Genomic DNA, 704,172 nt, shown 5'->3' with positions numbered 1-704,172 from the left:
AGAAATGCCTTGGTTCGGTTTAGGTGTATTTAAAGTAGAAGAAGGACCAGAACTTGTAGAAGCTGTAAAATCAGCGATTAAAGCAGGATACCGCAGCATCGATACAGCTGCGATTTATGGAAATGAAGCAGCTGTAGGTGAAGGAATTCGCGCTGGTATTGAAGCGACTGGAATTTCAAGAGAAGAATTATTTATCACTTCAAAAGTATGGAACGCAGATCAAGGATATGAAGAAACGATTGCTGCATATGAAGAGAGCTTAAAAAAATTAAAACTAGATTATTTAGATTTATACCTTGTTCACTGGCCTGTAGAAGGGAAATATAAAGATACGTGGAGAGCGTTAGAAACACTTTATAAAGAAAAGCGTGTACGTGCAATTGGCGTAAGTAACTTCCAAATCCATCATCTGCAAGATGTAATAAAAGATGCAGAAATTAAGCCAATGATCAACCAAGTAGAATACCACCCTCGTTTAACGCAAAAAGAGTTACAAGCTTTCTGTAAAGAACAAGGTATTCAAATGGAAGCATGGTCACCACTAATGCAAGGTCAATTATTAGATAACGAAACATTACAAGAGATTGCTGAGAAATACGGTAAAACAACAGCACAAGTGATTTTACGTTGGGATCTTCAAAATGGAGTAATTACAATTCCAAAATCAACGAAAGAACACCGTATTATTGCAAACGCTGATGTATTTAACTTTGAATTAACGAAAGAAGATATGGAAAAAATCGATGCGTTAAACCAAAATCACCGCGTTGGTCCAGATCCTGATAACTTTGATTTCTAAGATTAAAGAATGAGTAAAAAGAGTGCAAAGTTGCACTCTTTTTTATTTTCTATTCAATAAAATGTTTCTGTTTATTTGATTAGCGTTTATATTATGGCTGTTAAATTGCTTTTGGCTATGTAGAGAACTTACTCTAAGATAGTATTAAAGTTTGATATGTAATCATGCATTCTATAATATGTATGCTATAGCATGTATATTGCAAGTTATTTGGAGGTGGCATATGGACTTATATGAGTGAACAGGGTATCTTGTTCATCGCACTGATGTGAAATTAACAAAATATATAATGTAAGTTTTTAATCACATATTGATTATAAATTTTATCTTTTATATGCTATAGCATATAAAATTCGCCTCTTAAATTGTAATGGCGAAAATTTAAATAATACAGTAGATATATTATGAAACGAGGAGATTTTACTTATGGAAAAATTTATATTAGCGTTTGATAGAGAGCTTGTAATTGCAGAAAAAAAAGACTCAACATGGAGTGTCCAATCACAGTTTGTAGGTGCGAATCCAGTTGCGTTAGCTTTAGATCCATACGATTCAGAAAGAATGTATTGTGGTACTTTTGATAGAGGATTATGGAGAAGTAAAGATGGAGGAAGTTCATGGGAAGCGATTGGAACTTTACCTTCCTTCGGTGAAGTGTTCCCAGCTAATGCTATTCATATGAGAGCCATTACAGCAGTTTCTGTATCTCCAGCGAAGGGTGATGACGGTAACGGGATCGTATATGTAGGAACTGAACCGAGCGCCATGTTTGTATCCAAAAATGGAGGAGACAGTTTTGAATTGCTAACGGATTATCGACAAATGCCATCGTATTCATCATGGTTCTTTCCTCAAAGAACATATACGCACCACGTAAAACATATTGAAATTGATGCTAATAATCCAGAAACTATATATACAACGATTGAGGTTGGGGGATTAATTAAAAGTGTAGATGGAGGTAAGACGTGGACTGAGGAAAAAGAGGGGAACTACCCTCAAGATATTCACATTCTTACATCACATCGCAATGCTCCAAATCGTTTATACGGGGTGTTAGGTGATTCATTCTTGAAAGAACCAGGTCAAGAGTATGCGGAGAGTAATGATGGAGGTAAGACGTGGAACTATATGTGTAGTGGGCTAAAGCATCATTACGCATATCAAATGGCAGTTAATCCAAATGATCCGGAAAATATTATTATTGCGACATCTTCAAATCCACACGTAGCACACGATTACAATAATGGAAATTGTGAATCATATATTTATAAGAAAGAAAAAGATCAGCCTTGGACAGAAATGAATGCAGGTTTACCAACTCCTAAGGGCACAATCATACCAGTATTAAAGGCAACAAGTGATGGAACGTTCTATTTATTTAGTAATAAAGGGGTTTATAAGTCGGTAGATGGGGGTTCAAATTGGACGTCATTAGATATTCCATGGGAGAACAGATTTATGGAACAACACCCTTATGAGATGTTAATTATTAAATAAGTAATGAGTATAATTTTTACAACTATTCATTAAGTATGGTTATTTGAATTGAATTTGAAAATGTAAAAAGCTAGGTAATGCGTTATTCGTGTTACCTGGCTTTTTGACTATCAATTTAAGGTTATTTTCATATTTGTGTAAATATGAAACAAGCAGGATACATGAATAGAGAATGGGTAAAATAATACCGAATGATCACTAGATTGTATCAATGATGCTATAAGAATTTTTTTAGGTAAACTGAAGCAATAAGCAGTGGTTTAGATTCAGAATGACTGGCAATTGGTGTTATGGAGTTCAATGGTTCAAAAATGAACTCATTTCAACTCATATTATCTTCGCAATGTAACATTTTGAAGAATATTAAAACTTAGGAGGAATTGAATTATGACAAAAGATTTCTATACTGCATTGAAAGAAAGACGTACTTACTATGGGATTAATAAAGAGGTACAAGTATCAGATGAAAAAATTAAAGAAATCGTGGAGTTTGCTGTGAAATATACTCCATCCGCTTTCAATTCTCAAACTGCGCGATTAGTTGTATTATTTGGTGAAGCTCATAATAAATTATGGGATATTACAACTGAAACATTAAGAAAAGTAGTTGGAGATGGAGATTTTTCAGGAACGCAACAAAAAATGGACTCTTTTAAAGCTGGTTATGGAACAGTACTATTCTTTGAAGATGAAGCTATTGTTAAATCGCTTCAAGAAAAATTTGCTGCATATGCTGAAAACTTCCCAATTTGGTCACACCAAGCATCAGGTATGCACCAATTAGTCGTGTGGACAGGTTTAGAAGCAGAGGGGTTAGGGGCATCTTTACAACATTATAATCCATTAATCGACGATGAGGTAAAACAAGAATGGAATGTTCCTTCTAATTGGAAACTAATTGCACAAATGCCATTTGGTAATCCAACAGCTGCACCAGGAGAAAAAGAATTCCAACCGCTTGAAGAGCGTGTGAAATTTCATAAGTAATAAACGTTATTCATAAGGAATGAGTAAAAAGATCCTAGTTATGAATTCCATCACAAATGTAGCAATATGTATATTAAAAAACACGAAGACTTTAAAGTCTTCGTGTTTTTTTGTTCATGTTTGAAAGTGATAAAGGAGTATGATGGTTTTTAGTTAATTAGGATAAAAATAATCCTATAACTGTATGTAAGAATGTGTGATTTTACAACCTTTTCTATGATAAAAAAGATACTACTTTAGCAAATATAAAGAGTTAGAAATTATAGTTTATAGGGCACTTTTTTGTTCCTATGGAACTTTAAAGTGCGTAATTTTCTTTATCGTTAATATATATCATAATGGTATTTATTAGTTGGTTTTAGCTTTACTCTGCTGTTGATGTGATTTTTTAATTCCGTACAGAGTGCAATAGCTACATAATTTTCGTTTATACTCTTTTGAAAAAAGGGTGGATCAGCTTATTTTCTGTTAAAGATAAGAGAAATGAACCACAATATAAACGTAATTATTTATTCCAACGTAAGTCAATCATGTAGCACATGAATTTGGAGGGATCTATATGCATATGCAATTAAAAGGGAAAACAGCACTGGTTACTGGATCTACGGCAGGCATTGGAAAAGCAATTGCCACTTCATTAGTAGCGGAAGGAGCTACTGTACTTATTAATGGACGCCGTGAAGAAAATGTTAATCAAACGATAAACGAAATTCGAGCGCAGTATCCTGATGCCATTCTTCAACCTGTAGTAGCTGATTTAGGAACAGAACAAGGGTGCCAAAATGTGATTGAAAAGTACCCTGAAGTAGACATTCTTATTAACAACTTAGGAATTTTTGAACCTGTAGAATATTTTGATATCCGTGATGAAGATTGGTTTAAATTGTTTGAAGTCAATATTATGAGTGGTGTTCGACTTACTCGCTCGTACTTGAAAAAAATGATTGAAAGAAAAGAAGGAAGAGTTATCTTTATTGCTAGCGAAGCAGCTATTATGCCATCTCAAGAAATGGCTCATTATAGTGCGACTAAAACGATGCAACTCTCACTTTCTCGTAGTTTAGCTGAGCTGACGACAGGAACGAATGTGACTGTTAATACTATCATGCCTGGTTCGACTTTAACGGAAGGAGTGGAGACTATGTTAAATAGTCTTTATCCTAATGAGCAATTGACAATAGAAGAAGCTGAGAAGCGATTTATGAAAGAAAATCGACCAACCTCTATTATTCAAAGACTTATTCGACCAGAAGAAATTGCCAATCTTGTCACTTTCTTAAGCAGCCCACTATCTTCAGCGATTAATGGTTCCGCGTTGCGAATAGACGGGGGATTAGTACGTAGTGTATTTTAATAAATTTAAAACAATATAATATGCTGTTGAAGGTAAAGATGGTAAGGCAAATGAGTTGTATTTTACTTATTAACAGAAATATATATAAAGCAAATTGTGATATGAAAACAGCCGGATTTTCTACTATAAGAAAAATTCGGCTGTTATTTTTTTATTTGGTGTAAAGGATGGGAAGCTTTTAAGGTTGTGGCACGCCTCTTAAGACAAAGATAAGGCGAAGTGATCCTGCTGTTATTTGTATTATTTAGTGAAAGTTACCAAACGTTTTTCAACACTATTTTCCCTATTGCTTTATTTGATTCCAAATATTCATGTGCTTGTGCAATTTCATCAAACGTAAAAGTTTTCGAATCTAGCAATGGGCGAAGTTTTCCTTCTTCTACTATTTGCGTTAGTTTATTTAAAATTTCCCCACAAGCGTCACGTTTATCTGTATGTAATATTTTTAACGCCATAAAAGTAACGTGCAGAGAGAGTCCTTTTGCGTGTAAAGGAGAGAGGTCATGGGTTGAACGAGCTGCAATTGTTACGACAGTTCCGTTGATTGCAGCAGCTTCGAAAGAGTTATCGAGATTTTTGCCACCTACTGTATCAAATATAACTTCAAATCCGTTGCCATTCGTATGTTTTTGCACATATTCTTGAACAGATTCTTCTTTATAGTTAATAGCTACGTCAGCTCCGAGACGATGGGCTATTTCTATTTTGCTTTGCTGAGAAGCGGTTGTAAAAACTTTAGCACCAGCCCATTTAGCTAGTTGAATGGCTACGTGTCCTACGCCACCAGTAGCTCCATGAATGAGAACATTTTGACCAGGTTTAATATTTGCACGATCAAATAAAGATTCCCAAGCTGTAATTGCCACTAATGGTAGAGCAGCTGCTTCTTCCATTGTTATATTGTTAGGTTTGTGAGCAATTAATCGCGTATCAGCAAGCATAAACTCTGCAAGTGCACCACCAGTTTCTTTAAAACCTCCGGCACATCCGTATACTTCATCGCCAGCTTTGAATTTCGAAACACCTTCTCCTACTTCAATAACAATACCAGCTACATCGCCATGTAATATAGCTGGAAACTCAGGAGCGACTGCTGAAACGGCACCACTACGCATTTTCGTATCGATTGGATTTACACTTGTTGCTTTTACATCGATTAGAACATGACCTGGTAAAAGTTTTGGTTTTGAAACTTCTTCTAATTGAAATACAGATGAATCCCCAAAAGAATGGATAATTTGTGCTTTCATAGTTTATACCTCCTGTTTATGGTTATAGCATAGCAAAGTACGAAAAATAAGTATAATATTTTGAATTTGGTTAGTGAGAATTTTATATAGAGAAGGGGAAAGTACGTGAAATCATGTAACGTACTTGCAAAAGCAACAGTAAAGTTTTTTGAAGAAAGGATAGATGTTATTTTTGCAGCACGATTTATTCATTATGTTTATTACTACTTACTTAGTATAGGTACTTTTAAGTGCCTACATCACTTTAAAGTACGTACTGTTATTCATGTTATGGCCGATTTATAATAACACTCGTAGCACAAAGAAAGTTATGACGATGACAATCGGCAACAATGTGGTGCTACAGTATTGCTTATGAATTTTGAGAAGAAATATGAAAAGTATAGATTTATATAAATAAAGGAAAGTGAGTGAAACAAATGGAAAAGTTTGCGAATCATTTTGGATATAATCGTATGTTTGCGAAAGATCAGCTTACATTAGGAGTTCACATTCCGATTGAAAATTATCAGTTTCATGCTCCAACGATGGAAAAACAAGTAGAGTTAGTACAAAAAGCAGAACAATATGGTTTTACAGGTGTATGGCTTCGCGATGTTTTACTGCAAGACCCTGACTTTGGTGATCCTGCAACAGGTCAAATTTACGATATGATGATTTATTTAACGTATTTAGCAAGTAAAACAGAGAAAATCGCATTTGGAACGTCGGCAACCGTATTGTCACTTCGTCATCCATTGCGTGTAGCAAAAGAAATTGCTACATTAGATCAACTATTTCCAGAAAGAATTATGCTTGGCGTTTCATCCGGTGACAGACGTGCCGATTTCAAAGCGCTAGGTGTTAGTCATGAAACACGAGGTGAAAAGTTTAGAGAAGCGTTTGCTTACTTGGAAGAGATTTTGTATAAAAACTTCCCGTCTATCCAGTCGACACTAGGAGAAGTGAATGGAGCGAATTTGGTTCCAAAACCGTCTAAACGTGTTCCAACCTTTATTACAGGTTTTAGTCAGCAAAATATGGATTGGTTCGCTGAACATGGTGATGGATGGATGTACTACCCACGTAGTCCAGTGCATCAGGCAGCAGCAATTGGACAATGGAGAGAACTAGTAGAGGATTATCATCCAGATGTATTTAAACCATTTATCCAACCGATGCATTTAGACTTATCTGAAGATCCAAATGAACGTCCTACACCGATACGTTTAGGTTACCGTACAGGGCGTAAGGCACTAATTGAATTACTTGATATATATAAAAGTATTGGTGTGAATCATTTATTCCTTGCTCTATTTGATGGTCAACGTCCAGCTGACGAAGTATTGGATGAGCTAGGAGAAGAAGTACTACCTCATTTCCCAGCATTGTAAAGGAGTGAAAAGAATGAAAGCGATAGGACTTATGCAATATGGAGATAAAAGCGTACTACAAGAGATTGAAATGCAGACACCGCTATTAGGAGACACCGATGTACTAATTGAAGTATATGCAGCTGGTATAAATCCCGTGGATTGGAAAATACGTGAAGGTTTACTGCAAGACGTAATTTCTTATGACTTCCCGCTCGTTTTAGGATGGGATGTTGCAGGTGTAGTTGCTGCTATAGGGCCAAACGTAACAGCATGTAAAGTGGGGGATGAAGTATATAGTCGTCCGGATATTGAACGAAACGGTGCTTATGCAGAGTACGTGGCTGTAGATGAGAAATATGTGGCGAAAAAACCGAGGAATTTATCTTTTGAAGAGGCGGCATCAATCCCTCTTGTAGGTTTGACAAGTTGGCAAAGCTTAGTGAAGTTCGCAAATGTTCAAAAAGGTAATAAGGTTTTAATTCATGCTGGATCTGGCGGAATTGGTACGTTTGCTATTCAGCTAGCGAAAAGTTTCGGTGCACATGTTGCAACTACGACTAGTACGAAAAACATGCAGTTTGTAAAGGATCTAGGCGCTGATACTGTCGTCGATTACAAAACAGAAGACTTTTCTTCGCTTTTGCATAATTACAATATTGTTTTTGATGTGTTAGGCGGAGATGTACTAAAGGATAGTTATAAAGTGCTTGCACCAAATGGAAAGTTAGCGTCTATTTATGGTCCGAAAGGTATGGAAATTCCGCAAACCGAGATATCAAGAGAGAAAAATATTGAGAGTGACCATATATTTACTGAACCTAACGGATATGAACTTTCTCTTATTACAGAATTAATTGAGGACGGGAAGATTAAACCCGTTGTAACGCATGTGTTGCCTTTACATGTAGAAGGTGTAAAAAAAGCACACCACATAAGTGAGTCAGAGCGTGCTCGTGGCAAAATAGTATTGAAGAAACATTGGTAAAGTATGAGGTTTTAGAGACAGTATTGTGCTAAGTAGCAAATGAGTTTATATATTCTATTCTAGCAATTGTTTTAAAAGGGAGAGAACAAATGGATTCAATGACATTTCTTTTATTTGGAGCGACAGGGGATTTAGCGAAACGCAAAATTTACCCTGCTTTATACAAATTATTTAGTAATGGGAATATACCGCAATCTATTTCTATTATCGGTATTGGTAGAAGGGTAATGTCAGATGTGGAATTTCAAACAAAGGTAGAACAATCCCTTGCTACATTTTCTAGAAGATCTACTGATGACGAATTAGGAGTAGAAGAATTTATTAGCACATTTCGTTATTGTCAATTAAATACAGCGAATATAGAGGACTATCAAGATTTGTTGAGTCTTGTAAAGAGACGTGAAACAGAATTGAACATTCCTGAAGACCGCATGTTTTACCTATCTGTTATACCAGAAGTATTTGATGTCATTGCTTTAAATATTAAGGAAAGTGGATTGTGGGCTACAAAAGGATTGAACCGTCTTATTATAGAGAAGCCTTTTGGTCATCATGTAACGTCTGCTCACGAGTTTAACGAAAAATTAATTGAAGATTTTGATGAAACTGATATTTTTTATATCGATCATTATCTTTGAAAATGAGTGGTAACTAAGGATAAACTTAGAAAAGTATTACGAAATAAATAGTATGTAATTTAAGACATTTTTATTGACGATAATAATATATGTGGTTAATATACTAGACATAAGATTATTTAATTACTAAAAGTAATTAAATATATGTTATTTCGTAAAGTATTATAAATAAGTAAGTCGTGGTAGAAACGCTTTGAATTGCTACTATTAATATTGGGGACAATTAGAAAGCGAAAGGTATAAAAAGAATTGGAATTTGATAACTCTTTGTTTTTTATAAAAACATGAGCTTCTGTACAATTCATTTTTAATATATTGACCAGGATTATACAACAAGAGGGGGACTGAAATTGGAATCAATGACCTTTGTTTTATTTGGAGCGACAGGGGACCTAGCGAAACGCAAAATTTACCCCGCACTATATAACTTATATAGAGATCAAAAGCTTCCAAAGCAAATATCCGTTATCGGGCTTGGGAGACGTGAAGTATCTCATGTAGATTTTCAAAAAAGAATAAAAGAATCAATAGAGACGTTTTCTCGTCATAGAGAAGAAGGTACTCCAGAACTCGAAGGTTTTTTAGATAATTTTCGCTATTGTCCATTAGATGTGAGTAAGCCGGAAGACTATGAGAGATTATTACAAGTCGTTCGTGAAAGGGAAGAAGAACTACATATAAAAGGGAATAGAATGTTCTATCTTTCCGTTGCTCCTGAATTTTTTGAGACAATCGCTTTAAATATTAAGGAAAGCGGACTTGATAAAACGGATGGATGGAAACGCCTAATGATTGAGAAACCGTTCGGGCACGACCTTACATCTGCTCGTGAGCTGAATGATAAGCTTAGTCGCACGTTTGAAGAAGACGAGATATATCGTATTGATCATTATTTAGGTAAGCCGATGATTCAAAACCTTGAAGCACTAGAGTTTGCAAATCCTGTTTTACAATCGATTTGGAATAAAGAACATATAGCAAATGTACAAATCACAGCGAGTGAAACAGTTGGGGTTGAAGAAAGGGCAGGATATTATGATCAGGCAGGAGCCATTCGAGATATGGTTCAAAATCATATGTTACAAATATTAATGATGACTGCTATGAATTTGCCGGAAAAGGTTAATGCATGTGAAATTCGAGAGGAAAAGCGAAAGGTAATGGAGGCGCTTCGTAAAGTGAAAAAAGAAGACGTTCAAAACCATATCATTCGCGGACAATATGGTGCAGGTGAGATAAATGGCGGGCAAGTTGTAGCATATAAAGAGGAGCCAGGAGTAAATCCTTCTTCTAATATAGACACATTTGTTGCTGCTCGCTTGTGGATCGATAATCCATTTTGGACTGGCGTTCCCTTTTATATACGAACAGGCAAACGAATGAAAGAAAAGTCTACTCGTATTGTAATCGAATTTAAAAATACGTTAAAACAGCAATATCAAGATAGTAATCCAAATGCAGCACCTAACTTGTTAATAATTGAAATTAGCCCAGGTGAGAACGTTTCATTACAGTTAAATAGTAAAAATCCATTGAAAAATGGAGAAATTGAACCGATCCGTATTAACTTTACTTGTGAGCAAGCGGATGTGGGAGTACCTGAAGCGTATGAAAGACTCATTCACGATGCTGTGAGTGGAGACGCTACATTCTTTGCACATTGGAGAGAAGTTGAATTGTCATGGGAATGGGTACAACCAATTCTTGAAGCATTCGAGGAAAACTTATTACCACTTCATGAATATGAGTCTGGTTCATATGGTCCAGAGGCATCTAATGAATTATTGCAAGAAAGTGGATTTAAATGGTGGTTAGATCAAGAAACGAAAAAATAAGTACTTTCTTTCATGAAAGCATGTAGGGGGACGATTACTATGACACAAAACATAAATCAATTAGCAGTGAATACAATTCGTACGTTATCAATTGATGCTATTAATGCGGCAAATTCAGGTCATCCAGGTCTTCCGATGGGAGCAGCGCCAATGGCTTATGCATTATGGGCGAATCATTTAAATCATAATCCTAATCATCCAAAATGGTTTAACCGTGATCGCTTCGTTTTATCGGCGGGACATGGATCTAGCTTATTATATAGCCTACTTCATTTAGCTGGATATGACGTTTCAATTGATGACTTGAAAAACTTCAGAAAGTTAAATAGTAAAACACCAGGTCATCCTGAGTTTGGTCACACTTCTGGAGTTGAAGCGACGACAGGACCGTTAGGACAAGGGATTGCGAATGCTGTCGGAATGGCAATGGCAGAAGCGCATTTAGCGGCGAAGTTCAATAAGGATGGTCACTCTATTATTGATCACAATACGTACGCTTTAGTTGGAGACGGTGATTTAATGGAAGGTGTCGCTTATGAAGCGATGTCAATGGCAGGACATATGAAACTTGGCAAGTTAATTGTGCTGTATGATTCAAATGAAATTTCACTTGATGGTGAATTAAACATTGCTTTCTCTGAAGATATGCAGAAAAGAGTAGAATCTGCACATTGGCAATATGTAAGAGTTGAAGATGGAAACGATGTTGATGCGATTACAAAAGCGATTCAATTAGCGAAAGATAATACGGACCAACCTACTCTTATAGAAATTAGAACCATTATAGGTTACGGAAGTCCAAAAGTTGCTGGAACGAACAAAGCACATGGTAACCCGCTTGGAGTAGAAGAAGCGACAGCGACAAAACAAGTGTATGGTTGGCATTATGAAGAAGACTTCTTTGTACCTGAAGAAGTAACAGCTCATTTTAATGAACTGAAACAAAAAGGTATTGAAAAAGAAAATGGCTGGAATGAGCAGTTCAACTTATACAGAGAGTCAAACCCTGCACTAGCAGATGAATTAGAAAAAGCGATTACAGGTGAAGTTTTAATCGAAGCGAAAGACATTTTATCCTTCGATACTGAAAAAACGATTTCAACTCGTGTTGCAAGTGGGGAAGCTATTAATCATTATGTGAAATCGATTCCTTCTATTTTCGGTGGAAGTGCAGATCTTTCTCATTCTACGATGACAGATATAAAAGGTGAAGCAGTGTATGCGGTAGAATCGTATGCTGGCCGAAATATATACTTCGGTGTACGTGAACATGCAATGGGCGCAGCAGCGAATGGACTGGCTCTTCATGGAGGAGTAAAACCGTTCGTGAGTACATTCTTTGTATTTAATGACTATCTTCGTCCATCTATTCGACTGGCTGCATTGCAAAAGTTACCTGTTACGTACGTATTTACACATGATTCGATTGCTGTAGGAGAAGATGGTCCAACGCATGAACCTATTGAACATTTAGCAGCTCTTCGGGCAATTCCTGGTTTAACAGTTATCCGTCCGTCAGATGCAAATGAAACAGCAAGTGCGTGGGCGTATGCTTTACAGCAAACGGATGGTCCAGTCGTTTTAGTACTGAGCCGTCAAAATTTACCGGTGTTTCATGAAACGAAAGCAAACATAGAGAATCTTTCTAAAGGGGCTTACGTATTAACACAAACGAATGAAAATCCGGATGTAATTTTAATTGCGACAGGTTCTGAAGTATCCTTAGCTGCTAGTGCAAAAGCGAAACTAGAAGAAGACAATGTCTCTGTTCGCATCGTTGCAATGCCAAGTTGGGAGTTATTCGATCGTCAATCGAATGAATATAAAGAATCCGTTCTTCCGTCTTCTGTAACGAAACGAGTATCTCTTGAGATGGGTGTATCTCTCGGGTGGGAGCGTTATGTAGGACAAGAAGGAAAAGTACTATCAATTGAAACATTTGGAGCTTCAGGAACTGGTGCTGAAGTCATGAATCTATTTGGATTTACGACAGAAAATGTTGTTCAAATTACAAAAAATGTATTGAATTCTTAAGCTATGACTGTGAATACCTTTCCGTACATATCAGTGCTGCAAGGTATTCCAGATTGTAGTGATATGAATTTTTAATAAAAGATGATTTGAGGAGGAATTATATTATGCAAGTAGGATTAATTGGCTTAGGTAAAATGGGATTAAACTTAGGGAAAAATTTAATCGATCATAAACATGAAGTAGCAGCATTTGACTTGAATGCAAGTGCAGTGGAAGAAATGAAAGAGTACGGGGCAACAGGTGTATCTAGTTTAAATGAACTTGTTCAGTCATTACAATCACCAAGAGTTCTTTGGGTTATGGTACCACACGCTGTTGTAGATTCTGTTATCGATGAGGTTACACCACTTTTATCAAAAGGAGACATTTTAATTGAAGCGGGTAATTCACATTATAAAGAGTCTATTCGCCGATATGAGCAACTAAAGAAAGATGGTATTCACTTTATGGATGCAGGAACTTCTGGCGGAATGGAAGGCGCTCGTAATGGTGCTTGTTATATGATCGGAGGAGATCAAGAAGCTTGGGATATCGTTGAACCTATCTTCCGAGATACTGCTGTAGAAAATGGATTCTTATATGCTGGAAAAGCTGGTAGTGGTCACTTCTTAAAAATGGTTCACAACGGAATTGAATACGGTATGATGGCTGCTATTGGTGAAGGATTTGAGATTCTAGAGAAAAGTGAATTTGACTATGATTATGAAAAAGTATCAAGAGTATGGAACAACGGTTCAGTAATCCGTTCATGGTTAATGGAATTAACAGAAAATGCATTTTCTAAAGATGCAAAACTAGATGAAATTAAGGGTGTTATGCATTCTTCTGGTGAAGGAAAATGGACAGTAGAAACAGCATTAGACCTTCAAACAGCAACTCCTGTTATCGCAATGTCGTTATTAATGCGCTACCGCTCATTAGACAATGATACATTTACAGGAAAAGTAGTAGCAGCTCTGCGCAATGAATTTGGCGGACATGCAGTAGAAAAGAAATAAACATCTTAAAAATTTAACTCATTGACGTTTAAAAAATGGAGGGAATTAATCATGAAATTTTTTATTGATACTGCAAATCTTGAGGACATAAAAAAAGCATATAAACTTGGAGTTTTAGCTGGTGTTACAACGAATCCTTCTTTAGTAGCAAAAGAGGGCATTAAATTTGAAGACCGTATCGCAGAAATTTGTCAGGCAGTTCCTAAAGTTGAATCTGTTTCGGCAGAAGTAACGCCAGATGCTGTGACGGCTGAAGAAATGATTGCTCAAGCAGAAGAGTTGATTAAGATTAACGGCGGCGATGAGAAAGTTACAATAAAACTTCCAATGACGCTAGCAGGATTAGAAGCTTGTCGCTATCTTACTGAAAAAGGTGTGAAAACGAACGTTACACTTATTTTCACTGTGAACCAAGCACTTTTAGCTGCCAGAGCAGGTGCAACGTATGTTTCTCCATTTTTAGGACGTTTAGATGATATTTCTGAAGATGGCGTATTATTAGTTGCTAAAATTGCTGAATTATTCGATGTTCACCAATTAGATACACAAATTATTGCGGCTTCTGTTAGACATCCAGATCATGTAACTCGTGTAGCGATGGCAGGTGCTCACATTGCAACAATCCCTTATAAAGTAATTGAACAACTTGCTATGCACCCATTAACAGATCAAGGTATTGAGAAGTTTGCTGCGGACTGGGCGAAAGCTCCTAAATTATAATGCATAAAAGTGAAGGAACTTTCCGAAAATTGCTTTTCATGAGAGGACAAATCCTAAGTAACTTCATCGTTTAAACGGGATCCCGAGTTTGTAGTCTTACTATGTGAAAACAGCAAGAGAAGAAAGCGTCATTAACTTTTAAAAAAGGAAAATTTGCTTACGCGAAGCGTTTATCACAATAACATTACAATTATGAAAGAGAAATCCCCTTATCAGAGAGATGAGTTAAAGTATATCTCTGATAAGGGAGATTCTTTTTATATAAATTATTATGTTGTGAAGATGAGTTGTATATCGATATATAAATTTTTACTCAAAAAAGAACTATATAGGTTCTTTTCATTGTATATCATTTTTGAAAGGGTTTACATAAAGGGGTGGAATTGCGTATGAATATGTACCTTTTAATGATTACATTATTATCAATTGTAATTGTTATTTTAGGGGTATCGTGGTGGAGATGGCACGCGTTTATTAGTTTAACGATTGCAAGTTTATTTTTAGCAATTATGTCTGGAATGCCAATGGATAAAATAGTGAGTGCTTATGAAACGGGAGTCGGAAGTGTTCTTGGGCATTTAGTAGGTATTTTAGTATTAGGTACAATTTTAGGGAAAATGATGGCAGAGTCAGGTGCTGGAATGCAGGTGGCAGAGTTCTTTATTAAATCCTTCGGAATAAAAAACTTACCATGGGCGATGTTAATTGCGGGTTTTATTATTGGAATTCCGGTGTTTTTTGAAGTAGGTATTTTAATATTATTGCCGTTAGTAATTTCTATTCATAAAACAACGAAACAAAATATTTTATTGATAGCATTACCAGCAATTGCTGGGTTATCTGTCGTACACGGCCTTGTTCCTCCGCATCCAGGGGCAATCGTTGCAATAGGTATTTATAAAGCGAATCTTGGGAAGGTATTATTGTATTCACTCATTATTACATTTTTTGCAGCGATTATTGCAGGTCCTATATTCGCTAAATGGATTCACAAACGTGTAATTCCTGAAAATGAGCCAGAATTGATTCGTGTAAATACAAAATCAACGAAATTACCAGGAATAGGAGTTTCGTTTTTAGTTATATTGTTACCTGTAATGTTAATGGTGTTAGCGGCAGCAGCTCCTTATGTTCCGCTTTCTACTACTTTGATGAAGATGGTCACCTTAATCGGTAGTCCTATCATTGCACTTTTGATTGCATGTTTTGCAGCGTTTTATTTTCTTGGATTTCGTCAAGGTATCGATAAAAAGGCTATTAAGAAGGTAACAGAAGATAGCTTATTACCAATCGGTTCAATCGTTGCGATTATTGGTGCCGGCGGGGGATTTAAGCAAATTCTTATCGATAGTGGTGTAGGGAATGCTATTGCTCAAATGTCTGAGCATTTAGCACTATCTCCAATTATATTAGCATTTATGGTAGCTGGATTAATTCGAATTGCGACAGGGTCAGCGACAGTCGCCTTAACAACAGCAGCGGGTATCGTTTCGCCAATCGTTGAAAATACGACAGGTGTGAATTTAGAATTACTCGTCATTGCAACGGGTGCAGGAGCATTAATGTTTTCTCACGTAAACGATGCTGGGTTCTGGATGGTAAAAGAATACCTAGGTTTAACAGTGAAAGAAACATTTAAAACATGGACGGTATTAGAAACATTACTTTCATTTATCGCTTTTGGAGGAGTTTTACTACTCGATATGTTTGTTTAAAATAAGGATGTTTTTATAGTGGGATACTGTAGTAATTTTTTGTTAGGAGGAAGAAATGGTGAGTTCAAAATATATGATTGGTGTAGACATTGGGACAACTAGTACAAAATCAGTTCTATTTTCTACGGATGGATCTGTTATTGCAAGTCATGGAATTGAATATCCTTTATATTCTCCTACGCCGGAAACAGCAGAACAAGACCCAGAAGAAATTTTTCGTGCAGTAATACATACGATTAAAGAAACTGTACAGTCAAGTAGTGTACAGCCGCATGATATTCTTTGTGTTTCTTTTAGTTCGGCAATGCATAGTATCATTGCTGTAGATGAGAAGGGAAAGCCGTTAACGAGATGTATTACTTGGGCAGATAATAGAAGTGCAAGCTGGGCAGAGAAAATAAAGAATGATATGAATGGTCATGAAATTTATTTGCGGACTGGGACACCAATTCATCCGATGTCACCACTTTCGAAATTAGTTTGGTTACAGAATGAACAGGCAGAATTGTTCGCAAAAACTTATAAATTTATTTCTATTAAAGAGTATGTTTTTTATAAGTTATATAAGGAGTATGTAATTGATTATTCTATAGCATCAGCGACAGGAATGTTCAATTTGAAATCTTTAAAATGGGATGAAGAGGCTTTACGTGTAGCGGGCATTACAGATGATAAGCTTTCTAAACTTGTTCCAACGACGCACAGCTTAACAGGATTAGATGAGGAGCTTGCCAAAGAAATGAATGTACTTGTTTCTACTCCATTTGTAGTAGGAGCGAGTGATGGAGTCCTATCCAATTTAGGTGTAAATGCAATAGATCCTGGCGTTGTTGCTGTGACAATTGGTACAAGCGGTGCGATACGTGCTGTAACAAATCGTCCTGTAACAGATCCAAAAGGTAGAATTTTTTGTTACGCCTTAACTGAAGACCATTGGGTAATTGGTGGACCGGTTAATAACGGTGGTATGATTTTCAGATGGGCTCGTGATCAATTAGGTACTTCAGAGATTGAGCTTGCGAAGCGTTTAGGAAAAGATCCATATGAAGTGCTTACTGAAATAGCAGCAAAAGTGAGTCCGGGGTCCGACGGTTTATTATTTCATCCGTATTTAGCAGGAGAAAGAGCTCCTTTATGGAATGCAAATGCACGAGGATCTTTCTTCGGACTTGGATTGCATCATAAGAAAGAACATCTTATCCGTGCTGTTTTAGAAGGAGTAATTTATAATTTATACACCGTTCTTCTCGCTTTAAAAGAACTCATTGGTGAACCGAAAAAAATTCAAGCGACAGGTGGTTTTGCAAGATCGGAACTTTGGAGACAGATGATGGCGGATATTTTCCATCAAGACGTATATGTTCCAGAAAGTTTCGAAAGCTCTTGCCTAGGAGCTGCAATCCTCGGTTTATATAGTTTAGGTGAAATAGATACATTATGCGTAGTATCTGAAATGGTAGGTGCGAATTTCCACCATGAACCAAACATGGAAAGTGTGGAAAAATATAAAGATTTAACACCGATTTATATTCGTCTGTCCCGTCAATTGGAGGAAGAATATGAAAGTATAGCAGCGTACCAAAAAAAGTGGGTTTAAAAGCTATTTAACAAGAAAATATGGTAACGTATAAAGAGGTACTCTAATTTTTTAGGATACTCTTTCAACATAAAACATTATAGGAAGTAAGATGAATGAAAAATATAGGGAGAGAGGGTTATGAAAATGAAGGATAATAAAGAGTTTATTGGATATGTTGGAACTTACACGAAAGAAAAAAGTGCAGGAATATATAAGTTTATTTTAGACACGGAAGCAAAGAAAATTAGTAATGTAACACTTGCGGCCAAGCTGGATAATCCTACATATGTAACGATTAACCGAAAGAATGAATATCTCTATTCCGTTGTTAAGGAAGGAGAATCTGGTGGTGTAGCTGCGCATTCGATTGATAGTAAAACTGGAGAGCTAAAGGAGAAAAATAGACAAGTGGTAGAAGGGGCTTCTCCTTGTCATGTGAGTGTTGATAGTGGGACTCACACGGTAGTTACAGCAAATTATCATAAAGGAACGATTGAGTCTTTCGCAGTAAATGAAGAAGATGGATCTGTAAATCCTGCGACCTCTATTATAACGCATAAAGGTTCAGGTCTGAATAAAGAAAAACAAGAGAAACCACATGCGCATTACGCAGGATATACGCCTGATGAAAAATATGTGGTAGGTGTTGATTTAGGGATAGATAAAATAATTACGTATGAAATAAAAGATAGTGTATTAAAAGAAGTGAATAGCTTGGCTGTAAATCCAGGAAGTGGTCCGAGACATATTACTTTTCATCCAAATGGAAAGTATGCGTATGTGATGACGGAGCTTAGTTCAGAGGTTATTGTGTTAACATATAATCCGGCAGAAGGAGCTTTTACAGAAGTACAGTATATTTCTACTATTCCTGCCGCGTTTGATGAAAATAATCAAGGAAGTGCGATTCATATTTCTTCTGACGGCCAGTTTGTATATGCAGGCAATCGTGGTCATAATAGTATCGCTGTTTTCAGTGTGGATCAAAACTCAGGTGAGCTTACATTTGTGGAACACACATCTACAGAAGGAAATTGGCCAAGAGACTTTGTATTAGATCCTACTGAAAAGTTCCTTATTGCTTCAAATGAAAAGTCGCATAATCTTGTATTATTTTCAAGAAATGAAACGACAGGGAAGTTAACACTTTTACAATCTGACGTTGCTGTGCCAGAGCCTGTTTGTGTGAAGTTTTTAAATGCTTAAGTTGTGTTGAAGCTGAATGCATGCAGAGGTGTCGTTATTTGTCGGTAAGTCGATATCCTTTGTCGAAACGTCGATATATTAAAAAAATCGTTGATATATTTGAATTTGTGTTCGATATATTTGAAAAAATCGTTGATATAATTTCATATGCCTAAAAAAAGCAAAGCGATATCGCTTTGCTTTTTACTGTTTCTTTTTCGGTCTACGTACTAACTCGCCGCCGCAGTTTGGGCAAACGTTATGTCTTTCTTCTGTACATGGTGCGCAAAATGTACATTCATATACGCAAATGTATGCTTCAGAATCTTGCTCCAGCGATTGATCGCAAATTTGACAGTTTGTTTTCATTTGTAGTGCCATAGTATTGCTCCTTTTTGTTTGAATTTTTATAATTTAATGATAATGTTTAATGGTGGAAACTGCAATTTAAAATGAAAGTTATTATTGTTTATTGACTGTCATTTGTAACTTTATTTTATATTAAATTTTTCATTTGAAAATTTATAAGAATGAAGATCTGCGCGTTGTTATATTTAATAGATCATTGGTCGTTAAAACTGTTGCAAACATTTCGTGAAGGCTTAGTAAAGCAAATTTGTGGATATCGTTAGCGCAATAATATTTCCCATCGTATGCAATTCTATCAAATGTAGCGGTAGCATCAGAAATTACATAGGTAGAAAAACCTAAATTACCAGCCATTCGGACTGTTGTAGAAACACAATAATCAGTTGTTAAACCTATAATTACGATAGTTTCATAATTGTGTTTTCGTAAATAGGATTCTAATTCGGTTCCAATAAAAGCACTGTTCACCCTCTTTTTGAATACGGGTTCATTTATAAGTGGAATAGCAAATTCTTGAAATTCACTACCGATGAAATCTTCTCTTAAAGGATGATTTTCTTTATTTGAAATGTGCTGTATATGAATAACAGGTCGAGTGGTATCTCGCCATGTTTGTAGAATGAGTTTCATATTTGATTCAGCATGAGGATTGTTACGATTTCCCCAATATGAATCGTTGAATCCTTTTTGAACATCAACTAAAATAAGTGCGGTATTTTCAGATATTTGTTCCATTTTCATTCTCCTTTATAGGTGTGATTTATTGTTATATTGAAAGGATACTATGTATTATAAAGAGTGAGAATTTCTATTATTTTTGAAGGGTATAATAAAAAGTTTTAACAAGGGGATGTGGAACGTGGATATTGATTGGTTACGTTGTTTTCTAATTTGTGCGGAGTATAAAAGTTTTTCGAAAGTGGCAGAACATCTTCATATGACACAACCAGCAGTAAGTAAGCAAATTAGAAAGTTGGAGGACGAGTTAGGTGTAGAATTATTACATAGATCACCGCAAGGAATACAATTGACAGAAGCGGGTATTCAGTTTCAAAAAAGAACTACTTCACTCCTTGAGGACTGGGAAAGTATAAAAAAAGATATGAACAAGTTTGGAGAAAGAGTGGATATAACATTGGGGTTACTTCCTAGTCTTGCAGCATTTTATCTACCTCAAAAACTTGTTAATTATAAGGATGAAAATGTAAAAATAAATACGAATGTGTATGATATGTCAAAGGAGATAATGGAAGATCTATTGAGCGGGAAAATAGATGCTGGTTTAGTAGATGAAAAGTGGGTGCCTAAAAATTATTGGAATAAAGAATTATTCAAAGAATCATATGATGTAGTTTTTCAAAAGGAACATTCATTTCATCAACAAGATATTGTTTTCATGAATCAATTATTGCTTGAACGGCTAGTAATGTATCCTGCTGGATGTGATATACGCAGAGTGATAATTGAGGAGTATGAGAAATGGAAAGTAAAGCCTAATATTAGTACTGAAGTCTCATTTAGAGATTTTATTCTTGGTATGGTTGCTTCTGGGGCTGGAGTTACAATTGTACCAAGAACAATTTCAGAACACATTGGTCATTTACCGTTGTTAGCAAAACCAATTTGCGATTTTAAAAAGCAAAGAGTAATATATGTAATTGCTAGAACTGAGAAAATTGGAAAGACTCTTTTTAAAATGTTTTGGGAAACAGTATGATACATATTAATTGGTGTATGAGGATAATGTTTAAGTCAGTATAACAGGGGGAATTTGATTTGTTTGGAGAAAAAGATATGAATCATTTAAAAGCAAACTGCGAAAAATGCTTCGGTTTATGTTGTGTGGCGTTACCGTTTGCAGCATCGGTAGATTTTGCAGTGAATAAAGATGGTGGTAAACCATGTTCCAATTTACAATCAGATTTTAAATGCAGTATACATAAAAATCTTAGAGGAAAAGGTTATAAAGGCTGTACAGTATTTGAATGTTTTGGCGCTGGACAGAAAATTTCTCAAGTTACTTTTAACGGGATGGATTGGCGGAAAGATGCTAAGCATGCGAGAAAAATGTATGATGCTTTTCCAGTTATGCATCAGCTCTATGAAATGCTTTGGTATTTAAATGAGGCTATTTTATTAAAGGCGACACAATCGATCCATAAAGAATTAAGTAAAGCAATTGAAGAGACGGAGCGACTTTCGAATTTAAATGCGGACGAGTTAATGAAAGTAAATATCCCATTACATCGTGCAGATGTGAATATTTTACTTTTAGAAACGAGCGAACTAGTATGGAAAGAAATGAATACTGCGCGTAGGAAACGAATCATACACCGCGGCGCAGATCTTATGGGAGCAAACCTGAAAAAGAAAAATTTACAAGGGGCGAATTTAAGAGGAGCATATTTAATTGCGGCAAACTTAAATGGTGCAGACTTACGAGGGGCGGATCTCATTGGAGCAGATTTACGAGATGCAGATATTCGTGGGGCTGATTTTACAAATAGTATTTTTCTGACGCAAGTTCAAGTTAATGCGGCAAGAGGGGACAAACATACGAAATTACCGAAATTATTGTCTCGTCCATCGCATTGGAGTGTGTAAAGAGTGTATACGAACAGGCAGAGATTAAGTATCTCTGCCTATTTTTCATTTCTTTTCAAAAGTAGTAATAAAAACACTACATATAATAAGAATACCACCAATAAAAAAGTTACTACTCAATGTTTCGTTTAAGAGTAACCAACCAAGCAACGATCCGACGATAGGTTGGAAGAAGAAAAATAACGAACCGATGCTAGCGTCCATTAATTCTAATCCTTTATTCCAAAGGAAAAAGGCACCTGCCGTTGAGACGATTCCTAAATAAAGTACGCCTAATACTACATATAGGTTCATATGTTCAATAGGGTTTGATTGAAATTCCCATACCATAAAAGGTGTAATAAAAAAGAGTGAAAAGAATATAGCGTACGTTGTAATCACTAAAGATGAAAATCGAGCTGAAGCAATTTTTACATAAATAGATAGTAAAGCCCACGTAATAGCTGCCCCGACTAATATGATTGTACCGATAAAATAGGAGCCAATTTCAATATCCCATCCGATTACGATAATGACACCGATTGTCGCTATGATGGTAGATAGTAATCTACGAGCGGTTAGTTTTTCTTTTAAAATGATCGCTGCAAATATAACCATAAATGCAGGTGTAGCTGATGTTACTAAAGATCCTGTATGAGCGTCGGATAATTTTGTTCCGATAAATTGACAAGTGATCGAAATGAAATATCCGATAAATCCAATCCAAGCGAATAATAGCCAATCTTTTTTACGAATGGTTACTGTTTTCTTTTGCTTTTTCTCAGTAATTTTTAAAATCATATACAAAACAACAAAAGCAATGATAAAGCGTAGCCAAACGAGTGTGAGTGGTGGGATAAAGTCGAGTACATATTTGCTAACAACATACATACCGCCCCATATACTAGCTGCTAGTGATAAACATATAGCTCCTAAAATGGTTTGTTTCATGTAAAGTACCTCCGTCTATTTTTAGGGTATGATGAGTTCCCTAAGACGAGGCATAGTGCACGTGTTATATGAATGCCCGTCTTAGTTTATAGACGGCCTACAGGTTGATCGTTTTCGAATGAAGTGTTGTAGTACATGTGTATTCCTCCTTCTTAAGTTATAATGATATTATAACTTAATTTTCTGATTATTGGAGGTTGTTATGAAATATATCGTTATAAAATCACATGTTAGCAATTATCCTGATCCAATTCGCTTAGAAGAGGGGGATGTAGTGAAAATGATAGAGAGTTACGATGGTCCTGAAAATTGGGAAAACTGGATGTTTTGTCACGAAGAGAAATATGACCGGAAAGGGTGGGTTCCGGAGCAAATTATAATGAAAAATATAACTGATGTAGGAATCATTACGAAACAATATACTGCCAAAGAATTAAATGTAAGTATTGGAGAAAGATTGATTGGGTTAGAAGAATTGAATGGATGGGTTTGGTGTGAAAAAACAGGTGGTGAGGATGGCTGGGTACCAAAGGAAAACTTACAAAAATATTAGTAATACGATTTGGTTATTAATATAGGAAACATATTTTTAGTTTATGAGTATATTGGTTGTAGGATGAAAAATAGATTAATAGAGAAAGAGGAGATTATTATAACTACAACCGTTATTTCTCATTTTTATAATGAAGAGTATTTATTACCGTGGTGGCTTGCTCATCATACGAAACTGTTTGATCATGGTATTTTAATTAATAAAGGCTCAACAGATCGTTCGGTGGAGATTTGTAAGAAATTCGCACCGCATTGGGAAGTGCGAAATTCTGTAAATCCAGAGTTTGATGCATATGCGACGGATCATGAAGTGATGAGGGTAGAACAAGAAATACAAGGATGGAAAATGATTTTAAATACGACTGAGTTTCTTTGTGTGCAAGATAAAAATCAGTTTTGGAAATCACTAAATGAATTGGGAGGGAGGATGTATTGGCTAGAAGGGCTTATTATGGTTGATGATCCTAACTACAGTTATCCGGACCTTAACTTTGGACTCCCTTTAATGAAACAGCGATTTCATGGTTATTTACCAGAAGATTGGCCGTTGTGGAGAAGAGGTAGATTTATTCATAATCATGAACACGGAAGTTATACAGTTGGAAGACATTTATCCGCGCATGAATCTATGATTTATCCGCCTCTTGCTTGTATATTATGGTTTGGATTTAGTCCGTGGAACGATGCGATGAGAAAGAGAAAGTTACAAATTGGTCCGACTCTTTCTGAAGCTAGTAAGCATGGGGGAATGGGGACGCATCATATTATTACGCCGGAAAGATTAGAAGAATGGTATAAGGAATTAGCGAGAGGAACGAAGGATTTACGTTTTAGTGATGCGTACCGTTATGTTTTTGTATAAATGATTCCCACCATGAAATTGTTTCTTCGATTCCTGTATTTAGATCGTATGTCGGTTTCCAGTTTACTTCAGTTTTTAAACGCTCTACATGAACGCCGACAAATAAAGGTTCATCTTTAGAGAAAGGTATTGCACCCAGTTTAATTAGATGTTCTTTTCCTATCTTTTTAGCGATGATAGAAGCTAACTCTTTAATTTGTACAGATTGACCAGAAGCGATATTGATTGTGTCTGTAACGCCATGTTCTAATACTGTTATGAGAGCATCAGCGACGTCGCTCACATGGAGGAAATCTCTTGATTGTTTTCCATGTGTACATAGTGCTTCCTCATTTTTTAATAAAGAAGTGATGATGTTAGAAACGAGTCGATTCCCTTGTTCGTGAGGGCCATACATATGAAAAATGCGGCCCCAACACATGCTGAGGCCTGATTGCTCAGCGTACGTTTGGAGCCAGGAGTGTAGTGCATTTTTACATAATGAATACGGGGTTTTATAAGAAAGAAGCGGTGAATCTTCAAACAATACACCGTTAAACCATTCATACTCTGCGCCAGTACCGGCAACGACGACTCGCTTTCCGCCGCATGTTGTGAAGTGTTGAATCAATGAGATACTAGACGTAAGCCAATAGTAATTATTGATAGATACATAACACGCTGGCGGCACTGCTTCCCAAGCTAAATGAATGAGATGACTAGGCTTCATGTCGTAAATGAGTTTTTTTACTTCTTCATCGCAAAGTAAGTTGACTTTATGCCAATGGCAAGAAAGATGGGAAGGCTTATTTGTATTGTAAGTGGCGTGCACTTCATAGCCCTTTTGAATAAGAGAATGTACAACATATTTACCAATCCATCCGCTACCGCCTGTTACAAGGATTTTTTTCATGGCTCAATTACCTCAACTTCTGGTATTGTTACTAAAAATTTGCCGCCCCACTCACGAATGAAAGAGCATTCTTTCATAATCTCGTCTTTTAAATTCCAAGGAAGTATAAGAATGTAATCAGGTTTTGTACGTTTTATTTCTTCTGGAGATTTTATTGGAATGCGGGTTCCTGGTAGAAGGAGATTTTGTTTATGAGGGTTTTTATCTACTGTATAAGCTAGAAATTCTTTTCCTATCCCGCAATAATTTAAAAGGGTGTTTCCTTTAGCTGGCGCACCGTAACCGATAATTTGTTTGTTTAAAGCTTTCGCTTCGATAAAAAACTGTAAAATATTTATTTTCAATTGTTCGATGCGTTTAGAAAAAAGGAGATAACAGTCTAATGTATTTAGCCCGTGATCCACTTCTTTTTGAATTAATTTTGTAACACTAGAATGGATAGTTGATTCGTCACTATGATGTTTTACAAAAATACGTAAGGAACCACCGTGCGTTGCAAGTTCTTCTACATCGACAATTTGTAAATGATGGTGAGATAAAACTTTTTGCAGGCTTATAAGTGAGAAATAGGAGAAGTGCTCATGGTATATCGTATCAAACTGTTTAAAGGATATGAGATTTAATAAGTGCGGGAATTCAATTGTTATTGTTCCGTCTTGTTTTAATAACGTTTTTAAACCTGCCACAAAATCATGTAAGTTCGGAACGTGTGCTAATACGTTATTAGCAATGATTAAATCTGCTTGCGGTAATTTTTTTGCTAAGTCGTTGCTGAAAAAATTCACTTCAGTAGGAATTCCTTTTTGGATAGCGATTTCTGCTACATTTTTTGCTGGTTCAATTCCTAACGTTTCAATATGTTCTTTTTGAAAGTATTGTAATAAGTACCCATCGTTACTCGCGATTTCAACCACCTTTGAATGTTTCTTTAAGCGGAAGCGCTTAATCGCCATTTCTACATATTGTTTAGCATGCAGTAGCCAGCTTGATGAGTAAGAGCTAAAGTATAAATAGTCATGAAAAATATTGTGCGGAGATTCAAATTCATCTAATTGTACGAGTAAACAAGAGTGACAAACAAATGTGTGCAATGGATAAAATGGTTCCATTTTATATGAGTTTTCTGGAGAAACAAATGAGTTAGCGAGAGGAGAAACACCTAAATCTAAAAAAGTGTTGCTGAGTAATGAGTGGCAAAAACGGCATTTTTTCTGTTCCATTTTATAGCCCCCTTATAAATTTTTGAATGCATCGATTTGTTGCCGCGTGAAAGATTCGATATTTTCACCAGATGCATATTTTTTGTACCAATCAACAGTCCAAGTGATAGCCTTATCTGTTGATAACTTAGGAGTCCAGCCGAGTTTAGTTACTGCTTTTGTACTATCGAGTGTTAAAACAGGCGATTCATAAGGAGTGTTTGTAGAGGGGGAAGTGATTGTTAGTTGTTTATTCCATAATTTTATTACAGATTGAATGACATCATGAACGGTTCTGTTAGGTTCGTTCAACGGGCCGAAATTCCATGCTTCTGCATATGCAGCGTCTGTCCAAAGTTTTTCAGCTAAAAGGATATAGCCGTGTAAAGGATCTAATACGTGTTGCCACGGGCGAATAGCCTTTTTGTTTCTAATCGTTAATGTACCATCTTGTAAATATGCACGAATGACATCTGGGAATAATCGGTCTTCTGCCCAATCCCCACCACCGATGACGTTACCTGCTCTTACTGAGGCGAGTTTCTGAGTATTAGTGTGGAAGAATGATTTTTGATAGGATGTTGCCACTATTTCAGCGCAAGCTTTACTAGCACTATAAGGGTCGATACCTCCTAGCCGGTCAATTTCCACGAATGCCCGGTTACCGCTCCCGTCATTTTCATAACATTTATCACTTGTAACATTAATGATGCCACGTATACTTTCTGTATGTTTTGCAGCTTCCAATACGTGAACAGTGCCTAAAACATTCGTTTTAAATGTTTCGATAGGATCTTTGTATGAAGTGGTGACGATTGGCTGGGCAGCTAAATGAAATAGTATGTCAGGGTTATGATGTTTTAGGGCGTGTAATAAAGAATCGTAATCTGTAATGTCGCCTTTAATTGTTATGCACTCTTTTGCTACGTTACATTGTTCAAAAAGATTAGGAATCGATGGGGGATGAGAAGAAAAGCCAACTACTTCTGCACCTAAAGAAGTTAAGAAAAGGGTGAGCCAAGAGCCTTTAAATCCAGTATGTCCCGTAATAAATACTTTTTTCTTATTCCAAAAAGATGAAGAAGCCATATTACCAAACCTTCCACGGAGCGTTATTACTTTCCCATAGCTCGACTAATTTATTTTTATCGCGCAATGTATCCATCGGATGCCAAAAACCAGTATGTTGATATGCTGATAGTTCGTTTTTGTTTACTAACTGAACTAAAGTGTCTGTTTCAAAAACAGACTTATCTCCACTAATGTAATTGAAAACTTCAGGGTTTAAAACGAAAAATCCACCGTTAACCCATCCGCCATCCCCGAGTGGCTTCTCTTGAAAAGATGTTACAGACTGTTTATTTAATATGAGAGAACCGAATCTACCAGGAGGTTGTACGGCGGTAACAGTTGCCATTTTTCCATGTTTTTTATGAAATGCAATAAGTTCTTTTATATTTACGTTGCTTAATCCATCGCCATAAGTGAGGCAGAAAGGTTCGTCGCCAACAAAATTTTGAATCTTTTTCACTCGTCCTCCCGTTTCGGTATTTACACCAGTATCGATTAGTGTAACTTTCCACGGTTCTACACGTTGAGAATGGCTAGTAATTGTATTATCGCTTAAATGTATCGTGAAATCTGACATGTGTAAGTTGTAATTTAGAAAGAACTCTTTAATTGCATATCCTTTATACCCTAAGCAAATAATAAACTCTGTAATGCCGTAATGGCTATACAAACTCATAATGTGCCATAGAATAGGTTTTGTTCCAATTTCAATCATAGGTTTCGGTTTTAAATGTGTTTCTTCCCCAATCCTTGTCCCGTATCCACCAGCAAGAATAACAGCTTTCATTTTTTCCTCCTAAAATAAAAATTTATAATATATACAGTATTCATATTGTATGCAAATGGTTTTGTTTTTGACTAAGTGCGTAAAAATGTGTGGAAAATGATGGTGTGAGAAATATTAAGGTTTAAATTTAGGGAATAATTGTTGATATTCAGGGTGGTTACGAAGATCTTGGGTTATGCTACTAAGCTCTAAAAATCGAGTTTCGAGTTGATCAGAGGACTGACCATAATGTGTTTGAAGTCCCATTCGAACGCCTTTTTTTGAAAGGGTGGGTGTAATTTGTAATTTTCTTGCCTTTGTATGTTCGTTCCAAGGACTAAAGTAAAATTTAACAATGAATGAAGGGGAGTTATAAACGACATGTTGATGCCGGGTAAAATGTCTACCAGGTAAATATGCGCCATCAAGATGGTTGTGTATAAATCTCCAGGCACAGCCGATTTCTGGGTTATAAGGAAAAAGCCCATGATATCGTTGTTCTACTAAAGGAATGGAATATCTTAGTTTTGAATAATTGTAATCATGCTTATCAATCATGACAATCATTCTAATCGCATACATATTTTGACCTAACGTATGAAGTGATGAGAAAAATTCTTCTACATTGTTACAGCAAAGAAATTCTGTAGTATTTAATACCATCTTCCAACCTGAAACTTCTCTTTCAATTTCCATTACCTCAATATCAGTATTAGTGGGATCGAATTCAAGGAATCTTGAATCTCGTACTTCCCAGTGGGGAGCAAATAATTTACAAATTTCAACGGAACGATCTGTAGAACCTCTATTAATTAATATACCGTGATCAAATATTTTTGTATGATGCATAAGCCACCATGGTAATAAATACTCCTCGTTATAAAAGTGAGAGATAATAGTTTTAGTAATTTCAATCTCCTCCAATAGCATGAATAATAATTTTAATTAAATATTATTATCATATGTTTTGTATTAAAAAAGGTTGAAAGGAATATGCGATTCTATGATGATATTTTCATAGTAATGTAGTATGGGAAAAATAATTCGATTATAAGAATTAAGTAATGTATTGTTAATTTACAAAATGATAAAATGGTAAGTGGAATTGTGTATAAATTATGAATAATAAACCGTCACGTTTGACTGTACAGTTTATGTATTGTATGATGTTAGTAATATAAACAAGGGGGGAAGATCGTTGGGAAGGTGTATCGAATCGGACAGTTGGCTCTCATGGCTCACGTGTCGAAACGAACGATTGATTATTATACGAATCTAGGTATCTTAAAAGCGGAGCGATCTCAATCTAATTATCGCTATTACGACGAAACAGCATTTGAGACATTACAATTTATTGAGAAGTGCAAAGAAATGCATATGCCGCTTTGTGAGATTAAAGAGAAAATCGAGGAGAAGAAGAAGCTGCTCGGTATCAATGAACACGTTTCGAAACAAGTGAATGAAGTGACAGACCATATTCATCGATTAGAAGTAGAGCTAACGGAATTAAAGCCGCTTTTAGATGGATTGACTGATTCACAACGTGAAAAAATATCGAAATCTTTATCTGGTCAAACGACAGCTTTAATACAGACACTTGCTCTATTATTATAGAACAAGTGAAATCCGACCTCTTTAATTTTTGTATCGGGCTATGTTTTCTAAGAAAGAAATAAGAAAACATTATAGTATACAGGAGGTGGACACCTTAGTTTTTTAACTAAGGGGATTCATTGGAAATATTTAATTTAGTCATGGTTGCGATTTTAATCGCATTTACTGGATTTTTCGTAGCAGCTGAGTTTGCGATTGTAAAAGTACGTTCAAGTCGTATTGATCAGCTTGTTGCAGAAGGAAAACGCGGTGCTTTAGCAGCGAAAAAAGTAACAACAAATTTAGATGAATATTTATCTGCTTGTCAATTAGGTATTACAGTTACAGCTATGGGATTAGGTTGGTTAGGTGAACCGACAATTGAAAAGTTATTACACCCGTTATTTGAGAAATGGAACTTAAACCCTTCTATTTCATCAGTATTAACATTTGGTCTTGCTTTTATGATTATGACGTATTTACACGTTGTAGTAGGAGAATTAGCTCCGAAAACGATGGCAATTCAAAAGGCTGAAAAGGTAACGTTATTATTGGCAGGTCCATTAATGATGTTCTACAAAGTAATGTATCCATTTATTTGGGTATTGAACGGTTCAGCGCGTGTTGTAACTGGCTTATTCGGTTTAAAACCAGCTTCAGAACATGAAGTAGCTCATACAGAGGAAGAATTACGCCTTATCCTTTCAGATAGCTATGAAAGTGGCGAAATTAATCAAGCTGAATACAAGTATGTAAATAACATTTTTGAATTTGATAATCGTATTGCAAAAGAAATTATGGTACCGCGAACAGAAATCGTTGGTTTCTACCTGGAAGATTCAGTAGAAGAACACATGAAAGTAATCCAAAATGAGCGATACACACGTTATCCGATTTTTGGAGAAGATAAAGATGATATTATCGGTATGGTCAACGTAAAAGATTTCTTTATTCGATATATGACCGAGGATCAAAAAGATTTATCATCCATTCGCTCGTATATGCGTCCGATTATTGAAGTGATGGAAACGACTCCAATTCACGATTTATTACTTCAAATGCAGAAGAAGCGAATTCCGATGGCTGTTTTATATGATGAGTACGGAGGCACAGCTGGAATTGTAACGCTTGAGGACATCTTGGAGGAAATCGTCGGCGAAATTCGTGACGAATATGATGAAGATGAAGCACCACCAATTCAACATGTGAACGAGCAACATATCATTGTTGATGGAAAAGTGCTTATCTCAGAAGTGAAAGATTTATTTGGATTACACATTGAAGAAGATGATGTGGATACAATCGGTGGATGGATTATGATGCAAAATCATGAAATCGAAGAAGGACAACACGTTGAGGCGGAAGGTTATGAATTTAAAGTGTTAGAAAAAGACGCTTACCAAATTAAACGTGTTGAAATTCGTAAGATGGAACAAGAACAAGAAGAAGAGAAAGCAGCAACTGTGTAAGTTGCTGCTTTTCTTCTAAAGTATAAAAAATGAGAAATTAGGAGCGGATATTTTGATTCAAGTAGCCTTACGTGTATATCGATTACAATTGTATGTGATCTTTAGTGGTTTACTACTTATGTGGACGATTACTCCGTTTGGAAAACAAGTAACAGGGTTTGGGATCGGATTAGCTGTAAGTGCATATTGCCTTTGGTTATTAGCTCGCAGAGTGGAGAAACTTGGGAAAAGTATTGTAATGAAGGAAAAGGCTCCGGGATTAGGAGTTCTAAACCGATTTGCAGCGGCCATTTTAGGAGCTATTATCATGTATGAAATTGAGCATGAAATGGAAATGTGGGCATTTGGTACAGGCATTTTAGGTGGTCACTTTTTAATGATTGCGAATTTAGCTTATGCAAATATGCAGGTAGTGAAAGAAGAAGAGAAGAAAAGGGAACATGCTTCGAAAAACATAGAGCTATGATGAGAGGGACCTAATGGGGTTCCTTTTTTAGTTTAGCGATATGATACAAGTAATTAAATTAACGACAAATATAATACGCTTCTTTTTTGCGTTTTTCAATAGTATGAAAAATAATAAAAAAAAATTTAAAAACCCATCGATTTCTAAAGGTTATGTATGTTATCATGACAAAAGACTTTTTGAAAGAGGTGGATACCAATGTTACAAGCGCTACTTATTTTTGTGCTTCAAATTATTTACGTTCCCATTTTAACAATCCGTACGATTTTGCTTGTAAAGAATCAAACAAGATCCGCTGCTGCTGTTGGATTGTTAGAAGGAGCTATTTACATTGTCAGTTTAGGTATTGTGTTTCAAGATTTATCAAATTGGATGAACATCGTTGCCTATGTCATTGGCTTTAGTGCGGGACTGTTATTAGGCGGTTATATAGAGAATAAATTAGCAATTGGTTATATTACGTATCAAGTTAGTTTACTAGACCGTTGTAATGAATTAGTAGATGAATTACGTCACTCTGGATTTGGCGTTACTGTATTTGAAGGCGAAGGTATTAATTCGATACGTTATCGCTTAGATATCGTTGCAAAACGTTCTAGAGAAAAAGAACTATTAGAAATCATTAATGAAATTGCACCGAAAGCGTTTATGTCTTCTTATGAAATTCGTTCATTTAAAGGCGGATATTTAACGAAGGCGATGAAGAAAAGAGCGTTAATGAAGAAGAAAGATCATCATGCATCGTAAAGAAAAGGGAGTAGTGCCGTTTTAAAAGTTCCCATATGTAAAAGAGAGGAATCTACATTAAAATAGATTCCTCTCTTTTTTATTGTTAATTGAAAAACTAAATCGTATAATTATTTTTTTTACTCATCCTCAAATTAATGATTAGCCATATAACTTGAAAAAATACAGGTATGATAAACGCGATTAATATAACGATAAGTGATATGGATTTAATTTCGGGTGTTTGAATGACACCAGCACCATCAACATCTCGTAGCCAAATAATAGCTGCCCATATTCCAAAAACGATAATCCAAAATAGGTTACCAATCCACCAAGAAATCCATCGTTTTTTCATGTTAGCACCCCTTACATGTATCTACTGTTAAAAGTATATTTTCGTTCATTACATTTATAATGAAACAACTTTAAAATTAGTTTTTAACTGTATATCTAACTTGTTTGAAGGTGACTATTTCTCCATCATCATTATTATCTTTCGTTTGCAAAAGTTGAACTTTTGGTTTGTAGTCTGTCCGATGAGCGTGTTCGATATCTTTAATGTTAAGCTTGTAAGATTCACCATTCTTTAGCTTTTGTTCCAACACTTTTTTATTAGCAACATAAATAAAAGTCACTTTATTTTCATCAATACCTTCAGTCTTAATTTCTAATTCATTATCTTTTGTTGTAATCGTTGGTGTTAATAGTTCCATACTGGCGTTTCCGGTTTCTAAAGAATTTTCTGCTATAGTTGAACATCCTGATAGTATGATTCCGGTGAATAGAAGAACAAGTAATTTCCTTTTCATAACATTCCTCCGATTCTATGTGATTTCTGATTTTGGCATTGTTAGATTGCTAGTGTTTTATGTAAACGTTTAGTGAGCATTCTTTTTGATTATACCATAATATGTAAAATGATGCAGGCTGTATATCCAATTTAAAGGAGATTGAAAGTTTACTTATTGCTGTAAATTAGTATTTTTACAGTAGTCATATATCTTCTTTAGGAAATCCTTTTTCGTATTTAAAATATGTAATGAAATAAAACCAATAAGTCCTATTCCGCCAAAAATAAGCCATGGTGTATACACTCCGCTTAAGTTGGATGTAAAAGATGTACCAGTATAATTACCGATGATAAAACCAAATGCGAGTGATAGTTGATAAAATCCAAAGAAAGTGGCTGTATATGATTCATTACTGTAATTTGCAATAGCGATATCAGCGTTAGGTAATACGAGTGTTTCACCGATTGTAAATAAAATTACACAAATAAAGAGCCAATATGGGTGTTGAAATAAAGGAATGAGTAAAAAGGAAATACTCATTAATAAAACACCGTATTTAATAATCGAAAGTGTGTTGTATTTGTGGAATAATTTTCGGAATAATACCATAAATATGACGCCTGTTATTGCATTTATCGTAATAACGAGTGTAGCAAGTTGATTGCTATTACTAATGTTTTTCATATGAAGTGGAAGTGCGACAGTAAGCTGAGTAAACATAATATAGAAGAAGATCATGATAAAGGAAAACAGAAGAAAAGACTTGTTTTGTAAGATGGCCTGTATTCCTAATGTAATAGACGTGTTTTCAGTAGTGACTTGGAAGTGATTTTTAAGTAAGTAAAAGATTAAAGCAAATATCAGCATAAGAGATCCTGTTAGAGAGAAAGCATAGATTGGATCGAGTAAGAGTAAAAACCCTCCTGCAATTGGTCCGATTATTGCACCGCAATTAAAGCTAAGGTTTAAATATGTAAATAAATTTTTTCTCAAATGAGCTGGCTGTGAGCCAAATATAGCGCGAGCGGCAGGTTCGTAAAATGCAGTTCCGAAGCCAATAAGTGCAGAAGAAATAGAAATTGTATAGAAATCAGAGCATATTCCTAAAGCGATAAATCCGATTCCTCTCAAAAATAATCCGGCTATCATCATAATGATATAGCCTATTTTGTCAGCAATTAATCCTGAGAATAAAGGGATAACTCGTGATGTAATTATTATAACCGTCAACACTGTTCCTACTTGAAAAGCTGAAAAATGGAGAAAGGTTAATAGATAAATAGCTAAAAATGCGTATACTGCAAAATAACCAAAAGACATAAAAAATGAAGAAATAAGCATGAAACGTATCGGTGTTGAGAAACTTTTCACAGAACTCCTCCTAATATTGTAACCAGTAAAATTTTTTAGTGGTTAACTATTTTATATTATAATTATACATAAAGTCAGAAAAAAGTAAATTTTAAGAAGAAGGTGAATAGAGTTGAGTCAAAACGCACCAAACGAATTAGAGTATATTCGAGAATTTTTAAATACATGGAGAATACCAAACGATACGAGAGAGCCAATTGATTTGCTGCAAACAGAAGAGGATATAAAGAAATTTATGAAAGAATCTTTTCATGAAGAGCTTCTATTTCATACGATAGAGGAATTAAAAAGTTTTCGAGAAGATATTCGGGCGGCAATTGAAGGTGAAGGATCATTGCAAAAATGGTTAGAGAAATACCCATTTCATGTACATATAAAGGAAGATATGAAAGGTATTACATATGAACCAGTATACGAAGAGAATGTGTATACAAAAATATTAAGCATTGTGTTTATCTCGATTCAAGAAAATTTGTGGGGAAGGTTAAAAGCATGTCCAGATTGCCGTTGGGTATTTTACGATCATTCGCGAAATGGAAGCAAAAGATGGTGCGGTATGTATGCTGGTGAAGAAGGAGGCAGAGCATGCGGTACAATTGCAAAAGTGAAAAATTACCGCGCGAAGAGAAAAGGAAGAACGGGTTATAATGTGTAATTACTATTAGGGGAAGAAAAATGGATGGGGGAATGTAGCATATGAAAGGTACACAAATGATAGCATTAAATAAAAAGTGTTGGGATACAGTTGCACCTTATTTCTTTCAAGTAGATTGTTTGCCGAAATATGGTCCGTATACAGCATCTGAAGAGGAGATTCATTTGTTCGGTTCAATTAGAAATAAAAAGGTTCTTGATATTGGATGTGGAAGTGGGCATTCGTTGCAATATATGGCGGAACATGGCGCAGAAGAATTGTGGGGACTTGATCTTTCGAGCACACAAATTGAAACGGCACATAAAACGTTACAGTCGTGGAATCCGAAGTTAATATGTGGAGCAATGGAAGAGGAAGTGGATATTCCGAAAGGGTATTTTGATATTGTATATTCCATTTATGCATTAGGTTGGACTTCAGATTTAAGAAAAACGTTGGAATTGATTTATTCGTATGTAAAGCCAGGAGGAAGCTTTATTTTTAGCTGGGAGCATCCCGTATATTCAAACTTAATGTATGGAACAGAGGAGATTGCTTTCAGCTCGTCTTATCATGAAGAAACTCCTATTACGTTTGAAACATTTAAAGGGGAAGATGTACAAGCGACATTATATAAACGAAAAATGAGTACATACATAAATGAGTTAAATAGAGCAGGATTTACAATTGAGAGAATAGAAGAGCCTGAACCATCGAGCTTGTTTGATGAAGAACTAGCTGAGCCGTCTACGAAATATTATTCTTTATATAAAGCTAGAATGGTGCCGACTACTTTTATTATTAAGGCGAGAAAGTAAAGTGTTTTATAAAAAGAAGCCTATCATTTCAAATAAATGAAATGATAGGCTTCTTTATTTTTAAAAAAATGAGGTCAAAGGTGTACTTTTCTTATAAAAATGCATTTCATATAAAAGGTGTAATTATTTTGGGGAAGGGGGATTGTTGTGCGTCATCATAGAAAGTGCAAAAAATTTGGAGTGGCACTGCCTCTTCCGCTTATAGGAGCAACTGGTCCAACAGGTAATAGTGGTCCAATCGGTCCAACTGGAGGGCATGAAGGTCCTGTTGGTCCTACAGGGGTGACTGGACCGACGGGAGCAACTGGACCTCAAGGTCCTCAAGGTATCAGGGGAATACAAGGTCCCCGAGGGACAACAGGAGCACAAGGAATACAAGGAGCTATTGGTGATACAGGAGAGCAAGGTATAACTGGCCCAACTGGTCTCCAAGGTGCTCAAGGATTAATCGGAAACCAAGGTCTAATTGGTGATATTGGAGTACAAGGCCCAGAAGGAATACAAGGAATTACAGGCCCTACTGGTAGTCAAGGTATACAAGGTCCACAAGGAATACAAGGAGAGATAGGTGAGCGAGGACAAACAGGAGCACAAGGAATGCAAGGTGTGATAGGTGAAGCTGGTATTACAGGTGTAACAGGTCCCCAAGGTTCTCAAGGAGCACAAGGAATACAAGGGGAGGATGGAACTACAGGTATACAAGGAGAAGAAGGTCCACAAGGAATACAAGGAATTACTGGAGAGCAAGGACACCAAGGTGATCAAGGGATACAAGGTGTAGTAGGCCCAACCGGTTCTACTGGTCCGCAAGGCCCTCAAGGTATAAGTGGAATAAAGGGAATAACAGGTGTAATAGGTCCTCAAGGTCCATCAGGTATTCAAGGAATACAAGGAATAAACGGATCCACAGGTTTTCAAGGAGCAAAAGGAGTACGAGGGATAACAGGAGCAACCGGACCTACCGGTACACAAGGTGCAGAAGGTCCACCTGGAGGGCCAACAGGAGTTACCGGTCCAGTTGGTCCGTCAAGTGGAGTGACTGGTCCAGCTGGTCCACCCGGTCCACCTGGGGGGCCAACAGGTCCAACGGGAGCAACTGGTGCGCGGGGTGGACCAGGGGGAACTGGTGCGATAGGAGCACAAGGGTTACAAGGAATAACTGGTCCAACTGGTCCTCAAGGTGTAAGAGGAGCGCAAGGAGCTCGAGGTGTAGTTGGAGCGATTGGATTTCAAGGAGCACAGGGGCCCCAAGGGTTACAAGGAATAACAGGAGCAACTGGTGTAGAAGGTCCACAAGGCATACAAGGGCCGCAGGGAGAAATCGGTCCAACGGGTGCAGAAGGTCCTAAAGGAGTGCAAGGTATACAAGGAGTAACAGGTCCAACAGGAGCACAAGGAATGCAAGGGTTACAAGGTATACAAGGTCCAACAGGAGTGGCAGGAGCTGCAGGAGCTCAAGGTGCACAAGGCATACAAGGCGCAACTGGGCCAGCTGGAGCACAAGGCATACAAGGTGCACAAGGAATCCGAGGAGAAACAGGGGCAGCTGGAGTACAAGGAATCCAAGGAGTTCAAGGGATACAAGGGATAATGGGATTGACCGGTCCTCAAGGCGCACAAGGTCCTCAAGGAGTGCAAGGAATAATAGGGCCGACTGGAGCTATTGGTTCCCAAGGACCTCAAGGAATACAAGGTATAGTAGGCCCAACAGGAGCGCAAGGCTCTCAAGGAATGCAAGGCATACAAGGAATAACAGGTCCGACAGGTGCGCAAGGAATTAGAGGTCCCCAAGGGAATCTAGGAGAAAACGGGATAACAGGTCCTCAAGGGGTGCAAGGTGCACAAGGTATTGAGGGACCCGAGGGACCACAAGGAAATATTGGGGCTACGGGTGTAACTGGAGAAACAGGAGCGACAGGAGAAGTAGGGGCGACAGGAGCACAAGGAATACAAGGCGTTCAAGGGATTATGGGGATACAAGGAAGTACAGGAATGATCGGACCAACGGGAGCAACGGGAGTAACCGGGATACAAGGTTCTCAAGGAATACAAGGCCCACAAGGACCAACTGGAGCAAGGGGAGCGACAGGGGTTAGCGGTAGTGTAGGACCGGCCGGAGCGCAAGGTAGTCAAGGACCTATTGGAGCTGTGGGACCTACCGGAGCCACTGGTAGTGCAGGTTCAATAGGTTTCTTGGGAATAGCGGGAGCGACTGGAGCGACTGGTTTACCAAGCGGGGGTGGTTATTTCTTTTCTACTTCAACGAGTGCAATTGCAGCGAATGCGTTAATACCAATTAATTCCGGATCTACAGTTTTTGGTTCTGGTGTCAGTTTAACAAATGCAACAACTGTAACGTTAAGTACGCCGGGAATCTATTTAGTAAGCTATTATTTTCAAGGCGATCCAACTGCTGGAAATGAAACAATTTCAGTGAGGCTTACTTTAAATGGAACACAAGTCGCAGGGAGTTTTATTTTTTATGTTACAGGAGGTACTTTTATATTAGAACCAGCAGTTTCGAATACGATGGTTATTGAAGTTACTGCTTCAAATGCAACTTTGTCTTTACAAAATGGTCCATTAGCTATCGGCCATGTAACGACATTATCTGGTGTGATAACAGCTAGTTTAAATGTATTAAAAATAGTTTGATACGTTAGTTATAACGGGGGAGATGCTTGTGAAGGATCAAGATAAGTGTAGTAAGTTTCAAGCACCTATTCCTTTTCCGGCGTCAGGTATTACGGGACCAACAGGTCCAACGGGTCCGACAGGTTCTTTAGGTGGACCAACAGGACCACAAGGAATACAAGGCGTACAAGGGCCAATTGGTCCAACGGGTCCGACAGGAATACAAGGAGTGCAAGGGGTGCAGGGAGAAAATGGTCCAACTGGCCCAACTGGTTTAACTGGACCACAAGGTTCTCAAGGTAATCAAGGACCTATGGGAGAACGAGGCCCACAGGGAATACAAGGTGTTCAAGGAATACAAGGAGAAAGAGGTCCAACGGGTCCAACAGGTATTCAAGGAATACAAGGAATTCCTGGCCCAATCGGTCCAACCGGTCCAACAGGAATACAGGGCGTACAAGGAGTGCAAGGAGAAATCGGTCCAACAGGCCCAACAGGAATACAAGGTATACAAGGAGTGCAGGGAGAAATCGGTCCAACCGGTCCAACAGGAAATACGGGTATACAAGGTGTTCAAGGGGATTTAGGGAATAGTGGTTTACAAGGTGTAACAGGTATACAAGGTATTCAGGGGCCAATTGGCCCGACTGGTCCAACGGGATCTCAAGGAATTCAAGGAGAACAAGGGCCAATGGGACCAACAGGGGCAACTGGCGTCCAAGGTTTACAAGGTCCACAAGGTGAGATGGGGCTAACCGGTCCAACAGGATCTCAAGGAATTCAAGGAGTGCAAGGTGTAATAGGACCAACTGGCCTAACAGGCTTGCAAGGAGATCCAGGTCCAACAGGCCCGACTGGTCCAACAGGAGTAACTGGTCCAACAGGATCTGCAACAGGTCCAACGGGAGCAACCGGCCCAACCGGACCGCCAGGAGGTCCGACCGGTCCAACAGGTCCAGCAGGATCACCAGGAGGTCCAACAGGCCCGACGGGAGCAACTGGTGCAACCGGGGCGACCGGAGCAACGGGAGCGACTGGAATTCAAGGAGTGCAAGGAGTACAGGGACCAACGGGAGCAACAGGTTTAACTGGGTTGCAAGGAGTGCAGGGACCAATGGGGGCAACTGGTCCAACGGGTGATCAAGGTATTCAAGGACCTCAAGGTGTAATGGGAGTAACAGGTCCAACCGGTCTACAAGGTTTACAAGGGATACAGGGACCAGTAGGAGCAACCGGTCCAACCGGCCCGCAAGGTGTGCAAGGGGCACAGGGGCCAATCGGGCAGGCAGGACCACAAGGAATTCAAGGCATACAAGGTGAGCAAGGCGTAAGGGGAGCAACGGGTCCAACTGGTTTACAGGGGTTACAAGGGATTCAAGGCATACAGGGACCAACTGGACCCCAAGGAATCCAAGGAGTACAAGGGCTGAGCGGCATAACAGGCCCAACCGGTCCACAAGGAATTCAAGGCATACAGGGACCTCAAGGAAATATAGGTCCAACCGGTTCGACTGGAATCCAAGGAGTGCAAGGTCCAGAGGGTCCAACTGGTCCAACAGGGGCAACCGGCCCACAAGGAATTCAAGGCATACAAGGTCTACAAGGCCCAACCGGTCCACAGGGCATTCAAGGAATCCAAGGAATCCAAGGGCCTATAGGTCCAATCGGCCCAACTGGACCGCAAGGAATTCAAGGGATAACCGGTTCGACGGGACCAACCGGAGCAACTGGAGCAACAGGGCAGGCGGGAGTAACGGGTCCTCAAGGTCCACAAGGAATTCAAGGACCACAAGGAGTAACAGGGCAGACGGGAGCAACTGGAGAGACAGGAGCAACGGGCTCACAAGGTCCACAAGGAATCCAAGGACCACAAGGGATAACAGGTTCAACTGGTGCAACCGGCCCGACGGGAGCGACGGGTCCAACCGGTCCACAAGGAATCCAAGGTCCACAGGGTGTGACCGGAGCAACCGGAGCAACCGGAGCGACTGGAGTGACAGGAGCAACAGGACCGACAGGAATCCAAGGGATACAAGGAATCACCGGAGCAACAGGTGGAACGGGAGTAACAGGCCCAACCGGAGCAACGGGTCCAACCGGCTTAACTGGAGCAACAGGATCTTCTGCTATATCAACAGGTGGTGGCTATTTCTTTTCGACCTCAACAAGTACAATTGCAGCAAATGCCAACATTCCAATTAATTCAGGATCCACTGTATATGGAACTGGTGTATCTTTAACTAGTGCTACGACAGTCACAGTAGCGACGCCAGGAATATATTTAGTAAGTTATTATTTTCAAGGGGATGCAACTGGTGGGAATGAAACGGTGTCTGTGAGATTACTATTAAACGGAACACAAGTAGCAGGGAGTTTTATACAAAACGTAACGACATCAACTGTAGTAATTGAACCAGCCATTTCAAATACGCTTCTTGTGAATGTAACGAGTGCTAATTCAACGTTAGTATTACAAAATGGTCCATTAGGTGTAGGGCATGTAACGACCATAGCAGGTGCAATTACAGCAAGTTTAAATGTAGTGAGAATTTTATAAGAAAAATAAAAAACACAAGGAATGTCTTTTAGACACACCTTGTGTTTTTGATGTTAAATGAACTATCTCTTTATCTTTTCGGTTGAAAAATATGTTGAAAGAAGTATTTGTGATGTAAGTTATCTACAATTTTATTTGCTTGATATGTGCGATGTTGCTCGAGTCGAAGTCTTTGCTCCATCATTTTGATTGCGTGATCAGATAAACGTAACATAGTGCATTTCTCCTTTTCTATAAATATAGGTGACTTATTTGGTATCGATCCCATATTTATTATTAAGGAGGCAAAATGTGTAACATAGGCAAAAAGCACCTTCCTCTCCCATTACGCTTACGAGGTTAGCTGTCGGACTCGGGAAGTGAGAGTTCCCTACTTAAATAAGATTCGCCCCAAGTAGCAAAGCTACAAAAATGGTTCCCCCGCTCCAAATTTTGGACTCAGCAAAAGGTTTTATAAAGTAAAAGATAACATAAATAAATTAATGAGTCAAACTATTTGTTGTTTTCTGATTTTTCGAGTGAAGTTAAAACCACTCCATCGGGTAATATGATCTCCTTTACTTCAATAAAGCCATGTTTTTTATATAAAGACAAAGCAGGTGTATTTTCTTTCCCTGTTTGTACAATATATGTTTTGGAAGGGGAGAACATATCAAATACATAAAGTAGTAGTTTTGTTGCAATCCCTTTATGAAAATGATCAGGGGATACTACTAAACGATGAATATCCACTTCTTCTTCATCTATTTTAAAAGAAATAAAACCAGCAAGTGTATCTTCAAAAAAATAGCCGTAAAAAATTTCATCACAAGATTGAATATCGGCTACAGTATCATAAAGTCGAGGGATAGCTGTACTATTTATATATTTCGCCTCAATTTCATAAGCGGGTATTTGAATGCTTAAAATAGAAGTTGCAGTTTTGTGAGAAGTTGTTATTAATTTTTGAATCATAGAATAGAAACCTCCTTGTTGGCTGTATTTTCATAGATTTGACAAGATTTTTCTTTTTTGGATATAATAATTACATAGTTACACAATAAGTTAGTAGCTAAATTGAATTACACTATAATAGAAATGGAGGACTAAAGATGGGGTGGATTATCACATTAATAGTTGGTGCTATTATAGGTGCAATTGCAGGTTCTATTACAGGTAAAGACTTTCCTGCTGGCATGTTTGGAAATATAATTGCTGGTTTATTAGGAGCTTGGTTAGGCGGTAAATTATTTGGAGATTGGGGTCCATCACTAGGTGGTATTCATATTGTACCAGCTTTATTAGGATCAATTGTTCTCGTTCTTATTGTATCATTTGTAGTGAAATCTGCAAGGAAATAAAGAGTTATATTATGATAAAAAGCCCTATATAAGGGCTTTTCATCATTCGAAGAGGTGGTTTTATTGGAGAAAGTAAGTTTAAGAAAACGAGATAAGTTGAAAAAATTTTTTAGAGAACACAATTATTTAGCAGTGTTACTTGGGTTTGCACTATTGTTCATTAATATTTTATTACTAACAAAAATATCATTTGTTTTTACGCCGTTTATCGTCTTTTTAAAAACAATTTTCTTCCCAGTATTATTAGCGGGCGTACTATTTTACATTTTGCATCCATTCGTTTCGCTTTTAGAAAAGAAAGGTGTTTCAAGAATCGTATCAATAGCCTCGATATACTTAATCGTAATTGGATTATTTGTGTTTTTAGTTTTAACGGTTATTCCAATTATTAAAGATCAAATTGATGCATTAATAGATAACTTACCGTATTTCGGTCATGAAATTGAACGAGCAGCACGTAGATTTGGGGAAAGTAATTTACTAGGAAAAATTCAGGAGAATTTAAATATTGATGTAGCGAGTATGGTAAAGGACTATACAGTTGATTTTACGAAATCTTTATCATCAGTAACAGGAAATGTAACTGGATTTTTAAGTACTATTACAGAGGTCGTTTTAACGTTTGTAATGGTTCCGTTTATATTGTTCTATCTTTTAAAAGATGGTGAGCAATTACCAAATCACTTTTTAAAGTTTATTTCAGAACAAAGACGACCAGCAGCGATGAGAATACTAGACGATATGCATTATGCGATTAGCTCGTATATTAGAGGACAAATTATCGTTAGCTTATTTATCGGTATTATGCTATTAATTGGTTACCTTATTATCGGTATTAAATATGCAGTACTACTCGCTATTTTAGCGATGATTGTAAATATCGTTCCGTACGTAGGACCAATTATCGCAATTACACCAGCGTTAATTATTGCGTTTATTGATTCGCCGGGGATGGTTTTAAAGGTAATTATTGTAATGATGGTTGTACAATTAGCAGAAGGTAAATTTATTTCTCCGCAAGTCATGGGGAAAAAGCTAGATATTCACCCGATTACTATCATTTTTATTATTTTAACTGCCGGAAATTTATTTGGAATTATGGGGATTATTTTAGCAATTCCAGGGTATGCGATATTAAAGGTGTTAGTAACGCATGGTTATCGATTTGTTAAGTTGAATACGTAGGAAAAAGAGCTAAAACAGTATTATCTGTTTTAGCTCTTTTTTATTAACAATTGATGTGCATATTGGCGTGCCCATTGATCCGCTTCTAATATAGCATCTAGTGAAGGATTTTTTACGTTATGATGGGCTTCAACTGTTTTGTAAATTGTTTTTTCAATATCGAAAAAGGCAATTTCATTTTTTAAGAATAGTGCATTCGCAATTTCATTTGCTGCGTTTAATACAGCAGGAGTAGTACCACCAATTTTGCCACATTCATATGCGTATTGTAGACAAGGAAACTTCTCTAAATCTGGTTTTTCAAAATGTAAACTACCGATTTCTAATAAATTTAATTTTTCATAGGAAGAAGGTAGCCGAGTAGGGTAGTGAAACGCATATTGAATCGGCATTCTCATATCAGGAGCACCGAGCTGCGCTATAACTGATCCATCAATAAACTCTACTAAAGAATGAATAATACTTTCTTTATGAATCATTACATCAATTTTTTTATAAGGAATATCAAATAGCCATCTTGCTTCCATTACTTCGAATCCTTTATTCATTAATGTGGCAGAATCAATCGTTAATTTTGCCCCCATTAACCAGTTTGGGTGCTTTAAAGCATCTTTTGCTTGTAGAGTTTTCATTTCTTCACGTGTTTTATCACGGAATGCACCGCCAGAAGCTGTAACGATTAATTTGTCAATTTCTTTATTATTTTCTCCGTTTAAACATTGGAAAATAGCTGAATGTTCGCTATCGACTGGAATTAAACGACATCCGTTTTGTTTGGCCAGTTCAGTTACAATATGACCAGCTGCAACTAACGTTTCTTTATTAGCGATGGCAATATCTTTCTTCGCTTTTAATGCTTCAATTGTTGGGAGTAATCCTGAAACACCAACGACGGAACTTAATACAAGATTTGAATCAGGGTGAGTAGCTACCGCAATTAAGCCATCTGTTCCGTATGTAATTTTTACGTTGGTTGAAATACGCGTACGAAGCGTGTCTGCTAATTCTTTTGTCGCGACGCTTACAATGCGAGGTTGAAACCTTTTGATTTGTTGCTCAAGAAGCTCGATATTATAATTTGCGGTTAAACCGACGATTTTAAAATATTCGGGATGAGCTGAAACGACATCTAATGCAGATGTGCCGATAGATCCTGTTGAACCTAAAATGGATATATATTTTACCATGAAAAAACCTCCAAAGTTGTTTCGAGTATTTCTGCAAACCTATATAATATTAGGCAATTGAAGTGGAAATTCCTGCTATATAAAATAGAAAATTTTGGTTTGTTTAGAGGTGAAATGTGATAAACTGTAAAAAATAACGAAAAGCGATGAAAGAGAAGAGTACATATTCGAACCTTTTCAGAGAGCTGATGTGTGGTGGGAATCAGTAAGGGATGAATATGGAATGGGCTCTGGAGCTTCTAACTGAAATGAGTAGGTAAAGACGGTTGCTTCACGTTAAGAAGTTGAAGTGAGCTAACAATAGCTAATTAAGGTGGTACCGCGGGAGTCTCTCGTCCTTTTTTAAGGATGAGGGGCTCTTTTTATTTTGAGAAAGGAGGAGTTAGGATGAGTGAGAAAATAATGTTAACTGGGATTAAGCCGACAGGTTATCCGCATTTAGGAAATTATATTGGCGCTATAAAACCTGCGTTGCAAATGTCAAAGAAGAATGAAGGAAGAGCATTGTACTTTATAGCTGATTATCATGCGTTAAATGCTGTGCATGATCCGGAGAAGTTCAGTAGTTATACGAAAGAGGTAGCAGCTACTTGGTTATCACTTGGACTTGAAGAAGATGTTATTTTTTACAGGCAAACAGAAGTGCCGGAGATTCTAGAATTAGCTTGGATATTAGCTTGCCTAACTCCGAAAGGGCTTATGAACCGTGCTCATGCGTATAAAGCGAAGGTGGAGCAAAATAAAGAAGCGGGTTTAGAGGTCGATGCAGGAGTGAATATGGGATTATATACGTATCCGATCTTAATGGCAGCCGACATATTGCTATTTCAGGCTACGCATGTGCCAGTCGGAAAAGACCAAATTCAGCATATTGAAATCGCGCGTGATATTGCGACGTATTTTAATCATACTTTTGGCAGGACATTTACACTTCCGGAGTATGTCATACAAGAAGAGGCTGCAATATTACCAGGGCTTGATGGAAGAAAGATGAGTAAAAGCTACGGGAATGTGATCCCATTATTTGCAGAGCAAGAAAAACTACGAAAATTAATATTTAAAATCAAAACCGATTCTTCACTTCCAAATGAAGCGAAAGAACTAGAAACGTTATTTACAATTTATAAAGAATTTGCAACGGAAGATGAAATGCAGTCAATGCGTGAAAAATATGAAACTGGCATTGGATGGGGCGATGTGAAAAAAGAGTTGTTTCGCGTTGTAGACCGTGAGTTAGCTGGACCTCGTGAGAAATATGCTATGTATATGGATGAGCCAAATTTATTATATGAAGCGTTAGAAAAGGGGGCTGAGAAGGCACGGGCTATTGCGAAAGTAAATTTAGCGGAAATTAAAAAACGGATTGGATTTGAGAGGGGGCGCTGAGCGTTCCCTTATTTTTTTACAAAAAAATCGAACGAAATTTCAAATTGTTACCAATATAGAGTGAGGAGGGATAAAAAATGGTTACAATTCTCGAATTAAAAATGTTGCTAGTTCAAATAGGAACAGAAATTGTACCACCTAGTAATCTAAAAGAAAAAATTTTAATTCAAGTTAATCTAATGGAGGAAATAACATTTAATCATGTTGAGGTGAATAAAGATGAGTGAAATTGTGTTAGCAGTTCAAGGTTTAAGTAAGACATATGAGAGTGTAGATACAAATGTTAGAGCCTTACAAAATGTATCTTTGGAGTTAAATAAAGGAGAACTCATTGCCATAATGGGAACGAGTGGATCTGGAAAGAGTACATTACTAAATATTCTTGGTGCTCTAGATAAGCCTGATGAGGGGATTATCTATGTAAATGGTGAAGTACCTGAAAATATGTTCATTGAACCGTATGCGACAGAGTACAGAAGGGATAACATAGGATTTATATTCCAGTCATTTCATTTATTAAAGGATTTATCTGTAGAAGAAAATATTGCGTTACCCCTCATATTATCAGCTGATTCAGAAGAGGAGATACGAGAAAAAACAAATAAAATATTAGATGTTCTAGGTTTAGTAAATTGGAAAAATCATCGACCAGTGCAGCTTTCTGGGGGACAACAACAACGTGTTGCAATTGGTAGAGCGTTAATAACATCTCCTCCAATTGTTCTTGCAGATGAACCTACTGGAAATTTAGATTTCAATACGTCTAATGATATTTTAAGAGTACTAGTCGATATGAAACAAAAATTTAATCAAAGTATGATTCTTGTTACTCATGATCCCCACATTGCTACCTATGCAGATCGGGTTCTCTTCTTTCATAATGGAGAAGTTGTTGATGATTATACGTGTTCTCATGGAGTAAATGATATGAATATTATTTTAGATAAATTCAAAAAATTAATGGAGAAATCAAAATGATAAAATCAGTACGAGGATTAAGTTTACGCTTTTTTAAGACGAATAAATTCACTGCTATTTCCTCTATAGTTAGCGTTATGTTGGCTGTTTCTCTAATTGTTACGATGATTGTATTTTCGAGTCATGCGAAACAGTCTGTTATAAATGAAGTGAAAAATGTATACGGAGATATGGATTTATCTGTTGGATATAACCCTGATCAAAATAAGTTGATGGATAAATCTTTACTGCAAAATATTAAGGAACAAGAAAATGTTGAATACATGTCAAAAGTATTAGTAAATCATTTGCAAGTAAATAAATTGAATACAGCTATTTATACAGTAGGTGTTCAAAACGATTCATTATCTAAAAGTCGATATCACTTTTCTAAAAATCTATCAAATGAGGAAGTAACATTAAATGATGGATTAGCAGAAACTTTACAAGTAAAAGTTGGGGAAAAGATTGAAATCGAAAATAAATCATATGTAGTAAAAGAAGTGTTGCCTGATATAGAAGCTGGAGGTTCAGCTCCAGATATACTTATTTTATCTGAAGGTGCGGTGAAACAGCACATATATGAAAAAACGGGTAAGCACAATGAAGCTACTTATTTGTTAATAAAAGCAAAAGAGAATGCAGATGTACTAGCATTGTCTAGTGAAATTCATAAAATAGACAAAGAATTAAGAATCGATATTGCGGAGGAAGACGAGTTTTTAAAAAGTAACTTAGCGTCATTACATATTTTTATAATCGTTTTATCTACATTAATGCTTATTATTACTGCGTTATTGTTGGTGTCTAATTTTGAAGTGTTTTTATATAAATATAAAAGTCAATTTGCTATTATGCGATCAATGGGAGCAACAACGAAACAAATGTTTAAAGTTATATTTATTCAATGTAGTGTAATCAATTTCTTTGGTGGAATATTAGGTTTGTTACTAGCTGTAATAAGTAACCGTTTTTTACAAAGTGGGCTAGAGCATGTATTTGCTTTTCAAATTAATTCAATGAATTTTGACTATAAAATAGCAATTGTAACAGTGATTTTTAGTATCTTTTTTATTGAACTGTTTATGTTATATCCGTCATACAGAAGTTCGAAAATATTGCCAGTAAAGCTTATGCGGGAGAATGAAGAATCCGATTTTTCTAATAAGAAAATACGCAGTATTATGGGGAAATTCCTTTTAATGAGTAGCTTATTTTTAACTGTTTTAGGTGGGTTTGTAGCAAATACGGGAGATACGCAGGCAATAGTGATATTAATAGGAGCTATATTTTTCGTTTTAGGAGTATATATTTTATTTCCGACTTATCTCTCTTCGATATTAATAGCATGTCTACCTATAATGAAAAAAATATTTGGAAGGAATACATTTGTTGCTATTAAAAATGTAATTCCGCAAGTAAGAAAAAATACATTTGTTATCTTAATGATAAGTACAATGATGGTGATAGTTGTCTTCGGGTCCACTATATTTAAAACGATGCAAAAAAATAATGAAAGATATTTACAACGAGAATTTCCAACACATATTGTTGTGGAAAATCGTTTGAATAATGATTCAACAATTTCCTCACCTCATATACAAAATATATTTAAAGAAATAAGTAGTGTAAAAGGAGCTAGTACGATTAGTACGAACTCACTGGCAGAATTAAAGCAAGGTGAAAAATATATTACTTTTGACTATAATTTAGGTGATGTAAAGGAAATGGAAAAGCAAGGATTACTGCCAAAACTACCTGCAAACTTGGAGAATAGTATAATTGTTACAGAAGAGTTAGCGGGGCGATATAAACTTCATGTAGGTGATATCGTTCAATTAGGGCTATTTTCAGAACAGGAACAAAAGGTTAGACCGACTAGTAAGGTAGAAATCGGATTAATTGTTAATGAGCTACCGAATTCGCCTTCGGTGCTTATGGATTGGAGTAATGTAACATATAAACAAGATTATACAGTTTTTGAGCGTGCATTTATTAGTTCAAATAATGAGAGAGAGACGTTGAAGCAATTAAAGAAAGTGAAAGATCAATATCCACAATTAAAAATAAGTAGTTATACTCAATCATTAAAACAATCTAATTTAATGTTTCAGCAAAGGTGGTCTATTTTCATCGTTGTTATTGTAGTGATTTTGTTTAGTGTGACATTAGGGGTATGTAATACACTTATAAATAATATTCAATCTAAAAGAAAAGAGTTTGCTATTTTACGAGCAATAACAGTTAAGAAAAAAGGGATTGTACAAATTATTTTGACGCAAGTTAATTTATATGTACTTATTGGAATCGTACTAGGGGCTGTTATAGGAGCATTATTAACCTATATGGTAAGTATGATAGATCGTACACCTTTATTTTTTGATTTCAAACTTATCGTAACGGTAATAGCGGGGATGTTTGGAATAGTCCTTATTATTTTTATACCTTTTGCTAATAGAATAGGAAAAAGGGATATCGTACAAGAGTTAAATAGGGATAATAAATAAAAGAGGTTAACCCAAGTAGCTATTCAGCTATTTTTGGGTCAATCTCTTTTTTATTAACAATTGAATTCCATATTGGTGTGCTCATTCATAAATGTATAGTGCATTATTTTAGTTAAATGCCACCGAGTAATATCATTAGGTGAAGTAAGGAGTTCACATTTCTTTTTGAAACTTTTTAGTTGTATATGTTAAAAAGTATGCTACCATAGGAATACTTATTAAAGATATTTAATAAGTAGGGTTCATTTGATTACGAAGGAGATGATTGTATGAAAACAGAAAAAGAAAAGATGTTAGCGGGAGAAATGTATATTGCGGATGACGAAGAATTAGTAGCTGATAGGGTGGAGGCAAAACGTTTAACACGTCTTTATAACGAGGCGATGGAGACAGGAGATGAGAGGCGTTTTACATTATTAAATCAGCTTTTAGGTTCTTCAGCTGACGGGGCATCACATATTAAACCTACTTTTCGTTGTGATTATGGTTACAATATCCATATTGGAAAGAATTTTTTCTCCAATTTCAATTGTGTGATTTTAGACGTTTGTGAAGTGCGAATTGGGGATAATTGTATGTTTGCACCTGGTGTTCACATTTATACTGCTACTCATCCTTTACACCCGGTAGAGCGGAATTCTGGTAAAGAATATGGAAAGCCTGTAAAGATTGGTAACAATGTTTGGGTAGGTGGGGGAGCTATTATTAACCCTGGTATTTCAATTGGAGATAACGCTGTAATTGCTTCAGGGGCAGTTGTGACAAAAGATGTACCCAATAATGTAGTGGTTGGTGGTAACCCAGCTAAAGTTATTAAAACGATAGACTTATAGAAATCGTTTTTTATGAGTGCATGAATAAACAGATGTTGTATCGTATAGAAAATGTGAAAGGTGTTTCATATAAAGAAAAATAGTGCGGAAAATCGTACGAAGACATTACTTACTTCTTGAAACGATCTTTTTCTTATTTGTTTTGCTGGTTTTCTCGTTTGCTGTAAGTTTCTATCATAGGTTATACACAATTTTTAAGTATACTAGGGGAAGCATTTGGAATACTGCTAGTAGAAATATATCTTCTTTATTGCTTTAGAAAATGATGTATGATATATTGTCAACGCAACTTATTAAAAAGGTTTAATAAGTATGTTGATTAAGGTGGTGAGCGATTTGAGTGAACAGTTTGTTACTCAAAAATCGATTAAAGAGACAATCCTTCGTGGCATTCGTAAAGTTCTTTTAGAGCGAGGTAGTGCAACGAAAGTTGAGCTTAGTAATACATTAGAAATTAGTTTTCCAACGATAAGTAAATTTATAGAAAAAATGAAACAAGACGGTGAAGTCACTTTAGCTGGTTTAGATGATTCAAGTGGTGGAAGAAGAGCGAAACGATATGAATATAATCCAGAATATATGTTAGGTTTAGCGATATTTTTAGAAAAAAATGAAACAAACTATACAATTTTTAACTGTTTAGGGGAAGTAAAAGAACAGGGGAGTACTTCAAGTATGTTAATTGATACGGGCGTAAATGTATTATCTAAACATATTGAAGGTCTTATCGCTACATTCCCGAAAATAAGCTCTATATCAATTGGTGTGCCTGGTTCGGTTGATAATGGTCGTATTTTTTATATTCCTGGATATGAAAAGTTCCAAAATTTTAATTTGAAAAGTCATTTGGAGGAACAGTTTTCTATACCAGTAGTAATAGAAAACGATATGAATGCTGCTGTGCTTGGTTATTATAAAAACACTGGAAACTATGACAATTCCTCTCTTGTATATTTGTATTCCGGTCAAAATGGTCCAGGTGCAGGTATTATGGTAAATGGAGATGTCGTACGCGGAAGCACATTTTTCTCAGGAGAGATATCTTTCGTCCCGCAGTATAATAATAAAAATTTCTTGCAAGCTTTGAGAAGTGAAGATTCGAATAATCCAGAGGAATATAATATAGATGCTATTACTCGTTTAATCGCTACATGTATAGCTATTATTAACCCGCATGCCTTTATCTTCTGTGATGATGAAGTGAATCAATTTGTAATAGATCAAATTGTAAAAACTTGTCCGCAGTACATTCCGGCGGAACATATTCCGAAAATAACAGTGAGCAATTGGAAAGAAGATTATTTATATGGATTAAAAAGTTTAGGACTTGATCTTATGATTACGAGAACAAATAACGAAAATTAAATGTGCTGGCAATGAAGCATCCAATTGCCAGTTGAATAACATAAAAGAAAAGGTGTCGATTATGAAAATTGAACATGTAGCAATTTGGGTGAATGATTTAGTAGGAATGCGTGATTTTTATAAACAATATTTTAATGGTGAAGAAAATAGCTTATATCATAATACAAAAAAGCAATTTAAATCTTATTTTATAACTTTTGAAGGTGGTGCGCGTCTAGAACTTATGAAGCGGGTAGGGAGAGAGGATGCATTACAAACAGAAACAATAGGATATGCACATATTGCTTTTTCTGTAGGTAGTAAAGAAAAGGTGAACGAATTAACGAATACATTAAGAGAAGCAGGATACCCTGTGTTAAACGGCCCACGAACTACAGGGGATGGTTACTATGAAAGTGTAGTAAGTGATCCTGAAGGAAATCAGATTGAGATAACGATCTAACATGAACAACCTCATTTCGCATTATCATGACGGGAGATGAGGCTGTTTTATTTTTATCTTTAATTGGAGTGATGAAAATCGCGAAGAATCCCCTCAATAACTGGATGAAGAGTACTAGGTAATTCATCAAGCGGAAAGAAACGTAATTCTTTTGATTCTGTTTGATCACATACAAGCTCACCGTGAAATTCGCGGCAAATATAAACAACGAGTACACCGTGTACTTGATCGCCATTTGGATAGATTTGAAAGAAATCTGGTCCTGAGTATGTACGGAATAGTTCTGGATTTTTGATAATAAGTCCAGTTTCTTCATATACTTCTCGCTTTAAAGCGTCTTCTAACGTTTCGTTATATTCCAAGGCGCCGCCAATAATACCCCAGCGGTTAAAGTCGGTGCGGAGCTGCAGCAATATTTCATTGTTTTCATTTACTATAATGGCGTGTGATCCTATTAAAATCAGTGGCTGATTTCCTACTAAATTTCTCATATCTTCAATATAACCCATAGTTATTCTCCTTATAGCTAATAATAATTAGGAAGTTCTTTTAACATTCTTTCTGTTTTCCGTGCTGTAAAGGCTAAGTTATGATCATCTTTCGTTCTGAAAAATAAAGTGCGTAAAAAGGTTTTAATGTTGGCGCATAAAATACAATATTCATTTAACGAAAGGCGTTTTCTAATTTGAGGAAGCCTTTTTATTTTTTTATGAATAATAGAAATTAACTCTTCTTGCGGAAAGTCATGATACAACATCGCTAGTAATGGCGTAACAATTCGTTCATCTTCGTTATTATGAAAAAGGTCAGATGGGATAAAGATTTTATTTAATAAGCAATGAATTAACTCTTCGTACCATTCAAAAGTTGTATACGTATTATGAACAATTTCCGTAAAGGCATCAGATACGTGAGCAAGACAATGAGCCCATCCTTTATTTTCAATATAGCCTCGGAAATCTGTTTCTAAGTTTGTGTATGTAATGAGTTTGTTTTTTATTTCTTCAATATCCTCCTCCGTACAAAAGTAGTGCGAATTAGCGAATTGGAGTATTAACGCAATTAACGAAACAGTGTAAGAACGTGTGAAAACCCCATCTGAATGCGGGGAGTATATGTCACAATATAAATATTCATCACTTAAACAAGTTTGCAACAGTAATTTCAGTTGATCATCCATAAGGAATTCATGATGAATAAAATGCACAAAACATTTATAGATAAGTTGATAACGAACGTAACTATCAGTCGTTCCGATATACTGAAGCATATGGAGCGTTAATTCATTTATATCTATATATCGCAGTTGCGTATAGTCATTTTGTTGTATAAGCTCTAACTGTTGTTGCAGCGCTGTAATATCCAATGGAGAACCTCCTCCGCACTTTAAAGATGCGATGTTTTCTAGTATTCTATATATTCAAGGACAATCCTGCTCATGCAAGGAGAACAAGTAGAAATTCAAGTATGACATAGATGAGGGAAGAATATGACGACGATAGAACAGTTAGAAAAACATTTTAAAATAAGAAGAAATGCTTCTTCTATCATGATAAAAGAAAATAATGCAGAGATTTTTACAGAAGAGCAATTAAAGGGAATCATGCAATATTGTGTTGCTGAGGCTGAAAAAGAGGGAATTGAAAACTTACTTTTTGAAGTTTCTTCAAAAAGCCCAAATTATGATGTGTATAAGAAATGTTTCGAAGCGTATTCTTTTGAATATGTTACTGAAAACATCATTGTATGTAAGGATATATATGAAGTGGAAGATGTAGAAAGTGAAATTGATTTTAAGTTGATTGAAGAAGTAGGAGAAGATGCTTTTTATTCACTTTGGAACGAGATGACGGAAGAACAAGTCACTTATGATCAATTTGTAAATATGATGCTACAAGAAATTGGAGAGCAATGGAAAGAACATTGTTTAACTGCGAGTATTAATGAAGAGCAGATCGGAATTGTAATCCCATATATTGAAAAGGGGACGTTAGAAGAAGGAAAACTTATGTATTTCGCAGTCGCTCCAAATATGCGAAATAAAGGATACGAAGCAGCATTCTTTACAGGAGCGATGTTTGTATTAAAAGAAATAGGAGCATCTTATTATATCGGTGAGACAAATGTACAAAATGAGTGGATGAAGGATATTTTTGAAAATAACGGATGTCAGCTGCTTAGTTCTACTGAGCGGTATGTGTGGAAGTTTTAGGAGGATGAACGATGTACTCTCTTGAACTCATTTCGAGGAAATCCATGTACAACTTATGAACAAGTAAAAGAACTTTTTGCCTGTTTGTAAGATAAAAAGAAAAATGAGAACGACAAATTAGATATTCCTATAATAAAATAGAGTAAGATTTGATTATAAGAGAAAGCGTTGGTGAAAGAATGGAGCAGCAAAGACATTGGTTACAAGCAACTGTAGAAAGAAATGAAGATAATACGTTACAAATAAAGTGGGAAAATAATATAGAGGAAGTTCGCATTTACTGGAGTACTTCGCCAGATCATATTGAAGAAAATGGAGAATTACTTGCAACGGTAAATGGAGAATCATCATATACAATTGAAAACCCGAGCGAAAATGAGCGTCCATATTTTAGACTAGTAGGTAGTAATGGACAAGCAGTAACAGTAGCTGAGCGTAGACTGCCATTACAAGGCGCGTTTAACTTCCGTGATATGGGAGGATATGAAACGACAGAAGGCCGTAAGGTAAAATGGGGTAAATTATATCGTTCTGAAGAATTAGCAGGATTAACAGAGTGGGATATTGCGTATTTACAAAAGTCTGGCTTAAAGTTAATTTGCGATTACCGTACAGACTTTGAAGTGAAGCATAAGCCAAACCCTGAGATTACAGGAGCTCGTCAAGTGTGTTTACCAGTTATGCAAGACTTAGCAAAAGACTTGAACATAAATGAGTTTTTCCAAGTTGGTGACCTTTCTATGTTAGGCAAACCAGGCGAATACCTTGTGAAAATGAATCAAGATTTCGTAAGTGGTAACGAGGCGTTCGTAAGCTTCTTAAACTTAGCGCAAAACCCGGAAAACTTACCGTTAGTAAACCATTGTACAGCTGGGAAAGACCGTACTGGATTTGGATCAGCATTATTATTACTTTTACTAGGTGTACCAGAGAAAACAGTAATGGAAGATTATTTACTAAGTAACGGTTTCCGTGAAAAGTTAAACGAGAAAATGATGGCCTTTTTAGGTGCAAAACTACAAAACGATGAGAGTAGAGCGATATTAGGTGCGATGTTCGAAGCACGTGCTGAGTATTTACAAGCTGCGATTGATGAAGTGAAAAAGCAATATGGTTCAGTTGAAGCGTATGCTGAAAAAGCACTTGGCTTTACGAAAGAGTCGTTAGAACAAATGAAAGTTTTATTGTTAGAAGATAAATAAAGCGGAGGGAGGCTGATTGGATTAGCCTCCTTTTCTTATTGTTGTTATAATTTTGCTAATGAGAATGTTGTGCAACGAAGAGAGAATGAATGAAAAGAACTTACGAATCGGGGGATAAAATGATTCATACACGTGGAAAAGCAGAGGGGTTAAGAGAAAAGCTAGCAACAATACTAAGTCAAGATTATAAGGAATTAGCTGTTCAGGATTTAAAGGTGATTGGAACGGGAGTGCAAAATATTGTTTTTCGAGGAGATTCAGAAAAGGGGTCTTTGGCATTTCGAGTGCCGTGGGAAAGAGAAGTAGAAAATATAAATGAAGATTTATTTAATAGTCGGATTTCATTGAAAAAGGAAGCAGAGCTTTCTAAGTATTGTCATTCAAAAGGTATTTCGGTGCCAAAGATACACGGATTGCATCTTTCTGTCGAACTTGATTTTTTAATTTCGGATTGTGTGTATACTGATCATATGCCAATTTCTGCGCACAAAATAGGAGAGTTAGTGAGCAAGCTTCATAGCATGCCAATTGATGGTTTGCATTACGAGAAAAATATTAAAGAGCCGATTAGTAAGTATATAGCAGAAAGAATTGTGAAACGGATAGAAGGGTTTAATACAATTACGAACTGTGGAATTAAACTTCCAGATACAAAAACAATTGAACATATTCTTAGTACAGCAGATCATGTAAAATGCTTATTACATATGGACATTCGACCAGCCAATTTAATCGGGTATAATGGAGAAGTTAAAGCAATAGTTGATTGGGATAACGCTTTAATTGGTCATCCATTGCTGGAGTTAATGAGAATAGCTGAAAATAATGAGATTAGTTGGGATGAATTTAAAGATGGATATAAGAATGATAGTATCTTTAATGTTACCCCTCATATCGTTAGTTTATTTTATAGACTAGATACAGCTGTCATGCTAGCAAACTTATTTATAGCACATTTGAAAATAAAAGATAAAGGTGTATTCTATAAAGAGCGGGTTAAAGCGCTTCATCAAGAAATATATAAAAACTTATAAGCAATGAGAACGAAGCTTTTAAAATAGGAACTAAGGAGAACATCATGAAATACAAAGTTATATTATTCGACGTAGATGATACATTATTAGATTTCCCTGAAACGGAAAGACACGCATTACATAATGCGTTTGTACAGTTTGGTATGCCTACAGGGTATACTGATTATCTTGCAAGTTATAAAGAGATTAGTAATGGGTTATGGAGAGATTTAGAAAATAAAATGATTACGTTAAGTGAATTAGCGGTAGATCGATTTAGACAATTATTTGCACTTCATAATATAGAAGTAGATGCACAGCAATTTAGTGATGTATATCTTGAAAACTTAGGGAAAGAAGTACATCTTATAGAAGGTGCAGTGCAATTATGTGAGAATCTACAAGATTGCAAGCTAGGCATCATTACGAATGGATATACGAAGGTGCAACAATCTAGAATCGGAAATTCGCCTTTATGTAATTTCTTTGATCATATTATTATTTCAGAAGAGGTTGGTCATCAAAAACCAGCACGTGAGATTTTTGATTATGCATTTGAAAAGTTTGGGATTACGGATAAATCAAGTGTACTAATGGTTGGAGATTCGCTCACTTCTGATATGAAAGGCGGAGAAGATTACGGCATTGATACGTGTTGGTATAATCCGAGTTTGAAAGAGAATAAGGCAAGTGTTAAGCCGACTTATGAAGTGAAGAGTCTGCTGCAAATTTTAGAACTTGTAGAAGTGGCGGAAGAAAAGGTAGTTTCATTTTAATCGTGTCGATATTTGTTGATAAGTCGATATTCTTTGTCGAATCGTCGATATATCGAAAAAATCGTTGATATATTTTAAGTTACGGTAGATATATTGGCAAAATCGTCGATATAATTTGAGTTGCGTTCATTTTATAGGTACGATCGGTGTAATAACTAGAGGTGAGTGAAAGATGTTAACATTTTTATTTGAGTTAGACAAGAATATCCCACAGGAAGATGAGCGGCGGTATGATGCTTATTCAAAGGGCTTTATCGAAGGGGATGTAACGATTCGCGTGAGTGACAGCGTGCTTTTTCAAAAGTCATGCATGAAGGTCGCAGAGCTTGGCATTTATTTAGGGCAGTGGATGGAGCAAGTGCAGCACGGGCAGAATGTACATATGAATTATGAAACGCCTGACCGTGATGAGACAATTCTTAGTTTCTTCTATGAAGAGGACAATCAATGGAGAGTTTCTTCCAGTTGGCAACAATTTGAGGTTCAGGAATGTATTTCTACTACAGCATTAGTGGAGAGTGTTCAGCGTTATTTATATGAGTTAAATAAAGAACTGCGCGCGTTAGAATATCCTGTGACGTTTGATCAGTACTTAAGAGGAGAGCGGGTGATGCAGCTTTCTTACAAACGACTGTGTGATAGTAAAGCGGATACGGTGCCTATTGAGGTTTACAAGGGAAGTGACAGAGTAGGCACAGTACGAGGCTATTATAAAAATACGTTGATGAGAGTGCTAGATTTCATTCCGAAAGTCGGTAGTAATATTATTTATGAAATAAAGGATAGTAAGGACAATATTCGCGTCATTGCAAAGGATGTAAGTAGGCAGCGTCAAAGAAGAATTTTAGTAACATATAAAGATAATCATGATGCAGAGCATGAAATACTTGTATGTGACGGAAAGTTATTGGATGCAAATTTCTTATTTACCTTTACATATAAGAGAGAAGAATTTGTTGTTCATAAAACTACTTTTGGGATGGGAAAATTATTACGAAAAGGCTATGTAATTGCAGATTGGAATATTCGTCTTGAGGAAGATATGTATCACATCGAGATGAATGTATACGATGAAGATTATATAGAAGACCAATATTTACTGTTGGGCGTATTTCATGCGGTTTTGTATGGGTGATCGTTGTATAAATGAAAAATACCGGTATTCTTTGTGAAAAGAATGCCGGTATTTTTATTTATCCTCAAAAATAAAAACTTCATCAATCGTACTATGAAGTGCCCTCGCAATATCGTGAGCAAGCTGCAAGGAAGGATTATATTTTCCTTTTTCGAGATGGTTAATTGTTTCACGACGTACACCAACTTGTTTCGCTAAATCTTCTTGCGTCATATTCAATTTGGCGCGGTATTCTTTTATTTTCGTTACGAACGCCATGGTGCATCTTCCATTTCGTCAACAGGTTTATCGTAAAAGAACATAGAAAAACCAAACGTAAGAATGAGTGTGCCGAAAATAAGAGCGATATCAATCTCTTGTAGCACCGGGTTTGGAAATAACATTTCAATGAACATAATGATAGCGGTAGTTAGTAACGTAACGATAAAGGCATTGCGGCACGATTTATTGACGATTTGTTCAAACAGTTCATCGTGTTGAACCGTTCTATATGAGGTGAAAAAGGAGAAGAAACAAAACATAGTGAACAATCCTTTTTCATAAAAAAAGCCAAGAAAACCGAAGAAACCGAGAAATCCTAAATATTTTATCCAAGTTGTTTTCATGATAGTTCCTCCTTATCATGTTAGAAATAAATCACGTTATGTTATAAATATATCACATATGGATAGGAATGGTAATAATAGTTTTTTAGTTTGCTTCATAATAATAGTAAAAAGAGGAAATATACTGCGAAATAAAGAGGATAATATTGTAAAATGGTTGTAAGGAGGGGGAGGAAGGTATGCTAAATTGGATCATGATCGTTGTATTACTTGTAGTCATTACTGTAGTCGCGACGGTGTTAATTGGGCGAAAGGGTGATGCAAATTATAGTAAAGCGACAAAGGGGAATATTAGAAGGCTTACGATGATTTATATTATACTAGCTGTCGTTTTAATCGTTGGGTTAGGTCTGTATATTTATTTTAAAGGTTAAAAACTGAAAAATACAAAAATATAAAAATATAAGTATGCTATAATGTTAATATAGTTATTTGGTAATTAAGGAAAGGATTGGATGGAATGATTGAAATTATGAATGTGTCAAAAAGTTATAATGGTTCTACCTATGCAGTAAAAGATTTAAGTTTATCTGTGCCTAGCGGAGAAATCTTTGGATTTTTAGGGCCAAATGGTGCCGGTAAATCAACGACAATTAAGATGATTACTGGTATCCATGGGGTGGACAAAGGGACGATTACGATTAACGGTATAGATATTATGAAAAATCCGATGGAAGCGAAAAAGACGTTTGGTTATGTCCCAGATAGTCCAGATATGTTTTTACGATTAAAGGGAATTGAATATTTAAACTTTATGGCAGATATGTATGAAGTGCCGAAAGAAGTACGCCAAGAACGAATTGAGTCCTTAGCGAAGAAATTTGATCTTTATAATGCTTTATCAGATCAAATTCAAAGTTACTCGCACGGTATGAGACAAAAGATTGTTATTATTGGTGTGCTCGTGCATGAGCCAGATGTATGGATTTTAGATGAACCGTTAACGGGGCTTGATCCGAAATCTGCATATATTTTAAAAGAAATGATGAGAGAACATGCGGATAAAGGAAAGATTGTATTCTTCTCTACACACGTATTAGAAGTGGCAGAAAAATTATGTGACCGCGTCGCGATTATTAATAAGGGGAATTTGCAGTTTAAAGGGAATTTAGATGAAATGAGAGATCATTTTAAATCCAACGAATCACTTGAAAAAATGTTCTTGGAGATGACGGGCAATGAGTAAAATTTGGACGTTAACGAAAGTATTATTGAAATTAAATTATGCAGATTTTATAACAGATAAGAAGAAGCGATGGGCGTATGTATTTTCATTTGCGGCTATTTTATTTGTCGGATTTTTACTGTTTGGTTCTATCACGCATGCAATGTATGAGGGAATGATACATTTAGGGCAAGATCCAGGAATGATTATCGCAATGGGACTTGCGATTGCGAGTATATGGGTGTTTTTAATGAGTATTACGAACATTTTAACTGTATTTTACTACAGCAATGACATTGAAATGTTATTACCATTACCATTAAAACCAGCGCAAATTATTTCAGCCAAATTTTTAACGGTATTAATTACACAATACGTAATGAGTTCATTTATTTTACTACCAATCTTCATTACTTACGGATTAAAAAGTGGAGCGTTTATTACATATTACATATATATGATTTTCATTTACTTACTCTTCCCGATTGTGCCGTTAGTACTAGCTTCGTTACTCATGACAGTTATTATGAGGTATACAAATATAGCGAAAAATAAAGACCGAGGAAATATATTTATCGGAATCGTAAGTATACTATTTATTGTAGGAATTAACGTATTTTTGCAGTGGAAAAATAAAAGTTCGTTTTCTGAAGATGCAATTGCGGATTACCTTGCAAACAACCAGTCTTCTCTTTTAGTACAAATGACAAACTATTTTCCAACTACATATTTTGGAGCAGTAGCATTAGTAGAAAATGCAAATTGGAAGGGTCCTTTATACGTAATAATCTTTGCAGTTATTTCATTTGTATTTTTTGTGTTGTTTTATTACATTGCAGAGCGTACATATTTAAAAGGGGTTATTGGACTTTCAACGAGTACAGCAAAAAAAGAAGTCATTTCAGCAGAAGGTTTACAAAAATCAACGGTACAAAGTTCACATTTGAAAGCGTATGTGAAAAAGGAATTTAAAACGTTATTCCGTACACCACAATTTTTCTTAAATTGTATCGTACAAACTTTCGTTATGCCGATTATGTTGTTCTTCATTTTATTCGTGCAAGATGGAAATTTAAAATGGGTTACGAGTTATATTAATAATCCAAAATCAGCAGGACTTGCAATTGGTGTTGGCCTTTGTGCCTCTCTATTTTTAATGGGAAGTAACGTCATCGCAACAACTTCATTCTCACGTGATGGAAGCTCTTGGTTTGTGAATCGTTATTTACCAGTAAAAGCTTCGGATATCTTTTTTGCAAAAGCAATCACGGCTTGGTTAATTAATGTAATTATTTTAGCAGTGTTCGGTATTACGATGGCAGTTGTAGCGGGAATTTCTCCAGTATTTATGGTTCTTTGGTTCTTATTAAGTGCGAACGGTTTATTGTTAATTAATTTAATCGGCACACGCTGGGATGCACAAACTGCAGATATACATTGGGATACAGAGCAGAAATTATTTAAGAGTCGCTATACAACTTTGTGGAATTTTTTAGCTAATATTTTAATAGCTTTAGTTATTGTAGCGGGAGTAAGTCTATTATACTTCTTCCTTCAAGTGGGACTGTGGGTTATGTTTATCGTTTTATTTGTAATGTTTACGATTGTAAATTATATCTTTATTAAAATTTTAAAATTAGGTGCAGAACGTATATTGTCAAATATTGAATAAAAAGATAGATCCTCTGTATTCGTGCAGAGGATTTATCCATAGGTGGAGGAGAAAAGGTGAAGAAAATAGCAATTGTAACAGGGGCCACTCGTCTGAATGGAATTGGTGCAGTTGTATGCAAGGCGCTTGCTCAAAAAGGAATAGACATTTTTTTCACGTACTGGTCTCAGTATGATAAAGCGATGCCGTGGGGAATGCATGACAAAGAGCCCTTTTTGTTGAAAGAGGAGATTGAAAGTTACGGTGTTCGATGTGAAATGGCAGAAATCAACTTATCGCAGTCGTATTCGCCCAATCGTTTGTTTTATATGGTATCAGAACGGTTAGGTGATCCATCTATTTTAATTAATAATGCAGCGTATGCTACTCATACGAGAATTGAGGAATTAAATGTAGAACAGTTAGATAAACATTATACGGTTAATGTTCGGGCTACTATGTTATTAAGTTCATTATTTATAAAACAGTATGCAAGCAAGGCGAGTGGAAGTATTATTAACCTTACTTCAGGACAGTCACTAGGGCCGATGCCTGATGAATTAGCATACGCAGCAACGAAAGGAGCAATTGAAGCATTTACAAAATCAGTAGCACCAGTTGCGATGGAGAAGGGGATTACAGTAAATGCTGTTGATCCAGGACCGACGAATACAGGATGGATTACAGAGGAGCTGAAGCATTATTTAGTATGGAAGTTCCCGCAAGGTAAAGTAGGAGAGCCGGTGGATGCTGCGCGCTTAATATCTTTTTTAGTAAGTGAAGAAGCGAAATGGATTACTGGGCAAGTTATTCATTCGAATGGTGGGTACTCATAAATATATTATGTTAACAATTGTTGAGAAACAAAAAAACGAAAGAAAATTTTATTTTTTTGTATAAATAAAATGTCAAGAAAGATAAAAATTTGATAGAAGAGTATATCGTCATATGAAGATCGTAATTCTTCATGTGACAATATACTCTTTTTCTTTTACTATAGAGAAGAAAAATGAAGTAGAAGAAACTCGAATATTCAAATTGATTTATCAGTTTTTGTACGTATTATTATGAAGATTACTGTCGGAAAGATGGTAATTCGTATGAAAAGGGATTTTTTAAGGGGAAATCGAATCGTAAAGGGGAGGATAAAAACGTAAACATAGGGGGATTTATATGAAAATGAAAAAGGTCGCTATCGCATCGATAACAATTGGTACAATGCTTACTATGGCAGCTTGTAGTCCGTCAGCAGATAAAGAAACAGAAAAGAAAGAGCAAGTAACAGCGCAAAATGAAGGAGAATCAAAAACGACAAGTGCAGATGAAGCGTCAAAAACAACGAAAGATACTGAAAAAGAAACAAATACTTCTTCAAATGAAAAAACAGATAAAGATACAAAAAACACGAAAGAATCATCGGGAACAGAAAGTAACGGTAAAACGTCAACTCAAAACGAGAATGTAAAAACAAAAGAAAAAGAGACGACAGGAAAGACGAATGATCAAACGACTAGCGGGAAAACAACAGATCAAAGTACAAGTACAAACTCAGACGGAAAAACAACGAAAGATCCGAAGAAAAGTGTAGCTGTGAAAACGAGTGTGAAAGAAGTTGCTGCATTAGTGGATAGCTTAGATAAGCAGTTAGCTGCTAATCCGAAATTGGATACAGTAAATAAACTTGGAAAACAAATTAATGCAAAGTGGGATGTAATTGAGAAAGAGTTAGAAACATCACACCCAGCTGAATATAAAACAATTGGACAAAGTATGTATCCGTTAATTGTAGGGGCGGAGAAAGAAAAGATAGATATTACTAAAATGAAATCATTAACGACGAAAACGAAAAAAGATTTAAATCAATTATTAACAAAACTTTCGTAGTTTTAAAAGCCTACTTGTGGGAGTAGGCTTTTTTTATGTTGAGAGTGTAATGAAAGTTTATGGGAATCATAATGAAAAAGGATGGTGATAAAAATGACAATCGATCGAATTTGTACAATTGGGCCAGCAAGTAATAATAAAGAAACGTTAGCGCAGTTAATAAGCAATGGTATGAAAATTGTTCGGCTAAATTTATCACATGGGACGCATGAAAGTCATAAAGATATCATTCGTTTAGTGAAATCGTTAGATGATTCTATTAAAATTTTAGGCGATGTACAAGGTCCTAAAATAAGGTTAGGTGAAATGAAAGGAGAACAAATTACACTTCAGGCGGGAGATTCTTTTATTTTGCATACGCAACCAGTTACAGGGAGTAGTACGGAAGCAAGTGTTGATTATGAAGGAATCGCGAATGATGTGAAAGTCGGAAGTAGAATTTTAGTTAATGATGGTGAAGTTGAGTTAATCGTTGAGAAAGTAAGTACGGATAAAATAGAAACGAAGGTGAAAACAGGTGGTAATATCTCCTCTCATAAAGGGGTGAACTTACCAGGCGCAATCGTTCGTTTACCAGCTATTACAGAGAAAGATAAAAAAGATATTCAGTTTCTTTTAGAAGAAGGTGTTGATTTTATCGCATGTTCTTTCGTAAGAAAACCTAGTCATATAAAAGAAATACGAGATTTCATACAACAATATAAAGAAACGTCACCTAATTTAATTGCCAAAATAGAAACGATGGAAGCGATTGAAAATTTTCAAGATATATGTAAAGAAGCAGATGGAATTATGATTGCAAGGGGAGATTTAGGAGTTGAGTTACCGTTTCAATTTATTCCGCTCTTGCAAAAAATGATGATTCAGGAATGTAATCGAACGAATACATATGTTATTACAGCAACACAAATGCTTCAATCTATGGTAGATCATTCTATTCCAACAAGGGCTGAGGTAACGGATGTGTTTCAAGCTGTACTGGACGGAACGAATGCTGTCATGCTTTCTGCTGAAAGTGCTTCAGGAGAGCATCCGGTTGAAAGTGTGAGTACACTACGTCTCGTTTCTGAATTTGCTGAGCATGTAAAAAAAGACGGTCCTTTTGTGATGAAAGATGTACTGGAATTGCTGCATAAATCTTTGGATGAGTGAAAAATAAAAAGAGGGCGGATATGTATCCGTCCTCGTGTGTTTCATTCTATTCTTGCTCTTGCTCATCCAAAATCTTTTCAAACGCAGCAGATACTTTTTCAAATTCCTCGTCATTCTCAATATATGAGAATTCACTATCTTCTTCTACTTTTAAAAAGAAAATATCAATGTCTTCCTCGGTTTCTGTTTGAATGTCTTCAACAAAGGCAACTGCAATATATTCAGCGCCTTCGACATCCATCGCTCCAAGCACTTCTACTTCTTGCTCTTCGTTATTCTCATCACTAAGAGTAAACACTTCGCCAACTTCAATATCAGACATATTCATTCTCCTCCTGTCCAACTCTAATAAATAGAGTGTTTAAACTGCATACATACTAATATATCTTTCCATGAAAAACCAATTTCATACATAAGAGAAATGAAATTCTACTTTTTTCGTATGAGTATACAGCTATAAGGAGCGCATGTTATCTTATTCAATCCATTCAACAATTGCATCCATAGTCTGTCTTGTTTTATCACGTTTTGGCTCTTCTTTACGGTAACCAAAGGCAACCATAACAGATACTTCAAAGTTATCTCCATTGATAATGCCTTCTTGACGAAGTAAAGAATCTACTTTCTCTTTATCAAATCCTTCTATTGGACAAGAATCAATCCCGATTTGAGCTGCGCTCGTCATCATATTCCCTAAAGCAATATAAGTTTGCTTAGATGCCCAATCAAATACAGCACGATCAGATTGTAATAAGTTAAAATCTGTTTCCTGGAACTTTTTGAAGAATTCATATCTAATTTTTTGCGCGTCTTCAGGTAATTCAATAATATCATTCATCATATGTTTAATATAATCTGCATCATAATGCATATCTTTAATATTTCTTGAAAGAACAATGACAAAGTGGCTAGCTGTTGCAAGTTGCCCACCAGCGCCCCATGAATATGGTTGTAGTTTTTCTCTTACTTCTTTATTTTGTACGATAACAAATTTCCAAGGTTCATATCCGAAAGAAGAAGGGGATAATCTGCCTGTTTCTAAAATGAATTTAAAATCTTCTTCTGAAATTTTGTGCATAGGATCGAACTCTTTACATGCATGTCTGAAATGAAAAGCATCCATAATTTTTTCTTTTGTAGTTTGATTTGTATTTGTCATAAAAGTTCCTCTTTTCATTAATTTATTTTGTAACCAAATTATATTTTTAAAGTAACATAGAAACAAGTACGCACATTTATGTGGTATAGTATCAAAAAAGATACTAATGTTAAGGGAAGGGATTTATTATGGATTGTTCAAACGAAAATAATGTAAATTACCCATTTTTAAATAAATATTCTTGTCCAGTGGAAGCGATGGTTGAGGTCATTGGAGGGAAATGGAAAGGGGTAATTTTGTATCATCTATTAGATGGGACAAAGAGGTTTAATGAATTAAAAAGATTAAAACCTAATATCACACAAAGAATGTTAACATTACAGCTGAGAGAACTTGAAGCAGATGGCATCATACATCGTGAAGTGTACCGTGAAGTACCTCCAAAAGTAGAATATTCGTTAACGGAGCTTGGTGAATCGCTTCGCCCAATGATTCTATTAATGATGGAGTGGGCGACTCATAATATGGAGAAAGTTTTGGAGAGTAGGAATACGAAAAATAATAGGAAAGAGTTGTAGAAATAAAAGGTGTTTTCCATATGTGAAGACACCTTTTATTTTCATGTTTTTACTTTTTAACATCAACTGCTGAAATTGCGAAGTCATGCAAGTTTACAGTTTTGCCATACCAATCAGCGTGTTTAAAAACAACACCTTTTCCATATCCTTCAGTTGAAGTATGTTCCCATAGCGTTGTTGAATAGCTAGCAGTAGGGGATGCTGTACTTACAGAAGAAATTCTATTTTGCCAACTAAGAGGCAAATTTTTAAAACCGCTACTAAGAGAAAAATACTCGCCACCTTTATTTGCATGTTCATAGAAATCTGTATTATTAGGTCCGCTTCCTCCGACACCAAGAGGAGTGATTGTATGATTCAACCTTTGTTTATCTTTTTTAATAAAAGACTCTAAACTTTCTTTGGTCGAAAATCCATAAGATAACCAGTTTCCATTTTGATTTTGTTTCGGTAGAACTAAAGTTATTTTTATGTCTTCCTTTGATGGAGCATCCAATTTGTTAAACGAATCTACAGTCTTTTCATCTACAGTTACATATTCAAAAGAGGTAATCGAATAACCCTTTTCGGTACTAGCTGATACTGATCCTAACCCTACAGTTAATGATGAAATGGCTACCACTGCACCTACTATCATTTTTTTTAGCATGAATTCATCTCCTTTACACTTAGTTTTTTATATAACTAAAATGTATGTTAATTTGAATATTTTATAAATATTTAGAAATTCATAAAAATTAAACATAATATTCTTTTATTGGTCTGGGGTAAGGAGGGTAATTTGAAAAAGGATTTACTTAAAAAGTAAATCCTTTTTGGGTGTTAGCAATAACGTTATTATGTAAATTTTGCAATTTGCTAACTGACTTCAAAACTCTACTGATTAAAGTTTCATTTTATCCTGTTATGAATCATACACTTCTTTTGCATTCATAGAAGCCGCATCTAATAAAAGGAAAATGGCTGCTATAATATGTAGAACGATTACTATATAAGGAAAGAAGGCAACTAGAGTAACGATAATGCCAATATAATGAGGGTACGTATTCATGTCTACTTTTTTAGCTAATAAAATAGTAGTGATATGTAACACAATCAATAAAAGTAAAGGTATCCCATATAGGTTAACGTGACTTAGAAATAAATAATAACAAGGAAGTAATAAAAGATGATAGATCCCTGTAGTCCACTTTAGTGCTTGGATGTAGGTTTTCAAAGTGAATCCTCCTAAAATAATTCATATCTATATATTACCAAAAATAATAGGTAATTGGATATTATATATTTGTAGATTTTAGTAGAATGTAATTTTTTTATGTTAACTAATTATGAGTTATTTATAAAATAGAAAAACCACCCAAACGAGGGTGGTTCGTATTACAAATAATTACTTAAAGAAGAAAGCGGAACCTTCACTTCACTACCTTCCTTCATATTCCGCAGCACAACAGTTTCTGTACTAAGTTCTTCTTCCCCAATAATAAGCACATAAGGGATATTCTCTTTATTTGCATAATTAAGGGCGCGTTTTAATTTGCGTCCTGCTAGTTCAAGTTCGACTTTTAAGGAAGTGGTAGAACGTAATTGCTGGGCAAGTTGTAAGCATTGTAATTCTGTCCCAAGCGGAATGATAAATACATCCGCTGTAGATGATATCGTTTCTTTCTGTGATAGTGCTGTATAAATAACGTCTAAACCGAATGAAATACCGACTGTTGGATAGTTCATATCATCACCACGGAATGCTCCAATAATATTATCGTAACGACCACCGCTACCGATGCTAGATGTAATTGATCCATCTTTTAAAAAGATTTCATATACGGTACCTGTATACATTGTGAGTCCTCGCGCTAAAAACGGATTAAATATAGCATTTTCATTTATTCCAAGTGCGATTAAATATTGCTGTAATTGTTGTAATTCGTTTACTCCATCGGCAACGAGTGGATTATTGAAAGCTTCTTTAAAGTCAGCAATTGAAAGCTGTAGACAAGATAATACGGTATTACATATCGTATCAGCCATTTCTTCAGAAATTCCGCGCTCTAATACATCTTTTTGTACGCCATCAATCCCAATCTTTTCGATTTTGTCTAATGATAAAATGACGTCACTTGTTAATTCAGTAGGGATGTTAATGGCCTGAAGAATACCATTTAACAATTTGCGGTTATTATATTGGATCGTTACTTCTAAGTTTAACGTTCGGAACAGTTCAAACGCCATGCTCATAAGTTCCGCTTCTGCCATGACAGATTCAACACCGACAATATCAACGTCACATTGTATAAACTCACGAAATCTCCCTTGTTTAATAGGGCCATCTCGAAATACTTTCCCAATTTCATACCGTTTAAAAGGAAGGCGTATGTTTGGATTCATTGCCACAACTTTTGCGAATGGAATTGTCAAATCGTAACGTAAGGCAAGTGCGCGTTTTCCTTGATCCTGAAGTGTATATATTTCTTTTAATATTTCATCACCACCGCCGTACTTGTAAGACATAAGCTCATACATATTTAATGTCGGCGTTTCTAACGGTTTACATCCGTATCGTTCAAACGTGTCTTCGCACGCTCTTTTAATTTTATTTCGTAGTACTTGTTCCTCTGGTAAATAGTCTTTCGTTCCTTTTACATTTCTCATTTCCACCATAATCACTCCTTTTTAAATTAAAAAAAGCTATGCAGGTATAAAAATACCCACATAGCTTTATAAACGCTTCGTGGGTCAACAGGAAAAGCCCTGTACCCACGAAGAAAAATTTTTCTTCGGATACACGGCGTTACGTATGATGATGAAGTTGGAAAGAAATATTAAAATTTTGCATTACAAATCTCTCCTTAACAATAAGTTTTTCCAAATTATATCAGATGATTTTTGAATTATCAATATTTTTAGTTTTGAAATATACGTGAAGTTATGTAGGAGAAATGGAAAAGGGTGTATAATAAAACTTAATAATATGAAATAACCGTTTAAGGAGATCACTATGAAAAAAGATAAAACAAATGCGATGCGAATATTAGATAAAGAGAAAATTGAATATTCGATGATGTCATATAATCCAGACGATGGGAAAATTGATGGCGTATCAGTAGCCGAGAAAATTGGACGAGAAGTGAGAGAAGTATATAAAACGTTAATCGCTCAAGGGAATAGTAAAAATTATCATGTGTTTATCATCCCGGTAGATGAGGAACTAAATTTAAAAGCTGCCGCAAAAGCAGTAAGTGAAAAGAAAATTGAAATGATTCCTGTTAAAGATATTACGAAAGTTTCAGGATATATTCGCGGCGGCTGTTCACCAGTCGGAATGAAGAAGTTATTTTCTACATGTATTGATGCGAGTGCCCAATTACTTGAAACGATGATAGTAAGCGGCGGAAAAATAGGTATACAAATTGAGCTGAAAGTGGATGACTTGGTGAAAGTGACGAGAGCGCAGTTTGGTGAGGTAACGAAATAAATATACATAGGGAAAGAAGTTCTAGTTTAGATAAACATTTATAGGATAATTAGTCCATTATGGGGCTGATTATCCTTTTTATTTATATGTCTATATTAAAATGATTAAATATTGAATATTCAGTTTGAAACAGACTGTAATATGAATCATTTGTTTGGCTTTGGGGGGAGGACAATGCCTCGTTACAAGGAATTTAAATAAACAAGAGTTACCCTTAAAGATAGCAAAAGGACTGGAGAGTGTTTTAATGAGTTTTCAAGAAATACCCATAAGAAAGCATATATTGGTAATGCTAGTATTTTTGAAAAACCCCACGCATAAGAGTATGCAAGATTTTATACAGTTTTTTGGCTAATCGAGTAACAAACAAGAACCATAAAACGATACCAGAATAGGAATGTATAGAATATGTATAGATTCATAGAACTAAAAAAGAAGGTTCCCTTGTGAGAGCAGGGTTCTCCTTTTTTCATGCTACTGATAATAGGACGTTATGTTAACCTGATATGTATAGAATATACATCTAAAAATATGAACAAATCAGTTACCTCAAATGGTACAATAAGGAAAATGATTAGATATGAAGGAGAAACTATATGAAAGAAAAGACTTGTAATCAATGCGGAATATCATTGACAAAATCCCTTCTGAAATCTGGGGGAGGCAGTGTTGGTATTTTGAATAAACCATCCCAACATGCTGTTGTAAATGCAACGTATAGTAAGGTAATTCCATATGTTTGTTCCAAATGTGGAGAAGTTCGTTTCTTTATTAATGATCCAGAAAAATATAAAGAATAGTAAACCTTCTCTTAAATAATGGGGGATTGCTATGGCGTTTTATTTTATAGGAGGAGGTAGGGGAATTATGGGGAAAGAAATACTGTTTGATAATGAAGGTGTGATTCTAAAGCTAAATGGGGTAACAGGATTACTTGCATTTAAACTAAAATTAAAAATGCCTTATAACACGATCAAGAGTGTCTATGTTGACTATTTTGATGCTCCACAATGGATGCTTCGTATGCCTGGAACATCAATTTCTTCTCTCAATATTTTTGAAGGAAGTTTTAAATATGCTGACGAATGGTACTTTCTCTCTTATGAAAATAGAGTCCCTCTCGTAATGATTGAATTAGAAGGTCATGAAAAATATAAATATATCTTTTTTGAGATTGATGATCCTACCAAAATAGCCGCAGATATTAGAAAACATATAAAAGATTTTTAATTATTGTTGCACCTATCTATATATTACTTCCGCTAATGAGACGTTATGTTAACCGAGCATGTATAGAATATTCATCTTATGTTGTTCCATTAAAGGGCCAGTTTAATTCAGCAAAAAGGAAAATTTATTAGACATAGAGAAATACAAGTTTGTTAGCAATTGAGTAAGTTAAGGAGATTATATTTATAATGAATACTATAAAAACCACAGGGTGCTTTACTATTGTTGATAATAATGAAGGCAAAATATTGCTAGTTAAACGAAATGATTATCCTATCTGGGATTTGCCTGGGGGAAGATTAGAAGAGAACGAACAGTTAGATAAATGCGCTATAAGAGAAACTGAAGAAGAAACGGGCTATATAATTGCTATTGAACGTAAAATAGGAGAATATCACCAGCCTGAATACAATGATATGCAACATATATTTTCAGGAAAATTACTAGGAGGAGAACCAATAAATAATGGACCTGAAACTGCAAAAATTGGATGGTTTAATCCTAGTAGATTACCTTTTTTAATGGTTCCAAATAGAAAAAAACAGATCAATAATTTTATGAAACACAAAAATTCACTAATAAAAGAGACATTAAAGACACCATTTATGGTAAAGGTATTGAAAAAAATTATGTGAGATGGTTATTGAATTAACGGGTGCTTTTCTTGAATAAGGATCAGTTCTTAATTTCTTGTATCTATCAAAAAAGATAATTTGTACTTCCGACTTCGAAAGTTATGTAAATAAGCTGTTCACTGGAATCTCATAGAAAACTATGGTGAGATGAAATGTTTGATTTTGAAGCACTTCAAACTCTTAGCTAGATGGCTATGTATCGGTACCCCACAATAAAAAGGCAGGGACATATCAAATATGTCCCTGCCTTTGATTTTAGAGACATGTTTCCTAACAGTTGATTTTGTTAACGAAAGTCGACTTCAAATCCATATTTTGTTTGAAATAAAAGCATATAATAAAAGTATGAGGTGATGATGTGAAGGAGATAAACATTCATAAAGTAATTGCGGATAAGAGAAAAGAAAAGGGAATTACGCAGGAAGAGTTAGCGGCGTATATCGGTATTACGAAGGCATCTGTTTCTAAGTGGGAGACAGGGCAGAGTTATCCGGATATTACATTTTTACCACTGTTAGCATCGTACTTTAATATAAGTATAGATGAACTAATCTGTTATACACCGCAAATGGAACCAGAAGATATTAGGGATTTATATCATAGACTAGCAGAAGCTTTTAGTGAAAAACCGTTTGATGAAGTAATGGTGGAGTGCAGAGAAATAATTAAAAAATATTATTCTTGTTTTCCGTTATTACTTCAAATGGGACTACTTTTTATTAATCACCATATGTTAACAGAGGACACGGATAAAAGAATTGAAATTTTAGAAGAAGCAATGAATCTCTTTAGAAGGGTTCAGGAAGAAAGTGATGATGTTTCTCTTGTGAAAGAGGCGGTATCGTTTCAAGCAACTTGCTATCTTATACTCAATAAACCGAATGAAGTATTGCAATTACTTGGCGGAACGATACGTCCTAACGTTCCAGAGGAAGATCTAATCGCACAAGCGTATCAAATGCTTGGAAATGCTGAAAAGGCAAATGAAATAATGCAAATTAGTATGTACCAACATTTAATACAACTCGTTGCGACAATACCAAATTACGTAGTAGTAAATGCCTCAAACGTTGAAAAAGTAGAGGTGATTTTAAATAGAGCTTTTATGTTAATAGATATATATGAAATAGAAACATTGCATCCTAATATGACTTTAAAAGTATACTATGCTGCTGCACAAGTATATTGTATGCAAGGCAATTTTGAAAGAGCATTAGAAATGTTACGGAAATATGCAGCAGTTTGTGCGGCAAGCTTCACAGTAAATAGTCTGCATTTACACGGTGATTCCTATTTTGATGCGATTGACGGATGGTTTGCAGAATTTCCACTCGGCGCTAAAACAGTTAGAAATGAAGAGATTATAAAGCGAAGCATGTTACAAAGTATTGCAGAGAATCCAGTTTTCACTCCGATGAAAGATGAAAGAGAGTACAAAAATATAATAGCGAGTTTGAAATTTAAATTGGATATAAAAGAATAGGGGGACAAAATGATGACTTTTGATGAATATGAAGTAGCGATCAATAGTGAGTTTACTTTGCAAGGTACACTCACTAAACCAAAAGCTGATGGGAAGTATGCGGCTGTTGTCATTATCGCGGGATCTGGAGAGATTGATCGTGATGGAACGATCGTACCGCTAAAGCTTGAGGCGAACATATATAAAGATTTAGCGCATGTAATGGCGAGACTTGGGGTAGTGACGCTCCGCTTTGATAAACGCGGAGTAGGAAAGAGTGACGGAGAATTTCTGAAGACTGGAATGTGGGATTTAGTTAGTGATATAGAGTCTACGATTACGTATTTAAAAGAACAATCATTTGTTGATCCAGAAAATATCATTTTGGCTGGTCATAGTGAAGGATGTATGTTGGCAACTGTAGTAAACGCAAGAACACCAGTTAATGGGCTTATCCTTCTTACAGGAGCTGCGGAATCATTAGAAGAGGCTACGAAAAGACAAAGAGAAATTGCTTATAAAGAATTAAAAGAACAAAAAGGAATAAAGGGAAAACTAATGCGCCTTCTCAAGGTGGAGAAACGTGGAGAAAAGCAGATGGAAAAAATAAAAGAGAAAATGATGAATACAGAAAAAGATACGATTAAAGTTGGTTTTAAACCGATGAACGCAAAATGGTTTAGAGAGCATTTTCAGCATGACATTTATAAAGACTTACAACAAGTAACATGTCCAGTGCTAGCTATCGCTGGTGATAAAGATATTCAGGCTGACCCTGAAAGAGCTAAGCGGATCAGTGATTATGTGAAAGGTGATTCTGAAGTATATGTAATAAAAAATATGGATCATAGTTTGAAAGTTTTTGAAGGTGAGTTTAAAGCATTAGATTTTAAAAAGAATTATGAAGAAGGAGCAAGAAAGCCACTTCATCCAGAGTTGGAAGAAATAATTGTGAATTGGATGGCATCATATTTTATCCCAGGTAGTAGGACTCTTACATCAAAATTAGGTGAATATGAGGAAGATGGAAGGGAGAGTAACTGCCTGTAAAAGACAAACTGGTGTGGGGGAATGGTAGGTGTAAGTACTTCTGTAGTTTCAAACATATTCCCCTGAGTGTAGGTTCTATAAATACCCTATAAATAATCCAGGCTATTTAATATTAGGAGGAAGCCAACTATACACATAATCCATGATAGGGCTGATCCTGTACTATTAGCAATTTTCATTCGAAGCCTCTCGAGAGGTTTTTGCATCCACCGACCAAATAGGAGATAGAAGAGAAACAGCAGGAGAGAGGGCAGTACCATGATCAAGTTGTATCCCGCTAAAATAGAAGACCATTGTATCAAGGATAGATTAGAAGTAGTAAGTATACCAATTGCCGCAAAATAAGGAAATGCAGTACCCACTTCAATTAATGTAGTAGTGAATCCTAGCGCGATCATTGAAAAAATGCTTTTTGATTTTGGTGAGGGGATCTCTGAATTTTTCTTTGGTGGAATATAGAAGCTTGCAATGAATAATATGACACCAATAATGAAGAACGACCAGCTTACGATTCGGTTTTAAAATAAGCCAGAAATAAACTTAAACAAAAAATCTAATCCTAACATGAGTGAAACGCCAACAGCAAAATAAAATCCTGCTACCGTCAATAAATAAACGAATAAACGTTTCGTGAGACGTTCTTTATCTGTTAAAAGTAGATATATTGTTACTCCTATTGTAGTAGGGCTTAGCGTGTCTAATATAGCTAATCCGCCTATTAGGAGAAGTTGCTCTGTACCCATTGTGCTTTCCCCCTTATTCCGGCTCAGGATTATTTTTTTTAGTCATAAAAATGGCATATGCCTCATTCATAAACTGAAGCACATCTTGATCGATTGGATATAAACTAAGTTTCTCTGATTGTTCGGGAGCCATCCTTATCTCCCAAAGCTTATTTAGAAATTCATCCTCACCTTCAAATTCTTCTAAGCGTTTTTCCTCCATTCGTCTTATGATATTTTGAACTTTCGTTGCTTTTGGGCCATCCTTCATATAACGCTTTAACTGGCCGATGAGAGCAATCCATTCGAGTGAATCAGAACAGTCACTTGCCATCTTAGGAACCTTTTCTAATAGTTTTATTTCTTTTTCTTTAAATATAGATTCGCGATAATACTGTTGTATTTCTTTATCTTTGCTGGATAATTGCATGATTTTTTGAATCGCGATCCAGCTTTCTTCTCCCTCTAACGCAATTCCATTTATCATTTCTCGTAAGGATAATTCTATTTTCTTTAAATTTTTCTGCTCATTTATTACATAAGATAATTGGCTCTTTAAACTATCCGACCAATCCCACTCATTGAAGTCGAGCATATGTTTAATCTCTTGTAACGGAAATCCAACTTTTTTTAAAAATTGAACTTGCTGAAGTTTTTTTATTTCTTCATTTGTATATAAGCGATGGCCACCCTCTGTTTTGGATGCTGGTTTTAATAATCCGATTTTATCGTAATAACGCAGTGTTCTTACTGTAACGCCTGTCAGTTCTGCAACTTTATTAATGTGTATCAACTGATAAACCTACCTTTCTGTACGTTAAGATTTTATCTTTAACGATTATTTTCTTATTTCGCTTCTAACCTTCTTTACTAAGAAGATTTTTAAGTAAGTAGCCTGCTCCTAATCCAATTAGTGCACCAGGAAATCCATGATCCAGTAACAGTCCAATACCTGCACCTATAATGACACATCCATAAATAATAATATCGCCCTGTTTCATATGAAAACCTCCTATTTTTCTAATTTCTTTTATGAAATTGCGAAATAGTAGCTACTTAACAGTATATAAAATGACCCAACGTCAACTTCAAGTGTTTTTGATTATTATTAATACAGTTATATAAACCTTTAAAGCGCCCTCTAACGGAAGAATTAATTTTAAAATATTTTGCGGGCTTATCGTTCCAAAATATTTATACTAAAATATATAATACGGGGGTGTGGTTAATGGGTAGAAAGATTAGTTTTAATAAAGAGCAAGCTTTAAATAAAGCTATGTATTTATTTTGGGAGAAAGGTCATAAGCCGAGCTACTCTCTACGATAGTTTTTGAGGTAAGGATGCACTATTTAAACTAGCTGTGGAACATTATAAAAACTTTGGTGCCTTAGCATACAAAATTCACGTATTGTTCTTGCTATCCTGAGGTGAAATTGGAGGGAATGTCTTTTGAGAAGCATGCCTGTAAAGTTATTTTTTAAATCAATCCTATTTTTTTTCTTATGCGGTATTGTTGTTTATTCTATATTTCAGATTATGTTTGTCTGGAGTGCTTCGACAGGATTAGGAAGGGATGATATAGTCGGATTTTCTGATAATAAGTATGTAATTGGTCGTCCACCTGTTAGCTATAATTTATATAAAAAAGATAGTGGGGAAACTATATTAGATAATGTTATTGGTTATAAAAAAGGAAAAACGAAAAGCTATGTTCGGAATGAAATCGAATTTGTAGTGATAAATGAGATAAAGGGTAGCTATGAATTGTATAAAATAGAAAAGGCTTCAGAAAAGGATATAGAACGGCTGAAAGAAATGCAGAAATTAGAATGAAAGGGGCTATTTGAAGGATAAAAATGCTATTGGGTTGAAATAAAATTTAATAAAATACTAACTTCAGAATTTTTCATTTTTAACAAACTTAATTGGAATTTTACAAATGCACACATATTATTGTTAAATCTAAAAAATGGTTTAGACTGATAACTGAGTTTTATTTCATGAAAAAAGTCAGCATAAAAATAAAGCATTAGGAGTTCAGTCCCATGTCTATCAAACTAATTAAAGTTTCTTTTTCAGGGATAGAAAGGAAATGAAATCATGGAAAAATCAATAAATAGTGAATTGATTGGAATGTTTATCTTTAATGAAACTTTACATACATATGAACAAAACGAAGGAAAAGTACATTGGGAATTGGATGTTAGAAATGAGCGTGTACAAGTACATGAAATGCTGAAAAGAGCAGAAAAGCTTTATGTATGTTTAGAGGAATTTGATAAAAAAGTTAAGCTTGCTATAGCGGAAGAATTAATAGAGTATAAAAATGATTTTTGGCCTGAATATGATGAGAATGATGAACATTTAGATTGGGATGCTGTAGATGCAGGAGAATATGATATGACGAAAGAAACATTTGAGCAATCTATTACTCTTATGGACATTGTAATGAGAGAAAATGATATATATTGTGAATACAATGATGGAGATGTATTTGGTGGCCATAGAATCCATGCTTCTTTTGACAATGAGTACAATTTATTAGCTGCAGAGATTTAGCTTTGAGAGATGCAAGTGAAAAGGATTGATTACTATAATCAATCCTTTTTTTCATTATTATAAGATAACGGTGAAATAATAGGGAGAAAGTTTCATAGTTTTAATACGGTCCCCACTCAATATTAACCCCAACAATAAGAAAAATAAGTCCAATAATAAACCAAATGAATGCAAGAGGAGCCATAAATCGAATCCATTTTCCGTAAGAAATGCCGCTCGCTGCGAGAACGCCCATTAAAACACCGGAAGTTGGATTGAGGCAGTTCACTACACCTTCGCCGAGCATAACAGCTTGTACTGTAACTTGGCGTGTAATGTGCATGAAATCAGCTAACGGAGCTAATATCGGAATGAAAATAACAGATTCACCTGTACCGGATGAAATAAGGAAATGTAATGCGGCACTACTTACATACATACCGATAACGCCAAATACCGGGCTTTGTCCTTCGAGAGACTGTGCGAGTTGGTTAACGATTGTATCAAGTAATTTTCCTTGTTCTAAAATGACTGAAATACAACGAGCCATTCCGACGATCAAAGCACCGTATATGAGATTTTGGCAGCCTGCTAGAAAAGTAGAAGCGATATCGTTTGCTTTCATACCACCTATTATTCCAGCTGTAATTGCGATGAAAATAAAAGTAGCGGTCATTTCTGCGTCTGTCCAATGTAGACGAAAAGCGCCTATTAAAAATGCAATTAATGATAAAGCTGCAACGAGTAAAATTAATTTATGACGTATTGTCCAAGGAACTTCTGTTTTCTGTGCCTCTTTTCCACTTGAAAGAGCATTACTTGGAAACCAGTTGTCGCCGAGTATGCTTCCTTTATTCGATTTTTTTAAGCGTTTTACGTACCAATTAATATATAGAATGGTAGCAAGTAAAAAAGAGATATAAATTGCTGTGCGTAAACCAATTCCTGAAAACATTGGGAGTTCTGCAATTTTTTGTGAAATGCCTAAAGGTGAAGGAGATAATATAGTAGCATTAAAACCAGCATAAGTACCTAAATAAATAATGGCTACGCCGACGATAGCGTCCCATTTTAATGTGCGTGCAACGATGATGCCGATGGGGATAAAGCCGATAACTGAGTTAACGATAATGCCAGTCGTTCCGAGAATGGAAAAGAGTGCGGCGACAATACATATGAAAAGTAATTGCTGATTACGAAATTTGTTAATAACATGATAGATTAAACCGTCAAGAGCACCTGTTTTTTCAAGAATAGCAATAGCTCCGCCCGTAAATAAAATTAAGAAGATGATCGGAGCAGCAAGTGTCATTCCTTTTTCAATAGCGGTAAAAAAAGAAACAAACCCTACCGGTGATTGCGGAACAGAATGGTAACTTCCTGGTATTGTCGTTGTAACAGTCCCGTTTGTAACTCTTTTAAATTCTCCAGCAGGAACGAAATAAGTAGCTATTGCACAAAGTAAAGCAATAAAAAATAGTAGTACGTACGCGTCAGGCATTTTAAACTTTCGTTTACTAGGTTGTTTTTTTACTTCGGTTTGTAGTTGCATAAAATCCCTCCTTTTTCACTTGGTTAATTTTCAATATTCTGAAATTTATCTGTGAAATAGATTATAATAAAGGTGGCTTCGTAAGGCAATAGTTTTTCTGTCCTTTTCCCGCACATACAAATTCTTGTAACATTAGACAGGGAAACGAAAATAATCCAAGAATATGTTAAATAGAAAGTAAAAAGAAAAGAGGGAAAAAGATGTGGAAAACTACGGATCTATGTGATGAGTTTGAAAATAAATTACAAATATGTCGCCAATCTTTTCGGTCTTTTGGGAAGAAAGAAAAATTCTACGGGAAAATTGCAACGGTAAAAGTGAAGGATGATAATGTACTAGTGAAGGAAGGATTACAAACATTACCAGAAGGAACGGTATTAGTTGTTGATGGGGGAGCGTCTACGAATTGTGCGTTACTCGGTGATAATTTGGCAGCTATTGCGGAGGAAAGAAAGCTAGCAGGAATTATTGTATATGGATACGTTCGTGATTCTAGTGAACTAAAGAATATAAATATAGGTATTTTAGCGTTAGGGACAATGCCGAATAGAAGTGTAAAAGAAGGGAAAGGAGAACGAAATATTTCATTGCAATTTGGGCAAGTTGAATGGAAGCCGAATGAATATGTGTATGTGGATGAAGATGGCGTCATTATTAGTGAAAAGAGTTTGCATCGTTAAAGGTTAGTAAGTTACTATTCTTAGAAAATAAATCCGATAAAGCATGGACAAAATTCTTTGTCAATAGTAAAATAATACAGAAATTTAAAATTAACAGAATGTATAGGTTTATCGTTTTACGATAACTTAAATGGAAGTAAGTTGTGCCTAGAAAAGTGAATGTTATCACAATGATACGTTCATGAACAAAATTATTTTTCCTATACAAATATAGCCGCGAATGATGCGGGTAGGAGGTGTTGCACAGTTTGTTCGACACTTACAAAAAAAGAGTGTCAATTGCACGCCCTTGAAGGGCCTTTTTTTGTGTGAATAGTAGTAAGGGAGGAAATTTTGGGATGGCAATATTAAAAAAATGGCTGCTTACGTCGTTAATGGCAGTTACACTTGTATTTGTTTCTTTTGCGAATACAGTACATATTACGTTTGCTGAAGGAAATACAGCAAAACTTGCAATTATTGGTGAATCACAAAAGGGCATTATGTTATGTCCGAAAGAAGAGCAAATTAAAGATGGGGAAACAGCTTTAAGCTTGCTACAAAAAGTCATGGGGGACAAAGTAGAAGCTGAAACGATGTCGTTTGGAACGTATATAAAAGGCATTGATGGGCTAATGGCCGGGGCTACAAGTGGCTGGCTGTATGATGTAAATGATAAATCTGCAGAAGTTGGAGCGGATAGTTATAAATTAAAATCTGGAGATGTTGTTGTTTTCCGCTTTGTTTCAGACTGGAACAATATGAGTCAAGAAACATTACAACAAACATTAGATAAATTTGGTACTTGTAAAACTGTAGAAGAACCAAAAACAGATGATCCAAAACAAGAAAAACCAGAGGAACCAAAGACGGATGATCCAAAGCAAGAGAAACCAGAAGAACCAAAGACGGATGATCCAAAACAAGAAAAGCCAGAAGAACCAAAAACGGATGATCCAAAACAAGAAAAGCCAGAAGAACCGAAGACGGATGATCCAAAACAAGAAAAACCAGAACAACCAAAGCAAGAGAACATTCAAATTCCAGCAGCACAAGTAAATGACGCGATCTCTAAGACGTCTGAAAAGATGTTACAAGGTGGAATTGAAAGTGATTGGGTAGCGCTAGGTCTTTCTCGTTCTGGAAAGAATATACCAATCGAGGCGAAATTAAATTATGTTAAGGCTGTAACTGAAAAGGTAGAAAAGCGCGTTAATCGTTTTTCAGCGACAGATTTAGCTAGAACGATTATTATGATGAATGCAATGAATGCAGACCCAAAAATGGTAGGCGAACATAATTTAGTTCAAAAATTGTACGAATCAGATAAAGTGAATTCTGTTACAGGTTATACATTTGCTTTACTTGCATTTGATACGAAAAAATATGAAATTCCAGTAGATTCAAAATGGAATCGAGTTGCTTTAGTAGATGCACTTTTAAACGCGCAACATACAGATGGCGGCTGGACTTATGATAGCGCAAGCAGTAAAGATAGTGCTAGTAGCGTTGATGTAACAGGTATGGTTTTATCAGCATTAGCTCCTTATCAAGACCGAGCAGATGTGAAACCAGCAGTGCAAAAGGCTGTCGCATACTTATATAATGAACAACTAGAAAATGGCGGTTTCTCTGCTGATGGACAAGAGAATTCTAATAGTGCTGCGCAAGCTATTATTGGATTATCCCTTGTGAAAGATGTAGATCAAAACCGTCTTCATAAGGCAGTGCAAAATCTATTGTCATATCAACTTCCAAATGGTGAATTTAAATGGTTACCAGGCGATCAAACCGGTAGCGGAATGGCAACAGAGCAAGCATTATTAGCTTTACTTCAGTTTAGAGACCTTGGAAAATCGATTTATGACTGGTCAACTGAATCTGTTACTGAAATTAATCCAAAACCAAATGTAGATTCAGAAAATGTTGTGGTGGAAAAAGAAGTTACTGAACAACCAGAAGAACAAAAACAAGTGCAACAAGAAACGAAAGATGACACTTTAAAAGTTGTTGTGGATAACGAACCGGTTAAAAATAAAAAATCCGGAAACGGTAGCACATTACCAAAAACAGGAGCATCTTCTCATAGTGCAGCGACAGAAGTAGGTATGGGTGTATTATGTATTGCTTCTGCATATGTATTATGGAGACGTAAAGCAGCTTAACAAAAATTAGGAGCAATCATTTGCTCCTAATTTTTAATATGAAAGGTGAGAGGCAACATGAGTAAGATGAAATGGTTTATTTCTTTACTGCTTTCACTTGGGCTACTTGCCGGATGTGAAGAGGCAGCGGTAAAGCCTGAGAAGAAAGTAGAACCGAAGCAAGAAGAAGTAGCAAAACAAGAAGAGAAAAAAGATGAAGCGAAGCCGGAAGAAAAACCGGAGGAAAAACAAGCTGAACAAGAGCAAAATAAGCAAGACGAACAGAAAGAAAAGCAAGAGCAAAAAGTAGAAGAGAAGCCGAAAGAAGAAAAGCCACAAGCACAACCGGAAGTAAAGAAAGAAGAAAAAACGCAGGAACAGCCTGTCGCTACTAAGCAACCAGAACAACAAAAAGCACAAGAAGAGAAACAACAAGAGAAACAACAAGAGCAACAACCGAAAGCGCAAGAAGTAAAAGAAGAAGCAAAGGTTGTGAATCAGCCGAAGGAAACACCGAAACAGGAGCAAAAGAAAAAACCAGAAGAGAACAATAGTGTACCAACTCCACCAACACCGGTACCAGATCCAGTACCGCCAGTGCCAGATCCAGTAATACCAAAACCAAAACAAGTTACGATCTCAGTAAAAGGTAATGAAGGATATTTATTAGGTGCAAAAAAGGTGGATGTACAAGAAGGTGATACAGTTTATAAAGTATTGCAGCGTACAGGATTAGATGTGGATGCAATGGGCTCTAAAGATGGAGTTTATGTAAAAGGTATTAATGATTTATATGAAAAAGATATTACCGCTACTAGTGGATGGAAATATCGTGTGAACGGTGCGTTTCCAAACCATAGTGCAGGTGTAGTTACAGTAAAACCAGGCGATACAATCGAGTGGGTGTTTGTATTAAAATAAGAAAGGCATTCGGTAAAGGACTATGAAAATAAGTTTTTCTTCTTTACATCCTTTTGTGAATTTTTTCTATTATATCGGGGTGATGATACTATGTATGATGTGTCTTCATCCTCTTTTTTTAATTGGAGCAATACTATTAATTGTTATTTTAAATGTGATGCAAGGGAATAGCGAAAAGGTAAGAAAGATGTTACCGAGCACAATCGTTTTCTTTTTTATGGTCATTTTATTTAATTCGCTATTAACACATAGAGGCCGAACTACGTTATTTTGGTTAGGTGATAGCCGTATTAAACTTGAGGCAATTATGTTTGGAGTAGTAATGGGGTTATTACTAGTGGCGATTATGTTTACGTTTGCTTCGTATAATGATATTATTTCAAGTCATAAATTTTTATATTTGTTTTCTAGAATTTCACCGAAAGTAGCATTGTTAACGATGATTACAGTGAGATTTGTTCCTTTGTTTATGAGAAGATTACAGAAAATAACACTCGTCCAAAAGACGAAAGGTGTACAGGTAGATGCAGGTTCCATTGTGGAACGTGTGAAAAATGGTATGCAACTATTGCAAGTATTATTAATTTGTTCATTGGAAGATGCACTGCAAACGGCAGATTCTATGCAAGCTCGTGGATTTGGTGTAACGAAACGTACGACATATATTCGCTATAGAATGGAAAAACGAGATTGGTATACGCTCAGTTATTTAAGTATTCTATTTATAGTTGCTATTATATGTAGTACGTATGGTGGGGGAAAGTTAATCATTTATCCGAAAGTTGAATCTATTTTATTTCAGCAATATGATGGGATGATGTTTGTTGTATTTACGATGTTTATTAGTTTACCAATCATAATGGAAGGAAGGGAATGGATATGGTGGCGCATGCAGAAATAAACAATTTATCATTTGTATATGCTGATGAAAACGAAGAAGCGTTACAGCATATTTCTCTTTCTGTTCAAAAAGGAGAGTTTATTGCACTTGCTGGAGGATCAGGATCTGGAAAGACGACTTTATTAAAACATTTTAAAAAGGAATTACTTCCAATCGGTAAGCGTACTGGGGATACATATTATGATGGTACTTTATTAGAAAATGTACCGGATTTGTTATCTGCTCAAGAAATTGGTATGGTATTTCAAAATCCAGAAAATCAACTCGTAATGGATACAGTAATTCAAGAATTAGCGTTTTCTTTAGAAAATATTGGATTACCATCACATATTATTCAAAAAAGAATAGCAGAGCTTATTAGTTTCTTAGGATTTCAAGATTTATTGCATCAATCTGTTCATACGTTATCTGGCGGACAGAAGCAACTTGTTAATTTAGCTGCCGTATTAGTAATGCAACCGAAATTATTATTATTAGATGAACCGACAGCGCAGTTAGATCCAATTGCCGCAAAAGAGTTTTTAGGATTGTTAAAGCGTATTAATGAAGAACTTGGAATTACGATCGTTTTAAGTGAACATCGTTTAGATGAAGTAATACCACTTGCAACGCGCGTTATTTGTATGAGTAACGGCCAAATCGTGTATGACGGTAGTCCGAAAACGGTTGTAGCAAATATGTGGGAAGTAGAAAAGTTCCGGCCATTTATTCCGCAAATTCCAAGATTGTTTTTAGAGTGGAATACGAAAGATATTCCGTTTACAGTGCGAGAAGCGCAAATGAAAATGAATGATTTTTCAGCGATGTCATATGTAAGTGAGCCAATAGCACAAAGTGAAAAGCAAGAAGTCATTTTAAGTGCCGAGCATATTTCATTCCAATATGAAAAAAATAGTCCGCTCATTTTACGAGATTTAACAGTATCGATTGAAAAAGGAAAATGGGTAGCTCTCGTTGGAAAGAATGGGACAGGGAAGTCTACACTGTTAACGCTTTTAGCTGGATTGCAAAAAGCGAGAAGAGGGAAAGTAAAGTGGAATGGGAAAGTGATACATAAAGTTGATTCGAAAGAACGATTTAAAAGTATTGGGTATGTATCACAGCATCCGTATTATCATTTTACATTTGATACAGTGTGGGACGAAGTGTATGAACGAGCGCGTGAATTATATGGAGAACAAGGAAACGAAATAGCAGAACATCAGCTTAAAAAGTTTTGGCTATATGCACTTAAAGAACGCCATCCACATGATTGTAGCGGGGGAGAGCAACAACTACTTGCATTATGTACAACGTTATTATCAAAGCCGACTTTATTATTACTGGATGAACCGACAAAGGGACTCGATCCATGGAAGAAAGAGAGAGTAGGAGAGTTATTTAGGAAACTGCAAAAAGAAGGTACAACAATTGTAATGGCAACGCATGATATTGAATTTGCAGCGAAATACGTGGATCAATGTATGATGTTATTTGATGGAGCAGTCATTATGAATGATGCACCGAAAGAATTTTTTAGTGGCAACTTCTTTTATACAACATCTATCAATCGATTCATTCGAAAAGAATTGCCATATGCATTAACGTGGGAGGATGTGTACGAAGCGTGTCCAAACGATATGTTGCATTCATAATATGTATTTTTGCAGTAATAATAGGCACATTACTCTTTACTACACTTATCATGGATGGGTATTACATGTTAAGTAGTTTGTTTTTATTAGTCGTTATTATGTTACCTTTCTATATCCGCTTTGAAAGAAAGGCGTTTGTTTCACGTGAAATTGTTCTCGTCGCTGTGTTAGCAGCAATTGCAGCAGTGAGCCGCGTACCATTTTCTATTTTACCGAGTGTACAACCGACTTCTTTTGTTATTATCGTTTCTGCAATCGTGTTCGGAAGTGAAACTGGATTTATGATCGGGGCAACAGCGGCGATTGTGTCTAATATCTTTTTAGGACAAGGTCCGTGGACGCCGTGGCAAATGTTTTCATGGGGTATGATTGGTTTTATAGCTGGATTATTACGTAATACGTTCTTAATGAAAAAGCTATGGGGAAGACTACTATACGGATTGTTTGTTGGATTTTTATTTGGCTGGATCATGAATTTCTGGGGACTTCTCGGTTTTATACGAGAGGCAACGTGGGAAACAGTCATTTCGTATTATATCGCAAGTTTTTATTTCGATTTGAGCCATGCAATTTCGAATGTTGTTTTCTTACTATTATTTAGTACGTCTTGGATTACGATTCTTACAAGATTTAAAAAGAAATATGGCATATTGGATAAGCATAACATGGTATAGAAAAGCATACTCATATAAGGTAGGGTCGCGACTTACATATTCGTTTGCCTCTTTCATGCTTCTTACATATTGTAAGGAGCATTTTTTATTGTCAAAAAATAGTCCAATATATATCCGTTACTATATAAAATTATTTGTATAATAGTAGGTGAGAATTATTTTCAAAAGGGAGGTGTATAGTTAATGAAGTTAGTTATTCCGAAGCAACATGGTGCATGGGCGATGCTTGTTATACCATTTCTATTAAGTGTCATACTTGGGAAACCTACTATGTATCATATTCCATTGTTTTTAGCTTGGTTCTTTATCTATTTAGCTACGTATCCATTTCTTATGTACATAAAACAAAAACGGAAAAAAGAGTATTTACATGCTTCAATTGTATATTTTATTATTGCGTTCATATTTGGGATGATTTCTCTATTATATGAATGGCGCATTCTTTTATTCGTAATAGTCATGATTCCATTCTTTATAGTAAATATGTATTACGCTCGTCAAAAAAATGAAAGAGCATTATTAAATGACGTTAGTGCAATTATTGTTTTCTGTATAGGTGGTTTAGTTAGTTATTATTTTTCAATGAAACTGATAGATAAAACTGCATTATTTATTGCGCTTATTTCATTTTTATATTTTTTAGGAAGTACGTTTTATGTGAAAACGATGATACGTGAGAAAAATAATCCGAAGTATCGTTATATATCTTGGGGTTATCATATCATGTTAACGGTCATCGTATTTGCTATTAATCCGTTGTGTTCTCTTATTTTTATACCAAGTGTCATTCGAGCCATTATATTGTATGGCAAAAAAATTTCTATTATAAAAGTAGGGATTTTAGAAATTGTGAATTCTGTATATTTTTTAATCATAACGGCAATAATTATGAAGTATGCCATTTGAAAAAACTTCCCACCTTATGATGGGAAGTTTTTTCAATCTTGTTCTAAAATGTGAACGGTGTAATCGCAGCGTTGAATAGCTTGTTCGATCGCATAAAGAGATTGCTCAATACGAGCGCGATTAAAATCTTTTTCAACAGTCTGTAATGCTGCTTCTAAACATTGTTTTGCTTCTTGTAATGATTGAAAAGAGTCTTGGACATATCCGCGGGCATTTTCGTGCATTTCATAATCCTCCTTGCATACTCATATATGTATAGTATGAACAGTAAAGAAGAAAATATAATTCGTTATATTTGTTTGACAATTAAAATGAAATTACGTATAGTAAGAATTAAGTGAATATTTTCTTATCCAGAGAGGTGGAGGGACTGGCCCGATGAAACCCAGCAACCGCGATGCAGGTGCTAATTCCAGCAGAACATATTTGTTCTGGGAGATAAGACGAAGATATATACGTAACTTCTTCTTATCGGAGAGGTTTTTTTATTGCAAAAAAACCGATTACGAAAATTTATATTAAGAAGAAAGGGGTTGCGCATTGCTGTGACACTCGAAAAATACGTAAAACTGCGTAGTACAGTTTATGAATATATGATGGAGCAAGATAAGCCGATATCATTGTTAGATATTCAAGAACATATCGTTTCGCATCATGAAGGAAAATTCACGAAAAAGATGTTACATCAATTTTATTTATCAAGACTATTAGATGAACTGAAACTGGATGGGAAAATTACATTAGCTGATGAATATCTCTATACTGAAAAAGGGGTATTTTATAAGGCGAGAAAAGGGAGCTAAGCTCTCTTTTTTTGAAGTATGTAGAGTAAAAGACTGCTTAAGCAGCCTGATACAGGGAATGGTGTTGAGTGTGTAGTGTCAAAGATTGAATGTGCCTGAAAGAGGCACTTCATATCGGCTGCAAATGAAAAGAGACACCTTCGCCGAATAGGTGTCAGTCGTTTTGTCATATAGACTTGCTATTTGACAGTTATTAGAATAACATGCAGAGGCTTTAGAAGTCAAAAGGGAATTAAAGGAAGAGGGGTTGTTATGTACGCTTATTTAATAAAAGAACTATATAGGCATATTCCGAAATATATTATTGATAGAGGATATGAATATTATGAAGATGGACATGTAGAAGATGTAGAAATACATAATAATAAAGTATTTGCATTTGTAACTGGAAATGCAGGGGATTATGAAGTGGTCATCGATCTCGAAGATTTTTCAGAAAGTAATTGTGAATGTCCATATGAAAATTATTGTAAGCATATGGCGGCAGTTGTTTATGATATGCAAGATGCTGGTGAGAGTAAGGTGAAAGAGAAACTGAAAGATTTAGAAAAGGAAGAGTTACTCACAGTATTAAATCGTTTATTGCAAAGTTCAAAAAACGTGCAAATTGTAGAGAAGATGTTAAAGAAGGGGAAACTTTAACTTATAGAGGGAGTTGTTTTGTAGTGAATGTACTCATTATATATGCTCATCCTAGTCCTTCAAGTTTTAATGCGGCAATTTTAAATCATGTGCAAAAGGGACTACAGGAAACAAATCATTCAGTTACCGTACTTGATTTATATAAGGAGCAATTTGATCCAGTCCTTGTATTTAATGAAGAGAAGAAAAGACGTGACTTAGTAAATGAAGAAGAAACAGCTCGGTACAGGACATTAGTAGAAGAAGCGGATATGCTTCTATTCATCTATCCGATATGGTGGTGGGGGATGCCAGCTATTTTAAAAGGATTTATTGATCGTATTTTCGTTGCTGGATTTGCTTATAAATATGAAGGTGCTCTGCCTAAAGGATTATTGAAAGGGAAGAAGGCGTGGGTGATTAATACGCTAGATTCACCGTTATGGTACGTCGCACTATTATATCGATCAGCAGATTGGATTATAATGAAGAGAGGTGTCTTACGTTTTTGCGGCATTCGCAATATAAAACGGTCAGTATTTCAATCTGTGAAAACGAGTAAACGAGAGAAGCGGGAAAAGTGGTTATTACAAATAGAAGAAAAGGCTCGTACATTATGAATGAAATCGATCGAATTATAAACTGTTGTGGGTATGATAACGAACTTTTTCGAACGTATATTACATGTTTACTTCAATTGAAGAAATGTAGCGAAACATTTCAGCAAATTCAAATACAATTAAGAAATGACTACTTGATAAGAGGAATTTGTGAAAGAGAAGTGGATGAAGTAGTAAGGGGAAGTAAAGAATATGATACATATTTTCTTCCTAAAGCATTACAGTGGGATTTCCTTAAGAACAATCCACATTTAATTGAAAAAGTATGTGAAGATTTTTTTGCATTTGAGGCATTACATCTTACGGAGATAGAGTGGAAGACCATAATAAATTGCGTGGGAAATAAAGGATTTATTATGTAAAAAAGCTAGTATAAAACTAGCTTTTCGTTTAAATAAATAAGAAACATAGACTAATGATAAAACCTGCATATAGTAAGTTCACAACGCAAAATCCCATAATATCACGAGCACCTAAACCAGCTATCGCTAATGCTGGTAATGCCCAGAAAGGTTGAATTAAATTTGTCCAAGCATCGCCCCACGCAATGGCCATTGCTGTTTTTGCAGCAGGTACACCAAGTTCAGCGCCAGCTGGAATCATAATGGGTGCTTGCACAGCCCATTGACCGCCACCAGATGGAACGAAAATATTAACGATGCCAGCACTTAAAAAAGTAAAGAGCGGGAAAGTCGTTTCGTTTGAAATGCTAATAAAGAAATTCGAAATAGCTCCTCCAAGTGAAAGGCCTTCACTATTTGCTCCAATCATCATCCCCATAATTCCTGCGTAAAACGGAAATTGAAGTAGAATGCCAGAAGCGCTTTTCGTAGAGTCTGAAAAAGCGCGAATATATTGAATCGGAGTACGGTGGAAAACGAGTCCAGCAATTAATAACATAAAAATAACGATGTCTAGCGTAAGGTTAAAGCCTTTCGTATAAAAGTAGTTGAAAATATAAATGAGACCTAACAATCCAACGCAAAGTGTAATAATGATACTATTTTCCATTTTCTCAGCGAACGTATTTTTCCCTACCTCTTGAGCGGCAGCTTCTTCATGAAACACGCTAGGGTCTACTGTAATCGTATGTTTTTCATCTGGATGCATCGCCTTATTAATGAGAGGCATCGTAACTAAAAAGATAATAACTGGAACGAGGGCGTATGGTGAGAATAACGTTTCAGTGATTGGAATCGCTTCTTTAATACTTCCAGCTGTCGTTTTAATTAACGTTTCTCCGCCTGTTGCTAACGTAAGAGGGATAGAAGCAGAAAGCCCCGCATGCCAAATGAGAAATCCAGAGTAAGAAGAAGCAATTGCCAGTCTATAATCTAATCCTTCCAGCTGTCTTGCTACTTCTTTTGCATATAAAACAGATACAACAATACCAAATCCCCAGTTTATGTACGCCCCTAGTAAACTTACGATTGAAATGGCAATAATACCTTGTCCATTCGTTTTCGGTAGTCTTGCCGCTTTCGTTAATCCTTTTTTAATAAGAGGGGCGTTTGCTAAAGCAGATCCTGTCACGAGTACAAGTGCCATTTGCATAGAAAAGGCGAGAAGTCCCCAAATGCCATTACCCCAGTGATTAATCATTTCCACAGGTGTTTGATGCGTTGCAAACATACCAAAGAAGATAACGAAAACAGTTAATAAACATGATAAAATAAACGGTTCTGGCAAGAAGCGTTGCACTAAGGCGACGCAACCATTAGTAAAAGAACGAAACAAAATAGATCAACCTCCTTATGTATATGTATTACAATTATTCGAGGTTGTTTCGTTCATAACCTCTTAAAAGTAGAAAATTCTGATATTTTTAGAAGGATTGAAATATGTTCAAGAAGAGTGGTAGCATCATCACCCTGACAGAAAAAGTTGCTTTTTCCCTAATATGAAATATTGCATATAAAAATGAATTGATGCAAATGTAAAAGCTTATTATAATGAAAGCATAAATATACAACACATCTTAATACAGCAAAGAGGAGGAAGGAATATGGAAATCGCAATGGCAGTTTTAAAATTTTTAGGTGGAGTAATTCCTTTAGTTCAAGAACTTTTAAAAGCGTTTATGTAAGTTTATTCGTTAGCTATCATATATCCATCATTATTATATCTTACTAAAAAAAGAACGGGGTGATTTTTCTGAACATTAAGAAAAATACCAAGAAAAGAAAGTTCCTTACATGTGTATTAGTTAGTCTATGCACTCTTAATTATTCATCTATTTCTTTCGCAGAAACACAAATCGGTCATGCAACTAATATAACTAAAAATGCTAGTAGCATTGATACTGGTATAGGGAATCTTACATATAATAATCAAGAGGTTTTAGCTGTAAATGGTGATAAAATAGAGAGTTTTGTTCCGAAAGAAAGTATCAATTCAAATGGTAAATTTGTAGTAGTGGAACGTGAGAAAAAATCACTTACAACGTCACCAGTCGATATTTCGATTATTGATTCTGTAGCGAATCGTACGTATCCAGGAGCTGTACAACTTGCCAATAAAGCTTTTGCAGACAATCAACCGAGTTTATTAGTGGCTAAGAGAAAGCCTTTGAATATTAGTATAGACTTACCTGGTATGAGAAAAGAAAATACAATCACTGTCCAAAATCCGACATATGGTAATGTGGCTGGAGCAGTAGATGATTTAGTATCTACTTGGAATGAAAAGTATTCCGCAACACATACGTTACCTGCAAGAATGCAGTATACAGAATCTATGGTTTATAGTAAATCACAAATCGCAAGTGCTCTTAATGTTAATGCTAAATATCTTGATAACAGTCTAAATATTGACTTTAATGCAGTTGCAAATGGAGAAAAGAAAGTGATGGTGGCGGCATATAAACAAATATTTTATACTGTAAGTGCTGAACTACCTAATAATCCATCTGATCTCTTTGATAATAGTGTTACTTTTGATGAGCTAACTCGTAAAGGAGTAAGTAATTCGGCTCCACCTGTTATGGTTTCAAATGTAGCTTATGGTAGAACGGTTTATGTAAAATTAGAAACAACATCTAAGAGTAAAGATGTACAAGCTGCTTTTAAAGCTTTACTGAAGAATAACAGCGTCGAAACGAGTGGACAGTACAAAGATATTTTTGAAGAAAGTACCTTTACTGCTGTCGTATTAGGTGGAGATGCGAAAGAGCATAACAAGGTTGTTACAAAAGATTTCAATGAAATCCGAAATATCATTAAAGATAATGCTGAATTAAGTTTTAAAAATCCAGCATATCCAATTTCATATACAAGCACGTTCTTAAAAGATAATGCAACTGCTGCTGTTCATAACAATACAGATTATATCGAGACGACAACTACAGAATATTCAAGTGCAAAAATGACACTTGATCATTACGGTGCTTACGTTGCACAATTTGATGTATCTTGGGATGAATTCACATTTGATCAAAATGGGAAAGAAGTACTAACACATAAAACATGGGAAGGTAGTGGCAAAGACAAAACAGCCCATTACTCTACAGTAATCCCTCTTCCACCAAATTCAAAAAATATAAAAATCGTAGCAAGAGAATGTACAGGTCTTGCATGGGAATGGTGGAGAACCATTATTAATGAACAAAATGTTCCATTAACAAATGAAATAAAGGTTTCAATTGGAGGAACAACATTATATCCGACGGCTAGTATTAGTCATTAGGTTGGAGCAAAGCGCCCTGTTTATAGGGCGCTTTTTTAATTAGGTGAAAGGTAGATCGGGGTGTCTCCCCATCAAGCTAAAAAAGAATATTTACCAACATAGCCTTATACAATTGCATTTAACTTTAGTTAAACTTTCATGTATGAGTGTTATTTTATACATTCACTTGATTGTTAAATATGCAGGTATGATTCTCAACGCTCTTATGTTTACCTGTTTTGAGTTAAAAATAAGAAAATTTGAAATGTTAGTTGTATACATTGTGTTAAATATTGTAAAATGGAATGGTACCAAAAAAACTAAATTGGTACCAAAGGTTTAGGGGGCGGATTATGAAACAAAGAATAGTAACAGAAACCATTCATCAAATTCAAACGAAGGGGTTTACATTTACAATTAGTGATTTAGCAAAACAATTAGCTGTCAGTAAGAGGACAATCTATGAGCACTTTTCTTCAAAAGATGAAATAGTAGATGAAGTTATTCGTAATGTAATAGAAAGTATTCAAGAAAAGGAAAAAAATATCGCTGAAGATGATACGTTACAAATAGTTGAAAAAATAAGACTCATCTTAATTTGCATTCCACAACAATTTACATTCATGGATGCACGTTTATTAGTAGAACTAAAAAAACATCATTATTACCAATGGTTAAAATTAGATGAGTTTTTACGTGAAGGCTGGTCTACTGTAATTGGTTTAATAGAAGAGGGAATGAGAGAAGGTAGCATAAGAAAAATTCAAATTCCGTTTTTTATTGAAGTGTATTTAGGGGCACTGAATCGCATATATGATCCTATGTTTATTGAAAAGAGTGATTATACATTGGGAAGTATGCTTGAATCGATTATGGACATGTTACTATATGGCATTTCTAATTCGAAATAGAAGGTGGGAGAGTAGTGCAGTGGATTTATTTATGTTTAGCAATTTTATTTGAGGTAGCAGGTACAACTGCAATGAAACTATCTGATGGATTAACGAAACTTGTACCAAGCATTCTTATTTTTGTATTTTATGTAGTAAGTTTTGCATTTCTGTCATTTGCATTAAAAGGGATGGAAATGTCCGTAGCATATGCGGTGTGGTCAGGTATGGGAATTGTAACGATTACAACAATTGGTTTTATTTATTTTGGAGAAAGTATCAATATAATTAAGATACTAGCAATTCTTTTTATTTTAGTTGGAGTCGTAATATTAAATTTTAATAGTACGGCACATGAAGCGAAGAAAAAAGAAATGGTGGAGGAACGTATACATTGAATCGATTAAAGTATTTTTTCTTTATTACTGATTTTGGGTTTGTTATATATTGGCTCATAACAATTTTTCATATGATTCCGCAAGAATATTTGTTTAAAGATTATGAAGATCCTATTTTAGTAGCGTGGAATTGGTCTTTCCTGCCTCTAGATTTGTTAATCTCGTTAACGGGATTTTTAAGTTTGTATTTGCATTCTAAACAAAAACATACTTGGAGCCACTTTGCATTTCTATCATTAATTTTAACTTTTTGCTCAGGGTTACAAGCTCTAGCATTTTGGACAATTCGTTTAGATTTTGATATGTCTTGGTGGATCCCTAATTTATATTTGTTAGTTTACCCATGCTTCTTTTTTAAAAGTTTTTGGAGAGAGTGTGGATCGTATGAGATTAACACGAGAAAAGAATTCATGTAATATAGATAGCAACTTTAAGCACATTCGAATTCTAGATTTTAAAACATTTCAGTTTCTAGATCCGTTTTTTTCGCCAGCCATACAGCAAAAGTCAAAATGAAGATAGCCGATGATTCCTACGGTAAGGAATCATCGGCTTGTATTATGTATGTTGAGTGAGTTCACGTTTCTGGAATAATTGTAATAGCGACAGTCCGAACCGGAGCCTCTATTTCATCTTTATTTTGGCTATTGTAGTATTTAATCATTAATTCGTTAAGTTCGCTTTGAAATTTTCCAAAGCGTTCTTCATCTAGCTTTAATTCCACTACAGAAAAAGTAGCAGTATCTTCTTGACTGTTTTGTTCCTCTAATTTCTTAAGGTAACTTTGATATTGTGTCATAAGTGATAACTGATAATAGGAAATGTAGTTTAATTTTTCATCATCAGATAAGCCTTTCCATTCACTTCCTTCAATTTTTGCATCTTCTTCATTGATTGCGTAATATTTTTCAGAAACAGATTTTACCTTTTTTTCTTTAATTACATGGACGATACCAGAATCAACCATAGTTTGTAGCTGTCTATATAGTGTAGCTTGTGGTACATTTTTAATGATTTTTACCATTTCTAATGGTGTTAGCCCATTTTCCTTATTTCTCATTAACACTTGGCAAATTTTCATTCTTACTGGATGCATTAAAATTTCAACTTTATTACTCATTCGCTCACCTTATTTATCATATATTTTTATTCTCATTATAAATAATGAGAATAATGTTTGCAATTCATTCGTTTATGATTTATCATTATCAATAATGAGAATGAATTTAGGGAGGAATGACAATAATGCAACTACATTATGGATTGAATGATCTTAAAGACATTGATATTATGACTTTTCTACCTATTATATTGCCAGTTATTGCAGTGGGGGCACTTTTAGTTTTTATTGCATTCATTGATTTATACCGACATAGAAAAACAAGAAAAAATGTACTTGTATGGACGTTCATTATTCTTTTCGTTAATGTATTGGGACCTATTTTCTACTTCGTTATAGGGAGAAAGGACAGTGAGAAATTATGAAACTAGAGATTAAAAATGTAACAAAATCATTTAAAGGAAAAACTGCTGTCAATAATTTCTCGATGGAACTGCAAGCGGGGGAATGCGTCGGATTAATTGGACCAAACGGAGCAGGAAAATCTACATTAATAAAAGTAATTTCGGATATTACTAATCCAACTGCTGGTGAAGTTTTATTGAATGGGATAAAAATATCAAAAATGAAAAGTGAAATTGGTTATCTACCTCAATATCCTAATTTTTTTCATTGGATGACAGCGAGAGAAACGCTTATGTTTATGGGCCAACTTTCGGGATTGAATAAAGTAGAATTGTCAAAGTCAATTCCAGAAATTTTAGAGAAAGTTGGACTAAAAGGGGAAGAAAACGAAAAGGTTAGTACATTTTCTGGTGGAATGAAACAACGACTTGGTATTGCACAAGCATTATTGCATAAACCTTCGCTTATTGTCATGGATGAACCGGTATCCGCATTAGATCCAATCGGCCGGCGAGAAGTATTGAATCTGATTGAAGAAATAAAAAAAGATACAACCATTTTATTATCAACCCACATCTTAAGCGATGCAGAAGAAATCTGTGAACGATTTGTCATTATAAAAGATGGAACAAAAATAGAAGATACAATGATTACGGAGCTTTTACACCGTAATAGTGAAAATAAATTAATGATTGAAATAACAGCTAAAGATCAAAAGTGGATTGAAGTTGTAAAAAAATTACCGTATGTGAAGGACGTAGAAGTGGTTGGGCTTAAAATCAAAGTAAAGGTTGAAAGTATTGAAATAAATAAAAATATGTTACTGCAAAATGCACTCGAACATAAGGTGGACATTGTTAAATTTGAAATGAGCAACGATACTTTAGAAGAAATTTTTTTGAAATTGGTGGTGCAAAAATGAACAACTCAATTGTATTGATAAAAAAAGAATATGTTCAAATGTTACGTGATTTTAAGATCATTTGGCTACCAATTGTTTTTATATTTTTAGGCGCGACACAACCGATAGTAACTCATTATTTACCATCCATTCTAGAAGCATTAGGTGGAGGGCAGGGAATTATCATTGATCCAAATATGGCAACACAAAAAGGAGGCGAAGTATTAGCAAGTACTTTGGGATCCCAGTTTGATCAGCTCGGACTTATGATTCTAGTGATATCTATGATGGGTACTATTCAAACAGATAAAGCCAATGGTATGTTGGCTTTTATTTTAACAAGACCCGTTACTGTTACTTCATATGTAGGTGGGAAAATAATGGCCAACTATTTAATGGTAGCTTGTAGTGTAACAATTGGATACGTTACTTCTTATCTATATGTAAATTTTCTTTTTAGCGCTGTTCCATTCGCGCACCTAATTACTGGATTACTATTGTATCTAATTTGGATTCTTTTTATCGTATCTTTCACAACAATGATAAGTACTATTTTTCACAGTCAAGGTATGATTGCATTAATTTCAATTGTTTTCCTGTTAGCCTGTAGAGTAATCGTCGGTTTGAATCCAATAATGGATTTGCTTAATCCAGCAAGTATGAGTAAGTATGCAATGGAAACGTTAGTTACGGGGGGCGTACATTCAAACGCAATAATTACAGGAGTACTAACTATAGTTTGGATCTTATTGACACTCTTCGTAACGTATTATTGGATTGCTAATAAAAAGTTTCATTATGAATAAACGTGATGAGGGTAATGGTTTTAAGTAAAACACCCCAACAAGAAAAAGCTTCCACTACTGTGGAAGCTTCTCTAACTGAAAGTGTTGGAAGTACTACGAGAACAGTAGTGCCATACGAATAAGGGACAATAAAAAAATTCTGGATGCAAGAGGATTTTTTTATTGGGAATAGTAAGGAGGAGGGGAGGTGTATTACATATGGGAAAAGGTAGAAGTAATAATGCTGGTAAAAAGCAACCAAATTTCGATGATTCATCTAATTTCGCTAAACAAAGTCAACCGACAGAAAAGAAGAAGAAATAAAAAAAGGAGCTCTCTTTATGAAGAGAGCTCCTTTTTTTAGATATATTGATGTTTCAACACAACAGATTGTGTGTTCAATTAAATAGTCATACATGTAAGGTTTAAACTCCTGCTTCCACTACTGTGGAAGCTTCTCTAAATGATGTGCAATATCAATATACATATTAGAGTAAACGGAGTGGATTTCATTACTTGGCGTAGCATTAGAAGAGAAGTGGACAATTACCATATTCGCTTTCGGATCGATGTAAAGTGTTTGTCCGTAACTACCTAACACTTCGAAAGCACCTTGTTCATTGTGCGGAATCCACCATTGATTATGATAAGAAATGGAAGCGCCAGGGCCAACTGCAAGTTCACCTTCTTGGACATTTTTTATATCTTCAGTAATAGAAGAAGGGAGAATTTGTTTTCCGTTATATTCCCCGTTGTTTAATAGTAATTGCCCGAATCTAGCCATATCTCTAGCAGTTGCATTTAAACCAGCACTAGCTTGTTCAACTTTTGTTTCATCTGTTACGTAATACGCGTTTTCTTCCATACCAATTTGAGACCATATGCGCTCACTAACGTTTTCAGCTAATGATTTACCAGTGATCGTTCGAATCATCCAAGCGAGTGTTTCTGCTGATCCGTTATCGTAAGAAAAATCGGAACCAGGCGGTGCAGTTTCTTCTGCTTCTTGTAACATATCATAAATTTTCATGGGACCATCGTAATTTTTACCTCGAGGTAAAATATTGCTTGCCAAGTATAGTTGTGCATCTTGATTTTCTAACGCTGGGTGTTCATAGCCGTGAGTGGGGTATTCCACAGAAACTTGCATGTCCATTAATTGCTGCAGTGTTGCTTTTCCGAACGGTGTATTTTTTAATTCTTTTATATATGTGTCAGCTGTTTTTTCTAAATCAATACGGTTTTCTTCAGCGAGAGATTGTATTATTGCTCCGGTAAATACCTTTGCTAATGACGCCATACCATGCGGTTCGCTCTCGTTATATCCATTGAAATATCGTTCATAAACAAGTTGTCCATTGTGTACAACGACAAACGCATCAGTTTTGTTATCATCTAAAAGTTTTTTTAGAGGAGTTGTATTTCCAAATCTACGCTCTACAGCAAAATCGTCTAAGTTTTGCAATGCGGTAGAGAAGTGAAAAACGTGATCCGGGTTATTTTTCACCTCGTTAATTAAAGTGAATTCTTTCATATGTGTATACGACCAACGTAAGTACGGATCATCTAACCAATTTTTTTTCGTCACATTATTTTTCGACGGAATTGTTTTATTATGTTTGAAGTATGTAAAACCGAGCCCTGTAATTACAAATATGAATGTGATTATGAGTAAGAGTAGGGGAGATTTTTTAAGTTTCATATCGGTCCCTCCTTTTTATTTCTACTATTAGTATACGCGTCTATTGAAAGAAATACAAAATAAGGAAAGTAAACGGGGAAGTTTACTTTCCTTATTTACGTTAAGCGGATATTTGTCCGTCTGTACGTTGTTTCTTGAATTTTTGTTTTCGTCCGTGTAATCCATAGTATAAAAGTAAAGTGAACGCAACGATAATAGCTGCGATAAAATACATATTATGATAGCTTGATTTCGCTGCGACGATACCTAAAATGAAAGAACCAAAGCCAATACCACTATCAAAGAATGAGAAGTACGTAGCTGTCGCAGAACCACGTCGATGGTTTGGAGCAGCAGAAATCGCAATCGTTTGGAAGCTAGGAATTAATGTTCCATAACCTAAACCGATTAACATACCTGCGCCAAGGAACCAAAATGAAGTTTGTGCTTGGCTTAAAATGAACATCCCAATTGTGAAAATAATGATAGCTGGATAAACAAGTACGTTTTCACCGAAGCGATCAAAAATCTTACCTGTAAATGGACGAGAAATGACAACAACAAGTGCATATAAAATAAAGAAGTAACTTGCAATATCAGCTAAACCGAGCTCTTTTGCATAAATAGGAATAAAGGATAAAATACCACTATAAGAAAAGGCTAAAACAAATCCTGTAAGAGCGATTGGAATAGAAGATGGTTCAAGTAAGTCTTTCCATTTCATTTTTTCTCGTTTTTGTTTGCTTACAGGTGCTTCATGCGGAATATTGACAAGTAGTCCTAATAAAAATGCAAGTAATGAAAATACGGAACAAACGATAAATAATACAGTAAACGAAAAATGAGAAATAATTGTTAAACCTAAAAAAGGACCAATTACCATCGGCAGACTCATAAATACGCCGAAATAGGCAAGTGCTTCGCCTCGTCTATGAGCTGGCGCAACATCTGTGACAATCGTACCAGTTGCAGTTGTTGCCATACCGAACCCAATACCATGTAAGAAGCGAAGGGCTAGTAATAAAAATAAACTTTGTGCACCGAAATACATAACGGTAGCGGCTAAAAATAGTGAAAGTGAAATAAATAATATTTTCTTTCTTCCTAAATCATCGAGCCATTTTCCTGTGAATGGTCGACATAAAACAGATGAAATAAGAAAAACAGTTGCAACTAAACCAATTTCCTCAGGTTTTCCTTTTAGGCCGTCTATTACATAGACGGGTAAAGTAGTCATAAGCATATAAAATGTTAAGAAGAGAAATAGACTACTAAAACAAGTTCCGAGGAAATCCTTCGTCCAAAGTTTCTCACTTTGCATGGTCATCCCTCCAAGTTAATCTAAGTTTTTAATAATTTGTTGTAACACTTGAAATGCTTGATGTAAATCATCTTCGTTAATACCTTCTAGCGTCTTTTCTTCAAAAGTATCAACTTCTTCTTGCCATACCGGAATCATTTTTATCGCTGTTTCTGATAAAGAAATGAGCTTCTCACGGCGATCTTTTCCTTCAGTACGAATAATCCATCCCATCGTTTCCATACGTGTTAACGTACGAGTCATCGTTGGTGATTCAACATTTAAATACTGACATAATTCTGTTTGCGTACAAGAACCAGTTTGATTAATACGGAAAATTACAGCCCATTGCGCACTAAATAACCCAGTGGGAGATACGCGTTCATTAAATTTCTTCGTAAACTTGCGAGAAGTCTGGCTGACAATGTGAAAAAAATGTTGTTTTTCGTCCATGTATGTTGATCCTTTCAAATTAGTTACCTAGCTAACTATATACTTTTTTATTATAATTGTCTAGTAATAGACATGTTGATTTATGTAAAAAATTCTTATAGGTTTTATGTTGCGAACGTATATTCTACGTGCTATTCTTTAAGTAAGTAAAGAATTTTCTTTCTATTTAAATAGAATGGGGGAACTTGTGATGATTAAGCCTGCAACAATGAAGTTTGTTTCACTATCGAACGGAGAAACGATTGCGTATCAGGAAGTTGGAAGGCAAAATGCAGAAATTCTTGTACTTATTCACGGGAACATGACATCGTCACAACACTTTGATTTAGTTATTGAAAAGCTGCAAGATCAATACCATATTTACGCTCTCGATTTAAGGGGATTTGGTCAATCAACGTATAATAAAGCGATAGATTCAATACAAGACTTTGCAGAAGATGTAAAATTATTTATCGACGGGTTAAAACTAAAGAAATTTTCATTAATGGGCTGGTCAATGGGCGGTGGTGTTGCAATGCAATTTACAGCGAATCACCCAACTTTTGTAGAAAAGTTAATTTTAGTAGAATCAGTGGGCATGAAAGGGTATCCGATTTTTAAAAAGGATATAAACGGGCAACCAATCGTATCAAGCTTAGTAAAGACGAAAGAGGAAATTGCACAAGATCCAGTACAAATCGCTCCAGTGCTAGACGCGATAAAAAATATGAACAAACTATATTACCGTACAGTATGGAATCTATTAATATATACACATAATCAACCTGAACCGGATCGTTATGAAAAGTATTTAGATGATATGTTAACGCAACGTAATTTCGTAGATGTGAATTATGCGCTCATTACATTTAATATTTCAGATGAACATAATGGGGTTGTAGAGGGAAGTAAGCAAATTCATCATATTAAAGCGCCGACACTCGTCATACAAGGCGATAGAGATTATGTCGTACCGCAAGTAGTCGGTGAGGAATTAGCAAAACATTTGCCAAATGCAGAGTTGAAGGTATTAGAAGATTGCGGTCATTCGCCGTTTATTGATTGTTTAGATGTATTTATAAAGCATGTAGAGGATTGGTTAGAACAGAAATAATCCCCGAAATGAAAGGTATTGCATATACTATAACATTGTAAGTAAAAGGGGAGATTATCCATGCACCATCCGTTCTTCATTGCGCATTCTCCATATAATCATCATGTGTATACAAAAATGATGATAGCTCCGCTGTATATGCAAGTTTCACCAGTTGTAGTTCCGTTACAAATACAACAGCCACCAATTGTTCATTCGCATCATTATTTGTATGAAACTGCTTTTTATAAACATCCGTATTTCAAGCAATTCCATAACAATGTGAAAGCACAAGTTTGGGAAGGATAAGAAGCTAAAAGATTCATTCTTTTAGCTTCTTTTTTATTGCGAATATTCGTACACGCATTTGCAGAAACAGTTTATAATGAGAAGTGGAAAGCGTGAGAAGGAGAGGGAAAGGGAATGTCGATACGTTTTACTTTTTGGATTATGGTTGGGATTGTAGCAATCTCGGGTTTGTCACAAGGAATGCTTTTACCGGCCATTGCAATGATTTTTGAACAAGAAGGGGTTAGTTCAAGTATTAACGGTATTCATGCGACAGCACTATACATTGGGATATTAGTGATCTCACCGTTTCTTGAAAAACCGATGCAAAAGTTTGGAATGAAGCCAATTATCGTGATTGGTGGGTTTCTCGTTATTATTTCATTATTCTTTTTTACACAAACATTTTCGTTTTGGGTATGGTTTATCCTTAGATTTCTAGTTGGCGTGGGAGATCATATGCTACATGTCGGAACACAAACATGGATTACGACAACATCGGATCCGAGTAAAATAGGTAGACAAGTATCGATATACGGTGTATTCTTCGGAATTGGTTTTGCCGTCGGTCCGTATTTAGCAAGCACAGTTCAGTACGGTCTTGCAACGCCATTTATTATATCTACTATACTTTGTCTAATAGGTTGGCTGTTATTATTACCAACAAAAAATGCATTCCCGGCGCAAGATGAAAGAGAAGTGAAGAGTGAATCATCATTTTCTCGTTATAAACAAGTTGTTGGATTAGGATGGATTGCACTGCTGGGACCACTTGCATATGGCGTACTGGAAGCAATGTTAAACAGTAACTTACCAGTATACGCGCTTCGAAAAGGATGGTCTGTTTCAGAAGTATCCTTCTTATTACCAGCATTTGCAGTTGGGGGCATTATTACACAAATTCCGCTCGGTATATTAAGTGACAAATACGGAAGGGATCGTATTTTAACGTGGACGTTCTGCATAAGTACGGGCATTTTCTTGCTTGCAGCCGTATTTGATCAATATTATTGGATCGTCTTTGCCTGCATGTTGTTAGCGGGTATGGTCATTGGATCGTGCTTCTCGTTAGGACTTGGATTTATGACAGATTTATTACCGAGACACTTATTGCCAGCAGGTAATATATTATCTGGAATTGCCTTTAGTTTAGGAAGTATACTGGGACCTGTATTAGGAGGCGTATTTATAGAAAAAATACAGTATACAAGCTTTTTTATTGCGGTTATGATTATAATGGGAATTCTCGCAATGTTATATATGATTTACATGAAGAATCAATTCGCATCAAGAAAAATAGAAAGTAGGTTAGGGCATGACAAAACAACCTAATAAAAAGAAATTTGAAGTACTCGAAAATGAAACAATTACAGACTGCTTAGCACGTATGGAACAAGAAGGCTATGCACCGTCTCGTCGCATGGAAGAGCCAATCTTTCATGAAGTGAAGAAAGACGGTAAAACAGTAGTTGAACCGTGCGGTAGGAAGATTGTTTTTGAGGGGAAATTGAAGTAATCCGAATAGCAAATTCTTTTTGTGGTATAGAGCCACCCAATTCATTTGAGTTGGGTGGATTTTTTTATACTGACCAATGAAAGACTAGGCTAAATGATCTTCATTTGTAAAGGTAGTATGGAGAGGGATTAACTGCATGTAAAAGTAAATGGAAGGATCTTTTTCTTGTTTGTAACTTATTAACGATCTTCACGTTTAGATATTTCAGCGCGTTGAATATAACCATCAGAGAAGCTGAAATAAAGAGAATAGCTTCCTCGATTGTATATAAAGCCTTCGCTAGTCATATCCTCTCCGATTAAATCGGGCTCACCAAACCACTCTTTTAATTCATCGATAGAAATATCCATTTTCACCCATATATATCTAGCGTCCCAAGGGTACATATCAATATTATAATCGCCGTATACCGCTATATTAGGTGCATCACATTCTGTACATGGTGCTTTTTTCAAAACATCAGGCACTCCATATTCTTTTTTTACTTCAGATATATCTTTACGCAATGAATTTAATGTAAATGGACCAAACGTTCCATTCTGTAAAGCGGTTGTTAACATTTGTTTCAGTTCTTCTTTTGAATTGATGTTGAAGTTATAATTTCTGTTTTTTGCTATTGCATTATAGAAAAATTGTGCATACTGCTCACGCTTCACAAATGTGTTTCCGTTAAAATTACCTGACTCGTCACCTTGTGCTATACGGTTACTACGCAGTGTATTTACAGCTTCATAAGCCCAATGACCTTTTGGTACGTCTTTAAATTTTCCTTGTTCTTTTGATTCTAAATGAAATGCTTTTTGTAATATTACTGCCATCTCATATCGAGTTAATACATCATCTGGACGAAATGTACCTGTTCCATCACCTGTCATAATTCCAGCTTGCGCAATGGCTTTAATATCTTTTTCAAACATATAATTTGTAATATCACTAAACATATTTCCTTGTTTATCGTCTACTTTTAAACCTAAATGTCGATTGACTAAAGAAGCTACCTGTCCTCTAGTAACATTGTCGCCAAAACCAAATTTCCCATTTCCATACCCCTTATAAATCCCTGCTGCCGCTAAGTAATCAATAGCATCTTTTGACCAGTGGTCCTTTGGTACATCTGTAAATACAGTGTTCGTATTGCTAGCTACCTTATAGCTATTCGTAGTTGTTTGTGCATTAGCTGTACCTACCATCGTTGTAGTTACTAGTGCTGCGGTGATTACGAATCCGAAAAAATTTTTAGCTTTGCTTGTTTTCTTCCCCATTTGCGCAAGCCTCCCCAGTTTCATTTAACTTTATTAAATATACTCATTACGATGCATGCATTTAATACAACTAAATGCATGCATCGTAATTGTAACATGTAAGTTATAATTATTTGTCATTTATTTCCGTAATATGGATGGAATTTTGATAATATAACCAAAAATGTGGATAATTGATATTCAGCGTTATTTAATGATGATACATACAGTAAAATGTTCTGTTTTCCATTCTACGATAGAAAACAGAACGTATATTTGGTATAATCGAAATATACTATATGAAACGATGTACATGAGTTTGACATGTATGTATTAAGGTACGTACTACATAACAATAACTACGCTTTATACAAATCAATCGTTAGAAAGGAAAAGAAGTAATGAATCAAATTTCATTTGAAGATTTATTTGAAGAAGAAAACGCGAAAGAAAAGGTGGAGGTAGCTGAAATACCAGTACCTTTATCACCATTGCAAAGAGATATATTGGAATTAATGGATTCTGAAGAAATAAGTGCACTTGAGCTGTGTGAACAATTAATACGAGCTGGAAAAATATCAGATGAAAGATTCACAACGAATAAGCCGAAAGCATATGGAGAAGTATGCTTACTATTAGAAGGATTTGTTAAAGAAGGAAAGCTTATTTTTGTCAAAAGTGATGAGAAAAGAGATAGGGTTTATAAATTGAATGAAGAAATGTTTAACGGATAAGGTGTGCAGGGGGAATTCATTCATTTTTCTCATTAAAAAAGGGTGTCAATCTTACTTAGATTGACACCCTTTTAATCATCTAACACCTTACATGTTTACGCTTGAAACCAAGTCTTCCTCTATCAAGTTCTTTCTGAATACTCTCTGCAGCATTTAGCAAACTACTTTTTTTATTATCACGTTTTATTTCAACTATACCAACTTCTTTTGCAATCTCGACTGCTTTTTCGTGTAGTGGTACATAGGAAATTGCTACAGTGTTTAGAAAATTATTCATAGCGGATTTAGTTCGTTCTGGCGAATCATGGATTGTCTTTTTCACCATTTCAAGCATATCGGAAAGTTTGCTTTCAGAAAACTCATCGTCTTTGCGATTTCCTAAAAGCCAGCAGTAGCAACTCCAGCCTGCAGACATTTTAAGCTCTTCACCACTTGCAATCCATTTATCAGCAACTTCTTGAGCGATATTTGATTCGGATAAAGTAACTGCCACCACATAATCAGACAACATATAAAAATACGCTCCGTCTATCCATCGATCAAAATCAGACTCCCTCATAGCTTTCGGGTCCGCAATAATGCCTGCAAAATACATAGCATCGTAGTTGCCTGTGGCATAAAGTTCTTCTGCTAACTCTTGGTTTATTTTTATTTTTTTTGCGATTGGTTTCATAGCACCTGTAGCTACGCCGAAAACTGGTTCCTGCGCACCGTTAGATATGTATATTTTTTTCGTTCGTTCCTTGCCTAGAGCTTCAAGCTCTTGCATAACTGTTTTAAAATCCAAAGCTGTGCACTTCCTTTCTTCATGTAAAAACCATTTTAATTGCGAACAACTAACCTATATTTTTTATCATGTTTTCCATACTTCCTAATTTTAAATCTTATGTGAGTAGGATGTCTACTTTCTATCATTTGTTGATAATTCAGTTAGTGATTTTGAAAATTTAGCTTTTTACATAGAGTTTTAGCATAAAAAAACTAATGATTAAAATTTCACTTTAACTTTGACTCTTTCTCGGTATTATCATGTTATTATTTGGTAAGGGGATAAATGGAATGTAAAGTTAAACATGTGAGGTTGGTTATAAATGATGAAGACATTTACGAGAATAGTATTAACTGCAGTGATGCCAATTAGTATGATTGTAGGTTGTGAAAATACTGAAAAAACTGAAGCAAAAGATCCGAAAGCGATACAATCGGAGAAAAAGGATTATACGGATTACTCATATGGAAGCAAAGGTATAGTAGTAAGCGGAAAAGCGAAAGAACGTCAACAATACGAGGTTGGATATATGGATGATAACAAGTTAATTGGGATTGACGAAAATATTGAGGACTGTATTGTGTTAGATAATAAAGATGAAGCAGGTCTTGTTTGGAAGCAAATAGAGCGTGGATCGATTATTGAAGTGCAATATGGTAAGGACCGCAATGATATTGTAGGTGTACAATTAGTAGGAGATCGTGAGCCATACGAAATTAGTGATAAGTTTGATCGAAATACGATAAACGAGATTGTCGAAAATGTTAAAGGGAATTTGTAATAGAAGCTAAAATGAAAAAATATTTAAATTTACTATTAATAAAGTCGATTTCTTATGGAGATAAGAAATCGACTTTATTAATTATCTTTTTTGTAAGTTGTCTTTCCAAATAAAACTCATTTCAATGTAAAAGGTTACATCTATATTATCGCAAGAATGTAAAAATGTTAATATTTTCAAAGAGAAAAGTATAAGGAAACAGCATTTATTTAATAGAGACTTGATAGTTATGAAAAATTATAAACATCCTTCTTGTTGAAGCAAAACAGTAAAAGGTATCCTAATCTATTTTTTGAGAAGTAGTAGTGTGCAAAAGGGGACAAGTTCTTTTGACGGCAATAGCAATTGGTTATAAAATAATGTCTGTTAAGGGATTTTCTAGAAATTATCATTCGCCTGCTGGGGATAAAATGAAAAGGCGGAATAACCATATTTTCATACATAGTAGATTCATAGTCTTTCACGAATGAGAAAATAAAGGGAGGTTGAGATATTTACACGAACAGTGTAGATATCGATTACAGCAATGAATATTAAAAAACGAGTAATCGCACTATCAACAAGTCTAGTAATGTTAGGGAGTGCACCTTTATCAATATCAGCAGAAGAGATAAATAAATCTCATACTGACCAGCTTCGTATTGCACAAGGGGAACGTGGAACGAACGTATTACGTTATTCTAATTTCAATCTAGAAACTCCAGATCACATGCAAATTAATGAAGCAGAAGTATCAGAGAACGAGGAAATTCTTCTAGAAGAATATAAGCATAAACATGATGAAACAGAAGAGTTACATAAAATGAAAGAAGCGAAAAAAGGTGAAGTAGCAGAAGATGAAGCCATTTCAAATATTGAAAAGGCATTTGAACATGTAGACGGTCGAAATGATGGTTCTACTCGCGAAATGAAGCCGGTTGAAAAGCGAAGAGCTATTCAGTATAGCGCATCGATGACTACGAAGAAATATGGAACACTTGCAGGTGTCCCGTTTGTAGAGTGGATTGTTCCAGCAGGAAATCCTGATATTCGCCCTGCAAATCCGATGAAAGCACGCTACATTACAATTCACGAGACTGCAAACACTGCCCGTGGTGCAAATGCTGAAAATCATGCTAAATATTTGTATAAACAAGCAACGGAAGGTACGTTCCGAACAGCTTCATGGCATTTTACTGTAGACGATAAACAAATTTATCAACACTTACCAACAAATGAAAACGGTTGGCATGCAGGAGATGGCGATGGTTCCGGAAATAGAGAATCAATCGGTATCGAGATTGCGGTTAACCAAGATGGAGATTACAATAAAGCGTTAGAGAATGCAAAGAGACTTGCAGGTTATTTAATGAACAAAGAAGGTATTAGTGCGGACCACATTTATAGGCATCAACAATGGAGCGGGAAAAACTGTCCTGATATTTTAATTTCTCGTGGGAATTGGACTGGCTTCGTACAAGGTATTCAATGGTATGCAAATGTTAACGCACAAATTGATTCGCCTTTACAAGAAAGAAATGAGCTATTTGATTCCAATGAATATAATCCAGCTGAACCTAATATGGAGCTTGTAGTGAATGGTGATGGTATAAACGTACGTAGTGGTTCGGGACTTGAACATCATATCGTTCGTAAAGCTTCAAACGGAGATCGTTACAAAGTGTTAGCAGTTAAAAATGGTTGGTATAAAGTAGGTAACGATGAGTGGATTTTCTATAACCCAAGTTGGATTAAAATAAACTATAATATGCCACATAAAGAAGTACAAAAACCAAAAGATGATATTACAGGTGGATGGTTTGAAGGGAACATTCGTAAGCTGAACAGCCTTGGAATTATGCACGGTGAAGGAAATGGTGTATTTGCGCCTTATCGTAATGTAACGAGAGCTGAGTTTGCTGCATTAATTTCAAATGCTCTAAAGCTACCGGAAGGAGATAAGTCATTTGTAGACATTAACAAAGCGCATCCATCACTTCATAGCGGTATTAAACGTAGTGCAAGTGCAGGAATTATTAACGGTCGTGGCGGCGGGATTTTTGATCCTAACGCATCTATCACACGTGAAGAAGCATCGATCATGATTGACAACGCATTACAGTATAAAGGTGTTACAGGTAAATTAGTCGCATTACCATTTACAGATCAACATCTAATCACATACAAACAACATGTTCAACGATTATACAGTTTAAAGGTAGTTACAGGTGTTGGAAATAATGTGTTTAATCCGAAAGGCACGACAACTCGTGGTGAAGCAGCTGCCTTTTTAGTAAAGATGTTAGATGCAAGTCAAAAATAGAAAGAATGATAAAGGAGCTATCCAAAATGAGAATTTGGAACAGCTCCTTTTTATGTAAGCCCTTATTAAAGCCCCTTACAAGCCCCTTGCAAGCCCCTTATAAGCACCTACCAAGTAATAAATCACTAAGAAAAAACAAAACAAAAACAACTACAAGAACAAAAAAGCGCGAAAAAATAAAACCGTCGTTGTAGTAGTTAAAAAAATTTGGAATGCAACTGCAAAAACCAAGCCCTCACTCCTATATGTATATTGAAGGATTGAAATCTGCCTTTTTATAAGTGCGAGGGGGAGGTAAACATATGGCGGTGTACCGTAATGTGCAAGTGAATTTTTGGCAAGATGAATTCATATTAGATTTAACGCCAGAGGAGCGTTATTTTTACATATATTTGTTAACTGGTACGAAAACGAAGCAATGTGGAATTTACGTATTACCGAAACGTTTAGCAGAACTGGAAACAGGCTACAGTATGGAGACTGTTGAGAAGCTGTTAAATAGGTTTGTTGCATATGGGAAAATTTTATACGATGCGGAAACGAAAGAGTTATACATACTAAATTGGTTACACTATAACCCTATTTTAAATACGAATGTAGAAAAATGTGTGTTACGTGAGTTAAAGACTATAAAAAATAAAGAATTCATACATATGTTTTTACGTAAATGTCTGGAAGAAGAATGGAAGATTCCATTGTTGTTGCAACATTTTGGTATGCCAGAGGAAGAGGATACTAGTAGTTTACAAGAAGTTGTTGAAAAAATAGAAGATATGGAAGTGGAAGAGGATACTCAACATAGTGAAGTTTACAAATTTTACGAACAAAATATAAGTAGTCTATCTCCATATATTGTGGAGGAATTGAAGGGGTGGATACGAAAAGTTTCAGGAAATACCGTACTAGAGGCACTTAAAATTGCGTTTGAACAGAATAAGCGAACGTTTGCTTATGTGAAGGGGATTTTGAGGAATTGGTGTATCGAATATGGTGGAGAGAAGTGTGTAATGGGTAGTTTAGAGAGAAGGAGAAGTGTTTTGAGTAGTGTGTTTTAATTTACATTAATTTAATATAGAATACATGTTCGTTTTGGTAGATTTTATGCTATACTACCATTAAATAAGGATGTTTTTATAATGGATAAAAGATGCGGGGGAACAAAGTTTGACTACAAATACAACTCGGTTATTTCAATATATTCATATGACAGAAAAACAGGAACAATTATCACTGCTATATTTACAAACAAAAGAAGAAGAGATTTTGAAAGATATTCAATTAACGACAATTCGAGATCAAAGAAGAGGCGATTTTGCTGAGCGGTTTATAAATGATTTTAGGAAAGTGCATAAGCAAGATCCAGCTTTCTTACGATTATTCTATTACTTGTTAGGGGAGCAGTTGTTAAATGTTCTTATAATAAGGTTTAAATATGTAGATTTTTCTAATATGAAGGTTTATTTAGAAAAAAGTGCACTTCCATTGGATCAACTTGTAGTCATTGCATGTAAATATTTAACTAATATCTCTAGTTATGTGAATGAGGCGTATAGTTTTCTGAAAGAGTTAACAAAAGAGAATCCGAACTATATAGAGAGACAATTACATACTTTACTAAATAAGCAACAACTATCACTACTTCTCGTAATGTTTGAAGTAGATTATGAGAGGTTCCATACGTATAGCTCTTTATTGGAAGAGAGATTAAAAGAACATGCTGAATTTATTTTGAATTTGAATGGGGAAAAGGAAAAGATTGAAGCAACTGAAAGATATATAAAAGATGAAAGTGATAGGGAATTATTTTTAGGTGGAAATTTACCGGACTATATTTGGCGACTGTTATTTCATGTCCATAAGTATTCAAACGTTGCGAGGCGATATGTGGAAATATTAGCAAAGAAAAACGTGTGGGGGTTTATAAATCATGCTACGTGTTACGTGTGTCAAACTCTCAATCAGCCCCAAAACTATAAACGAACAGGGAGTGTAAATAAGAAAACCTATAATGAAATTCAAAGTTTTTGTAAACAGTTTTGGATTTCTGAGGAAAGATTCTTTGCGCACCGCCTGAGGCAACATGATTTAAATAATGAAGAATTTTGTAAAGCGTATGAATATGAAATGTTATGCTCCGTGGCGGAAGAAAATCCTGAATTTGTTCAACGTACTTTGCAGTATATAAGTAAAAGTAATTACCTCATAATCGCACGAACGTTAGCTGAAAAAGGACATGAGTTAAATAGAGGGAGAATGCGAGAAGAATTTTTTATCGCTGCTTTGCAACTTAAGTTGTCTACGGTGCGGGATACGTATCGTGATTATTTACTCGGGAAATTGTCATTTGATGAAATGAAGCAAATACTTACAAACCCGAAATATAGAAATATGTATTGGGATATGCCAGTTTTAGAAGTTGTACTTCTTTGGGATATAGATGATGTAGCAAAAAGAGAAGCGGCACTTACCTTGCAATTTGGAGATGTATATAGTGTTAATTTATATGAACTTCTTTACGAATGCTCTGTCAGAGGGATAGAACCGAAACAAGTATTAGAAGAACTTCTTTCGTATGGGCTAAGTAAGGAAAAGCTGATTGCCTATGCAGTTGAACAAGCTGCATGCTACAGTGAAGAGAGAAATGAGGCGAAGGAAGCGCTTGTTCATGTCATTGTAAAAGAACAAGCGTATATAATTGAACAGTTTGATGAGTATTCTGCTGTTGCCAAAGCATATATTTTAGAAGAGTTAGCAAAGGATAACATGATTAAAATGCGTCCCATTTTAATTAAAACTTTAGGGGATTCATCTAAAAAAATGCGTGAGTCTGTAATTAAACTTCTTTCAAGAGATGTAGAAGCTGCGGAGGATGTAGCGCTGGAACTTCATAATAAAAAGAAAATTGTTCGTGAAAATGTGATGAAACTGCTTATAGAGTATAAGATCGAAAAATATACAGAACTTGTACAGGAAGCTTTGCAAGATAAGAAGAATGCCTCTTTGGCCGAGAAATTTGCTCCATTACTTGAAGTGGGGAGAAGCGCAGAAAATATAGAAGAACTTTGTGGCCGTATCGTAACGGAACAAAAAAGAAATTCACTTCTGCAATTGATTGGGGATGAACCACAAATCCGTCTTCGTCATTCTAATGAAATTGCCGATGCTACAATTCCATTAGCTTATTTGCGGCAGTACATTTCAGATTCTGTTATCGAGAAGAAAGAAGAAGTTGAAGCGATTGGGAGTACTTTAAATGAACAGGACTTGAAAGAATGTGTGCAAGAAATATATCAAACATGGATTTCTCAAGATGCAGATGTGAAGAAACGCGGTATTCTTTCGTTATATGGAATATATAGTGATGACAAAATGGTCGGCATACTGAAAAAGCAAATCGATGAATGGGTGCTCGATATGCGAGGGAAAATTGCAGCTGATGCTGTTCGGGCTTTAGGCTTGTCCTCATCTAAGCTTGCACTTATGTCTATTCATGCAATGGCCTTTAAATATAAACATAAACAAGTGCGTAATGCGGCAAAAGAAGCACTAAGTCTCGCTGCAAAAACACGTAGTATAACGGAAGAGGAGCTGGAAGATCAACTGGTACCAAATCTTGGTTTCAATATACGTGGTGAGAAGGAGATTGATTTTGGGAATAGGTGTTTTACGGCCATATTAACTGCAGAGTCAAAAATTGAATTAGAGACAGAAGAAGGGAAACGTATGAAGTCACTTCCAAAGCCGAATGCAAAAGATGATATAGAAAAAGCTGAATTAGCTAAGAGAGAGGTATCCACTTTAAAGAAAGAGCTTCGAAGTGCTCTTTCCATGCAGAAACAACGTTTGGAAGCTGCTCTATCAAGAAAGCGCTATTGGTCATACGATTCGTGGAAGGCGCTATTTCTGGAGAATCCAATTATGAAGCAATTTGCAACTTCACTTATTTGGGGTGAATATACGGAAGGAAAGTTACTGGAAATGTTCCGTTATGCGGAGGATGGTACGTTTTATTCGGTGATAGGAGAGAATCATGAATTTTCGTCTGGAACCGTGATTGGTTTCATTCATCCGTTAGAATTATCCGAAACGGAAAAGGAATTGTGGAAAGAGCAACTGGAACATTCTAAGATTGTCCAGCCGTTCTTACAAATGGAACGTCCAGTGTTTGTAGTAGAGGAAAATGATAAGGTTACTGTTGAGAGGTTTGGTGGTATTTTATTAAATGGTCGCTCGTTATTCGGTAAGATGACGAAACTTGGATGGATTCGCGGATCAGTTCAAGATGGCGGTGTGTATTATACGTTTTATAAAGAAGATACTCGCACTGGATTAGGGGCACAACTGTCATTTAGCGGAGCGCCGATTGGCTATGAAGATGAAGAAGATATATGTGTGTATGATATTGAATTTTATAAAGCAGGTACAGTGAATCGTGGTTCATATGAATACGATGAAATTGATGATAAAAGACGCATTGTGCCAAAAGAAGTAGATACGTATTTCTTTAGTGAAATATTATATGATGTACAATTAGCGACCGATTCAAATCTTGGTCATAATGAAAGCTGGCGTAATAAACGATAAAAATTCCCCCTTCATTTGTAGGAAAATGAAGGGGGTTTTCAACTTTTCAAAAAGGTTCTTTCAAAATAGAAGCGAATAGTTTGAGAAAGGAGGGGTTATATGGAAGTTGTTATAAAAAAGAAACGAACTAGGGGTAAGAAAATTTTCATTTGGTCTAGTAGTATCGTCCTTTTGTTAGTTATATGTACAGCGATTTTTTTGAACATATATACGCTGAAATCTGTGCCAAAGATAGATGGAACGATAAAACTAGAGGATTTACAACGTGCTGTTACGGTAAAGCGAGATAGTAAAGGAGTACCACATATTAAAGCGGAAAATGCACATGATTTATATTTTTCGCAAGGGTATGTACAAGCGCAAGATCGATTATTTCAAATGGATTTAAGTAGAAGGCAAGCTTCTGGGATGTTAAGTGAAGTTGTGGGGGAAGCAGCTGTTGACCGAGATAAGTTGTTTCGAACACTCGGTTTACGGCGAGCAGCCGAAGCGTCTGTTAGCCAATATGATGGAGAAGCAAAATTTGCTCTGCAGTCATTTGCTGATGGGGTGAACGCTTTTATACGCGAGGCAAAAGAGGAAAAGAAATTGCCGGTTGAGTTTACTATATTAGGCTACGAACCTGCTGAATGGTCTATTGTTGATACATTAACAATTGGAAAGTATATGGCGTTTGATTTAGGCGGACATTGGCATGGACAGGCATTTCGATATTGGGCGCTGAAAAATTTGCCGAAAGAGCAAGCAAATGAGTTATTTCCTACATATCCGAAAGATGCGCCTAGATTGCTAGCTGAACTCGAGAATACAAATGTGAATGTTGCACAAAGTTTTGCAAAAACAATCATTCCACCAGAGTTTAATGGTAGTAATAACTGGGTTATAAGCGGTGAGAAGAGTGCGTCTGGTAAGCCGATTTTAGCGGATGATCCTCATTTATCTCTTGCGACACCTTCTATTTGGTATCAATCGAAACTTGAAATGAAAGATTTACATGTGAGTGGCGTTATTTTCGCTGGCGTACCAGGGGTTATATTAGGGCACAATGACAAAATAGCATGGGGCGTTACGAATACAGGTCCTGATGTGCAAGATTTATATATTGAGAAGAGAAATCCTAATAATGAAAATGAATTTCTGTATAACGATAAGTGGGAAAAAGCTACCGTTGTGGATGAATCTATTAAAGTAAAAGGCGGGAAAACAATTCCGTATAATGTTACAGTTACGAGGCATGGCCCAGTCATTTCAGAGTTTGCGGATAAAGGGAAAGAGAAGACGAAAACAGTATTTGCTTTGAAATGGACTGCTTTGGAGCCTTCCGCTGAATTAAAGGCTGTATTAAATATGAATAAGGCGAAAGACTGGAATGAGTTTGAAACGGCACTGCAAGATTTTCATACACCAACTCAAAATTTTGTATTTGCATCAAACGACGGCACAATTGCTTATAAAGCAAATGGAAATATACCAGTGCGTAAAAAAGGTGATGGTAGTCTGCCTGTGCCAGGATGGACAGATGAATATGAATGGGAAGGGTATATCCCGTATGATCAACTTCCAAAAGTAATCAATCCAAAACAAGGGTTTATTTCAACTGCGAATAATAAAATTGTAGATGATAATTATCCGTACCATATTAGTAATACGTGGGCGCAGCCATATAGGCAAATGCGTATTCAAGAGTTTTTACAAGAGAAGGAAAAATATACAGTGAAAGATTTAGAAGAGTTACAGATGGATCAAAAAAATTTATACGGGAAAGAGTTTGCTCCTATATTTTTAAAAGAGTTAAATAAAGCATCTTTAAATGAAGTAGAGAAAGAGGGCGTAAAACAATTAACGAAGTGGAATTTTTACGATAGTAAAGATGAATCGGCACCGTTAATATTCCATCTATTAATGAAAGAGATTTCAAATACGTTATTTTCAAAAGAAATTCCGAAAGATGTGATGGAGTTATTTGAAGGGAAGTCACAAGTTGTGGATGAATTGATTCGAAAAGAAGTAGCAGGAGAAAATAGCGCTTGGTTTAAGAAATACGGGGGCTTCACAAAAGTTGTGCATACATCGTACGAGAATGTAATAAAGAAATTACAGAAGGAATATGGGCCCGATGTTACAGAGTGGAAGTGGGGCGATTACCATCAACTTGCTTTTACACATCCAATTTCAAAATCATCTAGTATGTTAGCACTACTTGCATTTAATCGTGAGAAACCAGTTCCAATTGGCGGAAGTCAAGTTACCGTTCAAGCGGCGAGTTACGGAGATAACGGTATTGTCAATCACGGAGCTTCTTGGCGATTCGTTATTGATACGAAAGATATGTCAAACGGTTATCATATTGTAGGACCAGGACAATCAGGACATTTTAGAAGTGATTGGTATCATGATCAAATAGATGATTGGGTAAATGGCACGTATCATACGACTACATTGAATACGGAGGGGATAGAAGGGAAGGTGTTAAATTTGGAGCCGAAGTGATAGAGTGTTTTTGTTTGTGGAGAGGACTAGTAATAATCTTTTTGATAATGAAATCTTATCATTTAGAACATAACCCAGTTCTTAAATCATTTTAACAGCCAGCCTACTATCATTTAATTGGATAGTAGGCTGTTTCCATATTCGAAATACGCTGTAGCAACCTCTTCAGGATTACGATTATTTCTACATGCTGCAAGTGCTGTAACTAATAAAGCCATTACAACTATTAACATGATCATTCCAGTTTTAAGGGGAATTAGTTAACAAAGACCAGATATTATTTGCAACAGAACTGTTCCTCTGTACCCCTTGTTTCATCATTTTTCTAGGCCATCCAACTTGACAAATGTTTTTTTATCAAACTACAATGAAAATCATTATCAATAATATAGGGAGGATATTTTTGTCAATAAATGAAAAACAATATATTTATAGGTTAATAACTAGATGTTGTTAAGTCGTATGTACTATTTTTAGTTTAGCGTTGCCCAGAATGTACACCAATTAATCTCACGAATTACAAGAAAACTATAATTGAAATGAGGCTTGCATTGTGAAGTTGGACGTGAATGAGTTAGCAGAGTATCTTGCCAATACTCCTTTCCGAGTAGAAGGAGTATATCGTTATGCTAAAAATCCAGGTGTGCCTTGTGCTGAGTCTACAGATTCTTTCCCAGGATTTGTATTTCCACTTACAGGGAAGACGCAATTTCAATTTAATGGTACGCCGTATATCCTTTCCCCAGGAAAAGTTATACATGGGGGTGCAAAAATGACATTAGCCCATAAAATGCTTGGTGAAATAAACTGGGAATATATTCTTGTTTTATATCGGATAAGCAATTCAGAACGAGAAGACTCTGGCTTTACTCATCAGCATTTTGAATTGTTAACAGGGCAATCTCCTCGTCTTGTCGAATTACTTATGCGTCTTTGGGATGTGTATAATCAGCGAGGAGGCATTTCGATGTTTCAGACTGAAATGCTGTTTCGCGAAGCGTTGAATGAAGCTTTATTAAGTGTTGTCAATAGAGAAAACAACTATGAATCGCATACTTTATTCGAACGAATATCTAGTTACGTTCATAAATACTATTATAAAGATATTACAATAAATACGCTTACAGAACAAAATAATGTTAATCGAAATCGTCTTTCTTACGTGTTTAGAAAGCATGCAGGTATGGGGCCAGCAGAATATTTATTGAACTATCGTATAAAGATGGCTCAAAAAATGTTATGTACAAGTGGTGTGCCTGTACAACAAATTGCGCAGGCTGTTGGAATCGCAGACCCTTTTTATTTTAGTAGAGTTTTCAAGAAGCGAGTTGGCATTTCGCCTACTAAATATCGCGAGAAGTTCATCAATAATCCATACTAATGTCAACAGAGGTCCATTCTTATTTGAAAATCACTGTTCTATACTTATGGAGAGTTAAAGGAAACATTAGATTGAAAGTACTTTCATTGAAATCACTCCTTTGTACTATCTGAATGAAAAGTTCTGGCCTGAGCATTTTCTTTTTAAGCGTAATAACGACTTTTTTACTTAGATTACTGTAATATAGTGGAAGTTGAAAATGAGGAGGGATCATTATCCATTACCAACCTATTAAACTAAATGACGAGTTATCTAAAATTAACGATTATTGGTATCCACAAGTGATTAGTGAAATGAATGACGATCAAATTCAGCTTTTTAAAGCTAATGGAGATTTTATATGGCATGAGCATCCTAATACAGATAAGCTATTTATTGTGCTTGAAGGGGAGATGTTCATCGATTTTCGTGATGGACAGGTGAAAATTTCTAAAGGCGAGATGTTTATTGTCCCGAGGGGCGTTGAGCATAAACCGTTCACTGAAAAGGAATCCTACATTATGTTGGTAGAGCCTAAAAGGGAAATGGATTGATAATCGTAAAAAGATAAAAAAGGAGCGGAAATCCGTTCCTTTTTTATTTATCTTACTATTTTTGGGAACTTAATGTGAATAAAATGTGAATAAGGGATGAATAGCATTTTATCAATAAAAATTTATTGGGTTTTTTGTGGAATATATATGAAACGTTGTATAAAATAATCAAGAAAGCCAAAAATTATAGGGGGAAAGTTGTGAAGAAAAATAAGAGTTTAATAAGTTTTTTAGGAGTGTTTATTATGCTGTTTTCTTTTTGTTTTCAAGGAAATGTACAGGCAGATGTAAATACTGTTCAATCTGGAAAAATTAAATCAGGAAATGTAACGGTATGGGAAGTTGGAAATGTAGCGAAAGTGTTAGCTGATGTAGAGCGCTTAAATTTAAATACAGTAAATGTACCGATTCAGGTAGATATTCCGAATGTGACTTCTACGAACATGGTAATTAATCAAGCGCAAAAGCAACAGGCTATTATTTTAATTCAAGAATTATTAAAGCGTAATATTCAAGTTATAGTAGAACCGTTCCCATATATTCAGCAAGGAAATGTTGGAGAAACGGAATGGAATCCAAGTAATATTAATGATTTCTTCTGGAATTGGAAAACGGTTATTTTGCAAGACATCTTTAACTCGATTACAAGTAAATACAATGTGTACGGGCTCAAGATTGCTTCTAATTTCGTGAATATGGAATATGCAGAAGGATATTGGAGCGATACGATTGATTTTGTTCGCCAGCAGTATAAAGGAAATGTTTTGTATCAAATGAATTGGTGGTTAACAGCAAGCTGGGATCCTTCATATGAAGCGAAGTTTGTTGAGAAAATAAATCGTCCGTATTTAAAGAAGGTAGACATTGTTAGTATCGATAGTTGGTTTGAAGTTTCGGAAAAAAGAAATCCATCATACGAAGAAGTGAAGCAAAGTTTATTTGCGACGACAGTGTATAACCGTGGACAAAATGTTGTTCAACAACTAGAACAATTACATAAAGCAACAGGAAAACCGGTTTATTTTGGCGGATTTAACGTTCCAGCGCGTGAACTAGGCTTGCAAAATCCGTGGAATCCAGATGTTTCTAATGTGTTTTCAAAAGACGTACAATTAAACGGATGGCGCGCTTACCGTGACGTATTAGAACCAAAGCCATATTTTAAAGGTTTTTCAATTTGGTTTATTGGTTCTAATGATAGTACGCATGCGTATCAAATACATAGTCAAGAAACGGCGGCAGTTATTAACGGCTGGTACCGAAAATAATTTTTATAAAATAGGTAAGTTTTAAAGTTTGGCACATATATTTCTAGTGAAAGGCCTTTCACCATCTTATCACCTAGGGGGCAATCATAATGAAATTTTTGTCTTACCTTACAGTAATTTTGGTGATTCTTGGCGGTTTGAATTGGTTATTTGTAGCGTTAGATTACAATGTAGTTGAGAAATGGTTTGGTTCTATGCCGGCGCTTGTGGACACTATTTATTGGCTCATTGGTCTTTCTGCAATTTATCAAATTTTTGATCGGTTCTTTACGGACAATTAGCAATTATACTTTATTACTAGAGTGTTAAGTACGATTATGTACTTAACACTTTTTTATGTGTTTATAAAAACATTGGCACTTGCAAGCGATTCCATTGCGTCTTACGCCGTAATAATAGAAAACAAATTGACCATGTCTTGTATTGTGGGTTATAATTCAGAAAGTTTAAAAAATACCAAAATGAGAAATAGGGAGGTCATCCGGGTGATGGAAAGAGTGTATAATTTTTCAGCAGGACCATCAATACTCCCTTTGCCAGTTTTAGAGAAAGTGCAAAAGGAGCTAGTAAATTATAACGGGACAGGCATGTCTATTATGGAAATGAGTCATCGATCTTCTTATTTTCAAAGTATTATAGAGGAAGCGAGTAGCTTACTTCGTGAATTAATGAACATTCCTGATGAGTATGAAGTATTGTTTTTACAAGGCGGTGCGTCATTACAATTTTCTATGATACCGCTGAATGTAATGAATACGTATAAAAAAGCAGGATATATATTGACTGGCTCATGGTCTAAAAAGGCGATGCAAGAAGCTGAAAAAGTAGGAGAAGTGCAAGTGATTGCTTCTTCTGAAAATGAGAAGTTTACTACAATTCCTAAACTGGATGGTTTACTAGGCGATGAAAAACTAGATTATGTACATATTACAACGAACAATACAATTGAGGGAACGAAGTATGTGGACATTCCACATGTAGATAAAGTACCGCTCGTTGCGGATATGTCCTCAAATATTTTATCAGAACGATATGATGTTTCGAAGTTTGGTCTTATATATGCGGGAGCGCAAAAGAATTTAGGGCCAGCAGGCTTAACGATTGCAATTATAAAAAGAGATTTAATTGGGGGAGCAGATCGCTCTTGTCCTACGATGTTAAACTATGAAACTTACAGTAAAAATAACTCCTTATATAATACACCGCCGTCCTTTAGTATTTACGTAACGAAACTTGTACTAGAGTGGCTGAAAGAGCAAGGTGGAGTATCTGCGATTGAAGAACAAAATAGAATGAAATCTTCACTACTTTATAATTTCTTAGATGAATCAAAATTGTTTACTTCACCAGTTGATCCTACGTATCGATCACTTATGAACATCCCGTTTACAACACCGTCAGAAGAGCTGAACAGTGAGTTTTTACAAAAAGCGAAAGAACGAGGACTTGTTACACTAAAAGGACATCGCTCAGTCGGTGGTATGCGCGCAAGTATTTATAATGCGATGCCAGCACACGGCGTACAGCAATTAGTAAATTATATGAAGGAATTTGAGCTTGAGAATAGATAGGGAGATGGGGATATGTTTCGTGTTCAAACGTTAAATCAAATTGCAGAAAAAGGTTTGCAAGTGCTTAGCGGAGAGCGCTATGAAGTAGGGGAGAGAATGGACCACCCAGACGGTATTTTACTTCGCAGCTATTCTTTACATCAAGAAGAGTTTTCAAAAGATTTAAAGGCGATTGCCAGAGCTGGTGCTGGTGTAAATAATATTCCCGTCGAGCGATGTACAGAAAAAGGGATTGTAGTCTTTAATACGCCAGGGGCAAATGCTAATGCAGTAAAGGAACTTATTATCGCCAGTCTTATTATGTCTTCACGTAACATTATTAACGGAGTAAGCTGGACGAAAAATTTAGAAGGTGAAGAAGTACCGCAGCTTGTTGAATCAGGAAAAAAACAATTCGTTGGATCAGAGATTGCAGGGAAACGTCTAGGTGTTATCGGACTTGGCGCAATTGGTGCTTTAGTTGCGAACGATGCGTTAGCTTTAGGGATGGACGTTGTCGGATATGATCCTTACATTTCAGTTGAAACAGCTTGGCGCCTTTCTACACATGTGCAAAGAGCATTTAGTTTAGATGAAATTTTTGCAACGTGTGATTATATTACACTGCATATTCCTCTTACGAATCAAACGAAGGGGATTATTGGTGAACACGCTGTAGAGAAGATGAAAAAAGGGATGCGTCTATTCAATTTTTCTAGAGGTGAACTTGTAGATGAAAAGGTTCTTCAAAAAGCGTTAGAAGAAGATGTTATTGCACATTACGTAACGGACTTCCCAAATGAAAATGTGATAAAGATGAAAAATGTAACTGCGACGCCTCACCTTGGTGCATCTACGTCTGAATCAGAAGAAAATTGTGCAGTCATGGCAGCGCGTCAATTACGTGAATATTTAGAGACAGGAAATATTCGTAACTCAGTCAACTATCCAAACGTAGAATTGCCGTATATCGGAAAGAAACGTATTACAATCATGCATCAAAACGTTCCGAACATGGTAGGACAAATTACAGGATGTTTAGCAGAACATCATATAAATATTGCGGATATGATTAATCGTAGTAAACATTCTTGGGCGTACACGATGATTGATATTGATAACGGAATTGATGATATAATAAAAGAGAACATTGTGGAAAATATAAGCAAAATTACAGGTGTTGTAGCCGTTCGAATGATTGTGTAAAGGAGAGAGGAATGTGGCAAAAATCCGACCGTTTCGGGCCATTCGTCCAGTAGAAGAAAAAGCAGCACAAGTTGCAGCTTTACCATATGACGTATTAAATAGTGAAGAAGCAAGAGAGGTTGTAAAAGGGAATCCGTATTCTTTCTTACACGTTGATAAAGCAGAAATTGATTTAGACCCAGCGCTTTCACCGTACGATGATCGCGTATATGAAAAAGCGGGTGAAAATTTAAATCGATTGATACGAGAAGAAGTGTTCATTCAAGACGAAGAGCCAGCGTTATACATTTATGAACTGACGATGCAAGGAAGAACGCAGTCCGGTCTTGTCGTTTGTACATCTATTGATGAGTATGAAGACGATACAATTAAAAAACATGAAAGAACGCGCCATGAAAAAGAACTTGATCGTATTCGCCACGTAGATGTGTGTGACGCAAATACAGGTCCTATCTTTTTAACATATCGTACAAAAGAAGAAGTGAAACGTTTCATCGCAAACTGGAAAGCAGAACATACGCCAATCTATACATTTACAGCGGAAGACGGCGTTAGGCATATTGCTTGGAAAATAGATGATGAAGAAGTAATTGCAAGTTTAGTAAACTTATTTGAAGATATTCCTAATCTTTATATTGCAGATGGACATCACCGCTCGGCATCAGCTGCAAAAGTAGGGCTCATGCGAAGAGAGCAATATCCGAACTACACAGGAGAAGAGGAGTTTAATTTCTTCCTATCAGTTTTATTCCCTCACGATGAATTATCAATTTGGGACTATAACCGAGTTGTGAAAGATTTAAATGGCTTTTCAGAGGAACAGTTTTTAAATCAAATTACGCAGTACTTTTATGTAGAAGAAGCATCTGTATCTCCGTATAAACCAAATGAACCAAAAACATTTGGCATGTATGTGAACGAGAAGTGGTATAAGCTCACAGTGAAAGAGGAAACGTTTGATGCGAATGATCTTGTGAAAGGTTTAGATGTATCTATTCTGCAAGATCACTTATTAAGCCAAGTACTTGAAATACATGATCCGCGATCTGATTCACGTATCGACTTTGTCGGAGGAATCCGCGGATTAGAAGAACTAGAACGCCTTGTAAATAGCGGTGAATATAAAGCGGCGTTCTCGCTATATCCGACATCAATGGAATCTTTATTAGCAATCGCAGACGCTGGAGAAGTTATGCCACCAAAATCAACGTGGTTTGAACCGAAACTGCGCAGTGGGTTGTTTGTACATTCTTTAAAATAAATATAGACTTCATTAGTTTGAAAAACCGAAATGATTTTAGTTTCGGTTTTTCTTATTTTAAAAGAGTTAAGGACATTCCTAGTATTACAAGAAATGTCCTTTCCACTAAATTATAGGATATTTTGCTGAAATTCAAACTCTAAAATTAGTTTACTAGTTTGACCTGCAAACTGATAATGATAGGATCCTCTCAGGTTTTCTAAGTTACCGGTAGCTTTAATAATTGTTCCTGGAGAATCTAAATTTCCTTTATCAAATATTCCTTGCTCTATAGCTGTAAATGTCCCTTGTTGCCCTTTATAAATTCCTTCAAAGTGTAAAAAACCAGAAATTTTAGCAGTAGCCAAGTGACCATCATTTATATTTGAGTCTAAATAATATAATAAGTATTCAACAAAAGCTTTTCCTTTTAATTCCCCATCAATATCATATTCAACATGGGCAATATTAATAGGGAAATCTTTTTTTGTATCATCAATTGGTTTTTCATCCCATTTACTTACTGTAAATGTTACTTCCATACACGTAATCTCCCTCCAATTATATACTTTTAAAAAGTATCCGTTCACATTCATATCTCATAGGAGTGATTTTATTCATTCCACGCCACTTTCTAAAATAGAGAACGATCCATTTCCACAATCAATTTCTGCCATTGCGCCGTAAGGTAAAATAAACTTCGGTTCAGTATGGCCAAAATTTAAATTATAAAGAATCGGCAAATCTTCTAAGTTATATTCTCTCATAACTTTCAGTATTTCATCTTTATATTCTTCATAGTATTGTTCATCTTTCGGTTTACCGAAAATGATACCTTTTGCTTTTTGCAGAATGCCTTGCGCTGCATAATTTCGTAACCAATACTTTATATAACTTGGTTCTGGATGATCTTCAGAAGTTTCAAAGAAGAGAATACTATCCTCCCAATGTTTTTTCTCAGGCCAAAGTTCCGTTCCTTTTGCAAATTCTAGTACTTCAATGCAACCACCAATTAAACGCCCTTGTACAGTAGTAGAGCCTTGAAGTAACTCATACCCGTTGTTTTGCTGCATCGTACGTCTTGTATCCTTATTTATTTCGATCCATTCTAAACGCTCACTTGTCCATTTATGAGCTGGTTGAATTTCGCCAATCACTTCATTGGAAAAGAGAGTTCGATTTACCATTTCAACCGTATATGGATCCATCTCTACATTTTCAGCAAAGTCGGTCAAAATTGCCGGACCGTATAAAGAGGAAAGACCTGCTTTATGACAAAATAAATGTGAAATAGTAACGTCAGAGTATCCCATAAAAATTTTCGGATTTTCACGTATTACATTAAAATCTATATGAGGAAGTAAGCGAATGCTATCTTCACCGCCAATATTCGCAATAATTGCTTTCACGCGCGTATCTTTAAATGCTGTCATTAAATCTTCCGCACGAGCTTGTGGGTTGTTATAAATGAATTCGCTACCTTTTAAACTATTTGGCATGGGAACAACCGTAAGACCGAAAACTTCTTCTAACCTCTTTACCCCTTGCTCATATCGCCATCTTATTTCAGGATCACCTGCTCCTCCCCATGAAGGACTTACTGTTGCCACAACATCTCCTGCCTGTAATCTCTTTGGTTTTATTAACATGTTAACTCCGCTCCTACATAATGTAATGGACTACGATTATACGTAACATTGAAAAATATGATGCATGACATTAGTTTCTTCATCATCAATCTGTTTACCTGCTGTGATGCAAGAATTTAGCAGTAGTGCTGAATATAGGAATAATCGATCTATATTTAAAAAGTACAGTATGCATCATTGTATAAGAAAGATGGTTGATATTTTCTACAATCTGTAACTGTAATGATTATAAGTTGGCCGTATTCAATCCGAAAAATAAAATTATCATGAATGGAGAGGTTACAGCTTTTCCTGAACAAGAAAGCTATCGTCTTTAGGCACTTGAGATGAAAGTGGGATTGGATCCGGAGTGTCACTAAAAATCGTAACGTTCGTGGTACTTTAAGTGTCTGAAGTATAGGGAGTTTCTTCGTTTTTTTGTTGGGGTTTTTAGGGGAGTATTCTTTAATTATTAGATAGAGAGATAAAATAAAATACACCTAGTTAATAGGTGTATTTTTTAGAATTGAAAACCACATAACATCGAATGGTTTTCTTGTAAACATATAGGAACAGTAGTATAGATTGTTTTTAATTTTGTTAACTTACCAACCTGTACCATGTTCAGAATTAGCAGGAGCACCGCCAGTATTGCCATGAGCTTCAAATTTTGGAGCAGGGAAATGTGTATGTCCTTCTTGTTTAGGAGCCCCACCAGTGTCACCAATGTTTAATGCAGGAGCCCAAGTATCCGCATGTGAATCTAATTTTGAGCTTAAATCAGCATGTGTCTCTTGTTTAGGAGCAGGGAAATGTTCGTGCCCCTCAAGCTTCGGAGTCGGCGTATCACCAACATTTAAAGCAGGAGCGCCAGTATTACCATGCGCTTCTAACGTAGGAGCAAAGAAGTCAGCGTGACTCTCTTGTTTAGGAGCCATTCCTTCTCCATGAGTATTTGTATAAGAAGGAGCCCAAGTATCCCCTATATTGTATGATGAAATAGGAGGTCTGCCATGATCATAAGCAGGAGCGCCACCGCCATCTCCAATGCTTACTGATTTCGGAGCAGGAGTATCCCCAACATTGAAAGCAGGAGCGCCACCGTAGTCACCATGATTTTCTAATTTCGGAGCAAAAGTTTCACCGTGCTCAGCTTTTACAACGCCGCCATCCCCAATATTTACACCAAAAAGACCAAAGCTAAACACTGATAACCCTACAACAGCTGTACTAATTTTTCTTTTCAATCTATCTCTCTCCTTTTTATTGTTTTATTTCATTTTGTCTAAACGTGGTAGATAAAATGAAACGAATCGTAAAAAAATTCCAAATATATTACGATATACGAATAATTCTGTGTAATATTTTGTAAAACCTCCTTGAAATTTGAATTTTATGAAAATAAAATTCGACATGGTTCATTATTCAACTAGTTGAATAAATTTTGATTGAGTTTTTATAAAGCTATTCGTTAACCTTAGGACCGAAAGTGGTTCTTAATTTCTTTATACCGTGGTCATAAGGTTATTTTAGCTTTGAATTAAATTAAAGCCCTCTTGTTGTATATTTAAAAAGTACAGTATGCAACATTGCATAAGAAAGGGGGTTGCTATTTTCTACAACCTGTAACTATAATAGTTACAGGTTGGTCGTATCCAATCAAAAATAAAATCATCATGAATGGAGATGTTTCATAATGGGTATGAAAAAATTAATTTTAGCAGGTGCTTTAGGAATCGCAGCATTATCAGGAACGAATTTACCAGGGTTAGAACTAACAAAAGCGAGTGCTGCTTCTATAGAATCGAATTTCTCAACATTAGAAGGGCGAGTAGTAGAAGTAGATAACGGTGTAATTGTCGTAAAATCTAAGCAATACGAAGAACCTGTTAGTGTATATATGGATTCATTTTCAAATGTGAAAGTAGGAGATGAAGTAAAAGCTACTGGATCTATGATGCGTAATTTTACAGAATATATGGTTGCAACTGCAATTGAAAATACAACAAATAAGTTAGGCATGCACATGAAAGAAGATGGCTCACCTGATTATGTAATTGGTGAAGTATCAAAAGTAGAAACGATGGAAGATGAGGGAGACGGTGCTACTAAATATGTCGTAGTGGAGTATCCATCGCTAAACGGGAAGAAAGTGATTATTGATGTTTTCTTAACAAAGGGACAAGTATTTCATGCGGGTGAGAAAGTGAAAATTGATATGAATTATGTGGGATGGGGTGGAAGTTCTATTAACTGGAACACAGTTGACCATATTGAAAAAGTTCATGAGGTAAAGAGCAACGTTGAAAATAATGATGATGTTTGGATTTGGTCTTAATTAGACTTCTGTAAATAATAAATGGATTATTCAGTACCTAGCAAATGGTCATACACATGACTATTTGCTAGGTACTTTTTTGTTTTGTATTTTTTGAGAATAAGGTATTCCTGACTAGAATATGATGTTTAAATCGGAGTAAATTTAAAAAATACAATAATGAAAGAGGTGTTTATATATGGAGCGAGATGAGAATTATTTACGAGCTAAAAAAAGAGTGGAGAATTTAAAAGCGTTTTATATTCATTTAGCATTATATATACTAGTTAACTTAATGCTTTTTTTTATAAATATAAGCTCTGATTCAAGTAAATTATGGTTTTTATATCCACTTGCAGGCTGGGGGATTGGTATCGTTATACATGGTTTGACAACTTTTCCATTCGGGATATTCGGAAAAGAGTGGGAAGAACGAAAGATTAAAGAGTATATGGAGAAAGATAAGTAAATCCAGTTTAATCATTCGATTTTCAAAATAATACTGAGGATGGGGTATTGTTCTACGTCTATTTAGAAAAATGGGATACAAAGCAGTAAGGTGTGACCCTCGTGGTAAAGACCTTACGGAGGATTTCTATTTATATAAATCTCTTTAAAAAAACAAAGATGCGAAGTCTCTTCTATGACTTCGCGTCTTTGTTTTTTTGTTTAGAAGGATTAATAAGCTATTCTCGTATTCACATAAGCGACTCCTATAACATGTTCAATGATAATAATAGAAGAAATAATTTGATAAACGAGGTAATAGTGGTGAAAAATCGAAGAAATACATCGCTACACCTCTAAAATTAATTTATGTACATTCTATAAATCGTTGCGCTCTTTTAGAAAGCTTCCGATCTTTCAGCCATATAATTGATGATTCAGACTCATAAGGGAAATCTATTAAATCTACTATTTTTATAAATTCTTGTGGGATATGAGATACAGCACTTTTCGGCAAGATAGAGGCACCGATGCCAGTCATGATAAGCATAAGAATAAATGCTGAGTCAGGACATTCACATGCTATATTTAATGTTATACCAAGGTGCTTGCATTCATCGATGACGAGCTGATGATAGCTATTTTCTTTATCTTTATGTAAAAGTAAAAGGGGAATATGGCTTAATTCGGTTAGAGGGATTGGGAGGTGAGAATGATATAGTTCCCATTTAGCAGGCATGACTAATACGAAAGGTTCTTTTGATAAACATATACTAGAAAAAACATCTTTATTAAAAGGTGTACGCAAAATAGCGAGTTCGATATGCCGATTTTCTAATTGCTCTATTAAGTATGAAGGGCCACCTTCCCATATTTTTAAGTTCACATTTGGATAGTTATCTTGAAAATAGCGTATTTTTTCAGAGAGAAAAGGAATGCAAGAATGAAATGCTCCAATAGATAGCTTGCCCCTTAGCCCTTCACCGGTATCTTTAATCTCCGTAATAGTTTCTTCTAATTGATGAATAATGTTTTTTGCTTTCGTATATAAAATTTTTCCTTCTTCAGTCAAATGCATATTTCGGCCGTTTCTTTCAAAGAGGTTTACTGATAATTCTTGTTCTAGTAGCGATAGTTGTCTACTTAGAGGTGGCTGTGCCATATGAAGTCGTTGGGCAGCACGGGTAAGCTGTTTTTCTTCAGCGATTACAATAAAGTAACGAAGTTTTCTTATATCCATGTCAAAGTCCCTTTCTATACCATTTTTGTATGGGAAAACAACCTTATAGATAGTTTTCATATAATCTCCCACATGATATCATAAACAAAAAGTTTTAAAAATAGAAAATTCTAAAAATTTAAAATAATATTCAAAAAAGTAATAACTTGAAAATAGATCATATCGTTTTGAGGGGGGATTTTGATGAAAGTCTCGTTATTTATTACTTGTTTATCAGATGTGTTTTTTCCTCAAGTAGGTAAGAGTGTCGTAGAAATTATGAATCAATGCGGAGTGGAACTAGATTTCCCTGAAGGACAGACTTGTTGCGGACAACCAGCTTACAATAGTGGATATCAAGAAGATGCAAAACTAGCAGCAAAGCAAATGATTAAAGCATTTGAACATAGTGAATATATTGTGACGCCTTCAGGTTCTTGCGCTAGCATGGTTCATCATTATTATAAAGAGATGTTTAAAGGTGATAGTGAATGGTATGAAAAAGCGGTTCATTTAGCGGATAGAACGTATGAGTTGACGGACTTTTTAGTGAATGTACTTGGGAAAAATGATTGGAAATCTAAGTTGGTTGAGAAAGCTGTTTTCCATCAATCTTGTCATATGAGTCGGGCGCTCGGGATTAAAGAGGAACCACTGAAGTTATTATCGCAAGTAGAAGGTCTAGACATAAAAGAATTACCATATTGCCAAGATTGCTGCGGGTTTGGTGGTACTTTTGCAGTGAAAATGAGCTCGATTTCTGAAACGATGGTTGATGAAAAAATAAAACATATCGAGGCGACAGAAGCAAATCTCTTAATTGGAGCAGATATGGGATGTCTTATGAATATTGGGGGAAGATTGCGTAGGAAAAATAAAAATATTCAAGTGTTACATGTAGCAGAAGTACTGGCGAAGGGGCTGAATAAATGAGTGTGGCGGGGGAACTAGATTTTTTGAAAAGAGTAGATAAAGCGTTGCAAGATCCACAGATGAGAAGCGCGGTTCCGTTTACACAAGATCGGCTTCGGATGGGACGGGAACAAGCTACACAGGAATTAGGGAATATGGAAGAATGGCGCGAGGCAGCATCTGAAATTCGGATGCACACAATCGGAAATTTAGATAGTTATTTGGAACAATTAGCTACTAATGTTCGGAAAAATGGGGGGCATGTGCATTTCGCTTTCAAAGCAGAAGATGCTGTATCATATGTTTCTGAAATCGTAAGAAAAAAAGGAGCGAGATCAGTAATTAAGTCAAAGTCCATGGTTTCAGAAGAAATACATCTTAATAAAAACTTAGAAGAGATGGGGGTAAAAGTAGTAGAGTCTGATCTTGGGGAGTATATTATTCAATTAGCTGGAGAAACGCCATCCCATTTAATCGCCCCGGCCATTCATAAGACGAAGGAACAAGTAGCAGAGCTTTTTTCTAAGGAAGCAGGAAGAAAGATCCCAGTTGATACGAATCAATTACTACAATTTGCTAGGGAGCAATTGCGTAAAGAGTTTTTAGAAGCTGATATTGGTATTTCCGGTTGTAACTTTGCGGTAGCGGAATCTGGATCAGTTGTTCTTATAAGTAATGAAGGAAATGCTCGCCTTACTACGACATTGCCAAAGGTTCATATTGCGATTATGGGGATGGAACGCCTTGTTCCGACATGGAAAGATCTTGATGTAGTCGTTTCGATGTTAACAAGAAGTGCTACAGGCCAAAAGATTACATCTTATGTAACTGGAATTAATGGGGCGCGTTTACATGAAGATATGGATGGACCTGAAGAATTTCATTTAATTATTTTAGATAATGGCCGTTCTGATTTTTTAGGAACTGCTTATGAAGAAGTATTAAAGTGTATAAGGTGCGGAGCATGTGTAAATGTTTGTCCTGTGTATCGCAATATTGGAGGACATGCTTATGGAAGTGTTTATAGCGGGCCAATTGGAGCAGTACTTGCGCCTTTATTAGAAGGATATGAAGAGTTAAAAGAATTACCTTTTGCATCAAGTTTGTGCGGAGCATGTACAGATGTTTGCCCTGTGAAAATCCCATTACATGACCTTCTCATTGAACATCGTAAAGATGTCGTGGAACAAGGGTTTATAACGAAATTTGAGCAACTTGCCTTTAAAGGTTTCACGTTTATGGCGAGTCATCCATTCATTTATGAGAAAGCGATTAAAATGGCACATACAGGTTTATCAATATTTGCAAAAGATGGTTATATTGCGAATGGACCAGGTCCATTAAAAGGATGGACAGAAAGTAGAGATTTTCCAAAACCTGCGAAACAATCATTCCGTGATTGGTGGAAAAAAGAAACGAGGGATTCATAATATGAATACGGATGTACAAGAGTCTTTTTTAAACAATATCGCACGTAAATTAAATCGAGAACGTCGCTCGGGAGTTACTCCTCCCAGGTGGAAAAACAATCCACTTAGCCACTTTTCTAATGAGATAGATCACGAAAGTTTAATAGAGCAGTTTATTGCAAACTTGCATACGTTACATACAGAAGTAAGTCATATACACCGTTCAGAAATAGGGAGTGCACTTCAGTATGTTGTACATAAATTTAATGTTCAATCTGCGGTGTATTGGGATGATGATAGATTACATCAACTTGAAATAGGAAAGCATTTAATAGGAAATTTCGTTTCTCATCGAATGTGGCAAAGGAAAGAAGGGGAAAGAGAACTACGGGATTATGCAGCTCAGGTTGATATGGGAATTACATATGCTGAAATGGGACTTGCTGAGACGGGAACGGTTGTTTTATGGAATGGTGGTGGACGGGGGCGTTTAGTTAGCGTTTTGCCAGCAGTTTATGTAGCAATTCTCTCAGAACATACAATTTATAGACGCTTAACAGAAGGAGTAACTAGAATTCATGAACAGGTTTCGAATGGTTTACCTGCCTGTATTAATTTTATCACTGGGCCTAGCCGGACAGGTGATATTGAGATGGAATTAGCTTTTGGAGTTCATGGCCCCGGTAAGGTCCATGTCATTCTATTAAAGGATTAGAAAGAAAAACAAAAGAATGCGGGGGGAGTGGGAATTTTGATGAAGAATAAATTTCGTTATTATGTCTTTACAATGCTCACGTTTATTACGATGGTAAATTATATTGATCGAGGAGCCATCGCTTATGCGCAGTCTTTCATTATAAAGGAATATGGCTTTGACCCGAAGGAGTGGGGAGCTATATTAGGGTATTTTGGTTACGGTTACATGATCGGTTCTTTATTAGGAGGTATTTTTTCAGATAAAAAAGGGCCGAAATTTGTATGGATCGTAGCAGCAACGGCTTGGTCTATTTTTGAAATTGCGACCGCTTTTGCTGGAGAAATAGGGATTGCTGTTTTTGGAGGGTCTGCTTTAATAGGATTTGCTATTTTCCGCGTTTTATTTGGATTAACAGAAGGGCCATCTTTTGCGGTTTCGAATAAGACAGCAGCAAATTGGGCAGCTCCAAAAGAAAGAGCTTTTCTAACATCCCTTGGTTTTGTTGGCGTTCCGTTAGGGGCAGTATTAACAGCACCTGTAGCTGTTCTATTGCTATCTTTCACTAGTTGGAAAGTCATGTTTTTTATCCTCGGTACAATAGGGATTGTATGGGCGATTATTTGGTACTTTACTTTTACGAATATGCCTGAGGATCATCCGCGAGTGACAAAAGAAGAACTAGCTGAAATACGAAGTACGGAAGGTGTGCTTCAATCAGTAAAAGTAGAGAAAGAAATTCCAAAAGAGCCATGGTACTCCTTTTTTAAAGTTCCGACATTCGTTATGGTTACGATAGCATATTTTTGCTTCCAATATATCAATTTTTTAATATTAACTTGGACACCAAAATACTTGCAAGATGTATTCCATTTTCAATTATCTTCCCTTTGGTATCTTGGGATGATTCCTTGGCTCGGAGCTTGCATCACATTGCCGCTAGGGGCGAAGCTATCTGATCGTATTTTACGTAAAACAGGAAACCTTCGTTTAGCTCGAACCGGGTTACCGATTATTGCTTTATTACTGACAGCAATTTGTTTTAGCTTCATTCCAGCGATGAATAATTACGTAGCTGTATTAGCGCTTATGTCGCTTGGAAATGCGTTTGCTTTTTTACCGAGTTCATTATTTTGGGCAATTATTGTCGATACTGCTCCTGCTTACTCAGGAACATATAGTGGAATTATGCATTTCATCGCTAATATCGCGACAATCTTAGCCCCGACTTTAACTGGATACTTAGTTGTAAGTTATGGCTATCCTTCTATGTTTATCGTAGCTGCCATTTCGGCCGCTATTGCAATGGGGGCAATGTTGTTTGTGAAACCAGGGCAGCAGACGAAGACGGAAAGCTTATTTAACTGGAGAGGTAAGAAGCGGTTAGAGGAACCTCGTGCTAATTTTGAATGAGCCAAGTAACAAGTAAGATGTAAAAAGTGAGTTGAATGAATTAGAAATGAAACCGAATGGTAGTATATGAAAAAACTCCTGAATTCGCATACTAAGTATGCAAATTTAATGGAGTTTTTTTCATTACCCGGAAGAAAAAGAATGAAGGATCAATAACATGTGAAAGTATAAAATTGTATATAAATCTCTGTAATGAAATGCTTAATGCGAAGCCTATTCTATAGCTTCGCCTATTTGTTTTGTACTCGAAGTTCATGCGAGTACGTGTTCCTATTCGGTTTTTAGCATGAATAGCATGTGAAATCAAAACTTTACTTGTAGTACATAATAAATACAGTTGTTACCCTTTTTAAATTACATGTGGATATAGAATAAAGTTGATTTATCATCCTATATGAAAATAAAAATAAAGCACTGTTCGATTTGAATATTCCACGATATAATGGTGAGAGTTTATGACAGAATAAATATTTACATAAGAAGTGAGGTACTGTATGAAAAAAAGAACGACAGACATTATTTTTATTATTATCGGTGCATTTCTTTTTGCGTTAGGTGTCAATTTGTTTGTTATCCCGAACGAGTTTGGTGAGGGCGGGGTAACAGGTATTACGATTATTACGTACTACTTATTTGAGTGGTCACCAGGTTTAGTGAATTTAATTTTAAATGCGATTTTGTTAATAGTCGGCTATAAATTTTTGAATAAAATCACAACGATTTATACGATTATCGCTGTAGTTACGAACTCGCTATTTCTTCATCTAACAGAAGGATGGACGATTGCTTCTGATGAAATGCTCGTAAATGCCATTTTCGGTGGAATATTTATCGGGTGCGGGATTGGTCTCATCATTCGCGTTGGTGGAACGACAGCAGGTACTACCATCTTAGCACGGATGACGCATAAATATTTAGGATGGAGCATTAGCTATGGTCTACTGTTCTTCGATTTAATCGTTGCGTTTTCATCTTATTTCATCATTGGTGCAGAAAAACTGATGCTGACAATTATTATGTTATATGTAGGAACGAAAGTAATGGAATTTGTAATTGAAGGTTTAAATCCGAAAAAGGCCATTACGATTATTTCGGATAAACCAGATGAAATTGCAGGGAAGGTAACAACCTTAATGGGCAGAGGAGTTACCGTGTATTCAGGTCATGGCTATTACACGAAAACGCCGAAGGACATTCTTTACGTTGTTATTAATAAGCAAGAAGTAGTGAAGCTAAAGAGGATTGTTCAAACTACAGATCCAGCTGCGTTCATTGCTATACATGATGTTCGTGACGTATTCGGAGAAGGATTTGTTGATATTTCGAAAGCTTAGAAATTATTTTTGCTTAAAATAATCTTAATACTAAAACGTGAGAATCTATTTTGAATAATCTTTTTTCAAAATAGATTCTTTTTTAATTAAACGCCATTCACTTTTAGTTCAACCTTTTGCGTTCTAATGGAAACGGCCGATAAAGCGCTCCAGTCTGTTTTTTAATTTTGAAATGTGAGAGTTGAATTACAATGGATTATATGTGATTGTTTAATCTACTCCCCATGAGTTCCGCCATTTGTTTTGCATCTGGATTTTCTTCATCGTACAATTTTTCAATAATATTAATATAATCCGTCTCATTTCGATTTTGACTTAATTTATATGCAGCCTGAATGTCTCCTACTTTAATTTTAAACCCAACTATGCCCTTCAGTTCATTTTCTAAGAGAGTGGGGGAAAGTTTATCCCATAATACTGGATTTTCACGATGCTCTTCATATTTTTTCAGCATTGTTGTTAATTCATCTATTAATTCCTCTTTATGTAAAATACTTGCTTTACCATATATATGGACGGCTTGATAATTCCATGTTGGAACTTCTTCATTTTCATACCAAGAAGAAGAGATATAAGAGTGCGGTCCCTGAAACATTACAAGAACATTCTCACAGGTTTCAAATGTTCTCCACTGGGGGTTCCCATAAGCCATATGTCCGGTAATAAAATAGTCATCACCTTTTTTAGTTAATCCAAAGGGCAAATGAGTTGCGATTGGTTTCTCTTTTTTTGTTGTGACGATTGTTCCAAAAGAGTTTTTTTGAACAAAATCCCAAATTTCATCAACATTTGTGACTTTAAAATACTTTGGAATATACATAATAGCCCACCTCTCAAAAAATTTATATGAGTGTTTTAATCATGATAAGGTCAACTTGTTCATCATCTCCCATATAAAAGGAGTGAGAGCCAGCTTGTACAAACCCTAATTTTTTATAAAAAGCAATAGCATTTTCATTTTTCTCCCATACGCCTAGCCAAATATTCTTTTTATTATGTTCTATTGCAATTTCAATAGCATTATTTAGTAGATATTTACCAAGACCATGTTTTTGAAAGGAGCTCTTTATATAAATTCTCTCGACTTCAAGTGATTCATCGCCCATTTCTTCAGACTGAGCATCATCAGTATTGATCTTCAGATACCCAGCAATTTTATCGTTGAAGTAGACAAAAAAGAATTGAGAAGAGTTATTGGATAATTCTTTTTCTAATTGCTTTAAGTTAAATGCCTTTTCCAAATAATGATGCATATTTTCGGGTGAGTTTTGATGTTTAAAAGTTTCATTAAATGTTTCATAACTAATTTCTTGAAGTTTGTGTATATCTTTAAGGGTGCACTTTTCTATATGTGTAGTCATATTAATAGTTCGCTCCTTTATATAATCAATAATCTCTCTTATTTCCCTTTTTTACAAATTCCCAATCTTTTTCTATATTTTTTCTTACTCTTTGAAGAAGCTTAGAAATAGTTTCCGCTTCTGTTTCCGAAAATCCCTCTAATGCAACAGTATTGGAATAATCATTTTCTCTCTTAATGAAAGGATAAACATTTTTTCCTTTTTCTGTCGGAAAAAGTTTTTTAATTTTTTTGTTAGATTCATCTTCTTTCTTTTCGATAAATCCATTGATTTCAAGCTTTTTGATAGCCCGGGCTGCAGTTGTACGATCTACTTTTATCATCTCAGATAGCTTTTCTTGAATGATTCCTGGGTTTTCACATATTCGCACAAGATACAAATACTGACCTTTTGTAAGCTCATATTCTTTAAATTCTATATTACTGATAGAATCTAACGCCCTTGCAATCATGCCAATTTCACGAAGAATTTCTTTCATAATGAACTCCTTATCTTTTATTTTTGTTGCAAATGCAACAATTAGAAGTTACATTTAATATAAAATATTTTTATTGTAAATGCAACAAAAATAACGATGAAGAGGTTGATTAAAATGAAGTATATTTTTTATGTATTAGGAATTTTAATATTAACCCTTGGTATTTCTTTTACAATACAATCAGATCTTGGAACGTCACCTTTTGATGCACTTTTAGTAGGACTTTCTTTAAATGTGGGACTTACTGTGGGAAGCTGGGAAATAATAATAGCTTTATTATTAATATGTTGTAACTCAATTTTAAAAAGACATAGACCAGAGATAATAGGGTTGTTAACAGCATTCATCACGGGTATTGGTATTGATGTGTGGCTATTTTTATTACGCAATTTAATTACACCAGAAATATGGTACAGTAAAATGATTTATTTTGGAATTGGCTTAGTTATTACAGGATTAGGAACTGCGATATATTTACAAACAAATTTTGCTCCCATTCCAATTGACCGATTAACTTTAATCATACAAGAATTAACGAGAACGAATATCTTTATATCGCGAACATGTATTTACCTTATATTCTTAATAATGGCAACGATTTTACATGGACCAATTGGTATTGGAACTATATTAACCGTTTGTTTAGGTGGGCTATTACTGAATTTCTTTATGCCACTTACTAAAAAAGTATTAGATCACTTATTCGTACACCAGAGTACATCACCAAGTTATAAGAGTAATAAAGCAGCTGACCACAATGATAACAAGAGTATCTTCTAAGGAATCCTTTTCTTTTTCTTGCAAAAAATCCAATTGTTTCTTAATGTATTGATGTAGAAGGATGAATAAGAGAGGGTTTAATGAAGATGATACATATTTTATTAGCTGATGATGATAAGCATATTAGAGAGTTGTTACATTATCATTTACAAAAAGAGGGGTTTACAGTTTTTGAAGCAGAAGATGGAAAGGTAGCGCAAGAAGTATTAGAGAAGAAAAATATTCATCTTGCGATCGTAGACATTATGATGCCGTTCGTTGATGGCTATACGTTATGTGAAGAAATTCGGAAGTATCATGATATTCCTGTTATTTTATTAACAGCAAAGGATCAGTTAGTCGATAAAGAAAAAGGATTTATTTCTGGTACAGACGATTATATCGTAAAACCATTTGAACCAGCTGAAGTCATTTTCCGTATGAAAGCTTTATTACGCCGTTATCAAATGCTAAGTGCGGACATAATTACACTTCACGGGACGACAATTGATCGTAAAGGTGTTGAAGTAAAGTGTAACGGGCAGACGATTTTGCTTCCATTAAAGGAATTTGAATTATTATCACAATTAGCTAGTTATCCTGGGAGAACATTTTCAAGAGAAGAATTAATTGAGCTAGTATGGGGAATGGATTTTGAAGGGGATGAACGAACAGTTGATGTTCATGTGAAAAGGCTCCGAGATCGTTTCTCAAAACGAACGGATGATTTTCAAATTACGACAGTACGCGGACTCGGGTATAAGTTGGAGCTGAAATAAAATGAAATCATTATACTCTAGATTTGTTTTTATGACGGTCGGTATTATGCTACTCAGTAGTATTATCGGCTTTTTATTAACGAACGTATATTATCAAGTGAAGTTAAAACCGTATAATAGTGAAAAGATTTTAAAGTATGCGGAAGAAGTTAAATCGTTATATGAAAAGCAAAGCGAAGAAAATCAAGAGGCGTACTTACAATCTATTGCGAAGCTAGGGTATGAAATTTATATTGTCGATGATCAAAAGAATGGAAAGCGTATCGGCAATGCGTTTCGTAAGACGTCTATTAGTGATGATACCGTTCATAAAGTATTGCAAGGGGAAACGTTTAATGGTGTTTCTACATATCCGACTCGTCTATTTATTACTGGTTTTTTCGATAATGAATTAATAAATAGTGTCGGTGTACCGGTAAAGCACGGTGATAAACAGTACGCATTATTTATTCGTCCTGACATTCAAAACCAATTTGGCGAGATGCGAATTTTCTTAGCGGTATTACTTGGGTTTATCGTACTATTAAGTATTATCTTTATAGCGATTGCAGCAGGTTACATCGTTCGTCCCATTCGTAAATTTACGAATGCTACGCAAAAAATTGCGAGTGGGGAATATGAAATTGAATTAGATGTAAAACGAAAAGATGAAATAGGAACGTTATCTACAAGCTTCCAAAAGATGACGAAAAGTATTAAAGAACTCGATGAAATGAGACAAGAATTCGTTTCGAACGTTTCACATGAATTCCAGTCACCGCTTTCTTCCATACAAGGATTTTCGAAGACATTACAAACAGAAAAGATGAGCGTGGAAGAAAGAAACCATTACTTACAAATTATTGAGGGCGAAAGTAAGCGAATGTCTAGTTTATGTAAACAGTTACTTACGCTAGCGTCATTAGATAAAGAAGAGAAAGTGTTGCAAATAAAAGAATTCAATTTGCAGAAGCAAATTAAAGACGTCATTTTTATGCTCGAATGGAAATGGCGTGAGAAAGATATCGCCGTTGAATTTGATGTGCCAGATATCACTATAAAAGGTGATGAAAACTTACTTCATCAAGTATGGAGTAATATCTTTACGAATAGCATTAAATTTTCAAACGACGGTGGGACCATTGAGTTTTTTGTCGAAGAGTTAGAGTCTAGCGTTATAATCTCGATATCCGATAACGGAATCGGCATGGAAAAAGAAGAAATGGATCGTATTTTTGATCGTTTTTATAAGGTGGATACAGCAAGGGCAAGAAATGTAGAAGGTAGCGGTTTAGGATTGTCGATTGTGCAGAAGATTGTTGAACTGCATAACGGAACTGTTTCAGTTTATAGCACGAAAGGGGAAGGGACGACTGTTCGGGTGGAGCTTCCAAAATAGAGGGAAGAGGCTGTTTGGGAACGGCCTCTTCTTTTTGTCGTTAAGTCGATATAATCGAAAAATCGCTGATATAATTTGAGTTGCGCCGATATATTGTGAAAATCGCCGATATAATTCGAGTTGCGCTGATATATTTGAAAAATCGCCGATATAAATTTCACGTACTCTCATTCCTGCTATAAAGCCGCACCTTTCCCGCGCTCTTCCTTAAACCGAACACCAAAAGTATCCGCTGTAATTTCATCAGCTTTCGGCAATGCTCGTAATTTCGGATGGAGTAGCCATACGAGAGAAATAAATAAAATCCCGATGCTAGCGAATGCAAAAATGAGTTGGCTACTAAATACATTTGCAGCATATCCGCCAATTAAAGAACCGAACGGCATAGCAATTGTGCTCATACTTCGCATCACTGAGTTGATGCGGCCAATATATTGATTTGGAATTAAAATTTGACTAATTGTCGCAAATAATATGTTGGTTGCACCAATCGGTACCCAAGCTAGGCCGAATAAGAAAATAGATAACCATTGAAACGGTACAATCGTAGAGAGGAACCAAAAGATAGCACCAGTCGCAAAGCTAATAATAGATGCGCGGCCAACGTTACGTTTGCCAACCCATGAACTGAATAAAGCACCAATCAGACTACCTGCTGATATAGCAGCTAAGAAGAAGCCATATGATTTCACGCCTCCTAAAGAATCAGCGAAAGAAGGGAGTATTGCCATCGTCATACCAATTGAAAAATTAGCAACAACTGAACCGATTAAGAAGACGCTCATTAAGGAACGAAAGACGATTGAAAAGCCTTCTTTTAAATCAGAGAAATATTGTTTAGTTGAAAGTGATGTGTTTGCTGCAGTTTGCTGTGGCATTTTCAATGAAAAGAACAAAAGGGCAGTAATCGCGAATGTGAAAGAGTCAATTACATATAAAGTGATCGCGCCAAATAGTGCTACTAATATTCCAGAAAGCGTCGTACAAATTAAATCAATGCCTTGATACGCAAATGAAAAGAGTGAGTTTCCTTTTAATAATTGTGTTTTATGCAGTAGAAGTGGTAAAGCTTTTGACTGTGCAGGATAGGCGAATTGTTCGATAAAGGCTACGATGGGCATGATGATGAGTAGTAGTTGGACTGTTAATAGGTCGAAGTAGTGTGTAATAGGAATGATTAATATAAGAATGCATTGCAAAACTTGTGTGATGACGAGGGTGTTTTTAATTGGCCATCTATCAACGAATGGGCCGGTAAGAAATTGTAATGCAGAAGGTAGTAACGTAAGGAAACCAGCCAATCCAGAATAAAAAGGATTACCACTTAGCTTATATACGAGCCACATTGCTGCTACGTAATATAAGCTATCTCCTATGTTGGTGAAAATTCTTCCTAAAAATAATAAGAGGAAATTCCGGTTTTTTAATATGTCCACTTTATCTACTCCTTTATAATAAGTTTATTCGGTAAAATAAATTTGACCGTTTATCCCGCATTAACGGGCAGTAAGACCTCCATCTCAAAATTCAGCGAAAGCAAAGAAATTAGGTGGGGGTCGGGCTGCCCGTAAAAGCCCGATTGGTTCAACTAATAATCAGTGGGGGATGAACAAAACCCCACTGATTAAAGTTTCACTTTATGTAAAAAAAATCGTATTACGATTTTTCTTCTTTAATAAATTGCTGCATTGTTCTCTCTGCGATTTGAAGTGCAGTAGTAGAAATGTAATAAGATTTACTATTTGGATCTTTATCTGCACCTTTTGTGATTTCGTTTAATTCAGACATTAATTCATAAAACTTTTTTACCCACACTTGAAATTGTTCTGGCGTAGCATCAAACTCCCAGCAAGATGAAACGTAATTCCACTCAGCCGGGTCTTCACTTTCTTTTCTTAATGTAAAAGCTTCTTCGGGTGCAGCAAGAATATGACTTTTCGTTCTTTCCGTCATTTGTAAAAAGATTTGGCGACCTGATTCACTTACTATTTCTAAATGAGGTAATAGTTCGGCAGCAGGGGTAAAGCCTCTAGCGACAGATTGATAAAATTTTTGAACGATGCCATTTTTTTCTTCTGTATATACGATTTCTATAAAGCCATTTTTCTCTAATTCTTTTAAATGATAATGAATTTTCGCCCTTGAAATGCCGAATTTTTCAGATAGTAGTTGTCCTGTATAAGGACGTTCACATAGACGCATCATCATTTCGACACGTAGTGGATCGCTCATTGCTTTTAGTTGGCTATAAGTAGTTAGTGTGAACATGGGCTTCAAAATGATCAACTCCTTGAATAAAATTACTCGGTCAATATTATTTGACTGAATTGTATCAAGGATTCTATTTATTTTCAATACTTTCTGAAAATTTAATCTTTCCTCTGTAATCTTCTGTTCATATTCCGTTCATATTTCTTTTTTATGATAGGTGCATAGAAAGAAAGAGGAAGGAGCGAGCGAAATGTTTTTAGCTCTGCGTGAATTAAAACAATCAAAATTAAGATACGGATTAATCGGATTGATTATGGTGTTATTATCATTTTTAGTCCTGGTTATTTCAGGATTAGCAAATGGATTATCATATGATAATGCTTCATCGATTCAAAATATGGAGGCAAATAAGTTCGTTTTAGCAGATGATGCGGAAAATAAATTACTTCGTTCACAAATTAAGAAAGATGATGTAGATAACGTAGTCAATCAAGTAGGCGAGAAAGAGGCCGTTCCGTTTCGTGTGAAAGTTTCAACGTATGAAAAGAAAGATAGTTCGAAAAAGGTTGATATCGCTATTTTCTCAAGTGAACGCGATACATTTTTAGAACCGAACATTGTAAAAGGTGAGAAATTAAGTGCAGCAAATAACGAAATGGTTGCTGACGAATCAATTAAAGAAAAAGGAATCGATATTGGGGATACAATTATCGATCCTGTTTCAAAGAAAGAATTTAAAATCGTCGGATTTACGAAAGATCAAATGTTTAGCCATACACCAGTCGTTTATGTAAATGAAGACGTATGGGGGTCTATTTCACAACCAAACCAAAAAGATTATAGTGCAATTGCACTGAATACAGATAAAGAAATTAAAAATGCACATGTTATCGACAAAAAAGAAGTACTGCAAAGTATTCCAGGATTTAAAGAAGAGCAAGGAACATTAACGATGATCATTGCATTCTTACTTGTAATCGCTGCTTTATTAATCGGTGTATTCTTCTACGTCATTACACTGCAAAAAACACAGCAATTAGGTGTATTAAAAGCAATCGGTACAAAGAACTCGTATTTAGCAAATAGCTTAGTCGTGCAGGCGTTATTCTTATCAGTCGTTGCGATGGTAATCAGTATCGTTCTTGTACAAGGATTAGAACAAATTTTACCAGCAGGTATGCCGTTCTTATTAACAACACCGATGATTGCACAATATGCAGCAATCTTTATCGTCATTAGTATTTTAGGAACACTTATTTCGTTATACCAAGTATTAAAAGTTGATGCGCTAGAAGCAATTGGAGGCGGGATGTAATGACTTCATTATTAAAACTAGACAAAGTAAGTAAAGTGTATGGGGAAGGGAATACGGAAGTAACAGCCCTTCATCCGATATCGCTTGATGTAAAAGCTGGAGAATTTATCGGAATCGTCGGTCCTTCTGGATCAGGGAAAAGTACGTTATTATCAATCGCAGGTGCACTATTATCACCGTCAAAAGGGGATATTTACATTCGTGAGCAAAATATTACGAAGTTATCAGAAAAGGAAATGACAGACATTCGTTTGAAAAAAATCGGCTTCATTTTCCAGTTTGCAAATCTTGTTCCATATTTAAATGTGAAGGAACAGTTACTTTACATTGCTAAGCTGAAAAAAGAAAGTAAACAAGAATCAGAAAAGCGTGCGGATCATTTATTAGCAGCATTTGGATTAGGAGAAAGAAAAAATCATTATCCAAATCAACTATCTGGTGGGGAAAAACAAAGGGTAGCAATTGCTCGTGCGTTCATGAATAACCCAGATTTAATATTAGCGGATGAGCCAACGGCAAGCTTAGACTCAAAACGCGCACGTGAAGTTGTTGAAATGATGAAACGTGAAGTGAAGGAGAGCCAAAAAGCAGCAATTATGATTACACATGATGAAAGAATGCTTGATGTATGTGATCGTATATTGACGCTTAGAGATGGACAATTAATATAAAGAAAAAGGGCCAACCGTACATGCGGTTGGCCTTTGTATAATTATTTCTAATAAGTATAATGGCTTTATTTTGAGAATAACGTTTTAATTTTATTGCGCGCAATTAATAAAACGCCGCCTAATACAGATAACATACCTAAAGCCATATTATTTGATTGCTCACTACCAGCATTAGGAAGTTCTCTAGCATTATTGTTTGCATTTGTAGTACCAGTCTTTGTTTCTGTTTGTTTCGATTGAGATACTTCGTTGATCTTGTTATCTACATTTTGCTTAGTTGTGTGTAACTCAGCTAATTTGTCATCAATTTTTTTCTCAGTATGTTTAAAGTCGTTGATTTTAATATCTAAGTCTTGTTTTTTCTTTGATAAATCGTCTGAAACAGTTTGTTTCGATTGCTTAATCTCGTTAATTTTATTGATTAAATCTTGTCTAGCTTCTTGTAATGCGGCTAGTTTGTTTTTCACATCTTGTTTAGCTAGTTCTAAGTTAGCGGAAAGGCTATCTAAATTACCTTTAATTTTCTTAAGTTCCTCTAACGTGTTACCAGTATTCGGTTTGTTTTCTTTTAGCTCAGCAAGTTTGTCCTCAGCCGTTTGTTTCGCTTTCTTTAACTCAGCTAACTTTTCATCGACTTGTTTTTTAACTTCCTTAAGTTCATTAACCTTTTGATCGATGTTCTCTTTATGCTGCTTAATTTCATTCACTTTTTCATCGACAGTTTGTTTATGTTCTTTAATCTCATTAACCTTATTATCGATATTTTGCTTATGTTCTTTCACTTCAGCAACTTTATCTTCTACTTGTTTTTTATGCTCTTTTATTTCAGCGATTTTATCTTCGGCGATTTGTTTGTCTTGCTGAAGTTTTGCATCGAACTCTTCTTTACGTTGCTTAATTTCGTTAATTTTTTCATCGGCAACTTGTTTACGCTCGTGTAGTTCATTCACCTTCGTATCAACATTTTCCTTAACTTTGTTAAGTTCATTCAATGTTTGATCCACGTTTTCTTTGTGTTGCTGCAATTTCGCATCTAACTCTTGTTTATGTTGCTTAATTTCAGCTAATCGATCTCCCGTACTTTGCTGAGGAGTAGCATCATTTACTTCCGCATGAGCAGAGTTTGCGCCAGCCATCATCGCTAAAGCTAGTGTAGACGCAGCGATTGTTTGTTTTGTTTTCATATTTTTGTACCTCTTTTCTTTCATATGCATGAACTGTTTTGTGTAAAAATGAGCATATAGAAGTAGATTATCTTATCATTATATACTATGTTAGGCGCTTAGAGGAAGGATTTGCATAATAATCTATCATTATGTAATTCTTATAGTCTCTTATTTTGGAGTAGGGGACAAAACTTTAGCTAGATGAACGATTTCTTCAATAGTAAAGCTTACATCTTTACTATTGCGAATAACAAACAAATAATCAGCCTCGCTTTTTACAGGATCTATCACATCATTGTGAAGTGATTCAGTTTGTTGTCGATCAAGTACTTCTTTGAAACTAGCATATCCACCTCTAAAAATATTCGTATTTCGCGTGCTTCGAGCCACTCTTTCGTAAAGTACATCATCTGGAATGTCAAAATGAACGAGTATGCGTACATATTCATTTTGTGGAAATAATTCGTTTAGTAAATATAACCTTCCGTTTTTACTGCGATTGGAGTTACTAATAATAAGGTGTAAATTTGTATGTCCTTTCGCATAATCAACAATGAATTTCGAAAGACCGTGCTTAAATGTATTAGGGCCTTCAGCCGGCTGTAATTTTTCGTAATGCGTGTTAATAAATTCAGCTTGGTTATCTTGATCCATAACGAAAGAGTAGGGTAACTCTTTTTCTAAAGCTTTTGCAAATGTAGTTTTACCGCTGTGTGTTTTTCCTACTGTAATAATGACGAGTCGTTTCATATTGGCCTCCATGTGTATTGTTATAGTCTGGAATATTCGATGTAGATTGAATATTTTCCTGCCAGAGAATATACAAAGTGCTGAAGTGATAGTAGGTTGGAAACTTGACAAAAAAACTTATTTATGCTATAATTTACCAATATAAAAATAAAGTGTATAATAGGGTTCTCCTGGCCAGGGGAACCCTATTTTTGTTGTGAAAATGAAGGAGTGTATGTGTGTGAAAAAAGGTGAAGCAAGTGTAACGTCGTTAGTATCAGCTTTCGGAAGGGCATATCATAGTGAATTTGATAATCCGAAAATCTTTGATGATTATGTAGCTAAAGAGTTCATTTCTCAAAAAGAACGTAACGACATTGAAATGAACATGGTTCAAGGAATACATTTTTTCAATACAGACATTGCAAAGCAGTTTCAAGATAATCCACAAGAAATATTAAAATGGATTACACAAGTTCAATTATCACCAACACCTTTAGCGCGTGCGGCATATTGTGAAAGAGTATTACTACACGAGATTACGCTGGGAGCGAAACAATACGTTATACTCGGTGCGGGATTGGATACATTTAGTTTTAGACACCGAGAATTAGAAAATAAAATAGAAGTATTTGAAGTGGATCATCCTTCTACGCAAAGGTTTAAGAAGGAAAGAATAAAAGAAGCGGAACTTGAAGTTCCAAATCACCTTCATTTTGTTTCAATGGATTTTACGAAAGGATTTTCCTATGAACAGTTAAGGAATGAAGGATTTGAAAATAAAAAGACTTTCTTTAGTCTTTTAGGTGTTTCATATTATTTAACGAAAGAGGAACTTTCCAGTTTAATAGAATGTCTATTTGAAATGGTTCCAGAAGGGAGCTCTATCGTTTTCGATTATCCAGATGAAAACTTATTTACAGAAAAGGGACTGTCCAATCGAGTGGAAAATATGGTGAAAATGGCGGCGGTAGGCGGAGAACCGATGAAATCATGTTTTTCTTATACCGAAATGGAAGCACTGTTAGAGAAGGCGGGCTTACTCATTTATGAGCATTTATCGCCAGAAGACATAAATACATTATATTTTGAAGGACGAAATGATTATTTAGAAGCTTTTGAGACGGTGCATTATGTGCATGCGGTAAAGAGGTAGAGGATTATTAGGCATGGAGAGGAATCTCTGTGTCTTTTTTGTATTAAATTTCTTGCCCTCGAATAAAGAACAGTAAAACCCCTAAGCATGTAGATCTTTGATTTTTATTACAATTTTGTAAGGTTAAGTAATAAAAATCGATAGAACGGGATATTGGAATGGGATACTCTGATCGATGGGTAGAATATTCTGGAAAAAGGGGTAGGACAAATGAAGAATAGACAAAAATTATCGATAATATGCAAAAGCATTTTATGTTTAATCATTTGTATATTGATTACGAATGAAGCATGGTTTACAAATGTGGTGAGGGCAGAATTGGGTACGTTGACTGATAGGAGTATAGAGGATTTCAAAAAAAAGCTAGATGAACAGGTACCAAAATGGCAGGGGAATTATAATGTATCAGGGGTTGCAATAGGAATTGTACATGAGGGGCGTATTGCTTATACACTTAACTACGGTTATGTAGATAAAAAGACAAAAAAAGCGGTGAGTGATGATACTTTGTTTCAGGCTGGTTCCATATCTAAAAGTCTTACAGCGTGGGGAATCTTGCACCTTGTAGATGAAGGACGTTTATTACTAGATGATCCCGTTGGAAAATATCTGACCAAATGGAAATTACCTAATTCAGAGTTTAATAATAATGAAGTAACCATAAGAAGATTGTTAAGTCATACTGCAGGGCTATCTGCACATAAAGGATACCTTGGGGTTGCACCAGGGAAACATCTTGATTCTATCCAGGAGTCTCTGTCTGGAAAAGGATGGCTTAACGAACCAGTGGAGGTTACTAATAAACCAGGTTCAGAAACAATTTACTCTGGTGGCGGATATACAATTTTACAACTTGTAATTGAAGAGGTTACCGGAATAGCGTTTGATCGTTATATGGAAGAACAAATTATGAAACCTTTAGGAATGAAATCTAGTTCATTTTTACAACGTCCTGAAAACCATAACCTTTCAAAAGCTTATGGATATTTTGGAGAGGAGCTACCTAGTTACCAATTTACCGAACAGGCTGCTGCAGGTCTTAAGACAAATGTTATCGATATGATGACATTGATACTTGCAAGCATGGATACAAATAATAAAGGGAATGGTGTCATCAAAAGTGAACGTGTTGAGGAAATGCAAAAGCCAATATTAGGGGAGAATGGTTTAGGTATATTTGAAAAAAAACTATTTAATCAATGGAAATTACTTTATCATTCTGGTGACAATCGAGGTTGGCATTCTTTTTATGTTTTCATTCCTAATACAAAGGATGGATTGGTAATTCTTACAAATGGTGAAGGTGGTATAGACTTACGACAGGATATTTACCACGCATGGATTGAATATGAAACGGGAAAATTACCTGAAAGTTACTTTTCTCTAGCAGAGCAGAGAAAAAACAACTCTATTACATCAATTGTTATTGAAGCCGCGCTTGGTATGTACTTGCTGCTGTTTGTTTTTAGATTGTACAAAGGTAGAAGAACCTTCATTTTTAAGCAAGAGAAGAAATCTTACATCGAATTAGTAGTTAGGACATTTTTACTTATTATTACTGCTATCCTCGTATTTTGTGCTGCCTATTTGTGGAGAGTTTTCAGCTTGAATTCCGGTAATACAATAAATTTTATTCTAATAATGGTATGGATTATAACATTATTAATTAGTGGATTTTTCCCGAAAATTAGAAGTAATAAAAAACAACGTATGAAACGAAAAGATTTAACATCAAAATTTACATGTATGTAATGTTAAAGGCTAGAAAGCTAGATTGGCGTGAATCGCTAATTGTGGTTTGCAAAAAACGACAAAATCTCTTAAAAAACACTTAACTTTTAACTCCATCTATCTTTACAATCTCTCTCTATAATGTGAATTGGACAAGCACCTAAGAGAAAGCAAAACATGTCAGTTTGTACATTCTATTATTAGGGGGAGAATTTGTATGAAAAAGACAGTTGCTTCGTTAGCAGTTATGGCGGCATTATTACCGACATTTTCAGCACATGCGGAAGGGAAAGAGCAAGTTCGAAAATCAGCTACAACTTTTAATGTTATTAGTGACATTCAAGGTGATTTAGGAGATTTTGATCACGTATTAAAAGATATGAATAAAGTAACGCCACTTTCTAGAGCGCTTATTATGAATGGGGATATAACGCCAACTGGACAACAGTCCCAATATGATGATGTGAAGCGTGTATTAAACAAAAATAAGCATCCCGAGAATGTATGGTCAACTGTTGGGAATCATGAGTTTTATGCTGGTAAATGGACAGCTGATGGGAAGTTATCTCAAAGTACATGGCCAAATGGTGTAACTGAGGAAACTTTATTTAACCGCTATCTGAAATTTAGCGGACAAGAAAAGGTATATCATAAAAAAGAATTAGACGGTTATCCGCTTCTATTTTTAGGAACGGAAAAATATATGAAATACCACGATTCAAAAATGTGGGATGAAGTATATATGAGTGATGAACAATTAGGTTGGTTAAAACAAAATTTAGAAGAGTACAGCCAAAAAGATAAAAACAAGCCGATTTTCATTTTTTCTCATCACGTTTTACCTGATACGGTGTCTGGATCAAGACAATCACCGTACTTACAAGATTATTTAAATGTCGATAAGTTGTATGATATATTAAAAGACTATCCACAAGTTGTTTTCTTTACGAGTCACACGCACTGGGATTTAAACTTACCGGACTGGGCTGGTAAAAAGAAAATTGCAGGCGGAGATAAAAAAGGATTTACTGTTGTAAATACGGGCGGGATTGAAACGGGCTGGATGTCAGCTGGACCAAATGGAGGAGAGAAGACTGCTCCTGATGGTTATTCATTTAAACAAGGGTTGCAAGTGAAAGCATATGGTAGCGATGTAATGGTGACAGCTTATGATTACAAACGTGATAAGGAAATAAAGAAATTATTAATTAGTGATTCGAAAATTGCACAAATGGCACCCAATGTAACCGCTGATGATAGTAAAAACGTAGTTGTCGGTGCAACGGAGTATATGGAGTATAATGTAGAAGGAACGAACGAGTGGCTGACGTATAATCCAGGAAACCTGCCCAAATTTGACGGGGACAAAATCGTATACGTACGCCATAAAGGCGAAATGAATTTAGAACCAGGATTAACACAGTTACTCCGTTTTTCGGCAAATAAGTGATTGGAAGAGGGCCTGCTTTTTAAAGAGTGGGCCTTTTTGTATTGTCGATTTTTGTCGGTAAGTCGATATCTCATGTCGAATCGTCGATATATTGAAAAAATCGTTGATATATTTCAAGTTATGAACGATATATTTTAAAAATCGTCGATATAAATTTCATGTACCGTAATATGGTTAAAATCATTATTATAATTTCATGTACCGTATTGAAGATAAAACCTTTAATACAATTCCATTCGCCAAAACCGAATTCCAACACATTTTTACCCCAGAAAGATGACTTCATCATTTTTACATGTAATAATAGTATCGTTACATACATTGTGAAAGAAGTACAAAGGAGCGTTATTCATGAATTTAGCTAAATTCCCGAGAAAAAAATATACAGAGTCATATACACCAATTGAAAAATTAAACAATTTTTCTGAGGCGCTTGGTGGACCGACTATTTATTTTAAACGAGATGATTTACTTGGTTTAACAGCTGGTGGTAATAAGACGAGAAAGTTAGAGTTTCTAGTTGCGGATGCACAGGCAAAGGGTGCAGATACGTTAATTACAGCTGGTGGTATTCAGTCCAATCATTGCCGCCTGACACTGGCAGCTGCGGTGAAAGAGAAAATGAAATGTATTCTTGTATTAGAAGAAGGGCTTGAGCCAGAAGAGAAGCCAGATTTTAACGGAAACTATTTCTTATATCATTTACTAGGTGCTGAAAATGTCATTGTTGTACGAAACGGAGCAGATCTTATGGAAGAGATGCATAAGGTTGCGAAAGAAGTAAGTGAAAAAGGGAATACACCATATGTCATTCCAGTTGGTGGATCAAATCCTACTGGCGCAATGGGATACGTTGCTTGTGCGCAAGAAATTATGGCGCAATCATTCGATCAAGGAATTGATTTCAGTTCAGTCATTTGCGTAAGCGGTAGCGGCGGCATGCACGCTGGTTTAATTACAGGTTTTGCTGGAACACAAAGTAACATCCCAGTAATCGGAATTAACGTAAGTAGAGGAAAAGCAGAGCAAGAAGAGAAAGTAGCAAAACTTGTAGATGAAACGTCAGCTCACGTTGGTATTCCAAACTTTATCCCGCGCGAAGCTGTTACATGCTTTGATGAATATGTAGGGCCAGGTTACGCGTTACCAACGCCAGAAATGGTGGAAGCAGTGCAGCTGTTAGCAAAAACTGAAGGTATTTTACTTGATCCAGTATACACAGGTAAAGCAGTAGCGGGATTAATCGACTTAATTAGAAAAGGTACATTTAATAAAGAGGACAACATTTTATTCGTACATTCAGGTGGTTCACCAGCTTTATATGCGAATACATCTTTATTCGCGTAAGTATGAAAAAGCATTGGGTATCCAATGCTTTTTGTTATATACTGGAATTATTAGGAGGCCAGAAGGGGGAGTATATGAGTTCAAACTTAAAATGGATGATATACACGATACTCGGTATTTTTATTTTATTAATTTTATTTGTAGCTTATGGAGTTTATTTATATTTCACTTAAGTGAAATGGTAACCGAACCAAAGGAAGAATAAAATAATTGCTGTATTAAATAGAGTAAAACATAAACCGATAATCGCTAAAATTTTCCTTTCATTTCGACTATAAAAAGATATTACCGCTAATAGGATTGCTATAACAGCGGAAGCTAATATGAAGTAAGCGAAAGGCACAACATATTCTACTCCAACCCTGTCTAAAATAGGTGTGAAAAGAAAGAGATTAATCGTAACGAATATACTTACAATGAGAAACGTATAGCTTTTCCAAGTGTATGTTTTAACTGCATGGATCATACTCCTTTCCTTATATTATTTATATTTTTAACCATAAATTAATTACCTTTATTTTACAATAATCTGGATTGTTATGAAATGAGGTAGATGAATATGAAGGATAGAAATGTGTCTTTAGTTTTTATTATTATCTGTATATTAATAGTAACTGGCTGTTCAAATATACTAGGAAATGAAGAGCAAAGAATTGAAGTGCAAAAAGATATTGGTGATAATGAATATGAAGATTTTAAGGTAGTGACAGATAATAATGAAGTGATGCAAGTAAAGAAAATATTAAAGGATACTATTTTTGAAAATAAAAAAGTGGAAATGTCTCGTCCAGCTGATTATCATTTTATTTTTCAATTTAAAAATCCGAAAATAGAGGCGAAAGCTGTGTTGTATCAAATTTGGATAAGCCCTAATAAGGATACAGTGGAAATCATCTCGGGTGGTAATCGGTACGCTCAATTAGAAGAAAAAAATGCAGCTATTTTGTTTCGGATTGTTACAGGGGAAAAGTTAGCTGAGTAAACTATATTGGATTATAGGGATTCAGTTCATATTTTTCATTTTGAGAGATAATTAGTTTTCAACAATAATAGCTATCTTTTTATGTTGGAATAAACATTGAGAATCGGATAAAATGGAAATTAGACATTGGATTCATGCTCCTTAAGGTGTGCTTTAATCTGCCAACGGATAATAAAACTAGGAAATATATTGTTTTTATAAAGATTCGATGTTATGTTTAGTTTTCTTAATATAATATTTCCCTTATATAGGAGTGGCTATTTGAAGAAATTAATAGTATTAGTTTTATTGGCTACATGCTGTCTCACTATTGCAGGATGTTCTAATAATAGGGTTACAACAAAGGATGAGTCTAAAAATTCAACACCTGTAAAGATTAAACGTATCAATAAAGCGTGGTATAAACATATATAATAGTTTTCAAGAAACTTGAAATTGTTGATGATAAAGATATCATAAGGTGAAATTAGTTAGGCAGATTAGAGGTTGTGAAACCTGGTGACAAGCAGGAAGCATGGTTCGCATTAAAATTAATAAAATATGCGGCATTAAAATATTCACAAAAAAGAGTCTACATGTAGGTCATTTTTTGTGGATATTTTTCATAAATAAGAGATATTCTATGCTGCCTGTCTCTAACTTGGACCTTCTAAAAATTACTTTACTAGGTTAAAATGTTTATAGAGTATCATCCTTCAAAATGCGGTGGGTCCCATAATAACTCGATTGATGTGGTCCTTTTTCGCGTTATTTACTATCTTTATATATCTTTCTATTAAAAAATCTAACTTTAATAGATTAAATGAGATAAAACCTAGTTAAAAACAATGAAATTTCAGGAAAAATAAGGTACACTATTCAATGGTTTTGGTTTAAAATCAATTGACGTTAATGTATACGGGGGAAAGATTGATGAACAACAATACAGTAAATGAATCTGTTGAAGAAGTTGAGAAAAAACGGGTAAGATCAAAAAAACGTTTTACAAATTGGAAGCTTATCGCAGCAGGTGGCGGTGTACTTGCACTTCTCCTTGGGGGAATGAGTTATTATCAGGCAACTCACTTCAATTCTAATGTTACGATTAATGATACAAAAGTCGGTGGTATGAGCGCTGATGAGGCAATACAGAAATTAAAAACATCTGGACTAGCAAACAAAGTTTATATTGATCAACAACAAATTTTAGATGAAAAAGAGACAAAAACGGAACTGACGGAAAAAGATTTGCCGCAAGTTAAGAAACTATTAAAAAGCCAGTGGACATTTTTCCCTTCTTCAAAGGAAAAAGATTATTCATTGCTACCAAAAAAGGCAGAGCAGTATCGTAGTGAAACGATGAAAAAACTTGTAGAAGAAAAGCTTGTTTCCATGAATGAAAAATTAAAAGCACCTCAAGATGCTATGGCGAAGCTTGAACAAGGAAAAATTGTTATTTCGAAGAGCGTTGATGGAAAACAGTATGACGTAACGAGTTTACTAAAAGATTACGACAAACAGAAGCATAAAAGCGAAATTCATTTAAAGTCTGCATACATACAGCCTATTAAAGAAAACGATCCGATTATTAAAAAAGAAGAGAAAGCATTACAAAATCTTCTTACGCAGTCTGTTGATTATAAAGTGCAAAATGAAGTGTATTCATTAAAAGCAAAAGATTTAATTCAAAATGCCTCTATGTCAAAGGATATGAAAGTGACAATCGATGCGAGCGATATTAAGAATAAGGTTGCTGAAATTAATAAGGCTAAATCTACATTACATAAAGACTTCGCTTTTAAAACACATTCTGGTTCGGTTATATCAGTAAAAGGACAAGGATACGGCTGGGCACTAGATGTGGAAAAAGAGACAAAACAAGTTGGGCAAGCCTTTGAAAAAGGCGAAAAATCACTTTCTGCTTCTAACATTCACGGGAATGGTTGGGAGAAAGAAGGGATCGGTTATAAAACAACATCGAATAATGGTATCGGAGACACATATGCAGAAGTTTCAATTGCAGATCAACAAATTTGGATTTACAAAGATGGGAAATTAGTCCTCACAACAAATGTAGTAACGGGTAAACATAGCACAGGTGAAGATACATCACCAGGTGTGTGGTACGTTCTATACAAACGAACACCATATACGCTAAGAGGTAGCGCAGTAGGGAAAGCTGATTATGCAGTGAAAGTAGATTACTGGGTTCCATTCACAAATAGCGGTCAAGGATTCCACGATGCTGGCTGGCGAAAAGACTGGGGAAGTAATGCTTATTTAACAGGAGGATCAGGCGGTTGTGTAAACCTCCTTCCTAATGTTGCAAAAACTGTATATGATAGTTTGAACACGTATGATCCAGTTATTGTGTACTAGAAAATAGGTACGTATTAAGAACTTAAACGAATAAATAAAGCATCTGATGGTACATGGAAAAAACACCTCTTGCATTCGCATACTAAGTGTGCAAATGCAATGGAGGTGTTTTTGTTTGAATACAAGAGTTTATTGCTTATAAGAAGTAAAGTGGAGAGAGATTCAGATGAAGAAACAAGTTTTCAAATAGTCAATAAAATTGACACTGAATATCATTTTCATTTATGATGGAATCGTCGTATGTAATTGGACATGAATTTTATGAAAAAGTCTATTTCTTATATTCATATAATAGATTTCTATTAAGGTATCACATTCAAGAACTATTACTAAATCTTTTAAGAACTTAAACGTAGGAAAGGATAATATAAAATGAATTGGAAAAAAGGCGGATTATGGGTTATTATTTTTTTCATTGTAAAAGGCACAATTTCTACACTGTTAATCGTTACAGGTGCTAAATATTTTGATTTGTCATTTATGCAACTTTTCGTACTAATATTGATCTTATTACTGATTTCTCTCATAAGTCGAAAATTACTGTATAAACATAAACAAAACAAAAAGCAAAAAGAGCTAAATATATAAGGAAGCCCCAGAGACTTTTGGATTTCTGGGGTTTTATTTATTCAATAGTAAGTTTTGGCTCCGTGATACGAATGGTACACCCCATCAGTTTTATCGGTTGTAAATCAAAAGAAAGATATATTTACAAGGACTCTTAACAAGTCTTACGAATCCAAAAGTCTCTTTATTCTTTATTGCGTTTCTGCCGCAGTTTATAGATACAAAGGCTTCAGGTCCTATACCTTTTATCATTTTAGGAATTACTTTTACAGTAACTGGACTATTGTGGTGTTTATTTGTTGCTTATTCCTCTTCCTATGTCACCAAAAAATTAAGAGGAAATCAAAAGGTAGGAATGATTCTAAATAAAGTAACAGGACTGATTTTTATTGGGATGGGGTTAAAGTTGCTTCAAACAAAGGCTCCTCAATAAACATGAATAAAAAAAAATGCCCCCTTCAAGAGTTGTTATCTTTGCTTTAAGCTAATTTCTATATATTAAAAAACCTCTTCAAATTTTGAAGGGTTTTTTTGCATGTTATTTTGGTTTATCTAAAAATTTATTTTATAGTGAATGATCTATTTTAATCAATTGTCATGTGAATATGTCCTCCAATGACAAGGTTAAATCCATTCATTTCGTCATCGTAGCTTCGTTATCTTGCTATTACATTCCAAAATGCGTACAATAGCGTGCCTTCAAGGTTATACTGATGCTGGAGGTGATTCAAAGTGACATACGATTGGAAAATGAATTCGAAACAAACTAATTCACAATCAGATTCTTACAAGTGAATTCCATCAGTATACCATTTGGTTTATAAACGAATGTGGAAGTATCTTTCGGAAGATGAGCTTTTCATTAGCTAGAAGATTTTTAAACATCTAGTCATCATTTGAAACTAAAATCGTTTTTATATTAGGTTTCGAATTTTTATGTGGTACAGACATTAGTTGAAAGGTAGGTTTCGCCTGCTTTGACTTATATCGCAAACTTGATAATTTATAAAGCTGGATTTGACGGGGGGATATTATGAAAGGTAGCAATCATTTTAATTTTCACAAGCTTTGGTTAGGACAGTCTATAAGTTTATTAGGTACTCAGTTTACAATAGTAGCTTTGCCGCTTTTTGCATTAGAGGTGTTACAAACAAGTGAAGCAAATGCTGCTATACTTCGTGGGGTTATATTCGTCCCTTATCTAATTTTTGGGTTAGTAGCCGGTGCTTTAATAGACATTTTTCATAGGAAAAATATTTTGCTAATTTGTAGTATATGTCAAGGAGTATTGTTTTTATCAGTATTCATACTGACTGTAACAAATATTATAACGTTCCCCTTATTGGTAGTTGTCATGTTTTTAAATGGAATATTCACCACATTTTACAACATCGCTATTCCTTCTTTCTTACCGGAAATAGTAACAGATAAAGACAACTTAAAAAAAGGAAATGCTCAACTAGCACTTTCAGAGTCTCTTTCTATAGTAATTGGTCCTATGCTAGCTGGAATCGTCATTACTCTAGTTGGATTAACAGGTTCATTCACTGTTGACGCAGTAACGTATTTTGTTTGTTTTATGTTTGTATTATTTATTTCAAAGTTTAAACCGCATACAGAGGGTTCTTTAAAAGACGTAAATATAAAATCCATATACCAAAACATATATGAAGGTCTGATATATTTCAAAAAACACCCTGTATTAGAGCCAATTGTGACATGTGGTGCTGTTTACGGTTTTTTTAAATACATACTAAATAGTATTTTAGTAATATTCCTTTATAAGGTAATGGGTCTATCTGAAATTGAAATAGGGTTTGTTGTAGGTTCAGCAGCGGTCGGATTTTTAATAGGTAATACGGTTCTCATGAAAAAAAGTCAACAAATTAATAATACAAAAATGCTTATTTATAGCGCTACTGTATCAGTTACCGGTTTGGCTTTTATACCGATAATGGGATATATGGGAACAATTTACGGTATAGTAGCCGCAAGTATTATACATGGTATGGGAGAAGGTGTATTTGGCCCTTACGCCGCAACTATACGACAACTTGCCTCACCAAATCACATGCTGGGCCGAGTAAATGCTGTACAGCGCACGCTTAATTGGGGAGCTTGGGCATTGGGAAGTTTTGCTAGTGCACTTTTAATTTCTATATTCGGGCTTCAAATTACATTATTTATAGGGGGATTTGGAACAACATTGTGTTTAGTGGCGTTGTTAAGACGAGGCATATTAAAAGGAACTGACATTGAATATACGAGTTCATTTTAGGGGAGCTGATATTGATGCATAAGGTATTAAAAGGAACTGACATAGAAAATAAACCACATATTTTATTTATAGGGGGATGGACAAAGCCTATACAAGATGCATTAGACAGTGGGTACACTGTTTCCTATATAGGATCTTACGCTAGACACATATATTTTGATGGATTTATCTTAGAAAAATGTTTCTATAAAAAAGAAATAGATACAACAAACATACCCTTATCTATATACTATGCTGAAGAATTATTTAAAGAGAAACCTTTTGATGTGGTTGTATCTTTCAACGAAACAGCATTAGATACGGCTTGTATAATTGCAAAGATTTTTAATGTTAAAGGACCTTCTTACAATGCTAATATGATAACTCGTAATAAAGACATGATGCGTGAAATTCTAGCAGGTAAAGACTTTTCGATAGATTCGACAGTTTGTAATAATACTGAAGACATTAATGAATTTTTGAATAAAAAAGATAGTGTTATAATAAAGCCGCCGATTGGGGCAGGGGGTAAAGGAGTATGTAAGCTAGACTCGGGAGATGACGTAGGGGTATTTATTGAAGAAAATGGTATTCAACTACCTGTTTTAGTGGAAGAGTATATTGCAGGTGATATAGTTTATACGGTTGAAACCGTTTCTTATAACAAAAAACATTCTATACTTGCTATATCAGCTGAAGTATGTAAAGAAGATACATTTCTAATAAACTATACGATTATGCCGGCACCTATAGATGAATCTCAAAAACAATTAATTATGGAGAAAGTAATGATGTTTTTGAACGACATGCAAATGGAAAATGGCATTACTCATACAGAAATAAAGTTAGACAAACAAAATAAGCCAATAATTATAGAGTCTCAAGTTAGAATAGGTGGGGGCAACATCTGGAAGATGGTGGAACTAACAACTGGCATATCTCAATTTGGATACTATTATGATGCGCTAAATACTGAGACTATAGATGAATTTAGATGTGTACCTTCAAAATGTCATGCTATGTCTTTAAGCTTGATTCCAAAACCAGGTTGCTTAAAAGAAATCAAGTATAAAGGGCTAACTAACATATCCGAGGTCGTATTAATTGATCTAGTAGTAAAAGAGGGCGATACCATACCAACTATTATAGATAGCACGCAACGCAAAGGGGCTATATTATTTATGGCTAATGATATAAAACATATGTATGAAGTTGCAGAGGAAATATGTAACAACATAACGTTTGTTTATGAGGATTTCTCAGAATGGAAACCTTCTTTTAAAAAAATATATGTAAAAAGAAATGTGGCAAATGACTGGTCTATATAACAAAGGATAATTTAAATCACATGTCTCTATTAACCAAAAATCGAATAAAAATGTATTAGCTAGAGCCATGTTTTTTGATGAAAATGACGAGTTTATATAACGAGTCCTTCAAAATCAATTACAATGAGCCGGTTTATCCTTAGTAGGACAAAAATTGGCTTTTTTGTATGAAAATGTGCTTAGTGTGGTTTTTGTTCGAAATACTGGAGAAATCCCATTGCTATCATGTAAAGAAATACATTCTTCCCTAAAATGAAATTTTAGTTTGATAGCGACGAGCTACTGATTGTGGAAAATCTCCAGGCTTCTATTAGCTGCTTAGTTGAAGAATTTGTTCCATAGCTCTTAAGGTATTGTAATATAAATAATAAAATTATCCTTCTGCCATTCATTTAAGTGGCTCAATCTCTACATCTTATGAATTCCCTGAAAGTACTAAAACTACGCAAAATAATTAACCATCCTATGCAATAAAGTTACTCCACTAAAGGGCCATATTGTGGTACTGTTAAGGAAAAGCGAGTAATTGCGTTGTACAAGGGGGTGTTGGGGTGAATGTAATTGCGTGGTTGATCGTTGCTTGTGAAATAGGGTTTTGGGTTGTTATAACTTTAGGTCTGCTCACACGATATATCCTTAAGAAAAATAAATTAGGATTGTTTTTCCTAGCTTTAACACCTGTTATTGATTTAATTTTATTAGTTGTTACGGGTGTGGACTTGTATCGTGGTGCGACTGCTACCCAAGTGCATGCAATAGCTGCTGTTTATATTGGAATCTCAATCGCATTCGGTAGGAGTATGATTGAGTGGGCTGATATACGCTTTCAATATTATGTGATGAAACAAGGAGCGAAACCAGTTAAAAGATTTGGCATGGATTATGCAAAACACTACTTTAAAAGCTGGGGACAACATGTGCTTGCTTTTCTAATAGGTGCCGGAATTTTATTTGTCTTAATCTATCTAATTAACGATTCTTCGCGAACAGAAGTGTTGGCTGGCTTTCTAAAAGTATGGACACTTGTGTTGGGTATCGATCTTTTGATTGCCATAAGCAATTTTATTTGGCCGAAAAGGAAAAAAGGATAGCAATTTAATAATATCGCAATTGGGCGTGATTGTTGAGCAAACACAGGTAGAAAAATGATTAAACTTTTTTATGAAAAATGATTCACTAGCAACAAAAAAACCAAGCATTTTGATCGAGTTTTCTTTCGGAATATTTGGTTTTTTTTATATTGAAAAATCAATTTTTGTAGCATGCTTTTGATCAAACTTTATTACAAACCAACAGCATTTATGGCAAGCTTATGGGTTAATAATTAATCCACGGCGAAGGTATGTTGATTTACGTTAATATTGAAGACGTTGATGATCCACTAAGCTTCGCAAGGAAAGTTAGAAGAGCGTTATGCAATTAACCTATTTATTAAGTTAGATGAGCAATAGGAAAGGATCTTTCGATGGAAGATCCTTTCCTATTATTCGTAAGTAATAGATTATGCTAATTAAAATATCTCGGATTATTAATGCTTTTTCAATGGTTTCACTAAATGCTTGAGACAGCCTCTTTCCATTTTTTACTTCAAGTTCTTTCATACATAAGATGAAGATTTTTATGAATTAGGTTTACTTGACTAGCAGACGAACGTATTTTTTGCAAGAATCGACATAATAATCTCCATTTTTATTGTAGTATCAGTGTTTAGTAGAAAATAAATATATACGACAAATTTTGACAAAGAAAGGATTGTATTTTTGTTATGCTATGAAAGTTATTGATTTGTAATGTGTATATAGGAGGATTTTTAAATGTCAAAGAAATTGTTATTATTTGCACTTATGAGTTTATGTGTAATTGCTTTAAGTGCTTGTAAAGGTAATGAAGAAAAGTTAAAGGGCGCGCCAGATGAGCAAAAAGTGGATGAAGACAAAAAAGTAGAAGAAGAAAAACGTAAACAAGAAGAGCAACAAAAAGCAGAAGAAGAAAAACGTAAACAAGAAGAGCAACAAAAAGTAGAAGAAGAAAAACGTAAACAAGAAGAGCAACAAAAAGCAGAAGAAGAAAAACGTAAACAAGAAGAGCAACAAAAAGCAGAAGAAGAAAAACGTAAACAAGAAGAGCAACAAAAAGCAGAAGAAGAGAAACGTAAACAAGAAGAGCAGCAAAGAGTAGAAGAAGAAAAACGTAAGCAAGAAGAGCAACAAAGAGTCGCTGAAGAAAAACGCAAGCAAGAAGAGAAGAAGGCTCAGCAACAGCAATCTACACAACAGGAGAGAACACAAAAACAAGAAAAACCGACACAAGCAACAGGTGGGAAACCAACAAGATCACAAATTTCAGTTGGTTCACATGTAGTTATTCAATTGGATAATGACTATAGTAAAACTGTAAGTGGCGTTGTGAAAGATATTTTGACACATAGTGAAACACATACATACGGCATTAAAGTTCGCTTACAAGATGGACAAATTGGCCGTGTTCAAAGTGTTAAATAATGAAAAAAAGATTTGACTACTTTTCAAATAAATTAAAATTAAAAAACCCGGTTCTTTCGTAAAGGAACCGGGTTTTGCATTTTGTTGGTGCTACTACACCTCTATTGATTTATCAGATACAAAATAGATGTTTTTATAATTTGAAAGACGAGGAAACGAACTTGGAGGGAGTATTAGAAGCATGTTTAAGAAGATGAAATCAATGGAGAAAAGGAACTGGTTTTTAAGTCTGGGCTATGGACCTATCCTCTCGTTCTAATCCACTAAAAAAAGAACTTCCCCATACCCATTAGACTACTAAGCATTCCAATTCCATTCATAGTGCCTTTTCCTACTGTAAGTAAGTTTCCAAGCATTCCTGGCTGACCGTAACCTCCGTTATTCCCCCATCCCATGGGACTTATCTGTCCGCCCCATCCTGGAGAGTTTCCGAAAATACCCCAGTTATTGTTACTGAATTTAAAAGCTTTAGCTGGCGGTGAGAGTAAGGCGGCAAGATGACCTTGTGCGAACATCCCTGTATGGTTGAATGGTTGAGCCCAGGGGATGGGAGGTTTTTGATAATTAAAACCTGCATGGCTTGGTAATGGGGTCCAATTAGCAGGATGTCCTTGTGGCATCATCCCTGCATAATAGATTGGCTGACCAAAAGAGAAGGGAGGAGGATCGGGAGTGAAAGTCATATAATTGGCTGGTGAATCCGAACCAATTGGATAGAAGCGACAACTCCAATCCTCACAAATCTTCAAACCACTCATTTCGTCAGCTTTATTTATTTGGGGCTGTGAATATAATGATGACATTGAATTTTGGTTATTATATTGTTCCTCGTTTTCCTTTGAATTCACATACCAATATTGGTGCATAAGCTTATTCCCCTTACTTTAAAAATGTAATGTTAGACTTAGCCTATGTAATATTTCTTTTTATGGATGGTTACATAACTAGATTTCCAAGCCTGTATTTAAAGGAATGGGTGTGTGGGCTGTCAGTAAAAAAACATGGATTAAAGTTTCGCTTTATTTTAGAAGGGTATTTTCATTAGCTCTTTTTGTTTATTTTAGCCTAATGTAATTTCGGTTAACAAACGTGTTTACATATTCATTCAAAATTTTAAGCTGGGTAAGTAGAATTGCTAAAAAGAGAATATCCATTCGAAGAGTTTGGCAAAATACTGCAAGGGTAATAAATTCTCGTGCAAATATGCAAACGAGTTAAATTAATCAATGGAATTGATAATGAAGGGGTAAATCAATCTATGAGTGAAACGTTACATAAAAGAAAACCACCATATGTAATGCTTGTAATCCTTTTTATTGGGGCATTTGTTTCATTTCTAAATAATTCGCTTTTGAATGTGGCCTTGCCATCAATAATGAAGGATTTAGATATTAAAGATTATTCAACGATCCAGTGGCTTTCTACAGGGTATATGCTTGTAAGTGGTATATTAATTCCGGCATCAGCATTTTTAATAACACGCTTCTCCAATAGGAGCTTATTTATTACATCTATGGTGATTTTTACTCTTGGTACGGCTTTAGCGGCTGTAGCACCGAACTTCGGTTTATTACTTACTGGTCGGATGGTTCAAGCAGCAGGTTCTTCAGTGATGGGACCTTTGTTAATGAATATTATGCTAGTAAGCTTTCCGAGAGAAAAAAGGGGAACAGCAATGGGGATTTTTGGGTTAGTTATGATTACAGCTCCAGCAATTGGACCGACACTATCAGGTTATATTGTAGAGTATTATGACTGGCGTTTGCTTTTTGAAATGATTTTACCGCTAGCAATCATTAGCTTACTGTTAGGGATTTGGAAATCTGAGAATGTCATGAGACAAAACAAAAATGCAAAACTTGATTATCTCTCATTACTATTATCTTCTGTCGGCTTTGGCGGTCTGTTATATGGGTTTAGTTCTGCAAGCTCAGATGGGTGGACGAATAAAGTTGTCTTAACAACCTTAATCATAGGCGCTATTGCCCTAATTGCTTTCATTATCCGTCAATTAAAAATGAATGAACCGTTGTTGGATTTACGTGTTTACAAGTACCCAATGTTTGCACTTGCGTCTGTAATTGCAATTGTTAATGCGGTGGCTATGTTTTCGGGGATGATTTTAACACCAGCTTATGTACAAAATGTCCGTGGTATTTCGCCGCTGAGCTCTGGGCTGATGATGCTTCCAGGTGCGGTAATAATGGGAGTTATGTCACCCATTACAGGTAAACTATTTGATAAGTATGGCCCTCGGCTTCTTGGTATAGTAGGACTTTCCATTACAGCTGTTTCAACTTATATGTTGGCAAATCTGCAAATCGATTCTAGTCACACACATATTATCCTTATTTACACATTGCGGATGTTTGGGATGGCGATGGTGATGATGCCACTTATGACAAATGGCCTTAATCAATTGCCAACTCGCTTAAATCCGCACGGTACAGCTGTTAATAATACAGCTCAACAAGTGTCCGGTTCGATTGGTACTGCTATTCTTGTTACGATTATGAATTCTGTAACAAAAACAAAAGCTGAAAGTTTAATCGCTCATGTAGATCCAACAACCTTCACAGAAGCTACGAAGGCAATGGTAACGCAGAAGGCTTTGTTATCCGGAATTCAGCATTCATTCTATGTAGCGCTGGGCATGAATGTTGTTGCGCTACTATTAGTTTTTTTCGTTAAACGTGTAGATACAAGCGCGGAAGCTGTCGAGAGGTTAAATCGATAGAGCGAAATAAAACTCGAGATGATGATTTCTACTAAAAGGGGAAAAGAGATGAAAGAAAAAGTGAAATAATTACACAGAATGAAAAAGGATTTGATATTCATATCAAATCCTTTTTCATTAGCAACAGAGTATACTTGCTTATCGTATTTGTTTGAATTGACATGAGAAACTACTGGTTTTCCTAATACTACAACCTTTAGCTCTCAATTTCTAATAAACATTATAATAATATGCCTCATTGTAATATATTATTTTTTCTGCAAGGTATAAATCTAATGTCAATAGACGGTTTAGATTACCAACCTTATAAGTAATATCATAATCGTGAATAGTTAGGGAAAAGATAAAATAAGGTAATCAATTACATATCTTTTGTCCCATGCGATTCATTGCTATCTTCTTTTTATTGAATGGGATATTTTAGTATTTTTTGAAAGGGTGTTTGTAATGGATAAAAAAGTATCTGCCATTCCTCAGCCGAAAACATATGGACCGCTAGGGAATCTCCCATTAATCGATAAAGATAAACCGACTCTATCGTTTATTAAGCTGGCAGAAGAGTATGGTCCTATTTTTCAAATTCAAACTTTGAGTGATACCATCATTGTCGTTTCTGGACATGAACTGGTAGCGGAAGTTTGTGATGAAACAAGATTTGATAAAAGTATAGAGGGTGCTTTAGCAAAGGTTCGTGCCTTTGCTGGAGACGGATTATTTACAAGCGAGACTGACGAGCCTAACTGGAAAAAAGCTCATAATATTTTGATGCCTACATTCAGCCAACGGGCAATGAAAGATTATCATGCTATGATGGTCGATATTGCCGTGCAACTCGTTCAAAAATGGGCAAGACTGAATCCGAATGAAAATGTAGATGTTCCAGGGGATATGACTCGCCTTACATTAGATACAATTGGTCTATGTGGTTTTAATTACCGATTCAATAGCTTTTATCGTGAGACCTCTCATCCTTTTATCACTAGCATGACCCGTGCTCTAGATGAGGCGATGCACCAATTGCAGAGACTGGATATAGAAGATAAACTCATGTGGAGAACGAAACGTCAATTTCAGCATGATATTCAATCTATGTTTTCTTTAGTAGATAATATTATTGCTGAACGTAAAAGTAGTGGGAATCAGGAAGAAAATGATTTACTTTCCCGTATGTTACATGTGCAGGATCCGGAAACGGGTGAAAAATTAGATGATGAAAATATTCGTTTTCAAATTATCACTTTTTTAATAGCTGGGCATGAAACAACAAGTGGATTGTTATCTTTTGCAATCTATTTTTTATTAAAGAATCCGGATAAATTGAAAAAAGCTTATGAAGAAGTAGACCGTGTTTTGACAGATCCCACTCCAACATACCAACAAGTTATGAAGCTTAAGTATATACGGATGATTTTAAATGAATCACTACGTCTATGGCCGACTGCTCCAGCATTCAGTCTCTATGCAAAAGAAGATACAGTGATTGGTGGAAAATACCCAATTAAGAAAGGCGAAGATCGTATCTCTGTTCTTATTCCACAGCTACATAGGGATAAAGATGCGTGGGGAGACAATGTGGAAGAATTCCAACCTGAACGATTTGAAGAGCTGGATAAGGTTCCTCATCATGCTTATAAACCATTTGGAAATGGCCAGAGAGCATGTATCGGTATGCAGTTTGCACTTCATGAAGCGACACTCGTAATGGGAATGCTTCTTCAACATTTTGAATTCATCGATTATGAAGACTATCAGCTGGACGTAAAACAAACATTAACGCTAAAGCCTGGTGATTTTAAGATTAGGATTGTACCTCGAAATGAAACTATTAGCCATACTACTGTTCTTGCGCCTACAGAGGAGAAACTGAAAAACCATGAAACCAAGCAGCAAGTTCAGAAGACTCCTTCCATTATTGGAGCCGATAATCTTTCACTTCTTGTTCTGTATGGCTCGGATACAGGGGTAGCAGAGGGCATTGCAAGAGAACTAGCGGATACAGCTAGTTTAGAAGGTGTTCAAACGGAAGTGGCAGCTCTTAACGATCGAATTGGAAGTTTGCCGAAAGAAGGAGCGGTTCTTATTGTAACTTCTTCTTATAATGGAAAACCGCCAAGTAATGCAGGACAGTTTGTGCAATGGTTGGAGGAATTAAAACCAGATGAGCTAAAAGGTGTTCAATACGCAGTTTTTGGTTGTGGAGATCATAATTGGGCTAGTACTTATCAGCGAATTCCAAGATACATTGATGAGCAAATGGCTCAAAAAGGGGCAACAAGATTTTCTAAACGCGGAGAAGCAGATGCAAGTGGTGATTTCGAGGAACAGCTCGAGCAATGGAAACAAAGTATGTGGTCTGATGCGATGAAGGCATTTGGATTGGAACTTAACAAAAACATGGAGAAAGAACGCAGTACTTTGAGCCTACAATTTGTCAGCCGTCTTGGAGGATCTCCTCTTGCGCGAACATATGAAGCAGTTTATGCATCTATATTAGAAAATCGTGAACTTCAATCATCTAGCAGTGAAAGAAGCACGCGACATATTGAAATATCCTTGCCAGAAGGGGCTACATATAAAGAAGGAGACCACCTTGGGGTACTACCAATTAATAGTGAGAAAAATGTCAACCGAATTTTAAAACGCTTTGGATTAAACGGGAAGGATCAAGTCATATTAAGCGCAAGTGGGCGCAGTGTAAATCACATACCTTTAGACAGTCCTGTTCGTTTATATGACCTTCTTAGTTATAGTGTCGAAGTGCAAGAAGCAGCCACTCGAGCACAAATACGAGAAATGGTGACATTCACAGTATGCCCTCCTCATAAAAAGGAATTGGAATCATTATTGGAAGAGGGAGTTTATCAAGAACAAATATTAAAGAAACGTATTTCAATGTTAGATCTTCTTGAAAAGTATGAGGCTTGTGAAATCCGATTTGAACGCTTTTTAGAACTTCTTCCGGCGCTCAAACCGCGTTACTATTCAATTTCAAGCTCTCCACTCGTTGCACAGGATCGTCTGAGCATTACGGTCGGTGTTGTAAATGCGCCTGCATGGAGCGGGGAAGGGACATATGAAGGAGTCGCTTCTAATTATTTAGCTCAGCGTCATAATAAAGATGAGATTATCTGTTTCATTCGAACGCCACAATCAAACTTTCAATTACCTGAAAATCCAGAAACACCAATTATCATGGTTGGACCAGGTACTGGAATTGCACCATTCCGTGGATTCTTACAAGCGCGTCGTGTTCAAAAGCAAAAAGGTATGAAGGTAGGAGAAGCACATCTATACTTTGGTTGTCGTCATCCTGAAAAGGATTATCTCTATCGTACAGAACTAGAAAATGATGAAAGAGATGGATTAATCTCTTTACACACAGCTTTCTCTCGCTTAGAAGGACATCCTAAAACATATGTACAGCATATAATAAAAGAAGATAGAATCCATTTAATTTCGCTATTAGATAATGGAGCTCATCTTTATATATGTGGTGATGGAAGTAAAATGGCTCCAGACGTAGAAGATACCCTTTGTCAAGCCTATCAAGAAATTCATGAAGTTAGTGAACAAGAAGCAAGGAATTGGTTGGATCGTGTGCAAGATGAAGGGCGATATGGAAAAGATGTTTGGGCTGGTATATGAATGTTTCTTAATTAAATAAGTAATATGTAACGAATGAACTTCTTTCGAATAAGTGAATAACTCATTTATAACAATCCCGTGTTTTTATTCAATACGGGATTTTATTATTTTTAATAAGCTGGACGGATACTGTAGGAAAAGAAAAAATCTCATATGAAACTAAAGCTATATAATCTTAGTTTGATGAGTACGGTGTTAAACACGTCATTTAAAATATAAACCTTTGCGCACTGGTTGAACAGTTTTTAGCACATTGTTAAATCGCTGGGGAATTTATTAAATTAGGTATACTTTCTATAACGTATGAGATGAACTCAGAGTCAGATTTGAATCACGGTGGACGTCACTGAATCACCCGCTTATCTTAACGTGTATTTTGATTCTACTGCCCCTTTTAGTATATAGGGGTATCGCCACATTGCTATCAAGTTAAGGTTTTACAGTACTTCCTAAATGGAAATTTTATTTCTCTATAGTTAGTTATTTTGAGAAATGAGCTCATTTTTTATTTTTGGGGTGTGTACTTTTCTTAAGTTAATGGGCATGGAATACCGTTAGCATTCCGAAAAAATATATGCTAGGAACATGCAAGATTTTATACAGTTTTTCGGATAATCCAGTTACAAACGAGAATCATAAAACTACGTTAGATTAGGAATGTATAAAAAATGAATAGATTCATAGAATAAAAAAGGAGGTTCCCTTGTGAAAGTATCGTTCCTCCTTTTTCCTAGCTACTGATAATGAAATATTACATTAATCTTATATGAATATAATATTTAAGTATTTAAATATCTTATTTTTCATAAAAATGATGGAATGTTTTTTTATTGATTTTATTTTGTTGATTCGGTGCATCTATTAGTTATGATAAAAGTTTTTTTGGAGGTGAATCATGTTAAATAAGAAAAAATGGGAAGGTCTTATATCAGATGATTTTTTGAGTGCAGCTGCATTAGATCCAAATTTGATTGGTCCTACATTACCACCTATCCCTTCTATAACATTTCCAACGGGAACCACTGGGCCAACAGGAAGCACCGGCTCAACAGGAAACACTGGGCCAACAGGAAGTACTGGGCCAACAGGAAACACTGGGCCAACAGGAAGTACTGGGCCAACAGGAAACACTGGGCCAACAGGAAGCACCGGCTCAACAGGAAGCACTGGCCCAACAGGAAACACTGGACCGACAGGAAGTACTGGGCCAACAGGAAGTACTGGGCCAACAGGAAACACTGGGCCAACAGGAAACACTGGACCGACAGGAAGTACTGGGCCAACAGGAAACACTGGGCCAACAGGAAGCACCGGCTCAACAGGAAACACTGGCCCAACAGGAAACACCGGATCCACGGGAGACAGCGGCCCAACAGGAAGCACTGGGCCAACAGGAAGCACTGGGCCAACAGGAAGCACCGGCCCAACCGCAACAATCTGTATTAGAACTGATCCGAATAACGGATGTTCTGTAGCAGAAGGGATAGCCACATTAGCAGAGGGATTTGCCTCTCATGCGGAAGGGGAGAACACAGTAGCAAGTGGAGATGACTCTCATGCGGAAGGAAACTTCACAATAGCATTTGAATTTGCCTCTCATGCGGAGGGAGTATCCTCAATAGCAGGTGGAATTGCCTCTCATGCGGAAGGAGAAAACACAAGAGCAAGTGGAAGAAGCTCTCATGCGGAGGGGACAGATGTAGTAGCAAGTGGGGATGCCTCTCATGCGGAAGGGACTCTCACAACAGCAAGTGGGGATGCCTCTCATGCGGAAGGGACTCTCACAACAGCAAGTGGGAATGCCTCTCATGCGGAAGGAGAAAACACAAGTGCAAATGGGACCGCTTCCCATGCAGAAGGAGTGTCCTCAATAGCGGATGCGGATTACTCTCATGCGGAAGGAGAAAATACCAAAGCAAATGGGATTGCCTCCCACGCTGAAGGTTCAGTCACAACAGCAGTTGGAACTGCCTCCCATGCAGAGGGATCCCTTACAACAGCACTTGGAATTGCTTCCCATGCAGAGGGAGCAGACACAACAGCGCTTGGATTTGCTTCCCATGCAGAGGGAGCAAACACAATAGCAAATGCAAATTACTCCCATGCAGAAGGGCTAAATACCGTAGTAAATTCAATTCATACAGGTTCTCATATTATGGGGCAAAATGGAGTCACCAGATTCCCATTTTCTTGGCATTTAGCAAATGGTCTTGCTGTTGGACCATCCTTAAATTCCGCTGTAATTGAAGGGCTAACAGGAAATCTTTATCTCGACGGTACTGTATTCTTTTCTGCTGCTGCGGATTATGCAGAAATGTTTGAGACGGTTGATAAAAATCCAATCGATGTCGGATACTTTGTAACTTTAGACGGGGACAAAATACGAAAAGCAAACGCAAATGATAATTATATCCTAGGAGTAGTAAGTGCGAATCCAGCAATGATTGCAGATGCAAGTGATTTACGTTGGCATAATCTTTTCGTAACAGACGAATGGGGAAGAACTCAATATCATGAAGTTGTTGTGCCAGAAATAAAAGATGACAAAGGAAGAGTGATTCACCCTTCCTTTACAAAAAGTGAACCTATATTAAATCCTGAGTGGGACTCTTCACAAGAGTATATCCCACGTCTACAAAGACCTGAATGGGTTCCAGTTGGTCTTGTTGGTAAACTTCTGGTTCGAGATGATGGTACCTGTCAAGTAGATGGTTATTGTAAGTCCAATGATGAGGGAATTGCTACAACATCAACTAAAGGATATCGTGTTATGAAACGCACAGGACCAAATCAAATTATGATTCTAGTTCGCTAAAAGACAAACCACCATTAAACTCCATTAATATAATTGAGTTAACAGGTTTCATTAGATTGTTATTTTCTTTTTGTAACTGAAAAGATTTATTGCTGTTTCAAATGTATGTATTCATTCATAACCTTACAGTAAAAGGGGGATGATTGAAGGTATGGTGTTTAATGAGGAACCAATTTCTCAACAGCTTGCCAGAATTATCAGTGGCCAAGAAGGATTCGTTGGTGGAAAATGCGTGGCAACAATAAATCAGCATAAAATAAAGGCAACTATCTTAGGAAAACGTTTTAGAATAACAAATTCCTCCTTATTCAAATCAAGAGATAATAACACTGGAAGGGCATTATGTCTAGGACGGGTAGCGCTCTTACAAAAAGAAGTCAATGGATTTATTGCTACAATTCTTAAACAAGGAATAATTGTTTCGTCTATACACCATGAGTGGTTATGTGATGATTTGAATTTAATTTACGTTAATATCAAAGACATTGATGATTCACTGATTTTTGCAGGAAACGTTAGAAGGGTGTTATGCACGTAATCAAATTCTTTAGATAAATGAGTGATTATGTTAAATAGAAGATTTAAGCGTGTTGAATAGTATATTTTGAAAATAGATTTAAGTGAATGATTTTATAAAAAGAAGGCGTTCCATATTTGGAATGTCTTTTCTTGATGTTTTAGTTGCTAATGTAGGTGATTAATTAATTATATGTTTCTTATCTTGTGGCAATAAGAACTGGGTAAGATATCCTTAGAGGTGTTTGGGTTGTCTGTAAGTTTCATATTTTATCAAATGTTATTAGAGCATTACAAAACGACAAGGGAGAAATCGTCAGAGGAATATATCAAATTATTCATTTCTTCTATAATATATAGAGGTGGTTTTGACATAAAAAAATAATAGGTAATTCATTTGACAATTAAAATGACCTACTATAATATATATGCCATAGCATATAATTAATAAAATGAATACATTCACTGTGAATAATTGACTGGTATGCTATACTCTTTTATATATTAATTTATAGAGGTGATATATGAACTTACATGATTTAATAGGCTATCTTGTTCATCGTACTGATGTGAAAATGACGAATTATTTTACGAAGAAATTAAAGCCTTTTGGAGTTACGCCAGAGCAGTGGGGGATTATTAGTGTTCTTTGTAGCCAAAGAGCCACTACTCAAAAAGAGTTAGCAGAAGCGATTGATAAAGATCAAACTACTGTCGTAAGAATGATACAGTCAATGGAGAGAAAAGGGATTGTAAAGAAGGATTTGAATGAGCAAGATCGGCGTTCACACAACCTGTTTTTAACTGAAAAAGGCGACGAGTTAAAGAAAACAATTTTGCCTGTAGTGACAGACGCTCACCATTTCGTTACGAGTAATTTGAGCGAGGAAGAAATTAAAGTATTACAATCATTATTAAACAAATTGTATGATACACGCTATTAATACTTGTTCCTTATTGATGCTATTCATAAGGAACAAACTTTATTTTATGTATTATATATGCTATAGCATATAATTTTGTTTTAAGGAATGTTGGAGATATCTTTATTTTGTATGAGATTCGATTCAGGATCACGTTTTTTCCTAGTACCAGTCAAAATTTTGTATTGTATATGCTATAGCATGTAAATGTATCAAATAAATAAGAAAGATGTGATTGCTATTTTAATATTAATCAATGTAGTAAAAGTTGTATTATTTCTGTTCTTTTTAATGACAGGTACGAAAATTATATCTGGGAAAATGGCAGATGAGTTTAAGCGATTTGGTTTACCTTCGTTTTTTAATTTCTTAACTGGAGCTTTTGAGATCGTAGGAGCGATTGGAATGTTAATAGGAATTTGGATTCCAACAGTAGCTTTATTAGCAGGATTGTTGTTAGGCGGTACGATGCTGGCAGCTGCATTAACTCTAATTGTACTAGCGAGAGATCCCTTTAAGAAAGCAATACCTGCGCTTGTTTTGTTTGTTCTTAGTTTAGGGATAAGTTTGTATCATATTTTTTAAACATAACTTAAAACTGTTTGCGTTCAAATTGCTACCGTTTTGTGGGTATTTTATAAATAGTATGATTTTCAAATTAGTGGTGGAATAATAGCAATACGAATGTAAACAGTATCATCGTTAGAATCAAAAAAATTATAATTAGTAAAAGAAATGGTAAGAATTTTATATTAAAAATAGGAGTGAGTAAAGATGGCATATTTATTACAAGTTGATTTTCCGTTTGAAGGTCCTTTTGGTGAAGAAATGGAAAAAGGATTTTGGGATTTAGCAAAAAGTATTAACGAAGAAGAAGGATTCCACTGGAAAATATGGACAGAGAATGAAGAAACAAAAGAAGCTGGAGGTATCTATGTATTTGAAGAAAAACAAGATGCTGAAAAATACGCTGAAATGCACAAGAACAGACTTGAAGCAGCTGGTGTTAAAGATATTAGAGTAAGAATTTTTAACATCAATGAAAAGTTAACGGAACTGAATCGTGGGTATACGAAATAATTTTGAAAGTCGGAGCAAGCGTAAAAGGAGGGGGATAATCCCCTTCCTTTTTTATTTTTAAATTGATGGTGAGGGGACTCGTACAAAAAAATCCCTATATAAATAGGGATTTTTGTATCGGTATATTGTTCCTTGGAAAAGGATGTATGAAGTCTAATATATGAGAGTTCTTGCATTTGTGAAAGTGACGTGGAAAAAGTTATATTAAAATAATTATTTATAAAAGGGTACGCCCCTTACTGGGAGGTAAGGGGCACAGGAAATGCAAATTTATTTGTAATTTGCTAAGTTGATTGTAACATATATACCTGTCTATACATGTTACAAAAATGTGAACATATCTGTTGATTAGTAACTAGAGATAACGAAGGTTGGATGAATTAAGCTGTTTTTAAAGGGTTATAACAGAGAAAATGTGAGAAAAGACCTGATAACAGGTCCGTTTTTGTTATTGTTTTTCAGACTTCGCTTGTTCTAGAATGTATGCTTCTTCTTGTTCCGGTGTCGCTAATTCGTATGCTTTACCAGTGCTGTTATTGTCCCATTCCCATAATAAATTATGCTCCTCAACCGATTGAGAGAAATCGCCTTCATACCAACGAACCAAAATCTTGAGGTACTGTTCTTTATGTTGTAAGGTTCCACTATCACTTTCATCAATTACTCGACGTACTGTTTCGATGTTTTCTGGAGTCATTTTAATAAATCCTTGTTTTTCGTGAGATAAGACTTTTTGATGAGTCATTTTGTGCATTGCATTGATTATATGACGATCAGAATTGAGGTCAAGTATTACATCTTCCCCTTTAATTCTTTCAGTCTGCTTTTCCTTAACGTCTGAACCTGCATATGTACCGACTTTGTAACCAGTAAAAATACCAACTGCTATAGCAATAACTAAGCTTGATGTGATTTTAATCCACTTTTTCAAAATTTGTCCCCCTTTTATTGAAGTGTACCATAAAAGAAGAGCTATATACTTCCATCTGTCTGTATGATTTACATAAAGCAGCATTATCAGTAATCAATGATGCATAACGTGCGATTATATAAGCATTTATTATCCTGAAGATTTTAAAATAAAACCTATCTAATTACAGAAGTGATTTGAACGTAAGGAAATTGTAAGAAATGCATAAGAAAAAAGAAATTTTTATTATGTAGGATACAAATATAGAGAAGCACAAAAGAGGGAGGATAAATAGGGTTTATTTATACGAAAACCAAACTAGTAATAGGCACATTCTAAATAAAAAAATTATTTATGGTACTAACATACATGTGAAAAAGAGAGGTTTTACCGTTTGTTACGACAGTAGAGATAAAGCCAGAATAGTAGTTTATGTGATGTTTGTAATTGAGCAAATAAAAGATGAAACCGATCATTTATCTAAGGAGGAATTTTTCTTATGGAAAATAAATTATCTGGAGTGTTAGCCGCTACCTTAGCTCTAACGATGAGCCTACCAACAGGAGCGATAGCGTCTTCTAGCAGTAAGACTCCGGTTGTATCTAACCAAGAAGTTGCTAGCAAAGATTTGGAGAAGATTGCTGCAGAGAATGCTGCACTGCTCACGAAGTCCTATGAGACGACTAGCGTACAGTATGCGCTGATTGATAATGGTAAACTTATTTTGTCGGGGCAGACAGGTAAGAACGACATAGAAGGGAAAGAACCACTAACTAAAGATACTCTATACGGAATTGGTTCAACCAGTAAGGTATATACGGCTGCGGCTGTTATGAAACTAGTAGACGAAGGAAAAGTTGATTTGGATGCTCCTGTTGCCCGCTATATTCCTGATTTCAAAATGAAAGATAAACGATATAAGCATATTACACCGCGTATGCTGTTGAATCACTCCTCGGGTTTGCAAGGTTCGACGTTCAATAATTCATTTTTATTTAAAGATAATGATACTTATGCCCATGATATCTTGTTGCAACAATTGTCCAACCAAAACTTGAAGGCAGATCCTGGCGCGTTCTCAGTGTATTGTAATGACGGTTTTACGCTGGCTGAGATCTTGGTAGAAAGAATCAGCGGTATGAATTTTACTGAATTTCTACATCAAAAGTTTACAGAGCCATTAAAACTGAATCATACGATAACATCGCAAGACAAATGGGAAGACGAAAAGCGGGCTGGACTGTATTCTCCGAAATACCAGGGACAGCTTCCTAGTGAAATGGTAAATGTGATTGGTACGGGAGGAATCTCTTCTACTGCAGAAGATGTGGTGCGATTCTCACAAATATTTATGGGACAGGGAAAAGAAATTCTCTCTAATAAAGCAGTCAAGGCGATGGAACAAGAAGAGTATAAAAAAGGAATGTGGCCGGGAGATAGCGAAAATGTGGTCAACTATGGTCTTGGCTGGGATAGTGTGAAACTATACCCATTTAGTGAATATGGGATAAAAGCGTTGACTAAGGGTGGGGATACGATACTGCAACATGCTACATTGGTCGTGCTTCCAGAACAAAAGATGGCAGCAGCTGTATTGTCCTCCGGCGGCAGCAGCATGACAAATCAACTGTTGGCAAACAAATTACTGCTAGCTAGGCTTAAAGAGAAAGGGACAATTAAGGATATAAAACCAGACAAATCCTTTGGCAAGCCAGTCAAGGCTAAAGTGCCCCAAGACGTGGTAAAAAAAGCAGGATTTTATGGAAATAGCTACAGCAATTTCAAAATAGAAATTACGAAGAAGGGAGAACTGTTTTTACCAACTAAACCGGAAGAAAAATATGTATATACGGCGGATGGAAGCTTTATAAATGAGAAGGGTACTTCCAAGCTTAACTTTGTCACTGAGAAGAATGGAAAAGTTTATTTGAGAGAGAGCACATATGAATTATCACCGGGATTGGGGCAAAGTGTGCTGACTCACTATTTAGCCCAGAAATTAGAAAACAATGTGTTACCGAAGAAAACAGCTGCTACATGGGCGAAGCGTGAGGGTGGCAAGTTCTACCTCGTTAACGAAAAATTTAATTCTATGAACTATCTAGGACAACTAATGCCTCTTAACACAAAAATTACGATTAAGGATGGGTATTGGGACGGCAAAAAAATTACAGGTCCGAATACGGCGACACATCAAATTCAAATTCCTGTGATGAATGGGCGGGATACAAAGGAAGCTCATTTCTATACAGAGGATGGTACTGAATATATGGAGATGGCCAGCTTTTTATACGTCAGTGAATCTAACGTAAAATCCCTTGATACAGGTCAATTATCGAAAGTTACGCTGCAAAAAAATGGGCATGCGAAATGGTTTACGATTCCGCAAGAGGTAGCAGGGAAAACGATGACTGTGGAGTTGCCATCAGGAAGTTCATTCGCGGTGTATGATGAGAATGGAGTATGCGTCAATTTTACTGTTGTTAGTGACAATAACAAAGTAAAACTACCAGAGAACGGAACCGTTGTATTTGCTGGCGCACCGAACTCAGAATTTACAGTCGCATTGAACTAGTTACAACTCGGGATAGACTTTAATAAAACAGTATCACTTGGAAAAGAAGAAAGTAATCTTTAATCATATATATTGTCTTATATTCACTCAGTTCTCGTTTCTTTTTTCTCTTACAGTTTAATCCTGTAATCGTTTTTGTTGTTGTTCTTTTGTTAGTCGATGAACAATCACACGAGTTGGAACTTTATCAGTCATTCTTACATAAGCGTTGGATATTTCACATGTTTGTCCTAGTTGAAGAGAGTTCATTACAACCTCCATATCTATCCGGATATACTCTGTACCTTTCTTGATTCGGCCATCTTGAAAATAATCAGGGTTAGGATTTTTTTGATAAATACGTATATTCGATTTGATACGTGAGATATAATAAGCCTTTTTATCTTGTATATGTTGAAGATCTTTCAAATGAAAATAACCTAAATCTCGGATACATAAATCATTCGCTGTTACAGTTGGGACACACATGGAACCATAGGTTCGATCATGTTGTTTACCTGGACCTGTATGGATATGAAGGAACTGTCCACTTAATAAATCATACTCAAGCTGAATCTTTTTCCCGCTGTATGGCTGTATCTTCCTGCACCTGGATAAATGAACGAAAAAGGATCTGGAAGTTGAAATGCAGTTGAATCTAGGATGCGAATACGCTTGAAAATAGAAGTGTATGGAGAAGAGAGCAGCTTAGCTGAAGATAACTTTTGGCTGAGAAGTTTGGCTAATACTTTCTGTAGAAACTGCACAGCTGCAGCGTTAAATCGTTGATTCAGTCCTTCTGTTGATGCTTCTAAATAACTACATAACTGGTTTAAGGACGTTTTTGCTACACTTTGGCTTATCCATACACATAAACTATTAAATCTTGTGCTCGATACTTACTTGTCCGCTGTACAAATCCAACATCTCTAGCTAGATTCTGTAAGGTATTTGGTGATAAAAGACTCTTAATCTCCTGTGCAAATAATTGTAAGTCGTCAGATACAGAATTAAACATAAAAAACGCCATCCTTTCCTATAATTCTACAGTAAGAATAACGTCTTTTTGGCTTTATGGATAGTTCAAAATCTTAGTTTTATGGCGATATGGTGGTATACCTACTTAATTTAGCTTATTCTCCCTTTTCGGGGATTTGGGCAAAATTACCCCACAAAAAAAGGCGAGCCCTTCGAATATGTGGGTTCGCCATTATAGATCATTTATTTCACGTCTAATTTTTCTTTCACCTTCGCAGGAAGCTCGTCTTTCTTCACCTCTTCCCAAGCAGTTACACCTTTTTTATCAGAGTGGAACACACGTAAGAATGCTTCTTTACGAAGTTCTTTCAATCCATTAAATTTTATTGTTTTTTCATTACCATTTTCATCAAACCCTTGTAATTCATAATTATAATCTTTGTATTTATTACCTTCTTTAGATACCCCTGATTCTATTTTCGCATCAGTTGTAATTTGAACATAGTATTCATCTTTTCCCATACGATTCACATCGCAACCAACTAACATTGTCGCAAATACAACTAAAATACTAAAAAGTGTAATATATCTCTTCATGTCAATCACCTCATGTGTTTTTATTATGCTTTTATCATAAACCCTCTTCGTTTGAGAAGAAATTCATTAACATGACATGAAGATTACACTTTTGTAAGATAATAAAAAGACGACTATAACAACTATCTTCCTAATCAACATCATCACAATCACTTGCTTCATTTAAACACAAAAAGAGGAGTCATCCTAAGATGACTCCCAAAACATAAGTTGTACAACATTCTTAAAAAAATAAATAATTTACTACAGTTGCTAAGATAGAGAATCCCATAATAATTGCTATTACAATACTGTGACGTACACGATTCATAACGAAGATTGCAATATACTCTCGGATCATCGCATTTGGCCAATAATAGAAGGCTGTTTTTGAGCCAATTCCTTGGCTATTTAATCCTACTATTTTAGCGTATAATCCTGCCCGAAACACATGAAAGTTGTTTGTAGAAAAAATACAGTTATATTGTGTTCCTTTTAATGATTCTATAATTTCCTTTGAAAAAAGCATATTTTGATATGTTGTAGTAGAACGGTCCTCTTTTATTGTATTCTCCAAAGGAATCCCATTATTCACAGCATACTCCTGCATAGCTTCCGCTTCAGAAATATTTTCATCTGATCCTTGTCCACCAGAGAAAATAATTTTAGGTGGTGAGGAAACTGCTTCTTGTTTCTTATAAAATTCAATAGCTCTATTTATTCTGCTAGCTAAAAGTGGCGGAACCTTATCATTAATTAAACCACTACCAAGAACAATGATAAAATCCTGATTGTATTTTGGTCTATTGAACTGGTATAGGAAATAGGCCGTTAGGAAATTAGATAAATCTATAAATAAATATAGAGAAATGAGAACTGCTCCCCAGTAAAGTGTTCGAATTGCTTCAGGGAAGAAGTTAATTGGTTCAACTAAAGAAATTACTAAAAAGAAAGAAAGAAATATACCTAAAACGAAAGTTAAACTATTTGCAAAACGTCGGCTTTCTTTGCTCATAAGAATTTTAGCATTTAGAAACAGCCCCACTATTAAGGCTACTACGCCGAAATTCAACATAAAGAAAACAATCACAGCAGGAATTAAAGCGATGAACAGTAAATACTGATTCCCTGTAATCATAGAGAAATACGCACTTGCAATAATTATTGAAATTATAAACAGGTTAAATAAAAAACCGTTTATTATCCTTCTAGGATCAGTTAAATAAAAACCTAGAAAAAGAACGAGTAACATGATTGGAATAAACGCGTAAAACATAAAATTTTAACACCTCAATAAATTGATATTATACAGATACTTTAAAACAACTTTTATAATATCCCATATTTATTAAATTAAATCAATTTTATATTTCATAAATATAAAATTGATTTAAAACAAAAAAGAAATAAATTTTTAGATTTATTATCTTTTTATAGCTTAGAAGAATCTTAGTGCACTAAATTTAAGGATTCAGCTTTCAAAAAACGTATTAACTTGGGTTTTATGTCATTCGGTAGGCGGGACCCCATGCCCATCAAGCTAATGAAACTAGTTGCCCCAAAACAAAAAATGTATATTTTCACCTGGAGATGCCAACTTTCTCGTTTTGGGGGTATTTTCCTTTATTAGGTTGATAGCGATTTGGCGCTACCCATTAAAAAAGAAATAGGAGTGGATATCCTATTTCTTTTTATTAATATAATAAAACGTAATGATCAAGTCCAAGGTAATGATAATAATGAGAAGTAACAAGTGCATAAGTGCATCAGTTTTTCCGTTTAGTAAAGACTTTACAAAGAAATCCCATTCTGTTTCATAGGGAGGTTCTACCCAATTTCGTTGCAGTCCTAACATCATTCCATTTATGAAATAGACAATGCTTAATAGAATCCTTCCAACAAATAAAGCAGCTACTTTTATATTCCACTTCTTTATCAGTATTATATAAAGAAGTGGAAATAGTATAAGTACCCAAAAAACGATAATAAAAACTGTATTCATCAGTTTCTACTCCTTATGTGGATCATAAAGTTATAATCCCGTTAATTGTGGGCTGACTAAAGCTTCGTTTTATCTCTCCGTCTCAAAAAACTCAATCCATTCCCCATCAGGACCCGCGAAGAATATGTAACGTGTTCCATCTGGTAATGTTTCGATTTCTTCTCCTAGTAAGAAGGTTACTGCATGTTTCTTTAGTCTTTCAATTTCATCCTCTAATGAATCCACTTTAAAGCAAATGTGATGTACTTTTCCTTCTGCCGGAAGGGAAGAGTTGTAGCCTTCAATTAATTCGAGTATCGTTTCTTTTGATTCTTCCACACCTAAAAAAGCGAGTTTTAAGTCTGGATTCGGGTGTCCCATTCTCTTAATGAGTTGTAAGCCAACTACTTCTTCATAAAATGCGATAGATGTTTCTAGGTTTGCAACCATAAGTCCAACGTGTTCGATTCTTCTAACTGGCATGTAGATTCCTTCTTTCTGAAAATTATATACAATATGTTATTGAAAATTAAGAAAATAAGCAAGATAAAAACCTTACAAATTTTAGCGTGTTATATGGTATAGTGAGAAAGTATGTTTGGGGAGAAGGAAGGAGATTATACGATGAATACACCTACTCAAACTCCTTCATTATCGGAAACGATGAAAGAGTGGCATTATGCATTAGCGTATGAAATTAAACATTGGAAAACGATAGGTGGTAGTAAAATTTCTATCATGAATGGTCGTTTTTTATATACAGATTATGAAAGTACAGTATACGTATTTCAGCTTATTTCGGAAGTAAGCTTACCTGAAGGTTCACCGATTCGAATTGAGTTCGATGGTGAGGAAGCGACAGGGGAAGTATTATCTGTACATGGATTAGAAATAGAACTGAAATTAAATGATTATATACAAGGTGAAATACGAGAAGCTGTTTTATACAGTGAACCGTGGCAGCTTTTAGAGCAACTGCAAGAGAGATTGAAGGAAGCGCGTAAAGATAAGCTGAAACGTAATCGTATAAAGCGTCTTGTTGATGGGACGAGTAGTCCGAAACATATGGAGAAGATGAAAAATCCGAAAAATGAATTGGCGTATCGCTCGTTTTATAATCCGACAACGTACGTATGGGGACCACCTGGAACAGGGAAGTCTTACAATTTATCACGTATTATTTCGGCTCATTATCAAAAAGGAAAGTCGGTACTTGTGTTAGCTCATAGTAATGCAGCAGTGGACGTATTAATGAGTGAAGTAACAAAGCAAATTGAAAAGAAAAAGAAATGGACGCCTGGTGAAATTGTTCGTTACGGTTATAGTCAACACGAACATATACGAAATCATGAAACGTTACTTGCGTCGAAGTTAGTTGAAACGACGAACGGGTCTTGGGGTGAGGAGAGACTCTATTTAGAAGAGACACGACAAGAGCTTCGTGAAAAGATTTTATCGTATAAAGCAACATCTGCTGATAAGAAGCGTATACAAGAGATAGAAAGTGATCTTCGAAAGCAAAAAGCGAAAATTAAAGAAGTAGAAAAAGAATATATTGAAAATGCGAAAGTGATTGGTGCGACTTTATCGAAATGTGCTATTGATTCACTTATTTATGAGCGTACATTTGATTTAGTTGTCGTAGATGAAGTGAGTATGGCGTTTGTTCCGCAAATTGCATTAGCTGCTTCACTTGGAAAACGTATCGTCGTTTGTGGTGACTTTTTACAGTTACCTCCAATTGCGATGGCAAACCATGAACTCGTTCGCAAATGGCTTGGCGAAGATATGTTTTACCATGCCGGGATTGTGGAGTCTGTTAATAAATCAGAAGCACATCCGAACCTGTTTATGTTGCAGGAACAAAGACGTATGCATGCGGATATATCTAAGTTTACAAATTCATTTATTTATAAAAATAGAGTATACGACCATCCGTCTGTTTCAGAACGTAAAGAACTTGCGCAATTGCAGCCGTTCGCAAATGAAGCAAGTGTTTTATTTGATACGAGCCAAATGGGAGCTTTTTCGTTAAAAGACGCTGCTTCAGGATCTCGTTTTAACATTATGTCTGGTTTAGTAGCAATGCAAATGATGTTAATTGGACTGTTAGACGGTGTGCAATCCATTGGTGTTGTGACGCCTTACAGGGCGCAGTCTCGCTTTTTATCAACGTGTATTAGAGAAATGTTACAGAGAACGAAATACCAAAACATACCTGTTTTAGCAGCGACAGTTCATAAGTTCCAAGGATCTGAAAGAGATATGATGATTTTTGATACAGTAGATAGTTATCCGCAAGAACGACCTGGCGTATTATTCTTTGACCATAAAAACCATCGCCTCGTCAATGTAGCAGTGACAAGAGCGAGAGGGAAGTTTATTCAATTATCAGATTGCCATTATATGCGTAAAAATCTTTCGAGAAAACAAGCGTTGTCACAATTAACAGCTCATATAGAACGTCACGGAGATGTGTATGATCGCACGACATCAAGACAATTGTGGGAACGAAAAATATCGAAACGATTACGTTGGTTTATGGAAATGAATCTTGAGGAAACGAAAGGGCTATTAAAAGATATTTTAGCAGCAAAACGAAAAATTATTATTTCGCTTCCAAGTACAAAACAAGTGGATAAGCGAGTATGGCAAGCGTTAATGCGTACAAATGCACAGATAACAGTGTATAGTGACGGACCAGTTCCACTGAAAAATGTAAAGTTACAAAGACAAAATAAAGCTTTCCCGTTTATCGTAATTGATGATGAAATCTTCTGGGCAGGCGCACCGCTCACATCTCAAATGATATTTGAAGGGAGTACGGAATTTCCGTACGTATGTGCAAGACTGCAAGCACCTGAGACAATTGGTGTATTAAAAGGATTTTTAGATATTCGGTAAATTCGGATAGGAATTTCTTGACTTTTATTTGGAATGAACTTAGAATGAATATAATTTAATATAATTTTATGAAAATTCTTATCACGAGAGGTGGAGGGACTGGCCCTATGATACCTCGGCAGCGGATTCGTTATGAATACTGTGCCAATTCCAGCAAGGTAACTTGAAAGATAAGAAAGAAGCTCAGTTTGACTGTATATACAGAAGCCTCTTTCTATCTTTTAGAAAGAGGCTTTTTTACGTGAAAATAAAAGGAGGAAGAAAAATGGGAGCGACAGGAGTAGCGTCACAAAGAAAAACAATTGAAGAGAGTATCGAAAGAAATAAGGAAAAGTACATAGAAACAAGTCATGATATTCATGCGAATCCGGAGATCGGTAACCAAGAGTTTTATGCATCTAGAACGTTAAGTTTATTACTAGGTAGTGCAGGATTTCAGTTGCAGCACAATATAGCTGGACATGAAACGGGATTTATTGCGCGAAAAAGTTCAGGAAAACAAGGACCAGCAATCGCATTTTTAGCGGAGTATGACGCTTTACCAGGACTTGGCCATGCGTGTGGTCACAATTTAATCGGCACCATTAGCGTTGCAGCAGCAATCGCGTTATCAGAAACGCTTGAAGAAATTGGCGGGGAAGTTGTCGTTTTCGGAACACCAGCTGAAGAAGGAGGACCGAACGGTAGCGCAAAATCGAGTTATGTAAAGGCAGGCTTATTTAAAAATATTGATGCGGCGCTTATGATTCATCCGAGCGGAAAGACAGCAACAACGAGTCCTTCACTAGCAGTCGATCCACTTGATTTTCATTTTTATGGAAAAACAGCTCATGCTGCAGCTTCACCTGAAGAAGGAATTAACGCATTAGATGCGGTGATTCAGCTGTACAACAGTATTAACGCACTTCGCCAACAACTTCCGTCAGACGTGAAAATTCATGGCGTTATTACAGAAGGCGGAAAAGCACCTAACATTATTCCTGACTACGCCGCAGCAAGATTCTTCATCCGTGCAGCAACGAGAAAAAGATGTGCGGAAGTAACAGAAAAAGTAAAAAATATCGCACAAGGGGCAGCACTAGCAACAGGCACAAAAGTAAAAATCCATCAATTCCAAAATGAAATCGATGAACTACTCGTAACAAAAACATATAACGACGTCGTAGCGGAAGAACTAGAATTGCTAGGGGAAGACGTAAATCGTAAAGAAAGATTTGGTATTGGTTCAACCGATGCAGGAAACGTTAGCCAAGTCGTACCGACAATCCACCCGTACATTAAAATTGGTCCGGATGATTTAATTGCACATACGAATGAATTTAGAGAAGCGGCACGTTCAGAATTAGGGGATAAAGCATTAATTACATCCGCAAAAGCATTAGCAAATACGGCGTATCGATTAATTACGGAAGAAGGGTTGTTAGAGAAGGTGAAGGAGGAGTTTAGAGAGGCGCAGAGAAATCAGGGATAGGTGATTGAAAGGAGTGGATGATCCACTCCTTTTTCTTTTTTGGAAAGCTGGTGCCTATCACTTTATTAGAACGACAATTTCTCCTCAAACTCACTCTTTAAAACAATTAAAGGAGACGATAAGCCGAATTGCATTAAAGAGTCTAAAAATGCAGCGAGAGAATCCATCGAATCGCTCATGACCTTCATCATATAATTAAATTCCCCGCTAATTCGATATAAATCAGTTACTTCAGGAGCGGCATTACAATATTGGATAAAATCAGAGCATTGGCTCGTTTTAAACATGATGAATGCTTGAATGTTTTTATTAATTTTAGAAGGCTCAAATTTCGTTCGGTAAGCCGCTATAACGCCTTGATCTTCAAGTTTATTCATACGCTCCTTTACAGCAGGTTGCGTCATGGATATAATTCGTCCTATTTCTGAAACAGAAATTCTTGCATTTTCATACAACAAGTTCATTATTTTATGGTCAATTTCATCTAGTTTTACTGCATTTTGCATTGTGTAGCCTCCTTATTTTATTTTTTAAAGTGAATCACAAACTATAACTATAATATCATAAGTGAACGAACTGAATTACCTATAAATCTATATTTAAAATAATTGGTTTTTACATAAAAATATAAGTATAGGTTTTTATCAAACGTAAATTTAGGAAGGATGGAAAAAATGAAGAATCTTGATGGGAAAGTAGCGTTAGTAACAGGGGCGAGTCGAGGAATTGGTCGCGCGATTGCGATGAGATTGGCAAACGACGGTGCATTAGTTGCGATTCACTACGGCCGAAATAAGTCAGCTGCAGATGAAACAATTTGTGAGATTGAATCTAATGGAGGAAAGGCGTTCTTAATTGAAGCAGATCTCAAATCAATTGATGGTGTCAAAAAGCTAGTAGAACAATTAAAGAATGAATTACAAATAAGAGTTGGTACATCAGAGGTTGATATTTTAGTAAACAATGCAGGGATAGGTACACAAGGGACGATTGAAAATACAACAGAAGAAGTTTTTGATGAAATTATGGCCGTAAATATGAAAGCACCATTCTTTTTAATTCAGCAAACATTACCGTTACTACGAGCAGAAGGGCGCATTATTAACATTTCATCAGCTGAAGTAAGACTTGGTTTTACAGGGTCCATTGCATACGGCTTAAGTAAAGGTGCATTAAATACGATGACACTGCCTCTAGCTAAACATCTTGGAGAAAGAGGGATAACTGTGAATACAATTATGCCTGGATATACGAAGACAGATATCAATGCGAAATTGCTAGATGATCCAGAAATACGAAATTTTGCTACGAATTCATCTGTGTTCGGTCGAATCGGGCAAGTTGAAGATATTGCAGATGCAGTAGCATTTCTTGCTTCTTCTGATAGCCGCTGGGTAACGGGGCAGATTATAGATGTTTCTGGTGGGTTTTGTTTGTAGGGGCACTACTCCATACCTATTAAGCTAACCAAGTAAATTACTAGATATGAGACGACCCTCGTTTCATATCTGGTGATGTATAGAAAGGTAGGGATGCTAAAGAAGCCTGTTCAATTGATACTTTTGTTTTATAATCAAAAGAATAACTCCAGTATTTTGAAAAACCTCCACGTTAAGATTATGAATGATTTTATACAGTTTTTTGACTGATTCAGTAACAAACAAGGAACCTAAAACTGCACTATAATAGGGATGTATAAAAATTATATAGGTAGATAGAACACAAAAGGAGCTTCCCTTGTTAGAGTAGGGTTCCTCATTTTTCCTTGCTAACAATAATGAGACATTATGTTGACTTAACATGAATACCATATACACTCAAAATCACGCGAGATATCGTTTAATTATAATGTTAAAATGAAAGAGGAGGTGTAAAATAATGAATAAGCTTTTAGGTTTCTTGTTTGTTGCGGTTGGTATGTGCTTTTTCATGTTAACTTTGACAATGAACATTCAGAATGTTACATGGGCTGTAATGTTAGGAGTGAGCATTGTATCTAATATAGCGGGTACAACCTTATTGTTCAGATACATTAATGAGTATAAGAAACAAGCAATTTAATTGTTTTTATAGTGTTGAAAAAAGCAAACTCCTCTCTGTTCGGGGAAGAGTTTGCTTTAATATTAAAAATTAGTTTCCTATAACGAATTTTACGTCAATTAACATCTTTTGCGTGGGACTATTTATTTTTTACAGTAGTAAATATTACATTTTACTTTTAGTAACTATCTTAGCGTATAAAATCCGCGTTTTGCCACCAGTCCCCTAAGTAGTTGAATAATCACTTTTTAGAGGTGTTGTATTATGATTTTTAACTGGAAACCAAGTTGGTATGAATTAGATCAAACTATAGTTGTAGGTAACACTGATTATTTTTATCTTGTTAAAGATAAAAAATCATTTGCAAATAATTTAATTAACAATGAGGACATTGAAGTGCGTGGAGAGGTATTAAAGATAACGCATTCTGAATTAGGAGAATTGTTAGGGATATATACAATTGGGTTAAGCTATAAGTTCTTTTTAAAAGATGGTAAATATATAGCAGTAGACGCTGAACAGGATATTGGTCAAATTGAGTATCCCATTGATTATAAAATAAATGATTGGAATTTTAATGTTGAAATAAATATTCTCGAAGTGACTGGTTTTTCATCACAACAGAGGCATGAGAGTTTATTAAAAAACGAAAGATTAAGGGTAGCAAAGGAAAGAATAGAAAGATATAAACGATTATTAAATATTGAATAAGATGTCTTAAAGTCGGTTTCCTAATTTAGAAATCGGCTTTTGGGGATTTTTTTATAACAAACGGTGTCATAACTTAATGTTACTAATATTTTGCTTAGCGTGATTTTTTCAAAAATACTGGCGATACCCTATACCCATCAACTTAAGAATTTTCACTACCCCTAAGTGTAAAAAAACGTTATTCTTTCTAAAAAAGCTAGACTAGAAAGGATGACATTTTCTTATGAATCTCTCGCTTCAAGAAGAACTACAACCATTTGCGGAAGAATTACAACGATATATTACACCTGTATTTTTAGAAGAACTTGCAATCTTGATAATCCAGTCGCATCACATATCTCTTGCCGGTTTTTTCGAAAGTGTATATTCCTAATCCACTAACATTTGTACAACAATAGCCTTTTTGTAATTGCTCATTCAGCCATTGCTCCTCTTTTTCGATATCAAAAAATATCTTAGCTTTCTTCATTCGATTCACTTCCTTCGTACAGGGATAAAATATGTAATAGCCTATTTTGCTCCATTTTCAAAATGGCACTTCCTTCCGCAGTTATCATATAAACTTTTCTCCGACCTGACTCTCCAACAGATTCAATCCAACCATGCTTATTCAAGTTTTCAATCGCACCGTATAATGTACCAGCTGCTAAAATAACAGTACAGTTACTTATCTTTTCTATCTTCTGCATTACGGCATAGCCATGGAGTGGCTCGCGCATAGCTAATAAAATATAATGCATGGTTTCAGACAACGGTAGTAATTTATGTTTCATATCCTCACCCTTTATTCAGTTCGACTATATAGTTCAACTTAATAATGATGTAATACAGTTCAACTGAATAGTCAACAACATTTTCGAAATTAGTCAAAGGAACTTAAAATAAATAGCTTGATAACAAGGGGGAAATCAAGCTAAGAAGTCAATTTCCTTACGTAAGGGAAAGCGACTTTTTGTATAGTCTTATTCAATTAAATGGCTCAATTGTTGAATAACATGACCAGCATTTTTTTAATAACTTTATTATGTTTTAAACGAATTTATTGTAAATTAAACAACTTTATTATCTCTGGACACTAGATTGTTAAGAAAGAATAACTTTTTTTGTACTTAAGAACTTTTTAACACCCCCAGGATAAAAAATTTGTTTATTTTTTACAAAAAACGGCTTATTTTTTTATTTTGAAGTACCCCCTAAATGAAAATTTTTTTTCTCTATAGTTAGTTATTTTGAGAAGTCAGTTCATTTTAGGGGTATTTACTATTTTTAAGTTGATGAATATGTATGGTGACTCCTACTAGGAATTGTAACAATTATCTTGGTTGGAATTATAGCAGGGGGTATTGCTGATAAAAAAAGATCCATTGGGTATTAAAAGCTGGATGACAATAGAATATTTTGTTCAAATTGATGGAGATGGCGAAGAAAAAACAGTTTATTTTCATGGAAAGAAAAAATTAAAAGTGAATGCGTATTTTCGTGTTGAAATAGGTGAGAAATATAGCGGTGACTCTTATTATGGAATCGATAGATACGAAGAAGTGAAACCTGAAGATATGCCTAAAAAGTAAAATATAAATTAGAAAAAATAATAAAAAATTCTTTTATGAAAGGGTACCTAATATATGGGTTCTCTTTTTTTATTAAAAAAAATGGATGTTAGAAAAATGTAATTAAAGTGTTTTTGCCCATCCTCTCGAAAAAGGGGATGGGAAAAAATACCCAAAAAAAGATTTTTGCTTTCGCGTTGGCGGCGTGACGAAGACGTTCACCGCAAAAGTTCTACTTCAATTAGCTGGAGAGAACCGCTTGAATCTAGATGATTCTATTAAAAAGTGGTCGCCTGGTGTCATTCAAGGAAACGGATATGATGGTAACCAGATTACTATCCGGCAGATATTGAACCATACAAGTGGTATTGTTAAATACTCAAGGTCAAAGAATTTTAAGATTAGCTTGATAAATATAGGAAGCCCCCACAATTTTAAAAATAAGCATTAAATTTAGGAATGTATAAAATAAACCAAAACTTATTCTCGCATAGAAATATAAAAGGTATTTGTAGAGAAAGTTCTTCCATGTACTAAAAATAGGAGAAGACTAATAGTATAGAGTAGGAAAAAAGGAGGAGACTTATGAGTCAATATCATATCATTGGAAAAAGTATCACCAGGAAAGAAGCAATGGACAAAGTAACGGGACGAGCAAAGTATATTGACGATGAAAATGAAACAGGAATATTGCATGTAAAGCTTTTAACTAGTGAATATGCACATGCGTATATAGAGAGCATTGATACAAGTGAGGCTTGGAAAATATCGGGTGTTCGAAATATTGTTACGGGTAGAGACTATCCTTACCTGGTCGGTAGTAGTATAGTGGATCGACCACCGTTAGCTTTTGAGAAGGTACGATACTTTGGTGAGCCGGTTGCTATGGTGATTGCAGATAGTGAAGCAGCAGCTCAAGGAGCGGTTTTTTCAATACATGTAACGTACAAAGAAATTCCTGTTGTTAATTCTCCAATACAGGCATATCAAAATAATGCTCCTCTTGTTCATGAGCGTTTGGGAGAATATAGAATCATAGAAGAAGCAAAACCAGAGCCCAATACAAATATTGCCACACGGACAAAAGTTCGGAAGGGTGATATTAAAAATGGATTTAACCAGAGCGATGTAATTGTAGAAGAATCTTTTTCATTTTCGCAATCTGATCATGCTGCAATGGAAACAAGATGTACAATAGTCGAGATTAAGCCGAACGGAGTTGTTCTTGTTACTTCAACATCTCAGGCACCATTTGAGATTAGAAAACAGTTGAGTGAAGCATTTGGTATAGATGAAGGCAATATACATGTTAACGTACCTTTAGTAGGCGGAGCATATGGCGGGAAAACTATGGTTCAATTGGAAATATTATCCTACATCGCTTCCAAAGCTGTAGGAGGAAGAAAGGTAAAACTTCGTAATAGCAGAGAAGAGGATTTTATTACTTCGCCCGTTCATATTGGTTTGCAAGCAAAAGTTAAACTAGGTTGTACGAAAGAAGGGATTTTAAAGTCTGCAGAATTCCTTTTTTTATTTGATGGTGGAGCTTATGCGGATCGAGCTGTAGTTGTCAGTAAAGCGGCGGGTCTAGATTGTACAGGACCTTATTCAATTGAGCATGTAGAGTGTGATTCGCTCTGTATGTATACAAACCATCCTTATGCTACAGCATTCCGTGGATTTGGACATTCTGAATATACTTTTGTTGTAGAACGAACTATAGATATTATGGCTAACAAATTAGGTATGTGTCCACTTGAATTTCGATTAAAAAATGCAATCAAACCAGGAGATATGACACCTACACAAGTTCCAGTAACAAGAAGTAATATGGGAAATCCGAAACAATGTTTAGAAAGATTAAAAAAACTTATTAATTGGAATGAAGGACAGTATATACAAATTTCAGATAGAAAAGTGCGCGCAAAGGGTATTGCTTTTGCATGGAAAAACTCTACAACACCATCAGATGCAGGGGCAGGGGCGGTAATAACGTTTAATGAAAATGGTAGTGTAAATATCCATTGTGGTGCAGTGGAGATTGGAACGGGTACAAAAACTGTGCTTGCGCAAATGGTAGCAGAAAAAATGAAATTGAAGATGGAAGATATACATATCAAAATGGAAGTGGATACACAAATTGCACCAAAGCATTGGAAAACAGCTGCAAGCAGAACTACATATTTAGTAGGAAATGCAGTGCTAGCAGCAACAGAAGATATCATTTCGCAATTGAAAAAATCTGCCTCTATTTTATTAGGGTATCCGATAGAGAGCTTAGAAATTGCTAATAAACAAGTATATGTCAAAGAATCTCCCAATCTTTCTGTAGAAATAGCTCATATTGCGTTAGGATATGTCTCCTCAAACGGACAAGTAATTAACAAACAGATTATAGGAAGAGGAGCATATACGTTTAAAGGAATCACAGAACCTGATAAGGAAACTGGAAAGGGAAAATCAGGACCGGAGTGGGGAATTGCAGCACAGGCAGTCGAGGTTGAATTTGACACTCAGGATTATACATATAAATTAATTCGTGCTTTTAGTGTAATAGATGCTGGAAAGGTATTGAATCTGAAAGGAGCTGAGACCCAAATAATGGGCGCAATGAGTATGGGACTTAGCTTTGCAACACGAGAAGCATTTACTTATGACAAAAAAGGGAAAGTATTAAACAATCAATTTCGTTCATATAAAGTAACCCACTACGGTCAACAACCTGAGTATAAAGTAGAATTTATAGAAACTCCTCATGACGATTCTCCTTTTGGTTCTCGTGCTCTTGGCGAACATGGCATCCTGGGAATGCCAGCGGCTCTTGCAAATTGCTTATCAGTTGCAGCGCAGGTTTCTTTGCATCAGTTACCGATTACTCCAGAACTAATTTGGCGAACGAAACTGAAAAAGGAGAATCCTTTATTATGATTCCATTTGACTTTGAATATTACCGCCCCCACTCTATAACAGAAGCATTACAACTATATTCTAAGCTTTATCAAGAAGGGAAAACGCCGATATATTACAGCGGTGGAACTGAAATTATTACCCTTGGTAGATTGGGGAATCTTTCTCTCAAGTCTGTAATTGATATAAAGGAAATTCCGGAATGTAATGTGCTTGGAAGGTATCAGCGTTATGTAGTTCTTGGTTCAGCACTTACTTTAACTCATGTTTCAGATTCGAATGTGTTTCCACTTTTGAGTAAAATAGCGTCAAGAGTAGCAGACCGTACAGCACGGAATAAAATTACTTTAGGTGGAAACATTGCAGGGGAAATCTGTTATAGAGAGGCAGTGCTTCCGTTTTTATTAGCAGACAGCACTTTGGGAATTGTAGGAATGAAAGGTATACGTTACGTCTCTATCCATTCTCTATTTATAGAAAGACTACAATTAAGTAAGGGAGAATTTCTTTTACAAGTCTTAACTGATATAGAGTATGTTGGACTACCTTTTTATAGTGTGAAAAAGAGAAAACTTGAAAAAATTGATTACCCATTAATTACACTAGCTGCTTTGAAAAAAGGAAATAAAATTCGTATGGCATTTAGTGGATTATGTGCTTTTCCTTTTCGTTCTACTGCTATGGAATTTGCTATTAATAATAATCAGATGTCAGTTGAAGAGAGGATAGAAAATACTGTGTTACGTATTCCAGCACCTGTACTAGATGATATTCGTGGATCAAGAGAATATCGGTTGTTTGTATTAAGAAATATATTCCGGGACATGTTAGAGCATTTTGAAGGAGGGGTATTTTGATTAAAAAGCTTACCCTTTATATAAATGGAGAAAATCGACAGGGAATAGTGAGAACAGCTGATACCCTTTTAGATACATTGAGAGATCAATTTAATCTAACAGGTGCAAAACGTGGATGTGAAAATGGGGACTGTGGAACTTGTACGGTTTTAGTGGATGGATGGCCGATAAAATCTTGTATCATGCTTGCAGTAGAAGCAACAGAAAAAAGGATAACAACAATTGAAGGTTTACATGAATCTCCTGTACAACGAGCATTTATAGAACATTGGGCATTTCAGTGTGGGTACTGTACGCCGGGGTTTATTGTAAACTGTCATGCTCTTATAGTAAATTATCCAAAAGTAACAGACGAAATAATTGAGGAGTGGTTAGAATCAAACATTTGCCGATGTACAAGCTATCAAGAAATTAGAGAAGCAGTAAAATCCCTTCTTCAAAGTTAAAGGAAAGGAGAATTGTAATGGTTGATATACATGAGATATTAGAGACAGTAATAGCAAGCCCACAAGGTTGCACTATTGCAACCATCCTTCGGGTAGCCGGTTCATCATACCGGAAAGAAGGTTCAATGATGGTATTTGGAGAAGATGGGACAAAGGTTGGAATGCTCAGCGCGGGGTGTATCGAGGAAGAACTTTATCTTTATACTAAAGATTTAATTAATGAAAAATGGAGCATACATGAATTCGATATGAGGGAAGAAAATGATTTATCATGGGGAGTAGGGTGTAATGGAATTATTTATATATTATTAGAAAAAGTGAATTATATATATCAAGAGTATTTACGAAAAGTAAGAGGATATACAGAAAAAGGGCTACGTGTTTGGATGATAAAAGATTTATTAAAATCGAAGACTCTTTTTTTTAGCGAAGAAGGAGGTGAATTTGGAGATTGGGAAGGAGAAATTCCAGCACTTTCTGAATTGAAAAATGGTTGGTATGAACATCTATATGTATATTGCTTCGAACCACGACCAAAATTGTTTGTAATTGGTGCAGGAGAAGATGCCAAGCCACTTGTCTCCTTAGCAAAAAAACAGGATTTTTTGTTACTATTTGTGATTGGAGAGAGGGATTATGCACACCGCTACGGTTTCCAGAAGCGGATAGGCATGTTGTCGGTTTTCCAAAAAAGATTCTATCCAGGATATCTATAAAGAAACAGGATTTTATAATGATAATGACACATCATTTCAAACGGGATCAAGAACTACTTAGTCTATTGCAGAACCATCCTTGTCGTTACCTAGGTATTTTAGGGTCCCGATATCGTACCGTACGTTTGCTAGGAGGACTGGATAAACCTAAATGGATTTTCTCTCCTGCAGGTTTATCCATTGGATCCGAGGGACCAATGGAAATTGCTATAAGCATTCTGGCAGAAATGATACAAATAATGAGGATGAAGAACGATGAAAATAGTAGGGATATATCTAGCAGCTGGAAAGAGTAGAAGAACAGGTCCGGGGTTACATAAGCTGTACCTTCCAACTGGAAATACATTACTTGGGAATAAAGCATTACATACATCACTTTCTTCCAATTTGAGTGATGTTATAGTAGTTTCAAATCAACCGTCTTGGTTGTTACATTATACACAAGTTGAAAGGGTTCATATTCTTTCTTGTGAAAAATCATGTCTGGGTCAATCTTACTCTCTCCATTGTGGTTTAGAAAAGGCAGAAAGTATGAATGCTGATGGAGTAGTAGTAATACTTGCAGATCAACCCTTTATCACAGTTAAGCTTTTAAATTCATTAATAGATAGTTATGAGCACCTCCCACAGCTTGATTATGTAGCTGCTAGCTTTCAAGGTATACCACAGCCACCAATTTTATTTTCAAAGGGGATTTTTCCGAGTTTAAAAAAACTAAAAGGGGATCAAGGTGCGCGCTCCATTTTCTTTGACAAGTCTTTTCAAGGTAAGATTACTGTATATAGCGATGCTAAATTATTTTATGATGTGGATACAATAGAGGATTATAATGTAATTAAGAATTCGCTATTGTAAAGGATATTTATATGTTTAATTTCGAGTCTATACAATTTAATTATCATTCAAAAATCACAAATTTAATTGGTTCATCTAAAAATACGTTATTCTTTCTATAATGAAATACTTCAATGCTAAGTTTTTCAAGTGTTTCTACTGCTTCAACTGGAACAGGGTATTTTGGAACGATTTGGATGATACTACCAATCATCGTATTCTCGTTTAATCATTCTCCTATGATTTCGTCATTTGTTATGAAACAGAGAGCTACGTATGGAATAAAAGCTACTGATGCCAAGTGTGCTCAAATACAAAAAGTTTGTTATATCATGACATTCGTTGTTGTTATGTTCTTTGTGTGGAGCAGTACTTTAAGTTTGACTCCAGATGATCTTAAGGTGGCAAAAGAACAGAACTTGTCAATCCTATCATATCTTGCTAATGAGCTTAATTCACCAGTAATTACTATTGCGGCTCCGATCATTGCATTTGTGGCTATTACAAAGTCTTTTCTTGGCCATTATATAGGAGCGTATGAGGTAATGCGTGACATAATTATCAAGTCCGGTAAAAAACGTGGGAAAGATATAGGAGAGAAAACAGTTAAGACAATGATTCTTACTTTTGTCGTATTAACATGCTGGTATGTTACTTATATAAATCCAAGTATTCTTGGAATAATTGATGCTCTTAGCGGTCCGTTAGTCGCTGCTATCTTATGTCTATTACCGATGTATGCGATTCGTAAAGTGCCAGTACTAGCAAAATACAGAGGGAAAATGAGTAATGTATTTGTAATTGTTATAGGAATACTTACTGTTCTAGCAAGTATTAAGTCATTATTTTAATTAACTATTGTTCGTTCGGATGCAAAAATAGTAGGATATGAAAAGAGAATAAAAGACTTTTAGCGGAACGGAATTATATATCAATATATAAGATATCATTAATAAAATATTCCTCACTCTTTATAAGACGTAGTAGTACGTCTTATAAAGAGTGACTACTTCATGGACTCAAAAGAAGGATGAAGTAGTTAGGAAAAGTTAACATCATGATTTTGGGATAGTATATACTGATGGTTTTGGAATTTTTGTTTTATCATAATTAAAAGTTTCTCTTGGATAGCAGTAAAGTCTTTCATAATTGGAATAGTATTAATACAAAGCAATGGTACTTCTGAATCACAAATTCCAGATATATTAGTGATAATAAAATCATAATTTTTTATAGAAGATTTAAATGAACTTAAACTTAACGAATCAATTAACTCTGTTTCAATAAATTTATTAAATTGATAATTTAACATGCCTTTAATGAATAGGGAATGTTCAAAATCAGAATCAAAAAATAAACCAATCTTAATTAGTTGTATTGTATTTAGTAGCTCAAAAAAAGCATTTTCCCAATGGGTTATCAATATATATAGGACTTCATTGAAAAAATAGGGTGTCCACTTAAAATCTTTATGGTATTTAAAATTTTGTAATTCCTCTTTTAAAATAAATATAAAATGAATAAACTCATGTGATACGTGAGTAGCAAAATATTTTCTATTACGATTTAAGATGAAATTTGGGCTGTTAACTCTATATTGCAAATTATATAATTTCATTATTATTTTTTTTCATTTTGAATAGGGATATTTATTTTATTTGAGATATTACTTAAAAGTTTTTTAATGTCATGAATGACAACACTTGAATTATCAATATTCTCCTTTAATATATATTCTAATTGATCGTAGGTATAAGCATATTTATTATTCAAAAAGAAATGAAATATTTGCATTAAGCTTTGTTTATTTAGATCAAGTTGAAATACCTGTTTGAATCTTTGAGAAAAGGGAATGTTTTTTAAAATATTTAAATTTCTATTATTAAATAGTTTTTCATTTAAATTTACTACATGTTTATTTTTAAGACGATAAATACTGATTATTAATAAGTATCTAAGTCTTATAATTTTTTGCGAATCCAGGGAAATACTATTATCCTTTGCCATATATACTATCATTTCATTAATTGTTTCCAACTGTAATTCTGAAAATAGCGGCTGTGAAATTCCATATTTTTCATAAATGTAATGGAGAATAAAATTCCGTACATTTTCTTCAGATCCTACTATTGAAACTGGATTATTTTTAATTTGGATATCATATTGAATTAGATGTGTATTTATTTTTTTGATTATTCGTCTAAGAGAAGAAGTACTAATAAATAGTTTTTCCGAAATACTATTTATATCATCAGTTTCTCTAAAAAAGATATGTTCCATAAAAGAAAACTCAGGACTAATAGATAGAGCTCGTTGATATATGTGAGAAATAGAATATTCAGATGGATAAACTAAAGTAATCCCATGCTGAGAAGTAACTATTTCAAAAGGTTTAAAGTCTTTATTTATTAATTGAATATCATTTCTTAGTACTCTCTCTGAACATTTTAGTAAAGTTGCTATATTACTTAAAGTAACCCATCCAACTTCTCTGTATAGAATTTCTAATAATTTCAAATGTCTAAGTAGATTTTTACTTAATATTTCCCTCATAGTTTACCCTCTTTTACAATTATATAAATAAAACATTCAAAATCTACCGCTATGTAGGTAGATCTTAGCATAAATAATTAGATGCCATTTGATACAATTAGTAAGGTCAATATTCCAGTATGAATATTCTTGTTAAAAATATTATATCATGTGTGGATTTAATAATATTTTTTTAGAGCTGGAATAGTAAAGCGTTATAAATAAATGAAATTAATAATTTAGATTTATAAGGAAAAAGATATGATGTTACAGGAAGGTGATATTTTTGCTTAATAAAATTGGAATATTCATAAATATATTTTATGAAAAAGAAGTAGCAAAATTATGTTTGAGTGTACTATTTCTCTATATACTATCTACTTATATGTTGACAAATTATGTGTTTAATATATACTCGTTTTCATTTCGTTATTCATGGAAGTTAATCCTAACATTATAATTATAACGGTTTCTTCTTTTTTTATCTTAGTTACTTTGAAGGATTTATTAATAAAAATAAAATTAGAACGTGAGAAAACATAGGGAATGCATGTCACCTAAATTCTTCGCCAAATGCTGAAACAATGTATCAGCTGTTTAAATTTTTTCATTAAGAGAACAAGGAGTTTTTGAAAAAGATGACAAGGTAACACCAATGTTGGTTATTAATGGATCAGACGATATTCACGTTCTTCAAGCAGAAACGTTTATTTTCAAAGTACGTCCAAATACCGATGTGTATTTAATTCCGAATACTGGCCATTGTGCAACCTCTAAATTACCAGAAGTTTTGCCTATCATTTACAAATGGTTGAAAGATCAACTGACTTCATGAAAATAGTAATTAAAAGACTAATTTGATCAATATTATATTCGAGTAAGGTGCTTACAATATAATTTTTCTACAAGATGGCACTCTCGAATAGTAAAATACTGCTGCCTAATAATTTAGGAAACACGATAAACCAGCTTAAGGATCCTTTTAGCATTTTAATTGAGATTTCAATCTTGTTCTAATTCTCCTAATTATTTAAAAAACGAAAAATCATTTTCTTTCAAGAGTTACAAAATAGAGCTTAACGTTTGGAAAGGCTACTAAAGAAGATATTTTGTTCTCTATGATTAAACGCTTTATTTATTCCAAGAGCTTATATTCGCTTTTGCCATCTTATTCAATAGGTAAAATATAAACTTGTATATTAACTGCCACGATAAGAGTAATGCTATTTGTTATAGTTTAAAAACTGATTTCAAATTTATGGGGATTTAGAAATTAACATTGAGCGCTTTAAGTGGTTCTTAATCAGTTATATATATATTTGTTTCTTAATAAGGTACAAGAATAAATTGATAATTTACTTATGTAAGACTGTTAATTATAAATAGAAAGAGTTGAATGTTGTTGTATAGCATCTACAAATCATCAGGAGAAGGTACCATAGAAATTAAAAATAGCTTTGGGGATAATAGCTGGATAAATATTAGCTCGCCTTCCAAAGAGGAACTTGAACATATATCTAAACAGTGTAATACACCAATTGAATTTTTAGAAAGTCCGTTAGATTTGGAGGAGAGCGCAAGGATTGAATATGATGTGGATACTAAATGCACATTAATAATTAATGATTTTCCTATTACCGATAAGAACAATGCTTCATTTATTACTATACCAATCGGTATAATTTTAGGAACTGATTATATAATTACTATTTGTTCTCAACCTTGTTTCTTTTTGGAGGATTTAATTGAAAATAATTTCAATACAAACATGAGGAGTCAATTAGCTCTAAAGGTTTTACTAATTATATCAACGCTATATAATAATAATTTAAAAAAATTAAACAAAGAACGTATTAAAATTGAGAGGAACTTGCGGATTTCTGTGACTAAAACGCAATTGTATAAATTAATGGAAATTGAAAAAAGTCTAGTTTATTTCCTAACATCTTTAACGGCAAATGGAGATGTAATAGAAAAGCTTCTTCGCACCACTTCAATTAAATTATATGAAGATGATAAAGATTTATTAGAAGAATTAATAATTGAAAACACTCAAGGAATAAAAACATCGGAACTTTATACTAGAATATTGGATAGTATAACTGATTCATATTCATCGGTAATCTCAAATGAGATGAATAATATCATGAAAACTCTCACTTTATTCACCGTTTTTTTAACTGTTCCAACACTTGTATTTAGTTTTTTTGGAATGAATGTCTCTATACCTCAAACTTCATGGGGGGAAACAATTGTTTTATCAATAATTTTTATTATATGGATAGCGCTGGCGTTATGGAGAAGGAAAATATTCTAATTTATTACAACTTCAAAAGTATGAGCATCAGCAAACCTTTTTACGTAAGGATTGACGATTTTTTTATAGGTAAGAAATTACGCGTGTTAAATATTTAACTTTATTAAAAATTGACTGATTAAAATAAAGAGGTAATAAAATGAATAATCTTGATAAAATTCAAGCAATGGTAATTTCCATTGGAAAGAAAATGCAAATGGAGTTATTTGAGCAAATACCAGTACCGAAACTTACAACATCACAGTTTTATATTTTAAAAATTATAAACTATTACGGTGCATTAAGAGCAAGTGAGCTGGCGAGAGAAATGAATGTAAAGCCAAGTACAATTACAGTTACAATTAATCGATTAATTGAACAAGGATTAGTCAATCGTTATCACGATAGAGAAGATCGCCGCGCCGTTATCATTGAACTAACAAAAAAAGGAGAATCTGTAGTTGAAGAAACTATTATCGCTCGTAATGAGCATATTGCTAAATACTTATCCCTTTTAGAATTTCAAGAGAAAGAGAAATTATTACAATTACTTGAAAAGTTAAGGGCGATAATATGCGGGAAACCAGAGAAAGAGTAACAAGACTTGAGAGAGCTTTAAAGTGTATGTAGTTTGATTTTTCATGAACTGTTCTACATCTGTTAGGTTTTATGATGTATTCACGATAATAAATCGTAATATCGCATAATAAGATACATCTTTATTGCAAGATTCATTATTTTGTTGTAGATCCTTACGCTGTGTTTTCAAAAGATAGAATGTCAATTTTGGTAATCCTAGCATTGTACACAATTTTATTACAAACATGTTATCTTTCACTTCATTCCAATATATCATAGCGGAACTTGGGTCTTTGTAGTAATGGAACAAGAACGGCAATAAGACTTAATTGTGTTAGCAAAAATCAGGGTTTTTGCTAATGATAAAAACGGTATTAAATAAAGCTTGGATGTGTTAATACTACGTTATCAAAATAGCTTGTAGATTAAGCCTTTTTTAAAACTGATGCATATGGGGGAAAACCCCCATGCCCATCAACTTAAGAATCCAAACAAAATGAACTTTCGTCCATATGAACGGAAAAAGTCTTAAAATATTTTGTGTCCTGAAAAATGAGCATACCAAATAAACCTCAATCAACCTAATTTTAAAAATTATGCAATTTTCTTTTGTTTTTCCAATCCACTATACTCATAAATAATACCCAGGATATCAAAGACTGTTTTCTTCTCATATCTGTGAGATTTTCGTCCATTTTTCAGTAAGAGGCTGAATAGACGGCACAAGATTTTTGTTATTTCTTGAGTGGTTTGTTGTATAGCCTGATATAAGATGTATAGATGATCTTGTATCATTCCAATGGCTTTATATTCGCTTAATTCTTTTTGTTTCTTTTGTAAAATCAACTGTCGCATCTTAAACATAGTAGAAGAACATAGAAATATAGCAATAAGTTTTCCATAAATATGACATTCCAATCGCTCTTGTTTGATATTTTGCCAATGATGGATTTGAAAAAGTGATTTCCAAGTTTTAAAGATAATTTCGATTTGCCAACGAAGAGAGTAAAAATCATGTATTTGTTCCATCGGAACAATCTCCCAAGGTGTATTGGTAACATATATGTTAATGCCAGCTAATCTTTTACTTTTCTCTGAATATGTAATGCCCTTTTTACTTTCCGTATACACTCGTTTTTTCATACGCTCATGAAGTTGTTTTTCAGTTAATCGATACATAATAACTCGTGTGAATAGTTTTTTATCCTTTCCAATATAACCATCTGTTATTTCATGGACCTGTCCTGGTTTTAAGGTATTCATAATGTGTTCTAAATCAACTTTGATGTACTGAGATTGTTTTTTTACTGCCCCATTTCGAAAGTATTCAGGAAACTCATTTTTGATATACACCATATTATTTAGTTTAAGCCGCGATATATAATACACGCCTCTTTGTTCCATTTGATCTAAATCATCTAGTGAATAATAGCCTAAATCTCGAATACATAGATCGCCGGGCCGTAATGTCGCTAAACATTCTGTTCCAAAGGTCTTATCATTATTTTTCCCCGGTTCAACTTGAAAATTTAAAAACTGTCCGCTATGTAAATCATATTCTAACTGAATTTTTATACCCGCTGTTTGTGCACAACCACCTGATCCAGGATACACGCTTGCTAAATGTTTTGGCACTTGGAAAATCGTTGCATCTAAAATACGAATTCGTTGAAAATAAGCGCTTGAAGAGCTTGGAATTACTGATGTTTCACAAATTTTATTTTTTAATAATACAGAGAAAATATGTTTTAATAAGCAAACAGCTTTTTTATTGAAACGTTTATTGAGTCCTTCCGGACTAATAAGAGTTCCTGTAGCTGCATGAAGTTGACTACACAGTCTAACTAAAGAATCACTCGCTACCCGTTGACTAATCCAAACACAGATAGTGGCTAAATCGTGCCCCGAAAACTTACGCTTTCGTTGTACAAAATCTAGTTCTCTAGCAAGTCTTTCTAAAAATGAAGGAGAGAGATATTGGTGTAATTCTTCAGCAAATAGTTGTAATTCATCTTGAATCGAAATATTCATAAAAAACTTCATCCTTTCTGTATATTTCTACAAAAAGAATAGTGTTTTTTTCATTTTATAGATACAAATTTATAAAGTTGATTTGTATAGAAGGATATCATTGGAAATATAGGATGTTAAAAATTCTAACTATTGACGTATATACATTACTAATGTAATATATATATTACAAAGGAAATAAATGTATTGGAGGCTTCTAATATGCTTACCAAAGTAAAGCGAATTCGACTTGAAAAGGGTATGACACAGGGGGAATTAGCAAAATTAACAAATGTAAGTAGACAGACAATCGGTCTAATAGAAAAAGGCGAATACAATCCATCTTTGAAATTATGTATTGAAATTTGCAAAAGTCTAGATGTTACATTAAATGATTTATTTTGGGAGGAAGATTAATGACTAAGTTATTAAAATTATATCTTTTCGGAAAAGGTACTTCTGTTGATGAGCGAGAACAAAATACAGCATTTGAAATAATGGCGAACGCTGGAATATTATCTAGCATTATCTGTTTTGGAGCTATAATATATGATGTAATTTTAAATAAAGAAGTGACATCACTTGGTACGCTATCCTTAATTATCCTTTTAATAACATCATGTTATATATTTATAATGATGCGCATAAAAAAAGTGTACTTACGTTATACAAGTAATAAAACATTAATACGAAATTCGATAATTTCAGGCTTTATGTTTTATGTTTTATATACTTTGTTACCGCATTTATCTGGAGAACCCATTACTATGAGAGACCTTACTGGCAACATTATATGGGGAGGACTTTTCGGTTTATGTATGTATGGATTTGGTAAATATAATAGTAAAAAAGCGGAAGAAGATGAACTATAATATTAATCTTATTGCATTATTTCTTTAATAATCGGTACCTGCTATATAAAGGTTAAATTTTTATAATACTTTCAGAATGTAAATATGGATTTTTTTATTTATATCTTTGATGTGAAAATTTTGAATTACAGAGGTTTCTTATAATTTGATTTGATTTTCAAAAAAAATTGTGCTGTTTGACGGTGATTTATGTTACATGGTAGCATGTAGATAATTTAATCAAGGCGGTGGAAAATTATTGGAATCAGATGTTGACTCGGATAGGTGGCTGAACTACCTCAATTTTCTCAGAGTACCCCTAATAATTAGGAGAATTTAAGTTATATAAAATAATATTTTAAGTTGTATACAGCAGTATTTAGGGAATGAGAAAAATTTATCAGGAGGTGGATCCTTTAGTTTCAAGGAAGCTAAGGGGATTAGTTGAACATATTAAGTTTAATCATGGTAGTAGTTTTAATCGCTTTTACAGCATTTTTCGTCGCGATAGAATTTGCCATAGTAAAAATAAGAGGATCAAAGATTGACCAATTTGTATTAGAAGGAAAGAAAGGTGCGCTTGCAGCTAAAAAGGTGACCACAAACCTGGATGAATATTTGTCAGCTTGTCAATTGGGGATTACAGTGACAGCGATGGGACTAGGTGCACTAGGTGAGCCAACCATCGAAAGACTTTTACACCCCTTATTTGATAAAGTGCATATCAATCCTTCCATTGCAAGTTTATTATCTTTAGGAATTGCCTTTACTATCATGACGTACTTACATGTCGTAGTAGGAGAATTAGCACCAAAAACATTTGCGATTCAAAAGGCTGAAAAGATTACTTTATTACTTTCGCCTCCGCTTATTTGGTTCTATAAAATCATGTACCCATTTATACGATTGTTAAATGGCTCTGCAAGGATGATAACAGGGCTATTCGGCCTAAAACCAGCATCAGAGCATGACGTGGCTCATACAGAAGAAGAATTACGGCTCATTCTCTCTGAAAGCTATGAGCGTGGAGAAATTAATCAAGCTGAGTATAAATATGTAAATAATATTTTTGAATTTGATAATCGTATTGCTAAAGAAATTATGGTCCCTCGAACGGAAATTATAGGACTACATGTAGATAATTCTTTAGCAGATCATATAAAAATAATTCGCCATGAAAAGTACACACGTTATCCTGTATTTGGAGAAGACAAAGATGAAATCATTGGGATGGTGAATGTGAAAGACTTCTTTATTCGTTACATAAATAAAGAAACTAAAGAATCCGATTCGATACACTTGTATACACGTCCAGTAATAGAAGCGATTGAAAGCATTCCAATACATGATCTTTTACTGCAAATGCAAAAGAAACGTATTCCATTGGCTGTATTGCATGATGAATATGGCGGTACAGCTGGTATTGTAACCATTGAGGATATTCTAGAAGAAATTGTAGGAGAAATCCGTGACGAATATGACGAAGATGAACGTCCGCCCATTCAGCAAATGAATGAATATCATTTCATAGTAGAAGGTAAGGTGCTCATTAGTGAATTAAACGATTTGCTGGGATTACATATGAATGATGAGGATGTTGACACGATTGGTGGTTGGATTATGATGCAGAATTATGATATCGAAGAAGGACAGACAATAAAAAGTGAAGAATATGAATTTAAGATTCTTTCTAAAGATGCCCATCAAATTAAAAGTGTCGAAATAAAAAAAGAAATTGAGCAAGCAGCAACTGTATAGTTGCTGCTTTTTATTTGTAGCGAAGTTATAGTTCTTAAATTTACAAGAAAGAGTTGTTGGAGAAGAGAGTGTATTTTATATGTCTTTTTAGCTATGTAGGGGGCAATATATATATCCATCACCCTAAAAAATTAATTGTTCTCCAAAACGAAAAAATGAACTTAATTCTCAGAAATATAACTAGAGAGAAAAAATTTTCGTTTTGGGTGTATTTCAAAATCTTAAGTTGATGGGTATGGGGAAAACCCCATATACAACAGTTTTAAAACATTAGATACTTTATTTACCAAGTTAATACTAGTTACATCAGTATAGGAAACAGTGGAAATCTAAATCTTTGTTTATATGTTAATTACCTCAAACGTATCCCTTCGAAGGCGTTTATAACCAAATCATGTACATAGGAATCATCCAACTTTTCACCAGTTACTAGCAAACGATAAAAAATTGGTCCGTAAATGAGATCGATGCTTAATTCAATATCGAGGTTTTCTTTTAATTCTCCTCTTTTAATTCCCTTCTCCAGAAGTTGCTTTGCTTGCAGTCGACGTGGTTGGAAGTATCGAACACGATATTCCTCTGCTAGTTTCGAATCAAATTGTCCTTCGCCAACTAACTCATTGATAATGGTTCCTTCTCGACTGATTAAAAAATTGGCTAAACTTGTGGCGTGAATTAAAATATCATTCAACGCTGAACCTGTGTCAGGTACAGGCAATCTGGCAGCAGCAGCAGAAAGAAAACCATCCATTACCACAGCAGCCTTATTTGGCCACCATTTATAAATCGTAGCTTTGCTGACTTTAGCACGTTCTGCAATTTTATCGACTGTGACTGCTTTAAAGCCACTTTCCAATAATAACTCATAGGACGCAGAAAGGATGGCCTTTTGGGTTTCAATATTACGTGGTCGACCTCTTTTACTTTGCACATTAATCATCCCTTTCAAAACATAAACTATACGTTTAGTATACTTAATACGAACAAAAAACGAAATAGCCTATTTACAAAACTAAACGTTTAGTATATATTTTAGTTAATTAATGAACTGTACGTTCAGTTTATTAATTAACTAACATCTTGTAATGGTATGGATATATTTAGGTTCCAAAAATCACAAATTACATTGCTAAAAAACATTTAGAAAAGGGGGGGAAAGAGAGGAAATTGGACCTTTTAAAAGCAGAATGGAAATTAGCTCAGACTTAATTTATTACAATAAAAAATGGCATCGCAGTAGTACTTGCCAAAGTGATTTAGTAATTTTGAAATAAAAGTATGGGAGGAAATACTTATGTCTAATTTTAAAAATAAAGCAATTGATAAGGACATTTCATCAGGTTTAATCATTCTTTTAGCAACTGCATGTGGTATTATTGTGGCTAATCTTTATTATGCACAGCCTTTAATTGGGCTAATTAGTAATGAAATTGGGCTTTCTAATAGTAGCGCTGGATTAATTGTAACGCTAACTCAAATTGGATATGTTGTTGGCTTATTATTTCTTGTGCCTTTGGGGGATATTGTTGAGAATAAAAAATTGATACTTATATTGTTATTTTTAAGTGCATTTGCACTCATTTCTATGGTTTTTGTAAAAAGCGCAACCTTGTTGTTAATTGCTTCATTCTTTATCGGCCTGGGTTCGGTCGCAGCGCAAGTGCTCGTACCTCTTGTATCATATCTTTCATCTGAGAATGCACGCGGTCGCGTAGTTGGCAATGTCATGAGTGGTCTGTTATTAGGTATTATGCTTGCGCGACCGATATCTAGTCTAGTAGCCGATATGTGGGGATGGAATGCAATATTTGCTTTATCTGCTACTGTAATTATTGTTTTAGCGTTTGTATTATCGAAAGTACTCCCTACTAGGAAACCAAAGGCAAAAACAAATTATATAGCCTTACTTAATTCAATGTGGCAACTGCTACGTACTACTCCAATTTTACGCCGTCGCGCCATTTATCATGCTTGTGTATTTGGGGCTTTTAGTTTATTCTGGACCACTGTTCCATTATTATTATCTAGTCCTGCTTTTCATTTTTCTCAGACTGCCATAGCATTATATGCACTTGTCGGAATTACAGGTGCAATAGCCGCTCCAATAGGTGGTCGTCTAGCTGATCTTGGCTGGACACGACCTGCCACTGGGATAGCTCTCACTGTTGTTATTATTTCTTTAATACTCCCACTTTTTATTCAAAGTAGCTCGCCCTTTGGAATAGCTGTTTTAGTAATTGCTGCAATTCTGTTGGACATGGGAGTATCTGCAAACCTTGTGCTTAGCCAACGTTTAATTTTCTCGTTGAGTCCAGAAATTCGTAGTCGATTAAATGGACTATTTATGGCTATTTTCTTTTTAGGAGGTGCTGTTGGATCCTTTATTGGAGGATGGGCATATGCCTTAGGAGGATGGAATCTAACATTATGGATAGGAATCGCTTTTCCGACCATAGCCTTGCTTTATTTTACTAGAGAAAAATAGTTTTATAATCAAATTTAAACAGCCCAGATTCGTTTGAATGCTTCTTCATTAGTATGTCCGAGTTTTATAGATTAATTGCGGTTATTTTGAAGTTTTTATATCAGAACCAGACTTTTTTTCTATATTGCTGTAATTGAAAAAGACTCACCTTGTTGAATATATTTGAAATGCAATAAAAAAGAGCTTGTGCCAAAACACAGACTCTCTTTAAGTTGAAATGAATATATATATAGCCACCACTTTAGAGAAGGAAACGGTAGAGAGAATAGAATATGGCTAGATTTAATCTTTAAAAATGAACTTCATCAGGTGGTCGACTGCAATAAAATTGATAAAGAAGATTATTTACTGCAATGGAACGCAGCCCAATTAAAGATATTGAAATTAAGCATTTACTCCAAAATGCATTAGTAGACGAAATAAATAGTCATGAAATATTCATGAAAAGTATTAATATTATTTACTATCATGAGGGATATACCGAATATAATATAGAGGATTTATAAAACAAAAAGGGCTGAGATAGCCTTTTTGTTTTACACTTTGACGAGTATTTTTTATGAAAAAATACGTTATTCTTTTTGTAAAATTAATAAGAAAGGATGACGTTTTTGTATGTCTATTTCTGTATCCGATGAATTACAACTATTTACTTAAGAAATTCAAAGATTTTTATCGCTAAATATCTTACGAAATCTTGCCAGAGAGTTTGGTTTCTTGCGATGAACCCGTAAATTTCAAACAAAAAATATACCCAATTCATGAGTAAGAATGAAAAAAGAAAAAAATTCTATAATGTTTTATTTAATATCAGTTTATAGGGAAATTCATGTAATTAAATATGAAATAATACATATTATAATGATTTATTAAGATAAAATGTTATATTTTTGGATGGAATATATAAATGGAGGAAATGTAATGAACAAGAATTTAAAATTCACCCAAATGATGATTGGGATTAGTACAATGGCATTATCATTTGGAAGTATTCAAACACAGGTATCAGCAGAAGAAACAGCACCCTATAATATCTTACAGATGAAACCAATGGGGACAGAAACTTCAAAAGATGAAATTGTACATGCTACAAAAGCGGACGAAACTTTGACTTTTGAAGAGCGTTTAAAAATAGGAGATTTTTCACAACGTCCTACTCCGGTTATGAAACGTGATGAAATTCAATTAAAGCAAAGCTATACTTTGGCAGAACTGAATAAAATGCCTAATAGCGAACTCATTGATACATTATCAAAAATTTCTTGGAATCAAATTACGGATTTATTTCAATTCAATCAAGATACGAAAGCATTTTATCAGAATAAAGAACGCATGAACGTTATCATTAATGAATTAGGACAACGAGGAAGGACGTTTACGAAAGAAAATTCAAAGGGCATTGAAACATTTGTTGAAGTATTACGTTCTGCTTTTTATGTGGGATATTATAATAATGAATTAAGTTACTTAAAAGAGAGAAGCTTCCATGACAAGTGTTTACCCGCATTGAAAGCGATTGCGAAAAATCCAAACTTCAAATTAGGTACAGCTGAGCAAGATAGAGTCGTAACTGCGTATGGAAAATTAATTGGTAATGCCTCTAGTGATACTGAAACAGTACAGTATGCGGTAAATATTTTAAAACAATATAATGATAATCTTTCTACGTATGAAAGCGATTATGCGAAAGGACAAGCCGTATATGAAATTGTAAAAGGAATTGATTATGATATACAGTCTTATTTGCAGGATACGAATAAGCAACCTAATGAAACAATGTGGTATGGAAAGATTGATAACTTTATAAATGAGGTTAATAGAATTGCTCTCGTGGGGAATATAACAAATGAAAATAGTTGGCTAATTAATAATGGCATTTATTATGCAGGTCGTTTAGGGAAATTTCATAGTAATCCATACAAAGGATTGGAAGTTATTACACAAGCGATGAGCTTGTATCCTCGTCTAAGTGGACCTTATTTTGTAGCAGTAGAACAAATGAAAACAAACTATGGTGGAAAAGATTATAGTGGAAATGCAGTAGATCTACAGAAAATACGTGAAGAAGGGAAACGACAATACTTACCTAAAACATATACATTTGATGACGGATCAATTGTCTTCAAGACGGGAGATAAAGTAACAGAAGAAAAAATTAAGAAATTATATTGGGCAGCCAAAGAAGTAAAAGCACAATATCACCGTGTAATTGGTAATGATAAAGCGCTAGAACCAGGTAACGCTGATGATGTACTAACAATAGTAATTTATAATAATCCAGATGAATATCAATTAAATAGACAATTATATGGATATGAAACAAACAACGGTGGAATTTATATTGAAGAGAAGGGGACCTTCTTTACATATGAGCGTACGCCAAAGCAGAGTATTTATAGTTTAGAAGAGTTATTCCGTCATGAATTCACTCATTATTTACAAGGAAGGTATGAGGTTCCTGGTTTATTTGGAAGCGGAGAAATGTATCAAAATGAACGATTAACTTGGTTCCAAGAAGGAAATGCAGAATTTTTTGCAGGATCTACACGTACAAATAATGTTGTTCCGCGTAAAAGTATGATAAGTGGCTTATCATCTAATCCAGCAAGCCGTTATACAGCAAAGCAAACTTTGTTCTCAAAATATGGATCATGGGACTTTTATAAGTATTCCTTTGCAATACAGTCATATTTGTATAATCATCAATTTGAAACATTTGATAAGCTTCAAGATTTAATCCGTACAAACGATGTGAAAAATTATGACTCATATCGTGAATCATTGAGCAACAATACACAATTGAATGCAGAATATCAAGCGTATATGCAGCAGTTGATTGATAATCAAGAAAAATATAATGTACCGCAAGTAACAAATGATTATTTAATTCAACACGCACCAAAGCCGCTAGCTGAAGTGAAAAACGAAATTGTGGATGTAGCAAATATAAAAGATGCCAAAATTACAAAATATGAGTCGCAATTCTTTAATACATTTACCGTGGAAGGCAAGTACACAGGTGGTACATCAAAAGGTGAGTCTGAAGATTGGAAAGCGATGAGTAAACAAGTAAACCAAACTTTAGAGCAGTTATCCCAAAAAGGTTGGAGTGGTTATAAAACAGTTACAGCCTATTTTGTAAACTATCGTGTGAATGCAGCTAACCAGTTTGAATATGATATTGTTTTTCATGGTGTTGCAACAGAGGAAAAGGAAAAAACAACTACTACAGTAAATATGAATGGACCATACAGTGGGATAGTAAATGAAGAGATTCAATTTCATAGCGATGGTACAAAAAGTGAAAATGGAAAAGTTATTTCTTATCTATGGAACTTTGGAGATGGTACTACAAGTACAGAAGCAAATCCTACCCATGTATATGGAGAAAAAGGAACATACACTGTGGAACTAACAGTAAAAGATAGTAGAGGAAAAGAAAGCAAAGAACAAACAAAAGTTACTGTAAAACAAGATCCGCAAACAGGTGAATCTTATGAAGAGGAGAAGGTACTCCCGTTTAATACGCTTGTAAAAGGAAATCTGATTACTCCTGATCAAACAGATGTTTATACGTTTAATGTTACAGATCCAAAAGAAGTAGATATTTCTGTGGTAAATGAACAAAATATTGGGATGACATGGGTGCTTTATCATGAATCAGACATGCAAAATTATGTAGCTTGTGGTGAAGATGAAGGAAATGTTATAAAGGGGAAATTCGCAGCGAAACCAGGTAAATATTATTTAAATGTATATAAATTCGATGATAAAAACGGTGAATATTCATTATTAATAAAATGAATTTATTTCTAACATGTATAGAATGGCTATTTTAAAGAGGAGTCTGTTAATATAGGCTCCTCCTACTTTTTATTTACATATTGGGAGAGCACCACATCACCATCAAGCTAATACTTTCATATCCCCCTAAATTAAAATTTTCTTTCTCTACAGATAATTATTCTGAGAAGCCGTTCATTTTTTGTTTTGGGGGTATTTCTTTTTCTAAAGTTGTGATGGGTATGTATGGTGACCTCTATTAGACAATAGTGAATGAACAATTTCGGGGTTCAGTTCAACTTTATTCAAAATAAGATTTTTTTGCAGTAAAATCAATGTTAGTGGAACTTTTTTAATTAAACTTTTTTAAAAATTAACATAAATGCTTGCGATATTTAAATTAGTACTATATAGTTCTAATTATGACAAAGGTAAAATTAATGAATCAAAAACATGTGATTGAAGTAGCTGCAACATTATTTTTAGAAAAAGGGTTTGCTTATACAAGTATGGATGAATTAGTACGTGTAAGCAAAGTTTCAAAGTCTAATGTGTATTATCACTTTTCTAATAAGGAAGTATTATTAGAAGCGGTCGTTGATTATTGGATTGAAATGTATCAATCTGCAATTGATGACGTAATTTCTCAGAACCAATTTTTAGTTGAAGATCGTATCCAACTGTTTTTAAAGCAATTATCACAAGGAGTTCAATCGAGAGAGTATAAGGGAAGCTGTCCATTTATTACTCTTTATATTCAAAGTCCTACACAGGCCACGCAAATAAAAGAAAAAATAGGTCTTTTTTTTACAGGATTACAAAAGAAAGTTTCTCTATTACTTAAACAAGGGATAGAGAATGGAGAATTCAGAAATACGATTCATATTGATGAGGTTGCATCCCTTTTTATTACAAATCTTGAAGGGGCGTTATTTATTTCAGAAACATTGAAGGATGCAACTGTAATCACGAAAACAGCAGATCATTTTTTAAAATTGCTTCGATAACAGAAGCATTTTTTTTACATCAAATTAGTACTAAGTAGTACTAAAAAGGGGATCTTATATGAGAACAGTATTTTTAACTGGTGGAACAGGCTTTATTGGAAAGCAATTAGTGAAAGAATTAGCCAAAGAGGATGTTAAAATTCTTCTTTTAGTGAGGTCGAAAAGTAAAGCAACAAGCATTTTTCAAGAAAGAGGCATCTTAAAAAAGGATGTTATGCACTTTATTGAAGGTGATTTGACGAAACTAGATTTAGGTCTAAGTGGTGAAGATAAGGAGAGGGTATTGAAAACGGATGTGATTATTCACGCAGGAGGCCCCATGGATATTCAAGCGACAAGTAAAGAGGCAGCTTCCGTATTTTTAAATGGCGCCAAACATATTAGTGAATTAGCTAAAAGTATTCATCAATTGAAGGGTTTGCAACAATTTATTCATGTTGTAGGTTATATGAGTCCCTTTGATGATAAAAATAGCAAGATTGCAATTGATGTGTTTAAAGAAGGAAACAATTATTTAAAAATAAAAAATCCATATGAGAGAACAAAATTTTTAGCAGATCTTTATATCCGTCAGCAGGCATCAACAGTAGGTTATCCGCTTTCTGTAATTAATCCGCCAACTGTAGTCGGTAGTAGTAAAACAGGGAGTACAGAGCAGATAGCAGGATTAGGTTTGCTTGTGATGAGTATGCGAAGAGGGCTCATGCCAGTGATTCCTGGAGGTAAGGGATATAGGTTACCACTTATTTCAAACGATGAGCTTGCGAAGTTTATTGTGCAGGTTTTCAGATTGGAGCAACCGACTATTCAAACATATACACTTGTTGAAGACAAACAGCACGATCAAAACATTGCTGAATTATTAAGTATTATGTCGGAAAGTATGAATATGAGGGCACCAAAAATCTCTGTCCCGATGCCACTTATGAAAGCAATTATGAATAGTGGAGTAAGTAAAATAACAAAAATTCCTTCTGATGGACTGAATTTTATTACAAAACAAAAATTTTCAAATGTTTCAGCGAAAAAAATTATGGGAGGAGATTGGTTTAAGAAGACGAGTGTAATGAAATTTCTCCCTGCCGTAGTAGCTGATCTGGATTATCGAATGATGTATCAAAATGGCCAGCATAATCATGTATTTAAACGAACATTATGCGATAACAATACCCTTTACCAATTACAAGGAGAGGGTCAACCGTTTATATTATTACATGGTTTATTGAGTGATGGAGAGGATTTATTTCCTTTAGCACAAGAGCTTCATGAAAAAACTGGTCAACCTGTATGGATTTTGGATCTTCCAGGTTTGGGACGTTCTCCTTTTAAACGAGAGAAAAATCTTCTAGATATCTATTTGAATGTAGTGAAAAAGTTATTGGAGAAAGCTACGAATGGTGCACATCTAATTGGACATTCATTCGGTGCGTTTATTCTTCTGGAAGCATTGGTACAAGAGTACATAGATAAGAAGTATGCAATCACTTTACTTCAGCCACCTGTTGTTAAAAAAAATGCTAAATCCCTAAATGTTCCTCAATTTATGAACAAATGGACATTAAAACTGGCAACTACTAATTTGATAGGGCGTTATTTATTAAGTAATGGTTTGTTTGAAAGTATGGAGAGCATCCCTGAACATTATATTGAAAAGATAAGTAAAAGTTTTACTTCTCCTAGAATTTTAAATACTACGGTTCAGCTTAACAGTTTACTACTGAAAAACGATCAAGGTGATTTCAATGAAGTAACAAAGTATAATCTTCACATTATTTGGGGGGATTATGACAGAGCCTATTCTGCTCCATCGCATCTTGGTAAGGTTGATTGTGTTCCATATGGCCATCATTTTCCTCTTAGCCATCCGAGTGAAACGGCAACATTAGTAATAAAAAATAGTAATACTAGCAGATGAGAGTGTGGGATAAATAAAAAGTGTGTAGTAAGATTGTTGTGTCTTTGAAATAAAATCGTACTGTTTTGGGGTCCTACACCATCGCTATCAAGCTAAGAAAAGCAAATACCCCAAAACGAAAAAAATGACCTGAATTCTTATGAGTAACAGTAGAGATATAAAATTTTTCATTAATTAAAAACCAAGGAAAACTCGACAAAATGATTGGATTTACCTTGGTTTTTTGTGAGTGACTCAAAAAAGAACGAATTCTTGTCTTGCCCTATCAAATTTGATATCATTTATGTAAAATAATGTGAAACATTAAAATGAATAAAAGACGTTATTCTTTCCTATAATTCTACAGGAAGGATAACGTCTTTTTTGTTTTATAGATAGTGCAAAATCTTAGTTCCTCTTATATAATCATTAAACTCGGAAGTCAATAGAGCTACTAGTTTAATTAGATTATATGTTCTTCCCATAAAAAATCTTTAAAATGGTTTTATAATCTGGAATTTGTAACTTTAAGTATTGATTTATAAAGTTTTCGTTATCATATGGTACTTTTTTCAATTCAACAGAGAATTGCCCAGCATCAAAATTAACAATACCGTGTTGAGCGAAATGGTTCATGGTTACATCCTAGTGAGCCAGGATGTAAAAAAGTTTTGTCCATTGTTTGAAAACACTCAACAGGATTTATTCTGATGAGTTTTTTTGTTTATATAATTTATCAATAATTATTCTTTTTTCTCCGGCTGATAGGAAAGAATAACGACACCTGAACTGGTCGTTCTTGTTTCTATAAGTTTTAATGCTTTTGTATTGCTCTGGTCTTTAAAGAGACGCTTTCCGCTTCCTACGATAACGGGATTGACTATAAAGTGGTATTCATCAATGAGGTCATGTTGCATTAATGTTTGTGTAAGATCTCACCACTGCCATAGATTAAAAGGTTCTGACCGGGCTGTTCCTTCAGTTTCGATATTTCTTCTATAACATTATCCTTGATAAGATTTGCATTCCATTCGGTTTTTTCTAAAGTTGTTGAAGCAACAAATTTAGGAATGCTGTTCATCTTATCAGCAAAACCTTCTTCATCAGTCATAGAAGGCCAGGCAGCTGCAAAACCTTGATAGGTTACTCGCCCTAGTAGAAGAGCTTCACTTTCAAACAGTAAATTGGATTGAAACTTTGCTACTTCTTCATTGAAGTATGGAGCAGTCCAAGCTGGTTCCTCCATGACACCATCTAGTGAGAGGTACATCGATACAATTATTTTTCCCATTTTGTTCTCCTTTAGTTTTAAATTGAGATGTTTACATATTGGTAAAACAATTATTAATTCTCCAGCTAGAGAAAATTTACCTTTTTAATAGTTTCGACAAAATGTATTTATGTATGTTTTGGAATAAACTAATATATATTCATAACTTTGAAATATTGTATAACTTCTAATTTTTATGCATTATTGATTAGCATTGCTTATTGTGCTAACGAATCAGGATAGTGTGGCGACCGACTAAATAGTTGCTTATCCTCAATTATTAGAAGGGAAGTTTTATTATTTCGCGAATTGATTAGACATAGACGAGTGCTATAATTTTCTATATATACATAAAGAGGTGACTACGCATGAATCAAAGACCGTCAGAAGAAGAATACGCTGGGAGCTCCGGCGAATATATCCGTTTGGTGCCAGACGGTAACATCATCGACATTTTACTTGCTCAGGAAAAGCAAATGACCGAACTCCTGGCATCGTTGACCGAAAGCCAGGCCGCATATCGGTATGCGGAAGGAAAATGGACACTGAAAGAAGTTGTGGGCCACATTACAGACGCGGAACGCGTCATGACCTACCGCCTGCTCCGGTTCGCAAGAGGGGACCAGACGCCTTTGACCGGTTTCGATCAGGAATTATTCATACCTCCTTTCGGAAGCTGGACAACCGCGCAATTGGCCGAAGACTACCGGGCCGTACGGCAATCAACGATTACATTACTGCGCGGGCTACCAGCGGAGGCGTGGATCCGCAAGGGCACAGCCAACAACCTAAGCATTACGGCGCGCGCCCTCGCGTACAGCATTGCAGGACACGAGCTTCATCACATGGGGGTTATCCGAAACCGGTACTTGAGTTAATCGTCGGCAGAGGCCTTTGGAATGGAACGAACACCACTCATACAACCTTAGATACCGTTCTTATTAGGGTCCCGCCCCACAACCATCAACTTAAGGATTTAGACTATTTTTGAAATAAAAAGCACGTTACTATTCTCTTATGTTAATGAGAAAGGGTAACGTGCTTTTTATGAATATGCACCAAAAACAAGAGTTATATCGATTTTTCTCATTTTGGGGTATTTGTTTTTCTTAGATTGAGGGTGACGGGGCACTACTCTATAATGATCAAATTAAAATTAAAAATAGTTATAGAGACTCCATTTCTCGGAAATGTTGTAACTATTAAGTTGTAAAAAGAACCATAGTTTTTCATTTTTGAAAAGGCTATGGTCTTTTTTAGTTGTAGCAAAGTGATGATGCGAGGAAGTTTTTTTGATAAATCAAAAAAACTTGATTAACTAGTTGCATATAGAACTCATCTACATATATACTATAAACATCAAAAAAAGTTGATGAAGGGAAGTGAACTACAGTGGTACAAGATTTTCAGCTCTATGAGAAAAAGTTTAAAGCGTTGGCGGATCAGAAACGTCTAGAAATCATGTATGAACTTTGTCAGCGAGGCCAGACGTGTGTATGTGATTTAACAGAGATTTTTGAAATGACACAATCTAAGTTGTCCTATCATTTAAAGATTTTATTAGACGCAGGTTTAATTGTAAAAGAAACAAAAGGTACGTGGAGTTATTATGATTTAAATGATACGGAAGTGAATAATTTATTATCAGAAGAATTGTGCTGTATCTTTAGAAAAACAGGCAAAGGTAGCTGCTGTTAAAATTTTAATTTATTAATCAAAAAAAATTGATTAATGATATGTAAAGAGGAGGAATAAGGTATGAGATATGTTCACGTCGGTATAAACGTTACGAATTTAGAGAAGTCCATTGAATTTTATGAAAAAGTATTTGGTGTATCACCAGTTAAAGTGAAAACGGATTATGCAAAATTTCTATTAGAGACGCCAAGACTTAATTTCACGCTGAACGTGCGAGATGAAGTGAAGGGAAATCAGGTAAATCATTTCGGTTTCCAAGTGGATACAGCTGAAGAAATTACATTACATAAAGAAAGATTAGAAAAAGAAGGTTTCTTCGCGCGTGATGAGATGGATACGACTTGTTGCTATGCAGTACAAGATAAGTTTTGGGTAACGGATCCTGATGGGAATGAGTGGGAATTCTTTTATACGAAAGCACATAGTGATGTTCACAAAATTGAAGAGTCATCTTGTTGTACGACTTCTAATGAAGTAGCTAAAAATTCTTGTTGTTAATAGGAGATGGAAAATAAAATGAAACGCTTATCTTTTCTAGACCGATATTTAACACTATGGATTTTTCTAGCGATGGCTGTTGGGATTGGTTTAGGGTTTGTGTTCCCTAGTGTAGTAGACGGACTGAATACATTACAAGTTGGCACGACGTCTATTCCACTTGCTGTTGGTTTAATTGTAATGATGTATCCACCATTGGCGAAAGTTCGCTATGAGGAAATGGGCCAAGTATTTAAAGATGTAAAAGTGTTAGTTCTATCTTTAGTACAAAACTGGATTATTGGTCCGGTACTTATGTTTGTGTTAGCAATTATTTTTCTTCCTGATAAACCAGAATACATGGTTGGTCTCATTATGATTGGATTAGCACGTTGCATTGCGATGGTCATTGTTTGGAACGATCTTGCCGATGGGGATAAAGAGTATGCGGCAGGTTTAGTGGCTTTTAACTCGGTATTTCAAATGTTATTCTTCTCCATTTATGCATACGTGTTTGTAACAGTCATTCCAGAATGGTTAGGGATTGAAGGTGCTATTGTCGATATTACAATGATAGAAGTAGCAAAATCAGTGTTTATTTATTTGGGAATTCCTTTTATAGCAGGTATGTTGACGCGCTTTGTACTAGTTAAGTTAAAAGGAAGACAGTGGTATGAAAAGGTTTTTATACCTAAGATTAGTCCACTTACATTGATTGCATTGCTATTTACGATCATTATTATGTTTTCTTTAAAAGGAGAGATGATTGTTAGCGTACCACTAGATGTAGTAAGAATAGCAATTCCATTACTCATTTATTTTATTGTAATGTTTTTTGTTTCTTTCTTTATGGGAAGAAAGATTGGTGCAAACTATCCGGTGACTACAACATTAGCATTTACAGCAGGTAGCAATAATTTCGAGTTAGCGATTGCTGTAGCAGTTGGTGTGTTTGGTATTCATTCGGGCGCAGCATTTGCAGCTGTTATCGGTCCTTTAGTTGAAGTACCTGTCATGATTGCACTTGTAAACGTTGCTTTTTGGTTTAAACGTAAATATTTTAATGATCAATCAGTCTAAATTTAAAAATAAAGGTGGAAAACAACATGGAGAACAAAAAGACAATCTATTTCTTATGTACAGGAAATTCATGCCGAAGCCAAATGGCAGAAGCATGGGGAAAGAAATATTTAGGAGATAAGTGGAATGTATATTCTGCAGGAATCGAAGCACATGGAGTAAATCCAAACGCAATTAAAGCAATGAACGAAGTAAATATCGACATAACAAATCAAACATCAGATATAATTGATGCAAACATTTTAAATCGTGCTGATTTAGTCGTTACGCTTTGTAGTCATGCGGATTCGGTTTGTCCATCTACTCCGCCACATGTGAATCGTGTTCACTGGGGATTTGATGATCCAGCAGGAAAAGAATGGTCTGAATTTCAACGTGTTCGTGATGAAATTGGTGAACGTATAAAACGATTTTCTGAAACAGGGGAATAAATAAAGGAAAGAGTCAATCTTCTATTGTGTTGGAGATTGGCTCTTTTTTATTATATATTTCATTGATTTAAAACAACTATTAAAAAGAATAGAGAATATTCTGTCATGGTGTTAAAGTTATAATAAAGCGATTTCAAAAAGGTGGTTTAACTTATGATTTCTGAATTAAGCAAGAATGATTTTTATAAATGTAGTAGTTTAATAAATGAACGAGGTCAATTAGAAGTCAAAGCTGTAATTGCAGGGGTGAATCCTGGTCGTATATTTGTAGATAACATATCTTCCCCTAATTTGGGGCTTATTTGGTTAGGCAATAATGATGGCTTCTTTTTTATTGGAAATGCTGAAAATGAAGAGTTTAATAAAGAAATGAATCATCTTATTAATAATGTAATAAAACCTGAGGCGAAAAAGGTTGGACTAAATTGTTTTGAAGGAATCGGTAATCATTCAAAGTGGAACAAAACAATTGAAAGAATATTTCAGCACCGTAACTTAAAGAGTTGGAATCAAAGAGTGTATATGCTAAGAAAAGAGGATTATGAAAATCATCATGAGCCTAAATTTGAACAGGGATATACTGTGCTAAAAATGAGTAAAGCTCTCTATGAAAATAATAATAACACATTTAAGAACATTGATTTTTTACAATCAAAAATTTTAGAGTTTTGGTCTTCACCAGATTGTTTTTTCAATGAAGGAATCGGTTATTGCATTGTTTATGGTGATCTAATTGTGAGTGTTTGTTTTTCAGGATTTGTATTTGAAAATATACACTGTATAGATATTGAAACAATAGAAGAGCACCAGGGGAGAAAATTAGCTCAAACGATAGCTCATAGTTTTGTGAAAGATTGTTTGGAGAATGACATTACTCCATATTGGGACTGTATGGAATTGAACAAGTCTTCTATCGCAGTTGTGGAAAATGTAGGGTTTATAAATGTATGTAACTATGTAGGATATTATTTTCTATTTGATGAATAATTTGTTGATGCGATGAAACGATAGGCATGAGTTAGTTCTATAAGTTTATGAGCCGCAAATGCGGCTTTTTTATTTGTGTCGTAATTCGTTTTAGAATTCTTTTTCGAAAAACTGAATGATTTTTTTAGAATTATCTTCACTTAAATCATAACCTTCACCGTGTGTTTCATTGCTCGCTTTTGCTATTACGATGTCACCATCAGACTCTATCCAAACAAAGAATTCTTGTATAGAATTATCTTGATAAGTAACCTTCATTTTTGAATGTATATAGTCTTTGGTCTCTTGATCTAGAAGTAGTGTTTTTTTCTCTGCGCTTTCCATGCTTGTGAAAATTGTTTTCATATTTTCTTTATTTACTACTTGATTACTACTTTTTGAATTTACAGGACTAATTTCAAGTTTTCTCACTTCTTTTTGTTCAAACATAACGTTTTCATATACAAATTCTTTTTCTTTCACTGCTGTGGATGCTTCTTTATTGGAAGCTTTCGTCTCATTTGAATTACTTGTACATCCAATTAATAAAGTGATACTTAATGCTCCAATTATACCAAATGTTAATCTCTTCAATAATAGGCCCCCCATCTACTATTTTCTATAATTCTATTTCCTATTTGAAATATCCTAGCTATGCTTAATGAAGTGAAAAACATTTTGTTATGGGAAGCGCAATGAATTACATGTACCCTAATTTTTTGTATGGAAGGAGAGAACGTGGTGAAACACATAATAAGAAATGTAGTAATGAATTATTTTAAAGAAATTCATTCATTAGCAGTGGAAGAAGAATTACATAATAATAGTTGGCATACAGATTTACACTATAAAATTATCGTAAATGGAAAGCGATATTCCGCAAGATTTATAAATAGCAAGCGAACAATCAATCCAGCTTTTGGAGCGTTATCAAACGAACAACTGATAGAGCAAGTATGGTTTACGTATTATGTACGCGAACATGGAATTCCTTTTATGCAGATAAATAAGAATAGGGCAGGAGAGCCATTTACACTTGTCGCTTGGAATGAGGAACAATACAGATTTGTCTTGTCTAATTGGATTGAGGGAGAACATATTACACATTGTACAGAAGCTATCGCAAAAGCCTTTGGAAAGGAATCAAGAAAGATTCATGACATATCTTGCGCATTTCAAAGCTCGATTTTTCAAAAGAAATCACATTTGGATGGGTATGCCCAGTTTATTCATATGTTAGAAAGTAAGGCAAGCGCATGCAAAGAATTACGGGAGTATATAAAGCTAGCTACATATCATATAGAGTGTGCATATACGAGTGAATTAAAGTTTATCGTACAGACAGATTTAAATCCTTTGAATGTTTTATGGGACTCAAGTGAGCAGGTAAAAGGAATTGTAGATGCCGAATCGATTGGATATGTTGATCGTATTGAAGGACTAGCCTTTTTACTAAAGTGGTATTCCCGAACGGAAGGAATAGAATCACATGAAGTCAGTCCAAGTGTTGCTAGTGCATTTTTAGAAGGGTATAAGGCTCATAATATTGTTACATCAAATGATTACAAAAGACTTTCTTCGTTACTATGGTTATCCGGTAGTTTAAATTGGAATTTTGTGAAGAAAACACTAAGTGTAATAAGTGATGAGAGGGAATTAGAAGAACATTTGGAAGTTTATAGAGTGAGGGGAGAAAGGTTGTCTTCATTAATAAGTAGAGAAGAAAGAGCCAACTCGTTTGAGTAGGCTCTTTAACGATAAGTAGGTTGAATATAACCTAATTTTATCCCTTTAGTGACAGCTTCTAAAGAAGATGAAACATTTAATTTATCAAATACGTGCTGAATATGATTGGAAATTGTACGTTCGCTAGCGTATAACATAGAAGCAATTTCTTTGCGCTTATAGCCATCACACAGTAATTGTAAAATTTGTTTTTCACTATGAGTCAATTCTTCAATTGTTTCTGTAGGGGTTGGAAAATGAGATGCGCCTTTATTAATATCGTGTAGTACTTTCACCAATACTTCAGGTAAAATATTTTTATTAATAAAACCACTTACACCTAGTTTTTGAGCTTCATACTGGTAAACAGGTAAATCATAACCGGTTAATATAACAATTTTTGTATCACATTTACTATCCAATATTATTTTTGCTATTTCTAAACCATCTTCACTACTTATATTGCTTAAATTAATATCTAATAAAATAATATCTGGTTTAAACTGGTTGATAATTGTAACGACATTTTCAACATTTTGTAATGAACGGAATTCATCTATTTCAGGATAATCTTCTAAGGCTATTTCCAAGCTTTTAGCAAACAAAGCATGATCATCTATTAATAAAATGTTTATAGGAATCGCCTCCTTTCATAGGAATGATAATAGTAATGCATAAACCAGAAGGGTTACTATTTGAAATGGTCATTTTACCATTTAATAAAAATAGCTGTTCTTTAATCGAATTCAATCCTTTATGACCATTCAAAATATCTGCTTCGGTAGTTGTTAAACCTTTGCCATTATCTTTCACAACAAGTTTTATTTCCCCATCTTCTTGTACTAAATGTAAATGTAACTTTGAACAATTTGAATGTTTGAATGCATTCGTTACTAGTTCTTTTAATATTCGATATACGACAAGGTGATAGGGTTCTACTAAAAACAAGTCGTCGTTACACGTAAAGGATATATTAACATGTTTCGTTTCATATTTTTTTTGAATCATTTTAAGTAAATTACGATAATTTTCTTTTAATGTAAGTGTTTTTAATAGAGTTGGATGATACTCCTGCATTTCAATGCGTATTGTATGACTTAAGTTATCCAGTGTCGCTACGATTATGTCATGAATTTCTTTTTTACTAGATTTGTTCATCATATTTTTAACAGCTAATATGTCTTGTAGTATTTCATCATGTAAATAATTAGAAAATCTACTTTTTAATTGTTCTTCTTTTACGATTTGTACTAAGTTATGAACATACGAACTGTCTGGCAAAGTTTTTAATTTTTTTGTATTCAAATTGGAGATAGTGTTTTTTGTGTCTTGAAATAATAATGTGAAATAAAGCTGAATGAACCAAATAATTGTATGTATAAAAATGAAATAAGTAATCATATTAAATTGAAATAGTACTCCAAGTGAACTCATAAAAATAAAAATGCATAAAAACATAAAAGCAATTGCACCTTTTTTTAAGGGGAAATATTGTTTCATAGATATATGATTTTTAAAGGCTATTGCATGAATACTAAATAGGGGGAACAGAATTATTATGTACCATCCTAAATTATTTACATATTCGGGACTTCTCCCAAATAACATAACATATACGATAAAGGGGAAGATAAGAATTGTAGTAGATGTAAGTAAATGCTTTTTTTCAGTTTTAAAAACAAATTTAATTCGTTTGTTATGTTTCAGGAATAGAAAAATAATCCAACTAACACTGATAAGCCATTGAAATGAAAATAGAACAGAAAATATTCTATCGTTTATTAAATATGCACCTAATGTTAGTAAATATGTAACTCGTAAAATCCAATCTTTTTCTTTTTTATAACTATAAATAGAATCTTGGAAAAAGAATAGGAGTATAAATTGCACGATTTTATATAGAATGAATACACTTAGTAGTGTACTGAATGTACGAAAAATCTGGTTGTCATTCAGTGTAAGTAAAAACTGCCAAGAAGTAAAAAGTAGTAAACTAGAAAATTGTGATAATAGAGTATTGTTTTTTAAGTTGATAAAACTAAGATATGATCCATAAATGGCCATAATCGTTATAAGCAGTAAAGGGAGTAATTTTGCTGTTCCTATAATATTGTCTATTGAAAATTCATTGCATAGAAAAATAATCATACAAAGTTGGTTAATTAAAATTAAAATTTGTTTTTGCTCATAGTACTTTTTCATAAAATCACTTACCTTTGTTAGATTGCATACAGATAAAGCTGATGTTTTTTTATTTATCATCAGCTTTATTTATAGTTTTTTACTTTTTATTGTTAAATATAATTTTATAACATGCTCTTTTTGTTAACAAATAATAAACGATATATACAACAGTAAAAATAAATATTGCAAAAAGAATCGGTAATATAAACGCACTACTTTTTCCTAATAGATCATCCATTAAAGCAGTCTTATAAGCCATTAATGCAAAGATACTATGTGCTAATCCTATTATGTAAGGAATGCTAAACAAGGTAAAAATTTCTTTACTTATTATTCTTTTTATCTTCTTTTTGTTATAGCCCATTCTATTTAAAATAATAAATTCATTTTTATTTGCCATCATACTTGAAAGGTTATGGAAATAGAGAATACTGCCTGTTGCAATAAAGAAGATGATAGTAACAAAACTAATGAGCAAGAATGTTGAGCTATTTTGCTGAATAATATAATCATTTTTCTGGTAACTACTTGTAAAATAACTATTATTTTTAAATAGTGGAGCTAAGTTTTCATAAACTGCTTTATTATTCCTCATATCTAATCCATTAAAACTCACTATCGTTTTTTCAGGTAATTCTAAAGCTTTTATTTCTTTATAAAGTTGATCCGAGATAATAAGTGTTGCGACACTATTTGCAAATCCAATTGAATTAAGTAATGTAGTGTCTTTTACTTTAATATCTATATTAGTTGTAGGCGTTAAATTTAAAGTATATATTTTCCCTTTATCTAGATTTTCTTTTTCAGGTCGATATTTTACTAGGATGCTTTCATTTTTAGCTAGATGATTAAATTCTACATTTTTATCTTGAATATGTATTAACTTTCTGTAATCTGACTCAGAGATAAGGTCAAATCCGTGTTCCTTTTTTATACTATATTCTTTCGGTAAATTATCAGAATTAGATTTCCCGTTAATAATGGTTGTTTCTGTATATCTTGTATTTTCTTTACCGACAGTATTTTGTACAGTTTGTAGTGCTTTATTGGCTACGTCCTTATCGTCTAAAGGAAACTCGATAGCTGAAGGTACGATCCGTTCTGTAGCGGCAACAGGATAGTAAAGAGTCAGTAGAGTAGAACTGAATATAGCTAAAGTTCCTGCGGTTAATAAGGTTAATAAAATGAAAGTTTTTGCTTTTGAACGAATTTTAAATATAAAGTTTGGGATGACGATAATATTGGATTCTTTATAAAACCATATTTTATTTTTCTTTAGCTTTTGAATCGCATATGGTAAAAATGAATGAATAAAGAAGATCGTCCCTAATATTACACTGAACATCGTTAAGAGAGCGATTGGAGAAAAGCCAATTGTTTTCCACAAAGATTTCGTGCCCCTTGTAATATCGATTGCTAAGAAATAGCCAATTAAAATGAAAAATAATCCTAGTAGTGAAAAAACTGTATTGATTTTTATCTTTTTATCTTCTTTTTGTTCCATACGTACTAAAGTTAGTAAGGAACTTTTTCGAAGAATAATCCAATTTGATAAAGATAAAACAAAAAGAACAGCAAAGATAAAAGCAAAGGTGAATAGTACTGCATCAAGGTTAATAAATGGTACTTTAGAAGTATCGATTTGTAATTTTAATATTTTGATTATAGCTCCTACAATTCCTTTATGAGCAATGGCGCCAAAAATAATTCCTACAAATAGGGCAGCAAAGCAAATCATAATATTTTCAAAAGTTAACAGTTTTAGCATCGTTGATTTTCTATATCCTAAAAGGGAGTAAATGCCGAGTTCGTTCATTCTTTTTTTCATAAAAAATGTATTAGAGTATGACATATAGAATAGTACAAATGCCATAACAAAGATCGCCACTGTTTTTGACATTGTTTCTACTCTACCATCAGACGAAATCTTTTCCATGACAATGTCGTTCATGGAAAAAGAGATAAAGGAGAAAAATACCATCAGTACAAAAGCTACTGAAATAAAATAGAATGAATAGAAGGAGAAGTTATTTTTTAAATTCTTTTTTGCGATTGTAAATAATCCCACAGTTCAATCTTCCTTTCGTATTTCTAGTTATATCGATTTTCATCAATTTTAGAGATTTCTTTTAATATTTCTTCGAAAAATTCTTTTCTATTTTGTTTATTTTTCTTTAATTCTTTTATAATGTTTCCGTCTTTGAATATTAAAATTCTACTAGAAAAACTGGCTGCATAGGCATCATGAGTTACCATTAAAATGGTAGTTTGAAGTTCCTCGTTTACCTCTTTTAATTTTTGAAGTAGTTCTGTTGCAGAATTTGAATCTAACGCGCCTGTAGGTTCATCTGCAAATAAAATACTAGGCTGCTTTGCAAGGGCTCTTGCAGCTGCAACCCTTTGTTTTTGTCCCCCCGATAATTGACTAGGATATTTGCTTAATTGCTCAAATATCCCAAAACGCTTTGCTAAATTTTCTATTGTGGATTCAATTTCCTTTGGGGATTTTTTTAACAGAGTAAGTGGAACAGCAATATTTTCCTTTACGGTTAAACTATTAAGTAAAAAATACTCTTGAAAAATAAACCCTAAGTAATCCTTCCTAAAATCAGCAGATTTATTATTGTTAAGCGTTTGGATATTAATCCCATTTATAAAAACATCGCCCTCTGTAGGTGTGTCGATAGTGGATAAAATATTTAATAAAGTTGTTTTTCCGGATCCAGAGGCCCCCATAATCCCCACAAACTCACCCGCTAGAATATCAAAAGAAACTTTATTAAGCCCTGGTAATTGATTCTTGTTATAAATTTTTGTCACATTCCTTGCAGATACTAATGCATTCATTTTATTTACTCCTTTTCATCTATTTATATATGAAGTGTATCTTTTGATATAAAAAGAAGCATGAGTAAAAAGCGCAATCTTGTGCTCATATGCTGTTACTTTGTATTGCGAAATTGTGTAAATGATAAAAAATATAGATACATCATGATAGGGAGTATGAATAAAAGAAACATCACCTTCCAAAATCCCATTACCTATAAAATGAGGGAAGTTCCACATAATGGACATAAACGGTGCTTATACATGTAAAGTAAGAGGTCATGAAAATGAATAAAGACTGCTAATTTTCGTGCGCTTTGATTATGTAGAAATAGGGGGAAGTGACATGAAAGGTAATACTCCTAAGAAAATTTTATTTATTCAATCAGGGATTCCTTTTTATTATCCAATGATCGAAGCAGCAATTTTGAATAGTTTACAAAAGGTAAACAGCGATACAAGTATGGTGAGTCCAGAAAAAGCTATAAAAACCGCGTTAAAAATGAAACCAGATTTTATTTTGGTATTAAGCGGTTTAAGTGAAGAATTTAATCATATTATGCCATTCTTAAAAAAGGCAGGGTTTACTACTGGACTTTGGCTGACAGATGATCCTTATTATACGGATGTAACACAACATCTTGTGCCGTATTATGATTACATATTTACGCAAGATTTAAATTGTATCAAGTTTTATAGAGGGATAGGATGTAAGAATGTATTTCATCTCCCGTTAGCAGCAAATCAAGATGTGTTTAAACCTTCTCTTAAAGAAGATACATATAAGTATGATCTTAGTTTTATAGGAACCGCATTTGAAAATAGAATTAACTTTGTTGACTCTATTTCAGAGTATTTAGCAGAAAAAAATATAAAAATTGTAGGTTTCGGTTGGGAGAATTTAAAGAGTTATGAAAGGTTAAAGGATAAAATACAAATCTTGCCACTTGCAAAGTATGAAGATGCGTTACATTTTTACGTATCTACTAAAATCAATATAAATTTGCATCGTTCACTAATTGATCAGGAATTGAATTGTAACTCTGCAAATATTCAAGCGTATTCCGTAAATAATAGGACGTTTGAAATTAATGCCGTAGGTTCTTTTCAATTAACTGATATACGTCCAGATGTAGCAAAACATTACATACCAGGTGTTGAAATAGAAACTTTTAATAGTGCATCGGAGTTTATACAAAAAGCAGAGTATTATTTGGAACATGTACAAGAAAGAAAACGTATAGCAAAAAATGGACTGGATAGAACTTTGAAACATCACACATATGATAAACGTATAGTACAATTATTAAACTATATTAATTTCATAGGTGTGCAGATGTAGTCTAACCATTAACTGAAATGATAAGCATTTGGTGCTTTCTAACTCTCGTATTCTATAAAAATTATTTACGAAAAAGGGATTTGGATACATTTATAGAATTTGTTTATTCTGAAAAAACAATTTTGCATTCAAACTAATTTATATCTAATAATTAGAGGAGATTAAAAATGAATCACTTTTTTGTAGAATTTGGTGAATATGAAGCAAGTGGTTGTGAATGGGGGGATAAAAGTAACCCTCAAATCATTTGTTTTCATGGTTTAGGAAGTACAAAATTAAGTTTTATAGAAATGGCGGAATTTCTAAAAGATAACTATCATATTGTATCGTTTGATCTACCGGGACATGGGAAAACACCAAATTTTGAGAAGGATGAAGATTACGGTGCAGCCCATTTAATAAATTGGGTAGTAGCATTATTTGAGCACATAGGAAAAGAAACATTTCATATAGTAGCACATTCATGGGGCGCAAGCGTTGCGCTTCACTATGCAGCCGCATGTCCAGAAAAAGTGAATAAAATGGTTTTGTTAGATGGTGGTTATCATCATGGAAAAATGAATGCAGACTATTTTGCGAAGCTATATAAAAATGCGAAAGAAGGAGAGTGTCCACCGCGATCATTAGAAGAAGAAATCATTCATTACGAAAAAGATTTTGATGAATATATTTTTGACAGTAAAGAAGCGTTCATCCAATCAGAAAAAATGGTTTACAGCAGGTGGTCTCCATTATTAGAACGTGCGGTTTATGATTTAATGCGAGAAGAAGATAGTAAAGTGAAATGGCATGCTACTGGCGATACCGCTAGAGGTGTAATTAAGTTTCAATATACGGTGTATAAAACATTGAAATTGCATAAAATTAAAAGCGATATTTTATTATTGTATTGTGACCTTCCTGATAATTATTTAGAAATAAGAGAATTGCAGATAGCAGAATTTAAGAAGCGTATTAACATTACGACTAAGCTTTACAAAGATACAGGGCATTTAATGCACTGGGATAGACCAGAAGAGATTGCTAAGGACGTTTTAAATTGGTTACTATAAAAAAGGTCCGTTGTTCGAATGTGAGCAACGGGCTTTCTTTTGAAAAACTGAATTCAAGAGTGATAGTGGGATAAGCAAGAGCATTACAGTTCTATTACCAATTCATTTTTTGCTATAATGGATGTGAAGCAGAAAACAGATAGAAAGATACTGCTAGTAATTTATACTTAAATGTAGGGTAACTAACTGTTACGATTTATTTAACCAATTATAACGAAAGTTAATTAAATATATCAGTAAGCCCTGCTAGTCAAGTGATTGGCTAGTAGTGAGGGTTAACTGCGGGCAATCCCTAAAGCTGATTGAACTACAACGTGGCTAGAAATAGCGAGCGTGAATGTCGCGAAAGCAGAAAAAATCAATCAGATTGTGCAAGGTTAAATCCTAAACACTAGAACAATGGGTCTTCCGCCTCGAATCATCTAAGTCAAAATGGATAAGATGAACGTTCAACGACTATCTCGTATAACTGGCGAGAGTACATCACAAGCCTATGGTGATGGAAAAATCCTCTATCTCTAAGTAGATAAACATATAGTCTGCGCTCATGTGAAAACATGAGAAGTTCATAAGAGAACTGGCTAAGGAATTGCGCCCTTAGTTGAACGAGATACATTTAATTAAATCTATCAAACCGCATTGAATTTATCGAACGTATGTGCTATTGTGAATTTAATGAGGTAAGAATGATAATGAAATTTTTACGAGTTAGTCAAGTATCAGAATTAACAGGTTTGCATCCGAGTAGTCTCAGGAGAATGCTGGTGGAACACGCTACGATTCAGAAGAACAAATCTTTCATTAAAGGAGTTACATTCTGATGATATTGGCGAAGAAAGTTAGACTGATTCCAACGCCTGAACAAGAAAAAGTGCTTAGAAACCATGCTGGTGCTGCAAGATTTGCTTATAACTATTGTAAAAGAATGAGTGATAGATACTATAAGCTATTTGGAAAATCTGTTTCACAGTTAGCTTTACAGAAACGATTTACAAAGATCAAGAAGCGAAAGAGGTATGAGTGGTTAAAAGAAATCAATGCACAAGTTCCCAAACAGGCTTCAAAAGATTTTGATACGGCGAGAAAACATTCGTTCAAAAAGTACAAAAATGGTTATCACACTTCTTATAAATCCAAAAAAGATTTAATCCAAGGATTTTATGCCAATTATGAAAGACTGGTTATAGGAAAGAAAGTCGTTCATATTCAGTCTATTGGAGAAGTGAAAACAAGCCAACAACTACCAAGGAATAAAAAACCATCCAATCCAAGAGTTACCTTTGATGGTCGTCACTGGTGGATTAGTGTAGGGTTCCAAGAAGACTTTGAATCACAAGAACTAACGAATGAGTCGATTGGTGTGGATGTTGGTTTAAAAGAACTTTTTGTAGCTTCTAATGGTATGAAAGAACGAAATATAAACAAAGATGCTAAGGTTAAAAAACTTTTGAGAAGGAAAAAGTCAGCGCAAAGAGATATGTCTAGGAGATTTAAAAAAGGTGTAAAAATTCAATCTGCCGGATATGAAAAAGCGAAAGCGGAGCACCTGCGGTTATCTAGAAAAATTACGAATATCCGAAATAACCATATCCATCAAGCAACAGCTAAATTGGTGAAAACCAAACCAATGAGAATTGTTGTGGAAGACTTATCTATCTCAAACCTGTTAAAAAACAAAAAACTATCGAAAGCATTTTTATTTCAAAAATTAAACTTCTTCTTTCAATGTTTATCATACAAGTGCGAGAAATATGGCATTGCGTATGTAAAAGCTGATAAATGGTTCGCCTCAAGCAAGATTTGTTCATGTTGCGGAGTAAAATACGACCATTCAGTTCAACCAGAAGGACAGTGGAGTTTAAAAATACGTGAGTGGCGTTGTGCTTCATGCAATAGCTATCACGATAGGGATGTAAATGCGTCGATAAATTTATCAAGATGGGTAAAATAAATGCTTGATAATAGGAGGTAACGATACTGCCTCGTGTGGAGTGTTATACCCCTCGTCCCTTTGGGGTTGCGAGAACACTTTGAAGCACTAACTTGTGTAAATTTGATTGAATTGTATAGATTTAGTTAAGTTTATCGTATCGGAGATTGAACAGAGTTATGGGGAATGAAAAAGAAATTAGTTCCGCTAAATTAATATGGAAGATGACGCGCCCGCATACGTTAACGGCGACATTTTCTCCTGTAATTTTAGGAACAGTGGCATCACTTTATGTTGCCGAAATTGATTGGCTTTTATTTATTGCGATGATGGTTGCATGTTTAGCATTGCAAATCGCGACGAACTTATTTAATGAGTACTATGATTTCAAACGTGGATTAGATACCGCTGATTCTGTTGGCATCGGTGGCGGAATTGTCCGTCACGGATTGAAACCAAAAAATGTGTTGACAGTTGCGCTTTTATTGTATGTAGTAGCAGCAATTATTGGAGTTTATATTTGTATGAATAGTAGCTGGTGGTTAGTCGTCATTGGTTTAATTGGGATGGCGGTTGGTTATTTATATACAGGTGGTCCATTACCAATTGCGTACACTCCATTTGGAGAATTAGTTTCTGGATTGTTAATGGGGACATGCTTTGTACTTATTGCTTTCTTTATTCAAACGAATACGATAACGACTGAAAGTGTATTAATTTCCATTCCAATTGGAATTTTAGTCGGTGCAATCAACATGTCAAATAACATCCGAGATATTGAAGAAGATATTAAAGGTGGAAGAAAGACATTAGTAATCCTCCTTGGGAGAGAAAAAGCAATAGTAACACTAGCTGTAGCCTTTTTCGTTGCTTATTTCTGGATTGCGGTAATTGTATTGATGGGTTATATAAGTCCTTGGGCATTAGTGATGTTCCTAGGTTTGAGAAAACCAATCTCTGCCATTCAAAGCTTCCAAAAAGGGGCAAAGGATCCCGGATATATGCGCATCGCCATGAAATCAACAGCGATGACAAATACGATTTTCGGCTTTTTATTATCAGCAGGATTATTAATAAGTTACTTGTTTTAAATAAAAACCCCCAGTTTCTCAATTTTAATTTAGAGAGATTGGGGGTTTTATTTTGACTTTGCTTCATGTTAAAAACAGTTTCATTTGAAATGAAAATACCAATACATTGCAACTTCATCATTTGTCATATCCAAACCTTTATAAATAAGAAAATCAAATCCACCAATTACAAATCCACATTTTTCATAAAATTTACATGCTGCGACATTATTATTTTGCGTTTCAAGCATAATACCTGGCATATTGCCTTCTTTTGCCCACTGCTTTGCTTGATCAACTAATCTTTTACCAACTCCGAGTGTACGATATTTTTTATCCACTGTTATATCTTCTATGTAAGCATAGTGATTCCAATTCTTTTTCAATACTATGAATCCGATGATTTGGTTATGTAACAGTGCTATGTAAATTACTTGATTCGGTTTATTTATATACTCATTGTACGCCAGTTCTTCATTATCACATTGATTTTGTAAATAACTTTTTTCATAACTTGGAACGTCTTCTACTGTATATTCTATGCGTCTATTTACTTTGGAAAGAGAAAGAATTAACCGAGCATTTACTATAAAACTATCATCAATCTCCGGGAAATTGCCTACATCATTTTTTTCTAACTTTCTAATTAAAAGGTTCATCGGAGTACCTCCCAATAATATTATTTCTTCTGATTTTTTATTTGATTCAAATGAATTGCGATTACAAAATTATAATAGAATTTCAATGGTAAGGCTATCTCTGTATTTTATCTTTATACTAGCATGCTAGTATGAAAATATTGTTTGAAATGAAGCGGATTATTTTCAATTAAACTTCCAGAAAAATCAACGTCTATAGTATCAACAGGTTACTAAAAAATGAGATGATTTCATTAAAGAGTATTTTAGTGAAAGAAGGATTAAAGAAATGATCCTAGTTTTTTCTAAAAGAGTGATTCCATTAAATCAATTCAGAGCATGTTCTGATTTATCTTTCTTCAGAGCATGCTTTTTGGGCTCGTTTCCATAAGTGTATTAGTACCAATTTAACAACTCATCAGTTACAAGTTACTTTTTGGATACCACATTTTAGAATAACTAACTTATAGAAAAAATTGAATAATTTTCATGTGTAAGGAGATTTTAAGAAGGATATAGAGGGGATATTTTCCTGTTGTTTTCTAGCCAAATGATTACTTACCCAAAAACCATGTGGCGGAACGGTTTCTAAAGCTTTTCTGTCAAGAAATCACTAACACTAAAGTTCAAGTATAAAAACATAAACCATTCGATAAATGGGGTAGTATGATGAAAAAACTTAGTAGAAATCGTTTGAGAAAAGATATTCAGGAACTTGAGAGTGCAAGTATGCAGATCCAACATGATCAAGAGTGTGAACTCAAGCAGAGTGTATGTGCGAATGAAGAAGTTTTGAGACAAGTTTTTGAAAATTGTTCCGATATTGTATTTCGTCCACTTCTCATAAATAGTCAAACTGAAATTCTTTTTATTTATATAGATGGATTAGTTGACACTAAGATTGTGGAACAAGTTGTTTTCAAACCAATGATGTTTGAAGGTTTGCCTAGTGGAGTAAAGAGTGAGGATTCGGTAGGAGAAATTATACAAAAACAGCTTATTGCGGTTTCTCAAGTAAAGACGATTTCAAAAGTTCATGAGGTTATAGAAGCGATATTGAAAGCGAATATCGTCATTTTAACAGAAGGAGAGAGTCAAGCTCTAGTCGCTGATTTAAAAGGGTTTGAAAAACGAGGTATTGAAGAACCGGCTGCCGAGATTTCTGTTCGTGGCCCTCGGGACGGATTTACCGAAACGTTAAGGGTGAATACGAGCCTAATTCGCCGAAGGATTCGGAGTCAAAGACTAAAAATGGAACCTTATTCGATTGGGGAATTATCACAGACAGATGTGGTAATTGCCTATATTGAGGGCATTGCACCCGATTCGGTTTTGGATGAAGTTCGCCAAAGGGTAAAGCGAATTCAAATTGATGGGGTGTTGGAGTCAGCTTTTATTGAAGAGTTTATCGAGGATCAACCCTTTTCTCCCTTTCCGCAAATTCAAAATACCGAGCGACCAGACGCGGTTTGTGCAAGTTTATTAGAAGGGAAAGTCGCCATTTTAGTCGATAATACACCTTTCGTTTTAATCGTTCCGATGACATTTTGGACGGGTTTGCAAGCAGCGGAGGATTATTATGAGCGCTCCATCTACACGACTTTTGTTCGATGGATACGTTTAATATTAATTAATATTTCATTATTTCTTCCGTCTCTCTATGTTGCTATTACAACTTTTCATCCGAAATTAATTCCGACAAATTTGCTTATTAGTATTGCAGCTGCGCGAGAAGGTATTCCTTTTCCTGCTGTTATAGAAGCACTAATGATGGAATTTTTATTTGAAGGTTTGAGGGAAGCGGGCGTTCGGTTACCAAAACCTGTTGGATCAGCAGTTAGCATTGTGGGGGCACTTGTTATCGGGCAAGCTGCTGTGCAAGCAGGTATTATTTCCGCACCTTTAGTTATTGTTGTGGCGACAACCGGTATTGCGTCATTTGCGTTCCCACGCTACAACTTAGGAACAGCTTACCGGATGTTACGCTTTCCTATGCTGTTATTGGCAGGAATGCTTGGGCTATACGGTATAGCAATAAGTACCCTTGCGATTTTGATTCATTTAACTAATATTCGTTCTTTTGGTATTCCGTATTTAAGTCCAGTTGCGCCTCAGACTCCGCGTGATTTAAAGGATGTTTTTCTCCGAACGCCTCGTTGGAATATGACACACCGCCCAATAATGGTATCTGGTGAAGAGAAAGTTCGTTTTCCAGATGGACAAAAGCCAGATGAGAAACGGGGAGGGGAAACAGAATGAGTCTGCACAAGGCGCTCTCTATGATACTGGTCGTTTCATTATGCTTCTTGACGGGATGTTGGGATCGTACGGAGCTAAATGATCTGGCAATTGAATTAGGGTGGGGACTTGATCAAGCGAAGAATAATAAGGTTGAAATTAGTGCGCAGTTTATTATCCCATCAAAAATGGGAATGGGACAGAGCGGAAGAAGTAATACAGGAAAATCGGTTTTTATAGAATCAGGAATTGGAAAGGATACACATGAAGCTGTACAAATGATGCAAACAAAAATGTCGAGAGAAATCTTTCGAGGGCACCAGCGTGTAATATTGATTGGAGAAAAAATGGCTAAAAATGGCCTCGCTTCAGTTTTAGATGCATATAGCCGCGATCCTGATATTCGATTACGAGCAGATGCGTTTGTAATAAAGGGGCATACTGCAAAAGAGTTTTTGAAAGCATCCATCCCCTTAGAATCTATCCCGGCACTTGGGGCACTGAAAGAGCATATGCAAATAGAGGCGTTAGGAGATATGTCTTTATTACATTTTCTTATTGCTAGTACGAGTGATGGAATCACTCCGATTTTACCCGTTATTAAACTAAATGTGTCTCATAAAAAAGGAAAAACTGAGGTCAAAGGGTTTCAAATTGTAGGCGGTGCTATATTTAACAACGATTTCAAATTGATAGGGTATTTAAACATGCAGGAATGGTTAACTACTCTTTGGATAGTGAATCGTTTAAGTAAACAGACGGTTACAGCAAGCGCCTCTAAAGGAAATGGTAGTGCAAGTTTATATATGACAAAAATCAATAGAAAAATTATACCTACTATACAAGGGAACACAATTAAGTGTGATATTGTTTTTTCTGGTGAAGGAACAATTCAGGAAAATAATACGAATTTAGATCTTACGCAGCCAAAAAATATCACTCTTTTAGAACATGTATTGGAAAAACAATCTGAAAAGCAAGCTCTCCAAACTATTAAAAAGGTTCAAAAACAATACGGAACCGATATCTTTGGATTTGGGGAAGCCATTCATCGAAAATATCCATCCGAATGGAAAGGGCTAAAAAAGAATTGGAGTAAACAATTTCGAAAAGTGCAAGTTTCTGTTCATACAAAGCTTACTATTCGGCGAGTAGGACTGACTGGACCACCGTTGCAGTTAAAGAAAAATGAAATGAAAAAATAAGGAGGAATATAGAGTGTGAGAAATTCAATGAAAATCTCTGGCAGGCAAATCTTTTGGATGATGTTCACATTTGAAGTGGGACAATCACTCCTTCTAGTTATTCCAGCGACGATTCGCACTGCCAAACAAGATGCGTGGATTTCGATCTTGATTGCAGGGGGGATAGGGGTTGTTCTTACTTTTTTGGCAACTACACTTGGTTCGCTCTATCCGAAACAAACGCTAATTGAATTTAGTCAAACCATTCTTGGTAAATGGCTAGGAAAGCTGCTGCTGATTCCTTACTTCTTTGGATGGTACATGATAATTTGGATAACCGTCCGTGAATTTGGTGAGTTCATTATTATCGCTTTGTTTCATAATACACCTTTGTGGGTTATTGTCTTGACTGCGATGTTATTGCTCATTTTTATTATTTACCAAGGCGGGGTGGAGGGGATTGGACGTTTAAGTGAAATTATAGGGCCAATTGTACTTTTAATGATAACGTTTGTAATCATTTTGAATATTGGCAATATGAATTGGGATTATATGCGGCCTATTTATCATGATTCTGGATGGCTTCCCATACTTAAAGGCTCCTATACTCCTGTAGCTGCATTTTTCGGGGAGGCTGTCATGATGATGATGTTCGTTTTCTTTATGGACAAACCAGAACAAGCGTCATCGCGGGCAATGTGGGGAGTAGGACTGGCCGTTTTCATGGTAACGATCGGAACATTAGCGGTCATTTTAACATTCGGTCCGAATCTATCTTCAAGTTTTTTGTATCCGGTTTACGATTTGAGTCGGTACATATCCGTCATGGAGTTCATTCAAAATGTAGATATTTTGATAGTGATTATTTGGTTTTTTAGTATTTTTGTTAAACTGGCGTTATACATGTTTATCGCTTGTTATGGAACAGCACAAATATTTCATTTAAAGGATTGGCGAAAAGTAGCTTTGGTTCTTGCTCCTATTTCGTTCATCATAGCTGTATCAGTTAAAAATATCCAAACATTTACTCATTATTACTACCTATTTTTTGTGATTCCAGTTGCATTTCCGGTTTACATGTTTGGAATTCCCTTTCTGTTATTGGTGGTTGGGAAAATTCGAAGGAAATATGCATAAACCTAATCTGGTAATGTGTTCGAATGAAGGTATGTATAGCTTTTTGACTAAAATAAAAAGAGAACGAGCCTACTCACCAGCGTAGGCTTTTTTATTTGTATATTACGTTATAATAGATATCTTATTTTCTCCGGAATGTCCTTTTTAGAAATGTATGCAACAGAGTCCTTATAGTAAGAGTAGCTTATTTGGGATAATCAAAAAAACGTATATTGCAATATAAAAACTTAGTTTAATCCTAAAGGATACCCTACAACGATTCCTACAAATTGTTCTCAATAATTGAAAATAAAATCAATCCAGATTATTATATTGTTATTGTAAATTTATTTTATTGAAGGAGGATACATAAATGAAAAACTCAAAAGGCTCTATTGAGTCAGAGATAAGTAAAGCAATTACGCACTGGGAAAAGGACTACCTAGGACGCGGGTCTATATCCGTTAAGACAGATATATTACGAGATATGATTATCGTAAATTTACAAGGTATTTTAACACCGGCTGAGTATACTGTTTGCGAAACGAAAGACGGTATGCTAACGATAAAGAAAAATCGTTCGGAGCTAGTTGAATCTGGAATTGACGATTTGAAAGAGATTATACTAGAATTAACTGGAGAAGAAGTAAAAAGTTTTCATACGGATATAAGTTCTCGTACTGGTGAACGAGTAATGATTTTTAAATTGTTTCATAATCTTGAGGAAAAGTTTTAAAATAAAAAACAACTTAGGGTTAGTGGAAGATACACTAAAAATGCAGTGAGGTAATTAAGAAATCTACAAGTTGTGTACTTTATTTTATCTTATTAACAAGGTAATGATTAGAAAACAAGAAAACTTGAAATTATTTATGTATAATGAATTTTGATTCGCAAAACGGATAAATAAATTGACAAACTGCTTAATATGGTTTATCTTATAATTGTTTTAAAAATTAATAGATGCTTATTTTAACTGTTTGCTATAATTAAGGCTTTAGCATTTTTTTAATATGTAATATTGACTAAATGAAAAAGTTTCTTAATGAAAAGATAGCGCATAACATAAATTGATATATTGATTGCATAATCTAGGAGATCAGAGATATACTGTTATTTTTCATAGGAGTAATACATATATTACTATCCTCTATAAAATGGGAGCTCTTCAAAAAACTTTATTGAAGTTAGTTGAAGGGAAACCGACAATCTCCATAATTCAATGATGATATAAAATCATTGAATTATGGAAGTTGTCGGTTTTTTTTATGGGAAAAACGATGTACGAAAAAGAGTGAATAAAAATTGAAATTAAAAAAACTATCGTAATGAAAAGGAATTTTTATAGGTTATTTTCGTTTGGAAGGGAGTATTTTACATGTTAATTTCGCTAAGTTCATCAACACTGTTAACATTATTTTTTATCGCGCTTAGTGCTTCTTGGCTAAGTGGATTATTGTTTTTACATGCAAGGATGCCTTTACGTTTTGTTCATATCCATATTGGTATCGCTGCTTTGCCTTCATTAGTTTCTTTACTTGCACTTGTTAATCACAATGGAGATAGAGTTGTGGGGCCTTGGCATTTAGATACTTTAGCTTGGTTCATGGCTTTCTTCGTTCTTGCAATTGGTTTAATCATTCAGCGTTTCTCTGTACGTTACTTAATGGGAGATCGCTCCTATCGAAAATACTTTGCACTTTTTACATTTACTACAGGGGTATCTTCAGTTGCATGGTTAAGTGATGATCTTCGCTTCATGATTATGTGTTGGGGAGCAACACTTATAGGATTGGTTTTACTCATCGGGCTAAATAAAGGGTGGAAGGTAGTTAGTGAAGCAACAAAAATCTCAGGCTATTTATTTACAATAAGTTGGATTGCCTTGCTAGCAGCTATCATCTGGCTGTTTCAAATAACTGGACAGTGGCAGTTAACATCAGTTGTAACGAATGAAAATGTAGCTCAATTTGGAACATTGGAGAAAACAGGAATTAACTTATTGATTATAGTAGCTGTGATGATTCCAGCAGCACAATGGCCTTTTCAAAGATGGTTAATTGAATCAGCTGTTGCTCCAACTCCTGTTTCTGCTATTATGCATGCGGGTTTAGTAAATGCTGGTGGTATCATGTTAACTAGATTTTCACCTCTTTTTCATGATGATATTGCACAAATCATTTTACTCATTTTCTCTAGTATTTCTGTCTTAATAGGAACAGGAATTAGTTTAGTCCAAGTTGATTATAAACGTCAGCTAGTAGGATCCACTATTGCACAAATGGGGTTTATGCTGATTCAATGCGCATTAGGAGCGTATTTAGCAGCTGTTATTCATTTAATTTTACACGGTTTATTTAAAGCCACACTGTTTTTACAAGCTGGTTCTTCCGTACAACGTTTTGAGGGAGTGAAGCAATCTAATGAAAAGATGTCCAATTTATGGATGATAGTCGGACGTGTTTTCGGATTATTTATAGCAATTGCTTTCTGGTTTATGACTTCTGGAGAGGGGTATCAATTCGTTAGTGCGTTCATCTTAGGTTGGTCATTATACGTTTCATGGAAACAGCTTGTTGTTTTTGGAGAGGGAAGAATGGGAAGAATTGCTGGCTTAATTGTTTTGAGTGGATTTTCTCTCATTTACTTTACCGTTCATAACTCTCTTTATAAATGGTTGCATACTGACATGTATCAAAATGTTCAACCTTCAGCTCCAGCAGTTATTTTTGTTATAAGTCTCTTATTATTTGGTAGTGTTATTAGTACTCTCGTTACTCGTAATCAATCTTCTACAATATTTGCTGTAATGTATCTTTGGTTCGTTCGAGTAGGTGAAGCGAGACAAAAGTCAGTAGAAAGTCATCCAAGCTATCTGAAACATGATGTATCAAAGGGAGGTAATCAGTGATGAGCATACAGTCAATCGTAACGAAAGAAACTTTAAAAAAGAAAGATACAAAAATTGAAATACAAGAAAAGAATATGAATGATTTAGTTGAATCTGCTAGCCGAGTGATTGCACCACTTTGGCCTATCTCAACCTTTGCAGCTCATCACCCTTGGATGGGACTTGAAAAACAATCATTTGAACAAGTTGCAGATTGGTTAAAAGAAGCTCGTAATGTAGATATATATCCTAGTGCCTCCATGATTCATTCGGCAAAGGTGAAAGGGGAGATTGAGGAATCATTTTTACAAATAGGCTTGTCTCGTTGGCTTGATTCACAATCTTTTCATATTCCGCGAGAGACAGCAGAGCGTTTTTGCCAAGAAGCTTTAAAGTTAGAGAGATTACCTTCTAGTCTGTTATCATCGCCAGAATTAAATAAATTAGCAGAAGAAATAAGTTATATAAATACAGGGAGTATGGAAGACTCTTCTATGCAACCAATCAGTTCACTTATAGAGAATCAAAAGGGTGACAATCTATCAGATGTTCTTAATTACCATATTATTAAATGGTGTAAATTATATCTTGATGACTCCGGATCAAGTTGGACGATGCCAAACCGAGAGAAAGGTTTGTATCGTGCGTGGCATCACCTTATTACATTTGATCCAGCGCTTAGTAAAACTGAACGTAAAGTTTTAAAAGATTGGCCACAGGATGCCCAGGGAGCTTTAACAAAAGCATTATCTGAACTAGGAATTTCTGAATCTAATAGGCAAGCTTACCTTGAAGGGCACTTACTTTCTTTGCCTGGGTGGGCAGGAATGATACGATGGCGCTCCCAACAATCAATTAAGGAACAGGCACTCGTTATAGAATATTTAGCAGTTCGAATTTCAATGGAGCTGGCCATTGTAAAACCTTATTTACCTTTAAAAAATCAAAAGGCTGAGAAAAAAGTTTCGATTGTCCCACTTATAGCTTCTTGGATCTATTGGGGGGATATTTCCACACGGGAATGGTTACAAATTTCTGCCACTGAACAAAGCGAATTATTAGCATTTGCTTATCGTTTTGATGAAAATATTCGTAAGAAACTTTGGCTGGAAGCTTGGGAACAGACGCATGCAGAGCAATTAAAGAAGAAGATTTCTTCTAAACAACGTGCAACTAATGATAAAAAGCGTGTAGTAGCTCAATTAGCATTTTGTATTGATGTACGTTCAGAACCGTTTCGTCGCCACCTTGAAAAATTAGGTCCGTTTGAAACGTTTGGAATAGCTGGTTTCTTTGGGTTACCAATTGCGACTAGTGAACTAGGCAGTAATAACAGCCACCCTTCCTTGCCAGTTATACTTAAACCGAAACATCAAATAAAAGAGCTCACAAATGAAAGTGAACTTAAATCTTATGAGCAACGTAAGAGGGTAGGTAGTTCGGTGCGTTATACATTTAAAACGATGAAACAGAACGTACTGACAAGTATGGCGCTACCTGAGTTAAGTGGTCCTTTACTTGGTCTACAGATGGTGACAAGAAGCTTTGTCCCAAGAGGAGTTGGTGGTTTCATTCGTAACCTTCGCAAAACGATGTTACAAAAACCGGATACAACATTCTCGCTTAATCATGTTCATGACACAAAAGGTGAGATACCTATCGGTTTTACGAAAGAAGAAAAAGTGAACTATGTAAGTCAAGCTTTAAAAATGGTGGGACTGACAGAAAAATTTGCTCCTTTAGTTGTAATGTGCGGACACAGTAGTCAAAGTACGAACAATCCTTATGCTGCAGCACTTGAGTGTGGTGCGTGTGGCGGAGCAGCGGGAGGATTCAATGCAAGAGTTTTCGCTACTTTATGTAATCTTCCAGAAGTAAGAGAGGCGTTGTCTGCTGAAGGCATTAAAATTCCTGCCGATACCATTTTTGCAGCAGCTGAACATAAAACAACCGTGGATGAATTGGAATGGATTTACGTCCCAAAACTTTCGGAAGCTGCGCAAGAAGCATTTGATTGTATTGAGTTGATTATGCCAAATGTGAGCCAAGAGGCAAATAGAGAGCGTTTAACGCAATTACCTAATTTTAAAACGAAAATAAAAAATGCGAGTAAAGAGGCACACCGATTTGCAGAAGATTGGAGTGAAATACGTCCGGAATGGGGATTAGCTCGTAATGCATCTTTTATTATCGGGCAGCGTGAATTGACTCAGGATTGTGATTTAGAAGGTAGGGCTTTCCTTCATGATTATGATTGGAAACAGGATAAAAATGGCGATATATTAGCTAGCATCATAGCGGGACCAGGAACAGTAGCGCAGTGGATCAATCTCCAATATTACGCTTCAACTGTAGCTCCTCATTATTATGGTAGTGGAAATAAAACAACACAAACCGTTACGGCAGGTCTCGGTGTTATGCAAGGAAATGCAAGTGATTTGTTATCAGGCTTACCTTGGCAATCCGTTATGCAGTCAGATAGTGAAACGTATCACTCACCACTTCGTTTACTCATTGTAATTCAAGCGCCTACTAAATATATAGAACGTTTGCTAAATAAGGATTTCACATTTCGAGAAAAAGTTCAAAATGGATGGGTCAGACTTGCAAGTGTTGATCCAGAGGGACGCTGGAAAAACTGGTAACAATCATGTAATGAATCATTGTTACTAGCTTAAAAGTTTCATAATTACAATCATGAAGAAGGAGTGCTATATATGAATGCAAAGCATAAAAAGGTTTTATTGTTAACAGACATTGAACAAAGAATAGAGCCTATTATCCAACAAGTAACTAACATTCAACGAGAAAATATGTTGACTATACACAGCTGTGATTCTGTAATTGTACATCCTTTTGGAGATATAATGAGGTCTATTATTATTGCTATTTATGAAGAAAATGTGGAAGAAATTGCTGTTGTCGGAATAGAGGATAAAGAAACTAATGTAGTTAATCTACAAATTCAACGTGATTCTATAAAAAATAACAAGGAACTAGACTATCTCTTTGAAAATTGTATGCCTGAATTTTCAAGTAGTAGCCTTGAGGAATGGCTAAGTGGAAAAGAAAATGTTAGTGAAAATATTGAGAAGAGTATAGATATGATTCGTCATCATCCGTTAGTGCCTTCTAATGTTAAAGTTCAGGGGTTCATGATTGATAAAACAGGTGGAAAAGAAACAGTTGTTAAAATTCCTGCTAACAAGGTAGTTGAACAAGTTAACTAATTTATGAAAGACAAATTAATTCTTATGTATAAATCGCTGTTGTATAATAAGTTTTATTATGTTTTAAGAATCAGAAGAGGTAGCCATGCAAAATAAAATCATCGTTATGTTTCAAAAAGATTTTCGTTTATATGATAACCCAGCTCTATTTGAAGCTGCTCAGTCTGGTGAGGTTCTTCCGCTATATGTATATGATGAAACTTTTTCAATAGGAAGTGCGTCAAAGTGGTGGCTACACCATACTATAATAGATGTAAAGAGGCAACTTGAGGCATTGGGATCTACTTTAATAATCCGCACAGGAAATACAATGGAAGAAATACTTTCTCTCATAAAACAGTTAGGTATAACGGCTGTATATTGGAATATTTGTTATGATCCGGATAGATTACAATCTAATCAAAAAATGAAAATGATGTTAGAAGATAAAGGTATTACCTGTAAGGAATTTAATTCGCATTTATTATTAGAACCGTGGATTATTAAAAAGAAAGATAACGCTGAATATAAGGTTTTTACGCCTTTTTATAATGCATTTCAAAAGCAGGTAATATCTAAACCTATTAGTAAAGTGCGGAGTATAAAGGGGGTAAGCACTTTACCAGTGAACTTACCTGTTTCAGCGCTGCACTTGCTACCGACTATACGGTGGACATCTCATATGGAATCAATATGGGAGCCTACAGAAGAAGGGGCATACAAAACATGTAAGAAATTTTTCTCTAGCAAATTAGTCTCTTATAGTGAAGGAAGGGATTTTCCAAATCAAAATGCTCATTCGATGTTGGCACCGTATCTTTCATTTGGTCAAATATCAGTAAAGCTAATGTATCATTACTTAATAAATAAAAGTAACGAAAAACAATGTAGTCTTTTTGAACAACAAGTGAATAGCTTTATACGTCAATTCATTTGGCGAGAGTTTTCTTATTATTTGCTATATCATTATCCATTTACAGTATATAAACCTCTTAATAAGAACTTTGAACATTTTCCGTGGAATAATGAAGAGGAGTTATTAAGAGTATGGCAGAAGGGCGAAACTGGTTATCCGTTTATTGATGCAGGAATGCGGGAACTATGGCAAACAGGTTTTATGCATAACCGAGCAAGAATGGCTGTGGCTTCTTTTCTTGTAAAGCATTTGTTAATTCCGTGGCAAGAAGGGGCAAAATGGTTTATGGATACACTACTAGATGCTGATATTGCAAATAATACAATGGGGTGGCAATGGGTTACTGGAAGTGGGGCAGATGCATCACCGTACTTTCGTATTTTTAACCCGATCACACAAGGTGAAAAGTTTGATAAAGATGGGGAGTATATAAGAAAATGGGTACCAGAATTAAGAGATATACCGAATAAATATATACATAAACCTTGGGAAGCACCTGAGCATATTTTACAAAAAGCCAATATAAAGCTAGGAGATACATACCCTTTGCCAGTTGTTGATCATAAGGCAGCACGAGAGAGAGCCCTTTGTGCATATAAAAGTATGAAAGAATCTATATAAAATACACGAGTCAATATGAATTTGATATGTAAAGGTTATAATGTCTATTTACGTATTAAAGTTGTATTCATTGAAAGAGCATACGAATCATATAGAGTTTCTAAAACCTTCTATTAAAAAGGAGAATGTTTATGAAAAAATCTAGTATTATAGTATTTTTACTAACATATGGTTTGTTTTATGTTTCTAGTGTTTTATTTCCTATTGATCGTACTTGGTATGATGCGTTAGAAAAGCCGTCTTGGACACCTCCTGGTATGACAATCGGAATGATATGGGCTGTATTATTTGGACTTATTGCATTAGCAGTTGCAATTATTTACAACAACTATGGATTCAAGCCAAAAACATTTTGGTTTTTATTCCTTTTAAATTATATATTCAATCAAGCGTTCAGCTATTTTCAATTTAGCCAAAAGAATTTGTTTTTAGCAACAGTAGATTGTTTACTAGTCGCTATTACTACGTTACTTCTCATTATGTTTTCTTCCAATTTATCTAAAGTATCGGCATGGTTGCTAATCCCGTATTTTTTATGGACTACATTTGCTACATATTTATCTTGGACCATTTATAGTATGAATTAAAGACGTAAATGAAAACTTGAGCATAATAAAAATGCTCGAGTTTTTATGTTTATTAATGATAATCTAAAGTATAGAATATACACATCTTAGGGAGGGCATATATGTGAAGAAGTGGATGAAAATTGTTCTGTACTCTTTACTAGGTATTTTACTTATAGGAAGTATTAGTTTTTTTGTTTGGTCTCAGTTTAGTTATAAACCGACGAAAGAGGCGTTGTCATTAGTGGATGATAAAAAAGGTGAAGATTATATAGTTTTTGGAAAGAAAGATGCTAAAATAGGGGTTATTTTTTATCAAGGAGCTAAAGTAGAAGCGGAGGCTTATAGTTACTTAGGGGAAGCACTTGCAAAAGATGGACATTTTGTAGTAATGCCTAAATTACCATTAAACTTAGCGATACTTGGAAGCAATGAGGTAGATAGTGTAATTGAAAAGTATCCGGAAGTTCAAAAATGGTATGTTGCGGGGCATTCAATGGGCGGAGCTATGATTTCTAAGTATGCCTTTCAACATGAAGAAAAGGTAGACGGGATTATTTTCTTAGGTTCGTATCCTGCAGATGACTTTTCTACGAAATCGATCCCGATGTTATCAATTTATGGAGAAGTAGATGCGTTAGCAACTGTAGAAAAAATAGAGGACAATAAAAAGTTTATGTCAAAGAATACAACTATGCACATGATAAAAGGCGGAAACCATGCTCATTTTGGCATGTACGGTGAGCAAAAAGGTGATAATGCGAGCTTAATTACGCCAAAAGCACAACGAGATGAAACAGTGAAAGTAATGAAAGAATGGCTATTGAAACAATGATAACGAATTTAATAAATCTACCGGAAGAATTCTCTAAACGATAGGTGGGAGAGATAATAAAGAGCCAACTCGTACGAATTGGCTCTTTTATTTATTTGCCATCTCCAATTGTCCCCTTATTTTCTCCGGAATATCCTTTTCAGCGATAAGATCGTAAGAATACACATACTTTCCTTTTACATGAATTTTCAAGTAAGTTTTTCTTATAAAATCATTAGGGGTGTTCGTTCCCACTTTATATTCTTTCTCATTGCTTAATTCATCGACACCTTTTAGTGAGTAAATAGCCCGGCCTTTATAATGATAATCTGGAATGCCATACCCCTGCGCAACGGCGTATACATTTTTTTCTTCAGCAATCGGATTAAATCTGTCTAAATCACCGCGTAATATGAAAGGTAGTAAGTATATAGGAAGACCTATTCCTATTATGCAAATTACAAATTTTTTCATAATCGTTTCTCCTCTTGTTCATTTACATGCTTCAGTATAGAAAAAAATTCTTATGAATAAAGAGAGATTTTCTTAATTTTTTCTTAAAAAGAGTTTAAAGGGTATTTTAACCAAACATCATGTTACTAGAACATATAGAAGAGAAAAGAAAAACTATCATTAACATGTTAAACATCTACTTTTATAGGGGAGCGAATATAGGAGAATTTACGCAATTTAGATTTTGAAATTGCACGATTAGTAGTCGTTAGGCAAGAAAGAGGGTTTAGAGTTTCAGATGTGTATCAGTTACAATTGAAAAGTTTCATCAATAACAAAAGGGAATACATGAGTAAACAAGGTAGCGAGAGATGTATTTAATGTCTTAAAAGTGTAATTGTAGGAACTATTAGGATATTTTTCCTTAATATATGCATACTAAACATACTATAAAAGGTACATAGAAAGTGAGGGAATCATGGCTAAATTTTTGAGGCGTTTAAAATATAGAGACAACCCTAAGTCATGTTCAATACGAGACAATACTCATTTTCAGGAAAAAAATATTGAAGAATCCCTCTTAGACGCTGATTTATCCGAAAACATAGCTCATATTCAGAATATATTTCGTCAAGCACCTGATTTAGTAATTCGGCAGTTTCAAATAACAGTAGGTGGATTAGAAGCAGCTTTAGTATATTTATCTGGATTAACAGATAAAGAATTGATTCAAAATCATGTTCTAAGCCCTTTGATGAATAGAGATTTTGATACCAATACAGAACTTCCAATTCCATTAGGACAAATTAAGATTATTAATACATTGAGTCAGATTGAAAATGCGATTTATGGGGGAGATAGTGTTTTATTAATCCACAGTCGAACAACAGCACATCAATTGGATACAAAAGGATGGCCACAAAGAAGTGTTGAGGATGCACATAACGAAATAGCCCTAAAGGGTGCACATCAAGCATTCATAGAAACTGGAAGTCAAAATATCGCGATGATTCGAAGGTATATTCCTCAGCGTGAATTAGCAATAAAAGAAATAGTAATTGGTGTACGAAGCAAAACCAAAATTTCTATTTTATATTTGAAAGATGTAGCTTCTGAAGATGTGCTGAAGGAATTAGAAACACGAATTCAAAATATTACAATCGACGCTGTGACTAGTAATGGTGAACTTATAGAATTCATTGAAGATCACCCTTACTCGCCGTTTCCGCAATTTATATTAACTGAAAGACCTGATTTGGCTGTATCTCACATTTTACAGGGCAGATTTGTAACTGTAATGGATCATTCACCTAATGTATTAATTACTCCAACAAATTTTATTTCCTTTTTTCAAGGAGTTGATGATTACGGTACAAGGTGGTTAGTTGCTTCGTCTATTCGGTTGCTTCGTTTTGTCGCCTTTATGGTTGCTTTATTTTTGCCGGCGAGTTATGTTGCGTTTATTTCCTTTAATTTTGAAGTTATTCCTGTAGAGCTATATTTATCTATTGCTGAATCAAGAACGCGCGTACCCTTTTCTCCAGTTATGGAAGCATTACTTATGGAAATAACATTGGAAACGATGAGAGAAGGGGCTTTACGGATACCTACTCCGATTGGTCAGACAGTTGGAATTGTAGGTGGTATTGTCATTGGTCAGGCGGCTGTTCAGGCTGGAATTGTAAGCAATATTATGATTATTGTTGTCGCTGTTACCGCTATCTCTTCTTTTGTTATTCCTAACTATGATATGGGAGCGGCAGTAAGACTTTTACGTTTTCCAATGATGCTAGCAGCTGCCTTATTTGGAATTGTAGGACTTGTTATCGGGTGGATGACTTTAATTGGGCATCTAAGTAGTCTTAAATCGTTAGGTACTTCTTACGGAACACCATTAGCACCCTTTCGTTTTGCAGATATGAAAGATGTTTTTGTACGCTTTCCTTTATGGACAATAAGAAGGCGTCCTAAGGGGAATGGAACCAATCAAACTATTCGACAAGGAAAGAATCGTAATAAAAGGTGAAATTATGAGAAAGTATGCCTATAATGAAATCACTCTTATGCAGTATATTATTTTAATTAATGGAGTGCAGGTGGGCACTGGCGTTTTATCGCTTCCACGTGTGCTTGCAGAAAAGGCTGGAACAGATGGATGGATAGCTATATTGATCGGTTGGATTTTCTCCACAATATCAGGTGTGTTTATAGTGAAAACAGCTGCAAGATATCCTGAGGATACGATTTATGATATTCTTATACGATTGTTTGGAAAAATAGTAGGGAAAGCATTCGTTGTTATTTACATGATGTACTTCGCTTTTTATTCTTGTATCGTTCTTATAAACGCTATGCTTTACCTTAAGGGATGGCTTCTCCCGAAAACGCCTGACTATATCGTTATCTTTTTGTTTTCGATTCCTACCTATTTTGTTGCACGTAACGGTCCTAGTATTTTAGGACGATACGCCGAACTTTTTTTTTATATGGCGCTTTGGATTCCGATATTTTTTTTAATCCCTCTTATAGGGAATGGAAGTTGGATGCCCTTCTTTCCGCTTTTAAAAGAAGGATGGAAACCTATATTAACCGCTGTACCAAGCACTGTTTATGCTTATTTAGGGTTTGATATTGCTTTCTTTTTATATCCATTTTTACAAAAAAAACAGTATGCAGTCCATGGAATGGTTATAGCAAACACCTTAACGATGTTATTTTATTTATTTGCTACTATTGTTTGCTTTGCCTATTTTAGTCCTGATAGCATTACGCAATATAATCAACCGGTACTAAATTTACTGAAAGTAATTGAATTTCGTTTTTTAGAACGTTTTGACATGATTTTATTAGCTGTTTACTTAACTATTGTTTCCACATCATGGATTCCTGCCCTATACTGTTCTGTATTTTGTTCAAGCCAATTACTTGGAAAACAAAATCACAGCTCTCATGTAGTTGTTCTTTTATTACTTATTATCGGATTCACATGTTGGAGTCATCCTAGTTGGAATGAATCTGAAATTTGGCAACAGGTATTATCGAATGTTGGATTAGGAGTAACATATATATTACCTATTATTTTATGGCTATATTGCTGTCTATATGAGAAGTTTCGCCAGAGGAGGATACATTGAAAAGAAAAGTACTATATTGTATTTTGTTATTGGTGTTCATGATGACTGGATGCTTCGATCAAAGAAATGTTGAAGATGTTTCTCTTACTCTTATTCTTGGTATCGATTTAGATCGTAATGATAATTTATTAGTGTATATATCAAGCCCTGTTTTCAATAAAGAAGCAAAAATAAAAGAAGAAACTACTGGTGTGAAATCTGTTACGGTTCGAAAAGCAAGAGACCAATTTGATGCTACGGTTATGGCACTTACCGCCGGAAGTAAAACACAGGTAATTTTAGTTGGAAAAAGGCTACTGAAACAAAAAAACTGGGAAATTTACCTTGATCCATTTTACCGTGATCCCAAAAATACAGTTACCGCAAGGGTTGTCGCTGTAGATGGACCTGTTTCAGACGTCATCTTCTATAGTCCAAAAGATAAACCGCGACTTCCTATATATTTAACAAAACTAGTTGATACCGCTTTTTTAAGAAATATCACGGTGAAAACAACACTTCAAGAATTATATGAACAAAGAGCAGACAAAGGACTAACAGCAAATATTACTGAACTGAAAAAAAAGAATAAAATATGGGTGACAGGTACAGCCTTATTGGATGAAAAAGGAAAGTATAAATTAACACTGAAACCTGATGAAAACAAACTTTTACGCATTTTGCAACAAGGAACTGCAGGGGAGTTACCGTTTACAGTTCCAATTAAGCTAAATTCAGATAGCCAAGATAAAGATTTGATAAGTTTTACTGCCTATGGTATTAAAGTAAAGACAAAGGCAAGATATGATGATCATTTTATATTTAATGTAGATGTAAAGATGAGAATCGGTATTACAGAACGACTTTTTTCGTTTAACACTAGAAAGGACGCAGCGAAATTACAAAAGGCGATTGAAACTAAGCTAGAAGCTGATTTCAAGCAATTAATACAAAAAATACAAACCGCCAAAATTGATCCTATTGGGCTTGGAGGATATGCAAGAACATACACATATCCGGAATGGAAAAAAATACAAAACAATTGGGGTAACGAATTAGCAAAAGGCGATGTAAACGTCAAGGTTAAGATTAAAATTGGCGGAATGGGGACGATTAAGTAACATGAATTCAACTGTGATTCGTACTAAGATTGCAAGTACTGTCTACTTTGGAAGGAGAAATACCTTTAATAGGAATACCGTCACATCGCTATCTGGGCTTTTCCGTTATAGGTAACATTTTTCAATGCGTAAATAAGAAGGTTCTAGTGTAAAAACTTCAGAGCAATTGCACCAGAATCACTATTGAATCAGTTTAGATCTATAAGAATTAAAAAAGATTCGACATCCTGGAGTAAAAAGTAAAAAATGGAATTGTGAAAGATGAATTTCAAATAATGCTAATGTTTTATAAAAACATTGTATACGAAGGGATGTACCGCTTATGATTGACGAGAAAACAATACAAATTGTGCAGTGAACGGCTCCAGTATTAAAAGAACACAGTATAGTAAAGGAATTGATTCATTATGAATCGTTTAGCCCTGTTGCAATTTTAGGAGAGTGACTAATACCGGATAGGGTTATAGTCATAATAATGTAAGTAAATAGTTTTTTTTGCGATACTTCAATAGTGAAGTATCGCTTTTCTTTGTAGAACTAAAGCCCAACTATAGAGCTTAGATTTGCAATAATAAATGTTTTTTCATTAGATAATTACTTTACCAATAATCGGGATGTTTGCGGATACATTTATTTTTGGGATACATAATTATATTTAGAGAATACCCAGTTACAGTATTTGAACTTTTAATAAGAAGGGATGCGAAGGAATGAACTCACAGAGACAAGGCTATGCAGGCTGGTGGCAAGGCGGACACGGTGGTTGGCCGGGCGGACACGGTGGTTGGCAAGGTGGACACGGTGGTTGGCAAGGCGGGCACGGTGGTTGGCAAGGTGGACACGGTGGTTGGCAAGGTGGACACGGTGGTTGGCAAGGCGGACATGGTGGTTGGCCGGGCGGACACGGTGGTTGGCAAGGCGGACATGGTGGTTGGCAAGGCGGACATGGTGGTTGGCAAGGCGGACATGGTGGTTGGCCGGGCGGACACGGTGGTTGGCAAGGCGGACATGGTGGCTGGCAAGGCGGACATGGATATTAAAAAGATACTATAAAATCATTTTTTTATGCAAAGTTTGTATATTTAGTATGATTGTATATTTTCATTTGTATAGTAAGGATATAATGAAAACAGCAAAAAAATCCTGTGAAGTAAGGATTCTATACGTAAAATGAAAGCAGTGGAAATGTCAAAAGAACAAAAGACATCGCTTTTTATTATTCAAGGAGAACGAGACTATCAAGTTCAATCGAAAATCGAAATCCCTCTTTGGAAAGAATAACTAAAAGAACGAGGTAACGTTGATTATCGACTATATCCAAAGTTAAATCATTTCTTTACAGAGGGTGATGGGGAAATAAGTAAACCAGATGAATATTATGTCCTGCTAATATCCCCGAGTATGTTATAAATGATATTGCTGCTTGGGTGCAAGGAAGATTGCAATTAAATTAGCAACCATATGTTTTAATAAAGACTTTCTTTCTGCGATTAAAATAGAAACATTACTATTAGGTTATATTTTTTAAAAACACTCTTTGAAAAGGAGTGTTTTTTATTTTTCTAAATAGAAATTTTCTATAAAATAAGGGACATGCCTTTTACACAAATCGTTATTTGTAACACTGCTATCAAAGGAAAGTGCTCGTGACATCTCTTTAATATTCAAAAACATTAATAATCTATCGTGTGAAATTTTTTGAAAATTTAGGTTTAACATCTTTAAAATAGGTGTATTACATATTACATAACAACTAAATAAAAAATCTAAAGGAGGAAAAATAAGATGCATAAGAATGAAAGAAAACCGGTGGTTCATGAATATGATAATGAACAGGAAGTAGTTATGAAAGTAAAAGAGCTAGAATTGCAAGGGATTCACCAAGATGACATTTACGTCTTAACACATGAAAAACATATAACAAAAAAGATTGCGGATGATACAAACATAAATACGATTGGAGTAAAAGAACAAGGATTGGGCACAAGTATTATCAACTTTTTCTCCAAAAAAGGGGACGAGCTCCGAAATCAAATGGAAGAAATGGGGTTGTCGAAGGAGGAAGCTAACTTATATGAAGAAAAACTAGATCAAGGGAGAATTTTACTCCTAGTAACAGATGAAACACTAACGGCGAGTGATAGGCAACCGCAAAACTATCATTCTCTCTAATAGATTGCAATAGGTAAGGTAATTATTTTAGCTTGTAGCATGGAAGAAAATAAAAGTGGAGAAGGGTGAGAAAAAATGAAACATACAATATTTAAATACGCTATGATTGGGATTACGACTGGAGTTATAGTCTCCTTATTAAAAAAGGAAAATCGGAAAGCGATACAAACAAAAGGAAAAAGTGTAAAAGAAAAATTGCAAGAAGGAAACATAAAGGAAACATTGGAGAAGGTAACCGAAACAAGTAAACAATTCTCTGTAACTGCAGCTAATGTTGCAAAACAAACATTACCACAACTGCTTACAGCCACACCAGTTGTCATTTCTACCATTAAAGACTTAACAGAAAACGAAACGAACAAAAAGAAAACAGATGAAAAGGATAACGAAATAAATCAAAACAGTAAGGACATAGACGGAGAAAAAACGAAAAATGAAAAGAAATATATGAAAGAAGAGAGTGCTTAGATTTAATTCTAAAAAGAGAAAGTGAGGAAGAAAGTATGAAATCTCTGTATGCAATTGATGTAGGAATTGGTTTTACTAAGCGGGCATATCGACAGGATGTAGATTCTGAGGTGACGATTAAGAGTGAAGCTTCCACACTAGCCCCTGTACCTAATCATGATGAAAGTGAAGATTTAACAAAGGTAAGTTTTATAGATTTAGACTTTGCATACTATATGGGAAATGAAGCGCATCAATCTGACGCTTCATTGCTTCCTCCATTTGACGAAGAAATAGAAAATTATTATGAAAGCGAACGGTTTAAACAACAAATATTTGGTTGCATTGCAAAGGATTATAAAGAAAATGTCGTGTTACCTTTAGTTGTTACCGGGCTTCCTGTCACTTATTTTGGTAGTCAGCATGAGCAATTACAACGTGCACTAAAAAAAGAAACTTCTGTGCAAATTGATGGAAAATTTATTACTATTACGGTGGAAAATGCTTTAATTCTTCAGCAACCGGTCGCTTTACATGCCTATTTCTTAAAAGAGGGAATCATTCAGGAACGAGATCGTATCTTAATTATTGATGGTGGATTTCGTACATTAGAAATGACAGATATGAAACAGAATGTCATTTTAAATCATTATGAGACGGAACTAGGATGTAGCAAGCCTTTGAAAAATATTAAGAATATCGTGCAGAATCATGCGGGTGAAAGTAATCAATTGCATATTAACGATATGCCAAACATATTAGAAAAAGGATATGGAGGTCGAGAAGAAGATCCTCAGACAAGTCAGGTTCATACTTTGATTCAAAAAGAGTTGGATGCACACTTCCAAGACGTTATGCGTGTATTACAAGAACAATTTAAGTTAGACCAGTATGACACTATTATTTGGACAGGAGGAATAGTAGATCTCCACAAAAAACGAATTGAAAAAATGCAAGGTGAAATTTCTTCTTTCCGTATGGTAGACGCTTCGAAAGAGGCTGCACTTCATGGATACTACATGATTGGAAGTCAAGTATTTGACGACATCACCAATCAATCTGTATATGAATCTAAATTATAATAACGACCAAAATGGAGTTCGTTGAATAGACGTGCCAAATTATTTAGTTTCTTTTCCATATATAATAAATTCTTTATAAGAAAAGATAAAAAGTGCTTGTATAGAGGAAATGTTTAAATTTGAGAATAAAAATAGCTAATATATAGGGGGTCTTCCTTTTAATAGAATAAGACCTCCTATGCCATTTGTTTTGTAATTTAGTTGATCTAAAAACTTTTCCTCCAAGACATGAATACCTACATACAAATTTCATATTACGGATATGATTCGATCAAACATAAAACTGTTCAGAAAGGAAGAATAATATGGAATGCATAAAAATGCCGAAATGGAGTTGGTATCATGTGAAAACTAGTGAGCTTGAAAAACTTTCTTCTATAATTCCTCGTGATGTAACATCTTATTTCTCTCAATTTGTAAAGAAAATAAGTTCCCCTTGTGAAAATGGATTATATGTTTATACATTATCACCAAGTCAAACTTGTGTATATGGTTCGTTTTTATATGATCAAGATAAAAAGGACGCCAAAATTCAAAAATTTCTTCATTATTTCGTAGCTCATGGAATACTCATAACAGTCCAGGAAAAAGAGGAAGGGGACTTTCAGAAATTAATATATAATGCCTCTTTTAGTGCAAAAAATTGTAATAGTTCCGCTGAAGGATTATGTGCTATCTTATCAATGTTTATATCTCACTATTTGCGAAAGGTTGACTATTTCGAAAACAATTTCAGAAATGTATTATGGGATTTTTATCATCATAATAACATAGCAGTTTTAGAAAGAATTTATCATATTCGTCATGAACTATTTATGAACACACATGTGTTTCGCTTAATACAAGAAGTGTTACAAGGCCTGAAAGAAGCTTGGTTAGAAAACTTAACAAACACTCTTTGTTATAAGCAAACAAACGTAAAATTAGAGCGTGGATTACAACTTGTTAAAGAGTACCAAGAAGAATTGGACACGATGATTCATTTACAAGAAGTTGTTTCTTCACATCGTGGGAATGAGATTATGAAAGCTCTTACTGTATTAACTGCTGTAAGTACGCCTTTGACGGCCTTAGGAGCATTGTGGGGGATGAATTTTAAATATATGCCTGAACTAGAATGGAAATATAGCTATTTAATTGCTCTCTTATTTATTATTTTCACAACAGGAGGTATGTATATGTATATGCGATTCAAAGGGTGGACAGGTGATTTATTACGAGTAAAGAAAAAGAAATCTTTTTTTAAATCTAATTAATCTTGTTTATAAAAAATGTGATAGATATGTGGTTAGTAATATTATTAATTGAGGTAGTATCATATCCCCATCAAGTTAAAGTTTTGATGTCCCTGCAATGATAAAAATGGTGAATATTTATTATGAAAGATTAGAGCTCCCTTCTTGTAGGAGAGCTCTAATCTTTGTTTAAAAACTATATCATATACATGGGGGGGTAGACTCATTATCTGAAATTTGTCCGGATCCAATTTAGAATATGGCAAAAGAGAACTTGCGATTAAAAACAAGCTCTCTTTAAAAGAAATAACGTAATTGAGATACTTATATAGTAACAATTGTTGTCTTCTAATTCCATATGTCTTATGTTGAGAAATAAATTATAAGTGACTTGATAAAGCTAAAACGAATGATTGACATAATATTTTGACGATAATATAATAAATCTCGAATTCAAGATAATTTGTAAAGGATTGGTAATTATGAGCGTGATTAACGATGAGAGCTTATCTTTAAAGTTATTTGTTATATTATCAAGGGAATTACAGCCAATCACTAAACGTATTGAAAAGGATCAAAAAAATTTATGGACTTAATCCAACTGAATTTGCAGTGCTTGAGCTACTATACCGTAAAGCTGATCAGCCTATAAAAAAATGGGAGACAAAATATTACTTGCAAGTAGTAGTATCACGTATGTAGTGGATAGGTTGGAAAAGAAGAGGTGAAACCATGTTCTAAAGACCGCCGTGTCACGTATGCATCAATTACTTCAGAAAGTATTGAATTGGTGACACTAATTTTTCCTCAGCATAAAGAGGGGATTCGGCAAATATTTGGTAGTTTGGACTATATTGAGAAAAAATGATAATGAAACAGTTGAAAAAGTTAGGATATTACGCACAGAAATTGTAAGTTTTTAGAGGTTATTTCTGTTTAGTAATATCCTAATTAAATATAAATTAAATAAATAGGAGGGAAAATTAATAAATAGTAGTAAATGTATTGTAGTATAAAATAAAGAAATTATGTAATTGCAATTGATATAGTAGGAAAGATAGTTGTTATGCATAACGTATACATATTGTCCTTTTCATTATAAATCTTTCATAAAGCGGAGAGTGGGAGTGGGTATCAAGAATGGAATTACGTCATTTAGAGTACTTTATTCAAGTTTGTAATAATAATAGCTTTACTAAAGCTGCGGAAGTTCTAGGTATTTCACAGCCGACTTTAAGTCAACAAATCCGTGTGTTAGAAGGTGAACTTGATACACCTTTGTTTCATCGAGTTGGAAGAGGTATCAAAATGACAGAAGCGGGTAAGCTGCTATTTGATAAAGGAAAATTTATCATGCAACAATTTGATGACGTTTATAATGAAATTTTTGAATTAAAGGGTGTAAAAAGAGGTGTGATTACTATAGGAGGTTTATTAGAGGATCTCACTTATTTAACACCTTATATTATGAAGTTTCAACAACATTATCCGAACATCGTTGTAAAAATTATAGAGTCCGAAGTTGCGGTAAATCAAATCGTTGACAAAAATATTGATATAGGGATTACACGTAGTGCTCAAATTCCAGACACATTAACAAGCACCCTTTTGTATAGCGAAGAGCTTGTCCTTGTCATTCCAAAAAATCATCCTTTGAATGAAACATCATTTGTTTCTTTTCGAGAATTAGTAGGACTGAGTAGAATAATGGTTGCATGTAGTTGTCGTGAATCTATTAAAATATATTGTGAGAGTTTAGGGTTATCTTTATCTGAAGCAAATATAGAAACAAAATCTTCTATTTCTCTATTGAGCCTTGTATATAATGGGCATGGGGTTGCCATAATACCTCTTTCACTAGTTGACTTTGTTAATAATGATACTTTGAGCATAGTTCGTATTATTGATCCGACACCAAGGCAAGATATTAATCTTATTCACTTTGATGATAAATTTTTAAGTTTTGCAGCACGTATCTTTATGCAGAAGTTAAATGAACCTGAAAAGGTATTAGTATAATAATGATTATAGTGTGAGAATTAAAAATGATACATAATTCTTAGGATAAGACCTAAATTACAGTCAAAGGGCTAGTAGATTTATAGGTGTGGTGTAGTCGCTTCAAAAGGGAATATCATGGGCTTTTACTTAAGGGAAAAAGGGCAGACTTTGCAAGGAGAGAAGGCTGTTAAAAACAAGTCAATTTAATCAATTAACTCTTCGGTCTTATCGCATAGTAATAGATTCCATTAGGGATATACTGCTATTTCTTTCTACATATCCTTATTGCATAAAGAAAACCACCGGCATTATACCGGTGGTTTTGACTTAGAAAGCAAAGCAAGTACAACCAATACCCCATTTAGTTCCATCTTTTCCTATTACGGTATGAGTGTGTTGATGGAGAGGGTTACTGCAACTATGTAACTTGTTATCATGGGAATTTTGAGAAAGTATAGTGTGGGCTAGGTTAGCACCACCGTAACCATAAACTCCCGTCGGTGACCAATCAGGTGATGCTGGGGGCAATTCAGGTGATAAATTTTTAAATTCATCATTTCCATAAACAACCTGCCCACCCATAATTGTGAGTAATGATTCAAGGTTCTTGATTTCTTCTTCTGACACAGTAAAGTAGTCAGCAGACAATACAGCGATATCAGCAAATTGACCTACTGCAAGGGTTCCTTTTTTACTTTCATCACCAGAGAACCATGCACTTCCTTTTGAATATAATTCCAGGGCTACTTTTCTATCAAGTTTATTTTTTTCATCGTATATGGAAAGCCCACCAATGGTTTTTCCGGCAACCATCCAGTAAAGAGCGACCCAAGGGTTATAACTGGAAACCCTAGTTGCATCACTACCAGCGCCAACAGGTATACCTAGGTCTAACATACGATAAATTGGAGGAGTACGCTTTGCAGCTTCCTTTCCGTATAAATCAACAAAGTATTCACCTTGAAAAGCCATGCGGTCTTGGATGGCAATACCGCCATTTAAAGCCTTAACACGTTCCATACTACGATCTGAGATTGTTTCTGCATGGTCAAACCACCATCGTAGACCATTAAAAGGAATTTCTTTGTTGACTTCCTCAAATACATTTAAGAAACGTGTTATTGATTCGTCATAAGTTGCATGTAAACGGAATGGCCAACGGTTTTCCACCAATAAAGAAATTACTTTCTTTAAGTCAGCTTCCATCATCGTAGCTAGTTCGGGCCGTGGCATTTGAAATTTTTCAAAATCGGCTGCCGAGAATACTAACATTTCTCCGGCACCATTCATTTTATACTTATCATTTCCTTGACCTGGAGAAACAATTTTTGCCCATGAAGCAAAGTCTTCATATTCATGATTAGGATTTTGCGTAAATAGATTATAAGCAATACGCAAAGTTAATTGTTCCTTCTCGGCTAAATGTTCAACAACTTTGTAGTCGTCAGGATAATTTTGGAAACCGCCACCTGCGTCAATGGCACTTGTAATACCTAATCTATTTAATTCGCGCATAAAATGGCGAGTTGAGTTAATCTGATCGTCAAAATTAAGTATGGGAGCTTTACCCAAACTTGAATAAAGAATAGAAGCGTTAGGATTCGCAATTAAAAGGCCCGTTGGATTCCCTCGTTTATCTCGCTCAATTAAACAACCTGGAGGATCTGGGGTATCTTTTGTGTATCCCAGTGCACGAAGCCCTGCACGATTTACAAGTGCTCTATCGTAAAGATGTAGCACAAAGACAGGTGTGTCTTCAGAAACAGCATTAATCTCTTCCAAAGTTGGCATCCGTCTCTCTTTAAATTGAAATTCAGACCAACCTCCAACTACTCTTACCCACTGAGGAGCAGGAGTACGCCTTGCCTGCTCTTTGAGCATTTCGAGAGCAATGGTAATTGAAGGCACACCTTCCCATCGTAATTCCATATTATAATGAAGACCGCCACGAATAACGTGTATATGAGAGTCATTCAGGCCTGGAATAGCTCTTTTTCTTTTAAGGTCTATTTTTTTTGTTTTTTCTGTGGCACTATCAAGAAGCTCATCTCCACCTACTGCAGTTATTAAACCATCAGTTATGGCGATAGCAGATACCTCAGGTTGAGAGGGATCAAGAGTAGTGATTTTTCCGTTATATAAGATCATATCCGGTACATTCATATCCACACCTCGTCTACTTCCTATTATTTTGTAACCATGGATGAAATAATTTACCGAAAATCGGCATAACTACCCATGATAGCAAGGACACTATACATACAGAAACGAAAAAAGCGGACATAATAGGATTCATATGTTTTATAATAGGTCCTATCAATTTAGGAACTAACATGCTAAGAGGCCATACACCCAGAAGGGTAACGATAGACATTTTCCATTTTGGCGGTGGAACTGGCGTTTTCGGAGTAACAAACCAATAAGCCAAACTGCTTTCAGTTTTGTAAGTTGGATTAGTAGCCTGAAATTGTTCTGCTGTTTTTAACAAATCTCGGCGAACATCTGATTCTTGCCAAGCACGTAGATGCTCATACGTATCAAAGCGAAAAATAACAGTATACTCTCTGGATTCGTTATTGGGGACTATTAGATTTACGCCCAAATGCCCTGGGAATTTAGTAGCGGCAGCTTCGATTTCATGTCTCCATGTTTCAAACTGTTTTTCTTTCCCTTGTTGAATTTTCCATGTAACAATCGTTGTTACTGGATCAGTAGCATCCATTGTATTCTCTGTATGAGTCTCTTCCACAGTTACTCCTTCTTGTTTCATATTTTTCTGCTTGGAAGCGCGCCATGCACCATAGTATATGCGTATTCTACACCTTGACCGTAAGCACCAGTGTGTTCCTTTACAATCTCCATTACAGCATCATAAGTGTCTCTGTGTGCCCAGTCACGTTGGTATTCAAGTAAAACTTGAATGGCTGTAACTGGAATTGCACCAGCTTGCTCTACACGACGCATAGCAGCGTTATGTGCTGTCAAACTAGTACCACCTGAAGCATCATCAACTGCATACACCTCATAGCCAGCTTTAATTGCTTCAAGCACAGGGAATGCAAGGCAAACTTCAGTCCAAAGTGCTGCAAATATTAATTTCTTTCTACCTGTTGCTTTAACTGCCTCAACAAATTTTGAATCTTCCCAAGAGTTCATTGAACTGCGTTCTATAATTTCATGGTTTGGGAATATGTCAAGAATTTGTGGCCAAAAATAACCAGAAAAGCTGCGTGTCTCAACTGTAGTAAGAATAGTAGGTACGTTAAAAGTTTTTGCTGATTTAGCAAGCAACATAACGTTATTAATCAATGTTTGTCTATCAATACTTGCAACTCCAAAAGTCATTTGAGGTTGAAAATCAATCAAAATTAAGGCACTGTTCTCCGGATTTAACAATTCTAAATTACTCATAATAAAACACTCCTTTTGTAATTGTTCAAAATATTTTTGAAAGTAATGTTTTTTCTGTTAATTAAAGTTGTAATCATAAAAATAAAAGCTCTGCTATACTTTTTAATTTAAAAATCTAGTGCTGATTAAATCAGCACTAGATTTATACTATCCACTTAAAGAAGGGATTTAAAGCGGTACATTTATACATTTTGTTTACTAAGATCTCGTTGAGCTCCTAAATAGCTTCCAATTATATTTTGATAGCCTGGAAGATTACTAGCAAGCAAATTGCCAAAACCTTCGACATCGTTGCGCCAATCGCGTTGTAATTCGCAAGCTACGCTAAACCAGTTCATAAGTTGCACGCCATTATGTGCCATACGCGTATTGGCAGCATCCGCAACTTGTTTGCTGAAAGTTCCTGAAGCATCCGTAACAGCAAATACTTCATATCCAGCTTTTATAGCAGAAAGTGCCGGGAAAGCAACACAAACGTCCGTAACTACGCCCGCGATGATAAGTTGTTTTTTTCCAGTTTCTTCGATTGCTTTTACAAAATCATCATTATCCCATGCGTTAATTTGTCCAGGTCGAGCTATTTTTTGTGCGTGAGGAAAGAGATCAACCAATTCTTGCATTAAAGGTCCATTAGGTCCGTTTTCAAAGCTTGTTGTTAAAATAACTGGTAAATCAAAAAACTTAGCAGTGTGAGCAAGAGCTAAAACATTGTTTTTGAATTCATCAACACCATAGTCACGTACTAGTCCGGACATAAGACCAGTTTGATGGTCTACTAAAAGCACGACAGCATCATCTTTGTTAATACGAGAATAGAGATCAGTCATTATGTATTCCTCCTAAAAATTAAGTGATCGAAGAAAGTTTAAATAGTCGAATACTATCATAAGTTTCTTCGTTTATAACTAAGCTGACCAATAATATTGGTTATAGCAGCATTCACAGAACATGAAGTGCTATACAAATTTATAGTATTTGAAAACTGATTCGTTAATCAATTCTAAATTATCTATAATTTACATAGGTCGTAACTATAGTTGTTTTCACTCTAAAATAGATTGATTTTACCTATACATTCTATAGATAGAACGATATTGATAGTCACCTATTTTTGTTATTAGAATTGAATAGCAGGAATGTTCAGCAAATACTTCATGATGAAAAAGGTAGGGGATGGGGAATTGTCCATAAACAGAAAATGAATGCATCGAAACAGTAGAGTTTCATACATAGAGTTCACAATATAAATGGGCATAAATAGGTTATGAGATTTATCCGGATTATTGAAGAAAAGGATACATATTAAAGGAGGTAGGACAATGGCAAAAATTACTGTAGGAACCGAAAATCAAGCACCAATTGAGATATATTATGAGGATCATGGCACAGGAAAACCAGTTGTACTCATTCATGGTTGGCCGTTAAGTGGTCGATCTTGGGAATACCAAGTTCCCGCTCTTGTTGAGGCTAGATACAGAGTGATAACATATGATCGTCGAGGTTTTGGAAAATCATCTCAGCCGTGGGAAGGTTATGAATATGATACCTTTACTTCTGATTTACATCAACTATTAGAACAGTTAGAGCTTCAAAATGTCACACTTGTTGGTTTTTCTATGGGTGGAGGCGAGGTAGCTAGGTACATTAGTACGTATGGAACAGATCGTATTGAAAAGGCCGTTTTTGCTGGAGCAGTTCCTCCTTATTTATACAAATCAGAGGATCATCCTGAAGGGGCATTAGATGATGCAACAATTGAAACATTCAAAAGTGGTGTGATAAATGACCGCCTTGCATTTCTTGATGAATTTACTAAGGGATTTTTCGCGGCTGGTGATCGAACAGATTTAGTTAGTGAGCCATTCCGTTTATATAATTGGGATATTGCAGCCGGTGCATCACCTAAAGGAACGCTTGATTGTATTACTGCCTTTAGTAAGACAGATTTTAGAAAAGACTTGGAGAAGTTTAATATACCTACTCTTATTATTCACGGAGACTCTGATGCAACTGTACCATTTGAATATAGTGGGAAATTAACACATGAAGCAATTCCTAATTCTAAAGTATCGTTAATAAAGGGTGGTCCACATGGGCTAAATGCAACGCATGCTAAAGAATTTAATGAAGCACTTCTATCATTTTTAAAGGACTGATTACAACTATATAATTGTTAATTGATACATTATAAATAAGTTGCAATTCTAACATATTTTTTCTAATAAATGGAAATACCTAAAGATGAATAATTTTGAGGAGGTTTTCAATTATGGCAGAAAACCAGGACAAGAATTCTCTAGAGGAACAAGACGTGAAACGTGAGACATTGACAACGCGACAGGGGCACCCTGTGAAGGATAATCAAAATATCCGAACAATTGGGAATCGTGGTCCAGCAACACTTGAAAATTATCATTTCATCGAAAAAATTTCTCATTTTGATCGAGAAGAGGTTCCAGAACGTGTAGTACATGCGCGAGGAGCTGGAGCATTTGGGTATTTTGAAACGTATGGAAAAGTTGGAGATGAGCCGGTAGAAAAATATACTCGTGCGAAAGTGTTTTCGGGGGCTGGCAAAAAAACACCGTTAATGGTTCGTTTTTCTACAGTAGCTGGAGCTAAGGACTCACCAGAAACAGCAAGGGATCCACGAGGCTTTGCAGTGAAAATGTATACGGAAGATGGTAACTGGGATTTAGTAGGGAATAATTTAAAAATTTTCTTTATTCGTGATGCGATGAAGTTCCCAGATATGATTCATGCGTTTAAGGTTGATCCGGTTTCGAATGTGGCGAATCCTCAGAGAATGTTTGATTTTGTTTCTCGTACCCCGGAGGCAACGCATATGATTACATTTTTATTTTCTCCATGGGGTATTCCAGCAACATATCGCCATATGCAGGGATCTGGTGTAAACACTTATAAATGGGTAAATGAAAAAGGCGAAGCGGTATTGGTGAAATATCACTGGGAGCCGAAGCAGGGAATTCGAAATTTAACACAAGAAGATGCAAACAGTATTCAAGCAATGAATGTTAGTCATGCAACACAAGATTTATATGAAGCAATTGAGCGCAAAGATTATCCAGAGTGGGAGCTATTTGTACAAATTATGGAGGATGATTATCATCCAGAACTCGATTTTGATCCTCTTGATGATACGAAGCTTTGGCCAGAGGAGCAGTTCCCCTGGTTACCAGTAGGACGTATGGTTCTTGATCGTAATCCAGTTGATTACCATTCAGACATTGAACAAGCTGCTTTTGGTACAGGAGTACTTGTTGATGGCATGGACTTCTCAGATGATAAAATGCTACAAGGTCGTACTTTCTCTTATTCAGATACGCAACGTTATCGCGTTGGTGCAAACTATCTACAATTACCTGTTAATGCACCTAAAGCACCTGTTCGTACAAATCAACATCGTGGTCAAATGGATATGCGTAATCCGAAAGAGTCTGGAGAAAATCCGCATATTAACTATGAGCCATCTATGCTGGGTGGTTATAAAGATGCAAAACAAGAAAAGCACCATCCACACCAACCAACTTACAATGCGGCTGCTATGAGTGCACCAATCGATCGTCCTAATAATTATGGTCAAGCAGGTCACACGTATCGTAGTTTTGAGGAGTGGGAACGAAATGAGTTGGTTAAAAATCTATCTGAAGCACTTGCAGTATGTGACAAAAGAATTCAGAATGCGATGATTGAACACTTCACACAAGCGGATGAAGATTATGGCCGTCGTGTTAAAGAAGGTATTGAAAAGAAAATGAAAGAAGCTAAAACGGAAAACAAACTTCCAGGCCGCGAAGTAAGTAAATCAAAATATGGCCAAGGTTCATTAGCTGCAAACGAAGCAACAAAAGATTCAGTGAAGAAAAGCCATGAATCAGATCCTTATTAATTAGACGTAAGCACAATAGGCTTATACTTAGAGGTGCCGTTAAAACGGTTAGGCAGCCTTTCATACGATTACTAAGTAGTTTTGTTTAAAAATATGAGGGGTATTAAATATCATAAGATAGTTGAGAAACAAGTGAAAAATAAAGCTTTATAAAAGATGCTCTTGGATAAATCCAGGAGCATCTTTTTGAATGCGGCGTAGTGCACCACTGTAATCAATTTAAAGAATCGAAATCTTCTATAACGAAATTTTTGCTCATTTTAAAATATTGATATTGAAATGTTAGGTTGATAAATCTCTATTAGTTTCGAGTTGAATATTTTTCTTAACGGCTAAAATTTATGGATTAGAGTTTTTTTGTCTCTTAGGTGGATTGCTATATTACTATCAAGATAATATTTTGAATAATCCTCAAAACAAAGAAATGTTTTTGTCAGAAAACGATAAAATCTTATTAATTTTTATAATTAGTAGAATTTTTATAGAAATAATCCTCTTAATATATTAAAATAACATCGTATTATGTAAGATTTTAATTATTAGGGGAGAGAAATTTTATGTTGAAAAAAATCATTCCAGTTGCTTTAGCATTAAGTACAGTTACTTTTACTAGTGTATTCGCTGTGCCTTCAGCCCAAGCAAGTACAGAATCAAACCGCTACATAGATGTGCAAATGCTCGGGATTAACGATTTTCATGGGCAACTAGACACAGTAAAAAAAATTAACAATAAAGATGCAGGGGGAATCGAGTACTTAGGGGCTTATTTACGCGATCGTGAAAAACAAAATCCGAATACATTAAAAGTACATGCTGGCGATGTTGTTGGAGCAAGTACTCCTGTTTCAGCATTATTACAAGACGAACCTACCATTGAATTTCTAAATGATTTGAAATTCGATGTTGGAACAATAGGAAATCATGAATTTGATGAAGGTGTTGAAGAAATGAACCGCCTTATTTATGGTGGATACCATGAGAAAACAGGGAAATTTAAAGGAGCAAAATTCCCATATGTTGCCGCAAATTTCTATAATAAATCCACTGGTCGTTTATTTTTACCACCATTCACTATAAAAAAGGTACAAGGAGTTCCTGTTGGATTTATCGGAGTCGTAACAACGGATGTGCCTAACCTTGTTATGCCTACTATGCTAAAGAATGTAGAAATTACAGATGAAGTTGAAGCTATTAACAAATCCGTAAAGCAATTAAAAAAACTAGGCGTTAAATCTATCGTTGTTCTTGCACATAACGGGGGGACAACAGATGGGAACGGCGTAACAAATGGTGATATCGTCCGATTAGCAAATGAGACTGATCCAGAAGTCGATGTTATTTTTGGTGGGCATAGCCACACTTATGTAAATGGAACTGTTAATAATAAACTTGTCGTACAAGCAAATTCTTACGGTATGGCTTTTGCTGATGTTGATGTAAAGATTGATCGTAAAACACAAGATATTGTTGAGAAAAAAGCAGAAATTGTTACAACTTACCATGAAGGCATGGAGCCTGATAAAAAAATAAAGAAGAAGATGGAGAAATATCAAGCAAAAATCGCACCTCTTGTTAATGAAGTTGTAGGTAAGTCTATTGCTCCACTAGATCGCAAACTAAATACAGCTGGTGAGTCTACTCTTGGAAATTTAGTTGCTGATGCCCAGCGTGCAACAATGCAATCTCAAATTGCACTTATGAATCCTGGTGGTATTCGTAATGACTTAGATGCTGGTGATATTACATGGGGAGAGATATATGGTATTCAACCATTCGGAAATCAATTAATAAAAGTAAATTTAACGGGTCAAGACATTCGTGATATTTTAAATCAACAATGGCAAAAAGACATAACAAGAATGCTTCAAATTTCAGGGATCCAATACACTTGGGATGCAAACAAACCTAATGGAGAAAAAGTAACAAGTATGCGCCTAACAAATGGAGAAGAAATTATCCCTTCAAAAACTTATAGCGTCGTTGCGAACGCATTTCTAGCTTCAGGTGGAGATGGATTTGTATCCTTTAAAAACGGTAAAGATGCTGAAACAGGACCAACTGATTTTGAAGCATTAGTAGATTACATAAAAAAATCAAAAGAACCAATTCAGTCTATTATTGATGGAAGAATTCAAAAAATAAATTAGGTTTTTATTAATCTCAAAAAATAGATTACCTATGCACTATACTTTTTCGTGTGCAGGTAATCTATTTTTTTGATTTGAAATAGAGTTTTACCGTGGCTAATAGGTATACCGTCTAGATGCAGAATGCCGAAAAAAATGAAATTCGTATAATTGCTAATTCATCCGTAACTATCATTGTTTTGTTTGATAGCAATGGAGTACGGCCACACATCCATCAACTTAAGAGTTGGGACTATTCTAGAGATTAAAAGCACGTTAGCATTTTCTTAATTAATGGGAAAGAGTGACATACTTTTTAGGAATATGCATAAAAAACAAGGGGTGTCATTATTTGCCGAAGATTTATCTCAATAAAAGTCTCCCAATACACTTAATCAATTCACTAAATTAGAGTTGAGTTTTTGGTAAGAAGGGAGCCATATGTTTCGAACGAAATGTAGAAATTTCTATAATAGTTTCCTTCAGTTTCTTATCTAGCTTGAGTGCATCTGGGAGTAGTATCGCCTATCAAATTAAGACCATAGACAAGATGAACTTTCGTCTATTAGAACTGAAATATTCTTAATATAGAGGCATACTAGATTATGATGTTTTTCCGTAACAAATATAGTTAAAAATTTCAGGTTTAGAGAGAATTATAAAGGGTATACATACAATATAAAGAGTTGATTGGAGATGAATTTTATGGTTTCAAATTACAGCAAATTTTATGGTGAATGAGTCTATAAAATTTGTATTCTTACTTTAAATAAAAAGGGGGTTAGTATACATGAATAAATGGTTAATAAATAAAAAAATCCTATTTATTTTGTAAACGAGGGGCGTGTGGAAAATGAAAAATATGAAACGCAAGCTAGGAACCTTTGCACTCACAATGACTGGGATTGGCTCGATTTTAGGGTCTGGCTGGTTATTTGGTGCATGGAAGGCTGCTAAAATATCAGGAGGGGCCGCTATCTTTTCTTGGCTCTTAGGAATGATTGTAATATTATTTATTGCCTTACCATATAGCGAGTTAGGAGCTATGATTCCGGAGGCTGGCGGAATGGTAAAATATACCCAATACTCACATGGAGATTTCGTAGGATTTATTGCTGCATGGGCGAATTGGATAGCCATCGTCTCAGTTATTCCAGTTGAGGCTATAGCCTCAATACAATATATGAGTTCATGGCCTTGGGAGTGGGCAAGTTGGGCCAAGGATTTAGTAGACAATGGGATGTTGACTTCAAAAGGTCTTGCAGCTGCTTCTTTACTTATTATTATATATTTCTTTTTAAACTATTGGACTGTTAGTCTATTTGCAAAAGTAAATTCTTTAATTACTATATTCAAAATCATAATTCCTGGTCTTACAATTGGTGCATTGCTATTCGTTGGATTTCATGGAGAAAACTTTACTAGTCATCAGGACTTTCATGTATCTAATTGGTCAAATGTATTAACGGCTATGGCAACATCCGGTGTTATTTTTGCATTCAATGGTTTTCAGAGTCCAATTAATATGGCTGGTGAAGCAAAGAACCCAGGGAAATCCATTCCTCGGGCAGTTGTAGGATCTATTTTAATTTCAACTATAATATATGTATTATTACAAATTGCGTTTATCGGCGCTGTAAATCCTAATATGATAATTAACGGATGGTCAAATTTAAATTTCAATTCACCATTTGCTGATTTAGCAATAGCACTAAATATTAATTGGTTAGTTATTGTATTATATTTAGATGCTTTTGTATCCCCTTCTGGTACAGGTACTACTTATATGGCAACCACATCACGCATGCTGTACGGAATGGAGAAGAATGGATATTTCCCTAAAGTTTTTGGGAAATTACATCCTACATATGGTGTGCCTAGATTTGCCATGATGTTTAATTTAATGATTTGTTTTGTTTTTTTATTTTTATTTAAAGGATGGGGTGTTTTAGCTGAAGTGATTTCAGTAGCTACATTAATTTCATATGTTACTGGACCAATAACAGTAATGACTCTGAGAAAAACTGCACCTAATTTTCATCGTCCTTTCTATATAAAGGGATTAAACATTATCGCACCTTTAGGGTTCATTTTTGCATCATTAACATTATATTGGGCAAGGTGGCCATTAACAGGAGAAGTAATGTTTATTATACTTATGGGCTTACCTATATATTTTTATTATCAATTAAAAACAAAATGGGTTGGATTTAAGAAGAATTTTTTAGCTGGATTATGGATTGTGGGGTATTTATTATTTATGATTTGTATATCGTACATTGGAAGTGAAAAATTTGGTGGGTTAAATATTATAACTTATGGATGGGATATGGTACTTATTTCAATTGTTTCATTTCTATTTTATAGATGGGCTATAAATAGTGGATTTAAAACAAAAGATCTACAGGTAGCACAGAAGATTAATGGTAGAATTAGTTGAATAATATACATAAATTAGAAAAAATGATTTATCATGTGCTGGAGGTCAATCCGAATGGCATGGACTACCGTTGCTAAATAGTATGGACATGGAATTTAATGAGTATACGTAATAATAGCAAACAATAATAGTGGAAGCCGTAACGAATTATTAGTTCGTGATGCTGAAAGTGCAATCGATCAAATGAAATATAAAATCGCACAAAATTTCAATATATAACTTGATGGTCGATTCACTCGCTAATTATATAGTGTATGGATTAGAAGGAGGGATTATAATCTCTCCTTTTTTAATGGGAAAAATCTATGCTCAAATGGTTTTCAAGAAATTTTAAGTAAAAGTACAAACTACTCTTCTGGATAGAAAGAACTGAGCTAATAGTTAGAAATTCATTATTTTGATAAGAACATATTTAATAATAAAAAGTAGTTAGCAAAAGCTAACTACTCGGTAACCAATTTGTTCTAAAACAGGTTAGTTATATTTTGGACACATCTTTAAAAAAATATACAACATAACTAAAAACAGTAATCTATGTTAATTGCTCTAACAAATAAAGCAAAAAGGGTCTAATATTAATTATTAAGTATTCACGATGTTAAAAACATAACAAAAGACATGTTTTATACCAATTTCGCTTCCTAATTGTTTATTACATTTAATAATATAAATAATTTTATTAAAATAAATGATGCAACGCAAATTAATTTAACTGCCGTAGATGTTGAAGAGTTAACTTGAAGGGGTAGGGAAGCTGTTTACTATTGCTTAGAAGAAATATCAGAATAGGTTTTTATAAGGGAAAAGCTTCATTTCGTTTATATCAAAATTTTTGGGGGAAAGAGATAAATGGTAGAAAGAATGAATAGATAAACAAATTCTCAAAAATCATTATTACGTAGGGGGAAATCTATGGATAAGATAATAACGTTAATTTAAAAATTTCTTTTTTTATTTTTAACGTATTATTCTCGGAATAACATAATTCCTCCAAATAAAAGGGGAAATCAAATGTGAAATCATCGATAGATAGTATTCAAAAAAGTAAAAAATTAAAAAATCAAGAAAAGGGAGAGAGAGCAACATGGAAATCAATGTCTATGTTTCTAGTTCCCTTGCTTTTAAGTAACATATTACAATCAGTTGGACAATTATTTGGTATGGTGGTAGTTGGACGATGGCTTGGTGTGAATGAATTAGCTGCCATTTCAGCATTTTTTCCATTATTCTTTTTACTTGTTTCGTTTGTAATTGGGATTGGATCGGGTAGTTCGATTTTAATTGGTCAGGCATTTGGAGCCCGTAATGAAGATCGTTTAAAAGCCATTGTTGGTACGACGTTAACATTTACCTTTATAATAGGCGTTATTTTGGCAATAGCGGGAAATGTATTTGCTCTGAACATTATGCGTTTTATGGGTACGCCAGAGAATATAATTGATATGAGTGTGCATTATGCGCGTATTTTATTTATTTCTATGCCAGTTTTATTTCTATATTTCTCCTATACAACGTTTATACGAGGTACAGGAGATTCTAAGACACCGTTTTATTTCTTAATTGTTAGTACAGTCTTAAATATAATTCTATTACCTATTCTAATTTTTGGTTGGCTAGGAATACCCAAACTTGGTGTGTACGGAGCTGCCTATGCTTCTGTTATCTCGACCGTTGTAACATTTATTGTTATGCTTATGTATTTGAAGAAGAAGAATCATCCACTGCAATTAGATGAGACTGTACGGAAATATCTTCGTATGGATTGGGATTTATTAAAACTATTATTACGCCTTGGAATTCCAGCGAGTATTAATATGATTCTCGTTTCGTTATCTGAGATTGCGGTAATCGCATTTGTGAATCGTTTCGGTTCTGATGCGACTGCTGCATATGGGGTTGTAAACCAGGTTGCAAGTTATGTTCAGATGCCTGCGGTTAGTCTTGGAATTACGGTATCTATTTTTGCTGCGCAATCTATTGGTGGGAAACAATTTAACCGATTAGAGGAAGTTATTCGTGCTGGAATTATTATGAATTATATAATTGGTGGTATATTAATTGCTTTTATTTACTTGTTTTCAAGAGAAATCTTATCATTATTCTTAACGAACACGAATACAGTTGAAATTGCGCATAGTTTGGTGATGATTACACTATGGAGTTACTTAATTTTCGGTCATGCTCAAATTATTGGTGCGACAATGCGAGCAAGTGGAACTGTATTATGGCCCACTATTATCGGTGTCGTATCAATATGGCTTGTAGAAGTCCCTGTTGCTTATTATCTTTCTTATCATACAAATCTTGGTATAAAAGGAATATGGATTGGATATCCAGCAGCATTTATTGCAAGTTTACTTTTGCAATATGGATATTATAAACTTTCATGGAAGAAGAAACGAATTTCAAGACTTGTTAGTTAGAATAGAAGGTGAAAAATGATATTCTCTTATAAGTTGTCAGTTTTAGGAGTATGACTATAACATCATCAAACGAATAAAACCGAGTTACCCTCAAACGGGAGTATGTTGGTTGTAATTGTAAATTCAATTTCATCCTTTCATAGTTATCTTTAGAAGTTCAACTCAATTTTTCATGTTGGGGAAGAATATATTTCTTGAATTAATAGGAATAGGACAGATTATATTTCGATTTGAGATTACGGACAATAAGGAGTTAAAAAAGTCAAAACAGCTACATGCTATGTAGCTGTTTTGGCTTACATAAATTTAATTAGTAACCAGAGTCTTCTGAAGTAAGGTTATCTATCATTTTATAATCGTATTTTTGTAATGGTTTCTCAGCAGGCCCTTCAAGTACTTCTCCTGTATATGAGAATCGCGAACCATGGCACGGACAATCCCAAGAACGTTCTCCATTGTTCCATTCAACTTCACATCCAATATGGGTACAAGTTGTATCTACAATATGAAGCTTACCTTCTGCATCTTTATAAGCTCCTTTTCTATGTCCATCAATATCAACGACAGCCCCTTCATCGTTAGATAAATCACGAATACATTTTTGTGGAATCTCTAACTTTCCTTTAATTAAGTGACCAACAACATTGGCATTTTCGACTAAGAAGTTCTTTAAACTTGGATTCATATGGAAACGGGAGGGAGTATATAATTCCCGAAATTTGTTCTTTTCTTTTAATATGATATCTCGGAATAAAAGAGCAGCTGCAGTTCCATTAGTCATACCCCATTTTCTGTATCCAGTGGCAATTAATATGTTTTTTTGATCAGATGTGATTTCACCGATATAAGGAATTTTGTCTAGTGTAATTAAATCTTGGGCTGACCAACGATATGCAATTTTTTCAAGTCCAAAAACTTGTTGGCCAAATATTTCCAAGGCCTCATAATGCTTTAGTGTTTCTCCACCCTGTCCTGTTTTATGACTTTCTCCAGAGATAAGAATAAATTCTTCTCCATTAATTGTTGTGGAACGGAGAGAACGTGTCGGTTCATCTACACTAATATACATACCACCTGGATAATCTGTTCTTGTCTTAGCGGCAATTATATAAGAGCGGTCTGCATGCATTCTTGTAGAGTAAAGTCCTGCACCTTCATAAAAAGGGAAATGGGAACAAGAGAGAATATACTTCCCTGTAATTTGAGCTCCTCCACGGGTAAGAACCACAGGTTGCTCGCCTGTTTTTATATTTACTGCTGTGGTATTTTCAAAGATGTATCCACCTTTTTCTGTAATTATATTTGAAAGATGGGCTAAATATTTAAGTGGATGGAATTGTGCCTGATTTCTCATAACAAGTGCATTATGTATTTTTAAATCAATAGGAAGTTTGTTTACAAGCTCACCTTCAATATGAAGCTCTTTATAAGCTTCTGCTTCTTTTTCTAACTTATATGCATATTCTTCTGTTGTGGCATACAGATAAGCATCTTGTTGAGTGAAATCGCAATCGATTTGATGTTTATTAATTGTAGTTTGAATGAATTTTAAAGCATCGATGTTTGCTTCGTAATACAATCTTGCGGTAGTTCTTCCGGTATATCTGATAAGCTCTTCATAAATCATATCATGTTGAGCAGTAATTTTAGCTGTCGTATGTCCAGTCGTTCCATTTAATAATTTGTCTGCCTCTATAACAGCGACTTTTAGACCTTCATTTACTAAAAGATAGGCAGAAGTAATGCCAGTAATTCCTCCTCCTACAATAATAACATCGACCTGCATGTCATTTTCTAAGGAAGGGTATTTTGGTAAATCGATACTGCTCGTCCAATAAGATTCGACATTATGGGGTAATATTCCATCGTAATTATTGTTATTTGTCACTATAAATCCTCCATCCAATGGTTTATAGATCTATTATTTCCATTTATTAGATAGGTAAACTTTGAGTTTAGAAAACAGCAAATTGTGGTTGGATGGCATGTTCAATTTAGATGTAATTTTGTGTGAATAAAAGTAATTTGTCTATAGCAAATATCTTTAATTAACTATCATGTTCAGAAGGATAAAAAGTAGAAGATCTACATGGTGAAACAAGATACTTCTTGTGTTTGCTTTATAACTCGGAGGGTATTTCTTCTCTATTCTAGACATTGTGTTGCCCTTAAATAAAGTTTAATCAAATTAATACTACATAATCTTGATAAACAATCATAGAAAAGAGTGTGTTTTGAAAAAGGTAAATCAAAACACGCTCTTAATACTTTCAGTTGTTTTATTCTTTTATAAAAAAGTTTGATCATTTCCTATCTGCATGACTACACTATTAGATTCTTTTCTTTAATAAGTTTAAAAGTTAATGTGGAGAATTCAAATGCTCATAAAGAATACTTAGCTAACTGTTCACCCCAAGATGATAATTCAGTTTCAATAAATCCTACTTTTTTATATAAAAATTTAGCTGTAAAGTTTTCAGGAGCATATCCAATCATTATTATAGAAATGTTTGCGTTATTATTTCTTCTTATCTCATCAATAACTAGATGTATAGCTTGCTTACCTATACCTTTCCCTTGAAATTTTTTATCAATCATAAGTCTATAAATCCAATAATTATTATCATCAGAATCTATCCCAAACATAGTAAATCCTATCATTGTTTCATCAAGATAAATACCTTTTGCATAGAAATCATCCAGAAATTGAACTTCTGCGATAGAATAAAGGTTGGATGCAATCAATGTTTGTTGTTCTTTTTTAACAGATAATCTAATTGCTTCTTCCCAATTATTTTTGTCAATTGGCTTTAAATAAATTTTTTTCAATCTGATACTCTCCTTCTAATATTAAAGGGGAACCATGTAGTTTATGTGCTATTGGAACGTTATCCCCTTATTTTTTCGCCCAACCAAATAGAAATAATTTCTCATCGACAACGCCTCCTTAAAGGTATAGTTAAAAACACTATACTCAATATAATTATATTCTTTCCTCTATATTTTTTTGAAGACCTTATTATCCATATCCAATTTCACTGTTAACTTAGTAACGGTTATTCCATTAAATGGATCTTTAACGGAATAGTTTATTGTCATTTAACGGTTCCTTAATTGCTCTTTCACTATCAGAAGATGTTTTTTTCATTATAAATATGCCCTTTATATCATCAAAAAGGGGAGATAAGGTACAATCATAATTCTAAATAACTGTTAATATAGCGATATTTGATACATTTTGACACATTTAAAATGATTAAGGTTTCTTCAAAAAAGTGCTCTTTTTAACTTTTAAACCTTATCTCAAGCTTAAAATTGTTTTGGATTATGAAAAATGTATCTTTAATAGCAACATGTTTTTTATATTAGTTAATTGCGTTTGATATACTGCTTTGGCTCAGTGCAACGGATAATGGATTCAATTAAAGGGTATTATCAAAAAGAATACTATAAAACAAAACAATTTCAGAAATAGATAAGGGGTGAACAAGTGGTGGAAAACATGATAAATGAGGATAACTTTGGTTTACAAAGGCAACCTTCTCAAAAAACGGTTGGTCAATATTTATTCGATTGTTTAAAATTGGAGGGAATTACCGAGATTTTTGGTATTGCAGGGGACTATAATTTTACACTTCTTGATACTTTAGAGTGTTATAAAGGTATCCGCTTTATAGAAGGGCGGAACGAACTAAACGCGGGCTATTCTGCAGATGGCTATGCAAGAATTAAAGGGATGTCCGCACTTATTACAACTTTTGGAGTTGGAGAACTCAGCGCTTGTAATGCTATAGCTGGGGCTAATAGTGAGCATGTACCAATCATTTATATAGTGGGTGCGCCTCCCGAAAATGATCAAAAAGAGCATAAGCTGATGCATCACACTTTAATGGATGGGAATTTTGATGTTTTTCGCAACATGTATGAGCAAATTACTGCATACAGCGCGGTGCTTACGCCTGAAAACGCTAAAATTGAAATTCCAGCCGCAATTCAAATTGCTAAAGAAAAGAAAAAGCTTGTATATCTTGTTGTGGCCGATGATTTAGTGACCAAGCCGATTAAAAATCGTGTAGAGCCAACAGAAGAGCGCTCAACATCTAATTTAAAAACCCTTCATGCTGCGGTCAATCATGTCCATAAGCTACTAGATCGTGCGCATCGACCAGTTATACTGGTGGATATAAAAACCATGCGTTTCGGTCTTCAAGCGGCTGTTCAACAACTGGCAGACACCATGAATGTTCCTGTTGCAACGATGATGTACGGAAAGGGAGGATTCGACGAAAACCATCCAAATTATGTGGGAATGTACTTGGGATCTTTTGGAGATTCTGAAGTTCAAAGTAAGGTAGAAAATGCAGATTGTATCATCGCAATTGGTATGGTATTAGCGGATACTAATACTGCAAGTTTTACTGCAAAACTAAACCAGCTGATAACCGTCAATATTCAACCGGATATGGTTAAAATTGCTGAGGCAGAGTATCCGAATGTTTTTGCAACTGACATGTTACTCGCACTACAGAATGTGGGTTATAAGGGACAAGGTTTGGTAGAAAAAATGTCATTCCCTTACGACCAATTAAATACTAACACCGATGCCCCTCTAATAGCAGCGAACTATTATCCACGTTTTCAGCAGATGCTGAAAGAGGAAGACATTGTAGTTGTCGAGACCGGTACATTCTATTACGGAATGGCAGAGGTGAGACTACCGAGCGATGTAGTATATATTGGGCAAGGTGGTTGGCAGTCCATCGGTTACGCAACCCCCTCGGCGTTCGGTGCTATTATGGCTGTGCCTGAACGCCGAGTGTTTCTGTTTACAGGGGATGGAGCCTTACAACTGACAGCTCAAGAAATCAGCACCATGCTTTATTATGGATGCAAGCCTATAATTTTTGTCTTAAACAATGATGGTTATACGATTGAAAAATATTTGAATGTAAAAACAAAAAATCAAAAGTACAACAAAATTCCTCAATGGTCTTATACCAAGCTAGCAGAAGTTTTTGGAGGCGATGCGCTTACAGCTACAGTCCGTACCTACGGAGAGCTTGATCAGGCGATAAAACAAGATGAAATAGAAAGTACTGAAAAACTTTGTATTATTGAAATGATTGTAAAAGATCCAATGGATGCATCTAGATATATGAAAAAGATGCGCAATTATATGGAAAAGCAGGAAATGCAGCGTACTCAGCCAATAGTCTTGAATAGACCGGGAAGATAAGTCTAATTTTTTTGATAGGAATTATGCAGTAGATAACTCGTTTCCTCACGAATATACAATTCTATTTTTGGGATTTGTTTTTCATTTTGTTTGTTCGGAAAAAGACTGGATGCGTATGGACTATACTTGTATTCTTTGTAGCTATTTCTCGTATCTAAGTAGGAGTTCATTATCCTTTCGATGGCGTAACAGAAGTTCTAATAGCACTATTTTCGTATTGGGTAACATCCAAAATCACACTTATTAAACAATTGCTTAATCTGTACGGAAAAATAGAGCAGAATGTAATATCCTCTAAAAACAAATGGAAAAACTTTTGATTATGCAACACAATAAAAAAGATTACATATACTAATGAGTATTTTGTTTCAATATCGTCTATATTAAAGAGCGCTTTTAAAAGTGCTCTTTAATTCTTAAATAAGAATTTTGTTTAATTTTATTAGTTGACCAAGAAATATAGACAAATTTATCAGGAGTGTTAGTGTAAATGTACTTGAAGAGATGATGTTCTAAAAAATGTTAACAATAATTGGGATTTTTTAGTGGTGATTTATTTATTGATTCTATTTATATAAAAATTACATAACAGTAGCTGAAATAAAGCCATTAAATAAGATTAAGTGTGACTGGAATCCATATAAAGTTTTATGGCCAACCATGAATAAATAGTTGGCCATAATGATCTTAAAGATCCATATCTTTTAATCCAGGACTATGCTCATTTGGCATTTCAGGAAGCTCTGGTACAGGAAAACCTTTTGGCGGGTCAGTTACTGTTAATGTTCCTTTGTTTCTACTTGGTGATTCACCTTGGAATATTTCTCCCATTCTTGTTGGATCTAAGCTGAAATTAAATTGTGCGTTATGGAATCCCATGTCTACATACTTTTTGCACTCTGGGTATTTATTAATATCATAGTTCGGCACAGGGAAGAGTTTGCCCCATTCAACCCCAAGTGTCTCTAAAGCTTTTGCAAAAGCATTTTGATGTGCATTATCACGTACAATTAAAAATGCAAGTGTTTCTCTAAAGGTTTGATTAGAACTCATTTCATAAATTCTAGTTTTTTGAAGTACACCTGTAGATTCAAGTACGACATTATCTAGTAAATCGCTAATTAAGTTTCCATGACTATATACCCAAGATCCATTCCATGGGTTACCAGCTGCATCAACAGGTAATGAACTTTGAGCCCCTACAATAAAGTGATGAGGATTTGCATGTTTAACCGCTTCGTCAAGTGGTGCTGTGTCAATACCAGCATTTCCAGGCGTAGGTTCACCAGATCCAGTTAATAGTTGATTAATTGTATGTTGTACAAGTTCTACATGGCTTATTTCCTCTAAAAAAACACCTCGAAGTAAATCACGATATTGTTTCTCTTTACCTCTAAAATTTGAGCTTTGGAAAAAGTATTGCATCATTGTACGCATTTCACCATAATGCCCACCTAATATTTCTTGTAAAACTTTTGCAGCAGCTGGATCTGGTTTGTCCGGCTTAATCATATTAATTATTTCTTCTTTATAATAAAACATGAACTACACCTCTTTTTAAGTTAGTTAACATTGTTATCGTGTCCGCTAATTGGTTACTTAATACTGAAATTCATTTTTTTACCAATTAATTACTATCTCAAAATATAAAGTTTTTGAAAATAACTATTTTCGATGTGAGATGAAAATGGGGGAAATACTTAGTGTGTTAATAAAAAAGATAAGATTACGAAATGTAATCTTATCTTTTCATTAAGAATAATGAATTATATTTTCAAGGCTTTAAAATGACTTTTATACAATCATCTTCACGATTATTAAAAATTTGATAACCGTAGCTTGCTTCTTCAAGGGGAATTTTGTGTGTAATAATCTCTTTTGGATCGAATTCTTTGTTTGTTATTTTCTTAAATAATTCCGGCATAAAATGGATGACAGGTGCTTGTCCCATTTTTAGATTAATATTTCTAACCCAAAATGCCCCGAGTGGAAAGGCATTATAATTACCGCCATAAACACCAGTCATTTGAACTGTTCCATATTTTCTTACAGCTTTCGTAGCGATTTGAATAGGACCAAGGGTACCGCCTTGTAATTTTAATTTTTGTTCCAGAAATTCTAGGGGAGATTTTTTCCCATCCATGCCTACGCAATCAATAACTACATCCGCACCGCCATGCGTAATTTCCTTTAAATGTTCTCCCATATCAGGAAATTTTGTAAACTCAAATACCTCAACATTGTTAATCTTTTTTGCATAATTCATCCGATAATCTAAGTAATCCACTGCAATTACACGTTTAGCACCTTGCATCCAAGCAAATTTTTGTGTCATTAATCCAACAGGTCCACAACCAAGGACGATAACAGTATCACCTCGCTTAACGCCTGCGTTTATTACACTCCAATAGGCTGTTGGTAAAACATCTGATAAAAATAGTAGGGATTCATCTTCAAGTTCGCATGATTCTGGTATAACAAATGGAGTGAAATTTCCAAAAGGAACTTTTAAATATTCTGCTTGTCCACCTGGATGGTTACCAAATTTCTCTGTGTAACCAAAGTACCCGCCAGAATCGTAATGAGGGTTCGAGTTATCACATTGACTTTCCATTTCATGTTGGCAATAGAAACAATGTCCACAAGCAACGTTAAAGGGGATCACAACACGATCACCTTTTTTTACTTTAGTAACATCTGGACCAACTTCTTCAACAATTCCCATTGGTTCATGACCAATAATGTACCCTGGAGGTAAAGGCATGTTGCCTTGATATAAATGTAAATCAGAACCGCAAATAGCAGTTGAAGTAATTTTTACAATAATATCATCTTTTTTTTCTAACTTTGCATCATCCACTTGTTTAACTTGTACTTTGTTTGGTCCTTGATAGGTTACAGCTTTCATCTCATATCTCCTTAGGAATCATTTTTCATAATTTATATGTATTTCTTTACAAAATAGAAATCTTTAGTAAAGAGGAATCTATACATAGTGTTGTTATGAAAGTATGTTATAGCAACACTTCTTTTTTATGTCTTTTGCTCTATTTTTAAGAAGAAACTCAATAATTATTCATAATCTAATTCCCATAAAAAGGATAATTATTATTTCATAACTCGAAGCATATTAAAAACATCGGAGGTGAAACAACATGGCAAACAATAATAGTGGAAGTCGTAATGAATTGTTAGTTCGAGGTGCTGAACAAGCTCTTAATCAAATGAAATATGAAATTGCACAAGAGTTTGGTGTGCAACTTGGTGCAGATACAACAGCTCGTTCAAATGGATCTGTTGGTGGTGAAATTACAAAACGTTTAGTAGCAATGGCTGAACAACAACTTGGTGGTAGAACTAACCGTTAAGTGAATTGACATAAAATATAGTAGATATGTAAATCAATTTCTTTTGTATATGTATAAAAAACAAACCCTTATAGTAAATGAATTCTCACTCAAAGATTATTGATAATCTTCTTTCATAATCTTTGGGTATTTTATTTGTAAACTACTTTCCTAAACAATAAACACGCAGTGTTGGAAAGGTGTTTTCCATGCATAGTAGAAAAGCTTTTGCAGGAAAAAGCATACTTAAAAATTTGATTTTAATATTGAAATCAATATTTATTATTATCTTTTCGAAAGGGAGGAATTTAAAAATGGGTATATTAAGTGGAAATCCTCAAAATGAACCGTTACATTACGGAGAAGTATTTGATATTTGGAGTTATCTTCTTGCTGCGCAGGGTGCGATTGCAAGTCATCAAGTGTTTATGAATCATACAGGTGATGAAGATTTGAAGAAGTTTTTAGAAGGCTTAATTGAAAATGATATGAATTCGGAAATAGAAGAATTAAAGGCGCTTTTAAAAGTTAATGGGGTTGCTTTACCGCCTGCTCCTCCAGAACGACCAGTTGCATCTATCGAAGACATTCCTCCTGGAGCACGTATTAATGATGCAGAAATTGCTGCTGCTGTTTCTACAGGATTAGCAGCTGGACTTGTCACATGTAGTCAAGTAATGGGAAAATGCCTTCGAGAAGATGTAGGTATGTTATTTGGACAATTTCATATGAAAAAAGCGCAGGCAGGTGTAACGTTGCTACGTTTAAGTAAGAAAAAAGGGTGGGTAGTTCCACCTCCGTTACATGTAAGAAATTCAGATCAAGCTTAATAAACAAAAATAAAGAAGTGGCGTTGGCCACTTTTTTATTTTTTTGATGTATCCTCAAGCTTGGATTTATTTATTGTGGAAGAATCCATATATTCATCTGACATTTCCATAGCGTATTTATCATGGTGAATATGATTGTGATTTCTTAATTCATCGTTGTTACGCAGTACTAACCTCTTCATATAAATGTGGAAGAAAATCTCTATTCCGCCAATAATTAATGTGGCTATAAATGAAGAAAATCCAATATTACGAGTAGTATCTAAATTAGTAAATAAAGATGTTAAAAGCCAAATTCCGAAGAAGGTTAAGCCAAAATCTGCCATTGTAGCAATCATATTTCCGTATTTAGGTAAAATGAAAAGATCGCCAATTAAATAGGCAACTCCTGTTAGGAAGAGAGAAATAAGCAATACTCTAGGAATGGAAATACCTTGAAAGATACCAAGTACGATAAGTAATACTGCAGTTATCGCTGTGTATTTAATTAATAAAGCAACAATATGTTTCATTATTTTCCTCCATTGTCTAAACGTATATGGAATAAAATATTTCATTAAAAACGGGTTATGCTGTTAAATAGCTTAACCCGTTTTATGTTGTAATGGAGGTCTATTTATGATATCCCATGGCACGTAAGATGTATTTCGTTCTCCTATACATGATTATTTTTAGTTTAAAGAAGATCAACTATACCTTTGAATTCACGGTCGTAATTACCAATTAATTAGCTATATATTTTAGCATGTAATTTAACATATTAAAGAAAGAAGGAGGTGAATGAACATGTCAAACAATAACAGTGGAAGCAGCAATCAATTATTAGTACGTGGCGCTGAACAAGCTCTTGATCAAATGAAATATGAAATTGCTCAAGAATTTGGCGTACAACTTGGTGCAGATGCAACAGCTCGTGCAAACGGATCTGTTGGTGGTGAAATTACGAAACGTCTTGTATCATTAGCTGAGCAACAACTTGGCGGTGGCGTTACTCGTTAATTTTATATATGAAATGGATATAGAGGAGAGGCATGCCGTCTCTCCTTTCTCATACATTTTTTTAATAAATAAGCTTAGTAGCGTTACAATCGTTTCGACTTTATTTGTTTAACTTTTAGACTCTCGAGGTTTTACATACATAATGAATTTTTGTGAAATAAAGGATAAAAGATAAGAGATTATATTTGATGCGAAAGGGGCAGAGAAAATGAAATATGAAGCGTTATTTACAGTTGAGATTTCTGTAGGAAGTGAACTAGTAGCAAACCATAAAATAAAGGCTCATAATGTCACTGATGTTGTTGAAAAGCTTGCTGAGAAGTACTTAAGTGATCATGAGGGGCATTCTCAAAATGAATAAAGGAGAATCGTGATATGACCTGTCATGATGCTAAGAACGAAACGAAAGAAAAAAAAGATTTAAAATGGTGGCAACTCTCACTTATTGGGATTGGTTGTACAATAGGGACCGGTTTCTTTTTAGGATCCAGTATAGGAATTAAAATAGGTGGTTCGTCAATTATTCTTATTCTTATATTAACTGGATTTACTACTTATATTGTATTTGAAGCATTGGCAAAAATGGCTGTAGAAGATCCGCAAAAAGGATCTTTTCGTATATACTCAAAAAAAGCTTTTGGAAATTGGGCGGGTTTTAGTCATGGATGGACATATTGGTGTTCTGAACTGCTTATTATGGGCAGCCAGTTAAGTGCGTTAGGAATCTTTTCACGTTACTGGTTTCCTAAGATACCACTATGGATATTTGCTACTATATATGGAGTAGCGGCTATATTAATTATTTTTATAGGGGTAAAGATATTCGAGCGTTTAGAGAAATGGATGGCTATTATAAAAATCGCTGCTATTATAGGGTTTATTGTAATTGCCATTTTAATTATTTTAGGATTTATAAAGGGTGGTTTATATAAAGCACAAATTCCTCGGAATTTTAAAGACTGGTTCCCAAATGGATTAAAAGGCACTTGGTCCTCTCTAATTTATGCATTTTATGCATTTGGAGGAATCGAAATTATGGGGTTAATGACAATAAGACTGAAAGACCCTAAAGATGCACAAAAATCAGGAAGAGTAATGTTAATGATTTTAACGATTATTTACGTAGTCTCTTTAGGGTTGGCAATTATGATGGTACCATTAAACCAGTTTAATACGAAAGAAAGCCCTTTTGTAATAGCGTTACAAGACTATAATTTACCGTATGTGCCATTTATTTTAAATGTAGTATTAATTTTAGCGGGCTTTTCAACGTTAGTTGGTTCATTATTTGCGGTGACAAGTGTATTAATGAACTTAGCTGAAGAGGGTGATGCACCTGCGATGTTTGCGAAAAAAAACAAGAAGAATATCTCTTTTCCAGCTTTAATTCTTATCATAATGGGGCTTGGTGCTTCTATTCTTAGCGCTTTATTACTACCAAAAAATATATATGAATATGTAACAACTGCAGCTGGATTAATGTTGTTGTATACATGGAGTTTAATTCTTCTTTCCTTTTGGAGATTAATGAATCCAAAAGGTTGGATGCAGATAAAAAGTATTATTGGTCTTATTATGATTGCACTAGCTGTTAGTGGAACACTATTGCAAAAAACAACGCGTTTTGGTTTCCTTGTGAGCTTGTTGTTTTTAGGAATAGTTATTATCGTTACTATAATTGTTCATTTTGTCTCAAGAAAAAGGAATACAGCTATATGAAGTATCTTTCTTTTACTCCATGAATAGTATGTCGGAACAAAATAATAGAAGTTATTGAAAAATGATTTGGTAAGTTTGAAAACCAAAATATAATCCATAAATAATAAGTGATATTCCAGATATTACTGTTATAAGAGATAATATACGCGTATTTAAAATTTTACGAAATATACTAGAAGTACTTGCCATCGTAATATCCCAAATAAAAATACCTAAAATAGTACCAAAGCTATATAACAAAAGCTGCTCTTTATTATAGGAAGAAGCGGCTTTTGCTAATATAGAGCCGAAAATTCCAAGCCAAAATAGAATTGTTAATGGATTCGATAAAGACATAAAAAAACCAGAAAAAAAGCTTTTAATAATTGAATCATCGTTTCTAGTATTACTAATGCTAATTTGATTCGCATTTTTTACACTTTCAATGCCTGTATAGATTAAAACAAAAGCGCCGAAAGACCATAAGAAAAGTTTGATAATATCTTTTTCGAGGAAATGAATGACACCTAAATAAATAAGTGCCATGTAGATAACATCTGCAAGTAAGGCTCCTATACCAAGAATCCAAGCATGAAAAAACCCACTCCTAATACCTTTTTCTAGCTGCGCAGCATTTATAGGTCCCATTGGAGCAGATAATGATAAACCTAAAAAAACATAGCTTAAAAATATGCCCACGTATGATATGCTCCTCCCACTAAATTTAATCTATATTAAATCTATTCAGTGGTTAAAGTTTGTACAACTAAATAATAAAAAGTAGAGTGGATTACTTATTTTTATGCAAGTATTTTATGATTCGAGAAAACGGACACTTGGATGGAATTGTTTCATCATCACGTAAAAAATATTGTTGCCATTCATAATTATCTTTTTCACCATAATCTTTAAGAGAAGGGTGAATAGGGGCTTTGTCATAAGCGGCTAGACGTTGACGTATTAAGTTTTTTAGTTTTCTACTGCGTTTCTCAGAATTCATAATTCCCTGTAAAACCCACCTAGGAGTTAAAGCAAGCATCATACATGAAAAATGTCTACTTTGTCTATTGACATGGGCAGGTGTAGCACAGTAGACGAAATATGATTCATTATGAAAGCAAAATTCCCAAGTATTTTCCATAGGGTCATTGGGGATATGCGTAGGCCATTCCATCTCGTCCAAACGACTAGTTGTATTAAGTAGAGACCAATACATATGTTCAAAATCTTTAACTGTAGTTTCTCTCATTAAATCTATTGGTGTATGAATAAAAACAATAAGTGAGGCATATTGACCTGTATCTCTAGAACATTCAGTATATTCTTTAAGTAATGTAGCAAAGTCCTCGCTAGTATTCGTATCTCTAGGATCACCAATGAATCCGTACCGGAGGTGATTCGCTGTAAAGCCGTGTTGAGCCGGGATACAAGGAAAAGGTTTATTTTTATCTGTCATTTTTAATTTAAAAGAACAGAAAGCTTCTTGTTGCCAATGTGGAAGGTTAATAATATGTTTTTGTAAAGAGTCTTTATCATAAAGTATAGTCATCTTTTTATCCCTCCTAGGTCATAATATATAACCTATTAATTATTTAAGAATAGGTGACTAACACGGATAGAATAATTATTTTTTAATCTATAAAAATAAAATGATTTAATGAAGAATCCCCTTCAATGTAGTTACTTTAATAGTTGATCTTTAATAACGTATAAATTTTAAGTAGCTATAAAATTTGAAAAATATATAAGGAATAAGTAGGTACAATGTTCACATTTATATTTTCTAACTAATATGGTTTATAACGAAACAAGAAGGGATGTATTATGATGGGGATTTTTAAGGAAGAAAAAATTAAATTTATAGATTGTAAAGGCGAGGAAGTCATTTTGAAAATCAAAATTAAGGATATAAAAAAGTAGGGAAGAGGAGTTAAGGATACTTTATTGTGATTAACATAGAAGGATGAAAAGTAATCATGAATTAGATTGAAATGAATTCATGTAGTATAGGCCCTTTTTGAATTTTTTTGCATAATGTAGCATGAGTGAATATTAAGGGGGAACATACATGTCTTATCCTAATCAGTTAGCTTGGCATGAAACATTGGATTTACATGAATTAGTAGCATTTCAAGCGAACGGCTTAATCAAATTAAAAAAGTCAGTTAGAAATGTACCTGATCAAGCACTTCAATCGTTATATATTAAAGCTATAAATGTCATCCAAAACAATCTGCAAGAGTTAGTACAGTTTTATCCGTATGCTCCTGGATTTCAATCGCAGCAGCATCGTGATGACACTGGATTTTACGCTGGAGATTTACTTGGATTAGCAAAGACATCTGTTCGAAATTATGCAATCGCGATTACCGAAACTGCAACACCCCGACTGAGAGAAGTTTTAACTCGTCAAATAAATGGTGCTATACAATTACATGCGCAGGTTTTTAACTTTATGTACGAACGTGGTTACTATCCAGCTTACGATTTAAAACAACTATTAAAAAATGATATTCAAAATGTGCAAAAGGCAATACAAATGCAATATTAAAATGAAGATATGGAAATTATCTTTAGAGGAAAACTATAGTTTATTTATAGAAAATCAAATAGTTAAGACTAAATGGTAATTTCCATTGTTAATAAATTGATTAAAAGCTAAAAATATAGATTGATTCGAAAATATTAAAGAAATTATACTAACGCTACTTTAGAATCTGTGAACTCCTTAAAGTTATTTTAGTGAGTTGTCATCAAATATTAAATATGCTTAGAGAATAAGTATCTATATAATATTTCTAACTGAACATTAGTTTCCTTTGGCGCTAAGTATGTTTAGCACTTTTTTCTTTTGGGGAAAATAATAATATACATTAGTAGAAAGGATGGGGTTTAATGGTAAACAAAACTGAAAATACAAGCTATTTAACCTCTTCTGTTTATTTGACCCGTAATCTATGGTCAGGTATCTTGTTTGGACTAGGATTAGTAGCTTTTATAGATGAAACTATTTTTCATCAACTGCTGCATTGGCACCATTTCTATGATAAATCTACAACAGATATTGGACTCATTTCAGATGGTCTTTTTCATGCTTTTAGTTGGTTTGCAACGATTGGTTCCTTGTTCATAGTTGCTGATCTTCGTCGTAGAGATGCATTTTGGTTGAAAAGGTGGTGGAGCGGATTAATGCTTGGTAGTGGTGGGTTTCAATTATATGACGGTATAATTCAACATAAACTAATGAAAATACACCAGATTCGATACGTAGAGAATGTTCTTATCTACGATGTAATATGGAATATAATTGCGACTGTAATGCTCTTATTTGGCATTCTGCTAGTTTTTCAGACAAGAACTGATGAAAGATTATTGAGAGGTAAAAGCTTAAATGAACAATAACCATCTTCATCATGAAATATGGAATGCACTGGATATTTTACTATTCGTATTCATTTTAATTATGTTAATCATTTATATAGTAGCCACGATTTTATCAAATCGCCATTACAAACGATGGCCGTTATATCGAATTGTCTTCTGGGTTTTAGGGCTTATTTGTGCGGCAATAGCAGTTGTTGGGCCATTAGCTTATCGTGCTCATAATGACTTCACAATACATATGCTTGTGCATTTACTCCTTGGGATGCTTGCTCCAATTTTTATAGCATTAGCAGCTCCGATGACTCTTTTTTTACGAACGCTCAATGTGAAAGCAGCGCGACGTCTTTCAAGTGTATTAAAGAGTAAGTCGCTACAAATCCTTACTCATCCCATTATCGCAACCTTGCTTAATCTAGGAGGGCTATGGATTCTCTATACTACTAATTTATACTCGATGATGCACAAAAGTATACTTCTTCATTTGTTCATACATTTCCACGTTTTTATTGCAGGATATTTGTTTACCACATCAATGATTTATATTGATCCAATATCCCATAGATATAGTTATATGTACCGGTCAATAATTTTAATAGCTGCATCAGCTGGTCATGGGATATTATCAAAATACATATATGCTCATCCGCCTGCTGGTGTAGTTACTGAACAAGCTGAAATCGGGGGCGTGCTGATGTATTATGGTGGGGATTTCATTGATATTGTTCTAATTTTTATACTTTGTTTGCAATGGTCTAGGGGCAGCAGATCGAGAACAAAAGGTAATAATGTATTAAGTGCATGGTAATTATTAGATTTTTTGAAATTAAAAACTTTGAAATGCAATTTGGTCATACTGTACTTAAAAGAAACTTTGATAAAAATCAGTATTTTATTTTCATTTTTAAAATTTATAAATAAAAAGCAGCTAGCAAAAGCTAACTGCAGCGAGAAAATTACATCCATGAATTTAAGGAGTATAACTATATCATGGTTAAATATAGTATGAACAAAAAATGTAAGCTTATACTATGAAATTAAAAAGAGCAGTTATTTATTATAACTACTCTTTAATGGTAAGAAATAAAGCCTGGGTAAGAAGCAGACTTTATTATAAATAGTGTGTGTAAAAGATCGATTTTTATTCCAAAAGGGTAGTTCTATTCTTAGGATAGAGATGTTAATTAAGTACAGTGTATTTTCATATTAAACTTAATATTTTTTGACGTGTTAATTTTGTATCATATGTTAATTCTTTAATATAAAAACCAAAGTTTTTGTGCTTAATGTGCCTTTTTATCTACATATTTTCCGTAATCAGGTACAGCAATTTTATCAAATTCTTGAACGAGTGTTTTAAGGCTTGTTGATAGCAATTCACCTGACATTGGTATTCCGTGTCCAGTAACAGTGACTAGAGGCTTTAATTTTTCTAATTTAATAACGGATTCTTTAGCAGCGTTCCAGTCTGTTGTTAAATAACGAGGCGGACCGCTTATTTCCTGTTCTTGAGTAATTACCTTATATAGATATTCCTGTTTCACTGTAACAAAAGCGTCCCCTGCAATTAATGTTCGGTCTTTTTCTCGGAATAATGAAATATGACCTGGAGTGTGTCCTGGTGTATGCACCCATCTAAACTCTGGCATATGAGGAACAGTTCCATCTGCAGGTAGTACTTTTACGTTATTTCCTAAATCAATCGGTTCATTAGGGAACAGAGGTGACATTTTCGCTACCATACCACCTTCAACTGTTGGATCTGGTTCAGGATAGCTTTGTAGTCCAGTCAGGAAAGGTATTTCCAATTGATGGGCATAGACTGGAACATCCCAATACTTGATAAGTTCAATTATTCCCCCAACATGATCAAAATGCCCATGAGTTAAAATAATTGCTTTTGGGCGACTATTTGTACCAAATCGCTTCTCAGTGACAGAGATAATTTCATTTGCACATTTAGGCATTCCAGCATCAACTAAAACAAAATCATTGCTCTTGGGATGTCTAACAAAACAGATGTTGACGATTTGAATCGTGTAACAAAATAAATCAGGCAATACTTCAATGCCATGACCACTTTCAATTGAAGTTGCCGGAATAAACTTGTAATCACTTCCATAATTCATTTCATTGTCCAATTTTTCTCCCCCTTAACTTATTCCAATATGACATTATAGTTCCCTAATTTTGAAAATCCATTTTGGAGCATTTGAGAAAAGAATGAGTGGGGGATTACAAAAAACAATAACTTAGTCTTAGAATTAAGGGAGAGATATGTCAATTTATATAAAATGTAAACAAAGAATATTGATTTTAAAGTCGTAGTTTATATTATTTTTTTGAGTTTAAGTGTATATCTTTTAAGAGGACATACCAAGTTCTTTTATTTTGATAATTACTTGAAACTTGAACGGGAAAAACATGATCAAGCGCCCATTCTAATTTGTTTATTTCATTTTCAAGTCCTGTTGGATAGAGTAAAAGGATCTTAAAATTATTTTTAACAATATTTGATAAAACGGTTTGTAATTCAAGCGCTTCAGTCAAGCTTCCGCCCCATCTAACAAATAAAATGGATTGTGAATTATGCATTCTTTCGTAAAGGTTATCAATTCTTTGATCTAATTTTTGTTTAAAATCATGGTATGTGATGAACCAATCTTCATTCGGAATAACAGGGAAATCATGATAAGATGTTACGTTATATTTTGTATCTTTTATAATATGAGAAAAAACAGGTTGTATCACGCCATCATTAAACACAATATTTTGCTCCGGCATTGATTGCATGTTTTTTAAATCCATAAAGTCTACGAAATTATTTTTCAATAATGTGTTGATAGAAGAAAGATTCGGTGATACAAACCAATCTAGAGGACCTGAATATTTCCGCAGCTTATATTTTTTTAGATGAATAGCAGTATAACAATTTTCCCCTAAACTAATAACATCATCATACATTCCTTGAAGCTTTTTCATTTCCAATACAATCATCCCTTTTTAGAAAAATTAGAAGGTATATATAAATTCTAAAAAGCGTTATTATGACACAAAATATGCTTTTGAAAAATAGGAGAACGAGTTAATTATAAATAATATATGTATGTATAAAACCTCCTGTGAAAAGGCTCACAGGAGGTTAAACTAAGGCGTATTTCGAGTTATGTACCATTTGTTGAGGTAAGAATTGTGAATGATAATTCATGGCGTTCCTATAATAAAGGGGGAAAACAGAAATACATTGAAGTTAGTTGTGAACAAATTGTAATTTAAAATTGAGAGGAAATAAGAAGCCCTAGTTGCTTCATTATGCAACTAGGGCATTATTTAATCTCTTCCTAACTTAATTATATCATGTAAATCAAATTCGAAATAGACTGTTTCTTCTCATTTACTCCTGCTACAATCAAGAACACATGCATAGTAAGGAGAGATGTTATATGAGTTCTTTCGTTCTCGATTTTCAGGAAATAGAAAAGGGGCAGCTTTCACTCGTCGGCGGAAAAGGGTTGAATTTAGGGGAGTTATCTAACATTCAAGGTATACAGGTGCCAGAAGGATTTTGTGTGACAACGGTAGGATATGAAAAAGCTATCGAGCAAAATGAAGAGCTTCAAACTTTGTTGCAGCAGCTGACCAAGTTGGAACTTGAAGACCGAGCTCAAATTGGTGAAATGAGTAAGGAAATTAGAGAAGTCATTATGGCAGTACAAATCCCTACTGATGTAGTGGAAGCAGTAACTCAGTATCTCTCACGTTTTGGAAATGAACACGCGTATGCCGTGCGTTCTAGTGCTACGGCTGAAGATTTACCGTATGCCTCGTTTGCAGGTCAACAAGATACGTATTTAAATATTATCGGAAAAGAAGCGATTTTACAGCATGTAAGAAAGTGCTGGGCTTCTTTATTTACAGAGCGAGCAGTCATGTACCGTATGCAAAATGGTTTTGAACATAATCAAGTTTCTATATGTGTTGTCGTTCAAAAAATGGTTTTCCCGCAGGCTTCGGGCATTCTATTTACGGCTGATCCGGTTACTTCTAACCGAAAGGTGCTATCAATTGATGCCAGTTTTGGACTTGGTGAGGCGTTAGTATCAGGACTGGTCTCTGCCGATAATTATAAAGTAAAAGAAGGTAAAATTACTGAAACGATGATAGCGACTAAAAAATTAGCTATTTATGCTGTAAAAGAGGGCGGAACAGAGACGAAACAAATTGATTCAGCTCAGCAAAAGATTCAAACATTGTCTGAACGACAAATATTACAACTAGAACAGATCGGAAGACAGATAGAAGCTTATTTTGGCTGTCCGCAAGATATTGAATGGTGTTTAGCCCGTAATACATTTTATATTGTTCAAAGCAGGCCGATAACGACTTTATATCCAATTCCGGAAGAAAATGATGGGGGAAATCATGTATATATATCAGTTGGTCACCAACAAATGATGACCGATGCGATGAAACCATTAGGGTTATCTTTTTTCCTGTTAACGACAAGTGCCCCAATGCGCAAAGCGGGAGGACGGCTGTTTGTTGATGCTACGCAACAATTAGCTTCACCTGCTAGCAGAGATTACTTAATAAATACGTTAGGAAAATCAGATCCGCTCATAAGAGATGCATTAACGACTGTAGTCGAGCGAGATAATTTTATTACATTGTTACCGGATGAAGAAACGGAAAAGAGTGCTAGTAAAAGTAAGCCACCAGTAAGTTCGCGACCAGAAATCGAAAATGATCCAGCAATCGTTACGGAATTAATAAAGAATAGTGAAGCATCACTTGAAGAGTTAAAAGAAACTATGCAACTGAAATCAGGAGTGGACGTACTTGATTTTATTTTGGAAGATATTCAGCAATTAAAGAAAGTATTGTTTAATCCGCAAAGTATAGCAGTTATTATGGCAGGTATGAATGCTTCAACATGGATCAATGAAAAAATGGAGCAATGGCTGGGCGAAAAGAATGCAGCGGACACCCTTTCTCAATCGGTGCAAAATAATATTACGTCGGAAATGGGTTTAGCATTAATGGAAGTTGCTGATGTGATTCGGCCGTACGAAGAAGTTATTGCGTATTTACAACATGTAGAAAATGATAGCTTTTTAGATGAACTCGTTCAGTTTAAAGGCGGAGAAAAAGCTCGAGAGGCAATAGATGCTTTTCTAAATAAATACGGAATGAGATGTAGCGGAGAAATCGACATTACGAAAACGCGCTGGAGTGAGAAGCCAACAACCATTATCCCGATGATTTTAAATAATATAAGAGATTTTGAATATGGTGCAAGTAAACGGAAATTTGAAGAAGGACTGCAAGAAGCTTTGAAAAAAGAAGAAGAGTTAGTAGATCGATTGCAGCAATTGCCGGATGGAAAACAAAAAGTAGAAGAAACGAAGCGAATGATTCGCAATATCCGTAATTTTATCGGCTATCGTGAATATCCGAAATACGGTATGATTAATCGTTATTTCATATATAAGCAGGCGTTACTAAAAGAAGCTGAGCAACTTGTGCAGAGCGGTGTCATTCATGAAGTTGATGATATATACTATTTAACTTTTGAAGAGCTTCACGAAGTTGTTCGCACGAAGAAACTAAATTATGAGCTTATTCATAAACAAAAAAATGATTATAAATTATATGAAAAACTAACGCCTCCTCGTATAATGACGTCTGATGGAGAAATCATTACAGGTAAATATAAACGAGAAAACCTCCCAGCTGACGCGATTGCAGGTCTGCCTGTTTCTTCTGGAGTAGTTGAGGGGAGAGCTCGCGTTATTTTAAACATGGAAGAAGCGAATTTAGAAGAGGGAGATATATTAGTTACAGCTTTTACTGACCCTGGCTGGACGCCATTATTTGTATCTATAAAAGGACTAGTCACTGAAGTCGGCGGACTTATGACTCACGGGGCGGTTATTGCACGGGAATATGGATTACCGGCAGTCGTTGGAGTAGAGAACGCTACGAAATTAATAAAAGATGGGCAACGAATACGAGTACATGGAACAGAAGGGTATATTGAAGTGTTGTAATGAAGTAAAAGATCATCCGCTATAAATAGTGGATGATCTTTTTATTTTGCAATAACTCACTTCTTTAAACCAGCTGCATAAAAAGGTCCATGAACTGCGATTGTTGATAAAATACGAGCAATTTCCTCTGGTGTTTCTTTTTGGCCACTATTTAACCATTGCTGAATGACACCAATATGAGCAGATGCCATATAAGAAGCTAAATATTGGCTTGGAACAAGTAAATTTTCCTTATTAATGAGAGCACCATTCGTATCTTCAAATAATGTTTTCCACATAAAGTCTTTCAACTTTGTTTGAAAAGATAAATCTCCTTTTGGGCTTAATACAGCTTTCATAAAATCACTATTTTCATTTAGAAATTCAAGAATAGAAGTGATAAGTAGAAACGGCATTGTTGGAGAAGGGTTCGATCCGAGATCCGCAATCACTTCTGGGAATCTCTTTTTTGCAATGTTAGAAAACTCATACATAATGTCTTCTTGGCATTTTGTCATTAAATCAAATTTATCTTGATAGTGCGTATAGAAAGTACCGCGATTAATGTTTGCTTTCGTTGTAATATCTTTCACTGTAATGGCGTCAAAACCTTTGTCCTCAATTAATTCCACCAATGCATTTCGTATGGCAGTTTTCGTACGAACAACACGTAAATCTAAATTACTATCGCGCAAAGCATGTCCCTCCTTAATTTTAGCCAACACATTTCAAGAAAGTGTCTTATAACCGACACATTCACGATTTTTGATTATTGTATAAGGTTCAACTCGAACATATAATTCAAATATAAATAAACAACACGTTGTTGGTTATTATAAATCAAATGATAGGAGGAGAAAAGAAAATGTTTAAAAATAAACTTTTATTATTATCACCAGTTATTGCCCTACTTGTTGTTTTTATTTTTTCATTAACGTTATTTCCAACCGTTCAACCTCAGCCGAAAAACTTGCCAATCGCAATTGTAAATGAGGATCAAGGAGTAGAAATTCCGAATCAACCGAAGATGAATATGGGGCAAACAATTGTTGATAATATGAAAAAGACATCAAAATCAGAAGAAGAACCTGCGGTGAAGTGGATAGAAGTGAAAAATGAGGAAACCTTGCAAAACGGTTTAAATGATCAAGAGTATTATGCAGCGTTAGTCATTCCGAAAGACTTTAGTACAAAACAAGCATCATTACCAACACCACAGCCATCTTCGCCAGAAGTAGAAATATTCATAAATCAAGGAATGAATACAGCGGCATCAACTATGGCAGGACAAATATTAAATAGTGTAGTTGATAATATGAACAACAATGTTCGTAAACAAATATTAGAAGGACTGAAAGCAAAAGAAGCTACTTTAACAGCAGATCAAGTTTCAAATGTAGTAACACCGATTACAAAGAAAGTGATAAATGTAAATGAAATTGGCAAAAACAGTGCGAACGGTAACTCGCCAATTTCTTTATTCCAACCGTTATGGATTGCAAGTTTAGCGAGCGCAGCAATTATCTTTATTGCGATAAGTAAAATGCCAGTAGGTACAAGAAAAGAAAACTTCATATTAAAACTAAAACAAATCATAACAGGGGCTGTCGCAGCATTTGTCATTGGGTTCGGTCTTACATGGATTGCGGATGGAATGGTAGGACTAAATATTTCAAATTTCACTGATACGGCACTGTTTTTAACTATTACGTCCTTTAGTTTCTTCTTAATGATATCGGCGGTACTTTCAATAGTCGGACTAAAGGGAATCAGTATATTTGCTCTCTTACTATTCTTTGGTGCACCGTTATTATCATTAGCGCCTGAAATGTTGTCTCCATTTTACCAAGACTGGGTGTATACATGGTTGCCGATGCGATTTATGATTGAAGGACTTAGAGAAATATTCTTCTTCGGAAAAGGGTTAAGCTGGAGTACACCTGTTATTGTGCTTATTTGGATTGGTGCGGTAAGTATCGTTATTATTTTAGCGACTGCTTTAAAACGTAGTGTAGTAAGGGGACATAAAACGGAATTACAGGCATAAAAGATAAAAACGTTTCACTATGAGTGAAGCGTTTTTTTTTGATGGATACAAGTTATCAAATAGATAAATTTAAAAGTGCAGTAATTAATTTTGGTATATAATGTATAAAATGAAAATTAATAAAGAGCGAAGTAAGCATAGGAAAGGGGAACGGAAATATGGAGAAATATACAATTCGAATCGCTAATGAAGAGGAAAGCGATAACATTATTACTCTATTAAAAGAAGTAGCACAATGGCTACAACATAAAGAAGTGGACCAGTGGCAGTACCTTTTAGGAGGAGAAGCTACGGCTGAAATATTAGAAGGTATAAGAGAGAAATATACATATGTGGTTACGAAAGAAGATGAAATTATCGGTACAGTTACAGTATCTCCTAAACAAAATGAATGGGATGAATATATTTTTGGTAAAGAGGAAGTTTCTAATTCATTATATATTCATAGATTTGCGGTGAATCGGAAGTATAAGGGGAACGGAATCGGAGAATGGATGTTACGGTGGATAGAAGAGAATGTACAACATGACAAAGAGTTGTTAAAACTAGATTGTGTAGGGCATAATGTTACGTTGAATGATTTCTATAAGCGATGTGGTTTTGAATATGTCGGTAGTACGGATGGACATAGTATGTTTCAGAAGAGCATAATATAGTTGAAAAGAAATAAGAAAAAGCGTAGGAATTTCTACGCTTTTTCTTATTTCTTCTCACTGTCTTTTAAAACTTGATTTATTTTTAAGTTAACTACTTGGGCAGCTAGATATCCAAGACCTCTAGCAGCTTGCAGTTGAGTTTTTTTTACAATTTTCTTTTTGAGCAATGTTTTTTCATGATTAATATTTATTTTTTTCATAGTTTATATGCCCCTTTGAAATATCCTTATTATGGTTATTTTAATTCATTTATTCAGATGAAACAATAGATGTCTAAAATCTGTTTACATATTTGAATATGAAAGAAGGAATTCAATATAATTATACAGAATATTTAGATAAATAGGAGGTGTCGAATTTTGAGTGAAATTGAATTAAAAAGGAATGTAATTAAGACTGGGAGTGAGAAGGGCATCATTCTTCGGTTTATACTCGCTAGTTTAGTAGGAGTGTTTATGTTTTTCGTGCCGGTTACGATAAACGGTGCATCGTCTATTATGATTGATCATATCGTGTCGTGGATTAGAGCTTCGGTTCCGGGCCTAGTACCTTATTACGCACTACTCGTTATGATAATGGGTGCGATTTATCCGTTTTATACGAAAAAGTGGAATGTATCTATCGTAGATATTTGTTTTTCTATTTTAAAAGTAGTTGGCGTCGTTTTCGGTGTATTATATTGTTTGAAAGTAGGGCCAGCTTGGTTCTTTGCACCAGATGTGGGGCCGTTTTTGTATGAAAAACTAGTAATATCGGTAAGTTTACTCGTTCCGATTGGTTCGGCGTTTTTAGCATTATTAGTCGGATATGGATTGCTTGAATTTATCGGTACATTTTGCCGTCCGATTATGAGACCATTATGGAAAACACCTGGAAGATCAGCAATTGATGCGGTTGCGTCCTTTGTGGGGAGTTATTCATTGGCTTTATTAATTACAAATCGCGTGTATAAAGAAGGGAAATATACGACAAAAGAAGCAGCCATTATCGCTACAGGCTTTTCTACAGTATCCGCAACATTTATGATTATCATCGCAAAAACATTAGACATTATGCATTTATGGAATGTTTATTTTTGGACTACTCTCGTTGTAACATTCATCGTGACCGCTATCACCGTAAGAATCCCACCACTTAGTAGAAAGCCAGATACATACATAACGGAAGAAGGGTTCCCAGAGCCTGTTTATAAGGAGAAAATGCTAGAGCGTGCTTGGGAAGATGCGCTAGAAGTATCGAAATCTGCACCGAGTATTATAAAAAATATTGCAGTGAACTTAAAAGACGGTTTTATCATGACGATGGGAATTTTACCATCTATTATGTCTGTAGGGTTAATTGGTATTGTCTTAGCGAAGTTCACACCAATATTTGATTGGGTCAGCTATATTTTTTATCCTTTTACATGGGCTTTACAACTGCCAGAAGCAGACTTAGCTGCTAAAGCGGCATCCGTCGGTATTGCGGAAATGTTTTTACCATCATTATTAGTAGTTAGTGCACCACTTGTGACAAAGTTTGTCATTGCGGTTGTTTCGGTATCATCTATATTGTTTTTCTCAGCATCCATCCCATGTATTTTATCGACAGATATTCCGTTAAAAGTATCAGAACTTATTATTCTGTACGTACAAAGAACGATATTAACGTTGCTTATCATTACGCCGATTGCTTATTTGTTACTTTAAAAAGGGGAAAAGTATAAAAAAGAATCCTTCTATAAAAGGAAGGATTCTTTTGTTTAGTGTTTTTATCAAGTAAATACTTTAAAATGTACACTGTTTTGATGTTTTATTTGTTTTTCGAATATGACGTAATACTTCTTAAGAAAATTCCTAATCCTGCAAAAAAGAATCCTAAGCATAATAAGCTGCCTGGCGTTCCCCAAGTAATTTGATCTAGCATTTTTATATCCTCCCATTTACCCCATATGAATTAACTGTAAAACTTTCACTTTATTATTATATAGTATTTTTTGGGTGTAATCCAGAATTATCCATACTACCAAATTGAAAAAATAATCTTTTTGTAGAAATAATAGCGTTTTTGGTGTGCAAATCTTTCAATAATGCACACTAGACCTTTAGAAAAAGAAAAACCTTACATGAAATGAAACCAATATAAATGTAGCTTGATATAATGGGATGGACACGGTATTTGTTACAGGCTTTTACGGATTATTATGTAAGAAGGTATTAAAACTTGAATTTTAAGTGCATTTAAAAGTTAGTGTTAATGTTTTAATATCTATATAATTAAATGTTTATTTCTGTGATATAGTAAGAAAAAGGGGGCTTACAAATGGAAATCATTCACGAAAGAGCAAAGCTACGGTTAATGGACGGTAATGATGTCGAAACTTTGTTTTCGATTGTAGAAGGAAATCGGGAAATTTGGGCGTATTTAATCTCTAAAATGGATAGTGTGCAAGATATGCAGCAATATGTTCAAAAAGCGATACAAGGTTATGGAAAAGGTACGCAAATACCTTTCGTTGTAGTGGATCAACAGACGAATAAGATTGTAGGAAGTACACGTCTATATAATATTTCGGTAGAAGATAAAACAGTCGAGTTAGGACAAACGTGGTATCATCCAAGTGTCCAGCGTACGAGTATAAATACAGAGTGTAAGTATATGCTTCTCCAGTATGCTTTTGAAAAACTCCATATGCTCAGGGTACAAATTAAGACGGATGCAAGAAATGAAAAAGCACAACGAGCAATTGAAAGGTTAGGCGCAGTAAAAGAGGGTGTGCTTAGAAATGAAAGAAAATTACCGAATGGTTATGTGAGAGATGCAGTTGTGTACAGTATTATCTCAAGTGAATGGCCAGACGTGAAAGAACAATTGTTAGAAAAATTAGAGTTGTATAAAGAAAAGCTATAATTCGTGTTTTGAAAGGTATATTGTTCGTAAGGCATGAAAAATATACCTTTTTTCTTACAAAATGCTACTTTATTTTAATTCCTTTTGTTTCATCGTTCCCTTCTGAGAAAAAATTCGTTACAATGTAGTTGTATGGTAATAAACTTATGAATTTAAAACATGTAATGAAAACCGCAAATGAAAATGAATTGATAATCCTCAATTTTAAATGAAAACCCTTTTATACATAAATAACAAGTAAAGTTCCTTCTTTTAAATAAACTCAAACAAAACGATTTGATATAAATGTTTTTTTATAGAAGTATGGATGATGTACGGAGGCAATTACAAATGAAAGAAAATAAGAAGAGTAAGAAAAGGCGAATCTTTCAAGTATTTTTACTAATGATTTGTTCTGCTATTTTATATGTAAGTTATGCAGCTTACGATATTTGGAGTTATCGTTTTAAAGCAAATGATGACGTAAAAACGGATGCTGGTATTGTACTAGGAGCAGCTTCATGGAACGGAAAACCATCTCCTGTATTTAAAGAAAGAATTAATCATGCGATTTCTTTATATAAGAACGGAAATATTAAAAAGATTATTTTTACAGGTGGTACAAAGTTCGAGGCCGAACTTGAGGAAGCTCGTACTGCAAGAGTATATGCAATGAAACAAGGTGTAAAAGACGAAGATATTTTAATTGAAACAAAATCCCTTTTCACTGAAGAAAACTTAAAGAATGCGAAGGAAGTTGGAGTAGAGAACGGCATACGCACATACACGATTGTAAGTGATCCACTTCATATGAAACGCGCAATGAGAATCGCAAAACATATTAATATTGAAGCGTATGCTTCACCAACGCCGACATCAGCATATAAAACGTTAGATACAGAAATACCATTCTTCTTTAAAGAATTATTCTCGTATATTGGATATGTAACCTCGTTGCCATTAAAGGCATTGAAGGGAGACTAATAAGAAAAGAACCTATCTTTAAATAGGAACTTTTCTTATTAGTCAAAAACATTGTATTTTTATCGGAATAGTGAAACAATAGAGAGGTAGCTTCATATAATCATAATGACAAAATGAACGGTTTATGAATCGAACATAAAGGAGATTATAGTATGGCACTCTCATTTGTTGAAACAGAAAAACAATCTTTCATTATTGAACAAATAAATAAATTGATTCCGAAGTTCATGGAAAGGGAGCATCAACTAAGTGAATTAGGATCATTTCCGTATGAAAATATAAATGATTTGAAACATATCGGATATACGAAATTAACGTTACCGAAGGAATTTGGTGGTAGTGCGATTTCTTTATATGACTTCGTTCTATTTCAAGAGAAAATTGCGGAAGGCTGCGGGGCTACTGCATTATCGATTGGCTGGCATCTTGGCATTGTGAAAGAACTAGCGGAAAATCGCTCTTGGAATGATGAGATGTTTAAATGGTTTTGCGAAGAAGTGCGAAATGGGGCGCTCTTTAATAGGGCAGCAACAGAACCGAAAACAGGGAGCCCGACGCGTGGCGGTAAACCAGAAACAATAGCGGTTCAACAAGGCGAGAAGTGGGTTATAAATGGAAGGAAAACTTTTACAACGATGGCGCCAGTACTTGATTATTTTATTATTTCAGCAAGTATGGAGGGCAAAGAAGAAGTTGGTGAGTTTGTCATTCCAAGAAATACAATCGGTGTATCCATTGAAGAAACGTGGGATAGCGTTGCAATGCGAGGGACTGCTAGCCACGACCTTGTCTTACAAAATGTAGAGATAGAAAGTCGCTTTTTTACGGATGTAAAAGGCGGGAAAGTGAAACAAAAGGGTATTGGCTGGTTGCTACATATACCAGCATGCTATTTAGGAATTGCACAATCAGCAAGAAATTATGCAGTTCAGTTTGCGGGATCATACAAACCAAATAGTTTAAACCATTCTATTAGTTTATTACCGAATGTTAGAAGATTAGTTGGAGAATTAGAACTCGAGCTTATGCAAGCTCGCGTCTTTTTATATCAAATTGCGAAAAAATACGATGAGGCAGAAGATAAACTGTCACTGCAAGCAGAATTAGCGGCAGTGAAATACGCCGTAACAAATGCGGCGATATCGATAGTGGATAAATCAATGCGCATCGTAGGAGCAAAAAGTTTATCAGAAAAAAATCCGCTTCATCGTTACTATTTAAACGTTAGAGCAGGACTACACAATCCGCCGATGGATGATGCAACACTATCTATGTTGGCGGATGCTGCGTTTCGGTCGTAGTTTTTTTAGCTTGAACTTTATTATTTAAGTGCAATATAGTTGTTTTGAAAGCACGTGTTTGATTAGTAATCGAACACGTGCTTTTTATTCGTTGGATATACTAGTTTAAAAAGCACGCGTTTTAATATAAATGCTTATCATGATTTTGTAAGTGTTCCTTGTTGGAAAAACATTTGCCATCTTCCCTCTATTAGTTTCCAAATGGAGCTTCACAAAGTATTCTGCATTCTAGTTTCATCTCTTACACGATATGTTGCCAACACTGTATCGTCTGATATAGAGTATATTTCAAAATTAGAAAGAGTCATAAGGGTCACTATACACGCCCCTCAACTTAAGCAATTAATTGTTCACCAAAACGAAAAAAATAAGCCGAATTTATCTTGGGATAAATTCGGCTTTTAATTGTTAGAAATTATATTTGGTCATTTTAAGATTTCCGATAGCCTAAAAAACATAAAAGATTAAATAATAGTAATCCTCCACCAAAGTACCACGAATATCGGAATGCTTGAATAAGCCCATCTGTTTCCATATTGCCTTGTGAATCCATAAATGTTGCGGCAACTGCGGCACCAAATGCAATTGCAACGTTTTGTAACATACGTTGCACAGCTCCAATCGTACCTTGTTTCTCTTTAGATACAGATGTCATAATTGATGCAATATTAGCAGGCTGGAAAATTCCCCCTCCACCCCCATATAGAAGTAATAAGCTCACCATTATATATGGTGACCAATGGGCTTGGATAAAGCTTAATCCAACAAATGCTATAAACATAACACATAAACCTATTTTCATAAGTAATTTTGGCCCAAAACGTTCCATGTATTTTCCTGCTATTCGCGAAAATATTACTAAACCAAGCGGGGCTGATAATAAAACAAATCCTGTTTGCCAAGGAGTTAATTGCGTAAATGCTTGTAGGAAATAGGGTGGAATGATAAAAATAATTGCTGAGGCCACTCCAAAACCTACTGTTGCAAATATAGGAACGATAAAGTTTGAATGCTGGCATAAATGTACATCTATAATAGGGTGTTTTACTTTGGATTCATGAATTATAAAAGTAACTAATAAAATAATTGAAATCATGATATATTCCCATGTAGATATACTTTTCATTCCTAGACTTGATCCATGAGAGAAACCAAAAAGAAATAGCAAGGCGCTTAAAGTGAAGTATATATTTCCTAATACATCGATAGGTGATGGATGTATTTCTTCTTTTATAACTCGAGAGATTTTGTAACAAGCCCATAATCCAATTAGGCATAATGGAATGTTAATCAAAAAAATCCATCGCCAACTTCCAAGTGAAATGAAAAATCCTCCTGCAGTGGGACCTAAAATAGGCCCTAATCCTATCATTACTCCTAAGGTACCTAATGCATGACTACGATTTTCAGGGGTGACAAGAGTTGTAATGAGAGCTGCAGATGTAGCTTGTAAAGCAGCAGCACCAATGCCCTGAATGGCTCGGAATACAAGCATTTGCCACATTTCTTGAGATAAACCGCATAATATAGAACTGAAAAGAAATAGAACAAACCCCCACAAACATATTCGGATTCGGCCTACGCGATCACTAAGTTTTCCAAATAAAAGGATAGTGGCACTAAGTGCTATAACATATATAGTTACACTCCATGCCGTTATAGCTACTGTTGAGTGAAATTCTTTTTCTAGAAATGGTAAAGCAATATTGATAATACCAGTATCTAAAGATGATAAAAACATCCCGATACCAGCAGTCAGGATTACCATTTTTTCACTAAAATGAGAAAGTGCTCGGTTTGCAACAATATTCGTATTATTCATCAAGTTACCACAACCTTTTTACTTAATCTAAGCTTGACGGTAATCGGGCTTTCCTCACAAAATCTTTATTTAAGGTTAATCCCATATAAGGGGTCTTTCCAATCCTACCATTCTTAAGTATTGTAAAAACTGACCCGTATGAACGGCATCATGATAGGCAATTCTTAAAAGCATGTCACCCAAATATCGTTGATAGCCTACATCACTTCTATCAATAAGTCTTGATTCTAATTCTTCAGTTGATATGGATTCAACATATTCTATAAAATTGGAAAAATACGATTGCGATAACTCTATCTCTTTTTCAACAGAAGTGATTGGTTCTTTATCGTATGGAGTATGTATATCTGTCTTTATCGATCCGTCGTTCCTTAAGAGCAAATGATAATGGAAACTTGCACTCCACACATGACGGATCATCTCTCCAAAAGTCATTGCTTCGTTGTCAGGTTTCCAAGAAAGCAAGCTATCAGGAAGTGACCTCCACAGTTTGATAGAGCGCCTTCTCGTTTCTTTTAAATTTAATATACTAAGATCAATTGCATTCATAATACATTCTCCTTTACTGTTAAATTTAAAATAATTGTATCAATTTAATAGTTAGGGTATCATCGAAATATGAATGTATATCCGAATATCTCATATATAGCTAAACTTATTGCTGAACCTACAAGAGCAATTATCTTAGAGTGTTTAATGAATAATCAGGCACTACCTGCTAGCGAATTAGCTTATATGGCAAAGGTGTCACATCCAACAATTAGTTCTCATCTTTCTAAATTAGTAGAGGGGAATCTACTTAAAGTTGAACAACATGGTAGACATCGTTACTATCGACTTGCTAATCAAGAGGTAGCAGAGGTTCTTGAAAAGTTAGGAACAATCGCACCAACAGTTCAAGTTCGGTCTTTAAAACAATCAGATCAACTAAAACAAATTCGTTATGCTCGAACTTGTTACGATCATCTTGCAGGTAGACTCGGTGTAGAGATAACCGAAAAATTATTAGATAAGGAATTTATCATTTTAGAGAAAGGAGAATACATTGTAACGGAACAAGGTAAGCGGTGGTTTCTGAATTTTGGAATAAATATTGAAACGGCAAATATAAAGAGAAGAATATTTGCAAAACCTTGTCTTGATTGGAGTGAACGACGCTACCATATTTCTGGTTGGTTAGGATCTGCAATAGCAAAACTATTTTTTGAACAGGAATGGATTACAAAAACGGATAAGAATCGGGCTGTCCATCTTACAAGAAAAGGTATGAAGTTCTTGAAAGACGAATTAGGCATTGACATGGAAAATAAAGAAATGAAATAACCTGAGTCTATACAAATGTAGACTCAGGTTATTTCATTTCTTTTAAAAATCTTTAGTGATATTTGCGCATGACAAATTAACCTCACTTGCTTTACGGAAAGAGATTAGCTGAAAAAATAGTAGTTGAGACGATTCTATTAAATTAGTAATCATATTCATTGAAAATTATGCGTAAGAATATAGTAAATGAAGGGAGATATAAAATGAATAAAGTGAAACTGAAAGTATTTAATATAAAGTATGTAATGATATGTCTTTTATTCACAATTATATGTATTCTCACTTCATTCTTCATTTCTAGTAATTCAAACGTATTTAAATCTTATTATATTAATCAATTATTAGGAACGAATTCTACGAAAGGCCTTATGTATATGATAGGCAGTGAAAATCGTTATTTTGCCGAAGAATTTCATAAAGAAAAAGGACGAGCGTCTTTGGAATCTTTTTTACTTTCACTTTCTACAAATATTAATGTAAATGACCTCCGGAGCTTATTAACTCGAGAACTTCCAAATATGAATCAATTTTATTCAGAAATATTAATTGCCGGGGAAGGAACAGATTATACGAACATTCCTGAAGAATCCAGCATTCCTTTAGAGAATATTCAAGATAAAGGTACTGCTGTTAAACACCCAAAGAGTGAGAAAGAAAACAATTCAAATACACAAAATAACGGTGAAAATAAAGTTTTTATTTATCATACACATAGTTGGGAGTCGTTTATTCCTCTCATTCCAGGTGCTACTAAACCTGATGATGCCTCTAGTACAAATAATGAAGTGAATATTACGTTTGTTGGAAATTATTTAAAACAAAAGTTAGAAGAAAAAGGAATAGGCGTTTCACATGATACGACAAATATGAGGGACTTTCTACGAAATAAAAATTTAAACTGGGCCCAATCTTACAAAGGATCTCGTCAAATATTACAAGAAAAATTAGCACAAGATAAAAATATTATGTTTCCCATTGATCTTCATAGGGACGATGCACGAAAAAATATTACGAAGAAAACGATTAATGGAAAGGATTATGCACGACTCTATTTTATTTTAGGTCGAGAAAATCCTAACTATGAAAAAAATAAAAAAATAGTAACGGCAATCAATTCATATTTAGACGAGAAGTATTACGGTTTAAGCCGAGGCATTTTTATTAAAGATCGTAAAAGCGGGAATGGAGTATATAATCAAGATCTTTCTCCAAATGCATTACTTATTGAAATGGGAGGGGTAGATAATACTCCAGAAGAACTGTATGCTTCCGTAGACGCATTAGTAGAAGCATTTAGCCATTATTATAATGAAGTAACAAAGAAAAATAACTAAATATAGCGGAGAAATTTAGTGTTTTTGTAAAATGAAAAGGAGTGACACCTAGTTAGGCGTTCTAGGGGGTTACTCCTTTTTTGTAGAATATGAAAAATATAAGATTACCAATACACGTTATCAATTGAAAAAATCTTTCTTTTCATTCTTCTTTTTATCGTTTTATAGGAGAATGCTATGCTTCTTATTTCACCTACTGTATAATAAGAAAAAAGCACGAAAAGAGGTTATCTCATGCTAGAGGTTATTGCAACATGTTTAGAAGATGTAAAACGAATTGAACGAGCTGGCGGAAAGCGAATTGAATTAATTTCATCTTATACAGAAGGCGGTTTAACGCCGAGTTATGCTTTTATAAAAAAAGCGGTAGAAGCAGTACATATACCGATTCACGTTATGATTCGTCCGCATGCGAAGTCTTTTACATATACGGAAGAAGAAATTGAAATGATGAAAGAAGATATTGTAGTTGCTCAGAATTTAGGAGTAGCTGGTGTTGTATTAGGTGTATTAAATGAAAGAAATGAAGTGGATGAAGAGAAACTAGCGAATTTATTATCTGTGGTAGATGGGATAAATGTCACATATCACCGTGCAATAGACGACACGGAAAATCCAGTAGAAGCGATGAGAACGTTAAAGAAGTTTCATAAAGTGACTCACGTCTTAACTTCAGGTGGACAAGGGAATATAGTTGATAATATTCCGGTGCTTACAGATATGCAAAAGGTAAGCGATGGTCAAATTCAGCTTGTAGTTGGAGCTGGTGTAACGAAAGAAAATATAAAGCAATTGCTAAATGAAACTGGAATTTCGCAAGCTCATGTCGGTACAGCGGTAAGAGAAGGGAAATCATGTTTTGCTGAAATTGATCCTAATTTCGTACAAGAATTAGTTCAAATCATACAATAAACAATTAAGAAAGAGGAGAAACGATGAAGGAAAATACGAAGAAAGAATTATTCTCATGGGCGAAAACGATAGGATTTACCCTTGTATTAATCGCAATTATTCGCGGTGTTTTATTTACACCGTCATTAGTACAAGGCGAATCGATGATGCCCACTTTAGAAAATAACGAACGAGTTCTCGTGAACAAGATTGGTTACAGTATAAGTGGATTAGAACGTTTTGATATTATCGTCTTTCATGGAAAAGAAGGATACGATTTAGTAAAACGAGTAATTGGTTTACCAGGTGATACAGTTGAGTATAAAAATGATGTTTTATATGTAAACGGAAAAGCGATGGAAGAACCATATTTAAAAGAGTTTAAAGAAAAAGCAGCAGGCCGTGTATTAACTCCAGACTTTACGTTAGAACAAATCACAGGAAAAACGAAAGTGCCAGAAGGCCAAGTATTTGTTTTAGGGGATAATCGTGAAGTTTCTAAAGACGGTCGTATGTTTGGGTTTATTTCAGAAGATGAAATTGTCGGAAAAGGACAAGCTGTTTTCTGGCCGTTGAAACAAGTAAGAGCGTTATAAAGAAAAAGTATGGGAGAAATATTCTTCCATACTTTTTTTATGCCTATTTATTTAAACGTTTGGTTCTGCTATAACTTGAGGTTTTGAAAGAGAACCATCATTATTTCTAAATTTTATTTTGTATTGACCTTACATAAAGGTTAAGTAGCTGAAAAATATATTGATAGAATTGAAAGAATATTTTATAATTTTAAATTATATGTTTGTTTCGAAAAACGGAATTTAAGTTCCGAAATTCGGAACAAGAGGGAGATAGAATGAGTATAAATAAAACGGCAGTTAAGACAATGGATATTTTAGAGTTGTTTTATGAGCATGAAGAGCTAAGTTTAACAGAGATGGTTCAGCTAACAAGTATGCCGAAAACATCTGTTTATCGTTTAATTGGCTCGTTAGAAGAAATGGAGTTTTTACAAAAAAACGAAAAGGGGAAATATCATCTAGGAGTTGTATTTTTACGGTTCGGTCAACTTGTTTCACAAAGACTATCAGTAAGAAATATTGCGATTCCATATATGAAAGAGCTTAGAGATAGTTTAGGGCAGGCAGTTAATTTAATTATTCAAGATGGTAACGACGCGATTTATGTGGAAAAAATGGAAGGCGTTCAGCCTGTACGCGTGTATACGGCGGTTGGAAGAAGGGCGCCACTTTATGCTGGTGCATGTCCGAGAATTTTACTATCGTATTTTTCTGAGGAAAAGAAACGGAAATACATAGAGGAAACGAATTTAAAACAATTTGCAGATGGAACAATCGTAGATAAGAAACAATTACTAGAAGTGTTACAAATGGCGAAAAAGGAAGGACACACCATTAGCTATTCTGAGTTAGAAAATCATACAGCAGCTATAGCAGCGCCTATTTTCGCAAATGATGGAACGGTTGTAGCAGGCATTAGTATTTCAGGATTAGCAATTGAGTACAGCGAAAGTAACATTCCATATTTTATCGCGAAGGTGAAAGAGACAGCGAATCGCATTTCGAAAGAACTCGGCTTTTTGGCATAGAAAGAGGGAGTAGGATGAAATTTTCTGCGTTAGGGGATCAAGCAATTATTGTTACATTTGGTGAAGAAATTGGGATGGATGTATATGAAAAAGTACAACGACTATTTCAAGCGTTGCAGCAACATCCGTTTGTAGGGATGGTTGAATGTGTTCCGTCGTTTACTTCATTAGCCGTTTACTACAATTTGTATGAAGTATGGAAGGGAAATGACAGAAAGATAAGACCATATGATTACGTATGCCAATATATAACTGGAATGTTAGATACGTATAAGGAAGAGCTGAAACGAGATGTGAAACATATTTCTATACCCGTTTGTTACGGAGGAGAATATGGACCTGATTTGGAAGAGGTCGCACGTTATCACGGTTTACAAGTAGAAGATGTGATCCGAATACATAGTGAAACAACGTATTTTGTGTATATGTTAGGCTTTACACCAGGATTCCCGTATTTAGGAGGACTATCAAAAAAACTAGAAACGCCTAGAAAAGAAATACCACGGTTACAAATCTCTCCTGGTTCAGTAGGAATCGGCGGAAATCAAACAGGTATTTATCCGCTTGAAACACCGGGTGGATGGAATATTATTGGACGAACACCAATCTCCTTATTTAATCCGGAAGAAGAAACACCAACCTTTATTCAAAGCGGCATGTATTTACGATTTATCCCAATAACGAAGGAAGAGTACGTATCACTTGAGGGGGCTAAAGAATGGATGTAGAAGTTTTGCATGCAGGGATGTTTACAACAGTCCAAGATTTAGGACGATCTCATTATCAACAATACGGTGTGCCAGTTGGCGGGGCGATGGATCAAAGTGCACTTCGGATGATCAATATGTTAGTTGGTAATGAAGAGAATGAAGCGGCACTCGAAATGACGATTATGGGACCGAAATTGTTAATAAAGAAAACGACGTTACTTGCGATTGGCGGTGCGGATATGGAACCGTTACTAAATGGGGAGCGTATACCATTATGGCGTCCCATTTTAGCGGAAGAAGGTAGTATGCTTTGCTTTGGAAAAGTGAAAAGTGGTTGCAGAACGTATGTGACTTTTGCAGGTGGTATCCATATTGATCGTACGATGGGAAGCAAAAGTACTTACATACGTGCTGCGATTGGAGGTATAGAAGGAAGAATGTTGAAAAAGGGTGACTACTTCCAAATTGGTGTACAACCAGAAATGGCGAATCGTTTCATTCAAGACTTACAAAAAGATGAGAGAATAAAAACGAAATGGGCAATTAGCAACAGCGTACTACCAAAGTATAAGAAACATCCTAAGCTTCGTGTCATAGCTGACTTTGAATATGATCAATTTACAGAAGAAAGCAAAAAGGCATTTTTTACGAAAGAGTATACAGTATCTAATTATGCTGACCGTATGGGCTATAGGGTTGAGGGAGAAGTATTAAATAGGATGGAAGAAAAAGAGATTTTATCGAGTCCTGTTACATTTGGAACCATTCAAGTTCCTAATGGTGGACAGCCGATTATATTAATGGCAGATAGGCAAACGACAGGTGGCTATCCGAGAATGGGAAATATCATTTCAGTAGATTTACCTCTTCTTGCCCAGCTAAAGCCGGGGGACTATGTTTCTTTTGAGAAAATTACGCTTGAAGAAGCGGAACAATTGTACATAGAACAAGAAGTAAATATGAATCTATTAAAGAAATTCATTGCTTTACGAAGCTGAAATTAGGAGGGAAACAGTGTGGCTACAATTGATTTGAATTGTGATTTAGGAGAAAGTTTTGGCGCTTATAAAATGGGGAATGATGATGAAATTCTTCCGTTCGTTTCCTCTATAAACGTTGCTTGCGGTTTTCATGCGGGTGATCCGTCCGTTATGCGGCAAACAGTCGAAAAGGCAATGCAACATAACGTTGCGATAGGGGCACATCCCGGATTTCCGGATTTAATTGGATTTGGTAGAAGGAACATGAACGTTCCAGCAAGTGAAGTATACGATTATGTTCTATATCAAATTGGTGCATTAGATGGTTTTGTAAAAGCAGCTGGCGGGAAGATGCATCATGTGAAACCACACGGTGCTCTATATAATATGGCGGCAACTAATCCGGAAATTGCAGATGCAATTGCAAAGGCAATATATCATATAAATCCAAGTCTATTACTTTACGGATTAGCAAATAGCGAGGCGTTTATACAGGCTGCGGAAAAATACAATATAATTCTCGTACAAGAAGCTTTCGCAGATCGTACGTATAAGCAAGATGGAACATTAACGAGTCGTACGGAAGAAAATGCGCTTATAAAAAATGAAGACGAAGCGATAAAGCAAGTGCTTCAAATGGTGAAAGAAGGCTATGTAAATTCGGTGAACGGGCAGAAAGTAGCAGTTCAGGCACAGACGATCTGTTTACATGGTGATGGAGAAAAAGCAGTACAATTTGCGAAAAGAATATACAGAACATTTGAACAAAATGGCATTTCTATTTGTGCACCGAAATAAAAAAATGAGGGGAAGTGTTGGAATTGGTGAAATTAATCGGGATATTACTAGTTGCAGTGGGATTTTTATTTAGATTAAATACACTTTTAGTCGTTATGGTTGCAGGTATTGTTACTGGTATGGTTTCAGGATTAAGCTTTTATGATGTAATCAGCATGTTCGGTAAATTTTTCATAGAAAATAGATATATGTCTATGCCTATCATACTAACTTTACCGGTAATCGGAATTTTAGAGCGTTACGGTTTGAAAGAAAGAGCAGAAGCACTTATAACGAAATCAAAAGGTGCAACAACTGGAAGAGTATTAATGTCATATTTTACGATAAGAGAATCATCAGCAGCACTAGGGCTTAATATTGGTGGTCATGCACAAACAGTAAGACCACTCGTTGCACCGATGGCAGAAGGGGCTGCGCAAGGTAAATACGGTAAGCTCCCTGAAAAATTAAGAGAAAAGATTAAAGCAAATGCAGCGGCTGCGGAAAATACAGCTTGGTTTTTCGGAGAAGATATTTTTATCGCAACTGGTGCTATTTTATTAATGAAAGGATTCTTTGATTCAGTAGGTATGCATGTCGGAGTATGGGATATGGCGCTTTGGGGTATTCCAACTGCAATATCTGCACTTATCGTAAGCTGGATCAGATTTAGAAGGTTTGATAAATATATAGCAAAAACGATGACATCAAAAGAAAAAGAAGAGAAGGAGGCGATATAAAATGAACATCATTACAATGGATACAATCTACTATGTATTAGGTATAATCGTTGCCTTTATCGCCGTTCGTATCGCATTCGATCGTGAACATCCAAACCGATTTGGTTCTAGTTTATTTTGGGCGTTGTTTGCAGTTACATTTTTATTTGGAAATGTAATCCCTTCGTTTTACGTTGGCTGTATTGTACTCGCTATGGTTGTGTTAGCTTCACTAAATAAAGTAACAAAATCAGAGGAGAAAGAAGTTCCAGTACAAGAACGTGTAAAACATGCGGAGAAATTAAAAAATAAAATCTTTATGCCTGCACTATTAATTCCTATTTTTACAATTATCGGTACGTTAACGTTAGGAAAAATCAAATGGGGAAATGTTTCTCTTGTTGATCCGGATAAAGTAACGCTAGTAGCATTAGCATTAGGAGCATTACTTGCATTCGTTGCGGCGATGCGTATTACAAAATCGAAAATAACAACGCCTGTACAAGAAGGAAGCAGACTATTACAAGCTGTCGGCTGGGCTGTTATTTTACCACAAATGTTAGCGGCACTTGGTGGTATTTTCGCGAAATCTGGCGTTGGACAAGTCGTTTCTGATTTAGTCGGACAAGTGTTACCGACAGAGTATCCGTTCGTTGCTGTTATGGCGTACTGTTTAGGAATGATGCTTTTCACAGTTGTAATGGGAAATGCTTTCGCAGCGTTTGCTGTTATTACTGGCGGAATTGGTTTACCTTTAATTGTACAAATGCACGGCGGGAATCCAGCAATTATGGCCGCTCTTGGTATGTTTGCTGGATATTGCGGAACGCTGCTTACGCCAATGGCAGCAAACTTTAATATCGTTCCGGCAATGCTTTTAGAACTGAAAGATAAAAATGCAGTTATTAAAGCGCAAGTACCAATTGCTCTTTCAATCTTCATCATAAATATGTTTATCATGTACGGCCTAGTATATCGTTTCTAATTAGGAGGAGAAAACTATGAAAACAGTATTATTAACAGGATTTGATCCGTTCGATGGAGAAAGTATCAATCCAGCTTGGGAAGTCGCAAAAAGTTTGCATGAAAAAACAATCGGAGAATACAAGATTATTAGTAAACAAGTACCCACTGTATTTCATAAATCAATCAGTGTATTAAAAGAGTATATAGAAGAACTAGCACCGGAATTCATTATATGCATTGGACAAGCTGGAGGTAGACCAGATATTACGATAGAGCGTGTCGCAATTAATATTGATGATGCAAGAATTGCTGACAATGAAGGAAACCAGCCGGTAGATGTACCAGTCGTAGAAGAAGGACCAGCTGCTTATTGGTCTACACTTCCGATGAAAGCAATTGTAAAAAGACTAAAGGCAGAGGGCATACCGGCTTCCGTTTCACAAACAGCAGGTACATTCGTTTGTAATCACTTATTCTATGGTCTCATGCATGAACTAGAGAAACAGAATCAGAAAGTAAAAGGTGGATTTGTTCATATTCCATTTTTACCAGAGCAAGCGAGTAATTATCCAGGGCAACCGAGTATGTCACTTTCTACTATTCGTAAAGGGATAGAGTTGGCAGTTGAAGTAACGACGACCGTTGAGGTGGATATAGTGGAAATTGGGGGCACGACGCATTAAGTAGAATGAATTGTACAACATCTCCTGTAAACAACTGGTATAATAAGTATAGCAATATACATAGAGGTGATTTTTGTGCAATTTGAAGAAGTACGTTCAATTTTAGAAAAAGCGAAGAAAATTACAGTGTTAACAGGTTGTATAACTGCATTTGGTTGATAATAGATGGCCTAAAAATGAATACCTCCATTTCTTTTTGTTTATAGGAAACAAATAATTTTATTCATATAGATGTTTCAATTAATTTTCATGAGAATAGCAATTACAAAGTAGAGTTAAGTAACAAATCAGTGCACATGCAGATCATAATATTAAGCAATGGCTAGTAGAAGGAGAAATAAGTGTAAAGGAATGGGGGAGAAGTTGATTCTTTACTTCTTTAACGATTCTGACTTAATTCTGGATGCCTTTAAAGGAAAATTAGTAGAGGAAGTATTTGTAGATTTAAAATAATAGCTTGGTATTCGACTTATAATTTAATTTATTATTAAGACCAAATTTTTGCTCAACAACTGTATCTGATTACGAAATATCATATATATTATTGTCTTTTCCTTAAATAAAAGCGCCCGATGGCAAAATAGAAAGACCTCAATGCGTTAAATGTAAAACTGTAAATAAACCTTGGGAATTAAAACCTGTATCAATAAGTATTTAGTAATTGTTGATACAGGTTCTTTTTTATCCGATCTTTTTAGAGAGATTCCTTCACGAGTTTAACGAGATGTCTTATAATCACATTTTGTATTGGTACCTTTGTTCATCCGCTGTGCGACACGAGCGAATGCAGTGTGTGGGGGGATGGCCTCGGAAAAAGCGAGATTGAAAATTTCATCAAGAACCTCTTTTTTTAAATCATTATTTTTGTCAAATGCAGTTTTAGGAAACTTATCAAGAACATTGGTAATACTATTAATATCTGCGAGTTTTTGGAATTTAGCTGGGAACCATTCTTCGTAATATACTTTTATATCAAGCTTATACTTTTCTTTAATAGAGTTCATTAGTCCATAGCATCTAATGCAGGGTTCAAACTCAGTATATATTTTTATCTTTCCATCTAATTGAATTTGGGAATCTTCTGAAAATGCGTCCTCCTTATAGAAATGAGTAACGATATTTTCAAAAATCATTCTTTCACAACAAGTTTGTTGAGTAGCGAGAAACTTTATTGTTGGATCAATAACTGCTTGCTCTCTAAAACTTAAATCTTCATCAACGCGATGAAATTTAAAATAACCACTATTTTTTGTTGAAGTACAAAAAAGTATTCCTAATTCCGAATAAATACTATTAAAAATTGAGGCTAAATCTCCCACTTGATGAATGTAGCTTTTTGCATCCTTACTCTTCGCAATTAAAAATAATGGATCGTCGTTAATGGGGCAGTAGTAGGCATAGGCAAAGTTATTCGATTCAAAATAGTTTTGAATAAAATTAATTACTTCTTCTTTTTTTACTAAATCTCTGTTATCAGAACTAAAATAACAATCAAGATGATTCATCAAAACTTGCCATAACCTCTTTTTATGCTTACACCAGCTATCAGGGGAAGGCGAATTCACTTGAAATAGTTCATTATACTCTATATTAGAGCTATTTATCATATAAAGATCTCCTTATGTTTTTAGTTATAGTTAGTATTCTTTAAGATTTTATAAATTTTTGTGTGTTACCTTTAGAATTCCATAATAATAATAATAAATTAAGTTTATTTACAATTATCACTAATCATTATTTTCGCATATACTGTGAAATATTGCACTATTAAATTGCTATGCTTTGTTAATCATATAAAATAACGATCAGGTAAGATAACTACATAGGTCTGCTCTTATTCTAAGGGTGTGCAATAGTTCGTTTTCAGCGCTTTTGGATTTCAGCTATATGACGCAATCTTTATTTTTATAAATTATAGATGAAATTAAATACTGAATATGCTATATAAACTTCTTTTCTATGAACGAATTAATCTATGCAAGATTCAAACCAATATATATAGAACTATAATTTTAAATTGGATAAAAAAGTTAAGAGGAATTCTATTATTCATGTTATTATGTTATTAAAATAGAATTATAGATGAGGAGAATTGAGATATGGGACATGTAATAACCTTTCTTAATATGAAAGGTGGCGTTGGTAAAACCACTCTGTGTAAAGAAATTGGATATTATCTAGCTTCTCGTGGTGAACGAGTACTTTTAATCGATGTAGATCCCCAAGCAAACCTTACACAGTCAATCTTTAAAAAATATAAATATAAACATACCTATGAACGCGAAAGTGAAGAAAATAAAAATTTTCAGGTTTGTACTTCTAGCATTAATATGGTTTTTAATCAATCTTATATCGAGAAGGCTGGAAAAGAAAATGTAATACTTGATCTAAGTGAAAAATTATCAATAATACCTGGAGACTTAAATACCGTTTTTCTTGAAAGAACTTTAGGAGGATCCGAACAAGAACAAGCTCTTAAGAATTTCATTGAAGACTTTAATTTAACCGATGATTTTAAATATATTTTGTTAGACTGTCCTCCTACATATTCTTTTTATACAACTGCTGCATTATTAGCAAGCGATTTCTATGTGTCACCTATTTATCCTGATTCATATTCAGTGTTAGGGTTAGATTTATTATTTAAAGCGATAGATAAATTAAAGTCTGTCCATAGAGACCGATTTAGATATCGTCCTATCTCTCAAATAGGCGTTATTTTTTCAAATATGGCAAGAAAGCCCACGCCTGGAGTACAAAATTTTATGAGTGATATTTTTACTAGTAAGGAGTTAAAAGAAAAAGGAATATATTTCTTTGAAAATCATTTTGTTAAAAATTCTCATATTCCTAAAGATGTAGGCTATTTTATTGTAGATGGTGAAAATAGTATATCTAAAATGAATATACAGGTTATTGTTGAAGAATTTGATGAAAGGATAATGAAACTATGTCCTCAAGATACAGTAAATCCAGCCTAAGTAAGTTAAATGGTAATACAAATATAGAATTGCTACGATTGGAACTATATTCTATTGTTACTGATGTTCTTTTAAGTAAAGAACATTTTAATAGAAATAAAGATATTGCTACTTTTATTGCTGCAATTAATTATGAGTATGGTGATTATTTATTTAAAAGCCGTACATTATTATTAGGTAGAATATTGAGAGATATTAATGAAGCGGAAAAAAATGATTTATTATTGATTACACGTAATCTGCAAACTTTACTTTTTAACCAAATTGAACCGGACACTAAAACAAAATCTAAAAATCCGAAGAACTATGTTGACTCAATAATGGGGCAATTTAAACGAGGATCAGATGATGAATAAACAAATCGAATACCAAAATTATTTTGCATTTATAAAAGAATCCTATCCTCAAAGTGCGTTCTTAAAATCTGATGAAGGACTTGTAAAAAAGCTTTTTCTTAATATCCATGACTCGCTTATTATTTCTGAAATATTTTCGGGGATAAAAAGTTTGAATCCTATTTGCGCCCAATTATTGGCGGATCAAAAATTAATTTATCTGAAAATATTATATGTTTTGCCGACAAATGATGATTTTCAATTCTATTCTATAATGAGAGCTAATGTTGAAAATTTATTGAGAATTCTTTTAAGTGCATTTAAGCCTGAAATGACTTATCACGAAATAAAAGGAACAAGTTTTTCAACACTTAACTCCTTACTAGATGCCACTTACCTGAACCACAAATATAAAGTGGAACTATCAGAGCTGTATAGTTATTTTGGTACTTTTTCAAGAAATATTCATAAAATTTCCAACGAACAAAATACTATATTGTATCTTAAGGAAATGATGAGCAGAGCTCTTAATATTAAATCTTTACAAGGGAAAATAACCTCCTTAGAAAAAATTAAAGTCATTCTTATTAATGTGTTTTTAGATATTTATAAGATTAAAAGTGATTCATTAGATACTCCTCAACTTGTTAGAATTCATTCTATATTAGGTGATGAGGAATATGAAAAACTTCCTTTCTTTAAAAAATAATATTAGATAATATGTTACTTTTTATTTAATTCAGAGAGTGGATATTTTCCACTCTCTTTTATTTTTAATAAAAATCATAATAGATATTCAGGATATTCATTATATTAAAAACTCATAACGTATTAAAATCAGAGAATGTACTACTTCTAAATTGCAGTCGAAAGCCTAAGTTCCAACCAAGAAATGGGTTGAACATGAGATAAATAAAAATAACAATGGTGTAATTCTAGCTTTTCTAAAGAGGAAAATTAAAAAGCTAGAACAAAACAATACATGGATTTCAACCATAAAGAATTATAGAAACAGTTGAACTTTGTTAGGGAACATATATAGAATTAGATAGCATTATTTAAAGAGAAACTCCTGTTTAGAAGGAAAGAAGGTGTTTCCTTTATATATTAAATCATCTAAGAAGGATGAACACTTTGTGCAGACTTTCATGCTACACTGCAATAAAAACAAACTAAAGAGTTTATGATTTAAAACTAAATGTCATATTCACTTGTTAATCTTTATAAGAAATATGACTTTTTCACGCGTTTGTCCTATTTTCTCATCAACAGCTACAAGATTACGTAGTGGCAATCTTTCTGTAATAAATAGTCTAACAAGACCTTCAGTTATTATATCTGCTAATTGGGACAATTGTTTAGCATTTTACTGTACTGCCATTCTCACCACTTTAACTCCTAATTCTATAACAAAGATTTTTGAAGAAAATGTGCTTAAGCTAACGGGTGCTTTAGGTGAAAAAGGATTAAACTTTATTGTAATTGAACAGTAATTATCTTGGGAACTTTAATTATGCTCAAAAATTTTTTTGTGTAGATAATGTAACATAGTAAATAAATCGAATCGTACAACACCTCCTGTAAACAACTGGTATAATAAGAATAGGAAAATACATAGAGGTGATTTTTGTGCAACAATTCGAAGAAGTACGTTCAATTTTAGAGCAAGTGAAGAAAATTACAGTGTTAACAGGTGCAGGAGCAAGTACGGAAAGTGGTATCCCAGATTTCCGTTCAGCAAATGGATTGTATGCTGATGCGAATGTGGAGATGTATTTATCAAGAGGGTACTATAACCGAAGCCCGAAAGAATTTTGGAAGCATTACAAAGAAATATTTCAAATTAATACGTTTCATCAATATAAGCCAAATCGTGGCCATCGCTTTTTAGCAGAGCTAGAAGAGCAAGGGAAAGATATTACGATTTTAACGCAAAATATTGATGGTTTACATCAATTAGGTGGTAGTAAACATGTTATTGATTTACACGGCACACTGCAAACTGCACATTGTCCGAAGTGTAAAACGGGATATGATTTGCAGTATATGATTGATCATGAAGTGCCGCGCTGTCAGAAGTGTAATTTCATTTTAAATCCAGACGTTGTTTTATACGGAGATACATTGCCGCAATATCAAAATGCGGTCAAACATTTATATGAAACAGATGTGCTTATCGTTATGGGGACGTCACTCAAAGTACAACCTGTTGCTTCATTCCCGCAAATCGCAAAGAGGGAAGTAGGAGCAACAACGATTTTAGTAAATGAAGAGTTAACAGGACAGGAATATAACTTTGATTATGTTTTTCAAAATAAGATTGGTGAATTTGTTGACGGATTGTCTTCAAGGAAATAAGTTATCGAAAAAACTGAGGTATCCGCCTCAGTTTTTTATTTGAGTAATCGTTATACTAAGCAGCGTGAAAACATGTCGATAATGTAGTAACAACATCTCTATAATTAATAAAAAAGTGTTTCGTAGGTAAAATAGCAGAGTAAGAAGTAGTATTATTTTTAACGAATACACAATCGTCATAAAGTAAGCTAATATGTAGCTGTTGTAAAGGTTTTATTTGGTGTTGTTTTATATATAAAACTAAGTCTTCGTAAAGTTGTCTACTAAAATCACTTACAGACCATTCTAATGAAAGCTGACCTGCTATGCTAGTCCACCATACTTTAAAACTACATATTAATTCTTTGAATAATTCTTTATTACATAAATGATTATCAAAAAGATTCTCATAAAAGATATGGTTTTCATCATAAAAAATTTGCGAATCAAACTTGTCATTAGCCATTTGTTTGCGAAGTGAATGCCATAATTCTTTGAAATTTGCTTCAAAGTTAGTAGAAAAATTGAATTGTCTTGCTATGTAAGGAAATTTTAAATTTTCCTTTTTCTCTTTTTGGTTGAGATAAATATTTTGAATATAAATCATAAAGTTTAAACAATGGGGCGCATTAGTATGTATTGTAAATGAATCTGTCATTTTCGTTCTCTCCTTAAGTAATGTCTTTTATGAATTTATTTCTTTAGTATACAAATAAATGTAAACTAATGGTATAAAAATAAATTTGTACCATTTTTCTTTTAGAATAATATTCATGTTATTGTGCATTAAGGGAATGGTAATAAATAGGATATAAAATCAAAAAACTGAAAATTAAATCTTTTATTTCTTTTATAATTAATATAAAATTCTATATATATCATATAAATAAATTTGATACATAATGGTTCCATGTAGAAATGTTAATAGAATGAAGCGAGGGAGCGAAATGAGACAGAAAAAGGAGCAGAAGAAACAATCGAAAAAGAAAAAGACTCATATTCCTTTTCGGTTAAATGTACTATTTTTTATCGTCTTTCTTTTATTTTCAGCTATTATAATTCAATTAGGTAAAGTACAAATCATTGATGGAGAAACGTATAGAAATGAAGTGAACAAAAAGGAAGATGTAACGGTAAGTACACCTGTTCCTAGAGGGAAAATGTTTGATCGACAAGGTCAGGTGATTGTAAATAACAAACCACTACGAACCGTTACATATACGAAAATGAAAGGAGTAGATTCGAAAGAAGTTTTACAAGTAGCAAGACAGTTAGCCCAGTTAATTGAAATGTCGCCAGAGGATATAGACAAGTTAACAGAAACAGATAAAAAGGATTTTTGGATGCAGTTAAATGAAAAGCGGGCAGCAGAAAAAGTAACGAAAGAAGATGAGAGTAAATTTAGGAAGCAGGAGATAGAAGGAAAAGAATTAGATAAAAAAGTGGAAGAGTTACGTAGGGAAAGAATTACACAAGAAGAATTAAGCGAACTTTCAAAAGAAGACCTAGAAGTACTAGCTATTAAAAGCAAAATGAATGCGGGATATAAAATGACGCCGCAAATCGTTAAAAAAGATGTAAGTCAAAATGAATATGCAGTCGTAAGTGAAAGATTGGCAAGCTTGCCCGGAGTAGATACGACAGTAGACTGGGAACGTGAATACCCAAATGATAAAATACTTCGTTCTATTCTTGGTAGCGTTTCTACTGAAAATGAAGGATTGCCAAGGGAACAATTAGATTATTATTTAGTGCGTGATTATAACCGAAATGACCGCATTGGTAAGAGTTACATCGAAAAGCAATATGAAGACGCATTACATGGAACGAAAGAGCAATCTAGAAGCATTACAGATAAAGCAGGAAATATAATCCGGACAGAAAAAGTGACCGAAGGAAAAAGTGGAAATAATTTAATGTTAACAGTAGATATGGAGTTACAGAAAAAAGTAGAGGAAAGTCTTGAAAAGAATTTACGAGCATTTCATTCTGCAGAGCAGATGATGGATCGTGCATTCGTTGTAATGATGAATCCGAAAAACGGTCAAATTTTATCGATGGCAGGAAAGAAAATTGTAAATAAAGATGGCGGGATGCAAATAGAGGACTATGCTTTAGGGACGATGACAAGTTCTTATGAGTTAGGGTCAACTGTGAAAGGGGCTACATTATTAGCCGGCTATCAAACTGACACAATTAAGCCGTATACACATTTCTTTGATGCACCTATGTATTTTAAAGGAAGCTCTAAGCCGAAGAAATCGTGGAAAGACTTTGGTGATATTGATGATTTAAGAGCTTTACAAGTTTCATCAAACGTATATATGTTTAATACAGCATTAAAGATGGCAGGTATAAATTATGTGCCAAACAATCCATTAGATATTAAACAAGAGACATTTAATAAAATGCGCTACTATTTTAGACAATTTGGTTTAGGTGTACCGACTGGTATTGACTTGCCGAATGAATCGATTGGTCAAATGGGTAGAACGGATAACGTACCTGGTTTTTTACTTGATTATGCGATTGGACAGTACGATACATATACGCCGCTTCAACTTGCTCAATATATTTCAACCATTGCAAACGGTGGTTACAGAATGAAACCGCAAATTGTGCAAGAAGTGAGAGAACAACCACATAGACCAGAGGATGTTGGAAAAGTTATTCGATCTATTGAACCAGTTATTTTAAATCGAGTGGATATGAACACTTCATACATTAATCATGTAAAAGAAGGATTTAGAAGGGTTTTTCAAGAGAATGACGGAACAGGTACTGCAACGTTTAAAGGATTACCGTATAAACCAGCTGGAAAAACAGGGACAGCTGAAACTGTGTATGGTGGAGAAAGTGAAATTGGAAGAGATGAAAACAATAATCGAAAAAAATGTTATAATTTAACTCTTGCCGGTTATGCGCCGTATGATGCTGATCCGGAAGTAGCTTTTTCAGTTGTTGTACCATGGGTAAATGATGACAAATCAGGAATTAATTCCGCGATTGGTAAAGAGATTTTGGATGCGTATTTTGAATTGAAAGCGAAAAGAGCAGGTGGAAATCCAGTCCCAGTAGAGCAGCTGAACAAGGCCCAGTAAAAATAATATCACTGCATTGAGACATATGGTGCAGTGATATATTTTTTGATTTAAAAAGCGTTTGAATAAGGTGGGAATGGATATGAAACAGGAGATTAAAAGAGGTTGGGGGAAATACATACTCTTCGTGTTTGTTTTGGTAATAGCCTATCATTCTTTTACTTTATGTAAAGTGGAAGGGAAATCAATGCAACCGACTTTATATGAAGAAGACTACGTATTTGTAAATAAAGCAGCAGTACATTTTTCCGATTTAGAGCATGGAGAAATTGTCATTATAAAGGAAGAGGATGAGTCAAAATATTATGTAAAACGAGTAATAGGGCTTCCTGGTGACGTAATTAACATAACGAATGGATCTGTATATGTGAATGATAAAAAACAAGAAGAACCGTATACAAATAAAGATTTATTCAATAATACGCAAGTGTTTTATAACTTTCAAAAGACAAAAATCCCACCAAATAAATTATTTGTAATGGGAGATAATCGTGAACTTAGTAGAGATAGTCGAAACGGTTTAGGATATATTGAAGAAGATAATATAATAGGCAAAGTGGAATTTGTATATTATCCTTTTTCAAAAATGAAGATCATAGAATAAGTGGGGGTTTCTCTATCCCCACTTATTAACGTTTCACTTTATCTTCTTTAAAAAACCTTTTGGGTTAAACGATATGAAAAACTTATGCTTAGATTCATCGATTATGAAATTGTTGTTTGTAGCTAAAAACTCTTCAACAGCTTCCATTGGGCCAGGTCCCCAATCAGGAGAAACAGGATTTCCATTAATAGATGTATCTTCTACTATAATATAACTGCCTTTAGTAACGATAGATTTATAAAGCAACAATTCTTTTGCTACATGCTCTTTACTATGATCTGAATCTAAAATAACTAAAATCACATCATCAGGTTTGCGCATACTTAATATTGTTTGCACAGCGGTTACTGAAACAGAAGAAGCTGTTAAATACGTAATACGATCATGGGATGGACGATTTGGTTGTGGAAATATATCAATAGTAAGAACATGACCTTTTCCAATTAAATCTAAAATGGAAGCTAAATACAGTGCGCTACCACCATAACAAGTGCCACATTCAATAATTAAATCGGGTTTTAATTCGTAAATCATTTCTTGATACAAAAAAAGATCAGAAGGAAGTTTGAGAATGGGGACTCCAAGCCAATGTGTATCATATAACCAGACGCGACTATCGTAAAATTGTTTTAAAAATTCGCTGCTTATGTTATCGATTTTGAACACTCCTTTCTGGAAACGAAAGTTGTACAATATATTATGTGAGATATGATTGTAAGGAGAATGTTTTTGAATAAAAATGAGCAAAATACCTCATTAAAAAAACAGTTGTTTGTATAATAAGAATTTTTTTATGCAGCAAGTCTAATCAAAATGCTGTTTAAATTTTTAGATGAGGGGAAAAAGAAAGGAAAGAAACGTATGTATAAGTACACAATTTGTTTCATTAGAAAAGGAAATAAAATACTCTTATTGAATAGAAATAAAAAGCCAAATATGGGAATGTGGAATGGTGTTGGTGGAAAAATTGAAGATAATGAAACGCCATATGAAGGAATAATTAGAGAAACGCTTGAAGAAACAGGCATAGATCTTCCAAGTGTAACGTATAAAGGGAATGTCGTTTTTAAAAGTAAGGACGAGTCTCAGGGGCGTGAAGGAATGTATGTATTCCTTGCTGATCTGCCAGATGGGGTACATATGGACACGCCAGTAAGTATGGCGGAAGGATTATTAGAATGGAAAGAAATTGATTGGATATTAAATAAGGATAATAGAGGTGTAGTTAGCAATTTACCAAAATACTTACCAATAGTATTAACAGAAGAAAATAAGTTAGAGCATATATTCACGTACGATAACGGGAATATTATTCATTACACAACTTCATTTTTGACAGATGATAATGCGAACACACGATATGTAAAAAAAAATCTTTCATACTCAAGTTAATAAAATCTTTCAAAGAGCAATTAGCATTTGTATGTTAATTGCTCTCATTATATATAAGGGGGAAAGATATGTTTCAGAAATACAATTCATTGGCCATAATCGTTATATGTACGATGTTCCTCTTGGTAGCTTGTTCTAAAAGTGATAAAGAACTTAAAAACATTCAACAAGCGGACTATCTAGTATCCTATTCAAATGCAATGAAAGATGGTGGTTACATATATGCATATGATAAGAAAGGAAATACGATTAGTAAAATGGAAGTAGATGGTCAAAGTATGATGAGCAATGCAAAAGATGAAAAGGGATACTACTTTTCATCAAATAGAAATAACAATCATTATGCAATTGATAAGACTGGTAAGATGCAAGAAATCAGTAGACCGAAACAATTACAAGATGTAAACGCAGGGGCATATTTTATACATGCAGAGCAAGGTTATAAATTTTATGATGTGAACATTGGGCTGGTAGACGAAAAGAAGGGATATACAAGTGAACTTGTATATTGGAAAGATAGTGACAAAAGGCAAGAGAGTGTAGAACTAAAGGGAACGATTCAAGGTGCGCATATTATTGAGAATCATATATACGCATTTTCACAAACGCTAGACAAAGTATATATTTCAGAAATAGATTTGGTCACAAATAAAAAAACAAACGAATTTGAAATTCCTAATGAAAATGTGTATTTTGCACCAACTGCTCAAAAAATAATTTTTCAAAAGTATAAAGATAAACTAATACTCGCATTAAGTGATAATGTAAATCAAAAGCTGCCTTCGAAATTAATGATGATAAACCCGAAAACTAAAGTAGTAGAAAAAGAAACGGTATTAAATGACAAGCAATTCATACCTGTTTTAGTGCAGGTGTATGATAATAAGGTGTACGTTTTAAATCATGATGAAAAAATAAAAGAGTTAGATGAGAATTTGAATATCATACGTACATATTCACTGCAGAGTGATACAAAAATCGCTAGAGAGGACAAAGGGATTTCGGATATACAAGTACATGGTAATAAGTTATACATCTTATACAAAGATATGAATCCAAAGAGTAAAACGAAACAATTGGTAGCTGAGATTGAAGGATATGATTTGTTAACAGGAGGAAGTATTGAAAAGACTACTTTACAATTAGAGAGGAAATGGGATGATATTACCTTTCTTGTATTAAAAGAGTAAAAAAATGATTTGAAGGGAGTGACTCAAATTATGACATTCAAAAACGAGGAAGAACTAAATAAAGCTTTCGAGGCGGCCAAAGCGAGTCTAGAAATAGAAGGCATGACTGTTACAAAGGAAATGGAAAAAATTATAAAAGAAAAGGTATCCGGAAAGATAACGCACGAGCAACTTATTACATTAGCTGATGTGATTGCAAGACGTGGACGTACTTAACAATCTAGAAACCACCACAAAATTTTTAAAAATAAACGGGGAAAAAGAGATGGTAGATCCATCTCTTTTTCATATGCTCCATGATTAACTGCGAATCGCCTTAATCAGAAAACGATGTTGCGTCACATCAAAATATCCTTTTTGTAAGATGACTTTATGTATACGATATAATTCCTCATAATACCTTTCGACAGTAAAATTAGGGATTTGCCACGGAATTGCTTTTAAATAATAGACAATAGCACCAATGTCGTAAAAGCGTTGGAAAGGAAACTCTTCTTTTGCTTCTAAAATAGTAAATCCATTTTCCTTTAACTCACTACATGCTGTTTCAAGAGACCAACTTGCAAATTCGTTATTTAGCGGTGCGTTAAACTGCTCATTTAGTTCCGCACAATCGAGACCACCAACTTGTTGTGTAAGAAATATTCCATTAGGAGAAAGTATTCTATTTACCTCAGAAGCAGAATAGGATTCATGTTGATTCATAATGAAATCAAATTGTTCATCTTGAAATGGTAAAGCAGTATCATCAATTACTGCCACAACTGTAACCCCTAAAGGTTCTAATTTCTTCCGAGCAATTGGCAAGTTTGGTGCATAACCCTCAGTCGCATAAATAGTTGGTGGGAACGGTTGTAACATAGATAAAAACTCTCCGCCGCCAGTACCCATATCGAGCATTGCTTTAGCACGTTGCATAAGCTGGAAAGCAGTACTGCCGTACGACCATGATAAAGGCTCGCTCTTCATTCGGCCCGTTTCTGAAATAAAAGAAAAATCCCAACCGCTAAAATGTGTATTTGCACTTTCTAATAAAGTTAAAAATAATAGATTACGTTTCATAATTATGTCCTCCTATTTTTCAATGAATGATATGATGAAAAAAGAAAAAGGAGGACCTCTTATGAAAGAGAAGCGGTTTTACGTTTCGTGCTCGAATAGATTCATATAAATTCGCTCCTTGTGAGAATGGTTATTTATATATTCGGGATAAGTAAGTGAAAGTCCTTTGAATTTGTGAGGGAAGGTTATGCTCTTCAATAATTGGGCCATTAAATGAAATAGTGCAATACGTATTGATTACATGAATTTTAACGTTTTTGAATTTTCTTGAATTATCCTCTTGAACCTCTAGTTACTTTAGGTTTTATAATGAATTTATATTTTTAATAGGGGGATTTACATGAATACGGATAAAAAGTTTTCTATTGGAGAATTCTCGAAAAAAACGGGCATACCAATTCCTACTTTGCATTACTATGATGAAATTGGATTGTTACAACCAGAAAAGAATCCTTCTTCAGGGCACCGTATTTATAAATATCAAGATATTATAACCTTACAAAAAATTATAAGTTTAAAATTTCTAGGCTATAGTCTAGATAAAGTCGCTAATTTGTTACATGAATCAAGCTTTAGCGTTGATCTGAATGAAAGCTTGTCTCTCCATTTGCAAGTGTTAGAAAGAGAACAAGAACAAATTGAGCAATCAATGCAAGTAATTAAAAGAGTAATGAAGTTAGTCGAAGAGGAAGAAGAGGTAGATAGTACTGTATTATTTAGTCTTATTTACGGTATGAATACTGAACATACACACAAAGAATGGACGGAACGCCATAAGTTAACGGATATCGTGGAAGAAATATCAAAGAAATCAGAAGAAGATAAAATTGCTTTGGATAAAACGTTTATTCACTTGTCTAAAAAGGTTAAGCAATTATATGGTAAACCAGTCGAGGATTCGAAAGTACAAGAGATGATTAAGGAATATATTGAAGAGTCTTTTTCATTTCTTAATGAGGATCTGATACAAAAGTTAGCTAATACTAGTGTGGAAGAACTGGATATGCAAGAACTTGAAAATATGATACCTTCGCCTTTCGCAGAAGATGAACAAAAATGGCTTAATGAAGCGATGGAATATTATATGAAGCAAGTAGAAATGGAATAGGGATAGATTTTATGAGCAATGGTAGGTGGTTTAGCTTTATCGAAATAATGCTATAGACCTTTCATTGAAGAAGTGGAATGTTGGAAAAATACGTTTGTTATTGCTGTATTTAAAAGAAAGAAATGCGTATGCTTTATTTTTGAAGCATACGCGTTTTTGTTTAAAATACTCAAAAACAAAAATCTTTTGGTAAAGTACCATTTTTAATCACCGTTCGTAACCCATGTTTTATAATCCAAGGATTAACTGGATGCTGTTTATCACGTAATTGCTGCAACCATTGAAAAACAAGTTCTTTATCTTCTTTCGTAATATCGTTAATATGATTGGCTACAGATTTTTGAACGTATTTAGAAGGGTCATTCATTAAAGGCTCAAGAAGCTGTAAATTGTACTGAAAGTCACCTTTCAGAGCTCCTATTTTTTTAGCCCAAGGAAGCCTTGGTCTTGTACCTTCAGAAACTAATCTTCTAATGTGGCTGTTTTCGTCATGAATCCACTGTTGTAATATATTTAGTGTGTCTTCATGGTATGTTTCAAGAAAAGGCCGAATGGCATATTCAGCAGTATTTCTTTTCGTTATTTCATACATGGCGTTGAATGAGGTTTCAAAGTCGTTAAGTCCATATTTTTCAACGTATTTTGCAATAGGCATGTACATATATCCGTTTGTAAATGTGCCTACTTCTGTTGTATTTTCTGGTCCTAATGTTTTCAGTAATATATGTATTGCTTCATTAAAATCTTTTTGTAAAGCATTGTGTAATTCATCTGCAATTACTTCAATACGCTGCTTTAGCTCTAAATTTTCAACGTTACATGTTACGGAAGATACAAAGTTTCTTTTAGAGAAAGTAGGATCGTGTTTACAAATAGAATCAGCCATTTTTTCTGCTAATTCTTCGTTAAATAAAAATTTTAGCGGAACATATTTACCCATTTTTTCACCTCAGTGGTCAGTTGAAAACAAGTTTTATTTTTTAATCGACAATCCATAAACTAAAGTCTCACTCGGAGTCGTAATACTAAAACCTGTCGTTTTATAATCAAGCTTCACCGTATCACCAGTGTAGTCTTTCGTAAATGAATCCATTTGTACGATAAGGTCTGCATCTTCATATACAACATCATCTGCAACATATGTATCCCAAATTAAATCGACATCAACGAAAATACTACAAGAGTTTGTCATTGTCCCTCTAATGCGAATGATTTTTTTATCTTCACGTTCTAATCTATGTATAGCTGCTTTTGCTTCATCAGTAATGCGAATGTTCATTGTATCCCAACCTTTATTTATATTTCCTTTATTATTGCAAAAACAGAAGAAATAGGGAAGTAAAGAGGTTTGTAATAAAAAACGAGCAAACAAATTTGTTTGCTCGTTTCACTTTATCCGACTTTAATGGGCAGTAAGACCCTCACCTCAAAATGCAGCGAAAGAAAAGAAGTTAGGTGGGGGATCAACTGCCCATAAAAGTCCGATTGGTTCAACTAATAATCCGTGGGGGATGAAGAAAACCCCCACGGATTAAAGTTTCACTTTATTTCAGTTCACATTTATCAAGTGGAATGACTTTTGTTTTTTTCGTAAATTTGTATCCTAACCAAAGTACTAAGAAGAGTGGTAAACCGATGTAAGAAACGAGTACGCCGTTCCAATCGATTGATTCACCCATAAATGCGCCGTAGTTTTGACCTAAAATTACGATGACGCAAAGTGCAAATGCGAAGATTGGTCCGAATGGGAACCATTTTGCTCTATAAGGTAAGTCATTTAAATCTTTTCCTTGTGCGATATATGCTTTACGGAAACGATAATGACTAATTGCGATTCCAACCCATGCGATAAAGCCAGACATTCCTGATGCATTTAATAACCAAATGTATACAACACCGTCACCGAATAAAGAAGCAATGAAAGCGATACTACCGACAATCGATGTTACGATTAATGCGTTAACAGGTACGCCGCGGCTATCTAATTTACCAAGAAACTTCGGTGCTTTCCCTTGGCGAGCTAAATCCCAAAGCATACGAGTTGATGCATACATACCAGAGTTACCAGCAGATAGTACTGCCGTTAAAATAACAGCGTTCATAACAGAAGCAGCGAAGGCAACGCCCGCTTTTTCAAAAATAAGTGTAAATGGACTTACTGTTACATCACTTGCGGCAAGACTTTCAGTTGTATAAGGAATTAATAAACCGATAACGAGAATCGCAAGGATATAGAATAAAAGGATACGCCAAAAGATCGAACGAATTGCTTTTGGAATATTACGCTCTGGATCAGATGTTTCACCAGCAGCTACACCTAATAATTCAGTACCTTGGAATGAGAAACCAGCTGCCATAAATACACCGATAATTGCCATGATGCCGCCATTAAATGGTGCATCTGCAACAGTGAAGTTTTTAAATCCAACAGTTTCGCCGCCCATAATTCCGAAAATCATCATGAACCCGACAATTAAAAAGATAATAATTGTAGCTACTTTAATAAGTGCAAACCAATATTCAGATTCACCAAATCCTTTAACAGATAAGTAGTTTAAAAGGAAAATAATAGCTAAACATAATCCGCTCCAAATGAGGGAAGGAGTATCAGGAAACCAAAATTTCATAATTAATGTTACTGCAGCTAGTTCAGCAGCAATTGTAATGGCCCAGTTATACCAATAGTTCCAACCAAGTGCAAAGCCAAGTGATGGATCAACAAATTTTGTTGCGTACGTGCTAAAAGATCCAGTAACAGGCATGTAAGCTGCGAGTTCAGCTAAGCTTGTCATTAAAAAGTAAACCATAATTCCAATTGCGGCGTATGCAATTAATGCACCGCCAGGTCCAGCTGAATGGATGACACCACCGCTGGCAAGAAATAGTCCGGTACCAATTGTACCGCCGAGAGAAATCATCGTAAGGTGCCTTGATTTTAGACCGCGTCTTAATTCACCTTTTCCTTTTGTAGCTTCTGTTTTAGAGGTAGCTTGATTCGTTGCGCTATTCATGTTCAACACTCCTTTTCTTGTAAGATAGGAAGGAGCGGGGGAGAAAAATACAAAAAACCGCCAAAGGAATTTGGCGGAACGTTTCACAAATAACCACCCCATCATACCCTTCCGTTAAGATAGCACCCCACGTTTACACGGTAATTTTGTAAACGTGACAGTTCTGTTCCTTTCGGAGACAGCCCCAGCTCATATTTCCAGAGAAGAAATATAAACTTCGGCAACTTTTCCTTTCAAACGGAGTCGGTGACTTTCTCTGTGTCTCGTCCGTTTTACTCTTAAAAGTCGCAACCTCTACCTCATCGGATTGATGAGGATTTGATATATTGCTAAGATTTTTAATATATGGCAATTGTAATGAGTTTCTGAATATATTGCAAGATATTTTGTAGGAAAAAATCAAAAAATATCGGTTATTGTATAGGAAACGCTTGCAAAACTCCACCCGAACCTACTATTATGTAACAATAAGCAAAGAAAAAATTGTTATACAAATGTTTCGCAAAAAATATTGAAAAACCCTTCAAAAATTAAAAGAAAATTCAGAAAATATAATTCGACATTCATAATCAGGTCATATTTTTTGATATAATTAGAGTAACGTGTAAGTAAAAAAGGGGAAATCAAAATGAAATTAGAAACAGAAAGGCTCTATATAGTGCCGTGTACAGAAGAGAGTATTCACGTTGCTAACGAGCAAGGATATAATAGTGGCCCACATATTGTAGGGCATGTAGAAAATGTAAAACAGGATAAGGATTTATTACCTTGGGGCGCGTGGTATGTCATTCGAAAAGAAGATGACATCGTTCTAGGTGATATAGGTTTTAAAGGGAAACCAAATGAGGAACATACAGTAGAAGTTGGTTACGGATTTATTGAGAAATACTGGAATAAAGGGTATGCGACAGAAGCTGTACAAGAACTAATAGATTGGGCTTTTCAGACAGGAGAGGTAGAAACGATTATTGCAGAGACGCTCCTTGATAATTATGGTTCGATTCGTGTGTTAGAGAAGTTACATATGAAAAGAGTAGATTCGACAGAAACAATGATGAATTGGAAAATAGAAAAAAACCGCTCGAAGTAAGTTGAGCGGTTTTTTAGTAATTAAGGTAGCATCTGTTTTTGATCATTCGGATATTGGGCTGTTGATGCGTTAGAACGATTGGAATGATTACGAACAGCAATGAAAATAGAAATAATAACGACAAGACCAATTGCCACGTAAGAAAGTGAAATAATAGTTGGATCCACTTTAAATGTAGTAAGTAGTGTACGAATGTTTGTAAAGATAATAAGGCCACCAACTAATACGCCAAGTAAATGAGAAGGGACGATGCGCACTAACCACGCAGCGATTGGTGCTGCGACAATACCACCAAGCATTAACGCAAATACCCAAACCCAGCTTACTTGTTCCCAGCCAAGTGAGATGAAGAAGCCAATTGTTGCAGCAAGTGAAACAGGAAACTCACTCGTATCTACAGATCCGATAACTTTTCTAGCTTCATTTCCTCTTGCTAGAAGTACAGGTGTCGTAATCGGACCCCAGCCCCCACCACCAGTTGAATCAACGAATCCAGCGAATAAGCCAAGCGGAACAAGTTGTTTAGCCGACATACGTTTATTTGAAGTAACAATCTGTTTTTGAATAATGAATCGTAATAAAATATAAACCCCTAAAGTAAATAAAAATACAGAAATGTACGGTTTAATTACATCCCCAGGTAAATTGCTTAAAAAACATGCTCCAACAAATGCGCCAATTGCTCCTGGTAATGTAAGCCTGGAAACGGTGTATTTATCAACGTTCCCAAATTTGAGGTGAGATGCACCAGAAGCGGCGGTTGTAACAACTTCAGCTAAATGAACAGATGCGGAAGCTACAGCCGGTGCGATACCAAACATTAGTAAAAGTGAGGTAGACGTTACCCCGTACGCCATTCCAAGTGCTCCATCGATCAATTGAGCGAAAAATCCAATAATAGCAAAGACAATTAATTTCTGCATAAAAAATCCCCCTGTAATAGTAAATGAAAAAGGCACTTTTCCCGTGTGAGAAAAGTGCCTTTGGTTTTTCCAATCAGCAATATTGAAATTTGTTTCATTATAATACATATTAATCGTATAAATCAACTGGGTTTTAAAGTTTTTTGAATTGAATGAAAGAAAAATAAAATATACAATAAAAGGATGGAGAGAAAGGGGAGAAAGACATGTTACGATTTGATCATCTCGTTCACGCAGTTCATGGCACACCGGAGGAAGCGGTAAAACAAATGCAGGCACTTGGATTTCATACTGTACTAGGCGGAGAGCATACTACTTGGGGTACTTGGAATAGTTTAAGTTATTTTGATTTATCATACATAGAATTTTTAGCAGTTCAACATGAAGAAAAAGCGAAAGAAGCAGAAAATCCGTTAGTACAAGAAACGGTAGTGAAATTACAAGATGGCGATGGGATGCTGCAAATCGCAATTCGAACAGATACCATTGAAGAATTAGCAGATAAGTTTAGTAAATACGGTTTACAAACAATAGGACCATTTGAAGGGAAACGTATGAGAAAAGATGGCCGCCTTTTAGAATGGAAAATGTTATTTGTAAAGCAAGAAGAGAACGGGCCGAAATTACCTTTCTTTATACAGTGGAATGAAACAGATGAAGAAAGAAGAAAAGATTTACGTAACATTGGAACAATCACGGAACATAAAAACAAAGTACAACAAATTGAAACAATCCATTACGCAGTAAAAAATGTTCGAGAAACAGTACGGAAATGGAAAGCAGTCATGGAGCTAACTGCAACTCCAGTCATGAAAAATGAAGAATGGAATGCGGAGTGTCAAAGTGTATCGTTTGGTGACATTCAAGTACAGTTTTGTGAACCAATTGGGAAAGGGCTAGTACTAGAATATTTGAAGAATCATGGCGAATATCCATTTGCAGTAGAATTTAAAGGGGAAAATAAACGAGAGTATGAAGTGTTAGGTAGTTTGTACATATATTGATAGAGGTGAACGCTTTGGAAGAAATACTTAGAGAGATAGAGAGAAAACTAGAATGGCCTCGTATTATAAAGTGTACAGCTATTTCAAAAGGTTTCTCACATGAAGAGAAATATAAAATAGAATTAGAAAACAAAGTAACATATTTTGTAAAAGTATGTGATGCAGTTCATTTTAAACGTAAACAAGAAGAATATACGTATATGAAACAATTAGAGTCATTACATATTCCAACGCCTAAGTTAATTCATTTCATAAAACTTGAGGAATTAAATAAATGTGTTCAAGTATTTGAATGGGCCCAAGGTGTAAATGGTCAAGAAGGTTTAAGGAAGCTATCGGCGGAAGAACAGTATCATGCAGGAAGAAAAGCAGGAGAAGTATTAAAGAGGATTCACTCGATAGAAAAAGAAAGTGCAAGTAATAAATGGAAAACATCTAGATGGAATAAATACGAAAGATACATAGAGGCATTAGCAAATTACGAAGTGAATTTTATAGATTTGAAGCCAGTATTAACCTTTGTAGAAAATCATAAAGACTTATTAAAAAATCGTCCAATCACATTTTTACACGATGACTTCCATCCAGCAAATAGTATGATTCATAATAAGGAATTTATCGTTATCGATTTTGGTGGATATGATTTTGGCGATCCTATACACGATTTTTATAACGTAGCGATTTTTACTACAAGAATAAGCAAACCATTTGCGGTTGGACAAGTCCATGGTTATTGCGGAGGGGAACCATCACTTCATTTTTGGAAACTGTACTCATTATATGCAGCAATGACATTCCCAGCTGATATCGTATGGACAAACCGAAGCACGCCGCATTTAGTAGATAATATGAAGGAAAGATTGAACCAAATTTTAGAAGATCATAATCAATTTTCATCCTATATTCCAAAATGGTATCAATCAAGTGAATTTAATAAATAACGGAGGAATTTATATGGAAAAAATAGCAGTAATTTCAGATATACATGGTAATATTCCAGCTTTAGAATCTGTACTACAAGACATTAAATTGAGAGGAATCAAACGCATAATTTGTCTTGGAGATTTAGTAGGGAAAGGTCCTCATTCTAGCGAAGTAATTGAAATCATTCGTAAAGAATGTGAAGTAGTCGTAATGGGAAACTGGGATGATTTTATTACAAAGCCGACTGAATTTGAAGCATTAAAATGGCATCAAAAACAACTATCGGAAGAACAAAATGACTATTTAAGAAGCTTGCCATTTTCAATCGAGTTTTATATGAGTGGAAAACTCATTCGAATGTTTCACGCTTCACCGAGAAGTTTATATGAAAGAATACAACCACACGCTTCAAGAGAAGAGCGTATTAGTATGTTCGAAAACAGTGAGCTCACGGAGAATATAGAAGGAGAAAGAAAACCAGATGTCGTTTGCTAGGGTGACGTTCACCAAGCATTCGTTCAAAATTTCAGAGGGAAAACGTTATGTAATGCTGGTAGCGTAGGAAATCCGCTTGAAATTACACAAGCTTCCTATTTAATATTCGAAGGAACTTACAATGAAAAAGAAGCAGCAAGTTTTTCCATCCAACTTGTACGTGTACCGTACGATATTGAATTAGCTATCAGGCTGGCAGAAGAGCTCGATATGCCAGAAATTGAAGAATACAAACAAGAATTACGGACTGCTTTATATCGAGGGTTTAAGGGGAAGTAAGCTAATCAAAATATATCAACGATTTTTCAAATATATCTATCGTAACTTAAAATATATCAACGATTTTTTCGATTTATCGACGATTCGACATAGGATATCGACGATTCGACAAATAGTGACATAGAAAGTTAATTATAATTTTGTTATGTAAACTAAACGGAGGGGGAAATATCATGAACCGAAAACAACAAATTAAAGAAATTGTAGATCATATTTTAAAATTAAACTTAACTCACCCAATAAGAGTTGGAGTAAGCGGTATTACAGCATCAGGAAAAACAACATTTGCAAACGAATTAGCGGAAGAAATACACAATCAAAAGTATATGTATAGCCTTTTATTAATAGTTATAATTCTCGTATAATTATATTAGCTTTAGAAAGTGAAAAACGGGGGATAAGGCAATAAGAAACGCAAAAAGGGGAGAAAAATAGAATGAATGAAGTACTAGAATTAAAAGAAGAACTACTACAAATTAAAAATAATAATTATGCTGTACCAGAAGACGTAGATGCATATCCATATGCGCAGTGGATGCTAGATTATATCGGATCACCTGATGCTGAATTACGTGATGATTTAATTTATAGTACGCTTCACACATGGATTACAAATGATGTATTTAGACAAAAAGAATTACGGGGATTAATGCTACAAGCAATTAGTCCTGATTATTTATTTTATAAAATTGGTGAAAAGGGAACAGACTCTGTTTTTAAACGTGCATTCTCTGTATTAATTCCACCACTTATTTTATCTGTTCATGAAAGAGAACCGTTGCTATCTGAAGAACAACTGTACAGTGTAGCAGAACAAGTGCTGGAATATGTATATTTAGAAGAAGATGTAAGAGGTTATGTAGAAGGAAAAGGATGGGCACACTCTACTGCACATGCAGCGGATGCGCTCGATGCGTTAGCACGTACAATACAAAATCGTGAGTTTTCATATGCGATTCTTGCAGCTGTTCGTCAGAAAGTTCGCCTAAATGACTATGTTTACATACACTTTGAGGATGAGAGATTAGTAACGCCAATTATGTCGTTACGTAATCAAAATCTTTTAACAGAAGAAGAGTGGAGCAACTGGTTACATAGTATAGCAATTGTTGAAGACATCCCGCATCCTCAGTATGATATTTTAGTACAAAATATTAGAGCTTTCTTAAGAAGTTTATATTTTAGAGTTTTAGAGACAGAGGGTAGCACAGCCTTTACAGATGATATATTGGAGACTTTGAGGGGATTGCGTAGGTATTAAAAAAGAGGAATAGATAGTTTATCACTGGATGTATTATAAATGTATATGTAAGAAAAGAACAAGATTAAAAAACCGATTATATTTGTAGAATCCGCTACAAATATAATCGGTTTTTTAGTTGAATTGAAATTTTAGACTTAACCATACACAAGCTTATATATAATAATAAATGTATTAAATATGTAATTCCGGATGTTCTTCATATAAACTATTCACATACTGTTTTATATTCTTGATGAATAATAGAATCTCTTCACTAGGCATTCTAGCATGTTGAAGATGAAAAATATTTCTTTTTCCAATTTTAAATTCATCTGAAGCTAAAGTAATAGGGATATTTCTAAAGATATGCCAGGGATAATATAAGTGTACAAAGGTTTCTCTAAAATATATACCTGACTGACAAATTAATACTCCATCAGATCCTTTCCCTATGTTCCCAAGGACAGATGTATCTAAAAAAGCAATGATTTGTTCTTCTATTGGAATGATGAATCGTGCCTCAATTGCTTTTAACTTTTTATCTGAAATATGAGTTTCTACAAATAATCCATTATCAGGTTCTAATAATTCATTATGCGTCTCAAACAAAGAGCAGATTGATTTTATCTCATTAATTTTTATAGCTGGATGTATATCATTTTGCTTTGAATTTTGAAATGAATTCTTAAGAGCCATAAGTAATTCTTTAAATAATAGTGGTGGATAATCACTTCCGTTAATATTGAAGCTTTTTTGTGCATCAAAAGATAAAAAACCATCTTTATCAATTTCGATTTGTCGCACTTCATTTAATTGATCCCATTGCATATTTCCTTTACCTAATAACCAATTTTTCCAGTACAAACCTGAACTTGTAAAGTAAACACCATATTTTCCTGATCCAAATAAATTACAACTTAAAAAAGCAATAATTTGGTCATCCGTTGGTATAGAAAAGCGTTTTCGGGCAATTGATAAGAAATCTTTAGGGATTCTAGTAACATAAAACCTAGATTGCTGATACTCTAAACAAATATCAGTTAAACGATTAATATCTATATTCACCTTAATCATTCTCCGTTTCATATTTCTATTCTATATAATAAATTATAATATTTTCAGGAAAATATAAACACTTAAATTTAGCTTAAATTGACAAGGAAGGATTCTAAAATAAATTTGAATTATTTATTTGAAGTAGTATCGTCTTGTTAAGTTCATAAAAAGCACATAAAACCACTACCTCCCAACCATACTAATAAAATGTGTTGGAGGTGAGTTTAATGGACAAAAAAGATTTTGAAAAAGTGTATAATGATTACTTACATCAAGGAGAAGAACAAGCTCAATTCGAAGTAGACCATGAAGTTAATACAGGAGCAGAACAAATAGTTGCAGTTCGTAAAAATGATGATGGGGATTTAATTGCTTTTAAAACAAGTAGCGGGAGAGAGTTAGATTATATGACTGCTCTTAGTGAAGCAAAATCAGGGAAGTTAGCTCATGTGGACGTATTTCATAAGTATGGCAGAGATATTATACGTAGCGAACCTGATGGAATAAAAGAAAATAACTTAGATAATTTACCTTCATTTTAAACGGGTAAACCCCAAGAAGAGAATGTTCATTTGGATATTCTCTTCTTTATTTTACGAAGTTTTTCTTGCAAATAGACGGTTCATTTTTAACGTGCGATAAAACTTTTAAAGAGCGCTCTAAATTTTTCTTTATCTTCTGCTGTAAATGGTTTCGGTCCCTTTGTACGTTTACCACTTTTTCGAACCATTGCACTTAAATATCGTGTTTGTAACAATTGTTCAATGTTATCATTCGTATACTTATAGCCTTTATGGTGTAGTACGATACAACCTTTTGCTAAAGCAAGCGAAGCAAGACCGTAATCTTGTGTTATGATTAAATCTTCTTTTTGGGCTAACTGCATAATTCGGTAATCCGCAGCATCTGCTCCAGAATCAACATAAATTGTTTCTACGCCTTTTGGCTGCTCTGCATTAGAATAATGAGAAAAGCTTGTAACGAGGGTAACAGGAATTTCTGCCTTTGTAGCTTCAAAAATAATTACATCTTTTACAGGACAAGCATCTGCATCAACATAGATTTTCATTGGTATCACTCCTATAACTAGGTTCGTGTTGATGATAATGGTAGATTTAGGTTTTGTCAAACGAGGATTTTGTATTTTAACTTACAAAAATTGTATGTATTTAAAAATATATGTTAATATACAATTGGTGTAATAATAATAATTTTCAGAAATGGGGAATTGAATGATTTATAAAGCAGATAACAATGTAAGGCAAAAGTTAGTTGAGATGTTTGATGATTTCGATAGCACGATTGTACTTTCCTATCTCCAAGGGCATATGGGAAATGCGTGGGTAGACAATCTCGAAAATCCAACTGTTGCTCAAATAACTGTAGGAATTTTTGTGTTTTATGCCGGGAATCCAAACGCAGAAGAGGCGGAAGAATTATTATATAATCTACCTGATTTTACTCTTGCCATTGTTGATTCGGATGAATGGAAAAAACGGATAGAGACTGTTCACAAAGGATCAATTGAGAAGTTTCAAAGGTTTAGATTTAATAAAAACCCCGGCGATTTAGATAAAGAATACATACGGGATATATTGTCTACATTACCTCAAAATTACGAAATGAAAAAAATTGATAAAGATATAGCAAAGTCATCTTCATTTCATGCACTCTCAGAAGATTTTACTAGTCAGTTTGATTCAATCGATGATTTTATTGATAGGGGCGTAGGGTACGCCATTTTAAATAAAGGACAAGTTGTTTCTGCTGCAACATCATTCAGTATATTTAATGATGGTATCGAGATTGAAATTGCGAGTCATCCTGAACATAGAAGAAAAGGTTTAGCTATGATTGTAGCATCTGCAATTATATTAGATTGTTTAGATAGAGGAAAATATCCTAGTTGGGATGGAGCAAATTCTGAATCTGTTGAACTAGCAAAAAAGCTAGGCTATACTTTGAAAGAATCTTATGATACATATTTTATTGAAATAAAAAAATGAACCAATACAAGTACATAAACTAAAGTGTTTTTTAGTTTATGTACTTAGTTAAAAATGAATTAAATTATATTGATGATATGCAAGGATACTACTTATTTTCCACAAACCAAAATAGCCTCCCGCAAACGAGAAATACCTTCCTCAATTTGATCAATATTCACTTTTCCATAAGATAAACGTATATAACCATCTTTCGCACCGAAAATACTACCGGGCATAAAAGCAATTTCTTGTTTTAAGCTTTGCATAATGAGTTGTTTTTCGTTGATCGGTTCTTTTAATTTTCCCCATATATAAATACCACCAGTCGGGTTTGAAAAAGAGATTTTATCATGAAGTTTCTCGTTTAGGGCTCGAACGATAACGTCTCTTTTTTCTGCTAGCTGTTTTCGTAACGGTACGATATGCGACTGAAATGGCACAGTTTCGAAAAACTGCTGCATAAGCCACTGCGGGAAAATGCTCATACCTAATTCCATTTGGTGCCTTGCGTCGGATAACCTTTCTACTACCGATTGCGGAGCGACGAGCCAGCCGACTCGTAAACCTGGTGCAATCATTTTTGATAAGGAATGTACATAGATGACAGTTCCATTTTCATCTATTGATTTTAAAGTAGGGCAAGGTTGTTTCTTTTCAAGCGTAAGTAAACTAGACGGATCATCTTCCACAATCGCAATACGTAAGTCTGCACAAAGGGATAGTAGTTTTTTTCTACGATTTGGATGCAGCATTGTGCCCGTAGGATTTTGGAAGTTTGGATTTAAAAAAATCATTTTAATACGATGCTTTCGATATAGCTCTTGCACATCATCTGGATTAATACCGTGTTCATCAACAGGTAATGGGAAAATACGAATACCCGCTGATTGGAATAAAGGTAAGGAATAACAGTGTGAAGGACTTTCGAAAGCAACAGCATCACCCGGATTTAATAAACATTGTACGATAAGGTGAAGTGCTTGCTGTGCACCAGATGTAATCATTATGGATTGCTCAGTCGCTTCAACTTTTAAATGTTCTTTCATATATTTTACTACCGCTTGTCTAAGCGGGAGATAGCCTTGCGGATGATCGTAACTTAATGAATGTGTTAACGGTTGTTCCCGTAAAATCGTTTGTAGTTGATCGTGAGGATAAAGATTACAACCGAGTTCTCCGTTTGCAAAATCAATAATGTTTTCATTTTGTTGTACTTCTGCCCGAATATGGCGAAGTAACGGCAAGTTTGGTAAGAACGTACCGCCTTCTACGAAATTTCTCCAGTTCGGCGTTAATGTTGGAGAAACACCCCACATATGTGTACTCACGCGTGTTCCTTTACCAGTCGTACTTTCTACAATTCCCATAGCACGTAGTTCATTATAAGCAGTCGTTACTGTACTTCGGTTTACATTTAACTGCGTAGCTAATTTCCGTTCGGAAGGTAGGAAGCTACCTGGAGGAAGTTCTCCGTATGTAATACGTTTTTCAATAAAGTCAATAACTTGCTGATAAATAGGGATTTTACTGTCACTATCTAGCTTCCATTCCATAAAAAACGCCTCCGTATCTCTTATATACATCCAGTATAGCAAATTGGCTGGGTAAAAAAACAGCCAATTGGACGGTGTTTTATCCAGCCAATTTTACTATGCTAAATAGGGAAGGGGAGATTCGGATGAAACGATGGCAAATGGAATGGCTCCTAGTATCAGTTGCATTAGTATGGGGAGCAAATTATACAATAGGAAAGTATGGTGTGGCATTTATGTCATCCATTCAATTTAATAGTTTACGATTTTTAGTAGCATCACCGGTATTATTACTTATTACTTTTATGATGGAACGCTCATTACGTATTGAAAGAAAAGATTGGCTACGATTAGTAGCAGTCGGCATCGTTGGAACGACAATGTATCAAACGATGTTTATGCTATCTGTGAAATATACTTCAGCAACGAACGCCTCATTATTAATTGCGATGTCACCTATATTTACAGGGATATTAGCAGTATTACACAAACAAGAACGTTTTTCGATGAAAGTACAAATTGGTTCAATAGTAGCGTTTATTGGTGCAGCATTCGTTTTATTAACAGGACATACAGGAGGAGCTACTTACGAGTATGCGTGGCTTGGAAATGTAATTGGATTAGTCGCAGCAATTGCTTGGGGATGGTATCCAATATTAGCACAACCTCTTATTACAAAATACTCCGCAATGAGAGTCACATCTTGGTCTACTTTAATTGGAATTGTACCTCTCGTTATATATTGTTTATTCAACGTAAATACATTAACGTGGCCAGTAGATACGCCAAGCTGGGGATCACTAGCATATTCAATTGTCTTTGCGACCATCTTCGGACTTGCAATGTGGTATGTCGGTATTAGTCAAATAGGCTCAACGAAAGTAATGGTTTATATGTATCTTGTACCGTTGTTCGCAGTTATTTTTGCGGCAGTAACAATAGGAGAGCAAATCAATATAATGCAACTGGTTGGCGGACTTATTATCTTTGTGGGTCTATATGTTGTAAAAAAAGGTGGAATCAAAAAGCCAGCTCTCAATTTGAAAAAGGTAAGCTAACAGTAAAAAGGATCTCTTTCATATAGAAGGAGAACCTTTTTTATTTCGTATTAAAAGCGCTTGTTCAACCGCCCATTTTTGATGATCGTGAATGAGAAGCTCTACAGCATGTAAAGGGGACATCCACCTTAAAACATGATCCTCCTCACAGTTTCCAGTTCGTTTCTGCACCATGTTCGCAATATAAAAGAACCCATCGTTTAAATAATAAGTATCTTCTTTTTCCGCATAAAAATATCGCATTGCATTACCGATATATTGATTAATTTCAATTGCCCATCCTAATTCCTCTAGTAGTTCACGATGTAAGCATTCATCTTTTGTTTCGGTACCTTCCATACCGCCACCAGGTAAAAAATAACGGTCTCCTTTTTGGATAATAGCAATGTTTGAAGAAGTAGAGTTAAAAATAATTGCATAACAACTAGGGCGTAATACATATTGCTCAGTAGGCTTTTTATAACCAAAAGTAAGTTTAGATATCATAAAACACGTCACCTCTCTATAAAATACATAAAAGGAATAATAAGGTAAGGTTAGAATTATATAAGTACAATCTTAATAGATTGGAGTGATAACAAAATGATAAATCGAAAGTGTACTCGCTGTAAAGAAATTACAGGTACATTGCACGGTGGTAAAAAAATTAAGGAAGAATTTTTATGTGAAGACTGTTTGCAAAAAGGAATTGCGAGTGGGGAAATCGAATTATCACAAGTGGAAGAAAAACAAACTTCATATCTTTCTATAAAAATATTAAAAATAATGAGTGTGATTTATTTAATAGGATCAATTTTAATGGCTTTTTCAACTGGTCCATTTATATATAATCTTGGGTTTGATGAAATATCTATTTCGGGATCGGAATTAGGTTTAATAAGTATTGTTATGTTAGGTTCTATATTTCAGTCAGTTCTTGTATTTTGCGGGATATGGGTATTTATCCTTTTAGTAGAAACAGTCATTAAAATTTATGAAAAAATGAAGTGAGTGAGAGGGAGAAACGTATGCGAGTAAGAAACATCCAAGGGGAAGATTATGTAAAGATTCATTCTGTTTTAAATGATTGGTGGGGCGGGAGAGACATGGCTGCTATGTTGCCAAAATTGTTTTTCGTTCACTTTCAAGAAACGAGTTTTATCATTGAAGAAGATGGCGAAACGTTAGGTTTCTTATGCGGATTCTTTTCGCAAACGCATAAAGAGGAAGCGTACGTTCATTTTATCGGGGTAAATCCGAAGTATAGAAGAAGAGGAATTGCATCGACATTGTATTCGTATTTCTTTGATGTCGCACGTGCAAATAATCGTAAAGTTGTAAAAGCAATTACGTCACCAGTTAATAAAAAATCGATACAGTTTCATCAAGAAATCGGTTTTCGAATTGAGGCTGGGGATGATGAGGTAGAGGGTGTATCGGTACATACAAATTATGATGGGAACGGCGGGAGTAGAGTTTTATTTTTGAAACATGTGTAAAAGTAGGCTAGCACAAAGTTAGCCTTTTTGTTGTGAGGAGATAACAAGTATGGAGAATAAACAAAGTAGATATGAGTATGTAAGACGCATACATAAGGTTCAAGATTATATAGAATCAAACATAGATAGTTCACTATCTATTGAAGAACTAGCCGATGTAGCAGGATTTTCAAAGTATCATTTTCATAGAATTTTTAAAGGGATAGTAGATGAACCATTATCTCGGTATGTAAACCGATTGAAACTGGAAAGGGCAACAAACCTTCTTACATACCGTTCGGATATGACGATTACTGACATCGCTTACCATTTTGGTTTCACAGATTCGGCAGTTTTCTCCCGTACATTTAAAAATTATTACGGAGTAAGCCCGTCTCAATATCGAAACTATAATAGCAAGAATTGCAAAGACGTAAGAAGAACTTCTCAATACAATGAATGTAAGAAGGTTCGAGGGAATGTTGAAATTGTAACAGTGGATGATATAAACGTCGCATACATAAGACATACAGGTACATATGAAGAGTTAACTATAGCTTTTTCAAAAATGATAGAGAAACTATTTCATTACGCAGTTGAGCAAAACTATCATGTATTTGAGGATACGAAAGTATTAACCATTTACCACGATAATCATGAATTTACAGAGGACTATCAGTTAAGGACTAGTTTATGTATAACAATTCCGGATGAATCCGCAGTAGAAACGAGCAACATTGGAATAATGGTAATACCTTCTGGAAAGTATGCGGTAAGTCATTTTGAAATACAACAAGATGAATATAAAGGAGCATGGGATTTTTTATACGGTGAATGGCTACCAAATAGCGGATATAAACCGAGAGATGCGTATCCTTTTGAAATGTATAAAAATGACCCAAGGCAGCACCCAGAAAATAAACATATAGTTGATATATATGTACCTATCGAACCTTTTTAATTATAGGTTAAAGGGGAAGGAATAATGAAAACTGCTGAAAAGTTAGATCAGATTATACAAGAAGAATATAAAAACATGAATGGTATGTTAGTAGTGCAGAAAGGTAATGTTATTTTTGAAAACTATTATAACGGGCATGGTCCAGATGATGCATTTCATGTAGCGTCAGTCACAAAAACGATAATCTCGGTCCTAATTGGGATATGTATAGATAAAGGCTATATAAAAAGCGTTGATCAAAAAGTAATAGAGTTTTTTCCTGAATATAAACGTAAGGAATCTGAAATAACAGTGCGACACTTACTTACAATGACAGCTCCATATCCTTTTGTAGACTGGCAGGAACCGTTAGAAGAATTATGTACACAACCAGACTGGGTACAGTATACACTTCATAGAATGGGGAACGGCGGAGAGATTGGAACTTTTAAATATTCATCTGCAGGAGCGCATGTACTATCAGCAATTATCACGAGTGCAACAGGAAAAAGTGCGCGTGAATTTGCGAATGAACAGCTATTTCAGCCACTCGACATGAGAGAAATTCCAAACTACAATATGAAAGCGTTTGGATTTGATGACTTATTCGGAAAAGATGTAAAAGGATGGGTTCATGATCCAAATGGTATTTCGACAGGCGGCTGGGGACTAACGTTAACAGTTAAAGATATGGCTAAGTTTGGACAGATGTATTTGAATGAAGGTATTCATAATGGAAAACAAATTCTATCAAAATCCTGGATAAAAGAATCGACAACAATGAACCAAAATCAATATGGTTACTTATGGTGGTTACGAGAAGAAGATGGAATCTTTTCATACTGTGCAATGGGTGATGGTGGGAATATGATTTGTTGTATTCCAGAGAAGGAATTGGTAGTGGTGATTGCTTCTGAAATTATACCGAATGCAGGGGATAGATGGGAATTGATTGTGAAATATATTCTTCCTTACATACAAAACAATTAAATTTAAGATATAAGGCGGTATGAGATTTCATACCGCCTTTATATATGGCATTTTACATGAAAGGGAGATGGGAAAATAACTTAATGTCATTAAGTTAACCGAAAAATAAATATAGTGTAAAAAATGTTAAGGTTTTGATTTATTTATTTTAATCTTTATTTTTCTATGTATAATGAATCCGCATACTAAAAACATTTTAAAGAAAGGGGCGAATTAAAAGTTAATGTGCATTTCTTGATGGCTTAAGGAAATAGAATAATATTTTAAGTTTTTTTGATAAGTACAGCGTTTATATGGAATTTGTCAAAAAGGGTATTTACCTTTTTGACGTTTGGAGGGTATATGAATCTAATATTAAAAGAAATAGCAGTGAACAGAAAAATATTCATTATGTTATTTATCGGATTTACTTTAACAATTCTGCCCATACTTATAGCGATGTCGATTCGAGATTATTACGATGAAAAATTTTATGAGTACAAAAATGGTTATTTTAAATATTACTATACTGTTCAGCTTACTAGCTTTGGGGAATTGGATTTCAAAGCAATTCAAGAGGTAACAGGAACTAGTTTTAAGAACTCAAGTGTTATTACAAATAATATGAGAATGGGAATCCCCGGCATAGGTGAAGTAACGATGGTTGGTCTTATAAATAAAAATTGGTCTCCGCCTTTAATAAAAGGTTCTCGTATGGAAGATGGGGAAGAAAATAGTGTAATTGCTGGAAAGAGAATTTATAAAGAATCTGAAACAATAAAACTGTTTAGTAGAGAGTATAGAGTTAAAGGCGTGAGCGCTGCGAATACTGGATACGCATATAATTCCAATGTTTTTGTCGGCTTAAGTGACATGCCTGATGAGATAAAACGACGTATGCAAAATGAAAATACATTTGAAATGATAGTAAGGTCTAACGAAAATCCTAAACAAGAAATAGATACATTTATTCGGTATATTAAGCAAAATAGAATTGATACGAATGTGAAAGTGATAAATGAAAAGGAGAATTATGAGAACGAAAAAAGCTCGAATAAAGCTATGAGAGCACAACTTACTCTTCCGTACAATCTACTTTTTATTGCTGTAATGAACTGTATAATTGCGAGTTATTTTTGGATTTACACGAAGAAGAAGAGTATTTCCTTAAGGAAAACGTTGGGAGCAAGCAATTTGAATTTATTTGTATTCATATTTAGCCAATTATTCATATGCGCAATCGTTGCAGCTATTTGTGCGATATGTATGCAATGGATTTTAAGTACAATGAATAAAAGCATAGTGCATGTAATGGGTTTTACTATTCATATAGATGTTTTTAAAGTTGTGATGAGTGTAGTAATTTCCTTGTTTATTTCGTTCATCACCGCTGTAATACCATTTTTCAAAATACTTAAAATTGAACCTGCTAAAGGGTTAAAGGAGTAAATAAGATGAGACTAAAAAGTGCTCTTATGGCCCTGAAAAATAGATTGCTCATTTCTATTTTTCTCTTAATACAATTCACGTTCGGATTAGCAGCAATAACCCTTTCCATTAATATGCTTTGTAATTTTCACTATCTTGAAAACAGTTCCAACTCGTTGCTAGATTTAGAAAGTACATATTTCATCACTTATGATGGGATGACTACTGATAGGTTGAAGGCAGATCAATTTAATAAAGGACAAGTCGAAGAAATTTATAAAAAAATGCAGCAAAATAAAGATGTGATTTCGTATGGTACATACGAAGAGAGCATAATCGAACTAGAATCCAGCAATCGACCGCTCCAAGAAAGTATGTTAGAAGAATTGAAAAACAAAACTTTTCGCGATAAAAATCCTACTATTCGTATAATTACAATAGATGAAGATTATTATAAATTACTGAATATACCCATAAAAACTGGAGCAGGCTTTTCGTATCGAGACTTCCACAAAAATAGTGAAGAGAAAACGAATGTTTTGGTAGGTCCTTACTTTAAGAAATATTTTCAAATAGGGGATACAATCAATAATCAATATATGATTATTGGATTTTTACCGGAAAATAAATTTATTATAGATGGTAACGGAGTGAGTATATACCAGAAATTAGACAAGGCTATGTTATCACCCATGCCAATTGATAGGTATGAAAACTATGAAATAATGTTTTCAAGATTACATCAAAGTACAATTATGAATTTAAAAAGAGACGCAGATATAAACAAACTACAAGAAATGATTCAACTGAAGGGAAGCGACGTTACGTTATACTTAAAAAATTTAGGAGAAGAAATAAATGAAGCCGTTACTAGTAGTATGGATACGGAAAATATCGATCTTATAGTAGGAAGTCTATTTATTTTATTTATAATAGCGGGAATGGTCGTAACGACAATTGTTTCCATCATAATGAGAAAGAGGGAATTTGGTATTAAGATGGTCCTTGGAGAAAGTAAGTTTGGGATGCTCATTCAAATTGTATTAGAAAACATATGTATTGCGATAGTTGGTATGTTTTTATCGATAGTTTACTTTTTATGGAGATACGAGAATCATCTACAAGTTTCGAAGGACTTTGATACGGCGTCCGTACGCGAAATAAATTTAAATATGCCTATTTTATTATTTGTATTCCTATTCTTACTAGTGATCATCATTATTTCAAATCTCATTGTCTTCTTATTTATTAGAAAGCTCGAACCGAAAACATTAATAGGAGGAATGGAATAATGAGTTTGATTGTGCTAAAAGATATTAAAAAGGTGTATAGTAACAAGAACCATAATACGTTCGCGTTAAACGGTATAAGCTTAACGATATATAAGGGCGAAATTATAGCGGTAATGGGGCGATCAGGCTCAGGGAAGAGTACATTACTAAATGTTATCGGGTTAATTGATATGCCAAATGCGGGTGAATATACGTTAAATGGAAAATCATTAACTGAAATTAGAGCAAATAAAGTTCATAAAACAAGAAATGAAATGATTGGATTTATTTTTCAATATTTTGCATTGTTAAAAGAACATACTGTACTGGATAATGTAGTGCTACCACTCACATATAGAAAGCTAAAGCAACGGGAAAGAGAAAATAAGGCGAAGTTCTATTTAGATAAAGTAGGATTAAAAGAACATATGTATAAAACACCCGACGAGCTATCAGGTGGACAACAGCAGCGCGTCGCAATTGCAAGAGCGTTAGTAGGTGAACCAGAATTAATTTTGGCGGATGAACCGACTGGAAATTTAGATAGAAAAACAGGAGAAGAAATTATGAATCTACTGTTACAACTGAATGAAGAAGGACGAACAATTATTATTGTAACGCATGATATGGAAGTAGCGAATAAGTGTAATAGAATTATTGAGTTAGTTGATGGGGAAGTTGTGCGGAGTTAGTAATTTAACAATTATATCTAATTTAAGAATCCGTATTGATTAATTTTTCAAGACGGATTCTTTTTATTTGTAGGATTAAAATAAAAAATCCCCCGTAACTTTTTATGATAGAAAATCGTTTAACAAAAGAAAGGATTTTTAATGATGAATGGGGGAGAACCATGAAAATTCTAATACTAGGTGGTACACGATTTTTAGGCAGAGCATTTGTAGAAGAGGCTTTGAACAGAGGGCATGAAGTTACATTATTTAACCGCGGAACAAACAAAGAACTCTTTCCTGAAGTGGAGCAGTTAATCGGTGACAGAAATGGTGGTGTATCAAGCTTAGAAAATCGAAAATGGGATGTTGTCGTGGATACGTGTGGGTTTTCTCCACATCACATTAGAAATGTTGGAGAAGTGCTTACAGATAATATTGAACACTATATATTCATCTCAAGCCTTTCCGTATATAAAGATTGGATTCCACATCATATAAAAGAAGACTATATATTACAACCTGAACCGACGGAAGAGCAAATAAAGGCTGTAGAGAATGGTGAAGTATCTCCTTATGAGTATTACGGTGCGCTGAAAGTATTATGTGAAAAAGAAGCAGAGGAGTATTGGCCTCGGCGTGTTTTACACGTAAGAGCAGGACTTCTTTCAGGAATGTTCGATTATACAGATCGACTTCCATACTGGATTCAGCGTGTAGCAAAAGGAGGTAAGGTGTTAGTTCCAGGAAGAAAAGACCGTCCAGTGCAGATAGTTGATATAAAAGACGTCGCAAATTGGGGACTAAACATGGCAGAAAACAAAAATGCAGGTATATTCAATGTAACAGGTCCAAATTATGATTTGACGATAGAAGAACTATTAAATACGTGTAAAAAGGTTACGCATAGTGATGCTGAATTCGTTTGGGTAGACGAATCGTTTATGAGTGAACATAATGTGCAGCCGTGGACAGAAATGCCTTTATGGATTCCGGAAACTTTTCCATTAGATGGTGAGACGAAGCCGTGGAAAGGCGGGTTTTCTATTAGTGTCGAGAATGCTGTGAAAGAAGGGCTTACTTTTAGAAGAATAGAAGAGACAGTTACAGACGTGTATGAGTGGATGAAGAGCACAGACGAATGGGAATTAAAAGCAGGTATTTCAAGGGAAAGAGAAAAAATGTTATTGGATAAGTGGTATGAAATAAAGAGAGTTTAAATACGAATCTTGTGAAAAAAGGACTCTGTTTATTGATTAAACAGAGTCCTAATATGAATCTACCACTCAATCGGTTCTTCTCCGTACATCTCCCATAGTTTAGGAAACATCTTTTTTAAACCTTCTTCATCGTCTTCATCCCAGTCAAATTCAAAATCTACATCGTCGAATTCTTCATTAGATAAGACATGGAAAAGTGTAAAGTAAGTATCATCTTCGTCACCAGTTTTTTCTGCATATACAGTGAAACCGAAATATAAAGAAAGTTCTTCTATTTCTGGAACGTCATACTCACTCAAATTTTCTAATACAGGAATTAATCGTTCTGGATCTTCAATACAAGCTTCGTATGTCTCTTTTCCTTGATATAATAACCATCCACGGAAGTAATCAAAAGTATCATCTGAACAGCCACCCATAATAATATAAGTGGCTGCCCATAAACGGGAGGTATAGGAATCTTTCAAAATACGATGCATATGCGTATCAAAAGCAACAATTTCATGTACTGTACGTTTAGCAAGGTGGGAAGTAAGCCATTCTATTTGTTCTTCTTGGTCCTCACCTTTCGTTTTTGCACGATGAAGTAGTTCCCAAAATTCTTCTTCGGTTATCGTCTTTTCTTTTATGTAATCTTCCCCTTGAATAGGGTCTATATATCCTTTTTTACGTTTGGAAGCAACTAGTTTATTAGCTTCTTTCATACATTCTTCTTCTGTTTCAAACTCTTTCGCTTTCACACTGCCAGCTGTGCCAATTTTTCCGTAAAACACAACATAGTCCTTTTCTTTCACAACGATTTTCCAAAACTTATTTGATTTCTCAGTTTGCTGGATTAATAACGTTTCCATCCGTACCCCCATCATGTTTTTCTAGTGTGCAATGTGATTGTAACATATGCATATACACTTGTAATGATGAAAATGAGGATTTGGAAAATTCGAAAATGATTGAATGAAATGGGCAAATTTAGTAATCTTATTTGTACATACATAATCGTTTTTTAATAATTCGATATTTAATATATAAGGGGGCATTACAGATGGATCTTACGTTCAAAGTTGAGAAAACATGTTTTAACTACCGCGTCGGAGCAATTTGTAAACAGGATAATAAAATACTTGTTCTTCAAAACAAAGGGGAAGATTATTGGTATGTACCAGGCGGAAGAGTGAAAATGCTAGAAAATAGTGAAGACGCATTAAAACGTGAGCTTGCAGAAGAACTAGCTGTTCCTATTAAAGGAATGAGATTAATATGGTCAGTAGAAAATTTCTTTACACTTTCTGGACGGAAGTTTCATGAGATTAGTTTTTATTACGAAGTAGAATTGCATGAATTACCCGCGAATGGAGCGAATCAATATATTTTGGAAGAAGAGGATGGAACATATCTATTTAAGTGGGTGCCGGTAGAAGAGTTACATGCATATAACTTACAGCCAGCATTTATAAAAGAGAAAATAAAGGGTATCGCAGTTCATACAGAACATATCGTGTTACAAAAATAAACGTATTCGGAGGAGAAAACGGTGAAGGGGACTAAAAAAGAGGTGCATATAAACGACAAAGCAATTCGTTACACACATATCGAAAAAGGTTCTAGTACGGTTTGCTTTATGTTTTCAGGTTCAGGATACAATTACGATAAGCCGTTATTTTATTACGCGACGATGCTTATGCTTGAACATAAAATTGATGTTGTACATATTCATTACTCTTACGACGAACAAGTAATGAATAAACCAATAGAAGAACTAACGAAAGTAATGATGGATGATATTTATCCTATAATAAATGAAGTATTAAAAGATGAGCAATACAACGAGACTATGTTTTTAGGGAAGTCACTCGGGACAATTCCGATTGCAAATGATGTAATGAAGAGAGAAGAGTTTTTACAGTCAAAAATGATACTACTTACACCTTTACTAACATTTGAATCTATTTTCGACTCCATTTTACATAGTCAACACGAAGGGCTTTTAGTTATTGGGGATAAAGATCATCAATATAATGCAGATCAAGTTAAGCAGTTATATAAAACGAATTTAACAATCGATGTTGTTAAAAATGCAAACCATTCTTTAAATGTTGGAGAATTTGAAACAGAAAATTCAATTGAAGCGATAGTGAAAGTAATAGAAAAGCTTAAAGAAGTTGTTAGGAAAAACTAACTTATCAATACATGCAAAAAGAGGTGCGAATTGCACCTCTTTTACTTTAATAAGCCTTCAACACATGAAGTAAATAATCTTTCCGGTTCAGCGGATTATAATCAACACGTTTTCGAGTAGGGAAGGGAGCTGTAAGCTTTGTGAAACCAGCTGGCTGCGTTGTAAATATGCCTTCTCCTTCTGTAAATGAATGTAGTATTCGTTTGAAACTCTCTGTTTTCGCAACAGGTAATGATCCTGTTAACTGATAAGAATTGTTATTGAATATAGGCTCTGCAAAAGTTGCTGGAACGGCAGTGAGCTTATACATTGCGGTACTAATTGCGTGCTCCGGTACAGTTAATTCAAACTCATTTACTGGTTCATATACATATGTTTCAGCTTTCTTTAAAGCATCCATTAATACGAGTGGTGTTAAGTTTCTAAAGTCACTCGCTGTTGTAACAGGACTAGCATAACCTGTATGCGTTAACGTGACAGAAATATCCGTAACTTCCCAACCGTATAAACCTTGTTTTAACGTTTGAAATACAGTATCTTCAATCGCTTTATGAAATGCTAAAGGTAGTGAGCCAAGTTCAACGCCTAATGTATATGTTATGCCAGAATTAAGTTCACCACGTTCGACTTTGAATCCAACTGTTGCGTAAAATGGATTCGTTTTTTCGCCCATTACTTCAACGGAAATCCCAATGCCAATTGGCTTCTCAATACATACAACTCGCGTATTTGAAAAAGTAACCTGCAAATTATATTTCTCAAAAAGAGTCGTTTCAATTACTTCTTTTTGTACTTGACCGAAAAGGCGAATGTATAGTTCATTATGAACATCATCTTTCCACACTTTAATGAGTGGATCTTCTTCACATAGTTCCATAAGAGCAGTGTATAAATCATGAATTCGTTCTTTAGGTACTGCATCGATGGCAGCTTCCATTTGTGGTTCGGCAAAGTGAATATCTTTTATATAATCAGTTCGTTCACCGATAATATCACCAATTTTAATATCACTTAGTCCCCACACTTTGCAAAATTCTCCGCTAGGAACGGTAGAAGTTTGAACAGCATCTCCATTATGAAACATGCACATTTTTTTAATCTTTTCCTTATGTGGTAGAGACTGATCGCGCTGTATATCAACATGTTTTCTAACGTGTAAGTTACCAGAAAAAACTCTTACATATGCAATCTTTTCTCCAGAAGGTTCACGTTCAATTTTAAAAACAATACCGGACAATTTTTCGTCTTGAGACAGATTATGAGCTGGAAGTAAGGTTGAAATATTTTCAAGTAGTTCAGATACTCCTATACCCGTCATTGCGGAACCGAAGAAAATCGGATACACATTTGCTTGCGCTATTTGTTTAATGAGTTCTTCTCTTAACATTGTGTCCGTTACGATTTCGTTATTTACATATGACTCAAGTAACGATTCATTATATGGTGCTAATCGTTCTATACAATCATCATATGATTTATATTCAATAATACGAGCTTCCTTTGTTCCTTCGTTTAGGACAGAGTAAAAGGGGAATGCTTCATTTGAAAGAATCGTTTTTATTTGCTTTACAACTTTTTCACTATTTGCACCACGACGATCAATTTTATTTACAAATAAAATAGTCGGTATGTTTAGTTTCTGTAACGTTCGCATTAAAATCTTCGTTTGTGCTTGCACACCTTCAACGGCAGAAATAACTAAAATCGCACCGTCTAAAACGCGGAATGATCGCTCCACTTCAGCGATAAAATCAGCGTGTCCCGGTGTATCGATGACATTTACTTTTAAGTCATCAATAAGGAAAGAAACGACGGATGCTTTAATCGTAATTCCGCGCTGCCTTTCTAATTCCATTGAGTCTGTTTGCGTACTTCCGCCATCAACTCGGCCAATTTCTTTAATCACATTCGTTTCATAAAGAATACGTTCAGTCAAACTCGTCTTGCCAGCGTCTACATGCGCGACAATCCCTATATTTATTGTTGTCATATATCAATATCCTCATTTCATTTTCCATTTTCATTTCCTCATTTCTATTTGTGTATTGCCGCATTACAATCACTCTCCAGTCATTTAAATTATTACTATTATAATGTAATTTACATTTTTTGTAACGCTACAAAGCGCCTTAATTTGGAAAAAATAAAATGAAAACAAAATGCTTGCATTCTTAATCGATATAGATTATATTAATTGACGTATCAACTATTGATATATCAAATGTTTTTTAATTGGATGTAAAGGAGGGGTAATTTGACAAGTTCATGCTCAAAAGAAGCGATTATTTTATATAAATTACACTTTCTAAATAAAGAAGTAAGTTCGAAGTTTGAAGGGTGTACAGGTATGAGCCAATCTCGTTTAGAGCTTATACTTCAGTTATATGAAGTAGGTGAAATTAGTCAAAAAGCACTTCAGCAAGAAGTGAATATTGATAATGCGGCGATTACGAGGCATTTAAAGCAGCTTGAGGCTAATGAAATGATTGTAAGACGTAAAAATCCAGATGATAACAGAATTACGTTAGTTTCTCTAACTGAAGAGGGACGAAATAAAATTCAAGCGTTTCAAGAGGAAAAAGAACGTTTTGCAGCATCGGCATTTAAAGGATTAAGTGAAGAAGAACGCGATAATCTTTTAAATATGTTAAATCACATTCAAGAAAATATAAAAGAATTATAAAAAAGGGAGAATACAACTATGACTAACTCAGTAAAAACAAATGATTTTAACGAAATTTTAACAGGACGTCGTTCCATTCGTAAGTACGATCCTTCAGTGAAAATTAGTAAAGAAGAAATGACAGAAATTCTTACAGAAGCAACACTTGCGCCATCTTCAGTAAACATGCAACCATGGAGATTCCTTGTGATTGAAAGTGACGAAGCGAAAGCAACACTTGCACCACTTGCGAAATTTAATCAATCTCAAGTAGAAACTTCTTCAGCAATGATTGCTTTATTTGGTGATTTAAACAACTTTGATAACGCAGAAGAAATCTACGGTACAGCAGTAGAGCGCGGTTTCATGCCAGCAGAAGTAAAAGAAGACCAGATGAAAAAACTTTCAGCTTACTTCTCAATGGTTACACCAGAAGTAATGAAAGATACTGTACTTATTGACGGTGGTCTTGTAGCAATGCAATTTATGCTAGCAGCTCGTGCTCACGGTTATGATACTTGTCCAATTGGTGGTTTTGAAAAAGACCAAATCGCTGAAGCGTTCGGATTAGATAAAGAACGTTACGTACCAGTAATGTTAATTTCAGTCGGAAAAGCTGCTGACAGTGGTTACCAATCAGTACGTCTTCCAATTGAAAAAGTTGCAGAGTGGAAGTAATTTCAAAAGAAATAAGTGAAATATGAGAGGGGAAACACCATGATTATTATTCACGCAACATTTCAAGTAGATCCAGCGAAACAACAAACATTTTTAGAAGAAGTTCAACCATTACTTCATGGTTCAAGAGAAGAAAGTGGAAATGTATCTTATGATCTTTATAAAGATGTAGAAAAAGAAAATGTGTATACGATGGTAGAAGTATGGAAAGATGAAGTAGCAGTTGCGAGTCATAATACGAGTGAACACTTCACATCTTTCGTTAGCAAAGTAAAACAGTTGTTAACTGCTCCTCTTGATATAAAAGCTTATAATGGAGAGTTAGTAAAATAATGAGAAAGATGACTTTAGCTTATAGTGCTAAGGTCATCTTTTTTATTTTGACAGGAATATATTTACTTTTACCGTAATGTGTTATAATTTGGAAAATAATAATTCTTAATTTTCAGAACAAAAGAAAATGGGGGGATAAATAGATGAACACATTAAAGAAAATCACTAATAATATTTCGAAAGTTATTATAGGAAAAGATGAATCCATAGAACTTGCAGCCATTGCTCTAATAGCAAAAGGACATATTTTATTAGAAGATGTACCGGGGACAGGAAAAACAACACTAGCGAAAAGTTTGGCTAAAAGCGTGGACGCAAAATTTCAAAGAATACAATTTACAGCGGATACTTTGCCCGGAGATGTTATTGGTCTTGAATATTTTAATGTGAAGGAATCGGATTTTAAAACGAGGTTAGGTCCTATTTTTGCAAATATAGTATTAGTGGATGAAATTAATCGGGCTGTACCGAGAACACAATCTTCGTTACTCGAAGTTATGGAAGAGCGTACTGTTACAATTGCAAAACAGACGCATTCATTACCAGAACCTTTTTTAGTAATTGCAACGCAAAATCCTCTTGAATCTGCGGGTACATTTCCTTTACCTGATGCTCAATTAGACCGATTTTTACTTACGATTCGACAAGGTTATCCTACGAGAGAAGCTGAAAAGGAAATGATGAATCGGTTTCAAATGAATGATCCGTTAGAAACGTTACACTCTATTATTTCAAGTGAAGAAATTATTATGATGCAAAAACGTGCAAGAGAAGTGTTAGTAGGAAATGATGTGCAAGATTATCTTCTTGAAATTATTGAGGCAACACGCACGCATGAGCTAATTGAAATTGGTGTAAGTCCGCGGGGGACGTTGGCATTTATGAGAGCGATTCAAGCAAGGGCTATATTAAATGAAAGAGATTACTGTACGCCAGATGATATTAAGACGCTTGCTGCATCCGTTTGTGCTCATCGTTTAACGTTAACGATTGAAGGGGAGATGAAAACGACGAAAGAACAAATCATGAGAGAAATTCTTCATACGATTAATGTACCAGTGGAGAATATACGATGAATCAACAGCTTGTGTATACACCATTAGCGGAGCCTTTCGTAATGGGAGTTATGTCAGTTGTAGCTGTTATTTTATGCGTATTTTCAAGCAATCTACTGTTTTTATCTCTCGTATTTTTGTATGTAATTTTAATAGGTGCTATGCATGTATACATACGTAAAGTATCTCGTGTTGAATGGGAATATAGCCAAGGGAATTCAAACGTTTTTATAGGTGAAACGAATATGTGCAAAATGAAAATTTCAAATAAGTCGATATTTCCTATTTTCAATATCGTATTTCGATTTAAATGTGAAAACAAGCTAACTTGGAATCATGATGAAATAAACAAAAATACGAATACAGGTTCAAATTATTATATGAATTTTAATTTAAAAGGAGGAGAGTCAGCTTCATTTCATTTACAAGCTGTAGCGTTAAAAAGAGGAATTGCGAAATGGGAAGAAGTTGAAATTGTTATTACGGATCCTTTTGGATTTATAACGAATCATATAACATATAAACAAGTCGATACGCCGTCCTATTTAGTTTTACCAGCTGTTCCAAAAATGCAAGTCCCTGAATTACAAGAATGGTCACGAGGATTTCGAAAAGCGATGTCTTCACCCTTATATGATGAAACGAAAGTAATGGGAGTGAAGTCTTATGAAAATGAAGATTTTCGTTCCATCCACTGGAGTGCAACAGCGAAAACAGGGACGATAACTGCGAAAAAGTATGAGCGAACGCAATCAGATAAATACGCGATTTATCTAAACTTGCAAAACAAAAGTGGTATTTCTTTGAGAAATGATACAGAGGAACTAATTGAATTAACGGCAGGCGTATGTAAACAACTGCTTATGCAAAACTGTTCATTTGAAGTATGGATCAATAGTGTAAAAGATAACGGTTTGCTACATATAAAAAATGGGGATAATCGGAAACACTTGCAAAATGTATTAAGGGTACTTGCCTCGATATCAGACCAAGATACGCCTGTATCTTCTTCTTATTTTTACACAGCAGGCTTTCGTCGAAAGGAACTGGATGCGTTTCCTTTAATTATTGGTACTTCACCAAAGAAATACAGTAGAACGAATAAATGGATTGTAATGAAAGAATAAGAAGGGGCTTATGTCATGGCGAATAAAAAGCGACATATGAAAGTGAAGTTATGGGGTGTAAGAACTTTAATCATACTTTTCTTTGCGATTAGTGCGATAACGTTATCACAAGGTGTTGTGTATGTACAAGACATAGTAAAAGGGCTTTTTTCTAGTAAGACGGAGATAATATCAGAAAGAAATTATGATTTTACTAGTGTAGACGCACAGTTTGATGAACCTGAAAGAATTATAGATGAAGAAACAGGAGTTGTAGATACAAGAACGAAAATAGATAGGGAAATTCCACTTTTTGTACGAAAAAATTCATGGACTGATGTGTTTTCTGTTCTTTCAAATTCATGGATTAGTGTCATTTTTTATGTAATTATTGCAGTGGTCATTTTATATGCTGTTTATAAATTAATGAGGAAAAAGGTAACGAAATCAGAAATAGAACAGGATAAACAATCGATAACAAAAGAAAATACGGATAGAACCGAAAAGAACAAGAAAGTGATGCATCAGTTTGAACAGCCGTTACCTAAAGATACGATAAGGAAAACATTAGTTGAATGGGAAAGAACTTTACCATTTCACGAACAGAGAAGGTCCTATGAAACGATGCAACAATGGTTAAGCAGAATTTGTAGAACGAGGGATATTATTCCGATATATGAGTCTGTCCGATATGGAGAAAAGACGTATACGGAGTTAGATGTGGAAAAGACTGTGCAATGGATAGAGCGAGACGGGAAGGTTTGAAGTTAATATAAGTAAATAAAATTAACTGTAAATTAATTTTATTTACTTATATTTAATTACGTGGTAATGTATACTTACTTTTTTATATCGCTACCAATGGAAAAAGGTTACTTTAGTAGAGTATTGCTCGTTACATTTTTTGTGAGGCTATCTTCATTTCATCAATATAGAATGAAAAACAGATGAAATAATTACGAGTAGCATATAAATAAAAAATTATTATTTATGTTTAAATTTTTGTAAGGGTGTGAAAATAGAATGAAACCGGTATTGAAAAACATACTCCTTTCCTTTATTTTTTCTGCAGCAGGGATGTGTTGGTTTCTGTTTATATTAGTTAGAGGAGGCGGAGACTGGTTATTGTCTTGGGTAGGTGTATTAATGGCATTTTTATCTTTATACGTGTTAATAGATTTATATTGTAAGTATACATACGATAAAAAATTAAGTAAATTGTTTATTAAAGCAACAGTTACTACTTTTAGTTTTGCAGTATTGGGAATCACCTTTGGTATTGTACACGAGCTATTGCAGCCATGGAGTCTCAGTCTAATGGTTTGGTATTGGTTGTTAGTATTACTTTTATTTGTAATGACGATAATATTATTAGTGATTTTAGTATTTGTTAATCGTAAAAATCACCATATTCCTAGGAGATATAGAATACTTATACTACTAAATTTATTTCTTACGTTAGGACCAGTATTATGGCCACTATTACTTTCTATTATCGGAAATGGTATGAACGCTAGTGCAGGATGGTAAAGGTGAATATAGATTAGTTGTTTAAATAAAAGAGAACGTGTTTACATAAAAAATGAAAATACGTTCTTTTTTATTCATTTTAATACGAACACAATGAAACATCTTAAAATAATTAAGATAAGGTGAAATAAAAACGGGGGAGGTTAAGGGACTTCCCTTATTTTTTATGCCCTTTTTATTTTCATACATAATTCTTTCTCAGCAGATTGTATCAAACTTTAAACGTAAGTATTTTGTAAGGAATGGATAAGAAAAAAGAGAGTTTTATCATATAGGATAAAAGTATATTTCGAATCAAAATGATATGAATAGGGGAGAGAATCTTATGAAAAAACGTAATCCAATGAAGTTAGCAAGTTTGGCAGTTTTATTAGCGGGTACCACTGTATTCACACCAGGTTTTACTGTAAAAGCAGAGTCTACTCAAAATATTTCTAATTCGTCAGAAGCACATGATCAAAAGAATCGGAATGGTTGGAAAAGGGTCATGCAGGAAACAATTCAAATTGGAGCGCCAGGGGTATTAGCTAAGACGTCTAATAAAGGGAAAATTAGTAGTTATACTGCTGGCGTAGCAGATTTAAGCACAAAGAAACCGGTGAAATCAGATTATCGCTTTCGAATTGGTAGTGTGACGAAAACTTTTACCGCCACGACGGTTCTTCAATTAGTTGGAGAAAATCGCGTACAACTTGACGATTCAATTGAGAAGTGGTTACCGGGTCTCGTTCAAGGAAATGGGTATGATGGCAATCAAATTACGATACGCCAACTTTTGAATCATACAAGTGGTATCGCTGAATACTTAAAGTCAAAAGATGCTGACATAATGAATTCGAAAAAAACGTATACAGCTGAAGAAATAGTGAAAATAGGTCTTTCTCTACCTCCAGATTTCTCGCCGGGCAAAGACTGGTTGTATTCAAACACAGGATATGTAATATTGGGAATGCTAATTGAAAAAATAACTGGTAATAGTTATGCGGAAGAAATTGAAAAGCGAATTATTGAACCTCTGGACTTGTCAAATACGTTTTTACCAGGAAATTCACCCGTCATTCCAGGAAAGAATCATGCTCGTGGATATGTGAAAATGGACGAAACAGGCGAGTTGAAAGACATTACGTATTATAATCCGAGTTTAGCTAATGCAGCTGGAGATATGATTTCTAATGCGGATGATTTAAACAAGTTCTTTTCATCTTTACTCGGTGGTAAGTTACTGAAGGAACACGAGTTAAAAGAAATGCTTACTACAGTTCCTATAGAAGGAAAAGGGGTTGGTGATGGATATGGCCTTGGAATCTATGAGACGAAACTTCCAAATGGTGTCTCAGTTTGGGGGCACGGAGGATCAATTCCTGGGTTTATGACTTTTGCTGGTGGAGTAATTGGAGGCAAGCATACATTTGCTGTCAATGCTAATTCTTTAGGTCCGGTTGAAATCCTTACACAGTTTAATAAAATGATGCAAGTTGAATTTAATAAATAATAGATGAAAAGAGTTCTACTATAGAGGTATATAAGGACTTGTATGTGATTTAATTGTTATGAAAATATACTCTTAAAAAATCCCGAATCATGAGCAATTTACTTCCCATGATGCGGGTTTTTTATGTGCTGTTACAAGAAAAGTAATGATGTATTTAAATTTCTTCATTTTACTATAAATCTATTATATTTATTTGATATTTCTTATTTATAGTGACTTTTACATTTTTAAAATATTGCAACATACAAAGGTAAGTAGTTCTAGATTTCGGGGTTAATAATAAGTGAATTCTGATTTTTGTTGAAAAATATTTAAATGTATTTCCGTAATTTACATAATAAGGTACTTTTATCGTATGAATTAATAACAAATAGAATTAAGTATACAAAAATAGATAATTATGATTTGTGTAAGAATGATTGACTATTATGAAAAATAATGATTAATATAAGTTTTATATTTTAGTTCCATTTATATCACAAATTTGTATTTTATTTCAAATTTAATTGTGTCGTAAACTATAATTGAATATATTGTGAAAAAGAATAGGGAGCGGGAACAGCAATAGAAAAGGCTATCTTTTCAAATTTTGTAATGAAATCAAAGGAAGGATAAATATGTATAAACAAGTAGTAGAACTGTTAGAAGAAGCGGCTATATCGTATACACAATATACACATGAGCCAATATTAGATTATGAAACAGATAGAAAAATTAGAGAAAGGTTTAAATTAGAAGGTGTACCCAGTAAAAGTTTATTTTTAAAAGATAAATCAAATAACTATTACATATTTGTAACTGTTGAAGGAGAAAAATTAGATTCAAAACTTATGAAAGATTTGGTTGGAAAAAAGATTTCTATTTGTTCAGCCGAGGAGTTAATAGAAAAAACTTCTTGTGTTCCAGGGTGTGTATCTCCATTTGGCTATTCAGATGAAATCACACTTATTATAGATCGAAAAATTTATAACTATAATAAATTTTTGTTATCTCCCGGTATACCTGAGATAACAATTGAAATACCTACAAAAAGTATAAATAAAATCTTAAATATTGTTGAGAATAATATTTTAATATATGAGAAAAGATCATAAATATATTAGGGGGGATTTTAGTAATGCCAACTACAAAAATGTATTTATACGATCAAAAGAGAATAATTGAAGAACAAAATAAAGGGATTTTAGATGAGTGGAAAACTATATCTTTCAATAATTTTCACGATAGCATTTTAGATCAATCTAAACCATTTCCGTGTTATTTTGCAGTAGATTCTGAGAAACATGGTTGGTCTAGATATATATTTTCTGAATCGGCTTATGATGAAAATGAATTGTTCAAACTAAGAGATGGGATTTATGAATATATTAAAACATATCAACAAATTGCAAAGAGAACTACTTTAGTAATATTTTTTAAACCATCTAATAAACAATTACTGGCTGAAGAATACAAAAAACAATTTTGGAATGTATTACAATTTTTAATGAGAAATGATCCGGAGCCATGGAATGCAGAAATACCAATAGATCCTTATAACGCTAAATGGGAATTTTGTTTTGGTGGTGAACCTATATTTGTCGTTTGTAGGGCTCCAATATATTCTGAGAGAAAAAGTAGATATACAGGAACCGGCCTTGAAATTACGTTACAACCTCGAGGTACTCTAGATGATATTACAGGTGATACAAAACAAGGGAAACAAGTACGGAAAGTGATTAGAAAACATTTGTTAGCATATGATGATATTCCAATGCATCCAGATATAGGGGATTACGGAATAAAAGAAACCTTTGAATGGAAACAATATATGTTACCAGAAACAAATGAAGAAAGTGTAATGAGATGTCCTATTACGGGGTTGAAGAAAAATGATTAGCATGATATTCAGTTATATATTATTAGGGATTTCATTGTCTGCACCAGTCGGTCCGATTAATGTTGCTCAAATAAATAAAGGAATAAAAAATGGTTTTTTGAGTGCATGGTTAGTAGGAGTTGGAGCAATGTCAGCAGATGTTGTAATGATGTTTTTAATTTACTTTGGTATTTCGACTTATTTAACAACTCCAGTTGCCCAGCTCTGCATTTGGATTTTTGGTTTTGTAACGATGATTTATTTAGGCTATGAAAGCATGAAAGAAGCTACTAAACAAGTTCAATATATTTCATCAGGTGAAAAAGAACATCCTTTAAAATCTTTTCTATCGGGGTTTGCTATCGCAATTTCTAATCCATTAAATATTATTTTTTGGATAGGGATATATGGATCAGTTCTAACTAGTGCTATGAATACTATTGGAAAAGAACAAGCTTTATGGTATAGTGCAGCCATTTTTGCTGGGATTATGCTTTGGGATATATTTATGGCTACATCTATTCATTTTGGTAGAAGATTTATTAATCATACAGTAATGAAATGGATTTCTATAGTAGCAGGAATTGTTTTAATTATGTTTGGAATATATTTTGGCTATGAGGCAGTAAGAGGGATTAATAGACTATTATGAAATGATTGATAATTAGAGTGGATAGTTATTTTTTAGAACTTTATTCATAGCGAACCTTTTGGTTTTTGAATTTGTTAATTGATAAGTATAGGTTAATTCCTTATAGTAAAAGACTTATAGAATCATTCTATAAGTCTTTTTATTGCTGTATAGAAAAATATATAGGTACATTCTCTTCTCACAAGAAGAAATAAAATTTTTAACAAGAGTGATAAAATAAATATATAAGCAGTAAAGCAAATTTCAATAAAAGTAGCTTGTTTGCATTTGAAAAATCTAGAATGTTTTTAATTGCTATGAATTACTTTCACAACTTTTGTGAGCACTCCTGCAACGACAATGTTTGCAGGTACATCTTTTGTAACAACTGCACCTGCAGCAATAACTGAATTGTTTCCAAGTGTCACACCAGGAAGTATGGTTGCACTAGACCCGATTCATACATTTTCACCAATTGTAACAGGGGAGGCGTATGTCGTGTTTCTTGTTTCTAAAGTTAGCCCGTGATTAAGTGTGGCAATTGTAACATTCATACCGATTATACAATTGTCTCCTATTTGAATCCCATCTCTATCCTGAAAAGAACATCCATTGTTAAAAAATACGTTTTTGCCCTTGCAAAATATTCATTATTCTTTCAAAGGTTCCAGTAAAACAACTTCACAGAAATGTTCATGTTCAAATGAGGAAGAAGTGAACAATAAAACGATTTATATTCCGAAAATTGTAATTTTTATGATTGTTAAATATAATAGTGGTATATATTGAGTGGACTTAAATAGAAAATAGTTTAGTTAATTAATTATTTTTCGTCTTAACTAATATGGCATTGGAGTGAAATACATTGGGACAAAATCAGTTCAGATGGAGTAACGAGCAATTACGAGAACATGTTGAAATAATAGACGGTACAAGAAGTCCTCATAAATTATTAAAGAACGCAACATACTTAAATTCCTATATACGTGAATGGATGGAAGCAAATATTTGGATCTATGATGACAGAATTATATATGTAGGAGAAAAACTACCAGAGCAACTACATGAATGTGAAGTTATTGATTGTGATGGAAAGTATGTCGTTCCTAGTTACATAGAACCGCATGCACATCCATATCAATTATATAATCCAGAGACGTTAGCGAATCATGCGATGCAATTTGGGACAACAACTTTTATTAATGATAATTTAACTCTATTTTTCACATTAAAGCGTGAGGAATCATTTCATTTATTAGATGAATTTAAAAAGCTTCCAGCTAGTATGTATTGGTGGTGCCGTTTTGATGGACAAACTGAATTGCAAAATGGGCAATCTTTATTTAATAGTGAAGAAATAATAGAATGGCTACAGCATGAAGCAGTTCTTCAAGGAGGAGAGCTAACAGCATGGCCAAAATTATTACATGGCGATGATGAAATGCTAACTTGGGTGCAGGAAACAAAGCGATTACAGAAAAAAGTAGAAGGACATTTCCCAGGAGCATCTGAAGCAACGTTAGTAAAATTAAAACTGTTAGGTACAGACTGTGATCATGAAGCAATGACGGGGCAAGAAGTGTTAACTCGTCTTATGCAAGGTTACACTGTTTCTCTTCGAAACTCTTCCATCCGACCAGATTTAGAAGTTTTATTAAAAGAACTACTGGAATTAGGTGTGAAGCAATTTGATAGATTCTTTTTCACAACAGATGGTTCTCATCCGTCCTTTTATGAAAACGGAATGACGAATGTAATGATTACTACTGCTATAAAGCAAGGTGTTCCAGTAATAGATGCATATCATATGGCAAGTTATAATATTGCTCGTTATTATAATATGGAGCATATACATGGTTCGATTGGGACAGGGAGAATTGCAAATATCAATATTTTAGAAAGTAAAGAAAACCCAGTACCAGCGAGCGTTATTGCAAAGGGGAAATGGGTGAAGCGTGACGGTGTAAATACGCATGAAGCATTACATATAGACTGGAGTAAATGTAAAGTAACTCCATTATCATTAGATTGGTCCATAGAAAAAGAGGATATGATTTTCTCTAATAAAACGGGTATACACTTATTAAATAACGTTATTACAAAACCATATACTAGTAAAATCAACATAGAATGTAATGAATTGTCCACAGATCATGATGAATGTTTCCTTATGATGATTGCTCGTGATGGCAGTTGGCGAGTGAATACAGTTGTGAAAGGTTTTGCGAAAGAACTAGGTGGGCTTGCTAGCTCTTATTCTGGTACAGGTGACATCATTCTTATCGGAAAAAGAAAAGAAGATATGCTTATAGCTTTTCATAGAGTAAAAGAGCTTGGCGGGGGAATGGTAATAGCTGAGAAGAATGAAGTATTACATGAAATCGCATTACCATTGCTCGGAATTATGTCTAATTTAAAAATGAGTGAATTAATACAGGAAGAGAAACAGATGGTGAAATTACTACAAGAGCGTGGCTACGCGTATGATGATCCAGCATTTACAATTTTATTCTTTTCTGCGACGCACTTGCCTTTTATACGGGTAACGCCTATAGGGCTATATGATGTGAAAAGTGGAAAGGTAGTTGCTTTGCCGGTGAATTTGATAAAGTAATATTAGAAAGAACTCCTCCGCTACAGTAGTTATGTAAAGTGGGGGAGTTTTATATTTTAGATGTATTGTTATAAATAGGGTTACATATAAATAATCTCAAAAATAACCTTAAACGAGAACAAATAGATAAATTAGGAAAATATATTTTTAAAACATACTTGACGCATAGGAATTAATGGATTAATATGTGGATATTACTTATTTTACCACTCATTATTTTAATGCTAAAACAAATTGAATAGCTGATTGGATAACCAAAGGCACGTATACATTTCATAATTTTGAAATGTGTTCGTGCCTTTTTGTATTATTCATAGAGCAAGGAGCGGAGGAGATATGAATAAAACGATGCCAACATTAATCGAAGAAACAGATTGGTTGTTTCGTAAAATGGTCCGTAAGTTTGTAAAGGAACGTGACAAAATTAAGATTGAAGGTATTATGTTGCCGGGCATCTTAATATTAAACAAAATTATTCGAGATGGTGAGCAGCGTCTAACTGATTTAGCAGAAGAACTGGATTTTACATCAGGAGCGATTACGGCATTATGCGATAAGTTAGAAGAAAGAGGCTTGGCTATTCGGAAACGTCATCAGGAAGATAGACGAATCACTTTACTTGATATTACTGAAGATGGCCTGAAATTTATAAAGCGAAATAATAAAATAAGAACAAGTTTTATGTCTGTTTTATTCGATGGATTTTCAACAGAAGAATTACAAGTGCAGACCGAAGTTTTTAAACGCTTAGCCCATAATTTAGAACACCTTTCGGATACAATTATGAAACTAAGCAATGAGAATACAGAGGAATAACAAAGAATACTATTACTCTAGTTATTTAGGTCTGAAAATTCAAACTGTTAAAAGGTGACTTATTAATAATATGAATAGGAGTGGAAAGAATGGGACATCCAACAATTTATCCAACAGGGGCAACAGTATATAATCCCGGGAAAGCTTGGAGTGGTTATACAATTTATCAAGCTGCAGATCATGGTGCGTTATTAATTGATATGAATGGAAAGGAAGTACACTTATGGAAAGGACTGCGTGGATTTCCAAATAAGTTATTACCAGGCGGATATGTTTTTGGTCATACAGCACAAAGAGATCCTGAGTACGGTTTTCAAGATGAAGTAGATTTAGTTCAAGTAGATTGGGAAGGAAACATAGTCTGGAGATTTAACCGTCTGGAACACATTGAAGATCCAGGCCATGATCCGCAGTGGATGGCTAGAGCTCATCATGATTATCAGCGTGAGGGAAATCCCGTGGGTTACTATGCACCAGAATTAGAACCGAAAACAGATGGTGGAAATACGTTAATTTTAGCACACAAAAATGTACATAATCCGAATATATCCGATAAGCCGTTATTAGATGATGTCATTATTGAGGTAGATTGGGAAGGGAATATTATATGGGAGTGGGCTGTCAGTGATCATTTTGAAGAACTTGGATTTGATGAAAGTGCTAAAAATGTACTATTCCGTAATCCTAATATTAGATCCTTTGGTGGTAATTCGGATGGAGATTGGATGCATATAAATTCTATGTCTACAATTGGTCCGAATAAGTTTTATGACCAAGGAGATGAACGTTTTCATCCTGAAAATATTATTTGGGATGCTAGGGAGTCAAATATAATTGCCATTATTGACAAGAAGACAGGAAATATAGTTTGGAAACTCGGTCCTGATTATTCTAGCCCAGATGTTAAGCATTTAGGATGGATCATTGGACAACATCATGCACATATCATTCCGAAAGGATTGCCTGGAGAAGGGAATTTACTTGTATTTGATAATGGTGGTTGGGCAGGATACGGTCTTCCAAACCCTGCATCTCCATACGGTTCCAAAAATGCTGTTCGTGATCACTCGAGGATTCTAGAAATTAATCCAGTAACTTTAGAAATTGAGTGGCAATATACGCCAACTGAAGCTGGATATCAAGCTCCTTTAGATTCGTATCGATTTTACAGTCCATATATTAGTTCTGCCCAAAGGCTACCAAACGGAAATACATTGATTACAGAAGGAGCAGATGGTCGGATTTTTGAAGTTACTCGTGAGCATGAGCTTGTATGGGAATATATTTCACCTTATAAAAATAACAGAAACTCCAATATGGTTTACCGTGCGTATCGTGTACCGTATGAGTGGGTACCTCAACTAGAAAAACCAGAGGAGAAAGAAATTACTCCTCTTGATATAGCAGCATTTAGAGTCCCGAATGCTGCAGAAGCTGGTACGGAATCTGTTGTGACAGTCGAAGGAACAATATCTTACGGCACGGGAGATTTCTGTGTAGCGACATTGGAAGAAATAAATAAAATACGAGATTAACGTTAGTAATTTAAAGTGTGGGGAGAGTCATTTCCCCCACTTATTAAAATGAACTTGATAGGTTTGTTATATGACAAAACGTTTCCATTTCTTTATTTGTAATAATTTAACGTAATATTTCGGTTAAATAAATCTTACTTCAAGCTTGAACAAATTGTTATGGAGGAATGATAAATGGTGAAACTAAAGCCTTTATTTTTAAGTTTATCAATGGTTACTAGTTTAGCTGTAGCAGGATGCTCAAACTTTTCAAAAGAAAGTGCGGGAACGACAAAAAGTAATGGGAAAGAAACGGCCGCGGTGAAAATGGCTATAGATACAGCTGCTGGCGGATCTTTTCAGTTTAGAGCTGCCGAGAAACAAGGCTATTTTGAGAAAAATAGTATTAAAGCTCAACTATCGAATTTTGCTTATGGAATTGATACAGTTAATGCGGTATTAACGGAACAAGCTGATACAGGTCTTGCTGCTGATTATGCGCTTTTAAATTCGTTAGGAAAAGGAGATATGGTCGTAATTTCAACACTTACGCGAGGAAATGAAAAATCATCAAAAGACAATGAGCTTCTAGTTAGAGAGGGGATTAAAACAGAAAATGATTTAAAAGGTAAAAAGTTAGGCGTACCTAAAGGGACTGTAACGGAGTATGTTTGGGCGAAATATTTGGCAGCGAAACATATTAATGAAAAGGATATTACCTTCGTTCCATATAGTACACCAGACGAAGCTATTGTAGGAATGAAAAATGGTGATATAGATGCTGTTTGGAGTTCTGGTGCATTAAAGGATAAATTTAAAAATATAAAAGGTGTAACAAAATTAGGTGATTTAGAAAGTGCAGGCGTTACAATTGACAGCTATTTACTAGCAAAAAGATCATTCGTCGAGAAGAATCCAAAAGCTGTTGAAAACACACTTAAGGCTTTATCTGAAGGTATTAAATATGTAGATAACAATAAAAAAGAAACCGCTAAGCTTGCTTTTGAGCAATTGAAACTACCAGAGAAAGATGCGTTAAAAGATATTGAAAGACAAAACTATGTTCTTGGATTTACAGAGGAGGACGCAAAACATTTAGAAGATATGAAAGTATGGTTAGAAGAGAAAGGGAAACTGAAAGATAAATATGAATTGAAAGATAAAATTAATCTTGAAGCACTTAAAAAAGCTTTCCCTGAATCTGTTACTTATAAATAGAATAGGAGTGAAGTATGGTGAGTACAGTAAGTGAAAAAGAAGTATTGAAATCTCCTGTGGCCATTTCTATTTCTGGGTTATCTAAATCATTTAATAACGAACAATTTGTTTTAGAAGATGTAAATTTAACAATTGGGAATGGTGAATTTTTTATATTACTTGGCCCAAGCGGATGTGGAAAATCTACGTTATTAAGTATGGTTGCTGGATTTGTTGAAAAGACATCAGGGAAACTAATAGTCAATAATGAAGAGGTAATTAAGCCTGATAGAAATCGTGGCGTCGTATTTCAACAAGCAGACGCAGCGCTTTTTCCGTGGCTAACAATTAAAGAAAATATTGAATTTGGTTTAAAAATGAAAAAAATGATAAAGCAGACCCGAAATGATATATCCTCTCACTATATAAAACTTGTTGGACTAGATGGGCATGAAGGAAAATATCCAAGAGAACTTTCTGGAGGAATGAAACAAAGAGTTCAATTAGCACGTGTGTTAGCCAATGACTCGCAATTTTTATTAATGGATGAACCATTTGGAGCACTCGATGCAATGACTAGAAGAACAATGCAAATAGAGTTAATTCGAATTTGGAAAGAAACAAACAAAACGATTATTTTTGTCACTCATGATATTCAAGAAGCTCTATTACTTGGGCAAAGAATAGGGGTAATGTCTAAAGGACCTTCTTCAAAAATTGAAAAGATTTACGATATTCCACTACCGTATCCGAGAACATTTACAGATAAAGAATTTAATTACTATTATCAAATGATTCAATCACACTTTGATTGAAAGGAGGTCCAAATATGAGCGTGTTGAAAGATGAGATTGCAAGAAAAGAGACTATTTATGAAACAAATAATTTCAAGATTGGTTTACAAAAGAAGCTATTACAAAGTGGAATTATCGCTTGGATACTTATCCTTACGATATGGAGTGTTGTAGCGAAATTTTCTGATCCGCAATTTTTGCCAAGTCCGATAGCAGTTTTGTATGGAGCAATTGAACTGAGTCAAAATGGTTCCTTATTTATATATATAGGAGTTAGTTTTTTAAGAGTAATAGCTGGATGGATTTTAGGGAATCTTGTAGCCATTCCGGTAGGATTATTAATTGGCCGAATCCCATGGTTAAGAGCGCTATTTGATCCAGTTATCAATTTTATTCGCTTTATTCCACCTCTTGCCTTTATAACATTATTTATGCTTTGGTTTGGTATTGGAGAGCAATCTAAAATTTTTCTCATTATGTATGCAACTTTCTTTATTGTGACGATTAACACAATTACCGGTGTGCAAGCTGTTGAAGAAGATAAAATTCGCTCAGCGAGAAGTATGGGAGCATCAGAATGGCAAATTATGTTCCATGTCATCATACCAGCAGCACTTCCTTATATTTATACGGGTGCAAAGCTTGCAATGGGATCCTCATTTATGGCTATTGTTGGAGCTGAAATGGTTGCAGCTAATGAAGGAATTGGTTATATGATTTGGAATGCAAGGTTATATTTCAAAACAGATTGGATTTTTGTCGGTCTTGTTATTCTTGGATTGATGGGCTTCTTGATGGATCGGATATTTAATAAATTCGGAAGTGTAGTTCTGAAAAGATATAATGTGGTGAAAAAATAAAAAAGAGCCATTTAGCTGACTAAAAAAGGTTAGATAAATGGCTCTTTTTTATGAAAAAAGTCGATGCGTTCTTACTTCTTATTATTTTTCTATCTTGGTTTCAATCCTCTTCACCAAATCAGCTGACACGTTATGAAAATACTCTAACACTATCTTTCTAATATCATCAGATATAACTTTCAAATCACCAGCTAAGTTTTCTGCAAGATGTTCTTTTTCTATCGGTTTTAACTTCGTATAAAATTCACCAGCCTGCGTAAAGTCATCTTGTTTCGTTATTGAAGTTCTTTCAATTTTACCTTCAACGTATCTTCCGTCACCGCTCGTTATTTGATTAGCAGGTGTCCAATTTTGCTGTTGGTTAATCGTTAATTTCCGAAATTCGGGACCAATTCTTCTTCTTTGAGAATCACTATAAATGTTAGCTCGCCCTTGCAACATTTTATCATCTGATAATTCAGCACCGTCAAGTAAATTAGAAGGGGAGAAAGCGACTTTTTCTACTTGTTCCATATAATTTTCAGGGTTTTTATTTAATACCATTTTGCCGACTGGTATAAGAGGATACGCTTTTTCATCCCATATCTTTGTATCATCTAAAGGATCGTAAGAAAGATGCGCTTCATCTTTCGGGTCCATGAGCTGGACATATAAACCATATTCCACTGGTTTACCGTTTGCAATTGCATCATATAAATCTTTGCCGCTATAATCAGGGTTTTCGGCAGCCAGTTTATTTGCTTCCTCGCTAGTAATGAATTGTACACCTTCAAATGGGTACCAATGATACTTTACATACTTTCGATTGCCTTCTGCATTTCTCCAAACATATGTATTTACACTATGTCCTGGGATGTGGCGAAGGCTTTTGGCCGTACCATTATCAGAGTACAAACGCACAACGAAATGTATGGATTCAGGTGCTCTAGCGACAAAGCTCCAAAATCTATTAGGGTCTAATAAGTTATTTTTAGGTGAAGGTGACAACGCTTGAATGGTTTCAGGGAAACGCATCGGATCGCGGACAGAAAAGACAGGAATGTGATTACATAATAGATCGAAAATACCTTCTTTTGTATAAAATTTTGTAGAAAAACCGCGTACATTTCTAGAAGTATCAGGTGTTCCTTTCGTGCTAACAGCTAATGAAAATCGCACCATAACGGGAACTTTCTCATTAGCATTTTGTAGGAAATTTAGTTTAGTATGTTCGGGCATTGGATAGATTGTTTGAAAATAACCGAACGCACCAAATCCTTTTACATGAACAGGTCTTTCTAAAATTTTTTCGTGAATAAATTGTTGTAACGCCTCGTGAAGCACACTATCTTGCTCTAGAACAGGTCCACGTGAACCAACTGTTTGAGAGTGAAGGATTGCTTGTTCATTACGTTCTCCATTTTCATTAAAGTCTTTCCCTAGTAAAGATTGCCTCTGTTTATCATAGTGTTCATTCATCAATATAGCCTCCAAATCTTTTTCGTCCATTGTTACTAAATATGATTTTATTGCCTTGATTATGTATAACACGCAAAGCTCAAAATAGTAACAGACCGCTAGATGAAAAAAACGCGTATGTAGTGGACCTGTTGAAATAGAAGAAATTATGGAAAAATGAATATCGGGAAGAACATTACTATTAAAATTTCAATCTTAAAAATGAATTTATACATGACTTTATAGAAATTGAACATAAATAAAACAGGGAAAATAACTAGGAGGAATGTAACATGTCGGATTGGTTTCAATTAGATAAAGAGTATATGATGTCAACGTATTGTCGTACAAAGCTTACGATAGAAAGAGGAGAAGGGTGTAAGCTGTATGATGTGGATGGTAAAGAGTATATAGATTTATTTTCTGGTGTCGGAGTAAATGTATTAGGATACAATCACCCGAAAATCGTACAAACAACAATGGATCAAGTTACGAAGTCGTTGCATCTACCGTTTCACTTTTTAAATCCAGTTGCGATTGAATATGCAAAGAAATTAGTTGATTGCTCTTTAAAAAACGGAAAGGTCTTTTTTACAAACTCTGGTACGGAAGCGACAGAAACGACGTTGAAATTAATTGATAAATATAGAGCTATTATGCATGAAGAACGTGAAGGAATTGTAGTGTTGAAGAATAGTTTCCACGGGCGTACGTTGGGGGCACTTCATTTTACGAGACAAGAAAGTGTATATCAAAATTTCCCGAAAACATCGATCCCAGTATATGAAGTTGAGCGCGAGAATATAGAGCAATTAGAAGAGACAATAATTCATGAAAATCCAATTGCAATTATGTTAGAACCTGTATTAGGAAGTGGGGGGATTTATCCATTATCGGGTGAATATTTACATGGTGTTCAAAACTTATGTGAGAAATATAATGTACTACTTATCGTTGATGAAGTTCAAAGTGGTATGGGAAGAACAGGAAAACTATTTGCTTATCAAAATTTCAATATTACACCACATATTATTCAAATTGGTAAAGGAGCAGGAGGCGGGATACCACTTGGCGGAATTATTGTAGGTGAAAGGTTATGTGATGTATTTGCACCAGGAGATCACGGCACAACATTTGCTCATTCATCAATGGGAACGGCTTTAGGTTTAACTGTATTAAATACATTACTTGACGATGGTTTAATGCAAGAAGCATATGAAACGTCACTATATTTGAATGACAAACTGCAAGACATTCAGAAAGAAAATTCTTATTATATTCAGGAAGTGCGTCATGCGGGGATGATGTTTGGGATAAGTGTGAATGACACGAATGAAAATGTGAAGAAATTACAGATTGAGTTAATGAATAAAGGAATGTTGGTCGATGTAACACAAGGGAATATTATTCGATTACTTCCGCCGTATATTATTACGAAAGAGGAAATTGACGCATTCATTTATGAGTTTATTTCTTGTGTTCATAACATAGCTGCTACAGCAAGTATTTAAAAAAATATAAAAAAATATAAAAAGCTGAAGAAGTCGCTATTTTAGCGGCTTCTTCAGCTTTTTAAAATAGTAAATTACTTAACCTAGAGAGCATCTCATTGGACAAATAATTAATTATGTGAAACAATAATAACAGATAAGGAGACGTTAATTTTCCTTAAGTGCTTCGAATTAATTTTATTCAATAAGAGAAGGTGTGCTTAAAGAAGTTAAATTAAATAAGGAGCTGTTTTATTATATGCAACAAAATAATGATTTGAATTTTGAACCTCAAGACGTTAATATTGTCAATCCTAAACAAGCCAGGAAAGCAGTAGTTGCTACTGGTATAGGGAACGCAATGGAGTGGTTTGACTTCGGATTATACGCGTATTTAGCGGTAATTTTAAGTCAATTATTCTTCTCAGGTGTTGATAATAGTGGATTGCAACTTGTACTTACATTCGGTACATTTGCAGCGGCCTTCCTCGTTCGACCAATCGGAGGTGTATTCTTTGGTAGAATAGGAGATAAGTACGGCCGAAAAATCGTGTTAAGTACTACTATTATTTTAATGGCACTTTCTACATTATTCATCGCATTACTACCAACCTATGAACAAATTGGTGTATGGGCACCAATACTACTTTTAGTTGCCCGAATGATTCAAGGCTTCTCTACAGGCGGCGAATATTCAGGAGCAATGGTTTATATCGCAGAATCTTCTCCAGATAAAAAGCGTGGTATACTCGGTAGTGGTCTTGAAATTGGAACACTCTCAGGTTACATTGCTGCATCGGTAATTGTTACCATTTTGACGTTATTGTTAACAGATGAACAAATGCTCAGCTGGGGCTGGCGTATTCCTTTCTTAATAGCTGCACCAATTGGTTTGGTCGGTTTATACTTACGCCGTCATTTAGATGAATCTCCCATCTTTGAAGAGATGGAAAAAGCACAAGAGGAATCTGAAGACAATGAACAATTTTCATTTATGGATATTATGAAATATCACAAAAAAGACTTCTTATTAAGCACAGTAATTGTCGCCTTCTTTAATATTACAAATTATATGATTCTTTCGTATATTCCTTCTTATCTAACTCAAGTACTTAAAGTCGAAGAAACAACAGGCTTACTAATTATTTCTATTACGATGGCACTTATGATTCCACTAGCACTATATTTCGGTAAATTAAGTGATAAAATTGGTAATAAACGCGTCGTGCAAATTGGTTTACTTGGTTTAACTGTATTTGCAATTCCAGCATTTTTACTAATAGGTAACGGGCATATTGCAGCTATATTTGCAGGTATTTTCGTATTAGGTTTCTTCCTAAGTGTATATGAAGGAACATTACCTTCATTATTACCATCACTCTTTTTCACTGATGTACGTTATCGAGCACTTTCAATCTCATTTAATATTTCTGTATCGATATTTGGTGGTACAACACCACTTGTATGTTCATACTTAGTTCATGCAACTGGTAACCCGCTTGCACCGGCATTTTATTTAACAGGTGTAAGTATTATTGGATTAGTTGTATTTAGTGTACTATTCGTTACAACATCAGGACGTGCGCTAAAAGGTTCATATCCTACAGTAGAATCGAAAAAAGAAGCACACCAAATTGCTAAAGAAGATCCTGAAGAAACACTTTGGTGGCATGAAGAGTCATTAGAGATTGAAGCAGGGAAAAACGCCTCAATTTAAAAAGTAACGTAGAAGTATAAAAAGACTCCTATGAAAATAGGAGTCTTTTTGTTGTATTATTTTTTCCTTTTCTTTAAATCCTTCTGATACATGTAAAGCTTATGAATTTCATCCTTAAATTCCTGCAAAAGTACGATGTTTTCCTCATTTGAATAACGCACTGTATTATAAGCATTAATAATAATATGACTCTGAATATTTACATCTTCTTCACTATTTATTCTATCTAACCATGCCTCAATAGTTTCTCCTCGATTTCTATTTAAAGGGGGAGTTAACTTACTTTCAAGCTTAAAAATCTCTTTTCGAATTTCGTTATGTGGCGGTTTGTTTCGTTTCAAACGTTTTTGGCTCATTCCTTCTTTATCAGTGATGATAGTAGATTCAAAGACAGGTATATTTGGTAAACTGAATTGTTTTCGTTTTTTTATTATTTTCCAAACGACATAAATAGCAATGAGTGTACAAACTAATATGGTAATGCTATTTATAAGAGTTGGATCAAAAGAACGTGGCTCCAAATCATCCTTAATTGTAGGGTCTTTTAGATTTCCTTTATTCGACCAAAAATCATCTGTTTCTTTTAACACGGCTGCTGAAAATAATGGATTGATAGCGTATCCGAACCCTAATGCAACTGCTTCTATGATAAATGAAAAAACAAGCCGAATGAAAGGAAACACTTGAATAAGTACTATACTCATTACACCAATCGTAATAATAGAAGCGAAACGTAATAACTGTTGATTACGATTTGCTCCAGTTAACCAAAATGTAATCATAATGTGTATAACTAATAGTAATAGTTTCCCGAGTGGTGGAAAAGGCGCATAAAATATAGCTGAAACACCAAACCAAACAATACCACCTAACGATTTTTGAACTGGGTATCCTGGTCCAACTACATGTACGATAAAGAAGAAAAGCGGTAACATAATTGTGCCAAATAGAGAGAACGGGAGAAAGATAGAACAACCGATTATTTGAGTCATTAACAGTATGACAAATCCTGTTGTTTTTTTCTTCGTGAATGTATGGATTAGAAATACACCAATATAGCTTAGTGCTAAAAATATAGCAATAGCAACAAGTTCGTCCCTTTCTGTTAATAACGAAAGGAGGAGCAGCAGAATAAAGTCATTAACGTGATAGAGCCAAGTTTTCAAGCTTTTCCACCATCCCTTCGTTATTTATGAGAAACGTAGGTTGCGATAGAAGAGAGAGGTCATTCTTCTGCAAGCCAATGTAAATCATTGTAGACGATCGTTCTCCTTTTCTATTTGTATAATGGAGAAATCCTTGTTTCGGAATTAGTGTGCTATCGTCTGAAATACGTGCCAATTCCTCTAAAGCTTTTGCGTAATGTGTTTGTCCTTCATTTAATGGTAAGTGCAGAGGGCCACCTTCAGCTAATACACTAATAAATAATTCAAACGGTATTTGATGCTTCGTAGCATATTGACAAATGTATGTTGCAAATGAAATAAGGTCTTCTATATTATCTTTCCAACCAAACCCGCGATCAGCAGCTAATGAAAGACAAATTGTCCAACTATAATTTTTAACAGGCTCATATTGCTTTGCTTGTAATTCCTGCATTTTGGCAGATGCTTTCCAATGAATGGAACGGAAAGACTCACGTTCGTACCGTTTCACACCGATAATAGATGTTTCATCATTGTAAAAAGAAAAATTCGTTCGATAAGATCCATTTAAAAGTTGCTGAAGTTCTTGCAAACCTGCTACTTCTTTAGGTGATGGATACACAATAATTTCAGTTCTTAATTTATCAAATACAGGTAAATGTACAGATAATAAATGAAAAGGATCTTTCAAAACACATTCGAACTGTTCAATTTGAAACACGCCACGCTGCGTTGCAGTTAATGATAAATCCCATTTTTGCGCTGAATGAGCAGGTTGTGAAAATGGGAAAGAGAATAGTGTTTTTGATATTTGTTCAATTCCTTGATCTTTATTCGGTAGTAGGGACGGGTCTAAATGAAAATAACAAACACCGTTAACGAGTGGTATGTTTGCTCCGTTTTTTAAATGAATAAAAAATTGTCCAGATTCATTAGGAAATAAACGAGTTGTTTGTTTCTCGTTTAGCACTTGAAACTGTTTTTCTATATATGCGACATATTTATAAATGAAAATCGCAAATAAATAGTAGAAGAAAAAGAAAAACATAATGATTCGTTGCGGCATAAAAAATGTAAATAGTATCGCGCCTGGAACAGATAGTTGAATAATATGAAGTTGAAAAAATAAAGGTACAGTTACAACGCGCTGTCCATTCATGCTTGCTCAATCTCCACTGGTACGTCAACCTCTTTTAAAATCTTTTGCATCATTTCATTTTTTGTCGTACGTAATGCACCTTCCATTGATAAGACGATACGGTGATTCCAAACAGAAGGAACTAACAATTGTATATCTTCTGGTGTGCAATATTCTCTCCCGCGTAAAAAGGCTAAAGCTTGAACAGCACGTACTAAAGCTAGTGTGGCACGTGGACTTACACCGTTAGCGATATAATCATGATTTCTTGTAGCATGAGCAAGTTTAATAATGTAATGTTCTAACGGTTCTGATACGAAAATCTCTTTTACTTGTTTCTGTGCCTCTAAAATATCATCTAAAGTAATAACAGATGTGACACTTTCTAGTGGTGCATCGTTACGAAAACGTCGCATCATTTGTAGTTCATCTTCAGAATTCGGATAACCTATAGAAATTGTCATTAAAAAGCGATCAAGCTGTGCATCTGGAAGAGGGAACGTTCCTTGTGATTCAATTGGATTTTGCGTCGCAATAACAAAGAACGGTTTTGGAAGAGGAGTTGACTGCTTTTCAAGCGTCACTTGTCGTTCTTCCATCGCTTCTAATAAACTAGACTGTGTTCTCGGCATTGCACGGTTAATTTCATCTGCCAGTAGAATGTTTGCCACGACTGGTCCGAGTCTTAACTCGAATTCGCTCGTTTTCGGATTGAAATATTCAATACCTGTCACATCACTCGGAAGTACATCCGGTGTAAATTGAACGCGAGAAAAATTACCACCAATACTTTTTGAAAGTGTTTTCGCAAGTAACGTTTTCCCAGTACCAGGTACATCCTCAAGAAGCACATGTCCGTCAGCAAGCAAGGAAACAATTAATAGATCTATAACATTTTCTTTACCTACAAAAACTGATCCTATATTTTCCTTCAATTTATTTATCATATATATCATTCCTTTCAAAATATAAACGGATATTTCTATATTTTAACAAATTATTCAGAAAATTTATATGATTTTTCAATTCAAAGAAATAAATATTCAATTATTAAATTATACTCTTGCATATTTTGGAGTGTGAATATATAATATCGGTATACGATGTATCGCAAGTCGATATATCATAAGGCGATGTATCGGAGGTGGTTATAATGAATACGAAAGCGAGAAAATATATTCCGTTAACTGAGGCGACATATTACATACTGTTATCACTAGTGAAACCAATGCACGGTTATGGAATTATGCAAATGGTAGAAGAGATGACAAATGGAGAAGTAAAGCTCGGTCCTGGAACTTTATACGGGAATACGACGAAGTTATTAAAAGAGAAATTAATTGTTGAAGTTGCCTCAACAGATAGAAAGAAGTGCTATGAGTTAACGCCACTTGGTAAAGAAGTGTTAGAGCTAGAGTATAACAGGTTGCAACGATCTGTAAGGAATGGGAATAGTATATTAGGGGAGTGAATGGAAGATGGAGACAAAAAGGGTATTCAAATTTTTTATGGCATGGAATTTAGAAAAAGAAGAAGCTTTTTTACGAAAGATGCATCAGCAAGGTTGGGCATTACAAAAATATAATTTAATGTATACGTTTCAGAAAACGGAGCCAAAAGATGTAATGTACAAAGCTGATTTTAGATTGGTTTATAGAGATTCGAAAGAACAACAACAAGAATATTTCGAAATATACGAAATGTCAGGTTGGAAACGCGTAACAAGTTTCACAAGATGGAATTATTTTTGTAAAGAAGTAGAAGAAGTAAATGAATTGCCTGATATTTACTCAGAAAAGGAGACGAGGATACAAAAACTAAATGAATTATTGTTATTCCTTGTTATTATATCAGCAAGTTTATTACCATCAATGTATAATCTGTTTTTAAGCCCGATGGAATCAAGAGTGCCAATGTGGGCGAAAGTTATGACCGGTCTTACAGGTGGTATGTGGATGTACTTCTTTATAAGACTTTCTTGGAAAATCAAGAAATTAAAAAGTGAAATATTATAATAAAAAGTGGAGTTTAAAAGAAGTTGATTTTGTAAAGAGGTAATTAATATGGGAATCAACTTCTTTTGTTTCTATATAATCGTATTTTTGCTCACTCTTTTTTATATAATAAAAATCTATATGAAGGCATAAAATTAACAATATCAAAGCCGCAATAATTTACCCTGAAAATAATAAATGAAGAAAAAAGATTCATATTGAGGATCAAAAAATAAAAGATGACTAAAAAGATGTGGGGTGTAACTTATAATAAGGAAGAAACACGTTTTTTATTAAAGTATAAAACGAAAAAATCCCTTATAGAAAAATCTATTTCTACAAGGGATAATCATGTTTTTATTAGAAAGACTGATTTTGAGCAGGTTTAATAAATTGTTCAGGATTTTCAACAAGCCCACATACAGCGCATTGGACTCTGTAAGTAGGTCCTTGATAGGCCATATGAAAAGCGTTTATCGTTTCATTTGTATATTCTTCTTCTACTTGACCAGTTTGTGGATTTAATTTGACTGGTTTTACTTGTTGCTCAAGAATATTAAAGCGAGTGCGGTTCGTTTTACAACTTGGACATAGCATTGGTTCCATATGTATACACCTCCATTTGTAGCATTTCTTAAACTCATTAATTTTATGCAAGCGAAAAAACTTTCTCAATATAAATAGGTGTTTAATGTATTTAAAATTCAGAAAAAATAAAATATAATAAGAGTACGAACTGGTTATGTCCAAACCAAATCTCCTGTTTTATGCCAATAAGCTGGGAGGCCGAGAAATCGGCCTCATTTTTTTGTGCTCGTTACTATAGGAAACAAGGTTTTTATGAGACTTTTGTCGAAATTTTAGGGATGGATATAAAGGGGGATGTAAAATGAATTTGAAAATGAAGTACATCATTTTATATGTAGAAAAGTTTGAGGAATGTTTAAAATTCTATAAAGATATTTTACAGTTACCTATAAAATCAGAGCACGGTACATATATTGAATTTAATACGGGATCTACAATATTAGCAATGAATACGCGGCAAGATGTGAAAGAATTAACAGGATTACCACTTACAGAAGGCGAGTTACAATCTTCTCATTTTGAATTAGGATTCGTTGTCAAAAATGTACAAGAAACGATTGAGCAACTTAGAGAACAAGGTATTAAGGTTTTAGTTGAACCAATTGTAAAGCCGTGGGGGCAAACTATTGCATATATTGCTGATCCAGATGGGAATTATATTGAAATTTGCAGTTCATTAGAATAGAAGGAGAAAAAGAGATGGGGTTTCCGAAACTAGAAACAGAACGTTTACAATTAAGAGAATTAACACTGTTAGATGCAGAAACGATGTTCCGTTATTTTTCAAAAGAGTCTGTTATACGTTATTTCGGAATGGATTCTTTCGAAAATATTGAGCAAGCGAAAACAACGATTCAAACGTTTAAAAATCGTTATGAAGAGGGAAGTGTATTTCGCTGGGGAATAGAGAAAAAGGGGACGGGCCAATTAATCGGAACGTGTGGTTTTCATTTAATTAACCATCATCATAAGCGAGCTGAAATTGGTTATGAATTAGACGATACATATTGGGGACAAGGATACGCCTCGGAAGCGTTACAGGCGATTTTAACTTACGGATTTGAAATGCTGCAACTAATAAGAATTGCTGCTGTCGTATATGTAGAGAATAAAGCTTCTCAAAAATTATTAAGTAAAGCAGGATTTCAAGAAGAAGGATTACTTCGAAAACATATGATTCAAAATGGAGTTGCGCATGATACGATTTTATATTCTTTATTAAAAGAAGAGTGGAAGAAATAATGAGTACGAGTGAATTGATAAATGTTATGAAGAAGCATAAAGAAAATAGGTTCATTTTAGGTATAGATGGTTTAAGTCGTTCAGGAAAAACAACATTTGTTGCAAATTTAAAGGAAAATATGAAACAGGAAAGCATTCCGTTTCATATTTTTCATATTGATGATCATATAGTGGAGCGTAATAAACGCTATGATACCGGATTTGAAGAATGGTATGAGTATTATTATTTGCAATGGGATATTGAGTGGCTTCGGCAAAAGTTTTTTCAAAAGTTACAAAATGAAACAAAACTAAAATTACCGTTCTATAATGATAAGACAGACTCATGTGAAATGAAGAAAGTACAGATTCCCATAGTAGGCGTAATTGTAATTGAAGGTGTTTTTCTACAGCGAAAAGAATGGAGAGATTTCTTTCATTATATGGTGTACTTGGATTGTCCAAGAGAGACAAGATTTCTACGCGAGAGTAAGAAAACACAGAAAAACCTTTCAAAGTTTGAGAATAGGTATTGGAAAGCAGAGGATTATTACTTAGAAACGGAATTGCCGAAGGATTGGGCGGATTTAGTTATAAATTGATTTGAAGAAAACCTCAACTTTTTGTTTGAAAAGTTGAGGTTTCTCTATGTAATAGCAGATTAATTATTTCAATTAATGAGAAGGAGAATATTATTATAATTTGAATTATATATTTATAGATAAATCTATAGATGAAAAGATTTCAATAAAGCGAGTGATTACATGAGTATTTTCATTTTAGAAGACGATGTTATACAAGCACAGCAAATGAAGCGGTTAGTTGAAGAGATTTGTGAGAAATATATGTTGCCTTTTGATTTTATTGAGGTGACTAGTAAAAGTGAAAATATTATTACTAATATTCCGAAGGCGAAGTATGTTCCAATCTATTTTTTAGATATAGAGATTAAAAGGGAAGAGCGTAAAGGGTTACAAGTAGCACAAGAGATACGAAAGTATGATACGCAAGGAATTATTGTGTTTGTAACGACGCATTCTGAATTTGCACCTATTTCATATCAATACATGGTATCAGCTTTAACTTTTATTGATAAAGGGTTGCCATACGAGGAGAGATATAAAGTTTTTGAACAATGTTTACTTCAATATGAAGCAAGAAATAAGCATATTATTCCGTCCGATGACTTTATCGTTGAAAATAGTAATGCCACTGTGCGGGTTCCTTTTCATGAAGTTGAATATGTTATGACTGATGAACCGCACCGGTTAGCATTAGTGACGTTAGATCGAATCGTTTATTTTTATGGAGCATTAAAGGAGATAGAAATAATAGATGAACGTTTATTTCGTTGCCATCAGTCATATATCGTGAATACGAAGCAAATGTCTTCTTACGATGCGAAACAAAAAATGATAGTTTTAAAAAGCGGGAAACGCATTCCAGTGTCACGGCGTTTAGTGAGTAAAGTACGTAACATGTTAAAGGGTGAGATGTAATGTATATTTATGATTTATTTGCAATACTGCTTACTAGTATGTGTCATACGTTTTTATATATACAATTAATCCGATACAACAGATTGTCAGTTAGAATGTTAATAGCTTTAAGTACGGTATTCATTATTTTACTTGCTATTGTTGTAACAGTAACGAGATATCCAGAATTGAATAGTACGATTGTGTTATTTTTAATAAGTTTAGGATTAATGCAAAATGAATTGAAATTTAAGCATAATGTATATTTTGCACTGGTGAGTATGGTGATTATAACGTTAGTGAAAATGTTGCTATTAGATTTAGGGATGAAAATCTTTATGTTAACGCCATTCAATTTATATTTATGGACAGGTAGTATTATTCATCTTATCGTATCAATCCTTACTTTTATCGGTATTTTAGTAGCGCGAAAAAGAATTCAAAAAATCGCTCAATATATAGTAAGTAGTCCGTTATACTATGTAACTTATATATTATTAATGATCGGGTTTATTATTGAACTAATTTTAACTCAGCCGTCAACTGAGTTTTTAGCAAAAATAAATCAACAATACAGTGAAGTAAGTTATAATTCAGCGATTATTATTTTTTTATTATTACTAATCATCGTACTAATAAGCTCACATTTATCGAAAGAAAAGTTACGAGAAGAGCATGAAAAACGTTTAGATAAAGAGTTATTAGATTATGTGGAAAAATTAGAGGATATGCATGATGAGCTTGCTAGTTTTCGTCATGATTATATGAATGTATTACTATCGTTAGAAGAAGGAATACGTACAAAAAATGTGAAAGAAATTGAGCAAGTGTACTACGATGTTATTGCTCCCACATTAAAAACAATAAATGATCATGAACTTGATATCGCAAAATTATCTCGCATACAAATTCCTGAAGTAAGAAGCGTATTAAGAGCAAAAGTTAGTACTGCTCAGCAGCAACAAATAAAAGTAATGCTTGATATACCAGAGAACATTGAAAGTGTTTCGATGACGATTATTTCATTTATTCGTATCATTTCAGTTTTAGTAGATAATGCAATTGAGGAAGCAGTATGTAGTGAGGAAAAGATATTACAAATCGCATTCTTTGAAATGGATTCACGACAATATTTTATCGTGCGTAATAGTTCAAAGGGGGAAGCGATTGATTTACAAAAAATTTATGAGAAAAACCATTCAAGTAAAGAAGGTGCTAGAGGGTACGGGCTATTTTCGTTAAAACGAATCATAAATAAAACAAATAATGCGACGTTAGAAACAACTTATGTAAGTTCTTATTTCACACAAACATTTATATTAAATGAGATAAAATGACCATCTATGATGAAAAGGAAACCGAATAAGAAATAACTACATACTTTCTTCACTCAATTTTATACACTTCAAGTAAGAGGTGAAGCGAGATGAATGGTCTTATTTTTACAACAATGATTAGCTTTGGTTTACCGCTTATAGCACTTTTATATGCTTTTTGGAAGAAACGCTATATTCCATATATGTTAGGTATATTGGCTTTTGTTGTATCACAAATATTGATTCGCATACCAATGCTAAATTATTTAAATGGAACTAGCACAGATTTTCAAATGTTTTCTGTTATGCAGCCTATACTATTTGCAGTTTTGCTTAGTATATCAGCTGGAATTTTTGAAGAGATAGCTCGTTTTATCGCAATGCGTTATTTTATGAAGCAACGAGATTGGCAGTCTGGTTTTTTATTTGGAGCAGGGCATGGTGGTATTGAGGCGGTGTTGATAGTCGGTATCCCAGTAATATCCCTATTATTATCACAAACAGTCATTCAAAATGGTGACAGTTATTATCTCGGTGGTATTGAACGCATCTTTGCGATGGTATTACATGTTGGGCTTTCTTTCATTGTATTGCAAGCTGTCGTCCAAAAGAAATTTCGTTATGTTGTATATGCAATTCTCATCCATGGGACTGTAAATGCATTAGCTGGCATTATATCGCTATATGTGCCAGGGAAAAGCGGGATTATTATGTCAGAAGTTTCAATAGCAATTTTTGCGTTACTCACTTTTAGTTATAGTTTCATTTTAAAAAGAAAGGGTGTATTAAAATGAGAAGAATGTTACTTATTATTATAAGTGCTATCGCGGCGTTCGCGCTCGCAGCATGTACCGGTAATAAAGTAGATGAAAGTACGTCAAAAAAGTTTATTCCAAAGGCGGAAGAAATTGTATCATTATTAAATGAGGCAAAGTATAAAGACGTGCGTGAAAAATTTGATAGTAAAATGAAAGCTGCATTGTCAGAAGAAAAGATGAAAGATCTTACACCTATAATAGAGAAAGCTGGTACATTTGAAAAAATTGAAAAACAATCGATTGAAGAAAAAGATGGCTTATATACTGTTATTCTTGTAGCAAAATATAGTAAAGAACAACGGACATTCATTATAACTTATAATGATAAAGAAGAAATAGCGGGTTTAGTTATTAAATAAAAAAGAGATACAGTGGAAGTTTCCGCTGTATCTCTTTTTTGTTTTAACCAAATTATGGTTATTTGTGCTAATATGAACTTATAGCTATATAGAAGGGGTGAGTTAGTATGAAAACTGAACTAGTTCCTAAAAAGAAGTACAGTATAATAAGCTACATATGTTTACTCATCGGTATTTTATGTTTTCTGTTCGTTTTTATAACGCCAACAAGGATAGCGAATGCAGGTAATATAGTAGGAGATTATATTACAGTTGCCCTGACAGTTGCAGGTATCATACTTTCTATCATTACAATGACGAAAAAAACAGAGAAGAAGGGGATTGCTATTCTTTCATTCATACTGTCCTCATCATTTTTTATATTTTGGATTATCGCAATTATCTTATTGTTTACTGGTCAAATTAGTTTTGCGCCGTAATGTGCAGTAAAAAGAGTCCTTCTCGTATGAAGGACTCTTTTTATTCGCTTTCTTCCGGTTGATATTCTAAAATATCTCCAGGTTGGCATTCTAATGCTTTACAAATGGCTTCTAAAGTTGAAAAACGGACTGCTTTTGCTTTTCCATTTTTCAAGATCGAAAGGTTAGCCATTGTAATTCCAACCTTCTCCGAAAGCTCTGTTACACTCATTTTTCTTTTCGCTAACATTACATCAATATTAATAATAATTGCCATATTATTCACCTCAGACCGTTAAATCATTTTCTGATTTTATATCTATCGCATCTTTTAATAGTCTTTGGAGTACGGCAGCAAAGACCGCGATTACCATTGAAGCAAAAATTATAATCATTCCAATAATAATAATGCCAGGGGCGTCATCTCTCTCTGCCACAAGATAGAAAAGTGGCATACCTAATACATATAATACACTAATGGCTAGTGCGCTGTACTTAATATTTTTTAAAGCTTTAACAGACAGCTCAGAGAATGCGTTGTTTTTATCAATATAGTTTAAAAGTTTGAATGTTTGATACAGCGCAAAATAATAAGGTATTGCTGTCGCGTATAAATTGATAAATACAAGATATTTAATATATGCCATTTCGGGATATAATTCAGCAGCGAAATTCCCTATGTTAGGGACTAAAAAAATGCACATAGCAAGAACAGGGATACCCATTAGAATCACAGCTGTCTTTAAGAAAAGTGTTGATCCTTGTTTCATAAAAAGCACCTCATTTATTTAATATCTTATTAATTTACCATGAAATTTATTGTTTAACAATAAATTTTTATTTATTTTAATTGGAGATTTGTTGTTAAGCAAGTTAATGATGGGAAATCTTCTTTATAAGATAGATGAACTATACCGAGATGTAATGAATAAGAAAGTTCCTATTGTTAGCTTTAGAAAAATTGGGAACTAATAAAACATATGTAGGCAGTCAGAATTTTGTATGTAAATGAATGTGAAACTAATGGAGGCGCAATCATGTTTGTATTGGGTTTAAAGATGAAGAAGTTACTGTTAGTAGGAACGATAACACTAAGTATGTTATGTACTGAAAGTATGATGGATGATCATACGGTGGAAGCGAAAGTGAAAAAAGTAGAACGACAACCGAAAAATGTAATCATGATGGTTATGGACGGAACAAGTTCTTCAGCAACTACATTAGCTCGCTTGTATAAAGGGAAACCACTTGCATTAGATGAAATTGTAACAGGAGGAGTTCGTACATATTCGGCGGAATCAGCTATAACAGACTCAGCACCAGCAGCTACAGCTTTAGCGACAGGGAATAAATCAAATTCAGGATATGTAGGCGTATTACCTACTATTGTAAGTTCACCTGGCTTAAAACCAATGAAAGAGGAGGACAAATTACGGCCAGTTGCCAATGTTTTAGAAGGTGCAAAACGTACGGGTCGTGCAACTGGAATTGTTGCTACAGCTGAAATTCAGCATGCTACTCCTGCTGGATTCTCCGCTCATCATGTGAATCGTAAAAATTTTGAAGTGCTCGCGGAGCAACAAGTGTATCAAAATATAGATGTCGTATTAGGCGGGGGAAAAGCAGCACTTCTACCTGAGATAGATAGTGGGATTCGAAAAGATGGTGAAGATTTAGTAAAAGTGATTCAAAACAAAGGGTACGACTTTGTTGAAACGAAAGAAGCATTATTAGGCTCTAAATCTAATAAAATTTGGGGCTCTTTCTCGCTTAATGCTTTAGCATTTGATATGGATCGTGAAGCAACAAATCCGGAGCAACCAACACTTTCGCAAATGACGGAAAAAGCCATTCAAACGTTATCAAAAGATAAAGATGGGTTCTTTTTATTTGTGGAAGGAAGTAAGCCAGATTGGGCTGCACATGTGAATGATCCAATTGGGATGATTAGTGATGTGTTAGCATTTGATCATGCAGTTGCAGAAGCATTAAGATTTGCAAAAAAAGATGGTAATACGATGCTAATCGCCGTAGCGGACCATGGTAATAGCGGTATTTCTATTGGCAATATGAATACGACAAAAGGTTATAATACTACGCCGGTCTCTGCATATATTGATCCATTGAAAAAAGCGAAAATGACACTTGAAGGGACTATCAATAATTTGAAATCTGATCTATCCAATGTAGAAGAGGTAGCTAAATTATACGGGTTGGACAATTTAACTTATGATGAAAAAGAAAGGTTAAAAGTGGTTAAAAAGAAAATAGACGTAGGTCCAATTTTCACTACATTATTGGCTAACCGTGCGAACATAGGCTTTACAACAGGAGGGCATACAGGTGAGGATGTATTTTTATATTCATACGGCCCTCAAAAGCCAGTTGGTTTGATTCAAAACACGGACGTTGCAAAGACAATAGCGAAAGCGATGGGCTTTAATTTAGAAGAAGTAACAAACAAATTATTTGTAGAGAGTGAATTAGCCTTTAAGCAGAATGGTGCAACTGTAACAATAGATAAAACTGATGTAGCGAATCCTGTACTCATAGTAAAACATAATAATGTAACAACTCAATTATTTGTTAACAAAAATATAATTCGTATTAAGAATAAAGATTATGAACTAGGAAGTGTTGTTGTAGAAAGCAATGGTAAGTTCTATGTACCAGAAGAAGCAATTCGTTTATTCATAAAGCATTCTCGTTAAAAAATGCCAATTCCTTAGCTACTACTTAGGAATTGGCATTTTTGTGTAGATGAGATTTCACTCGAAAAAAAGAGGAAAGAGAACCACAAATTCTAGAGTGAACTTCCTGTAAATTTACCTATTTTATGTTTTTCATCCTAGAAAAAATATTTCTCAACATTTTAGCACTTTAAAAAGATTGAATATTCGTATTATAACGAATATTATATTGCTATCGGCAAAAATCGATAATTTGCAGACACTGGGGAGGAAATACATTGAGAAAGAAAAAGAAATTAAAACCTTTAGCGGTATTAACAACAGCAGCCGTGCTAAGTAGTACATTTGCTTTTGGAAGCCATGCAGCATATGCTGATGCGCCACCATCTCTACCAATTGATGAGCATTTAATACCAGAGGAACGATTGGCAGAAGCACTGAAGCAAAGGGGAGTAATTGATGAATCTGCATCACAAGCTGAGACATCAAAGGCTGTCGAAAAATATGTTGAGAAAAAGAAAGGGGAAAACCCTGGAAAAGAAATCTTGACAGGAGATAATCTTACGCAAGAAGCTTCAGATTTTATGAAAAAAGTAAAAGATACAAAAATGCAGGAAAATGAACAGGCGCAGCAGCCCGAAGTAGGACCAGTAGCTGGGCAAAGTGCAGGATTGAACCCAGGAAAATTAAATGGAAAAGTACCAACTACACCAGCGAAGCAAGCTGAGTACAATGGGGCTGTTCGAAAAGATAAAGTACTTGTATTACTCGTAGAATTTAGCGATTTTAAGCATAATAATATTGATCAAGAACCGGGTTATATGTATTCTAAGGACTTTAATCGTGAACATTATCAAAAAATGTTATTTGGTGATGAGCCATTTACGTTATTTGATGGATCGAAGATTAATACATTTAAACAGTATTATGAAGAACAATCTGGCGGAAGCTACACAGTTGATGGAACTGTAACGGAATGGCTTACTGTTCCAGGAAAAGCGTCAGATTATGGTGCTGATGCGGGAACTGGTCATGACAATAAAGGTCCTTTAGGCCCAAAAGATTTTGTGAAAGAAGCATTGAAAGCAGCGGTAGCAAAAGGCATTAATTTAGCTGATTATGATCAATTTGATCAATACGACCAAGATGGTGATGGAAATAAAAATGAGCCAGATGGAATCATTGATCATTTAATGGTAGTACATGCAGGCGTGGGACAAGAAGCTGGCGGTGGTAAATTGAAAGATGATGCGATTTGGTCTCATCGCTCAAAACTAGGATCGAAGCCATATGCGATTGATGGTACAAAATCTTCTGTTTCGAACTGGGGCGGAAAGATGGCTGCATACGATTATACAATCGAGCCTGAAGACGGAGCGGTTGGTGTGTTTGCACATGAGTATGGTCATGATTTAGGGTTGCCAGATGAATATGATACAAAGTATTCAGGACAAGGTGAACCAGTTGAATCATGGTCCCTAATGAGCGGCGGTAGCTGGGCTGGAAAAATTGCAGGTACAGAGCCAACAAGTTTCTCACCGCAAAATAAAGAGTTTTTCCAAAAAAATATGAAGGGGAACTGGGCGAATATTGTTGAGGTAGATTATGATAAACTTCGCACGGGAATCGGTACTGCAACGTATGTAGATCAAAGTGTGACAAAATCAAAACGACCAGGAATCATTCGTGTTAACTTGCCGGACAAAGATATAAAAAATATTGAGTCAGCATTTGGTAAGAAGTTTTATTACAGCACGAAAGGAAATGACATTCATACAACACTTGAGACACCAGTATTTGACTTAACGACTGCAACGGATGCCAAGTTCGATTATAAGGCATTTTACGAACTGGAAGCGAAGTATGATTTCCTTGACGTATATGCGATTGCAGAAGATGGAACGAAGACACGCATTGATCGAATGGGCGAAAAAGATGTAAAAGGCGGTATAGATACAACGGATGGTAAGTGGATTGATAAATCATATGATTTAAATCAATTCAAAGGAAAGAAAGTAAAACTGCAATTTGAGTATGTAACAGATATTGCAGTAGCATATAAAGGATTTGCGTTAGACAATGCAGCATTAACTGTAGATGGAAAAGTTGTTTTCTCTGATGACGCAGAAGGCCAGCCAGCAATGACATTAAAAGGATTTACTGTGTCTAACGGATTTGAACAGAAGAAACATAACTACTATATCGAGTGGCGTAATTACGCTGGGTCTGATACTGCATTACAATATGCACGTGGTCCAGTATTTAATACAGGAATGGTTGTATGGTATGCGGATCAAAGCTTTACAGATAACTGGGTAGGCGTTCATCCAGGTGAAGGGTTCCTTGGAGTAGTAGATTCTCATCCAGAGGCAATCGTAGGAACATTAAACGGACAACCTACTGTGAAGAGCAGTACACGTTATCAAATTGCCGATGCGGCATTCTCATTTGATCAAACGCCAGCATGGAAAGTAAATTCACCAACTCGCGGTATCTTTGACTATAAAGGATTACCAGGAGTTGCAAAATTTGATGATTCTAAGCAATACATCAACAGCGTTATTCCAGATGCGGGACGTAAGTTACCTAAACTAGGATTGAAGTTTGAAGTAGTAGGTCAAGCTGAAGACAAGTCTGCAGGTGCAGTTTGGATCCATCGATAAAATGAAATGAAATGAAGAGGAGCTGCCATAAGCCGGTGAAACTGACTTATGGCAGCTCTTTTCTGCTTGTAAAAAGTTCTCGGTTTTAATTGTAAAGATTGGAAATGTATTTGATAAATAAAATGCTCAATCTGTTCAATTATAGCGCTATTTTGAGCGTAAGTAATTTGTAAGTATTGAGTAAGAAAAAAGAGAATTTTATAGTATATAATAATATTTATTACATCTACTTTTAACACCTGATACTAATAGTATGCTATAATATGAATTAGCAACAAAAAGGAAAGGAATTAGTAAAATGACATTAGAAAATACTAAAAATTTAAAAAAACAAGTTGCTCCATATGAAAAATCAACAATTAAAAAAAGTGTGTGGCAACTTATTAACACAGTCGTGCCATTTGTTGTTTTATGGTATCTCGCTTATAAAAGTTTGTCTGTTTCTTATCTGTTAGCATTAGTTCCATCTTTGTTAGCTGCTGGTTTTATGACGCGAATTTTCATAATTTTTCATGATTGTACCCATTATTCATTCTTTAAAAGTCGACGTGCAAATAGAATAGTAGGTACATGTATGGGTGTGTTAACGTTATTCCCATTTGATCAATGGGGGCATGAGCATGCGATTCATCACGCTACAAGTGGTAATCTAGATAAGCGAGGTACAGGAGATATTTGGACGCTTACAGTCGATGAATATGTAGCTGCACCATTTAGACTTCGTTTAGCATATCGTTTATATCGCAATCCATTCGTTATGTTTGGATTAGGTCCGATTTATGTTTTCTTGCTTAAAAATAGATTTAACCGAAAAGGTGCAAGACAGAAAGAACGTATGAATACGTATTTGACGAATATTATTATCGTTGCTGTAGTAGCTATACTTTGCTGGGCAATAGGATGGCAATCGTTTCTATTAGTACATGGTACGATATTCTTAATTGCAGGTTCAGTAGGGATTTGGCTGTTTTACGTACAGCACACATTCGAGGATTCTTACTTTGAAGAAGATAAAGATTGGGAATATGTGAAAGCGGCAGTAGAAGGAAGTTCATTTTATAAACTTCCAAAAATCTTGCAATTCTTAACTGGTAATATTGGATTTCATCATGTTCACCATTTAAGTCCAAGAGTACCTAACTATAAACTAGAAGAGGCGCACAATAATACGCTTCCGTTAAAAAATGTACCAACGATTACACTTGCTACAAGCTTACGATCACTACGTTTCCGTCTGTGGGATGAGAAAAGTAACAATTTTGTTAGCTTTAAAGATGTAAAAAATATAATTAAAAATAATGTTTCTGTTCGGGTGAAATCGGAATTATAATTTCATCGGCTATAAAACTCCCCTTAATGATTAACGATGTAAGGGGAGTTTTTGTTATATATAACGGATATTGAGGACGTGGAATACTCATATGTAGGTATAAATTCAAGGATATGATAATAATATTATGTAAACAATATAAAACATCATTTTTTTTATTATTGTGAAGGATATCATACATATATAATGGAAAGCAGAAGGTGGATGAGAGTAATGATGAGAACAGAAACAACGTAATAAAATAATTCTTTCAAAAGGAAGGGGAAATGAAAGATGTTGAAATTACAAGGAAAATACAATGAAGCGAAAGTATTTACGAATAACGTTGATGAGACTGCGACAGGGCAGATTATTGATCTTTGTAACCAAGAATTTGTAAAGGATAGTCAAATTCGTATTATGCCAGATACACATGCGGGAGCAGGGTGTACGATTGGGACAACAATGACAATACAAGATAAAATTGTTCCTAATCTTGTAGGGGTAGACATTGGTTGTGGTATGGAAGTTGTTGTAATTGATAAGAAAAAAGAAGAAATTAATTTCGATTATTTAGACGAAACAATTCGGAAATTCGTTCCAAGTGGTTTTCGTATCCGAGATAAAGAACATCGATTCTCAAAAATGATTGATTTTGATGGTGTGAGAGCACCATTTACATTACAACGCGCTCAAAAAAGTATAGGTACTCTTGGAGGAGGGAATCATTTCATTGAACTAAATGAAGACGATAAAGGGAATGTATATATTGTCATTCATAGTGGTTCTCGTAATTTAGGAAAGCAAATAGCAGAGTATTATCAGAACTTCGCATATGAACAACTCATTGATGTTACATCAATGAAAGATGAGATTATTAAGAGATTAATGAAAGAGGGGAGAGAAAAAGAAATACAAGAAACTTTACGTGGAATAAAGAAGCCTAATATTCGAAAAGAATTAGCTTATTTAGAAGGACAGGGATTCAAAGATTATATGAATGACATGAATATTGCTCAAAAGTATGCTGCGTTAAATCGTAAAGCAATGATCGATGAAATTGTTACGAAAATGGACTGGAAAGTAACCGATCAATTTACTACAATACATAACTATATAGACATAGAAAATATGATTCTACGAAAAGGTGCTATTTCAGCTCAGAAAGATGAACGAGTCATTATTCCAATTAACATGAGAGATGGTTCAATTATTGCATTTGGTAAAGGTAATCCAGACTGGAATTTTTCTGGTCCGCATGGGGCAGGACGTATCATGAGTCGTAAGAAGGCTAAAGAATTATTGAGTCTAGAGGACTTCCATAATACGATGACAGAAGTTTGGACTACATCGGTAGCAGAGAGCACAATTGATGAGGCACCAATGGTATACAAGCCAATGAATGAAATTATCGAAAATACGAAAGAGACAATAGATATAAAGCATATTATTAAGCCATTATATAATTTTAAAGCGAATTAAAATGATAAAAGACCGCACATAAGGTAAAAGCTATGTGCGGTCTTTTATATATAAGTATAGTATTACATAGTTTCGCTAATTTTACTTTCACTACGAGTGTTAGTAGCAATTCTTTTCTTAACTTTAAAGTGATAGTACGTGTAGCAAAAGATAATAAATGGTACAGTGCAATAGATTCCTAGTCGTTGTTCAGGGATAAAAATAAGACTGATTAATATAATGCCATACAATCCAAAACCAAGAATTGGTACAAGTGGATAAAGTGGAGTTTTGAACTTTAAGTCTTCTAATTTTCCGCCGTCTGCTACATAATGTTTACGGAAAAAGAATTGAGAAACACAAATTGACATCCAAACAATGATTGTTATGACTCCGGAGATGGAAATTAACCATAAGTAAACAGTTTCAGCAGCTACTACGCTTGTCAAAAGAGAAAAAGCAGAAATAGCAATTGTCATAATTAAAGCGTTTAAAGGTATTCCTCGTGATGATAATTTCTTTAAAAAGGCTGGAGCCATTTCATTTTTGGATAATGACCAAAGCATACGAGTTGCCGCGTATAGTCCTGAGTTTGCGACAGAAAGAACAGCAGTAAGAATAACAAAGTTCATAATATCAGCCGCATATGGAATACCGATATTATCAAAAACGGCAACGAACGGGCTTTTTGTTAATCCTGCTTCTTCCCAAGGAATTAAAGCAACAAGAACAAAGATTGCTAAGACGAAGAAAAACATCGTACGCCATATAATATTTCTAATAGAACGAGGTAAAGTTTTTGCTGGATCTTCACTTTCACCTGCAGCGATTCCAACAAGTTCTGTACCTTGGAAGGAATAATTGACTGTAACCATTGTTAATAGAATAGCTGCAAGTCCATTTGGAAATAAACCACCATGATTCACGAAATTTGATAATAGCGGAGCTGGTTCGTCGCCTTTTAAATCAATAAAACCGAACATAGCGGCGCCACCAAGAATAATAAAAGCGATAATGGCAGATACTTTTATACTTGAAAACCAAAATTCTGTTTCTGCATAACTACGAGCAGATAGTGCGTTAATCGTGAAGATTGTAACTCCAAATATTAAACACCAAACCCAAACAGGAATATCAGGAAACCAGCGCTGCATTGTAATGCCAGCAGTTGTAAATTCAAGGCCGGTCGTATTCGCCCAGCTTAACCAATACAACCATCCGATTGTAAAGCCAGTTGCAGGATTGATAAACTTAGTGGCATATTCCTGGAAAGACCCCGAAACAGGCATGGCTACAGCGAGTTCACCAAGACATAGCATAACGAAATACATTAATAATCCACCGGCCATAAAGGCAAGTACGGATCCACCAGGTCCAGCCTGACTTATAATAAAACCAGATCCGTTAAATAATCCCGTTCCAATCACGCCACCGAGTGCAATCATGAATAAGTGTCTACTTTTCATCGTACGTTTTAATTCATTGTTTGTATTATTTACTTGCGCCATTGTTTTCCTCACTTTCGTAGTTGATAGCATAAATTTTGATGTTTTTCCGTATTGTGGAATATATTCCGTGATGTGAAATCTTGTTATAATTTTCAGATAATTAAAAAGAAAAGTCAATATTTTTTTGTTTGCGCTTTCAAATTATTGTTCGCAACATATTTTTATTTTTAGAAAATTGAATAAATAGATTGATTTCATTTCGAATGTTTGTTAAATTGATAGGTAATTGAGCGTGCTAACATATTACAAGTGAAGTAGAGGTGAGTTATGGTACAGTCCATTGATCGAGCGATAAGTATTATAAAGTTATTAAATTCTACTAATGAAAAAGAGTATTGGGCCATTTCTGATATAGCGGACAGAACACATCTCCCAGTTAGTACAGTACATAGATTACTTAACTCTCTAATCGAGCATGGGCTAGTTACACAAATTTCAGAGACGAAACAGTACAAAATTGGACCAATGTGGATGGAAATAGGATTACGACAATTGGAGAAGGTAGACTACAGATCAGTCGCAAGAGAAGTAATGAAACGATTGGCCTATGAAGTGGAAGAAAGTGTTTATTTGAACATTCCAAATGGAACACATTCTATTATTATTGAAAGAATGGATAGCCCTTTAAAAATTCGAGTTATTGATAACTTAGGGGAACAGATTCCTCTTTCAATTGGTGCTGCAAATAAAACGATGCTTGCCAATATGAAACAGAATGAAATGGAATATATTGTTGAGCAACTACTTTCTGCTTTACCAGAACAAAAGCAAATTCTTCTTGATCAAATAAAGCAAATAAGAAACGAAGGATATGCTGTCAGTTATGGAGAAAAAACAGAAGGGACAGCTTCAGTAGCTGCACCTATTATCGGATTTAATCATAAAGTAGTAGGAGCATTAAGTGTTGGGTTAATTAGTCATCGCATTAATGATGATCGACTATCTTTTCTTATTAGTAAGGTAAAACAAGCAGCACATGAAATATCAATAAAAATCGGCAGTACATCAGAACTATAATTTTGATAACTGTCGTCATTTTTTATTCATATACTGGAATTCATTTTCATAATGCGGAAAAATAGGGGGATTTATATGTCAAAGTGGCAATCAAAAGAACAATTGATTCAATTATTAAGCAGTCTTGTTGAAATTCCTAGTATTACAGGTACAGAAGCTGAAGTGATATTGCCAGACTTCGTTGTGGAACAATTATCTGATTTACAGTACTTCAAAGAAAATCCGCACCATTTGCAAAAAAATCCGACTGGGGACGGACGATATTTTGTTACAGCACTAGTAAAGAAAAGCGATCGTACAAAAAATACCGTAATTTTAGTAAGTCACTTTGATGTTGTAGATGTACAAGATTATGGAGTGTGGAAAGAAGATGCATTCAATCCTAAAAAGTTAACGTCTATGTTTTATTCTCATAAAGATGAGCTTCCAGACCATGTACGTGAAGATATAGAACATGGAGATTGGCTGTTTGGTAGAGGAACAATGGATATGAAATGCGGCCTCACGTTACAAATGGCAATGATTGAGCAAGCTTGTGAAGGAAGATTTGATGGGAATGTTCTTTTATTGGCTGTACCAGATGAAGAAGTAAACTCTGTAGGGATGAGAGCTGCTGTCCCAAGATTACTAGATTTAGCAAGAGAACATGATTTAGAGTATAAAACGGTACTAAATTCAGAGCCTATGTTTTCAAGGCACCCTGGTGATCAAAAGAAATATATTTATACTGGTTCTATTGGTAAAGTGTTACCTGGTTTTCTTTGCTACGGAAAAGAGACCCATGTAGGTGAACCTTTTGCAGGCTTAAATGGGAGTTATATGGCTTCATTAATAACAGCAGAATTAGAGTTGAATACAGACCTTTGTGATATTGTAGAAGGGGAAGCGAGTCCTCCGCCAACTAACTTACTTCAAAGGGACTTAAAGGAGGAGTATTCTGTACAAATTCCGCATCGCGCAGTCACATTATTTAATTTGTTTTTACTAGAAAAATCAATGACAGATGTCGTTTCATTGCTGCGTCAAAAAGTAACGAAAGTAGCAGAAAAAATAGAAGAGCAATATGAAAAGCAAGCATATCGTTTTTCTAAATATAATCCGTTTATACCGCCTAATATGAAGGTGAATGTATTAACGTATGAAGAGCTTATCACTTATGCAATTGAACAACATGGGCAAGAGAAAATAAATGAAATTCAATCTAGCATTATTAAAAATAGAGAAGGTAAAGATGATCGTGCGGTAACGATTGATTTAGTAGATAAACTAGCTATTTTATGTAAAGAAAAGGCGCCGATGATTGTGCTTTTCTTTGCTCCGCCATATTATCCAGCTGTAAGTTCACGCAACAACCAGTTAATTAAAGAGGTAGTTGGAGAGATGGAAAAGTATGCACACTTCAATCATAATATTTCATTTGAAAACCAAAACTATTTTGGAGGAATTTCAGATTTAAGCTACGTGGGCTTACAAAATCCATTACATTCAATGAGTTCACTTGTAGACAATATGCCATTATGGGATAAAGGTTACTCAATTCCACTTCAGGAACTAGAAGAATTTGATGTTCCAGTATTAAATATGGGGCCGGTAGGAAAAGATGCACATCAATGGACAGAACGTCTAGATGTAAATTACGCATTTGAAACGCTATTAGATATGTTACCGATTTGCATTGAAAAATTACTTGTTTCTAATAAAATAAGCGTAGTAGGGAAGGGGGAAATGAAATTATTTTAATATAATTAACAACTAAAACGGCCAAACTCAAATAAATTCGAGTTTGGCCGTTTATCATGTAGTGCATTTCTAATTACATTCATGTGAATTTATAGTTTTACTTTTTCGTTTGACCAGATAGTTCGACAGACTTTTGTGTACAACGTTGCATAGCTGAAATGATAGCTGTTCGTAAGCCTTTTTCCTCTAAAGTTGCTACAGCTTCTATCGTTGTTCCGCCAGGAGAACAAACCATATCTTTCAATTCACCTGGATGTATTCCTGTTTCTAGTACCATTTTTGCAGAGCCTAATACTGCTTGAGCAGCGAATTTATATGCTTGATTTCTTGGCATACCATCTAGTACAGCAGCATCTGCCATCGCTTCTATAATCATATATACGTATGCTGGTGAAGAACCACTTACAGATGTTACAACATCCATTAACTTTTCACTTACAATCTCTGATTGACCAAAACTATTGAAAATGTTTAGCACTTCTTCTAAATCTTTTTCTGTCACCATTTCATTCGGGCATAATGCAGACATTCCTTCTCCAACAAGAGCAGGAGTATTAGGCATTACTCTTACAACTTTTAATTTTTGATTAAAGGCATTTTCAGTACTTTCAATACTTTTGCCAGCAGCGATCGTAACGATGATAGTATCGTTTTTTATCACTTCTTTAATTTCGTTAATTACTAATGGGTATAAGTCTGGTTTAATTGATAAAATTAAAATATCAGCATTTTTAGCGACTTCATTGTTGTCAGTAGTTATAGATATTCCGTACTTTGTACTAGCATTTTCTAAATTCGTCGTGTTTAAATCTGAACACATGATTTTATTTGAAGACACTATCTTTTTATTTAGCATCCCGCCAATTATAGCCATCCCCATATTTCCGCATCCGATGAATCCAATTTGTTTATCCATAATAACTCAATCTTGCTCCTTTTTTAATAAATTATATCATTTTGAAATTGTTATCTTAAAATAACAATAACATCTCCATGCAATATAAAGAAACATTCTAAGAGAATATTTTCCTTTTTGCAACACCAAAAGATAAAAAATCAATTATATTCGACATTCTGTAAATATATACACTATAATGTAAGGTATTATGTTTATGAATATGAGTTGTAGTTATATCAATTTGTATTTTCATTCAGTAGAGCAATCTTTTCATGCAAGTAACTTGCTCCTCTATTTATTTTTAAAAATACTTCTTGACACCAAATCGAACTATATCGCATAATATAAAAAAATTAAACCGAAAATCGTTGAAGGGAAATAGTACATATGTCTTCTTGCGAAAGAGAGTGGAATTCACCGGCTGAAAGATTCCTCGTATAGAATATATCGAACCTATCCCTGAGTCTTAAATGAAAGTTTAGGCGTTTGCCTGCGTTATAGGCACCAAGTGGATATATATGTATATCAATTAAGGTGGTACCGCGGAACAATGACCGTTTCGTCCTTTTTATTTTATGAAGGGCGAAGCGGTCATTTTTATTTTGCTCTTAAATAGGCTACGTGCAGCACTCATAAGAATAGAAATCGCTGCAAGCTGTATGAATAGAAATGTAATGTATAAAAAACTTTGATTTTAGACTTGGGGGATAAAAAAGTGAAGAAACAGCGAATAGTTGTAAAGATTGGGAGCAGTTCTTTGGCAGATAGTCATGGAGGCATTTCTAAAGAACAACTTTCAGATCATGTTGCCGCATTAGCTCGATTGAAAGAGGAAGGGCATGAAGTGTTGTTAATTACATCTGGGGCCGTTGCTGCAGGTTTTTCTGCTCTAGGATACCCTAGCAGACCTGTAACAATTAAAGGAAAACAGGCTGCTGCGGCTGTCGGACAAAGTTTGTTAATGCAGGCATACACGGAGGAATTCCGTAAATACGGTATCGTTACTGCGCAACTATTGCTGACGAGAAGTGATTTTTCTAGAAAAGAACAATATAGTAACGCTTACGCGACGTTAGGAGAGTTACTAAACCGTTCTGCTCTTCCAATCATTAATGAAAATGATTCCATCTCTTTAGAGGAGTTAACGTTCGGTGATAATGATATGCTGTCAGCTTTAGTAAGCGGACTTGTTTCGGCAGATATGCTTATGATTTTTACAGATGTGAACGGTTTATATGATAAAAATCCTCAAAAAAATGAGGATGCGAAAAAATATTATTTCCTTCCTGAAGTTACAGAAGAAATCGCTTCTCTTGCTGGAGATGCTGGCTCAAAACTTGGGACTGGTGGTATGAAATCAAAAATCGATGCTGCAAAGACAGCACTCTCTCTTGGAGTAAGTGTATTTATCGGAACAGGACGTGGACAAGAGAAATTTGTTGATGTTTTAAAGGGGAAAGGTGACGGGACGTATGTCGGAAATGCCCCTCAAAAAGAAATGAAGATGAACAAGCAATGGATCGCTTTGCATTCGGTTGTTAGCGGTCAAATTGAAATAGACGCTGGAGCAACTACAGCTATCATTCAGCATGGCAAGAGTCTTCTTCCTGCGGGTGTTACAAATGTGTCAGGATTTTTCAAAGTTGGCGATGTTGTAGAAGTCATGACGCAACAAGGGCGCGTAATTGGAAAAGGACAATGCACATATAGCGCAGAGGAATTAAGAGAGATAAAAGGTATGCAAAGCCAACATATTCAAGCAAGAGGCGAAAGGCATAGTTATGAAGTCATCCATAGAGATCATTGGGTTTCACTTTAAGAATATAGTTTTTTTAACCTTAAAAAGGAGGAAATAAAAATGAATGAAGTGTTGGCAAAGGGGAAAAGAGCAAAAGAGGTTGCTAGGGAGCTGGTACTAAAATCTACACATCAAAAAAACGAAGCACTTGCTGCAATTGCAAATCAATTAATAAATGAAACAGCTTATATTTTAGAGGAAAACAATCGGGATATAGAAGAAGGTAAGGCAAAAGGGTTTTCTGATTCTCTCCTTGATCGCCTTATGCTGAATGAACAGCGTATTGTTGATATGACAGAAGGGATTAAGCAGCTAATTGAATTACGTGATCCTGTAGGAGAATGTGTAAGTGCATGGGAAAGGCCAAATGGACTATCTATTCAGGAAATGCGTGTACCACTTGGTGTTGTTGGGATGATTTACGAGGCAAGACCGAATGTAACAGTGGATGCTGCTACTATTTGTTTGAAGACAGGAAACGCAGTCATATTACGTGGTAGTTCTTCTGCTATTCATTCTAATAAAGCCATTGTTGCCGTTATTCACAGAGCGCTCAAACAAACAAGCTTACCAGAAGAAAGTGTACAGCTTATAGAAGATACAACGCGAGATAGTGCGAAGCAGTTGTTTACAATGAATGATTATCTAGACGTTCTTATTCCAAGAGGTGGCAAACAATTAATCGATACTGTTGTGAGGGAAGCGTCTGTTCCAGTACTTGAAACAGGTGCGGGAAATTGTCATATTTTCATTGATGAAACAGCGGATAAACAAATGGCATTTGATATTATTATAAATGCAAAAACGCAGCGTCCATCTGTATGTAATGCAATTGAAACGATTGTACTTCATGAGAAGTGGGCAGAGCAATATGGTAGCGAGTTGTTTTCTTCTTTGAAGGCAAGAGGCGTGGAGCTACGTGGTGATCAAAAAGCATTGGCAATTGATTCATCAATTGTACTTGCTTCAGAAGAAGACTGGGGGACAGAATTTTTATCTCTCACGCTAGCAGTTAAATTAGTTTCTTCTATAGAAGAAGCGATTCACCACATAAATACGTATGGATCTATGCATTCTGAAGCAATTATTTCAGAAAACGAGGAAAACGTCAGCAAATTTTTCGTATCTGTTGATGCTGCTGCGCTGTATCACAATGCATCAACTCGTTTTACTGATGGATCTGAATTCGGATTCGGAGCTGAGATTGGCATCAGTACACAAAAGCTACACGTAAGGGGACCAATGGGACTTCCTGCATTAACTTCCACAAAATATATAATTCGTGGTAATGGACAAATTCGAAAATAAAAATAAAAGACACTTAATTCGTTTGGGTGTCTTTTATTTTAAAAATTATTTACCATACAAAAAGCCCAACAAGCATAGCGCTTAATAAGGAAACAGCCATTCCGCTCACAAGAAGCTTCCAAACATTTTTCCCGATGACTGATGATTTTTCGCCGCCAAATAATGAATTGTAAGTTCCATAAATCATACCTACTGTACTAAAGTTAGCAAAAGAAGCTAGAAATGTTGTGGCAACCGCAACTGTATGCGGTTGTAAAGACTTTAAGTTTGATTTTAAATCCATCATTGCAACAAATTCATTCGTCGTTATTTTGATCCCCATTAGTTCAGCTACATACATAGCATCACTGCCCGATAAACCGAGTAAAAAAGCGAAAGGACTAAAGATAATAGAGAAGATTTTTTGAATTGTTAAACCCGTTACAAAAAATCCTAAAATCCCATTTAAACATGCTGTTAAAGCTACATATCCAATTACCATAGCTAAAATAACGATAACCATATTCATCCCGACTAACATACTGTTGGAAATAGTAGAAAAGAAATCCTTTTTTTCATGTTTGGAAGGTGAATAAACAACATCTTCTTCTTTCGAAACTTCCACAGGATTTAATACATTGGCTAAAATTAATGCGTTAATACAGTTTAATGGGATTGCGCTGAAAATATATGTTGCTGGAACCATTGATAAATAAGCACCAAGAATGGATCCGCTGACGCTACTCATACTCATAATTCCAAAAGTCAGCAGACGATTTTCTTTTAAAACAGATAATTGATCCCGAACAACAGCAAGCGCTTCGGTGTTCCCTAAAAACATCATTTGAATCGAAAAGAAGCTTTCTAACTTGGGTAAACGAGAAATCTTTGAAATAATTGCACCTACTTTATCAATAATCCAAGTTAAGATTCCAAAGTAAGAAAGAATATCAAAGAACGTGATAACAAAAATGATAGGAAGTAATGCGCTAAAGAAGAAATCAATTGTTTGATTTTCCATAGCAGAAGGAAATGCAAATCGAATTCCTTCATTCGCACATGCCAGTAGCCAACTGAAAAATGAAGCAATTTTATTAATGATAATACTGCCTAGCTTTGTGCCTAACATAAACCACGTAATAAAAAGCTCCAATATGATGAGAATTACAATTGGTCTCCATTTTATATGTTTTTTATTAGGCGAACATAAGAAAACGATTAATATGACAACGAAAATCCCTAACATATTCAATATGAAATACATGTCAACAACTCCTTGAGGCTTATTATTTGTATATAAAAAAGCTCCTATTCTTCTTAATTTAGAATGAATGTATTTCAACTAAAATTTTGTTAATTCTAAAAATGTAGAAGGTAAAATTCGATAAACATAGAATTTAATATATAGCAAACAAGGAGGGATAAAAATGGAGGTCTATCACATAACGAGTAGAAAGAGGGAAACTTATAACGTTCAAGTGAAATATTCGATACTTTTCGAATGTGCTCTTGGCATTGCAGCAATTACTCATAAGCGGTTAATTGATACTCTTGAAAAGAGCCAAAATGAATGGGAAGAAATGAAGCAATCATTAACAGAAGAAATGAGAGAGCACTTACAGTTTGTAGAAAAACATAATACGTGGAAAGCGTTACTTCAGTTGTTGTATGAAGAGGATTTTCAGGACTTAGCACAGTTTCATGGTAAAATCGATTCGCTTTCAGAAGTAGATTTGAAATATATATGTTTACCGTTTTTAGGGGAGAAGTACCAAGAAAAAAGAACTTTAGCGGCAAGTGGAAACGTAACTGCAATACATGAACTAATGGAACTGACACAAGAACATCAGTTTTTCTCTACGTATATTCGTTTTATATGTGATGTTGATGTACAAGTGCTAAAATCCCATTTAATTGCTGTTATGACAGGATGGTACGACAGTGTTATTAAAAGAGAGGAAGAACAAATACTTTCTATATTCAAACGAGATTATGAAGCAAAGAATGAAATGAATAAAAAGATGAAACCGGAAGAGTTTGTCGAGTGGGCCACTGGTGGCGTGAACTATATGCCAGAGCCAAGTGTTCATTACGTACTTCTTATTCCGCAAATGACGTACAGACCGTGGAATATTGAGGCGGATGTTGAAGATACGAAAGTATTTCATTATCCAGTTGCAAACGAAAGTATCCATCCTGAAGATCCATATGAACCGAACTATTTTTTAGTTCAAAAACATAAAGCTCTTGGAGATGAAGCGAGGTTACGCATTGTAAAAATGTTGTTCGAAAAAGAACGAACATTGCAGGAAATTACAGAAAGATTGCAACTTGGTAAATCGACTGTACACCACCATTTGAAATTGTTACGTGCGGCGAAGTTAGTGGATATACATGACGGAAAATATGTATTAAGAAAGAAAGCAGTACAGTCTTTAGCGAAAGAATTAGATATGTTTTTGAATAGATAATTAACAACGAGAATGTACATAAAGGGAGGAATATAAAAGAAAAGTTGGTGTGTGAAATTGAAAAATATATTGAAAAATCGCTCGTTCTTTTTTATGTGGATTGGTAGTGCAATCTCAGAATTAGGAGGCGGTTTCGGAACGTTATGTAATTCAATTCTAGTATATGAGTTAACAGGATCGGAAATGGCTTTAAGTAGTATGTGGCTATTATATTTCATCCCATCACTCATACTGCAATTAATCAGTGGCCCATTTATTGATAAATGGAGTCGGAAGTGGATTATGATTTTTTCACAATGGATACGAGCGTCCGTATTCTTATTACCTTTGATAATGTTAGTTTCCGGTAGTTTAGAAGTTTGGCACATTTATGTTGTTCAAATTGTAGTGGGACTTATTACACCACTTTATACACCTGCAAGTCAAGCAATTACACCGAGCATTGTAGGGAAAGAACAACTTCAAGATGCAAATGCGTACATTGATGGAATGACTCGTCTTATGATGTTTCTTGCGCCAGTATTAGGTGGAGTAGTCATTCATTTGATTGGCACAGAACTTGCATTATCTTTCGTATGCATTTGTTTATTTGTTAGTGGCACTTTCTTACTTTATATAAAAGAAAATAGAACGTCGCAACCTATTCGGAAAACGTGGCTAGAACAGTTTCTTCACGGTTTTACATATTTTTTCACAAAACCAATCATTGTTTGGCTCGGTATATTTCTTACTTTCGTTCAATTTGGAGTAGGAGTAACAATGGTCACAAACCTTCCTTATATAAAAGATGAGCTATCAGCGGGATATGCGGAATTTGGTTATTTTATGGCCGGATTCCCACTTGGCTATGTAGTTGGATCTATACTAGTCGGAAAAGTAACATATAAAAGCCGGCGTATACTTATGCTTGGAGGATTGTTTATAGGGGGGCTCACATACATTTCGCTAGGGTTCAATCATAGTATTATCATTGCAATAATAATTGAAGTAATAGCAGGGATTTGTATTGCATTTTTCAATGTTCATAACACAACGATATGCCAACAGTCAGTTCCGAACAATATGATAGGACAAGTATTTTCAGTGCGATTATTTTTCATACGATCCGCTATGCCATTAGGTGTGCTAGTAGGGGGAATATTGAGTGAAATGTGGGGAGTAAGAGCGCTATACTTTATTATCGGTTCAATTATATGTGTCACTTCTTTAATCGGAATCTTACTCCCATATTTCAAATTTTTAGATGGGGCAGTTGAAGAGAAAACAGCATAATTCGAAAAATCTAAACTTTATAATTGAAAATAATTATCATAATCAACTATAATAGAAGTATAGTAGTATTCGTATTACAATGAAGGAGTGGGATATATGTTTATCGAAACGAAAACATTTACAGTAAAAGAAGGTACATCAAATATAGTTGTAGAACGTTTTACTGGAGAAGGTATTATTGAAAAGTTTGAAGGTTTTATTGATTTAAGTGTTCTTGTGAAAAAAGTAAGACGCGGCGACGAAGAAGTAGTCGTTATGATTCGCTGGGAATCTGAAGAAGCTTGGAAAAACTGGGAAACAAGTGAAGAACATTTAGCTGGACATAGAGCGAGCCGTGGTAAACCAAAGCCAGATCATATCATTAATGTGGATCACGCAGTTTATTATGTGAAATCATCGAAAGCGGCTTATCAACAGTCGTAATATATATGTAAAGGTAGAGGATATTTGTTTATTAATAAACAAATATCCTCTTTTTTTGATTTATAGTAAAATATGGATGTGATAAATGTTTATTTGATAAAAGTGGTGACTTAAAAAAACTAAAAGAAATAGCTATATCTGAATTTGAAAACTATCGTGTTTCTAGCGACAAAGTGAAAGGCATTTCTCATTGGTTACAGAGTTCGTTCATTAAAATTCAATCTGCTTTGAAAGCAAATGATGAGTTAAAGGCTTCATACATAGTTCAAACTTCAACTTGGACATTGTTAGAAGGAATATGGGCTATTAATAATAAGCCAGTACCGCCAGCGGGATCTGTGTTGAAGTATATTCAAACGTTACCGAATAAGCCAATTCATTTAGATGTGTTACTTAATAAACTATTTTTAGATGATACGAAGGACCGTATTAAAGCAGCAATTGAGTTAATTGAGTGGGTGCTTCATAAATAATATTGTTGGTAAATCGATATGTTGTGTTGAATCGTCGATATATCGAGAAAATCGTTGATATAAATTTCATATACTGTATAAGTAGCAACTAAAAGAGTGTAATCTAGTTAAATTTTTAAAATGAAGTTTCATAACAAGGTCTATTTTGCAAAGGAATTGCTTATGCATAAAATAACAATAATGTATCTTAATGCAAAAAAACTAGAGAATCTAGCAGGTTTCCCATATGGTACAGTACGAAACGATTATAAGTAGTACAGTGATATAAATAGGAGGTTACCGCTATGACATCTGTATTTAAAGATATGGCGTTCCAGCTGAAAACGGAACGACTCGACCTGAATATGTGGGAGGAATCCGATGCAGTCTGGCTTAGAGAACTAGTTGGTGAACGTGGAGTTGAAATGCCAACCGTTGAATCTGTTCGTAACGATCTTATTGAGAAGCGCAAGATAGCAGCTGAAAATGGTATTTCTCTTCTCACGATTCGTAGACGAGACGAAGGCGATTTCATCGGTTACTGTGGCTTAATTATCGGTCGTTCCACGCTTGAAGAGCCGGAGATTGCATACGAGTTGTTCCGTAGTGCTCATCGCATGGGTTATGCGACAGAGGCAGCATCAGCGGTATTGGAGGCTGCGATTGCTACGGGGCGCAAAAGACTATGGTCTACTGTAGGCGCTTGGAATACTGCGTCTTTTCGAGTGTTAGAGAAGTTAGGATTTACGCGACATCATAGTACGTTTGGCGAACGCGGTGAGATTGTTTGGAATGTGCGCGATCTATAGATTAAATTCAAAACAATGAAAAACGTAAAAGAAAGCCCATATGTTAGATTACTCAGTAATCTAGCATATGGGCTTTTCCTTTAAATGCAATAGTTTGTTTTAATTTTTTACATCCTCATATAATTGGAGTGCCTCTTTCACATTCAACCCATTTTTCACAATCCCATGTATCGCTTGAATCATCGCAGCTGGATGTTCGGATTGCCATATGTTGCGGCCCATATCTACGCCGATTGCACCTTCTTGCAGGGCGTTATACGTAATGTTTAATGCGTCTTCAATTGAATCTAGTTTTGGGCCGCCCGCGATGACGACTGGGGCAGGGCAAGTGCTTGTAATTTTTTCGAATCCTTCGCAGTAATACGTTTTAATAATGTCAGCACCCATTTCAACGCATACACGGGAAGCAAGTGCTAAAAAGCGAGCTTCACGTTTTTGCAGTTCTTTTGCAACTGCGGTAATGCCAAGTACTGGCAGACCATAATCGTGAGCTTCTGAAACTACATTTGCGAGATTCGAAACTGTTTGTGTTTCATAGTCTGATCCGACGAAAACAGATACACCGACGCCAATTGCATTTTGTTTTACTGCTTCTTTTACAGGGGTAACAATTGTTTCATTCGCTAAGTCTTTACCGACGACAGTAGCTCCGCCTGATACACGCATAACCATCGGTGTGCTGCAGTTTTCAGGAATGCAGGAGTTAAGTACACCTCGCGTTAAAAAGAGGGAATCTGTGTAAGGAAGCAAGTTTTTAACTGTTTCAAGTGGTTGTTCAAGCCCGTGAATTGGTCCTAAAAAGTAGCCGTGATCTATCGCTAACATAACCGCTCTGCCATCAGGTAAAATTGTATTTAATCGATTTTTAAATCCCCAAGTCATTCAAAATCACTCCTTCGTTAATGTTGGATTTTCCGTTTGAACAGTATCTTTATTTGGTAAGTGTGGTGACTTTATAAAAACCGCTTTAAAAGGTTTGTCAGAATGGTTAATAAGATAGTGAGATTCATGAGGACGAACTTGCAGGACATCACCTTGTTTCATTGGAACTCTTTCGTTATTTACATAGAAATCTATTTCACCTTCTAATGCATAAAAGACCTCTTCGCACGTCGTATGATAATGGTTTTGAAACTCCTGTCCAGGCTGAATGACAACAAGGCCAAGATCAATATTCGGACCTTGTATTAAATATTTCGGCCCGTTATCACCGAAGCGATAGGAGAAGTCATTTTCATTCGCTTTTAGCATACAGTTCACTCCTTTATGTAATGTGTTACAGTGCACCAGGCGCAATCCACATATGTGAGGTGAGCCCGTTATCAGCTAAAGTGAGCTGACTGTCATATACAGTTTTCCAGGTTTCATAGAACTCTTTATATAGTTCGTGATTTTCAGTAACTGGTTCGAATGTTTGCTCCCACTGTACAAACTCTTCGGCAGTCTCTTCCATAGATGCATATATGCCAGCACCAACTCCTGCAGCAATTGCAGTTCCTAAAGCAGCTGCTTCTTTCACAACAGGTACTTTTACAGGAATACCAAGGACGTCTGATAGAATTTGTGGCCATAGTTTTCCTTTAGCGGCACCACCAGCAAAAACGACTTCAGAAGGGAATGTTCCTGTGAGATTTTCTATTAATTTTAAGTTTCCAAGTGTAACGAAGGCGGCATTTTCTTCAATAGCACGGAATAGCTCTTTTTTTCCACATTTGTCAGCGTCTAAACTTAAATTTAAAAAAGATGGTGCGGCATGACGCCAAGAAATGTAGTTCATAACGTTTGAAAAAGTAGGGATAATGCCATGTGAGCCGACAGGTACGTCTTTTGCTTGTTCTTCTAATAATTCATAAGCATCTACACCGAGTTTGTCAGCAAGTTTCTTTTCCTCTTGGCAAAAAGCGTCTCGAAACCAGCGCATAACGAGGCCTGGGAAAAAGGCAATCGTTTCGTATTGCCATAGGTTACGTACGACGTGACAATTTATACGAATCGCAGCTTGTGGATCTATTATTGGCTCAGTAACATTCACTTCTTGTTGCCAAAAACTACCTCCGCATATTAATGTTTGATTCGGTTTCACAACTCCAGTTCCGAGCGATGCCATTTGAGCATCTCCGCCCCCGGCTACGACAGGAATTCCTTCACGTAATCCAGTTAATGCTGCACACTCTTTTGTAACGTTGCCAATTACTGTACCAGCTTCATTTACTTTTGGTGAAAATGGCAAAGTTATACCACACTCTTTAGCTACATCGTTATCCCAATTTCTATTTTGTAAATCAAAGATTCCAGACGTACAACCGTTTGAAGGATCAATTTGCAGCACGCCGCTCAGTTTATATAAAATCCAATCGTTTAACATTGTAAAAGAGTGAATAGTATTATAGACGTCAGGTTCATGTTTTTTAATCCAAAGTAGGCGGGGTAAAGCACCTAATGAAAAAGTTTGACCAGACTTTGTATATAAATCTTTTTCAAGATGTGACCGAATTTCTTTTAGTTCACTAACCTCCGCAGATGCACGCCCATCAACATTTGCACACGCCCATATTTCTTGCCCATCTTGATCATATAAAACAAATCCTTCCCGCATACTTGTAGCGCTAATAGCAAGAATAGAAGAGGCAGGGGTATTGCTTTTTTGAAGAACCTCTTTCGTGCATTCTTGTACTAGCTTCCAATTTTCTATTACATCAAAGTTCATAGAGCCTGGATAACGAGGGTCAGATTTGTGAATCCATTCTTTTTGACTTACTGCAGTTTGATTACCATGTAAATCAAAAAGAACTGCTCGAATGCTTCCTGTACCAGCATCGAAAGCTAATAAATGGGACATGAACAATCACCATCCTTTCGTAATAAGGAGAGGGCAGTCTCCTCATCGGTAATTAATGTATGAATAAACTTTCCTTTTAAGGCACCATAAATTGCATCTATCTTTTCTATACCTCCAGCAACACCGACGACATGATTCATATTGCGCAAAATAGAGAGAGGCGTGCCAATTAGACGATTGTGATGCGAGAGCTCTAATAAATTGCCATTTGTATCATAAAACTGTCCTAAAATATCGCCAGCACCGTTTTGACTACGAATATATGTCATCTCACGTAATGTTAATTTTTCTTTTTTTACAATCGTAGCGTCTTGAGATAGTCCTCCAATACCGACAACAGCCGTATGAGCAAGTGAAGCGACATGAAGCATATCTTTTACACTCGGTTCTGATAGAATACTTTGTGCCATTTCGGTTGTAGACGCTAGAAACGGCGTAGGGATAATGTGAAGATCACCTTGCATGTAATGTAAATAGTTTTGTTTTCTCGGGAGATAGTGATTTACTCCGCCTGTTAACGTTACGATTGAGAGATTAATAGAACTTTCGAAATGAATGTTTTCTAGCATTTTGCTAATTGTTTCTCCCCAGCCAATACCGAGTAAATCTCCTTGCTGGAGCTGAGTTTCTAAATATTGTGCAGCAGCTTTTCCGAGAGAATCGTGATAATTGTTTACTGGGGTCGGGATAATAAAAGCATCTTTTAAGTGGAATTTTTTCATTAAGTCACGCTCAATACTTAAACAGTGCAAACCAGTCCCTTTTACGTGAAATGTAACGATACCTTCACTCCGCGCCTTCTCTAATAACCGAACAACTTTATTTCTTGAAATGTGAAGAAGTGAAGCGATTTCTTGTTGTGTTAATTGGTCCTTATAATAGTACCAAGCTACTTTCGTTAATAAATTCTCTTCAAAGTTCAGCTGTGTCATACTCTTCATCCCTTTCAACAATTGACCACAGCTTAAACATATGTACCATATATTTTGTTTATTCCAGTTGAAGCGATTAATAGTACGTAGAAAAAAGTGTTCTAGATATAAAAAAAGGAATATACAATGCTACAAAACAAGTAGAACAAATAATCATTTTCTCAAAAAATGTTCTGTATAAAGGCAGGTGACATCATGTGGAGAACGTACCTTTATTACAAGTAAAAAAAATGAGTAAGGCGTTTTTAAATCAACTTGTATTAAAAGAAGTGAACATTCAAGTAGAGCGCGGAGATATATACGCTTTAGTTGGAGGGAATGGTGCCGGGAAATCAACATTAATGAAAATATTAATGGGGTTATATTCGTATGATGATGGAGAAATGTATGTAAAAGGAACGAAGCAACAGTTTTCAAATCCGTCAGAAGCACATCGAAAAGGTATGTATTTAATACCGCAAGAACCGCTCATTTTTCCGCATATGACTATTGAAGAAAATATATGTATCGGGTTAAAAGAAAAGAAAAAGAAATTAAGAGTACAGATTGAGCAATTGATTAACAGTCTAGGGTGGGATATTGACCTTAATGAACTAGGAGGATCATTATCGATTGCGCAACAACAGTTAGTAGAAATTGTGAGAGGATTAATACGAGAAGCCGAGATTCTTATTCTAGATGAGCCAACATCGACATTAACAACTCACGAAATTAAGAGTCTTTTTGTGTTGATGAAAAGTTTACAAGAAAAAGGAATAGGGATGATTTATATTACGCATCGTTTTCCAGAAATCTTTGAAATTGCCAACAAAGTAGCAATACTACGTGATGGAATGATTGTAAGTCAAGGAGATGTATGTGACTATACATATGACATGCTGATGGAGGGGCTATTGCCAAAAGGGTATAAACAGAAAGAGAAAATAGAAGTAGTTCAAGAGACCACAAGGATGAAAAAAATATTAGAAGTGATTGATATAAATGGTCACGCATTCGAAAATATTTCATTCACTGTACATGCTGGTGAGATTGTAGGTATTGCTGGCATTGTTGGATCGGGCAGAACGGAATTAGCAGAAGCGATATTTGGATTGAAAACTGTAAAAACAGGGTCTATTTTATTAGATGGGAAATCAATTGATACATGTTCTTTGCATAAAAGGCTAGACGAAGGACTAGTTTATGTGCCGGAGGATAGGGCGAGGAATGGCATTTTCTCAATTGCTTCTGTTAAAGAAAATATTGCAGCAGCAAGTTTACAGCAAAATAATCGCTTTTTTATAAACCAAGAAAAAGAAAGCGCTTTAGTTAATTCGTTTATAGAACAGTTCCGAATTGTTGTACAGGATATGAATGAAGAACTGGCATCTTTATCAGGAGGTAATCAGCAGAAGGTCGTGCTTGCAAAGTATCTCGCATGTAATCCTAAAGTTATTATTCTGGATGAGCCGACTCGTGGAATTGATGCGAAAGCAAGGCTTGAAGTGTATGAGACGATCGAAAAAATGAAAAGGGAAGGACTCGCAATTTTATTAATCTCTTCAGATGTTGAAGAAATTGTTCAATTAGTAAACCGTGTATATGTAATGAGAAATGGACGATTTGTTTCTCATATGGAAAAAGAACAACTGAGTGTGAATGAAGTTACACGCCTTGCATACGGAGGTGTAGCGGAATGAAACGCATATTAAAAATGCACGAAACGTCTATCATAACGTTACTACTAATGTATATAGCTATTGTAGGAATGATAAATCCTAGTTTTATTCAATTTAACTCGTTATCTTTAATGATGAAATCTAGCGTTATTTTAGTCGTGTTAGCAATCGGTCAATCGTTCGTCTTATTTACAAAAAATATAGATGTATCAGTTGGTTCAAGCATGGGGTTAAGCGCAGCAGTTTGCGGAATGATGTTAACGAATGAGTATAGTGCATCCTTGTCGATATTTGCTGCTATTATACTTGGAATCATTATCGGTTTCGTAAATGGTATTGGCGTTGCGATGTTTCGGGTGCCAGCCATTATTATGACATTAGGTATGCTAGGAATTGTTAGAGGTGCGATGTTAATTTTTACAGGCGGTAAGTGGATAGAAGATATTCCAAATGATTTTAAGCAGCTGTCATCTATCGTCATACTTGGTCTGCCGATAATTGTATGGGTTGTTCTTATTATTTTACTACTACTATACTTCTTTTTAAGGAAGGCGCCATTTGGAAGATACTTTTATGCGGTAGGTGATAATGAAGATGGCGCGAGACTTATTGGTATACCTGTTAATCAAGTGAAGATATATGCGTTTATGATTTCAGGTATAAGTGCTGCGCTCGCTGGGTGCATATTTGTTATGAATATCGGGTTCATTCCTAATCAGACAGGTACAGGATTAGAATTACAAGTAATCGCAGCCGCTGTACTAGGAGGCATTCATCTAAAAGGCGGAACAGGATCTATATTTGGAGCTGCATTAGGAGCATTATTTTTAGAAACAATAAGCAGTTCACTCGTCTTTTTAAAAATACCAGCATTTTGGAATAATGCTATTTCAGGTTTCTTATTATTGCTAATCGTCATATTAGATAGCGTTATGAAAAAGTGGAAGGCAGAAAGGAGGATGAATCTATGAAGTATGTATACAGATGGGAAGGTGTTCTAATTGTATTGCTTCTTATAGAATTCATTCTCTTTAGTTTAATCAATAGTGATTTCTTAAATATTAGTAATCTCCTTTTTAGTACAAATGATTTCCTATTTATCGCAATTGCGGCGATACCAATGACTTTCGTTATAGTAACAGGAGGAATTGATGTATCGGTCGGCTCAATAATGGGTCTCACTTCGATCTTGATCGGTGTACTTTGGATGAACGGAATATCTATTTTGTTTGCTGTCATAATCGCCCTAATAATTAGTTGTTTAGCAGGCGCTATAAACGGACTCATTATAAAAATGACAGATGTAGAACCACTCGTCGTTACACTCGGAACGATGTTTTTATACGGAGGAATTGCACTCGTCATTTCAGGAGGGGCAGGTGCTTCTGGGTACGAAGGAATAAGCGGTTTACCTGACACATTTGTACAACTGGCAAACGGTAGTTTTATAGGAATACCGAATTTATTATGGCTACTGATCGTATTAACAGTTTTATGTACTGTATTATTTCACCAAACTATATACGGGCGCCATGTAAAATTAACAGGTGCGAACGAAAATACAGCAAAATACACCGGGATTAAAACGAAAAAAGTAGTCATAATCGCTTACATACTTTCCGGGTTAGGAGGTGGATTAGGGGGGACTTTCTTAACTGCCTATTTCGGTTCTGCACGTGCTGATATGGGAAGTGAAACAATTTTACCAATCATTACGGCAGTCGTATTAGGCGGGACACTTATTACAGGGGGAAAAGGAAGCATTATCGGTACTGTACTGGCGAGTATTTTCATTGGACTCATGCAGTATGGCTTGCAAATGACGGGTTTAACAAATGAACAATCCAACGTAGTAATTGGTATTATCCTTATTCTTTCAGTTATTATGAGACATTTCAAATTACATCAATTCACACTGGGGAAAAGAAAGAATTTGCATAAGGAGGAAATGTCATGAAGAGAAAACTAGGGATTGTATTCATTGTATGTATTTGTTTAATCGGTTTAATCGCCTGTTCTAGTCAAACCGCAGATAAGAAAAAAGCGGATGATGTGAAATTTGCATTTATCCCGAAATTAACAGGAGTTGGATTCTTTACATCAGGTGGTGAAGGAGCAAAAGAGATGGGAGATAAACTAGGCGTACAAGTGAAATATGATGGCCCCTCTGAAGCAAGTGTATCTGGGCAAGTAAAATATATAAACAATTTCATTAACCAAAACTATGATGCACTTATGGTTTCTTCAACGTCAGTTGATGGTTTATCGCAATCACTGCAACGTGCTAAGAAAAAAGGGATGACGGTGTTAACATGGGATTCCGATGTGAATCCGAAAGATCGTTCCTTTTATATAAGCCAAGGAACACCAGACCAACTTGCTAATTTATTAATAGAAATGACTTCCAAGCAAATTGGAGATAAAGGGAAAGTAGCATTTTTTTATTCTAGCCCAACAGTAACAGATCAAAACCAATGGGTAACGAAAGCGAAAGAAATTATTAAAGAGAAATATCCGAACTGGGAAATTGTAACGACGCAGTACGGTGAAAATAATGCGCAAAAGTCTCTGTCAGTAGGGGAGAATATTTTAAAAACGTACCCTGATATTAATGCGGTCATTTGTCCAGATGCAACGGCACTTCCGGCAATGGCACAAGCAGCTGAAAATTTAAAAATGGATAAAAAGGTTGTCGTAACTGGCTTCTCTACACCAAACGTTATGCGTGATTACGTAAAACGAGGAACTGTACAACAATTCGGATTATGGGACGTAAAACAACAAGGTGCACTCGCAACTTATGTAGCAAATGAAATTGTTGTAAAAGGGAAGAAGTTAAAAGTAGGGGATAGCTTCGAAGTAAAAGGAATTGGAAAAGTGAAAGTAGAGCCAAACTCCATTCAAGGATATGATTATGAGGCAGAAGGAAACGGAATTATCGTATTGCCAGAGCGAGTTGTATTTACAAAGGATAATATTGAAAAATATAATTTCTAGTAACGAAAAAACGTCCGAATGTATCGGACGTTTTTATTTCTTCATTAATTATGAACTGTTTCTTTTTCATTTAATCCAAGGGTACGACCTGTAGAAGTGTGAAGGTCTTGGAATAATCTTGGATTTTCTGTTAATGAAATGCCGTAAGAAGGAATCATTTCTTTTATTTTTCCTTCCCATTCTACCATTCGACTTGGGAAACATTTTTCTAATACTTCAAGCATAACATGAACGGCAGTAGAAGCACCCGGTGAAGCACCTAGTAATGCTGCGATGGATCCATCAGCCGCACTAACAACTTCTGTACCGAATTGAAGTGTTCCTTTACCGCCAGCATCAGTATCTTTAATTACTTGTACACGCTGACCAGCAACTACAATATCCCAATCTTCACTTTTTGCGTTCGGAATGAATTCGCGTAATTCTTCCATACGTTTTTCGTGTGATAACATAACTTGCTGAATTAAGTATTTTGTTAGTCCCATTTCTTTTACACCAGCAGCTAACATCGTTAAGACGTTATTTGGTTTTACAGAACCAATTAAGTCAAGGTTTGAACCAGTTTTTAAGAACTTAGGAGAAAACCCTGCGAATGGTCCGAACAGTAAAGCTTTTTTGTTGTCTATATATCTCGTATCTAGATGAGGTACAGACATTGGCGGAGCGCCAACTTTAGCTTTACCGTATACTTTCGCATGATGTTGCTCTACAACTTTTTGGTTTTTACATACCATAAATAGTCCACTTACCGGGAATCCACCAATATGTTTTGATTCAGGGATACCAGTCTTTTGAAGTAGGGGTAGGCTACCGCCACCGCCGCCGATAAAGACGAATTTAGCAGTGTGATGCTCAATTTTACCACTATTCATATCGTGTACTTTCACTTCCCACAAACCATTTTTCGTGCGTTTAATGTTTTCGACACTATGTTTGTAGTTTAGCTCGACATTTTTCGTTTTTAAGTAATCAAACAACATTCGTGTTAATGCACCAAAATTAACATCTGTTCCAGAGTCAATTTTCGTTGCCGCCATAGGCTCATTAGATGTACGACCTTCCATAATGAGTGGAAGCCATTTTTTTAATGTTTCAGGAGAATCGGAAAACTCCATTCCTTGAAACAGCGGATTTTTTGAAAGCGCTTCAAAACGGTTTTTTAGAAACTGCACATTTTTTTCACCTTGTACTAAACTCATATGAGGTAGAGGCATAATAAAATCTTGTGGATTACGAATTAATTTGCTTTTTACAAGATATGCCCAAAATTGTCTTGAAAGCTGGAATTGCTCATTCACTTTTACAGCCTTACTAATATCTATAGATCCGTCAGATTTTTCGGAAGTATAGTTCAGTTCGCATAGCGCAGAATGCCCTGTACCTGCATTATTCCATTCATTAGAGCTTTCTTCCCCGGCACTTGCGAGTTTTTCAAAAACTTTAATTTCCCATTCTGGTGCTAATTCTTTTAGCAATGAGCCTAACGTTGCACTCATAATTCCTGCACCAATTAAGATAACGTCTGTTTTTTGCTGCATGTTGCTCATGATAATCTCTCCATCCCCTATATTGGCAAAAAAGAGTAGGTGTTTACTGTGTCTAAGCCGTAAAAAGAAAACACCGCCTAGGCCCCACCTAGGTATTTACCTTTTTTGTCTCAATTGTATAACCATCTCATACTCTATTATAATAATTAATAGACTAAAATATCTAGTGTTATCTGATAATTTTAAAATATTTAACGCTTTATTTGCCAAAATTCTTATTTAACAAGCACTTTTCAGTTAATGAATAGAAAAAAATTACAGTTTGAAATTATCTCGAAAAAGCTTACGTATCCAAAAGTGGGTAGAAAGGATACTTTTTTATGGGAATTTTTTAAAAATCTATTGTATGATTATTCTGAATATTAAAAAGGGGGATACACATGCGTACACAAGAACAAATCGCAAACTTATTTCGAAATTTTTCAATAAAGGAATGTAAAGGGTCAAGTGACTTATATGAATATTTATCAATGAAAATTGCTGAAGATGAGGAAGTACTTACACTATCGTCCTATGCTCAGGTAGGTCAACCAGTCCCAAACTTATTATTAGGTGCAGTACATTATTTATTGTTAGCAGGGAAAGAACATCATGTAAAAACGTATTATAGTAGCTTAGTTGAACATGCTAATACGGATTTAGATCAAGCTTTTGATCATTTTAAAGATTTCTGTAAAATGTACAGAGAAGAAATGATTAATTTATTACAAACGAAACTCGTTCAAACGAATGAAGTAAGACGATGTGCGTACTTATATCCAAGTTTCAGTTACATATTTAACAAAGTGAATAAACCGTTAGCGTTAATAGAAATTGGGACAAGTTCTGGATTACAATTATTTTGGGACCAATATAGCTATTCGTACGGTACAGATGAAACATACGGAAATATAAACTCGAATGTACATGTAACTTCTGAAATAAGAGGGGAGAATGTGCCTCATTTATTAAAAGAAAGTCCACCTGTCGTAGAAAGAATCGGATTAGATTTACATGTAAATGATTTACATAGTGATGAAGATTATTTATGGCTACGTGCACTCATTTGGCCAGAACATAAAGAAAGGCTTGAACTGTTTGACCAAGCTGCATCTTTAGTAAAAAATAAATCTGTTCAATTAATAGAAGGAGACGGCGTGGCGTTATTACCATCTATTATTGAACGAATAAGTGAAGATGCGGTTATCTGCATTTTTCATACACACGTCGCAAATCAAATACCTGAACAAGTAAAACGTAAGTTAGAAAAACAAATCCAAGAAATCGGTGCAAAACGTGATGTATTCCACCTGTATAACAACATGTGGGACCGGGACCTTCATATTGATTATTATATTAACGGAAACGAATATCGTGAAACGGTTGGAGAAACGGAAGGGCATGGGAGATGGTTTAGCTGGAAGCTTGGGAATGAGACGCTTTGTTAATATTTGAGGGATTTTTATTTTCAAGAAATTAGATAATGAAATTCCAGAAAATGAAAGTAACTAGTTACTTTCATTTTTCTTTTGTGATAATATGTTAGTAACTACTTACTTACATGTTGGATGGAGGAATAAAGATGGGGAAATTAACAGCAAGAGAAAAAGTTATGGAAGCTGCTACTTTATTATTCGGGGAAAAGGGGTATACAGCGACAACCATTCGTGAAGTGGCAGAAAAAGCGGGAGTAAGCGAGTTAACGATATTTCGTAATTTTAAAAATAAGGAAAATCTTTTTAGAGAGAGTATTATTTTACGGACGACACCAGTAGCTTTGTTACAGGAAATAGAAAAGCAATTTACTGGTGATTTACATAAGGATCTTACGAAAGTGGCAGAAATATATATTCAAACCAATTTGCCAAAGCTAAATTACATTTGGGCTGCATTAATAGAGTCAAGACAAAATAGTGAAATGAAAGCTTTACTACACGAGTTGAATTCACATTTAGTGAATCACTTAGAAAGATATTTAAAGCAACTTGGGGAAACGGGACACATTTCTCCTTGTAATTACCGTTTGATAGCGAACATGTTTTATGGACAACTGTTTTTATACATTATGAATGTAAGTATATCGGAAGAAGAAATTCAGTTAGAAGAGTATATAGAGACATGTGTAAATTTATTTATGAATGGGATATTAAATAAATAAACCGAATAAGGTGGCAGAAATGAGAAATATATTTGCATTAATAGCTTTAATTGCAGGTTTTTTTATGGCAATTTTAGATTCGAATATAGTGAATATCGCATTACCAGAAATAACAAAGACATTTCATACTTCAATTGATACAATTTCTTGGGTAGCTAATAGTTATAATGTTGCCTTTGTATCGTGCTTATTAATGGCATCACGTCTGGCGGATCAGTTTGGTCGCAAGAAGCTATATATTATTGGTTTATTGGGGTTTTCTGTTAGTTCATTTATGTGTGGTATAGCCACTTCTTTTCATATATTAGTAGCTTTTAGGATAATACAAGGAATTTCCGCCGCAGTTATCGTACCAGTTGCTATGCCATTAGGCCTTAATTTAGTACCGAGAGAGAAACAAGGTATGATAGGAGGAATCATGGGAGCTTTTGGGGGATTAGCAGCGGCAATTGGCCCTTCACTTGGGGGCGTTTTAACTGACAAATTAAATTGGAGTTGGGTGTTTTTTATTAATATACCAGTTGGTATTTTATCTTTCATCTTCGTGATTCTTTGTATTAAGGAATCGTATGATCATGCTGCAAGTTCTAAAATAGATTGGGCAGGTATGATTACTTCTGCATCTGCACTATGCTTACTCGTATATGCACTCATACAAGTAAATACAAATCATTTAAGCACGATAAGCTTAATACTTCTTTTTATGCTCTCATTCATAGGTTTTATATTATTTTTTATCATTGAAAAGAAAAGTGAAAATCCAATGTTGCCATTAAGAATATTCACAAATAAAGAGTTCTCAATCTCGAATTTTTCTTTATTCTTTGTTGGAATGGGACTAATGAATTTTTTATTTATACTTGCTTTTTATTTTGTTCAAGTAGAAGGTATGTCTGAATTACAGTCAGGTTTAATAATTAGCACGCTAGCGATTGTTTCGATGCTTGTTACAGCAATAGTAACACCACTTGCAGCAAAGCGGGGAAGTTCATTAATAGGTAGTATAGGGCTATTAACATTTATCGTAGCGTCATATTTATTTAGTCAAATAGATTCAAACTTTACTACATGGGATTATATTTGGAGGCTAATAATCGTTGGAATTGGAACTGGGTGCACATTAGCACCATATACAACAACGGCAGTTTTAAGTGTGCCTATTGAAAACTCAGGTGTTGCTGCAAGTATTTGTAATATTTCAAGAACAGTTGGAAGTATTGTTGGGGTTGCGATACTTGTGATGTTTCTGAATCATCAATTGTTAGTTGAAAAAGAGAAGGTAAATAGGGAAGTAGTAACTGTGATTAAAAAAAGTGATTTGTCAAATTTAGAAAGTGGAGAAGTATTGCAAGCGATAAATAAAAAACAGCAAATCATCTTAAAATCTGATGGAGAGCGAAAAATTTACAAACAAGTAAAGGAGGAATATCAGCAAGGAATAATTCGTAGTTATAATTTAGCATTTTTAATGGGCGCAACTATATTTTTTATCGCATTTATTTTTAATATAGGAAGAGTCTTATTAGAGAAGAAAAGAAGAGGATCGTTTGAATAAAGAAAAAGGCTGTGCGTCATATAGAGCACAGCCTTTTTATAGTGATATGTATTTAATCAAAACCCAGGTAATCCATCAATCTCACAAACTTTCTTGGATGTAAAACTGATATTTAGTAAAATTTTGCGCGAGGGGATGTTGTTCGGATCATTAATTACAATATAGTTTTGGTATAGTATTCCTCCAAACTAAAAATTTTTTTGTTCGTCAGAAAAGATTGTCTTTAACACTATTACTTATACTACCATAACCGTTGTTTTCAGTAAAACACGCTCCATCTAATGTAAGATTCCCTGAATGTTGTAATGTATTAAAGGTTCATTGGTACGCTCATTACTAAGTCGTAACATGTCATATATGTATTTTTGGCTATATTGAGGATAGGTTGGTTTTATATATGTTTTAGTAATTGAAAGAAAACTATTAAGTATGAAGAAGGGGATAAAACGTTTATAGGGGATATAGGAAGTTATAATATATAGAATTAGAAATGAGAATTTGATAGTATTGGAGTAAGGAGTTTTAATAACAGTATATTAAGTCGTATTAATATATCTGTTGCGAATGCTTTCATTAAATCTCTTATTTTAATGGGAGTATTTGATAGAATTCAAAAAATATAATGGAGGTTAATATGAAAAAAGTAATTGGCGCAGCAACAGCAACAGTTTTTGGATTGGGAGCATTTACTACAACTGCTACCGCAGAAACAATCGTAACAGCAGATGTACTCAACGTACGTGAAAAACCGACTACGGAATCAAAAGTTGTCGAAAAAGTAAAAAACGGGGAAGAACTAAAAGTCATAAATACTGAAGATGGCTGGTCAAAAATTGAGTTGAATGGTAAAGAAGTATTTGTAAGCTCGGAGTTTACTAAAGATATTTACCATGTAACAGCAGATTTATTAAATGTACGTTCTGAATCAAACACGGAATCAGAAATTCTTGGCAGACTGAAAAAAGATGATGTAATTGAGTCAACGAACCAAGTAAAAGATGGATGGCTGCAATTTGAGTATAAGGGAAAAACAGCTTATGTAAATGTTTCTTTCTTATCAAGTAAAGCACCAATTGAAAAAAAGGCTGACGAGAAAACGAAGCAAGTAGCGAAAGTACAAAAAACGGTTAAAGCTAAGGAAGAAGCAAAAGTCCAAGAAGTAGTAAAGCCTAAGGAAGAAGTAAAAGTCCAAGAAGTAGTAAAACCTAAGGAAGAAGTAAAAGTCCAAGAAGTAGTAAAACCTAAGGAAGAAGTAAAAGTCCAAGAAGTAGTAAAACCTAAGGAAGAAGTAAAAGTCCAAGAAGTAGTAAAGCCTAAGGAAGAAGTAAAAGTCCAAGAAGTAGTAAAGCCTAAGGAAGAAGTAAAAGTCCAAGAAGTAGTAAAGCCTAAGGAAGAAGTGAAAATCCAAGAAGTAGCAAAGCCTAAGGAAGAAGTGAAAGTCCAAGAAGAAGCAAAGCCTAAGGAAGAAGTGAAAGTCCAAGAAGTAGCCAAAGCTAAGGAAGAAGCAGAAGTCCAAGAAGAAGCAAAGGCTAAAGAAGAAGCGAAAGCACAAGAAATAGCGAAAGCGAAAGAAGAAGCGAAAGCACAAGAAATAGCGAAAGCTAAGGAAGAAGCGAAAGTGCAAGAGATAGCGAAAGCTAAGGAAGAAGCAAAAGCGCAAGAGATAGCGAAAGCTAAGGAAGAAGCAAAAGCGCAAGAGATAGCAAAAGCTAAGGAAGAAGCAAAAGCACAAGAAATAGCGAAAGCGAAAGAAGAAGCAAAAGCACAAGAAATAGCGAAAGCGAAAGAAGAAGCAAAAGCAAGAGAAATAGCCAAAGCTAAGGAAGAAGCGAAAGCAAGAGAAGAACTAAAAGTAAAAGAAGAGTCTAAAAATAACGCGCAGTCTGCTAAACGTGAATTAACGGTCGTAGCGACAGCATATACTGCTGATCCGAGTGAGAATGGTACATATGGTGGACGCGTTTTAACTGCGATGGGGCATGATTTAACGGCTAATCCGAATATGAGAATTATAGCAGTAGATCCGAAAGTAATCCCATTAGGATCTAAAGTATGGGTAGAAGGTTATGGAGAAGCAATCGCTGGAGATACCGGAAGTGCAATTAAAGGTAATCGCATTGATGTATTAATGGGTTCAAAAAGTAAAGCGATGAATTGGGGAAGACAAACTGTTAAAGTGAAAATTTTATAATTTATATAGTTTTCTAGATAGAAGTCAGTTCTCTTTATTGAGGCTGGCTTTTATTTTTTTTCGAAATATTCTTGTAGTTGCTTTGCGATTGTTGTTTTACCACTTGCTGAGTTTCCTCTAAGGATGATTAATGTTGATTTAAGTATAGGATTAGACATAATGTATTCCCCCAACGTGAATGATTATATAGAAAATTTTAACAAATTAAACGTAGAAAGTGTATAATTAATATGATGTAAATAAAAAAGGTGGGGGCGAAATGGAAGCGAAATTAAATAAGGCGCAGCCAATTTGGAAACGAACATGGTTTCGCTATCTTGGGGCATTTATAATTGTACAATTGTTGTTTATTATTTGTGAAGTAACTGCATGGGCACCAAACTTTAGACCTGGCGGAGAATTTTTTAATAGAGTATTAAATTCTCAATTTTTCACAGAATGGTTCACTCCATATGAAATTCCTCATTTTAATGTGTTTACAGCTTTTTTTGCGATTACATTGTTACCATACGCACTAATAGGGGCAATGAAAGATTTCACTACAAGAAAAATATAAAGAATTAAAAAGAGGTACTATATGCTATTTCAAAAAGATAATGTATCGGTTAGGTACGTAATAGAAGAGGATGCACGAATCATTTCAAAATGGTTAACAGACCAAGAAGTACTTCAGTATTACGAAGGACGAGATAACCCGCAATCAGTAGAAATGGTACTGGATCATTTTATACATAATCCAAATAGTCATGAAAAAAGATGCTTAATAGAGTTTGACGGTGTGCCGATCGGTTATATTCAAATGTATCCAGTTGATTCGGAGTGGAAAACTTTATATGGCTATGAAGCATCACAAAATGTATGGGGAATGGATCAATTTATCGGAGAACCCGCCTATTGGGAAAAGGGAATTGGAACTAAACTTGTTCAGTCAGCAATTACATATATTATGGAGAACACGGGAGCAGAAGCCATTGCAATGGACCCGAAAGTAAATAATGAACGTGCAATAAAGTGTTATGAAAAATGTGGATTTAATAAGGTAAAGATTTTAAAAGAACATGAACTGCATGAAGGGGTATTAGAAGATTGTTGGATGATGGAATATAAACCAAGGGAGCTGCGCGATATGAAAAAAGCATTATTAGTAATTGATGTGCAAGCAGGTATGTATACAGCAGGAATGACAGTACATAATGGGGAAAAGTTTTTAGAAATATTGCAAGAGCTTATTGGAGAATGCCGTTCAAATGATATTCCGGTAATCTATGTGCAACATAACGGACCGAAAGACCATCCGTTAGAAAAGGGTACAGATGGTTGGAAGATCCATGCGGCAATCGCTCCACTAGAAGGGGATTGTGTGGTTGAAAAAACGACCCCAGATTCATTCCACAAGACGAATCTAAAAGAATTATTGCAAGACAAGGGAATCGATCATGTTATCATTTCAGGAATGCAAACAGAGTACTGTGTGGATACGACAACGCGCAGAGCGTGTAGTGAAGGGTATAAAGTAACGTTAGTGAGTGATGCACATAGTACGTTTAATACAGAAGTGTTGCATGCGGAAGATATTGTGAAGCATCATAACGTAGTGTTTGGAGCGTTTGCTGATGTTATTCCGTTAAAAGATTTGAAAGTGACTGCCTCTAAATAAGAGGCGGTTTTTTTTATGAAGTAGTGTTAAATAGTATTGTTAAGGCGATATCTTGAAATAATCAAGTATATTTTTCGAGATACGATAAATATGTTTGAAATATCGTTCGTATAATTTCATGTACCAAAATGAAAACTTAAAAAAGGAGCACCACAAAATTAAAAAAGGCGCTCCTGTATCAAAATATTACTTCTTCTTATCTTTATCCAATATATTCTGTTCTTCCGCAAACTCCGTACCATATGCGAAGCGACGATTAATACGAATATTATCGTTGTGGTGCTTTGTATGAGAGTTAGAGAAGCGATGAACGATTACTTCTGATAATGTGAAGACAATTGCGGAAAGGATGCTTCCCCATGCAATTTGCATGTAGTTGTCTAATAAAATATTACCGAAAATCCATACGCTTAAATACGTTAGTAAGAAATCCGACATAATAGCACCGGTATTACCGATTCGATTTAATATGATTTTATCAACGAACATATAAGATACGATTGTAACAAAGAGACTGAACGAAATAATTTGGACGAACGTTGCTGGGAAAAATAAAGCGAGTCCGATACTAAATGCGATAATGCACGATATAAACTTGATAAGCACTACTGTGAAATCATTCAAAATTTACACCTCCGTTTTATCCATAGTTTTGCAATAAATATAGGAGTTCATACATTGTAACGGATATATTTACATAAAACTTTTTCATGTCAATTATTTGTCCAAATATTAAAAAAACAAAGGGAAAATGTTATAGTAAAATGAGAGTATATGACATTTTTAGGTAAGGGGGAATCCTCGGTGTGGATTACTTCAGAAGTAGAAATTCCAGACGAGTTAATTGATCATCTTGAAAAAGGAAAGTTAGTGCTATTTGTTGGAGCGGGAGTTTCTATGAAAGGGAAATCAAACTTACCGAATTTTGATGATTTAGTTGATGAAATTGCAAAAACGTTATATGTCGAAAAACGTGAAATTACAGAACCGCATGATTATTATCTTGGTAAAATTGCGAAAACAAAAGATGTACACCAAGTTGCAAGAGATTTAGTTCATATTGAAAAGTCAAAGCCGAATCCGCTTCATTATGCGATTCCGAGGTTGTTTCCTTTAGATACAGAAGTCCGCATTGTAACAACAAATTTTGATCGACATTTTACAACTGCGATAAAAGAAATGAATAGAGAATTAAACGTATATTACGCACCTGCGTTACCTACAGGTAGAGCGTTTAAAGGACTTGCTTACATACATGGCAATATAGAACAAGAAAAAGAAGCGTTAATTTTAACAGATGGTGATTTTGGAAGGGCTTACTTGACAGAAGGATGGGCAAGAAGGTTTTTAGTTGATTTATTCTCGAATTATACCGTTTTATTCGTTGGATATAGCCATAATGACCCAGTAATGAAATATTTAGCAACTGGTTTACCACCAAGTACAAGACGTTATGCATTTGTCGCACAAGGGGAAAATACGTACCACTGGGAGCATTTAGGAATACGGCCGATTGTATATCCGAATAAAGGTAATAATCATCAATCTCTCGTTAAAGCAGTAAAACGATGGGCGGAGTTAATGGGGGATAATTATATTACAAAACGAATGCGAATTCGTGACATAGTAACAGTACCGCCGTCAGTAGAGCAGGAACAATTATCATACATAAAACAATCTATAAAAAAAATTGAAACAGTCCGCTACTTCGTTGAATTTGCTCACGATTATGAATGGGTGGAATGGCTTGAAGCGGAAGGGAAATTACAAAATTTATTTTTAATTACATCAAACTATAATGAGGTAGATGAATTACTTGCAAAATGGTTAGTGGAACAATTTCTTTTTAGTCATCAAAAAGAATTATTTCAATTAATTTTTAAAAATCATTCTAAACTATCTCCGTTATTATGGAGAACAATTTGTAGCTACTTAAACGAAACGAAAATGAAAATGGACCCGTTGTTGTTTGCAAGGTGGACACTGCTTTTATTAGAAACAGCTGAAAAAGATAGTAAATCGATCGAAACAATTTCTTACTTACTGCAAAAATGTTATTTTCCTGAGCATAAAGAAATCGCTTTATTGTTACTAACGTTTATTTTGGACGGCAAACTTAAGTTGAAGCGTGAAAGAAAGTGGGGAAATGATACCGGGGAATCAATAGAACTTGAGGAATCGAGTCGTTTACCCGTGTCTACATTTTCTTTTGTGGAGCAAATTTGGAATAAAAAGATGAAACCTCATATTTCCTATTATGCCGTTCCAATTATGATGATGGGAATAGAGAAGATGCGGATGTTATCACTAAGGCAAGCGGCACTGAAAAAAAGGGATAAGGAAAATGTGGAAAAAGAGTTTCAGCAAAATGATCTAGCGTTTTTAATTCAAATTGTAAAAGAATGTTTAACCTATCTATGTGAAAACGATGAGAAAAAAGCAAATTATTATATTACAGAAATGATAGAAGCAAACAGCGTACTTCAAAATCGAATTGCAATTGATGCGATGAATAAAAATGTATTTGTTAGCGCCGATGAGAAAATGAAATGGTTGTTACAGGAAGGAATTCTTTTAGACGTCACGTATAAACACGAAGTTTTTCAACTTATAAAAAATCATTACGCACTCTCTTTAGAAAAAACAAAGGAAGAAGTCATTCAAATTGTATTAAAGGACCTTGCGGAGGAAAGAGCATTTGATGTTTGTTTCGTGTTGGATTTATTATTCACTTGTGATTCGAATAGTCCATCTACGGCAAAAGGTTACGAGTTAATGAAGCAAAAACATCCTCATTTTCATTCTGAGCGATACAGTGTACAAAAGAAAGAGGCGGCAGAACAAAGTATTACTTGTAATGTGACAGCTGATGGATTATTGCAACTAAAAGACGATGAAATTATGAAGCAAGTTCAGCAATTTTCTCAAGATGGTGTTTTTGAACAACGTCATTTTTTAGAGATGTTATCGAAAGCATGTAAATTGAATACAGAATGGAGTATTTCATTTGCATATCAATTAGTTGGAATGCACGAAATAAGTAATGAAGTATGGTTTGTTTGTATTAGGGAGTGGCGAAATAACCGAGGACTGACAAATGAACAAATACAAAAAGTTATTCCTCTATTACAGAAATTCGTTAGAAATACAGCTTTTCATTGGTTAATTAGTAGCTTTCTATATGAAATTAGTAATCGATTAGAAGAGTTAGAGGAAAATAGTATACGCAATGTAAAGCGGTTTGCTTTTTCGGTATTCCCTCAAGTCATGAAAAGTGACACGGATTTTAAGCTGGCAAAACAAGATTTTTACAATGAATCGATTCAGCATCCTGTTGGGAAAATGACAGCAGTATTATTAAAACTGTTATCATATGATCATTTATACGATCGTAATGTGTATGAATATTTATTTTTGTTTGAAGAACAAGTAAGAATTAGTACAGAACGAACAAATTTTATGATAGCTCGTTTAGTAGCAGATATTACATTTCTTTATCATATTGAGAAGCAATGGTGCCGAAAATATTTGTTACCGTACTTAGAGTTAAAGAAGGAAAATGAGATTACGAAATATGCATGGGCTGGCCTATGTTACACACAAATCAATTTACCTTTATTTACAGAAATGAAGCGATTTATTAAGTATGCGGTAGAACATTTGAAAGTATTACATCCGCATACGAGGGAAGCTTTCTTAAAATGGCTCAGTTTTGTATTTATTAAATGTGTACTGTATTGGGAACAAAAAACAGACTGGTTATACCCTTTACTTATACGAGAAAATGAAGAAAATAAAATTAAATTTATGCAGTTCTTATGCTATTATGTCAAAACGTTAAGTGCAAAAGAACAACAAAAATTTTGGGCAGCTTGGCTCAGTATATTTTTGCGAGAGCGACCGAAAATGGGGGGAATCACAGCTAGAGAATATGTAATGCTTTTACGTATTATTTTATTTATGGATGAAATAGTAGAAAGAGGATTATCTATCATTTGTAAAACATTTTTGGACGTGGGTGGAAAAGGGAATCAAACGGAGTTAAAACAGTTATTTCATGAAATACTTGAGAAGACAGAGAGTATAAAAATGTATAAAGAGTTGTATGCAAACGTATTTTTCACTTTACTGCAAACGCTTCAGGAAGCTAATTTACTTGAAACGGAAATCATTCAAATAAAAGAATTATTAATTGGATATAGAGTAGAAAAATGTGTAATAAATGCAATAGATAATGAGATAATTCGCATCGGAATTGTTCTGGAGAATTTACAAGAAGAAATGTAGGGCAAAAATGTAATTTAAAAAAATATATAAAAAGTTGTTGACAGTGTTTTGAAAAGCGTTCTATAATACGAATCATACTTATTCAATTTCAAAAAACATTTGAATAAACAAAGTGCAATGAAGAGATCACAGTAGTGGTTAGTCTTACTGTAACAGAGAGCTGGTGGTTGGTGTGAACCAGTACAGAGATAATCATGAATTACAGTCTTGGAGCATCTTTTTCGTAGTAAAGATAGTATTGTCTTTATGAAGAAAAAGCGGTCAATTGATCGTTAACAGTGAAGAGAGGTAGACAGAAATTTAGTCTACAACTAGGGTGGTACCGCGATAAATATCGTCCCTACTGATTTATTCAGTAGGGACTTTTTGTATTTTAGTGGCCCAACTTGAAAATTAAATATGTATGCGTTGAAAGGAAAAGCAGTAGTTGTTGTTTCCCTGTAACAGAGAGCTGGTGGTCGGTGTGAACCAGTACAAAAACAAGAGCGAATTACAGTCCTAGAGCATCTTTTTCGTAGTAAAGATAGTATATATCTTTATGAAGGGAAAGACGGTCAGATGATCGTTAACAATGAAGAGAGGTAGACGAAAGAAGTCTACAACTAGGGTGGTACCGCGATAAATATCGTCCCTACTGATTGCATCAGTAGGGATTTTTTGTACAAAAAAAGTGGGTTTTTAACTAGTAGAGAGTGTCTTTGTACGAATGATTAGTTTAAAATAAGAAGAGGTATCGATTCCACTTTAAATTTGTATAATTGACCAGTTCAGAAAATAGAGAATTTTTCATTCTCTTACTATACTTTTAAAACATTAGAGGAGGATTTCCAAATGGCAAATCATGAATTAGATCAATTACGTAAACAGGTAGATGAAATTAACTTACAACTATTACACCTTTTAAACAAACGTGGTGAAATCGTTCAAAAAATTGGGGAGCAAAAGCAAGTACAAGGTACGAAACGTTTTGATCCAGTACGTGAGCGTGAAGTACTTGATATGATCGCTGAGAATAACGAAGGACCATTCGAAACGTCAACGGTTCAACATATTTTCAAAACAATCTTCAAAGCTAGCTTAGAATTACAAGAAGATGATAACCGTAAAGCATTACTAGTATCACGTAAAAAGAAACAAGAAAACACAATCGTTGATGTAAAAGGTGAATTGATTGGTAACGGCACACAAACGTTCATCATGGGACCTTGTGCGGTAGAAAGCTTAGAACAAGTTCGCCAAGTAGGGCAAGCGATGAAAGACCAAGGCTTAAAATTAATGCGCGGTGGTGCTTTCAAACCGAGAACATCGCCATACGATTTCCAAGGTTTAGGAGTAGAAGGATTACAAATTTTACGCCAAGTAGCAGATGAATTCGACTTAGCAATCATTAGTGAAATTTTAAATCCAAATGATGTTGAAATGGCATTAGACTACGTTGATGTAATTCAAGTTGGTGCACGTAACATGCAAAACTTCGATTTACTACGAGCTGTAGGTAAAGTTAACAAGCCAGTATTATTAAAACGTGGATTAGCAGCAACAATTGATGAGTTCATTAATGCAGCAGAATACATCATTGCACAAGGTAACGACCAAATTATTCTATGTGAGCGTGGTATCCGCACATACGAAAGAGCAACACGTAACACATTAGACATTTCAGCAGTACCGATTTTAAAGAAAGAAACACATTTACCAGTTGTTGTTGACGTAACGCATTCAACTGGACGTAGAGATTTATTATTACCAACAGCGAAAGCGGCTCTTGCAATTGGCGCAGATGCAGTAATGGCTGAAGTACATCCAGACCCTGCAGTTGCATTATCAGATTCTGCACAACAAATGGATATTCCAGAATTCCATAAATTCATGGAAGAGTTAAAAGGATTCAAAAATAAATTATCTTAATTCCATATCATATATGCGCTGAAGAGGAAACAGTAGTGCTTATCTCACTGTTAAAGAGAGCTGATGGTTGGTGTGAATCAGTACAAAGGTAAGCATGAATTACAGCCTTGGAGCATCTTTTTCGTCAAGTTTTGATGGGAAAGACGGTCTAATGATCGTTAAAGAAGAAGAGAGGTAGACGAAAGAAGTCTACAACTAGGGTGGTACCGCGATGAACATCGTCCCTACTGAGCGCTCAGTAGGGACTTTTTTGTACAAAAAAATAGTAAAGGGGCAAGAGAAATGAGATACATTACAGCTGGAGAATCACATGGACCGCAGTTAACAGTTATTTTAGAAGGTGTACCAGCAGGTTTAACGCTGGCGGCGGAACATATTAATAAAGAATTATTAAGAAGACAAAAAGGGCACGGACGCGGAAGACGTATGCAAATTGAAACAGATACAGTTGAAATTGTAAGTGGTGTTCGTCATGGGATGACACTTGGCTCACCCATTACGTTAATCGTAAAAAATGATGATTTCAAACATTGGACGAAAGTAATGGGTGCAGAGCCAATTTCGGAAAAAGAAAGTAAAGAAATGAAACGTACAATTACGAAACCACGTCCAGGACATGCGGATTTAAACGGGGCAATTAAATACGGTCACCGTGATATAAGAAACGTACTAGAGCGCTCATCTGCAAGAGAAACGACAGTTCGTGTAGCTGCTGGTGCAGTTGCGAAACAAATTTTAAAAGAATTAGGCGTAGAAATAGCAGGGCATGTACTTGAAATTGGTGGAGTAAAAGCAAAACATATTTCAAACTTGTCAATTGAAGAAATTCAAACAATTACTGAAAATTCACCAGTTCGATGTTTAGATAAAACAGTAGAACAAGAGATGATGGATGCGATTGATAACGCAAAAAGTAGCGGAGATTCAATCGGTGGTATAGTTGAAGTTATTGCAGAAGGTATGCCAATTGGCGTCGGTAGTTACGTTCATTACGATCGTAAATTAGATGCAAAACTTGCTGGTGCGATTATGAGTATTAATGCATTTAAAGGTGCTGAAATTGGCGTTGGTTTTGAAGCGGCAAGACAGCCAGGAAGTAAAGTGCATGATGAAATTTTATGGGATGAAGAACAAGGATACACGAGAAAAACGAATAATGCCGGCGGTTTAGAAGGCGGTATGACAACGGGAATGCCAATTGTCGTAAGAGGTGTAATGAAACCAATACCTACATTATACAAACCGTTAGCAAGCGTTGACATTGATACGAAAGAAGCATTCCAAGCGAGTATTGAAAGATCTGATAGCTGTGCAGTACCAGCAGCAGGTGTAGTAGCTGAATCTGTTGTAGCATGGGAACTTGCACATGCACTAGTCGAACAATTCGGAAAAGATCGTATGGAATTAATTCAACAAAACATTACGCAACATAATAAATACGCAAAAGAATTTTAATAAAAAGGTGGTTTTAACATGCAAGTAAAAGAGCAACTATCATCATTACAACCATATAAACCAGGTAAATCACCTGAACAAATGAAAGAAGTGTACGGAGATCATTCGTTTGTTAAATTAGCATCGAATGAAAATCCATTCGGCTGTTCACCACGAGTTTTAGATGAGTTGCAAAAATCGTGGTTGGATCATGCTTTATATCCTGACGGAGGTGCTACAACGCTCCGTCAAACAATTGCAAATAAGTTACATGTGCAAATGGAACAAGTACTTTGCGGTAGTGGTTTAGATGAAGTCATTCAAATAATAAGCCGTGCAGTACTAAAAGTAGGTGATAACATCGTAACGGCTGGAGCAACATTCCCGCAGTACCGTCATCATGCAATTATAGAAGGTTGCGAAGTGAAGGAAGTTGCGTTAAATAACGGTGTATACGACTTAGACGAAATTTCTTCAGTAGTAGATAACAATACAAAAATCGTATGGATTTGTAATCCAAATAACCCGACAGGCACATATGTGAATGACCGAAAATTGACTCAATTTATTGAAGGCATTAGTGAAAATACGTTAATTGTCATTGATGAAGCGTACTATGAATACGTAACAGCAAAAGATTTTCCAGAGACATTACCGCTTTTAGAAAAACATAAAAATATTCTTGTACTTAGAACGTTTTCTAAAGCGTACGGATTAGCTTCTTTCCGCGTTGGATATGCGGTTGGACATGAAGAGTTAATCGAAAAATTAAATGTCGTACGTTTGCCATTTAACGTATCTTCATTAGCACAAAAAGCAGCGACGATTGCTTTTGGTGATGAGGAGTTTATTGAGGAAATAGTTCGTGTAAATACAGAGGGATTACAACAATACGAGAGCTTTTGTAAGGAACATGATATTCCATTTTATCCATCGCAAACAAATTTCATCTTTTTGCCAGTTGAGAATGCTGGAGAGATTTATGAAGCTTGTGCACACGCAGGATTTATTATTCGTCCGTTCCCAAATGGCGTCCGTATTACAGTCGGAACAAGGGAGCAAAATGAAGGAGTGATTTCAGTGTTACAACAACACTTTGAAAATAAAAAAAGAAAGTCTCGAGATGAGGCAAATGCATAAGAAGGTAGTATTAATTGGAACTGGTTTAATCGGAGGCTCTCTCGCATTAGCAATTAAGAAAGAGCACGATGTAACGATAACAGGTTATGATATATTTCAAGAACAAGTAGAGCGTGCAAAAGAATTACACGTAGTAGATGAAATAGCAGTAGATTTACAACATGCATGTGAAGAGGCACATTTAATTGTTTTTGCTTCACCAGTTGAAGAAACGAAGAAGTTATTACACAAATTAGCGTCATTTCGTTTACGAAAAGATGTTATTGTAACCGATGTTGGTAGCACAAAAGGAACAATTATGAATGAAGCGGAAGCTTTATTTTCAAAGGAAATTTCTTTCATTGGTGGACATCCGATGGCAGGTTCTCATAAAACGGGAGTTGAAAGTGCAAAAGCGCATTTATTTGAAAATGCATTTTATATTTTAACGCCAATGAATCATGTGCCAAATGAACCTGTGGAAGAGTTAAAAGATTGGTTAAAAGGAACAGGGTCACATTTCCTTGTTTTAAATACAGAAGAACATGATTATGTAACAGGGATCGTTAGTCATTTCCCGCACCTTATTGCCGCTGGATTAGTAAAGCAAGTGGAGAAACATGCAGGAGATAATCCACTTATCCATCAGCTAGCTGCTGGAGGTTTCAAAGACATTACACGTATCGCATCTAGTAGTCCGAAAATGTGGAGTGATATTGTTAAGCAAAATCGAGAGCATTTAATGGTATTATTAAAAGAGTGGATCTCTGAAATGGAAGATTTATATGATACAGTTTCTAGCGGAGATGCAGGCGAGATTCAAAACTATTTTGCGGATGCGAAAGAATACCGTGACTCTTTACCGGTAAGAAAGAGAGGGGCGATTCCTGCCTATCACGACTTATACGTCGATGTTTTAGATAAAGTAGGGGCATTGGCTCACATTACAAGTATTTTAGCGCGCGAAGAAATTAGTATTACGAACTTGCAAATATTAGAAGCACGTGAAGGATTGCTTGGGGTATTACGTATTAGCTTCCAACGAGAAGAAGATCGTATGAAAGCAAAGCTAGCGCTTGGAGAAGAAAAATACCAAACGTATGAAACAATTTAAATGAGAAGGTGAAAACGTGAAGGAAAGAACAATACAACCTGTTAATAACGGATTAAATGGCAATATTACAATTCCAGGAGATAAATCGATTTCTCACCGCGCTGTCATGTTCGGTGCGATTGCAGAAGGAAAAACAACAATTAAAGGTTTCTTGCCTGGTGCAGACTGTTTAAGTACGATTTCTTGTTTTAAAGAAATGGGAGTAGACATCGTACAAAACGGTGATGAAGTCACTGTAGCTGGTAAAGGATTAGAAGGTTTACAAGAACCGAAAGCTGTATTAGATGTTGGTAATTCTGGTACAACTATACGTTTAATGTCAGGAATTTTGGCAAATACACCATTTTTCTCTTGCGTACAAGGTGATGCGTCTATTGCAAAAAGACCGATGAAACGTGTAACAAATCCATTAAAACAAATGGGTGCAAACATTGATGGCCGCGAAGAAGGAACGTTTACACCGCTAACAATACGTGGTGGGGATTTAAAAGCAATTGAATACACTTCCCCGGTAGCAAGCGCACAAGTGAAATCAGCTATTTTACTTGCAGGACTTCGTGCAGAAGGTGTAACAGCTGTTACAGAACCACATATTTCTCGCGATCATACGGAAAGAATGCTTGAAGCATTTGGCGTCAAAGTAACTCGCGAAGGAAAGACAGTGAAACTAGCAGGTGGACAAAAGTTAACAGCGACGGATGTTCAAGTACCAGGTGACGTATCATCAGCTGCCTTTTTCTTAGTAGCAGGTGCAATTATTCCAAATAGTAAACTAGTATTACAAAACGTAGGTATGAATCCAACACGTACAGGTATTATTGATGTTTTAGAGAAAATGGGTGCTACGTTCACTGTAGAGCCAATTAACGAAGGAGCATCAGAACCAGCTGCAAACATTACAATTGAAACATCTTCATTAAAAGGAATCGAAATCGGCGGAGATATTATCCCTAGATTAATTGATGAAATTCCTGTAATCGCATTAGCGGCAACGCAAGCAGAAGGAATTACAGTAATTAAAGATGCACACGAATTAAAAGTAAAAGAAACAAACCGTATTGATACAGTCGTAGCGGAATTAACGAAACTAGGTGCTCGCATAGAAGCAACTGAAGACGGGATGATTATTTACGGGAAATCAGTTTTAAAAGGAAATACAGTTAATAGTTATGGTGATCACCGCATCGGAATGATGCTTGCGATTGCCGGCTGTCTAGCAGAAGGAAAAACAACAATTGAAGACGCAGAAGCAGTAGGCGTATCATACCCTACATTCTTCGAAGAACTTCAAAGGTTAACTAAATAAATGGATGAGAAGCAGATACAGGATGTATCTGCTTTTTTATATTGAATTTGTGTCGTTAAGTCTATATAATTTCATTCACCGCACTGTAATATTTTAAATTATGGTACAATTCAAATAAAGAAGGGGGAAAATTTATGAACGTTATACGATTAAAAGAAGATAAATTTAGAGAAGCATTACGCTTATCAGAATACGCTTTTCAATATAAAGTTGAAGAAGAACGAATGCAGCAGCAACTTACAAGAATGAAGGAAAGTCATGAAGTATACGGTATTATGGAAGGTAATGACTTAGCTGCAAAACTACACCTTATTCCGTTTCATATATACATAGGAAAAGAAAAATTTAAAATGGGTGGCGTTGCAGGGGTAGCGACGTATCCAGAATACAGAAGAAGCGGATATGTGAAAGAATTGCTTCAACATTCTCTTCAAACGATGAAAAAAGACGGATATACAGTATCAATGTTACATCCATTTGCTGTTACATTTTACCGTAAATACGGCTGGGAACTTTGTGCGAATCTTCTCGTATGTCATTTGACAAAGAGTGATTTAGTTATGAAAAAACAAGTGAATGGTACTGTGAAACGTTTCAATAAAGAAAATCACCCAGAAGAAGTCGAGAAGCTTTATGAAACATTTGCAGAACGTTTTTCTGGTATGCTTGTTCGCAATGAAAAATGGTGGTTACAAGCTGTTTATGAGGATTTAACATTAGCAATTTACTACGATGAAAATAAAACTGCAGCAGGTTACATGTTATATAAAATAGAAAAATCTAAAATGACTGTAGAAGAATTCGTACCACTGCATAATGAAGCTCGAAATGGTCTATGGAACTTTATTTGCCAACATGATTCTATGATTAAAGAACTTGAAATGACAGTAAGTGAAAACGAACAGTTGTTATATACATTGCAAGAACCACGTGTGAAAACAGAAATAAAACCATATTTTATGGGAAGAATTGTAGATGTAGAGCATTTCTTAAAACAGTATGAGTTAAACTGGAACAATGTACAACAAGAAGTCATTCTACACATTACAGATTCATTTGCACCGTGGAATAATGTATCAGTGAGACTTGCAAATTATGAAATAACAATTATAGAAGAAACGATGGATAAAGGGATCAAGCTAGATATAAATGCACTATCTACAATATTGCTTGGATACAAACGCCCATTAGAACTAAATGAATTAGAATTAATTAGCGGAAGCGAAGAGGAAATACGGGCATTTGAGAATGTAGTGCCAGTGCACAAGCCGTTTATTTATGATTTCTTTTAATCTGCATATTTGAAATCGGGCTATTCTAAAATTTCATTTGGAATAGCTTCTTCAAATGTTGTCAGTTTTTGTCGGTAAGTCGATATATTTTGAAAATCGCTGATATAATTAGAGATGCGCCGATATATCCTGAAAATCGCTGATATATTTTAATAATCGCTGATATAAATTTTTTCACAAAACAAGGGATTAAAAACGCAATGATACTTGTCACACACTTGACTTTTAACCGATGTAATTTATAATTAAAAACGGAATGAATTTTCATTCCTGAAATTGAGGTGAAAAAATGGCTAAAAATAAACAAGAAGACATTTTTGATGCGGCAATACAACTTTTTGCAGAACGAGGTTATGATGGTACAACAATTCCGATGATTGCTGTAAAAGCAAAAGTAGGTGCTGGTACCATTTATCGTTATTTTGAAAATAAAGAAGCACTTGTTAATTCTTTATTTACGAAAAGTGTTTTACAGCTATCAGAGTTAATAAAAACCGACTTTCCAGTCAATGCAAATATTCGTGAACAGTTTAGCCATACATACAACCGTTTATTTGAATTTGCAAGACAAAATGCAGATGCTTTTCTTTTTACGAATTCTCACTGTGATAGTTATTTTCTCGATGAACATAGTAATGAAATATTCGAGGATTTTATGGGTTTCTTTATGGACTTGATTGAGGATGGAATCGAAAAAGGTTTTCTCCGTCCATTACCACCAATTGCGTTAATTATCATTGTATATCAACCGATTGAAAAATTAATTAAAGTAATGGAAACAGGCCAATTAGAATATACAGAAGAATTGGTAAAAGAACTGGAAGAAAGCTGTTGGAATGCTATTAGAATCATTTGATTCTATAGCGTTATAAGGATAGGAATGAACATTCATTCCGATGAGGGTGTGAAAAAGAAAAGTAGGAGATGATCAATCTGTACAATTAAAGGAATGAATATTCATTCCGAAATCCATAGTTTAATAGAGCTAAAAAGTAAATTAATAGAACGAGAGGAATGAACGTTCATTCCGAAAGGGTGTTTTCAAAATAATAGGAATGAATATTCATTCCGTAACTAACGTAAAATTTTAATCGTGGGAGATGATGCAAATGAGCAAGCTGAGAAATTGGAGAAGTTTATCTTTTCTATTGTGGATAGTTATTACCATTACAATGATCGTTACGATGCCTAATATGGATAAATTAGTGAAAGAAAAAGGGCACATTACGATTCCTAATACAGAACAAAGTAGTATTGCTGACAAAATGATAAAAGAAATGAATAAAGACGGGACAGAAAAGTATGAGATTATAGCAGTTTTTAATAGTGGTAGTAAAACAGCTTTAACGACTGAACAAAAAGAGGAAATAACAAAAACAATCAATGCTTTGCAAAATGAAAAAGAACAATTAGGAATTAAAGAAGTTGTTTCACATTTAGATAATAAAGAATTAGAGAAACAATTAGTTTCTAAAGATAATACGACTATTTTAACGCAAATATCGATAGATAAAAAACATGGTGAAATATCGAAAGTTTCAAATAATCTTCATAATAAAGTGAAAACGAAAGGGGTAAAAACGTACTTAACAGGAAGTGACTTAGTAGCAGGTGATTTTCTTACATCTTCTCAAGAGGGAGTGAAAAAGACTGAAGTTATTTCTATCATTTTCATTCTTGTAGTATTAATCATTGTATTCCGTTCACCTGTTGTTCCGATTATTTCACTTCTTACAGTTGGTGTATCGTACTTAGTTTCAATGGGGGTTATTGCCCATCTTGTAGATCAATTTAATTTCCCGTTTTCAAACTTTACGCAAGTCTTTGTAGTTGTTGTCCTGTTTGGGGTTGGAACAGACTATAACATTTTATTATTTACGAGATTTAAAGAAGAATTAAGTAAACAAGAAAACGCATTTTTGGCTACGAAAGAAACATTTAAATCGGCAGGGAAAACCGTTTTATATAGCGGGATAGCAGTACTAATTGGTTTTGCATCTCTTGCTTTAGCGAGCTTTAAATTATATCAATCTACTTCAGCGGTAGCAATTGGTGTTGCAGTATTATTACTCGTATTAACTACGTTAAATCCATTTTTTATGGTGCTTCTAGGAAAAGGGATGTTTTATCCAGTTAAAACATTTAAAGGCCATGAAGATAGTCGTCTATGGGGATTCTTTGCGAAAAATTCAGTTGCAAGACCGTTTGTCGCTTTAATTATTGTATTCGTGATATCGATTCCTTTCGTATTAAAGTATTCTAATACACTTAATTACAACGATTTATTTGAAGTAGACAATAAATATGAGTCGAAAATGGGGATTAACGTAATAGAAGAACATTTTCCACCTGGTTTTTCTTCACCAAGTACGTTAGTCATTCAATCGAATAATAAGTTAGATGAGGCGAGTTCGCTTCAAACTTTAGATGAACTAACTGAAAAGATTTTGAAAGTGAAAGGTGTTTCAGAAGTATATGCACCGACACGTCCAACTGGTGAAAGAATTAAAGAACTATATATAAATAAACAAGCGGGTGAACTAAATACAGGTTTAGGAGATGCCAATGGTGGTATAAAGGAAATTAATGATGGATTAACTACTGCGAAAGATAAAATGGGTAGTAAGGATTCAAATAGTCTTGCAAACGTTCAAAAGTTAATTGATGGAACAAATGAAGCGAAAAATGGTGTATCGGCATTAGGAACAGCTTTAAATCAACTATCAAATGGCATAAATGACGGAGCAAAAGGTGCGCAGCAAATTGAGAGTGGGTTAACTTCAGTAAATGAAAATATAAGTGTATTATCTCATGCAACTTCACAACTTCATGCTGGCTATACGCAGTTAGAAAAAGGTTTAAGTTCTTACGATCAATACTTCGGAAGTATTTCTCAAGCGATTGACGGTGCGAAGAAAGGTTATGAACAAATTGAAATGTTAATGACCAATTTCATTCAAACGAAACCAGAATTAGCAAATGATCCTAACATTCTGCAGACGATAGGAATTGCTAAAGAGGCTCAAAAGCAATTAGGTGGGCTGTCAAATGAATTAAATCAATTAGCAGCGCAGCACAATGCGGCGATGGGATCATTTAAAGAAGCGAATCAATCGTTATTGAAAGTGGATAACGGCTTAAAAGAAATGAGCAATGGAGTTACTAAGTTACAAAAAGGAGCAGCTGATCTTAAAAATGGATTAAATGAAGGAGCAACAGGTTCAAAACAAATTGCAAACAAGTCATCTGAGTTACAAACCGGATTAACGAAAATAAACGATGGGCAAGGTCAGCTATTAACCGGACTGAAAGACTTGCAAGAACAGATGGGACAATTACAATCAGGACTATCTAAAAGTACAGAAGGCCTTGAAAAGGTAAGTAACGGCCTAGGGGATGCTCAGAAATATTTAGGAGAACTAAATGAATCAAAAAGCTCTGAGAAATTTTATATTCCAAAAGAAGTTTTGGAGGGAGAAGATTTCCAAAAAGCTTTGAATACGTACATGTCACATGATAGAAAGACTGCTAAAATGACAATCATTTTAGACGTAAATCCGTATTCAAAAGAAGCCATGCCAATTATTCAAGAAATCAATAAAACGATAGATGGTACTTTGAAGGGGACGGAATTAAATCATGCGAAAACAGCAATTGGAGGAACAACAGCTAGAAACGTTGATTTAAAAGAAGTAACAGGGCAAGACTTCTTACGTACAGCTACAATTATGTTAATTGGAATTGCAATCGTATTAATCGTGATTACACGTTCATTATTAAACACAATCTTTATTATTGGATCTTTAATATTAGCTTATTTTGCATCACTTGGTATAAGTGAACAAATTAGTACACACTTACTAAACGTAGATTCACTAAGCTGGAATGTTCCATTCTTTAGTTTCATAATGATTGTCGCTTTAGGAGTGGATTATAGTATTTTTGTAATGATGAGATACAATGAGTTAGAAGAGGACCCAGCGACGAAAATTGTAACTGCTTCTCGTCATATCGGAGGAGTCGTATTATCAGCGGCACTTATTTTAGGTGGTACATTTGCTGCATTAATCCCTTCAGGTGTATTAACGCTTATACAAGTAGCATCCGTTGTTGGTGTTGCATTGTTACTATTAGCTATTATTGTGATGCCGATATTGCTACCTGCTTTAATAGGCTTAACGAGTAAAATGAAGAATTATGCAAAGAAATTAAGTGAAAGGAAATAAAAGAATCGCCTTTTAAAAGTAACTGTTTCAGTTATGGGAGAGAACATATAAAATAACACACAAATTAGGGATGTAAATCACATATGATTTAGCATCCCTTTTTTAATTGGTATTACATTGTTTAAGTACTTTTATATAGTAAAATTGCAAAGGAAGAGAAAAAGAAAACAGTAAAAACAGCAGCGCAACGATTGGGGATTACTGACAAAGTATTTGGTTTAAAAGATAAATGGAAAATTTATGTTAAAATAATGGTAGAGATTGTGAAAAAATGTTCTTAAACTAACGGTCAGGATACTTTAAGAAGGATTTTTCAAAGGAAATGGTGAATATCATATTTTGAAGGAGTGATTGCAGTGGAGTAATTAATTTTTTAAATCTTGGTTAAATACTTTGAAGGAAGGGATTTATAAATATGAATGCAAAACTAATAATAGTAGAAGGTTTACCTGGATTCGGAAAATCGACCACTGCAAAGCTAATAAATGAAATTCTAAGCCAAAATAAAATTGAAGTTGAACTATTTTTAGAGGGGAATTTGAACCACCCCGCCGACTATGATGGTGTATCTTGTTTTAATAAATTTGAATTCGATAGATTAGTATCTAACAGTGGAGATTTTAAAGAAGTGCTTCTTAAAAGAGTTTTAAAAAAAGGAAGCAATTATTTATTACCATACAGAAAGATAAAAAATGAGTTTGGTGACCAGTTTTCGGACGAATTATGTAACGATATTTCAAGAAACGATATATATGAATTACCATTCGATAAAAATGTTGAATTAATTGCTGACAAATGGAATGACTTTGCTGAAATTGCTCTAGAAGATGATAAGGTTTATATTTTTGAATGTTGTTTCATACAAAATCCATTAACGATTGGGATGATTAAATACGGTGAACAAAAAGAAAAAATAATAAATTATGTAATGAAAGTTGCAAAAATCATAGAGAATCTAAATCCAATGTTATTCTATGTAGAACAAGATAATCTTGAACTTTCATTTAGGAAGGCATTAAAAGAAAGAACTCCAGAATGGTCTACAGGATTTGTCGACTATTACACGAACCAAGGCTATGGGAAAGAACATAACCATTCAGGTGTAGAAGGAACGATAAAAGTTCTTGAAGCTAGAAGGAATTTAGAGTTAGAAATATTTGATATGTTAAAAATGAACAAAGAAAAAATCAATAATACAAAATATGAAATTGACTCGTATAGGTCAATGTTAAAAGATAAGTTAATAATACAAATGGTGAAATAGCTTTTTACACTACCTGGTGCTTTAGTTGGAGAAGGAAATGAAAACGCTCAGAATATTTTCTGAGCGTTTTAGTTTGCTCTTTATAATACGAAACGTGGTGTGAAATGCATACAAATTATTGTGTTATTTATAATGGGTATTAACATTTTTCTCTCCCTAAATTGAACCCGTTCTTTTAAAAGGTGATTTTCCTTATTTTACAAACTTGTCCATCACATCTTTATATTTTACAAACTCTTCATCTTTCATATCGCCATTCATTTGTAGAAGAAAATTGCCTTTTGCGTGTGTATGAGAGAATAACATAGGAGCAGAATTTCCTAATTCATCGTAATATTTCTTTACTTTTTCTAGGTCTTCTTTCTTTGTAATTTCGAATAATCGACCGCCTTTATCTTCACCAAGAGCAGGTACGACAATACGCTTACCTTCTTTTCGAAGGTTACCAAATTCTTTTTGTGGAAGATCGGTTGGATTTTCTGCTTGGAGACCAGCATTTTTAAATTCAGTGATAATTGAATCGACAGTTACTTTCGTTTCTTTTTTCTCTTGTTTTGATTCAGTAGGTGTTTTTCCATTGTTATTACTACATGCAGTTAAGGAAATAAGAGATAAACATAATGCACCAATCATAAATATTGTTTTCAAAATGAATCCCCCTTAAAGTGTGTATGTAACTTTAATATAATTAAAAACAAAGGTTTTATTCAAGTTTGGAAAGAAAGGAATAGCAATCAACCGTTGCTATTCATCCAGCTTCTACTATATAATAACTATAGTCTACAATAATTGAGTCGTAATATGCGATTTTTTAAGACAATCGGTGAGAAAACGCTGAAATAAGCGGTATTAGTAGGAGGACACAAATGATTACAGTAAGTAACGTTAGTTTGCGTTTCGCGGATCGCAAATTGTTTGAAGATGTTAACATAAAATTCACGCCAGGTAACTGCTACGGTTTAATCGGAGCAAACGGTGCTGGTAAATCAACATTTCTAAAGATTTTATCTGGAGAAATCGAACCATCAACAGGTGACATACATATTACGCCAGGTGAGCGTCTTGCAGTATTAAAACAGAACCACTTCGAATACGAAGAGTTCCCAGTATTAGAAACTGTAATTATGGGTCATACTCGTCTTTACAAAGTAATGCAAGAGAAAAATGCCATTTATATGAAAGAAGATTTTAGTGATGAAGATGGTATGCGTGCTGCTGAACTTGAAGGTGAGTTTGCTGAGCTGAACGGTTGGGAAGCTGAGTCAGAAGCTGCAATTCTTCTTAAAGGTTTAGGTATTGGTGAAGACCTTCATGATAAGAAAATGTCAGAATTAACTGGGGCAGAGAAAGTAAAAGTATTACTTGCTCAAGCTTTATTCGGTCAACCTGATATTCTATTACTAGATGAGCCTACCAACCACTTGGACTTAAAAGCGATTCAATGGTTAGAAAACTTCTTAATGAACTTTGAAAATACAGTTATCGTTGTATCCCATGACCGTCACTTCTTAAATAAAGTATGTACGCACATGGCTGATCTTGATTTCGGTAAAATTCAACTTTATGTTGGTAACTATGACTTCTGGTATGAGTCAAGCCAATTAGCTTTAAAATTAACACAAGATGCTAATAAGAAAAAAGAAGAGAAAGTAAAAGAGTTACAGAACTTCATTGCGCGCTTTAGCTCAAACGCATCTAAAGCGAAACAAGCAACTTCTCGTAAAAAATTATTAGATAAAATTACATTAGATGATATTAAGCCATCATCTCGTCGTTACCCATTCGTTGGCTTCACACCAGAACGTGAAGTAGGAAATGACTTATTAACTGTTGAAGGTCTTTCTAAAACAATTGATGGTGAAAAAGTGTTAGATAATGTGTACTTCACTTTAAATAAAGGTGATAAAGTTGCATTTATCGGTCGTAACGATATTGCGATGACGACATTATTTAAAATCCTTATGGGTGAAATGGAGCCAGATAGTGGTTCATTTAAATGGGGCGTTACAACATCTCAATCGTACTTCCCAAGAGATAACTCTAAATACTTTGAGAACAGTGACTACAACTTAGTTGAATGGTTACGTCAATTCTCTCCACAAGATGAGTCAGAAAGCTTCTTACGTGGTTTCTTAGGCCGTATGTTATTCTCAGGCGAAGAAGTTAAGAAGAACGTTTCAGTACTATCTGGAGGCGAAAAAGTTCGTTGTATGTTATCTAAAATGATGTTAAGTGGTGCAAACGTTATTACACTTGACGACCCAACGAACCACTTAGACCTTGAGTCTATCACTGCATTAAACAATGGTTTAATTGCATTTAAAGGTACAATTTTATTCACATCACATGACCATCAGTTCGTACAAACAATTGCAAACCGCATTATCGAAGTAACGCCAAACGGTGTAATCGATAAAGAGGCTACTTACGATGAGTTCTTAGAAAATGAAGAACTTCAAAAACAAGTAGATGCAATGTACAAAGGTCAATAATAAATGATGAAAACCCTCGCTCTCGTTTTGGGAGCGAGGTTTTTTTTATAAATTGTATTTTATGGATTGTGAATAATTATTCAAAAATAATTTTATTGAAGGAAAGGGATTTGAATGTTGTACATAGAAGAATGGCTGAAGCATAAATAACTGAAGAAATATAATATACATTAAAAATAAATGTTATCTATTGTGAATTTAATTATATTACATTAATGTTCCAGAACTGGAGACATATTTATTTGCGAAGTAGGGAATAAAGGTATATAGTATGTGATGTCATAATTAGTGGATGAATCTTGGGAGAAAACAGAAAATGTTACAAATTTATTTTGTTAAATAGAAACCAAGGTCAAAATGTATAGAAAGAAATAGTTGAATAAATACTAGCTTCAAATTATAATTACTATTATTCTTCATATAGTTAAATAAATAGAATCTATTTGAAGATAAAAAATTGAATAGAGAGACAGACTTATAAAAAAATAAGCCTTGGATGATCAAAAGAGGTGGAGAAATGAAACAATTCTTATTAAAGAGCAAAAGCGTGCTAAGCAATCATTTTGGATTCTTTCTGTTTGCCGTTATTTTATTTTGGCTCAAAACATATGCGGCTTATGTAACAGAATTTAATTTAGGTATTTCAAATACAATCCAAAAATTCTTGCTGTTTTTCAACCCGCTTAGTTCAGCAGTGCTATTTTTAGGACTTGCATTATTTGCAAAAGGGAAACGATCTTATATTTGGTTAATTGTTATCAACTTGTTATTGTCGATTCTTTTATATGCAAACGTCGTATATTATCGCTTTTTCAGTGACTTTATTACGTTCCCGACGTTGACACAAACGAATAACTTTGGAGATTTAGGTGGTAGTATTGTTGCGTTGCTACATCTTTACGATCCGCTATACTTCTTAGATACAATTATTTTAATTGTGTTAGTAGCAACGAAATTTGCAAATCCAAAACCAATTCGTGTTGCGAAGCATAAAGTATCACTAGTATTTGTAGCAGGTATTTTATTATTCAGTGTTAACTTAGGACTTGCAGAATCTGACCGTCCTGAATTATTAACAAGAACGTTTGACCGAAATTATATTGTGAAATATTTAGGGGCGTATAACTACACAATTTATGATGGAATTCAAAGTGCGAAAGCATCAACGGAAAGAGCGTTAGCTGATGGAGATAATATGACAGAAGTAAGAAATTATTTAACATCAACTTATGCTAGTCCGAATCCTGAGTATTTCGGTAAAGGTAAGGGAATGAACGTAATTTATATTCATTTAGAGTCATTCCAAAACTTCTTAATTGATTATAAATTAAACGGTCAAGAAGTTACGCCGTTCTTAAACTCATTTACAAAAGATGCGAATACGCTTTATTTTGATAACTTCTTCCATCAAACAGGACAAGGGAAAACGTCTGATGCGGAGTTTATGTTAGAGAATTCTATGTTTGGTTTACCACAAGGGTCTGTATTTACAACGAAATCTCATAATACGTATCAATCAGCACCAGCAATTTTAGGACAACAAGGATACACATCAGCTGTATTCCATGGTAACTATAAAACATTTTGGAACCGTGACGATATTTATAAATCATTTGGTTTTAATAAATTCTTTGATGCTTCATACTATGATATGAACGAAAAAGATGTAGTAAACTATGGATTAAAAGATAAACCATTCTTTAATGAATCCATTCCGTTATTAGAAACATTGAAACAACCGTTCTATACGAAGTTTATTACGTTATCGAATCACTTCCCGTATCCGATTGATAAAGAGGAAGCGACAATTGAACCAGCAAACACAGGTGACTCGTCTGTAGATACGTATTTCCAAACAGCACGTTATTTAGACGAATCTGTAAAAGGTTTCATCGATTACTTGAAACAATCTGGTTTATACGATAATTCTATTATCGTTATGTACGGAGACCATTACGGTATTTCAGATAATCATAATGCAGCAATGTCAAAAGTAATGGGTAAAGAAATTAACTCATTTGAAAATGCACAGTTACAACGTGTACCATTTATCGTTCGTGTACCAGGTGTGAAAGGTGGCGTACAACATCAATATGGTGGTGAAATTGATGTTCTTCCAACTCTTTTACACTTACTAGGAACAGATACAAAAAATTATGTTCAATTTGGTTCAGATTTATTATCACCAGATCATAAACAAGTTGTTGCGTTCCGTAACGGCAACTTCGTAAGCCCAACAGTTACTGCATTAAACGGCAAATACTATGATACAACGACTGGAAAACCAGTAGAATTTACAGATGAAATAAAACAAAATGAACAAATGGTTCAAAACTCGTTAAAATACTCTGACCAAGTCGTAAATGGTGACTTATTACGATTCTACACACCGGAAGGATTTACACCGATAGATCGTTCGAAGTATAACTATAACAATCGTGATAAAAACAAAACGAAAGTAAAAACGACTCCGGAAGGGGAAGCTAAATAAATAACAAAAGGCACTATTCCTATGAATAGTGCCTTTTGTTTGTAAATAAAACATCATCATGAGATAGAACCATCTGTTGCTTTCTGTTTTGCCTTTCCGAAGAAAACTACACCGGCAATAATGATAATGATGAATGCCCATTTTATGAAAGGGTTACTTTCGAAAAATGCAGCGAACCATTTCTCGTCTACAATCATTTTCGCAGCGGTATAAGCTAAAACAGCTGCTCCAATCGTAATGATGATAGGATAACGGTCAACCCATTTTAAAATTAATGTACTGCCCCAAACTACTACTGGAATTGAAACTAATAGCCCGATGATTACTAAAGAAAAGTTGCCATGCGCAGCTCCAGCAACAGCGAGAACGTTATCAATTCCCATCAATGCATCAGCAATGATAATGGTTTTAATAGCAGACCAGAAACCTTCTTCCGCCTTAATATCGTGATCTTTGCCTTCAGCAATTAATTTGTAAGCGATCCATATAAGGAGTACACCACCAATTAGAAGTAGCCCTGGTATTTTTAACAACCAAACGACAACTAAAGTAGCGAGGGCTCTAATCGCGATTGCCCCGATAGTTCCCCATATAATAACTTTCTTTTGTTGATCTTTCGGTAATCGTCTTGCTGCTAACCCAATTACAATGGCATTATCACCTGCTAACACTAAATCAATTACAATAATGGCAAGTAAGGCTGACAAATATTCAGCTGAAAGGAAATCCATATACATATCACTCCTTAAGAGTAATATGTGCTAAAGTGTTGATAATATAAAAAATAGGATTGACTTTGTATATTCAATCCATAATTTCTTACTGTATTTTGATAAATCTGTTTTAATTTCGTATCAATCGCCTTTGCAATCTCTTTTGCTTTTCGATTCATCTTTTTAATACGGTTTTTTCTTCTACTATCCAAGTTTTTACTTCTGATTTCATGAATAGATCTATCTTCCTTAGCACGAAAACGTCGTATTTTTTTACGAAGGAGAGAGGGGGAATTGAGTCGAATATACGAGGAGTAATTCCAAAAACGATAAAAAGACTTGATTCCTAGTTAAAGGAAATCAAGTCTTTTTATTACATACGATTATCGTGCCAGAAGTTTAATGGGAAGTGTTCGTTCTCACTATAGGCTTCTAATTCATATCCTTTTTCTTTCAGCCCTTTAATAATACCAGGTACTGCTTTTACGGACTGTGGATGAATGTCGTGCATAAGGATAACTTCTGTTGGCTTGTTTGCACCATTAATAACGTTTTCTACAATTTTAGCTGATGCAGCGTCAACCGGCATTTTGTTATATCTCCAGTCTAATGAATCAATTGTCCAATCCCAAACTTTTAGCCCATTCTCAACAACTTTGTTGCGAAGCGCTTCGTTTAATCCTGGCATTGAGCCGTAAGAAGGACGAGTTAATACTGGTGATTTACCTAGAACGCCAGCGATTAATCCTTGATCTTCTTTCATCTCATCTACGTAATGACCTTCTGTGTAAAGTTTCTTGTAGTTATGAGTCATACTGTGCATCCCAACGTAGTGGCCTTCAGCATCTTCACGCTTTACAAGATCAGGAAAAGCTTTTACATTTGAACCAATAAGGAAGAATGTTGCTTTTGCATTTTCTTTCTTTAACATATCTAAAAGCTCAGCTGTGTATTTTCCAGGACCATCATCAAATGTTAAATAAGCTACTTTTCTAACTTGCCCATTGTATTGTTTTGGAGCTTCTTTCGGTGCAAGAGACGATTGAATTTCACTTACAAGTTGAACAGATTTTGCTTCATCCTCTGTACTTGCTAGAGCAGTATGTGTTGATCCTAAAGCCGCTTCGTATGTAAATAATACCCCCGCGCAAATCAACATAGCCCTTTTCACTAAAGTTGTCATTCGAATTCCATTGTGCATAATTTTCCTTCTCTCTATAAAAGTTCTACTCTACTATATTAGCAATTATAGGGAGGTAATTGCAAAAAAACTTTTTTACAAGTGCAAAAAAGTTTGTCCAAAAGTATGCAAGATTTCAATATTTTGCAGGTTTATTAAAATGAAACAAAAATTGAATGAAAATGCATGTGATTTGTTCATATATAGTAAATTCAATGAGTGAGTTAGTAGGGGGTATACATAATATGCTAGCGAAGAGGGTGCCTGTTGTATGAAAACGTGTCTTTAAAATTTCACATACCGAATTTAAAAAGTAAATATAGGAAAACCAAAAAGTAATGTAGAATATATCGTACATACATATATGAAGTCAACATAAAAAATAAAGAGGTGGGTATATGTTACTTGAAGAAGTAATGCAGCAACTAGAGGAATACGGAACAGAACAGAATCGTAAAACGTATAAAAACCACGGAGCGAAAGAGCCACTATTCGGAGTTAGTTTTGCTAATTTAAAATTGTTAAAAAAGAAGATAAAAAAAGATCATGATTTAGCAATTTCATTATGGGAAACAAAAAATATGGATGCAATGACTTTAGCAACAATGATATTAGATCCAAAAAAAGTTACGACAGAACTACTAAATAAATGGGTACAGGAAGTTGATTATTATTGTTTAATGGACGTTTTAATGACGGCTATTTGTACGTCGCCAATCGCGATAGAAAGAATGGAAGACTGGACAAAGTCTGATGATGAATGGATTGGAAGAGCAGGCTGGTCTTTATTAGCAAATATAGCGATTAAAAATAAAACGTTACAAGATGATTTCTTCTCTCCTTATCTAGAAGAAATTAAAGTAAATATACATAATGAAAAAAATAGAAAAAAAGAAGCAATGAATAGTGCTTTAATTGCGATAGGAATTCGTAATGAAGACTTAGAGCGAAAAGCGATTGAAATTGCACGTGAAATTGGAAAAGTACACGTTGATCACGGAGCAACGTCATGCAAAACACCAGACGCAGAGTCGTATATAAAAAAAGCGAGAGAAAGAGCTGCAAAAAAGAAAGTGAAATAAGAAAAGGGGAACGGTTATGAAAGCAATGGAAGCGGCAAAAAGCATCATTACATCACACTTTCCGAATTGTGATGTAGCTTTACTTGGAGGAAGCGTTGCAAGAGGGGAAGCGACAAAAACATCTGATCTGGACATTGTAATAATAGATCCTAGTTTGTCATCTTGTTATAGAGAATCTTTCTATAGTAATGGATGGCCAGTTGAAGTGTTTGTACATAATTTTGAAACGTATAAAACCTTTTTTAAAATGGATTGCGATCGCGGGAGACCTTCGTTACCACAATTAGTTGCAGAAGGTGTTGTATTAAAAGGTGAAAATGAAATTGTTGAAAAACTAAAAAGAGAAGCAAATAATTTACTAAATAAAGGACCAGCAAAATGGACCGAAGAAATGATGAAGCAGAAGCGGTATTTTATTACAGATACTTTGGATGATTTTATTGGTGCATCAAAAAGAGAAGAAGAGTTGTTTATCGCGAATTTATTAGCTGATTTATTACATGAATATGTATTAAGAGTAAATGGGAAATGGCTTGGAAGTTCAAAATGGTTTATAAGGGTACTTAGAAAATATGATGAACAATACGCAGATCAATTTGTAGCGGCGTTCGATCATTTTTATACAACGGGAGAGAAAGGAAACTTAATTACTTTTGTAGAACAAACGCTAGAACAGTATGGAGGAAGAATGTTCGAAGGGTTTTCTATAGGAAAATAAAAAGGGGATAGCATAATGAATGTACCATTTGTTCAATTAAGAGAACTGACATTAGATGATGTAGAAGATCGATATCAATGGTCATTAGATACACAAATAACGAAACATTTAGTTGTACCAGATCAATATCCACCGTTCACTCGTGAAGATACAAAAAAATGGATTGAAGCATGTATAAATCGAAAAAATGGTTACGAACAAAGAGCTATCACTGCGGAGAACGGCATACATATTGGATGGGTAGATCTTAAAAACTTTGATAAAACAAATAAAAATGCAGAATTGGGAATCGCGATTGGTAATAAAGAATACTGGGGTAAAGGGTATGGAATAGCCGCCCTATATAGTATGTTACATGTAGCATTCTTTGAGTTTGAATTAGAAAAAGTATGGCTACGTGTAGATGAAGATAATTTACAAGCTAGAAAGAGCTATGAAAAGGCTGGTTTTGTATGCGAAGGGTTAATGAGAAATGATCGATTACGTAAAGGTCAGTTCATTCATCGCTATCGTTATAGTATGTTAAGAGAAGAATATCAATCTTTAATTAGTAGTTTGTAAAAATATTATGTTAACTAAAAGGGGATAGAGAAATATGATTCGATTACTTACGAAAGAAGATGCAAAAAAATATTGGGACTTACGTTTACAAGCATTACAAGTAAATCCAGAGGCATTTGTAACAACTTATGAAGAGGCGATTCACCAAGAAAATCCGATTAAGCGAGTGGAAAGTAATTTAACAGCTGCTACTAGTTGTACATTTGGTGCTTTTAATGAAGAGCATCAATTAGTTGGAGTTGTTACTTTACTAACAGAAGAGAAAGAGGCGTATAAACATAAAGGTCATATCGTTGCGATGTATGTAGATGCAAGCAATCGAAGAAGTGGTCTTGCACGTGAGTTAATACGTAAGGCAATCGAAAAAGCAAGAGAAATGAACTTGGAACAATTGACATTAGGTGTTGTATCCACTAACGAGCCAGCAAAAAGGTTGTATGAATCAATAGGCTTTAAAACGTATGGGATTGAAAAGAGAGCTATAAAGATGAATGGTGTGTATAGTGATGATGAACATATGGTTTTGTTCCTTTAAAAGAGGGAGTTTACTATGAAAGATCTCTATTTAGAAAAAAATATGAACCCGCAAGTAGCAATTCTATATGCGACAGTTGCCGATACATTTAAACGGTTGCAAAAGTTAGTAGAGGGTACCGATGAGAAAGAACTGTCTTTTAAAGGGTTAAAAAATAATGAAAATAGTATTGGACAACTACTTCAACATTTAGCAGTTGTCGATTTGCATTGGGTATACCGCTTAAAAGGAGAACCCGTTCCACTGGCACTTGATAATATATATGGACCTATGTTAAATGAAGCAGGAGAGCTGCCCAGTTTAAGAAAACATACATTGCAACAATTAATGCAAGATTATGAAGCAGTGCAACATATGTTTTATGAGGAATGTTTGAAACTAACAGAAAATGATTTAACACGAGAGGTTTTTTATCCGACTTTAATGGGCAGTAAGACCCCCACCTCAAAATGCAGCGAAAGAAAAGAAGTTAGGTGGGGGATCAACTGCCCATAAAAGTCCGATTGGTTCAACTAATAATCAGTGGGGGATGAACAAAACCCCCACTGATTAAAGTTTCACTTTATGAAAAGGGAGAAAATGCGACTATAAGGTGGGGAATATGGCATATAGCTGATCATAATCGGTACCATCAAGCTCATATTAGTCAGTTAAGAAAACTATATAGAGCTAGAATGCATACAAGATAAAGATTTCGAATTTTAATTATATTTAATTTGTTGTATAGTATAAGAAGAAACTAAACAAGGGGTTTTATAATGAAAGCTATTGCAGTAGGGATATTGGCATCATTTTTCTTTGCCTTTACCTTCGTTTTAAATCGGGTAATGGACCTAGAAGGTGGAAGCTGGATTTGGAGTGCATCATTACGGTACTACTTTATGGTTCCAATGCTTTTACTTATTGTCATGTATAGAGGGAATTTAAAGCAACTCTTTCAATATATGAAAAACAATCCGAAAGAATGGTTAGTGTGGAGTATCGTTGGATTTGGTCTCTTCTATGCACCACTTAGTTTTGCTGGAGCTTTCGGACCTGGTTGGCTCGTTGCATCAACATGGCAAATTACGATCGTAGCAGGGATTTTGTTAACACCATTTTTTGCAGTAGATCCGTTACATAAAAAACTCCCAATGAAGGAATTAGTTATGTCGGGTATTATTTTATGTGGTGTTGTACTTATGCAAGTAGAACATGCTTCTTCATTAGGAATTCGTGAAACCGTTTTATGTGTCGTTCCTGTACTTATTGCAGCGTTTGCGTACCCTCTTGGAAATCGAAAAATGATGCAAGTTTGTAAAGGGGAATTAGATGTATTTCAGCGAGTTCTCGGTATGACATTAGCAAGCTTACCATTTTGGTTTTTACTATCTGGTTATGAAGTATCAACAGGTGGTCTACCGTCAAGTAGCCAAGTTTTCCAATGTTTTATTGTAGCAGTTAGTTCTGGCTTAATCGCAACGGTATTATTCTTCTTTGCGACAGATCTTGTAAAAGATGATCCGCAAAAACTAGCAACAGTGGAAGCAACTCAGTCCGGTGAGGTTTTATTTGCGCTAGTAGGAGAACTTATCTTGTTATCTGCACCAATTCCGTCATCTTTATCTTGGATTGGTATGAGTCTAGTTATTATTGGAATGATACTACATAGTTATGTAGCGGTCGTTGTGAAGAAAGAAGAAAAAATAACGGCGTAATGAGATTAGCTCTTTATATAAAGAGCTAATCTTTTTTCATAGAAAGGAATGATGATATGAATTTGCAACGCGTTGAACAAATTGAGAAAGATCCCATTTTAAATGTACTACAGTATGCAGTCGGACCAAGTGAAACTAGCTTAAAGAAAGCAGTTTTATTTTATGAAAGGAATAAAGCGACTTTGCATAGATATGAAGAAAAGGCTTGCATAGGTATTGAAATAATTGGAGCAAAGAAAGCGAGAATTTGTCATATAGCAGTCGTTCCACAATATCGTCATAATGGAATTGCGTGGCAAATGATAAAGGAAGTATTAAGAATGCATCAATTGATGTATCTAGAGGCAGAGACAGACGATGAAGCGGTAGAATTTTATAAAAAAATTGGTTTTCAGGTTAAAAGTTTAGGAGAAAAATATCCGGGGGTTGAAAGGTTTTGTTGTTATTTGGAAATGTAGTATAAAAATATATAAATATACATCTTATGTTTAGTTTGAAAAAAGTGATATTTACATTATATAATAAAGGTATCTGGAAAAATATAGATAATAGAAATTAGGTGTATAACACATGAGAATGGATAAAAGTAAATTTATAAAAATTGCTACTTCAATAGGAGTGTCATCTTTTTTATTAACGGGCTGTGGCGATTATGAAGAAGATACTGCCCAGCAAGAAAGTACTGCTGTTAAAACAGATGGTGCAAAACAAGGAAATGAACAAGAAAGATTAAATTGTGATGATAAAGCTCCAACTAATGAAAATGTAGAAAAAGATGAGTTATGTAAGGAAAATAATCCGTCATTTTCTTCTTATCATGAAAATTCACATTTACCGATACTGCCGTTCGTTGCAGGATATTTATTAGCAAGCAGAACTTCAAATATGAATTATGCAGTAAAACCGAATATAATGAAGAAACCGTATGCAAATAACATTATTCCATATCGTGAAAAAGACCAAAGTAGAACTGGAGGCAGCGGTGGTGGCGGGTATTACGGCGGAACTAACAGTAACAATAGTAATTCTTCCAATAAAGTAGATTTAAATAAACAGCAGCCAAATCCATCAAATAAAGTAACACCAGATACAAATGCGCCGAAATCATCTACGACACAAACGCCGAAAGTGAATTCTGGTTCTAGTGGAATTGGGAATGCAAAAGCGCCAGCCGGATCATAACACGAAAGGATAATAGAATCATGTATACAGAACAAGAACAGAAAGAGTATATGAAAGTATGGTTTTCACTTGCAGAAGAGGCTGGTCGGAATGGGTTTACTTGGCCGAGTCTATTAGAAAATGAAGAATGGAATCAATATATGGCAACAGGTATGTATCGTATGCCAGTAAAAACTTATACTGCTATTTCAAAAGCGACAGAAGAAATTATGTATGTGTTATATAGAACGTATCAATACATTCTCAATACGACAGAAGATTTTCAAAAATTAGGATTTCCAGCTGAAACGTGGGAAATTGCGAGAATGAAACATACAGGTTTATTTTCATATTTTACAAGGTTTGACTTTATCGTAAATGGTGAAGATATAAAGTTAATAGAAGTAAATTGTGATACACCAACAGGTTATTTAGAGCCATCTGTCGCAAATGAAGTGTTATGCCGTTATCACGATGTAAATCATCCAAATCATATAGAGGAGCATATTGTGCAGGCGTGGGAACAAATTAAACATGACTATAGTATAGATCCTAGAGAAACGATTTATTTTACGAGTTATGATTGGCATGATGAAGACCATCAAACAGTTCAATTTTTAAGAAGCTATTGTTTAGATCAGTCAACGGATTATATAGGTATTCAAGATATCGTTGTTGCAGATGATGGTATATATACGCAAAATGGTGAGAGAATTCATTATTTATATAGACTATATCCAATTGAATATTTAGTTTCAGATGCTGATAAAAGCGGGAAAAGAATTGGACTCCAGTTTTTAGATCATATAGCGCAAGGCAGAGTGAAAATCATTAATCCACCAGCTGCTTTTCTTATGCAAAATAAAAGTGTACTCGCATTAATTTGGCAACTTTACGAAGAAGAAGTTTTCTTTAAGGAAGAGGAGCGAGGAATCATTCAGAAATACTTCCTACCAACATATTTTACAAATAAACCGTTTATAGAAAGAAATGAATCCTATGTTTCTAAACCTTTATACGGCCGTGAAGGCGGAGGAGTATCTATATACGAAAATAATGAACTATTAGCTGAAGATAAAACAGAGTATTACTTTGAACAGCGGAAAATATATCAGCAATACATAGAAATGCCAGACTATACAATTGACACGTGGGACGGTCCGTATACTGGTAAACTATTAATTGGTTCACACTGTATTAGCGGGAGAGCTGCTGGTTTATTTTTACGTGTAGGTGAGAAAATAACAGGAAATTTATCGATGTTTACTGGAGTTACAATTGAAGGATAAATGAAACAAAGAGCTTATCATTTTTGGTGAGCTCTTTGTTTGTATATAGTGTTTTTATGTTTTTGATGTAACGCCTTCATTTTTTGCATAGATAAAATGATTAAGTTAAAAATTAAGAAAAATATGATAATATATGTATGTAGTAGTTTAAAACAAATGGGGGAACAATAGTGAAAATGAATGACATAGTGGCAAGTACGCAATTGCCAAATACAATCAAAACAATTACAAATGATTTAAGAAAATTAGGATTAGAAAAAGGAATGACAGTTATTGTACATTCTTCGTTAAGTTCCATTGGCTGGGTATCAGGCGGAGCAGTTGCAGTAGTAGAGGCGTTAATGGAGGTTATTACAGAAGAGGGAACGATTATTATGCCAACTCAGTCTTCGGATTTATCTGATCCGAAACATTGGTCAAGACCACCTGTACCTGAAGAATGGTGGCAAATTATTCGGGATAACGTTCCAGCATTTGAGCCACATATAACACCAACAAGGGCAATGGGAAAAGTAGTTGAATGTTTTCGTACATATCCGAATGTAGTACGTAGTAACCATCCATTAGGAAGCTTTGCTGCATGGGGAAGACATGCAGAAGAAATAACAGTAAATCAGTCACTATCGATGAGTTTAGGAGAAGAATCTCCATTAAGAAAAATATACGATCTAGACGGATACATATTATTAATTGGTGTTGGATATGATTCGAATACTTCTGTACATTTATCAGAAGTACGTTCTGGTGCATGTGAGTTAATAAAAGTAGGGGCACCTATTATAGAAAATGGTGAAAGAGTATGGAAAGAATTTGTTGATATGGATTACGATTCTGACAAATTTGTAGAAATTGGTGTAGAGTTTGAGCAAAAAGGAACCGTAACAATGGGGAAAATAGGAAACGCAAAGTGCCGTCTTATGAAACAACGTGATATAGTTGACTTTGGAACAGAATGGTTTCGTAAGAAAAATTAGTAAGGGATGGTTACGATGAAGGGGAAAAAGGTATTAATTACAAGCGGTGGTTGTTTAGAAAAATGGGATCAAGTACGCGGCCATACAAATATGGCAAAAGGAACAATTGGAAGAATAATCGCCGAAGAGCTTATAAGTAAAGGGGCCCATGTTATATATTTACATGGTTATTTTGCGGAGAAACCGAATGATATAAACAATCAATTAGAATTACATCCATTTGAAGGAATTGTTGATTTACAAGATAAAATGAAAAGTATCATTACGCATGAAAAAGTCGATGCGGTTATTATGGCAGCGGCTGGATCTGATTGGATTGTGGACAAGATTTGTGATCAAGAGGGTAATGTTCTTGATATGAATGGAAAAATCTCAAGTGATATAGCACCAATTATACATTTTCAAAAGGCACCGAAAGTATTAAAACAAATAAAAGAGTGGGATCCAGAAACTGTACTCGTTGGCTTTAAACTTGAAAGTGACGTAAATAAAGAAGAATTGTTTGAAAGAGCGAAAAATAGAATGGAAGAAGCGAAGGCGAGTGTAATGATTGCAAATTCACCACATTCTTTATATTCGCGCGGAGCAATGCACTACGTAATTGGACAAGACGGTAAAGGGCAGTTATGTAATGGAAAAGATGAAACAGCGAAAGAAATTGTCAAAAGGTTAGAGGTACTATGTAATCGCGTTACTGCTTCATAATTTCAAGTATTTGGATAAGAGTGAATCCGCATAGTATATATTGGTAAGCGAAACTTTTTGCTTTGATACAAACGTTAACCATTCAATATGGATACATAGAATAATTGGTGAGGAGTGAATTCTATGGAACATTTATTAAAGCAAGCTATTAAACTCCGGAAAGAAAAGAAATATGCGCAGTCTAAAGAGATACTCATTGGATTAACGAATTTTACGAGGGATGCAGAAGTACTTTATCAATGTGCTTGGATACATGATGTAATGGGGCTGGAAACAGAAGCTATGCCGTATTATGAACAGGCAATTGCAAACGGTCTTGAAGGTGAGTCACTTTGCGGAGCTTATATCGGCCTTGGTAGTACATATCGTTGTATAGGTGAGTATGACAAAGCAATTACTGTTTTAGAAACAGGATTACAGCAGTTTCCAGATAATGATGTGATGAAAGTATTTTTGTCATTAGCGAAATATAACGTAAACGATCATGAATCCGCGATGAAATTATTACTTGAAACAGTCGTAAAAGTAGAAGAAGTGAAAGAATTTGAACGTGCTATTTCATTTTATAAAGATCATTTAAATGAGGTTTTTAAATAGAGGAGTGAACATATGAGTGTCACACTTTCGCGAAGGCGAAAAGGTATATGGATTGGACTCGTATCTTTAATCTTGTTATCAAACTATTTATTATATGCTCTTCCGATTGTACCAGCTGCTCCGAAAGAAGTTGTCCTTGGGTCAATATTAGATTGTATGTTTGTAATTCCAATCATTACGTATTTCTTTATTATTCGAAAAAGGTACTCGTTAACGTATATATTTCCTGTTGTAATAGCTGGTTATATATTTGCAAGATTTATTATTCCAAGCGACTATTTACAAGCTTTTTCATACGTTTCTTATATTATAGTTGCAGGGGAAATTGCTTTTGTATGTTTTGAGTTATTCCTTCTATATAAAATTGTTAGAATGCTTCCTACAATAAGAAAAAAATATAAAGAATATAAAAGTGAGTATTCTTCATTTTCTTATGCAATTGATGCAGCGTTTGACACCACTATGAAAAGAAATAAATTAGTAGATATCATTGTAACAGAGTGTAAGTTAATCTATTATGCATTTTTATCGTGGCGTGAAAAAGTGCCAGAAGGTGAATGCGTATACTCATATCACAAAAAGACTGGTGCAATAGGTGTATATATTATGATCATCCATGCGACTTTAATAGAAAGTATCGGTTTTCATTATTTGTTTCATCAATGAAATCCAGTTGTAGCATGGGTGTTACTTATTTTAAACGTATATGCAATGTTTTATTTTTTAGCTGAAATACAAGCAATGCGTAAAAATCCAATTATTGTTACGGAAGAACAGGTAATTATTCAAATTGGATTAGGGAAGAAAATCATTATACCGTTTACACAAATTGATAAGATTACGTTTTATAAAGGAGAACTTTTAAAAAAAGAGAAAGAGCTTCTTGACGCAACGGTGATGGAATTTATAAAGGAACCTCCAACATTTGAAATAATACTTAAAGAGCCAATAAAAGCACAATTGTTATATGGATTTTCTAAAACAGTAAGTCGTGTTCACTTAAATGTTGATGAGGAACGGAAATTTTATGATGCAGTTACCGAGAAATTAAAACATGGGTAATGCTATTAATTTTCATCGTGCGTTTGGTGTGTACGGTATTTGTATCGAAAATAATAATATATTAGTAATCGATAAATCAAAAGGTCCATATAAGAATAGATATGATCTACCTGGTGGGAGCTTATATGAAGAGGAGTCGCTGTTAGCGGCACTCCATAGGGAATGTAAAGAAGAAACTGGATTAGAAGTAAAGGTTATAAAGCAAGTAGGAACGGTTGATTTTCAATACCCTTCAAAGTTTAAAGATTATACACATGTACACCATATTGCAGTTTTGTATGAAGTTGAAAAGAGTGCAGGGAAAATCATAGTACCAAAACAATTTGAAGGTCAAGATTCTTTAGGAGCGAGATGGGTTTCTATAGAAAGCATTACAGAAGACAATTCATCTCCGCTTGTATGTAGTGCAGTAGAGTGGCTGAAAACAAATGAGCTTCCATTAGAAGTAAAAAAATATGAAACATGGACAGTGAAAAACTCCTTCTAAAATAAGAGGGAGTTTTTATTGTGTATTTGGAGACCAAACACTTCTTTATCACTATATAAATGGATATAATAAAGCTAGAAATAGCATAAGGGGAAACAAAGAATGAATAAATTACTAACACCAAAAAGTGAAATTATAGAAAGAAAAATAAGATATGACTCGACAACAGTAGAACACACTTGTTTATTACTTGAAAAGCAGTTGCAAAGTATCGTGCTATTTCATGAGGTTCAGTATTCATTTACAATGACTGCACATCTTGCGAGTTTAACAATCCCAAAAGGAAGTTACACCATTGCATACTATTGGGAAGATCGTCCGTACAATTTATACATATGGAGAGATAAGAATGGAACGTATTTAGGCTCTTATTTTAATGTTGTAAAAAATACGCAAATAACAGATGAACTAGTGTCATTTGAAGACTTAATTATTGATATTTTGGTACTTCCAAGTGGAGAATATTTTATTTTAGATGAGGATGAGTTACCTGAGTCTTTAGAGGAGTTTGAGGATGGTTATGTGAATGAAGCTCTTAATGTATTAGAGGAAATAATTCAAAAGACGCTTCCTCAAATGATTGTAGAGACAGAAAGAGTGAGGTTAAACTAAATTGTAATCGATTTGAAAATAGAATACGTGTTTAATGAAATTGAGTAGTCTCAAGTTATATAATCTAACTTTTTTGATAAGTCTAAGGTTAGATGTATATTTCTTGGGATTACTCTTTTTTTGTGGAAATTAATATTGACTGAATACAGTTCAGTCGTTTATGATTGAATTATATTCAGTCGCAGAAAAAACATAATAGGAGATAACATATGAAAAGAATATCGAAAGAACCAGATGTTAGAAGGCAAGAGTTGATGGATATTGGTTTTGAACTATATATGAAAAATGGTATGAAAGGATTTGGCATAAAAGATGTTGTGAATCATGCTGGTGTAGCAACGGGCTTATTTTATTATTACTTCAAGTCTAAAGAGAATTTTGTTGATGAAGTATTAAATGATTTTATTGTGAAAAATATGGAGTTAATTGAAGAAATACTTGTTTCTAATGAACGGTCTGTCATGCAAAAGCTGAAAGATTCTCTAAATATATTTTGGACATTTATCGAAAAATTAGCGCCTTATAAAAATGTGAGTTCGTTTCAGACGGAACAACATTTTCAACTGGAACAGAAATTATTTACGCGAATGCAGCCATTAATTCGACAAGTAATCGAAGAAGGGGTGAAAACTGGGATTTTTAATATTGATAACTCATTATTAGCATCAGGATTTATTTTATACGGTCTTAGCAGTATTGCTCATTCAGAGGTGAATTTGAATCTAGACATGAAGCGAGAAATGGTTAATTTAGTATTAAATACACTACGATATGATCAAAGAGAAGGAGAATGTATATGAAGATCATGATTGATGGAAACAATATTTCGAATGAACAACTTACAAAGTGGAAAAAAGAACGTATGAAAAAAGTTTTCAATACATTAGGACATAAAGAGCCAGAATTAAATGATACAGACGTTATGATAAAAAAACTAACAGAACTAAAATTAAATTATTCATACAATGAAATGTATGATAAGTTAAAATCTAAACTTAAATTAAGTGAAATGGGTATGCGTATTTGTACTGCTTTATCTGGTGATAGACGAAAATTTTCAAAAACAAATATTTATTTAGATGGGATTACAGCAGAAGAGGCGATAAATGGAATTGATAGTTTTATGCTTGAACAATCAGATGAAAATAATCAAGTGAATTTATCAGCCTGTCCAGATCACTACGTACTAAGACCCTTTGGGGAAAATGAATTGGAGGTTATCGAAACTACTGGTAATTCTCCATTTCCAGTTCAATTTTTTATTGTTTTTGGTGACGAAACAGGATTAAAGACACCTAGAGATAAGTCTTATCAATACCAATCAACAGGTGTTGCACGTATGAAAGACGGTACTACTATTGGTGGAGTTCGACATCAATTCAAAGATACAGATACTGGTATAGAAGTAAGTCTAGTTGTAGAGTTTCCGGCACTTTGTCCTAATAGTCTTATTGAATCGCATCAAATGCATTTGGCATGTGAGTTTTCTTATTGGTTACAGTGGATTAAGGAACATAAAAAATAATTTTTATATAAATAACAATAAGGGTATTTAAACGAATCATATGTATTTTTTAATAAAACCTAGTTGACTTATCGGAAATATTTGTATAATATGTACTTAATTCTATTACGTATTGCTGATTGGAGAAACCAAAGGCATTTTATCTATTGATAAAATGCCTTTGGTTTTTTTATTACATAAATACTGAATCTATTCATTTAGATGAATCATTTCAAGGAGGGGAAGAAGTGACTGTTTCAATTAATGAGGTATCAAAATATTTTTCGAAGCAAACTGGTACTGTTCAAGTATTAGAGAATATTAATTTTCAATTAAAAAAAGGGGATTTTGTTACAGTAATTGGTCCGAGTGGTTGTGGAAAAAGTACATTATTAAAAATTATTGCAGGTTTAGACAACGATTTTGAAGGTGAAATCATTATTGATGGGGAGCGTATAACAAAACCGAGTAAGAAGCAAGGATTTATATTTCAAGAGCATCGTCTGTTTCCGTGGTTAACAGTTGAAGAAAACATTGCAGCTGATTTGTCATTAAAAGATAAGTATGTGAAGGATAAGGTAAAGGAATGGGTTAAAATTGTTCGGTTAGACGGTTTTGAAAAATCATATCCGAAAGAAATATCAGGCGGGATGTCACAACGTGTTGCGATTGCAAGAGCGTTGCTAAGAGATCCTAATGTATTATTACTTGATGAACCATTTGGAGCATTGGATGCATTTACCCGAAGTCATTTGCAAGAAGTACTGCTCAACATTTGGGAACAAAAAAAGACGACAATGATATTCGTTACACATGATATAGACGAAGCAATATATCTTTCAAACAGAATTGTCATCATGAGTGCAAAGCCTGGAAAAATACATAAAGTAATTGAAAATAATTTACCTTATCCGCGTAGTAAAACTTCGGAGTCATTCCAAGAAATTCGAAAGAAAGTATTACAGCAGTTTGAGTATGGAGGATTGATTCAAACAAGTTTATAGGGAGAGGGTGAGTATTTATGTATAAAAAATTTAAAGTTCTTTCTTTTGCATTAGCTATTTCTTTATTTTTATTCGGATGTGAGAAAAGTACAGCAAGTAGTAAGAAGGAAGATGTAACAGTACAAATTGGTATTCAGCAAGGGTTAAGTCCACTATTACTCGCGCAGAAAAAGGGATGGTTTGAAGAGGAGTTTAAAAAAGAAGGAGTTAAGGTGAAATGGACAGAGTTCCAAAGTGGACCTCCTTATTTTGAGGCAATCGCATCAAATCGATTAGACTTTGGTGAAGTTGGCAATTCTCCAGTTATTTCCGCGCAAGCAGCAGGTATTGAATTTACCGAAATTGCTAATACAAGTTATGCGAGAAAAGGAACAGGGATTCTTGTACAAAAAGATAGCAAGATTACGAGTGTAAAAGATTTAAAAGGTAAAAAAATCGCAGTAGCAAAAGGAAGTAGCGCATTTAATTTATTGTATCGAGTGCTTGATAAAGAAGGTATCAATGCGAAAGATGTAAATGTTATTCAACTGCAACCAGATGAAGCGCAGCCAGCATTTGAATCAGGATCAGTAGATGCATGGGCAATTTGGGATCCTTTCATATCGTTACATACGGTAAATAAAGGAGCGAAGGTGATTACAGATGGTGAACAATTAAATGTATCTTCTCCAGAGTTTTTAATTGCGAGAACAAAATTTGCGAAAGAGCATCCAGAATTAGTGGAGAAATTCCTTAAAGTATATGAAAAAGCACGTGTATGGCAAGATGAAAACTTGGATGAAGCAATAAAAATATACACTTCTGCAAAGAAAATAGATGCAGATATTGTAAAAGAAGTGTTTAATCACGACAAACCCATCTTAGTTCCGGTAACGAAAGAAATAGTTGCAGAACAGCAACAGACAGCAGATTTTCAATATAAGCTTGGTTCTATAAAGAAAGAAATTAAGACAGATAAAGTTGTAGATAATTCTTTCGTAGAAAAAGCGTTAAAGGCGAAGTGAAAAGAGGTTGTATAAATTGGAGAATACGAAAGCGGTTATTAAAAGGGCGAGTATAACGATTGAGAAAAACAATGTAAAGAAAGTACAGAAGACGAATATCAAATTTTTGATAAGGGCAATTACTATACCGATTATTATATTAATAATTTGGCAATTGGCCGGCGTATTCGGTCTAGTTTCTAAAACAGTTTTACCAACGCCGCTAGATATATTTTTAGCTTTTCAAGAACTTATAAAAACAGGAGAGTTATTCGGTCATGTAAGTATTAGTGTATTCAGGGCTGCGGCTGGTTTCTTTATTGGCGGGAGTTTAGGAATTATTTTAGGAACAATTGTTGGATTTTCAACGAGAAGTGAGCAATATTTAGATCCGTCAGTACAAATGTTAAGAACTGTGCCTCACTTAGCTGTTGCACCGCTTTTCGTATTATGGTTCGGTTTTGGGGAAACATCAAAAGTGTTATTAATTGCAGATGGTGCATTTTTTCCTTTATACGTAAACGCGTTTCTAGGAATACGAGGTGTAGATTCAAAGTTATTTGATGTTGCGAGAGTGTTAGAGTTTAGTAAAAGAAAATTAATTACAAAACTAATTTTACCGGCAGCATTGCCAAACCTATTACTTGGGGCAAGATTATCATTAGGAGTAGCATGGGTGAGTTTAGTAGTAGCAGAACTTATGGGATCTACAGAAGGTATTGGCTATATGATTATGGATGCAAGGCAATTTTCAAATACAGATATTGTATTTGTCGGTATTATTATCTTTGCATTTGTTGGGAAGTTTTCGGATTCACTCGTACGTTTACTAGAAGTGAAGTTTTTAAGATGGCGAGATAACTTTAAAGGCGAGATAGGAAATTAACATATAAATTATTAGGGGTAATTTATATAGAGTAGTTTAGTGTACGTTTCAAAATAAATAAGGGGTGTGTAAAGGTATGGAATTATTATGGTTTATTCCGGCGTATGGAGATGGACGATATTTAGGAACGACAAAACGAGGAAGAGCAGCTGAGTATGGTTATTATAAACAAGTTGCACAGGCAGCTGATTATTTAGGATATACAGGTGTGTTACTTCCAACTGGCCAAGGTTGTGAAGATCCATGGGTATTAGCATCGGCACTTGCAGCTGAGACAGAAAAGCTAAAATTTTTAGTAGCAGTTAGACCGGGACTAATGTCACCGACAGTTGCAGCAAGGATGGCATCTACATTTGATAGAATTTCAGACGGGAGGTTACTTATTAATGTAGTCGCTGGAGGAGATCCAGTTGAATTACAAGGAGATGGATTGTATCTTGAGCATGATGAAAGATATGAAGCAGCTGATGAGTTTTTAAAAGTTTGGAAATCGACATTGCAAGGTGAAACATTTTCTTTAGAAGGAAAACATATTAAAGTTACGGAAAGTAAAGTTGTGTTCCCGCCAGTGCAAACGCCATACCCTCCTATATATTTTGGAGGATCATCCGCTGCTGGAAAGGAAGTTGCAGCAGAACATAGTGATGTATATTTAACGTGGGGCGAGCCACCAGAGCAAGTGAAGGAGAAAATAGAGGAAGTAAGAAAACTGGCAGAAGAGAAGGGACGTTCAGTGCGATTTGGCATCAGGTTACACGTAATTGTAAGAGAAACAGAAGAAGAAGCGTGGGAAGAGGCAGAACGTTTAATTCAATATGTAGATAATGAGACAATTGAACTTGCTCAAAAGACATTTGCAAGATATGATTCAGTTGGTCAAAAGCGAATGACCCATTTAAATAAAGGTACACGGGAGTCGTTAGAGATAAGTCCTAATTTATGGGCTGGCATCGGGCTTGTAAGAGGTGGTGCAGGTACTGCGCTTGTTGGAGATCCGCATACAGTAGCAGATAGAATAAAAGAATATGAAGCGTTAGGAATTGATACGTTTGTATTATCGGGATATCCTCATTTAGAAGAGGCATATGAAGTGGCAGAACTGTTATTTCCTTTATTGAAAGAAGATAAGAAACAAGAAAATAAAATTGTTGGTGAAATGATAGCTGATGCATATGCATTAAAAAAATAGTGAGAAAAAACCCGCAAGTAAATCACTTGCGGGTTTTCATCGTAAACTATCAGAAAATATGGTAAAATTAAATAGTAACTTAAGGTACGGTTGGTTGTTCAATTATCACTTCTCCAAGTAGGAGGGGGGTGATAATAAGTGAGTGAAATAGCGTTGTTACTGCAAGGTGGACTGTTTCTCGTTGCATTGTTAACATTCGTCGTCGTTTTAATAGACAAGCTCAAAAAATAACAACCCACCTATGCCAATAGAATGTGGGTTGTTTTGTTTGTAAGAAACAAATAGGATAAATGAACAATCCAATCTGCTAAGTTACGTGGACTAGTGTGTAGCCGCACACTAGTCTTTTTTATTTATATACAATTTATAATTGGTTTATGTGATTGTATTGTTCTTTTCATACTTATTATAACACAGTGTCTTTTCATCAAGAAAGGAGACCGTATGTTCTGTTTCTAATTAAATAGAAGGTGACTTTTCTTTAAAGAGCCCGTCCATATACTGTTTTAAAGTTTGAACGTAAAATTTTTGCTTATTTACATCATTTACACCGACTATTGGTGATGGAAGTTCATATCTCTTTTCGGATAAATGAACGACAACGTCAAAAATATCAAATAGACGGATGAAACAGAACAGACCATCTTTATCACTTAATAAAATAAAGTAATGGTTTTCACTATTTGTATTTAATGTATTCCATAATGAACTTTTGCTTAAATCGCGAACAATGCTCTTTTCTTTTAATTCCATGAAGTCGGCATTCGATAGGATGCTAGAAATATCAATCGCATCTGGATCTTCAAAATAGCCATCGACTGCTTGTACAGCGAAAGTATAAGCCATTTTTAATACACTCATTTTATACTTACGGTTATCTAAAAGTAATTCCCGTTGAATAGAGCTAGCTACTTTCGTTACACGTTCTTCTTTCCAGATTTCGTTATGTAGTGAAATATCGTGCTTTTTACATAGTTTCATAATTAATGCATTGGAATAAAGTATTTCGTCACTTACTTCAACAACATCTGTCTCAGCGGCCGCAAGTTCCTCACCATGCTCATTCGTATAGAGCGGGGAGTCAATCTGTTTTTTCATATGTTCAATCTTAAACTGACTTAATTTATGCCGAATTAAGGGGCGATCAATATTTGTTGTCATTTGTTCATAACAAGTATCACAAATTGAGTTTGTGAAATAATATCCACATAATATTTCTGGGATGACATATTGTTCACTAAGTTCTTTCGTATCTTTTCTGCAAATGATGCATTGTGTCATTTTTATCACCTTTACCTGCAAATTTGTATGTAATCTCATTGTAGTGTATTTATTGGTATTTTGGAATATTGTAAAGGAAAATATTATGTGAAATTGTTACTTATTTTGGTACAATGAAGAGAAGTGCTAGTTTAAAGGAGGACGTTTTTTTGAAATCGAAAGTGCACTTTTGGACATTAGAAGTGCTAATGGTTGTAGCGATCATATTTATTTGCACAAAAATATCGTTTCTATTTCAACCGTTTGGTATCTTCATATCAACGCTGTTTTTCCCAATCTTAATCGCGTTATTTTTATACTTCATATTTAATCCGGTGTTAGTCTTTTTAGAGGAGAAAAAAGTACCTAGAAATTTAGCGATTTTACTGTTATATCTTTTTATCATAACATTAACTGCGGTTGGCGTTGGGGTAGTTGTTCCAACGATCTCACAACAGCTAATGGATTTAGTGAAAAATATGCCAGGCTATATAAAAGAGGGAAAACTATACATACAAGATTTATCCCATCATAGATTGTTTGAATGGTTATCTACACAAAATTATGTTTCCATTGAAACAATTGAAAAAAATGCAATTGAATACTTAAAGGATATACCAAACACAATTACGTCGAGTGCAACGGCTTTATTTGGTATCATAACGAACGTCGCATTAGTTATTTTTACAGTACCGTTCATTTTATTTTATATGTTTAAAGATGGACATGCGTTTCCAGGAAAAGCAGTAAGCTTATTACCAGAGTCATACCGTGAAGAAGGGCTTCGTATCATTAAGGAAACGAACGAAACATTATCTGCATATATTCAAGGGCAAGCGCTCGTTTGTATATTTGTAGGTGCTTTTACTTTTATCGGTTATTTAATTATCGATTTACCGTACGCTTTTGTTTTAGGAATTATAGCTGCATTTACAAATATAATTCCTAACTTAGGCCCATTTATCGGTGCAGCACCAGCTGTTATTGTAGGTTTGTTCGTATCTCCGATGCAAGCGTTGTACGTAATTATTATCGTAACAATTGTACAACAATTTGAAAGTAACATCATTTCACCGCGTATTATGAGTTCAAAATTAAATATCCATCCGTTAACAATTATTATTTTAATTTTAGGGGTAGGTAACTTTGCGGGAATTATTGGAATGATCTTGGCGGTGCCAGTGTACGCAGTAACGAAAACAGTTGTATCGAACTTAGTGAGACTGTTTAAGACGAAACGAAGTAATCGAAAATAGTATATGTTGAGAAAGATACACCACTTTTTAAGTGGTGTATCTTTTGTTTATTAATCAATGTTAAAAAGTGTACGAATGCAATTTTATTATATATTTATTACATATCAAATAAAACGGTAAAGTTGTATGATATAGCCCCCAATAAACTATGTGGAATCCCTCTGAACTATCCAAATCATTTCCTTACAACGTGCTATCAACATCATAATCGACTCCTTTCAAGTTTTATATTTTTAAAGGATTATAGGTGAGTGTAGTATTTGCTTCTACGATCTCGAATTTCGTCCATAATCTTTTTGTATTGTTGCTCTTGTTTTAATTCATCTTCAGAAAAGATTTCTTTCTGGATTGTAATTGTTAAGAAGAAAAGATGAAACGTCATGATACATTCCTCCTTTCGAAAGGAATTATAGATGGCTACAGTAGTGACTTTGACGTTCTTTTACATCTTCCATAGCTTTATTAATTTGATGGTCATGCAATACCTCACTGTCCGAGAACTTAGTTTTTTGAATGGTAATCGTTAAAAAGAATACTTTAAATTTCATTAGATAAAACCCCTTTATAATTGATTTAGAAAAGACGGCTGTAATAAGAAGCTTGACGCTCTTTTACTTCGTCCATAATGGTTTGAATGTGTTGCTCACGTAAAATCTCTTTCTGTGAAAGTTTACGTTTTTGAATAGTGATAGTTAAAAAGAATGCTTTAAATTTCATTAGATAAAACCCCTTTATAAGTTTATTAGAAAAGACGGCTGTAATAAGAAGCTTGACGCTCTTTTACTTCGTCCATAATAGTTTGAATGTGTTGCTCACGTAAAATCTCACTTTGAGAAAGCTTACGTTTTTGAATGGTGATAGTTAAAAAGAATGCTTTAAATTTCATGAAGGTATTGCTCCTTTAAAATATATTTTTAATACATATGCGTATAATATGAACTTTTAATGTCAGTCATTTTATCAGTCAGTTGTTTTATTTGTTGTTTACGAATGATTTCACCTTCAGATAAAGTATTTTTCTGAAGTACAGTCGTAAAAAAGAAAATATGAAAAGTCATAAATGAATTCCTCCTTTCGAAAAGGAATTACATGTGATCACAATAAAGTGCTTGGCGCTCCTTAACATCATTCATAGCTTTTTCAATTTGCTCATTATGAAAAATTTCATGTTTGGAAATTGTATTTCTTTGAATCGTAATACTTAAAAACAATACGCTAATAGTCATCGAATGTTGCTCCTTTCTTTAAAAAATAATGTAAGAGACTAAAAAATCGCACAAAAAAGCCACAGGAAGATATAGTTCTCCTATGGCAGGGCGTGAAAAAGCCACAGGAAAGCATACGACCTCCTGTGGCGAATTTATGAATTAATCGAAATAATGTACGATTTTCAATTCTCCATTAGGGTGGTCGAATTCATATTTAATTGTCCAGAAAACACAGGTGCAGTTAACGCTAAAGTTAAAGCATGTAATTGTAATTTCATCATTTCCTTCGACCTCCTTTTAGAATATTTTTCTTACGTTAGTAAGTATATACAATTAATGGATAATTGTAAACATAAAAAATGAAAATTTTTAATTTTGATTAAAATGCGTATATTTTAAAGGGTTTTGAGAAGGTGTATTGTAATTAACGAAATATCGATAAAAATGGGGGATGCTAAATGAAATATATGCATCGTAATGTAGTTGTTATGCTAACAATTTTTTTATGTATTACTGCTTGTTCTAGCGGAGAAAGAATAAAAGAAATATCTGATGTTGAACCTGGTGACTTTAAGCAATATGCTGGGACATATGTTGGGAATAACTCAGATGTGGTTGCAATTGTTAATCGTTTACCCGGTGGTGAAACATTTCAAAGTGTAAGTTTAGAGAATGAAAGTATAAAGGTGAACTATGGTACAAAAGGAAATGGAACTTTGACAGAAGACATGGTTGAGACGTATTGGTTTGATGGTAAGGATACGATGGAGAAGAATTTTCTCTTTAACGTTATTTATTTAGCGATTTTAGTACCAAATGCAAAAGGTTACGAGTTGCAAGTAGAAAATAAAAATTTCACGATAAAAAGAGAAGAAATACTATCAATCCTGTATGAAAAGTTTGATAATTTCCCAAAAGAAAATGATATATGGGATAAAAAGAAAGTAGTAAAGTTTCTTAACGAAAATAACGAAGAAATTACAATGCTTATGAATGATAAAGAGTTTAGGAATGCTTTATTTGTAAAGTATCCAGTACAGCAGTTGAAATGATGGGAGGAAAATAGGTGGAGTTAGTATATAAAATTACTTATCATCGAATGCAAGATCATTATTTACCTAAGTTAATACAGGCAATTAGCTTCGTTAGTGAAGAAGATTTATGGAAACAAGGGGATTCTGTGAATTCAATTGGTGGAATCGTACTACATATTTGTGAACATATACAGAGAAATACTAGTCGTTATAAAAATCCAAATATAGTCTTTGAAAAGGGAATTGAGGAGTATTTTCCAGTAAAGCGACAACGTACTGAAATTTTGCTACAGTACGTTGAAGACGTATTTGATGAATGGGGAACAGAATATATACAAGCATGTGGAGAAAAAAGACATATTGACCTTCATAGTTTATTACATTTAGTGGAGCACACAAGTTATCATTTAGGGCAAGTTGTAGATCGTACAAAGTCTATAAAGGGACAACAATTTAATTTTTGTCAAAATGGTATAAATGAAAAGAATTTAAAAATTAGAGTTGAAACTTCAAAATTTTAGAAAGAGAGTCATTCTTAAACGAATGACTCTCTTTTTTTATAAAAGAAATTTATGGAAATATACATTTTTATGTGATATGGTTAATTACATAAGTAATGAACCTATGAACCTAAGGTGGTGAAATTATGAAACCTACTCTGGAGCAAAATAAATTAATATACTTGCAAATTGCAGAAACGATTGAATCTGATATTTTAAAAGACATATTACTTGAAGAAGAACAAGTTCCATCAACAAATCAATTTGCGAAGATGTTACAAATAAATCCAGCTACTGCAGCTAAAGGGGTAAACGTATTAGTGGATGAAGGGATTTTATATAAAAAGAGAGGGATCGGGATGTTTGTTGCAAAGGGAGCGAAAGAAGTTGTACTTAAAAAAAGACAAAATACTTTTATGACCGAATATTTACCTAAAGTGTGGGAAGAAGCGAAAGTATTAGAAATATCCAAAGATGAATTGATGGATATGATTCAAAAAATTACGAAGGGGGGGAACGAGGGATGATTGCACTTGAAACGAAAGATATAACGAAAAAATACAAAAAGAAAGTAGCAGTAAATGAAGTAACGATTTCATTGGAAGAGCATAAAATATATGGTTTGCTCGGTAGAAACGGAGCAGGAAAAACGACACTATTAAATTTACTTGCAGGTCAAATTACTTCAAGTAGTGGAAGCGTATCAATATTTGGCGAACATGTTTTTGAGAATAGTAAAGCGATGCAAAATATTTGTTTTGTTAGAGTAAAAGAAGAAGCTCAGTTAAGTTTTAAAGTAAAAGAAATTTTTAAGATGTGCAGCATGTTTTATAAAAACTGGGATGGAAAGTATGCTGAAGAACTCGCTAATAAATTTCAGCTTAATATGACAGTGAAATATCATAAATTATCACACGGCATGCAAACAGTCGTCGGCATTATTCAAGGGTTAGCAAGTAGAGCACCAATTACTATTTTTGATGAACCAACTACAGGTTTAGACGCAGCACACCGTGAATTATTTTATAGTCTACTACTAGAAGATTACGGTGAGTATCCACGAACAATTATATTATCAACACATTTAGTAGAAGAAGTAACCCATGTGATTGAAGATGTGATAATCATAAAAGAAGGAAGATTAGTTGTTCAATCATTGGTAGAAGATTTATTACAACAAGTTCAGATTATTTCAGGGCAAAAGGATAAAGTGGACGAGTTCTTGATCAATAAAAAAGTATTAAATCGAGAAGTTTATGGAAATAAGGGTATTGCTGTTATATGGGAAGAACTTTCTAATGAAGATTATTACTCTCTTGAAAAAGAAGGTTTAGCAATTGATAGAATTACATTGCAAAAATTATTTATTCATATAACTGGTGGTGAAGTGAAATGACGATGTTAATGAAGCAGTTAAAGTTACATATTAATTTTCATTATAAAGCAATTTTAATATTTTGGATTGTAGCCTTATTAATAAAAGGAGCTTTAAATGCTGCGCATTTAAATGGAGTGAACATTGGTTATTTACCCGAAATTATAAATAACCCGTCAATAGCAATTATGTTGTTTATAGTAGGGAGTGTTTTCATCATTCAAGATGAGCTATTTCGTTTAGCTGTTTCATTTGGTGTAACGAGAATTCAATATTTCATCGGAGCAATTTGTTATATCATCTTGCAATCCGCAATGTTTTCGTTTCTTCAAATAATGCTTTTACAAGATATAAAATATAATTTAGTAAATGTTAGTTTTGGGGAGCAATCGGTGCAACAATTTATTTTGCAATTTTTATTTTATGTTACAACAGCATGTTTCTTTCAAGTGGTAGTAGTTTTTAAACAACGATTTCAGTGGATCGGTCTTATGATTGGTGGGACCCTTTTCTTATCAACAAATAGTGTACTTTATGGAGAAGCAGGGGTAACCAGTTTATTATTTACGAGTGATGGATCTTTAGTAAATATACCGTATTTTACTGTTATTTCAATTGGATTAACTGTCCTTTATATCATAACTAGTAGTATATTTATTCGTAAAGTATCATTCGAAAAAACGATTTGAAATATTATTAGATTACTATAGAGAGAAGGATAGCAAATGGGAGACACATCTTCACTCATTACAGTCTTTTTAGGCATTGCACTATTAATATTCTGGCGTCGTTATCGCTCCATGCATAAGCCAATAAAGGGATCAGGAAAACGTATTTTATGGCCGTTATTATTTTTAACACCAGGTGTTGTATGGTTTTTTGGTCCAGTACATCCAGCTATATTACAAGTAGTTATAGCGGTATTCATTGGGGTACTTTTCTCTGTGCCGCTTATAGTATTAACAAATTATGAACGAAGAGATGATGGGAATATTTATACGAAAAAAAGTGCTGTCTTTTTAATTACTTTTATTGCACTTGTCGTTTTAAGATATGGTTCAAGACAATTTATTGTAGATTTAGATCAACAAACGGTTGGTTTATTATTTTACGTAGTTGCAGTATCGTATATCATTCCGTGGAGAATTGCTTGTTATATAAAGTTTAGGAAAGTTTTGCGGGGGAATAGTAATCATACAGTGTAAAAACAAAGACTTCTCAATAGAGAAGTCTTTGTTTTTATGAAATCATTATATGCTATGTAACTAATTTTCCCTCTCAAAATCATCACTATATGGTAAAATTTTATAATGAATGAAAGAAATGTATGGTAATGGGGGTAAATCAAATACATGAAATGAAATAGTTCTTTTTGAGAGGAGGTAATGAGTCGATATGAGCTACTTTATTGCGTTAGTATTTGCTGTTTTATTAGCTTTTTCATATAAAATTGTTGATATTACAGTTGGCATTATTATTGGAAAAACGTTGTACCGCAAGATAGAAAATGAGATTATTTATATATGGGGGACAATACTGACGATAATTAGTTATTTTTATGTAGATAATTATGTATTCCGTTTACCAATTCACTATGAATCAATTGTTGTATTAATCTTGATTGCTTTGATAACGAATATTGTCATTTCACGATACTCAGGATATAATCCAATTGGGAAAAAGAATATCTTAAACTTTGTAATTATGTATCCTATTTTTGAAGAAGTAATTTTTAGAGGGATGATTATACCAATACTTAACAACGCATTCCCAATCCTCTCTAATTTTGAAATAGCTTACATACCAGTTACGCTACCAATTCTAATATCTTCCTTTCTATTTGCTGTATCTCACTTACAATATTACAAATTTAATCAGACTAGTATAAAATTTATGCTGTTCGCATTTTTAGGTGGAATAATACATGGTATGATTACGGATTCCACACTATCAATTGTTTTCCCAATATTATTACATATAGAATTTAACTTCCTTTCTGTATATTACGCAAAAAAGCTGTAGTAAATTGATAATTGAGTTAGTGTATTTATAAATGAATTATTGAAATCTTATTAAAAAAGGTAAGAAAATAGTTTTTTTACTACAGCTAACGAATTTTACGTCAACAATCACCTCTAGCTGGGGAACTAGTTGATTTTTACAGTAACAAAGATAAAATCTCACATGTAGAGACTGTTTTAGCGTATAAAATCCGCATTTCAAAAAGCTGACAAAAGTCAGCTTTTTTTATTCGTAACATAAAGTAAAGCACCAATCGCACCGCTATTACCACCATCTCGTAAAAAGATGGGTGTTTTATTTTGATATTTTGTGTAGCTACTAATAATATTTTGAAGGTGTATGTTATTACATAGAGTTGAACCAATATAAATAATATGGTCAATGTTTTTTGTTTCGGCGAATTGAAGGCTTAATGCAGTAACGACTTCACCGACAAGTCCTTGTACAGTAGCAAGTATATCTGAGCTATTATAATTTGATTCTGTCATAGCGGCTTTACCAAAATTGCTTGCAGTTAAACTATTATCAATAGGGGAGAGAATACCACCATAAATATCTCCAACCGTAATATCTAGTTTTTTTCTAGTTCCTACTTTTGTTAAAGGGATCACATCTTCAAAATGATCTAGATTTGTTAATAATTTTGAAAGTCCCATGATAGTACCACCGCCAACACCAGTTCCGCCAGCTCGAATATATTGGTCATTATAAACGTAATGAATAGAAGTACCTGTACCGATATTTGTTAAAATAAAGTTGTTTATATCATACTTCTCTTCTTTTAAAATGTATCGGACGCCTATAAGAGTAGCTTCAAATTCATTTAGTTCTACTATTTTATATGAGTTTGAAAGTAGTTGCTGTAATTCTTTCGCTTTACCACCTGTAATACATATTTGCTTTTTACCAGTGTTTTTCTTAAGCCAATCTATTATTTTATCTTGTTCATTTGAATAAAATTTTTCAAAAGCTAATTGCCTTTGTTCATCCAAATAAGCAATTTTCGTTAATGTGCCTCCAGCATCGATACCAATAGTACTTTCCATTTGTCTGCTCCTAACCAAGTGATTTATTTACTCTGTTCATGTTGATGAAACGAATTTTTAGGAGATAGACACCCCCGTTGAATTACATGATTTTTATTCTGCTTGATATATTAATAGCTTTTCTATCGTTACAATCGGTTGATTATTAACAGTGGCGGTACTTTTACCTAGTAGAAAACCTCGGCGATTGCGAGTTAACTCATAATGCAAATTAAGTTTATCACCGGGATATGCTTTTTCATGGAATGTAACCCCATCTAACGAGGAAAGGAAGCCTAGTCCGTTAGAATCACTTGTATGTACAAATGCACTAAGCTGAGCAAGTGCTTCTACAATTAACATATGAGGCATATGTTTTTGACTATCATTTATAAACCATTCGTTATTTGTAATGAGTTTATATCCTGTAACGGATTCACCTTGTTTTACATTTGTTACTTTATCAATCATTAAAAATGGATAACGATGAGGAAGAGTGTCTTTAATATGCATTTAAGTACCTCCAATGAATAATACCCCTGCTTATAGTTAAGCAGGGGAGTTATCATTAATTTTTAACTAATTCTTCTGCTTTTTCAAGAGAAAAAATGCCACTATTTCTAATGTTTTCAACAACTTGTTGTAACACTGCTTTATTTTGAACGAGTGCAATGCGTACAAAGCCTTCTCCGTGAGGTCCAAATGCATGACCTGGCGTAACAACGACATTCGCACGATCCATTAATGCATAAGCGAAGTCTATAGAAGTCCAGCCTTTTGGAATTTCGGCCCAGACGAACATACTGCCAGCTGGTTTATCAACATTCCAGCCAAATGTTCGGAATCCATCAACTAAAGTATCTCTACGTTCTTGATAAATACCGCGGTTTTTCTCACAAAAAGCAGCGCCATTTCTTAGTGCAACACATGCCGCTTTTTGGATTGGTAAAAACACTCCGTAATCTGTATTAGATTTAAATTGTGTAAGTGCCCCGACAATTTCTTCATTTCCAATCATATATCCAATACGACTACCTGCTAAACTATAACTTTTTGACAAAGAGTTGATTTCTACGCCAACTTCTTTAGCGCCAGGTACAGAGAGGAAGCTAATTGGTTTATTACCATCAAAATAAAATTCAGCATAAGCAAAATCATGGACAACAATAATGTTATGCTTTTTCGCAAATGCGATTACTTCTTTAAAGAAATCTTCATGAGCCATTGCTGGAACCGGATTCCCTGGGAAGTTTAAAATCATCATCTTCGCTTTATCTGCAATTTCTTCAGGAATTAGCTCTAAGTTAGGTAAGAAATCATTTTCTTTTTTTAAAGGCATGTAGTAAGATGTTGCTCCAGCCATTTGAATTCCTGTTTCATAAGCTGTATATCCTGGGTCAGGAACTAATATAATATCTCCTGGATTCGCATAAACCATAGGTAAATGAACGAGTCCGTCCTGTGACCCCATTAATAATAAAACTTCTTTATCGGCATTTAATATAACATTATGAGTGTTGTTGTAATATTCAGTTACAGCTTCGTGAAATTCTTGAATACCACTTAATGTGTATCCATAGCTTTCTTTTTGATTTGCTGTATGTACCATTTCTTCTCTTACGAAATCAGCAGGTGGCATATCAGGATTCCCGATACTTAAATCGATCATTTTGTGACCTGCTGCAATTTTTTCTTTTTTATAGGCCCCTAATTCACTAAATATAGAAGATTGGAATGCTTTCATTCTAGTTGCTAACGTGTAAGTCATCAAAACCCCTCCTAAAAAACAGTGTTTTCTTTCTGCGTTTTTAATTATTCTGAAAACACATGGTTACATTTTATCACTTTTTTGTGAAAATTAAAATGATTGACAAATTTAGAGGGAGGATAAAGAGATGGAATACAAAATAACGCAGAAAACATTTTCTGCGTTTGATATGAAGTGTAATTATTTCTTTTTATATGTACATAATTTTTCCACTGCATAAAAGTATACGTTTAATTTGCCATCGACAACTTTTAAAGTTTGATCTGATGTAAATGAGTTACCATAATCAATGTGATATACATTAGAATCCTTAACAAATGAGCCTTTGTATAAATCTTCTTTTTTCTTCGTTGTTTGCATCTCTACTAAATATTGAATGATTTTTTCTTTCTTTTCTTCTTTTACAACTGTTTCAAATTTATACGATATAGGACAAAGACCGTTTTTATTGTCAACGACTTCCCAAGAACCGTAAATATCATTATTGCTACATCCGCTAAGTAAAACGATGAATATTGGAATAATTAATAGAATCTTTTTCATTTTGTACTCCTTTCTTTGCATTTTCAATAAACGTGCGAATACGATACGAACATTGTAATAAATAAAGTTTAAATTTTTATAAAGAATTATTTAATTTCATATAAAAATTTAGGGGGGGATTGAAAAAGCATGAATCTAGTGTAAAGTCAGATTCATGCCGAGTACAATAGTTTATGTGATGTTTCTTTTGAGGAAGAATAAAGAGGAAAGTAGGATCACAATTCCATTTAAAATATATACAATTGCAACAATAAAGGCTAATGTACCTGCGACAAATCCAGCTTTATCAAATATAGAAGCGAATGCTGTGGTAGTCAAAAAGACAAGGGGAGTCAGTAGTGAAAATATAAAACCTGCGACAATTCTTCTTTTAAAGTTATGCTGAGAAAGGAAAATGGCTAAAAAGTTTAGGATGCTAAACATAACTATTACAAAAATAAAGATAATAAATAATTGCATACCATCAGACATTCCTACACCGCCTTGTTGTAGATAATAGTTTATATAATGTATTCGAAGGTAAGAGTGTTTACTCCTTTTAATAATTTCAATAAACGTAATAAATAAGATTATATAAAACAAAGAAGCATGGATTAGTTTAATACTACTAAATCCATGCTTCTTTAATTATGTTATAAATTCGCAGATTGCGAAGGTTGTTTTTCATACTGTTTCTGTTTAGATAGCGATATGAAGATAATGAATAATGAAATAACACCGAAAATAAGAACCATATATTGCAATCCAATCGTATCTAAGAAGAAGCCTGTGCCAAGTAAGACAATTTGGAACATCACTCTCTCAAACATATTACGGAATGAGAAGAGTCGGCCGTGATAGTTCTTTTCCACTTTCGTTTGGAAAATTGTTGACATAATAGGGAAGAAACAACCAACACTAAAACCAAACAACCCAAATGATGTAAGAGACATCCATTTTATATCGCTAAAGAACAATGATAGATGTGCAAAAGCGGTACAAACAGCGAAGAAATATAGTAACTTTTCAGGTTTGAAATGATCAGATAAACGTTTAATAACGAAGGCACCTAACATAAATGCGATACCTTCAATCGTATATATAAAGCCTTTAATCGTTGGATCATGTTGCATTTCGCTAATATTAATTACCATTAAATTAAATCCAGCTATAAATAATAGAGGGATAATACTTAATATAAGTGCTGTGAAAGCAATCGGAATTCCTCTTAAAATACGAAATACTTCCATAAAGCTATTATCTTTTGCCGCTTGCTTACTAGGTGTTGTTGATTTCTTATCTTCGAATTGTAGGAAGAAAGTTGAGAGGAATAATAAAGCATATGCTGCCATTGAGAAGGCGTACATATATTGTAAACTCATTACAACTAAAAGAATTCCACCTAGTGAAGTACCTGCAATACGAGCGATTGTACCTACATTCATATGTACACCGTTCATTTGTAATAACTCATGCTCACGTACGATGAGTGGAATTACAGATTGTAATGCAGGGAAATAAAATGCTGCTGAAATTTGAAGCGCAACCATAAATGCAATCATAAAGGCGATACTTTCAAATTGGATAGCGAAAAACATAAAAATAACACTAATAACACGACCAAAACCAGCATAAAGAAGGACTTTTTTCTTTTCATATTGATCGATGATACGACCAGCCATAGGTCCCACTAGAACACCTGCTAATAGCCCGATAAACAATATAACTGATTTCATGAAATCAGAAGGGACATATTTTTGCATAAATTCCAGGTTGCCAAGAATTCCAAGCCATAACCCTAAACCAGCAATAAACTCCCCAATTAAAACAATCCAAACATTTTTATTACGCCACATAATATAAAACCTCGCCGTCTTTTAAAATGAAAAACTCGTATATAAAACCTCCTTATTTTATGTATTATTTTTAACGAACTTTTTTAGAGTCAGAGTCTATATTACGTGTTTCATGAATGGAATTCAATCTTTTTGATTTGTCAAAAATTTGATGTGTTAATAGATGAAACAAGTAAGTCCAAATGTACAAAACTTATGATTAAAAATTCATTGAAGGTATGGAGAAATAAAATAAAAGCATCAAGAAATTATCACAAGTAAATGATATTTTTCTTGATACTTTTTATACATTAGGCCGAAAATTCTTCTTTGCGTACTTCGAAAAATTCATTACGACGTAAGTAATTATAAACTTTCTCGGAAACCTCTTCTTCTTCAGACATTAAGAAACGATGATTAAAAGCATAGAAGGATTGACCTTTAATTAATTTTACGTAGTAAATTTTACACGCCTCCTCTAGCAAAATTAGTATTCACTTAATATTATGATGACCTATATGCTTGTGAATCATACTTGAAGTTTCAAAGTATAGAAGCGAAACAAATTAAAAAGCTTACAAAACTGTAATGTTGTTGTCACGTTTTCCGATAGTTAAAAATAACCAATCTCTTCTATACTACAAATAAGTTACATAAAATAAGGGGGTAAACATGATGGATGAAGTGATTGGAGAAGTTGTAGCAGGAATTTGTGAATTTGTGGTGGAAGTAACAGCAGATGCTATTGGGAATTTAGTTTCTGGAAAGGATGAGGAAAAAGAAACATTATAATAGTTTGTAAAAGTATACAGATGATTAAACTATAAAGGCTGATTTCTAAAGGGAAGTCAGCTTTTTTATTTTTTACATTATATTAATATTATTTGAATATTCATTTGTTATTATGTTTATGAAACTCATAAAGGAGGTGAATAAATAAAGATGTCGAATTTAGAGGCTGATTTATCTGATTTTCGTTTAATTGTGGCGAATGTGGAGGAAAAGGAATATCACTTTATTGTTCGTGAACACCCGATTGTAGGAAAAATTATATCGCTATTGGAAAATGGAAAAGAATATGGTTTAATAGATAAACAAATTGCTAATAAAGATAAATTTATTAAATCGGAGCTTACTAAATTAGAGTATTTTAACATAGATGTTCTCTATCATACACCTGGATGGATATGGATTGGTATGGATCAATTTGGTTTACATGCTCGTGAGGCTACTTATAACGAAGTAGACGTTATTATGAAGTTGAAAGAGGATTTATATTATATAGATGTATATGAAAAAGTAAAAATGTAATTGATATTTGGTCAGGTTAGGGGACAAGTTCCCGTAGCCTTTTTTGTTTTATATGTAAACGGAAAATCGATTTTATGTTGATGATAGGACAGCATGATAAGAAGTGAGCTGAAAAGAGGATTTGAAAATACATAAAGAGAACTTTAATTATTATATGAATTCTATATGTAAATAACAATAGAAAGAAGATGATAAAATGAGTAAAGAAGAGCTTGTGAAACAACAGTTTGGTAATAATGCGGAGAAGTATGTAAAAAGTAAAATTCATGCTAAAGGACCGGATTTACAATATGTAGTTCAACAAGTTGAGTCTCGTCATAATAATCGTCTTCTTGATATTGCTACTGGCGGAGGACATGTTGCAAATGTATTAGCGCCATTGTTTAACGAAGTAGTTGCTTTAGACTTAACAGAAAAAATGTTAGAGAATGCAAAAAAATTTATTATAAGTAACGGCCATGAAAATGTGTCTTTTGTTGCTGGAAACGCTGAGAGTTTACCGTTTTCTGATAGTTCTTTTGATACAATTACGTGCCGAATTGCAGCACATCACTTTACGAATCCAGCTCAGTTTATTTATGAAGTAAATCGTACGTTAGAAGATAATGGATTGTTTATTTTAATAGATAATGTTTCACCGGAAAATAATGAATACGATACATTTTATAATTTTATAGAAAAAAAGCGGGATCCGAGTCATGAACGGGCTTTGAAAAAAACAGAATGGATTACCTTATTAGAGAAAAATGGTTTGCAAATGCAGTCATGTCTTACTTTTGACAAGAAATTTGATTTTGACTGGTGGTGCGATATGATGAATGTACCTTTGCAGAAGCGGGTGAAGTTAACAGAATGTATGATGAAAACATCAGTTGAAATGCAAGAATTCTTTAACATTCAATATGAAAATAATAAAATTATATCGTTTTATACTGAAATGGCATTGTTTGTATGTAGAAAAAGTTTAACATTAAAAAGATAAATTTCTTGCAGTCTTTCCAAAGTACGTTATACTTAGTAACAGAGAAAATGAGAATTGAGGAAATGTAATAATGATTCGCGTACGTATTGAAGGAACTGAAGAAGAAATGCTTGAATTTATGGAGAAAATGCCGGATATTCCTGGATTTGAAAAAACACATACGAGAGAACCAAGAAAAGGAAATAATCCAAAGTATGATTCAAGTAAAAATGTGCTAGCATATTTATCTTATAAAAAGATTGAAGTCGCCAATAAATAGGCGGCTTTTTTAGTTTGCACCGTTTCACAGCCTTGTCTTTTTTACATACTAATAATAGTAGATAATGCTGAAGAGGGGTGAGTATAGTTAATAAGAAAATCATCTTTTTTGGAGACTTTGGTATTGATGATGCTGTGGCGTTAATTTATGCAAATAAAACATGTAAATTAGATATTTTAGGTATTGTTGCTGAATATGGGAATGTATCGCGAGAAATCGTAACAGAAAATGTGTATTTTTTAGAAAGATACTATGCTACAGAAGTAAAAATCATTGAGGGTGCAGCAAGACCGATGACAGCTGAAGAACCTTTGTTTTTTCCTGAAATTCATGGAGAGCACGGCCTAGGTCCCATTATTCCACCTGAAATGAGGATTTGTAAACGAGAAAATTTTTGTGAATTAATTAAATTAATTGAGCCTTGTCCAGAAGATATTATTATCGTAGCGACAGGACGATTAACAACGTTGGCAACATTATTTTTATTATATCCAAATGTAATGGATAAAATATGTTCGTATTATATTATGGGCGGTGCGTTTTTATTTCCTGGTAACGTTACTCCTGTATCGGAGGCAAATTTTTATGGAGATCCAATTGCTGCAAATATTGTAATGAAGTACGCAAAGAATGCGACTATTTATCCATTAAATGTAACGCAACAGGCCCTAATTACGCCTGAAATGGTGGATATTATTAATAAAGAAGGAACAGGGCAGGCAAAGCTTATTAAACCAATGATTGATTTTTATTATGAGAACTTTTATAAAAAAGAATACCCGGGTATTGCTGGAAGTCCGATTCACGATTTGCTTCCGTTCATTTCATTTATAAATGATGATATTTTTGAATATAAAAAATCTGCAGTTTGGATTAGTACGACAAATGACGTAACAAGAGGACAAAGTGTGGCTGACTTTAGAAAAATAGCTGAGCCGACGAGGTTTGATGATCGGCCGATACAAAGAATTGCGGTTGGTTTTAATTATCCTGCATTTAAAGAAGAGTTTATGCGGACAATATTGAAGCCCGATTGTCCATAATAAGTGTAATATCTCAAGCTGCATAAATCGTTAGTCTAAAAAGTTAATTAACATGTATTATTTTTACAAAAAAATACAGTTATGCTCCATGAATAACTTATGAAAAATGTAACATAACTAATGGTAAGCAATTGTTTCTAATTATATTTTGATTGGTGAAATATAAAGGAGGTTATCATATGATTTGGTCTTTAATCGTTGGTGGTATATTAGGGTGGCTTGCTAGCTTAATTACTGGTAGGGATGTACCAGGCGGTGTAATTGGTAATATTATTGCTGGTATTATTGGTTCTTGGATTGGTGGGAAATTACTTGGTAGTTTCGGCCCAGTAATCGGCGGATATGCAATTATTCCAGCTTTAATTGGTGCGATTATTTTAATCTTCATCGTAAGTTTCTTATTGCGAGCAATGCGAAAATGAATGTAAGGACTGTTTACATTTGTAAGCAGTCCTTTTTATATGTTATGCTAGTATTATACAATCAGGAGGTGTCAGCATTGAAAACATTTACAGTCAATTTTCATCAAGAAGATAATGCTAAAGCGACAACAGTACATAAATTAAGTGAAGAGGACTTCAATAAAGCGACAGAAAAAGGTACTCGTCATCTATTTGATTTAGATACAAACGTTGGATTCTTCGTATTCTTTGACGCAGAAGATGCAGAAGGAAATGATCAATACTTAATGCTACAATATGAAGGAGATCATGAAGAGCCAACTGCGTGTTACGGATTTGACTTAAAATTATACTATCAATTTTTAGCACTATACTTAAATGATCTTGAATTCCAAGGCGAAACGGATGAGGAAGAGGAAGAATATGGTCCAATTCATCATTTAGCTCACTTACTTTACCATATTGTTGAAGATGGTAAGTCAATCGAAGTGTAAAAATACATATGTAAAGCTGTCCTTTTTGGGCAGCTTTTTTCTATTTAAGGAAGGAGTGCAGTGTAAATGGCGAGAAGGGATATATAAGGAGATGGAAAAATGATAAACAATACAATTCCAAGTTTTTTAAAATTATGGGAAAGCACCGACGTAGAATTAGCAGCCCTCAATCAATACTTCACTTCGCATCCAGAGATATTTGAAGAATACTTTAAGTATCATTGTCCTAATACGAATGAACGTCTTTCTAATGCCATAAAACAATATCCCGCAAAAATAGAAGACATTCGTATCATTACTAAAACATTACCAATCATTATCCAAGAGGTAACAAATGCATATCATAATAAATTTAACTTTGATGTAAAAATGAAATTTCATTTATTTGTTGGAGGATTTGGATCAAATGCATTTGTAGAAAGAGAGATTATTGGAGATATGTTTTTTGCCGCAGAAAAATTATCTCCAAATTTAAATCACCTTCGTGTTATTGTCGCTCACGAAATAGGGCATATATATCATAATGTTATGTTACAAAATAATGGAATGGATTGGGAGAAAGCTGAGTGGACCGATGCGGCAGTTAATTTGTATCGTGAAGGTGTTGCAACATACGTATCAAAGCAAATTGTGAAAGGTTTAAATGAATCCGTGTATTACTCATATGACGATGATGGTGAACGTTGGTTACAATATTATATAGAAAATGAAGAACAAATAAAGAAACGTTTTTTGAAAGATTATATAGAAGGATGGACGTTTGAAAAAGAGAAAGAGTGGTTTCGGTTATCTGGCGGACAATATTTTGGATACAACCGACTCGGTTATTTTTTAGGAACAGCTTTTGTAGAATATGTTGCACAAGCATTGGGCGAGAGTGAAGTATTTACTTTTTGGAACAAACACAATTTGAAAAGAGGTGTAATGGATTGGTTATCGAAATGAATCAGATTATGATAGGGGGCTGAAATGTATGAGAGTGTATGTAAAGATAGGTATGTTATTTCTCGCTTTTACATGTATTTTTGCATTAGTAGCATGTAAAGGAACGGACGAAAAAAAGGAAACAGATCCAACAACGGAAAATAGTAAAAATGAACAGAATAATACTTCTGAAGAAAAGAAAGAGCCTGAGGTTAAATCAAATACCGATTCAAATTCGAAGGATACAGTTATAAACCAAAAATCAATTAACCACGTTAAAAACTTGTTTGAACTAGCGAAAGAAGGAAAAGTACCTAATGTTCCGTTCGCAGCTCATACAGGAGATATTGAAGAAATAGAAAAAGCGTGGGGGAAAGCAGATAAAACAGAACAAGCAGGAAACGGAATGTACGCTACCTTTACAAATAAAAATGTTTCCTTCGGTTTTAATAAAGGATCACAAGTTTTTGATGTACGCTCCTATCATGCAGAACTAAAATCAATTACATTTCAAGAAATAGAGAAAGCTTTAGGAAAACCAGCTGCAGTTAAAGTAAATGGGGAAGATAAAATATATGTATATAAAGTAAACAATCAGTTTGAGTTAAAATTCATTATTCCAAAATCGACTGGTAAGGTAAATCATATTTCGGTATTTTCGCCTGAGGATAGTATTAATAAAATGGCAGGGTAATAAAGAAAGGATGTCACAAAGGTCATCGAGACTTTTGTGACATCCTTCTTTTTACTGTTAAAAGGGTGGGGAATGCAGCCTATAAAACATGGGGAGTATGCTCCGAAATGTCTTTTTTTATTTTATTACGCTCTAAATTTTGAACAAAAAGAGCTTGAATAATGCCCCCAATTATTAAGAAACAAGCACAAATATAAAATAGCATGCTACCGTTTAGTTTACTTAATAAAACGGCACCAAGTACAGGACCGCACGTTCGGGATATATCCCAATGTAACCCGTAAATTGAAAAATACAATCCACGTTTATCTGTAGGGGCGATTTGTGAAACGAATCGAAGCAAGTGGTTGAAAGCAACACTTTCTCCAATGACTAAAAAGAGTAATGTGAAAAATAGTGACAAGATTGTTGCTGAAAATCCATAGCCAATTGCAGCTATCGTAAAGCAGGTGTAAGCAATAAGTATGATTTTCGCCATAGAAAATTGTTCAGACCATTTCACAAGGAAAACTTGTAGAGTGATTTCCATAAGAGCTTTGCATGTTGTAATAAAAACGAGTATGCGATCGAAATCCGGAATTGTATGTTTCACGAAAATAAGATAATTTGTTTCAGTTTGTGCATAAAAAAAGCTAATAGGAATTGTAGTAATCATTAGTCCAAATACGGCGTAATGTTTGTGTACAAATTGCTTTGGAGATGTTACTTCAAATTTTTGCGTTGGTGTTGTCATTGCCGGAGCGGTTTCTGGAAGCTGCGTCCAAACAACGACTGCATATACTATAAGTGCAATGCTTTGTACTGTAAATACATATTCAGGGTGAGTCTTATAAAAAATAGTACCAATTAAAGGGCCGATTAGGGTACCTATTGCTCCCATCGTTTGCAGAAGAGAGAAGATTTCTGCTTGCTGATTTTGTTTTGTTAAATCAGCTATTTGTGCACGTTGAGCAGGAATATATAAGGAACGGCCAACCCCATTTATGACATATAACAAAGCAAATATAAAAACGGATTGAGCAAAGATGAAGCTGCCGATTGCAACGCCTTGCAGCAGTAAGCCGAGTAACATAATTTTCTTTCGCCCATATTTATCAGTCACTCTTCCAGCAATAAGTGTAAATATAATGTCCGAAAGCGGTTGTAACCCGAAAATAAGCATAGTCATCATAATATTGCCGTTTAGCATCTTATTAACGTAAATAATCATAATGATAGCTAACATGGATTCTGTTGTTCGAGTTAATAATTCACCGCACAGTCTAATGATGATTGGTTTATTGTAACGTAATAAGAGATGATTCAATATTATTTCCTCCTTTCTATATTGAAATGATAAGATGAAAGGAGAAATGGAAAAAGGGTAAAAAGAATAGGGAGTATTTTTCACCTTTTAGGGGGAATATGATGTTTATTTTAGATCAATACATTGAACTATGGGTTGCCTATGGGAAAGGGAAAAAAGAAGGAGAACAATTAGAAATAACAGTCCAAAATATATCCGAAACATTATTTTGTACAGAACGTAATAGTAAATTGATTATAAAAAAATTAGATGAGTTAAATTGGATTGCTTGGTTTCCAGGACGAGGGAGAGGGAGGCGTTCTAAAGTAATATTTCGAAAGCATCCGAAGTCATTAATTTTAGATAAGGGAAAAGAAATAACGAAAAAAGGGGATGTGAGGAGCGGAATCGAATTTGTGGAACGCTATAGCTCGCTATTTTCATCCGTACAGAGTGAATATCAGTCATGGATTGATTCAATATTTGGTCATAAAATAGAAATGACATCTGAAGGGAGAAGAGATGTCCTTCGTTTGCAAGTACAAATGAATCTAGATATCGCTTTAGATCCGGTTTACGCTACGATGCGATCGGAATGTCATATGGTTAAACATATTTTTGATACACTTGTATATGTAAATGAGGAAACAAACTCTATAGAACCAAGGCTTGCTTTTCAATGGGAATATGATGATGCTGAAAAGGTATGGACTTTTTATTTACGAAAAGGCGTTCGTCTTCATAATGGGAAACGACTTACTGCACATCATGTCATACATTCATTAAAACGATTTATGAAAGCTGAAAACAACCCACATGCATGGATGTTACAACATGTTGAAAGTTTCCGTGCAGTGGATGAATTTGTTGTTGAAATTCAATTACATACGGAAAATAGGATGTTTTTACATATGCTAAGTGCAGAACAATGTTCTATCGTAAAGGAAGATGAAGCGGGAAACTTCATAGGTACAGGACCTTTTATATTACAAGAGAAGAATACACATTTATTTGCATTAGAAGTACATGATTTATATTATCGTGAAAGACCTTTTCTTGACCGAATTGAACTATTGAATGTAGAGCAAAATGTAAATACATATGACGTATTAGTAAAGGCACAGTATAAAGATAAAGAAAATCTTAATAAAGAACTTTCACGGCTTGAATCGAATGTGACATATGTAACGTGTAATCTTGTAAAAAAAGGGCCAATGCAAGATGAGCTGTTTCGAAAAGCGCTATACAAAATTATTCATGGTGATAAAATCGTTCAAGAACTCGGCGGAGAACGTGGAGAAGTGGCAAAGAAACTAATATTAGCAAATGAAAGTATAGTAGATATTGACGAAGATATCCAAAGTTTAATTAAAAGGAGTACGTATCATAGTGAAGTGCTACAACTATACACATTTACAGGACGAGATCACGTTGAAGATGCACAATGGATACAAAAAGAGTGTGCGAAGTACGGGATTCGTGTAGAAACCAATTTTCTTGAAATAGAAGATCTTTTAGAAATTAGTACGATACAAAAGGCTGATATGATGCATGATAGCGCAACAATTAGCGAACGAATAGAAGATAGTTTGTTATATATGTTTCTTACAAAAAACAGTTTTATTCATGGGCAAAGCAGCGTGGATTTTCATAAATTATTGTCCCCTTATTTTAAACAAGAACAAGTAGAGGAAAGAGTTACACTGTTACGCGATATTGAGGAGACATTGTTACGTCAAGTTCAAGTTATTCCTTTATACCGTAACAAACAACAAGTAACTTCTCATGAAAAAGTACAAAATATAATGATTAATTCACAAGGGTGGATTGATTTTTATGAAATATGGTTTACATGTTGATATATAAGGGTTTTTACGCATTTTATAAGATGCGTGAGAACCCTATTTTTTTTGTGTGAAACAGGATTGTTTTACACATTGTTACGCTACTTGTGATAAAAGTCTATTTACAGCGTAACAGTGTTATGTTACATTGTTATCAGGAAGGAGTGTTATACAGTTGAGTACAGATTTAATTTCAAAAAAAGATTTATTAGAACTTACTGGTATTTCATATGGACAGTTATATAGGTGGAAAAGAAAAAATTTAATACCGGAAGATTGGTTTGTACGAAAGTCTACATTCACGGGTCAGGAGACATTTTTTCCGAAAGAAAAGATTTTAGAGCGAATTGATAAAATCCAAACGATGAAAGAGGATCTATCACTTGATGAACTAGCGAATATGTTTTCACCGAGTGTGAGGGAAATTCTTTTAACGAAGGAAGACATTTTACGTAAAGGGATTGCATCAGAACCAGTTTTACAATTTTTCATAGAACAAACGAATAAAACAGCGGAGTTTCAATTTGTAGATATTCTTTATGTGTACATGTTAGAAGAATTACTACAATCGGGAGAGATTAGTTTAGAAGAAGGAAAAATGGTCTTGCAAGTTTTATGTGAAAATTATGAAGCAATGAAACATAAAACGTGTGACTTAATCATTATCCGAAAGTTAGGGATTTCTACATGTTTCTTAGTTTCAAACGTGGACGACTTAATTTTTGAAAAAGGCACCAAAATCGTTTTACGCGAAGCGATTATGAAATATACCGAAGCATTAAAAACTAAATTGTTGTAGTGGAGGAGAAAGTATGCGTACAGATAATTTGATTATAAATGGTTACGGTTCATCGAATGGCGGCGAGTTTCATAAAGTGCAATTAAACGGAAAAGGAACTGTGAATGGAAATGTTGAATGTGAGCAATTTGAATGTAACGGTTACGGAGCAGTTACTGGCGATTTGAAAAGTAACAGTGCACGAATTAGCGGATCTGGTAAAGTCGATGGCACAGTTCATGCTGAAACGATGCGAATTGATGGGAAAGCTACAATTACGCAAAATGTAAAGGCAAACAGTTTGAAAATTGCAGGAAAAGGTACGATAGGCGGAAATGTCACAGGTGAAGAATTTAAAGTCAATGGTCAAGCAACAATTGACGGTAATTGTGAAGTGGATACTTTTTCTTCAGAAGGACAATTTACAATTGGCGGATTATTAAGCGCTGATGAAATAAATATTAATATTCACGGTACATGTCGCGCGAAAGAAATTGGTGGTCAAACGATTAAAGTAAGACATAGATCAGGTACATTAAGTAGGCTATTTAAAACAGTATTTGGCTTGCAATTAGAAGCTGAACTATTAGAAGGTGACAATATTGATATTGATTATGCTCACATAAGAACGGTAAGAGGAAACAATATTACAGTAGGACCGAACTGTGAGATTGAACTCATTGAATATACAGGTGTTCTTACTGTTGATAAAAGCGCAAATGTAAAAGAAATTAAGCAGGTTTAATGGGAAGGAGAAAGTAATATGGAACATCCACATAGTCTCACAGTAAATGGTTCCGGTAATTCAGCGGGCGGAGATTATAATAAAGTGAAGATTCGCGGTGAAGGAACGATTTCTAATGATATGAGCTGTAATGAATTTAAAACGTACGGCACGAGTGATGTACGGGGGAATATGAAAGTAAAAAATTATGTTGTGTATGGAGATAGTGAAGTACAAGGAACTGTAGATGCAGAATATGTAAAAGTATATGGTAATACAAAAATGCATGGTGATGCACATATTGAAAAAACAAAAGTTAGAGGTATGATAGATATTGCTGGGAAGTTTTCAGGTGATTTTGTCGATGTAAAAGGTGCTTTAAATGTGAGGGGAAATATTGAAGTAGAAGATTTATCATTAACTGGTGGTCTTGAAAGTGATGGATTACTTAATGGTGAAAATATTCAAATCTCACTTCGTTATGAAGGAAGTAAGGTAAGAGAAATTGGTGGTAAAAAAATTACGATTCGTAAAAAAGCGAGATTTCTTCCTTTTATTAGTCATGTTGGAAACCTTCAAACTTCAATTGTTGAAGGAGATGATATTTATTTAGAACATACGATTGCTGACATAGTGAGAGGAAACAACGTTACAATTGGCCCTGGGTGTGAAATTAGTGTTGTAGAATATCATACTAGTTTTAATCAAAAGGGTAATACAGTCGTAAAAGAACATAAACAAATATAAGTAGTATGAGGGAGAGCAAGGTTATGGTTGAGAAGAATAATAAGCTCGGCTTTATTGTGGCGGGCTTATTGCTAGGTATTTTAATGGCATCAATGGATAATACCATTGTCGTAACAGCGATGGGAACGATTGTTGGTGACTTAGGAGGTCTTGAAAACTTTGTATGGGTCGTTTCTGCCTATATGGTCGCAGAAATGGCAGGTATGCCGATTTTCGGTAAACTATCAGATATGTATGGAAGAAAGAGATTCTTTATTTTTGGTTTAATCGTCTTTATGATTGGTTCGGCACTTTGTGGTACTGCTGAAAACATTACACAGTTAGGCATTTATCGTGCCATTCAAGGTATTGGCGGCGGGGCATTAGTACCGATTGCATTTACTATTGTTTTTGATATTTTCCCTCCTGAAAAGCGCGGGAAAATGGGTGGTTTATTCGGAGCGGTATTTGGATTGTCAAGTATTTTCGGGCCGTTACTTGGCGCATATATTACAGATTATATTAGCTGGCACTGGGTATTTTACATTAACTTACCGCTTGGCATTTTAGCACTTATTTTTATTACATTCTTTTATAAAGAATCACGAGTTCATAGAAAACAAAAAATTGATTGGTTTGGCGCAATTACTTTAGTTGGTGCAGTAGTTTCTTTAATGTTTGCACTTGAACTTGGCGGACAAAAGTATGACTGGGATTCTAGCTTTATTTTAAGTTTATTTGGTGGATTCGCTATTTTAATTATTGCATTTATTTTTATTGAACGAAAAGTAGAAGAGCCAATCATATCATTTGAGATGTTTAAGCAGCGCTTATTCGGAATGAGTACCATTATTGCTTTATGTTATGGTGCTGCGTTTATGTCAGCAACTGTATACATTCCGTTATTCATTCAAGGTGTATACGGAGGTACCGCAACAAACTCAGGGTTATTACTATTACCGATGATGTTAGGATCAGTTGTAACAGCGCAATTAGGTGGGTTTTTAACGACGAAGCTTAGCTATCGAAACATTATGATTATTTCTGCTGTTATTATGCTAATTGGACTATTTTTATTAAGCACATTAACGCCAGAAACAAGTCGTGTATTATTAACAGTGTATATGATTATTATTGGATTTGGAGTTGGTTTCTCATTCTCTGTACTAAGTATGGCGGCTATCCACAACTTTGGTATGGAACAGCGAGGGTCTGCGACTTCAACGAGTAACTTCATTCGTTCATTAGGCATGACGCTTGGTATTACAATCTTCGGAATGATCCAAAGAACAGGTTTTCAAGATCAATTAGAAGAAGCATTTAAAGGTATGAACGGGGGAATGAATACAAACGCTTTAGGAGATTCAAGAGCTATTTTATCAGAATCGGCAAGATCTCAAATTTCACCGCAAATATTAGATAAAATTATTGATGCTCTTTCTAGCTCAATTGTCCAAACATTTATGTGGGCATTGGTACCAGCTGGTTTAGCATTCATATTTATTTTCTTTATGGGAAATGAGCGCATGGTAATTAAAAAACAACAAAAGAATAAAAAGAGCGAAACATCAAAAGCGTAATGAAAAAGCTCCCTTCCAATTGGAAAGGAGCTTTTTCGTATGTACGGATTTAGATTAGCCTTCGATGATTTCGTATTCTTCGTCTGCTAATAATAAAATTTGTGTTTTCTTACCTTTGTTTTGAACTTCGATTACATCGTAAGCACCTAAGTCTCTTATTTTGCTTTGAGAAGCGTTAACCATAACTTCAATAGAATCAATTAAGATATCTTCTTCAATGTATGATTCAGGCAATGCCATATCTTCAGTATCTAATACACATGCGTATAGATTTTGTAAGTTTTCAGCAGTTGGATTTTGTTCTTCAACATCAATGATGTTTTTTACTGCTTCCATATTTTCTTCTTTTGCTTGGTATACTTTAATTTTAGCCATTGTTTTAATCTCCTTTATAACGTAATCGTAGAGGCTACACTTCATTATAACGTTTTTTTCATGAAAGATGAAATTGTTATATGTATTTATAGGGAAATTTAAGTGTTTTTACCCATTATAGACGTAATTTCATGATTTGTGTAATGAATAAGTAACTATATGCCTAGGTTAAAAGTATACTGTCTAAGCTCTTCTCATATTTCATCCCTATACTATATGTATTAGATAAAAACATATAGTATAGGGATGGAGTGTAATGGATTGTGAGTCAGCATGAAATTGTAATATCTTATTGCATTTAATGAGATGAAAGGTATCGTATCATATCATTCGTGCAAGAGGACAATGGGGTTATCTTTGTAGATTGCAAATCATTCATGAGTCTAATAACTGTTATCGTATAGTATTTATGATAAAGGGGTTAAAATTGAAGTTGCGACTGATCACAATTATAGAAGAAAAGGATTGGCGACTATAGTTAGTGCAGCACTAATCTTGGACTGTTTAGAAAAAGGGATATATCCAAACTGGGATGCAGCGAATACTACATCTGCAAAACTAGCTGAAAAACTAGGATATGTTTTTGATAAGGCGTATGATACTTATTTTGTGGATAATAGTTCAAATAAAAGAGCAGTTAGCCAAAGCTAACTGCTCCTCTCCAAAGGGGGAATGGAGAGATACAATCATGTTATTTACATTATTGACGGGAGGTTGATTTTTAATCAATCTTCTATAAAAGTTGAGATAAAATATTTTTAATTAACCCTGAGGATCCAATTAAGAGTACTGATAAAAAAACGATTGAGAATATACTTTTTTTAGGTTTTTTAAATTCTATGTATATGTTAATAATGGCACCAATTGCAACTACAGTAAAGATAACGAGTCTTATTACATCTATCATAAATAACGCTCCTTTTAATTACTTAATTGTATTATATAGGAATTGTCCTTTCGATTAGTTTATTTGAATACGATTTAAGGTAATTTTAAACAAACTAATCATTTATACAAAAGTAAGGTTAAGAAAAAAGACAGCGTAAGAAGTAATAGTATATCTTGTAGAAGCTGATGTTGACCAAATAAATTAGGGTTATTATCTATGCGGAAAAGTATAATTAATATTTATATATACTCACTTTAGGTACTTTTACAACTTAAATAATAAAACATGCTTTTCATAATGATCCAAACACCAATTATATTTTTCTAGAATAATTGGATGAACAACTTCTTTCGGAGTATCGACCTCAGTATAGCCATATTTCTTATAAAAGTTTTTTAATTCCTCAAAAGGAAGACAATATACATTTGGAACTTGTAATTTCTTCGCAGTTTCTACTAAAAATGAAACAAGATCCCCAGCTAATTGTAGCCCTCTAAATTGAGGAAGAATATAAATTCCACCCATTTCTAAAGTATCTTCATCTATTTGGACTAATCGTCCAACACCTGCATACTCATTGTTGTATGTAATAATTGCAACTTTGTCTCTTTTTAAATCACTTCGTACAAATCCTATTGAGTCATATTGATTATTAATCCATTCTAAATCATTAGATGTAGCCATTTGGATACTCATAGACATCCTCCTTCGGAATACTAGCACTATCTTTATTATATAAAACATAAGATGCTATATCAAAAGAACCTTGATATAGCACATTTGCAAAATTTATTAGTTGAAGTTGTAGATTTGCTGGTATTGAAATGATAATTTCAACTAAAAGAGGATAAGAACCTTGTGAATTTAGTGTAAAACTAGTTCTTGTGTTTGGTAACGCATTATTATTTAAGCGTATAGAGTTTATAGGCTTATTTTAATTGGTGTAGCTACTATATTATTGGAACTAGTAAGGAAATATAATAATCCCCAGCCTGAGTGATAAAAATCGTATTAGGATTTAGCAAAAAAAACCTCCTGAAAAAGAAAAGGGATTTAAAAATAAGAGCACTTCGAAAAGTGCCCTTCAGTAACGACTACTCATTCTAAAAAGAAAGGATGCAATATATCATATGAAGTTAAGTGTATTTAATTATGGGCCTTTTATATAAAAGTTTTATTTTGTATTTTGTTCCGAATAAAAAGGCGGTTGTTTCCGCAACCACCTTTCAGTAAAATAAAGCACTTTTTATGAAATAAATTATGGATGATCCCTAAAAAAGGTTATAGGATATACTCACATTTTTATAACTAAAGTGACGAGTTCAGGTTATAAGAAAGGAACAATTATATTGTATGAAATCTATTCCAGAGTAGTCGCAAAGAAAGCTGTCTTCTTATTTGAAGGCAGCTTTCTTTTATTAGAAAAAGAAGTAGAAGTAAAATAAAAGATTAAGTTACTTGTCCAAACAAATCTTTAAAAAATACATAAAATGCTAATAGTTAGTCAATATTTTAATATTGCTAACTTTTAAGACTAAAAGGGGTGATTTTATGTGTGAATGTGAAGTTTGTAGAAGAAAGAAAAACCGAGATCCATTAAATCGGGATTGTGAGCCGAAAAAACGAGCTCCTAAGCTAAAAAAAGAGGATTGTGAACCAAAAAAAGAGGATTGTGAACCAAAAAAAGAGGATTGTGAACCAAAAAAAGAGGATTGTGAACCAAAAAAAGAGGATTGTGAACCAAAAAAAGAGGATTGTGAGCCAAAAAAAGAGGATTGCGAGTCAAAAAAAGAAGATTGCGAATCATTAAATTATTATTCGTTTAGTAAAAATACAAATTTTTTAGAGGAAGCTATACAAACAGATAAAATCGATCAAATTTCTGAGGAATATATTGAAATAGTTGATTCAGCAGATGTACAAGTTACTACTACAGATACAAAAGCTGCGCTATCTATCCAAGCGGCATTACAAGCAGCTATTGTGGTTGTAGTAAGTATTTCTATAGCAGATAGTGAAAAGGCAGATAAAATAACACAAGAATTATTTCAAAAATCAGCTATTAAACAAATTAATAGACAAAAAACATTTATTAAAAATTCCAGAAACGTAACCGTAACAACTACTGATACAGATATTGCAGTGAATATTCAAATTCTCCTTCAAATTTTATTAGCTTTATTAGTTAAACTAAACATTTTATAAAGTGTCTATCCTATTGATATTTAGCTATAAGTTTTCACTCTAAGTAAACGTTTTTTGTTGTAACATATGGTACAAGCTTGGACTTCTTATTATGACTGAATTAATATTCAAGATAAATGAAAAAGCAAGTGTGGAAAACTACAAATAAAGTTGAAATACATTATTTAACAGTAAATGAAACTTATATTTATGTGAAGTGAAGGAAAGAAAGCTGACTTCTTATTAGAAGCCAGCTTTTTGAAGTTATTAGTAAAAAGAAGTGGAAAATAGAAGATTAAGTTACTTGTCCAAGCAATTTTTATTAAATTACATATAATGCTCTTAGTTATTTGAAATTTTTATAGAAAATTGATTGGAGTGAATATTGTAAATGGATGATTTAAACAAATTTTCTTCCTTTAAGTTTGATAAGGATCAAAAGAATATAATTATAGACCTTTTACTCTCAGATATTTTTAATAGGCATGGGATAAATGAAGAAAAACTAAAAAATTTATCGCCAGAAAAAAAGCAGCAAATTAAAAGTATTGTTTCTGAAATACAATCACAAGTTAATAATTATTTAGATTGAAAGGGGGTGAACGTATGGACAAAACATGTCATTCAGATGAAAATAAAAAATGGAGTGCATTAGATTACTCAAATCCTCATCCATCTTTTAAAAATGCTAGTGTTTCAGAAGCAGCTGCGCAAGAAAGTAAAACTTACCAAATTTCTGAAGAATCAATTACAATTGTCGATTCAGCAGATGTAGAAGTTACTACTACAGATACAAAAGCTGCGTTATCTATTCAAGCGGCATTACAAGCAGCTATCGTGGTTATAATAAGTATTTCTATAGCAGATAGTGAAAAAGCTGATCGTGTTGCACAAGAATTGTTTCAAAAATCATCTATTAAACAAATTAATAAACAAGAAACTGTTATTAGAAATTCTAGAAATGTTACAGTTACGACTACTGATACAGACATAGCAGTAAATGTTCAAATTCTTCTCCAAATTTTATTAGCGTTACTAGTTAAATTGAATATTTTATAAAGTGTTTAACTTGTTTTTTATCTAGTGATTCTTTTACTGTTTTAATTATAGTACAGGCTATAAATATTACTCATAACTGGACTAATATTTAACATCGCTAAAATAATAATGAGAGCAATGTGATGGAAAATGAAGTTTGGTTATTTTATGAAAATTTAAAAGCCATTTCCTTTATTGGATTTGGCTTTTAAATTTTAAACAGTATGAATTTGAAAAGATTATATTAAGATAAAGAATTAAAATATAATGATACAAAATACTTATAAAATTATTCGTGTTTTAGAAAAATAATAAGAAAAAGGTGTTTAAAATAGAATCATTTGTATTAACAGTTCAAGTTTTGAAGAATAGTGCATACAATATAAAGTGTTTTCCTTTCTTCATTTAAGTTTTACGTATATAATTTAAAAGTACTATTTTTATTTTATATTTTTTATATTTATAACAGAATAGAGGTTTAAAAATGGGTGTTAAAATCATTACGGATAGTGCGGCGGATTTACCGGTAGAATTGCTGCAAGCATATGATATTGATTTAATTCCACTCCGTGTTTATGATGAAGCAGAAACAGAGTATTTAGATGGAGTTACATTAGAGTCAGTTACATTATTGCAAAATATGAGAGAAGGCGCTGTTTATAGAACGTCATTACCTTCCCTTGAAACTTTCCAAGAAAAATTTGTTTCTTATGCAAAAGAAGGTAATCCTTGTATATATTTAGCTTTTTCATCTGAACTGTCTGGTACATATCAATCATCAGTTCTCATTAAAGAGGAAGTAAAAGAAACATATGCTAACTTAGATTTAGAAATTATTGATACGAAATGTGCTTCGCTTGGTCAAGGGCTTGTCGTATTAGAAGCTGCTAAAATGGCAAAAGACGGTGCATCAAAAGAAGATATTTTAAAGCGTGTTGATTTTCTAATGAACCATATGGAACATATTTTCACTGTAGCTGACTTACAGTACTTAGTGAGAGGTGGACGTTTAAGTAAAGTCGCAGGATTTATCGGTGGTTTACTAAACATTAAGCCGATTTTAAACGTGGAAGAAGGAAAACTTGTACCACTTGAAAAGGTAAGAGGGAAAAAGAAAGTACTTGGCCGAATTGTCGATATAATGGAAGAGCGTGGAAAAGAACTTAAAGGTCAAACAATTGGTATAACTCACGGTGACGATCTAGAAACAGCTGAAGCGTTAAAAGCATTAATTACAGAAAGATTTGGCTGTGAAGTATTTATCGTAAATACAATTGGTGCAGCAATCGGAGCACATACAGGACCTGGCGTTATAACGTTGTTTTTCTTAAATGAAGTAGAGTAAAGGATTGATCTTTTGATCAATCTTTTTTTAATCTAATTTATCCCGCTTTAACGGGCAGTAAGACCCCCACCTCAAAATTCAGCGGAAACAAAGAAGTTAGGTGGGGGATGAACAAAACCCCCACTGATTAAAGTTTCACTTTATATGTAATTATTTATTAACTTTCTCTTTAAAAGGTAAGAAGGTAGATAGGAAAGTGATAATCGCTAGTCCAAAGCCGAATCGTTCAGTTTGATCAATTACTAAGTCGTTTTTCCACTGAAAAATGAAAGAAGCGAATATTAAAAGTAAAGCAGCGCCTCCAACATATCTTACTATTTTTCGTGAAGATGCATCTTTAAGTCTTACAAACATGTGTATCATCCTTTCGTATTTATTAAATAATTCGACAAACTAATTTCTAGGATTTGATATTAATAATCCATCTATTAAATTTATTTGATTTTCTTGTTTACAATAGATATCTTCTATCTACTAGATAAATGTAATGAACTATAACTATCTTAAATGAATAATAATAGTTTACATGTAGTTAAATCCTTTTCATTAAGTTTATCGCAATTCAAGTATATGACTCTGTCTTTGTTAATAACAAGTAGTAAAATCTCATGAAAAAAATGGACGGAAAACCCAAATTTTAACCATAAAATTTAACAAGCCATCTAGAAATAATCATAGTATGAATGTAAAATTAAAACGTGTGAGACATTTTTTTACATTTGTGAAATTATACATTTTCTTAATATGAAAGATTAAGCAATACATAATGGCTGATTTGGTAAAAAGTAAGAAATGGTTAAGCAGGGAGAGTAGAAAGATGGAAATAGGAGAACGTATTCGCCATGTTCGAATGCACAAAGGATTAACACAGGGGGAGCTCGTATCAGGAATATGTTCAATAACATATTTAAGTAGAATAGAAAGTGGAAAAATAAAACCGTCATCTTCTTTTATAAAAAAAGTTTCTAAGAAGTTAGATGTAGATAGCGATTATCTTATAAATGGAAATTATGAGGAAATAAAGATTACTATTTTTAATATATGTAATAAATATAAAAAAGATAAAAGTATTACAGAAGCTGACTTATCTTTGTTAGAATTATACGTTCGTGAAGTACACCATATACCTTTATTACTAAAGGTATATGGTGTACTTATATACTATCATGCCCGGCAAAAAAATATGTTATATGTGAAGTCGCTTATAGTTCAAGCTTCGCAAATGATACCAAGTCAGGTTGAAATGCAAGATCCTGAAGATTATATTTATTATTTAAAAGCTCGAGGTTTATATTTTTATAATAAACAAGACTACAGTGCTGCTCATGATATATATGTACAGGCTGAGAGTTTACTTGGAGCAGAAGAAACTGAACAACATGGTCATATATACTATAATTTATGTCATGTATATAAGGAGCTTTATAAAGATAAAAGTATTAGTCGTTTGTATGCCTTAAAAGCTTACAACATATACAGAAAAAATGGTATGCAGAAGAACGTAGTAAATACACTTTTAATGCTTGCAATATTGTATATTATGGATGAATTATATGAAAAGGCACTTGAAATTTTACAGCAAGTAGAAAATAGTTTGGCTATTAATGGTGAGTCAAAGTATTTACCTGTAATTTCTTATGATTACGGGAAAATTTATCAAGGTTTGAAAGACTATGCGAATGCCATTAAATACTACGAAAAAACTTTGGAATTAAGTGAATTTTTATCACAGAAAGATCAAAAAGTATATGCGTTACGAAACATGTTGGAGGTTTACATAGAACTTAAAGATTGGGAAAATGTTAATAAGGTTATGAATGAAGCATTTCATTTTTTATCAATTTATGATGTACCAATTGCACATGTTCAACTATATGGTTTGAAAGCTAAAGTATTCAAAATACGTGGAGATTATTATGAATATGAGAAAAATATGCAAAAGGCAATTGAAGTGGGAGTAGAAAAAAACCAACATCGTTTAGTTGCTGAATTATCCTATGAATTAGGTAACTTTTATAATGAAAATCGCTCTTATAAATTATCTGCGAAGTATTTTAAAATATCAGCTGAAAATAAAATGGATTTATAAAGAAGTTTAGTTAAAAGTTCTTATAAATTGTAAAGGGTTATCCAAAAGAGTAGAGTATTTTATACTTTTTGGATAACCTCTTTTATTGCTATTCTATAATTACCGGTCGATATGGTATTGGTGAAGATAAAATCATAGAAGTTTTAACTGTTCCAAATGGTATAACAATATCAATCAATTCCTCTAATTCCTTCATAGAGTGAACTGCCACTTTTAAGTAATAGCTACTTTCACCTGTTACTCGGTGGCATTCAAGAATCCTTTGTTCTTCGTATATTTTCTCCTCAAATTTTTTGCATGGAATCTTTAAGTTTTCGATTCTTAAAAATGCTTGAATTGATTTTCCAATTATATCAAGTGATATTCGAGCTGTATACTTTTCAATTATTCCTGCATCTTGTAATCTTTTTAGTCTTTCTGTGACACTAGGGCGGCTGAGGTGCAGGTGATCAGTCATTTCTGTAATTGTCATTCTGGCATCCTCTTGTAATAAAAGGGTTATTTTTTTATCGATTTCATCCATGAATTATGCTCCTTTACAAAATTGAAAGTAAATTTCTGAAATAAATACACAATATAAAATCTTATATTAAATTACATACACTTTTGTATATTGAATAGACTGATAAGTTCCTATAATTAAAATATAAATGGAGGTGTATGTAATGTCTAATCATTTTAATGAAACAATTTCTATTAAAAAAGGGACAGCTTTATACGTCGGAGCGGTTTTAGGATCAGGAATTCTTATATTACCTGGTATGACAGCAAGTGTAGCAGAAGGGAATGCAATTGTTTCGTGGCTTTTTATGATTTCACTTAGTATTCCACTTGCATTCACATTTGCTTTTTTATCAATTGAATATCCAAGTGCTGGTGGAATTGCTACTTTTTCAGAGAAAGCTTTCGGCAAAAATATAGGCGCCATTATAGGTTGGTCTTTTTTTATTGCAGGTAGTGTTGGGCAAATTGTTGTCTCAATGACTGGTGGAATGTATATAGTGAGAGTGTTTGCTTTATCATCATATTTTTCTTACGTTATAGCGCTTATTATTTTAAGTATTTCAATCGGTTTCAATTTATATGGGTTAAAAATGAGTGGAGTGTTTCAAGTATGTATAGGTGTATTAACTTTCTTTATTTTGCTAATAACAATTATTAGCTCACTACCTTATATTGAAATAAAAAATATAAATGTACATATTTCTATGCATGAAATAAATCCAATTTTAGAGGCATCTTTATTAATTTTTTGGTCTTTTTTCGGCTGGGAAGCTATTGCAAGTTTAGCTCCTGAATTTAAATCACCTAGAAAAAGAAATATTATTTTATCTACGGGATTTGCGATTGTTATTATTGGAGTTTTATATATAGGTATTGCATTATCAGTAATTGGAACGAAATCTTATTATATCAATGCTGATAATACTACAGCTCTTGTGCTTGTAATCAAGCAAACATTAGGTGCCCAATTTGCATGGATAATTGGATTTGTAGCTTTTATCATTTGTTTAGGGACGACAAATGCATTTATTGCAAGTATGGGGCGCTTAGGTTATTCACTAGGGAAAGAAGAAATTGCACCTCGTTATTTAGCACATATTAATGAAAAAAGAGAAAACCCAACAAATGCAGTAAAAGTGGTAGGTTGTATTGCAATAATTGGTTTGCTAATAAGTTTCGTTTTTCAAATTAGTATAGAGAACATCGTATTAATACCAAACTCATTAGGAATTATTACATATATAGTCGGTGCTGCGGCTGGAATGAAATTAATAAAAAACAAGTTAGGAAAAGTTTTTTCTGTAGTAGCTTTTACATGTTGCATAGTGGTTTATCCTTTTATTGGGGGAGTAATACTTATTCCATTGGCAGTATCATTCATATGTTTATGCTATTTGCGGTTTCGTAACAGAAGATAAATAAGAATGAGATTATAGAAATCTAAATATTTAAAGATATTAAAATTTTTTCGTTTCATATATAATTGTGAAGGGGGAATATTTGTAACTATTTGTAAAAAAGGGGGCGGCTATAAAATGCATGAAATTGCTAAGTGGGATTTAGATTCATTGTATTCGAATGAAGATATCCTAACTCCAATATTGGAGTTAAAAGAACAATTTTTTGTAACAAAAGATATAGGGATTCTTTCAAATCTTATACAAGCTATTGAAAAAGCAGAATACTATTTGTACTGCCGATTGGCTGAAGAAAGTGTTTCATCTGACATTACTAGATTGACTGTGAAAGTAAAGGAACTAAAAAGTGAAGTGCAGCAAGTCATACAGCAAAGTGAAGTGGAAATTACTGATAATACTAGGCTAATAAAAGATGAACTACATGCGTGGGAAAATATGTACATACAATTAAGGAATAGGATAGAAATAGAGCACAATAATAAGCAATTATCATTTGGACAAGCAAATCATGTTGCAATGAATAGTGATAATGAAAAGGAAAGACTAGAAGTATTCGAGTTATTAACATGTACTTTACATAAGGAGAAAGAAATTTTTGCTACTGTATTAAATCAAATAGGAAGATTGCGTAATACAAAGAGTAATGAATTAGAAGATAGAGAGATTTTAGCAAGGTCCCTTCATGCGAATGGTGTTTCAGAAACTGTATTATTACAAATATGGAATGCGACAGAAGAAAATCTAGATAAATTAGTTAGTGCTTTAAATGTGTATAAGAAAGGCAGAGCTTCGATTACATGGCATGAACTTATGACAGTAAAGGAGAATAATGAGGTTATTATTCCTTTTTCAGTAGCAGTACAAAACATATACGATGCATTAAAAAATATAGATGAAGAATTAGCAGAATTTGCACGTCATGCGATAGAAAGTGGTTGGGTAGATGCAGAACCGAGAGAGAATAAACCCCCAGGTGGATTTTGTGCTCCTTTTTTCAGTGAAAAAGAATCTCGAATCTCTATGCGTTATGACGGAAGTATCGATAGTGTAAGGATACTTGCCCACGAACTAGGACATGCTTGGCATTTTTATAATATGAGTTTTGAGCAATCCTCTTCTTTTTTAGATGATTATTTGCCAATGAGTACAGCTGAATCAGCGTCTATTTTCTTTGAAACATTGCTTATAAATTATCTAATTCAAACAACAGATAGTATAGATATAAAAAAGTCATTGCTTAGCTGGAAAATAAGAAACTGTTTTAATTATGTAATGGCAATTCGAGCATCGTACGAATTTGAGAAGAACTTTTACGAGAAATGTAAAGAAAGTCCTTTAAGTGCTGATCAAATCGAGAAATTATCTATAGTAGCGCAAGAAAAAGCATATGGAAATTCATTATCAGAATATCAGCCGTTCGTGTGGATGAAATATATTCAATTTTATATAGCAGATGTTCCTTTTTATAATTATCCATACACATTTGGATATTTAGTTAGTTTTAGTTTATTAGAAATAGCTAAAGAAAGGAAAAGTACTTTTCATTTGAAATATAAAGAGTTTTTACGAGAAACAGGAAAAGCTCCAGTGGAAGAACTTATGAAAAAACATTTTGAAATAGATATAACGAGCTATGAATTTTGGGATAAAGCCTTTAAACAAATTTCTAAAGATATTGATGAATATTTGCAACTTATGTAAGGGGAGAGTAAAGTGAATCACCAACTTATAAAGGGAATACCTTTTTCAACTTTAGAATATGCAAAAGCTATAAGTTTATTAAAAGGTTGGCTACATGAAAAACAAGAGAAACCAAGATTTGTAGTAACTGCAAATCCTGAAATTGTTATGTCTGCAAAGGAAAGTACGGCTAAATCTAAACAGTTTAAAAAGATGTTACTATCTGCGGATTTAATAACAGCGGATGGAATTGGTGTCATAATTGGCTCGAAAATATTAAAAGGAACGCTGAAAGAACGCGTCACTGGGGCAGATATCACTCACGATTTAATAAAATATTGTAACGATAATAGATACCGCGTCTTTCTTTTTGGAGCTGCTCCAGAAAGTAATAAAAAGGCATTAGAAAAATTAAATGAGCAGTTCCCAGGAGCACAGTTTAAAGGACAGCATGGATTTGTAAATGGTGAAGAAATAGAAGAAGTAAAAATGAAAATAAAGCAATTCAAGCCGCACTTACTGTTAGTAGGACTAGGTTCACCGAAACAAGAAGAATTCATCTATGAAAACATACAAACATTAAACGTTCCACTATCTATAGGTATCGGAGGTATGATCGATATAATATCTGGTACTGTAAAAAGAGCACCAAAAATTATGAGGGATACAGGAACTGAATGGCTGTATAGGTTACTTTCGCAGCCGAAAAGATTTAAGAGACAACTTGTACTTCCGAAATTTTTAATTTCAGTTTTGGTAGAGAGAATGAAAAGAACAGCAAGTTAAGAAAGGACAAAAAAGATGATAGAGTCGTTATCTAATGAAAAAGCTAATATGATATTACAAGAGCTGCAAGTAGAGTGCGAATCTTTATTTGAATTTAAAATACAAAAAGTAATTCCAATTCATCGTGGTTGGTTAAACTTAAAGTGGAAACTCGAAACGGATGTAGGGAACTTTGTATTAAAGCAATATAATAAAGAACGATATAAGTTATATGACCCATTGACTTTATTGCAAGCATTACAACAACAGCAAAGATTACATAATAATGGTGTAAGATGCCCAAAATTGTTAACTTATAAAAATAATGTAATGCATATATCAAAAACTGATGAACGATTTATAGTATTAGAACATAAAGAAGGTAATCTAGTCTCACCAGGAAAGGTGAATAAAAAGGAAATCCACTCTCTTGGTCAGACGATAGGTCATATGCATAAATTGTTAAATGACGGCACTTTAATAGAAGGAGAAATCCCTAAATTTGTTCCGCCTACTAAAGAGGAAAGGTTGACCTATTGGGAAGAGAAAAGGAGAGAAGCAGAGAAGCTAGGAAAAGAGCACATTCTTCCTTATATAAAATTACAACAAGAGGCAACACAATTGGTAAATGTAGATCAATTTAATAATAGTAAAAAGGGATGGGTGCACCGCGATTTATGGGTAGATAATTTCTTATTCTATAACGATAAAGTCTCAGCAATTCTAGATTTTGATCGTATGGATTATGATTATGTAGAATTGGACATTGGGCGTACGGTTATATCTTGTGCCTTACATGATGGGGTTTTAAATAAGAGTCTTGTTGCATCATTTTTAGAAGGATACCGCAATGAATTAGACTTTCCAGTAGGGAATATTGTTCGGGCAATTCAAATGCTTTGGTACATGGAGAGTACTTGGTGGATTCATGCCAATATGGATCAGCATAGTGTACCACCTTCACGTTTTGCGCATGAAATGAATTGGATAGCTGAAAATTACGGTGCATTACATAATATATTGGCAGGCTTATAAGTGAAAAAGGAGACTATATTCATGAACAGAATCGGAATTATCGGAGCAATGCAAATTGAAATAGACTTACTTTTAGAAAAATTAGTTGTACAAGAAGAACAAATAATTGCGGGAATGCCTTTTTACGTTGGGGAATTCATGGGAACAGAAATAATTGTTACAAGATGTGGTGTAGGGAAAGTTAATGCAGCCGCATGTACGCAAACGTTAATTCATAAATTTGATGTAGATGCTATCATCAATACCGGTGTTGCTGGCGGGCTACATCCAGATGTAAAAGTTGGCGATATAGTTATTTCAACGAATGTAACTCATCATGATGTAAGTAAGACTCAAATGAAAAACTTATTCCCGTTCCAAGAGGAGTTTTACGCAAGTAAGAAATTAATGGAGTTAGCACGTACTGCATGCAATAGTAGTAGTTTACATATTGGAGTTCATGAAGGGAGAATCGTAAGCGGTGAATGTTTTGTTGAAGATTCAAACCTAAAAGCGAAATTAATAGATGAATATGCACCGCATTGTACAGAAATGGAAGGTGCAGCAATTGGACATGTTGCCTACATAAATGAAGTACCGTTTCTCGTAATGCGATGTATTTCTGACAGTGCAGACGATGAAGCACAAATTTCTTATGATGACTTCGCGAAAACGGCCGCAAACTATTGTTCAGAAATTATCGTTGAGATGCTGAAAAATATATCAAGTAAAACTGTATTATAATTCAAAAGGAGAGAATGAAATGTTACAAGCATTAATTTTTGATATGGACGGAACGTTATTTCAAACAGATAAAATTTTAGAATTATCGTTAGATGATACATTTGATCACTTAAGATCCCTTCAATTATGGGATACGGTAACGCCTATCGATAAATACCGTGAAATAATGGGTGTACCTTTACCGAAAGTTTGGGAAGCTTTATTACCGGATCATTCTCTTGAAATAAGAGAACAAACAGATGCATATTTTTTAGAAAGATTAATTGAAAACATTAAGAGCGGAAAAGGTGCTTTATATCCGAATGTAAAAGAAATTTTTACATATATAACAGAAAATAATTGTTCAATTTATATTGCTAGTAATGGTTTAACTGAATATTTACAAGCAATCGTATCTTATTATGAGTTAGATCAATGGGTTACTGAAACGTTTAGTATTGAACAAATAAACTCACTTAATAAAAGCGACTTAGTAAAAAGTATTTTGAACAAATATGATATAAAAGAAGCAGCTGTAGTCGGGGATCGTTTATCTGATATAAACGCAGCTAAAGATAATGGCTTGATTGCGATTGGATGTAATTTTGATTTTGCACAAGAAGATGAACTTGCCCAAGCTGATATAGTAATAGATGATTTACTGGAGTTGAAGGGGATATTGCCTGCTATACAGAGATAATGAAGTTGTTTAAATTACAATATAATCATTCTAAAAATAATAAAGTCGTTTAAAAATCTTTCTTCCATTAACGGAGTAAATTGCTTAGTGGGGAATTAAAATAAGTACTTGTGGCTTCTGAAGAAATGGAAAAAGAAAGATGTTAAATGCAAAGTAGACTCTGTTATACAGAGGTAGAGATAGTGGTATTCATTTGTGATGGATTAGTAATGGTTTGATTTGGATTATAAAGTGTGTGCGTTTTTTGCCAAGTACTATATGACTTATTCTATGGAGGAAATATGCTTAAAGATAATTTTAACATTAATAATATTCCCACGGTTTTGTGGGGAGATAAAAGTGAAAAAGTTTTTATTGCAGTACATGGAAATATGTCAAATAAGGAAGATGCAGTTATTCAAATATTAGCTGAAGAAGCTAATCAAAAAGGTTATCAAGTATTAAGCTTTGATTTACCTGAGCATGGAGAAAGAACAAATGATAATACTCCTTGCAAAGTACAGTTTTGTGTTAGTGAATTATCTATAATTATGAATTACGCAAAAGAGCATTGGAAAGAAGTGAGTGTGTTTGCATGTAGTATAGGAGCTTATTTTAGCCTTTTAGCCTATCAAAATGATGTGATTGAAAAGGCATTATTTTTATCACCAGTAGTTAATATGGAACGAATTATCGAAAATATGATGAAATGGTTTAATGTAACACCAGAACTTTTGCAAAAAGAAATGACTATAGAGACACCAATTGGTCAAAAGTTATATTGGGATTATTTATGCTATGTAAAAGAACATCCTATTAATACATGGAATATAGATATAGATACATATATTATGTACGGAGCTAAGGATGAACTGTGTGAATTTGAAATTATTAACGATTTTACAAAAAAACATCGTTGTGCATTAGAAGTCATGGAGACAGGTGAACATTATTTTCATACTGAAGAACAGTTAAAGATATTTGAACTGTGGTTACAAAAGCTTATAGATTAACAAATTATAACTTAACTTGAACAATGTTAGAGTAGAATGATGAATTTATAAACTGATATTATATTTGAGAGACATTATAAATGTAAATCTATTCATTTAAGCAAACAGCTACTTTAGTTCAATAAGACTTAAACAACTATATTATCGATTTAAAACTGAAGTGAAGAATACACATACTACGAATTGAATAAGATAACAATCATAAAAATGCTCAGAATAAATGATTCTAGAGCATTTTTATGTGTTTCTATATTAAGGGGGGATTTACTTGAAAGATATACATATTCAACAAATTGAAGATTTAATGATATACGAATCCGATTATCTTGTTCAGGAAAGCAAAGATGAAGGGTTTTATTTCCTAATAAAACTAATAAGTGAATATGAAAATAAAATAAACACATTTAATAAAACGGGTGAATGTCTATATGGTATTTTTCAAGGGGAAAAGTTAATTGGAATAGGAGGGTTAAATGAGGATCCATATACAGAAAATAATAAGATTGGCCGATTAAGGCGATTTTATATTTCAAAGGACTATCGTCGTATAGGGCTAGGGAAGTCGTTATTAAACAAACTATTATCTCATGCGGAAAAGAATTTTAAAGTAGTTGTTTTACATACAGATACAAAACAAGGTGATGCATTTTATAGTGCAAATGGATTTGTGAAGGGGCAGGTATATAAAGGCTCTAGTCACTATAAAGTATTATGTTAGTAAAAAAAGAGACCTCTGCTTCGAAAAATAAGCTTATGAAGTCTCTTTTTTCTAGTCAATTATGTTTAACATTCATTTCTTTCAATAGTCCCTTCGGATCACCTTTTACATAATAAAAATGTGGATTATTTTCATCGTCGTAAAGCATAATATAAGGTTTTTGATTAAGAGGGAGAAGAATAAGTACTTCATCAATTGTTGTTTGTAGCCATTGATTTGTAATAGAAACTGGTTTAGATAAAGGAATTTTTATCATGTGACCATCTTTTGGAACGACATTTAAGTTTTTGAAGGGGCCAGTAATGGATTTAGCAAATTGAACAGCTTTTTTTTGAATAGCTGGATCTAAAGATTGTTTTTGAATGACCATTTCTTTTTGACAATCAAATACTTCAATTTGTTGATTTGTATTTGCTAACACATTTGTCGATAATAAGAAACAAAGAAGAGTAATGACTCCAATTTTTTTAATCATAATACAACACCTCGTCTTTACTATACCCTTAAAAATTTCAAATATTTTTCTGTCACATTTATGTAACAAAGAAGTTGTATGATACAATTGATTTTTGTTTAAAAGCAATGGAGGATAATGTATGAAAGTATTAATCGCAGATGATGAACAAGATATGCTAAGGATTTTAAAAGCTTATTTTGAGAAAGAAGGCTTCGAAGTTTTCTTAGCGAAAGATGGAGAAGAAGCACTTCAAATATTTTATGATGAAAAAATTGATTTAGCTATTTTAGATTGGATGATGCCGAAACATAGCGGTATTACTGTTTGTAAGGAAATAAAGAAAAACTCAAGCGTAAAAGTATTAATGCTTACGGCGAAAAGTGAAAGCGAAGATGAATTAGCAGCTCTTCAAAGCGGGGCAGATGAGTACGTAAAAAAACCATTTCATCCAGGTGTACTCATTACTCGAGCGAAAAAGCTAATACAGCACGATGATGTCATTCAAGTTCAAGATTTGAAAATAGATTTTACGAAAAATAAAGTTTATAAAAATGACAAAGAGTTAGATATTACAAAAACAGAGCTAGAATTAATAAAGTGTTTTTTAAGTCATAAAGGCATGATTTTGACTCGTAAAAAATTGTTAGATATCGTATGGGGATTTGACTATTTTGGAGAAGAGCGAACTGTTGATACACATGTAAGAAGGTTACGTAAAAAAGTAGGAGAAAATATTATAAAGACGCATCGTGGTTTAGGGTATAGTTTGGAGGAGCAGAGTGAATAAACTTGGAAAAAAACTATTTCTCAGCATTTCTTTAACTGTTATTCTTATTTTTACGATTTCTTTATTATTAATTAACTATCTTTTACCGAAATATAATATTTACAAAACGAGAGAGAACTTAAATGAATTTACAGTGCAAATACAAAATACATCTGTAAATGAGTTAGAAGAGGGAATTCGTACAATTGAAAGCGAAAATAACGTTACGGTTGCATATACGTCAATCAATCAGTCAGAAGATGATATGAACGAAGCGTTACGCATGCAACTTACGAAAAAGAAAGTAGTTTTAAATAAACTGTGGATTACGAAAGACGAAGTCATGAAGGTGAAAGCGGAAGGGCAATCGAATAAACTGTATGATCAAGAGAAGTTAAAAGCAAGTTTTTTCGCTAAATATATTGCAAAAGATAATACAATAATTTTAATGGGAACTTCTATTGCACATTCTAACGAAATTATAAAAACGTTAAATACATTTTATTTATACATTCTTTGTTTCTCACTCCTTCTTATTATTTTACTTGTGTGGATACTTTCAAAAATAATAACGACTCCATTGAAAGATCTAAGCGATGTAGCTCAGGATATTTCACATTTGAAGTTTAAAAGAACGAAAGTGAAAACGAATGATGAAATAGGAGAATTAGCCAATAGCATTAATGTTATGAGTGAAAAACTACATGAAGCACATCAAGATTTAACAGATCGTAATGAACATTTAAAACGATTTATGGGTGATGTGACGCATGAATTAAAGACACCAATTGCATTAGTAAAAGCATATTCTATGGGAATTAAGGATGGATTGGATGATGGGACATACGTAGATACAATTATTAAACAAACAGATCAAATATCAAACTTAATTGAAGAACTATTACAATTTTCGAAGTTAGAAAGAGATGTTTTACAAAAAGAAGAATTCCCTATTGAACCATTAGTCCGAAGTATAATAGATAAGCATAAAATTGAACTGGAGTCGAAAGAAATACAGTTGCAGACGAACAGTAATATTAAAAATCAGGTCATTTATGCGGATTTAAATAAAATGGGAATGGTGTTTCAAAATTTAATTTCTAACGCAATAAAATATACAACAAATCAAAACATAATAATCACTTTAGAAGAGAGAAATAAAAGTGTATATTTTCAAATTAAAAATGGGATTAATGCAGAACAAATTAAAGATGTCGATAAAATTTGGGAACCTTTTTATGTCTTAGACTCTTCACGAAGTAAAGAAAAATCAGGCACAGGATTAGGACTAGCGATAGTGAAAAGTATTTTAGAAAGGCATGGTTTTGACTATGGAGTTTCTTCTACAGATGGAGAAATTCAATTTTATATAAATATGAAAAAGGACTAATGGAAATATTAGTCCCTTTTATAGTTTTAGAAGTTAGTCACCGCAATTTTCAAAATTGAGGTATTAAATGGAGAATTTGCAAATGTCCTACTTTAATTTAATTCACGTGAAGTTCACAGGGAAACGTTATATTTATATAGTTGTATTTAATTTTAATAAAGCGAGGTATTAGAATTTGATAAGAAAGAAAATCGTAATTGGTAGTGTTTTAATGGGAATGACGTTATCTTTATCTGCATGTGGTTCATCAGAAAATATTGTAACTACAAAATCAGGGAGTATTTCAGAAAGTGATTTTAACAAGAAATTAAAAGAGAATTACGGGAAACAAAATTTATCTGAAATGGTAGTAGAGAAAGTATTAAACGATAAATACAAAGTTACTGATGAAGAGGTAACAAAACAAATAAAAGAATTAAAAACAAAGATGGGCGATAATTTTAATACGTATATGGAATCAAATGGTGTGAAAAATGAAGACCAGTTGAAAGAGAAGCTAAAGCTTACTTTTGCGTTTGAAAAAGCGATTAAAGCAACTGTGACGGAAAAAGAAGTTAAAAATCATTATAAACCAAAACTTCAAGCAAGTCATATTTTAGTGAAAGATGAAAAGATAGCAAAAGAAATTAAAGAAAAACTAAACAATGGCGAAGATTTCGCAGCACTGGCTAAACAATATTCAGAGGATCCAGGCTCTAAAGAAAAAGGTGGAGATCTATCTGAATTTGGACCAGGTATGATGGTAAAAGAGTTTGAGGATGCTGCATATAAATTAGAAGTTGGTCAAGTGAGTGAGCCTATTAAATCTTCTTTCGGCTACCATATTATTAAGCTAACGGGTAAAAAAGAGCTTAAACCGTATGAAGAAGAAAAGGTGAATATTCGTAAAGAATTAGAACAGCAACGTATACAAGATCCTCAATTCCATCAACAAGTTACGAGAGACATACTTAAAAATGCAGATATAAAGGTATCTGATAAAGATTTAAAAGATACCTTTAAAGAGATTGAAAAATAATATATGGAATGTAAGGCAATCGATAGAGATATTGGTTGTCTTTTTGTATTTCTAAGCAAAGAGTGAATGAGAAAAATAATTTCACATTTGAATTGAATTTTACTTAATATGAAATCTCTAAGTTTCTCAACTTTTAAAGTTTATTAAAACTGAATTTTCAGTCATTTTGTTATATAGTAAAAGAGAGTGATTTTAGGGAGGGGACATTTTGAGAAAAAAGAGTATAGCAATTACATTTTCAGCAATGCTATCTATGGCAGTTATACCTAGCTTTACAATGAATGTATTTGCAGAGAAGACGGAAGAGACAAAAAACACGAAAATTGAATTAGAAAACGGGATGACAAAACCGATTTACTCGCTTGATGAAGCGATTATTGAAAATTTATTTGTAGAAACGGAAGTAGATAGTGATCGAGATGGAAAAAAAGATCGAGTATCAGTAAAAGTTATGCGTCCAAAAACTGATCCAAATGTGAAAGTTCCTGTTATATATGAAATGAGTCCATATCGAGCTGGTTTAAAAGATGTTCCTGTATATAACGTAGATGAAGAATTGTATGCGTATGAAGGGAAACCGTATGGAGCTGTTAATCTTGGTTCGTATGGAAATTATTATGTACCAAGAGGCTATGCAGTCATTTTAGGTGAAAGTATTGGAACTGGGAAATCAGATGGATGTCCGACGACTGGGGATGAGCAAGAAATATTAGGGACGAAATCTGTAATTGATTGGGTAAATGGACGTGCGAAAGCATATAAAGAAAATGGTGAGGAAGTTAAAGCTGATTGGTCAACGGGAGATGTCGGTATGACAGGAGTCTCTTATAATGGTACGTTACCAAATGCTGTTGCGACGACTGGTGTTGAAGGGTTGAAAACAATTATTCCAATCGCAGCGATTAGTAGTTGGTATGATTATTATCGTGCAAACGGTGCAGTGATTGCGCCAGGTGGATACCAAGGAGAAGATACAGATAATATGGCAGAAGCAGTATTAACAAGGGAAAACCCTGAAGTTTGCGGACAAGTAATAAAAGAGCTAACAGCCGGACAGGACCGGAAAACTGGTAATTATAATGATTTTTGGGATAAACGAAATTATGTAAAAGATGCTAAAAATGTAAAAGCGAGTGTGTTTGTTGTTCATGGTTTAAATGATTGGAATGTAAAGACGAAGCAGTTCGCGCAATGGTGGGAAGCGCTTGGAGAGAATGATGTTCCTCGTAAAATGTGGCTACATCAAGGTGGACACGGTGGAACATCAACGAATGACTGGCAAAGAACACAAAATAAATGGTTCGATTATTGGTTATACGGAATTGAAAATGGAATTATGAATGAACCAATGGTCGATGTACAACGTGAAAATAAAACTTGGGATAAAATAAAAAATTGGCCGGATCCATCAGCTGTGCCGTCAAAAGTGCGAATGTATTTAAGTAATAAAGCCGTTAATTTACCATTCAGTATGGGTTCTGTTAATAAGACGTTTTCATTCGTAGATGATGCAAAAATGAAATCAAACCAATTAGTTGCAAACCCAGAATTAGAAGTAGCCAATCGATTAGTGTATACAATGCCTGTACTGCAAAAAGATACGCGTATAAGTGGTACACCAAAGATTTCAATTACGGGAAATATTGATCGATCTGTATCAAATTTAACCGCTTTACTTGTTGATTATGGAGGAGCGAAGCCGGAAATCGTAACGAGAGGCTGGATGGATCCACAAAACATAAAGAGTATAGAAAATTCAACGGCGATTCAACCAGGCAAAGATTATACATTTACATGGGACATGCAGCCAGATGATTATGTCTTTAAAGCTGGGCATCAAATAGGAGTTGTTTTAATTGCTAGCGACTATGATTATACAATTAGACCGAAAGCGGGCACGAAGCTTACAGTGAAATTAAGTGAAGTGACATTGCCAATTGTGAAATAAATAGTTATGGATAAAGAGGCTGTCCCAAAAGGTGCTTTTTAGCCAAAACCGAATAGAAAGTGAAAGGAAGAAACGTTGATTTAATAACGTTTCTTCCTTTTCAATTTCATGTGATTTTACTTCGAAAGAGACTTATGAGACAACCTCTTTACATTTTGAAAGGGAGAGTTTAATGTGAATGTTTATTGGTAGATACAAAAAGGCTTACAATAAATAAAAAAATTGCATTTATGATCAATAGGCCACTAAATGTAAGCCCAGCAAAACCTCCAGCGAATCCATCGCCTACTTTTTCGCCAATTATGTGCAAAGTGGCGAAGAAAACAATGGGGGCAACAAGAATGAAAATACCACTAGATATTTTCCATATTTGCCTATATTTCTTCGCTATAAAGAAAATTAGAGCATTAAAAGCAATAAGAAGTAAAAGAAATATAATGAATGAATTCATCATATCCTCCTTTTGGTAAATAGTTTGAATTTTTATTATTTACATTGGTATTTCAAAGGAAATATTATACAATATGATTATATTTTATGGAAAGTGAGTGATATATTATGACAGTCAGCTCTTTCGAATTTTCATTAAAAATACAGGTACAGGGAGATTAATTGAATTTAAATCTTCCGTACGTAAAAAACGGGGGAGAAAATAAATGTTTAGTTTTTATAGTACACTTTGCACGGAACTTTATGATTACACAAAGCCTGTCGGTTATTCTTTAAATGGTGATATTGAGTATTACGAAGAACGTTTGAAAAATTGTAGAGGTAGAATTCTCGAAGCAGCAGTAGGATCAGGGCGTGTCATCATCCCGCTTCTTGAGGCTGGTTTTACAGTAGATGGGATTGACTATTCACCTGAGATGCTAGAATCGTGCCGTATAAGATGCAAAGAGAGAGGCTTACACCCTAATTTATATGAAGGAAGCTTACAACAATTTTCACTTCCGCATAAATATGAGGCAATTATTATTCCTACTGGTTCTTTTTGCTTAATTGAAAATCGAGAGGATTCTATAAATGCATTAAAATGTTTTTATGAACACCTTAATCCAGGTGGACGATTAATCGTAGATATTATGCTTCCGTATGACTGGAAGACGGGGGAGATTCATACATCGACTTTTTCTTTACCAAATGGTGACGGAATTACATTAGAAAATAAATCAATTGAAATAGATTGGCTGAACCAAGTTACTCTATCCTATTTAAAATATGAAAAATGGAGTAAAGGGCAGTTAGTACAAACGGAATTGCAACGCTTTGCGGTGTGTTGGTATGGAATAGAAGAGTTTAAACTTCTTTTAGAAAGTATTGGTTTCTCTAATATTACTTGCTCTGCTGATTATGTTTATGAAAAAGAACCGTCAAATGCTAATCAAATGTTTACTTTTGAAGCCGTGCGAAAAGAAAAATAAAGAAGTATGTAAGAAAACAAGGCAATTGATACAATATCGATTGTCTTGTTTTAATTGTATATTATTTACATGCTATTACGTTTTCATTGTCCAAGCATCCTTCTACTAACTACATATACTATTTATATTAAAGACAGTCACTATTTTAAATAGAACTGTAAGGTTTCTATAAATGATATTTTAGAAAGGTAGGGGATAAATTTGGCAAACGAAGAACAAGATAGAATTGAAAATCAAGTGTATTCCAATCGTGTAGTAAGATCAGAATTTGATGCGAATTGGGAAACTTGTCTATCAAAAAGTGGTTATATAATTTATGTAGCAACAAGTAATAATGCTGAAGTAATAGTACTTCTTGCAGATGGTTCAAGTAAATTATTAATTTTCGAACAAGGCGGTAAAGTAGTAGTAGGCGGTGGTGGAACAAGTCATTACAGTAAGCCGCATATCGCAAGAAATATTTAAGGTAGAACAAAATGCCGGAAAATGGTTAACTCATTTTAGTAGAACTTGATGTACTACAAATACTTTTGAATGATCAGAGAAGTTTCTAGGGAATTGTACGGATCAATATTTGAAATATAATGTATGGCTTGAAGAATTCTATAAGCAATAAAAAAGCATTTCCTATTTCGGGAAATGCTTTTTCTATGTTATAGTATAATAGTGTTTTGAAACAATGCTATTTTAATATATTTCAAATTTTGTTATGTATTATTTTTATATTAAATTAGTTGCGTAAGTATTTTTTTATATAAGGAGTAATAATTAGAGAAATGAAAAATATAGACTTTATACTAGAAAGTGATGAGGCATTAAAACCGTCTGAACGATTAGTACTATTATTATTAGAGAAGCATAGAATGTTATATACGAACGATCTATTGGCATTATCTAATTTATCATATAAAACATTAACAGATTCATTAACGTCGCTTGTATTAAAATCATATGTGTTAAAGGAAACAGGTAAGGGAAGAAGACAGAATTGTTATAGATTGGTATGATAAGACTGCTGATTTTAGAGATTTTATATTAATATTTATCGAATGTAAGGGGAAAACGCATTTTTGTTTTCGAATGAAAAATGTAATAAACTTAAATGTTTTTAATTTCATTTTTGTTAATGATAATTTAATTATTTTAAAAAATAGAAAAATAAAATAAACTGCATAAAACAGAAATAAAAAAACAATCCGTTTTAAAAACGGATTGTTTTTTTTATTGGAATAATATTATAAGATGAATGGAACACAGGAATAATTATTCTACTTCACTTGTATACTTTTCAGGTAATAATTCCATTACGTTACATTTTACAAGTTCACCATTATAAGAAAGTATAACGTTCGTATTTTTTCCGTAATCACTTATTAATTCTCGACACATACCACATGGAGCAACAACCCAACATTTTTCTATATCTTCATGAGGGTGTGGGTGAGCAACTGCTACAATGGTATCAAATTCATGATCACCTTCTGAAATAGATTTTCCAATTGCCATAGCTTCACCACATACTGTTATTCTTCCAACATTCGCTTCAACATGTACTGCTGCATAAATATTACCTGTTTTAGTGCGTACTGCTGAACCGATATGATGACGGCCATATTTATAGTTTTTTTCGATTACTTTTTCAGCCGCTTTAATTAAATCATAGTCTTCACTATTTAAAGGTATTACGTGTAACATAATTTCTCCTCCATACTAAACATGATTAGCATTATTTTAGCAGAAAATTTTAATATTTAAAATAAAAGATAAATGTTGAATAGATAATATTATTATGTAAACTATAATTAAAAAAGGAATTTATAATAATCAACAGAACATATAGAAGAGTGTGATGATGAGAAAACAGCCTATGATATAGCCTTAGAAAAAGGTCATACTCACCTTTTACATTATTTGCAACAGGGAGTGAACGTGTGATGAATAAATGGAGTGTAGGGATATTTTTATTTAATGAGGTGGAAGTGTTAGATTTTGCAGGGCCATTTGAAGTTTTTTCTATCACTAAAGTACATGAAGAGAAACCATTTACTGTTTATACAGTTAGCCAAAATGGAGAAATGATTACAGCAAGGAACGGATTAAAGGTAAAGCCTGATTATAGTATTGAAGATTTACCACCAGTTGATATATTAATCATTCCAGGTGGTAAAGGCGCACGGGAAAATGAAGTGAAAAATGATATTGTAATAAATTGGGTTCGTCAGCAAATGAAAGAAGTAAAGCTAATGACTTCAGTTTGTACCGGAGCGTTATTACTCGCGAAAGCTGGTTTACTGGAAGGGTTAAAAGCAACAACACATTGGGCTAGTATTCAAACTTTCAAAAAAGATTTTCCGAATGTAGAAGTAATGGAGAATGTGAAATTTGTAGATGAAGGACATATTATTACATCGGCAGGTATTTCAGCTGGTATTAACATGTCATTTCATATTGTGAAAAATTTGCTAGGTGTGGAGATCGCTGAAGAAACGGCCAAAAATATGGAATATGATATTGATTTACAAAATTAAAAAAGCCCAAATTGGGCTTTTTTCTTATTTTGAGTGTATATAGGTATGATCTATGCTCTAAACTTAAGCTCTTAAACAGTCATTCTAGTTTATCGAATGTACGAAAATGCATCTCTTTTCTCCTTGTAACCATGTTAAAACAAGGAGAACTTTGTATGTAAAAAAACTCTTCTACAATAGTAGAAAAAGAATAACAGAAACTACTATTTTATGCCAGCATACATAAAAAAATGCAATGTAAATATGGAAATGTCGTCGAATGCTATCTTTAATTGGTTAATTAGTGAGATATTTTTGTGAAGGAGCTTATTTTATAAGAATAGAATTAAAGTTAATAAGAAATCATGCCGATGGTAGTGAAAATATATGTGTTAGGGGGATTTCATAATGAGGAAACTCAAGCGAATAAATGTTCCTAATATACAAGAACAACTATCACAGTCTAATGAAAATCGAGCAATTAATAAGAAAAAACTAAGACGATTTATATTCATGTTTATATTTATTGCGGCGGCTACTTTGTACGTTCAATTTATTTTAACGAAACAACAAGAAATAATTGTAGAAAAAAAAGATACAATTACGAATCAAAAAAAACAATTGGTTTCTTTAAAGAAAGATGAGGCTTCTTTAAAGACTAACATAGAAAATTTAACAGATGATGATGAAGAAATTTTGAAGTTTGCGAGAAAAGAATATCAATTTTCTAAGTCAAATGAAACTATATTTGTGTTGCCGAAATAGTGTAATAGAACAGTTAGCGATAGCTAGCTGTTTTTTCATGTAGGAATGTCATGGTACAAGAAACAATTACATATTGTAAAAATGAAGAGCTGGAGCTGTTTTTATACTTATGGAATATATACGAAAATAAATGTTGTTAAAATTCTGTCAATTGTATTATAATACAAGGTAAGCGGATACATTTTTTAATCCATGTTGAGTTTATCACTCATACGACTATTAAGAAAACCGTTATCCCGTATTAGAAAGGAAGAGAGCTGTGTACGCTTCAAATACAATTTATGTCGTAGGGGATGCGAAAGCACCTCAAAATAATCCCATTACCGAAAAGTTTAAAAGCTATTTTGTAGCGTTTGTACTTGTTAAGGAGACTGGGGAAATTGTAGATGCAGATTGCTCAGCGACAATTGCATTAACATCTCAATTCGTTAAATATTTATTTCTACATAAAAATATTAATGACCCAGAATTAGTAATGGAAATAAAAGATCGTTATTTCGGTTCGTCTCAAAAAGCATTACTTGTAGCATTAAAAGATGCACAGAAAAAATATAATCAAATCGCTGCTTTGTCTACCCATTCATAGACAAAATCCAGCCGTAAGAATCTTCTTATGGCTGGATTTTTTTATTTCACATTTACCTTCTATATGAAAAGTAAGCGAAAACGGAGATCTTTTGCTCCAAAAAAGTTGAGAATTAAGGATCCGTTTTGCCAGACAACGAAAGGGTGAACAAAATGAAAATTACCGATGTAAAAGTAAATCGTAGACGTGTAAATCTTCATACACCGTTTAAAACCGCGCTTCGTACCGTAACCGAAATAGAAAGTATAGATGTATATATTCATACAGATGAAGGAATTGTTGGCAAGGGTGCAGCAGCTGCAACACCGGTTATTACGGGGGATTTCGCTAACGGGATTGAAGAAGCAATTTTAGGGCCGATGCGTTCCAATTTAATTGGTCAAGATATCATTCAATTTCAGCAGTTACTACAGCACATCCAAATGAGTTGCATTGGAAATCCAAGTGCGAAAGCCGCGGTAGATATCGCATTATATGATGTGTATTGTCAATATCATAACATTCCACTTTACGCATTATTAGGTGGAAAAAAAGAAATTCACACAGATATTACTGTAAGTGTAGATGAACCGTTCATTATGGCGAAAGAGGCAAAGCAACATGTAGAAAAAGGATTTCAAACTTTAAAAATTAAAGTGGGGAAATCTGCACACTTAGACTTAGAACGTATTGAAGCGATTCGAAATAGCGTACCAAAAAATACGACGTTACGATTAGATGCAAATCAAGGGTGGAATCCAAAAGAGGCAGTTTCTATCATTAAAGAGATGGAAAATCGCAATTTAAATATTGAATTTATTGAACAACCTGTTCATGCGAAAGATTGGGATGGATTAAAGTACGTCAAAGATCATGTACAAACACCTATTATGGCAGATGAAAGCATATTTTCAGCGAGTGATGCATTAAAAATTGTGCAAGGAAGATCTGCAGACTTAATCAATATTAAATTAATGAAATGTGGAGGCATACGTGAAGCGTGGCGTATTGCTGATATCGCAGAAGCAGCTGGTGTGAAATGTATGGTAGGAAGCATGATGGAATCTTCTCTTTCTGTTAGCGCTGTTGCACATTTAGCTGCTGCACATCCTAATATTCATTACTTCGATCTTGATGCGCCACTTTGGTTAATGGAAGAACCGGAAGGAATGACTTATTCTGGATCAAAGGTAAACCTTCAATCGACAGTGAATAGTAAATCTTAGGAGAAGAGACTAGTAAATTATCTTTTAAGGGGGATATGTATGAAAAAAGTAGGAACTGCATTTTTAACAACTTTATTTATATTTTCATCGTTTACATCAGCAAATGCTGAAGAAAAGAAAGATAGTAAGGCGTTTATCGATGTATCTGCCGCAACACTTTGGACCACGCCTGATTCATTACGGCCAATTGATGCACCAAGTGCTACAAATCCAGTTGATTTGTGGAAGTGGACGAAATCGATGACGCTGGATGAGAAACTTTGGTTAACAAGTGCAAATAAATTAGAAACGCAAGCGTTATTAGGCCAAGAAGTAACAGTTGTAGATAAAAAAGGGGATTGGGTGAAAGTGTTAGTCCATGGTCAGCCAACACCTCGAAATGAAGAAGGCTACCCAGGATGGATGCCTGAAAAACAGTTAACATATAATCAAGAATTTGCAGATAAAACAAATAAACCTTTCGTATTAGTAACGAAACCGACAGCCATTTTATATATAAATCCTTCTGAAAAACATAAATCGCTTGAAGTGAGCTATAATACGCGACTGCCGCTACTTAGTGAAGATACGATTTCATACCGCGTGTTGCTACCAAATGGGCAGAAAGCTTGGCTACGAAAAAATGATGGAACGGTTTACCGTTCTCAAAATGATATTCCAACCCCTACGGCCGATGATCTAATAAACACAGGGAAAATGTTTTTAGGATTACCGTACATTTGGGCTGGTACAAGTGGCTTCGGATTTGATTGCTCTGGATTTACACATACGATTTATAAATCGCACGGTATTACAATTCCACGAGATTCTGGTCCGCAATCGAGAAATGGAGTTGCAGTTGATAAAGAACATTTACAAAAAGGAGATTTAATCTTCTTTGCACATGATCAAGGGAAAGGCAGTGTTCATCATGTGGGGATGTACATTGGTGATGGAAATATGATTCACTCACCGAGAGCTGAAAGATCGGTAGAGATTATACCGCTAAATACACCAGGATATATAGAAGAATACGCTGGCGCCCGTCGTTACTTACCTTAAAAAATAGAGGGGGTTTTCAAATGAAAAAAGTTGTTCGTTACTCATTAGTTAGTACTTTATTCGTTTCTTCAATTTTAGTTGGCTGCGCAAAAGAAAAAACAACGACAAAGCCGAAAGATGAGAAGAAAGTATTACAGTTACTAGAAACGGGTGAAATTCCGTCATTAAATTCAGGGAAAGTAACAGATGCAGTATCATTTAACGTTTTAAATAACGTCATGGAAGGATTATTCCGCTTATCGAAAAACGATGAAGTGATTGAGGCTGGAGCACAAAAATATGAAGTGAGTAAAGATGGGAAAACATATACATTCCACTTGCGTGATGCGAAGTGGTCTAACGGAGATCCAGTAACAGCGCAAGATTACGTATATGCTTGGAAACAGCTTATCAATCCGGATACTGCTTCTCAATATGCATACATTGCATACGATGTGAAAAATGCGGAGAAAATAAATAAGAAACAACTAGGGTTAGAGGAATTAGGAGTAAAAGCGACGGATGATAAAACATTCGTTGTAGAGTTAGAACATCCTGTACCGTATTTTACGAAATTACTTATTTTACCATCGTTCTATCCAATTAACGAAAAATATGCGAAAGAACAAGGTGATAAATATGGATTAGAAGCAAATAAAGCGGTATATAATGGGCCTTTTACACTATCTGATTGGAAGCATGAAGCGAGCTTTACGATGAAGAAAAACGAAAAGTATTGGGATAAAAAAGCAGTGAAGTTAGATGAAGTAAACTATCAAATTGTTAAAGAAATTTCAACTGCGGTAAATTTATATGAAACAGATAAAGTTGATCGAGCTGTCATTTCAACTGAATTCGTAGATAAATATAAAAATAATAAAGAGCTTAAACAATATACAGATCCGGTTATGTACTTCTTCCGATTTAATGAAAATGTGCCGATTCTTAAAAATAAAAATGCACGTCTTGCACTAAGTACAGTGTTTGATAAGAAAGGACTTGCGACTTCATTTTTAAATGATGGATCGGTTGCTGCAAACTATTACGTGCCAAAAGGATTTTTAAAAGGTCCAGATAAAAAAGATTTTAGAAGTACAGCAGGTGAGTTTAATAAAACGGATGTAAAACAGGCGAAAGAATATTGGGAAAAGGCGAAGCAAGAAACAGGTACAAATGAAGTAACGCTTGAGTTATTAAACTATGATTTAGAAAACTTCAAAAAAGTAGGAGAATATATTAAAGAGCAGCTTGAGAAAAACTTACCTGGCTTAAAGGTAAATGTGAAATTACAACCACACACGCAAAAATTAGCGCTAGAGAAGAAGAAAGAATATGAAATGTCGTTATCACGCTGGTTACCAGATTATCCAGATCCAATGACTTACTTAGAAGTATTCCTTTCTGGAAGCAGTGTAAACAATACTGAATATGCAAATCCAGAATATGATGCGTTAATTAAGAAGATTAAAACAGAATTAGGTAATGATGAAAAAACCCGTTGGAAAGCATTGCAAGATGCTGAGAAGATGTTGCTGGATGATGCGGTAATTGCTCCAGTATTCCAGCGCGGATTATCGTACTTACAAAAGCCGTATGTGAAAGATTTATACGTACATCAATTTGGACCAGCAACAAGTTTAAAGTGGGCAGATGTACAAAAATAAAGGATGAGAAAACAGACTCCACGTTTGTGGTAGTCTGTTTTTTAGTTAAAGTCGGGTAAATAGTACATGGTATAATTTACTAGTCTGTATAAAATTTTGGAGGGGAATGAAGTTTTATGTTTGAAGAAAAGAAAGTAATACATACAAAAAGGTTATTCATGAGAAAGCCCATTATAGAAGATGTTGATCAATTTTATAGCATAGTAAAAGAAGAGGCTGTTGGCAAATGGCTTGCTAAATCAAAGGGAATGTCAAAGGAAGAAGCGAAGGACTATATTATGCAACTAATATCACATTGGGAACAGTATGGTTTCGGGGTATGGTTGTTAGTTAATAGAAATACAGGAGAGCTTTTAGGACATTGTGGTTTAAGAAAAATAGATGAAACAGGTGAAATAGAAATTATGTATTTACTTGATCCGGAATATTGGGGAAATGGATATGCGTCAGAAGCAGCAAAGGCTTCCATTCAATATGCAAAAGAGATGATGAATGTAAAAAGAATAATTGCTAGAGTAAAAGTAGCAAATGAGAACTCGAAAAAACTTTTACGAAATCTAGGGTTTATATATACTCATGAAGTTGATTATAGCGGGCGCTTATTATCATATTTTGAACTCAATACATCATCCGAAGAATTCTAGACATTTCATATGTTTTTTCATTGTTAAAAAATAAAATTATTACTAAAATTTCAGTGTGAAATGTATGTAGAATCTTGTATAATTAACGTGTTTCTATGGAAACATTTTCTTGCGCTATATATGGGTCTTAATAGAACAAGGAAAGAAATACATACATGTATATAATAGATAAATAGAATGGAACATGTATAGAGAAAAAGGAGAGAAATGATGACGTGTCAAAGACAAGGGTTACAATTTAATTGCGATAGGAAGAGGAATAAAAAATGAAAATGAAGCATGCCTTTGGTCCCATAATTTTAGCGTGTGTGCTTTTTTTTATTATCATACTCATCCCATCGAAAAGTTTAGTATCACTGATTAGTGATAAGAAGGTAGAAGATGCGGCAACTTCCTTACAAAAAGAAAAATTACAAAGTGTATTCTTGCAACAGAAAATGTTAGAGAATTCGCAGTATTTACCGATGTACGGTTCATCTGAATTTTTACGAATGGATGCATATCATCCGTCTAATTATTTCAAAGTAAATCCCGCTGGTTTTACGCCATATTTAATTGGGATTGGCGGTACACAAAGTTTAGCTCATATATTAAATATGACATCTACAATGGATGAGTTAGAAGGTAAAAAAGTAGTCTTTGTTTTATCACCACAATGGTTTACAAAGACTGGTGTATCGCAGGGGGATTTTACGAACAATTTCTCTAAACAACAAGCATATCATTTTATTTTTAATGATAAAATAAATGTAGAAATGAAGAAGCAAATTGCGAAACGACTTTTAGATTATAAAGTTGTTCAAGAAGATGATATATTAAAAAATTCCTTAGAAGGTATTGTATTTAATGATACGAAACATAACGTAAAAGCGGGTTTAGTTAAACCACTTGCTTATATGCATCGAAATATTTTAGATCATAGAGATTTATTTAACTCCATATTTAAGATTGAGCCGATGAAAGAAAAAACAAATGTGGGACTACGTTCAATTTCTTGGGTAGATGCACGTAAACATGCGGAAGAAGAAGGGAAAGCGGAATCTACTACAAACACATTCGGAATTGAAAATCCATATTACTATAAACATAATTTGAAGAAAAAGTTAAAAGGTTTAAAAAACTTTAGAGCAAATGAATCGTATGAAGAATCACCAGAATATGATGACTTACAAATTGTTTTAAATATTTTTAAAGAGAAAAATGTCAAGCCGCTCTTTATTTCTGTACCTGTAAATGGACCGTGGTATGATTATGCTGGCTTCCCTAAAGAACGCCGTGATGTATATTATAAAAAAGTTCGGGAACAAGTTGAGAAAGCGGGGTATCCAGTAGTCGATTTCTCTGGCCATGAATATGATAAGTATTTCTTAAAAGATACAATTCATTTAGGGTGGAAAGGCTGGATTTACTTTGATGAAGCAGTGCAAAACTTTTATACTGAGAAATAAGTGTGGAGAAAAAGGAACGGCTATAAGCTGTTCCTTTTTTAGTATAGAGGATTTTGATGTGGGCAATTCGGAAAGGCATGTATATCTTGAATTTGTCTAAAATCATAATGTTTCATTGCGAATTGCGCTTGATAAAGGTATTCATATACATACAATTGACCATCATGTGCAGAACATAATACACCAGAGGTTCCTTGCCCATTAATGAAGGAAATACCGATAGGGCGTCCGATTAAGTATTGTATTTTTTGTTGCCAATGCATAGGGGAATCACTCCTTTTTGAGATAATATACGAAATGAATGAGTGAATTGTAGCTTATCCACATAATTATGAAGGCTTTTTATACAATTTCTAGAAAATATTAATATGAATGAATTATAAGTGCGAGAAAGGAAGGAATAATGAAGAAAGAGAATGTTTTGGAAGAAAAATTATATTTAATAGAATGGTGTCAAACATTACAGCGAGTACCTGATGATATATGGTTTCAGGCATTAAGAGAAGGTTCATGGGCAATTGTGGATGTGATTTCACATTTTATCGTTTGGGACGTGTTTTTAATAAAGGATAGAATTCCATACTTTATAAGTGGACAATCTGTACCAAATGTTCCAATAGATGTTGAGGAAATGAATAAGGGAGCAATTAAATATGCAAGATCTGGTATTTCAAAAGAAGAACTATTAAATCAATTTAGTGTTACTCGTAAACAGTTAGTGGATGGAATTGGGCGAATTCCCACCCAATATTTTTATAATGACTACCAATTTGGCACTAAAAAAGTGAAATTAAATCATTACTTTTCATCACTCATTCAACATGACTTAAAGCATAAAGAAGAAATAATGCAATTTCTAATACAAAATTAAGCCTATAATAAAAACCGCTAACATTCGTAATGAATGTATAGCGGTTTTTATTTATATTTTTACGCAAGATTTTTACGTTTTTTTGTCCATTTTTTTATAACGAAGTATAAAACAATAAGTATGACGCCACCAATTGCGAATGATTTCACATATGGTCCAGCGATATTATTAATATTCTCCCAATTTTCACCTAGTTTTTCACCTAAGTAAATGAAAATGATAGACCAAGGGATGATTGCGAGTGCTGTTAACGTAGTGAAACGTAGGAATGACATTTTTGTAATACCAGCAGGAATTGAAATCGCATGACGCACTACTGGAATGAAGCGTGCTGTAAAAATGACGCCAGTTCCGTAACGATTAAACCAATCTTCTGCAGCATCTATTTGTTTTTTATGTATGAAAATATATTTTCCATAACGTTCTAATATAGGGCGTCCGCCGTATCGGCCAATCCAATAAATAAAGATTTGAGCAATAACACCACCAATTGTACCAAACACAACTGCGCCTAAAAATGAGATACTACCATTGAATACTAAGTATCCCGCATAAGCAAGGACAATCTCACTTGGAATAATCTCAATCATAAGTCCAAGCATAATGCCCCAATAACCTAGCCCTTCAAAAAATGCTAATACTGAGTGAATAAAACTACTTACCATTGTTGCACCTTCTAGTTTATGTATTTTTGAATAGGTGAACCTTATAGTTAATAATATAAAAGATTCACTATGTGTAGATTATACCCTATTTGTATAGGGGATTGCTATTTCAATTCTTTTATGTCCTTTATAAGTATTATAGTAAAGTATATAAGTTCAATTTTCATGAAGAGAGAATGAAAAGATTATTAAAAATTTCTCATATTCCAATGATAATAGACTGAAAATTAAGTATAATGGTGAAGGTCTTTAATTTACAAAAATAGGAGGAGAACATATGTATATTACAGATCCGATTTATGGACCAATATCTATTCAGGATAGATATATTCTTCAATTGATAGATACAAAAGCATTTCAAAGGTTGGCTTATATTAAACAGCAGGGACATACATACTTTTTACACGAAAACGCAATACATACGAGGAAAGAACATTCAATAGGTGTATATGTACTTGTAAATAAAGTGATAGAACATCTTACGAATATTGGTGATATTCATTTATCAGAATATGAGAGGGAATTATTATCTGTTGTAGCACTTCTACACGATGTCGGTCATGGCCCGTATTCGCATTGTTTTCAACAAATATCAGCTGAAGATCATGGTGAGTGGACTATACGAATCATTCAAGAGGACGAAGAAATACGCACGATTTTAAATCAGACCCCTGAATTATTAGATGATGTAATGAAAGCTTTAACAGAAGATGGAGTCTTTCTAATTATAGATGAACTATTATTTAATTCATTAGGCATGGATCAATTAGATTTTTGGAATAGAGATTTATATTATTCTAATCTTGAATTAGAGGGCTTAAGAATTGAAGAACTGATTGCTAGTATGCGTTTTATTAATGGTAAACTTGTAATTGAAGAATCTGGAATCCCTTTGATTGAACAACTAATGAAAATGAAAGAAGGACTTTATAATAATGGCTTTGGTCATCCGTTTGTAATAGGAAAAGATTTATTGTTGCAATCCATTTTTCGAAAGGTAATGGAAAAAAATCTTAAGTTCTATACTCCTGAATTACAAAATTTCTTTTATAAAGAAGATTTACTAGTAGAAGACTTTCTTCCGTTACAAGATGAAATGATTTTACATGAAATTCAGTGCTTTGCAAAATCAGAGGACAAACAATTAGTGGCGTTAATTCAGCTTTATTTTTCAGGTACTAAAAGTTTATCATTTCAAAAAGGGCTGGAGGGTGATTTTAAGAGGGAGAATAATAATTTAGCAATAATAATTGAGAAAAAGGCGTACAGTTCATATGTAGGTGGTATTTACGTCTATAGTGAGGGGCAGCTAGAGGATATTGTAGAAAAATCCCCTTTTATTCGAGAGATAGTAAGGTTACCTAAAAAAGAATATGCATATTCAATTTAATTAGTTTGAAAACATAAAATGGATGAGGTGGAAATGTGGAGTGGAAAGAACGCCTTTTAGAAATGGATGATTTACCAGTTATATTAGAATGGTATAACGATGAAAAATTACATAACATAGCGGATATAAAACCATTTAAGCGATATACAATCGAAGAGCTTCGTCAGTACTGGACCGAAAAATTGTCGCGGTCTCATGCAAGTTATCATGTAATAGTAGTGAAGGATGAAGTAATAGGTAGAGTTGGATTAAAAAAGACGAAATATGATGATATATATGTGATGGAATACTCTATTCTCATTGGCGTTTCGAATTTATATTCAAAAGGGCTTGGAACGGAGATTACAAAGTATTTTATTAGTAAATCATTTTTAGACCCTGATATAGAAGCAGTTCTATTGCAAGTTAGGGAAGATAACAAGAGGGCGATTCGTTGTTATGAGAAAGCTGGATTTGAAAAAGTAAAATCGTATGTGGAGAATGAAGTGAAAGTGTACGAAATGCGTAGAGTTAAGAAAGAGGAAACAGTATAGAAAGAAAAAAGCGTGTGTATTTAATTCTGAATATAGCGTGAATTAGGGAGAGTGAATAAAATACATGAAACATAAAATTGCATTACTGGCAGATGTACATGGAAATGCAACTGCTTTAAAAGCAGTTATCGAAGATTCTATGAAAGAAAGTGTGACTGAGTATTGGTTTTTAGGAGATTTAATTATGCCTGGTCCTGGATCGAATGATTTATTTGAAATGTTAGAAAGTATTAACGTTGATACTTATGTACAAGGAAACTGGGAAGATAGCTTTCTTGATGTTCTTAATAAAAACATTGATATTGATAACGCAACTGATATTTATGTTTCTAGATTAGTTCAGTATCAATGTGAAAACTTGGATGAAAACTATATTAAGCATATTAAAAATTTACCATTACAGATAATAAAACAGGTTAATGATTTATCAATCAGTATTAGTCATAATTTACAAAATAAAAATTACGGAGGAGATTTGTGGCCCACTAATAATCAGGAACAGTTTGATCGGTTATTTGATCGTGAATATGATATTGCGATTTACGCTCATACCCACCATCAATTGTTGCGCTATAGTAGCAATGATCAATTAATTATTAACCCAGGAACAGTTGGACAACCTTTTTACAAGTGGAATAAGCTAAACTCTGACTTACGTGCTCAGTATGCAATTCTTGAGATTGATGAGGCAGGGATTGCGGAGGTGAGATTTAAAAAAGTTTCTTATGATGTAGAAAAGGAATTAAAAAACGCTATTAGTAAAAATCTTCCTTATATTGATTTATATCGCGAATTGCTCGAGACTGGAAAAACTCATACTCACGATATTGAATTATTGCGAGAAATTAATGATAAATACAATTACAACGATGATGTAATTAAGTTTATCGAGAAAATCTAATAGGCATTTAATAGCACGAAATGAAGATTGTTGAATGAATTATAGGTTAGTAATGATAATTACATAATCAAGAGCAATTGTAAAATGAAACTTATATGTAAACGATTTTTGCATCTTATATTGATATAAAAAACAAGCATCTCCCAGTTCTACATATAAGATAGGGGGATGCTTGTTTTTTTACGGTTTCACATCTAAATTTTGTAGAAATAAAGTTGCTGTTACGTAACGTTTCGCTAACATTTGTACATATGCGGTATGTACAGAAAGTGTGGCGATAATAATGGCGTTACGGATTGCTTCACGTTGTTCGTTATTAACCTGATCGAACTTGCTTGCAATTTTATCAGCTCTTTCTTTTACGATGTTTTCAATTGTATGGATTGTATCTGTTGCATTTAATTGTAAGCAATTCCCTTGATTGAGTTCTTCAAATAGAGAAGAGTATGCTCCATATAAATGAACAGGATTGATTAAGTCATCACTTCGATCGGCTGGGTCGTTTACGATAAGGCGTAATAGCTTACGAATGGATTCAAAATCAAGTGCTGTTTTTAAATCTTCAACAATGAATAGTAAGGCTGCTTGTTCAATTGAATATTTTTTTCCTTTTTGAGGAGAGCCAATCATTTCTTTTATATCTCGTTTCACCCAGTTTTGCATGGCAGTTACAGAGAAACTTGTGTTTTCAATCTGATTGCCAAGCGCGACTATTTCATTTAAAGAGAAACCGACGTCTGTATCGTCAATTTTTATCAGTTTTTCAAAAATAGGTGAAAGTGCGGTAGTAATAAAAGCAGTTACGCTTTGTCCGCTTTCAATATCTTTTTTATGTGACTTTGCCCAAGCTTCTTGTAAAATACCGAGAGGCTTTTTCGTATTCCAGCCTCTTAATGATAGAAGAAGTGTAGCCATTTCGTTTCGTGTGAGATGAAATGTTTCCATCTTTTCACCTCCATAAATAATAAAAAGTTCTTATGAACCTATAATATGTTTTGTTTCATTTAAAGTCAATTCTGTTTTGCTTAATTTTTCCTTTGTCACTAAACTGTCGGAAGTAAATAACACTTGCATATTTCGACAAAAGTTCATATAATAAGTTCATAAGAACCTTTAAAATGTTTTTAAAAATAAATCTATCATTCTTAATTTACTAGAAAGGTAGATTTCACATATATCTATATAAAAGGAGAATGGATATAATATGTTGAAAAAACTTGTAGCAGTCATGACAGCATTCATGGTTATCTTTGGAGCTAGTAGCTTCATGTTTGTAGATCACGCAGCAGCGAAGAGTTACAAATCTGGTAAAAAGTCGTTTACACCAAGTTCAGGTCAAAAGTCAAAAGTTGATTTAAACAAAAAAGACTCAAATGTAAATTCTCAAAAAACGACTCCTGATTCAAAAACAAAAGCAACAAATACAGCACCAAAAAGTAATAAAGGAAGCTTTATGAAAGGTTTATTACTAGGTGGTCTCGGTGGTTTACTAATGGGTAGCTTATTTGCAAATATGGGAGCTCTTGGTTCTGTATTAGCATTTATGGTAAATATGTTAGTAATGGCTGGTATCGTAATGTTAGCAATTCGTGCATTTAAATACTTCAAAGATCAACGCAAGAAAAAGGAAGATGAAGTAGCATGGAAACGATAAAAATTTCTGAACAAGAACTGATCAATGCCCTTTGCGTATATATCGCTGAAAAAAGACAAGTTGGTCCAGAAGAAGTTTTAGTTGAACTTATGTACGACGATGACTATGGTTTTTCTGCTGAAGTAGAGGTAAATGGTCGCCAGCAAATTTTAATTCAAGCGAACTTAATCGAAGCACTACGCTTATTACTTGACAGAGAATATAATGTCAATTCATTTGCGGCGAGATTACAACTTGAATTAGATGATGAAGAAGGTATTTACGCGTTAGCGAAATTTAATAACTCAGATGAGTAGGAAAAAGAGCTGTTGAGAGTATTCTCAGCAGCTCTTTTTAGTATGTGCATATGCAAGGGAATAATCACGCCAAATTTCATTCATTTTCCGTCTACCGACATCAACACCTTGGTTAAATTGAATGGCAGCTTGTTGACGTACCGCATGTACATGTTGGATTGCTTGTTGCAATTGTTGTTCCACAGAATGGGATTTTTTATTTGCCTGTTTTACAATTGAATATCCAGCAACAGTCCCTTGTGCCATTGCAATTTTCCCGCTTTCAATGCCAGTTATATTGCCGGCTACAAATAAACCAGAAAGAGGGGTTTCCATTGCTTCGGAATGGAGAGGAACATGCCCGCCTAATTCCGGAATGTAACGGAACGGACAGCCAGCTACAGCGGCTAGTTCAGCGAGAGGATATAAGCCACCGGCAATACAAACGAAGTCTGCTTCATATATTTGTTCCGATCCGGTTACGATATTTCCTTTCGTATCAATATTAGCAATGCGTACACCTTCAACTTGATTTGTTCCGATAATTTCAAGAGCTGCTTTTCGAAGGTGAAGAGGTGTACCGTTTATTTTCATTCCGCTGTTTGGATAGAAGGTTAATCCGGCTTTTCGAATCCAGTCATATTTCATAAAATGGCTACCTATGCGTAGAAAAGCAGAAGGAGCGAGATGAGCCGCATTTAAAAGAGAGTTTAAAACTTCTTCTGGTTCTCCAGCCTGTTGACTTAATTCACTTTTTTCAGGAAGTACGATATGTTCAACTTTGATGCCTGCTAATTGTAATTCATTCAAAATAGCGAATGACAAAATGTTAGCACCAATAATGATTCCTTTTTCCCCAACTTGAACGCGATGAACATTTGTCATTACTTGGGCTGCCCCGATTGACATGACTCCTGGAAGTGTCCAACCGGGAAGGGGAATGGAGTACTCAGCAGCGCCAGTAGCAAGTAAAACGAACGGTGCTTCTAACGTACCGATATTCGTATGTACGTACCAAGAACTTTCATCTTTATCTAAATTATAGACGGAAATGCCACATTGAATATTAACTGAAAGAGATTGTGCTTCTTCGTGAAGGCGTTTTGATTCTTTTATCCCGTTCCACCATTCTCCAGTAGGTTCTTGATGTAATTGTCCTAACAATCTTCCGCCAGGCTTCATAAATTCATCAATAACAAGTACATTCAGTCCAAATCGAGCGCAAGAGATAGAGGCTGATAAACCCGCTGGGCCAGCTCCGATAATTATGACATCATTCATCGCTTTTTCACCATCTCTCTCACGATATTTGGATGCTGTTTACCACTAGCAACAACCATATCTTTTTCAACGACAGTTAAGCATGCTCGTACGTTTGCTTGATTGTTTACTGTGACGCGGCATTCAGAACAATGTCCGATATTACAGTAAATACCTCGCGGCGTCCCGTTATCTTCGTGCACTCTTAATGTTCTTATTCCGTTTGCAAGTAAAGCGGCCGCAATCGTTTCATGTTCATATGCTTCATATTGTTGACCGTTAAATTGAAAAGTAATGCGATTACTATTATGTAAACTTCCTAAAATAGGGTGATGTGTAATTCTACTCATTTACTTTCACCTACCGATCCAAAAGTAACTGCTCGTACCGGTGGTTGATATTTCAATGGAATATCATTTGTAGTTACGCCTGGATTTGCATGTTCAATCATTCGATCTATCATCATTCTACATGTGCGGCCACCGCAAAATCCCATGCCAGCACGTGTTCTTAGTTTTAATTCTCTTGCCGAGCATTTATATTCAGCAATTGTCGATTGAAGTTGACCGTATGTAACTTCTTCACATCGACAAACAATTAAGTGGTCTTTATTCGTCATATGTATTCCTCCTCTAGTTCGGTTTGCACAAATTATATAATGCAAAAACTATGCCAATATAGAGGAGGTAAGGTTTATTGTAACCCGAGCTTTTTTAAACGGTTATATAAAGTGGCTCTCGTAACACCAAGTTGTTTCGCACATTCTAATTTATTTCCATTCAAAATGCGTAAAGCCCTCTCAATGACCTTTTTCTCATGTTCCTCCATCTCTTCTTGTAAAGAGAGGATTGTATTATTGTTGCTGAGTAATAAGGAATGAGCCGCATGATTATCTAAAGTTTCGGTTGTATGAAATGGTAAATATTCTTGCTTTATAATACCGTCAGTCGCAAATACGACAAGTCTTTCAATAACGTTACGGAGCTCGCGAATATTACCTGGCCAATTGTAATGAAGCAGTTCATGCATAATGCTTGAAGGTAAGTCGCGAATGGGTCTGTTATAGTTTATTGAAAAATCGTTTAGGAAAGAATAGGTTAATTCAATAATATCTTCGCGTCTTTCGCGCAGCGGTGGAATATGCAAACTAACTACATTTAGGCGATAGTATAAATCTTCTCGGAACGTGCCTTTTCTCATTTCTTCTTGTAAATCACGATTGGTAGCAGCGATAATACGGAAATCAATATGAATCTCTTTTTCTCCACCAACTCGGTAATATTTTCTTTCTTGTAGTACACGTAAAAGTTTTACTTGCATATCGAGCGGCATTTCGCCTATTTCATCAAGGAATAATGTGCCGCCTTGCGCGAGCTCTATTTTACCCTTTTTCCCTTTGCTATTTGCACCAGAAAACGCCCCGCGCTCATAGCCGAATAATTCACTTTCAAATAATGCTTCTGGAATTGCGCCGCAGTTAATTGAAATGAACGGAGCTTTAGCTGCTTCACTTGCATCATGAATTGCTTTCGCAAATACTTCTTTTCCAACACCACTTTCGCCGAGTATTAAAACAGTTGATTTCACCGAACAAACTTTTCTAGCTAATTGTATTGTTCTTTGTATAACGGGGCTCTTTCCATTCATCGCAAGAAAAGGGTCTGATTCATCTTTATACTTTGCTACTTCTTGTTCTAAACGGTGCATTTCATGTGACATATTGAATAGTTTTTCATTTAATGCGACTTGATTTGTAACGTCAGTTTCTGAAACGACTGCTCCTATAATTTCATCGTTACAATAAACTGGATTTGAGTTAATTAATACGAACAAATCTGGACGAGGTTGATGGAACTGAGCGATTATACTTTTTCCGTCATGTAATGATTGCAAAATTTCCAAATCTTTATAGTCAAAAAAACGAGTGATAGGTTGCCCAATAATCTCATTATGCTTGACTGAAAAGATCTTCTCGGCGCCATCTGTCCAGGTGCAAACGCGTTCTTTATCATCGATGACTGTAACGGAAGAATCCGTTGTTTGTATTACGGTGTTATAAAAAGAATGGAGTTCATTGTATGACTTAACAAGAAACGGGATGATTTGCTGAGCTGTTATACAGCATATAGGCTCTTTATTTTCGTTCATTATGATAACGACTATTTCATTGGAAAACGCGTCAATTAAAGCGGTGAATGATTCATCTTCATATATTACTGCACAGTTATATTTTTCTGTAGTAGAAGGGCGGTAATAATACTTTCCGTTAATTTGCTCAATATGTTGCAAGCAGTATGTATGATTAATGGATAAAATTTTTAGAAATTCTTTTATTGTGGGAAATGAGAATGCCATATTGTCCTCCTATTATGTATAAAAATTTTGACAGTGATAAAAAAATAATACACTTATTTGCGATGAATTTAAAATATTTTTACAAATAAAAATATTATTTATAAAAATTGTATATATGTACAGTTGGCACGTCAATTGCATAAAAGAAAGTGAGAGCTTTAGGGGAAGGAGGAGTATTTTGTGAGGCACTGCGACGTTTTAATAATTGGCGGCGGTATTATTGGCTGCTCGATCGCTTATTACACTTCAAAATACGGAAGAGACGTAACAATCATTGAAAAAGGAGAATTTGTCAGCGGGACGTCTTCACGGTGTGACGGAAATATTTTGGCTATTGATAAAGACCCAGGATTTGATAGTCAAATGTCGTTAGTAAGTCAAAAATTAGTAACGGATTTAAGTGAAGAGTTAGAGCACTCATTTGAATATAGGGCACCAGGAAGTATTCTCGTATGTGAGTCGGATGAAGAGATGGAAGCAGCGCAGCAATGGGTGAATCGTCAAAAAGAAGCGGGTTTACCGTTTCGAATGCTTGATAGGCAAGATATAAGAGCAGAATCGCCATTTTTTGCAGATGATTTATTAGGCGGGTTAGAATGCGCAACAGATTCGACTGTAAATCCATATCTTCTTGCTTTTTCACTTCTTGCAGAATCGAAGAAATATGGTACGAAGGCTTTTAATCATACGGAAGTAAAAGAAATGAAAAGAGATAAAGACGGTTCCTTTATTGTAGAAACGACAAATGGGACGTTTACTGCGAAGCAAGTGGTGAACGCAGCGGGTGTGTGGGCTCCGAAAATCGGACAAATGTTGGATGTAAATATCCCAATTGAACCGAGAAAAGGGCATATTATTGTAGCTTCAAGGCAACAACACGTTGGTTGCCGTAAAGTAATGGAATTTGGTTATTTAATTTCTAAATTTGGCGGACAACGAAAAGTGGATGCTTTAACTGAAAAATATGGGGTAGCTCTTGTGTTTGAGCCGACAGAAAGCCAAAATTTTTTAATTGGTAGTAGTAGAGAGTTTGTAGGGTTTCATACGAAGATAAATAACGAGGTTATTAAATGTATTGCGAACAGAGCAATACGTTTTTATCCGAAAATGGCGGATATGATGGTGATTCGTTCCTATGCTGGATTACGCCCATGGACAGAGGATCATTTGCCGATTATTTCACGTGTGGAACATATCCCAAATTACTTTATAGCAGCAGGGCATGAGGGGGATGGCATTAGTCTTGCCGCAGTTACAGGAAAAGTGATTGAAGAGTTATTAAATGAAAAAGAAACAATCATTCCTATTGAACCACTTCGTTTGAGTCGTTTTACAGAAAGGGTGTTAAACGGATGAGGTCACAAAGAGTCTTTACGACGATTGATACACATACGGGCGGGAATCCAACGAGAACATTGATTAGCGGCCTGCCTAAGTTAATAGGCGAGACGATGGCAGAGAAGATGTTACATATGAAAAAGGAGTATGACTGGATTCGCAAATTGTTAATGAATGAACCGCGTGGTCATGATGTAATGTCAGGAGCACTATTAACAGATCCGTGTCATCCTGAAGCAGATATTGGTGTTATTTACATAGAGACAGGTGGATATTTACCGATGTGTGGTCACGATACAATTGGTGTATGTACAGCTTTAATTGAATCAGGTTTAATTCCGGTAGTTGAACCGATTACCTCGTTAAAGTTAGACACGCCAGCCGGGTTAGTTGAAGTGGATATCTTTGTTCAAGATGGAAAAGCGAAAGAAGTCTCCTTTTGTAACATACCAGCTTTTTTACTGAAACACATTACTGTAGACGTCGAAGACATTGGAACTGTAGAGGCGGATATTGCGTATGGAGGGAATTTTTATGCCATTATCGATGCGAAATCAGTAGGGTTAGAGTTAGTACCAGAAAACGCATCTGTAATCATAGATAAGGCAATTCATATAAGAAATATCATTAATGAGAAATTTGAAATCATTCATCCAGAGCATTCGTTTATTAGAGGATTAACCCATGTGGAGTTTTATACAGATCCTACACATGAAAGTGCGCATGTGAAAAATACAGTTGTCGTTCCGCCTGGAGGAATTGATCGTTCTCCATGTGGTACAGGAACATCAGCAAAGTTAGCGGTATTATATGCTAACCAAAAAATTGAGATTGATGAAGAGTTTGTTCACGAGAGTATCGTTGGCTCTTTATTTAAAGGTTGTGTCATAAATACGACAAATGTTGAAAATATGGAAGCTGTCGTAACGAAAATTACAGGTTCAGCTTGGCTTATGGGGATGCATAGATTTTTTTACAATGAAAAGGATCCACTGAAAGAAGGCTTTTTGCTAATTCCGCCGATGGAACATGAAACGGAGGATGTAAAATGAACATTCAAAAAATGTATACAGCAGTAGACGTACACGTAAATGGCGAGGTATTCCGTGTAATCAAAGATGTACCATGCAAGTACTACTACAATTTAGAACAATTAAACGAACAATTTTCAGGTGAATTAGCGGAAGAAATGCAGCTTTTATTAAATGAACCGCGTGGTTTTATCGGTTTAAATGGATGTATCGTCGTTCCTTCTATTCATCCGGAAATCGATGCAGCTGTATTATTTTTTAATCATGAAGGGTCAATACCTCTTCATTACGGAGGTATTGTCGCAGTCATAACGATGTTACTAGAAAGCGGATATTTAAAAAAGAGAGAGACGAATCAATACAAAATCGAAACGTTATCTGGCATATTTTTAGTTCATGCGTATGTAGAGCATGATGAAGTTGTATCTGTTTCGTTTGAAAGTAAAGTATGTTATATGATTGAGAAAAATTTACAAGTTGAACATATAAGTTACTCTCTCATACAGGCAGATAAAGTATACGCAGTTGTAGAAAAAGATGCGTATTCACCAGAAATTCATATTGAAAACATTTCTGAATTGAAAAAATGGGGAGAAAGTACACTACAAGCTATACAAAAACAGTCACTTATAAAAAGACTTATTTTAGTAGATTCCACGCAAAAAGAAAAGAACCATATAAAGTCAATTACATTTCATGAAGATAACTTTATCGTACGATCGCCAGGTTTTGTTTCTACTATTGTGTCTTATGTTCACGCGTTATTTAAAAATAATTATATAGCGGATAAACCTTTTATAAATGAAAGTATATGTAATAGCTTTATAACTGTTGAAAAAGTGAAGAAGGAAGAAATAGGTTACATTTTCCGTTTTGAAAGTAGAGGATTTATTACAGGGATGCAGACGTTTCTATTAGATCCTACAGATCCGTTTCCGACAGGATTTTTATTAAAATAAAATAGTAAAGGGAGAGATAAATATGAAAAATATTAAAGGGGCATTTCCAGTATTAATCACACCGATGGATGAGTTTCAAGAGATTAATTGGAACGGTGTAAAACAAAACGTAAACTACTTTATTGAGCAAAAAGTGGCTGGCATTATTATTAATGGAAGCACAGGAGAGTTTGTTAGTTTATCAAAAGAAGAACGATTTAAAATGGTAGAAACAGTATTAAAAGAAGTTGATGGTCGTATACCAGTTATTGTTGGAACTGCTGCGGAGACGACGAAAGAGACGATTGAATACACGAAACATGCAGAAGCGCATGGAGCGGATTGTGCATTAATTATAAATTCGTATTATTGTAAACCGAAAGAAGAGGAAATATATTTTCATTTTAAAGAAATCTCAAACGCTGTAAATATTCCAATTATGTTATACAATAACCCGTTTACATCTGGTGTTGATATGAGTACAGAACTCATGCTACGTATTGGAAAAGACTGTGAAAATGTTACACATATTAAAGAATCTAGCGGAGATATTCGAAAAGCGAGAGATTTAGTAAGACAAGGCGAAGGTGCTTTTCAAGTGTTCTGTGGATCTGAAGATTTAGTTATGGAATCTTATTTAGTTGGTGCGACGGGCTGGGTTTCAGTAGCAGGTAATATCGTACCGGGACTTGTTACAAAAATGTATGAGCATTTCCAAAATGGTGAATTAGAAAAAGCTTGGGAAATAAACGACGCTATTTTACCCCTTTGCGAGTTTCTTGAAGGATCAGGAAAGTATGTGCAAATTGTGAAACGATCAATGGAATTACACGGGCAAGCTGGAGGACCTTCACGTTATCCGAGACTCGGATTAACTGAAGAAGAAGATCAAAAACTTCAAACGATTATTTCAAAAATTGCAGCTCATGCAGCTGTTTAAATAAGGAGGAGAGCATAAATGTTAACGAAAAACATTGAACTAAAACCAAAAGTGAAAGCGTTTTTAAATGAAGAAATTAAAATGTTTATTAATGGTGAATTTGTTCCTTCAATTAGCGGGAAGACGTTTGAAACATACAATCCAGCAACAGAAGATGTTTTAGCGGTCGTATACGAAGCACAAGAAGAGGATATCGATGTCGCAGTAAAAGCGGCACGATCTGCATTTGAATCAGGACCTTGGGCAGAAATGACTACTGCTGAAAGAGCACATCTTATTTATAAATTAGCAGACTTAATAGAAGAGCATGGAGAAGAATTAGCACAGTTAGAAGCTTTAGATAATGGGAAGCCATATCAAGTAGCACTGGATGATGATATTGCAGCGACTGTAGAAAATTATCGCTATTATGCGGGATGGGCTACGAAAATTATCGGGCAAACCATTCCGATTTCAAAAGATTATTTAAATTACACACGCCATGAACCTGTTGGCGTTGTAGGTCAAATTATTCCTTGGAATTTTCCGCTCGTTATGTCTTCTTGGAAAATGGGAGCTGCACTAGCAACAGGTTGTACGATCGTATTAAAACCAGCAGAACAAACTCCTTTATCGTTATTATATACAGCGAAACTTTTTAAAGAAGCAGGTTTTCCAGATGGTGTTGTAAACTTTGTGCCAGGTTTCGGCCCTGAAGCGGGAGCTGCAATTGTAAACCATCATGATATTGATAAAGTAGCCTTCACAGGTTCAACAGTTACAGGAAAATATATTATGCGTCAATCTGCAGAAACAATTAAACATGTAACGTTAGAACTTGGTGGTAAATCACCAAATATCATTTTAGAAGATGCTGATTTAGAAGAAGCGATTAACGGTGCATTCCAAGGTATTATGTATAATCACGGCCAAAATTGTAGTGCTGGATCTCGCGTGTTCGTTCACCGAAAACATTACGAAACAGTCGTAAATGAACTAGTAAAAATGGCGAATAACGTGAAACTTGGAGCAGGTATGGAGAAGGAAACGGAAATGGGTCCTCTCGTATCTAAAAAGCAACAAGAGCGTGTACTACATTACATTGAACAAGGAAAAGCTGAAGGCGCGACTGTTGCTGCTGGTGGTGAACGTGCATTTGAAAAAGGTTATTTTGTACAGCCAACAGTATTCATAGATGTTACTGACGATATGACGATAGTTAAGGAAGAAATCTTCGGTCCAGTTGTCGTTGTACTTCCATTTGATTCAACGGAAGAAGTAATCGAAAGAGCAAATCGCTCTTCTTACGGACTCGCTGCAGGCGTATGGACACAAAATATTAAAACAGGACATCAAGTTGCCAATAAATTAAAGGCAGGAACGGTATGGATTAATGATTATAACTTAGAAAATGCAGCGGCACCATTTGGTGGGTTTAAACAATCTGGTATCGGCCGTGAGTTAGGTTCATATGCGCTTGATAATTACACAGAAGTGAAAAGTGTTTGGGTAAATATAAAGTAATAGAGAGATGAAATAATGAGATAGACGGACAACTGGAAGTTTTAATAATAGTTGTCCGTTTTCTTATATATAAAATAGTGTTCTAAAGAATGATAAGGGGGATTTGGATGGAGCAATTAGTAGAGTGGTTAGTAGGGCAAGTGTGGAGTATTGGTTTAGTTGTTTTCGCGTTAGGAGCAGGTGTGTATTTTACAATTGCAACTCGTTTTCTTCAAATTCGTTATTTTAAAGAGATGATTAAACTATTATTTGAAGGGAAGAGCTCAGAAACGGGAATATCATCCTTTCAAGCATTTTGTTTAGCTTTATCAGGTAGGGTCGGAATAGGTAATATTGCAGGGGTCGCGACAGCTATCGCTTTTGGCGGGCCGGGAGCTGTATTTTGGATGTGGGTAATGGCTCTATTAGGAGCAGCTAGTGCATTTGTTGAATCAACATTATCTCAAGTATATAAAAGTAAAGTTAGAAATGAATATCGCGGTGGTACACCGTATTTCATTGAAAAAGGCTTAAACATGAAATGGTTTGCAATCATTGTAGCAGTCGTTGTAACACTTTCATATGGTGTGTTATTACCAGGTATTCAATCTAGTAGTATCGCAGTTGGATTCGAAAACTCTAATGGGATTAGCAAATATATAACTGGTATATTGTTAGTCATATTATTAGCGGCAATCATTTTTGGTGGCGTAAAGAGAATTGCAGGCGTTTCACAAATGCTCGTTCCATTTATGGCAATTGGATATGTAATTGTTACATGTATCGTATTAATTGCGAATATAACGGAAATTCCAAGTATGTTCGCTTTAATTTTCTCTAGTGCTTTCGGTATAAATGAAATGTTTGGTGGAATCGTCGGTGCAGCAATTGCATGGGGCGTAAAGCGCGCTGTATTTTCAAATGTAGCTGGCGTTGGAGAAGCGACGTATAGCTCTGCTGCGGCTGAAGTATCTCACCCAGCAAAACAAGGGTTAGTTCAAGCCTTTTCTGTATACATTGATACAATTATCGTATGTACAGCGACAGCTCTTATGATTTTAATAACAGGTATGTATAATGTTATACCGGAAGGGAAAAGCGCTATTGTAAAAAATATAGGGAATGTTGATGCTGGTCCAATCTATACACAACAAGCAGTTGAAACTGTTATGACTGGGTTTGGTCCATTATTCATTTCAATCGCAATCTTCTTCTTCGCATTTACAACTTTACTCGCATACTACTATATCGCTGAAACGACACTTACTTATTTAGATCGTGAGCTTAAATATAGCTGGTTAAAACCAGTTTTGAAAATTGGATTTTTAATTATGGTTTACATCGGTAGCATAGAATCAGCGTCGCTTTTATGGAATCTTGGGGATTTAGGAATTGGTAGTATGGCATGGTTAAACTTAATTGCGATTCTACTATTAAGTAAAATCGCGTTAAAAGTGTTAAAAGATTATGAAGCGCAGAAAAAAGAAGGGAAAGATCCAGTATTTGATCCTAAAAATGTAGGAATTGAAGGTTTAACATTTTGGGAAGAAAGAAGTAAAGAGGTTCAAAGAAAAAATGTTAAAGAACAAGAGGTAGTGGATGATAGTCTGAAACTGTAGTTTAAATAAACTGAACATTCACTCTATTGAACGAGGTATATTGCCTTCTTTTCATCACATACTACAGTAGGTACAGATAATTTGAATGGGGGTAATAATAAGATGGAACACGAACAACATCATAGTTCAGTAAATGACGTTCTACATCATTATAAAGAAGGAATCGGTAGTTTTACAAACCAAATTCCTGAAATTGCTGAAACATATAATGCATTCACGCAAGCTTGTTTTCAAGAGGGTTCTTTAACAAAAAGAGAAAAACAACTTATTGCATTAGGAATTAGTCTAGCAACGCAAGATGAATATTGTACCGTTTATCATACAAAAGGGTGTCTTGATCAAGGGTGTTCAGATAAAGAAATTCTGGAAGCGTGTGGTGTATCAGCAGCATTTGCTGGTGGAGCTGCAATGAGTCAAGCGGTAACTTTAGTGCAAGAGTGTTTAACAGAACTGAAAAATCATAAGCATTGAATAGAAAAAAACGTTTTAAACTTTATGTTTAAAACGTTTTTTATGTGAAATTACATTTGTATTCACTTTAATATTTTATATCTTCATAAATCGAATTCTCTACATCAGGAAGAACTGTGTATATGCTTTTACCGATTAAAGCTTCTAATTCTTTCTTAATTGCATAAAACCCTTTCCAATGTAATGATGTATGAGACGTTGTACCGTGACGTAAACCAACGGAAATCAATCTTCTTTCCAGCGTAGTAAAACCATCCGCGTCAGCAAGAGCATCACAAAGAGTAATTACTTTATTGTATAAATCGTAGTTACAATGTTCATTCAATATTTCAAATAACTGGATTCTCATATGATCAGGAACGAGACTCCACTCCGCTGCGATATCTATATGTTCATTTTTGCATGGGAATGAGTGTGTAACACAAATAACAGCGTTTCCTGTATACCCTAAATCATTCATATACATATAACCATCGTAGGAATGAATGACCGATTTGGTAAAACCTTTGTATCTTCCGATATCATGCAAAAGGGCAGCATTATATGCTATATCAGCATCTAGGTTATACCCATTTTTAATAAGTTCTATAATTATGTTTTCAGTTGCCTGAGCAACATTTATTGAATGTTCAAACCAAGGACCGGGGTTTTGTTCATATGCCCATTCGAGTAATTCTTTTGCATATGATCTATCTACTATATATTTCATATCGTTATCCTTTCCCTAAAAAATCATGTTTTAAAGAATTTCATCTTAGTATATCATTATTCCTCCTTTAAAAATTGGTACAATGAAACAAAAGGGGGATTAGTAATGCAAAATTTAGTAATTGAAGAGATTAAGAAAATAAATGATGATATGGAAGAGCTTTCTGAACTTTTGAAAACGGTTGTAAATGATGGGGCGTCAATTGGTTTTTTACCTCCACTGGATCAAAAAGAATCAGCGAAGTATTGGGAAACTGTTTTAGCACCAGAAGTGATCTTATATGTTGCTAAAATAAATAATGAAGTGGCAGGGAGTATTCAATTACATTTCGTTACAAAGCCTAATGGGATTCATAGAGCTGAAATTTGTAAGTTAATGACTCATCCAAACTTTAGACGTAATGGCATTGGACGTTCACTTATGCGCAAAGCAGAGGAACGAGCGAAGCAAGAAAACAGGACTCTTTTAGTGCTAGATACTAGAGAAGGAGATCCTTCGAATAAATTGTATAAATCATTAGATTATCAAGAAGCTGGAAAAATACCAGAATACGCAATTTCTCCAAATGGTAATTTAGATGCAACAGTTATTTATTATAAATTTTTATAAGTGATGATTAAAATGCTGTCATGCTTAAAATAATAAAGTTTGATTTTTAACACCGTCTATATTTCTCTAGCGGTGTTATTTGAATTTAATTAATGTGCTAATTGAATTTGAGAAAGTTTTTAGAGGGTTCTTTTCGTAATGTTCCTCGACTTATAATGGATGTAGAGAAGATGACTAGGCAACTATAGTTATTTTCGCTTTATTATGGGAAAGGGGATGACGAGATGAAAACGAAAGGTTTACAGAAGGTGAAGAAAGTTATATTAAGTGGTGGGATATTACTTACAGGATTGTTAACTTTCGGTTTTTCAGAAAAAGCTTCAGCTCATGGATACGTAGAATCACCAGCGAGCCGTTCTTATTTATGTAAGCAAGGGGTAAATGTAAACTGCGGTCCGATTCAATATGAGCCGCAAAGTGTAGAAGGAATAGGTGGATTCCCGCAATTAGGACCTTCGGATGGTCAAATCGCAGGAGCTGGCCATTTCCCTGCTTTAGATGTACAGACTGTAGATAGGTGGAAGAAAGTTACGTTAAACGGTGGGACGAATACATTCAAGTGGAAACTAACGGCTCCTCATAGTACGAAAGAGTGGAAATATTATATTACGAAGAAAGATTGGAATCCGAATAAGCCTTTAACGAGGTCTGATTTAGATTTAGTGCCTTTCTATGTAAAAAATGATGGAGGAGCTAGACCTGGAACTTCCGTAACACATGAAGCAAATGTGCCAACTGATAGAAATGGATATCACCTTATTTTAGCTGTGTGGGAAATCGCAGATACTGGAAATGCATTTTATCAAGTTATAGATGTTAACCTTGTAAATAACGGTTTAGCATCAAATAACGTGCTAAATCATGTAGTGCAAGTTCCTACTTTATTTTAAATAAAGTATACATTTCGATCATCTAATTCATTTTAGATGCTCTTTTTTACGAAAAACGATGAAAAATATAGAAGAAAGTGCAATTATTTATAAAAAATTATGCTTTAAATATTGTCATATTTGCTTCTTTAAGATATCCTTTTCATGAAGAGGTGGAAAACATGGAAAAAGTACTAGTTTTCGGGCATAAAAACCCAGATACAGATGCAATTTGTTCTGCAATTGCTTATGCAGAATTGAAAAAAGAATTAGGAATGAATGCTGATCCTGTACGTTTAGGCGAAATCAGCGGTGAAACTCAATTTGCGTTAGACTATTTTAAAGTAGAAGGACCGCGTTTTGTTGAGACAGTAGCAAACGAAGTGGACAACGTTATTTTAGTTGACCATAACGAGCGTCAACAAAGTGCTAACGATATCGAATCTGTTCGTGTGTTAGAAGTTATTGACCATCACCGTATTGCTAACTTTGAAACAAGCGATCCTATTTACTACCGTTGTGAGCCAGTTGGTTGTACAGCTACAATTTTAAACAAGATGTACAAAGAAAACGGCATTACAATTCGTAAAGAAGTTGCAGGTTTAATGTTATCTGCAATCATTTCAGATTCTTTACTATTCAAATCTCCAACTTGCACAGAGCAAGACGTAGCAGCAGCTCGTGAATTAGCGGAAATCGCTGGTGTAGATGCTGACAAATACGGCTTAGAAATGTTAAAAGCTGGTGCTGACTTAAGCGGAAAAACAATGGAGCAATTAATCTCCCTTGACGCTAAAGAATTCCAAATGGGTAATGCGAAAGTTGAAATCGCACAAGTAAACGCTGTTGATACAAATGACGTTCTTGTACACCAAGCTGAACTTGAAAAAGTTATCTCTGCAGTAGTAGAAGAAAAAGGTTTAGACCTATTCTTATTCGTTGTAACTGATATCTTAACTAACGATTCTGTCGGTCTTGCGATCGGTAAAGCAGCAAACGTTGTTGAGAAAGCATACAACGTATCCCTAGAAAACAATACTGCTACATTAAAAGGTGTAGTATCTCGTAAAAAACAAATCGTACCAGTATTAACAGAAGCATTCCAAGCGTAATATTATTGAGTATGATTTAACAAAAAGACAAGTAGTCAGATTGGCTACTTGTCTTTTTCTTTCTCTAAAAAACAGAAAATTAGATTTTTAAAAGGAGAGTTGTGTATGTTTAATGATTTGGAGAGTAAATTACAGTCACTTTTAGAGCGAAATATTACTTCTGTTTTAGAATTAGAAAATTGGCTTTTCGATGAATTGCGTGTAAACGCTGAAATAGAAGAGAAGATAACAAGTAGTTTAATCGCCACGTATAGAGATACAGGTAACAGAAATATGCATGATTTACATATGTATAATCAAAATACAATTCAACCACTTTTAAAAAGATACAATGCAAAGTTTGACCAAAAATTTATAGAGTGTCCGTTTTCTAACTTATTAGACGAGCGAAAATATGCATTTATGAAAAAAGCAAGATTTGTAAAGAGTAAAATGTTTAATGAAAAAAACATTGCTCTTTCTATTAAAGAGCAAGAGTGCATTACGAAGTATAGAGAAATAATGTCTAACATAACAATTAATTGGGAAGGCGAGCAAAAGACGTATGCACACGTTAAAGCAAAGCTAGATAACCCAAATAGAGCTATTCGCGAAAAAGCTTGGTACGCTTTATGTGAAGCAAGGAGTGCAGTGAAACCAGAAGTGGATCGTATTATGAATGCACTTATACAATTGCGGAATGAGATAGCTTTAAATGCAGGGTTTAATAATTATAGTGAATATGCTTTTAAACAAAAAAACAGAGATTACAGTATTGATGATTGCTATAAGCTCCATGAATCTATAGAAAAGTATGTTGTACCAATTTGGAAACAGTTGGGAAGTATTTCTAAAAAGAATCTCGGTGTAAAAACGTATCGCCCTTGGGATCTTTCTCCATGTAATTTACCAAAAGTCACATTCCAAAATGTGATTGATTTATTAAATGGTGTGGAAGAAATATTTCGAAAGACAGATTTATATTTTTATGAGAAATTTATTCATATAAGGAAAGCTGGATGCATTGACGTAGAAGAACGTGAAAATAAAGCACCAGGAGCTATTTGTTTTACCTTGCCTCATAGTAAAGAGGTTTTTGTGTATTCTAATTTTAGTCCTTCATTTTATGCAATTAATGCACTTATACATGAAGTGGGGCATGCATTTCATTTTTATAAACAATTTAAAAACGATAGTAGTATGCAGGAAAGATATCTGCGCGAAGAGGTGGCTGAACTTTATTCCCTCAGTCTTGAGTTATTAGTAATGGATAAGCTGAATGTTTTTTATAAGCAAGAGGATGAATATAAAGAAGTGCAACGCGTACAAATATATCGTGCTTTGTCTTTATTAATGTCGTCAATTGCAGGAGATGTATTCCAGCACTGGATCTATGCGAATCCAAACCATACATCAGAAGAACGTGATAAGAAATACGCCGAACTATGCAAAAGATATCAATATTCAACAGTCGACCTTGCAGGATTAGAGGATGAAATCGGTGCAAGTTGGATAGAGTCCTTTCACTATGTTCAGTTTCCTTTTTACAAAATTGAATATGCAATTGCACAAATAGGAGCAATGCAATTGTTTCAAATTTACTGGGAAGACCCAGAAAAAGCGATTGCTTTCTTTAAAGAAGGTGCGAGTGCAGATTGGAATTTATCTATACAAGAAATATATGAAAAAACAGGTGTCACGTTTGATTTTTCGGAAGAAAGGATAGAAAGTACTGCAAGTGTTATTTTGGATGTGATCAATGAATTAAAATAAGGATAGCATTCGCTATCCTTATAACTGTTTATTCGTAGATTTTTTCTTGTTTATATAAAATGTAATAATAGCTGTAATGAGAAAAATAGGTATAGCATACGCTTGCCCAACAAACAATTTCCAGCCCGCATGATTATAACTTTGAGATGCTGGAGCAATCATAGCGATTACGCAAACAATAATATAGAGTACTAGTGCAGGGAGTATATTTTTCATTTGTTCACCTCCTTCTAAAGATATCCTATTTGGTTATTTATATACTTTAATTATTATTAAGGGCTTTGAAAAGTAAATATACTATTGTTTATAGTATTATAATATTTACAAGGGGTACTATGTTTAAATAGGGTAATGGGGGTTCAAATCTTAAAAAAGTGAATTATTAGTAAAAAAGATGGCTATATGGTAAAAGATGTAATTTTTATATTTAATATCATTATATAGCATGTTGAGGGCAAAATGTATAAAATAATTAACTTTACTTATGCAGGAGAAGAGGTAAGAAATATATGAGAAGGTTATGCATAATTCCATGCGGAAAGAAGAAAATTTGGGATAAGTATCCAGGTTATGGACCAATGGAAGCAAAAGATGTATATATTAGCCCGTTCGGAAAAGCATGTCAATCGTATGCAACTATGTTTTTCGAGAATTGGGTTATATTATCAGCGAAGCATGGATTTTTAAGGCCAAATGATATTGTACTAGAAAACTATGATCTTGCGTTTGATTCAAAGAGCGATAAGGTAATAAGTATAGAGCAATTACAAAAACAGATGGTAGATAAAAGTTTACTACAGTTTGACGAAATCGTCTTACTTGCAGGGAAAAAGCATAAAAAAGTAGTAACAAAGCTATATCCAGAAGAAATGATTACATATCCGTTAGAAGGATGTAAAGGAATTGGATATATGTTGCAGAGGTTGAAAGAGGCAGTGAAGGAAGAGGAGGAAATATAAGTATAGTTTCGGTCACTATGAGCTTAAACTGTTTTTAGGGAATTAAAACGTAAAATAGAGTTTTTAAGCATCGCCAAAAAGGTGATGCTTTTTGTTCGTGTCACCACTTTTTATAACGAAAACGAATTACCTTCACTTTTAGAAAATGTAGGATGTATGGGTACAGTTAAGATTGTAAGTGGGAATAGCAATAAGACAAGTTTTGAATATGATATTAAGAAAGGAGATGTTGATAAATAATGGCCAGATATAGTTTGCACGGAGGACACAATAGTATTGTTCAAGGTGCTAATTTCGGGAATCGGAAAGAACATGTTCTAGATAGGCAAGTTAAAGATGCTGTGGCGACTAAGTTAAGGTCCCTAGGACACACGGTTTATGACGATACGGACGAGGTAGGGACAACTCAATCACAAAATTTAAATAATATCATTCGGAATAGCAATTCCCATGCTGTGGATTTAGTTATTTCTTTTCATCTTAATGCAAGTGATGGAAATGGACAGGGTGTTGAGGTTTTGTATTATGATCAGAAAGATTTGGCGGCTAAAATCTCAGCTCAACTAGCAAAAGATATTGGATGGCGTGATCGAGGTGCGAAACAACGTACAGATTTAGCAGTATTAAATGGAACGAAAGCACCGGCTATTCTTATTGAATTAGGATTTATTGATAATGAATCCGACATGGCAAAATGGAATGTTGATAAAATCGCTAATTCTATTGTATTTGCTCTTACAGGACAAACTGGAGGAGGTGCAACGGACTTGCTCAAAGTAAAAACTGGCGGTGTAGCATTTAGTAATTTACAAGATTTGGCTCAAGCTATGGTAGATGCGGGTATTGATGGACAAATTGTCGTTCAGAAAGATGGCATTGGTTATGCTATAACGAATGGCTATCCGTCCGGAAATATCGATAAATTTACAGCTTGGTTAGATGCACGTAAATGGTACTATGAGTACGTGAGATAAAACGAAAAATTGTCTTATTTTTAGTTAACAAGTATATTAAGTAACTAATAATTATGTAACTATAAAAATATGAACAATGTATATGTAAATTAGTACACAAAACCACCTGTCAGAAAGGTGGTTTTGTGTATCACGCTTTAATGGCAGTAAAATTCATACCTCAAAATTCGGATGAAGCTAAGAAATTAGCTGGGAATTGCACTGCTTGCGGCCTCCTACTGATTATAGTTTAGAGCTTTGTAAGTCTTTACTTATTAAACCTGTAATAATATTTTATTTTCTCAATACATAAGCCGAATTTTAAAATATTACGCAATAATACACTACCTTTCATACTATTTATTAGTTGATAATAGCAAAAAAACAAGCTTTGAATATAATAATGAAAAAGGAGATGTGAAATAATGGGTTATATTGTAGATATTTCGAAATGGAATGGCGACATTAACTGGGATATCGCAGCACCACAATTAGATTTTGTAATTGCACGTGTGCAAGATGGTTCAAATTATGTAGATCCTTTATATAAAAATTATGTGCAAGCAATGAAAGCAAGAAATATTCCGTTTGGTAATTATGCGTTCTGTCGTTTCGTTTCAGTAGAGGATGCACGGATAGAGGCGAGAGACTTTTGGAACCGTGGTGATAAAAATGCAACAGTTTGGGTAGCTGACGTAGAAGTAAAAACAATGAACGATATGAGAGCGGGTGCACAAGCTTTTATTGATGAATTACGCAGATTAGGAGCTAAGAAGGTTGGTTTATATATTGCTCATCATATGTATGATCCATTTGGAATGGCAAATGTCAATTGTGATTTTGTATGGATTCCTCGTTATGGTGGTAACAAACCAGCCTACCCATGTGATATTTGGCAATACACAGAAACAGGGAATGTAGCTGGCATAGGAAAATGTGATTTAAATAAGTTAATGGGAAATAAGCCGTTAGTTTGGTTTACTAATCAAACTGTTGAACAATCGACAAAACAAGAAGGAGTTGGAATTATAGTGAATAAATTTAGTAAGGTTGTTACGTATGAATTTGGTACAGCGTTAGTAGTAGAAATGTTAGGAATGATGGATGCTCTGGGGTATGAATCTCGTATTATCTCATATGGAGATAAACAAGGATTAGTTAGATTTGAAACAGCATATCGCCAAGGGAATGAATTAGATCGAGCGACAGCGTGGTTAGATGCTAAAGGACTTAAATATTTTTATACAAAAGAATAGTTTGCTAAATAAAAAGCCGTCATGTGACGGTTTTTTATTTTTATGTAATCTTTTAACTCTATGTAAAACAAAAGCGAAATGCCATTGTAGGCATGAAGAGGAAAGGTATTAATAATAAAAAGGAGTACGATACGTACTCTTTTTTTGGGTGATTATATTCCATCTTGAACAGATTTCTTTACAATTAACCATGTGTCTTTCTTTTTAATCGTTATAGCTACATTAGTTCCATTAGATTCCTTATAAAAGATATATCCATTGTTTGAGTTTACATATGTGACTGGTTCGCCTATGCAATCTCGCGAGCAGGATTTGTTGACTAGTTCAATTAGGGATAGTTCGCTGGGATCTGTTTTACTGGCTTCTATAACAGCATCAAGGCTTGTTTTTCGATAACCTTGCAAGTTTATATGAAAAAGCTGCTCTATTTCTCCTGTAATGCTAGTATTCATTACTTCTATTGAATTCTTTTTTTCTTGAAGAAATCCGTTTTCATAAAGTAATTTTGTATATCCAATCCATGCGATTAAAACTAGCATGATAAACATACTACATATTTTAAGTGTTCGAAGGCGTTTACTAACTATCGTTTCTGAGTATTTCATTCACTTTAATCCTCCAATGTTTTTAATTTAAAGTATGCCTCAATACATATTTTTAGAAGAAGGATAGAATTTAAAGAGTTCTAGATAAAAAAGAAAGCATCTGAAGTGGGATGCTTTCTTTTTAGTATTTTCACTATCTGTTCGTTACTTGTTTCATAAGTGGTCTAATTTCTTTAACGGGTGGTTTTTTATCATAGGCATCAACGTAAGAAAAGTAATAATTTAAGTTTCTGAGAAGCCCTTTTCCTATTTTAGCACTTAAAAAGGGAAAGACTTGTCCAGTATAATCATCAAGAGATTTACAGTAGTATTTTTCATCTAAATATATACTGTATTTACATGTTAGTTCTACTAGTGAGTTCCCTTCATCATCAATTACTTCCTTAGAATCAATAATGTCTATTAATGCGAATTTTTCATTTAGATAAACTTTCTTCCTTTTCTCATGTTTATTTGTAAGTATAAATACGAGACCAATGGCGTTAATCAAACTGTTTCCTCCTATAAAAAACGGATATTAATAAAATATATCGATATAAGCTAAATGTAAAGAGCGGGGACGAAATATCATTGATAGAAAGCTCAATAAGCCGATTTGTTTTTTCAAATCGGCTTATTGTTATTGAAATACTTGCGGGAATTGCTTTACGATTGCGTTTGTTATCATGTCGGACATTTCTAAAGCTTCTTTTTCAACTTTATCGTACAATTTTACTCCTGCTTCATAATCTTTATTTAGAAATGCCAGTGCTTCTGCTTTTGTTAATGCTAGATGTTCATAAAACATTTGTGTAAATTCTTCTTTTTGTATATATGGGTTGATGCTAGTAAGAAACGCTACAATTTCATCACCGTTAGCGTACCATTTTTTCTCTATAGCGACAGCTGCGTTTTGGTCACCAGCTTTTGCAGCTTTAACAAGATCTGCTGCAATTACTAAGTGGTCTTTAATTAATGCACTATATTTTTTTACTGCATCTTCACCATAGAATGGTTCAAGAGATAGTCCCATATGTGTTGCATTTTGAAGAAGCCGTTTAACTGTAACGTTTACGTCTGGTAAATGAAAAACAATACTTATAATAGCCAATCTCGTCCAAGCGACATGTTGTTCCCAAAAGGAACGCATATAACCTTTTAAAAAGTTCTCATTTTTACTAATTCTGTAATTACGTACAGATGTATCAAAGTGTAGATAATGGTTATGATAGGGGGAGTAATACGATTGCCAATAAGAATACATAAACGGTAACACTCCTTTGAACATGTATAACTCAAAGTATGATGGGAATTTATAATTAGTTACGTGTCCTCGTTTATTTTCAGAAATTGCTATGGAAAAAGATGAGTAATTTTATTGCGTTATATATAAATAAATTGAATATAAAGTAAAAGAGGCTCTGCAAGGGAAGTTGCAGAGCCTCAAAAGGGTATTGCCGAGATGTCGGACTCGACTACGTAATATTATCATAAAATTCTATTAAAAAAACATGGTAAATGTGTCCAATTGAAAGTGAGTCTTTAATAAAGTGAAAGGGACCTGCTTCCCGCGGCAGATCCCTTTCACTAGATAATGTCGATGAGCAAAAACTCATCTGGAGTACCTTTATAGTAACAAGTGAATTTCGTTTTGTGTATTGAGAAAAAAGAATTAGATATTTAAATGTTAAGCATTTATATTTTACCTTTTGTGATTATCACCATTTGTAGTGAGTGGATTAAGATTATAAAATGGCGATAAGATTTATAATTACATCTAATATTATGAAATATATAATAATAATAAAAGAACCACTTATATAAGCAGGTCAACTTAGGGGGTTATCAAACAGAATATTTCATATGTTAACAACTGTATTGTATTAAGTCTATAAGGTTCATATTGAGAAAATGATTATGAACGATTTATTTCGCACGTGTATTAACGTTTAAAAAGTTGAGAAAGAAAATGAAAAAGCTTTCTATAAGAAAATAATGGTAGATACTTATAGTATGATTCATATTTCCACGCTTCATTATTTGAGAATTGGGGTTGGTTCGATACGCTTTTCTGTTTGATGAAACTAATATTATGGTGCTTCATATAGTAACCTCCTGAATTCATATGTATAAGATTAGTAGTATTCAAGGAGAATTAATAAAATGTGTATTTATTTTGAAATTCGTTATAATTGTTAATCATTCTCAAAAACGTAAAGAAGCATAAAATAATGAAAAAGCAGGCTGATAGTCATGTATTCATCACTTTCATGATGCATAAGAGATGATATAATAGGAGTAGATGAAAGATAAAGAAAAGCAGGTGACTCTTTTTTGTTTACAAAAGCACAAGAACTTTTAGCGTCTTATTTCGGTTATTCGTCATTCCGAAGAGGACAAGATGAAACAATTAAAAATGTATTAGATGGGAAAGATACTGTCTGTATTATGCCTACAGGTGGTGGTAAGTCAATTTGTTATCAAATTCCCGCATTAGTATTTGAAGGAACAACGTTAGTTATATCGCCTTTAATATCACTTATGAAAGACCAAGTAGATACATTAGTACAAAATGGTATTTCAGCTACATATATTAATAGTTCTATTTCGATTACAGAAGCGAATCAACGGATTCAATTAGCGAAACAGGGCCATTATAAGTTACTTTATGTAGCGCCAGAGCGACTTGATTCAATGGAGTTTGTTGACCAACTGATCGATATGAAAATCCCGATGATTGCCATTGATGAGGCGCACTGTATTTCGCAGTGGGGACATGATTTCCGTCCGAGCTATTTACATATACACCGTATATTAGATTATCTTCCAGAAAAACCGCTCGTATTAGCATTAACTGCTACGGCAACACCACAAGTTCGTGATGATATTTGCAACACGCTTGGAATTAATCAAGAAAACACGATTATGACAACGTTTGAGCGCGAGAACTTATCATTTTCTGTTATTAAAGGACAAGATCGTAATGCATATTTAGCGGATTATATTCGTCAAAATCAAAAGGAATCTGGGATTATATATGCAGCTACTAGAAAAGTAGTTGATCAGTTGTATGAGGATTTAATGAAAGCGGGAGTTTCTGTATCAAAATATCATGCCGGTATGAGTGATAACGATCGAAATGAGCAACAAGAACTCTTTTTACGTGATGAAGTGAGTGTAATGGTAGCCACATCTGCGTTTGGGATGGGTATTGATAAATCGAATATTCGTTACGTTATCCATTATCAACTTCCAAAAAATATGGAAAGTTATTACCAAGAAGCAGGACGTGCTGGCCGTGACGGATTAGATAGTGCATGTATATTGCTTTATTCTTCTCAAGATGTACAAGTACAACGCTTTTTAATTGATCAATCGACAGGAGAGTCTCGTTTTTCAAACGAACTTGAAAAACTGCAAAATATGACTGACTACTGTCATACAGAACAATGTTTACAATCATTTATTTTGCAATACTTTGGAGAAGAACCAAAAGAAGATTGTGGCCGCTGCGGTAATTGTACAGACGACCGAGAAAGTATCGATGTGACGAGAGAATCGCAAATGGTTTTATCTTGTATGATTAGGACGAACCAACGATTTGGTAAACAAATGATTGCACAAGTACTAACTGGATCTAAAAATAAGAAAGTCATTGAATTTAATTTTCATACTTTGCCAACTTACGGACTTTTATCAAATCGTAGTGTAAAAGAAGTGAGTGAATTTATTGAGTTTTTAATTTCAGACGAGCTAATTGCAGTTGAACATGGTACTTACCCGACACTAAAAGTAACGGAAAAAGGGAAAGAAGTGTTACTTGGTAAAGAGAATGTTTTACGTAAAGAACGAGTAGAGACAAGACAAATCGTTCAAGATCATCCTTTATTTGAAGTACTTCGCGAAGTACGTAAAGAAATTGCGCAAGGAGAAGGGGTACCTCCATTCGTTATTTTCTCTGACCAAACGTTGAAAGATATGTGCGCAAAAATGCCGCAAAGCAATTCTGAACTTTTAACTGTGAAAGGGATTGGTGAACACAAACTTGTGAAGTATGGTTCGCACTTCTTACAAGCAGTTCAGCACTTTATTGAGGAAAACCCAAACTATGCTGAAACTATTAAAACAGAAGTGGTGACAGAACGGAAGAAATCAGGGAAAGCTTCAGCAAATTCTCATTTGGAAACGTATGAAATGTATAAACAAGGTATTAATCTAGATGAAATTGCGAAAGAACGTGGATTATCAAGACAAACGATTGAAAATCATTTAATTCGTTGTTTTGAAGATGGAATGGAAGTAGACTGGAACAGTTTTGTTCCTGCAGAATACGAACAACTGATTGAAACTGCTGTGCAAAATGCTGATGGTGGTCTGAAATCGATTAAGGAACAACTTCCGAATGAAGTGAGTTACTTTATGATTCGTGCTTATTTACAAATTAGAAAGTAGTGACATGTAAAGGGGATAGGGATTAATGCATCACGTTTTTGTGTATGGCACGTTAAGAAAAAAGCAAACGAATGCTCATTATATGCAAGGTGCAATATGCATTGCAGACGAAGCATGGACGTATGGGGAATTATTTGATACAAACGAAGGGTATCCGGCGATGACTTATTCGAATGAAGAAAAGGTGTATGGAGAAGTTTATGAAGTAAATGATGACATATTGCATAAGTTAGACGAACTAGAAGAATATACAGGTAATGCAGAGACGGATTTATATGAACGAATCACACAAATAGTATTTGATGGTGATAGGGAAATAGAGGCATATGTGTACCTCGCTCAAGATAAAAATATGCTAAAGAAAGTTATCATTTCTGGTGATTGGTTGAAGTATCAACAAGGGAAATAATAGCAGCCATAGAGCAGATATTGGAATTTTCCATTATCTGCTCTTTTATTTTTGGTACTTTAAAAATTCTTATTATTTAGATAAAATGTAAATGTAGGGAAATCAAAAGGAGGATTTTTCATGGGTATCAGAAATTTAGTTTCTCACCTGTAGTAGAAAAATAACGTACAGGAGGAGAATAATAATGAACGAATTAAATGTAAAAGAATTTTATAAAAAACAATTTGAATTACTAAGCTATAATATAAAAAATGAAAATTGGTTGCAGGAAGTTGCGAAAGAAGTACAAGAACAAATTGGATATTCATTTCAAACGATGTTAGAACTAGGAGCTGGAAATGGTGGTTTTGCAAGAGCGATGTCTAATTTGGATGTAAAAATGACTACTGTTGAGCTTGTACCAGAGTTAGTTATGTTTGCTAAAGAACATTCTACTAGTGATATTGAGATTCATTGCGCTGATTTTTATAAAATTAACTTTGAAGAAAAGTTTGATGTTGTTAGTTATTTAGATGGATTTGGTGTAGGGACAGATGAAGAACAATTGGTTTTATTAAAACGAATCCATAATTGGTTGAAAGATGATGGGTGTGCACTTATTGATATTTATCAACCATTATATTGGGAAAAAGCAAATGGACAAGAAATGCCGATTTATTCTGCAATGCGAAAATATGAATATGATAGTGAGAATGCTAGGATGCTGGACCACTGGTGGGAAAAGGATTCTTCAAATGATATCGTGACACAATCTTTACGTTGCTATACGATAGATGAGATTAGTAATTTATGTGCAGAGGCTGGTTTCAGTATAGTTGGGATTTTCCCAGGAGGAGCGTATGACTTTGAAGAGAGGAAATATAAAGAGCAAGCGTCTTAAAATGAATGTTTATCATATCGAATAAAAATAAAAAAAGAGTAGGGATTAATTCCTTACTCTTTTGTGCTTTTATAATGTGAATCATTGACTGTTTTTCGTATTTAATTGTCGTTCTTTTTTAATTCTTATAGATCTTAGTACAATCCCAATTCCAAGAAATACAATAGTAGCAACGACTCCGCTAATAGGGTTTAACCAAAAATCACTGTCTTTGGTAAGTGTAATAATCCCTGTTATTGTAACTAAAACGGTAGGAACAGCATCTTCAATTGCATGCATGATAACGCATGGCCATACTGACTTTGTAAGTCTATATATTTCAACATACATAATAGACCAAGAAACCATAAGTATGCAACCGGATAAAAGCATATTTAACCTTGAAATAGATTCGAAATATTCATTTGGTAAAAAAACTAAATAATAAGCGGCATGCCAAAGAGACCAAACTAAACCAGAAATAATATAAATAAACCAATCGTTTAACTTTAGTTCAATGAGCTTAGGGGTTAAATAACCGCGCCATGAAAACTCTTCAAAAATATTTTTAATAAAGTTACCAATAGTAGACATGAATATGAGTGACAATAACGAATATATTTCAAAACTAGTTATGTTTGCTACTCCAAAAATAAGTGCTAAACTTATCGTTATTACTGTAACGAACGGGTAAATTAGTATCGCAACGAAGTACCATTTAAAGTTTGCCTTCAAATTTAGTTTTATACCAAAATCATTCCAATCTCGGCTAATAACTCTAAGGAAAATACATGAGAGGAAAGGTAATATTAACCACAGTCCCATGCCTAAAGAGTTTCCTTCAGGCTGATCTGTTAGAAAAGAATCTAGAATTACGCCAATCCAGCCACTTGCCAATACAATGAACACAAAAATAAGTAAATGTAACTTAAGGGTTTTTCTTTTGGTAGCAGTCATTTTCAATAGACTCCTTTACTCTTATTTTTGACTTTTGTGACCTTGGGTATTTTATCAATGAAATAATAGATAACTAGAAAAGAAGCTGGAGAGTATGTAAGGGGAACTTAGTTAGATAGTATAAAGTCCTTTTAATCAATAGAAAATAGCGGCTTTTGTATAAATCACTTTATTATATGTGTAGTTGTATGATTTAGATGTTGTATATTCTTATCATGTAAAAATCTCATTGGAATTTCAATATTAGAAAGGTGAAAAGTAAGTTTTTTCAGAAAAAACAAATTAAGTCCTTGACTTTATAATTGGATTTTTAATACAATTATATTTCGACTGAAAAATTAGAACGGACAGGAGGGAATCATCAAATGAACAACATTTTTGAAGAAGAGTTACAAAAAATGAAAGATACATTACGTACGATGGATGATCAATTAGAACAGCTTGAAAAAATTCCAGTTTATTACGGCGATGATTTTAAAGAGCAAATTCTTGAAAGTATGAGGGAGTCTAATAGACAAAACTTACGTATTGGGGTACAAGAACCGTACTTTGGTAGATTAGATTTTCAAGAGGATGGCAAGGAAGAAGTTATGCCGATTTACATCGGTAAAGTTGGTGTTTCAGATAAAGATACGATGAAGCCAATTGTAATTGATTGGCGGGCACCTGTCGCAAGTATGTTTTATTCATTTACCGGCGGTGATGAACTAGCATTTTATCAATCGCCAGATGGATTAGTAGAAGGTGATGTTTATTTAAAGCGAAATATCTCTATTCGAAAAAGAGAATTAGAACGTGTTGTTGATACATATGTAAAAGGAAATGAAGATGTCTCGCATGCCGATGATTTTCTTCTATATCGATTAGGTGAGAATAAAGATAATAAACTAAAGGATATTGTTTCGACGATACAATCGGAGCAAAATGATATTATTCGTGCGGAAAGAAACTTGCCATTATTAATTCAAGGGGTTGCAGGAAGCGGTAAAACAACAATCGCTTTACATCGCCTTGCTTTTTTAATTTATGAATATCGTGAGCAATTAGAAGCGGAGCGAATGATTGTTTTCGCTCCGAATAGTCTGTTTTTAGACTATATTTCGAGTGTGCTTCCTGAATTAGGTGTCGGGAATATTAGTCAAACAACATTTCCGGACTGGGCATTACGTACGTTAGATGATTCGGTGAAACTGAAGCAGACAGAAGAAAAATTGAAAGAAGCATTTTCTATTAATCGTGATGAAAGAAAGGCTATGCTTGGTAAATTGAAAGGTACGCTAGAATTTAAGTCCTTTATTGAAGAGCAAATGGTTCAATTTGAAAAAGAACTAGTACCAACAAGTAATTTTGAGGCATGGGATAAAGCTGTTATTCCAGTGGAAGATATAAAAAAATGGATGCAAGTTGAGTATAAACATTATCCATTAAAGAAAAGAAGAGAACGTTTAGTTGGCCGAATGAAGCGCTGGATTGAAATTGAACTAAAAAAGTATGGCGAAACAAACGAGAAGAAATTATTAAAAAAAGAAGCGACAAAGAGATTGAACAGTTATATGAAGTTTTGGCCGAAAATGAGCTCGCTTTCAATATATAGTTCAATATTGAAAAGCAAAGAAATACTCGAAGTATTACCCGAGGAACTTGTGAAAGAAACTGAGAAGAGTTGTCGTAAAAAAGAAGTGTATGTAGAAGATTTACCCGCTTTAATTTATATACATCATCGCATAACAGGTATTGAAATCGGGCAGAAATTTCATCATGTCGTTATTGATGAAGCGCAAGATTTCTCACCATTCCAAGTTTATGTATTGAAAGAAATTACATTAGGTAATTCTTTCACTATATTAGGTGATTTATCTCAAGCGATTTATGATTACCAAGGGATTGAAGATTGGAGTGCTTTTAAGGAAGTATTCCAAGAAACAGGCTATTATGAACTGACGAGGAGCTATCGTTCTACAAAAGAAATTATTGAATTTGCGAACGAAATAATTAAAAACGCCGAGATTCCAGTAGGGCTTGCGACACCAGTTTTTCGTAGTGGTGAAGAGGTCAAAGTAATTCAAGCAGAAGATCAATTTAATGAGATTATGAAGACGTTAAAACATTTACAAAATGATGATGTGAAAACAATTGCGGTAATAGGAAGAACAGACGATGAATGTCGCGATATATATGAGAAATTAACAAAGGCAGGAGTAGCTGTAAACGTCATTGAAGCAGATCAAAGTAAATATGAAGGTGGTATTTCAGTAGTACCTGTATACTTGGCAAAAGGGCTAGAATTTGACGCTGTGCTACTCATTGATGTTGATGAAGAACATTACAAAAATACAAAACACGATGCGAAGTTACTATATGTCGGATGTACGAGATCACTTCATGATTTATGGATTTTCCATAGTGGGGAAGCATCGCCTTTAATTAACGGATTAAAATAAAAATGAAACGCAAGAGGCTTTTCTAGTAACAAAAAGAAGGACCTCTTGTTTTTCCATATAAAGGTTCGGGGAGAGAATAACAATGATTACAAAAGTAATAACGAAAAGAAATTGGGAAATCGCAAAGATAAAGGGAGAAATTAATGAAGCCTCATTAAAAGAAGAGGGATTTATTCATTGTTCGTTTTTTGAACAAGCTTTAAAAGTCGCAGAAAAACATTTTAGTCATGAAGAAGAAGTTTTATTACTAACAATTGATCTAACTCTGTTAAAAGCAGAAATAAAATATGAACTTGCTTCTAACGGCCAAGAATATCCGCATGTTTACGGAGCAATTAATATAGATGCAATTATAGATGTTGTTCCATTGCTTAAGGAAAACGGGGAATTTATATTACCAGAGTTACAAAGGTAAGCGTGTTACAAGTAAATAATTTAGTTAGAAAAGCACAAATCATATAGTTTGTGCTTTTCATTATCCGTTTTTTGGTAAAATATTGTTGTTTTTGTCACACTAATACTGTACGATACATAGTATAAAACATATACTGTATGACATATAGTAATGAAAATGAGGTGAACACATGGATGCTTTATTAAATTCATTAATTACTGAACTAAGAAGAGGTACATTAACATTAGCGGTTTTAAGCCAATTAAGAACGCCGCAGTATGGATATTCACTTGTCCAATTATTAGAGAAATCAGGAATCGTAATCGATCAAAGTACTTTATATCCACTACTTCGCCGGTTAGAAAAGCAAGAGCTAGTGACGAGTAGTTGGGATAAAACAGAGAGTAGACCTCGTAAATATTATGTTTTAACTGAATACGGATTAGAAATATTCCAGCAGTTGAGAAAGGAATGGATAAAGGATTCAAAAAAACTTTATAACTTATTAAAGGAGGAGGACAAGAATGAATTTGATTGATATTTATGTCGAGGAAGTAGCGAAGAGATTACCTGAAAAAAATCGTGAAGATATTATTCTTGAGCTACGGTCAACAATTGAGGATATGTTGCCTGATGATTATAATGAAGATGATGAAAAAAGGGTTCTTGAAAAATTGGGGAGTCCGGTTTCATTAGCTAATGGATATTTGGATAGACCGATGCATTTAATTGGACCGCGTTATTTTGATGTATATACGACATTATTAAAAATGATCATTCCAATTGCAGTTGTTATTGCACTCATTGCAATGGTTGCAGAAAATTTTTTAAGTTATACTGGTGATCAAGCAGTATTAAATGTTATTTTACAAGTAATAGGTAAAGGCATTGGAGAAATTTTTGAAGTAGCCCTCCATGTATTTTTCTGGTTAACACTCGTATTTGCTATTTTAGAAAGAACGGATAAAAACAAAGATACCGAGCCGTTGACGACAAATTTAAAAAAGTGGACGCCAGATGATTTGAAAAACATTTCGTACATTCCGAAGAAAAAAGCAATCTCCAAGTTTGAAGTTTTTGGAGGGTTAATGTGGACGGCAATATGGGGTACACTTTATTTTTATGCGAATCATCTCGTTGGCGTATACAGTGGTACGGGAAGTGGATTGAAGTTTGTCGCGCCAACGTTTAATCAAGATGTGTTACTTCAGTATTGGCCAATCGTTGTGATGATAATTGTTTTTGAAATAGCGATATCTCTTTATAAATTAGTACAGGGACAATGGACAAAAAGATTGGCAATCGGGAATGCTATTCTCCAAATAGCTGGAACGATAGTATTCATTATAATTGTAGTAAATCCGCACATATTTACCGATGGATTTATTACGTTTGTGGCAAATGTGTTCACTATTTCTCCGGAAGAACTTAAAAAGTGGCTAATTAGTGGGGGTATTCTCATTTACGTTTTATCTGCTGCATTAAACATTTATGATGGCTTTCGAAAAGCTAGTGTTCGTGTAACAAATAGGTAGTTAAAAAGAGAACGTATATGAAAGGAAGAAAACGATGATAAGGGAAGCAACGGAAAAAGATGTAATATACATTTTAGATATTTATAATGATGCGATACTGAATACAACTGCTGTATATACGTATAAACCCGTAACCCTTGAAAATAGAATAGATTGGTATGAACAAAAAAAGGCTGATGGTTATCCGATTTTTGTATACGAACTAGATAATAAAGTAGTAGGATTTGCGACATTCGGTCCGTTTAGAGCTTGGCCTGCCTACAAATATTCAATTGAGCATTCTGTGTATGTTGATAAGGAATATAGAAAATGTGGGATTGGAACTTCTTTGATGAGAGCATTGATCACAATTGCAAAAGAAAGAGAATATATGACTTTAATTGCTGGAATTGATGCGGAAAACGAGAAAAGTATTGCCTTACATGAAAACTATGGATTTGTTCATGCAGGGACGATTAAAAAGGCTGGGTATAAGTTTAATAAATGGCTAGATTTAGCTTTTTATCAATTGGAGCTTAATGGTCCTAAAAATCCTTTAGAAGAATAGAAAATTAGTATCTTAGGTAGCATGGAGTTATTCATGCTACCTTTTTCTTATTGTAATCATAAGAATGCTTATCTAAAAAAGGGATTTCATATTATATATTGAATTATTAAAAAATAATATAACGTTTGGAAAAGAGGCTGGGAAATGGAAACTGTCATTCAAAAAATGAAAGAGATACAATCTGATCATGTTGGAATAGCTATTTATTCTACAAAAAATAATCGCATAGTTGCTTCATATAATAGTGAATTAAATATTCCGTTAGCATCGGCAGCAAAAGTAACAATAGGATTTGTAGTAGCGCAGATGGTGAAGGAAAATAAATGTAATTGGCATGATATACTTCATCATGTTAAATTTAATCCAAATGAAGATAGTGCGCAGTTGTATCCACATTTACAAGGAAGAAGGACTTTAACACTTGGTAAAGCAGTAGAAGTGATGATAGCATGTCATGATAGTTACGTTGCACAGTCAGTTGTAATGTACTGTGGTGGATGGGATGCTGTGAAAATGTATGCCCAAACGTACTTTTCAAAAATTTATATACAAGAGGACGCTAGAGATGAGAAAAATGTTGGAGAATTAAATGAAGTTCTTTCACTTTTAGTACATATTTTTCAGGGTTATAAGTCAGAAGCAGAATTATGGGAACCAATTATTAGCGGCATGGTAAGACAGCAAGGTGAATATGAAGGAATACATTCATATCACTTAGCTCATATGACAGGTGGGCTATCTTCAGCTGCAATAAATATTGGTATAATAGGAATATTTAACGAATTCCCGTTTCTTTATGTTATTGGGGGAAAAGATTTACCTAATCGACTTGAAAATAAAGAGGTAGATGAAGCTTTTGTGGTAGCTTTGAAGTACATATACAAAGAATATAGTCAAAGTATGCTAGGAGTGAGTAATTGAAAAGAAACTTAAAGACATCAACAATCATTATGTTAATTGTAACGATTATTGCTCTTGAAGTGGGTATCGCACTATACGATCACAATTTGTCATTAGATACTATTTATTTTGCAGCGATCCTCATTTGTATTGTATTACTTTTTGGTACACGTGTTTCTGAGAAGAAAGAGAGACGAAAAAAAACAGCTCTTTTATTTTGGCCATCTATTTTACTATCTATTGCTTCTTTTGCAGTTATAAGTTATATAAGAATAGGCTATGTCTCTGTACCAGGGATAATTGGTTTTTCATGCTTTGTTACATATGGTGGATTCTTATTTATTAGTATTTTAAAGAGGAAAAGTAAAAATTAAAGATAACTTACTAAGTTGAAAGGAAGGAATATATGAAACACATAGAGAATGGTACTCGCGCTGAAGGAGAATACATAAAAAATAAAGTCATTCAATATAACATGTCTATTTTAACTGATGAAGCAAAACAGCCGATGGAACAAGTAAGTTTTGTTGTGAAAGATGAGGCTGGGAAAATCTTTGGCGGCGTAACAGGTACGATGTATTTTTATCATCTTCATATAGATTTTTTATGGGTTGATGATTCAGTTCGTCATGATGGTTATGGTAGTCAACTATTACATAAAATTGAAGATATTGCGAAGGAAAAAGGTTGTAGATTAATATTATTAGATTCATTTAGTTTTCAAGCACCAGAATTTTATAAAAAGCATGGCTACCGAGAATATGGTGTTGTTGAAGATCATCCGAAAGGGCATAGTCAACACTTTTTAGAGAAGAGGTTATAGTATTCGTGTTTTGCGAGAAAAGTGTTTTTTAAAAGCATCGCCAATAAGGCGATGCTTTTTTTAGTTTATAGAAACTAATCCATCTGATGCAATTATGCGAAGAAATAGTTCGATTCGTATTACAAGGATTTTCTTTTTTTACTATTCAAATAGCTTATTCATTAAATCTTGTATTTCACGTCTTCTTTTATCTGTTTCATCCTTATCAATTGTATACGTATCATCCTCTATTATGAGAACATCACCCTCTTTTGCAGTGGAAGGGAGTTTGGATTTAGGTACATCAATTGTTACGTTATTCACTTCAATAACTGCTAGTTCGCCTTCGAAACGGTCAATAATACCTCTCTTCATAATTATCTCTCCGTTCTTACAGAAATGTTAGAACTATCACTAGTAATAATTACAGTTCCATTTAAATCCGTTCTATATACTTTAACAGACATTGCATTTAACTTTGCTAAAGTTTCCTGTGTGGGATGGCCATATCGGTTACCTGCACCTGCACTGATTACAGCGATACTTGGTTTCACTGCATCTAAAAATGGTTGAGAAGAAGAAGTCTTACTTCCGTGATGGCCAGGTTTTAATACATCGGATTTTAGGCCGGAACCATACGTTGCAACCATATCTTTTTCACTTTTAGATTCAGCATCACCAGTAAATAAGAAAGATTTGCTGCCATGTGTTACTTTTAATACAGCACTCCACTCATTTAGATCGTTACCGTATTCTTTAACAGGAGCTAAAAATTGTGAGTTTAAACCATTGATTGGTAAAGTTACTCCAGACTTCGCTTCTTTAATAGTTAACCCTTTGTTAGCTACTGCAGTTAAAAAGTCTTGAAACGTTTGTGTCGTATGGCTTACTTTAGGTGAGTAAACGTTTTTTACATTCATAGCATAAAGTACTTCATCCAATCCGCCTACATGATCGGCATCAGGATGAGTAGCAATCATATAATCGATAGTTTGGAATCCTAATCCTTTTAAATAATTTGCTACTACTTTACCTTTTCCGTTGTTACCACCGTCAATAAGGATCGTTTCGCCACTTGGAGATTTAATAAAAGTAGCATCACCTTGTCCTACATCAATATAATGAACTTCTAACTCTCCTTTAGGCTTAGGAAGAGCCGGACGGAAACTAGGTTCTAATACACGAGCTAAAAATGCGGCGAACTGTTCACGAGTTACTTTTACGTCTGGACCAAATGTACCATCAGGAAACCCAGCTGTAATATTATTTTGAGCTAAAATTTTGACAAAATTGTAACCCCAATGAGTAGATGGAACATCAGGGAAATTGACGTCTGCACCTGTAGGTTGCAAATTAAAAGTTTTAACTAAAACTACTGCCATTTCTGCACGAGTTAATGAACGGTCAGGGAAATAGTTTGTTTCACGTTGTACAATGTTATTATGTGCTAACTTATGTACAGAATCATAGTAATAGATACCTTTGGCTACATCGGAAAAAATATGATTATAGCTAGATGGTTTTGCTAATTTTAATGATAAATCTAGCATTAAGGCCATTTGTCCACGAGTTACATCATCACCCGGTTTAAAAGTTCCTTCTGGCGTACCATTAATGATACCTTTATCCGATAAATAGTTAATTTCCTTAATTGCCCAATGATTAGATTGGACATCTGGGAAAGCTTTAGCACTTGTAAGATTTGGAATGAACAATGTTAAAATCATGACAAATGCTGTTAGTAATAAACTAAACTTTTTCAAAAAATCGCCTCACTTAATGTATTTTTTACCTTATTAACTTTACCATTTATTACAAGTAATTCAAAGTTTAATAAGTAAATATTTTATTAGTTGTTTTGTATTTCCATAAATTCGTTAATTTGAAATAATCTAACTTAATAGAGGGGATAGGAAAGGTATTAGAGAATTGTTTATATTGCAATTGTAAAATCCATATTATAAATTTATAAAATCATTTATAATAATTTATATCATGTTAAATGGGAGAAAGAAAATGTATACATATAAATTACAAGATGAGAAACCAATCTGTTCAGAAAAATTAAAGAGGCTTTACGATTCTGTCGGTTGGTGGCCAGAAAGAAAAGAAATCGATATTCAAAAAATGTTAAAAAATAGTATAGCAATTGGGGTATGGAAAGAAAATGAGTTAATTGGTTTTGCTAGAGTTGTTTCAGATGGTGTTTTTCGAGCGTACTTAGAAGATGTTGTTGTGCATGAGAGTGTAAGGAATAAAGGTATTGGAGAGAAGATGCTTACAATGTTACTTGAAGAAATATCTCATATCGATATTGTGAGCTTATTTTGTGGAGAGAAGCTTATAAAGTTTTATGGTCAAAAACAATTTCAAGCGACGAAACAAATTGTGATGCATCGTAATCAAATAGTGAAAGAATAAGGGGAGAATTAGAATGAATGCAACAAGGGAATATTGTTTATCGAAAAGAAAAGCGACAGAAGATTCACCAGATGGTTGGAATGCAACGTGTATGAGGCTTAATAATAAAATATTTGCGATATTGAACCATGAAGAAGGCGAAAAAGCGGCAATAACATTAAAATGTGATCCAGAACTTGCGCTAAGATTAAGAGAAGAGTATCCAGAAACAATCATTCCGGGTTATCATATGAATAAAAAACATTGGAATACGGTGTATGTACATAAAGATGTAGAACAAGTGCAAATTAATAAGATGATTGATTGGTCGTATGATTTAGTTCTACAATCATTTTCAAAGAGAAAGCAGCAAGAGTTATTAGATTAATATGTATAAGGGGTGGATGTATTGAAAGACACGATCAAAGATACATATGATAAATTAGCGAGTACATATAAAGAAAATCTAGATGTGGCAAATCCATATAACAGCTATTATGAAAGACCAGCGATGATGGAGATGGTTCCAAAGAAATTAGAAGGGAAGAGTATACTAGATGCCGGATGTGCAGCTGGATGGTATACTTCTCAATTTGTAGAAAGAGGAGCAAATGTTACTGCAATTGACGTAAGTTATGAAATGGTAAAAGCTGCAAAGGATAGTATGGGGGATAAAGCAACGTTTCTTTGTCATGACTTGCAAGAAGTATTACCGTTTGAAGATCATACTTTTGATGTAATTGTAAGTTCGTTAACTCTTCATTATTTACAAAATTGGAATCAAGTATTTCAGGAATTTCGTCGAGTATTGAAGCCAGGTGGAGAATTTATATACTCTATTCATCATCCTTTTATGGATTTTACAAAGTTTACTTGTAAAAATTATTTTGAAAAACAATTATTAGTAGATACTTGGATTAAACCTAATATTACAATTGAAGTTGAATTTTTTAGAAGGTCACTTCAAGATATTATTAATGAAACAACAAATTATTTTATGTTAGAAAAAATGGTCGAACCAAGGCCAGTTGAAAAGATGAAAGAAGTAAATGAAAAATCTTATTACTATTTAAATACAAATCCACATTTTCTTATTGTTAAAGCAGTTAATAAATAGCTAGTAAAATGATTATATTTTACTAGCTATTTTGCAGTTATAAATGATGAATTAGGAGTTTTGAAATGAATACGAAACGAAATAGATTACTATACGCAATGTTTACAATCCTTGTTATTATTTTAGGGCTTAGTTCAAGAAAGTTTGCTTTTGCGCTGCCGGCTCTATTAAATGATTATTTAGGTGATGCTTTATGGGCGTTAATGATTTTTATTGGATTTGGATTTTTATTTCCTAAAATAGAAATGAAGAAATTGGCTTTTGTTAGTTTAATGTTTTGCTACGGGATTGAAGTGAGCCAATTGTATCATGCTGAATGGATAGATAGTATTCGTGCAACGACTTTAGGTGGACTCGTATTAGGTTATGGATTTTTGTGGAGTGATTTAGTTGCTTATACAATTGGTGTTGGGGTAGGATTTCTTTTTGAGTTTATATTAAGGACGAATAAGCGATTTTAAATGGAGGTATTTATTATGGAGGATATATTAGAAATTGTGAATTTTTGGTTTGAAGATAAAGATGTCACAGCTACTGAAATAAAAGCAAACGTAACAAAGATTCATTGTAATAATAAATCCTATATTTTGAAGGAAAAGGGATCGATAAAACAACTATTAGTTGAAATACATGTATTAAAACAGCTTGAGGAAAAAGGGGTTAAAGTACAAAAATTAGTGAAAACGAGTAATAGTAAAAAGTATGTATTTTATAAAGAGAAGTATTATTGTTTGTACAAATATATTGCTGGAAGTGGACTTGAAATAAAAGATACAGAAAATCTGAAGGAGCTAGGAAGTACAATTGGAGAAGAAATAGCTAATTTACATCAAGTACTTAATTCGGTGAATAATAATGAGTTAGTAAAAAGAGATTTGTATAAAGTAGTATACGGATGGGCTTTACCTATTTTAGAAAAGAATGAGTATGTTCATCAGGATGTAATTCGAAAAATGAATCAAATACATACAGCTTTCAAAGAAATAGTTCACCCATTACGAGAGCAAATTATTCATCGTGATATGCACTTATCCAATGTAATCTTTAAAGATAATGAATTTCAAGGTTTTATAGATTTTGAACTATTAGAAAGTAATGTAAGAGTATTCGATTTATGCTATTGCTGTACGAGTATTTTGAGTGAGTTATATAGTGATGAAGTATTAAGAGGGAAGTGGCAACATATTATCAGCACAATCTTTGAAGGATATAATAAACAAAACATTTTAATGAAAGAAGAACTACAGTCTATTTGGTATGTCATGCTTTCGATTCAAGTTATCTTTATTACTTATTTTGTTCAGTTAAAAGATTTATTAAAGTTAAATGAAGAGATGTTTTTCTGGATTTTTGCTAATAAAGAAACTATTGAAGAATTAATAGAAAGTAGTGTACAAATATGAAAAAAATAATATTAATAGGTTCTGGTGGTTCAGGGAAGTCTACATTAGCAAGGCAGTTAGGAAATAAATTAAATATTAAAGTACATCATCTTGATGCGTTATTTTGGAAACCGAATTGGGAAGGGGTACCGAAAGAGGAGCAAAGAACAGTTCAAAATGAATTAGTGAAAGAAGATGAGTGGATTATTGATGGGAATTATGGTGGGACAATGGATATAAGAATGAACGCAGCTGATACAATTATTTTTCTTGATATTCATAGGACAATATGTGCTTATCGTGCTTTTAAAAGAGTTATACAATATCGGAATAAAACAAGACCGGATATGGGCGCGGGATGTAAGGAAAAATTTGATTTGCAATTTTTTAAATGGATATGGGAATATCCTAAGACGAAGCGACCTACAATTTTAAAGAAGTTAAATCAATTGAGTAAGGATAAAGATGTTATTATTTTAAAATCTACAAATGAAGTAAGACTATTTTTAGAGAAGTACAATGCTATAAATGGTTAGATTATAAAAAGAAATAACCTGGGGGTATAGAATTGGATAGATTTATTAGGCTAGTTGATTCTAATATGGTGAAAATTCCAGCAGGAAAAGTAGAATTAAGAGATGATCGAATAAAGAAAGAATGGAAAGCCCAAGTTAATTCGTTTCTTCTTGCAAAGTGTGTTGTAACGATGGAATTGTATGATACGATTACGAATCGTACATCAAATTTATCCAAAGATAAAAACAAACCAGTTGTAATTTACATAGATGACCTTGGATTTAGGCTCGCTAAGTCCATTTAGAAAAATTATAAGAGCAAAATAATATAGATAAGATTTAAAGTAAGGAGTGTTTTAAGTGGCACGTGTTTTATTCATTAATGCTGGATCAGAAGGACATATAAATCCAACGTTGCAAGTTGTAGAAGAATTAGTTTCGCGTGGGGAAGAGGTAGTTTATTTTTCAATAGAAGCTTTCAGAGAACGTATTGAAAAAACAGGGGCTATTGTAAGAACAATTGACGACCAAAAGTTTATAAAAGCATTTCTTTCCGGTGGCCGAAATTATTTGCAGGAAAGAATAAATGGCCTTCTACATACAGCAGATGTTATTATACCAAGTGTTCTTGAACAAATTGAAGGAGAACATTTTGATTATATGATTCATGATTCGATGTTTGGCTGTGGCCGTATAATTGCTCAAATTTTAAAGCTTCCAGCAATAAATTCCTGTACATCTTTTGCACAAGATGAAAAATCATTTCAACAAATGTTAGATCACTTGTCTAAAAGTATCCCAGTGAAAGTTCAGGAGAGGATACATAATGATTTTGAAAGATTAACTAAGGAGGTTGCGGAAAAGTATAGTGTTGAAATAAACTCACCATATGAAGTTTTCTGTAATCCAGCGTCACTTACTATTGTATATACAATAAAAGAGTTCCAGCCTTTTGGAGATATGTTTAATGAAACATTTAAATTTGTAGGTCCATCCGTCCCTGCACAAGTGAAAAATGAAGACTTTGATTTTACTTCAATTGAAGAAAAAAGCCCGATTTACATTTCGCTAGGCACTGTTTTTAATGAAGCGCTTGATTTTTATAAACTTTGTATGAAGGCGTTCGAGAATAGCGAGCATACTATTGTAATGTCTATTGGTAATAAAACGAATATAAGTGATTTAGGTGAAATTCCTAAAAACTTCATTGTGAAAAACTATGTACCACAAACGAAACTACTTGCATATACAAAGTTGTTTATTACACATGGTGGAATGAACAGTACACATGAAGGGCTATATAACGGGATTCCACTTATTGTAATTCCGCAAAGTGCAGATCAGCCAGTAATCGCAAAGCAAGTGGAGAATCTAGGAGCTGGGATTAAGTTATCTATGAAAGAATTAACTGTAGAACAACTACGTGAAAGTGTAGAACTTGTATTAAATAATCCATCATATAAAGAAGTTGCATGGAATTTGAAGGAATCTTTCCTGAAATCTGGTGGCTATCAGGAAGCTGCTGATGAGATTTTTACATTTATAGGTCAATAATAAATAGAAAATTATACATGAGAAGAGTGTCTATATGAAATGATATAGACACTCTTTTTTTATATGAAGCGGAGAATTCGTTGTTTTGAAATGTTAAATATTCTGTTTTGCAAATTCGGACCATAGTTTTACGTGTTACTAATGCTTTCATCATTTCTGCACAACTTCTGCACATACTTTGATGATTTCTATGTCATGATATATTCATCAAGTGAAATATTTCACAAGAAATGAAATATATTTTCACTGCGGTGTATGCATAACACACACATACATCGTTACAAGATTGTCTCTTGTTATTCTTTTACATCGAAGCCCACATTACACTACGAATTATAACAAGAAGGGGACAGGAACATGAAGAATCAATTTTTAAAACAACTACAAAACATGAAAATGAACAAAAAAAGTCTAGGAGCTGTTGCATTAACAGCTGGAATTATTGGCACGACACTTATTCCTCAAAACGCATACGCGCACGGTTTTGTTGAAAAGCCGAGCAGCCGATCTGCTTTATGTAGTCCAACTTATGGTGCACTAAATGTAAACTGCGGAATTGTTATGTATGAACCACAAAGTTTGGAAGCTCCAAAAGGGTTCCCGCAAACTGGCCCAGTTGATGGTCAAATCGCTTCTGCAGGTGGTAAGTTTGGTGGTATTTTAGATCAACAAACTGCCGATCGTTGGTTTAAAAATACAATTACAGGCGGGGAAAATACATTTACGTGGAAATATACAGCGCCTCACTTAACGAGCAAATGGCATTACTATATTACAAAAAAAGGATGGAATCCAAATAAAGCGCTCACAAGAGCAGATTTTGAACCAATTGGAACTGTGCAACATGATGGTTCTGCAGCCTCAAATCATTTAACTCACAAAATCAATGTACCTACTGATAGAAGTGGGTATCATGTAATTTTAGCAGTATGGGATGTAGCTGATACAGCAAATGCATTCTATAATGTAATTGATGTTAATCTCATCAATGACGTAAAACCAGACACAGAAGCTCCAAGCATTCCAAATAGAATTCAGGCACAAAAAGTAACAGCGAATAGTATAGAACTAGCATGGACCGCTTCTACGGATAATGTAGGGGTAAAAGGGTATCAAATCTTCCGTAACGGAGAGATGATTGATACAGTACCAGGAACTCATTTTATTGATAAAAAATTACAACCAAGTACAGAATACTCTTATACTATAAAAGCAATTGACGCAGCTGGAAATGTATCGAAAGAAAGTGCAACGCTTACAGTGAAAACAACAGTTGAGGCTCCTGATACAGAAGCACCAACACAACCAAAAGGATTACATAGTATGGGAACGACAGCGTCAAGTGTGGATCTAATGTGGAGTCCTTCTGACGATAATATTGGTGTAGACCATTACGATATTTATAGAGAAACAAAAGGATCAATGGAAAAAATTGCAACATCCAATACGACTTCTTATATGGATAAATATTTACTCTCTAATACTACTTATAAATATGTAGTGAAAGCTGTTGATGTAGCTGGAAATGAATCTGTACAGAGTGATATATTCATAATTACTACAAAAACTGAAAGCGTTTCATATGAAGAATGGGATGCAAAGAAAGCATATGAAAAGGGAGATAAAGTTCTACACGAGGGAAAAGTATATGAAGCAGTCCAAAGTTATAAAGGAAATGGGGATCCAAACTGGATTTATGCCTTATCATTATGGAAAACAGTGTAAGCTTTACCTTGGTATGAACTAAGAGATAATGGGCTTTGATGCAAAAGGACATTTTGAGAATTCATTTTTCTATAAATAAAAAAGGGCAGTATATGAATACGTAAAGTAGTTTCATATACTGCCTTTTTTATTATGATAACATTTTCGTCATAAGTATATGCGGAATGCCATCTTCCATAAATACATCAGAAGAGGTTTGATAACCTAGTTTTTTATAAAATCCTTCAGCCTGTGTTTGACCGTGTAGTTTTACTTTTGTAGATTCTTTTTCACGAGCAATTTCTTCTAACGTTTGAATAATTACTTTTCCTAAACCGTATTTACGATAGTCTTTTAAAATACAAATACGTTCTAATTTTCCAGTTCCATCAACAAATCGTATGCGACCTGTACCAACAGGAAGATTGTTATAATAAACTAAAATATGTTTACATTTCTCCCCGATTTCATCAAACATATCGAATTCATCTTCAAGTGGAACATTTTGTTCTTTTACAAATACTTCTTTTCGAATATGAAAGGCAGTTTCTAAATCTGTAAGTTCTGTTATGAGTTTGGAGTGCAAATTGTTCAATCCTTTCTAGTGTGATGTGCTTTTGTTTTCATAGTATATCATAATGTTACGTAATAACGAGAAAATATAAAAAAGCTGACTGTAAGAGTCAGCGTTCATTATAATTCCTGTATCCCGTTTTTTGTTCCAATAATCGCCTTACTAGTCATATTAACAAACAATCCGGTTTCAACTACACCAGTAATCATTTTTAATCTTTTGTGTAAATCGGAAGGAGTAGGTATATGATTAGGGAATATACAATCGATAATCATGTTATTATTATCGGTTATAAACGTTTCATTATTTTTTAAGCGTAACGTTGTTTGACATCCTAAAGATTGAATTTTACTTTCGGTTTGTTTCCATGCAAAAGGTATGATTTCAATAGGTAATGGAAAAGTCCCTAAACGTGTCACAACTTTTGATTCATCAACGATAATGATAAGTTCTTTCGAGGAGGAGGCTACAATTTTCTCGCGAAGTAATGCACCACCGCCTCCTTTAATAAGCTGTAAATTAGAATCAATTTCATCAGCACCATCAATTGTAAGATCAAGACTTTGTACGTCGTTTAACGAAATCAACGGAATATTTAGCTGCTGTGCCAATGCTTCCGTTTCCTTTGATGTCGGGACAGCTTGAATTGATAATCCCTCTTTTACACGTTGACCTAATTTTTGTATCGTCCAGTATGCGGTTGATCCTGTACCAAGACCAATCTTCATACCATCTTTTACGAAGGTTGCAGCATATTCACCAGCTATCTGTTTTAAATCCATCGCTTTACTCCGCCGGACGTGGTCCAGCATCAAGACCTGAACTTTCAACTGTAAGTACTGGACGAACTACTATATCCTTATGTACACGCATTTGACAAGATAATCGTAAATGATCTTCAATTCCTTTTTCTGTCATCGCGTTTTTTTCATTCGCACTCGCTTCACAAAAATCACCGGCTATAATTTCTACTCTACAAGTTGTGCAACGTGCTTTTCCGCCGCAACGATGGAGTATGTTTACACCGTTATCTTCAATTGCTAATACTAATTTTGTTCCTTCTTTTACATCAAAAGTTCCCGCACCTTCAATTGTTAATTTTGGCAAATTTGTTCCTCCTCACGTAAAATTGTACATAACATATTTATGACCGCGAATTATTGAACATAAACATAATTTTTTTATATGCCCCGTAACTTTTTTATTTGTTGAATCGTTAATTAAGTAAGCGCTGAAAAGGAGTGGTTATTTTGTGCACAAAAGTAACTCATATTTTGAAAAAACATATCGATATGAATCATTCAAATATAACTTTTTTAATTGAGCAATACGGAGAGTTGAAAAGATACTGTACATTTTTAACGAAAAATAAATGGGATGGCGAAGATCTTGCCCAAGAAACAGTTTGTAAAGTACTTCAAAAATATAGTAATAAAGATATTTGTATGACGCTCGTATATAAAATAGCTAGAAATCGTTGGTTAGATCAAATAAAGTCAAAATCAGTTCATGAAAAAATAAGAGACCAAATTACTTTTGAAGAACCACATGAAAAAATTGCAGATTTGCATGAAATGGTAGGGAAAGTATTATCTTCATTAAATGTACAGCAATCCGCAATTTTATTATTAAAAGATGTTTTTCAATATAGTATCGCTGATATTGCTAAAGTATGTTCCGTATCGGAAGGGGCAGTAAAAGCTTCTTTGTTTCGGAGTAGAAATAGGTTGAAAACTGTAAGCGAAGAAGGGATAGAGATAGTTGAATTCACAGATGATATGGAAGTTGTAGTAACGTCTATTCGAGAAGAGAGACCGGAATTATTAACGAAACTACTTCCGACAATAGATTTTACTAAGTTACCATCTAAACAGCCAGTCTTATTATTTAATGTGAAACAACCTTCTTCCTACAGTTGTATGCTTTTAGCAGCATAACAATTATTGGAGGGATTTAAAATGAATGCAATTCCATATGTTGTAGAACAAACGAAATTAGGAGAACGTTCCTATGATATATACTCAAGGTTATTAAAAGACCGTATTGTTATTATCGGTTCAGAAATAAATGATCAAGTAGCGAGTAGTGTCGTAGCTCAATTATTATTTTTAGAAGCAGAAGATGCAGAGAAAGATATATTTTTATACATTAATAGCCCAGGCGGATCAACGACAGCAGGTTTTGCCATATTGGATACGATGAATTTAATCAAACCAGACGTGCAAACGCTATGCATGGGCTTTGCAGCATCATTTGGTGCATTGTTATTGTTATCAGGTGCAAAAGGAAAACGGTTTGCACTCCCAAATAGTGAAATTATGATTCATCAACCGCTTGGTGGTGCACAAGGGCAAGCAACGGAAATTGAAATCACAGCAAAAAGAATTTTAAAGTTAAAACATGATATTAATAAAATGATTGCAGAAAAAACAGGGCAACCGATTGAAAGAGTAGCACATGATACAGAAAGAGATTATTTTATGACTGCAGAAGAAGCGAAGGCATATGGGATTGTAGATGATGTTGTTACGAAAAAATAGCAGAAAGCAGGCTAGAGAGTAAAGTATATTCTCTAGCCTGTTTTATTAATCTTTTATCCATTCATCGACTAACGCTTGATTCTTTTTAATCCATTTTCGCGCCGCTTCTTCGGGATCTTTCGTTTTATTTAACTCAACCATTAATGTACCAAGCTGTTCATCGTTCATTTTCCATTTATCAAAGTATTTTATGATATCCGGATGATCTTTTTCGAAACCTTTACGAACGGAGTAATAAATGTCATCTTTTTCACCATATACTTTCTTAGGGTCTTTTAAATATTTTAAGTCAAATTCTGAAAAACCCCAATGTGGATTCCAAAGCGTAACAGCGATTGGTTTCTTTTTCGTATATGCTTTTTTTAGTTCACTCATCAAAGCAGCTTCAGAAGACTGGACAAGTTTTAGCTTTATATCATATTCCTTCATCGCTTTATTCGTTAAATTCATAAGACTGCTGCCAGGTTCAATTCCGACAATTTTATTATCTAGTTCATCTTTATGTGCATTTAGAGCTTCAATGCTGTTTATGTTTTTCACATAAGAAGGGACAACTAAACCTAGTCCGGTTCCTTCATACCATTTTGATTTTAAGACAATATCATCTTTATAACGATCATTTAGTGGTTTATCCGTAACGGGTAGCCATACTTCTAAATTAGCATCAACATCACCGCGAGCAACACCAGTCCAAATTGCCGCTTTTTCTAAATACATGAGTTCAACTTTGTAGCCTTTTTGTTCTAGTAGTACCTTCCACATATTTGCAGTTGCAATGTTTTCTTTCCAACTTGTTACACCTAGTTTAATTTTTCCTTTCGAATTTGCATTTGTTGCATTACATGAAGAGAAAATCATAGTAATAAATAATGCAAGGCATATGAGCCATATTTTCTTTCTCATTAAAAACCTCCTAAGAAACGTTTGCTTTTTAAATAAATGTATAAGTAAGCATTCTTATTATGAACGGAAAAAAGAATTTTAAAGAAAACTTATAAATGTTATTTTTATGTAATATTTCTTTGTAAAATCGCAACACTATGTGAATAGATGGGTAGAAAAGGAGTAGTGACATGGATAATACAAAGGTGCGTGTTGAAAACGTAACAAAAGTATTCGGGAAACATCCGCAAAGAGCCCTTTCCTTATTAAAAGAAGGAAAAAGCAAATCGGAAATTTTGAAAGAGACAGGAATGAACGTTGGTGTGAAAAAAGCAACGTTTGAAGTATACTCTGGAGAAATTTTCGTTATTATGGGTTTGTCAGGTAGCGGGAAATCTACGTTAGTTCGTATGTTAAATCAATTAATTAAACCGACAGCGGGCCATATATACATAGATGGTGAAGATATCGCGACGATGGGAAAGGAAGAATTACGGAGAGTAAGAAGAACGAAAATGAGCATGGTATTTCAGAAATTCGCTCTATTCCCTCATCGTACCGTTTTGCAAAATGTTGCATATGGGTTGGAAATACAAGGAGTTCCAGTAGAGGAACGAGAGAGAAAAGCGTTAGAGTCCTTGAAGTTAGTTGGATTAGACCATCATAAAGATAATTATCCAAGTCAACTGAGTGGTGGTATGCAACAGCGTGTCGGCATTGCGAGAGCGCTTACGAATGATCCGGATGTTTTACTTATGGATGAGTCATTTAGTGCATTAGATCCACTGATTCGAAAAGAAATGCAAGATGAACTGTTAGAATTACAAGATAAAATGGAAAAAACAATTATTTTTATTACGCATGATTTAGATGAAGCCCTTCGAATTGGTGATCGAATTGCGTTAATGAAAGATGGAGAAGTTGTCCAAATTGGAACGCCAGAAGAAATTATGATGAGTCCTGCGAATGAATTTGTAGAGAAATTCGTGGCGGATGTGAATTTAGGAAAAGTAATAACGGCGGAATCTATATTAAAACGACCAGAGACGTTATTAATAGACCGTGGACCACGTGTAGCACTTCAAATTATGAGAAATGCCGGCGTTTCTACCGTATATGTTGTAAACAAAAAATATGAGTTTTTAGGAATATTAACGGCAGATGATGCGAGTAAAGCAGTACAAAAGCAATGGCCGATTGCTGATTTATTACTTACCGATATTCCGCACGTGTATTTAGATACTTTACTGGAAGAAACGTATGCGAAAATGGCGGAGATGAAATATCCGTTACCAGTAATTGATGAGAAGAAAAGGCTAAGAGGAATTATTAAACGTGAAAGTGTCATTCAAGCTCTTGCAGGTAACATTGAAGAAGAGGTGAAAGACGATGAATAGTATACCACGTATCCCTTTAGGGGAATGGGTCGACTCATTTGTTGCAAGTTTATATGAGCACTTTGAAGGCTTATTCCGAGGATTCTCTTATATTATCGGCGGATTCGTTGATTTACTCACTAATTTTTTAACAATAATACCGGCTATATTGATGATTATTATTTTGTGTTTCCTCATTTGGTACACAACGAGAAAAGTATCTTTAGTTATTTTTACACTCATCGGATTATTATTTATTTTGAATATTAACTACTGGGCACAGACGATGCAGACATTAGCTCTTGTACTTACATCTGTTATTATTTCAATTATTGTAGGTATCCCAATTGGCATTTTAGCTTCGCAAAATGAACGGTTTTCAAAATTTTTAAAACCGACATTAGATTTTATGCAAACAATGCCGGCTTTCGTATATCTGATTCCTGCGATTACATTTTTCGGAGTAGGAGTAGTACCTGGGATTATTGCATCGGTAATCTTTGCAATGCCACCGACAATTCGTTTTACTGACTTAGGAATTAGACAAGTTCCAGAAGATTTAATAGAAGCAGCGAATGCGTTTGGCTCTACCGCATCACAAAAGTTATTTAAAGTACAATTACCACTCGCAACTGGAACGATCATGGCTGGTGTGAACCAAAGTATTATGCTCTCTTTATCAATGGTAGTAACAGCATCGCTTGTAGGAGCTCCAGGTCTTGGAGTTGATGTATACCGCTCTGTGACACAAGTTAATATCGGGATGGGATTTGAAGCGGGACTAGCCATTGTTGTCATTGCGATTATATTAGATCGTATTACACAAGGATTTCACCAAAAAAGAAGATAACAAGAAAACACACTTTATTATACAAAGTGTGTTTTTTGTTTGAATAGATTATATTCGAACGATAACAGAACCGTCAGCTGACGCAAAAACTTGTTTTTTTATTTCATTGATTTAATTCTTCGATGAATAACGATATGTTTGTTTAATAGCGACTTGAAAATCTCTTCTTAAGAAGAGGATTATGTGGTGGAAAAGTATAAGTAATAAAGTGCATTTTTTGGAAATTATTAAGTGGAATAGCGAATATATTAGGAGACAGTGACTTCATGTAAATAGATATTATTTTGGAAGAAATTATGAGAGGAGATGCTATTTTGTCTAAAAAGAAAAAAAGTAAATGATGCCTTGGCGATAGGCGTCGGTATAGGGGTTGTAATCGGTGTAGTCCAAGGTTATTTTACAAATAATTTAGTAATCGGAATTGTGATTGGGATTGTAATTGGAGTTGTGGTTTTGAAGAAAAAATGAGGTGTAAATTCAATTCAAAATTGTTGCGTTAAAAGAATGAATTTTCGGAATATAAATCCTATTTTTCCTTTTTTTATGATATTATATATAAAAAGGATGGTGATGGATATGCCAACAAATAATCAAGAAGAACAAAATTGCTTCATTTGTGAAAAACATAAAGGAAATATTACAGTTCCAGGTGGAGCTATTTACGAAGATGAACTCGTTTACGTTGGACATGTCCACTGGGATAGCGAAGAAACGTATCTTGGTTATGTAATGATAGATATAAAAAGACATGTACCTGGTCTTGCTGAGCTAACAGATGAAGAAGCGAAAAGGTTCGGACTTATATCAAGTAGAGTAAGTAAAGCACTAAAAGAAAGTGAAGGTGCCGAACATATTTACACTTTTGTTTCAGGGAATGGTGTACCACATATGCATATGCACATCATACCGCGTTATGCAAATACACCAAAAGAGTTTTGGTCACCGACTGAAGTAGCGAAATGGAACGGTGCGCCTTATAGTGATACAGAAAAAATCAAAAAACTATGCGAAAGAATACGAAAGTATATGGTGAGTGAATATGCATACAACAAATAATAGACAACATTCATGGATTGGAAGTAGAGAAATGTGTTTAGACGAAATTTCGGTAAAGCAATATGGTGATATCGTGCTCGGTGCATATGGTGGGAATATTAGTGCCGGAGCAAAAAAGAATGAAGATGGTGCGTTAGTTTGGTCAAATGGTGATTGGGAATTTGCAGCTATATTAGATGGACATAATAGTGCAGAAAGTGTTGATTTAGTAGTAAATACAATTCAAAAAGAATATGAAAATATAAAAGAAATGATGAATGAATCGATTGATACAGTATTTCGATCTATTGAAAATCATATTCTTACAATCTTACAATCTTCTTCATTTAAGGAAAAGTGCAAAAGAATTAAAGGTGAAACAGCTTGCTTACTATGTGTAAGAAAAGAAAACTATATATGGTGGTTATCTATCGGAGACTGTTTAGTGTATGTATTTCATGATGAATTACACAAATTAGGACAATACGCACTAAATCAACGTCATTTTTACGAATGGATTGGTAACGTAAATACTTTTGATTTACCTGTTCCTTGTTATTCAACAGGCATTCGTGAATTACGTAATGGAAAGAATCGAATTGTAATGGTGACAGATGGAGTATTAGAATGCGGGGAACGTCGGTATGAAACTCCTGTAAATCTGTATAGTGATATGAATAGAAATAATATAAAACTTGAAGAAAGTGTTCATCATGTATTAGAGCACGTTCATCATCAATTCGGACGCGATAGTGCGACAATTATTAGTTGGGACATTGATAATAAAGGAAAGGCTACTTATCCGAGTGATCAGCCAGAGAAAATAAAAGTAAGAAAATAAAAGGAGAGGGTTTTCTGTCAATTACCAAAATAACGCTATTAATTTTATGGGTACTATGTATATTCGTTTTTGAAAAAATAGCAAGAAAAAGATTAAACATCCCGAAACAAAAGGGATGGGATAATCAATATGTGAATAAAACACATAAATGGGGGAATAGAATTATTATTTTCTCTTATATAGTTGTTATTGCGATAAGTGCTTTTTTTCCAAACCGTATATTTATGGGGTATGTACCTCTTTTGTTTTTTATCACGTTATATGGATTTCAATCATATATGGAGTGGAAATATGATAAGGAATCGCGCGAGTTCTTGATTTCATTATTTGCAGCTACAGCGCTAATAATAACTGGATTAATTATATATTTCTTTCTTTAATAAATTTTCAATTAAATATTTAAAGGAGGGAAATAATGAATAGATCTGTATTACGTGTAGAAGTTATTATTTATAATGGAGATAACTCAAAAGTGCTCGTTCAATGCGATGAAAATGAATCATTTTATCGTTTTCCAGGAGGCTCTATTGAATTTGGTGAACCAGCAAAAGAAGCGATAATAAGAGAATTAATGGAAGAATACGATTTGAAGATTGATGTTCAAGAGCTAGCTGTTGTAAATGAGCATATTTTCGAGTGGAACAACGAAAAAGGACATCATTGTACATTGATACATTGGGGAACTGTTAAAGAGAGAGTTACAAATGAAATAAGACATAAAGAATATGGGGATATTCTATTAATATGGAAGAGCATAGAGGAATTAAAGGAGAAGCCAACATATCCTGAAGGAATTGTAAGTTATTTAGAAGAGAATAACCATAATATAGTCCACTTTGTTTCTAAAAATATATAAAGTAATTGGAGGGATAACAATGGATATCTCTACAATTTTAATTATTATTATTGGACTGGGTATAGGTGGTTACTTTTTAGAACAGTTTTTAAGAAGAAAATTAAATATGGAGAAAAGAGGCTTTTTTGGATATAAGCATGTGAATAGCTTGCATGTGAAATTGGAAATAGGATTGTTCTTTATTTATTTCGTAAGTAGTATCATTTATGTTAATAGTAATGAAAATGCAAATGTAGGATATGCCCTTTTCATTTTTTTTGGAACATTATGGACGTTAAGGGCATGGATGGAGTGGAAATATGATAGGGAATCGAAGGAATATATTCTTTCGATAATCGGTTTATTGGCATTTATAGTTATGATTTCATTGCTCATTTACTTTGATCCGTTTTCAATTTAAAACGAGAAGAATAAAAAAGGGGATGGAATAATTTGGGGCTAAATAAGATAATTGAAAGAATTCAAGAAAAATGTACGGAACAATCAGTTATAATAATAGGTATTGATGGCTGTGGCGGTGCAGGTAAAAGTACGTTAGCAAATAAAATAAAAAGTAATTTTTCAACTGTAACGATTGTTCATATGGATGATTTTTATTTACCATCTGCAAAGATTGAAAATGAAAATCCTACGAATAAATCAATTGGTGCAGATTTTGACTGGAAACGCCTTTTAAAAGAAGTTTTAAATCCTATTAGTAATGGACTAGAAGGGCGTTATAAGCGTTATGATTGGGAAAAGGATTCTTTAGTTGGATCCCATATTGTTTCTGCCAGTGGTATTGTAATTATTGAAGGTGTATATGCAACACGTCAGGAGCTAGCGGGAATGTATGATTTAAAAATATGGGTGAATTGTCCTCGTGAAACACGTATAAAAAGAGGAATTGCTAGAGATGGAGAAGCTGCGCGTGATATGTGGGAAAACAATTGGATGATTGCTGAAGATATGTATGTAGAAAGTCATAAGTCACATGAATTTGCAGATTTTATTATTGATGGTACAAATAATGAGATAACTAATAAATAAGAAACCATTTACTACTAAATGGTTTTTTATTTAATTTAAGCATGTATTTTAGCTAATATCGATGTAATAAAATTTGTTTTATCCTCTGCATATTGATGTTTATCATTAGGATTAGCCTGTGAAAGTTGAATCTTCAACTTTTCATACTGTATACGAGCAGTTTTATTGACTATTAAGTAATCTCTGAATTGCAATTGTTCTATTACATGTGTATTCCCTTTTTCATACATATGAATTTGATGAGTTCTTGGCTCACCTTTATTAAAATAATATCGTTCAGGCAATACATCTTTTCTATATTTATAGTTTAGTAGTTCTAATTTTTTAATACAATGTATACCGTCCCTATAATTTTCTAATTCAATTGGTATATCAATAATGGGCTTTGCACTTAAATGTGGAATAGAAGTACTACCAATATGGTGTATCGCTAAAATATGTTCGCCAATTTGTTCCTCAATGAATTGTTTCTCCTTTACAAATTCAATTGCCCACTCTTCAGTCCACGGAACTAAAAACACTTTACCATATGGTAAACCTAACATTTAATTAGCACCTCTTTCAAAATGTTTTTCAATAAAGGTAATTACATTTTCTTAAAGCTTCTCAAAACAAGATATTCCCACAATCTCCAAGGAAGAATTTTCTTTGCAAAGATCATAAATTTTACACCTTTACCGATTGGATAACGTAAATTCGTACGCTTAGACTCAGCAATTTCTACAATTTTATTAGCAACATCTATTGGATTACCAAATGTATCACTGCCGCTATTAATATGTTTTTGTATTTTATCCATATATTCTTTGTAAGGAGAAGTAGTATCAGATTGGTTTGTAGCTAGTTGTTTACCAACTTCCCATATATTCGTGTTATAAGAACCAGGTTCCACTAAAGCAACATCTATTCCAAAAGGTTTTACTTCTAAACGAAGGGATTCACTCCATCCTTCTAATGCATGTTTTGAAGAAACGTAAGGAGATAGACCAGGGAATCCAACTTGACCACTAATGCTACTTATATTAATAATTTTCCCACTTTGTTGTTCTCTCATATATGGTAAAACAAGCTGAGTAATCGATATAGCACCAAAAAGATTCGTTTCAAATTGTTTGCGATATTCCTCTACTGGAATTTCTTCTACAAAGCCACCATTAGCATATCCTGCATTATTAATAAGGAGGTCTACTCTGTTTATTTCTTTTAAAAATAATTGAAAGGTATGTATAGAGTTTTGATCGGTTATATCTAATTGTTGGACTGTTATGTTGTGCAGCAAGTTTAGTTGAGTAGCTTGAGATAGTAAGTTCGCTTGTTTTTCAAGGTTTCTCATTGTAGCGATAACTAAATAATCTTTTTTTGCGAGTTCGAGTGTAGTTAATAGTCCAAATCCACTTGAGGATCCTGTAATAATTGCGACTTTTTTGTTCATTTTCTGCCAGCTTTCTTTTTCTTTTATCATAACGAGTTATGATAAGAAAATCTATTATTCTTACATTCGTTTTGAGAGCATTACCCGTTAATTCTATATTCTATGAGATTTTTAAAAGAGGAAATTATACGGACTCAGCGTATATAGAGAAGTGAGTATGAATACGTTTATGAAATGAGGGAAGAATAATGGCCCATGTGAAGGATGTATTAGCAGATCAGTTATTAGCGAATGCGAACGATCCTAGTTGGTATATTCCGTTTTCAGATGCAGTTAAGGGTTTATCTGAGAGGGAAGCTTTCTGGAAACCGAATGAAGAGAGTAACAGTATAGCTGAAATTGTACAACATTTATTGTATTGGAATTCTACGTGGCAAACTAGATATAAAGAATCGAATGTGAATGCTGTGCCCGCTATTGGAGATAATAACAAAAGTTTTATGCTTTCAAATAATCAAACTTTCGATGAATTACGAGAAAAACTACTAGAGAAACTGTTACTATGGCAAAATCTCATAAATGAAGAAAGGGTTGAAAGCGATGTAGTGGGATTTCCTGTTTCTGCAAAGTGGTGGGAAGTGCTAGCCAATGTAACTACTCATAATGCATATCATATCGGTCAAATTATTTACATCCGAAAATTACAGAAGAGTTTTGATGGTGAATAAGATAATAATTTTCAAATTAGGTGAACAAAAGTGGACAAAACGAGACTAATGTCTCATTTTGTCCACTTTTTTATTTTCAACATAGAGAGAAAACCTATTAAATCAAGGATTTGAAATTGGCACGGTACTTGCAATATAAAAGATGAACAAGAAAATAGGAGGGCTGAACATGTTAAAAACAACTGAAAGTAAAGGGAATGGAATTACGAAAGAACAAGCTCGCTGGATGTACGAAAAAATGTTAGAGATTCGTAAGTTTGAAGATAAGGTGCATGAATTATTCGCGCAAGGCGTTCTGCCAGGTTTCGTCCATTTATACGCTGGGGAAGAAGCGGTAGCAGTTGGTGTATGTGCCCACTTAACGGATAGTGACAGTATTACAAGTACGCATAGAGGACATGGACACTGTATCGCAAAAGGTTGTGATTTAAACGGTATGATGGCTGAACTTTTCGGGAAAGCGACAGGATTATGTAAAGGTAAAGGCGGATCCATGCATATTGCTGATTTAGATAAAGGAATGCTTGGTGCAAATGGCATTGTAGGTGGTGGTTTCCCGCTTGCTTGCGGTTCGGCATTAACAGCTAAATATAAAGGAACGAAAGATGTAAGTGTTTGTTTCTTCGGTGATGGAGCAAATAATGAAGGGACATTCCATGAAGGGGTTAACTTAGCGGCGATTTGGAAGTTACCAGTTATTTTTATCGCTGAAAATAACGGTTACGGTGAAGCAACGACATTTGAATATGCTTCAAGTTGTGATTCTATTGCGGATCGTGCGAGAGCTTATAACATTCCAGGTGTTCAAGTGGATGGAAAAGATCTGCTAGCTGTATATAAAGCTGCTGAGGAAGCAGTAGAACGTGCGCGTAATGGCGGTGGTCCAACAATAATTGAATGTATGACATATCGTAATTACGGTCATTTCGAAGGTGAAGCACAAACGTATAAAACTTCAGAAGAAAAAGAAGAACATTTAAATGAAAAAGATGCGATTGTGAATTTCCGTAAGCATTTAATTCATGAAGCTTTATTAACTGAATCTGAGCTTGTAGATATGGAAAAGGCAGTAGATGAAGCGGTTCAAAAATCAATTGAATTTAGTGAAAATAGTCCATATCCAGAGGATGAAGAGTTATTAAAAGATGTATACGTTTCTTACAAATAAGAGGAGGGTGAAAAATAATGACTAGAACAGTAAGTATGTCAACTGCAATTAATGAAGCGATGAAAATATCGATGCGCCGTGATGAAAATGTAATTTTAATAGGAGAAGACGTTGCAGGTGGTGCACAAGTTGATCACTTGCAAGATGATGAAGCATGGGGCGGTGTTCTTGGTGTTACGAAAGGCCTTGTACAAGAATTTGGCCGAAATCGTATTTTAGATACACCAATTTCAGAAGCGGGTTACATGGGAGCAGCAATGGCAGCTGCGGCAACAGGACTACGTCCGATTGCTGAATTAATGTTTAATGATTTTATCGGTAGTTGTCTTGATCAAGTATTAAACCAAGGTGCAAAGTTCCGCTATATGTTCGGTGGTAAAGCGAAAGTGCCAGTTACAGTACGTACGATGCATGGTGCAGGTTTTAGCGCAGCTGCACAACATTCACAAAGTTTGTATGCGTTATTTACGAGCATTCCAGGTATAAAAGTTGTCATTCCTTCTACTCCATATGACGCAAAAGGCTTACTATTAGCGGCAATTGAAGATGATGATCCGGTAATCTTCTTTGAAGATAAAACACTCTACAATATGAAGGGTGAAGTGCCAGAAGGTTATTACACAATTCCATTAGGAAAAGCGGATATTAAACGGGAAGGTTCTGACGTAACAATTGTCGCAATTGGAAAACAAGTTCATACAGCACTTGCGGCTGCTGAGCAATTATCGAAAAAAGGACTTGAAGTAGAAGTAATTGATCCACGTTCTTTATCACCACTGGATGAAGATACGATTTTAGCATCAGTTGAAAAAACAAATCGCCTTATTGTTATTGATGAAGCAAACCCAAGATGTAGTATCGCAACAGATATTGCGGCAATTGTAGCAGATAAAGGATTCGATTTGTTAGATGCGCCTATTAAACGAATTACAGCACCACATACACCAGTTCCGTTCTCGCCACCACTTGAAAAGTTATATTTACCAACGCCGGAAAAAGTAATTGAAACTGTATCAGAAATGATCGGAGACCAAACTTTATTACATGTGTAATAAAACGATGAGAAGGGAGAGAGAAGCATGGCTGTAGAAGTTGTAATGCCGAAGTTAGGTATGGCGATGAAAGAAGGTATTATTACAAGCTGGAATATTAAAGCAGGCGATCATGTCTCAAAAGGTGAACTAATTGCTAGTATTAATTCGGAAAAAATCGAAACTGAAATAGAAGCACCAGCTGATGGAACTGTTCTTGATATAGCTGTAAGTGAAGATGAGGGAGTTCCACCTGGCACTGTCATTTGCTATATCGGTAAGCTGAACGAAAAAGTAGAAATCAATGAAAGTATAAATGTTGTAGAAGAAAAAGCACCTAATCTAGAGCCTAAAAAGGTCCAACATCCAGAACCATATGCGAAAGAAGTGGCGAAGAAAAGAATCAAAATTTCACCTGTAGCGAAGAAAATTGCAAAGTCTGAAAATCTAGATATCAAAGCATTAGTTGGTACAGGCCCTGGCGGAAGGATTACAAAAGTAGACGTATTAAAAGCGATTGAAGAAAGAGTAACAATTCCAGAAGTACTTGAACAAGAAGAAAGTAAAGTAATTCCTGTTACTGGTATGCGGAAAGCAATCGCAAACCGTATGCATGCAAGTTTACAAAATAGTGCACAATTAACATTAACGATGAAAGTAGATGTTACAGATTTAGTTGCTTTACATAAAGAAATAGCTTCAGTTGTACAAAAACGATACGATAACAAACTAACTATTACGGATTTCGTTTCTCGTGCTGTTGTATTAGCGCTTGGAGAGCATAAAGAAATGAACAGCGCTTATATGGATGATACAATTCATCAATTTGAACATGTTCATTTAGGCATGGCAGTCGCATTAGAAAAAGGATTAGTCGTTCCAGCTATTCGCTTTGCTAATAATCTATCTTTAGTAGAGTTATCTAAACAAATTAAAAACGTTGCACAAAAAGCAAGAGAAGGTAGTTTAAGTAGTGATGATATGCAAGGGACAACCTTTACAATTAGTAATTTAGGTAGCTTCGGTATTGAATATTTTACGCCAGTATTAAATACACCTGAAACTGGTATTTTAGGTGTAGGTGCAATTGAACATGTTCCAGTATATAAAGGGAAGAAAATAAAAAAAGGCAGTATGTTACCTTTAAGTTTAACATTCGATCATCGTGTATTAGATGGTGTACCAGCAGCTGCATTTTTACGCACAATTAAACGTTATTTAGAAGAACCTGTAACAATTCTTTTATAAAGAGAAGGTGAGAGAATGAGTAAACTAGTCGTTATTGGTGGCGGACCTGCTGGCTATGTAGCGGCAATTACCGCAGCTCAAAATGGAAAAGATGTCACTCTTATTGATGAAGCTGATCTTGGCGGGACTTGTTTAAATGTTGGGTGCATGCCTACAAAATCATTGTTAGAAAGTGCAGAAGTGCATGACATTGTAAGAAAAGCGAATCATTATGGAGTTACACTCAATAATGGAAGTATATCAATTGATTGGAAGCAAATGCAGGCGAGGAAATCACAAATTGTAACGCAGCTCGTTCAAGGAATTCAATATTTAATGAAGAAAAATAAAATAAAAGTTATACAAGGTAAAGCGAACTTTGAAACGGATCATCGTGTGCGGGTTATATACGGTGATAAAGAAGATGTAGTAGATGGAGAACAGTTCATTATAGCGGCAGGTTCAGAACCGACTGCATTACCCTTTGCTCCATTTGACGGAAAGTGGATTTTAAATAGTAGCCATGTAATGTCCATAGATTATATACCAAAATCATTATTAATCGTTGGCGGTGGGGTAATAGGATGCGAGTTTGCAAGTATTTATAGTCGTCTTGGAACAAAAGTTACGATTGTTGAAATGGCACCGCAATTATTACCAGGTGAAGATGAAGATATCGCACACATTTTAAGAGGGAAACTAGAAAATGATGGTGTAGAAATATTTACAGGAGCAGCTTTAAAAGGATTAAATAATTATAAGAAGCAGGCTTCATTTGAATATGAAGGAAGTATCCAAGAAGTTAATCCAGAATTTGTTCTCGTTTCTGTCGGCCGAAAACCACGTGTACAACAATTAGATTTAGAAAAAGCAGGCATTCAATATTCAAATAAAGGAATTTCTGTGAATGAACATATGCAAACCAATGTATCACATATTTATGCAGCAGGAGATGTGATTGGTGGAATCCAGCTTGCTCACGTTGCATTCCATGAAGGAACGACGGCAGCATTACACGCGAGTGGAGAAGATGTAAAAGTAAACTACCATGCTGTACCTCGCTGTATTTATACCGCTCCAGAAATTGCTAGTGTCGGTTTAACAGAAAAAGATGCAAGAGAGCAGTACGGTGACATACAAATTGGAGAATTCCCTTTTACAGCAAATGGAAAAGCGCTTATTATTGGAGAACAAACGGGGAAAGTAAAAGTTATTGTGGAACCTAAATATCAAGAAATTGTTGGAATTTCTATTATTGGTCCTCGTGCAACAGAACTAATTGGTCAAGGAACTGTAATGATTCATACGGAAGTTACTGCCGATATTATGAGAGATTATATTGCAGCGCATCCAACTTTATCTGAAGCGATTCATGAAGCTTTATTGCAAGCGGTAGGACATGCTGTACACGCTTAAATGGAATTATAATAAACCACTATTCTCTAAATGAATAAGAGAATAGTGGTTTGAATTTTTACGGGAGAAATTGAATATCCTATTATTTTTTTACGTCAATCGCTGAAGTAATATCGTTCCAATCAGCAGCTAAATTAGCAGTTTTACCGTACCAATCCGCATGTTTGAATACAACACCTTTTCCATAGCCTTGTGTTGAAGTATGCTCCCAAAGTGTCGTTGAATAACTTGCTGAAGGTGATGCTGTACTTACAGAGGAAATTCTGTCGTTCCAGCTAGATGGTAAGTTTTTAAAGCCGCTGCTCCAGTAAATATATTGGCCACCTTTATCTTTATGTTCATAAAAATCAGTACTACCAGCACCGCTACCTAAAGGATTAATTTTATTTTTAAGTACTTTTTTATCCTTTTCAATATAAGCATCTAATGTTTCACGGCTAGTAAAACCATAAGCTAGCCAATCTCCATTTTCATTTTGCTCTGGTAATACCATAGTAATTTGGATGTCTTTCTTATCTTGATCACTTAATTTTGTAAGAGAATTAACATTCTGTTCATCCACTTTTAAATAATCAAAAGACTTAATTGTGTTACCTTTTTCTTCAGCACTTGCTACTCCTAGTCCTCCAGTTAATGCAAATCCCGCTACTAATGTACCTGCTACTAATTTCTTCAACATATAACCATCCCTTTTAGTTTAGATTTTTGTACAGGTGAATCTTTGTACTAGTAAAATGTATTCTAATTATCAACTATTGTAAATATTCTGAAGTTTTAGAAATAAAAGATGGAATATTTACAGTTTTGCATTTTTTCTTTAGAAAAAATAGTTATTAGAATGATATAATAAATAGATATATCGCTTTTGTTGGATCTTAAAATGTTTTAGGGGGAAAGTCTTTGAAGTATTTTAATAAAGATTGGTATAAAGAAATGCAAGTATCTGGTTTTTTAAATTTCCCAGAAACAGTAGAAGAATGGGAAGAGATGTTGCGAGAGAGCGAAAAGGTAGGAATGGATTATAAGCAAAGTTTAAGAGAAGACGTGGAAGAAAAGAAAGAAGATTTATTAAAGTTCCTCCCTAAATCACTGCATCCATACATTCATGACAATACAATTAATTCAGAATACCCAACGGAAAAATTAAAGAGACTTATGCTTGAGTGGACAAAAGATTATGAGAAAAGAATGAATGATTTAGAGCAAGCCTATATAGATAATTATAATTCTATAAAAGAAAAGCTCGCGCAGAATGTCGTTCAACTACATGAATACTCACTACATGACAGTGTAGTCAAATCAGTGGAGAAAAAATCAGAAGCTACGCTAATTATAACTTTAGATTGCAGTGGTACTTTCAGTGAATTTGATAAACTACAAGCAACTTTTATAGGAGTAACGAAATGTTCTATCCCGGAAAATTTTGAAGGTGCTTGGTGGTTATGTCATGAAATAGATTTTGCTGAAGATGGTTTTGAACTAGGGGTTTTATTTGATTGTCCATTTGAAGAAGTGATGATTTGTGCAAAAAATGTATTGCTGGAAATAGATAACTAGTAAACTTTATAACTCTATAAATAAAAAACAGTCTTATATGACTGTTTTTTATTTAGATACTAAATGATCCAGCTTCCAATATGTATCTGTTAATGGCGCAGCTTTGCTATCTATGTATAAATACATATTATTTAAATCTTTTGGAGAATCTTTCATATTAAATACAATGTCGGTAGTTAAAGAAAACTCAGATGGAACCTTTTTAGCATTTTCATTTTGTATAACTTCACCTTTGTATTTTTTACCCGTTTTTTCATCTTTTATGAAATATTTTATTTCTGAAAGATCTATCGTTTGTCCGTCAACACGAGCATTATTTATAGTAACGCGAGCTGTGAGACGCCACTCTTTGTCTATTTTTTCAAATTTAGCATTTTCAACAGTTGCTCTATAGTATTCGTTTTTAAAGATTTCCCCATAGTGCATTGCATTTTTTGCTAGAGCGCTTTTTTCTTGTTTTGGTGTAGCATTTCCGCTACATCCTGCCATTATCCCTGTAAATAATAATGCTGTACAAGTTACTTTCATTAAAGATTTCATAGTAATTCCTTTCTGTGTTAAAAAGTAAAATATAGGAATAATTTTACATTAATAGAAGGATGAATGGAAGTATAATTGTGAAATATGCAAATATGCATTTATTTAGTTGTTAATTTAATGGGATAGAAAAAGGGAGAAAACCTGTATAGAGCTGAATAAAGAAGTATTGAAAATATTGTAAAATAGAAAAAACATGCATATAATTAAAAGATGAATAAATTTTCTGGATATTAAATGATAGTGGTGAGAACATGTTTACTGAAGAGCGTAGAGAGAAAATTTTAGAGTTACTTAAGAAAAATGGAAGGGTAATTGCAAAGGATCTTGCGGAAAGTTTCGATATGTCTATCGATTCTATAAGAAGAGATTTGTCTATTATGGAGAAGGATGGCTTGTTAAAAAGAACACATGGAGGAGCAATTGAACTTGCTAGAGTACGGAATTTAGCTACCAAGCCATTGAAACGTTATAGTAATGGTTCTGTATATGAAGACGCAATTGCAAAAATCGCAGCTTCTTATATACAAGAAGGAGATTCCGTTTTTATTGGTGGAGCTTCTATTCATTATGCCATGTTAAAATATTTACCTGAAACATCATTTACAGTTGTTACGAATGCTTTAGAAATTGCTAGTACGTTACGGGAATATAAGAACATTGATACGTACTTAATTGGTGGAAAGGTGAAACCATCAGGAAATATGACAGATACACTTGCCTCAGAGTTGATAAGTAGATTTTCTATTGATCTTAATTTCTCTACAGGTGGTGGCATTTCATTAAACGGTATAAGTACTGCAACGCCGGAAGTTGCTTTTTTTAGTAAAACAGTAAGTAAGATTGCTAGAAGAAATATTTGTTTAGCTCCTCACAATAAACTTGGAATAGACTACTTTATAAAAGGAGAGTCACTGATTGAAATTGACATTATAATAACAGATTCGGAGGCTAGTAAAGAAACAATTCAAGAATTTGAGAAACAAGGTAAAGAAATTGTAATAGCATCAATAGACTGCATTTAAAAGGAGTTTGAAATGATTATAAAAGGGCAAGAGTTTCACATAAATGGATTAGTTTATACAGTTCGTTCTGCAGCTGAAACAGATGCGGAACAGTTGTCGGAAATTAGAGTTCAGATCGATGGAGAAACTGAAAATATGGATAGAGAAGCTGGAGAGGGATTTATAGATAAGATAGGGTTTCAAAAAATAATAAAAACAGATAGTGACGAGACAAAGAATCTGTTTTTAGTTGCAGAAGTGCACAATCGAATCGTTGGATTTTCAAGATGCGAAGGTTCAAATCTGAAGAGATTATCTCATAAAGTAGAATTTGGCGTTTGTATTTTAAAAGAGTTTTGGGGATATGGAATGGGTAAGAGTCTATTGCAACAATCTATTCATTGGGCTGATGAAAATGATATTAAAAAGATATCATTACAAGTATTAGAAACAAATGAAAAAGCCATTCAGCTATATAAAAAATTAGGTTTTGAAGTAGAAGGTATTTTAAAAAATGATAAAAGGCTGTCGGATGGGAAGTATTATAATACAGTTGTAATGGGAAGGTGTATTTGAGTCTGTTCATTAAAGAGGTGAAAATGTATGTTTTATAGAAGAAAGTACTATATAGTAAAAAATGAATTTATTAAAATTTTTAATGATCATTTCAATCATACGAACTTACCTAATCAGTTAAAGCATGGCTCTAGGCTAATAGGACGCTGGATGAAAGATAATAAGAATGGTACGACCGAAGTGTTTGCCATATGGGAATATGATAGTTATGAACAATATAAAGAAATAGAATCAAAGATTAGAAATGACGAGAAGCATATTAGAAGAATACATGAATGGTATGAAAAACATGGCGGAAGAGAATATGTTTTACAGGAGTACATAGTAGAGATGAAAAATGAAGAGTTAGTGTGTACTGTAAAGTGATAGAGAGGTGAGGGATAATGGGAATGAAAACAAAATTATATTTTAGTGTAGCATCCACAATTTTATTTGCAATAGTCGTGAGTGTTTTCTTTATAAATGGAAATCCACAAAAGTGGTTTTGGTTATGTATTTTCTTTGCTTCCATTATACAAAATATAGTGCTACTAAAAAAGAATAAAGAAGTCCATTAAGATATTCAAATTATTAACATATTTGTGTCGTCTTTCTAGTTTTGTTGAAAACGCTTTTATTCAGTTTTATAATAAAAGTATGTTTTTACAAATCTCCAAAACAATGAATAGGGAGATGATACAATGCTAGCTTCACCGTTTTACTTACATACATGGAAAAAGTTTGTTGATGAAGGTGTCCTTGATTCGAACCGTATAAACGAAAGAATTTCAGAGTCATGGTATCGATGTAAACAAGCAAATGTGAATCCTCATATGAATAAAGGTCAGAAAATTTTGTCTTCTAATGTTTTTCAAGACCAAAAGAAAAAGAGTGAAATCTTCCTAGATATAGCAATACCTCAAATACAAAATATGAGAAAAACCATTGATGAACTGCAAATGATGGCATTATTAATTGATCCAGACGGTTACGTTCTATCGTTAAGTGGAAATAAACAAACGTTGCAACGAGCGAAACAGATTAATTTCATTGAAGGTGTGAAATGGACGGAAGCTGCTGTTGGTACAAATGCGATAGGAACAGCGCTTGAGATTGAAGAGGCTATTATGATAAGTGGTACAGAGCATTATTCTGTCGCATCTCATAGCTGGAGCTGTGCGGCCGCTCCTATTCATAATGATGATGGGAAATTAATAGGCGTTCTAGATTTCTCTTGTCCGATTGAGTTTTCGCATCCATATATGCTCGGTATGGTAACTTCGATTGCACATGCGATTGAACGTGAATGTAGTATTCGAGTACATCAAAATGAACTGCAGTTAATCCATCGTTTTTTAGATGTAATTGATAGTGATGAACAAGTTGTAATTTGTAATCATCGTGATGTTATCGTTTCTGCAAGCAAGAGGGTTCGGGAACGAGTATGTAATTGGTCACGGATGAAACTTGAAGATTTAATGCACTATGGATTGAAAACTAAATTAGAAGTTCCATTATACAGTAATAATAGAATGATTGGGAAATGTATTTATGTAAAGGGAAATAAACAAGTAAAATCATTTTCAACGTCCCCATTTATAAATGGCATCACTTTTCCTGGAGTAATTGGGACAAGCAGTGCATTTCAACATACTTTAGAAGAAATTAAGCTTGTATCACCAACTGACGCAAGTGTATATGTTTGTGGTGAAACAGGTGTAGGAAAAGAATATGTAGCGAGAGCGATTCATGAAAATAGTCCAAGAAAAAATGGTCCTTTTATAGCTGTTAACTGCGGTTCATTACCGAAAGAATTAATGGAAAGTGAATTGTTCGGTTATGCTGAAGGAGCGTTTACAGGTGCACGGCGCCAAGGATATAAAGGGAAATTCGAACAAGCAGACGGAGGAACAATATTTTTAGATGAAATTGGTGAAGTGCCACCAGAGATGCAAGTAGCATTATTGCGTGTTTTACAAGAACGAACAGTAAACCCAATTGGCAGTTCAAAAGAGATACCAGTAAATATTCGTATTATTACTGCGACACATAAAGATCTATTGCGATTAGTAGAAGAAGGGAAATTCCGTCAAGATTTATATTATCGCTTACATGTTTATCCACTATATGTCCCATCGTTAATAGAAAGAAAAGAGGATATTCCGTACTTCATAAAACATTTTTGCAAACGAAAGAATTGGAATGTTGTATTTCCAAAAAGTATTTGTAATCAATTTTATCAGCATACATGGCCCGGAAATATTCGAGAATTATTAAATGTATTAGAACGCATCTACATTTTGTCGCAAGGACGAGAAATATGTGAAAAACAAATCTCTTTTTTATTACAAACAATGATGGGAAATCAACATCAACTTGCATTGCAAGCAGAAAATAAAACAGAGAACACATTAAATTTCCGTGAAAAAATACAGCGTGATAGCATGATTGAAGCGTTAGAAAAGACAAATGGAAATGTTTCATTAGCTGCAAAACTTTTAGATGTACCTCGAAGTACATTTTATAAACGAATGCAAAAATATAAGTTATAAAGTAGATTTTTGTAATCTACTTTTTCTTTGTGGGCTCATGTTCTGTCGGAATGTGCGCTTACCGGGGAAATAATAGAATAGTTAGAAATTAATTTCCGGAAGGAGGACTTAGGTGAAATATATTGAAATTGGTATTGGGAATACGTGGTTCGTTCGAACAGAAACTGAAAATAAAGATGGAACTGAATTTGAAGAACGAGGAATTATAAAACCTATTTATTTTGAGTCTTTATATGTACGAGTGTGGTTTCGAAAAACGTGTTTAATTTTTGATACGAAAGAAGGGTTTAAAAAAGTTAAGAAGAGGAGGATTGAATATAAATTTATAGTTGGAATTGTAAGTAGACTGGATAAAGAAAAAGTGGGCTAACATGCGTAGTTATATTGGACAGGAAATTCTTTTGAATTATATCAAATTCATGAAAAGCACTTTTACTAAATATAAATTGTTAATAAAACCGCTAAGGAAACTTAGCGGTTTCTTTTTAAAAAGGAGGGATTTTCGTATGAATAGGATCGTAACGGTTTTACTTGCAATTATTATAATGGGGTATTCCATTTATAGTTGGAATGATACTTCGGAAATGAGTATGCTAATTTTACAAACGCTTTTAGGGTTTATATTAGTTAGCTTAGGGGTGCAAAATTTAAAAAATAACGAAAAAGAAAATAGAAGTATAGGGATAGCTTTATTACTTGTGGCTTTGTTTTTAATTGTTGTATCTTTAATAAAATATTTTGTATGAATAAGTTTTTAAATTAATAAAAAATTAAAATTCTACTTGTATTTCACTATATAAAATATGGCATAATGATTTAGTTAAAATAGAAATGGATAGGGTATTTGAGAGGGGCAGTATAATGAGTTTTGCAATAGAAATAGTAATAAAAGCACCAATGGATGTTGTATGTGACTACATAATAGAAGATGAAAAAATAAAAGAATGGAATACGTTTATAATAGAAAATCGCTATCCTTCAAATATGGATAAAGAAAATCCACGTGTAGGAGATAAATATATTACTGTTCAAAAAGTCGGTAAGAAAATATTGGAGGCAGAAGTAGAAATTCTTGAATACGATGCACCCTATATTATTTCACTTGGCAGTGAAATGAAGCAAGGTTATTCGGCAATGACTTATATGTTAGAAGAAGATGAGGAGGGTACAGCACTTACATTAATTTCAGAATATGAACCTAGTAATCTTTACTATAAAATTATGTATAAGTTAACAGGCTGGATTTCACGAGGTTTAACTATGGAACAAATTGAGCGTCTAGCAGAATGTGTAGAAGCTGCTTATCAGAAAGAAGATTAAGATTAAAAATATATTAAGGTAAAAGCGTTACTCAATCTCGTGAGTAACGCTTTTACTGTTTGAAGATTTTTTATTGAAAATCTCAATAGCTCTTTCATATATTTCTTTATCAACACAAAATCTTTCTGTTATCCAATAATTAAGTTCAGAAGATGTAATGATTTGTTCTCTTTTCTTACCTTGGAAATATCGTTTTAAAACATTATCATTAATAGAAGTTGGAATACCATCGATATAACCGAAAATCTGAATTTTCTTTAATACAGGGGATGTATACCAATCGTTAGACTTTGTAATGAGTTCTTTCATACTTGATAAATGTATTGGATCTGTATGTAAGATTTTTGTTGGACCTGGATCTCTAGTAATTTTAATCCTATTATTTGAGACTTCATAAGTGAAAGTTTCTCTTACATTACTTACTTGAAATGATTCATAAAGTGGGTAAGCTTGGAATAAAGGTGCACAATAACCAACATCAACATAATAAGGTTGGTCTAAGTTAACCCGTAAGCATAAATGTCCGGGATCCATATACATATAATGAACATTAAAACCAAGATTTGATAATAACCAATGGAATCCAATTGAGTGCGTCAAACAAGTACCCCCGAGACCTTTTGTTGTAATACGGTTTATGTATGTCTCAATGGAAGGGAAATAATTACCTGTTTCATTACCCTTTTCCCAGTCAATTATTTTAGTGAGGGTTTCCCATTTTATTTTTTCTTGATGAGCTTTAATAAGCTCATTTAAAAACTTTAAGCTAGTAGGCTGTTTTGTCATACCTAAAAATGATAGAAAGCTATTTACTAGTTTTTCTTGAGACATTTTCTGATCCTTTCTATATAGAAATCGTTTTTGGTATTATTATACAATAGATATCAGAAAATACAGTTATTTATTAATAGAGTGGGAGAGAATTATATGTCGATGTCGCTATATTATAAACAAATCCGTGAGCAATTAGGTCATGAACTAATTTTTATACCGAGTGTAGCTGCTGTTATTAAAAATGAGCAAGGGGAAATCTTATTTCAATATCCTGGCGGAGAATACTGGAGCTTGCCAGCTGGAGCAATTGAGCCTGGAGAAACTCCAGAAGAAGCGGTAGTTCGTGAAGTGTGGGAAGAAACAGGATTGAAAGTGCAAGTAAAAAAACAAAAAGGGGTGTTTGGAGGAAAAGAGTATCGCCATACATATCCGAATGGCGATCAAGTAGAATATATTGTTGTTGTGTTTGAATGTGAAATTACTAGTGGAAAACTAAAATCAATAGATGGTGAATCTTTAAAACTACAATATTTCTCATTATCTGAAAAGCCTTCTTTAGCGCTACCATACCCAAATAATATATTTTTATAGATGTAAAATAGCACACCTTATGTATTGAAGGTGTGCTATTTATATAAACCAGTCGTATACATTTTCGTCAATGTATGCACAATTTCTTCTAGGTCGATCTTTTTATCATTTTGCACAATCGTCCAAAGAAACATCTCATTCATCGCAAACCAAGCACGTGCTACAATTTCTTTATTCAATTCAGAATGTGCTAACCCACCTTCTTGAGAGTATGTAATATCTTGCGTAATACTGTTTATAAAGCGTTCCCGTATCTCGTCCCATTTTTGACGTATCTCTTTTGATAACCCAATTGCTTCTTCTACAACTTGTAAAATTGCTCGTTCTTTCTCTGCTAATTGTAGAAATGCTTTAACTTGATTTTGAATCATTATACGTGCTTCTTCTGTCGTTTGAGGCGAAAAAGAGCGCTCAGCAATATCATAAAATTGATTCATAACATCTTCCATTAAAACGATGAGGAGATCATCTTTGTTTTTAAAGTATACATATGCCGTGCCATAACCAGTTTCTGCATGTTTAATAATTTGTGTAATTGTCGTTTTTTGAAATCCGTTACGAATAAAAATAGTGTAACCAGAGTGTAATAGTTTCTTCTTTGTTTCTAAGGAGCGGTGTTTTCTTGATGAAAGAGTAGTGTTTTTCAAAGAATCACCTCTTTATACTGAAATATCTGAAAATATAACTGTATTGTAAAAGAAATTCATATATAAAGTCAACTGACATAATATCATTGACGTTATATCAACTAAGGTGATATATTTCAATTAGTTAGAATAAAAAGAAAATTAAGAGAAGGTGACACCATGTATAAAGAACCATTTCAACCAACTTATGAGTATGCGCTTGAATGTGATAAACATGATGAACTGAAAGATTTTCAAACTGAATTTTATAAAAAAGAAGGAACAATATATTTAGATGGAAACTCATTAGGGCTACTTTCAAAAAGAGCAGAGAAATCATTACTTACTTTGCTAGATTCATGGAAAGAGTATGGCATTGACGGCTGGACCGAGGGTGAGCATCCGTGGTTTTTCCTTTCGGAGAAATTAGGTGAATTGACTGCACCTCTTATTGGAGCTTTACCAGAAGAAACTATTGTAACCGGTTCCACGACAACGAATATTCATCAAGTAATCGCAACTTTCTATGAGCCGAAAGGAATTCGCACAAAAATTCTTGCGGATGAGTTAACCTTCCCATCCGATATATATGCACTTCAAAGTCAAATTCGTTTAAAAGGATTAGATCCAGATGAGCATTTAGTACGAGTAAAGAGCCGAGATGGTAGAACACTTTCTGAAGATGATATTATTCATGCAATGACAGATGATATCGCGTTAATTTTATTACCTTCTGTACTATATAGAAGCGGCCAAATTCTTGATATGAAACGTTTAACAGCGGAAGCGCATAAGCGTGGTATTCATATCGGGTTCGATTTATGTCACTCAATCGGTTCTATTCCGCATCATTTCAAAGAGTGGGATGTTGATTTCGCGATTTGGTGTAATTATAAATACTTAAATGCGGGACCTGGTGGCGTTGCAGGGCTTTATGTGAATAAAAAGCATTTTAATAGACTTCCTGGATTATCAGGTTGGTTTAGTTCTAGAAAAGATAAGCAGTTTGATATGGAACATACATTAACAGCTGCTGATCATGCAGGTGCTTATCAAATTGGTACACCACACGTATTAAGTACTGCACCTTTAATCGGTTCTCTTGAAATATTTAAAGATGCTGGTATAGAACGTTTACGCGAAAAATCATTACATATTACAAGATACATGCTTAATTTGATTGATCATGAATTAAAAAATTTCGGATTTACAATTGGAAATCCATTTGAGGATGAAAAACGAGGCGGGCATATTTATTTAGAGCATGCAGAAGCAGCACGTATATGTAAAGCGTTAAAAGCAAATGGAGTAATTCCAGATTTTAGAGCGCCAAATGGAGTGAGACTTGCGCCAGTTGCTTTATATAATACGTACGAAGAAGTATGGCAGTCTGTTATGATTTTAAAGAAAATCATGAAAGATGAAGAGTATAAGCAATTTGAAAATAAGCGAGAGGTTGTGGCATAAGTATGAAAACATCAGAGTGGATTGATATTTCACAACCGCTAAATAATGATATTGCTACTTGGCCAGGGGATACACCGTTCTCGTATGAAGTATCATGGTCAAAAGAAGAGAGTGGCTCAGTAAATGTCGGAAAGTTAACGATGAGTATTCATACAGGTACTCATATTGATGCACCGTTTCATTTTGATAATGATGGAAAGAAAGTGTTAGATTTAGATATCCAAGTTTATGTCGGACCTACGCGAATCATTGACGTTTCTAATCTTGAAAGCATTGGGAAAAAGGAATTAGAGAAATTTCATTTAGAAGGCGTAGAACGCTTGTTGTTACGCACATCTTCACATGGTAAAGCGAATGAATTCCCAGATATAATCCCGCATTTACGTGCGGATATAGCACCGTTTCTTTCAGAAAAAGGTATACGTTTAATCGGGGTGGATGTACCATCAGTTGATCCGTTAGATGATAAAGAATTAGCAGCGCATCATCAATTGTTTAAACATGGTATACACATTTTAGAAAATGTCGTACTAGATCATGTAGCAGATGGCGATTACGAACTAATCGCATTACCACTTGCCTTATCAGATGCAGATGGAAGTCCAGTTCGAGCAGTTATTAGACCAATATAAGTAGAAATATATATAAAGGGGCGTTTTGCTAATATGAAAGAAAATGAAAAGGTAATTATGGAAAAAGGGATTCATACGGACTTTAAAGAGAATATGACGTACGGGGAATATTTACAATTAGATAGTTTACTATCTTCTCAAAAGAGATTATCAGACCACCATGATGAAATGTTGTTCATCGTTATTCACCAAGCAAGCGAACTTTGGATGAAGCTTATTTTACATGAGTTAAACGCAGCAATTGAATCTATTAAACAAGACAAATTACAACCAGCTTTTAAAATGTTAGCACGTGTATCAAAAATTCAATCACAAATCATTCAATCTTGGGATATTCTTGCGACATTAACGCCGTCAGAGTACATTGAGTTTCGTGACTCGCTCGGTCAAGCTTCAGGTTTTCAATCGTATCAATATCGTATGATTGAGTATGCACTTGGTTATAAAACGCCGCATGCCTTAAAAATTTATGAAAAAGATCCAGAATTACACGCTCGACTTCATACGGCGCTACATGCACCAAGTTTGTATGATGTCGCAATTCAAGCACTTGTAAAAGAAGGATTTCCTATTCATAAAGATGTGTTGAATCGTGATATTACGCAGCCTTATGAAGAAGACGCAACAGTAGAAGCGGCATGGCTTGAAGTGTATGCGGATGTAAAAAAATATTGGGATTTATACCAACTTGCTGAAAAATTAATTGATATTGAAGATTGGCTACAACAATGGCGTTTCCGTCATATGAAAACAGTAGAACGCATTATCGGACATAAAATGGGAACAGGTGGCTCTTCAGGTGTATCTTATTTAAAACGAGTACTTGATCAACGATTCTTCCCAGAGCTTTGGAATGTTCGCACAAAATTATAAAAAACAAACCTGTCAGTTCATTACTGGCAGGTTTGTTTTTTATTTGAACACAAGTATGTTTTAATTAAAGCTACAAGATATAATAAATTAGGTAATGATTTAATTGGAGGTAAAGTATTGGATTTCAAGCAGCTAGAAAATAAATTTAAAAAGAAAAAAGTAAATACATTTCTTGTTTATCAAAAAGGGGAATTAACAACTGAGTATTATAAAACACCTGAATGTGCAAGTAATTTATATAAAATAAATTCGATTACAAAAAGCATTGTATCTATATTAATAGGTATTGCAATTGATAAAGGCTATATAAATGATATACATACACCCATTACAGAGTGGATTGAAAATATACCTGAGGGAAAACATGATTTGACGCTTTATCACTTATTAACAATGACTACTGGTGAGGAGTGGAAAGAGTTTGGAAATGGAGTAGTATTCCCGAATGACTTTGTAGAATCAGCGAACTGGGTGCAATATATATTAGAAAAACCAATAATTGAAGAACCCGCTACAAAAATGAATTATAACTCAGGTTCTTCGCATTTGCTTAGCTACATTATCCAAAAAGCTACTGGAATGCCGACAGAACAGTTTGCGAAAAAATATGTATTTGATCTATTAGAAATTACCGAATATGAGTGGCAACAAGACCCACAAGGAATACATGTCGGCGGCTTCGGTATGAAAATGAAGTCAAAAGACTTATTAAAGCTAGGAATATTATGTTTACAAAATGGATATTGGCAGGGGAATGAAATTGTATCATCGAAATGGTTAGAAGAATCAAGTACACCTCTATTTGAAACGTATGAACATGTCGGGGCGTATGGATATCACTGGTGGGTATTGAATAACGAAAGATTTCACATACCGTACTGTATGTACTTTGCTATGGGATATGGCGGGCAATATATCGTTATCATTCCGCAGTTAGAAGTAGCTGCTGTAATAAGTAGTCATATGCCTAAACGTGGACTTGTTCCATTAAAATTATTTATTGAACATATACAAGAGAATTGTAATTTTCAGTAAGGGCACAAGTAAATCCATTTAATCCAGTTCAATTGTTTCATTTCTTCACAATTGAAAGTAATTTAGAAATGAAAACCTCACTGTTTATATTATAAACAGTGAGGTTTTCATTTTATCTACTCGTCTTCTGAAATGATACCTTAATAAATTTCTCCGTCTTCGTTTCAAATTCTACATCAACAAAAACGCCATATTCTTTTCCGTCCTCACGTAGCCATAATTTAAATTTTTCAACTGTTATTTGAACGGTTTTTGGTTTTCTACCTATATGAAGGTAATCAATAATCTCTGCTTTTGGGTATTGTTCTTTCGTTTTTTCTACAGCAAGTTTCCCCCATTTTGCATACGGCGGCTGCGCATGAACAATTGATGAGCTTGTATATACATTTGAACATGTAGTTAGGAATAGAATGACGAGTGCGATACGTTTTAACAATTTTTTCATGATGAACTCCTTTTACCTTTTTTATATTGTTTACATATTTTTTCAACGATATGAGTTTGGATTTTTTTGTCTTCTTTACATAAAAGCGAGGCTTTTACAAAACATAACCAAGAAATCATTTACATAATTAAGGAGGGAAAATTATGCGCCAAAAAGCTATTTTTAAAATAGCGGTTTTACTTGCGTTCATAGGACTATCTTTGATGGTCAGTAGTATACAACTAAAAAATGTAGAAGCCTTTTCTAATCAAGTCATTCAAAGGGGAGCATCTGGCGAAGATGTCATTGAACTGCAATCTCGTTTGAAATATAACGGATTTTATACAGGAAAAGTGGATGGTGTTTTCGGCTGGGGTACATACTGGGCACTTCGAAATTTTCAAGAGAAATTCGGTTTACCTGTTGATGGTTTAGCCGGAGCTAAAACGAAGCAAATGCTCGTGAAGGCAACGAAGTATGATAAGTCAACTGCTAATAAAGGTACGACAACGAATAAAGGAAATAGTGGAGGTACTGCACAAGAAAATAAACCACCTCAAAATAAAGGGACAAATGTTCCAAATGGTTATTCTCAAAATGATATACAGCTCATGGCAAACGCAGTATATGGAGAGTCTCGTGGGGAGCCGTACTTAGGACAAGTTGCAGTCGCTGCGGTTATTTTAAATCGTGTTACAAGTGCATCATTTCCAAATACCGTTTCAGGTGTAATCTTTGAGCCAAGAGCATTTACAGCGGTAGCAGACGGACAAATATATTTAACGCCAAATGAAACAGCGAAAAAAGCTGTATTAGATGCAATTAATGGATGGGATCCAACAGGAAACGCATTGTATTATTTCAATCCAGATACCGCAACAAGTAAATGGATTTGGACTCGTCCACAAATTAAAAAGATCGGGAAACATATTTTCTGTAAATAGAGCGGAGGTGGAACTATGTTACGAGGTATTATAATCGTATTATTAACAGTTGGTGTAGTTGGAACTGGATACTGGGGCTATAAAGAGCACCAAGAAAAGAATGCAGTATTAATTCGAGCAGAAAATAGCTATCAACGTGCGTTTCATGATTTAGCGTATGAGGTTGATTTATTGCACGATAAAATTGGAACAACGCTTGCGATGAATTCGCGCGCATCTTTATCGCCTGCATTAGCAGATGTATGGAGATTAACATCGGAAGCTCGTTCGGATGTAGGACAACTTCCTTTAACATTAATGCCTTTTAATAAAACGGAAGAATTTTTAGCGAATATCGGTGATTTTAGTTACCGTGCAGCCATTCGTGATTTAGAAAAAGAACCGTTAAATGATCAAGAATACAAAACGTTGCAAACTTTATATTCCAATGCAGGGAATATACAAGATGAACTAAGAAAAGTGCAACATCTTGTTTTGAAAAACAATTTACGCTGGATGGATGTTGAGATGGCACTCGCATCAAATCGTGATCCTGCAGACAATACAATTATTGACGGATTAAAGACAGTAGAAAAAAATGTAACATCGTATTCATCTACAAACTTCGGACCGACCTTTACAAGTGCACAAAAAAATAAAAAAGGTGGATTTGCAGCAGAAGGAAAAGCAATTTCAAAAGATGAAGCGGCGAAAATTGCAAAATCGTTTTTAAATTTAAAAGGAAATGAAAAAGTAGAAGTCGAGAAAAGCGGAAAAGGTGCGAAAGAATCTTTCTATAGTGTGAAAATTAAAGACGAGGCAACGAATAATGAGTTTTATATGGATATTACCGGAAAAGGCGGATATCCAATTTGGGTTATGAATAATCGAGAAATTAAAGAACAGAAAATTAGTTTAAACGATGCAGGAAGTAAAGGTTTGAAATTCTTAAAGGACCATAAGTTTCATAATATGGAGCTTTATGATAGCTCACAATATGATAATGTTGGAGTATTTACGTATGTAGTAAATGAGAATGGCGTACGAATTTATCCAGAGGCAATTCAAATGAAAATTGCTTTAGATGACGGTTCTATCGTCGGATTTTCGGCGAAAGAATATTTAGCATCACATCAAAAACGAACAATCCCTTCGGCAAAGCTAACTGCAGCAGAAGCAAGAAAGAAAATAAACCCTGATGTAAAGGTAATGGAAGAGCGAAAAGCAATGGTAGTAAACGATTTGCATAACGAAGTACTTTGCTATGAATTTGTAGGTACTTTAGGGAAAGATACGTACCAAATTTTCATCAATGCAAATAGCGGAGCAGAAGAAAAAGTGAAGAAAATGCAAGCTGTTGAAAAAATTTATGATTAAACTTTAATGGTAAAGTGGTGAGAATAATGAAGATTTTAATATATATGTTGATGGTTTGTTTTTTAATAACTGGATGCAGTATTGGAAAAAAGGATAATCCAAACGAAAAGCCCGAGCAAAAAAATGTTTCAATGAAAAATGTTAATTATACAAATAAGTCAAATAAGCCAAATGAAAAAGCAGCGGACCATTTAGCGTCTTTAGCGGCAAGTGTGCCAGGTGTGAATGATGCGACAGCGGTAGTAGTTGGGAAATATGCTATCGTAGGAATTGATGTAAAAGCGAAACTAGATCGAACACGTGTTGAATCCATTAAATACTCTGTTGCAGAAAGTTTGAAAAACGATCCTGATGGTGCTAATGCAGTTGTTGTAGCAGATGTTGATACGTATGAACGACTGAAACAAATTGGAAAGCAAATTAAAAAAGGAAAAACAGGCGAAGGTATACTGGATGAGTTAGCAGCAATTGTTGGCCGAGTAATGCCACAAGTTCCAAATGATATGATTGAAAATAAAGAAACGAATCCAATTAAAGATAATGATAAACAAATACCAAAAGATGAAGAACAAGAACTGAGAAAAGAACAGGATGACCAATCTAATAATCATTTGAATAAATAAAGTTAACCTTAACCCTGTACAAAATTGTGCAGGGTTTTTCAGTATAATATTAAATATTCAGTTTATTTTTAAGGGAATATATGGTTTAATTATTATGGGAGGGACAACTGTTATGATGAAAAAAAGCACAATAATATTATGTAGTTTATGCTTAGGTTTCAGTATGACAGCGTGTGAACAGAAGAAAGAAGTAAAAAAGCAAACAGCGACTTCTTCTACTGTGATGGAAAATCAGAAGAAAGAATCTATCAATATAAATCATTTTTCAAATATAAATGAAGGAATGACTTATAAAGAAGTGAAAGATTTAATTGGTTTTGAAGGGGATTTACTTATAGAAGAAGGCGTAGAACATTCTACACAAATTAAACAAATTTTTGCTTGGAAGGGAAGCAATCCAACTGCATTAGTTGAAATTACCTTTTTAGATGGAAAAGTACATTCTAAAGTGCAGCAAGGTTTAAGTTAATAAGTTGAAAATGGGAGAGTTTAGCATGGACATACATACAGGGGAGATTCAATTAGTTCCGTATAAAGAGGAATATAAAGAAGTTATACAAACATTTACTTTACCAAGTGAACAAGTTCAATTTACATCGGACCCAACCGAATTATTGAAAAAAGCAAAAAATGATTGTACAAAAAATGTGATTGTTATTTTAGATTACAATGGGGTACCTGTTGGTCTTTTTGCATTGCAAACAGGAGATAGAGTGCAGGAATTCACAGAAAATGAGAGCGCTTTACTTTTAACTTCATTTTCTATAAATCACGATAGACAAGGAAAAGGATATGCTAAAAAGTCACTGACACTATTACAAGCGTTTGTACAACGTTATTTTCCGATGAAAAATGAAGTTGTACTTGCTGTGAATGAAAAAAATATTCCAGCACAAAATTTATACGAAAAAGTTGGCTTCCAAGATAAAGGTTTTAGAAGAATGGGACCAATTGGTCAACAAATCGTAATGCATTTACCTATCATACAATAATGAGAAGAAAAACTTACTCTTGCATAACAAAGTAGTAAGTTTTTTTATTTAATACGATATATGATGTAGAATATATAAATAAACGAAATAGAAATGAAGGAAATACAAAATGAATCAAGTTAAAAAGTGGAATATTATTGGTGGAAGGGTGATAAAAACAGGAATTGCAGTTTTTCTTACAGTTCTAGTTTGTGAATTTTTCAATATCCCAACTATTTTTGCTGTTATTACAGCAATTGTAACAATTGAGCCAACCGCAACGGATTCTATAAAAAAAGGACTAGTTCGTTTTCCAGCTTCAACAATTGGATCGGCGTATGCAATGACTTTCACATTTTTCCTAGGTCATCAGGCGCTTTCTTATGCGTTAGCGGCAATGTTTACAATCGTTACATGTCAAAAACTAAGGCTACACGCAGGAACGTTAGTCGCAACTTTAACTGCTGTTGCAATGATTCCCATTACGGCAGATCATTATTTTACTGCATTTTTAATTCGATTAGCTACTACATCTACTGGTATTATAGTGTCTACTGTAGTGAATTTTTTTATTTTGCCACCACACTATGTTAAAACAATTTCGGGATGTACAGAAGAGCTATTTGTTAAAACGGCAAATGTTATGGAGGAATGGCTTACTGCGTTAATGGATGGGAAAGTTATAAAAAAGGAGACAACCTATACTCTTTCTAAATTAACTATATTATTACATAAAGCAGTACAATTTGTTCAATATGAGCAAAAAGATTGGAAATACCATCGACATACAAAAAAAGAAATGAGAAGCTTTTTACTTGTACAAAAGCAACTTCATTTATTACAGCAAATTATTTATCATATAGATAATTTAGCTCGAGCACCAATTGAAACATGTGATTGGTCACAAAATGAAAAAGAAATTTTACGACGAACAATTCATTCTATAATTTCTATATTAAGAAATCATTGTGAAAAAATAGATGAGGAACATTTTAAACTGATTGATGAATTAGATAAGCAATTTTGGACTAATAAAAATGATTTAGCACATTGTAAACCGAATCAATATCATCATCATTTTTCAAGTGAATCTATCATTTTATTTGAGATATTATCTATACATGATATGTTAGAGGAATTAAAACAAATATTCGAGAAATATGAGAGTGAAAATCAACTTAATTGCTCAGTTCATTAAAATGCGGAGGATTGATATGACAATTTATATTGCATTACTAAGAGGAATCAATGTAGGCGGGCATAAGATAATCAAAATGGCTGATTTAAAACAAGCGTTTGAATCAATAGGGTTGAAACAAGTGAAAACATATATTCAAAGTGGGAATATCGTATTCAAATCTGAGGAAGATATAACATTTCTAAAGGAACGAATACAGTCTGAAATTAAAAATGTTTTTGGTTTTGATGTTCCGGTTATGTTAAGAACACATGAGGAATTTATAAACATTACAAAAAGATGCCCCTATGAAGTCAATTCATTGCGAGAAGGCGAAAGTATACATATTGCCTTCTTAGCACATGAACTTTCTAAAACAGAAAAAGATCAGCTACTTATGCAAAAAAATGAGACTGAAGATTGTTATATACATGAAAAAGTTGTGTATTTATTTTTCAAAAATAGCATTCGAAACTCTAAATTAATGAACCAGTTTCAGAAGTTGCATACACCAGCTACAGTAAGAAATTGGCGGACTGTGAATAAATTAAAAGTGATAGTTGAGGGGATGTAAATATAAAAAGATGAGATTTTCTGTATAAAGAAAATCTCATCTTTTTATTTATATTGTTTTGCGACTATAAGCTCGACAATAGGGTGAATAAAGAATGAAGAGCACAGTGCAATAAAAAGAGGGAAGTTTTTAACCCCATTTAAATTAGCTCCCATAGAAAACCCTTCAGAGAAGAGTAATATAAGGAACATTACAACTACGAGCGTAAAATATGCAATTTTAGAGCTTTTATATGTAATTTGTTGTCCCATTTCATCTTGACTTTCTTCTGATACACCGTGAGGATCTCCCCATGTAATATGATTGATAAGGTAGCTAAGTATTAAAGCGCTTGTGAAAATTGTTCCACCTAAAATCGCACCTTCAGCGATGTATTTATAAGCCCCGTGTATAAGCACTCCAAGTAATGATAAAACGATTGTTATTAAAATGAATTTTTTGCGATTCATATGAAAAATGGCACCTCCACTGTTGTAAAAAACTCTTTACAATTATAGTATAAAATTGGAAAAGTTTCATGTCAAATACTTTTTACATATAGAGCCGAGAATATGATATTTTGTTTTTATGATTAATAAAAAATTACATTACATTTGAATGTAAAAGAATGGGCTCGCATATATTTGGAAGGGATGTCAGATTAATTTAGGGGGTAGTTATGTCTATTCTTTTAAAAGCTGGTGCTGATGCAGGAAATAACGGTTTGAAGTTAATGGTGAAAGGGCAAGATCCTATTTTTATTCCGAGTATATATGCTTTATATATAGGAGAGCCTACAGGATTGTTAGATGAGGGAGATGTTTCATTATCTGAATTAGAAAATCACATTGACGTGACCATTAGTTCTCCATCGTTAATGTTAAATAATGTGCGGTATATCGTTGGAGAAAAAGTCATTCAAGATCAATTAAAAGGTACTGAGGTTGAGAAGAAATCGAATAAGTCAACTGATGAGTTAATGGTTATTACGATTCTATCTGGTTTAGCGGTAAGTGCTATGCGTCAAAGTCCAACTTCTAGCCACATTAACATTCGATATGATTTATCTGTTGCTCTCCCTATGCAGCTTATTACACAAGAAATAGCGGCGGAAAATGCGAAACGTTATATGGGGAATCATAAGGTTGTGTTCCATTATCCAAACGGACGTGATGTTACAATTAATATTTCCATCGAATATTGCAAATGCCTACCTGAGGGTGCTTCTGGGACGTGGGGCATTGTATATGATGAAGAAGGAAATGTTGTAAAACATAAAATAGAATGTGAACAAAATAAAGTGTCAGAAATTGATTTTGTTGATAAAACATTATTATCTTTTGATATTGGTGCAGGAACGACAGAAGAAGTCGTTTCACTAGGTGTAAACTTTAGACCACAACTAAGTAAGGGTTTATCGTACGGTGTGAAAGAAACGTTACTACAAATTATTACGAGATGGAACCGGAAGTATCCAACAAAGACAATTGATAGTATTACAGAATTCAATCAAATTTATTTAAACGATAAACACCCTAGAAATGCATTATTAGTTGAGGAATCACAACCAGCACTATTAGGTTTAGCAGCGCGCGTTGCAACGGATATTATTAACAAAATTGATGATATGAAAGACGATCCATATGTTTTTATTTATGGTGGGGGCGCAGTTATCATAAAAAATAGCCTGAAAATGATTTTAAAACAAAAAGGGCGTTTAACAAATGTAATCTTTGTAGATAATCCATTATTTACAAATGCACGTGGATTATTAGTCTACACTTGTTCGCCAAAATATAGAGAGCATAAGCAAAAAGAGTTAGGATTTACAAACTTAACAATAAGTTAGTTGGTGGAAGTATGCGATCTAGGCGATATAAACGTGGTGACCGAGTAAAAATTAATATTCATAAGTCAGTATCACCTGAAATGCTTGCATGGCTGAATAAACAATCAAATCCAACCAACTTCTTTTTCTTTGCAGCGCAGCAACTTTTTAAACAAGTAGGAGATATTGATGTGTCAAAAGCTATACCAAGTAGCCATGTTTTCTCGTTATACGTTGAGCCATCATCTTTATTAAAAGTAGAAGTTAATCCTTTTAAAAGCTTACCACTAGAAGCAAATAAATCCACCGATAATATAAAAAAAAAATCATGGGAAGCTGTTGATCAATTAGATTGTCCGTTTTTTTAAACATAGAAAAATATAAGTATTGCCCATCACTATACATACGGATACAGTGATGGGCTTTTTTACATGTAACGAATAAAAGGGGCACAAATTGTGGCGTGCCCCTTTTATTCGTTATTTATCTATTATTTTAGCTGTATGTTCAGTAACAGCATGAATGATGTCTTCCCAGTCATCAGGATGATTTTCATGTCCTGCGCCTTCAAGGGTTAATAGAACTGAGTTAGGAATTTCATCAATAAGTACGAGACCATGTTCAAAAGGGAGCGCGGTATCGTCTGTTCCGTGAATGACTAATGTAGGTGCTTGTATGGAGTGAAGCACCCCTTCATATGCATCATCGCCTTGAAGTAAAGCGTGATTAAACATGCTTAATAAATTGTTAGCTCGTTCAATTTCTTATTTTACTTGATTATAGACTCGTTTTTCATCAAATGTGCGTTTGGACCCGCATAATAGACGGGACCCTGAAACTAAATATTCTGCTACAACTTTTTCATTTGTCCAATCTAAATGTGTGCCATTTGCGTGATGTGTTAAAATACTTTCATCCATCGGAGGTAAATCGCGCGTGTTATCGTCAGAGCCTATTATACTTGTAGCTAATAATGTTAACGATAAAATTCTTTCGGGATGTTTTACAGCAGCAATTTGAGCGATCATACCGCCTAAAGACATACCAAATAGATGCGCTTTGTCAATATGATAAGCATCTAGTACCCCAATTGCATCTTCAGCCATATCCGTAACGGAATAATTAGAAGTTCCAGGTTCATATGCGACAGAGCGTCCCACATCACGGTTATCAAAACGAATAACAAATTTCCCCGTGTTAGCCAACTGTTCACAAAATTCTTCATCCCAATAAACCATTGAACACGTAGCACCCATAATTAATAAAATAGCTGGATTTTTAGGGTTTCCAAAGCTTTCTGTACATATATCAATCTCGTTTATTTTAAATATCTTTTCAGTCATAGAGTTCTCTCCATTTCTTTTGAATGTAATTAAACATAAAATTTTGAATGACTCTAAGTTGTGTGTTAGATTTGCTTTGTTTTTTGCGTAATTACCCCCAAAAATAAGTTTATGATAATTTAAGGGGAAAAATTTTGAGAAATAATTGTATGTTATTAAAATAAACAGCAAGGGAGAGGACATGAAAGCAATTGTTATAGATCAATATAGTAGTGTTGAAGAATGAAAAGACAGACCAGTTTTAAAACCAGTTGTTAAGAATAACGAGGTATTAAAATGAAGAAGGCGTTAGAGAAGCTTATATTTTGAGTGAATATAAACATGTTTCATTTTATTCATGATACGGATTGACTTTATTTATTGGAAAGGCGTAATATTATCAAGCTATATGAAAGAGATCTGTAAGAAGAGGGGAGTTATTATGAAAATAAATTGGACTGAAGTAAAGGAAAAAATTCGACCGCAAATTTCAAAACCATCATATGAAACTTGGTTTACGAATACTACTGTTTATTTAGAGGATGATATATTAACAATTTATTGTCCAAATGAATTTGCACGTGACTGGTTAGAATCTCATTATAAAGAATTAGTATTTAATACATTAAGAGAAATGTTTAATACGACGTTTGAAATTCAGTTTGATCTATGTAATGGCAAACCATCTAACTTGAAAGATGTCCAAAAAGAAAAGCTTAGTAGCTGGGATGAAGTAAAGAAAGCGTTAAGACCAAAATTAGCAGAGAAAACATTTATGACGTGGATTAGAAATACAAATGCTACGATAAAAGATAATAAAGTAATAATCTTTTGTGAAGATGCGTTTCATCGTGATTTGCTTGAAGGTGAGTATAAAAATATAATTTCAAGTACCGTACAGAAACTTACTGATGAAGAATATCAAATTTGGTTCGAAATAGGATCAAGCGCTACTTCTAAAGCACAGATCCATCACGTGCAAAATAATCAACGTACTTCCGGACAAGAGGAATCAAAAACAATTTGGAATAAAATAAAAGATAAAATGCAATTAAAAATTTCGAGACCGTCATATGAAACTTGGGTCAAAGAAACGACAGCTAGAATAAATGAAGATTCATTAATCATTTATTTTGAAAACGAATTCCAACAAGAGTGGGTTAAAAAGTCTTATAAAGATTTAATTTCGCAAATAGCTAAAGAGTTAACTGGAAATACATATGAGCTTCAATTTGAATTAAAATCAAATACAAATGCACTAGATAATGCTGGAAAATCAACTGTTAAAGATATCACTTCCGAATTAGGGGAGCAGTTCAAAGTATCCAATAACAGTTTAAAATATAATGATGTAGACGAGAGCAATAAACGCATTCGAGCCCTAGAAGAAAAAATAATGAACTTGGAAAAGATCATTGGTACATTAGTAGAAAAATTAGATGCAGTAGAATTAAAAACACAGTTGGAAAAATAACCAACTGTGTTTTTTTTACTTAATTCGCTTTTTTTATAAACCCTTTATAATGACGTTTTACAAGCTGACTTTCTAACGTTTTCATTGTTTCAAGTGCCACACCGACAATAATCAGTAAGCTTGTACCACCAATTTGTGCAGAAGGTGGTAATGTAGCAATCTTTGTGAATACAAGCGGTAAAATTGAAATTGCACCTAAGAAAATTGCACCGATAAATGTTAAACGGTATAAAATTTTCGTTACATATTGTTCTGTTGATTTACCAGGACGAATACCAGGTACATATCCATTTTGCTTTTTCAAATTCTCTGCCATTTGCTCAGGATTCACTTGAATGAATGCATAGAAGTATGTGAAAGCAACGATAAGACCGACATAAAGTGTCATTCCAATTGGATGTGCGAAATCAAGGTTTGCAACTAACCATTTTGATACGCTTGAATCAGGGAAGAGCTGCGCAATTGTACGCGGCGTCATTAAAAATGCGGAAGCAAAGATTACTGGAATTACACCAGCACTATTTACTTTAAGAGGTAAATGAGTGTTTTTTGCTCCTTGATATTGATTGTTGCCTGAAACAGCTTTTGCATATTGAATCGGTATTTTACGCACCGCTTGTTGTATGTAAATAACGCCAACAACTATCGCTAAAATTATAAGACCAATTAAGACCATCTTTATGATGTGCATGAATAATTGATCGCCTGCATTTTGAAATTGTTGCAAATAAATTTGGTTCGCAACATTTGGAATCGCTGCAACAAGTCCTGCGAAGATAATCATCGAAATACCATTACCTACTCCGTTAGCGGTAATTTGTTCACCTAACCAAAGTAAAAATGCAGTTCCTGCAGTTAAAACTGTCGCAATAAATAAGTATGTAGTCCAGCTTTGATCTGTAATTAATTGTCCACCTGCTATATTATTAAAGCCATAAGACATCCCAATGGCTTGTATGAATGCGAGAATGATTGTAAAGTATCGAGTAAATTGAGCTGATTTCTTACGGCCCATTTCTCCTTGCTTTGCCCATTCCGAAAATTTTGGTATGACGTCCATTTGTAGTAATTGTACTATAATGGAAGCTGTAATATATGGTGTAATACCTACAGCAAAGATTGAGAAGTGTTGCAATGCTCCTCCGCCAAATACGTTTAGCATACCTAAAACGTTAGCTTGATCTTGTACTTTTAATACCTCTGCGTTAGTATGAGGAACTGGAATAAACGTGCCAATTCGAAAAACGATTAACATCGCTAATGTAAAAAGGATTTTCCTTCTTATCTCAGCTACTCTCATGAAATTTGAAATCGTACGAAACATTATATCGCCTCCTATATTTTTATCAGTTTAAAACTGATTATTATATCCCGATGAAGTAACCACAAACCTCCTTCCGCATTAAATTCATTTGACAAATGGAATTTTATACATTTTGTAGTTTTCACGGATATAAAAATATAAGGTATTTTTAGCGAGCTATAAGTTTTTCGTAATCATTCAATACACATAATATATCGAATAAATTAACAAATGTACATACATACGCATGAAAAATGAATGAATAGGGACATTTTTTACATTTATTTAATGATAATCGAAAGAAGGATGCTTTTAATTATTGTATTTCAAGAAATTTGCTAGGACGATGAAAGGAATTCTATTATGTTATTTAGTATAAAAGTGGCAGGGTATTTTTTATTTATGAAGGAATATATGAAAATAAAGGCTAAATAATTTGAGTAGAGATTTGTTAAGGGGAGTGATGTATATGAAAGTGATTATAAAAAATTTACCATCATTAGAAGTGGCATTCATAAGAAGAACTGGTAGTTACTTTGAACCACAAGATCATTGGGGGAAGTTATTGAACTGGTCTATTGAAAATAAGCTTTATCCACCTGAGCAATCATTTATCGGAATTTCATTAGATAACCCTGAACTTGTTGCAAGTCATATGTGCCGACATGATGCTTGCGTTACCATACCTAAAAACTTTGAAAAAGAACAACATGAGGATGTGCAATTTAAAAGTGTAGATGGAGGTCTATACGCTCTATACGAATTCTATGATAAACCTCATAAATTAAGTGAAGTGTATCGATATATGTACGCAGTGTGGTTACCAAATAGTGAATATAGTGCAGATTATGATAGGGATAATTTAGAGTTTTGTATGAACAATGTTGCAGAAGACCTAGAAGGAAAATTAAAGGTTGATTTATTTGTGTCAATAAAAAAGAACAAATAATAAGTAGTATAAATTATAAGTGGTATTAAAAAATTGTTTTTTAATAGTATAAAACCCACTCTTAAAAATAGTTGAGAGTGGGTTTTATGTTGTTATTGAGAAAAAAGTTTACTTTAATTAATATGAATATTTGTTTATATGATGAATGTACGTAATAGTACATAATAAAAATATTATTTTTTTGTCACAAAAATGAGCATTCTGGTTTCTCTATAATGCAGGCATCAAAAGAGAGAGAGGTTTTATTCACATGCAAACAATAAAAAGTGAAGAGAGGAATGTTTCACATATAACATTTGAAGCGTTGTTTAAACAAAACTATGCGTATGTTGTTAAACAAATAATATGGATCATTAAAGAACAGACGGTTGCTGAGGAATTAGCGCAAGAGGTGTTTTTGCAACTGTATCATTCAGATTGGAAAGCAATAGAAAATTTATGTGCTTGGCTTATAAAGTCTTCTACTTATGTCGCCTATAACTACATTCGCTCTGAAAAGAGACATCGGGCAAGAATCGATAAAGAAACCCAGTATCAAGAAGTTCAAATTGATTCGTCACTAGATGATGAATGGATCAGAAAAGAAGAAATTACAAAAGTACAAAGGGTTTTGCGAAAAATGAAAGAACAAGATCGAACAATATTATTAATGAAATTTTCAGGGTTTCGATATAAAGAAATCGCGCAAGTACTTCAGATTGAAGATTCGTCTGTTGGAACATTGTTGGCACGAGCTAAACTTAAGTTCCGAAAAACTTTTGAACAAATGGAGGGGAAATAAATGACTTGTTATGAAATGGGATCCATTCAATCATATATTGATGGCGAACTTTCGCGTGAGGAAAGAAAACAATTTATAAAGCATTTAGACAAATGTAAGAAGTGTCAAAATTTATTAATTGAGCTAACAGAATTAAATCAATGGGAACATTCAACACTAGCCGAGGAGAAGCTTCATGAGGCTCCAGAAATAAATATTGATGTCGAAAAAGCATGGCAAACATTTAATGGTTATAACCAGACTAATAATGTACTTAGTACAAATCAAACGATAGAAAGAAAGCAGGGAGTATTTTCAAATATGAATAAAAAATCAAAACGGTTCATGTATACGTCGGTTGCTGCGGTAGGCATTTTTACTATAGCTATGATCCCGCAAGTTCAAGTTGCAGCAACTAATATTGCTTCTTACTTTGCTAATGAAGTATTAAATGATACGGTTGTGAATGAAGGAAGTAAAGATGAAAACGGTGTACAACAAGAAGGTATGTTGAACGGGCAGTTTATACCTATTGATGAAAAGATAACAGATCAAGGGATAACTGTACATTTTAAAGAATTATATGTGGCAGATGCACGTATATCTGTTCATTATAGAGTGGAGAAAGCCGATGGAACTCTAATGCCATTTGAATTTGATACAAATGGATTAGATATAAAAAGCGATGGAAAAGTAAATGGACAACAAGAAGAAAATCCTGAATATAACACAGGAAATGGTATGTTTTCACAATTATCATTTATTCAAGGTGAAGACAATTCACCATTTGAATTATTGTCAGAAGGAAAACAGTTAGAGCATGTAGGCATTCGTGATAAAGACAGACCAGAAGGCGTCATTACATTTGTTGAAGGTCTTGAAGGAAAAGGTTCCTTTAAACAGCCTTTAACATTAGATGTAAACATAAATAAAATAGGAAAAATAGCTGGATCTTGGAAAGGTCAATTTCAAATTAATCCTGAAAAAGTAAATAAGTAAAACAAATTTATATGAAAAAAAGAATAACACAATACATGTCGAGTGATATCTTTATCTATTGGTTTGCTTTTATAATGCTTATTTCTTACATTATTTTAACTATCTCTTTTATCTACTAATCAAATAGTAACGAAGAATTTCAATGTATGAGATAACTAATTTTTATAAGTTATTGTGCAGCGAAATCACCAAATAAACAATTGAATGAGACGAGCATATACTAATAAATGACACAATGCATAATTTATAATCGTATTTGAAGAGCACCTTAAAGTGCTCTTTTTTTTTTGAAATTCATGCACATATATAAGTTGTTCTTTATTCGTATTATCGCCCTTACATTATGTAATTTTGCATAATGTTACATAAATTGTGTATTTTCCCTTTTTTTCGACAGGAGCAGGCAGTATACTTTGTACAAGCTTTCTATTTCAAAATTATACGAGGTGAAAAAATGAAAAACAAAAAGACGTTAACTAAGGTAGCATTAACAACAGGTTTAGCTTTAACAGCAGTAGCACCATACGGAGTAGGTCATGCAGAGGAAACAGATCAACTACAAGTTCAAATTCAGGAGGAATCATTCCGTTCTGGTGAACTTACACAACCGTCACAAAAGGCACCAGAGAATGTAGTAAAAGATGCTCTTAAGGAGAAAACAGAACAAGCCCTTTCTTCAAAACAAGTCAATGGAGAAACTGGAGTAGATTACAAAGTTCTTCAAAAACGTGATTCATATGATGGGACTACACTTGTACGTATACAGCAAACATATGAAGGAAAAGAAGTATATGGCCATCAATTAACTGCACACGTAGATTATAACGGTGTTATTAAAAGTGTTTCAGGTGATAGCGCGCAAAATTTAAAACAAGAAGAATTGAAAAAGCCTATCAATCTATCAAAAGATGAAGCGAAACAATATATTTATACGAAGTACGGGAACGATATCAATTTTATTTCTGAGCCAGAAGTTAAGGAAGTTATTTTTGTTGATGAAAATAATGGCCAAGCTAGCAATGCATACCAGGTTACATTTGAAGCGGCAACACCAAAATATGTTTCCGGAACATATTTAGTAAATGCACAAAATGGTGATATGTTAAAAAATATGGTACAAGAGTCTAACTTGAAAGCAAGTGAAAAACTAGTTGGAGCCTTAAAGAAAAGTAAAAAAAGCAGTCTTACATCATTAACGGGCACTGGAAAAGATGATTTAGGGATCTCTCGTTCATTTGGTATTTCTAAACAAAGTAATGGCAAATATGCTCTGGCTGATTATACAAGAGGGCAAGGAATTGAAACATATGATGTGAATTATAGAGATATTACGAAAGAAGAAAGCTATTATCCTGGTACATTAGCAACTAGTACTTCGACAACATTTAACGATCCAAAAGCAGTAAGTGCTCATTACTTAGCAACAAAAGTTTTTGATTTTTATAAAGATAAATACAACCGTAATAGCTTTGATAATAAGGGACAAAAGGTAGTTTCAGTTGTACACGCTTGGGATTCTGAAGAGACGAATGATCCGAAAAATTGGCAGAATGCATTGAGTGCTAATAATGGAAGTATGCTTGTATATGGTGATCCTATCGTCAAAGCATATGACGTAGCTGGCCATGAATTTACACATGCTGTTACTTCTAGTGAATCTAATCTTGAATATTACGGTGAATCTGGTGCGATTAATGAGGCACTATCTGATATTATGGGAACATCTATTGAGAAATACGTAAATAATGGAAGCTTTAACTGGACGATGGGAGAACAAACTGGATCTGTCTTCCGTGATATGGAAAACCCAGCCTCTGTTCCATCTTCACTTGGAGTACCTTATCCAGATGATTACAGCGAATTTAATGATTTTAATGGATGGGATCAAGGTGGCGTTCATTTTAATTCAAGCATTATCAATAAAGTTGCGTATCTCATCGCAAAAGGCGGAACTCATAACGGTGTAACTGTTAAAGGAATTGGTGAAGATAAAATGTTTGATATTTTCTATTACGCAAATACAGATGAGTTAAACATGACTTCTAATTTCAAAGAATTAAGATCAGCATGTATTCGAGTGGCAACTAACAAATATGGTGCAAATTCAGCTGAAGTTCAAACAGTACAAAAGGCATTTGATGCAGCAAAAATTAAGTAAGTTAGAAATATAGTTCTTATTCATATATTATTACATTATGAAAAACAGCTAATGTCGTTTTAAGGATATTAGCTGTTTTTTTCATACCAATGTATTTGAAAAATAAACTTACTAAGCAATAATTAGGTACTCTACCTTTAAGAAGTTGCGACAAAGATTTTAGGTTTATAGTATATAAAAACAGAAAATTAATAATATATTGACCCCTTAATGGGAAGTGCTATAAAATGAAAGCGATAACAAACGATTGCTTTAAAATAATTTCCCTGATCTTTTCGTATTTACAGATATATGAAGACATAAATAAACTATTTTTTTAACAATCAATGCAAACGTTTTCGTATTGGAAAGATCATTGAAATACATATGTGAAAATAACCAATACGGGGGGAAGCAAAAGAGATTTCTAGATTAATTTAAATTGTGTAATGCAGTACGGGCATAATAAATCGTCCGTACTATTTAAAGAAAGGGTGTATGTAGTGCAAATGACAAAAAGATTAATTAACAAATCAGTTTTATTGCTTACTATAATCGTTATGTTATCATCTGTTTTCTCGTTTCAAAGTGTAAAGGCAGTTTCAAATTCGAAAATAACTGAAGTTATCGTTCATTACAAAGAGCAGCTTGGAAATACAAAAGACTGGAATCTTTGGTTATGGGGAGAAAATGCAAATGGTACATCTTATGAATTTACTGGTGAAGATGAATTTGGAAAGTACGCTAAGATTAATATAGATGGTGACTATAATCGTGTAGGATTCATCATTCGTACAAATGAGTGGGAAAAAGATGGTGGGGATCGTTGGATTGAAAATATAAAGGACGGTCGTGCTGAAGTATGGATTCTTTCTGGTGATGAAAAGGTATATAACGCTAAGCCTTCTTCGGATCTATCAATTCAAAAAGCAACTATTGATAGTTTCAATGAAATCACTGTAACGACGAATGTTCCATTTCATATTAAGGAACAGAAAATTGAAATTGAAGGTATTAAAATTAAGAATATTACTCCTTATGATATAAACAGTGGAGATATTACGAATAAGGTGAAAATAATTACGGAACAGAAAATTGATTTAAAACAAACATACAAAGTTAAAATAGAAAACTTAGCTGATACGAATACTGAAATTGGTAAAGTCATTCGTAGTGAGGAATTTGATCATTTATTTTATTATGGTGGTAACGATTTAGGAAATACATATACCGCGCAACATACAAAGTTCCGTGTATGGGCTCCTACTGCGAGTGAAGCGAAGTTAGTTACATATAAAAAATGGAACGATAAAATAGGTACTGAAATAAATATGCAACAAGGTGAAAAGGGCACCTGGAAAGCAGAACTTAAAGGGAATCAAAAAGGTCTCTATTATACGTATAAGGTAAAAATTGGTGATAAGTGGACAGAAGCAGTTGATCCTTATGCACGTGCTGCTTCTGTAAATGGAGATAAAGGTGCGGTTATTGATTTAGAAGAAACAAATCCGAAAAAATGGAACACTAACAAAAAGCCTAAATTAAAAAATCCGGAAGATGCTATTATTTATGAATTGCATGTACGTGATCTTTCTATTCAGCCCGAAAGTGGCATTAAACAGAAAGGAAAATATTTAGGTGTAACAGAAAAAGGAACAAGAGGGCCTGAAGATGTGAAAACAGGACTTGATCATATAAAAGATCTTGGTGTTACACACGTTCAGCTTTTGCCGATATTTGATTATGCTTCAGTAAATGAAGAGAATGTAAACGAACCACAATATAACTGGGGATATGATCCAAAAAACTTTAACGTACCAGAGGGGTCCTATTCTACAAATCCATACGAGCCAACTGTTCGAATAACTGAATTAAAACAAATGATTCAAACACTACATGATAATAATCTTCGTGTTGTTATGGATGTAGTTTATAACCATATGTATAATGCTACTGAATCTAATTTTCATAAGTTAGTTCCAGGTTATTATTATCGTTACAATGAAGACGGAACATTTGCAAATGGCACTGGTGTAGGAAATGATACTGCTTCAGAACGAAAAATGATGAGGAAATTTATGATTGATTCAATAACATACTGGGCAAAAGAATACAATTTAGACGGATTCCGTTTTGATTTAATGGGTATTCATGATTATGAAACAATGAATGAAATACGTAAAGCTGTTAATCAAATTGACCCTTCTATTATACTACATGGAGAAGGTTGGGATTTAAATACACCTCTTGCAGCAGAGTTGAAAGCAAATCAAAAAAATGCAGAGAAAATGAAAGGGATTGCTCATTTTAACGATAATATACGTGATGGATTAAAAGGTAGTGTATTTGAAGAGAAAGAAAATGGGTTTGTAAATGGAAAGGAAAACATGGAAGACCGTATTAAAAAAGGCATTACCGCAGGCATTGACTACGATACAAATTCGTCGACTTATCAAGATCCAGAGCAGGTGCTAACTTATGTGGAAGCGCATGATAATCATACATTATGGGATAAACTTGAGTTGACTAATCCAAGTGACAGTGAAGAAGTGCGAAAACAAATGCATAAATTATCTTCTTCGATTTTATTAACATCACAAGGTATTCCGTTCTTACATGCGGGACAAGAGTTTATGCGCACGAAATATGGTGATCATAACAGTTACAAATCTCCAGATTCAATTAACCAGATGGATTGGCTGCGCCGAGCAACGTTTAATAATGAAGTAGATTATATGAAGGGTTTAATAGAATTACGCAAAAAGTACCCAGCTTTTCGAATGACATCTGCAGAGCAAATAAAAACACACGTATCATTTATTGATGCTCCGAAAAATACTGTAACTTATACAATAGAGGGGAATAAACATGAATACTTTACAGTGGCTCACAATGCAAATAGAGAAACTGTTGAAATAACACTTCCATCGAAAGGTCCTTGGAAAGTACTAGTAGACGGGAAGCAGGCGGGAAGTAAATCTCTTTATGTTGTGCATGACAATAAAATTAAAGTTCCTGCGTTAAGTTCATTTGTTTTAAAGTTAAAATAGTATAATTTCACATACTGTAATTGTATTACAATTTAATCAATCAAAAAGAGAAGAACTCGCCAAGGTTCTTCTCTTTTTTATGTGTGATTAGGGTTTCCGTAATTGTAGATATACGAGTTTGTGAATATAGCAAAAGGCAAGACGATGAATCTATTTTCAAAGTGACGAGAAAATGACAAAACTGTAAGAATGCATGAATGATTGTAAGAAAGTTCGATGTTTTCCTTTTTCTTTTTTTATTAAAGTGAAAAAGAAGAAAGCGGTGTCATAAGAGGTTGGTATTTTTAGGTGGGTACAATAACCAACACTATCCATGTAATAAAAGTATATGGCAATCAGTAAGACACCTTACTAATAAGGAGGGATTTGAAATGTCTTTTTCTCAATTCAATATCGATATTTTTCGAGCCATTAATGATTTAGGTAAACAATATTCATTCCTAAACCCGGCCATAGTATTTTTGGCAGAATATATGGTATATATTTTAGCTTTAATTATTTTAACTTATTGGTTTATTGGATCTAGAAAAAGTAGGATGATGGTTATTCAAGCGATGGTTGCTTTTGTAATTGCTGAGGTGATTGGAAAAATAGCAGGGAAATTTCATTTGAATTATCAACCGTTTGCAGTATTGCCTCATGTTAATAAACTTGTCGACCATGCTGTAGATAATTCATTTCCTAGTGACCATACGATTCTCTTTTTTTCAATTTGTTTTTCATTTTCGCTTGTGCGTAAAAAAGCTGGATGGCTATGGCTTATACTTGCATTTTGTGTAGCGATTTCTCGTATTTGGGTAGGGGTTCATTATCCTTTTGATATTGCAGTAGGGGCTTTAATAGGGTGTATTTCAGCGATAATTTCGTATTGGTTAGTACCGAAATTATCTTTTATTAGGCAATTACTTACTCAATATGAAAGAGTAGAGAAACATGTTTTACCATCCAAAAACAAATCAAAAGGATTGTGAGTATAGACCTTTATCACCCTCATTACTATTCTTCACAAGTTGAATGTTCAATGCACTTATTTACATTCATGAAGATGAAAAGGAATGGGTAGTACATCTAGGTAATAAAATAGCTTGTTACCTAGATGTATAATCTAAATGCTGTTCCGTTAACATTTTGAATGTATCGTTATTGCAGAATTAAACCTACAATCATAATGAAACTAAATAGTATCATCCAACCAAACGCACAATAGCCGAAGATTCTAATCCATTTTGGCAATTGATTCATGTTAACTCTATTTGTGGGAACTCCTTGCATAAAAAACATCATTTTTTGATCTCTATCCCTATTATTTTGTTGTTCACACATAATATTATCACCTTTCTAGAACTATTGTGTTTATAGTATATCAGTCTGAAGAAAATTATGTATAAGGGCTCGTTTGCATCTTGAGTGGTGAATTTTATAAATAGCGAAAAAGAGTCCTATATAAATGGGACTCTTTTTCTTCAAGTATTAACTTACTGGATATGCATTAGAACCAAGATAACGTTCTTTTATAATTTGTAGATGATGAAGCTCATGTCCAGCTATGATGTATGCTAATGCACGAACTGTAACTTCAGATTTGTTCGCATATCCTTTTTGTAACCAAGTGTCTTGATCTAAGCTTTTCAGTAAATGCAAGGTAGATTGGCGAACAACTATTAAATTCTCAAGAAGATCTTGCATAGATTGCTTATCAAAAGCAGCTTTAAGAACATACATATCATCGTTATAGCCTGGAAGTTCTGCTGTCTCGCCTCGAGCGATAGATAACAAGCGATACGCCATAACACGTTCTGTATCCGCAATATGGCCGATTACTTCTTTTATACTCCATTTAGTAGGAGCATATCGAAAAAGTCCCTCACTATCAGAAATCTCTTTTAATAAAAGATTTGTTTCCTCTATTTGTTGCGCTAAAATTTGTATGATATTTCCTTCTGATACTAAGTTAACATACGTTGCATAATAGGAGTTATATTCACTTGCCTTTGGTTTAATTTGCATACGAATCATCCTTTATATTTAATCTTTACGTACAGCTTATCACAAAATAATTTCAAATTAATCTGAAAGTTCGAAATTACGATTAAAAAATTCACCTACTACCTTAGTTGAAATTGTTTATTTTCACATCAATTAACAAATAGAAAAAGGATTTTTGATTTAACTCTTAGAATATCGTTCTATTACGAGCTCTTTCATATGAATTGTTTTTTTGATTACTTTTGATGATATCTAGGAAATATAGAAAGGTTGTGAAGTTATTTGATGGGTTATAAAGCTATGCTGTTTGATTTAGATGATACGTTACTTAATAGGGATAAGGCAGTAGATACATTGTTTTTATTTGTTTTAGAAAAATGTTATGAAGATGTTAGTGATACAGTTAAAAACAATATGCTACGGAAATTTAAAGAATATGATAAAAGGGAATACGGCATGAGTGATAAAGCAATAGTTTTAGAATCGTTGTTTGATGAATTCCCGCCGAAGTATAGGTTGCCACGCAATTATATCCAAGATTTTTGGAATAATAATTTCCCTAAATGTTTTTCAATAGACAAAAATACTATTCATTTCTTACATCATATAAAGAAGCACTTTGAAGTTGGAATTATAACAAATGGCTCAACTCAAAGGCAAAGGGCTAAAATAATTAACACGAATTTAAACAATTACTTTGATACGATCATTATTTCTGAAGAAGTAGGATTGAGTAAACCGGATAAACGTATATTTGAACTAGCATTAAATAAACTTGATGTGCAACCAGAAGATGTATTATTTGTTGGAGATGACTTAGAAAAGGATATTGCTGGTCCTCAAAATGCAAATATAAAAGGGATATGGTTTAATCCTCATAGAATCACAAATAAGACTGAAATAAAACCGTACTCTGAGATTGACACTTTTGATAGTTTATTAACTTATATTACTCCGCAATGTTTTTATAATAAGTAAAAGTATTGCGGAGTAATGAATTTTTATATTCTAAACAAATAATTAAGAGAGATTTCATTTACCGTATTGTAAGTAAAAACAAAGAAACACTTAAATCTCTACTTAAGGGAAGTAACTTTATAGAAACGTTCATTACTGGTAACTGTTTCAGAAATAAACAAACTAAAAATACAAGTAAGGAATGTATTCTTAATCTCGCATTGCCCCAGCCTCTCGGGAAGTCATTGCTCCTTGTCCTGCTCTTACATCATTTTGAATTTCTTGTTTTACTTTTTGCGCATCAGTTGTAGCAAAATCCGATTTCATATTAGAATCAGATTTTATAGCTTTTTTAAGATGTTGCATACAAACCCTCCTTAATTTAATATTTAACAAACTTATTACTTACAAAAATACATTCTTCATCCCACGAATAGTTGAACGCATTTTACTTAAATTAAAGTGGAAATTATAAAAAGAAGAGTAAGGACGAGTGACAAGGATTTTGAATATGATTACACAAAGCAGAAGAACCTATTCAATATAGACGCTTTGTACAGAAGATTGTCCCAAAGTCATTTATATGAGGCAAGAGGCAAGAAACAAGAATTAGAAACACTAATGATGTATTGGTGGCTACATGATATGGATGGAGACACTGGTCATAGGAAAGAGTATTTAGCGACAACATATCCTGAAGTGTTCGCATAAAAAAAGCCTCCAAACGGAGGCTTTTTTTATGCAGATAAATGACTCGATGAAGACATCGCTTTTACATTCATTATTATCTCGCGTTCTAAGATATCATTTTTCTTACCAATACGGCTTCCGATAAAGAATACATCGATTAAAGCCCAAAAACCAAGTCCACCTAGAGTAAGTGTCATAGCGATAGCCATACCAAAGTCACGTGCGTAGTAACGATGCCCACCAAGTCCACCTAGGAAAAACCATATTAAGTAAGCAATCCCTTTTGACTTTTTCTTTTTTTCAAACTCCGAAGTAACAAGAACCATTTGGTCCGCTGTTAAATCTTTTTTCAATAGTAGATTATCCATTGGAATTCTCCCTTTAAATGTAAGATATAATAATTTCGAATATAAATATATCATAATTCGATTGTGAAAAGTAATATTTTTAAAATATATAATGCACACCAACAAATAAAAGTATATTCGAATTATTACGGTTTTTACCTTCCACTTTTTTGTTTAAGTAAAAAGTAAATTAAAGTAATAATTATATCCTGTTATATGCCTTTTCACGTCACTCATGATTATATACATTCTATACAATGTAGAAGAACTGATGTTTGTGGTAAACTAAGAAATGAATAAAGGGGGAGTTTTCTTGAATAATTTTAATGATACGATCCGACATTTAAACAATATAGTTTACAAACCTAACAATTTAATAATTACGAATCTAAAAGAAGAAAAGCAAAACGCAGAATATGCAGGATGTATATTTCACTTAAATAACAAAACCATCCGTTTTAGAAAATCCAAAATTACTCCTAATAAAATTGGTCAATTTGTTTCTTTTTGGGAGAAAGATGACGATATGCAAAATCAAGCATTCTCTTATGACGCTGCTCCTGACTTATTAATTATTACTTGTATAGATGATAATAAACTAGGACAATTTATCTTCCCTAAAGAAATTCTTCTTAAGGAAAAAATCTTGAGAACACAAAATCAAAAAGGCAAGATGGCTATGCGGATTTATCCTATATGGGATAATCCTGTCAGTAATCAAGCTAAAAAGAGCCAAATGTGGCAGCTTCAGTATTTTGTTGATTTAAGCGATCATAATAATTTACCTATAGACAAACTATTACATTTGTATTCGTAGCTTCTTATCTTAAGTAATCTTGTTGGTTAGACTTTTTGTACCGGTACAGTTAAACGAAATGTACATTGTTTCAGTACCCCATCAAAATTACAATCAGCATATACTAGTTTAACTTATACATTTTAAGGGGTGCTGACTATGACAAGTCTACAACATAAGCTTTTTACAAGATTGAATCTTGCAAAGCGTACTAAAGTGAAGTTTGAAGAATTAAATACAATTCTTTTTGCATTTGCACACACGATACCATTTGAGAATTTAGATGTTATAGCAAGTAACACGAATACAATTACTATGGAAAATTTACAGAATAAAATTTTAAGTACATCCCGCGGCGGACTTTGTTATGAATTAAATACTCTTTTGTACTACTTTTTAAAAGATTGTGGTTATGATGTACAACTCGCATTAGGTACCGTATATAAAAATGATATAAACACTTGGGCACTCGAGGATGGGCATATAACGATTATTCTAAATTATGATAACGTACGATACGTAATTGATGTAGGTATTGCTTCATTAGTACCTCTAGTCCCTGTACCTTTTACTGGTGAGGCTGTTTCTTCTAAAAATGGTACGTATCGAGTGAGACGAAAAGATACGAGTAAAGGGAATTACGTTCTAGAAAGAAAAGATACAAACGGTGAGTGGAAAGTATGTCATGCTTTTTATAATCATATCATTGATGAAATAGTAGTGAATGATGTTCAAAAAAGAGTAGTAGAAGATGAGAAATCTATTTTCAATAAAGGACCAATTGCAGTGAAATTGACGGAATCTGGTCATGTCTCTTTAACCAATACTAGTTTCACTGAAATAGTTCATGGCGAAAAAGCGAAACGTGAAATTACAGAAGAGCAATATAGAGAGCTTTTATATACTTTATTTGCTATTGAGTTATGATAACGCGAATAGCTAGCCGGTTCTTATGAAGAATCGGTTATTTTAATTTAAAACAATTATTAAAGTTTGATTTTCTTAATAGATATAATACACTAGAACAGTATAAAAAAGGATAAACAATGAATTTTAAATGTAAAGGAAGATTTTTATGTCAATAATCGATAAATTAAAGCTTAATAAGTATACAAATATGGTCGTAATTAATGAACCAAGTGATTATGACATTTTTACCGGGAAAGAAACTACATTTTCAAAAGAACACGATGCTATTTTTATTTTTGTAGAAACACTGGATGAAATGGTGAAACAAACAAATTTTATTATTAGTAATGAAGAATTACTAATTGAAAAAGGATACATATTCATTGCATATCCGAAAAAGGGTAATTCTCGCTACAGTACGTTTATTCACCGTGATGAGATGTTTCCAGCATTAAACGTTGGAGAAGATGGATATGTGGGAGAAAGCGATATTAAATTTGCACGAATGGTAAGTATGGATGACATCTTTACTGTTGTAGGTTTAAAGCGTGAGAAGAAAAAAGCGACAAAAACGCCTGCAATGAGCCAATGTGTAGCTGATTATGCAGATCGAATTCAAGATGTTGAAGCTTTATTAGCTAATCACCCAAATGAACTTAAGTTTTATCAAAGTTTAACACCTGGATATCAAAAAGATTGGGCACGTAATTTATTTTCTGTAAAACAAGAAAAAACACGTGAAAAACGTCTTGAGAAAATGATCGAAATTCTTTCCCAAGGATATAAAACAATTGAATTATTTCGTAAAAAGAAAAAGTAAAACTAGGTAATTCACAATGATGCAACAATTAATTGAGCTTAGCACATTGTAAAAAGGATTCCTTTCAGTATACTAAAGTATGTTCTTATATTTAAATAATTAGCAAAAGAGAAAAGGTGTTTGAAATGAAATCGTATATTGTAGTTGGAGCTGGTATTTTAGGAGCGTCTACTGCTTACCATCTTGCTAAGGCTGGCGCGAACGTTACTATCGTGGATCGTCAACAAGTAGGTCAAGCAACAGATGCAGCAGCAGGTATTGTCTGTCCATGGCTTTCACAACGTCGTAATAAAGCATGGTATAAAATCGTTAAAGGCGGTGCACGTTACTATTCTTCGTTAATTCAGCAATTAGAAGAAGACGGTGAAACGGATACAGGTTATAACCGTGTAGGTGCAATTAGTTTACATACTGATGAGAAAAAACTAGATCAAATGGAAGAGCGAGCTTATAAGCGCCGTGAAGATGCACCAGAGATTGGTGAAATTACGCGTTTATCAGCTGAAGAAACGAAAAAATTATTCCCAGCATTATCAGAAGAATATAGTTCTGTTCATATTAGTGGTGCTGCACGAGTAAATGGAAGATTATTACGCAACGCATTAATAAGCGCTGCGAAAAAACATGGTGCAACTTTTATAAAAGGCAATGCAGTATTAGTCTGTGAAGGTAGTCAGATTACGGGTGTTAAAGTAAACGATAAAACAATTCTAGCAGAAAAGGTTATTGTAACTGCAGGTGCATGGGCGAATGAAATCTTAAACCCATTAGGAATTAATTTCTTAGTTACGTTTCAAAAAGGACAAATTGTTCACCTGCAAATGGAAAATATAGCAACAGAAAATATGCCAGTTGTTATGCCGCCAAATGATCAATACATTTTAACATTTGACAATGGCCATGTCGTAATTGGTGCAACACATGAGAATGATACTGGTTTCGATCACCGTGTAACGGCTGGTGGTTTAAATGAAGTATTCCATAAAGCATTAACAGTTGCACCTGGCTTAGAAAATGCTACTATGCTTGAAACGAGAGTTGGATTTAGACCATTCACACCAGGGTTCTTACCTGTAATTGGCCCGCTTCCTAACTTTGAAGGTATTCTCGTTGCAAACGGATTAGGTGCCTCAGGTTTAACTGCAGGTCCATATTTAGGATCAGAACTTGCTAAGTTAGCGCTGGGACAACCAATTGAGTTAGATTTAAATGATTATGACGTTGCGGGCGCAATTGAATAACATCGGGTATGAAAAAATACACTAAGCAAATTCGATAGGAAATAAGTAGTTTTTTCTCCGTTCAGAGTAAGACTGTTTACGAAAAATGAAATTCTTTAAAAATAAAGAGCCGACACCATGAACGTGCATTATTAATGTAGAATTGTGATGTTTGCTCTTTATTTCTATTTATTTAAAGCTTTTTTTGAGAGGAGGTTAAGTAATGAGAGCACCATATCAAGTATTAATATTTCCTTATATAAAAACTGACGATTCTATTCAATATGCGATTTTCAACCGAAGTGATTATGGTTATTGGCAAGGAATAGCTGGTGGTGGAGAAGACGGTGAGATTCCTATTGAATCAGCAAAACGTGAAGCGTTTGAAGAGGCTGGTATTACAAGAGAATGTTCATATATACAATTAGATTCTGTGTCTTCACTACCAGTAGAGGATGTAGTTGGAGAATTCCTTTGGGGAGATGACGTTTATGTAATAAAAGAATTTTCGTTTGGAGTTAAAGTACCTACAAAAAACATCTCATTATCTAAAGAACACTTACATTATAAATGGTTATGCTTTGAGGAAGCCGTAACGTATTTGAAGTGGGATAGCAACAAAACAGCATTGTGGGAATTAAACAAAAGACTATTAAAACAATAAAGTGAAACTTTAATCAGTGGGGGTTTTCTTCATCCCCACTGATTATTAGTTGAACCAATCGGACTTTTATGGGCAGTTAATCCCTCACCTAACTTCTTTACTTTTTCTGAATTTTGAGGTGGGGGGTCTTACTGCCCATTAAAGCGAGATAAAAGTGTTAGCTAACAAAGATATTAGCGGAACAAGAATTGAACACTACTAAAAATCAAACATGGATTTGGCAGGGTCAATGAACCAAGAGAACTTGCACTAAGAAAAGCTCTATACAGTTGCCTCTGAAAAAATGAAAATAGTTAGAAATATTTTTTTGTTGTATGGTTTTTGGCTCTGAATAGCGGAATACATATTAAGTATTCAACAGTTCAAATAAAACGAGTCATCTTTTTATTTGAAGAAGAAAGATGACCAGTTTTATGCTAAAATTCGCTTAGTGTATATTTTCGTTAAAATGTGGGCAGGCCCACTTTTAGCAAAACCGGAGTGGAAATGATGAGTATAAATTGTTTTGTGGGATTGATAAAGAATGAATTATTAAAAGAGATAAGCATAAGAAGCGAGGATGAATCCGAGCCTGTAGTAGTTAAAGATATTCCTAGACTTTGGAAGTGTTTAGGGAAAGGTAATTATGCCGCGGTATTCATGCACAAAGAGTACAAAGATTGGGTAGTGAAAGTATACGCGCGCGAAGGAGAAGGCATTGAAAAAGAGTCAGAAGTATACCGCAGAATCGGAAACCATCCTTCTTATTCAAAGCTTATTTATAAAGGAGAAAATTTCATAGTATTGAAACGGTTAAAAGAAATTACCTTATACGATGCTGTTCATAAAGGGATTAAAATCCCTAAGCAGGTGATCCTTGATATCAATAAAGCTTTAGAGTATGCAAGAGAACAAGGATTAACCCCCTGCGATGTTCACGGGAAAAATGTGATGATGGAAAAAGGAAGGGGATATGTAGTCGATGTATCTGATTTCTTAAAAACAAATGAAGATAGTAAGTGGAGAGATCTAGAAAAGGCATATTTTACATTTTATTTGCCTTTCATTTATAAATTGCCTTTCCCTGTTAAAATTCCGTATTTTATGTTAAACATTGTTAGACGTTCGTATAGAAAATATAAGAATCTTAAAAAGAAATTCAAGTTGTAATACTTATAAGTGAACCGCTAGTAAACAAAAGGACCGTACATATTAGAGATGTACGGTCCTAATCTTTTTTATGCATACATATTTTTGCTAGTTATATCACTATCAATCCCAAAACGAGATATTTTGAATAAATGAAATCGTCAAAATAAGTGTTGATGCGGAACCAGCAGTTAATAACATTACTATTTTTCGTCCATTCTGTTTTTTTGAAGGTTTTATAAGTTCTGTAATCAACACAATCCATATTATTATAGAAACTATAGAAATAATATTTATAGACATATGTAACACATCCCTTCGTGTTTTTACATAAACATTTCTTTTTTATAAATTAAAAGCAGTTTAACAATAAAATATGTACAGCATTATAAATCAATATTTTCCTGTTAAACCATCTTTTTTAAATAAAAATACGACTGATAAAATAATAACAACAGCCTTCAAACTGCCCCAATATGGATAAATAGCATGATCTGTTAGATTAGCATGCTGAAAAATGTTCTCTAATCCAAAAATCCCAATAATGACCGCTAAAAGAAAAGCAGATTTTCCAATAGTTGTATTACGGTAGAGGGTAAATAAATATAGTGCAAATATAAGCGGTAAGATGATTTGGAGTAAAAGTGTCATAAGTAGCCCTCCTAGTTTATTTATAATTATATTATATACAAAATTGTAATAAAAAGGAATTGCTCTTTTTGATACTAATAAGATCCCTCTAATCATACTCTTCTATTAAAAAGAATATAAAGGGGTGTAAAGTTAATTGACAAAAGTTAAAGTTCGTTTACGACCCATTGTTCATAACATAAATTTACCCACTGTAATAAAAACAGCAATTCTTCCAGGTGAATCGGCTGAAAGGCTATTTATCGCAACGCAATTAGGAGAGGTTTTCTACATAGGAGATGGCGTCATAAAAACATTTTTAAATATTCGTCCGCGAATTATAAAATTAGGCACATCTGAAGAAGGTGTCTCTAGTAGTGGTTATGATGAACGAGGATTGCTAGGACTAGCATTTCATCCACAATTTTATCAAAACGGTTTATTTTATCTTCATTATTCAGTAGCTGGCACTCAAGGACCTAGTGCACTTTCTGAACAATTTAAACCGAATCCTTGTGACCCGAAAACTTTAAATTTAAAATGGCTAAATAGAGATACGCAATATGATCATATCGATACAATTGAAGAATGGATTTTACAATCAAACGGTCACCCTCAAAAACGTAGAACATTACTTAATATAAAACGCCCATTTTTTAATCATAATGGAGTAAATACTTTAAACTTTTCTCCAGAGACGGGGAAACTTGTTTTTACAAATGGAGATGGTGGCTCGGGTTATGATCCGTTCAATTTAAGCCAAGATGATTTAGAAATAGCAGGTAAAATTATTGAAATCGATGTAAGTAAAAATACATTCATAAATAATCCTCCAGTCGTTACACGCTTTAATGAACTTCCTCTATCTATACAAGAAACACTTACAGTAATTGCGAAAGGTGTTCGTAATATAACCGGTATTTCATTCCAAAGGTTTTATAATCAGTATATTAAATATGCAGGTAATGTCGGACAGGATATTGTAGAGTCTATTTTTTCATTTGTTCAATATAAACCAATCCGGGTTACCGAACTTGTTCAAATGCATGTAATGAGACTCACCCCCAATCAAGATGGATTTATTAATTTTGGTTGGAGAGGATGGGAAGGAGAATTGCCTACTTCTTTTATAAAACACTGTTCTGAAAATCCTACTTTTGATGAGAGAACAATGGCTTATTATAATGAAACAATAGAAACATCAGTGAAGCGAATTCAGCCACTCATTAGTTATTTTCATAAAGATCCAAGACCGGATAAGTTTGGAGGAACTTCACTAACAGGCGTTCAACCATATATGGGAACTGCAATCCCGAATTTACATGGTAGTGTTGTGTTTACTGACCTTGCTAGAAAAGAAGAGTCTCGGCCGCCAGTTAAAGGTGTATTAGCATATACTAGAGCAGGTACAGATGGTAAACATACTGATTTTCATGTTATTGAAACTGATTATGATTTTGGTACGCAAGCCGCTTATTATATGAGTTTAGGAACAAATTTGGATCAAACTAGGTTATATTTAGGAGTTTACGGTTCTATGAAAGTAACTGATTTTAACAAAGGTACCATTTTTGAAATTATCTCTTAATACGATATACACTCGTAGTTTAATCATACAAGGAATTCCCTTTGTTTTAAAACGTACAAGTTCTCCCCCTAAAAGCCTTTTATTGTATAGTAACTCATTACAAGTAGAACACAGCTCATAAACCACTAGTGTATGAATAAGATAGAAAGTGATGGATGAGATATCTTTAGGGGGTATTTTGATGAATCGATTTGTACGTTATTGGTGTCAACTTATGATAAAGAATAATGGGGACTTTGTTCATAAAAGAAAATTATCCCTAGCAAATAAAGTAGTCATTACAGCTTTAATGAGTGCTTTGGCCACCATGTTTCAAGCAGCAGGTAACTTAATTCCTGGTATAGGGTTATTTATTAGCCCTTTTGCGACGTTACCAATTTTTTTGGCGATTTGCTACTCTATTCGTGAGGGAGTACTTTCTTATTTCCTTACTATTCTCCTATTATTTATTATTGAGCCAAGTGAACTAATTGTTTTTCCTTTTACTACAGGTTTATTAGGTATAGCCTTAGGGCTTTCCTTTATACAATTCAAGAGGAGAATTTGGGTTGTTTCCTTTTCTGCAATTTGTCTACTTATAGGAATTATGATAGTTCTCGATATTTTCCGTTTTCCAGTACTTGGTCCTACTATTCATACAACTATGGATATAAAAATGATTTTATCAATATTTATACTGAGCTTTCTATACTGCTGGATCTATGCAGGGCTTTGTAGAATATTGTTGAATAGAGTATATAGAGTATGGTTTTAACACTTGTATGGAATGGAGACTTAAAACATGTATAACGTTGCAATTAGGAGACCAAATTCGGATGATTTAGAGGAACTACACTTATTTTTCCGTATAGTTATTACGAATACATATAAAGACGAAGGATTATCACAACTATTGGATGACATAGAAAATGAAATTGACATGAAAAAGCAATATTTGAAAACAGATTTTGATAGTAATGGAGAAAAACGTTACTTTTTATTAGCAATAGATACAAATAACGATAAAATCATTGGTACAATTGAAGTTGGTCCAGCAAGTACATTGATTAATAGTTGTACAGGCGGTGTACTTAAGGATTTGTATGAAATAGGAACTGTTTTTATACTGCCGGAGTATCAAAAAAAGGGTATCGGGAGTTTACTACTAAATGCAATATTTCTTACGTTACTTAGCAAAGGTATAACAGAGTACTGTTTAGATAGTGGATACAAAAAAGCGCAAAGTATATGGACAAAGAAGTTTGGAAAGCCTAATTATGTACTGAAAGATTATTGGGGAGAATCAAGTGATCATATGATTTGGAAGAAGAGTTTACATGATACACCTATAATATTTGAATTATAAAATGAAATATGGCTATGAACGTAGCTTTTCTTACATATGTATGCTATTATTTATCTTTATAATAAAAGAGGACGTGAATGAACTTGATTAAAATTAGTATCCCTGAAGTTGATGTTACAATTACTGAACGTAAACAAGTTATTAGAGGAGACGAGCCAAGAATTACGCCAATCAATGGTTTTATCGACTTCCACTTGTTCCCTAGAGATAAAGGCGGCATTTTTATGTTTTACAATATTAATGACGAACTACTTTTCGTAGGTAAAGCTCGTAAAATTAGACAACGTATTAAGAAGCATTTCGAAGACAATGTTTCTCCAATTAAAAATCACCGTGATGAAGTATACCGCATTGATGCATGTATCGTAGAAGATCCAACAGAAAGAGAAATTTACGAAACATATATCATTAATGAATACAAAGCAAAATATAACGTTGATAAAGTATTCTATAAATAAGCAATAAAAAAACAATCCTAGCACATATACTGGGATTGTTTTTTTAGTTAGATTTATCCCTCATATTTTTCTCCTTTTTTTAAATGATTAGCAGCAATAAAACAAACTACACCTATACATATAAGTACAATTCCAATTGTTTTATGTTTTCCAAAAAAGAAAGGAATATCAGAAATAACATTTGTCATACATAACCCTACAAATACAAGGATAGGTCCTATCCACAGTAATACATTGCCGAATTTTGTATGTTTCCGCATAGTAAGCCTCCTCATCCCTTTTTACATATATATCCATGAATTGAAAGTAAATTCATAGAGAAATATAGTTTTTTTCATATCGAAAATTTAACCTTCATATATTGGTACAAGCAAACAAGAAAGGGGCCCATCATGAATTGGTTAGAAGCTTTTATATTAGGGATCATACAAGGTTTAACAGAGTTTTTACCGATAAGTAGTACAGGTCATCTTTATTTAGGAAGGCATTTGTTTCAATTAGATGAAGCAGGATTGTTTTTAGATACGATGCTGCACATTGGGACTTTACTTGCGGTGTTTATTTATTACAAAAAAGAATTTATATATTTAATCAAAAATCCGTTTTCAAAGCTGATGCTACTACTTATTGTTGGGACGATACCCGCAGTTGTAATCGGGTTGTTATTTAAAGACTTTTTTGAGGATATTTCAAAAACAGGTATTACGATTGGTTGGGAGTTTTTAGTGACCGGATTCTTCCTCTACATGGCGGATAAACAAAAGAATGGTCGTAAAAAAATGGATGACATTACATATAAAGATGCATTTATCATCGGTTCATTTCAAGCAGCGGCTATTTTTCCGGCTATTTCTCGTTCTGGTATGACAATCGTCGCTGCATTATGGAGGAAGTTAGACCGCGAAACCGCTGCTTACTTTTCCTTTTTATTATCAACGCCAGCTATTGTCGGAGCTATCATTTTGCAATTTGCAGATGTTTTTCAAGGGAAAGCAGAATCTATTTCTAGTACATCTTTAATTGTCGGAACGTTATCAGCTGCGTTTTTCGGTTACATAGCCGTTTCATGGATGATTCAATATCTAAAAAATCATTCCTTAAAAGTATTCGCGTATTATGTATGGGGATTAGGTATTTTAATTTTAACATTGCAATTTACTGATGTGTTTTAAGTATAATGATAAAGAAGTTAATTAGTTTAAGATCCTGTTTCATTCATACAAGACAGGATCTCTTTTTATTAAGGGGGAAAACATGTTTAATAAGGCTATCGTTATTGGTGGAAGTATGGCAGGAAAGCTCGCAGCAAAAGCATTATCAACTTCTTTTAAAGAAGTAATCATTATAGAAGCTGGTGAAAGATGGGATGGAAAGTCTTCGAGAAAAAGAGTTCCACAAAGTAATCATCCTCATGTGTTATTAAAAGGCGGAGAAAACGCCATTGAGGAATTGTTTCCAAATATTACGAACGAATTAATAGAAGCAGGTAGTATCGTAAATAACTTTACTCGCGATTTAAAATGGCATCAATTTGGTTTATGGAAACAGCCATTCACAGGAGAAGTACATATGATTCAACAAAGTAGGTTTTTGCTTGAATGGCATATTCAAAAACGAATACATCAAATTTCAAATATCACCAGTAAATTTAAAACACTAGTGGAAGGGTTAATAGTAGACAGAAAGGCTAACAAAGTATGTGGAGTAAAAGTTAAATGTTTAGAGACAGGCATACAAGAAGAAATACATGCAGATATTGTTGTTGATGCAAGTGGATTTAGTTCAAAAAGTATAGAGTGGCTACGAGAATACGAAATTGAAGTACAAGAAGAGAAAGTTCGTATTAATTTATTTTACGCAACGAAAATGTTTAAACTTAAAGAAAATGAGGAGTTAGACTGCTGTAATATGCTAATGTCTCCAAGTTTCCCTGACAATCCGCATGGTGTTCTTATTCAAACGATTGAGGATAATCGTTATTTTGTTACTTTCAGCGGGTATGCAAGTGAGAAAGCACCACAAACAGATGAGGAATTTTATAATTTTGCTGAAAATCTATCAATCTCCAATGTTACGGATTTCCTAAATAAAGCGGAGGCAATTTCAGATATCAAAACGTATAAAATTCCTTATCAAGTACGTCGGAGATTTGATCTCACTACAAATATGCCAGAAGGATTATTAGTCGTTGGAGATGCACACTGTCGTTTTGATCCTGTTTTCGGTCAAGGTGTTTCCGTTGCAGCTATGGAAGCTCACCAGTTGCAATTACTTCTGCAAGGTAGAAAACAACTTGATAAAACATTTACAAAACAATTTTATAAAAAGGCAGCTACTATAATAGAAACCCCTTGGGATATGACAACAACGGAAATATCACGTCACCCGCAGCTACAGAGAGAATTAACTACAAAACAAAAATTTCAGCTATGGTATACGAAACAAATATATCGACTATCCGCAAGTAATTCTGATGTTTATATTCGGTTAGTACGAGTGATGAATTTAATTCGTAGTCCATTTCACCTATTTCATCCAAAAGTGCTACTTGCTGTGTTATTAAAACGAAAGAAATAGCAGGAAAATAGTTGATTAAAAAAGAATATATAACAGTTAGTAGATATAGAAGGGGTAATCGAAATGAAAATATACATAGAACAATTAAAGAAACACGATGCTAAGGATTTATTTACGTTTGAACTTACGAATAAGTCTTTTTTTGAAACAATGGTACCTAATCGTGGCTCGCAATATTTTGATTTTGAATATTTCCAAAAACTACTAGATAATTTATTAATAGAACAGGCGGATGGAGAATCTTATTTTTATTTAATTCGTAACGAAGAAAATGAAATTGTAGGGAGAATAAATTTAGTAGATATAGATTCGGAGACTCGAATCAGTTCGTTAGGTTATCGGGTCGGAGAAAAATTTACTAAAAAAGGAGTTGCAACTGCAGCCGTAAAATTAATTTTAGACGTAGCAAAAAATAATGAAATTAATGAGGTTCATGCTAAAACAACTTCTAATAATCTTGCATCACAAATTGTACTAGAAAAAAGCGGGTTTTCTTCTTATCAAAACGAAGCAGATACAACATCTGTACAATTGAATGGGGAACAGGTGAATTTTGTACATTATATTTGGAGAAATACTTCGCGCTTATAAGAAGGGGGACTTATTCATGAATGATTTACGATATCCAATTGGGCAATTTACATACAAACGTCCTATAACGGAAGACATGATAGATACATGGATTCAAGAAATTGAAGATTTACCTAATGAACTAACGAAAGCTATTAAAGATTTAGATCAGAAGCAGTTAGACACACCGTACCGCGTTGGTGGATGGACAGTTCGTCAAGTAGTCCATCACGTTGTTGACAGCCACATGAATAGCTACATACGCTTTAAATTAGCACTAACAGAAAAGAATCCAACGATTAAACCATATAAAGAAGAAAAGTGGGCAGAATTACCTGATTCTAAATTACCAGTAGATGTTTCATTAGTAATGTTAGAGTCATTACATAAAAGATGGGTTAACCTTTTATATTCTTTAGAACTTGAAGATTTAGAAAAGACATTTAACCATCCAGATACTGGTGAAACAAAACTTGCTGCTGCAATTGGACTATATGCATGGCATGGTCGTCATCATACAGCTCATATAACTTCATTAAGAAAACGACTAAATTGGTAACATGGAGATTACATTAGAGAAGGCAACAGAAAGTGATGCAGCAGTTTTATTTCAAATGCAAATAGACTCATTTAACCCTTTATTACATAAATATAAAGACTATGAAACAAACCCAGCAAATGAATCTATTGAAAAAACTATATTTAGAATAAATAATCCCAGCAGTAATTTTTATAAGATGATAATAGATTCGAAACTTGTTGGAGCGATATGTATATCCCAAAAAGAACTACCTTATAAATTTTGGATCAGTCCAATGTTTATTCATCCAATCTATCAAGGGAAAGGAATTGCTCAGAAGGTACTTATTTTAATTGAAGAGATGTTTCCAGAAGCACGAAGTTTTGAACTTGCTACGATTTTAGAAGAAGAAAGAAATTGTTTTCTATACGAAAAGATGGGATATAAAAGAACAGAAGTAACTAAGAAATTAAATGATAAAACTACACTTATTTATTACAAAAAAGAAAGGTAAAGCGTTTAAAATACGCTTTACCTTTTTATGTTATTTTAGATTAAATATACAATTTTAATGTATATTCTTCCAAAATAATCGGATTAGTAATTTTTAAAATGAATAAACATGCAAAAATACACTATTTCGTCGTATATGTTACCAACGCTTTTTGAATGCTTAAAACACTATCGTCACCTTTAAATTCTTTCGTAATTGGCGTGCTCAAACTAGATACCCAAATTTTAAGTTCAGCGTCTAAATCAAAATGCCCAGCTGTTTCAATGCTAAATTGTGTAATGCTTTTATAAGGGATTGAATGATACTCAGTTTTTTTACCTGATATTCCTTGTTTATCTACTAAAATAAGACGACGATTTGTGAATACAATTAAATCACGAATTAATTTATAAGCATGTTCAACTTTCTCATCGTCTAACATAATCTTCTCTAAATCACGTTCTACACTTTCTGTACTCGTATTTGATGCATTTCCTAAAATACCGCTAAATAAACCCATAGGAAATTCCTCCTCCATTATTTGTGGAATGTGTTACTTATATTGTACCATGCAACTCGGTGTGAAGTTATGATATTACATTAGTAGTTTCTGGCTATTGTTGTAATCCTTTTATACAACCTCATCTTAATATCTTATGCTAATATGTAAGTAAGAAAAAAGAAGCAGAGGGATATAGCATGAAAAATATCGGTTTAGTATTAGAAGGCGGAGGAATGAAAGGTTTATATACTGCAGGCGTACTCGAATATTTTATGGAAAAGAACTTATTTTTCCCTTATGTAGTGGGCGTATCCGCTGGAGCTTGTATGGGAGCAACTTATTTATCACGTCAAAAAGGGAGAAATAAAAAAGTAAATACAGAGTTAGTAGCAGATCATCGTTATATATCTTATCGAAATTTAATTCGAAAACGTGAATTATTCGGAATGGATTTTTTATTTGATGAAGTACCTAATAAAATTGTACCATTTGATTTTCAAACTTTCTTAAACTCAAATGAACAGTTTGTTATAGGAACGACTGACTGCGAATCAGGACAAGCTATTTATTATAATAAAGCAGAACACGGAAATGATATTTTAAAAATCATTCGTGCATCTAGCTCAGTGCCGTTTATAGCGCCTGCTGTAGAATATGATAATCGAAAATTACTAGATGGAGGAATTATAGATCCTATTCCGGTTTTAAAAGCGCAAACTGATGGTTATGAAAAGAACGTTGTAATTATGACAAAACCAGAAGGATATGAGAAGCAACGAAATAAATTTTCTGGCCTAGCTAAAATTTTATATAGGAAATATCCGAATATCGCACAATCTTTAGTAGAACATTATCGTTTTTATAATGAGACGATATCTTATATGAATCAAATAGAACAAAAAGACAACTTTTATATTATTCAGCCTAGCGTACAGCTTCCAATAAGCGGAATAGAAAGAAGTAAAGAAAAGCTCGTTATTTTATATAATCTTGGCTATACAGATGCTCAATATCATTATGAAAACTTATTAAATTGGATAGAAAACTAAAGGGGTGGAAAGTTGAAGTTAGGAAAAAGGGTTATTTTTAATGAATTGCAGAAAATGCATAGTCCACTGCATAAACCGTTTCCGAATTGTGACATTCGAAAAATACGAAAAGATTTTAATAATATGTTTACAGAAGATGATTGTATAAGCGCTGATTTAAATTATTATTGGATGCATACAGCAGGTACTTTAAGTTACGTGCTTAATAATAATGAACAGGAGATTGTGTTCAATCAAATAAAGTGGCTAAGGAAATCTTTTTTTGAATGGTTTCCACAATATCGTTTTTTAGAAACAGAGATTATGAAGTATCCCATTTTGTATAGAGATTTCATGAATTATGAAAAGACTCGAAAGTTATTACTTTATTACCTTACTGATTAAAAACGTACAAGCGGTGCTACTTGTACGTTTTTTGTTCATAAAATATTCAATATTAACAACTTGTCCATGTAGGTATTTTAACGAGAAAAAAGAAGTACATATAGAGAATGTGTGAGGGAGGAGATAGAAGTTTGTTAGCTGTTTTCCTTTCAATTCATGTCCAACTCAAATATTTCGAGTAAAATTCGCTTCTAAATGGTATTATCAAATATCAAGAAAACTAATTTAGAAACGAAGAAGGGACAGGTTTAATATGGAAAACATATCAAATGTAGATAAAGTAGAATCAATTAAATCTTTACAGTCAACAATCCGTAAACTTGAAAATGCGCTATCTCAAATGACTCAAAAAGGCTCAAACACTAATTTAGTGAAAAAAAGACTCAAAGCAGCTAGTATCGGCTTAGCTATGTTAGAAAGTATTTGGAATCAAGAAACCCATCATTACACGCAAGAGGATTTAGCAGACGCTCGAAATGTTCTAATTGGTTTGCTTCCATCAATTGAAAAGATTTATGTTAAGTCAAAGCTCGGGAGTCCTCAAAGAACTCTTTTAGAAAGAAGAATAAAATCATTGGAACTTTCTATTCAAGCAATTGATCATTTTTCTAATCAATAACTTCTCTAAACACATAACTTACGACTACTTTTATATAGGGATTCTAATGAAAAACTACATATAGAATACTACAAAGGAGGAAGAGAGGTGACTACAATAATCAGTCCTAAGTTAGAGAAGCTTAAAAATCAATTAAAGAATGGAAACGAAAAAGCTCTTTATACTTTTTTGGATGAAATCAAGTCAAATCATACACCACTAGTAGAACAATGTCCTATAGATAATCAGTATAAACTTATAACGTATATATGGTTAGGTGATCAAAATACTGAAAATGTTTATGTAGTCGGTAGTTTTCCTGGTTGGGATCTGTCTGTAAATCAATTACAACGATTGTTACAGACAGATATTTGGTATATTACGTTTAGGACGAATAAAAGGTTCATTTCAACTTATTATTTTACAATAAATGATTTTTTCAAAAATGATTGGAGAAAGCGTAGTGAACAGTACCGACTAGACCCATTCAATGAAAATGTATTTGGAGAAGGTGCCAATAAAGCGTCTGTGTTAAAAATAGATATGGAAGTGCAGTATAGCAGTCGTTTTCCTTCAAATGATTATCCATCCGGAAAGATTGAAACATATTCTTTTTATAGTTCGATTTTAAATAACACACGTAAAATTCATATTTATACGCCTCATGATTATTCTCACACTTCACATCTTCAAGAACTTCTCATTGTATTTGATGGGAATTCATTCATTAATGACCTTTCAATCACAAAAACACTTAATTATTTAATTTACGAAAAAGAAATCCCATCGTGTATTGCTGTTGCTATAGATCCTGTTGATCGATTAGAAGAGCTAACTTATAACGATAAAATGAATACATTTTTAACGAAGGAATTACTTCTGTGGATTCAGGCTAAGTATCGTGTGCATAAAGAAGCGAAACATACAACAATTGCAGGTTTCAGTCTTGGTGGCCTAGCAGCTTTTTATGCAGCACTTCAAAATCCATATATTTTCGGAAATGTGTTGTCAATGTCTGGATCCGTACATTGGGAAAAGGATAATTACGAAAATACAATTCCTTGGATTGAAAATCAAATTTCATCAATAGATTTTAATACGACTCATCTCAATTCTTACATAGCAGTAGGTGAACTTGAAAATGAACCTCTTTTAACGGCTAATAGACGCCTATATAAAACTTTAAAAGAAAATAGATACCAAACCACTTATGAAGAGTTCCAAGGCGGACATGATGGCGTGTGGTGGCGAGAAAAGCTATTCGATGGATTAAGGGCATTAGAACTTACAAAAACGACACTAAAAAATAAAAAGGAGAGAGAATCTATGAATCAAGAAGAACTAGATAAAAAACTAAAAAAGCAAGAGATTTTAGTAAAAGATGAGAAAGTTTGGTCCTATACGTATGAGGATCATATTAGTTCTATCGTTAAAGAAGCAGAAAAGAAAGGGTCTTTTGATAATTTACCTGGTAAAGGGAAACCACTGAATCTTGATAAAGATCTTTCGTACAATCCTGAAAAACAACTGTATAGAACTTTGAAAAATAATCATGTTTTACCTAGGTGGATTGAGATTTCAAAGGAAATTGATGACTTAAAAGAAAAACTAAAAGAAAATACAAATACTGCAGAAGCAGCGAATTTAATTCGAACTATTAATAAAAAGGTTTTAGAACATAATCTACTTTGTCCACCAAGTGCGCAAAAAACGAGGGTGAAAACGGACTTTTAACAATTTTTCATGAAGCTATCTCTTGCTATATAATTAAGTAAGGCATTTTCAATTCATTATGAAAGGGAGGCAAATGTGATGAAAAATACGTATCAACTTCAAATTCCGAAAGAACTAGAACAGTATCGTACTATTTTAGAAGAAAGTGTGAAACCGTATATTAAAGTGACTGGAACGAAAGCAGAGACAACTCTTTTTGAGAGTAAGTTTGGTGGTTATCCGTATTTACCTATAGATCAAGAGCATCCTAAAGATTCAAATGGACAACCTATGATGTTACTTGCGCAGTTAAACTTTGAAGAAATTCCGCATGTTGAATATATGCCCCAAAAAGGAATATTGCAGTTTTTCGTAAGTACTGATGATGAGCTTTATGGAGCAGATTTTGATCACCCAACAATCCAAAAAGACTTTCGAATTATTTATCATTCTAAAATTACTGAAGATTTAAATAAGGTAATTACTGATTTTAGTTATTTAAACATTTTAGAAATAGAAGACTTTATCATACCTGAAGCAGCAAAATTACAATTTGAATTAGATTATCAACCCATAACATCTAGAGATTATCGATTTGAAAAGATGTTTAGTGAGGATATTGATTGGGAAGAAATTGTTGATGAAGAAAATAATACAGAATTAGGCGAACTGTATGATGATTTATGTAAAGATTTCGGACATAAAATTGGTGGTTATCCATTTTTTACACAGACAGATCCAAGGGAATGGGAAGAAAAATACCAACAACATGATATATTATTACTACAAATCGATACAGACGACTCATTAAATATTATGTGGGGAGATTCTGGTGTTGCTAATTTCTTTATTAAAAAAGAAGATTTGTTAAATCTAGATTTTTCCAATGTTATTTACAACTGGGATTGCTACTAAAAAGATATAAATGAAATACTAGCAAGCTAAAAAATCTTCCTGAAGGTGAGGGAGATTTTTTTATGTTAAAAATAAACGTTATGTTAACTAGAGTGTAAGATAATACGAATAATAAAAGTCAAGCGTAAATAACAGAAATAACAAGAAATAATGTAAAGTTGTAAAACGTGTGTAAATAGCAATAAATTTATAAAGTACAACATAAAATAAAATTATTAATTTATATTTTGTAAAAAGATTTTTCCGCATAAAAAAATTGTTACTGATCAAAAATGTTTTTGATTCGTTAAATCTTAATCAATAATCGATTAAGATTTGCTGTGATGAATTTATAAATAAAAAAAAGATAAAAAACTGTATAAATGCGTTTAAAGAAGATTTTATGTGAATCTCACTAAAAATCTCTGTTTTGTCTCATTAAGTATAGTTTACTTGTATTTTGATACCTGATATTACTTTGGTTCTATAACTGCCTATAATATATATTATGTTAACTGGATAAAAGTAATAAACTTATTATATGTTAGTTTGCATTGTTACGCTTCCCTTTTCATCGGATTCATTCTGTGTAATCGATTGTGTGCTTATTTGTTGTTGTTTTATGAGTTGTTGATGATAATGTCTCCAGATATAAATTATATTTAAGACAATAAAAAATGCAATTCGTTTTAAATGAACACATTAAACGAATTGCATGGATATGATTCATAATAAGTTTTTAAAATTAGTTTGCTACAGCAATTGCTTCGACTTCAATTAATAAGTTATCGTTAATTAACTTTCTAACTTCGACAGCTGAACTTGCCGGTGGATTATTAGTATCAATGTATTGATCTCGAATATCTCTAACAACGGCCATTTGAGAAATGTCTGTTAAGAAAAATGTTAATTTTACTACATCATTGAAATTTAAGCCTGACGCTTCTAATGCGATTTTAATATTTTCAAATACTTGTCGTGTTTGTGTAGCTAAATCATTAATTCCAACAATTTGACCGTCTATATTAATTGCTACTTGTCCAGATATGTAAATCGTTCGTTTAGCGTTACTAACTTCCACTACATGTGAGTATCCAAAAGTTGGTGGCATCGTTTCTGGATTGATAAATTTCTTTTGCATGGCTCTTCTCCTCTTTGAATATCTTATTTTCTTTATATTAGATTTTAAATTCAGATTTTACCGTTCAGCTGCTACATTTGTAAAAGTATATTAACACTTTAATTTAAAGTTATTGATGGATTATGTACGTTTGATTTTTTTGTGTGCTTGTTATAATTACACCTTGTTTTATTAATTCTTCAGTTACTTTTGTATAGAAAAAGTGATACCACCAGATAAAAAACTCTTCATAAGTAATTTCTTTTGAGTATCTGCTGCTGGCAAAGTATTGTTTTAAAGGTTTATCGTTTTCATTGAATAATAAGACTAAATCTTCACTGATTGTGTTTGCAATTTCGTTAAGTATAAATAAGTCTGTTGATTTAAATACAGGGATAACAGGTTGTGAATTTTGATATAAGCCTAATTTTTCGTAAACTACGTTTAAATGTAAGTCTTTTTGTCTATCTGCTGCTACGAAACCTTTTACTAATTGTTTTTTCTTATAATTAATATCGGTACTATTGTTTTGAAAATATTCTTTAAATGTTTCGTTATCTGCTGTTATTAAATTTAATGTTGAATATCGAGAATTTCCATAAAGACCAATTTGAACTTCTCCTAAATCTAAATACGTATTACCATACATCCCGAAAGCCTCTATATCTGTTAGTTCTTGTTCTTGAATAGCATAATAATATCGTTTCTTATTTCTTAAAGGTCGTTTCTTTTTTAAATAGTTTTCTTCAATGTAATTTATTTGTCCAAAATCTAATAACACACCACTATACAATAAAAGACTATAAGATTCTCTAGATAAATGATTAAACGTGTCGATTCTTTTTGAAATATCTTCAATACGGCTTGAATAGTTTTCAAAAATCTTAAGTGTTGGTTTAATTAGAGGTTCACAAAGGTTATAAAGCTTTTCTCCTTCACAAGCTGTTATAATCATACACGTTGGATAGTACCTCCCTCCTATTTGTTTCAATAGCCCCTCTGCTTCTAATAAATTAACGCGCTTTTCAAATTCATCATTCGTCCAATTTAACATCATTTTTATAGCATTTGACTCAAAACCAAGATGAATCAATACAAGTAAATATTGAAGTTTCGTTCCTTTTATTTTTATAGATGGCGAATTATCTCCAGACGAAATCATTTTTGCTTCATAAGCTGTATGTAATATATTCTCCGGACTATTATTAGTGAACATTTCATATTCTCTCCCTTACTAATAAATTCATTATAAAATCTATGTATTTATTAAGTTCTATAAACGAAAATGAGTGTCCTCTAATAATCCCAAATTAAAAGCCTTAGCATAGATATACTAAGGTTCCTTACGTTTTTATAATGAATGAATTCTTTCATAGTCTTTTTTAAATTGATTATCATTTTTTAACCAACTTTTAAAAGTTGGTTCTTTTATTTCTAAAATGGAACAAGTTTTAGCGATACATTTATTTTTCATATATTCCTTAAGGAAATTTTGTTTTCTCTGCTTAACAGCAGCTTGAGTTCTTTTTAGCTTTCGATCTTTTAATTGATCTAGACTTAGACTTTCTTTCTGAAATTCTTCATATTTTCTATGCAGATAAATATCTTTGTCTTTATAAATCCACTTTGAAAATAGTTGTATTGGTTTTCTTCCGGTTAAAATGACGCGATAATGTTTATTTTGATTTAGTAATTCGGCTGGTAAATTATGATTTTGTAGTACCTGATTTAAAGAATTCATAAAGCTATATGATCCTCCTACAAAGCTTACTGTATAAGTTTCATACTTGACGTAACCATCCCCATCAAAATATCCACGAACAAAATGATGTAAATATTCTTCTGGTACGAAAGGGAATTCAATGTTAAAAGATTTACATGGCATAATTCCATGTATGTTCATAAGGTCATCTTTTATTGTTTTGCTATTAATATTTAGCATATATACACCTGTTTTTTTGTTTTGGTATAGCGGCTGATTTGTTTTTAGTTCTTTTTTTATGTCTTCTAAAATATAACTTTCTTTTTGTGATATACTGACGCATTGATTTTCTTTTGGTATAACACCGTCAGCTGCTATAAATCCTAAAATATAAGCCATATTATTTGACCACATTTTAAAATAATTTTCTGTTATGTCATACTTTCTCTTCCAGCTCCCTATAGCGCGCCTTGGTACGTTGCTGTCTGATAGAACCATACGAATATACCTTGCAGATACGTTAGCAAGCATAGCGATTTCTGAGGTACCCTTCCCTTCCGCATACAGATGAATGATTTCAGGTTTTGATAGTTTACATTTTGATTTCTTTTTTCTCTCTATTTGCACTTACATCCTCTCCTTTCTTTTACTAATTAGAGACATATTTTCTTCTTTAACATATAACAAAACGTATGTTCTTTGTTACTTGTAAGAAGAAATTTACTAAATTAAAACAATTTACATTTACTTAGTATTCGTTTTATCTGCTGCTGCATGGTTTTTATTTTGTATATAAGAATAATGAATTTGACAAATTTATGAAATGTACTGCAATTACGGTGAAAGGTAAAATGATTTCGTTTAAACTACAAATAGCCACAGTTTGGAGATGCCTCTTCCCCGTTTCCTCTGTTTAATAGTAAACGTTATAGTGGTGCTTTTTCTTTAGAGCATGAAGATCTTCAAGAGATTGATGCAAAATACGGTCCATTCGATCTTACGTTAATGGAATGCGGGCAATATGATCCAAGGTGGTCTGCAATTCATATGTTGCCTGAAGAAACAGTACAAGCTCATATTGATGTACAAGGAGAATTACTTCTTCCGATTCATTGGGGTGCTTTTACATTAGCATTACACGAATGGAGTGACCCGATAGAACGTGTTACGAAAGAAGCTAACCGTTTAGGAGTTAAAATTACAACACCTCAAATTGGGGAATCTATTACGTTAAAATCTACAGACTATCCTAGGTATGCTTGGTGGCAAAAAGTCTAATTATAATAAAAAGCGAATCTGTCTCATATAGAAGATTCGCTTTTTTTCTTATTAATTATAATGTATTTTTTACAAACTGATTAAACTTGTCTATTTCTTCAACGAATGGATTATGATTACTTTCTTCAAATTTAGTTAATGTTGCGTTCGGGATTAAATTTGCTATTTCACGAGAAAATATGTAGGGACATTGTACATCATGCTTACCACAGTATATAAAACTTGGGATTTTTACGAATTTAAGTTTCTGACGAACATCATAATCTTTATATTCAACTTGTCTAAAATAATTTAACCGATTGCCAACTGTCTTTCCGCTATTCGGCAATTTTAATGCCTCTTCAAGCTTTTCTTCAGAATAAAAAGACATAAGTGCCCACTCTCTACTTAATGCTTTTCTTTCTTCTTGTACTGTACTATCATCATTTAATGCATTCATAATTGATACGATTCTATTAAATTTTACATTTTCACTACAATATATACTATCTTTATGAGATGCATATTCCTTGCTCGCCGCTGCGCCACCAACAATTATTTTCGTTAAACTTTCTTGTGCTTCAGTCGCATATACAAGAGCTAACATCCCTCCTGTCGAATGACCAGCAAACCCCCACTTATTAATATATAAAGCTTCTCGAATGGCTTCTAAATCTTTAATCGTTTCGGTCATACTATATTCAGAATCAGTTTTAGCCAAATCTGAATTGCCACATCCCTTTAAGTTAACTAAATATACGCTATAATGGTCAGTAAATGGGTTTGCAAAAGTATTTCCATTATCATTATACTCACTATACAAATGAGTAACGCAAAGTGGAGGTCCTTCTCCCTTTTGAAAATATTCAAACTTTCCTCTTGGAGTTTTGATAATATTTGTTGTCCACATATCGAATCTCCTATCCGAAATTTTCATTTTCTCTTAGTTTGTTATTTATAAGCGAATAGTATTATATAAAGAAGTAAGTAACCTATCCTGCTTAACCAATTTCTGATTCCTATAATTTATTAATTTATGATTAGATAAAATAAAATTATGCTCTAATATGAATTCATTGTGGAGCACTTCAACTAAAAATTTAGGTATCATCTCTCCTACGCCGTAATTATAATCACTAAGAATCCAAGAAATCTCTTTCCAATCTAGAATTCCTTCTGAGACTTTTTTTGGAGTGTGATATATAAATTCATGAAGTAACTCTACTAGATAAACATACATTCCGCCAGAATATGAAGAATCCTCCCATGTAATAATGCCTTTAAATTGAATTTGATCATGCGTAACTTTTATATTAGTCTCTTCTTTTATTTCACGAATGGCATTTTCTAAAGGTGTTTCTCCTGGTTCTATCTTCCCTCCTACCCCATTCCACAATCCTTTTACAGGGTCATATTTTCTATTTAGCATAAGTATCTCTTCATTTCTTTTTATAAAACATAAAGTGTGTTTGTACATAATGTGATTCCTTCCTCCGTTTTTAATAAGCTCTAACTGGAGATATAAGATGGATTGCTGCACATTGTGTCCCTGCTTCAATTAATATTGGTCTCATAGAACCGCTGAAACTTAAAGTAACCGTTTCTTCTTTTATTGCCCTTAAAGCATCCAACATAAATCGTCCATCGAAAGATATATTGAATTGTTTTTCACCTTGAATTGCATCTATCTGTTGTGTCTCAGATATTTTTCCAATCTGAGAAGCATTAGAAGAAACTTTAATTGTAGATTCATTTACAATTTCTAAGTTAACATTGTTATTTGCCCATTCACTTGCTAATAAGCTTGATCGATCTACCCCTTGTAACATTCTTTGTCTATCTATGTTAATGACTGTTTGAAATTCATTTGGAATTAAACTAGATATATTAGGATATTTCCCTTCAATTAATCTTGAATATAACGTAGTTGTGCCGAATGTAAAAATAATGTGACTTTCTGATAGATAAATAGAAACGAATTCTAAATTGCTGTTCATTAATTTTAAAAGTTCATTAATGGTTGCACTTGGTACAATACAATTCGCTTTCATATTAGTAGAAATTAGTGTTTCATGTATAGCTAGTCTATGAGAGTCAGTTGCAGCGCATATTAATTTGTTATGGTCTAACTCGATATGTACGCCGGTAAGAACGGGTCTAGATTCATTTTTCGCTACTGCAAAGACTGTTTGTTTAAACGCATCAATCAATTGTTTTGTTTCTATTTGTATTTCTGCATGATCGTCTATTTGTGGTACGTTAGGAAATTCATTCGCTGGAAAACTATTTAAGTTTAATGTGATTTCTTCTGATTGTATGGTAATTGTTTGCTCATTCTTACTTTTTATTACTATATCGCTTGGCATTTTCTTTATAATTTCAATGAAGTATTTTGCAGGTACAACAATTGTTCCTGCTTTTAAGGTAGTCGTAATTTGTTCGTCATCCATGGAACTAGGGATGAATTTTTCGATGAAAATATTTGAATTACTTGCGATTAAAGTAATTCCAGATTGATCTGCAGTTATTTTTATACCGGATAGTATAGGAATTATAGCTTTGGTAGATATTGCTTTACTTACTTCTGAAAGTGCTTGAGTGAAATGTTTATGATTAACGATAAACTCCATTTTTTCCCCGCCTTACATGAAATGATAGTTTTATGAAGATTGATGAATGATTGTTCCGTTAAAAAAGTAAGGTACTGTTTCTTTCCTTTGTAATATATTTAATAAGTGTTCTGGTATACGTAAATGCGGTTCTGCTCTATGTAATTCCATCCAAGTAATCTCTTCAATTTCTTTTGGCCTTGTTATATTTGTTTCCCCTCCAATTATTTCACCTAAAAAATTAAAGAATATTGCATGATGTCCTCTCTCTTCAAAAAAAGCTTCGCTAATGTAACAAATACCATTTACAGTTATATGTAGACCGGTTTCTTCTTTCACTTCTCGAATGACTGCCTCCTCTAACGTTTCTCCTAATTTAACTGCACCACCTGGTAGTGTGTAATAAGAACCATTCTTCCCTTTGTTTTTTACCATTAAGATCTTTTCATTTGTTTTATCGTATAAAAGCGCATATGTAACATTTACTTTTTTCATCTAAGTCCACCTTCAATAACGAGAATTTTCTGTCTTTGTTACATTCTACCATTTAATCGTTTTAAAATATAAAAAAATTAATAGAGTATTTCATTTATCTATCCTTAGTAAAGGTAATAATTGATCCCCCTTCATTTCTAAATAAAAAGAACGTATTTTGAAAGTAATTATTCAACGTACGCTCTTTATGATTTGATTGATTCATTTTGGGATTCTATATATTTTCTAACCTTTTTTCCAAATAGTATCGATTATGTCCTTTAGGGTGATCTTCACTTACTCCAATTACTTTATATCCATGTTTTTTATAAAAAGCAGGTGCCTGAAAGCTAAAAGTATCTAAATTGATTAGGCTACACTCTTTTTCAATTGCAAATTCTTCAATAAGTTTTATTAACTTGGTTCCATAACCTTCGTGTCTATATTCTTCAGAAACCCATAAGAAATCAACATGTACGTGGTGCCAAAATGTAATTCCAGTTATTCCGCCTACTATTTCTTCATTTTCATTTTTCACTATAAAACTAATTTTTTCTGAAGGCTTTTTCTCTTCATCTGAAATATGTTTTTGATTATATTCAATTACTTTTTCTCTTATGTAATCACTATCTTCTTGGACCCATTGTTTTACTATTTTCATTTTAATTATCACGCTCCTTTTAAAGTATCTATTCAATTTAATAATCGTAATATCCTGTCTAACTTAATTGTCGTAGTGCAATGTTTCATTTCACTAAAATTTAAAAAAGCCGTACTACATTTTATTTGTAGTACAGCTTTTTACCGCGTTTGATTCTTTTTACTTAAAACTTCCGTTAGTTTGAACGTATTAGTACAATAATTCAATTGTATTACTGCGAAAAAGAATGAACATTCCTAAACCAATTAGAACAATTGGAACGATAATATGACAATTTCTCTCAAGTACTTTAGCTAAAATAGGAGCTCTTAACAATGTGTAGCTAATAAAACACCATATTGCTATCATGCAAAAAAAGATAATTAATGTAACGAAATTTGCTTCCAAGGATTGACTAGTGAACATTGGTATATAAATTGAGATATTATCAGCTCCATTAGCTAATGTAATCGCAGCTACTTTAAATAATGAGCCAGAAGTGTTATCAATGACTTCATTACTTTTGTTAGAACGAAGCGAGAATAGTCCTTTAATCCCCATATAAATTGGCACGAATCCTAATAATCCGATCCACGATATAGGAATGAAAAAAGAGCTTAAGAAACCAATAATACTTAGAAAAATAATTACACTAAACCCCAAATATTGTCCAATAACAATATAAAGTTCTTTTATCTTAGTTTTCCCCTGGAAAGTTCTATCTTCTTCCTTACATACTCCTGTCTTTACTTGTGAAAATAAAACAAGGAGTATAAAAATATCATCAATATTTGTTGAAGTAAATGCAATAAAAGAAGAAATTATAGTTGTAACCAAAATAAGCCAACTACCTTTATAATGAAATGTATGCCTACTAGCGAAGCGGATTAACTGTAGTTTTTTATCAATATTTTGATTCTTTTATAAAACAATATGAATATTTTACTTATCTGCTACTTGATTCGTTAATAAATAAACCACTTTATTGCTTCTCAAATCATTTCATTTTAAATTAAGTAAGTGTATTCTTCCTACACAATGGCTAAAAAGGGAAAATTAAATGTTGTGTAATATAAAAAGAGCCCTTTATGAGGACTCTTTTTAAACTTAAGCTACTTTTCGATATAAATGTTGTGTTTCTTTTTTCTTTTCTGCTTTTGGTGGACGAATTAAAATAGATATAATGAAAGAGATAACAGAAAGAACGCCGATTATAATAAAGGTTGGTTCAAATCCTCCAAGAAGCGCCCCGATGAATGATCCTGCAAGTGCACCAAATCCGAAACCTTGGTATACAATCCCATAATTTGTACTATGGTTTTTTAATCCGAAGAAATCTCCAACAATAGCTGGGAATATAGTGATATTACCGCCAAAGCAAAAGGCAACACTTGCTACACATGCGAAATATATGCCGTAATTTAGCGGAATGAAACTTAATGTAAAGACTGACAATCCAATGATAATAAACGTTGCAGAAACGATTTTCATTCGACCTATTTTATCTGATAACGTTCCAAGAACAATACGACCTACTGTATTAAAAATTGCAATCATTGCAACGGCGTTAGCGGCAGTTGCTGCGCTAAGTCCAACGAGCTGCACTCCGATATCTTTGACCATACCGATTAAATATAGACCGCCCATACACGATGTGAATAGCATAAAAAACAAAAGGTATACTTGTTTCGTTCGCATCATTTCACGAGGTGTATAATCATTGTGTAAAGTCTCAGCTACAGTGTTACTTACTATTGCTTCACGTAAGAAGAACGATCCGATTAATACTAAAAGTAAGACGATAATCCCCCAATATAAAAAGGCTTGTGATACACCAAGGCTGTCGATCAGATTTCCGTTTATATATCTAAAGATTAAGCTGCCCATTCCATATGCTGATACAGATATACCTGAAATAAGCCCTTTCCGATTCGGAAACCATTTAATTAAATTAGATAATGATGTGATATAAGCAGTTCCATCGGCATAACCAACTACTACACCAGCTAATAAATATAGTAATGGTAAGGAGGAAACTTGTGAACTTAGTATTAAACCGAGTCCCAGCACAATCCCTGCAGTAGCGATGAGTTTTCGAAGCCCTAATTTTTGCTGTAACTTTCCTGCAAATAATGTTGAAAATGATAAAGAGAAGCTTGTAATGGAGAAAGTTATAGCAACTGAATTAAGGTTCCATCCAAACTTACTTACAAGGGGCTGATTAAATAAACTCCATGTATAAATTGTTCCAAGGCCAATTTGAACAATGATTGTACCTAGAACAATTAGTAACGGATTTATAGAAGTTTGTTTCATACTAACTGTCCCCTTCTTTTATCGTGACATGAATTTTCACAGTTAGTATAACCATCATAAAAAGCAAGATACTGCATGAAAAATGGAAATTGAATTCATGTACACAAAAAGACACTCCATTATGAAGTGTCTTTCTGCAGGTTATATTAGATTTACTTAAAGAAAGCTTTGTTAAGATAAGACATTTTCAAATGCTTATGTATATAGAATACCAAAAGATTTCTGTCATGAGATGGGACTTAAGATGTATTTTTCATTCATCATATAGTCGGATAAATGAAAAATTAATATTCAATTTCATCAAAATCTTTCGGCTGTGGTACCGTTTGCATATTGGCTGCATCTTTTGGATCGCTATAAATTGCATTTTGTTCTGTATTTACATCCTTAATGTTTTGCTTTTTATTTTTGTTCACTTTATCTTTCACTTTCAATCACTCCTTTTTGTTATAGGAGTAATTATGCCCTATTACTGTTACGAAATGTATCAACGACTAAATTACTAAATTCACGTAAATAATATAAATAATTATCACCGCCGTAGTTGTATCTTTTATTATACATTTTCGCAACAACTACATTATATTCAGGTATTACTAATATAGTTGGTCCCGTAATTCCTAATATTTGATACGAGCCTTTTGGTACACGTTCGCCTAGTTCACTTAATTGTGCAGGTTCATTTTGAACGAACCAAAACAAGCCATTTTGTGGTAGCTCTTTATTTGCATATGTTGGACTCTGCAAACTCGTAGCGATTTTTATAACTTCTTTTGGAACAATTTGTTTATCATGTATCATACCTTGATTTAAATGAAGATTGCCCCACTGTGCAAATTCTCTAGCGGAGACAAACAGATTTTTTTCAGTACCGTCATCTACTGTACCAATTTCACTAATTGCGTCTTTATTTGGATCATCAACAACTGCAACTAAATTATCATCTTGCTGTATTCTCCATCCTGTTTCTTGGAAATTAGCAGGTTTAAACACACGCTCTTTTAACAATTCAGGAAAACTTTTGTTATATAGCTGATAAATAAGACGTGTCATCATTCTTACATTAATATCTCTATACGCCCATCCTTGCCCCGGTTCAAATTCACGAAAAATTATCCCGCCATTCGTTTCTTCTAATCCGTGCGAATGTGTTACTAAATGTCTTATCGTCGTTTTACTAAGCAATACAGGATCAAAGTCTTTAAAATATTTTATCGCTTCATCATCAATAGAGTTTATTTTCCCCTCGTAAAGCGCATACGCTATCATTAATCCTAAATAACTTTTTCTAGCAGAAGCAACGTTAAATTGTGAAGATGCTGTTACTTTCTTGCTTGTAGATGTATTTGAGTGATAGCCACTATAATGCTCCAGTACAATTTTGTTATCTTTCATTATGCAAAGCGCTGCTGCAGAGCTATGGTTTTGTTCTTTTATATTTTCTACCCAAGAAATCAACTTATCATATGTATACAAATAAATCCCCCTTAATACACATAAAAATTACAGCTTGAAAGAAAAGTGCAAAATAGTTTTCACACCTTTCCTTCAAGCAAAATATCTTTGATGTTCTATACTTAAATGATCCACCAGTTCCAGCAATTAAAGCAACCGAAACATCCAGCGCATCCTATGCATCCGCCGCAACGACCTGCACAACCACCACATCTGCCGCCACATCCGCCACAGCGTCCACCACAACCTCCGCATCCGCCGCAACGACGTGCATCGTCTTGAATGTAGTAGTATGGATATTGACTTTGTTGTTGATCCCAATACACAACATTACCAGTTTGATAATCATTAAGGTTTAATGTTTGTAGTTCTTGTTGAAACTGATTCATTATGAAACCCCTCCATTTATAAATATCAATTCCGTCCACATATTGAAGTTAATAAATGTTAATAAACAAAGTAGAAACAAATGGCTATATACTTGAATACGTACATCAACAAAATATGAACTTACACTAGGTGATGTACCTTGTTTTTCAGCCTATTTTCTTAATCACTTTTTGCTGGACGAATTTATTATTAATAGAGGTTTTTAAAAATTACTAATCCAACAGTTTAGTAGTTCATCACTTAATTTTCTTTCTAGTAACTCTTTAACTGAAGGTTCTGGCATGATTTTATAAGTATGTAAAGCTTCTTGATTATAATCTATCCAGTGAAACGCCAAATGAGATTCTTTAGATTTTGGTATGAAATCAATATGTAGCTCTTGTGAATCTATCTCAAAAATATGATTGATTTCATGGTGAAGAACTTCTCGATCTTGCCATCGGTTTTCTATGACTCCTAAAAATTGTTTTATACTACAATTTACTCCGATCTCTTCCCTTAGTTCTCTTATTAATGCATTCTCAGCTGATTCGCCAACTTCAACATGACCACCTGGTAAAAAATAATGATGGCCAATATATTCAGCCACTAACAATTTTTTATCCTTAATCATAACAGCTCGTACAATATGATGAAATTTATTTTTCAATTGTTATTCCTCCCATTCATTTATTTTATATTTGATTAAAATAGTCATTTAATATCGGGATAATATAAATCATAGGTGTTTCATACGGATGAATTTCGTTAATAACTTCAAGTGCATCCTTTACAAGATCCCGTTTGCACTTTATTTCAATTTTACATTCTTGCCCTTCACAAATCTGACCAATTTCCCCGTTAAAAGGTGATGCGCCTTTTAACGGTCTCCAGTATCCTTTCACAGAACTATAGGACAGACAATGATCATATTCTCCCGTTTTACAAGCACCAATTTTATTTAACTCATTCCTCAACATTTCAATGTATTCTTCAGGGATAAATACTTCAATTTTGACTTCAGTAAATTGCATAATTCATTTCACACCTTTGCTACATAATAATTAAACGAATAAACGATAAACTTCCTCACCATCATAATCATGTCCCAATGACTGAAAACCGTAACTTTCATATAATTTCTTTGCAGAGATATTATCTTTATGTACTGTTAATCTAATTTCTTTACACGCCTTAAACGTATTTTTTATTAAATATATACTTTCTTGTAATGCCGCTTTTCCATAACCGTTACCTTGCTGCTTTTGATCGATAATAAATCCGTTTATCCAATACATATCAGTTGTTTCTTTTACAACAGCATGCATAACAAAACCAACCATTAGATCGCCATTGTATATCGCAAATGGTTGGTATTCTACAGCGTCCCCATCTGGTTTTATATATACTTTAGCAAGTGAAACTGCTACAGATGGAACGAATTTCGTCTGATTATCTTTAACTTGCAGCTTTAAAGCATCTTCCCAATTCTCTCTCGTAACAACCTTTAACTGGATATTCAATATGGTAAGCTCCTTTATAAAAAGAATGTATTTATATATTCAACGCAGTAAAATAATTCCCTGTTTCTTAATTTTAAGAAACAGGGAATTATCACTTCTAAAAAATCTATCCAGTTATATCGCTGTACTTTTCACTTCGAATATCTTTCTTTAATGATACATGCGCTATTAAAACTCCAAGTATAGTAATTACTCCACCAACTACCGAAATAAAAGTAGGTACTTCACCTAACCATACCCAAGCTATAAAACAAGCAATTACTGGCGTTAAATATAGAGAGCTTGTTGCCTCGGAAGCACCAGTATGAGATATAATATAGGCCAATGCAATATACGGGAGTACTGTTGGAAATAAACCTAAATATATAACGCTCAAATTCACTTCAAGAGGAGCCACCAGTATTTCTTGATACATTCCCGGTAAGAAAATAAGCATACATACAGTACTAGATAAAATTGTATATATGGTAAATGGCAAGAAGCCGTACTTTTTTAAGTACGATGTTTGAAAAACGAAAAATAGACTTTCTGAAACGGCTGCTAATAATATAAATAATCCCCCGCTATTAAATTGAATAGACCCCCCTTGACTAAATGATATGAAAGCAATTCCTATAAAGCTAATTACACCACCGATCCATCCATTTGCTTTCATTTTTTCATTTAAAAAAACAAAAGCAAGAATTGCCGTTACTATAGGAGTAACTGAAACGATTAAACTTGCCGATCCAGCATTTACTGTTTTTTCACCATAGTTTAATGCGATGTGATAAAAAGTAAATCCTAAAGCACCAAATAAAAAAATCGCTGGAATATCTTTTAGATCAGGTAATCGTAGTTTGTATATAAACGAAAACAAAAGAAGTATGAATGAAGCGATTAACAAACGAAGTAAAGTAAGATGTTCAGGTGTGTAAGATTCAAGACCCATACGAATTGCCGGAAAGGCCGTTCCCCAAATTAAAATTGTAAAAGAATGAGCACATATAATTCGATAATCCCATTTTTTATAATTCATGTTTTCTCTCCCCCTTCAAACCAACCACTTTATAATTACCAATTATTTCTTCCCATCATATTTAATAGTTGATACAATGTCTTCAACCAGTTTTTTATCGTAAAAACCAACCACTTGGCATTTTTCAAGTGAGCGAAGGAGTTTTTTGATGACCACTAGTAAAAAACTGCCTAAGTATCGGCAGATAGTAGATTATATGAAAGAAAAAATTGAAAATGGAGAATGGCCAATTGGAAGTAAGATCCCTAGTCAAAGGCAGTTAGCAAAATTATTTCAAGTAAATCGTAGCACTGTAATAACTGCACTAGATGAACTTATGGCTGATGGATTGATTCAAGGGAAAATTGGAGCAGGAACAATTGTAACGAATAATACATGGTCATTATTAGCAACAAATCCACCACCTGATTGGAGTCAATATGTAAAGGCCGGTATTCATAAACCAAGCAAGTTAATGGTACGAGAAATAAATGAAGCAGAAGCAAATAACAAGCTTATCCATCTTAGTAAAGGCGAACTTTCTCCTCATCTTTTTCCGTTAGAAACGATGCAGTCCATTATGAAAAAAGTAAGTGAGGAATTAGATTATTTTGGATATGAGGAACAAAAAGGGTTTTATCCGTTACGTGAAGCAATAAGTAAATACGTAAAATCATTTGGAATACATGCATCACCGGGTTCCATATTAATCGTCTCGGGCGCATTACAAGCATTGCAATTAATATCAATTGGTCTTTTACATAGAGAGTCTACCGTTTTACTTGAACAACCTTCTTACTTATATTCACTTCATGTATTTCAATCAGCAAATATTAATCTATCTGGTATATCTATGGATCCTCACGGTATATTACCTAACGAGTTATTAAAACGAATTAAATACAGTCAGAAGAAAAACATTTTATATTCAATTCCTTGTTTTCAAAATCCAACAGGCATATTAATGTCTAAAGAGCGAAGAAAAGAAATATTAAAAATATGTGAAAAGGAACAGTTACCTATTATTGAAGATGATATTTACCGCGAGTTATGGATTGATGCACCGCCCCCAGCTCCTTTAAAATCAAGGGATAAACATGGACATGTATTATATATTGGTAGTCTCTCTAAGACACTTACCCCAGGACTTAGAATTGGATGGATTATTGGACCTGAACCAGTTATTGATAGATTATCAGATATAAAAATGCAAACAGATTATGGATCGAGTTCATTATCTCAAAGAGTTGCTGCTGAATGGATAAATAAAGGTTTTTATGAGGAACATGTTGCAAACGTAAGAATTCAACTAAAAGAACGAAGACAAATAATGATACGAGCTTTACATAAGCATTGTGCAGATATTGCCACCTGGGATATACCTAGTGGTGGATTTTTTATATGGCTAAAGGTAGTACCTAGCATTCCGATGAAGAAATTATTTTCAAAGGCACTATCAAAAGGGATTCTATTAAACCCGGGACGTATCTATGAAGAAGAATCAGATCGATACATTCGTTTATCATATGGATATGCTTCTCCAGAGCAAATAACTAACGGTATTAAATTGTTAAGCGAATTAATTCGTAAGTTAATGACATAATAAAAACTCCTCTTTTTCCATAGAGGAGTTTTTGTGTATTTTATTTACCACAACCGCATTTCCTGCCCCAACACAATAAGTCCTTCATAAGGATCCCCGTCAATGTTTAATACTTGAGCAAAAGCAGGTTCTGTTTTTAAACCGTTCTCTTTTAAGCGAATAATTTCTTCTCTTATATGTGGATGCTGCATTAATAGCATATGCTCTACTATCATATGTCTATATGCATTTTGGTTACGCACTGGCTTAGGCTGAGCAAATAATTCAAATTTAAAACCTTCAAATTCAAAATTTACTTTTATCGATTCAGTATTTTTAATTTTTTTCTTTTTTATTTTGAATCCTTCATAAGAGCCATATAAAGATCTCATTTCTTGTTCAAAAACATCAAAGTTATGTACTTCCATTACTATATCTAAGTCAGATTGAAGCGTATCAATTCTAATAGGTATAGTCCCGCAAAGAACGGGGCTATACAAAGCTAAATCCTCCATGATGTTTAGTTTATTCAAAACATCATATACCTTTTGTTGCTTGTCATTCCCTGATTGTAAATATGTAATAGATGTAAACATGGAAGTCTCTCCTTCATTTCACGTAATACGTGACTCACTAAATTCAAGAAAATTTGTCCGTTTAAATTTGTTCTAAGAGTACCTTTATTTCAATATATTAAGACGAACAAACGATGTTTTTCAACTTTTCTCCTATACTGCAATACTATAAAAATAAAAAAGGAGGAATTATTATGAGCATTTTTAACATTCTTTTAACCATCCACATATTATTTGGGACAATATGCTTAATCACCGGTATTGTAGCGATGGTTGCTCAAAAGAAGAAAGGAAAACATACGGAATGGGGCGAAATATATCATGCATCCTATGTTGTCATTACCCTCACGGCAATTATATTATCCATTATAAACTGGGATAAAATCGCATATTTATTTTATGTAGCAATTTTCTCTTATTCATTTGCGATTTATGGCTACCTTGCACGAAAAAAGCGTTGGAAAAATTGGCTTCACCACCATATTAGAGGTATGTTAGGCTCTTATATTGGTGCCGTTACCGCACTATTAGTAAACGTAGGTATTCATATCCCCATAATTAATTTATTGCCGCCTATATGGTTTTGGTTTTTACCTACATTAATCGGTATTCCTCTCGTAGCCAGTGTATCAAAAAAATATAAAAAGCGTAGTTAAAATCCATTACATTTTCGTTACTTTCTGATGATTATTATAAAAAATTATACTCAATGTAATATTTTATTTATAAATTCAAAATCGTATTGCTTTAAGTTAGTCATTTAGAGCTAAATAAAAAGAATCCAATAGTCTTGGATTCTTTTTCGGATTTCATTTCAATGTCGGCTCTATGTATTCAATGATATTACCATCTGGATGACGAACTATCATTTTTATACCTGTGGGTACTTGTATTGGTTCAGTAATCATTACGCCGTTATAGTTTAAGATTAGTTTTCTTACTTCATTGAGATCATCAATTACGATCGTTGCAGCAACATGATTCTTAATTGTTTCATTTAATTCTTCAATTAAAAGTAAATTTGTAAATCTAATCACATGCGTTCCATTCATTTGAAATTCATGTGGTGTTTCTTGTTCCAATAGTATTTTGTAAAATTCTAGATGAGTTTGTAAGTCTGAAACATAGAGGCGTGGAACAACAGCTAATATATTCATCCTACTTACACTCCTTTTTAGTTTAAATAGATTAATTTAATTATATATTACTCGAAAACCTCTATAAACTATTACGTTAAAAATAATATCTTTTAATTAAGACTTTAATAATGAATGTAAACGATCCGGATAATTCGTAAATATCCCGTCAACGCCCCATAAAAGTAACCTTTTCATATCTTGTTCATTATCTACAGTAAATGGATGGACTTCTAATCCATGCTTCTTTATTTTCTTTACATAAGCTGAATCAATATATTTATAGTTCATCCCAAGACCAATGCAATATGTTTTATACTTTTTTATCTCTAATTCAGTTAATTGAACTGCCTTCTTATAGGATAATAATTGCACCAGGGGGATATTAATATTTAAATTATGAATTTTTTGCAGACTTTCTTCACTAAATGATTGAATAATAACTTTATCCTGTATTTCATAGTGATTGATAATTTCTAATAACTTTTCTTCCATTCCTGGATATTCATCAGGTGATTTTGTTTCAATATAATAGTTCGCGTCATGCCCAAACACTTCAATTACTTCTTCGAGTGTTGGAACTTTAGCATTTTCATATTCTTTCTTTGCTAAATTTGGATGTTTTTCATTAAAAGAAGAATCTGCCTTTAATTGTTTTAATTCTTCTAATGTATGTTCCTTAACTAGCCCTGTACCGTTTGTAGTACGATTTAATGTTTCATCATGCATAGCTACTAAATATCCGTCTTTTGTCATTTGAAGATCTATTTCTATATAATCGCCTTTTAATTGTTGTCCCAATTTATACGCAGCAATTGTATGTTCCGGTGCATACGCCGAAGCCCCTCTATGTGCAATGTTTTTTATATAATTCGATTGATTAATAGCTTTTGTGTACTTAAGTTCATTTACTTTATGAAAAACAAAAGTACCTATTACTATAAATGTACAAATGATTGTAACGATATATATCTTTTTCATAATAATGTATTAACCCCTACATGAAAGCAATTTGGCTTGGATAATTTATTCAAATAAATGTCGATTTTCAAATACCGTCATTTGTCCAACAGATTGAAAACCAGCCTTTTTATAAATAGTAATCCCATCAGGTGAAGCTTGTAATACACATTGAGCAACGTTTAATTCCTTTGCTTCTTGCAGCAAGTAATGAAACATAGTAGAACCAAATCCTTTTCCTCTCATTTCTTCTTTCGTTGCTATATCATAAATACCAATACTATCTTGTGTACACACTAATGAACCAACCGATACGACTTCATCTTTATAAAACCCTAAGTATAGTTTCATATTTTCACTATTCCATAAATGGAAAGAAGCAGTTTGATTGTAGAATGCTTGTACATATTTCCCTTCCTCTGATGTACCAAATAGACTAGCTAACGCTTCTCCAAACTTTTTAATTTGTCCTGACGAAGATGCTTTTTGTATCGTAAAACCTTCTGGCAAGTTTGTTGTTGGATGTATTGTATGTAAGTTTGCTACCATCGCGATATTTTGTTCTGCTTCTTTTAAGTCCAGTTTTATTAATTCGCTTTTTATAGTCTGCTCGTACCTATCATCCCAAAACCAAACACTCATTGGATATTTCTTTTGATTATAGTACGCTACCTCCTTATATAATTTCTCGATATTTTCCGTTACATTATTGTTTAGTAAAGTAATGATATTAAATGTATCTGCAGGTAAACCACAGTCGACAGCGATGTAATCCTTCGTTTCTTTTACATTCATTCCCTGTGCCTGTCGCGCAATATATGAAGTTTTATATGTAAAATTATCAATTAGTAACTGTTTAAAATTCATTCATTTTGCTCCTTTCATAAAATTTGTATTCGAATACTTCAGTATTAAATATAACATATAAGAAATGTACCTATTTCTATAAAAATATCTCTTTACATTACTCTTTGCGCCCTAAAAGAATAAAAAACGATATAACGTTGTCGGAATGAAAAAAGTGGTATATAATAAATATTAACATTACTAGTAATTATTTTAGGTATTCCTAGAATAAAGGAGCGATACATATGAAAATTACTATTTATTTCGGAAGTCATGAAGATCAAGATGTTCGTACAATGGACTGTCATTTAGATGTAGAAGATACAGAAGAAATTGTTTCTGTATCATAATATAAATTGTATGGATGAACCCTCTTCCCTACAGCGTTTAAGACACCTTTTACAGGTGTCTTTTTTGTTGTTTTTTTCGTCAAAAACCCTTTACTTTATAGCGTTTTAATAGTAGAATATAAATATACGAACAAATGTTCTTTTTATTTTACTTGTACATGAAGGGATGATTTTTACAATGGCTCAAGCAAAGCGCAGAGGAAGAAAAAAGCAAACACCTATCATTTCAAATACAGGCTTTATCGGCTCTGTCTTTATTGATACATTGGAGTTACAAAAGAAATCCTATTATTTCGCCCGTAAAAAACTTCAAATTGTTCATCACGTATTAGATGGTCTATCTGGGGCAACAAGCTCTCTATTTAAAGAGCATAACATTTCAGCATACATGTCATGTGTATATTTACATAAACAAAAGAAAATCGGATTTGTTCTTTCAACGAAGCCTTTTGAACAAAGTGACGGTGTTGCTTACTTTATAAATTATTTAATCGAAAAGAATTTTTACGGTAACGAGGAAGTAGAATATCAAGAAGTATATAATACAGGTTTTATTGGTGTAGTATTCGCCGATTTATGTAGTATAGATCGTTTTAATTTCGAGTTTGAAATGGGTATGTTAACGAAATTAATGAAAGATATGATTATTCCAGTTAAAGAACTCTTTTTACGCCACAATGTACCGGCATACATTTCCACTTCTCATTTAGAGGAACAAAACAAATTAGGTTTCGTTCTATCTGTAAAACCATATGATGAACGTGCAGAAGCAGATTTATATTTTGAGGCGTATTTAAAAGAACGCGGGTTATTTATTGGTGATGAAGAAGACGATATTGATAAGATTGTTATTAGAAAAACAGCTGAATTACGATAGATAAGCGCAGGATGATGATCCTGCGCTATTTCGATATTATTTAATTACGTTCAACACTATACCCTTTTGAATGAATTTCTAAATTCAATTTATTTGAGTAAGCCTGATTTAAAATAAGAAATACGATTCCTCCTCCAATTGGAAGCGTGTAGGATGGAATATGATTTAATAATAGACCTGATAATGCCAGTGCTATCGGCTGCATCATTTTACCTAAACTTAATCCAATACTAAGCACTCTGCCCCTATATTCATCTGGAATCTCTCTTTGCATAAAATAAATTAAAGGGATATCGATTAATGCTATCATTAACCCTAAAAAGAACATAATGGCGCAGTACATGGTCACAAATACAATTTTATTCACTTCAATACTTTTGAATAGAACAGGTGCACCTGAAACTATCATAAAAATTGCCATCATAAAACTTGTTTTTTTCAATAGATAGGAATAAGAAAAACGATTCGTTATCTTTTTTACTATGATTGCACCAACTATCATACCTATTGGAAAAGTCCCTTGGATCAAACCAAATTGTTTAGAACTAATGTTGAGAACTGTATTCATAATGTATGGCAATGGAACAGTTACAGAAAATCCTAGAAAAAAATTAAGTGAAATTAAAATACGAAACGTATTTTTTAAGCTCTCCCGCTCCATTAAGTAAGAGTATCCCTCCTTTATATCTTTCATAAAATTAATTTCCCTTATTGAACATTCCTTATTTATGTATTGCTCGCACAATTTAAAGTTGATAAACAATATGGATATAGCCGAAAGGATAAATGAAATACCGTTAATGATTATAAAAGTGTTCATCTCAAAGACTGCAAAAACAATGCCCCCTAACATAGGCCCTAGAATTAAAGATATAGAATCGATAATTTTACTTATAGAGTTAAGACTCATTAGTCTCTCTTTAGAGACGATATTTGGTTTTGCAGCCTCTAAACCTATTACAAAAAATGTTGTAAATACTGTCATCAGAAAGGTAGTAGTATAAATGATGAATAAGTTTAACCCATAATAGTTGCTTACTATATAAACAGTTATTAATAAGCATCCGCTTAGTACATCCATACAAACGACGAGTTTCTTTTTATCAACCTTATCAGCAATTACACCGGCAAATGGATTCATAACAATCATTGGAATCGTTCCTAAAATAAGCGTAATCGCGAAATTTAAAGCAGATCCGGTTATTTGTAATACATACAATCCTAATGCAAAACTATAAATAGAGCTACCGAATATTGATACTGTTTTTGCAATTGAATATAAACAAATATTCCTTAGTTCTTGGTTTCTTTTTTTATTTTCTATATGTAACCGTAAACTTGTCATAACTTTTCCCCCTGCCTAATTTTGTGTTACGTACATTGTAAGTTCTTGGGTCAACCCAATCGCAATATGTACGATTTGAATAATTTTAAGGGGAAATAAATAAAAGATGGGGTTACCCCCATCTTTTTCCGAAAAATGAATATGTATAAATTTCTTCACCTTGAACAAAGAAATCCTCGTACTTTCCGCCTCGTTTCAAATAATTTGAAGTACTTTCATCAATGGATTGAAACTGTAGATTTTGGATTTCTTTCTTTATTTTTGAAAGTGAAAAATTTGCTCGAAAGTTATTTGTAATTTGGCTATTTAAGCTGAAATTTTTAAATAAAATAAATAAACTTAATAAATAACAATTGGATTTAAAAAGTGTGTTTAATTCGTGAAGTAAAAAATCCGCATGTTCAAAACTATAATTGCTCGTACCAGAGTGATCAATTACAATATCTACTGACCGATTTTGAATAGGGATGTTCAAAAAATCCGCACAGATAAAGAGAATATTTCTTCTCGGATTTTTTCTCGCTAATACGTCTTTTAAAAATAAAAGTTTATTGAAATCTCTATCTACTGCGATGTATAGGCAATCTTCGGGTAGTTCTTCATAAATGCTCCTCAAAAAGAACCCAAGTCCTGATCCTATATCTAGTATTAATTTGTTATTTAAATCTAAATGTATTAGTTTCTTTTTCGCCCATTCCCCTTCTTTAAGCATATTTTCCAAATATGCATTATCAGTTTCATGAATATAATCCGAAATAGTATCTTCAAGTGACGTTCGCTCATTTGCTTTAAATGATTTACCAGCAGTTATTATTCCTGAAGTAATTATATATTCTTCACCACAATTACAAATTAACTTTCCCTCGGTAATTTGATTGTTATTAATAATTCCATCTTGAAGAATTAGTTTTTGTCTACACTTAGAACATGTAAGTAAATGTAGTATACTTAAATCTATCCCTATAATTGTATTGGAAGTTTCATTTGTTAATAATAAATCATGTAACACTCCCTTTAATTTATCCCGTTTCTTCTCCAAAAGTTCTATTTCCTGTTCCATTTTGTCATATTTTAGTTTAAATAAAGATTGGTAAAAGGTATCTTTTTCGTAATTCATAGATTTTGCTAAATTTTTATAAAAAAATAGTTCTTTGATTTCATTCAAGCTAAATCCTAGATCTTTGTAATGTATTATAAGTTCTAAATCTGTTTGACAATACTCATCAAAAAAATAGTGGCCTCCCTTTTTTTCAGGAATAATAAGACTGAGATCCATATAATGTCTAATTGTATCAATACTTAAGTTATTTACTTCTCCAAACTTACCGATTTTCATAATATCCCTACCATTTAAATATTTTTTTATATAGATTTCTATTTTTACCTTTAAAAATCCTTTCACCTTTTTTATCAACAATATTTACGGAATAAACAAATGGTATTATTTATATTGTTGTGCCTAGTAATATAACATGCAACTTTTGGTTTAATGTATGTCAAATTATCAGTATTAGAATTATTAAACCTCAATAAATTTATTAATTTCTACTTAATGAAATGTACCTATAAACGGTGAACTATTGGAGTAGGATTACTGTAGAAGATTACATAGGGGTAAAGTGAAAAGTGATATGTTCTGTATTTTAGGTTGTATAATGCTCACATAACGTCTCATTATCGGTAGCAAGGAAAAGGCGAAATCTTCAATTAGGATGATGATATAATTAAGTGGGAATTTACTTTATTTTATAATTTATGAGGTGGGAAATGGACTCTTTAGAATTAAATAAATCTAAATATATTATCTCGAACATCAAAGATATTCTGTATAAAAAGCTTATTCTTAATAAACCACTAACCAAAGGATACTTACTGGTTCGTTATACAAAACCAACATCTCTAGCAAGATCCCGTAAGGCATTTGGAGATAAAAAACTTTGAATCTCCTGTGCAAATAATTGTAATTCATCAGATACAGGAATAAACATACAAAAACGCCATCCTTTCCTATGATTCTAAAAATAGAATAGCGTAATTTTTAATTTAAGGAAATTTTGTTCTGCTATCTTAATAGCAATGGGGAGCTACTCCTATAAGAGTTGAATAGTAAACATTTCTTTACCTTTTGGTAAAGAAATAATCGATTTCAAATGGCTCTCATTTAATTGCGTACTTAAATAAGAGTTCTCCATTATTTAGGTCTCTTTCATTCATAAACTCGAATCCCATACTTTCGTATAAGTTATAAGCTGTTCTGTTTTCCTCAGTGACACTTAAATATATAACGTTTACCCCATATTCTTTTGAAACTATATTAATAAGTTTCATCATAGCAATTTTCCCATAGCCTTTGCCTTGATATTTTTCATCTATCATTATTCTATCAATCCAAGTATCCTTATTAGGACCAAAAGAACCGTACATAGCAAATCCGATAATTTCTTCATCATAATATATAGCTACCGGATGCCATTCATGATAGGTATTAGCTTCATTTAAACATTCATCTATTGTTTCAATAAATTTTTCTTGTCCAGACCTTAATTTTATATTTCTAACTTTGAATTCATTAGTATCATCTATATCTCTAAAATGTACATTACTCATGTATTAACTATACCCCCATCACTTAAATCTTATTTAATTATCATCCTGCTTGTTTTAAACAATGAATTTTCTGAATATTTAACTTTATTTTACCATAAGATGATACAAATCCGTGTGTTTTCTCATAACAGATTAAAATTGACATACTAGGGGTACAAATACATACCTATCAAGCTAAGATTTTATCGTATCCTCTAAACGGGAATTTTGTTTTTTATAACACCGAAGTTCATTTTTATCGTTATCGATAAGGGAATTCCAAATTAAAAAGCCTAACTTCTCTGCAAATCAAAATAGAGAAATTGAGCTTTTTAGTTATTTCATTTTTTTATTGAATTCATTAACTGGAAGAAGTATTTAGGTTTATGAGTCTTATTTAGGTTATACCATGAATGTAATGTATCTGGTGTAAATACATCTATTTTTTTCAGTACCTCCCTTGCAAATTCCAGAGGAGCTATTCCTGAGGCAGTAACTAAATTCGCATCAGATACCGCAGGTCCCAACTCATAGAACTTTTCTCCTTTATAGTTAGGACATACCATTTTAGTATATTCTAAGTTATTACTTGTATGCTTTCTAGTATCCAAGTATCCCATATTCGCAAGGGCATCAGTTGCACCACAAATTGCAGCAACAATAGTGCCACGCTTTAAAGCTTGGTCAATTTTTTCCAAGATAGGTTGATGAATTTCTTCACTCCAAGTAGTCCCTCCTGGTAAAATTAAAAGATCTTTACTCTCAAGAGTACATTCATCAAGGGAAATATCTGGTTTTATCCTCAGTCCTCCCATAGTAGTTATCATTTCTTTATTAGCTCCTACTGTAATTACTTTTAAAGGTGCTAAATCTTTTTTGAAATATCTTCCTGAGTTTAGTTCAGCAATTAAATATCCATATTCCCAGTCCGACATTGTATTAAATACATATAAAAAAGCTTTTTTTGTTTGCATCTAATAACACTCCAATCACAATTTATATAGCTATTATAATATAACTTCCCTGACAGTTAACGTCAGGGAAGTTATCATACTTGATGAAATTTTATTAATTCAGACAGAACTTCAATAATTCTATTCTTAAGACTTATTGGCTCAATAACTTTAATAGATTTATTGTACGGTAAAAGTAAATAAGGTACATATTTATGTATCATATCTTTTTCAAGAAGAAAAACTGCTTGATTTGAAGTCCGTTCTTGTAAATAATGTCCTAAAAACCAATGTTGACAAATATCAGCCAATACATTTTTATCCCCATTAATAACCAAAGAAATAATACTTTCCTTATCTTCTATAGTTGGAAGAAGACTTTTTATAAAAAAATCACTTGCTGAAAAATTGTCTGGCCGGTTAAACTTCTTTTCGGTTTGTATTAAACTTTCAATTCGATCTACTCTAAAACTACGGATATCATTCCTAAGATGACAAAATCCAATTACATACCATTTATTATTCCAATAGATAATTCTGTATGGATCGACCAATCTATAATTTAATTGCTTTTCGCCACTTTTATGGTAAAGAATTTTTACTGAATACCCGTTAGCTACGGCCTGCTCCAACTCCTTCAAAAAAGTTTCTATAGAGAGTGAACTTAATCGACTTATTACTTCAAGACTAGTTAAATGTTGGTTTATCTTTGTTTCTTGCTCTTGATTTGAGTATTTACTTAGTTTTGAAATGGCCCTATTTAATGCTTCACCTCCATAATATCCGGCTTCTTCTGCAAAAACAGCAGCGTGAAATAGTGAAGTTTGCTCCTCAAAATCAAAAAAAAGAGGAGCCTCTACAAAATTGTTCAATAAAGTGTATCCACCGTTATGTCCTGGTTCTGAAATTATAGGTACGCCACTAGTTGAAATTGTATCAATATAACGATACACAGTCCTTATATTTATCTCTAACTTTTCTGAAATTTGTTTTGCAGTGATTTTTTCACCTGAACGAAGCATCCATAGAATTGCTAGCATATTGTCAATTTTAGGCATATAATTTCACCTCTATATGAAACTTATTTTCTATTATATATTTCCGATCTTTGGTATAACTCATCAACTGTTCCTTTCCGATAGCTTTCTATATAATAAGGCCTAGACACATTTGTAATCTCACAAATGTGATTTACAGTCCCATTCCCCTCTTTATAGAGCTTTACTGCATAATTCATTCCTGCATGATTTTTATGTTACTTCTTTAACCGAAATTTAAACTTTCCTTCTTTCTTAGCCAGTTCAATTCCTTCACGCTGCCTCATACGGATAAGATCACGTTCTAATCGGTTTACACCCGCCATAACAGTAATTAAGAATTAGCTGTAGGGATTATCTTCTGATAAATCTAGCCATGTATCTTTTAAGGATATTAAATTTGCCTTTTTACTCCGTATGTTATCGATTAATTCAAATAAATCTTTTGTACTACGAGTAATTCGAGTTAAGTCCGTAACATAAATGATGTCACCTTCTTGTATACCATGTAACATTTTTGGGGGTTTCTTACAATCTTTCGTTTCTCTGGGGACTTTTCCTTCAAATTAATATCCATTCCGATTTCGTTCAGTTGCTGAAATGGCCTTGAAGAATTTCGGTTAATTGAACTGACACGTATAATAGTGTAAATGGTACTACAAGCGTAACTAGTTTCTTTACTTTCATATTAACCTTTCCCCTTAAAACTAAAGAGATTTATACCTATGCATATAAAAAGATACATCTTTTATATGGTATTGGTTAAATTTGGATGAATATTATTTTATATTGAAAAAATAAATACGTCAAAATTATTTTAGGGAAATTATAAAAATCATATTATATATAGATTAACAAGCTAATGAAAAAATGCCCTCCTAAAACCGAAAAACGTGTTTCTATCTGAGAATTTATAAAAAATGATGACGTTTTTATTTCTATTTGTATGTGTAATAAATTACACCTATTTCCTTGAGAATTTTAAAGATTCTCATCCCCAATACCTTACGAGTTATTGCTACAGATCTTGGTTTTGTACAAAAAACAGATAGAAACCAAGAAAAAGATTTTATATCTTTTTATGTTTAGAGGCGTTAAAAAATTACTACACCTCCTTCATATACGTGTAATATACAGGGATTTATAACTGGATATAGAACATAAAAAAGAGATGTTTATATTATTAATAAAATGATATACATAAGTGGAGGGTTAGAAAATGAAAATTGCAATAGTCTGTTTCGATAACTTTACCGATATAGATGTTTTTCTACCATGGGATTTATTAAATCGTGTACGTTTAGTCGGTGGTATTTCCGATTGGGATGTCCAGCTTTTAGGGACGGAACAATCTCATATATCTATGTCTGGCTTGCGTATTCCCATGACAGGAAGCATATCTGATATCCCTTTTGCCGACGCTGTAATTTTTGCAAGTGGTAAAGGTGTAAAGGATTTATATAAAAATCAACAATATATTAATAGCATTCATGTAGATCCTCAAAGACAATTAATAGGATCTATGTGTTCTGGTTCACTACTATTAGGAGCTAAAAAATTACTAACTGGTAAAAAAGCTACTACATATCCTTCAGCAGTAGAACAGCTAAAAGAATTTGGTGTAGACGTTATTGAGAAAAGTTTCGTAAACGAAGGAAATATATCGACTGCTGCGGGTTGTTTTGCTGCTCAAGAACTATCGGCTTGGATTATAAGGACCCTACTTAATGAAGAAATGGTTGATATTGTACTAGAAACTGTTCAGCCAGTAGGAAAAGGTTTATATTTTTAATCTCAAATCAAGTCAAGAAATTGTGGTTGCTCTCCAAAAATGATAAAATAAGATTTTTGTTTCGAGTTAACACAAATTTCGTTCTAGAGTGCTATAAAACTTCAACTTGATGGTGGCGTGGTATGCACCATTTATAAATAAAAAAACCCGCGTATCATTCACGGGTTTTCTTCTTAATAACTAATTGCTATTGTACCTTCACCTGCATGTACCGCAAATGAAATTGGTAATGGATATAATTTGAAATCCATTTCAGGGAATGCTTGTCTAATATCTGAAATCCATTCTTCAGCTCCATCTTTATCGTTAGCATGGAACATGTGAAGTACTTTTGGTAATTCTTTTTCAAGTTCATTTTTAATGTATTCTCGACATTTTTGGATTTTACGTACTTTCTTTTCAAGTAAAAGCTCTCCACCTTTTACTTCTAATATTAAGTTGACACTTAATAAACTTCCAAGTAAAAATTGAACTCCCTTTACACGTCCACTTGCATAAAGGCCTTTTAAACTTTTCGGGAATACGTGGAAAGGTCTTCTTTTTTCATCTACTAATGTTTTGTGTATATCTTGTAAAGTCATACCATCATTGTATAACGATTTTGCTTTTCTAATTAGTTCGTCCATTGGATAACTTGTTGTTTCACTATCTAATACCGTTAATGGGAAACCTGCCATTTCTGCAGCTAACTTCATGTTTTGATAGGTTCCACTTACTTTTCCGCTAATAGCAACTGCAAATCCTTCTTCATATTCTTCTTTGCATTTCGAAAATAACTCTACCATTTCCCCTATGTTAGGTTGTGATGTAGTGACAGTTTTACCTTCGTTTAAAGCATTATAAACGCGCTCACGCACACCTTCTTCACAATCTTTGTACGACACACCATCAATAATAACTTCAATTGGGATAACAAAGTTATCTCCTTCTGTTGTAAAACTCGCAGTTGTACTATCAGTAATCCAAGCAACACGCTTCATGTTGTTCCTCCCTTAATTCAATTCCTCTTTTCTAATTTTTCTATATATTTATGTTATGAAAAGAGAATATCCCTGTAATAGTAACAGGACTTTATTGTTTTGGCTATAGTAGATAGATGATAAATGTGAATATTTCTTGTCTTTTTCACAAATTAAAAAGAAAATCAAGAAATTTGCTTGATTTTCCTTTTATCCTACATTATTTAAAAGTTTCATTATCTAAAATCACAACATAATCATTTGTTAATCGTCCGGCTTCTTTCGTATAACTAACAAGTCTTTGTACATTATCACAGCTAAGTTTTGCACCCCATACGAGTAATGGTACGCCGATAAAGTCGATGTGAAACCTTCTAGAAAACAGACCGCCAAAAGTCATTGGTAAAGGTACTGTTGGTGATGTATTAGAAAAAACAATCCTTTCATGACTTTGATAATGTTTTTGCAGAATCTCTCCTAAATGCTTCATCGCAGGTACAACGATTTTTGATGCGCCGCATCCAATCGTATAAACCAGGTTACCATTTTCATCTACTCCATGAAAAATAATTTTCCCCATATCTTCAGTTTTCAATTTATTAAAGTAATCCACATTTAATATTTCTTCTTTTGTTAGCTTACGATCCGTTGGTAATTTATTTAAATGATAAGCTGCTGCAAGTGCAGTTGAATGCGTTCCGCCGAAATCCGTGTAAATGAATATCATATGATCATCCCTTGTTATAAAAGTTCAATGTTATTTAGTATTACCGTTCACAGCATTGATAAACAAGGGATGAATGTATTTATACTTTTTTATTAATGTATTATTCATTTCCGATTATACTATTGTCTATTTATTATGTTACACCATGTAATAGCCATAAGCTTATTTATAAAAGTAAAAAGACGTACTTTTGACTCGTACGTCTTTTATCATCTTTATTCAAAATAAATGTATACTTTAACACGTATGAATTGTTAGTTATCAATAGTTTCTATTCTTTTAGAATCCGTCTCATTAAATACTTGAATGTTAAATTTAGCAGCTAGCATAATAGTGATTTTATAAATAAAGTATCCAAGAATACAACCTATAACGTTACATATTACATCATCAATATCAGTAACTCGTCCCACTCCACTAAATAAAGACTGAATTAATTGTAGCAATTCAATACTAGTTGATATAGAAAATCCTAATAAAATTGTATTTTTGAATTTTTTATATTTATCCCATAGGATTGGTGCTAAAAATCCTAAAGGCATTAATAATAAAATATTTCCGCCTACATTTCTTATAATTAGACCAATCATAAATAGGGCATCTCCATCATAAGCACTACCAATTTGATTGATGTCTTTAATAATTGATGCAAATGGTATTATATTGACCGAGCGATTCAGATTTTCAATATTAGAAGGAAAACCGATTGGTAAAGGGAATAAAGTTACTGCAACAACCATACAAATGTAGACCAAGAATAAAAAACTTATTATTTCTTTCCACCAAATCACATGTTTTTTATTTTTGATACCAATTAATATTCCACGTACAATTAAATAACAAATAACCCCTAAAATAATAAACAAGCTACCGTTGATCATATACAAATTGTTAACACATCCTTTCATATGAATTAATAATTAAAATTTATAACTATATAGTAATGTTTTTTAATTTAAAAATCCATATATCCATATGTAATCGTGCAGAATTAGAAAACCCCTTATTTAGTAAATAAAGGGTTTCTCGTTAACTAAAATACTTTTCAAAACAAAAACAATCATGCACTCGTTTAAATTGTTTTCTTATGTCTTCTTTATTTTCACCTGTATAATGAGCAAATGTTTGAACTGGATATAACTGATCTATATTACTTTTCATTACACCTTTTATCTCGTCTGTATGATCGCTATATACGTGTAAATAGGAATCTACTTTTACAAATCCGTTCTTTTCATACCATCCATGTACCCATAGATTGTCCCTAGTCCATGCTTCTAGGCGATTTAGGTTACGTTCATTCGCTAACTTCTCCGCTTCCTTTAATAGCTGATTACCAATTTTCATTCTACGGAAATCCGGATGAACTGCAATATGCCAAATCATACCACCAAGACCAGTTGCTCTTGAACAAACTGTACGTTCTTCTAATTCATATTCGATATCTATTAAACCTACAATTTGATTTTCATATACAGCTACTAGTTCAATAGCCGGATGTTCATATCTTTCCTTTTCTCTAAATACATTATCGTAATAAGCTGTATCTAAAAAAGATAACACACGGCAACGTACCCAACCGGTTTCATCCTCTTTTCTATACGCTCTAATTTCTATATCCATATAATTAAAAACCTCCTTCTATTTCTATCATTAATTTTTCGGGTCCTGCTTCTTTATTTGATGGAATAACTAATGTAATTCCTAAGTCTGGATATACGGCCGAACGAAAACTGACGCCTGGGTCATATCCCATTACATGATATTTGAATATCTTGTTTTCTCTTGTTTCAATCCATATTCCATAGCCATAAGATTGATTATTATTTACTTGGATGTGAGGAGTTAAAAGTATTTTTGTATATTCTTGGCTTATAATTTTATAGTTAAATAACGCTTCCCAAAACTTCAGCATGTCTGACGCAGTAATAAAAGCTCCACCATCCGAACCACCTTTTATCGGAATAGAGTAAGCATTTGTTCTCCATGTCTGGCTAATTTCATCTTTTATATATCCGAGAGCTGTCTGCCTTGGTAATCTATCTAAAGAAAAATAGCCCGAATGATTCATACCAATTGGATTAAATATGTTTTTTTCTATATACTCCGTAAATTTAAGTCCTGTCTGTTCTTCGATTATTAATCCCAGTATGATAAAACCTGCATTGTTGTAGTGAAACTTACTTCCTGGTGCATACATCATATCTCTGTTTTGAAATAATGGTAAAAAGTCTTTTAAACTTTTTAATAAATACATAGGTGTTTGTTTCCAAAGACCTTCGAAGTTATCCATAATACTTTCATCAAAATAATCTGGAATACCCGAACTATGCGTCAAAAGGTGATGTATTGTAATATCTTCATTAAAGTTTGGAAAGTTAACACTTAAACACTCTTTTAACTTTGTTTGAAAAGTAATTACCCCATTTTCAACAAGTTGACAGACACCGATAGCTGTGAATATTTTACACCCAGAGGCAATTCCAAACCTAGTTTGTAGCGTATTGTTTATACACTCATTTCGATTTGCATAACCAAACGCTTCTTCATAAACTATGCCCTTTTTTTCTTTCACTAAAATTACCCCAGAGAAATCTATATGACGATATGTTTCTTTTACAATGTTATCTATTTGATCTTTTGTTTTCATTACAAAAATCACCCTCGTTTATCAATATTGTTCTCCTTTCTTATATTTCCATATATAGGAGGGATAACCCTCCTATTGAACATCGTAAGATTTAAATCAAAACTAAGAGAATTATTTCGAATGTATTGATTCAGAAGAATGCACTTTAGAATGTGATGGCAATAAAGTAAACACACACAAGATGATAGTAATAAATAACATTACTAAAGAACCTATAATAACCACAAGTTGTATAGAAATAAATTGAGTGGCAACTCCGAACAAAATCGTAATTAAAATGGTGATACCTGCAATAAATAATCCATATATGCTCCCAATCCGTCCCATTATATGGACAGGGACATTATTTTGATAAAAGGTATTAAACCCTGTATTTGCATATGCCATAGAGAAAGATAAAATAAAAAATCCGATAGCAGCTATTAAAAACCCATTTGAAAAAGCATAAATTATATAACCGATTGCGATGAAAAATGATCCTATTCCAATTAAAAATGAAGGTGTTAATTTTTTTGATAAAATTGTATTTGTTATTGCTCCTAAAATAAATCCGGCTCCAGCAATACTAACTAAAAAACCATATTCACTATCTGTTAACAATAAAACTTCTTTCGCAAATGACAATTCAAGTGAATCATTTGCGGCAGTTAACACTATCATCCCTTGAAATAAGAAGTACACGAAAACGATATACAAAGATTTTTTACTGAAATTTAAAACGATGGTCCAATCTTTTTTTAGTACAGCTAGAGACAACCTGTCATTTGATGTATGAATATCAGGTTTTTTATCAAGATTAGGTAGTAGCAAGGTAATTACTCCTGATAAGAGAAATGCTATGGCATTCATATATATAGCAAACTCTGGTGTACTTGCTATTAACAATGCTCCCGCTATCGATGGACCAATTACAGAGGCACCAGACCCTATTAAACTACGCAATGAGTTGAAACGTTGTCTTTGTTCAACTGGTATTAATTTCGTCATATACGTCATCGCAGTTGGCTCATAAATTGCATTGGGCATACTAATAAAGAATACGAATACATAAACGATCCAAAGTGATGGAAGTAATGGTAAAATAGCGATAAATACCGCGCGATATATATCGAGGTGAATCATTAATTTTCGTTTATTTAAACAATCAATCATACTTCCTGACCAAGCGTTTGTAAATAGAGTAGCTAATGGTTTAATTACATATAAAGTAGCAACAGCTAAGGCTGAGCCACCCATATGATAGACAAGTACATTCAGTGCTATTAAGTAAATCCATGCCCCTAAATTTGCAATACCAACTCCGGACAGTAGTAATAAAGGATATTTCCAATCTTTAATTAAGTTTTTCATTTTTGGCCCCCGCTTTCCAAATTGTTTTAAACCAATAAAAAAATCCCACCCCCAAGACTTTTAATCTTAGGGACGAGATTTATTATCGCGGTGCCACCCTAGTTTGTTAATATGTCACCATATTAACCTTATCTGGTACTGCATTTTCATTCATGCTTATACCATAGCTCTATAACGGGAGCTCCCGTCACACCACCCTCTATTAATAGATTCCGATGCGCTGCTCAGAGGCTTGGTTCAATAAAGAATTTTTACTCCTTTTCAGCTAAATGGAGCTCTCTGTGAAAAATTCATCTTATTTACTCTTCTCTTCACTGCATTTGATTTTTTCCATATTATCACAATTTACTTTAACTGTAAATACAAAATAATCAGATATTTATAGTTGCCTCATTTTTGCTTTTCGACCAATTCGGCATATGAAACGCATTAGCTTTTTATGAAGATAAGGAAATAAGGTAAAGAATACGTCCATTGTTTTTTTAAACGGCATTGGACATATAACTAATTTATTTTTATGAATAGCTTTCAGTGCAATTTCAGCAAACTTGTCTGCTGAAATCGGCTTATTTGTTTTTAGTTGTTTTATAATTTGGCCCTTATTCATATTAATTGCAATTGATTTTTCAAATATGGGTGTATCTACAAAAGTTGGACAAAGTACACTTACATTTACACCGTATTCTTCTGCCTCATAATGTAATGACGTTGTTAAACCGACGATAGCATGTTTTGTTGTTGCGTACGCGGTACAAAGTGGAGCAGGTCCTAAACCTGTTGCAGACGCAGTATTAATGATATGACCAAATCCTTGTTTTTTCATGAATTGGTAAGCCAATTGTGTCCCGTAAATTACTCCTAATAAATTTATTTCAATAATATGTTTCCAATTATCTAAAGACATATCGAATACTTCTCCATACATAGCAATCCCAGCATTATTAAACATATAATCAATTCTACCAAACTCATTAACTATTTTTATAATAAGTTCCTCTACGGATTCGGCGTTAGTAACATCTAAATATTCGAACCTAGCTAGTTGATTATTATTTTTTATATTATTCACAAGCTCTTGACCACTTGTTTCATTAATATCTGCGATAATTACAAATATATCTTTATTTGCTAATTGAATAGCTAAAGCTTTACCGATACCAGAAGCTCCGCCAGTTATAATTGCGACTCTTTGTTCACCCATATAAAAAACCTCCTGTTGTTAATACATATAATGAAAACGGACGAGTGTAAAGATTTGAACAATCGTTCTAATTCGCTTGTAATGCTACGCATGTTTGTTTGAAATAGAAAGTAAAAAAATCGTAATGGCTTCATTAAATAAAACTTCTAATTTCTCTGTTTCAAATGAATGAATGAATTGACATAATCCACCTAGCCATGAACCTAATAAAAGACTTGAATCCTCAACATTTTCTATATAAAATTCACCACTTTGTATACCTTCATCCAAAATTTTTTGATATGTTTTTAAAGGGATAACAGCTAAACCATAGAGTTGTTGAATTGTAGAAGGGTTCGCGCTCGGATCAGAGGCAAGTTCTTGTCCTGCTCTTAATAATGGCGTTGTGTAATTATAAAGTACAAATTTAGCTATCCCATATAATTTCCCAGTAGCGTTTGTATACTGTTTTTCTGCTAATTCCCATTTATCGTGCCAATTTCTCATACTGTCTTTAGCTAAATAAACAAATAATTCTTCTTTATTTTTATAATGGTAATATATATGTCCTTTACTATAACCAGAGGCTTTTGCAATGTTATCAATTGAAGTTCTTGTATATCCTTTTAAGGAAAATAATTCTGTCGCCTTCTCTGCTATTATTTCTTTGGCTAAATCGCTATCGTATCGTCTTTTATTCAATGTAGACTCCTTCCGTCGTTTCATACAAAAATTTGAACAGTCGTTCTAATTTCAATATATGTAGGTTTTTCTGTTTTAGTAACTGTTAAGTTTATTATTTCCCCTAAAAATTACGGTGCGTGAAATTACTTGAATCATAAAAAAAAGAGTCTATTATATAGACCCTTCATATTTCCTGAATTAATTTGTATTTGCCTCTGCTAACGGTTGTAACGGTGGTTCTAATTCTAGTTCTAATATATCGCCTTCTTGTATAGCTTGTCCTTTTTCAATACTTTGATTTGTGACATAACCCGTACCTGAAGTTTTTAAATCTAATTTTAATAGTTTAGAAAAATACATAACATCACGCATGGACCAACCTTGTAAATTGGGCATTGTTGCGTTGTTTCCTAATAAAAATATACGATCACCTTCGCTCATTACTTCACCAGACTGCGGATATTGTTTTTTAATTTTTCCTTCTCCTAAAATTATCGGTTGGAGTTTCTCTTTTTTTACATTATTCTCTACCGTATCTATTGATTGATTCACATAGTTTTGCACTTTTAATTGGGATTTTTTCGTTGCATCGGTCATTTGTTGTTCTGTATATGGTTTCACCTTTAAATATTCAAGGCTATTTTTCACAACTGGTTTAAATATTTCAGCGAGTGGCTGAGCTCCATATTCATCTCCCTTTAACTTTGGCTGCTTAATAGCTAAGTATACAATTAACTCTGGGTCATCAATTGGAGCCATACCTAAAAATGAAAAAATATAATTTTCTTTTCCTTCCATATATCGTCCATTTTCAGGATTCGGAATTTGCGCTGTTCCTGTCTTGCCTCCTATTGGGTAACCATCGACTTTATACATTGTACCTGTACCTTTTGAAGACGTAATAACACGCTCCATTAAGTCTCTTACCTTGTCCGCAGTCTCTTTTTTTATCGGATTGCCAACTTCTTTCGGTTGATTTTCCATAATAACTTGCTTGTTTGTTGGATTTACAACTTTGTCAACGATATATGGTTGCATCATTTTCCCGTCATTTGCTATAGCGGTTGCAGCTTGGATTAATTGAATTGGAGTTACTGTAGAACCTTGTCCGAAAGAAGTTGTTACTTGTTGAATTTGTGTATTTAATAATAAAGTATTTTTACTTTCACCAGGTAAATCTATTCCCGTTTTTTGGTTAAAACCAAATTTGTTCATATATTGCTTAAATTTATTTGGTTTTAATAACTGATCTTCTAAAATAGAAAAAGCTACGTTTGATGATCTTTCAAAACCTTCATCAAATGTAATAGATCCCCATCCAAATCCACCATTATGATCTTTTATATCAGATGAACCTACTGAATACTTGCCGGATTGAAAATATTCTTTCCCGTTATATACACCTTCATTAATTGCTGCAGCTAACGTAAATACTTTCATCGTTGAACCTGGTTCATATGCATTTGCGATTGGATCATTTAAAAAGTATTCAATATCCCCTTTATTAGGATTAAAACTAGGTTTACTAGACATAGCTAAAACTTTCCCCGTCTTTGGATCCGCTATAATACCTACTAACATAGAAGGATCATAGTGCTCTTGCGCCTTATTCATCGCTTCTTCTAAAAAACTATTAATTTGTTTATCAAGCGTAAGATATACGTTATTTCCATGTTTAGCAGGTTCTATTTTTCCTATATCATTTGTAAGCGGGATACCTCCTCGCGCTCCCACATATTCTATATTCCCATTTGTCGAGCGCAAATATTTATCTAAACTTTTTTCAAGCCCAAACTTCCCTTCTGTATTTCCTTTATCGTCTGGTCTAGCAAAACCAAGTATATAAGATGCAAAATCTTCATTTGGATACACTCTTGCTTTCTCAGGCATAAAAGAAACACCTGGGATTTTCAATTTTTTAATTTGTTCTTTCTTTTCCCTAGACAAATTCCGGCCAACTTTTCCGATTTCAACTTGCGTACGCCCTTCATGGAAATTCTTTAACACATCTTCTTTATTAATTTCAAGCGCATCAGCTAATTGCGCTGCGGTTTCATCTTTATTTTTCAATTTGCCATTACCTTTCAAATTCACAACAACACGATACGTTGTTGAATCTTGAACGAGCACTTTTCCAGTTTGATCATAAATCGTGCCACGATTCGCTTCCAAAACACCATTTTTATTATGTTGTTCAGTTGCAAGATCCTTTACATTCACATTATGCACGACCCCTACTGCTTGAATATAGAAAAAACGCAAAAGCATAATAAGAAACAAAACAATAAAAGCAATCATAAAATACCGCGCGCCTTTATTCGTTTGAAGTTTATGCATATTTCGCTCCTTTCTTTCACCATTAATTACTACAAAGATGTGCTACAAAATATGTAGTTTTTACTTTCAATACTATATGTTTCGAAGTTTTCGTATGAATTCCTTTAAAACAGTGTGAAACTAGTTATAGTTATTGTCAGTTATTTAAATACTTAAAATACAGTACGTGAAATTTAAGAATATTCATTCTTTTTTTGCATAACACTCAAATTGTTATTGCAAGTAATCTATTCACTTGTATACAACAAAAAATCCTCCTCTGAATTTCCAAAGGGGGATTTTTTCCTAAACTATAAAAGGCTAGTTATGAAATTTAAGCTACATGGTTATATTTCTCTAAAAAACGAATTCGTTTCGCTACGAATGCATACATTTTGAAAACAAGTTTTGCTATTGGTTCAAAAATACGTTTTTTCTGCAATAATAAACAGCTTGTTAAAATCGTTATGACAGCCGCACCCATTACATCTAAAGGAAAATGAACACCTACATACAAACGTGATATACAAACTAATACTGCCCACAAAAGTGCGATATATCTTAACTTTTCTCCTCTAAGAATAAACATGAATGCAATCGATAATACAAGTACAGAATGATCACTAACAAAGGATGAGTTTTCTGCGTGGGGTACTAATTGATTCACATCATATGATACAAAAGGACGTGGATGATAGTATACTAAATGAATAAAAACATTTACTAGCAATGCAATTATTACTGAAAGTGTCGTATACAACACTGTATATTGTTTTCTTATCGCATTCTCTTTCTTTCCGTTATGAAACCATAAGATAAGCATGAATAGAATAGCCACATATGCAGCACTATTTGTAATAGCAATCATTACCTTATCTAAGAGTACAGATGTACCTGCTAAATTGTTTATCCATTGAAATACTGCGTAATTCACATTACTCTCTCCTTATAATTTCTTATTTCACTTGAAATTAAGATACAAGTTTACTTGATTTACACAGTATACAACATTTACACACATTTAGATTTTCACTTTATTCATGTTACTATTTTTCATTTGACAATTATGTAACTATTTACACGCATTAAAAATATATATGATGGAAAAACCTTTAAAATCATATAACCCACTAACTAAAAGTGTATATATTACATAACATATACATATAAAAACATAGGTTATTAAATCATATTTTTATTCCATACGTAGAGCGATATTACCAAACTGTTCTCCCTGCTCCATACGTCTTAACGCTTGAATCGCTTCTTCCAACGAATAAACTTTATCCATAATTGGTTTAATCTTATATTTCTCTATAAACTTAATCATTTCATTAAATTCTTCACTGCTACCCATAGATGTCCCCATAATATCGATTTGATTATAAAATAACGCTCGTAAAGGTAATTCAATTTTATCTCCGGAGCTTGCACCAAAATTAACAATTCTCCCATTCGGTTTTAATACATCAAAGTATTTTAAGAATGTTGCTGGACCTATACTATCAATTATTAAATCTACTTTCCCTCCGCATAAACTCTCTTCCCAATTTCCAGAACTATTAAAAGAAAAATCTGCGCCATATGCTTCGGCAAATTTTCTTTTGTTCTCTACCCTTGAAGTAACACTTACTTTTGCGCCAATTGCTTTTGCAAATAACATAGCAAATGTCGCTACACCGCCGCCTATCCCAGGAATTAAAACATGTTCCCCACGCTTTAATCTACCCTTTGTAAAAAGCGCTCTATATGCAGTTAGTGCCGATAAAGATAGAACGCCAGACTCTTCCCAAGTAAGATATGACGGTTTTCCTACTACATTTTCAGCGGGCACTATTACATATTCAGCAAACGTTCCATCTTTTGGTCCCCCTAACACCTCTGGTAACTCTGGTACTTCGGCAATATTATCCCATCCAATACTAGGATTAATAATGACCTCGGTTTGTAATAAATCAGCTGAAACACCTTCTCCTATTTCTGTAACAATACCTGCACCATCTGACCCTATTACTAACGGTAGATCCATTTCTTTTCTATTGTTTATAATAAATAAATCCCTATGATTTAATCCTGCTGCTTTTAACTTTACTTTTACTTCCCCGGCATTAGGATTTGTTTCAGATGAAAGTTTATATTCTAATCCCTCTACCCCTTTTTTATATTGATGTACAATAGCTTTCATTGCTTCATTCCCCCTTAATATTTTCAATGTACTAGAAATATCGAAATAAATAAACTAATCTGTCTCTAATAATTAGATGTATATCGTTATGACAAAAGAAAAAATCCCTCCCTATAAATAACGCAGGAAGGGATTTTTTAAATTTTTTCAGATAAAAATCTGTAATGTTAATTCTTTTGAGTTTTAGCTAATTCTAATATCTTTTGAATAAATGGTGCTTTTGCATTTGTATAAGAAACACGATCAAAAGGATATGTAGCTGCAAGTCTCTCTTTTAGTTCTCTATATTCTTTACGTGCCCATTCATGCTTTATTAGAAAGTCTCGAAATAAAAGATTGTTTTTCCATTCGTCACTATTATAAATATAAACATGTAAATGATGAGTACCTGCTCTCCATTTTCCCTTTCTAAAAAAACGCCAATTAGGTGTTTCTTTTGGAACATACTCATATCCGATTTTTAATAGATCATCAATCCACTTTTCGATAATTTGCAAATCTGTTACGCCAATCATCATATCAATTAAAGGTTTCGCTCCTAACCCTTGTACAGATGTGCTCCCTATATGTTCAATAGCAATACAATCTTCCCCAAATAAAGAAATAAATTTCTCTTTTTCTATTAAATACTCTTCGTGCCACTCTTTTTCATATGGTTTAATAACGATTTGTTGTTCCATTTTATCCACCTTTTTATAATTATTTATTATTATATTTATATAAATTTCATGTGATTCACATAGGATTTTTACAAAACGTGTCGAATACTGAAATATATAACTTAATTATAATAAATGCGAGGTATAATATGAAAGATATTCCAGTTGAAATTCAGTTAAATCAAGTTACATTCCAGTTAAAAGAACATCATAATTTTGATTGGCTATTGAAATTAGGAACCGTATTTGCAGTTTTTGACCAGCAAGATTCAGGTAATATAAGTTTTGGTGTTGAAAAAAATGGCCATAAAAAATTCATTAAATACGCAGGGGCACAAACAATTGCATACGAAGGAACAATAAACGACGCTATTGAACGTTTAAAAAATTCAGTTTTCCTATACGAGGAATTAAAACACAACTCGCTTATAAAACTAATTGAACACTTTCCAGTTCAATCTGGATATGTATTAATTTTCGATTGGTTTGATGGTGAATGTCTTCATTCGCACTGGAGTTTCCCGCCTCCTGAAAAATATAAAAATCCAAACTCTCCATTTTATAAATTTAAGCATTTACCTGTTAGAAAACGAGTTCAATCCTTAAATTCCATTTTTTCTTTCCATACATATGTCGAAAAGAAAAAATATGTAGCGATAGATTTTTATGATGGTAGTATTATGTATAATTTTAATACAAATGAAACGAAAATTTGTGATATTGATTTATATTCTAAAAAACCATACGTAAATAAAATGGGAAGATTATGGGGTTCCTCACGTTTTATGTCTCCTGAAGAATTTGAGCTAAACGCTATAATTGATTCGAGAACAAATGTATTTAATATGGGGGCAATGGCTTTCGCGATTTTAGGTGGTGGAAAAGATCGCTCCTTTACAAAATGGGAAGCAAGTAGGGATTTATATGAAATAGCGTATCGCGCAGTAAATGAAAATCGAACCGAACGATATGCATCAGTTAAAGAATTTTATGAAGAGTGGGTAAACGTGTCGAATACTAAAAAGATATAAATCTATATTATTCAAACAAATATATAGTTTATACTATTATCATGATAATATATATGAAAAGGAAATTAAAAATAACGAGGCAAATATTATGAACTTTGTGTATATCAATCAACACGTGTTAAATAACCTTCTATACATTTTAAGTAGCATATTTATTTTTTATTTTATATATGATAGCGGGCGCAATTTGAAGAAATATAAAAAACTACTTATTATACTTTGTACGAGTATCCCTCTTATTTTATGTATGCGCTATCCTATCTATATGGATGAAAATTGTATTCATGATTTAAGACAAATACCGGTTATAGTAGGTACGCTTTATGGTGGCTTCCCTGTCGGTATAACATTGTTTGCTATTTTATTAATTACAAGATTTTCATTTTATGGATTTAGTATGTTAACAATAGTAGTGTATGGAACAATGTTTATCATTACAGCATTCGCATCCGCAAAATTTAATACGTATAATAGAAAAATTAAAGTAGCTTATGCAATGTTTTTAACATTTTTCTTAGCAATATTTACAACTGTAATTGTATTAACTTTATCAGATTTTGAAGTGAATAATTTGTACATCATTTATTTCATAATATTACCAACCGTTTTAATGTTGTTTGTAGTTTATTTTAATGAAGTTTTAAAAGATGCAGTATGCATGCGATCGAAGTTAATTAAAATGGAAAAAATGGAGATTGTTAGCCAACTCGCTGCTAGTATATCGCACGAAGTAAGAAATCCCTTAACTGTTGTAAAAGGATTTACACAACTTTTAAAAACACCAAATTTAACTCCAGAATCAAGAGACGAGTATATTAAGCATATACTGGAAGAATTACATCACGCCCAAGGAATTATTGATGATTATTTAACGTTTGCCAAACCTGCTTCAGAAAAATTAGATGAGATTTCAGTAGAACAAGAATTAAATCGAGTTATTAATATGATCTTACCTTTATGTAATATGAATACAATACATATTACAAAAGATTTCTCTACGGCAACAATAGTTGGTAATAAACAGCACTTTCAGCAATGTTTTTTAAACTTATTAAAAAATGGTATTGAAGCAATGCCTAATGGCGGTACTTTACATATCTCCTCTTCTATTAGTAATAATAAAGTTATCATACGAATTGAAGATAGCGGAATTGGTATGTCACAAGAGCAAATAAATCGATTTGGCGAACCGTATTTTAGTACAAAAACGAAAGGTACAGGTTTAGGTACAATGGTTGCTGTTAAGATCATTGAAACGATGCAAGGTAATTTAAAAATCCGAAGCGTTATGAATAAAGGTACTACTTTGACAATTACATTTCCGAAATGTAATACAAACGCATCTAACAATAAATAAAAAAGGAGCAATTATGCTCCTTTTTTATCTGTTTCGATACATAAGTATCTTCTATGTTTTTTAGTTTTACATTTGTGGAGACTAACTAAAAATTAGTACCCTCCGCCCCAGCAGCTGCATCCAACGATAATTAATAAAATAAATAACACAACTAATAAAGCGAAACCTCCACCAAAACCACAAGAACCACCGTAACTCATATTTTCTCCTCCTTTTGGTTTGAAAACTAATAGGTAGTTGATCATTTTAACTGGTTCGTATTATACATTATGTAAATATCCCTTTTTTGAGCATGTCTATATAAAAATAAGTAAAAGCACTCATTTGAGAGTGCTTTAAAATGGATACCAAAAATTTTGAAATACATGTAACTTTACATATACTGCAGCAATTAAAATAAAAATACCTACAAATAAAGCAATGAAATCCTGGTTTTTCGCTTTATTTGTATAGAACCACGTACGTGTATCCTTCTTTCCGAACCCTCTTAAATCCATTGCGTTTGAAACTGTATCGATTCTCTCTAAAGAATGAATAATTAAAGGCCAAAAAATTAAGACACGGTTTTGCATGCGGATCCATAAACTTGCTTCTCCTTTTTCGAAAGCTACTCCTCTCGCCTCTTGGGCATGTTTAATAACTTTATATTCGGACTGAATATCAGGTATATAACGTAATGCAATATTTATCGCATAAGTAATTTTATAATGAATTCGAAATTTACTTAAGCTACTCACAAATTTGCTTGGATCAGTCGTATAAATAAAAATAAGTGTAAATGGTAATAACGTAAAATACTTTAACGAAAGTGTAGCTGCATAAAATAATGTTTCGTATGTAATTGTTGCATATCCAATATACATAAATGAAGTATACGATCCAGTTAATTCAGATCCATGGGTTGGTGTAATAAATAAGATCATGACAGAATTTAATAAACTAAATGTAAATATAACAGTAAAAACAATAAAAATTTTACGAAATGGAATTTTAGCAACTAAAAGTCCGATACATCCAATTATAAATACGAATAGCAATACGCGAAAATCAAAAAATAAAAAGGTAAGCGTCATACCAAAAATAAATAACAACAATTTCACTGCTCCGTCCATGCGATGGAAATATGTATTATACACCTTCCTCCCTCCTAATATCATTAAAATAAAGTTCCATAAATTTTTCAGGATTTGCAATACCACTAAATTTAACGAGTTTGAATAAAGAGCTCTCCTTTAAGTTCGCTCTTTTTAATGTTTCTGGATGCCCTAATACAGTAGACGCGGTATTATTCGCAATAATTTCCCCTTCATGTAGAACTATTGCTCTGTCCGCATATTCTGATGCGAGATTCATATCGTGTGTGATAAAAATAAATGATATTCCCTTTTTAGCTAATTTTCTAATAAACGACATAAACTGTTTATAATGATAATAATCTTGTCCCGCTGTCGGTTCATCTAATATGATAAGTTTTGGATTTGCTGTTAGTACAGATGCAATCGTTAATCTCTTTTTTTGTCCATAACTTAACGCCTGAATTGGCCAATTTCGAAATGGATACAAACCACAAATTTTTAACGCTTCCTCCGCTCTAAACTTAATTTCTTTCTTTGAAACCTTTTTTAATTTTAATGTGAATGAAACCTCTTCTATAACAGTAGGTTGTGTAATCATGTGATTTGGATTTTGCATGACATAAGATATAATCTCACCGCGTTTACGTATAGACCAAGAATTGATATTTACTCCATCAATTAAAATCCTTCCATTTTTTGTTTTGTTTATTCCTATAAGACTATGAGCTAATGTTGATTTTCCAGCTCCGTTATGGCCCAAAAGTGCTACAATTTCTCCTTCATATATGGATAATTTTACATTCTCTAATACTTTTTGTTTATTAGGATATGAAAATGATAAATTCTCTACTTTCAATAATTCTTTTTTTGTAGGAGTATCTTTACAAAAAGCTTTTTTCTCCATCCACTCTTTTATTACGCCACTAATACTTTCCTTATGAAGATTTTCAAGTGGATATATTACGTCATTATTACTATCAAAATGTAATCTTTTTAATCCTTCTATGTACATAGGTTCTCTTAATCCGATTGAGGGTAATATATTTGACGCTAAAATCTCATCTGGTGCCCCTATCGCAACAATTTCCCCTTCATCAATTAAAATAATTTTATCTAAATCCAGATTTAACATTTCTTCTATTCGATGTTCAATAATTACAATTGTTTTATTATATTGCTTATGTATATTTTTAATAAGTTCAATTGTATGTAAGCTGCTAGCTGGATCTAAATTTGCTAACGGTTCATCGAACAATAATATAGGAGCATTTGTTGTTAACAAACCCGCTAAAGAAACAGTTTGTTTTTGCCCTCCAGATAATTCATGCGGACTTTGTTTATGAAAAGTATGCATCCCTACCTTTTTTAATGACTCCGAGACAATCTTTTTCATTTCATCCTGATTTACACATTCATTTTCTAAATAAAAGGCTACATCTTCTTCTACTGTAAGACCAATAAATTGTGCATCTTGATCTTGCAAAATTGTGCCTACATGTTTACTCAGTTCAAAAACACTCTTTTTCCTCGGATCTTTTCCAGCAATTAAAATATTACCAGTACTAGTCCCTTCATAAGAAAATGGGATTAGCCCATTCATACAATGAGCTAACGTTGATTTCCCTGAACCACTTCGTCCAGCAATTAGCACTTTTTCCCCAGGATATATATGAAATGTAATGTCTTTCACAGTAGGCTGCGCTGCATGCTTATATTGAAAGTTGAATTGTTCAAAAGAAATAATTGGTTGCATTTTAATATCCCTACTTTTCAATTTTTAAATGTGTATGTTTCTTATTCGATTTAGCTAGGCCTATTGTAATTGGCAATCCAAGAACTAAAAATACAATAACGTCAGCAATTGTTGCACCTAACACTTGTATAACAATTTTGTCAAACGGTTCTCCCATTACAATAATATCGAATGCCCCAGCAAATATAATAGCAATGACAATTCCAATTAAGCCAGTAATGGCTAAATAAGAAATATCTCCCTTATTATATGTCCCGTTTTTCACACTAAAGCCAACTCTTTTTTGAATGAACCCCATTGCAAAGCCAATAATGCCTGAACTAATAACCCATCCCCACCAAATACCCCAGCCAGCGATTGTGTCTGTTACGGTATGACCGATAAGTCCTATTAACAGTCCTGCCACTGGACCAAATAACGCTCCAAAAACGGTTAAAATAGCTAATGCAGGTTTAATAAATGTATTTGGTGCAATAGAAAATCCCCAAAGTCCTAATATCCCGTATAATGCTGCTCCAATTCCGATTGCCACTACTAATTTTGTTGATAATTTGTTCATAACAATTCCCCTCTCTTATTAGTCAACTTTTATTACTCTATATTTATTTTCAAAATGAATTATGCATCGACACTCCCTTTCTATACAACAAAAAATGGCCTCTTATATAAGAGGCCATTTTCTTTCACGTTCAAGAATCCTCTTATCTTCCAAAAAACACATCGTGTTCTCTGCGGAATTAGCACCTTCCTATACATTTACATAGGGGTTGCTGAGGTTTCATAGGGCCGGTCCCTCCACCTCTCTGGATAAGTATTAATTTGTAATTCGTATTATGGCATTAAAAAGTATAAATTTCAACACTTTTCTAATTATTTTTATTTTTTGTTTAACAATACATTTAAATCATTGTATTCTTATCGGAATTATGAAATAATGAATTCAAAATAGTTACGGGAGGAATGTACGATGAAAGTAATCGGTTTAATTGGTGGACTAAGTTGGGAATCTACATCATTATATTATAAACATATTAATACACTTACACTCTCTCAATACGATCAAAATGCAAAGCTTGTTTTATATAGCATGGACTTTGGTGAAGTAACGACTTTATTACAAAATCATCAATATGAAGAAGTGAAAAACGAATTAGTTACTGTTGCAAAGAAGGTTGAAAAATCCGGAGCTGAATGTTTATTAATGTGTTCCAATACGGTCCATTTATTTGCTGAAGAAGTAGAAAGTGCAATATCCATTCCACTTCTTCACATAGGTGATGTAAGTGCTAAAGAAATGGTAGAACAGAATATAAAGCGTATCGGATTATTGGGTACGAAACAAACGATGGAACAAGACTTCTATAAATCACGTCTAGCAAACTATAACATTGAGACAATCATCCCAAATGAAGAGGAAAGAAATTTTATTCATCATGTTATTTTAAATGAATTAAGTAAAGGAATTATTTCAGAAACATCAAAAGAAAAGCTATTACAAATTACAAAATCATTAATTCAAAATGGCGCAGAAGGTATACTACTAGGTTGCACCGAAATACCGTTGCTCATTTCCCAAAACGACCTTACTGTTCCTGTTTTTGATACTGCTTTTTTACATGCAAATACTGCTGTGCAGTTTGCGGGATAATCATATAAAAGCATAAAGGTTGAGCCTCTATGCTTTTATATTACCCACACTATTTATTTAAAAGAGATGTAATCACTGTGATTGCTTCATTTGAACCACCACAATCTAAAAAACTATCCTTCAGTTTTCGTATACCATGCTTATACTTTTCATTTAAAAGTACGTCTGTTACCGCTTCTTTTAAACTTTGTACATTAACATGCTCTTTCAATAACCTATGTGCGGCTTCCAGCTCAGTTAGTCTTTGTGCTATCATCGGTTGATCTTTATCATGTGGAATGATGACAAATGGGACATTAAAATAAATAGCGTCGTGTACACTGTTCATGCCGCCATGTGTAATAAAAACATCTGCTTCATTTAATATTTCTGATTGGGGTACGTATGAAGTAATTATAAAATTGTCTGGCGCTTTCTTAATTTTAGAACGATCATTTCTATCACCAATTGCCATTACAACTACCCCTTTAAAATCTGAGAAAGTATCAATACAAGTATTAAAGAATGGTTCAAGTCCTTCAAGCAGTGTCCCCATTGAAATATAAATAACTTTCTTACCTTTAAGCAATTCAAGTGGAAACTCTACATTTGTTTTACGCTTTGAAATACTTGGTCCAATAAAAATGTTATTTTCTCCAAACAAATCGCTATTAGGTTGGAAGTAACGACTTGTGTACACAAGAGTAATATCTCCCTTGTTATGCATAAATTGAAGATTGTTTTTAGGCTTTACTCCAAATTCATGTTCCATTCGATATAGTAACTGTTCAGAAATTTCATCAGGTTGGAATGGTATTTCTGCATTAGGATGAAAAGGTAAAGTCTCCAAAAATTCAGTAGGAATTAAAAATATAGGAGAAGAAACTATGCCTGGAATTTGTAAATACTCCTTTACTAACTCTCCAGCACCAAATATATCATAAATTACGAAATCAAAATTAATGCTTTCACATAATTGTTTCGTAATTTCTAATATATATAAAGAAGTTTGAACATGTACATGAAAGAAAGAGTTCAATCCATATGAAGTTTCAGTATCAATAGAAATATCCTTTAATAAATCTGGATGGGTATATACAGTAGCTCCCAAATCTTCAATTCTGCCTTTAAAGTGTTCTGTAGTAATATAGTGTACGTGATCCCCCCGTTCAGTAAAGGCTTTGACTAAACTTAATGTCGGGTTTACATGTCCCTCTGCTGGAAAATTAATCATTAAAATATTTAGCACTTCTTTCTCACTCCTTACATTTCAACACTCTTAATAATCATACTGTAATGATTACCGTCAATCTTCCCCTAATAGTCCTAATATACTTGCTACTTTAAATTGATAAATAATTGTCAGTTATTTAATTAAAAAAGGCATCTACATAAGTAGATGCCTAACCGTGATAAGGAGTGTTCTGTGAGGTTAGAATAAGCTTTTCAGCTTGTCCTATGCTATCAATATATGATTTATTTTATAAAACGTGAACAATTGATAGAATGATTTTACCTTTCTATCACCCATTTTGAATCTATCCCTAAATTAAATGACTCTAGTTTCTATATTATTTCATATGTTTTAACCTTCTTGAGAGCTATCTATTTGTAAATTTTCTCCAGTAAATCTCTTATTTTTTAATTCAAAATAAGCATCTAAAACTTCTTTTCCAATATCAGAGTTAATGCCAGATTTATCATTCATAACCCACGGCACAACTACAGAGAATGCTACTTCTGGATTATCATATGGCGCATACCCTGCTAACGTTAAGTTATAACATTCTCTTCTCTCGCCCTTTTCATTTCTTCCAATATCGCTTTCTCCACCGTAAACTGTCTGTGCTGTTCCTGTTTTACCTGCTGGTTTATAAGATGCTTTTTGGAACGCCCTTACTCCTGTTCCATCACCCTCTTGGAATACCTTTCTAAATCCTTCTTTTACTTGATTTATATATTCCTCTTTCATATCAATTTTATTTAAAACAATTGGTTCTACTGCATGCACCACTTTACCAATCTCATCTTTTTGCGATGTTTGCTCTCTTACCTCTTGTACAATTTGTGGCTTCATTCGATATCCACCGTTTGCAATTGTTGAAATATACTGTACAAGCTGAAGTGGTGTATACGTATCATACTGACCGATTGAATAGTCTAGTAAAAAACCAGGTTGATTATCTTTTTTACCAATTTGTCCAGCTGTTTCATTTGGTAAATCAATGCCTGTTGGAACACCTAATCCAAATTGTCTGAAATAATATCTCATTTTATCAAAACTTTCCTGTTTAATATTTAATGAGCTATTTTTCACATAATCTACACCTGCAATTTTTAATGCTGTATGAAACATATAAACGTTTGAAGAGACTTGTAACGCTCTTAAATCATCAATGTTTCCAAACTCTTTCCAAGATTTCTTCTCCCTAGTACCTTTAAACTTCATAGGTGCATCATAAAAATAAGTACCTGGTGTTATAGCTTTCGTTTCAAATCCAGTTAAAACTGTGGCACCTTTAACTGTTGATCCCAGCTCATATGAACTAGTCATTGTACCTCATGCATAGTCTTCAACTTCTGTTTTCCCGTCTTTTTCTACAAGTCTTTTCCCAGCCATTGATAATACTTGTCCGTTTTTCGGATTCATCATTACAACGAAAGCACGGTCCAACATGGATTCTGATCCTTTATATGCTTTTAATATTTTTTCTATACTTTCTTCTACTTTTTTCTGTAATTCCATATCTATTGTTAAAGTTAAGTTCTTACCGCTCTTTCCCTCCGAAATTGTTTCCGTTCTAATTGTAGTACCTTGTTTATCTGCAACGCTTCTTACTTCTTTTTTTGTGCCATGAAGTACATCTTCATATTGCTGCTCGATATAACTTTTTCCAACCCTATCATTTCGGCTATAATCACGTACTAAGTAATAATCTAATCGTTCACTTGGTAATCCTTCATCAGAATTAGAAACATTTCCAAGAACGGATCGGAATAATCCATCATCCACATACACTCTCTCCCAATCAACCGACACGTCTACACCTGGGAGATTTGCTAAACCTTCACTAATTATAGTAAATTCCTTTTCACTAACGTCTTTTTTAATAATTTGTGGAGCCATTTGATAACCAGAAGTCATCTTACTTTTAACAGCTAACACTTTTATATCTTTATCTGTTAAATCTTGAAGATTTTTATCCGTAACTCGTTTTCTTTTTAACTCTTCAATTTTTTTATCTAAATTTTTCCCGGTAATATCTTTATCTCTGAACCTATTTATTTCTTTTTTAGATACTAATTTTTCGGTTAGTGTCGGATTTAATTGCATCCAAAAATCTTTCTTATCCGTCTCAGTTAGTTTATCTATATCTTCTTTTGGTATTTCAATTATGTCTGCAAGTTGTCTTGCTGTTTTTAATATTTCTTCTGATTTTACACCTTTCATCTTTGTATATGTAATTGTACGTAAAGACTTATTATCAACTACTGGATTCCCTTCTCGGTCAAATATTTTCCCCCGCGGCACAGAAAGGCTTACGGTTGCATTTTCTCTCTTCTCCACTTCATTTTTATACGTCTCACCATCAATAATTTGTACTTTACCTAATTGTATAATCATGGCAGAAAACAATATAAATACACATAAGAATAAAATGTTTAACCGCATCGGTACTGCTCTACCGCTTTTTTTCTCTTGTTTTTTCACCTTGTCATAATCTCCTCCTTACTGTATTTCTATTAATAATTGAATCTATATATTAAAAGTAATGCACATTTTCTATACATTACTTTGCACAAATACTAATATATTGATAAAAACTTAATAGAAATTAAAGCAAATCTAAAGAAAAGGTAAAGTTTTCTAAATTAAATACAAAAATACCCAATAACGAAAAGCTTAACTTTTCGTTATTGGGTATTTAAGAATTAATAATTGAACGTATTGATTCTAATCTATCATCATAATTTGATAAAGGCTTTTTACTCTGAATTTTTGGCAAGTAAATCGTTACTGTTGTTCCGACGCCAACCTCACTCATAATACTTATATTCCCTTGATGACTTTCAATAATTTTATAACTTAACATCAATCCAATACCGGTACCTTTTTCTTTCGTACTATAGAATGGTTCACCTAATCTTTTAATTCGTTCTTCAGGTATTCCTATTCCTTTATCAATTACACTAATAATGATACCATCTTTGCCTATTTCTTTTATGTGAATTGAAATTCTCCCACCATCTGGCATAGCTTCGATTGAATTTTGCAAAATGTTAATAAATACTTGTTTCAGTTGATTTTCTGAGCATTCAATGATTATATCCTTGGAATCTGTATATAATTCAACTTGAATATTTGTCATAATTGCTTTTGTATTCATTAATGAGACGACATTTTTAAATAGTTGATAAATATTTTTCTTTTCGGTACTTATTTCGTCTGTTTTAGCAATCGACAAAAATTCTTGAAGAATCGCTTCTATTCTTTCAATTTCAGAAAGCATTAAATCAAAATATTTTTCTTGATCTTCTTTATTAATTTGGAATAATTGAATAAACCCTTTAATTACAGTTAACGGATTTCTTACTTCATGAGCTACACCAGCCGCTAATTGTCCAATTGCTGCAAGCGTATCTGATTTATTTAGCAATTCTTCTGTCTTTTTTCGCTCTGTAATATCGCGTACGATAATCATAATTTTATCCTGTAATAATGGTAAGCACCTGGCTTCAAAGAAGTCAACACTGCCATTAAGTGTAAGTGGATATTCTACTATTACATTCGTTCCTTTTTCCTTCACTTGACTAATGGCTTCCTGAAACTGCTGTGCTACTGGAGATGGTAAGACATCGTAAAACTTTTTTCCCATAAAAGCTTCTGCGGGTACGTAAAATTTTGTAGGGGATCCTGCTTTATAATCAATAATTGTGCCGTCATCTTCTGTTAAGAAACATAAGTCTGGTAAAGCTTGAAAAATTAATTCCAATTCAGACGTTTGTTGTTTTAATTTCTCTTCTATTGCTTTTAAATGTGTAATATCTACACCAACAGCCCAATAACTAAATCCACTTACAGGAAACTGTTCTGATATATTGGACCACATTATCGTTTTAATTTCACCATTTTTACATGTTAAGCGCATTTCCCAATCTCTAAAGTTCTTTCCACGAGTCAAAAATTTCTTTTGTATCTCGTGACGATAATTATGATCAGGATACAGTAAGCGAAGTGCGTTTGGATTTCCAATTACCTCTTCCGCAGTATATCCTGTTACAATTTCACATTCGCGATTCCACAAAACAAAATCTCCATTATAATCAAGTGCATCAACCATAACAGGCATGTTTTGTAAGATTGTATGTAGTTCCTCCTCTTTTCGAGTAAGTAACGTTGTATTTTTACTTTGAAATCCTTTCATTACCCCACCTATAATTAGATTTGAAAGCATTTCAAAGTATTTTTGGGAATTGAAAATTTCGCTTTTCTGAGACCATACAACAAAAGATCCTAAATATTGATTGTATAAAAAAATGGGGATTTCAATTTTGGGAAGTTTACATATTTTCTTTTCATTTATTCCAAATGAAAATATACATTCTTTTTCAGCATCAAGAAGTTGATGTGATATGTTGGTTAATTGATAAAATTGTTCTGCCATGGTTTCTATTGTACTCACATCAATAAGTTCCATTAGCCGCGCATTCATTCCTTTTTCACCTCAATATGTAAAATTCATACAAACTTTAAATTCATACTTCTCCATTATACGAAGAATGTGCCTGTAGGTATATAGCTGAAGAATAATTATTCGAACAAATTTTATTTTTCAATTAAAAACAAAAAATATATGCATGCAAATTGAAACTCTAATTAGTAAGTTTTATTCATCTCCGACTGATTATTAGCTGAGCCAATCATGATCTTTTATGTTGCATGAACTCTCCTTAACATCCTTACATTCGTTAAGTTTTGACATAGTTTTATACACACTAGTAGCAATATAAAAATACATTACATATAAAGTTCATAAAATTTTCACAATTATCATGAAAAATATAAACATTTATTCCAATATATTCTATATAATAAAATGTAATAAGGCTTCTATGAATCTCATAGAATACCTTACCCCTAATAAAAAGAAAAAAAGAATCCAATTGGATTCTTTTTTTCTTTTTATGTTACATTACATATTTATATAAAGCATGTGCAACACCATGTTCTTCATTAGATAATGTTTCATATTTACACATCGCTTTTATTTCTTCAACAGCATTTCCCATTGCAATTGAAATGTTCGCTTTTTCCATCATAGAAACATCGTTTAGCCCATCACCTATCGCAACAGTATTTTCAACTGAAATATTAAGATATTCAGCTAAAGTGTATAATCCATTCCCTTTTTGAGCATCTCGATGATTAATCTCTAAATTGTGCCAATATGAAGATGTAATTGCTAAATCTGAATTATGAAGAAATGTTTCTTTTAGTTTTTTTAATTTCTCTATATC

699 protein-coding genes, 33 pseudogenes, 5 riboswitches and 6 other annotated features (1 of these 743 cut by a window edge) are annotated in these 704,172 nt (G+C 34.1%); of the genes and pseudogenes, 499 read left to right on the top strand and 233 right to left on the bottom strand.

Annotation, left to right across the window (positions count from 1 at the left end; all coding sequences use genetic code 11):
- From PDQ40_RS09340 to PDQ40_RS09325, 4 genes are all read left to right on the top strand, one after another.
- Positions 1–799: aldo/keto reductase (locus tag PDQ40_RS09340; protein ID WP_270691394.1), on the top strand; the 799-nt coding region annotated here is incomplete at its 5' end.
- A gap of 426 nt (positions 800–1,225) precedes the next feature.
- Positions 1,226–2,299 (top strand): WD40/YVTN/BNR-like repeat-containing protein, encoded by a 1,074-nt coding sequence (locus PDQ40_RS09335; protein ID WP_000410429.1) that lies wholly within the window; start codon positions 1,226–1,228, stop codon positions 2,297–2,299.
- Between the two features lie 387 nt (positions 2,300–2,686).
- Complete coding sequence (locus tag PDQ40_RS09330; RefSeq protein WP_000158947.1) at positions 2,687–3,286, top strand: nitroreductase family protein; 600 nt, start codon at positions 2,687–2,689, stop codon at positions 3,284–3,286.
- Positions 3,287–3,845: 559 nt separating this feature from the next.
- A complete protein-coding gene (locus tag PDQ40_RS09325; RefSeq protein ID WP_000551093.1) occupies positions 3,846–4,640 on the top strand; it encodes an SDR family NAD(P)-dependent oxidoreductase in 795 nt (264 codons plus the stop codon).
- A gap of 254 nt (positions 4,641–4,894) precedes the next feature.
- Here the strand turns inward: PDQ40_RS09325 and PDQ40_RS09320 are convergent, their stop codons facing one another.
- Complete coding sequence (locus tag PDQ40_RS09320; RefSeq protein ID WP_000647245.1) at positions 4,895–5,890, bottom strand: zinc-dependent alcohol dehydrogenase family protein; 996 nt, start codon at positions 5,888–5,890, stop codon at positions 4,895–4,897.
- A 105-nt stretch (positions 5,891–5,995) separates the two neighbouring features.
- Here PDQ40_RS09320 and PDQ40_RS09315 point away from each other — a divergent pair, with 105 nt between their 5' ends.
- From PDQ40_RS09315 to PDQ40_RS09265, 11 genes are all read left to right on the top strand, one after another.
- Entirely contained in the window at positions 5,996–6,175 is a 180-nt protein-coding gene (locus PDQ40_RS09315) for a hypothetical protein (RefSeq protein WP_000833784.1), read from the top strand.
- A 134-nt stretch (positions 6,176–6,309) separates the two neighbouring features.
- Complete coding sequence (locus PDQ40_RS09310) at positions 6,310–7,263, top strand: LLM class oxidoreductase (RefSeq protein WP_000410338.1); 954 nt, start codon at positions 6,310–6,312, stop codon at positions 7,261–7,263.
- 13 nt (positions 7,264–7,276) lie between these two features.
- Positions 7,277–8,230, top strand: coding sequence for an NADP-dependent oxidoreductase (locus PDQ40_RS09305; RefSeq protein WP_000643802.1), 954 nt, complete (start codon positions 7,277–7,279; stop codon positions 8,228–8,230).
- Positions 8,231–8,319: 89 nt separating this feature from the next.
- Positions 8,320–8,868, top strand: a complete 549-nt coding sequence (locus PDQ40_RS09300; protein ID WP_073541241.1) for a glucose-6-phosphate dehydrogenase — start codon at positions 8,320–8,322, stop codon at positions 8,866–8,868.
- 350 nt (positions 8,869–9,218) lie between these two features.
- Positions 9,219–10,703: a glucose-6-phosphate dehydrogenase gene (gene zwf, locus PDQ40_RS09295; protein ID WP_000445343.1), complete on the top strand. Its 1,485-nt coding sequence runs from the start codon at positions 9,219–9,221 to the stop codon at positions 10,701–10,703.
- Positions 10,704–10,742: 39 nt separating this feature from the next.
- Entirely contained in the window at positions 10,743–12,737 is a 1,995-nt protein-coding gene (tkt, locus tag PDQ40_RS09290; RefSeq protein WP_000193024.1) for a transketolase, read from the top strand.
- Positions 12,738–12,841: 104 nt separating this feature from the next.
- Positions 12,842–13,735, top strand: coding sequence for a phosphogluconate dehydrogenase (NAD(+)-dependent, decarboxylating) (gnd, locus tag PDQ40_RS09285; protein ID WP_071743309.1), 894 nt, complete (start codon positions 12,842–12,844; stop codon positions 13,733–13,735).
- A gap of 51 nt (positions 13,736–13,786) precedes the next feature.
- Positions 13,787–14,455, top strand: coding sequence for a fructose-6-phosphate aldolase (gene fsa / locus PDQ40_RS09280; protein ID WP_000667676.1), 669 nt, complete (start codon positions 13,787–13,789; stop codon positions 14,453–14,455).
- Positions 14,456–14,844: 389 nt separating this feature from the next.
- Entirely contained in the window at positions 14,845–16,170 is a 1,326-nt protein-coding gene (gntP, locus tag PDQ40_RS09275) for a gluconate permease GntP (RefSeq protein WP_001057619.1), read from the top strand.
- Positions 16,171–16,225: 55 nt separating this feature from the next.
- The gene (gene gntK / locus PDQ40_RS09270) at positions 16,226–17,767 is read left to right on the top strand and encodes a gluconokinase (RefSeq protein ID WP_000254935.1); all 1,542 of its coding nucleotides are present in this window, start codon (positions 16,226–16,228) and stop codon (positions 17,765–17,767) included.
- A 120-nt stretch (positions 17,768–17,887) separates the two neighbouring features.
- Positions 17,888–18,955, top strand: a complete 1,068-nt coding sequence (locus PDQ40_RS09265; RefSeq protein WP_001992931.1) for a lactonase family protein — start codon at positions 17,888–17,890, stop codon at positions 18,953–18,955.
- Between the two features lie 183 nt (positions 18,956–19,138).
- Here the strand turns inward: PDQ40_RS09265 and PDQ40_RS09260 are convergent, their stop codons facing one another.
- Together PDQ40_RS09260 and PDQ40_RS09255 are read right to left on the bottom strand one after the other, a co-directional pair.
- Positions 19,139–19,315 carry a DUF1272 domain-containing protein gene (locus tag PDQ40_RS09260; protein ID WP_001207874.1) on the bottom strand — a complete coding sequence of 59 codons (177 nt, stop codon included), beginning with the start codon at positions 19,313–19,315 and terminating at the stop codon, positions 19,139–19,141.
- Positions 19,316–19,456: 141 nt separating this feature from the next.
- The gene (locus tag PDQ40_RS09255; protein ID WP_193635823.1) at positions 19,457–20,038 is read right to left on the bottom strand and encodes a cysteine hydrolase family protein; all 582 of its coding nucleotides are present in this window, start codon (positions 20,036–20,038) and stop codon (positions 19,457–19,459) included.
- Between the two features lie 124 nt (positions 20,039–20,162).
- Between PDQ40_RS09255 and PDQ40_RS09250 the strand changes: the two genes are divergently transcribed.
- Positions 20,163–21,020 (top strand): LysR family transcriptional regulator, encoded by an 858-nt coding sequence (locus tag PDQ40_RS09250; RefSeq protein WP_193635822.1) that lies wholly within the window; start codon positions 20,163–20,165, stop codon positions 21,018–21,020.
- A 77-nt stretch (positions 21,021–21,097) separates the two neighbouring features.
- Positions 21,098–21,907 carry a pentapeptide repeat-containing protein gene (locus tag PDQ40_RS09245; RefSeq protein ID WP_270691402.1) on the top strand — a complete coding sequence of 270 codons (810 nt, stop codon included), beginning with the start codon at positions 21,098–21,100 and terminating at the stop codon, positions 21,905–21,907.
- 45 nt (positions 21,908–21,952) lie between these two features.
- Here PDQ40_RS09245 and PDQ40_RS09240 read toward each other — a convergent pair whose 3' ends face one another.
- Positions 21,953–22,837, bottom strand: coding sequence for a DMT family transporter (locus PDQ40_RS09240; protein WP_000814745.1), 885 nt, complete (start codon positions 22,835–22,837; stop codon positions 21,953–21,955).
- Between the two features lie 202 nt (positions 22,838–23,039).
- Here PDQ40_RS09240 and PDQ40_RS09235 point away from each other — a divergent pair, with 202 nt between their 5' ends.
- Together PDQ40_RS09235 and PDQ40_RS09230 are read left to right on the top strand one after the other, a co-directional pair.
- A complete protein-coding gene (locus PDQ40_RS09235) occupies positions 23,040–23,390 on the top strand; it encodes an SH3 domain-containing protein (RefSeq protein WP_000875277.1) in 351 nt (116 codons plus the stop codon).
- 63 nt (positions 23,391–23,453) lie between these two features.
- Complete coding sequence (locus PDQ40_RS09230) at positions 23,454–24,251, top strand: glycosyltransferase family 2 protein (RefSeq protein WP_000797329.1); 798 nt, start codon at positions 23,454–23,456, stop codon at positions 24,249–24,251.
- Here PDQ40_RS09230 and PDQ40_RS09225 read toward each other — a convergent pair.
- The 5 genes from PDQ40_RS09225 to PDQ40_RS09205 form a co-directional block, all read right to left on the bottom strand.
- On the bottom strand, positions 24,220–25,143 hold the full coding sequence (locus PDQ40_RS09225; RefSeq protein ID WP_000723103.1) for an NAD-dependent epimerase/dehydratase family protein: 924 nt from the start codon (positions 25,141–25,143) through the stop codon (positions 24,220–24,222). The genes PDQ40_RS09230 and PDQ40_RS09225 overlap by 32 nt on opposite strands.
- Positions 25,140–26,363, bottom strand: a complete 1,224-nt coding sequence (locus tag PDQ40_RS09220; protein ID WP_000435753.1) for a class I SAM-dependent methyltransferase — start codon at positions 26,361–26,363, stop codon at positions 25,140–25,142. Before PDQ40_RS09220 ends, PDQ40_RS09225 begins: the two co-directional genes overlap by 4 nt.
- 12 nt (positions 26,364–26,375) lie before the next feature.
- Positions 26,376–27,431: a CDP-glucose 4,6-dehydratase gene (rfbG, locus tag PDQ40_RS09215; protein ID WP_048557676.1), complete on the bottom strand. Its 1,056-nt coding sequence runs from the start codon at positions 27,429–27,431 to the stop codon at positions 26,376–26,378.
- Between the two features lies 1 nt (position 27,432).
- Positions 27,433–28,200, bottom strand: a complete 768-nt coding sequence (rfbF, locus tag PDQ40_RS09210; RefSeq protein ID WP_000648797.1) for a glucose-1-phosphate cytidylyltransferase — start codon at positions 28,198–28,200, stop codon at positions 27,433–27,435.
- Between the two features lie 114 nt (positions 28,201–28,314).
- Positions 28,315–29,109: a glycosyltransferase family 2 protein gene (locus PDQ40_RS09205; protein WP_048557677.1), complete on the bottom strand. Its 795-nt coding sequence runs from the start codon at positions 29,107–29,109 to the stop codon at positions 28,315–28,317.
- A gap of 276 nt (positions 29,110–29,385) precedes the next feature.
- On the opposite strand from PDQ40_RS09205, the gene PDQ40_RS09200 reads away from it, so the two are divergent.
- From PDQ40_RS09200 to PDQ40_RS09185, 4 genes are all read left to right on the top strand, one after another.
- Complete coding sequence (locus tag PDQ40_RS09200) at positions 29,386–29,793, top strand: MerR family transcriptional regulator (RefSeq protein ID WP_000285640.1); 408 nt, start codon at positions 29,386–29,388, stop codon at positions 29,791–29,793.
- Between the two features lie 119 nt (positions 29,794–29,912).
- Positions 29,913–31,241 carry a hemolysin family protein gene (locus PDQ40_RS09195; protein WP_000402268.1) on the top strand — a complete coding sequence of 443 codons (1,329 nt, stop codon included), beginning with the start codon at positions 29,913–29,915 and terminating at the stop codon, positions 31,239–31,241.
- 52 nt (positions 31,242–31,293) lie between these two features.
- Positions 31,294–31,707 (top strand): ATP synthase subunit I, encoded by a 414-nt coding sequence (locus PDQ40_RS09190; RefSeq protein WP_000616837.1) that lies wholly within the window; start codon positions 31,294–31,296, stop codon positions 31,705–31,707.
- A gap of 198 nt (positions 31,708–31,905) precedes the next feature.
- Complete coding sequence (locus PDQ40_RS09185; RefSeq protein WP_000938434.1) at positions 31,906–32,454, top strand: DUF2179 domain-containing protein; 549 nt, start codon at positions 31,906–31,908, stop codon at positions 32,452–32,454.
- Positions 32,455–32,551: 97 nt separating this feature from the next.
- Here PDQ40_RS09185 and PDQ40_RS09180 read toward each other — a convergent pair whose 3' ends face one another.
- The 3 genes from PDQ40_RS09180 to PDQ40_RS09170 all read right to left on the bottom strand — a co-directional run bounded on the left by PDQ40_RS09180 (position 32,552) and on the right by PDQ40_RS09170 (position 34,598).
- Complete coding sequence (locus PDQ40_RS09180) at positions 32,552–32,791, bottom strand: DUF3923 family protein (protein WP_000747691.1); 240 nt, start codon at positions 32,789–32,791, stop codon at positions 32,552–32,554.
- Between the two features lie 76 nt (positions 32,792–32,867).
- Complete coding sequence (locus PDQ40_RS09175) at positions 32,868–33,245, bottom strand: hypothetical protein (protein ID WP_000823782.1); 378 nt, start codon at positions 33,243–33,245, stop codon at positions 32,868–32,870.
- 153 nt (positions 33,246–33,398) lie between these two features.
- Positions 33,399–34,598: an MDR family MFS transporter gene (locus PDQ40_RS09170; RefSeq protein WP_270691393.1), complete on the bottom strand. Its 1,200-nt coding sequence runs from the start codon at positions 34,596–34,598 to the stop codon at positions 33,399–33,401.
- Positions 34,599–34,710: 112 nt separating this feature from the next.
- Between PDQ40_RS09170 and PDQ40_RS09165 the strand changes: the two genes are divergently transcribed.
- The 4 genes from PDQ40_RS09165 to PDQ40_RS09150 all read left to right on the top strand — a co-directional run bounded on the left by PDQ40_RS09165 (position 34,711) and on the right by PDQ40_RS09150 (position 41,241).
- Complete coding sequence (locus tag PDQ40_RS09165; RefSeq protein ID WP_000081062.1) at positions 34,711–35,253, top strand: CGNR zinc finger domain-containing protein; 543 nt, start codon at positions 34,711–34,713, stop codon at positions 35,251–35,253.
- A gap of 41 nt (positions 35,254–35,294) precedes the next feature.
- Complete coding sequence (locus PDQ40_RS09160) at positions 35,295–36,050, top strand: class I SAM-dependent methyltransferase (RefSeq protein WP_270691392.1); 756 nt, start codon at positions 35,295–35,297, stop codon at positions 36,048–36,050.
- A gap of 147 nt (positions 36,051–36,197) precedes the next feature.
- Positions 36,198–38,705 carry a collagen-like protein gene (locus PDQ40_RS09155; protein WP_001215799.1) on the top strand — a complete coding sequence of 836 codons (2,508 nt, stop codon included), beginning with the start codon at positions 36,198–36,200 and terminating at the stop codon, positions 38,703–38,705.
- 22 nt (positions 38,706–38,727) lie between these two features.
- Entirely contained in the window at positions 38,728–41,241 is a 2,514-nt protein-coding gene (locus tag PDQ40_RS09150; RefSeq protein ID WP_270691391.1) for a BC_3345 family exosporium-associated protein, read from the top strand.
- Positions 41,242–41,311: 70 nt separating this feature from the next.
- On the opposite strand, the gene PDQ40_RS09145 is transcribed toward PDQ40_RS09150, so the two are convergent.
- The gene (locus PDQ40_RS09145; protein ID WP_000945244.1) at positions 41,312–41,455 is read right to left on the bottom strand and encodes a hypothetical protein; all 144 of its coding nucleotides are present in this window, start codon (positions 41,453–41,455) and stop codon (positions 41,312–41,314) included.
- A 98-nt stretch (positions 41,456–41,553) separates the two neighbouring features.
- A riboswitch (cyclic di-AMP (ydaO/yuaA leader) is annotated at positions 41,554–41,695 on the bottom strand.
- Positions 41,696–41,733: 38 nt separating this feature from the next.
- Positions 41,734–42,195 (bottom strand): GNAT family N-acetyltransferase, encoded by a 462-nt coding sequence (locus PDQ40_RS09140; protein ID WP_000615109.1) that lies wholly within the window; start codon positions 42,193–42,195, stop codon positions 41,734–41,736.
- Between the two features lie 137 nt (positions 42,196–42,332).
- Here PDQ40_RS09140 and PDQ40_RS09135 point away from each other — a divergent pair, with 137 nt between their 5' ends.
- Together PDQ40_RS09135 and PDQ40_RS09130 are read left to right on the top strand one after the other, a co-directional pair.
- Positions 42,333–42,581 (top strand): GlsB/YeaQ/YmgE family stress response membrane protein, encoded by a 249-nt coding sequence (locus PDQ40_RS09135; protein WP_000539718.1) that lies wholly within the window; start codon positions 42,333–42,335, stop codon positions 42,579–42,581.
- A 63-nt stretch (positions 42,582–42,644) separates the two neighbouring features.
- Positions 42,645–43,766 carry an AI-2E family transporter gene (locus tag PDQ40_RS09130; protein WP_000416969.1) on the top strand — a complete coding sequence of 374 codons (1,122 nt, stop codon included), beginning with the start codon at positions 42,645–42,647 and terminating at the stop codon, positions 43,764–43,766.
- Positions 43,767–43,795: 29 nt separating this feature from the next.
- Here the strand turns inward: PDQ40_RS09130 and PDQ40_RS09125 are convergent, their stop codons facing one another.
- Positions 43,796–44,953, bottom strand: coding sequence for a 1-deoxy-D-xylulose-5-phosphate reductoisomerase (locus PDQ40_RS09125; RefSeq protein WP_000241819.1), 1,158 nt, complete (start codon positions 44,951–44,953; stop codon positions 43,796–43,798).
- A 137-nt stretch (positions 44,954–45,090) separates the two neighbouring features.
- Positions 45,091–45,296 (top strand) — a binding site (T-box leader).
- Positions 45,297–45,301: 5 nt separating this feature from the next.
- On the opposite strand from PDQ40_RS09125, the gene PDQ40_RS09120 reads away from it, so the two are divergent.
- From PDQ40_RS09120 to PDQ40_RS09090, 7 genes are all read left to right on the top strand, one after another.
- Positions 45,302–46,339 (top strand): tryptophan--tRNA ligase, encoded by a 1,038-nt coding sequence (locus PDQ40_RS09120; RefSeq protein ID WP_370647148.1) that lies wholly within the window; start codon positions 45,302–45,304, stop codon positions 46,337–46,339.
- 77 nt (positions 46,340–46,416) lie between these two features.
- Entirely contained in the window at positions 46,417–46,566 is a 150-nt protein-coding gene (locus PDQ40_RS09115) for a hypothetical protein (protein ID WP_000256358.1), read from the top strand.
- Positions 46,559–47,317, top strand: a complete 759-nt coding sequence (locus PDQ40_RS09110) for an ABC transporter ATP-binding protein (protein ID WP_001290293.1) — start codon at positions 46,559–46,561, stop codon at positions 47,315–47,317. Before PDQ40_RS09115 ends, PDQ40_RS09110 begins: the two co-directional genes overlap by 8 nt.
- Positions 47,314–49,803 (top strand): FtsX-like permease family protein, encoded by a 2,490-nt coding sequence (locus tag PDQ40_RS09105; protein WP_266132567.1) that lies wholly within the window; start codon positions 47,314–47,316, stop codon positions 49,801–49,803. The genes PDQ40_RS09110 and PDQ40_RS09105 overlap by 4 nt, the downstream gene beginning before the upstream one ends.
- Before the next feature lie 269 nt (positions 49,804–50,072).
- A complete protein-coding gene (locus PDQ40_RS09100) occupies positions 50,073–50,636 on the top strand; it encodes a maltose acetyltransferase domain-containing protein (protein WP_000845609.1) in 564 nt (187 codons plus the stop codon).
- A gap of 336 nt (positions 50,637–50,972) precedes the next feature.
- The gene (locus PDQ40_RS09095; protein WP_266132568.1) at positions 50,973–52,001 is read left to right on the top strand and encodes an ROK family transcriptional regulator; all 1,029 of its coding nucleotides are present in this window, start codon (positions 50,973–50,975) and stop codon (positions 51,999–52,001) included.
- Positions 52,002–52,062: 61 nt separating this feature from the next.
- Entirely contained in the window at positions 52,063–52,443 is a 381-nt protein-coding gene (locus PDQ40_RS09090; protein WP_266132569.1) for a VOC family protein, read from the top strand.
- Between the two features lie 59 nt (positions 52,444–52,502).
- On the opposite strand, the gene PDQ40_RS09085 is transcribed toward PDQ40_RS09090, so the two are convergent.
- Together PDQ40_RS09085 and PDQ40_RS09080 are read right to left on the bottom strand one after the other, a co-directional pair.
- Complete coding sequence (locus PDQ40_RS09085) at positions 52,503–52,952, bottom strand: NUDIX hydrolase (protein ID WP_257809916.1); 450 nt, start codon at positions 52,950–52,952, stop codon at positions 52,503–52,505.
- Between the two features lie 17 nt (positions 52,953–52,969).
- On the bottom strand, positions 52,970–53,809 hold the full coding sequence (locus PDQ40_RS09080) for a DUF2785 domain-containing protein (RefSeq protein ID WP_266132570.1): 840 nt from the start codon (positions 53,807–53,809) through the stop codon (positions 52,970–52,972).
- Between the two features lie 123 nt (positions 53,810–53,932).
- Here PDQ40_RS09080 and PDQ40_RS09075 point away from each other — a divergent pair, with 123 nt between their 5' ends.
- The 5 genes from PDQ40_RS09075 to PDQ40_RS09055 all read left to right on the top strand — a co-directional run bounded on the left by PDQ40_RS09075 (position 53,933) and on the right by PDQ40_RS09055 (position 58,781).
- Positions 53,933–54,655, top strand: coding sequence for an acetyltransferase (locus tag PDQ40_RS09075; protein WP_000207380.1), 723 nt, complete (start codon positions 53,933–53,935; stop codon positions 54,653–54,655).
- Positions 54,656–54,834: 179 nt separating this feature from the next.
- A complete protein-coding gene (locus PDQ40_RS09070) occupies positions 54,835–55,857 on the top strand; it encodes a tyrosine-protein phosphatase (protein WP_000437784.1) in 1,023 nt (340 codons plus the stop codon).
- Positions 55,858–55,946: 89 nt separating this feature from the next.
- Positions 55,947–56,891, top strand: a complete 945-nt coding sequence (locus PDQ40_RS09065; RefSeq protein WP_270691390.1) for a phosphotransferase family protein — start codon at positions 55,947–55,949, stop codon at positions 56,889–56,891.
- A gap of 44 nt (positions 56,892–56,935) precedes the next feature.
- Positions 56,936–57,646 (top strand): YjjG family noncanonical pyrimidine nucleotidase, encoded by a 711-nt coding sequence (locus PDQ40_RS09060; protein WP_000875919.1) that lies wholly within the window; start codon positions 56,936–56,938, stop codon positions 57,644–57,646.
- A 172-nt stretch (positions 57,647–57,818) separates the two neighbouring features.
- Positions 57,819–58,781, top strand: coding sequence for a tubby C-terminal domain-like protein (locus PDQ40_RS09055; protein WP_270691389.1), 963 nt, complete (start codon positions 57,819–57,821; stop codon positions 58,779–58,781).
- A 54-nt stretch (positions 58,782–58,835) separates the two neighbouring features.
- Here PDQ40_RS09055 and PDQ40_RS09050 read toward each other — a convergent pair whose 3' ends face one another.
- Positions 58,836–59,039 carry a helix-turn-helix transcriptional regulator gene (locus tag PDQ40_RS09050; protein ID WP_000896292.1) on the bottom strand — a complete coding sequence of 68 codons (204 nt, stop codon included), beginning with the start codon at positions 59,037–59,039 and terminating at the stop codon, positions 58,836–58,838.
- Positions 59,027–59,386: a DUF3796 domain-containing protein gene (locus PDQ40_RS09045; protein WP_000859221.1), complete on the bottom strand. Its 360-nt coding sequence runs from the start codon at positions 59,384–59,386 to the stop codon at positions 59,027–59,029. Before PDQ40_RS09045 ends, PDQ40_RS09050 begins: the two co-directional genes overlap by 13 nt.
- A 179-nt stretch (positions 59,387–59,565) precedes the next feature.
- Here PDQ40_RS09045 and PDQ40_RS09040 point away from each other — a divergent pair, with 179 nt between their 5' ends.
- The 6 genes from PDQ40_RS09040 to PDQ40_RS09015 all read left to right on the top strand — a co-directional run bounded on the left by PDQ40_RS09040 (position 59,566) and on the right by PDQ40_RS09015 (position 65,238).
- Positions 59,566–59,760: a hypothetical protein gene (locus PDQ40_RS09040; protein ID WP_000935861.1), complete on the top strand. Its 195-nt coding sequence runs from the start codon at positions 59,566–59,568 to the stop codon at positions 59,758–59,760.
- Between the two features lie 86 nt (positions 59,761–59,846).
- Complete coding sequence (locus PDQ40_RS09035) at positions 59,847–60,572, top strand: ABC transporter ATP-binding protein (RefSeq protein ID WP_000570055.1); 726 nt, start codon at positions 59,847–59,849, stop codon at positions 60,570–60,572.
- The gene (locus PDQ40_RS09030) at positions 60,565–62,223 is read left to right on the top strand and encodes a putative ABC transporter permease subunit (RefSeq protein ID WP_270691388.1); all 1,659 of its coding nucleotides are present in this window, start codon (positions 60,565–60,567) and stop codon (positions 62,221–62,223) included. The genes PDQ40_RS09035 and PDQ40_RS09030 overlap by 8 nt, the downstream gene beginning before the upstream one ends.
- A 56-nt stretch (positions 62,224–62,279) precedes the next feature.
- Complete coding sequence (locus tag PDQ40_RS09025; protein ID WP_220779500.1) at positions 62,280–63,038, top strand: SDR family oxidoreductase; 759 nt, start codon at positions 62,280–62,282, stop codon at positions 63,036–63,038.
- Between the two features lie 337 nt (positions 63,039–63,375).
- Positions 63,376–64,086, top strand: coding sequence for a hypothetical protein (locus tag PDQ40_RS09020; RefSeq protein ID WP_046198414.1), 711 nt, complete (start codon positions 63,376–63,378; stop codon positions 64,084–64,086).
- Positions 64,087–64,167: 81 nt separating this feature from the next.
- Complete coding sequence (locus tag PDQ40_RS09015) at positions 64,168–65,238, top strand: pyruvate kinase (RefSeq protein WP_073536287.1); 1,071 nt, start codon at positions 64,168–64,170, stop codon at positions 65,236–65,238.
- A 46-nt stretch (positions 65,239–65,284) separates the two neighbouring features.
- Here PDQ40_RS09015 and PDQ40_RS09010 read toward each other — a convergent pair whose 3' ends face one another.
- Positions 65,285–65,566 carry a DUF1292 domain-containing protein gene (locus PDQ40_RS09010; protein WP_001997837.1) on the bottom strand — a complete coding sequence of 94 codons (282 nt, stop codon included), beginning with the start codon at positions 65,564–65,566 and terminating at the stop codon, positions 65,285–65,287.
- A 147-nt stretch (positions 65,567–65,713) separates the two neighbouring features.
- Complete coding sequence (locus PDQ40_RS09005; protein ID WP_270691387.1) at positions 65,714–66,397, bottom strand: NAD(P)H-dependent oxidoreductase; 684 nt, start codon at positions 66,395–66,397, stop codon at positions 65,714–65,716.
- 128 nt (positions 66,398–66,525) lie between these two features.
- Between PDQ40_RS09005 and PDQ40_RS09000 the strand changes: the two genes are divergently transcribed.
- Positions 66,526–66,915: a winged helix-turn-helix transcriptional regulator gene (locus PDQ40_RS09000; protein ID WP_000340663.1), complete on the top strand. Its 390-nt coding sequence runs from the start codon at positions 66,526–66,528 to the stop codon at positions 66,913–66,915.
- Between the two features lie 49 nt (positions 66,916–66,964).
- On the opposite strand, the gene PDQ40_RS08995 is transcribed toward PDQ40_RS09000, so the two are convergent.
- The 3 genes from PDQ40_RS08995 to PDQ40_RS08985 form a co-directional block, all read right to left on the bottom strand.
- Positions 66,965–67,564, bottom strand: coding sequence for a hypothetical protein (locus PDQ40_RS08995; protein ID WP_000914519.1), 600 nt, complete (start codon positions 67,562–67,564; stop codon positions 66,965–66,967).
- Between the two features lie 255 nt (positions 67,565–67,819).
- The gene (locus PDQ40_RS08990; protein ID WP_000860710.1) at positions 67,820–68,131 is read right to left on the bottom strand and encodes a hypothetical protein; all 312 of its coding nucleotides are present in this window, start codon (positions 68,129–68,131) and stop codon (positions 67,820–67,822) included.
- Between the two features lie 161 nt (positions 68,132–68,292).
- Complete coding sequence (locus tag PDQ40_RS08985; protein ID WP_270691386.1) at positions 68,293–69,570, bottom strand: histidine--tRNA ligase; 1,278 nt, start codon at positions 69,568–69,570, stop codon at positions 68,293–68,295.
- Between the two features lie 340 nt (positions 69,571–69,910).
- Here PDQ40_RS08985 and ybaK point away from each other — a divergent pair, with 340 nt between their 5' ends.
- The 6 genes from ybaK to PDQ40_RS08955 all read left to right on the top strand — a co-directional run bounded on the left by ybaK (position 69,911) and on the right by PDQ40_RS08955 (position 74,764).
- The gene (gene ybaK, locus PDQ40_RS08980; protein ID WP_000710877.1) at positions 69,911–70,387 is read left to right on the top strand and encodes a Cys-tRNA(Pro) deacylase; all 477 of its coding nucleotides are present in this window, start codon (positions 69,911–69,913) and stop codon (positions 70,385–70,387) included.
- Positions 70,388–70,983: 596 nt separating this feature from the next.
- Entirely contained in the window at positions 70,984–71,187 is a 204-nt protein-coding gene (locus PDQ40_RS08975; RefSeq protein ID WP_270691385.1) for a hypothetical protein, read from the top strand.
- Positions 71,188–71,254: 67 nt separating this feature from the next.
- Positions 71,255–71,617, top strand: a complete 363-nt coding sequence (locus PDQ40_RS08970) for a hypothetical protein (RefSeq protein WP_012644491.1) — start codon at positions 71,255–71,257, stop codon at positions 71,615–71,617.
- A 188-nt stretch (positions 71,618–71,805) separates the two neighbouring features.
- On the top strand, positions 71,806–72,252 hold the full coding sequence (locus PDQ40_RS08965) for an NUDIX hydrolase (protein WP_001092198.1): 447 nt from the start codon (positions 71,806–71,808) through the stop codon (positions 72,250–72,252).
- 358 nt (positions 72,253–72,610) lie between these two features.
- Positions 72,611–73,735: a helix-turn-helix domain-containing protein gene (locus PDQ40_RS08960; protein WP_214328217.1), complete on the top strand. Its 1,125-nt coding sequence runs from the start codon at positions 72,611–72,613 to the stop codon at positions 73,733–73,735.
- Positions 73,736–73,747: 12 nt separating this feature from the next.
- The gene (locus tag PDQ40_RS08955) at positions 73,748–74,764 is read left to right on the top strand and encodes an alpha/beta hydrolase family protein (protein WP_098946585.1); all 1,017 of its coding nucleotides are present in this window, start codon (positions 73,748–73,750) and stop codon (positions 74,762–74,764) included.
- Between the two features lie 86 nt (positions 74,765–74,850).
- On the opposite strand, the pseudogene PDQ40_RS08950 reads toward PDQ40_RS08955, so the two are convergent.
- From PDQ40_RS08950 to PDQ40_RS08940, 3 genes and pseudogenes are all read right to left on the bottom strand, one after another.
- Positions 74,851–75,507, bottom strand: a pseudogene (locus PDQ40_RS08950) (GAP family protein).
- 13 nt (positions 75,508–75,520) lie between these two features.
- Entirely contained in the window at positions 75,521–76,279 is a 759-nt protein-coding gene (locus PDQ40_RS08945) for a MerR family transcriptional regulator (protein ID WP_270691384.1), read from the bottom strand.
- A gap of 64 nt (positions 76,280–76,343) precedes the next feature.
- Positions 76,344–76,487 carry a hypothetical protein gene (locus PDQ40_RS08940; protein WP_000808927.1) on the bottom strand — a complete coding sequence of 48 codons (144 nt, stop codon included), beginning with the start codon at positions 76,485–76,487 and terminating at the stop codon, positions 76,344–76,346.
- 227 nt (positions 76,488–76,714) lie between these two features.
- Between PDQ40_RS08940 and PDQ40_RS28200 the strand changes: the two are divergent.
- The 3 genes and pseudogenes from PDQ40_RS28200 to PDQ40_RS08925 all read left to right on the top strand — a co-directional run.
- Positions 76,715–76,817, top strand: a pseudogene (locus PDQ40_RS28200) (TetR/AcrR family transcriptional regulator); the annotation flags it as partial.
- A 128-nt stretch (positions 76,818–76,945) separates the two neighbouring features.
- Positions 76,946–77,320 carry a hypothetical protein gene (locus PDQ40_RS08930; protein ID WP_012644490.1) on the top strand — a complete coding sequence of 125 codons (375 nt, stop codon included), beginning with the start codon at positions 76,946–76,948 and terminating at the stop codon, positions 77,318–77,320.
- Between the two features lie 267 nt (positions 77,321–77,587).
- A complete protein-coding gene (locus PDQ40_RS08925; RefSeq protein WP_270691383.1) occupies positions 77,588–78,046 on the top strand; it encodes a DUF2262 domain-containing protein in 459 nt (152 codons plus the stop codon).
- Between the two features lie 100 nt (positions 78,047–78,146).
- Here PDQ40_RS08925 and PDQ40_RS08920 read toward each other — a convergent pair whose 3' ends face one another.
- A complete protein-coding gene (locus PDQ40_RS08920; protein ID WP_001176951.1) occupies positions 78,147–79,577 on the bottom strand; it encodes a YfcC family protein in 1,431 nt (476 codons plus the stop codon).
- Between the two features lie 200 nt (positions 79,578–79,777).
- Here PDQ40_RS08920 and rraA point away from each other — a divergent pair, with 200 nt between their 5' ends.
- From rraA to PDQ40_RS08885, 7 genes are all read left to right on the top strand, one after another.
- A complete protein-coding gene (gene rraA / locus PDQ40_RS08915) occupies positions 79,778–80,257 on the top strand; it encodes a ribonuclease E activity regulator RraA (protein ID WP_000266068.1) in 480 nt (159 codons plus the stop codon).
- 338 nt (positions 80,258–80,595) lie between these two features.
- Positions 80,596–82,401 (top strand): DUF4430 domain-containing protein, encoded by a 1,806-nt coding sequence (locus PDQ40_RS08910; RefSeq protein WP_270691382.1) that lies wholly within the window; start codon positions 80,596–80,598, stop codon positions 82,399–82,401.
- Positions 82,402–82,458: 57 nt separating this feature from the next.
- Positions 82,459–83,301 (top strand): DUF4430 domain-containing protein, encoded by an 843-nt coding sequence (locus PDQ40_RS08905; RefSeq protein WP_000041425.1) that lies wholly within the window; start codon positions 82,459–82,461, stop codon positions 83,299–83,301.
- Between the two features lie 22 nt (positions 83,302–83,323).
- Positions 83,324–84,202 (top strand): energy-coupling factor transporter transmembrane component T, encoded by an 879-nt coding sequence (locus PDQ40_RS08900; protein WP_002163588.1) that lies wholly within the window; start codon positions 83,324–83,326, stop codon positions 84,200–84,202.
- The gene (locus tag PDQ40_RS08895) at positions 84,175–85,836 is read left to right on the top strand and encodes an ABC transporter ATP-binding protein (protein ID WP_033688067.1); all 1,662 of its coding nucleotides are present in this window, start codon (positions 84,175–84,177) and stop codon (positions 85,834–85,836) included. The genes PDQ40_RS08900 and PDQ40_RS08895 overlap by 28 nt, the downstream gene beginning before the upstream one ends.
- Entirely contained in the window at positions 85,809–86,510 is a 702-nt protein-coding gene (locus PDQ40_RS08890) for an ECF transporter S component (RefSeq protein WP_002170204.1), read from the top strand. Before PDQ40_RS08895 ends, PDQ40_RS08890 begins: the two co-directional genes overlap by 28 nt.
- Positions 86,511–86,693: 183 nt before the next feature.
- Positions 86,694–87,416, top strand: a complete 723-nt coding sequence (locus PDQ40_RS08885) for a YwiC-like family protein (protein ID WP_061184644.1) — start codon at positions 86,694–86,696, stop codon at positions 87,414–87,416.
- Between the two features lie 32 nt (positions 87,417–87,448).
- Here PDQ40_RS08885 and PDQ40_RS08880 read toward each other — a convergent pair whose 3' ends face one another.
- Positions 87,449–87,640, bottom strand: coding sequence for a hypothetical protein (locus PDQ40_RS08880; protein WP_000545001.1), 192 nt, complete (start codon positions 87,638–87,640; stop codon positions 87,449–87,451).
- Between the two features lie 122 nt (positions 87,641–87,762).
- Positions 87,763–87,861, top strand: a riboswitch (SAM riboswitch).
- Between the two features lie 100 nt (positions 87,862–87,961).
- Between PDQ40_RS08880 and PDQ40_RS08875 the strand changes: the two genes are divergently transcribed.
- From PDQ40_RS08875 to PDQ40_RS08860, 4 genes are all read left to right on the top strand, one after another.
- The gene (locus PDQ40_RS08875; RefSeq protein WP_076856371.1) at positions 87,962–88,219 is read left to right on the top strand and encodes a hypothetical protein; all 258 of its coding nucleotides are present in this window, start codon (positions 87,962–87,964) and stop codon (positions 88,217–88,219) included.
- A 252-nt stretch (positions 88,220–88,471) separates the two neighbouring features.
- On the top strand, positions 88,472–88,861 hold the full coding sequence (locus PDQ40_RS08870) for an SWIM zinc finger family protein (RefSeq protein WP_048556804.1): 390 nt from the start codon (positions 88,472–88,474) through the stop codon (positions 88,859–88,861).
- A 23-nt stretch (positions 88,862–88,884) separates the two neighbouring features.
- Complete coding sequence (locus PDQ40_RS08865) at positions 88,885–89,460, top strand: NAD(P)H-dependent oxidoreductase (protein WP_257809880.1); 576 nt, start codon at positions 88,885–88,887, stop codon at positions 89,458–89,460.
- Positions 89,457–89,822 (top strand): group-specific protein, encoded by a 366-nt coding sequence (locus PDQ40_RS08860; protein WP_257809879.1) that lies wholly within the window; start codon positions 89,457–89,459, stop codon positions 89,820–89,822. The genes PDQ40_RS08865 and PDQ40_RS08860 overlap by 4 nt, the downstream gene beginning before the upstream one ends.
- Before the next feature lie 28 nt (positions 89,823–89,850).
- Here PDQ40_RS08860 and PDQ40_RS08855 read toward each other — a convergent pair whose 3' ends face one another.
- Complete coding sequence (locus PDQ40_RS08855) at positions 89,851–91,197, bottom strand: short-chain fatty acid transporter (protein ID WP_000490018.1); 1,347 nt, start codon at positions 91,195–91,197, stop codon at positions 89,851–89,853.
- A gap of 408 nt (positions 91,198–91,605) precedes the next feature.
- On the opposite strand from PDQ40_RS08855, the gene alo reads away from it, so the two are divergent.
- The 4 genes from alo to PDQ40_RS08835 all read left to right on the top strand — a co-directional run bounded on the left by alo (position 91,606) and on the right by PDQ40_RS08835 (position 94,827).
- Positions 91,606–93,144 carry an anthrolysin O/cereolysin O family cholesterol-dependent cytolysin Alo gene (gene alo / locus PDQ40_RS08850; protein WP_000576714.1) on the top strand — a complete coding sequence of 513 codons (1,539 nt, stop codon included), beginning with the start codon at positions 91,606–91,608 and terminating at the stop codon, positions 93,142–93,144.
- 332 nt (positions 93,145–93,476) lie between these two features.
- Entirely contained in the window at positions 93,477–94,034 is a 558-nt protein-coding gene (locus PDQ40_RS08845; RefSeq protein ID WP_000813654.1) for a TetR/AcrR family transcriptional regulator, read from the top strand.
- Positions 94,035–94,048: 14 nt separating this feature from the next.
- Positions 94,049–94,411, top strand: coding sequence for a DMT family transporter (locus tag PDQ40_RS08840; RefSeq protein ID WP_001198606.1), 363 nt, complete (start codon positions 94,049–94,051; stop codon positions 94,409–94,411).
- On the top strand, positions 94,408–94,827 hold the full coding sequence (locus PDQ40_RS08835; protein WP_001080894.1) for a DUF5360 family protein: 420 nt from the start codon (positions 94,408–94,410) through the stop codon (positions 94,825–94,827). Before PDQ40_RS08840 ends, PDQ40_RS08835 begins: the two co-directional genes overlap by 4 nt.
- A gap of 161 nt (positions 94,828–94,988) precedes the next feature.
- Here the strand turns inward: PDQ40_RS08835 and PDQ40_RS08830 are convergent, their stop codons facing one another.
- A complete protein-coding gene (locus tag PDQ40_RS08830) occupies positions 94,989–95,531 on the bottom strand; it encodes a transcriptional regulator (RefSeq protein WP_071743256.1) in 543 nt (180 codons plus the stop codon).
- A 125-nt stretch (positions 95,532–95,656) separates the two neighbouring features.
- Here PDQ40_RS08830 and PDQ40_RS08825 point away from each other — a divergent pair, with 125 nt between their 5' ends.
- The 3 genes from PDQ40_RS08825 to PDQ40_RS08815 are packed head-to-tail and all read left to right on the top strand — an operon-like array spanning position 95,657 to position 97,583.
- Positions 95,657–95,896 carry a PLD nuclease N-terminal domain-containing protein gene (locus PDQ40_RS08825; RefSeq protein WP_001175969.1) on the top strand — a complete coding sequence of 80 codons (240 nt, stop codon included), beginning with the start codon at positions 95,657–95,659 and terminating at the stop codon, positions 95,894–95,896.
- Complete coding sequence (locus PDQ40_RS08820; RefSeq protein ID WP_098946592.1) at positions 95,893–96,798, top strand: ABC transporter ATP-binding protein; 906 nt, start codon at positions 95,893–95,895, stop codon at positions 96,796–96,798. Before PDQ40_RS08825 ends, PDQ40_RS08820 begins: the two co-directional genes overlap by 4 nt.
- The gene (locus PDQ40_RS08815; RefSeq protein WP_270691381.1) at positions 96,795–97,583 is read left to right on the top strand and encodes an ABC transporter permease subunit; all 789 of its coding nucleotides are present in this window, start codon (positions 96,795–96,797) and stop codon (positions 97,581–97,583) included. Before PDQ40_RS08820 ends, PDQ40_RS08815 begins: the two co-directional genes overlap by 4 nt.
- 421 nt (positions 97,584–98,004) lie before the next feature.
- On the opposite strand, the gene PDQ40_RS08810 is transcribed toward PDQ40_RS08815, so the two are convergent.
- The 3 genes from PDQ40_RS08810 to PDQ40_RS08800 all read right to left on the bottom strand — a co-directional run bounded on the left by PDQ40_RS08810 (position 98,005) and on the right by PDQ40_RS08800 (position 100,996).
- Positions 98,005–99,264, bottom strand: a complete 1,260-nt coding sequence (locus tag PDQ40_RS08810; RefSeq protein WP_270691380.1) for a serine hydrolase domain-containing protein — start codon at positions 99,262–99,264, stop codon at positions 98,005–98,007.
- A 100-nt stretch (positions 99,265–99,364) separates the two neighbouring features.
- On the bottom strand, positions 99,365–100,564 hold the full coding sequence (locus PDQ40_RS08805; RefSeq protein WP_001190334.1) for an MFS transporter: 1,200 nt from the start codon (positions 100,562–100,564) through the stop codon (positions 99,365–99,367).
- Between the two features lie 15 nt (positions 100,565–100,579).
- Positions 100,580–100,996 (bottom strand): MarR family winged helix-turn-helix transcriptional regulator, encoded by a 417-nt coding sequence (locus PDQ40_RS08800; protein ID WP_000343680.1) that lies wholly within the window; start codon positions 100,994–100,996, stop codon positions 100,580–100,582.
- A gap of 175 nt (positions 100,997–101,171) precedes the next feature.
- Between PDQ40_RS08800 and phaZ the strand changes: the two genes are divergently transcribed.
- The 4 genes from phaZ (at position 101,172) to PDQ40_RS08780 (ending at position 103,872) form a co-directional block, all read left to right on the top strand.
- On the top strand, positions 101,172–102,089 hold the full coding sequence (gene phaZ / locus PDQ40_RS08795; protein WP_046198439.1) for an intracellular short-chain-length polyhydroxyalkanoate depolymerase: 918 nt from the start codon (positions 101,172–101,174) through the stop codon (positions 102,087–102,089).
- A 60-nt stretch (positions 102,090–102,149) separates the two neighbouring features.
- Complete coding sequence (locus tag PDQ40_RS08790) at positions 102,150–102,377, top strand: hypothetical protein (RefSeq protein ID WP_000546480.1); 228 nt, start codon at positions 102,150–102,152, stop codon at positions 102,375–102,377.
- A 114-nt stretch (positions 102,378–102,491) separates the two neighbouring features.
- Entirely contained in the window at positions 102,492–103,688 is a 1,197-nt protein-coding gene (locus tag PDQ40_RS08785; protein ID WP_074543637.1) for an MFS transporter, read from the top strand.
- Positions 103,672–103,872, top strand: coding sequence for an NETI motif-containing protein (locus PDQ40_RS08780; protein ID WP_000166303.1), 201 nt, complete (start codon positions 103,672–103,674; stop codon positions 103,870–103,872). Before PDQ40_RS08785 ends, PDQ40_RS08780 begins: the two co-directional genes overlap by 17 nt.
- Before the next feature lie 179 nt (positions 103,873–104,051).
- Here the strand turns inward: PDQ40_RS08780 and PDQ40_RS08775 are convergent, their stop codons facing one another.
- Positions 104,052–105,134: an S-layer homology domain-containing protein gene (locus PDQ40_RS08775; protein ID WP_270691379.1), complete on the bottom strand. Its 1,083-nt coding sequence runs from the start codon at positions 105,132–105,134 to the stop codon at positions 104,052–104,054.
- A 380-nt stretch (positions 105,135–105,514) separates the two neighbouring features.
- Here PDQ40_RS08775 and PDQ40_RS08770 point away from each other — a divergent pair, with 380 nt between their 5' ends.
- Complete coding sequence (locus PDQ40_RS08770) at positions 105,515–105,847, top strand: DUF3895 domain-containing protein (RefSeq protein WP_001071912.1); 333 nt, start codon at positions 105,515–105,517, stop codon at positions 105,845–105,847.
- Positions 105,848–105,926: 79 nt separating this feature from the next.
- On the opposite strand, the gene PDQ40_RS08765 is transcribed toward PDQ40_RS08770, so the two are convergent.
- Complete coding sequence (locus PDQ40_RS08765) at positions 105,927–106,634, bottom strand: DNA alkylation repair protein (protein ID WP_046198443.1); 708 nt, start codon at positions 106,632–106,634, stop codon at positions 105,927–105,929.
- A gap of 304 nt (positions 106,635–106,938) precedes the next feature.
- Here PDQ40_RS08765 and PDQ40_RS08760 point away from each other — a divergent pair, with 304 nt between their 5' ends.
- The 12 genes from PDQ40_RS08760 (at position 106,939) to PDQ40_RS08705 (ending at position 123,972) form a co-directional block, all read left to right on the top strand.
- A complete protein-coding gene (locus tag PDQ40_RS08760) occupies positions 106,939–107,397 on the top strand; it encodes a hypothetical protein (RefSeq protein WP_270691378.1) in 459 nt (152 codons plus the stop codon).
- A gap of 526 nt (positions 107,398–107,923) precedes the next feature.
- The gene (locus PDQ40_RS08755) at positions 107,924–109,699 is read left to right on the top strand and encodes an S-layer homology domain-containing protein (protein ID WP_270691377.1); all 1,776 of its coding nucleotides are present in this window, start codon (positions 107,924–107,926) and stop codon (positions 109,697–109,699) included.
- Between the two features lie 302 nt (positions 109,700–110,001).
- Complete coding sequence (locus PDQ40_RS08750) at positions 110,002–110,754, top strand: DnaD domain-containing protein (RefSeq protein WP_000312104.1); 753 nt, start codon at positions 110,002–110,004, stop codon at positions 110,752–110,754.
- Between the two features lie 109 nt (positions 110,755–110,863).
- The gene (locus PDQ40_RS08745) at positions 110,864–114,283 is read left to right on the top strand and encodes a DUF4132 domain-containing protein (protein ID WP_270691376.1); all 3,420 of its coding nucleotides are present in this window, start codon (positions 110,864–110,866) and stop codon (positions 114,281–114,283) included.
- Between the two features lie 99 nt (positions 114,284–114,382).
- On the top strand, positions 114,383–116,773 hold the full coding sequence (locus tag PDQ40_RS08740; RefSeq protein WP_098946596.1) for a penicillin acylase family protein: 2,391 nt from the start codon (positions 114,383–114,385) through the stop codon (positions 116,771–116,773).
- A gap of 553 nt (positions 116,774–117,326) precedes the next feature.
- Positions 117,327–118,154, top strand: coding sequence for a helix-turn-helix transcriptional regulator (locus tag PDQ40_RS08735; RefSeq protein WP_000762809.1), 828 nt, complete (start codon positions 117,327–117,329; stop codon positions 118,152–118,154).
- A 293-nt stretch (positions 118,155–118,447) separates the two neighbouring features.
- Positions 118,448–118,687: a cupin domain-containing protein gene (locus tag PDQ40_RS08730; protein WP_142289304.1), complete on the top strand. Its 240-nt coding sequence runs from the start codon at positions 118,448–118,450 to the stop codon at positions 118,685–118,687.
- Between the two features lie 200 nt (positions 118,688–118,887).
- On the top strand, positions 118,888–119,955 hold the full coding sequence (locus PDQ40_RS08725; protein ID WP_000739777.1) for a glycoside hydrolase family 113: 1,068 nt from the start codon (positions 118,888–118,890) through the stop codon (positions 119,953–119,955).
- Between the two features lie 89 nt (positions 119,956–120,044).
- Positions 120,045–120,236 carry a DUF378 domain-containing protein gene (locus PDQ40_RS08720; protein ID WP_000670803.1) on the top strand — a complete coding sequence of 64 codons (192 nt, stop codon included), beginning with the start codon at positions 120,045–120,047 and terminating at the stop codon, positions 120,234–120,236.
- 207 nt (positions 120,237–120,443) lie between these two features.
- The gene (gene serC, locus PDQ40_RS08715) at positions 120,444–121,526 is read left to right on the top strand and encodes a 3-phosphoserine/phosphohydroxythreonine transaminase (RefSeq protein WP_000442944.1); all 1,083 of its coding nucleotides are present in this window, start codon (positions 120,444–120,446) and stop codon (positions 121,524–121,526) included.
- Between the two features lie 12 nt (positions 121,527–121,538).
- Positions 121,539–122,711: a 3-phosphoglycerate dehydrogenase family protein gene (locus PDQ40_RS08710; protein WP_000490260.1), complete on the top strand. Its 1,173-nt coding sequence runs from the start codon at positions 121,539–121,541 to the stop codon at positions 122,709–122,711.
- 13 nt (positions 122,712–122,724) lie between these two features.
- The gene (locus PDQ40_RS08705) at positions 122,725–123,972 is read left to right on the top strand and encodes a DUF1015 domain-containing protein (RefSeq protein WP_001063063.1); all 1,248 of its coding nucleotides are present in this window, start codon (positions 122,725–122,727) and stop codon (positions 123,970–123,972) included.
- Positions 123,973–124,082: 110 nt separating this feature from the next.
- On the opposite strand, the gene PDQ40_RS08700 is transcribed toward PDQ40_RS08705, so the two are convergent.
- The 3 genes from PDQ40_RS08700 to PDQ40_RS08690 all read right to left on the bottom strand — a co-directional run bounded on the left by PDQ40_RS08700 (position 124,083) and on the right by PDQ40_RS08690 (position 126,826).
- Complete coding sequence (locus tag PDQ40_RS08700; RefSeq protein WP_000454098.1) at positions 124,083–124,493, bottom strand: DUF3224 domain-containing protein; 411 nt, start codon at positions 124,491–124,493, stop codon at positions 124,083–124,085.
- Between the two features lie 75 nt (positions 124,494–124,568).
- Positions 124,569–125,600, bottom strand: a complete 1,032-nt coding sequence (locus PDQ40_RS08695) for a S66 family peptidase (RefSeq protein ID WP_270691375.1) — start codon at positions 125,598–125,600, stop codon at positions 124,569–124,571.
- Between the two features lie 584 nt (positions 125,601–126,184).
- Positions 126,185–126,826, bottom strand: a complete 642-nt coding sequence (locus tag PDQ40_RS08690) for a hypothetical protein (RefSeq protein WP_000823366.1) — start codon at positions 126,824–126,826, stop codon at positions 126,185–126,187.
- Between the two features lie 449 nt (positions 126,827–127,275).
- Between PDQ40_RS08690 and PDQ40_RS08685 the strand changes: the two genes are divergently transcribed.
- Positions 127,276–127,917 carry a F0F1 ATP synthase subunit alpha gene (locus PDQ40_RS08685; RefSeq protein WP_000525516.1) on the top strand — a complete coding sequence of 214 codons (642 nt, stop codon included), beginning with the start codon at positions 127,276–127,278 and terminating at the stop codon, positions 127,915–127,917.
- Between the two features lie 178 nt (positions 127,918–128,095).
- Positions 128,096–128,365, top strand: a complete 270-nt coding sequence (locus tag PDQ40_RS08680; protein WP_000438991.1) for a 2TM domain-containing protein — start codon at positions 128,096–128,098, stop codon at positions 128,363–128,365.
- A 345-nt stretch (positions 128,366–128,710) separates the two neighbouring features.
- On the opposite strand, the gene PDQ40_RS08675 is transcribed toward PDQ40_RS08680, so the two are convergent.
- On the bottom strand, positions 128,711–129,583 hold the full coding sequence (locus PDQ40_RS08675; protein WP_001997873.1) for a LysR family transcriptional regulator: 873 nt from the start codon (positions 129,581–129,583) through the stop codon (positions 128,711–128,713).
- Positions 129,584–129,766: 183 nt separating this feature from the next.
- Here PDQ40_RS08675 and PDQ40_RS08670 point away from each other — a divergent pair, with 183 nt between their 5' ends.
- The 5 genes from PDQ40_RS08670 (at position 129,767) to PDQ40_RS08650 (ending at position 135,324) form a co-directional block, all read left to right on the top strand.
- Positions 129,767–130,495: a (Fe-S)-binding protein gene (locus tag PDQ40_RS08670; protein WP_000868790.1), complete on the top strand. Its 729-nt coding sequence runs from the start codon at positions 129,767–129,769 to the stop codon at positions 130,493–130,495.
- Positions 130,492–131,904, top strand: coding sequence for a LutB/LldF family L-lactate oxidation iron-sulfur protein (locus PDQ40_RS08665; RefSeq protein WP_000109347.1), 1,413 nt, complete (start codon positions 130,492–130,494; stop codon positions 131,902–131,904). Before PDQ40_RS08670 ends, PDQ40_RS08665 begins: the two co-directional genes overlap by 4 nt.
- 1 nt (position 131,905) lies before the next feature.
- Positions 131,906–132,598 carry a LutC/YkgG family protein gene (locus PDQ40_RS08660; RefSeq protein ID WP_001090795.1) on the top strand — a complete coding sequence of 231 codons (693 nt, stop codon included), beginning with the start codon at positions 131,906–131,908 and terminating at the stop codon, positions 132,596–132,598.
- A gap of 39 nt (positions 132,599–132,637) precedes the next feature.
- A complete protein-coding gene (locus tag PDQ40_RS08655; RefSeq protein ID WP_000790822.1) occupies positions 132,638–133,990 on the top strand; it encodes an MFS transporter in 1,353 nt (450 codons plus the stop codon).
- A 494-nt stretch (positions 133,991–134,484) separates the two neighbouring features.
- A complete protein-coding gene (locus PDQ40_RS08650) occupies positions 134,485–135,324 on the top strand; it encodes a YitT family protein (protein WP_000747496.1) in 840 nt (279 codons plus the stop codon).
- Between the two features lie 196 nt (positions 135,325–135,520).
- On the opposite strand, the gene paiB is transcribed toward PDQ40_RS08650, so the two are convergent.
- The 3 genes from paiB to PDQ40_RS08635 are packed head-to-tail and all read right to left on the bottom strand — an operon-like array spanning position 135,521 to position 137,163.
- A complete protein-coding gene (gene paiB, locus PDQ40_RS08645; RefSeq protein ID WP_000275821.1) occupies positions 135,521–136,144 on the bottom strand; it encodes a protease synthase/sporulation negative transcriptional regulator PaiB in 624 nt (207 codons plus the stop codon).
- Positions 136,145–136,166: 22 nt separating this feature from the next.
- On the bottom strand, positions 136,167–136,685 hold the full coding sequence (locus tag PDQ40_RS08640) for a GNAT family N-acetyltransferase (RefSeq protein ID WP_000207066.1): 519 nt from the start codon (positions 136,683–136,685) through the stop codon (positions 136,167–136,169).
- A gap of 25 nt (positions 136,686–136,710) precedes the next feature.
- Complete coding sequence (locus PDQ40_RS08635; RefSeq protein WP_000658981.1) at positions 136,711–137,163, bottom strand: MarR family winged helix-turn-helix transcriptional regulator; 453 nt, start codon at positions 137,161–137,163, stop codon at positions 136,711–136,713.
- Positions 137,164–137,277: 114 nt separating this feature from the next.
- Between PDQ40_RS08635 and PDQ40_RS08630 the strand changes: the two genes are divergently transcribed.
- The 3 genes from PDQ40_RS08630 (at position 137,278) to PDQ40_RS08620 (ending at position 140,079) form a co-directional block, all read left to right on the top strand.
- Positions 137,278–137,943, top strand: coding sequence for a YczE/YyaS/YitT family protein (locus tag PDQ40_RS08630; RefSeq protein ID WP_000873870.1), 666 nt, complete (start codon positions 137,278–137,280; stop codon positions 137,941–137,943).
- Positions 137,944–138,023: 80 nt separating this feature from the next.
- Positions 138,024–138,701 (top strand): response regulator transcription factor, encoded by a 678-nt coding sequence (locus PDQ40_RS08625; protein ID WP_270691374.1) that lies wholly within the window; start codon positions 138,024–138,026, stop codon positions 138,699–138,701.
- 1 nt (position 138,702) lies between these two features.
- On the top strand, positions 138,703–140,079 hold the full coding sequence (locus tag PDQ40_RS08620; RefSeq protein WP_000839500.1) for a sensor histidine kinase: 1,377 nt from the start codon (positions 138,703–138,705) through the stop codon (positions 140,077–140,079).
- A 176-nt stretch (positions 140,080–140,255) separates the two neighbouring features.
- On the opposite strand, the gene PDQ40_RS08615 is transcribed toward PDQ40_RS08620, so the two are convergent.
- The gene (locus PDQ40_RS08615; protein WP_000353346.1) at positions 140,256–141,515 is read right to left on the bottom strand and encodes an MFS transporter; all 1,260 of its coding nucleotides are present in this window, start codon (positions 141,513–141,515) and stop codon (positions 140,256–140,258) included.
- A 220-nt stretch (positions 141,516–141,735) separates the two neighbouring features.
- Complete coding sequence (locus PDQ40_RS08610) at positions 141,736–142,356, bottom strand: ArsR/SmtB family transcription factor (protein ID WP_270691373.1); 621 nt, start codon at positions 142,354–142,356, stop codon at positions 141,736–141,738.
- Between the two features lie 184 nt (positions 142,357–142,540).
- On the opposite strand from PDQ40_RS08610, the gene PDQ40_RS08605 reads away from it, so the two are divergent.
- Both PDQ40_RS08605 and PDQ40_RS08600 read left to right on the top strand, forming a co-directional pair.
- Complete coding sequence (locus tag PDQ40_RS08605) at positions 142,541–143,605, top strand: ABC transporter permease (protein ID WP_270683930.1); 1,065 nt, start codon at positions 142,541–142,543, stop codon at positions 143,603–143,605.
- Entirely contained in the window at positions 143,605–144,276 is a 672-nt protein-coding gene (locus PDQ40_RS08600) for an ABC transporter ATP-binding protein (protein WP_000202587.1), read from the top strand. The genes PDQ40_RS08605 and PDQ40_RS08600 overlap by 1 nt, the downstream gene beginning before the upstream one ends.
- A gap of 65 nt (positions 144,277–144,341) precedes the next feature.
- On the opposite strand, the gene PDQ40_RS08595 is transcribed toward PDQ40_RS08600, so the two are convergent.
- Entirely contained in the window at positions 144,342–145,460 is a 1,119-nt protein-coding gene (locus tag PDQ40_RS08595; RefSeq protein ID WP_000851041.1) for an LPXTG cell wall anchor domain-containing protein, read from the bottom strand.
- A gap of 150 nt (positions 145,461–145,610) precedes the next feature.
- Entirely contained in the window at positions 145,611–146,192 is a 582-nt protein-coding gene (locus PDQ40_RS08590) for an ATP-binding protein (RefSeq protein WP_270691372.1), read from the bottom strand.
- 214 nt (positions 146,193–146,406) lie between these two features.
- On the opposite strand from PDQ40_RS08590, the gene PDQ40_RS08585 reads away from it, so the two are divergent.
- From PDQ40_RS08585 to PDQ40_RS08570, 4 genes are all read left to right on the top strand, one after another.
- Positions 146,407–147,327 carry a class I SAM-dependent methyltransferase gene (locus tag PDQ40_RS08585; protein ID WP_074533222.1) on the top strand — a complete coding sequence of 307 codons (921 nt, stop codon included), beginning with the start codon at positions 146,407–146,409 and terminating at the stop codon, positions 147,325–147,327.
- A gap of 210 nt (positions 147,328–147,537) precedes the next feature.
- Positions 147,538–149,079 carry a serine hydrolase domain-containing protein gene (locus PDQ40_RS08580; RefSeq protein WP_270691371.1) on the top strand — a complete coding sequence of 514 codons (1,542 nt, stop codon included), beginning with the start codon at positions 147,538–147,540 and terminating at the stop codon, positions 149,077–149,079.
- 196 nt (positions 149,080–149,275) lie between these two features.
- Positions 149,276–150,508 (top strand): DUF4073 domain-containing protein, encoded by a 1,233-nt coding sequence (locus tag PDQ40_RS08575; protein ID WP_000754273.1) that lies wholly within the window; start codon positions 149,276–149,278, stop codon positions 150,506–150,508.
- 351 nt (positions 150,509–150,859) lie between these two features.
- A complete protein-coding gene (locus PDQ40_RS08570) occupies positions 150,860–151,855 on the top strand; it encodes a D-cysteine desulfhydrase (protein ID WP_001046590.1) in 996 nt (331 codons plus the stop codon).
- 169 nt (positions 151,856–152,024) lie between these two features.
- Here the strand turns inward: PDQ40_RS08570 and PDQ40_RS08565 are convergent, their stop codons facing one another.
- Entirely contained in the window at positions 152,025–152,321 is a 297-nt protein-coding gene (locus PDQ40_RS08565) for a hypothetical protein (protein WP_270691370.1), read from the bottom strand.
- A 93-nt stretch (positions 152,322–152,414) separates the two neighbouring features.
- On the opposite strand from PDQ40_RS08565, the gene PDQ40_RS08560 reads away from it, so the two are divergent.
- The 9 genes and pseudogenes from PDQ40_RS08560 (at position 152,415) to PDQ40_RS08520 (ending at position 161,848) form a co-directional block, all read left to right on the top strand.
- Positions 152,415–152,837 carry a hypothetical protein gene (locus PDQ40_RS08560; protein ID WP_000654992.1) on the top strand — a complete coding sequence of 141 codons (423 nt, stop codon included), beginning with the start codon at positions 152,415–152,417 and terminating at the stop codon, positions 152,835–152,837.
- Between the two features lie 912 nt (positions 152,838–153,749).
- Entirely contained in the window at positions 153,750–155,195 is a 1,446-nt protein-coding gene (locus tag PDQ40_RS08555; protein WP_270691369.1) for a L,D-transpeptidase family protein, read from the top strand.
- 372 nt (positions 155,196–155,567) lie between these two features.
- Positions 155,568–155,783 (top strand): hypothetical protein, encoded by a 216-nt coding sequence (locus tag PDQ40_RS08550; RefSeq protein WP_214328199.1) that lies wholly within the window; start codon positions 155,568–155,570, stop codon positions 155,781–155,783.
- Between the two features lie 109 nt (positions 155,784–155,892).
- A pseudogene (locus tag PDQ40_RS08545) lies at positions 155,893–156,195 on the top strand (LysE family translocator); the annotation flags it as partial.
- A gap of 600 nt (positions 156,196–156,795) precedes the next feature.
- A complete protein-coding gene (locus tag PDQ40_RS08540) occupies positions 156,796–158,040 on the top strand; it encodes an MFS transporter (protein WP_000678801.1) in 1,245 nt (414 codons plus the stop codon).
- Between the two features lie 14 nt (positions 158,041–158,054).
- Positions 158,055–159,347 (top strand): ATP-grasp domain-containing protein, encoded by a 1,293-nt coding sequence (locus tag PDQ40_RS08535; RefSeq protein ID WP_000549726.1) that lies wholly within the window; start codon positions 158,055–158,057, stop codon positions 159,345–159,347.
- 551 nt (positions 159,348–159,898) lie between these two features.
- A complete protein-coding gene (locus tag PDQ40_RS08530) occupies positions 159,899–160,438 on the top strand; it encodes a hypothetical protein (protein ID WP_001100682.1) in 540 nt (179 codons plus the stop codon).
- Positions 160,439–160,692: 254 nt separating this feature from the next.
- Positions 160,693–160,770, top strand: a pseudogene (locus PDQ40_RS08525) (DUF1259 domain-containing protein); the annotation flags it as partial.
- A gap of 391 nt (positions 160,771–161,161) precedes the next feature.
- Positions 161,162–161,848 carry a YwbE family protein gene (locus PDQ40_RS08520; protein WP_270691368.1) on the top strand — a complete coding sequence of 229 codons (687 nt, stop codon included), beginning with the start codon at positions 161,162–161,164 and terminating at the stop codon, positions 161,846–161,848.
- A 263-nt stretch (positions 161,849–162,111) separates the two neighbouring features.
- Here PDQ40_RS08520 and PDQ40_RS08515 read toward each other — a convergent pair whose 3' ends face one another.
- The gene (locus PDQ40_RS08515; protein WP_270691367.1) at positions 162,112–162,714 is read right to left on the bottom strand and encodes a hypothetical protein; all 603 of its coding nucleotides are present in this window, start codon (positions 162,712–162,714) and stop codon (positions 162,112–162,114) included.
- A gap of 392 nt (positions 162,715–163,106) precedes the next feature.
- Between PDQ40_RS08515 and PDQ40_RS08510 the strand changes: the two genes are divergently transcribed.
- From PDQ40_RS08510 to PDQ40_RS08480, 7 genes are all read left to right on the top strand, one after another.
- Complete coding sequence (locus PDQ40_RS08510) at positions 163,107–164,585, top strand: DHA2 family efflux MFS transporter permease subunit (protein WP_270691366.1); 1,479 nt, start codon at positions 163,107–163,109, stop codon at positions 164,583–164,585.
- A 447-nt stretch (positions 164,586–165,032) separates the two neighbouring features.
- Complete coding sequence (gene cypD, locus PDQ40_RS08505) at positions 165,033–168,230, top strand: bifunctional P-450/NADPH--P450 reductase (RefSeq protein ID WP_270691365.1); 3,198 nt, start codon at positions 165,033–165,035, stop codon at positions 168,228–168,230.
- Between the two features lie 895 nt (positions 168,231–169,125).
- On the top strand, positions 169,126–171,045 hold the full coding sequence (locus PDQ40_RS08500) for a peptidase G2 autoproteolytic cleavage domain-containing protein (RefSeq protein ID WP_270691364.1): 1,920 nt from the start codon (positions 169,126–169,128) through the stop codon (positions 171,043–171,045).
- A 139-nt stretch (positions 171,046–171,184) separates the two neighbouring features.
- Positions 171,185–171,583, top strand: coding sequence for a DUF1259 domain-containing protein (locus PDQ40_RS08495; protein WP_270691363.1), 399 nt, complete (start codon positions 171,185–171,187; stop codon positions 171,581–171,583).
- Between the two features lie 502 nt (positions 171,584–172,085).
- Positions 172,086–172,505, top strand: a complete 420-nt coding sequence (locus PDQ40_RS08490; protein ID WP_001048555.1) for a MarR family winged helix-turn-helix transcriptional regulator — start codon at positions 172,086–172,088, stop codon at positions 172,503–172,505.
- 186 nt (positions 172,506–172,691) lie between these two features.
- Positions 172,692–173,069 carry a DoxX family protein gene (locus tag PDQ40_RS08485; RefSeq protein WP_000284352.1) on the top strand — a complete coding sequence of 126 codons (378 nt, stop codon included), beginning with the start codon at positions 172,692–172,694 and terminating at the stop codon, positions 173,067–173,069.
- A gap of 189 nt (positions 173,070–173,258) precedes the next feature.
- Complete coding sequence (locus tag PDQ40_RS08480) at positions 173,259–173,564, top strand: monooxygenase (protein WP_000323755.1); 306 nt, start codon at positions 173,259–173,261, stop codon at positions 173,562–173,564.
- 448 nt (positions 173,565–174,012) lie between these two features.
- On the opposite strand, the gene PDQ40_RS08475 is transcribed toward PDQ40_RS08480, so the two are convergent.
- Positions 174,013–174,495: a PRK06770 family protein gene (locus PDQ40_RS08475; RefSeq protein WP_270691362.1), complete on the bottom strand. Its 483-nt coding sequence runs from the start codon at positions 174,493–174,495 to the stop codon at positions 174,013–174,015.
- Between the two features lie 478 nt (positions 174,496–174,973).
- On the opposite strand from PDQ40_RS08475, the gene PDQ40_RS08470 reads away from it, so the two are divergent.
- Positions 174,974–177,049 (top strand): serine hydrolase domain-containing protein, encoded by a 2,076-nt coding sequence (locus PDQ40_RS08470; protein WP_270691361.1) that lies wholly within the window; start codon positions 174,974–174,976, stop codon positions 177,047–177,049.
- A gap of 120 nt (positions 177,050–177,169) precedes the next feature.
- Here the strand turns inward: PDQ40_RS08470 and PDQ40_RS08465 are convergent.
- From PDQ40_RS08465 to PDQ40_RS08445, 5 genes and pseudogenes are all read right to left on the bottom strand, one after another.
- Positions 177,170–178,046, bottom strand: a pseudogene (locus tag PDQ40_RS08465) (IS4 family transposase); the annotation flags it as partial.
- Positions 178,047–178,249: 203 nt separating this feature from the next.
- Complete coding sequence (locus tag PDQ40_RS08460) at positions 178,250–178,603, bottom strand: YxeA family protein (protein ID WP_048556929.1); 354 nt, start codon at positions 178,601–178,603, stop codon at positions 178,250–178,252.
- 223 nt (positions 178,604–178,826) lie between these two features.
- Entirely contained in the window at positions 178,827–179,858 is a 1,032-nt protein-coding gene (locus PDQ40_RS08455) for a YdcF family protein (protein ID WP_048556930.1), read from the bottom strand.
- A 405-nt stretch (positions 179,859–180,263) separates the two neighbouring features.
- Positions 180,264–180,584, bottom strand: a complete 321-nt coding sequence (locus tag PDQ40_RS08450; protein WP_130776786.1) for a hypothetical protein — start codon at positions 180,582–180,584, stop codon at positions 180,264–180,266.
- Positions 180,585–180,653: 69 nt separating this feature from the next.
- Positions 180,654–181,046 (bottom strand): VOC family protein, encoded by a 393-nt coding sequence (locus PDQ40_RS08445; RefSeq protein WP_001145273.1) that lies wholly within the window; start codon positions 181,044–181,046, stop codon positions 180,654–180,656.
- A 111-nt stretch (positions 181,047–181,157) separates the two neighbouring features.
- On the opposite strand from PDQ40_RS08445, the gene PDQ40_RS08440 reads away from it, so the two are divergent.
- Together PDQ40_RS08440 and PDQ40_RS08435 are read left to right on the top strand one after the other, a co-directional pair.
- The gene (locus tag PDQ40_RS08440; protein ID WP_140385381.1) at positions 181,158–183,467 is read left to right on the top strand and encodes an AAA domain-containing protein; all 2,310 of its coding nucleotides are present in this window, start codon (positions 181,158–181,160) and stop codon (positions 183,465–183,467) included.
- Positions 183,468–183,542: 75 nt separating this feature from the next.
- A riboswitch (SAM riboswitch) is annotated at positions 183,543–183,644 on the top strand.
- Positions 183,645–183,732: 88 nt separating this feature from the next.
- Entirely contained in the window at positions 183,733–184,938 is a 1,206-nt protein-coding gene (locus PDQ40_RS08435; RefSeq protein ID WP_000501354.1) for a M20 family metallopeptidase, read from the top strand.
- Between the two features lie 65 nt (positions 184,939–185,003).
- Here PDQ40_RS08435 and PDQ40_RS08430 read toward each other — a convergent pair whose 3' ends face one another.
- Entirely contained in the window at positions 185,004–185,444 is a 441-nt protein-coding gene (locus tag PDQ40_RS08430; RefSeq protein ID WP_001178573.1) for an Lrp/AsnC family transcriptional regulator, read from the bottom strand.
- Positions 185,445–185,612: 168 nt separating this feature from the next.
- Here PDQ40_RS08430 and PDQ40_RS08425 point away from each other — a divergent pair, with 168 nt between their 5' ends.
- From PDQ40_RS08425 to PDQ40_RS08410, 4 genes are all read left to right on the top strand, one after another.
- Positions 185,613–186,377: an SDR family oxidoreductase gene (locus PDQ40_RS08425; protein ID WP_229136730.1), complete on the top strand. Its 765-nt coding sequence runs from the start codon at positions 185,613–185,615 to the stop codon at positions 186,375–186,377.
- Between the two features lie 439 nt (positions 186,378–186,816).
- Positions 186,817–186,999: a hypothetical protein gene (locus PDQ40_RS08420; protein ID WP_001037653.1), complete on the top strand. Its 183-nt coding sequence runs from the start codon at positions 186,817–186,819 to the stop codon at positions 186,997–186,999.
- A gap of 243 nt (positions 187,000–187,242) precedes the next feature.
- Positions 187,243–187,689, top strand: a complete 447-nt coding sequence (locus tag PDQ40_RS08415; protein ID WP_000577089.1) for a hypothetical protein — start codon at positions 187,243–187,245, stop codon at positions 187,687–187,689.
- Between the two features lie 223 nt (positions 187,690–187,912).
- Positions 187,913–188,062 (top strand): hypothetical protein, encoded by a 150-nt coding sequence (locus PDQ40_RS08410; protein WP_002163596.1) that lies wholly within the window; start codon positions 187,913–187,915, stop codon positions 188,060–188,062.
- Here PDQ40_RS08410 and PDQ40_RS08405 read toward each other — a convergent pair.
- Positions 188,000–188,158 (bottom strand): annotated as a pseudogene (locus tag PDQ40_RS08405) (DUF2812 domain-containing protein); the annotation flags it as partial. The gene PDQ40_RS08410 and the pseudogene PDQ40_RS08405 sit on opposite strands and share 63 nt — an antisense overlap.
- Positions 188,145–188,462, bottom strand: coding sequence for a PadR family transcriptional regulator (locus PDQ40_RS08400; RefSeq protein WP_270691360.1), 318 nt, complete (start codon positions 188,460–188,462; stop codon positions 188,145–188,147). The pseudogene PDQ40_RS08405 and the gene PDQ40_RS08400, both read right to left, overlap by 14 nt.
- Before the next feature lie 591 nt (positions 188,463–189,053).
- Here PDQ40_RS08400 and PDQ40_RS08395 point away from each other — a divergent pair.
- The 8 genes and pseudogenes from PDQ40_RS08395 to PDQ40_RS08360 form a co-directional block, all read left to right on the top strand.
- Positions 189,054–189,260: a hypothetical protein gene (locus tag PDQ40_RS08395; protein WP_270691359.1), complete on the top strand. Its 207-nt coding sequence runs from the start codon at positions 189,054–189,056 to the stop codon at positions 189,258–189,260.
- A gap of 142 nt (positions 189,261–189,402) precedes the next feature.
- A pseudogene (locus tag PDQ40_RS08390) lies at positions 189,403–189,645 on the top strand (serine hydrolase); the annotation flags it as partial.
- A 179-nt stretch (positions 189,646–189,824) separates the two neighbouring features.
- Entirely contained in the window at positions 189,825–192,167 is a 2,343-nt protein-coding gene (locus tag PDQ40_RS08385; RefSeq protein WP_270691358.1) for a xanthine dehydrogenase family protein molybdopterin-binding subunit, read from the top strand.
- Positions 192,164–193,003, top strand: coding sequence for an FAD binding domain-containing protein (locus PDQ40_RS08380; protein ID WP_270691357.1), 840 nt, complete (start codon positions 192,164–192,166; stop codon positions 193,001–193,003). The genes PDQ40_RS08385 and PDQ40_RS08380 overlap by 4 nt, the downstream gene beginning before the upstream one ends.
- Positions 193,000–193,449: a (2Fe-2S)-binding protein gene (locus tag PDQ40_RS08375; protein WP_270691356.1), complete on the top strand. Its 450-nt coding sequence runs from the start codon at positions 193,000–193,002 to the stop codon at positions 193,447–193,449. The genes PDQ40_RS08380 and PDQ40_RS08375 overlap by 4 nt, the downstream gene beginning before the upstream one ends.
- 17 nt (positions 193,450–193,466) lie before the next feature.
- Positions 193,467–194,461, top strand: a pseudogene (locus PDQ40_RS08370) (XdhC family protein).
- The gene (gene pucB, locus PDQ40_RS08365; protein WP_270691355.1) at positions 194,421–195,020 is read left to right on the top strand and encodes a xanthine dehydrogenase accessory protein PucB; all 600 of its coding nucleotides are present in this window, start codon (positions 194,421–194,423) and stop codon (positions 195,018–195,020) included. The pseudogene PDQ40_RS08370 and the gene pucB overlap by 41 nt, the downstream one beginning before the upstream one ends.
- Positions 195,021–195,124: 104 nt before the next feature.
- A pseudogene (locus PDQ40_RS08360) lies at positions 195,125–195,850 on the top strand (hypothetical protein); the annotation flags it as partial.
- 188 nt (positions 195,851–196,038) lie between these two features.
- Here PDQ40_RS08360 and PDQ40_RS08355 read toward each other — a convergent pair.
- Together PDQ40_RS08355 and PDQ40_RS08350 are read right to left on the bottom strand one after the other, a co-directional pair.
- A complete protein-coding gene (locus PDQ40_RS08355; RefSeq protein ID WP_270691354.1) occupies positions 196,039–196,617 on the bottom strand; it encodes a hypothetical protein in 579 nt (192 codons plus the stop codon).
- Between the two features lie 2 nt (positions 196,618–196,619).
- A complete protein-coding gene (locus PDQ40_RS08350; RefSeq protein ID WP_270691353.1) occupies positions 196,620–197,552 on the bottom strand; it encodes a helix-turn-helix domain-containing protein in 933 nt (310 codons plus the stop codon).
- Between the two features lie 634 nt (positions 197,553–198,186).
- Here PDQ40_RS08350 and PDQ40_RS08345 point away from each other — a divergent pair.
- From PDQ40_RS08345 to PDQ40_RS08335, 3 genes are all read left to right on the top strand, one after another.
- Positions 198,187–198,366: a hypothetical protein gene (locus PDQ40_RS08345; RefSeq protein WP_061401891.1), complete on the top strand. Its 180-nt coding sequence runs from the start codon at positions 198,187–198,189 to the stop codon at positions 198,364–198,366.
- A 567-nt stretch (positions 198,367–198,933) separates the two neighbouring features.
- On the top strand, positions 198,934–199,848 hold the full coding sequence (locus tag PDQ40_RS08340; RefSeq protein ID WP_000286962.1) for a magnesium transporter CorA family protein: 915 nt from the start codon (positions 198,934–198,936) through the stop codon (positions 199,846–199,848).
- 139 nt (positions 199,849–199,987) lie between these two features.
- Positions 199,988–200,425: a MarR family winged helix-turn-helix transcriptional regulator gene (locus PDQ40_RS08335; RefSeq protein WP_048556935.1), complete on the top strand. Its 438-nt coding sequence runs from the start codon at positions 199,988–199,990 to the stop codon at positions 200,423–200,425.
- 575 nt (positions 200,426–201,000) lie between these two features.
- Here PDQ40_RS08335 and PDQ40_RS08330 read toward each other — a convergent pair.
- Positions 201,001–202,437: an IS4 family transposase gene (locus PDQ40_RS08330; RefSeq protein WP_270691352.1), complete on the bottom strand. Its 1,437-nt coding sequence runs from the start codon at positions 202,435–202,437 to the stop codon at positions 201,001–201,003.
- Positions 202,438–202,638: 201 nt separating this feature from the next.
- Between PDQ40_RS08330 and PDQ40_RS08325 the strand changes: the two genes are divergently transcribed.
- The 3 genes from PDQ40_RS08325 to PDQ40_RS08315 all read left to right on the top strand — a co-directional run bounded on the left by PDQ40_RS08325 (position 202,639) and on the right by PDQ40_RS08315 (position 205,025).
- A complete protein-coding gene (locus PDQ40_RS08325; protein ID WP_270691351.1) occupies positions 202,639–202,833 on the top strand; it encodes a helix-turn-helix transcriptional regulator in 195 nt (64 codons plus the stop codon).
- Positions 202,833–203,288 (top strand): hypothetical protein, encoded by a 456-nt coding sequence (locus PDQ40_RS08320; RefSeq protein ID WP_069355900.1) that lies wholly within the window; start codon positions 202,833–202,835, stop codon positions 203,286–203,288. Before PDQ40_RS08325 ends, PDQ40_RS08320 begins: the two co-directional genes overlap by 1 nt.
- Positions 203,289–203,732: 444 nt before the next feature.
- Positions 203,733–205,025: a hemolysin family protein gene (locus tag PDQ40_RS08315; RefSeq protein ID WP_442866578.1), complete on the top strand. Its 1,293-nt coding sequence runs from the start codon at positions 203,733–203,735 to the stop codon at positions 205,023–205,025.
- A 352-nt stretch (positions 205,026–205,377) separates the two neighbouring features.
- On the opposite strand, the gene PDQ40_RS08310 is transcribed toward PDQ40_RS08315, so the two are convergent.
- On the bottom strand, positions 205,378–205,956 hold the full coding sequence (locus tag PDQ40_RS08310) for a TetR/AcrR family transcriptional regulator (RefSeq protein ID WP_001190900.1): 579 nt from the start codon (positions 205,954–205,956) through the stop codon (positions 205,378–205,380).
- Between the two features lie 363 nt (positions 205,957–206,319).
- Between PDQ40_RS08310 and PDQ40_RS08305 the strand changes: the two genes are divergently transcribed.
- From PDQ40_RS08305 to PDQ40_RS08285, 5 genes and pseudogenes are all read left to right on the top strand, one after another.
- The gene (locus PDQ40_RS08305) at positions 206,320–207,510 is read left to right on the top strand and encodes an MFS transporter (protein WP_270691349.1); all 1,191 of its coding nucleotides are present in this window, start codon (positions 206,320–206,322) and stop codon (positions 207,508–207,510) included.
- Positions 207,511–207,741: 231 nt separating this feature from the next.
- Positions 207,742–208,016: pseudogene (locus PDQ40_RS08300) on the top strand (protein adenylyltransferase Fic); the annotation flags it as partial.
- Between the two features lie 415 nt (positions 208,017–208,431).
- A complete protein-coding gene (gene colA, locus PDQ40_RS08295) occupies positions 208,432–211,314 on the top strand; it encodes a collagenase ColA (protein ID WP_270691348.1) in 2,883 nt (960 codons plus the stop codon).
- Between the two features lie 419 nt (positions 211,315–211,733).
- Positions 211,734–212,300 carry a TetR/AcrR family transcriptional regulator gene (locus PDQ40_RS08290; RefSeq protein WP_001072132.1) on the top strand — a complete coding sequence of 189 codons (567 nt, stop codon included), beginning with the start codon at positions 211,734–211,736 and terminating at the stop codon, positions 212,298–212,300.
- A gap of 58 nt (positions 212,301–212,358) precedes the next feature.
- Positions 212,359–214,215: an alpha/beta fold hydrolase gene (locus PDQ40_RS08285; protein ID WP_270691347.1), complete on the top strand. Its 1,857-nt coding sequence runs from the start codon at positions 212,359–212,361 to the stop codon at positions 214,213–214,215.
- Between the two features lie 447 nt (positions 214,216–214,662).
- Here PDQ40_RS08285 and PDQ40_RS08280 read toward each other — a convergent pair whose 3' ends face one another.
- Entirely contained in the window at positions 214,663–214,830 is a 168-nt protein-coding gene (locus PDQ40_RS08280; RefSeq protein WP_001015238.1) for a hypothetical protein, read from the bottom strand.
- Between the two features lie 107 nt (positions 214,831–214,937).
- Positions 214,938–215,485: pseudogene (locus PDQ40_RS08275) on the bottom strand (dihydrofolate reductase family protein).
- A gap of 347 nt (positions 215,486–215,832) precedes the next feature.
- On the opposite strand from PDQ40_RS08275, the gene PDQ40_RS08270 reads away from it, so the two are divergent.
- From PDQ40_RS08270 to PDQ40_RS08245, 6 genes are all read left to right on the top strand, one after another.
- The gene (locus PDQ40_RS08270; protein ID WP_001076313.1) at positions 215,833–216,342 is read left to right on the top strand and encodes a DinB family protein; all 510 of its coding nucleotides are present in this window, start codon (positions 215,833–215,835) and stop codon (positions 216,340–216,342) included.
- A 514-nt stretch (positions 216,343–216,856) separates the two neighbouring features.
- A complete protein-coding gene (arsR, locus tag PDQ40_RS08265; protein ID WP_001982246.1) occupies positions 216,857–217,162 on the top strand; it encodes an arsenical resistance operon transcriptional regulator ArsR in 306 nt (101 codons plus the stop codon).
- A gap of 60 nt (positions 217,163–217,222) precedes the next feature.
- A complete protein-coding gene (locus PDQ40_RS08260) occupies positions 217,223–217,660 on the top strand; it encodes an ArsI/CadI family heavy metal resistance metalloenzyme (protein WP_001271030.1) in 438 nt (145 codons plus the stop codon).
- A gap of 18 nt (positions 217,661–217,678) precedes the next feature.
- Complete coding sequence (arsB, locus tag PDQ40_RS08255; RefSeq protein WP_061130818.1) at positions 217,679–218,719, top strand: ACR3 family arsenite efflux transporter; 1,041 nt, start codon at positions 217,679–217,681, stop codon at positions 218,717–218,719.
- Between the two features lie 26 nt (positions 218,720–218,745).
- Positions 218,746–219,150 (top strand): arsenate reductase (thioredoxin), encoded by a 405-nt coding sequence (arsC, locus tag PDQ40_RS08250; protein ID WP_000428334.1) that lies wholly within the window; start codon positions 218,746–218,748, stop codon positions 219,148–219,150.
- A 153-nt stretch (positions 219,151–219,303) separates the two neighbouring features.
- Positions 219,304–220,137 (top strand): GNAT family N-acetyltransferase, encoded by an 834-nt coding sequence (locus PDQ40_RS08245; RefSeq protein ID WP_270691346.1) that lies wholly within the window; start codon positions 219,304–219,306, stop codon positions 220,135–220,137.
- A 90-nt stretch (positions 220,138–220,227) separates the two neighbouring features.
- Here PDQ40_RS08245 and PDQ40_RS08240 read toward each other — a convergent pair whose 3' ends face one another.
- Positions 220,228–220,710, bottom strand: coding sequence for a hypothetical protein (locus tag PDQ40_RS08240; RefSeq protein WP_270691345.1), 483 nt, complete (start codon positions 220,708–220,710; stop codon positions 220,228–220,230).
- Positions 220,711–220,857: 147 nt separating this feature from the next.
- Here PDQ40_RS08240 and PDQ40_RS08235 point away from each other — a divergent pair, with 147 nt between their 5' ends.
- Positions 220,858–221,862, top strand: a complete 1,005-nt coding sequence (locus PDQ40_RS08235; protein ID WP_270691344.1) for a phosphotransferase — start codon at positions 220,858–220,860, stop codon at positions 221,860–221,862.
- Positions 221,863–221,867: 5 nt separating this feature from the next.
- Here the strand turns inward: PDQ40_RS08235 and PDQ40_RS08230 are convergent, their stop codons facing one another.
- The 4 genes from PDQ40_RS08230 to PDQ40_RS08215 all read right to left on the bottom strand — a co-directional run bounded on the left by PDQ40_RS08230 (position 221,868) and on the right by PDQ40_RS08215 (position 226,872).
- Positions 221,868–222,476, bottom strand: coding sequence for a response regulator transcription factor (locus tag PDQ40_RS08230; protein ID WP_139120474.1), 609 nt, complete (start codon positions 222,474–222,476; stop codon positions 221,868–221,870).
- Entirely contained in the window at positions 222,454–224,043 is a 1,590-nt protein-coding gene (locus PDQ40_RS08225) for an ATP-binding protein (RefSeq protein WP_000761135.1), read from the bottom strand. Before PDQ40_RS08225 ends, PDQ40_RS08230 begins: the two co-directional genes overlap by 23 nt.
- A gap of 79 nt (positions 224,044–224,122) precedes the next feature.
- Positions 224,123–226,093 (bottom strand): FtsX-like permease family protein, encoded by a 1,971-nt coding sequence (locus PDQ40_RS08220; protein WP_000522533.1) that lies wholly within the window; start codon positions 226,091–226,093, stop codon positions 224,123–224,125.
- A 23-nt stretch (positions 226,094–226,116) separates the two neighbouring features.
- Entirely contained in the window at positions 226,117–226,872 is a 756-nt protein-coding gene (locus PDQ40_RS08215) for an ABC transporter ATP-binding protein (RefSeq protein ID WP_000993166.1), read from the bottom strand.
- A gap of 325 nt (positions 226,873–227,197) precedes the next feature.
- Between PDQ40_RS08215 and PDQ40_RS08210 the strand changes: the two genes are divergently transcribed.
- From PDQ40_RS08210 to menA, 4 genes are all read left to right on the top strand, one after another.
- Positions 227,198–228,193 (top strand): CgeB family protein, encoded by a 996-nt coding sequence (locus PDQ40_RS08210; RefSeq protein ID WP_086405227.1) that lies wholly within the window; start codon positions 227,198–227,200, stop codon positions 228,191–228,193.
- A 167-nt stretch (positions 228,194–228,360) separates the two neighbouring features.
- The gene (locus PDQ40_RS08205) at positions 228,361–229,245 is read left to right on the top strand and encodes an alpha/beta fold hydrolase (RefSeq protein ID WP_095842807.1); all 885 of its coding nucleotides are present in this window, start codon (positions 228,361–228,363) and stop codon (positions 229,243–229,245) included.
- 820 nt (positions 229,246–230,065) lie between these two features.
- Positions 230,066–231,196 (top strand): RNA-guided endonuclease InsQ/TnpB family protein, encoded by a 1,131-nt coding sequence (locus PDQ40_RS08200; protein WP_095842808.1) that lies wholly within the window; start codon positions 230,066–230,068, stop codon positions 231,194–231,196.
- Between the two features lie 158 nt (positions 231,197–231,354).
- Positions 231,355–232,266: a 1,4-dihydroxy-2-naphthoate polyprenyltransferase gene (menA, locus tag PDQ40_RS08195; protein WP_270691343.1), complete on the top strand. Its 912-nt coding sequence runs from the start codon at positions 231,355–231,357 to the stop codon at positions 232,264–232,266.
- Positions 232,267–232,346: 80 nt separating this feature from the next.
- Here menA and satA read toward each other — a convergent pair whose 3' ends face one another.
- Positions 232,347–232,904: a streptothricin N-acetyltransferase SatA gene (gene satA, locus PDQ40_RS08190; RefSeq protein ID WP_001050473.1), complete on the bottom strand. Its 558-nt coding sequence runs from the start codon at positions 232,902–232,904 to the stop codon at positions 232,347–232,349.
- Between the two features lie 645 nt (positions 232,905–233,549).
- Between satA and PDQ40_RS08185 the strand changes: the two genes are divergently transcribed.
- From PDQ40_RS08185 to PDQ40_RS08140, 10 genes are all read left to right on the top strand, one after another.
- Entirely contained in the window at positions 233,550–235,142 is a 1,593-nt protein-coding gene (locus tag PDQ40_RS08185) for a spore germination protein (RefSeq protein ID WP_071709286.1), read from the top strand.
- Positions 235,139–236,326, top strand: a complete 1,188-nt coding sequence (locus PDQ40_RS08180; protein ID WP_000052124.1) for a Ger(x)C family spore germination protein — start codon at positions 235,139–235,141, stop codon at positions 236,324–236,326. The genes PDQ40_RS08185 and PDQ40_RS08180 overlap by 4 nt, the downstream gene beginning before the upstream one ends.
- Before the next feature lie 27 nt (positions 236,327–236,353).
- Positions 236,354–237,442, top strand: coding sequence for a GerAB/ArcD/ProY family transporter (locus PDQ40_RS08175; RefSeq protein ID WP_001997784.1), 1,089 nt, complete (start codon positions 236,354–236,356; stop codon positions 237,440–237,442).
- Between the two features lie 352 nt (positions 237,443–237,794).
- A complete protein-coding gene (locus tag PDQ40_RS08170; protein WP_000798157.1) occupies positions 237,795–238,157 on the top strand; it encodes a DUF2294 domain-containing protein in 363 nt (120 codons plus the stop codon).
- A 642-nt stretch (positions 238,158–238,799) separates the two neighbouring features.
- Positions 238,800–240,332 carry an NADH dehydrogenase subunit 5 gene (locus tag PDQ40_RS08165; RefSeq protein ID WP_000908894.1) on the top strand — a complete coding sequence of 511 codons (1,533 nt, stop codon included), beginning with the start codon at positions 238,800–238,802 and terminating at the stop codon, positions 240,330–240,332.
- A complete protein-coding gene (locus PDQ40_RS08160; RefSeq protein WP_270691342.1) occupies positions 240,332–242,956 on the top strand; it encodes a DUF2309 domain-containing protein in 2,625 nt (874 codons plus the stop codon). Before PDQ40_RS08165 ends, PDQ40_RS08160 begins: the two co-directional genes overlap by 1 nt.
- Before the next feature lie 72 nt (positions 242,957–243,028).
- Entirely contained in the window at positions 243,029–243,541 is a 513-nt protein-coding gene (locus PDQ40_RS08155; protein WP_270691341.1) for a carbonic anhydrase, read from the top strand.
- Between the two features lie 85 nt (positions 243,542–243,626).
- Positions 243,627–245,057 carry a cryptochrome/photolyase family protein gene (locus tag PDQ40_RS08150; protein WP_270691340.1) on the top strand — a complete coding sequence of 477 codons (1,431 nt, stop codon included), beginning with the start codon at positions 243,627–243,629 and terminating at the stop codon, positions 245,055–245,057.
- 131 nt (positions 245,058–245,188) lie between these two features.
- The gene (locus tag PDQ40_RS08145; RefSeq protein ID WP_142391952.1) at positions 245,189–245,644 is read left to right on the top strand and encodes a TspO/MBR family protein; all 456 of its coding nucleotides are present in this window, start codon (positions 245,189–245,191) and stop codon (positions 245,642–245,644) included.
- A gap of 103 nt (positions 245,645–245,747) precedes the next feature.
- Positions 245,748–246,458, top strand: coding sequence for an alpha/beta hydrolase (locus PDQ40_RS08140; protein ID WP_270691339.1), 711 nt, complete (start codon positions 245,748–245,750; stop codon positions 246,456–246,458).
- 87 nt (positions 246,459–246,545) lie between these two features.
- On the opposite strand, the gene PDQ40_RS08135 is transcribed toward PDQ40_RS08140, so the two are convergent.
- Positions 246,546–246,911, bottom strand: coding sequence for a YxeA family protein (locus PDQ40_RS08135; protein ID WP_000714884.1), 366 nt, complete (start codon positions 246,909–246,911; stop codon positions 246,546–246,548).
- 457 nt (positions 246,912–247,368) lie between these two features.
- Here PDQ40_RS08135 and PDQ40_RS08130 point away from each other — a divergent pair, with 457 nt between their 5' ends.
- From PDQ40_RS08130 to PDQ40_RS08110, 5 genes and pseudogenes are all read left to right on the top strand, one after another.
- A complete protein-coding gene (locus PDQ40_RS08130; RefSeq protein ID WP_250670617.1) occupies positions 247,369–248,916 on the top strand; it encodes a spore germination protein in 1,548 nt (515 codons plus the stop codon).
- A 4-nt stretch (positions 248,917–248,920) separates the two neighbouring features.
- Positions 248,921–250,024: a GerAB/ArcD/ProY family transporter gene (locus PDQ40_RS08125; RefSeq protein ID WP_242270702.1), complete on the top strand. Its 1,104-nt coding sequence runs from the start codon at positions 248,921–248,923 to the stop codon at positions 250,022–250,024.
- Positions 250,021–251,124: a Ger(x)C family spore germination protein gene (locus PDQ40_RS08120; protein ID WP_074601969.1), complete on the top strand. Its 1,104-nt coding sequence runs from the start codon at positions 250,021–250,023 to the stop codon at positions 251,122–251,124. The genes PDQ40_RS08125 and PDQ40_RS08120 overlap by 4 nt, the downstream gene beginning before the upstream one ends.
- Before the next feature lie 710 nt (positions 251,125–251,834).
- A complete protein-coding gene (locus PDQ40_RS08115) occupies positions 251,835–252,164 on the top strand; it encodes a hypothetical protein (RefSeq protein WP_001088220.1) in 330 nt (109 codons plus the stop codon).
- A 115-nt stretch (positions 252,165–252,279) separates the two neighbouring features.
- Positions 252,280–252,578, top strand: a pseudogene (locus tag PDQ40_RS08110) (alpha/beta hydrolase); the annotation flags it as partial.
- A gap of 100 nt (positions 252,579–252,678) precedes the next feature.
- Here the strand turns inward: PDQ40_RS08110 and PDQ40_RS08105 are convergent.
- Positions 252,679–252,777, bottom strand: coding sequence for an acyl dehydratase (locus tag PDQ40_RS08105; RefSeq protein WP_080445125.1), 99 nt, complete (start codon positions 252,775–252,777; stop codon positions 252,679–252,681).
- A 132-nt stretch (positions 252,778–252,909) separates the two neighbouring features.
- Between PDQ40_RS08105 and PDQ40_RS08100 the strand changes: the two genes are divergently transcribed.
- The 6 genes and pseudogenes from PDQ40_RS08100 to PDQ40_RS08075 all read left to right on the top strand — a co-directional run bounded on the left by PDQ40_RS08100 (position 252,910) and on the right by PDQ40_RS08075 (position 258,079).
- Complete coding sequence (locus PDQ40_RS08100) at positions 252,910–253,296, top strand: general stress protein (RefSeq protein WP_000549422.1); 387 nt, start codon at positions 252,910–252,912, stop codon at positions 253,294–253,296.
- A gap of 75 nt (positions 253,297–253,371) precedes the next feature.
- On the top strand, positions 253,372–253,764 hold the full coding sequence (locus PDQ40_RS08095) for a hypothetical protein (protein WP_000683204.1): 393 nt from the start codon (positions 253,372–253,374) through the stop codon (positions 253,762–253,764).
- Between the two features lie 35 nt (positions 253,765–253,799).
- Entirely contained in the window at positions 253,800–254,825 is a 1,026-nt protein-coding gene (locus PDQ40_RS08090) for a ParM/StbA family protein (protein ID WP_000839469.1), read from the top strand.
- Between the two features lie 305 nt (positions 254,826–255,130).
- A complete protein-coding gene (locus PDQ40_RS08085) occupies positions 255,131–256,081 on the top strand; it encodes a magnesium transporter CorA family protein (protein WP_270691338.1) in 951 nt (316 codons plus the stop codon).
- 461 nt (positions 256,082–256,542) lie between these two features.
- A pseudogene (locus tag PDQ40_RS08080) lies at positions 256,543–256,975 on the top strand (MarR family winged helix-turn-helix transcriptional regulator).
- A gap of 225 nt (positions 256,976–257,200) precedes the next feature.
- Positions 257,201–258,079: a LysR family transcriptional regulator gene (locus tag PDQ40_RS08075; protein ID WP_061402447.1), complete on the top strand. Its 879-nt coding sequence runs from the start codon at positions 257,201–257,203 to the stop codon at positions 258,077–258,079.
- Positions 258,080–258,388: 309 nt separating this feature from the next.
- Here PDQ40_RS08075 and PDQ40_RS08070 read toward each other — a convergent pair whose 3' ends face one another.
- The 4 genes from PDQ40_RS08070 to ycaC all read right to left on the bottom strand — a co-directional run bounded on the left by PDQ40_RS08070 (position 258,389) and on the right by ycaC (position 262,299).
- Positions 258,389–260,224 (bottom strand): amidohydrolase, encoded by a 1,836-nt coding sequence (locus tag PDQ40_RS08070; RefSeq protein ID WP_250670615.1) that lies wholly within the window; start codon positions 260,222–260,224, stop codon positions 258,389–258,391.
- A gap of 13 nt (positions 260,225–260,237) precedes the next feature.
- Positions 260,238–260,831 (bottom strand): antibiotic biosynthesis monooxygenase, encoded by a 594-nt coding sequence (locus tag PDQ40_RS08065; RefSeq protein WP_048555245.1) that lies wholly within the window; start codon positions 260,829–260,831, stop codon positions 260,238–260,240.
- On the bottom strand, positions 260,828–261,472 hold the full coding sequence (locus tag PDQ40_RS08060; protein WP_229142792.1) for a hydrolase: 645 nt from the start codon (positions 261,470–261,472) through the stop codon (positions 260,828–260,830). The genes PDQ40_RS08065 and PDQ40_RS08060 overlap by 4 nt, the downstream gene beginning before the upstream one ends.
- Before the next feature lie 182 nt (positions 261,473–261,654).
- Positions 261,655–262,299 carry an isochorismate family cysteine hydrolase YcaC gene (gene ycaC / locus PDQ40_RS08055; protein ID WP_000131219.1) on the bottom strand — a complete coding sequence of 215 codons (645 nt, stop codon included), beginning with the start codon at positions 262,297–262,299 and terminating at the stop codon, positions 261,655–261,657.
- 492 nt (positions 262,300–262,791) lie between these two features.
- On the opposite strand from ycaC, the gene PDQ40_RS08050 reads away from it, so the two are divergent.
- From PDQ40_RS08050 to PDQ40_RS08025, 6 genes and pseudogenes are all read left to right on the top strand, one after another.
- On the top strand, positions 262,792–263,628 hold the full coding sequence (locus PDQ40_RS08050) for a bromoperoxidase (protein ID WP_076856699.1): 837 nt from the start codon (positions 262,792–262,794) through the stop codon (positions 263,626–263,628).
- A 113-nt stretch (positions 263,629–263,741) separates the two neighbouring features.
- Positions 263,742–265,382 (top strand): catalase, encoded by a 1,641-nt coding sequence (locus PDQ40_RS08045; protein WP_270691337.1) that lies wholly within the window; start codon positions 263,742–263,744, stop codon positions 265,380–265,382.
- 557 nt (positions 265,383–265,939) lie between these two features.
- Entirely contained in the window at positions 265,940–267,529 is a 1,590-nt protein-coding gene (locus tag PDQ40_RS08040; RefSeq protein ID WP_270691336.1) for a bifunctional metallophosphatase/5'-nucleotidase, read from the top strand.
- Positions 267,530–268,361: 832 nt separating this feature from the next.
- Positions 268,362–269,948, top strand: coding sequence for an APC family permease (locus PDQ40_RS08035; protein ID WP_270691335.1), 1,587 nt, complete (start codon positions 268,362–268,364; stop codon positions 269,946–269,948).
- A 114-nt stretch (positions 269,949–270,062) separates the two neighbouring features.
- Positions 270,063–270,164, top strand: a pseudogene (locus tag PDQ40_RS08030) (small, acid-soluble spore protein, alpha/beta type); the annotation flags it as partial.
- Between the two features lie 878 nt (positions 270,165–271,042).
- Positions 271,043–272,371, top strand: coding sequence for an MATE family efflux transporter (locus tag PDQ40_RS08025; protein ID WP_218952603.1), 1,329 nt, complete (start codon positions 271,043–271,045; stop codon positions 272,369–272,371).
- A gap of 310 nt (positions 272,372–272,681) precedes the next feature.
- Here PDQ40_RS08025 and PDQ40_RS08020 read toward each other — a convergent pair whose 3' ends face one another.
- On the bottom strand, positions 272,682–274,259 hold the full coding sequence (locus PDQ40_RS08020; protein WP_000183835.1) for an FAD-dependent oxidoreductase: 1,578 nt from the start codon (positions 274,257–274,259) through the stop codon (positions 272,682–272,684).
- A gap of 494 nt (positions 274,260–274,753) precedes the next feature.
- The gene (locus tag PDQ40_RS08015; RefSeq protein WP_000725628.1) at positions 274,754–275,200 is read right to left on the bottom strand and encodes a GNAT family N-acetyltransferase; all 447 of its coding nucleotides are present in this window, start codon (positions 275,198–275,200) and stop codon (positions 274,754–274,756) included.
- Between the two features lie 664 nt (positions 275,201–275,864).
- On the opposite strand from PDQ40_RS08015, the gene PDQ40_RS08010 reads away from it, so the two are divergent.
- Positions 275,865–277,607: an alpha-keto acid decarboxylase family protein gene (locus tag PDQ40_RS08010; protein WP_025991644.1), complete on the top strand. Its 1,743-nt coding sequence runs from the start codon at positions 275,865–275,867 to the stop codon at positions 277,605–277,607.
- Between the two features lie 19 nt (positions 277,608–277,626).
- Positions 277,627–277,927 (top strand): annotated as a pseudogene (locus tag PDQ40_RS08005) (phosphatase PAP2 family protein); the annotation flags it as partial.
- A 367-nt stretch (positions 277,928–278,294) separates the two neighbouring features.
- Here PDQ40_RS08005 and PDQ40_RS08000 read toward each other — a convergent pair.
- Both PDQ40_RS08000 and PDQ40_RS07995 read right to left on the bottom strand, forming a co-directional pair.
- Positions 278,295–279,149 carry a manganese catalase family protein gene (locus PDQ40_RS08000; RefSeq protein ID WP_000500340.1) on the bottom strand — a complete coding sequence of 285 codons (855 nt, stop codon included), beginning with the start codon at positions 279,147–279,149 and terminating at the stop codon, positions 278,295–278,297.
- A gap of 232 nt (positions 279,150–279,381) precedes the next feature.
- Positions 279,382–280,515: a zinc-dependent alcohol dehydrogenase gene (locus PDQ40_RS07995; RefSeq protein ID WP_073541525.1), complete on the bottom strand. Its 1,134-nt coding sequence runs from the start codon at positions 280,513–280,515 to the stop codon at positions 279,382–279,384.
- A gap of 247 nt (positions 280,516–280,762) precedes the next feature.
- Between PDQ40_RS07995 and sasP the strand changes: the two genes are divergently transcribed.
- Both sasP and PDQ40_RS07985 read left to right on the top strand, forming a co-directional pair.
- A complete protein-coding gene (gene sasP, locus PDQ40_RS07990) occupies positions 280,763–280,975 on the top strand; it encodes a small acid-soluble spore protein, SasP family (RefSeq protein ID WP_098947083.1) in 213 nt (70 codons plus the stop codon).
- A gap of 293 nt (positions 280,976–281,268) precedes the next feature.
- The gene (locus PDQ40_RS07985; protein WP_000512120.1) at positions 281,269–281,784 is read left to right on the top strand and encodes a DUF3231 family protein; all 516 of its coding nucleotides are present in this window, start codon (positions 281,269–281,271) and stop codon (positions 281,782–281,784) included.
- Between the two features lie 35 nt (positions 281,785–281,819).
- Here PDQ40_RS07985 and PDQ40_RS07980 read toward each other — a convergent pair whose 3' ends face one another.
- Entirely contained in the window at positions 281,820–282,296 is a 477-nt protein-coding gene (locus PDQ40_RS07980) for a YndM family protein (protein ID WP_046199426.1), read from the bottom strand.
- A 274-nt stretch (positions 282,297–282,570) separates the two neighbouring features.
- On the opposite strand from PDQ40_RS07980, the gene PDQ40_RS07975 reads away from it, so the two are divergent.
- From PDQ40_RS07975 to PDQ40_RS07965, 3 genes are all read left to right on the top strand, one after another.
- Positions 282,571–282,783, top strand: a complete 213-nt coding sequence (locus PDQ40_RS07975) for an alpha/beta-type small acid-soluble spore protein (protein ID WP_000069660.1) — start codon at positions 282,571–282,573, stop codon at positions 282,781–282,783.
- Positions 282,784–282,991: 208 nt separating this feature from the next.
- On the top strand, positions 282,992–283,144 hold the full coding sequence (locus tag PDQ40_RS07970) for a hypothetical protein (RefSeq protein ID WP_000872949.1): 153 nt from the start codon (positions 282,992–282,994) through the stop codon (positions 283,142–283,144).
- Positions 283,145–283,158: 14 nt separating this feature from the next.
- A complete protein-coding gene (locus tag PDQ40_RS07965; protein WP_098947082.1) occupies positions 283,159–284,502 on the top strand; it encodes an amino acid permease in 1,344 nt (447 codons plus the stop codon).
- A 51-nt stretch (positions 284,503–284,553) separates the two neighbouring features.
- On the opposite strand, the gene PDQ40_RS07960 is transcribed toward PDQ40_RS07965, so the two are convergent.
- Together PDQ40_RS07960 and PDQ40_RS07955 are read right to left on the bottom strand one after the other, a co-directional pair.
- Entirely contained in the window at positions 284,554–285,180 is a 627-nt protein-coding gene (locus tag PDQ40_RS07960; protein WP_000510853.1) for a LysE family transporter, read from the bottom strand.
- Positions 285,181–285,271: 91 nt separating this feature from the next.
- Positions 285,272–286,030 carry a YqcI/YcgG family protein gene (locus PDQ40_RS07955; RefSeq protein WP_071743128.1) on the bottom strand — a complete coding sequence of 253 codons (759 nt, stop codon included), beginning with the start codon at positions 286,028–286,030 and terminating at the stop codon, positions 285,272–285,274.
- A 519-nt stretch (positions 286,031–286,549) separates the two neighbouring features.
- On the opposite strand from PDQ40_RS07955, the gene cotF reads away from it, so the two are divergent.
- The 3 genes from cotF (at position 286,550) to PDQ40_RS07940 (ending at position 288,670) form a co-directional block, all read left to right on the top strand.
- On the top strand, positions 286,550–287,032 hold the full coding sequence (gene cotF, locus PDQ40_RS07950) for a spore coat protein CotF (protein ID WP_000121380.1): 483 nt from the start codon (positions 286,550–286,552) through the stop codon (positions 287,030–287,032).
- 344 nt (positions 287,033–287,376) lie between these two features.
- The gene (locus PDQ40_RS07945; RefSeq protein ID WP_000247605.1) at positions 287,377–287,883 is read left to right on the top strand and encodes a DUF2243 domain-containing protein; all 507 of its coding nucleotides are present in this window, start codon (positions 287,377–287,379) and stop codon (positions 287,881–287,883) included.
- Positions 287,873–288,670: a cytochrome c oxidase assembly protein gene (locus PDQ40_RS07940; RefSeq protein ID WP_270691334.1), complete on the top strand. Its 798-nt coding sequence runs from the start codon at positions 287,873–287,875 to the stop codon at positions 288,668–288,670. The genes PDQ40_RS07945 and PDQ40_RS07940 overlap by 11 nt, the downstream gene beginning before the upstream one ends.
- Positions 288,671–289,145: 475 nt before the next feature.
- On the opposite strand, the gene PDQ40_RS07935 is transcribed toward PDQ40_RS07940, so the two are convergent.
- A complete protein-coding gene (locus PDQ40_RS07935) occupies positions 289,146–290,003 on the bottom strand; it encodes an MBL fold metallo-hydrolase (protein WP_270691333.1) in 858 nt (285 codons plus the stop codon).
- A gap of 193 nt (positions 290,004–290,196) precedes the next feature.
- A complete protein-coding gene (locus PDQ40_RS07930; RefSeq protein WP_001997746.1) occupies positions 290,197–290,859 on the bottom strand; it encodes a DUF1796 family putative cysteine peptidase in 663 nt (220 codons plus the stop codon).
- A 446-nt stretch (positions 290,860–291,305) separates the two neighbouring features.
- On the opposite strand from PDQ40_RS07930, the gene ppsA reads away from it, so the two are divergent.
- Complete coding sequence (gene ppsA / locus PDQ40_RS07925) at positions 291,306–293,912, top strand: phosphoenolpyruvate synthase (RefSeq protein ID WP_270691332.1); 2,607 nt, start codon at positions 291,306–291,308, stop codon at positions 293,910–293,912.
- Positions 293,913–293,968: 56 nt separating this feature from the next.
- Here the strand turns inward: ppsA and PDQ40_RS07920 are convergent, their stop codons facing one another.
- Positions 293,969–294,586: a TetR/AcrR family transcriptional regulator gene (locus PDQ40_RS07920; RefSeq protein ID WP_001205688.1), complete on the bottom strand. Its 618-nt coding sequence runs from the start codon at positions 294,584–294,586 to the stop codon at positions 293,969–293,971.
- A 170-nt stretch (positions 294,587–294,756) separates the two neighbouring features.
- Between PDQ40_RS07920 and PDQ40_RS07915 the strand changes: the two genes are divergently transcribed.
- Positions 294,757–295,938, top strand: coding sequence for a YhgE/Pip domain-containing protein (locus PDQ40_RS07915; RefSeq protein WP_076856539.1), 1,182 nt, complete (start codon positions 294,757–294,759; stop codon positions 295,936–295,938).
- Between the two features lie 158 nt (positions 295,939–296,096).
- Positions 296,097–296,594, top strand: coding sequence for a GNAT family N-acetyltransferase (locus PDQ40_RS07910; protein WP_000417621.1), 498 nt, complete (start codon positions 296,097–296,099; stop codon positions 296,592–296,594).
- A 44-nt stretch (positions 296,595–296,638) separates the two neighbouring features.
- Here the strand turns inward: PDQ40_RS07910 and PDQ40_RS07905 are convergent, their stop codons facing one another.
- Positions 296,639–296,794: a hypothetical protein gene (locus PDQ40_RS07905; protein ID WP_002170213.1), complete on the bottom strand. Its 156-nt coding sequence runs from the start codon at positions 296,792–296,794 to the stop codon at positions 296,639–296,641.
- A gap of 159 nt (positions 296,795–296,953) precedes the next feature.
- On the opposite strand from PDQ40_RS07905, the gene PDQ40_RS07900 reads away from it, so the two are divergent.
- From PDQ40_RS07900 to PDQ40_RS07885, 4 genes are all read left to right on the top strand, one after another.
- On the top strand, positions 296,954–298,282 hold the full coding sequence (locus PDQ40_RS07900) for a YjiH family protein (protein ID WP_001289384.1): 1,329 nt from the start codon (positions 296,954–296,956) through the stop codon (positions 298,280–298,282).
- A 613-nt stretch (positions 298,283–298,895) separates the two neighbouring features.
- Entirely contained in the window at positions 298,896–299,483 is a 588-nt protein-coding gene (locus PDQ40_RS07895) for a GNAT family N-acetyltransferase (RefSeq protein WP_000402574.1), read from the top strand.
- A gap of 330 nt (positions 299,484–299,813) precedes the next feature.
- The gene (locus PDQ40_RS07890) at positions 299,814–300,446 is read left to right on the top strand and encodes a YdcF family protein (RefSeq protein WP_000662214.1); all 633 of its coding nucleotides are present in this window, start codon (positions 299,814–299,816) and stop codon (positions 300,444–300,446) included.
- A gap of 152 nt (positions 300,447–300,598) precedes the next feature.
- A complete protein-coding gene (locus PDQ40_RS07885) occupies positions 300,599–301,747 on the top strand; it encodes an acyl-CoA dehydrogenase family protein (protein ID WP_001218397.1) in 1,149 nt (382 codons plus the stop codon).
- 430 nt (positions 301,748–302,177) lie between these two features.
- Here PDQ40_RS07885 and PDQ40_RS07875 read toward each other — a convergent pair whose 3' ends face one another.
- Both PDQ40_RS07875 and PDQ40_RS07870 read right to left on the bottom strand, forming a co-directional pair.
- Complete coding sequence (locus PDQ40_RS07875) at positions 302,178–303,569, bottom strand: MFS transporter (protein ID WP_270691331.1); 1,392 nt, start codon at positions 303,567–303,569, stop codon at positions 302,178–302,180.
- A gap of 75 nt (positions 303,570–303,644) precedes the next feature.
- Positions 303,645–304,118 carry a DinB family protein gene (locus PDQ40_RS07870; protein ID WP_000991290.1) on the bottom strand — a complete coding sequence of 158 codons (474 nt, stop codon included), beginning with the start codon at positions 304,116–304,118 and terminating at the stop codon, positions 303,645–303,647.
- A 69-nt stretch (positions 304,119–304,187) separates the two neighbouring features.
- On the opposite strand from PDQ40_RS07870, the gene PDQ40_RS07865 reads away from it, so the two are divergent.
- The 11 genes from PDQ40_RS07865 (at position 304,188) to pcp (ending at position 313,558) form a co-directional block, all read left to right on the top strand.
- Positions 304,188–304,892: an ArsR/SmtB family transcription factor gene (locus PDQ40_RS07865; RefSeq protein ID WP_001103828.1), complete on the top strand. Its 705-nt coding sequence runs from the start codon at positions 304,188–304,190 to the stop codon at positions 304,890–304,892.
- 203 nt (positions 304,893–305,095) lie between these two features.
- Positions 305,096–306,226 carry a stage II sporulation protein P gene (spoIIP, locus tag PDQ40_RS07860; RefSeq protein ID WP_001045277.1) on the top strand — a complete coding sequence of 377 codons (1,131 nt, stop codon included), beginning with the start codon at positions 305,096–305,098 and terminating at the stop codon, positions 306,224–306,226.
- A gap of 234 nt (positions 306,227–306,460) precedes the next feature.
- The gene (locus PDQ40_RS07855) at positions 306,461–307,138 is read left to right on the top strand and encodes a copper homeostasis protein CutC (protein WP_000895083.1); all 678 of its coding nucleotides are present in this window, start codon (positions 306,461–306,463) and stop codon (positions 307,136–307,138) included.
- Between the two features lie 23 nt (positions 307,139–307,161).
- Positions 307,162–307,713 (top strand): signal peptidase I, encoded by a 552-nt coding sequence (lepB, locus tag PDQ40_RS07850; RefSeq protein ID WP_000662493.1) that lies wholly within the window; start codon positions 307,162–307,164, stop codon positions 307,711–307,713.
- Positions 307,714–307,970: 257 nt separating this feature from the next.
- Positions 307,971–308,723 carry an IclR family transcriptional regulator gene (locus PDQ40_RS07845; RefSeq protein ID WP_000026379.1) on the top strand — a complete coding sequence of 251 codons (753 nt, stop codon included), beginning with the start codon at positions 307,971–307,973 and terminating at the stop codon, positions 308,721–308,723.
- Between the two features lie 14 nt (positions 308,724–308,737).
- Positions 308,738–309,451: a 5-oxoprolinase subunit PxpB gene (gene pxpB, locus PDQ40_RS07840; RefSeq protein WP_000672253.1), complete on the top strand. Its 714-nt coding sequence runs from the start codon at positions 308,738–308,740 to the stop codon at positions 309,449–309,451.
- The gene (locus tag PDQ40_RS07835) at positions 309,442–310,431 is read left to right on the top strand and encodes a biotin-dependent carboxyltransferase family protein (RefSeq protein WP_061184541.1); all 990 of its coding nucleotides are present in this window, start codon (positions 309,442–309,444) and stop codon (positions 310,429–310,431) included. Before pxpB ends, PDQ40_RS07835 begins: the two co-directional genes overlap by 10 nt.
- 18 nt (positions 310,432–310,449) lie before the next feature.
- Positions 310,450–311,211, top strand: a complete 762-nt coding sequence (gene pxpA / locus PDQ40_RS07830; protein ID WP_000190811.1) for a 5-oxoprolinase subunit PxpA — start codon at positions 310,450–310,452, stop codon at positions 311,209–311,211.
- 23 nt (positions 311,212–311,234) lie between these two features.
- Complete coding sequence (locus tag PDQ40_RS07825) at positions 311,235–311,930, top strand: DUF969 domain-containing protein (RefSeq protein ID WP_000239804.1); 696 nt, start codon at positions 311,235–311,237, stop codon at positions 311,928–311,930.
- 1 nt (position 311,931) lies between these two features.
- Positions 311,932–312,894, top strand: a complete 963-nt coding sequence (locus tag PDQ40_RS07820; RefSeq protein WP_001021658.1) for a DUF979 domain-containing protein — start codon at positions 311,932–311,934, stop codon at positions 312,892–312,894.
- 16 nt (positions 312,895–312,910) lie between these two features.
- A complete protein-coding gene (pcp, locus tag PDQ40_RS07815) occupies positions 312,911–313,558 on the top strand; it encodes a pyroglutamyl-peptidase I (RefSeq protein ID WP_270691330.1) in 648 nt (215 codons plus the stop codon).
- 716 nt (positions 313,559–314,274) lie between these two features.
- On the opposite strand, the gene PDQ40_RS07810 is transcribed toward pcp, so the two are convergent.
- Positions 314,275–315,165 (bottom strand): hypothetical protein, encoded by an 891-nt coding sequence (locus tag PDQ40_RS07810; RefSeq protein WP_270691329.1) that lies wholly within the window; start codon positions 315,163–315,165, stop codon positions 314,275–314,277.
- A 492-nt stretch (positions 315,166–315,657) separates the two neighbouring features.
- On the opposite strand from PDQ40_RS07810, the gene PDQ40_RS07805 reads away from it, so the two are divergent.
- From PDQ40_RS07805 to PDQ40_RS07795, 3 genes are read left to right on the top strand one after another with little or no spacing between them, the layout of a single operon-like run.
- Positions 315,658–316,539: a ParA family protein gene (locus PDQ40_RS07805; RefSeq protein ID WP_270691328.1), complete on the top strand. Its 882-nt coding sequence runs from the start codon at positions 315,658–315,660 to the stop codon at positions 316,537–316,539.
- Positions 316,509–316,895 carry a hypothetical protein gene (locus PDQ40_RS07800; RefSeq protein WP_270691327.1) on the top strand — a complete coding sequence of 129 codons (387 nt, stop codon included), beginning with the start codon at positions 316,509–316,511 and terminating at the stop codon, positions 316,893–316,895. The genes PDQ40_RS07805 and PDQ40_RS07800 overlap by 31 nt, the downstream gene beginning before the upstream one ends.
- A complete protein-coding gene (locus PDQ40_RS07795) occupies positions 316,888–317,583 on the top strand; it encodes a hypothetical protein (RefSeq protein WP_270691326.1) in 696 nt (231 codons plus the stop codon). Before PDQ40_RS07800 ends, PDQ40_RS07795 begins: the two co-directional genes overlap by 8 nt.
- 498 nt (positions 317,584–318,081) lie before the next feature.
- Here the strand turns inward: PDQ40_RS07795 and PDQ40_RS07790 are convergent, their stop codons facing one another.
- Entirely contained in the window at positions 318,082–318,228 is a 147-nt protein-coding gene (locus tag PDQ40_RS07790) for a hypothetical protein (protein WP_270691325.1), read from the bottom strand.
- Positions 318,229–318,503: 275 nt separating this feature from the next.
- Between PDQ40_RS07790 and PDQ40_RS07785 the strand changes: the two genes are divergently transcribed.
- A complete protein-coding gene (locus PDQ40_RS07785) occupies positions 318,504–319,232 on the top strand; it encodes an NAD-dependent protein deacylase (protein ID WP_270691324.1) in 729 nt (242 codons plus the stop codon).
- Positions 319,233–319,287: 55 nt separating this feature from the next.
- On the opposite strand, the gene PDQ40_RS07780 is transcribed toward PDQ40_RS07785, so the two are convergent.
- Complete coding sequence (locus tag PDQ40_RS07780) at positions 319,288–319,869, bottom strand: hypothetical protein (protein ID WP_270691323.1); 582 nt, start codon at positions 319,867–319,869, stop codon at positions 319,288–319,290.
- Positions 319,870–320,158: 289 nt separating this feature from the next.
- Between PDQ40_RS07780 and PDQ40_RS07775 the strand changes: the two genes are divergently transcribed.
- Together PDQ40_RS07775 and lepB (PDQ40_RS07770) are read left to right on the top strand one after the other, a co-directional pair.
- The gene (locus PDQ40_RS07775) at positions 320,159–322,312 is read left to right on the top strand and encodes a peptidoglycan D,D-transpeptidase FtsI family protein (RefSeq protein ID WP_270691322.1); all 2,154 of its coding nucleotides are present in this window, start codon (positions 320,159–320,161) and stop codon (positions 322,310–322,312) included.
- An 82-nt stretch (positions 322,313–322,394) separates the two neighbouring features.
- Positions 322,395–322,916, top strand: a complete 522-nt coding sequence (lepB, locus tag PDQ40_RS07770; RefSeq protein WP_000806877.1) for a signal peptidase I — start codon at positions 322,395–322,397, stop codon at positions 322,914–322,916.
- A 33-nt stretch (positions 322,917–322,949) separates the two neighbouring features.
- Here the strand turns inward: lepB (PDQ40_RS07770) and PDQ40_RS07765 are convergent, their stop codons facing one another.
- Positions 322,950–323,582 carry a cephalosporin hydroxylase family protein gene (locus tag PDQ40_RS07765; RefSeq protein ID WP_003161750.1) on the bottom strand — a complete coding sequence of 211 codons (633 nt, stop codon included), beginning with the start codon at positions 323,580–323,582 and terminating at the stop codon, positions 322,950–322,952.
- 195 nt (positions 323,583–323,777) lie between these two features.
- On the opposite strand from PDQ40_RS07765, the gene PDQ40_RS07760 reads away from it, so the two are divergent.
- From PDQ40_RS07760 to PDQ40_RS07750, 3 genes are all read left to right on the top strand, one after another.
- Positions 323,778–324,308, top strand: a complete 531-nt coding sequence (locus PDQ40_RS07760) for an NUDIX hydrolase (RefSeq protein ID WP_025991645.1) — start codon at positions 323,778–323,780, stop codon at positions 324,306–324,308.
- 68 nt (positions 324,309–324,376) lie between these two features.
- Positions 324,377–325,498: a hypothetical protein gene (locus PDQ40_RS07755; RefSeq protein WP_061130670.1), complete on the top strand. Its 1,122-nt coding sequence runs from the start codon at positions 324,377–324,379 to the stop codon at positions 325,496–325,498.
- Positions 325,499–325,528: 30 nt separating this feature from the next.
- Entirely contained in the window at positions 325,529–325,714 is a 186-nt protein-coding gene (locus PDQ40_RS07750; protein WP_000143190.1) for an antitoxin VbhA family protein, read from the top strand.
- Positions 325,715–325,798: 84 nt separating this feature from the next.
- Here PDQ40_RS07750 and PDQ40_RS07745 read toward each other — a convergent pair whose 3' ends face one another.
- On the bottom strand, positions 325,799–326,560 hold the full coding sequence (locus tag PDQ40_RS07745; RefSeq protein ID WP_270691321.1) for a class I SAM-dependent methyltransferase: 762 nt from the start codon (positions 326,558–326,560) through the stop codon (positions 325,799–325,801).
- A gap of 340 nt (positions 326,561–326,900) precedes the next feature.
- Between PDQ40_RS07745 and PDQ40_RS07740 the strand changes: the two genes are divergently transcribed.
- Positions 326,901–327,668, top strand: coding sequence for a MerR family transcriptional regulator (locus PDQ40_RS07740; RefSeq protein WP_001090706.1), 768 nt, complete (start codon positions 326,901–326,903; stop codon positions 327,666–327,668).
- Positions 327,669–327,837: 169 nt separating this feature from the next.
- Here the strand turns inward: PDQ40_RS07740 and PDQ40_RS07735 are convergent, their stop codons facing one another.
- The 3 genes from PDQ40_RS07735 to PDQ40_RS07725 all read right to left on the bottom strand — a co-directional run bounded on the left by PDQ40_RS07735 (position 327,838) and on the right by PDQ40_RS07725 (position 330,679).
- Positions 327,838–328,608, bottom strand: coding sequence for a DNA alkylation repair protein (locus PDQ40_RS07735; protein ID WP_214328192.1), 771 nt, complete (start codon positions 328,606–328,608; stop codon positions 327,838–327,840).
- A 33-nt stretch (positions 328,609–328,641) separates the two neighbouring features.
- Complete coding sequence (locus tag PDQ40_RS07730) at positions 328,642–328,947, bottom strand: iron-sulfur cluster biosynthesis family protein (RefSeq protein ID WP_001026181.1); 306 nt, start codon at positions 328,945–328,947, stop codon at positions 328,642–328,644.
- 265 nt (positions 328,948–329,212) lie between these two features.
- On the bottom strand, positions 329,213–330,679 hold the full coding sequence (locus PDQ40_RS07725) for an amino acid permease (protein WP_001083374.1): 1,467 nt from the start codon (positions 330,677–330,679) through the stop codon (positions 329,213–329,215).
- A 112-nt stretch (positions 330,680–330,791) separates the two neighbouring features.
- A riboswitch (Lysine riboswitch) is annotated at positions 330,792–330,984 on the bottom strand.
- Between the two features lie 323 nt (positions 330,985–331,307).
- Between PDQ40_RS07725 and PDQ40_RS07720 the strand changes: the two genes are divergently transcribed.
- Positions 331,308–331,769 carry a GNAT family N-acetyltransferase gene (locus PDQ40_RS07720; protein ID WP_000764614.1) on the top strand — a complete coding sequence of 154 codons (462 nt, stop codon included), beginning with the start codon at positions 331,308–331,310 and terminating at the stop codon, positions 331,767–331,769.
- 20 nt (positions 331,770–331,789) lie between these two features.
- Here the strand turns inward: PDQ40_RS07720 and PDQ40_RS07715 are convergent, their stop codons facing one another.
- A complete protein-coding gene (locus tag PDQ40_RS07715) occupies positions 331,790–332,692 on the bottom strand; it encodes a sulfite exporter TauE/SafE family protein (RefSeq protein WP_076868724.1) in 903 nt (300 codons plus the stop codon).
- A gap of 206 nt (positions 332,693–332,898) precedes the next feature.
- On the opposite strand from PDQ40_RS07715, the gene PDQ40_RS07710 reads away from it, so the two are divergent.
- The 5 genes and pseudogenes from PDQ40_RS07710 to PDQ40_RS07690 all read left to right on the top strand — a co-directional run bounded on the left by PDQ40_RS07710 (position 332,899) and on the right by PDQ40_RS07690 (position 336,655).
- A complete protein-coding gene (locus tag PDQ40_RS07710) occupies positions 332,899–333,696 on the top strand; it encodes a VOC family protein (RefSeq protein WP_074543695.1) in 798 nt (265 codons plus the stop codon).
- A gap of 14 nt (positions 333,697–333,710) precedes the next feature.
- Positions 333,711–334,637, top strand: coding sequence for an aminoglycoside phosphotransferase family protein (locus PDQ40_RS07705; RefSeq protein ID WP_270691401.1), 927 nt, complete (start codon positions 333,711–333,713; stop codon positions 334,635–334,637).
- 13 nt (positions 334,638–334,650) lie between these two features.
- A pseudogene (locus PDQ40_RS07700) lies at positions 334,651–335,394 on the top strand (metallophosphoesterase family protein).
- A 173-nt stretch (positions 335,395–335,567) separates the two neighbouring features.
- Entirely contained in the window at positions 335,568–335,759 is a 192-nt protein-coding gene (locus tag PDQ40_RS07695) for a hypothetical protein (RefSeq protein ID WP_002170216.1), read from the top strand.
- Between the two features lie 71 nt (positions 335,760–335,830).
- Positions 335,831–336,655, top strand: a complete 825-nt coding sequence (locus PDQ40_RS07690; protein WP_001006679.1) for a DUF2785 domain-containing protein — start codon at positions 335,831–335,833, stop codon at positions 336,653–336,655.
- Between the two features lie 174 nt (positions 336,656–336,829).
- Here PDQ40_RS07690 and PDQ40_RS07685 read toward each other — a convergent pair whose 3' ends face one another.
- Positions 336,830–337,702 (bottom strand): hypothetical protein, encoded by an 873-nt coding sequence (locus PDQ40_RS07685; RefSeq protein ID WP_001017831.1) that lies wholly within the window; start codon positions 337,700–337,702, stop codon positions 336,830–336,832.
- Between the two features lie 218 nt (positions 337,703–337,920).
- Here PDQ40_RS07685 and PDQ40_RS07680 point away from each other — a divergent pair, with 218 nt between their 5' ends.
- Positions 337,921–338,235 carry a DUF3892 domain-containing protein gene (locus PDQ40_RS07680; RefSeq protein WP_000358171.1) on the top strand — a complete coding sequence of 105 codons (315 nt, stop codon included), beginning with the start codon at positions 337,921–337,923 and terminating at the stop codon, positions 338,233–338,235.
- An 86-nt stretch (positions 338,236–338,321) separates the two neighbouring features.
- Here PDQ40_RS07680 and PDQ40_RS07675 read toward each other — a convergent pair whose 3' ends face one another.
- Positions 338,322–338,762, bottom strand: a complete 441-nt coding sequence (locus PDQ40_RS07675) for a YaiI/YqxD family protein (protein ID WP_000708750.1) — start codon at positions 338,760–338,762, stop codon at positions 338,322–338,324.
- A gap of 163 nt (positions 338,763–338,925) precedes the next feature.
- On the opposite strand from PDQ40_RS07675, the gene PDQ40_RS07670 reads away from it, so the two are divergent.
- Positions 338,926–339,699 carry a GNAT family N-acetyltransferase gene (locus PDQ40_RS07670; RefSeq protein ID WP_000639431.1) on the top strand — a complete coding sequence of 258 codons (774 nt, stop codon included), beginning with the start codon at positions 338,926–338,928 and terminating at the stop codon, positions 339,697–339,699.
- Between the two features lie 92 nt (positions 339,700–339,791).
- Here PDQ40_RS07670 and pdxR read toward each other — a convergent pair whose 3' ends face one another.
- The gene (pdxR, locus tag PDQ40_RS07665) at positions 339,792–341,234 is read right to left on the bottom strand and encodes a MocR-like pyridoxine biosynthesis transcription factor PdxR (RefSeq protein WP_270691320.1); all 1,443 of its coding nucleotides are present in this window, start codon (positions 341,232–341,234) and stop codon (positions 339,792–339,794) included.
- A gap of 125 nt (positions 341,235–341,359) precedes the next feature.
- Between pdxR and PDQ40_RS07660 the strand changes: the two genes are divergently transcribed.
- Entirely contained in the window at positions 341,360–342,271 is a 912-nt protein-coding gene (locus PDQ40_RS07660) for a DMT family transporter (protein ID WP_270691319.1), read from the top strand.
- 18 nt (positions 342,272–342,289) lie between these two features.
- Here PDQ40_RS07660 and PDQ40_RS07655 read toward each other — a convergent pair whose 3' ends face one another.
- The gene (locus PDQ40_RS07655) at positions 342,290–342,757 is read right to left on the bottom strand and encodes an NUDIX hydrolase (RefSeq protein ID WP_270691318.1); all 468 of its coding nucleotides are present in this window, start codon (positions 342,755–342,757) and stop codon (positions 342,290–342,292) included.
- A 96-nt stretch (positions 342,758–342,853) separates the two neighbouring features.
- Here PDQ40_RS07655 and PDQ40_RS07650 point away from each other — a divergent pair, with 96 nt between their 5' ends.
- The 8 genes from PDQ40_RS07650 to PDQ40_RS07615 all read left to right on the top strand — a co-directional run bounded on the left by PDQ40_RS07650 (position 342,854) and on the right by PDQ40_RS07615 (position 350,227).
- Positions 342,854–343,261: a DUF3980 domain-containing protein gene (locus PDQ40_RS07650; RefSeq protein ID WP_000610502.1), complete on the top strand. Its 408-nt coding sequence runs from the start codon at positions 342,854–342,856 to the stop codon at positions 343,259–343,261.
- A 17-nt stretch (positions 343,262–343,278) separates the two neighbouring features.
- On the top strand, positions 343,279–343,749 hold the full coding sequence (locus PDQ40_RS07645; RefSeq protein ID WP_001266048.1) for a GNAT family N-acetyltransferase: 471 nt from the start codon (positions 343,279–343,281) through the stop codon (positions 343,747–343,749).
- Between the two features lie 49 nt (positions 343,750–343,798).
- Positions 343,799–344,689 (top strand): AraC family transcriptional regulator, encoded by an 891-nt coding sequence (locus tag PDQ40_RS07640; protein WP_270691317.1) that lies wholly within the window; start codon positions 343,799–343,801, stop codon positions 344,687–344,689.
- Positions 344,690–344,713: 24 nt separating this feature from the next.
- Positions 344,714–345,658 carry a serine hydrolase domain-containing protein gene (locus PDQ40_RS07635; protein ID WP_076856478.1) on the top strand — a complete coding sequence of 315 codons (945 nt, stop codon included), beginning with the start codon at positions 344,714–344,716 and terminating at the stop codon, positions 345,656–345,658.
- A 342-nt stretch (positions 345,659–346,000) separates the two neighbouring features.
- Entirely contained in the window at positions 346,001–347,086 is a 1,086-nt protein-coding gene (locus tag PDQ40_RS07630) for an ABC transporter permease (RefSeq protein WP_001048979.1), read from the top strand.
- A 5-nt stretch (positions 347,087–347,091) separates the two neighbouring features.
- Positions 347,092–348,357, top strand: a complete 1,266-nt coding sequence (locus PDQ40_RS07625; protein WP_001237488.1) for an ABC transporter permease — start codon at positions 347,092–347,094, stop codon at positions 348,355–348,357.
- Complete coding sequence (locus PDQ40_RS07620; RefSeq protein ID WP_000053194.1) at positions 348,357–349,028, top strand: ABC transporter ATP-binding protein; 672 nt, start codon at positions 348,357–348,359, stop codon at positions 349,026–349,028. The genes PDQ40_RS07625 and PDQ40_RS07620 overlap by 1 nt, the downstream gene beginning before the upstream one ends.
- Before the next feature lie 161 nt (positions 349,029–349,189).
- Complete coding sequence (locus tag PDQ40_RS07615; protein ID WP_257809661.1) at positions 349,190–350,227, top strand: SDR family oxidoreductase; 1,038 nt, start codon at positions 349,190–349,192, stop codon at positions 350,225–350,227.
- Between the two features lie 59 nt (positions 350,228–350,286).
- Here PDQ40_RS07615 and PDQ40_RS07610 read toward each other — a convergent pair whose 3' ends face one another.
- A complete protein-coding gene (locus PDQ40_RS07610) occupies positions 350,287–351,078 on the bottom strand; it encodes a DUF4240 domain-containing protein (RefSeq protein ID WP_098947070.1) in 792 nt (263 codons plus the stop codon).
- A 191-nt stretch (positions 351,079–351,269) separates the two neighbouring features.
- Here PDQ40_RS07610 and PDQ40_RS07605 point away from each other — a divergent pair, with 191 nt between their 5' ends.
- Together PDQ40_RS07605 and PDQ40_RS07600 are read left to right on the top strand one after the other, a co-directional pair.
- Positions 351,270–351,737: an NUDIX hydrolase gene (locus PDQ40_RS07605; RefSeq protein ID WP_098947069.1), complete on the top strand. Its 468-nt coding sequence runs from the start codon at positions 351,270–351,272 to the stop codon at positions 351,735–351,737.
- 21 nt (positions 351,738–351,758) lie between these two features.
- On the top strand, positions 351,759–352,403 hold the full coding sequence (locus PDQ40_RS07600) for an alpha/beta family hydrolase (RefSeq protein ID WP_098947068.1): 645 nt from the start codon (positions 351,759–351,761) through the stop codon (positions 352,401–352,403).
- Positions 352,404–352,449: 46 nt separating this feature from the next.
- On the opposite strand, the gene PDQ40_RS07595 is transcribed toward PDQ40_RS07600, so the two are convergent.
- Complete coding sequence (locus tag PDQ40_RS07595; protein WP_270691316.1) at positions 352,450–354,393, bottom strand: GTP-binding protein; 1,944 nt, start codon at positions 354,391–354,393, stop codon at positions 352,450–352,452.
- A gap of 264 nt (positions 354,394–354,657) precedes the next feature.
- On the opposite strand from PDQ40_RS07595, the gene PDQ40_RS07590 reads away from it, so the two are divergent.
- The 11 genes from PDQ40_RS07590 (at position 354,658) to PDQ40_RS07540 (ending at position 363,769) form a co-directional block, all read left to right on the top strand.
- The gene (locus PDQ40_RS07590) at positions 354,658–355,086 is read left to right on the top strand and encodes a MarR family winged helix-turn-helix transcriptional regulator (RefSeq protein WP_000204172.1); all 429 of its coding nucleotides are present in this window, start codon (positions 354,658–354,660) and stop codon (positions 355,084–355,086) included.
- Positions 355,087–355,104: 18 nt separating this feature from the next.
- Positions 355,105–355,743, top strand: a complete 639-nt coding sequence (locus PDQ40_RS07585; protein ID WP_000185371.1) for a nitroreductase family protein — start codon at positions 355,105–355,107, stop codon at positions 355,741–355,743.
- Between the two features lie 39 nt (positions 355,744–355,782).
- The gene (locus tag PDQ40_RS07580) at positions 355,783–356,076 is read left to right on the top strand and encodes a putative quinol monooxygenase (RefSeq protein ID WP_000583838.1); all 294 of its coding nucleotides are present in this window, start codon (positions 355,783–355,785) and stop codon (positions 356,074–356,076) included.
- A gap of 143 nt (positions 356,077–356,219) precedes the next feature.
- The gene (locus tag PDQ40_RS07575) at positions 356,220–357,152 is read left to right on the top strand and encodes an AAA family ATPase (RefSeq protein ID WP_163258195.1); all 933 of its coding nucleotides are present in this window, start codon (positions 356,220–356,222) and stop codon (positions 357,150–357,152) included.
- Positions 357,149–358,258, top strand: a complete 1,110-nt coding sequence (locus PDQ40_RS07570; RefSeq protein ID WP_270691315.1) for a DUF58 domain-containing protein — start codon at positions 357,149–357,151, stop codon at positions 358,256–358,258. The genes PDQ40_RS07575 and PDQ40_RS07570 overlap by 4 nt, the downstream gene beginning before the upstream one ends.
- 15 nt (positions 358,259–358,273) lie before the next feature.
- Positions 358,274–359,002 (top strand): signal peptidase II, encoded by a 729-nt coding sequence (locus PDQ40_RS07565; protein WP_270691314.1) that lies wholly within the window; start codon positions 358,274–358,276, stop codon positions 359,000–359,002.
- 258 nt (positions 359,003–359,260) lie between these two features.
- Entirely contained in the window at positions 359,261–359,767 is a 507-nt protein-coding gene (locus tag PDQ40_RS07560) for a DUF3902 family protein (protein WP_000805739.1), read from the top strand.
- Between the two features lie 325 nt (positions 359,768–360,092).
- Positions 360,093–361,259, top strand: coding sequence for a serine hydrolase domain-containing protein (locus PDQ40_RS07555; protein WP_270691313.1), 1,167 nt, complete (start codon positions 360,093–360,095; stop codon positions 361,257–361,259).
- 617 nt (positions 361,260–361,876) lie between these two features.
- Positions 361,877–362,353, top strand: a complete 477-nt coding sequence (locus PDQ40_RS07550; RefSeq protein WP_000278064.1) for a YbaK/EbsC family protein — start codon at positions 361,877–361,879, stop codon at positions 362,351–362,353.
- 23 nt (positions 362,354–362,376) lie between these two features.
- Positions 362,377–363,138 (top strand): YqcI/YcgG family protein, encoded by a 762-nt coding sequence (locus PDQ40_RS07545; RefSeq protein WP_270691312.1) that lies wholly within the window; start codon positions 362,377–362,379, stop codon positions 363,136–363,138.
- Positions 363,131–363,769: a LysE family translocator gene (locus tag PDQ40_RS07540; RefSeq protein WP_000624905.1), complete on the top strand. Its 639-nt coding sequence runs from the start codon at positions 363,131–363,133 to the stop codon at positions 363,767–363,769. The genes PDQ40_RS07545 and PDQ40_RS07540 overlap by 8 nt, the downstream gene beginning before the upstream one ends.
- A 287-nt stretch (positions 363,770–364,056) precedes the next feature.
- Here the strand turns inward: PDQ40_RS07540 and PDQ40_RS07535 are convergent, their stop codons facing one another.
- Positions 364,057–364,176, bottom strand: coding sequence for a hypothetical protein (locus PDQ40_RS07535; protein ID WP_270691311.1), 120 nt, complete (start codon positions 364,174–364,176; stop codon positions 364,057–364,059).
- Positions 364,177–364,613: 437 nt separating this feature from the next.
- Between PDQ40_RS07535 and PDQ40_RS07525 the strand changes: the two genes are divergently transcribed.
- The 6 genes from PDQ40_RS07525 (at position 364,614) to PDQ40_RS07500 (ending at position 371,543) form a co-directional block, all read left to right on the top strand.
- Complete coding sequence (locus tag PDQ40_RS07525; protein WP_270691310.1) at positions 364,614–366,362, top strand: adenine deaminase C-terminal domain-containing protein; 1,749 nt, start codon at positions 364,614–364,616, stop codon at positions 366,360–366,362.
- Positions 366,363–366,698: 336 nt separating this feature from the next.
- A complete protein-coding gene (locus tag PDQ40_RS07520; RefSeq protein ID WP_001044428.1) occupies positions 366,699–367,178 on the top strand; it encodes a MarR family winged helix-turn-helix transcriptional regulator in 480 nt (159 codons plus the stop codon).
- Between the two features lie 89 nt (positions 367,179–367,267).
- On the top strand, positions 367,268–368,713 hold the full coding sequence (locus tag PDQ40_RS07515) for an aryl-sulfate sulfotransferase (RefSeq protein ID WP_000509954.1): 1,446 nt from the start codon (positions 367,268–367,270) through the stop codon (positions 368,711–368,713).
- A gap of 174 nt (positions 368,714–368,887) precedes the next feature.
- Positions 368,888–369,910, top strand: a complete 1,023-nt coding sequence (locus tag PDQ40_RS07510) for an ABC transporter substrate-binding protein (protein ID WP_080349468.1) — start codon at positions 368,888–368,890, stop codon at positions 369,908–369,910.
- Positions 369,911–369,924: 14 nt separating this feature from the next.
- On the top strand, positions 369,925–370,704 hold the full coding sequence (locus tag PDQ40_RS07505; RefSeq protein ID WP_000255350.1) for an ABC transporter ATP-binding protein: 780 nt from the start codon (positions 369,925–369,927) through the stop codon (positions 370,702–370,704).
- 14 nt (positions 370,705–370,718) lie between these two features.
- On the top strand, positions 370,719–371,543 hold the full coding sequence (locus PDQ40_RS07500; RefSeq protein ID WP_000114663.1) for an ABC transporter permease: 825 nt from the start codon (positions 370,719–370,721) through the stop codon (positions 371,541–371,543).
- 81 nt (positions 371,544–371,624) lie between these two features.
- Here the strand turns inward: PDQ40_RS07500 and PDQ40_RS07495 are convergent, their stop codons facing one another.
- Positions 371,625–373,001, bottom strand: a complete 1,377-nt coding sequence (locus PDQ40_RS07495; RefSeq protein ID WP_076855866.1) for a catalase — start codon at positions 372,999–373,001, stop codon at positions 371,625–371,627.
- 272 nt (positions 373,002–373,273) lie between these two features.
- Here PDQ40_RS07495 and PDQ40_RS07490 point away from each other — a divergent pair, with 272 nt between their 5' ends.
- Both PDQ40_RS07490 and PDQ40_RS07485 read left to right on the top strand, forming a co-directional pair.
- Positions 373,274–374,491 carry an aspartate aminotransferase family protein gene (locus PDQ40_RS07490; RefSeq protein WP_270691309.1) on the top strand — a complete coding sequence of 406 codons (1,218 nt, stop codon included), beginning with the start codon at positions 373,274–373,276 and terminating at the stop codon, positions 374,489–374,491.
- Between the two features lie 238 nt (positions 374,492–374,729).
- Entirely contained in the window at positions 374,730–376,187 is a 1,458-nt protein-coding gene (locus PDQ40_RS07485) for an MFS transporter (RefSeq protein ID WP_001186942.1), read from the top strand.
- Between the two features lie 56 nt (positions 376,188–376,243).
- Here the strand turns inward: PDQ40_RS07485 and PDQ40_RS07480 are convergent, their stop codons facing one another.
- Genes PDQ40_RS07480 through PDQ40_RS07470 form a run of 3 tightly spaced genes read right to left on the bottom strand, consistent with a single transcriptional unit; the run spans position 376,244 to position 379,417 of the window.
- Positions 376,244–377,353, bottom strand: a complete 1,110-nt coding sequence (locus PDQ40_RS07480; RefSeq protein ID WP_242300991.1) for a DUF4018 domain-containing protein — start codon at positions 377,351–377,353, stop codon at positions 376,244–376,246.
- Positions 377,328–378,491 (bottom strand): DUF58 domain-containing protein, encoded by a 1,164-nt coding sequence (locus PDQ40_RS07475; protein ID WP_270691308.1) that lies wholly within the window; start codon positions 378,489–378,491, stop codon positions 377,328–377,330. The genes PDQ40_RS07480 and PDQ40_RS07475 overlap by 26 nt, the downstream gene beginning before the upstream one ends.
- On the bottom strand, positions 378,488–379,417 hold the full coding sequence (locus PDQ40_RS07470) for an AAA family ATPase (RefSeq protein WP_074533322.1): 930 nt from the start codon (positions 379,415–379,417) through the stop codon (positions 378,488–378,490). Before PDQ40_RS07470 ends, PDQ40_RS07475 begins: the two co-directional genes overlap by 4 nt.
- A gap of 206 nt (positions 379,418–379,623) precedes the next feature.
- On the opposite strand from PDQ40_RS07470, the gene PDQ40_RS07465 reads away from it, so the two are divergent.
- Entirely contained in the window at positions 379,624–379,941 is a 318-nt protein-coding gene (locus PDQ40_RS07465) for a PadR family transcriptional regulator (RefSeq protein ID WP_001092642.1), read from the top strand.
- A 7-nt stretch (positions 379,942–379,948) separates the two neighbouring features.
- Positions 379,949–380,485: a DUF2812 domain-containing protein gene (locus tag PDQ40_RS07460; protein WP_000448674.1), complete on the top strand. Its 537-nt coding sequence runs from the start codon at positions 379,949–379,951 to the stop codon at positions 380,483–380,485.
- 339 nt (positions 380,486–380,824) lie between these two features.
- On the opposite strand, the gene PDQ40_RS07455 is transcribed toward PDQ40_RS07460, so the two are convergent.
- Positions 380,825–381,070, bottom strand: coding sequence for a hypothetical protein (locus tag PDQ40_RS07455; protein WP_050821920.1), 246 nt, complete (start codon positions 381,068–381,070; stop codon positions 380,825–380,827).
- A gap of 283 nt (positions 381,071–381,353) precedes the next feature.
- On the opposite strand from PDQ40_RS07455, the gene PDQ40_RS07450 reads away from it, so the two are divergent.
- From PDQ40_RS07450 to PDQ40_RS07415, 8 genes are all read left to right on the top strand, one after another.
- On the top strand, positions 381,354–381,737 hold the full coding sequence (locus PDQ40_RS07450; RefSeq protein WP_001049851.1) for a VOC family protein: 384 nt from the start codon (positions 381,354–381,356) through the stop codon (positions 381,735–381,737).
- A 14-nt stretch (positions 381,738–381,751) separates the two neighbouring features.
- Positions 381,752–382,294, top strand: coding sequence for a GNAT family N-acetyltransferase (locus PDQ40_RS07445; RefSeq protein ID WP_000506669.1), 543 nt, complete (start codon positions 381,752–381,754; stop codon positions 382,292–382,294).
- On the top strand, positions 382,294–382,875 hold the full coding sequence (locus tag PDQ40_RS07440; RefSeq protein ID WP_270691307.1) for a kinase: 582 nt from the start codon (positions 382,294–382,296) through the stop codon (positions 382,873–382,875). Before PDQ40_RS07445 ends, PDQ40_RS07440 begins: the two co-directional genes overlap by 1 nt.
- Positions 382,876–383,037: 162 nt before the next feature.
- A complete protein-coding gene (locus PDQ40_RS07435) occupies positions 383,038–383,772 on the top strand; it encodes a LytR/AlgR family response regulator transcription factor (protein WP_000021631.1) in 735 nt (244 codons plus the stop codon).
- On the top strand, positions 383,772–385,088 hold the full coding sequence (locus tag PDQ40_RS07430) for a GHKL domain-containing protein (RefSeq protein ID WP_214328176.1): 1,317 nt from the start codon (positions 383,772–383,774) through the stop codon (positions 385,086–385,088). The genes PDQ40_RS07435 and PDQ40_RS07430 overlap by 1 nt, the downstream gene beginning before the upstream one ends.
- Positions 385,089–385,177: 89 nt before the next feature.
- Complete coding sequence (locus PDQ40_RS07425; RefSeq protein ID WP_001013700.1) at positions 385,178–385,861, top strand: YhfC family intramembrane metalloprotease; 684 nt, start codon at positions 385,178–385,180, stop codon at positions 385,859–385,861.
- Positions 385,858–386,244: a DUF3887 domain-containing protein gene (locus PDQ40_RS07420; protein ID WP_001253792.1), complete on the top strand. Its 387-nt coding sequence runs from the start codon at positions 385,858–385,860 to the stop codon at positions 386,242–386,244. The genes PDQ40_RS07425 and PDQ40_RS07420 overlap by 4 nt, the downstream gene beginning before the upstream one ends.
- Positions 386,245–386,351: 107 nt before the next feature.
- On the top strand, positions 386,352–386,663 hold the full coding sequence (locus PDQ40_RS07415) for a hypothetical protein (RefSeq protein WP_000845971.1): 312 nt from the start codon (positions 386,352–386,354) through the stop codon (positions 386,661–386,663).
- A gap of 40 nt (positions 386,664–386,703) precedes the next feature.
- Here PDQ40_RS07415 and PDQ40_RS07410 read toward each other — a convergent pair whose 3' ends face one another.
- Both PDQ40_RS07410 and PDQ40_RS07405 read right to left on the bottom strand, forming a co-directional pair.
- Positions 386,704–386,919 (bottom strand): helix-turn-helix domain-containing protein, encoded by a 216-nt coding sequence (locus PDQ40_RS07410; protein ID WP_000974621.1) that lies wholly within the window; start codon positions 386,917–386,919, stop codon positions 386,704–386,706.
- Positions 386,920–386,929: 10 nt separating this feature from the next.
- Positions 386,930–387,412, bottom strand: a complete 483-nt coding sequence (locus PDQ40_RS07405) for a DUF2975 domain-containing protein (RefSeq protein WP_000809105.1) — start codon at positions 387,410–387,412, stop codon at positions 386,930–386,932.
- Between the two features lie 267 nt (positions 387,413–387,679).
- On the opposite strand from PDQ40_RS07405, the gene PDQ40_RS07400 reads away from it, so the two are divergent.
- From PDQ40_RS07400 to PDQ40_RS07385, 4 genes are all read left to right on the top strand, one after another.
- Complete coding sequence (locus PDQ40_RS07400) at positions 387,680–389,353, top strand: alkaline phosphatase (RefSeq protein WP_000497801.1); 1,674 nt, start codon at positions 387,680–387,682, stop codon at positions 389,351–389,353.
- A 257-nt stretch (positions 389,354–389,610) separates the two neighbouring features.
- Positions 389,611–391,995: an immune inhibitor A domain-containing protein gene (locus tag PDQ40_RS07395; protein WP_270691306.1), complete on the top strand. Its 2,385-nt coding sequence runs from the start codon at positions 389,611–389,613 to the stop codon at positions 391,993–391,995.
- 298 nt (positions 391,996–392,293) lie between these two features.
- A complete protein-coding gene (locus PDQ40_RS07390) occupies positions 392,294–393,325 on the top strand; it encodes a fatty acid desaturase (RefSeq protein WP_000171518.1) in 1,032 nt (343 codons plus the stop codon).
- Between the two features lie 273 nt (positions 393,326–393,598).
- Positions 393,599–394,786: an RtcB family protein gene (locus PDQ40_RS07385; RefSeq protein WP_214328175.1), complete on the top strand. Its 1,188-nt coding sequence runs from the start codon at positions 393,599–393,601 to the stop codon at positions 394,784–394,786.
- A gap of 62 nt (positions 394,787–394,848) precedes the next feature.
- Here the strand turns inward: PDQ40_RS07385 and PDQ40_RS07380 are convergent, their stop codons facing one another.
- On the bottom strand, positions 394,849–396,273 hold the full coding sequence (locus tag PDQ40_RS07380; RefSeq protein ID WP_000079969.1) for an amino acid permease: 1,425 nt from the start codon (positions 396,271–396,273) through the stop codon (positions 394,849–394,851).
- A gap of 267 nt (positions 396,274–396,540) precedes the next feature.
- Here PDQ40_RS07380 and PDQ40_RS07375 point away from each other — a divergent pair, with 267 nt between their 5' ends.
- Positions 396,541–397,290 carry an IclR family transcriptional regulator gene (locus PDQ40_RS07375; RefSeq protein ID WP_000250772.1) on the top strand — a complete coding sequence of 250 codons (750 nt, stop codon included), beginning with the start codon at positions 396,541–396,543 and terminating at the stop codon, positions 397,288–397,290.
- Positions 397,291–397,365: 75 nt separating this feature from the next.
- Positions 397,366–399,030 (top strand): M20 family metallopeptidase, encoded by a 1,665-nt coding sequence (locus PDQ40_RS07370; RefSeq protein WP_270691305.1) that lies wholly within the window; start codon positions 397,366–397,368, stop codon positions 399,028–399,030.
- A gap of 97 nt (positions 399,031–399,127) precedes the next feature.
- On the opposite strand, the gene proC is transcribed toward PDQ40_RS07370, so the two are convergent.
- Positions 399,128–399,946, bottom strand: coding sequence for a pyrroline-5-carboxylate reductase (gene proC, locus PDQ40_RS07365; protein WP_103141481.1), 819 nt, complete (start codon positions 399,944–399,946; stop codon positions 399,128–399,130).
- 341 nt (positions 399,947–400,287) lie between these two features.
- Positions 400,288–400,498, top strand: a binding site (T-box leader).
- 145 nt (positions 400,499–400,643) lie between these two features.
- Between proC and proB the strand changes: the two genes are divergently transcribed.
- Both proB and proA read left to right on the top strand, forming a co-directional pair.
- Positions 400,644–401,747, top strand: a complete 1,104-nt coding sequence (gene proB / locus PDQ40_RS07360; RefSeq protein WP_000744725.1) for a glutamate 5-kinase — start codon at positions 400,644–400,646, stop codon at positions 401,745–401,747.
- A gap of 39 nt (positions 401,748–401,786) precedes the next feature.
- Positions 401,787–403,034, top strand: a complete 1,248-nt coding sequence (proA, locus tag PDQ40_RS07355) for a gamma-glutamyl phosphate reductase (protein WP_074542216.1) — start codon at positions 401,787–401,789, stop codon at positions 403,032–403,034.
- A 49-nt stretch (positions 403,035–403,083) separates the two neighbouring features.
- Here the strand turns inward: proA and PDQ40_RS07350 are convergent, their stop codons facing one another.
- Positions 403,084–404,277, bottom strand: coding sequence for a NupC/NupG family nucleoside CNT transporter (locus tag PDQ40_RS07350; RefSeq protein WP_000273598.1), 1,194 nt, complete (start codon positions 404,275–404,277; stop codon positions 403,084–403,086).
- Positions 404,278–404,440: 163 nt separating this feature from the next.
- Between PDQ40_RS07350 and PDQ40_RS07345 the strand changes: the two genes are divergently transcribed.
- The 5 genes and pseudogenes from PDQ40_RS07345 to PDQ40_RS07325 all read left to right on the top strand — a co-directional run bounded on the left by PDQ40_RS07345 (position 404,441) and on the right by PDQ40_RS07325 (position 408,440).
- Positions 404,441–405,484, top strand: a complete 1,044-nt coding sequence (locus tag PDQ40_RS07345; protein ID WP_229136681.1) for an ArsR/SmtB family transcription factor — start codon at positions 404,441–404,443, stop codon at positions 405,482–405,484.
- A gap of 51 nt (positions 405,485–405,535) precedes the next feature.
- Complete coding sequence (locus tag PDQ40_RS07340) at positions 405,536–406,756, top strand: MFS transporter (RefSeq protein WP_076855853.1); 1,221 nt, start codon at positions 405,536–405,538, stop codon at positions 406,754–406,756.
- A 96-nt stretch (positions 406,757–406,852) separates the two neighbouring features.
- Entirely contained in the window at positions 406,853–407,179 is a 327-nt protein-coding gene (hmoA, locus tag PDQ40_RS07335; RefSeq protein WP_000469503.1) for a heme-degrading monooxygenase HmoA, read from the top strand.
- A gap of 89 nt (positions 407,180–407,268) precedes the next feature.
- Positions 407,269–407,652, top strand: a pseudogene (locus tag PDQ40_RS07330) (DNA polymerase subunit beta); the annotation flags it as partial.
- Between the two features lie 284 nt (positions 407,653–407,936).
- Positions 407,937–408,440, top strand: coding sequence for a GNAT family N-acetyltransferase (locus PDQ40_RS07325; RefSeq protein ID WP_000204931.1), 504 nt, complete (start codon positions 407,937–407,939; stop codon positions 408,438–408,440).
- Between the two features lie 99 nt (positions 408,441–408,539).
- On the opposite strand, the gene lsrF is transcribed toward PDQ40_RS07325, so the two are convergent.
- From lsrF to PDQ40_RS07305, 4 genes are read right to left on the bottom strand one after another with little or no spacing between them, the layout of a single operon-like run.
- Entirely contained in the window at positions 408,540–409,322 is a 783-nt protein-coding gene (gene lsrF, locus PDQ40_RS07320) for a 3-hydroxy-5-phosphonooxypentane-2,4-dione thiolase (protein ID WP_000219757.1), read from the bottom strand.
- A 6-nt stretch (positions 409,323–409,328) separates the two neighbouring features.
- The gene (locus PDQ40_RS07315) at positions 409,329–409,691 is read right to left on the bottom strand and encodes a cupin domain-containing protein (RefSeq protein WP_000909989.1); all 363 of its coding nucleotides are present in this window, start codon (positions 409,689–409,691) and stop codon (positions 409,329–409,331) included.
- Between the two features lie 25 nt (positions 409,692–409,716).
- A complete protein-coding gene (gene lsrK / locus PDQ40_RS07310; protein ID WP_000018823.1) occupies positions 409,717–411,279 on the bottom strand; it encodes an autoinducer-2 kinase in 1,563 nt (520 codons plus the stop codon).
- The gene (locus tag PDQ40_RS07305) at positions 411,264–412,211 is read right to left on the bottom strand and encodes a sugar-binding transcriptional regulator (protein ID WP_270691304.1); all 948 of its coding nucleotides are present in this window, start codon (positions 412,209–412,211) and stop codon (positions 411,264–411,266) included. Before PDQ40_RS07305 ends, lsrK begins: the two co-directional genes overlap by 16 nt.
- A 197-nt stretch (positions 412,212–412,408) precedes the next feature.
- Here PDQ40_RS07305 and PDQ40_RS07300 point away from each other — a divergent pair, with 197 nt between their 5' ends.
- Genes PDQ40_RS07300 through lsrB form a run of 4 tightly spaced genes read left to right on the top strand, consistent with a single transcriptional unit; the run spans position 412,409 to position 416,866 of the window.
- Positions 412,409–413,890, top strand: coding sequence for a sugar ABC transporter ATP-binding protein (locus PDQ40_RS07300; protein WP_270691302.1), 1,482 nt, complete (start codon positions 412,409–412,411; stop codon positions 413,888–413,890).
- The gene (locus PDQ40_RS07295; RefSeq protein WP_270691301.1) at positions 413,887–414,840 is read left to right on the top strand and encodes an ABC transporter permease subunit; all 954 of its coding nucleotides are present in this window, start codon (positions 413,887–413,889) and stop codon (positions 414,838–414,840) included. The genes PDQ40_RS07300 and PDQ40_RS07295 overlap by 4 nt, the downstream gene beginning before the upstream one ends.
- Positions 414,837–415,826, top strand: a complete 990-nt coding sequence (locus PDQ40_RS07290; protein ID WP_142385770.1) for an ABC transporter permease — start codon at positions 414,837–414,839, stop codon at positions 415,824–415,826. The genes PDQ40_RS07295 and PDQ40_RS07290 overlap by 4 nt, the downstream gene beginning before the upstream one ends.
- Complete coding sequence (gene lsrB, locus PDQ40_RS07285) at positions 415,823–416,866, top strand: autoinducer 2 ABC transporter substrate-binding protein LsrB (RefSeq protein ID WP_048557976.1); 1,044 nt, start codon at positions 415,823–415,825, stop codon at positions 416,864–416,866. Before PDQ40_RS07290 ends, lsrB begins: the two co-directional genes overlap by 4 nt.
- 44 nt (positions 416,867–416,910) lie before the next feature.
- On the opposite strand, the gene PDQ40_RS07280 is transcribed toward lsrB, so the two are convergent.
- Entirely contained in the window at positions 416,911–418,413 is a 1,503-nt protein-coding gene (locus PDQ40_RS07280; RefSeq protein ID WP_000069168.1) for a malate:quinone oxidoreductase, read from the bottom strand.
- 380 nt (positions 418,414–418,793) lie between these two features.
- Between PDQ40_RS07280 and PDQ40_RS07275 the strand changes: the two genes are divergently transcribed.
- The 3 genes from PDQ40_RS07275 to PDQ40_RS07265 all read left to right on the top strand — a co-directional run bounded on the left by PDQ40_RS07275 (position 418,794) and on the right by PDQ40_RS07265 (position 422,105).
- The gene (locus tag PDQ40_RS07275) at positions 418,794–419,840 is read left to right on the top strand and encodes a DUF2332 domain-containing protein (protein ID WP_048557975.1); all 1,047 of its coding nucleotides are present in this window, start codon (positions 418,794–418,796) and stop codon (positions 419,838–419,840) included.
- A 134-nt stretch (positions 419,841–419,974) separates the two neighbouring features.
- Positions 419,975–420,550 (top strand): TetR/AcrR family transcriptional regulator, encoded by a 576-nt coding sequence (locus PDQ40_RS07270; protein WP_098947040.1) that lies wholly within the window; start codon positions 419,975–419,977, stop codon positions 420,548–420,550.
- A 19-nt stretch (positions 420,551–420,569) separates the two neighbouring features.
- The gene (locus PDQ40_RS07265; protein WP_001244246.1) at positions 420,570–422,105 is read left to right on the top strand and encodes an MFS transporter; all 1,536 of its coding nucleotides are present in this window, start codon (positions 420,570–420,572) and stop codon (positions 422,103–422,105) included.
- A gap of 56 nt (positions 422,106–422,161) precedes the next feature.
- Here PDQ40_RS07265 and PDQ40_RS07260 read toward each other — a convergent pair.
- Positions 422,162–422,260 (bottom strand): annotated as a pseudogene (locus PDQ40_RS07260) (GNAT family N-acetyltransferase); the annotation flags it as partial.
- Positions 422,261–422,739: 479 nt separating this feature from the next.
- Between PDQ40_RS07260 and entB the strand changes: the two are divergent.
- Positions 422,740–424,296 (top strand): cell wall-binding protein EntB, encoded by a 1,557-nt coding sequence (entB, locus tag PDQ40_RS07255; RefSeq protein ID WP_270691300.1) that lies wholly within the window; start codon positions 422,740–422,742, stop codon positions 424,294–424,296.
- Positions 424,297–424,358: 62 nt separating this feature from the next.
- On the opposite strand, the pseudogene PDQ40_RS07250 reads toward entB, so the two are convergent.
- A pseudogene (locus PDQ40_RS07250) lies at positions 424,359–424,454 on the bottom strand (hypothetical protein); the annotation flags it as partial.
- 101 nt (positions 424,455–424,555) lie between these two features.
- Between PDQ40_RS07250 and PDQ40_RS07245 the strand changes: the two are divergent.
- From PDQ40_RS07245 to PDQ40_RS07235, 3 genes and pseudogenes are all read left to right on the top strand, one after another.
- The gene (locus PDQ40_RS07245; RefSeq protein ID WP_098947311.1) at positions 424,556–424,852 is read left to right on the top strand and encodes a YfzA family protein; all 297 of its coding nucleotides are present in this window, start codon (positions 424,556–424,558) and stop codon (positions 424,850–424,852) included.
- 21 nt (positions 424,853–424,873) lie between these two features.
- Positions 424,874–425,407 (top strand): annotated as a pseudogene (locus tag PDQ40_RS07240) (GNAT family N-acetyltransferase); the annotation flags it as partial.
- A 15-nt stretch (positions 425,408–425,422) separates the two neighbouring features.
- Positions 425,423–425,953, top strand: a complete 531-nt coding sequence (locus PDQ40_RS07235; RefSeq protein WP_033674189.1) for a cysteine hydrolase family protein — start codon at positions 425,423–425,425, stop codon at positions 425,951–425,953.
- A 186-nt stretch (positions 425,954–426,139) separates the two neighbouring features.
- Here the strand turns inward: PDQ40_RS07235 and PDQ40_RS07230 are convergent, their stop codons facing one another.
- Positions 426,140–426,577, bottom strand: a complete 438-nt coding sequence (locus tag PDQ40_RS07230) for a YndM family protein (protein WP_000997701.1) — start codon at positions 426,575–426,577, stop codon at positions 426,140–426,142.
- Between the two features lie 150 nt (positions 426,578–426,727).
- Here PDQ40_RS07230 and PDQ40_RS07225 point away from each other — a divergent pair, with 150 nt between their 5' ends.
- The 10 genes from PDQ40_RS07225 to PDQ40_RS07180 all read left to right on the top strand — a co-directional run bounded on the left by PDQ40_RS07225 (position 426,728) and on the right by PDQ40_RS07180 (position 443,903).
- Complete coding sequence (locus PDQ40_RS07225) at positions 426,728–430,240, top strand: DUF4020 domain-containing protein (RefSeq protein WP_001997690.1); 3,513 nt, start codon at positions 426,728–426,730, stop codon at positions 430,238–430,240.
- A gap of 108 nt (positions 430,241–430,348) precedes the next feature.
- Positions 430,349–430,585 (top strand) — a binding site (T-box leader).
- A gap of 54 nt (positions 430,586–430,639) precedes the next feature.
- Positions 430,640–430,876 (top strand) — a binding site (T-box leader).
- A gap of 195 nt (positions 430,877–431,071) precedes the next feature.
- On the top strand, positions 431,072–432,148 hold the full coding sequence (locus PDQ40_RS07220; protein ID WP_001273581.1) for a bifunctional 3-deoxy-7-phosphoheptulonate synthase/chorismate mutase: 1,077 nt from the start codon (positions 431,072–431,074) through the stop codon (positions 432,146–432,148).
- A 9-nt stretch (positions 432,149–432,157) separates the two neighbouring features.
- Positions 432,158–432,377, top strand: a binding site (T-box leader).
- A 53-nt stretch (positions 432,378–432,430) separates the two neighbouring features.
- The gene (gene aroC / locus PDQ40_RS07215) at positions 432,431–433,603 is read left to right on the top strand and encodes a chorismate synthase (protein WP_001269408.1); all 1,173 of its coding nucleotides are present in this window, start codon (positions 432,431–432,433) and stop codon (positions 433,601–433,603) included.
- A gap of 18 nt (positions 433,604–433,621) precedes the next feature.
- Complete coding sequence (gene hisC / locus PDQ40_RS07210) at positions 433,622–434,722, top strand: histidinol-phosphate transaminase (RefSeq protein ID WP_001197358.1); 1,101 nt, start codon at positions 433,622–433,624, stop codon at positions 434,720–434,722.
- Positions 434,715–435,815, top strand: a complete 1,101-nt coding sequence (tyrA, locus tag PDQ40_RS07205; protein ID WP_000549200.1) for a prephenate dehydrogenase — start codon at positions 434,715–434,717, stop codon at positions 435,813–435,815. Before hisC ends, tyrA begins: the two co-directional genes overlap by 8 nt.
- A gap of 16 nt (positions 435,816–435,831) precedes the next feature.
- Complete coding sequence (gene aroA / locus PDQ40_RS07200; RefSeq protein WP_000664604.1) at positions 435,832–437,121, top strand: 3-phosphoshikimate 1-carboxyvinyltransferase; 1,290 nt, start codon at positions 435,832–435,834, stop codon at positions 437,119–437,121.
- Between the two features lie 134 nt (positions 437,122–437,255).
- Entirely contained in the window at positions 437,256–438,413 is a 1,158-nt protein-coding gene (locus PDQ40_RS07195) for a GNAT family N-acetyltransferase (protein ID WP_001100974.1), read from the top strand.
- Between the two features lie 289 nt (positions 438,414–438,702).
- Positions 438,703–439,269 carry a TetR family transcriptional regulator gene (locus PDQ40_RS07190; RefSeq protein ID WP_270691299.1) on the top strand — a complete coding sequence of 189 codons (567 nt, stop codon included), beginning with the start codon at positions 438,703–438,705 and terminating at the stop codon, positions 439,267–439,269.
- Between the two features lie 253 nt (positions 439,270–439,522).
- The gene (locus PDQ40_RS07185) at positions 439,523–442,639 is read left to right on the top strand and encodes an MMPL family transporter (RefSeq protein ID WP_048557968.1); all 3,117 of its coding nucleotides are present in this window, start codon (positions 439,523–439,525) and stop codon (positions 442,637–442,639) included.
- A 415-nt stretch (positions 442,640–443,054) separates the two neighbouring features.
- Entirely contained in the window at positions 443,055–443,903 is an 849-nt protein-coding gene (locus tag PDQ40_RS07180; RefSeq protein ID WP_000992226.1) for a hypothetical protein, read from the top strand.
- Positions 443,904–444,095: 192 nt separating this feature from the next.
- On the opposite strand, the gene PDQ40_RS07175 is transcribed toward PDQ40_RS07180, so the two are convergent.
- Positions 444,096–444,536, bottom strand: a complete 441-nt coding sequence (locus PDQ40_RS07175; RefSeq protein ID WP_001997685.1) for a hypothetical protein — start codon at positions 444,534–444,536, stop codon at positions 444,096–444,098.
- 233 nt (positions 444,537–444,769) lie between these two features.
- Between PDQ40_RS07175 and PDQ40_RS07170 the strand changes: the two genes are divergently transcribed.
- Positions 444,770–446,395 carry an ABC-F family ATP-binding cassette domain-containing protein gene (locus tag PDQ40_RS07170; RefSeq protein WP_000633868.1) on the top strand — a complete coding sequence of 542 codons (1,626 nt, stop codon included), beginning with the start codon at positions 444,770–444,772 and terminating at the stop codon, positions 446,393–446,395.
- Positions 446,396–446,912: 517 nt separating this feature from the next.
- Positions 446,913–448,886: an LTA synthase family protein gene (locus PDQ40_RS07165; RefSeq protein ID WP_000808752.1), complete on the top strand. Its 1,974-nt coding sequence runs from the start codon at positions 446,913–446,915 to the stop codon at positions 448,884–448,886.
- Positions 448,887–448,942: 56 nt separating this feature from the next.
- On the opposite strand, the gene PDQ40_RS07160 is transcribed toward PDQ40_RS07165, so the two are convergent.
- From PDQ40_RS07160 to PDQ40_RS07150, 3 genes and pseudogenes are all read right to left on the bottom strand, one after another.
- Positions 448,943–449,617: a TerC family protein gene (locus PDQ40_RS07160; protein ID WP_000346935.1), complete on the bottom strand. Its 675-nt coding sequence runs from the start codon at positions 449,615–449,617 to the stop codon at positions 448,943–448,945.
- A gap of 112 nt (positions 449,618–449,729) precedes the next feature.
- Positions 449,730–449,892 (bottom strand): annotated as a pseudogene (locus PDQ40_RS28195) (DUF3841 domain-containing protein); the annotation flags it as partial.
- A gap of 80 nt (positions 449,893–449,972) precedes the next feature.
- Positions 449,973–450,800, bottom strand: coding sequence for a peptidoglycan-N-acetylglucosamine deacetylase (locus PDQ40_RS07150; RefSeq protein ID WP_000551437.1), 828 nt, complete (start codon positions 450,798–450,800; stop codon positions 449,973–449,975).
- Positions 450,801–451,177: 377 nt separating this feature from the next.
- Here PDQ40_RS07150 and PDQ40_RS07145 point away from each other — a divergent pair, with 377 nt between their 5' ends.
- The 22 genes and pseudogenes from PDQ40_RS07145 to PDQ40_RS07035 all read left to right on the top strand — a co-directional run bounded on the left by PDQ40_RS07145 (position 451,178) and on the right by PDQ40_RS07035 (position 468,056).
- Positions 451,178–451,861, top strand: a complete 684-nt coding sequence (locus PDQ40_RS07145; protein WP_000923436.1) for a DNA alkylation repair protein — start codon at positions 451,178–451,180, stop codon at positions 451,859–451,861.
- 16 nt (positions 451,862–451,877) lie between these two features.
- Complete coding sequence (locus PDQ40_RS07140; RefSeq protein ID WP_000646301.1) at positions 451,878–452,579, top strand: nucleotidyltransferase domain-containing protein; 702 nt, start codon at positions 451,878–451,880, stop codon at positions 452,577–452,579.
- Positions 452,580–452,594: 15 nt separating this feature from the next.
- A complete protein-coding gene (locus PDQ40_RS07135; protein WP_001102432.1) occupies positions 452,595–453,140 on the top strand; it encodes a GNAT family N-acetyltransferase in 546 nt (181 codons plus the stop codon).
- A gap of 34 nt (positions 453,141–453,174) precedes the next feature.
- The gene (locus PDQ40_RS07130; protein ID WP_000620335.1) at positions 453,175–453,675 is read left to right on the top strand and encodes a GNAT family N-acetyltransferase; all 501 of its coding nucleotides are present in this window, start codon (positions 453,175–453,177) and stop codon (positions 453,673–453,675) included.
- A gap of 15 nt (positions 453,676–453,690) precedes the next feature.
- Positions 453,691–454,364, top strand: a pseudogene (locus tag PDQ40_RS28190) (DinB family protein).
- A gap of 69 nt (positions 454,365–454,433) precedes the next feature.
- Positions 454,434–455,372: a DMT family transporter gene (locus PDQ40_RS07115; protein WP_000643675.1), complete on the top strand. Its 939-nt coding sequence runs from the start codon at positions 454,434–454,436 to the stop codon at positions 455,370–455,372.
- Between the two features lie 56 nt (positions 455,373–455,428).
- Positions 455,429–455,830 (top strand): GNAT family N-acetyltransferase, encoded by a 402-nt coding sequence (locus PDQ40_RS07110; protein WP_001053313.1) that lies wholly within the window; start codon positions 455,429–455,431, stop codon positions 455,828–455,830.
- Between the two features lie 112 nt (positions 455,831–455,942).
- Positions 455,943–456,554 (top strand): hypothetical protein, encoded by a 612-nt coding sequence (locus PDQ40_RS07105; RefSeq protein ID WP_001242153.1) that lies wholly within the window; start codon positions 455,943–455,945, stop codon positions 456,552–456,554.
- 20 nt (positions 456,555–456,574) lie between these two features.
- Entirely contained in the window at positions 456,575–457,822 is a 1,248-nt protein-coding gene (locus tag PDQ40_RS07100; protein ID WP_061184563.1) for a glutathionylspermidine synthase family protein, read from the top strand.
- Positions 457,823–457,998: 176 nt separating this feature from the next.
- A complete protein-coding gene (aacC, locus tag PDQ40_RS07095; RefSeq protein WP_130776749.1) occupies positions 457,999–458,796 on the top strand; it encodes a BA2930 family N-acetyltransferase in 798 nt (265 codons plus the stop codon).
- A 15-nt stretch (positions 458,797–458,811) separates the two neighbouring features.
- Positions 458,812–459,501 (top strand): phosphopantothenoylcysteine decarboxylase domain-containing protein, encoded by a 690-nt coding sequence (locus PDQ40_RS07090; RefSeq protein ID WP_000676710.1) that lies wholly within the window; start codon positions 458,812–458,814, stop codon positions 459,499–459,501.
- A gap of 123 nt (positions 459,502–459,624) precedes the next feature.
- Complete coding sequence (locus PDQ40_RS07085) at positions 459,625–460,098, top strand: tetratricopeptide repeat protein (RefSeq protein ID WP_000400626.1); 474 nt, start codon at positions 459,625–459,627, stop codon at positions 460,096–460,098.
- A gap of 12 nt (positions 460,099–460,110) precedes the next feature.
- Positions 460,111–461,160 (top strand): annotated as a pseudogene (locus PDQ40_RS07080) (hypothetical protein).
- Positions 461,153–461,647 (top strand): NUDIX hydrolase, encoded by a 495-nt coding sequence (locus PDQ40_RS07075; protein WP_000525962.1) that lies wholly within the window; start codon positions 461,153–461,155, stop codon positions 461,645–461,647. The pseudogene PDQ40_RS07080 and the gene PDQ40_RS07075 overlap by 8 nt, the downstream one beginning before the upstream one ends.
- A gap of 102 nt (positions 461,648–461,749) precedes the next feature.
- On the top strand, positions 461,750–462,259 hold the full coding sequence (locus tag PDQ40_RS07070; RefSeq protein ID WP_001037865.1) for a DUF402 domain-containing protein: 510 nt from the start codon (positions 461,750–461,752) through the stop codon (positions 462,257–462,259).
- A 209-nt stretch (positions 462,260–462,468) separates the two neighbouring features.
- The gene (locus PDQ40_RS07065; RefSeq protein ID WP_000822635.1) at positions 462,469–463,059 is read left to right on the top strand and encodes a TetR/AcrR family transcriptional regulator; all 591 of its coding nucleotides are present in this window, start codon (positions 462,469–462,471) and stop codon (positions 463,057–463,059) included.
- Complete coding sequence (locus PDQ40_RS07060) at positions 463,056–463,784, top strand: hypothetical protein (protein WP_000699947.1); 729 nt, start codon at positions 463,056–463,058, stop codon at positions 463,782–463,784. Before PDQ40_RS07065 ends, PDQ40_RS07060 begins: the two co-directional genes overlap by 4 nt.
- A gap of 227 nt (positions 463,785–464,011) precedes the next feature.
- Entirely contained in the window at positions 464,012–464,767 is a 756-nt protein-coding gene (locus tag PDQ40_RS07055) for an ABC transporter ATP-binding protein (RefSeq protein WP_000218629.1), read from the top strand.
- Between the two features lie 17 nt (positions 464,768–464,784).
- Complete coding sequence (locus PDQ40_RS07050; protein WP_000276922.1) at positions 464,785–465,771, top strand: aliphatic sulfonate ABC transporter substrate-binding protein; 987 nt, start codon at positions 464,785–464,787, stop codon at positions 465,769–465,771.
- A gap of 16 nt (positions 465,772–465,787) precedes the next feature.
- A complete protein-coding gene (locus tag PDQ40_RS07045; protein ID WP_000432113.1) occupies positions 465,788–466,636 on the top strand; it encodes an ABC transporter permease in 849 nt (282 codons plus the stop codon).
- Between the two features lie 76 nt (positions 466,637–466,712).
- The gene (gene ssuD, locus PDQ40_RS07040) at positions 466,713–467,825 is read left to right on the top strand and encodes an FMNH2-dependent alkanesulfonate monooxygenase (protein WP_000422271.1); all 1,113 of its coding nucleotides are present in this window, start codon (positions 466,713–466,715) and stop codon (positions 467,823–467,825) included.
- A gap of 138 nt (positions 467,826–467,963) precedes the next feature.
- On the top strand, positions 467,964–468,056 hold the full coding sequence (locus PDQ40_RS07035; RefSeq protein WP_001289320.1) for a putative holin-like toxin: 93 nt from the start codon (positions 467,964–467,966) through the stop codon (positions 468,054–468,056).
- A gap of 228 nt (positions 468,057–468,284) precedes the next feature.
- On the opposite strand, the gene PDQ40_RS07030 is transcribed toward PDQ40_RS07035, so the two are convergent.
- Positions 468,285–469,106 (bottom strand): HNH endonuclease, encoded by an 822-nt coding sequence (locus tag PDQ40_RS07030; protein WP_000189721.1) that lies wholly within the window; start codon positions 469,104–469,106, stop codon positions 468,285–468,287.
- A 149-nt stretch (positions 469,107–469,255) separates the two neighbouring features.
- On the opposite strand from PDQ40_RS07030, the gene PDQ40_RS07025 reads away from it, so the two are divergent.
- The gene (locus tag PDQ40_RS07025; RefSeq protein ID WP_048557962.1) at positions 469,256–470,341 is read left to right on the top strand and encodes an AI-2E family transporter; all 1,086 of its coding nucleotides are present in this window, start codon (positions 469,256–469,258) and stop codon (positions 470,339–470,341) included.
- A 241-nt stretch (positions 470,342–470,582) separates the two neighbouring features.
- Here PDQ40_RS07025 and PDQ40_RS07020 read toward each other — a convergent pair whose 3' ends face one another.
- Genes PDQ40_RS07020 through PDQ40_RS06995 form a run of 6 tightly spaced genes read right to left on the bottom strand, consistent with a single transcriptional unit; the run spans position 470,583 to position 471,567 of the window.
- Positions 470,583–470,723, bottom strand: coding sequence for a YrzI family small protein (locus PDQ40_RS07020; protein WP_000142740.1), 141 nt, complete (start codon positions 470,721–470,723; stop codon positions 470,583–470,585).
- Positions 470,724–470,748: 25 nt separating this feature from the next.
- Positions 470,749–470,889 carry a YrzI family small protein gene (locus PDQ40_RS07015; protein WP_000669815.1) on the bottom strand — a complete coding sequence of 47 codons (141 nt, stop codon included), beginning with the start codon at positions 470,887–470,889 and terminating at the stop codon, positions 470,749–470,751.
- Between the two features lie 25 nt (positions 470,890–470,914).
- On the bottom strand, positions 470,915–471,058 hold the full coding sequence (locus PDQ40_RS07010; RefSeq protein ID WP_000668966.1) for a YrzI family small protein: 144 nt from the start codon (positions 471,056–471,058) through the stop codon (positions 470,915–470,917).
- A gap of 25 nt (positions 471,059–471,083) precedes the next feature.
- The gene (locus PDQ40_RS07005; RefSeq protein ID WP_000668983.1) at positions 471,084–471,227 is read right to left on the bottom strand and encodes a YrzI family small protein; all 144 of its coding nucleotides are present in this window, start codon (positions 471,225–471,227) and stop codon (positions 471,084–471,086) included.
- Between the two features lie 28 nt (positions 471,228–471,255).
- Entirely contained in the window at positions 471,256–471,399 is a 144-nt protein-coding gene (locus tag PDQ40_RS07000) for a YrzI family small protein (protein ID WP_000142725.1), read from the bottom strand.
- A gap of 27 nt (positions 471,400–471,426) precedes the next feature.
- Positions 471,427–471,567 (bottom strand): YrzI family small protein, encoded by a 141-nt coding sequence (locus PDQ40_RS06995; protein ID WP_000156198.1) that lies wholly within the window; start codon positions 471,565–471,567, stop codon positions 471,427–471,429.
- Between the two features lie 440 nt (positions 471,568–472,007).
- On the opposite strand from PDQ40_RS06995, the gene PDQ40_RS06990 reads away from it, so the two are divergent.
- The 7 genes from PDQ40_RS06990 to PDQ40_RS06960 all read left to right on the top strand — a co-directional run bounded on the left by PDQ40_RS06990 (position 472,008) and on the right by PDQ40_RS06960 (position 476,480).
- Positions 472,008–472,601 carry a DUF4825 domain-containing protein gene (locus PDQ40_RS06990; protein WP_048557961.1) on the top strand — a complete coding sequence of 198 codons (594 nt, stop codon included), beginning with the start codon at positions 472,008–472,010 and terminating at the stop codon, positions 472,599–472,601.
- A 14-nt stretch (positions 472,602–472,615) separates the two neighbouring features.
- Entirely contained in the window at positions 472,616–473,104 is a 489-nt protein-coding gene (locus PDQ40_RS06985; RefSeq protein ID WP_270691297.1) for a DinB family protein, read from the top strand.
- A 125-nt stretch (positions 473,105–473,229) separates the two neighbouring features.
- Positions 473,230–473,610, top strand: a complete 381-nt coding sequence (locus PDQ40_RS06980) for a GntR family transcriptional regulator (protein ID WP_000805196.1) — start codon at positions 473,230–473,232, stop codon at positions 473,608–473,610.
- Positions 473,607–474,479, top strand: a complete 873-nt coding sequence (locus tag PDQ40_RS06975; protein WP_000560908.1) for an ABC transporter ATP-binding protein — start codon at positions 473,607–473,609, stop codon at positions 474,477–474,479. The genes PDQ40_RS06980 and PDQ40_RS06975 overlap by 4 nt, the downstream gene beginning before the upstream one ends.
- The gene (locus PDQ40_RS06970; protein WP_000178194.1) at positions 474,476–475,147 is read left to right on the top strand and encodes a DUF4052 family protein; all 672 of its coding nucleotides are present in this window, start codon (positions 474,476–474,478) and stop codon (positions 475,145–475,147) included. The genes PDQ40_RS06975 and PDQ40_RS06970 overlap by 4 nt, the downstream gene beginning before the upstream one ends.
- Positions 475,148–475,183: 36 nt before the next feature.
- Entirely contained in the window at positions 475,184–475,663 is a 480-nt protein-coding gene (locus tag PDQ40_RS06965) for a CcdC family protein (protein WP_048557960.1), read from the top strand.
- Between the two features lie 190 nt (positions 475,664–475,853).
- On the top strand, positions 475,854–476,480 hold the full coding sequence (locus PDQ40_RS06960; protein WP_048557959.1) for a CPBP family intramembrane glutamic endopeptidase: 627 nt from the start codon (positions 475,854–475,856) through the stop codon (positions 476,478–476,480).
- A gap of 215 nt (positions 476,481–476,695) precedes the next feature.
- Here PDQ40_RS06960 and coaW read toward each other — a convergent pair whose 3' ends face one another.
- From coaW to PDQ40_RS06925, 7 genes are all read right to left on the bottom strand, one after another.
- Positions 476,696–477,526 carry a type II pantothenate kinase gene (gene coaW / locus PDQ40_RS06955; RefSeq protein ID WP_048557958.1) on the bottom strand — a complete coding sequence of 277 codons (831 nt, stop codon included), beginning with the start codon at positions 477,524–477,526 and terminating at the stop codon, positions 476,696–476,698.
- Positions 477,527–477,619: 93 nt separating this feature from the next.
- The gene (locus PDQ40_RS06950) at positions 477,620–478,018 is read right to left on the bottom strand and encodes a 3-hydroxyacyl-ACP dehydratase FabZ family protein (RefSeq protein ID WP_048557957.1); all 399 of its coding nucleotides are present in this window, start codon (positions 478,016–478,018) and stop codon (positions 477,620–477,622) included.
- Positions 478,019–478,073: 55 nt separating this feature from the next.
- Positions 478,074–479,273, bottom strand: a complete 1,200-nt coding sequence (locus PDQ40_RS06945) for an LL-diaminopimelate aminotransferase (protein WP_270691296.1) — start codon at positions 479,271–479,273, stop codon at positions 478,074–478,076.
- Between the two features lie 180 nt (positions 479,274–479,453).
- Positions 479,454–479,816 (bottom strand): hypothetical protein, encoded by a 363-nt coding sequence (locus PDQ40_RS06940; RefSeq protein ID WP_000722267.1) that lies wholly within the window; start codon positions 479,814–479,816, stop codon positions 479,454–479,456.
- A 171-nt stretch (positions 479,817–479,987) separates the two neighbouring features.
- On the bottom strand, positions 479,988–480,287 hold the full coding sequence (locus tag PDQ40_RS06935) for a hypothetical protein (RefSeq protein ID WP_001279503.1): 300 nt from the start codon (positions 480,285–480,287) through the stop codon (positions 479,988–479,990).
- Positions 480,288–480,448: 161 nt separating this feature from the next.
- On the bottom strand, positions 480,449–481,651 hold the full coding sequence (locus PDQ40_RS06930) for an MFS transporter (RefSeq protein WP_000269249.1): 1,203 nt from the start codon (positions 481,649–481,651) through the stop codon (positions 480,449–480,451).
- A gap of 290 nt (positions 481,652–481,941) precedes the next feature.
- Positions 481,942–482,094, bottom strand: a complete 153-nt coding sequence (locus PDQ40_RS06925; protein WP_071729165.1) for a YqbF domain-containing protein — start codon at positions 482,092–482,094, stop codon at positions 481,942–481,944.
- A 478-nt stretch (positions 482,095–482,572) separates the two neighbouring features.
- Between PDQ40_RS06925 and PDQ40_RS06920 the strand changes: the two genes are divergently transcribed.
- The 8 genes from PDQ40_RS06920 to PDQ40_RS06885 all read left to right on the top strand — a co-directional run bounded on the left by PDQ40_RS06920 (position 482,573) and on the right by PDQ40_RS06885 (position 487,738).
- On the top strand, positions 482,573–482,941 hold the full coding sequence (locus tag PDQ40_RS06920) for a hypothetical protein (RefSeq protein WP_000067092.1): 369 nt from the start codon (positions 482,573–482,575) through the stop codon (positions 482,939–482,941).
- 196 nt (positions 482,942–483,137) lie between these two features.
- Positions 483,138–483,923: a class I SAM-dependent methyltransferase gene (locus tag PDQ40_RS06915; protein ID WP_000031333.1), complete on the top strand. Its 786-nt coding sequence runs from the start codon at positions 483,138–483,140 to the stop codon at positions 483,921–483,923.
- A 70-nt stretch (positions 483,924–483,993) separates the two neighbouring features.
- Complete coding sequence (locus PDQ40_RS06910) at positions 483,994–484,182, top strand: YvzF family protein (protein ID WP_000621882.1); 189 nt, start codon at positions 483,994–483,996, stop codon at positions 484,180–484,182.
- 77 nt (positions 484,183–484,259) lie between these two features.
- On the top strand, positions 484,260–485,225 hold the full coding sequence (locus tag PDQ40_RS06905; RefSeq protein ID WP_000029504.1) for a nucleoside hydrolase: 966 nt from the start codon (positions 484,260–484,262) through the stop codon (positions 485,223–485,225).
- 179 nt (positions 485,226–485,404) lie between these two features.
- Positions 485,405–485,647, top strand: coding sequence for a GlsB/YeaQ/YmgE family stress response membrane protein (locus tag PDQ40_RS06900; RefSeq protein WP_000638307.1), 243 nt, complete (start codon positions 485,405–485,407; stop codon positions 485,645–485,647).
- A gap of 77 nt (positions 485,648–485,724) precedes the next feature.
- The gene (locus tag PDQ40_RS06895) at positions 485,725–486,120 is read left to right on the top strand and encodes a hypothetical protein (RefSeq protein ID WP_000847587.1); all 396 of its coding nucleotides are present in this window, start codon (positions 485,725–485,727) and stop codon (positions 486,118–486,120) included.
- 99 nt (positions 486,121–486,219) lie between these two features.
- Entirely contained in the window at positions 486,220–487,065 is an 846-nt protein-coding gene (locus PDQ40_RS06890) for an aminopeptidase (RefSeq protein WP_061184503.1), read from the top strand.
- A gap of 28 nt (positions 487,066–487,093) precedes the next feature.
- Positions 487,094–487,738, top strand: a complete 645-nt coding sequence (locus tag PDQ40_RS06885; protein ID WP_001267135.1) for a YjgB family protein — start codon at positions 487,094–487,096, stop codon at positions 487,736–487,738.
- A gap of 79 nt (positions 487,739–487,817) precedes the next feature.
- On the opposite strand, the gene PDQ40_RS06880 is transcribed toward PDQ40_RS06885, so the two are convergent.
- Positions 487,818–489,044, bottom strand: a complete 1,227-nt coding sequence (locus PDQ40_RS06880; RefSeq protein ID WP_048557951.1) for an MDR family MFS transporter — start codon at positions 489,042–489,044, stop codon at positions 487,818–487,820.
- A gap of 101 nt (positions 489,045–489,145) precedes the next feature.
- Between PDQ40_RS06880 and PDQ40_RS06875 the strand changes: the two genes are divergently transcribed.
- The 5 genes from PDQ40_RS06875 to PDQ40_RS06855 all read left to right on the top strand — a co-directional run bounded on the left by PDQ40_RS06875 (position 489,146) and on the right by PDQ40_RS06855 (position 494,675).
- A complete protein-coding gene (locus tag PDQ40_RS06875; protein WP_000470221.1) occupies positions 489,146–490,882 on the top strand; it encodes an SgrR family transcriptional regulator in 1,737 nt (578 codons plus the stop codon).
- Positions 490,883–491,042: 160 nt separating this feature from the next.
- A complete protein-coding gene (locus PDQ40_RS06870) occupies positions 491,043–491,666 on the top strand; it encodes a YhbD family protein (RefSeq protein WP_000102247.1) in 624 nt (207 codons plus the stop codon).
- A gap of 13 nt (positions 491,667–491,679) precedes the next feature.
- The gene (locus PDQ40_RS06865) at positions 491,680–492,390 is read left to right on the top strand and encodes a bactofilin family protein (RefSeq protein ID WP_001258377.1); all 711 of its coding nucleotides are present in this window, start codon (positions 491,680–491,682) and stop codon (positions 492,388–492,390) included.
- A gap of 18 nt (positions 492,391–492,408) precedes the next feature.
- On the top strand, positions 492,409–493,116 hold the full coding sequence (locus tag PDQ40_RS06860; RefSeq protein WP_000400898.1) for a hypothetical protein: 708 nt from the start codon (positions 492,409–492,411) through the stop codon (positions 493,114–493,116).
- 23 nt (positions 493,117–493,139) lie between these two features.
- Complete coding sequence (locus PDQ40_RS06855) at positions 493,140–494,675, top strand: MDR family MFS transporter (RefSeq protein ID WP_000229603.1); 1,536 nt, start codon at positions 493,140–493,142, stop codon at positions 494,673–494,675.
- A 54-nt stretch (positions 494,676–494,729) separates the two neighbouring features.
- Here the strand turns inward: PDQ40_RS06855 and PDQ40_RS06850 are convergent, their stop codons facing one another.
- Positions 494,730–495,050, bottom strand: coding sequence for a hypothetical protein (locus tag PDQ40_RS06850; RefSeq protein ID WP_001062732.1), 321 nt, complete (start codon positions 495,048–495,050; stop codon positions 494,730–494,732).
- A 396-nt stretch (positions 495,051–495,446) separates the two neighbouring features.
- On the opposite strand from PDQ40_RS06850, the pseudogene PDQ40_RS06845 reads away from it, so the two are divergent.
- A pseudogene (locus tag PDQ40_RS06845) lies at positions 495,447–495,701 on the top strand (GNAT family N-acetyltransferase); the annotation flags it as partial.
- 502 nt (positions 495,702–496,203) lie between these two features.
- Here PDQ40_RS06845 and PDQ40_RS06840 read toward each other — a convergent pair.
- On the bottom strand, positions 496,204–496,635 hold the full coding sequence (locus tag PDQ40_RS06840) for a GNAT family N-acetyltransferase (protein WP_000027225.1): 432 nt from the start codon (positions 496,633–496,635) through the stop codon (positions 496,204–496,206).
- 617 nt (positions 496,636–497,252) lie between these two features.
- On the opposite strand from PDQ40_RS06840, the gene PDQ40_RS06835 reads away from it, so the two are divergent.
- From PDQ40_RS06835 to PDQ40_RS06815, 5 genes are all read left to right on the top strand, one after another.
- Positions 497,253–497,384: a hypothetical protein gene (locus tag PDQ40_RS06835; protein WP_000204198.1), complete on the top strand. Its 132-nt coding sequence runs from the start codon at positions 497,253–497,255 to the stop codon at positions 497,382–497,384.
- Positions 497,385–497,490: 106 nt separating this feature from the next.
- A complete protein-coding gene (locus PDQ40_RS06830) occupies positions 497,491–498,144 on the top strand; it encodes a spore coat protein (protein WP_193655008.1) in 654 nt (217 codons plus the stop codon).
- A 370-nt stretch (positions 498,145–498,514) separates the two neighbouring features.
- Entirely contained in the window at positions 498,515–498,715 is a 201-nt protein-coding gene (locus PDQ40_RS06825; protein WP_000342253.1) for a spore coat protein W, read from the top strand.
- 14 nt (positions 498,716–498,729) lie between these two features.
- Positions 498,730–499,182: a spore coat protein gene (locus tag PDQ40_RS06820; RefSeq protein WP_000361679.1), complete on the top strand. Its 453-nt coding sequence runs from the start codon at positions 498,730–498,732 to the stop codon at positions 499,180–499,182.
- Between the two features lie 463 nt (positions 499,183–499,645).
- The gene (locus PDQ40_RS06815) at positions 499,646–500,506 is read left to right on the top strand and encodes a DegV family protein (protein ID WP_000538286.1); all 861 of its coding nucleotides are present in this window, start codon (positions 499,646–499,648) and stop codon (positions 500,504–500,506) included.
- Positions 500,507–500,656: 150 nt separating this feature from the next.
- Here PDQ40_RS06815 and PDQ40_RS06810 read toward each other — a convergent pair whose 3' ends face one another.
- Positions 500,657–500,860, bottom strand: a complete 204-nt coding sequence (locus PDQ40_RS06810; RefSeq protein WP_000498065.1) for a hypothetical protein — start codon at positions 500,858–500,860, stop codon at positions 500,657–500,659.
- Between the two features lie 463 nt (positions 500,861–501,323).
- Here PDQ40_RS06810 and PDQ40_RS06805 point away from each other — a divergent pair, with 463 nt between their 5' ends.
- Entirely contained in the window at positions 501,324–502,595 is a 1,272-nt protein-coding gene (locus PDQ40_RS06805) for a helix-turn-helix domain-containing protein (protein ID WP_086405245.1), read from the top strand.
- Positions 502,596–502,683: 88 nt separating this feature from the next.
- Here the strand turns inward: PDQ40_RS06805 and PDQ40_RS06800 are convergent, their stop codons facing one another.
- On the bottom strand, positions 502,684–503,118 hold the full coding sequence (locus PDQ40_RS06800; RefSeq protein ID WP_000343324.1) for an Lrp/AsnC family transcriptional regulator: 435 nt from the start codon (positions 503,116–503,118) through the stop codon (positions 502,684–502,686).
- A gap of 142 nt (positions 503,119–503,260) precedes the next feature.
- Here PDQ40_RS06800 and PDQ40_RS06795 point away from each other — a divergent pair, with 142 nt between their 5' ends.
- From PDQ40_RS06795 to PDQ40_RS06760, 7 genes and pseudogenes are all read left to right on the top strand, one after another.
- Positions 503,261–504,517, top strand: coding sequence for an APC family permease (locus tag PDQ40_RS06795; RefSeq protein WP_000064913.1), 1,257 nt, complete (start codon positions 503,261–503,263; stop codon positions 504,515–504,517).
- A 117-nt stretch (positions 504,518–504,634) separates the two neighbouring features.
- Positions 504,635–506,218 carry a M3 family metallopeptidase gene (locus tag PDQ40_RS06790; protein WP_000544309.1) on the top strand — a complete coding sequence of 528 codons (1,584 nt, stop codon included), beginning with the start codon at positions 504,635–504,637 and terminating at the stop codon, positions 506,216–506,218.
- Positions 506,219–506,230: 12 nt separating this feature from the next.
- The gene (locus tag PDQ40_RS06785; RefSeq protein WP_001016401.1) at positions 506,231–506,983 is read left to right on the top strand and encodes a WecB/TagA/CpsF family glycosyltransferase; all 753 of its coding nucleotides are present in this window, start codon (positions 506,231–506,233) and stop codon (positions 506,981–506,983) included.
- A 15-nt stretch (positions 506,984–506,998) separates the two neighbouring features.
- Positions 506,999–507,997 carry a phosphotransferase gene (locus PDQ40_RS06780; RefSeq protein WP_000573044.1) on the top strand — a complete coding sequence of 333 codons (999 nt, stop codon included), beginning with the start codon at positions 506,999–507,001 and terminating at the stop codon, positions 507,995–507,997.
- A 21-nt stretch (positions 507,998–508,018) separates the two neighbouring features.
- Positions 508,019–509,399, top strand: a pseudogene (locus PDQ40_RS28115) (5'-methylthioadenosine/adenosylhomocysteine nucleosidase).
- A gap of 281 nt (positions 509,400–509,680) precedes the next feature.
- Positions 509,681–510,391, top strand: coding sequence for an alpha/beta hydrolase (locus tag PDQ40_RS06765; protein ID WP_000910324.1), 711 nt, complete (start codon positions 509,681–509,683; stop codon positions 510,389–510,391).
- Positions 510,392–510,659: 268 nt separating this feature from the next.
- On the top strand, positions 510,660–511,109 hold the full coding sequence (locus PDQ40_RS06760; RefSeq protein WP_000651670.1) for a GNAT family N-acetyltransferase: 450 nt from the start codon (positions 510,660–510,662) through the stop codon (positions 511,107–511,109).
- Positions 511,110–511,164: 55 nt separating this feature from the next.
- Here PDQ40_RS06760 and PDQ40_RS06755 read toward each other — a convergent pair whose 3' ends face one another.
- On the bottom strand, positions 511,165–511,584 hold the full coding sequence (locus tag PDQ40_RS06755; RefSeq protein ID WP_000591788.1) for a hypothetical protein: 420 nt from the start codon (positions 511,582–511,584) through the stop codon (positions 511,165–511,167).
- 121 nt (positions 511,585–511,705) lie between these two features.
- Between PDQ40_RS06755 and PDQ40_RS06750 the strand changes: the two genes are divergently transcribed.
- From PDQ40_RS06750 to PDQ40_RS06735, 4 genes are all read left to right on the top strand, one after another.
- Positions 511,706–512,353 (top strand): response regulator transcription factor, encoded by a 648-nt coding sequence (locus PDQ40_RS06750; RefSeq protein ID WP_000865966.1) that lies wholly within the window; start codon positions 511,706–511,708, stop codon positions 512,351–512,353.
- Positions 512,346–513,722: a sensor histidine kinase gene (locus PDQ40_RS06745; protein WP_001037269.1), complete on the top strand. Its 1,377-nt coding sequence runs from the start codon at positions 512,346–512,348 to the stop codon at positions 513,720–513,722. The genes PDQ40_RS06750 and PDQ40_RS06745 overlap by 8 nt, the downstream gene beginning before the upstream one ends.
- 175 nt (positions 513,723–513,897) lie before the next feature.
- Positions 513,898–514,740, top strand: a complete 843-nt coding sequence (locus PDQ40_RS06740) for a peptidylprolyl isomerase PrsA (protein WP_000619728.1) — start codon at positions 513,898–513,900, stop codon at positions 514,738–514,740.
- A 208-nt stretch (positions 514,741–514,948) separates the two neighbouring features.
- Positions 514,949–516,688: a Xaa-Pro dipeptidyl-peptidase gene (locus PDQ40_RS06735; protein ID WP_095842840.1), complete on the top strand. Its 1,740-nt coding sequence runs from the start codon at positions 514,949–514,951 to the stop codon at positions 516,686–516,688.
- 169 nt (positions 516,689–516,857) lie between these two features.
- Here PDQ40_RS06735 and PDQ40_RS06730 read toward each other — a convergent pair whose 3' ends face one another.
- The gene (locus PDQ40_RS06730) at positions 516,858–517,139 is read right to left on the bottom strand and encodes a hypothetical protein (protein WP_001083950.1); all 282 of its coding nucleotides are present in this window, start codon (positions 517,137–517,139) and stop codon (positions 516,858–516,860) included.
- 205 nt (positions 517,140–517,344) lie between these two features.
- Between PDQ40_RS06730 and PDQ40_RS06725 the strand changes: the two genes are divergently transcribed.
- From PDQ40_RS06725 to PDQ40_RS06715, 3 genes are all read left to right on the top strand, one after another.
- Positions 517,345–518,109 (top strand): class I SAM-dependent methyltransferase, encoded by a 765-nt coding sequence (locus PDQ40_RS06725; RefSeq protein WP_000490898.1) that lies wholly within the window; start codon positions 517,345–517,347, stop codon positions 518,107–518,109.
- Between the two features lie 201 nt (positions 518,110–518,310).
- Complete coding sequence (locus tag PDQ40_RS06720) at positions 518,311–518,574, top strand: hypothetical protein (RefSeq protein ID WP_001262615.1); 264 nt, start codon at positions 518,311–518,313, stop codon at positions 518,572–518,574.
- A 311-nt stretch (positions 518,575–518,885) separates the two neighbouring features.
- On the top strand, positions 518,886–519,116 hold the full coding sequence (locus tag PDQ40_RS06715; protein ID WP_000789033.1) for a hypothetical protein: 231 nt from the start codon (positions 518,886–518,888) through the stop codon (positions 519,114–519,116).
- A gap of 256 nt (positions 519,117–519,372) precedes the next feature.
- On the opposite strand, the gene PDQ40_RS06710 is transcribed toward PDQ40_RS06715, so the two are convergent.
- Positions 519,373–519,804: a cytidine deaminase gene (locus tag PDQ40_RS06710; protein ID WP_000903440.1), complete on the bottom strand. Its 432-nt coding sequence runs from the start codon at positions 519,802–519,804 to the stop codon at positions 519,373–519,375.
- 153 nt (positions 519,805–519,957) lie between these two features.
- Between PDQ40_RS06710 and PDQ40_RS06705 the strand changes: the two are divergent.
- The 9 genes and pseudogenes from PDQ40_RS06705 to dltD form a co-directional block, all read left to right on the top strand.
- Positions 519,958–520,044: pseudogene (locus PDQ40_RS06705) on the top strand (ankyrin repeat domain-containing protein); the annotation flags it as partial.
- A complete protein-coding gene (locus tag PDQ40_RS06700; protein ID WP_000981417.1) occupies positions 520,041–520,637 on the top strand; it encodes a DJ-1/PfpI family protein in 597 nt (198 codons plus the stop codon). The pseudogene PDQ40_RS06705 and the gene PDQ40_RS06700, both read left to right, overlap by 4 nt.
- Before the next feature lie 387 nt (positions 520,638–521,024).
- Positions 521,025–521,381: an FtsB family cell division protein gene (locus PDQ40_RS06695; RefSeq protein ID WP_001228720.1), complete on the top strand. Its 357-nt coding sequence runs from the start codon at positions 521,025–521,027 to the stop codon at positions 521,379–521,381.
- Between the two features lie 259 nt (positions 521,382–521,640).
- A complete protein-coding gene (locus PDQ40_RS06690) occupies positions 521,641–521,967 on the top strand; it encodes a DUF3870 domain-containing protein (RefSeq protein ID WP_000271328.1) in 327 nt (108 codons plus the stop codon).
- Positions 521,968–522,119: 152 nt separating this feature from the next.
- On the top strand, positions 522,120–523,172 hold the full coding sequence (locus tag PDQ40_RS06685) for a dipeptide epimerase (RefSeq protein ID WP_214328925.1): 1,053 nt from the start codon (positions 522,120–522,122) through the stop codon (positions 523,170–523,172).
- 39 nt (positions 523,173–523,211) lie between these two features.
- Complete coding sequence (locus PDQ40_RS06680; protein WP_000755454.1) at positions 523,212–524,213, top strand: C40 family peptidase; 1,002 nt, start codon at positions 523,212–523,214, stop codon at positions 524,211–524,213.
- A gap of 20 nt (positions 524,214–524,233) precedes the next feature.
- A complete protein-coding gene (locus tag PDQ40_RS06675; protein ID WP_000758245.1) occupies positions 524,234–525,856 on the top strand; it encodes a peptide ABC transporter substrate-binding protein in 1,623 nt (540 codons plus the stop codon).
- A 116-nt stretch (positions 525,857–525,972) separates the two neighbouring features.
- Complete coding sequence (locus PDQ40_RS06670; protein ID WP_000461339.1) at positions 525,973–526,500, top strand: GNAT family N-acetyltransferase; 528 nt, start codon at positions 525,973–525,975, stop codon at positions 526,498–526,500.
- A 266-nt stretch (positions 526,501–526,766) separates the two neighbouring features.
- Positions 526,767–527,948, top strand: a complete 1,182-nt coding sequence (gene dltD, locus PDQ40_RS06665) for a D-alanyl-lipoteichoic acid biosynthesis protein DltD (protein ID WP_000782318.1) — start codon at positions 526,767–526,769, stop codon at positions 527,946–527,948.
- A gap of 38 nt (positions 527,949–527,986) precedes the next feature.
- On the opposite strand, the gene PDQ40_RS06660 is transcribed toward dltD, so the two are convergent.
- Positions 527,987–528,211 carry a hypothetical protein gene (locus PDQ40_RS06660; protein ID WP_000558703.1) on the bottom strand — a complete coding sequence of 75 codons (225 nt, stop codon included), beginning with the start codon at positions 528,209–528,211 and terminating at the stop codon, positions 527,987–527,989.
- A 140-nt stretch (positions 528,212–528,351) separates the two neighbouring features.
- On the opposite strand from PDQ40_RS06660, the gene PDQ40_RS06655 reads away from it, so the two are divergent.
- Positions 528,352–528,819, top strand: coding sequence for a DinB family protein (locus PDQ40_RS06655; RefSeq protein WP_270691295.1), 468 nt, complete (start codon positions 528,352–528,354; stop codon positions 528,817–528,819).
- A 59-nt stretch (positions 528,820–528,878) separates the two neighbouring features.
- On the opposite strand, the gene PDQ40_RS06650 is transcribed toward PDQ40_RS06655, so the two are convergent.
- On the bottom strand, positions 528,879–529,484 hold the full coding sequence (locus tag PDQ40_RS06650) for a DedA family protein (protein ID WP_000254806.1): 606 nt from the start codon (positions 529,482–529,484) through the stop codon (positions 528,879–528,881).
- Positions 529,485–529,761: 277 nt separating this feature from the next.
- Here PDQ40_RS06650 and PDQ40_RS06645 point away from each other — a divergent pair, with 277 nt between their 5' ends.
- The 3 genes from PDQ40_RS06645 to PDQ40_RS06635 all read left to right on the top strand — a co-directional run bounded on the left by PDQ40_RS06645 (position 529,762) and on the right by PDQ40_RS06635 (position 532,308).
- Positions 529,762–530,874: an HD domain-containing protein gene (locus PDQ40_RS06645; RefSeq protein ID WP_061130582.1), complete on the top strand. Its 1,113-nt coding sequence runs from the start codon at positions 529,762–529,764 to the stop codon at positions 530,872–530,874.
- Positions 530,875–530,909: 35 nt separating this feature from the next.
- The gene (locus tag PDQ40_RS06640) at positions 530,910–531,407 is read left to right on the top strand and encodes a GNAT family N-acetyltransferase (RefSeq protein ID WP_000454877.1); all 498 of its coding nucleotides are present in this window, start codon (positions 530,910–530,912) and stop codon (positions 531,405–531,407) included.
- Positions 531,408–531,471: 64 nt separating this feature from the next.
- Positions 531,472–532,308 (top strand): metallophosphoesterase family protein, encoded by an 837-nt coding sequence (locus PDQ40_RS06635; RefSeq protein WP_000680858.1) that lies wholly within the window; start codon positions 531,472–531,474, stop codon positions 532,306–532,308.
- A gap of 180 nt (positions 532,309–532,488) precedes the next feature.
- On the opposite strand, the gene PDQ40_RS06630 is transcribed toward PDQ40_RS06635, so the two are convergent.
- On the bottom strand, positions 532,489–533,253 hold the full coding sequence (locus tag PDQ40_RS06630; RefSeq protein ID WP_000447224.1) for a DUF1836 domain-containing protein: 765 nt from the start codon (positions 533,251–533,253) through the stop codon (positions 532,489–532,491).
- A gap of 259 nt (positions 533,254–533,512) precedes the next feature.
- Between PDQ40_RS06630 and PDQ40_RS06625 the strand changes: the two genes are divergently transcribed.
- Both PDQ40_RS06625 and PDQ40_RS06620 read left to right on the top strand, forming a co-directional pair.
- Entirely contained in the window at positions 533,513–533,962 is a 450-nt protein-coding gene (locus PDQ40_RS06625) for a hypothetical protein (RefSeq protein WP_000914477.1), read from the top strand.
- Positions 533,950–534,258 (top strand): YxcD family protein, encoded by a 309-nt coding sequence (locus tag PDQ40_RS06620; RefSeq protein WP_000447759.1) that lies wholly within the window; start codon positions 533,950–533,952, stop codon positions 534,256–534,258. Before PDQ40_RS06625 ends, PDQ40_RS06620 begins: the two co-directional genes overlap by 13 nt.
- 24 nt (positions 534,259–534,282) lie before the next feature.
- Here PDQ40_RS06620 and PDQ40_RS06615 read toward each other — a convergent pair whose 3' ends face one another.
- The 4 genes from PDQ40_RS06615 to PDQ40_RS06600 form a co-directional block, all read right to left on the bottom strand.
- On the bottom strand, positions 534,283–535,518 hold the full coding sequence (locus tag PDQ40_RS06615) for an NAD(P)/FAD-dependent oxidoreductase (protein WP_001000598.1): 1,236 nt from the start codon (positions 535,516–535,518) through the stop codon (positions 534,283–534,285).
- Positions 535,515–535,847 carry a (2Fe-2S)-binding protein gene (locus PDQ40_RS06610; RefSeq protein ID WP_000087049.1) on the bottom strand — a complete coding sequence of 111 codons (333 nt, stop codon included), beginning with the start codon at positions 535,845–535,847 and terminating at the stop codon, positions 535,515–535,517. The genes PDQ40_RS06615 and PDQ40_RS06610 overlap by 4 nt, the downstream gene beginning before the upstream one ends.
- Positions 535,844–536,116 carry a (2Fe-2S)-binding protein gene (locus PDQ40_RS06605; RefSeq protein ID WP_000182238.1) on the bottom strand — a complete coding sequence of 91 codons (273 nt, stop codon included), beginning with the start codon at positions 536,114–536,116 and terminating at the stop codon, positions 535,844–535,846. Before PDQ40_RS06605 ends, PDQ40_RS06610 begins: the two co-directional genes overlap by 4 nt.
- A 74-nt stretch (positions 536,117–536,190) precedes the next feature.
- Positions 536,191–537,852, bottom strand: coding sequence for a sigma-54 interaction domain-containing protein (locus PDQ40_RS06600; RefSeq protein ID WP_061184661.1), 1,662 nt, complete (start codon positions 537,850–537,852; stop codon positions 536,191–536,193).
- 180 nt (positions 537,853–538,032) lie between these two features.
- On the opposite strand from PDQ40_RS06600, the gene PDQ40_RS06595 reads away from it, so the two are divergent.
- The 7 genes from PDQ40_RS06595 to PDQ40_RS06565 all read left to right on the top strand — a co-directional run bounded on the left by PDQ40_RS06595 (position 538,033) and on the right by PDQ40_RS06565 (position 545,671).
- On the top strand, positions 538,033–539,208 hold the full coding sequence (locus PDQ40_RS06595) for an NAD(P)/FAD-dependent oxidoreductase (protein WP_001215250.1): 1,176 nt from the start codon (positions 538,033–538,035) through the stop codon (positions 539,206–539,208).
- Positions 539,205–540,242, top strand: coding sequence for a proline racemase family protein (locus PDQ40_RS06590; RefSeq protein WP_073541741.1), 1,038 nt, complete (start codon positions 539,205–539,207; stop codon positions 540,240–540,242). Before PDQ40_RS06595 ends, PDQ40_RS06590 begins: the two co-directional genes overlap by 4 nt.
- Entirely contained in the window at positions 540,239–541,180 is a 942-nt protein-coding gene (locus PDQ40_RS06585; RefSeq protein WP_073541740.1) for a proline racemase family protein, read from the top strand. The genes PDQ40_RS06590 and PDQ40_RS06585 overlap by 4 nt, the downstream gene beginning before the upstream one ends.
- Positions 541,181–541,202: 22 nt before the next feature.
- Entirely contained in the window at positions 541,203–542,099 is an 897-nt protein-coding gene (dapA, locus tag PDQ40_RS06580; protein WP_073541739.1) for a 4-hydroxy-tetrahydrodipicolinate synthase, read from the top strand.
- Positions 542,100–542,117: 18 nt separating this feature from the next.
- Complete coding sequence (locus PDQ40_RS06575; RefSeq protein WP_000956381.1) at positions 542,118–543,602, top strand: aldehyde dehydrogenase family protein; 1,485 nt, start codon at positions 542,118–542,120, stop codon at positions 543,600–543,602.
- Between the two features lie 107 nt (positions 543,603–543,709).
- Positions 543,710–545,200 (top strand): alanine/glycine:cation symporter family protein, encoded by a 1,491-nt coding sequence (locus PDQ40_RS06570; RefSeq protein ID WP_270691294.1) that lies wholly within the window; start codon positions 543,710–543,712, stop codon positions 545,198–545,200.
- Between the two features lie 102 nt (positions 545,201–545,302).
- The gene (locus PDQ40_RS06565; protein ID WP_000399705.1) at positions 545,303–545,671 is read left to right on the top strand and encodes a carboxymuconolactone decarboxylase family protein; all 369 of its coding nucleotides are present in this window, start codon (positions 545,303–545,305) and stop codon (positions 545,669–545,671) included.
- 67 nt (positions 545,672–545,738) lie between these two features.
- On the opposite strand, the gene PDQ40_RS06560 is transcribed toward PDQ40_RS06565, so the two are convergent.
- The gene (locus tag PDQ40_RS06560; protein WP_270691293.1) at positions 545,739–546,380 is read right to left on the bottom strand and encodes an HD domain-containing protein; all 642 of its coding nucleotides are present in this window, start codon (positions 546,378–546,380) and stop codon (positions 545,739–545,741) included.
- A gap of 105 nt (positions 546,381–546,485) precedes the next feature.
- On the opposite strand from PDQ40_RS06560, the gene PDQ40_RS06555 reads away from it, so the two are divergent.
- The 4 genes from PDQ40_RS06555 to PDQ40_RS06540 all read left to right on the top strand — a co-directional run bounded on the left by PDQ40_RS06555 (position 546,486) and on the right by PDQ40_RS06540 (position 550,722).
- The gene (locus tag PDQ40_RS06555) at positions 546,486–546,989 is read left to right on the top strand and encodes a GNAT family N-acetyltransferase (protein ID WP_001180575.1); all 504 of its coding nucleotides are present in this window, start codon (positions 546,486–546,488) and stop codon (positions 546,987–546,989) included.
- Positions 546,990–547,213: 224 nt separating this feature from the next.
- On the top strand, positions 547,214–547,879 hold the full coding sequence (locus tag PDQ40_RS06550; RefSeq protein ID WP_000850064.1) for a lytic polysaccharide monooxygenase: 666 nt from the start codon (positions 547,214–547,216) through the stop codon (positions 547,877–547,879).
- 116 nt (positions 547,880–547,995) lie between these two features.
- The gene (gene ppaC, locus PDQ40_RS06545; protein WP_442866577.1) at positions 547,996–548,970 is read left to right on the top strand and encodes a manganese-dependent inorganic pyrophosphatase; all 975 of its coding nucleotides are present in this window, start codon (positions 547,996–547,998) and stop codon (positions 548,968–548,970) included.
- A gap of 105 nt (positions 548,971–549,075) precedes the next feature.
- Positions 549,076–550,722, top strand: a complete 1,647-nt coding sequence (locus PDQ40_RS06540) for a M3 family oligoendopeptidase (RefSeq protein WP_270691291.1) — start codon at positions 549,076–549,078, stop codon at positions 550,720–550,722.
- An 18-nt stretch (positions 550,723–550,740) separates the two neighbouring features.
- Here PDQ40_RS06540 and PDQ40_RS06535 read toward each other — a convergent pair whose 3' ends face one another.
- A complete protein-coding gene (locus PDQ40_RS06535; protein WP_000789869.1) occupies positions 550,741–550,938 on the bottom strand; it encodes a DUF4017 family protein in 198 nt (65 codons plus the stop codon).
- A 293-nt stretch (positions 550,939–551,231) separates the two neighbouring features.
- Here PDQ40_RS06535 and PDQ40_RS06530 point away from each other — a divergent pair, with 293 nt between their 5' ends.
- From PDQ40_RS06530 to PDQ40_RS06520, 3 genes are all read left to right on the top strand, one after another.
- Complete coding sequence (locus tag PDQ40_RS06530) at positions 551,232–551,681, top strand: DUF6884 domain-containing protein (RefSeq protein ID WP_001253260.1); 450 nt, start codon at positions 551,232–551,234, stop codon at positions 551,679–551,681.
- 239 nt (positions 551,682–551,920) lie between these two features.
- Positions 551,921–552,655, top strand: a complete 735-nt coding sequence (locus PDQ40_RS06525; protein WP_000135297.1) for an N-acetylmuramoyl-L-alanine amidase — start codon at positions 551,921–551,923, stop codon at positions 552,653–552,655.
- A 404-nt stretch (positions 552,656–553,059) separates the two neighbouring features.
- On the top strand, positions 553,060–553,890 hold the full coding sequence (locus PDQ40_RS06520) for a GH25 family lysozyme (RefSeq protein ID WP_000540610.1): 831 nt from the start codon (positions 553,060–553,062) through the stop codon (positions 553,888–553,890).
- Positions 553,891–554,042: 152 nt separating this feature from the next.
- On the opposite strand, the gene PDQ40_RS06515 is transcribed toward PDQ40_RS06520, so the two are convergent.
- The 3 genes from PDQ40_RS06515 to PDQ40_RS06505 all read right to left on the bottom strand — a co-directional run bounded on the left by PDQ40_RS06515 (position 554,043) and on the right by PDQ40_RS06505 (position 555,738).
- A complete protein-coding gene (locus PDQ40_RS06515; RefSeq protein WP_000877581.1) occupies positions 554,043–554,495 on the bottom strand; it encodes a hypothetical protein in 453 nt (150 codons plus the stop codon).
- Between the two features lie 133 nt (positions 554,496–554,628).
- A complete protein-coding gene (locus PDQ40_RS06510; RefSeq protein ID WP_048557931.1) occupies positions 554,629–554,985 on the bottom strand; it encodes a hypothetical protein in 357 nt (118 codons plus the stop codon).
- A 129-nt stretch (positions 554,986–555,114) separates the two neighbouring features.
- Positions 555,115–555,738, bottom strand: a complete 624-nt coding sequence (locus PDQ40_RS06505; protein ID WP_000287702.1) for a hypothetical protein — start codon at positions 555,736–555,738, stop codon at positions 555,115–555,117.
- A gap of 1,070 nt (positions 555,739–556,808) precedes the next feature.
- On the opposite strand from PDQ40_RS06505, the gene recQ reads away from it, so the two are divergent.
- From recQ to PDQ40_RS06490, 3 genes are all read left to right on the top strand, one after another.
- Complete coding sequence (recQ, locus tag PDQ40_RS06500) at positions 556,809–558,926, top strand: DNA helicase RecQ (protein WP_000494290.1); 2,118 nt, start codon at positions 556,809–556,811, stop codon at positions 558,924–558,926.
- Between the two features lie 25 nt (positions 558,927–558,951).
- Positions 558,952–559,335 carry a gamma-glutamylcyclotransferase family protein gene (locus PDQ40_RS06495; RefSeq protein ID WP_000546576.1) on the top strand — a complete coding sequence of 128 codons (384 nt, stop codon included), beginning with the start codon at positions 558,952–558,954 and terminating at the stop codon, positions 559,333–559,335.
- 184 nt (positions 559,336–559,519) lie between these two features.
- Positions 559,520–560,215: an SAM-dependent methyltransferase gene (locus PDQ40_RS06490; RefSeq protein WP_001004312.1), complete on the top strand. Its 696-nt coding sequence runs from the start codon at positions 559,520–559,522 to the stop codon at positions 560,213–560,215.
- Positions 560,216–560,296: 81 nt separating this feature from the next.
- Here the strand turns inward: PDQ40_RS06490 and PDQ40_RS06485 are convergent, their stop codons facing one another.
- A complete protein-coding gene (locus tag PDQ40_RS06485) occupies positions 560,297–561,151 on the bottom strand; it encodes a CPBP family glutamic-type intramembrane protease (RefSeq protein ID WP_000127496.1) in 855 nt (284 codons plus the stop codon).
- A 365-nt stretch (positions 561,152–561,516) separates the two neighbouring features.
- On the opposite strand from PDQ40_RS06485, the gene PDQ40_RS06480 reads away from it, so the two are divergent.
- The 8 genes from PDQ40_RS06480 (at position 561,517) to PDQ40_RS06445 (ending at position 567,791) form a co-directional block, all read left to right on the top strand.
- Positions 561,517–563,592, top strand: coding sequence for a HelD family protein (locus tag PDQ40_RS06480; protein WP_001059514.1), 2,076 nt, complete (start codon positions 561,517–561,519; stop codon positions 563,590–563,592).
- An 82-nt stretch (positions 563,593–563,674) separates the two neighbouring features.
- Positions 563,675–564,007: a DUF952 domain-containing protein gene (locus PDQ40_RS06475; RefSeq protein WP_000629057.1), complete on the top strand. Its 333-nt coding sequence runs from the start codon at positions 563,675–563,677 to the stop codon at positions 564,005–564,007.
- Positions 564,008–564,176: 169 nt separating this feature from the next.
- Positions 564,177–564,524 carry a PadR family transcriptional regulator gene (locus PDQ40_RS06470; protein WP_000339350.1) on the top strand — a complete coding sequence of 116 codons (348 nt, stop codon included), beginning with the start codon at positions 564,177–564,179 and terminating at the stop codon, positions 564,522–564,524.
- On the top strand, positions 564,511–565,521 hold the full coding sequence (locus tag PDQ40_RS06465; RefSeq protein ID WP_001048848.1) for an HAAS signaling domain-containing protein: 1,011 nt from the start codon (positions 564,511–564,513) through the stop codon (positions 565,519–565,521). The genes PDQ40_RS06470 and PDQ40_RS06465 overlap by 14 nt, the downstream gene beginning before the upstream one ends.
- Positions 565,522–565,555: 34 nt before the next feature.
- The gene (locus PDQ40_RS06460) at positions 565,556–566,068 is read left to right on the top strand and encodes a GNAT family N-acetyltransferase (RefSeq protein ID WP_000617502.1); all 513 of its coding nucleotides are present in this window, start codon (positions 565,556–565,558) and stop codon (positions 566,066–566,068) included.
- A gap of 144 nt (positions 566,069–566,212) precedes the next feature.
- Positions 566,213–566,989, top strand: coding sequence for a serine hydrolase (locus PDQ40_RS06455; protein ID WP_000450765.1), 777 nt, complete (start codon positions 566,213–566,215; stop codon positions 566,987–566,989).
- Positions 566,986–567,342 (top strand): hypothetical protein, encoded by a 357-nt coding sequence (locus PDQ40_RS06450; protein ID WP_000828020.1) that lies wholly within the window; start codon positions 566,986–566,988, stop codon positions 567,340–567,342. The genes PDQ40_RS06455 and PDQ40_RS06450 overlap by 4 nt, the downstream gene beginning before the upstream one ends.
- A gap of 32 nt (positions 567,343–567,374) precedes the next feature.
- Positions 567,375–567,791 carry a GNAT family N-acetyltransferase gene (locus PDQ40_RS06445; RefSeq protein ID WP_000680403.1) on the top strand — a complete coding sequence of 139 codons (417 nt, stop codon included), beginning with the start codon at positions 567,375–567,377 and terminating at the stop codon, positions 567,789–567,791.
- A gap of 141 nt (positions 567,792–567,932) precedes the next feature.
- Here the strand turns inward: PDQ40_RS06445 and PDQ40_RS06440 are convergent, their stop codons facing one another.
- Positions 567,933–568,145 (bottom strand): DUF3006 domain-containing protein, encoded by a 213-nt coding sequence (locus tag PDQ40_RS06440; protein ID WP_000820164.1) that lies wholly within the window; start codon positions 568,143–568,145, stop codon positions 567,933–567,935.
- A gap of 2 nt (positions 568,146–568,147) precedes the next feature.
- On the bottom strand, positions 568,148–569,533 hold the full coding sequence (locus PDQ40_RS06435; RefSeq protein ID WP_000714654.1) for an S-layer homology domain-containing protein: 1,386 nt from the start codon (positions 569,531–569,533) through the stop codon (positions 568,148–568,150).
- 253 nt (positions 569,534–569,786) lie between these two features.
- Between PDQ40_RS06435 and PDQ40_RS06430 the strand changes: the two genes are divergently transcribed.
- From PDQ40_RS06430 to PDQ40_RS06390, 9 genes and pseudogenes are all read left to right on the top strand, one after another.
- Positions 569,787–570,191, top strand: a complete 405-nt coding sequence (locus PDQ40_RS06430) for a GNAT family N-acetyltransferase (protein WP_000288941.1) — start codon at positions 569,787–569,789, stop codon at positions 570,189–570,191.
- Positions 570,192–570,204: 13 nt separating this feature from the next.
- A complete protein-coding gene (locus PDQ40_RS06425) occupies positions 570,205–570,558 on the top strand; it encodes an MmcQ/YjbR family DNA-binding protein (protein WP_000994636.1) in 354 nt (117 codons plus the stop codon).
- A 21-nt stretch (positions 570,559–570,579) separates the two neighbouring features.
- Positions 570,580–571,287 carry a class I SAM-dependent methyltransferase gene (locus PDQ40_RS06420; protein WP_000655486.1) on the top strand — a complete coding sequence of 236 codons (708 nt, stop codon included), beginning with the start codon at positions 570,580–570,582 and terminating at the stop codon, positions 571,285–571,287.
- Positions 571,288–571,352: 65 nt separating this feature from the next.
- Positions 571,353–571,748: a ribosomal maturation YjgA family protein gene (locus PDQ40_RS06415; protein ID WP_001093430.1), complete on the top strand. Its 396-nt coding sequence runs from the start codon at positions 571,353–571,355 to the stop codon at positions 571,746–571,748.
- 15 nt (positions 571,749–571,763) lie between these two features.
- Complete coding sequence (locus tag PDQ40_RS06410; protein ID WP_000389484.1) at positions 571,764–572,690, top strand: phosphotransferase enzyme family protein; 927 nt, start codon at positions 571,764–571,766, stop codon at positions 572,688–572,690.
- Positions 572,687–573,205, top strand: a complete 519-nt coding sequence (locus PDQ40_RS06405; protein ID WP_000720548.1) for a DNA topology modulation protein — start codon at positions 572,687–572,689, stop codon at positions 573,203–573,205. The genes PDQ40_RS06410 and PDQ40_RS06405 overlap by 4 nt, the downstream gene beginning before the upstream one ends.
- Before the next feature lie 32 nt (positions 573,206–573,237).
- Positions 573,238–573,444: pseudogene (locus PDQ40_RS06400) on the top strand (formylglycine-generating enzyme family protein); the annotation flags it as partial.
- Positions 573,445–573,544: 100 nt separating this feature from the next.
- On the top strand, positions 573,545–574,738 hold the full coding sequence (locus PDQ40_RS06395) for a macrolide family glycosyltransferase (RefSeq protein WP_000124897.1): 1,194 nt from the start codon (positions 573,545–573,547) through the stop codon (positions 574,736–574,738).
- Between the two features lie 357 nt (positions 574,739–575,095).
- Positions 575,096–576,463 carry a lytic polysaccharide monooxygenase gene (locus PDQ40_RS06390; RefSeq protein ID WP_000795727.1) on the top strand — a complete coding sequence of 456 codons (1,368 nt, stop codon included), beginning with the start codon at positions 575,096–575,098 and terminating at the stop codon, positions 576,461–576,463.
- A gap of 130 nt (positions 576,464–576,593) precedes the next feature.
- Here the strand turns inward: PDQ40_RS06390 and PDQ40_RS06385 are convergent, their stop codons facing one another.
- The 3 genes from PDQ40_RS06385 to PDQ40_RS06375 form a co-directional block, all read right to left on the bottom strand.
- The gene (locus PDQ40_RS06385) at positions 576,594–577,028 is read right to left on the bottom strand and encodes a GNAT family N-acetyltransferase (protein WP_000555718.1); all 435 of its coding nucleotides are present in this window, start codon (positions 577,026–577,028) and stop codon (positions 576,594–576,596) included.
- A gap of 107 nt (positions 577,029–577,135) precedes the next feature.
- Positions 577,136–577,798 (bottom strand): ribose 5-phosphate isomerase A, encoded by a 663-nt coding sequence (gene rpiA / locus PDQ40_RS06380; RefSeq protein WP_000364536.1) that lies wholly within the window; start codon positions 577,796–577,798, stop codon positions 577,136–577,138.
- A 4-nt stretch (positions 577,799–577,802) separates the two neighbouring features.
- Positions 577,803–578,123: a 2Fe-2S iron-sulfur cluster-binding protein gene (locus PDQ40_RS06375; RefSeq protein WP_001125380.1), complete on the bottom strand. Its 321-nt coding sequence runs from the start codon at positions 578,121–578,123 to the stop codon at positions 577,803–577,805.
- Between the two features lie 143 nt (positions 578,124–578,266).
- On the opposite strand from PDQ40_RS06375, the gene PDQ40_RS06370 reads away from it, so the two are divergent.
- Both PDQ40_RS06370 and clpP read left to right on the top strand, forming a co-directional pair.
- A complete protein-coding gene (locus PDQ40_RS06370) occupies positions 578,267–578,953 on the top strand; it encodes an RNA polymerase subunit sigma-70 (protein WP_000337481.1) in 687 nt (228 codons plus the stop codon).
- A 21-nt stretch (positions 578,954–578,974) separates the two neighbouring features.
- A complete protein-coding gene (gene clpP, locus PDQ40_RS06365) occupies positions 578,975–579,556 on the top strand; it encodes an ATP-dependent Clp endopeptidase proteolytic subunit ClpP (protein WP_000991625.1) in 582 nt (193 codons plus the stop codon).
- A 45-nt stretch (positions 579,557–579,601) separates the two neighbouring features.
- Here clpP and PDQ40_RS06360 read toward each other — a convergent pair whose 3' ends face one another.
- Entirely contained in the window at positions 579,602–580,459 is an 858-nt protein-coding gene (locus PDQ40_RS06360) for a glycine betaine ABC transporter substrate-binding protein (RefSeq protein WP_270691290.1), read from the bottom strand.
- 170 nt (positions 580,460–580,629) lie between these two features.
- Between PDQ40_RS06360 and PDQ40_RS06355 the strand changes: the two genes are divergently transcribed.
- The 9 genes and pseudogenes from PDQ40_RS06355 (at position 580,630) to PDQ40_RS06315 (ending at position 586,425) form a co-directional block, all read left to right on the top strand.
- Positions 580,630–581,835, top strand: coding sequence for a quaternary amine ABC transporter ATP-binding protein (locus PDQ40_RS06355; protein ID WP_000370612.1), 1,206 nt, complete (start codon positions 580,630–580,632; stop codon positions 581,833–581,835).
- Positions 581,828–582,664 (top strand): ABC transporter permease, encoded by an 837-nt coding sequence (locus PDQ40_RS06350; RefSeq protein WP_001084762.1) that lies wholly within the window; start codon positions 581,828–581,830, stop codon positions 582,662–582,664. Before PDQ40_RS06355 ends, PDQ40_RS06350 begins: the two co-directional genes overlap by 8 nt.
- A 296-nt stretch (positions 582,665–582,960) precedes the next feature.
- Positions 582,961–583,132 (top strand): annotated as a pseudogene (locus tag PDQ40_RS06345) (septum formation initiator).
- Positions 583,133–583,234: 102 nt separating this feature from the next.
- Positions 583,235–583,720 (top strand): HIT family protein, encoded by a 486-nt coding sequence (locus PDQ40_RS06340; RefSeq protein ID WP_002170225.1) that lies wholly within the window; start codon positions 583,235–583,237, stop codon positions 583,718–583,720.
- Positions 583,704–584,540, top strand: a complete 837-nt coding sequence (locus tag PDQ40_RS06335; protein WP_000557569.1) for a PP2C family serine/threonine-protein phosphatase — start codon at positions 583,704–583,706, stop codon at positions 584,538–584,540. Before PDQ40_RS06340 ends, PDQ40_RS06335 begins: the two co-directional genes overlap by 17 nt.
- A gap of 41 nt (positions 584,541–584,581) precedes the next feature.
- On the top strand, positions 584,582–584,920 hold the full coding sequence (locus tag PDQ40_RS06330) for a DUF4181 domain-containing protein (RefSeq protein WP_163262524.1): 339 nt from the start codon (positions 584,582–584,584) through the stop codon (positions 584,918–584,920).
- Positions 584,921–584,955: 35 nt separating this feature from the next.
- Entirely contained in the window at positions 584,956–585,396 is a 441-nt protein-coding gene (locus tag PDQ40_RS06325; protein WP_001082138.1) for an NUDIX domain-containing protein, read from the top strand.
- Between the two features lie 19 nt (positions 585,397–585,415).
- A complete protein-coding gene (locus tag PDQ40_RS06320; RefSeq protein ID WP_000355402.1) occupies positions 585,416–585,796 on the top strand; it encodes a DUF4181 domain-containing protein in 381 nt (126 codons plus the stop codon).
- Positions 585,797–585,828: 32 nt separating this feature from the next.
- Complete coding sequence (locus PDQ40_RS06315; protein WP_000523945.1) at positions 585,829–586,425, top strand: uridine kinase family protein; 597 nt, start codon at positions 585,829–585,831, stop codon at positions 586,423–586,425.
- Between the two features lie 35 nt (positions 586,426–586,460).
- Here the strand turns inward: PDQ40_RS06315 and PDQ40_RS06310 are convergent, their stop codons facing one another.
- Positions 586,461–586,970 (bottom strand): GrpB family protein, encoded by a 510-nt coding sequence (locus tag PDQ40_RS06310; RefSeq protein ID WP_000901194.1) that lies wholly within the window; start codon positions 586,968–586,970, stop codon positions 586,461–586,463.
- Positions 586,971–587,011: 41 nt separating this feature from the next.
- On the bottom strand, positions 587,012–587,857 hold the full coding sequence (locus PDQ40_RS06305; protein ID WP_001036864.1) for an oxidoreductase: 846 nt from the start codon (positions 587,855–587,857) through the stop codon (positions 587,012–587,014).
- A 188-nt stretch (positions 587,858–588,045) separates the two neighbouring features.
- Between PDQ40_RS06305 and PDQ40_RS06300 the strand changes: the two genes are divergently transcribed.
- The 5 genes from PDQ40_RS06300 to lpdA all read left to right on the top strand — a co-directional run bounded on the left by PDQ40_RS06300 (position 588,046) and on the right by lpdA (position 593,367).
- The gene (locus tag PDQ40_RS06300) at positions 588,046–588,525 is read left to right on the top strand and encodes a DinB family protein (protein ID WP_000951610.1); all 480 of its coding nucleotides are present in this window, start codon (positions 588,046–588,048) and stop codon (positions 588,523–588,525) included.
- Between the two features lie 169 nt (positions 588,526–588,694).
- Positions 588,695–589,693 (top strand): acetoin:2,6-dichlorophenolindophenol oxidoreductase subunit alpha, encoded by a 999-nt coding sequence (gene acoA / locus PDQ40_RS06295; protein WP_000921308.1) that lies wholly within the window; start codon positions 588,695–588,697, stop codon positions 589,691–589,693.
- A 17-nt stretch (positions 589,694–589,710) separates the two neighbouring features.
- Positions 589,711–590,745, top strand: coding sequence for an acetoin:2,6-dichlorophenolindophenol oxidoreductase subunit beta (acoB, locus tag PDQ40_RS06290; RefSeq protein WP_270691288.1), 1,035 nt, complete (start codon positions 589,711–589,713; stop codon positions 590,743–590,745).
- Positions 590,746–590,772: 27 nt separating this feature from the next.
- Positions 590,773–591,972 carry a dihydrolipoamide acetyltransferase family protein gene (locus PDQ40_RS06285; RefSeq protein WP_000257750.1) on the top strand — a complete coding sequence of 400 codons (1,200 nt, stop codon included), beginning with the start codon at positions 590,773–590,775 and terminating at the stop codon, positions 591,970–591,972.
- Positions 591,973–591,987: 15 nt separating this feature from the next.
- On the top strand, positions 591,988–593,367 hold the full coding sequence (gene lpdA / locus PDQ40_RS06280) for a dihydrolipoyl dehydrogenase (protein WP_000041197.1): 1,380 nt from the start codon (positions 591,988–591,990) through the stop codon (positions 593,365–593,367).
- 82 nt (positions 593,368–593,449) lie between these two features.
- Here the strand turns inward: lpdA and PDQ40_RS06275 are convergent, their stop codons facing one another.
- The gene (locus PDQ40_RS06275; protein ID WP_000914447.1) at positions 593,450–594,046 is read right to left on the bottom strand and encodes a hypothetical protein; all 597 of its coding nucleotides are present in this window, start codon (positions 594,044–594,046) and stop codon (positions 593,450–593,452) included.
- Between the two features lie 221 nt (positions 594,047–594,267).
- Between PDQ40_RS06275 and PDQ40_RS06270 the strand changes: the two genes are divergently transcribed.
- The gene (locus PDQ40_RS06270) at positions 594,268–594,924 is read left to right on the top strand and encodes a DUF4085 family protein (protein ID WP_000873325.1); all 657 of its coding nucleotides are present in this window, start codon (positions 594,268–594,270) and stop codon (positions 594,922–594,924) included.
- A gap of 48 nt (positions 594,925–594,972) precedes the next feature.
- Here the strand turns inward: PDQ40_RS06270 and PDQ40_RS06265 are convergent, their stop codons facing one another.
- Positions 594,973–595,464, bottom strand: a complete 492-nt coding sequence (locus PDQ40_RS06265) for a hypothetical protein (protein WP_000838798.1) — start codon at positions 595,462–595,464, stop codon at positions 594,973–594,975.
- Positions 595,465–595,715: 251 nt separating this feature from the next.
- Between PDQ40_RS06265 and PDQ40_RS06260 the strand changes: the two genes are divergently transcribed.
- The 8 genes from PDQ40_RS06260 to PDQ40_RS06225 all read left to right on the top strand — a co-directional run bounded on the left by PDQ40_RS06260 (position 595,716) and on the right by PDQ40_RS06225 (position 600,892).
- Positions 595,716–596,486, top strand: a complete 771-nt coding sequence (locus PDQ40_RS06260; protein WP_000493625.1) for a DeoR/GlpR family DNA-binding transcription regulator — start codon at positions 595,716–595,718, stop codon at positions 596,484–596,486.
- Between the two features lie 12 nt (positions 596,487–596,498).
- The gene (locus PDQ40_RS06255; protein ID WP_000584350.1) at positions 596,499–597,041 is read left to right on the top strand and encodes a GNAT family N-acetyltransferase; all 543 of its coding nucleotides are present in this window, start codon (positions 596,499–596,501) and stop codon (positions 597,039–597,041) included.
- A 27-nt stretch (positions 597,042–597,068) separates the two neighbouring features.
- Positions 597,069–597,407, top strand: a complete 339-nt coding sequence (locus PDQ40_RS06250) for an NIPSNAP family protein (RefSeq protein ID WP_000499969.1) — start codon at positions 597,069–597,071, stop codon at positions 597,405–597,407.
- A 23-nt stretch (positions 597,408–597,430) separates the two neighbouring features.
- Entirely contained in the window at positions 597,431–597,598 is a 168-nt protein-coding gene (locus PDQ40_RS06245; RefSeq protein ID WP_163258192.1) for a hypothetical protein, read from the top strand.
- Between the two features lie 123 nt (positions 597,599–597,721).
- Complete coding sequence (locus PDQ40_RS06240) at positions 597,722–599,572, top strand: sigma-54-dependent Fis family transcriptional regulator (protein WP_086405248.1); 1,851 nt, start codon at positions 597,722–597,724, stop codon at positions 599,570–599,572.
- A gap of 112 nt (positions 599,573–599,684) precedes the next feature.
- Positions 599,685–599,942 carry a DUF3977 family protein gene (locus PDQ40_RS06235; RefSeq protein ID WP_000873859.1) on the top strand — a complete coding sequence of 86 codons (258 nt, stop codon included), beginning with the start codon at positions 599,685–599,687 and terminating at the stop codon, positions 599,940–599,942.
- 136 nt (positions 599,943–600,078) lie between these two features.
- On the top strand, positions 600,079–600,318 hold the full coding sequence (locus PDQ40_RS06230) for a DUF3953 domain-containing protein (protein ID WP_001080078.1): 240 nt from the start codon (positions 600,079–600,081) through the stop codon (positions 600,316–600,318).
- 115 nt (positions 600,319–600,433) lie between these two features.
- Entirely contained in the window at positions 600,434–600,892 is a 459-nt protein-coding gene (locus PDQ40_RS06225) for an SRPBCC family protein (protein ID WP_000006421.1), read from the top strand.
- Positions 600,893–600,919: 27 nt separating this feature from the next.
- Here the strand turns inward: PDQ40_RS06225 and PDQ40_RS06220 are convergent, their stop codons facing one another.
- Positions 600,920–601,723 carry an arylamine N-acetyltransferase gene (locus PDQ40_RS06220; protein ID WP_000076720.1) on the bottom strand — a complete coding sequence of 268 codons (804 nt, stop codon included), beginning with the start codon at positions 601,721–601,723 and terminating at the stop codon, positions 600,920–600,922.
- A 96-nt stretch (positions 601,724–601,819) separates the two neighbouring features.
- Here PDQ40_RS06220 and PDQ40_RS06215 point away from each other — a divergent pair, with 96 nt between their 5' ends.
- The gene (locus PDQ40_RS06215; RefSeq protein WP_000062940.1) at positions 601,820–602,257 is read left to right on the top strand and encodes an NUDIX hydrolase; all 438 of its coding nucleotides are present in this window, start codon (positions 601,820–601,822) and stop codon (positions 602,255–602,257) included.
- 35 nt (positions 602,258–602,292) lie between these two features.
- Here PDQ40_RS06215 and PDQ40_RS06210 read toward each other — a convergent pair whose 3' ends face one another.
- On the bottom strand, positions 602,293–602,904 hold the full coding sequence (locus PDQ40_RS06210; protein WP_000799603.1) for a TetR/AcrR family transcriptional regulator: 612 nt from the start codon (positions 602,902–602,904) through the stop codon (positions 602,293–602,295).
- A 159-nt stretch (positions 602,905–603,063) separates the two neighbouring features.
- Between PDQ40_RS06210 and kynU the strand changes: the two genes are divergently transcribed.
- The 4 genes from kynU (at position 603,064) to PDQ40_RS06190 (ending at position 606,890) form a co-directional block, all read left to right on the top strand.
- Complete coding sequence (kynU, locus tag PDQ40_RS06205) at positions 603,064–604,350, top strand: kynureninase (RefSeq protein WP_000276283.1); 1,287 nt, start codon at positions 603,064–603,066, stop codon at positions 604,348–604,350.
- Between the two features lie 2 nt (positions 604,351–604,352).
- Entirely contained in the window at positions 604,353–604,982 is a 630-nt protein-coding gene (kynB, locus tag PDQ40_RS06200; protein ID WP_000858056.1) for an arylformamidase, read from the top strand.
- Between the two features lie 33 nt (positions 604,983–605,015).
- The gene (gene kynA, locus PDQ40_RS06195; protein ID WP_000661965.1) at positions 605,016–605,855 is read left to right on the top strand and encodes a tryptophan 2,3-dioxygenase; all 840 of its coding nucleotides are present in this window, start codon (positions 605,016–605,018) and stop codon (positions 605,853–605,855) included.
- 117 nt (positions 605,856–605,972) lie between these two features.
- Positions 605,973–606,890, top strand: a complete 918-nt coding sequence (locus PDQ40_RS06190) for a serine hydrolase domain-containing protein (protein ID WP_000346268.1) — start codon at positions 605,973–605,975, stop codon at positions 606,888–606,890.
- Positions 606,891–607,002: 112 nt separating this feature from the next.
- On the opposite strand, the gene PDQ40_RS06185 is transcribed toward PDQ40_RS06190, so the two are convergent.
- On the bottom strand, positions 607,003–607,335 hold the full coding sequence (locus PDQ40_RS06185) for a DUF3889 domain-containing protein (RefSeq protein ID WP_000734894.1): 333 nt from the start codon (positions 607,333–607,335) through the stop codon (positions 607,003–607,005).
- A 143-nt stretch (positions 607,336–607,478) separates the two neighbouring features.
- Here PDQ40_RS06185 and sleB point away from each other — a divergent pair, with 143 nt between their 5' ends.
- From sleB to PDQ40_RS06150, 7 genes are all read left to right on the top strand, one after another.
- Complete coding sequence (gene sleB / locus PDQ40_RS06180; RefSeq protein ID WP_001249053.1) at positions 607,479–608,258, top strand: spore cortex-lytic enzyme; 780 nt, start codon at positions 607,479–607,481, stop codon at positions 608,256–608,258.
- Between the two features lie 15 nt (positions 608,259–608,273).
- Positions 608,274–609,614 (top strand): germination protein YpeB, encoded by a 1,341-nt coding sequence (gene ypeB / locus PDQ40_RS06175; protein WP_000943712.1) that lies wholly within the window; start codon positions 608,274–608,276, stop codon positions 609,612–609,614.
- Between the two features lie 26 nt (positions 609,615–609,640).
- Positions 609,641–610,237 (top strand): YhcN/YlaJ family sporulation lipoprotein, encoded by a 597-nt coding sequence (locus PDQ40_RS06170; RefSeq protein WP_000698000.1) that lies wholly within the window; start codon positions 609,641–609,643, stop codon positions 610,235–610,237.
- 112 nt (positions 610,238–610,349) lie between these two features.
- Complete coding sequence (locus PDQ40_RS06165) at positions 610,350–610,706, top strand: hypothetical protein (protein WP_000976533.1); 357 nt, start codon at positions 610,350–610,352, stop codon at positions 610,704–610,706.
- 25 nt (positions 610,707–610,731) lie between these two features.
- Complete coding sequence (locus PDQ40_RS06160; protein WP_000351205.1) at positions 610,732–611,229, top strand: GNAT family N-acetyltransferase; 498 nt, start codon at positions 610,732–610,734, stop codon at positions 611,227–611,229.
- A gap of 109 nt (positions 611,230–611,338) precedes the next feature.
- Positions 611,339–612,406, top strand: coding sequence for an aromatic acid exporter family protein (locus tag PDQ40_RS06155; RefSeq protein ID WP_001077571.1), 1,068 nt, complete (start codon positions 611,339–611,341; stop codon positions 612,404–612,406).
- Between the two features lie 16 nt (positions 612,407–612,422).
- Positions 612,423–612,959, top strand: a complete 537-nt coding sequence (locus PDQ40_RS06150; RefSeq protein WP_000158237.1) for a DUF1697 domain-containing protein — start codon at positions 612,423–612,425, stop codon at positions 612,957–612,959.
- Positions 612,960–613,003: 44 nt separating this feature from the next.
- Here PDQ40_RS06150 and PDQ40_RS06145 read toward each other — a convergent pair whose 3' ends face one another.
- Positions 613,004–613,408 carry a hypothetical protein gene (locus PDQ40_RS06145; protein WP_001080322.1) on the bottom strand — a complete coding sequence of 135 codons (405 nt, stop codon included), beginning with the start codon at positions 613,406–613,408 and terminating at the stop codon, positions 613,004–613,006.
- Positions 613,409–613,617: 209 nt separating this feature from the next.
- On the opposite strand from PDQ40_RS06145, the gene PDQ40_RS06140 reads away from it, so the two are divergent.
- Positions 613,618–614,787: a ParM/StbA family protein gene (locus PDQ40_RS06140; RefSeq protein WP_000025611.1), complete on the top strand. Its 1,170-nt coding sequence runs from the start codon at positions 613,618–613,620 to the stop codon at positions 614,785–614,787.
- Between the two features lie 11 nt (positions 614,788–614,798).
- Positions 614,799–615,134, top strand: a complete 336-nt coding sequence (locus tag PDQ40_RS06135; RefSeq protein WP_001257754.1) for a hypothetical protein — start codon at positions 614,799–614,801, stop codon at positions 615,132–615,134.
- A 111-nt stretch (positions 615,135–615,245) separates the two neighbouring features.
- On the opposite strand, the pseudogene PDQ40_RS06130 reads toward PDQ40_RS06135, so the two are convergent.
- Positions 615,246–616,109: pseudogene (locus PDQ40_RS06130) on the bottom strand (alpha/beta fold hydrolase).
- A gap of 421 nt (positions 616,110–616,530) precedes the next feature.
- Here PDQ40_RS06130 and PDQ40_RS06125 point away from each other — a divergent pair.
- Complete coding sequence (locus PDQ40_RS06125) at positions 616,531–617,562, top strand: DnaA N-terminal domain-containing protein (RefSeq protein WP_000700989.1); 1,032 nt, start codon at positions 616,531–616,533, stop codon at positions 617,560–617,562.
- A 19-nt stretch (positions 617,563–617,581) separates the two neighbouring features.
- Here the strand turns inward: PDQ40_RS06125 and secY are convergent, their stop codons facing one another.
- Complete coding sequence (secY, locus tag PDQ40_RS06120; RefSeq protein WP_000490140.1) at positions 617,582–618,886, bottom strand: preprotein translocase subunit SecY; 1,305 nt, start codon at positions 618,884–618,886, stop codon at positions 617,582–617,584.
- Between the two features lie 448 nt (positions 618,887–619,334).
- On the opposite strand from secY, the gene PDQ40_RS06115 reads away from it, so the two are divergent.
- The 6 genes from PDQ40_RS06115 (at position 619,335) to PDQ40_RS06090 (ending at position 627,731) form a co-directional block, all read left to right on the top strand.
- Entirely contained in the window at positions 619,335–619,814 is a 480-nt protein-coding gene (locus tag PDQ40_RS06115; protein ID WP_000864416.1) for an AraC family transcriptional regulator, read from the top strand.
- A gap of 250 nt (positions 619,815–620,064) precedes the next feature.
- Positions 620,065–620,595: an RNA polymerase sigma factor SigX gene (locus tag PDQ40_RS06110; RefSeq protein ID WP_001193463.1), complete on the top strand. Its 531-nt coding sequence runs from the start codon at positions 620,065–620,067 to the stop codon at positions 620,593–620,595.
- The gene (locus PDQ40_RS06105) at positions 620,596–621,573 is read left to right on the top strand and encodes a DUF4179 domain-containing protein (protein ID WP_000128540.1); all 978 of its coding nucleotides are present in this window, start codon (positions 620,596–620,598) and stop codon (positions 621,571–621,573) included.
- Positions 621,574–622,027: 454 nt separating this feature from the next.
- Positions 622,028–623,731, top strand: coding sequence for a M4 family metallopeptidase (locus tag PDQ40_RS06100; RefSeq protein WP_002170226.1), 1,704 nt, complete (start codon positions 622,028–622,030; stop codon positions 623,729–623,731).
- 488 nt (positions 623,732–624,219) lie between these two features.
- Positions 624,220–626,760, top strand: coding sequence for a type I pullulanase (gene pulA / locus PDQ40_RS06095; protein WP_000166833.1), 2,541 nt, complete (start codon positions 624,220–624,222; stop codon positions 626,758–626,760).
- Positions 626,761–627,131: 371 nt separating this feature from the next.
- On the top strand, positions 627,132–627,731 hold the full coding sequence (locus PDQ40_RS06090; protein ID WP_000010577.1) for an undecaprenyl-diphosphatase: 600 nt from the start codon (positions 627,132–627,134) through the stop codon (positions 627,729–627,731).
- A gap of 169 nt (positions 627,732–627,900) precedes the next feature.
- On the opposite strand, the gene PDQ40_RS06085 is transcribed toward PDQ40_RS06090, so the two are convergent.
- Together PDQ40_RS06085 and PDQ40_RS06080 are read right to left on the bottom strand one after the other, a co-directional pair.
- The gene (locus PDQ40_RS06085) at positions 627,901–628,083 is read right to left on the bottom strand and encodes a hypothetical protein (protein WP_000333407.1); all 183 of its coding nucleotides are present in this window, start codon (positions 628,081–628,083) and stop codon (positions 627,901–627,903) included.
- A 147-nt stretch (positions 628,084–628,230) separates the two neighbouring features.
- Positions 628,231–628,767 carry a DinB family protein gene (locus PDQ40_RS06080; protein WP_001166030.1) on the bottom strand — a complete coding sequence of 179 codons (537 nt, stop codon included), beginning with the start codon at positions 628,765–628,767 and terminating at the stop codon, positions 628,231–628,233.
- A 264-nt stretch (positions 628,768–629,031) separates the two neighbouring features.
- Here PDQ40_RS06080 and PDQ40_RS06075 point away from each other — a divergent pair, with 264 nt between their 5' ends.
- The gene (locus PDQ40_RS06075) at positions 629,032–629,724 is read left to right on the top strand and encodes an HAD family hydrolase (RefSeq protein WP_000540739.1); all 693 of its coding nucleotides are present in this window, start codon (positions 629,032–629,034) and stop codon (positions 629,722–629,724) included.
- A 189-nt stretch (positions 629,725–629,913) separates the two neighbouring features.
- Here the strand turns inward: PDQ40_RS06075 and PDQ40_RS06070 are convergent, their stop codons facing one another.
- Positions 629,914–630,069 (bottom strand): hypothetical protein, encoded by a 156-nt coding sequence (locus PDQ40_RS06070; protein WP_001164105.1) that lies wholly within the window; start codon positions 630,067–630,069, stop codon positions 629,914–629,916.
- A 198-nt stretch (positions 630,070–630,267) separates the two neighbouring features.
- Here PDQ40_RS06070 and PDQ40_RS06065 point away from each other — a divergent pair, with 198 nt between their 5' ends.
- Positions 630,268–630,414 carry a hypothetical protein gene (locus PDQ40_RS06065; RefSeq protein ID WP_157406702.1) on the top strand — a complete coding sequence of 49 codons (147 nt, stop codon included), beginning with the start codon at positions 630,268–630,270 and terminating at the stop codon, positions 630,412–630,414.
- A 26-nt stretch (positions 630,415–630,440) separates the two neighbouring features.
- Here the strand turns inward: PDQ40_RS06065 and PDQ40_RS06060 are convergent, their stop codons facing one another.
- Positions 630,441–630,761 (bottom strand): TM2 domain-containing protein, encoded by a 321-nt coding sequence (locus PDQ40_RS06060; RefSeq protein WP_000369370.1) that lies wholly within the window; start codon positions 630,759–630,761, stop codon positions 630,441–630,443.
- A gap of 292 nt (positions 630,762–631,053) precedes the next feature.
- Here PDQ40_RS06060 and PDQ40_RS06055 point away from each other — a divergent pair, with 292 nt between their 5' ends.
- The 6 genes from PDQ40_RS06055 (at position 631,054) to PDQ40_RS06030 (ending at position 636,298) form a co-directional block, all read left to right on the top strand.
- Positions 631,054–631,557 carry a MepB family protein gene (locus PDQ40_RS06055; protein WP_001058770.1) on the top strand — a complete coding sequence of 168 codons (504 nt, stop codon included), beginning with the start codon at positions 631,054–631,056 and terminating at the stop codon, positions 631,555–631,557.
- A gap of 138 nt (positions 631,558–631,695) precedes the next feature.
- On the top strand, positions 631,696–632,463 hold the full coding sequence (locus PDQ40_RS06050; RefSeq protein WP_000202775.1) for an arylamine N-acetyltransferase family protein: 768 nt from the start codon (positions 631,696–631,698) through the stop codon (positions 632,461–632,463).
- Between the two features lie 148 nt (positions 632,464–632,611).
- Positions 632,612–633,265, top strand: coding sequence for a YdeI/OmpD-associated family protein (locus PDQ40_RS06045; protein ID WP_000022233.1), 654 nt, complete (start codon positions 632,612–632,614; stop codon positions 633,263–633,265).
- Positions 633,266–633,390: 125 nt separating this feature from the next.
- Positions 633,391–634,506: an NAD(P)/FAD-dependent oxidoreductase gene (locus PDQ40_RS06040; RefSeq protein WP_002170227.1), complete on the top strand. Its 1,116-nt coding sequence runs from the start codon at positions 633,391–633,393 to the stop codon at positions 634,504–634,506.
- Between the two features lie 202 nt (positions 634,507–634,708).
- Positions 634,709–635,149, top strand: coding sequence for an NUDIX hydrolase (locus PDQ40_RS06035; RefSeq protein WP_001202608.1), 441 nt, complete (start codon positions 634,709–634,711; stop codon positions 635,147–635,149).
- Positions 635,150–635,635: 486 nt separating this feature from the next.
- Positions 635,636–636,298, top strand: coding sequence for a serine/threonine protein kinase (locus PDQ40_RS06030; protein WP_002163628.1), 663 nt, complete (start codon positions 635,636–635,638; stop codon positions 636,296–636,298).
- 102 nt (positions 636,299–636,400) lie between these two features.
- Here the strand turns inward: PDQ40_RS06030 and PDQ40_RS06025 are convergent, their stop codons facing one another.
- Both PDQ40_RS06025 and PDQ40_RS06020 read right to left on the bottom strand, forming a co-directional pair.
- Positions 636,401–636,580: a hypothetical protein gene (locus tag PDQ40_RS06025; RefSeq protein ID WP_000026330.1), complete on the bottom strand. Its 180-nt coding sequence runs from the start codon at positions 636,578–636,580 to the stop codon at positions 636,401–636,403.
- Between the two features lie 90 nt (positions 636,581–636,670).
- Positions 636,671–636,928 carry a hypothetical protein gene (locus tag PDQ40_RS06020; protein ID WP_046199126.1) on the bottom strand — a complete coding sequence of 86 codons (258 nt, stop codon included), beginning with the start codon at positions 636,926–636,928 and terminating at the stop codon, positions 636,671–636,673.
- Between the two features lie 136 nt (positions 636,929–637,064).
- Between PDQ40_RS06020 and PDQ40_RS06015 the strand changes: the two genes are divergently transcribed.
- The 4 genes from PDQ40_RS06015 to PDQ40_RS06000 all read left to right on the top strand — a co-directional run bounded on the left by PDQ40_RS06015 (position 637,065) and on the right by PDQ40_RS06000 (position 640,298).
- Complete coding sequence (locus tag PDQ40_RS06015; protein ID WP_163262429.1) at positions 637,065–638,495, top strand: PQQ-dependent sugar dehydrogenase; 1,431 nt, start codon at positions 637,065–637,067, stop codon at positions 638,493–638,495.
- A gap of 181 nt (positions 638,496–638,676) precedes the next feature.
- The gene (locus PDQ40_RS06010; protein ID WP_074541600.1) at positions 638,677–639,249 is read left to right on the top strand and encodes a hypothetical protein; all 573 of its coding nucleotides are present in this window, start codon (positions 638,677–638,679) and stop codon (positions 639,247–639,249) included.
- Between the two features lie 27 nt (positions 639,250–639,276).
- Positions 639,277–639,840, top strand: coding sequence for a GNAT family N-acetyltransferase (locus PDQ40_RS06005; protein ID WP_000282917.1), 564 nt, complete (start codon positions 639,277–639,279; stop codon positions 639,838–639,840).
- A 77-nt stretch (positions 639,841–639,917) separates the two neighbouring features.
- The gene (locus PDQ40_RS06000; RefSeq protein WP_001048949.1) at positions 639,918–640,298 is read left to right on the top strand and encodes a nucleotide excision repair endonuclease; all 381 of its coding nucleotides are present in this window, start codon (positions 639,918–639,920) and stop codon (positions 640,296–640,298) included.
- A gap of 53 nt (positions 640,299–640,351) precedes the next feature.
- Here PDQ40_RS06000 and PDQ40_RS05995 read toward each other — a convergent pair whose 3' ends face one another.
- Positions 640,352–640,558 (bottom strand): hypothetical protein, encoded by a 207-nt coding sequence (locus PDQ40_RS05995; RefSeq protein WP_001225587.1) that lies wholly within the window; start codon positions 640,556–640,558, stop codon positions 640,352–640,354.
- 132 nt (positions 640,559–640,690) lie between these two features.
- On the opposite strand from PDQ40_RS05995, the gene PDQ40_RS05990 reads away from it, so the two are divergent.
- The 5 genes and pseudogenes from PDQ40_RS05990 to PDQ40_RS05970 all read left to right on the top strand — a co-directional run.
- Complete coding sequence (locus tag PDQ40_RS05990) at positions 640,691–641,470, top strand: undecaprenyl-diphosphate phosphatase (RefSeq protein ID WP_001104264.1); 780 nt, start codon at positions 640,691–640,693, stop codon at positions 641,468–641,470.
- 82 nt (positions 641,471–641,552) lie between these two features.
- A complete protein-coding gene (locus PDQ40_RS05985) occupies positions 641,553–642,875 on the top strand; it encodes an FAD-dependent monooxygenase (protein ID WP_000482078.1) in 1,323 nt (440 codons plus the stop codon).
- 63 nt (positions 642,876–642,938) lie between these two features.
- Positions 642,939–643,466 (top strand): GNAT family N-acetyltransferase, encoded by a 528-nt coding sequence (locus PDQ40_RS05980; RefSeq protein ID WP_000708334.1) that lies wholly within the window; start codon positions 642,939–642,941, stop codon positions 643,464–643,466.
- 16 nt (positions 643,467–643,482) lie between these two features.
- Positions 643,483–644,004, top strand: coding sequence for a YfiT family bacillithiol transferase (locus PDQ40_RS05975; protein ID WP_000999059.1), 522 nt, complete (start codon positions 643,483–643,485; stop codon positions 644,002–644,004).
- Between the two features lies 1 nt (position 644,005).
- Positions 644,006–644,479 (top strand): annotated as a pseudogene (locus PDQ40_RS05970) (GNAT family N-acetyltransferase); the annotation flags it as partial.
- A 121-nt stretch (positions 644,480–644,600) separates the two neighbouring features.
- On the opposite strand, the gene PDQ40_RS05965 reads toward PDQ40_RS05970, so the two are convergent.
- Complete coding sequence (locus PDQ40_RS05965; protein WP_000522480.1) at positions 644,601–644,978, bottom strand: PH domain-containing protein; 378 nt, start codon at positions 644,976–644,978, stop codon at positions 644,601–644,603.
- Positions 644,979–645,157: 179 nt separating this feature from the next.
- Here PDQ40_RS05965 and PDQ40_RS05960 point away from each other — a divergent pair, with 179 nt between their 5' ends.
- The 5 genes from PDQ40_RS05960 (at position 645,158) to PDQ40_RS05940 (ending at position 649,619) form a co-directional block, all read left to right on the top strand.
- Positions 645,158–646,009 carry a patatin-like phospholipase family protein gene (locus tag PDQ40_RS05960; RefSeq protein ID WP_000789268.1) on the top strand — a complete coding sequence of 284 codons (852 nt, stop codon included), beginning with the start codon at positions 645,158–645,160 and terminating at the stop codon, positions 646,007–646,009.
- Positions 646,010–646,021: 12 nt separating this feature from the next.
- A complete protein-coding gene (locus PDQ40_RS05955; RefSeq protein WP_000765966.1) occupies positions 646,022–646,393 on the top strand; it encodes a YxiJ-like family protein in 372 nt (123 codons plus the stop codon).
- 253 nt (positions 646,394–646,646) lie between these two features.
- Entirely contained in the window at positions 646,647–647,012 is a 366-nt protein-coding gene (locus PDQ40_RS05950; RefSeq protein WP_270691287.1) for a hypothetical protein, read from the top strand.
- Positions 647,013–647,099: 87 nt separating this feature from the next.
- Positions 647,100–648,725, top strand: coding sequence for a DnaJ family domain-containing protein (locus PDQ40_RS05945; RefSeq protein WP_270691286.1), 1,626 nt, complete (start codon positions 647,100–647,102; stop codon positions 648,723–648,725).
- A gap of 78 nt (positions 648,726–648,803) precedes the next feature.
- Entirely contained in the window at positions 648,804–649,619 is an 816-nt protein-coding gene (locus tag PDQ40_RS05940) for a YwqG family protein (RefSeq protein ID WP_000799818.1), read from the top strand.
- Positions 649,620–650,343: 724 nt separating this feature from the next.
- On the opposite strand, the gene PDQ40_RS05935 is transcribed toward PDQ40_RS05940, so the two are convergent.
- From PDQ40_RS05935 to PDQ40_RS05925, 3 genes are all read right to left on the bottom strand, one after another.
- On the bottom strand, positions 650,344–650,739 hold the full coding sequence (locus PDQ40_RS05935; protein ID WP_001169703.1) for a RidA family protein: 396 nt from the start codon (positions 650,737–650,739) through the stop codon (positions 650,344–650,346).
- A 109-nt stretch (positions 650,740–650,848) separates the two neighbouring features.
- Positions 650,849–651,934: a hypothetical protein gene (locus PDQ40_RS05930; RefSeq protein ID WP_000494908.1), complete on the bottom strand. Its 1,086-nt coding sequence runs from the start codon at positions 651,932–651,934 to the stop codon at positions 650,849–650,851.
- 135 nt (positions 651,935–652,069) lie between these two features.
- Positions 652,070–653,047: an LAGLIDADG family homing endonuclease gene (locus tag PDQ40_RS05925; RefSeq protein ID WP_001165390.1), complete on the bottom strand. Its 978-nt coding sequence runs from the start codon at positions 653,045–653,047 to the stop codon at positions 652,070–652,072.
- Between the two features lie 249 nt (positions 653,048–653,296).
- Between PDQ40_RS05925 and PDQ40_RS05920 the strand changes: the two are divergent.
- Positions 653,297–653,698, top strand: a pseudogene (locus PDQ40_RS05920) (MBL fold metallo-hydrolase); the annotation flags it as partial.
- Positions 653,699–653,753: 55 nt separating this feature from the next.
- On the opposite strand, the gene PDQ40_RS05915 reads toward PDQ40_RS05920, so the two are convergent.
- From PDQ40_RS05915 to PDQ40_RS05850, 14 genes are all read right to left on the bottom strand, one after another.
- Positions 653,754–654,587: an alpha/beta fold hydrolase gene (locus tag PDQ40_RS05915; RefSeq protein ID WP_000269896.1), complete on the bottom strand. Its 834-nt coding sequence runs from the start codon at positions 654,585–654,587 to the stop codon at positions 653,754–653,756.
- A 45-nt stretch (positions 654,588–654,632) separates the two neighbouring features.
- Complete coding sequence (locus PDQ40_RS05910; RefSeq protein ID WP_000276541.1) at positions 654,633–655,154, bottom strand: NUDIX hydrolase; 522 nt, start codon at positions 655,152–655,154, stop codon at positions 654,633–654,635.
- A gap of 22 nt (positions 655,155–655,176) precedes the next feature.
- On the bottom strand, positions 655,177–656,307 hold the full coding sequence (dnaN, locus tag PDQ40_RS05905; protein WP_000394453.1) for a DNA polymerase III subunit beta: 1,131 nt from the start codon (positions 656,305–656,307) through the stop codon (positions 655,177–655,179).
- Positions 656,308–656,337: 30 nt separating this feature from the next.
- On the bottom strand, positions 656,338–656,781 hold the full coding sequence (locus PDQ40_RS05900) for an NUDIX hydrolase (protein WP_000757640.1): 444 nt from the start codon (positions 656,779–656,781) through the stop codon (positions 656,338–656,340).
- Positions 656,782–656,995: 214 nt separating this feature from the next.
- The gene (locus PDQ40_RS05895) at positions 656,996–657,421 is read right to left on the bottom strand and encodes a GNAT family N-acetyltransferase (RefSeq protein ID WP_000706717.1); all 426 of its coding nucleotides are present in this window, start codon (positions 657,419–657,421) and stop codon (positions 656,996–656,998) included.
- Positions 657,422–657,610: 189 nt separating this feature from the next.
- Positions 657,611–658,237 (bottom strand): cadmium resistance transporter, encoded by a 627-nt coding sequence (locus tag PDQ40_RS05890; protein WP_000258891.1) that lies wholly within the window; start codon positions 658,235–658,237, stop codon positions 657,611–657,613.
- Between the two features lie 270 nt (positions 658,238–658,507).
- On the bottom strand, positions 658,508–659,716 hold the full coding sequence (locus PDQ40_RS05885; RefSeq protein WP_000815154.1) for an L-lactate MFS transporter: 1,209 nt from the start codon (positions 659,714–659,716) through the stop codon (positions 658,508–658,510).
- Positions 659,717–660,000: 284 nt separating this feature from the next.
- Positions 660,001–660,144, bottom strand: a complete 144-nt coding sequence (locus PDQ40_RS05880; protein ID WP_000653680.1) for a hypothetical protein — start codon at positions 660,142–660,144, stop codon at positions 660,001–660,003.
- A 31-nt stretch (positions 660,145–660,175) separates the two neighbouring features.
- Complete coding sequence (locus PDQ40_RS05875; protein WP_000288912.1) at positions 660,176–661,192, bottom strand: serine hydrolase domain-containing protein; 1,017 nt, start codon at positions 661,190–661,192, stop codon at positions 660,176–660,178.
- Positions 661,193–661,293: 101 nt separating this feature from the next.
- Entirely contained in the window at positions 661,294–661,560 is a 267-nt protein-coding gene (locus PDQ40_RS05870) for a heterocycloanthracin/sonorensin family bacteriocin (protein WP_001071396.1), read from the bottom strand.
- Between the two features lie 203 nt (positions 661,561–661,763).
- A complete protein-coding gene (locus tag PDQ40_RS05865; RefSeq protein ID WP_000790754.1) occupies positions 661,764–662,210 on the bottom strand; it encodes an NUDIX domain-containing protein in 447 nt (148 codons plus the stop codon).
- A gap of 25 nt (positions 662,211–662,235) precedes the next feature.
- Positions 662,236–662,574: a divalent cation tolerance protein CutA gene (gene cutA, locus PDQ40_RS05860; RefSeq protein ID WP_001160783.1), complete on the bottom strand. Its 339-nt coding sequence runs from the start codon at positions 662,572–662,574 to the stop codon at positions 662,236–662,238.
- A gap of 30 nt (positions 662,575–662,604) precedes the next feature.
- Complete coding sequence (locus tag PDQ40_RS05855) at positions 662,605–663,063, bottom strand: GNAT family N-acetyltransferase (RefSeq protein ID WP_001025604.1); 459 nt, start codon at positions 663,061–663,063, stop codon at positions 662,605–662,607.
- A gap of 106 nt (positions 663,064–663,169) precedes the next feature.
- Positions 663,170–664,081, bottom strand: a complete 912-nt coding sequence (locus tag PDQ40_RS05850) for a DMT family transporter (RefSeq protein ID WP_001107001.1) — start codon at positions 664,079–664,081, stop codon at positions 663,170–663,172.
- Between the two features lie 145 nt (positions 664,082–664,226).
- Between PDQ40_RS05850 and norG the strand changes: the two genes are divergently transcribed.
- A complete protein-coding gene (norG, locus tag PDQ40_RS05845; RefSeq protein WP_442866575.1) occupies positions 664,227–665,663 on the top strand; it encodes an efflux pump transcription regulator NorG in 1,437 nt (478 codons plus the stop codon).
- A 44-nt stretch (positions 665,664–665,707) separates the two neighbouring features.
- On the opposite strand, the gene PDQ40_RS05840 is transcribed toward norG, so the two are convergent.
- Positions 665,708–666,238 (bottom strand): DUF4269 domain-containing protein, encoded by a 531-nt coding sequence (locus PDQ40_RS05840; protein ID WP_000495181.1) that lies wholly within the window; start codon positions 666,236–666,238, stop codon positions 665,708–665,710.
- Between the two features lie 173 nt (positions 666,239–666,411).
- Here PDQ40_RS05840 and PDQ40_RS05835 point away from each other — a divergent pair, with 173 nt between their 5' ends.
- The gene (locus tag PDQ40_RS05835) at positions 666,412–666,873 is read left to right on the top strand and encodes a DUF2306 domain-containing protein (RefSeq protein WP_000021744.1); all 462 of its coding nucleotides are present in this window, start codon (positions 666,412–666,414) and stop codon (positions 666,871–666,873) included.
- A gap of 153 nt (positions 666,874–667,026) precedes the next feature.
- On the opposite strand, the gene PDQ40_RS05830 is transcribed toward PDQ40_RS05835, so the two are convergent.
- The 3 genes from PDQ40_RS05830 to PDQ40_RS05820 form a co-directional block, all read right to left on the bottom strand.
- Complete coding sequence (locus PDQ40_RS05830) at positions 667,027–667,269, bottom strand: VOC family protein (RefSeq protein ID WP_232298559.1); 243 nt, start codon at positions 667,267–667,269, stop codon at positions 667,027–667,029.
- Positions 667,270–667,470: 201 nt separating this feature from the next.
- Positions 667,471–668,334: a glycerophosphodiester phosphodiesterase gene (locus tag PDQ40_RS05825; RefSeq protein WP_000725537.1), complete on the bottom strand. Its 864-nt coding sequence runs from the start codon at positions 668,332–668,334 to the stop codon at positions 667,471–667,473.
- A 45-nt stretch (positions 668,335–668,379) separates the two neighbouring features.
- On the bottom strand, positions 668,380–669,180 hold the full coding sequence (locus tag PDQ40_RS05820) for a GNAT family N-acetyltransferase (protein ID WP_001009765.1): 801 nt from the start codon (positions 669,178–669,180) through the stop codon (positions 668,380–668,382).
- A 507-nt stretch (positions 669,181–669,687) separates the two neighbouring features.
- Between PDQ40_RS05820 and PDQ40_RS05815 the strand changes: the two genes are divergently transcribed.
- Positions 669,688–670,386: a hypothetical protein gene (locus PDQ40_RS05815; protein ID WP_000035797.1), complete on the top strand. Its 699-nt coding sequence runs from the start codon at positions 669,688–669,690 to the stop codon at positions 670,384–670,386.
- 40 nt (positions 670,387–670,426) lie between these two features.
- Here the strand turns inward: PDQ40_RS05815 and PDQ40_RS05810 are convergent, their stop codons facing one another.
- The 6 genes and pseudogenes from PDQ40_RS05810 to PDQ40_RS05785 form a co-directional block, all read right to left on the bottom strand.
- Positions 670,427–671,731, bottom strand: a complete 1,305-nt coding sequence (locus tag PDQ40_RS05810) for an MFS transporter (RefSeq protein WP_000202837.1) — start codon at positions 671,729–671,731, stop codon at positions 670,427–670,429.
- Positions 671,732–671,843: 112 nt separating this feature from the next.
- Entirely contained in the window at positions 671,844–673,067 is a 1,224-nt protein-coding gene (locus tag PDQ40_RS05805; protein WP_000690087.1) for a methyltransferase domain-containing protein, read from the bottom strand.
- 821 nt (positions 673,068–673,888) lie between these two features.
- On the bottom strand, positions 673,889–674,338 hold the full coding sequence (locus PDQ40_RS05800; RefSeq protein WP_000072999.1) for a GNAT family N-acetyltransferase: 450 nt from the start codon (positions 674,336–674,338) through the stop codon (positions 673,889–673,891).
- A 320-nt stretch (positions 674,339–674,658) separates the two neighbouring features.
- Positions 674,659–675,291 (bottom strand): type 1 glutamine amidotransferase family protein, encoded by a 633-nt coding sequence (locus PDQ40_RS05795; protein WP_001193573.1) that lies wholly within the window; start codon positions 675,289–675,291, stop codon positions 674,659–674,661.
- Between the two features lie 74 nt (positions 675,292–675,365).
- Positions 675,366–676,328: a helix-turn-helix transcriptional regulator gene (locus tag PDQ40_RS05790; protein WP_001124124.1), complete on the bottom strand. Its 963-nt coding sequence runs from the start codon at positions 676,326–676,328 to the stop codon at positions 675,366–675,368.
- A 63-nt stretch (positions 676,329–676,391) separates the two neighbouring features.
- Positions 676,392–676,932 (bottom strand): annotated as a pseudogene (locus tag PDQ40_RS05785) (recombinase family protein).
- 594 nt (positions 676,933–677,526) lie between these two features.
- On the opposite strand from PDQ40_RS05785, the gene PDQ40_RS05780 reads away from it, so the two are divergent.
- Positions 677,527–678,099 (top strand): DJ-1/PfpI family protein, encoded by a 573-nt coding sequence (locus PDQ40_RS05780; RefSeq protein WP_000684439.1) that lies wholly within the window; start codon positions 677,527–677,529, stop codon positions 678,097–678,099.
- Between the two features lie 173 nt (positions 678,100–678,272).
- On the opposite strand, the gene PDQ40_RS05775 is transcribed toward PDQ40_RS05780, so the two are convergent.
- The 12 genes from PDQ40_RS05775 to PDQ40_RS05720 all read right to left on the bottom strand — a co-directional run bounded on the left by PDQ40_RS05775 (position 678,273) and on the right by PDQ40_RS05720 (position 690,830).
- Positions 678,273–679,079, bottom strand: coding sequence for a DegV family protein (locus PDQ40_RS05775; protein WP_000831948.1), 807 nt, complete (start codon positions 679,077–679,079; stop codon positions 678,273–678,275).
- A gap of 199 nt (positions 679,080–679,278) precedes the next feature.
- Complete coding sequence (locus tag PDQ40_RS05770; protein ID WP_270691285.1) at positions 679,279–679,785, bottom strand: DUF3189 family protein; 507 nt, start codon at positions 679,783–679,785, stop codon at positions 679,279–679,281.
- A gap of 254 nt (positions 679,786–680,039) precedes the next feature.
- Positions 680,040–680,672: a VanZ family protein gene (locus PDQ40_RS05765; protein ID WP_000281836.1), complete on the bottom strand. Its 633-nt coding sequence runs from the start codon at positions 680,670–680,672 to the stop codon at positions 680,040–680,042.
- 142 nt (positions 680,673–680,814) lie between these two features.
- On the bottom strand, positions 680,815–681,408 hold the full coding sequence (locus PDQ40_RS05760) for a GNAT family N-acetyltransferase (protein ID WP_270691284.1): 594 nt from the start codon (positions 681,406–681,408) through the stop codon (positions 680,815–680,817).
- Between the two features lie 4 nt (positions 681,409–681,412).
- The gene (locus PDQ40_RS05755) at positions 681,413–682,435 is read right to left on the bottom strand and encodes a serine hydrolase domain-containing protein (protein WP_270691283.1); all 1,023 of its coding nucleotides are present in this window, start codon (positions 682,433–682,435) and stop codon (positions 681,413–681,415) included.
- A gap of 111 nt (positions 682,436–682,546) precedes the next feature.
- Positions 682,547–683,785, bottom strand: a complete 1,239-nt coding sequence (locus tag PDQ40_RS05750; protein WP_270691282.1) for an MFS transporter — start codon at positions 683,783–683,785, stop codon at positions 682,547–682,549.
- Between the two features lie 65 nt (positions 683,786–683,850).
- Positions 683,851–684,109, bottom strand: a binding site (T-box leader).
- 55 nt (positions 684,110–684,164) lie between these two features.
- Positions 684,165–684,986 carry an SDR family NAD(P)-dependent oxidoreductase gene (locus tag PDQ40_RS05745; protein ID WP_000504475.1) on the bottom strand — a complete coding sequence of 274 codons (822 nt, stop codon included), beginning with the start codon at positions 684,984–684,986 and terminating at the stop codon, positions 684,165–684,167.
- Between the two features lie 84 nt (positions 684,987–685,070).
- A complete protein-coding gene (locus PDQ40_RS05740; protein ID WP_001042680.1) occupies positions 685,071–685,667 on the bottom strand; it encodes a TetR family transcriptional regulator C-terminal domain-containing protein in 597 nt (198 codons plus the stop codon).
- Positions 685,668–685,847: 180 nt separating this feature from the next.
- On the bottom strand, positions 685,848–687,986 hold the full coding sequence (locus PDQ40_RS05735; RefSeq protein ID WP_000549357.1) for a penicillin-binding protein: 2,139 nt from the start codon (positions 687,984–687,986) through the stop codon (positions 685,848–685,850).
- Between the two features lie 313 nt (positions 687,987–688,299).
- Entirely contained in the window at positions 688,300–688,899 is a 600-nt protein-coding gene (locus tag PDQ40_RS05730; RefSeq protein WP_001104979.1) for an undecaprenyl-diphosphatase, read from the bottom strand.
- A gap of 261 nt (positions 688,900–689,160) precedes the next feature.
- Positions 689,161–690,150, bottom strand: coding sequence for a zinc-binding dehydrogenase (locus PDQ40_RS05725; protein WP_000644542.1), 990 nt, complete (start codon positions 690,148–690,150; stop codon positions 689,161–689,163).
- Between the two features lie 167 nt (positions 690,151–690,317).
- Positions 690,318–690,830, bottom strand: a complete 513-nt coding sequence (locus tag PDQ40_RS05720) for a GrpB family protein (protein WP_000437685.1) — start codon at positions 690,828–690,830, stop codon at positions 690,318–690,320.
- 128 nt (positions 690,831–690,958) lie between these two features.
- Here PDQ40_RS05720 and PDQ40_RS05715 point away from each other — a divergent pair, with 128 nt between their 5' ends.
- Both PDQ40_RS05715 and PDQ40_RS05710 read left to right on the top strand, forming a co-directional pair.
- Positions 690,959–691,840, top strand: coding sequence for a serine/threonine protein kinase (locus PDQ40_RS05715; RefSeq protein WP_048557873.1), 882 nt, complete (start codon positions 690,959–690,961; stop codon positions 691,838–691,840).
- Between the two features lie 88 nt (positions 691,841–691,928).
- On the top strand, positions 691,929–693,197 hold the full coding sequence (locus PDQ40_RS05710) for a sensor histidine kinase (RefSeq protein WP_074541569.1): 1,269 nt from the start codon (positions 691,929–691,931) through the stop codon (positions 693,195–693,197).
- A 92-nt stretch (positions 693,198–693,289) separates the two neighbouring features.
- Here the strand turns inward: PDQ40_RS05710 and PDQ40_RS05705 are convergent, their stop codons facing one another.
- The 4 genes from PDQ40_RS05705 to PDQ40_RS05690 form a co-directional block, all read right to left on the bottom strand.
- Positions 693,290–693,397 (bottom strand): YjcZ family sporulation protein, encoded by a 108-nt coding sequence (locus tag PDQ40_RS05705; protein WP_000120182.1) that lies wholly within the window; start codon positions 693,395–693,397, stop codon positions 693,290–693,292.
- Positions 693,398–693,532: 135 nt separating this feature from the next.
- Positions 693,533–694,333: an energy-coupling factor transporter transmembrane component T family protein gene (locus PDQ40_RS05700; protein WP_061536454.1), complete on the bottom strand. Its 801-nt coding sequence runs from the start codon at positions 694,331–694,333 to the stop codon at positions 693,533–693,535.
- A complete protein-coding gene (locus PDQ40_RS05695; protein ID WP_061536455.1) occupies positions 694,326–696,026 on the bottom strand; it encodes an ABC transporter ATP-binding protein in 1,701 nt (566 codons plus the stop codon). The genes PDQ40_RS05700 and PDQ40_RS05695 overlap by 8 nt, the downstream gene beginning before the upstream one ends.
- Positions 696,027–696,036: 10 nt before the next feature.
- A complete protein-coding gene (locus tag PDQ40_RS05690) occupies positions 696,037–696,585 on the bottom strand; it encodes an ECF-type riboflavin transporter substrate-binding protein (RefSeq protein ID WP_001038200.1) in 549 nt (182 codons plus the stop codon).
- Positions 696,586–696,724: 139 nt separating this feature from the next.
- Positions 696,725–696,840, bottom strand: a riboswitch (SAM riboswitch).
- 153 nt (positions 696,841–696,993) lie between these two features.
- On the opposite strand from PDQ40_RS05690, the gene PDQ40_RS05685 reads away from it, so the two are divergent.
- A complete protein-coding gene (locus tag PDQ40_RS05685; RefSeq protein WP_000864406.1) occupies positions 696,994–697,674 on the top strand; it encodes an aspartate/glutamate racemase family protein in 681 nt (226 codons plus the stop codon).
- A 49-nt stretch (positions 697,675–697,723) separates the two neighbouring features.
- On the opposite strand, the gene PDQ40_RS05680 is transcribed toward PDQ40_RS05685, so the two are convergent.
- From PDQ40_RS05680 to PDQ40_RS05665, 4 genes and pseudogenes are all read right to left on the bottom strand, one after another.
- On the bottom strand, positions 697,724–698,902 hold the full coding sequence (locus PDQ40_RS05680; protein ID WP_270691281.1) for a macrolide family glycosyltransferase: 1,179 nt from the start codon (positions 698,900–698,902) through the stop codon (positions 697,724–697,726).
- Between the two features lie 336 nt (positions 698,903–699,238).
- Positions 699,239–701,365 (bottom strand): annotated as a pseudogene (locus PDQ40_RS05675) (peptidoglycan D,D-transpeptidase FtsI family protein).
- Positions 701,366–701,579: 214 nt separating this feature from the next.
- Entirely contained in the window at positions 701,580–703,367 is a 1,788-nt protein-coding gene (locus PDQ40_RS05670; protein WP_270691280.1) for a PAS domain-containing sensor histidine kinase, read from the bottom strand.
- A 475-nt stretch (positions 703,368–703,842) separates the two neighbouring features.
- Positions 703,843–704,172, bottom strand: partial view of a Cof-type HAD-IIB family hydrolase gene (locus tag PDQ40_RS05665; protein WP_000766401.1) — the end only. Its footprint extends 522 nt past the window's final position; 330 of the gene's 852 nt are visible here — the last part of the coding sequence; its start codon lies off the right edge, out of view — the gene reads right to left on this strand; it ends in the stop codon at positions 703,843–703,845.

The sequence above is a fragment of the Bacillus cereus group sp. Bc061 genome (genome assembly GCF_027715825.1).
Classification (GTDB): domain Bacteria; phylum Bacillota; class Bacilli; order Bacillales; family Bacillaceae_G; genus Bacillus_A; species Bacillus_A paranthracis.
The sequence above is the reverse complement of the archived record's forward strand: the minus strand, read 5'-3'. Positions and strand labels throughout refer to the sequence as shown.

Bases quoted from the DNA above. Each gene is read 5' to 3' on its own strand.
- PDQ40_RS09335 (WP_000410429.1), top strand. From the start codon at position 1,226: ATGGAAAAATTTATATTAGCGTTTGATAGAGAGCTTGTAATTGCAGAA.
- PDQ40_RS09330 (WP_000158947.1), top strand. From the start codon at position 2,687: ATGACAAAAGATTTCTATACTGCATTGAAAGAAAGACGTACTTACTAT.
- PDQ40_RS09325 (WP_000551093.1), top strand. From the start codon at position 3,846: ATGCATATGCAATTAAAAGGGAAAACAGCACTGGTTACTGGATCTACG.
- PDQ40_RS09320 (WP_000647245.1), bottom strand. From the start codon at position 5,890: ATGAAAGCACAAATTATCCATTCTTTTGGGGATTCATCTGTATTTCAA.
- PDQ40_RS09310 (WP_000410338.1), top strand. From the start codon at position 6,310: ATGGAAAAGTTTGCGAATCATTTTGGATATAATCGTATGTTTGCGAAA.
- PDQ40_RS09305 (WP_000643802.1), top strand. From the start codon at position 7,277: ATGAAAGCGATAGGACTTATGCAATATGGAGATAAAAGCGTACTACAA.
- PDQ40_RS09300 (WP_073541241.1), top strand. From the start codon at position 8,320: ATGGATTCAATGACATTTCTTTTATTTGGAGCGACAGGGGATTTAGCG.
- tkt (WP_000193024.1), top strand. From the start codon at position 10,743: ATGACACAAAACATAAATCAATTAGCAGTGAATACAATTCGTACGTTA.
- gnd (WP_071743309.1), top strand. From the start codon at position 12,842: ATGCAAGTAGGATTAATTGGCTTAGGTAAAATGGGATTAAACTTAGGG.
- fsa (WP_000667676.1), top strand. From the start codon at position 13,787: ATGAAATTTTTTATTGATACTGCAAATCTTGAGGACATAAAAAAAGCA.
- gntP (WP_001057619.1), top strand. From the start codon at position 14,845: ATGAATATGTACCTTTTAATGATTACATTATTATCAATTGTAATTGTT.
- gntK (WP_000254935.1), top strand. From the start codon at position 16,226: ATGGTGAGTTCAAAATATATGATTGGTGTAGACATTGGGACAACTAGT.
- PDQ40_RS09265 (WP_001992931.1), top strand. From the start codon at position 17,888: ATGAAAATGAAGGATAATAAAGAGTTTATTGGATATGTTGGAACTTAC.
- PDQ40_RS09260 (WP_001207874.1), bottom strand. From the start codon at position 19,315: ATGGCACTACAAATGAAAACAAACTGTCAAATTTGCGATCAATCGCTG.
- PDQ40_RS09255 (WP_193635823.1), bottom strand. From the start codon at position 20,038: ATGGAACAAATATCTGAAAATACCGCACTTATTTTAGTTGATGTTCAA.
- PDQ40_RS09245 (WP_270691402.1), top strand. From the start codon at position 21,098: ATGAATCATTTAAAAGCAAACTGCGAAAAATGCTTCGGTTTATGTTGT.
- PDQ40_RS09240 (WP_000814745.1), bottom strand. From the start codon at position 22,837: ATGAAACAAACCATTTTAGGAGCTATATGTTTATCACTAGCAGCTAGT.
- PDQ40_RS09235 (WP_000875277.1), top strand. From the start codon at position 23,040: ATGAAATATATCGTTATAAAATCACATGTTAGCAATTATCCTGATCCA.
- PDQ40_RS09230 (WP_000797329.1), top strand. From the start codon at position 23,454: ATGAAAAATAGATTAATAGAGAAAGAGGAGATTATTATAACTACAACC.
- PDQ40_RS09225 (WP_000723103.1), bottom strand. From the start codon at position 25,143: ATGAAAAAAATCCTTGTAACAGGCGGTAGCGGATGGATTGGTAAATAT.
- PDQ40_RS09220 (WP_000435753.1), bottom strand. From the start codon at position 26,363: ATGGAACAGAAAAAATGCCGTTTTTGCCACTCATTACTCAGCAACACT.
- rfbG (WP_048557676.1), bottom strand. From the start codon at position 27,431: ATGGCTTCTTCATCTTTTTGGAATAAGAAAAAAGTATTTATTACGGGA.
- rfbF (WP_000648797.1), bottom strand. From the start codon at position 28,200: ATGAAAGCTGTTATTCTTGCTGGTGGATACGGGACAAGGATTGGGGAA.
- PDQ40_RS09205 (WP_048557677.1), bottom strand. From the start codon at position 29,109: ATGCTATTGGAGGAGATTGAAATTACTAAAACTATTATCTCTCACTTT.
- PDQ40_RS09185 (WP_000938434.1), top strand. From the start codon at position 31,906: ATGTTACAAGCGCTACTTATTTTTGTGCTTCAAATTATTTACGTTCCC.
- PDQ40_RS09180 (WP_000747691.1), bottom strand. From the start codon at position 32,791: ATGAAAAAACGATGGATTTCTTGGTGGATTGGTAACCTATTTTGGATT.
- PDQ40_RS09175 (WP_000823782.1), bottom strand. From the start codon at position 33,245: ATGAAAAGGAAATTACTTGTTCTTCTATTCACCGGAATCATACTATCA.
- PDQ40_RS09160 (WP_270691392.1), top strand. From the start codon at position 35,295: ATGAAAGGTACACAAATGATAGCATTAAATAAAAAGTGTTGGGATACA.
- PDQ40_RS09150 (WP_270691391.1), top strand. From the start codon at position 38,728: ATGCTTGTGAAGGATCAAGATAAGTGTAGTAAGTTTCAAGCACCTATT.
- PDQ40_RS09145 (WP_000945244.1), bottom strand. From the start codon at position 41,455: ATGTTACGTTTATCTGATCACGCAATCAAAATGATGGAGCAAAGACTT.
- PDQ40_RS09140 (WP_000615109.1), bottom strand. From the start codon at position 42,195: ATGATTCAAAAATTAATAACAACTTCTCACAAAACTGCAACTTCTATT.
- PDQ40_RS09135 (WP_000539718.1), top strand. From the start codon at position 42,333: ATGGGGTGGATTATCACATTAATAGTTGGTGCTATTATAGGTGCAATT.
- PDQ40_RS09125 (WP_000241819.1), bottom strand. From the start codon at position 44,953: ATGGTAAAATATATATCCATTTTAGGTTCAACAGGATCTATCGGCACA.
- PDQ40_RS09120 (WP_370647148.1), top strand. From the start codon at position 45,302: ATGAGGGGCTCTTTTTATTTTGAGAAAGGAGGAGTTAGGATGAGTGAG.
- PDQ40_RS09115 (WP_000256358.1), top strand. From the start codon at position 46,417: ATGGTTACAATTCTCGAATTAAAAATGTTGCTAGTTCAAATAGGAACA.
- PDQ40_RS09110 (WP_001290293.1), top strand. From the start codon at position 46,559: ATGAGTGAAATTGTGTTAGCAGTTCAAGGTTTAAGTAAGACATATGAG.
- PDQ40_RS09105 (WP_266132567.1), top strand. From the start codon at position 47,314: ATGATAAAATCAGTACGAGGATTAAGTTTACGCTTTTTTAAGACGAAT.
- PDQ40_RS09100 (WP_000845609.1), top strand. From the start codon at position 50,073: ATGAAAACAGAAAAAGAAAAGATGTTAGCGGGAGAAATGTATATTGCG.
- PDQ40_RS09090 (WP_266132569.1), top strand. From the start codon at position 52,063: ATGAAAATTGAACATGTAGCAATTTGGGTGAATGATTTAGTAGGAATG.
- PDQ40_RS09085 (WP_257809916.1), bottom strand. From the start codon at position 52,952: ATGGGTTATATTGAAGATATGAGAAATTTAGTAGGAAATCAGCCACTG.
- PDQ40_RS09075 (WP_000207380.1), top strand. From the start codon at position 53,933: ATGACGACGATAGAACAGTTAGAAAAACATTTTAAAATAAGAAGAAAT.
- PDQ40_RS09070 (WP_000437784.1), top strand. From the start codon at position 54,835: ATGGAGCAGCAAAGACATTGGTTACAAGCAACTGTAGAAAGAAATGAA.
- PDQ40_RS09065 (WP_270691390.1), top strand. From the start codon at position 55,947: ATGAAAAGAACTTACGAATCGGGGGATAAAATGATTCATACACGTGGA.
- PDQ40_RS09060 (WP_000875919.1), top strand. From the start codon at position 56,936: ATGAAATACAAAGTTATATTATTCGACGTAGATGATACATTATTAGAT.
- PDQ40_RS09055 (WP_270691389.1), top strand. From the start codon at position 57,819: ATGTTAACATTTTTATTTGAGTTAGACAAGAATATCCCACAGGAAGAT.
- PDQ40_RS09050 (WP_000896292.1), bottom strand. From the start codon at position 59,039: ATGGCGTTCGTAACGAAAATAAAAGAATACCGCGCCAAATTGAATATG.
- PDQ40_RS09045 (WP_000859221.1), bottom strand. From the start codon at position 59,386: ATGAAAACAACTTGGATAAAATATTTAGGATTTCTCGGTTTCTTCGGT.
- PDQ40_RS09040 (WP_000935861.1), top strand. From the start codon at position 59,566: ATGCTAAATTGGATCATGATCGTTGTATTACTTGTAGTCATTACTGTA.
- PDQ40_RS09035 (WP_000570055.1), top strand. From the start codon at position 59,847: ATGATTGAAATTATGAATGTGTCAAAAAGTTATAATGGTTCTACCTAT.
- PDQ40_RS09030 (WP_270691388.1), top strand. From the start codon at position 60,565: ATGAGTAAAATTTGGACGTTAACGAAAGTATTATTGAAATTAAATTAT.
- PDQ40_RS09020 (WP_046198414.1), top strand. From the start codon at position 63,376: ATGAAAATGAAAAAGGTCGCTATCGCATCGATAACAATTGGTACAATG.
- PDQ40_RS09015 (WP_073536287.1), top strand. From the start codon at position 64,168: ATGGTGATAAAAATGACAATCGATCGAATTTGTACAATTGGGCCAGCA.
- PDQ40_RS09010 (WP_001997837.1), bottom strand. From the start codon at position 65,566: ATGAATATGTCTGATATTGAAGTTGGCGAAGTGTTTACTCTTAGTGAT.
- PDQ40_RS09005 (WP_270691387.1), bottom strand. From the start codon at position 66,397: ATGACAAATACAAATCAAACTACAAAAGAAAAAATTATGGATGCTTTT.
- PDQ40_RS09000 (WP_000340663.1), top strand. From the start codon at position 66,526: ATGGATTGTTCAAACGAAAATAATGTAAATTACCCATTTTTAAATAAA.
- PDQ40_RS08995 (WP_000914519.1), bottom strand. From the start codon at position 67,564: ATGCTAAAAAAAATGATAGTAGGTGCAGTGGTAGCCATTTCATCATTA.
- ybaK (WP_000710877.1), top strand. From the start codon at position 69,911: ATGAAAAAAGATAAAACAAATGCGATGCGAATATTAGATAAAGAGAAA.
- PDQ40_RS08975 (WP_270691385.1), top strand. From the start codon at position 70,984: ATGAAAGAAAAGACTTGTAATCAATGCGGAATATCATTGACAAAATCC.
- PDQ40_RS08970 (WP_012644491.1), top strand. From the start codon at position 71,255: ATGGGGAAAGAAATACTGTTTGATAATGAAGGTGTGATTCTAAAGCTA.
- PDQ40_RS08965 (WP_001092198.1), top strand. From the start codon at position 71,806: ATGAATACTATAAAAACCACAGGGTGCTTTACTATTGTTGATAATAAT.
- PDQ40_RS08955 (WP_098946585.1), top strand. From the start codon at position 73,748: ATGACTTTTGATGAATATGAAGTAGCGATCAATAGTGAGTTTACTTTG.
- PDQ40_RS08940 (WP_000808927.1), bottom strand. From the start codon at position 76,487: ATGAAACAGGGCGATATTATTATTTATGGATGTGTCATTATAGGTGCA.
- PDQ40_RS08930 (WP_012644490.1), top strand. From the start codon at position 76,946: ATGCCTGTAAAGTTATTTTTTAAATCAATCCTATTTTTTTTCTTATGC.
- PDQ40_RS08925 (WP_270691383.1), top strand. From the start codon at position 77,588: ATGGAAAAATCAATAAATAGTGAATTGATTGGAATGTTTATCTTTAAT.
- PDQ40_RS08920 (WP_001176951.1), bottom strand. From the start codon at position 79,577: ATGCAACTACAAACCGAAGTAAAAAAACAACCTAGTAAACGAAAGTTT.
- rraA (WP_000266068.1), top strand. From the start codon at position 79,778: ATGTGGAAAACTACGGATCTATGTGATGAGTTTGAAAATAAATTACAA.
- PDQ40_RS08910 (WP_270691382.1), top strand. From the start codon at position 80,596: ATGGCAATATTAAAAAAATGGCTGCTTACGTCGTTAATGGCAGTTACA.
- PDQ40_RS08905 (WP_000041425.1), top strand. From the start codon at position 82,459: ATGAGTAAGATGAAATGGTTTATTTCTTTACTGCTTTCACTTGGGCTA.
- PDQ40_RS08900 (WP_002163588.1), top strand. From the start codon at position 83,324: ATGAAAATAAGTTTTTCTTCTTTACATCCTTTTGTGAATTTTTTCTAT.
- PDQ40_RS08895 (WP_033688067.1), top strand. From the start codon at position 84,175: ATGGATATGGTGGCGCATGCAGAAATAAACAATTTATCATTTGTATAT.
- PDQ40_RS08885 (WP_061184644.1), top strand. From the start codon at position 86,694: ATGAAGTTAGTTATTCCGAAGCAACATGGTGCATGGGCGATGCTTGTT.
- PDQ40_RS08880 (WP_000545001.1), bottom strand. From the start codon at position 87,640: ATGCACGAAAATGCCCGCGGATATGTCCAAGACTCTTTTCAATCATTA.
- PDQ40_RS08870 (WP_048556804.1), top strand. From the start codon at position 88,472: ATGTACGCTTATTTAATAAAAGAACTATATAGGCATATTCCGAAATAT.
- PDQ40_RS08860 (WP_257809879.1), top strand. From the start codon at position 89,457: ATGAATGAAATCGATCGAATTATAAACTGTTGTGGGTATGATAACGAA.
- PDQ40_RS08845 (WP_000813654.1), top strand. From the start codon at position 93,477: ATGAAACAAAGAATAGTAACAGAAACCATTCATCAAATTCAAACGAAG.
- PDQ40_RS08830 (WP_071743256.1), bottom strand. From the start codon at position 95,531: ATGAGTAATAAAGTTGAAATTTTAATGCATCCAGTAAGAATGAAAATT.
- PDQ40_RS08825 (WP_001175969.1), top strand. From the start codon at position 95,657: ATGCAACTACATTATGGATTGAATGATCTTAAAGACATTGATATTATG.
- PDQ40_RS08820 (WP_098946592.1), top strand. From the start codon at position 95,893: ATGAAACTAGAGATTAAAAATGTAACAAAATCATTTAAAGGAAAAACT.
- PDQ40_RS08815 (WP_270691381.1), top strand. From the start codon at position 96,795: ATGAACAACTCAATTGTATTGATAAAAAAAGAATATGTTCAAATGTTA.
- PDQ40_RS08810 (WP_270691380.1), bottom strand. From the start codon at position 99,264: ATGAAACTTAAAAAATCTCCCCTACTCTTACTCATAATCACATTCATA.
- PDQ40_RS08805 (WP_001190334.1), bottom strand. From the start codon at position 100,564: ATGCAAAGTGAGAAACTTTGGACGAAGGATTTCCTCGGAACTTGTTTT.
- PDQ40_RS08800 (WP_000343680.1), bottom strand. From the start codon at position 100,996: ATGGACGAAAAACAACATTTTTTTCACATTGTCAGCCAGACTTCTCGC.
- phaZ (WP_046198439.1), top strand. From the start codon at position 101,172: ATGGGGGAACTTGTGATGATTAAGCCTGCAACAATGAAGTTTGTTTCA.
- PDQ40_RS08790 (WP_000546480.1), top strand. From the start codon at position 102,150: ATGCACCATCCGTTCTTCATTGCGCATTCTCCATATAATCATCATGTG.
- PDQ40_RS08785 (WP_074543637.1), top strand. From the start codon at position 102,492: ATGTCGATACGTTTTACTTTTTGGATTATGGTTGGGATTGTAGCAATC.
- PDQ40_RS08780 (WP_000166303.1), top strand. From the start codon at position 103,672: ATGACAAAACAACCTAATAAAAAGAAATTTGAAGTACTCGAAAATGAA.
- PDQ40_RS08775 (WP_270691379.1), bottom strand. From the start codon at position 105,134: ATGGGGAAGAAAACAAGCAAAGCTAAAAATTTTTTCGGATTCGTAATC.
- PDQ40_RS08770 (WP_001071912.1), top strand. From the start codon at position 105,515: ATGAATCAAATTTCATTTGAAGATTTATTTGAAGAAGAAAACGCGAAA.
- PDQ40_RS08760 (WP_270691378.1), top strand. From the start codon at position 106,939: ATGATGAAGACATTTACGAGAATAGTATTAACTGCAGTGATGCCAATT.
- PDQ40_RS08755 (WP_270691377.1), top strand. From the start codon at position 107,924: ATGAATATTAAAAAACGAGTAATCGCACTATCAACAAGTCTAGTAATG.
- PDQ40_RS08750 (WP_000312104.1), top strand. From the start codon at position 110,002: ATGGCGGTGTACCGTAATGTGCAAGTGAATTTTTGGCAAGATGAATTC.
- PDQ40_RS08740 (WP_098946596.1), top strand. From the start codon at position 114,383: ATGGAAGTTGTTATAAAAAAGAAACGAACTAGGGGTAAGAAAATTTTC.
- PDQ40_RS08730 (WP_142289304.1), top strand. From the start codon at position 118,448: ATGAATGACGATCAAATTCAGCTTTTTAAAGCTAATGGAGATTTTATA.
- PDQ40_RS08720 (WP_000670803.1), top strand. From the start codon at position 120,045: ATGAAATTTTTGTCTTACCTTACAGTAATTTTGGTGATTCTTGGCGGT.
- serC (WP_000442944.1), top strand. From the start codon at position 120,444: ATGGAAAGAGTGTATAATTTTTCAGCAGGACCATCAATACTCCCTTTG.
- PDQ40_RS08710 (WP_000490260.1), top strand. From the start codon at position 121,539: ATGTTTCGTGTTCAAACGTTAAATCAAATTGCAGAAAAAGGTTTGCAA.
- PDQ40_RS08700 (WP_000454098.1), bottom strand. From the start codon at position 124,493: ATGGAAGTAACATTTACAGTAAGTAAATGGGATGAAAAACCAATTGAT.
- PDQ40_RS08695 (WP_270691375.1), bottom strand. From the start codon at position 125,600: ATGTTAATAAAACCAAAGAGATTACAGGCAGGAGATGTTGTGGCAACA.
- PDQ40_RS08685 (WP_000525516.1), top strand. From the start codon at position 127,276: ATGGGTATGAAAAAATTAATTTTAGCAGGTGCTTTAGGAATCGCAGCA.
- PDQ40_RS08680 (WP_000438991.1), top strand. From the start codon at position 128,096: ATGGAGCGAGATGAGAATTATTTACGAGCTAAAAAAAGAGTGGAGAAT.
- PDQ40_RS08675 (WP_001997873.1), bottom strand. From the start codon at position 129,583: ATGGATATAAGAAAACTTCGTTACTTTATTGTAATCGCTGAAGAAAAA.
- PDQ40_RS08670 (WP_000868790.1), top strand. From the start codon at position 129,767: ATGAAAGTCTCGTTATTTATTACTTGTTTATCAGATGTGTTTTTTCCT.
- PDQ40_RS08665 (WP_000109347.1), top strand. From the start codon at position 130,492: ATGAGTGTGGCGGGGGAACTAGATTTTTTGAAAAGAGTAGATAAAGCG.
- PDQ40_RS08660 (WP_001090795.1), top strand. From the start codon at position 131,906: ATGAATACGGATGTACAAGAGTCTTTTTTAAACAATATCGCACGTAAA.
- PDQ40_RS08655 (WP_000790822.1), top strand. From the start codon at position 132,638: ATGAAGAATAAATTTCGTTATTATGTCTTTACAATGCTCACGTTTATT.
- PDQ40_RS08650 (WP_000747496.1), top strand. From the start codon at position 134,485: ATGAAAAAAAGAACGACAGACATTATTTTTATTATTATCGGTGCATTT.
- paiB (WP_000275821.1), bottom strand. From the start codon at position 136,144: ATGTATATTCCAAAGTATTTTAAAGTCACAAATGTTGATGAAATTTGG.
- PDQ40_RS08640 (WP_000207066.1), bottom strand. From the start codon at position 136,685: ATGACTACACATATAGAAAAGTGCACCCTTAAAGATATACACAAACTT.
- PDQ40_RS08635 (WP_000658981.1), bottom strand. From the start codon at position 137,163: ATGAAAGAAATTCTTCGTGAAATTGGCATGATTGCAAGGGCGTTAGAT.
- PDQ40_RS08630 (WP_000873870.1), top strand. From the start codon at position 137,278: ATGAAGTATATTTTTTATGTATTAGGAATTTTAATATTAACCCTTGGT.
- PDQ40_RS08625 (WP_270691374.1), top strand. From the start codon at position 138,024: ATGAAGATGATACATATTTTATTAGCTGATGATGATAAGCATATTAGA.
- PDQ40_RS08620 (WP_000839500.1), top strand. From the start codon at position 138,703: ATGAAATCATTATACTCTAGATTTGTTTTTATGACGGTCGGTATTATG.
- PDQ40_RS08605 (WP_270683930.1), top strand. From the start codon at position 142,541: ATGTTTTTAGCTCTGCGTGAATTAAAACAATCAAAATTAAGATACGGA.
- PDQ40_RS08600 (WP_000202587.1), top strand. From the start codon at position 143,605: ATGACTTCATTATTAAAACTAGACAAAGTAAGTAAAGTGTATGGGGAA.
- PDQ40_RS08595 (WP_000851041.1), bottom strand. From the start codon at position 145,460: ATGAAAACAAAACAAACAATCGCTGCGTCTACACTAGCTTTAGCGATG.
- PDQ40_RS08590 (WP_270691372.1), bottom strand. From the start codon at position 146,192: ATGAAACGACTCGTCATTATTACAGTAGGAAAAACACACAGCGGTAAA.
- PDQ40_RS08585 (WP_074533222.1), top strand. From the start codon at position 146,407: ATGTGTGTGAAAAAAGGTGAAGCAAGTGTAACGTCGTTAGTATCAGCT.
- PDQ40_RS08580 (WP_270691371.1), top strand. From the start codon at position 147,538: ATGAAGAATAGACAAAAATTATCGATAATATGCAAAAGCATTTTATGT.
- PDQ40_RS08575 (WP_000754273.1), top strand. From the start codon at position 149,276: ATGAAAAAGACAGTTGCTTCGTTAGCAGTTATGGCGGCATTATTACCG.
- PDQ40_RS08570 (WP_001046590.1), top strand. From the start codon at position 150,860: ATGAATTTAGCTAAATTCCCGAGAAAAAAATATACAGAGTCATATACA.
- PDQ40_RS08565 (WP_270691370.1), bottom strand. From the start codon at position 152,321: ATGATCCATGCAGTTAAAACATACACTTGGAAAAGCTATACGTTTCTC.
- PDQ40_RS08560 (WP_000654992.1), top strand. From the start codon at position 152,415: ATGAAGGATAGAAATGTGTCTTTAGTTTTTATTATTATCTGTATATTA.
- PDQ40_RS08555 (WP_270691369.1), top strand. From the start codon at position 153,750: ATGAACAACAATACAGTAAATGAATCTGTTGAAGAAGTTGAGAAAAAA.
- PDQ40_RS08550 (WP_214328199.1), top strand. From the start codon at position 155,568: ATGAATTGGAAAAAAGGCGGATTATGGGTTATTATTTTTTTCATTGTA.
- PDQ40_RS08540 (WP_000678801.1), top strand. From the start codon at position 156,796: ATGAAAGGTAGCAATCATTTTAATTTTCACAAGCTTTGGTTAGGACAG.
- PDQ40_RS08535 (WP_000549726.1), top strand. From the start codon at position 158,055: ATGCATAAGGTATTAAAAGGAACTGACATAGAAAATAAACCACATATT.
- PDQ40_RS08520 (WP_270691368.1), top strand. From the start codon at position 161,162: ATGTCAAAGAAATTGTTATTATTTGCACTTATGAGTTTATGTGTAATT.
- PDQ40_RS08515 (WP_270691367.1), bottom strand. From the start codon at position 162,714: ATGCACCAATATTGGTATGTGAATTCAAAGGAAAACGAGGAACAATAT.
- PDQ40_RS08510 (WP_270691366.1), top strand. From the start codon at position 163,107: ATGAGTGAAACGTTACATAAAAGAAAACCACCATATGTAATGCTTGTA.
- cypD (WP_270691365.1), top strand. From the start codon at position 165,033: ATGGATAAAAAAGTATCTGCCATTCCTCAGCCGAAAACATATGGACCG.
- PDQ40_RS08500 (WP_270691364.1), top strand. From the start codon at position 169,126: ATGTTAAATAAGAAAAAATGGGAAGGTCTTATATCAGATGATTTTTTG.
- PDQ40_RS08495 (WP_270691363.1), top strand. From the start codon at position 171,185: ATGATTGAAGGTATGGTGTTTAATGAGGAACCAATTTCTCAACAGCTT.
- PDQ40_RS08490 (WP_001048555.1), top strand. From the start codon at position 172,086: ATGAACTTACATGATTTAATAGGCTATCTTGTTCATCGTACTGATGTG.
- PDQ40_RS08485 (WP_000284352.1), top strand. From the start codon at position 172,692: ATGTATCAAATAAATAAGAAAGATGTGATTGCTATTTTAATATTAATC.
- PDQ40_RS08480 (WP_000323755.1), top strand. From the start codon at position 173,259: ATGGCATATTTATTACAAGTTGATTTTCCGTTTGAAGGTCCTTTTGGT.
- PDQ40_RS08470 (WP_270691361.1), top strand. From the start codon at position 174,974: ATGGAAAATAAATTATCTGGAGTGTTAGCCGCTACCTTAGCTCTAACG.
- PDQ40_RS08460 (WP_048556929.1), bottom strand. From the start codon at position 178,603: ATGAAGAGATATATTACACTTTTTAGTATTTTAGTTGTATTTGCGACA.
- PDQ40_RS08455 (WP_048556930.1), bottom strand. From the start codon at position 179,858: ATGTTTTACGCGTTTATTCCAATCATGTTACTCGTTCTTTTTCTAGGT.
- PDQ40_RS08450 (WP_130776786.1), bottom strand. From the start codon at position 180,584: ATGAATACAGTTTTTATTATCGTTTTTTGGGTACTTATACTATTTCCA.
- PDQ40_RS08445 (WP_001145273.1), bottom strand. From the start codon at position 181,046: ATGCCAGTTAGAAGAATCGAACACGTTGGACTTATGGTTGCAAACCTA.
- PDQ40_RS08440 (WP_140385381.1), top strand. From the start codon at position 181,158: ATGTTTGGGGAGAAGGAAGGAGATTATACGATGAATACACCTACTCAA.
- PDQ40_RS08435 (WP_000501354.1), top strand. From the start codon at position 183,733: ATGGGAGCGACAGGAGTAGCGTCACAAAGAAAAACAATTGAAGAGAGT.
- PDQ40_RS08430 (WP_001178573.1), bottom strand. From the start codon at position 185,444: ATGCAAAATGCAGTAAAACTAGATGAAATTGACCATAAAATAATGAAC.
- PDQ40_RS08425 (WP_229136730.1), top strand. From the start codon at position 185,613: ATGAAGAATCTTGATGGGAAAGTAGCGTTAGTAACAGGGGCGAGTCGA.
- PDQ40_RS08420 (WP_001037653.1), top strand. From the start codon at position 186,817: ATGAATAAGCTTTTAGGTTTCTTGTTTGTTGCGGTTGGTATGTGCTTT.
- PDQ40_RS08415 (WP_000577089.1), top strand. From the start codon at position 187,243: ATGATTTTTAACTGGAAACCAAGTTGGTATGAATTAGATCAAACTATA.
- PDQ40_RS08410 (WP_002163596.1), top strand. From the start codon at position 187,913: ATGAATCTCTCGCTTCAAGAAGAACTACAACCATTTGCGGAAGAATTA.
- PDQ40_RS08400 (WP_270691360.1), bottom strand. From the start codon at position 188,462: ATGAAACATAAATTACTACCGTTGTCTGAAACCATGCATTATATTTTA.
- PDQ40_RS08385 (WP_270691358.1), top strand. From the start codon at position 189,825: ATGAGTCAATATCATATCATTGGAAAAAGTATCACCAGGAAAGAAGCA.
- PDQ40_RS08380 (WP_270691357.1), top strand. From the start codon at position 192,164: ATGATTCCATTTGACTTTGAATATTACCGCCCCCACTCTATAACAGAA.
- pucB (WP_270691355.1), top strand. From the start codon at position 194,421: ATGAAAATAGTAGGGATATATCTAGCAGCTGGAAAGAGTAGAAGAACA.
- PDQ40_RS08355 (WP_270691354.1), bottom strand. From the start codon at position 196,617: ATGAAATTATATAATTTGCAATATAGAGTTAACAGCCCAAATTTCATC.
- PDQ40_RS08350 (WP_270691353.1), bottom strand. From the start codon at position 197,552: ATGAGGGAAATATTAAGTAAAAATCTACTTAGACATTTGAAATTATTA.
- PDQ40_RS08345 (WP_061401891.1), top strand. From the start codon at position 198,187: ATGTTGGTTATTAATGGATCAGACGATATTCACGTTCTTCAAGCAGAA.
- PDQ40_RS08335 (WP_048556935.1), top strand. From the start codon at position 199,988: ATGAATAATCTTGATAAAATTCAAGCAATGGTAATTTCCATTGGAAAG.
- PDQ40_RS08330 (WP_270691352.1), bottom strand. From the start codon at position 202,437: ATGAATATTTCGATTCAAGATGAATTACAACTATTTGCTGAAGAATTA.
- PDQ40_RS08325 (WP_270691351.1), top strand. From the start codon at position 202,639: ATGCTTACCAAAGTAAAGCGAATTCGACTTGAAAAGGGTATGACACAG.
- PDQ40_RS08320 (WP_069355900.1), top strand. From the start codon at position 202,833: ATGACTAAGTTATTAAAATTATATCTTTTCGGAAAAGGTACTTCTGTT.
- PDQ40_RS08315 (WP_442866578.1), top strand. From the start codon at position 203,733: ATGGTAGTAGTTTTAATCGCTTTTACAGCATTTTTCGTCGCGATAGAA.
- PDQ40_RS08305 (WP_270691349.1), top strand. From the start codon at position 206,320: ATGTCTAATTTTAAAAATAAAGCAATTGATAAGGACATTTCATCAGGT.
- colA (WP_270691348.1), top strand. From the start codon at position 208,432: ATGAACAAGAATTTAAAATTCACCCAAATGATGATTGGGATTAGTACA.
- PDQ40_RS08290 (WP_001072132.1), top strand. From the start codon at position 211,734: ATGAATCAAAAACATGTGATTGAAGTAGCTGCAACATTATTTTTAGAA.
- PDQ40_RS08285 (WP_270691347.1), top strand. From the start codon at position 212,359: ATGAGAACAGTATTTTTAACTGGTGGAACAGGCTTTATTGGAAAGCAA.
- PDQ40_RS08280 (WP_001015238.1), bottom strand. From the start codon at position 214,830: ATGAACCATTTCGCTCAACACGGTATTGTTAATTTTGATGCTGGGCAA.
- PDQ40_RS08270 (WP_001076313.1), top strand. From the start codon at position 215,833: ATGAATCAAAGACCGTCAGAAGAAGAATACGCTGGGAGCTCCGGCGAA.
- PDQ40_RS08260 (WP_001271030.1), top strand. From the start codon at position 217,223: ATGAGATATGTTCACGTCGGTATAAACGTTACGAATTTAGAGAAGTCC.
- arsB (WP_061130818.1), top strand. From the start codon at position 217,679: ATGAAACGCTTATCTTTTCTAGACCGATATTTAACACTATGGATTTTT.
- arsC (WP_000428334.1), top strand. From the start codon at position 218,746: ATGGAGAACAAAAAGACAATCTATTTCTTATGTACAGGAAATTCATGC.
- PDQ40_RS08245 (WP_270691346.1), top strand. From the start codon at position 219,304: ATGATTTCTGAATTAAGCAAGAATGATTTTTATAAATGTAGTAGTTTA.
- PDQ40_RS08225 (WP_000761135.1), bottom strand. From the start codon at position 224,043: ATGAAAAAGTACTATGAGCAAAAACAAATTTTAATTTTAATTAACCAA.
- PDQ40_RS08215 (WP_000993166.1), bottom strand. From the start codon at position 226,872: ATGAATGCATTAGTATCTGCAAGGAATGTGACAAAAATTTATAACAAG.
- PDQ40_RS08210 (WP_086405227.1), top strand. From the start codon at position 227,198: ATGAAAGGTAATACTCCTAAGAAAATTTTATTTATTCAATCAGGGATT.
- PDQ40_RS08205 (WP_095842807.1), top strand. From the start codon at position 228,361: ATGAATCACTTTTTTGTAGAATTTGGTGAATATGAAGCAAGTGGTTGT.
- PDQ40_RS08200 (WP_095842808.1), top strand. From the start codon at position 230,066: ATGATATTGGCGAAGAAAGTTAGACTGATTCCAACGCCTGAACAAGAA.
- menA (WP_270691343.1), top strand. From the start codon at position 231,355: ATGGGGAATGAAAAAGAAATTAGTTCCGCTAAATTAATATGGAAGATG.
- satA (WP_001050473.1), bottom strand. From the start codon at position 232,904: ATGAACCTTTTAATTAGAAAGTTAGAAAAAAATGATGTAGGCAATTTC.
- PDQ40_RS08185 (WP_071709286.1), top strand. From the start codon at position 233,550: ATGATGAAAAAACTTAGTAGAAATCGTTTGAGAAAAGATATTCAGGAA.
- PDQ40_RS08180 (WP_000052124.1), top strand. From the start codon at position 235,139: ATGAGTCTGCACAAGGCGCTCTCTATGATACTGGTCGTTTCATTATGC.
- PDQ40_RS08175 (WP_001997784.1), top strand. From the start codon at position 236,354: ATGAAAATCTCTGGCAGGCAAATCTTTTGGATGATGTTCACATTTGAA.
- PDQ40_RS08170 (WP_000798157.1), top strand. From the start codon at position 237,795: ATGAAAAACTCAAAAGGCTCTATTGAGTCAGAGATAAGTAAAGCAATT.
- PDQ40_RS08165 (WP_000908894.1), top strand. From the start codon at position 238,800: ATGTTAATTTCGCTAAGTTCATCAACACTGTTAACATTATTTTTTATC.
- PDQ40_RS08160 (WP_270691342.1), top strand. From the start codon at position 240,332: ATGAGCATACAGTCAATCGTAACGAAAGAAACTTTAAAAAAGAAAGAT.
- PDQ40_RS08155 (WP_270691341.1), top strand. From the start codon at position 243,029: ATGAATGCAAAGCATAAAAAGGTTTTATTGTTAACAGACATTGAACAA.
- PDQ40_RS08150 (WP_270691340.1), top strand. From the start codon at position 243,627: ATGCAAAATAAAATCATCGTTATGTTTCAAAAAGATTTTCGTTTATAT.
- PDQ40_RS08145 (WP_142391952.1), top strand. From the start codon at position 245,189: ATGAAAAAATCTAGTATTATAGTATTTTTACTAACATATGGTTTGTTT.
- PDQ40_RS08135 (WP_000714884.1), bottom strand. From the start codon at position 246,911: ATGAAAAAATTTGTAATTTGCATAATAGGAATAGGTCTTCCTATATAC.
- PDQ40_RS08130 (WP_250670617.1), top strand. From the start codon at position 247,369: ATGGCTAAATTTTTGAGGCGTTTAAAATATAGAGACAACCCTAAGTCA.
- PDQ40_RS08125 (WP_242270702.1), top strand. From the start codon at position 248,921: ATGAGAAAGTATGCCTATAATGAAATCACTCTTATGCAGTATATTATT.
- PDQ40_RS08115 (WP_001088220.1), top strand. From the start codon at position 251,835: ATGAACTCACAGAGACAAGGCTATGCAGGCTGGTGGCAAGGCGGACAC.
- PDQ40_RS08105 (WP_080445125.1), bottom strand. From the start codon at position 252,777: ATGTCACGAGCACTTTCCTTTGATAGCAGTGTTACAAATAACGATTTG.
- PDQ40_RS08100 (WP_000549422.1), top strand. From the start codon at position 252,910: ATGCATAAGAATGAAAGAAAACCGGTGGTTCATGAATATGATAATGAA.
- PDQ40_RS08095 (WP_000683204.1), top strand. From the start codon at position 253,372: ATGAAACATACAATATTTAAATACGCTATGATTGGGATTACGACTGGA.
- PDQ40_RS08090 (WP_000839469.1), top strand. From the start codon at position 253,800: ATGAAATCTCTGTATGCAATTGATGTAGGAATTGGTTTTACTAAGCGG.
- PDQ40_RS08085 (WP_270691338.1), top strand. From the start codon at position 255,131: ATGGAATGCATAAAAATGCCGAAATGGAGTTGGTATCATGTGAAAACT.
- PDQ40_RS08075 (WP_061402447.1), top strand. From the start codon at position 257,201: ATGGAATTACGTCATTTAGAGTACTTTATTCAAGTTTGTAATAATAAT.
- PDQ40_RS08070 (WP_250670615.1), bottom strand. From the start codon at position 260,224: ATGAATGTACCGGATATGATCTTATATAACGGAAAAATCACTACTCTT.
- PDQ40_RS08065 (WP_048555245.1), bottom strand. From the start codon at position 260,831: ATGAAACAAGAAGGAGTAACTGTGGAAGAGACTCATACAGAGAATACA.
- PDQ40_RS08060 (WP_229142792.1), bottom strand. From the start codon at position 261,472: ATGAGTAATTTAGAATTGTTAAATCCGGAGAACAGTGCCTTAATTTTG.
- ycaC (WP_000131219.1), bottom strand. From the start codon at position 262,299: ATGACTGATCTCTATTCTCGTATTAACAAAGATGATGCTGTCGTGCTT.
- PDQ40_RS08050 (WP_076856699.1), top strand. From the start codon at position 262,792: ATGGCAAAAATTACTGTAGGAACCGAAAATCAAGCACCAATTGAGATA.
- PDQ40_RS08045 (WP_270691337.1), top strand. From the start codon at position 263,742: ATGGCAGAAAACCAGGACAAGAATTCTCTAGAGGAACAAGACGTGAAA.
- PDQ40_RS08040 (WP_270691336.1), top strand. From the start codon at position 265,940: ATGTTGAAAAAAATCATTCCAGTTGCTTTAGCATTAAGTACAGTTACT.
- PDQ40_RS08035 (WP_270691335.1), top strand. From the start codon at position 268,362: ATGAAAAATATGAAACGCAAGCTAGGAACCTTTGCACTCACAATGACT.
- PDQ40_RS08025 (WP_218952603.1), top strand. From the start codon at position 271,043: ATGTCTATGTTTCTAGTTCCCTTGCTTTTAAGTAACATATTACAATCA.
- PDQ40_RS08000 (WP_000500340.1), bottom strand. From the start codon at position 279,149: ATGTTTTATTATAAAGAAGAAATAATTAATATGATTAAGCCGGACAAA.
- PDQ40_RS07995 (WP_073541525.1), bottom strand. From the start codon at position 280,515: ATGAAAGCTGTAACCTATCAAGGACCAAACAAAGTACAAGTTAAACAA.
- sasP (WP_098947083.1), top strand. From the start codon at position 280,763: ATGGCAAACAATAATAGTGGAAGTCGTAATGAATTGTTAGTTCGAGGT.
- PDQ40_RS07985 (WP_000512120.1), top strand. From the start codon at position 281,269: ATGGGTATATTAAGTGGAAATCCTCAAAATGAACCGTTACATTACGGA.
- PDQ40_RS07980 (WP_046199426.1), bottom strand. From the start codon at position 282,296: ATGAAACATATTGTTGCTTTATTAATTAAATACACAGCGATAACTGCA.
- PDQ40_RS07975 (WP_000069660.1), top strand. From the start codon at position 282,571: ATGTCAAACAATAACAGTGGAAGCAGCAATCAATTATTAGTACGTGGC.
- PDQ40_RS07970 (WP_000872949.1), top strand. From the start codon at position 282,992: ATGAAATATGAAGCGTTATTTACAGTTGAGATTTCTGTAGGAAGTGAA.
- PDQ40_RS07965 (WP_098947082.1), top strand. From the start codon at position 283,159: ATGACCTGTCATGATGCTAAGAACGAAACGAAAGAAAAAAAAGATTTA.
- PDQ40_RS07955 (WP_071743128.1), bottom strand. From the start codon at position 286,030: ATGACTATACTTTATGATAAAGACTCTTTACAAAAACATATTATTAAC.
- cotF (WP_000121380.1), top strand. From the start codon at position 286,550: ATGTCTTATCCTAATCAGTTAGCTTGGCATGAAACATTGGATTTACAT.
- PDQ40_RS07945 (WP_000247605.1), top strand. From the start codon at position 287,377: ATGGTAAACAAAACTGAAAATACAAGCTATTTAACCTCTTCTGTTTAT.
- PDQ40_RS07940 (WP_270691334.1), top strand. From the start codon at position 287,873: ATGAACAATAACCATCTTCATCATGAAATATGGAATGCACTGGATATT.
- PDQ40_RS07930 (WP_001997746.1), bottom strand. From the start codon at position 290,859: ATGATTGTATTGGAAATGAAAAAGCTTCAAGGAATGTATGATGATGTT.
- ppsA (WP_270691332.1), top strand. From the start codon at position 291,306: ATGAGTTCTTTCGTTCTCGATTTTCAGGAAATAGAAAAGGGGCAGCTT.
- PDQ40_RS07915 (WP_076856539.1), top strand. From the start codon at position 294,757: ATGTTTAAAAATAAACTTTTATTATTATCACCAGTTATTGCCCTACTT.
- PDQ40_RS07910 (WP_000417621.1), top strand. From the start codon at position 296,097: ATGGAGAAATATACAATTCGAATCGCTAATGAAGAGGAAAGCGATAAC.
- PDQ40_RS07905 (WP_002170213.1), bottom strand. From the start codon at position 296,794: ATGAAAAAAATAAATATTAATCATGAAAAAACATTGCTCAAAAAGAAA.
- PDQ40_RS07895 (WP_000402574.1), top strand. From the start codon at position 298,896: ATGGAAATCATTCACGAAAGAGCAAAGCTACGGTTAATGGACGGTAAT.
- PDQ40_RS07890 (WP_000662214.1), top strand. From the start codon at position 299,814: ATGAAAGAAAATAAGAAGAGTAAGAAAAGGCGAATCTTTCAAGTATTT.
- PDQ40_RS07885 (WP_001218397.1), top strand. From the start codon at position 300,599: ATGGCACTCTCATTTGTTGAAACAGAAAAACAATCTTTCATTATTGAA.
- PDQ40_RS07875 (WP_270691331.1), bottom strand. From the start codon at position 303,569: ATGAATAATACGAATATTGTTGCAAACCGAGCACTTTCTCATTTTAGT.
- PDQ40_RS07870 (WP_000991290.1), bottom strand. From the start codon at position 304,118: ATGAATGCAATTGATCTTAGTATATTAAATTTAAAAGAAACGAGAAGG.
- PDQ40_RS07865 (WP_001103828.1), top strand. From the start codon at position 304,188: ATGAATGTATATCCGAATATCTCATATATAGCTAAACTTATTGCTGAA.
- spoIIP (WP_001045277.1), top strand. From the start codon at position 305,096: ATGAATAAAGTGAAACTGAAAGTATTTAATATAAAGTATGTAATGATA.
- PDQ40_RS07855 (WP_000895083.1), top strand. From the start codon at position 306,461: ATGCTAGAGGTTATTGCAACATGTTTAGAAGATGTAAAACGAATTGAA.
- lepB (WP_000662493.1), top strand. From the start codon at position 307,162: ATGAAGGAAAATACGAAGAAAGAATTATTCTCATGGGCGAAAACGATA.
- PDQ40_RS07845 (WP_000026379.1), top strand. From the start codon at position 307,971: ATGAGTATAAATAAAACGGCAGTTAAGACAATGGATATTTTAGAGTTG.
- pxpB (WP_000672253.1), top strand. From the start codon at position 308,738: ATGAAATTTTCTGCGTTAGGGGATCAAGCAATTATTGTTACATTTGGT.
- PDQ40_RS07835 (WP_061184541.1), top strand. From the start codon at position 309,442: ATGGATGTAGAAGTTTTGCATGCAGGGATGTTTACAACAGTCCAAGAT.
- PDQ40_RS07820 (WP_001021658.1), top strand. From the start codon at position 311,932: ATGAACATCATTACAATGGATACAATCTACTATGTATTAGGTATAATC.
- pcp (WP_270691330.1), top strand. From the start codon at position 312,911: ATGAAAACAGTATTATTAACAGGATTTGATCCGTTCGATGGAGAAAGT.
- PDQ40_RS07810 (WP_270691329.1), bottom strand. From the start codon at position 315,165: ATGATAAATAGCTCTAATATAGAGTATAATGAACTATTTCAAGTGAAT.
- PDQ40_RS07805 (WP_270691328.1), top strand. From the start codon at position 315,658: ATGGGACATGTAATAACCTTTCTTAATATGAAAGGTGGCGTTGGTAAA.
- PDQ40_RS07800 (WP_270691327.1), top strand. From the start codon at position 316,509: ATGTCCTCAAGATACAGTAAATCCAGCCTAAGTAAGTTAAATGGTAAT.
- PDQ40_RS07795 (WP_270691326.1), top strand. From the start codon at position 316,888: ATGAATAAACAAATCGAATACCAAAATTATTTTGCATTTATAAAAGAA.
- PDQ40_RS07780 (WP_270691323.1), bottom strand. From the start codon at position 319,869: ATGACAGATTCATTTACAATACATACTAATGCGCCCCATTGTTTAAAC.
- PDQ40_RS07775 (WP_270691322.1), top strand. From the start codon at position 320,159: ATGAGACAGAAAAAGGAGCAGAAGAAACAATCGAAAAAGAAAAAGACT.
- lepB (WP_000806877.1), top strand. From the start codon at position 322,395: ATGAAACAGGAGATTAAAAGAGGTTGGGGGAAATACATACTCTTCGTG.
- PDQ40_RS07760 (WP_025991645.1), top strand. From the start codon at position 323,778: ATGTATAAGTACACAATTTGTTTCATTAGAAAAGGAAATAAAATACTC.
- PDQ40_RS07755 (WP_061130670.1), top strand. From the start codon at position 324,377: ATGTTTCAGAAATACAATTCATTGGCCATAATCGTTATATGTACGATG.
- PDQ40_RS07750 (WP_000143190.1), top strand. From the start codon at position 325,529: ATGACATTCAAAAACGAGGAAGAACTAAATAAAGCTTTCGAGGCGGCC.
- PDQ40_RS07745 (WP_270691321.1), bottom strand. From the start codon at position 326,560: ATGAAACGTAATCTATTATTTTTAACTTTATTAGAAAGTGCAAATACA.
- PDQ40_RS07740 (WP_001090706.1), top strand. From the start codon at position 326,901: ATGAATACGGATAAAAAGTTTTCTATTGGAGAATTCTCGAAAAAAACG.
- PDQ40_RS07735 (WP_214328192.1), bottom strand. From the start codon at position 328,608: ATGGGTAAATATGTTCCGCTAAAATTTTTATTTAACGAAGAATTAGCA.
- PDQ40_RS07730 (WP_001026181.1), bottom strand. From the start codon at position 328,947: ATGAACATTCGCATTACTGATGAAGCAAAAGCAGCTATACATAGATTA.
- PDQ40_RS07725 (WP_001083374.1), bottom strand. From the start codon at position 330,679: ATGAATAGCGCAACGAATCAAGCTACCTCTAAAACAGAAGCTACAAAA.
- PDQ40_RS07720 (WP_000764614.1), top strand. From the start codon at position 331,308: ATGAAATTAGAAACAGAAAGGCTCTATATAGTGCCGTGTACAGAAGAG.
- PDQ40_RS07715 (WP_076868724.1), bottom strand. From the start codon at position 332,692: ATGCAGAAATTAATTGTCTTTGCTATTATTGGATTTTTCGCTCAATTG.
- PDQ40_RS07710 (WP_074543695.1), top strand. From the start codon at position 332,899: ATGTTACGATTTGATCATCTCGTTCACGCAGTTCATGGCACACCGGAG.
- PDQ40_RS07695 (WP_002170216.1), top strand. From the start codon at position 335,568: ATGAACCGAAAACAACAAATTAAAGAAATTGTAGATCATATTTTAAAA.
- PDQ40_RS07690 (WP_001006679.1), top strand. From the start codon at position 335,831: ATGAATGAAGTACTAGAATTAAAAGAAGAACTACTACAAATTAAAAAT.
- PDQ40_RS07680 (WP_000358171.1), top strand. From the start codon at position 337,921: ATGGACAAAAAAGATTTTGAAAAAGTGTATAATGATTACTTACATCAA.
- PDQ40_RS07675 (WP_000708750.1), bottom strand. From the start codon at position 338,762: ATGAAAATCTATGTTGATGCAGATGCTTGTCCTGTAAAAGATGTAATT.
- PDQ40_RS07670 (WP_000639431.1), top strand. From the start codon at position 338,926: ATGATTTATAAAGCAGATAACAATGTAAGGCAAAAGTTAGTTGAGATG.
- pdxR (WP_270691320.1), bottom strand. From the start codon at position 341,234: ATGGAATGGAAGCTAGATAGTGACAGTAAAATCCCTATTTATCAGCAA.
- PDQ40_RS07660 (WP_270691319.1), top strand. From the start codon at position 341,360: ATGAAACGATGGCAAATGGAATGGCTCCTAGTATCAGTTGCATTAGTA.
- PDQ40_RS07655 (WP_270691318.1), bottom strand. From the start codon at position 342,757: ATGATATCTAAACTTACTTTTGGTTATAAAAAGCCTACTGAGCAATAT.
- PDQ40_RS07650 (WP_000610502.1), top strand. From the start codon at position 342,854: ATGATAAATCGAAAGTGTACTCGCTGTAAAGAAATTACAGGTACATTG.
- PDQ40_RS07645 (WP_001266048.1), top strand. From the start codon at position 343,279: ATGCGAGTAAGAAACATCCAAGGGGAAGATTATGTAAAGATTCATTCT.
- PDQ40_RS07640 (WP_270691317.1), top strand. From the start codon at position 343,799: ATGGAGAATAAACAAAGTAGATATGAGTATGTAAGACGCATACATAAG.
- PDQ40_RS07635 (WP_076856478.1), top strand. From the start codon at position 344,714: ATGAAAACTGCTGAAAAGTTAGATCAGATTATACAAGAAGAATATAAA.
- PDQ40_RS07630 (WP_001048979.1), top strand. From the start codon at position 346,001: ATGAATCTAATATTAAAAGAAATAGCAGTGAACAGAAAAATATTCATT.
- PDQ40_RS07625 (WP_001237488.1), top strand. From the start codon at position 347,092: ATGAGACTAAAAAGTGCTCTTATGGCCCTGAAAAATAGATTGCTCATT.
- PDQ40_RS07620 (WP_000053194.1), top strand. From the start codon at position 348,357: ATGAGTTTGATTGTGCTAAAAGATATTAAAAAGGTGTATAGTAACAAG.
- PDQ40_RS07615 (WP_257809661.1), top strand. From the start codon at position 349,190: ATGAAAATTCTAATACTAGGTGGTACACGATTTTTAGGCAGAGCATTT.
- PDQ40_RS07610 (WP_098947070.1), bottom strand. From the start codon at position 351,078: ATGGAAACGTTATTAATCCAGCAAACTGAGAAATCAAATAAGTTTTGG.
- PDQ40_RS07605 (WP_098947069.1), top strand. From the start codon at position 351,270: ATGGATCTTACGTTCAAAGTTGAGAAAACATGTTTTAACTACCGCGTC.
- PDQ40_RS07595 (WP_270691316.1), bottom strand. From the start codon at position 354,393: ATGACAACAATAAATATAGGGATTGTCGCGCATGTAGACGCTGGCAAG.
- PDQ40_RS07585 (WP_000185371.1), top strand. From the start codon at position 355,105: ATGACTAACTCAGTAAAAACAAATGATTTTAACGAAATTTTAACAGGA.
- PDQ40_RS07580 (WP_000583838.1), top strand. From the start codon at position 355,783: ATGATTATTATTCACGCAACATTTCAAGTAGATCCAGCGAAACAACAA.
- PDQ40_RS07575 (WP_163258195.1), top strand. From the start codon at position 356,220: ATGAACACATTAAAGAAAATCACTAATAATATTTCGAAAGTTATTATA.
- PDQ40_RS07570 (WP_270691315.1), top strand. From the start codon at position 357,149: ATGAATCAACAGCTTGTGTATACACCATTAGCGGAGCCTTTCGTAATG.
- PDQ40_RS07565 (WP_270691314.1), top strand. From the start codon at position 358,274: ATGGCGAATAAAAAGCGACATATGAAAGTGAAGTTATGGGGTGTAAGA.
- PDQ40_RS07560 (WP_000805739.1), top strand. From the start codon at position 359,261: ATGAAACCGGTATTGAAAAACATACTCCTTTCCTTTATTTTTTCTGCA.
- PDQ40_RS07555 (WP_270691313.1), top strand. From the start codon at position 360,093: ATGAAAAAACGTAATCCAATGAAGTTAGCAAGTTTGGCAGTTTTATTA.
- PDQ40_RS07550 (WP_000278064.1), top strand. From the start codon at position 361,877: ATGTATAAACAAGTAGTAGAACTGTTAGAAGAAGCGGCTATATCGTAT.
- PDQ40_RS07545 (WP_270691312.1), top strand. From the start codon at position 362,377: ATGCCAACTACAAAAATGTATTTATACGATCAAAAGAGAATAATTGAA.
- PDQ40_RS07540 (WP_000624905.1), top strand. From the start codon at position 363,131: ATGATTAGCATGATATTCAGTTATATATTATTAGGGATTTCATTGTCT.
- PDQ40_RS07520 (WP_001044428.1), top strand. From the start codon at position 366,699: ATGAATAAAACGATGCCAACATTAATCGAAGAAACAGATTGGTTGTTT.
- PDQ40_RS07515 (WP_000509954.1), top strand. From the start codon at position 367,268: ATGGGACATCCAACAATTTATCCAACAGGGGCAACAGTATATAATCCC.
- PDQ40_RS07510 (WP_080349468.1), top strand. From the start codon at position 368,888: ATGGTGAAACTAAAGCCTTTATTTTTAAGTTTATCAATGGTTACTAGT.
- PDQ40_RS07505 (WP_000255350.1), top strand. From the start codon at position 369,925: ATGGTGAGTACAGTAAGTGAAAAAGAAGTATTGAAATCTCCTGTGGCC.
- PDQ40_RS07500 (WP_000114663.1), top strand. From the start codon at position 370,719: ATGAGCGTGTTGAAAGATGAGATTGCAAGAAAAGAGACTATTTATGAA.
- PDQ40_RS07495 (WP_076855866.1), bottom strand. From the start codon at position 373,001: ATGAATGAACACTATGATAAACAGAGGCAATCTTTACTAGGGAAAGAC.
- PDQ40_RS07490 (WP_270691309.1), top strand. From the start codon at position 373,274: ATGTCGGATTGGTTTCAATTAGATAAAGAGTATATGATGTCAACGTAT.
- PDQ40_RS07485 (WP_001186942.1), top strand. From the start codon at position 374,730: ATGCAACAAAATAATGATTTGAATTTTGAACCTCAAGACGTTAATATT.
- PDQ40_RS07475 (WP_270691308.1), bottom strand. From the start codon at position 378,491: ATGAATGGACAGCGCGTTGTAACTGTACCTTTATTTTTTCAACTTCAT.
- PDQ40_RS07470 (WP_074533322.1), bottom strand. From the start codon at position 379,417: ATGATAAATAAATTGAAGGAAAATATAGGATCAGTTTTTGTAGGTAAA.
- PDQ40_RS07465 (WP_001092642.1), top strand. From the start codon at position 379,624: ATGAATACGAAAGCGAGAAAATATATTCCGTTAACTGAGGCGACATAT.
- PDQ40_RS07460 (WP_000448674.1), top strand. From the start codon at position 379,949: ATGGAGACAAAAAGGGTATTCAAATTTTTTATGGCATGGAATTTAGAA.
- PDQ40_RS07455 (WP_050821920.1), bottom strand. From the start codon at position 381,070: ATGGAACCAATGCTATGTCCAAGTTGTAAAACGAACCGCACTCGCTTT.
- PDQ40_RS07450 (WP_001049851.1), top strand. From the start codon at position 381,354: ATGAATTTGAAAATGAAGTACATCATTTTATATGTAGAAAAGTTTGAG.
- PDQ40_RS07445 (WP_000506669.1), top strand. From the start codon at position 381,752: ATGGGGTTTCCGAAACTAGAAACAGAACGTTTACAATTAAGAGAATTA.
- PDQ40_RS07440 (WP_270691307.1), top strand. From the start codon at position 382,294: ATGAGTACGAGTGAATTGATAAATGTTATGAAGAAGCATAAAGAAAAT.
- PDQ40_RS07435 (WP_000021631.1), top strand. From the start codon at position 383,038: ATGAGTATTTTCATTTTAGAAGACGATGTTATACAAGCACAGCAAATG.
- PDQ40_RS07430 (WP_214328176.1), top strand. From the start codon at position 383,772: ATGTATATTTATGATTTATTTGCAATACTGCTTACTAGTATGTGTCAT.
- PDQ40_RS07425 (WP_001013700.1), top strand. From the start codon at position 385,178: ATGAATGGTCTTATTTTTACAACAATGATTAGCTTTGGTTTACCGCTT.
- PDQ40_RS07420 (WP_001253792.1), top strand. From the start codon at position 385,858: ATGAGAAGAATGTTACTTATTATTATAAGTGCTATCGCGGCGTTCGCG.
- PDQ40_RS07415 (WP_000845971.1), top strand. From the start codon at position 386,352: ATGAAAACTGAACTAGTTCCTAAAAAGAAGTACAGTATAATAAGCTAC.
- PDQ40_RS07410 (WP_000974621.1), bottom strand. From the start codon at position 386,919: ATGGCAATTATTATTAATATTGATGTAATGTTAGCGAAAAGAAAAATG.
- PDQ40_RS07405 (WP_000809105.1), bottom strand. From the start codon at position 387,412: ATGAAACAAGGATCAACACTTTTCTTAAAGACAGCTGTGATTCTAATG.
- PDQ40_RS07400 (WP_000497801.1), top strand. From the start codon at position 387,680: ATGTTTGTATTGGGTTTAAAGATGAAGAAGTTACTGTTAGTAGGAACG.
- PDQ40_RS07390 (WP_000171518.1), top strand. From the start codon at position 392,294: ATGACATTAGAAAATACTAAAAATTTAAAAAAACAAGTTGCTCCATAT.
- PDQ40_RS07385 (WP_214328175.1), top strand. From the start codon at position 393,599: ATGTTGAAATTACAAGGAAAATACAATGAAGCGAAAGTATTTACGAAT.
- PDQ40_RS07380 (WP_000079969.1), bottom strand. From the start codon at position 396,273: ATGGCGCAAGTAAATAATACAAACAATGAATTAAAACGTACGATGAAA.
- PDQ40_RS07375 (WP_000250772.1), top strand. From the start codon at position 396,541: ATGGTACAGTCCATTGATCGAGCGATAAGTATTATAAAGTTATTAAAT.
- PDQ40_RS07370 (WP_270691305.1), top strand. From the start codon at position 397,366: ATGTCAAAGTGGCAATCAAAAGAACAATTGATTCAATTATTAAGCAGT.
- proC (WP_103141481.1), bottom strand. From the start codon at position 399,946: ATGGATAAACAAATTGGATTCATCGGATGCGGAAATATGGGGATGGCT.
- proA (WP_074542216.1), top strand. From the start codon at position 401,787: ATGAATGAAGTGTTGGCAAAGGGGAAAAGAGCAAAAGAGGTTGCTAGG.
- PDQ40_RS07350 (WP_000273598.1), bottom strand. From the start codon at position 404,277: ATGTATTTCATATTGAATATGTTAGGGATTTTCGTTGTCATATTAATC.
- PDQ40_RS07345 (WP_229136681.1), top strand. From the start codon at position 404,441: ATGGAGGTCTATCACATAACGAGTAGAAAGAGGGAAACTTATAACGTT.
- hmoA (WP_000469503.1), top strand. From the start codon at position 406,853: ATGTTTATCGAAACGAAAACATTTACAGTAAAAGAAGGTACATCAAAT.
- PDQ40_RS07325 (WP_000204931.1), top strand. From the start codon at position 407,937: ATGACATCTGTATTTAAAGATATGGCGTTCCAGCTGAAAACGGAACGA.
- lsrF (WP_000219757.1), bottom strand. From the start codon at position 409,322: ATGACTTGGGGATTTAAAAATCGATTAAATACAATTTTACCTGATGGC.
- PDQ40_RS07315 (WP_000909989.1), bottom strand. From the start codon at position 409,691: ATGCTAAAAGCGAATGAAAATGACTTCTCCTATCGCTTCGGTGATAAC.
- lsrK (WP_000018823.1), bottom strand. From the start codon at position 411,279: ATGTCCCATTTATTAGCTTTCGATGCTGGTACAGGAAGCATTCGAGCA.
- PDQ40_RS07305 (WP_270691304.1), bottom strand. From the start codon at position 412,211: ATGACACAGCTGAACTTTGAAGAGAATTTATTAACGAAAGTAGCTTGG.
- PDQ40_RS07295 (WP_270691301.1), top strand. From the start codon at position 413,887: ATGAAACGCATATTAAAAATGCACGAAACGTCTATCATAACGTTACTA.
- PDQ40_RS07290 (WP_142385770.1), top strand. From the start codon at position 414,837: ATGAAGTATGTATACAGATGGGAAGGTGTTCTAATTGTATTGCTTCTT.
- lsrB (WP_048557976.1), top strand. From the start codon at position 415,823: ATGAAGAGAAAACTAGGGATTGTATTCATTGTATGTATTTGTTTAATC.
- PDQ40_RS07280 (WP_000069168.1), bottom strand. From the start codon at position 418,413: ATGAGCAACATGCAGCAAAAAACAGACGTTATCTTAATTGGTGCAGGA.
- PDQ40_RS07275 (WP_048557975.1), top strand. From the start codon at position 418,794: ATGCGTACACAAGAACAAATCGCAAACTTATTTCGAAATTTTTCAATA.
- PDQ40_RS07270 (WP_098947040.1), top strand. From the start codon at position 419,975: ATGGGGAAATTAACAGCAAGAGAAAAAGTTATGGAAGCTGCTACTTTA.
- PDQ40_RS07265 (WP_001244246.1), top strand. From the start codon at position 420,570: ATGAGAAATATATTTGCATTAATAGCTTTAATTGCAGGTTTTTTTATG.
- entB (WP_270691300.1), top strand. From the start codon at position 422,740: ATGAAAAAAGTAATTGGCGCAGCAACAGCAACAGTTTTTGGATTGGGA.
- PDQ40_RS07245 (WP_098947311.1), top strand. From the start codon at position 424,556: ATGGAAGCGAAATTAAATAAGGCGCAGCCAATTTGGAAACGAACATGG.
- PDQ40_RS07235 (WP_033674189.1), top strand. From the start codon at position 425,423: ATGAAAAAAGCATTATTAGTAATTGATGTGCAAGCAGGTATGTATACA.
- PDQ40_RS07225 (WP_001997690.1), top strand. From the start codon at position 426,728: ATGACATTTTTAGGTAAGGGGGAATCCTCGGTGTGGATTACTTCAGAA.
- PDQ40_RS07220 (WP_001273581.1), top strand. From the start codon at position 431,072: ATGGCAAATCATGAATTAGATCAATTACGTAAACAGGTAGATGAAATT.
- aroC (WP_001269408.1), top strand. From the start codon at position 432,431: ATGAGATACATTACAGCTGGAGAATCACATGGACCGCAGTTAACAGTT.
- hisC (WP_001197358.1), top strand. From the start codon at position 433,622: ATGCAAGTAAAAGAGCAACTATCATCATTACAACCATATAAACCAGGT.
- tyrA (WP_000549200.1), top strand. From the start codon at position 434,715: ATGCATAAGAAGGTAGTATTAATTGGAACTGGTTTAATCGGAGGCTCT.
- PDQ40_RS07195 (WP_001100974.1), top strand. From the start codon at position 437,256: ATGAACGTTATACGATTAAAAGAAGATAAATTTAGAGAAGCATTACGC.
- PDQ40_RS07190 (WP_270691299.1), top strand. From the start codon at position 438,703: ATGGCTAAAAATAAACAAGAAGACATTTTTGATGCGGCAATACAACTT.
- PDQ40_RS07185 (WP_048557968.1), top strand. From the start codon at position 439,523: ATGAGCAAGCTGAGAAATTGGAGAAGTTTATCTTTTCTATTGTGGATA.
- PDQ40_RS07180 (WP_000992226.1), top strand. From the start codon at position 443,055: ATGAATGCAAAACTAATAATAGTAGAAGGTTTACCTGGATTCGGAAAA.
- PDQ40_RS07175 (WP_001997685.1), bottom strand. From the start codon at position 444,536: ATGATTGGTGCATTATGTTTATCTCTTATTTCCTTAACTGCATGTAGT.
- PDQ40_RS07170 (WP_000633868.1), top strand. From the start codon at position 444,770: ATGATTACAGTAAGTAACGTTAGTTTGCGTTTCGCGGATCGCAAATTG.
- PDQ40_RS07165 (WP_000808752.1), top strand. From the start codon at position 446,913: ATGAAACAATTCTTATTAAAGAGCAAAAGCGTGCTAAGCAATCATTTT.
- PDQ40_RS07160 (WP_000346935.1), bottom strand. From the start codon at position 449,617: ATGGATTTCCTTTCAGCTGAATATTTGTCAGCCTTACTTGCCATTATT.
- PDQ40_RS07150 (WP_000551437.1), bottom strand. From the start codon at position 450,800: ATGCACAATGGAATTCGAATGACAACTTTAGTGAAAAGGGCTATGTTG.
- PDQ40_RS07145 (WP_000923436.1), top strand. From the start codon at position 451,178: ATGTTACTTGAAGAAGTAATGCAGCAACTAGAGGAATACGGAACAGAA.
- PDQ40_RS07140 (WP_000646301.1), top strand. From the start codon at position 451,878: ATGAAAGCAATGGAAGCGGCAAAAAGCATCATTACATCACACTTTCCG.
- PDQ40_RS07135 (WP_001102432.1), top strand. From the start codon at position 452,595: ATGAATGTACCATTTGTTCAATTAAGAGAACTGACATTAGATGATGTA.
- PDQ40_RS07130 (WP_000620335.1), top strand. From the start codon at position 453,175: ATGATTCGATTACTTACGAAAGAAGATGCAAAAAAATATTGGGACTTA.
- PDQ40_RS07115 (WP_000643675.1), top strand. From the start codon at position 454,434: ATGAAAGCTATTGCAGTAGGGATATTGGCATCATTTTTCTTTGCCTTT.
- PDQ40_RS07110 (WP_001053313.1), top strand. From the start codon at position 455,429: ATGAATTTGCAACGCGTTGAACAAATTGAGAAAGATCCCATTTTAAAT.
- PDQ40_RS07105 (WP_001242153.1), top strand. From the start codon at position 455,943: ATGAGAATGGATAAAAGTAAATTTATAAAAATTGCTACTTCAATAGGA.
- PDQ40_RS07100 (WP_061184563.1), top strand. From the start codon at position 456,575: ATGTATACAGAACAAGAACAGAAAGAGTATATGAAAGTATGGTTTTCA.
- aacC (WP_130776749.1), top strand. From the start codon at position 457,999: ATGAATGACATAGTGGCAAGTACGCAATTGCCAAATACAATCAAAACA.
- PDQ40_RS07090 (WP_000676710.1), top strand. From the start codon at position 458,812: ATGAAGGGGAAAAAGGTATTAATTACAAGCGGTGGTTGTTTAGAAAAA.
- PDQ40_RS07085 (WP_000400626.1), top strand. From the start codon at position 459,625: ATGGAACATTTATTAAAGCAAGCTATTAAACTCCGGAAAGAAAAGAAA.
- PDQ40_RS07075 (WP_000525962.1), top strand. From the start codon at position 461,153: ATGGGTAATGCTATTAATTTTCATCGTGCGTTTGGTGTGTACGGTATT.
- PDQ40_RS07070 (WP_001037865.1), top strand. From the start codon at position 461,750: ATGAATAAATTACTAACACCAAAAAGTGAAATTATAGAAAGAAAAATA.
- PDQ40_RS07065 (WP_000822635.1), top strand. From the start codon at position 462,469: ATGAAAAGAATATCGAAAGAACCAGATGTTAGAAGGCAAGAGTTGATG.
- PDQ40_RS07060 (WP_000699947.1), top strand. From the start codon at position 463,056: ATGAAGATCATGATTGATGGAAACAATATTTCGAATGAACAACTTACA.
- PDQ40_RS07050 (WP_000276922.1), top strand. From the start codon at position 464,785: ATGTATAAAAAATTTAAAGTTCTTTCTTTTGCATTAGCTATTTCTTTA.
- ssuD (WP_000422271.1), top strand. From the start codon at position 466,713: ATGGAATTATTATGGTTTATTCCGGCGTATGGAGATGGACGATATTTA.
- PDQ40_RS07030 (WP_000189721.1), bottom strand. From the start codon at position 469,106: ATGACACAATGCATCATTTGCAGAAAAGATACGAAAGAACTTAGTGAA.
- PDQ40_RS07020 (WP_000142740.1), bottom strand. From the start codon at position 470,723: ATGACGTTTCATCTTTTCTTCTTAACAATTACAATCCAGAAAGAAATC.
- PDQ40_RS07015 (WP_000669815.1), bottom strand. From the start codon at position 470,889: ATGAAATTTAAAGTATTCTTTTTAACGATTACCATTCAAAAAACTAAG.
- PDQ40_RS07010 (WP_000668966.1), bottom strand. From the start codon at position 471,058: ATGAAATTTAAAGCATTCTTTTTAACTATCACTATTCAAAAACGTAAA.
- PDQ40_RS07005 (WP_000668983.1), bottom strand. From the start codon at position 471,227: ATGAAATTTAAAGCATTCTTTTTAACTATCACCATTCAAAAACGTAAG.
- PDQ40_RS07000 (WP_000142725.1), bottom strand. From the start codon at position 471,399: ATGACTTTTCATATTTTCTTTTTTACGACTGTACTTCAGAAAAATACT.
- PDQ40_RS06995 (WP_000156198.1), bottom strand. From the start codon at position 471,567: ATGACTATTAGCGTATTGTTTTTAAGTATTACGATTCAAAGAAATACA.
- PDQ40_RS06990 (WP_048557961.1), top strand. From the start codon at position 472,008: ATGAAATATATGCATCGTAATGTAGTTGTTATGCTAACAATTTTTTTA.
- PDQ40_RS06980 (WP_000805196.1), top strand. From the start codon at position 473,230: ATGAAACCTACTCTGGAGCAAAATAAATTAATATACTTGCAAATTGCA.
- PDQ40_RS06975 (WP_000560908.1), top strand. From the start codon at position 473,607: ATGATTGCACTTGAAACGAAAGATATAACGAAAAAATACAAAAAGAAA.
- PDQ40_RS06970 (WP_000178194.1), top strand. From the start codon at position 474,476: ATGACGATGTTAATGAAGCAGTTAAAGTTACATATTAATTTTCATTAT.
- PDQ40_RS06965 (WP_048557960.1), top strand. From the start codon at position 475,184: ATGGGAGACACATCTTCACTCATTACAGTCTTTTTAGGCATTGCACTA.
- PDQ40_RS06960 (WP_048557959.1), top strand. From the start codon at position 475,854: ATGAGCTACTTTATTGCGTTAGTATTTGCTGTTTTATTAGCTTTTTCA.
- coaW (WP_048557958.1), bottom strand. From the start codon at position 477,526: ATGGAAAGTACTATTGGTATCGATGCTGGAGGCACATTAACGAAAATT.
- PDQ40_RS06950 (WP_048557957.1), bottom strand. From the start codon at position 478,018: ATGCATATTAAAGACACTCTTCCTCATCGTTATCCATTTTTAATGATT.
- PDQ40_RS06945 (WP_270691296.1), bottom strand. From the start codon at position 479,273: ATGACTTACACGTTAGCAACTAGAATGAAAGCATTCCAATCTTCTATA.
- PDQ40_RS06940 (WP_000722267.1), bottom strand. From the start codon at position 479,816: ATGAAAAAGATTCTATTAATTATTCCAATATTCATCGTTTTACTTAGC.
- PDQ40_RS06935 (WP_001279503.1), bottom strand. From the start codon at position 480,287: ATGTCTGATGGTATGCAATTATTTATTATCTTTATTTTTGTAATAGTT.
- PDQ40_RS06930 (WP_000269249.1), bottom strand. From the start codon at position 481,651: ATGTGGCGTAATAAAAATGTTTGGATTGTTTTAATTGGGGAGTTTATT.
- PDQ40_RS06920 (WP_000067092.1), top strand. From the start codon at position 482,573: ATGTCGAATTTAGAGGCTGATTTATCTGATTTTCGTTTAATTGTGGCG.
- PDQ40_RS06915 (WP_000031333.1), top strand. From the start codon at position 483,138: ATGAGTAAAGAAGAGCTTGTGAAACAACAGTTTGGTAATAATGCGGAG.
- PDQ40_RS06910 (WP_000621882.1), top strand. From the start codon at position 483,994: ATGATTCGCGTACGTATTGAAGGAACTGAAGAAGAAATGCTTGAATTT.
- PDQ40_RS06900 (WP_000638307.1), top strand. From the start codon at position 485,405: ATGATTTGGTCTTTAATCGTTGGTGGTATATTAGGGTGGCTTGCTAGC.
- PDQ40_RS06890 (WP_061184503.1), top strand. From the start codon at position 486,220: ATGATAAACAATACAATTCCAAGTTTTTTAAAATTATGGGAAAGCACC.
- PDQ40_RS06885 (WP_001267135.1), top strand. From the start codon at position 487,094: ATGAGAGTGTATGTAAAGATAGGTATGTTATTTCTCGCTTTTACATGT.
- PDQ40_RS06875 (WP_000470221.1), top strand. From the start codon at position 489,146: ATGTTTATTTTAGATCAATACATTGAACTATGGGTTGCCTATGGGAAA.
- PDQ40_RS06865 (WP_001258377.1), top strand. From the start codon at position 491,680: ATGCGTACAGATAATTTGATTATAAATGGTTACGGTTCATCGAATGGC.
- PDQ40_RS06860 (WP_000400898.1), top strand. From the start codon at position 492,409: ATGGAACATCCACATAGTCTCACAGTAAATGGTTCCGGTAATTCAGCG.
- PDQ40_RS06855 (WP_000229603.1), top strand. From the start codon at position 493,140: ATGGTTGAGAAGAATAATAAGCTCGGCTTTATTGTGGCGGGCTTATTG.
- PDQ40_RS06850 (WP_001062732.1), bottom strand. From the start codon at position 495,050: ATGGCTAAAATTAAAGTATACCAAGCAAAAGAAGAAAATATGGAAGCA.
- PDQ40_RS06840 (WP_000027225.1), bottom strand. From the start codon at position 496,635: ATGAGTATCCAAATGGCTACATCTAATGATTTAGAATGGATTAATAAT.
- PDQ40_RS06830 (WP_193655008.1), top strand. From the start codon at position 497,491: ATGTGTGAATGTGAAGTTTGTAGAAGAAAGAAAAACCGAGATCCATTA.
- PDQ40_RS06825 (WP_000342253.1), top strand. From the start codon at position 498,515: ATGGATGATTTAAACAAATTTTCTTCCTTTAAGTTTGATAAGGATCAA.
- PDQ40_RS06820 (WP_000361679.1), top strand. From the start codon at position 498,730: ATGGACAAAACATGTCATTCAGATGAAAATAAAAAATGGAGTGCATTA.
- PDQ40_RS06815 (WP_000538286.1), top strand. From the start codon at position 499,646: ATGGGTGTTAAAATCATTACGGATAGTGCGGCGGATTTACCGGTAGAA.
- PDQ40_RS06810 (WP_000498065.1), bottom strand. From the start codon at position 500,860: ATGTTTGTAAGACTTAAAGATGCATCTTCACGAAAAATAGTAAGATAT.
- PDQ40_RS06805 (WP_086405245.1), top strand. From the start codon at position 501,324: ATGGAAATAGGAGAACGTATTCGCCATGTTCGAATGCACAAAGGATTA.
- PDQ40_RS06800 (WP_000343324.1), bottom strand. From the start codon at position 503,118: ATGGATGAAATCGATAAAAAAATAACCCTTTTATTACAAGAGGATGCC.
- PDQ40_RS06795 (WP_000064913.1), top strand. From the start codon at position 503,261: ATGTCTAATCATTTTAATGAAACAATTTCTATTAAAAAAGGGACAGCT.
- PDQ40_RS06790 (WP_000544309.1), top strand. From the start codon at position 504,635: ATGCATGAAATTGCTAAGTGGGATTTAGATTCATTGTATTCGAATGAA.
- PDQ40_RS06780 (WP_000573044.1), top strand. From the start codon at position 506,999: ATGATAGAGTCGTTATCTAATGAAAAAGCTAATATGATATTACAAGAG.
- PDQ40_RS06765 (WP_000910324.1), top strand. From the start codon at position 509,681: ATGCTTAAAGATAATTTTAACATTAATAATATTCCCACGGTTTTGTGG.
- PDQ40_RS06755 (WP_000591788.1), bottom strand. From the start codon at position 511,584: ATGATTAAAAAAATTGGAGTCATTACTCTTCTTTGTTTCTTATTATCG.
- PDQ40_RS06750 (WP_000865966.1), top strand. From the start codon at position 511,706: ATGAAAGTATTAATCGCAGATGATGAACAAGATATGCTAAGGATTTTA.
- PDQ40_RS06730 (WP_001083950.1), bottom strand. From the start codon at position 517,139: ATGAATTCATTCATTATATTTCTTTTACTTCTTATTGCTTTTAATGCT.
- PDQ40_RS06725 (WP_000490898.1), top strand. From the start codon at position 517,345: ATGTTTAGTTTTTATAGTACACTTTGCACGGAACTTTATGATTACACA.
- PDQ40_RS06715 (WP_000789033.1), top strand. From the start codon at position 518,886: ATGAAAAATATAGACTTTATACTAGAAAGTGATGAGGCATTAAAACCG.
- PDQ40_RS06710 (WP_000903440.1), bottom strand. From the start codon at position 519,804: ATGTTACACGTAATACCTTTAAATAGTGAAGACTATGATTTAATTAAA.
- PDQ40_RS06695 (WP_001228720.1), top strand. From the start codon at position 521,025: ATGAGGAAACTCAAGCGAATAAATGTTCCTAATATACAAGAACAACTA.
- PDQ40_RS06685 (WP_214328925.1), top strand. From the start codon at position 522,120: ATGAAAATTACCGATGTAAAAGTAAATCGTAGACGTGTAAATCTTCAT.
- PDQ40_RS06680 (WP_000755454.1), top strand. From the start codon at position 523,212: ATGAAAAAAGTAGGAACTGCATTTTTAACAACTTTATTTATATTTTCA.
- PDQ40_RS06675 (WP_000758245.1), top strand. From the start codon at position 524,234: ATGAAAAAAGTTGTTCGTTACTCATTAGTTAGTACTTTATTCGTTTCT.
- PDQ40_RS06670 (WP_000461339.1), top strand. From the start codon at position 525,973: ATGTTTGAAGAAAAGAAAGTAATACATACAAAAAGGTTATTCATGAGA.
- dltD (WP_000782318.1), top strand. From the start codon at position 526,767: ATGAAAATGAAGCATGCCTTTGGTCCCATAATTTTAGCGTGTGTGCTT.
- PDQ40_RS06660 (WP_000558703.1), bottom strand. From the start codon at position 528,211: ATGCATTGGCAACAAAAAATACAATACTTAATCGGACGCCCTATCGGT.
- PDQ40_RS06655 (WP_270691295.1), top strand. From the start codon at position 528,352: ATGAAGAAAGAGAATGTTTTGGAAGAAAAATTATATTTAATAGAATGG.
- PDQ40_RS06650 (WP_000254806.1), bottom strand. From the start codon at position 529,484: ATGGTAAGTAGTTTTATTCACTCAGTATTAGCATTTTTTGAAGGGCTA.
- PDQ40_RS06645 (WP_061130582.1), top strand. From the start codon at position 529,762: ATGTATATTACAGATCCGATTTATGGACCAATATCTATTCAGGATAGA.
- PDQ40_RS06635 (WP_000680858.1), top strand. From the start codon at position 531,472: ATGAAACATAAAATTGCATTACTGGCAGATGTACATGGAAATGCAACT.
- PDQ40_RS06630 (WP_000447224.1), bottom strand. From the start codon at position 533,253: ATGGAAACATTTCATCTCACACGAAACGAAATGGCTACACTTCTTCTA.
- PDQ40_RS06625 (WP_000914477.1), top strand. From the start codon at position 533,513: ATGTTGAAAAAACTTGTAGCAGTCATGACAGCATTCATGGTTATCTTT.
- PDQ40_RS06620 (WP_000447759.1), top strand. From the start codon at position 533,950: ATGGAAACGATAAAAATTTCTGAACAAGAACTGATCAATGCCCTTTGC.
- PDQ40_RS06615 (WP_001000598.1), bottom strand. From the start codon at position 535,518: ATGAATGATGTCATAATTATCGGAGCTGGCCCAGCGGGTTTATCAGCC.
- PDQ40_RS06610 (WP_000087049.1), bottom strand. From the start codon at position 535,847: ATGAGTAGAATTACACATCACCCTATTTTAGGAAGTTTACATAATAGT.
- PDQ40_RS06605 (WP_000182238.1), bottom strand. From the start codon at position 536,116: ATGACGAATAAAGACCACTTAATTGTTTGTCGATGTGAAGAAGTTACA.
- PDQ40_RS06600 (WP_061184661.1), bottom strand. From the start codon at position 537,852: ATGGCATTCTCATTTCCCACAATAAAAGAATTTCTAAAAATTTTATCC.
- PDQ40_RS06590 (WP_073541741.1), top strand. From the start codon at position 539,205: ATGAGGTCACAAAGAGTCTTTACGACGATTGATACACATACGGGCGGG.
- PDQ40_RS06585 (WP_073541740.1), top strand. From the start codon at position 540,239: ATGAACATTCAAAAAATGTATACAGCAGTAGACGTACACGTAAATGGC.
- dapA (WP_073541739.1), top strand. From the start codon at position 541,203: ATGAAAAATATTAAAGGGGCATTTCCAGTATTAATCACACCGATGGAT.
- PDQ40_RS06575 (WP_000956381.1), top strand. From the start codon at position 542,118: ATGTTAACGAAAAACATTGAACTAAAACCAAAAGTGAAAGCGTTTTTA.
- PDQ40_RS06570 (WP_270691294.1), top strand. From the start codon at position 543,710: ATGGAGCAATTAGTAGAGTGGTTAGTAGGGCAAGTGTGGAGTATTGGT.
- PDQ40_RS06565 (WP_000399705.1), top strand. From the start codon at position 545,303: ATGGAACACGAACAACATCATAGTTCAGTAAATGACGTTCTACATCAT.
- PDQ40_RS06560 (WP_270691293.1), bottom strand. From the start codon at position 546,380: ATGAAATATATAGTAGATAGATCATATGCAAAAGAATTACTCGAATGG.
- PDQ40_RS06555 (WP_001180575.1), top strand. From the start codon at position 546,486: ATGCAAAATTTAGTAATTGAAGAGATTAAGAAAATAAATGATGATATG.
- PDQ40_RS06550 (WP_000850064.1), top strand. From the start codon at position 547,214: ATGAAAACGAAAGGTTTACAGAAGGTGAAGAAAGTTATATTAAGTGGT.
- PDQ40_RS06540 (WP_270691291.1), top strand. From the start codon at position 549,076: ATGTTTAATGATTTGGAGAGTAAATTACAGTCACTTTTAGAGCGAAAT.
- PDQ40_RS06535 (WP_000789869.1), bottom strand. From the start codon at position 550,938: ATGAAAAATATACTCCCTGCACTAGTACTCTATATTATTGTTTGCGTA.
- PDQ40_RS06530 (WP_001253260.1), top strand. From the start codon at position 551,232: ATGAGAAGGTTATGCATAATTCCATGCGGAAAGAAGAAAATTTGGGAT.
- PDQ40_RS06525 (WP_000135297.1), top strand. From the start codon at position 551,921: ATGGCCAGATATAGTTTGCACGGAGGACACAATAGTATTGTTCAAGGT.
- PDQ40_RS06520 (WP_000540610.1), top strand. From the start codon at position 553,060: ATGGGTTATATTGTAGATATTTCGAAATGGAATGGCGACATTAACTGG.
- PDQ40_RS06515 (WP_000877581.1), bottom strand. From the start codon at position 554,495: ATGAAATACTCAGAAACGATAGTTAGTAAACGCCTTCGAACACTTAAA.
- PDQ40_RS06505 (WP_000287702.1), bottom strand. From the start codon at position 555,738: ATGTATTCTTATTGGCAATCGTATTACTCCCCCTATCATAACCATTAT.
- PDQ40_RS06495 (WP_000546576.1), top strand. From the start codon at position 558,952: ATGCATCACGTTTTTGTGTATGGCACGTTAAGAAAAAAGCAAACGAAT.
- PDQ40_RS06490 (WP_001004312.1), top strand. From the start codon at position 559,520: ATGAACGAATTAAATGTAAAAGAATTTTATAAAAAACAATTTGAATTA.
- PDQ40_RS06485 (WP_000127496.1), bottom strand. From the start codon at position 561,151: ATGACTGCTACCAAAAGAAAAACCCTTAAGTTACATTTACTTATTTTT.
- PDQ40_RS06480 (WP_001059514.1), top strand. From the start codon at position 561,517: ATGAACAACATTTTTGAAGAAGAGTTACAAAAAATGAAAGATACATTA.
- PDQ40_RS06475 (WP_000629057.1), top strand. From the start codon at position 563,675: ATGATTACAAAAGTAATAACGAAAAGAAATTGGGAAATCGCAAAGATA.
- PDQ40_RS06470 (WP_000339350.1), top strand. From the start codon at position 564,177: ATGGATGCTTTATTAAATTCATTAATTACTGAACTAAGAAGAGGTACA.
- PDQ40_RS06465 (WP_001048848.1), top strand. From the start codon at position 564,511: ATGAATTTGATTGATATTTATGTCGAGGAAGTAGCGAAGAGATTACCT.
- PDQ40_RS06460 (WP_000617502.1), top strand. From the start codon at position 565,556: ATGATAAGGGAAGCAACGGAAAAAGATGTAATATACATTTTAGATATT.
- PDQ40_RS06455 (WP_000450765.1), top strand. From the start codon at position 566,213: ATGGAAACTGTCATTCAAAAAATGAAAGAGATACAATCTGATCATGTT.
- PDQ40_RS06445 (WP_000680403.1), top strand. From the start codon at position 567,375: ATGAAACACATAGAGAATGGTACTCGCGCTGAAGGAGAATACATAAAA.
- PDQ40_RS06440 (WP_000820164.1), bottom strand. From the start codon at position 568,145: ATGAAGAGAGGTATTATTGACCGTTTCGAAGGCGAACTAGCAGTTATT.
- PDQ40_RS06430 (WP_000288941.1), top strand. From the start codon at position 569,787: ATGTATACATATAAATTACAAGATGAGAAACCAATCTGTTCAGAAAAA.
- PDQ40_RS06425 (WP_000994636.1), top strand. From the start codon at position 570,205: ATGAATGCAACAAGGGAATATTGTTTATCGAAAAGAAAAGCGACAGAA.
- PDQ40_RS06415 (WP_001093430.1), top strand. From the start codon at position 571,353: ATGAATACGAAACGAAATAGATTACTATACGCAATGTTTACAATCCTT.
- PDQ40_RS06410 (WP_000389484.1), top strand. From the start codon at position 571,764: ATGGAGGATATATTAGAAATTGTGAATTTTTGGTTTGAAGATAAAGAT.
- PDQ40_RS06405 (WP_000720548.1), top strand. From the start codon at position 572,687: ATGAAAAAAATAATATTAATAGGTTCTGGTGGTTCAGGGAAGTCTACA.
- PDQ40_RS06390 (WP_000795727.1), top strand. From the start codon at position 575,096: ATGAAGAATCAATTTTTAAAACAACTACAAAACATGAAAATGAACAAA.
- rpiA (WP_000364536.1), bottom strand. From the start codon at position 577,798: ATGGATTTAAAACAGATAGCTGGTGAATATGCTGCAACCTTCGTAAAA.
- clpP (WP_000991625.1), top strand. From the start codon at position 578,975: ATGAATGCAATTCCATATGTTGTAGAACAAACGAAATTAGGAGAACGT.
- PDQ40_RS06360 (WP_270691290.1), bottom strand. From the start codon at position 580,459: ATGAGAAAGAAAATATGGCTCATATGCCTTGCATTATTTATTACTATG.
- PDQ40_RS06355 (WP_000370612.1), top strand. From the start codon at position 580,630: ATGGATAATACAAAGGTGCGTGTTGAAAACGTAACAAAAGTATTCGGG.
- PDQ40_RS06350 (WP_001084762.1), top strand. From the start codon at position 581,828: ATGAATAGTATACCACGTATCCCTTTAGGGGAATGGGTCGACTCATTT.
- PDQ40_RS06340 (WP_002170225.1), top strand. From the start codon at position 583,235: ATGGATATGCCAACAAATAATCAAGAAGAACAAAATTGCTTCATTTGT.
- PDQ40_RS06335 (WP_000557569.1), top strand. From the start codon at position 583,704: ATGCATACAACAAATAATAGACAACATTCATGGATTGGAAGTAGAGAA.
- PDQ40_RS06325 (WP_001082138.1), top strand. From the start codon at position 584,956: ATGAATAGATCTGTATTACGTGTAGAAGTTATTATTTATAATGGAGAT.
- PDQ40_RS06320 (WP_000355402.1), top strand. From the start codon at position 585,416: ATGGATATCTCTACAATTTTAATTATTATTATTGGACTGGGTATAGGT.
- PDQ40_RS06310 (WP_000901194.1), bottom strand. From the start codon at position 586,970: ATGTTAGGTTTACCATATGGTAAAGTGTTTTTAGTTCCGTGGACTGAA.
- PDQ40_RS06305 (WP_001036864.1), bottom strand. From the start codon at position 587,857: ATGAACAAAAAAGTCGCAATTATTACAGGATCCTCAAGTGGATTTGGA.
- PDQ40_RS06300 (WP_000951610.1), top strand. From the start codon at position 588,046: ATGGCCCATGTGAAGGATGTATTAGCAGATCAGTTATTAGCGAATGCG.
- acoA (WP_000921308.1), top strand. From the start codon at position 588,695: ATGTTAAAAACAACTGAAAGTAAAGGGAATGGAATTACGAAAGAACAA.
- acoB (WP_270691288.1), top strand. From the start codon at position 589,711: ATGACTAGAACAGTAAGTATGTCAACTGCAATTAATGAAGCGATGAAA.
- PDQ40_RS06285 (WP_000257750.1), top strand. From the start codon at position 590,773: ATGGCTGTAGAAGTTGTAATGCCGAAGTTAGGTATGGCGATGAAAGAA.
- lpdA (WP_000041197.1), top strand. From the start codon at position 591,988: ATGAGTAAACTAGTCGTTATTGGTGGCGGACCTGCTGGCTATGTAGCG.
- PDQ40_RS06275 (WP_000914447.1), bottom strand. From the start codon at position 594,046: ATGTTGAAGAAATTAGTAGCAGGTACATTAGTAGCGGGATTTGCATTA.
- PDQ40_RS06265 (WP_000838798.1), bottom strand. From the start codon at position 595,464: ATGAAATCTTTAATGAAAGTAACTTGTACAGCATTATTATTTACAGGG.
- PDQ40_RS06260 (WP_000493625.1), top strand. From the start codon at position 595,716: ATGTTTACTGAAGAGCGTAGAGAGAAAATTTTAGAGTTACTTAAGAAA.
- PDQ40_RS06255 (WP_000584350.1), top strand. From the start codon at position 596,499: ATGATTATAAAAGGGCAAGAGTTTCACATAAATGGATTAGTTTATACA.
- PDQ40_RS06250 (WP_000499969.1), top strand. From the start codon at position 597,069: ATGTTTTATAGAAGAAAGTACTATATAGTAAAAAATGAATTTATTAAA.
- PDQ40_RS06245 (WP_163258192.1), top strand. From the start codon at position 597,431: ATGAAAACAAAATTATATTTTAGTGTAGCATCCACAATTTTATTTGCA.
- PDQ40_RS06240 (WP_086405248.1), top strand. From the start codon at position 597,722: ATGCTAGCTTCACCGTTTTACTTACATACATGGAAAAAGTTTGTTGAT.
- PDQ40_RS06230 (WP_001080078.1), top strand. From the start codon at position 600,079: ATGAATAGGATCGTAACGGTTTTACTTGCAATTATTATAATGGGGTAT.
- PDQ40_RS06225 (WP_000006421.1), top strand. From the start codon at position 600,434: ATGAGTTTTGCAATAGAAATAGTAATAAAAGCACCAATGGATGTTGTA.
- PDQ40_RS06220 (WP_000076720.1), bottom strand. From the start codon at position 601,723: ATGTCTCAAGAAAAACTAGTAAATAGCTTTCTATCATTTTTAGGTATG.
- PDQ40_RS06215 (WP_000062940.1), top strand. From the start codon at position 601,820: ATGTCGATGTCGCTATATTATAAACAAATCCGTGAGCAATTAGGTCAT.
- kynU (WP_000276283.1), top strand. From the start codon at position 603,064: ATGTATAAAGAACCATTTCAACCAACTTATGAGTATGCGCTTGAATGT.
- kynB (WP_000858056.1), top strand. From the start codon at position 604,353: ATGAAAACATCAGAGTGGATTGATATTTCACAACCGCTAAATAATGAT.
- kynA (WP_000661965.1), top strand. From the start codon at position 605,016: ATGAAAGAAAATGAAAAGGTAATTATGGAAAAAGGGATTCATACGGAC.
- PDQ40_RS06185 (WP_000734894.1), bottom strand. From the start codon at position 607,335: ATGAAAAAATTGTTAAAACGTATCGCACTCGTCATTCTATTCCTAACT.
- sleB (WP_001249053.1), top strand. From the start codon at position 607,479: ATGCGCCAAAAAGCTATTTTTAAAATAGCGGTTTTACTTGCGTTCATA.
- ypeB (WP_000943712.1), top strand. From the start codon at position 608,274: ATGTTACGAGGTATTATAATCGTATTATTAACAGTTGGTGTAGTTGGA.
- PDQ40_RS06170 (WP_000698000.1), top strand. From the start codon at position 609,641: ATGAAGATTTTAATATATATGTTGATGGTTTGTTTTTTAATAACTGGA.
- PDQ40_RS06165 (WP_000976533.1), top strand. From the start codon at position 610,350: ATGATGAAAAAAAGCACAATAATATTATGTAGTTTATGCTTAGGTTTC.
- PDQ40_RS06160 (WP_000351205.1), top strand. From the start codon at position 610,732: ATGGACATACATACAGGGGAGATTCAATTAGTTCCGTATAAAGAGGAA.
- PDQ40_RS06155 (WP_001077571.1), top strand. From the start codon at position 611,339: ATGAATCAAGTTAAAAAGTGGAATATTATTGGTGGAAGGGTGATAAAA.
- PDQ40_RS06150 (WP_000158237.1), top strand. From the start codon at position 612,423: ATGACAATTTATATTGCATTACTAAGAGGAATCAATGTAGGCGGGCAT.
- PDQ40_RS06145 (WP_001080322.1), bottom strand. From the start codon at position 613,408: ATGAATCGCAAAAAATTCATTTTAATAACAATCGTTTTATCATTACTT.
- PDQ40_RS06140 (WP_000025611.1), top strand. From the start codon at position 613,618: ATGTCTATTCTTTTAAAAGCTGGTGCTGATGCAGGAAATAACGGTTTG.
- PDQ40_RS06135 (WP_001257754.1), top strand. From the start codon at position 614,799: ATGCGATCTAGGCGATATAAACGTGGTGACCGAGTAAAAATTAATATT.
- PDQ40_RS06125 (WP_000700989.1), top strand. From the start codon at position 616,531: ATGAAAATAAATTGGACTGAAGTAAAGGAAAAAATTCGACCGCAAATT.
- secY (WP_000490140.1), bottom strand. From the start codon at position 618,886: ATGTTTCGTACGATTTCAAATTTCATGAGAGTAGCTGAGATAAGAAGG.
- PDQ40_RS06115 (WP_000864416.1), top strand. From the start codon at position 619,335: ATGAAAGTGATTATAAAAAATTTACCATCATTAGAAGTGGCATTCATA.
- PDQ40_RS06110 (WP_001193463.1), top strand. From the start codon at position 620,065: ATGCAAACAATAAAAAGTGAAGAGAGGAATGTTTCACATATAACATTT.
- PDQ40_RS06105 (WP_000128540.1), top strand. From the start codon at position 620,596: ATGACTTGTTATGAAATGGGATCCATTCAATCATATATTGATGGCGAA.
- PDQ40_RS06100 (WP_002170226.1), top strand. From the start codon at position 622,028: ATGAAAAACAAAAAGACGTTAACTAAGGTAGCATTAACAACAGGTTTA.
- pulA (WP_000166833.1), top strand. From the start codon at position 624,220: ATGACAAAAAGATTAATTAACAAATCAGTTTTATTGCTTACTATAATC.
- PDQ40_RS06090 (WP_000010577.1), top strand. From the start codon at position 627,132: ATGTCTTTTTCTCAATTCAATATCGATATTTTTCGAGCCATTAATGAT.
- PDQ40_RS06085 (WP_000333407.1), bottom strand. From the start codon at position 628,083: ATGTGTGAACAACAAAATAATAGGGATAGAGATCAAAAAATGATGTTT.
- PDQ40_RS06080 (WP_001166030.1), bottom strand. From the start codon at position 628,767: ATGCAAATTAAACCAAAGGCAAGTGAATATAACTCCTATTATGCAACG.
- PDQ40_RS06075 (WP_000540739.1), top strand. From the start codon at position 629,032: ATGGGTTATAAAGCTATGCTGTTTGATTTAGATGATACGTTACTTAAT.
- PDQ40_RS06070 (WP_001164105.1), bottom strand. From the start codon at position 630,069: ATGCAACATCTTAAAAAAGCTATAAAATCTGATTCTAATATGAAATCG.
- PDQ40_RS06060 (WP_000369370.1), bottom strand. From the start codon at position 630,761: ATGGATAATCTACTATTGAAAAAAGATTTAACAGCGGACCAAATGGTT.
- PDQ40_RS06050 (WP_000202775.1), top strand. From the start codon at position 631,696: ATGACAAGTCTACAACATAAGCTTTTTACAAGATTGAATCTTGCAAAG.
- PDQ40_RS06045 (WP_000022233.1), top strand. From the start codon at position 632,612: ATGTCAATAATCGATAAATTAAAGCTTAATAAGTATACAAATATGGTC.
- PDQ40_RS06040 (WP_002170227.1), top strand. From the start codon at position 633,391: ATGAAATCGTATATTGTAGTTGGAGCTGGTATTTTAGGAGCGTCTACT.
- PDQ40_RS06035 (WP_001202608.1), top strand. From the start codon at position 634,709: ATGAGAGCACCATATCAAGTATTAATATTTCCTTATATAAAAACTGAC.
- PDQ40_RS06030 (WP_002163628.1), top strand. From the start codon at position 635,636: ATGATGAGTATAAATTGTTTTGTGGGATTGATAAAGAATGAATTATTA.
- PDQ40_RS06025 (WP_000026330.1), bottom strand. From the start codon at position 636,580: ATGTCTATAAATATTATTTCTATAGTTTCTATAATAATATGGATTGTG.
- PDQ40_RS06020 (WP_046199126.1), bottom strand. From the start codon at position 636,928: ATGACACTTTTACTCCAAATCATCTTACCGCTTATATTTGCACTATAT.
- PDQ40_RS06010 (WP_074541600.1), top strand. From the start codon at position 638,677: ATGAATCGATTTGTACGTTATTGGTGTCAACTTATGATAAAGAATAAT.
- PDQ40_RS06005 (WP_000282917.1), top strand. From the start codon at position 639,277: ATGTATAACGTTGCAATTAGGAGACCAAATTCGGATGATTTAGAGGAA.
- PDQ40_RS06000 (WP_001048949.1), top strand. From the start codon at position 639,918: ATGAACTTGATTAAAATTAGTATCCCTGAAGTTGATGTTACAATTACT.
- PDQ40_RS05995 (WP_001225587.1), bottom strand. From the start codon at position 640,558: ATGCGGAAACATACAAAATTCGGCAATGTATTACTGTGGATAGGACCT.
- PDQ40_RS05990 (WP_001104264.1), top strand. From the start codon at position 640,691: ATGAATTGGTTAGAAGCTTTTATATTAGGGATCATACAAGGTTTAACA.
- PDQ40_RS05985 (WP_000482078.1), top strand. From the start codon at position 641,553: ATGTTTAATAAGGCTATCGTTATTGGTGGAAGTATGGCAGGAAAGCTC.
- PDQ40_RS05980 (WP_000708334.1), top strand. From the start codon at position 642,939: ATGAAAATATACATAGAACAATTAAAGAAACACGATGCTAAGGATTTA.
- PDQ40_RS05975 (WP_000999059.1), top strand. From the start codon at position 643,483: ATGAATGATTTACGATATCCAATTGGGCAATTTACATACAAACGTCCT.
- PDQ40_RS05965 (WP_000522480.1), bottom strand. From the start codon at position 644,978: ATGGGTTTATTTAGCGGTATTTTAGGAAATGCATCAAATACGAGTACA.
- PDQ40_RS05960 (WP_000789268.1), top strand. From the start codon at position 645,158: ATGAAAAATATCGGTTTAGTATTAGAAGGCGGAGGAATGAAAGGTTTA.
- PDQ40_RS05950 (WP_270691287.1), top strand. From the start codon at position 646,647: ATGGAAAACATATCAAATGTAGATAAAGTAGAATCAATTAAATCTTTA.
- PDQ40_RS05940 (WP_000799818.1), top strand. From the start codon at position 648,804: ATGAAAAATACGTATCAACTTCAAATTCCGAAAGAACTAGAACAGTAT.
- PDQ40_RS05935 (WP_001169703.1), bottom strand. From the start codon at position 650,739: ATGCAAAAGAAATTTATCAATCCAGAAACGATGCCACCAACTTTTGGA.
- PDQ40_RS05930 (WP_000494908.1), bottom strand. From the start codon at position 651,934: ATGTTCACTAATAATAGTCCGGAGAATATATTACATACAGCTTATGAA.
- PDQ40_RS05915 (WP_000269896.1), bottom strand. From the start codon at position 654,587: ATGTGGACAACAAATATTATCAAAACTCCAAGAGGAAAGTTTGAATAT.
- PDQ40_RS05910 (WP_000276541.1), bottom strand. From the start codon at position 655,154: ATGTACAAACACACTTTATGTTTTATAAAAAGAAATGAAGAGATACTT.
- dnaN (WP_000394453.1), bottom strand. From the start codon at position 656,307: ATGGAGTTTATCGTTAATCATAAACATTTCACTCAAGCACTTTCAGAA.
- PDQ40_RS05900 (WP_000757640.1), bottom strand. From the start codon at position 656,781: ATGAAAAAAGTAAATGTTACATATGCGCTTTTATACGATAAAACAAAT.
- PDQ40_RS05895 (WP_000706717.1), bottom strand. From the start codon at position 657,421: ATGAAAATAGTAAAACAATGGGTCCAAGAAGATAGTGATTACATAAGA.
- PDQ40_RS05885 (WP_000815154.1), bottom strand. From the start codon at position 659,716: ATGAAACAAACTTCTATAAATCCGTTACTAATTGTTCTAGGTACAATC.
- PDQ40_RS05870 (WP_001071396.1), bottom strand. From the start codon at position 661,560: ATGAATCAGTTTCAACAAGAACTACAAACATTAAACCTTAATGATTAT.
- cutA (WP_001160783.1), bottom strand. From the start codon at position 662,574: ATGCAATTTACTGAAGTCAAAATTGAAGTATTTATCCCTGAAGAATAC.
- PDQ40_RS05850 (WP_001107001.1), bottom strand. From the start codon at position 664,081: ATGAATTATAAAAAATGGGATTATCGAATTATATGTGCTCATTCTTTT.
- PDQ40_RS05840 (WP_000495181.1), bottom strand. From the start codon at position 666,238: ATGTTTACATCTATTACATATTTACAATCAGGGAATGACAAGCAACAA.
- PDQ40_RS05835 (WP_000021744.1), top strand. From the start codon at position 666,412: ATGAGCATTTTTAACATTCTTTTAACCATCCACATATTATTTGGGACA.
- PDQ40_RS05830 (WP_232298559.1), bottom strand. From the start codon at position 667,269: ATGAATGGAACGCATGTGATTAGATTTACAAATTTACTTTTAATTGAA.
- PDQ40_RS05825 (WP_000725537.1), bottom strand. From the start codon at position 668,334: ATGAAAAAGATATATATCGTTACAATCATTTGTACATTTATAGTAATA.
- PDQ40_RS05820 (WP_001009765.1), bottom strand. From the start codon at position 669,180: ATGAATTTTAAACAGTTACTAATTGATAATTTTACATATAAAACTTCA.
- PDQ40_RS05815 (WP_000035797.1), top strand. From the start codon at position 669,688: ATGGCTCAAGCAAAGCGCAGAGGAAGAAAAAAGCAAACACCTATCATT.
- PDQ40_RS05810 (WP_000202837.1), bottom strand. From the start codon at position 671,731: ATGACAAGTTTACGGTTACATATAGAAAATAAAAAAAGAAACCAAGAA.
- PDQ40_RS05805 (WP_000690087.1), bottom strand. From the start codon at position 673,067: ATGAAAATCGGTAAGTTTGGAGAAGTAAATAACTTAAGTATTGATACA.
- PDQ40_RS05800 (WP_000072999.1), bottom strand. From the start codon at position 674,338: ATGAGTAATGTACATTTTAGAGATATAGATGATACTAATGAATTCAAA.
- PDQ40_RS05795 (WP_001193573.1), bottom strand. From the start codon at position 675,291: ATGCAAACAAAAAAAGCTTTTTTATATGTATTTAATACAATGTCGGAC.
- PDQ40_RS05790 (WP_001124124.1), bottom strand. From the start codon at position 676,328: ATGCCTAAAATTGACAATATGCTAGCAATTCTATGGATGCTTCGTTCA.
- PDQ40_RS05780 (WP_000684439.1), top strand. From the start codon at position 677,527: ATGAAAATTGCAATAGTCTGTTTCGATAACTTTACCGATATAGATGTT.
- PDQ40_RS05775 (WP_000831948.1), bottom strand. From the start codon at position 679,079: ATGAAGCGTGTTGCTTGGATTACTGATAGTACAACTGCGAGTTTTACA.
- PDQ40_RS05770 (WP_270691285.1), bottom strand. From the start codon at position 679,785: ATGATATTCATTTACACGGATTTCGGCGGAACGCATTCAACTGCACTT.
- PDQ40_RS05760 (WP_270691284.1), bottom strand. From the start codon at position 681,408: ATGGATATAGAAATTAGAGCGTATAGAAAAGAGGATGAAACCGGTTGG.
- PDQ40_RS05755 (WP_270691283.1), bottom strand. From the start codon at position 682,435: ATGAAAACAAAAGATCAAATAGATAACATTGTAAAAGAAACATATCGT.
- PDQ40_RS05750 (WP_270691282.1), bottom strand. From the start codon at position 683,785: ATGAAAAACTTAATTAAAGATTGGAAATATCCTTTATTACTACTGTCC.
- PDQ40_RS05745 (WP_000504475.1), bottom strand. From the start codon at position 684,986: ATGGGTGAACAAAGAGTCGCAATTATAACTGGCGGAGCTTCTGGTATC.
- PDQ40_RS05735 (WP_000549357.1), bottom strand. From the start codon at position 687,986: ATGCATAAACTTCAAACGAATAAAGGCGCGCGGTATTTTATGATTGCT.
- PDQ40_RS05725 (WP_000644542.1), bottom strand. From the start codon at position 690,150: ATGAAAGCTATTGTACATCAATATAAAAAAGGGGTAGAGGGATTAGAA.
- PDQ40_RS05720 (WP_000437685.1), bottom strand. From the start codon at position 690,830: ATGGAACAACAAATCGTTATTAAACCATATGAAAAAGAGTGGCACGAA.
- PDQ40_RS05715 (WP_048557873.1), top strand. From the start codon at position 690,959: ATGAAAGATATTCCAGTTGAAATTCAGTTAAATCAAGTTACATTCCAG.
- PDQ40_RS05710 (WP_074541569.1), top strand. From the start codon at position 691,929: ATGAACTTTGTGTATATCAATCAACACGTGTTAAATAACCTTCTATAC.
- PDQ40_RS05705 (WP_000120182.1), bottom strand. From the start codon at position 693,397: ATGAGTTACGGTGGTTCTTGTGGTTTTGGTGGAGGTTTCGCTTTATTA.
- PDQ40_RS05695 (WP_061536455.1), bottom strand. From the start codon at position 696,026: ATGCAACCAATTATTTCTTTTGAACAATTCAACTTTCAATATAAGCAT.
- PDQ40_RS05690 (WP_001038200.1), bottom strand. From the start codon at position 696,585: ATGAACAAATTATCAACAAAATTAGTAGTGGCAATCGGAATTGGAGCA.
- PDQ40_RS05685 (WP_000864406.1), top strand. From the start codon at position 696,994: ATGAAAGTAATCGGTTTAATTGGTGGACTAAGTTGGGAATCTACATCA.
- PDQ40_RS05670 (WP_270691280.1), bottom strand. From the start codon at position 703,367: ATGAATGCGCGGCTAATGGAACTTATTGATGTGAGTACAATAGAAACC.